The 902,046-nt window shown below is 72.3% G+C and carries 852 protein-coding genes, 6 tRNA genes, 11 pseudogenes and 1 riboswitch (2 of these 870 only partly in view); of the genes and pseudogenes, 447 read left to right on the top strand and 422 right to left on the bottom strand.

Features of this window, described 5'->3' with window-relative positions:
• Both LCN96_RS26735 and LCN96_RS26740 read right to left on the bottom strand, forming a co-directional pair.
• Window positions 1-332, bottom strand: the 5' portion of a protein-coding gene (locus tag LCN96_RS26735) for a phytoene desaturase family protein (RefSeq protein WP_225275634.1). It extends 1,123 nt beyond the left edge of the window; the window shows 332 of its 1,455 coding nt (coding positions 1-332); its start codon is at window positions 330-332; its stop codon lies beyond the left edge, outside the window.
• Entirely contained in the window at window positions 332-1,375 is a 1,044-nt protein-coding gene (locus LCN96_RS26740) for a polyprenyl synthetase family protein (RefSeq protein WP_225275635.1), read from the bottom strand. Before LCN96_RS26740 ends, LCN96_RS26735 begins: the two co-directional genes overlap by 1 nt.
• A gap of 189 nt (window positions 1,376-1,564) precedes the next feature.
• Here LCN96_RS26740 and LCN96_RS26745 point away from each other — a divergent pair, with 189 nt between their 5' ends.
• The 3 genes from LCN96_RS26745 (at window position 1,565) to LCN96_RS26755 (ending at window position 4,580) form a co-directional block, all read left to right on the top strand.
• Window positions 1,565-2,476 carry a MerR family transcriptional regulator gene (locus tag LCN96_RS26745; protein WP_225275636.1) on the top strand — a complete coding sequence of 304 codons (912 nt, stop codon included), beginning with the start codon at window positions 1,565-1,567 and terminating at the stop codon, window positions 2,474-2,476.
• Window positions 2,477-2,569: 93 nt separating this feature from the next.
• Window positions 2,570-3,064: an RNA polymerase sigma factor gene (locus tag LCN96_RS26750; protein ID WP_225275637.1), complete on the top strand. Its 495-nt coding sequence runs from the start codon at window positions 2,570-2,572 to the stop codon at window positions 3,062-3,064.
• Between the two features lie 463 nt (window positions 3,065-3,527).
• Entirely contained in the window at window positions 3,528-4,580 is a 1,053-nt protein-coding gene (locus tag LCN96_RS26755; protein ID WP_225275638.1) for an aldo/keto reductase, read from the top strand.
• On the opposite strand, the gene LCN96_RS26760 is transcribed toward LCN96_RS26755, so the two are convergent.
• Window positions 4,493-4,903 (bottom strand): alpha/beta fold hydrolase, encoded by a 411-nt coding sequence (locus tag LCN96_RS26760; RefSeq protein ID WP_225275639.1) that lies wholly within the window; start codon window positions 4,901-4,903, stop codon window positions 4,493-4,495. The two genes, LCN96_RS26755 and LCN96_RS26760, sit on opposite strands and share 88 nt — an antisense overlap.
• A 349-nt stretch (window positions 4,904-5,252) precedes the next feature.
• Between LCN96_RS26760 and LCN96_RS26765 the strand changes: the two genes are divergently transcribed.
• The 3 genes from LCN96_RS26765 (at window position 5,253) to LCN96_RS26775 (ending at window position 6,977) form a co-directional block, all read left to right on the top strand.
• The gene (locus tag LCN96_RS26765; protein WP_225275640.1) at window positions 5,253-6,155 is read left to right on the top strand and encodes an aminoglycoside phosphotransferase family protein; all 903 of its coding nucleotides are present in this window, start codon (window positions 5,253-5,255) and stop codon (window positions 6,153-6,155) included.
• A gap of 148 nt (window positions 6,156-6,303) precedes the next feature.
• On the top strand, window positions 6,304-6,801 hold the full coding sequence (locus LCN96_RS26770; protein ID WP_225275641.1) for a hypothetical protein: 498 nt from the start codon (window positions 6,304-6,306) through the stop codon (window positions 6,799-6,801).
• Window positions 6,798-6,977, top strand: a complete 180-nt coding sequence (locus tag LCN96_RS26775) for a hypothetical protein (RefSeq protein ID WP_225275642.1) — start codon at window positions 6,798-6,800, stop codon at window positions 6,975-6,977. The genes LCN96_RS26770 and LCN96_RS26775 overlap by 4 nt, the downstream gene beginning before the upstream one ends.
• On the opposite strand, the gene LCN96_RS26780 is transcribed toward LCN96_RS26775, so the two are convergent.
• The 4 genes from LCN96_RS26780 to LCN96_RS26790 form a co-directional block, all read right to left on the bottom strand.
• Window positions 6,971-7,228, bottom strand: a complete 258-nt coding sequence (locus LCN96_RS26780) for a hypothetical protein (protein WP_225275643.1) — start codon at window positions 7,226-7,228, stop codon at window positions 6,971-6,973. The two genes, LCN96_RS26775 and LCN96_RS26780, sit on opposite strands and share 7 nt — an antisense overlap.
• A 228-nt stretch (window positions 7,229-7,456) precedes the next feature.
• Window positions 7,457-8,740, bottom strand: coding sequence for an MATE family efflux transporter (locus LCN96_RS26785; protein WP_225275644.1), 1,284 nt, complete (start codon window positions 8,738-8,740; stop codon window positions 7,457-7,459).
• 120 nt (window positions 8,741-8,860) lie between these two features.
• Window positions 8,861-8,983 (bottom strand): hypothetical protein, encoded by a 123-nt coding sequence (locus LCN96_RS56670; RefSeq protein WP_263657521.1) that lies wholly within the window; start codon window positions 8,981-8,983, stop codon window positions 8,861-8,863.
• 1,043 nt (window positions 8,984-10,026) lie between these two features.
• Window positions 10,027-10,488, bottom strand: a complete 462-nt coding sequence (locus LCN96_RS26790) for an ester cyclase (protein ID WP_225275645.1) — start codon at window positions 10,486-10,488, stop codon at window positions 10,027-10,029.
• Window positions 10,489-10,568: 80 nt separating this feature from the next.
• Between LCN96_RS26790 and LCN96_RS26795 the strand changes: the two genes are divergently transcribed.
• On the top strand, window positions 10,569-11,051 hold the full coding sequence (locus LCN96_RS26795) for a MarR family winged helix-turn-helix transcriptional regulator (protein WP_225275646.1): 483 nt from the start codon (window positions 10,569-10,571) through the stop codon (window positions 11,049-11,051).
• 92 nt (window positions 11,052-11,143) lie between these two features.
• Here the strand turns inward: LCN96_RS26795 and LCN96_RS26800 are convergent, their stop codons facing one another.
• The 5 genes from LCN96_RS26800 to LCN96_RS26820 all read right to left on the bottom strand — a co-directional run bounded on the left by LCN96_RS26800 (window position 11,144) and on the right by LCN96_RS26820 (window position 18,154).
• The gene (locus LCN96_RS26800) at window positions 11,144-12,721 is read right to left on the bottom strand and encodes a right-handed parallel beta-helix repeat-containing protein (protein ID WP_225275647.1); all 1,578 of its coding nucleotides are present in this window, start codon (window positions 12,719-12,721) and stop codon (window positions 11,144-11,146) included.
• Window positions 12,722-13,124: 403 nt separating this feature from the next.
• Window positions 13,125-13,328, bottom strand: a complete 204-nt coding sequence (locus LCN96_RS26805) for a hypothetical protein (RefSeq protein WP_225275648.1) — start codon at window positions 13,326-13,328, stop codon at window positions 13,125-13,127.
• Between the two features lie 15 nt (window positions 13,329-13,343).
• Window positions 13,344-15,713, bottom strand: a complete 2,370-nt coding sequence (locus LCN96_RS26810; RefSeq protein WP_225275649.1) for a caspase family protein — start codon at window positions 15,711-15,713, stop codon at window positions 13,344-13,346.
• A gap of 269 nt (window positions 15,714-15,982) precedes the next feature.
• Window positions 15,983-16,303: a hypothetical protein gene (locus LCN96_RS26815; RefSeq protein WP_225275650.1), complete on the bottom strand. Its 321-nt coding sequence runs from the start codon at window positions 16,301-16,303 to the stop codon at window positions 15,983-15,985.
• A gap of 765 nt (window positions 16,304-17,068) precedes the next feature.
• Window positions 17,069-18,154: an amidohydrolase family protein gene (locus LCN96_RS26820; protein WP_225275651.1), complete on the bottom strand. Its 1,086-nt coding sequence runs from the start codon at window positions 18,152-18,154 to the stop codon at window positions 17,069-17,071.
• 312 nt (window positions 18,155-18,466) lie between these two features.
• Here LCN96_RS26820 and LCN96_RS26825 point away from each other — a divergent pair, with 312 nt between their 5' ends.
• The 7 genes from LCN96_RS26825 to LCN96_RS26855 are packed head-to-tail and all read left to right on the top strand — an operon-like array spanning window position 18,467 to window position 26,046.
• Window positions 18,467-19,567 (top strand): hypothetical protein, encoded by a 1,101-nt coding sequence (locus LCN96_RS26825; protein ID WP_225275652.1) that lies wholly within the window; start codon window positions 18,467-18,469, stop codon window positions 19,565-19,567.
• Between the two features lie 4 nt (window positions 19,568-19,571).
• Entirely contained in the window at window positions 19,572-21,140 is a 1,569-nt protein-coding gene (locus tag LCN96_RS26830) for an MBOAT family O-acyltransferase (RefSeq protein ID WP_225275653.1), read from the top strand.
• 15 nt (window positions 21,141-21,155) lie between these two features.
• Complete coding sequence (locus LCN96_RS26835; protein ID WP_225275654.1) at window positions 21,156-21,386, top strand: acyl carrier protein; 231 nt, start codon at window positions 21,156-21,158, stop codon at window positions 21,384-21,386.
• Entirely contained in the window at window positions 21,383-24,418 is a 3,036-nt protein-coding gene (locus LCN96_RS26840; protein WP_225275655.1) for a non-ribosomal peptide synthetase, read from the top strand. The genes LCN96_RS26835 and LCN96_RS26840 overlap by 4 nt, the downstream gene beginning before the upstream one ends.
• Before the next feature lie 3 nt (window positions 24,419-24,421).
• On the top strand, window positions 24,422-25,051 hold the full coding sequence (locus LCN96_RS26845; RefSeq protein WP_225275656.1) for a 4'-phosphopantetheinyl transferase family protein: 630 nt from the start codon (window positions 24,422-24,424) through the stop codon (window positions 25,049-25,051).
• Between the two features lie 27 nt (window positions 25,052-25,078).
• A complete protein-coding gene (locus LCN96_RS26850; protein ID WP_225275657.1) occupies window positions 25,079-25,501 on the top strand; it encodes a hypothetical protein in 423 nt (140 codons plus the stop codon).
• Window positions 25,498-26,046 carry a hypothetical protein gene (locus LCN96_RS26855; RefSeq protein ID WP_225275658.1) on the top strand — a complete coding sequence of 183 codons (549 nt, stop codon included), beginning with the start codon at window positions 25,498-25,500 and terminating at the stop codon, window positions 26,044-26,046. The genes LCN96_RS26850 and LCN96_RS26855 overlap by 4 nt, the downstream gene beginning before the upstream one ends.
• Here the strand turns inward: LCN96_RS26855 and LCN96_RS26860 are convergent.
• From LCN96_RS26860 to LCN96_RS26875, 4 genes are read right to left on the bottom strand one after another with little or no spacing between them, the layout of a single operon-like run.
• Window positions 26,019-27,434 (bottom strand): RICIN domain-containing protein, encoded by a 1,416-nt coding sequence (locus tag LCN96_RS26860; RefSeq protein WP_225275659.1) that lies wholly within the window; start codon window positions 27,432-27,434, stop codon window positions 26,019-26,021. The genes LCN96_RS26855 and LCN96_RS26860 overlap by 28 nt on opposite strands.
• A 13-nt stretch (window positions 27,435-27,447) precedes the next feature.
• Window positions 27,448-28,269 carry a carbohydrate ABC transporter permease gene (locus tag LCN96_RS26865; protein ID WP_225275660.1) on the bottom strand — a complete coding sequence of 274 codons (822 nt, stop codon included), beginning with the start codon at window positions 28,267-28,269 and terminating at the stop codon, window positions 27,448-27,450.
• Complete coding sequence (locus tag LCN96_RS26870) at window positions 28,269-29,243, bottom strand: carbohydrate ABC transporter permease (protein ID WP_225275661.1); 975 nt, start codon at window positions 29,241-29,243, stop codon at window positions 28,269-28,271. Before LCN96_RS26870 ends, LCN96_RS26865 begins: the two co-directional genes overlap by 1 nt.
• The gene (locus tag LCN96_RS26875) at window positions 29,240-30,526 is read right to left on the bottom strand and encodes an ABC transporter substrate-binding protein (protein ID WP_225275662.1); all 1,287 of its coding nucleotides are present in this window, start codon (window positions 30,524-30,526) and stop codon (window positions 29,240-29,242) included. The genes LCN96_RS26870 and LCN96_RS26875 overlap by 4 nt, the downstream gene beginning before the upstream one ends.
• A 231-nt stretch (window positions 30,527-30,757) precedes the next feature.
• Between LCN96_RS26875 and LCN96_RS26880 the strand changes: the two genes are divergently transcribed.
• The 3 genes from LCN96_RS26880 to LCN96_RS26890 are packed head-to-tail and all read left to right on the top strand — an operon-like array spanning window position 30,758 to window position 34,496.
• Complete coding sequence (locus LCN96_RS26880; protein ID WP_225275663.1) at window positions 30,758-31,792, top strand: LacI family DNA-binding transcriptional regulator; 1,035 nt, start codon at window positions 30,758-30,760, stop codon at window positions 31,790-31,792.
• An 8-nt stretch (window positions 31,793-31,800) separates the two neighbouring features.
• Window positions 31,801-32,796 (top strand): hydroxyacid dehydrogenase, encoded by a 996-nt coding sequence (locus LCN96_RS26885; RefSeq protein WP_225275664.1) that lies wholly within the window; start codon window positions 31,801-31,803, stop codon window positions 32,794-32,796.
• Window positions 32,797-32,828: 32 nt separating this feature from the next.
• Window positions 32,829-34,496 (top strand): heparinase II/III family protein, encoded by a 1,668-nt coding sequence (locus LCN96_RS26890; RefSeq protein WP_225275665.1) that lies wholly within the window; start codon window positions 32,829-32,831, stop codon window positions 34,494-34,496.
• Here LCN96_RS26890 and LCN96_RS26895 read toward each other — a convergent pair.
• Window positions 34,486-35,970, bottom strand: a complete 1,485-nt coding sequence (locus LCN96_RS26895) for an MFS transporter (protein ID WP_225275666.1) — start codon at window positions 35,968-35,970, stop codon at window positions 34,486-34,488. The genes LCN96_RS26890 and LCN96_RS26895 overlap by 11 nt on opposite strands.
• An 81-nt stretch (window positions 35,971-36,051) precedes the next feature.
• Here LCN96_RS26895 and LCN96_RS26900 point away from each other — a divergent pair, with 81 nt between their 5' ends.
• Together LCN96_RS26900 and LCN96_RS26905 are read left to right on the top strand one after the other, a co-directional pair.
• Complete coding sequence (locus LCN96_RS26900) at window positions 36,052-36,507, top strand: MarR family winged helix-turn-helix transcriptional regulator (RefSeq protein WP_225275667.1); 456 nt, start codon at window positions 36,052-36,054, stop codon at window positions 36,505-36,507.
• Between the two features lie 29 nt (window positions 36,508-36,536).
• The gene (locus LCN96_RS26905; protein WP_225275668.1) at window positions 36,537-36,944 is read left to right on the top strand and encodes a hypothetical protein; all 408 of its coding nucleotides are present in this window, start codon (window positions 36,537-36,539) and stop codon (window positions 36,942-36,944) included.
• On the opposite strand, the gene LCN96_RS26910 is transcribed toward LCN96_RS26905, so the two are convergent.
• A complete protein-coding gene (locus LCN96_RS26910) occupies window positions 36,935-37,687 on the bottom strand; it encodes a hypothetical protein (RefSeq protein WP_225275669.1) in 753 nt (250 codons plus the stop codon). The two genes, LCN96_RS26905 and LCN96_RS26910, sit on opposite strands and share 10 nt — an antisense overlap.
• Before the next feature lie 4 nt (window positions 37,688-37,691).
• Window positions 37,692-39,761, bottom strand: a complete 2,070-nt coding sequence (locus tag LCN96_RS26915) for a hypothetical protein (RefSeq protein ID WP_225275670.1) — start codon at window positions 39,759-39,761, stop codon at window positions 37,692-37,694.
• A 203-nt stretch (window positions 39,762-39,964) separates the two neighbouring features.
• Here LCN96_RS26915 and bla point away from each other — a divergent pair, with 203 nt between their 5' ends.
• On the top strand, window positions 39,965-40,888 hold the full coding sequence (bla, locus tag LCN96_RS26920) for a class A beta-lactamase (protein WP_225275671.1): 924 nt from the start codon (window positions 39,965-39,967) through the stop codon (window positions 40,886-40,888).
• Between the two features lie 51 nt (window positions 40,889-40,939).
• On the opposite strand, the gene LCN96_RS26925 is transcribed toward bla, so the two are convergent.
• Window positions 40,940-41,914, bottom strand: a complete 975-nt coding sequence (locus LCN96_RS26925; RefSeq protein ID WP_225275672.1) for a hypothetical protein — start codon at window positions 41,912-41,914, stop codon at window positions 40,940-40,942.
• A gap of 337 nt (window positions 41,915-42,251) precedes the next feature.
• Here LCN96_RS26925 and LCN96_RS26930 point away from each other — a divergent pair, with 337 nt between their 5' ends.
• The 3 genes from LCN96_RS26930 to LCN96_RS26940 are packed head-to-tail and all read left to right on the top strand — an operon-like array spanning window position 42,252 to window position 44,401.
• Window positions 42,252-42,434 (top strand): hypothetical protein, encoded by a 183-nt coding sequence (locus LCN96_RS26930; protein ID WP_225275673.1) that lies wholly within the window; start codon window positions 42,252-42,254, stop codon window positions 42,432-42,434.
• 48 nt (window positions 42,435-42,482) lie between these two features.
• Window positions 42,483-43,955, top strand: coding sequence for an MFS transporter (locus tag LCN96_RS26935; protein WP_225275674.1), 1,473 nt, complete (start codon window positions 42,483-42,485; stop codon window positions 43,953-43,955).
• Window positions 43,955-44,401, top strand: a complete 447-nt coding sequence (locus LCN96_RS26940) for a MarR family winged helix-turn-helix transcriptional regulator (RefSeq protein WP_225275675.1) — start codon at window positions 43,955-43,957, stop codon at window positions 44,399-44,401. The genes LCN96_RS26935 and LCN96_RS26940 overlap by 1 nt, the downstream gene beginning before the upstream one ends.
• 12 nt (window positions 44,402-44,413) lie before the next feature.
• Here LCN96_RS26940 and LCN96_RS26945 read toward each other — a convergent pair whose 3' ends face one another.
• Window positions 44,414-45,280 carry an AraC family transcriptional regulator gene (locus LCN96_RS26945; RefSeq protein ID WP_225275676.1) on the bottom strand — a complete coding sequence of 289 codons (867 nt, stop codon included), beginning with the start codon at window positions 45,278-45,280 and terminating at the stop codon, window positions 44,414-44,416.
• 156 nt (window positions 45,281-45,436) lie between these two features.
• On the bottom strand, window positions 45,437-46,441 hold the full coding sequence (gene gap / locus LCN96_RS26950; RefSeq protein WP_225275677.1) for a type I glyceraldehyde-3-phosphate dehydrogenase: 1,005 nt from the start codon (window positions 46,439-46,441) through the stop codon (window positions 45,437-45,439).
• Between the two features lie 79 nt (window positions 46,442-46,520).
• On the opposite strand from gap, the gene LCN96_RS26955 reads away from it, so the two are divergent.
• Window positions 46,521-46,964: a MarR family winged helix-turn-helix transcriptional regulator gene (locus LCN96_RS26955; protein WP_225275678.1), complete on the top strand. Its 444-nt coding sequence runs from the start codon at window positions 46,521-46,523 to the stop codon at window positions 46,962-46,964.
• Between the two features lie 12 nt (window positions 46,965-46,976).
• Here LCN96_RS26955 and LCN96_RS26960 read toward each other — a convergent pair whose 3' ends face one another.
• Window positions 46,977-47,888, bottom strand: coding sequence for a S66 peptidase family protein (locus LCN96_RS26960; protein ID WP_225275679.1), 912 nt, complete (start codon window positions 47,886-47,888; stop codon window positions 46,977-46,979).
• A gap of 7 nt (window positions 47,889-47,895) precedes the next feature.
• Here LCN96_RS26960 and LCN96_RS26965 point away from each other — a divergent pair, with 7 nt between their 5' ends.
• Both LCN96_RS26965 and LCN96_RS26970 read left to right on the top strand, forming a co-directional pair.
• Entirely contained in the window at window positions 47,896-48,138 is a 243-nt protein-coding gene (locus tag LCN96_RS26965) for a hypothetical protein (RefSeq protein WP_225275680.1), read from the top strand.
• A complete protein-coding gene (locus tag LCN96_RS26970; RefSeq protein WP_225275681.1) occupies window positions 48,135-48,581 on the top strand; it encodes an SRPBCC family protein in 447 nt (148 codons plus the stop codon). Before LCN96_RS26965 ends, LCN96_RS26970 begins: the two co-directional genes overlap by 4 nt.
• Window positions 48,582-49,013: 432 nt before the next feature.
• On the opposite strand, the gene LCN96_RS26975 is transcribed toward LCN96_RS26970, so the two are convergent.
• Window positions 49,014-49,649, bottom strand: coding sequence for a hypothetical protein (locus tag LCN96_RS26975; RefSeq protein ID WP_225275682.1), 636 nt, complete (start codon window positions 49,647-49,649; stop codon window positions 49,014-49,016).
• An 83-nt stretch (window positions 49,650-49,732) separates the two neighbouring features.
• A complete protein-coding gene (locus LCN96_RS26980) occupies window positions 49,733-50,479 on the bottom strand; it encodes a TetR/AcrR family transcriptional regulator (protein WP_225275683.1) in 747 nt (248 codons plus the stop codon).
• A gap of 86 nt (window positions 50,480-50,565) precedes the next feature.
• Between LCN96_RS26980 and LCN96_RS26985 the strand changes: the two genes are divergently transcribed.
• Window positions 50,566-51,537, top strand: a complete 972-nt coding sequence (locus tag LCN96_RS26985; RefSeq protein ID WP_225275684.1) for an NmrA family NAD(P)-binding protein — start codon at window positions 50,566-50,568, stop codon at window positions 51,535-51,537.
• A 110-nt stretch (window positions 51,538-51,647) separates the two neighbouring features.
• Here the strand turns inward: LCN96_RS26985 and LCN96_RS26990 are convergent, their stop codons facing one another.
• On the bottom strand, window positions 51,648-51,833 hold the full coding sequence (locus LCN96_RS26990) for a hypothetical protein (protein WP_225275685.1): 186 nt from the start codon (window positions 51,831-51,833) through the stop codon (window positions 51,648-51,650).
• 361 nt (window positions 51,834-52,194) lie between these two features.
• Complete coding sequence (locus tag LCN96_RS26995; RefSeq protein WP_225275686.1) at window positions 52,195-52,785, bottom strand: TetR/AcrR family transcriptional regulator; 591 nt, start codon at window positions 52,783-52,785, stop codon at window positions 52,195-52,197.
• Window positions 52,786-52,863: 78 nt separating this feature from the next.
• Here LCN96_RS26995 and LCN96_RS27000 point away from each other — a divergent pair, with 78 nt between their 5' ends.
• Window positions 52,864-53,871: a hypothetical protein gene (locus LCN96_RS27000; protein WP_225275687.1), complete on the top strand. Its 1,008-nt coding sequence runs from the start codon at window positions 52,864-52,866 to the stop codon at window positions 53,869-53,871.
• Between the two features lie 456 nt (window positions 53,872-54,327).
• On the opposite strand, the gene LCN96_RS27005 is transcribed toward LCN96_RS27000, so the two are convergent.
• The 3 genes and pseudogenes from LCN96_RS27005 to LCN96_RS27010 form a co-directional block, all read right to left on the bottom strand.
• Complete coding sequence (locus LCN96_RS27005; RefSeq protein ID WP_225276067.1) at window positions 54,328-55,098, bottom strand: class I SAM-dependent methyltransferase; 771 nt, start codon at window positions 55,096-55,098, stop codon at window positions 54,328-54,330.
• Window positions 55,099-55,542: 444 nt separating this feature from the next.
• A pseudogene (locus LCN96_RS57660) lies at window positions 55,543-55,814 on the bottom strand (IS256 family transposase); the annotation flags it as partial.
• A 357-nt stretch (window positions 55,815-56,171) separates the two neighbouring features.
• Window positions 56,172-56,945 carry a class I SAM-dependent methyltransferase gene (locus LCN96_RS27010; RefSeq protein WP_225275688.1) on the bottom strand — a complete coding sequence of 258 codons (774 nt, stop codon included), beginning with the start codon at window positions 56,943-56,945 and terminating at the stop codon, window positions 56,172-56,174.
• Window positions 56,946-57,604: 659 nt separating this feature from the next.
• Between LCN96_RS27010 and LCN96_RS27015 the strand changes: the two genes are divergently transcribed.
• The 4 genes from LCN96_RS27015 (at window position 57,605) to LCN96_RS27030 (ending at window position 61,842) form a co-directional block, all read left to right on the top strand.
• Window positions 57,605-57,811 (top strand): ferredoxin, encoded by a 207-nt coding sequence (locus LCN96_RS27015; protein WP_225275689.1) that lies wholly within the window; start codon window positions 57,605-57,607, stop codon window positions 57,809-57,811.
• On the top strand, window positions 57,808-59,079 hold the full coding sequence (locus tag LCN96_RS27020; protein ID WP_225275690.1) for a cytochrome P450: 1,272 nt from the start codon (window positions 57,808-57,810) through the stop codon (window positions 59,077-59,079). Before LCN96_RS27015 ends, LCN96_RS27020 begins: the two co-directional genes overlap by 4 nt.
• 255 nt (window positions 59,080-59,334) lie before the next feature.
• Window positions 59,335-60,756 (top strand): aldehyde dehydrogenase family protein, encoded by a 1,422-nt coding sequence (locus LCN96_RS27025; RefSeq protein ID WP_225275691.1) that lies wholly within the window; start codon window positions 59,335-59,337, stop codon window positions 60,754-60,756.
• Window positions 60,757-60,774: 18 nt separating this feature from the next.
• Window positions 60,775-61,842, top strand: coding sequence for a Zn-dependent alcohol dehydrogenase (locus LCN96_RS27030; protein WP_225275692.1), 1,068 nt, complete (start codon window positions 60,775-60,777; stop codon window positions 61,840-61,842).
• Here the strand turns inward: LCN96_RS27030 and LCN96_RS27035 are convergent.
• On the bottom strand, window positions 61,832-62,848 hold the full coding sequence (locus LCN96_RS27035; protein WP_225275693.1) for a serine hydrolase domain-containing protein: 1,017 nt from the start codon (window positions 62,846-62,848) through the stop codon (window positions 61,832-61,834). The genes LCN96_RS27030 and LCN96_RS27035 overlap by 11 nt on opposite strands.
• Before the next feature lie 31 nt (window positions 62,849-62,879).
• Window positions 62,880-63,527 carry a TetR/AcrR family transcriptional regulator gene (locus tag LCN96_RS27040; protein WP_225276068.1) on the bottom strand — a complete coding sequence of 216 codons (648 nt, stop codon included), beginning with the start codon at window positions 63,525-63,527 and terminating at the stop codon, window positions 62,880-62,882.
• 184 nt (window positions 63,528-63,711) lie between these two features.
• Between LCN96_RS27040 and LCN96_RS27045 the strand changes: the two genes are divergently transcribed.
• The 4 genes from LCN96_RS27045 to LCN96_RS27060 all read left to right on the top strand — a co-directional run bounded on the left by LCN96_RS27045 (window position 63,712) and on the right by LCN96_RS27060 (window position 69,088).
• The gene (locus tag LCN96_RS27045; protein ID WP_225275694.1) at window positions 63,712-64,926 is read left to right on the top strand and encodes an oxygenase MpaB family protein; all 1,215 of its coding nucleotides are present in this window, start codon (window positions 63,712-63,714) and stop codon (window positions 64,924-64,926) included.
• Between the two features lie 124 nt (window positions 64,927-65,050).
• Entirely contained in the window at window positions 65,051-66,274 is a 1,224-nt protein-coding gene (locus tag LCN96_RS27050) for an oxygenase MpaB family protein (RefSeq protein ID WP_225275695.1), read from the top strand.
• On the top strand, window positions 66,271-68,595 hold the full coding sequence (locus tag LCN96_RS27055; protein ID WP_225275696.1) for a molybdopterin cofactor-binding domain-containing protein: 2,325 nt from the start codon (window positions 66,271-66,273) through the stop codon (window positions 68,593-68,595). Before LCN96_RS27050 ends, LCN96_RS27055 begins: the two co-directional genes overlap by 4 nt.
• Before the next feature lie 16 nt (window positions 68,596-68,611).
• On the top strand, window positions 68,612-69,088 hold the full coding sequence (locus LCN96_RS27060; protein WP_225275697.1) for a (2Fe-2S)-binding protein: 477 nt from the start codon (window positions 68,612-68,614) through the stop codon (window positions 69,086-69,088).
• Window positions 69,089-69,184: 96 nt separating this feature from the next.
• On the opposite strand, the gene LCN96_RS27065 is transcribed toward LCN96_RS27060, so the two are convergent.
• The 3 genes from LCN96_RS27065 to LCN96_RS27075 form a co-directional block, all read right to left on the bottom strand.
• Window positions 69,185-70,327: an acyl-CoA dehydrogenase family protein gene (locus LCN96_RS27065; RefSeq protein ID WP_225275698.1), complete on the bottom strand. Its 1,143-nt coding sequence runs from the start codon at window positions 70,325-70,327 to the stop codon at window positions 69,185-69,187.
• Entirely contained in the window at window positions 70,324-71,133 is an 810-nt protein-coding gene (locus LCN96_RS27070; RefSeq protein ID WP_225275699.1) for an AMP-binding protein, read from the bottom strand. Before LCN96_RS27070 ends, LCN96_RS27065 begins: the two co-directional genes overlap by 4 nt.
• A 144-nt stretch (window positions 71,134-71,277) precedes the next feature.
• The gene (locus LCN96_RS27075; protein WP_225275700.1) at window positions 71,278-72,150 is read right to left on the bottom strand and encodes an AMP-binding protein; all 873 of its coding nucleotides are present in this window, start codon (window positions 72,148-72,150) and stop codon (window positions 71,278-71,280) included.
• Between the two features lie 164 nt (window positions 72,151-72,314).
• Here LCN96_RS27075 and LCN96_RS27080 point away from each other — a divergent pair, with 164 nt between their 5' ends.
• Window positions 72,315-73,499 carry a TetR/AcrR family transcriptional regulator gene (locus LCN96_RS27080; RefSeq protein ID WP_225275701.1) on the top strand — a complete coding sequence of 395 codons (1,185 nt, stop codon included), beginning with the start codon at window positions 72,315-72,317 and terminating at the stop codon, window positions 73,497-73,499.
• A 17-nt stretch (window positions 73,500-73,516) separates the two neighbouring features.
• Here the strand turns inward: LCN96_RS27080 and LCN96_RS27085 are convergent, their stop codons facing one another.
• From LCN96_RS27085 to LCN96_RS27095, 3 genes are all read right to left on the bottom strand, one after another.
• Window positions 73,517-74,149, bottom strand: coding sequence for a TetR/AcrR family transcriptional regulator (locus LCN96_RS27085; RefSeq protein ID WP_225275702.1), 633 nt, complete (start codon window positions 74,147-74,149; stop codon window positions 73,517-73,519).
• On the bottom strand, window positions 74,146-75,381 hold the full coding sequence (locus LCN96_RS27090; protein WP_225275703.1) for a cytochrome P450: 1,236 nt from the start codon (window positions 75,379-75,381) through the stop codon (window positions 74,146-74,148). The genes LCN96_RS27085 and LCN96_RS27090 overlap by 4 nt, the downstream gene beginning before the upstream one ends.
• Window positions 75,382-75,635: 254 nt before the next feature.
• Entirely contained in the window at window positions 75,636-76,106 is a 471-nt protein-coding gene (locus LCN96_RS27095) for a quercetin 2,3-dioxygenase (RefSeq protein WP_225275704.1), read from the bottom strand.
• A 72-nt stretch (window positions 76,107-76,178) separates the two neighbouring features.
• Between LCN96_RS27095 and LCN96_RS27100 the strand changes: the two genes are divergently transcribed.
• From LCN96_RS27100 to LCN96_RS27120, 5 genes are all read left to right on the top strand, one after another.
• The gene (locus LCN96_RS27100; protein ID WP_225275705.1) at window positions 76,179-76,643 is read left to right on the top strand and encodes a MarR family winged helix-turn-helix transcriptional regulator; all 465 of its coding nucleotides are present in this window, start codon (window positions 76,179-76,181) and stop codon (window positions 76,641-76,643) included.
• Between the two features lie 86 nt (window positions 76,644-76,729).
• Window positions 76,730-78,655 carry an ATP-binding protein gene (locus LCN96_RS27105; protein ID WP_225275706.1) on the top strand — a complete coding sequence of 642 codons (1,926 nt, stop codon included), beginning with the start codon at window positions 76,730-76,732 and terminating at the stop codon, window positions 78,653-78,655.
• Window positions 78,656-78,666: 11 nt separating this feature from the next.
• Entirely contained in the window at window positions 78,667-79,818 is a 1,152-nt protein-coding gene (locus LCN96_RS27110; protein WP_225275707.1) for a metallophosphoesterase family protein, read from the top strand.
• Window positions 79,818-82,370: an AAA family ATPase gene (locus LCN96_RS27115; RefSeq protein WP_225275708.1), complete on the top strand. Its 2,553-nt coding sequence runs from the start codon at window positions 79,818-79,820 to the stop codon at window positions 82,368-82,370. The genes LCN96_RS27110 and LCN96_RS27115 overlap by 1 nt, the downstream gene beginning before the upstream one ends.
• Window positions 82,367-83,428: a hypothetical protein gene (locus LCN96_RS27120; protein WP_225275709.1), complete on the top strand. Its 1,062-nt coding sequence runs from the start codon at window positions 82,367-82,369 to the stop codon at window positions 83,426-83,428. The genes LCN96_RS27115 and LCN96_RS27120 overlap by 4 nt, the downstream gene beginning before the upstream one ends.
• Before the next feature lie 2 nt (window positions 83,429-83,430).
• Here LCN96_RS27120 and LCN96_RS27125 read toward each other — a convergent pair whose 3' ends face one another.
• Window positions 83,431-83,814 (bottom strand): STAS domain-containing protein, encoded by a 384-nt coding sequence (locus LCN96_RS27125; RefSeq protein ID WP_225275710.1) that lies wholly within the window; start codon window positions 83,812-83,814, stop codon window positions 83,431-83,433.
• Window positions 83,815-83,971: 157 nt separating this feature from the next.
• On the opposite strand from LCN96_RS27125, the gene LCN96_RS27130 reads away from it, so the two are divergent.
• The 7 genes from LCN96_RS27130 to LCN96_RS27160 all read left to right on the top strand — a co-directional run bounded on the left by LCN96_RS27130 (window position 83,972) and on the right by LCN96_RS27160 (window position 98,035).
• The gene (locus LCN96_RS27130) at window positions 83,972-84,862 is read left to right on the top strand and encodes an SseB family protein (protein ID WP_225275711.1); all 891 of its coding nucleotides are present in this window, start codon (window positions 83,972-83,974) and stop codon (window positions 84,860-84,862) included.
• Window positions 84,859-85,266: a hypothetical protein gene (locus LCN96_RS27135; protein ID WP_225275712.1), complete on the top strand. Its 408-nt coding sequence runs from the start codon at window positions 84,859-84,861 to the stop codon at window positions 85,264-85,266. Before LCN96_RS27130 ends, LCN96_RS27135 begins: the two co-directional genes overlap by 4 nt.
• Window positions 85,267-85,356: 90 nt before the next feature.
• Complete coding sequence (locus LCN96_RS27140; RefSeq protein WP_225275713.1) at window positions 85,357-85,761, top strand: YbaB/EbfC family nucleoid-associated protein; 405 nt, start codon at window positions 85,357-85,359, stop codon at window positions 85,759-85,761.
• Window positions 85,758-86,102: a hypothetical protein gene (locus LCN96_RS27145; protein WP_225275714.1), complete on the top strand. Its 345-nt coding sequence runs from the start codon at window positions 85,758-85,760 to the stop codon at window positions 86,100-86,102. The genes LCN96_RS27140 and LCN96_RS27145 overlap by 4 nt, the downstream gene beginning before the upstream one ends.
• 5 nt (window positions 86,103-86,107) lie before the next feature.
• Window positions 86,108-96,859, top strand: a complete 10,752-nt coding sequence (locus tag LCN96_RS27150; protein ID WP_225275715.1) for a WXG100-like domain-containing protein — start codon at window positions 86,108-86,110, stop codon at window positions 96,857-96,859.
• Window positions 96,860-96,886: 27 nt separating this feature from the next.
• Window positions 96,887-97,411, top strand: coding sequence for a hypothetical protein (locus LCN96_RS27155; RefSeq protein ID WP_225275716.1), 525 nt, complete (start codon window positions 96,887-96,889; stop codon window positions 97,409-97,411).
• 72 nt (window positions 97,412-97,483) lie between these two features.
• Window positions 97,484-98,035: a hypothetical protein gene (locus LCN96_RS27160; RefSeq protein ID WP_225275717.1), complete on the top strand. Its 552-nt coding sequence runs from the start codon at window positions 97,484-97,486 to the stop codon at window positions 98,033-98,035.
• A gap of 226 nt (window positions 98,036-98,261) precedes the next feature.
• On the opposite strand, the gene LCN96_RS27165 is transcribed toward LCN96_RS27160, so the two are convergent.
• A complete protein-coding gene (locus LCN96_RS27165; RefSeq protein WP_225275718.1) occupies window positions 98,262-98,831 on the bottom strand; it encodes a bactofilin family protein in 570 nt (189 codons plus the stop codon).
• Between the two features lie 288 nt (window positions 98,832-99,119).
• On the opposite strand from LCN96_RS27165, the gene LCN96_RS27170 reads away from it, so the two are divergent.
• From LCN96_RS27170 to LCN96_RS27180, 3 genes are all read left to right on the top strand, one after another.
• Window positions 99,120-99,602, top strand: coding sequence for a hypothetical protein (locus tag LCN96_RS27170; RefSeq protein ID WP_225275719.1), 483 nt, complete (start codon window positions 99,120-99,122; stop codon window positions 99,600-99,602).
• A 177-nt stretch (window positions 99,603-99,779) separates the two neighbouring features.
• Entirely contained in the window at window positions 99,780-99,965 is a 186-nt protein-coding gene (locus LCN96_RS27175) for a hypothetical protein (protein WP_225275720.1), read from the top strand.
• A complete protein-coding gene (locus LCN96_RS27180; RefSeq protein WP_225275721.1) occupies window positions 99,962-101,059 on the top strand; it encodes an aKG-HExxH-type peptide beta-hydroxylase in 1,098 nt (365 codons plus the stop codon). Before LCN96_RS27175 ends, LCN96_RS27180 begins: the two co-directional genes overlap by 4 nt.
• A gap of 6 nt (window positions 101,060-101,065) precedes the next feature.
• On the opposite strand, the gene fxsT is transcribed toward LCN96_RS27180, so the two are convergent.
• Window positions 101,066-103,657: an FxSxx-COOH system tetratricopeptide repeat protein gene (gene fxsT, locus LCN96_RS27185; protein WP_311131919.1), complete on the bottom strand. Its 2,592-nt coding sequence runs from the start codon at window positions 103,655-103,657 to the stop codon at window positions 101,066-101,068.
• 246 nt (window positions 103,658-103,903) lie between these two features.
• On the opposite strand from fxsT, the gene LCN96_RS27190 reads away from it, so the two are divergent.
• The 6 genes from LCN96_RS27190 to LCN96_RS27215 all read left to right on the top strand — a co-directional run bounded on the left by LCN96_RS27190 (window position 103,904) and on the right by LCN96_RS27215 (window position 111,223).
• Window positions 103,904-104,821 carry an SIR2 family NAD-dependent protein deacylase gene (locus LCN96_RS27190; RefSeq protein ID WP_225275723.1) on the top strand — a complete coding sequence of 306 codons (918 nt, stop codon included), beginning with the start codon at window positions 103,904-103,906 and terminating at the stop codon, window positions 104,819-104,821.
• Window positions 104,818-106,770, top strand: a complete 1,953-nt coding sequence (locus LCN96_RS27195; RefSeq protein ID WP_225275724.1) for a tetratricopeptide repeat protein — start codon at window positions 104,818-104,820, stop codon at window positions 106,768-106,770. The genes LCN96_RS27190 and LCN96_RS27195 overlap by 4 nt, the downstream gene beginning before the upstream one ends.
• Before the next feature lie 320 nt (window positions 106,771-107,090).
• The gene (locus LCN96_RS27200) at window positions 107,091-108,230 is read left to right on the top strand and encodes an ABC transporter substrate-binding protein (RefSeq protein ID WP_225275725.1); all 1,140 of its coding nucleotides are present in this window, start codon (window positions 107,091-107,093) and stop codon (window positions 108,228-108,230) included.
• On the top strand, window positions 108,227-109,051 hold the full coding sequence (locus LCN96_RS27205; protein ID WP_225275726.1) for an ABC transporter permease: 825 nt from the start codon (window positions 108,227-108,229) through the stop codon (window positions 109,049-109,051). Before LCN96_RS27200 ends, LCN96_RS27205 begins: the two co-directional genes overlap by 4 nt.
• Window positions 109,027-109,719, top strand: a complete 693-nt coding sequence (locus tag LCN96_RS27210) for an ABC transporter ATP-binding protein (protein ID WP_225275727.1) — start codon at window positions 109,027-109,029, stop codon at window positions 109,717-109,719. Before LCN96_RS27205 ends, LCN96_RS27210 begins: the two co-directional genes overlap by 25 nt.
• A 169-nt stretch (window positions 109,720-109,888) precedes the next feature.
• Window positions 109,889-111,223, top strand: coding sequence for a lanthionine synthetase LanC family protein (locus LCN96_RS27215; RefSeq protein WP_225275728.1), 1,335 nt, complete (start codon window positions 109,889-109,891; stop codon window positions 111,221-111,223).
• A gap of 10 nt (window positions 111,224-111,233) precedes the next feature.
• Here LCN96_RS27215 and LCN96_RS27220 read toward each other — a convergent pair whose 3' ends face one another.
• Complete coding sequence (locus LCN96_RS27220) at window positions 111,234-112,271, bottom strand: NAD(P)-dependent oxidoreductase (RefSeq protein WP_225275729.1); 1,038 nt, start codon at window positions 112,269-112,271, stop codon at window positions 111,234-111,236.
• Between LCN96_RS27220 and LCN96_RS27225 the strand changes: the two genes are divergently transcribed.
• Window positions 112,158-112,499 carry a winged helix-turn-helix transcriptional regulator gene (locus tag LCN96_RS27225; protein WP_225275730.1) on the top strand — a complete coding sequence of 114 codons (342 nt, stop codon included), beginning with the start codon at window positions 112,158-112,160 and terminating at the stop codon, window positions 112,497-112,499. The genes LCN96_RS27220 and LCN96_RS27225 overlap by 114 nt on opposite strands.
• 131 nt (window positions 112,500-112,630) lie before the next feature.
• Here LCN96_RS27225 and LCN96_RS27230 read toward each other — a convergent pair whose 3' ends face one another.
• Entirely contained in the window at window positions 112,631-112,864 is a 234-nt protein-coding gene (locus LCN96_RS27230) for a hypothetical protein (RefSeq protein WP_225275731.1), read from the bottom strand.
• 49 nt (window positions 112,865-112,913) lie between these two features.
• Entirely contained in the window at window positions 112,914-113,591 is a 678-nt protein-coding gene (locus LCN96_RS27235) for a TetR family transcriptional regulator (RefSeq protein WP_225275732.1), read from the bottom strand.
• Between the two features lie 88 nt (window positions 113,592-113,679).
• Here LCN96_RS27235 and LCN96_RS27240 point away from each other — a divergent pair, with 88 nt between their 5' ends.
• From LCN96_RS27240 to LCN96_RS27250, 3 genes are read left to right on the top strand one after another with little or no spacing between them, the layout of a single operon-like run.
• The gene (locus tag LCN96_RS27240; RefSeq protein ID WP_225275733.1) at window positions 113,680-115,209 is read left to right on the top strand and encodes an acyl-CoA carboxylase subunit beta; all 1,530 of its coding nucleotides are present in this window, start codon (window positions 113,680-113,682) and stop codon (window positions 115,207-115,209) included.
• The gene (locus tag LCN96_RS27245) at window positions 115,206-115,427 is read left to right on the top strand and encodes an acyl-CoA carboxylase epsilon subunit (protein WP_225275734.1); all 222 of its coding nucleotides are present in this window, start codon (window positions 115,206-115,208) and stop codon (window positions 115,425-115,427) included. The genes LCN96_RS27240 and LCN96_RS27245 overlap by 4 nt, the downstream gene beginning before the upstream one ends.
• Window positions 115,428-115,429: 2 nt before the next feature.
• Window positions 115,430-117,157 (top strand): acetyl/propionyl/methylcrotonyl-CoA carboxylase subunit alpha, encoded by a 1,728-nt coding sequence (locus LCN96_RS27250; RefSeq protein ID WP_225276069.1) that lies wholly within the window; start codon window positions 115,430-115,432, stop codon window positions 117,155-117,157.
• Between the two features lie 36 nt (window positions 117,158-117,193).
• On the opposite strand, the gene LCN96_RS27255 is transcribed toward LCN96_RS27250, so the two are convergent.
• Window positions 117,194-118,606 carry a VCBS repeat domain-containing M23 family metallopeptidase gene (locus LCN96_RS27255; protein ID WP_225275735.1) on the bottom strand — a complete coding sequence of 471 codons (1,413 nt, stop codon included), beginning with the start codon at window positions 118,604-118,606 and terminating at the stop codon, window positions 117,194-117,196.
• Window positions 118,607-118,878: 272 nt separating this feature from the next.
• Window positions 118,879-120,444: a M1 family metallopeptidase gene (locus LCN96_RS27260; protein ID WP_225275736.1), complete on the bottom strand. Its 1,566-nt coding sequence runs from the start codon at window positions 120,442-120,444 to the stop codon at window positions 118,879-118,881.
• Between the two features lie 165 nt (window positions 120,445-120,609).
• On the opposite strand from LCN96_RS27260, the gene LCN96_RS27265 reads away from it, so the two are divergent.
• From LCN96_RS27265 to LCN96_RS27315, 11 genes are all read left to right on the top strand, one after another.
• Window positions 120,610-121,176: an ArsR/SmtB family transcription factor gene (locus LCN96_RS27265; RefSeq protein ID WP_225275737.1), complete on the top strand. Its 567-nt coding sequence runs from the start codon at window positions 120,610-120,612 to the stop codon at window positions 121,174-121,176.
• Between the two features lie 340 nt (window positions 121,177-121,516).
• Complete coding sequence (locus LCN96_RS27270; RefSeq protein ID WP_225275738.1) at window positions 121,517-122,029, top strand: flavin reductase family protein; 513 nt, start codon at window positions 121,517-121,519, stop codon at window positions 122,027-122,029.
• Window positions 122,030-122,052: 23 nt separating this feature from the next.
• Window positions 122,053-122,964, top strand: coding sequence for a glutathione S-transferase C-terminal domain-containing protein (locus LCN96_RS27275; RefSeq protein ID WP_225275739.1), 912 nt, complete (start codon window positions 122,053-122,055; stop codon window positions 122,962-122,964).
• On the top strand, window positions 122,961-124,280 hold the full coding sequence (locus tag LCN96_RS27280) for an NtaA/DmoA family FMN-dependent monooxygenase (RefSeq protein ID WP_225275740.1): 1,320 nt from the start codon (window positions 122,961-122,963) through the stop codon (window positions 124,278-124,280). The genes LCN96_RS27275 and LCN96_RS27280 overlap by 4 nt, the downstream gene beginning before the upstream one ends.
• A complete protein-coding gene (locus LCN96_RS27285) occupies window positions 124,277-125,458 on the top strand; it encodes an LLM class flavin-dependent oxidoreductase (RefSeq protein WP_225275741.1) in 1,182 nt (393 codons plus the stop codon). Before LCN96_RS27280 ends, LCN96_RS27285 begins: the two co-directional genes overlap by 4 nt.
• Entirely contained in the window at window positions 125,455-126,498 is a 1,044-nt protein-coding gene (locus LCN96_RS27290; protein ID WP_225275742.1) for an LLM class flavin-dependent oxidoreductase, read from the top strand. Before LCN96_RS27285 ends, LCN96_RS27290 begins: the two co-directional genes overlap by 4 nt.
• A complete protein-coding gene (locus tag LCN96_RS27295; RefSeq protein WP_225275743.1) occupies window positions 126,495-127,592 on the top strand; it encodes an MsnO8 family LLM class oxidoreductase in 1,098 nt (365 codons plus the stop codon). The genes LCN96_RS27290 and LCN96_RS27295 overlap by 4 nt, the downstream gene beginning before the upstream one ends.
• Window positions 127,589-129,187 (top strand): ABC transporter substrate-binding protein, encoded by a 1,599-nt coding sequence (locus tag LCN96_RS27300; RefSeq protein ID WP_225275744.1) that lies wholly within the window; start codon window positions 127,589-127,591, stop codon window positions 129,185-129,187. Before LCN96_RS27295 ends, LCN96_RS27300 begins: the two co-directional genes overlap by 4 nt.
• Before the next feature lie 125 nt (window positions 129,188-129,312).
• On the top strand, window positions 129,313-130,233 hold the full coding sequence (locus LCN96_RS27305) for an ABC transporter permease (protein ID WP_225275745.1): 921 nt from the start codon (window positions 129,313-129,315) through the stop codon (window positions 130,231-130,233).
• 4 nt (window positions 130,234-130,237) lie between these two features.
• Window positions 130,238-131,047: an ABC transporter permease gene (locus tag LCN96_RS27310; protein WP_225275746.1), complete on the top strand. Its 810-nt coding sequence runs from the start codon at window positions 130,238-130,240 to the stop codon at window positions 131,045-131,047.
• Window positions 131,044-132,819 (top strand): dipeptide ABC transporter ATP-binding protein, encoded by a 1,776-nt coding sequence (locus LCN96_RS27315; protein WP_225275747.1) that lies wholly within the window; start codon window positions 131,044-131,046, stop codon window positions 132,817-132,819. Before LCN96_RS27310 ends, LCN96_RS27315 begins: the two co-directional genes overlap by 4 nt.
• Here the strand turns inward: LCN96_RS27315 and LCN96_RS27320 are convergent.
• The 3 genes from LCN96_RS27320 to LCN96_RS27330 all read right to left on the bottom strand — a co-directional run bounded on the left by LCN96_RS27320 (window position 132,717) and on the right by LCN96_RS27330 (window position 134,803).
• Window positions 132,717-133,115, bottom strand: coding sequence for a hypothetical protein (locus LCN96_RS27320; protein ID WP_225275748.1), 399 nt, complete (start codon window positions 133,113-133,115; stop codon window positions 132,717-132,719). The two genes, LCN96_RS27315 and LCN96_RS27320, sit on opposite strands and share 103 nt — an antisense overlap.
• A 22-nt stretch (window positions 133,116-133,137) precedes the next feature.
• Window positions 133,138-134,583, bottom strand: a complete 1,446-nt coding sequence (locus LCN96_RS27325; protein WP_225275749.1) for a hypothetical protein — start codon at window positions 134,581-134,583, stop codon at window positions 133,138-133,140.
• A gap of 82 nt (window positions 134,584-134,665) precedes the next feature.
• Entirely contained in the window at window positions 134,666-134,803 is a 138-nt protein-coding gene (locus tag LCN96_RS27330) for an alpha/beta fold hydrolase (protein WP_225275750.1), read from the bottom strand.
• Between the two features lie 113 nt (window positions 134,804-134,916).
• On the opposite strand from LCN96_RS27330, the pseudogene LCN96_RS57460 reads away from it, so the two are divergent.
• From LCN96_RS57460 to LCN96_RS27350, 4 genes and pseudogenes are all read left to right on the top strand, one after another.
• Window positions 134,917-134,991: pseudogene (locus LCN96_RS57460) on the top strand (CGNR zinc finger domain-containing protein); the annotation flags it as partial.
• A gap of 107 nt (window positions 134,992-135,098) precedes the next feature.
• Entirely contained in the window at window positions 135,099-135,806 is a 708-nt protein-coding gene (locus tag LCN96_RS27340; RefSeq protein ID WP_225275751.1) for a ThuA domain-containing protein, read from the top strand.
• Entirely contained in the window at window positions 135,791-136,879 is a 1,089-nt protein-coding gene (locus LCN96_RS27345) for a Gfo/Idh/MocA family protein (RefSeq protein ID WP_225275752.1), read from the top strand. Before LCN96_RS27340 ends, LCN96_RS27345 begins: the two co-directional genes overlap by 16 nt.
• A 151-nt stretch (window positions 136,880-137,030) precedes the next feature.
• A complete protein-coding gene (locus tag LCN96_RS27350) occupies window positions 137,031-138,221 on the top strand; it encodes a cytochrome P450 (RefSeq protein WP_225275753.1) in 1,191 nt (396 codons plus the stop codon).
• Window positions 138,222-138,224: 3 nt separating this feature from the next.
• Here the strand turns inward: LCN96_RS27350 and LCN96_RS27355 are convergent, their stop codons facing one another.
• The 3 genes from LCN96_RS27355 to LCN96_RS27365 are packed head-to-tail and all read right to left on the bottom strand — an operon-like array spanning window position 138,225 to window position 141,288.
• Entirely contained in the window at window positions 138,225-139,046 is an 822-nt protein-coding gene (locus LCN96_RS27355) for a carbohydrate ABC transporter permease (RefSeq protein WP_225275754.1), read from the bottom strand.
• Window positions 139,046-139,987 (bottom strand): carbohydrate ABC transporter permease, encoded by a 942-nt coding sequence (locus LCN96_RS27360; protein ID WP_225275755.1) that lies wholly within the window; start codon window positions 139,985-139,987, stop codon window positions 139,046-139,048. The genes LCN96_RS27355 and LCN96_RS27360 overlap by 1 nt, the downstream gene beginning before the upstream one ends.
• A 2-nt stretch (window positions 139,988-139,989) precedes the next feature.
• On the bottom strand, window positions 139,990-141,288 hold the full coding sequence (locus tag LCN96_RS27365) for an ABC transporter substrate-binding protein (RefSeq protein WP_225275756.1): 1,299 nt from the start codon (window positions 141,286-141,288) through the stop codon (window positions 139,990-139,992).
• A gap of 118 nt (window positions 141,289-141,406) precedes the next feature.
• Between LCN96_RS27365 and LCN96_RS27370 the strand changes: the two genes are divergently transcribed.
• Together LCN96_RS27370 and melA are read left to right on the top strand one after the other, a co-directional pair.
• Window positions 141,407-142,429, top strand: coding sequence for a carbohydrate kinase family protein (locus tag LCN96_RS27370; RefSeq protein WP_225275757.1), 1,023 nt, complete (start codon window positions 141,407-141,409; stop codon window positions 142,427-142,429).
• Window positions 142,426-143,700 (top strand): alpha-glucosidase/alpha-galactosidase, encoded by a 1,275-nt coding sequence (gene melA, locus LCN96_RS27375; protein ID WP_225275758.1) that lies wholly within the window; start codon window positions 142,426-142,428, stop codon window positions 143,698-143,700. Before LCN96_RS27370 ends, melA begins: the two co-directional genes overlap by 4 nt.
• A 7-nt stretch (window positions 143,701-143,707) precedes the next feature.
• Here melA and LCN96_RS27380 read toward each other — a convergent pair whose 3' ends face one another.
• From LCN96_RS27380 to LCN96_RS27420, 9 genes are all read right to left on the bottom strand, one after another.
• Window positions 143,708-144,487, bottom strand: a complete 780-nt coding sequence (locus LCN96_RS27380; RefSeq protein WP_225275759.1) for a DeoR/GlpR family DNA-binding transcription regulator — start codon at window positions 144,485-144,487, stop codon at window positions 143,708-143,710.
• A gap of 8 nt (window positions 144,488-144,495) precedes the next feature.
• A complete protein-coding gene (locus LCN96_RS27385; RefSeq protein WP_225275760.1) occupies window positions 144,496-145,794 on the bottom strand; it encodes a family 4 glycosyl hydrolase in 1,299 nt (432 codons plus the stop codon).
• Between the two features lie 66 nt (window positions 145,795-145,860).
• Window positions 145,861-146,667, bottom strand: coding sequence for a peptidoglycan recognition protein family protein (locus LCN96_RS27390; protein ID WP_225275761.1), 807 nt, complete (start codon window positions 146,665-146,667; stop codon window positions 145,861-145,863).
• Between the two features lie 223 nt (window positions 146,668-146,890).
• Entirely contained in the window at window positions 146,891-147,946 is a 1,056-nt protein-coding gene (locus LCN96_RS27395) for a C40 family peptidase (RefSeq protein ID WP_225275762.1), read from the bottom strand.
• Window positions 147,947-148,305: 359 nt separating this feature from the next.
• Window positions 148,306-149,697: a hypothetical protein gene (locus LCN96_RS27400; RefSeq protein WP_225275763.1), complete on the bottom strand. Its 1,392-nt coding sequence runs from the start codon at window positions 149,695-149,697 to the stop codon at window positions 148,306-148,308.
• A complete protein-coding gene (locus LCN96_RS27405; protein WP_225275764.1) occupies window positions 149,691-150,434 on the bottom strand; it encodes an alpha/beta fold hydrolase in 744 nt (247 codons plus the stop codon). The genes LCN96_RS27400 and LCN96_RS27405 overlap by 7 nt, the downstream gene beginning before the upstream one ends.
• Window positions 150,435-150,482: 48 nt before the next feature.
• Window positions 150,483-151,388 (bottom strand): aldo/keto reductase, encoded by a 906-nt coding sequence (locus LCN96_RS27410; RefSeq protein ID WP_225275765.1) that lies wholly within the window; start codon window positions 151,386-151,388, stop codon window positions 150,483-150,485.
• Between the two features lie 57 nt (window positions 151,389-151,445).
• Complete coding sequence (locus LCN96_RS27415; RefSeq protein ID WP_225275766.1) at window positions 151,446-152,735, bottom strand: PP2C family protein-serine/threonine phosphatase; 1,290 nt, start codon at window positions 152,733-152,735, stop codon at window positions 151,446-151,448.
• Between the two features lie 66 nt (window positions 152,736-152,801).
• The gene (locus LCN96_RS27420; protein WP_225275767.1) at window positions 152,802-153,182 is read right to left on the bottom strand and encodes a dihydrofolate reductase family protein; all 381 of its coding nucleotides are present in this window, start codon (window positions 153,180-153,182) and stop codon (window positions 152,802-152,804) included.
• A gap of 127 nt (window positions 153,183-153,309) precedes the next feature.
• Here LCN96_RS27420 and LCN96_RS27425 point away from each other — a divergent pair, with 127 nt between their 5' ends.
• Entirely contained in the window at window positions 153,310-153,780 is a 471-nt protein-coding gene (locus LCN96_RS27425) for a pyridoxamine 5'-phosphate oxidase family protein (protein WP_225275768.1), read from the top strand.
• A gap of 15 nt (window positions 153,781-153,795) precedes the next feature.
• On the opposite strand, the gene LCN96_RS27430 is transcribed toward LCN96_RS27425, so the two are convergent.
• Window positions 153,796-154,557, bottom strand: coding sequence for an SDR family NAD(P)-dependent oxidoreductase (locus LCN96_RS27430; protein ID WP_225275769.1), 762 nt, complete (start codon window positions 154,555-154,557; stop codon window positions 153,796-153,798).
• 318 nt (window positions 154,558-154,875) lie between these two features.
• Here LCN96_RS27430 and LCN96_RS27435 point away from each other — a divergent pair, with 318 nt between their 5' ends.
• On the top strand, window positions 154,876-155,610 hold the full coding sequence (locus LCN96_RS27435) for a class I SAM-dependent methyltransferase (RefSeq protein ID WP_225275770.1): 735 nt from the start codon (window positions 154,876-154,878) through the stop codon (window positions 155,608-155,610).
• 112 nt (window positions 155,611-155,722) lie between these two features.
• Complete coding sequence (locus LCN96_RS27440) at window positions 155,723-158,080, top strand: HelD family protein (RefSeq protein ID WP_225275771.1); 2,358 nt, start codon at window positions 155,723-155,725, stop codon at window positions 158,078-158,080.
• Window positions 158,081-158,251: 171 nt separating this feature from the next.
• Here LCN96_RS27440 and LCN96_RS27445 read toward each other — a convergent pair whose 3' ends face one another.
• Window positions 158,252-158,734: a MarR family winged helix-turn-helix transcriptional regulator gene (locus LCN96_RS27445; RefSeq protein WP_225275772.1), complete on the bottom strand. Its 483-nt coding sequence runs from the start codon at window positions 158,732-158,734 to the stop codon at window positions 158,252-158,254.
• A gap of 105 nt (window positions 158,735-158,839) precedes the next feature.
• Here LCN96_RS27445 and LCN96_RS27450 point away from each other — a divergent pair, with 105 nt between their 5' ends.
• The gene (locus LCN96_RS27450; RefSeq protein WP_225275773.1) at window positions 158,840-162,103 is read left to right on the top strand and encodes an efflux RND transporter permease subunit; all 3,264 of its coding nucleotides are present in this window, start codon (window positions 158,840-158,842) and stop codon (window positions 162,101-162,103) included.
• Between the two features lie 242 nt (window positions 162,104-162,345).
• Entirely contained in the window at window positions 162,346-162,666 is a 321-nt protein-coding gene (locus LCN96_RS27455; protein ID WP_225275774.1) for a hypothetical protein, read from the top strand.
• 116 nt (window positions 162,667-162,782) lie between these two features.
• Here the strand turns inward: LCN96_RS27455 and LCN96_RS27460 are convergent, their stop codons facing one another.
• A complete protein-coding gene (locus LCN96_RS27460) occupies window positions 162,783-163,835 on the bottom strand; it encodes a BUD32 family EKC/KEOPS complex subunit (RefSeq protein WP_225275775.1) in 1,053 nt (350 codons plus the stop codon).
• Window positions 163,836-163,947: 112 nt separating this feature from the next.
• On the opposite strand from LCN96_RS27460, the gene LCN96_RS27465 reads away from it, so the two are divergent.
• A complete protein-coding gene (locus LCN96_RS27465; RefSeq protein WP_225275776.1) occupies window positions 163,948-164,646 on the top strand; it encodes a hypothetical protein in 699 nt (232 codons plus the stop codon).
• 125 nt (window positions 164,647-164,771) lie between these two features.
• On the opposite strand, the gene LCN96_RS27470 is transcribed toward LCN96_RS27465, so the two are convergent.
• The 4 genes from LCN96_RS27470 to LCN96_RS56675 all read right to left on the bottom strand — a co-directional run bounded on the left by LCN96_RS27470 (window position 164,772) and on the right by LCN96_RS56675 (window position 167,779).
• A complete protein-coding gene (locus tag LCN96_RS27470; RefSeq protein WP_225275777.1) occupies window positions 164,772-165,527 on the bottom strand; it encodes a GntR family transcriptional regulator in 756 nt (251 codons plus the stop codon).
• Window positions 165,524-166,339, bottom strand: a complete 816-nt coding sequence (gene trpA / locus LCN96_RS27475) for a tryptophan synthase subunit alpha (protein ID WP_225275778.1) — start codon at window positions 166,337-166,339, stop codon at window positions 165,524-165,526. Before trpA ends, LCN96_RS27470 begins: the two co-directional genes overlap by 4 nt.
• Window positions 166,336-167,541: a tryptophan synthase subunit beta gene (trpB, locus tag LCN96_RS27480; protein ID WP_225275779.1), complete on the bottom strand. Its 1,206-nt coding sequence runs from the start codon at window positions 167,539-167,541 to the stop codon at window positions 166,336-166,338. The genes trpA and trpB overlap by 4 nt, the downstream gene beginning before the upstream one ends.
• A 109-nt stretch (window positions 167,542-167,650) precedes the next feature.
• Entirely contained in the window at window positions 167,651-167,779 is a 129-nt protein-coding gene (locus tag LCN96_RS56675; protein ID WP_263657523.1) for a hypothetical protein, read from the bottom strand.
• 726 nt (window positions 167,780-168,505) lie between these two features.
• Here LCN96_RS56675 and purB point away from each other — a divergent pair.
• From purB to LCN96_RS27495, 3 genes are read left to right on the top strand one after another with little or no spacing between them, the layout of a single operon-like run.
• Window positions 168,506-169,936 carry an adenylosuccinate lyase gene (purB, locus tag LCN96_RS27485; RefSeq protein ID WP_225275780.1) on the top strand — a complete coding sequence of 477 codons (1,431 nt, stop codon included), beginning with the start codon at window positions 168,506-168,508 and terminating at the stop codon, window positions 169,934-169,936.
• Window positions 169,933-170,148 (top strand): hypothetical protein, encoded by a 216-nt coding sequence (locus LCN96_RS27490; protein ID WP_225275781.1) that lies wholly within the window; start codon window positions 169,933-169,935, stop codon window positions 170,146-170,148. The genes purB and LCN96_RS27490 overlap by 4 nt, the downstream gene beginning before the upstream one ends.
• Window positions 170,129-170,689 (top strand): GNAT family N-acetyltransferase, encoded by a 561-nt coding sequence (locus tag LCN96_RS27495; protein ID WP_225275782.1) that lies wholly within the window; start codon window positions 170,129-170,131, stop codon window positions 170,687-170,689. Before LCN96_RS27490 ends, LCN96_RS27495 begins: the two co-directional genes overlap by 20 nt.
• A gap of 284 nt (window positions 170,690-170,973) precedes the next feature.
• Here the strand turns inward: LCN96_RS27495 and LCN96_RS27500 are convergent, their stop codons facing one another.
• Both LCN96_RS27500 and LCN96_RS27505 read right to left on the bottom strand, forming a co-directional pair.
• A complete protein-coding gene (locus LCN96_RS27500) occupies window positions 170,974-172,143 on the bottom strand; it encodes a zinc-dependent alcohol dehydrogenase (RefSeq protein ID WP_225275783.1) in 1,170 nt (389 codons plus the stop codon).
• Entirely contained in the window at window positions 172,140-173,045 is a 906-nt protein-coding gene (locus LCN96_RS27505; protein WP_225275784.1) for an SRPBCC family protein, read from the bottom strand. Before LCN96_RS27505 ends, LCN96_RS27500 begins: the two co-directional genes overlap by 4 nt.
• 371 nt (window positions 173,046-173,416) lie before the next feature.
• Here LCN96_RS27505 and LCN96_RS27510 point away from each other — a divergent pair, with 371 nt between their 5' ends.
• The 4 genes from LCN96_RS27510 (at window position 173,417) to LCN96_RS56680 (ending at window position 178,319) form a co-directional block, all read left to right on the top strand.
• Window positions 173,417-174,790, top strand: coding sequence for a cytochrome ubiquinol oxidase subunit I (locus LCN96_RS27510; RefSeq protein ID WP_225275785.1), 1,374 nt, complete (start codon window positions 173,417-173,419; stop codon window positions 174,788-174,790).
• Window positions 174,787-175,836: a cytochrome d ubiquinol oxidase subunit II gene (locus tag LCN96_RS27515; RefSeq protein ID WP_225275786.1), complete on the top strand. Its 1,050-nt coding sequence runs from the start codon at window positions 174,787-174,789 to the stop codon at window positions 175,834-175,836. The genes LCN96_RS27510 and LCN96_RS27515 overlap by 4 nt, the downstream gene beginning before the upstream one ends.
• Window positions 175,837-176,073: 237 nt before the next feature.
• Window positions 176,074-177,168, top strand: a complete 1,095-nt coding sequence (locus LCN96_RS27520) for a DUF2267 domain-containing protein (protein WP_225275787.1) — start codon at window positions 176,074-176,076, stop codon at window positions 177,166-177,168.
• A gap of 164 nt (window positions 177,169-177,332) precedes the next feature.
• The gene (locus LCN96_RS56680; protein ID WP_263657524.1) at window positions 177,333-178,319 is read left to right on the top strand and encodes a DUF4037 domain-containing protein; all 987 of its coding nucleotides are present in this window, start codon (window positions 177,333-177,335) and stop codon (window positions 178,317-178,319) included.
• Between the two features lie 66 nt (window positions 178,320-178,385).
• Here the strand turns inward: LCN96_RS56680 and LCN96_RS27535 are convergent, their stop codons facing one another.
• The 3 genes from LCN96_RS27535 to LCN96_RS27545 are packed head-to-tail and all read right to left on the bottom strand — an operon-like array spanning window position 178,386 to window position 180,304.
• Complete coding sequence (locus LCN96_RS27535; RefSeq protein WP_225275788.1) at window positions 178,386-179,180, bottom strand: SRPBCC domain-containing protein; 795 nt, start codon at window positions 179,178-179,180, stop codon at window positions 178,386-178,388.
• Window positions 179,177-179,491 carry an ArsR/SmtB family transcription factor gene (locus LCN96_RS27540; protein WP_225275789.1) on the bottom strand — a complete coding sequence of 105 codons (315 nt, stop codon included), beginning with the start codon at window positions 179,489-179,491 and terminating at the stop codon, window positions 179,177-179,179. The genes LCN96_RS27535 and LCN96_RS27540 overlap by 4 nt, the downstream gene beginning before the upstream one ends.
• Window positions 179,492-179,542: 51 nt before the next feature.
• Entirely contained in the window at window positions 179,543-180,304 is a 762-nt protein-coding gene (locus LCN96_RS27545) for a MerR family transcriptional regulator (RefSeq protein WP_225275790.1), read from the bottom strand.
• 82 nt (window positions 180,305-180,386) lie between these two features.
• On the opposite strand from LCN96_RS27545, the gene LCN96_RS56685 reads away from it, so the two are divergent.
• The gene (locus tag LCN96_RS56685; RefSeq protein WP_263657525.1) at window positions 180,387-181,250 is read left to right on the top strand and encodes a MerR family transcriptional regulator; all 864 of its coding nucleotides are present in this window, start codon (window positions 180,387-180,389) and stop codon (window positions 181,248-181,250) included.
• A 1,037-nt stretch (window positions 181,251-182,287) separates the two neighbouring features.
• Here LCN96_RS56685 and LCN96_RS27565 read toward each other — a convergent pair.
• Window positions 182,288-184,540 (bottom strand): ATP-binding cassette domain-containing protein, encoded by a 2,253-nt coding sequence (locus tag LCN96_RS27565; protein ID WP_225275791.1) that lies wholly within the window; start codon window positions 184,538-184,540, stop codon window positions 182,288-182,290.
• A gap of 84 nt (window positions 184,541-184,624) precedes the next feature.
• Here LCN96_RS27565 and LCN96_RS27570 point away from each other — a divergent pair, with 84 nt between their 5' ends.
• Complete coding sequence (locus LCN96_RS27570; RefSeq protein ID WP_225275792.1) at window positions 184,625-184,882, top strand: helix-turn-helix domain-containing protein; 258 nt, start codon at window positions 184,625-184,627, stop codon at window positions 184,880-184,882.
• Window positions 184,883-185,193: 311 nt separating this feature from the next.
• Here LCN96_RS27570 and LCN96_RS27575 read toward each other — a convergent pair whose 3' ends face one another.
• The 3 genes from LCN96_RS27575 to LCN96_RS27585 form a co-directional block, all read right to left on the bottom strand.
• The gene (locus tag LCN96_RS27575) at window positions 185,194-186,021 is read right to left on the bottom strand and encodes an alpha/beta fold hydrolase (protein WP_225275793.1); all 828 of its coding nucleotides are present in this window, start codon (window positions 186,019-186,021) and stop codon (window positions 185,194-185,196) included.
• 201 nt (window positions 186,022-186,222) lie between these two features.
• The gene (locus LCN96_RS27580; protein WP_225275794.1) at window positions 186,223-188,016 is read right to left on the bottom strand and encodes a hypothetical protein; all 1,794 of its coding nucleotides are present in this window, start codon (window positions 188,014-188,016) and stop codon (window positions 186,223-186,225) included.
• A 310-nt stretch (window positions 188,017-188,326) separates the two neighbouring features.
• Window positions 188,327-189,280, bottom strand: coding sequence for a radical SAM protein (locus LCN96_RS27585; protein ID WP_225275795.1), 954 nt, complete (start codon window positions 189,278-189,280; stop codon window positions 188,327-188,329).
• Between the two features lie 143 nt (window positions 189,281-189,423).
• On the opposite strand from LCN96_RS27585, the gene LCN96_RS27590 reads away from it, so the two are divergent.
• Genes LCN96_RS27590 through LCN96_RS27605 form a run of 4 tightly spaced genes read left to right on the top strand, consistent with a single transcriptional unit; the run spans window position 189,424 to window position 191,030 of the window.
• On the top strand, window positions 189,424-189,747 hold the full coding sequence (locus tag LCN96_RS27590; protein WP_225275796.1) for a DMT family transporter: 324 nt from the start codon (window positions 189,424-189,426) through the stop codon (window positions 189,745-189,747).
• The gene (locus LCN96_RS27595) at window positions 189,744-190,328 is read left to right on the top strand and encodes a TetR/AcrR family transcriptional regulator (protein ID WP_225275797.1); all 585 of its coding nucleotides are present in this window, start codon (window positions 189,744-189,746) and stop codon (window positions 190,326-190,328) included. Before LCN96_RS27590 ends, LCN96_RS27595 begins: the two co-directional genes overlap by 4 nt.
• Window positions 190,325-190,621, top strand: coding sequence for a DUF952 domain-containing protein (locus LCN96_RS27600; RefSeq protein WP_225275798.1), 297 nt, complete (start codon window positions 190,325-190,327; stop codon window positions 190,619-190,621). The genes LCN96_RS27595 and LCN96_RS27600 overlap by 4 nt, the downstream gene beginning before the upstream one ends.
• Window positions 190,622-190,655: 34 nt before the next feature.
• Window positions 190,656-191,030: a nuclear transport factor 2 family protein gene (locus LCN96_RS27605; protein ID WP_225275799.1), complete on the top strand. Its 375-nt coding sequence runs from the start codon at window positions 190,656-190,658 to the stop codon at window positions 191,028-191,030.
• Between the two features lie 24 nt (window positions 191,031-191,054).
• Here LCN96_RS27605 and LCN96_RS27610 read toward each other — a convergent pair whose 3' ends face one another.
• Complete coding sequence (locus LCN96_RS27610; RefSeq protein WP_225275800.1) at window positions 191,055-191,390, bottom strand: hypothetical protein; 336 nt, start codon at window positions 191,388-191,390, stop codon at window positions 191,055-191,057.
• 322 nt (window positions 191,391-191,712) lie between these two features.
• Here LCN96_RS27610 and LCN96_RS27615 point away from each other — a divergent pair, with 322 nt between their 5' ends.
• The 8 genes from LCN96_RS27615 to LCN96_RS57130 all read left to right on the top strand — a co-directional run bounded on the left by LCN96_RS27615 (window position 191,713) and on the right by LCN96_RS57130 (window position 202,424).
• Window positions 191,713-191,958 (top strand): hypothetical protein, encoded by a 246-nt coding sequence (locus LCN96_RS27615; RefSeq protein ID WP_225275801.1) that lies wholly within the window; start codon window positions 191,713-191,715, stop codon window positions 191,956-191,958.
• Window positions 191,959-192,085: 127 nt separating this feature from the next.
• Entirely contained in the window at window positions 192,086-193,339 is a 1,254-nt protein-coding gene (locus tag LCN96_RS56690; RefSeq protein ID WP_263657526.1) for a cytochrome P450, read from the top strand.
• 1,027 nt (window positions 193,340-194,366) lie between these two features.
• Window positions 194,367-196,070 carry an enoyl-CoA hydratase-related protein gene (locus tag LCN96_RS27625; protein ID WP_225275803.1) on the top strand — a complete coding sequence of 568 codons (1,704 nt, stop codon included), beginning with the start codon at window positions 194,367-194,369 and terminating at the stop codon, window positions 196,068-196,070.
• Window positions 196,071-196,104: 34 nt separating this feature from the next.
• The gene (locus LCN96_RS27630; protein WP_225276071.1) at window positions 196,105-197,616 is read left to right on the top strand and encodes a helix-turn-helix domain-containing protein; all 1,512 of its coding nucleotides are present in this window, start codon (window positions 196,105-196,107) and stop codon (window positions 197,614-197,616) included.
• Window positions 197,617-197,688: 72 nt separating this feature from the next.
• Entirely contained in the window at window positions 197,689-198,771 is a 1,083-nt protein-coding gene (locus LCN96_RS56695; RefSeq protein ID WP_263657527.1) for a tyrosine-type recombinase/integrase, read from the top strand.
• A gap of 261 nt (window positions 198,772-199,032) precedes the next feature.
• Window positions 199,033-200,436, top strand: a complete 1,404-nt coding sequence (locus tag LCN96_RS27640; protein ID WP_225275804.1) for a YbfB/YjiJ family MFS transporter — start codon at window positions 199,033-199,035, stop codon at window positions 200,434-200,436.
• Window positions 200,437-200,462: 26 nt separating this feature from the next.
• A complete protein-coding gene (locus LCN96_RS27645) occupies window positions 200,463-201,137 on the top strand; it encodes an alpha/beta fold hydrolase (protein WP_225275805.1) in 675 nt (224 codons plus the stop codon).
• A gap of 324 nt (window positions 201,138-201,461) precedes the next feature.
• A complete protein-coding gene (locus tag LCN96_RS57130) occupies window positions 201,462-202,424 on the top strand; it encodes a golvesin C-terminal-like domain-containing protein (protein WP_311131928.1) in 963 nt (320 codons plus the stop codon).
• A gap of 160 nt (window positions 202,425-202,584) precedes the next feature.
• Here the strand turns inward: LCN96_RS57130 and LCN96_RS27655 are convergent, their stop codons facing one another.
• Window positions 202,585-203,079, bottom strand: a complete 495-nt coding sequence (locus tag LCN96_RS27655) for an AAA family ATPase (protein WP_225275806.1) — start codon at window positions 203,077-203,079, stop codon at window positions 202,585-202,587.
• A gap of 474 nt (window positions 203,080-203,553) precedes the next feature.
• Between LCN96_RS27655 and LCN96_RS27660 the strand changes: the two genes are divergently transcribed.
• The 3 genes from LCN96_RS27660 to LCN96_RS27670 all read left to right on the top strand — a co-directional run bounded on the left by LCN96_RS27660 (window position 203,554) and on the right by LCN96_RS27670 (window position 207,092).
• Entirely contained in the window at window positions 203,554-204,453 is a 900-nt protein-coding gene (locus LCN96_RS27660) for a helix-turn-helix transcriptional regulator (protein ID WP_225275807.1), read from the top strand.
• A 576-nt stretch (window positions 204,454-205,029) separates the two neighbouring features.
• The gene (locus LCN96_RS27665) at window positions 205,030-206,568 is read left to right on the top strand and encodes a Tn3 family transposase (RefSeq protein WP_225275808.1); all 1,539 of its coding nucleotides are present in this window, start codon (window positions 205,030-205,032) and stop codon (window positions 206,566-206,568) included.
• Entirely contained in the window at window positions 206,553-207,092 is a 540-nt protein-coding gene (locus LCN96_RS27670; RefSeq protein ID WP_225275809.1) for a transposase, read from the top strand. The genes LCN96_RS27665 and LCN96_RS27670 overlap by 16 nt, the downstream gene beginning before the upstream one ends.
• A gap of 272 nt (window positions 207,093-207,364) precedes the next feature.
• On the opposite strand, the gene LCN96_RS27675 is transcribed toward LCN96_RS27670, so the two are convergent.
• The 7 genes from LCN96_RS27675 to LCN96_RS27705 form a co-directional block, all read right to left on the bottom strand.
• On the bottom strand, window positions 207,365-207,571 hold the full coding sequence (locus LCN96_RS27675) for a hypothetical protein (RefSeq protein ID WP_225275810.1): 207 nt from the start codon (window positions 207,569-207,571) through the stop codon (window positions 207,365-207,367).
• 81 nt (window positions 207,572-207,652) lie between these two features.
• Window positions 207,653-208,530, bottom strand: a protein-coding gene (locus LCN96_RS27680) for an IS5 family transposase (RefSeq protein WP_225276073.1) whose coding sequence is annotated in 2 segments (ribosomal slippage) — window positions 207,653-208,152 and window positions 208,152-208,530 — 879 coding nt in all. Because the reading frame shifts where the segments join, the coding sequence is not laid out codon by codon here.
• Window positions 208,531-209,023: 493 nt separating this feature from the next.
• Entirely contained in the window at window positions 209,024-209,548 is a 525-nt protein-coding gene (locus tag LCN96_RS27685; protein ID WP_225275811.1) for an abortive infection family protein, read from the bottom strand.
• A gap of 294 nt (window positions 209,549-209,842) precedes the next feature.
• Window positions 209,843-210,082 (bottom strand): helix-turn-helix domain-containing protein, encoded by a 240-nt coding sequence (locus LCN96_RS57465; RefSeq protein WP_225276074.1) that lies wholly within the window; start codon window positions 210,080-210,082, stop codon window positions 209,843-209,845.
• Window positions 210,031-210,207 carry a recombinase family protein gene (locus LCN96_RS27695; protein ID WP_225275812.1) on the bottom strand — a complete coding sequence of 59 codons (177 nt, stop codon included), beginning with the start codon at window positions 210,205-210,207 and terminating at the stop codon, window positions 210,031-210,033. Before LCN96_RS27695 ends, LCN96_RS57465 begins: the two co-directional genes overlap by 52 nt.
• A 229-nt stretch (window positions 210,208-210,436) precedes the next feature.
• On the bottom strand, window positions 210,437-211,411 hold the full coding sequence (locus LCN96_RS27700) for a helix-turn-helix transcriptional regulator (protein ID WP_225275813.1): 975 nt from the start codon (window positions 211,409-211,411) through the stop codon (window positions 210,437-210,439).
• A gap of 47 nt (window positions 211,412-211,458) precedes the next feature.
• Window positions 211,459-212,094 carry a helix-turn-helix transcriptional regulator gene (locus LCN96_RS27705; protein WP_225275814.1) on the bottom strand — a complete coding sequence of 212 codons (636 nt, stop codon included), beginning with the start codon at window positions 212,092-212,094 and terminating at the stop codon, window positions 211,459-211,461.
• A 460-nt stretch (window positions 212,095-212,554) separates the two neighbouring features.
• Here LCN96_RS27705 and LCN96_RS27710 point away from each other — a divergent pair, with 460 nt between their 5' ends.
• Window positions 212,555-212,785 carry a hypothetical protein gene (locus LCN96_RS27710; protein WP_225275815.1) on the top strand — a complete coding sequence of 77 codons (231 nt, stop codon included), beginning with the start codon at window positions 212,555-212,557 and terminating at the stop codon, window positions 212,783-212,785.
• Between the two features lie 367 nt (window positions 212,786-213,152).
• Here LCN96_RS27710 and LCN96_RS27715 read toward each other — a convergent pair whose 3' ends face one another.
• The 3 genes from LCN96_RS27715 to LCN96_RS56700 all read right to left on the bottom strand — a co-directional run bounded on the left by LCN96_RS27715 (window position 213,153) and on the right by LCN96_RS56700 (window position 215,983).
• The gene (locus tag LCN96_RS27715; protein WP_225275816.1) at window positions 213,153-213,398 is read right to left on the bottom strand and encodes a hypothetical protein; all 246 of its coding nucleotides are present in this window, start codon (window positions 213,396-213,398) and stop codon (window positions 213,153-213,155) included.
• Between the two features lie 103 nt (window positions 213,399-213,501).
• On the bottom strand, window positions 213,502-214,983 hold the full coding sequence (locus LCN96_RS27720) for an FAD-dependent monooxygenase (protein WP_225275817.1): 1,482 nt from the start codon (window positions 214,981-214,983) through the stop codon (window positions 213,502-213,504).
• 196 nt (window positions 214,984-215,179) lie between these two features.
• Window positions 215,180-215,983, bottom strand: coding sequence for a class I SAM-dependent methyltransferase (locus LCN96_RS56700; RefSeq protein ID WP_263657528.1), 804 nt, complete (start codon window positions 215,981-215,983; stop codon window positions 215,180-215,182).
• Between the two features lie 103 nt (window positions 215,984-216,086).
• Here LCN96_RS56700 and LCN96_RS27730 point away from each other — a divergent pair, with 103 nt between their 5' ends.
• Window positions 216,087-216,767, top strand: coding sequence for a helix-turn-helix domain-containing protein (locus tag LCN96_RS27730; protein WP_225275818.1), 681 nt, complete (start codon window positions 216,087-216,089; stop codon window positions 216,765-216,767).
• A gap of 12 nt (window positions 216,768-216,779) precedes the next feature.
• On the opposite strand, the gene LCN96_RS57135 is transcribed toward LCN96_RS27730, so the two are convergent.
• Window positions 216,780-217,637 carry a PQQ-dependent sugar dehydrogenase gene (locus LCN96_RS57135; RefSeq protein ID WP_311131929.1) on the bottom strand — a complete coding sequence of 286 codons (858 nt, stop codon included), beginning with the start codon at window positions 217,635-217,637 and terminating at the stop codon, window positions 216,780-216,782.
• Window positions 217,638-217,773: 136 nt separating this feature from the next.
• Entirely contained in the window at window positions 217,774-218,796 is a 1,023-nt protein-coding gene (locus tag LCN96_RS27740; protein WP_225275819.1) for a zinc-dependent alcohol dehydrogenase family protein, read from the bottom strand.
• 386 nt (window positions 218,797-219,182) lie between these two features.
• On the opposite strand from LCN96_RS27740, the gene LCN96_RS27745 reads away from it, so the two are divergent.
• The 3 genes from LCN96_RS27745 to LCN96_RS27755 all read left to right on the top strand — a co-directional run bounded on the left by LCN96_RS27745 (window position 219,183) and on the right by LCN96_RS27755 (window position 221,745).
• A complete protein-coding gene (locus LCN96_RS27745; RefSeq protein WP_225275820.1) occupies window positions 219,183-219,770 on the top strand; it encodes a hypothetical protein in 588 nt (195 codons plus the stop codon).
• A gap of 89 nt (window positions 219,771-219,859) precedes the next feature.
• Window positions 219,860-220,792 carry a hypothetical protein gene (locus LCN96_RS27750; RefSeq protein WP_225275821.1) on the top strand — a complete coding sequence of 311 codons (933 nt, stop codon included), beginning with the start codon at window positions 219,860-219,862 and terminating at the stop codon, window positions 220,790-220,792.
• A 2-nt stretch (window positions 220,793-220,794) separates the two neighbouring features.
• Window positions 220,795-221,745 (top strand): hypothetical protein, encoded by a 951-nt coding sequence (locus tag LCN96_RS27755; RefSeq protein ID WP_225275822.1) that lies wholly within the window; start codon window positions 220,795-220,797, stop codon window positions 221,743-221,745.
• A gap of 25 nt (window positions 221,746-221,770) precedes the next feature.
• Here LCN96_RS27755 and LCN96_RS27760 read toward each other — a convergent pair whose 3' ends face one another.
• The 3 genes from LCN96_RS27760 to recD2 form a co-directional block, all read right to left on the bottom strand.
• The gene (locus LCN96_RS27760) at window positions 221,771-222,301 is read right to left on the bottom strand and encodes a GNAT family N-acetyltransferase (protein WP_225275823.1); all 531 of its coding nucleotides are present in this window, start codon (window positions 222,299-222,301) and stop codon (window positions 221,771-221,773) included.
• Window positions 222,298-223,494, bottom strand: coding sequence for a L,D-transpeptidase (locus LCN96_RS27765; protein WP_225275824.1), 1,197 nt, complete (start codon window positions 223,492-223,494; stop codon window positions 222,298-222,300). Before LCN96_RS27765 ends, LCN96_RS27760 begins: the two co-directional genes overlap by 4 nt.
• 131 nt (window positions 223,495-223,625) lie before the next feature.
• Window positions 223,626-225,839, bottom strand: a complete 2,214-nt coding sequence (gene recD2, locus LCN96_RS27770; RefSeq protein WP_225275825.1) for an SF1B family DNA helicase RecD2 — start codon at window positions 225,837-225,839, stop codon at window positions 223,626-223,628.
• 239 nt (window positions 225,840-226,078) lie between these two features.
• On the opposite strand from recD2, the gene LCN96_RS27775 reads away from it, so the two are divergent.
• From LCN96_RS27775 to LCN96_RS27795, 5 genes are all read left to right on the top strand, one after another.
• On the top strand, window positions 226,079-226,519 hold the full coding sequence (locus tag LCN96_RS27775; protein ID WP_225275826.1) for a hypothetical protein: 441 nt from the start codon (window positions 226,079-226,081) through the stop codon (window positions 226,517-226,519).
• A 97-nt stretch (window positions 226,520-226,616) separates the two neighbouring features.
• A complete protein-coding gene (locus LCN96_RS27780; protein ID WP_225275827.1) occupies window positions 226,617-226,802 on the top strand; it encodes a DUF4236 domain-containing protein in 186 nt (61 codons plus the stop codon).
• Between the two features lie 213 nt (window positions 226,803-227,015).
• Window positions 227,016-227,948: an alpha/beta hydrolase family esterase gene (locus LCN96_RS27785; protein ID WP_225275828.1), complete on the top strand. Its 933-nt coding sequence runs from the start codon at window positions 227,016-227,018 to the stop codon at window positions 227,946-227,948.
• A gap of 18 nt (window positions 227,949-227,966) precedes the next feature.
• Entirely contained in the window at window positions 227,967-229,523 is a 1,557-nt protein-coding gene (locus LCN96_RS27790) for a hypothetical protein (RefSeq protein WP_225275829.1), read from the top strand.
• An 18-nt stretch (window positions 229,524-229,541) separates the two neighbouring features.
• Complete coding sequence (locus LCN96_RS27795) at window positions 229,542-230,873, top strand: serine hydrolase domain-containing protein (protein WP_225275830.1); 1,332 nt, start codon at window positions 229,542-229,544, stop codon at window positions 230,871-230,873.
• Between the two features lie 42 nt (window positions 230,874-230,915).
• On the opposite strand, the gene LCN96_RS27800 is transcribed toward LCN96_RS27795, so the two are convergent.
• Window positions 230,916-231,842: an AraC family transcriptional regulator gene (locus LCN96_RS27800; protein ID WP_225275831.1), complete on the bottom strand. Its 927-nt coding sequence runs from the start codon at window positions 231,840-231,842 to the stop codon at window positions 230,916-230,918.
• A gap of 141 nt (window positions 231,843-231,983) precedes the next feature.
• On the opposite strand from LCN96_RS27800, the gene LCN96_RS27805 reads away from it, so the two are divergent.
• On the top strand, window positions 231,984-233,033 hold the full coding sequence (locus tag LCN96_RS27805) for a saccharopine dehydrogenase family protein (protein ID WP_225275832.1): 1,050 nt from the start codon (window positions 231,984-231,986) through the stop codon (window positions 233,031-233,033).
• Window positions 233,034-233,109: 76 nt separating this feature from the next.
• On the opposite strand, the gene LCN96_RS27810 is transcribed toward LCN96_RS27805, so the two are convergent.
• Window positions 233,110-233,982, bottom strand: a complete 873-nt coding sequence (locus tag LCN96_RS27810) for a LysR family transcriptional regulator (protein WP_225275833.1) — start codon at window positions 233,980-233,982, stop codon at window positions 233,110-233,112.
• 70 nt (window positions 233,983-234,052) lie between these two features.
• Here LCN96_RS27810 and LCN96_RS27815 point away from each other — a divergent pair, with 70 nt between their 5' ends.
• Together LCN96_RS27815 and LCN96_RS27820 are read left to right on the top strand one after the other, a co-directional pair.
• Window positions 234,053-234,757: a CTP synthase C-terminal region-related (seleno)protein gene (locus LCN96_RS27815; RefSeq protein WP_225275834.1), complete on the top strand. Its 705-nt coding sequence runs from the start codon at window positions 234,053-234,055 to the stop codon at window positions 234,755-234,757.
• A 382-nt stretch (window positions 234,758-235,139) separates the two neighbouring features.
• Complete coding sequence (locus LCN96_RS27820) at window positions 235,140-236,051, top strand: ADP-ribosylglycohydrolase family protein (RefSeq protein WP_225275835.1); 912 nt, start codon at window positions 235,140-235,142, stop codon at window positions 236,049-236,051.
• Between the two features lie 26 nt (window positions 236,052-236,077).
• Here the strand turns inward: LCN96_RS27820 and LCN96_RS27825 are convergent, their stop codons facing one another.
• From LCN96_RS27825 to LCN96_RS27860, 8 genes are all read right to left on the bottom strand, one after another.
• Window positions 236,078-237,457: a hypothetical protein gene (locus LCN96_RS27825; protein WP_225275836.1), complete on the bottom strand. Its 1,380-nt coding sequence runs from the start codon at window positions 237,455-237,457 to the stop codon at window positions 236,078-236,080.
• A 120-nt stretch (window positions 237,458-237,577) separates the two neighbouring features.
• Window positions 237,578-238,006, bottom strand: coding sequence for an SRPBCC family protein (locus LCN96_RS27830; RefSeq protein WP_225275837.1), 429 nt, complete (start codon window positions 238,004-238,006; stop codon window positions 237,578-237,580).
• 123 nt (window positions 238,007-238,129) lie between these two features.
• Complete coding sequence (locus LCN96_RS27835) at window positions 238,130-239,113, bottom strand: BtrH N-terminal domain-containing protein (protein WP_225275838.1); 984 nt, start codon at window positions 239,111-239,113, stop codon at window positions 238,130-238,132.
• Window positions 239,114-239,517: 404 nt separating this feature from the next.
• Window positions 239,518-240,945 (bottom strand): ankyrin repeat domain-containing protein, encoded by a 1,428-nt coding sequence (locus LCN96_RS27840; protein ID WP_225275839.1) that lies wholly within the window; start codon window positions 240,943-240,945, stop codon window positions 239,518-239,520.
• A 131-nt stretch (window positions 240,946-241,076) separates the two neighbouring features.
• Window positions 241,077-241,445: a VOC family protein gene (locus LCN96_RS27845; RefSeq protein WP_225275840.1), complete on the bottom strand. Its 369-nt coding sequence runs from the start codon at window positions 241,443-241,445 to the stop codon at window positions 241,077-241,079.
• Window positions 241,446-241,615: 170 nt separating this feature from the next.
• Window positions 241,616-242,428, bottom strand: coding sequence for a class I SAM-dependent methyltransferase (locus LCN96_RS27850; RefSeq protein WP_225275841.1), 813 nt, complete (start codon window positions 242,426-242,428; stop codon window positions 241,616-241,618).
• Window positions 242,429-242,921: 493 nt separating this feature from the next.
• Entirely contained in the window at window positions 242,922-243,323 is a 402-nt protein-coding gene (locus LCN96_RS27855; RefSeq protein WP_225275842.1) for a hypothetical protein, read from the bottom strand.
• A 2-nt stretch (window positions 243,324-243,325) separates the two neighbouring features.
• The gene (locus LCN96_RS27860; protein WP_225275843.1) at window positions 243,326-243,871 is read right to left on the bottom strand and encodes a dihydrofolate reductase family protein; all 546 of its coding nucleotides are present in this window, start codon (window positions 243,869-243,871) and stop codon (window positions 243,326-243,328) included.
• A 131-nt stretch (window positions 243,872-244,002) separates the two neighbouring features.
• On the opposite strand from LCN96_RS27860, the gene LCN96_RS27865 reads away from it, so the two are divergent.
• Window positions 244,003-244,986 carry a S66 peptidase family protein gene (locus tag LCN96_RS27865; RefSeq protein ID WP_225275844.1) on the top strand — a complete coding sequence of 328 codons (984 nt, stop codon included), beginning with the start codon at window positions 244,003-244,005 and terminating at the stop codon, window positions 244,984-244,986.
• Between the two features lie 14 nt (window positions 244,987-245,000).
• Here LCN96_RS27865 and LCN96_RS27870 read toward each other — a convergent pair whose 3' ends face one another.
• Genes LCN96_RS27870 through LCN96_RS27880 form a run of 3 tightly spaced genes read right to left on the bottom strand, consistent with a single transcriptional unit; the run spans window position 245,001 to window position 247,343 of the window.
• A complete protein-coding gene (locus LCN96_RS27870) occupies window positions 245,001-245,645 on the bottom strand; it encodes a response regulator (RefSeq protein ID WP_225275845.1) in 645 nt (214 codons plus the stop codon).
• Window positions 245,636-246,742: a sensor histidine kinase gene (locus tag LCN96_RS27875; RefSeq protein WP_225275846.1), complete on the bottom strand. Its 1,107-nt coding sequence runs from the start codon at window positions 246,740-246,742 to the stop codon at window positions 245,636-245,638. The genes LCN96_RS27870 and LCN96_RS27875 overlap by 10 nt, the downstream gene beginning before the upstream one ends.
• Entirely contained in the window at window positions 246,726-247,343 is a 618-nt protein-coding gene (locus LCN96_RS27880; protein ID WP_225275847.1) for a DedA family protein, read from the bottom strand. The genes LCN96_RS27875 and LCN96_RS27880 overlap by 17 nt, the downstream gene beginning before the upstream one ends.
• A 102-nt stretch (window positions 247,344-247,445) precedes the next feature.
• On the opposite strand from LCN96_RS27880, the gene LCN96_RS27885 reads away from it, so the two are divergent.
• A complete protein-coding gene (locus LCN96_RS27885) occupies window positions 247,446-250,223 on the top strand; it encodes a DEAD/DEAH box helicase (RefSeq protein WP_225275848.1) in 2,778 nt (925 codons plus the stop codon).
• Entirely contained in the window at window positions 250,220-251,326 is a 1,107-nt protein-coding gene (locus LCN96_RS27890; protein ID WP_225275849.1) for an SWIM zinc finger family protein, read from the top strand. The genes LCN96_RS27885 and LCN96_RS27890 overlap by 4 nt, the downstream gene beginning before the upstream one ends.
• Before the next feature lie 9 nt (window positions 251,327-251,335).
• Here LCN96_RS27890 and LCN96_RS27895 read toward each other — a convergent pair whose 3' ends face one another.
• The 5 genes from LCN96_RS27895 to LCN96_RS27915 form a co-directional block, all read right to left on the bottom strand.
• Window positions 251,336-251,569: a hypothetical protein gene (locus LCN96_RS27895; RefSeq protein WP_225275850.1), complete on the bottom strand. Its 234-nt coding sequence runs from the start codon at window positions 251,567-251,569 to the stop codon at window positions 251,336-251,338.
• Between the two features lie 82 nt (window positions 251,570-251,651).
• On the bottom strand, window positions 251,652-252,053 hold the full coding sequence (locus LCN96_RS27900) for a VOC family protein (RefSeq protein ID WP_225275851.1): 402 nt from the start codon (window positions 252,051-252,053) through the stop codon (window positions 251,652-251,654).
• Window positions 252,043-253,632 carry an FAD-dependent monooxygenase gene (locus LCN96_RS27905; protein WP_225275852.1) on the bottom strand — a complete coding sequence of 530 codons (1,590 nt, stop codon included), beginning with the start codon at window positions 253,630-253,632 and terminating at the stop codon, window positions 252,043-252,045. Before LCN96_RS27905 ends, LCN96_RS27900 begins: the two co-directional genes overlap by 11 nt.
• Before the next feature lie 115 nt (window positions 253,633-253,747).
• Window positions 253,748-253,957 (bottom strand): hypothetical protein, encoded by a 210-nt coding sequence (locus LCN96_RS27910; RefSeq protein WP_225275853.1) that lies wholly within the window; start codon window positions 253,955-253,957, stop codon window positions 253,748-253,750.
• A 122-nt stretch (window positions 253,958-254,079) separates the two neighbouring features.
• Window positions 254,080-255,225, bottom strand: coding sequence for an FAD-dependent monooxygenase (locus tag LCN96_RS27915; protein WP_225275854.1), 1,146 nt, complete (start codon window positions 255,223-255,225; stop codon window positions 254,080-254,082).
• A 120-nt stretch (window positions 255,226-255,345) separates the two neighbouring features.
• Here LCN96_RS27915 and LCN96_RS27920 point away from each other — a divergent pair, with 120 nt between their 5' ends.
• Entirely contained in the window at window positions 255,346-256,233 is an 888-nt protein-coding gene (locus LCN96_RS27920; RefSeq protein ID WP_225275855.1) for a LysR family transcriptional regulator, read from the top strand.
• Window positions 256,234-256,311: 78 nt separating this feature from the next.
• Here the strand turns inward: LCN96_RS27920 and LCN96_RS27925 are convergent, their stop codons facing one another.
• Window positions 256,312-256,950 (bottom strand): NAD(P)-dependent oxidoreductase, encoded by a 639-nt coding sequence (locus tag LCN96_RS27925; RefSeq protein WP_225275856.1) that lies wholly within the window; start codon window positions 256,948-256,950, stop codon window positions 256,312-256,314.
• Window positions 256,951-257,064: 114 nt separating this feature from the next.
• Here LCN96_RS27925 and LCN96_RS27930 point away from each other — a divergent pair, with 114 nt between their 5' ends.
• Window positions 257,065-258,873 carry an AfsR/SARP family transcriptional regulator gene (locus LCN96_RS27930; RefSeq protein WP_225275857.1) on the top strand — a complete coding sequence of 603 codons (1,809 nt, stop codon included), beginning with the start codon at window positions 257,065-257,067 and terminating at the stop codon, window positions 258,871-258,873.
• Here LCN96_RS27930 and LCN96_RS27935 read toward each other — a convergent pair.
• Together LCN96_RS27935 and LCN96_RS27940 are read right to left on the bottom strand one after the other, a co-directional pair.
• Window positions 258,851-259,777 (bottom strand): ATP-binding cassette domain-containing protein, encoded by a 927-nt coding sequence (locus LCN96_RS27935; RefSeq protein WP_225275858.1) that lies wholly within the window; start codon window positions 259,775-259,777, stop codon window positions 258,851-258,853. The two genes, LCN96_RS27930 and LCN96_RS27935, sit on opposite strands and share 23 nt — an antisense overlap.
• Window positions 259,778-259,981: 204 nt before the next feature.
• Window positions 259,982-260,575 carry a TetR family transcriptional regulator gene (locus LCN96_RS27940; protein WP_225275859.1) on the bottom strand — a complete coding sequence of 198 codons (594 nt, stop codon included), beginning with the start codon at window positions 260,573-260,575 and terminating at the stop codon, window positions 259,982-259,984.
• A 106-nt stretch (window positions 260,576-260,681) separates the two neighbouring features.
• Between LCN96_RS27940 and LCN96_RS27945 the strand changes: the two genes are divergently transcribed.
• On the top strand, window positions 260,682-261,461 hold the full coding sequence (locus LCN96_RS27945; protein WP_225275860.1) for an SDR family oxidoreductase: 780 nt from the start codon (window positions 260,682-260,684) through the stop codon (window positions 261,459-261,461).
• 134 nt (window positions 261,462-261,595) lie between these two features.
• On the opposite strand, the gene LCN96_RS27950 is transcribed toward LCN96_RS27945, so the two are convergent.
• Window positions 261,596-262,564: a LysR substrate-binding domain-containing protein gene (locus tag LCN96_RS27950; RefSeq protein ID WP_225275861.1), complete on the bottom strand. Its 969-nt coding sequence runs from the start codon at window positions 262,562-262,564 to the stop codon at window positions 261,596-261,598.
• Window positions 262,565-262,692: 128 nt separating this feature from the next.
• Here LCN96_RS27950 and LCN96_RS27955 point away from each other — a divergent pair, with 128 nt between their 5' ends.
• From LCN96_RS27955 to LCN96_RS28020, 14 genes are all read left to right on the top strand, one after another.
• Window positions 262,693-263,502 carry a cyclase family protein gene (locus LCN96_RS27955; protein WP_225275862.1) on the top strand — a complete coding sequence of 270 codons (810 nt, stop codon included), beginning with the start codon at window positions 262,693-262,695 and terminating at the stop codon, window positions 263,500-263,502.
• Window positions 263,502-265,145, top strand: a complete 1,644-nt coding sequence (locus LCN96_RS27960; protein ID WP_225275863.1) for a thiamine pyrophosphate-binding protein — start codon at window positions 263,502-263,504, stop codon at window positions 265,143-265,145. Before LCN96_RS27955 ends, LCN96_RS27960 begins: the two co-directional genes overlap by 1 nt.
• 25 nt (window positions 265,146-265,170) lie before the next feature.
• Entirely contained in the window at window positions 265,171-266,055 is an 885-nt protein-coding gene (locus LCN96_RS27965; protein WP_225275864.1) for an ABC transporter permease, read from the top strand.
• Complete coding sequence (locus tag LCN96_RS27970) at window positions 266,052-266,867, top strand: ABC transporter permease (RefSeq protein ID WP_225275865.1); 816 nt, start codon at window positions 266,052-266,054, stop codon at window positions 266,865-266,867. Before LCN96_RS27965 ends, LCN96_RS27970 begins: the two co-directional genes overlap by 4 nt.
• Before the next feature lie 21 nt (window positions 266,868-266,888).
• Window positions 266,889-267,692 carry an ABC transporter ATP-binding protein gene (locus LCN96_RS27975; RefSeq protein ID WP_225275866.1) on the top strand — a complete coding sequence of 268 codons (804 nt, stop codon included), beginning with the start codon at window positions 266,889-266,891 and terminating at the stop codon, window positions 267,690-267,692.
• Window positions 267,693-267,780: 88 nt separating this feature from the next.
• Window positions 267,781-268,737 (top strand): ABC transporter substrate-binding protein, encoded by a 957-nt coding sequence (locus LCN96_RS27980; protein ID WP_225275867.1) that lies wholly within the window; start codon window positions 267,781-267,783, stop codon window positions 268,735-268,737.
• Window positions 268,738-268,830: 93 nt separating this feature from the next.
• Window positions 268,831-269,985 carry a thiolase family protein gene (locus LCN96_RS27985; protein ID WP_225275868.1) on the top strand — a complete coding sequence of 385 codons (1,155 nt, stop codon included), beginning with the start codon at window positions 268,831-268,833 and terminating at the stop codon, window positions 269,983-269,985.
• The gene (locus LCN96_RS27990) at window positions 269,982-271,880 is read left to right on the top strand and encodes an ATP-dependent acyl-CoA ligase (protein ID WP_225275869.1); all 1,899 of its coding nucleotides are present in this window, start codon (window positions 269,982-269,984) and stop codon (window positions 271,878-271,880) included. Before LCN96_RS27985 ends, LCN96_RS27990 begins: the two co-directional genes overlap by 4 nt.
• Window positions 271,873-273,327: a 2-hydroxymuconic semialdehyde dehydrogenase gene (locus LCN96_RS27995; RefSeq protein WP_225275870.1), complete on the top strand. Its 1,455-nt coding sequence runs from the start codon at window positions 271,873-271,875 to the stop codon at window positions 273,325-273,327. Before LCN96_RS27990 ends, LCN96_RS27995 begins: the two co-directional genes overlap by 8 nt.
• Before the next feature lie 125 nt (window positions 273,328-273,452).
• Window positions 273,453-273,986 carry a 3-hydroxyanthranilate 3,4-dioxygenase gene (locus LCN96_RS28000; protein WP_225275871.1) on the top strand — a complete coding sequence of 178 codons (534 nt, stop codon included), beginning with the start codon at window positions 273,453-273,455 and terminating at the stop codon, window positions 273,984-273,986.
• A 4-nt stretch (window positions 273,987-273,990) separates the two neighbouring features.
• Window positions 273,991-274,164, top strand: a complete 174-nt coding sequence (locus LCN96_RS28005) for a hypothetical protein (protein WP_225275872.1) — start codon at window positions 273,991-273,993, stop codon at window positions 274,162-274,164.
• A gap of 23 nt (window positions 274,165-274,187) precedes the next feature.
• Window positions 274,188-275,192, top strand: coding sequence for an NAD(P)H-quinone oxidoreductase (locus LCN96_RS28010; RefSeq protein ID WP_225275873.1), 1,005 nt, complete (start codon window positions 274,188-274,190; stop codon window positions 275,190-275,192).
• Window positions 275,189-275,983, top strand: coding sequence for an aspartate/glutamate racemase family protein (locus LCN96_RS28015; RefSeq protein ID WP_225275874.1), 795 nt, complete (start codon window positions 275,189-275,191; stop codon window positions 275,981-275,983). Before LCN96_RS28010 ends, LCN96_RS28015 begins: the two co-directional genes overlap by 4 nt.
• Window positions 275,980-276,408, top strand: a complete 429-nt coding sequence (locus LCN96_RS28020; protein ID WP_225275875.1) for an Ohr family peroxiredoxin — start codon at window positions 275,980-275,982, stop codon at window positions 276,406-276,408. Before LCN96_RS28015 ends, LCN96_RS28020 begins: the two co-directional genes overlap by 4 nt.
• A gap of 116 nt (window positions 276,409-276,524) precedes the next feature.
• Here the strand turns inward: LCN96_RS28020 and LCN96_RS28025 are convergent, their stop codons facing one another.
• A complete protein-coding gene (locus tag LCN96_RS28025; RefSeq protein WP_225275876.1) occupies window positions 276,525-277,481 on the bottom strand; it encodes a LysR substrate-binding domain-containing protein in 957 nt (318 codons plus the stop codon).
• Window positions 277,482-277,512: 31 nt separating this feature from the next.
• On the bottom strand, window positions 277,513-277,665 hold the full coding sequence (locus tag LCN96_RS28030) for a hypothetical protein (RefSeq protein WP_225275877.1): 153 nt from the start codon (window positions 277,663-277,665) through the stop codon (window positions 277,513-277,515).
• A 334-nt stretch (window positions 277,666-277,999) separates the two neighbouring features.
• Here LCN96_RS28030 and LCN96_RS28035 point away from each other — a divergent pair, with 334 nt between their 5' ends.
• From LCN96_RS28035 to LCN96_RS57140, 7 genes are read left to right on the top strand one after another with little or no spacing between them, the layout of a single operon-like run.
• A complete protein-coding gene (locus tag LCN96_RS28035) occupies window positions 278,000-279,433 on the top strand; it encodes a 2-hydroxymuconic semialdehyde dehydrogenase (protein ID WP_225275878.1) in 1,434 nt (477 codons plus the stop codon).
• An 8-nt stretch (window positions 279,434-279,441) separates the two neighbouring features.
• Window positions 279,442-280,245, top strand: coding sequence for a 2-keto-4-pentenoate hydratase (locus LCN96_RS28040; RefSeq protein WP_318528361.1), 804 nt, complete (start codon window positions 279,442-279,444; stop codon window positions 280,243-280,245).
• Window positions 280,242-280,979, top strand: a complete 738-nt coding sequence (locus LCN96_RS28045; RefSeq protein ID WP_225275879.1) for a 2-keto-4-pentenoate hydratase — start codon at window positions 280,242-280,244, stop codon at window positions 280,977-280,979. Before LCN96_RS28040 ends, LCN96_RS28045 begins: the two co-directional genes overlap by 4 nt.
• Window positions 280,976-281,404: a RidA family protein gene (locus LCN96_RS28050; RefSeq protein WP_148437263.1), complete on the top strand. Its 429-nt coding sequence runs from the start codon at window positions 280,976-280,978 to the stop codon at window positions 281,402-281,404. The genes LCN96_RS28045 and LCN96_RS28050 overlap by 4 nt, the downstream gene beginning before the upstream one ends.
• Window positions 281,401-281,943: a 3-hydroxyanthranilate 3,4-dioxygenase gene (locus LCN96_RS28055; protein WP_225275880.1), complete on the top strand. Its 543-nt coding sequence runs from the start codon at window positions 281,401-281,403 to the stop codon at window positions 281,941-281,943. The genes LCN96_RS28050 and LCN96_RS28055 overlap by 4 nt, the downstream gene beginning before the upstream one ends.
• Complete coding sequence (locus tag LCN96_RS28060) at window positions 281,940-282,923, top strand: amidohydrolase family protein (protein WP_225275881.1); 984 nt, start codon at window positions 281,940-281,942, stop codon at window positions 282,921-282,923. The genes LCN96_RS28055 and LCN96_RS28060 overlap by 4 nt, the downstream gene beginning before the upstream one ends.
• Window positions 282,924-282,947: 24 nt before the next feature.
• Complete coding sequence (locus tag LCN96_RS57140) at window positions 282,948-283,379, top strand: carboxylesterase family protein (protein WP_311131930.1); 432 nt, start codon at window positions 282,948-282,950, stop codon at window positions 283,377-283,379.
• 97 nt (window positions 283,380-283,476) lie between these two features.
• On the opposite strand, the gene LCN96_RS28070 is transcribed toward LCN96_RS57140, so the two are convergent.
• From LCN96_RS28070 to thrC, 10 genes are all read right to left on the bottom strand, one after another.
• Window positions 283,477-283,869: a VOC family protein gene (locus LCN96_RS28070; RefSeq protein ID WP_225275882.1), complete on the bottom strand. Its 393-nt coding sequence runs from the start codon at window positions 283,867-283,869 to the stop codon at window positions 283,477-283,479.
• Complete coding sequence (locus LCN96_RS28075; RefSeq protein WP_225275883.1) at window positions 283,869-284,486, bottom strand: SRPBCC family protein; 618 nt, start codon at window positions 284,484-284,486, stop codon at window positions 283,869-283,871. The genes LCN96_RS28070 and LCN96_RS28075 overlap by 1 nt, the downstream gene beginning before the upstream one ends.
• Window positions 284,483-284,836: an ArsR/SmtB family transcription factor gene (locus tag LCN96_RS28080; RefSeq protein WP_225275884.1), complete on the bottom strand. Its 354-nt coding sequence runs from the start codon at window positions 284,834-284,836 to the stop codon at window positions 284,483-284,485. The genes LCN96_RS28075 and LCN96_RS28080 overlap by 4 nt, the downstream gene beginning before the upstream one ends.
• Window positions 284,837-284,885: 49 nt before the next feature.
• Window positions 284,886-285,491, bottom strand: a complete 606-nt coding sequence (locus tag LCN96_RS28085) for an energy-coupling factor transporter transmembrane component T family protein (protein ID WP_225275885.1) — start codon at window positions 285,489-285,491, stop codon at window positions 284,886-284,888.
• Window positions 285,488-286,165 (bottom strand): energy-coupling factor ABC transporter ATP-binding protein, encoded by a 678-nt coding sequence (locus LCN96_RS28090; RefSeq protein ID WP_225275886.1) that lies wholly within the window; start codon window positions 286,163-286,165, stop codon window positions 285,488-285,490. Before LCN96_RS28090 ends, LCN96_RS28085 begins: the two co-directional genes overlap by 4 nt.
• Window positions 286,165-287,295: a thiolase family protein gene (locus LCN96_RS28095; protein ID WP_225275887.1), complete on the bottom strand. Its 1,131-nt coding sequence runs from the start codon at window positions 287,293-287,295 to the stop codon at window positions 286,165-286,167. The genes LCN96_RS28090 and LCN96_RS28095 overlap by 1 nt, the downstream gene beginning before the upstream one ends.
• A 1-nt stretch (window position 287,296) precedes the next feature.
• On the bottom strand, window positions 287,297-288,661 hold the full coding sequence (locus tag LCN96_RS28100; RefSeq protein ID WP_225275888.1) for a class I adenylate-forming enzyme family protein: 1,365 nt from the start codon (window positions 288,659-288,661) through the stop codon (window positions 287,297-287,299).
• A gap of 7 nt (window positions 288,662-288,668) precedes the next feature.
• A complete protein-coding gene (locus LCN96_RS28105) occupies window positions 288,669-289,268 on the bottom strand; it encodes a biotin transporter BioY (RefSeq protein ID WP_225275889.1) in 600 nt (199 codons plus the stop codon).
• A gap of 65 nt (window positions 289,269-289,333) precedes the next feature.
• Complete coding sequence (locus tag LCN96_RS28110; RefSeq protein ID WP_225275890.1) at window positions 289,334-289,963, bottom strand: DNA/RNA non-specific endonuclease; 630 nt, start codon at window positions 289,961-289,963, stop codon at window positions 289,334-289,336.
• A 160-nt stretch (window positions 289,964-290,123) separates the two neighbouring features.
• Complete coding sequence (gene thrC / locus LCN96_RS28115) at window positions 290,124-291,188, bottom strand: threonine synthase (RefSeq protein ID WP_225265426.1); 1,065 nt, start codon at window positions 291,186-291,188, stop codon at window positions 290,124-290,126.
• A gap of 64 nt (window positions 291,189-291,252) precedes the next feature.
• Here thrC and LCN96_RS28120 point away from each other — a divergent pair, with 64 nt between their 5' ends.
• Window positions 291,253-292,068, top strand: a complete 816-nt coding sequence (locus LCN96_RS28120) for a MurR/RpiR family transcriptional regulator (RefSeq protein ID WP_225265427.1) — start codon at window positions 291,253-291,255, stop codon at window positions 292,066-292,068.
• On the opposite strand, the gene LCN96_RS28125 is transcribed toward LCN96_RS28120, so the two are convergent.
• The 10 genes from LCN96_RS28125 to LCN96_RS28170 all read right to left on the bottom strand — a co-directional run bounded on the left by LCN96_RS28125 (window position 292,049) and on the right by LCN96_RS28170 (window position 300,135).
• Window positions 292,049-293,605, bottom strand: coding sequence for a carboxylesterase/lipase family protein (locus LCN96_RS28125; RefSeq protein WP_225265428.1), 1,557 nt, complete (start codon window positions 293,603-293,605; stop codon window positions 292,049-292,051). The genes LCN96_RS28120 and LCN96_RS28125 overlap by 20 nt on opposite strands.
• A gap of 77 nt (window positions 293,606-293,682) precedes the next feature.
• The gene (locus tag LCN96_RS28130) at window positions 293,683-294,210 is read right to left on the bottom strand and encodes a GNAT family N-acetyltransferase (protein ID WP_225265429.1); all 528 of its coding nucleotides are present in this window, start codon (window positions 294,208-294,210) and stop codon (window positions 293,683-293,685) included.
• A gap of 11 nt (window positions 294,211-294,221) precedes the next feature.
• Window positions 294,222-294,788 carry a helix-turn-helix domain-containing protein gene (locus LCN96_RS28135; protein WP_225265430.1) on the bottom strand — a complete coding sequence of 189 codons (567 nt, stop codon included), beginning with the start codon at window positions 294,786-294,788 and terminating at the stop codon, window positions 294,222-294,224.
• Complete coding sequence (locus LCN96_RS28140) at window positions 294,785-296,152, bottom strand: hypothetical protein (protein ID WP_225265431.1); 1,368 nt, start codon at window positions 296,150-296,152, stop codon at window positions 294,785-294,787. The genes LCN96_RS28135 and LCN96_RS28140 overlap by 4 nt, the downstream gene beginning before the upstream one ends.
• A gap of 153 nt (window positions 296,153-296,305) precedes the next feature.
• Entirely contained in the window at window positions 296,306-297,142 is an 837-nt protein-coding gene (locus LCN96_RS28145) for a hypothetical protein (protein WP_225265432.1), read from the bottom strand.
• A complete protein-coding gene (locus LCN96_RS28150) occupies window positions 297,142-297,696 on the bottom strand; it encodes an RNA polymerase sigma factor (protein WP_225265433.1) in 555 nt (184 codons plus the stop codon). The genes LCN96_RS28145 and LCN96_RS28150 overlap by 1 nt, the downstream gene beginning before the upstream one ends.
• 61 nt (window positions 297,697-297,757) lie before the next feature.
• A complete protein-coding gene (locus LCN96_RS28155) occupies window positions 297,758-298,051 on the bottom strand; it encodes a DUF6204 family protein (protein ID WP_225265434.1) in 294 nt (97 codons plus the stop codon).
• A gap of 2 nt (window positions 298,052-298,053) precedes the next feature.
• The gene (locus LCN96_RS28160; protein ID WP_225265435.1) at window positions 298,054-298,692 is read right to left on the bottom strand and encodes a TetR/AcrR family transcriptional regulator; all 639 of its coding nucleotides are present in this window, start codon (window positions 298,690-298,692) and stop codon (window positions 298,054-298,056) included.
• Window positions 298,693-298,715: 23 nt separating this feature from the next.
• Complete coding sequence (locus tag LCN96_RS28165; protein WP_225265436.1) at window positions 298,716-299,498, bottom strand: MerR family transcriptional regulator; 783 nt, start codon at window positions 299,496-299,498, stop codon at window positions 298,716-298,718.
• A 43-nt stretch (window positions 299,499-299,541) separates the two neighbouring features.
• The gene (locus tag LCN96_RS28170; protein ID WP_225265437.1) at window positions 299,542-300,135 is read right to left on the bottom strand and encodes a TetR/AcrR family transcriptional regulator; all 594 of its coding nucleotides are present in this window, start codon (window positions 300,133-300,135) and stop codon (window positions 299,542-299,544) included.
• Between the two features lie 135 nt (window positions 300,136-300,270).
• On the opposite strand from LCN96_RS28170, the gene LCN96_RS28175 reads away from it, so the two are divergent.
• From LCN96_RS28175 to LCN96_RS28200, 6 genes are all read left to right on the top strand, one after another.
• Window positions 300,271-301,077 (top strand): SDR family NAD(P)-dependent oxidoreductase, encoded by an 807-nt coding sequence (locus tag LCN96_RS28175; RefSeq protein ID WP_225276076.1) that lies wholly within the window; start codon window positions 300,271-300,273, stop codon window positions 301,075-301,077.
• 321 nt (window positions 301,078-301,398) lie between these two features.
• Window positions 301,399-301,472, top strand: a tRNA-Ala gene (locus tag LCN96_RS28180).
• Window position 301,473: 1 nt separating this feature from the next.
• Window positions 301,474-301,545: transfer RNA gene (locus LCN96_RS28185), tRNA-Gly, on the top strand.
• 5 nt (window positions 301,546-301,550) lie between these two features.
• Window positions 301,551-301,623, top strand: a tRNA-Leu gene (locus LCN96_RS28190).
• Between the two features lie 4 nt (window positions 301,624-301,627).
• Window positions 301,628-301,700: transfer RNA gene (locus LCN96_RS28195), tRNA-Glu, on the top strand.
• Window position 301,701: 1 nt separating this feature from the next.
• Window positions 301,702-301,777: transfer RNA gene (locus tag LCN96_RS28200), tRNA-Arg, on the top strand.
• A 183-nt stretch (window positions 301,778-301,960) separates the two neighbouring features.
• On the opposite strand, the gene LCN96_RS28205 is transcribed toward LCN96_RS28200, so the two are convergent.
• Window positions 301,961-302,710: a helix-turn-helix transcriptional regulator gene (locus LCN96_RS28205; protein WP_263657326.1), complete on the bottom strand. Its 750-nt coding sequence runs from the start codon at window positions 302,708-302,710 to the stop codon at window positions 301,961-301,963.
• A gap of 235 nt (window positions 302,711-302,945) precedes the next feature.
• Here LCN96_RS28205 and LCN96_RS28210 point away from each other — a divergent pair, with 235 nt between their 5' ends.
• From LCN96_RS28210 to LCN96_RS28220, 3 genes are all read left to right on the top strand, one after another.
• On the top strand, window positions 302,946-303,317 hold the full coding sequence (locus tag LCN96_RS28210) for a beta/gamma crystallin domain-containing protein (RefSeq protein WP_225265439.1): 372 nt from the start codon (window positions 302,946-302,948) through the stop codon (window positions 303,315-303,317).
• 245 nt (window positions 303,318-303,562) lie between these two features.
• Window positions 303,563-303,635, top strand: a tRNA-Cys gene (locus LCN96_RS28215).
• A 279-nt stretch (window positions 303,636-303,914) separates the two neighbouring features.
• Window positions 303,915-304,733: a nitroreductase/quinone reductase family protein gene (locus LCN96_RS28220; protein ID WP_225265440.1), complete on the top strand. Its 819-nt coding sequence runs from the start codon at window positions 303,915-303,917 to the stop codon at window positions 304,731-304,733.
• 252 nt (window positions 304,734-304,985) lie between these two features.
• Here LCN96_RS28220 and LCN96_RS28225 read toward each other — a convergent pair whose 3' ends face one another.
• The 3 genes from LCN96_RS28225 to LCN96_RS28235 form a co-directional block, all read right to left on the bottom strand.
• Window positions 304,986-305,768: an SDR family NAD(P)-dependent oxidoreductase gene (locus tag LCN96_RS28225; protein ID WP_225265441.1), complete on the bottom strand. Its 783-nt coding sequence runs from the start codon at window positions 305,766-305,768 to the stop codon at window positions 304,986-304,988.
• Between the two features lie 422 nt (window positions 305,769-306,190).
• Entirely contained in the window at window positions 306,191-307,021 is an 831-nt protein-coding gene (locus tag LCN96_RS28230) for a hypothetical protein (RefSeq protein WP_225265442.1), read from the bottom strand.
• A 159-nt stretch (window positions 307,022-307,180) separates the two neighbouring features.
• Window positions 307,181-307,705: a MarR family winged helix-turn-helix transcriptional regulator gene (locus LCN96_RS28235; RefSeq protein ID WP_225265443.1), complete on the bottom strand. Its 525-nt coding sequence runs from the start codon at window positions 307,703-307,705 to the stop codon at window positions 307,181-307,183.
• 60 nt (window positions 307,706-307,765) lie between these two features.
• On the opposite strand from LCN96_RS28235, the gene LCN96_RS28240 reads away from it, so the two are divergent.
• Window positions 307,766-308,311 carry a GNAT family N-acetyltransferase gene (locus LCN96_RS28240; protein WP_225265444.1) on the top strand — a complete coding sequence of 182 codons (546 nt, stop codon included), beginning with the start codon at window positions 307,766-307,768 and terminating at the stop codon, window positions 308,309-308,311.
• A gap of 236 nt (window positions 308,312-308,547) precedes the next feature.
• On the opposite strand, the gene LCN96_RS28245 is transcribed toward LCN96_RS28240, so the two are convergent.
• Complete coding sequence (locus LCN96_RS28245) at window positions 308,548-309,753, bottom strand: MFS transporter (RefSeq protein ID WP_225265445.1); 1,206 nt, start codon at window positions 309,751-309,753, stop codon at window positions 308,548-308,550.
• Between the two features lie 145 nt (window positions 309,754-309,898).
• On the opposite strand from LCN96_RS28245, the gene LCN96_RS28250 reads away from it, so the two are divergent.
• Window positions 309,899-310,390 (top strand): MarR family winged helix-turn-helix transcriptional regulator, encoded by a 492-nt coding sequence (locus LCN96_RS28250; RefSeq protein WP_318528366.1) that lies wholly within the window; start codon window positions 309,899-309,901, stop codon window positions 310,388-310,390.
• A gap of 202 nt (window positions 310,391-310,592) precedes the next feature.
• Here the strand turns inward: LCN96_RS28250 and LCN96_RS28255 are convergent, their stop codons facing one another.
• Window positions 310,593-311,495 carry an aldo/keto reductase gene (locus tag LCN96_RS28255; RefSeq protein ID WP_225265447.1) on the bottom strand — a complete coding sequence of 301 codons (903 nt, stop codon included), beginning with the start codon at window positions 311,493-311,495 and terminating at the stop codon, window positions 310,593-310,595.
• Between the two features lie 271 nt (window positions 311,496-311,766).
• On the opposite strand from LCN96_RS28255, the gene LCN96_RS28260 reads away from it, so the two are divergent.
• The 3 genes from LCN96_RS28260 (at window position 311,767) to LCN96_RS28270 (ending at window position 314,751) form a co-directional block, all read left to right on the top strand.
• The gene (locus tag LCN96_RS28260) at window positions 311,767-312,357 is read left to right on the top strand and encodes a TetR/AcrR family transcriptional regulator (RefSeq protein ID WP_225265448.1); all 591 of its coding nucleotides are present in this window, start codon (window positions 311,767-311,769) and stop codon (window positions 312,355-312,357) included.
• A gap of 74 nt (window positions 312,358-312,431) precedes the next feature.
• Entirely contained in the window at window positions 312,432-312,998 is a 567-nt protein-coding gene (locus tag LCN96_RS28265; protein ID WP_225265449.1) for a TetR/AcrR family transcriptional regulator, read from the top strand.
• 76 nt (window positions 312,999-313,074) lie between these two features.
• Complete coding sequence (locus LCN96_RS28270) at window positions 313,075-314,751, top strand: alpha/beta fold hydrolase (protein ID WP_225265450.1); 1,677 nt, start codon at window positions 313,075-313,077, stop codon at window positions 314,749-314,751.
• A 2-nt stretch (window positions 314,752-314,753) separates the two neighbouring features.
• Here the strand turns inward: LCN96_RS28270 and LCN96_RS28275 are convergent, their stop codons facing one another.
• The 4 genes from LCN96_RS28275 to LCN96_RS28290 form a co-directional block, all read right to left on the bottom strand.
• Window positions 314,754-315,188 carry a hypothetical protein gene (locus LCN96_RS28275; protein ID WP_225265451.1) on the bottom strand — a complete coding sequence of 145 codons (435 nt, stop codon included), beginning with the start codon at window positions 315,186-315,188 and terminating at the stop codon, window positions 314,754-314,756.
• A gap of 112 nt (window positions 315,189-315,300) precedes the next feature.
• On the bottom strand, window positions 315,301-316,449 hold the full coding sequence (locus tag LCN96_RS28280) for an FAD-dependent oxidoreductase (protein WP_225265452.1): 1,149 nt from the start codon (window positions 316,447-316,449) through the stop codon (window positions 315,301-315,303).
• Window positions 316,450-316,540: 91 nt separating this feature from the next.
• Entirely contained in the window at window positions 316,541-317,632 is a 1,092-nt protein-coding gene (locus LCN96_RS28285; protein WP_225265453.1) for a winged helix DNA-binding domain-containing protein, read from the bottom strand.
• 68 nt (window positions 317,633-317,700) lie between these two features.
• Window positions 317,701-318,123 (bottom strand): VOC family protein, encoded by a 423-nt coding sequence (locus LCN96_RS28290; protein ID WP_225265454.1) that lies wholly within the window; start codon window positions 318,121-318,123, stop codon window positions 317,701-317,703.
• Window positions 318,124-318,211: 88 nt separating this feature from the next.
• Here LCN96_RS28290 and LCN96_RS28295 point away from each other — a divergent pair, with 88 nt between their 5' ends.
• Both LCN96_RS28295 and LCN96_RS28300 read left to right on the top strand, forming a co-directional pair.
• Window positions 318,212-319,192, top strand: a complete 981-nt coding sequence (locus tag LCN96_RS28295) for a helix-turn-helix transcriptional regulator (protein WP_225265455.1) — start codon at window positions 318,212-318,214, stop codon at window positions 319,190-319,192.
• A gap of 127 nt (window positions 319,193-319,319) precedes the next feature.
• Window positions 319,320-319,814: an EamA family transporter gene (locus LCN96_RS28300; RefSeq protein WP_225265456.1), complete on the top strand. Its 495-nt coding sequence runs from the start codon at window positions 319,320-319,322 to the stop codon at window positions 319,812-319,814.
• Here the strand turns inward: LCN96_RS28300 and LCN96_RS28305 are convergent.
• Window positions 319,793-320,590, bottom strand: coding sequence for a helix-turn-helix transcriptional regulator (locus LCN96_RS28305; protein ID WP_225265457.1), 798 nt, complete (start codon window positions 320,588-320,590; stop codon window positions 319,793-319,795). The genes LCN96_RS28300 and LCN96_RS28305 overlap by 22 nt on opposite strands.
• 83 nt (window positions 320,591-320,673) lie before the next feature.
• Here LCN96_RS28305 and ilvD point away from each other — a divergent pair, with 83 nt between their 5' ends.
• Window positions 320,674-322,521 (top strand): dihydroxy-acid dehydratase, encoded by a 1,848-nt coding sequence (gene ilvD / locus LCN96_RS28310; protein ID WP_225265458.1) that lies wholly within the window; start codon window positions 320,674-320,676, stop codon window positions 322,519-322,521.
• Between the two features lie 307 nt (window positions 322,522-322,828).
• On the opposite strand, the gene LCN96_RS28315 is transcribed toward ilvD, so the two are convergent.
• The 6 genes from LCN96_RS28315 to LCN96_RS28340 all read right to left on the bottom strand — a co-directional run bounded on the left by LCN96_RS28315 (window position 322,829) and on the right by LCN96_RS28340 (window position 330,020).
• The gene (locus LCN96_RS28315) at window positions 322,829-323,650 is read right to left on the bottom strand and encodes an oxidoreductase (RefSeq protein WP_225265459.1); all 822 of its coding nucleotides are present in this window, start codon (window positions 323,648-323,650) and stop codon (window positions 322,829-322,831) included.
• A 134-nt stretch (window positions 323,651-323,784) separates the two neighbouring features.
• A complete protein-coding gene (locus LCN96_RS28320) occupies window positions 323,785-324,666 on the bottom strand; it encodes a hypothetical protein (RefSeq protein ID WP_225265460.1) in 882 nt (293 codons plus the stop codon).
• A gap of 82 nt (window positions 324,667-324,748) precedes the next feature.
• Entirely contained in the window at window positions 324,749-325,540 is a 792-nt protein-coding gene (locus tag LCN96_RS28325; protein ID WP_225265461.1) for an MBL fold metallo-hydrolase, read from the bottom strand.
• 93 nt (window positions 325,541-325,633) lie between these two features.
• Window positions 325,634-326,428 (bottom strand): alpha/beta hydrolase, encoded by a 795-nt coding sequence (locus tag LCN96_RS28330; protein ID WP_225265462.1) that lies wholly within the window; start codon window positions 326,426-326,428, stop codon window positions 325,634-325,636.
• 9 nt (window positions 326,429-326,437) lie between these two features.
• The gene (locus tag LCN96_RS28335; RefSeq protein WP_225265463.1) at window positions 326,438-327,313 is read right to left on the bottom strand and encodes an alpha/beta fold hydrolase; all 876 of its coding nucleotides are present in this window, start codon (window positions 327,311-327,313) and stop codon (window positions 326,438-326,440) included.
• Between the two features lie 70 nt (window positions 327,314-327,383).
• Window positions 327,384-330,020 carry an AAA family ATPase gene (locus LCN96_RS28340; protein ID WP_225265464.1) on the bottom strand — a complete coding sequence of 879 codons (2,637 nt, stop codon included), beginning with the start codon at window positions 330,018-330,020 and terminating at the stop codon, window positions 327,384-327,386.
• Window positions 330,021-330,115: 95 nt separating this feature from the next.
• On the opposite strand from LCN96_RS28340, the gene LCN96_RS28345 reads away from it, so the two are divergent.
• Complete coding sequence (locus LCN96_RS28345; protein WP_225265465.1) at window positions 330,116-330,865, top strand: alpha/beta fold hydrolase; 750 nt, start codon at window positions 330,116-330,118, stop codon at window positions 330,863-330,865.
• Between the two features lie 42 nt (window positions 330,866-330,907).
• Here the strand turns inward: LCN96_RS28345 and LCN96_RS56705 are convergent, their stop codons facing one another.
• Window positions 330,908-333,664, bottom strand: coding sequence for an ATP-binding protein (locus LCN96_RS56705; protein WP_263657327.1), 2,757 nt, complete (start codon window positions 333,662-333,664; stop codon window positions 330,908-330,910).
• A 78-nt stretch (window positions 333,665-333,742) separates the two neighbouring features.
• Between LCN96_RS56705 and LCN96_RS28365 the strand changes: the two genes are divergently transcribed.
• The 4 genes from LCN96_RS28365 to LCN96_RS28380 all read left to right on the top strand — a co-directional run bounded on the left by LCN96_RS28365 (window position 333,743) and on the right by LCN96_RS28380 (window position 339,114).
• Complete coding sequence (locus LCN96_RS28365; RefSeq protein ID WP_225265466.1) at window positions 333,743-334,663, top strand: alpha/beta hydrolase; 921 nt, start codon at window positions 333,743-333,745, stop codon at window positions 334,661-334,663.
• Between the two features lie 70 nt (window positions 334,664-334,733).
• Entirely contained in the window at window positions 334,734-336,935 is a 2,202-nt protein-coding gene (locus LCN96_RS28370) for a helix-turn-helix domain-containing protein (RefSeq protein WP_225265467.1), read from the top strand.
• Between the two features lie 97 nt (window positions 336,936-337,032).
• Window positions 337,033-337,695, top strand: a complete 663-nt coding sequence (locus LCN96_RS28375) for an alpha/beta fold hydrolase (RefSeq protein WP_225265468.1) — start codon at window positions 337,033-337,035, stop codon at window positions 337,693-337,695.
• 96 nt (window positions 337,696-337,791) lie between these two features.
• On the top strand, window positions 337,792-339,114 hold the full coding sequence (locus tag LCN96_RS28380; protein WP_225265469.1) for an MFS transporter: 1,323 nt from the start codon (window positions 337,792-337,794) through the stop codon (window positions 339,112-339,114).
• A 135-nt stretch (window positions 339,115-339,249) separates the two neighbouring features.
• Here the strand turns inward: LCN96_RS28380 and LCN96_RS28385 are convergent, their stop codons facing one another.
• Both LCN96_RS28385 and LCN96_RS28390 read right to left on the bottom strand, forming a co-directional pair.
• Window positions 339,250-339,924: a response regulator gene (locus LCN96_RS28385; protein WP_225265470.1), complete on the bottom strand. Its 675-nt coding sequence runs from the start codon at window positions 339,922-339,924 to the stop codon at window positions 339,250-339,252.
• Window positions 339,921-341,249 carry a sensor histidine kinase gene (locus LCN96_RS28390; RefSeq protein WP_225265471.1) on the bottom strand — a complete coding sequence of 443 codons (1,329 nt, stop codon included), beginning with the start codon at window positions 341,247-341,249 and terminating at the stop codon, window positions 339,921-339,923. Before LCN96_RS28390 ends, LCN96_RS28385 begins: the two co-directional genes overlap by 4 nt.
• A 206-nt stretch (window positions 341,250-341,455) precedes the next feature.
• Between LCN96_RS28390 and LCN96_RS28395 the strand changes: the two genes are divergently transcribed.
• Window positions 341,456-342,580 carry an alpha/beta hydrolase family protein gene (locus LCN96_RS28395; protein ID WP_225265472.1) on the top strand — a complete coding sequence of 375 codons (1,125 nt, stop codon included), beginning with the start codon at window positions 341,456-341,458 and terminating at the stop codon, window positions 342,578-342,580.
• Window positions 342,581-342,801: 221 nt separating this feature from the next.
• On the opposite strand, the gene LCN96_RS56710 is transcribed toward LCN96_RS28395, so the two are convergent.
• Complete coding sequence (locus LCN96_RS56710; protein WP_263657328.1) at window positions 342,802-343,980, bottom strand: hypothetical protein; 1,179 nt, start codon at window positions 343,978-343,980, stop codon at window positions 342,802-342,804.
• Between the two features lie 621 nt (window positions 343,981-344,601).
• Here LCN96_RS56710 and LCN96_RS28405 point away from each other — a divergent pair.
• Complete coding sequence (locus LCN96_RS28405) at window positions 344,602-346,035, top strand: IS4 family transposase (RefSeq protein WP_225265473.1); 1,434 nt, start codon at window positions 344,602-344,604, stop codon at window positions 346,033-346,035.
• A gap of 146 nt (window positions 346,036-346,181) precedes the next feature.
• On the opposite strand, the pseudogene LCN96_RS28410 reads toward LCN96_RS28405, so the two are convergent.
• Window positions 346,182-346,913: pseudogene (locus tag LCN96_RS28410) on the bottom strand (IS21 family transposase); the annotation flags it as partial.
• Between the two features lie 420 nt (window positions 346,914-347,333).
• On the opposite strand from LCN96_RS28410, the gene nhaC reads away from it, so the two are divergent.
• From nhaC to LCN96_RS28430, 4 genes are read left to right on the top strand one after another with little or no spacing between them, the layout of a single operon-like run.
• Window positions 347,334-348,851, top strand: a complete 1,518-nt coding sequence (nhaC, locus tag LCN96_RS28415) for a Na+/H+ antiporter NhaC (RefSeq protein WP_225265474.1) — start codon at window positions 347,334-347,336, stop codon at window positions 348,849-348,851.
• Complete coding sequence (locus LCN96_RS28420) at window positions 348,841-350,289, top strand: basic amino acid/polyamine antiporter (protein WP_225265475.1); 1,449 nt, start codon at window positions 348,841-348,843, stop codon at window positions 350,287-350,289. Before nhaC ends, LCN96_RS28420 begins: the two co-directional genes overlap by 11 nt.
• Window positions 350,290-350,325: 36 nt before the next feature.
• A complete protein-coding gene (locus LCN96_RS28425) occupies window positions 350,326-351,585 on the top strand; it encodes an arginine deiminase (protein ID WP_225265476.1) in 1,260 nt (419 codons plus the stop codon).
• A 29-nt stretch (window positions 351,586-351,614) separates the two neighbouring features.
• The gene (locus LCN96_RS28430) at window positions 351,615-352,916 is read left to right on the top strand and encodes a threonine/serine exporter family protein (RefSeq protein WP_225265477.1); all 1,302 of its coding nucleotides are present in this window, start codon (window positions 351,615-351,617) and stop codon (window positions 352,914-352,916) included.
• Here the strand turns inward: LCN96_RS28430 and LCN96_RS28435 are convergent.
• Both LCN96_RS28435 and LCN96_RS28440 read right to left on the bottom strand, forming a co-directional pair.
• Window positions 352,910-353,917: a MerR family transcriptional regulator gene (locus LCN96_RS28435; RefSeq protein WP_225265478.1), complete on the bottom strand. Its 1,008-nt coding sequence runs from the start codon at window positions 353,915-353,917 to the stop codon at window positions 352,910-352,912. The two genes, LCN96_RS28430 and LCN96_RS28435, sit on opposite strands and share 7 nt — an antisense overlap.
• A gap of 350 nt (window positions 353,918-354,267) precedes the next feature.
• The gene (locus tag LCN96_RS28440; RefSeq protein WP_225265479.1) at window positions 354,268-355,098 is read right to left on the bottom strand and encodes an SDR family NAD(P)-dependent oxidoreductase; all 831 of its coding nucleotides are present in this window, start codon (window positions 355,096-355,098) and stop codon (window positions 354,268-354,270) included.
• A gap of 93 nt (window positions 355,099-355,191) precedes the next feature.
• Here LCN96_RS28440 and LCN96_RS28445 point away from each other — a divergent pair, with 93 nt between their 5' ends.
• A complete protein-coding gene (locus LCN96_RS28445) occupies window positions 355,192-355,764 on the top strand; it encodes a TetR/AcrR family transcriptional regulator (protein WP_225265480.1) in 573 nt (190 codons plus the stop codon).
• A gap of 554 nt (window positions 355,765-356,318) precedes the next feature.
• Here LCN96_RS28445 and LCN96_RS28450 read toward each other — a convergent pair.
• From LCN96_RS28450 to LCN96_RS28490, 9 genes are read right to left on the bottom strand one after another with little or no spacing between them, the layout of a single operon-like run.
• The gene (locus tag LCN96_RS28450) at window positions 356,319-356,828 is read right to left on the bottom strand and encodes an OsmC family protein (protein ID WP_225265481.1); all 510 of its coding nucleotides are present in this window, start codon (window positions 356,826-356,828) and stop codon (window positions 356,319-356,321) included.
• Between the two features lie 24 nt (window positions 356,829-356,852).
• Window positions 356,853-357,476 (bottom strand): VOC family protein, encoded by a 624-nt coding sequence (locus tag LCN96_RS28455; RefSeq protein ID WP_225265482.1) that lies wholly within the window; start codon window positions 357,474-357,476, stop codon window positions 356,853-356,855.
• Window positions 357,473-358,039 (bottom strand): alkylhydroperoxidase domain protein, encoded by a 567-nt coding sequence (locus tag LCN96_RS28460; protein WP_225265483.1) that lies wholly within the window; start codon window positions 358,037-358,039, stop codon window positions 357,473-357,475. The genes LCN96_RS28455 and LCN96_RS28460 overlap by 4 nt, the downstream gene beginning before the upstream one ends.
• Window positions 358,036-358,623, bottom strand: coding sequence for a CMD domain protein (locus LCN96_RS28465; RefSeq protein ID WP_225265484.1), 588 nt, complete (start codon window positions 358,621-358,623; stop codon window positions 358,036-358,038). Before LCN96_RS28465 ends, LCN96_RS28460 begins: the two co-directional genes overlap by 4 nt.
• Window positions 358,620-359,612, bottom strand: a complete 993-nt coding sequence (locus LCN96_RS28470) for a putative FMN-dependent luciferase-like monooxygenase (RefSeq protein WP_225265485.1) — start codon at window positions 359,610-359,612, stop codon at window positions 358,620-358,622. The genes LCN96_RS28465 and LCN96_RS28470 overlap by 4 nt, the downstream gene beginning before the upstream one ends.
• Complete coding sequence (locus tag LCN96_RS28475; RefSeq protein WP_225265486.1) at window positions 359,609-361,156, bottom strand: dipeptide ABC transporter ATP-binding protein; 1,548 nt, start codon at window positions 361,154-361,156, stop codon at window positions 359,609-359,611. The genes LCN96_RS28470 and LCN96_RS28475 overlap by 4 nt, the downstream gene beginning before the upstream one ends.
• A complete protein-coding gene (locus tag LCN96_RS28480) occupies window positions 361,153-362,031 on the bottom strand; it encodes an ABC transporter permease (protein ID WP_225265487.1) in 879 nt (292 codons plus the stop codon). The genes LCN96_RS28475 and LCN96_RS28480 overlap by 4 nt, the downstream gene beginning before the upstream one ends.
• Window positions 362,028-362,960: an ABC transporter permease gene (locus LCN96_RS28485; protein ID WP_225265488.1), complete on the bottom strand. Its 933-nt coding sequence runs from the start codon at window positions 362,958-362,960 to the stop codon at window positions 362,028-362,030. The genes LCN96_RS28480 and LCN96_RS28485 overlap by 4 nt, the downstream gene beginning before the upstream one ends.
• Window positions 362,957-364,582 (bottom strand): TIGR04028 family ABC transporter substrate-binding protein, encoded by a 1,626-nt coding sequence (locus tag LCN96_RS28490; protein ID WP_225265489.1) that lies wholly within the window; start codon window positions 364,580-364,582, stop codon window positions 362,957-362,959. Before LCN96_RS28490 ends, LCN96_RS28485 begins: the two co-directional genes overlap by 4 nt.
• A 202-nt stretch (window positions 364,583-364,784) precedes the next feature.
• Between LCN96_RS28490 and LCN96_RS57145 the strand changes: the two are divergent.
• Window positions 364,785-365,129: pseudogene (locus LCN96_RS57145) on the top strand (helix-turn-helix domain-containing protein); the annotation flags it as partial.
• Between the two features lie 693 nt (window positions 365,130-365,822).
• On the opposite strand, the gene LCN96_RS28505 reads toward LCN96_RS57145, so the two are convergent.
• Together LCN96_RS28505 and LCN96_RS28510 are read right to left on the bottom strand one after the other, a co-directional pair.
• Window positions 365,823-366,482: a response regulator gene (locus LCN96_RS28505; RefSeq protein ID WP_225265492.1), complete on the bottom strand. Its 660-nt coding sequence runs from the start codon at window positions 366,480-366,482 to the stop codon at window positions 365,823-365,825.
• Complete coding sequence (locus LCN96_RS28510) at window positions 366,479-367,756, bottom strand: sensor histidine kinase (RefSeq protein ID WP_225265493.1); 1,278 nt, start codon at window positions 367,754-367,756, stop codon at window positions 366,479-366,481. The genes LCN96_RS28505 and LCN96_RS28510 overlap by 4 nt, the downstream gene beginning before the upstream one ends.
• 146 nt (window positions 367,757-367,902) lie before the next feature.
• On the opposite strand from LCN96_RS28510, the gene LCN96_RS28515 reads away from it, so the two are divergent.
• The 5 genes from LCN96_RS28515 to LCN96_RS28535 all read left to right on the top strand — a co-directional run bounded on the left by LCN96_RS28515 (window position 367,903) and on the right by LCN96_RS28535 (window position 373,058).
• Window positions 367,903-369,471 (top strand): alpha/beta fold hydrolase, encoded by a 1,569-nt coding sequence (locus LCN96_RS28515; RefSeq protein WP_225265494.1) that lies wholly within the window; start codon window positions 367,903-367,905, stop codon window positions 369,469-369,471.
• A 92-nt stretch (window positions 369,472-369,563) separates the two neighbouring features.
• Window positions 369,564-370,133: a hypothetical protein gene (locus LCN96_RS28520; protein WP_225265495.1), complete on the top strand. Its 570-nt coding sequence runs from the start codon at window positions 369,564-369,566 to the stop codon at window positions 370,131-370,133.
• Complete coding sequence (locus tag LCN96_RS28525) at window positions 370,130-371,206, top strand: efflux RND transporter periplasmic adaptor subunit (RefSeq protein WP_225265496.1); 1,077 nt, start codon at window positions 370,130-370,132, stop codon at window positions 371,204-371,206. The genes LCN96_RS28520 and LCN96_RS28525 overlap by 4 nt, the downstream gene beginning before the upstream one ends.
• Window positions 371,203-371,886 carry an ABC transporter ATP-binding protein gene (locus LCN96_RS28530; RefSeq protein ID WP_225265497.1) on the top strand — a complete coding sequence of 228 codons (684 nt, stop codon included), beginning with the start codon at window positions 371,203-371,205 and terminating at the stop codon, window positions 371,884-371,886. The genes LCN96_RS28525 and LCN96_RS28530 overlap by 4 nt, the downstream gene beginning before the upstream one ends.
• On the top strand, window positions 371,883-373,058 hold the full coding sequence (locus LCN96_RS28535) for an ABC transporter permease (protein ID WP_318528315.1): 1,176 nt from the start codon (window positions 371,883-371,885) through the stop codon (window positions 373,056-373,058). The genes LCN96_RS28530 and LCN96_RS28535 overlap by 4 nt, the downstream gene beginning before the upstream one ends.
• A gap of 372 nt (window positions 373,059-373,430) precedes the next feature.
• On the opposite strand, the gene LCN96_RS57470 is transcribed toward LCN96_RS28535, so the two are convergent.
• Window positions 373,431-373,610, bottom strand: coding sequence for a tyrosine-type recombinase/integrase (locus tag LCN96_RS57470; RefSeq protein WP_225276079.1), 180 nt, complete (start codon window positions 373,608-373,610; stop codon window positions 373,431-373,433).
• Between LCN96_RS57470 and LCN96_RS28545 the strand changes: the two genes are divergently transcribed.
• Window positions 373,527-373,781, top strand: a complete 255-nt coding sequence (locus tag LCN96_RS28545) for a hypothetical protein (protein ID WP_225265498.1) — start codon at window positions 373,527-373,529, stop codon at window positions 373,779-373,781. The two genes, LCN96_RS57470 and LCN96_RS28545, sit on opposite strands and share 84 nt — an antisense overlap.
• A gap of 698 nt (window positions 373,782-374,479) precedes the next feature.
• Here LCN96_RS28545 and LCN96_RS28550 read toward each other — a convergent pair.
• Window positions 374,480-374,764: a hypothetical protein gene (locus LCN96_RS28550; protein ID WP_225265499.1), complete on the bottom strand. Its 285-nt coding sequence runs from the start codon at window positions 374,762-374,764 to the stop codon at window positions 374,480-374,482.
• Window positions 374,742-375,107 carry a substrate-binding domain-containing protein gene (locus LCN96_RS57475; RefSeq protein ID WP_397351730.1) on the bottom strand — a complete coding sequence of 122 codons (366 nt, stop codon included), beginning with the start codon at window positions 375,105-375,107 and terminating at the stop codon, window positions 374,742-374,744. Before LCN96_RS57475 ends, LCN96_RS28550 begins: the two co-directional genes overlap by 23 nt.
• Here LCN96_RS57475 and LCN96_RS57480 point away from each other — a divergent pair.
• Complete coding sequence (locus tag LCN96_RS57480) at window positions 375,093-375,584, top strand: hypothetical protein (RefSeq protein WP_397351731.1); 492 nt, start codon at window positions 375,093-375,095, stop codon at window positions 375,582-375,584. The two genes, LCN96_RS57475 and LCN96_RS57480, sit on opposite strands and share 15 nt — an antisense overlap.
• 204 nt (window positions 375,585-375,788) lie before the next feature.
• On the opposite strand, the gene LCN96_RS28560 is transcribed toward LCN96_RS57480, so the two are convergent.
• A complete protein-coding gene (locus LCN96_RS28560) occupies window positions 375,789-376,760 on the bottom strand; it encodes a CU044_5270 family protein (RefSeq protein WP_225265501.1) in 972 nt (323 codons plus the stop codon).
• Complete coding sequence (locus LCN96_RS28565; protein ID WP_225265502.1) at window positions 376,757-377,347, bottom strand: RNA polymerase sigma factor; 591 nt, start codon at window positions 377,345-377,347, stop codon at window positions 376,757-376,759. Before LCN96_RS28565 ends, LCN96_RS28560 begins: the two co-directional genes overlap by 4 nt.
• A gap of 446 nt (window positions 377,348-377,793) precedes the next feature.
• On the opposite strand from LCN96_RS28565, the gene LCN96_RS56715 reads away from it, so the two are divergent.
• Together LCN96_RS56715 and LCN96_RS56720 are read left to right on the top strand one after the other, a co-directional pair.
• Window positions 377,794-378,231, top strand: a complete 438-nt coding sequence (locus LCN96_RS56715; protein ID WP_263657330.1) for a S8 family peptidase — start codon at window positions 377,794-377,796, stop codon at window positions 378,229-378,231.
• On the top strand, window positions 378,228-378,629 hold the full coding sequence (locus tag LCN96_RS56720) for a S8 family serine peptidase (RefSeq protein WP_263657331.1): 402 nt from the start codon (window positions 378,228-378,230) through the stop codon (window positions 378,627-378,629). Before LCN96_RS56715 ends, LCN96_RS56720 begins: the two co-directional genes overlap by 4 nt.
• On the opposite strand, the gene LCN96_RS28575 is transcribed toward LCN96_RS56720, so the two are convergent.
• The 3 genes from LCN96_RS28575 to LCN96_RS28585 form a co-directional block, all read right to left on the bottom strand.
• Window positions 378,626-379,222: a hypothetical protein gene (locus LCN96_RS28575; protein ID WP_225265503.1), complete on the bottom strand. Its 597-nt coding sequence runs from the start codon at window positions 379,220-379,222 to the stop codon at window positions 378,626-378,628. The genes LCN96_RS56720 and LCN96_RS28575 overlap by 4 nt on opposite strands.
• A gap of 201 nt (window positions 379,223-379,423) precedes the next feature.
• The gene (locus LCN96_RS28580) at window positions 379,424-379,939 is read right to left on the bottom strand and encodes a hypothetical protein (RefSeq protein WP_225265504.1); all 516 of its coding nucleotides are present in this window, start codon (window positions 379,937-379,939) and stop codon (window positions 379,424-379,426) included.
• Between the two features lie 156 nt (window positions 379,940-380,095).
• Entirely contained in the window at window positions 380,096-382,954 is a 2,859-nt protein-coding gene (locus tag LCN96_RS28585; protein WP_225265505.1) for a helix-turn-helix transcriptional regulator, read from the bottom strand.
• 195 nt (window positions 382,955-383,149) lie between these two features.
• Between LCN96_RS28585 and LCN96_RS28590 the strand changes: the two genes are divergently transcribed.
• Together LCN96_RS28590 and LCN96_RS28595 are read left to right on the top strand one after the other, a co-directional pair.
• Window positions 383,150-384,196 (top strand): MBL fold metallo-hydrolase, encoded by a 1,047-nt coding sequence (locus LCN96_RS28590; protein WP_225265506.1) that lies wholly within the window; start codon window positions 383,150-383,152, stop codon window positions 384,194-384,196.
• Between the two features lie 112 nt (window positions 384,197-384,308).
• Window positions 384,309-385,802: a carboxylesterase/lipase family protein gene (locus LCN96_RS28595; RefSeq protein ID WP_225265507.1), complete on the top strand. Its 1,494-nt coding sequence runs from the start codon at window positions 384,309-384,311 to the stop codon at window positions 385,800-385,802.
• A 256-nt stretch (window positions 385,803-386,058) separates the two neighbouring features.
• On the opposite strand, the gene LCN96_RS28600 is transcribed toward LCN96_RS28595, so the two are convergent.
• Window positions 386,059-387,009: a helix-turn-helix transcriptional regulator gene (locus tag LCN96_RS28600; RefSeq protein WP_225265508.1), complete on the bottom strand. Its 951-nt coding sequence runs from the start codon at window positions 387,007-387,009 to the stop codon at window positions 386,059-386,061.
• A gap of 63 nt (window positions 387,010-387,072) precedes the next feature.
• On the opposite strand from LCN96_RS28600, the gene LCN96_RS56725 reads away from it, so the two are divergent.
• The 3 genes from LCN96_RS56725 (at window position 387,073) to LCN96_RS28610 (ending at window position 388,411) form a co-directional block, all read left to right on the top strand.
• Entirely contained in the window at window positions 387,073-387,201 is a 129-nt protein-coding gene (locus LCN96_RS56725) for a hypothetical protein (protein WP_263657332.1), read from the top strand.
• Window positions 387,198-387,635, top strand: coding sequence for a carboxymuconolactone decarboxylase family protein (locus tag LCN96_RS28605; protein WP_225265509.1), 438 nt, complete (start codon window positions 387,198-387,200; stop codon window positions 387,633-387,635). Before LCN96_RS56725 ends, LCN96_RS28605 begins: the two co-directional genes overlap by 4 nt.
• Window positions 387,636-387,811: 176 nt before the next feature.
• Window positions 387,812-388,411, top strand: coding sequence for a YdeI/OmpD-associated family protein (locus LCN96_RS28610; RefSeq protein WP_225265510.1), 600 nt, complete (start codon window positions 387,812-387,814; stop codon window positions 388,409-388,411).
• 313 nt (window positions 388,412-388,724) lie between these two features.
• Here the strand turns inward: LCN96_RS28610 and LCN96_RS28615 are convergent, their stop codons facing one another.
• On the bottom strand, window positions 388,725-390,341 hold the full coding sequence (locus tag LCN96_RS28615) for a phytoene desaturase family protein (protein ID WP_225265511.1): 1,617 nt from the start codon (window positions 390,339-390,341) through the stop codon (window positions 388,725-388,727).
• A 694-nt stretch (window positions 390,342-391,035) separates the two neighbouring features.
• On the opposite strand from LCN96_RS28615, the pseudogene LCN96_RS28620 reads away from it, so the two are divergent.
• The 5 genes and pseudogenes from LCN96_RS28620 to LCN96_RS28640 all read left to right on the top strand — a co-directional run.
• Window positions 391,036-391,149: pseudogene (locus LCN96_RS28620) on the top strand (IS5/IS1182 family transposase); the annotation flags it as partial.
• A 466-nt stretch (window positions 391,150-391,615) separates the two neighbouring features.
• Window positions 391,616-391,909, top strand: a complete 294-nt coding sequence (locus LCN96_RS28625; protein WP_225265512.1) for a hypothetical protein — start codon at window positions 391,616-391,618, stop codon at window positions 391,907-391,909.
• A gap of 325 nt (window positions 391,910-392,234) precedes the next feature.
• On the top strand, window positions 392,235-393,188 hold the full coding sequence (locus LCN96_RS28630) for an oxidoreductase (RefSeq protein WP_225265513.1): 954 nt from the start codon (window positions 392,235-392,237) through the stop codon (window positions 393,186-393,188).
• Window positions 393,189-393,253: 65 nt separating this feature from the next.
• Window positions 393,254-393,613, top strand: a complete 360-nt coding sequence (locus tag LCN96_RS28635; RefSeq protein WP_225265514.1) for a hypothetical protein — start codon at window positions 393,254-393,256, stop codon at window positions 393,611-393,613.
• A 479-nt stretch (window positions 393,614-394,092) separates the two neighbouring features.
• Window positions 394,093-394,275: a hypothetical protein gene (locus tag LCN96_RS28640; RefSeq protein ID WP_225265515.1), complete on the top strand. Its 183-nt coding sequence runs from the start codon at window positions 394,093-394,095 to the stop codon at window positions 394,273-394,275.
• A gap of 121 nt (window positions 394,276-394,396) precedes the next feature.
• Here the strand turns inward: LCN96_RS28640 and LCN96_RS28645 are convergent, their stop codons facing one another.
• A complete protein-coding gene (locus LCN96_RS28645) occupies window positions 394,397-395,011 on the bottom strand; it encodes a helix-turn-helix domain-containing protein (protein ID WP_225265516.1) in 615 nt (204 codons plus the stop codon).
• A gap of 106 nt (window positions 395,012-395,117) precedes the next feature.
• Between LCN96_RS28645 and LCN96_RS28650 the strand changes: the two genes are divergently transcribed.
• The 3 genes from LCN96_RS28650 (at window position 395,118) to LCN96_RS28660 (ending at window position 399,397) form a co-directional block, all read left to right on the top strand.
• Entirely contained in the window at window positions 395,118-397,169 is a 2,052-nt protein-coding gene (locus LCN96_RS28650; RefSeq protein WP_225265517.1) for a xanthine dehydrogenase family protein molybdopterin-binding subunit, read from the top strand.
• Window positions 397,166-398,488, top strand: coding sequence for an FAD binding domain-containing protein (locus tag LCN96_RS28655; protein ID WP_225265518.1), 1,323 nt, complete (start codon window positions 397,166-397,168; stop codon window positions 398,486-398,488). Before LCN96_RS28650 ends, LCN96_RS28655 begins: the two co-directional genes overlap by 4 nt.
• Window positions 398,489-398,857: 369 nt before the next feature.
• Entirely contained in the window at window positions 398,858-399,397 is a 540-nt protein-coding gene (locus LCN96_RS28660; RefSeq protein ID WP_225265519.1) for a DinB family protein, read from the top strand.
• A 238-nt stretch (window positions 399,398-399,635) separates the two neighbouring features.
• On the opposite strand, the gene LCN96_RS28665 is transcribed toward LCN96_RS28660, so the two are convergent.
• From LCN96_RS28665 to LCN96_RS28675, 3 genes are all read right to left on the bottom strand, one after another.
• Complete coding sequence (locus tag LCN96_RS28665; RefSeq protein ID WP_225265520.1) at window positions 399,636-400,151, bottom strand: orotate phosphoribosyltransferase; 516 nt, start codon at window positions 400,149-400,151, stop codon at window positions 399,636-399,638.
• Window positions 400,152-400,596: 445 nt separating this feature from the next.
• Window positions 400,597-401,532, bottom strand: coding sequence for a hypothetical protein (locus LCN96_RS28670; protein ID WP_225265521.1), 936 nt, complete (start codon window positions 401,530-401,532; stop codon window positions 400,597-400,599).
• Window positions 401,533-401,879: 347 nt separating this feature from the next.
• Window positions 401,880-402,245, bottom strand: coding sequence for an NAD-dependent epimerase/dehydratase family protein (locus LCN96_RS28675; RefSeq protein ID WP_225276279.1), 366 nt, complete (start codon window positions 402,243-402,245; stop codon window positions 401,880-401,882).
• Here LCN96_RS28675 and LCN96_RS28680 point away from each other — a divergent pair.
• A pseudogene (locus LCN96_RS28680) lies at window positions 402,225-402,526 on the top strand (Tn3 family transposase); the annotation flags it as partial. The gene LCN96_RS28675 and the pseudogene LCN96_RS28680 overlap by 21 nt on opposite strands.
• A 58-nt stretch (window positions 402,527-402,584) precedes the next feature.
• On the opposite strand, the gene LCN96_RS28685 reads toward LCN96_RS28680, so the two are convergent.
• The 6 genes from LCN96_RS28685 to LCN96_RS28710 form a co-directional block, all read right to left on the bottom strand.
• On the bottom strand, window positions 402,585-402,920 hold the full coding sequence (locus LCN96_RS28685) for a DUF6313 family protein (protein ID WP_225265522.1): 336 nt from the start codon (window positions 402,918-402,920) through the stop codon (window positions 402,585-402,587).
• Window positions 402,917-403,351 carry a cupin domain-containing protein gene (locus LCN96_RS28690; protein ID WP_225265523.1) on the bottom strand — a complete coding sequence of 145 codons (435 nt, stop codon included), beginning with the start codon at window positions 403,349-403,351 and terminating at the stop codon, window positions 402,917-402,919. Before LCN96_RS28690 ends, LCN96_RS28685 begins: the two co-directional genes overlap by 4 nt.
• 12 nt (window positions 403,352-403,363) lie before the next feature.
• Window positions 403,364-403,831: a cupin domain-containing protein gene (locus tag LCN96_RS28695; protein WP_225265524.1), complete on the bottom strand. Its 468-nt coding sequence runs from the start codon at window positions 403,829-403,831 to the stop codon at window positions 403,364-403,366.
• Window positions 403,832-403,884: 53 nt separating this feature from the next.
• Window positions 403,885-404,838 (bottom strand): NADP-dependent oxidoreductase, encoded by a 954-nt coding sequence (locus LCN96_RS28700; RefSeq protein ID WP_225265525.1) that lies wholly within the window; start codon window positions 404,836-404,838, stop codon window positions 403,885-403,887.
• A 67-nt stretch (window positions 404,839-404,905) separates the two neighbouring features.
• The gene (locus LCN96_RS28705; protein WP_225265526.1) at window positions 404,906-405,277 is read right to left on the bottom strand and encodes a hypothetical protein; all 372 of its coding nucleotides are present in this window, start codon (window positions 405,275-405,277) and stop codon (window positions 404,906-404,908) included.
• A 39-nt stretch (window positions 405,278-405,316) separates the two neighbouring features.
• Window positions 405,317-405,784 (bottom strand): anthrone oxygenase family protein, encoded by a 468-nt coding sequence (locus tag LCN96_RS28710; protein WP_225265527.1) that lies wholly within the window; start codon window positions 405,782-405,784, stop codon window positions 405,317-405,319.
• 90 nt (window positions 405,785-405,874) lie between these two features.
• Here LCN96_RS28710 and LCN96_RS28715 point away from each other — a divergent pair, with 90 nt between their 5' ends.
• The 3 genes from LCN96_RS28715 (at window position 405,875) to LCN96_RS28725 (ending at window position 407,750) form a co-directional block, all read left to right on the top strand.
• A complete protein-coding gene (locus LCN96_RS28715) occupies window positions 405,875-406,534 on the top strand; it encodes a TetR/AcrR family transcriptional regulator (protein WP_225265528.1) in 660 nt (219 codons plus the stop codon).
• Window positions 406,535-406,557: 23 nt separating this feature from the next.
• A complete protein-coding gene (locus LCN96_RS28720; protein WP_225265529.1) occupies window positions 406,558-406,833 on the top strand; it encodes a hypothetical protein in 276 nt (91 codons plus the stop codon).
• A gap of 272 nt (window positions 406,834-407,105) precedes the next feature.
• Window positions 407,106-407,750: a dihydrofolate reductase family protein gene (locus tag LCN96_RS28725; protein ID WP_225265530.1), complete on the top strand. Its 645-nt coding sequence runs from the start codon at window positions 407,106-407,108 to the stop codon at window positions 407,748-407,750.
• A 144-nt stretch (window positions 407,751-407,894) separates the two neighbouring features.
• Here LCN96_RS28725 and LCN96_RS28730 read toward each other — a convergent pair whose 3' ends face one another.
• The 4 genes from LCN96_RS28730 to LCN96_RS28745 all read right to left on the bottom strand — a co-directional run bounded on the left by LCN96_RS28730 (window position 407,895) and on the right by LCN96_RS28745 (window position 410,137).
• Window positions 407,895-408,458 carry a nitroreductase family deazaflavin-dependent oxidoreductase gene (locus tag LCN96_RS28730; RefSeq protein ID WP_225265531.1) on the bottom strand — a complete coding sequence of 188 codons (564 nt, stop codon included), beginning with the start codon at window positions 408,456-408,458 and terminating at the stop codon, window positions 407,895-407,897.
• 220 nt (window positions 408,459-408,678) lie between these two features.
• Window positions 408,679-409,299, bottom strand: coding sequence for a dihydrofolate reductase family protein (locus LCN96_RS28735; RefSeq protein WP_225265532.1), 621 nt, complete (start codon window positions 409,297-409,299; stop codon window positions 408,679-408,681).
• Complete coding sequence (locus LCN96_RS28740; protein ID WP_225265533.1) at window positions 409,299-409,790, bottom strand: SRPBCC family protein; 492 nt, start codon at window positions 409,788-409,790, stop codon at window positions 409,299-409,301. The genes LCN96_RS28735 and LCN96_RS28740 overlap by 1 nt, the downstream gene beginning before the upstream one ends.
• Window positions 409,787-410,137 carry an ArsR/SmtB family transcription factor gene (locus tag LCN96_RS28745; RefSeq protein WP_225265534.1) on the bottom strand — a complete coding sequence of 117 codons (351 nt, stop codon included), beginning with the start codon at window positions 410,135-410,137 and terminating at the stop codon, window positions 409,787-409,789. Before LCN96_RS28745 ends, LCN96_RS28740 begins: the two co-directional genes overlap by 4 nt.
• A 444-nt stretch (window positions 410,138-410,581) precedes the next feature.
• Here LCN96_RS28745 and LCN96_RS28750 point away from each other — a divergent pair, with 444 nt between their 5' ends.
• Window positions 410,582-411,292, top strand: coding sequence for a class I SAM-dependent methyltransferase (locus LCN96_RS28750; protein ID WP_225265535.1), 711 nt, complete (start codon window positions 410,582-410,584; stop codon window positions 411,290-411,292).
• Between the two features lie 211 nt (window positions 411,293-411,503).
• Here the strand turns inward: LCN96_RS28750 and LCN96_RS28755 are convergent, their stop codons facing one another.
• The 4 genes from LCN96_RS28755 to LCN96_RS28770 all read right to left on the bottom strand — a co-directional run bounded on the left by LCN96_RS28755 (window position 411,504) and on the right by LCN96_RS28770 (window position 413,516).
• Window positions 411,504-411,809 carry an antibiotic biosynthesis monooxygenase gene (locus LCN96_RS28755; protein ID WP_225265536.1) on the bottom strand — a complete coding sequence of 102 codons (306 nt, stop codon included), beginning with the start codon at window positions 411,807-411,809 and terminating at the stop codon, window positions 411,504-411,506.
• 66 nt (window positions 411,810-411,875) lie between these two features.
• Window positions 411,876-412,235 (bottom strand): hypothetical protein, encoded by a 360-nt coding sequence (locus LCN96_RS28760; RefSeq protein WP_225265537.1) that lies wholly within the window; start codon window positions 412,233-412,235, stop codon window positions 411,876-411,878.
• Window positions 412,236-412,245: 10 nt separating this feature from the next.
• The gene (locus tag LCN96_RS28765; RefSeq protein ID WP_225265538.1) at window positions 412,246-413,160 is read right to left on the bottom strand and encodes a WXG100-like domain-containing protein; all 915 of its coding nucleotides are present in this window, start codon (window positions 413,158-413,160) and stop codon (window positions 412,246-412,248) included.
• The gene (locus tag LCN96_RS28770; RefSeq protein ID WP_225265539.1) at window positions 413,151-413,516 is read right to left on the bottom strand and encodes a YbaB/EbfC family nucleoid-associated protein; all 366 of its coding nucleotides are present in this window, start codon (window positions 413,514-413,516) and stop codon (window positions 413,151-413,153) included. The genes LCN96_RS28765 and LCN96_RS28770 overlap by 10 nt, the downstream gene beginning before the upstream one ends.
• 219 nt (window positions 413,517-413,735) lie before the next feature.
• Between LCN96_RS28770 and LCN96_RS28775 the strand changes: the two genes are divergently transcribed.
• Together LCN96_RS28775 and LCN96_RS28780 are read left to right on the top strand one after the other, a co-directional pair.
• Complete coding sequence (locus tag LCN96_RS28775) at window positions 413,736-414,263, top strand: hypothetical protein (protein ID WP_225265540.1); 528 nt, start codon at window positions 413,736-413,738, stop codon at window positions 414,261-414,263.
• Between the two features lie 133 nt (window positions 414,264-414,396).
• On the top strand, window positions 414,397-415,962 hold the full coding sequence (locus tag LCN96_RS28780; RefSeq protein WP_225265541.1) for a Gfo/Idh/MocA family protein: 1,566 nt from the start codon (window positions 414,397-414,399) through the stop codon (window positions 415,960-415,962).
• Window positions 415,963-416,055: 93 nt separating this feature from the next.
• On the opposite strand, the gene LCN96_RS28785 is transcribed toward LCN96_RS28780, so the two are convergent.
• Both LCN96_RS28785 and LCN96_RS28790 read right to left on the bottom strand, forming a co-directional pair.
• Complete coding sequence (locus LCN96_RS28785) at window positions 416,056-416,808, bottom strand: hypothetical protein (RefSeq protein ID WP_225265542.1); 753 nt, start codon at window positions 416,806-416,808, stop codon at window positions 416,056-416,058.
• Window positions 416,809-417,036: 228 nt separating this feature from the next.
• The gene (locus tag LCN96_RS28790; protein ID WP_225265543.1) at window positions 417,037-417,927 is read right to left on the bottom strand and encodes an AraC family transcriptional regulator; all 891 of its coding nucleotides are present in this window, start codon (window positions 417,925-417,927) and stop codon (window positions 417,037-417,039) included.
• 101 nt (window positions 417,928-418,028) lie between these two features.
• Between LCN96_RS28790 and LCN96_RS28795 the strand changes: the two genes are divergently transcribed.
• Together LCN96_RS28795 and LCN96_RS28800 are read left to right on the top strand one after the other, a co-directional pair.
• On the top strand, window positions 418,029-418,820 hold the full coding sequence (locus LCN96_RS28795; RefSeq protein ID WP_225265544.1) for a phytanoyl-CoA dioxygenase family protein: 792 nt from the start codon (window positions 418,029-418,031) through the stop codon (window positions 418,818-418,820).
• A 241-nt stretch (window positions 418,821-419,061) separates the two neighbouring features.
• On the top strand, window positions 419,062-419,613 hold the full coding sequence (locus LCN96_RS28800) for an HD domain-containing protein (RefSeq protein ID WP_225265545.1): 552 nt from the start codon (window positions 419,062-419,064) through the stop codon (window positions 419,611-419,613).
• Between the two features lie 350 nt (window positions 419,614-419,963).
• Here the strand turns inward: LCN96_RS28800 and LCN96_RS28805 are convergent, their stop codons facing one another.
• The 5 genes from LCN96_RS28805 to LCN96_RS28825 all read right to left on the bottom strand — a co-directional run bounded on the left by LCN96_RS28805 (window position 419,964) and on the right by LCN96_RS28825 (window position 424,584).
• The gene (locus LCN96_RS28805) at window positions 419,964-420,929 is read right to left on the bottom strand and encodes an NAD(P)-dependent alcohol dehydrogenase (protein WP_225265546.1); all 966 of its coding nucleotides are present in this window, start codon (window positions 420,927-420,929) and stop codon (window positions 419,964-419,966) included.
• Window positions 420,930-420,953: 24 nt separating this feature from the next.
• Entirely contained in the window at window positions 420,954-421,985 is a 1,032-nt protein-coding gene (locus tag LCN96_RS28810; RefSeq protein ID WP_225265547.1) for a permease prefix domain 1-containing protein, read from the bottom strand.
• Window positions 421,982-422,320: a PadR family transcriptional regulator gene (locus LCN96_RS28815; RefSeq protein ID WP_218156036.1), complete on the bottom strand. Its 339-nt coding sequence runs from the start codon at window positions 422,318-422,320 to the stop codon at window positions 421,982-421,984. The genes LCN96_RS28810 and LCN96_RS28815 overlap by 4 nt, the downstream gene beginning before the upstream one ends.
• Window positions 422,321-422,667: 347 nt before the next feature.
• Complete coding sequence (locus LCN96_RS28820; RefSeq protein ID WP_225265548.1) at window positions 422,668-423,240, bottom strand: hypothetical protein; 573 nt, start codon at window positions 423,238-423,240, stop codon at window positions 422,668-422,670.
• 378 nt (window positions 423,241-423,618) lie between these two features.
• The gene (locus tag LCN96_RS28825; RefSeq protein ID WP_225265549.1) at window positions 423,619-424,584 is read right to left on the bottom strand and encodes an ArsR/SmtB family transcription factor; all 966 of its coding nucleotides are present in this window, start codon (window positions 424,582-424,584) and stop codon (window positions 423,619-423,621) included.
• Window positions 424,585-424,796: 212 nt separating this feature from the next.
• On the opposite strand from LCN96_RS28825, the gene LCN96_RS28830 reads away from it, so the two are divergent.
• Entirely contained in the window at window positions 424,797-425,309 is a 513-nt protein-coding gene (locus LCN96_RS28830; protein WP_225265550.1) for an RICIN domain-containing protein, read from the top strand.
• Between the two features lie 55 nt (window positions 425,310-425,364).
• On the opposite strand, the gene LCN96_RS28835 is transcribed toward LCN96_RS28830, so the two are convergent.
• Complete coding sequence (locus LCN96_RS28835; protein ID WP_225265551.1) at window positions 425,365-425,916, bottom strand: TetR/AcrR family transcriptional regulator; 552 nt, start codon at window positions 425,914-425,916, stop codon at window positions 425,365-425,367.
• Between the two features lie 84 nt (window positions 425,917-426,000).
• Here LCN96_RS28835 and LCN96_RS28840 point away from each other — a divergent pair, with 84 nt between their 5' ends.
• Window positions 426,001-426,738, top strand: coding sequence for an SDR family NAD(P)-dependent oxidoreductase (locus LCN96_RS28840; RefSeq protein ID WP_225265552.1), 738 nt, complete (start codon window positions 426,001-426,003; stop codon window positions 426,736-426,738).
• Window positions 426,739-426,877: 139 nt separating this feature from the next.
• On the opposite strand, the gene LCN96_RS28845 is transcribed toward LCN96_RS28840, so the two are convergent.
• Window positions 426,878-427,534, bottom strand: coding sequence for a hypothetical protein (locus tag LCN96_RS28845; RefSeq protein WP_225265553.1), 657 nt, complete (start codon window positions 427,532-427,534; stop codon window positions 426,878-426,880).
• A 147-nt stretch (window positions 427,535-427,681) separates the two neighbouring features.
• Between LCN96_RS28845 and LCN96_RS28850 the strand changes: the two genes are divergently transcribed.
• The 4 genes from LCN96_RS28850 to LCN96_RS28865 are packed head-to-tail and all read left to right on the top strand — an operon-like array spanning window position 427,682 to window position 430,114.
• Window positions 427,682-427,897 carry a hypothetical protein gene (locus LCN96_RS28850; RefSeq protein ID WP_225265554.1) on the top strand — a complete coding sequence of 72 codons (216 nt, stop codon included), beginning with the start codon at window positions 427,682-427,684 and terminating at the stop codon, window positions 427,895-427,897.
• Window positions 427,898-427,904: 7 nt separating this feature from the next.
• The gene (locus LCN96_RS28855; protein ID WP_225265555.1) at window positions 427,905-428,180 is read left to right on the top strand and encodes a hypothetical protein; all 276 of its coding nucleotides are present in this window, start codon (window positions 427,905-427,907) and stop codon (window positions 428,178-428,180) included.
• Between the two features lie 31 nt (window positions 428,181-428,211).
• The gene (locus LCN96_RS28860; protein WP_225265556.1) at window positions 428,212-428,841 is read left to right on the top strand and encodes a GNAT family N-acetyltransferase; all 630 of its coding nucleotides are present in this window, start codon (window positions 428,212-428,214) and stop codon (window positions 428,839-428,841) included.
• A 40-nt stretch (window positions 428,842-428,881) separates the two neighbouring features.
• Entirely contained in the window at window positions 428,882-430,114 is a 1,233-nt protein-coding gene (locus LCN96_RS28865) for an MFS transporter (RefSeq protein WP_225265557.1), read from the top strand.
• A 129-nt stretch (window positions 430,115-430,243) separates the two neighbouring features.
• Here LCN96_RS28865 and LCN96_RS28870 read toward each other — a convergent pair whose 3' ends face one another.
• Entirely contained in the window at window positions 430,244-430,510 is a 267-nt protein-coding gene (locus LCN96_RS28870) for a hypothetical protein (RefSeq protein ID WP_225265558.1), read from the bottom strand.
• A gap of 47 nt (window positions 430,511-430,557) precedes the next feature.
• Between LCN96_RS28870 and LCN96_RS28875 the strand changes: the two genes are divergently transcribed.
• The 11 genes from LCN96_RS28875 to LCN96_RS28925 all read left to right on the top strand — a co-directional run bounded on the left by LCN96_RS28875 (window position 430,558) and on the right by LCN96_RS28925 (window position 444,337).
• A complete protein-coding gene (locus tag LCN96_RS28875) occupies window positions 430,558-431,295 on the top strand; it encodes a phosphotransferase family protein (protein WP_225265559.1) in 738 nt (245 codons plus the stop codon).
• 152 nt (window positions 431,296-431,447) lie between these two features.
• Window positions 431,448-432,827 carry a serine hydrolase domain-containing protein gene (locus tag LCN96_RS28880; RefSeq protein WP_225265560.1) on the top strand — a complete coding sequence of 460 codons (1,380 nt, stop codon included), beginning with the start codon at window positions 431,448-431,450 and terminating at the stop codon, window positions 432,825-432,827.
• A 37-nt stretch (window positions 432,828-432,864) separates the two neighbouring features.
• Complete coding sequence (locus tag LCN96_RS28885) at window positions 432,865-434,466, top strand: ABC transporter substrate-binding protein (RefSeq protein ID WP_225265561.1); 1,602 nt, start codon at window positions 432,865-432,867, stop codon at window positions 434,464-434,466.
• 2 nt (window positions 434,467-434,468) lie between these two features.
• Window positions 434,469-435,491, top strand: a complete 1,023-nt coding sequence (locus LCN96_RS28890) for an ABC transporter permease (protein WP_225265562.1) — start codon at window positions 434,469-434,471, stop codon at window positions 435,489-435,491.
• Between the two features lies 1 nt (window position 435,492).
• Window positions 435,493-437,388 carry a dipeptide/oligopeptide/nickel ABC transporter permease/ATP-binding protein gene (locus tag LCN96_RS28895; RefSeq protein ID WP_225265563.1) on the top strand — a complete coding sequence of 632 codons (1,896 nt, stop codon included), beginning with the start codon at window positions 435,493-435,495 and terminating at the stop codon, window positions 437,386-437,388.
• Window positions 437,385-438,131 carry an ABC transporter ATP-binding protein gene (locus LCN96_RS28900; RefSeq protein WP_225265564.1) on the top strand — a complete coding sequence of 249 codons (747 nt, stop codon included), beginning with the start codon at window positions 437,385-437,387 and terminating at the stop codon, window positions 438,129-438,131. Before LCN96_RS28895 ends, LCN96_RS28900 begins: the two co-directional genes overlap by 4 nt.
• A gap of 39 nt (window positions 438,132-438,170) precedes the next feature.
• Window positions 438,171-439,556, top strand: coding sequence for a serine hydrolase domain-containing protein (locus tag LCN96_RS28905; protein WP_225265565.1), 1,386 nt, complete (start codon window positions 438,171-438,173; stop codon window positions 439,554-439,556).
• 2 nt (window positions 439,557-439,558) lie between these two features.
• Window positions 439,559-440,683 (top strand): M20 family metallopeptidase, encoded by a 1,125-nt coding sequence (locus LCN96_RS28910; protein WP_225265566.1) that lies wholly within the window; start codon window positions 439,559-439,561, stop codon window positions 440,681-440,683.
• Window positions 440,680-441,534 (top strand): GNAT family N-acetyltransferase, encoded by an 855-nt coding sequence (locus LCN96_RS28915; protein ID WP_225265567.1) that lies wholly within the window; start codon window positions 440,680-440,682, stop codon window positions 441,532-441,534. Before LCN96_RS28910 ends, LCN96_RS28915 begins: the two co-directional genes overlap by 4 nt.
• The gene (gene menC, locus LCN96_RS28920; protein WP_225265568.1) at window positions 441,531-442,655 is read left to right on the top strand and encodes an o-succinylbenzoate synthase; all 1,125 of its coding nucleotides are present in this window, start codon (window positions 441,531-441,533) and stop codon (window positions 442,653-442,655) included. Before LCN96_RS28915 ends, menC begins: the two co-directional genes overlap by 4 nt.
• Window positions 442,656-442,702: 47 nt before the next feature.
• Window positions 442,703-444,337, top strand: a complete 1,635-nt coding sequence (locus LCN96_RS28925) for a PucR family transcriptional regulator (RefSeq protein ID WP_225265569.1) — start codon at window positions 442,703-442,705, stop codon at window positions 444,335-444,337.
• Between the two features lie 199 nt (window positions 444,338-444,536).
• Here LCN96_RS28925 and LCN96_RS28930 read toward each other — a convergent pair whose 3' ends face one another.
• Window positions 444,537-446,027, bottom strand: a complete 1,491-nt coding sequence (locus LCN96_RS28930; protein ID WP_225265570.1) for a carboxylesterase/lipase family protein — start codon at window positions 446,025-446,027, stop codon at window positions 444,537-444,539.
• Between the two features lie 92 nt (window positions 446,028-446,119).
• On the opposite strand from LCN96_RS28930, the gene LCN96_RS28935 reads away from it, so the two are divergent.
• Complete coding sequence (locus LCN96_RS28935) at window positions 446,120-446,719, top strand: TetR/AcrR family transcriptional regulator (protein ID WP_225265571.1); 600 nt, start codon at window positions 446,120-446,122, stop codon at window positions 446,717-446,719.
• Window positions 446,720-446,969: 250 nt separating this feature from the next.
• Window positions 446,970-447,083: pseudogene (locus tag LCN96_RS56730) on the top strand (hypothetical protein); the annotation flags it as partial.
• Between the two features lie 96 nt (window positions 447,084-447,179).
• Here the strand turns inward: LCN96_RS56730 and LCN96_RS28945 are convergent.
• Entirely contained in the window at window positions 447,180-447,539 is a 360-nt protein-coding gene (locus tag LCN96_RS28945) for a hypothetical protein (RefSeq protein ID WP_225276280.1), read from the bottom strand.
• Window positions 447,540-447,797: 258 nt separating this feature from the next.
• Here LCN96_RS28945 and LCN96_RS28950 point away from each other — a divergent pair, with 258 nt between their 5' ends.
• Window positions 447,798-448,223, top strand: a complete 426-nt coding sequence (locus LCN96_RS28950) for a hypothetical protein (RefSeq protein WP_225265572.1) — start codon at window positions 447,798-447,800, stop codon at window positions 448,221-448,223.
• Window positions 448,224-448,257: 34 nt separating this feature from the next.
• On the opposite strand, the gene LCN96_RS28955 is transcribed toward LCN96_RS28950, so the two are convergent.
• The 4 genes from LCN96_RS28955 to LCN96_RS28970 all read right to left on the bottom strand — a co-directional run bounded on the left by LCN96_RS28955 (window position 448,258) and on the right by LCN96_RS28970 (window position 453,664).
• Window positions 448,258-451,143: an AfsR/SARP family transcriptional regulator gene (locus LCN96_RS28955; protein ID WP_225265573.1), complete on the bottom strand. Its 2,886-nt coding sequence runs from the start codon at window positions 451,141-451,143 to the stop codon at window positions 448,258-448,260.
• Window positions 451,144-451,375: 232 nt separating this feature from the next.
• Window positions 451,376-451,816: a hypothetical protein gene (locus tag LCN96_RS28960; RefSeq protein ID WP_225265574.1), complete on the bottom strand. Its 441-nt coding sequence runs from the start codon at window positions 451,814-451,816 to the stop codon at window positions 451,376-451,378.
• Window positions 451,817-451,871: 55 nt separating this feature from the next.
• A complete protein-coding gene (locus LCN96_RS28965; RefSeq protein WP_225265575.1) occupies window positions 451,872-452,543 on the bottom strand; it encodes a response regulator transcription factor in 672 nt (223 codons plus the stop codon).
• Window positions 452,540-453,664, bottom strand: coding sequence for a sensor histidine kinase (locus LCN96_RS28970; RefSeq protein ID WP_225265576.1), 1,125 nt, complete (start codon window positions 453,662-453,664; stop codon window positions 452,540-452,542). Before LCN96_RS28970 ends, LCN96_RS28965 begins: the two co-directional genes overlap by 4 nt.
• A 259-nt stretch (window positions 453,665-453,923) precedes the next feature.
• Between LCN96_RS28970 and LCN96_RS28975 the strand changes: the two genes are divergently transcribed.
• Window positions 453,924-455,348, top strand: coding sequence for a DUF1349 domain-containing protein (locus tag LCN96_RS28975; RefSeq protein WP_225265577.1), 1,425 nt, complete (start codon window positions 453,924-453,926; stop codon window positions 455,346-455,348).
• Between the two features lie 7 nt (window positions 455,349-455,355).
• Here the strand turns inward: LCN96_RS28975 and LCN96_RS28980 are convergent, their stop codons facing one another.
• Window positions 455,356-455,955 (bottom strand): TetR/AcrR family transcriptional regulator, encoded by a 600-nt coding sequence (locus LCN96_RS28980; protein ID WP_225265578.1) that lies wholly within the window; start codon window positions 455,953-455,955, stop codon window positions 455,356-455,358.
• Between the two features lie 126 nt (window positions 455,956-456,081).
• On the opposite strand from LCN96_RS28980, the gene LCN96_RS28985 reads away from it, so the two are divergent.
• Together LCN96_RS28985 and LCN96_RS28990 are read left to right on the top strand one after the other, a co-directional pair.
• Window positions 456,082-456,822: an SDR family NAD(P)-dependent oxidoreductase gene (locus LCN96_RS28985; RefSeq protein ID WP_225265579.1), complete on the top strand. Its 741-nt coding sequence runs from the start codon at window positions 456,082-456,084 to the stop codon at window positions 456,820-456,822.
• Window positions 456,823-456,935: 113 nt separating this feature from the next.
• Window positions 456,936-457,688 carry an SDR family oxidoreductase gene (locus tag LCN96_RS28990; RefSeq protein ID WP_225265580.1) on the top strand — a complete coding sequence of 251 codons (753 nt, stop codon included), beginning with the start codon at window positions 456,936-456,938 and terminating at the stop codon, window positions 457,686-457,688.
• Between the two features lie 99 nt (window positions 457,689-457,787).
• Here LCN96_RS28990 and LCN96_RS28995 read toward each other — a convergent pair whose 3' ends face one another.
• From LCN96_RS28995 to LCN96_RS29015, 5 genes are all read right to left on the bottom strand, one after another.
• Window positions 457,788-458,171: a fluoride efflux transporter FluC gene (locus LCN96_RS28995; protein WP_225265581.1), complete on the bottom strand. Its 384-nt coding sequence runs from the start codon at window positions 458,169-458,171 to the stop codon at window positions 457,788-457,790.
• The gene (locus LCN96_RS29000) at window positions 458,168-458,617 is read right to left on the bottom strand and encodes a fluoride efflux transporter FluC (protein ID WP_225265582.1); all 450 of its coding nucleotides are present in this window, start codon (window positions 458,615-458,617) and stop codon (window positions 458,168-458,170) included. The genes LCN96_RS28995 and LCN96_RS29000 overlap by 4 nt, the downstream gene beginning before the upstream one ends.
• Window positions 458,618-458,624: 7 nt before the next feature.
• Window positions 458,625-459,221 carry a sulfite oxidase-like oxidoreductase gene (locus LCN96_RS29005; protein ID WP_225265583.1) on the bottom strand — a complete coding sequence of 199 codons (597 nt, stop codon included), beginning with the start codon at window positions 459,219-459,221 and terminating at the stop codon, window positions 458,625-458,627.
• A 2-nt stretch (window positions 459,222-459,223) separates the two neighbouring features.
• Window positions 459,224-459,490: a DUF6510 family protein gene (locus LCN96_RS29010; RefSeq protein ID WP_225265584.1), complete on the bottom strand. Its 267-nt coding sequence runs from the start codon at window positions 459,488-459,490 to the stop codon at window positions 459,224-459,226.
• 147 nt (window positions 459,491-459,637) lie between these two features.
• Window positions 459,638-460,465: an alpha/beta fold hydrolase gene (locus tag LCN96_RS29015; protein ID WP_225265585.1), complete on the bottom strand. Its 828-nt coding sequence runs from the start codon at window positions 460,463-460,465 to the stop codon at window positions 459,638-459,640.
• Window positions 460,466-460,746: 281 nt separating this feature from the next.
• Here LCN96_RS29015 and LCN96_RS29020 point away from each other — a divergent pair, with 281 nt between their 5' ends.
• Entirely contained in the window at window positions 460,747-461,520 is a 774-nt protein-coding gene (locus tag LCN96_RS29020) for a DUF1963 domain-containing protein (RefSeq protein ID WP_225265586.1), read from the top strand.
• Window positions 461,521-461,603: 83 nt separating this feature from the next.
• Window positions 461,604-462,314: a helix-turn-helix domain-containing protein gene (locus LCN96_RS29025; RefSeq protein ID WP_225265587.1), complete on the top strand. Its 711-nt coding sequence runs from the start codon at window positions 461,604-461,606 to the stop codon at window positions 462,312-462,314.
• Here LCN96_RS29025 and LCN96_RS29030 read toward each other — a convergent pair.
• Together LCN96_RS29030 and LCN96_RS29035 are read right to left on the bottom strand one after the other, a co-directional pair.
• Window positions 462,296-462,874, bottom strand: coding sequence for a dihydrofolate reductase family protein (locus tag LCN96_RS29030; RefSeq protein ID WP_225265588.1), 579 nt, complete (start codon window positions 462,872-462,874; stop codon window positions 462,296-462,298). The genes LCN96_RS29025 and LCN96_RS29030 overlap by 19 nt on opposite strands.
• A gap of 198 nt (window positions 462,875-463,072) precedes the next feature.
• On the bottom strand, window positions 463,073-463,819 hold the full coding sequence (locus tag LCN96_RS29035; protein WP_225265589.1) for a nucleotidyltransferase domain-containing protein: 747 nt from the start codon (window positions 463,817-463,819) through the stop codon (window positions 463,073-463,075).
• A 288-nt stretch (window positions 463,820-464,107) separates the two neighbouring features.
• Between LCN96_RS29035 and LCN96_RS29040 the strand changes: the two genes are divergently transcribed.
• Window positions 464,108-464,659, top strand: a complete 552-nt coding sequence (locus LCN96_RS29040) for an NUDIX hydrolase (RefSeq protein ID WP_225265590.1) — start codon at window positions 464,108-464,110, stop codon at window positions 464,657-464,659.
• A gap of 20 nt (window positions 464,660-464,679) precedes the next feature.
• On the opposite strand, the gene LCN96_RS29045 is transcribed toward LCN96_RS29040, so the two are convergent.
• The 11 genes from LCN96_RS29045 to LCN96_RS29095 form a co-directional block, all read right to left on the bottom strand.
• Entirely contained in the window at window positions 464,680-465,876 is a 1,197-nt protein-coding gene (locus LCN96_RS29045) for a DUF6232 family protein (RefSeq protein WP_225265591.1), read from the bottom strand.
• A 320-nt stretch (window positions 465,877-466,196) separates the two neighbouring features.
• On the bottom strand, window positions 466,197-466,469 hold the full coding sequence (locus tag LCN96_RS29050) for a hypothetical protein (protein WP_225265592.1): 273 nt from the start codon (window positions 466,467-466,469) through the stop codon (window positions 466,197-466,199).
• A gap of 130 nt (window positions 466,470-466,599) precedes the next feature.
• Window positions 466,600-470,070: a ThuA domain-containing protein gene (locus LCN96_RS29055; protein ID WP_225265593.1), complete on the bottom strand. Its 3,471-nt coding sequence runs from the start codon at window positions 470,068-470,070 to the stop codon at window positions 466,600-466,602.
• Between the two features lie 33 nt (window positions 470,071-470,103).
• Entirely contained in the window at window positions 470,104-470,937 is an 834-nt protein-coding gene (locus LCN96_RS29060; protein ID WP_225265594.1) for a sugar phosphate isomerase/epimerase family protein, read from the bottom strand.
• A gap of 51 nt (window positions 470,938-470,988) precedes the next feature.
• Window positions 470,989-472,188, bottom strand: a complete 1,200-nt coding sequence (locus LCN96_RS29065; RefSeq protein ID WP_225265595.1) for a substrate-binding domain-containing protein — start codon at window positions 472,186-472,188, stop codon at window positions 470,989-470,991.
• On the bottom strand, window positions 472,175-473,125 hold the full coding sequence (locus tag LCN96_RS29070; protein WP_225265596.1) for an ABC transporter permease: 951 nt from the start codon (window positions 473,123-473,125) through the stop codon (window positions 472,175-472,177). The genes LCN96_RS29065 and LCN96_RS29070 overlap by 14 nt, the downstream gene beginning before the upstream one ends.
• Window positions 473,122-474,129 (bottom strand): ABC transporter permease, encoded by a 1,008-nt coding sequence (locus tag LCN96_RS29075; RefSeq protein ID WP_225265597.1) that lies wholly within the window; start codon window positions 474,127-474,129, stop codon window positions 473,122-473,124. The genes LCN96_RS29070 and LCN96_RS29075 overlap by 4 nt, the downstream gene beginning before the upstream one ends.
• The gene (locus LCN96_RS29080) at window positions 474,130-475,587 is read right to left on the bottom strand and encodes a sugar ABC transporter ATP-binding protein (protein ID WP_318528316.1); all 1,458 of its coding nucleotides are present in this window, start codon (window positions 475,585-475,587) and stop codon (window positions 474,130-474,132) included. It abuts the gene before it with no gap.
• Window positions 475,580-477,316, bottom strand: a complete 1,737-nt coding sequence (locus LCN96_RS29085) for a ThuA domain-containing protein (RefSeq protein ID WP_225265598.1) — start codon at window positions 477,314-477,316, stop codon at window positions 475,580-475,582. Before LCN96_RS29085 ends, LCN96_RS29080 begins: the two co-directional genes overlap by 8 nt.
• A 12-nt stretch (window positions 477,317-477,328) precedes the next feature.
• Window positions 477,329-480,112 (bottom strand): PQQ-dependent sugar dehydrogenase, encoded by a 2,784-nt coding sequence (locus tag LCN96_RS29090; protein ID WP_225265599.1) that lies wholly within the window; start codon window positions 480,110-480,112, stop codon window positions 477,329-477,331.
• Between the two features lie 77 nt (window positions 480,113-480,189).
• Window positions 480,190-482,541, bottom strand: a complete 2,352-nt coding sequence (locus LCN96_RS29095) for an RICIN domain-containing protein (protein ID WP_225265600.1) — start codon at window positions 482,539-482,541, stop codon at window positions 480,190-480,192.
• 294 nt (window positions 482,542-482,835) lie between these two features.
• Between LCN96_RS29095 and LCN96_RS29100 the strand changes: the two genes are divergently transcribed.
• Complete coding sequence (locus LCN96_RS29100) at window positions 482,836-483,576, top strand: FadR/GntR family transcriptional regulator (RefSeq protein ID WP_225265601.1); 741 nt, start codon at window positions 482,836-482,838, stop codon at window positions 483,574-483,576.
• 52 nt (window positions 483,577-483,628) lie between these two features.
• Here the strand turns inward: LCN96_RS29100 and LCN96_RS29105 are convergent, their stop codons facing one another.
• From LCN96_RS29105 to LCN96_RS29120, 4 genes are read right to left on the bottom strand one after another with little or no spacing between them, the layout of a single operon-like run.
• Window positions 483,629-484,777: a mandelate racemase/muconate lactonizing enzyme family protein gene (locus LCN96_RS29105; protein ID WP_225265602.1), complete on the bottom strand. Its 1,149-nt coding sequence runs from the start codon at window positions 484,775-484,777 to the stop codon at window positions 483,629-483,631.
• Between the two features lie 25 nt (window positions 484,778-484,802).
• Window positions 484,803-485,630 carry a carbohydrate ABC transporter permease gene (locus LCN96_RS29110; protein ID WP_225265603.1) on the bottom strand — a complete coding sequence of 276 codons (828 nt, stop codon included), beginning with the start codon at window positions 485,628-485,630 and terminating at the stop codon, window positions 484,803-484,805.
• Entirely contained in the window at window positions 485,630-486,661 is a 1,032-nt protein-coding gene (locus tag LCN96_RS29115; RefSeq protein ID WP_225265604.1) for a carbohydrate ABC transporter permease, read from the bottom strand. Before LCN96_RS29115 ends, LCN96_RS29110 begins: the two co-directional genes overlap by 1 nt.
• Window positions 486,662-486,665: 4 nt before the next feature.
• Window positions 486,666-487,943: an ABC transporter substrate-binding protein gene (locus LCN96_RS29120; RefSeq protein ID WP_225265605.1), complete on the bottom strand. Its 1,278-nt coding sequence runs from the start codon at window positions 487,941-487,943 to the stop codon at window positions 486,666-486,668.
• A gap of 118 nt (window positions 487,944-488,061) precedes the next feature.
• On the opposite strand from LCN96_RS29120, the gene LCN96_RS29125 reads away from it, so the two are divergent.
• Window positions 488,062-488,832 (top strand): FadR/GntR family transcriptional regulator, encoded by a 771-nt coding sequence (locus tag LCN96_RS29125; protein WP_225265606.1) that lies wholly within the window; start codon window positions 488,062-488,064, stop codon window positions 488,830-488,832.
• 76 nt (window positions 488,833-488,908) lie between these two features.
• Here LCN96_RS29125 and LCN96_RS29130 read toward each other — a convergent pair whose 3' ends face one another.
• Window positions 488,909-489,472: a hypothetical protein gene (locus LCN96_RS29130; protein ID WP_225265607.1), complete on the bottom strand. Its 564-nt coding sequence runs from the start codon at window positions 489,470-489,472 to the stop codon at window positions 488,909-488,911.
• Window positions 489,473-489,490: 18 nt separating this feature from the next.
• Here LCN96_RS29130 and LCN96_RS29135 point away from each other — a divergent pair, with 18 nt between their 5' ends.
• Entirely contained in the window at window positions 489,491-490,390 is a 900-nt protein-coding gene (locus LCN96_RS29135) for a cytochrome P450 (protein ID WP_225265608.1), read from the top strand.
• A 127-nt stretch (window positions 490,391-490,517) separates the two neighbouring features.
• On the opposite strand, the gene LCN96_RS29140 is transcribed toward LCN96_RS29135, so the two are convergent.
• From LCN96_RS29140 to LCN96_RS29150, 4 genes are all read right to left on the bottom strand, one after another.
• Window positions 490,518-491,951, bottom strand: coding sequence for a tachylectin-related carbohydrate-binding protein (locus LCN96_RS29140; protein WP_225265609.1), 1,434 nt, complete (start codon window positions 491,949-491,951; stop codon window positions 490,518-490,520).
• A gap of 66 nt (window positions 491,952-492,017) precedes the next feature.
• Window positions 492,018-493,430, bottom strand: a complete 1,413-nt coding sequence (locus LCN96_RS29145) for a tachylectin-related carbohydrate-binding protein (protein ID WP_225265610.1) — start codon at window positions 493,428-493,430, stop codon at window positions 492,018-492,020.
• 107 nt (window positions 493,431-493,537) lie between these two features.
• Window positions 493,538-493,660, bottom strand: coding sequence for a hypothetical protein (locus tag LCN96_RS56735; RefSeq protein ID WP_263657333.1), 123 nt, complete (start codon window positions 493,658-493,660; stop codon window positions 493,538-493,540).
• Between the two features lie 194 nt (window positions 493,661-493,854).
• Window positions 493,855-496,953 (bottom strand): BTAD domain-containing putative transcriptional regulator, encoded by a 3,099-nt coding sequence (locus LCN96_RS29150; protein WP_225265611.1) that lies wholly within the window; start codon window positions 496,951-496,953, stop codon window positions 493,855-493,857.
• A gap of 169 nt (window positions 496,954-497,122) precedes the next feature.
• On the opposite strand from LCN96_RS29150, the gene LCN96_RS29155 reads away from it, so the two are divergent.
• A complete protein-coding gene (locus LCN96_RS29155) occupies window positions 497,123-498,529 on the top strand; it encodes a hypothetical protein (RefSeq protein WP_225265612.1) in 1,407 nt (468 codons plus the stop codon).
• Window positions 498,530-498,636: 107 nt separating this feature from the next.
• Here the strand turns inward: LCN96_RS29155 and LCN96_RS29160 are convergent, their stop codons facing one another.
• Entirely contained in the window at window positions 498,637-499,797 is a 1,161-nt protein-coding gene (locus tag LCN96_RS29160; protein WP_225265613.1) for an MFS transporter, read from the bottom strand.
• A gap of 64 nt (window positions 499,798-499,861) precedes the next feature.
• On the opposite strand from LCN96_RS29160, the gene LCN96_RS29165 reads away from it, so the two are divergent.
• Entirely contained in the window at window positions 499,862-500,425 is a 564-nt protein-coding gene (locus LCN96_RS29165; protein ID WP_225265614.1) for a CGNR zinc finger domain-containing protein, read from the top strand.
• Window positions 500,426-500,526: 101 nt separating this feature from the next.
• Here LCN96_RS29165 and LCN96_RS29170 read toward each other — a convergent pair whose 3' ends face one another.
• The 3 genes from LCN96_RS29170 to LCN96_RS29180 form a co-directional block, all read right to left on the bottom strand.
• On the bottom strand, window positions 500,527-501,309 hold the full coding sequence (locus tag LCN96_RS29170) for a MerR family transcriptional regulator (protein ID WP_404823876.1): 783 nt from the start codon (window positions 501,307-501,309) through the stop codon (window positions 500,527-500,529).
• A gap of 35 nt (window positions 501,310-501,344) precedes the next feature.
• Window positions 501,345-502,499 (bottom strand): serine hydrolase domain-containing protein, encoded by a 1,155-nt coding sequence (locus LCN96_RS29175; protein WP_225265616.1) that lies wholly within the window; start codon window positions 502,497-502,499, stop codon window positions 501,345-501,347.
• Window positions 502,500-502,637: 138 nt separating this feature from the next.
• Window positions 502,638-503,210 (bottom strand): serine hydrolase family protein, encoded by a 573-nt coding sequence (locus LCN96_RS29180; protein ID WP_225265617.1) that lies wholly within the window; start codon window positions 503,208-503,210, stop codon window positions 502,638-502,640.
• Window positions 503,211-503,561: 351 nt separating this feature from the next.
• On the opposite strand from LCN96_RS29180, the gene LCN96_RS29185 reads away from it, so the two are divergent.
• Together LCN96_RS29185 and LCN96_RS29190 are read left to right on the top strand one after the other, a co-directional pair.
• Window positions 503,562-504,596 carry an ArsR/SmtB family transcription factor gene (locus LCN96_RS29185; protein WP_225265618.1) on the top strand — a complete coding sequence of 345 codons (1,035 nt, stop codon included), beginning with the start codon at window positions 503,562-503,564 and terminating at the stop codon, window positions 504,594-504,596.
• A gap of 649 nt (window positions 504,597-505,245) precedes the next feature.
• Complete coding sequence (locus tag LCN96_RS29190) at window positions 505,246-505,437, top strand: hypothetical protein (protein WP_225265619.1); 192 nt, start codon at window positions 505,246-505,248, stop codon at window positions 505,435-505,437.
• A 145-nt stretch (window positions 505,438-505,582) separates the two neighbouring features.
• Here the strand turns inward: LCN96_RS29190 and LCN96_RS29195 are convergent, their stop codons facing one another.
• Genes LCN96_RS29195 through LCN96_RS29205 form a run of 3 tightly spaced genes read right to left on the bottom strand, consistent with a single transcriptional unit; the run spans window position 505,583 to window position 508,759 of the window.
• A complete protein-coding gene (locus LCN96_RS29195; protein ID WP_225265620.1) occupies window positions 505,583-506,233 on the bottom strand; it encodes a response regulator in 651 nt (216 codons plus the stop codon).
• Entirely contained in the window at window positions 506,230-507,357 is a 1,128-nt protein-coding gene (locus LCN96_RS29200; RefSeq protein WP_225265621.1) for a sensor histidine kinase, read from the bottom strand. The genes LCN96_RS29195 and LCN96_RS29200 overlap by 4 nt, the downstream gene beginning before the upstream one ends.
• Before the next feature lie 10 nt (window positions 507,358-507,367).
• Window positions 507,368-508,759 (bottom strand): alpha/beta hydrolase, encoded by a 1,392-nt coding sequence (locus tag LCN96_RS29205; RefSeq protein WP_225265622.1) that lies wholly within the window; start codon window positions 508,757-508,759, stop codon window positions 507,368-507,370.
• Window positions 508,760-509,396: 637 nt separating this feature from the next.
• Here LCN96_RS29205 and LCN96_RS29210 point away from each other — a divergent pair.
• From LCN96_RS29210 to LCN96_RS29245, 8 genes are all read left to right on the top strand, one after another.
• Window positions 509,397-510,032, top strand: coding sequence for a DsbA family oxidoreductase (locus tag LCN96_RS29210; protein ID WP_225265623.1), 636 nt, complete (start codon window positions 509,397-509,399; stop codon window positions 510,030-510,032).
• 234 nt (window positions 510,033-510,266) lie between these two features.
• Window positions 510,267-510,494 (top strand): hypothetical protein, encoded by a 228-nt coding sequence (locus LCN96_RS29215; RefSeq protein WP_225265624.1) that lies wholly within the window; start codon window positions 510,267-510,269, stop codon window positions 510,492-510,494.
• 112 nt (window positions 510,495-510,606) lie between these two features.
• A complete protein-coding gene (locus LCN96_RS29220) occupies window positions 510,607-511,338 on the top strand; it encodes a serine/threonine-protein kinase (protein ID WP_225265625.1) in 732 nt (243 codons plus the stop codon).
• Between the two features lie 111 nt (window positions 511,339-511,449).
• Window positions 511,450-513,441, top strand: a complete 1,992-nt coding sequence (locus LCN96_RS29225; protein WP_225265626.1) for a SpoIIE family protein phosphatase — start codon at window positions 511,450-511,452, stop codon at window positions 513,439-513,441.
• 19 nt (window positions 513,442-513,460) lie between these two features.
• The gene (locus tag LCN96_RS29230) at window positions 513,461-514,273 is read left to right on the top strand and encodes an alpha/beta fold hydrolase (protein ID WP_225265627.1); all 813 of its coding nucleotides are present in this window, start codon (window positions 513,461-513,463) and stop codon (window positions 514,271-514,273) included.
• A complete protein-coding gene (locus LCN96_RS29235) occupies window positions 514,270-514,740 on the top strand; it encodes a GbsR/MarR family transcriptional regulator (protein ID WP_225265628.1) in 471 nt (156 codons plus the stop codon). Before LCN96_RS29230 ends, LCN96_RS29235 begins: the two co-directional genes overlap by 4 nt.
• Window positions 514,741-514,754: 14 nt before the next feature.
• Entirely contained in the window at window positions 514,755-515,300 is a 546-nt protein-coding gene (locus LCN96_RS29240; protein WP_225265629.1) for a YciI family protein, read from the top strand.
• Between the two features lie 90 nt (window positions 515,301-515,390).
• Window positions 515,391-515,858 carry a hypothetical protein gene (locus tag LCN96_RS29245; protein ID WP_225265630.1) on the top strand — a complete coding sequence of 156 codons (468 nt, stop codon included), beginning with the start codon at window positions 515,391-515,393 and terminating at the stop codon, window positions 515,856-515,858.
• Here LCN96_RS29245 and LCN96_RS29250 read toward each other — a convergent pair.
• Both LCN96_RS29250 and LCN96_RS29255 read right to left on the bottom strand, forming a co-directional pair.
• A complete protein-coding gene (locus tag LCN96_RS29250; RefSeq protein ID WP_225265631.1) occupies window positions 515,834-516,514 on the bottom strand; it encodes a response regulator transcription factor in 681 nt (226 codons plus the stop codon). The genes LCN96_RS29245 and LCN96_RS29250 overlap by 25 nt on opposite strands.
• Window positions 516,511-517,680, bottom strand: a complete 1,170-nt coding sequence (locus tag LCN96_RS29255) for a sensor histidine kinase (RefSeq protein WP_225265632.1) — start codon at window positions 517,678-517,680, stop codon at window positions 516,511-516,513. The genes LCN96_RS29250 and LCN96_RS29255 overlap by 4 nt, the downstream gene beginning before the upstream one ends.
• An 88-nt stretch (window positions 517,681-517,768) precedes the next feature.
• Here LCN96_RS29255 and LCN96_RS29260 point away from each other — a divergent pair, with 88 nt between their 5' ends.
• The 5 genes from LCN96_RS29260 to LCN96_RS29285 all read left to right on the top strand — a co-directional run bounded on the left by LCN96_RS29260 (window position 517,769) and on the right by LCN96_RS29285 (window position 523,891).
• Window positions 517,769-518,686: an ATP-binding cassette domain-containing protein gene (locus LCN96_RS29260; protein ID WP_225265633.1), complete on the top strand. Its 918-nt coding sequence runs from the start codon at window positions 517,769-517,771 to the stop codon at window positions 518,684-518,686.
• Window positions 518,683-520,227 carry a DUF1349 domain-containing protein gene (locus LCN96_RS29265; protein ID WP_225265634.1) on the top strand — a complete coding sequence of 515 codons (1,545 nt, stop codon included), beginning with the start codon at window positions 518,683-518,685 and terminating at the stop codon, window positions 520,225-520,227. The genes LCN96_RS29260 and LCN96_RS29265 overlap by 4 nt, the downstream gene beginning before the upstream one ends.
• A 126-nt stretch (window positions 520,228-520,353) precedes the next feature.
• On the top strand, window positions 520,354-521,118 hold the full coding sequence (locus tag LCN96_RS29270; RefSeq protein WP_225265635.1) for an ABC transporter permease subunit: 765 nt from the start codon (window positions 520,354-520,356) through the stop codon (window positions 521,116-521,118).
• A 228-nt stretch (window positions 521,119-521,346) separates the two neighbouring features.
• Complete coding sequence (locus LCN96_RS29280) at window positions 521,347-521,679, top strand: TetR family transcriptional regulator C-terminal domain-containing protein (protein WP_225265636.1); 333 nt, start codon at window positions 521,347-521,349, stop codon at window positions 521,677-521,679.
• A gap of 190 nt (window positions 521,680-521,869) precedes the next feature.
• Window positions 521,870-523,891 carry a DNA/RNA non-specific endonuclease gene (locus LCN96_RS29285; RefSeq protein ID WP_225265637.1) on the top strand — a complete coding sequence of 674 codons (2,022 nt, stop codon included), beginning with the start codon at window positions 521,870-521,872 and terminating at the stop codon, window positions 523,889-523,891.
• A gap of 30 nt (window positions 523,892-523,921) precedes the next feature.
• Here the strand turns inward: LCN96_RS29285 and LCN96_RS29290 are convergent, their stop codons facing one another.
• Window positions 523,922-524,557 carry a hypothetical protein gene (locus tag LCN96_RS29290; RefSeq protein WP_225265638.1) on the bottom strand — a complete coding sequence of 212 codons (636 nt, stop codon included), beginning with the start codon at window positions 524,555-524,557 and terminating at the stop codon, window positions 523,922-523,924.
• A gap of 177 nt (window positions 524,558-524,734) precedes the next feature.
• Here LCN96_RS29290 and LCN96_RS29295 point away from each other — a divergent pair, with 177 nt between their 5' ends.
• From LCN96_RS29295 to LCN96_RS29305, 3 genes are all read left to right on the top strand, one after another.
• Complete coding sequence (locus LCN96_RS29295) at window positions 524,735-525,283, top strand: EF-hand domain-containing protein (protein WP_225265639.1); 549 nt, start codon at window positions 524,735-524,737, stop codon at window positions 525,281-525,283.
• 64 nt (window positions 525,284-525,347) lie between these two features.
• Window positions 525,348-532,850, top strand: a complete 7,503-nt coding sequence (locus LCN96_RS29300; protein ID WP_225265640.1) for a type I polyketide synthase — start codon at window positions 525,348-525,350, stop codon at window positions 532,848-532,850.
• On the top strand, window positions 532,847-533,926 hold the full coding sequence (locus LCN96_RS29305; RefSeq protein WP_225265641.1) for a thioester reductase domain-containing protein: 1,080 nt from the start codon (window positions 532,847-532,849) through the stop codon (window positions 533,924-533,926). Before LCN96_RS29300 ends, LCN96_RS29305 begins: the two co-directional genes overlap by 4 nt.
• Before the next feature lie 42 nt (window positions 533,927-533,968).
• Here LCN96_RS29305 and LCN96_RS29310 read toward each other — a convergent pair whose 3' ends face one another.
• The gene (locus LCN96_RS29310; protein ID WP_225265642.1) at window positions 533,969-534,577 is read right to left on the bottom strand and encodes a TetR/AcrR family transcriptional regulator; all 609 of its coding nucleotides are present in this window, start codon (window positions 534,575-534,577) and stop codon (window positions 533,969-533,971) included.
• A gap of 50 nt (window positions 534,578-534,627) precedes the next feature.
• Here LCN96_RS29310 and LCN96_RS29315 point away from each other — a divergent pair, with 50 nt between their 5' ends.
• Window positions 534,628-535,263: a maleylpyruvate isomerase family mycothiol-dependent enzyme gene (locus LCN96_RS29315; RefSeq protein WP_225265643.1), complete on the top strand. Its 636-nt coding sequence runs from the start codon at window positions 534,628-534,630 to the stop codon at window positions 535,261-535,263.
• A gap of 26 nt (window positions 535,264-535,289) precedes the next feature.
• On the opposite strand, the gene LCN96_RS29320 is transcribed toward LCN96_RS29315, so the two are convergent.
• From LCN96_RS29320 to LCN96_RS29330, 3 genes are all read right to left on the bottom strand, one after another.
• Window positions 535,290-535,880 carry an isochorismatase family protein gene (locus LCN96_RS29320; RefSeq protein ID WP_225265644.1) on the bottom strand — a complete coding sequence of 197 codons (591 nt, stop codon included), beginning with the start codon at window positions 535,878-535,880 and terminating at the stop codon, window positions 535,290-535,292.
• A gap of 87 nt (window positions 535,881-535,967) precedes the next feature.
• The gene (locus tag LCN96_RS29325; RefSeq protein ID WP_225265645.1) at window positions 535,968-536,726 is read right to left on the bottom strand and encodes an SDR family oxidoreductase; all 759 of its coding nucleotides are present in this window, start codon (window positions 536,724-536,726) and stop codon (window positions 535,968-535,970) included.
• A gap of 15 nt (window positions 536,727-536,741) precedes the next feature.
• Window positions 536,742-537,239 carry a carboxymuconolactone decarboxylase family protein gene (locus LCN96_RS29330; RefSeq protein ID WP_225265646.1) on the bottom strand — a complete coding sequence of 166 codons (498 nt, stop codon included), beginning with the start codon at window positions 537,237-537,239 and terminating at the stop codon, window positions 536,742-536,744.
• Between the two features lie 201 nt (window positions 537,240-537,440).
• Here LCN96_RS29330 and LCN96_RS29335 point away from each other — a divergent pair, with 201 nt between their 5' ends.
• On the top strand, window positions 537,441-538,370 hold the full coding sequence (locus tag LCN96_RS29335) for an RNA polymerase sigma-70 factor (protein ID WP_225265647.1): 930 nt from the start codon (window positions 537,441-537,443) through the stop codon (window positions 538,368-538,370).
• A 157-nt stretch (window positions 538,371-538,527) separates the two neighbouring features.
• The gene (locus LCN96_RS29340; RefSeq protein ID WP_225265648.1) at window positions 538,528-539,793 is read left to right on the top strand and encodes an alpha/beta hydrolase family protein; all 1,266 of its coding nucleotides are present in this window, start codon (window positions 538,528-538,530) and stop codon (window positions 539,791-539,793) included.
• 89 nt (window positions 539,794-539,882) lie between these two features.
• On the opposite strand, the gene LCN96_RS29345 is transcribed toward LCN96_RS29340, so the two are convergent.
• The 4 genes from LCN96_RS29345 to LCN96_RS29360 form a co-directional block, all read right to left on the bottom strand.
• On the bottom strand, window positions 539,883-540,230 hold the full coding sequence (locus LCN96_RS29345) for a VOC family protein (protein WP_225265649.1): 348 nt from the start codon (window positions 540,228-540,230) through the stop codon (window positions 539,883-539,885).
• An 88-nt stretch (window positions 540,231-540,318) separates the two neighbouring features.
• Window positions 540,319-541,095: a helix-turn-helix domain-containing protein gene (locus LCN96_RS29350; RefSeq protein WP_225265650.1), complete on the bottom strand. Its 777-nt coding sequence runs from the start codon at window positions 541,093-541,095 to the stop codon at window positions 540,319-540,321.
• 18 nt (window positions 541,096-541,113) lie between these two features.
• The gene (locus tag LCN96_RS29355) at window positions 541,114-543,021 is read right to left on the bottom strand and encodes a nucleic acid/nucleotide deaminase domain-containing protein (RefSeq protein ID WP_225265651.1); all 1,908 of its coding nucleotides are present in this window, start codon (window positions 543,019-543,021) and stop codon (window positions 541,114-541,116) included.
• A 14-nt stretch (window positions 543,022-543,035) separates the two neighbouring features.
• Window positions 543,036-556,205 carry a hemopexin repeat-containing protein gene (locus LCN96_RS29360; protein ID WP_263657334.1) on the bottom strand — a complete coding sequence of 4,390 codons (13,170 nt, stop codon included), beginning with the start codon at window positions 556,203-556,205 and terminating at the stop codon, window positions 543,036-543,038.
• A gap of 291 nt (window positions 556,206-556,496) precedes the next feature.
• Between LCN96_RS29360 and LCN96_RS29370 the strand changes: the two genes are divergently transcribed.
• On the top strand, window positions 556,497-557,384 hold the full coding sequence (locus tag LCN96_RS29370) for a hypothetical protein (RefSeq protein WP_225265652.1): 888 nt from the start codon (window positions 556,497-556,499) through the stop codon (window positions 557,382-557,384).
• A 58-nt stretch (window positions 557,385-557,442) separates the two neighbouring features.
• On the opposite strand, the gene LCN96_RS29375 is transcribed toward LCN96_RS29370, so the two are convergent.
• Together LCN96_RS29375 and LCN96_RS29380 are read right to left on the bottom strand one after the other, a co-directional pair.
• Window positions 557,443-558,213 carry a phosphotransferase gene (locus tag LCN96_RS29375; protein WP_225265653.1) on the bottom strand — a complete coding sequence of 257 codons (771 nt, stop codon included), beginning with the start codon at window positions 558,211-558,213 and terminating at the stop codon, window positions 557,443-557,445.
• 219 nt (window positions 558,214-558,432) lie between these two features.
• A complete protein-coding gene (locus tag LCN96_RS29380; RefSeq protein ID WP_225265654.1) occupies window positions 558,433-559,152 on the bottom strand; it encodes a phosphatase PAP2 family protein in 720 nt (239 codons plus the stop codon).
• Window positions 559,153-559,275: 123 nt separating this feature from the next.
• Between LCN96_RS29380 and LCN96_RS56740 the strand changes: the two genes are divergently transcribed.
• From LCN96_RS56740 to LCN96_RS29400, 4 genes are all read left to right on the top strand, one after another.
• Window positions 559,276-560,637: a diacylglycerol/lipid kinase family protein gene (locus LCN96_RS56740; protein ID WP_263657335.1), complete on the top strand. Its 1,362-nt coding sequence runs from the start codon at window positions 559,276-559,278 to the stop codon at window positions 560,635-560,637.
• Window positions 560,638-560,802: 165 nt separating this feature from the next.
• A complete protein-coding gene (locus LCN96_RS29390; RefSeq protein WP_225265655.1) occupies window positions 560,803-562,200 on the top strand; it encodes a sensor histidine kinase in 1,398 nt (465 codons plus the stop codon).
• 85 nt (window positions 562,201-562,285) lie between these two features.
• On the top strand, window positions 562,286-563,065 hold the full coding sequence (locus LCN96_RS29395; protein ID WP_225265656.1) for an SDR family NAD(P)-dependent oxidoreductase: 780 nt from the start codon (window positions 562,286-562,288) through the stop codon (window positions 563,063-563,065).
• 171 nt (window positions 563,066-563,236) lie between these two features.
• Window positions 563,237-564,013, top strand: a complete 777-nt coding sequence (locus LCN96_RS29400) for a maleylpyruvate isomerase family mycothiol-dependent enzyme (RefSeq protein ID WP_225265657.1) — start codon at window positions 563,237-563,239, stop codon at window positions 564,011-564,013.
• A 104-nt stretch (window positions 564,014-564,117) separates the two neighbouring features.
• On the opposite strand, the gene LCN96_RS29405 is transcribed toward LCN96_RS29400, so the two are convergent.
• The 3 genes from LCN96_RS29405 to LCN96_RS29415 are packed head-to-tail and all read right to left on the bottom strand — an operon-like array spanning window position 564,118 to window position 567,052.
• Window positions 564,118-565,242 carry a serine hydrolase domain-containing protein gene (locus LCN96_RS29405; RefSeq protein ID WP_225265658.1) on the bottom strand — a complete coding sequence of 375 codons (1,125 nt, stop codon included), beginning with the start codon at window positions 565,240-565,242 and terminating at the stop codon, window positions 564,118-564,120.
• Window positions 565,243-565,280: 38 nt separating this feature from the next.
• Complete coding sequence (locus tag LCN96_RS29410) at window positions 565,281-566,099, bottom strand: ABC transporter permease (protein WP_225265659.1); 819 nt, start codon at window positions 566,097-566,099, stop codon at window positions 565,281-565,283.
• Complete coding sequence (locus LCN96_RS29415) at window positions 566,096-567,052, bottom strand: ATP-binding cassette domain-containing protein (RefSeq protein WP_225265660.1); 957 nt, start codon at window positions 567,050-567,052, stop codon at window positions 566,096-566,098. The genes LCN96_RS29410 and LCN96_RS29415 overlap by 4 nt, the downstream gene beginning before the upstream one ends.
• Before the next feature lie 60 nt (window positions 567,053-567,112).
• On the opposite strand from LCN96_RS29415, the gene LCN96_RS29420 reads away from it, so the two are divergent.
• Window positions 567,113-567,895, top strand: a complete 783-nt coding sequence (locus LCN96_RS29420) for a TetR/AcrR family transcriptional regulator (protein WP_225265661.1) — start codon at window positions 567,113-567,115, stop codon at window positions 567,893-567,895.
• A 773-nt stretch (window positions 567,896-568,668) separates the two neighbouring features.
• Window positions 568,669-570,267, top strand: coding sequence for an FAD-dependent oxidoreductase (locus LCN96_RS29425; protein WP_225265662.1), 1,599 nt, complete (start codon window positions 568,669-568,671; stop codon window positions 570,265-570,267).
• 61 nt (window positions 570,268-570,328) lie between these two features.
• Here the strand turns inward: LCN96_RS29425 and LCN96_RS29430 are convergent, their stop codons facing one another.
• The 5 genes from LCN96_RS29430 to LCN96_RS29450 form a co-directional block, all read right to left on the bottom strand.
• Window positions 570,329-570,754: a hypothetical protein gene (locus LCN96_RS29430; protein ID WP_225265663.1), complete on the bottom strand. Its 426-nt coding sequence runs from the start codon at window positions 570,752-570,754 to the stop codon at window positions 570,329-570,331.
• 97 nt (window positions 570,755-570,851) lie between these two features.
• Window positions 570,852-571,286 (bottom strand): hypothetical protein, encoded by a 435-nt coding sequence (locus tag LCN96_RS29435; protein WP_225265664.1) that lies wholly within the window; start codon window positions 571,284-571,286, stop codon window positions 570,852-570,854.
• Between the two features lie 256 nt (window positions 571,287-571,542).
• Window positions 571,543-571,788 carry a hypothetical protein gene (locus LCN96_RS29440; RefSeq protein ID WP_225265665.1) on the bottom strand — a complete coding sequence of 82 codons (246 nt, stop codon included), beginning with the start codon at window positions 571,786-571,788 and terminating at the stop codon, window positions 571,543-571,545.
• Between the two features lie 131 nt (window positions 571,789-571,919).
• Entirely contained in the window at window positions 571,920-574,589 is a 2,670-nt protein-coding gene (locus LCN96_RS29445; protein WP_225265666.1) for an outer membrane protein assembly factor BamB family protein, read from the bottom strand.
• Entirely contained in the window at window positions 574,583-575,329 is a 747-nt protein-coding gene (locus LCN96_RS29450; RefSeq protein WP_225265667.1) for a hypothetical protein, read from the bottom strand. The genes LCN96_RS29445 and LCN96_RS29450 overlap by 7 nt, the downstream gene beginning before the upstream one ends.
• Before the next feature lie 402 nt (window positions 575,330-575,731).
• Here LCN96_RS29450 and LCN96_RS29455 point away from each other — a divergent pair, with 402 nt between their 5' ends.
• The 7 genes from LCN96_RS29455 to LCN96_RS29485 all read left to right on the top strand — a co-directional run bounded on the left by LCN96_RS29455 (window position 575,732) and on the right by LCN96_RS29485 (window position 586,640).
• Window positions 575,732-578,929 carry an AfsR/SARP family transcriptional regulator gene (locus LCN96_RS29455; protein ID WP_225265668.1) on the top strand — a complete coding sequence of 1,066 codons (3,198 nt, stop codon included), beginning with the start codon at window positions 575,732-575,734 and terminating at the stop codon, window positions 578,927-578,929.
• A gap of 65 nt (window positions 578,930-578,994) precedes the next feature.
• A complete protein-coding gene (locus LCN96_RS29460) occupies window positions 578,995-579,654 on the top strand; it encodes a M15 family metallopeptidase (protein ID WP_225265669.1) in 660 nt (219 codons plus the stop codon).
• Between the two features lie 156 nt (window positions 579,655-579,810).
• Complete coding sequence (locus LCN96_RS29465; protein ID WP_225265670.1) at window positions 579,811-581,535, top strand: CHAP domain-containing protein; 1,725 nt, start codon at window positions 579,811-579,813, stop codon at window positions 581,533-581,535.
• A gap of 29 nt (window positions 581,536-581,564) precedes the next feature.
• Window positions 581,565-583,307: an FG-GAP repeat domain-containing protein gene (locus tag LCN96_RS29470; protein ID WP_225265671.1), complete on the top strand. Its 1,743-nt coding sequence runs from the start codon at window positions 581,565-581,567 to the stop codon at window positions 583,305-583,307.
• A 180-nt stretch (window positions 583,308-583,487) separates the two neighbouring features.
• Window positions 583,488-584,726, top strand: coding sequence for a sensor histidine kinase (locus LCN96_RS29475; protein ID WP_225265672.1), 1,239 nt, complete (start codon window positions 583,488-583,490; stop codon window positions 584,724-584,726).
• Window positions 584,723-585,406: a response regulator gene (locus LCN96_RS29480; RefSeq protein WP_225265673.1), complete on the top strand. Its 684-nt coding sequence runs from the start codon at window positions 584,723-584,725 to the stop codon at window positions 585,404-585,406. Before LCN96_RS29475 ends, LCN96_RS29480 begins: the two co-directional genes overlap by 4 nt.
• A 49-nt stretch (window positions 585,407-585,455) precedes the next feature.
• Complete coding sequence (locus tag LCN96_RS29485) at window positions 585,456-586,640, top strand: sensor histidine kinase (RefSeq protein ID WP_225265674.1); 1,185 nt, start codon at window positions 585,456-585,458, stop codon at window positions 586,638-586,640.
• A gap of 19 nt (window positions 586,641-586,659) precedes the next feature.
• Here the strand turns inward: LCN96_RS29485 and LCN96_RS29490 are convergent, their stop codons facing one another.
• Both LCN96_RS29490 and LCN96_RS29495 read right to left on the bottom strand, forming a co-directional pair.
• Window positions 586,660-593,028, bottom strand: a complete 6,369-nt coding sequence (locus LCN96_RS29490) for an RHS repeat-associated core domain-containing protein (RefSeq protein WP_225265675.1) — start codon at window positions 593,026-593,028, stop codon at window positions 586,660-586,662.
• 73 nt (window positions 593,029-593,101) lie between these two features.
• Window positions 593,102-598,732: a LamG-like jellyroll fold domain-containing protein gene (locus LCN96_RS29495; protein WP_225265676.1), complete on the bottom strand. Its 5,631-nt coding sequence runs from the start codon at window positions 598,730-598,732 to the stop codon at window positions 593,102-593,104.
• Between the two features lie 558 nt (window positions 598,733-599,290).
• Between LCN96_RS29495 and LCN96_RS29500 the strand changes: the two genes are divergently transcribed.
• From LCN96_RS29500 to LCN96_RS29510, 3 genes are all read left to right on the top strand, one after another.
• Window positions 599,291-600,505, top strand: coding sequence for a cytochrome P450 (locus LCN96_RS29500; RefSeq protein ID WP_225265677.1), 1,215 nt, complete (start codon window positions 599,291-599,293; stop codon window positions 600,503-600,505).
• Window positions 600,506-600,671: 166 nt separating this feature from the next.
• Complete coding sequence (locus LCN96_RS29505; protein ID WP_225265678.1) at window positions 600,672-601,688, top strand: NAD(P)H-dependent flavin oxidoreductase; 1,017 nt, start codon at window positions 600,672-600,674, stop codon at window positions 601,686-601,688.
• 2 nt (window positions 601,689-601,690) lie between these two features.
• Window positions 601,691-602,542: a helix-turn-helix transcriptional regulator gene (locus LCN96_RS29510; RefSeq protein ID WP_225276082.1), complete on the top strand. Its 852-nt coding sequence runs from the start codon at window positions 601,691-601,693 to the stop codon at window positions 602,540-602,542.
• 3 nt (window positions 602,543-602,545) lie between these two features.
• On the opposite strand, the gene LCN96_RS29515 is transcribed toward LCN96_RS29510, so the two are convergent.
• Entirely contained in the window at window positions 602,546-604,081 is a 1,536-nt protein-coding gene (locus tag LCN96_RS29515) for a long-chain-fatty-acid--CoA ligase (protein ID WP_225265679.1), read from the bottom strand.
• Between the two features lie 241 nt (window positions 604,082-604,322).
• Here LCN96_RS29515 and LCN96_RS29520 point away from each other — a divergent pair, with 241 nt between their 5' ends.
• Window positions 604,323-604,904, top strand: a complete 582-nt coding sequence (locus LCN96_RS29520; RefSeq protein WP_225265680.1) for a DJ-1/PfpI family protein — start codon at window positions 604,323-604,325, stop codon at window positions 604,902-604,904.
• Window positions 604,905-604,966: 62 nt separating this feature from the next.
• Window positions 604,967-605,200: a DUF6289 family protein gene (locus LCN96_RS29525; RefSeq protein ID WP_225265681.1), complete on the top strand. Its 234-nt coding sequence runs from the start codon at window positions 604,967-604,969 to the stop codon at window positions 605,198-605,200.
• A gap of 72 nt (window positions 605,201-605,272) precedes the next feature.
• Here LCN96_RS29525 and LCN96_RS29530 read toward each other — a convergent pair whose 3' ends face one another.
• The gene (locus tag LCN96_RS29530) at window positions 605,273-606,295 is read right to left on the bottom strand and encodes an LLM class flavin-dependent oxidoreductase (protein ID WP_225265682.1); all 1,023 of its coding nucleotides are present in this window, start codon (window positions 606,293-606,295) and stop codon (window positions 605,273-605,275) included.
• 130 nt (window positions 606,296-606,425) lie between these two features.
• On the opposite strand from LCN96_RS29530, the gene LCN96_RS29535 reads away from it, so the two are divergent.
• Complete coding sequence (locus tag LCN96_RS29535; protein ID WP_225265683.1) at window positions 606,426-609,056, top strand: DUF7824 domain-containing protein; 2,631 nt, start codon at window positions 606,426-606,428, stop codon at window positions 609,054-609,056.
• 8 nt (window positions 609,057-609,064) lie between these two features.
• Here the strand turns inward: LCN96_RS29535 and LCN96_RS29540 are convergent, their stop codons facing one another.
• Complete coding sequence (locus tag LCN96_RS29540; RefSeq protein WP_225265684.1) at window positions 609,065-609,424, bottom strand: 5-carboxymethyl-2-hydroxymuconate Delta-isomerase; 360 nt, start codon at window positions 609,422-609,424, stop codon at window positions 609,065-609,067.
• A gap of 93 nt (window positions 609,425-609,517) precedes the next feature.
• Here LCN96_RS29540 and LCN96_RS29545 point away from each other — a divergent pair, with 93 nt between their 5' ends.
• Both LCN96_RS29545 and LCN96_RS29550 read left to right on the top strand, forming a co-directional pair.
• Window positions 609,518-609,910, top strand: coding sequence for a hypothetical protein (locus LCN96_RS29545; protein WP_225265685.1), 393 nt, complete (start codon window positions 609,518-609,520; stop codon window positions 609,908-609,910).
• Window positions 609,907-610,209 (top strand): NAD(P)H-binding protein, encoded by a 303-nt coding sequence (locus tag LCN96_RS29550; RefSeq protein ID WP_225265686.1) that lies wholly within the window; start codon window positions 609,907-609,909, stop codon window positions 610,207-610,209. The genes LCN96_RS29545 and LCN96_RS29550 overlap by 4 nt, the downstream gene beginning before the upstream one ends.
• 112 nt (window positions 610,210-610,321) lie before the next feature.
• Here the strand turns inward: LCN96_RS29550 and LCN96_RS56745 are convergent, their stop codons facing one another.
• From LCN96_RS56745 to LCN96_RS29560, 3 genes are read right to left on the bottom strand one after another with little or no spacing between them, the layout of a single operon-like run.
• Window positions 610,322-610,456 carry a hypothetical protein gene (locus LCN96_RS56745; protein ID WP_263657336.1) on the bottom strand — a complete coding sequence of 45 codons (135 nt, stop codon included), beginning with the start codon at window positions 610,454-610,456 and terminating at the stop codon, window positions 610,322-610,324.
• Window positions 610,457-610,491: 35 nt separating this feature from the next.
• Entirely contained in the window at window positions 610,492-612,189 is a 1,698-nt protein-coding gene (locus tag LCN96_RS29555) for a hypothetical protein (RefSeq protein WP_225265687.1), read from the bottom strand.
• A complete protein-coding gene (locus tag LCN96_RS29560) occupies window positions 612,186-612,941 on the bottom strand; it encodes an ABC transporter ATP-binding protein (RefSeq protein ID WP_225265688.1) in 756 nt (251 codons plus the stop codon). Before LCN96_RS29560 ends, LCN96_RS29555 begins: the two co-directional genes overlap by 4 nt.
• 135 nt (window positions 612,942-613,076) lie before the next feature.
• On the opposite strand from LCN96_RS29560, the gene LCN96_RS29565 reads away from it, so the two are divergent.
• The 5 genes from LCN96_RS29565 to LCN96_RS29585 all read left to right on the top strand — a co-directional run bounded on the left by LCN96_RS29565 (window position 613,077) and on the right by LCN96_RS29585 (window position 618,860).
• Entirely contained in the window at window positions 613,077-613,658 is a 582-nt protein-coding gene (locus LCN96_RS29565; protein ID WP_225265689.1) for a TetR/AcrR family transcriptional regulator, read from the top strand.
• Window positions 613,659-613,761: 103 nt separating this feature from the next.
• Window positions 613,762-615,177, top strand: a complete 1,416-nt coding sequence (locus LCN96_RS29570; protein WP_225265690.1) for a cellulase family glycosylhydrolase — start codon at window positions 613,762-613,764, stop codon at window positions 615,175-615,177.
• Window positions 615,178-615,299: 122 nt separating this feature from the next.
• Window positions 615,300-616,778: a serine/threonine-protein kinase gene (locus tag LCN96_RS29575; RefSeq protein ID WP_225265691.1), complete on the top strand. Its 1,479-nt coding sequence runs from the start codon at window positions 615,300-615,302 to the stop codon at window positions 616,776-616,778.
• A gap of 82 nt (window positions 616,779-616,860) precedes the next feature.
• On the top strand, window positions 616,861-617,907 hold the full coding sequence (locus LCN96_RS29580; RefSeq protein WP_225265692.1) for a sigma-70 family RNA polymerase sigma factor: 1,047 nt from the start codon (window positions 616,861-616,863) through the stop codon (window positions 617,905-617,907).
• 143 nt (window positions 617,908-618,050) lie between these two features.
• On the top strand, window positions 618,051-618,860 hold the full coding sequence (locus LCN96_RS29585) for an isocitrate lyase/PEP mutase family protein (RefSeq protein WP_225265693.1): 810 nt from the start codon (window positions 618,051-618,053) through the stop codon (window positions 618,858-618,860).
• Between the two features lie 59 nt (window positions 618,861-618,919).
• On the opposite strand, the gene LCN96_RS29590 is transcribed toward LCN96_RS29585, so the two are convergent.
• Both LCN96_RS29590 and LCN96_RS29595 read right to left on the bottom strand, forming a co-directional pair.
• A complete protein-coding gene (locus LCN96_RS29590) occupies window positions 618,920-620,032 on the bottom strand; it encodes a sensor histidine kinase (protein WP_225265694.1) in 1,113 nt (370 codons plus the stop codon).
• Window positions 620,029-620,694, bottom strand: a complete 666-nt coding sequence (locus LCN96_RS29595) for a response regulator transcription factor (protein WP_225265695.1) — start codon at window positions 620,692-620,694, stop codon at window positions 620,029-620,031. The genes LCN96_RS29590 and LCN96_RS29595 overlap by 4 nt, the downstream gene beginning before the upstream one ends.
• A gap of 131 nt (window positions 620,695-620,825) precedes the next feature.
• Here LCN96_RS29595 and LCN96_RS29600 point away from each other — a divergent pair, with 131 nt between their 5' ends.
• From LCN96_RS29600 to LCN96_RS29645, 10 genes are all read left to right on the top strand, one after another.
• Window positions 620,826-622,322 carry a DUF1349 domain-containing protein gene (locus LCN96_RS29600; protein WP_225265696.1) on the top strand — a complete coding sequence of 499 codons (1,497 nt, stop codon included), beginning with the start codon at window positions 620,826-620,828 and terminating at the stop codon, window positions 622,320-622,322.
• Window positions 622,323-622,421: 99 nt separating this feature from the next.
• Window positions 622,422-623,663 (top strand): ROK family transcriptional regulator, encoded by a 1,242-nt coding sequence (locus tag LCN96_RS29605; RefSeq protein WP_225265697.1) that lies wholly within the window; start codon window positions 622,422-622,424, stop codon window positions 623,661-623,663.
• A 40-nt stretch (window positions 623,664-623,703) separates the two neighbouring features.
• Window positions 623,704-624,645 carry a carbohydrate ABC transporter permease gene (locus LCN96_RS29610; RefSeq protein WP_225265698.1) on the top strand — a complete coding sequence of 314 codons (942 nt, stop codon included), beginning with the start codon at window positions 623,704-623,706 and terminating at the stop codon, window positions 624,643-624,645.
• Window positions 624,638-625,444, top strand: a complete 807-nt coding sequence (locus LCN96_RS29615) for a carbohydrate ABC transporter permease (protein ID WP_225265699.1) — start codon at window positions 624,638-624,640, stop codon at window positions 625,442-625,444. Before LCN96_RS29610 ends, LCN96_RS29615 begins: the two co-directional genes overlap by 8 nt.
• A gap of 13 nt (window positions 625,445-625,457) precedes the next feature.
• Window positions 625,458-626,723 (top strand): ABC transporter substrate-binding protein, encoded by a 1,266-nt coding sequence (locus LCN96_RS29620; RefSeq protein WP_225265700.1) that lies wholly within the window; start codon window positions 625,458-625,460, stop codon window positions 626,721-626,723.
• 42 nt (window positions 626,724-626,765) lie between these two features.
• A complete protein-coding gene (locus LCN96_RS29625; RefSeq protein ID WP_225265701.1) occupies window positions 626,766-627,920 on the top strand; it encodes a glycoside hydrolase family 15 protein in 1,155 nt (384 codons plus the stop codon).
• Window positions 627,917-630,139, top strand: coding sequence for a glycoside hydrolase family 31 protein (locus tag LCN96_RS29630; protein WP_225265702.1), 2,223 nt, complete (start codon window positions 627,917-627,919; stop codon window positions 630,137-630,139). The genes LCN96_RS29625 and LCN96_RS29630 overlap by 4 nt, the downstream gene beginning before the upstream one ends.
• Before the next feature lie 15 nt (window positions 630,140-630,154).
• Window positions 630,155-633,427, top strand: coding sequence for a TIM-barrel domain-containing protein (locus LCN96_RS29635; RefSeq protein WP_225265703.1), 3,273 nt, complete (start codon window positions 630,155-630,157; stop codon window positions 633,425-633,427).
• Entirely contained in the window at window positions 633,424-636,267 is a 2,844-nt protein-coding gene (locus LCN96_RS29640) for a TIM-barrel domain-containing protein (RefSeq protein ID WP_225265704.1), read from the top strand. Before LCN96_RS29635 ends, LCN96_RS29640 begins: the two co-directional genes overlap by 4 nt.
• Window positions 636,268-636,360: 93 nt before the next feature.
• Complete coding sequence (locus LCN96_RS29645) at window positions 636,361-636,747, top strand: hypothetical protein (protein ID WP_225265705.1); 387 nt, start codon at window positions 636,361-636,363, stop codon at window positions 636,745-636,747.
• An 85-nt stretch (window positions 636,748-636,832) separates the two neighbouring features.
• Here LCN96_RS29645 and LCN96_RS29650 read toward each other — a convergent pair whose 3' ends face one another.
• Window positions 636,833-637,468, bottom strand: a complete 636-nt coding sequence (locus tag LCN96_RS29650) for a LysE family translocator (RefSeq protein ID WP_225265706.1) — start codon at window positions 637,466-637,468, stop codon at window positions 636,833-636,835.
• Window positions 637,469-637,596: 128 nt separating this feature from the next.
• Here LCN96_RS29650 and LCN96_RS29655 point away from each other — a divergent pair, with 128 nt between their 5' ends.
• From LCN96_RS29655 to LCN96_RS29665, 3 genes are read left to right on the top strand one after another with little or no spacing between them, the layout of a single operon-like run.
• Entirely contained in the window at window positions 637,597-638,298 is a 702-nt protein-coding gene (locus tag LCN96_RS29655; RefSeq protein ID WP_225265707.1) for an arsenate reductase/protein-tyrosine-phosphatase family protein, read from the top strand.
• Window positions 638,295-639,005 carry an arsenate reductase ArsC gene (locus LCN96_RS57150; RefSeq protein WP_311131943.1) on the top strand — a complete coding sequence of 237 codons (711 nt, stop codon included), beginning with the start codon at window positions 638,295-638,297 and terminating at the stop codon, window positions 639,003-639,005. The genes LCN96_RS29655 and LCN96_RS57150 overlap by 4 nt, the downstream gene beginning before the upstream one ends.
• Entirely contained in the window at window positions 639,002-639,739 is a 738-nt protein-coding gene (locus LCN96_RS29665; protein WP_225265708.1) for an aquaporin, read from the top strand. The genes LCN96_RS57150 and LCN96_RS29665 overlap by 4 nt, the downstream gene beginning before the upstream one ends.
• A gap of 56 nt (window positions 639,740-639,795) precedes the next feature.
• On the opposite strand, the gene LCN96_RS29670 is transcribed toward LCN96_RS29665, so the two are convergent.
• Both LCN96_RS29670 and LCN96_RS29675 read right to left on the bottom strand, forming a co-directional pair.
• Window positions 639,796-641,025 carry a GNAT family N-acetyltransferase gene (locus tag LCN96_RS29670; protein WP_225265709.1) on the bottom strand — a complete coding sequence of 410 codons (1,230 nt, stop codon included), beginning with the start codon at window positions 641,023-641,025 and terminating at the stop codon, window positions 639,796-639,798.
• A 12-nt stretch (window positions 641,026-641,037) separates the two neighbouring features.
• Window positions 641,038-641,373 (bottom strand): ArsR/SmtB family transcription factor, encoded by a 336-nt coding sequence (locus tag LCN96_RS29675; RefSeq protein WP_225265710.1) that lies wholly within the window; start codon window positions 641,371-641,373, stop codon window positions 641,038-641,040.
• A 60-nt stretch (window positions 641,374-641,433) separates the two neighbouring features.
• Here LCN96_RS29675 and LCN96_RS29680 point away from each other — a divergent pair, with 60 nt between their 5' ends.
• On the top strand, window positions 641,434-642,111 hold the full coding sequence (locus LCN96_RS29680; protein WP_225265711.1) for a bile acid:sodium symporter: 678 nt from the start codon (window positions 641,434-641,436) through the stop codon (window positions 642,109-642,111).
• Here the strand turns inward: LCN96_RS29680 and LCN96_RS56750 are convergent.
• From LCN96_RS56750 to folE, 3 genes are read right to left on the bottom strand one after another with little or no spacing between them, the layout of a single operon-like run.
• Window positions 642,100-642,222: a hypothetical protein gene (locus LCN96_RS56750; protein WP_263657337.1), complete on the bottom strand. Its 123-nt coding sequence runs from the start codon at window positions 642,220-642,222 to the stop codon at window positions 642,100-642,102. The two genes, LCN96_RS29680 and LCN96_RS56750, sit on opposite strands and share 12 nt — an antisense overlap.
• A complete protein-coding gene (locus LCN96_RS29685; RefSeq protein ID WP_225265712.1) occupies window positions 642,223-643,443 on the bottom strand; it encodes an NAD(P)/FAD-dependent oxidoreductase in 1,221 nt (406 codons plus the stop codon). It abuts the gene before it with no gap.
• A 50-nt stretch (window positions 643,444-643,493) separates the two neighbouring features.
• Window positions 643,494-644,153 carry a GTP cyclohydrolase I FolE gene (gene folE, locus LCN96_RS29690; RefSeq protein WP_449867071.1) on the bottom strand — a complete coding sequence of 220 codons (660 nt, stop codon included), beginning with the start codon at window positions 644,151-644,153 and terminating at the stop codon, window positions 643,494-643,496.
• Between the two features lie 94 nt (window positions 644,154-644,247).
• On the opposite strand from folE, the gene LCN96_RS29695 reads away from it, so the two are divergent.
• Window positions 644,248-644,961, top strand: coding sequence for a helix-turn-helix transcriptional regulator (locus LCN96_RS29695; RefSeq protein WP_225265713.1), 714 nt, complete (start codon window positions 644,248-644,250; stop codon window positions 644,959-644,961).
• A gap of 69 nt (window positions 644,962-645,030) precedes the next feature.
• Here LCN96_RS29695 and LCN96_RS29700 read toward each other — a convergent pair whose 3' ends face one another.
• Window positions 645,031-645,594: a TetR/AcrR family transcriptional regulator gene (locus tag LCN96_RS29700; RefSeq protein WP_225265714.1), complete on the bottom strand. Its 564-nt coding sequence runs from the start codon at window positions 645,592-645,594 to the stop codon at window positions 645,031-645,033.
• Between the two features lie 117 nt (window positions 645,595-645,711).
• Here LCN96_RS29700 and LCN96_RS29705 point away from each other — a divergent pair, with 117 nt between their 5' ends.
• A complete protein-coding gene (locus LCN96_RS29705; protein ID WP_225265715.1) occupies window positions 645,712-646,362 on the top strand; it encodes a class I SAM-dependent methyltransferase in 651 nt (216 codons plus the stop codon).
• A 17-nt stretch (window positions 646,363-646,379) separates the two neighbouring features.
• Here the strand turns inward: LCN96_RS29705 and LCN96_RS29710 are convergent, their stop codons facing one another.
• From LCN96_RS29710 to LCN96_RS29725, 4 genes are all read right to left on the bottom strand, one after another.
• Window positions 646,380-647,063 (bottom strand): cation transporter, encoded by a 684-nt coding sequence (locus tag LCN96_RS29710; RefSeq protein ID WP_225265716.1) that lies wholly within the window; start codon window positions 647,061-647,063, stop codon window positions 646,380-646,382.
• Complete coding sequence (locus tag LCN96_RS29715; RefSeq protein ID WP_225265717.1) at window positions 647,060-647,428, bottom strand: ArsR/SmtB family transcription factor; 369 nt, start codon at window positions 647,426-647,428, stop codon at window positions 647,060-647,062. Before LCN96_RS29715 ends, LCN96_RS29710 begins: the two co-directional genes overlap by 4 nt.
• Window positions 647,429-647,598: 170 nt before the next feature.
• A complete protein-coding gene (locus tag LCN96_RS29720; RefSeq protein WP_225265718.1) occupies window positions 647,599-647,868 on the bottom strand; it encodes a GIY-YIG nuclease family protein in 270 nt (89 codons plus the stop codon).
• Window positions 647,865-649,079, bottom strand: coding sequence for an MFS transporter (locus tag LCN96_RS29725; protein WP_225265719.1), 1,215 nt, complete (start codon window positions 649,077-649,079; stop codon window positions 647,865-647,867). Before LCN96_RS29725 ends, LCN96_RS29720 begins: the two co-directional genes overlap by 4 nt.
• An 85-nt stretch (window positions 649,080-649,164) precedes the next feature.
• Between LCN96_RS29725 and LCN96_RS29730 the strand changes: the two genes are divergently transcribed.
• Window positions 649,165-649,620: a winged helix-turn-helix transcriptional regulator gene (locus LCN96_RS29730; protein WP_225265720.1), complete on the top strand. Its 456-nt coding sequence runs from the start codon at window positions 649,165-649,167 to the stop codon at window positions 649,618-649,620.
• Between the two features lie 140 nt (window positions 649,621-649,760).
• Here LCN96_RS29730 and LCN96_RS29735 read toward each other — a convergent pair whose 3' ends face one another.
• Window positions 649,761-650,816 carry a helix-turn-helix domain-containing protein gene (locus tag LCN96_RS29735; protein WP_225265721.1) on the bottom strand — a complete coding sequence of 352 codons (1,056 nt, stop codon included), beginning with the start codon at window positions 650,814-650,816 and terminating at the stop codon, window positions 649,761-649,763.
• A gap of 125 nt (window positions 650,817-650,941) precedes the next feature.
• Here LCN96_RS29735 and LCN96_RS29740 point away from each other — a divergent pair, with 125 nt between their 5' ends.
• Genes LCN96_RS29740 through LCN96_RS29750 form a run of 3 tightly spaced genes read left to right on the top strand, consistent with a single transcriptional unit; the run spans window position 650,942 to window position 653,091 of the window.
• Window positions 650,942-651,439, top strand: coding sequence for a nuclear transport factor 2 family protein (locus tag LCN96_RS29740; RefSeq protein WP_225265722.1), 498 nt, complete (start codon window positions 650,942-650,944; stop codon window positions 651,437-651,439).
• Between the two features lie 24 nt (window positions 651,440-651,463).
• On the top strand, window positions 651,464-651,949 hold the full coding sequence (locus LCN96_RS29745) for a SigE family RNA polymerase sigma factor (RefSeq protein WP_225265723.1): 486 nt from the start codon (window positions 651,464-651,466) through the stop codon (window positions 651,947-651,949).
• Window positions 651,946-653,091, top strand: a complete 1,146-nt coding sequence (locus LCN96_RS29750) for a hypothetical protein (RefSeq protein ID WP_225265724.1) — start codon at window positions 651,946-651,948, stop codon at window positions 653,089-653,091. The genes LCN96_RS29745 and LCN96_RS29750 overlap by 4 nt, the downstream gene beginning before the upstream one ends.
• On the opposite strand, the gene LCN96_RS29755 is transcribed toward LCN96_RS29750, so the two are convergent.
• Together LCN96_RS29755 and LCN96_RS29760 are read right to left on the bottom strand one after the other, a co-directional pair.
• Window positions 653,092-653,451: a hypothetical protein gene (locus LCN96_RS29755; RefSeq protein ID WP_225265725.1), complete on the bottom strand. Its 360-nt coding sequence runs from the start codon at window positions 653,449-653,451 to the stop codon at window positions 653,092-653,094. It lies immediately after the preceding gene.
• A 221-nt stretch (window positions 653,452-653,672) separates the two neighbouring features.
• On the bottom strand, window positions 653,673-654,434 hold the full coding sequence (locus tag LCN96_RS29760) for a class I SAM-dependent methyltransferase (protein ID WP_225265726.1): 762 nt from the start codon (window positions 654,432-654,434) through the stop codon (window positions 653,673-653,675).
• Between the two features lie 220 nt (window positions 654,435-654,654).
• Between LCN96_RS29760 and LCN96_RS29765 the strand changes: the two genes are divergently transcribed.
• Window positions 654,655-655,020: a YybH family protein gene (locus LCN96_RS29765; RefSeq protein ID WP_225265727.1), complete on the top strand. Its 366-nt coding sequence runs from the start codon at window positions 654,655-654,657 to the stop codon at window positions 655,018-655,020.
• Between the two features lie 77 nt (window positions 655,021-655,097).
• On the opposite strand, the gene LCN96_RS29770 is transcribed toward LCN96_RS29765, so the two are convergent.
• The 3 genes from LCN96_RS29770 to LCN96_RS29780 form a co-directional block, all read right to left on the bottom strand.
• Window positions 655,098-658,229 carry a BTAD domain-containing putative transcriptional regulator gene (locus LCN96_RS29770; protein WP_225265728.1) on the bottom strand — a complete coding sequence of 1,044 codons (3,132 nt, stop codon included), beginning with the start codon at window positions 658,227-658,229 and terminating at the stop codon, window positions 655,098-655,100.
• A gap of 32 nt (window positions 658,230-658,261) precedes the next feature.
• Entirely contained in the window at window positions 658,262-659,566 is a 1,305-nt protein-coding gene (locus tag LCN96_RS29775) for a hypothetical protein (protein WP_225265729.1), read from the bottom strand.
• 98 nt (window positions 659,567-659,664) lie between these two features.
• Window positions 659,665-660,060, bottom strand: coding sequence for a RidA family protein (locus LCN96_RS29780; RefSeq protein WP_225276084.1), 396 nt, complete (start codon window positions 660,058-660,060; stop codon window positions 659,665-659,667).
• A gap of 121 nt (window positions 660,061-660,181) precedes the next feature.
• On the opposite strand from LCN96_RS29780, the gene LCN96_RS29785 reads away from it, so the two are divergent.
• Both LCN96_RS29785 and LCN96_RS29790 read left to right on the top strand, forming a co-directional pair.
• Window positions 660,182-661,162 carry a helix-turn-helix transcriptional regulator gene (locus LCN96_RS29785; RefSeq protein WP_225265730.1) on the top strand — a complete coding sequence of 327 codons (981 nt, stop codon included), beginning with the start codon at window positions 660,182-660,184 and terminating at the stop codon, window positions 661,160-661,162.
• 126 nt (window positions 661,163-661,288) lie between these two features.
• Complete coding sequence (locus LCN96_RS29790) at window positions 661,289-661,750, top strand: hypothetical protein (RefSeq protein ID WP_225265731.1); 462 nt, start codon at window positions 661,289-661,291, stop codon at window positions 661,748-661,750.
• Window positions 661,751-661,760: 10 nt separating this feature from the next.
• On the opposite strand, the gene LCN96_RS29795 is transcribed toward LCN96_RS29790, so the two are convergent.
• Entirely contained in the window at window positions 661,761-662,771 is a 1,011-nt protein-coding gene (locus LCN96_RS29795; RefSeq protein ID WP_225265732.1) for an alcohol dehydrogenase catalytic domain-containing protein, read from the bottom strand.
• 211 nt (window positions 662,772-662,982) lie between these two features.
• On the opposite strand from LCN96_RS29795, the pseudogene LCN96_RS57155 reads away from it, so the two are divergent.
• Both LCN96_RS57155 and LCN96_RS57160 read left to right on the top strand, forming a co-directional pair.
• Window positions 662,983-663,402 (top strand): annotated as a pseudogene (locus LCN96_RS57155) (helix-turn-helix domain-containing protein); the annotation flags it as partial.
• 118 nt (window positions 663,403-663,520) lie between these two features.
• Window positions 663,521-663,889: an MmyB family transcriptional regulator gene (locus LCN96_RS57160; RefSeq protein WP_404823984.1), complete on the top strand. Its 369-nt coding sequence runs from the start codon at window positions 663,521-663,523 to the stop codon at window positions 663,887-663,889.
• Here the strand turns inward: LCN96_RS57160 and LCN96_RS29805 are convergent.
• Complete coding sequence (locus LCN96_RS29805; protein ID WP_311131947.1) at window positions 663,873-664,328, bottom strand: ArsR/SmtB family transcription factor; 456 nt, start codon at window positions 664,326-664,328, stop codon at window positions 663,873-663,875. The two genes, LCN96_RS57160 and LCN96_RS29805, sit on opposite strands and share 17 nt — an antisense overlap.
• A 423-nt stretch (window positions 664,329-664,751) precedes the next feature.
• A complete protein-coding gene (locus LCN96_RS29810) occupies window positions 664,752-666,140 on the bottom strand; it encodes a cytochrome P450 (RefSeq protein ID WP_225265733.1) in 1,389 nt (462 codons plus the stop codon).
• A 204-nt stretch (window positions 666,141-666,344) separates the two neighbouring features.
• On the opposite strand from LCN96_RS29810, the gene LCN96_RS29815 reads away from it, so the two are divergent.
• Window positions 666,345-668,234 carry a S9 family peptidase gene (locus tag LCN96_RS29815; protein ID WP_225265734.1) on the top strand — a complete coding sequence of 630 codons (1,890 nt, stop codon included), beginning with the start codon at window positions 666,345-666,347 and terminating at the stop codon, window positions 668,232-668,234.
• A gap of 88 nt (window positions 668,235-668,322) precedes the next feature.
• Entirely contained in the window at window positions 668,323-668,862 is a 540-nt protein-coding gene (locus tag LCN96_RS29820; RefSeq protein WP_225265735.1) for an LOG family protein, read from the top strand.
• A 35-nt stretch (window positions 668,863-668,897) separates the two neighbouring features.
• Here the strand turns inward: LCN96_RS29820 and LCN96_RS29825 are convergent, their stop codons facing one another.
• From LCN96_RS29825 to LCN96_RS56755, 5 genes are all read right to left on the bottom strand, one after another.
• Window positions 668,898-669,836: an LLM class flavin-dependent oxidoreductase gene (locus LCN96_RS29825; protein WP_225265736.1), complete on the bottom strand. Its 939-nt coding sequence runs from the start codon at window positions 669,834-669,836 to the stop codon at window positions 668,898-668,900.
• A 72-nt stretch (window positions 669,837-669,908) separates the two neighbouring features.
• Window positions 669,909-670,373: a MarR family winged helix-turn-helix transcriptional regulator gene (locus LCN96_RS29830; RefSeq protein ID WP_225265737.1), complete on the bottom strand. Its 465-nt coding sequence runs from the start codon at window positions 670,371-670,373 to the stop codon at window positions 669,909-669,911.
• Window positions 670,374-670,404: 31 nt separating this feature from the next.
• Window positions 670,405-671,562 carry an erythromycin esterase family protein gene (locus LCN96_RS29835; protein ID WP_311131948.1) on the bottom strand — a complete coding sequence of 386 codons (1,158 nt, stop codon included), beginning with the start codon at window positions 671,560-671,562 and terminating at the stop codon, window positions 670,405-670,407.
• A 72-nt stretch (window positions 671,563-671,634) separates the two neighbouring features.
• Window positions 671,635-671,754, bottom strand: coding sequence for a phytanoyl-CoA dioxygenase family protein (locus LCN96_RS29840; protein WP_397351735.1), 120 nt, complete (start codon window positions 671,752-671,754; stop codon window positions 671,635-671,637).
• Window positions 671,755-671,838: 84 nt separating this feature from the next.
• Window positions 671,839-671,973, bottom strand: a complete 135-nt coding sequence (locus LCN96_RS56755) for a hypothetical protein (RefSeq protein WP_263657338.1) — start codon at window positions 671,971-671,973, stop codon at window positions 671,839-671,841.
• Between the two features lie 87 nt (window positions 671,974-672,060).
• Between LCN96_RS56755 and LCN96_RS29845 the strand changes: the two genes are divergently transcribed.
• On the top strand, window positions 672,061-673,767 hold the full coding sequence (locus LCN96_RS29845) for an MmgE/PrpD family protein (protein ID WP_225265739.1): 1,707 nt from the start codon (window positions 672,061-672,063) through the stop codon (window positions 673,765-673,767).
• Between the two features lie 78 nt (window positions 673,768-673,845).
• Here the strand turns inward: LCN96_RS29845 and LCN96_RS29850 are convergent, their stop codons facing one another.
• From LCN96_RS29850 to LCN96_RS29865, 4 genes are all read right to left on the bottom strand, one after another.
• The gene (locus tag LCN96_RS29850) at window positions 673,846-675,711 is read right to left on the bottom strand and encodes an NB-ARC domain-containing protein (RefSeq protein WP_225265740.1); all 1,866 of its coding nucleotides are present in this window, start codon (window positions 675,709-675,711) and stop codon (window positions 673,846-673,848) included.
• A 120-nt stretch (window positions 675,712-675,831) separates the two neighbouring features.
• The gene (locus LCN96_RS29855; RefSeq protein WP_225265741.1) at window positions 675,832-676,131 is read right to left on the bottom strand and encodes a hypothetical protein; all 300 of its coding nucleotides are present in this window, start codon (window positions 676,129-676,131) and stop codon (window positions 675,832-675,834) included.
• 202 nt (window positions 676,132-676,333) lie between these two features.
• Complete coding sequence (locus tag LCN96_RS29860; RefSeq protein WP_225265742.1) at window positions 676,334-677,743, bottom strand: dihydroorotase; 1,410 nt, start codon at window positions 677,741-677,743, stop codon at window positions 676,334-676,336.
• Complete coding sequence (locus tag LCN96_RS29865; RefSeq protein WP_225265743.1) at window positions 677,740-678,558, bottom strand: IclR family transcriptional regulator; 819 nt, start codon at window positions 678,556-678,558, stop codon at window positions 677,740-677,742. Before LCN96_RS29865 ends, LCN96_RS29860 begins: the two co-directional genes overlap by 4 nt.
• 86 nt (window positions 678,559-678,644) lie before the next feature.
• Here LCN96_RS29865 and LCN96_RS29870 point away from each other — a divergent pair, with 86 nt between their 5' ends.
• From LCN96_RS29870 to LCN96_RS29895, 6 genes are all read left to right on the top strand, one after another.
• On the top strand, window positions 678,645-679,454 hold the full coding sequence (locus LCN96_RS29870; RefSeq protein WP_225265744.1) for a cyclase family protein: 810 nt from the start codon (window positions 678,645-678,647) through the stop codon (window positions 679,452-679,454).
• A 70-nt stretch (window positions 679,455-679,524) separates the two neighbouring features.
• Window positions 679,525-680,112, top strand: coding sequence for a hypothetical protein (locus LCN96_RS29875; RefSeq protein ID WP_225265745.1), 588 nt, complete (start codon window positions 679,525-679,527; stop codon window positions 680,110-680,112).
• A gap of 29 nt (window positions 680,113-680,141) precedes the next feature.
• Window positions 680,142-680,267, top strand: a complete 126-nt coding sequence (locus tag LCN96_RS29880; protein WP_225265746.1) for an LPXTG cell wall anchor domain-containing protein — start codon at window positions 680,142-680,144, stop codon at window positions 680,265-680,267.
• A gap of 87 nt (window positions 680,268-680,354) precedes the next feature.
• Window positions 680,355-680,507, top strand: a complete 153-nt coding sequence (locus tag LCN96_RS29885; RefSeq protein WP_225265747.1) for a hypothetical protein — start codon at window positions 680,355-680,357, stop codon at window positions 680,505-680,507.
• Window positions 680,508-680,556: 49 nt separating this feature from the next.
• Window positions 680,557-681,333, top strand: coding sequence for an LLM class flavin-dependent oxidoreductase (locus LCN96_RS29890; RefSeq protein WP_225265748.1), 777 nt, complete (start codon window positions 680,557-680,559; stop codon window positions 681,331-681,333).
• Between the two features lie 179 nt (window positions 681,334-681,512).
• On the top strand, window positions 681,513-682,901 hold the full coding sequence (locus LCN96_RS29895; RefSeq protein ID WP_225265749.1) for a type I glutamate--ammonia ligase: 1,389 nt from the start codon (window positions 681,513-681,515) through the stop codon (window positions 682,899-682,901).
• A gap of 4 nt (window positions 682,902-682,905) precedes the next feature.
• On the opposite strand, the gene LCN96_RS29900 is transcribed toward LCN96_RS29895, so the two are convergent.
• Complete coding sequence (locus tag LCN96_RS29900; protein ID WP_225265750.1) at window positions 682,906-683,691, bottom strand: SAM-dependent methyltransferase; 786 nt, start codon at window positions 683,689-683,691, stop codon at window positions 682,906-682,908.
• Window positions 683,692-683,710: 19 nt separating this feature from the next.
• Window positions 683,711-684,604, bottom strand: coding sequence for a LysR family transcriptional regulator (locus LCN96_RS29905; protein ID WP_225265751.1), 894 nt, complete (start codon window positions 684,602-684,604; stop codon window positions 683,711-683,713).
• 98 nt (window positions 684,605-684,702) lie between these two features.
• Here LCN96_RS29905 and LCN96_RS29910 point away from each other — a divergent pair, with 98 nt between their 5' ends.
• The 3 genes from LCN96_RS29910 (at window position 684,703) to LCN96_RS29920 (ending at window position 688,038) form a co-directional block, all read left to right on the top strand.
• Window positions 684,703-685,437 (top strand): arginase family protein, encoded by a 735-nt coding sequence (locus LCN96_RS29910; protein WP_225265752.1) that lies wholly within the window; start codon window positions 684,703-684,705, stop codon window positions 685,435-685,437.
• Between the two features lie 96 nt (window positions 685,438-685,533).
• A complete protein-coding gene (locus LCN96_RS29915; RefSeq protein WP_225265753.1) occupies window positions 685,534-686,946 on the top strand; it encodes an FAD-dependent monooxygenase in 1,413 nt (470 codons plus the stop codon).
• 258 nt (window positions 686,947-687,204) lie between these two features.
• Window positions 687,205-688,038, top strand: coding sequence for a hypothetical protein (locus LCN96_RS29920; protein ID WP_225265754.1), 834 nt, complete (start codon window positions 687,205-687,207; stop codon window positions 688,036-688,038).
• A 60-nt stretch (window positions 688,039-688,098) separates the two neighbouring features.
• Here the strand turns inward: LCN96_RS29920 and LCN96_RS29925 are convergent, their stop codons facing one another.
• The 5 genes from LCN96_RS29925 to LCN96_RS29945 form a co-directional block, all read right to left on the bottom strand.
• Window positions 688,099-688,443, bottom strand: coding sequence for an STAS domain-containing protein (locus LCN96_RS29925; RefSeq protein WP_225265755.1), 345 nt, complete (start codon window positions 688,441-688,443; stop codon window positions 688,099-688,101).
• Between the two features lie 144 nt (window positions 688,444-688,587).
• Entirely contained in the window at window positions 688,588-689,436 is an 849-nt protein-coding gene (locus LCN96_RS29930; protein ID WP_225265756.1) for a phosphotransferase, read from the bottom strand.
• A 6-nt stretch (window positions 689,437-689,442) separates the two neighbouring features.
• Window positions 689,443-690,237 (bottom strand): SGNH/GDSL hydrolase family protein, encoded by a 795-nt coding sequence (locus LCN96_RS29935; protein ID WP_225265757.1) that lies wholly within the window; start codon window positions 690,235-690,237, stop codon window positions 689,443-689,445.
• Entirely contained in the window at window positions 690,237-690,812 is a 576-nt protein-coding gene (locus LCN96_RS29940) for a PadR family transcriptional regulator (RefSeq protein WP_225265758.1), read from the bottom strand. The genes LCN96_RS29935 and LCN96_RS29940 overlap by 1 nt, the downstream gene beginning before the upstream one ends.
• A gap of 311 nt (window positions 690,813-691,123) precedes the next feature.
• Complete coding sequence (locus LCN96_RS29945) at window positions 691,124-691,588, bottom strand: MarR family winged helix-turn-helix transcriptional regulator (RefSeq protein WP_225265759.1); 465 nt, start codon at window positions 691,586-691,588, stop codon at window positions 691,124-691,126.
• 86 nt (window positions 691,589-691,674) lie between these two features.
• Between LCN96_RS29945 and LCN96_RS29950 the strand changes: the two genes are divergently transcribed.
• The gene (locus LCN96_RS29950) at window positions 691,675-691,854 is read left to right on the top strand and encodes a hypothetical protein (RefSeq protein ID WP_168019878.1); all 180 of its coding nucleotides are present in this window, start codon (window positions 691,675-691,677) and stop codon (window positions 691,852-691,854) included.
• A 19-nt stretch (window positions 691,855-691,873) separates the two neighbouring features.
• On the opposite strand, the gene LCN96_RS29955 is transcribed toward LCN96_RS29950, so the two are convergent.
• Both LCN96_RS29955 and LCN96_RS29960 read right to left on the bottom strand, forming a co-directional pair.
• The gene (locus LCN96_RS29955) at window positions 691,874-692,665 is read right to left on the bottom strand and encodes a class I SAM-dependent DNA methyltransferase (protein WP_225265760.1); all 792 of its coding nucleotides are present in this window, start codon (window positions 692,663-692,665) and stop codon (window positions 691,874-691,876) included.
• A 40-nt stretch (window positions 692,666-692,705) separates the two neighbouring features.
• On the bottom strand, window positions 692,706-694,385 hold the full coding sequence (locus tag LCN96_RS29960) for a CBM35 domain-containing protein (RefSeq protein ID WP_263657339.1): 1,680 nt from the start codon (window positions 694,383-694,385) through the stop codon (window positions 692,706-692,708).
• Window positions 694,386-694,592: 207 nt separating this feature from the next.
• Here LCN96_RS29960 and LCN96_RS29965 point away from each other — a divergent pair, with 207 nt between their 5' ends.
• Together LCN96_RS29965 and LCN96_RS29970 are read left to right on the top strand one after the other, a co-directional pair.
• Entirely contained in the window at window positions 694,593-695,006 is a 414-nt protein-coding gene (locus tag LCN96_RS29965) for a hypothetical protein (RefSeq protein WP_225265761.1), read from the top strand.
• Between the two features lie 196 nt (window positions 695,007-695,202).
• Window positions 695,203-695,649, top strand: coding sequence for a DUF6010 family protein (locus tag LCN96_RS29970; protein WP_225265762.1), 447 nt, complete (start codon window positions 695,203-695,205; stop codon window positions 695,647-695,649).
• Between the two features lie 8 nt (window positions 695,650-695,657).
• Here the strand turns inward: LCN96_RS29970 and LCN96_RS29975 are convergent, their stop codons facing one another.
• Both LCN96_RS29975 and dnaE read right to left on the bottom strand, forming a co-directional pair.
• On the bottom strand, window positions 695,658-696,056 hold the full coding sequence (locus LCN96_RS29975) for a DUF6300 family protein (protein ID WP_225265763.1): 399 nt from the start codon (window positions 696,054-696,056) through the stop codon (window positions 695,658-695,660).
• A complete protein-coding gene (gene dnaE / locus LCN96_RS29980; RefSeq protein ID WP_311131952.1) occupies window positions 696,053-699,646 on the bottom strand; it encodes a DNA polymerase III subunit alpha in 3,594 nt (1,197 codons plus the stop codon). Before dnaE ends, LCN96_RS29975 begins: the two co-directional genes overlap by 4 nt.
• Window positions 699,647-699,709: 63 nt before the next feature.
• On the opposite strand from dnaE, the gene LCN96_RS29985 reads away from it, so the two are divergent.
• Window positions 699,710-700,651 (top strand): LysR family transcriptional regulator, encoded by a 942-nt coding sequence (locus LCN96_RS29985; protein ID WP_225265765.1) that lies wholly within the window; start codon window positions 699,710-699,712, stop codon window positions 700,649-700,651.
• Window positions 700,652-700,756: 105 nt separating this feature from the next.
• Window positions 700,757-701,572 carry an SAM-dependent methyltransferase gene (locus tag LCN96_RS29990; RefSeq protein ID WP_225265766.1) on the top strand — a complete coding sequence of 272 codons (816 nt, stop codon included), beginning with the start codon at window positions 700,757-700,759 and terminating at the stop codon, window positions 701,570-701,572.
• A 150-nt stretch (window positions 701,573-701,722) separates the two neighbouring features.
• Here the strand turns inward: LCN96_RS29990 and LCN96_RS29995 are convergent, their stop codons facing one another.
• Window positions 701,723-701,899 carry a hypothetical protein gene (locus LCN96_RS29995; RefSeq protein ID WP_225265767.1) on the bottom strand — a complete coding sequence of 59 codons (177 nt, stop codon included), beginning with the start codon at window positions 701,897-701,899 and terminating at the stop codon, window positions 701,723-701,725.
• Between the two features lie 272 nt (window positions 701,900-702,171).
• On the opposite strand from LCN96_RS29995, the gene LCN96_RS30000 reads away from it, so the two are divergent.
• Window positions 702,172-703,203, top strand: a complete 1,032-nt coding sequence (locus tag LCN96_RS30000; RefSeq protein WP_225265768.1) for an acetylserotonin O-methyltransferase — start codon at window positions 702,172-702,174, stop codon at window positions 703,201-703,203.
• A gap of 56 nt (window positions 703,204-703,259) precedes the next feature.
• Here LCN96_RS30000 and LCN96_RS30005 read toward each other — a convergent pair whose 3' ends face one another.
• The gene (locus LCN96_RS30005) at window positions 703,260-704,606 is read right to left on the bottom strand and encodes a hypothetical protein (RefSeq protein ID WP_225265769.1); all 1,347 of its coding nucleotides are present in this window, start codon (window positions 704,604-704,606) and stop codon (window positions 703,260-703,262) included.
• A 229-nt stretch (window positions 704,607-704,835) separates the two neighbouring features.
• Between LCN96_RS30005 and LCN96_RS30010 the strand changes: the two genes are divergently transcribed.
• A complete protein-coding gene (locus LCN96_RS30010) occupies window positions 704,836-706,068 on the top strand; it encodes a serine hydrolase domain-containing protein (RefSeq protein ID WP_225265770.1) in 1,233 nt (410 codons plus the stop codon).
• Here the strand turns inward: LCN96_RS30010 and LCN96_RS30015 are convergent, their stop codons facing one another.
• Window positions 706,069-706,632: a TetR/AcrR family transcriptional regulator gene (locus LCN96_RS30015; protein WP_225265771.1), complete on the bottom strand. Its 564-nt coding sequence runs from the start codon at window positions 706,630-706,632 to the stop codon at window positions 706,069-706,071.
• 48 nt (window positions 706,633-706,680) lie between these two features.
• Between LCN96_RS30015 and LCN96_RS30020 the strand changes: the two genes are divergently transcribed.
• On the top strand, window positions 706,681-707,631 hold the full coding sequence (locus LCN96_RS30020; protein WP_225265772.1) for a hypothetical protein: 951 nt from the start codon (window positions 706,681-706,683) through the stop codon (window positions 707,629-707,631).
• Between the two features lie 151 nt (window positions 707,632-707,782).
• Here LCN96_RS30020 and LCN96_RS30025 read toward each other — a convergent pair whose 3' ends face one another.
• Window positions 707,783-709,087, bottom strand: a complete 1,305-nt coding sequence (locus LCN96_RS30025; protein ID WP_225265773.1) for a hypothetical protein — start codon at window positions 709,085-709,087, stop codon at window positions 707,783-707,785.
• Window positions 709,088-709,405: 318 nt separating this feature from the next.
• Between LCN96_RS30025 and LCN96_RS30030 the strand changes: the two genes are divergently transcribed.
• Window positions 709,406-710,503 (top strand): hypothetical protein, encoded by a 1,098-nt coding sequence (locus LCN96_RS30030; RefSeq protein WP_225265774.1) that lies wholly within the window; start codon window positions 709,406-709,408, stop codon window positions 710,501-710,503.
• 87 nt (window positions 710,504-710,590) lie between these two features.
• Here the strand turns inward: LCN96_RS30030 and LCN96_RS57165 are convergent.
• Window positions 710,591-710,920: pseudogene (locus LCN96_RS57165) on the bottom strand (LacI family DNA-binding transcriptional regulator); the annotation flags it as partial.
• Between the two features lie 21 nt (window positions 710,921-710,941).
• On the opposite strand from LCN96_RS57165, the gene LCN96_RS30040 reads away from it, so the two are divergent.
• The 4 genes from LCN96_RS30040 (at window position 710,942) to LCN96_RS30055 (ending at window position 715,470) form a co-directional block, all read left to right on the top strand.
• Window positions 710,942-711,889: a helix-turn-helix domain-containing protein gene (locus LCN96_RS30040; protein ID WP_225265775.1), complete on the top strand. Its 948-nt coding sequence runs from the start codon at window positions 710,942-710,944 to the stop codon at window positions 711,887-711,889.
• Window positions 711,890-712,740: 851 nt separating this feature from the next.
• Window positions 712,741-712,884, top strand: coding sequence for a hypothetical protein (locus LCN96_RS30045; RefSeq protein ID WP_225265776.1), 144 nt, complete (start codon window positions 712,741-712,743; stop codon window positions 712,882-712,884).
• A gap of 98 nt (window positions 712,885-712,982) precedes the next feature.
• Window positions 712,983-714,548, top strand: coding sequence for a DHA2 family efflux MFS transporter permease subunit (locus tag LCN96_RS30050; RefSeq protein WP_225265777.1), 1,566 nt, complete (start codon window positions 712,983-712,985; stop codon window positions 714,546-714,548).
• Between the two features lie 67 nt (window positions 714,549-714,615).
• Window positions 714,616-715,470, top strand: coding sequence for an aldo/keto reductase (locus tag LCN96_RS30055; protein WP_225265778.1), 855 nt, complete (start codon window positions 714,616-714,618; stop codon window positions 715,468-715,470).
• An 82-nt stretch (window positions 715,471-715,552) separates the two neighbouring features.
• Here the strand turns inward: LCN96_RS30055 and LCN96_RS30060 are convergent, their stop codons facing one another.
• From LCN96_RS30060 to LCN96_RS30070, 3 genes are read right to left on the bottom strand one after another with little or no spacing between them, the layout of a single operon-like run.
• A complete protein-coding gene (locus tag LCN96_RS30060) occupies window positions 715,553-716,722 on the bottom strand; it encodes an ATP-binding cassette domain-containing protein (protein WP_225265779.1) in 1,170 nt (389 codons plus the stop codon).
• On the bottom strand, window positions 716,719-717,420 hold the full coding sequence (locus LCN96_RS30065) for an ABC transporter permease (protein WP_225265780.1): 702 nt from the start codon (window positions 717,418-717,420) through the stop codon (window positions 716,719-716,721). Before LCN96_RS30065 ends, LCN96_RS30060 begins: the two co-directional genes overlap by 4 nt.
• A gap of 3 nt (window positions 717,421-717,423) precedes the next feature.
• Window positions 717,424-718,278 (bottom strand): substrate-binding domain-containing protein, encoded by an 855-nt coding sequence (locus tag LCN96_RS30070; protein ID WP_225265781.1) that lies wholly within the window; start codon window positions 718,276-718,278, stop codon window positions 717,424-717,426.
• Window positions 718,279-718,348: 70 nt separating this feature from the next.
• On the opposite strand from LCN96_RS30070, the gene LCN96_RS30075 reads away from it, so the two are divergent.
• Entirely contained in the window at window positions 718,349-719,302 is a 954-nt protein-coding gene (locus LCN96_RS30075) for a substrate-binding domain-containing protein (RefSeq protein WP_225265782.1), read from the top strand.
• 69 nt (window positions 719,303-719,371) lie between these two features.
• The gene (locus LCN96_RS30080) at window positions 719,372-720,241 is read left to right on the top strand and encodes a GNAT family N-acetyltransferase (RefSeq protein WP_225265783.1); all 870 of its coding nucleotides are present in this window, start codon (window positions 719,372-719,374) and stop codon (window positions 720,239-720,241) included.
• Here LCN96_RS30080 and LCN96_RS30085 read toward each other — a convergent pair.
• Entirely contained in the window at window positions 720,227-720,991 is a 765-nt protein-coding gene (locus LCN96_RS30085; RefSeq protein ID WP_225265784.1) for a hypothetical protein, read from the bottom strand. The two genes, LCN96_RS30080 and LCN96_RS30085, sit on opposite strands and share 15 nt — an antisense overlap.
• Window positions 720,992-721,229: 238 nt before the next feature.
• Here LCN96_RS30085 and LCN96_RS30090 point away from each other — a divergent pair, with 238 nt between their 5' ends.
• The 3 genes from LCN96_RS30090 to LCN96_RS30100 all read left to right on the top strand — a co-directional run bounded on the left by LCN96_RS30090 (window position 721,230) and on the right by LCN96_RS30100 (window position 723,980).
• A complete protein-coding gene (locus LCN96_RS30090) occupies window positions 721,230-722,219 on the top strand; it encodes a LacI family DNA-binding transcriptional regulator (protein ID WP_225265785.1) in 990 nt (329 codons plus the stop codon).
• A 250-nt stretch (window positions 722,220-722,469) separates the two neighbouring features.
• Window positions 722,470-723,171, top strand: coding sequence for a TetR/AcrR family transcriptional regulator (locus LCN96_RS30095; RefSeq protein ID WP_225265786.1), 702 nt, complete (start codon window positions 722,470-722,472; stop codon window positions 723,169-723,171).
• The gene (locus LCN96_RS30100; RefSeq protein WP_225265787.1) at window positions 723,168-723,980 is read left to right on the top strand and encodes an MFS transporter; all 813 of its coding nucleotides are present in this window, start codon (window positions 723,168-723,170) and stop codon (window positions 723,978-723,980) included. Before LCN96_RS30095 ends, LCN96_RS30100 begins: the two co-directional genes overlap by 4 nt.
• 12 nt (window positions 723,981-723,992) lie before the next feature.
• Here the strand turns inward: LCN96_RS30100 and LCN96_RS30105 are convergent, their stop codons facing one another.
• Window positions 723,993-724,889 carry an alpha/beta hydrolase gene (locus LCN96_RS30105; RefSeq protein ID WP_225265788.1) on the bottom strand — a complete coding sequence of 299 codons (897 nt, stop codon included), beginning with the start codon at window positions 724,887-724,889 and terminating at the stop codon, window positions 723,993-723,995.
• 414 nt (window positions 724,890-725,303) lie between these two features.
• Here LCN96_RS30105 and LCN96_RS30110 point away from each other — a divergent pair, with 414 nt between their 5' ends.
• Window positions 725,304-725,963 (top strand): TetR/AcrR family transcriptional regulator, encoded by a 660-nt coding sequence (locus tag LCN96_RS30110; protein ID WP_225265789.1) that lies wholly within the window; start codon window positions 725,304-725,306, stop codon window positions 725,961-725,963.
• Window positions 725,964-725,966: 3 nt separating this feature from the next.
• Here the strand turns inward: LCN96_RS30110 and LCN96_RS30115 are convergent, their stop codons facing one another.
• On the bottom strand, window positions 725,967-726,683 hold the full coding sequence (locus LCN96_RS30115; RefSeq protein WP_225265790.1) for an L-2-amino-thiazoline-4-carboxylic acid hydrolase: 717 nt from the start codon (window positions 726,681-726,683) through the stop codon (window positions 725,967-725,969).
• 262 nt (window positions 726,684-726,945) lie between these two features.
• Between LCN96_RS30115 and LCN96_RS30120 the strand changes: the two genes are divergently transcribed.
• From LCN96_RS30120 to LCN96_RS30130, 3 genes are all read left to right on the top strand, one after another.
• Window positions 726,946-727,377, top strand: a complete 432-nt coding sequence (locus tag LCN96_RS30120) for a YkvA family protein (RefSeq protein ID WP_225265791.1) — start codon at window positions 726,946-726,948, stop codon at window positions 727,375-727,377.
• Between the two features lie 33 nt (window positions 727,378-727,410).
• Window positions 727,411-727,974 (top strand): GNAT family N-acetyltransferase, encoded by a 564-nt coding sequence (locus tag LCN96_RS30125; RefSeq protein WP_225265792.1) that lies wholly within the window; start codon window positions 727,411-727,413, stop codon window positions 727,972-727,974.
• A 134-nt stretch (window positions 727,975-728,108) separates the two neighbouring features.
• The gene (locus LCN96_RS30130) at window positions 728,109-728,819 is read left to right on the top strand and encodes a class I SAM-dependent DNA methyltransferase (RefSeq protein WP_225265793.1); all 711 of its coding nucleotides are present in this window, start codon (window positions 728,109-728,111) and stop codon (window positions 728,817-728,819) included.
• A 137-nt stretch (window positions 728,820-728,956) separates the two neighbouring features.
• Here LCN96_RS30130 and LCN96_RS30135 read toward each other — a convergent pair whose 3' ends face one another.
• Entirely contained in the window at window positions 728,957-729,385 is a 429-nt protein-coding gene (locus LCN96_RS30135) for an SRPBCC family protein (RefSeq protein WP_225265794.1), read from the bottom strand.
• Between the two features lie 69 nt (window positions 729,386-729,454).
• On the bottom strand, window positions 729,455-730,393 hold the full coding sequence (locus tag LCN96_RS30140; RefSeq protein ID WP_225265795.1) for a LysR family transcriptional regulator: 939 nt from the start codon (window positions 730,391-730,393) through the stop codon (window positions 729,455-729,457).
• 124 nt (window positions 730,394-730,517) lie between these two features.
• Between LCN96_RS30140 and LCN96_RS30145 the strand changes: the two genes are divergently transcribed.
• The 4 genes from LCN96_RS30145 (at window position 730,518) to LCN96_RS30160 (ending at window position 733,626) form a co-directional block, all read left to right on the top strand.
• A complete protein-coding gene (locus tag LCN96_RS30145) occupies window positions 730,518-731,756 on the top strand; it encodes an MFS transporter (protein ID WP_225265796.1) in 1,239 nt (412 codons plus the stop codon).
• A gap of 116 nt (window positions 731,757-731,872) precedes the next feature.
• Window positions 731,873-732,130, top strand: a complete 258-nt coding sequence (locus LCN96_RS30150) for an isochorismatase family protein (RefSeq protein WP_225265797.1) — start codon at window positions 731,873-731,875, stop codon at window positions 732,128-732,130.
• Between the two features lie 115 nt (window positions 732,131-732,245).
• On the top strand, window positions 732,246-733,367 hold the full coding sequence (locus LCN96_RS30155; protein ID WP_225265798.1) for a tyrosine-type recombinase/integrase: 1,122 nt from the start codon (window positions 732,246-732,248) through the stop codon (window positions 733,365-733,367).
• Window positions 733,368-733,425: 58 nt separating this feature from the next.
• Window positions 733,426-733,626 (top strand): hypothetical protein, encoded by a 201-nt coding sequence (locus LCN96_RS30160; RefSeq protein ID WP_225265799.1) that lies wholly within the window; start codon window positions 733,426-733,428, stop codon window positions 733,624-733,626.
• Between the two features lie 183 nt (window positions 733,627-733,809).
• On the opposite strand, the gene LCN96_RS30165 is transcribed toward LCN96_RS30160, so the two are convergent.
• Entirely contained in the window at window positions 733,810-734,406 is a 597-nt protein-coding gene (locus tag LCN96_RS30165; RefSeq protein WP_225265800.1) for a TetR/AcrR family transcriptional regulator, read from the bottom strand.
• Window positions 734,407-734,514: 108 nt separating this feature from the next.
• Here LCN96_RS30165 and LCN96_RS30170 point away from each other — a divergent pair, with 108 nt between their 5' ends.
• Complete coding sequence (locus LCN96_RS30170; RefSeq protein ID WP_225265801.1) at window positions 734,515-736,071, top strand: acetolactate synthase large subunit; 1,557 nt, start codon at window positions 734,515-734,517, stop codon at window positions 736,069-736,071.
• Between the two features lie 7 nt (window positions 736,072-736,078).
• Here the strand turns inward: LCN96_RS30170 and LCN96_RS30175 are convergent, their stop codons facing one another.
• The 5 genes from LCN96_RS30175 to LCN96_RS30195 all read right to left on the bottom strand — a co-directional run bounded on the left by LCN96_RS30175 (window position 736,079) and on the right by LCN96_RS30195 (window position 744,084).
• On the bottom strand, window positions 736,079-740,032 hold the full coding sequence (locus tag LCN96_RS30175) for a type I polyketide synthase (RefSeq protein WP_225265802.1): 3,954 nt from the start codon (window positions 740,030-740,032) through the stop codon (window positions 736,079-736,081).
• Window positions 740,033-740,052: 20 nt separating this feature from the next.
• Window positions 740,053-741,096 (bottom strand): ketoacyl-ACP synthase III family protein, encoded by a 1,044-nt coding sequence (locus LCN96_RS30180; protein ID WP_225265803.1) that lies wholly within the window; start codon window positions 741,094-741,096, stop codon window positions 740,053-740,055.
• Between the two features lie 18 nt (window positions 741,097-741,114).
• Window positions 741,115-741,366: an acyl carrier protein gene (locus tag LCN96_RS30185; RefSeq protein ID WP_225265804.1), complete on the bottom strand. Its 252-nt coding sequence runs from the start codon at window positions 741,364-741,366 to the stop codon at window positions 741,115-741,117.
• The gene (locus LCN96_RS30190; protein ID WP_225265805.1) at window positions 741,363-742,415 is read right to left on the bottom strand and encodes a ketoacyl-ACP synthase III family protein; all 1,053 of its coding nucleotides are present in this window, start codon (window positions 742,413-742,415) and stop codon (window positions 741,363-741,365) included. Before LCN96_RS30190 ends, LCN96_RS30185 begins: the two co-directional genes overlap by 4 nt.
• A gap of 343 nt (window positions 742,416-742,758) precedes the next feature.
• Window positions 742,759-744,084 carry a cellulose binding domain-containing protein gene (locus LCN96_RS30195; RefSeq protein WP_225265806.1) on the bottom strand — a complete coding sequence of 442 codons (1,326 nt, stop codon included), beginning with the start codon at window positions 744,082-744,084 and terminating at the stop codon, window positions 742,759-742,761.
• 448 nt (window positions 744,085-744,532) lie between these two features.
• On the opposite strand from LCN96_RS30195, the gene LCN96_RS30200 reads away from it, so the two are divergent.
• Window positions 744,533-744,757, top strand: a complete 225-nt coding sequence (locus tag LCN96_RS30200) for a hypothetical protein (RefSeq protein WP_225265807.1) — start codon at window positions 744,533-744,535, stop codon at window positions 744,755-744,757.
• An 80-nt stretch (window positions 744,758-744,837) separates the two neighbouring features.
• On the opposite strand, the gene LCN96_RS30205 is transcribed toward LCN96_RS30200, so the two are convergent.
• Window positions 744,838-745,629, bottom strand: a complete 792-nt coding sequence (locus LCN96_RS30205; protein WP_225265808.1) for an amidohydrolase family protein — start codon at window positions 745,627-745,629, stop codon at window positions 744,838-744,840.
• 28 nt (window positions 745,630-745,657) lie between these two features.
• A complete protein-coding gene (locus LCN96_RS30210) occupies window positions 745,658-747,154 on the bottom strand; it encodes a carboxylesterase/lipase family protein (RefSeq protein WP_225265809.1) in 1,497 nt (498 codons plus the stop codon).
• 122 nt (window positions 747,155-747,276) lie between these two features.
• Here LCN96_RS30210 and LCN96_RS30215 point away from each other — a divergent pair, with 122 nt between their 5' ends.
• The 7 genes from LCN96_RS30215 (at window position 747,277) to LCN96_RS30245 (ending at window position 753,034) form a co-directional block, all read left to right on the top strand.
• On the top strand, window positions 747,277-747,717 hold the full coding sequence (locus LCN96_RS30215; RefSeq protein ID WP_225265810.1) for a MarR family winged helix-turn-helix transcriptional regulator: 441 nt from the start codon (window positions 747,277-747,279) through the stop codon (window positions 747,715-747,717).
• Complete coding sequence (locus LCN96_RS30220; protein ID WP_225265811.1) at window positions 747,707-749,131, top strand: alpha-amylase family glycosyl hydrolase; 1,425 nt, start codon at window positions 747,707-747,709, stop codon at window positions 749,129-749,131. The genes LCN96_RS30215 and LCN96_RS30220 overlap by 11 nt, the downstream gene beginning before the upstream one ends.
• A 124-nt stretch (window positions 749,132-749,255) precedes the next feature.
• Complete coding sequence (locus tag LCN96_RS30225; protein ID WP_225265812.1) at window positions 749,256-749,525, top strand: hypothetical protein; 270 nt, start codon at window positions 749,256-749,258, stop codon at window positions 749,523-749,525.
• A 166-nt stretch (window positions 749,526-749,691) separates the two neighbouring features.
• Window positions 749,692-749,883 carry a hypothetical protein gene (locus LCN96_RS30230; protein ID WP_225265813.1) on the top strand — a complete coding sequence of 64 codons (192 nt, stop codon included), beginning with the start codon at window positions 749,692-749,694 and terminating at the stop codon, window positions 749,881-749,883.
• A gap of 76 nt (window positions 749,884-749,959) precedes the next feature.
• A complete protein-coding gene (locus tag LCN96_RS30235; protein WP_225265814.1) occupies window positions 749,960-751,438 on the top strand; it encodes a multicopper oxidase family protein in 1,479 nt (492 codons plus the stop codon).
• 155 nt (window positions 751,439-751,593) lie between these two features.
• On the top strand, window positions 751,594-752,256 hold the full coding sequence (locus tag LCN96_RS30240) for a hypothetical protein (protein ID WP_225265815.1): 663 nt from the start codon (window positions 751,594-751,596) through the stop codon (window positions 752,254-752,256).
• A 136-nt stretch (window positions 752,257-752,392) separates the two neighbouring features.
• Window positions 752,393-753,034, top strand: coding sequence for a response regulator (locus LCN96_RS30245; RefSeq protein WP_225265816.1), 642 nt, complete (start codon window positions 752,393-752,395; stop codon window positions 753,032-753,034).
• A 171-nt stretch (window positions 753,035-753,205) separates the two neighbouring features.
• Here the strand turns inward: LCN96_RS30245 and LCN96_RS30250 are convergent, their stop codons facing one another.
• From LCN96_RS30250 to LCN96_RS30260, 3 genes are all read right to left on the bottom strand, one after another.
• Complete coding sequence (locus LCN96_RS30250) at window positions 753,206-753,895, bottom strand: DUF899 domain-containing protein (RefSeq protein ID WP_225265817.1); 690 nt, start codon at window positions 753,893-753,895, stop codon at window positions 753,206-753,208.
• 65 nt (window positions 753,896-753,960) lie between these two features.
• Window positions 753,961-754,938, bottom strand: a complete 978-nt coding sequence (locus LCN96_RS30255; RefSeq protein ID WP_225265818.1) for an LLM class flavin-dependent oxidoreductase — start codon at window positions 754,936-754,938, stop codon at window positions 753,961-753,963.
• Window positions 754,939-754,949: 11 nt separating this feature from the next.
• Complete coding sequence (locus LCN96_RS30260) at window positions 754,950-755,903, bottom strand: oxidoreductase (RefSeq protein WP_225265819.1); 954 nt, start codon at window positions 755,901-755,903, stop codon at window positions 754,950-754,952.
• Between the two features lie 97 nt (window positions 755,904-756,000).
• On the opposite strand from LCN96_RS30260, the gene LCN96_RS30265 reads away from it, so the two are divergent.
• The 3 genes from LCN96_RS30265 to LCN96_RS30275 all read left to right on the top strand — a co-directional run bounded on the left by LCN96_RS30265 (window position 756,001) and on the right by LCN96_RS30275 (window position 758,641).
• Window positions 756,001-756,642 carry a TetR/AcrR family transcriptional regulator gene (locus LCN96_RS30265; protein WP_225265820.1) on the top strand — a complete coding sequence of 214 codons (642 nt, stop codon included), beginning with the start codon at window positions 756,001-756,003 and terminating at the stop codon, window positions 756,640-756,642.
• Window positions 756,643-756,724: 82 nt separating this feature from the next.
• On the top strand, window positions 756,725-757,471 hold the full coding sequence (locus LCN96_RS30270) for a sulfite exporter TauE/SafE family protein (protein WP_404823882.1): 747 nt from the start codon (window positions 756,725-756,727) through the stop codon (window positions 757,469-757,471).
• A 132-nt stretch (window positions 757,472-757,603) separates the two neighbouring features.
• Window positions 757,604-758,641, top strand: coding sequence for a hypothetical protein (locus LCN96_RS30275; RefSeq protein ID WP_225265822.1), 1,038 nt, complete (start codon window positions 757,604-757,606; stop codon window positions 758,639-758,641).
• Window positions 758,642-758,821: 180 nt separating this feature from the next.
• Here the strand turns inward: LCN96_RS30275 and LCN96_RS30280 are convergent, their stop codons facing one another.
• Together LCN96_RS30280 and LCN96_RS30285 are read right to left on the bottom strand one after the other, a co-directional pair.
• Window positions 758,822-759,664, bottom strand: coding sequence for a universal stress protein (locus LCN96_RS30280; protein ID WP_225265823.1), 843 nt, complete (start codon window positions 759,662-759,664; stop codon window positions 758,822-758,824).
• Between the two features lie 192 nt (window positions 759,665-759,856).
• Window positions 759,857-760,270: a VOC family protein gene (locus tag LCN96_RS30285; protein ID WP_225265824.1), complete on the bottom strand. Its 414-nt coding sequence runs from the start codon at window positions 760,268-760,270 to the stop codon at window positions 759,857-759,859.
• A 120-nt stretch (window positions 760,271-760,390) separates the two neighbouring features.
• Here LCN96_RS30285 and LCN96_RS30290 point away from each other — a divergent pair, with 120 nt between their 5' ends.
• The 10 genes from LCN96_RS30290 to LCN96_RS30335 all read left to right on the top strand — a co-directional run bounded on the left by LCN96_RS30290 (window position 760,391) and on the right by LCN96_RS30335 (window position 771,019).
• On the top strand, window positions 760,391-761,275 hold the full coding sequence (locus tag LCN96_RS30290; RefSeq protein WP_225265825.1) for a sigma-70 family RNA polymerase sigma factor: 885 nt from the start codon (window positions 760,391-760,393) through the stop codon (window positions 761,273-761,275).
• Window positions 761,272-761,700 carry a VOC family protein gene (locus LCN96_RS30295; RefSeq protein WP_318528317.1) on the top strand — a complete coding sequence of 143 codons (429 nt, stop codon included), beginning with the start codon at window positions 761,272-761,274 and terminating at the stop codon, window positions 761,698-761,700. The genes LCN96_RS30290 and LCN96_RS30295 overlap by 4 nt, the downstream gene beginning before the upstream one ends.
• Before the next feature lie 391 nt (window positions 761,701-762,091).
• A complete protein-coding gene (locus tag LCN96_RS30300; RefSeq protein WP_225265826.1) occupies window positions 762,092-762,637 on the top strand; it encodes a DUF5317 family protein in 546 nt (181 codons plus the stop codon).
• A 330-nt stretch (window positions 762,638-762,967) separates the two neighbouring features.
• Window positions 762,968-763,414: a DUF4383 domain-containing protein gene (locus LCN96_RS30305; RefSeq protein ID WP_225265827.1), complete on the top strand. Its 447-nt coding sequence runs from the start codon at window positions 762,968-762,970 to the stop codon at window positions 763,412-763,414.
• A gap of 224 nt (window positions 763,415-763,638) precedes the next feature.
• A riboswitch (cyclic di-AMP (ydaO/yuaA leader) is annotated at window positions 763,639-763,779 on the top strand.
• Between the two features lie 11 nt (window positions 763,780-763,790).
• Entirely contained in the window at window positions 763,791-764,561 is a 771-nt protein-coding gene (locus tag LCN96_RS30310; RefSeq protein ID WP_225265828.1) for a glycoside hydrolase family 25 protein, read from the top strand.
• 109 nt (window positions 764,562-764,670) lie between these two features.
• A complete protein-coding gene (locus LCN96_RS30315) occupies window positions 764,671-765,237 on the top strand; it encodes a dihydrofolate reductase family protein (RefSeq protein WP_225265829.1) in 567 nt (188 codons plus the stop codon).
• A gap of 93 nt (window positions 765,238-765,330) precedes the next feature.
• Entirely contained in the window at window positions 765,331-765,987 is a 657-nt protein-coding gene (locus LCN96_RS30320; protein WP_225276087.1) for a Pr6Pr family membrane protein, read from the top strand.
• A 150-nt stretch (window positions 765,988-766,137) separates the two neighbouring features.
• Complete coding sequence (locus LCN96_RS30325) at window positions 766,138-767,394, top strand: MFS transporter (protein WP_225265830.1); 1,257 nt, start codon at window positions 766,138-766,140, stop codon at window positions 767,392-767,394.
• Window positions 767,395-767,828: 434 nt separating this feature from the next.
• Window positions 767,829-768,839 carry a 3-oxoacyl-ACP synthase III family protein gene (locus tag LCN96_RS30330; protein ID WP_225265831.1) on the top strand — a complete coding sequence of 337 codons (1,011 nt, stop codon included), beginning with the start codon at window positions 767,829-767,831 and terminating at the stop codon, window positions 768,837-768,839.
• Window positions 768,840-768,850: 11 nt separating this feature from the next.
• Window positions 768,851-771,019, top strand: a complete 2,169-nt coding sequence (locus tag LCN96_RS30335) for an MMPL family transporter (RefSeq protein WP_225265832.1) — start codon at window positions 768,851-768,853, stop codon at window positions 771,017-771,019.
• Here the strand turns inward: LCN96_RS30335 and LCN96_RS30340 are convergent.
• From LCN96_RS30340 to LCN96_RS30365, 6 genes are read right to left on the bottom strand one after another with little or no spacing between them, the layout of a single operon-like run.
• Window positions 770,997-771,905 carry an alpha/beta fold hydrolase gene (locus tag LCN96_RS30340; RefSeq protein ID WP_225265833.1) on the bottom strand — a complete coding sequence of 303 codons (909 nt, stop codon included), beginning with the start codon at window positions 771,903-771,905 and terminating at the stop codon, window positions 770,997-770,999. The genes LCN96_RS30335 and LCN96_RS30340 overlap by 23 nt on opposite strands.
• On the bottom strand, window positions 771,905-772,909 hold the full coding sequence (locus tag LCN96_RS30345; RefSeq protein ID WP_225265834.1) for an NAD-dependent epimerase/dehydratase family protein: 1,005 nt from the start codon (window positions 772,907-772,909) through the stop codon (window positions 771,905-771,907). Before LCN96_RS30345 ends, LCN96_RS30340 begins: the two co-directional genes overlap by 1 nt.
• Window positions 772,906-774,513, bottom strand: coding sequence for a fatty acid CoA ligase family protein (locus LCN96_RS30350; protein WP_225265835.1), 1,608 nt, complete (start codon window positions 774,511-774,513; stop codon window positions 772,906-772,908). The genes LCN96_RS30345 and LCN96_RS30350 overlap by 4 nt, the downstream gene beginning before the upstream one ends.
• Before the next feature lie 27 nt (window positions 774,514-774,540).
• On the bottom strand, window positions 774,541-774,918 hold the full coding sequence (locus LCN96_RS30355; RefSeq protein WP_225265836.1) for a hypothetical protein: 378 nt from the start codon (window positions 774,916-774,918) through the stop codon (window positions 774,541-774,543).
• Window positions 774,919-774,931: 13 nt separating this feature from the next.
• Window positions 774,932-776,221, bottom strand: coding sequence for a beta-ketoacyl-[acyl-carrier-protein] synthase family protein (locus tag LCN96_RS30360; RefSeq protein ID WP_225265837.1), 1,290 nt, complete (start codon window positions 776,219-776,221; stop codon window positions 774,932-774,934).
• Window positions 776,218-776,466, bottom strand: a complete 249-nt coding sequence (locus LCN96_RS30365) for an acyl carrier protein (RefSeq protein ID WP_225265838.1) — start codon at window positions 776,464-776,466, stop codon at window positions 776,218-776,220. Before LCN96_RS30365 ends, LCN96_RS30360 begins: the two co-directional genes overlap by 4 nt.
• A 255-nt stretch (window positions 776,467-776,721) precedes the next feature.
• On the opposite strand from LCN96_RS30365, the gene LCN96_RS30370 reads away from it, so the two are divergent.
• Window positions 776,722-777,252: a hypothetical protein gene (locus LCN96_RS30370; RefSeq protein ID WP_225265839.1), complete on the top strand. Its 531-nt coding sequence runs from the start codon at window positions 776,722-776,724 to the stop codon at window positions 777,250-777,252.
• On the opposite strand, the gene LCN96_RS30375 is transcribed toward LCN96_RS30370, so the two are convergent.
• Window positions 777,242-777,970: a PEMT/PEM2 family methyltransferase gene (locus LCN96_RS30375; protein ID WP_225265840.1), complete on the bottom strand. Its 729-nt coding sequence runs from the start codon at window positions 777,968-777,970 to the stop codon at window positions 777,242-777,244. The genes LCN96_RS30370 and LCN96_RS30375 overlap by 11 nt on opposite strands.
• Before the next feature lie 86 nt (window positions 777,971-778,056).
• Window positions 778,057-778,503 (bottom strand): hypothetical protein, encoded by a 447-nt coding sequence (locus LCN96_RS30380; protein WP_225265841.1) that lies wholly within the window; start codon window positions 778,501-778,503, stop codon window positions 778,057-778,059.
• 91 nt (window positions 778,504-778,594) lie between these two features.
• Here LCN96_RS30380 and LCN96_RS30385 point away from each other — a divergent pair, with 91 nt between their 5' ends.
• Complete coding sequence (locus LCN96_RS30385) at window positions 778,595-778,867, top strand: hypothetical protein (RefSeq protein WP_225265842.1); 273 nt, start codon at window positions 778,595-778,597, stop codon at window positions 778,865-778,867.
• 21 nt (window positions 778,868-778,888) lie between these two features.
• Window positions 778,889-779,752: an oxidoreductase gene (locus LCN96_RS30390; protein ID WP_225265843.1), complete on the top strand. Its 864-nt coding sequence runs from the start codon at window positions 778,889-778,891 to the stop codon at window positions 779,750-779,752.
• Between the two features lie 33 nt (window positions 779,753-779,785).
• Here LCN96_RS30390 and LCN96_RS30395 read toward each other — a convergent pair whose 3' ends face one another.
• From LCN96_RS30395 to LCN96_RS30405, 3 genes are read right to left on the bottom strand one after another with little or no spacing between them, the layout of a single operon-like run.
• Window positions 779,786-780,616 carry a ChbG/HpnK family deacetylase gene (locus tag LCN96_RS30395; RefSeq protein WP_225265844.1) on the bottom strand — a complete coding sequence of 277 codons (831 nt, stop codon included), beginning with the start codon at window positions 780,614-780,616 and terminating at the stop codon, window positions 779,786-779,788.
• The gene (locus LCN96_RS30400) at window positions 780,613-782,004 is read right to left on the bottom strand and encodes an MFS transporter (RefSeq protein WP_225265845.1); all 1,392 of its coding nucleotides are present in this window, start codon (window positions 782,002-782,004) and stop codon (window positions 780,613-780,615) included. The genes LCN96_RS30395 and LCN96_RS30400 overlap by 4 nt, the downstream gene beginning before the upstream one ends.
• A gap of 33 nt (window positions 782,005-782,037) precedes the next feature.
• Window positions 782,038-782,502, bottom strand: a complete 465-nt coding sequence (locus tag LCN96_RS30405) for a hypothetical protein (protein ID WP_225265846.1) — start codon at window positions 782,500-782,502, stop codon at window positions 782,038-782,040.
• 177 nt (window positions 782,503-782,679) lie between these two features.
• Here LCN96_RS30405 and LCN96_RS30410 point away from each other — a divergent pair, with 177 nt between their 5' ends.
• Window positions 782,680-783,879 (top strand): cytochrome P450, encoded by a 1,200-nt coding sequence (locus LCN96_RS30410; RefSeq protein ID WP_225265847.1) that lies wholly within the window; start codon window positions 782,680-782,682, stop codon window positions 783,877-783,879.
• A gap of 149 nt (window positions 783,880-784,028) precedes the next feature.
• Here the strand turns inward: LCN96_RS30410 and LCN96_RS57665 are convergent.
• Window positions 784,029-784,191, bottom strand: a pseudogene (locus LCN96_RS57665) (MarR family transcriptional regulator); the annotation flags it as partial.
• Between LCN96_RS57665 and LCN96_RS30420 the strand changes: the two are divergent.
• Complete coding sequence (locus tag LCN96_RS30420) at window positions 784,145-784,573, top strand: hypothetical protein (RefSeq protein WP_225265848.1); 429 nt, start codon at window positions 784,145-784,147, stop codon at window positions 784,571-784,573. The pseudogene LCN96_RS57665 and the gene LCN96_RS30420 sit on opposite strands and share 47 nt — an antisense overlap.
• A 25-nt stretch (window positions 784,574-784,598) precedes the next feature.
• Window positions 784,599-784,865, top strand: a complete 267-nt coding sequence (locus LCN96_RS30425) for an SAV_915 family protein (RefSeq protein WP_225265849.1) — start codon at window positions 784,599-784,601, stop codon at window positions 784,863-784,865.
• A 61-nt stretch (window positions 784,866-784,926) separates the two neighbouring features.
• On the opposite strand, the gene LCN96_RS30430 is transcribed toward LCN96_RS30425, so the two are convergent.
• Window positions 784,927-785,463, bottom strand: a complete 537-nt coding sequence (locus LCN96_RS30430; RefSeq protein ID WP_225265850.1) for a hypothetical protein — start codon at window positions 785,461-785,463, stop codon at window positions 784,927-784,929.
• 96 nt (window positions 785,464-785,559) lie between these two features.
• Here LCN96_RS30430 and LCN96_RS30435 point away from each other — a divergent pair, with 96 nt between their 5' ends.
• The 7 genes from LCN96_RS30435 (at window position 785,560) to LCN96_RS30465 (ending at window position 794,389) form a co-directional block, all read left to right on the top strand.
• Entirely contained in the window at window positions 785,560-786,231 is a 672-nt protein-coding gene (locus LCN96_RS30435) for a TetR/AcrR family transcriptional regulator (RefSeq protein WP_225265851.1), read from the top strand.
• Window positions 786,232-786,519: 288 nt separating this feature from the next.
• Window positions 786,520-786,609, top strand: coding sequence for a K(+)-transporting ATPase subunit F (gene kdpF / locus LCN96_RS30440; RefSeq protein WP_225265852.1), 90 nt, complete (start codon window positions 786,520-786,522; stop codon window positions 786,607-786,609).
• Window positions 786,609-788,270, top strand: coding sequence for a potassium-transporting ATPase subunit KdpA (gene kdpA, locus LCN96_RS30445; RefSeq protein WP_225265853.1), 1,662 nt, complete (start codon window positions 786,609-786,611; stop codon window positions 788,268-788,270). Before kdpF ends, kdpA begins: the two co-directional genes overlap by 1 nt.
• A 1-nt stretch (window position 788,271) precedes the next feature.
• Entirely contained in the window at window positions 788,272-790,368 is a 2,097-nt protein-coding gene (gene kdpB / locus LCN96_RS30450) for a potassium-transporting ATPase subunit KdpB (protein ID WP_225265854.1), read from the top strand.
• The gene (locus LCN96_RS30455) at window positions 790,369-791,187 is read left to right on the top strand and encodes a potassium-transporting ATPase subunit C (RefSeq protein ID WP_225265855.1); all 819 of its coding nucleotides are present in this window, start codon (window positions 790,369-790,371) and stop codon (window positions 791,185-791,187) included.
• Complete coding sequence (locus LCN96_RS30460; protein WP_225265856.1) at window positions 791,184-793,724, top strand: sensor histidine kinase; 2,541 nt, start codon at window positions 791,184-791,186, stop codon at window positions 793,722-793,724. Before LCN96_RS30455 ends, LCN96_RS30460 begins: the two co-directional genes overlap by 4 nt.
• Window positions 793,721-794,389 (top strand): response regulator, encoded by a 669-nt coding sequence (locus tag LCN96_RS30465; protein ID WP_225265857.1) that lies wholly within the window; start codon window positions 793,721-793,723, stop codon window positions 794,387-794,389. Before LCN96_RS30460 ends, LCN96_RS30465 begins: the two co-directional genes overlap by 4 nt.
• Window positions 794,390-794,523: 134 nt before the next feature.
• Here LCN96_RS30465 and LCN96_RS30470 read toward each other — a convergent pair whose 3' ends face one another.
• Complete coding sequence (locus LCN96_RS30470) at window positions 794,524-795,243, bottom strand: MerR family transcriptional regulator (RefSeq protein ID WP_225265858.1); 720 nt, start codon at window positions 795,241-795,243, stop codon at window positions 794,524-794,526.
• A 25-nt stretch (window positions 795,244-795,268) separates the two neighbouring features.
• The gene (locus tag LCN96_RS30475) at window positions 795,269-796,693 is read right to left on the bottom strand and encodes a serine hydrolase domain-containing protein (RefSeq protein WP_225265859.1); all 1,425 of its coding nucleotides are present in this window, start codon (window positions 796,691-796,693) and stop codon (window positions 795,269-795,271) included.
• A 125-nt stretch (window positions 796,694-796,818) separates the two neighbouring features.
• On the opposite strand from LCN96_RS30475, the gene LCN96_RS30480 reads away from it, so the two are divergent.
• The 5 genes from LCN96_RS30480 to LCN96_RS30500 all read left to right on the top strand — a co-directional run bounded on the left by LCN96_RS30480 (window position 796,819) and on the right by LCN96_RS30500 (window position 800,611).
• On the top strand, window positions 796,819-797,337 hold the full coding sequence (locus LCN96_RS30480; RefSeq protein WP_225265860.1) for a toxin-antitoxin system HicB family antitoxin: 519 nt from the start codon (window positions 796,819-796,821) through the stop codon (window positions 797,335-797,337).
• Window positions 797,337-798,275: a DUF4097 family beta strand repeat-containing protein gene (locus tag LCN96_RS30485; RefSeq protein ID WP_225265861.1), complete on the top strand. Its 939-nt coding sequence runs from the start codon at window positions 797,337-797,339 to the stop codon at window positions 798,273-798,275. Before LCN96_RS30480 ends, LCN96_RS30485 begins: the two co-directional genes overlap by 1 nt.
• 64 nt (window positions 798,276-798,339) lie before the next feature.
• Window positions 798,340-799,302: an ATP-binding cassette domain-containing protein gene (locus LCN96_RS30490; RefSeq protein ID WP_225265862.1), complete on the top strand. Its 963-nt coding sequence runs from the start codon at window positions 798,340-798,342 to the stop codon at window positions 799,300-799,302.
• On the top strand, window positions 799,302-800,105 hold the full coding sequence (locus LCN96_RS30495) for an ABC transporter permease (protein ID WP_225265863.1): 804 nt from the start codon (window positions 799,302-799,304) through the stop codon (window positions 800,103-800,105). Before LCN96_RS30490 ends, LCN96_RS30495 begins: the two co-directional genes overlap by 1 nt.
• Window positions 800,102-800,611, top strand: coding sequence for a DUF1707 SHOCT-like domain-containing protein (locus LCN96_RS30500; RefSeq protein ID WP_225265864.1), 510 nt, complete (start codon window positions 800,102-800,104; stop codon window positions 800,609-800,611). Before LCN96_RS30495 ends, LCN96_RS30500 begins: the two co-directional genes overlap by 4 nt.
• On the opposite strand, the gene LCN96_RS30505 is transcribed toward LCN96_RS30500, so the two are convergent.
• The 6 genes from LCN96_RS30505 to LCN96_RS30530 form a co-directional block, all read right to left on the bottom strand.
• The gene (locus tag LCN96_RS30505; protein ID WP_225265865.1) at window positions 800,586-801,425 is read right to left on the bottom strand and encodes a class I SAM-dependent methyltransferase; all 840 of its coding nucleotides are present in this window, start codon (window positions 801,423-801,425) and stop codon (window positions 800,586-800,588) included. The genes LCN96_RS30500 and LCN96_RS30505 overlap by 26 nt on opposite strands.
• Before the next feature lie 29 nt (window positions 801,426-801,454).
• Window positions 801,455-801,751, bottom strand: coding sequence for a GNAT family N-acetyltransferase (locus LCN96_RS30510; RefSeq protein ID WP_225276089.1), 297 nt, complete (start codon window positions 801,749-801,751; stop codon window positions 801,455-801,457).
• Between the two features lie 88 nt (window positions 801,752-801,839).
• Complete coding sequence (gene chrA / locus LCN96_RS30515; RefSeq protein ID WP_225265866.1) at window positions 801,840-803,198, bottom strand: chromate efflux transporter; 1,359 nt, start codon at window positions 803,196-803,198, stop codon at window positions 801,840-801,842.
• Window positions 803,195-803,626 (bottom strand): chromate resistance protein ChrB domain-containing protein, encoded by a 432-nt coding sequence (locus LCN96_RS30520; protein ID WP_225265867.1) that lies wholly within the window; start codon window positions 803,624-803,626, stop codon window positions 803,195-803,197. The genes chrA and LCN96_RS30520 overlap by 4 nt, the downstream gene beginning before the upstream one ends.
• Complete coding sequence (locus LCN96_RS30525; protein WP_225265868.1) at window positions 803,623-804,195, bottom strand: Chromate resistance protein ChrB; 573 nt, start codon at window positions 804,193-804,195, stop codon at window positions 803,623-803,625. The genes LCN96_RS30520 and LCN96_RS30525 overlap by 4 nt, the downstream gene beginning before the upstream one ends.
• 41 nt (window positions 804,196-804,236) lie before the next feature.
• Entirely contained in the window at window positions 804,237-804,689 is a 453-nt protein-coding gene (locus LCN96_RS30530; RefSeq protein ID WP_225265869.1) for an ATP-binding protein, read from the bottom strand.
• A 522-nt stretch (window positions 804,690-805,211) separates the two neighbouring features.
• On the opposite strand from LCN96_RS30530, the gene LCN96_RS30535 reads away from it, so the two are divergent.
• From LCN96_RS30535 to LCN96_RS30555, 5 genes are all read left to right on the top strand, one after another.
• Window positions 805,212-805,562, top strand: coding sequence for an STAS domain-containing protein (locus LCN96_RS30535; RefSeq protein WP_225265870.1), 351 nt, complete (start codon window positions 805,212-805,214; stop codon window positions 805,560-805,562).
• 87 nt (window positions 805,563-805,649) lie between these two features.
• Window positions 805,650-806,630 (top strand): hypothetical protein, encoded by a 981-nt coding sequence (locus LCN96_RS30540; protein ID WP_225265871.1) that lies wholly within the window; start codon window positions 805,650-805,652, stop codon window positions 806,628-806,630.
• Between the two features lie 72 nt (window positions 806,631-806,702).
• A complete protein-coding gene (locus LCN96_RS30545; protein ID WP_225265872.1) occupies window positions 806,703-807,629 on the top strand; it encodes a cucumopine synthase-related protein in 927 nt (308 codons plus the stop codon).
• Complete coding sequence (locus LCN96_RS30550) at window positions 807,626-808,726, top strand: NAD(P)/FAD-dependent oxidoreductase (protein ID WP_225265873.1); 1,101 nt, start codon at window positions 807,626-807,628, stop codon at window positions 808,724-808,726. Before LCN96_RS30545 ends, LCN96_RS30550 begins: the two co-directional genes overlap by 4 nt.
• On the top strand, window positions 808,723-810,258 hold the full coding sequence (locus tag LCN96_RS30555; protein ID WP_225265874.1) for a cytochrome P450 family protein: 1,536 nt from the start codon (window positions 808,723-808,725) through the stop codon (window positions 810,256-810,258). The genes LCN96_RS30550 and LCN96_RS30555 overlap by 4 nt, the downstream gene beginning before the upstream one ends.
• Before the next feature lie 124 nt (window positions 810,259-810,382).
• On the opposite strand, the gene LCN96_RS30560 is transcribed toward LCN96_RS30555, so the two are convergent.
• Window positions 810,383-811,297 (bottom strand): ABC transporter ATP-binding protein, encoded by a 915-nt coding sequence (locus LCN96_RS30560; protein WP_225265875.1) that lies wholly within the window; start codon window positions 811,295-811,297, stop codon window positions 810,383-810,385.
• Window positions 811,294-811,923, bottom strand: a complete 630-nt coding sequence (locus tag LCN96_RS56760; protein WP_311131956.1) for a TetR/AcrR family transcriptional regulator — start codon at window positions 811,921-811,923, stop codon at window positions 811,294-811,296. The genes LCN96_RS30560 and LCN96_RS56760 overlap by 4 nt, the downstream gene beginning before the upstream one ends.
• 162 nt (window positions 811,924-812,085) lie before the next feature.
• Between LCN96_RS56760 and manA the strand changes: the two genes are divergently transcribed.
• Entirely contained in the window at window positions 812,086-813,285 is a 1,200-nt protein-coding gene (gene manA / locus LCN96_RS30570) for a mannose-6-phosphate isomerase, class I (RefSeq protein ID WP_225265876.1), read from the top strand.
• Between the two features lie 60 nt (window positions 813,286-813,345).
• The gene (locus LCN96_RS30575) at window positions 813,346-814,047 is read left to right on the top strand and encodes a flavin reductase family protein (protein WP_225265877.1); all 702 of its coding nucleotides are present in this window, start codon (window positions 813,346-813,348) and stop codon (window positions 814,045-814,047) included.
• On the opposite strand, the gene LCN96_RS57170 is transcribed toward LCN96_RS30575, so the two are convergent.
• The gene (locus LCN96_RS57170; protein WP_311131957.1) at window positions 814,025-815,629 is read right to left on the bottom strand and encodes a bifunctional NAD(P)/FAD-dependent oxidoreductase/class I SAM-dependent methyltransferase; all 1,605 of its coding nucleotides are present in this window, start codon (window positions 815,627-815,629) and stop codon (window positions 814,025-814,027) included. The genes LCN96_RS30575 and LCN96_RS57170 overlap by 23 nt on opposite strands.
• A 94-nt stretch (window positions 815,630-815,723) precedes the next feature.
• On the opposite strand from LCN96_RS57170, the gene LCN96_RS30590 reads away from it, so the two are divergent.
• A complete protein-coding gene (locus tag LCN96_RS30590; protein ID WP_225265878.1) occupies window positions 815,724-816,302 on the top strand; it encodes a helix-turn-helix domain-containing protein in 579 nt (192 codons plus the stop codon).
• A 6-nt stretch (window positions 816,303-816,308) separates the two neighbouring features.
• Here the strand turns inward: LCN96_RS30590 and sigJ are convergent, their stop codons facing one another.
• The 4 genes from sigJ to LCN96_RS30610 form a co-directional block, all read right to left on the bottom strand.
• A complete protein-coding gene (sigJ, locus tag LCN96_RS30595; protein ID WP_225265879.1) occupies window positions 816,309-817,193 on the bottom strand; it encodes an RNA polymerase sigma factor SigJ in 885 nt (294 codons plus the stop codon).
• A gap of 68 nt (window positions 817,194-817,261) precedes the next feature.
• Window positions 817,262-818,650 carry an amino acid permease gene (locus tag LCN96_RS30600; RefSeq protein ID WP_225265880.1) on the bottom strand — a complete coding sequence of 463 codons (1,389 nt, stop codon included), beginning with the start codon at window positions 818,648-818,650 and terminating at the stop codon, window positions 817,262-817,264.
• A 57-nt stretch (window positions 818,651-818,707) separates the two neighbouring features.
• On the bottom strand, window positions 818,708-820,108 hold the full coding sequence (locus tag LCN96_RS30605; protein WP_225265881.1) for an AMP-binding protein: 1,401 nt from the start codon (window positions 820,106-820,108) through the stop codon (window positions 818,708-818,710).
• A gap of 243 nt (window positions 820,109-820,351) precedes the next feature.
• On the bottom strand, window positions 820,352-820,939 hold the full coding sequence (locus LCN96_RS30610) for a CGNR zinc finger domain-containing protein (protein WP_225265882.1): 588 nt from the start codon (window positions 820,937-820,939) through the stop codon (window positions 820,352-820,354).
• 59 nt (window positions 820,940-820,998) lie between these two features.
• Between LCN96_RS30610 and LCN96_RS30615 the strand changes: the two genes are divergently transcribed.
• The 4 genes from LCN96_RS30615 to LCN96_RS30630 all read left to right on the top strand — a co-directional run bounded on the left by LCN96_RS30615 (window position 820,999) and on the right by LCN96_RS30630 (window position 824,653).
• Window positions 820,999-822,291: an MFS transporter gene (locus tag LCN96_RS30615; protein ID WP_225265883.1), complete on the top strand. Its 1,293-nt coding sequence runs from the start codon at window positions 820,999-821,001 to the stop codon at window positions 822,289-822,291.
• A gap of 78 nt (window positions 822,292-822,369) precedes the next feature.
• Window positions 822,370-822,966 carry a TetR/AcrR family transcriptional regulator gene (locus tag LCN96_RS30620; protein WP_225265884.1) on the top strand — a complete coding sequence of 199 codons (597 nt, stop codon included), beginning with the start codon at window positions 822,370-822,372 and terminating at the stop codon, window positions 822,964-822,966.
• A 64-nt stretch (window positions 822,967-823,030) separates the two neighbouring features.
• Window positions 823,031-823,822: a maleylpyruvate isomerase family mycothiol-dependent enzyme gene (locus tag LCN96_RS30625; RefSeq protein WP_225265885.1), complete on the top strand. Its 792-nt coding sequence runs from the start codon at window positions 823,031-823,033 to the stop codon at window positions 823,820-823,822.
• A gap of 60 nt (window positions 823,823-823,882) precedes the next feature.
• A complete protein-coding gene (locus tag LCN96_RS30630; RefSeq protein WP_225265886.1) occupies window positions 823,883-824,653 on the top strand; it encodes an alpha/beta hydrolase in 771 nt (256 codons plus the stop codon).
• 7 nt (window positions 824,654-824,660) lie between these two features.
• On the opposite strand, the gene LCN96_RS30635 is transcribed toward LCN96_RS30630, so the two are convergent.
• Together LCN96_RS30635 and LCN96_RS30640 are read right to left on the bottom strand one after the other, a co-directional pair.
• On the bottom strand, window positions 824,661-824,825 hold the full coding sequence (locus LCN96_RS30635; RefSeq protein ID WP_225265887.1) for a hypothetical protein: 165 nt from the start codon (window positions 824,823-824,825) through the stop codon (window positions 824,661-824,663).
• Between the two features lie 91 nt (window positions 824,826-824,916).
• A complete protein-coding gene (locus tag LCN96_RS30640) occupies window positions 824,917-825,717 on the bottom strand; it encodes an SDR family oxidoreductase (protein ID WP_225265888.1) in 801 nt (266 codons plus the stop codon).
• A gap of 161 nt (window positions 825,718-825,878) precedes the next feature.
• Between LCN96_RS30640 and LCN96_RS30645 the strand changes: the two genes are divergently transcribed.
• The 3 genes from LCN96_RS30645 to LCN96_RS30655 are packed head-to-tail and all read left to right on the top strand — an operon-like array spanning window position 825,879 to window position 829,343.
• Complete coding sequence (locus LCN96_RS30645; RefSeq protein WP_225265889.1) at window positions 825,879-827,273, top strand: family 2B encapsulin nanocompartment shell protein; 1,395 nt, start codon at window positions 825,879-825,881, stop codon at window positions 827,271-827,273.
• 27 nt (window positions 827,274-827,300) lie between these two features.
• Complete coding sequence (locus LCN96_RS30650; RefSeq protein ID WP_225265890.1) at window positions 827,301-828,446, top strand: family 2 encapsulin nanocompartment cargo protein terpene cyclase; 1,146 nt, start codon at window positions 827,301-827,303, stop codon at window positions 828,444-828,446.
• A 39-nt stretch (window positions 828,447-828,485) separates the two neighbouring features.
• A complete protein-coding gene (locus LCN96_RS30655) occupies window positions 828,486-829,343 on the top strand; it encodes a geranyl diphosphate 2-C-methyltransferase (RefSeq protein ID WP_225265891.1) in 858 nt (285 codons plus the stop codon).
• On the opposite strand, the gene LCN96_RS30660 is transcribed toward LCN96_RS30655, so the two are convergent.
• Window positions 829,229-830,803, bottom strand: a complete 1,575-nt coding sequence (locus LCN96_RS30660; protein WP_225265892.1) for an MFS transporter — start codon at window positions 830,801-830,803, stop codon at window positions 829,229-829,231. The genes LCN96_RS30655 and LCN96_RS30660 overlap by 115 nt on opposite strands.
• Before the next feature lie 110 nt (window positions 830,804-830,913).
• Between LCN96_RS30660 and LCN96_RS30665 the strand changes: the two genes are divergently transcribed.
• A complete protein-coding gene (locus LCN96_RS30665; RefSeq protein ID WP_225265893.1) occupies window positions 830,914-831,690 on the top strand; it encodes an SDR family oxidoreductase in 777 nt (258 codons plus the stop codon).
• On the opposite strand, the gene LCN96_RS30670 is transcribed toward LCN96_RS30665, so the two are convergent.
• Window positions 831,687-832,535, bottom strand: a complete 849-nt coding sequence (locus LCN96_RS30670) for an alpha/beta fold hydrolase (RefSeq protein WP_225265894.1) — start codon at window positions 832,533-832,535, stop codon at window positions 831,687-831,689. The genes LCN96_RS30665 and LCN96_RS30670 overlap by 4 nt on opposite strands.
• Before the next feature lie 159 nt (window positions 832,536-832,694).
• Between LCN96_RS30670 and LCN96_RS30675 the strand changes: the two genes are divergently transcribed.
• Window positions 832,695-833,372, top strand: a complete 678-nt coding sequence (locus LCN96_RS30675; protein WP_225265895.1) for a Dps family protein — start codon at window positions 832,695-832,697, stop codon at window positions 833,370-833,372.
• 76 nt (window positions 833,373-833,448) lie between these two features.
• Here the strand turns inward: LCN96_RS30675 and LCN96_RS30680 are convergent, their stop codons facing one another.
• Window positions 833,449-833,913 carry a VOC family protein gene (locus LCN96_RS30680; RefSeq protein ID WP_225265896.1) on the bottom strand — a complete coding sequence of 155 codons (465 nt, stop codon included), beginning with the start codon at window positions 833,911-833,913 and terminating at the stop codon, window positions 833,449-833,451.
• Window positions 833,914-834,039: 126 nt separating this feature from the next.
• Between LCN96_RS30680 and LCN96_RS30685 the strand changes: the two genes are divergently transcribed.
• Entirely contained in the window at window positions 834,040-834,993 is a 954-nt protein-coding gene (locus tag LCN96_RS30685; RefSeq protein WP_225265897.1) for a TolB-like translocation protein, read from the top strand.
• Between the two features lie 42 nt (window positions 834,994-835,035).
• Here the strand turns inward: LCN96_RS30685 and LCN96_RS30690 are convergent, their stop codons facing one another.
• The gene (locus LCN96_RS30690; RefSeq protein ID WP_225265898.1) at window positions 835,036-838,302 is read right to left on the bottom strand and encodes a tetratricopeptide repeat protein; all 3,267 of its coding nucleotides are present in this window, start codon (window positions 838,300-838,302) and stop codon (window positions 835,036-835,038) included.
• 722 nt (window positions 838,303-839,024) lie between these two features.
• Between LCN96_RS30690 and LCN96_RS30695 the strand changes: the two genes are divergently transcribed.
• Together LCN96_RS30695 and LCN96_RS30700 are read left to right on the top strand one after the other, a co-directional pair.
• Complete coding sequence (locus tag LCN96_RS30695) at window positions 839,025-839,369, top strand: MFS transporter (RefSeq protein ID WP_225265899.1); 345 nt, start codon at window positions 839,025-839,027, stop codon at window positions 839,367-839,369.
• The gene (locus LCN96_RS30700) at window positions 839,366-839,515 is read left to right on the top strand and encodes a hypothetical protein (RefSeq protein WP_225265900.1); all 150 of its coding nucleotides are present in this window, start codon (window positions 839,366-839,368) and stop codon (window positions 839,513-839,515) included. Before LCN96_RS30695 ends, LCN96_RS30700 begins: the two co-directional genes overlap by 4 nt.
• A 3-nt stretch (window positions 839,516-839,518) precedes the next feature.
• On the opposite strand, the gene LCN96_RS30705 is transcribed toward LCN96_RS30700, so the two are convergent.
• From LCN96_RS30705 to LCN96_RS30725, 6 genes are all read right to left on the bottom strand, one after another.
• Window positions 839,519-840,691, bottom strand: a complete 1,173-nt coding sequence (locus tag LCN96_RS30705; RefSeq protein ID WP_225265901.1) for an MFS transporter — start codon at window positions 840,689-840,691, stop codon at window positions 839,519-839,521.
• Between the two features lie 67 nt (window positions 840,692-840,758).
• Window positions 840,759-842,075 carry a TfuA-like protein gene (locus LCN96_RS30710; protein WP_225265902.1) on the bottom strand — a complete coding sequence of 439 codons (1,317 nt, stop codon included), beginning with the start codon at window positions 842,073-842,075 and terminating at the stop codon, window positions 840,759-840,761.
• A gap of 1 nt (window position 842,076) precedes the next feature.
• Window positions 842,077-843,219 carry a YcaO-like family protein gene (locus LCN96_RS30715; RefSeq protein ID WP_225265903.1) on the bottom strand — a complete coding sequence of 381 codons (1,143 nt, stop codon included), beginning with the start codon at window positions 843,217-843,219 and terminating at the stop codon, window positions 842,077-842,079.
• The gene (locus tag LCN96_RS30720) at window positions 843,216-844,289 is read right to left on the bottom strand and encodes a SagB/ThcOx family dehydrogenase (RefSeq protein ID WP_225265904.1); all 1,074 of its coding nucleotides are present in this window, start codon (window positions 844,287-844,289) and stop codon (window positions 843,216-843,218) included. Before LCN96_RS30720 ends, LCN96_RS30715 begins: the two co-directional genes overlap by 4 nt.
• Window positions 844,290-844,352: 63 nt before the next feature.
• Window positions 844,353-844,481 (bottom strand): hypothetical protein, encoded by a 129-nt coding sequence (locus LCN96_RS56765; protein ID WP_263657341.1) that lies wholly within the window; start codon window positions 844,479-844,481, stop codon window positions 844,353-844,355.
• A 133-nt stretch (window positions 844,482-844,614) separates the two neighbouring features.
• Window positions 844,615-845,022, bottom strand: a complete 408-nt coding sequence (locus tag LCN96_RS30725) for an ATP-binding protein (RefSeq protein ID WP_225265905.1) — start codon at window positions 845,020-845,022, stop codon at window positions 844,615-844,617.
• A gap of 218 nt (window positions 845,023-845,240) precedes the next feature.
• On the opposite strand from LCN96_RS30725, the gene LCN96_RS30730 reads away from it, so the two are divergent.
• Window positions 845,241-846,314: a helix-turn-helix transcriptional regulator gene (locus LCN96_RS30730; protein ID WP_225265906.1), complete on the top strand. Its 1,074-nt coding sequence runs from the start codon at window positions 845,241-845,243 to the stop codon at window positions 846,312-846,314.
• Between the two features lie 107 nt (window positions 846,315-846,421).
• Here LCN96_RS30730 and LCN96_RS30735 read toward each other — a convergent pair whose 3' ends face one another.
• Window positions 846,422-846,793: a hypothetical protein gene (locus LCN96_RS30735; protein ID WP_225265907.1), complete on the bottom strand. Its 372-nt coding sequence runs from the start codon at window positions 846,791-846,793 to the stop codon at window positions 846,422-846,424.
• 331 nt (window positions 846,794-847,124) lie between these two features.
• On the opposite strand from LCN96_RS30735, the gene LCN96_RS30740 reads away from it, so the two are divergent.
• From LCN96_RS30740 to LCN96_RS30750, 3 genes are read left to right on the top strand one after another with little or no spacing between them, the layout of a single operon-like run.
• A complete protein-coding gene (locus tag LCN96_RS30740) occupies window positions 847,125-847,805 on the top strand; it encodes a CBS domain-containing protein (protein ID WP_225265908.1) in 681 nt (226 codons plus the stop codon).
• Between the two features lie 2 nt (window positions 847,806-847,807).
• Complete coding sequence (locus tag LCN96_RS30745) at window positions 847,808-848,413, top strand: CBS domain-containing protein (RefSeq protein ID WP_225265909.1); 606 nt, start codon at window positions 847,808-847,810, stop codon at window positions 848,411-848,413.
• The gene (locus LCN96_RS30750; RefSeq protein ID WP_225265910.1) at window positions 848,410-849,093 is read left to right on the top strand and encodes a CBS domain-containing protein; all 684 of its coding nucleotides are present in this window, start codon (window positions 848,410-848,412) and stop codon (window positions 849,091-849,093) included. The genes LCN96_RS30745 and LCN96_RS30750 overlap by 4 nt, the downstream gene beginning before the upstream one ends.
• A gap of 153 nt (window positions 849,094-849,246) precedes the next feature.
• Here LCN96_RS30750 and LCN96_RS30755 read toward each other — a convergent pair whose 3' ends face one another.
• The 4 genes from LCN96_RS30755 to LCN96_RS30770 form a co-directional block, all read right to left on the bottom strand.
• Entirely contained in the window at window positions 849,247-850,077 is an 831-nt protein-coding gene (locus LCN96_RS30755; protein WP_225265911.1) for a universal stress protein, read from the bottom strand.
• 159 nt (window positions 850,078-850,236) lie between these two features.
• On the bottom strand, window positions 850,237-850,746 hold the full coding sequence (locus LCN96_RS30760; RefSeq protein ID WP_225265912.1) for a nitroreductase/quinone reductase family protein: 510 nt from the start codon (window positions 850,744-850,746) through the stop codon (window positions 850,237-850,239).
• A gap of 12 nt (window positions 850,747-850,758) precedes the next feature.
• Window positions 850,759-851,658, bottom strand: a complete 900-nt coding sequence (locus tag LCN96_RS30765) for a sigma-70 family RNA polymerase sigma factor (protein ID WP_225265913.1) — start codon at window positions 851,656-851,658, stop codon at window positions 850,759-850,761.
• Window positions 851,659-851,705: 47 nt separating this feature from the next.
• Entirely contained in the window at window positions 851,706-852,362 is a 657-nt protein-coding gene (locus LCN96_RS30770; protein ID WP_225265914.1) for a CBS domain-containing protein, read from the bottom strand.
• Window positions 852,363-852,600: 238 nt separating this feature from the next.
• Between LCN96_RS30770 and LCN96_RS30775 the strand changes: the two genes are divergently transcribed.
• Window positions 852,601-853,257 (top strand): helix-turn-helix domain-containing protein, encoded by a 657-nt coding sequence (locus tag LCN96_RS30775; protein ID WP_225265915.1) that lies wholly within the window; start codon window positions 852,601-852,603, stop codon window positions 853,255-853,257.
• Window positions 853,258-853,335: 78 nt separating this feature from the next.
• Here LCN96_RS30775 and LCN96_RS30780 read toward each other — a convergent pair whose 3' ends face one another.
• Window positions 853,336-853,854, bottom strand: a complete 519-nt coding sequence (locus tag LCN96_RS30780; protein ID WP_225265916.1) for a flavodoxin family protein — start codon at window positions 853,852-853,854, stop codon at window positions 853,336-853,338.
• Window positions 853,854-854,339: a CBS domain-containing protein gene (locus LCN96_RS30785; protein WP_225265917.1), complete on the bottom strand. Its 486-nt coding sequence runs from the start codon at window positions 854,337-854,339 to the stop codon at window positions 853,854-853,856. The genes LCN96_RS30780 and LCN96_RS30785 overlap by 1 nt, the downstream gene beginning before the upstream one ends.
• 239 nt (window positions 854,340-854,578) lie before the next feature.
• Here LCN96_RS30785 and LCN96_RS30790 point away from each other — a divergent pair, with 239 nt between their 5' ends.
• Both LCN96_RS30790 and LCN96_RS30795 read left to right on the top strand, forming a co-directional pair.
• Window positions 854,579-854,755 (top strand): hypothetical protein, encoded by a 177-nt coding sequence (locus tag LCN96_RS30790; protein ID WP_225265918.1) that lies wholly within the window; start codon window positions 854,579-854,581, stop codon window positions 854,753-854,755.
• Between the two features lie 323 nt (window positions 854,756-855,078).
• The gene (locus tag LCN96_RS30795; RefSeq protein ID WP_225265919.1) at window positions 855,079-855,228 is read left to right on the top strand and encodes a hypothetical protein; all 150 of its coding nucleotides are present in this window, start codon (window positions 855,079-855,081) and stop codon (window positions 855,226-855,228) included.
• Window positions 855,229-855,279: 51 nt separating this feature from the next.
• On the opposite strand, the gene LCN96_RS30800 is transcribed toward LCN96_RS30795, so the two are convergent.
• Window positions 855,280-856,449, bottom strand: a complete 1,170-nt coding sequence (locus tag LCN96_RS30800) for an acyltransferase family protein (protein ID WP_225265920.1) — start codon at window positions 856,447-856,449, stop codon at window positions 855,280-855,282.
• A 402-nt stretch (window positions 856,450-856,851) separates the two neighbouring features.
• Between LCN96_RS30800 and LCN96_RS30805 the strand changes: the two genes are divergently transcribed.
• Both LCN96_RS30805 and LCN96_RS30810 read left to right on the top strand, forming a co-directional pair.
• Window positions 856,852-857,610: a hypothetical protein gene (locus LCN96_RS30805; RefSeq protein WP_225265921.1), complete on the top strand. Its 759-nt coding sequence runs from the start codon at window positions 856,852-856,854 to the stop codon at window positions 857,608-857,610.
• Window positions 857,611-857,892: 282 nt separating this feature from the next.
• A complete protein-coding gene (locus LCN96_RS30810) occupies window positions 857,893-858,126 on the top strand; it encodes a hypothetical protein (RefSeq protein WP_225265922.1) in 234 nt (77 codons plus the stop codon).
• Window positions 858,127-858,582: 456 nt separating this feature from the next.
• Here LCN96_RS30810 and LCN96_RS30815 read toward each other — a convergent pair whose 3' ends face one another.
• From LCN96_RS30815 to LCN96_RS30825, 3 genes are read right to left on the bottom strand one after another with little or no spacing between them, the layout of a single operon-like run.
• Complete coding sequence (locus LCN96_RS30815; protein ID WP_225265923.1) at window positions 858,583-859,617, bottom strand: LacI family DNA-binding transcriptional regulator; 1,035 nt, start codon at window positions 859,615-859,617, stop codon at window positions 858,583-858,585.
• Between the two features lie 17 nt (window positions 859,618-859,634).
• Window positions 859,635-859,964 carry a hypothetical protein gene (locus LCN96_RS30820; protein WP_225265924.1) on the bottom strand — a complete coding sequence of 110 codons (330 nt, stop codon included), beginning with the start codon at window positions 859,962-859,964 and terminating at the stop codon, window positions 859,635-859,637.
• 5 nt (window positions 859,965-859,969) lie between these two features.
• On the bottom strand, window positions 859,970-860,887 hold the full coding sequence (locus LCN96_RS30825) for a DUF6772 family protein (protein WP_225265925.1): 918 nt from the start codon (window positions 860,885-860,887) through the stop codon (window positions 859,970-859,972).
• A gap of 151 nt (window positions 860,888-861,038) precedes the next feature.
• Between LCN96_RS30825 and LCN96_RS30830 the strand changes: the two genes are divergently transcribed.
• Window positions 861,039-862,322, top strand: a complete 1,284-nt coding sequence (locus LCN96_RS30830) for an MFS transporter (protein WP_225265926.1) — start codon at window positions 861,039-861,041, stop codon at window positions 862,320-862,322.
• A gap of 79 nt (window positions 862,323-862,401) precedes the next feature.
• Here LCN96_RS30830 and LCN96_RS30835 read toward each other — a convergent pair whose 3' ends face one another.
• The gene (locus LCN96_RS30835) at window positions 862,402-862,596 is read right to left on the bottom strand and encodes a response regulator (protein WP_225265927.1); all 195 of its coding nucleotides are present in this window, start codon (window positions 862,594-862,596) and stop codon (window positions 862,402-862,404) included.
• Between the two features lie 118 nt (window positions 862,597-862,714).
• On the opposite strand from LCN96_RS30835, the gene LCN96_RS30840 reads away from it, so the two are divergent.
• From LCN96_RS30840 to LCN96_RS30855, 4 genes are all read left to right on the top strand, one after another.
• On the top strand, window positions 862,715-863,806 hold the full coding sequence (locus tag LCN96_RS30840; RefSeq protein WP_225265928.1) for a serine hydrolase domain-containing protein: 1,092 nt from the start codon (window positions 862,715-862,717) through the stop codon (window positions 863,804-863,806).
• Window positions 863,807-863,871: 65 nt separating this feature from the next.
• Complete coding sequence (locus tag LCN96_RS30845; RefSeq protein WP_225265929.1) at window positions 863,872-864,999, top strand: serine hydrolase domain-containing protein; 1,128 nt, start codon at window positions 863,872-863,874, stop codon at window positions 864,997-864,999.
• 514 nt (window positions 865,000-865,513) lie between these two features.
• Entirely contained in the window at window positions 865,514-866,428 is a 915-nt protein-coding gene (locus LCN96_RS30850) for an alpha/beta fold hydrolase (protein ID WP_225265930.1), read from the top strand.
• Window positions 866,429-866,464: 36 nt separating this feature from the next.
• Window positions 866,465-867,217 (top strand): Vgb family protein, encoded by a 753-nt coding sequence (locus LCN96_RS30855; RefSeq protein WP_449867117.1) that lies wholly within the window; start codon window positions 866,465-866,467, stop codon window positions 867,215-867,217.
• Here LCN96_RS30855 and LCN96_RS30860 read toward each other — a convergent pair.
• Window positions 867,133-867,420, bottom strand: a complete 288-nt coding sequence (locus tag LCN96_RS30860) for a DUF1330 domain-containing protein (protein WP_225265932.1) — start codon at window positions 867,418-867,420, stop codon at window positions 867,133-867,135. The genes LCN96_RS30855 and LCN96_RS30860 overlap by 85 nt on opposite strands.
• A 65-nt stretch (window positions 867,421-867,485) precedes the next feature.
• Here LCN96_RS30860 and LCN96_RS30865 point away from each other — a divergent pair, with 65 nt between their 5' ends.
• Window positions 867,486-867,899, top strand: a complete 414-nt coding sequence (locus LCN96_RS30865) for a MarR family winged helix-turn-helix transcriptional regulator (RefSeq protein WP_225265933.1) — start codon at window positions 867,486-867,488, stop codon at window positions 867,897-867,899.
• A 500-nt stretch (window positions 867,900-868,399) separates the two neighbouring features.
• Here the strand turns inward: LCN96_RS30865 and LCN96_RS30870 are convergent, their stop codons facing one another.
• Window positions 868,400-869,134: an SDR family oxidoreductase gene (locus tag LCN96_RS30870; protein WP_225265934.1), complete on the bottom strand. Its 735-nt coding sequence runs from the start codon at window positions 869,132-869,134 to the stop codon at window positions 868,400-868,402.
• A 116-nt stretch (window positions 869,135-869,250) separates the two neighbouring features.
• Here LCN96_RS30870 and LCN96_RS30875 point away from each other — a divergent pair, with 116 nt between their 5' ends.
• Entirely contained in the window at window positions 869,251-869,907 is a 657-nt protein-coding gene (locus LCN96_RS30875; protein ID WP_225265935.1) for a TetR/AcrR family transcriptional regulator, read from the top strand.
• Window positions 869,908-870,198: 291 nt separating this feature from the next.
• On the opposite strand, the gene LCN96_RS30880 is transcribed toward LCN96_RS30875, so the two are convergent.
• A complete protein-coding gene (locus LCN96_RS30880; RefSeq protein WP_225265936.1) occupies window positions 870,199-871,038 on the bottom strand; it encodes a helix-turn-helix transcriptional regulator in 840 nt (279 codons plus the stop codon).
• A 133-nt stretch (window positions 871,039-871,171) separates the two neighbouring features.
• Between LCN96_RS30880 and LCN96_RS30885 the strand changes: the two genes are divergently transcribed.
• Window positions 871,172-871,615: a nuclear transport factor 2 family protein gene (locus tag LCN96_RS30885; protein ID WP_225265937.1), complete on the top strand. Its 444-nt coding sequence runs from the start codon at window positions 871,172-871,174 to the stop codon at window positions 871,613-871,615.
• On the top strand, window positions 871,612-872,568 hold the full coding sequence (locus LCN96_RS30890) for an NAD(P)H-binding protein (RefSeq protein ID WP_225265938.1): 957 nt from the start codon (window positions 871,612-871,614) through the stop codon (window positions 872,566-872,568). The genes LCN96_RS30885 and LCN96_RS30890 overlap by 4 nt, the downstream gene beginning before the upstream one ends.
• A gap of 94 nt (window positions 872,569-872,662) precedes the next feature.
• Here LCN96_RS30890 and LCN96_RS30895 read toward each other — a convergent pair whose 3' ends face one another.
• The 3 genes from LCN96_RS30895 to LCN96_RS30910 form a co-directional block, all read right to left on the bottom strand.
• The gene (locus LCN96_RS30895) at window positions 872,663-873,034 is read right to left on the bottom strand and encodes a hypothetical protein (RefSeq protein WP_225265939.1); all 372 of its coding nucleotides are present in this window, start codon (window positions 873,032-873,034) and stop codon (window positions 872,663-872,665) included.
• A gap of 6 nt (window positions 873,035-873,040) precedes the next feature.
• Window positions 873,041-874,171 carry a helix-turn-helix transcriptional regulator gene (locus tag LCN96_RS30900; RefSeq protein WP_225265940.1) on the bottom strand — a complete coding sequence of 377 codons (1,131 nt, stop codon included), beginning with the start codon at window positions 874,169-874,171 and terminating at the stop codon, window positions 873,041-873,043.
• Window positions 874,172-874,819: 648 nt separating this feature from the next.
• Window positions 874,820-875,014: an erythromycin esterase family protein gene (locus LCN96_RS30910; RefSeq protein ID WP_225265942.1), complete on the bottom strand. Its 195-nt coding sequence runs from the start codon at window positions 875,012-875,014 to the stop codon at window positions 874,820-874,822.
• Between the two features lie 152 nt (window positions 875,015-875,166).
• On the opposite strand from LCN96_RS30910, the gene LCN96_RS30915 reads away from it, so the two are divergent.
• The 3 genes from LCN96_RS30915 (at window position 875,167) to LCN96_RS30925 (ending at window position 877,717) form a co-directional block, all read left to right on the top strand.
• The gene (locus tag LCN96_RS30915; protein WP_225265943.1) at window positions 875,167-876,657 is read left to right on the top strand and encodes an FAD-binding oxidoreductase; all 1,491 of its coding nucleotides are present in this window, start codon (window positions 875,167-875,169) and stop codon (window positions 876,655-876,657) included.
• Window positions 876,658-876,770: 113 nt separating this feature from the next.
• Window positions 876,771-877,232, top strand: coding sequence for a peptidase inhibitor family I36 protein (locus LCN96_RS30920; RefSeq protein ID WP_225265944.1), 462 nt, complete (start codon window positions 876,771-876,773; stop codon window positions 877,230-877,232).
• Between the two features lie 50 nt (window positions 877,233-877,282).
• Window positions 877,283-877,717, top strand: coding sequence for a peptidase inhibitor family I36 protein (locus LCN96_RS30925; protein ID WP_225265945.1), 435 nt, complete (start codon window positions 877,283-877,285; stop codon window positions 877,715-877,717).
• A 287-nt stretch (window positions 877,718-878,004) separates the two neighbouring features.
• On the opposite strand, the pseudogene LCN96_RS30930 reads toward LCN96_RS30925, so the two are convergent.
• From LCN96_RS30930 to LCN96_RS30950, 5 genes and pseudogenes are all read right to left on the bottom strand, one after another.
• Window positions 878,005-878,130: pseudogene (locus tag LCN96_RS30930) on the bottom strand (IS5/IS1182 family transposase); the annotation flags it as partial.
• Window positions 878,131-878,210: 80 nt separating this feature from the next.
• Window positions 878,211-878,411 carry a nuclear transport factor 2 family protein gene (locus LCN96_RS30935; RefSeq protein WP_225265946.1) on the bottom strand — a complete coding sequence of 67 codons (201 nt, stop codon included), beginning with the start codon at window positions 878,409-878,411 and terminating at the stop codon, window positions 878,211-878,213.
• 121 nt (window positions 878,412-878,532) lie between these two features.
• Window positions 878,533-880,005 carry a serine hydrolase domain-containing protein gene (locus LCN96_RS30940; protein WP_225265947.1) on the bottom strand — a complete coding sequence of 491 codons (1,473 nt, stop codon included), beginning with the start codon at window positions 880,003-880,005 and terminating at the stop codon, window positions 878,533-878,535.
• A gap of 108 nt (window positions 880,006-880,113) precedes the next feature.
• Window positions 880,114-880,494: a VOC family protein gene (locus LCN96_RS30945; protein ID WP_225265948.1), complete on the bottom strand. Its 381-nt coding sequence runs from the start codon at window positions 880,492-880,494 to the stop codon at window positions 880,114-880,116.
• Between the two features lie 118 nt (window positions 880,495-880,612).
• Complete coding sequence (locus LCN96_RS30950) at window positions 880,613-881,503, bottom strand: LysR family transcriptional regulator (RefSeq protein ID WP_225265949.1); 891 nt, start codon at window positions 881,501-881,503, stop codon at window positions 880,613-880,615.
• A gap of 31 nt (window positions 881,504-881,534) precedes the next feature.
• Between LCN96_RS30950 and LCN96_RS30955 the strand changes: the two genes are divergently transcribed.
• Window positions 881,535-881,726, top strand: coding sequence for a hypothetical protein (locus tag LCN96_RS30955; RefSeq protein WP_225265950.1), 192 nt, complete (start codon window positions 881,535-881,537; stop codon window positions 881,724-881,726).
• 43 nt (window positions 881,727-881,769) lie between these two features.
• On the opposite strand, the gene LCN96_RS30960 is transcribed toward LCN96_RS30955, so the two are convergent.
• Window positions 881,770-882,018 (bottom strand): MBL fold metallo-hydrolase, encoded by a 249-nt coding sequence (locus LCN96_RS30960; RefSeq protein ID WP_225265951.1) that lies wholly within the window; start codon window positions 882,016-882,018, stop codon window positions 881,770-881,772.
• A gap of 38 nt (window positions 882,019-882,056) precedes the next feature.
• On the opposite strand from LCN96_RS30960, the gene LCN96_RS30965 reads away from it, so the two are divergent.
• The 4 genes from LCN96_RS30965 to LCN96_RS30980 all read left to right on the top strand — a co-directional run bounded on the left by LCN96_RS30965 (window position 882,057) and on the right by LCN96_RS30980 (window position 885,007).
• A complete protein-coding gene (locus LCN96_RS30965; RefSeq protein WP_225265952.1) occupies window positions 882,057-882,266 on the top strand; it encodes a hypothetical protein in 210 nt (69 codons plus the stop codon).
• Between the two features lie 217 nt (window positions 882,267-882,483).
• Entirely contained in the window at window positions 882,484-883,680 is a 1,197-nt protein-coding gene (locus LCN96_RS30970; RefSeq protein WP_225265953.1) for a serine hydrolase domain-containing protein, read from the top strand.
• A gap of 185 nt (window positions 883,681-883,865) precedes the next feature.
• Complete coding sequence (locus tag LCN96_RS30975) at window positions 883,866-884,462, top strand: TetR/AcrR family transcriptional regulator (RefSeq protein WP_225265954.1); 597 nt, start codon at window positions 883,866-883,868, stop codon at window positions 884,460-884,462.
• Entirely contained in the window at window positions 884,459-885,007 is a 549-nt protein-coding gene (locus tag LCN96_RS30980; RefSeq protein ID WP_225265955.1) for a DUF6653 family protein, read from the top strand. Before LCN96_RS30975 ends, LCN96_RS30980 begins: the two co-directional genes overlap by 4 nt.
• Here the strand turns inward: LCN96_RS30980 and efeB are convergent.
• From efeB to efeU, 3 genes are read right to left on the bottom strand one after another with little or no spacing between them, the layout of a single operon-like run.
• Complete coding sequence (efeB, locus tag LCN96_RS30985; RefSeq protein WP_225265956.1) at window positions 884,933-886,150, bottom strand: iron uptake transporter deferrochelatase/peroxidase subunit; 1,218 nt, start codon at window positions 886,148-886,150, stop codon at window positions 884,933-884,935. The genes LCN96_RS30980 and efeB overlap by 75 nt on opposite strands.
• A gap of 12 nt (window positions 886,151-886,162) precedes the next feature.
• Window positions 886,163-887,299: an iron uptake system protein EfeO gene (efeO, locus tag LCN96_RS30990; protein WP_225265957.1), complete on the bottom strand. Its 1,137-nt coding sequence runs from the start codon at window positions 887,297-887,299 to the stop codon at window positions 886,163-886,165.
• 11 nt (window positions 887,300-887,310) lie between these two features.
• Entirely contained in the window at window positions 887,311-888,135 is an 825-nt protein-coding gene (gene efeU, locus LCN96_RS30995; RefSeq protein WP_225265958.1) for an iron uptake transporter permease EfeU, read from the bottom strand.
• Window positions 888,136-888,282: 147 nt separating this feature from the next.
• Between efeU and LCN96_RS31000 the strand changes: the two genes are divergently transcribed.
• Together LCN96_RS31000 and LCN96_RS31005 are read left to right on the top strand one after the other, a co-directional pair.
• Complete coding sequence (locus LCN96_RS31000) at window positions 888,283-888,699, top strand: BlaI/MecI/CopY family transcriptional regulator (protein ID WP_225265959.1); 417 nt, start codon at window positions 888,283-888,285, stop codon at window positions 888,697-888,699.
• A 112-nt stretch (window positions 888,700-888,811) separates the two neighbouring features.
• Entirely contained in the window at window positions 888,812-889,735 is a 924-nt protein-coding gene (locus LCN96_RS31005) for a M48 family metalloprotease (protein WP_225265960.1), read from the top strand.
• Between the two features lie 31 nt (window positions 889,736-889,766).
• Here the strand turns inward: LCN96_RS31005 and LCN96_RS31010 are convergent, their stop codons facing one another.
• Window positions 889,767-890,579, bottom strand: coding sequence for a GNAT family N-acetyltransferase (locus tag LCN96_RS31010; protein WP_225265961.1), 813 nt, complete (start codon window positions 890,577-890,579; stop codon window positions 889,767-889,769).
• A 112-nt stretch (window positions 890,580-890,691) separates the two neighbouring features.
• Between LCN96_RS31010 and LCN96_RS31015 the strand changes: the two genes are divergently transcribed.
• On the top strand, window positions 890,692-891,195 hold the full coding sequence (locus LCN96_RS31015; protein ID WP_225265962.1) for a GNAT family N-acetyltransferase: 504 nt from the start codon (window positions 890,692-890,694) through the stop codon (window positions 891,193-891,195).
• Window positions 891,196-891,205: 10 nt separating this feature from the next.
• Here the strand turns inward: LCN96_RS31015 and LCN96_RS31020 are convergent, their stop codons facing one another.
• A complete protein-coding gene (locus LCN96_RS31020) occupies window positions 891,206-892,942 on the bottom strand; it encodes an NAD-dependent malic enzyme (RefSeq protein WP_225265963.1) in 1,737 nt (578 codons plus the stop codon).
• 157 nt (window positions 892,943-893,099) lie between these two features.
• Here LCN96_RS31020 and LCN96_RS31025 point away from each other — a divergent pair, with 157 nt between their 5' ends.
• The gene (locus LCN96_RS31025) at window positions 893,100-894,113 is read left to right on the top strand and encodes an ABC transporter permease (protein WP_225265964.1); all 1,014 of its coding nucleotides are present in this window, start codon (window positions 893,100-893,102) and stop codon (window positions 894,111-894,113) included.
• Between the two features lie 14 nt (window positions 894,114-894,127).
• Here the strand turns inward: LCN96_RS31025 and LCN96_RS31030 are convergent, their stop codons facing one another.
• Both LCN96_RS31030 and LCN96_RS31035 read right to left on the bottom strand, forming a co-directional pair.
• Window positions 894,128-895,312 (bottom strand): low temperature requirement protein A, encoded by a 1,185-nt coding sequence (locus tag LCN96_RS31030; protein WP_225265965.1) that lies wholly within the window; start codon window positions 895,310-895,312, stop codon window positions 894,128-894,130.
• A 258-nt stretch (window positions 895,313-895,570) separates the two neighbouring features.
• Window positions 895,571-895,792 carry a hypothetical protein gene (locus LCN96_RS31035; RefSeq protein ID WP_225265966.1) on the bottom strand — a complete coding sequence of 74 codons (222 nt, stop codon included), beginning with the start codon at window positions 895,790-895,792 and terminating at the stop codon, window positions 895,571-895,573.
• A gap of 21 nt (window positions 895,793-895,813) precedes the next feature.
• Here LCN96_RS31035 and LCN96_RS31040 point away from each other — a divergent pair, with 21 nt between their 5' ends.
• Both LCN96_RS31040 and LCN96_RS31045 read left to right on the top strand, forming a co-directional pair.
• Window positions 895,814-896,107, top strand: coding sequence for a helix-turn-helix domain-containing protein (locus LCN96_RS31040; RefSeq protein ID WP_225265967.1), 294 nt, complete (start codon window positions 895,814-895,816; stop codon window positions 896,105-896,107).
• Window positions 896,108-896,154: 47 nt separating this feature from the next.
• Window positions 896,155-897,177: a MerR family transcriptional regulator gene (locus LCN96_RS31045; protein WP_225265968.1), complete on the top strand. Its 1,023-nt coding sequence runs from the start codon at window positions 896,155-896,157 to the stop codon at window positions 897,175-897,177.
• Here the strand turns inward: LCN96_RS31045 and LCN96_RS31050 are convergent.
• Window positions 897,156-897,830, bottom strand: a complete 675-nt coding sequence (locus LCN96_RS31050; RefSeq protein WP_225265969.1) for a hypothetical protein — start codon at window positions 897,828-897,830, stop codon at window positions 897,156-897,158. The two genes, LCN96_RS31045 and LCN96_RS31050, sit on opposite strands and share 22 nt — an antisense overlap.
• 150 nt (window positions 897,831-897,980) lie before the next feature.
• Here LCN96_RS31050 and LCN96_RS31055 point away from each other — a divergent pair, with 150 nt between their 5' ends.
• Window positions 897,981-899,564 (top strand): pectate lyase family protein, encoded by a 1,584-nt coding sequence (locus LCN96_RS31055; protein WP_225265970.1) that lies wholly within the window; start codon window positions 897,981-897,983, stop codon window positions 899,562-899,564.
• A gap of 180 nt (window positions 899,565-899,744) precedes the next feature.
• Here LCN96_RS31055 and LCN96_RS31060 read toward each other — a convergent pair whose 3' ends face one another.
• Entirely contained in the window at window positions 899,745-901,058 is a 1,314-nt protein-coding gene (locus LCN96_RS31060; protein ID WP_225265971.1) for a lysine N(6)-hydroxylase/L-ornithine N(5)-oxygenase family protein, read from the bottom strand.
• Between the two features lie 112 nt (window positions 901,059-901,170).
• On the opposite strand from LCN96_RS31060, the gene LCN96_RS31065 reads away from it, so the two are divergent.
• A protein-coding gene (locus LCN96_RS31065; RefSeq protein WP_225265972.1) for a methionyl-tRNA formyltransferase crosses the window boundary here: on the top strand, window positions 901,171-902,046 show its 5' portion. Its footprint extends 72 nt past the window's final position; only the first 876 of its 948 coding nucleotides appear in the window; its start codon is at window positions 901,171-901,173; its stop codon lies beyond the right edge, outside the window.

A 902,046-nucleotide genomic window follows, 5' to 3' on the forward strand; every position in this document is an offset into this window, starting at 1 on the left:
CGCACCTGCTCGGTCATCGCCTCGCGCTCCGGCAGCACGTCCAGCCGCGACCCGTCCTCGAAGACCATCCGGTAGGACGGGTCCAGCCGGCGCAGCGGCAACCAGTGCCGCAGCTCCTGCCCGGCCGCGCCGAAGACCTCGGCCAGCACGTCCGGCATCGTCAGCACGGACGGGCCGGTGTCGAAGCGGTACGCCCCGAGCCGGGCGGTGCCGCAGCAGCCGCCGGGCTCGTCGAGGGCCTCCACCACCGTCACCTGGCGGCCGGCCGCGGCCAGGTGGACGGCCGCCGACAGGCCGCCCAGGCCGGCTCCGACGACCACGACAGCACCCATCACAGGCTCTTCGCCGTCGAAAGGGTGGCCAGCTCCGTCAACGCCTGCCGGGCCTCCGGCGGGATGCCGGGCGGACGATCCAGCGCCGTGACCGCCTCGTCCGTCAGGGCGGCGATGCGCCGCTCCGCCGCCTCCAGGGCCCCGCACCGCACGATCAGCTCCCGCGCGGCCGCCACCCCGCGCTCATCGGTGATGCCGTCCAGGAGCGCGCTGCCCGTCACCCGGCGGGCGTAGGCGAGCAGGAAGGTCGCCTTGCCCTGCGACAGATCCGAGCAGCCCTTGCCGGTGCGCGCCGGGTCGCCGAACACGCCGTTGACGTCGTCCCTGAGCTGGAAGGCCGCACCCAGCGGCAGCGCGTACGCGCTCAGCAGCCGCCGCGTCCGCGGGCAGCCGCCCGCGACGGCGTGGCCCAGGTGCAGCGGCCCCTCGACCGTGTACTTGCCCGACTTGTAGAGCGAGATGACCTCCGCCTGCTCCTGCCCCTCACCTGCCCCGGCCGCGGCGGCCAGGTCGAGATACTGCCCGCCGATCGCCTCCACCCGCAGCCGGGTGAAGACGTCCAGCGCGGCGCCCAGGCGCGGGCCCGCCGTCTCCAGCAGGGCGGCGTCGGCCCAGCTCCACGCCAGCAGCGCGAGCAGGGTCGCCACCGACTCACCGAACCGGCCCGCGTCACCCCGCCGCCCGGACGCGCGGTGCAGGGCGGCCAGCGCCACGTGCGCCGCCGGCCGGCCACGCCGCGCGGCCGCCTCGTCCATCACGTCGTCCAGCAGCAGCGCCGCCGCGTGCACCAGCTCCATCGCGCAGGCCGCGGGCAGCACCTCCGCCGGCCGCTCGCCCCCGGCCGCCCGGTATCCCCAGTAGACGAACGCCGGTCGCAACCTCTTACCGCCACCGAGCACGAACTCCACCAGGAACTCGCGCACCAGCTCGACATCGTGATCGTCCAGGAAGCCGAGCCGCCCGAGCTGCTCTTCCAGCAGCTCCGCCAAACGCTGCTCGACCAGCTCCCGCACCTGGCCGGTCTGCGAGGTCATCGTGTCCATGCACGCAACTCCTTCTGCCGCTATAGAGAGCCTTCGCAGGAGGAGCGGACCCGGTTGCACACGATCCGAAACGCCTCTTCACGGTAACCACCGGACGCCGAATCCCGAACAGGACACGCTCGCGTATGCGTCCGAGCACCCCCGCAACCGCGAAAAGATGGTCGGACACGTCGAGCGGCAGCAGGAGCCATGGGCGAGGACAAACCGGTCAGCGAAGCAGACGCGGGCTACGGCATCGGAGCCGTCTCCCGCCGGCTCGGCGTGCCCGCGCCGACGCTGCGCACCTGGAACCTGCGGTACGGCCTGGGTCCCAGCCGCCGCAGCGCCGGCGGCCACCGCCGCTACGACGCCGCCGACCTGCGCCGCCTGGCCGAGATGCAGCGCCTGATCGCCACCGGCCTGCCGGCCGCGGAAGCCGCCAGGCTCGCCCTGGCCCTGCCGGCCGCGGACCCCGAGCCAGGCCCGGCCGTCCCGCCTCCCCCCGAACGGCCCGGCGCCCGCCCGGCCACCGCCGCGCTGGCCCGCGCCGCGCTCATGCTCGACAGCCACGCCGTTTCCGCCCTGGTCGAGCAGGCGCTGGACGAGCACGGTGTGGTGTGGACGTGGGAGCGGCTGGTGCTGCCCGTCCTCGACACCATCTGCCGCCGCCAGGACGCGGCCGGAGCGGGCATCGACGCCGAGCACCTACTGTCCGACCTGATCCAGGCGGCCCTGCACCGCCTCGCCCGCGACGTCCCGGTGGTTGCGGCGGCCCGTCCGGTGCTGCTGGCCTGTGCCGAGGACGAGCAGCACAGCCTGCCGGTGCACGCGCTGGCCGCCGCCCTGGCCGAACGGGACGTGCAGACCCGCGTCCTGGGCGCCCGCACCCCCTACACCGCCCTCGCCCACGCCATGCGCCGGCTCGGCCCGGCCGCGGTGTTCATCTGGTCGCAGCAGGCCGCCACCGGCGACACCGCCCCGCTCGCCACCCTGCCACGGCTGCGTCCCGCCTGCGAGATCGTCATCGGCGGGCTCGGCTGGCACGGCGAGCCACCTCCGGGCGTCATCCGCGTGTCGACGCTGCCCGACGCCGTCGCGCGCATCACGTCCACGCTCGGCTAACTGCGCGACGCCCCCCGACGAAGCTTGTGGCGGCGCCCCCAGCCCCGCTATGAATAAGTTTTGAATAGTTTTTTCGGGTGAGAGGGCAGGGCCATGGAGATCAGTGACGAGGAAGCGCTCGACGAGTGTTACCGCACGCACGCCCCCGCCCTGCGCTCGTACCTGCGCCGCTTCGTGCCCGCTCAGGACGTGGAGGACATGATCCAGGTCGTCTTCGCCGACCTCTGGCGCTCACGCCGCCGCTACGACCCCACCAGAAGCCAGGCCGCCTGGGTGTTCGCCATCGCCCACCGCCGCGCCATCGACCACCTGCGCGTCCGCCGGCCCGCCACGGTCCCGCTGGACGAGGTCGGCGATCCGCCCGTACCGGAGCGACCGGTGGCGGACGTGCTCGCCGATCGCGACCGGCTCGGCAGAGCGCTCGCCGCGCTGCCGCACGCCCAGCGACAGGCCATCGAGCTGGCCTACTTCGCCGACCTGACCCAGCGGGAGATCGCCGATCGGCTGCGGGTGCCGCTCGGCACCGTCAAGGCCCGTACGACGCGAGGGCTGCGCAGGCTCTCGGCGTTGCTGGCGGGTCTCGGCTGACCCGCGCTTCGGCAGATCCTCATGAAGAACAGGTCGGGCTCGAACCCGATGCTGCAGGGAGAGGGGAAGAAGCGCAGGTCGGCGCCTTCGCGCAGCGCGGGTATCACCGCGAACCCCGGTACGCCGGTTGATCGCGGCCCAGTTCCCCAGGGGAAGGGCCTTCCGATCGCCCCGGTCCCCGTGGACGGTGCGCGGCCGGCTGAGGGCCAGTCCGCTCATCCGTCACGGATCGCCGACATGCGTCGTTCGCCGTGCAGGTGGCCGAGCTCATCCTGGCGTTGCAGCGATGCGACGCCACGGGCGGACTACCGGCGGACGCGCACAGTTCTCTACCGCGGCGCCCTGCACTGCCGGCTCCGATCAGAACGAGGCCGCCCGCTGCCTGCTCATCATCACGGACCTGCTGTCCGACCACGCCCCGGGCTTGACGTAGGGTCGGCTCCAGGATCTACGGTTTCGAAGCATGAGATATCGCATCCTCGGTGGCACCGGCATGGAGGTCAGCGCCTACTGCCTCGGCACGATGATGTTCGGCATGGCCGGCAACCCCGACCACGACGACAGCATCCGCATCATCCACACCGCCCTCGACCACGGGATCAACTTCGTCGACACCGCCGACATGTACTCGGCGGGGGAGTCCGAGGAGATCGTCGGCAAGGCGTTGCAAGGCCGGCGGGACGACGTGGTGCTGGCGACCAAGGTGCACTTCCCGATGGGCGGCGAGGGGCCGAACCGGGGTGGCAACTCGCGGCGCTGGATCGTGCGCGCGGTCGAGGAGAGCCTCCAGCGGCTGCGCACCGACTGGATCGACCTCTACCAGATCCACCGCCCCGACCACCGCACCGACATCGAGGAGACCCTCTCCGTACTGACCGACCTGGTCCAACAGGGCAAGATCCGCGCGTTCGGCAGCTCCGCCTTCCCGGCACACGAAACCGTCGAGGCCTACCACGTGGCCCGGCAACGCGGCCTGCACCGCTTCCGCACCGAGCAGCCGCCGTACAACCTCCTGGCCCGCGGCATCGAGGCCGACGTCCTGCCCACCGCGCAGCGGCTGGGCCTGGGCGTGCTCACCTACAGCCCGCTGGGCTGGGGCTTCCTGACCGGCCGCTACCGCAAGGGCCAGCCCGCCGACCTCTCCCAGGGCCGCGCCGCCCGCGCCCCGCAGCGCTTCGACCCGTCCATCCCGGTCAACGCGGCCAAGCTGGAGGTCGTCGAGGAGCTGGTGAAGCTCGCGGACGAGCTCGGCCGCACCCTGCCGGAGCTGGCCGTCGCCTTCGCCGCCTCCCACCCGGCGGTCACCTCGGTCATCCTCGGCCCGCGCACGAGGGCGCAACTGGACGGCCTGCTGAAGGGCGCCACCCTGACACTGGACGACGCCGTGCTCGACCGGATCGACGAGCTCGTGCCCCCGGGCACCAACGTCTACCACCCCGTCGGCCTCTGGAGCCCGGCCCCCCTGACCGACCCCGCCCTGCGCCGCCGGCCGCTCGGCGACCGCGCCGCGAGCTGACCCGGGACGAGGCGCCGGGCGGACGGGAGCGGAACGTCCCATGGACGCCCAGATCGACAGCTCCAGCTCGGCCAGAGCCTTTGGCGTCGGCCCCGCCGGCGGGCCGTGGCGTAGACCGTGCTCTCGGTGTCGGCCGGCCAGGAGTGGCCACTGACGGGGGCGCCCACCAGGGCCACTGCGGTGACGCGTGTGGGAAGGGCGAGGACGGAGTCCAACGCGGTCTCGCCGCCCATGCTCAGGCCCACCAGCGCGGCCTGGGGCAGGCCGAAGTGGTCGAGGACGGCACGCTCGGGGACGACGGCATCCCACAGGCGGGAGTCCATGCCGGCACCGTGCAGCAGTACCACCGGGCTGCCGGCGCCCCTGCGCTCCGCCCACAGCAGGCCACGCTCATCGCCGTCACTTCTGCTGGGGCCGGCGTCTGATCCTTACGGCCGTGTTCTTCGGCTTGCGCGATGCGGGCGGTGAGGTTGGCGCGGATCTCCTCCAGCCGCGCCCGCCCGGCGGGGTCCGCTCGAAGGAGCGGACGACGCACGCGGACTTCTCTGCACTTGGGGCGGTCCGTTCCCGAAGCGTCTGATCTGCCGCTCTGAGTGGTGCCAGAGGAATCACAGCGCGACGTTCCGGGAAGCGAGAGCCGCTCCGCCTGCTGCCTCGGTACTGTGACTTCGCATGACCGGCACCGAGATCGAGATCACCGCAGACCTGGTCCGAGATCTGCTGCAGGAGCAACATCCGGACCTTGCGGGGCTGCCCATCCGCGAGGTGGCGGGCGGCTGGGGCAACCAGATGTGGCGCCTCGGGGGCGAGTTGGCCGTACGCATGCAGCGCATGGACCCCACCCCGGAGCTCCAGCTCAAGGAGCGGCGGTGGCTACCCGTGCTGGCCCCGCGCCTGCCGCTTCCGGTGCCGGCCCCGGTGCGGTTCGGCGAGCCGTCCGAGCGCTTTCCCAAGCACTGGACCGTGATGACGTGGGTTCCCGGCGAGCCGCTGGACCACGGCGCGATCAGCCGCGGCGCGCACGCGGCCGACACGCTGGCGAGCTTCCTCCAGGCGCTGCATGTGGAGGCGCCCGCCGAGGCCCCGGGCAGTTCGGACTTCGGCGCTCACCCCGAGAGGTGCACCGGCGGCTTCGAGCGGTTCTTGCAGGCCGTCGACCCTGACGCCATCGGCGATGTCGGCGCCGTGCGGGCCGTCTGGGCCGATGCCGTCGCGGCCCCCGAGTGGCAGGGCCCGCCGGTGTGGGTGCACGGTGACCTCCATCCCGCGAATGTCGTCGTCTCGGACGGGACGCTGGCGGGCGTGATCGATTTCGGTGCCTTGTTCGCCGGCGATCCCGCGTGGGACCTCGCCGCCGCGTGGGTGCTCCTCCCCGAGGGGATGGCCGCACGGTTCTTCGACGCCTACGCGCACGCGGACGAAGCGGCGATCCGGCGCGCCCGCGGGCTGGCCGCCATGAAGAGCCTCTTCCTGATGCTCATGGGGCAGAACGGAGATCGGGGCCTTCCCGGGGGTAAGCCGCGCTGGGGACCTGCAGGCCGGGCAGCACTTGATCGTGTTCTGAAGGGTGTTTGACGCATGATTCTTCGACTTTCCCGATCCTGGGTGAGGGCCGGGCGGCGGCCCACCTTCGTGACGTTCGGCGATCACCGCGCGTGGTGAGGATGCCGAGTCCACGGCCGTATGCCTGCGCGCCCGGAAGATCGTCGTAGCATGCCATGCCATGAGCAGACGATTAACGACCGCGGCCGTTCTCGCCCTGGCCATCCCCGCCGCGCTCGCCCCCTTCCCCGCCCTGGCGGCCCCGAAGACCTACCTGATCAAGAACGATGACCGCTGCCTGACCTACGCGGCGGACCACACCCCGGCCGAACTGGGCTTCCGCGCCCAGGCGAACTACTGCCCGTCCACGGAGTTCGACGGTTACCTGTGGAGGCGCACGGCCCGCTCCCAGCTCGCCGTCACCTACCGCGGGCGCACGTACTGCCTGGGCGCCCCCAAGGGCACCGCGGTTCAGGTGGGGCGGTGCAGCGGCGACAAGCGCCAGCAGTTCACCTTTCCCGTGGTCAAGCAGGGCGTGTGGGACACGGTCATCCAGATCAGATGGAAGCACCTGCGCAACCTGTGCCTGCACCACAATGTGCGGCGTCCGTGGGAGATCTCCGCGGTGACATGCGGCCGTTCCGGCAGTGACCAGCACTGGGTCATGGTGCGCCGATGACAGCCCGCCTGGCGCGGCGGTGGTGTACAGGGCAGGGCCACTTCCACGGCGTCATCGCGATCACCGAGCTGGACCATGTCGCGCGGCACTGGACTGCGGAGCGCTGGGGTGTCGGGCGCGACGAGATGCTGGACGTTCTCACCGAGAGCTGGTGCGGCACGATCGGCCGTCACTGAACGGGAGCGGTCTGGACGTCGGTAGTGACGCCCTTCTCCATGGCCGGCCTCCTGCCCACGGCGATCAACCCGATGATCATGAACAGCCCGTAGGCGAGGTACGGCCAGCCATACGGCCGGCGTGGCCCCCAGCTGTCGAAAATGGTTCCCACCCCCCTCGCGATGACGGCCGCGGCCAGGACCGATCCCATGACGCGGCCCGCCGTACGAGTGCGCCGCCATGCCGGCAGGGAGGCCGGCACGATCGCCATGACGACCCCTGGCCACGCCATGAGGACGTAGTCCCAGGCGTATGGATGGTCCACCCCGTAGGTTGGATCGTCATGTTTCCTCGGATAGATCAGTTGCTGCAGTGTCCCGTACAAGGAGCCGCCGGCCAGGGAAAGCGGAAAGCCATGAGGATCATGGCCATCACCCCGTACATCGCATCGCCGACGTGCCCGTCCTGGGGCCCGCCGTCGTGCGGCCCCCGTTGTGCTTCAGCCGGTCGCGGCGGCTACCTGAGCGGCGCTGCCCCTGGCCGACAGTCGCCGTATGTGCCGTGCGGCGATGAGCGGCACCGTCACGCCGATCAGGTTGCAGTACGCCACCGCGGTGTAGAAGCCGTCCGCGCTGCCGGCGGCATGAGCCGCGGCTGCGCCGACCGCGACGATCAGGCCGAAGTAGATGGCGTTGAGCACGATGGCCCGGAAGCCGCCGCCGGTCTCCTCCATGATGGTCAGCGAGGCGAGCACGGGTCCCTGGACGGCGTAGGTCAGCGCCACGGCGCCCAGGTAGCCGCCCGTGGCCGCGGCCACCCCGGCGTCGCCTCCGACCAGCCGCGCCAGCGGGTCATGCAGTGACCACACCAGCGCGGCGATCACCACGTAGGTCACGATGGTGACCTCGAGGCCGCCGCGCATCGATTCACGCATGCGCCTCCATTCGCCCGCGCCGCGTTGCTGGTTGATGGTGATCGCTGTGGCGGTGCCCAGGGCCATGCCCGGTAGCAGCACGAGGTTCTGCAGGGTGGAGGCGGCCGTGAACCCGGCCACGGCGTTCTGCCCGTAGCCGCCGAGGACGCCGATGACCGCGAAGTTGTACGCCGAGAGCACGAAGAAGGACATGGCGATGGGCACACCGATGCGGCGCAGGTCGGTGAACACCTCGCGCCGCCAGATCCGGACGGCCGGCGGATGCCACAGCTCGGTGCGGCGCAGCAGCACCAGGCCCATGGCCAGGCCGGTCAGACCCGCTGCCGCCTCGGCGACGGGCACCGCCGCCATCCCGATGCCGGTACCGAGTCCGAGGCCGGCCACGAGGCCGATCCGCACGCTCGCCGTCCAGCTGACCAGGACGGTGGCCTGTCGCACGTATCCATAGCCGCGCAGGCCGGCCGCGCAGAGCTCCGCCCCGACGGCCGGCAGGCTGGCGGCGCTGGTCCAGTGCAGAAAGGAGGCAACGGTGTCCCGCAGCCCGGGGTCCACACCAAGGAGGCCGGGCAGGGAGGTGGCCGCGAGCGCGAGGACCAGGTAGAGGGCCGCGCCGAGCCCGAGCCATACTCTGGCCAGGCTGGCGGTGTTCGCCATGACGTCCTGAGGGCGTCCGGCTCCCTTGCTGATCGCGGCGGCGACCTGGTTGCAGACCGCGAAGCCCACCATGAGGGCGAGGACGATGAGGCTGACAGGTTGATACAGGGAACGCACATAAATGGCCTCTCCTCCCATGTGCCCGAGAATGGCGATGATTCCGAGCTGGGCAGCGAAATTGAGGCCCCCGGCCATCAGAAGGGGAACAGCGAGACCGGAGACGGTTCGCCACACGCGGTTTCTTTCATGTGCGGCCAAGGGAAACAGGCGGACCTCCGGGGACGCAACGGTTGACCAGCGGGAACATGGCCACGTTCAACCGTGTCCGGCCCTGCGGCACTCGACCGGCACCTGCCCGCCCCGCACCTCCACGAGCCCGTGCAGGTTCGGCGCCTCACCCGGACGCGGGGCCTCATCGACCCGTTCCGCCATCGCCACGATGCACCTCCTCAGTCGGCACCTGCTGCATACGACCTCACACTGTGTGAGACACAAGCCGCGCAGGAACGTGCCCCTGGACCGCTGCTGTTCAAGGCCGCCCATGGGTGCGGCAGCGGGCGGGGCGAAATCCACGCCTCACCCCGGTAGTGCTCGCCCTCGAAGACCACCCACCAGGCGGGTACCACGCCGCCCGGATGAGCGCGATGGCGTCCTCCACCCACCGTCTGCCGAGCCGGCGGTATGGCGTGATCCGCCGGGCGTGCGAACATGCATTTCGCACCTCGAGCCGATTCCAGCTGAATGAGAGCTTGGCATGCAGATGTTCAACAATCCGGTGATAGCGTGAATTCTTGCTGTGTCCTCGGTTTTGGAACAGGGCCGCGACCGCAACCCAAGCGGGCGAAGGACGAGACGCTCAGCGTGGAAATCATCGGCCGGATGACTCCGCCGCCCGGGTCGGCGCCTTGCTCCGCCAGGCAGGGCAGCACCTCCAGCCGGGGCCCGCTCTGACGGAAGCCCGGTCCCAGAAACCTCTTCGCCTCCTGCTGCTTCCGGAATTATGTCGGTCCCGTGGGGCACAGTGCTCCCATGAGTGATTCGCCTGCCCTCAGTGCCGTGTCCGACGCCCCTGGTACTCCCACGCCTTCCGCCGCGCCAGCCGAAGGGACGCCTGGCCGAGCCGGCCTGACGCAGGGTGATCGGATCAAGAGCACTCACCTGGGAGCCGAGTCTCTGGTCTGTCCCACCTGCCAGGGAGTGATCGTTGGCGTCGAGGCGGGAGCTTATACGGTCCTGCGCGGTCGGCTCATCGTCAGCAACGGCTACTGCCCGGGCAACGGGTGCGGGGCTGGACGCCCAGCGCGCTGAGCGCTGCGAGGTGATCGCCTCGTGCCGTCGCAGGGCAGGCGATCAGGTGATCCGTGGCGGTCCACCTGCCCGGCGGGCGTGCGTCGTCGGGACGCTGAACGCCGGCCGCGGGATGGGGGAGCGAGCGCCGGATGGCGTCCGGCGCCTGTGGGTGCGGTCAGGGTCGGGTGCGGTCAGGGTCGGGCGGGGCCGTTCGGGCCGGAGACGGCGCCGAGCTGGGCCAGGCCGTCGAGGATGTCGGTGCAGGTCCAGTACTCGACGAATCTGCCATCGCGGACGCGCAGGATGTCGTGTCCGCTGAAGGCGATCTTCGTGCCGATGGGGGCGGTGGCGTGCGGGATGCCGCCGGTGTAGGTGGCGCGCATGGTCCAGCGTGCGGCGATCAGGTCCCCGTCGGTGATCGGGCCGAGGTCGACGCTGATGGTGATGTCACCGAAGGCGGCCATCGTCTGCTCGATCTCGGGCAGGAGGCGCTCCGGGCCGGTGACCGCCTCGGAGTCACTGCCGTCGGGGCGCGCCTGGTGCACGACGAAGGCGGGGTCGAGGATGTCCTGAGCGTGGCTGAAGTCGCCACGCCACAGCTCGCTCCAGCGCTCGTAGAGGGCGCGCAGCTGCTCAGGGGCGTGCGTGGTCATGGTGCTCCTAGGATCTGTGCTAGAAAGACAGGGGAAATCTGCGCCGCACATTATCTGTGCGACGCAGATATAAGTACGGCATGGAGGCGATCTCACTGTCAAATCGGACGCGTGCTGAGCTGGTCGCGGCAGTCACCGCGGCGGCCCGGCGCCACCACGCCGCCTACACCCTGTTCAACCAGGCCATGGCCGAACGGCTCGGCCTGCACCCCACGGACCTGCAGTGCCTGAGCCTGCTCGGCCTGGAGCCCGGCCCGCACACCACCGGAGACATCGCGAAGCTGACCGGGCTGACCTCCGGCTCGGCCACCCGCCTGGTGGACCGGCTGGAGAAGGCCGGCCTCGCCGAGCGCCGGCCGGACACCCATGACCGGCGCAAGATGCTCGTCTCTCTCACCGCCCAGCGCGGCCCGGAGCTGGAAACCGCCTGGGAGGGGCCCGGCAGAGCGTTCGACCAGGCCCTGGACGACTTCACGGACGACGAGCTCGCCGTGATCGAGCGCTACCTGCGGCGCACCACCGAGGTCGGCACCGAACAGACCGCGCACCTGCGAGGAGGCTGAGCCCGCGAGCGGCCCTCCGGAGCACGGACGCCCGGGTTGGCGGCGGCCCTCCGGCGCGCGGACGTCCCGTTGGCGGCGGCCGTGGCGGACGCTCAGAAGCGGGCGCCGAGGTCCGCGCCGTTGCTGGGGCGCAGGAAGGCGGACGACGGTATCGAGCCGTCCGTGGTGCGCGGGCCGGTGATCGTGCTCGCGTCGGTGCTCGTGAACGTCCAGGTGCCGCCGAGATCCCAGGAGTTGCCCGAGCCGGACGACGAGCCGAGCGCGACCTGGGTCCGGTTCGCCACCGACAGGTTCCTGGTCAGGGCCGAGACGGAGTCGGCGTGGTCGAAGCCGGTGCCGCCGTTGCGCCAGGCGGTGCTGCGGTCGGTCACCAGGCGGCCCGGGTTGCCGTTGTCGGTGAAGCCGTCCACCGCGTTGTCGTAGGCGATGGAGTTGCGGACGACGTGGCCGACCGCCGGGTCCGGGTCGCCGCCGCCGAGCTTGAAGCCGTTGCCGTCGCCGGTGTAGTCGGGCAGGTTCCACCGGTTGAAGCCGTTGCCCCACGCCACGGACGACTCCACGGTCACCGCGCCGAGGAACATCCAGAAGTCCAGGCCGTCGTCGGAGTTGTTCCAGAGCCGGGCGCCGCGGATCACGTTGCCGCCGCCGGAGCCCTCCTTGATCGCGACGCCGTCGGCGCTCTCGCCGTTCTTGCGCGGGTCCCGGTTGCCGTAGCTGTCCAGGTTGACGATCAGGTTGTCGCTGGAGGCGCCCTGCAGATGCAGCCCGGACTCGTAGTTGTCCCTGGTGACCAGGCGGTCGAAGACGTTGCCGCTGGCGTCGAGGCCGAAGATCCCGTACGGGCCGTGCACGATCTCCAGCCCGATCAGCCGCCAGTGGTCGCCCTCGATGTGCACCGCGCCGCGCTCGGCCCGCGGGATGCTGGAGCCCACCGCGCCCGGCGTGTACGGCATGTTCTCGCCGTCGATGACCACCCGTTCCCTGTTGTACGCGGTCATCGTGATCGGCTTGCCGGGCGTGCCGTTCTTGAGGAGCTGGATGTTCGTGCTGGGCGCGTACGTGCCTTCGCGGATGAAGATCGTGTAACCAGGCTGTGCCAGTTCCACGGCGCGCTGGATGGTGCGGAGCGGGTCCGCCAGGGTGCCGGGGCCGGCGTCGTCGCCGTCGGTCGCCACGTAGAGCGCGGTCGCCGGCTGCTGGCCGCTCGCCTCGACGTCGAGGTGGTCGAGGTTCGGCAGGCCGGCGGAGCCGGTCGGGTCGAGCCTGATGGTGTTGGAGCCCGCCTTCAGCTGGACGGTCACGGTCTTGGTGGCCCAGGCCGACCAGGCGCCGGTGCCTTCGAAGGACAGGCTCTGGACGGTGGAGCCGTTGACGATCAGGCCGGCGGGGCGCGACGTGGTCGTTCCGTTGGCGAAGCGGATCCCGAGAGTGGCGGCCCCGGCGGCGGAGGTGTTCACGGTGAACCGGACGTGGGCCCCGGCGGCGTTGTCGGCGTTGCAGAAGCCGGTGCCGGAGTAGCCGGTCCAGTTGGACTCGATGGCGCCGGTGCAGACCGCCGGCGACGCCTCGGCCTCGTACCGGGTCGGCGCCGCGGACGCGGGCGAGGGTGACAACACGGCGTAGCAGCCGGCCACCAGGCCGGCGCACGCGAGGACAGCGGTGAGGCGCATCGCCCAACTCCTCGGTAAGCGCTTTCCGGAACGGCGCCGAGTCAAGCACAGCACGGCCGGGCACGAGAAGACGCAACTGCCTACCCGGCTGCAAACCGCGCGCAGGCCGCCGCATCCGGCCCGCACCCGGCCCGCGCTCGCCCGTGGCCCGGAGCGGATTCGCGCAGCTCAGCATCGATGCCGGCGCAGCCGCCGGGGCCCGCGCCGCGCAGGGCCGCCGCGATGAAATTTTCACCCGGGTCGGCTACCTCGTCCACGGCACGCGACAACCGGGTCATCCGCGCCTACAGCCCACCTGGAAAGGCAACCTGCCCCGGGTCAAGCGCACTGTCGCCGAGCCGACCTCGGCATCCAGCCGGGGACCTTGCTCCTCCGCAGCCCGCACGCGTCTCGCAACCGGCGTTCACAGTCCTGGCTGCGAGCGTCCGCCGGGAAGGTGGACCGCTGCCGCGGAGCAAGTGGCGGCGACGAAGAGCACGACCACGAACGTCGGCTCGCTCTGCACGATCGCCAGGTTGTGTACCAGTCCCGCGATGACGGTGAGCTGGGCCGCGATCAGCAGCTCCGGCCGGTCCTCGATCGTCTGGGCGGCCACGAGCAGCAGCACCAGCAGGGCGGGCAGCTACACAGGGATCTGCGGGTAGTCCGAGCCGCTTTCCCACAGGTAGACGCCGCACACGTCCAGGACCACCAGGAGCGTGGCCACCGTGCCCAGGACCAGCGGTGGCCGCGTCTCGCCCGCTCGCCAGCGCAGGACCACGCGCGTCAGGAAGAACCCGAGCAAGAGCGCGACCACCGAGAACCCCACCAGCCAAAGGGGCTCCTCGCCGGGATCGTCCCCTATGTCGTGAGGGAACTGCAGGTTGATGACGATCATGACCAGCACGAGTGCCCCGCCCACGGCCCCGGCGGCTCTCCACAGCCCGTTGCCTGGCTGGGCCAGGGTTGCCTCAGTGCACGCGATCAGCAGGAGAAGCAGCCCGGATACCGTGATGAAGACCAGTTCGTCGTGGCTGAAGGCCGCCTCGAAATGGGCGAACACGCCCAGGTGCACTGCCGCCAGACCTGCGGCAGCGCCGAGGCTCACGGTGCGCCATCGGCCCTGTGGCAACAGGCCGGCCCCGAATGCCGCTGCGATCAGGAGCCACAGCCAGATCCCGTAGTCCGCGACCACCACCCTGCTGAGCATGGATGAGAACTCGGGTGTCTGTCCCGTGCCGACCAACGGCAGCAGGCCCGCCAGCAGCGCCAGCCCGCGCAAGGCGAGGAGCAGCCACCCGCTTCCGCCCGGCGGGTCGGGGTCCCCGCCAGGGGTTGCGTCGGCGTCCGGCGGTGCGGTGCTTCTCGCTCCAGGGCTGGTCCAGGAGCCGGGAGCCGACACGGCGGCGAGAGCACCGTCGTCCGGTGCCGCGCGAACGTGATCGGCCCGCACGTCGCCGGCGGGCGGCTCATCGGCTGCTGCTGCGTCAGCGGCCGGCGCGGCGGGGCTGACGTCCGAGGAGATGCGACGGACGCCGGGTGTCGCACCGCGGATGTCATCGGGCGAGACAACGGGCACGACCTCCGACGCAGCGGCGGGCGAGACGGCGGGCACCACCTCCGATGGAGCGGCGGGCGGGACGGCGGGCACGACGTCGTGCCGGGCGAGGGCGCGTGACGCCGCCGCCGAAACGGACCGGCTGTCGTCGTCGGCCAACTCCTGCAGGGCCAGCCGCGCCGCAAGCGCGAGCCCGGCGTGGCGGCTGTGCCGTAACCGGGCCAGCTCACCGATGGCGCCCTCCCTGATCTTGGCGATCGGGTGGTCGACGGCCTCCTGCAACTCGGCCGGCAACGGCGCGGGCCGATCCACGGGACGGCCGCGCCGTGCGATGATCAGGTCTCCCTGAACGTCGAACGTCCACTTGCCCGGCGTCTGGCTGGGCATGACCGCCCGTACCTTGTCGTAGACGAAGTCGTACAGCTCATGGACGCCCACGAAGCCGTCCTGATCCCGGTCGGCCTCGCCGGTCTCGAGCCCTTCCACCAGCGCTCTGGTGAACACCGAAGGCGAGGTCGTCTCCTGCGCATCGGCCAGGTCGGTCCCGTCGAAGGCGTACTCCAGGGCGTTGGAGGCCGTGATGACCACTCGCCCGCGCCCGCCGAACTGCTCCTCGACGTGCACGTCCGTCCCCGCCCTGGGCAGCGCGCCGCGTGCGAAGGCGCCCGCGTAGCAGCAGTCGAGCAACAGGACGATGCGCCGGCAGCGGCTGCGGCCCATCCGCCGGTTGACGAACTCCGCCGACACCGCGGTGGCTGCCAGCCTGTTGAGCTTGGTGCTGGGTGTGGCGAGGTACAGCTCACCGTTGTCGTCCTTGACCCCGTGACCGGAGAAGTGCAGCAACAGCAGATCGTCAGGGAGGCGGTCGGCGAAGAACTCCTCCACGGCCTCGTTGACGACAGCGGTGGACTCGTTGAGCATCGTGCGCACGTCGAAGCCCCCGATGGCCTCGTCACCCAGCACCCTCGCCAGAGCCTCGGCGTCCACCGCCGGCGCCCTCAGCCGCCGCAACCCGGGATCGCCGAACTCGTCACTGGCCACGATCAGCGCGAGACGGCGCCCGGACTGGGGGGATGCGTCCGGTCGCCCGCGGCGGCGCAACCATACGTCGGCGAACTCGCGTTGCTCCCTTGACGGGATGCCGGTCAATTCCAGCACGTCGCCGTCGATCTCCAGCTTGACCGAACGGTGCTGATGGCGGTTGAGCCAGGCGATCACGGCGTTCACGATCGAGGCGAGCAGCTCCGTACCGGCCAGCGCGATCACCAGGCCACCGAGCGTGAACGACAGAACCGCTCTGGCGCCTTCCGGGATCTCGCCCGCCTCGGCGGCGCCGGGCACCACGTCCAGTTCGAGCAGTTCTTCCCTCAGCCTGGCGGTGGCCTCGTCCAGTTCCTGGGGATCGGCGGCCGCGTCGATCACGCGTAGCCGCAGCCGTACCGTCTCGCTCAGCATGAGCCGCCTCCGGGGTGGGAACGCAGGGTACCGCCAGGACGGCAGGCCGCCAGGGGTTCAGCCGTCACGCACTGATATCGCCGACGATCACACTGTCGCTACTCGGAGTGGTTGCCGTCCCGTCCATCAGTACGTCGGCCGCGAACGGTCGTGGTCCGGATGCAGCAGATCCGCCGCATGCTACGCGCCGGCAGGTACCTGCCGCCCAAGGCTGGAGCCCGGCGCGCAGCACCGCCGTACAGGCGCCCCCGTCATCTCTGTGGCCACAGCTACGTCACCGAGCGGCGGGACTGGACCGCACCTGAGAGCAGGCGCTCCATCAAGCCCGCGACACCGACCGAGAAGCGCGCCGCCGCCACCTCGACGAGGCACGCTGAGACGCGGAAACGCATGACCTCGCTCTGACGGCCGCCGCTGAAGAGACCGAGCGCCGCACCAGACTGCCTCAAGATCAGCACCAAGCAGAACACGCGGCCCGAGGCGAGCACCGGCAACGCCTGCACGAGACGGAACAGGCCCGAGAGGCCGGCCGAACCACGAGCCGTTTCCGGGACGCGCACCGCCCAGGACGAGAACAGGATCCCGCGCATCGCGAGAGCTTGTTCTCGGGGCCCATGGCGATTTGCTGAACGCGTACGCGTTGGGGCTGGGTGAGGCCGAACTCGGTCAGGAGCCGGGTGATGTGGTGCAGCTCCGTTTCGCCTTCGACGAGGATGAGGACGCGGGTTGGGGGACAGGCCGAACGTGCCCAGTGCGCGTTCCAGCGTGTCGGCGTCCTGGTGGCGAGGGGTGAGGCGATCGTGGAGCGGGGTGTGCCAGGTCGAGCCGGTGACGTCCGGCAGTGGTTTCACGTGACCGAGCGCGGCCAGGTCCTCGTGCGCACGCAACAGCATCTCGGCCGCCACCCGCTGCCACATGCAGTCCAGAGGCACGCCTTCAGCTTCGTCCAGCCTGAATGGCTGGCGTAGCGCAGGAGCGGAAGCCACTTGGCCATGGGGTCGCGGCTCGCCGCCTCCGTCAGCGGATACTCCGCCTCTCGCCGGAGACGGTCGGGCGCGAAGCCGGTCAGGTGCTGCAGGCCGAGCACGTCGCAGTAGGTGCGGTGGCGCCAGAGGAGGGCTTGGGTGACTCCGGGAGGGAGGGCGGCGCGGCCGAGGACACTGGGGAGGTAGATCGGGGCAAGGGCGGTCAGGGTCAGATCCAGGCGCCGGTTGTGTGCGACCCCGCTGGGGCTGATGCCGGCTCCTCTCCAGCGGTGTGCGATGAAGTCGTACGCGCTGAGTGCGTGGCCGAGGCCGAGGAACTGCCAGGAAGAGAACCACGGCAACCATTGTGGTCGCCGTGGTTGGACGTCGTCAGCGGAGAGGGACGCCGTTGAGCACGATCCGCCGCGGCTGCCTGACCGCTGTGAGGTCCTCGCGCGGGTCGGTGTCGTAGACCACGAAGTCGGCGGGGCTTCCTTCCTCGAGGACGTCGAGCCCGAGCCATTCGCGGGCCCGCCACGAGGCCGCTCCCAGGACTTGCGTCGCGCTCAGGCCGGCGGTGCGGTGGAGGGCGAGCATCTCCTGGGCGATGAGTCCGTGGCGAACGTCGCAACCTGCGTCGGTCCCCACGTAGACGGCTACGCCGATCTCGTGCGCGGCGCGGACGAGAGAGCCGAAACCCGCGCTGAGGTCGCGCAGGTGCGCGGCGTAGCGCGGATGGCGGGCTTCTGCCACAGCGGCGATGGAGCGGAAGGTGGCGATGGCGCTCATCGTAGGGACGAGAGCTATGTCCGATCGCGCCATCTCCTCCAGCAGTTGGGTCGACAGTCCTGGGCCGTGCTCGATGGAGTCGACGCCCGCCTCGACCATCATGGCCGCGCCGGCCTCGCTGAAGGTATGTGCGGCGATCTTGACGCCCAAGGCGTGCCCGTCCTGGACGGCGGCCTTCACTGAGACGGCGTCCCACCTGACGAGCAGGCCGCCGGACGCGTCGTCGATCCAGTCGCCGACGAGTTTGATCCAGCCATGGCCCTGGGCGGCCTGAGTGGCGACGGCGGCGGGCAGCTCGGCTGAGGAGCATTCGACGGCGACGCCGGGCAGGTAGCCGCCCGGGGGCGCGAGATGGCGTCCGGACCGGATCACCCGCGGCAGATCTGGGAGCCCGTCCAACTCGGGGAAGCTGTTCGGCGAACCTGTGTCCCTGATCGCCAGCACCCCTGCGTCACGGTCGGCCACAGCCAGCGATCGGGATTCCTCGGCGGTGGTGACGGCGCCTCCGCCGGTGCGCAGGCCGATGTGGCAGTGCGCGTCGACCAGGCCGGGGATGATCCAGCCGCTGTTCACGAGGGTCTCGGCCCTGCTCACCGGCTCTCGGGTGACGCGCCCGCCGGAGACGAAGAACGTACACGGTTCGTCATCGGGCAGCAGGCGGCCGTCCACCCGCCACGCACGGCTCACGACGTGGTCCCGGGGAGGAGACATGTCACGGGCAATTCCCCCTACTTCATGTTGGTAATATCCAGAGGTTCTGAAATAGTGCACTATCCACCGTTTCGGACTCGCTTGAATCCGTTTTCCTTGCCCGACTTCGCGTTGGCACGCATGACTGACTGTCCGATATCTGGAAACGTCTTACCAGTCTTGACAATTCCTCGCGTGTTCACAGATCCTGACGCAGGTAGCGATGAGGGCCGGATCTGGGTGGGGGCCTGGTAAGGAATCGGGCCGAGATAATCGCAATGTGCACACGGATCGGGGGTTCACTCAACCATGCCCGCCGACGTCGACGCGCGTCCGCGTTACCGTTTATATACCCTGCTCACCCTCGGTCTGGCGGTTCTCCTGTTCGCCGGAGTCGGCGTATGGAATTACCGGCTGAATCCGCTCGCCTACGATCGCGGTCATATCCGCGAGGTGGCCGGCATGCTGGCGCAGGGCCAGAACTACGCCAACTACGACACCAACATCAATTGGCGGGCGCTGCGGCGCGAGCAGATCTATCAGCTGAAGGCCGCCCCCGACGTGGTCGTCTTCGGGGGAAGCCGCTGGTGGGAGGCGCATGCCGATCTGTTCCCCGGTCAGACCTTCCTCAACGCCTGGGTGAGCAACGACCAGGCAGAAGACGCCCTCGCACTGGCCTACATGCTGGACCGCGCAGGTAAGTTGCCCAAGACGCTGATCTTGAGCCTACGCTTCATCAGCTTCCAGCCACCCGCGGAACGCGATGCCGCCGAATGGCAGGAGTGGGCCGACGAATACCGGGCGATGGCCACCCGCCTCGGTGTCCCCGCGCACTCCTATTTCGACACCTTCCCCATCAAGAACTGGTCGGGCCTTTTCTACGCTCCTGCCGTTTTCGAGCGGAGCCGTCAAGTGTCTGCAGTCCCGCGTGAACCCGGACCGACCAGCCGCCTGCAGAACCCCTCTCTTGAGATCATCGCCGCGGACGGATCCATCCATTGGTCCGAGAAAAGCATCGCCAAGTACACCAAAAAATTCGTCGATGGTAATGTCCGCAAAGAGCTGCTGAAGATCGGCGATCGGGCGCCGAAGATCGACCCGGCTCTGGTCGACGCCATGGGCAAGGCGATCAGTTTCCTTCGCGGCAAAGGCGTACGTGTGGTGCTGGTGCAGACGCCCTACCACCCGGACTTCTACACCGAAGTCCAGAAGCGTCCGTTCGGCAAGACGCTGAACTCACTGGAAGCGATCGCCCAGGACATGAGCAAGCGGTGGGGAGTGATCTCTGTAGGCGGCTACGACCCGGCGACGTTCGGCTGCGTGGCGGCCGACTTCATCGACCAGATCCACTCCAAGCCCGCGTGCCTGTCGAAGGTCGTACGTCTGATCCCCCCGGACACGGGGGTCTGAGGCCATGTCCTTCACCTCCTACACCTTCCTGCTGGTGTTCCTGCCGGTCGTACTGGCCGGCTACTACCTGCTGACCCGCGTGTTCACCAGTCAGAAGCCGGCCCTGGCCTGGCTGGTCGTCGCCTCGCTGGTGTTCTACGCCTCGCTGGGCCCCGGTTACCTGCTGGTGCTGCTCGGCTCGGTGGCGATGAACTTCGCGTTCGCCTGGCAGATGAGACGGCAGCCCGAAGGCAGCCGCGGCAGAAAGGCCGTGCTGATCAGCGGCATCGTGGCCAACCTGCTGCTGCTCGGCTTCTACAAGTACACCGGCTTCCTCGCCGAGAACGTCAACGCCTTGTTCGGCACCGACCTGCGCGCGCTGGCCGCGGTGTATCCGGTGGGGCTGTCGTTCTACACCTTCATCCAGATCGGCTTTCTGCTCGACACCTACGTGGGCCAGATCGAGCGGCTGTCGTTCCTGAACTACCTGCTGTTCGGCACGTTCTTCCCCTACATCACCGCCGGGCCGCTGGTACGCCAGGGCGAGGTGTTCAAGCAGCTCGACACGCCTGTGCGCGAGCGGACCGGGGTGAAGTTCATCGCCGTCGGTCTCACCATGTTCGCCATGGGACTGTTCAAGAAGGCGGTCCTGGCCGACAGCGTCGCCCCGTACGTGGCCACCATGTTCGACACCGCGGGCGCGGGCGGAGCGGTCTCCACCGGGAGCGCTTGGGTGGGCGCACTGGCCTACACCTTCGAGCTGTACTTCGACTTCTCCGGCTACTCCGACATGGCCCTGGGACTCGGCTACATGCTCGGCGTGCGGCTGCCGATCAACTTCAACTCGCCGCTGAAGGCCACCAGCCTGGTGGAGTTCTGGCGCCGCTGGCACATGACGATGGTGCGCTTCTTCACCACCTACGTGTACACGCCGATGACGGCGAACATGATGCGGCGCAGCATCCGGCGCAAGTGGCCGCAGTGGGTGCGGCTGCTGGCGGTGATCTGCCTGCCGGTGTTCGTGACGTTCGTGCTGGTCGGGTTCTGGCACGGTGCGGGCTGGGGGTTCATCATCTCCGGCGCGATCCATGGAGTGGCGCTGTCGATCAACCTCACCTGGCGTGAGCTCGGGGCCAAGCGGCAGCTGCCGCGCATCCCGGCGCCGGTGGGCTGGCTGCTGATGATGATCCCCCTGGTCGCCTCGCTGGTCTACCTGCGCGCTCCCGACGCCGGCTCGGCCACCCGGATCCTCGCGGCCATGGTCGGCCTCGGCGCAGCCAGAGGCGCGGGCGTCGCCCAGTTCTACGGCACCAACGTGCTGTTCGGCGGTCTCACCGTCGTCCCCGCCGTCCTGTGGACGATCTTCCTCGGGGCGATCGCGCTGTTCTTCCCGCGCAACACGCAGGAGATCCTCGGCCGGTACGAGGTGGGCCTGCCCACCATCCCGTCGGAGGAGAAGGAGACCGGACGCCGGTGGCTCCGGCCGGTCGCCTGGCGGCCGAACCCGACCTGGGCGGTGGCCATCGCGGTCATCGCCGGCTTGGGCCTGGTCTTCGCCGGTGGACCATCGCCCTTCCTCTACTACCGCTACTGATCAAGGGAACCGAAGATGCGACTGGAAGACGTCCTAGCCACCGTGCTGGAGCAGCCGGCCGACAGCTTCACCGACGAGTCCAGCTCCGAGAACGTCCTGACCTGGACCAGTCTGCGGCACGTCACGTTACTCATTGAGATCGAGAACGAGTTCGGCATCCGGTTCAGCAACGCCGAGATGACCACGATGCGCTCGCTCGGCGACATCCGTGCCACCCTTGAGCGCAAAGGGGTGGCGGCGGCATGACGAGTTCCCCGCTGACCCCTGCCCAGCAGGCGACCTGGCTCGGTCGCCTTCCGGCGTTCGAGCTGGGCGGATCCGCCGCCCGCCACTATCTGGAGGCTGAGGCGGAAGACCTGGACCTGGTCAGGTACGGCGAGGCCTGGCGGCAGGCGATCCAGCGGCATCCGGCACTGCGCACCGTCGTCACCGGAGACGGGCAGCAGCAGATCCTGACCGACGTACCCGCCTATGAACCGCAGGTGGAAGACCTGCGGACCGAGAGCGCTGGGCGGCTTGAAGCCATCCGGGCCGACATGACGACACAGGCCTTCGATCCCACCCGGTGGCCGCTGTTCGAGGTGCGGGTATCCCGGCTGGACGAGCGGCGCAGCAGGGTGCATGTGGCCGTGGACCTCCTCATCGCCGACGCGGACGGCTTCGCGCTGCTCGGCCAGGAGATCTTCGCCGGCTACCAAGGCCACCTCAGCGAAGTCGAGACCGCAGCCGCCGCCGTCTCCGCCGTGCGAGCTGGAACCGCGCCGGACGGGCTCACTGCGGCCCTGCCGCCACAGCTCCCCCTGTCGATCGAGCCGCGTCTGCTGGAGCAGCCCCTCTGCGTGCGGCGAGAGCGTCGCCTGCCGGCACCTCGCTGGCAAGCACTCCAAGCACACGCTGCGGACCTCACGCCTTCGGCGGTACTGGTCTGCGCGCTCAATCAAGCACTGGCCGCCTGGTCCAAGGAACCCCGCTTCGCTTTGGCCTACGCCTACCGCGACCGGCATCCGAGAGCAGTCGGCCACTTCACGGAGCTGACCCTCCTCGACGTCGACGCCGACCCGCGCGTCTCCTTCCAGCAGCAGGCACAGGCCGTGCAGACGCAGCTGGCCCAGGACCGGCCGGACGGGATACGCGTGCTGCGCGAGCTCGCGCGAACAACCGGCCAGCCCACCGCAGCCCTCACACCCGTGATCTTCTGCGACCGGCTGCACTCGGCCTCCCGCGAAGGCTGGGCGCTGGGTCAGGGACGGGTCGTGTTCACCTCGCAGCAGCGCCCGCAGGTGCAGCTCGCGCACGAAGTGCGCGAAGAGGGCGGTGAACTCGTCCTCACCTGGGACACCGTCGATGCGCTGTTCCATGGCCGTGTGCTGGACGACCTCATCGACGGGCACCTGACGTTCCTCGAACAGCTCGCCACCGACCCCACCGCGTGGCAGGCGACCTCCCGCGACTGGCTGCCGCCCCATCAGCATCGCGTGCGGGACCAGGTCAACGCCACCGAAGCCGACATCCCTCCGCTGCTGCTGCACGAACCGTTCTGGGCCCAGGCTGCCCGCACCCCCGACGAGCCCGCTGTCATCTCCGACAACAGGACGCTGACCTACCGCGAACTGCGCGCCGGCGCGACCACCCTCGGCGCCCTGCTGCGCGAACGCGGCGCTCGCCCGAACACGACGGTCGCCGTCGTGATGGACAAGGGCTGGGAACAGCCGCTGGCCGTCTTCGGCATCCTGGAGTCCGGCGCCGCGTACGTCCCGATCGAGCCCGATCTGCCCGCCGAGCGCTTCCACTACCTCCTTAAGCACGCCGAGGTGAAGCTCGCGCTCACCCAGCCGGGCCTGGAGACGAAGCTGCCCTGGCCACAGGACGTCGCCCCGATGGTGATCGACGAGAGCCTGCTCGACGGCGAAGGCGCCCCCGAGCCCAGCCGCATCCAGGGCCATCGCGACCTGGCCTACATCATCTACACCTCCGGATCGACAGGTCTGCCCAAGGGCGTCATGATCGACCATCGGGGCGCGCTCAACACCGTCCTGGACATCAACCGGCGCTTCGACGTCACCGCCGCCGACCGCATGCTCACGCTCACCCCGCTCACCTTCGACCTGTCGGTCTACGACCTGTTCGGGCCGTTCGCCCACGGTGGCGCACTCGTGATGCCCGAGGCTGGCACCGGCCGGGCCCCCTGGCACTGGGCCGACCTGATCGAACGCCACCAGGTGACCATGTGGAACACCGTTCCCGCCCTCATGGAGATGCTCGCCGGCTACACCCAGGGCCGGCGCCAGCGGCTGACCTCCACGCTTCGGCTGGTGCTGATGAGCGGCGACTGGATCCCGGTCACCCTGCCCGGCCGCATCCGCTCCCTGGCCGACCGGCACATCGACGTCATCAGCCTGGGCGGCGCCACCGAAGCCTCCATCTGGTCGATCTGGCACCGCATCGACACCGTAGACCCGAACCTGCCGAGCATCCCCTACGGCAAACCGCTCACCAACCAGCACCTCGAGATCCTGGACGAGGCGCTGCGCCGCAGGCCCGACTGGGTGCCCGGCGAGCAGTACGTCGGCGGCCACGGCATCGCCATGGGCTACTGGCGTGACCCGGACAAGACCGCCCGCGCCTTCATCACCCACCCGACGACCGGCAGGCGCCTCTACCGCACCGGCGACCTGGGACGATACTTCCCCGACGGCAGCATCGAGTTCCTCGGCCGGGAAGACTTCCAAGTCAAGATCAACGGCTATCGCATCGAGCTCGGCGAGATAGAGGCAACGCTGCTCGACCACGACGCCGTGAATAGCGCTGTCGTCACGGCGATCGGCGCACAGCGCGGCGAGAAGCGGCTCGTCGCCTACGCGACCCCGGCGGGCACCACCGATCCCGACGAGCTCGCCACGACCCTGCGCGGCCACCTGGCCGAAAAGCTCCCGTCCCACATGCTGCCGGGACACATCGTCATCCTTGACGCGCTGCCCCTGACTCGCAACGGCAAGGTGGACCGCAAGGCCCTGCCCGCGCCGATCACCACACCATCTGCCGCGACCGAATCTGCCGAGCCCGCCGACGACCTGGAGTCCGCGCTCTTAGCCGGTTGGCGGAAGGTGGCAGGCGACCACTTCGCGCCAACCGACGACTACTCCGTCCTGGATCTCCTGGACATCGTCCGGGCCCATCACGCCATCACCCGGAACGGCGCGCCGGAGCTGAGCCTGAATGAGGTGTTCCGCCACACCACCGTCCGCGCCCTCGCCCGTCACCTGTCCGCATCCCGGTAACCCATGGCTGTGGTGCTGGTGCGCCAGGCGCGAGAGGTCCTCGCTCGCGTCCACGACACCGATGACCGGCTGACGGCTCAGGAACGGCAGCGAGCAGCGGCCTTCCGCCGCGACGAAGACCGGCAGATCTTCGTCGCGGGCAGGCACCTCCTGCGCCGATGCGCGGCGCGACTCGTCGACGTGCCGATGGAGGAACTGGCCGTCGTCCAGCGCTGCCCGCTCTGCCACGGACCCCACGGCAGACCGTTCCTCCAGGGCTACCCGGAGGTGCATCTGAGCCTGTCGCACGCGGGCGAGACAGTGGCTGCTGCGGCGGGCCCGCAACCGGTCGGCATCGATCTCGAACGCCTGGACCAGCCCTCGGCAGGCCCGCAGGTCGTGGCCCGCGTGCTCACCCGCGGCGAACGCGAGGCCGTCCAACGCGACCCGGACCCGCATCGCGCGTTCCTGCGGCAGTGGGTGCGCAAGGAAGCCCTGATCAAGGCCGGAGTGGCGGGACTGCACACCATGAGCAGCATTGATCTGTCATCGCTCTCGCTGTCAGAAGGCCGCTGGGCCTTCCACGTCTGGCGGATCCTCGACTGGTCCGGCGGTGACGTCCTAGGTTCGCTGGCCACTACTCTCGACGATTAAGGTGCAACCATGGTTACAGTAGGCGGTATGGAGGCGAAGCCCAGGGTGGTGCTGTTCGTCTGCCCGCACGGCGCGGGCAAGAGCCGCATCGCCGCCGCCTGGTTCGCCGGTGCCGCGCCTGAGGGCTGGACGGCGACGACGGCAGGGTTGGCTCCGCAGCAGCAGGTGAGCGTGCACGCACCCCGGCTGCTGGCGGGCACCGCGGTGGAAGACCTCCTGGACCTGGAACTGCCCCGGCCGTTGTCGGCGATCCCGGATGCCGAATTGGTGGTGGCGATCGACTGCCGGCCGGGTGCGGTTCCTGGCGCAACGGAGTGGCGCCTGCAACACGAAGCCTTCGACGAGCACATGAACGCCGAGCTCAAGGAGCGCGCTCAGCGGCTCGCCCGGGAGCTGAGCACAGGGACCAGCACCGCGGGCACGTCATCCAGAGGACCCCGGGCCCGATGATCGCGACGTTCGCCTGGCTTTCCAGCGTCATGATGCACTCCCTCCAGTTCGAGGTCCGCACGGACAGGGGAACGGCAAGGATGGCGAGCCGGCCGTGTGCGCCGCGTGCGTGGGCGATCGATTCGGGCGCGGCCGCTGTCAAGATGCTCGACGAGGAACACGGCCCCGACGCGGGGGAGAGTGGTTACGGCCTGGTGGCGTGCGCGAAGGGGCTCGCCGATCGCCGCTTTCGATCCCGCACCGCAGATGAACAGGGCAGCGGGGGCATGAGCCAAGCCGGGGTCATGCCTTGTGCTCATGAAACGCCGGGAGGAGGTCGAGGGTGCGCACCGATGGCTGAGGCATTCCCGGCGGGCACGGCCTTCTCCCTCGACGTCATCGGCAGGTACGTCGGCGATGATCTGGACGAGGCACTGGTGGGCAGGAACGACACGGCCGCTAAGGGGAGACCGGAAGTCATGGACAGGCCCGGCTCCATACGGGAAACCGGGCACCGTCCACAATCAAGCGAATTCCGTCAGAGCTCTGACCTGCTGAACTGCTGATTAGTGCCGCCATTGCACGGATACTGCTTGAACTGCACATCATTCCCCGTAGCCGAGCCAGGCAGATCCACGCACTTCCCCGAATGCCTGGCCACCAACCGCACAAACCCACCCCCAGCATCCTGCACCGTCCACTGCTGGTTGCCGCCCGTGCCACACCCGTACTGCTGCAGAGCGGCGCCATCAGCGGTGCTGACACCGTTCACATCGAGGCACCGGCCCGAGTGGCGCGCGATGATCTGCACATGACCCCCGCTGATCGACTGGATACGCCACTGCTGATTGGTGCCGCCGTTGCAGTCGTACTGGATGACGGGCGCCAAGTCGGCGGTGGAGCCGTTGCGGACGTCCACGCACTTGCCCGAGTGCCGCACCGTCAGCCGGGTGTAACCGGAGCCGGACGTGCTGAGGGTTCCAGCCGCGGCGTCGATGGTGAGCTGGCGGGCGTAGGTGAGGGCCATGGTGGTGCTGGTGGGGAACTGGACGGGCAGCCAGACGTAGCGGGAGTCGTTGACCGGGCCACCCCAGGCGCCGGCCCATCGGTCGCCCATATAGAGGTACGAGGTGCCGGAGATGCCCTGTACCGGGAGGACGAACGCCGGCTGGGAGCCGTACGTGAGGGCGTCCCCGGCGTTCTGCCAGGCGCTCCAGGTGCCGGTGAGGCTGGTGGCGGTGGGGTACTTGGCCTGGTTGGGCTGCCAGCCGGTCGCGCCGGAGGTGAGCAGGAAGTAGACGCCGTTGCGCTTGAACAGGGCGGGCGCCTCGCGGTGGTCGCCGTCCCACCTGCGCACGAGGGCGGCCACGTCGGTGAAGTCGGCGGTCAGCCGGTAGATGTGCAGGTCGTAGTTCTCGTCGGCGGCCGAGATCATGTAGCCGGTGCCGTCGGTGTCCACGTACGCGGTGATGTCGCGGGACATGTGGCCGAGCGGGCGGAAGCTGCGCAGGTAGGTGTAGGCGCCGTCCACGGTGTTCGACACGGCCACGGCGGCGCGGGCCTCGCCGTAGTCGCGGCCGTTCTCCTTGTGCATCCACATGACGAACTGGCCGGTGGCCTGGTTGTAGATCACCTTGGGCCGTTCGATGTTGGCGACCTGCAGCTCGGCGGCGCTGGACTGGGTCAGCACGTGGTTGCGGAACTCCCAGGTGCGCAGGTCGGCGGAGCGGTAGGCGGAGACGTAGCGGAAGGTGCCGTCGGCGTTGCGGTTCTCGCCGAACCAGTAGTAGTACGAGCCGACCTTGACCACCCCGCCGCCGTGGGCGTGCAGCAGGTTGCCGGAGGTGTCGGTGAACGGGGCGCCGATCGGCACCGTCACGGGCACCGCGTGGGCGGGCAGCCCCGGTGACAGGGCCAGGACGAGTGCGGCGAGCAGGGTGAGGACGCGGGACATGAAGGTGCTCCTCTCAGCCTTTGATGCCGGTGAGCAGGACGCCCCTGACGATCCATCGCTGCGCGATGAGGAAGAGGGCGACCAGGGGCAGGATGGCCACGAGCGCGCCGGCGAACAGCGCGGGCAGGTTGACCGCCTGCTGGTTGAGGTTGGTCGACAGCGCCACCTGCACCGTCCAGTACTCCGGGTCCTGGCCGATGACGAGCGGCCACAGGAACGCGTTCCAGTGCTCGATGAAGGACAGGATGCCGAGCGAGGCGAACAGGGCGCCCGAGTTCGGCAGCGCCAGCCGGCCGTACAGGCCGAGGTAGCCCAGGCCGTCCACCCGGCCCGCGTCCTCCAGCTCGCGCGGGAAGCGCAGGTAGAAGCCGCGGAACAACAGCACCGCGAACGCGCTGAACAGGCCGGGGACGATCAGCCCCCACATCGTGTTCACCCCGCCCAGCGAGCCGACCACCACGAACGTCGGGATGAACGTGGCCGCGCCCGGCACCATCATCGTGGCGATGATGAAGAAGAAGGCAGGCTTCGAGGCGGCCACCGGGATGCGGGCCAGCGCGTACCCGGCCATGGAGGCCAGCAGCGTGGACAGCGGCGCGGAGATGGCCGCGATCAGCGTCGAGTTCCACAAGGCGTGCGCCAGCGGCACCGCCTCGTTGCCGAACGCGTCCGCGAAGCCCTGGAAGGTGACCGTCTCCGGCCACCAGTGCCAGTCCAGCGAGCCCAGCTCCCGCCTGCTCATCAGCGCGTTGCGGATGAGCAGGTAGAACGGCAGCAGGAACGGCACCGCGAAGACGATCACCGCCAGGTACGAGCCGAGACGCCGTCTGTTCATCAGCCCTCCTCCTCGCTCCTGCCGAACCCGGCGAAGCGGCCCTGCAGCAGCGTGAACACCACGATCAGCACGGTGACGACGAACGCCCCCGCCGACCCGGCGCCGTAGTTCTGCTCGCCGAGCGCCGTCTGGAACAGGTAGATCAGCGGCGTACGGCCGTCCGCGCCGCCCAGCCCCGACAGGTTGGAGGCCAGGATGTTGTAGAACTCGTCGAACGCCTGGAACGCGTTGATGATCAGCAGCAGCACCACGGCCACCGACGTGTTGCGCAGCATCGGCCAGGTGATGTGCCTGAACAGCCGGGCCTCCGACTCCGCCCCGTCCACCCGGGCCGCCTCGTAGAGCTGGGCGGGGATCTGCTGGATGCCGGCCAGGAACAGGATCATGTAGAAGCCCGTCTGCAGCCACAGCCGCACGGTGACCAGCACGATCCAGTACAGCGGCGGATCGACGGTGGCCACCCAGCCGATCGACTCCTCGTAGCCGAGGAGGTAGGCCAGGCTGTTGGCCACGCCCGACGGGGTGCCGCTGAACAGCGACATCTTCCACACCAGCGCGCCCACCACGTAGGAGACGGCCGCCGGGATGAAGAACGTGGTGCGGAAGAACGCCCGGCCGCCGCGCAGCCGGTTCACCAGCACCGCCAGGCCCAGCGCCAGCGCGAACGTCACCGGCACGATGAACAGCGTGAACAGCAGGATCGTGACCAGCGACCGGGTGAAGGCCGGATCGCCCAGCAGGCGCCGGTAGTTCTCCAGCCCGTTCCAGTCGCCCAGCGCGATCGTGCCCCGGGCGTCGTTGAAGCTGAGCAGGAAGCCCCAGCCGATGGCCACGTACTTGAACAGGAACAGCCCGGCCACCATCGGCAGCGTGAGCAGCAGGAACGCGCGCCAGGCCGGCCACCGCGCGGCCCGCCGTCCCGGGGCGCGGCGGGGGCGCCCGGTCGCGGGGCGGGGCGGAGCTGCCGTCGTCACAGCACCGGCACCTTGTCGAGGATGTCCTGCGAGCGCTCGGCCGCCTCGGCGAGCGTCTTCTCCGCGTCGGCGTCCTTCTTGACGATCGCGGTGACGGCGTCGGTGTACGGCTGGCGCACCTCGGCCGTCCACAGCGCGGGCTGCTTGATGCCGTGGGCGGCCACGGCGTCCATGACGGTCTTGGCCGGGCCGGTGTTCAGCTTGTCGGCCTTGGCGGCGGCGCTGTTGCGGGGCGGGATGTGGAAGCCGTAGGCCAGGCTCCAGTCGGTCTGCGCTGCGGTGTTCTCCACCCACAGCCAGCGCACGTACTTCTTGGCCGCCTCCAGGTTGCGGCTCTTGCCGTTGACGACCTGCACCCAGCCGCCCATGTTGACCACGGCCTGCCCGCCGGGGCCGAACGGGGGCAGCGCGAAGGCGTCGAAGTCGTCGCCGAGTGCCTCGGTCAGCCCGGGCACGGCCCACAGGCCGACCCACTGCATGGCCGCCGCGCCGTTGATCAGCGCGCCCGGGTCCCACCAGTCGGTGGAGTAGCCCTGGAGGGTCGCCTTGGCGTCGTACAGGTCCTTGACCGCGGTCAGCGCCTCGACCACCTTGGGGTCGTCGTAGGTGATGTCGCGGTCGTCGATCAGCAGGTTGCCGTTCGACCACGGCACCATCTGGCCCAGCGGGCCGACGCCGTCGTTGCCGACGAACAGGCCCTTCTGCTTGCCCTGCGTGAGCTTCCTGGCCGCCGCCGCGAACTCCGCGAAGCTGGTGGGAACGCCGACACCCGCCTTGGCGAACAGCGACTTGCGGTAGAACACCAGCATCGGATCCACGATCATGGGCACCGCGTAGACCTGGCCGCCCCACGTGTACGGCGCCAGCACCTTGGGGTTGAAGTCGGCCTTCTCCGCCCCCAGGACGTCGTCCATCGCGGTGACCTGGCCGGCCTTGACCATGTTCGGGCTGACGTCGTTGACCTCGTACACGTCGGGGCCGTCCGGGGTGAGCACGGCGGCCGTCCACTTGGTGGCGTAGTCGCCGGGGATCCAGGAGACCTTGACGGCTATGTCGGGGTTGGCCTTGGTGAAGTCGGCGGCGTACTTCATCGCCGCCTGCTGCGTGCCCTCCTCGCCGTACTCGTGGTACCAGTGCGTCAAGGTGATCTTCGCGCCGCTTCCGGCGGGCGCGGCCGTGCCCTTGGCCAGCGGGTCTCCGGTGGAGCACGCGGAGACGGCGGCGCCGGCGACGAAGAGCACGGATCCCTTCAGCAGTCCGCGCCGGGTGAGTGGTCTGTGCATCGGGGCCACCTCTCGTGGGGGGAGTGAGTCGGGGCCGATGTCAGGTAACCGGTTACTTCAGACGTCGTGAGCCGGACGCTAGACGCGCAGCTCCGGTGACGTCAATGCGCTGTTAACTTTTCGTTACAAACGCCGTGGGGCTGGGCTTGACGGGCCGGATGGGATCTCTTAGCGTCCTGGGCACTGCTCAAGTAACCGATTACCTGATCCGGCGCTCACCTGGGAGATCGCATGACCACACCCCGCCGCGTCACCATCAGGGACGTGGCCAGGAAGGCCGGAGTCTCGGTCGCCACCGTCTCGCGCGTGCTGGGCGGCGACTACCCGGTCCTCGCGGCCACCCGCAACAAGGTCATGCGTGCCGTACGCGAGCTCGACTACGTCCCGAACGCCCACGCCAGGGCCCTGTCCGCGGCCCGCCCCGGCGCCATCGCGATCGTCGTCAACACCATCGCGGTGCCCTACTACGCCCTGATCGCGCAGGGCGTGGAGGACCAGGCCGCCCAGGAGGGGCGGCTGTCGCTCATCTGCACCACCGGCGGCGACAACGGCCGCGAGCTGTCCATCGTGCAGCTCCTGCGCGAGCAGCGCGCCGAGGCCGTCATCCTGGTCGGCAGCGTGATCGTGGACGAGGAGTACCGCAAGCGCATGAGCGAGTACGCCCACGCCCTGGCCGCCGCCGGCTCCCGCCTCGTCCTGTGCGGCCGGCCGCCGCTGGGGGAGGGGGTGCCGGCCCTGGTGGTCGGCTTCGACAACACCGGCGGCGCGCACGCCGTCACCGCCCACCTGCTGTCGGCCGGCCATCGCAGGATCCTCTACCTCGGCGTGCGGCCTGGACACACCACCTCCGACACCCGCGTGGCCGGCTACCGCAGCGCGCTGGCCGAGTACGGCGTGCCCGCCGACCCGGCGCTGCAGATCGAGGCGGAGTTCGACCGCGACGCCGGCTACACCGCCATGACCCGCCGCCTGGCCGAGGGGCCGCCCGACTTCACCGCCGTCTTCGCCGGCAACGACCTCGTCGCCGCGGGAGCGATCCAGGCGCTGCACGAGCACGGGCTGCGCGTGCCCGACGACCTGTCGATCGTCGGCTACGACGACGTGCCGCCCGCCCAGGACCTGCACCTGACCACCGTGCACCTGCCGCACGACGAGCTCGGCAGGGCCGCGGTACGCCTCGCGCTCGGCCGCCTGACCACCAGCCCGACGACGCTCGGCACCCATATCGTGGTCCGCGACTCGGTCAGGCCCCTCGGGCCGCGATGACCCCGCTCATGAGCCCCGTGGTCGCCTTCGCCATGCAGCCGCCGCTGCTGCCCGAGCTGTTCCCGCTGGACCTGCGGCGCCGCCTGGCGCGGGTCGGGCGGGTGCGCGAACGCGTGATCGACGCCTTCGACGGGCCGCTCGACGCCGAGATCCTGATCACCGGGTGGGGCTGCCCGCGCATCGACGCCGGCGTGCTGTCCGCCGCGCCCCGGCTGCGGGCCGTCGTGCACGCGGCGGGCAGCGTCAAGGGACACCTGACGGCCGCCGTGTTCGACCGCGGCATCGCGGTGTCGTCGGCGGCGCAGGCCAACGCGGTGCCGGTGGCCGAGTTCACGCTGGCCATGCTGGTGCTGGCGGCCAAGCAGGCGTTCGCCAGGGCGCGGGCCTACTCGGCGGGCGCCTGGTCGGGCGACGCGCTGCCCGGCGTGGCGACCCCGGGCGAGAACGGCGGGCTGAGCGGGGCGACCGTCGGAGTGATCGGAGCCTCCCGGGTGGGCCGCCTGGTCATCGGCGCCCTGCGCGCGCACGGGGCGCGGGTGCTGCTCAGCGATCCGTACGTCGGGGAGGGGGAGGCGGCGCGGCTGGGGGTCTCGGCCATGTCGCTGGACGAGCTGTGCCGCTCGGCCGAGCTGGTCACCGTGCACGCGCCCGAGCTGCCCGAGACCCGGGGGCTGCTGGACGGGCGGCGGCTGGCGTTGCTGCCCGACGGGGCCGTGGTGGTGAACACCGCGCGCGGGGCGCTGATCGACACCGACGCGCTCGTGCGGGAGTGCTCGGGCGGGCGGCTCTCGGCCGTGCTCGACGTCACCCACCCGGAGCCGCTGCCGGTCGGGCATCCGCTGCTCGGGCTGCCCAACGTGCTCGTGACGCCGCACATCAGCGGGGCCAGGGGGCGGGAGCTGCGGCGTCTGGGGGAGTTCGCGGTGGGGGAGGTGGAACGGCTGGCGCGCGGGCGGCCGCTGCGCGGGGCGATCCGCGTGGCCGATCTCCACCGCATCGCATGATTCCTGCGCATCGCATGATTTCTGGAGGCCACATGCGGCACGACCCACCCGGGCGGGGCGGCACCGAGCTGCTGGTGCGCGAGATCCGCGAGGAGGCGGAGCGGGCCCGCACCACCCCGGCACCCGAGCTGACCCCGGCCCTGTGGCGCCGCTTCGCGGAGACCGGCGACCGGCTGGCCTACGAACGCGTCTACTTCGACCGCCGCCGGCGCCTGGCCGCCCTGGCCCTCGACGCCCACCTCGGCGACACCCCCGCGCCCGACCTCGCCCCCGACCCCGCCCCCGACCCCGCCCTGGACGCCCTGCTCCGGTCGGTGTGCGACGAGCGCACGTGGGTCCTGCCCGCGCACGAGCCGCACGACCGCCCCCTGGACACGTTCGTCGACCTGTTCGCCGCCGAGACCGCCCACACCCTGGCGGAAACCGTGACCCTCCTGGCCGGCCACCTCGCCCCCGCGACCCGGGACCGGGTCGCAGCGGAGGTGGATCGCAGGGTCCTGCGCCCCCTTCATGCGGGCGCGCCCCCGATGTGGTGGGAGACGGCGGGACACAACTGGCCGGCCGTCTGCGCGGGCGCGGCCGGTATGGCCGCCCTCGCCCTGGACTCGCCCCACCTGCCCGCCCTCCTGCCCCGCCTGCGCGGCGCGATCGAGGCGTACCTGTCGGGCACGGGCGCGGACGGCGCCTGCCTGGAGGGCCCCGACTACTGGTCCTACGGTTTCGGCTACTTCGTCTACTTCGCCGAGGCGCTGCGCGAACGCACCGGTGCGGACCTCCTGGACGACCCGCACGTCCGCGAGATGGCCGCCTACCCGGCCCGGCTGGACTTCGGCGACGGCGCCAGGCCGGCCTTCGCCGACGCGCACGGCCGCGGCGCGTACCCGGCCGGGCTGCTGGCCCGCCTGTCCGCCCGCCTGGGCGTCGCCGTCCCGCAGCCGCCGGTCCCGTCCTTCCACGACGACCCCTGCTACCGCTGGGCGCACCTCACCCGCACCCTGTGGTGGTCGGCGGAGCCGGTCCCGCGCGCGGATCCCGGGCCGTGCTCGTACCTGCCGGACGCCGCGATCGTCGTGGCCAGGGCGCCCGGTACGGCCTTCGCCGCCAAGGGCGGCCACAACGACGAGCCGCACAACCACCTCGACCTCGGCCACTTCGTCCTGCACGCGCACGGCAGGACGGTGCTGGACGACCTCGGCGCGCCCGAGTACACCCGCGACTACTTCCGCGAGGGCCGCTACCAGGTGCCGCAAGCCTGCGCCGAATGGCACTCGGTCCCGCTGATCGACGGCGCCGCGCAGCTCCCCGGCCGCGACCGCCGCGCCGTGGTGCTGCGGTACGCGGCGAGCGGCGCACGCGTGACGTTCGCGCTGGACCTGACCGCCGCGTACGCCACCCCGCACCGCTTCACCCGCACCTTCCACTGGAGCCCCGGCACGCTGGCGCTCGTGGACGACTTCGCCCTGGCCACCCCGGACGCGCTGGTGGAGGAGCTGTTCGTCAGCCGGGTGCGCCCGGTGCCGGGCCCCGGCACGGTCACCTGGGGCCCGGTGGAGCTGCGGGTGCCGCCAGGCTGGCGGGTGCTGGCCGAGGAACGGCAGGTCCGCGGGCACGACGGCGCCACGGAGACCGTCCACCGGGTACGGCTGGCGGCACGCGTCCCGCCTGGCGCGCACCGCTTCGTCTTCACCGTCAGGACGTGACCGCGGGCTGCGCGGGCGCCTCGGCGTGGCCCGTCTCGCGACCGGCCCGGCCGCGGCGGCCCGGCAGGGTCATGGTGACGGCCGCGGCCACCAGCGCCGCGCCGCAGCCGATGAGCATGCCGGTGCGGAAGCCGCCCTCGGACGGCAGCGGGTGCCCGCCGAAGTCGATGGTGAGCTGCGACAGCACGACGCCGATCACGGCGGCGGACACAGTGGTGCCGATCGAGCGCATCAGCGTGTTGAAGCTGTTGGCCGCGCCGGTCTCGGACAGCGGCACGGCGCTCATGATGAGGGCGGGCATCGAGCCGTAGGCGAAGCCGACGCCGATGCTGATGACGCAGGTGATGACCAGCATGCCCCAGGTCGAGCCGAGCAGGACCAGGGACAGGCCGTAGCCGAGCGCCATGACGAGGCTGCCCACGATCAGCGTGGTCTTGGGGCCGCGGGCGGCCGACAGGCGGGCGCCGATCGGCGAGATGATCATCATCATCAGGCCGGAGGGCGCCATCCACAGGCCCGCCGCGAGCATCGACTGGCCCAGGCCGTAGCCGGTGGCGGCGGGCAGCTGGAGGATCTGGATGACGATCAGCGACTGGGCGTACATGGAGAAGCCGACCACGATCGAGGCCACGTTCGTCAGCAGCACCTGGGGGCGGGCGGTGACGCGCAGGTCCACCAGCGGGTCGCGGACCCGCAGCTCCCACCAGCCCCATCCGAGCAGCAGCACCACCGCGGCGCCCAGCAGGCCGAGCGTGATGCCACTCGACCAGCCCCAGTCGGCGCCCTTGGAGACGCCGAGCAGCAGGCACACCAGGCCCGCGCCGAGGCCGAGCGCGCCAGCCAGGTCGATGCGGCCCCGCGCCCTGGCGGGCGTGACCGGCACGAGCAGCCAGATCAGCAGCGCCACGACCAGGCTCAGCGCGGCCGAGCCCCAGAACAGCACCCGCCAGCTCGCGTACTCGGCCACCGCCGCCGACAGCGGCAGGCCGAGCGCGCCCCCGATGCCCATGGACGAGCTCATCAGCGCGATCGACGGGCCCAGCCGGTGCGGCGGCAGCACGTCGCGCAGGGCGCTGATGCCCAGCGGGATCATGCCCATGCCCATGCCCTGCAGGCCCCGCCCGATGACCATCGGAGCCAGGGACCCGGCGAAGGCGCAGATGACGCAGCCCACGACTAAGGGCACCGAGCAGACGAGCATCATGCGGCGTTTGCCGTACAGGTCGCCCAGCCGGCCCATCACCGGTGTCGTGACGGCTCCGGCCAGCAGCGTGACGGTGATCACCCAGGAGGCGTTGGAGGCCGTGGTGCCCAGCAGGGTCGGCAGCACGCCGATCAGGGGCACGACCAGGGTCTGGGACAGTGAGGCGACGATGCCGGCCACGGCCATCACGGTGACGATGCCGTTGGAGCGAGTGCCGGTCTCTTCCACGCGGATCCCCTCGAAACTCTCGACGTCGGAAGCGGTGTGCACTCTACACATAGTGTGTTACATGCACATTGTGTGGGTTCACGGGAGATAGGCTGACCCGCATCGGATGGATAGAAGGACGGCATGGACAAGCCCACGCACCTGATCGAGTACGAGACGATGCTGCTCGGCCAGCACCGGCACCTCGACCGCAGCGCGTACATCCTGCTCAGCCGCATCCGGATGGAGGGCATGATGTCCATCGGGCAGCTCAGCGAGGCCTTCGGCCTCGACGTGTCCACCCTCAACCGGCACACCTCCGCGCTGCTGCGCCAGGGGCTGGCCGAGCGCATCCCCGACCCGCAGGGCGGCATCGCGCGCAAGTTCCGCCTCACCGAGGAGGGGGAGCGCTACCTCGACGCCGAGCGCGCCAGGAACATCAACGGCCTGGAGAAGGTGCTGGCCGGGTGGAGCGCCGAGGAGGTCGCGGCCTTCGCCGCCTACCTCAAGCGCTTCAACACCGACATCGAACGCCTCGGCGGCCGCCCCTGGCCCCGCCCCGACCGCAGGGCCCAGCAGGGGAGCGGCGCCGGCGTGTGAAAGCTGGGGCTCCGGGTAGCCGTGAGCGGGTGAGTCACGAAGAGGAATTCGGCTTCGCCTTCGAGGAGCGCTACCGTCCGCTGCTGGCGGTCCTCGGCGTGCGCCCCGCCACCTGCCGGCTGACGCTGAGCGAGGAGCTGCTGCGGGTGCGGTTCGGGCCGTGGCTGGTGCTGTCGCCCCGGCACAACGTGGCCGGGGCGGAGCTGTCCGGGCCGTTCTCGCCGCTGAAGGCCATCGGGGTGCGGGTGTCGATGGCCGACGGCGGGCTGACGTTCGGCAGCAGCACGACGCAGGGCGTCTGCCTGTGCTTCCGCCGCTCGGTGTCCGGCAGCGAGCCCTTCGGACTGCTTCGCCATCCCGCCCTGACCGTCACGGTCGAGGACCCCGCCCGCCTGATCGGCCTGCTCACCGCGCGGAGCCGCCCTGCCTACCCCTGAGCGCTCTCCTGCGCCGCCAGGGGCGGCACCGGCAGCCCGAGCAGCTCCAGCGTGTTGCGCAGCACGTTCTCACTGCGGACCTCGAAGTCCAGCAGGTCCACCGCCTGGTAGCCCTGGACGATGCGGTCGATGACGCTGAACAGCTCCTGCGCGCCGCTCTCGCGCTGCTCGATCAGGCCCGCGATCACCCGGGGGAGCTGCGCGGGATCGTGCACGAGCTGGATCGCCTCCGCCGCCCGCGGGCTGCCCACGACGCCGGTCAGGAAGTCCTGCCACCGGTGCCTGACCTCGTCGGTGCCGCGGATCCTGAGCAGCGCCGCCATGGTCTCCGACCTGATCTCGTGCTGCCTGCGGTACGCCTGGCGGTTGAGCTCCCTGATCTCGTCGGGCACGTTCACCTCGGCCCGCACCCGCCACCGGTACGTCCCGATCAGTGAGATCGCCGAGAGCCGCTCGTTGGCGGCCTCCTCGGCGGCCCCTGCCTGCGTGATGTCGAACCGGCGGGTGATCGGCCGCACCTCCTGGCGAGCCCGCTGCACCACCGTCTCGGAGTCGAGCAGCTCGTCGTGCGGCACGCCGCGGACCCGTTTGCCCGCCGCACCGGCGGAGCGGTGCAGCGTGACCGAGAAGTCGTAGGCGTCGCCCTTGGCGGGGGAGTCGAAGGTGACCGGCCCCAGGTCCACGGGCGGCCCCGCCTCGGGCTCGTGCTGCTGGAAGCGGTCAAGCGGTGTCCATCTGGGCATGAGATCAGCTCCCTGATACGAGTCGGCTCAGGTGATCGTGCAGCTCGCCGGGCACCCCGCCCTGGTGCCGCCACAACCGCAGGTAGAGCAGGGCCCGCTGGGCGGCGCGCCCCTCGAACAGCCGGAACACCTCGTCGGTGACCTCGCGCACGATCGGCCGCTCCGCGTAGTGCCGCAACCAGTGGGCCAGCAGCAGCGGCCAGGACTCCGGCGCGACCAGGCACCCGCGTTCCTCGTGGGCCAGCGCGTTACGCCAGAGCGTCACCAGCGGGCCGGGGGTCTCGATCCGGCTCAGCTCCGGCCGGTCGCCGCCCGGCACGATCGGCGTGACCAGCCGGACGAACGCCAGCGCCGCGCCGCGCCTGCCCGCCGGGCCGAGGCCCACCCAGTCCTCCAGGCTGGCCAGCACGGTCCGCGCGGTGGCCTCGCGGTACAGGTAGGAGACGGAGCCGGCCACGTCCTCGTGGAACCGGCCGCCGCCGAGCAGGACGAGGCTGCGGAAGGCGGCCAGCGCCTCGCCCGGGGCGGACAGCCCGACGGAGGAGGCGTAGGCGCGGATCGCGATGGCCTTGGCCGGGTTGGTGCCCGCCGCCATCGCGCGCAGGTGGAGGTGGACGCGGCGGGTCAGGGACGGGTTCTCGGCGGCGGCCTCCAGGGCCAGCGCGGCGAGCTGGTGGTCGCGGGCGCTGCGCGAGCGGCTCCACACCCGCAGGAACCGCTCGTCCACCATGTCGAAGTCGAAGGTGGCGAGCTTGCCGACGGCGTGCCCGACCTTGATCCTCGTGTGCCCCGAGCCCGTGCCGCCGAGCCACAGCAGCCAGTCGATCAGCGAGTCGCGGATCGTCGGATGGTCCTCCCAGATCACCCGGAGCATCACGGCCGCCAGGCTCGGCCGCCGCAGCCTGATGACCCGCCCGCCGCCGGGGCCCGTGCCGGCGGCCGTGGCCTCGGCGTCCACGTAGCTCAGCCACAGCGGCAGCCGCTCCCACAGCCGGACCGGCCGCGTCGCGCGGTCGCGGTGCCAGCGCTCGTCGAGCCGCTCCGCCAGCGCGAGCGCCGCGCCGGACACCTCCGACTCCGGCAGCCCGTGCAGGACGGCGATGCTCGTCATGAAGCAGCGCCCCAGGACCGGTGTGCGCCTGTCGAGATCGCTGCCCACCTTGCCGCGCATCCGGCTCAGCCGCCGGTCCAGCATCGCGTCCACGGACCCGCCGGCCTTCAGCGCGGTGGCCGCCTGCCTGGCCAGCTCGACCACCTGCCACGGGGCCGACTGCGCGGCCGCCTCCTCCTCCAGCAGCCGCCGGTCGCCGTCGTCCGGCCGCAGACCGGCGGCGTGCACGGCCAGGTGCCTGGCGAAGACCTCGCCCGGCGGCGGCGGATCGTGGTCCACCACCGGGGCGACGGAGGACTTCGTGTACTCGGGCACCAGGACGACCACCCGGCAGCCCGGGTCGGCCCCGGCGCGCTGGAGATTCGTGGTCACCCGGTCCACCGCGTCGGGGGCGTCGGCCAGGTCCAGCAGGTAGCCGTGGCCGGGCTCCAGCCTCCAGTCGCGCGGGTTCGGCACGCTCAGCCCGTGCGGGATGATCCAGCTCGCCCGGCCGCCCCAGTCGAGCAGCGCCGCCAGCGCGGTCGTCGCCTTGCCCGTCTCCGCCGGCCCGCCGAGCAGGACCAGGCTCTCCTCGTCGAGCAGCTTGCGCGTCTCCGCCTGCGACCGGGTGGCGACCAGCGTCAGCCGCAGGTCGTCGATCTTCTCCTTGGTCAGCGGGTGCATCGTCACGGCCGGGCGGGCGACGCCCCGGTGCACGTGCAGGTCCCGCCCGGCCTGGTAGGCGGTGCCCTCGTCGCTGACGTCGGCCCTGAGCTGCCCGATCAGGTCACGGGTCCCCGTGCTGGAGCGCTCGTCGGCGAACAGGTCGTCCAGGCTGCGCCGGCGTTCGAGCCACTCCTGCGCGGAGACGGTCGTCCCGGCCGGCGGGCCGTCGTCCGGCTCCGGCTGCGGCTCCGGTTCCCGCTCGGCGGCCGGCTGCGGGCCGGCCTCAGGGGTGGGGTCCTCGGGAGGGGGTTCGCTCACGTCTGCCTCCTCAGGGCGAGCGGTGTACGTCCCATATGACACCCGGAAGGCGCCGGCAGATACGCCGGACGTCAGATCCGGTACATGAGCAGGGCCGATATGCGAACGGATATCGGCAGCGGCCTGATAGCGCTATTAGACAGGAGTTGATCACATCTGCTTGGCTCCTGAGGTCCGCACGAACCAGCGAAGGACGATGTGACATGCGACACCTGCGCGCCGCCTCCGTGCTGCCCGCGACCGCCCTGGCGATCTCCCTCCTCGGAGGTGGCACCCTGACCCCGGCCTCGGCCGCAGCTCCGGTGGTGGCCGTCTCCGCCGAGGCCACGGTGAAGAAGGAGCTGCGGGCGCTGGAGGCGGCCTTCAAGGGACGCATCGGCGCGTACGCCGTCGACACGGCCACCGGCAGGACCCTGGCCTACCGGGCGGGGGAGCGGTTCCCCATGCTGTCCACGTTCAAGGCGCCCCTGTGCGCCGCCGTCCTGCACCGGGCCCGCACCCGGCAGCCGGGACTGATGAGCAGGCACATCAAGTGGACCGCCGCCGACATGAAGCCCAACTCGCCGGTCACCGAGAAGCACGTCAAGGACGGCCTGACCGTCTCCGAGCTGTGCGTGGCGGCCGTGACCCAGAGCGACGGCACCGCGTCCAACCTGCTGATGAAGCTGATCGGCGGGCCCGCGGGGATGACGGCGTTCTTCCGGACGCTGAAGGACCCGATCTCGCGCATGGACCGCTGGCACCCCGAGCTCAACGACTGGACGCCCAAGGACAGGCGCGACACCACCACGCCCGCCGCCATGGCCGCCGACCTGCGCGCGCTCGCGACCGGCACGGCCCTGCACGCCAAGGACCGCGAGCAGCTCGTCGCCTGGCTGCTCGCGAGCAAGGTCGGCGCCGAACGCATCCCCGCCGGCCTGCCGAAGACCTGGACGATCGCCCACAAGACCGGCACCAACTCCGACGGCTTCGGCGGCGGCAACGACATCGCCGTCGTCTGGCCCAAGCGGGGCGCCGCCCCCATCATCATGGCGGTCTACACGAACCGGACCCCCGGCCTGCCCACCGACAACCAGACCATCGCCAGGACCGCGACCGTCCTGGCCAAGGCCCTCGGCAGGCTCTGACCCGCGCGGGCCAGGGGCCTCGGCAGGCTCCGACCCGATCCGGGGCCGCCGCTAGCGGGGCCGCGCGTCCCACCAGTCGAGCACCCGCGTGCCGAACAGGGTCAGCCACTTCGACGGCTCGCCCTCGGGCACGTCCACCTCGAACCACACCGCCCCCGGCAGCGTACGGCCCTGCACCCAGGTGCCGTCCGGCTGCCGGGCGGCCCGGATGAGCTCGATCGCCTCGGCCATGCGCGGGTCGGGCGGCACGCCGTCGAGCAGCGCCGCCCGGCGGAAGTAGTCGGCCGCGTTGAGCACGCTGTAGAACCAGCGGAACGGATAGGAGAAGCGGGTCACCCACGGCGCCACCGGCTCGCCCGTGGACAGGCGGCGGAAGAGCCCGCGCCGCAGCAGGTACTCCTCGCCGGAGCGCCGGGCGGCGCGCGTCGCCTCCGTGCCGCCCGTGGCCGCGTCGTAGGCGAGCAGGCCCTTGAGCGTGTTGAGCGTGGAGTGGACCGACGAGCGCGTCGAGCCCTCGATCCACTCGCAGTTCCAGCCGCCGTCGGGCAGCCGGTGCCCGACGAGCCAGTCCACGACGCCGGTGATGTCGGCACCGAGCCACAGGCCGTTCTCGACCGTCCAGGCGTTGATGCAGCAGTCGACCTCGCCGCCCCAGTACGGCAGGTTCTCGTACTCCCAGCGGCTGTTCTCGGCGAGCAGCTCGGCCGTGCCACTCAGGGCGGCGGCGTCCAGGCCCCACTCGCGCAGCGAGTTGAGCGTCCAGGTCGTCGCCGTCCAGGGTTGGCTGTTGTCCCGCTCGCCGTCGATGGTCGCGAAGCCGAAGCCGGCGGGGAAGAACGCGCCGCCCGCCCACTGGCCGTCCGGGTCCTGGAGGGCGAGCAGGCGCGCGCCGAACCCCTCGGTCGCGATCCGCGCCCGCGTCGCCTCCCACACCTCGGGCGGCTCGTGCAGCAGGTCCCGCTCGACCTGCCAGCGCAGGGCCGGATCGGAGTCACGCAGCCACGGGATCAAGGCGTCGGTCGTCATGACGCGCAGTCTGGCACGGGAACGAACCTCCGGCATCAGGTCAGAATCTTCATCGAGGTCCGGGGTAGTTCTGATCATGTGACTCGCTGACACAGGAAGAAGTGATCATGAGCGAACCTCCCGGCCTCGTCGACCACAAAACAGGAAGCGCTCGACCTGCTCGCCGCCGCCCGCAGCACGTACGGCCACCGGAGCGACACGCCCAACGCGATGGTGGAGCTCATCGCCGACCAGATACCCGCGCTCGTCCACGCCCTGCTGTACGTCGGCGACCAGCTCGCCGAGGGCGGCAAGGGCCGCTGACCGCCGCCCCGGCACGAACCTGACCGGCTGCGGGATGGGCGCGGTCACGCCGCCCGCAGCGCTCGACGTGGTGTGGGCGGGCGACATCACCGGCGCCGCCATGGGGGTACGCGTCTGGCGCCCCTGCCCGGCCGTCCACGCCGGGCTGCGCGGCGGCCGGATCCCCACGGCGGAGCTGCTGTCGCGGCTGGACGCCTGGCTGGGCCGCCAGGAGTGACAGGCCCGGAGGTCTCCTCATCCTTAGTTATGCGAATATAATCGTTATATGTCTATAACAAGCCAGGCGGCCACCCCGCCCGCGACCGCCCTCAGCCCCCGCCGGCGGATGCTCGTCCTGGCCATCTGCTGCACGAGCCTGTTCATCGTCGGCCTGGACAACACGATCGTGAACATCGCGCTGCCCGCCATCCGCCGCGACCTGAACGCCTCCGTCTCGGGCCTGCAGTGGATCATCGACGCGTACACGGTGGTCCTGGCGAGCCTGCTCATGCTGGCCGGCTCGACCGGCGACAGGATCGGCCGCCGCCGCACGTTCCAGACGGGCCTGACGCTGTTCACGCTCGGCTCGCTGCTGTGCTCGCTCGCCCCTGGCCTGGGCTGGCTGATCGCGGCACGGGCGCTGCAGGCCGTCGGCGGCTCCATGCTCAACCCCGTCGCCATGTCCATCATCACGAACACCTTCACCGAGCCCCGCGAGCGCGCGCGGGCCATCGGCGTGTGGGGCGGCGTGATCGGCGTCAGCATGGCGCTGGGCCCCCTGATCGGCGGCGCGCTCGTGGGCTCTGTCGGCTGGCAGGCGATCTTCTGGATCAACCTCCCGGTCGGCATGGCCGCGTTCGTGCTGTGCGCGCTGTTCGTGCCCGAGTCGCGCGCGCCGCGCCCGCGCCGGGTGGATCCCGTCGGGCAACTGCTGGTCATCGTGCTGCTGGCCACGGTGACGTTCGCCTTCATCGAGGCGCCGGCGGCCGGCTGGGGCTCGCCGCGCACGCTGGGCTGCTTCGCGGTCGCCGCGCTGGCGCTGGCCTGCCTGGTGCCGTACGAGCTGCGCCGCGCCGAGCCTCTGATCGACCTGCGCTTCTTCCGCAGCGCGCCGTTCACCGGAGCCACCGTCATCGCCGTGTGCGCCTTCGCCGCGCTGGGCGGCTTCCTGTTCGTCAACACCCTCTACCTGCAGGACGTGCTGGGCCTGTCCGCCCTGCACGCCGGGCTCTACACGCTGCCGATGGCCGCGCTGACCGTGGTCTGCGCGCCCCTGTCCGGCAGGATCGTCGGGAACGCGGGCCCCCGCGTGCCGCTCCTGGTGGCCGGGATCACCATGACCGCCAGTGGCCTGATCCTGACGGGGCTGTCGGCGGACACGCCGGTCTGGGTGCTGATGGCCGCGTACGTGCTGTTCGGGCTGGGCTTCGGCATGGTGAACGCGCCCATCACCAACACCGCCGTCTCCGGCATGCCGCGCGCCCAGGCCGGGGTGGCCGCCGCCGTGGCCTCCACCAGCCGCCAGATCGGCCAGTCGCTCGGCGTCGCGGTCATCGGCGCGCTGGTCACCTCGGCGGTTGCAGGCCCGTTCGCCACCGGGTTCCCTGCGGCCAGCCGCGTCGGCTGGTGGATCATCACCGGATGCGGGCTGATGATCGTGCTGCTCGGTATCCTGACCACGACCGGCTGGGCCCGCCGCAGCGCCGCCCGTACCGCCGAGCGGCTCGCCCACGCCCCCGACAGAACGGCGGACACCTGATGACCGACACCCCCGGCCAGGAGGCGGTGGCCCGCGTCTGGGCCGCCATGTACGACCTCGTCCTGCACCAGGAGGACCGGCGCAAGGAGGTGGCCGAGACGCTGGGCATCAGCTTCTTCCGGGTCAAGGCGCTGCGCCGGCTGCTGGCCGGGCCGATGAGCATGCGCGACCTGACGGCCGAGCTGTCCACCGACAAGCCGTACACCACGCTGATGATGGACGACCTGGAGCAGCGCGGCTACGTCACCCGCAGCGTCTCCCCGGACGACCGCCGCAGCAAGATCGTCACGCTCACCCCGGAGGGGACGGCCGTGGCCGAGGAGGCCGAGCGCATCCTGGCCCGCCCGCCCCGCTCCCTGCTCGCCCTCGACCCCGGCGACCTGGCCACCCTCGACCGCATCATGGCCAGGCTGCGCACCCCGCAGGAGTCCGCGCAGCGGTCCTGAGAGATCGGGTGCCTACGCCGGCACCCGCTCCACGGGGATCCACAGCTCGGAGTCGGCGTGGCTGCCGTCGCCGGACAGCCGGGTGGCGGAGATCTCCGGGCCGGGCCGGCTGCGGTAGGGATTGGCGGGGAACCACTGGGTGAACACGTCCCGCCACACCTCCTGCAACGTCTGCGGGAACGGCCCCGAGCTCTCGAACACCGCCCACGTGCCCGCCGGGACGGCGAGGCTGTCCAGATCGCCGGGAACCTCCCCGCCCGTCACCGCACCGACCCAGTAGTCGAGCTCCACCCCTTCTTCCCGGCTGCCCGGCAGGTTGTCGCTCACGTTGACGATGCCGCGCGGCTCCTGGTCCGACAGCCGCTCGATACGGTCGAGCGCCTCCTGGCCGATCCCGCGCACGAAGGCGACGATGGCCGGGTTCATCCCCTCGTGCACCAGCGCCACCCGCGCCTTGCGCCCCGCCAGGGTGAACTCCGGCTTCTCCACGATCCGATATCGCATACTGCTGTTCCCTTCGACGATGAGGCGGAAGGACATGCGTGGCTGGGAGCGCAGCGCCGCGCCGGTGCGCCGGGCCTCACCCGGCCCCACGCCGTGCACGGCGCGGAACGCGCGCGCGAACGCCTCGCCCGAGGCGTATCCGTGCCGGATCGCGATGTCGAGCAACGGCTCCGAGCCGCCGACCACCGCCGCGCCCGCGACGGTGAGCCGCCGGCGCCGGACGTACTCCGACAGCGGCATCCCGGCCAGTGCGGAGAACAGCCGCCGGAAGTGGTACTCCGACGTGACCGCGATCCGGGCCAGCTCGGCGCCCTCGATCTGGCGGTCGAGGTTGCGCTCGATGTGGTCCAAGGCCGCGTTGAGCCCGTCCAGCACGCTGTCTGCCTTCCTTGTTCGTTCTGCCTCATCACCGTAGGGACACCCCATGGTGCCGCACCCGACAATCCATGCCCGATGCGGTCAGGTGCCAGCCACGCCGGATCCGCCGTCCCGGGGCGCCACGATCCTGGCGCACCCGCCGGAGTGACGCCCCTACAGCCGGGCGCCGACCATGAGGGCCAGGTCGATGAGCCGGTTGGAGTAGCCCCACTCGTTGTCGTACCAGCCGACGACCTTGACCTGCGAGCCCAGCACGCGGGTGAGCCCCGCGTCGAAGATGCACGACGCCGGGTCGGTGACGATGTCGGTGCTCACGATGGGCGCCTCGGTGTAGGTCAGCAGCCCCTTGTACGGCCCGGCGGCGGCCTCGGCGTACGCCTGCTTGATCTCCTCCACCGTGGTGCTGCGCGAGGTCGTGACGGTCAGGTCGGTGACCGAGCCGGTCGGCACCGGCACGCGCAGCGCGAACGCGTCGAGCCGGCCCCGCAGCTCCGGCAGCACCAGGCCGATGGCCTTGGCGGCCCCGCTGGAGGTCGGGACGATGTTGAGCGCGGCGGCCCTGGCCCTGCGCAGGTCCTTGTGCGGGGCGTCCTGGAGGTTCTGGTCCTGGGTGTAGGCGTGGACGGTGGTCATCATGCCGGACTCGATGCCCACCGCCTCATGCAGCACCTTGGCCAGCACGCCCAGGCAGTTGGTGGTGCACGAGGCGTTGGAGATGATCGTGTGCCGCCGCGGGTCGTAGGCCTCGTCGTTGACGCCGAGCACGATCGTGACGTCCTCGCCGTCGGCCGGGGCGGCGACGACGACCTTCTTCGCGCCGCCGTCCACATGCGCGCGGGCCCTGGCGGCGTCGGTGAAGACGCCGGTGGACTCGATCACCACGTCCACGCCCAGCTCACCCCAGGGCAGGGCGGCGGGGTCGCGCTCGGCCAGGACCTTGACGGTCACGTCACCGGCCCTGATCGCCCCCGGCCCGGCCACCACCTCGCCGGGGAAGCGGCCCAGGATCGAGTCGTAGGCCAGCAGGTGGGCCATGGTCGGCACGTCGCCCAGGTCGTTCACCGCGACGATCTCAAGGTCCGCGCCGCGGGCGATCGCGGCGCGGAAGACGTTGCGGCCGATGCGCCCGAACCCGTTGATCCCCACTCGGACAGTCATGCGTCTCTCCCCACATCAGACACGGCTCAGTGGGCAACATCATAAGCAACTTAAATAAGTTCGCGATATATTTTTCCGCGTGAACGATGACGACCTGGACGTGGCCGCCTTCACCGCGGCGATCGAGAACTTCAACCGCTTCTACATCCGGCTGCCGATGCTGGAGAAGCTGTCGTTCACGACGCTGTCGGTGCTGGACACCCTCGCCCAGCGCGGGCCGCTCCGGCTGACCGACCTCACCAGGACCGAGCAGGTCAGCCAGCCGGGCATCACGCAGCTCGTGACCCGGCTGGAGCGGGAGGGGCTGGTGGAGCGCCGTCCCGACCCGAGCGACGGGCGCGCGGTGCTGGTCCACATCACCGAGGCGGGGCGGCTGATCGGCCGCTCCCGGCACGAGGACAGGACCCGGCACCTGGTCCCGCTCGTGGCCCGGCTCACCGCCGGCCAGCGCCGTGCCATCGCCGCCGCCCTGCCCGCCCTCACCCGCCTGGCCGAGCTGGGCCAGGAGACCCGCTCCACCTGACCCCGGAGCCGGTCACCGTGCGGGCGGGCCGAGGGTGAGGGTGCCGCTGCCGGTGTCGAGCTCGGCCGTCGTGCCGAGGGCGACGGCGTGCGGATCAGGGCCGTGCCCGAACTCCAGGCCGCCGAGCACGGGGACGTCGAGCGGGGCGAGCCGGTCGCGCAGCACGTCGATGAGGCTCCAGCCGCGATCGGTGTAGTCCTCGAAGCCGGGGAACCTGCCGAGGGCGATCCCGCGCACGCCGTCCAGGGCGCCTGCGCGGATCAGCTGGGTGAGCTGCCGGTCGATCAGCCCGAGCCCGACCGTCCGCTCGGCCTCGATCAGCAGGATCGCCCCCGTGAGGTCGGGCAGCCCGGCGCCGACCAGGCCGGCCAGCGCGCCCAGCGAGCCGCCCAGCAGGTGGCCGCGGGCGCGGCCAGGCACCTCGGCGGCGACCGAGAGCAGCTCCGGGTTGCGGTGGTGCGTCGCGGGCTCGGTGCCCGTCAGCAGCCGGCGGACGGTCGCGGTCGCGCCGGGGCCGACCAGGCAGCCGTGGACGCCCGGGACCCGGCACTCCCGCCAGACGGCCAGGTGCAGGTAGGTGATGTCGCTGAAGCCCACCAGCGGTTTCGGGTCGGCGCGGATGGCGTCGAAGTCGAGCCCGTCCAGGATGCGGTAGGCCCCCGCCCCGCCGCGCGTGGTGATGACCGCGCGGACCGCGGGGTCGGCGAAGGCGGCGTTGAGGTCGGCGAGCCGGTCCGCGTCGCGTCCGGCCAGGTAACCATGCTGGTCCAGGACGTGCTCGCCGATCTTGACCCGGAACCCCCAGCCGCTCAGGAGCCGGGTGAGGTCGTCGATCGCGGCGGTGTCGGGGAAGCTGGCCGGGGAGACGAGGGCCACATGGTCGCCCGCCCGCAGCCTCGGCCATGGGCGCGTCAAGGTGTACATTGTTACCATGGTAACAGTCGAACGCACTCAGACGGGTCTCCGTTTGGAGAAGAACGTCCTCAAGGTGCTCAAGGCACTGGCCGAATATCTGGACCTCTCGCTCGGCGACCTGGTGGAGGGCATCGCGCTGCACGCCTTCGACGGCAAGGCGCCCTTCACGCCCGAGACCCTGGCCAAGATCGAGCAGCTCAAGGCCGTGTACGGCCTGACGCTGACCTCCGCCGACGCGCACCGGCTGACCGAGCGATGAGCGGCGCGCAGTACACGCTCACCGGCCGGGTGGCCGTCGCGCTGCCGCCCGGGGAGGCGTTCACGCTGTTCACACCGCGCGGCGAGGAGCTCTGGGTGACAGGGTGGCGGCCCCGCTTCCGGACGAGGGCCGACGACGACTCCGCCCCCGGCACCGTCTTCGAGACCGGCGCGGCCGGCGAGCCGACCATCTGGGTGGTGGTCGCGCGCGAGCCCGGCCGGCGCGTCTCGTACGCCAGGGTGACGCCCGGCTCCCGCGCCGGCACCGTGACCGTCGAGGTGGACGCTGACGGGCGGGGCGGCAGCACGGTGGCGGTCACGTACGAACTGACCGCGCTCACGCCGGCGGGCCAGGAGCCGCTGCGCGAGTTCGCCGAGGGCTACGCGGGCTTCCTGCGGTCATGGGAGGTGGACCTCGCCCGCCATCTCGGCTCCCGGCCGTAGGAACGCGAACGGGCGCAGGCGGCGAAAAGACGTCGACCGGTCGCCCTCGGCGGCGATAGTGTCCTGGGTCCGTGTGGACAGACGTGCGACCGCCGGCGACGACGCGGATCCGTGACGCCTTCGGCGTCGAGGTGGGCGAGCTGCGGCCGCATCCTGGCGGGTTCGAGGCGGATGCGTTCACCGACGGGCGCTGGTTCGTGAAGCTCTGGCGTCAGCAGCCCGACAGTGACGCCGCTCTGGCGCTGACCGCTGAGCTGGCGGCTCAGGGCATCCCCGCTCCGGCGGCGCAGCGGGCACTCGACGGCTCGTACACCGCCGAGCACCAGAGCCGGCGCTACGCGGTGCTCCCGTTCCTCGACGGCCGCCGGGCAACGTGGGACGACGCCGACGCGATCGCGCGGGCGATGCGCGCCGTGCACGAGACCGCCGACCTCATGCTGCCCCGCACCGGCATGGACGAGTGGTGCATCGAGGCGCTGCGCGCACCTTCGCCTGGATCCTGGACAGCGGGACGATCACGTCGAGCCCACCCCTGCGGGCCAGGACACCGACGGCGGCGTTGGTGACGGGCTCGCAGCGGCACGTGGAGCCCATCCCGTTGCTGCCCGTGCCGCAGGTCATCGCGACGCCGGTGACGAGCGAGGTCACCCAGCGCTCGTCGATGACCTGGCAGGTCCACAGGATGCCGCGCACCACGACGATGGTGTCCTCCTTGAGGAAGACCCGGTCCCGCCACTCCTCGTCGTCATGACGGACGACCCACTCCCCGCCCCGATAGGCCACCAGCCGCAAGAGCAACTCCCGGACCAGGGCGACCGCGCCGGGGGTGAGCATCCGCGTGGCGTTCCCGAGCGACCGGGCGCTGGGCCGGGCCGAGCGGGCCGAGTTCCAGTGGCGGAACAATGGCAGCACCTCCACCAGGCGCGGGCCGTACTCCTCTGCCAGCATGCGGGCGAAGTGGTCGGTGTCCCCGACCTGGGTCCGTACCGCCCCGGCCGGGCCGTTCTCAGCGGGTTCGGTGAGCAGCTCGCGCACCTGCCCGGCCAGGAGCGCCCGCGCGTCCTTCATCCCCGGCCCCGACGTCAGCCGGCGCAGCAGGGCCCGGCGTTGCTGGTGACCGAACCGGCGGGCCGCCGCGAGCGCGGTGATCGCTAGCCGGCGAGGCGGCGCCGGTGGGCGCGCTGGCGGCAGGCGGAGCCGCAGTAGCGGGGTGGCCGCCCGGTGGCGCGCACCGGCAGCGGCGCCCCGCACTCCCCGCAGTGCCGCGGGGTTTCGTGACACGGCGGGGAGTGCGGGTCACGGAACGGTTCGGGTTTCGTGACAGTGCGGGAGCACAACCCCTCAAGCAGCAGCCGTACGACCCGGGCGCCGCGGCCCTGGTCGCGGTGTGCCGCGCGCAGGGCTGCGCCGCCGACGATGAGCGCCGACAGGTCGTCCACCCGCACGTCGGCGCGGATCACTCCGGCCTGCCTCGCGTCGCGCAGCAGCCGCTCCAGCGCCTCGTGGAAGCGCCGTACCGCCGCGGCGAGCACGGCGCGCGGCCAGCCGCGGTCGCCGGTGAGCGCGTCGCACACGTGCTGCCGGCCCGCCGACTTCTCGATCACTTCGAGCAGGAAGCCGGACAGCGCGTCGCCGGGAGCGGCGCGGGCCCTCCACCGCTCGGCGTCGGCCACCAGCGCGTCGAGGTGCTCGGCGAGCACCGCCTCCAGCAGCACGTCCTTGCTCGGGAAGTGCCGGTAGACGGTGCCGGCGCCGACCCCGGCCCGCTGCGCGATGCGGCCGAGGGACGCCTCCGGCCCCTCCTCGGCGAACACCCGCATCGCCGTGCGCAGGACGACCTCCCGGTTGCGGCGGGCGTCGGCACGCTGGGCGGGTGCGGCGAGCGGCGCTGCTGTCATGTCACGAAATCCTTGTCTGCGGCGGCTAAACGGGTGGAGCATTCCGGACCGAGCCAGTATCTCTCACATCTCCGGAGGACACCACCATGACCACCGCCACGCCGGCAGGCTCCGGCGCCACGATCCTCGTCACCGGCGCGACCGGCAAGCAGGGCGGCGCCACCGCCCGGCGGCTGCTCGCCGACGGCTGGAACGTCCGGGCGCTGGTGCGCGACCTGACCGCGCCGGCCGCCACCGAGCTGGCCGCCGCGGGCGCCCGGCTCGTACGCGGCGACTTCGACGATCCGGCGAGCCTGCCGCCCGCGCTCGACGGCGCCACCGCCGTGTTCGGCGTTCCGCCCATCGCCTACGGCCCGTCGGGGCCGCAGACCGAGCTCGAGGTCGCCCGGGGCAGGGCGCTGATCGACGCCGCGGTCAAGGCGGGCGTCGAGCAGGTCGTCTTCAGCACCGTCGCCTCCATGTCCGCCTCCAGGTCAGCCTCCAGGTCAGCCTCCATGTCCGCTTCGACGCAGGCCCCTGCGCGGGGCGGGCGGGGCAAGGCGCTGATCGAGGAGTACCTGCATGACCACGTGGCGTTGTCGACCGTGCTGCGCCCGGTTCGCTTCATGACGAACTATCTGGACGTCGGCGTCGGCGCCGTCGCCATCGACGGACTCTCGCCCGACGGCGTGCATCGGCACCTGTTCCCGCCGCACGAGCCCATGCAGGTCATCGCGCTGGAGGACATCGCCGAGTTCGCCGCGCTCGCCTTCGCGGACCCAGCCAGGTTCGCCGGGCGCACCCTGGAGCTCGCGGGCGACGAGCCGACCCCCGTTGAGGCCGCCGCCGCGATCGCCGCGGCTACCGGCCTCCCGATCCGGTACGAGCAGATCACCGGCGACGAGGCCGCCCGGCTCGGGCCGGAGATCGCCGACACCATGAGGCACTGGCAGGCCGGTCACCGCTGGCACGCCGACCTCGAAGCGTTGCGCGTCATCCATCCCGGCCTGCGCACCCTGTCCGACTGGCTCGCCGAATCCGGCGCGTCCGCCATCCGCGCGCACGTCGCAGGGCTCTGAGTCGTCCCCGGGGGCCGCCATCCCGGTGCGCCCCCGGGATCTCCTCCTGGAGATCTCCGTGTTCTACGGCCGCCGCGCGGGTTAGCGGCCGGGGCACGATGAGGACGTAGTCAGGCGATCCTCGGACACGCGCCCGCCTCCTGTGCCTGATGGAGGTCAGGCGTCGTGACGTTCAGTTCCGGCAGTGCCAGGTCGAAGTTCGTTTTCCCTCCGAAGTTCGAGGTTGTCCGCGTCATGGCGGCGCCAAGGGCAGGGCGGCGCAGGCGGGTGCGAAGATCGTGCTGGATGCGCAGCAACCGCTCGCCTGAAGGGGGCTGGCAGGGAGGGCCGGCCGGCACCTGATGGCGGTTGCGAGCGCCGACGCTGCGCCCCTGCGGGCCGAACGGTCCGTTGCGTTCACGCCGGTAGCGTGGGGCATCGCCGGCACTGATTCGGCTACGGTTCGGACACCAGCCGACAGATGGACGCGATGTCGGGGGCGGGTCACGCAGGGCAGCGGATGCCAGGCGACGCGCCAGACCGGATCAGGCGCGGCCAGGCACGGGGGGCATAGCCCGCGGTATCTGGGGTTGGGGACGCCGCCCCGTCCGGGCGACCCTTAGGACGGGGTCGGCCCGATACCTCCACGGCGCCACCGCACAACGGGCCGCGACAGCGTCAGCCCTGGGCTCGGGCGTCGATGCTGCCCACGGTGAGGTCGGTCAGCGCCGCGATGGCCTCGGCGACGGTGACCCGCCCCCGGTTCAGCTCCGCGGCGATCGCCTCGGCCGCGCCCAGCGCGCCGACGCAGCGCAGCCGGAGGGCTTCCTGCGTGAGCCCGGAGTACGGCCGCAGGGCGGTGGCCATCAGGTCTGTGTAGCCGTCGAGCAGCTCGCGCTCGATCGCCTCCATCTCCTGGCTTCCCTTGAGCGCGGCGGAGATGGCGGTCCACTCCGGCATGTCGGTGGCGCAGGCGAAGTAGGCGGCGCTCAGGACGCGGGCGATCTCGCGGGGGACGGCCGGGGCGTCTCGCAGGGCCTCCTCCGAGGCGGCCCGGTGCCGCTCGTCGAGCCGCCGGTAGAGCGCGATCAGCAGGCCGGGGCGGGTGCCGAAGTGGTCGTAGACGATCGGCCTGCTCACTCCGGCGGCCTGGGCCAGGCTGAGCAGCGTGAGGCCGTCGGTGCCGTGGGCGCGCACGATCGCCATGGCGGTGTCGAGCAGTTGCTCCCGCCTGGCCGGTTTGGACAGGCGAGTCGATCCCGTGGTCATCGTCCTCCCTTGCGTTGCCTCCCAGTCTAAGCTACAAAATGTAAGTTACAGAATGTAGGTTAGTGAGAGGACATCACCGTGGAGCACTCCGTACTGATCATGGGCGGATCCGGCCAGGCAGGCGCGGGCACCGCAGCCCTGCTGCGCCGGTGGTACCCGGAGCTGCCGCTGACGATCGCGGGCCGCGACCTCGGCCGCGCCCGGCGGGTCGCCGACGAACTCGGCGGCGCGACAGCCGTGACCATCGATCTGCGGCGAGGCGACCTCGGCCTCCAGGAGACCGACGGCTACTCGGCGGTCGTGGCAACGGTGTGGGACAGCCACCTCAACGGACTGCGCTACGCACAAGACCGCGGCCTGCCCTACGTCAGCATCTCCAGCGGCCTGGTCGACATCGGCCCCGAGGTCGCCGCCGCCGGCCTGCGAGCCGGCGCGGCGCCGATCCTGCTGGCCAGCCACTGGTACGCGGGACTCGTCGTCCTCGCGGTGCTCGGCCTCGCCAGAAAGTTCGACCGGCTCGACACCATCGAGGTCAGCGGCGTCCTGGACGAACAGGACAGCGGCGGGCCCGCGGCCACGGCCGACCTGGCACGCCTGCTGGCCGCCACCTCGGCGGGGCACGTCCGCCGCGACGGCGTCTTCGCCTGGGTCAGCGGCCCCGCCGCGCAGGTGGAGCTCACCAGCGTCGACGGCGTCGTGCTGCCCGGCCAGATCGTCCCCCTGCTCGACGTGCCGAGCCTGGCTGTCGCGACGGGCGCGCCCAACGTCCGCTTCGCGTTCGCCGTCGGTGCATCGGCGGGCAGGCGGCGCGGCGGCCCCGCGTCCATGGAGGTCAAGATCGACCTTGCAGGCGTGGATCGCACCGGCGCGCCACTCAGGATGAGCCGCTACCTCCTCCACCCGGAGGGGCAGCGCCCCCTGACGGCGCTCGGCGTCGCCCTCGGCGTCGAGCGCCTGCTCGGCCTGCGCGGCGACCCCGTGCCGCCCGGTCTCCACACCCCCGAGGCGTTGATCGACCCCGGCTACGCGGCCGAGCGGTTGGCGGAGATCGGCGCCACCCTCACCGGCGCGCACGGCGATCACTGACTCCGCCGATCGAGAAGCGCGCACCCGTGAGACGACCTGGTTCACGATGGCTCTGTCAGGCACGGGCCGCCCCGCCGAGCTCACCCGGGCAGCCCGGCACCGAGGACGGCGACCGCGGCCCGACCTCCCCGGCCGAGCTCGCGGGTACGGACGGCACCTGACGCGCGCACCTCCAGCCTGAACGCCTCGGCCGTCGTCCACGGCGGACATCCGTTCCGCAGGGCCGCTTCCCGGGCCGAACCTCTCGCCGTACATCGCTAGCCCATTGACGCCCCCGATGCCCCGCTGCCTGGTCCGCTGACATCTCCCGCGCCGTTCCGACATCTGCAAGCGCCTGCGACACTGACTGTCTGGAGCCGAAGATCAACTGCTGCCTGAAGTAGGACTGAGCGCTTCAGCTGGTGGGAATCGCCCGCTGAACGCTCAGCCACCACAACCGATCGTGGCGAGGTGCTGTCAGCTGGCTTCGAGAACGAAGAACAAGAAGCACAAGAACCTCGTGCGGGTGGGCTCGAACTCGCGGAGCTCCTCAGGGAACACGTCGCGGGCTTCGGGCACGAACGGCGGTTCGCTGATGACGCTGATGCGAAAGCCCGCCGCGGCAAAGGCCTCGGTCATCGCGTGCAGCGGCCGATTCCAGAACTTCATCTGGACGGTCTGCCCACCCATGACCCATTCTTCGGTCCGGCTGCGCGTCTCGAAGTACTTGGGCCTTTTCCCGGCCATGTGCTGAAAGAGGACGACGCTGAAAGGATGGTCGATCGAGATGAGGAGTCTGCCACCAGGCCTCAGCACGCGTCGAAGCTCGGCCAGTGTCGGTCCCCAGTCTTCGAGGTAGTGCAGCACCAGCGACGCGATGACGTCATCGAACGCCTCGTCGGGAAAAGGCAGCGGGCCGGCTAGGTCGGCGACCTGCAGATCCGCGTCGGCGCCCAACCTCTGCCGGGCCTGCTCCAGCATCCCTGCGCTCGCGTCGATGCCGGTGATGATGGCGCCTCGATCGCGCAGCTCGGCAAAGAGGGGGCCCGAGCCGCAGCCGGCGTCGAGGATGCGCCTTCCGGCCACATTCCCGGCAAGCTCCAGCATCGCGGGCCGCTCATAGTACGCGTTGAGGAGACTGGTTTCGTTCTCGGCCGCGTAACCTTCAGCCATCCTGTCGTAGTCGTTGAGTGGGGAGGGGTTCGCAGTCTCGACGTGATCTTCGGGCATGGTAGACATGTGGGCCATTTTGGCCCAGTAGTCCTCGGTGGCGCTCGCCTTGGCGACATTGACGGTAGTCGGCCGAAGATCGTTCTTCTTGACCCGCGCAGGGATCAAGCGGTCTATTGGATCTTGAGGCCGCGCGGTGGTGGCGTGCGGAGCTGAAGATCAACTGTTCGGCCCGTACGCGCTTCAGGGCTGCCCGGACGGGTGCGGTGGTTCGCCGAGGTCGAATGCCTTCGCCGGCCAGGAGCAGCGCGGCCTCGGGCAGGTCGAGGTCTTCGGCGGTTTCGGCTGGGTGCAGGTGGTGCGGCGCGCCGGGTTCCGCAGGGTGAGTGGTTGGAGCAGCGCTGGCCCAGTGAACGGACGTCACCCACCGCGTGTACACCGAGCCCCTACGCCTCCGTAGGGTCGCGTCCTCGGAGTCGGAGCGGTGTAGATGGCTCGACGAGGTAGGTGCCGTGGATGGTCTTAGGCGGCCTCGGTGACGGGTGCCAAGGTCGGGTCGCCGGTCGGGTGGAGCTGGGTGGGCGGGGCGAGCAGCGCCCGGCGGAGGTCGTGCAGGATGCGCAGGCCCGTGCTGGTCCATGGTGAAGCCGCGCCAGCCGCGGGTGGCCCGGTCGAGTACGGCCCACACGAGTGAGACGCAGCTGTCTCGCCGGGGAAGCGGCCGATGACCTTGGCGCGTCGGCGGGTCTCGCCGAGGTGCGCTCGATGAAGGTGAAGTGCCGCACGCGCTTGTGAACGGCAGCCCTGCCACCTTGTGGCCGGCGAACTCCGCCACGACGTGGGCCGGAATGCCCGGGTAGGGCCACTCCGTCTCCGGGCTCCAGCCTTCGCGCATCGGCAGCGGCAACATCACGTCCCGCAACAGCATCGCCACGTCCACCGATGTCTCCGAGACCAGCGGCAGCCGGAACGCGACCGCCGAATGCGGGTAAAGGTCCAGCGCCAGCGTCAAACAGGCCGTGACCGGGTCGCCAAACATCGTCTCCCGCACCTTGACCGACCACAATCGATCGTTTGACCCGCACCGATGAGCGGGCGCAAGCGTCTTGCGAGCAACAGCGCGGCCCGACCGGGGACTGAGAGCCCGGTGTCTATACCTTGCTCGCGACCACCATATAGTTCTCGGCCTCGAGATCGAACGTGCTCACTTCCGTCCGGAGTCCGACCCGGTGCAGCTCGACTTCGAGTTCCTCGTACCGGTAGGGCCAGCAGGACAGCAGCTCCGAGCGGACAAGAACCAGCCCAGTCGCATCAATGTGCGCGATCGCAATCTCGATGTGGTGCTCCTCCTCCCAATGCGGCGCGATCTCCCAGCGGTAGACCACGACGGCATCGCGACCGTTCCGGCGGACGAGCCGGTCACTGATGTCCAGCCGGGAACCTCTGGCCCTCACGAGTTCCCAAGTGCGGGATGTGAGCACCAAGCGCCCGCCAGGGCGCAGAAGCCGTGCCATCGACTCCAGAGCAGCACCCCTGCCTGTCGCGCCCGCGGCATGGTGAAGCGAGTTGCCAACGCAGAACACCATGTCGAACGTGTCGTCCTCGAAATGGTCGGGCAACTCTTCCCAGGTCGCCTGCATGGCCCGGACGGATGCCCCGAACTCCTCAGACAACTCTGCAGTCCGACGAACCATCGCTTCGCTGGCGTCAGTCGCAACAACCTTCATGCCACGACCGGCGAGGCCAACCGCCAACTGTCCGGTTCCGCACGAACAGTCGAGGACGTGAGCGTTCGACGGCAGAAGACTGAGGACGTCATCGAACGACGCGGCGAACTGGGCTGGAGGCAACTTCGCATCCGAGATGAGCCATTCATACACCTCGGCAAGCACGTCATAATCCGTCACAACCACTACCTCCGTCACGCTACAGACTCACGGCGGGACGTCAGTCCATCATCGGTACAAGCCGGGCACCACTGGTTTTCGCAAGGACAACCCGTCCGCTAGCGTGCCGCGGATAGCGCGAGCTGATCCGCGTCATTCGCCATGGTGTCGGCGAGAGGAGCCGGCCGCCAGGCCTCGCGGGCCGCTCGTCGTACGCGAGGCTCGTCTCGTTCTCGGCCGCGTACCCCTCGGCCATCATGTCGTAGGCGTTGAGTGCGGAGGGGTTTGCGGTCTCAACGTGACCTTCGGGCATGGTGGGCATGCGGGCCATTTGGTCCAGCAGTCTCGGCGGCACAGACATACGGCAGATCTGGATCAAGCATGCAGACGGCCTAACATCCCTCTCGCCGGCGAAGACAGCAGATCGAGCCGGAGTGAAGCAGCCTCTCCCACCCATCGCCCCCAAGGGCCAACTAGCGCCTCCAACGTCACGACTTCGATGGCGCGCTTCCATGTCCACTTCCAGGTGCTGTGACGGACTGTCGTCTTCAAGGCCGCCAGACAGGAGGCCGCGCGTCATCCTGAGCCCTTGACGAGACAAATGAACGCTTTTTTAATTCCCTCAAGGGACGGATCCACCCCGAAGCGCGCTTCCTCACCCCCACCGGAAGACCCCCAGCACAGACGGGACCCAGTCAATGAAGGTATGGATCGACTCCGAGCGCTGCCAAGGGCACGGCCGCTGTTACGACCTGGCCCCTGACCTGTTCGGCGAGGACGACGAAGGTTACGGCACGGTGCTGGGCGGCGGTGAGGTGGCCGCGGGGCAGGAGCCGGAGGCGCGGCTGGCGGTGGCCAACTGCCCCGAGCGGGCCGTCGAGGCCGTGAACGGAGCCGCCCGATGAGCGTGGACGACCGCTTCGGCGCCGAGCTCGACGAGGCGCGCAAGAACCGCCCGGTGCTGACGGCCGCCGAGATCGTCACCGACCCGGTCTCCGACTGGGCCAGCGACTTCTCCCACGTCGATCCGGTGTGGGCCGCCGACCCGTACCCCATCCAGGACGACCTGCGACAGCGTTGCCCGATCGCGCACACCGAGCGGTTCGGCGGGGCGTGGCTGCCGACGCGGTACGAGGACGTGGCGGCCATCGCCTACGACACCGAGCGGTTCTCCTCGCGGGCGATCGTCGTGAGCAACGTGCGGCCGCCGATCGAACTGGCGCCGATGGGCAGCGTGCCGCCGATCTCGTCGGACCCGCCGTTCCACCACGACGCGCGCAAGCTGCTGCTGCCCGCGTTCACCAAGAGCGCGGTGCGCAAGCAGGAGGAGGCGACGCGGGCGTACTGCCATGAGCTGATCGACGCGTTCGAGGGCCGGGAGCTGGTGGACGGCGCGCACGAGTACGCCCAGCACATCCCGGTACGGGTGATCGCCAACCTGCTCGGCCTGCCGCCGGAGGACGGGCCGCTGTTCCGGCAGTTCATCGAGACCTCGCTGGAGAGCGTGAACAAGACGCCGGAGGAGCGCTACGAAGGGTTCGCGGCGCTGACGGACTACCTGCTCGGGCAGATCCGCGAGCACATCGACCAGCCCCGTGACGACCTGATCACGTATCTGCTCGACGCCGAGCTGGGCGGGCACAAGCTCGATCCGCACCACGTGCTCGGCACGATCATCCTGCTGCTCATCGCGGGCATCGACACGACCTGGAGCGCGATCGGCGCGTCGTTGTGGCACCTGGCCAGGACGCCGGCGGACCGGGAGCGGCTGGTGGCCGAGCCCGGGCTGCTGCCGACGGCGATGGAGGAGCTGCTGCGGGCGTACGCGCCGGTCACGATGGCGCGGCTGGTCAGGCAGGACATGCGCTGGAACGGCGTGGACATGAAGGCCGAGGACTGGGTGCTGCTGTCCTTCCCGGCGGCCAACCGGGATCCGGCGCAGTTCGAGCGGGCCGACGAGGTGGTCATCGACCGGGAGGTCAACCGGCACGCCGCCTTCGGGCTCGGGATCCATCGGTGCGTGGGCTCGCATCTGGCGCGGATGGAGCTGCGGGTGGCGCTGGAGGTGTGGCTGGAGCGGGTGCCGGTGTTCGAGCTGGCGGATCCGGCGGGGGTGACGTGGGCGGCCAGCCAGGTGCGCGGCCCGCGCGCGTTGCCGCTGCGCATCGGCTGACGGGCGGCCTCGCGCGCTGCCGCTGCGGATCGCCTGACGGAGGCGCGGACGGCGCGGGGGCGGCCCGGGGCGGCGCGACCCCCGGGAGCGGCGTGCGGTGACGGCGTGCGGTGACGGCGTGCGGTGACGGCGCGCGGTGACGGCGCGCGGTGACGGCGCGCGGTGGCGGCGGCAGGGGTGCGAACTGGACGCCGCCACGCCCCGGCTTCTAGAATTAAAATCTAGAATAATGCTCCTCCAAGCCGAGGGTGGGTCATGCCGCATCGGATCTATGTCGATGGTGAATGGGTGCCGGCGAGCGGCGGCACCGCGATACAGGTGGTGAACCCCGCCACCGAGGACCCCTTCGACGAGGTGCCGCGCAGCGGCCCCAAGGACGTCGCGCGGGCCGTAGAGGCGGCAGCCGCCGCGCTGCCCGCCTGGTCGGCCAGGCCCGCCGCCGAGCGCGCCGGGCTCTGCGCCGCGGTGGCGGCCGCCCTCGGCGAGCGGGCCGACGAGCTGACCGAGACGATCGTGAACGAGCTGGGCATGCCCATCAAGCTGACCAGGGCCATCCAGGTCGGCTCGCCGATCCGGACGTTCCTGTCGATGCCCGAGGTCGCGGCGGCCATCGCGTTCGAGGAGCCGATGGGCGGCTCGGTGGTGTACCGGGACCCGATCGGCGTCGTCGGCGCGATCACCCCGTGGAACTACCCGCTGCACCAGATCGCGGCCAAGGTCGCCCCGGCGCTGACCGCGGGCTGCACGGTGGTGCTCAAGCCCAGCGAGGTGACGCCGCTGGACGCGTTCGTGCTGGCCGAGGTGATGCACGAGGTCGGGATCCCGGCAGGGGTGTTCAACGTGGTCTCGGGCACCGGGCCGGAGGCGGGGGAGGCGCTGGCGGCGCACCCGCTGGTGGACATGGTCTCGTTCACCGGGTCCACTCGCGCCGGGCGGCGGGTCGCCGAGCTGGCCGCCGCCGGGGTCAAGCGCACCGCCCTGGAGCTGGGCGGCAAGTCCGCGAACGTGCTGCTCGACGACCTCGATGACGCGGCCTTCGAGGACGCCGTGCGCAAGGGCGTGGCGGCCTGCTATCTCAACTCCGGCCAGACCTGCTCGGCGCTGACCAGGCTGCTGGTGCCGCGCGAGCGCCTGGCCGACGCAGAACGCATCGCCGCCGACGAGGCGGTCACGTACAGGCCGGGCGACCCCCGCGACCCGGCCACCCGGCTCGGCCCGCTGGTCTCGGCCGTGCAGCGGGACCGCGTACGCGAGCACCTGCGCGCGGCGGCCGAGGACGGCGCGACGATCCTCACCGGCGGCCCCGACGCGCCCGACGGGCTGGAGCGCGGCTACTACGTGCGGCCCACCGTGATCACCGGGGTCACGCCCGAGTCGCGGATCGCCCAGGAGGAGATCTTCGGCCCCGTCCTGGTCATCCTTCCCTACGACGGGGAGGAGGAGGCGGTCCGCATCGCCAACGGCACCGCGTACGGGCTGGCGGCCGGCGTACGCGCCGCGGACCCCGGCCGCGCCCGCCGGGTCGCCAGACGGCTGCGCGCCGGGCAGATCCGGATCAACGACGGCGCCCACAACGGCCTGGCGCCCTTCGGCGGCTACAAGCAGTCGGGGTACGGTCGCGAGTACGGCCGGTTCGGGCTGGAGGAGTTCCTGACCACCACGTCCGTCCAGCTCTGAGCCCGGGGGAGAGCACACATGCGAGGCGTCATCCTGCGTGAGACGGGCAAGCCCGTCGAGGTCACCGACCAGCTGAGCCTGCGCAGCCCGGGGCCGGGAGAGGTGCGGGTGCGGCTGCGCGCCGCCGGCGTCTGCCACTCCGACCTGTCGATGTGCGAGGGCCGCCTGCCCGCCCGGCTGCCGCTGGTGCCCGGGCACGAGGGCGCGGGGGAGGTGGTCGAGCTCGGCCCCGGCGTGAGCGGCCCGCCGGTCGGGACGCACGTGATCCTGTCCTGGATCCCGCCCTGCGGCGGCTGCGACTTCTGTCTCGGCGGCCAGCCGAACCTGTGCGTCAGCGTCCGCCCGCCGTCCGACACCGTGACGTTCGAGGGCGAGCCCGCGCACGCCGGCCTGGGCGTCGGCTGCTTCGCCGAGGAGACGGTGGTCGACGCGCGGGCCGCCATCCCGATCCCGGACGACGTGCCGTTCGAGGTCGCCGCCGTGGTCGGCTGCGCGGTGCTGACGGGCGTCGGCGCCGTGATCAACACCGCGCGGGTACGTCCCGGCTCGTCGGTCCTGGTCATCGGCTGCGGCGGCGTCGGGATCAACGTGATCCAGGGTGCCGTCCTGGCCGCGGCGGCCACCGTGCTGGCTGTGGACCGGGTGCCCGAGAAGCTGGCGACGGCCAGGGCGTTCGGCGCCACCCACGTGACCACGCCCGACGAGCTGAGCGAGGTGGGCAAGGAGCTGACCGGCGGGCGCGGGTTCGACTACGCCTTCGAGGTCGTCGGCCGCTCGGCCACGATCAGGCAGGCGTGGCAGGCCACCAGGCGCGGCGGCACCACCGTCGTGGTCGGCGCGGGCAGCCGCGACGACGTGGTGCCGTTCAACGCGGCCGAGCTGTTCGCCACCGAGCGGCGGCTGGTCGGCTGCCTGTACGGCTCCGGCGACGTGCGCACCGACTTCGGCCGGCTGCTGCGCCTGTGGCGGGCCGGGCGGCTCGACCTGGAGGGGCTGATCAGCCGGCGCATCGGCCTGGACGGCGTGGGCGAGGCCTTCACGGCGATGGGCTCGGGCGACGTGATCCGTTCCCTGATCACGTTCTGAGAGCGCCTCTGCGGGGCGGCCCGACCAGCAGCGCGAACCCGTGCCGGTCCACGGGGACGGCCGTGGCGGACAGGACGGCCACGCCGGTCCGCCCGGCACGGTCGAGCCCGAGCCAGGAGCGGAACCCGCCGGAGCCGCCGTTGTGCCAGGTGACCTCCCGGCCCGCCATGTTCATGGTGATCCAGGCCGCGCCGATGCGCATGCCCCGGCCGAACGGGGCCACCGGGTCGAGCGCGGCCACCCCGGGGGCGGAGCCGTCCAGCAGCGAGCTGATCAGGCGGGCCAGGTCGCGGACGGAGGCGCGGATGCCGCCGGCCGGCCCGACCGCCTCGCCCGTCCACGGCTCGCGGGGCCGGCCGCGCTTGCTGCGGCCGGGCAGCGCCGTGGCGCGGAGCTGCCGCGGGTCGGCGGGCACGTAGAGGCCGGGGAGCCCGAGCGGCCCGGCGATCCGGTCGGCCACGAGGCCGGCGTAGGTGGTGCCCGCCGCGGCGGCCAGCGCGTGGCCGAGCAGCTCGAACCCGAGGTTGGAGTAGCGCGGCACGGGCTTGCCCACCTTGACTTCGCGCGCCTGGGCGAGCAGCTCGGTCAGGCTCTCCCCGTACGGGTTCGTCCCGTGCCGCCACAGGGCGATGGTGCGCCGCAGGGGCTGGGCCGAGGCGGGCAGTCGGGGCAGCCCGGAGGTGTGCGTGCTCAGGGACTCCAGGCTCACCCGGGCGGCGGGGGAGCCGCCGAGCGGGAGCAGGTCGCCGAGGGTGGTGCCGGGCTCGATCTCCTGCCGCTCCAAGGCGTCGGCGTAGAGCAGCCCGGTGATGCCCTTGGAGATCGAGGCCATCTCGAAGTCGGCGTCCGGGCCGCCGGCGCCGTAACCGGCCACCGTCACCGCCGACGGGGAGACGACGGCGGCCGCGGCGACGGGGTGGCCGGGGCCGAGGAGCGTGGCCAGTTTCGTGGCGAGTCGCTCATCCCCGTACGACTCGGGCGCCCCGCCCGGGGTCCGTTCGTTCACAGCGTCAATGTTAGTTGACGAATGCGCGCGGTCAGCCGGTCGCCTGCAGCATGGGCACCAGGAACCGCCTGGCCACCGCGGCCAGCTGCGCGTCGTCGTCGAGGTCCACGACCTGGCTGGGGATGGCCAGGAAGGAGGCGGAGACGCGCACCATCAGCTCGGCCACGAGATCGGTGTCGAGCTCGGCGGGCACATGACCGGCCCGCTGCTCGCGCCGGAGCTGCCCCGCGACGAACTGCCGCACGGTGGCCAGCGTCTGGCCGCCGTCGCTGACCATGGACGGCACGAGCAGGTCGGGCTCGGCGGCGATCAGGCCGCCGATCAGCGGGTTGGACCTGATCGCGCGCAGCGAGCTGACGAACCCCAGGACCACCCGGTCGGCGGCGGTGCCCGCCTGCTCGATCTCGACCAGGAACTGATCGAAGTAGCGCCGGAACTCCCGCCGCACCACGTGCTCGACCAGCACGTCCTTGGTGGCGAAGCGCCGGTAGACGGTGATCCGGGAGACTCTCGCCCGGCGGGCCACGTCCTCCATGGTCGAGCGCCGGATCCCCATGCGGCAGAACTGCTCGTACGCCGCGTCGAGAATGCGCGTGCGGGCCTCGTCGGGGTCGCCGACGCGCTCGACGGCGTCGAGGTAGGCGCGCTCCAGCAGCGATTCCGAATCCGACGGTGTCATGAGCGCGGACAGCGCAGACTCCACGATCACCTCCTGTGCCTCTTCATTCTGCCCCCATCGCCTCACGGCCGCTGATGTGTCTTGTGATGGCCGTCACGTTGTGCTCTTATGATACGCAGAAGCACCCAGTGTTTCACCGTATCAAGCACGTGTTCTCGGGCCTCGACAAGGAGGAGGCGCAAGCATGGGCGAACTCAGCAGGCGCAACATGTTGAAGGCGGGTGGAGCGCTGGGCGCCGTAGGTGCGCTGAGCATCGCGACCCCCGCACACGCGTGGACATGGTCACCCGCCGGCTCGGTGGCCGGCACCGGGGCCGGGCTCGACCCGCGCTGGGTCTGGGACGAGCAGGCCGACCCCCTGGTGGCCTCGCTGCTCGACCGGGGCGACGTGCCCAGGGTCAACGAGCTGTTACGTACCTGGACCAAGAACGGCCAGCCGCTGCCCGACGGGCTCCCGGCGGACCTGCGCGACTTCATGGAGCAGGCCAGGCGGCTGCCGTCCTGGGCCGAGCAGGGCAAGCTGGACCTCGCGGTCGAGTTCAACAAGAAGCGCGGGCTCTACCTCGGCGTCCTGTACGGGCTGGCCAGCGGCATGATGAGCACGGTCATCCCCAAGGAGGCGCTGGCGGTCTACTACTCCCAGGGCGGCGCGGACATGAAGGACCGCATCTCCAAGACCGCCAAGCTCGGCTACGACATCGGCTCGGTCAACGCCTACCGCCCCGACGGCGAGATGATCGTCACCTGCGTCAAGACGCGGCTGGTGCACGCCGCGGTGCGGCACCTGCTGCCGCAGTCGCCGCACTGGCCGGGCCGGGCGGAGGAGGACATCCCGATCAGCCAGCGGGACATGATGGTGACCTGGCACAGCCTGCCCACCACCGTCATGCAGAAGCTGGTCGCCTGGAAGGTGCCCATCCCCAGCGCCGAGTCGGCGGCGTTCCTGCACTCCTGGCAGGTGGGCGCGCACCTGCTCGGCATCAAGGACGAGTACATCCCCGCGTCCTGGGTCGAGGCCGACAGCCAGGCCGCGCAGGTGCTGACCCCGATCCTGGCCCCGACGCCCGAGGGCGTCAAGCTGGCCGACATCCTGCTCAACCTCGGCTCCTCGGTCGACGCCGGCATCCTCAGCAAGCCGATCCTCGGCGCGTTCACCCGGTTCATGCTCGGCGACCGGATCGCCGGCTGGCTGAAGATCCCGAGGGAGCCGGTCTGGGACCCGCTGCTGCGGCTGTCCTGGGGGCCGTTCATCGCGGTCCGCGAAGGGCTGCTGCCCTTCCCGCTGGCGCCGGAGGCGTACTGGCTGTTCGACGAGTTCCTGCGCAAGGCGGCGCTGCTCTTCCTGTCGGAGGCCAGGCCGATCAGCATCGAGATCCCGGAGACCAACCGTCCGTCCTGACCGGTCCGCCGGCAGGAGTCCCGGCCCGCCGCGCGGGCCGGGACGCGGCCGGACCGCGACCCGGCCCGCATCGCTAGCTCGCCGATCACCGGCGTTGTCAACAGGTCAGGAAGGAGTTCCGGTCATGACGGAGCTGAGCAGGCGCAAGATGCTGATCTCCGGTGGCGCTCTCGGGGCGCTGGGGGCCTTGGGCATGGCGACCCCGGCGCACGCGCGCCCCCTGCTGGAGTGGACGTGGGCACCGAGCGGTTCCATCGCCGGAGCGGGGGCCGGCGCCGACCCGCGGTGGGTGTGGGACGAGGAGGCCGACCCGCTCCTCGCCTCGCTGCTCGACCGCGGCGCCATCCCCGAGGTCAACCGGCTGCTGTGGGACTGGACCAGGAACGACCAGCCGTTACCTGAGGGGTTGCCGTCGGACCTGCGGGACTTCATGGAGCACGCCCGGCAGCTCCCGTCATGGGCCGACCGGGGCAAGCTGGAGGTCGCGGCCGAGTTCAACAAGGCCAGGGGCGTCTATCTCAACCTGTGCAACGGCGTGGGCGGCGGCATGCTGGCCACCGCCATCCCCCACGAGGCCCGCGCGGTCTACTACTCCAAGGGTGGCGCGGACATGGAGGACCGCGTCGCCAAGACGAGCATCTTCGGCTTCGCCGTCGGAGCGCTGAACGCCTACCGGCCCGGCGGCTCCTGCGTCGTGGAGTGCGTCAAGACCCGGCTGGTGCACGCCGCGGTACGGCACCTGCTGCAGCAGTCGCCGCACTGGGGCGGCGACATCCCCATCAGCCAGGAGGACATGCTGGTCACCTGGCACACGCTGCCGACCTTCGCGATGCGCAAGATGCTCGAGTGGCGCGTCCCGATCAGGCCCGCCGAGTCCGAGGCGTACCTGCACGTCTGGCAGGTGACCGCGCACCTGCTCGGGATCAGGGACGAGTACATCCCCGCCACCTGGGACGCGGCCAACGCCCAGTCGGATCAGGTGCTGCCCGGGAACATGGGCCCGACCCCCGAGGGCGTGGCGCTGACCGACATCCTGCTGAGCCAGCTCGCCGAGCAGACCAGCCCGGCCGGCATCAGCAGGCCCCTGTGCAACGCCCTGGCCAGGTACCTGGTCGGCGACCAGGTGGCCGACTGGGACGGCATCCGCCGCGAGCCGGTGTGGGACCCGCTGATCAGGGCCGTATGGCCGAAGCTGGTGCGCTTCCGCGAAGGGCTGATCCCGCTGCCGCTGGTGCCCGAGACCGCCTGGGTCATCGACGAGGCCGTCCGGCGGTACATCCTGTTCTTCCTCACCAAGGGCCAGGAGACCAAGATCGAGATCCCGACGATCAACCGTCCCGAGTCATGACAGGACAGCACGACGGCGTGCCGGGCGAGCCGATCGGGCGGCGGCGCTTCCTCGGGTACGTGGTGGCGGCGCCGACCCTGGTGGCCGCGGCCGAACTGACGCCACCGTCCCCGCCGGGTGAGGCCGGTGAGGCCGCTCTCCCCTCGCCGGAGCTCACGGAGCTCACGGAGCTCACGGAGCTCATCGACCTCAACGACGTGATGACCGCGGCGGCGCTGCCCACCTCCGGCCTCATCTCGGTCGAGATCGGCAGGGACGGCACGGTGTCGTTCGCGCTGCCGAGGGCCGAGGTGGGGCAGGGCATCACCACCTCCTCGGCCATGCTCATCGCCGAGGAGCTGGCCGTCCCGCTCGACCGGGTGCGCGTCACGCTCGCCGACGCCCGTCCCGAGCTGCTGTTCAACCAGCTCACCGGCGCCTCGAACACCACCATCTCCACCTACGTCCCGATCCGGGTGGCGGCCGCCGTCGCCCGGCTCCGGCTGCTGGAGGCCGCGGCGGCCGAGCTCGGCGCGCCGATCGGCGACCTGAGCCTGGACGCCGGCGTGATCAGCGACCGGTCCGGCAGGAGCGTCGGCATCGGCGCGCTCGCCGAGCGGGCGGCGAGCAGCCGCACCCGGCAGGTGGCCGTGACGCTCGCGCCGCGCGCCGGCTTCACCGTCATCGGCAGGCCGCACAACCGCGTGGACGCGCTGGCCGCGGTGACGGGGCGCAAGCGGTTCACCATGGACCTCGACGTCCCCGGCGCCCTGCCGACGATGGTGTGCCGCCCACCGGCCATCAACGGCAAGGTCGGCTCGGTGGCCAACCTCGCCGAGGTCCGCGCCATGCCGGGTGTCACCGACGCCGTGGTGATCTCCACCGGCGTGGCGGTGCGCGCCGAGACGTTCGGCCAGTGCATCGACGCCGTACGCGCGCTGAAGGTCACCTGGAAACCCGGCACCGCGGCGGGCAAGTCCGACGAGAGCGTGCTGCGCGCCCTGCAGGCCGCCGAGCTGCCCCTGGGGCTCCGGCCGCCGACGCCGGTCGTGGAGGGCGCGTTCACCTTCTACTTCCGCGGCAACAGCGCGCTGGAGCCGAACTGCGCGATCGCCGACGTACGGGCCGACCGCGCCGAGATCTGGTCGGCGCTGAAGTCGCCCATCGTCGCCCAGCAGAGCATCGCCGCCAAGCTCGGCCTGCCGGTGGGCGAGGTCACCGTGCACGTCACCGAGGGCGGCGGCTCCTTCGGCCGCAAGCTCTTCTTCGACGCCGCGCTGGAGGCCGCCGAGGTGTCGAAGAAGCTCGGCAAGCCGGTCAAGCTCATGTGGCACCGCGCCGACGACGCCCGCCAGGGCCGCGCCCACCCGATGGCCACCTCACGGGTGCGCGTGTCCTACCTCGGCGGCACCGTGCTCAGCTACAGGCAGCGCCACACCAGCGTCTCCACCGACCTCGGCCACGGCCTCGGCGAGATCTTCACCGCCCTGGCGGCCCGGCTCCCGGTGGGCGACATCGGCTTCTCCCAGACGTTCTTCCACCTCAGCCAGACGATGTCGTACGACTTCGGCGCCGGCAGCCAGTTGCTCGCCGAGACGGACAAGAGCTTCAACACCGGCAGCATGCGCAACGTCTACTCGCCCGACGTCACCTGCGCCCGCGAGCTGATCGTGGACCGGCTCGCCGCGCGGATGGGCAAGGACCCCTACCGGTTCCGGCACGACTTCCTGCGCGACGACCGCTCCCGGGCGGTGCTGGCCGAGGTGGCCGAGGCCGGCGCGTGGGGCCGGGCGATGGCGCCGGGCACCGCGCAGGGCATCGCCTTCCACGCCGAGTACAAGTCGGTGAGCGCCGCGCTGGTGGAGATCGACTGCCGGCCCGAGACCGTCAACCGCCCCATCCGCGACGGCGTGACCGGGCCGCGCGTCACCAAGGTCGTCTTCGCCGTGGACGTCGGCCTGCCCGTCAACCCGCGCGGCCTGGAGGCGCAGATGATGGGCGGCGTCTCCGACGGCATCGCGCTGGCCCTGACCTCCAGCCTGCACCTGCGCGACGGCTACTTCCTGGAGGCGAGCTGGGACGACTACTTCTACACCCGGCAGTGGAACACCCCGCTCGACCTGCGGATCATCGTCATGCCGGCCACCTCCGACGAGCCGGGCGGCGCGGGCGAGCTGGGCGTGGCCGCCTCGATGGCCGCGGTCGCCTGCGCGTACGGCCGCGCGACCGGCACGATGCCCACCAGCTTCCCGATCAACCACGGCACGCTCTCCTTCACCCCCAAACCCACCGTCCCGCCCGTCCCACCGTCCCCGACCGACGGCCTCGACCACGCCCGCTGAACCGAGGAGACCACCCGTGCCCGAACACACCTTCCGCGTCAACGGCGAGCAGGTCACCGTGAACGTCGCCGACGACGTGCGCCTGCTGTGGGTGCTGCGCGACCTGCTGCGCATCACCGGGCCGAAGTACGGCTGTGGCATCAACGTGTGCAAGGCGTGCACCAGCTACCTCAACGGCAAGGCGGTCAACCCGTGCGCGATCCCCGTCAAGGACCTCCAGCCGGACGACGAGGTGACCACCATCGAAGGGCTGCCCGCCACGGTCGGCGCTGACCTGCACCCGATGCAGCAGGCCTGGCTGGACCATGACGTCGCCCAGTGCGGCTACTGCCAGCCCGGCCAGATCATGGCGGCCGTGGCGCTGGTCGAACGCGTCGCCGCCGAGGGCCGTACCATCACCGACGCCGATCTCGACGGCATCCGCAACATCTGCCGCTGCGGCACCTACTTCCGCATCAGGGAGGCCATCCGGGCCGGCGCGCGGAACATGTGAGGCGGAACGTGTGAAAGGGCGTGCCCCCGGTCGTGGGGGCGTGCCTTCGTCGTGGGGTGCGTCCTCGTCGCGGGAGGCGCGCCCTCGTCGTCGTCCTCAGAGTCCGTACGTCTTGCCGATGATGTCGCGCTGGATCTCGCTGGTGCCGCCGTAGACGGTGGAGACCACCGTGGACCGCAGCAGGCGCTCCATGCCGTACTCGGTGGCGTAGCCGTAGCCGCCCATCATCTGCATGCCGTCCAGCGCCATCGCCTTGGCGACCTCCGTGGCCTTCAGCTTGGCCATCGACGCCTCGCGCGGCAACATCCGCGCCGGGTCGGCGTCGATCCGCCGCGCCACGTCGTGCACCAGCAGGCGGGCGCACTCCAGCTCGGTGGCGTGGTCGGCGAGCCGGTGCCGCAGCGCCTGGAAGCTGCCGACCGGGCGGCCGAACTGGCGGCGCTCGCGCACGTACGACACCGTGTCGTCGAACGCCCTGCGCGCGGTGCCCAGCATCAGGCCGGCCAGGATCATCCGCTCCAGGTTCAGGCCCGCCATGAGCTGCCGCCACGCCTGGTCCACCTGGCCGACCACGGCGCTGTCCGGCAGGAAGCAGCCGGTGAAGTAGAGGTCGTTGACCTCCCTGCCGCCCATCGTCTCGATGCCGCGCACGTCGAGCCCCGCCACGCCGGCCGGCACGGAGAACATGGTGAGCCCGTGGTGCCGGTCGTCCGTCACGGACGTGCGCGCGACGAGCAGGATGTGCTCCGCGAGGTGCGCGTTGGAGCACCAGGTCTTCTGGCCGTTGACCACCCAGCCGCCGTCCCGCCGCTCGGCCTTGCACGTCAGCGCGGCGACGTCGGAGCCGGCACCGGGCTCCGACATCGACACCGCCAGCACCTCGCCGCGCAGGAAGCCGCCCAGCACCCGGCGCTTCTGCTCCTCGGTGCCGAACTTCTCGTAGGAGGCGGCGGTGATCGCGGACGTGGCGAACCCGCCGATCGGGACCTGCCAGTAGGCGGTCGTCTCCAGGAACAGCAGCAGGTCCACCATGCCCTGGCCGGCGCCGCCGTACTGCTCGGGCACGGCCACGCCCAGCCAGCCGAGCTCGGCCATCTTGCCGTACAGCTCCGCGTTGTGCGGCTCGGCGCCGCCGACGGTCAGCTTCAGCCACTGCTCGCGAGTGCCCGCCTCACGCCGGCAGAAGTCCTCGATCGCGGCCACGAAGTCGCGCCGCTCATCGGTCAAGGTCAAGGTCACGACCCTTTCGCATAGAGTTCCTCGATCACCTCGGCGTAGCGCCGCTCGATCACCCGCCGCCGCAGCTTCAGCGAGGGGGTCAGCTCCCCGCTCGCCGGGCTCCACGCGTGGTCCAGCACCCGGTACGCCTTCACCTGCTCCGGCCGCGACAGCGCCGCGTTGGCCCGCTCGACACCGGCGGCCACCTCCGCCAGCACGCGCGGCTCCGCCGCCAGCTCCTTCAGCTCCACGGCGGTCAGTCCCTGCGCGGCGGCCCAGGCGGGCGCGGCCTCCTCGTCCAGCATGAGCAGCGCCGTCAGGTACGGCCGGCGGTCGCCCACCACGACCGCGTAGCCGATGAGCGGGTGCGCCCGCAGCAGCGATTCCACCGCGCTCGGCGCGATGTTCTTGCCGCTCGACGTGATGATCATCTCCTTCTTGCGGTCGATGATCCGCAGCAGCCCGTCCTCGTCGAGGCTGCCGATGTCACCGGTCGCCAGCCAGCCGTCCGCGTCCACCGCCGGCTGGATCCGCCCGCCGGGCTGGAGGTAGCCCAGGAACACCAGCGGCCCGCGCACCAGGACCTCGCCGTCGTCGGCCGGCCTGACCTCCATCCCCGGCATGGGCAGGCCGACCGTGCCGGCCCGGTAGTGGTCGGTGAAGGTGCTGGTGGCCGCGCCCGTGGTCTCGCTGAGCCCCCACACCTCCATGATCGTCATCCCGAGGCCGCCGAAGAACTCCAGCACCTCGGCCGGGATGGGCGCGGCCCCGCTGCCGAGCCGGACCGCCTCGGCCAGCCCGATCCGCTCCCGCAGTGGCCGCAGCACCAGCCGGTCGGCCTTCTCCAGCGCCTCGGCGAGGTCGTCGGGCAGGGCGGCGCCGGTGGCGCGGATCCGGTACGCCTCGCCGGCCAGCTCGCGCGCCTGGGTGACCGCGGCGGCCTGGGCGCCCTCCAGGGCGGACAGCGCGTGCTACAGCCCCGCCGCGAACTTCTCCCACACGCGCGGCACGCCGAAGAACGCCTGCGGCCGGACCTCGGTGAGCGTGGCGAGCAGCCGCGTGGAGTCCGGGCAGACCGTCACGTGGCCGGCGGTGTAGAGAGGCAGGTAGATGCCGAGGACGCGCTCGGCGATGTGGGCGAGCGGCAGGTAGGCGACCGTGCGGGGATGCGGGGGAGCCGGCTGGACCAGCTCCTGGAGCGCGCACTGGTAGAGCACGTTGCGATGGGACAGCACCACGCCCTTCGGGTCGCCCGTGGTGCCCGAGGTGTAGATCATCGTCACCGGGTCGTCCTGACCGGCCGCTCCGTCGCCCGCCGTCACCTCGTCGCCCGCTGCCGCTCCTTCGCCTGCCGCCTCGCCTGGGCTCGCGGTCAGCAGGTCGGCGAAGCTCGTGTGAGCGCCTTCTGCCTCCTCCACCACGACCACGCCTTTCAGCGCGGTCAGCGCGGTCAGCGCGAGCTCCCAGCGCGCCAGCTCGGCCGGGCCCTCCAGCACCACCACGCTCGCCCCGCTGTGCACGGCGACCTGCCGGACCTGCTCGGACGTCAGCGTCGCGTACGTCGTGCACGGGATCGCGCCCAGCTCGACCGCGGCCAGATCGACGATCCAGTGCTCTGGCCTGCTCGACATGCCGATGAGCAGCCGCTCGCCGCGCCGCAGCCCCAGCGCCCGCAGCCCGCTCGCCGCCGCCAGCACCTGGTCGTGCAGCTCGCGCCAGGTCCAGGTACGCCCGTCGGCGCCGGTCAGCGCAGGCCGGTCACCGTGCTCGGCGGCGTTGCGCCGCAGCAGCTCCGGCACCGTGTGCGCCCCTACTGCCGCGCGCACGTCCTCCTCTGTCACCATCGACCGCTCCCTTCGCTGGGCCTTGGGCGCACCCATCATCACCCGAACATCGTTCTGGTATCAATATGCCCGAATCACCGTTTACTTATCTACGAGTTCGCCCAGCTAACAGCTTCGTTTCAGTAAAACGGATAACGATTCATGGATCACGCTACACTCACCCCATGCCGACCACCCAGCGCCGGCGGCCGAAGGACCGCAAGGAGACGATCGCGCTCGTCGCGGCGGAGCTGTTCTGCGCCCGCGGCTACCACAACGTCGGCATCGAGGACATCGCCCAGGAGATCGGCGTCACCGGCGCGGCGCTCTACCGCCACTTCCCGAACAAGCAGGCGCTCCTCGCCGCGGCCGTCGAGGAGCTGGGCACCCGCTTCGCGCAGTGCGTGCGCTCGGGCGCGTACGAGCCCACCCCGCCCGAGCGGCTGCACGCCGCCCTGCGGGCGCTGGTCCGCTACACCATGGACCGCCGCGCCGTGGCCCGCCTCTACCAGTGGGACAGCCGCTATCTCGACGCGGACCAGCGGGCGGTGCTCACCGCGCCGTTCGACGCCGCCGTACGCACGCTGCGCGAGCTGCTGCTGGACGTACGCCCGGGGCTGAGCAAGCAGGACGCCGCGCTGGTGATCTCCGCGACGCTCAGCGTGATCGCCAGCCCCGCCACCCACCGTGCGAGCCTGTCCAGGGCCAAGGCCGAACGCACGATCCTCGACTGCGTCGCCGTCCTCACCGCCGTGGACCTGCCCGCGCCGCCGCCACAGGCGTCCTCCTGGCACGAGCGGCCCGATCGGTTCGCGCTGCTGCCGCGCCGTGAGCGGCTGCTGGCCGAGGCGATCCGGCTGTTCCACGAACGCGGTTACCACCAGGTGAGCATCTCCGACATCGGCCAGGCCGCCGGGATCAACGCCTCCAGCGTCTACTCCCACTACGCCGGCAAGGCCGAGCTGCTGGCCGCCGCCTACCACCGCGCCGCCGGCCGCCTGGAGCACACGGCGGTGGCGGCCCTCGCCGACGCCGCCACGCCCGCGCAGGCCCTGGGGCGGCTGATCGACGCCTACGTCGAGATCACCTTCGACCAGGCCGATCTGGCGGCCGTCTACGTCTCCGAGAGCGAGAACCTGCCCCCGGCCGACCTGCGCCACCTGCGAGCCGCGCAGCGGCGGCACGTCGACACCTGGACCGGGCTGATCGCCCAGGTCCGGCCGGGGGAGGGGGCGGCCGAGCTGCGCTTCATGACGCACGCGGCGCTGAACATCGTGACCGACCTCGCCCGCGCCGCCGGCCCCTCGGTGACCAGGGCCCGGACCGCCGCCCTGCTCCGGCCGATGCTCGGCCTCCCGGCGCGCCCCTGACCAGCGCTACGCGGCCGTCACCGTCCACCGTCCGTCCCACCCAGCGCGCCGAGGAGCCCGGTGATGGCCGTGACGAGGTCGGCGCCGAGCCGCCGCCACGCCGCGGCGGCCACCTCCGGTTCCGGCTGCTCGCGCGCCAGCTCCATCTCCAGCTCGGCCGACAGATGCACGATGAGCTGACGCGCCATGTCCTTGCCCCGCGCGGCGCCCCCGGCGTCGTGCAGGCGGCGCAGCGACGCCGTGTCCAGGTGCGCCCGCACGGCGTACTCGCGCAGCGCCGGCTCCACGGTGACCTGGGCCAGGAACCGCCCGTACCAGGAGGGCGTACCCAGCTCGATGTGATGCTCGATGCGCGGCAGCACGATGCACCCCACCCGCTCCCGCAGCGGCATCAGGCCGGGGTCGCCGTGCCGGGCCGTCATCGCCGCCCGGTGCCGCTCGATCGCCTCGGCGTGCTCGGCCAGGATCGCCTTGATGAGGTCGTCCCGGCCGGAGAAGTGGTACTGCACCGCGGACTTGTTGCGCTGCCCCGCGGCCTCGCCGATCTGCCGCAGGGACACCGCGGCCAGCCCCCGGGTGGCGTACAGCCGCTCGGCCGTGTCCATGATGAGGCTTCTGGCGCCGGCCGCCGCCACCCGAGGGGTGGTCACCAGGTGACCCAGACGTCTTCCAGGCCGCCCGACAGCAGCCCCTTGCGCAGGCGCAGCCCGTCCACGCCGTCGCGCAGCCCGAGGGTGGGCAGGCGGCGGGTGAGCGTGCCGAGCACGACCTGCAGCTCCAGGCGGGCCAGCGGCTGGCCCAGGCAGTAGTGCGCGCCCGCGCCGAACGACAGGTGCTGCGCGGCGTTGGCGCGGCGCGGGTCGAACCGCTCCGGGTCGTCGAACCTGCGCGGGTCCCGGTTGGCGGCGGGCCGGCACGGGATGACCGTGGACCCGGCGGGCACCGTCGTGCCGCCGAGGTCGGTGTCCTCGGCCGCGACGCGCGGGAAGCCGATGACGCTGAGCGTGGTGTCCAGGCGCAGGACCTCCTCCACGGTGCCCTGGACGAGCGCCGGGTCGTCGATCACCGCCTGGTAGCGCTCGCGTTCCGTCAGGAGCATCGCCGCCATGATGGCGATCATGTTGGAGGTGGTCTCGTGCCCGGCCAGCAGCAGCGCCCGCACGGTGGCGATGAGCTCCTGGTGGCTGAGCCGGCCGTCCTCGCTGTCGGAGATCTGGGTCAGCTCGCTCAGCAGGTCGTCGCCCGGGTCGGCGCGCCTGGCGTCCACGAGGCCGGAGACGTAGGAGTCGAAGTCCCGGTAGGCCTGCTCGACCTCCTCCTGGCTGTAGAGGGTCAGCGTGAGCATGACCTGCGACCAGTGGGCGAACCTGTCCTGATCCGCGCTGGGCGCGCCGACCAGGGCGCAGATGACGCGTACCGGGAGCGGCAGGGCGAGCTGGGCCGACAGGTTGGCCGGCGAGCCGGACTTGAGCAGGTCGTCCACCAGCTCGTCGGTCATCGCCTGCACGCGGGGCCGCCAGGACTCCATCTTCTTGACGGTGAAGGAGCGCGTGAGCAGCCGCCGCCACCGCAGGTGGCCCTCGCCCTCCCGCATGTCCGTGCCGGACGCGGCGCGGTTGAAGATGCCGCCGTCCCGGGTGGTGGACACGCGCGCGGCGTCGGGTCCGCCGCGGCGGAAGCGCGGGTCGGTCAGCGCGGTCCGTACGTCGTCGTAGCGGGTGAGCAGCCGGGCGGTGTCGCCGCTGGGCAGCCGCACCTGCGCGACCGGGCACTGGTCGCGCAGCTCGGCCCATTCGCGCGGCGGCTCCAGCGTGGCGTCACGGTCGAAGGGATAGTTCGGCAAGGTCATCGCGGCCCCCAGGTCGTTGACAGCTCGTCCCAACTTTAAGGCGGTCGCCTTAGTAAGGCCAGGGTCTCGGCCGCGTTTCCCCGTGCGGGCCTCGGCGAAGGTGGGGAGGGCGGGGGCGGCACGGCGGGGTCCCTCGTCATGGCGCGACCAACGCCGCCTGCCCGGGCAGCATGCCCAGCAGGCCGATCAGGGCGAGCGGTGGTGCGCAGGTGACCGGACGCGCGGCGCCGCGTACAGGCCCCTCACCAGGACGCCGGCGAGCAGGGCCTTGCGCGGCGGCAGCACGGTCACGCCCGCCATTCGTGATCAGGCAGGAACCGCACGCCGTACCGCTGCGGCACGGTGCCGAACCGCTCGGGCGCGGGCACGTACGGCGCGGCGGGCAGGCCGAGGTCGTCGGTGGGCGTGCCGAGCGACTCGAAGAAGCGCTCGAACGTGCCGCCCGGCCCCGCCGCCACGCCCACGACCTGGCTCCGGTGGCGCTCGATGCGATAGGCGTGCGGGCAGTTCTTCGGCACGAACCCGAAGTCGCCCGAGGTCAGCAGCTTCTCCTGCTGCTCACCCGCGAGGTCCTCGACGAACAGCCGCACCGCGCCCTGGGTGACGAAGAAGACCTCGTAGGTGTCCGCGTGCAGGTGCGCGGGGATGATTTTTCCCTTGGGGCCCTCGCAGGTGAAGAAGTTGAACGTGTTCTCGGTCTGCTCGCCGCCCGCGTAGATCGTGATCAGGTCGCCGAACAGGTGGGCCCGGTCGCCCAATGCCTGACATTAGGAGGGGTGGGAGACTTCGGCAAGGCGCCGTACCGACGAGGACTTGGATCGCACACCCACATGACCCAGCCGGCCCGTAACCTGCCGCAGCGCCTGGCCGAGGCCAGGCGCTGGTTCGACGAAGGGCTCCTGGCCGGCATGGAGGCGGCGGGCGAGCGCCCGCTGACCGTCGCGCAGGCCTGGGTGTTCGCCACGCTCGACGACGCGGGCACCACGGTGTCCGAGCTGGCGCGGAGGATGGGCGTCACCCGGCAGAGCGCCCACCAGGCCGTGCACGGTCTCATCGACGCGGGGCTCATGGAGCAGGTGCCCGACCCGTCCTCGGCGCGCGCCCGGCTGATCCGCACCACCGCCGAGGGGCGGCGGGCGCACGAGCTGGCCCAGCGGTGCATCGCCGTCATGGAGGACGTGCTGGCGCGCCGGCTCGGTGAGCAGGGGGCGGCGGCGTTGCGGGCGGCGCTCGAGACGCCGTGGGGGGATCCGCCGCTCGTGGCCGCTCCGCCTGACGACGAAGGCCCGAAATGATCAATTGAAAGGGCGAAAGAACAATTTCCCGATAGTTAGGATTCAGCGGAAGGACGGAAAAGGACCCCTGGGGCGGGAGCGCACTTGTGATCGAAAAGGCGGACGCCGTGGCCGGAGCGGCTGAGGGGGCCACCGCGTCGGTGGGCGCTCCCGGGCGGGCCTCCGCGGACGGCCTCGCCGCCGCCCCTGCGGACGCCTCCGGGCAACTGCCGGCGGAGGCCTCCGGGCAAGTGCCGGCGGACGCGATCAGGCGGGTGCCGGTGAACGGGAACGGCGCCGCGTCGGCGGACGCGATCGGCCGGGTCCTCGGCACGCAGGCCGCCTCGCCCCTGTCGTTCTGGGTGGGCCTGGAGCCGGGCCGCGTCGTCCAGCTCGACGACGTGGTGGTGACCAGGCGCGACACCCCGGAGTTCGGCCAGGTGCTGGTCGCGGGGGTGGTCTCGGCGGTCGAGGCCAGGCACGAGGGCGCCGCCTTCGACTCCGACGTCTTCCTCATCGCCGACGGCGCGCTGCCCGCCGCCGTCGTCGAGTCCGCCGAGGTCCGCGTCACCAGGGTGGAGCCGGAGGTGTTCATCCCGCCGCTGCCCGGCGCGCTCGCCTACCGGGCGCAGGCCGGCGACCGCGACCAGGCGCTCTACTTCGACGTCATGGACCGGCGCGTCCCCATGGGGCTCGGCCGCGACGGCCGCCCGATGTACGTGAATTTCGATTTTCTCGACGGCACCCGGGGCGCCCACGTGTCGATCTCCGGCGTTTCCGGAGTGGCGACGAAGACGTCGTTCGCGACATTCCTGGTGTATTCCATTTTCAACTCGGGAGTGCTGGGCGCCGAGGCCGCCAACACCAAAGCGCTGATCTTCTCCGTGAAAGGCGAGGACCTGCTCTTCCTCGACCACGCCAACACCCGCCTCGACGCCGCCGCCCGCGCCCGGTACGACCTGCTCGGCCTGCCCGCGACCCCGTTCGGCAGCGTCCACGTGTTCGCCCCGCCGCGTCCCGGCGACCCCAACGGCGTGCCGAACGTGCAGGCCAGGACCCAGGCTGTCAGCGCCTACTACTGGACGCTGGCGGAGTTCTGCGCCGAGGAGCTGCTGCGGTTCGTCTTCACCGACGCCGACGACGAGCGGGCCCAGTACTCCCTGCTCGTCGGCCAGGTGGCGGCCCGGCTGCAGGCGTGGGCCGAGCCCCTCGGGGAGTCGGGCGCCGTCCGCGTGCGCCGCCCCGACGGTGAGGCGGGGCCGGTCTGCCGCACGTTCGCCGACCTGGTGGACCTCGTCGCGGGGCAGCTCGCCGACGAGGGCACGCGCGCCGCCTGGACCGGCGCGCCGACACCGCTCGGCACCGTGAACGCGTTCGTGCGGCGGCTGCGCAGCGCCGTGCGGCCGCTGTCGCCGATCGTGCGCGGCGACCTGCCGGGCCGCCGCCCGCACTCGATCGGCGTCTCCGACGCCCAGGTGTCGATCGTGGACCTGCACAACCTGCCGGAGCGGGCGCAGCGCTTCGTCGTCGGCGTGACACTGCGCGGCGAGTTCGCCCGCAAGGAGAGCGCGGGCACGGCCAGGCCGCTGCTGTTCGTGGTGCTGGACGAGCTGAACAAGTACGCGCCCCGCGAGGGCGAGTCGCCGATCAAGGAGATCCTGCTCGACGTGGCCGAGCGCGGCCGGTCCCTGGGCGTGATCCTCATCGGCGCCCAGCAGACGGCCTCGGAGGTCGAGCGCCGCATCGTGGCCAACTGCGCGGTGCGCGTCGCCGGCCGCCTCGACCCGGCCGAGGCCACCCGCCCCGAGTACGGCTGGCTGCCCGCCACCGCCAGGGAACGTGCCACGATCGCCCGTCCCGGCACGATGTTCGTCACCCAGCCCGAGATCCCCGTGCCGCTCGCGGTCACCTTCCCGTTCCCCGCGTGGGCCACCCGCCCGGCCGAGGCGGCGCCGCCGCCCGCAGCCGTGTCACGCGGCCCCGACCCGTTCGCCGGCCTGCCCGGCGCCGACGACGACATCCCTCCCTTCTAAGGACGCTTCGCATGAAGATCCTGCACACCGCCGACTGGCACGTAGGCAAGGTACTGAAGGGCCGTCACCGCCTCGACGAGCACCGCGCGGTGCTGCGCGAGCTGGTCGCGCTGGCCCGCGAGGAGGACGTGGACGCCGTCATCGTGGCGGGCGACCTCTTCGACACCTCCGCCCCCACCCCCGAGGCGCAGGCGCTGGTGCTGGACGCGGTGCTCGCGCTGCACGAGGGCGGCCGCGACGTCGTGGTGCTGGCGGGCAACCACGACAACCCGCAGCTCCTGGAGGTGTACCGGCCGATACTCGGCAGGCTCGGCATCCACGTCGTCGGCACGTTCCGGCGTCCCGACCAGGGCGGCACGCTCAGCTTCACGGCCCGCTCGGGCGAGCCGGTGCGGCTGGCCGTGCTGCCGTTCCTGTCTCACCGGTACGTCGTGCGCGCCGCCGACGTGCTCACCGGCACCCCCGCCGAGCACAACCGCGACTACGCCGCCCGCGTCGCCGAGCTGGTGCGGGCGCTCACCACGGGCTTCGAGGCCGGCACCGTCAACCTCGTCACCACCCACGGCACCCTGCCCAGCGGCCGGTTCGGCGGCGGCGAGCGCCGCGCCCAGTCGATCTTCTCCTACTACTTCGAGCCCACCGCGTTCCCCGTCACCACCCAGTACGCCGCCCTCGGCCACCTGCACCGCCGCCAGCAGATCCCCGGCCCCTGCCCCATCTGGTACAGCGGCTCGCCCCTCGCCGTCGACTTCGGCGAGGAGGACAACACCCCCGGCGCGCTGCTCGTCACCGTCGAGCCAGGCCGCCCCGCCGTGGTGCGCGAGGCGACGCTCTCCTCGGCCCGCGCCCTGGCCACCAGGACGGGCACGCTGGCGGAGCTGGAGGCCATGGCCGCCGACCTCACCGACACCTGGCTGCGGGTGATCGTGGCCGAGAAGCCCCGGCCCGGCCTGGCCGACACCGTGCGCGAGATCCTGCCCACGGCCCTGGAGGTGACCGTGCACGAGCGCTTCCAGCCCGTACGCGACCCCCGCCGCGCCTCGGCGGCCGGCGCCGCTCGCGGCCCGCGCGAGCTGTTCCGCGACTACCTGAAGGGCGCCGGCCGCGACAACGACCAGGTCGCCGCCCTGTTCGACCGCCTGCACGAGGAGGTGACCGGCTGATGCGGCCCCTGAAGCTCCACCTCGACGACTTCGGCAGCTTCCGCGAGCCCGTCACGGCCGACTTCTCCGACGTCGACTACTTCGTCCTCGTCGGCCCGACGGGCGCGGGCAAGAGCACGCTGATCGACGCCATCTGCTTCGCCCTGTACGGCACCGTGCCGCGCTGGGGCAGGGAGAACGTCATCGCCCACGCCCTGGCCCCGTCCGCCGTGGCCGCCAAGGTGGCGCTGGTCTTCGAGACCGGGGGCCGCAGGTACGCCGTCGTCCGGGCGCTCAAGCGCGACGCCAAGGGCAAGGTGCACACCGCCGAGGCCCGCCTGGAGGAGCTCGTGCCGTCCGTCCCGGCGACGGCCGGGCTGGAGGAGCTGATGAGCGCCGTCGCCCGGCCGCTCGCGGAGGGCGCCGCCGTCACCGCCGAGGTCCAGCGGATCACCGGCCTGGAGTACCGGTTCTTCACCCAGTGCGTGGTGCTGCCGCAGGGCAGGTTCGCCGAGTTCCTGCACGCCCAGCCGCGCGAACGCCAGGACCTGCTCGTGCAGCTCCTCGACGCCGAGGTCTACGAGCAGGTCAGGCAGCGCGCCGTCCAGGAGGAGGGCGCCGCCGCGCAGGCCGCCACGTTCGCCCGCGAGCGGCTGGCCCGCCTCGCCGACGCCGACGAGGCCGCCGAACAGGCGGCCGAGGCCCGGCTGACCTCGCTCCGCGCCCTGGACGAGCAGGTCAGGGGCGACCTCGACACCCTCAGGAGCACGGCGGAGGAGATCCGCCGCCTCGCCGCGGAGCGGGAGACCGCCCGGCGGCGGGTGGCCGCGCTGACCTCGCTCGCCATGCCGGCGGAGGTGCCCACGCTGGCGCAGACCGTCCGCGCGGCGGCGGCGGAGGTGCGCGCGCACGCCGCCGACGCCGAGCTGGCCGCGGCGGAGGAGCAGCGGGCCGAGGACGAGCTGGCCGCGCTGGACGATCCCGGCGTGCTCATGGACCGGCTCAGGACGATCGAGGAGCACGAACGCGTCGTCACCGAGCTGCGTTCCGTCGAGGAACGGGCCGCCCGGACGCGAGCCGGCCTCGAACCGCTCACCGAACGCGCCCGCGCCCTCGACACCGCGCTCGCCGAGGCCGAGGAGGCCAGGGACCGGCTGCGCGACGCCCACGCGGGGGCCGAGCTGGCCGCCCGGCTCGTCGTCGGCCAGCAGTGCCCCACCTGCCTGCGGCCCGTCGAACGGCTGCCCCACCATCCGGCTTCGGCCGACCTGCGGGCAGCGGAGCGGCACGTCAAGAGCTGCCGCAAGGAGGCCGAGCAGGCGCGCACCCGCCGCACGGAAGCCGAGACCGAGACCCGCCACCTCGAACGCGCGGCCCGTGACCTGGCCGTACGCGCCACCCGCAGCGGCCACGCCGTGGCGGCGTTCACGGGCTCCGGCCAGGCAGCCGACGCCGCTCCTGCCGGGGCGGTGCTGGACCTCGACGGGCTGCGCGACGACCTGGAAGGGCGGCTCGCGGCCGTGCGGGCGGCGGAGCGGCGGGCCGCCAAGCTCAGGCAGGCCGCCCGCGACGCCCGGGCCCGGCTCGCCACCGCCCAGCGGCGCGCCGACGAGCTGACCGGCAGGACCGACCGGCTCTGGCGTGCCCTGGAGGCCGCCCGCGACACGGTGGTGCCGCTCGGCGCGCCGCCCGTGGACCGCGCCGACCTCCACCACGCCTGGACGAGCCTGCTCACCTGGCGCGACGACACCGCCGTCCGGGAGCGGGCGGCGCTGGACGAGCAGGACGGACGCGTCACCGGTGCTGAGCGCCGGGCACGGGAGCTGCTCTCCGCCGTCGTCGCCCGCCTGAGCGGCCACGACGTGCCCGTCCCCGGAACCGCCGTGACCCCGGCCGCCTCGGAGAGCAGCACCGATGCCGACGGTGGTGCGGTGGCCGCGCGGCTGGGGGAGCTGGTGGCCGCGGCGACCGCGCAGGCGCAGGCACGCCTGGCCAGGGTCAGGGAGAACCGCGCCACCGCCAGGGAGCTGGACGAGCGCGCCAGGACCGAGGAGGAGCGCGCCAGGGTGGCCAAGGAGCTGGCCCAGTGCCTGCGCGCCGACGCGTTCGAGCGCTGGCTCTGCACCGAGGCGCTCGACCTGCTGGTCACCGCCGCCTCCGACACCCTGCGTGAGCTGTCCGACGGCCAGTACGAGCTGGCCCTCGGCGCCAGGAACGAGATCGAGGTCATCGACCACGCCGAGGCGGGCCTGCGCCGCAACGCCCGCACCCTGTCGGGCGGCGAGACGTTCCAGGCCGCGCTCGCCCTGGCCCTGGCCCTGTCTGACCAGGTGGCGGGCCTGTCGGCGACGGCGGCGCGCAGCCTCGACTCGCTCTTCCTCGACGAGGGCTTCGGCAGCCTCGACCCGGCCACCCTCGACACGGTCGCCACCACCCTCGAACGGCTGGCCGGCGGGCGCGAGCGCATGGTCGGCGTGGTCACGCACGTGCCGGCGCTGGCCGATCGCATCCCGGTGCGTTTCGAGGTCCGCCGCGACGCCAAGGGCTCGCACCTGCACAAGGTGACGGCATGACAACCGCGTTCACCGTGGACCCGTGGGATCCCAGCTACACAGCCGCGCTGAACGCCGAGGCGCTGGCCGACCTGGACGCCACCAGCGCGCAGCTCGACCTGGACGTCGAGCTGCCCGCCGCCCGCTGGCGCCCGATCACCCCAGATCCCCGCACCTCACCGCCCGACGTGCTGCTGATCGCCGACGGCGTCCGCCGGATCGACGCCCGCCTGTGGACGTACGCGCCCGGCGACCACGCGGAGGCCGCCGCAGCGCCGGGCAACGGCCACCCCCCGCCGGGCAACGGCCACCCCGCGCCGGGCGGTGGCGCGCCCATGCCGGGCATCGCCGCGTCCTGCGCCGCCGGCATCGTCCGCCGCACCCCCGGCACCCCCGCCGAGCCGGTCGCCGTCGAGGTGAGCCGCGCCCTGTTCAGCGCGTCGCCGCACCCCACCGACATCCGCACCGCCGCCGCCACCTACCGCGCCCGCCGCGCCCCCCGCTCCGGCATGGACGACCTGATCCTCGCCCTCCAGAGCCACCTCACCCAGCTGGAGGTGGACCTCGCGATCCGCCACAGGTCCGAGGCGGACGCCGACGACCTGCTCCTGGTGGACGGCCCGCTGCGAGGACGCACGCACCTGCCCCGCACCGTCGGCTACATCAAGACCCACCACACCGCCTACCTGCCGGCACCCCAGGCCGGCACCGTGTCCGGCCTGGGGCCCGGTCAGCGCACCCCGGTCTTCCTCATGGGCACGAGCTGGCGCCGCCACGCCTGGTACGTACGGCTGCCCGCTCCCTCCGGCATGCCCTGGGCCGGCGTCGTCCGCTGTGAGGCGAGCGCCGACCTGGGCCTCGACGCCCTGGTCCGCCTGGCGGACTCCGTCACCCACGCCCTGCCGCCCCTGGCCGGTGTCGACTACAAGGACCCCCGCGCCCCGCAGAACCTCGTCCCCATCGGCGGCCTGGAACGCCTGCTGCGCCACCGCCTCGGCGACGCCCGCGTGCTCTACCGCGCCCTGCGGGCCGCCGCCCAGCACGACGCGGCGGCCCGCCGGGCCGTACCGGTGAGGTGACCCTAGAGCCCCTGATGCGGGTCGGCCGCCTGGATCGCCGCCTCCACCGACGGCTCGACGTGGAAGAACTCGCGCAGCCCGCTGAGCGACAGGATCCGCTCCACCCGGGCGGGCACGTTCGACAGGACCAGCGGGGAGCGCTGCGCGCGGCTCTGGTTCAGCAGCAGCACCAGCGCGCCGACCCCCATGGAGTCGCAGAACGTCAGGCCACCCAGATCCAGCACCAGACCCACGGACGGGGCGGCCTGCCAGGCATCCGCGACCTGCCGATGCAGCAGGTCGGCGCATCGGTAGTCGAGATCGCCGCTGGCGTGGGCCACGATCAGGCTGCCGTGCAGGCCGATCGAGACGGTGAAACGCCGGGCGGAGTCGCTCTGTCCGGTCATGGACCTCCATCGTCAGCCCGAAGCGAACGGGGAGCAACCCTGACGGCCGAGCATCCTGCCCGGTCCGCCGGGCGGGCGGCGTCGTCCCGCAGGGAGGTTTCCTGAGGTCGGCCGCCCACCCGCGCTACTTACCTGCCAAAGGGGACAAAATGGGCGGATGACTGCCGATGATCAACCACCGGCCGGCCCGTTCGAGGAGCGGTTGTGGGCCGCGCACCAGGACGGGCAGCAGGCGGTGTGCCTGAGCCTGCTGCGTGAGACCGAGCTGGCGCTGCCGATCACCGCCGCCGCGGCGGCGGGCACGGAGGCGCCTGCCTGGCCGACGGCCGAGGACGCGGCCGGGCGCACCTGGCTGCTCGCCTTCACCTCCGTCGAGGCCATGCGGCTGGCCTCGGGCGGGGCAGCGACGCACTGCCGGGTGGCGTCGCTGACCGAGCTGGCCGCCGGCTGGCCCGACCTGCGCTGGGGGCTGGCCGTCAACCCGGGGCTGCGCGTGTCGTTCCTGCTGGAGCCCGGTACGGTGGCCCGGCTGGCTGTGCCCACCATGGTGCAGGACCTCCGGCTCGCCCCCGGCTCGGGGGTGCCCGTGGTGCAGAAGCTGCTCGCGGCGCAGGACATCCCCGAGCTGCTGCTCACCAGGGAGCCGAGGGTGTCCGGCTACTGCCACCACGGGCTCGACGTCTCGCACATCGCCACCCCGGCGGTGCTCGCCGCCGCCCTGGGCCGCCCCGACCTGCTGACCGAGAGCGGGTCGCTGAACATCCTGCGCTGGCGTCCCATCGGGCTGGAGCTCTACCGCACGCCGTACGGGGGGAGCGACGAGCAGGGCAGGGACGCCGTGGCGGGCTGGGTGGTCGAGGAGCCCCCGTTCGTCGGCATGGGGCTGGTGCCCAGCGTCGACAACGTCATCCGCGAGTACAAGGTGTACGGGGTCGGCCTGCCCCACGGCGCCGAGATCTGGGAGCTCACCGACGAGGGGACCGAGCACCGCCGCGCCCTCTACCACGGCGACCTGCGGCGCTGGCAGCTCATCGGGAGGCGCTCATGACCGCCTGGCACTCCTACCGCGCCCGCTGGCGCGGCGCCGACTTCCCGGTCAGCCCCGAGCCGCACGCCCTGGAGCTGTGGGTACGCCTGCGCAGCGGCACGCCGCTGGACGGCTTCGAGGAGGTCGAGCCGGGCTGCCACGTGCGTACAGTCCCGGTGACCGAATGCGAGTGGCTCCGGTTCGTCACCGTCGTGTGCCGGTGGCGCGGCGAGCAGTTCCAGGTGCACGCGGAACGGGACGGGCAGCTTCTGCTCGAATACCTCGGCGGATCCGTGAACACCGCGCGCGAGCTGGGGCTGGAGCGGGTGGAACGGGGTGTGTGGCGGGCCTGGGCGCCCCGGGAGGAGGTGACGGAGCTCCGCGAGGACACCGTGACGATCACAGCCGAAAATCATCACTTTTAGGCTAAGACCTTGTTTCCTGGTGTTCATGTGACGGAAACTGACCGGTAAGGCCGATGTGGCGTAACACGGGGCGAATGACGCGAGGGGGTTATGGGGTCACCGGAGCGGCCCGATGTGGCGGCGATGCGGGCGTACGCGGACGAGCTACGCGAGATGTTCACCCAGCTGCAGGACAAGGGGCTGGAGCTGCACACCAAGGCGAAGGCGGTCCAGGCCACCGAGACCTCGCGCGACGGCCTCGTCTCGGTCACCGTCGGGGCACGCGGCGAGCTGATCAGGCTCGACCTCGACCCGCGCATCTACCGGCGGCCCGACGCACGCGCGCTGGCCGACACGATCGCCGAGACCGCGCGCAGGGCCGCCGAGACCGCCAGGGAACGCGTCATCGAGATCTTCGAGCCGGTCATCCCCGCCGACCACTTCAGGGCGCACCTCGACGGTGACGTCGAGACCGTGCTGGCCAGGCTCGCCGACGGCATGGGAGGTGGCCGGTGAACGCGGATTGGGACGGCACGTTCGTCGCCAAGTCGGTCGTGGACCGCGGCATCTCCGCCTGGTCCACGAACGCCGAGGAGGTCAGCCGCGAGCTGCCCAAGCTGATCGGCGAGGTCGAGTCGTGCCTGGCGGCGGCGCCGTGGGGCGTAGGCAAGGAGGGCTACGCCTTCTACGAGGCGCACTTCCGCGACGGAGGGCCCCGCGAGCTGATCAACCAGTGCAAGCGGCTGGCCGAGGAGATCGTGGACGTCGGCGACCGGTTGCGCCAGGCCATCGACAACACCCGGCTGACCGACGCCGACCTCGACCTCGACCTCACGCGCATGACGCGCGAAATCTGAGTTCCATGGCGAACACGGGCGACATCGGCGCCCGCACCAACGGTGTGGCGTCGGCCCAGCACGAAGTCGTCGGCATCGACAGCGACGTCCGGCCCGTCTGGGAGACCGAGGCGTTCCCCGACTGGGTCGTCTACTGGTTCATCCCCATGCTGGGCGGCGGGCAGAAGTGGCCGGGCGCCAGCGAGAGCGGGCTGTCCTTGCTGGCACGCGCGTACGCGATGCTGTCCGACGGCAGCATCGCGTCGGCCGAGCCGGCCGGCAAGGCCGTGCGCACCGTCGCGGGCGGCTGGGCCGCCCCCGCCACCGCCGACTTCGTCTCCCGCGCCCGCAAGGTGTACGGCGCCGAGGCCGGCATCGCCGGCGCGAGCAGGAACGCCAGGGCGTACGCGCAGCGGGCCAACCACTTCGCCGTGGAGACCCAGTACTCCAAGCTCTCCGTCAACATCGCGTTCTGGGTGACCGTCGTCGCCATCGCCATCGCCATCATCGTCGCCTTCTTCAGCGCGGGCGCCTCCGCCGCGCTCGTCGGCCCGTACGCGGCCGCGGCCCGCTCGGCGATCAGCCGCATCCTGGTCAGGCTCGCCGCCCAGGCCGGCCGGGAGATCGGCGCGACGCAGCTGGCCAGGGTGACCGCGCTGAGCGGCGCCACCGGCCGCGGGCTGATCCTGCGCCTGCTGGCGTCGCCGTTCGGCAAGGAGCTGATCGAGGAGATCGGCGAGGAGTTCATCATCGACTTCTGGGCCCAGCGGCAGCAGATCGAGATGGGCACCCGCAAGCACCTGGACTGGCGTCAGCTCGCGGCCACCAGCGTCGGGGCGGGCGGCGGCGCCGCCGCCGGCACCGTGGTGGCCGGGCCCATGTCCCGGATCACCCGCGCGGTGCCCGGCTTCACCGGCCGCGCGCTGACGACCGGCCTGACGAACGTGATCGCCTCGCCGGTGGGCAGCTTCATGGGCAACGCCCTGGTGTACGGGCGGCTGGAGAACCCGTTCACCGCCGACTCCATGATGGGCGCCTTCCTCGGAGGTGTGGGGCGTACCGGGAGCATCAGCCCGTTCAACCCCGACGTGGTCACCGCGCTGGCCCACCCGCTGACCACGCTCGCCGCCGCCTACGACGCCGCCGCGCAGTCCGACGCGGCCCGCGCCGGGGCCGGCGGCTCGCCCGCCGCTCCCGCGATGCCGGGCGGCGGCCCCGCCGACCCGGACGGCAACCATCCCGTAGCCCCCGCCGTCCGCACCCCCGACCCGGACACCGTCTCCGCCACCCGGTCCACCACCGCTCCGGCGGGGGCGGGCGCCCCGGGGGCGGCGGCGCGGCCCGGCGGTCCCGCGCTGCCGGACGCCGACCTCTCCACCCGCCGGCCCGCCTCCTCCTCGGCCGAGCCCGTCGTCACGCCGGCTCGTGACGAGGCTGCGGACGAGGTCGCGGACGAGCAGCCGGACACCGCACCGGACCGGCAGCGGGACACGACCCCGCGCGCGGACGCGGACACCCAGCGGGACACGGCGCCACGCGCGGCCACGAACGCGGAGCCCGCCGCCGGCACCGACGCGGACACGAGCACGGACACCGGCACGGACACGAGCACGGACACGAGCACGGACACGAGCACGGACACGGACGCTGCGCCGGCCCAGGGCGAGGCCGTGGCGGAGCCTGCCTCCGCCACGCCCTCCGACGCCCAGCCGGACGCGCAGCCGGCACCGCAGCCGCAGGCGGACACCGCCCCCGAGGCGCAGGCAGGCACTGCGCCGCAGCCGGGGGCGGACGCCACGCCCGAGGCCCGAACGGACACCGCACCGCAGCCGGACGTCGCCCCCGAGGCGCAGCCGGACAGCGCTCCCGAGGCAGAGGCGGACATCACGCCGCAGCGCGGGGCGGCCACAGCGCCCGCGCCGCAGGCGGACACCGCGCCGCCGAACCCCGGCGCGACGTCCGACGGCGACAGCAGCACCACGGCGCAGACGTCCCAGATCGCCACAGCCCCGCCCGCCCAGCCAGGCGACCAGTCCCAGCCGGTCACCACCACGACACCGGCCCCCCTCAGGGCCCGGGCGGCGCTGCTGGAGGCCCTGGCCACCACCTTCCCGAACGCGGTGCTCGGCCCGACAGGAGAGGTGATCATCCCGCGCCAGGACGGCCACCGCATCCTGTCCACCGACACCATGAACCGCATCCGCAAGACCCTGGACACCCGAGCCACCCAGGTCACCAGCCAGCCGGAGCTGACGGTGGACGCGGCGGCCATGCTCCTGCTCGCGGCGTCGGACGACAGCCTGTCCTCAACCGCCCCCGCCTCCGAGCCCCCGGCCGCGCACACGAGCAAGCCGGGCACCGTCACCTCCCCGCCGATCGCCAACACCCGGTACGTCACCGACGGCGGCCGCCCCGCCGACCTCAGCACGGACGAGATCAAGCAGGGCACCGCCGACCTCACCGACCATTTCCAGCACGCGAGTGAGGAGGTGCAGGAGCTCTCCTGGTCCGGCGACGTGCTGAAGGTCCGCACCGCGAACAACACCTACTACTTCCGCCCCGTCGTCGGCGACCAGGACCAGCGGATGATGGCGGTGACCACCTTCAAGGCGGGCACCGACACCGAGCCGCACGAGGTCAGCTTCGCCCCCCGCATCGCCGACGACCAGCTCCCCAGGGTCTGGCTGCACGAGATCACGGACACGCTGCAGCACCTGGCGGCCGGGCGCGCAGGCCGCAGGCAGGGCGTGGTGCGCCGGATGCTGCCCGGCGGTGCCACCCACCAGGCCGCCGACGAGTGCGTGCCCGCCCGGCTCAACGAGCTGGCGTACCTGACGGACAAGTGGCGCCAGGCCACCACGATGCCGGACAAGCGGCTGCTGGCCGTGGACATCGACGGCCTCCTGCACGACCTGCGCGCCCGTGGCGCCACCCCGCCGCCCCCGCCCTGGGCCGCGGGCCCGCAGAGCGAGCGGACCAGCCTCGACCTGGCCAGACTGGGGCTGGATCCGCGCCCTGAGGACGTACAGGAGCTCGCCAGAAGATTCGCGGTCGCCGAGCAGACGCTCAGGCAACTGGCCGCAGGCAAGCGCGACAGCGCCAAGCAGGCGGGCAAGGAGGCGCGCAAGGCGCAGAAGGAGGCCAGGAAGGCGGGCCGGGAGCACGACAGCGGCGCGCAGGCGCGCGTCGACGTGGCCGAGGCGGACGCCCGCCGCCACCGCGACAAGCAGGCCATGCACATCAGGATCGCCGGCGAGTACGAGGCCGCGCTGCACCAGGCGATCCGGGCCAGGAAGTCGTACGAGGGGTACGCGCGGCTGCTGGCCGTCCTGCAGAACGCCCCCGCACCGACCCAGCCCGGCGAGGCGAACGTGGCCACCATCGCCGCGGCCACCGCGGCGGAGGCCAGGCAGGCGCACGACCGCTACCTGAGCAACCTGCGCGAGGCGCTGCCCAGCGAGTTCTCCCTGCCCGAGGCGATGCCCACCGGCAGGCTGGCCCATCTGGACGTGCTCACCGACCGGGTCAACGAGATCCTGAAGCGCAACCGCGTCCCCAAGCAGTACACCCCGGACGAGCTGGAGAACAACATCCGCGCCGACTTCCACAAGGTGGTGTCGGGCGACGGCCTGGTGCTGAGCGTCGGCTGGGGCAGGCACGCGGCCGAGCTGCGGCTCGGGCTCACCCTCGCCGACCTGGTCGAGGTGGTCGATCCGGGGGTGAAGGCGTCCCAGGTGACGGTGGGCCTGTTCTACCAGACCGGCCAGACGTACACCGCCACCCACTCGGGCGGCTCCGGCACCTCGGTGGACCTCAGCAGCGCCGCGCTGACGCCGCTGCTGCAACCGGGGACCTCGGCCAGGGCGCTGGCCGACATGTTCACCGTCGGCGGCGGCGTGAGCCTGGGCCGCAGCTGGTCGGCCTCCGGCGGCAGCAGCATGTTCGAGCAGGGCGGCTCGGTCGCCGACAACCGCAGCGAGTCGCTGCTGTACGACGCCACCGCCACGTGGACCGTGGAGCTGCGTACCGGGAAGAACGGGGAGTGGCGCGACACCACGACCGTCGACTCCGGCAGCCCCGGCGACTCCGCCACCCAGCGGATCTGGGTGTGGCACTCCTACGCCGACAGGACCTCGCGCGACCCGGAGACGATCGACCCGGCCAAGCGGAGGCCGAACCCGCCCAACCAGGAGGTCATCAGCATGACCGGCCTGGAGGACGCCCTCGACGCGATCGCCGGCGAGCTCGGCGGTGCCTACACCAGGATCGGCACCAACGCGCGCAGGGACCTGCGCAAGTTCGTCACCCAGGAGGTGCAGGCGCGCTTCCGCCGGACGCTGGGCACCGGCCTGCAGGTGACCCTCGCCGTGAAGGGCGAGCCCGACATCCGGATCACGGCCACGAGCGAGATCGTGACGGACCGGACCCGGATGGTGGGCGCGGCGACGGCGGAGGCGCTGGAGGAGGAGGTGCTCACCGAGACCGCCACCTCGCCGAGCAAGGTCGAGTACGGCGGGTCGGTGGAGGGCAGGCTCACCGGCGGGTTCAACCACGCGGCGCTGGAGGGCATGGACGTCCTCGGCCCGGTGGGCGACTACCACCCCGACTCGGTCAAGCCCGAGGCCAAGGGCACCAGGCCGGTGGCGCAGTCGTCCTCCTCCACGGCCAACGAGGCGTCCGTGCACCCGCAGGTGGACAAGCGGGCCGAGTTGTCGCAGGCGTACCACAAGGTCGCCCAGGTCACCTTCACGGTGGAGCGGCCGGGCAAGAAGCCGTTGAAGCTGGGGCCGTTCACCACGGACCTGCTGGTCCGCCAGCAGGTGCGGGACGCCTTCCACGCCGGCGACCCCGTGCCGGGCAGCGCGCTGGTCTTCGAGAACGGCAAGCCGAAGTTCGACGCCGACGGCAACGTCGTCCTGCGCGACTCTCCCCCGCGCAAGGAGATCAAGGGCCGTAAGAAGGAGCTGCCGCAGTGGCTCGGAGACGGCACGCGGCAGATGCGCGGCGCGGGCCCGACCGACGTCCGCGAGGTCACCGGGCTGAACGACCTGCACGAGGACGTGCTGGAGCGCCTCGCCAAGCTGGGGCTCGTGGCCAAGGTCGAGAACGGGGTGCACCAGTACGACGACAACCTGCTCGTGCGCGCCGCCCAGATGCTGAACGAGGAAGAGGTCCTCGCCCACCTGCAGGAGAGCGCGATCCGCAGCGGGTTCGACCAGATGGCGCAGAGCGGCGTCCTCATCCCCCTGCAGTTGCACGGCTTCAACGCCACCCCCGACCTGTACGCGCTGCAGATCGTGATCCGCCAGAACTTCAGCGGCCGGGGCACCCCCAAGGGCCTGGTCAACAAGGTCCGCACGCATCTCGACATCGCCAGTGACACCTCGGGGCGGGGCGTCAACCGGTCCAAGACGTTCGGCGGGGGCTTCTCGGCGGCCAAGAACGACGGGCCGGAGCAGGGGCACGACGGGGTCTCGCACAAGATGGGCCCGAACGTCGGCGGCGACAGGTCGTACTCGGCCGGCACCAGCACCTCCAGCATGGTCAACAAGGTCGGCATGGAGGAGGACGGCAAGGACAAGAAGACCGCGGGCCTCGAGACCGACGCGGTGATCGAGGTCAACCTGGTTCACAACGGCAAGATCGAACCGGTGGTCGATCCGCGCCCCATCAAGCCCCTGCTCATGGTGCCAGGCGACATGCTGCCCCGCGACGGCGGGCCGTGGTTCGCCGGCCCGATGGGCAAGCCGACGAAGAAGCTGATGGACCTCGCGACGCTGGAGCACTTCGACGCCGGCCCCGCCCTGGGCGACGTCAGACGGATCTGGCGGATGCTGCCGCGCGGCCTGCGCGGGAAGGTGGCCCCGCTGGTCCAGCTCTGGCCCTTGCTGAGCCGGCACCATCTGGCCTCCCACCTGTTCGAGGGCCCGATCACCCACGACCTCGTGCTCGACCCCAACGGCGTCGCGCCCACCCGCACGTCGCTGGAGGTGCGGGGCGAGCTCGGCCAGGCGAGCTTCGTCGACGTCGTGGACTCGGTGACCGGCCGCATCATGCTCGCCCTGCGCAGCGCCGGCATCTCGTGGGGCGGGTCCAACAACGTCGTGCTCGGCCTGATGAACAGCATCGCCGACGCCGACGACGGCGGCACGACCAGCGACTCGGGCTCGCTCACGCTGCCCTCGCGCTCCCGCGTCCGGTCGCTCGCGACGGCGCTCGTGGCCATCTGGGGCACCGAGTTCCTGGGCATCTCGATCGCCAGGAAGTACCGCTTCCACGTGCCCGTGGACGTCATCGTCAAGCTGCGCACCAGCCACGACACCCCGCTCGGGCTGCAGGTGGGCGGAGGGATGGGCAACCGGCTCCGCAGCCACGGCAACGGCCTGTTCACCGTCCCCGAGCACGACGCGCTGCGGCTGTACGCCGACGGCGAGCTGCCCCTGCCCCAGCCCGTGGTGGCCGACGCCGTCGAGCGCTTCCTCAACGGCACCATGAAGCTGCACCGCACGCTCGCGGTGCCGCTCATCATGCAGTACGTCAAGACCCGCGCCGAGGCGCTGGCCCGCGGCGACGACATCGGGCTCGGCACGCGGCACACGCCCCAGGTGCTGATCGACGCGCTCAAGCAGGTCGCCGACCTCGGCCCGACGGTGACCGCGGCCGCCGAGGCCGCCCCCGCCACGGCGTCCAGGCTCAGCAGGGTGCTGAGCGCGGCGAGGGCCGTGAACGACCGCCTCAGGAACGTCGTGGTCGCCCCGCAGTACGAGCACGGCATGGGCATGAGCATGCCGCAGTCGTTCACCGTGACCGACACCCAGGGCAACGAGGTCGACGTCATGGAGGAGGTGCTGAACGCGGTCGACGCGGCGGTGCCGGGCGCGCGTCAGGGCACCCCGAACCTGCGCAGGCAGGTCAGGGGCGACCTCAACGGCACCCGGCCGCAGGTCCACCTCGACGAGATGTGGTCGCGGCGCGGGTTCGAGCGGGAGTACGACGTGCACACCGGCCTCGACTCCAGCAAGGCCAAGGTGGTCACGGTCCGGGTGCGGATGGAGCACGCCCCGGGCGCCGACCCGCGCCAGGCGGTGCTGGTGGACCACTCCGACGAGGACGGCGTCATCATCCAGCGCTACCGCGCCAAGGAGGCCTCGCACACGGAGTCGTACTCCGGGTCCTACTCCGCCGGCCTCGAATACAGCGAGTCCGACAGCGACGGCGACAACAAGGCAGGGGTGTCCACCAAGCGCAGCCGCTCCTACTCCAGCAGCAACAACGAGAACCGGATGCGGCTGCAGCGGCTGGCCAGGTTCAAGGGCCTGACCACGGTCGAGCAGGACATGCGGCTCGTCATCGAGATCGAGACCAGGCCCGCCCGGGTGCGGCCGGTGCCGTTCGAGAGGCGGGTGCCGGGGGCTGCCGCCAAGGTCAGGTCGGCGATGGGGCGGATGCGCCGCAGGCGTCCCGTGATCACCCGTGAGTACGGCGTCAAGCTGCGGCGCGGACTCCCCGGCGACATGGTGCGCAGGGCCGACCGGGACCCGGGAGCGGTTCCCGCCGTGATCGACCCGCGCCAGGTGGAGCTGGAGCCCGGCCACTTCCCCGAGGTGCTGACCGAGGACGGGAACAGGCCGACGCTGTTCGACGCGATCAACTCCCAGCTGAGCAAGATGATCGGCTACGCCGCGGTCAAGGAGCGGTCCGGGGCGCTGTCCGCCTGGCTGTCGCACTCCGGGCTGATCACCAGCCTGGAGCGGGTGGCGGGGCGCGACGGCGACGTCCTGCCGCACACGGCCGAGCCGAAGTTCCGCAACCAGGGTGTGGACGTCACGGTCAAGGCGCGCATGTCGGACCTCACGGTCGTGGCCGGGCCGTACGACGGCGAGAAGGGCGAGGTGGACAGGCGGGCCGACGCCCAGAACGTGACCTTCTCCAGGGGCCACATCCTGCCGGCGGGCCTGTCCGGCGGCACGAGCTTCAAGGCGCTCGGGCTCAGCGTCGGCAGGTGGGCCGGGGCGCAGGCGTCGCAGAGTGCCAGCGCCCACCAGGGCGCGCGCCGCGAGCGCAGCATGTTCGAGACCGGCAAGCTCTACACCGTACGCGTCAGGGTGGACTACGACCTGACCTTCGAACGGGTCAAGCGGCACCGCCGCGGCGACGTCGTGCCCCGCAGCGAGGTCGTCCACCGTCCGGGCGCGACCGGCGGCACCGCCATGATCGCGCTCTTCGGCGAGGAGCTCAACGAGCTGCACGCCAGGATGGAGGCCGGCGTCCGCGTCGCGGCGCCGCTGGACGGCCTGCCCAGGTTCCGCTTCCACCCGGACTCCGGCCGCAAGGGGCTGATCCAGGTCCTTCAGGACGCGCGCGTGGCGGCCCGCGAGCGCGGCGAGGTGGCCAGGGTCCACGTGCGGGAGGAGGACGGCCTGCACCGCTACCTGGCCGCCCCCGACGGCACCGTGCACAGCGTCACTCCCGACGGCGGTTTCGCCGAGGCGTTCGCCACGCTGCCGCCGCACCTCCTGGAGGCGGCCGACAGCAACGGCCTGAAGCTGCGCGAGATCTTCATGAACTCCACCGTCCCCGGCACCTTCACCCAGCAGGTGGCGGCCGAGCTGGAGCTCAGGAACGCCCGTCCCGCCGACCCCGAGCCGGTCTGGGCGATGTCCGACTCCGCCTCGGCCGACCCGCCGCACGCGGGCGGCAACACCCTCCAGGCGCCGGGCACACCGTCGGTGACCTCGCCCGAGCTGCCCGGCAGCCCGCTCGCCGCGTCGGCGCGACCCTCAGACGTCCCCGACCTGACGATCGCCGAGATCCGCGCCCAGGACGTGATCCCCGCCGACTTCGGCGGCGCCCTGGCCAATCTCCGCTGGACCGCCGAGGACACGTTCGTCATCCAGCTTCCCGGGACGGTCGACCAGCACGTGCGCGTGCTGGCGGAGGACCCGGGGGAGGGGCTCGACGGACGCACCGAGCTGCATTCGGGCCTCGTGGACGACCCGCACGTGCTGCGGATCGGGCCGCGGGTGGAGCCGCACGTGGTGTCGTCGGTGCTGGTGCACGAGATCTCGCACATCGCCCAGGAACGGGCCGCGCAGATGGCCGGGATGGGACAGGGGCTGGTCAGAGAATCGCTGTCGCCGGTCCGCGAGGGGACCGACCACTGCCTGACGCCGCGGCTGGACGAGCACGCCCACCTGTCGCGGAAGTGGCGCGGCACCGCCGACCCGCAGGCCCGTGAGCGGATCGCGGCGGCCATCGACGCGCTCGCCGCCGACATCGAACGCCGCGGCCACACCCCGCCCCTCCCACCGTGGCATTCCGGCCCACCGGTGGCACGACCGATGGGGGCGCCACCGGGCACTGCCGCCGGGGGCAGGGCGGCCGGCGTTCCTGACACCGTCGGCCTGCCGGACCCGGCGACGGTGGCAGAGCTGCGTGGGCTCATCGACGCCCTGGCCGCCGCGAAGCCTTCCGGGTTCTCCCTCGCCGACGCGCTCAACGGCGGCGGGGTGGCGCCGGGCTCGTTGTCCGAGGCGCTCAACGGCGGTGGGGTGGCGCCGGGCTCGTTGTCCGAGGCGCTCAACGGGCGGCCGGCGGGGCCGGGCTCGCTCACTGACGCCCTCAACGGCGGCAAGGCCGCGCCGCACTCGGTCGCGGAAGCGCTCGGCGATGGGCGCGCCGGGACCTCCGACCTCATGGCCGCCATCCGGGCCGAGGCGGAGCGCGCGGGCCTGGCACCGGGGCAGCCGGGTGCGGCGGCGAGGACCGTGGCGCTGGCCAGGGCAGGCGAGCTGGCCCCCGAGCACGTCGCCGCCCTGCGCGGCAGCCCGACGCTGCCCGAGGTGGCCGCCGCCGACGCCGTCAGCAGGGCCGTCGCGCTCATGGGCGCCCGCGCCCGAACGTACGGTCCGGGCCTGCTCGACATCGAGATCCCCGGCCGCCCGCCCATCCCGGTCGAGATCCGCCCAGCGAACCAACCGGCCCACCACAACGACGCTCGCCAGAACGACGCCCGCCAGAACGACGCCCGCCACAACGGGACTCACCAGAACGGGGCGCGGCTGACGTACCAGCAGACCGGAGTACAGCAGACGTACCCACAGGACGCGGGCGTGCTCACCTACCAGGTGGACGAAACCCGCACGATCGGCGCGAACGAGCGGGCCGCCGCCGCGACCGCCGCGGCCGCCCTGGCAGCGGCGCTCGGCCTGCCGCCCGCGGAGCACGGCGCCGTCGCCGGCCTGTACGAGGCCTTCCGGCAGGTCCGCACCGCCACCCCCGCGCAACTCCCGGCCCGCCTGGGCGTCCTGCACGACGTGGCGGCCACCGTCCCCCTGCACCTCGTCCCCGCCCCACTGGCCGCCGACCTCGCCAGGATGCTGGCCGACCCGAGGCCGGGACGCCAGCGCGAGTACTGGAACCGCGCCCGCGCATTCGCCGAGGGCACCGGCTGGCACCCCGAGGAGAAGTGCCGGTGCCCCGAGAACTCGCCATGCCTGTGCGGCCGGCGCACCGAACCCGGCACCGGCCGCGCCCGCATGACACCCGTCACCGACGGCCCCCACTCGCCGGAGACGACCACCAACGGCTCCCACTCGCCGGAGACGACCACCAACGGCTCCCATCCGCCAGAGGCGGTCACCACCGGCCTCCGCACGTCAGACGCGGCCATCGTCCGCCCCAGAACAGCAGCGGACAACGACCGCCGCCGGACAGCGACGGACACCGACGGTCCTCGAACGGCAGCGGACACCGACCACCCCGCGATGCGGGCATGATAGGAACCTTCGAGGGAGAGGACGGTTATGACCTTCGCGGTAGCACGGACGAGGGATGAGGCACATCTCTACCTCGACCTGCACCCGTGCGCGTGCGGCTCGGTGGACACGACCTGGGACAGCGGCCTGGTCAGCGCCGAGGGCGGCCTCGCCAGCCGCTACGCCGGCACCTGCGAGAGCTGCGGCAGGCAGCGCGAATACCTGTTCGGCGTCCCGGAACGGCCGATCATGCCCGCGGGCTACCCGACGTTCGGGGGCGCGGAGCCGTCGCAGCTGCTCGACGCGGGGGAGTGGTTGTGGGTGGCCGACCTGACGGCAGGCAACGTCCCGGTGGACGACGGCGCCGAGGCGCACCGCACGTTGTCGGTGGCGACGGCGGCCGTCGAGGAAGTCGTGAAGTTCATCCCGCCGGGCGCCGACGAGGTCCCCGACGACGGCTTCTGGTCGCAGCGGGGCCGCGAGCTGCGCGCGGCCGAGCCCGGCCGCTTCCAGCTGGAACGTCTGCTCATCGTCCGCGACACCTACCGTGACCTGGCGGCCCGGCATGCCTGACCCCGGCACCCACCGCGACCCGGAGGGTCGGCATGCCTGACCTTGGCACCGACCACGACCCGAGGGCCCGGCATGCCTGAGCCCGGCCAGGCACGCTCCCTGGTCGAGGCGCACGTCTACCTCGACCTGGCCGTCTCCGGCGGATCGGCACAGGCGTCGGTGACCGAGACGCCGGACGGCTGGCTGGTGCGGGCCGGCGGCCTGGAGGTGCCTGTCCCGTACGAGGCGGAGCAGGCAGCCAGAAGGACGGGCACGACGTTCGGCACGGGCGTGTCCGAGCTGCTCGACCCCGGCCAATGGACGCTGATCGGCGCCACGTACGCGAGCAGGGCCCTGGAGGGCGCCCTGTTCTTCACCGCCGACCCGTCACCGGACCCCGGCCGGTTCCAGGCAGTGGTCGCCGACTGGAGTTACGCCGCCGACGCACTGGCCGAGGCACTGAAGTTCCTCCCGGACGGGGCCGAGGCACTGCCGCCGGAGACGTTCTGGACGGAGCTGGGCAGATCAGCCCGCGACGCCGAGCCCGAACGCTTCACCAGGGCGAAGCTGGAGAGCGACCTCGCCTTCTACCGCCAGAGCCTGGCCGACTTTCAGCGCCTGCACGCCGGCGACACCGCCTCTTGACGCCCCCACGCGAGCGCGAGGTGCTCCAGTGGACAGCCCGACCCGCCCAACACCGAGACCACCGGCGAGCTGTTGATCGGCGAGGCCACCGTCAAGACCCAGGTCCCTCGTGCTGATGCAGCCCCGACTCCGCGACCGAACCCAGGCCGTCGCCACCACCTACCAGTCAAGTCCGGTCGGGTGCGGCGTCGACGCCTGAGCCCAGGCCAAGCGTGTGGGAAGGCGGTCAGAAGCGGCGGCACTGGCCTTCCTTGTCGCCCCGCACGGCGTTCTTGCCACCGGTCACCTTGGAGCGGTTGCCCTCGCACTCGAGGTTGCCGTCAACGCTGTTGCGGCGCACCTGCAGGCCCTTGCGGTTGTCCTTGAGCTGGATGTTGCCGTCCACCCGGTTGCCGTCGACCCGGACGTAACGGTCGTTGTCCTCAAGCTGGATGTCGCCGTCGACGCGGGAGGAGGTCACGGTGACGGTGCCGCTGTCCTCCACCTGGATGTTGCCGCCCACCTTCGAGCCGGCGGTCACGGAGACCGCGCGGGCCCCCTTGGCCTGGATGTCGCCGTCAACCCGGACACCCCGCGCCACCAGGGTGCCCCCGCCGCCGACCTTGACGTTGCCGTCCACGCGGGTGCCAAGGAGGGTGCAGGTGGCGCCCTTGGGGACATGTACGTCGTCGACACTCGCGGCCCGGATCGTGCCCTTGCAGGCGCGCGAGTCGGCGGCGGCGGGGGTGGCCATGGCCAGGCCGCCGAGCACGGTGCCGAGGAGGGCGCCGGTAACGGCCAGCTTGATCGCCTTCATGTCATGCCTTTCGTCAGCCACTCAGTCAGTCGGCCGGGGCGGGTCGTCCGCCCGGTATGAGGAAGCCTCTCGGCCGGTCGTGGCTGCCACGTGAGATGGACATTAGGGACTTCTCATCTAGTTCCGTACGCGCCCCTCAGCCGATGGAACGGCCATGGCACGGCCCCCGCCACCCCCGGAACCGGATGTCACGCCTGAGGGTCAGGCGCCGTTCCTGCCGACCCGGGAGCGATGCATCGGCCGGCGGCGCCCGACCGGACAACCACACCCACACACCAGGGGGATCTCATGAGACGCAGCATCAGGTGGTCGCGCGGCGCGGCGGCGGTCGGCACCGTGGCGCTGGTCGCGGCCGCGGTCACGTCCGTCCAGCCCGCCGGAGCCGTGCCCGCGGCGCAGGCGGGCTGCCAGGCCGCGTCGTTCGGCGCCACGCCGGCGCTGGGCTGGCTGGCGCTCACCGCACCCCGCACGGTCACGGTCACCTCCTCGCAGTTCATCAAGGCCGAGGTCACCGCGGACGTCGGGGTCGACGCGGGGGCCGAGCTGCGGCTCGGCTGGGCGATCAACGGCTCGGCGCCGTTCGAGGGCACGTTCGGCCCGGCCAACTTCGCCAACCACCAGGAGTTCTTCGAGACCCGGTCGACGTTCGCGCTGATCAGCGTCGGCGCGGGCACCACCACCGTCCAGCCCTTCGTCCGGCTCATCGGCGCCTCCGCCAAGCGCGCCACCGTGCTCCACCGCTGCTCCTCGGCGGAGGGGAACACGAGCTGACCCGGAGGATCTGCTGAGGGCCGGGGTGGGATCGCGTCTTTCCGGCGGTCCGCTCCGGCCGGAGGCAGTGGTACGCGAGTGCGGATGTGCGGGTCAGGCGACATTACCCCGAAGGAGAATTACGCCGGATCCGGCCCCCACGTACCCTCAGTTGAGCCTACCGAAGGACGGAGCGCCATGCCCAAGCCGATTGGTGGTATAGAGTCGCCCATCCTGGAGCTCGCCGACATGACCGTGGATCGACTCCGGTCAGTGGACGACGCCCACCTGGTGGCGGCGGTCCGGCACCTCCTGACCTCGTGCGGCGATGGCCCGCTCCAGTTGTGGCAGTCGGACGGCCGCGACGACACCGCCACTGAATGACGGGCTTCACCCTCGCCGACCTCGAAGCCCTCAGCGACCCGGGACATGAGACGACCCTGCTGGACACGCTGGTCACCGTGGAGGTCGGCAAGCACAGACTTCTTCTGGAACTCGCCCGCAGGAAGACGGGCCAGCTCCGTCCGGGCAGGACGGCCACGTCGGCGGACATGGTGCTGGCGAGGCTGGCACACCTGGAGCACACGGCCCCCGACGCCGCGCGCCGCCTGCTCTCCTCCCCTCGGACGGGCGCCTGGGCCTACCACACCGTCCAGGCGCTGAACCGCGGCGCCGAGCCGGAGTGGAGCTATCTCGCCGAGCTGGTCGCCGGTCCGTCCCGGCCGTCGCCGCGCCTGTGCTGCCGGGCCGACGATCTGGTCCTCGACGTCCCGCTGCGGCACGATGACCCCTACCTCGCCCGTTGCGGGCTGCGCGGGGCCGAACCGGCCGCGGCGGACGTGCTCGCCTGGTCCAGGATCGGCGGTGCGGCGTGGCACCTCCTCGTACGCCATCACTGGCCCACGGCGCTCGGGATCGCCCGGATGATCAGGACGATCGTGCCGCTGCCCGCGGCCCCGGAAGGCCGGCCCGCCGGAGCGACCTCAGGCCGTGCCTTCGGGGCGATCGCCCTGGCTCCCGCCGAGCGGCCCGCCTTGTTCGCCGAGGCGCTCGTGCACGAGTACCAGCACGTGGTCCTGGGCGCTGTGATGGATGCCGTGCCGCTGACGAGGCCCTCGGAAGGCAGGCGGTTCTACGTGCCGTGGCGGGAGGACGCCAGGCCCGTCGACGCCCTGATCCAGGGCGCCTTCGCCTTCCACGGCGTCACGGCCTACTGGCGGACGCAGCGCCACCACGCCGAGGGCGGCGAACGGTGGCAGGGCGACCTGCTGTTCGCACGCTGGCGGCGCTCCACCCTCGGCGTGCTCGACACCGCGCTGCGGTCCGGGCTGCTGACGAGCGCCGGCACCGCGCTGGCCGAGGGCATGCGCGGCCGGCTGGCGCTGTGGTGCAAGGAGCCGGTCGGCCCGGACGCGGAAGCGGAGGCCGCCCGGCTGGCCGAGGAACACCGGCGCGGCTGGCAGGAGCGCAACGCCTAGAGCGCTTCAGGCCGACATGGGCTCGATGTCGAGGTCGAGGCGTCCCCGCTGCGCCGCCCGCCTGGCCTCCCAGTGCTCGGACGACAGCACCTCGTCGAACAGGTCCATCACGTCCGCGTACAGGGCGTCGGCCTGGGCGAGGTCACCGTCGGCGCGCCGGTCGACGGACAGGTTCGCCATGATCACCAGCGTGGCGGGGTGCTTGTCGCCACGGGTCACGCGGCTCATCTCGAAGGTGGCCTCTCCCAGCTCGCGGGCGGCTCTGGTCTCGCCGAGCGCGGACAGGTCGCTCGCGAGGTTGCCCATGACGATCAACGAGCTGGGATGGGTCTCCCCGAGCGAGGCCCGGAACCCGGCGAGGGCACGTTCGTCCAGCTCGCGCGCGCCGAGCGGATTGCCGCGGCGCCGGAGCACCGTGGCCAGGTTCATCTGCGTCGCGTGCGTGTTGGGGTGGTCGGCACCCGCCGTCTTCTCCCAGGCCTGCAGGGTCTCCTCGCCCAGGGACTGGGCCCCTGACAGGTTCTCGGTGTTGCGCCGGTCGATGATCAGATTGGTGGCCACCACCAGGGTCTGCCGGTGCTCGGGGCCCAGCAGGGTGCGGTGCCTGCCCCAGATGGCCTCACCCGTGGTGACCGCGTCCTCGTGGAAGCCCACCCGCCGCAGTGCCACCGCCAGGTCCGCCACGACCAGCAGCCGATGCCGGTGCCAGGGCTCGTTCTTCTGGTCCATCAGCTCGACGACCTCGCGGAGATGGTCGAGCGACTCCTCGTAGCGGCCCAGGCGGCGCAGGTCGCGGGCGATCGCGAACTTCGAGATGAGCGCGTCGACATGGGAGTAGCCGAACAGCCGCTTGCGCTCCTCGTAGGTCTCCTCGTCCCAGCGCAGGGCCTCCTCGAAGCGGCCGATGCAGCGCAGGCTCACCGCGATGTTGTTACGGATCATGAGGCTGGAGTGGTCCTGGGTGCCGAACACCGATTCGTACCGGGGCAGCAGCTCCATCTCGTGGTCGAGCGCCTCCTGGTAGCGGCCCATGAAGCGGATGTCGCTGTCGAAGCTGCGGGCGCACCGCAGATAGACCTCGTTCTCCTTGCCGTACACCCGGCTCAGGACGCCCAGGGTCTGCTGGTTCAGCGTGTACGCGTCCTCGTAGCGACCGACGTCACGCAGGACCGAGGCGACCTCGGCGGCCAGGGCCAGCACCTGCAGGTCCTCGTCGCCGAGCCGGCCGCGCCAGTTGGTGAGCGCCGCCTGGCCGAGGCTCAGGCTCTCGGCGTAGCCGCCGCGCAGGGCGAGCCTGCGCACCTGGTTGATGACCAGGTTGCGCAGGTGGGCGTTGTCGGTGTTCAGGGCGTCGGCGGGGAGCAGGTGCTGCCGGGAGAACTCGTACTTCGGGTCGTTGTCCTCCCGCTCTGGCTCCAGCGGGTCGGAGGCGGCCAGCAGCGTGTGGACCGTCTTGCGCAGGAGTCTCGCCTGGGCCAGGTCCTCCCGCTCGATGCGGGCCTTCGTGACGGCCTGCACCACACGGTGGACCTGGATGGTGTTGCGAATGCCGTCGAGCTTGACGAGGGAGAACCTGGCCAGCTCCCTGGCGGCTCTGCGGTATTCGGTCACGCTGTCGACGATCTTGCCGACGGGGCCGGAGACGTTGAGGACGCGGCCGGACTGCACCAGCAGGGTTTCGGCGATCGGCTCCGGCGAGAAGAACGCCAGCAGGCTGAACAGGGCGACGGCCTCGTCGGAGATGCTGCCCCGGGCCAGGCTCCAGGTCGTGGCCACGACCTGCGGGTAGTACATGTCGACGCTCTCGCCGAGCAGGTCGTGGGCGTCGCGCTGGAACCGCTCCAGGTACTCCTCGACGGACGAGCCGGTCTGCGTGAGGTAGGCGGCCGCGTGCTCGGCGGCGAGGGGCAGGTTGTCGAGCGCGGCGGCGAGCTGCCGGGCGAGCCGGAGACGGCGCTTCTCCTCGGCTCCGTCTCCCGCCGGGGCCAGCGTCGTCACCCGCCTGCGCAGGAAGGCCACCGTCTCGTCGAGGGCGAACTGCGACACCTCGATCCCGTCGTCGCGGACCGCCTGGCGCCACCCCTGGACGCGGGAGGTGATGATCACGTGGCCGTTGCCGTGGGGGATGTACCGGCGCACGATCTCCGGTTGGGTCGCGTTGTCGAAGATGAGCAGGAACTTCGCGTACGGCTCTCCGTTGCGCAGCGCGTCGAGCACCGTCTGGCTGGAGTAGTCACGGTTCTCGCCGGTGAAGTCGGGCAGCCTCATCCGCCGCCCGAGCGCCACGATGGAGTTGCGGATCGTGTCCTCCTGCTCGGCGCGGACCCACCAGATCACCTCGTAGTCGGAGGCCCAGCGATGGGCATATTCGGCTGCAATTTCCGTTTTGCCCACTCCGCCGAGGCCATAGAGCGCCTGCGCCGGCTGACTGATGAGCGCCTCGCTGGACTGGGTGAGCCGATTGCGCAACTCTTGCAACTCCACTGCCCGTCCAGTGAAATGCAAGTTTCGGATGGGAACCTCTTGCCCCATGATGACCGGATGCCTGCGTATCGCGGAACCACGCTCTCCGCTCTTCGACTGCGGACCCTCGGTCATCGGTGCTCCAGTTGTCGGCTCGGCTTCGATAGGAGTTGCCCCGTGCCAGAAGTTATCGCGCCCGGGCGCAACGTTCCACACAGGCGCGACATCTCACCGCCCCAACTTGAGCGTAGTAGGAGTTGCAGGAAAACGCGCGAGATGCGAAGAGCTTGACGACTTGAGCGCGATCCCGGAATCTCAAGCGTATTGGGCAGTTTGGGGGAACCGTCTACGTGGCGACCAGGGGAACGAGGGCCGATCTCTGTGACGGATCTGCGGGCCGGGCGGGAGCTCGCGTGGAGGATGTTGATCAGCAATTTACGGACGGGGCAGTGCACGCCTTTCCTCGGTGCGGGGGCCTCCGCCGGCCATATCCCCCTCGGTGCCGTCCTGGCGGCGGAGTGGGCGCGGCTCAGCGCTTATCCGTTCAAAGACTCCACCAACCTGGGGCGGGTGATGCAGTATGTGGCGTCGGTGGATTTCGCGGGAGATCTTGTTTCGCTCAAGGAGCATCTCGCGGCGGAAGTCTTCGCGGAGGTCCAGATGCCTGACTTTCGGAATGTCACTCAGATTCACTCGTTGCTGGCCAGGTGCGACTTACCGGTATACATAACTACGAACTATGACGATCTGCTCTTTCGGGCGCTCACCTACCATGAGAAGCGGCCCCGTCTGGGGGTCAGCCCGTGGACCGCTGGAATAGAAGATCAATTTGACTCCCCGTTTGATGCGCTCGGGAATTATCATCCCTCTCCGGAGGAGCCTCTGGTGTTTCACCTCCACGGCCATTGGAAACACCCGCGATCCATGGTCCTGGCCGAGGACGACTACATCGAGTACCTGATCCGGCTCGTCGAAGAGGGCTCCACGAAGGACGACCGGAGCATGATCCCCCCGGTGGTGCACGCGGCGCTGCGGACCAAGCCACTACTCTTCATCGGCTACAGCCTGCACGACTGGACGTTCCTGGTGCTGTTCCGGACCCTGCTCCGGGACGTGGACACCTCCTACCGGCGCAGGCATGTCAGCGTCCAGCTGGAACCCCCGATGGCCGAGGACATCGGGTCTGCGAAGACATACCTGGAAGAGGCTTTCCGCGAGCGGCATATCGCTATCTTCTGGGAGAGTACTGAATCCTTCACGTCGGAGCTGGCGAGGCGCATGTGGGGAGAGGCGAGATGAACGACCATGAGCCATATGTCGGACCTCGCCCCTTTCGCGCGGATGAAGCGGACCGTTTCTTCGGCCGCCGGGGTGAAGCCCGCAACCTGGCCGCCCTGTGGCGGGCCGAACGCCTGACCGTTCTGTACGGCCCGGAGTCGACGGGCAAGACGTCGCTGCTCAACGCGGGGGTGCTGCCCCTGCTCGCGAACGAGGAGATCGATCTGCTGCCCGTCGGGCGGGTGGTGCGGCCCGTCGCGGCGCCGCTGGCCACCCAGCACGTCGATCCGGCCTACCCCCTGCTCGCGAGCTGGACGTCGGCCGGCCGCCCGCCCGCGCCCGGGACGTCGATCGGGGCCTTCCTGCGGTCGAGACCCGCGCGGGTGAACGAGTACGGCGAGCCGTACAGCGTCCTGGCCGCGGTCGACCAGTTCGAGGAGCTCTTCGACGGCCCTCCGACGCGGCGGCCGAGCGGGGAGCTCCTGATCGACCAGATCGCCGAGGCGTTGCGCGTCCTGCCCGCGCTGAAGCTGCTCCTGATCGTCCGCGACGACCACTTCGGTACGTTCGAGGCGTACGAGAGAAGGCTGAGCGATCGGCGGGCGGCCCGGGTGCGCATCGATCCGCTCGAACCCGAAGCCGCACACGAGGCGATCGTGCGCCCGCTCGAAGGTACCGGCCGCCGGTTCGCCGCCGGTGTCGCCGCGCGGCTGCTGGACGATCTGCGCACGGTCACCTTCGAAGACCGGGTGGGGCACGTCGTCCACGTGCGGCAGGACCGCGTCGAGCCGCTCCACCTGCAGATAGCGTGCAGCAGCCTCTGGCAGTCCACGGACACCGACGTGATCACGGAGGAGGACCTGCAGCGCTTCGGCGACGTCGACACGGCGGTCATGGCCTACTGCGACACGGCGATCGGCAAGGTGGCAGCGGAGTGCGGGGTGGATGAGGCGAGGCTGCGCGCCTGGCTGGAGACGATCTTCATCACCCCCTTCGGCACCAGGGCGACCGCGTACCGAGGCGCCCTCACCACGGCCGACATGCCCAACACGGTCGTGGACACCCTGGCCGAGCGGCACATCCTCACCCCGGAGTTCCGTGCCAGGCTCACCTGGTACCAGCTCGGCCAGGACCGGCTGATCACCGCGGTACGCACGGCGAATGCGCTCTGGTGGGAGCGGCACGGCGGCGAGCCGAGCGCGCCCCGGACCCCGCAGAGCCCGGCCGACTTCCGCGCGGCGGCCGAGACGGCGATGGGCGAGGGCGACTACTCCTCGGCTCGCGAGTACGCGGAAGCGGCCGCACAGCGCTACCGCGACGCGGGCGACGACCGGCGGCTGGCCCAGGCGCTGGCGTTGCAGGGCGACATCTCCCGCCTGAGCGGCGACTCGGCCGAGGCCGAGCACAGCCTCAGAACCGCCCTGAACACGCTGATACAGCTCGACGACGACTACGGCAGCGCCCAGCTCTTCGCGGCCCTGGCCCGGCTGCATCACGAGGAGGGCCGGTACGGCCAGGCCATCGACCAGTTCCGGCAGGCGTTGAGCCGTGCCCCCGGCGATCCTGACATCCTGGTCGGCCTCGGCTACGCGCTGTGGCGCGACGGCTCCCCGGCCGACGGGCTGCTCACCTTCTCCCGCGTTCTCGACGGCAGGCCCGACCTCGTCCCGGCGCTGCTCGGCCGCGGTCAGATCCGGGCCGAGCTGCGCGAATATCCCCAAGCCCTCGCCGACCTCGACCGCGCGTGGGCGCTCGGCGTCCCCGCGGAGGAGGAGCCCGCGGCACGCGCGGCGCGGGCCGCCGCGCTGGCCGCGCTCGGTCGCGTGGAGGAGGCCACCGCCGAGCTGAACGCGGCGCTGCGCGGCGATCCGTCACCGCCACCGGCGCTGGCGGCTCGCGCTCGTGAACTTCTCGAACGCGCCCAGGTCACGGCGGCGCCGGACCGGGACGAAGCCGAACCTCCAGCGTGACACCGGTCCCTGTCGGCGGGAGCGGTCCCGCTGTGACGGGGGAGCGGTGACGTGCGGCGTCGCGACGGAGCTTTGAGGGGGATGCGGGACGCGGCGGGGGCGGGTGTGCGGGGCGGGCGCAGCGGCGTCGAGGTCCCGGCGGTCCGTCAGCGGCGGCGCGGGGTGTGCCGCGGCCTTCAGGGTCGCCACGGGCTGGGCGCGGCTGTCGTCGCCCGGCGGGCGGGCCTGACCACTTGACGATCACCGCCACAGCCAGAAATACCCTAAAAACCGGTAGGAAATGTTGACTGGAGAGGGGGTCGGTCCGTACCGTCAAGGTCATGAGCCAGGCCCCACGCCTCATCAGGCGTCCCCGCTCGCTGCTCGGCGCGTTCCTCGTCCTGCTCCTCCCGCTGGCCGCGTGCGCGCCACCGGCCGGCCAGGAGACGGGCGCGCCGGCGCTGGCGGCCGACGCGCCGCTGCCCACAGCCGTGCCCGAGGGCACCAAGCTGATCGTCGGAGACCCGCCGACCAAGGTGGCCCTCCAGCTCTCCGGCGAGCTCGACAGCTTCTCGTTCGACATCGAATGGGCCAACCTCAGCGGCGGCCCGCAGACGAGCGAGGCGTTCAGGGCCGACGCGCTGGACGTCGGCGCCGTGGCCGAGATCCCGCCCATCCACGCCGTCTGGACCGGCCTGCCCGTCAAGATCGTCGCGTCCAGGTATCGGAAGGACCCGCTCGCCCACCCCACGTACGAGCTGGGCATCGCCCCCGGCGTGCACGTGCGGTCACTGCGGGACCTGCGCGGGAAGAAGATCGCCTACAGCCCCGGCCAGGCCCAGGGCGCGCTGGTGCTCAAGGCGCTGAAGAAGGCCGGGCTCAGCAAGCGGGACGTCACCCTGGTCGAGCTGCCCAGCACCGGCGACGTCTACCCGAACGCGCTGGCCTCCAAGCAGGTGGACGTCGCCCCGATCGGCGGCGTCAACATCAAGCGGTACCTCACCAAGTTCGGCCGGGACGGCGCCACCACGATCCCGCACGGCCTCCGCGACGACCCCGCCCACCTCTACGTCCGCACCTCCACGCTGCGGGACCCGGCCAAGGCCGCGGCCATCCGCGAGTACGTCGCCGCCTGGGCCAGGGCCGCCCAGTGGGCCTACGAGCATCCTGAGGAGTGGATCGAGGGCTACTACGTCAAGGACCAGGGCCTGACCGCCGCCGATGGGGAGTACCTCGTCGAGCAGGCGGGCGAGCCCGACCTCCCTGCCGACTGGTCACAGGCCGTTCAGCGGCACCAGGAGACCGTCGACATCCTGGCCGCCGAGACCGGTAACCCGCCGCTGAAGGCGGAGGAGCTGTACGACCTGCGCTACGAGAGCGTCGGCGCGGACGCGGTCGCGGGGCGGCCGGGGGCAGCGGCCCAAGGCTCACCCCCGGGCGCTGCTGGAAGCCGGTCAGCGGTCGCGGGAGGGCTCCGATGACACTGATCGCCTCGCCCCCGTCCACCGCCATCCGCCCCCGCACCCGCCGCCGCCTGAGCCCGCGCCGCCCGATCAGACTGGGCTTCCTGCTGGGCCCCTCCCTCCTGCTCGCTCTGTGGACGCTGGCCTCAGCCACCGGCCACCTGGACCCCCGCTTCCTGTCCGCCCCGTGGACGGTGGTCGGCACCGCCGCCGAGCTCACCGAGTCGGGCCGCCTCCAGGACAACCTGCTCACCTCGGTGGGCAGGGTCGCCCTGGGCCTGGCCATCGGCGTGCCGCTCGGTACGGCGCTGGCGCTGGTCTCCGGGCTCAGCCGCTGGGGCGAGGCGCTGATCGACGGGCCGGTGCAGATCAAACGCGCCATCCCCTCCCTCGCGCTGATGCCGCTGCTCATCCTCTGGCTCGGCATCGGCGAGGGCATGAAGGTCACCGTGATCGCCGTCGGCGTGCTGGTGCCGATCTACATCCACACGCACAACGGCCTGCGCGGCATCGACAGCCGCTACGTGGAGCTGGCCGAGACCGTCGATCTCGGGCGGGGCGCGTTCATCGGGAAGGTGGTGCTGCCGGGGGCGCTGCCAGGGTTCCTGCTGGGGCTGCGGTTCGCGGTCACGACGGCGTGGTTGTTCCTGGTGGTGGCCGAGCTGATCAACTCGACCAGCGGCATCGGCTACATGATGGACCTGGCGCGCACGTACGGGCAGACCGACGTGATCCTGGTCGGCATCGTCCTGTACGGGCTGCTCGGCCTGTTCTCCGACGCCGCCGTCCGGGTCGTGGAGAGGAGGGCGCTGTCGTGGCGGCGCACGCTGGCGAGCTGATCAGGGTCAGGGGCCTGACCCGCCGGTACGGGACGCGCAAGGTGCTCGACGACCTGGACCTGGAGCTGGCGCCCGGCGAGTTCGTGGCGCTGCTCGGCAGGAGCGGGTCCGGCAAGAGCACACTGCTGCGGGCGCTGGCCGGGCTGGACGCCGACGTCGAGGGGGAGGGGGAGCTGCAGGTTCCCGCCGAGGTGTCGGTGGTCTTCCAGGACGCCCGGCTGCTGCCCTGGCAGCGGGTGCTGCCGAACGTGGTGCTCGGCCTGACCGGTGCGGAACAGCGTGGCCGCGACAGCCTCTCCGAGGTGGGGCTGGCGGGGCGGGAGCGGGCCTGGCCCAACGAGCTGTCCGGCGGCGAGCAGCAGCGCGTCGCGCTGGCCAGGTCGCTGGTACGCGAGCCCCGCCTGCTGCTGGCCGACGAGCCGTTCGGCGCGCTCGACGCCCTGACCAGGCTGAAGATGCACGGCCTGCTGCGCCGCCTGTTCGAGCAGCACCGGCCGGCCGTGCTCCTGGTCACCCACGACGTGGACGAGGCCGTCGCGCTGGCCGACCGCGTGCTCGTGCTCGAACACGGCCGGATCGCCGCCGAGCTGCGGCTCGACGACCGCTCCGACCCCGCCGCGGCCCGGGCCGAGCTCCTGCGCGCCCTCGGCGTCACAGCCGGTGCGTGACCGTGGGTGCCGCTGGGAGCCTGCGCGCGGTCGCCGCATCGCCGAGGGCGTCACGGTCGGCGCACGACCGTGGGTGCCGCCATAATGGAGGGGCGGGTTCCAGCAGGTTGATTCTCCAAGATTTCCAAGATTCCGGGTATTCCTACCAATCGTATGGGAAAATGGCACCATGAGCCTGGACGAGATGCGCGCGTCGAGTGCACGTGCCGACTCCCCGCTGACCGCCGCCATCCTGGCCGGCCGGTGGATCCGATCGGCTGCCGTCGACGACGAGCGCGGGCGCAGCTGGCAGGCCAACCCCGACACGCGCGGCGCGTCGGCGGTCACCGCCGAGCCCTGGTCCCTCTACTCCGGCGCGGCCGGCGTCGTGCTCTTCTTCCTGGAGCTGGCCGCCGCCACCGGGCATGAGGCCTACCTGGAGGACGCCAGGGCCGGAGCCAGGCGGCTGGCCGCCACCTGGCGCGAGCAGGACGACCTGTCCCTCTACCACGGGCTGACCGGCGTGCTGGTCGCGCTCATGGAGGCGGGCTGGACCCTCGGCGAGGCGGAGTTCGAGGAGGCGGCCGCGGCCATCGCCGACCTGATCGTCCGGCGCGGACGCAGCGGCGGCGACGGCGTGACCTGGTCCCGCGACCCGGCGCAGCGCGGCGAGGGCGGGATCATCCTGGGCCTGTTGCGGGCCGCCACCCACCTCGGCGTGCCGGCGTACGAGGAGGCGGCGGTGGAGGCGGGGCTGCGCATCGCCCGCCTGCCCGTGCCCGGCCACCGCTTCGGCGACTGCGCCGACCTGCCGGTCGACGCCGTCACCCCCGGCTTCCTGGCCGGTACGGCCGGCACCGCGTTCCTGCTGGCCCGCCTGTACGGGGTGACGGGCGACAAGCAGTTCCTGAACGCCGCCCGCAGCGGCGCGGCCTTCGTCCGCGAGGTCAGCGTCGTGACCGGCGCCTGCGCGGTCGTCCCGCACCACGTGCCGCACGCCCGCGGCCTGCACTACCTCGGCTTCTGCTCCGGCTCGGCCGGCGTGGCCAGGATGTTCTACGAGCTGCACCGGGTGACGGGCGACCCCGGCGACCTGGAGTGGGTGGAGCGGCTGGCGCGCGGCATCGTGCGCAGCGGCGTGCCGCGGCGCCGTACCGAGGGCTACTGGAACGTCGCCTGCCAGTGCTGCGGCACGGCGGGAGTGATCGAGCTGTTCGTCGGCCTGTGGGCGGCGACCGGCGACCCGTCCCACCTGGAGTACGCCCGCACACTCGCCGCGGACCTCATCGGCCGCGCCACCGACCCCAACGGGCAGGGTTACCGCTGGTACCAGGCCTACCGGCGGCTGCGCCCCGGCGAAGTGACGGCCGACACCGGTTACATGGTGGGCGCGGCCGGCATCGGCGCCGCCCTGCTCCACCTGGACGCCGCCGGCCAGCCCAAGCAGCCGCGCCGGGTCATCCTCCTGCCCGACAACCCGTTCCCCGCCATCCCGCTGCCGCACACGGCCGACGGCGAGTCCTGAGCGGAGGGCCTCAGCGCGGGTTGAGCAGCTCGGTCACCCGCAGGAAGCCGTCGGCGCCGTGCCCGAGGCCGACGGCGCGGCGGGCCAGGCCCTCGGCCGCCCGCATCACGCCCGCGTCGATCCCGTGCTCCTCTGAGGCGTGCACGATGTGCGTCATGGACGACACCGCCGAGGTGATCGGGTTGCCTTCGCCGGAGTAGGTGCCCTCGTCCACCTCCCGCGCGCCCTCCTCGAAGATCGGCGGCAGGATCGCGGCGATGCCCTGGGCGAACGGCGCCAGCTCCCGCGCCGTGACACCCTCCGCCCGCGCCATCGCCAGCGCGTGCGCGTAGCCGGTCATCGCCGTCCAGAAGATGTCGAGCAGCGCCAGATCGTACGAGGCCGCCCGCCCGATGTCGGCGCCCAGGTGGGTGTGGGTGCCGCCGAGCGCGTCCAGCACGGCCCGGTGCTCGCGGTAGAGCTCCTCGGGGCCGCTGTGCAGGAACACCGCGCCGGGCGTGCCGATGGTGACGGTCGGCGTCATGATGGCGCCGTCCAGGTAGCCGACGCCGTGGCCGGCGGCCCAGGCGGCGGTGTCCCTGGCCCGGCCGGGGGTGTCGGCGGTCAGGTTCACCAGCGTGCGGCCCTTCAGCGCCGTGGCGACGGCCTCGCGCCGCACGATGGCGTCGCCGGCGTCGTAGTTGACCACGCAGAGCACGGTCAGCGGGCTCGCCGACACCGCCGCCTCCGGGGTGGCGGCGCTGTGCGCGCCGCGCTCGACCAGCTCACGGTCCCTGCCCGGCGTGCGGTTCCACACGGTGACGCGCAGGCCCGCGTCCAGGAACGCCCCGGCCAGCGCCCGGCCCATCGGGCCCAGGCCGAGCACGGTCACGGCAGACTGTTCAGCAGATGAGGGCATGCCTCTTGACTCCTCGGTGAAGGATGGGATGACGACATGACGCGCAGCCGCGCCCAGGACCCGGATGTCTGCGGAGTGACCGCCGCGATCGCCGTGATCGACGGCAAGTGGAAGACGGCCCTGCTGTGGGTCCTGGAGTCCGGCCCGCACCGGCCCGGCGAGCTGCGCCGGCAGCTGCCGGGGCTCAGCGAGAAGGTGCTGACTCAGACGTTGCGGGAGATGGAGGGTGACGGGCTCGTGCACCGCGAGGTGTACGACGTGCGGCCGTTGAAGACGGAGTACTCGCTGACCCCGTTCGGCCGCGACCTGTCAGAGGCGCTGGCGCCCCTGTCCGACTGGGGGCACCGCCGTCTGGAACGGCTGGCCGCCGCTTCCTGACACCCGGATCACCCCCCGCGTCTCCTGCTCGCCCGGCTGCTCCTGGCGGCCGGGAAGGCCGCCAGGACCAGCTTCGCCGTGCCGCCGCCCCCGCGGCAAGTACCCACAAAAAAGTGGGTACGCGGCCCGGCCTACGCGTCCGCCTTCACCTCCGGCGACCCGACGGACGCGGCCCCGCTCTGCAGCACGCCCCTGAGCCTGCTCGTGCCCACCGGCCCGAACATCACCCCGTTGTAGCCGTTCAGCTCGGTCGGGTACGTGCCGGGCAGGTCGGTGTACGCGCTGCCGAGCGCGGGTACCAGGCGGCGACCATGGCCGACCTCGGCGCCGTGCTCGGCGTCCGGGGGCCGAGCCTGTGCAAGCACGCGGGCTCCAGCAGGCGGGTGCGGGCGGGGTCGGCGGGAGCCGGCGCGTTCAGGCGCGGGAGTCGAGGTGCTGCTGGATGGCGGCCATGACGGCCTGCGGGGAGGCCGTGCGGCTGAAGGTGGCGACGACGACCTGCTCGCCGGTCTCCTGGGGCTGCTCCAGGTGCCGGAAGGTGGCGATGACGTAGCCGAGGGCGTGGTCGAGCGGCCCGCTCGGGTCGTAGGTGCCGCCGGCGCGCAGCCAGCCGCGCAGCACCTGGTTGTGCGCCGAGACGACGGAGGCGGCCATCAGCTCGGCACGCAGCCCCGCGTCGGGTGAGTCGCCGAGCCAGGCGCCGACGAACTCGCGGAACAGCCGCTGGTAACGCGCCACGCTGGCGATCTCCCTGTCGCGCAGCGCGGGCACCTTGCGGACGAGCCGGTAGCGGCGCAGCGAGACCTCGGCGTCGTCCACGTAGTGGGCGAGCACGATGCGCACGGCGTCGGTGATGGCCACGATCGCGGTGCCGGCGGTGGAGGCGCGCAGCCGGGCGTCGATCCTGGCGAGCAGCGCGTCGTGGTCGGGGAAGATCGCGTCTTCCTTGGAGCGGTAGTAGCGGAAGAAGGTGCTGCGGCTCACGCCCGCCAGGTTCGCGATGTCGTCGACGGTGGTCTCGTCGTAGCCGTTCTCGTCGAACAGCGTCACGGCGGCTTCGGCGAGGCGGTGGCTGATGGACGTTGTCGGCACGTGGTCATTCTCCAGGAACCCGGGGCTGTTCAGCACGCCTGATACTGAGTACCGTACATGTGAAACTGAGTCTTATGGATGGTGGTGGATGGCAGTGCAGGGGACCGCGGGCAGTCTGGCCCGCCTGAAGGAACGGCTCGACGAGGCGGTTCACGTCGGCGAGGCGCGGGCGGCGGCCAAGCAGCACGCCAAGGGCAGGCTGACCGCCCGCGAGCGGATCGAGCGGCTGCTGGACGACGGCTCGTTCGTCGAGCTGGACGCGCTGGCCAAGGGCTCGCTCGGGTACGGCGACGGCGTGGTGACCGGTTACGGCACGGTGGACGGGCGCCAGGTGTGCGTGTTCTCGCAGGACTTCACGGTGGCCGGGGGCTCGCTGGGCGAGGTGTACGGGCAGAAGATCTGCAAGGTCATGGACCTGGCGGTGCGCAACGGCTGCCCGATCATCGGCATCAACGAGGGCGCGGGGGCGCGCATCCAGGAGGGAGTCGTCTCGCTCGGCCTGTACGGCGAGATCTTCCGCCGCAACATCCGGGCGTCAGGGGTGATCCCGCAGATCTCGCTCATCATGGGCGCGTGCGCGGGCGGCCACGTGTACTCGCCGGCGCTCACCGACTTCACGATCATGGTGGACGAGTCGTCGCACATGTTCGTCACGGGCCCGGACGTGATCAAGACGGTCACGGGGGAGGACGTGTCGTTCGAGGACCTGGGCGGCGGGCGGGTGCACAACAGCCGCAGCGGCGTGGCCCACTACCTGGCCTCGGACGAGGACGACGCGCTCGACTACGCGCGGGCGCTGCTGGCGTACCTGCCGGACAACAACCTCGACGAGCCGCCGTACCCGCACGTCGAGGCGGACCTGGCCGACGACCCGGCCCTGGACACGCTCGTCCCCGACTCGCCGAACCAGCCGTACGACATGCACGAGGTGATCGGCGCGGTGCTGGACGACGGCGAGTTCCTGGAGGTGCAGGAGCTGTTCGCGCCGAACATCGTGGTCGGCTTCGGGCGGATCGAAGGACGCCCGGTCGGGGTGGTGGCCAACCAGCCGCTGCGGCTGGCGGGCACGCTCGACATCGACGCCTCGGAGAAGGCCGCCCGGTTCGTGCGGACCTGCGACGCCTTCAGCGTCCCGGTGCTGACGCTGGTGGACGTGCCCGGCTTCCTGCCCGGCACCGGCCAGGAGTGGAACGGCATCATCCGGCGCGGCGCCAAGCTCCTGTACGCCTACGGCGAGGCGACCGTCCCGCTGGTCACCGTGATCACGCGCAAGGCGTACGGGGGCGCGTACGACGTGATGGGCTCCAAGCACCTGGGCGCGGACGTCAACCTGGCCTGGTCCACCGCGCAGATCGCCGTCATGGGCGCCCAGGGCGCGATCGACATCCTGCACCGCAAGCGCCTGGCCGCCGCCGGCGACCCGGACGCGCTGCGCGCCGAGCTGATCACCGAGTACGAGGACACCCTCGCCACGCCCTACCTGGCGGCCGAGCGCGGTTACGTGGACAAGGTGATCCGGCCCGGCGAGACGCGCCGCGAGGTGGTCAGGGCGCTGCGGCTGCTGCGCGGCAAGCGGGACGCCCTGCCGCCCAAGAAGCACGGGAACATCCCGCTGTGAACGTCACCGGGAACCCCGCCGTGCGGGCCGTCACCGTCGTCCAGGGCGACCCGGCACCTGAGGAGCTGGCCGCCCTCGTCGTGGCCCTGCACGCCGCCCGGGGGGAATCCGCGCCGTCGCCCGTGACCCGGCGGCCCCGCCGCTCGTTGCGCCGCACCCTCACGCCCGGCCCAGGTGGCTGGCGGGAGTCGAGATGGACTATGGGAGGACACCTGTGAGCCTGCGCAAGGTGCTCGTCGCCAACCGTGGCGAGATCGCCGTCCGCGTCATCCGCGCGTGCCGGGACGCCGGCCTCGGCAGCGTGGCCGTCTACGCCGAGCCCGACCGCGACGCGCTGCACGCCCGCCTGGCCGACGAGGCGTACTCCCTCGGCGGGGAGACGTACCTGTCGATCGAGAAGATCATCGAGGTGGCGGCGCGCTCCGGCGCCGACTCGGTCCACCCCGGCTACGGCTTCCTGGCCGAGAACGCCGCCTTCGCCCAGGCGGTCCTCGACGCGGGCCTGACCTGGATCGGCCCGCCCCCGGCCGCGATCACCGCGCTCGGTGACAAGGTGCAGACCCGCCACATCGCCCAGCGGGTCGGCGCGCCCCTGGTGGCCGGGACCGCGGACCCCGTGGCGGGCGTCGCCGAGGTGGTGGCGTTCGCGCAGGAGCACGGGCTGCCGATCGCGATCAAGGCCGCGTTCGGGGGTGGCGGACGCGGGCTGAAGGTGGCCCGCACGCTGGAGGAGATCCCCGACCTGTACGACAGCGCCGTCCGCGAGGCGGTGGCCGCCTTCGGCCGGGGCGAGTGCTTCGTCGAGCGCTACCTCGACCGTCCCCGGCACGTCGAGACCCAATGCCTGGCCGACGCCCACGGCACCGTGGTCGTGGTGTCCACCCGCGACTGCTCGCTCCAGCGCCGCCACCAGAAGCTCGTCGAGGAGGCCCCCGCCCCGCTCCTCACGCCGGAGCAGGAGAGCCTGCTGCGCGAGTCGTCCAAGGCGATCCTCCGGGAGGCGGGCTACGTCGGCGCGGGCACCTGCGAGTTCCTCGTCGGCCAGGACGGCACGATCTCGTTCCTGGAGGTCAACACCCGCCTGCAGGTCGAGCACCCGGTCACCGAGGAGGTCACGGGCATCGACCTGGTCCGCGAGATGTTCCGCATCGCCGACGGCGAGCCCCTCGGCTACGACGACCCCGCACCGCGCGGCCACGCGCTGGAATTCCGGATCAACGCGGAGGACCCGGGCCGGAGCTTCCTGCCCGCCCCCGGCACCATCACCCGCTGGCGCGTGCCCTCCGGCCCGGGCGTCCGCCTGGACAGCGGCTACGAGCAGGGCGAGACCGTGCCCGGCGCCTACGACTCGCTGATCGCCAAGCTGATCGTCACCGGCGCCACCCGTGAACAGGCCCTGCAGCGCGCCCGCCGCGCCCTGGCCGAGTTCGAGATCGACGGCATGCCCACCGCGCTGCCCTTCCACCAGGCCGTCGTCGAGGACCCGGCGTTCGTCGACTTCGCCGTGCACACCCGCTGGATCGAGACCGAGTTCGACAACCGGATCGCCCCCTACGCAGGCCCTGTCTCCGCGACGGAGCCGCAGGAGCGGGAGCGGGTCACGGTCGAGGTGGCGGGCAAACGTATCGAGGTCGTCCTGCCTGCCGGTCTGAACAGCGGCGGCCCGGCCAGGAGACCCGCGGCCACCGCTCGCCGCACCAAGAAGGCGTCGGCCCCTGCGGCGGGCGGGGACGCGCTGGTCAGCCCGATGCAGGGGACGATCGTCAAGGTGGTCGCCGCCGACGGTGACACGGTCGCGGCCGGTGACACGGTCGTCGTGCTGGAGGCCATGAAGATGGAGCAGCCGCTCACCGCCCACAAGGCCGGCACCGTGGTCGGGATGTCCGCCGAGAAGGGGGCCACTGTGGCGGCGGGGGCGGTGATCTGCGAGATCAAGGATCCGTCGTGACCCGCTACGACGGTGCCGGCCGGTGTCGGTATGGGGTCAGGCCATGACGCGGGGGTAGTTGTTCCAGCCGTGGCCGACCTCACGTGGGGTGCTGCCGGTGTAGGGCTGGCCGTTGTCGCGGACGATGTTGTTGCTGTAGAGCAGCATCTTTCCGGTGGCGTCTACGGCGAGGAGGTCGGTGTAGCCGTCGCCGGTGACGTCGGCGGGGATGATCCTGGTGGTGGTGCTCCAGCCGTGGCCGACTTCGCGTGGTGCGCTGCCGGTGTAGGGCTGGCCGTTGTCGCGGGCGATGTTGTTGCTGTAGAGCAGCATCTTTCCGGTGGCGTCTACGGCGAGGAGGTCGGTGTAGCCGTCGCCGGTGACGTCGGCCGGGATGATCCTGGTCGAGGCGCTCCAGCCGTGGCCGACCTCGCGTGGTGCGCTGCCGGTGTAGGGCTGGCCGTTGTCGCGGGCGATGTTGTTGCTGTAGAGCAGCATCTTTCCGGTGGCGTCTACGGCGAGGAGGTCGGTGTAGCCGTCGCCGGTGACGTCGGCCGGGATGATCCTGGTCGAGGCGCTCCAGCCGTGGCCGACCTCGCGTGGTGCGCTGCCGGTGTAGGGCTGGCCGTTGTCGCGGGCGATGTTGTTGCTGTAGAGCAGCATCTTTCCGGTGGCGTCTACGGCGAGGAGGTCGGTGTAGCCGTCGCCGGTGACGTCGGCCGGGATGATCCTGGTCGAGGCGCTCCAGCCGTGGCCGACCTCGCGTGGCGCACTCCCCGTGTAGGGCTGGCCGTTGTCGCGGACGAAGTTGTTGCTGTACAGCCACATCTTGCCGTCACCGTCGGTGGCGAGCACGTCAGCGTACGAGTCGCCCGTCACGCTGTTGCCGGCCCTCGACTCGCAGCCGTTCCGGCTCTCGACGTTGCGCCACTCGCCGTTGGGCGCGGGGCCGTACGCCTTGCCGCCGAACACGGCCGTGACGCGCTCGGCGCCCTCGAATCCCCAGGAGGCGCTGCCGCTGCCGTCGGCGTCGTAACCCTGCTCGTAGTGCAGGTGCGGGGTGCCGTTGGAGGTGGGGCCGGTGTGCCCGACCCGCCCGATGAGCTGCCCCTGCGCGACTCTGTCGCCCACGCTCACGGCACGCGACTGCAGGTGGATGTAGGTGGTGAAGTGCCCGCCGCCGTGGTTGATCTGGATCATGTTGCCGGCGTTGCCGTGGTAGTACGACTGGTTCACCGTGCCGGCGGCCGGGGCGACCAGCAGTGAGCCCTCGGTCCCCGACTGCGGCTCCCGGACCATGTCCAGGGCGGGGGCGTGCGTGGAGTCCCAGGTGTTCAGCCGCCACTGCTGACCGCAGGGGAAGGGCAGCTGGTAGTTCGGGGCAGCCGAGGCGGGAACGGAGGTCGCGACCAGAGCACCGGCCACGACGGTCAGGAGCATGGCCGCGCCGGCTAAGCGTCTCTTCAGCATGTCGTTCCATTCACGGAGGGGTTGGGACACGACTCGACGCGCGGGAAACCTCGTCGTGCGTGTCGAAGCGCCACTCACCATAGGCTCACGCGGTATGGCTCAGGTATGCCGTCGTGCGGTACCTCGCCGCCGGCGCGGCAACGCCATGCGCGACATCGGCCTGTGACCCGCCTCCGCGCCGCGAAGAAGCCTGTCACCGTGGTCGGGCGGGATTCCCGCGAACCACCCGGATGCGCGGTTCCGCGGCCACATGCATCCGGGCAGGGCGGCGGTCAGGCGGGTCCGTGCAGCAGCTCGTGGAAGCGCACGTGGCTCGCGTACGAGGCCGGCGGGCCGGTCCGGGCGCCGGCCGTCCGGGCCTGTGCCGGTGCCGGTGGGTCGGCGGGTTTGCCCGGCTCGTACAGCCACGTCTGGAAGAGCGCGTCCAGCTGCTCGCCGGAGATCTTCTCCGACAGCGAGATGAACTCGGCGGTGTCGCCGTTGCCGTGCTGCTCGGTCCTGGCCCACGCCTTGAGGATGGCGAAGAAGTCGGCGTCGCCGACCTCGCCGCGCAGCGCCTGCAGCGTCATGCCGCCGCGCCAGTAGACCGAGGCGTAGAACAGGGAGGACGGCGTGGGGTCGCCGGGCACGACGAGCCAGAACCGGGGGTGGTCGGCCGGGATCCCGTCGTAGAGGAAGTTGGCCAGCTCGGCGGCGGTGCCCGTGCCCTCCTTCTCCGACCACAGCCACTCCGCGTAGGTGGCGAAGCCCTCGTTCAGCCAGATGTCGCGCCACCGCTCGAGTGCCACGCTGTCGCCGAACCACTGGTGGGCGTTCTCGTGCACGACGACGCCGACGTCCGGCCCGGTCTCGAAGAAGACGGAGTCGTAGACGGGCTGGGTCTGGGTCTCCAGCGCGAAGCCCACGTTCTCGTTGACGACCGAGCCGCCCATCGAGGAGAACGGGTAGCGGCCGAACACGGTCGAGGCCCACTCCATGATCTCGGGGGTGCGCTCGACGCTGGCCTTGGCGAACTCCCTGCGCGGGCCGAGCGTCGTGTCGTACGCGGTCAGCACCGGCAGGCCGCCGGCCGAGCGGGAGCGGTGCACCTCGATGTCGCCGATGTAGAGCGTGGCCAGGTAGGTGGCCATGGGCTTGTCCATCAGCCAGTGGAAGGTGGTCCTGCCGTGCGAGGTGCGCTGGGAGGCGAGCACGCCGTTGCTGATCGCCTGCTTGCCCTCGGGCACGGTGACCGAGATGTCGAAGGTGGCCTTGTCCGCCGGGTGGTCGTTGCTCGGGTACCACCACCAGGCGATCTCCGGCTCGCCCAGCGCGAGCGCGCCGTCGGCCCGCTTGATCCACGGTCGGACGACGCCGGGCACCTCGATCGAGCCGGGCACGCCGCCGTAGGTCACCTCGACCACGAACGGCACGAACCGGGGCAGCGCGCGGGCCGGGGTGATCTCCAGCTCGTGCGCGCCCGTCCTGGCGAAGGCGGCAGCGCGGCCGTTGACCTTGACCTCCCGCACGTCCAGCAGGAAGTCCAGGTCGAAGCGGGTCAGCGACTGCGTGGCGGTGGCGAGCAGGGTCGCCTTGCCGTCCAGCCGGTCGGTGCCCGGCTGGTAGTTCAGCTTCAGGTTGTAGTGCTTGACGTCGTAGCCGCCGTTCCCGTAGTCGGGGAAGTAGGCGTCCCCGATGCCGGGCGCGCCGGGGGCGCGCGCCGTGGCGGCGGCAGGCGCCGACAGGGGCAGGGACAGGGGCAGGGACAGGGGCAGGGACAGGGGCAGGGACAGGGGCAGGGCGAGTGTCAGGGCTGAGGCGGCGGCCGTGGCGGCGCGCCTGAGCGGGCGCGGGAACATGTCCCTCCTCGGAAGGGATCCGGTGCTCGCGAAGCTACGTCACCCTTCGGCGCGTGCAAAGTGCGGACAGCTGGCCGGAACCGGCCACGGGCGCCCCCGGTATTGCCAGGCCCCTGCCCGTCGCCTACGCTATTTCGTAATTATGAACTAACGTAGGAGCCCGCCATGAGCGAGGACAGACTCGCCGAACTCGAGCGACGCATCGCCCGCCTGGAGAGCCGGGCCGGGATCACGGGCCCGGCGCGACGCCCGCCCGCGTCCCTCGCCGCAGCCGCCACCCGCATGCTCCGCCAGGCCAAGGAGGACGACGACCTCGGCACGGTGGGCTACGTCGGGGCCTCGCGGCTGTCCGGCGGCGAGAGCCTGTGGGACCGGCAGCTCCCGCTGGCCACGCTGCTGGCGGCCGACTGGGCGCCGGTGGCCGGCGTCCTGGAGTCCCTCGGCAGCCGGCCGCGGCTGGCACTGCTCGCCGAGCTGGTCAGGCGGGGCCGGTGCACCAGCACGGACCTGCAGGAATGCCTCAGCAGGGACGGCGAGCAGACCACGACCGGCCAGCTCTACCACCACCTGCGCGCGCTGCAGAGCGCCCGCCTGATCACCCAGCGGCGGCGCGGCGAGTACGCGCTGGCGCCCCAGGCCGTGATCCAGCTCCTGACCATCCTCGCCGCCGCCTTCGACCTGGCCAACGATCCTCCCGTCGGCCTGCCCGTGGACCTGCCCACCGTGGAGTGACGCCGGGCCCGGCAGGCGCGCGGCGCCTGCCGGAAGGGGCACACTCCTCCCTATTTCCTTTAAAACCAGTAGGAAATATTGACTTATCCGGAATGTCGGCTTAGCGTCGTGACCATGAGCCAGGGCCTCCTCCTCACCAGGCGCCCCCACGTGGACTTCGGCCACGTCGCCAGCGCCCAGTGTCGTTGATCACGGATCGACCGCCGCGGCGTGGCCGCCGTCGCCCACGCCACCGCCTCCTTCACCAGCGCTCGCTCCTTCGTGAGGAACCTCCTGTGATCCCGAACAGATCAGTCCTGCCGCCCGTCCGCCGCCACCCCCGTCCCGAGGGGAGCGCGGCGTGACCGAAACCCTGCCCGGCCGCGCCGTCGGCGCCGAGCACTTCCGCCGCGCCCTCGCCGTGCACGCCAGCGGCGTCGTGGTGATCACCGCGCAGACCGACGGCGTGCCCGTCGGGCTGACCGCCACGTCGTTCTCCTCCGTCAGCCTCGAACCGCCGCTCGTCTCCTTCTACGTGGACCGTTCCTCGACCACCTGGCCGCTGCTCGGCGCCGCCGACCACTTCGCCGTCAACATCCTGGCCAGCGACCAGGCCGAGGTGGCCGCCCGGTTCGCGCGCAGGGGCGTCGACCGGTTCGCGCCGCCCACCCGCTGGCGGCCCGGGCCGCTCGGCGCGCCGCTGCTGCGGGACGTCTCCGCGCACCTGATCTGCCTGCCGTACGAGCGGGCCGAGGTCGGCGACCACATCCTGGTCGTCGGGCTCGTCGCCGAGGTCGAGACGCACAGCACCGGCCGCCCGCTCCTGTACCACCAGGGCCGCTTCGGCCGTTTCCTGCCGCACCCAGAAGACTGACCCTTCCGCACGTGGAGTCGAGTGTGACCCTCTCAACTGGGATCCCCGCGTACGCGAGTCCCGTCGATCACGTTTCCTACGGCCAGTACGGCCCCGGCCGCCTGCACCTGTCACCGGGCTGGAACCGCCCCCTCTACCCCTTCCAGGGCCGCATCACCGCCGACGGCTCCAGCGGCCACCCCGCCGAGCCCGGCCGCTACCACCTCTACCTCGCCTGGGTCTGCCCGTACGCCCACCGCGCCGCGATCGTGCACCGGCTGAAGGGCCTGGCGGGGATCGTGTCGCTGTCGTACGTGGACGACGAGCGCGACGGCCGCGGCTGGGCCTTCAGGGAGCGCCGCGGCCCCGACCCGGTCAACGGGTTCACCCTGCTGGAGCAGGCCTACGAGGCCACCGAGGAGGGGTACGGGGGGCACATCTCCGTCCCGGTGCTCTGGGACAAGGAGCTGGGCGGGATCGTCAGCAACCACTTCCCTGACATCACCATCGACCTGGCCACCCAGTTCGAGCGGTGGGCGGACACCTCCGTCGACCTCTACCCGGAGCCGCTGCGCGGCGAGATCAACCAGCTGAACGGCTGGATCCACCACGACGTCAACGCCGGCGTCGGCCGCGTGGCCCGCGCCCACGGCCAGGAGCGGGAGGAGGAGCGCCTGCGGGTGCTGGCCGCGCTGGAGTGGATCGACGAGCGGCTGGCGGGGCGCCGCTACCTCACCGGCGACACCCTCACCGAGGCGGACGTGCGGCTGTGGGTGACGCTGGCCAGGTACGACGCCGAGTACAACCGCGGCCACCGGATCAGCGAGCGGGACCTGTCCGGCTTCGAGCACCTGTGGGGCTACGCCCGCGACCTCTACCAGCGCCCGGCCTTCCGCGAGACCACCGAGGGCCTGCCCGCCTCCTGGGACTCCCCGCACGGGCGGGCCGCCCGATGAGCCGCAGGCAGGTGCACCTCGCCGCGCACTTCCCCGGCGTGAACAACACCACGGTGTGGGCCGACCCCCGCTCGGGCAGCCAGATCGACTTCGCCTCGTTCACCCACCTGGCCAGGACGGCCGAGCGCGGCAAGTTCGACTTCTTCTTCCTGGCCGAGGGGCTGCGGCTGCGCGAGCTCAAGGGCCGCATCCACGACCTCGACGTGGTGGGCCGGCCCGAGTCGCTCACCGTGCTCAGCGCGCTGGCCGCCGTGACCCACCGGCTCGGCCTCGCCGGGACCGTCAACACCACCTTCAACGAGCCGTACGAGCTGGCCAGGCGCCTGTCCACGCTCGACCACCTGAGCGGCGGCCGGGCCGCCTGGAACGTGGTGACCACCTCCGACGCCTTCACCGGCGAGAACTTCCGCCGCGGCGGCTTCCTCGACCGCGCCGACCGGTACGAGCGGGCCGCCGAGTTCGTCCGCCTGTCGCGCGAGCTGTGGGACTCCTGGCAGCCGGACGCGGTGCTCGGCGACCAGGCGGCGGGCCACTTCCTCAACGAGGACGCCATCGGCACCGTCGGGCACCGGGGCGCGCACTTCACCGTCGAAGGCCGCTTCACACTGCCTCGAAGCCCTCAGGGCCACCCGATCATCATCCAGGCCGGCGACTCGGCCGAGGGCAGGGAGTTCGCCGCCGCCACCGCCGACGTGATCTTCACCGGGCACGGCTCGCTGGAGGACGGCAAGCGCTTCTACGCCGACGTCAAGAGCCGGCTGGCCAGGTACGGCCGCGAACCGCACCAGCTCAAGATCATGCCCGGCGTGACGTTCGCGCTGGGCGACACCGAGGAGGAGGCCGCCGAGAACGCCGCCGACATCCGCCGCCGCCAGGTCGGCCCGCAGACCGCGATCGCCTTCCTGGAGCAGGTGTGGGGCCGCGACCTGTCCGCCTGCGACCCCGACGGCCCGCTGCCCGAGATCGAGCCCGACCTCACCGCGGGCGTCTCCCAAGGGCGCGTCGCGATCAAGGACCGCGCCGCCGTGGCCGCCAAGTGGCGGGCCCTGGCCGCGGAGAAGGGGCTGACCATCCGCGAGCTGGTCATCGAGGTCACCGGACGGCAGACGTTCGTCGGCACGCCGCGGACCGTGGCCAGGCTCATCGACGAGCACGTGCAGGCCGGCGCCGCCGACGGGTTCATCCTCGTCCCGCACCTGACACCCGGCGGGCTGGACGAGTTCGTGGACCGGGTGGTGCCGCTGCTGCAGGAGCGCGGCGTCTTCCGTACCGACTACACCGGCACCACCCTGCGTGAACACCTGGAGCTGGCATGAGCAGCCCTTTGCATCTGGCCGTGGCGCTGGACGGCGCCGGCTGGCACCCGGCCGCCTGGCGCGAGCCGAGCGCCGCGCCGCGCGCCCTGTTCTCCGCCCGCTACTGGGCCGGGCTGGTCACCGAGGCCGAGCGCGGGCTGCTCGACTTCGTCACCATCGAGGACGCGCTCGGCCTGCAGTCCACCCTGCCCGACGCCCCCGACGAGCGGACCGACCAGGTACGGGGCCGCTTCGACGCCGTGCTGCTGGCCGCCAGGCTGGCACCGCTCACCCACCGGATCGGCCTGGTGCCGACCGCCACCACCACCCACACCGAGCCGTTCCACGTCGCCATCGGCATCGCCGCGCTCGACCACATCAGCGGCGGGCGCGCGGGCTGGCGGCCACAGGTGTCCGCGCGCGGCTTCGAGGCCCGCCACTTCGGCCGCCGCGACGTCCCGCCGCTCGACCAGGTGCTGAACCGGCCAGGCGGCGCCGACCTGTCCGCCGACCCGCACGTGCGCGACCTGTTCGCCGAGGCGGGCGACGCCGTGCGGGTGGCGCGGCTGCTGTGGGACAGCTGGGAGGACGACGCCGAGATCCGCGACGTGCCCACCGGCCGGTTCGTCGACCGCGACAAGCTCCACCACATCGACTTCACCGGCCGCTTCTTCTCGGTCAAGGGACCGTCCATCACCCCCCGCTCGCCGCAGGGCCAGCCCGTCGTGGCCGCGCTGGCGCACGCCAGGCTGCCCTACGAGTTCGCCGCCGCCCACGCCGACGTCGTGTTCGTCACCCCGCACTCGGCCGACCAGGCCCGCGCCATCGTGGCCGAGGTCAGGGAGCTGTCCGCCGACGTGCGGATCTTCGCCGACCTCGTGGTGTTCCTCGGCGACGACGCGGCCGGGCGCAAGGCGCGCCTCGACGAGCTGGACGGGGCCGAGCTCGCCTCCGACGCCGCCGTCTTCACCGGGCACGTGCGGGAGCTGGCCGGGCTGCTGCTGGAGTGGCAGCGCGCCGGGATCCAGGGCTTCCGGCTGCGGCCGGGGGCGGTGCCGTACGACCTGTGGCAGATCACCTCCGGGCTGACCGCCGAGCTGCGCGGCCGGCAGGCGTTCAGGAGCCGCTACGAGGCCGGGACGCTGCGCGGGCTGCTCGGCCTGCCCCGCCCGGCCAGCCGGTACGCGGAGGCCCGATGAAGTTCCTGCTCATCACACTGATCACGCACACCGGCGGCAGCTCGACGACCGGACGTCTCCGCGAGGTCGTCCAGAACGCCGTGCTCGGCGAGGAGCTGGGCTTCGACGGGTTCGGCGTGGGGGAGCGGCACGAGCGGCCCTTCATCTCCTCCTCGCCGCCGGTCGTGCTCAGCCACATCGCGGCCAGGACGTCCAGGATCAGGCTGTTCACGGCGGTCACCACGCTCAGCCTGCTCGACCCCGTGCGCGCCTACGAGGACTACGCCACGCTCGACCACCTGTCGGGCGGGCGGCTGGAGCTGATCATCGGCAAGGGGAACGGGGCCGCGCAGGCCAAGCTGTTCCACGTCACCGCCGAGGACCAGTGGGAGCGCAACCGCGAGTCCTACGAGCTGTTCCGCCGCCTGTGGCGGGAGGACAAGGTCACCTGGCAGGGCCGCTTCAGGCCGCCGCTCGCCGAGGCCGAGACCTGGCCGCGGCCCCTGCAACGGCCGATCAGGGTCTGGCACGGCAGCGCCACCAGCAAGGAGTCCGTGGACCTGGCCGCCCGCTACGGCGACCCGCTGTTCTCCGCGAACGTCACCCACCCCATCGACCCGTACGCCGAGCTGATCGACCACTACCGCGAACGCTGGGCCCACTACGGGCACGACCCGGCAGCCGCGCTGGTGGGCGCCGGGACGGCCGGCTACTACGCGGCCAGGACCTCCCAGGAGGCCGTCGCCACCTACCGGCCGATCTACGACGCTCGCGTGGCGTTCCAGCGCGAGCTCGGCCTGCCGGTCGTCTTCCCGACCCTGGAGGACGCCATCGAGCGCGGCTCCATCCTCGTCGGCAGCCCGCAGCAGATCGTCGACAAGGTGCTGCGCTACCACAAGCGGTTCGGGCACGAGGTCATGCACCTGCACGCCGACGCCGGCGGGCTCACCCCCGCCCGGCACCGGGAATCGCTGGAGCTGTTCCAGGCCGAGATCGCGCCCGTCCTGCGGGCCGAGATCCCCAGCAGGCCGTTCCCCGCCGTCCCCGGAGGTGACTCATGACGCTGTCCATCCTCGACCTGGCCCCCATCCCCTCCGGCGGGACCGCCGCCGACGCCCTGCGCAACACCCTCGACCTGGCGCGGCAGGCCGAGCGGTTCGGCTACCGCCGCTACTGGGTGGCCGAGCACCACTTCGCGCCCGGCGTGGCCGGCTCGGCGCCCGCCGTGCTGATCGCGCTCATCGCGGCGGCCACGTCCAGCATCCGGGTCGGGTCGGGGGCCGTGCAGCTCGGGCACCAGACGCCGCTGTCGGTCGTCGAGCAGTTCGGGCTCATCGACGCGCTGCACCCTGGACGCCTGGACCTGGGCATCGGCCGCTCGGGCCAGCGCCGCGCCGAGGCGGCCGCACGACGGCCCGCACCCGCCGAGCCGCCCGCCGAGCGGGTCGTGGACGGGCTGCTCATCCCGAAACCGTTTGACTTCTCCGCGCTCGTCACCCACCCGCAGCTCGCCCACCAGGCCACCCTGCTCCAGCAGCCCGGCGCCCGCACCCCCGACTTCGCCGGCCAGATCGACGAGGTGCTCGCCTTCCTCGGCGGCACCCACGAAGCGCCCGCCGTCCCGGGCGAGGGCGCCGACGTGCAGGTGTGGATCCTCGGCAGCAGCGGCGGGCAGAGCGCCCAGGTGGCGGGGGAGCGGGGGCTGCCGTTCGCGGCCAACTACCACGTCAGCCCCGCCTCCGTGCTGGAGGCCGTCGAAGCCTACCGGGAGGCGTTCAAACCGTCCGCCGCGCTGGCCGAGCCGTACGTCGTCGTCTCCGCCGACGCCGTCGTCGCCCCGGACGAGGCCACCGCGCGAGAGCTGGCCTCCCCCTACGGCCTGTGGGTCCGCAGCATCAGGACGGGCGCCGGCGCCATGCCGTTCGCCACGCCCGCCGAGGCCGCCGCGCACCCCTGGACCGACGCCGACCGCGAGCTGGTCAAGGACCGCCTCGACACCCAGTTCGTCGGCACCCCGGAGCAGGTGGCCGAGCGGCTGCGCGTGCTGCGCCGGGTGACCGGGGCCGACGAGCTGCTGGTCACCACCATCACCCATGACCACCACGACCGCGTGCGCTCGTACGAGCTGCTCGCAGAAGCCTGGAACCACCGGTGAAACGCCTCATCCCCGCCCTGTTGCTCGCCCTGACGGCGTGCGGCGCCCAGCCCGCCGCCCAGCAGGCCGCCCCCGCCTCCCTGACCTGGGCCATCGAGACCCAGCCGATCACCCTCAACCCGCAGCAGTGGTCGCAGAACAAGGCCAGGCTGCTCGTGTTCAACCAGTTCGACGCGCTGCTGACCAGGAAGCAGGACGGCTCCTTCGGGCCCTGGCTGGCCACGGCGTGGAAGGTGTCGGACGACGGGCTGAGCTACACCCTCACCCTCAGGGACGACGTCACCTTCCACGACGGCACCACGTTCGACGCCGCCGCCGTCAAGGCCAACCTCGACCAGTTCCGGGTGCCGGGTTACAACCCGGCCGTGGCGGCCATCCAGCTGCGGGCGTACAAGGAGGCGAAGGTGATCTCGCCGACCACGCTGGAGATCACCCTGAAGGAGCCGGACGGGCTCTTCCTCGACTTCCTCGCCTCCCCCTACGCGGGGCAGGTCTCCCCGAAGTCGCTCAGGAGCGCCAAGGACCTCAAGTTCGGCGGGCCCGACCTGGTCGGCACCGGGCCGTTCATCCTCGACCGGTACGTGCGCGGCCAGGAGATCCACTACCGCCGCAACCCCGCCTACCGCTGGCCCCGCGACGGAGCCGCCCACCAGGGCCCCGCCCACCTGCCCGAGATCACCTACCGGTTCCTGCCCGAGGCCGCCGTCCGCGTCGGCGCGCTCACCTCCGGGCAGGTGCAGGTCATCGAGGGCGTGCCCGCCACCGAGGCCGGCCTCATCAAGAGCGACCCCGGCCTGTCCCTGCAGACCGCGCTCAACTCCGGCACCGCCTTCTCCTACTACTTCAACCTCTCCCGCCCGCCCTTCGACGACCAGCGCGTACGCCGGGCCTTCCGCGAGGCCGTGGACGTGGACGCGGTGCTGCGCTCCGTCTACCAGGGCACCGCCACCAGGGCGTGGAGCATCGTCGGCAAGGCGAGCACCTTCTACGACGCCTCGCTGGAGGACACCTTCGGCGGCGACGTCGCCAAGGCCAACGCGCTGCTCGACGAGGCCGGCTGGAAGCAGCGCGACGCCCAGGGGTTCCGCGTCAAGGACGGCAAGCGGCTGAGCGTGCGCACGGTCGCCTCGGCGGCCTTCGTCCGCGACCGCCGCGACATCCTCGCCCAGGCCATCCAGGCGCAGGTCAAGCAGAACGCGGGGATCGACTTCCAGGTCAGGATCGTGGACCAGGGCACCGCTCAGCAGGCCCTCGACGACAACGAGTACGAGATCTTCGAGAACTCGCGCGGCGACTCCGACGCCGGGGCGGCGCTCAACCTCATCCTGCCGCGCGGCGGCGCGATCAACCGGGCGCACTTCTCCGACGCGCGGGTGGACAAGTGGCTCGCCGAGGCGGGGGCCACCGCCGACCAGGGGCGGCGCAAGGAGCTGTACGCCAAGGCGCAGCAGGTGGTGGTGGCCGAGAAGGCCGTGGTGTTCCCGATCTACGTGCCGGCCGATCAGATCGCGGCGCAGAAGAGCGTGCAGGGGCTGGGGTTCGACCCGGCCTCCGGGACGCCCGCCGGGGCCTACGACGTGCGGATCGGCACATGAGCGGGCCACTCGGGGAGGTGACGCGGCCTGCGGCTCCCGAACGGCCCGGGGCAGCGGCGCGGCCTGCGGCCCTCCACCGGCCCGGGGCAGTGGCGGGGTCCGGGGTGGCGGCGAGACTGGAGGCGGTGGCACGACTGGGGGTGGTCAGGCGGCTCGGGAGCGGGCTGGCCGTGTTGTGGGCCGCCGCCACCGCCTCCTACCTCGCGCTGCTGCTCGCCCCGGGCGACACCGTGGACATCCTGGTCGGCGACGGGATCGACACGCCGGAGATCAGGGCCGGGATCATCCGGGAGTGGGGGCTCGACCGGCCCGAGATCGTCCAGTACCTGTCCTACCTGTGGCGGCTGCTGCACGGCGACCTCGGGCGCTCCTACCAGCTGCAGCGCGGCGTGGGCGAGGTCCTGGCCACCCAGGTCGGGCCGACCGTCCAGCTCACCCTGGCCGCCGCCGCCGTCGGGGTGACGCTGGCCGCCGCCATCGCGATCCTCACGGCCGGGCGCGGGCGCGCCGCCCGGGGCGTCGCGTCGGCGGCGGAGCTGGTGGCGGTGTCGGTGCCGCCGTTCCTCATCGGGATCGTGCTGCTGGCCGTGTTCTCGTTCACGCTCGGCTGGTTCCCCGTCTCCGGCGCGCAGGGGCCGTCGGCGGTGGTGCTGCCCGCGCTCGCCCTCGGGCTGCCCATCGCGGGCGTGCTCGGGCAGGTGCTGCGGGGCGGGCTCGAACGGGCGCTGGAGCAGCCGTTCGCGGTCACCGCCCGGGCGCGCGGGCTCACCGAGCGGGCGCTGGTCGCCCGGCACGCCCTGCGTCACGCGCTCATCCCGGCCGTGACGCTGGCCGGCTGGTTCACCGGCACCCTGCTCGGCGGGGCCGTCATCACGGAGGTGCTGTTCGGCCGGCCGGGGCTCGGGCGCGTGGCCATGGACGCCGTCACGGGGCGCGACATGCCGGTGGTGATGGCCGTCGTGCTGCTGTCGGCCGTCGTGTACGTGACCATCAGCACGCTGCTCGACCTGGCCTACCGCGCCATCGACCCGCGAATCCGAGGCTGACGCCATGTCCGCGCCGACCCGTGCCGTACTCCCGCCCACCGCCTTCCTCCTCCTGCTCGCGCTGGCCGTCGCCGCGCCCGCCCTGCTCACCGGCACGGACCCGCTGGCCGCCGACCCGCTCACCGCCCTCGCGCCCCCTGGACCCGAGCACTGGTTCGGCAGCGACCACCTCGGGCGCGACGTGCTGGCCAGGGTCGTGCACGGCGCCCGCCACTCCATCAGCATCGGCGTCGCGGCCACCGTCCTGGCCGTCACCACGGGCGTGCTGCTCGGCCTGGCGGCGGGCCTGTCACCCAAGTGGCTGGACGAGGCGCTGGCACGCGCGTTCGACGTGCTGTCCACCCTGCCCGAGCTCCTCCTCGCCCTGCTCGTCGTGGCGATCACCGGCCCCGGCACCGGGAACGTGATCATCGCCATCGCCATCGCCCAGCTCCCGAACTACGCCCGCGTGATCCGCGCCCAGACCTTCGTCGTGCGCCGCTCGGGCTACGTGGAGCAGGCCGTCACGTTCGGCCGCCCCCGCCTGGCGATCACCGCCGGCCACGTGCTCCCGAACGTGCTCGGCCCCATCCCCGTGCTGGCCACGATCGGGCTCGGCCAGGCGGTCATCGCCAGCTCGGGGCTGAGCTTCCTCGGCATGGGCCCGCAGCCGCCGGCCGCCGAGTGGGGCGCGATGCTCTCCGAGGCCCGCAACTACCTGCGGGTGGCGTGGTGGGAGGCGCTGTTCCCGGGCCTGGCGGTCACGCTCACCGTCGTCTGCCTGACCGTCGTCGGCCGCCGCCTCCAGCGCCGCTTCGAAGGAAGGACCCCATGACCACCACCCACGACCAACCCACCCCCACGGCCACCACCGACGACGCACCCGGGCCCGTAACCGCCTCGCCCCTCGTCGCCGTCCAGGACCTGCGGGTCAGCTTCAAGGGGACGGAGGTCGTCAGGGGCGTCTCGCTGTCCGTCGCGCCCGGCGAGTGCGTGGCCGTCGTGGGGGAGTCCGGCTCGGGCAAGAGCGTCACGGCACGTTCCCTGCTCGGGCTGGCCGGCCCCGGCTCGACGGTGCGGGCGTCCGCGTTCACGGTCTCGGGACGGGACGCGCTGGGGTTCGGGGCGCGGGAGTGGCGGTCGTTGCGCGGCCGGTTCGCGGGGCTCGTGCTGCAGGACGCGCTGGTCTCGCTCGACCCGCTGCGGACCGTGGGCGCGGAGATCGCCGAGGTGCTGGCCGTGCACGACGTCGTGCCCCGGCGGTGGCGGGAGAGCCGGGCGCTGGAGCTGCTGGAGTCGGTCGGCGTGCCGGAGCCGGAGGTGCGGGCACGGCAGCGTCCGCACGAGCTGTCGGGCGGGCTGCGGCAGCGCGTGCTCATCGCCTCCGCCATCGCGGCCGAACCGGAGCTGATCATCGCGGACGAGCCCACGACCGCGCTCGACGTCACCGTCCAGGCCCAGATCCTGCGCTTGCTCGCCGAGCGCAGGGCGGCGGGGACCGCGCTGCTGCTCATCAGCCACGATCTCGCCGTCGTCGGCTCCATCGCCGACCGCATCCTCGTCATGCGCGACGGCCAGGTGGTGGAGCAGGGGCCCGCCGCGGACGTGCTGGCCGCGCCCGCACACGCCTACACCCGCGCCCTGCTGGCGGCGGTGCCCTCGGCCGCCTCCCGCGGCACCCGCCTGACGGACGGCACCCCACTCCCACCCCGCCCCACCCCACGACCGCCCGCGCCCGCCGTCTGCGCCGACACCGCTCCGGTGCTCTCCGTCTCCCGCCTCACCCACTCCTACGGCCCCCGCCGCGTGGTCGACGACGTCTCCTTCACCCTCCACCGAGGCGAGACCCTGGGCATCGTCGGCGAGTCAGGCTCCGGCAAGACGACGGTCGCCCGCCTGGCCATGGCCCTGCTCCAGCCCGCCCACGGCCAGGTCACCCTGCACGGCGCCCCCTGGAGCGACCTGCCAGAACGCCGGCGCCGCCCCCACCGCCCCACCGTCCAGCTCATCTCCCAGAACCCCCTGGACTCCTTCGACCCCCGCCACACCACCGCCCGCCTGATCGCCGAACCGCTGCGGCTGCCCAGGCGGGAGCGCCGCACCCGGGTGCTGGACCTGCTGGCCCGCGTCGGCCTCCCCCCGGACGTGGCCGACCGCCACCCCCGCGAGCTGTCCGGCGGCCAACGCCAGCGGATCGCCATCGCCCGGGCCCTCGGCCCCCGCCCCGACGTGCTGGTCTGCGACGAGCCCGTCTCCGCGCTGGACGTCTCCGTCCAGGCGCAGGTCCTGGACCTGCTCGCCGAGCTGCAGGCCGAGTACGGCACCGCGATGGTGTTCATCTCCCACGACCTGGGCGTCGTCCACCACGTCGCCGACCGGGTGCTCGTCATGAAGGACGGCAGGGTCGTCGAGCGGGGAGAGGTGGACGAGGTGTTCACCGCGCCGCGCCACCCGTACACGCGGGACCTGGTGGCAGCGGTGCCCAGGCTGCCCGCGCAGGCCGATCACCGCCTCCGCCGGAAGAAGGCGGCCCAGCGCCCGGCACCCTTCGGCGGCGATGCCGGCGGCTCCTCGCCCGCAGATCCGCCCTCGCGCACGGAACCGTAGTACCTGGTGCTGCTCAGGTACACGGGCGCGTGGGGCTCCACGACGACCGTGCTCTCGCCGTTCACGGTGATCTGCCGGATGGCGGGCTCGGGCGGCGGGTCCGGTGCCCGGTGCTGGCGGATCATGGCGACGAGGGTCAGCACCAGGCTCGCCGCGCCGATCGCCAAGCTGCCGACGCTGGCGTAGCGGTCGGCGTCCTCGAGACTCTGCCCGTACAGGAAGGCTCCCGCGCCCATGACGGCGGCGGACAGCAGCAGTGCGCCGGACCAGCGCAGCCAGCGGGGAAAGGTACGCATCACACTCCCATCGAGGCGGATCTCAGAACGGCCACAGCCGATCGAACGGGTCGGCGACGAGCTCCTCCTCCTCGGCCGGCTCCCGATGCGGCTCCTCGGGAAGGCACGGTTCTTCCGCCGGGCCGCGCGCGGGCTCCTGCTCCTCTTCGGGGCGCGGCAGCTCCGCCACCTCCGACGGCCGCATCCCGAGATCCCGCAACGTCAGCTCCGCGAGCGCCGCCAGCTCCAGGCGGGACAGCTCGGCGCGGAGCTTCTCGTGGATCCGGAAGTCGTCGCCGACGGCGGCGATCGCCGCACCGCGCACCGCCAGCTCGCTCTCCGCCACCTCGATCTCGGCGGCCCGGTCGGGAAAGCACGTCGCCTGGACCAGCTCCACGGGCGACATCCGCTCGATGACGCGGGCCAGCTCCCTGGCGAACTCCTGCCGGTCCGCCGGATCCGCGTGCGGGGACAGGCACAGGGCGAACCCCCGGACCAGCTCGGCGTGCTCAAGCAGCAGCCCGGCCAGCGAGATCTCGCCGGAGGCGATGACGTGCCGGGTATGGGCGGTGACGTCGTGCTCCGGCCGTTCGACGACGAAGTCGCAGCCGACGGTGGTGACGTCCAGGCAGGGCCGGCCCTCGTAGTCCCGCCGTCCCCCCGGCTCGGGCTCCTCGTGGACGCGGGCGAGGGCGTCGCGGAAGCGCCTGTTCGCGGCCTCGTCGCCGGGGTCGATGACGAGGTCCCGCAGGGCGTCCCTGGCGGTGCCGGTGAGGTGCTCGGCCAGGCTGTCCACGTCGATCTCGACGCGCTTGATGCGGTAGTCGGCCGTCCAGGAGATGTCGCGGGCCGGTGAGAGGATGACGTGCGGGGTGTCGGTGACCTGGAGGCGGTCGATCGGTGCTCCTGCCCGGCCGGTCTCGTGCAGCGCCCGGTGCGGCTCCAGGACGATCGTGATGGGCACCGTCCTGCTGGGTGCGCGCTCCACCGGCTCGGACGGGACGCCGGGCTGAAGGGGCGCGTCGACGACGGGAGCACGGCCTGTCGGCTGGAGGATCGCCCGAGGGAGGCCCGCGGGTTGCGGAGTGGGGTCCGGCCGCGCGGGCTGCTGGGTGAGGAGTTCCAGCACGAACGCGCGATCGTCGCTCGGTTCCGGTGCTGCGGGCCGGTCACCGTACGGCGGGGGCGGCGCGCTGCAGCGGCCCGGCAGGCCCGAAGCCCTGGGCGCCGGCGGCCGTCCACCGCCCTCGGCGTGATCCTGCGGCGGCACGTCCGTCACCCACGAGGCGGCCGGCGGCGACACCCGCCGCACCCGGGCAGGCCGCATCCTGACAACCGCCACCACGGCGACCAGAGCCGCCAGCACGCCGAGGACGGGAACGGCGACGGCGGCGATCACCGACGCCGGCTCCACCACCCGGGCCCAGATCCACTGGGCGACCCGGACCACGACCCAGACGACCAGAACAGCGCCGACGACGTACCGCAAGAGCCATCACCGCCCCGGAGCCGCGAGAAGTGCAGAGATCCATCCTTCAGTGATCGCACCCGGAGCGGGATGACTGCCGGGGCTAGATGTCGGTCGCGCCGCCGGGCAGGAAGTCGCGCAGGTGGGCGAGCAGGGCGTCCGGGCGCTCCACGGGGATGAAGTGGCCGCATTCGGGGATCTCGGAGCCCCGTCGGATGCCCCGGCTCGCGGACGTGAACACGGTCAGCGAGGCGGTGGCGGCGGCGCCCCGCCCGATCCTGCGGCTCGTGATCGCGGACGGCCGGTTGGAGCCGCGGGCGGAGCGACTGGCCGGCGACGTGGCAGGCGGGCAGGCGCCGCTGGTGCTCGATGAGCCGGTGCGGCAACCGGACGAAGGTGAGACGGCACCAGCAGCGCGTTCAGAAATAGCACTGGGAGATTTGGCCCTCACTCGGCCACAATTGGTGAAGTGTGCCTCTTTTGGGATTTAAGTGGCACACGGCCTATTTGTGGTTCAACGAGTGATTGGCGAATGCATGGCGGGCGAGCACAGGCGGACGGTACTCGTGGTGCGGGGCGGGTGGGAAGGGCACGCCCCGGTGGCGGCCACCGACCTCTTCATGCCCTTCCTCGAGAAGAACGGGTTCGAGGTGCGGGTGGCGGACAGCCCGGCGCCCTACGCGGACCCGGCGTACATGGCCGGGATCGATCTCATCGTGCAGTGCTACACGATGGGCACCATCGAGCAGGACCAGCTCACGGGGCTGCGGGCGGCGATCGAGGCCGGCACGGGGATGGCGGGCTGGCACGGCGGCATCGCCGACTCCTACCGCAACTCCTCCGACTACCTGCACCTGATCGGCGGGCAGTTCGCGTGCCACCCCGGCAAGCACCCCGACGACGAGGACGCGGGCACCGAGCGGCACAACTTCGTCCCGTACACCGTGAACATGCTGCCCGAGGCGGCCGGACACCCGATCACCGAGGGGATCGGCGACTTCGACCTCGTCACCGAGCAGTACTGGGTGCTGGCCGACGACTACAACGACGTGCTGGCGACCACGACGCAGAAGGTGCGCCCGTGGGACCCCTGGCACCGCGAGGTGACCTCGCCGGCGATCTGGACGCGCCGCTGGGGCCAGGGGCGCATCTTCGTCGCGACCCCGGGGCACAGCCTCGACGTCCTGCGGAACGACAGCGTGCGCACCATCATCGAGAGGGGAATGTTGTGGGCCAGCCGCTGAACCTCGGCATCGTCGGTTGCGGGGCCATCTCGGCCCAGTACCTGCGCACCATCGACCGGCTGCCGCAGGTGCGGCTGGTGGCGGTGGCCGATCTCGACCTCGAACGGGCGCGCGCGGCCGTGGCGCCCTACCCCGGCGTGGACGTGCTCGGCGTGCCCGAGCTGATGGCCGACGCCAGGATCGACGCCGTGCTCAACCTGACCATCCCGGCCGCGCACGCCGAGGTCGCGCTGCAGGCCATCGCGGCCGGCAAGGACGTCTACTGCGAGAAGCCGCTCGCCGCCACCGGCGAGGACGCGCGGCGGGTGCTGGAGGCTGCCAGGGCGGCGGGCGTACGGGTCGGCTGCGCGCCCGACACCGTGCTCGGCACCGGCACCCAGACCGCCCGCCAGGCCATCGACGACGGCCTGATCGGCAGGCCCGTCGCGGCCACGGCGACGATGGTGACGCCGGGCCACGAGCGCTGGCACCCGAACCCGGACTTCTACTACGTCCCGGGTGGCGGGCCGCTCCTGGACATGGGGCCGTACTACATCAGCAGCCTGGTCACGCTGCTCGGCCCGGTCGCGACGGTGATCGGCGCGGCCAGCCGTACGCGGGCCAAGCGCACGATCGGCTCGGGTCCCCGCCAGGGCGAGGAGATCCCGGTCACCGTGGACACCCACGTCACCGGCGTGCTCGTGCACGAGTCCGGCGCGCTGACCACGCTGGTGATGAGCTTCGACGCGGTGGCCACCAAGGCGCCGAACATCGAGGTGCACGGTGAGAAGGGCTCCCTCGTGGTGCCCGACCCCAACCACTTCGACGGCGAGGTCCTGCTGACCCGGCTCGGCGACGAGGGCCCGCGCCCGCTGCCGGTCTCGGCCGGGTACGCCGACGCGGGCCGGGGCGTCGGCCTGCTCGACTTCGCCGAGGACCGGGAGGTCAGGGCGGGCGGCACGCTGGCCTTCCACGTGCTGGACGTCATGGAGTCGCTGCTCGCCTCGGCGCGCGAGGGCCGGGCCGTGGACGTGGAGAGCACCTGCGAACGGCCGAGGCCGGTGGCCCTGGGCAGGCCCGGCACGCAGGGCTGAGCCGGTGCGCCGGGCCGTGGGCGGTGGTCGCGCTCCACGGCCCGGCGCGCCTCTCTCGCTCGGCGAGCCGGTGCGGCCGGGCCGCCCGCGGGAGGGCGGCAACGCCTAACATCTCAGGTGGCGGTCAGCGCAGATCCCCTCGGGAGACGACATGAGCGATTCCGCGACCTTGCCCCTCTACATGCGCCGCGCCCTCTTCGACCCGGACCCGGAGCTCGTGCGGGTGCGCGAGGAGGAGGGCGTGCGGCGGGTCGCCACCCCGTTCGGGGTGGACGTCTGGATGGTCACCAGGTTCGCCGACGTCAGGGAGGTGCTGGGAGACCCGGCACGCTTCAGCAACGCCAGGCAGCCGCGCCCGCCGGGCGCGCCCGACATGCCCAGGGAGCAGGTGGAGGCGCAGCGGGCGGGCCACCTGCTGCTCTTCGACCCGCCCGAGCACACCCGGCTACGGCGGATGCTGACGCCGGAGTTCACCATGCGGCGCATGCGCCGCCTGGAGCCGCGCATCAGGGAGATCGTGCGCACGCACCTCGACGCGATGGAGGCCGCGGGGCCGCCCGCCGACCTGGTGGCCGCGTTCGCGCTGCCGATCCCGTCGCTGGTGATCTGCGAGCTGCTCGGCGTGCCGTACGTGGACCGGGAGGAGTTCCAGCGGCGTACGTCCAGGCTGCTCGACCTGTCGTTGTCGCTGAAGGAGCGGGCCCCGATCCGCGACGCCGCCCGCGCCTACATGGCGGAGCTGGTGGGCCGGGCGCAGGCGGACCCGGGCGACGACCTGCTCGGCATGCTGGTCCGCGAGCACGGCCACGACCTGAGCACCGACGAGCTGGTCGGCATCGGCAGCCTGCTGCTGGTGGCGGGCCACGAGACCACCTCCAACATGCTCGCGCTGGGCACCCTGGCCCTGCTGCGCCACCCCGAGCAGCTCGACCTGCTCAGGAAGGAGCCCGAGCGCGCCGACGCCGCCGTGGAGGAGCTGCTGCGCTGGCTCAGCATCGTCCACAACGGCACGTTCAAGACCACCACGACGGAGGTCGAGCTGTCGGGCGTGCGCATCCCCGAGGACGCGCTGCTGGTGGTCGCGCTGCCCGCGGCCAACCGCGACCCCGCCCTCGTGCCCGATCCCGACCGGCTCGACCTCGGCCGCGGCGACCTGGGGCACCTGGCCTTCGGCCACGGCGTGCACCACTGTCTGGGCGCGCCGCTGGCCAGGATGGAGATGCGGATCGCCTTCAACGCCCTGTTCGAGCGCTTCCCCGGGCTGCGCGAGGCCGCGCCGCCGCCCGGGTTCCGCGCCATGAACGTGGTGTACGGTCTGACCTCCCTGCACGTGACCTGGTGAGGCTCAGCCCTTCAGCCCGCTGAACGTCATGGTGGCCACGAACTGCCGCTGCGCCAGCACGAACGCGATGATCAGCGGCATCGTGGCCACCACGTTCCCGGCCATGAGCAGCGACCACTGCGTGTGCCGGGTGCCTTGGAAGTTGGCCAGCCCGAGCTGGATCGTGTAGAGGCTCTCGTCGCTGATCGCGACCAGCGGCCAGATGAGGTCGTTCCACGAGCCCAGCAGCGTGAACACGGTGAGCGTCGCCAGCGCGGGCCTGGCCAGCGGCAGCACCACCCGCCAGAACACCCCGAACGTCGAGCAGCCGTCGATGCGGGCGGCGTCCTCCAGCTCGGCCGGCAGCGACAGGAAGAACTGCCGCATCAGGAAGATCCCGAACGCCGACGCCAGCCACGGCACGAACGCCGCCGCCAGCGTGTCGATCAGGCCGAGCCTGGTGAACATCACGTACGTCGGGATCATCAGGAGCTGGGCCGGGATCATGATGGTCGCCAGGATCATCAGGAACCCGGCGTTCTTGCCGAAGAACTTCAGCCGCGCGAAGCCGTACCCGGCCATCGAGCAGAGCACGAGCTGGGAGAGCACCGCGATCGCGGCCACCACGACGGTGTTCAGCAGCCAGCGCAGCGCCTGCGACTCGGTGAACAGGCCGATGAAGCCGTCGAGCTGCAGTCGGCTGGGGATGAACCGGGGCGGGAAGCGGTTGATGTCGCCGTCCGGCATGAACGCGGTCAGCACCATCTGCACCAGCGGCAGCGCGAACAGCAGGGCCAGCGGCATCAGCAGCAGGTGCCAGGGGCTGAACGGCAGGCGTCTCATCATCAGAAGGCCTCGATCTTGCTGCGCCGGGAGTAGAGGATCATCCCGACGGTGATGAGCAGGGTCGCGGCGAACAGCCCGTAGGCGACGGCCGAGCCGTAGCCGAACTTGGTGAGCTTGAACGCCTGGACGTAGACGTAGTACACGATCGTCTGCGTGGCCCCGAGCGGGCCGCCCCTGGTGGTGGTGAAGACCAGGTCGAACAGCTGCAGCGCGGTGATCGTCTGCCAGATGGAGGTGAACACCGTGACCGGCCCGAGCGCGGGCAGCGTGACGTGCCGGAAGACCTGCCAGCGGTTGGCGCCGTCCATCCTGGCCGCCTCCACCACGTCCTTCGGGATGTCCTGCAACGCGGCCAGGTACACGACCACGGTGAAGCCGACCTGCCCCCACAGCGCGATCAGGCAGATCACCGGCAGCGCCTGCGACTGGCTCTCCAGGAACTGCTGCTGCGGCAGGCCGAGCGCGCGCAGCACGCTGTTGGCGGCGCCGTACTGGGGGTTGAAGACGAAGCTGGCCAGGATGCCGGTCGCCGCCGCCGACGCGACGAACGGGATGAAGATGCACGTACGGTAGAAGCCGACCAGCTTGATCGGCCGGTTCAGCGCGACGGCCACGAGCATGCCCAGGAAGATCGACGCGGGCACGAACAGCACCGTGAACACCACCGTGTGCCGCACCGCCGCGAACAGGTCCGGATCCTCCAGCATGAGCTGGTAGTTCAGCAGGCCGATGGGCTTGGCCGGGGCGATGCCGTTCCACTTCTGCAGCGAGATGAGCAGGGCCCACGCCGCGGGGAAGATCGACAGGCCCACGACGAGCGCGGTGGCGGGCCCCGCGAACCCCCAGCCGACCAGGCTGCGGTGCAGCCACCGCAGCCGGCCGGACGGGACCGCCGCGCGGTGGGCGGCGGCCTGGCGCCGCCCGGCGAACAGCAGCGACATCCTCAGCCTCCGGCCAGCGCCTGGCGCGACTTGGCGGCGGCCTCGTCCAGCGCCGCCTTCGGCGTGGCCGCGCCCTGCAGCGCCTTGGCGATCGCCTCGCCGACGTAGCGCGACATCTCGACGTACCCGCTGATCGTGGGCCTGGCCTGCTTGGCGTTGGCCAGGTTGGCGACGATCTTCTCCACGCCCGGGTACTCCTTGACGTAGGTCTGGTACTCCGACAGCGAGGTCTCCGAGGCGCGCAGCGGCAGGTTGCCCTGGGCCAGGTTCCACTGGGCGTCGCCCTCGGCCGAGGTGAGCCACTTCATCAGCTCGAACGACCAGTAGGCGCGGTTGGCGTCGCCGTTGTCGAACAGCGTCCACAGGTCCGGCCCCGAGACCGTCTGGTGGTCGCCGTTGGTGCCGGGCAGGAAGGCCACGCCGTAGTCGGTCTTCTTCTGCTTCAGCTCCAGCAGCGACCACGGCCCGTTGATGATCATGGCGATCCGGCCGTCGCCGAACAGCGGCGCGTAACGCTCGTCCGTCTGGTCGAGGTAGACGCTTCTGTCGTCCACCGCCATCGCCCGCAGGAACTCCAGCGCGTCCACGCCCGCCTGCGAGTTGAACGCGGCCTGCTTGCCGTCCTGCGACAGGATGCTGCCGCCGCGCTGCCACAGCAGCGGCCAGAAGTGCCAGGTGGTGTCCTCGGAGGCGCTCACCGAGTACGCGGTCCCGTAGATCTTCTCGGCCGGGTCGGTCAGCTTCTTGGCCGCGGCCCTGAAGTCGTCCCAGGTCCACTCGTCGGTCGGGTACGGCAGGCCCTTGGCGTCGAACAGCTTCTTGTTGTAGAGCAGGGAGAGGTTGTCCACGAGCGCGGGGAAGCCGATGACCTGACCGTTCGGCGTCGCGGTGGTGCGGGCCGACTCGGGGAACTCCGCCCACTTGACCGCCGGGTCCCGCACCTTCTCGGTCAGGTCGAGCGTCTTGCCGGACTCCTGAAGCTGCGACGCCCAACTACCGAAAGCATAGGAAATATCGGGATACACGCCGCTTGCGAAGCCCGCGGACAGTTTCTGCAACAGCTCGTCGGTGGTGGACGCACCCGAGGTGACCTCGATGGTGACGTTGGGATGCCGCTGGGTGAACGTGGCCGCCAATCCCTCCAGGATCTTCTGCGCGTCGGCGCTCTGCCCCGACCACCACGTGAGCTTCACCTTCGCCTGCGGATCCACGGTTTCGGGGCCCTCCTGGGACGTTCCCCCGCAGCCGGAGACCGCCAGGATGATCGCCGCTACCAGGGCCGCCACGGTTGTCTTTCGCACTGTGGATGCTCCCTCCCGGAATGTTGGAGCCCATCATGGCTACTTTCGAAGTCTTGTCAATACCTTCGAAAATGCGCAAGGGTTGACAAGCTTTCACAACTCCTGCGACTGTGCCGTGGTGTCCAGAACGACCTTCGACCTTCTTGTCGTGGGCGACGCCAACCCGGACGTGATCGTGTCGGGTTCGCCTCGCCATCCCGAGTTCGGCCAGCGCGAGCAGCTCGTCCCCGCCGCCGGCCTCGTGCTCGGCGGCTCCGGCGCGATCACCGCGTACGGCGCCGCCCGGCTGGGGCTGCGCACCGCGTTCGCCGGGCGGGTGGGGGACGACCCCGCGGGCACCTTCGTCCTGGACGCCCTGCGTGCCGGCGGCGTGGACGTCTCGGCCTGCGTCGTCGATCCCGCCGTGCCCACCGCCATGACGGTGGTGCTGGTGGACGGCGATGACCGGGCCATCCTGACCGCTCCCGGCTGCCTCGACCGGCTCGCCGCCACCGACGTGCCGCCCGGGCTGCTCGAACGGGCCGCGCACGTGCACGTCTCGTCGTACTTCCTGCAGCCGCTGCTGGCCGAGGGGCTGGCCGGGCTGTTCGGCCTGGCCAGGGCCGCCGGCGCCTCCACCTCGCTCGACACCAACGACGACCCGGCGGGCCGGTGGGCGGGCCTGGCCGACGTGCTGCCCGTCACGGACGTGCTGCTCCCCAACGAGAACGAGGCCCTGGCCATCGCGAACGCCGTCGCCGGACCGGGCGCCGGGAGCGCGTCCGGCCCCACAACGGCACTCGCCACCGAAGGCGCGAATCCGGAGCGGCCCGGTCTGGAGCGGCCCGGTCTGGAGCGGCCCGGTCTGGAGTGGGCGGTGCGGGAGCTGGCCGCGCGCGGCACCCTGCCCGTCGTCAAGCGCGGCGAGCGCGGCGCCCTGGCCTTCGCCGACGGCGAGCTGGTCGAGGTCCCGGCCCGCCCGGCCACCGTCGTGGACGCCGTCGGCGCCGGTGACAGCTTCAACGCGGGCCTGCTCGCCGCCCTCCTGCGCGGCCTGCCACTGAGTCAGAGCATGTCGGTCGCCGTGACCTGCGGCACCCTTTCCACCCGCGCCGCCGGGGGCACCGCGGCGCAGCCCACCTGGGAGGAAGCCACCTCATGAAGAAGATCGTGTTCGTCGGGGCCGGAAGCGTGGTCTTCACCCACGGGCTGCTCGCCGACCTGGTCAAGTTCCCCGAGCTGCGCGGCATGCGCATCGCCCTGCACGACATCGACCCCGAGCGGCTGCAGGTGGCCGAGGCCGTCGCCCGCCGCATCACCGGCGACGCCGCCACCGTCACCGCCCACCTCGACCGCCGCGAGGCGCTCGACGGCGCCGACTTCGTGATCAACATGGTGCAGGTCGGCGGGTACGACTCCACCGTCATCGACTTCGAGATCCCCGCCCGGTACGGCCTGCGCCAGACGATCGCCGACACGATCGGCACCGGCGGCGTCTTCCGCGCCCTGCGCACCTTCCCCCTCCTGGACGCGCTGGCCGCCGACATCACCGCCGTCTGCCCCGACGCGCTGCTGCTCAACTACACCAACCCGATGGCGATGAACGTCTGGTACCTGTCGGGCAAGGTCAGGAACGTCGTCGGCCTGTGCCACTCGGTCTACTGGACGATGCGCGGCCTGGCGGACCTCGTCGCGGTGCCGTACGAGGAGATCTCCTACGTCGCGGCCGGCGTCAACCACCAGGCGTGGGTGCTGCGCTTCGAACGCGACGGCGAGGACCTCTACCCGCGCATCGACGTGGAGGACCCGCAGCTGCGGCGGCGGGTGCGGATCGACATGTACCGGCGGCTCGGCTACTACCCGACCGAGACCAGCGAGCACTCCGCCGAGTACGTGCCCTGGCTGATGCACCACGACTCCGAGCTGGACCGGCTGCGCATCCCGGTGGGCGAGTACCTGCGGGTCAGCGAGGAGAACGTGGCCGAGTACAAGCGCACCCGCGACCTCGTACGGCACGGCGGCGAGCTGGACATCGCCGGCACCGACGAGTACGCCCCCCAGATCATCCACAGCATCGTCACCGGCACGCCCCGCGTCGTCTACGGCAACGTCGTCAACGACGGGCTCATCTCCAACCTGCCCCAGGGCTGCGTGGTGGAGGTGCCGTGCGTGGTGGACGCCACCGGCGTGCGGCCCACCGCGGTCGGCGCGCTGCCCCCGCAGTGCGCGGCCCTGAACAGGACCTACGTGAGCGTCAACGAGCTGACGGTGCGGGCCGCGCTCGAAGGCGACCCCCGCCACGTCAGGCACGCCCTGATGATCGACCCCAACACGGCGGCCTCCCTGACGCTGGACGACATCTGGCGGATGGCCGACGACCTCACCCGCGCCCACGGCGACCTGCTCCCGGAGCCGCTCCGCGCCGCCCGTTAGCCAGGGCTCAGCGGGCGATCTCGACCTCCAGCCCCTTGTCGCGCAGCGCGGCCACGCACTCGGGGTCGGCCGACTCGCCCGTGATCAGCAGGTCGATCTCGCCGATCGCGCAGATCGGCGCCATCTCCACCACCCCCAGCTTGGAGGCGTCCGCGACCAGGATCTTCCTGGTCGCGGCGCGCAGCATGCGCTGCTTCATCTCCGCGTCGGGCAGGCTCACGTTCGTCACCCCACCGGCCGCGTCGACCCCGCCGCAGCCCAGGATGACGGTGTGCGCGCGGATGCCCTCCAGCAGCTTGCCGCCCAGCGGGTCGACCAGCGAGTGCTGCTGCCGGCGCAGGCTGCCGCCGGTCACCACGACCGAGATGCGCGGCAGCGCCGGCTCCAGCTCCAGCGCCGTGCGCAACCCGTTGGTGAACACGGTCACCTCGGTCAGCTCCGAGCGCGCCACCAGCTCCCTGGCCACGTACGTGGTGGTGGTGCCCGCGCCCATCAGCACGCTCTCGCCCGAGCCGACCAGCCGCGCGGCCACCTTCGCGATGCACGACTTCTCCACCGCCGCCGTGCCCAGCGACAGCTCGAACGACGGCTCGACGTGCGGCGCCGGCCCGGCCGACACGGCGCCGCCGCGCACCCGGCGCACCTTGCCCTGCTCCTCCAGCGCGTCGAGGTCGGCCCTGACCGTCACGCTGGACACGCCGAACGCCTCGGCCAGCTCCGCGACCCTGGCGAACTCCTGCTCGGTGAGCAACGCCAGCATGCGCTCGCGACGGACCTCCGTCGGCATCGACTCGCTCATCGGCGGACCGCCGCGGGCAGCAGGTCGCCGTGCGCCTCGATCAGCTCGTCGCAGAGCGCCTCGATCGCGGGCAGCGGCAGCGTGGCCGCCGTGTTGGGGTCGAGCATCGCGGCCCGGTAGACGTGCGCTCGCTCCCCGTCGAGCACCGCCCGCACGGTCAGCTCCACCACGTTGAGGAACGTGCGGTTGAGCGCGGCGAGCTGGACGGGCAGGTCGCCGACGGCGCGCGGGCGCACCCCCGCGGCGCCGGCCAGGGCCGGCACCTCCACGCACGCCTCCTGGGGCAGGTTGCCGATCAGGCCGCGGTTGGCCACGTTGACGTAGATCTCCTTCTCCTCGCCGGTCAGCAGCGCGAGGATCAGCGCGGCGGCGGGCTCCTGGTGCTGCCACCGGATGAGCAGCTTGTGGCCGGCGGACAGGGCGCGCCGCGTCTCCTCGTACAGGTGCAGGCTCTGGCCGACGCGGCGCAGGTACTCCTCGACGGGCACGCCCAGCCGGGCGGTCTCCTCGGGGTGGCGCATGATCCACGGCACGTACTCGGCGGCGTGCTCGCTGGACATCGTGGGGAAGCGGCCGAAGGTGCGGTAGAGCTCGACCCGTACATGCCTGCGCAGCTGGGCGTCGGCGGCGATGACCGCGTCGAGCTCCGGGTAGAGCGAGCGGCCGCCGGCCTCGAAGCGCAGCACGAACGACTGATGGTTGAGCCCGGCGCTGAGGAAGGTGATCTCGTCCTCGTCACGGCCGACGAGGTCGGCCAGGTAGGCGTGGGTGTCGCAGACCGCGTGGCACAGCCCGGCGAACCGCTCGAACCCGGTCGCCTCGTGCACCGCCCACCCGGCCATCGCCATCGGGTCGCTGAGGCTCAGCAGCCACGCCTGCGGGCACACCTCGGCCATCTGCGCGGCCAGCTCCACCAGCACCGGGATCGTGCGCAGGCCGCGGAACACGCCGCCGATGCCGATCGTGTCGCCGATGGTCTGGCGCAGGCCGTACCGGTGCGGGATCTCGAAGTCGCGCAGCGTGGCCTCGAAGCCGCCGACGTCGAGGTGGGCCAGCACGAAGTCGGCCCCCTTCAGCGCCTGCCGCCGGTCGAACACGCTGCGGATCTTCGTGTCGGCGCCCGCCTCCGCGTCGAGCGCCCGCACCAGCGTCTCGGCCGTCGCCAGCCTGCCGGGGTCGTCGTCGTGCAGCACGACCTCCAGCTCGCCGCGCAGGGGAGGGGCGAGCATCAGGGCGGACAGGACGCGGCGTGTCAGCTCCACGTCACCGGCCCCGATGAAGACGATCCGCGCCATCCCCGCAGTATCCCACGCCCGCCCCGCACCCCGGCCCCGCCGCTGAGGGGCCGGACGCGCCGGGCGTCAGACGCGCAGCAGCGGCCCCCAGGTGCGCGGCCCGACGAGCCCGTCATCCTCGATGCCCTCGGCCCGCTGGAACCCCCGCACCAGCTCCACCAGCCCGTCGTCGCACCGGGTGGACTTCAGCCACCCCTCCAGCCCGTCCTGCAGCCCGGCGTAGGCGGCGGGCGGCACGTGCCCCCGCGCGAACAGGCATCCCCTGACGGTCTTGACGTCGTAGTTGTCGTCGCCGAGCCGGACCAGCGGCAGCTCTCTCACGATCTCCTCCGTCCAGGACGGGCCGGGCGCGCCGGCGATGAGGGCGGCCACGGCCGCCCGGAAGTCGGTCATGTCGATGGAGTGGGGGTCGGGCTTGGCGGTGTTGACCTCCCGGTGGGCCTTGACGCGCGAGGCGCCCAGCCCGAACTCGCGGCACAGCTCCGCGCACAGCCGCCGGTAGGCGTCGAGCTGCACCTCCGGCCACGGCTGGGAGCCGTTGTTCTCGGCCTCGATGCCGAGCGAGCTGGAGTTGTCGTGCAGCGGCGAGGTGGAGGGCGCGTTGTGCCAGCAGCGCCCGGCCGCGATGACGTAGATGCGGCCCGACCTGCCGAGCCCGAACTGCGACAGCGGCCCCGCCAGGCCCGTCCGCCCGTCGCGGACCACGGCGAGCGAGGGGTAGTCGCCGCCGCCGGCGGGACCGGCGGTGTGGTGGCAGACGATGCCCCGCACCTCCGGTTGCGGCCCGTGGCCCCGGCTCCGCCACCCCGCCACCTCGGTCACGGGATGGCCCGTGCGTCGGGCGACGTCGGCGAGCTGGGTCAAATACGGCATCGAGCACCTCCGTCTTGCGTCTGGATGAGTCTCACACCCTTCGATCGACGACGAGTGGCCATCATGTCGCTGTACGTGATCACCGCCGGGCGGGCGGACGACCATGACGCCCGCCTGGCCAGGCAGGCGCTTACAGATCATTACCATGCCGTACCCGTACGCGACGGGGAGATTCGGAGAAAAAAGGGGGATCCGGGCCGCGCCCCGATCAACCAGTGACCCCTCAGGGCCGCACGGCGCCCACGAGGCGGCCGCGCCAGTAGTCGTCCAGATCGACCACCTTGATCACGTCGCCGGTCTGCGGCGCGTGCACCATCCTGCCGTCGCCGGCGTACATGCCCATGTGCCCCAGGCCCTTGCTGAACAGCAGATCGCCCGGCTGCACCTGGTCCAGCGGCACCCGCCGGTCGGCGCCCCACGCCCACTGCGTGTACGTGGTGCGCGGCAGCGTCACCCCGGCCGCCCGCCAGGCCGCCTGCGTCAGGCCCGAGCAGTCGAAGGAGCCCGGCCCCGTGCCGCCGTACCGGTACGGCTTACCCACCTGCGCGAAGGCGAACTGCAGCGCCTGGCGCGCGTTGCCGGAGGCGGGCCCGGTGTACTTCAGCCCGGTGCTGCGCTGGTCACCCGTCCGGTAGGCGCCCAGCCGGCGCAGCAGCCTGGTCTGCTCCTCGACCAGGTCGTCCACCTGCTCCTGCTTGCCGCGCACGTCGTCGCGGGCCTGCTCGGCCTCGGCCAGGGCGCTCCTGGCCCGGTCGCGCCGCTCGCGCAGGCCCCTGGTGGCGTCCTCGAACGCCTGGATCCGCGCCGCCCGGTCCCGGGCCATCTGGTCGAGGGCGGCCATGCCGCTCAGCATCGCCTCCGGCGGGCCGCCGACGGCGAAGCGCTGCCAGCCCTGCGACGGGCCGAACTGGTAGTTGTGCACCGCGATCGCGGCCAGCTCCTCGCGCAGCTCCGCCACCTGCTCGCCCTTGGCGGCCAGCTCTGACTCCAGCGCCCGGTACTTCGTCCTGGCCTCGCGGTAGGCCTCGGTGGCCTGGTTGTAGCGCTCGACGAGCTGGTCGGCCCGCTCGTTCAGCTTCACCAGCCTGGCCCTGACCTGGGCGGGGGACGGGTCGGCCCAGGCCGCGCCGGGCACGGCGGCCGTGACGGCGATGGTCACGGTCATGGTCACGGTCATGGTCACGGTCATGGGCACGGTCATGGCCAGGGCCGTGGCTGCCGCCGCCCGTGCGAGCCTCGCCGACACCGTCACCCGCCTGCCTCCTTCGCGCCGTTCCATGAGGCCGTTCCATGAGGCCGTTCCATGAGGAGGTACGGGCAAGGGGCCGGGAGTGTTCAACGGCATGCGGCTTCCGGCGGGCGCCGCGCCGTCAGGGCGTGAACGTGCAGGGCAGCCGCTTGTGGCCGTTGATGAAGCTGGACAGCAGCAGCTCCCGCTGGCCCGGATGGCCGGTGTGCAGCTTCAGCCCGTGGCGCGCGCGGATCATCGCGACGCTGTCGGACCTCTACCTCGCGCAGGTCCGCGAGCTGTTCGAGGAGGTGCCGCTGGGCGAGACCGACCTGCGGATGACCGCGCTGACCGTCGTCAGCGGCCTGTGGGAGCCGCCGGCGGCCCGGCTGCGCGGGGCCGCCGGCGCGCTACCCCGACCACTCGATCTCGTCGCGCTTCGACAGGAACTCCGCGGCCGCCTCCCATGGCATCGGCAGCGGCATCGGGTACGTCGTGCGGATCCTGGACAGCTCCCGGTGCGCCCGGATCAGCCCGGCGAAGTCGCGCGGGTAGGCCCGCGTGTCCACCCCGGTGAACACCCCCACCTTGCGCGCCCGCGCCAGCAGCCGCCGCCAGTCGCCGATCCCGGCCAGCCCCACCGACTCCACCCCGTGCGAGAACAGCATCAGCCTGATCTCGTCGAACGGGTCCGTCCCGTCCAGGTAGGCCATCGCCCGCCGCTGCGACTGCTCGGCGTTGAACACCATCCAGTACGGCACCGACCCGCTGCGCAGCGCCCACCACGGCTCCAGCAGCAGGAAACACTCCACCAGCAGCCGATCACCGGGCAGCCCCCGCCGCCGGTACCAGTCGCGATACAGCTCCGCCACGACCGGGCTCAGCTCCTCCGGCTCGCCGAACCGCATCCTGACCAGCCGCCACCCGTTGCGCGCCGCCAGCTCCTCCAGGTCGGCGAGCAGCTCCGGCTCGAACCCCCACTCCGCCTCCGGGCTGTCGCCGTCCGCCGGGGGATAGTCCCACCGCTCCCGGCCGGCGCCGTACCGGCTCAGGTAGTCCGCCACGCGCGGCCCGCCGTGCTCGTACTCCTCCCGGGTGGCGCCGCCCAGCGCGCCGTGCTGGAAGACGTAGCGCGGCCCCACCCGCGTGACCGGCCAGCGCAGCCCGCACTCCGGCACCACCAGCGTCGCGCCGGCCGGCAGCGACTCCTCCAGGAAACGCCGGTAGGCCTGCGGCAGCCTGCGCCACTTCACCCGGAAGTACGTCATTCCCGCGATCATCAGCCGGTCCTGGTTGGCGTCGTGCATGTGGTGCAGCACCAGGTCGGGGTTGGCCGCCAGCAGCGCCTGCCCGGCCTCGCGGGTGGCCCGCAGGTCGCCGCGCGGGTCGTCGGGGCCGACGCCGCGCCGGCGTACCGGCAGCAGCAGCGTCTGCGGCAGCCACGGCGTCCGCAGCGCCGCCGCCAGGTGGATCAGCGCGCCGTTGGACGACCCGAGGAACGCCACCGGGTACGGCCCGCGCGGGTAGTGCCCGCTCACCCAGCGGGCCAGCTCCTCGGACCGGATCTCCGGCACCCGCCGCAGCGGCACCGCCTCGGCCCAGCCGCTCACCGCGTACGCCTGCTCCTTGGCCGCCCGCGGCAACCGGGCCGCCGCGCCCGCCACGGCGGCGGCCACCGGCTCCAGCACCCGCGGCGCCTGCCCCAGCATCGGCACGTCCTGGTCGCGCAGGAACCGCGACAGCGCCCGCAACATCCCGGTGGCCGAGTCGAACGAGGCCACCGCCTTCTGCGGCTTCACCATGCCCGCTCCAGGAACGCCGCCACCTCGCGCGCCAGCCCCCGCGGATCCCTGTACGGCACCATGTGCGGCAGCCCTTCCATGACCACCAGCCGCCCCCTGGGCAGCAGCCGGGTCACCTCCTCGGCCCACGCCTGGCTCACCATCCGGTCCGCGCCGCCCCGCACCACCAGGACGGGCACGGTGACGTGCGGCAGCTTGTCCTCGATCCGGTCGCGCATCGAGGCGCCGAAGCTGGCCAGCACCCGGCGCGGCCCGGCGTCGAGGTAGTCGGCGACGTTCAGCGGCATCATGCGCGGGCTCTCCCGCACCGAGTTGCGCAGCCACTGACCGACCAGCCGCACCGCGGACCTGGCCCGCGCGTCCACGGTCGGCCCCACCAGCACCAGCGCGCCCGCCGCGCCAGGATGCCTGACCGCCAGGTCGACCGCCACCTGGCAGCCGAACGAGCCGCCCAGCAGGCACGGCCGCCGCAGCTCGCTCGCCGCCAGCCAGTCGGCCACAGCGTCGGCGAGCCCCGTCACGGTCAGCGGCGCCCGCGGCTTCTCGCTGCGCCCGAAGCCCGGCAGGTCCAGGCTCCAGGCGTCGTGCGTGACCCCCATCTCCCGCACGAACGGCAGCAGCTCCCGGCTGGAGACGCCCGCGCCGTGCACGCACACCACGGGCGGCCCGGGGCCCTGACTCCGCCACACCGCGACCTTCATGCCCAGGGCGGTGCGGACCAGCGATTCGAGCGGCACGGCTCCCCTTCCGCGGACGAGCCGCCCCCCTACCCCGGCCGTGATCGGTCAGTCCACCGGGGAGGGCGGCGGCGCCCCCAGCGACTCCAGCTCCGCCCAGAACTCCTCCGGGATCACCGCGTCCACCAGCGCGTCCAGCCCTTCGAGCCGCTCCACCGACGTGATGCCCACCACCGTGGAGTGCACCCGCGGCTCCCGCAGCGAGAAGTGCAGCGCGGCGGCCGGCAGCGCGACCCCGTGCCGCTCGCACAGCTCCCGCACCCGCTCCACGTGCCGGCCGAACTCCGGCGAGATCGGGCGGTAGCCGTAGCGGGAGGCGTGCCGCGGCGAGCCGGACAGGATGCCGCCGCCGAAGGGCGCGGCGTTGAACACCGTCATCCGCCGCTCCGTGGCCAGCCGCAGGATGTCCTCGGCGCCCCGGTCCACCAGCGTGTAGCGGTTGTGGGTGAGCACCGCGTCGAAGGCGTCGGTGCGGAGGTAGTCCTCCACCAGGGTCCCGCCGGCCGCGGCGATGCCGATGGCGGCGACGAGCCCCTGCTCGCGCAGCGACACCAGGGCCGGCACGGCGCCGCCCGGCGCCATCGCCTCCCGCACCGTGATGGTGAACGGGTCGTGCAGGTGGTAGATCGGCAGCGTGCCGACGCCGAGCCGGGAGACCGTCTCCTCGAACGAGCGCATCACCCGGTCGCCGTCGAACACGCCCGTGTCCGGGTGCCGGTCGGCCTTGGAGAAGACGGTCACCCCGTCGGCCGTGCCGAGCACCTGCCCGATCAGCGTCTCGCTGCGCCCGCCGGCGTACTCGTTGGAGGTGTCGAGCTGCCGGAAACGGCCGGACACCAGCGCCCGCGCCAGTCGTTCGCCGCCGGGCTCGCGGCCCAGCCCCGACGTGCCGAGGGTGATGGCCTCCAGCGGGGTGTCGGTCCCGGGCACGCGGCGCGCCTGCTGCTCTGGCACAGTGTCCGCCTTTCTGGCTTTCGTACGATTTCCGGACGATCATCCCATGTGCCCGGGTTAGAGGACGAGCTGGAAGCGGCGCCGCGTCTGCCACTCCACCGTCACCACGGTCGCGTCGTCCTGCAGCCGGCCGCGCTGGTGGGCGAGAATGGCCTGGATGAGGCGCCGCAGCGTCTCCGGCGCCGACATCCCGCCGGCCTCCTGGCGCAGCACGAAGTCGATGAACCGCTCCAGTCCGAACAGCTCCCCGCCCGGGCTCTGCGCCTCGATGATGCCGTCGGTGTAGAACAGCAGCCGGTCGCCCGGTTCGAGCTGGTACTGCTGCTGCCCCGTGGAGGCGTCCAGGCCGAAGCCCATCGGCGGGTCGGGGACGCTCTGCAGGGTCGCCACCAGGCGGCCCTCGCGCAGCACCAGCGGCGGGTGGTGCCCCCGGTTGACCCAGGTGAGCAGCCCCGTGCCGAGGCACAGGCGGGCCAGGATGCCGGTGGCGAACCGGCCGGTGAACTCGCCCCTGATCGCCTCGTCGATCACCTCGCCGGTCGTGGCCAGGTCCAGGCCCTGCACGCGGCTGTTGCGGCAGGCGGCCACGGCGATCGAGGCGGTCAGGCCCGCGGAGGTGTCGTGACCCATGGCGTCGAAGATGGACAGGTTCAGCAGGTCGCCGTCGAGCGCGTAGTCGAAGGCGTCGCCCCCCATCTCGTAGGCGGGCTCCAGCGCGGCGCTGACCACCACGTCGTCGTTGGCGAACGTGCCCGGCGGCAGCAGGTTCCACAGCACCTCGGCCGACAGGGTGAGCGGGCGGGTGCGCACCAGCCGGGAGAAGGAGTCGCTGTGCGGCCGCTTGCTGATCACCAGCAGCGCCACCAGCGACGCCAGGTCCTTGGCCCGCGCCTCGGCGACCGCTTCGTCCATGGGCTCGTCCCCGGGCGCGTCGCCCGGCGTGGTCAGCCCCATCACGCCGACCCGCTCGGTGCCGTCCAGCAGCGGCAGCCACAGCAGCGGCGCCGGCTCGCGCCCGTGCCCATGCCTGTGCTCCTGCGGGCGCTGCGGCGAGCGGGCCCGCACGATCGTCACCGCGCGGAAGGCCCGGCCCGGCAGGCTGCCGTCGATGCGCATGACCTCCAGCGGCTCGCCGGCGGCGTCGCGCTGGCCCGGCAGCGGCACGAGCAGCTGCTGCTGCAGGTCGGTCACGTAGATCACGACGTGCGGGAAGCCGGCCAGCCGGGCGTGCGCGACGGCCTGGGCGGCCAGCTTCTCCATGCCCGCCAGGTGCATGGCCTGCAGCAGGCCGCTCAGGGCGCGTTCGTTGTCGCCGCCCACGGGCTCCCCCTCGCCTGTCACGTCCATCACCGGGCTCCTACCCCTCCGGCGGCGGTCCGTGTCATCCGCCTCAGGCGGCCCGCCCGGCGCGGGTCAGGCGCGCGGCTGCACGGCGTAGGTGGACTGGACGACGCCCGCCCCGAACACCTCGGTCTCCAGATGCTCGAGCGGCACGTCCCCGCCCGTCGGCCCGAACAGGGGCAGCCCCGTGCCGATCAGCACCGGCACCGTGGTGACGGTCACGCGGTCGATCAGCCCCTCGCGCAGGAACGTGCGGACGACCTGCCCGCCGTCCACGTACACGCTCTTGGTGCCGCGCTCCTGCAGCGCGCTCAGGAGGCCGCCGAGGTCGCGGTGGACGGTGACGCGCGGGTCGGCGCCGAGCGGGAGGGAGCCGCTGAGCACGGCGCAGTGCAGGCCCTCGTGCGGCCACGGGCCGAAGGCCAGGCCCGCCTCGTACGTGCCGCGCCCCATGACGACGGTGTCGATGCCGGCGATGAACCGCGCGTATCCCAGGTCGCCCCCGGCGGCCTCGCCTGTTTGTAAACGCGGATTCGGAAACTGGGGACATCGCCGGGTGCCGCCCGTCATGATGAGGGGCATGGCTTCATGGCGGGAGTTCGAGAGGCAGGCGCCGGAGCTGGCCGAGGCGGCCCGCCGGCTCATGGACACCTACACGCACAAGGTGCTGGCGACCTTGCGCAAGGACGGCTCGCCCAGGGTGAGCGGCGTCGAGACCAGCTTCAAGGACGGCGACCTGTGGACGGGCTCGATGCCCCGCGCGGTCAAGGCCGCCGACCTGCTGCGCGATCCGCGCATGGCGCTCCACGTGACCTCACGCGATCCCGACGGGGCCGATCCGTCGTCCTGGGAGGGGGATCTGAAGCTGTCCGGGCGGGCGGTGGAGGTCACCGACGCGGCGGTGCGGGCGGCGTACGGGCTGCCCGACGCCGAGTCGCACCTGTTCCGCATCGAGCTGACCGAGGTGGCCTGGACCAGGGTGCGGGGCGACGAGCTGGTCATCGCCGCCTGGCGCGAGGGCGTGGGGGAGCGCGAGTTCCGGCGTAAGTGATCTACAACGTAAAGGTCAGTGGACGGAGAAGCCGCCGTCCACGAACAACATCTGGCCGGTGACGAACGCGCACGCGTCGCCCGCCAGGAACACCGCGGCCCCCTCGAAGTCCTGGGGCACCCCGTTGCGGCCCACCATGTGCCGGGCGGCCAGCGCCTCGACGCGGCCGGGGACGGCCTGCGCGGGCTCGGTCAGCGGCGTCAGCACGAACCCGGGGATGATCGTGTTCACGCACACCCCGGCCGCCGACCACGCCTCGGCCTGCGAGCGGGTCAGCCCGGCCAGCCCCGCCTTGGCCGCGCCGTAGATGCCGCTGTCGCCGAAGGCGCTGATCGACTGCTGCGAGCCGACGTTGATGATGCGGCCCCAGCCGCGTGCCGCCATGCGCGGCCCGTAGTGCTGGCCCAGCAGGTACGGGGCGGTGAAGTTGACGGCCATGGTGCGCTCGAAGTCGTCCGGGGTCAGCTCGGCCATCGGCTTGCGGATGTTGTTGCCGGCATCGTTGACCAGGATGTCGATGGTGCCGGCGCTGTCGCACACCCGCGCCACGTCCGCGCGCTCGCCGAGGTCGGCGCTGATGGAGGAGGCGGTGACGCCGTGCTCCCGCAGCCGGGCGACGGCCTTGTCCAGCTCGGCCTGCCTGCGGGCGACCACCACGACCTCGGCCCCGGCACGGCCGATCGCCTCGGCGACGGCGTACCCGATCCCGGAGCTGCCGCCGGTCACCAGCGCGCGCCTGCCGTGAAGGGAGAACAGCTCCCGCAGATAGTCGGACATGGTCGATCAAGCTAGCATCCCGCCGCCCACCGGCCGCCACGGGGGCTTTTGTGACCGACGCCACAGCCGATCCCGCCCCGGCGGGCCGGCCCGGCGTCGCTCAGCCGCCCGTGCCCGGCCGCCGGAGCCGGGACGGCGGGCGGGCAGCGGTCTCCACGGAGGGGAGGGCCGGGGCCGCGGAAGGGGCTGTCCACGGGCGTCACCGGGCCTGCCACGACACCCCGCTGCGCCGCTCTGACCAGGGAAGACGAGGCCCCGAAGCCGTAGGATCATGGGGTCCGGCCGCGCGGGGCGGCCACCCTGTATCTGGAGACCCGAGTGAATCGCACCATCCGTACGATCGAGGATGTCCTGGCGCTGATGGACCGGATGTTCGCCGCGGACGCCGACCGGTGGACGGGCAGCGCCTCCACCTGGTGGGACGGCTTCTACGCCGACCGGTCCAAGCCGGTCCCGTTCTTCGTGCCGGGGCCCGACGAGAGCCTGGTCTCCTACCTGGAGCGGGGGCTGCTGCGCCCCGGGCGGGCGCTGGACCTGGGCTGCGGGCCCGGCAGGAACGCCATCCACCTGGCCTCGCTCGGCTTCGAGGTGGACGCCGTGGACCTGTCGCCCGCCGCGGTGACGTGGGGGCGGGAGCGGGCCGGGGAGGCGGGGGCCGAGGTGCGGTTCGTGTGCGGTGACGCGTTCACCTCGACGGAGCTGCGGGGCCCGTACGACCTGGTGTACGACTCCGGCTGCCTGCACCACCTGCCGCCGCACCGGAGGGTGAGCTACCGGGCGCTGCTGGAGCGGGTGCTGGCCCCGGGCGGGCACCTGGCCGTGACGTGCTTCGCGGCCGGCGGGATGGGGTCGGAGAAGAGCGACGAGGAGCTGTACCGCGACGGGCAGCTGCACGGCGGCCTGGCCTACACGCCTCAGGAACTGCGCTGGCTGTTCGCCGACTACGCCGAGGTGGAGCTGCGGCCGATGACGCAGCAGCCACAGGGTGGCCCGCTGTTCGGGGCGCCCTTCCTGCTGTCGGCCCTGTTCCGGCGTTCGCCTGGCATCAGCTGACCTGGGAGAACGCCAAGAGGATTGCGCACGGGCGGCGCGCGGGTCTAAGCTCGAATATTGCCATTCTCCAATACGAGCTGTCACAGACCTCCTGTTAGGAGTATACCACCGAATGACTAATCGTCAAGATGGTCTCGCGCAAGCCCTTGACACCGAGCAGCGCACCGTGTCGTGGCTCTACGAGCGGCTCGACGCGGCGAGGGAGAACGCCCAGCGGACGCTGCGCGAGGTGTACGCCGGCGGCGCCGTCGCTGTCACCAGGCAGGCACGGGTCGAGCGCGAGGTGCTGGCCGCGGAGCAGGCGCGGCGGCTGGCGCAGCTCAACGCGGTCGAGCGGGGGCTGTGCTTCGGCCGCATCGACGACGCCGCGGGCGGCAGCACGTACATCGGCAGGATCGGCCTGCGCGACGAGTCGCACGAGTCGGTCCTGATCGACTGGCGGGCGCCGGCGGCGCGGCCGTTCTACGTGGCCACGGCCACCGAGCCGGGCGGGCTGGTACGGCGGCGGCACCTGCACCTGAAGGACCGCCTCGTCGTGGGCATCGACGACGAGGTGTTCGACCTGGAGGGCATGAGCGAGGGCGACCGGCGCACGCTGGTGGGGGAGGCCGCGCTGCTGGCGGCGCTGCGGCGGGGCCGTACGGGCCGGATGGGCGACGTGGTGGCCACCATCCAGACCGAGCAGGACCGGGTGATCCGCGCCTCGCTGCAGGGCGCGCTGGTGGTGCAGGGCGGCCCCGGCACCGGCAAGACGGTGGCGGCGCTGCACCGCGCGGCGTACCTGCTCTACACCCACCGCGACACGCTGGAGCGGCGCGGCGTGCTCGTCGTCGGCCCGAACCCGATGTTCCTGCGCTACATCGGCCAGGTGCTGCCCGCGCTGGGGGAGACGCAGGTGGTGATGACCACGGTGGGGGAGCTGTTCCCCGGCGTGCGGGCGACGGCGGCCGACGCGCCCGCGACGGCGGTGGTCAAGGGCGACTCGCGGATGGCCGGGGTGGTGGCCGCGGCGCTGGAGCTGCGCCGCCCGGTGCCGGACGGCGAGCTGGTCGTGGAGCTGGACGGGCTGCGGCTGCGGGTGCCGCGCGAGACCTGCGTACGGCTGCGCGAGCGGGCCCGCGCGGTGCGGCTGCCGCACAACATGGCACGCAAGCTGTACGTCACCGAGCTGCTCAAGGAGCTGGCCAGGGCCGAGGCGCGGGCGCTGGAGGAGTCGCTGCACCTGGAGGAGCTGGTCATCGAGGGCGAGCCGGAGCTGAGCGAGCCGCTGGACCTGGAGGGCGACCTGGACGAGCTGGACCTCGAGCTGGCCTCCCAGCGGCTGTGGGGCGAGCCGGCGGTGCGGCGCGCGGTGGACGGGCTGTGGCCGGAGCTGACGCCGCAGTCCCTGATCGGCGGCCTGCTGGCCGACCCCGAGGCGCTGCGCCGGGCGGTCCCGCCCGGCCTGGACTGGCGCGTGCTGGTGCGCGACGCGAAGTCCGGGCAGGGCGCGAGGCCCGGGCGAGAGGCGGGGTCCGGGCAGGGGGCGGAGTCTGAGTGGACGGTGGAGGACGTGCCCCTGCTGGACGAGGCCGCCGAGCTGCTCGGCGAGGACGACTCGGCGCGGCGGGTGGCGGCCAGGCTGGCCGGCGAGGAGGTGGCCGAGCAGGAGCTGTTCGCGCGTGAGGTGCTGCTGACGACGGGCGTGGCCGAGTCGGGCCTCTTCGAGCGGGCCGACGTGCTGGCCGATCGGCACGCCGACGACGGGCTCGGCCTGACCACGGCCGACCGGGCGGCGGCCGACCGGACCTGGGCGTACGGGCACGTGATCGTGGACGAGGCGCAGGAGCTGTCGCCGATGGCCTGGCGCATGATCATGCGGCGGGTGCCGGCCAAGTCGCTGACCGTGGTGGGCGACGTGGCGCAGACCGGCTCGGCGGCCGGCGCGCGCTCGTGGGCCGAGGTGCTGGACCCGTTCCTGGAGGGCCGCTGGCGGGAGGAGCGGCTGCTGGTCAACTACCGCACGCCGGTGGAGATCATGCGGGTGGCGGCCGACGTGCTGCGCGCGTTCGCGCCCGAGCAGGAGCCGCCGGAGTCGGTGCGCCAGGGCGAGGCGGAGCCGCGCGCGGTGCGGCTGCCGGTCTCCGGGCTGCCGGAGCTGGTGGCGGGGGAGCTGGCGGAGATCGGCGCGGAGCGGGAGCAGGGCCGGGTGGCGGTGCTCACACCGGACGCGCGGCACGCGGAGGTCGCGCGGCTGTTCCCGGCGGGGGACCTGGACGCGCCGGTGGTGGTGCTGACAGTGGGGCAGGCCAAGGGGCTGGAGTTCGACGCGGTCGTGGTGGTGGACCCGGCGGGCATCATCGGGCAGTCGCCGATGGGCGGTCAGGACCTGTATGTGGCGATGACGCGGGCCACGCGGCGGCTGACGGTGGCCTACGAGGGCGACCTGCCGGCGGTCCTGTCCCGCCTGGCTGAGAAATCTACGATGTAAAGGCGCCGTCGCCCAACATGGTGCACCTTTTGCACCACCCTCGCCGTCATACCGCCCTCGCCCAGGGCGGTATGTCATCACCCGACGGCCGCGCCCGTCGCCGCGCGTGCCGGAGACCCGCGTCGCCTGGGCCGGAAATCCACGTCCCGCCGCGGGAACCGGGTGCGGGGCTCAGCCGTTGTCGGGGGTGAGATCGCCGGGGACGGCCCTGTCCGAGGCGAGCTTGGCGGCGACGTCCCTGATCTTCCTGGAGACGTCGTCGAGCGTGCGCAGGGTCTCGGTGTCGAGGTGCTCCATGATCCGCCGGTATTGCTGGATGCCGGCGTTGTTGATCTCCTCGATGAGCCCGGCGCCCGCGGGGGTGAGCTCGACGCGGCGGACACGGCGGTCGTGCGGGTCCTCGTGCCGGCTGACGAGCCCGTGGGCGACGAGCCGGTCGACGATCCCGGTGACCGTACCGAGGCCGACGCCGAGGTTGTGGGCCAGGTCCTGGCCTGAGGCGGAGCCGTTCATGGACAGGACCATGACGACCTTGAGCTGCCTCATGGTGAGGTTGGAGCTGAACAGGGGGGATTGGTGCTGAGCGAACAGCCGTGCCAGGCCTCGCTGTGTCTCGGTGATCCGGCGGATCAGGTCTTCGCGTTCGTTGCTCACGCTCACCTCTCGCTTCCTGAGAAGGTTATCAGGAACGCTTGAGTGATCTAAATATTCGTACAAGGCAAAGTGTTAGTCTGGGGCGAACTCTTGGAGGGGGACCCTATGACCGCATTCGCTCGGTTGAGCCTGGTCAACCGGAGCCTTGTGATTTTGGTGGCGGTCGTGCTCAGCGCGTTCGGCGCGTTCACGATCCCGCAGTTGAAACAGCAGTTGCTGCCGTCGTTGTCGTTCCCTGGCGCGTTCGTGATCGCGTCGTATCCCGGCGCGTCTCCTGAGATCGTCGAGGACCAGGTGACCGCCCCGATCGAGGACTCCTTCCAGGGGCTTGCCGGGATGGAGCAGATGACCTCGACGTCGAAGGAGGGCCTGGCGCAGATCCAGGTCGCCTTCGAGTACGGCACCGACGTCGAGTCCTCGCTGAACAAGATGCAGCAGGCCATCAGCAGGGTGACGCTGCCGGACGGCGTGGACCCGCAGGTGGTGGCCGGCAACACCGACGACATCCCGGTGCTGGTGCTGGCGGTGGGCGACGGCGGCGACGAGCGGGCGATGGCCGACAAGCTGCGCCGCATCATGGTGCCGGAGCTGCAGGGCATCGAGGGCGTACGGGAGGCGGCGATCACGGGCACCCGTGACGAGGTCGTCACCATCGAGCCCGACAACAAGAAGATGGCGGAGAAGGGCGTCTCGGCGGCCCAGATCCCCGAGGTGCTGAGGGCGAACGGCACCCCGATCCCGGCCGGCACGCTGACCGCAGACGACAAGTCGCTGTCGGTGCAGGTCGGCTCGCGGGTCGACTCGGTGGAGAAGCTGAAGAACCTCTACCTGACGCCCGCCCAGCCGTCGGCCGCCCAGCAGCAGGCCGCGCAGGCGCAGGCCGCCCAGCAGGCCGCCGCCGCCCGGGCGCAGGCCCAGGCGCAGGGGCGCGCGCTGCCGCAGCAGCAGGCGGTGCCGCAGCCGAAGCCGCTCAAGCCGGTCAAGCTGGGCGACGTCGCGACGATCACGCGCGGGCTGGCGGACGCCACGACGATCACCCGTACCGACGGCAAGACCAGCCTCGGCGTGTCGGTGACGATGGTGCCCGACGGCAACGCGGTCGCGATCTCGCACGCCGTCGCCGAGAAGCTGCCCGACCTGACCAAGGCGCTGGGCGACGGCTCGGACACGGCGGTTTCGGTGGTCTTCGACCAGGCGCCGTACGTGGAGCAGTCGATCGAGAGCCTGACCACCGAGGGCCTGCTGGGCCTGATCTTCGCGGTGCTGGTCATCCTGGTCTTCCTGCTGTCGGTGCGCTCGACGCTGGTGACGGCGGTGTCGATCCCGCTGTCGGTGGTGATAGCGCTGATCGTGCTGTGGGCGGGCGACTACTCGCTCAACATGCTCACGCTGGGCGCCCTGACCATCGCCGTCGGCCGGGTCGTGGACGACTCGATCGTGGTGCTGGAGAACATCAAACGCCATCTGGCCTACGGCGAGGCGAAGCTGCAGGCGATCCTGACGGCGGTGCGCGAGGTGTCGGGCGCCGTGACGGCCTCGACGCTGACGACGGTGGCGGTGTTCGCCCCGATCGCGATGGTCGGCGGCATGGTGGGCGAGCTGTTCAGCCCGTTCGCGATCACCGTGACGGTGGCGCTGCTGGCCTCGCTGGTGGTGTCGCTGACCGTGGTGCCGGTGCTGGCGTTCTGGTTCCTCAAGTCCCCCGACCTGACGCCGGAGGAGGCGCGCAAGCAGCGTGACGAGGCCGAGGCCAAGGAGCTGCGCTCGCCGCTGCAGCGCGCCTACCTGCCGGTGCTGCGCTTCGCCACCCGCTTCAAGCTGGTGACGATCCTGATCGGCGTGGCGGTGTTCATCGGCACGATGGGGCTGGCCGGCGGGCTGCAGACCAACTTCCTGGACTCCTCCGGCCAGAACACGCTGTCGATCTCCCAGCGCATGCCGGTGGGCACGGACCTGGCGACCACCGACAAGGCGGCCAAGCAGGTCGAGGACGTGCTGGCCGACCAGGCCGGCGTGGACACGTACCAGGTGAACGTGGGCGGCGGCAACGCCATGATGGGCGGCACCGGCGGCGGCGCGGACCGCGCGTCGTACTCGGTGACGCTGAACGAGGACGCCGACACGACGAAGATCGAGCAGGAGCTGCGCGACAAGATCGCGGGCCTGTCGGGGGTCGGCGAGGTCACCGTCGGCGGGTCCGGCGGCGGCGGGTTCGCCTCCGACACGATCGAGGTGATCGTGCAGGCGCCCGACACCGAGTCGCTGCGCACCGCGACCGACGCGGTCAAGACCGCGATGGGCGAGGTGTCCGGGCTGCGCGACCTGTCGTCGAACCTGGAGACCAGCGCGCCACGGGTCGAGGTCGTGGTCGACCGTGAGGAGGCCGCCGAGCGCGGCCTGTCGGAGGCGCAGGTCGGCCAGGCGGTCGCGCAGGCGTTCCGCGGCGCCCCGCTGGGCCAGATCACGCTGGACGGCCGCGCGAGCGACCTGGTGCTGCGCGGCGCGGACGCGCCGGACGACATCAAGGCCATCGAGGACCTGAAGCTGCCCACCGCCGCCGGCACGGTCAAGCTGTCCACGGTCGCCGAGGTGCGCGAGGTCGCCGGTCCGACGCAGGTGACCAGGATCGACGGCGAGCGCTCCGCCACGGTGTCGGCCAAGGCCGCCGACGCCGGCAACCTGGGCGCGGTGACGCAGGAGCTGACCACGAAGCTCGACGGGCTGTCGCTGTCGGCGGGCGCCTCCTACGAGATCGGCGGCGTGTCGGCGGACCAGGCCGACGCCTTCTCCGACCTGGGCATGGCGATGCTGGCCGCGATCGCGATCGTGTTCCTCATCATGGTGGCGACGTTCCGCAGCTTCATCCAGCCGGTGATCCTGCTGGTGTCGATCCCGTTCGCCGCCACCGGCGCCATCGGCCTGCTGGTCGCCACCGACACGGCGCTCGGCGTGCCGGCGTTGATCGGCATGCTGATGCTGATCGGCATCGTGGTGACCAACGCCATCGTGCTGATCGACCTGATCAACCAGTACCGCGAGCAGGGCATGGGTGTGGTCGAGGCGGTCATCGAGGGCGGCCGGCGCCGGCTGCGGCCCATCCTGATGACGGCGGTGGCCACCATCTGCGCCCTGACGCCGATGGCGCTGGGGGTGACCGGCTCCGGGGGGTTCATCTCCCAGCCGCTGGCCATCGTGGTGATCGGCGGGCTGATCTCCTCGACGATCCTCACCCTGGTTCTTGTTCCGACGTTGTACGTGGTGGTCACCCGCAAGCGTGACCAGGGGCCGCGGCATGCGGCGGGGGCCCAGGGTGGCGAGCGGAGCGCCGATGAGGCCGGGAAGGAGAACCTGGCCGGTCAGCCGGCGTGATGGTGCTCGTGCAAGCCGAATGCCCGGCGGGATCGATCGATCCCGCCGGGCATTCGGCTTGTAGCGACGGCCGGTGTATGTGCGGAAGGCGTAGTCGCAGCGTCGTCGGCCGCGGGGCCGCGGCGGCTGAAGCGGCAGCGGTCGCCCAGGGTGAGCGCAACCGTGACCATAGAACGCGCCGAGGTTGATCACTGGCTCGCGCGGTCGATACGGTGTCACCTCGCCCGCGAAAGGATCTTGCTATGCGCCGCTCGCTCCTCGGTATCGGTGCCGCGCTCACCCTCGCCGCCTCCTTGGCCGGCTGTTCAGGCGACGACGCGAAGGCTCAGTGGATCGAGGAGGTGAAGGCGGCGGGGTTCATCGCCAGTGAGAGCTACGAGCTCATGTTCGAGAAGGCGAAACTCATGTGTGAGTCGGGCGGCTCGGACACCATCGCCCGGCTGGCACAGGTGGGACTGACGAACGGCCAGTCGCGCGACAACATGGACAAGCTCGGCATCAAGCCCGAGGAAGCAGCCAAGCGGTACGCCGCTGCGACGTGGAAGCATGCCTGCGGGCACTGAGAGGCGCACGCAACGCCGGGTTGCGCGTCTGCGATCTTCTGTCATGTCGGGCTTCCCGCTCGTCGCCTCTCTGACTCCGCCCAGGGGCGGTGGGAGTCGAACAGCGGTGGGCGCCCCTACTCGATCGGCAGCGCGTGCCGCCCGGCCACCTCGCGGATCTTCTCCAGCGGGTACGGCGTCTTCCTGCTCTCACTCTGCAGCTCATGGTAGAAGTCGTTCAGCACGGTGGCCAGCGGACTGTGCCGCGACAGCAGGGCCGCGACCCCTCCGGGCACACCGGCCGGTCGCTCACCCGCCGCCCACCCCCGCACCAGCACGCGACGCCCCTGCCAGTCGGCGCCGTGGAAGGTGCCCGCCAGCCAGTTCACCATGAACGCCAGCGTGTAGGTGCGGTCGAAGGTGAGATGCCGCCGATAGAAGGCCCGTTCCTCCGCTGACAAATCGAAGCGGGCCGACACGGCCTGCCCGAAGTCGGTCAGGTAGCAGCGGCGCCCGTCGGTGAGGACGTTGCCGAAATGCGCGTCGAAGTGCAGCAGGCCGCCCGCGTTCAGGGCGGACACGGCCTCGCGCACCCCCTGCTCCGCCAGGGCGCACGCGCGGTCGGCGTCGCCCGCCCGCACCCGCTCGTCCAGCCACTCGCGCAGGCTGCGGGGGAAGTGCTCCAGGAACAGCGTCAGGCCGGCCGGTGCCTGCGCCAGCGCTTCGAGGCGGCGGCGCACGCCGGGCGCGCCCTCCCAGAAGGCGACCGCCCGGTCGATGTCGGCCAGCCCTTCGTACAGCGGGGCGGGCTCGGCGTCGGGCAGCACCCGCCAGTGATACAGCAGCGGGAAGCCGGGGGACCGGCCGTTCAGCACCCACTCGGTGGTCATCGTGTGCGCGGCCAGCTCGCGCCAGGCGCCGAAGCCGGGCGAGCCGATGCCGTACTGGCAGAAGGGCGGCAGCCCGAACAGGTTGGCCGTGGAGTGCGGGTGGCGCAGCTCGGGCCCGGTGATGGGCAGGCGTTTGACGAAGACCGGGGTGCCGCCGACTTCGAGCCGCGCGGACGTGCCGCCGATGCCGGTGCCGAGGGGCGTGGCCTCGCGCTCCAGCAGCGCGGCCAGCCCCCGGTCGTCGTAACGGGCCAGGGCCGTGGAGATGTCACGGTGGGTGGTCAGCCGCGTGTCCGTCATCGTGATCATCTTATCGACCTGGTCATCCGTACGGACCGGGTGATCTTACGCATCCGCGCGAGCTACCCTGCCAGGAACGGCCCGGACGGCCGGGAGGAAGGAGCCGCGGGCCGTGCAGGTGAAGATCATCGTGCACCGGGTGCGGGTGGGAGCCTCCGAGTTCCGCGTGATCCGCCCGGCCAGACCTCTCGCCAACGGCGCGCTCTACGACACCGGCCATCAGTACGACATGTACGTGGACCGGCCCGATGGCCGGCGGATCGGCGCGTTGTGGCTGCTGGCGGCCCGGTCGCCGCGCTCCCTGGTCTACCTGCCGATGCGGGCCACCCCGCCCGCCCCCGGGATCAACCCGGACTGGGACAAAGAGGACAGGTGCCCGGATCGGCCGCTCGATCTCGTGCTGGCCCACCACTCGCTGCAGTTCCCGCCCGCTCGCTGGAAGCAGGTACGCGAGCGGATCACCACGGGACGCCCGCCGTGCGAACCGCGGACGGCCGGTGTGCCGGACACCGACCTGCCGGCCGATGAGGAGATCGACTACCGGGCCCTGAACTACCAGGAGAACAAGGACAGGCTCCACCAGCGCGTGCACGCCGAGACGCTGTTCCTGACCGGCAGCGCCGCGGCGTTCCGGCAGCCGGCCCGGCACTTCTTCGCCGTGGCGAAGGAGGGGCCGCCCGCTGCCGCGACCTCCCTGTACATCTCGGGCGCCTGCAACTACCACGTCTGCCGGTTGTTCTACTGGCCGCATCTGGACCCGGGGGGCGGGCAGGACATCCATCTGGAGTACGCCCCGCGATGGACGGTCTGACGACCTGGTGAACAGCGCGCGGCCGTAGCTGATCTACGAAGTAAAGGCTCTGGGATCGTTCTCCGACCAAACGGTCGGCGCACCCGTCCAGCAGCACGGCGGGGTCGCCGGGCAGGCGCGGCACCTCAGCTGGTCGCACCCCACGTGAGAGACAGCCCGCCGGCGGCCCGCTCGGTACGGATCTCCATCATGCTGCCCAGGATCGTCGCCTGGTCCGCCACCACCGGCGTGCCGTCCAGGGTGTAGGTGACGCGGCTGCTGACGAGCACCGCGCTGCCCTGCGGCTCATGCAGGTGACGGGCGCCCGTGGCGTCGAGCAGGCCGGGCCGGACCACCTCCGAGGCCCGCGCGACCGCCACACCCGCATCGGCGAGCGCGGTGTAGAGGGACACGGCGGTGAAGTCCCGCTCGCGGATCTGCTCGGCCACCGGCCGCCGCACCCAGGACACCTGGTGGACGGCGGGACGCCCGGCGAACTCGCGGACCCGCTCCAGCCGCAGCGCCGTCTCAGCGGGACGCAGCCGCAGTTGCGCGGCGATCCGCGCGGGCACCCGGCGCATCGCCCGCCCGGCCACCGAGGTACGCACGTCGTGGCCCTGCTTGCGCAGGTCGTCGGCCAGGCTGCGGAGCGAGTCGAGCTGGTAGGCCAGGTGCGGCGGCGCGACGAACGTGCCCTTGCCGGGCCGCTGCACGATCAGCCGCTCGTCGCTCAGCTCCCGCAGTGCCTGGCGCAGCGTCATGAGGGTCACCCCGTAGGCGGCGCTCAGCTCGCGTTGCGGCGGCAGGGCGTCGCCGGGGGCGTAGTGTCCCGACCGGATCTTCGCGGCGAGGTCGGCGGCGATGGCGCGGTATCTCGCCTCGTGCCCGGCGTCGGGGGTCATCGTGGTCGGTCACACTCCTGGTCGAGGGCTTGCCGCAGGGTCAGGAGGAAGGCCCGCAGGTCGTCGGGGCCGGCTCCGTCGAGCACCCGCCGCATGACCGCGGCGCCGACCACCACGCCGTCGGCGTGCCGGCGGGCTTCGCGGGCCTGCTCCGGGCTGGAGATGCCGAATCCTAGCAAGAGCGGCCGGTCGGTGACGTCCCTGACCCGCCCGGCGAGCTCCGCCGCCGATGCGGCCAGGCCGGCCCGCTCGCCGGTGGTGCCCATGACCGACACCGCGTAGACGAAGCCCCGGCTGCGCTCGGCGATCCGCGCCAGCCGCGCCTGCGGCGTGGACGGCGAGGCGAGCAGGGCCACCTCCACGCCGGCGGCGGCGGCCACGTCCGTCAGCTCGCCGGCCTCGTGCACCGGCAGGTCCGGCACGATCAGCCCGCCGACGCCGGCCCGGCTCAGCGCGGCGCAGAACGCCTCAGGGCCGTCGTGCAGCACCAGGTTGTAGTAGGTGCTGACGACCAGCGGCACCCCCAGGTCGCCGGTCCCGGCGAGGTCGGCGAGGATCCGGCGGGTGCTCGCGCCCCGCGCCAGCGCCGTCTGGCTGGCTTGCTGGATGGTGAGGCCGTCGAGGGTGGGGTCGGAGAAGGGCAGGCCGACCTCGATCGCGTCCGCGCCGGCGGCGGCGAAGGCCCGCAGGTGATCCGTCCAGCCGGGGGTGACGCCCCCGGTGACGTACGGCATGAGCAGGCCGCGGCCGGCGTCGCGGCGGGCCCGCAGGTGGCGCTCGACGGCGCCCGCGGCCAGGGTGGGGTTCGTCACAGCAGCTCCTTCAGGGTCGAGACGTCCTTGTCGCCCCGTCCGGACAACGTCATCAGCACCGTCGATCCGGCCGCCAGCTCGCCGCTGCCCGCGGCGCGGATCACCCAGGCCAGGGCGTGCGCGGATTCGAGCGCCGGGACGATGCCCTCGGTGCGCGCCAGCCGTACGGCCGCGCCGATCGCCTCCTCGTCGCCGACCGTGACGTAGCGGGCGCGGCCCAGGTCGCGCAGGTGGGCGTGCTCGGGGCCGACCCCGGGGTAGTCCAGCCCGGCGGCGATGGAGTGCGCCTCGGTGATCTGACCGTCGTCGTCCTGCAGGAACAGCGAGCGGCAGCCGTGCAGGACGCCGAGCCGGCCCCGGCCCGCCCCGGCGCCGCCCTCCGCCTCCACCCCGAACAGGCGCGCCGCGGTGTCGGCGAACCCGGCGAACGTGCCGGCCGCGTTGGAGCCGCCGCCCACGCACGCGACCACGTGGTCCGGCACCCCGGTGCGCACCTCGGCGGCGAACTGCGCGCGCGCCTCGTCGCCGATGACCCGCTGGAACTCCCTGACCATCCACGGGTACGGATCCGGCCCGACGACCGAGCCGACGCAGTAGTGGGCCTCGCCGGTGACGCCCACCCAGTGCCGCATGGCCTCGCTGGTGGCGTCCTTGAGGGTACGGCTGCCCGCGGTGACCGGGACCACCTCGGCGCCCAGCATGCGCATCCGGAACACGTTCAGCGCCTGCCGCTCCATGTCGCGCTCGCCCATGAACACCGTGGCGCGCAGCCCGAGCAGCGCGGCGGCGGTCGCGGTGGCCACGCCGTGCTGGCCCGCGCCGGTCTCGGCGATCAGCCTGCGCCGTCCCATCCGGGTGGCCAGCAGCGCCTGCCCCAGCACGTTGTTGATCTTATGGGAGCCGGTGTGGGTGAGGTCCTCGCGCTTGAGGTAGAGCCGCACGCCCAGCGCCTGCGACAGCCGCCTGGCCGGGGTGAGCGGGGTGGGCCGCCCGGCGTGGACGGCGAGCAGGTCCGCCAGGGTGTTGCGGAAGCCCGGATCGGCCCAGGCCTGCCGGAACGCCTCCTCCACCTCGCGGCACGCCTCGACGAGGGACTCCGGGGCGTACCTTCCGCCGTACTCGCCGAATCGTCCGCGCGCCCGGGGTTCGCCCATGGTCTCCTCCGGCGGGGCCGGCTCCTGCCGGGACAACACGCTTCGCATGCCATGCTCCCATCGTTCTATAACTCTGGAGAGAGTTCTATAACAGTGAGTGTGGCATGGGAGGGCCTGGGCGCGCCAGCGCCCGTCGGGCGGGGGTGGGGGTGTTGTCCTAGTCGCGGGGGCGGTTCGCGCGCCGCACGGCGACGAACACCGCCGCGCCGACTGCGAGGAGGAGGAGAAGGAGGAGCAGGAACAGGACGCCGAGGATGAGGAGTTCGGCAACGCCGATGTTCATCATGGCGCGAGCGTAGGCGGGTGGGATTGCCGTGCCCTTGCGGAATCCTTGATCCCGGCGGAAAGGTTGATCTACGTTGTAAAGACGTGGGGTTTGGTCAGAAACCAGCGCCGAGCGCCTCTCGGTCGCCGCAGAGAGATCTTCCTTGGTCCCGAAAATGGCGGCGCCGCGCACCCGTCCATCGACCTGCTCTCAACAACGCCGGCACCTACGGCATGACGGAACGCATGCTCATCGCGAACGGGCTGGAGGCGACGTTGTAGCGGCGGCAGGCGTGGACACCGCCGCCCTGGCCGCGCATCCCGGCATGGCGCGTAGCGACTTCAACCGGGACTTCCGCCCCGCTCCTGCGCTTCTTGCCGGGGCGCGCGCCGGGCTGCGGACCGGCTGAATTGTGCAGGACCCCGCGGGGGGACGGTGCGGGCGGCGGTGGATCTGTGGGCGAGGGGAGGGGAGTCCAACGGGCACGCCGCCCGCACGTGGCCATCCGGTGCGGCCATCCGGTGCGGATGGCCTCCAGCGTCCGCTCTCATGACGCCGGCAGGCAGGAACGCCTGTAGCGGGGTCGGAGCGGCTGACGGGCGTACACCATCCCCTGACTCGGATATAGAAATCTACATTGTAAAGGCGGAGGGTCAGCAGACAACCTGACTCCGTACTACAAAGACAACCCGCAACGACAGGGGAAGGCGTCGGCCGGTGGGAGCGATGTGCATACACTTGTCGAACGTGACTTCCAAGCCGCGTATCCCCAATGTCCTGGCCGGCCGCTACGCCTCGGCGGAGCTGGCGCGCCTGTGGTCGCCCGAATACAAGATCATCGCCGAGCGGCGGTTGTGGCTGGCGGTGCTGCGGGCGCAAGCCGAGCTGGGGATCGCGGTGCCCGAGGGGGCGATCGCCGACTACGAGAAGGTGGTCGAGCGCGTCGATCTGGAGTCGATCGCGGCGCGTGAGCGGGTCACCAGGCACGACGTGAAGGCCCGCATCGAGGAGTTCAACGCGCTGGCCGGGCACGAGCAGGTGCACAAGGGCATGACCTCGCGCGATCTGACCGAGAACGTCGAGCAGTTGCAGGTGCGCGACAGCCTGCTGCTGGTGCGCGGCCGGGTGGTGGCGCTGCTGGCCCGGCTGTCGACGCTGGCGCAGGAGCACGCGGCCACGGTGATGGCGGGCCGCTCGCACAACGTGGCCGCGCAGGCCACGACGCTGGGCAAGCGGTTCGCGACGGCGGCCGATGAGCTGCTGGTGGCCTACCGGCGGCTGGAGGAGCTGATCGCGCGGTATCCGCTGCGGGGCATCAAGGGCCCGGTCGGCACCGCGCAGGACATGCTCGACCTGCTGGGCGGCGATCGCGGCAAGCTGGCCGAGCTGGAGGGGCGGGTGGCCGCGCACCTGGGGTTCGAGCAGCGCTTCACCAGTGTGGGGCAGGTGTATCCGCGGTCGCTGGACTTCGAGGTGGTGACGGCGCTGGTGCAGCTGGCGGCGGCGCCGTCGTCGCTGGCCAGGACGATCCGGCTGATGGCCGGGCACGAGCTGGTGACCGAGGGGTTCAAGGAGGGGCAGGTGGGCTCCTCGGCGATGCCGCACAAGATGAACACCCGCTCCTGCGAGCGGGTGAACGGCCTGGCCGTGGTGTTGCGCGGTTATGCCTCGATGGTGGGCGAGCTGGCGGGCGACCAGTGGAACGAGGGTGACGTGTCGTGCTCGGTGGTGCGCCGGGTGGCGCTGCCGGACGCGTTCTTCGCCTTCGACGGGCTGGTGGAGACGATGCTGACGGTGCTGGACGAGTTCGGCGCGTTCCCTGCGGTGATCGGTGCCGAGCTGGGCCGGTATCTGCCGTTCCTGGCGACGACCAAGATGCTGATGGCGGCGGTGCGGGCGGGGGTGGGCCGTGAGCAGGCGCATGAGCTGATCAAGGAGCACGCGGTGGCGGCGGCGCTGGCGATGCGTTCGCGCGGGGCGGCCAACGAGCTGCTGGATCTGCTGGCCGCCGATGAGCGGTTCCCGCTGGACCGTGCGGGGCTGGAGGCGTTGCTGGAGGATCGGGTGTCGTTCACCGGGGCGGCGGCCGACCAGGTGGAGGCGGTTTCGCGGCAGGTGGGCGAGATCGTGGCGGCGTATCCGGAGGCGGCGGCGTACCGTCCCGGCGCGATCTTGTGATCAGGCGGCTGCGTTCCCTGGAGGAGGTGCGGGCCGCGTGCGGGGACGACGATCTGGTGGTGTGGGCGGCCCAGGACCTGTCGGGGGGCAGCCGGGCGTGGGCGCTGGGCGAGGCGGTGGTGGCCGCCAGCGCGGCGGTGTCGCGGCATGACCGGTTAGCCGTGTGGGGGGGCGTCGAGCGCGGTGGCGCTGGTGCGGCATGCGCTGGGTGAGCTGGGGGCGACGTACCGGCCGCTGGGTGAGGTGGAGCTGATGCGGCGGGTGGCGGCGAAGGTGGACGGGGTGCGGGAGGCCGCGGAGTTCTCCTGGATGAGCCTGTCCGGCGCGGTGCCGGCTGCGGTGCCGGCTGCGGGGGTGGAGTGGCCGGGCGGTGAGGAGGTCGCGTGGCTGGACGGGGGCGCGGCCGGGGAGGTGGCGCGGTTGCTGGCGGCGGACGCGCCGCACTCCTACGCGGTGCCCGGCTCGGCCGGGGTGCGCCGGTGGGCGGGTGTGCGGGTGGACGGGGTGCTGGCGGCGGTGGCGGCGGATGCGTGGTCGGCGCCGTCGGTGGGGCTGGTGGCGGGGGTCGCCACGCGGGCGGCGTGGCGGGGGCGGGGGCTGGCCGGGGTGGTGTGCGGGTGGGTGTCGCGGGAGCTGGTGGCGGCTCATGGGCGGGCGGCGCTCATGGTGGACGATCACAACGGGGCGGCGATCCGGGTGTATGAGCGGATCGGGTACCGGCGCAGGCGGGTGCTGGCCACCTACGTGGCGTGAGGCTCGCAGGTGGCTCAGGGTCTCCCGTCAGGCGAAGGGGAGCGCGGGACAAGCGGCGCTTCGTCTCGGTGGCGAAGTTGTACGGCCATGCTTGGCGAGCGCGGGTTCTCGGCCGCTGAGGAAGAGGTGGCGTCGTTCATCGCCCCCCGGGTGCGCGGGAGCCGGACCTCGTTCCGGGGCTGTCCGATCGGGTGATTGCCGCGCGTGCCGCTCCGCCACTTCGGCGAAGCGGCGGACGACCGCGGGAATCGGGTCGAGCCGGCTCTGGGCCGCGAAGGCGGGTGTCATGGAATGAGGACCACCTTGTTGCATTCGTCCTGCTTGTTTTTGAACAGCTCGAACGCGTGCGGCGCCTTGCTGAGCGGCATGCGGTGTGAGATGACGAAGCTCGGGTCGATCTCGCCCGCGCGGATCCGCTGCAGCAGCGGCTCGGTGTAGCGTTGCACGTGGCATTGGCCGGTGCGGATGGTCAGGGACCGGTTCATGACGGTGCCCATCGGGAACTTGTCGACGAATCCGCCGTAGACGCCGATGACGGAGACGACGCCGCCGTTGCGGCAGGCCATGATGGCCTCGCGTAGCACGTAGGGCCGTTCGGTCTCCATCCGGGTGGCCTGCTTGGCGCGGTCGTAGGCGTACATGGCCGGGGTCGGGTGGTGGGCCTCCATGCCGACGGCGTCGATGCAGGCGTCGGGGCCGCGCCCGCCGGTCATGTCGCGCAGTGCTTCCAGTACGTCGACCTCCTCGTAGTTGAGGACCTCGGCCCCGGTGCGCTGGACCCGCCGCAGCCGGTACGGGAAGCGGTCGATGACGATGACCCGGTCGGCGCCGAGCAGGAACGCGCTGGCCGCGGCGAACTGCCCGACGGGCCCCGCGCCCCAGATGGCGATGGTCTGGCCCGGCTTGATGTCGCACATCTCCGCGCCCATGAAGCCGGTGGGGAAGATGTCGGACAGGAACAGCACCTTCTCGTCGGGCAGGTCGTCCTCGATCTTGATGGGGCCGACGTCGGCGAACGGGACGCGCACGTATTCGGCCTGCCCGCCGGGGAAGCCGCCCAGCATGTGGGAGTAGCCGAAGATGCCGGCGGGCGCGTGGCCCATCAGCTTCTCGGCCATGCCGGCGTTGGGGTTGGAGTTCTCGCACAGCGAGTACAGGCCGTCCTGGCAGGCGAAGCAGGCGCCGCAGGCGATCGGGAACGGTACCACGACGCGGTCGCCGATGTGCAGGTTGCGCACGCCGGGGCCGAGCTCGACGACCTCGCCCATGAACTCGTGGCCGAGGACGTCGCCCTTCTTGACGGTCGGGATGTAGCCGTCCACGAGGTGCAGGTCGGAGCCGCAGATCGCGGTGGAGGTGACGCGGACGATCGCGTCGCGGGCGTTGAGGATCCGCGGGTCCGGGACGTCCTGGATCTCCAGGCGGTTGCGGCCCGCCCACACGTTGGCCTTCATGCCCGTCCTCCGGTCGGTTGTGCGGTCGGTTGTGCGGGACGCTGGCGGAGCTGGCGCAGGGCGCGGTGGCCCTCGGGGCTGGCTTCGGAGCGGACCACCTCGCCGGTCTCCATGACCTGCTTGAAGCGGCGCAGGTCGTCGCGGAGCTGCTGCTCGGGGTGCTCGCCGAACATGCGGGCGACGGCGGCGGCGAGCTTGCGGCCGGGCGTGCCGTACTCCAGCGAGACGTCCACGACGGTGCCGCGCCCGCCGGGGCCGTCGGTGAAGCCGACCAGGCCGGCGGTGGCGATGCCGGTGCCGGGCACGGACTGCCAGGCGATCAGGTCGCCGGCTCGCTCGTCGATGATCTCGGCCTCCCATTCCAGGGCGGCGATCGGGCCCTTGGCCTTCCAGCGGGAGCGGCGCTGGTCGATGGTGCGCACCGCGTCCAGGTGGACCATGAACGTGGGCAGGTTCTCCAGCTCGCGCCAGAAGCGGTAGACCTCCTCGCGCCGCTTGTTGACGGTGATGGTGGCGCGTACCTGCAACGGGCCCTTGGCCTTGGCGGTGCCCTGCCGGGCGCAGGCGGCGTCCAGGGCGGTGATCCCGGCGACCGCGCCGAGCGCGGCCAGCGCGCGGGCGCGGCGGGCGCCGGTGCGGCCGGCGGCGGCCCTGCCGAGGACGGTGAGGTCCATCGCGTCGCCGGCGATCCTGGTCCACGCCCATGGGGCGGGGTTCCTGGCGCCGAGCAGCAGCGCGGCGTGCAGGAGCTCGCGCGCGCCGACGAGCCTGGCGACGGTCGTGGCCCCGGGCGCGTCGTCGAGGCCGCACAGGCGGGTCACGGCCCGTGGGGCCGCCAGTTGCGCCGCGCCCAGCGCGAGGCTGGTCCACCCGAGCGCACGGGCGAGTCTGTCGGTCATCATGCGTCCTAACGCAGGTTGCGGTGGTAGGTGCGTTCGCCGCAGGCGGCCCCTGGTCTGCCGGCGCCCCCGCGTCCTCCGTCCCTTGCCCCTGACCAAACCGATGACACCAGGCGATTCGGGCACGAAAGGTGCACGTCGCCTGGATGGCCGTCCACGACGGGTTTCACCTCCCGCGCCGGACTGCTGACGACCGGATATCGCCAGGCGGGGTGTGCGACGGCGCCCGGACAGGCACTGGTGGTCGTGCGACCACACGATGGTCGTCCGGCAGACCGGGCCTCCGGCAGACCGGGCCGGATGGATCCAAGCTCTCGACAACGGGTACGGACCATCGAACGGCGACGTGGATCCCAGGCCGATCGAGGAGACGTATGAATGCGCTTCAGCTCGTCGTAGCCGACGGCGTCGAGAATCTGCTGTTCGCGCGTACCCAGATGGCACTCACCTTGGGCTGGCACATCATCTTCGCCTGCTTCGGCATCGCCTTCCCCGCCATCGTGGTGTTCACCGAGTGGCTGGGCCATCGGCGCGGCGAAGCGGCGCTGACCGGGCTGGCGCACACGTGGGCCAAGGCGATGGGCGTGCTGTTCGCGGCCGGCGCGGTGTCGGGAACGTTGCTGTCCTTCGAGATGGGCATCCTGTGGCCGAGGCTGATGGACCGCTACGGCGAGGTGTTCGGTTTCCCGTTCGTGCTGGAGGGCTTCGCCTTCTTCATAGAGGCGATCTTCGTCGGGGTCTACCTGTTCGGCTGGGACCGCCTGTCGCCGCGGGCGCACATGCTCAGCGCGCTGCCGATGGTCGCCGCCGGGATCGCGGGCGCGTTCTTCGTCGTGTCGGCCAACGCCTGGATGAACAACCCGACCGGGTTCCGCCTGGACGCCCAGGGGAACGTGGTGGACGCCAGGCCGTGGGCGGCGATGTTCGGGCCGTCCACGTGGCCGCAGTTCACCCACATGTGGCTGGCCGCGTTCGTGGTCACCGGGTTCCTGGTCGCCTCGGTGTACGCGGTCGCGATGCTGCGGGGGCGGCGTGATCGCCACCACCGGATGGGGCTGCTCATCCCGCTCACCGTCGCCGCCGTCATCACCCCGGTGCAGATCGGCGTGGGCGACTGGATAGCCAACACCGTCGCCGACAACCAGCCCGCCAAGCTGGCCGCGATGGAGGGCCAGTACAGGACGACCGCAGGGGCCGCTCTGTCGCTCGGCGGCATCTACGCCGACGACGAGCTCCGGTACGCCTTGGAGATCCCGTACGGGTTGTCGCTGCTGATCCACCACGATCCGGACGGTGTGGTGCCCGGTCTGGAAGAGGTGCCCGCCGACCAGCGGCCACCGGTCAACGTCGTGCACCTGGCTTACAACACCATGGTCGTCATCGGCACCGGGCTGCTGGGGCTGGCCCTGTGGTTCGGGCTGGCGTGGTGGCGGCGACGGCGGCTGCCGCACACCGTCTGGTTCCTGCGCGCCGTCGCCGTGTCCGGGGTCGCGGCGGTGGTGGCGATGGCGGCTGGATGGATCACCACGGAGGTGGGCCGGCAGCCGTGGATCGTCTACGGCCTCATGCGCACCGAGGACGCGGTCAGCCCCGCCGACGGGCTCGCCTGGGGGCTGGCGGCGGTGGTCGTCGTCTACACCGTGCTGACCGTGTTCACGGTGGTGGTGCTGCGCAGGCTGGCACGCGGCCGCGACACCCTGGCACCGCAGGAGCGGGGACAGGCGCACGAGCAGGGACAGGTGCTGTGACGCTCGCCGAGACGGTGCTGGGAGCGGCGTTCGCCGGCCTGATCGCCTACGCCTTGTTCGGCGGCGCCGACTTCGGTGGCGGCATCTGGGACCTGCTGGCGGGCGGCACCGAAGGGGGACACGCCGTCCGCGATCGGATCGAACGCTCGATCGGGCCGGTGTGGGAGGCCAATCACGTCTGGTTGATCTTCGTGCTGGTGGTGTTGTGGACCGGATTCTCCAGGGGGTTCGCCGCCTCCGTCACCACCCTGTACATCCCGCTCACCCTCGCCGCGTTCGGGATCATCGCCCGCGGCGCGGCGTTCGCCTACCGCAAGAGCGTCGAGGCACTGGGGATGCGCCGCTTCTTCGGCGCCGCGTTCGCGCTGTCGTCGCTGCTCACGCCGTTCTTCCTCGGCACGGTCGTCGGCGGGGTGGCCTCCGGCCGGGTGCCGCCGAGCATCGGGCCGGGCGACGTCGTGCGGAGCTGGGTCAACCCGACCTCACTGCTGGGCGGCGCCTTGGCCGTGCTGGTCTGCGCCTACCTGGCCGCGGTGTTCCTGTGCGGGGATGCCCGCCGTGACGGTGAGCACGACCTGGCAGGCGCGTTCCGCCGCCGCGCCCTGGCGGCCGCCGTCGTCACCGGCGCGGTGGGACTGATCGGGATCGCGGTGCTGCGGGCGGACGCGCCCCTGCTGTTCGAGGGGCTGACCGGTCGCGGCCTGCCGGTGGTGCTGGTGTCGGTGGCCGCCGGGCTCACCGCCTTCGGCCTGCTGCTAACCCGACGGTACGTCGCCGCCCGGATCGCCTCGGCGCTGGCCGTCATCGCCATCCTGGTGGGCTGGGCAGTGGCCCAGTACCCGTACCTGCTGCTGCCCTCACTGACCATCGAGCAGGCCGCCGCCGGCCGCGCCACGCTGCTCGCCCTGCTCATCGCGCTGTCCGCGGGCGCGGTGATCCTCATCCCGGCCCTGGTCTACCTGTACACACTGTTTCAGAAAGCCTCTATCGAGCCGAAAAGCCCGAACCGCGCCAGACCTTCGTCGCGGCAGAACGGACACGGCTGACCAGACGGGTGCCACCACAAGAACTCCGGCTGGGGACCAGACGTGCACGCGATCAACCGACAACCCGTCTTTCCGAGCTCAGCTCTCTGTCCCGACCGTCGCGATCCACCAGTGACGTCGAGGCGCGTGGCCGGTTTGCCCGACGGCCATAAGAGCATGATCCGATACAAGACACATGGAGCCCGCGACTGTGGGTGGTCGGCTCCGGATTCCGTCCGGCTACCGGCGAGGAGCGCCATGGCCATCAGTGAGCCGCAGCGGCCGGAGATCGTCGTCGGACTCGTGGCGACCCCGCCGGACTATCCGGCGCAGGTGGTCGCGCGGCTCGCCGCCGAGCTGGCCGACCGGCTGGCCGAGCGGGTGGACCCGGAGGTGCGGTGGAGCGTCCGGGCCGGCTGGGGTGACGTGGCGCCGCGCCGCGACGGCGGCGTCGAGGCGCTGCTGGACGATCTCGCCCGGCGGCGGGCCGACGCCCGGTGGGATGTCGCGATCTGCCTGACCGACCTGCCGCTGCACACCGAGCGGGTGCCGCTGGTCGCGCATACGTCCGCCCGGCGCCGCGTCGCGGCGGTCTCCCTGCCCGCGCTGGGGCTGCGCCAGCTGACAGCGCTCCGCACGGCCGTCCCGGGTCTCGTGGGCCGGCTGCTCAGCGACGCTTCCGGGGAGCGGGTGCCGCCGGCCGACCTGGCCGGCCAGGTCGCCGCCATTGACCGGGTGGCCGGCCAGGCCGGTGCCGGGGAACGGGGCTACCTCGCCTCGCGGCTGGCCGGCCGGCTGCGGCTGCTGACCGGAATGATCCGGGCCAACCGCCCGGGGCGCGCCCTGCTGGGCCTGTCCAAACTCCTGGCCGGCGCCTTCGCCACGGCCGCGTTCGCGCTCACCACCAACACCATCTGGGAGATGGGTGACGCGCTCGGCGGGCTCCGCCTCACCGTGATCATGCTTCTCGGGCTGGCCGCGCTGGTGACCTGGCTGATCGTCGCGCACGACCTGTGGGAGAAACCGGGCCGGCAGACACCGCCTGAGCTGGCCCGGCTGTTCAACGTGGGCACGATCCTCACCCTCACCCTGGCCGCCGCGGTGTCCTATCTGGTGCTGTTCGCCGGAACGGCACTCGTCGCGGCGCTGCTGATCGACACCTCCGTGCTGGAACGAAACCTGCAGCGGCCGGTCGGTCTGAGCGACTATCTGACCCTGGCCTGGATCATCAGCTCGCTGGCCACCGTCGGCGGCACGATCGGCTCCGGGCTGGAGGACGAGGACACGGTGCGGGCCGCCGCCTACGGCTACCATCCCGAACCCGGCGGCCGGCGGGACGAGCAGGACACATAGCCGCCGCCCCGGGAAGGCGCCGGCCTGAGCCGGAGCGTGTGGCTGCGCGGCCTGGCGCGGCGTTAATTGGGGTGAGGTTCCGGCGGCGCTCGTGCACAGTTGGCGGAGTGATGTCCAATTTTGTACCTGGTATTGAGCTGTCGCGGGCCTTCTACGGTGAGGTCGTGGCGCCGCTGGTGTCGGGAGTCGCGCACAGTGCCGCGTTGGTGGGGCCGGGGTCGGAGGTGCTGGAGTTCGACACGGCGCGTTCGACGGACCATGACTGGGGGCCGCGGGTGCTGCTGTTCGTGGCGGCGGAGCGGGTGGCCGAGGTGGAGGAGAAGGTGGTGGCGGGGCTGCCGGAGCGGTTCGGCGGGTTCCCGACGGTGTTCGCCTATCACGAGCGGGTGCGTCCCGGGGTGACGGTGACGGATCTGCACGGGTGGCTGGTGGGGCGGCTCGGGTTCGATCCGCGGGACGGGGTGTCGTTGCTGGACTGGTTGTCGGCGCCGTGGCAGCGCCTGGCGGAGGTGACCGGGGGAGAGGTGTTCTTCGACGGGCTGGGGGAGCGGGGGCTGGAGGCGGCGCGGGCGGCGTTGCGCTGGTATCCGCAGGATGTGTGGCGCTACGTGCTGGCGTGTCAGTGGCAGCGGATCTGCCAGGAGGAGCCGTTCGTCGGCCGGTGCGGGGAGGTGGGTGACGAGCTGGGCTCGGCCGTGCTGGGGGCGCGGCTGGCGCGGGAGGTGATGCGGCTGGCGTTGCTGCTGCGGCGGCGTTATCCGCCGTACGGCAAGTGGCTGGGCAGCGCGCTGGCGCGGCTGCCGGGGTCGGCGGAGCTGGGGGAGTCGCTGGGGGCGGCGGTGGCTGCGCGTTCGTGGCGGGAGCGGCAGCAGGGCCTGTCGGCGGCGTACGGGCGGGTGGCGGCGTTGCAGAACCGGATGGCGCTGGCGGAGCGGCTGGATGAGGGGGTGCGGGGGTTCTTCGACCGGCCGTTCGAGGTGATCGGGGCGGGGCGGTTCGTGGCGGCGCTGATGGCGTCGGTGTCGGATCCGGTGATCAGGGGGTTGCCGGTGACGGGGTGTGTGGATCAGTTGTCGGATTCGACGGATCTGCTGGTGGCGCCGGGGCGGGCGCGGGCGGTGACGGCCGCGGCGCTGGGCCTGACCGCCTGATGTGATCTACAGCGTAAAGGCCGAGGGTTTGGGCAGAACCCTCGGTTCTTCCTTACAGAAAACCCATCAGGCGATGAGGGACGCGGCGAGGTCTTCGACGCGGATGCGCCAGGCGTCTGCTGTCTCGGGGGCGCCGGTGCAGGTGACGATGAGGCGCGGTCCCTGGCCGGTGCCCTGGGTGAGCTCCCAGCGGACGTGGCCGGCGGGGGTGTCGTACTCCAGGAGTTTCGCGGTGTCGGTGCGTGTGACGGGCCCGGGCTGGAGGCCGGGGACGGTGAAGGGGGCCGGTGGCGGGGTGCCGGGGGTGGCGTCGGGGCCGTTCAGGTGCTGCCAGACGTCTTCGGCGGGGCGGGTGAGCTGGCGTTCGACGCGGACGGTGTCGCCGTCGAGGGTGGTGGAGGGCAGGCCGAGGATGGCGATGTAGTCCTCGTGGAGGCGGGCGCTGTGGGCGGGGTCGGGGTCGGTGGGCAGGTGGCTGAGGCGCTGGTCGAGGTGGGCGGCGAGGGCTTGGATGCAGGTGTGCCAGCCGGCGGCGAAGCTGGCGGCGCCGTGGCGGTCGGTGAAGGTGTGGGTGAAGGTGAGCAGGGTGCCGTCGCCGTCGGGGGTGAGGTGCCAGCGCAGTTCGTCGTCGCCCCAGGTGTGGGCGAAGGTGCGGGGTGGGTCGTTGTCGGTGATGTGGCCGTCGGGGCCGAAGCCGTAGGAGATGCGGTCGCCGTCGATGGTGACGTCGGCGGGGAACCAGGCGGCGAGGTGTTCGGGGCGGGTGATGGCGCGCCAGACCTTGTCGGGTGGGTGGGGGAGGCGGCGCTGGAGGGTGAGGGTGGTGCGGCCGTCGGGGTGGAGGGTGAGCGTTTCGTTCATGGGGTGGGGTCGTCTTCCATGGTGTCGAGGTGGTGTTCGAGGTGGTCGAGTGCGGTGTTCCAGAGCCGGCGGTAGGGGGTGAGCCAGGCGTCGATTTCGGCGAGGGGGGCGGGGCGGAGTTCGTACCAGCGGCGTTGGGCGTCCTTGCGGACGGTGACGAGGCCTGCTTGGCGGAGGATGCGCAGGTGTTTGCTGGTGCCGGGCTGGGTGAGGCCGAGGTGGTGGGTGAGCTCGCTGACCTGGTGGGGGCGTTGGAGGAGGAGGTCGAGGATGTGGCGTCGTGCGGGTTCGGCGAGGACGTCGAAGGGCATGGCTGCGAATATACCGGTCTGGTTATATGCCTGCAAGGGTATGTAGTGGGGTCAGGGAGTGTGGCGGCGGGCGTTGGCGTGGATGGCGTGGCGGAGGTAGGTGGCCAGGCCGGGCAGGAGGCCGTCGAAGGTGGCGGTGAAGCGGGGGTCTTGGACGTACAGGTCACCGAGGCAGCGGTGCAGGTCGTGGGGGCAGTCGTAGAACCAGCGGGTGATGTGGCCGCGGTGGCGTTCGGCGAGGTCCATGGCGGGGGTGCCGTCGGCGGGCAGGCCGGCTTTGCAGGCGGCGATGAGGTCGCCGGTGATGGTGGCGGCTTCGGCTTTGAGCTGGAGCCAGTCGGCTTTGGTGTAGGTGGCGACGCGGCGGCGGCTCTGGGCGTAGGCGTCGGTGTGGCCCCAGCGGCGTTCGGCTTCGGCGTCGTGGTCTTCGGGGCGGTGGTCGCCGAAGATCTCGAAGCGTTCTTCGGGGGTGAGGGTGATGCCGCTGTTGCGGGCGTTGATGGCGCGTTCGACGGCGGCGATGACCTCCTGGAGGCGGCGGGCCTTGCGGGTGAGCAGCTCGTGCTGGCGGCGCAGGTGGGTGAGCTCGTCGGTGTGGGGCTCGTCGAGGATGACGGCGATCTCGTCGAGGGGGAAGCCGAGCTCGCGGTAGAGGAGGATCTGCTGCAGGCGGACGAGGTCGTCGTCGGTGTAGCGGCGGTAGCCGGTGCGGGTGCGCTCGCCGGGGGTGAGCAGCCCGATCTCGTCGTAGTGGTGCAGGGTGCGGACGGTGATGTCGGCGAGCCTGGCGACCTGTCCCACGGAGAAGCTCATGGGTCCACCTTGCAGGGTGACGTGGGGTGAGGGTCAAGCCGGTGGGATCGGCGGGGTGCGGAAGGGGGTCATGCTGGGGGGCATGGATGAGGAGTTGCTGCCGATCGGGCAGTTCGCCCGGCTGGGGCGGTTGAGTGTGAAGCAGTTGCGGCGTTACGACGAGCTGGGGTTGTTGCGGCCGGCGTATGTGGACGCGGACACGGGTTACCGGTATTACCGGGCGTCGCAGGCGCGGGTGGCGTTGTCGATCGGGTTGCTGCGGTCGCTGGACGTGCCGCTGCCGGTGGTGGGTGAGGTGCTGGCGGGTTCGCCGGGGGAGGCGGGGCGGGTGCTGGCGGGGGTGCGGGACGCGCTGGAGGTGGAGCTGGCGCGGCGGCGGCGGACGCTGGCGGCGCTGGAGCGGGTGATGGCGCGGGGGTTGCCGTCGGCGCCGGTGCGGCTGGTGCCGCAGCCTGCGGTGCGGGTGGCGGTGGTGCGGGAGCGGGCGGCGGGGACGGAGGACATCGGGCGGGCGACGTCGGCGGCGGTGGCGCGCCTCATGGCGGGCGGCGTGGCGGGTGGTGTTGCGGGCGGGGGTGTGGGCGGGGGTGTGGGCGGGGGTGTGGCGGACGGGGGGCCGGTGCGGCTGGTGGGGTTGTTCCCGGTGGATCTGGGTGAGGTGGTGGACGTGGCGGTGGCTCTGGTGCTGCGGGAGGGCCGGTCGGCGGGTGCGGGGGTGGAGGTGCGGACGCTGCCGGGCGGGGTGTTCGCGTCGGCGACGCATGTGGGGCCCTACGACCAGATCTCGCTGACCGCGCATGCGGTGCTGGCATGGTGTGCGGAGCGGCGGCATGGGGTGCGGGGGCCGTTGCGGGAGGTGTACGTGTCGGATCCGGCGGTGACGGCGCCGGAGGAGCTGGTGACGAAGGTGATGGTCTGCCTGGAGGAGGAGCCGCAGGCGGGGTGAGGGTCAAGGGTGGGGTGGTGGCGTGCCATGGGCGGGTCAAAACTTGCTGTGGCTTGGTGACCTGGCCGCCCTGCGGGGCGGGCGGGACATAATCTGGGGGCGACGGCCCGGGAGCGTGGGTGACCTGCGTGGCCCGTGCCGCCACGGATCCATGGCAGCGGCGACGGCCCGTGCGTCCCGTGTCCCGCCGGTGCGGCGGGCGGGGCGTGTTGCGGGGCGCCGGCTTGAGGGGGCCGGTCGGTCGCGGGCGTCCGGGGTTCGTGGTGGGGGTGGATGACTGTTTCCGCCTGCTCGGTGCGGGGTGTCGGGGTGTGTCGCTCCGGCGCCGGACGCCGGGGGCGCTGATCGACTGGAGTTGCGGCGCATGTTAGGAAGTGGGACGGCTGCCGGGCGAGCGCCGGGTGCCGGGCGTGTCCCGGGTGCTGGGCGGGCGCTGGGTGGCGGGCGGTGGCGCCGCCCGGGCGGGCCGATGTGTGCGGACGCGCGGCTGCCTTCCGGGCGTGACCGTGCCTGGCCGGTGCCGGGCGCGGGCCGGGGGCCGGCGGGACGTCCAAGGGGAGGTCCGTGCTCGCGGCCGATGGGGCGGCCGGTGGGGTCGGCGGCGACACGGGTGCGGCCGGCGGTGCGGACAGCGCGGCGTCCCGCGTGCGGGACTTACGGGTTATTAGCGGATGCCGGACGTCCGGTCTCGCGGAGCGGCGCGACGGGCGCGGTGGCGGCCGCCGCAGGCAGCGGCGGCGCGACGGCAGCCGCACGGGGCGAAGACGCGGCGGCAGAATCGTGCGGCGGGGGCGCGACGGCGCTCTCGCGGAGCGGCGGGGCAGGCGCGCTGGTGGCGGTGCAGGCAGGGCCGGTACGGCGGCGTGCGCGCGGCGACGGGACGGCCGTGGCGGTGGAGCGCCGCGTGCGGGCGCGGCATCGGCGGCGGTGCGAGCCGGCCGCCGCGCTGGAGCATCGGTTATTACCCGGCCCCTGGTGAACCGGGGGGCGGAGGAGTTCGGGCGCGGGCACGTACGCCCGCGCCGGTCACAGATCTTTCACGCGCCGGCGAGCGCGGCCTTCAGATGGGCGCCGGTGATGGATCCGGGCGCGCCGGGCAGGTCTCCGGGCGGCCCCTGGAACAGGATGCGGCCGCCGTGCTTGCCGCCGCCGGGGCCGAGGTCGATCACCCAGTCGGCGCGTTTGACGACGTCGAGGTGGTGCTCGATGACGATGACGGTGTTGCCGCCGTCCACGAGCCGGTCCAGCAGCGCGACGAGGGTGTCGACGTCGGACAGGTGCAGGCCGGTGGTGGGTTCGTCCAGGACGTAGACGGCGCCGGTCCTGGACAGCTCGCCGGCGAGTTTCATGCGCTGCAGCTCCCCTCCTGACAGGGTGCTGGTGGGCTGGCCGAGGGTGAGGTAGCCGAGCCCGACGTCCAGCAGGGTGCGGACGCGGCCGGCCACGGCGGGCTCGGTGAAGAAGGCGGTGGCCTGCTCGGCGGTCAGGGCGAGCACGTCGGCGATGGTGTGGCCGCGCAGCCGGTGGGTGAGCGCCTCGGGCCGGTAGCGGGTGCCGCCGCACATCTCGCACACCGTGGTGACGGGGTCCATGAAGGCGAGGTCGGTGTGGATGAGGCCGCGTCCTTCGCAGCGGGGGCAGGCGCCGTCGGAGTTGTGGCTGAACAGGGCGGCGGGGGCGCCGGTGGCGCGGGCGAACAGGCGGCGGATGGCGTCCAGGACGCCGAGGTAGGAGGCGGGGCTGGAGCGGGCGGAGGTGGCGGGGGCGGCCTGGTCGACGACGATGACGCCGGGGTGCTGGGCGGGCAGGATGCGGGTGATCAGGGTGGATTTGCCGGATCCGGCGACGCCGGTGACGCAGGTGAGCACGCCGGTGGGGATGCCGGCGGTGATGTCGTGCAGGTTGTGCAGGGTGGCGGGGGTGATGGTGAGCCGCCCGGTGGGGCGGCGGGGGCGGGTCTTGAGCGGGGTGCGGTGGCGCAGGGCTTGGCCGGTGCGGGTGCCGGAGGCGGTGAGGGCTTCGACGGTGCCGGTGAAGACGACGTGGCCGCCGTGGACGCCGGCGCCGGGGCCGAGGTCGATGACGTGGTCGGCGACGGCGATGACGTCGGGGTCGTGCTCGACGACCAGGACGGTGTTGCCCTTGTCGCGCAGGGCCAGCAGGAGCCGGTTGAGGCGGCCGACGTCGCTGGGGTGCAGGCCGGCGCTGGGTTCGTCGAAGACGTAGGTCATGCCGGTCAGGGCGGAGCCGAGGTGGCGGACGGTCTTGAGTCGCTGGGCCTCGCCGCCGGAGACGGTGGAGGTCTCGCGGTCCAGGGTGAGGTAGCCGAGCCCGATGTCGTCCAGGCGGCGCAGTGCCCGTGCGGCGGTGTCGGCGACGGGGTTGGCGAGGCCGGTCAGGACGGTGATGAGGTCGGTGATCTCCATGGCGGCGTGGTCGGCGATGGAGTGGGGGCCGATCCTGGTGGCCAGTGCGGCGGCGTTGAGCCGGGCGCCGTGGCATCGGGGGCACACGCCTTCGGTGATGAGGTCCTGGACGGCGCGGCGGGTGCGTTCGGACAGGGTGGAGGTGTCGCGGTTGAGGTAGAGGCGGGTGAAGCGGTCGGCGACGCCTTCGTAGTCGACCTTGTTGAGGGTGCCGTTCTTGCCGTGGACGTCGACGGTGAAGCCGCTGCCGTGCAGGAGCAGCCGTCGTTGTTCGGGGGTGTAGTCGCGGATGGGTGTGGCGGGGTCGAAGGTGCCGGAGCGGGCGTAGATCTGCCATTGCCAGGTGCCGACGCCGAACAGGGGGAAGCGGATGGCGCCGTCGTCGAGGGAGCGTTCGTCGTCGATGAGGGCGTCGGGGTCGAGCCGGACGGCGCGGCCGAGGCCGTCGCAGCCGGGGCACATGCCGGTGGGGTCGTTGAAGGAGTAGGCGAAGGAGTAGCCGGCGCTGGGGGTGCCGTAGCGGGAGAACAGCACGCGCAGGATCGGCATGATGTCGGTCATGGTGCCGACGGTGGAGCGGGCGTTGCCGCCGACGGGCTTCTGGTCGACGACGATGGTGGCGGTGAGGTGGTCGATGGCTTCCACGTCGGGTTTGTCGTGGGAGGGCAGGCGGTTGCGGATGAAGGCGGTGTAGGTCTCGTTGAGCTGGCGTTGTGCTTCGGCGGCGACGGTGTCGAAGACGATGGAGGACTTGCCGGAGCCGGACACGCCGGTGAAGACGACGAGACCGTTCTTGGGGATGCGCAGGGAGACGTTGCGGAGGTTGTTGACGCGCGCGCCGGTGATCACGATGCTGTCGTCCATGCCGCCACGCTACCGTATGGTGTACGGCACAGCGTACGGTCCGCCGGCCCGCGGCTGCCGATCGGCCCGGTATAAAGTGGGGGCATGGTGCGACCACCGCTGACCCCCGAGGAACGGCTCCGCGGCGAGCAGCTCGGCCACGTGCTGCGCCAGGCACGCGGCGAGCGCAGCATCGTCGAGGTCGCCGCCGCGGCCGGCATGTCCGCCGAAACCCTCCGCAAGATCGAGACGGGGCGGATCGCCACGCCGGCGTTCTTCACCATCGCCGCGCTGGCCGACGTGCTCGGCATCTCCCTCGACCGCCTCGCCGTCCGCTCCACACCCGCTCCCGCCCCCGGGTGAGGGCTGACCGTACGGTTCCCGGTTCGGCGTCGCGGCGGGGGAGACGAGCGCCGTCGATGCGCCGAACAGCGCAGCCGCCGCGACCGGCTCCAGCCGGATCCGGAGGCACCGGCCGGCTCCCCGGCAGCCGCGGAGATCGCAGGGGAGGAGCGCGACGGCGACAGTGCCGCGCTCGTGCCGGCCACGGGTTTCGTAAGGGCGGAACCCGGCCCTGCTGACCCCGGCAGCCGAGCCGACGGGCGGGCGGCTGTGACGTCCGCCCATGCCCGGTCAGGTGGCGTCCCCGTCGGCGACCATGGCCAGTCCGGGCATCAGGGGTCACGGGTGGTCGACGGCCCGGTTGCCGTGAAGCTCAGCAGCAGTTCGCCGACCGTCTCGGGCGCTTCCAGCATGGGCAGGTGCCCGACGCCGGGCAGCAGCTCGACCCGGGCGTCCGGCACCGCGCCGTACCGGTGCGCCGAGGACGGCTCCCAGCGGGGGTCGGCAGCGCCGAAGATCACCTGAACGGGGACATCGAGGGCGGCCAGGCGCTCGGGCATGCTTCGCTCGGCGATGTAGGCGGTGTTGCGGCGCAGCACCGTCCGCATCACGCCGTAGGTGATGCTCCGTACGTCGGCGACCACGTCGTCCGGCAGGTCCACCGGGCGAACGGCCGTCGCGCCGATCCCCTTGCGGATCATCGCATCCGAACGCCTCGGCCAGATGAGCGGGCCCAACGGCGGGGCCAGAAGCACCCGGAGGATGAACGGCTGCCGCAGGAGCGCGTCCGGACTCGGGCCGCTGCTGATCAACGCGAGCGAACCGACGAGGTCGGGACGTTGCTCGGCGAGCGCGGTGGCGACGTAGCCGCCGCTGGAGTGCCCGGCCACGGCGACGTGACGAAGGCCGAGGTCGTCCAGCAGCGCCGCCACCTGGCCCGCCTGCGCGGGCACGTCATACGACGGCGCGGGCGGAGACTGACCGCAACCCGGCAGGTCGACGCGGATGACGTGATGGTGGCCGGCCAGCGCCGGCACCACCGGGCCCCAGAAACCGCCCGAGGCGCCCGACCCGTGGATGAGCAGCAACGGCGGCGCCTGCCGCGGGCCGTCATGGACCACGTGCACCCCATGCGGGTGCTCAATGTCGTATTCACTCATGCGGAGACTATGGACGGGCGGCCGAGCGTCAGTCTTGGACAAATGTTCCCGCGCAGGTGAAGACCGGCGGCCGTCGCCATGACGGCTCGCCCGGCCGCGCCGCGGTCGCCGCCGCCCGCACCTCGCCGCCGCCCGCGCCGGGACGGCCAGCCCGGCACCAGCCACCCGCCGCACCCCCGACGCGGCCCCCCTCCGGTCGCGTCATTGGCGCGAGAGCGCGCGGGTGAGCCCCGCCAGGATGGTCGTCGCGAGGATCCACCCTGCGGCGATCATCGCCGCGGCCAGCCACTGCTGCGCGCCGCGCGGGCCGAAGGAGCCCTCCTGCCCGAAGCTGATGATCGGCAGGAGCAGGTCCAGGGTGTAGAGGAAGGCGTTGAAGGGGGGAGCCTCGCCCGGCTTGAAGGCCGGCGGCTGGTGGGCGGTGAAGACGACCGTGCCGGCAAGGAGAAGGGCCGCGAGCCAGAGCGCGGCGCGGAAGGGGCGGTAGCCGTACCCGACGGTCCAGTCCTGCGCATGTCCCCACAGCCGCGCCCCGAGCCGCTGCCCCGAGCGGCGGCGGCGCTGTTTGGCCAGCAGCACGTCGCGAGCAGCCTCATCGTGACCCTGCCGGCGGTAGACGGCGGCCAGCTGCTCATAAGGCTGAGGCTGGTAGGCCTGCCCGGCCAGCCAGCCGAGCCGCTCCCGGACAGGCAGGGGAGCCTCCAGGCTGTCGTAGGTGAAGCCGTTCATCAGGACGCGGGCAGGCCACCGGGCGGGGACATCGTCGAGCACGCCGACCCGGCTGTGGCGAAGGTCGACGGACCGCAGCAGATGCGTCCGCGGCCCGATCCTCAGCGAAGCCGCATCCACACCACGAAGGTGAAGCTCGCCGTCGATGGTGGTCTCCGCCAGGCACAGGGTGGCAGCGATCCGGGAGTTCCTGATCGAGACGTCTCCCGTGGCCGTGAAGCCTTCGCAGCAGTCGATGCCCCCGCCCGCGTTCACCTCCCACAGGGACAGCACGCGCCCGCCGGGATTGCTGAGGGCGGCACCGTGAAACTCCAGGCTGCCCTCGATCCGGGCGGTGACGAGCACGATCTCCCCGTCGGCGCGGAACCCTTCGCTGCAGCTGAGCCTGCCCGTGACCCCCAGCCGGCGCAGGGACAGCGCCGTCGCGCCCGGGTTGGACAACCTCGCGCCGTCGAAGTTCACCGATCCGCGGACCTGGGTGGAGTCCAGGAAGACCTCTCCCTCCGCCACGAAAGCGGGTGTGAACCGCAGCCCGCTGCCGATCTCCATCAGCGGCGCGTTCAGCGCGCGTCCCTTCGGATCGGCGAGGCGCGCCTGCGCGCAACGCAGCGAACCGGTCACCCGGGCTCCGCGCAGAAGGACTTCGCCTTCGGCGGAGAAGCCGTCATCGATGCGCAGCCCGCCCTCGACACCGAGTCTCTCCGCGTTCAGGGCGACGCCGCCCGGGTTGGACAGCCGGGCTCCGCTGAAGACGCACCGGCGCCCTATCCGGGCGTCCTGCACGCTCAGCTCCCCCCAGGAGCGGAAACCGCGGGCGCACGACAACCCGCCGTCGATGACGGCCCCCTCGGCGGTGAGGCTGAGCCCGCCTGACCGCCCGGCCCGTGCGCCGTCGAGAGTCATCGCCCCGCCTATCCTGGCGCCGGCAACGCGGAACTCACCGTCGATGACGGCGTCCGCGCACAGCAGGTCACGATCGACATGCAGGCCGTCGGCCTGGACGGCCTGACGTGCGTGGATCGCCGCACCGCTGAGATCCAGGGTCCCGGACACGTGGGCCCCGGCAAGCTGGACCGGGCCGGTCATCTCGCAGCCTTCCAGGCGCAGTGCCCCGCCGAACACGGCGTCCACAGCCTGCAGCCCGGGCGCCCGGGAGGCCGCGAGGTCCACCAGGCCGGTGCGGGCCCCGGTGAAGAGCGGCGCTTGCTCGAACTCGCACCTGGTCAGGATCACAGGGTGCTGTATCTCGGCGTACGACAGGTCCAAGCGGCCCGCGATCCGGGCGCCGGACAGGTGCACCCCGGGCGTCTGCCCGTCGAGGCGTTCCCGGCCGCCGAGCAACATCCACGCGATGACCGCGGCCCGGACGGGGGCGCCAGGAAGATCCACAGGGCGCGCTGCGGGAAACGCCTCCCAGAGGGCGAGTTCCGGCTCGGACAGATCCTCGATGATCACAGGGCACTCCTGGAAGGTCGCACGCGCCGGTCATCGCCCTGATCGCCGCCCGGCGCCCGGCGCCCGCACCACGCGCGCCACGCGCGCCACGACCGGCGCCACGATCAGGGCCACTCGCGCGTCACACCAGCGCCAGCTGCGCCGCCCGGGGCTCGCCCCGCGCCGCCTCCGGCGCCCCGCACTCCATCCCGTACACCCGGCACAACTGCGCGATCTGCCCCGTGATGCGCCCCTCGTACGCCTGCGACGGCAGCCCCGCCCGGTCGTACAGCTCCTCATACCGCTCCACCAGCTGCGGATGCGCCTGCCCCAGCCACTCCACATACCACTCGCGCGTGCCCGGCGGCAGCCGCAGCACCACCGGCTCCACCCGCCGCACGCCCGCCGCCGCGATCCGCCGCACGGTCGCGCCGAGCTGGTCGGCCGCGTCGCTGAGCAGCGGCAGCACCGGCGCCATCAGCACCCGGCAGTCGACGCCCGCCTCCACCAGCGCCGAGACCAGCTCCAGCCGGGCCTGCGCCGAGGGCGCCCCCGGCTCCACCGCGCGGCGGATCCGCTCGTCCACGAACGCGATGGAGACCGCCACCCGCGCGCCCGCCCGCGCCAGCAGCGGCGCGTCACGCAGCACCAGCGGCCCCTTGGTGTAGACGGTGAACGGCGCGCCCGCGGCCGCCAGCGCGGCGATCACGTGCGGCATCAGCCGGTAGGTCTCCTCGGCCGCCTGGTAGCAGTCGCCGGCCAGCCCCACCGCCAGCTCCCCGCCGTCGAAGCGGGCAAGCTCGGCGCGCAGCCGCTCGGCCGTGTTCGGCCGCACCACGATCCGCGTGTCGAAGTCACGGCCCAGGTCCAGGCCCAGCCGCCGGTGCGCGGCACGGGCGCCGCAGCCGCGGCAGGCATGGGCGCAGCCACGGTAGGGGGAGACGGCCCACTGCTGGGCGATGCCCGCGGTCTGCGGCACCCGCTCGATCACCGTGCGGGCCTGCAGCTCGTAGAAGCCGTCGCGCAGCACCGCCCGCCGCTCGATCAGCGGGCGATCGTCGGCGGCGTCGACCAGCGAAAGCGCGTCCCAAGCCACACCCTCCAGTGGAACACGTATTCGACTGCGTTTTCAAGCGGTTCGCCGCAACCCGCCGGACCGGGCCGCCCGGAAGAGGGGAGTGGCACCATAAAATCGAGACACCCGTACCACTTTCTCGCACCCCCGGGAGAGAACCACCCATGGCCTGGCTCCTGCTCGCCCTCGCCATCACCAGCGAAGTCCTCGCCACCACCGCGCTCAAACTCAGCGACGGCTTCACCCACCTCGGCTGGAGCATCGTCGTCGCCGCCGGCTACATCACCTCCTTCGCCCTGCTCGCCCGCGTCCTGAAACTCCAGCTCGACATGGGCACCGCCTACGCCGTCTGGTCCGGCGCCGGCACCGCCGCCATCGCCCTCATCGGCGCCGCCTTCATGGGCGAGACCCTCACCGCCCTCAAGATCGGCGGTATCCTGCTCATCATCGGCGGCGTCGTCCTCCTCAACCTCGCAGGTGGCCATTGAACCCACACCTGAACCCACACCTGAACCCCCATCCCACCACCCCCAGCCAGGAACGCAGCCGCCGCAGGCGCGCCACCCTCCTGGGGGCCGCCGTCACCCTGCTCACCGAAGGCGGCTTCAACGCCGTCACCCACCGCGCCGTCGCCCAGCGCGCCCACCTGCCCCTGGCCGCCACCACCTACTACTTCGCCTCCCGCGACCAGCTCCTGGCCGAAGCGTTCGCCCAGCTCGTCGAGACCGAGCTGGCCACCACCCGCGACTGGATCACCCAGCACGGCCTGACCGCCCTCACCGACCAGGTCGCCACCGCCGACCGCACCCGCCAGCTCGGCCTGTGGGAGCTGTACGTCCACGCCGGCCGCGACCCCGTGCTCCAGCACATCGCCCGCCGCTGGACCGACGGCTGCGTACGCCTCGTCGCCGAAACCCTCGCCCTGCCCGAGACCGACCCCCGCGTCCGGCTCCTCTACACCACCGTCTGCACCCTCTGGCTCGAGCACGTCGTCGAGCAACGCCCCCTCGACCAGGCCCGCGCCCTGCTCACCCGCGCCCTGGCCCACGCCACGGAAGGAACCCCATGACCATCCACCACCTGGCCCTGCGCACCGACTGGGAGCAGGCGCAGAAAGCGGGGGAGTACCGCATCTCCACCCTCGGCCGCACCCTGGAGGAGGAAGGCTTCATCCACTGCAGCCGCGACCTGACCCAGCTGCGCGGCGTCCACACCGCCTTCTACGGCCACCTCGCCGAGCCACTGCTCGTCCTCGACATCGACCCCGCCGGCCTCGACGTCCGCCTCGAGAACGGCTTCCCCCACCTGTACGGCCCGCTGCCTGTCACCGCGGTCACCGCCACCCGCCCCTACACCCCCTGAACACCGCACCGGGCCGGGCACCACAATGGAGCGCATGGACACCCGAGCGGCCGCCCAGCGCTTCGCCGACACCTGGCAGCACGGCTGGCGGCACCACGACGCCGCCGCCATCACCGCCCTCTACCGCGACGACGCCGTCCACACCAGCATGCCCTTCCGCCCCCCGCACCACGGCGCAGCGGCCATCGCCGACTACATCGCCTGGTCCTTCGCCGGCGAGAGCGACCCCGAGGTGACCTTCTCCGCACCCCTCGTCGACGGCGACCAGGCCGCCATCGAGTTCCGCGTCCGCGCCTACGACCACGGCCGCCCCGTCACCCTCGCGGGCTGCGTCTTCGCCCAGTTCGACCCCGACGGGCTCGCCGTACGGACCCGCGACTACTGGCACACCACCGACGGCCACCACTGAACAAGCGGCGGCGGCACGGGTGTTCTAGCGGACCACCCGCAGCGGCGCACGCCCCGAGCCCACCGGCCCCTGCACCGGGTTCGGACCCTGGTTCGGCATCGGAGCGGGGGAGGGGAGCGCCTGCGGGCGCGTCATCTGCTGCGTCTGCTGCAGCGCTTGCTGCTGAGCCTGCTGCGCCATTTCGGCGTGCCGCTCGGCGCAGCCGCCCGCGCAGTACCCGTTCGTCACGATCAGCCGCCCCCGCAACGCCGTGTACGACTCCTTACCGGAAGCGGGCAGAACCCCCTGACACACCGGACATAACACCGACTCGTTCCCCACGTGCTGCTCCTCTCGCGGCGCGAATAGCAGGAGCTCCACCCTAAAACCACACACACCGCCAAGAACAGCGAATCAACCAAAGTCAAACCGGCCGTCAACGCCCGCGCAGGGGGCGCCACCAGAGCAGATCACACCGCGTAACCCCCGCTCAGCCGCCTTCCAGCCCCCCTCGCACACCCCCGCAGACACGGACTCACGACAGCTAAAAAATCTTCCCACCAACCCCGGCCGCCACACCCGCACAGGGGAGCGCCCACCCCCTCCCGATCACCTCCACTTGACATAATGTTCATTATCGAGCAACCACGAGAGCGGCCGCATAAACCACCCGCACCCGGGAAGACGCCCCACCATGCCCCCGATGGAGATCGCCACACCCAGCGTCATCGCCCTCACCGCCGTCATCACCGCGGCCGCCATCTGGCTGATCATCCTCGCCGCCAGACTCACCAGAAACCCGCGCAACCGCCCCGGCATCAGCGTCGACCTCGTCGACCAGGCCCGCGAGCTCAAAGCACTCGGCCAGATACAGGAAGCCGTCTTCCTCGTCCGCGGCGAAACCGGCATGAGCCAGCGCGCCGCCGCACGCTTCGTCAACCGCCTGTGACACAGCGCCACCACCCCGCCACCACCCCCGCACGCTTGGACCCCGCCCACCACGGGAATGCCACCCCTGGCCGCCACACCCACCCCCGGCCGCCCGCCACACCCACGGCCCAGGGAGAACACCCACCATGCCCGCCCTCACACCCGCCCAAGCCGCACACGCCCTCGCCGACCCCGCCACCTACACCGACGAACACCACCTCCACACCGCCCTCACCCTCCTGCGCCACCACGCCCCCGTCCACCACGTCGACGCCCCCGGCTACACCCCCTTCTGGGCCCTGACCCGCCACACCGACATCCTCACCGTCGAACGCGACCACACCCTCTGGCTCAACGCCCCCCGCCCCGTCCTGCGCACCACCGCACTCGACCACGCCCTGCACACCCGCCGCAGCCAAGGCAAAGCCTTCACCACCATCGCCCACCTCGACGAACCCCACCACCGCCCCCTGCGCGCCGTCGCCGCCGACTGGTTCCGCCCCGCCGCCCTGCGCACCCTGCACACCCGCATCCGCCACCTCGCCCGCCGCCACATCGACCACCTGGCACAAACCGGCCCCACCACCGACTTCGCCCGCCACACCGCCGCCCACTACCCCCTCCACGTCATCCTCCACCTCCTCGGCCTGCCCGAAACCGACTTCCCCCGCATGCTCCAGCTCACCCAGCAGCTCTTCGGCCACAACGACGAAGACACCGGACGCGGCACCGGCACCCCCCGCGACCACACCGGCGTCCTGGAAGACCTCTTCGCCTACTTCCGCCACCTCACCGCCGCCCGCCGCGCCCACCCCACCGGCGACCTCGCCTCCCGCATCGCCAACGCCCGCATCGACGGCCACCTCCTCGACGACGCCACCGCCGCCTCCTACTACATCCTCATCGCCACCGCCGGCCACGACACCACCAGCTCCACCATCGCCGGCGGCCTCGAAGCCCTCATCCGCCACCCCGGCCAGCTGCGCCGCCTGCGCGAGAACCCCGCGCTGCTGCCGTCCGCCGTCGAGGAGATGATCCGCTGGGTCAGCCCCGTCAAGGCGTTCATGCGCACCGCCGCCGCCGACACCCGCCTCGGGGGCATCGAGATCGGCAAGGGCGAGTCGGTGCTGCTGTCCTACCCGTCGGCCAACCGCGACGAGGACGTCTTCGACGAGCCGTTCCGCTTCGACGTCGGGCGGGAGCCGAACCGGCATCTGGCGTTCGGGTTCGGGGTGCATTTCTGCCTGGGTGCGGCGCTGGCGCGGATGGAGGTTCAGGCGTTGTTCGCGGAGCTGCTGCCCCGGCTTTCGGGTGTGGAGCTGGATGGTGAGCCGGCGTGGAGGGCCACGACGTTCGTGGGCGGGTTGAAGCGGTTGCCGATTCGCTACTCCCTCGTGTGACCGGTTCTTGGGTGAAAGTATGCGTAACCAGACAGAAGGTGGATTCTGTCTGGTTTGGTTGAGGTTGTCGCTTTACCTTCTGGGGTCCGGTTTGCGGGGTTGTGCGGTGTCCGTACGGTGTCGATGGCGGCCCGCCAGGTGTGACGCCGCAGGTGGCGTGGTGGGTGGCCGGACACGGCGAAGTGCGGATGCGGCGCGGCCGGCGGTGCCGCAGCGCGCCACTTCCCCGCGTGCCGCGTCGCGCGGAGCCTGGCCGCCCGCCGCGACGCGCCGCCCGTCCGCCCGCGTGGCATTCCGCTGCGTGACGCGGCCGGATGGGGGCAGGCAGGGGACGTGACCGGCGGGCGACGGCGGAGGCGTAGTGGATGGCGCCGTGGTGCGGCGCCGGGGGCTTTGGGGGGCGATGGGTGGGTCTGCGTGTGTTGCGTGCTGCGGCCTGGCTCCCCCGGCGTGAGGCGTGGCCTGATTGGTGGCGCGCGGATGGGCCCCGATCGCCGGTGATGATCAGGGCGGCGGGGGTGGCCGGGGTGGGCCGGCGGGTTTGGATCGCCGTTGTGGCGGGTTGTTCAAAAGGGCCGTCGCGGAGTCCTGTCCTGGGCGTGACCTGGGTGGAGGTGCTGCGGGGTGATGCTGGGGGTGTCGGCGGTGGTGGTGCGTGGTGGCGTGGTCTCGAAGGTGGGGGCCGTGTCATCGCTCGGGGGTCCGGGTTGCCTCCCTCGCCCGGGCCCCTCTCCCCCGCCGCCGGGTCGGGGTGCCGGGTTTCGGACGCCGGTGGGGTGTGGGCGGGGTGGCGGCTGGGGGTTCGCCATGCGGGGACTTTCCGGGCAAATTGGGTCAATTGGGGCTGGTCAGGGTGACTTTTTGCGGTGATTGGTCACGAGCAGTGGATGTTTCATGTCAGCATCGTGTGATGTATGGGTCTTATGGGACTGCCGTAAATGGTCGTGGCGCGTGTGTCTGCCCGTTGCCCGGCCGGTAGTTCCCGCCCTGGTGCCGTCCTCTCCCCTGCTCGGAAAGAAGTACCGCGTTGCGTATCCTGCTGCTTTGCTCCTCCTTCAACGGTCTGTCCCAGCGTGCGTGGCTGGAGTTGCGCCGGGCCGGTCATGAGGTTTCGGTCGAGCTGGCGCTGTCGCCGGAGGTCATGGTGGAGGCGGCCGAGCTGGCCAAGCCGGATCTGATCATCTGCCCGTTCCTGAAGGAGCGGGTGCCGGTGGCGTTGTGGCGGGCGTACCGGACGGTGATCATTCATCCGGGTCCGCCTGGGGACCGGGGGCCGTCGTCGCTGGACTGGGCGATCGTCGAGGGTGAGCCGGAGTGGGGTGTGACGGCGCTGCAGGCGGTCGAGGAGATGGACGCGGGGCCGATCTGGGGGTTCCGGACGTTCGCGATGCCGGCGGAGGCGCCGCGTAAGTCGGCGCTGTACAACGGGCCGGTGGCCGAGGCGGCGGCGGAGCTGGTGGTGGAGGTGGCGGCGAAGGCGGGTGACGCGTCGTTCGCGCCGGTGCCGCTGGATTACCGCTCCCCCGAGGTGCGGGGGCGGTTGCGGCGGGCGATGCGGCACGCGGACCGGGAGTTCTCGTGGGCGGAGCCGACGGAGGACATTCTGCGGCGGGTGCGGGCGGCGGACGGGGCGCCGGGCGGGCGGGCGCGGTTGTGTGATCTGCCGGTGCGGGTGTTCGACGTGTATCGGGGTCCGGAGCTGGCGGGTCCGGCGGGTGAGGTGGCGGCGCGGCGTGAGGGTGCGGTGCTGGTGCACACCGGGGACGGGACGGTGTGGGTGGGTCATCTGCGGCTGGAGCAGGAGGGGGCGATCAAGCTGCCGGCGGCGATGGTGCTGGGTGAGCTGGTGGCGGGGGCGCCGCAGCGGGCGGGGTACAGCGAGATCACCTATGACCGCAGTGCGGGGGTGGGGGTGGTGAGTTTCGACTTCTACAACGGGGCGATGTCGACCGAGCAGTGCCGGCGGCTGGCGTCGGCGTTGCGGTATGCGGCGGCGCAGGACACGCGGGTGCTGGTGGTGCGGGGTGGTGAGGTGTTCTCCAACGGTGTTCATCTGAATGTGATCGAGGCGGCGCGGCATCCGGAGCTGGAGGCGTGGATGAACATCAACGCGATCAACGCGGTGTGCCGGGAGATCGTGGATTGCACGAGTCAGCTGGTGGTGACGTCGATCGGGGGGAACGCGGGTGCGGGCGGGGTGATGATGGGGCTGGGTGCGGACCGGGTGATCGTGCGGGAGTCGGTGGTGCTGAATCCGCATTACCGGACGATGGGGTTGTTCGGCAGTGAGTACTGGACGTATGTGCTGCCGCGGCGGGTGGGTGCGGAGCATGCCCGCAGGCTGACGGAGGAGGCGTTGCCGGTGGGGGCTGTGGAGGCGGTGGAGTGCGGGCTGGCGGACAAGGCGTTGCCGGGGCCGCGGCTGGAGTTCGAGCGGCGGGTGCTGGAGTACGCGGAGCGGCTGGCGGCGGATCCGGGTTACGATCGGTTGCTGGCGGGCAGGCGGCAGGTTCGTGAGGTGGATGAGCGGCGTAAGCCGCTGGATGCTTACCGGGCCGAGGAGCTTGCGGAGATGAGCCGGGACATGTTCGACGACCGTAGCGGGTTCCGTGCGGCGCGGCGGGAGTTCGTGCGGAAGGTGGCGGCTGTGGCGACGCCGGAGCGGCTGGCGCGGCATCGGGAGTTGTCCGGCGCGTCGGCGGCTGCTGGCGCTGCGGCATCTCATATGTGAGATATGGTTGCCTGTTGTGGCAGATGATTACCTTGTGCGGATCGGGCGGCTGATCCGGGATGCGCGTCAGCATCGTGGATGGACACAGCTGCAGCTGGCCGATGCGCTGGCGACGAGTCAGAGCGCGGTCAACCGCATTGAGCGCGGCAACCAGAACATCAGTCTTGAGATGATCGCCCGGATCGGTGAGGCGCTCGACAGTGAGATCGTGTCGCTGGGTTATGCCGGGCCGATGCATCTGCGGGTGGTGGGCGGTCGCCGGTTGTCGGGCAGTATCGACGTCAAGACGTCGAAGAACGCGTGTGTGGCGCTGCTGTGCGCGTCGCTGCTGAACTCGGGGCGCACCATCTTGCGGAAGGTGGCGCGGATCGAGGAGGTGTACCGGATCCTGGAGGTGCTGGCCTCGATCGGGGTGCGGGCGCGGTGGATCAACGAGGGCAGTGATCTGGAGATCGTGCCTCCGTCCCGGCTGGAGCTGGAGGCGATGGACACCGAGGCGGCGCGCCGTACCAGGAGCGTGATCATGTTCCTGGGGCCGCTGATGCACCGCACGGAGCAGTTCCAGATCCCGTACGCGGGCGGCTGCGACCTGGGCACCCGTACGGTGCAGCCGCACATGTCGGCGTTGCGGCACTTCGGGCTGGACATCACGGCGACGGGCGGGTTCTATCACGCGCGGGTGGACCGGGCGGTGGCGCCGTCGCGGCCGATCGTGCTGACGGAGCGGGGTGACACGGTCACGGAGAACGCGTTGCTGGCGGCGGCGCGGCACGACGGGGTGACGGTGATCCGTAACGCCTCGTCGAACTACATGGTGCAGGACCTGTGCTTCTTCCTGGAGCAGCTCGGGGTGCGGGTGGAGGGCATCGGGACGACGACGCTGACCGTGCACGGGCTGGCGGAGATCGAGCGGGACGTCGACTACTCCCCTTCTGAGGATCCGGTGGAGGCGATGAGCCTGCTGGCGGCGGCGGTGGTGACGTCGTCGGAGCTGACGATCTGCAGGGTTCCGGTGGAGTTCCTGGAGATCGAGCTGGCGGTGCTGGAGGAGATGGGGCTGGATCACGACCGGGGGCGGGAGTATCCGGCGGCGAACGGGCGTACGCGGCTGGTGGATCTGACGGTGCGGCCGTCGAAGCTGGTCTCCCCCATCGACAAGATCCATCCGATGCCGTTCCCGGGGCTGAACATCGACAATGTGCCGTTCTTCGCGGCGATCGCGGCTTCGGCGCAGGGTTCGACGCTCATCCACGACTGGGTGTACGACAACCGGGCGATCTATCTGACGGAGCTGACGCGGCTGGGGGCGTCGGTGAAGCTGCTGGATCCGCATCGGGTGCTGGTGGAGGGGCCGACGCGGTGGCGCAGCGCGGAGATGATGTGCCCGCCGGCGTTGCGTCCGGCGGTGGTGGTGCTGCTGGCGATGATGGCGGCCGAGGGCACGTCGGTGCTGCGCAACGTTTACGTGATCAACCGCGGGTATGAGGATCTGGCCGAGCGGTTGAACGCGCTGGGGGCGCGGATCGAGACCTTCCGCGACATCTGAGTTTCTGTCGGTGGGGGCCGCTACCGTCGTTCCTGGATCTTTGTGCGGGTGGCGAGGGGAAGGGGGCGGCGGGTGCGGCCTGCGGAGCTCGACCGGGTGACGGTGGCGGAGGCGGCGGACCGGTATGTGGAGCTGGTGCGGGCCAAGACGCTGACGGGGGCGTTGTCGCCGGCGACGGCGGAGGTGTACGCGCGGGATGTGGCGACGCTGGTGGAGCTGGCCGGTGAGCGGGTGGTGCTCGACGATCTGACGGGTGCGGACGTGGATGCGATCCTGCTGGCGTTCGCCCGTAAGCCGGACGGCCGCTCCTCCCCCGGCTCCGGGCGTGATGGTGCCGGGCCGGGCGGTGCCGGGCGGGACGGTGCTGGGCGTGACGGCGAGTGGGCGGGGCAGTCGCCGTCGTCGCAGGCGCGGTTCCGGCGGTCGATCTCGGCGTTGTTCAAGCACGCGGCGCTGGCGGGGTGGGTGCAGCTCAACCCGATGACGACCTCGACGGTGACGGCGCGGGAGCGGGGCGGGCTGCGGGCCGAGCGGCGGGCGCTGACGCGGGAGCAGGCCCAGGGGCTGATCGGCGCGGCGCAGGCGCTGCCGGAGGCGCCGGCGCAGGCGGGCAAGCGGCGTGACCAGCGTACGGAGCTGCGTGACGCGGTGATCGTGCTGCTGCTGGCGACGGTGGGGCCGCGGGTGTCGGAGCTGGTGCGGGCGAACGTGGAGGACTTCTTCACCAACGACGGCGTGCGCTACTGGCGGATCTTCGGCAAGGGCGGGCGCACGCGTGACGTGCCGCTGCCCGATGGGGTGGCGCGGGTGCTGCAGGCGTATCTGGAGCGGGGGCGGCCGGAGATGGCCGGCGCGGGGGGTGAGAAGGCGTTGCTGCTGTCGTGGCGGGGGCGGCGGCTGGCGCGGGGTGATGTGCAGGCGGTGATCGACCGGGTGCAGCGGCGGGTGGATCCGGATCAGCGGCGGTCGGTGACGCCGCATGGGCTGCGGCACACGACGGCGACGCATCTGCTGGCCGATGCGGTGGACATGGATGCGGTGCGGCGGGTGCTGGGGCACAGTGACCTGTCGACGCTGGGGCGGTATCGGGATGAGCTGCCGGGTGAGCTGGAGGTGGCGATGCGGTCGCATCCGCTGCTGCGCGGCCGTCCCTGACGTCGCGGTTCCTGGCCTGCGGGGGTTTCCGCTGGTCGGGGCCCGTGCAGGTGGCTTCTGCGTGGCGTAGCCCCGCCCTTAGATGGTACCGCTCGGTTCGATCTCCTGCTAGGGTCGCGGATCGTACCGAGTGGTTCGATGTTGTGGGGTGACGTCAGGCATGGGCGTTGTTCGTCGGCGTGATCGCCGTGGCGGGGCCGCTCTCCGGAGGGCCGCCGGTCGCCGTGTCCTGGCGGCCGGGCCGGTGCGGGGGTGGTGGAGGTGAAGCCGCCGGTGGGCCCGGATGCGTGGCCGGCGGCCTGCCCGGTGGAGCGGCCGGTGGAGCGGCCGGTGGAGCGGCCGAGGGGGTCGGCGGTGTGGCAGGCGGTGCGGCTGTCCGCGGGTACCGCCTCGGCTCTGGGGCTGGCCCGCTTCGCCTACGGCCTGCTCCTGCCGGCCATGCGCGATGATCTGGGCTGGAGTTTGACCGAGGCGGGGGTGATGAGCGCCGCCAACGGGCTCGGTTACCTGCTCGGCGCGGTGGTGGCCGCCGCCCTGGTGCGGCGGGTGGGCAGCGTGGCCGCCTTCCGCTGGGGCATGGTGTTGACCGCGGTGGCGCTGGTGGCGACCGCGGTCAGTGGCCACTATGCGGCGCTGCTGGCCGTCAGGGGCGCGGCGGGTGTGACGGGGGCGGTGGTCTTCGTCACCGGTGGGGTGATCGCCTCGCGGATCGCCGCTCGCGCCTCCTCCGGCGCGCCGATCGCCGTGTACTTCGCCGGTACCGGGCTGGGCATCGTCCTCAGTGGCGTGGCCGTTCCGGCGCTGGGCAGCCAGTGGCGCCTGGCCTGGGCCGGCATGGGGCTGGCCGCCGGCGTGGCGGCTCTGGTGAGCTGGAGGGCCGCGAGGTCCGGCGGCGAGGAACCGGCCGCCACCTCAGTCGCCGCCGCGCCGCAACCCGCCGCACACCCGGGAGCGGGGCAGAGACCGGCCGCGACCGCCGCCGGGCAGAAGCCGCCTGCCGCCGCTGCCGCCGGGCAGGAGCAGGCCGCCACCACCACCGCTGCCGCTGCCGCCCCCACTGCCGCTGCCGGGCGGGCGCGAGTGCGTCCTCTGCGCCGGGTGCTTCTGGCCTACCTGCTGTTCGCGACCGGATACATCACCTACATCACGTTCCTGTCCGCCTACCTCGCCGAGCGCCACGCCCCGCTCGCGCAGGTGACGCTCATCTGGACGGCGCTGGGGTCGGCGGTCGTGGTGGCGCCGGTGCTGTGGAGCCGTCCCATCACGCGCTGGCGCGGCGGCAGCGCGCTCGCCGTGCTGCTGGTCCTGCTCGCCGGTGGGGCGGCGCTGGCCTTGACGTCCCCGGCGCCGCCCGTCGTGCTGGCCTCCGCGATCGTCTACGGCGCGACGTTCATGAGCGTGCCGGCCGCCGTGACCGCGCTGGTCAAGGCGGCAGCCCCGCCCGAGGGCTGGACGGCCACGCTGGCGGCCTTCACCACCGTGTTCGCGGTGGGGCAGAGCGCCGGTCCATGGGTGGCCGGTGTGCTGGCCGATCACACCTCGACCGACGCCGCGCTGGCCTGGACCGCGATCCTGTGCGCCGCCGCCGCGGCGATCGCCGCCACCGCGGGCCGCCGTCGTCCGGCTGAGCCGCCCGCCACGGCGGCGCACCGAACCGGCACCTGAGAGACCACCACTTGAGGAGAACGGCAGTGACCACCTTCGTGCTGATCCCCGGCATGTGCCACGGCGGCTGGTGCTTCCACGAGCTGACCGAGCAGTTGCGCTCCCACGGGCACCGTGCCTATCCCCTGACCTTGACCGGGCTGTCCGAGCGCAGCCATCTGCTGCACGGCGGCGTGAACCTGGACACCCACATCCGGGACGTGACCGGCGTGCTGGCGGCCGAGCGGCTCCAGGACGTGGTCCTGGTCGGCCACAGCTACGGCGGGATGGTGATCACCGGTGTCGCCGACCGCATGCCCGGGCGGGTCAGTTCGCTGGTCTATCTGGACGCGGTCGTGCCGGCCGACGGCCAGTCCATGTGGGACCTGGTCTCCGACACCGAACGGCAGTGGTACCTGCAGGTCACCGAGGCCGGTGACGCGGTCCGTCCGCTGCCCTTCTTCGACCCGCGAGCCACACCCCATCCCCTCGCCTGCCTCCTGCAGCCGCTGCGTGTCACCGGCGGCTCCGCTCACAATCGCCGGGACGTGTACGTGTATGCGGCCGGATGGCCGGCCTCGTCACCGTTCACCGCCACCTACCAGCGGCTGTGCCAGGACCCTGCGTGGATCACGTACGCGCTCGACAGCGGGCACAACCTCATGCGCGACGCCCCGCAGGATCTGCTGAAGATCCTGCTCGAGACCGGTGAGGCCGGTTGACCGCGGCGCTGCGGGGGCGGCTTGCGGCGCGGGTTGAGGGGCCGGTTGAGGGGCCGGTTGAGGGGCGGAGGTCAGGAGGCGGCGGCCGAGCAGCAGGTCCAGGGCGGCCATGGGGCGGCCATGGGGCGGCCATGAGGGTGACGGCCGTGGCCGGTCACACAGCAGCGACGACAGGCCACGCTCCGCGCCCGTGACGGGGAGCAGTCAAAGCCTTTGAGCATAGGCGAAAAACCGTCAAATGTAGATATCTTTCATTGGCGGTCGTGAGTTGGTTGAATACCTTCTCCTGCGCTTCCCCTCACAATCCCCCGGAGGGAACAGCTCGTGACAACCATCACCCGCTTATCAGCCGCCGTCGTGGCCCTCTGCCTGGCCCTGCTCGGCCCCGTCCACCCCGCGGCGGCCGCCACCACCACCGTCGACAACGCCACCGCCGGGCGGTTCACCGCGGGCACGGAATGGGGCACCTCAGCGTGGTCGGCGCAGCGGTACGGCGCGGACTACCGGTTCGCGACCCCGAACACCGTCGCCAGCGACGTCGCCTGGTTCAAGGCACAGGTCGCCGCGGCCGGGCCTCACCTGGTCGAGGTCTGGTACCCGGCGGACGCCGGCTACAACAGCGCCACCCCGTTCGTGGTGGCCGCCTCCGACGGCACCCGCAGCGTGGTCGTCGACCAGCGCGCCAACGGTGGCCGCTGGGTCAGTCTCGGCACGTTCACCCTGGCCGCCGGCGACTACAACGTGGTCGGGGTCAGCCGCTGGACCAGCCAGCCGGGCTACGTCGTCGCCGACGCGGTCCGGATCACCTCCTCGACCGGCGGGACCGCGTTCTCCCTGCCCCTGCCGCGCACCGCGCTGCCGCGCAGCGAGTACGACGACCCGCACCACGACTATCCCGCCATCGACCTGCCGGTCGGCACCGGCACCCCGGCGTACGCGGTGCGGGCCGGCACGGTGGCGGTCATCGACGACAGCCTGTGCGGGCGCGGCATCAACCTGACCGGGACCGACGGGGCCGTCTACACCTACTGCCACTTCTCCTCGTGGTCGGTCTCCAACGGCGCGTCGGTCGGCGCGGGGCAGCAGATCGGGCTGACCGGCAACACCGGTAACTCGACCGGCCCGCACCTGCACTTCGGCATCCGCACCGGCAGCACGCGCCGCTGCCCGCAGAACTTCCTGCTGGCCATCTACGACGGCGCCACGCCGCCGGCGGCCAGCAGCCTGCCCACCACGGGCTGCTCCTACGCCACCCGTTCGGCGGAGCCGGTCATCCCGCTCGGCTGACCCGGCCCGTCCGGCTGAGAAGGCCCGCCCCCGAGTCCGCCGGGCCGTATCCGGCGGGCTGGGGGTGCGGCGAGCGGTTCGGGCCTGCGCGGAGCGCGCCAGGCAGGGCGGCGTTCGGAAGGGAGAACCGACTCCCACGCCCCGCCGCGCCGCCGCCCAGTCATCCACGTCGGCCCGCAGGCGGTTCGTCGAATAGACCAAGCTCATCATCGTCAGGGGCCTGGAAGAACGTCACATACTCCTCCAGCAACTCGCGGCTGACCGGGACCGTCCCCGGCTCCCCCTCCCCATCGCGGGCCTCCAGACGGCGGCACAGCTCATCGATCGGCGCAGCAAGGTAGTGCAGTTCGACGGGAACGCCGAGTGCGCGCGCACTCGAACGCTTCTCATCGCGCTCAGACCGCGCCCAGAAGCCGAACTCCAAGATCACACTCTGGCCGAGCCTCAACAGCTCTTGGGCATGCTCCGAGAACCGCCGCTCAAGCCGGTCGCGCGTTCGTTCATCGAACAGGTCGATGCCCAGGTCCGCCAGCCATTCGTCCGGGCACAGACGCACCGCTGGAATCTCTCGCGCCAGGCGCTTGGCCAGCGTCGTCTTCCCAGAGCCAGGCAGCCCGCACAGCAAGATCAGCCTGGGCTCGGGGCTCGTACTCAACAGGAGCCTCCACAGCACCGCAGCAACGTCATTCCGGCATGCTCGCGCAACGGCCCCGGCCGACGGAAATGGTTTCCGCTGGGGCCGGTTCCCGGGCCGGGGTCTTGAAGCCGGGAGGCCGCCGCTCGGATCGCCTGGCCGCCGCTCGGGCAGACGTGCCTCACGTCGGGACGGTCGTCCGCGCCGAGCCCGTCGTCCTGGCCGGCGGTCGGCAGACAGCCTCGCCCGTGGCGGCGCGATGGCGTCGATCCCGCCGGTGCCGCGCCGGCGGACATCCCGGATGTCTCAGGACGTGGCTGCCGGGAGCGAGCGGCCGCCCATCCTGTCCGGCGGCGAAGCCGTCGCGCTCGCGCACTCCCCCGGGGCGGGAAACCCGCCTGCCCCGGGGCGGGAGGCAGGGCACGCGATCGGGGGGACAAGCTCAACCCCCATACCGCCGCGACCTGCGCCGGCCCTGCGGCTACCGTGGAAGGCATGGAGCACCGGCCCGACCACCGCGACCAGATCCGGGACTTCCTCGCCACCCGGCGCGCCAAGCTCACCCCGGGGCAGGTCGGGCTGCCCGCCGGCGGCCGGCGGCGGGTTCCCGGGCTGCGGCGTGAGGAGGTCGCGGTGCTGGCCGGGGTGAGCACCGAGTGGTACACCCGGCTGGAGAAGGGCCACATCAGCGGCGTCTCCCAGGAGGTGCTCGACGCGGTCGCCCAGGCCCTGCGCCTGGATCAGGACGAACGCACCTACCTGTCCGACCTGGCCCGCGCGGCCCGGCCCGCCCGCCGTGCGCTCTCGCGGCGCAAGGACGTGCAGGTTCCGCCGCGGGTGCAGTGGCTGCTGGACTCCATGACGATGTCGGCGGCGTTCGTCCGCAACGGCCGCCAGGACGTCGTCGCCGGCAACGCGCTGGCCCGGGCCCTGCTCGCGCCGCTCTTCGACAGCCCCGTCACCACCTCGCACGGCCGCGCCAGCCTCGCCCGCTACATCTTCCTCGACCCGGGCTCGCAGCGGTTCTTCACCGACTGGGACGCGGCCACCGCCGTCACCGCCGCGCTGCTGCGCGCCGAGGCCGGGCGCGAGCCCCATGACCGGGCCCTGCGCGACCTCATCGGTGAGCTGTCGACGCTCAGCACCGACTTCCGCACCCAGTGGGCCTCCCACGACGTGCGCATCCGCCACGACGGCGACAAGCGGCTGTGCCATCCCGAGGTCGGGGAGCTGGAGCTGACCTACCAGTCCCTGGATCTGCCCCTCTCCGCCCGTACGGTGTACGGCCTGACGGTCTACACCGCCGAACCGGGCAGCACCTCCGAAGAGCGGCTCAAGCTGCTGGCCAGCCTGGCGGCCACCCAGCCGGCGCACCCCGCCGATCAGCCGCGCTGACGCGCCCGGCCCAGCCCGCCACTCCCCGGCCGGGCCCGCATGCCTTTCCCGGCCGGTGACGCTCGGCGCCGCCGTCACCGTTGCGCCAGGGCGAGGCCGTCTACGCCGTGAGGCTGCGAGAAGTGCCGCAGGCGGTGGGGTGGCAGGTGGTGGGCAAGCCCCGGGCGGGTGCCGCGGCGGCGCCGGCGCGAGTGGTGCGGATGACGCGGGGCGTGGGTGGCGCGGCATGGGTGGCTGGCGTGGGTGGCTGGCGTGGGTGGCGCGGCGGCGCAGTCCCGGCGGCCGCCCGGGGCCGGCACTCGCCGGCCGTCCGCAGTCCCGCGCGGCGCACGTTCAGCGGAGGTGGTTCCTCCGTGTACGGGCGGATCGCCACGGCTCAGGCGCGGATCACGGCGGGCGAGCCGAACCAGCGGGACAGGTGGCCGTCTCAGGGGGTCCCGGTAGCAATGAAGAAATTTCCAACGAAGTAGCCCTTGACCTGCGACAGCGGAGGGGTTTGACCGTCTGTGGCAGGCTGGTGATCACTGCCGCTACGTTCGTTCCGGTTTTGTCCGGTACGGCGCGTGGAGTGGTGCGTTGTCAGAGAAGATGTTCTCCGAGGAGCAACTGGAGCAGCTGCGATCGTTCCCGGAGATCAGCAGCGATGAGTTGATCCGGTACTTCACCCCGACGGCGGCGGATGTGGCGTTCGTCGATCCGGGGCGGGGGCGGGGCCCGGTCGACCGGCTGGGCATGTTGGTCCAGCTCTGTACGCTGCCGTGGCTGGGGTTCGTGCCCGATGAGGTGGCCGCGGCGCCGGCGGCGGCCGTGGCCCGCCTGGCCGAGCGGCTGGGGGTGGGCCCGGCGGCGCTGAAGCTGTACGGGCAGCGGGCGCAGACCCGCTCCGACCACCTGGCCGAGATCGCCACATATCTGGGGTGGAAGAGCGCCCCGGCCGGCAGCACCGCGATGAAGGAGCTGGAGCAGTTCCTGCTGGATCGGGCGATGGAGCACGACGCGCCGACGCTGCTGTTCAACCTGGCGCGCGAGTATCTGATGGCGGCCAAGGTGATCCGGCCCGGCGCGCTGGTGCTGGCCAAGATGGTGGGCACCGCGCGCCGGGCGGCTTCCGATCTGACCTCGCAGCTGGTGGGGCACCTGCTGACCGAGGAGGTCCGCGCCGATCTGGAGCGGATGCTGGCAGTCGATGCGACCCTGGCGATGACCCGGCTGGAGTGGCTGACTCATCCGGCCAAGGACGCCTCGGCCGCGGCGGTGAAGACCGCGATCGACAAGCTGGCCTGGCTGCGCGGCATCGACGCCCACCGGATTGATGTGTCGGTCAAGCCGCCTACTGCCGCCTGGTCGGCAAGCCCGCCGACGCGGCCGAGGCCCTGGCCCAGGGCAAGGCTGAGCTGCACGCCGCCTTGGCCGAGCTGGAGAGCGCGCTGGCCGGCGCGGCGCCCGATGAGGTCGGCGCGGTGCGCCTGGATGACGACGATCAGCTGGTGGTGCCGCCGCTGTCGGCCGAGGACGTGCCCACCGAGGCCAGGATCGCCGTTCGCGCCGATCGCCTCGCTGCTGGTCGAGCTGGATGCGCGCACGCACTTTCTGGACTGCTTCACCCACGCCGGCGGCCGCAAGCTGATCACCTCGATGGAGACCAAGCGCAACATCTTGGCCGTGCTGATCGCCCTGGCCACGAACTTGGGCCTGTCGCGCATGTCGGAGGCATGCGGGGTGTCCTATGACGTGCTGGCCTGGACGCTGGAGTGGTACATCCGGGAGGAGACACTGCGCGAGTCCAACACCGTCATCGTCAACCACCACTACCAGCTGCCGTTGTCGAAGGTGTTCGGCGGCGCCACCATGTCCTCCTCCGACGGGCAGCGCTTCCCGCTCCGCGGCAAGAGTCTGACCGGCCGGCACATGCTCATCCACGGCGGGCAGGTTTTGTCGACCTACACCCACGTCTCCGATCAGTGGTCGACCTACGGCACGAAGGTCATCGTGCCCACCGCGCGGGAGGCGCACTACGTGCTGGACGACTTCCTGGGTAACGCCACCGATCTGCCGATTGATGAGCACGCGACCGATTCCCATGGCGCCACCTGCTGCGGATGGCCGGGTCGCTGAAGTACGGTCAGGCCAGCGCCTCCCTGATCGTCGGCAAGTGGTCGGCCGCCTCCCGGCAGAACACCCTGGCCGCCGCACTCAAGGAGTGGGGCATGCTCCGAAGGACCGTCCACCTGGCCACATACCTGTCCGATCCGGCGTATCGGCGGAAGATCTCCCGCCAGCTCAACAAGGGCGAGTCCCTGCACGCGCTGCGCCGCGACCTGCACTACGCCCAGCAGGGCACCATCACCCGCCCGCATCTGGAGCAGCAGACCGAGCACGCGTGGTGCCTGACCCTGCTGACCAACTCCGTGGTCGCCTGGACGACGGAATATTATTCCAGAGCGGTGCTTAAGCTGCGTTCCCAGGGCCGACAGGTGAGCGATGAGATCCTGTCGCACATCTCGCCCGGCCACAGCGACAACATCAACTTCTTCGGTGTCATCACCGTCGACGTCGAGGCGGAGCTGGCCAAGCTCGATGGCGGCGGATGGCGGCCGCTGCGGCCCGCGCAACCGCGCGAGCCGCAGTTGAGGCCCTGAGCCGACTCCGCGCCGCGCCGTGAAGCCGGCCCGCGCTGGTTGCGGCGTCGGCGGGTGAAAGAGGTCCACGGCCTTGATGCGGCGACCGGCTTCCTGCGATCACCCCGTCCGGGTGACGTCCGTGCACGGCTTGACGTTGGGTCGTTTCGTTTCGTGGGCAGCGGCGGGGGTGATGCTTCGTTAATGGTGCTATCGGCGGACCGGTCCGGGTTGAAGGCTGGCAGCACGGCTCATGAAGCAGGCGGAGCGGCATGCGCACCGATAGAGACCCATCACCAGGGCAAGGCCGCGCGGCCAGCGGTGATCCCGCGGCCCGCCAGCAGATCCTGCGCACCGCGGCCCTGCTCAAAGAGCAGGCCCACGCGATTCACCGCGACAGCCGGCGTATCGCCGAGATGACCCGAGAGATTTGCCGCAGCCTGCGCGAACAGCGCGAACGTCTGCAGGCGAGTTGGGCGGCACGCCAACACCAGCCACACGCGGGCCCAGGCCGGTCCGTAGTTTCCAGACCAAAACAACGCTAAGCAGTTGATCTAGGGCGTGTTTCAGAAGTGGTGGGTTCATAGCCAGGTGTCGATCACGGCGATGTGGACGGTCGCTTCGTAGCGCACGGCGAGCTTGTCGTAGCGGGTGGCCACCGCTCGGTAGCCCTTGAGCCGGTTGATGCCGCATTCCACCGCGTGGCGCAGTTTGTAGGACTCGGGGTCGAAGGCCGGTGGCCGACCGCCCTGGGACCCCTTCCTGCGCCGGGCGGCGGCTTGGTCCAGCTTGATCGGGATGGTGGCCTTGATGCCGCGCCTGCGCAGGTACCGGCGGTTGCCGCGCGAACTGTAGGCCTTATCGGCCAGCACCAGGTCGGGCCGGGTACGGGGGCGGCCCCCGCCCAGGCGCGGCACCCGGATCCCCTCCAGGACCGCCGTGAACTGCGGACTGTCACCCCGCTGCCCGGCGGTCAGCACGATCGACAAGGCTCTGCGGCCCTGCTCGGTCGCCAGGTGCAGCTTGGTGCTCAGGCCCCCGCGGGAACGCCCCAGCCCGTGATCAGCCGGCTCCTCGCGCACACCGCCCGGCGACTCGACCTGCAGATCCCCCTTTTCCGCGCCCCGGCGGCGTGCTGATGAGCCCGGCACACGGTGGAATCGACACTCACATCCCACGTGATCAGCCCGGCCGCGTCCGCCCGAGCCTGCGAGGCGGTCAGGATCCGCTGCCAGATGCCGGCCCGCTGCCAGCGCCGGAACAACCCGTAGATCGTCTGCCAGCATCCGTACCGCTCCGGCACGTCCCGCCACGGCGCACCCACCCGTACCCGCCACCGGATCCCGTCGATGAGCTGCCGTTTCGTCCAGATCGGCGGGCGCCCTGGCTTGCAGCCGACCGGCAGCAGCGGCTTCAGCACCGCCCACTGCGCATCGGTCAGATCAGCCCGCTCCGCCACCGGTAAGGTGTCCACGAGGTCTCCGTGCAGATGGTCTTCTTGGTCGTTGACTCATCTACCGGAGACCTCTTCTTTTGTCGATCTACGACACCGTGAGCAATCGCCGCTCAGATCACTTCTGAAACACGCCCTAGGTCTGTACCTCGGCAACTGCCTCAAGGGAGCGGGCTGCAAGGGCACCACATCGCCGTTTTCCGTGATCCCGGCATGTGGGATGCGACGTCAGCGGCGGTGTCGGCGGTGATGCTCGTCGTTCTCGGCGGTGAGGCGGGCGGAGGTCTCCTCGCCGAGCCGGACGTAGATGGCCCCACGCTTGTGTAGCTGTCCCAGCACCACAAATATTTGATCTTGAGTAGCCTGCGGGTGGCCTCAATGCGGTGTCAGGAGTCGGCGACGGTCTACCCTTGTCGGATACCCGGGCTGCGGAAGGCCGGTACAGGAATCAACACTAACGACGACATGATTCCCCCGGCTGCCTGCTGGGCAGAGGTGATCAGTCGTCTCCCTTCCGCCACGGAGCCTTCGGGTCGGCGAGCGTGTCGAGGATGAGCTGGCACCAGGTGAAGGCCGCGTTGACGGCCAGGTGTGCATGGCGAGCGCCGAGCCCAGCGGGTGCGCTGGCCGGTCCGTGGCCGGTGCCGTAGCCGCGGTTGCGCAGTTCTGCCAGGCCGATGGCGATGCTGGAGACCGCGCCGAGGATCTTCTTGACTGCGTCGCTGCCGTCGGGGCCGGGAGTCGTCGATGAGGGATGTAGGCCGAGAGCCTGTTGGGCTTCCCGTACGAGAGCGGGGAGGTCGGCCTTGTCGTCGATGGGCAGGCCACGTTCCTTCAGGACGACCTTGGCGGTGCTCTCGATGAGTTCCTTGGCGCTGCCTACGGCGAGGGCGGGGTCGTCGAGGATGGCGCGTTGGATACGGCTGAGCTGCTGACGGATGGCGGAGGCGTCGGTGACGTTCTTGAGGGAGTCCGGCGCGAACCGCGGTCCGATCCGGCGTGATGCGGCCGGTCTCCTCGTCAACGGCGTACCCGTCGCGGCGCAGGGCGTTGAGGAACTTGGCGCTGTACTGCGGTTCGAGCCCTTGCACGAGGCGCTCGAAGACGCGCAGTACCCGGTTGACTTGGTTGATGTCGCTCCAGTCCACCGCCTCCAGGTACTCCTGGGTGAGAGTTCTTCGGGAACTGCTGTCCTGGTAGGTGCAGTCCGGGTTGGGTGCGAACAGCTCATCCTGGAATGCCGCGCCGATTTCACCGAGCGTGCTGCCGGTCATCAGGTCACGGAACAGGCCGCGCGTCGTCCTGCTGATCAGGTCGCTCATGCCGCGCTGCCGTCTCGGGCTGGGACGGCGCTGTCGCCGGCCGGTTGAGGTCGTCTGCCGATGCTGGCCTTGTCGAGGTATCCGTACACGGTGGAGCGGGGGACGCTGAACATGTCGGCGATCTGCTGGACGGTGTGTTTGCCGGCGTCGTAGAGGTCTTGGGCGAGCTCGGCCTGGTGTGCGCTCAGGCGCGGTCGGCGGCCGCCGTGGCGGCCTCGGGCGCGGGCAGCGGCCAGGCCTTCACGGGTGTTGCCACGATCAGCTCGCGTTGGAGTTCGGCCAGCACGGACAGCATTCCGAACATGGCCCTGCCTTCGGCCGTGGAGGTGTCGATGCCCTGCTCGATGACGTGCAGGCCCACGCCCTTCTCGGGCCCCCGCTCGGGTCCGCGTCTGGTGAGCTCGCCTATTCAACTGTCGTCGGTTCTCCGCTGAGGCAGAGGCCGAGGTAACTGAGAGTGGTCGCCTGGGGCGTATCGGCTGGCGGGTGCCGCCCGTCAAGATCAACGTCCTGTCGAGTTGTTTTCGCTGGAAACTACGGCCGGGCCGTGCTGCTGGAGACCAGATCCACTGCTGGCGTTGTCGGACCAGCTACGGGCCGCCCGTGGCAGGGTCGATTCCATCGTTGCGCAGGGTGCGGGAGGGCGTGACGCCGTAGGTGGCCCGGTAGGTGGCGGTGAACCGGCTGGGGCGGGGGAAGCCCCAGCGTGCGGCGATCGCGGTGACGGTGGCGGTGACCGGGTCGGCGGTGCGCAGCTCGTGGTGGGCGCCGGCCAGCCGGGCGCGGCGCAGGTAGGCCAGGGGGGTGGTGTCCAGGTGGCGGCGGAACGCCAGCTGCACGGCGCGGATGCTGACGTGACAGGCGGCGGCGATGTCGGCCACGCTGATGTCGGCGTGCGCGTGGGCGTCGATGAACGCGACCGCGCGGCGCACGGTGGCGGGGTGGGCGTCGTGCCGGTCGGCGCTGGTCGGGTCGGTGCGGGCGTTGTTCGGGAAGACGGTCAGGGCGGTCGCGGTGAGCAGCCGGGCCAGGCTGCCGGTGAGCAGGGATCCGGTGCCGGCCGGCAGGGTGTCGACGGTAGCCAGGACGAAGTCGTAGGTGTCGGACCAGAGGCGGGCGGCGGCGGCGGAGACCGGCCGGTGCCCGGTGAACCGTAGGACCGGTCCGGTCCGGGGCGGCCCGTCGGCCACCTGGGCGAGCAGGGCCGGGTCCAGGTAGACGGTTTCCGAATCGAGATTGGCGGCGATGCCCTGCCAGTCCCGGTCAGGCGGCAGCGAGATCATCACATCGCCGGGGCCGTTGTCGTGCTCGTGGCCGTCGTAGCAGTTCGTGACGGTGCCCGCCCGGATCCGGGCGATCGGGATGACGCCCAAGGCGGGCCCCTGAGTGGTGTACCCCATCCCGAAGGTGAACCGGTTGAGCGCCACGTGGTCGCCCAGACTGGTGCGGGCCAGGCGCATGGTTCCGTTCCCGCCGGACACCCGCAGCCGCACCAGGGTGAACAGCTCACTGATGAGCTGCTCGGCGGCATCGACGTTATGCGCCTCGTACACCTGTGTGCTCACCGTGAAGCCCTCCTTCGGATGACAGCCGTCTGGTCCGGGCCAGGCCGCTAATGGTGCAGGGTGTGACGGGGCAGGCGGCCGAAGGTTCTACGGTAGTCGGCGGCGAACCGGCTCAGGTCGGTGAAACCCCAGCGGCGGGCGATGGCGGCGACGGTGGCGCCGGTAGTGGGGTCGGCGGCTTGCAGGTCACGGTGGGCGCGCTCGAGCCGGACCCGGCGCAGGTAGCCCAGCGGGGTGGTGTCCAGGTGCCGGCGGAAGCCGGCTTGCAGCGCGCGGACGCTGACACCGGCCGCGGCGGCGATGTCCTCGCCGGTGACCGGCTGGTCGGCGTGCGCGTCGATGTAGGCGACCGCGCGGCGCACCGTCGTCGGCGGCACCCGGTCCGGGCCGGCAACGTAGTCCACGCGCATGGTGGTGTTGGGGAACACGCTCAGCGCCGCGGCGGCCGCGGTGTCGATCGCCGCGGTCAGCAGCAGCACCGGGATGCCGGTGTCGCCGGCCGTGTCCAGCAGCCGGGCGAGGTAGGTGTGGGTGGCCAGCCACCGCCGGTTCGCCGCAGGCGATACGGCGGTCATCGCGTCGAACCGGAAATCGGCCGGCGCGACGCCGAACTGCTCGGCGATCCGGGTCACCGCCTCGACCGGAAACTGGACCACCTCGCAGGCCGGCCAGTCCTGCACCACGTCAAGACCGGCCTGGGGCAACAACAGCGCCTCGCCGCCGCCGCCTGGCAGCGCTGCTGCTCGGTCGACACGTCGAGTCCGCCACCGCGCATGCTGGTGATCAGCATGGTGTCGTGCGGATCGGCGGTGACCGCCATGCACGCCTGGTAACGGACTCGATCCACACTCAGCGCCCCGGCCGCCGCGAACTCCGAGCGGAACCCGAACCGGCGAACATCTCCCCGCACGCGGCGAACGTGATCGGTGTACCGCTGGCTGATCATTTCACGTACCCAGTCCAGATCGCCGGAGCGCATCGCGACACGCTCGATCGGCAGGTGAGACGCCGGCGCAGCCATGGGCCCGCTCCCTTCGCCGGGGCACCACACCTGATGCGTGTCAAGCGTCGCGTTCGCCCGTCCAGCGAACTTCACCATCCGCCTGGATTGCCGCCGACGTCAACCCGGGGTCGCCTATGAGAGTGGACGACACCGCGACCGCACACCAGCGCGCATCGCAGCGGCTCGCCCGCGCCGAACAGGCACGCCAGCGCGCATCGCAGCGGCTCGTCCACGCCGAACAGGCACGCCGCGCCGCCGACGCCGCCTGGTGCACGGCGGCCGAAGCAGTCGCCACATCCGCGTTGCTCATCGAACGGACACGCGCCCGCACGGCAGAAACCCGCCGCAGTCACCTCATGCTCGGCAGCTGAGCACCGCCGACCGAGCACAGCCGATGCTGGGCCAGCGTCTGCCGCGGCGACACCTTCACCGTCGGCAGCGTCGGCGGCGCACGCACCCGCAATCCCGGTCAGGTCTCGGCCGGCAGCGGGGTTAGCGGCTTGCTGCTGAGGCGATCTCAGCCAGCCCCAGCGGCCGGTAGCCGTCGTGGTCGAGCTGGGCGAGCTCACCGTCAATGTCGACGAAGTGGGTGCCGTAGCAGTGCACGTTCTCCTGGTGGGCCGGCCAGAGGTGTACCAGGACCTCGTCGTCGATCTAGCGGCCGGTCCGGCGCAGGGCGGCCACGCCGAGGCCGTGGTACTCGGTGAACCAGCAGACGATCGCGTTGGTCGCCAGGGGTCAGGCACCACATCTGTTCGGTCTGCTGCTCATGGTGCCGGCGCCGCAGCGCGCCTTCGCCGGCGCACCCCCGCGGCCGTCGGCAACTGTCCCGTCGCCGGACGCGGCCGCCTGTCCTACCCGGGCGCCGAACTCCCGCCGTCCCGCCGTGTGCATCACCGCCCAGATCATCTCGGCGTCCCGGTCCCGCGCCGTCCATAGCGGGCGACCGCCCGCGCCGTACCCGAACTCCGGCTTGTCACTCATGCTCCACACGGTAAGCGAATCGCGACCTTAACCGATGGAGCCAGCATCATCGCAGCTCAGATGCTGCTTCGTTGGAAATTTCTTCATTGCTACCGGAACCCCCTCAGCCGGCAGGTGAGCCGAACCAGCGGGACAGCTGCTCGTCCAGGTCCTGCTGATCGTCGCCGATCCAGGCGACGTGACCGTCGGGACGGAGCAGGACGCACGGGACGTCCAGGTCCGCGGTGGGATCCGCGAGCAGATCGACCCGGTCCGACCAGCCGCCGGCGGTCAGGCGTTCGGTGCGGTCCAGCAGGAGGCCGCGGCCCCGATGCAGCAGGCCGTACAGGCGGCCTTGCTTCACGTCGATGTCGGGCAGGCGGCGGCCGAGCAGGTCGGGGCCATCGGGACCATCGGGGCCCGGGCCGAAGTCGTAGCGGACGCCGATCGCGGTGATCTTCTCGATCAGGTGGCGGTTCACCTCCTCGAAGTCCATCAGCTCGGTCAGCAGCCTGCGCACGGCCTGCGCGCCCGGCCCGTCCGAGAGCAGGTGCGTCTGGGCGCGGGTGTTGTCCAGCACGTCCGCGGCGACCGGACGGCGTTCGGCCTGGTAGGTGTCCAGCAGCGGTTCCGGCGCCCAGCCGCGGATCTGCGCGGCCAGCTTCCAGCCGAGGTTGAACGCGTCCTGGACGCCCAGGTTCAGGCCCTGCCCGCCGATGGGCGGATGGATGTGGGCCGCATCGCCGGCCAGCAGCACCCGGCCGTCCCGGTACCGCTCGGCCAGCCGGGTGGCGTCGCCGAAGCGGGACATCCAGCGCGGGGAGTGCACGCCGAAGTCGGTGCCGGCCACGGCGCGCAGCTGCTGCCGGAAATCGTCCAGGGTGGGCGGTTGCGTGCGGTCGCTGACTTCCGCGGCCGGGACCACGACGCTGTAGACGTCCGCGCCGAAGGGGCGCAGCCAGAAGGGGTGGCGGATCTGGCGCAGCCCGCTCAGCACGGCGGCGATGTCCTCCTGCGGCATGCCCACCTTCATCTCGCCCATCAGCGTGTCGGCCCGCGAGGGCTCGCCGGGGAAGCCGACGCCGAGCCGTTTGCGTACCGTGCTGCGGGCGCCGTCGCAGCCGACGAGGTAGCGCGCACGCAGCCGCTCCCCTCCGGCCAGCTCGACCGTCACCCCGTCGTCGTCCTGCTCGAAGCCGGTGACCGCGTGGCCGCGCCGGATCTGGGCGCCCAGCGCGGCAGCGTGTTCGGCGAGCAGCCGTTCGATGACCGGTTGCGGGAGGCCCAGCAGGTAGGCGTAGGCGGAGTCGAGGTTCTTGGGGGCGGGCTTGGGGATGGCGGCGAAGATGCCGCCGACCGGGCGTCGCCTGCCGTGCTGGAGCAGGTGCTCCAGCAGCCCGCGCATCGCCATCAGCTCCAGGCTGCGCATGTGCAGGCTGACGATGCGGACGAACGACGAGGGCTCGGTCTCCTTCTCCAGGACGAGGACCCGTACCCCGTGCAGTCGGAGCTCGGCGGCCAGTGTCGCGCCGGTCGGCCCGCAGCCGGCGATGATCACATCGAGGTCGGGGGACGGCGGCCCGGCGGTGACGTGCTGATGACGCATGAGTGTTGCCTTTCGGGAGTGCCTGGTGGGTGAGGCGCTCCCGGCGACACCTACGTCAATCGCCCGACCGCGACTGGGAGGGGAGCACCCACATCGATACAGCGTTCATGGGTCTCACCTCCTCGGGCGGTGTCACGGTCATGCGCAAGCTACAGGCCCGGCCATGATCGCGTCCAATCCTTTTCCGGTGGGTGGGTCAGGGGCGGCGGGTGGCGCGCACGACGACGTCGTGGAGGGGCGCCGCGCGGCCGGCGGGGGTGCGCTGGTGCTCCTCGGCGGTGATGATGTCCCAGCGGGGGGCGTGCAGGCGGGCGGTGATGGCGGCGCGGGTGGCCGACGCTTCGGCCGGTGGATGGTGCCCGTGACCTGAGGCGTCATGCCCGTGACCTGAGGCGCCGTGCCCGTGGCGCGGGCTGCCGTGATGCGGCGTGTCGTGACCGGGAGTCGTGGAGCCGTGAGCCTGGGCGCCGTGGCCGGAGGGCCCGTGGGCGGAGGCGGCGGTGTCGGCGGTGTGGGGGGTGTGGGGGGTGTGGGGGGTGTGGGGGGTGTGGGGGGTGTGGGGGGTGTGCAGGTGGCCCACGATGAGCAGGGTGCCGCCCGGGGCCACCCAGTCGGCGATGCGGTCGTAGAAGTCGAGCTGCGGCATCGCCGGGTGCGCGTAGTGGGTCATGACCAGGTCGAACATCTCCCCGGGCTCCCAGGTGGTCAGGTCGGCCTCCACCCAGCGCAGGCGTCCGGCCGCCGCGCCCGCCGCCTGCGCCGCGCGTTCGGCGGCGCCGGCCAGGGCGTGGGCGGAGATGTCGGCGGCGGTGACCTGCCAGCCGCGCATGGCCAGCCAGATCGCCTCGGCGCCGCCGCCGCAGCCGGCGTCCAGGGCCGTGCCCGGGCTCAGGTCGCCGAGCTCACGCGCGAGGTACGGGTTCGGCGGGCTGCCGCCCATGGAGGCGTGCCCCTGGTTCCAGTGCCGCTCCCAGTAGTCCTTGTCGAAGGCGTGCGTCATGGGTGGTCTTCCTCGTTCCCGGTCGTGTACGCGTCTGGTGCCTCATGGTGGCGACCGGGCGGGCGGATGCGCAAACGCTGTTGCCGAATGGCAAAATGGCCGGGTGGACGACATCGTGGACCGCACACTGGACGCCGTCGGGCCCAGGCTGAAGCGCCTGCGGCTGCAGCGGGACGTGACGCTGGCCGGCCTCGCGGCGCAGACCGGCATCTCCGCCAGCACGCTCTCGCGGCTGGAGTCAGGCCTGCGGCGGCCCACGCTGGAGCAGCTGCTGCCGCTGGCCCGCGCCTACGGGGTCACGCTCGACGAGCTGGTCGACGCGCCGCCTACCGGCGATCCCCGCGTCAACCTGCGGCCCATCGCCTGCGCCGACGGCTCGGTCGTCCTGCCGCTGACGCGCAGGCCCGGCGGGATCCAGGCCTACAAGTTCGTCCTGCCCGCCGGGCGGGACGATGCCGCGCCGGAGCTGCGCACCCATGAGGGTTACGACTGGGCGTACGTGCTCAACGGGACGTTGCGGCTCGTTCTCGGGGAGCATGATCTGCGGCTGACGCCCGGGGAGGCCGCGGAGTTCGACACGCGTATCCCGCACTGGTTCGGGGCCACCAGCGCTGGTCCTGTGGAGTTTCTGAGTCTCATCGGCAAGCAGGGCGAGCGGGCGCACGTCCGTGCGGCGCCTGCGTCGGTCACGGGCGGCGCGGCGCGGGCCGGCGCCGGCGGTGCGGCGGTGGCCGGCGCGGTGCGGGCGGTCACAGGCGGTGCGGCGCGGGCGGTCGAGAGTTAGCTTCGGCGTGTGTCAGCGGGCCGGGAAGCGCAGGACGCGGTCGTCGCCGTCACGCAGGTCGCCTCGGCCGTCGGTGTTGGACGTGGTGACCCACAGGGCGCCGTCCGGCGCGACCTGCACCGTGCGCAGCCGACCGTAGCGCCCGTCGAGGTGTGCGGCGGGCTCGCCCGCGGTGCCGCCGTTCAGGGGCACGGCCCAGAGCCGTTCGCCGCGCAGTGCGGCGACGTAGGCGGTGGAGCCCGCGATCGCCATCCCGGACGGGGACGCCTCCGAGACGGGCCAGGTGACCAGCGGGTCGGTGTAGCGTCCGCCGGCGGTGTCGCCCTTGCCTTCGACGCGGGGCCAGCCGTAGTTGCGTCCCGGCTGGATGAGGTCGACCTCGTCGAGGTCGTTCTGGCCGAACTCGGTGGCGAACAGGCGGCCCTCGGCGTCCCAGGCCAGGCCCTGGACGTTGCGGTGGCCGCGACTGTAGACCGGGGAGCCCGGGGTGGGGTTGCCGGGCGCCGGGTCACCGCCGGGGGTCAGGCGCAGGATGCGGCCGGTGTCGCGTTCGGCGATCAGCGCGTCGCCGCCGGGCAGGAACGTCAGCCCCCAGGGGACGTCGATGCCGCGGGCGAGCTCCTCCGGCGTGCCCAGGTCGTAGGTGGCGGACGGGGATCCGGCCGCGGTGCTGGTGGGGACGGTACTGGTGGCGACGGTGTTGCTGGGGTCGGCGGTGGAGGGGACGGCGCTGGGGGCCGGGCTGGTATCCGTGGTGCTCGGGGCGGTCCGGGCGTTCGGGGCGGGCGCGCCGGTGCTGGTGCCGCACGCGGCGATGCCCGTGCTCAGCAGGAGCGCCGCTACCGGGGCGGCCCACAGGGTCGTGCGCATGCGTCTCCATCTTCCGATCGGTCCCGGATCGTGCCGCACAGGAAGCCAATCCATCACAACGACGCGAAAAGGGGTGTAAAGGATCAGCTTCACCTACCGGCGGCCGGCCAAGCGGTGCACACGCGCGCCAGAGCCGTCAGGGCTGCAGGAGGACCTTGATGGCGCGGCGTTCGTTCATCGCCCGGTACCCCTCGGCCGCCTCCTCCAGCGGCAACGTCAGATCGAACACCCGGCCGGGATCGATGACGCGCTCGCCGATCAGCTCGATGAGGTGCGGCAGGTACTGGCGGACGGGGGCGGGGCCGCCGTGCAGGTGCGCCACGGACATGAACAGCTCATCTCCAGGCAGCGCGACATCGTGGGAGACGCCGACGAACCCGACGTGCCCGCCCGGGCGGGTGGAGTGGATGGCCTGCATCATCGACTCCTGGGTGCCGACCGCCTCCAGGACGCTGTGCGCGCCGAGCCCGTTCGTCAGCTCGTTGATGGCGGCCACGCCGTCCTCGCCGCGTTCGGTGACGATGTCGGTGGCGCCGAAGTGGCGGGCCAGCTCCTGGCGGGGGGCGTGGCGGCTCATGGCGATGACGCGTTCGGCGCCGAGCTGCCTGGCGGCCAGGACCCCGCACAGGCCGACCGCGCCGTCACCGACGACGGCGACGGTCTTGCCGGGCCCCGCCTGGGCGGCGACGGCGGCGAACCAGCCGGTGCCCAGCACGTCGGAGGCGGCCAGCAGGCCCGGCACCAGGTCCGCCTCCGGCATGCCGGGGGTGGCCACCAGGGTGCCGTCGGCCAGCGGGATCCGGGCGTACTGTGACTGGGTGCCGATGGTGCCCATCAGCACGCGCTGCACGCACGCGCACTGGTAGCCGGACCGGCAGATCTCACACGTGTTGTCGGAGGCGCAGAACGAGCCGACCACGAACTGGCCCGGCCGGATCGTGGTGACCTGGCTGCCGACCTCCTCCACCACGCCGACGTACTCGTGCCCCATCGGCGCGGGGCCCTCGGCCTCGTCCACCCCGCGATAGGGCCACAGGTCGGAGCCGCAGATGCAGGTGGCGGTCAGGCGGATGATCGCGTCCGTCGGCTCGACGATGGCCGGGTCCGGGCGGTCCTCGACGCGGACGTCGCCCGGGGCGTACAGAACTGCTCCTCGCATGATGGCATCTCCTTGGCTGGCCATGAGTCCGGGCGGGCTGGTTGCCTGGCATGCCGTGCCGGCGCGCGAGGCCCGCCTCCCCCTTCAGGTCTCCCGCTTTCCGTATCCGGGCCGGATGGTCACCGCCCCACCAGAAGATGGCCTCCGGCAGGACGTTGCTTTGCCCGCCCGGATTCGTCCGGCGGTGCCGGTCAGGTGACCGGCTGTGTCGCCGGCTGTGTCGGCGCTGGGATCACCCCGCAGCAGGCGGGCGGCACCGCGTGCCCCGGGCCGCGCCGCGAGGAGGCCGCCGTGCCGGCCGGAGTGAGCACCGACTACTGCACCCGGCTGGAGAAGGGCCGCGTCGAAGGGCTCAGGCGCGCAGCCCGCGCTGCAGGGCGTCGAGGATGTCGGGGAGCATCTTTCTGGACACCCTGGTGCGTGGGTCCGCGCGGCTGGCCGAGTGCCGTGTGGGTGTCGGTGAGGTGTGCGCCGATCCTGGCGGGGACGTCCGCCGCGCGGTGGTGATGTCCGCGGGGGCGGCCGCGGCGCTGCTGGAGCGGCCTGCTCCGCCACCGGGGCGCAGCGGGGAGGCGCTGGTGGAGGTCGCGTTGTCCGGCACGGCTCCGGAGGCCGATTGGGCGCGTGCCCTGCGCCTCATGGGGCTCGACCCGCACACGCCGCCGCGGGTCGCGGCGCTCACCCCCGCCCACGACGTTTCGGCGCGCGCTCTTTCGGACGGTGGCGTTCGCTCGGCCTGTCTCGGCGACCTGCGAGCGGTGCTCTTCTGCCCACCACCGCCTGCCCATAACCGCCCTCTCGGCTTCCCGCTCGGCACCACCGCCGGGCGGCTGCGGCTGCACCTCGCCCTCGTCCTGCGTCACCCGCGACCACCCCTGAACGCCGTCACCCCGCCTGCAAGCGGAGTGCAAGCGCGCCCGGCGATGATCCCCCGGAGAAGATCGCCGCACCCCGTGCGGACCGGCGACGCGTAGATCAGGAACGGCATGACAGTCACCCCCCTCACCCCCAGGCCCGCACGCCCGCACGCAGCACGCCCGCACGCGACACGGCGGCCGGCATCATGAACGCCCTCGTCCTGCACCCGGACCTGCCCGAGGCGCACCGCCGGGCGATGGCCGCCCACCCCGACCTCCTGCCACCCCCGCCGCGGCGGCCCGCGTGGGGCGGCCGCACGGCCGGCGACGTCCTGGCGGCGCTGGCGCTGTCGGCGTTGTGCGGCTTCGTGCCTCTCCTGCCGGCGCTCGCCCGCCGGGACCGCCGCCCGCTGCTGGTCGCCGCCGCGGCGCTGCTGCAGGCGGCGCTGCTCGGCGTCTGGATCGGGTACGGCTTCGCGGCGTTCTTCGCCTGCGGCCTGGCCGTGCAGGCCGTCGCGGCCGTGACACTGCTGGCTCTGGCCGGCGAATCGCCCGTGGCCGGGTACGGCCGCCGCCACAGCGGCCGGTACGTGCACGCCCGCATGCTGGAGCCCCTGGACGCCGCGCTGCTGGAACGCACCGTGGACGCCACCGCCACCGTGCTCGGCTCGCCGCTCGACCGCGACGGCCTGCTCGACAGCGTCGCCAACCGGGTCACCCTGCCCCGCCAGGCGTGGGAGATCGCCGAGACGCTGACCGAGCTGACCCGCCTGCGCCGCGAGCAGGACGCCGCCCGCACCGGCCGCGTCACCGAGCGCATCTCCACCGTGCTCGCCTCCCAGCAGGAGGCGCTGACGGTCGCCACCCGCGCCCTGGCCAGGCGGATCTCGGCCCTGGAGGAGTACGCCCGGCGCACCGAGGAGGCGCAGGCCGTCTACGCCGAGTGGCAGACCCTGCAGGACCTGGCCGAGGACGACGACGCCTACCGCGAGCTGCTGTCCAGGACGGCCCGCGACCCCCTGGCGGCCGAGGAGGTAGGGCTGCTGTCCGAACGCGCGCGCCACCTGCAGGAGTCGCTGCGTGACAGCGTCGAGCAGGCCCGCCTCGCCGGCTCCGATCTGCTCTCCCGGAAGGCCTGACCATGCCCGCGACCTCCGACCGCACCAGCACGTCCACCCGCACCGGTGCCCGCACGTCCGGGAACACCGGCTCGTCCGGGCGCCTGCGGGCCTCGGACCGCATGCGCGGCCTCCTCGCGCCGTTCCCCGCGTGGATCCGCCTGCTCGGCGCCGCCGCGCTCGTCACCGAACTGGTCGTCGGCCTCAACCTGGCGACGGACACCGGCACGCCCGCCACGGCGGCCCCGCCCGCCCGGACACCCGCCCGGACGCCCGCGTCGCCGGTCCCGGCGACGCCCACGCCCGCCCCCACCTCCACCACCCCGACCCCGACCCCGACCCCGACCCCGACCCCGACGATGACGCCCACCGCCTCGAGCGATCTCGTGGTCACCAGGATCGAGGAGGGGACCGTCGTCACGCTGCGCCGCCTGCCGGGCAAGGGCTCCCGGACGATCGGCAGGGTGACCGACCCCAAGACGGGCCTGTCGTTCGCCGAGCTGGGCGCGCCGTGGCGGCGCAGCCGTCCCATCGGCGACGGCCCCGTCCAGGACGGCCGCTACAACCTGCGCCAGACGCTGCCGACCGAGAGCTACGGGCCGGACGGCGACCGCGAGTGGTGGGCGGACCTGGACTCCCAGCACCTGTGGTCCGAGCTGGACGCCGGTGACAGCATGTACGACGCCGCCCGGGCGATGCTCGACTACAAGCAGGCCGGCGCGTTCCCGTCCGGCACGACCGGCCAGGACATCGCCTCCCAGCCCGTGCGCCGCGGCTGGCTGCTGGCCAGGATGATGCGGATGCCGCCGAGCCCGGACGGGCGCCAGGCGTCGCAGGAGCTGTCGGTCGCGATCGCCGTGGACACCGGCCGCCCGCGCCCGGCCGTCCTGTGGATCACCATTCCGGACACCCACCGGCGGCTGTGGCCGGACGTGCACACCGTGGTGAGATCGCTCAAGATCGTCCCTGAGTGAACCGGTGGGGGTGGCGCTCACGTGGCTACAGGCGGCGCTGCAGCAGCATGCCCGGCCACTCCCCCACGGTGAACGGTGCGACGCGGGTGAACCCGCAGCTTTCGTAGTAGCCCACGAGCCGGCCGTCGTCCCCGGCGTAGCAGTCCACCCGCAGCAGGCCCACGCCCCGGCGGCGCCCCTCCTCGGCGGCCCAGTCGAGCAGGGTGCGGCCGACGCCGTGGCCGGCGTGGCGGCGGTCGATGACCAGGGCCTGCACGTAGAGCTCGGGCTCGGCGGCCGGGGCGACGTAGTCGTGGGCGGGGCCGACGCAGATGCAGCCGGCGGGCTCGCCGCCGTGCTCGGCGATGCGCATGCCGCCGCCGTCGAGCCAGGAGGTGACCTGCCGGGTGCGCTTGGCGTCGCCGGTGAAGGGGCGGGTGCCCCACTGGCCGGTACGGCCCTGGGCGGTGAGCCAGGCCACGGCCGAGTCGAACATCGCCAGCACGACGGGCACGTCACCGTCGCGGCCGGCCCGGATGGTGGTGCTGGTGGTGGTGGAGTGCGGGGGGCGGGTCACGACTTGCTGCTCTTGTTCAGGGCGCTGCCCTTCTTCCACTGGGAGAACGGCATCTGCCAGAAGCCCCAGCCGTTGTTCCACTCCAGCGCGCGGTCGGTGCCGGTGATGTCGACGACGTCGCCGCGCTGCACGTTGTCGTAGAACCAGCGGGCCTGGTCGGGGCGGGCGTTGATGCAGCCGTGGCTGACGTTGCGCACGCCCTGGGCCCAGACGTTGTCCTTGGCGTGGACGTACTCGCCGGAGTTGGAGATGCGGACGGCGTGGTTGATCATGACGTCGTAGTAGCCGGGGTCGCCCTTCTTGCGGCCGGGAGAGATCATGCGCACGGGGTTGCCGCGTTCCATGGTGAGGTGGACGCCGGAGGTGGTGGTGTACTCGCGGGTGGTGGCCATGCCGGCGCTGATGCGCATGGTCTGCACGCGTTTGCCGTCCTTGTAGACGTACATCATCTTCTTGCGTGTGTCGACCTTGCTGATCTGCTTGGCGCCGATCTTGAGGTTGGCGGTGTAGTCCTTGACCCCGTACAGGCCCTTGCCGCCCTTGATGCCGGTGATGTCGGCGTTGAAGGTGACCTTCTGGTGGGCGGGCCAGTACTTGGCGGTGCGGTAGATGACGACGGTGTCGTTGATCCAGCGCCAGGCGCCCTCGACGGGCTTTTCGGCCTCGATCTCCAGGGCACGCTCGATGGTCGCCTTGTTGTCGACGGGCTGGTTGAAGGTGACGATGATGGGGGCGCCGACGCCGAGGGTCTCGCCCTTGGCGTTGGGGGTGACGTCGACGACCTGCAGCGCGCGCTCGGGCTTGGCGGTGGTGAAGGTGCTGGTGGCGGTGGTGACGCCGGCGGTGGCCGAGACGTTGTAGCTGGTGGACGGCTTCAGCGCGGTCTTGGAGACCCAGCGGGTCTTGTCGGCGTTGTACTTGCCTTCGAGCTGCTCGCCGCCGGCTTCGACGGTGACGTTGTCGAGCGGGGCGCCGGCGGCGGCGACGATCACTCTTTTCTCGGGGCTGACCTTGGCGGCGCCCTCGTCGGGGGTGATCTTGACGGTGGGGGCCTGCGGGGTGGCGGTGGTGGTGGCCTGGGAGGCGTCAGGCGGTTGCGCGGCCGGGCCGCCGGAGCACGAGGCCGTCAGGGCAGCCGCCGTGAGCAGCGCGAGTGCGGTGGCGGGTCTCCTCCAAGCCGGCGCAACGTTCAACTCTGTCCTCTCCCCATGGCACCACAATGGCACCCCAAAAACCTTAATGCTCCTGCATGTAAGACGCGGAATCCTTTGGGAGAGTTCGATCACATTTCAATTACTTCTGCGGGAAGGGGGTGGCGGGCCGGTCAGCGGCGCGTCAGCCGGTGGGTCAGGCCGGTGTGGCGGCGGCCCGCCCCCTTCGTCCGCACGGCCTGCGCCAGCGCGCGCCGCGAGCCGACGATGACGACGAGCTTCTTGGCCCGCGTGATGGCGGTGTAGAGCAGGTTGCGCTGCAGCATCATCCAGGCGCTGGTGGCCAGCGGGATGACGACGGCGGGGTACTCGCTGCCCTGGGAGCGGTGGATGGAGACGGCGTAGGCGTGGGCCAGCTCGTCGAGCTCGTCGAAGGCGTAGTCGACCGCTTCGTCCTCGTCGGTCAGGACGGTCAGCTTGTGCTCGTCGGGGCGGATGTCGGTGACGATCCCGACGGTGCCGTTGAACACGCCCGCCGCGCCCTTGTCGTAGTTGTTGCGCAGCTGGGTGACCTTGTCGCCGACGCGGAAGACGCGCCCGCCGTAGCGGCGCTCGGGCATGCCCTCGCGGGCGGGCGTCAACGCCTCCTGCAGGGCGGTGTTCAGGGCGCCCGCGCCGGCGGCGCCCCGGTGCATGGGGGCCAGGACCTGCACGTCGCGGCGCGGGTCGAGGCGGAAGCGGCGCGGGATGCGGCGGGCCACGACGTCCACGGTCAGCTGGGCGATCTCCTCCGGCTCCTCGCAGGGGAACAGGAAGAAGTCGGCCATGCCCTCCAGGACGGGGTGGCGGCCGGTGTTGACGCGGTGGGCGTTGACGACGACGCCCGACTCCTGCGCCTGGCGGAAGATCTGGGTCAGGCGCACGCGCGGGATGTCGTCGGCGGCCAGCAGGTCCTTGAGCACTTCGCCGGCGCCGACGGACGGCAGCTGGTCCACGTCCCCCACGAACAGCAGGTGCGCGCCGGGGGCGACGGCCTTGACGAGCTTGTTGGCCAGCAGCAGGTCGAGCATGGACGCCTCGTCCACCACCACCAGGTCGGCGTCCAGGGGGTTGTCGCGGTCGAAGGTGGCCTCGCCGCCGGGGCGCAGCTGCAGCAGCCGGTGCACGGTGGTGGCCTCGTGGCCGGTCAGCTCGGCCAGGCGCTTGGCGGCCCGGCCGGTGGGTGCGGCCAGGATGACCCTGGCGCGCTTGGCGCGGGCCAGCAGCACGATGGAGCGCACGGTGAAGCTCTTGCCGCAGCCGGGGCCGCCGGTCAGCACGGCGACCTTCTCGGTGAGCGCCAGCCGGACGGCCTGGCGCTGCTCGTCGGCCAGCTCGGCGCCGGTCTGGCCGTGCAGCCAGGTCTCGGCGCGCTCCCAGTCGACGTCGGCGAACGCCTTGAGCCGGTCGTGGCCGTGGCGCAGCAGGGTGAGCAGGCCGCCGGCCAGGGCGGTCTCGGCGCGGTGGAAGGGCGGCAGGTAGACGGCCGGGACGTCGTTGTCACCGGCGGGGACCAGCTCGCGCACGACGCCCTCCTCGGCGACGAGCTCCTCCAGGCAGCCGGTGATCAGGTCGGGCGGCACGTCGAGGATCTTGACGGCGTCGGCGACGAGGTTGGGCGCCGGCAGGTAGCAGTGGCCGTCGTCGGCGGCCTGCGACAGGGTGTAGCGCAGCCCGGCCTTGACGCGTTCGGGGCTGTCGTGGGGGATGCCGACGGCCTGGGCGATGGTGTCGGCGGTCTTGAAGCCGATGCCCCACACGTCGTCGGCCAGCTTGTACGGCTGGCTCTTGACGACGGAGATGGAGGTGTCGCCGTACTGCTTGAAGATGCGCACGGCGATGGAGGTGGACACGCCGACCCCCTGCAGGAAGATCATCACCTCCTTGATGATCTTCTGTTCCTCCCAGGCGGCGGCGATCATCTTCGTCCGCTTGGGGCCCAGCCCCGGCACCTCCACCAGGCGTTCGGGCTGCTGCTCGATGACGTCCAGGGTGGCGGTGCCGAAGTGGTCGACGATCCGCTCGGCCATCTTGGGGCCGATGCCCTTGATCAGGCCGGAGCCCAGGTAGCGGCGGATGCCCTGGACGGTGGCGGGCAGCACGGTGGAGTAGGACCACACCTCGAACTGGCGGCCGTAGCGCGGGTGGGAGGTCCAGCGGCCGCGCAGCCGCAGCGACTCGCCGACCTGCGCGCCGAGCAGGGGGCCGACGACGGTCAGCAGGTCGGCGCCGGAGCGTTCGGTGGCCACGCGGGCGATGGTGTAGCCGGTCTCCTCGTTGGCGTAGGTGATGCGTTCGAGGACCGCGTCGATCGTCGACGCGGGAGGACCCTCCGCCCCTTGCTTCACCCGGAACCCCTTTCCCGCCTGTGCTTTTCGGCCAGATTAGAGCAGCCGGCCGACAGACGGAGGCCCGCACCGTCGCGGCCGGTGAAGCACTCGTGAAGCGGATCTGAAGGGCCCCGCTGTCAGGGTGGGCGGCGTAGCGAACGGCACACCCGAGCCGAGAAGGGCCGATGCTCATGGCACCGACGCCACACCCGCCATCCCCGCCGCGAACGAGAAGAACGCTCCTGGCCACCGCATTCATGCTGATCTGCGCGCTGCTGCTGCCGGCGACCGCCCCGGCGGCGGCGCGGGCGCAGGAGGAACCGCAGGAAGGGACGCCGCAGGCCGCCGACGCCTGGACCCCGGCCCTGACCCCGTTCAGCGGCCCCAAGGAGAAGCTGCACCGCAACGTCAGCACCGAGACCCGCAACAGGCTGCTGGCCGAGTGCTGGCCCGGGTTCCTGTGCGTGGCCGCCGGTGAGGGCGACGGGCAGCACAGCGTGTGGGAGCTGTACTACTGCACCGAACGTTCGCTGTCCGACTTCCTGGGCGCCGGCGCGGTCACCAACAGCCAGGGCGGCAACGCCTCGGCCCGGCTGCTGCGGCAGGACAGGAGCGTGTACATGACGGTCCCGGCCGACTACCGCGTGCCCAAGCGCGTCGATCCCTGGGATCCGGTCTGGTACATCGACGTGTGCTGATCCGCACGGCGGTTTGCCCGCGCTTGAAACAACCCGATACATCGCGGCTCGCCGGGGTAGTCGAAGGCTTTCCGTCGATCACTACGGAGGAAGCGATATGGGTCTGAGCTACCGGAAGTCGATCAAGTTCGGTCCGTTCCGGCTGAACCTGTCGAACCGCGGGGTCGGGCACAGCTGGGGCAACCGGCTGTTCCGGGTGACGCGCGGCGCCGACGGGCGCCGTACGGTGTCGGTGAACCTGCCCGGCGGCTTCACCTGGCGCAAGACCCGCGCCCGCCGATGAGGACCACCGCCCGGCAAGGGGCGCGGGCGGCAAGCCCGCGCCCCTTGCCGTGGCGCGGGACCGCCGCCGTCCAGCACACTGCCTGCAACGGACGCACCTGCGGCGGCGGGAGGCACGACGGCGATGCCCACACGGCCCCCATGGCCCGCATGGCCCGCATGGCCTCCCACACGGCTCCCACGGCCCACACGCGCGTCCCTGCTGCTGGCGGCCGTGCTGCTGGCCGCCCGCTGCGGCGGCGCACCAACCGGCTCTGAGACGCCGGCGCCCGCGCCTCCGGCGGCGGCGCGGCACGCCAGCAGCGGCTGCCAGGCCACGCGGCCCCTGGAGCCCGGCACCCACCGGCTGCGCTCGGGCGGCCTCGAACGCCGCTTCCTGCTGTCGCTGCCCGCCGGCGACGGCCCCCACCCCGTCCTGCTCGACCTGCATGGCCTCGGCTCCAGCGCCGCCCAGCAGTCCGCCTACGGCCGGCTGCCCGAGCAGGGCTCGCGCCGCGGCTACGTCGTCGCCACCCCGCAGGCCGCCGGCGGCCGCATGGGCTGGACGCTGCCGCACACCGCCGGGCCCGACGACACCGCGTTCCTGACCGCCCTGCTCGACCACCTGGAGCAGGGCCTGTGCGTCGACCGGCGGCGCCAGTTCGCCGCCGGCCTGTCCTACGGCGCCGCGATGGCCACCTCGCTGCTGTGCGTCATGGACGGCCGCCTGGTCGGCGTGGCCGCCGTCGCCGGGCTCAACATCGTGCGCCCCTGCCGGGACCGGCCGCCGCCCGCCACCCTGGTGGCCTTCCACGGCACCGCCGACCGCATCGTCCCCTACCGCGGCGGCCACCCCTTCCAGGACGCCCGCGGCGACCTGCGCGCACTGGCCGACCTGGTCGTGCTCGACCCCGTCGAGCGGGCCGCGGCCGGCTGGGCCGCGCTGCTCGGCTGCTCCGGCCGCGCCACCACACCCCTGTCCCCGCGGATACGGGTGCGTGACTGGAAAACCTGCCCCGGCGGCACCACACTGCGCCTGTACACGATCGACGGAGGCGGGCACACCTGGCCCGGCCCCATCGAGGTGCCCTGGCTCGGGGCCACCGCCCGCGACCTGGACGCCACCCGGCTCATCCTCGACGCCTTCGACCGCGCCCCCTCCCGCTGACGTCCCAAGGAGTGCAGCATGACCGACGACGACGTACGCGTCACGCTCGAGGCCGTCCCCCGCACCGGGCTGAGCCAGCAGCGGCTGCGCCAGGCCGTGGCCCAGCACCCCGAGGCGCTGGCCGCCCTGGAGGTCGCCGACCCCGAACGGCTCACCGTCGCCTTCGCCCCCGGCCTGGGCCACGACCCGGGCGACAACGCGCCGTTCCAGGCCACCGTGTTCGACCCCGTCGGCAACCGCGCCGTCGAGCTGCGCGGCACCCTGGACCGTCCCGAACGCGCCGAGCTGCGGCCCAGCTCCTTCCGCCCGCCGCCCAGCCGCGAGGAGCTCGTCGCCGCCGCGGCGATCCTGCGCGCCGACCCCCGCTTCCCCCAGGGCGGCGACGTCGTCGTCTACCGGCCCATGCCGCCGCTGGCCGACGCCGAGAACCCCGACGGCACCACGGTGCGCCGCCCCACCCTCGGCCTGTACACGCCGGGCGAGCCCACCGGGCTGCGGCACCGCATCGTGGCCGTCGACCTGGCCGCCCGCGCGGTGGACTGGACACCCGCCGGCATCAACGTGCGCATGCACCACGACTGCGAGGACAGCGTCCCCGTCGGCGTCGACGCGCTGGCCGACCGGGGCGGCCCCGACCAGGTACGGGTGCGCGTGCACCGCGGCGCCACCGAGCTGTGGAGCCTGCTGGTGGTGCGCCCGCGCGCCTCGGCGCCGCAGAGCCCCGGCGTGGGCGGCGGCGTCGAGCTGCGCCAGGTCCGCTACCGCGGCCGGCTCGTGCTGCGGCAGGCGCACGTGCCCATCCTCAACGTCGAGTACGAGGAGGGCACCACCTTCCGCGACGACGTCAACCTCGAGACCCGCTTCAGCGCCACCGGCACCGACCCCGTCGGCTGGGGATGGCGGCTGTGCACCCGCGCCCCCCGTACCATCCTGGAACGCCCCGCCACCGACGCCGGCGACTTCCAGGGCGTCGCCGTCCACCACGACGGCGAGCAGTTGCGCATCGTCAGCGAGCTGGAGGCGGGCTGGTACCGCTACGCCAGCGACTGGCGGCTGGCCGACGACGGCGAGATCCGGCCGCGTTTCGGGTTCGCCGCCACCCGCAACCCGATGACGTGCCTGGTGCACCGCCACCACTGCTACTGGCGGCTCGACTTCGACGTCCAGGGCGCGAGCAACGACGTGGTCGAGCAGGTCGACGACACCGGCTCCCTCATCCCCGAGCCGGTCGCGATCATCCGCGAGACCTCGCGGCGGCGCCGCGCGCCCGCCCGCTACTGGCAGGTGCGCGACAAGTCCTCCGGCCGCGGCCTGCAGATCCACCCCGGCCCCTTCGACGGCACCGCCGACGCCTACGGCGTGTCCGACCTGTGGTTCCTGCGCCACCACCCGCGCGAGCTGGACGACGGCAACCCCGGCCCGCGCGACCGCGCCGCGCTCAACCGCTTCCTCAACGGCGAGAACATCAACGGCACCAACGTCGTCGTCTGGTACGCCGGCCACTACTTCCACGACCAGGCCCGCCCCCAGCCCCACCAGGGCGAGCTGATCGGCCCGCGGCTGATCCCGATCTGAGCGCTACCCTTGTCGCCCATGACGCAGGTGGGACATGAGGCGGCGCGCGCACTGCTGCGCAGGCTCGCCGTCGAGCAGGCCGAGTGCAGGATCCCGTCGGTGACGGCCGCGATCGTCCGCGACGGGCGGCTGGCGTGGTTCGCCGGGCGCGGCAGCGTGGACGGCGCCGCGCCGACCGCCGCCACGCAGTACCGGATCGGCTCCATCACCAAGAGCATGGTCGCGGTCGTGGTGATGCGGCTGCGCGACGAGGGCGTGCTCGCCCTGACCGACCCGCTCGAACGGCACCTGCCGGGCACCCGGCTGGGCCACCTGAGCATCGCGCAGCTGCTGTCGCACACCGCCGGCGTGACCGCCGAGCCGCCCACCGCCTGGTGGGAGCGCACCCCCGGCGTTCCCGTGCACGACCTGCTGGAGCGGCTCGGGCCCGGCGACCTCAAGCACCGGCCGGGGCGGCGCTTCCACTACTCCAACGTCGGTTTCGCCGTGCTCGGCGAGCTGGTGGCCCGGCTGCGCGGCACCACCTGGCTCAAGGCGCTGCGCGCCGAGGTGCTCGACCCGCTCGGCATGCACGCCACCACCCCGCGCCCGCGCGCCCCGCACGCCACCGGCTACGCCGTCCACCCGTGGGCCGACGTCGTGCAGGCCGAGCCCGAGCACGACGCCGACGCCATGGCCCCGGCCGGGCAGCTGTGGTCCACGGCGCACGATCTGGCCCGCTGGGCGGCGTTCCTGGGCGGCGAGACCTGCGGCGTGCTGTGCCCCGACACGCTGGCCGAGATGCGCGAGCCGATCGGCGTCGAGGACGGCGACGCCTGGACCGGCGCGTTCGGGCTGGGCCTGCAGCTGGCCCGCCACGGCGGGCGCCGCCTGGCCGGCCACTCCGGCTCCATGCCCGGTTTCCTGGCCACCGTGTGGGCCGACCCCGCCGAGGGCGTCGGGACGCTGTTCCTGGCCAACACCACCAGCGGCATGAGCGGCACCCTGCTGACCGACCTGCTCGACATCCTCGACCGGCACGAGCCGCGCCTGCCCGACGAGTGGCGGCCCGTCCCCGCCGACCCCGAGCTGCTCGCGCTGACCGGGCTGTGGCACTGGGGGCCGAAGGCGTACACACTGCGGCTGCTGCCCGAGCGGGGGCTGTCGCTGGAGCCGGTCGGCGGGGCAGGGCGGGCCTCGCGGTTCGTGCCGCAGGACGACGGGACATGGCTGGGGCTCGACGGCTACTACGCCGGGGAGACGCTGCGCGTGGCAGCCGACCACCTCGACCTCAACACGTTCATCTTCACCCGGACGCCGTACGACCCGGGCGCGCCGGTGCCGGGCGGGGCGGGCGACTGGCACGCCTGATGCGGCCGCGCCCGGACGCTGGGTGACCGCTGGGTGGCCGGCTCATGGACCGGGGGGCGCGGGCCGGTGCCGGTAGCTGCCGGGTGGTGAGCCGTACTGGCGTTTGAAGGCGTGGGTGAAGGTGTACTGCGAGCTGTAGCCGACCTGCCGGGCGATCGTGTCGACGGGCGCGTCGCAGGTGCGCAGGAGCCGGGCGGCGGTGGTCATCCGCCACCAGGTCAGGTAGGTGAGCGGTGGCCGGCCGACCAGCTGGGTGAAGCGCCGGGCGAAGGCGGCGCGCGACAGGCGCGCCCGCGCGCCCAGCTCCCCGACGGTCCACGGCCGGGCGGGGTCCTCGTGGATGGCGCGCAGGGCGGCGGCCACGGCGGGGTCGTGCAGGGCGGCGGCCCAGCCGGTGACGGCGTGCCCGGACAGGTGCTCCTGCTCGAACCAGGCGCGCAGGATGTAGAGCAGGAGCAGATCCAGCAGGGTGAGCAGGACGGTGTCGGAGCCGGGACGGTCGCCGCCGTCCAGCTCCGCGCCGAGGAGCTCGACCGCGGCGCGCAGCTCCCTGTGCCGCCCCACCCGCGTCGGCAGATGGATGATCTCGGGCAGATCGTTCAGGAGCGGGTGCGGGCCTGATCCGTCCAGGAGGTAGGCGCCGCAGAGCATGACCACCGACGGCGGCCGGCCGTCGCCGGGGCCGTCATGGACTGCGGTGAGCGGTGCGGGCGGCCCGCTCACCGGGGTGGAGGGGGTGTCGGCCAGGCTGTGCGCCGATCCGCGCGGCAGGAACGCCACGTCGCCGGGGCCGAGCGCGATCGGCTGACCCTGCGGGGGGAGCAGCCAGCACGTCCCCTGCAGGACGATGTGGAACCCGGCGGCAGGCACCGCCGCGAACCGCTCGGCGAAGGGGGCGGGCTTGGTCACCCGGCCCGAGTGGGGCCGGCCGGTACGCGCCGCGCTCACCACGTCAGACAGCACATCCACGCAGCGAGTGTAACCCGCACCGGCTTCGGCGAAGACGATGGCGCAAACGCGGGAGCGGTTCGCGCATTCAAGCGTCTCATCCCCGCGTCTTACTGTGCTGAGGGCCGGGCGAACGCCCGGCCTCTGTCACGAGGAGACGACATGAAGATCGCCGTTTACGGCGCGAGTGGATACCAGGGCAGGCTCGTGCTCACCGAGCTGGCGCGACGCGGCATCGAGACGGTCCTGGCCGGCCGCGATCCCGTGCGCCTGAAGGAGGCCGCCGCCGTGGCCGGCCTGCCCGGCGCCGAACGGCGGGTGGCCGGCACCGGCGACCATGAGGCGCTGGTGGGCGCCTTGCGCGGCTGCGACGGCGTCATCAACTGCGCCGGGCCGTTCACCTCCTCGGGTGCGGCCGTGGTCCGCGCCGCGATCGCCGCCGGCTGTCACTACGTCGACACCTCGGGCGAGCAGCTCTACATCAAGGAGGTCTTCGACACCTTCGCCACGCGGGCGCGCGACGCCGGGGTCACCGTCGTGCCCGCCGCCAACGACGGCTGCGTCCCGGTGGACCTCATGGCCCACGTCCTGGCCGATCGCCTGGGACCGGTCGAGGAGATCGTCAGCACCCATGTGATCGTCGGGGGCGGCGGCATGTCGCGCGGCTCGCTGCGCTCGCTGCTGGAGACGATCGACGCCGTCAAGGCGGGCGGGCTGACCTACGACGGCGGCTGGCGGCCCGGCGTGCCCGCCCGCCACGCCGCGATCCTGCTGCCCGGGCAGCAGGAGCCGACCCCGGTGATGGCCTTTCCCGTGCCTGAGGTGGTGACCATTCCGCGTCACGTGCGCGTCCGTCGGGTCGAGGGCGTGACCGAGGCGGCGCTGGGTGACCGGCTGAACATGCCGCTGACGCCGCAGCTCATCGACAGCCTGCCGGAGGGACCCGACGAGGACAGCCGCCGCGGCCAGCGCTTCACCTACGTGCTCGACGCCACCGCCGCCGGCGGGCGCCGTGCCCGCGGCGTCGTCCAGGGGCCCGACACCTACGGCACGACCGCGGTGATCGCCGTGGAGGGCGCCCGCCGGCTCATCGCCGATCCCGCCGCGCCGGGGGTGCTCGCACCCGCCCAGGCCTACGACCCGGCCGGCTTCCTGGACTTCCTCGCCCCTCACGGGATCCGGTGGAGCGTCGAGGACGCGCCGGCGGCCTGAGGACGGGCCTTGTCCGGCGAGCCGCCGCAGGCCAGGCGGGGACACGTTCGGCGAGCCGCTGCGGGACGTACGCCGCTCAGCCGGTCAGCGCGGCGGCCAGGTCGGCGGCGGCGCCCGGCGGCAGGGCGGCGTGCAGCAGCTCCACCCGGTGCACCAGCCGGGGCGCGCCCACCGGCACCGCGAGCACCCCGCAGCCGGCGGGCACGGCCGAGGCGGGCAGCAGGGTCAGGCCGTGACCGGCGGCGGCCAGGGCGAGCACGGTGTGCACGTCGTCGCCCTCGTACTCCAGCCCGGCCGGGAACCCGTCGCCCACCAGGTCCCGCAGCCGGGCCGGCGGGCACAGCGGGGTCCGCAGCCAGCGGGCGTCGATGAGGTCGGCCAGCCGCAGCGCCGCCCGCCCGGCCAGGGGATGCCCCGGCGGCAGCACCACGACCAGGTCCTCCTCGCTCACCCCCGTCGTCGTCATCGGGCCGGACTCCGGCAGGCGCAGCGGGTCGCTCGGGGCCGCGATGCCGTCGGCCAGCCCCAGATCGGCCCGGCCCTCGGCGACCAGGGCCGCGAGCTGCTCGGTGCGGCACGTGCGCAGCCGTACCTCCAGGCGGGGCTGCCGGGCGCGGGCCTCGGCCAGGCGGGCGGCCACCACCGGGTTGACGGCCAGCGGGGTGGCGGCCAGGCGCAGCAGGTGGCGGGGCTCGGCGGCGGTGCGCAGCACGTCGGCGCGGGCCGCCCGCAGGCGCAGCAGCAGCGGCTCGGCGTGCTCCAGCAGCCGCCGCCCGGCCGGGGTCGGCTCGACCGGGCGGCGGCGCAGCAGAGGCAGCCCCAGGTCGGCCTCCAGGGCGGCGATCTGCTGGGAGATCGCCGACTGGGTGTAGCCGAGCTCGCCGGCGGCGGCGGAGAACGAGCCGTGCCGCGCGACGGTCACGAACGTGGTCAGCAGGTGCGGGTCCATCAGCGTCGCTTATCGTGAGTGCAGGAATCATCGTTGGCGCTTAACAGGGGGCGCCGGTCACGATGGTGCCATGAGAATCGCCCTTGTGGGGGACCGCTCCCCCGGTGTTCGTTCCCACGCCCGGATCCCGCTGCTGGTGGAGGCGCTGCGCGAGCGTGACGGGATCGCGCTCGACCCGTACTGGATGCCCACCGACGACGTGCGGGGGGTGGCGGGGTTCGACGGGATCTGGCTGGTGCCGGGCAGCCCGTACCGTGACGAGGCGGGCGCGGTGGAGGCCGTGCGGGTGGCGCGGGAGCAGGGCATCCCGTTCCTGGGGACGTGCGCGGGGTTCCAGCACATGCTGCTGGAGTACGCGCGGCACGTGTGCGGGCTGCGCGTCGCGCACGCCGAGAACGAGCCCGGCGCGGCGGACTTCCTGCTGACGCCGCTGGCGTGCTCGCTGGCCGGGCACGAGGGCCGGGTGCGGCTGGTGCCGGGCACGCGGATCGAGCAGATCGTGGGGGCGACCTCGACGACGGAGTCCTACATCTGCTCCTACGGGCTCAACGAGGCGCACAAGGAGACGCTGGCCGGGCACGGGCTGGTGTTCTCCGGGCACGCCGAGGACGGGACGGCTCGGGTGGCCGAGCTGCCGGGGCATCCGTTCTTCCTGGCCACCCTGTTCCAGCCGGAGCTGGCGGGGGACGGGCGGCGGCCGCATCCGGTGGTCGCGGCCTTCGCCGCCGCCGTCGCCCGCCACCACGCGGGGCGCGGTCTGGCGTCCGCCCGCTGACCGGGCGCCCTCGCCCTGACTCCGCGCCCGGACGCGACCTGGCGTCCGGCCGCACCCTTGCCGCCGCGCCGCGTCTGCGCCCCCGCGCCCTCCGCGTGGTGCGCCCCCGCGCCCCGGCGTGCTCGCGTCCAGGCGTGCTGGCGCCCGGCGTGCTGGCGTGCTCGCGTTGAGCGACGCCCTCACGCCTGCGCGCCCTTGCCCGCGCGCCCTTGCCCGCGTGCCCGCCGTCGGCCGCGCGCAGCGGGACGGGCCAGACTTGCCGGGAACGTCCGCGAACGCGTGACCAAGATCGCTAGGCTGCGATGATGGAACGCCTCACCAGCCCACCAGGCGCCCCCGAAACCCTGCGGCCCACCTGGGCCCCGGCCGCGAGGGCCCTGCCATGAGCGCCGACGGGCGCGCTCCCGCACTGATGCGCGCCTGCCTGGAGGGGCTGTCGGTCGGGGACGCGTTCGGCGACCAGTTCTTCCTGCACACCAACCGCCACCTCACCGCCCGCGACCTGCCCCCGCCACCGTGGGAGTGGAGCGACGACACCGAGATGGCCTGCTCGGTCGTCACCTGCCTGCGCCGTCACGGACACGTCGACCAGGACGCCCTGGCCACCTCCTTCGCCACCCGCATGGACGCCGGCCGCCGCTACGGCGCCGGCGCCGGGGCGCTCCTCGAACGCATCCGCGGCGGGCACCCATGGCGGGCTGCCGTGGCCGGGTCCTTCGGCGGCGGCGGCTCCTACGGCAACGGCGCCGCCATGCGCGTCGCGCCCCTGGGCGCCTACTTCGCCGGCGACCCCGCACGCGCCGCCGCCGAGGCCGCCCGGCAGGCCGAGATCACCCACACCCACCCCGAAGGCATCGCGGGCGCGATCGCCGTCGCCGTCGCGGCCAGCCTCGCCGCAGCGGGCACCACAGCCGGCACCACAACAGGCACCACAACAGGCACCGCCGAGGACATCATCGAGGCGGTGCTCGACCACACCCCGGGCACCTACGTCCGCCCGGGGCTCGGCCGCGTCCGCCGCCTCAAGAAGGCGACACCCGAGCAGGCGGCGCAGGTGCTGGGCAACGGGTCGCGGGTCACCGCCCAGGACACCGTGCCGTTCGCGCTCTGGGCGGCGACCCGCCACCTGGAGGACTATCCGGCCGGGGTGCGGGCCTGCGTCGTGGCCGGCGGCGACATGGACACCACCGCCGCGATCGCCGGCGGCGTCATCGCCGCCGGCACCGGGACCGACGGCATCCCCGCCGAATGGCTCGCCGCCCGCGAGCCGCTTCCCGGATGGCTGGAAGCGTGAGCCCGCCGGGGGTGACGTCGCGCGGATCAGCCCGTCGCTGACTCGGCGTGGCGCAGGGCGCGCAGGCCGGGCAGGGTGAGGGCGCCCCGGCGGGCGCCGGTGGCCGGGTCCAGGCGCAGGACCTGCTCGCCCGCGCCCGCCAAAACCTCGCCGTTCAGGTACGCCAGCCCGCGCGCCTGGCCGGGCAGCCACCACCTGGCCTGCGGGACGAGCGTGCGGCCGTCGCAGACCAGCAGCCGCCCGCCCTCCGCCAGGTACAGCCGCCCGCCACCCGCCACCGCGAACGCCTCCCCCGCCGCCGCTCCCTGCCCCGCCACCCCGCGCCCCGAGGCTTCGTGGCCCGTCGTCTCCTGCCCTGGCGCCTGGTGACCTGCCGCCGCGTGCTCCGGCGTCCCACCGTCCGCCGCCCCCTGCTCCGGCGGCCCGGTGGCGCCGTCCCCGCCGGCCCGGCCCAGCAGGGCCGAGCGGGTGATCGTCAGGTCCTGGGTCGAGGCCAGCGTCACCCGCCCGCTGGAGGCGTCGAACACGTACAGTCCCGCCTCCCCCAGCGCCAGCGTGTGCGCCGCCGCAGGCCCCAGCCCGAACGGGGCGGGCAGATCCAGGCAGAACGCCCAGCGCTGATCGAGGTGCAGGACGTGGACGAAGGCGTGCACCCCCGGGCTGAGGTCCCGGTCGGCGACCAGGTCGCGGGTGTGCAGGTGGCTGTCCTGGTGGGTGTAGAGCGTGTAGAGGACGTTCTGGGCGGGGTCGAGGACGGCCTGGCGGCCCTGGCCGCGCATCTCCTCCTCCTGCCCGGCGGGCACCGGCCGCTTGTCGCGCGTCTGCAACGGGCCCATGCGCTCGCGCGTCAAGTCGTAGGCGCGGACGCGGTAGCCGTCGGGGGCGGCCGGGGGCAGGCGGTCCAGGACGTACATGGCGGTGCCGTCCGGGGAGAACGCCTCGGGCTCGATGTTGCCGTCGAGGTGCAGTGTGCGCGGGCGGTCCGCGCCGATGAGGGTCAGGGTGGTGCGGGTACGCGGTCCCGGGGGCGGGCCGAGGGCGACGAGGGCGGCGGAGACGGCCTTGATCTGCTCGCCGGGGGCGGTGACGTCGGCGATGAGGCGGCCGTTGCCGGCGTCGTAGGTGCGCAGGCGGCCGTCGGTGAGCTGGTACAGGCGGGACCAGCGCGCCTCGGCGACCGCGCCCGGGTAGGTGGCGCGTACGGCGCCGGTGGCCAGGTCGGCGACGGCCAGCCCGGCGGCGGTGTCGGCGAACAGCCGCCCGGGGCGTGGTGGCGGCGGGCTGGTGGCGCGGCGGCGTGCGGCGTGGTCGGCGGGAGGGGCGCTGGAGCAGCCCGGCAGGAGCGCGGCTGCGCCGGCCAGCGCGCCGCCGAGGGCCAGCGCCCGGCGTCTGGTGAAGGAAGCCATGCTCTGCCTACACCCGTGGAGCCGCGCGGGTTCCGGCGACGGGCCGCCCGGCTAGGCGGGCGCGTTTCGGCGACGGGCCGCCAGGAACCGCGCGGATGTCAGCGCCGGGAGCCGGCCCGTTCAGGCGGGCGGCAGGAGGCGGGCCAGGCGGCGCAGGCAGTGGCGGGCGAACGCGGCGGCGATCGGCCGGACCAGCGGCCACGCCGCCCGCCCCACCACCCCGAACGGCAGCTCCAGCTCCTCCGCCCACACCACGCGGCTGCCACCCGGGTGCGGGCGCACGCGGAAGGCGCCCCGGCCGCGCACGACCCGCCCGGTGTGCGTGACGCGCACCAGCGTCGGCGGCTCCCAGTGGGTGATGGTCATCGTGTCCAGGAAGCCGAACGGCCGCATCCCGGTGTAGGCCTCCAGCCCGTCCTCGCCCACCCGCCTGGCCGTGGTCATGAACATCCACTCCTGGTGCCGGGACCAGTCGGTCATCAGCGCGAACACCTGCTCCGGCGGCGCGGGCACGTGGACGGCGGCGGCCGTGTACACGGGTCTCACCACGAGAACTCCCCTCATCAAGGCCCCTCAGGGACCTCACCGCACGGCGAAGGCCGAACTCCCTCATGCAGTACCTGCTCATGACCGGGCCCGGCGAATCCGGCGCCGCCGAGGAGATCGCCGGGGCTACAGCCGGCGCAGCACCTCCATGGCCTCCCGCTCGATCCGCGAAAGATCGCGCAAGACGGCGCCGGCCTGCTCCAGAGGTGCCGCGTCGCCGCTCTCCCCCGCCTTGGCGATCAGCGTGGACACGTCCGTCCACAGGGCGGCGGCCTCGGCGTACAGCCGGTGACCGGTACGCAGCCCCGGGTCGTCGACGAGCCGGCCGCTCTCGTCCAGGAAGTCGCGGAACAGGGCACGGAACAGGCCGCCGCCGGTGCCGCCCCGTTCCATGAGATGGGCGGCCTGCGGCAGGTCCCGGCGCGGGTCGCCGGCGCGCCCCAGCCAGCCGGGCACCAGCTTGCCCGCCTTCTCGATGCCGCGGTGGCCCAGGTTCGCGATGGGAGCGGCGAGGAAGGACTCGGCGCACTGCCGGATGGCGGGGACGATCCGGTCCTGCCAGGACGGCGGCCCGCCCGGCAGGGCGATGGTGAAGGAGCGGTTCCTGGCGGTCATCGGGCCGCGTTCGGAGCGTGCCCTGGCCAGGGCGGGCAGGCCGGTGCGCACCGCTCCGCCCTGCTGGCCGGTGTCCACGAGGTAGGCGTCGTGCTCGTCGTAGCCGTACATGGCCACCACGTGCCCGCCGAAGTGCACCTTGGTGGTGAAGTAGTCCAGGTGGTAGCAGTCGAGCTGGAGGCCGACCGGGCGGCCGGCGTCGATGGGGGCGGCCACATTCTGCCACGCCTTGCGCGGGGAGGTGGTCTCCTGCGCGGTCAGCGTCAGCCCGAGCCTGGCCGACAGGTTCCGGGTCAGCTCGAACGGCTTGACCCGGCCGCCGAGGAAGGGGAACGGCATGCTTTTGCCGTCCCAGTAGACGAAGGACAGGCCCGAGCCCAGCCCGAACAGCATGGGCTCGGACAGGTCGAGCCCTTCGTGCCGCAGCAGCACCCCCAGCGCCGTCGTCTCGCAGTGGTGCGTGCCGCGCGCCTCGATGCCGTCGACGATGGTCATGCGTGCCTTTCCCTCCCTGTTGCCGACACCTTCACCGACGACCATGGACTCTCCCCCAGGGGGAGAGTCCAACGGCATCGCCCCACGCGCGCGCCCGCGTCACTCCTGCCGGAGATCCAGGGTGGCCGGCTCGCTGACGGTCTCCTGCCGCTGGGTGATGCGTTCGCGGCCGGTACGGACCAGTTCGTCGCCCGCGGCGACCCACGATGCCAGATCGTGCGGCAGCGGCGGGATGCCGGCGCTCTCCTCTGAGCGTGATCCCTACGCGTTGCGCGGCCGGCGCCAGAGTGATCCGGCAGATCGCGTCGACGGTGCAGCGGCGGGCGTTGCCGTCGCTGCGGTACGCGGTGATCACGCCGTAGCGCTCGTAGAAGCGGACGGCGTCGGCCGTCACCCCGGCGGCCTCAGCGCGTACGGGACTCGAACAGGTACTGAAGCCGCCGCGCCACGGGATCGTGCGGGCGGGCGGCGAAGGCGATCCGCACCCACCCGCCCGCGTCGGCCCGCAGAAGATCGTCGCGGACGGACGGGTCGGCGCCGCGCTCCAGGAGCAGGCGGATGACGGGGAGCCGGCCGCCGGGGATCGCCCAATGCAGGCCGGTCCGCCCGAGATAGGGCGCCACGTCCGGATGCACGCCCCGGTCCAGGAACCAGCGCACGACCTCCACCCGGCCGTGCTGGCAGGCGTGGACGAACGCCTCTCCCTCGATCTCCGCGGGATCATCGGACGGCGGCAGCCGGGACGGGAAACCCGCGCCGGTGTCGGCCAGGTCGGGGCGTGTCGGCGCGGCGTCCGGGCGGAGGCGGCCGTTCGCGTCGAAGCAGGCCCGCACCAGATCCAGCCGGCCGCAGGCGGCGAACGTCCACAGCGACCGGGGGACGATCGTGTGCCCGGCGAGCAGGTCGACGATGTCCGTGTTGCCGTGGTAGATCGCGTTCTCCAGCGGGAAGACGCCCTCCGCGCGGGCGCCTGGGTCGGCGCCCGCGTCCAGCAGCAGGCGTACGTAGGCGAGCCGGTCGAAGCGGGCGGCCCAGGTGAGCGGGAGATCGAGGTCGGCTGCCTTGCCGAGCAGGACCTCGACCGCGGCGCGCGGCACGCCGAGCTCCCGCCCGAGCCGGACGCCGGGGATCGCCTCGGGGAGCGCGAGCATGCGCAGCAGGATGCCGGCCTGCTCGGTGGCCAGGGCGGCGAGTCGTGGGGTGTCGCCTGCCAGCAGGGCCTGGGCCTGGCGTCGCAGCCGCCGCCGTTCCTCCCGGCGGTCGGCGAGATCACGGCGGGACTTCTCGGTGTACGACACCAGCTCACGCCAGGTCGGGAAGCCGAGTTCGCGCGCGATGATCAGCCGGGCGTCGCGAAGCTCGACGGTCACGCTGGAAGGCGCGCCGGCGGTCGTGGCGGACGCTGCGGTGGAGAGGGTGGAGAGCGTGGCGGGCGTCCCGCCGGCGGTGGCGGCGGCGTGCCGGGGCACGTAGGCGCGCAACCGCCGCACCGCCCCCGGATCACCACGACGCAGCTCGGTCAGCAGCGCCTCCGCCATCGCAGCGTAGATCCCCGGCCGCACCCCCATGAGCCGCGAAACCGGCCGATCCCCGAAGCTCCCGCCGACATGCGCGCGGAACTCGGCCCAACTCCGGAACCCGTGCTCCTGCGCGACCACGAACTGAGCATCACTGAGCAGGAACCGCCCAGCCCTCCGCCCACCCAGCACCTCACCGACCCGAGCCCAGGCCACCCCATCCCCCGCCGCATGGGCGCGCAGGAGCTGCTTGGCCTGCTTGCGGTAGTACGCCAGGTTCGGACGGGCAGGCAGCTCGAAATGACGACCGGACATCGCGACCCCTTCGTCACCGGGGTCCGCTCGCCCGGCCGGAAGGAGGTTGGCCCTGCGCGTCGTAGATGCGTGCTCGAGGTGGGAAGATCCCTGCCCGCGGACTGGCAGCGCCCTCGCGCGCTCCTCCCACCTTACGGACCGGCTTCCGGCGCGGGCAACGGGGCGGCGGTCTCGCCCCCGATGCCCGTCTCGTTGCCGTCGGCGTCGTGGAAGACCCACTTGCAGACGTTGCCGTGCTGCTCCATGTCCACGGGACGCAGCCCGCGCCCGGCGATCCGGTCCACCTCCGAGGCCGGGTCGTCCACCCAGATCATGCACACCCCGCCGCCGGCGCGGGCGGCGTCCTCGATGACGTACACGTACCGGTCCTCCGCCAGCTGCCACACCGCCTCGACGTCGTTGGGCCAGAACGCCGGGTCCCTGCCGAGCAGCCTGGTGTACCACTCCACCGCGCTCTTGCAGTCGCGGACCGGGATGCCCGCGAAGATGCCTGTCGCCACTGCCTGCTCCCCTCTCTTGCCGGACCGGACGGCCCGGCTCAACGGTAGGGACTCCGCGCGGATACGGAAGTCATCGTTCGGGGCGGAGGTCACGGGACGAACCGGCGAGCAGGGCAGCCAGCAGGGCGGCGAGCAGGGCCGGCGCGGCGATCGCGCGGGGCACGGCCCGATCACTCCGCGCGTACGCCGGAGGTGGACAGCAGCGGGATGCCGAGCATCGCCAGCCGCGGGTCGAGGGTGAGGTCGGCCAGGAGCCGCAGGTCCTCGGCGGCCATGCCCGCCTCGAGGAGCTGGGGTGCCAGCTCCCGGCTGCCGAAGTGGGCCAGCAGGCAGACGCCGGTGCCGCCGCTCCAGGAGCGCTGCCACGCCTCGGTCTCGACCCGGGTCAGGCCGATCCCGGCCATCGCCGCGTGCACGTGGCGGCACCAGGCGATGTCGTTGCCGTTGGCCTGCAGGACGGCGCGGATGCCGCGTTCGTAGGCGGCGAACACGTCGTGGGCGCGCGGGTCGGGGGTGTCGAGCACGGTCGTGGCCCATTGCGCCTCCAGCTCCTCCACCAGCAGCACCCCGCCGGGCGCGAGGGAGCCGGCCAGCCTGGCCAGCACCTCGTGGCGCTGCGGCACGTGCTGCAGCACGGCCCGGGCGTGGATGAGGTCGAAGCTGCCGGCCGGCATCGGGTCCACGGCCACGTCGTGGCGCATGATCGTGAGCCGGGGGTGGGGGCGTACGTGCTGGGGTTTGACGTCGGTGGCGATCACCTCGCCGTCCGGCCCGACGCGGTCGGCGAGCCAGGCGGCGATGGTGCCCGCGCCGGCGCCGACCTCCAGGCAGCGGGCGCCCGCGGCGACGCCGATCCGGGTGAGCCTGGCGGTGGTGTACTCGTCGAGCATCTCGCCCAGCGAGCCGAGCAGCACGTCGGCGTGGGCGGCGTCGTTGTCGAAGGCGTACGGGGTGCCTGGTTGGTGCCCTGTGGCCGCGCTCATCGGTCCTCCTCGTTGGACCTCGCTGGCGTGCTCCGGCGGCAAAGATCGGACCTGGCCGGAGTGTCGCAGGTCTGCGCGGCGCGAGCAAGCCGTCCAGGGGGCGGGTCAGAACTTCCCGGTCTTCGCCCTGGCATCGCGCCCTACCCGCGGGCCCGCATCAGCCGCTTCGGCGCGGACGCCACCGACGAGCTGCGCCATCGGCCGGATCCGTTCGACCCCCTGCTGAAGAGGTCGCCTGCACCGGCGTCGAACTGACCCCGCACGAGGCCACCGGCCGTCTGACAAGCCACGTGTATAGGTCCAGGATGGTGTGAACCGATGGTCACGGCGGAGGGCGGCTTCGAGCGCGTCAGGCAGGGCGCCGATGAATCGGCTCATCAGGAGATCGTCCGCACGCATGGGGCCATGTGATCGCCCTGGTCAGCGACATGACCATCCCCGTCTCTCGTACCCGGTCCGCCGGGCGGACGGCAGCAGGCCGTACGAGGCGGAATCAGCCGCGGCCTCCGGTGAACGGGGGCTCGCCCGGCTTCAGCGGGCGGAAGCGCATCGCCGACCACACCTCGTCCACGGCCACCTGCCCGTTCGGACGCAGCCCGTACTCGCCCGCGATCGGCCACAGCGAATCACGGTTGATGTCGGCCTTGTTGCCCTTCGGGTAGGCGATCCACACGATCCCGGGCTCGCTCAGCACCGCACGGTGCTCGTCGAGCAGGCCGCGCGCGGCGGCGGCGTCGGCGGCGAAGAACACCGCCACGTCCGCCTCCTTGACGGTGCCGGCGTGGCGGGCGCCCTCGGGCAGCGGCTCCACCAGCGGGCGGTGGGCGTCCGCGGAGATCCACACGGTGGAGCCCGGCTTGATCAGCAGTTTCTCGGCGACGGTCTTGGCAGGCATGGTCAGGCCCTCGTGTAGGTCAGGTTCAGCACGCCGGTGCCGAAGGTGGCGGACTCGGTGAGTGTCAGGGGGATCCGGGCGCTTCCGGGCTCGAACAGGCGGCGGCCGGTGCCGACCACGAGGGGGTGGACCAGCAGGTTGAGCTCGTCGAGCAGGCCTTCGCGCAGCAGCCAGGTCACCAGGGTGGGGCTGCCGCTCATGCCGATGTCCCCGCCGGGGCTCTCCTTGAGCCGCAGCAGCTCCTTGCGCGGGTCGGCGGCGATGACGGTGGTGTTGGCCCAGGCGGGGTCGGTCAGGGTGGTGGAGACGACGTACTTGGGGGCGGCGTTCAGGGTGGCGGCCATGGGGTCCTGGCCGGCGTCCTGGTGCGGCCAGTGGGCGGCGAAGACGTCGTAGGTGCGCCGGCCGAGCAGCAGGGCGTCGGCGGCTGCCAGCTGCGCGGCGACCGCCTGGCGCATCTCCTCGTCGAGATACGGGAAGTGCCAGGTCTCGGGGGCTTCGACGACGCCGTCGAGCGAGATGAACAGCCCCGCGACGATCTTTCTCATGGGTTCGCGGCTCCTTGCGTTCCGAGGTGGCTTCAGCCTTCCACCGACAAATCTTTTTGTCAAGGCAGCCGCATCTGTCGGTGATCAAACCGGATGAGCGGGGCGCGCCAGGGCCGATAAGGTGCGTGAGCATGACCTTTCCCCGCAAGCTGACCAGGGGCGATGTGGTGCGCGTCGTCGCCCCGGCCGGCTCCCGCGCGATGGTGACCGAGCACGACCACACCGCCGTCATCGAGGCGCGCTTCGCCGAGCTCGGCCTCACCCTCACCTACGGCCGCCACGTGGACGAGCGCGACGCCTTCGACTCCTCGGCCGTCGCCTCCCGCGTCGCCGACCTGCACGACGCCTTCGCCGACCCCTCGGTCGCGGCGATCCTCACGGTCATCGGCGGCTACAACAGCAACGAGCTGCTGCCGTACCTGGACTGGGAGCTGATCCGCGCCAACCCCAAGATCTTCTGCGGCTACTCCGACATCAGCGCCCTGCAGAACGCCATCCTGGCCCGCACCGGCCTGGTGACCTACTCCGGGCCGCACTGGTCCACGTTCGGCATGCGCGACCACTTCGAGCAGACCCTGGGCTGGTTCACCGACATCATGTTCGGCACCGAGCCGGTCGCCCTGGCGCCCTCCGGCACCTGGAGCGACGACCTGTGGTTCATCGACCAGGACAAGCGCGAGCTCCTCCCCAACGAGGGCTGGTGGCGCCTGCGGCGCGGCACCGCCGAGGGGCGGCTCGTCGGCGGCAACCTGGCCACGCTCAGCCTGCTGCAGGGCACCCCGTACATGCCGTCACTCGACGGCGCGATCCTCTTCCTGGAGGACGACTTCGAGTCGCACCCGGCGACCTTCGCCCGCAACCTGACGTCCCTGCTCCAGCAGCCCGGCGCCACCGGCGTGCGCGGGCTGGCCGTCGGGCGCTTCCAGCCGGCGACCCGCATGACCCGCCCGCTGCTGGAGCAGATCGTCGCCACCCAGCCGACCCTGGAGGGGGTGCCGGTGCTGGCCAACCTCGACTTCGGCCACACCCACCCCCTGGCCACCATCCCGATCGGCGGGCGGGCCGGGCTCACGGTCACCGGCGAGCGGGCGAGCCTGGTCCTGCGCGAGCACTGATCGCCAGGGGCCGGTCAGGACTCCAGGAAGTGCAGCACGGCCAGCACGCGGCGGCTGTAGCCGGTGGTGTGCGACAGGTTCAGCTTGTCGAACAGCGAGTTGACGTGCTTCTCCACCGCGCTCTGCGACACGTGCAGCTCCTGCGCGATCGAGGCGTTGGTCAGCCCCTGGGCCATCCGCTCCAGCACCGCGCGCTCGCGCGCCGTCAGCCGCGACAGCGGGTCCACCTGCGTGGTGCGGGCCAGGAGCTGCCGCACCACCTCCGGGTCGAACGCCGCGCCGCCCGCGCCCACCCGTTCCAGCGCGTCGAGGAAGTCGCCGACCTGCCCGACCCGGTCCTTCAGCAGGTAGCCCACGCCGTCGACGTCGGAGCTCATCAGCTCGGTGGCGTAGCGCTTCTCCACGTACTGCGACAGCACCAGCACCTTGACCTCGGGCCAGCGGCGCCGGATCTCCAGCGCCGCCCGCAGCCCCTCGTCGGTGTGGGTGGGCGGCATGCGCACGTCGGCCACGACGATGTCGGGGCGGTGCTCATCCACCGCCGCCACCAGCGCCTGCCCGTCGCTGACGGCCGCGGGCACCTCGTGCCCCTCCTCCACCAGCAGCCGCACCAGGCCCTCGCGCAGCAGCGTGGAGTCCTCAGCGAGGATCACCCGCACGGCAGCACCGCCGTGATCGTCGTGGGGCCGCCCGCCGGGCTGGTGACCTCGAACCGGCCGTCGAGCGCCGCCACCCGCCTGGCCAGCCCCGACAGGCCGCTGCCCGTCGCCTGCGCGCCGCCCGCGCCGTCATCGCGCACCCGTACGACCACCGCCGCGTCCTCCTCCTCGTGCACCTCGACCGTGATCCGCGTGGCGCCGGCGTGCTTGGCCGCGTTCGTCACCGCCTCGCAGACCACGAAGTACGCCGCCGTCTCCACCGCCATCGGCGGCCGCCGTTCCAGCCGGCAATCTACCGTGACGGGCACGCTGGAGCGTTCCGCGACCCCCGCCAGCGCCTCGCCCAGCCCGAGGGAGTCCAGCCCGCTCGGGTAGACCCGCCAGGCCACCTCGCGCAGCTCCGTGAGCGCCTGCTGCGCCTCGCGGTGCGCCTGCTCCATCAGCTCGGTACGGCCGCGCAGGGACCGGCCGATCAGCATCGACAGCGCCACCAGCCGCTGCTGCAGCCCGTCGTGCAGGTCACGCTCGATCCTGCGCCGCTCGGAGTCGACCGCCGCCACGATCCCGGCCCGGCTCTCGGCCAGCTCGGTGATCCGGCGCCGCAGCACCTCGGTCGGGTCGGGGCCGAGCATCCGCCTGGCCAGCGTGACCTCCAGCGCGTGCACGCCGGCCAGGCCCGACAGCACCAGGAACAGCGCCACGAACCCGGCGACGCCGAGATAGGTCCCCAGCGGCAGCGAGGGCGCCATGCCGTCGAACGGCTCGCCCCGCGCCCAGGCGGACACGAACGGCACCGCCGTCCTGACCCCGAACACCAGCAGCGCGATCACCAGGCCGCCCAGCACCCCGACGGGCACCCGCGCGGCCAGGTACCCGGCCGCCCGCTTGCCGCGCCCGTCGCTCAGCGCGTCGAGCGACGACAGGTCCAGGCGCAGGCGGCGGGCCTCCAGCCTGGCCAGCCGCCGGGTGGCGGCCCACACGTTGGGGTTGCCCAGGAACGGCAGCGCGAGCAGCAGGAACGCCAGCTCCGCCAGTGCGGTGACGGCGCCCAGCAGCACGGCGCCGCCCAGGCGCAGCCCCTCAGCGACGGCTCGCATGCCTCCCCTTGCGCCGCTCGGTCAGCCGGACCACGACGAAGACCACGACCGCCAGGGCGACCAGGCCGAGCACGACCTTGCTGCCGATGCCGGCGTAGGTCTCCACCAGGTGCCAGTTGTCGCCCAGGAGGTAGCCGGCCATCACGAAGGCGGTGTTCCAGATGAGGCTGCCGGCCGTCGTGAGCAGCGTGAACACCGGCAGCGGCATGCGCTCCACGCCGGCGGGGATGGAGATGAGGCTGCGGAAGATGGGGATCATCCTGCCGAAGAACACGGTCTTGCGGCCGTGGCGGTGGAAGAACGCCTCGGTCTTCTCGATGTCGGTGATCTTGATCAGGGGCAGCTTGGCGGCGATGGCCAGCGTGCGCTCGCGGCCGAGCAGCGCCCCCACCGCGTACAGGGCCAGCGCACCGATCACCGACCCCAGCGTCGTGCACACCAGGACGTCGAGCAGGTCCATGCTGCCCTTGCTCGCGGTGAAACCGGCGAGCGGCAGGATCACCTCGCTCGGCAGGGGCGGGAACAAGTTCTCCAGTGCGATGGCCAGCCCCGCCCCCACGGCACCAAGGCTCTCCATCAATCCGATCAGCCAGTCAGTCATGAGATCAAGGCTATGGAAGATCCGGAAAAACGCGGAATGGGGAGCATGCCCGATCGCTCCTGCGGTAAACCCCACCCCCCTTGTACCGTACGATGTACGGTCGTGAGCTCTTCGACGGATCTGGCCCGCTACCCGGCAGTCTTCCAACCCGGCGACCCGCCCAGATCCGGTCAGGTCGCCTTCCTCGACCCCGGCGGGGCGGACCTGGTCACCGTGACCGAGGAGCATGACGGGCAGATCCTGACCAGGCCCGCCCCGGCCACCCTCGTGCCCGTCGGGGAGGCGGTGGCGGCGCTGGCAAGGGCCCGCATGGACCCGCACGCCCATCCGGCCGCCCGCTTCTGGGGCGCCGCCGCGCTCATCGCGCTGCAGCTCCTGACCCGGGGGCGGATCCTGCCGGGCGTGACGTCCGGGGAGCACGACTCCTGGCGGGCCGGGCCGCTGGACGCCGAGGACCTGCGGCGCGTGCGTGAGCTGGCCGCCGCGATGCCCGCCGCCGCCCGCGCCATCCCCCTCGACGGCGGCACGCCCGGCTCTGGCACGCCCGACGGAGAGCCGCTCGACGCAGAGCCGCTCGACGGCGGTCCGCTGCTGCCGGACGCCGAACCGCTCCTGCGGGCCTTCCTGGACGCGGTCGCCGACGCCATGCCGCGCTCGCCCGGCGCCGTACGCGCCACCGGCACCACCGCCTTCGCCGCCGCCAAGCCCGTCAAGGTCCCCCACCTGCGCCGCTGGTCGGAGGAGGTCTCGGCCGGGCTGGACGCCGGCGTGCGCCTGTCGCTGCGCATCGAGGCCGACGACCCGGCCAGCGCCGAGTTCCGCGCCGTCGTCCAGCTGCACAGCCTCGCCGACCCGTCCCTCGTCGTGGACGCCGCCGACCTGTGGCAGGGCCGCGACCCCGGCTTCGGCGCCCGCGCCAGGATCGAGGCCACGCTCGCCGTCCGCCGCGCCGCCCGCGCCTGGCCTCGCCTGGAACGCCTGCTGGAAAGCGCCGTCCCCGACGAGCTCACGCTCTCCGACGGCGACGTCGAGGACCTCCTCGCCGGAGCCGCCGACCGCCTGGCCGCCGCCGGGGTGGACGTGCACTGGCCCAAGTCCCTCGTGCGCGGGCTCAGCGCCCGCGCCGTCATCGGCGAGCGCGACCCGGCGCCCTCCGACCTGCCCTCCTTCCTCGGCGGGCACCACCTGACCAGCTTCGACTGGCAGCTCGCCCTCGGCGGACACCGCCTGACCGCCGCCGAGATGGACCGCCTGGCAGAGGCCCACCGCCCCGTCGTACGGCTGCGCGACCAGTGGGTGCTCATCGACCCCGACCTGGCCCGCAAGGCCCGCCAGCGCGACCTGAAGCCCCTGACGGGCATCGAGGCGCTCGGCGCCGCCCTGACCGGCACGGTCGAGGTCGAGGGCGAGCAGGTGCCCGTCGAGCCCACCGCCTGGCTGGAGGAGCTGCGTGAGCGCCTTGCCGAGCCCGCCGGGATCGACCCGCCGCAGGCCCTGGCCGCCACCCTGCGCGACTACCAGCTCGCCGGGCTGCGCTGGCTGGCCAGGATGACCTCGCTCGGCCTGGGCGCCTGCCTGGCCGACGACATGGGCCTGGGCAAGACGATCACGCTCATCGCGCTGCACCTGCACCGCGCCGCCGAGGGCGCGGGCCCCACGCTCGTCGTCTGCCCCGCCTCGCTGCTGGGCAACTGGGAGCGCGAGATCACCAGGTTCGCGCCCGGCGTGCCCGTGCGCCGCTACCACGGCAGCAACCGGGCCCTGGCCGAGGAGGGGTTCGTGCTGACCACGTACGCCACCATGCGGCTGGACGCCGCCCTGCTGGCCGCCCACCGCTGGGGCCTGGTCGTCGCCGACGAGGCCCAGCACGTCAAGAACCCCGCCTCCGGCACCGCCAAGGCGCTGCGCGAGATCCCCGCCGCCGCCCGCGTCGCCCTCACCGGCACCCCCGTGGAGAACAACCTCTCCGAGCTGTGGGCCATCCTCGACTGGACCACGCCGGGGCTGCTCGGCCCCCTCGGCCGGTTCAGGGCCCGCTGGGCCAGGCCCGTGGAGTCCGGCGACACCGACGCGGCCGAGCGGCTCTCGCGGCTGGTCGGGGCGTTCCTGCTGCGCCGCCGCAAGAGCGACCCCGGCATCGCGCCCGAGCTGCCGCCCAAGACCGAGACCGACCGGCCCGTGGCCCTGACCCCCGAGCAGGCCGGCCTGTACGAGGCCGTGGTCCGCGAGATCATGGCCCAGATCGCCGCCGCCCAGGGCATGGCCAGGCGCGGCCTGGTCGTCAAGCTGCTCACCGGGCTCAAGCAGATCTGCAACCACCCCGCGCACTACCTGCACGAGACCAGCCCCCGCCTGACCGGCCGCTCCGGCAAGCTGGAGCTGCTCGACGAGCTGATCGACACCATCGTGGCCGGCGACGGCGCCGTGCTCGTCTTCACCCAGTACGTCGCCATGGCCCGCCTGCTGGAACGCCACCTCACCGACCGCGGCGTCCCCACCCAGCTCCTGCACGGCGGCACCCCCGTCGCCCGCCGCGAGGAGATGGTCCAGCGCTTCCAGGACGGCAGCGCCCCCGTGTTCCTGCTGTCGCTCAAGGCCGCCGGCACCGGCCTGAACCTGACCCGCGCCGACCACGTCATCCACTACGACCGCTGGTGGAACCCGGCCGTGGAGGACCAGGCCACCGACCGCGCCTACCGCATCGGCCAGACCAGGCCCGTCCAGGTGCACCGCCTCATCGCCGAAGGCACGATCGAGGACCGCATCGCCCGCATGCTCACCGCCAAACGCTCGCTCGCCGAGGCCGTGCTGGCCTCCGGCGAGGCCGCCTTCACCGAGCTGACCGACGCCGAGCTGGCCGCCCTCGTGGAGCTGAGATGACCGCCGCCCGTGGTTTCGCCGCGTTCGCCCCGCAGAGCGCCGGCGCCCGCTTCGCCACCTCCTGGTGGGGACGCGCCTGGATCCAGGCCCTGGAGGACACCTCCCTGGACCACGGCCTGCTGCGCAAGGGCCGCGCGTACGCCAAGCAGGGCCGGCTGGGCCCCATCACCGTCAGCCCCGGCAGGATCGCCGCCGTCGCCGAGAGCGAGTACGACGTCGTCGTCGCCGTCGAGCAGCTCACCGACGCCGAGTGGGAGCGCTTCCTGGACCAGGTGGCCGCCAAGGCGGGGCACATCGCCGCGCTGCTCGACCGCGACATGCCGCACGACCTGGTGGAGGCCGCCCAGGACGCCGCCGTGCCGCTGCTGCCCGCCGTCGGCGACCTGGAGCCGGAGTGCTCCTGCCCCGACTGGGGGCACCCCTGCAAGCACGCCGCCGCCCTGTGCTACCAGGCCTCCTGGCTGCTGGACGCCGACCCGTTCGTGCTGCTGCTGTTGCGCGGGCGCGGCGAGCGCGACCTCATCGAGGCGCTGCAGGAGCGCGAGGCGCCTGCCCAGAAGCCGTCCGGGGTGCCGGCCGCCGTCGCCTACGCCGCCGGGGTGCCGCCGCTGCCGGAGCCGCCGCCGTACGACGTGACCTACAGCCCGCCCGCGCTGGAGCCCGCGCCCGGCGTGGACGTGGCCGCGCTCGCGGTGCTGGCCGCCTCGGCCGCCGGGCGGGCCCGCGAGCTGCTGCGGCGCGGCAGGCTGCCGGAGCTGAGCGAGTACCAGGACCGCGTCCGCCTGGCCGCCGAGCACGACCTCGACCTCGGGCTCGACGCCGCCGTCCAGGCCTGGCGCCACGGCGGCGCCGACGGCCTGGACGTCCTGGACGGCTCCTGGACCCCGCCCCGGCGGGAGCTGGCCAGGGCCCAGGCGCTGCTGGAGGCCGGCTGGGAGGGCGAGCGCCCGCCGCACGTGGAGACGTGGCGCAACCGCTGGACCATCGGCCCCGTGCAGCTGCGCTACGGCCGTGACGGGCGCTGGTACCCCTTCACCCGGCGCGACGACGAGTGGTGGCCGGCGGGGCCGCCGGAGCGCGACCCGGCGGCCCTGCTCGGCTGAGCGGGCGCCCTACCAGGGGATCTGCAGGGCCCAGAGCTGGTTGGACGGGAAGCAGGTGTACCAGGGCCACAGGCCGGTGCTGCGGCCCTGCTGGCCGACGGAGTGGCAGCTCTCCGCGCTGGGGTAGTAGCCGTAGATGCTGACCGGCGCCGCCGCGGCCGCCGCGATGACGGGGGTCGTCCCGCCGGCGAAGGCGGCGAGGCCGAGGCTGATGGTGGCGAGGCGTAACGATGCTCTGCTCATGAGGCTCCTCACCTGCGGATTCACCAGAAACTGTTAGTTAATTTTACTAACAGAAAGCCGTCGTACAAGGGCCCCCGCAAGGCTAACCCTGGCGCGTCACCGCCAGGGTGCGCAGGACGCAGAACTCGTTGCCCTCCGGGTCGGCCATGACCACCCAGCTCCGGCCCTGGCCCTGGCCCACGTCCCGTCTGACGGCGCCGAGGCCGAGCAGCCTGGTCACCTCCTCGTCGGTGCCGCCGTCGATCGGGCTGAGGTCGAGGTGCAGCCGGTTCTTCCCGGCCCTGCCCTCGGGCACCTGGATGAACAGCAGGGTCGGCGGCATCTGGCGGGCCACCACCTGCTCGACGGTCGGCTTCCAGGAGCCGATCTCGACCTTGCCCTCGTGGCGGTCGATCACCTCGAAGTCCAGGACCGCGCACCAGAAGGCCGCGAGGCGCTCCGGATCGTGGCAGTCGATGGTCAGCTCGGTGAACCTACTGGTCATGTCCCGCTCCGGTGCTCGGCGGCGTTCCGAGCCAGGCGGCGAGCGCCTGACGCAGCGAGGACGCGGCGCCGTCCGCGCTCTCGCCGAGGCCGGCGGCCCAGGCGACGTGGCCGTCCGGGCGGATCAGCAGGGCGTCGGCCGGCCGGTCGTCGGTCTTGGCGGTGCGGACGTCGAGGAGCCGCCCCCAGTCCTGGGCGATCCGGCGGAGCTCCGGGAGGCCGGCCAGGTCGAGCAGGACGGGCCGGGCGGCGTGCATGAGCCCGGCGACGCTGGTGACGCCTTCGTCGGTGTGCAGGGTGAGGTCGGGGGCGAAGGCGCCGGCCAGCGGATGATGAGGCCCGGCGCCGGGCATCGGGTAGCGGAGGTCGGCGCCGGCGACGAGGGCTCCCATCCGGCGCAGCGGCTGCTCGTCGGTGAGCAGCTCGGTGAAGAGCTCCCGCAGCGCCTCCGCGGCCGCGTCGTGCCCGCGCCGCAGGGCCACCTGCGCCCGGGTGTGCAGCAGGGTACGGGCGCCGGCCAGGTGGCGTTCGGCGTGGTAGGTGTCCAGCAGGCCGGCCGGGGCCGTGCCGCGCAGGTCGGCGGCCAGCTTCCAGGCCAGGTTGACCGCGTCCAGCATGCCGGCGTTGAGCGCCACCCCGGTGGCCGGGAACAGGTGCGCCGCGTCCCCGGCCAGCAGGATCCGCCCCTCGCGGTAGCGTTCGGCCTGGCGGGCCTTGAAGGTGAAGCGCGACAGCCGGGTCGATCCGGCCAGGGGCAGGTGGGCGCCGAGCACGCGGTGGATGCTGTCCTGCAGCTCGGTCAGGGTCATCGGGACGTCGTCGTCGTACTCGATGGTCTCGTCCTCGATGGTGTAGAGGGAGACGGACCGGTTGCCGGGTGTGGAGCCGACGCCGAGCAGGCCCTGGTCGGTGCGGGTGAATCCGGCGCGGACGGTGCCGAAGCCGGGGACGTCGAGATCGCCGTTGTCCAGGACGGTGGCCGTGTCGGGCAGGGTGACCTGGGCCAGCCGGTTGACCTCGGGATAGGTGGTGCCGGGGAACGGGATGCCCGCCCAGTCGCGCACGCGGCTGCGCGCGCCGTCGCATGCCACGAGGTAGCGGGCGCTCACCCGGTAGGGGCCGTCCGGGCCGCTCACGTCCACGGTGACCGCAGCACTGTCCTGGCTCACCCCGGCCACCTCGTGCCCGCGGCGAAGCTCGACGCCGAGCTCGCCGGCGCGTTCGCCGAGCAGCCGCTCCAGCAGTTGCTGCGGCAGCGGCAGGGCGTGCATCGGGGGATCCGGCAGCTGGGTGAGGTCCAGATGCACCCCGCCGAACGGGAACCGGGGAGCGGGCATGGGACCGGTGCAGGCGGCTCGGAAACGTTCCAGCAAGCCTCGGTGGCGCAGCAGCTCCAGGATCTGGCCGCCCAGGCCGCCGGCCTTGGGGGTGTCGCGGGGGCGCGGCTGCCGTTCCAGCACCAGCGGCCGCACTCCGGCCAGGCGCAGTTCGGCGGCCAGCATGAGACCGGTCGGGCCGGCCCCCACGATGATCACGTCGGCGTTCTCCGACGGCCGGTCAGTCTCGTGGTGCTCGATCATCAATGACCTTTCGATGGTGTCGTTCGTCGCGCCGGGACGGGCTTCGCCCGCGGCGGGTCGTAGGCCGGGTCGGGGCTGGTGAGCCTGCGGGCACGCATGGCACTCACTCCTCGCGTCAGCCTTCGACGGGCTGGGTCGGCGTGCCGAAGGAGACGCGCACGTTGTTACGGGCCAGGGCGGTGCGGGGGCGTTCTGCTCGGGGGTGAGGCGGTGGGTGGTCATCAGCTCGACGGCCGGCCGGGACGGTGCCGTCCAGCTCGGCGTCGGGGCCGGCCAGCACCTCACGCGGCCTGCGCAGGCCCGTCGCGGTGAAGCCGTTGGTCATCTGAATCTCCTTGTCGTCATGATGGGGCGGCCGGTTGGGGTTCCGATGCGTTCACCTTCACGGAGGGCGCTGACATCGGGCTGTCGCCGGCCTGATACCGCCGTCGACCCGGTGGCGCCAGGTCAGCGGGCGGTACGGCCGGATGACGGCCGCTCCGCGGCGAAGCCGGGAGCGTAGTCCCTGAGCCGCACGAGGCACGGGCGGGCCGTCGCGCGGCCGAGCCCCGCCTGCGGAGGCGTGCCCAGGAAGAACCGGTCGGCGCCTTCGCGCCCCAGGTGCTGGTGCTCGGCGACGAAACCGCGCAGCTCCCGCTCGTAGGCGGCGAACGCCCGCGCGTGGCCGCCACCCGTGGCCAGCTCGCCGGCCAGGATGTAGGCGCCGATCAACGCCTGGGAGGCGCCCCGGCCCGAGGCGGGCGCCGCACCGTGACCGGCGTCACCGAGCAGCACCACCCGGCCCGAGGACCAGCGGCCCATCTCCACCTGGGCGTTGGCCTCGAAGAACAGGTCGTCCGCCCCCCACATCTCCTCCAGCAGCCGCTGCACCGGCCGGCCTTCGCCGGCGAACCGCTCGGCCACGATGCGCTTGTGCTGCCCCGCGTCGTCGCGGTCGTAGACCAGCGGCCCGGAGGCGAAGTGCAGGGCGGCACGCGCCCGGGCGCCGTCACGGACGCTGAGCACCGCGGCCGCCCTGCCCGGTCCGCAGAGAACCCGGCCGCCGTCCTCGGCGCCGGGACGGCCGCGCAGACCGAAGAACGCCGTATAGAGGCCCAGGTGCCGGACGAAGCGCTCATGCGGCCCGAAGACCAGCGAGCGGGTGCGCGAGTGCAGCCCGTCGGCGCCGGCCACCAGGTCGAAGCGGCGCGGCCGGCCGCGGTCGAAGGTGACCCGCACGTCGTCGGCGCTCTGCTCCAGGGTGGCGATCGAGTCGCCGAAGACGTACTCGACCTCGCCGCGGGTGACCTGGTAGAGCAGGCCGGCCAGGTCGTCCCTGAGGATCTCCAGGTCGGCCGGGCGGATCGCCACGGGCAGGGCGGCGTGCTCGTGCGGCCCCGCCGTGTCGGCCAGGCGCAGGTCCAGCGCTTCGACCTGCTCCAGCAGGGCCATCCGGTCCAGCACGTCCAGTGCCTCGCCGCGCAGGCCCGTCGCGTACCCGCCCCGGCGCGCCCGTGGCGCGCGCTCCACCACGGTCGGGGTGAACCCGTGGTGGCGCAGCCAGTACGCCAGCGCGGCCCCGGCGACGCCGGCACCGCAGACCAGGACGTCCATCCACGTTCTCCCTCGACCAGGCGAATCCGTACGCATCGAGGATCAAGTACGGTGAGCAGCCGGAACAACGACGAACCCCGGAAGATCACCTTCAGTGGGAGTGAACGGAGCAGCTCAGGCGTGGAACTAAGGGACATCGAGATCTTCCTGACCCTCGCCGAGGAGCTGCACTTCGGTCGCACCGCCACCCGGCTGTGCCTGTCGCCCGCCCGCGTCACCCAGGCGATCCAGAAGCAGGAACGGCGGGTCGGCGCTCCCCTGTTCGAGCGCAACAACCGCACGGTCCGGCTGACCCCGGTCGGGCGGCAGCTCCGCGACGACCTCCGGCCGCTCTACGCCGGGCTGAAGGACAGCATCGAACGCGCCCAGCTCGCCGGCCAGGGCATCACCGGCACGCTGCGCGTCGGCATGCTGCCGCTCAACGCCCACGACCTGCGCCCCTACTGGGACGTCTTCCGCCTGCGCCACCCGCAGTGGCAGCTGCGCATCCACAGTGCCCCGGTGGGCCAGGCCTTTCCCGCGCTGCGCCGCGGCGACATCGACGTCCTGGTGAGCTGGCTGCCCGTCGACGAACCCGACCTCACCGTGGGGCCGGTCGTCTTCGCCGAGCAGCGCGTGCTGGCCGTCGCCGCCGACCACCAGCTCGCCCCGCGCGCGCGGGTCTCGCTGGAGATGATCTCCGACTTCCAGCACCCGCACACCGATTCCGGGCCCGGCTACTGGTACGACGCCTACGCCCCGCGCCTCTCCCGGCGGGGCCGGGAGATCGAGCGCGGCCCCGTGGTGCGGGACGCGGAAGAGGCCATGACCCTGGCCAGCATGGACGGGCTCGTCGTGCTCTTCCCCGCCCATGTCACCCGCTACTGGGCACGGCCGGACATCGCCTACCTGCCGGTCACCGACATGGAGGCGCTGCCGTACGCGCTGGTGTGGCGCAGCGAGGCGGAGAGCGAGCCCATCCGGGCGCTGGCCGCGATCATCCGCGACCTGGGCCCTCTCCCGTCCTGAGGCGGCCGGCCTCCTCGGAGGCTTTGCGAGGCGGGGGCCGGTCTTCTCGAAGGCTTTCCGAGGCGGCGCGCGGGCCCGTCAGGAGGCGACCGAGATGACGTGGCCGATCGAGGTGCGGTCGCCGATCAGCTCCAGCATGCAGTGCGCCGTGTCGGCGCGGGTGGTCCGCAGGCCGCCGCGGATGCTGAGATCGCGGGCCGTGCGGTAGGAGCTCGTCCGGCCGGCGTCGGTCAGGCGGGCGGGGCGGACGATCGTCCAGTCCGCGTCGGAGTCGCGCAGCAGGCGCTCGGCCCTGGCCAGGTCGGCGTAGGAGTGGCGGAACAGGCGCTGGATGACCAGGGGCTTGAGCACGTACCGGGTGAAAGGGCCGTCGCCCGCGTCGGCCTCCAGGCCGGCGGCGCCGACCATGAGCAGGCGGCGGGTGCCGGTCTGCCGCATGGCGGCCAGGATGGAGCCGATGCCGGCGCTCTGGACGGTGGTGGGTCCGCGCTCGCGCGAGCCCAGCGCGCTCAGCACGGCGTCGCGGCCCTTGACGGTGGGGGCGATGGCCTCGGGGTTCATGAGGTCGGTCTCGACGACGTCGAGGCGGTCACGCAGGTCGGCGGGCAGGCGGCCGGCGTCGCGGACGACGGCGGTGACGTCGTGGGCCCGCTCCAGCCCCTGACGCAGGAGCTCCAGCCCGGTGCCGCCGGTGGCTCCGAAGACGGTGATCTTCATGTGGGGTCATCCCTCACGCAATGGGGTATGTAAGTGCTCACTCACCACGATAGCCCCACGACCTCGGGGGCGAGCTACTTGGCTCAAGCGGAATCTTTCCGACATTCTTTCCCCGTGCGCGTTGAGCTTCTCGGCCCCGTCAAGGCCTACCTGGACGATGACGAACCTGCCGGGATCAACGGGGTACGGCTGCGCACGCTGCTGTCCCGGCTCGCGCTGGAGCCCGGCCGTCCCGTGTCCGCCGAGACACTCATCGGCGACCTGTGGGGCGAGCAGGCGCCCTCGGGAGCCACCGCCGCCCTGCACACCCTGGTCGCCCGGCTGCGCAGGGCCATCGGCGGAGCCGCGGCGCTGGAGCTGGTCGCCGGCGGCTACCGGCTGCCCGTGCGGGCCCAGGACGTGGACGCCTGCCGGTTCGAGGAGCTGGTCGCCAGGGGGCGGCGCGAGCTGGCCGCCGGCGCGCACCGGGAAGCCGCCGCCACCCTGCGCGCGGCCCTGGACCTGTGGCGTGGCGAGGCCCTGGCCGACGTGCGGGAGGCGCCCTTCGCCGACCGGGTCGCCACCCGGCTGCACGACCTGCGCGACGCCGCCGCCCAGGACCGCATCGAGGCCGAGCTGCACCTGGGCGGGTACGCCGAAGTGCTCGGCGACCTGGCGACGCTGGCCGCGCACCACCCGCTCAGCGAGCGGCTGGCCGGGATGCGGATGCGCGCCCTGGCCGCGGCCGGGCGCCAGTCCGACGCGCTGGCCGTCTACGCCCAGATTCGCGGCAGGCTCGCCGACGAGCTGGGCGTGGATCCCGCGCCGGAGCTGGAGGAGATCCATCTGGCGCTGTTGCGCGGCGAGATGGAGCGGCCCCCGGCGCCCGGGCGGGCGGCCCCCAACCGGCTGCCCGCCCAGCTCACCGGCTTCGTGGGGCGCGAGCCCGAGCTGGCCAGGCTCGCCGCCCTGCTCCCGGCCGGCCGGCTGGTCACCGTCGTCGGGCCCGGCGGCTCCGGCAAGACCAGGCTCGCGCTGGAGGCCGTGGCCAGGGACCCGGCGCACGCGCGCGGGCGGGTCTGGTTCGTGCCGCTGGCCGAGGTGGGCGCGGCGGACCCGTTCCTCGACGCGGTGCTGACCGCGCTCGACGACCGACCGCCCGAGACCAGGCGGGCCACGTCCCTGGACCGCGTCTGCGAGCTGCTCGGCGCCGACGACGCCCTCCTCGTGCTGGACAACTGCGAGCACCTCATCGAGGACGCCGCCGACCTGGCCGACCAGCTCCTCCTACGCCTGCCCCGGCTGCGCATCCTGGCCACCAGCCGCCGGCCCCTGGCCATCACCGGCGAGACCCTGTGCCACCTGAGCCCCCTCGACGTGCCCGACGACGCGGCGCAGGCGGCACAGTCGGCCGCGGTGCGCCTGTTCGCCGAACGAGCGGCCCAGGTGCAGCCGGGCTTCACGCTCGACGCCACCACGCTGGAGACCGTCGTGGAGATCTGCCGCCGGCTGGACGGCCTGCCCCTGGCCCTGGAGCTGGCCGCCGCCAAAGTCCGCTCTATGAGCCTGCCGCAGATCGCCGCCCGCCTCGACGACCGCTTCCGCCTGCTCACCCCGGGCAGCAGGGCGGCCCCGCAGCCCCGGCGCACGCTGCTCGCGGTCGTGGAGCGGAGCTGGGACCTGCTGGACGAGCAGGAGCGCACGCTGGCCAGGCGCCTGGCCGGCTTCCCCGGCGGTGCGGAGCTGCCGGAGCTGGAGGCGGCCTGCGCGGACGCGTCGCTGCCCGCCGGGGAGATCGTCTACGTGCTCGGCTCCCTGGTCGAGAAGTCCGTCGTCCAGGAGGCCGGCGGCCGGTACCGGATGCTGGAGACCGTCCGCGCCTACGCGCTGCGCGACCTCCTCGCCGCCGGAGCGCCCCCGCTCACGCCGGGTTCCGCTCGGTGAGCGCCGCGAGGACCTCCTCCAGGCTGGGCAGCCGCAACCCCAGCTCATCGGCCGGGATCCCCGCCTGATCGAGCCTCCTGACCAGTGCGGAGACCAGCATGGGATCGTCGGCGGGCACGCTCACCAGCCCCGTGCGATCGTCCTGGGCCGCGGTCGTGCCGGTCAGCTCGCCCAGGATGCCGGCGACCGCGTCCAGGTCCGCCCACAGAGTGGGGCGCACGTGCAGGACCTGCCCGCCGACGCGGCGCTTCAGCTCGCCGGGGCGCCCCTCGGCCGCCACCCTGCCGCCGTCGATGACGGTGACGCGATCGGCGAGCCGACCGGCCTCCTCCAGGTCCCGGGTGGTGAGCAGGAGGGTGGTGCCGTCGGAGACCAGCTCGCCGACCACCCGCCACAACGCGTCGCGGGTGCGCGGGTCCAGGCCGCTGGTCGGCTCGTCCAGCAGCAGGACCCGTGGCCGGCCGACGAGACCGGCGGCCAGGTCCAGGCGGCGGCGCAGGCCGCCGGGCAGGGTGGCCAGCGGCCGGTCGGCGGCCTCGGTGAGCGTGAGCCGTTCCAGCAGCTCGGCGGCGCGCGCCCGCGCCTGCTCCCCCGGCAGGCCGAGCAGGCGGCCCGCCAGCACCAGGTGCTCCATGCCCGGCAGGTCCTCGTCCACCGGGACGGGCCGGCCGACCAGCTCGCGGACCCGGGCCGCCTCCCGCACCACGTCGTGACCGCCGACCTCGGCCCGCCCTCCGTCGGGGCGTACCAGCGTGGCCAGGATCCGCACCATGGTGGTCTTGCCGGCCCCGGCCGGCCCCAGGATGCCGACGGCCTGGCCCGCCGGCACCTCCAGGTCCACCCCGTCCAGCGCGGTCGTGCCGCCGTACCTCTTGATCAGCCCTTCGGCTCTGATCGCGTGCATCTGCTGCTCCTCATCGTCGGATGGGTACGACGATGCCGGGGGTGCCTGTCACGGCACGGACACCGCGCTAACAGCGGCGCTCAGGCCCCCTCGACGAGAAGGGGCAGGGTGCGGGGCCGCGCACCTGGCCGGCCGACCACGTCACCGTTCCACGGTCATCGCGGCGGTTCCCCTCTCTCGACGCCGGCCCCCGTACGGGGATGTTCAGGGTCGCGACACGGCACCGGCTCCCTGCTCGGCCAGCACCCGCGCCAGCTCCACCACCACCTCGCGGCGGCGGGCGACGGCCCGCTCGGGGTCGGGCTCGTCCAGGATGAGCCGGCGGATCTGCGGCACCGCGAAGTTCCACGCCACCAGACCGAGGATGGTGAACAGCCAGTCCTGTGCCGTGGGCCGGTCCGGCAGCCCGGCGGCCAGCAGGCCGTCCACGTGGCCGCGGTAGGACCTGGCGCGCTCGTCCTCGCCCTCGACCGGGCCGCTCCCGGCCTCCAGCGCCTCCCACAGCAGCAGGCGGACCAGCTCGGGATGCTCGTGGTACCAGTCGTGGAGCTGCCCGACGGCCTCCGGCAGCGTGTGCGGGTCGAGGGTCACCGCGTGGCAGATCTCGTCCAGCTTGGCCCGGACGACCGCGCCGAAGAGCTTCTCCTTGCCGCCGAAGTACAGGTAGATGGCCTGCTTGTTGGCGCGGGCGGCGGTGGCGATGCGGTCGATCCTGGCGCCGGCCAGCCCGTTCGCGGCGAACTCGGCCGTGGCGGCTTCGAAGATGCGCTGCCGGGTGGCCTCGGCGTCGTACGTCATGCCGCCAGAATAAACCATCCAGTTGACTTATTCGCCTGACGTGCGCCATGGTGAGTCCTGCCGGTTAAACCAACCGGATGGTTTATTTCGCCCTGAGGAGTCTCTGGTGTCCACCACCCTTGCCCCGATGCCCGTCACCTCGCCCCTGCCCTCCGCCCTCGAAGACCGTGCCGTGGTGATCGTCGGCGGCAGCTCCGGCATCGGCCTGGCCGCCGGCGCCCTGCTGGTCTCCGTCGGCGCCCGCGTCACCCTCGTCGCCCGCGACGCCGCCCGCCTGTCATCCGCCGCGGAGCGCCTGCGTACGACGCCCGGCGCCGCCGTGAGCGGCATCACCGGCGACGGCACGGACGAGACCGTCCTGGAGCACGCCCTCGACCAGGCGGGCCCGGTGGACCACGTGCTGGTGACGGCCGGCGGCTTCAGCGTCGGAGCGCTGCTGGACACGCCACGCGAGCAGGTGCGCGAGAGCGTGGACGGCCGCATCTGGGGCGCCTACGGCGCGGCCAGGGCCGCCGCCCGCCGCCTGCCCGCCGGCGGCTCGATCACCTTCAGCTCCGGCCTCTACCTGACGCGCCCGATCCCCGGCGCCTCCGCCGCCATCGCGAGCATCGGCGCCGTCGAGGGGCTCACCCGGGCGCTGGCAGTGGAGCTGGCGCCGCGGCGGCTGCGGGTCAACGCGATCAGGTACGGGGTGGTGGACACGCCGCTGTCGCGCGGCGCGCTCGGCCTGGGCGACGACGCGGCCGTGGCCGCCGCCGGGCAGGGCTCGCTGCTGGGGCGCTTCGCCACGGCGGAGGAGGCCGCCTCGGCCGCGCTGTTCCTCATGGCCAACAACTTCATGACCGGGACGGTGGTCACCGTGGACGGCGGGCAAAGCCTGGTCTGACACTCCGCCCGGTCGCACCCCCGCGCTGGCCCTTTCCCGCGCTCTCGGTGCCCGGGGGCGGCACGGTGGAGACCATCGCCGGGCCGCGATGCGGACCGAGCAGCCGTGGCCGCAGCGGTGCGGTGCCACGCGCCTCACGCGAGTCGAGGGGACTTGCGCGCGGCGCTTCGCAGCTCCGCCGCGAGCAGCCGCGCGGTCTCGGTGAGCGCGTCCACCAGCACTCGCGCTTCGCGGCTCACCGAGCGGTCCGCGGGAAGGGTGATGCCGATCGCGCGGGGGACGGTGTCGAGATGAAGCGGAAGCATGTCCAGCAAGTCGTCGCGCACCCCGATGAGCATGGGCAGGGGCGCGATCGAATCGGTCTGCAGGACGATCTCGCGCGAAGTCAGGAGGGTGGAGCACTCGGTGATGTCACGCGGCGCTTTGAGGCCGGCGGTCGCGAACATCTCGTCGAGCTCGGTCCGCAAGGTGCTCGGCTGCAGGGGCAGGATCCATGGATAGGACAGCAGGTCGGCGAGTTGCGGTGTCATGGACAGCGCCGGATGGCCACGGCGGACCACCGCCCGCACGGCCTCGTCGTAGAGCCTGATGTGGTGAAGGGCCCCGCGGTAGGTTCCGGGGTCCAGCCGGCCCACCAGCAGGTCGACCTCACTGCGCTGCAAGCTGGTGGCCAGGACCTCCGCGGTGCCTTCCAGCACGGAGACCGAGATCTCGGGATGCGTCTGCTTGACCGCGACGATGGCTTGTGGCAGCAACGCGTAGGCGCCGGCCAGGTTGGTCCCCACCCGTAGTGGCCGCGCGCCTCCGTGGCGTACCTCCTCGATCTGCTCGGACGCTCGGCGAAGGCTGCCCAGCGCCGATCTGGCCCGTTCGATCAGGATCTCCCCGGCGGTCGTGGGGAGCACACCTCGAGGCCCGCGCACGAACAGGGCCATGCCGATGAGGTCCTCGAGCTCATGCACACTGCGCGTGACTGCCGGCTGGGACACGTAGAGGGCCTCGGCGGCCCGCACGAAGGACCCTTCGTCGGCGATCGTCACGAGGAGGATCAAATGACGCAACTTCAGCCGGCCGCCGAACGGCTGTTGGGCCTCCACCACCATGACCTCGTCTCCAGTCATCCGTCGATGCCGTGAGCGTATACCGTGGGGCGCAGGCATACCCTGGGGGTTATACCTAGGCCAGGTTTAGCATTGGTGGTCTGCGTCTCACCGCGCGCAGGATTCTCGGCATGAATCCTCCGGCTTCTCCGGTCCTTCAACCTTCGAACTGGAGCGACGCCCTCGCGTCCGGCGCCGTCACCGTCGTCGATCTGACGGCGCGGCTCTCTTCGTCGACCCCGGTCCTCCCCCTCCCCGAGGGGATGGCCCCCATCCCACGCTTCGAGCTGGAAGAGCTCGCCAGGTACGACGAGCGCGGCGAGACCTCCTACCAGAACGGCATCCACACCGGCGAGCACGTCGGCACCCACTTCGACGCGCCCTGCCACTGGGTGACCGGCATCGAGCACGGCGACGTCTCCCAAGTGCCGGCGGAGCGCCTGGTCGGGCCCGCCGTGGTCATCGACAAGACCGCCGAGGTCGCGCAGGACCCCGACTACCTGCTCACCGTCGAGGACGTGCAGGCGTGGGAGCGCGCGCACGGAGCGCTGCCGGCGGGCTGGCTGCTCTACCGCACCGGCTGGGCCGCCCGGTCCCACGACCAGGACCTGTTCCTGAACGCCGACGATCGCGGACCGCACACCCCGGGGGTGACGCCGGAATGCGCCAGGTGGCTCGCTGAGGAGACCGACATCGTCGGGTTCGGGGTCGAGACCGTCGGCACCGACGCCGGCCAGGCCTTCGGCTTCGATCCGGCCTTTCCCGTGCACGCCTACCTCCTCGGCGCGGGCAAGTACGGCGTCACCCAGCTGCAGAACCTCGCCCTCCTCCCCCTGACAGGCACGCTGATCGTGGTCGCCCCGCTCCCCATCGTGGGCGGATCGGGCAGCCCCGCTCGCGTCCTCGCGCTGGTTCCCGGCAACCTCTCGGAGGAGAACTGATGCTGGTTCGTGAAGCGATCGGCGAGCAGCTCGCCGACCTCGGGGTCCGGGTCGCCTTCGGTGTGGTCGGAAGCGGCAACTTCCACTACACCAACGCGCTCGTGGGGCACGGCGCCCGATTCGTCGCGGCCCGCCACGAAGGTGGAGCAGCCACGATGGCCGACGCCTACGCCCGGATGTCCGGCGAAGTCGCCGTCCTCTCGCTCCACCAGGGCTGCGGATACACCAACGCACTCACCGGAATCGCCGAAGCGGCCAAGAGCAGGACGCCCTTGCTCGTCCTGACCGCCGAGGCGACCGAGCCCACGTCCAACTTCTTCATCGACCAGGCCGGCATGGCCGAGGGCGCCGGAGCGCTCGCCATGCGAGTACGCTCGCCAGAAACGGCTCTGGTGGACGTCGCGCGCGCCTACGCGGCCTGCAGGCACCAGCAGCGCACCGTGGTGCTCAACGTTCCCATCGACGTCCAGGACATGGAGCTGCCGGCCCATGCGCGCCGACGCACGTTCGAGCCCCTCGGGCTGCCCCAGCCCGCACCCGAGGACATCGCCCGCTTCGTCGAGCTGATCCGCTCCGCCGAGCGGCCGGTCTTCGTGGCGGGGCGCGGCAGCCGGGCGGCTGGCGCGAAGGCAGCGCTGCGGGAGCTGGCGGCCGCCTCGGGCGCGCTGCTCGCCACCTCCGCCGTCGCGCGGGGGCTCTTCAACGACGACCCCTGGGGCATCGACGTGTCCGGCGGCTTCAGCTCCCCGTTGACCGCCGAGCTCGTCAGCGGTGCGGACCTCGTGGTCGGCTTCGGATGCGCCCTGAACATGTGGACGATGCGGCACGGGAAGCTGATCGGCGAGCACGCCAAGGTCGTCCAGGTCGACATCGACCCCGAGGCCATCGGCCGCAACCGCGACGTGGACCTGGGCCTGTGGGGCGGCGTCGCAGAGACCGCTCGAGCCACCACGGCAGCCCTGGCTGAGACGGCCGGCGGTAACCGTCTCGGCTACCGCACGCCCGAGGTGGGTCGACGCATCCAGTCCTCGCTGCGCTGGAACCAGGTGGACTTCACCGACCAGTCGGCCGACGGGCGGATCGATCCCCGCACCCTGTCGATGGAGCTCAACCGGCTGCTGCCCAGCGAGCGGATCGTGTCGGTGGACTCGGGCAACTTCCTGGGCTACCCGAGTATGTACCTCGACGTCCCTGACGAGTACGGCTTCTGCTTCACCCAGGCGTTCCAGTCGGTCGGATTGGGCCTGGCCACCGGCCTCGGCGCCGCGCTCGCCCAACCTGGCCGGTTGCCCGTCGTCGGCGTGGGGGACGGCGGATTCCTGATGGGCATCAGCGAGCTCGAGACCGCGGTCCGGCTCGCGGTGCCCCTTCTCGTGGTGATCTACAACGACGCCATGTACGGCGCCGAGGTGCACCACTTCGGATTCGACGGCCCGTCACTGGACGCCGTGGTCTTCCCCGACAGCGACCTCGCCGCGATCGCGCGTGGCCACGGGTGCGAGGCCATCACCGTCCGGGAGGCGGCAGACCTCGCGCCGGTCAAGGACTGGATCTCGACCGGTCCGAGTCGCCCGATGATCATCGACGCCAAGGTGCTCTCGCGCGAGGGCTCGTGGTGGCTGCAGGAGGCGTTCGGCCACTGAGCCGAATGCGAGGTCTGGAGGAGACATGGAGAGCAGGCAGCCAGTGGCGCTGACCGCGACCGAGACCGTCAGCGTGACCCCACGCACCGGCGACGGCAACACGCGCCCTCACGAGCGGGTGCTTCGCAGTGACCGAATCATCGAACGCTCCATCATCGCGGCACGCGGCGCGGCAGGGGTTCTGGGCTTCCTCGCCCTGTGGGAGGTCGTCGCCAGGTACGACCTGCTGCCCCGCGACGTGCTACCCGCCGCGTCGACGACCTTGGCGAGCTCGGCCGAGCTCCTCGGCGACCCGACCTTCCTCAGCCAGATCGGCGCCACGCTGTGGGCGGCCTTCGTCGGCTACTTCCTGGCCGTGGTGATCGCGGTCCCGGCGGGACTGGTGCTCGGCCTCTCCGACCGGTTGCACGCGGCCACCGCCACCGTGGTCGAGCTGCTCCGGCCCCTGCCACCTGTCGGGCTGGTCCCTCTGCTGGTGCTCGTGGCCGGTCAGGGATTGGAGATGAAGGCGGTCGTGGTGGCCCTCGGGTGCCTCTGGCCGTTGCTCGTCAACACCATTCACGGCGTTCACTCCACGGACGGCACGGCGCGGGCCACTGCACGCTCGTTCGGCTGGTCACAGCGAACGGTCGCCCTGCGCGTCGTATGGCCCTCCGCCGTGCCCTCGGTGCTGACCGGCGTGAGGATCACTGTCTCCGTGGCGCTCATCCTGTGCGTCGGCGCGGAGTTCATCGGGGGCAGCCGCGACGGGCTCGGCAGCTGGCTGCTCCAGCAGAGCATGCTCCCGGGCGGAATCGACACCGTCTGCGCGGGTGTCGTCATCGCCGGAGCACTCGGGCTCCTGGTCAACGCTGCGGTCACCGCACTTGAGCGCCGCTTCGCCGGCTGGGCACACCGGGAGGACTCGTGAACACCTCGGTCAAGAGCAACGAACGCGTCCTTCGCATCGCCGTGGGCTGGGGCGCCGCGGCCCTGCTGCTGCTCGCGTGGCAGCTCGCGACGGCCCGCTCCGCATCGCTGTTCTTCCCCACACCGCTGCAGATCTTCGACGACCTGCGGGAGCGGTGGTTCTCCGACGGGCTGTCCGGCGGCATCGTGACCGACGCCTTCTTCGTCGACATCACACCGAGTCTCGAGCGGCTGCTCATCGGCCTGCTGATCGCGTGGTCGATCGGCATCACGCTCGGAGTGCTCCTCGGCCGGATCCCGGTCGTCGCCCACCTCGTCGAGCCGATCCTGCACTTCATGCGGGCCCTCCCGGGGCCGGTGCTGCTTCCACTGGCGCTCGTCCTGGTCGGAACCGGGACGACGATGCGGGTCTCGCTGATCGCCTTCGGTGCCGTGTGGCCGATCCTGTTCAACGCCTACAGCGCCGTACGGCGAGTGCCGGAGGGCTATGTCGAGACGGCTCGTGTGGCGCGGGTGTCACGGGTGCGCGTCCTGTTCCAGGTGATCCTGCCCTCGGCCAGCTCCGGCATCTTCGCCGGCATCCGCGTCTCGACATCGCTGGGCATCATCCTGCTCATCGCCTCGGAGCTGGTCGCGGCCTCTGACGGCATCGGGTTCGGTCTCACCCAGGCCCAGCGTTCCTTTCAGTTCCTCCCCATGTGGTCGTTCATCGTCGCCCTGTCGCTGCTCGGCTACCTGTCCAACCTCGTCCTGACGGGGATCGAGTCCGGCGTCCTTCGCTGGCACCGCCTTCAGATGTCAGTCCAGGACTGACCCGGCCCGAAAGGCTCCACGATGTCCCACGCACTCCTGGAGGTCGAGGACCTCCGACACACCTATCGCACGCGCCAGGGCGACCAGACGGTTCTCGACGGCATCAACTTCAAGGTCCAGCGCGGCGAGTTCGCCTCGATCGTCGGCCCGTCCGGCTGCGGCAAGACCACGTTGCTGCGCACCCTCTCCGGTCTGCTCCGACCCACTCACGGCACGATCGCCCTGTCGGGGGAGGTCATCACCGGCGTGCCCCGAGGCCTCGCCATGGTCTTCCAGGACTACCGCGCGTCGCTGTTTCCGTGGCGACGCGTCGGCGCCAACGTGGAGTTCCCTCTCCTGGGCCGGGTCGCGAAGGCCGAGCGGCGTTCACGAACCGCCGAGTCGCTGGCCGCGGTCGGCCTGGCCGACGCAGCCGACAAGTACCCCTGGCAGCTCTCGGGCGGCATGCAGCAGCGTGTCGCCATCGCCCGGGCGCTGGCGATGCGACCGGAGCTCCTCCTGATGGACGAGCCGTTCGCCTCCGTCGATGCGCAGACCCGCTCCGAGCTCGAAGATCTGCTGCTCCGCGTCCGAGAGCAGTTCGACGTGACGATCCTCTTCGTCACCCACGACGTAGACGAAAGTGTCTACCTCAGCACTCGGGTGCTGTCGCTCAGCAAGGCGCCGACCGTCATGACGGCCGACGTCCCGGTGCCGCTCGCGTTCCCGCGGGACCAGATCCGCACCCGGAAGAACCCGTCGTTCGTCGAGACGAGAAGCGAGGTTGCCCGGCTGATCCGACAGGCGAGTCCCGGTGGCCTGTCCACCGCAGAAAGCTCTCACTGACGGACGACGCCGGGCGCGGGTCGTCCGCACCCGGCGCCCGAGACCGTCCCTGCCACGTGCGACGAAGCAACTTCGAAGGAGAACACCCATGAACCTGCGCACCAAGCGACAATTCGGCGCGCTCGCGCTCACGCTGCTGCTGGCGAGCGCCACCAGTGCGTGCGGCAGCGACGAGGCCCCCACGTCAGCCGATGGCCCCACCAAGGTCACGCTCTCGATCCCGCCGGTCGGCGACTCGCTGCCGGTGTACGACGCGATCGCCAAGGGCTACTTCGCCGCCGAGGGCCTCGACGTCGAGCTCAGGCCCGCCGCGAACGGCGCCACCACGATCAACGCCCTGGTCTCCGGCAGCACCGACCTGGCCCTGGTGTCCTACCCTTCGCTGATCACCGCCCGGTCCTCCGGCATGCCGGTCACCATCGCCGCTCCCGCGATCGCAGGGACCGAGGAGTACGCGTCCGGCCTCTACGTCCTGGCGGACTCCGACATCAAGAAGCCGGCCGACATGGTCGGCAAGAAGATGGCGACCCCGTCGCTGGGCTCCGTCGGCGACGTCTGGTTCCGAGGTGAGCTGCTGCAGGAGGGTCTCGACCCCGGCAGCGTCACCTACGTGGAGATCCCGCAGGCCAACATGGCCGCCGCCCTCAAGGCCGGCGACGTCGACGGCATCTTCCAGACCGAGCCGACCCTCAGCGCGACCCAGGCCAGCCTCGACATCCGGCTGGTCGACTACCAAGAGGGGCCGCAGGGCCTGTTCGCGACGTCCGCCACGTTCCTGAAGGACCAGCCGGGCGCGGTGGCGGGCTTCCGTGCCGCGCTCGCCAAGGCGGTCGCCGACATCGAGGCGGACCCGCGCGGCGTGGCGACGGCGATGATGCCCAAGTACACCAAGATGACCGCGGAAGTCGCCGCCAAGATGCGGCTTCCCCAGTACCAGGTCGACTACGACGCCGCGGGCGTCCAGAGCGTCATCGACCTGATGGTCAAGGTCGGCCTGCTCAAGGCCTCCTTCAAGGCGAGCGACCTCTATCAGGACGTCACATGAGCACCCCTCGTCGGCTTCGCTGACAACGCTCCCACAACCCCCGCCACCAGCGCGGGCCACGCCCTCACGGGTGCGGCCCGCCGGAGGAGATCCATGTCTCATCCCACCCGCGACCACGTCGCGATCGTCGGCGCCGCCGAGTCGCCCTACACCCGCCACCCCGGCGCGGGCACCACGACCGCCGGAGTGCTGCGCGACGCAGTCGTCCGGGCCCTGCGCGATGCCGGCCTCGAGCCGGGGGACGTGGACGGGCTCGGTGTCGCCAGCTTCACCCTCGGCCCGGACCACGCCATCGACCTCGCCTGGCGACTGGGCCTGAAGCTGCGCTGGATCATGCAGGACACCAACGGTGGCGCGAGCGCCGGCGGAATGCTGCAGCACGCCGTGCGGGCCGTCGAAGCCGGCGACGCGTCCGTCGTCGTGCTGGTCGCCGGCGACGCCATGGACAAGGCCGCCCACACCAGGCTGGTCAGGGCCTACAACCAGGCAACCGTCGACCACTTGGCCGACCTTCCCATGACCGGACCGAACGCCCTGTTCGCGATGCTGACGCAACGACAGATGGCCGCCTGGCAGCTCGACCGTAAGGACTACGGCGACCTCGTGGTCGCCCAGCGTGCCTGGGCGGGGCTGAACCAGGGAGCGGTGTACCGCGCGCCGATGACGCTGGCGGAGTACCTCGACGCGCCCCTGGTCGCCGCACCTCTCGGGCGTTACGACTGTGTCCCGCCGGTGACGGGCGCCGACGCCATCGTGGTCGCCGGCGAGGAGCGGACCACGGGTCGCCGCGCCCGGGTGCTGGCGGTCACCACCGCCTACAACGCCGACGACCAGGCAGGCGACGGCATCCAGACCGCGGTCGCCGGCTGTGCCCCCGCCGCCTGGGAACGCGCAGGTGTCGCGCCGACCGACGCCGACGTGATCAGCGTGTACGACGACTACCCGGCGATGGTGCTGTCCCAGCTCGTCGACCTCGGGGTGACCCACCCCGGAGCGATCCGGGCCGTCATCGCCGAGCAGATAGCCACCCGGCGGCTGCCGGTCAACACGTCCGGCGGCCAGCTCTCCGCCGGCCAGGCAGGAGCCGCGGGCGGCATGCACGGATTGGTGGAGGTCGTCCAGCAACTGCGCGGGCGCGCCTCCGGCCGGCAGGTCGAGGCCCGGATCGGCGTGGTCACGGGCTACGGCATGGTGCTCTACAGGCACGGATCCTGCGGCAACGTCGCAGTGCTGGAGGCGGTCGCATGAGCCTCCACGTCCAGCGCTGCGGTGGTTGCGGCACGCACTACTTCCCCCGACGACTGCTGTGTCCCGGGTGCGGCGCCGACGACTTCGACGAGGTGAGCGTCGAGCGAGGCCGAGTCGTCACCTCCACGCGGACCAGCGACGGTACGACACTCCTCACCGTCGAGTGCGCGGCCGGCCTGCAGGTCGTCGCGCGGCTGATCGGAGAACCCGAGGGACTTCCCCCGCATCGGGAGCTACCGCTCACGACCTCTCCTGCCACGCCGGGCCCCGCGGCCTTCGTCCCGGACCCCACGCACGCCGGCGACGACCCCCGTCGCCTGCCGCGGGACACCCCGCTGCGTGAGTGCACCATCCCCGGGATGCTGCTGGCCCGGGCGGCGCTGACGCCCGAAGCCCCTGCCCTCGTGTGCGGCGACGTTCACCGCACGGCTGCTGGGATGGCCGAGGCGGTGGCGCGCGCAGCGGGTGCGCTCGCCGCCCGCGGCGTCACCTCGGGCGAACGAGTCGCCTTCCTCGCCGCCAACCGTGTCGAGCTCCTCGACCTCGTGCTCGGCGCCGCCTGGCTGGGTGCGGTCGCGGTCCCGATCAACACCGCCGCCCGGGGGGCTCAGCTGCACCACATCCTGGCGAACTCGCAGGCCCGGCTCCTGGTCGTCGAGGCCGGCCTCGAACCTCACCTCGAAGGTCTGCCGGCTCTGCCGGACCTGCAGGCGAGGTGGGTCCTCGGCGACCGGACCGAGCCCATGCAGGCGCCGGTCTCGCCGGCCGTCGTCGCCCCCGGAGACCCCGCCGCGATCCTGTACACCTCGGGCACGACCGGCGTCTCCAAGGGAGTCGTGTGCCCGCAGGCGCAGTTCTGGTGGTGGGGCAACAACGTCAGCGACCAGATCGGGATCCAGCCGGACGACGTGCTGCACACCTGTCTGCCGCTGTTCCACACCAACGCACTCAACGCCTTCAGCCAGGCCCTGGTCAGCGGCGCGACCTACGTCCTGGGCGGCCGCTTCTCGGCGTCCCGGTTCTGGTCGCAGATGGCCGACAGCGGCGCCACCGTGACCTACCTGCTCGGCGCCATGGTGGGCATCCTCGACAGCCAGCCGCCGTCGGAGCTGGATCGCGCCCACCAGGTACGGCTCGCGCTGTCGCCGGCGACACCGGGCCGGCTGCTGACCCCGTTCCGCGAGCGCTTCGGCGTCGCGCTGCTCGACGGCTACGGATCGACCGAGACCAACGCGGTCGTGGCCACCCGGCCGGGAGAGGAACGACCAGGCTACATCGGGACGCTGCAGCCGGGCTTCCACATGCGGGTGGTCGACGCCGACGGCGCCGACGTACCGCTCGGCACCCCGGGCGAGCTGCTGCTGCGCAGCGACCAGCCCTTCGCCTTCGCGTCCGGCTACTTCCGGATGCCTGAAGCGACCACCGCCGCCTGGCAGGACCTGTGGTTCCACACCGGCGACCGCGTGTGCGTGGAAGCAGAGGGATCCATCCGGTTCGTGGATCGCATCAAGGACGTGATCCGGCGTCGCGGCGAGAACATCTCGTCGGTGGAGGTCGAGGACGTGCTCCGCGCGCACCCCGCCGTGGCGGAGGTGGCGGTCTACGCCGTCGATTCCGAGCTCGGCGAGGACGAGGTCATGGCGGCGATCGTCGTCAAGGAAGCCGCACAGCTCGACTTCGAGGACCTGGTCGAGTTCTGCGGCCCGCGCCTCGCGGCGTACGCCATCCCTCGGTTCCTCGTCCGGCTCGACGCCCTCCCGCTGACCGAGAACGGCAAGGTCCGAAAGCCGGAGCTGCGCAGCCGCGGAACCGACGGTGCGTGGGACCGCCAGCCACCTCGTCCCCGGCCGACGGCTCCTGACTCGGCCCCGACACAACGGACATCCCATGCGTGAGTACAAGAACTTCCTCGACGGCCGATTCATCGACGGCTCGGAGGCGTTCGCCGACATCGACCCGGCGACCGGCCAACAGGTCGCCTGGGTGCACGAGGCGGACGCCGCCCTCGTCGACCAGGCAGTCCGGGCAGCGCGCGCGGCGCTGGACGGCCCCTGGGGCCGGACGACGATCCAGCAGCGCTGCGCCCTGCTCCGCCGGGTCGCAGACGAGATCGACCGGCGCGCCGACGACCTCCTGGCCGCCGAGGTCGCCGACACCGGCAAGCCCGAAGCAGGCGCTCGCGCTCTCGACATCGCCCGCTCGGCCGCCAACTTCCGGGCCTTCGCCGATGTCGCGGGAGCTGAAGGAGCGGAGTCCTACCTCCAGGATCTGGATGACGGCCGGCAAGCGCTGAACTACGTCGTCCGCAAGCCGCTGGGCGTCGTGGCGGCGATCGTGCCGTGGAACCTCCCGCTCCTCCTCCTGACCTGGAAACTGGCACCTGCGCTGGCGTGCGGCAACACCGTCGTCGTCAAGCCGTCCGAGGAGACACCGGGCTCGGCGACGCTGCTCGCCGAGGTGCTCGCCGCGGCGGGCGTGCCGAACGGCGTCTACAACGTCGTCCACGGTTTCGGCACCGGTTCGGCGGGCGAGCACCTCACCAGCCACCCGGGCATCGACGGCGTGACCTTCACCGGGTCGACGGCGACCGGCGCAGGCATCATGAAGACCGTCGCGCCCCGCATCCGCCCGGTGTCCTTCGAGCTCGGGGGGAAGAACGCAGCCCTCGTCTTCGCCGACGCCGACCTCGATGCCACAGTCGCCGGGCTGACCCGCTCCGTGTTCGCCAACACCGGGCAGGTGTGCCTGTGCACGGAGCGCGTCTACATCGAACGCTCGGTCTTCGACGAGGTGGCAGAGCGGCTCGTCGCCGCGGCCGAGGCCCTGCGTCTCGGAGCGCCTTCGGATCCTACGACGACGACCGGCCCGGTGATCTCGCGGGCTCACCAGAGAAAGATCCTCGACTACGTGCGCCTCGCCGAGCAGGCAGGCGCCAAGACCCTGACGGGAGGACGGGCAGCCGCCCCGGGCGGTGCTCTCAACGAGGGCTTCTGGGTCGAGCCGACCCTCTGGACGGGCCTGAACGACGACGACCGGGTCGTCCGGGAGGAGATCTTCGGTCCCGTCGCGGCGCTCATGCCCTTCGACACCGAGGAAGAGGCGGTCAGGCGGGCGAACGACACCGACTACGGGCTCGCGGCCGCGGTCTGGACGTCCGACCTCCGCCGTGCGCACCGGGTCGCAGCCCAGATGCAGACCGGGATCTCGTGGGTCAACACCTGGTTCCTGCGTGAGCTGCGATCGCCCTTCGGCGGCATGGGACTGTCGGGCATCGGCCGCGAGGGTGGCCGTCACTCGCTCGACTTCTACACCGAGACGACGAATGTGTGCGTGGCACTGTGAGCGCGGCCGGAGCAGCAGGCGTGCCGACCGTGGTCGCCGAGGCGGCCGGGACCGGTCGACGAGCCAGGGACCACCCGCCTCGGCGGCTGCGCCCAGACGAGCACCACCCCTCAGGAGGAAGCGCAATGACCCAGCCGACCACTCACCTCACCCCGCCACTCAACTTCATGAAGTGGATCCGTGAGCACGAGCCGGAGCTCAAGCCTCCGGTCAACAACCAGTCGATCTTCACCGGGCAGGACTTCATCGTCCAGGTCGTCGGGGGTCCGAACCAGCGGACCGACTTCCACGTCGACCCCTACGAGGAGTGGTTCCACCAGATCAAGGGCTCCATGTACGTCGACGTCATGACCGAGGACGGCAAGGTCACCGTCGAGATCAAGGAAGGTGAGACCTGGCTCCTTCCAGGCTTCCTTCCCCACTCGCCGCAGCGGCCTGAGGCGGGGTCCATCGGCGTCGTGATCGAGCGGGTCCGCGAGGAGGGGACATCGGAGAAGTTCCAGTGGTACTGCCTCGAGTGCTCGGGCCTGGTGCACGAGGTGGAGCTGCAGGTCCGCGACATCGTGGCGGACCTGCCGCCGGTGTTCACGCAGTTCTACGAGGACGCGGCGGCCCGCACCTGCGCGCACTGCGGCGCCCTGCATCCGGGGAAGGGGTGAGCACGTGATCCCCGCCATCGAGGTGCACGCCCACTGCGCGCACGGCGGCGGCTCCCTCCCCTACGGGCCGGGCAGGATCGACAACGCCTGGCGCCGACGCCATGACATCGCCGGCACCCTGGAGGCCGGCCGTGTGACCACGTGGCCCGGGCTCGACCGGGTGGGCACGGCCTCGTGAGCTCGACCTCCCTCCCCCAGCACATGCGAGCCGTCGTCGCCAGCCGGCCGGGCGGACCGGATGTCCTGACGATGACGCAGCGGGCCCTCCCGCGACCTGGGCAAGGTGAAGCGCTGGTGCGCGTCGTCGCGGCAGGCGTGAACCGGGCCGACCTCATGCAACGAGCAGGCGACTACCCCGGCGCAGCAGCGGTCAGCGACCTCGGCCTCGAGGTCTCCGGGGTCGTGGTCTCGGTCGGTCCGGGTGTCGGGGACGACCTGCTCGGCCGTGAGATGTGTGCGCTTCTCCCCGGAGGCGGGTACGCCGAGTACGTCGCCGTGCGCGCCGCACACCTGGCGCCGGTCCCCGCCGGTGTCTCCACCGTCGACGCCGGCGGGCTGATGGAGGCCACCGCCACCGTGTGGTCGAACCTCTACATGCCCGACAAGCTCGAACCGGGGTCCTGGCTGCTCGTGCACGGCGGCGCCAGCGGTATCGGTGCGACGGCCGTGCAGATCGCCGCAGCCCACGGCGTACGGGTGGCGACCACGGTCGGCTCGCCCGACAAGGCCCGGTTCGTCGAGGGGCTGGGTGCCGATCTCGTGATCGATCACCGTCGACAGGACTTCGCCGACGAGCTGTGCCATCGCGGCATCCGTCCCGCGGTGGTGCTCGACATCGTCGGCGCGGACTACCTGCAACGAAACCTGCAGGTGCTGGACCGCGGCGGCCGCCTCGTCGTGATCGGCCATCAGAGCGGATCGAGGGCCACGATCGACCTCGAACCGCTGCTCAGGAACAACCTGACGCTCACCGGAAGCGGTCTGCGGATGCGGCCCGATCACGAGAAGGACCAGATCATCGCCGAACTCGTGCGGCACGTGTGGCCGCTGTACGAGAGCGGCGCGATCGTCCCGACCACCCACGCAACCCTCCCGCTCGAGAGGGCCGCCGAGGCTCATCGCCTCCTCGAGCAATCCCACCACCGTGGCAAGGTCCTGCTCCTCGCTGACCCTGGCCTGCCCCCGACACCCGAAAGCCGACGATGAACAGCCCTCCCTCCCGGATCTTGTACCAGAGCTTCACCGACCCGGCCGTCCACCAGCCATACCTCTCCAGGCTGCAGGCCTACCTCACCGAGATCGCCGCGCCCGGGGTCACCTACGAGGTGCGTGGGATCAGCCCGGCCGACACCCAGCTCGGCAGGCTCAGCGAGCTGCGTTGCGGCGTCCAGTCAGTCGCCGGCATCGTCGCGGCGGCCGAGGAGGGCTTCGATGCCGTCCTGGTCGGCCACTTCCAGGACGCGTGTCTCTACGAGGCGCGGACGGCCGTCGACATCCCGGTCATCGGGCACGGCGAAGCCAGCATGCTCCAGGCCTGCATGCTGGGTGGCCGCATCGGCCTCGTCACCCTCGACCCCGTGTACCTGTCGTGGCACAGCGAGCAGATAGCCCGCTACGGGCTGTCGTCCCGGGTCGTCGACGTCCGGCCGCTGCGGCTCACCCCCGACCAGGCGGTCGCAGCCTACGACGACGACGTGGCGTACCAGTCGATCAAGGACACGTTCGTCTCGCTGGCCATCAGCATGGTCGAGGAGAGCGGTGTCGATGTCGTGATGTCGGCGGGGGGCCTGTTCGCCCTGCTCAGCGCCCGCGACCACGTCGAGGTGCCGGGCGCGCTGGTGGCCAATCCGACCCTGCTCGCGGTCCGACAGGCGGAGGCGTCCGTCGCGATCACCCGAGCGATGGGAACCCCGGTCTCTCGCGGAGGGACCTTCGCCAGGGCAACACCGCAAGCCGTGAAAGAACTGCTCACTCTCGTCAAGGGGACCCAACGATGACCACCCTCAGCTACACCGCCCACGCCCTCGCCACCGGTGACGGACGCTCAGGAAGCGTCCGCTCGGACGACGGCCTGATCGAGCTCGACCTGGGAATCCCCGAGGGCCTGGGCGGATCCGGCGGGCACGTCAGCAACCCCGAGCAGCTCTTCGCCGCCGGGTACTCGGCCTGCTTCCTCTCGGCCCTGACCTCGGTCGCCCGCGTTCAACGCGTCAAGCTGCGCGACGCCCGGGTAGAGGCGCGGGTGACGATCGCCGGCGGGAGCGCCGGCTTCGACCTGTCGGTCGAGCTTGTCGTCACTGCTCCGGGCGTGCCGCCGGAGATCGGGGAGGCGCTGCTGGAGGCTGCCCACCGCAAGTGCCCCTACTCGAAGGCCGTCACGGGAAACATCCCCGTGAAGCTCACCCTGTCCCCTGGAAGCTGAGTCGCGCATTCCTGGCGCTGGGCGCCGGCGCTTTCGACATCCTGGCGGTCGCGGCCGGCTGCTGACCCGAGGCGGCGGCGAACGACGTTCACCGAGGTCCTTGTCGCCATTCACGGTCAGCTCCTGGCCGGCGAACCGGGCTGCGGCGCCGCGTCGAGCCGTTGTGCCTGCTGCTGCAGATGGGTGAGCATGGCCTTGCCCGCGGGGGTGAGCGCGCGGGCGCCGGGCAGGGTCACGCCGACCTGGCGGCGTACCGACGGCAGCGGCACGGGCAGCTCCTGCAGCCGGCTGTCGGTCCTGACGAACAACGCGGGCAGCGCGGCGACCATGTCGGTCTCCAGGAGCAGCGACCGGATGGTCAGGATCGAGGTGCACTCGGTGCGGTCGCGCGGCAGCGGCAGGTCGTCGCGGCGGAAGAGCTGCTCCAGCTCCTGCCGCAGCGAGGTCTGCTCCAGGGGCAGAATCCAGGGGTAGGCCAGCAGGTCGGCCAGCGTCCGTGCCGCCCTCGCCGGGTGTCCCTCGCGGGCGACCAGCAGCACCGGCTCCTCGTAGAGGGGCAGCTGGCGCAGGCCGGGGTGGTCCTCGATGGGGTTGAGCCGGCCGAGGATCACGTCGAGGTCGCCGTCGACGAGGCGCGGCACCAGGGAGTCGAACGTGCCCTCCCTGACGATCACGGTGATCCCGGGCCGGTCGGCCTTGAGCGCGGCGATGGAGCGGGGCAGCAGCACGTTCGTGGCGGTGAGCAGCGTGCCCACGGTCACGGTGCCGGCGTCGCCGTCGGCCAGGCCGGCGATGCGCTCACCCGCGCGGCGCAGCTCGGCCTGCACGGCGCGGGCGTGCTCGATGAACGCCTCGCCGAACAGCGTCGGCGTGACGCCGCGCGGCCCCCGGACGAACAGCTCGACGCCCAGGAGGTGCTCCACCTCCCGCAGCCCGCGCGTGACGGCGGGCTGCGCCAGGTGGAGGTGCTCGGCCGCGCGCAGGACGCTGCCCTGATCGGCGATGGCCGTGACGAGTACGAGGTGGCGGAGCTTGAGCCGGCCGCTCAGCAGGTCCAGAGGACGAGATATCACGAAACCATCATATGAGCGGGATGGAATCTCCCTATTTTGCTATGGCGGCCGGGCGGTCTCCGAGGCGTTCGGCGTCGTCGCGCGGGATCATCAGGGCCGCGACCAGGCTGACGACCGATGCCACGGCCAGGGAGGCGGTGATCGACAGGGACGTCCCGGCCGAGGCGAGCAGCGACGCGGCCACCAGCGGCGTGATCCCGCCACCCAGCAGTCCTCGATGCGCAGCCGCAGGTACAGGCCCATCACCACGAGCACGACGCTGAGCAGGAACGGCACCCGCCAGCCCCACGCCATGAAACCACGAGGGCGGCGGCCGTGCCGTACAGGAAGAAGTCGTACCACTCGATGGCGGTGCCGATGAAGGCCGCCCGCGAGACGCGGCGGGCGGCCTGTGGTATGCCGGGACGAATACCGATATGCGCCCCAGATATAGCAGGACGGACATATAACAAACCGAAGATATCTAGCCCTGATTTAGGTATTGGACTGTTATGGCGGACGTCACCACAATGGCCGTCATGAAGCCCGCGCACTACGTCAACGGCGTCTTCACGACGGCGGGGACACCCTTCCCGCTCCGCTCGCCCGCCGACGGACGCCAGATCGCCGCCGTACCCGAGGCCCCGCGCGAGACGGTGGACGAAGCGGTGCGCGCCGCCCGCGCCGCGATGGACGGCGCCTGGGGCCGGGCGAGCACCGAGGAACGGTGCGCGTACCTACGCCGGATCGCCGACGGCATCGAGGCCAGGTTCGAGGAGTTCGTCGCCGCCGAGGTGGCCGACACCGGCAAGCCGCGCGAGCTGGCCGCGACGGTGGACATCCCGCGCGCCGCCGCCAACTTCCGCGCCTACGCCGACCTCGCCTACGGCCGCCCGGAACGCGCCTACCCGACGAGCGTCCCCGGCTGGAGCGGCAGCGGCCAGGCGCTGAACTACACCGTGCGCCGCCCCCTCGGCGTGGTCGCCGTCATCTCGCCGTGGAACCTGCCGCTGCTCCTGCTCACCTGGAAGGTCGCGCCCGCGCTCGCCGCGGGCAACGCCGTCGTCGCCAAGCCGTCGGAGGAGACCCCCTCGACCGCGACCCTGCTGGCCGAGGTGATCGACGCGGCCGGGCTGCCGGCGGGCGCGTTCAACCTCGTCCACGGCCACGGCGCCGGCGCGGCGGGGGAACACCTGACCGCGCACCCGGGCGTGGACGCGATCGCCTTCACCGGTGCGTCCGCCACGGGCAGCGCCATCATGCGCAACGCCGCCGCGCACGTCACCCCGGTCTCGTTCGAGCTGGGCGGCAAGAACGCCGCCCTCGTCTTCGCCGACGCCGACCTGGAGGAGGCCGTCGAGGGCACACTGCGCTCCAGCTTCACCCACTCCGGCCAGATCTGCCTGTGCACCGAGCGCGTATACGTGCAACGGGCCGTCTTCGACGCGTTCGTGAGCGCGCTCGCCGAGCGGGCCGCCGCGCTGCGCGACTACGGGCCGATGATCTCCGCCGAGCACCGCGACAAGGTGCTGTCGTACTACCGGCTGGCAGTCGAGGAGGGCGCGACGGTGCTGGCCGGGGGCGGTGTGCCGGAGTTCGGCGACGACCGCGACGGCGGCTACCACGTCGAGCCGACCGTCATCACGGGGCTGCCGCAGAGCGCGCGGACCGTGCGTGAGGAGGTCTTCGGGCCGATCTGCCACGTGGCGCCGTTCGAGGAGGAGGACGAGGCGATCCGGCTGGCCAACGACAGCCCGTACGGACTGGCCGCCACGGTCTGGACCACGGACCTGTCGCGCGCCCACCGCGTCGCGCCCCGCATCGAGGCCGGGATCGTCTGGGTGAACTGCTGGAACCTGCGCGACCTGCGCACCCCCTTCGGCGGCGTCAAGGCCTCCGGCATCGGCCGCGAGGGCGGCGAGTACTCGCTCGACTTCTTCTCCGAGCCCGTGAACGTGTGCGTCAAGATTTGAGGACCCCCGTGACTTCCGTGACAGACGACCATCGCGCCGCCGCCGCGCGGCTGCTGGCCGCGTACGCGTCAGGCCGGCCGTGCGAGCCGGTCCGCGACCTGGTCGACGGCCTTGAGGCCGCCTACGCCGTGCAGAGCCTGCTCACCGAGCGGTGGCTCGGCGAGGGCCGACGGCTCACCGGCCGCAAGATCGGCCTGACCAGCAAGGCCGTGCAGGAGCAGCTCGGCGTCGGCTCGCCCGACTTCGGCGCGTTGTTCGCCGACATGGCCGTGCCCGACGGCGCGGAGATCCCCGCCGGAGCCGTGCTCCAGCCGCGCGCCGAGGCCGAGGTCGCCCTCGTGCTGGAGCACGACCTGCCGCACGAGCGGCACACCGTCGCCGACGTGATCGCCGCGACCGCGTTCGCGCTGCCCGCCATCGAGGTGGTCGGCAGCCGCATCCGCGACTGGGACATCACGCTGGCCGACACCGTCGCCGACAACGCCTCCTCCGGCCTGTACGTGCTCGGCACCCGCCCGGTCCCGCTGCGCGAGGTGGACCTGCGGATGGCCGGGATGGTCATCGAGCGGCGCGGCGAACAGGTCTCGACCGGCATCGGCTCGGCCTGCCTCGGCCACCCGCTGCACGCCGCCGTCTGGCTGGCCGACACGCTCGCCGCACTCGGGCAGCCGCTCCGGGCCGGCGACACGGTGCTGACCGGGGCGCTCGGACCTGTCGTCCCGGTGCGGCCCGGTGATGTGCTGGAGGCCCGCATCGACGGGCTCGGAGACGTACGCGCGGCCTTCGCCGTCGCGGAAGGGGGAACCCCGTGAACGCCCTGGCCGAACTCCTGGACGAGGCCACCCTGACGGCCCGCGCCATCCCGCGGCTGACCGACACGGCCGACCTCGACGTGCCCGCCGCCTACCAGGTGCAACGCGCCACCGTCGAGCGGCGGCTGGCTCGCGGCGAGCGGATCATCGGCGTCAAGATGGGCTTCACCAGCCGCGCCAAGATGGTGCAGATGGGCGTGAACGACGTCATCTGGGGCCTGCTCACCGACGCCATGCTCGTCCAGCACGACCTCGACACCGCCGGGCTCATCCATCCGCGGATCGAGCCGGAGATCGCGTTCCTGCTGGAGCGGCCCGTACGCACCCCGGCCGACGCCGCGGCGGCCGTCGGCGGCGTCGCCGTCGGCTACGAGGTGCTCGACTCCCGCTACGAGGGCTTCAGCTTCACCCTGGCCGACGTCATCGCCGACAACGCCTCGGCCAGCGGCTTCGGCCACGGCCCCTGGCACCGCCCGCGCGACGTCGCCAACCTCGGCCTGGTCATGGAGATCGACGGCCGTGCCGTGGCGAGCGGCTCGTCGGCCGCCATCCTCGGCGACCCGCTCCGCTCCCTGACCGCCGCCGCCCGGCTGGCCTCCGCCGCCGGCATCGAGCTGCAGCCCGGCTGGGTCGTGCTCGCGGGCGCGGCCACCGCCGCCGTCCCGCTGCCCGCAGGGGCGCACGTACGCATCGCCGCGGCCGGGCTCGGCCACGTGGAGGTGACCACCCGATGACGAACGACGCTCTGCTGGTCGAGGGCAAGGCCCGCCCTCGTGGCCGGTTCCCGCACGTCAGGCGGGCGGGTGAGTTCGTGTTCGTCTCCGGCACCAGCTCGCGCCGCCCCGACGGGAGCTTCGCCGGGGCCGCCGCGGACGAGCTGGGCACCACCAGCCTCGACATCCGCGAGCAGACCAGGGCCGTCATCGAGAACGTCGCCGACCTGCTCGCCGCCGCCGGAGGAAGCCTGGCCGACGTGGTCAGCGTGACCACGTACCTGGTCAACATGAACGACTTCGGCGGCTACAACGAGGTCTACGGCGAGTTCTTCGACGAGAGCGGCCCCGCCCGCACCACGGTCGCCGTCCACCAGCTCCCGCACCCGCACCTGCTCATCGAGATCTCCTGCATCGCCCACCTACCGCAAAGGAGCCGGCCATGATGCCCCCCTTCAACCTCCAGGCGTGGATCGACGAGCACCAGGATCTGCTCAAGCCGCCGGTCGGCAACGCGCAGATCTGGAAGGACGCCGACCTCATGGTCACCATCGTGGGCGGGCCCAACCAGCGCACCGACTTTCACGACGACCCCATCGAGGAGTTCTTCTACCAGCTCAAAGGCGGCATGGTGCTGCGGGTGATGGAGGAGGAGGGCAAGCCGCCGGTGGACATCCAGATCAGGGAGGGTGACGTCTTCCTGCTGCCGCCGCACGTCCGGCACTCGCCGCAGCGGCCGGTGCCCGGCTCGATCGGCCTGGTCGTCGAGTTCGCCAGGCCGCAGGGCCACCTGGACGCCTTCGAGTGGTACTGCGTGAGCTGCCACCGGCTCGTCCACCGGGCCGAGGTGCAGCTCCAGTCGATCGTGGACGACCTGCCGCCCGTCTTCCGCGGCTTCTACGAGGGCGATCGCACGTGCCCGCACTGCGGCGCCGAGCACCCCGGCAAGGACTGGCCCGATGAGTTGCGACCGGTGGTCCGGTGACGGTGATCGACGTCCACACGCACGTCTTCCCGCGGATCTCCCGCGAGGAGGCCAGGACGCTGGCCGGAGCGGGCGAGCCCTGGCTGCGCGACGGCATGATGATGAGCGGTGAGGACGACTACCGCCCCGTCACACCGGAGCTGTGGGACGCCGGGGCCCGCGTGGCCGCCATGGACAGGACCGGCGTGGACGTGCAGGTGGTCTCCTCGACGCCGCTGCTGTTCGGTTACGCCGCCGACGCATCCCGCGCGGCCGAGTGGTGCGCCATGGTCAACGACCGCATCCTGGCCTACTGCGCGCAGGCCCCCGACCGGCTGCTGCCGCTGTGCCAGGTGCCGTTGCAGGACGCGGACCTGGCCGCCAGGACCGTCACCGAGGCCAAGGCCGCCGGGCACCGCGGCGTGCACATCGGCAACCACGTCGGCCCGCGCAACCTGGACGACCCGGACATCGTGGCGTTCCTCGCGCACTGCGCGGAGCAGGACATGCCGGTGCTCGTGCACCCCTGGGACATGCTGGGCGCCGACCGCATGTCAGGCCACATGCTGCCGTGGCTGGTCGGCATGGCGGCCGAGACGCAGCTGGGCATCCTGTCGCTGATGCTCTCCGGCGCGTTCGAGCGGCTGCCGCGCTCGTTGCGGCTGTGCTTCTGCCACGGCGGGGGCAGCTTCGCCTACCTGCTCGGACGGGCCGACAACGCCTGGCACAACCGCGACCTCGTCCGCGCGCACTCACCCCGGCCGCCGTCGGCGTACACCGACCGGTTCTTCGTCGACTCGGCCGTGTTCGACCCGCGTGCCCTGCGGCTGCTGGTGGAGGTGATGGGGGCCGAGCGGGTGATGCTGGGCACCGACTTCCCGTTCCCGCTGGGTGAGCTGGAGCCGGGCGCGGTCGTCAGGGCCTGCCCCGAGCTGGACGACGCCGCCCGCGCCGCCGTCCTCGGCGGCAACGCCGCGGCCTTCCTCGGGCTCGCCCGATGACGCTCGCCCGGTGACGCTCGCCCGGTGACGCTCGCCCGCACACCGCTGGGCACGTTGCGCGGCCTCACCGCCGGCGGAGTGACGGCGTTCAAGGGCGTGCGGTACGCCGCGCCCGCCCGGCGCCTGGCCGCGCCGGAGCCCGCCCTGCCCTGGGACGGCGTGCGGGACGCCGTCGCGCCCGGCCCGCCCGCGCCCCAGCCGTGGGTGCCCGTGGCGCGGCTGGTGACCACGGCCGCCGAGGAGACCCGGTTGTTCACCGCCATCGGGCAGGACGGCCTGGACACCCAGGAGATCTCCGGCGGCCCCGCCGACGGGATCGCACCCGGCGCCTCCCGCCTCGTGGACGTGCCCCTCTACTTCGGCACCCACGGCACCCCGCTCACGGGCACCGGCCCGGAGGTGGCGGAGACGGCGCGGTCCATGAGCGATGAGTTCGCCCGGTTCTGCCGTGGATGAGATCAGCGCTGTGGACGGCGGGCAGAGCCTGGTCTGAGACTCCGCCCGGCCGTGCCCCCGTCGCCGATCTCGCCGATGCCCTGTCCCAGGAGGCCGGTCACGGCAGGTTGAGCTGCCAGGAGACGCCGAACCGGTCGTTGACCCAGCCGAACTTCCTGCTGAACCCGTACGAGCCGAGCGGCATGAGCGCCTGCCTGCCCTCGCCCAGCGCGTCGTACAGGCGCTGGAGCTGCTCCTCGCTGTCGCAGTCGACGAACAACGACATCGACGGCGTGAAGGTGAACTCGTGCACCGGAGGGCTGTCGATGCACTTGTGCTCGCGGCCCGCCAGCGTGAAGACGGCGAGCTTGACCGTGCCCTTCCTGTCGGGCTCCTCATCGCCGTAGCGCTCGATGGAGACCACCTTGCCGTCGTCGAAGAGCGAGACGTAGAAGTTCATCGCCTCCTCGGCGTCGCTGTTCTGGAACATCAGGAACGGGGTGACGTTCATCAGGACTCCTCCGGCTCGGGCGCGTAGAAGGCGGTGATGGCGGCGACGGTGGCCGTCACCACGTCGCCGGGGGCGCCGGCGGCGCGGTGGGCCTCGCCCCAGCCCCGGGCGGCGCCGACGATGTAGGCGCGGCCCTCCTCGGTGAGGTGGAAGGAGGACTCGTCCACCTTCTCGCCGCCGGCCAGGTGCAGGGCCAGGCCGAGCAGGGCCAGGTCCCACCCCACGCCGACCGCGCCGGGCCCGAACTGCGTCCAGAACTCCTCGGGCGGCTCGGAGGTGTGGGTCAGCTCGAACTCCGTGCCGCCGTCCCTGGCGGTCAGGCGCACCTCGACCTCGGAGAAGCCGGGGTCGGGGCCGAACAGCCAGGAGACCTTGAGCAGGCTCGGCGGCTCGCAGCGCAGGATCTCGCCGCCCGCGTTGCCCTCGAGCTGGTACTTCCCGCCCAGCTGCAGGTCGCCGCTGATGGGCATGAACCAGCGGCTGATCCGATCGGGATCGGTGCAGGCCTGCCAGACGTCCTCCACCTCGGCGTCGTAGTGGCGGCGCAGCACGACGGCCTTGCGGGTGCCGTCGATCAGCTCCCGATGCGCCTGGTTGAGCTGGTCGATCATCTTCATGGGTGGTCCTTCTTGTCGCTGTTGAGGCGGCGTTCGCGCTTGCCCCGGGCCAGCTCCGTCGCCAGCGCGTCCAGGCGCTGATCCCAGAAAACCCTGAAGCGCTCCAGCCAGAGATCGACCTCCTGCAGCGGCCCCGGCTCCACGGCGTACAGCCGCCGGGTGCCCTCGGCCCGCACGCTGGCGAAGCCGTTGTCGCGCAGCACCCGCAGGTGCTGCGAGACGGCCGGCTGGGAGATGCCGAACTCGCTCTGAATGGTGGCGGTGACGTCTCCGGAGCTGCGCTCACCGCCTGCGAGCAGCTCCAGGATCCGGCGGCGGACCGGATCACCGAGAACGTCGAATGCGTGCACGACCAGGAGTATTTCAGCGGCAGCTTATATAAGTCAAGCCTGGGATACCTCAGTCGTCGAGGCCCCGGGCGCTGAGCGCCTCCCCCAGCGCGTCGGCGTGCCGCAGCGAGCTGACCACCAGCGGCACCGCGAACGCGCGCAGGCTGCGCTCCACGCCCCTGGCCCGCTGCGCCTCCCTGACGCGACCGGCCAGCTCGGCCACCACCGGCACACTGCGTACGGTCAGCGACAGCAGCAACGACAGCCGGAACGGGTCCAGCCCCGCGAACCTGACCGGCGACAGGCACCACTCCAGCGTCCGCATCATGTCCGCCGTGCGGGTGGTGAGCGTGACCAGCCCGGCCAGCGCCACGGCCAGCACCACGCGCAGCACTGTGGAGATCGCCCCGTCCAGCCCGGCGAAGACGAGCTGTGTCCCGAACAACGCCACCGCGAACCACCGCACCGGCCTGACCTGCGCCCACGCCGCCGCCACGCCCACCCGCGACAGCGCGTACAGCAACGCGACCATCACCCCCGCCACGGCCAGGGCCGACGGCGTGCGCAGCAGGACCAGCGCGGTGCAGGACGCGGCGAGCCCGGCCAGCTTGGCGCCGGCGGGCAGGCGGTGCAGGACGGACGAGCCGGGGACGTAGGCGCCGGTCAGGCTATTCACGCCATGAGCTTCCTGTAGTGGCCGATGGCCTCCTGCGGGGAGCCGTCGGCGACGACGCGGCCCTCGTCCAGCACCAGCACCCGGTCGAAGCCGGACAGCAGCGGCAGGTCGTGGGTGACCACCAGCACCTGCTGCGGCATCTCCCGCAGCAGGCCGGCGACCCGGCGGGAGTGACGCAGGTCCAGCAGCGTGGTCGGCTCGTCCATGACGAGGATGTCGGGCTCCAGCACCATGACCGAGCAGAGCGCCAGGAGCTGCTTCTGGCCGCCCGACAGGTGGTGCGCGGGGTGGTCGGCGTGGCCCTCCAGGCCGTAGCGGGACAGCACGTCCGTCACGCGCCGCTCGATCTCCTCGCGCGACAGGCCCTTGCGGCGCAGCGAGAACGCCACGTCCTCGGCCACCGTGGGCATCACGATCTGCGCGTCAGGGTCGGTGAACAGGAAGCCGACGCCGCGCCTGATCTTGGCGGCGTGGCGGCGGGTGTCCAGGCCGAGCACGGTGACGGTGCCGGAGGTGGGCAGGGCCAGGCCGTTGACCAGGCGGGCGAGCGTGCTCTTGCCCGAGCCGTTCGCGCCGACGACGCCGACGCGCCGCTCGGTCAGGCAGGCGGTGACGCCGCGCAGGACGTCGCGCTGCCCGAGGCGTACGTGCACGTCGGAGAAGTCGATGGCCATCAGACGACCTCGAACAGGGCCGCCACGCCCAGCCCGCCGCCGACGGCGGCTGCCGCCAGGCCCAGTGTCCCGGCAGGTGCGGCGGCCCGCACGAGCCTGCTGAACAGCCTGGTCACCACGACCGCCCCGGTCGCCCCCCACGGATGCCCCAGCGCCAGCGCCCCGCCGTCGGGGCACACCCGCTCGTCGTCGGCGCCCAGCGGATCGAGCCCGAGCGCGTCGGTCACGGCCAGCACCTGTGCCGCGAACGCCTCGACGATCTCCACCGCAGCGACCCGCTCCAACTCCACCCCCGTACGCGCCAGCACCCGGCGGATCGCCGGCACCGGCCCCCACCCGGGCAGCCCGGGATCGCACCCGACGACGGCCCCGGCCACCAGCCGCATCCCCGGCAGGCCCGCGCGCAGCCGCTCCGGCACCAGGGCCACGGCGGCGGCGCCGTCGCTGACCGGGGACGCATTTCCGGCCGTCACTGTACCGTCCGCGACGAACGCCGCAGGCAGGCGGGCCAGCGACGCCGCGCGCAGCGGGCGCGGGCGCTGGTCGTCGCGGCGCTCGCCGACGGGCACGATCTCCTGCTCGAACCGCCCCGCCTGCCGGGCCGCCAGCGCGCGGGCGTGACTGCGGATGGCGTAGGCGTCCTGGCGGTCGCGGCCGATCCCGTACGCCGCCGCGAGCGCCTCCGCTGCCGGGCCCATGTCGGGGTCGGGCTGCCCGGCCGGGGCGAACGGCGCCCGCTCGTACGGCTCCGCCGCCCCCCTGAACGTGCGCAGCGGCGCGGTCGAGGCGCTCTCGGCCCCACCGGCGATCACCAGATCCGCCTCGCCCGCGCGGATCGCCTGCCCGGCCACCAGGATCGCGGCCAGCCCGCTGCCGCACTGCCGGTCCACCGTCAGCCCGGGCACCTCGTGCCCCAGCCCGGCGGCCAGCGCCGACACGCGGGCCACGTTCCCGCCGGGGCCCATGCAGTTGCCCAGCACCACGTCGTCCACCCGCCGCCCGGGCAGCTGCGCGGCGACGGCCGCGAGCACGGGGGCGGCCAGCCGGTCGACGGTCAGCTCCTTGTACGCGTGCCCGGCGGTGCCGATGGGCGTGCGCCGGGCCGCCACCACCACGGGGGTGTCGCCCATGTCAGACCAGCCGCCGGATCTCGGGATCGCCACCGGCCAGCCGGTCGGCGACCTGCGCCCGGGCGGGTTTGCCCGTCGGGTTGCGCGGCAGGCTCGGCACCACGAACCAGCGGCGCGGCCGCTGCGCGGCGTCCAGCGCGCCCCTGGCCGTGGCCTCCAGCAGCGCGCGCGGCGGCTGCCGCGCGGGCGGCGCCTCGACCACAGCGGTCACCACTGAGCCGAGTGACGGGTGCGGCAGCCCCACCACCACGACGTCGCCGACGCCGGGCACCTGCCGGAGCACCTCCTCGACGTCCTCGGGCACGACGGTGGCGCCGCCGGTCTGGATCGCGCCGTCGCCGCGCCCGCGCAGCCGCAGCACCTGCCCCGCCCGGTACGGCTCCGCGAGGTCGCCGACGGTCACCCACCCGCCGGCGTCGCGGCGCAGCGGACCGGCGGCGCCCGCCAGGTACCCCTGCGACAGCCAGGGCGAGCGCACCCACACCTCGCCGAGCGGCCCGTGGGCGCCGGTGCGCACCTCGATCTCGACACCCGGGAAGGGCCGCAGCCCGCTCCCGTCCGTGTCCGCGGCCACGAACGACAGCTCGGTGGCCCCGTAGTACGACACGACGCGCACCCCGGCCGCGGCTGCCTGCGCCCGCGCGCCGGCGTCGAGTGCCGCGCCGCCGACGACGGCCACGCGCAGCGAGCCTGGGCGGCGCAGCACGTCGGGCAGCCGGTGCGGCACCACGTGCACGACGCTCGCGCTGTCCAGGTGGGCGGCCAGGGAACGGCCCGGCCAGCGGCCCGGCACGACGGCCGTGGCGCCGGTGGCCAGGGTGTGCAGGGCGGCGAAGGCGTACAGGGAGGAGACGAGCGGGCCGGGCACCAGCACGACGTCGTCGAGGCCGATCCCGGCCAGGCGGTCGAGGTGGGAGTAGGAGCCGGTCCACGAGGCCCGCGTGCGGATGACGGCGCGGGGGCGGCCGGTGCTGCCGGAGCTGAAGCACGCCCAGGCCAGATCATCCGGCCGCGCCTCGCCCTCCACGGGAGGGCCTGCCACCTGGGGCAGCGGCGCGGAGATGCGGGCGGCCAGGCTCGCCGTGGTGAGGTGGTCCCACCGCCGGCGGTCCCAGGCGGGATCGCCCACCAGCGGCGTGGCCCCCGCCAGGTCGGCCGCCAGCACGGCGGTGAGCAGCTCCACGGGGTCGGCCAGGGCGACGGCGACCATCGAGCCGGGACCGACACCCCGATCACGCAGATGACGGGCGGCGCCGGAGATCCGTTCGGCGAGCCCCGCGTATGTCAGCTCGCCCCCGGGCCCGCACACGGCGAGCCGCGACGGGCGCTCGGCGGCGTGGGCCAGGACATGTCGTGCTACGGGCATCGAGAGGTCAACGCCCCCAGCCCGAGCGCACGCGCTCGCGGTGCACGGCGGGCACCGCGTCGGGGTAGGCCCGCTGCGTGCCCCTGGCCACGACCGCGGTCAGCCCCGCCTTGATCAGGTCGCCGGGCAGGAAGACGAGGCTGCTCCAGGCCGCCGCGCCGAGCGACATCCCGCCCACCAGCGCCCAGACCGGGATCCCGAACAGATAGATCACGCCGATGCCGCCTACCAAGCAGGCCGCGAACAGCTGCGGGGTGCTCGGGCTGCGGCCGGCCCGCTCCACCAGCCACCCGATCACGGCCGCCCCGGGCAGCCAGCCGATCAGGAACCCGGCCGACGGCCCGGTGAACACCCCGAGCCCGCCCCGGCCGCCGGCCGCCAGCGGGAGCCCCGCGGCGATCAGCACCAGCAGCACCAGGACGGCCAGCGCGGCCCGCCACGAGCCCAGGATCACCCCGGCCAGCATCACGCCCAGCGTCTGGAGCGTGATGGGGACGGTGGTCCCGAAGACGTTGAACGTGCCGGGCACGCCGAGGACGGCGATGAGCGCCGCGAACACGGCCACCCTCGCCAGGGTCTGCATCGCGAACCCGCGCTGTTTCTTCATGGTGTAGATCCCACACCACGGCGGTCACGGACGGGCATGGAGGGTTCCCACAACTTTACGGCGGATCATCTGCGAGTGACGGATACCGTCCGCGCCGAGCAGCGGGCCTCCTGGAACGCCTTGGTGATCCGCTCCTCGTGCGAGGCGAGCTCCTCGGCCGGCAGCGTGCGGTTCGGCAGCGTGAACTCCAGCTTCCTGGAGACCGACAGCGTGATCCGGATCTGGTCGGGGGCGAGCGCCGCACGGTCGGGGTAGCGCAGCCGGATCCGGTAGTCGGCCACGCTGCCGCCGCCCTCCAGGCAGGAGCGGGCGCCGTCCTCGACACGTTTCATCAGGCCCTGGTTGATCTGCCTGCCCTGCATGGGGACGAGGTTGTAGCGCAGGCCGACGCCGTCGAAGGAGGCGGCGATGAGGTGGCCGCCGTTCCAGTCGCCGCGCCCGCCCCAGTCGCCCACCGTGCCCTGGCAGCCGGTGCGCGTGGCGGATTTGTCCACGAGTTTCCTGGCCAGCGCCTCGACGGGGCGTCCCGAGTCGTCGGTGGTGAAGGTGTGGTGGTGGGCGTGGTAGGTGTGGGCGGGCTGGAGGTGGCGCTCGCAGGGGGCGGCGTCGGGCGCGTACACGGGCGCCGCCGCGGCGGCGGTCAGCAGCAGGGCGGCGGCGCTCGCGCGTCGCAGGGCAGGGGGAAGTGCGGGCACGATGGCGTTCCTCTCGGGAAGGAAAGATCGCCGGCCAGGCGCGATAGGCCGATGGAGGGGCGGGCAAATGGCCGTATCGGCCGCCTCGTCGGCTTTGTCGCGACATTCGTGCCCGTGACGGAAGTCACGTAACGTTGCTTAACGGTTACTGTTAGTTGTTTCAGGCGGCCAGGCGCAGGGCGCGGGCCACGTCCACGGTGGCGGCCGAGGTCTCGGTGGCGGTGTAGCCGTCGCGCGGGGAGGCGTCGAGGTCCTTCAGCCCGTTGCCGCTGAGCGTGATCACGATGCGCAGGCCGGGCTCCAGCCCGCCCCTGGCGTGCAGGTCGAGCAGGCCCGCCACGCCGGCCGCCGAGGCGGGCTCGGCGAAGACGCCGTCCCTGCGGGCCACCAGCCGGTACGCCGCGAAGATCTGCTCGTCGGTCACCGCGGCGATGAGCCCGCCCGACTCGTCACGTGCCGCCAGGGCGGCGTCCCAGGTCGCGGGGTGGCCGATGTTGATCGCGGTGGCCGCCGTGCGCGGCTCGGCGACGGGCTCGCCGCGCACGAACGGCGCCGCGCCGGCCGCCTGGAAGCCCCACAGGCGCGGCAGCCGCGACGACAGCCCCGCCTTCCGGTAATTGCGGTAACCGCCCCAGGTGGCGGTGATGTTGCCGCCGTTGCCCACCGGCAGGCAGTGCACGTCGGGCGCGTCGCCGAGGGCGTCGACGATCTCGTAGGCCACCGTGCGCTGCCCGGCCAGGCGCAGCTCGTTGCCGACCGAGTTGACCAGCGCGATCGGGTGGTGGGCGGCCAGCTCGCGGGCCACGCGCAGGCAGTCGTCGAACGTGCCGTCGATCTCCACGATCTCGGCGCCGTACCGGACGGCCTGGCTCAGCTTGCCCAGCGCCACCCCGCTCCTGGGCACCAGCACGGCGGCCGTCAGCCCGGCGCGGGCGGCGTAGGCGGCGGCCGAGGCGCTGGTGTTGCCCGTCGAGGCGCAGATGACGGCCTCGGCGCCGGCCTCGGCCGCCCGGCTGATCGCCACCGTCATGCCGCGGTCCTTGAACGAGCCCGTCGGGTTCGCACCCTCGACCTTGAGCCAGACCTCGCACCCGGTGAGCTCGGACAGGTGGTGCGAGTGCAGCAGCGGGGTGTTGCCCTCATTGAGCGAGACGGACGGGGTGGAGGAGGTGACCGGCAGCCAGCGCCGGTAGGAGCTGTCGATCAGGCCGTGCCAGGTAGTCATGGCGGCACCGTAACACTCGTTTCGTACATGTCGTCAAATGGTGGACGGTGTAACATTTGTCATTGTGGAGAACGAGACGATCGCGGCCCGGCTCGGCGCCGTCTATCCCGAGCTGCCGCCAGGGGAGCGTGCCGTCGTGCGGGTGCTGCTCGACGACTATCCGTTCGCGGCGCTGGGCTCGCTGCGCGCCCTGGCCGAGCGGGCGGGGGTGAGCCCGCCGACGGCGTCGCGGCTGTTCGACCGGCTGGGGTTCGGCGGGTTCGCCGCGTTCCAGGCGGCGGTGCGGCACGGGGCCCGCGACCGTTCGCAGCTGCTGGAGCACGTCGCCGGCCCCTCAGGGCTCGGGCAGGCGGCGGAGGACCTGCGGGCCGGGCTCGACGGCACGCTGGCCGCCGTCCCAGAGTCGCTCTGCCAGAAGGCGGCGGAGCTGCTGGCGGAGGCCAGGACCGTGTGGGCGCTGGGCGGGCCGCTGAGCGAGCTGGCGGCCGAGTACCTGATCCGCCAGCTCGCCAGCCTGCGCCCCGGCGCGCACCGGGTGCCCGGCTCTGTGCCCGCCCGGGCCCGTACGGTGCTGGACCTGGGGCCGTCCGACGTGGTCGTGGCCTACGACTTCCGCCGCTACTCCCCCGACACCGCCCGCTTCGTGCGGGCCGCGCACGAGCGCGGCGCGCGCCTGGTGCTCGTCACCGACGCCTGGGGGTCACCGCTGGCCGCCCAGGCGCAGCTGCTGATCAGCCTGCCGCGTGAGGCGAGCGGCCCGATCGCGCCGCTCGCACACGAGATCGCGGTCACCGAGCTGCTGCTCGTCGCCACGGCCGGGCTGCTCGCGCCGGCCGCGCGGCTGGCCGACCTGGACGCGCTCACCCGATCCCTGTCCTGATCCGCGGCGTGGTGCCCAGCGACGCCCAGAACGCGCAGTTGCTCGCCTTGGCCGTGTTCACCGTACGGATGCCGCGCGGGCCGGGCGCCAGGCTCAGCACGTCGCCCGCCGAGCGGAAGCGCGGCCACAGCGCCGGCTTGGGGCGTCCGGTGGCGGCGAACGACGTCCAGAAGCCGACCATGGCGTCCGACAGCCGCCGCTGCTCGGCGTTCAGCTCGGTGCCGGGCAGCAGGCCGGGGAAGAGGTACATCAGCTCGGAGGCGTGGTAGGCGCCCTCCTCGAAGCCCGGCACGTCGATCAGCGGCGGCGCCGTCCTGTCGGCGAACTGGTAGCCGTAGACCGGCACGCCGGAGCGGGCGAACAGGCGCAGCGCGTCCAGGTGGCCGCAGGTGGCCAGCGGCGTGCCGAAGTCCGTCAGTATGGTCGCGATCCCGATCCGCAGGTCGGGGTAGTCGGCGGCCGGGTAGCGGGCCAGGACCGCGTCGGCGTCCGCGCCGTACGTCTGGCGCGCGAACCCCTCGTACTGCGCCGCCGTGATCGGCTGCGGGAACTGCGCGGAGACGTACAGCCGCACCTCGTCCAGCGTGTTGCCGTGGATGATCGGCATGCGGTGGTAGCGCCCCGAGGCGAAGGCGTCGCGCGGCTGCTCGGGCAGCACGTCGTCGGCTCCTGCCACGGGGTACGGGTTGGCCTCCTGATAGCCCTCCAGCAGGGTCTTGACCGGCAGCGCGCGCAGGCAGGCGGCGTCGGAGCAGCCCACGGCGGTGGCGAAGGCGGCCCCGGCGGTCTCGGCCTCGGTCTCGGTTCTGGTGGGCCAGGCGCAGCTGTAGCTCTGCGGGATCGCGCGGTGGAAGAGCCCCGCCGCCGGCGGTGAGGCCAGGTGGGCGCAGGTGTCTGCGGCGCCGGCCGACTCGCCGAACAGGGTCACGTTGCCCGGGTCGCCGCCGAAGGCCGCGATGTTGCGGCGTACCCAGCGCAGCGCCGCCTGCTGGTCGAGCAGGCCGTAGTTGCCGCTCTGGTAGCGCTCGCCGGCCTCCAGCGCGGAGTGGGCCAGCCAGCCCAGCACGCCGAGCCGGTAGTTGACGGTGACGACCACGACGCCGCCGTCCACCGCCAGCTTGGCGCCGTCGTACAGGGCGCTGTTGCCGTTGACGTTGCCGCCGCCGTGCAGCCACACCATGACGGGCAGCCGCCCGGCGCGGCGCGGGGTGGTGACGTTGAGGTAGAGGCAGTCCTCGACGTACGTCGGCTGCGGGTTGCCCAGGGGGGTCGCGGGCTGCGCGCACTGGCTGGCGAACGCGGTCGCGTCGCGCACGCCCTGCCACGCCCGGGCCGGTCGCGGCGCCTTCCAGCGCAGCTCGCCGACCGGCGGCTCGGCGTACGGGATGCCCTTGAACTGGCGGCGGTCGTCGAGCACCTGGCCCTTGACCAGCCCCTTGTCGGTCCGCACCTGGCCCGGGGGCCCGGGATCGGCGGCGGCCGGCGTGGCGAGGAGGGTGGTGAGGAGCAGAATCGCTGCTGCGGGAATGAGTCGCACGGAGATCTCCTTCCGGCGGAGCGCCCTGACCTTGCACGTGTGGGCGCCACGACCGTACACGCAGGCCCGGCGCCCGGCTAGCCGGAAGGGGTCAGCCGCTTGTAAAAGAAGCTGCAGTCGCTCAGGGTGCCGTCGGGAGAGGCGGCGTAGCCGGGGACGACGCCGAAGCGGGTCCATCCGCCGGACAGGTAGACGTGCTCGGCGGTGCTGCCGGTCTCGGTGTCGAGCAGGAGCAGGCTCGCCCCCGACTCCAGGGCTGCCTGCTCGGCGACGGCGAGCAAGGCGCGTGACAGGCCCTGGCCGCGGGCGTCGCGGTGGACCATCAGCTTGACGATCTCGGCGCGGTGCCGGGCGTTGGCCTTGGCGGCAGGGAGGAGGCCGACGGTGCCGGCCATGACGCCGTCCACCCGGCACGCCCAGACGTGCAGGCTGCCCGCGGCCACCGCCGGGGCCTGCGCCCGCCACCACGCCGCCGCGGCCTCGTGGTCGAACGGCTGCACGAACCCCAGGGAGGCGCCGTCGTCCACGGCGTCGACCAGCAGGCCGGCCAGCTCCTTGACGCAGTGCTCGAACTCCTCGGCGGACAGGCGGGCGATGGTGCGCATGGGTTCCCTTCTCACGGCAGCACAAGGAAGATCGCGTAGCGGGACGGGCCCGGGCCGGGACAGCGGAAGCGGGAGGCGCCCCACAAGCGGAAGCGCAGGCAGCCGCCGGCTTCCACGAGGTGCGTGCGGCCGTTCGCGGTGATCTCCACGGCGCCCTCCAGCGCCCAGATGTGCTGCTCCAGCCCAGGTACGGGCGGCGCGTCGTAGGAGATGTCGGCCCCCGGCCGCAGCGTCGCCTCGACGACCTCGCCGCGCAGCCCCGCATGCGGCGGGGAGACCGAGCGGCGCACGAACCCCGACTCCTCGTCCCGCCACACCGGCTGCTGCCCGGCGCTCAGCAGGCGCGGCGGCTCGTCCTCCACCTCGGCCAGCAGCCGGGACATCGTCCGCTCGTACACCTCGCACAGCTTGCCCAGCAGCGACGCCGTGGGGCTGATCTCGGCGCGCTCCAGCCGCGACAGCGTCGAGCGGCTGATGCCGGAGCGCTGCGCCAGCTCCTCCAGCGACCAGCCGCGCTCGACGCGCAGCTCGGCCAGGCGGTCGGCGAGCCGGGCGTCCACATCGTCCAGGTCTCTCACATCTGGGATTCTATCCCAGATCTGGGATGCATGAGTGCGGCGGCCAGGCAGGCGACCGGGATGACGGGCAGCACGTAGCGGTGATCGAAGTCCAGGACCGCCACCGGGCCGGCCAGCAGGCCCATCGCCACGGCCCACGGCAGCAGCGCGACGCGGGGGCGTCGTACCGCCGCGACCGCGCCGGCCAGGAGGATCACGCCGAGGAACGGGCCGCGCAGGTAGGCGGCGTACTGGTAGGCGATGAGGAAGTCGGCGTACGGGGACACCGAGGACAGGCCGCGGATGTCCGGGTCGTACTCGCGCTTGACCTGGTCGACCAGCGGCTGGTCCGGCAGCTCCCAGTGGCCGCTCCTGAAGCCGAACGCGGGGGTGGTGCGGTCGGGGTGCGGGATCGGCGTCCAGGAGAAGGCGATCGCGGTGTCGCGGACGACGTGGCCCAGGTAGTCCAGCGGCTGGGCGAGGATCGCGTCGATCGCGAACGAGCGGGCCAGGTCGTTGTGCGCGAAACGGCCGCCGGGCAGCAGGTTGAGTGACGCCTGAGGGGCCCAGACGTACTCCGAGGCCGCGTCCACCTTCGTGCCGTTGGGGCACAGGCGGGCCTGCTCGGGCGGCGGCTGGATGCGGGCGCAGTCGGCGAAGGTCATCGTGCGGGCCCACAGGGCGACGCCGTCGGCGCCGCTGAGGGCGAAGCGGCCGTGGTGGGCGGCGTACCAGGACGCGTAGCCGGCCAGCGGCAGCGCGGCGGCCAGGACCAGCGCGGCCAGGGGCCGCCACCCCACGCGCCGCACGCCCAGCACGAGCACGACGAGCAGCAGCAGCGGCAGCGCGATGGTCCTGGTCAGCGTGGCGGCGGCGAACAGCAGGCCCGCTGCGGCGGCGGCGCGCACGGACAGCTTCCGCGACCACATCAGCACGGCCAGCCCGGCCACGACGAGGAAGATGAACTGCGTGTCGGACAGCACGCCGTGCTCCAGGCGCAGGAAGGAGGCGTCGAACAGCAGCGGCACCGTGGCCAGGGCCGCCACCCAGCCGGGGGCCGACCTGCGGCGCAGCACCGCGTAGAGGAGCACCCCGGTGCCCAGGCCGAGGCCGTGCTGAACCGCTGCGACCAGCTCCACGCTGTGGAACGGCAGCAGCGCGCGCAGCAGCAGGGGGTAGCCGATGGGATGGAACGTCGCCGACGGGGCCGGGTGCACGGCGGTGTCGAGGTAGGTGAAGGAGTCGTACCAGTAGAGGGTGACGGGGCGGTAGCCCAGCATCGTCACCACGCGCAGCGCGGCGGCCAGGGCCAGCAGTGCGGTGAACAGGCGGTGGCCGGCGAGGTGGCGCTGCGGCGGGAGCGCCACCCGGGTGTCGGTGAGCACGCGAAATCCGATCTCGGGGCATGACGGGGTGCCGCGCAGGCTGAAGACAGCGCATGGCGGTGACGGGGGTCGGGGCGTTCGGCGCCTGACCTGGACTCAGCGCAGGTCAGGCTGGTGAGGAAAGGCTCAGGTCAGGTTGGTATCGGGGAAGGCTCAGCAGCCGGGCTGCGGCATCGGCTCGCGCTCGGCGGCGGGCTCGGCGCCGACCAGCAGCAGGGCCAGGCCGTCGGCGCTCATGACGCCGTCGTGCACGTACCAGCCGCCGGGGGACGTGAAGCTGACGGGCTTGCCGTACGCGATGTACGACGGCGTGACGCCGCGCTCGCGCAGCAGTGCCGAGACGTCGGTGACGCTCTTGTTGACGAAGTCCACGCAGTGCAGGGGCTCGCCGGGAAGGGCGATGCCGGGCGGCATCTTGTACCGCTCGCCGGGCAGGGCTCGCCTGCCGAGCGTGATCCTGGCCTTCTTGTCGAAGTCGATCGGCACCTTCAGCCCGACGGGGCAGCCCATGGACCGCTCGCACGGGCCCGGGGAGTCGATGGTGGTGATCGGGCCCTCGGCGGGCACCGACTCGCCAGCTCGCAGCCGGTCCAGGTCGTTGATCACGAACATCCGTCCCGTCATGCTCGCGGAAGTCGGCACCAGGGCGAGCGAGATGTCCAGGCCCCTGGCCCGCAGCTCGCGCTGGTACACCTCCGGATCGGCCATCAGGTCCTTGACCGTGATCACGTAGTGGCCGTCCACCACGTCGATGTCCAGGGCGGCGGAGGCGGGCGCCTGGGCGACGCCGACGGACAGCAGGGCCGTCAGCGCCGCCAGCACCGGCACGGCCGCCCACCTGCGCGGCCGGGGCAGGGCAGGCCACCTGCGGCGGCGGGATCCGGCGACGGGAACGGAGGTGATCTCCTCCAGCAGCTCCCTGGCGATCGGCGTCATCCCGGGCCCGGGGTCGGGCGCGATGCCGGCCACCAGGCGGTCGATCTCGTGCATCACAGCGCCCCCCTCGTCATCGCGACGGCACGCAGGCCGATGCGCGCCAGGTCGATGCCGGCCGCGTCCAGGTGCCTGGCCAGTCGTTTGCGGGCCCGGTGCAGCCGCAGCCGGGCGTTGGCGCGCGAGCAGCCCAGCACGGTGGCGATCTCGTCGGAGCCCAGCCCCTCCCAACCGGCCAGCGACAGCAGCTCCCGGTCGTCGGGGCTCAGCCGCGCGAACGCCTCCCGCACCCCGGCCAGGCTCTCCCCTGCCTCGGTGTGCTCGGCCCACCCGGCGAGCTGTCGCCCCAGCCGCTCCACCAGCTCGCCGCGACGCGACTCGGCGCGGCGGCCGTTGGCCAGCACGCGGCGTGCCACGCCGAACAGCCACAGGCGGGCGTCCGGCCCCTGCGGAAGGTCGTCCAGGCGGCGCCAGGCCGTGGTGAACGTCTCGGCGAGGGCGTCGGCGGCGTCGTCGTGGGAGTCGGTGCGCCGCCGGATGTAGGCGAGGATGTCGGAATAGTGGGCAACGTAGATCACCTCGAAGCGCTGCTTGCGGTCATGGTGGGGCACGCTGCCTGCTCTCATCCGAATGGTCCGACATCTCATACCTGTCCGGACCCACCGGATAGTTTCACCCCTGTTTGCGGCGAATTCTGATGTCCCGCATGTCGGTCACCGCGACCTTGAGGATCTCGTGCGGCAGCCCGTACGCCTCCAGCGCCTCCATCGCCGCCAGCGCGCCCACGTCCGCGTCGTCATCGTCCCCGTCGAGCGGCACCTGGCAGCGGAACGTGAACACCGACACGCTCGCGTCGTGCGTGAACGTGCCGGCCTCGGTGTACCCGGCCCCGGCCGCCGCCAGCACGGCAGCCCTGCCCGCGTCGTCGAGCCCCTTGAACTTGCCCCTGATCGTCACCCTGAACACGGTCACTCCCCTCGTACGGCATAGGTCAGGACGCGCTCGCCCAGCACGCTCTCGGCCACGTCCAGCAGCTCCAGCACGGCCCGCGCGATCTCCTCCGGCCGCTCCCCCGCCGCCGTGCGCCGGCCGATCTCGCCCAGCACCAGCGCGTGCAGGCAGCCGAGATGCCAGGCCATCACGCGCGGCAGCGGATCGTCCTTCGCCGCACCGCTCTCCTCGGCCAGCAGCCCGGCCAGCGCGTCGGTCATCTGGTGGCCGAGCGCCTCCAGCCGGGCGGTGAGCGTCGGCGCCGCCCGCATCATCTCCAGCACCCGCCCGAACCCGGGCGTCAGGCCCACCTGGCGCTCGCACCCGCGCACCTCCTGGCGCAGCCGGGCCAGCACCGCGCCCGCCGCCGACTCGCCGGGGGCGCGCTCGCGCACGATGTCGGCCAGCCGTTGCGGCGAGGCCTCCTCGGGCGGCAGGACCAAGTCCTCCTTGGCCTGGAAGTAGTTGTAGACGGTGTTCACCGACACCTCGGCGGCTGCGGCGACCTCGGCGATCGTGACGTGGTCGAAGCCGCGCTCCACGAACAGGCCGATGGCCACCTCGGAGATGCGCTGCCTGGTCTGCCGCTTCTTGCGCTCGCGCAGTCCTTCGGTCATGGGACTGGAGCGTACTGCAAACTTTAAGTCGATTGCATTTTTGTTATCGACTGAAACTTCGCTTCGATGAGGCGGGTGGCCTGCCGGACGACCTCGGCCTGCGCGGGGGCCAGCCCGTCCAGGAAGGGCTCCAGCTGAGCGAGGTCCCAGTCGGCGCCGGGCTGCAGGTGCAGCAGGTGCTCCATGCTGTAGTCCGCCAGCTCGGCCGCCAGTGGCGCCACGCGGGGGTCGCCGGGCTCGGCGCCGGCCAGCTCGTCCAGCCTGCGGTAGAACTCCTGCCCGCGCTCCGCCGTCGCGGGGTCGGCGGCCAGCGTGTCGAGCATGGTGAGCGCCCGCTCCTGCTCGGCTCCCGCCGACATGGTGTCCACGAGCAGGAGCAGGTCGCGGTCCCAGGCGGCGCTGCCGGACGCGGGCACGTCCACCACCCGCAGGAAGTCCACCAGGTCGGGTGAGGCGGTGTCGTCGGGGCCGAGCGCGCCGTCCTTGGCGCGGGCCAGCACCTCCGCCAGGCGGGCCCGGCGGCGGCGGATCTCGCGCTCCTGCGCCGCGAGGTCAGCGTCGATCTCGGTGAGGATCTCGGGCAGCTCCCTGGAGCGGTCCTCGGCGATGACGTCGCGCGCCTCGTCCAGGCTCAGGCCCAGCTCGACCAGCCGGCGGACGCGGGCCAGCGCCACGGCGTCGCGCATGCCGTACTCGCGGTAGCCGTTGGACAGGCGCGGCGGCTCCGGCAGCACGCCCTGATGGTGGTAGTAGCGCACGGTCCGGGTGGACACCCCGAGCAGCGCGGCCAGCTCTCCGATCCGCATGGTCCCAGTTAAGACGTTGACGCCACGTCAACGTCAAGCCGGCTCATGGGCGCACGGCTTTCAGGAAGAGATCCACCAGGGCGTCGGCGTACTCGGGGGTCAGCGGGCCCGAGCGGTGCAGCCAGCGCTGGTAGAGGGGCGCGTACAGGATCTCCAGCGCCAGGTCGAGGTCGGCGTCGGCGGCGATCTGCCCGGCCCGCTGCGCGCTGCGCAGCCGATCCTTCTTGGCCTCGTCCACCGGCCCGGCCAGCCGCTCGCGGTACTGCGCGGCGAGCGCCGGATCGTTGATGATCTCCGTGTTGAGCGCCCGGATCGGCGCCTCGAACGCCGGATCGGCGAACTCCGCCACCGTGGCCCGCATCACCAGCTTCAGGTCGGCCTCGATGTCGCCGGTGTCGGGCAGCGCCATGCCGCCGTCCGCGCCCGCCTCGCTCAGCGCGAGGAACGCGTCGAAGACCACCGCCCCCTTGGACGGCCACCAGCGGTAGATCGTCTGCTTGCCCACCCCGGCCCGGGCGGCGATGGCCTCGATGGAGACCTTGGCGTATCCCGCCTCGGAGACCAGCTCGCGGGCGGCGCCGAGGATGGCCTGGCGGGAGCGCTCGCTGCGGCGCGCGGGATCGGGGTGCTTCGGCATGCGAGGCAGCATAGCACTCCAACGAGACGAGACGTTCCGTCTTGACATTGGTGTGGCCATGGCCCACAGTTGGGGCAGTCAGCGAGACGAGACGGCTCGTCTCGCTTCTATCCCTAGGAGAGAGTCTTGACCCGAGTGTGGTTCATCACCGGTGCGTCGCGGGGCCTCGGCCGCGCCTTCGCGGAGGCGGCCCTGGCCGCCGGGGACCAGGTCGTGGCCGCGGCCCGCAACGTGCAGCCGCTGGAGGATCTGGTCCAGAGATATCCTGACGATCTCGTACGCCTGCCGCTCGACGTGTCCGACCGCACGGCCGTCTTCGAGGGCGTGGACCGGGCCGTGGCCGCGTTCGGCAGGCTCGACGTCGTGGTCAACAACGCCGGCGCCATGTTGCTCGGCATGGTCGAGGAGGCGACGGAGGAGCAGCTCAGAGCCCACTTCGACGTCAACTTCTTCGGCGCCGTCTGGGTCACCCAGGCCGTCGTGCCCCACCTGCGCGCCCAGGGCTCCGGCCACCTCCTCCAGGTCACCTCGATGGGCGCGGGCGGCGGCTTCGCCTCGACCGGCATGTACGCGGCAGGCAAGTCGGCCCTCGACTCCATCAGCCAGGCCCTGGCCATGGAGGTCGAGCCGTTCGGCGTCAAGGTCACCATCCTCGGCATGGGCGGCTACGACACCGGCCTGTTCACGGCGGGCACCACCATGACCGAGCCGAACCCCGCCTACGCGGAGCTGCGCGCCAGGCTGGCCGAGATGTGGGGCGACGACGCCGGGCCCGACCCGAGCACCGCCGCGCCGGTCGTCATGGAGGTGGCCGGCATGCCGGAGCCGCCGACCCGGCTGGTCGTCGGCAGCGCCTCCTACGACATCGTGCTGCAACTGGAACAGGGCCGCGCCGAGCAATACCGCGCCTGGGAACGGCTCAGCAGAATGGCGCCCGGATGAAACCGAATCGCCCGCCCGCGCGTCCCCGATAAATAGGTGGCACGCCCATCGGGTGGCCATTAATGTGAACGACAACGGAACCGGGGCGGCACCGACTGTCCCGCCGCAGCACAGACCAGAAAGGGCCCGCAATGCTCCGCGCAGCCGCCGCACTCATGCAGGAACGGTGTTACTGCCGCCGACCTGCGGCGCTCGGCTGCGCCCTGCTCAGGACGGCTTCTGGATAAACCCCGAAGAGGAGTATTCCGGAGGCCGCCAGGTGACCACCAGGCGGCCTTTTCTTTTGTCGTGCCGTTTGACAATTCAACAGCGGAGCACCATGGGCTGATGGTGAAAAGGCATCACACCTGCCTTGCAAGCAGGAGTTCGGGTTTCGAGATCCCGTCGGTCCACCATGCCGCAGAGGCCGAACTGGTAAGGCAGCTGGCTTCCACCCAGCAGGACGGGGTTCGAGTCCCCGCTGCGGCTCGCAGGCGTCCGTAGCCCAATGGGAGAGGCACCGGCCTAAGGAGCCGGACGGTGCGGGTTCGAATCCCGCCGGACGTACGAGGCCCCGTTGGTCCAGCGGTCAGGACGCCCGGCTTTCACCCGGGAAATCGCCGGTTCGAGTCCGGTACGGGGTACGGCCCCATAGCTCAATGGGACAGAGCGCCGGCCTACGAAGCCGGGTCAGTCGCAGGTTCGAATCCTGCTGGGGCTACTGATGTTTCCGGGCTCTGGCTCACTATCGGTGATAGAGCGTGCAGGGTGTCAGGAGTGGCGGAGGACGGCCGGCCGACGGTGGACCGCGGTGACCCCCATGCCGAGATCGCCTGGCAGCACCTCTACGCCGGGCCCATGGCCAGGCCGGCGGGATGCCGGTATCGCGTGGTGCTGTCTTCGGTCATGGCGCCGGCGCCGATGATGTGAGGAGTTTGAGCCGGTCGGCGGCGGCGCTGCCGGGGGCGGCGGTGAAGGCGACGATGCGCAGGTCGCTGCCGGGGGCGGTGAGGATGTCGCAGTCGAGGGTGAGCGTGCCGGCGTCGGGGTGGTGGATGGTCGTGGTGTGGGGTTCGTGGACGCCTACGGCTCCGGTGTCCCACAGGTGCGCGAAGTTGGGGCTGACGGCCCGTAAGTCCTCGATCAAGGAGCGCAGACCGGCATCGGCGGGGTAGCGGGCGGTCGCCGCCCGGAGATCGGCGACGACGGCCGCCTCGAACCGGCTCGCCTGCTCGGGGGTGTGGCTGCCCCCGGTGAAGATCCGCCAGGCGACGTTGCGCTCGCGTCTGCGCCAGGTGGACGCGTCCCCGCACAAGGCAGCCCACAACGGGTTCCACAGGATGATGTTCCAGCTCGCGTCGCACACGTTCAGCGCCGTGCCGTCGAGTTGGTCGAGCAGCCTTCTGACGCTCGGCGGGATGTGGGCCGGCACCTTTCCGGGGCCTGGTGGCGGCTGGCCCGCGAGGAGAAAGAGATGTTCGCGCTCGGCCTCCGACAGCCGCAGCGCGCGGGCCAGCGCGGACAGCACCTGCGCTGAGGGGGAAGTGGCCCGGCCCTGTTCCAGGCGGACGATGTAGTCCACCGACAGGCCGGCCAACTGCGCCAGTTCCTCGCGCCGTAACCCGGCGGCCCGCCGTACCCCCCTGGCGGTCACTCCTAGCGCGGCGGGAGAGATACGGTCGCGCCAGCCGCGTAGCGCCTTGCCTAATTCCCTGGATCCGCCCATATACCCCAGTATGTGCTGCCACGACATCTGAGACAGCCTGGTACTGACAGTCCATAGGCCGCACAATGCACTTTCTGTCCCCTGGCGATGCGACGAAGGTGGAGATCAGCACCGATGCACTCGTTTCCACCGGCATGAATTCTCACCTGCAAAGGAGAAGTCCATGAAACGCATCGCCAAACGCGCGGGCGTGGCCGCTCTGGCGTCCATCGCGGTGACGGCCTCACTTGCCGTCGCCCTCCCGACGGCCGCGTACGCGATCAATGAGGTCCCGTGCGCCGGCCGGACCGACCTCGTGCGCGCCACAATCCACGCAACCGGCGACTCCTCAGCCGACTACTGCTACGCCAACGCCGGAACGGATATGTACGTCCAGGATGTCTGGTGGGTCACCCGGATCTCGACCGGTAACAACCGCGTCCAGTGGTACGGGGACGGAAGGTGGCAGCCGGCTCAGCCGATCCCGAAGTGGACCGTGTTCACCTGGCCGAACCATCCCGGCGGGGTCCGCATCCAGGGGATCAGGATCCTCTGAACTGGTGGCGATGTCGGGGCGGCGGTCCTGCCCGATCGCCGCTCCGGCCGGCAAGGCCCAAGGCACAGCCCAGGGAAAGCCGGGGCCCCACATTGAGGTCGCGAGTTCGCGTCACCGCCACTGACATCACCTGGCTCCGGCTCACCCGCGATTCAGCTACTCATGGTGAGCTCGGCGAGAGGATCCCGGTGCTGTCTCTCGATATCGCGATCTTGTAACGGGACCCCACACGGAGGTGTTTTCGTGGCGCAGTTCGCCGGTGCGGAGGCCGGCCTGCAAAGCCGGTGCGTGCGAGTTCGACTCTCGCCTGCGTCTCCAAGGGAGCTTCCGCTGTGGCTTGACAGGGTCGCCGGGATATGGGCGTAATAACCGTCGCGTCGCGTGTCGCCGGCCGGGAGGACGGTCGAGGCATGGAGGCGCCGAATCAAAGGGGATGACGCCGTGACCACTCACACTGTCGGACGTGCCTGAGCGCACCGCGCCCGCGCGTCATCCCATGCCCCCGGCGGTGTCGTAGAACCCGCTGCGCGTCGGCATGCCCGCGCGGGTTCTCCGTTTCCTTTCGACACGTCAACCCGCCGGGAGCAGAAAACCAGCATGCCCATGGACTTCAACCAGCAGATCATCGACGAATTCCGCGCGAACAAGGGCCAGGTCGGCGGCCCCTTCGAAGGAGCCAGGCTGCTCCTGCTGACCACCACCGGCGCCCGATCGGGCGCCCCGCACACCACGCCGCTCGGCTACCTGCCCGACGGCGACCGCCTCCTCGTCATCGCCTCCGCCGGCGGCTCTCCCAAGCACCCGGCCTGGTATCACAACCTGCTGGCCGATCCGCAGGCCACGGTGGAGACGGGCCTCTTCACGTACCAGGCCAAGGCGGTGATCCTCGACGGCGAGGAGCGCGAGCACCTGTTCGCCCGCGCCGTCGAACTGGACCCGGGCTGGGGCGCCTACGAGGAGAGGTCCGGGCGGACCCTGCCCGTCGTGGCGCTGATCCCTACCGACTTCGGCCCGCCCGCCGCCCGCCTGGGCGACGCTCTGATCGCCATGCACGACGGCTTCCGCCGCGAGCTGGCCCTGATCCGCCGCGAAGTGGCCGCCTCCGGCCCGCACCTGGCCGCCCAGCTGCGGGTCAACTGCCTGACCATGTGCCAGGGGCTGCACGTGCACCACTCGCGGGAGGACGCCGGCATGTTCCCTGTGCTGGAGGAGCGGTATCCGGAGCTGGAGCCGGTGATCGCGCGGCTGCGGGACGAGCACGCGGTTGTCGCGCGGCTGCTCGGAGAGCTGCAGGAGTTGCTGCGGCGTGATGACGTGGTGCCCGGTGAGCTGCTGGTGGAGGTGGAGCGGCTCACCCGGGAGCTTGAGGCTCATCTGGAGTACGAGGAGGAGCAGTTGGTGGCGCTGCTGAATTGATCTAGCGGGGGGCTCTGTGGCAGAAGGGACAGGCGGGGTCGTATCCTGGAACGGCGTCCGGGCCCGGCGCCATATACAGGGGTTTTCGCGACTTGCTGCATGCTTGTGCGGCGCCGCCTGCCCTCTCTCCCGGTTCACCTCGCGATCATCGCAGGTCACAGCGTCGCGGTGCCGCAGCCGCACGCCGCCCAACCTGAGTCGGCCGGCGAGCCACAGCCAGCCGCTCAACCGACCCCGACGCCACGCACGGCCTTACAAGGCATGGCCGCCGGCCACCTGGAGAACCTGGCCGGTGATCCAGCGGGCCTGGTAGGAGGCCAGATACACCACCGCGTCGGCGATGTCCTCCGGCTCGCCGACCCTGCCCATCGGCACGATCCCGGTCGAGTGGGCCAGAACGTCCGGCGTCATCCAGCCGGTCTGCACCGGGCCGGGCGCGACGGCGTTGACCCGGATGCCCCGCGCGGCCAGGTCAAGCGCGGTGGACCGGGTGAGCGCCTCCAGCGCGGCCTTCGACGTCCCATAGCCGGTCTGACCAGGGAAGGCGCGGGCGGCGTCCGTGGTGATGTTGACGACGCACAGAGGCTCCTCACCACGGCGCCGGCGGACGACCTCGGCCGTGAGGAGGGCCGGCGCGATGGCATTGACTTGATAGTGCCGCTCCAGCGAGCCGTGGGTGAGCCTGTCGACATCGTCCGGCACCTCACAGTGCGCCGCGTTGTTGACCAGGACGTTGATCGGCCCGGCCTGACCGGTCACCGCGTCGACGAGCCTGGCGGCGGCGTCGGGTTCCGACAGGTCGGCGCTGACGGTGAAGGCGCCGCTGCCCAGCTCGCGGGCCAGCTCAGCGGCCACGCCGGCATCGGGGGTGAGGTGCGCCTGTTCCACGCTCCCGGGTACGGGCCGGTCCTGGGCGAGATAGTGGATCGCGACCCGGGCGCCCTGGGCGGCGAACGCGCGGCTGATCGCCGCCCCGATGTTCCCTGCTCCGCCGGTGACCAGGACGTTCTGGCCGTTGAGGCGAGTGTCGATCATCTGCCGTCTCCTCTCGAAACAGACGTCTTACGGGGGCGGGCACAGGCCGATGACGGCGGCCCCCGAGGCGATGAGGAGCACAGGCGCGATGTCGCGGTGAACATGAAAGACCTGACCTCGTGGAGGAACGCACCCCGCCGGGCTGATGGCCTCGGACGCGGGGACGGGCAAGATCAGGAACGCATGCGGTCACTCTACCCCAGGTCGGCCGAGCCCACGGGCCGATGACCTGGCCGACGATCGCGAGCCGCCTGGACCCGAAAGCCGGCATCTGCGCCGCAAGCCGCCTGAGGCGGGTGCCGCAGGTTCAAGGAGTCGTGGAGGTGAGTCCGCACGACGTGGAAAGCCGCCTCGTCGGTCCGCACCTCGGTGGTGCCCGGCGGGAAACCCGCCGGGCACGTGTGATCGTGGGCGGACCTGGTTCAGGAACGCTCTTCCAGGCTTCTCAAGGCTGAGCCCGGGTCGTCAGCGTAGAACTGGATCGTGGTGACGTGCTCGCGGCGACCGAGGGGCCTGGTGACGGCGATCGGCCTGGTCAGATTGACGATCAGGTTGGTCTGGGCGTCCACTCCCAGCGTGAGGCGGCCGCCCGTCACCTTGATCACACCGCGCGCGTTGTAGTTGCGGCTCACCTTCACCGAGGCGATCAGCTCACGCGGGACGCGCAGGTCGAAGTAGCCGCCATAGCGGATGCGCAGTTCCTCCGCGGTCACCACGTGCGGCCGGGTGGTGGAGGCGGCCCCGAGGGCCAGCACGAACAGGAGCTGATAGACATCGGCCGCCATGACGATGGCGCGCAGGCCGGGCGCGGCGTTCGAGGCCGCCAGCATCCACTCCAGGGCGATCGCCTGCACGACCACGGCGAACAGCAGCATCATCAGCAGCGGCCGCTGACTCTTCGCATACGCCAGGGCGGTGGCGCCCGGCGCCACCCCGTCCTGGCGCCGCCTGACCCACAGGGCGAGGCTGGCCAGGTTTCTGTGCTCCGCTCTCACGAGCATGCGTATCTGCAACGGCACCAGGGCATCGGCGACCGTCCTCAGCGCCTCCCATGGCGTGGCACCGGTCTCACGAGCGGCCTTGAACAGCCGGTACGCGTGCACGTATCCCATGGCGGACAGAGGTGCTACCAACGCCGCGGCCACCAGTCCTGCTGGCGTGGGCGTCAAGAGTCCCACAAGCAGCAATGAGGCGAGGAGCAGGTCCAGGGCCGCCACTGCCGGCAGGGCGCTGCGGGGGAGGCTGAGGCGCATTCTCATTTCCTTCCATCATCGGAGGAGGCTATGAAGATCATTGCATGTGGGGCATCGATACCGACATGTACCGACCATCCGACCTCCGCGTTACGCATTGGCCGAGGCCGGGATCCGGGAGACCAGCCGAGGCGTCGGCGGCTAGATCCGCTCCTCTCCTCATCCAGCTGTTTGAGCAGCCCCTTCCGCACCCGCTCCGTGCCGCCTCCCGCTCGCCCCCCGCGAAGGCGCCTCATGCCGCAGACGCTCCGCGTGATCCCGCTGGTTCTTCAGCGCCAGCGCCAGAAACCTCTCGACCACCGCCAACTCCGCCAGACTGAACCTCCCCAGCTCCACCTGCGCATCCTCCAGAACAGGCCCCCAGATCTCCGCACTGATCCGCTCCGCCTGCCCGGTCAGGTGCACAAGAACACGACGGCGATCGGCGGTGTCGCGACGCCGCTCCGCCAGCCCGGCTTGCTCGAGCCGGTCGATCACGGTGGTCATGGCGCCGCCGGTGAGCCCGGCGGCGGTCGCCAGCTCGCTGGCCGTCAGCGGCCCGCGCCTGCTCAACCGGCTCAGGCAGCGCAGGTCCGTGCGGTTGATGGCGAGGCGGCGGGCGGCTCGCTCGTCGAGGACGTCGGTGGCGTCCTGCAGGTCCTGTACGGCCCTGGCGACGGCATCGATCAGGCTTCGCTTTGACAATCTAATCCTTAGAAAACTAAAGTTTCTCCCGCCAGCATCCTACTCCCCCGGGAGACGAGCATGTCGGACGACCAGCACATCACGTTGCGCCCAGCCACCCCGCACGACATCCCCGCCCTGCTCGCACTCATGGACTCCGTCCTCGCCTGGCTCGTCGCCCGAGGTCGCACCGAGCAATGGGGCACCGTGCCGTTCTCGCGCATCCCCGGCTTCCCCGAGCTTTTCACGACCTGGACAGCACAGGGCGCCATCACGACGGCCGAACGCGCCACCACCTGCGTGGGCCTCCTCGCCCTGGCCCCCACCCCTCCACCACGCATCCCGCCAAGCCTGATCCCTGACGGCGCGCTGTTCATCCACACCGTCATGTCCGCCCGGGGGCCGTCGGGGCAGGGCGTGGGCCGCGCCCTCCTGGAAGAGGCCGCTCGCCAGGCCGAATCGTCTGGAGCACCGGCCGTGGGCCTGGACCACTGGGCCGAAAGTGCCGAGCTGGACCGCATCTACGAACAGCACGGCTTCGTGAAAGCAGGCACCTGCGAGGAGACCAAGGACGGCCGGACGACGCTCAACACCGTGCGAGTCCGCCACCTCTCACCGGCGAGCTGAGGCTCGCCTGCCGCCTGGCCACGGGCGGACCCTGCCCGATGCGGTTGGTTGCGGGCGGCTCTGCCTCATGTGGCTGCTCGGGGCGGCTCTGTCTGACGGAGGGGGCGGGTGCGTCGGGATCGATGGAGGTCTCAGGTGTCATGACGACCGACCGTAGCCGTCGCGGCTGACATTCCAGGGGGCGGGCGGCACCTCGTTCCCGGTGGACGGCATGCCATCCGCCCACCGGGAACGGCTCATCGGCTGGCCGTCAGTTTCTCACCGGAGGCGGAGTGGGTGGTGGTGCGCGAGCCGCCACGTCCGGTGACGAGGGTAAGGAGCAGGGAGCCCGCGGTCAGTGCCACCCCGAACCAGACGACGCTCGTGACGCCCAGGTGATCGGCCAACAGCCCGCCGACGAGGGCTCCGATCGCGATCGAGGTGTTGTACGCCATGGTGTTGAGCGACATCGCGGCCTCGAAGGTGTCGGGGGCGGCGGCCTGCGTCATGTTCACCTGGCACAGCTGCACCACACCGAAGGAGACACCCCACAGGACCAGCGCCACGATCGACCCGGCCTGCCCGTGACCGATGGTGAGCAGCAACAGCAGCGAGACCACGAGCCCCGCGCAGCCGGCGATGAAGCTGCCTCGCAGGCTCCGGTTCACGGTGTATCCGGCGATGAAGTTACCGATGGCGCCGCCGACGCCGTAGATCATCAGCACGACCGTGATGAACGCGGGCGCGGCGGAGGTGTTGCCCTCAAGGAAGGGCCGCACGAAGGTGTACGCGCCGAAGTGGCCGAGCACGAAGAGCACGACCGTGCACAGCACCAGCCGCAGTGGCACGTTCCTGAACGGCAGCACGAAGACCTCCCTGACCGGCACCGCGTTCGCCGACGGCAGCGACGGGACGGTGGTGGCCACGGCGAGCAGCACCAGCGCGCTCAGACCGCTCCAGATGAGGAACGTGGTACGCCAGTCGGTGAGGCTCTCCAGCACGGTCCCCAGTGGGATGCCGACGACCGCGGCGATCGAGATGCCCGACATCACGACCGCGGCCGCCCTGCTGGCCTGGCGTTCCGGGACCAGGCGCATCGCCATGCTCACCCCGATGGCCCAGAACACGCCACTGGCGAACCCCATGACCAGGCGCGTCGTCAGCACCAGCGGGAACGTCGGCGCCACGGCGGTGACGCAGTTGCCCACGGTGAGGATCACCAGCAGCGCCGACAGCAGCACGCGCCGGTTGACGCGTCTGGTCCAGGCCACGATGAACGGCACGCCCAGCCCGGCGGAAACGCCGTACAGGGTGACCATGAGCCCGGCGACCCCCACCGAGATGTGCAGGCTGGAGCTGACCGGGGTGAGCAGGCCGACCGGCATCAGCTCGGTCGTGAGAAAGACGAACAGGCTGGCTGTGATGGCGGCGACACCGAGCCAGGCCCGCAAGTTGGTGGTCATATTGTTCCCTCCACGTTGATAATCTCAACGTTGAGATAACAGCACGCCTGGTAGCTCAACGTCAAGTAGATGAACATTGAGATAGTTTGCTCGCGGGGTGACCGGCACGCCGTCGAGCAGGCGAGAGGAGGGCCCGTTGGCCGACGTGGTGGACCTGATCCTGAGCCAGTGGCAGCGCGAACGACCCGACGTCGACGCCTGGCCCATGGGGATCATCGGGCGGATCGGCAGGCTGTCGCGGGTGCTGGATCGGGAGCTGAAGGAGTTCTTCGGCGCGCACGGGCTGGAGCGGTGGGAGTTCGACGTGCTGGCCACGCTGCGGCGGGCCGGCTCCCCGTACGAGCTGACGGCGGGGTCGCTGAACCGGGCCGCCATGGTGACCTCCGGAGCCATCACCAACCGGATCGACAGGCTCGCGGCGAAGGGGCTGGTCGAGCGGTGGCCGGATGAGGAGGACCGGCGTTCGATCCGGGTGCGGCTGACTGCTCAGGGGCTGGCGAAGATCGATGAGCTCGTGGGGCCGCACGTCGAGAACGAGGCTCGGTTGCTCGCTGGGTTGAGCCCGAAGGAGCGCGATCAGCTGGCGGGGCTGCTGCGCGGGCTGCTCGAGTCGCTCGGTGACACGGCGCAGGAGTAGTCACCGTGGCGCGGTAGTGGCGGGCGCGCCGCCATGGTCGAGGCAGGTGGCGGATGCGCTGTCATGCCGCAGCGTGAGCGGGCGCGCGCCACCGTCACAGGGCGGTGGCGGCCGGGTGCGCCACCGCCGCACCCCTCATGCGAGCGGCACCAAGGCACAAGACGCACCGCCCCGGACTCCTGCACCCCGGCCACCACCTCACTCACGCCCGGCCGACAGCCCCCAGGCGCTCCATCTCCTCCTCGGACAACACCAACTCCCCCGCCCCCACGTTCTCCACGAGATGATCGGGATCCCCCGTCCCCGGGATGGCGAGCACATGCGCCCCCAACCCCAACGTCCAAGCCAGCCGGACCTGAGCAGCCGTAGCCCCATGTTCCCGGGCGACGGCGAGCACGGCCTCCTCCTCGGCCGCCCCCGCGCCCGCCTCGCGCCCGGCGCCGGCGATCGCGAAGAACGGCACGAAGGCGATGCCGTTCCCGCCGCACAGCCGCAGCATCTCCCGCTGCCCGGCCGGCGCGCCGACGCCGAACGGGTTCTGCACGCACACGACCGGCGCGATGGCCCGCGCCTCGGCGAGCTGGGCGGGTGTGACGTTGGAGACGCCGAGGTGGCGGACAAGGCCGGCGGTGCGCAGGTCGGCCAGCGCGCCGAAGTGGTCGGCGATCGAGCCGTTGCGCTCGCTGGGCGGGACGCGCAGGTTCACCACGTCGAGGTGGTCGCGGCCGAGCTGGCGCAGGTTCTCCTCGACCTGACCGCGGAGCTGCTCGGGGGTGGCCCACCACCACTCCCCCGACGGGTTCCTGGCGGGCCAGACCTTCGTGGTGATGACCAGATCGTCGGGGTACGGGGCCAGCGCCCGGTTGATCAGCTCGTTGGCCGACAGGCGGGGTGAGAAGTAGAACGCGGCGGTGTCGAGGTGGTTGACGCCCAGCTCGATCGCGCGGCGCAGCACGCCGATCGAACGCTCGCGGTCACCGCTGGCGTCGGCGGAGAAGGCGGTGCGGCCGGTGAGCCTCATGGCGCCGAAGCCGAGCCGGTTGACGGTCAGGTCGCCCAGCGTCCAGGTGCCTGCGCGAGCCGCTGCGTCCGTACGGAGAGACATGGTCGATCCTTACTGCTGAATGGGGTGAAAAGGGCCGCGGAGTCGGAGTCCGGGCATGAAAAAAGCCTCCTCGGGCGCCGGAGAAGCTCCGGCCGAGAAGGCCCAGCAGTGGATATAACCATACCAGCTTCCCGCCGTTGACATAGTGACCACGGGTGCCAGGGAGCCCCGGCTCGTCGCCGATCCGCCGCCGTACCGGGAGCACGTCAACCTGCGCGGCGTCAGCGAGCTGCGCGTCGCTCACCACGGCCGGGATCGCTAGCCTGGTGCGGTGGTCACCTCCAGGAGCCGCCGTCGCCTCTCCCCCGAGGCCAGGCGCGCCGAGCTCATCGACGCCGCCATCCGGCTCCTGCGCTCCGGCCGGCAGGTGACGAACTGGGTCCAGGCCGTCACCACCGAGGCCGACGCCGCCAAGGGCACGTTCTACGTCTACTTCTCCTCCTGGGAGGAGATGCTCGCCGCGGTGCGCGAGCGCGTGCTGCGCGAGTACGTGGACCGCTTCCACCGGCTCGCCGACTCCACCGAGCCGATCGACTGGTGGGCCACCCTCGACGCCGAGTGCGCGGCGGCCATCGAGGAGATCTCCCGCCCCGGCGGCCTGCACGCCGCCGTCTTCCACGCCAACTCCGAGCTCACGGACGACGGCCCGATCGACACCATCGCCGCCATCGCCAGGGCGCTGCGGCGCGGCATGGACGACGGCGCGTTCCGCCCGGTGGATCCGCACATCGCGGCCACGATCCTGTTCACCGTCCTGCACGCCGCGGCGGACGCGATCGCCGCGGGCGAGCAGCGCGAGCGCTGGCTGGAGGCCGTACGCGACCTCGCCCGCCAGTGGCTGGAACCGGCCGGGGAGCGCTGAGCGTCAGGCGGCGCGGCGGGCTCGCTCGTGAAGCTGGGTGGCGAAAATCTGCAGACCGGTCTATTTTATCGGACATGGGGCGCAAAGGTGATGAGACGCGGGGCCGGCTGCTGGACGCCACGCAGGACCTGATCGAGGCGGGCGGATACTACGGCGCCGGGCTCAACCAGGTGATCGCGGCCAGCGGGATGCCGAGGGGCTCGCTCTACTTCCACTTCCCCGGCGGCAAGGACCAACTGGTCGCCGAGACGCTGCGGCGGGCGGGCCGGGAGCTCGGCCAGGCGATGCGGGATCTGGCCGACGCGGCGCCGGACGCGCCCGCCCTGGTGGCCGGGGTGATCAAGCTGCTGGGCGACCGGCTCGAAGCCTCGGGGTGGCGCAAGGGTTGCCCGGTGGCCACGGTCGCGCTGGAGATGTCGGCGGGCAACGACGCGCTGCAGCAGGTCTGCGCCGAGGTGTACGACGCGTGGGAGGGTGCGCTGCGCGACCGGTTGGCCGCCGACGGGCATGCCGATGCCGAGGACGGCGCCACGTCCGTGCTGGCGTTGGTCGAAGGGGCGCTGCTGCTGGCGAGGGCACGGCGCAGCCGGGAGCCGCTCGACCGGGCGGCGAGGAGTGCGGCGGCCCTGCTGGGCGGCTGAGCCGGGAGCCGTGAGCCTCGAACCTCGCCTTGGCATGCCCAAAAAATATGTAGACCGATCTAATATTGGAGTGATCATGGAGTCTGATTCGATCGTTTTCGGTGCTTCTGGGCTGATCGGGCGCTATCTGGTCGCCGAACTGCTGCGCCGTGGTCATGGCGTCGCCGCGGCGGTCCGTGGTGACGGCGCCGGACTGACGGCCTGGCTGGCAGGTCAGGACGTGCCGGTGGACGGGCTGGCCGTCGTCCGGGCCGACATCACCGAACCCGGCCTCGGCCTGCCGGGAGGGCTGAAGGAGATCCGCGACGTCTACAACTGCGCGGGCCGGTACGCGTTCGGGATGAGCGCCGAGGAGGCACGCGCCACAAACGTGACCGGAGCGCTGCACGTCCTCGACTGGGCCGCCAACCGGCCCCGTCTGCGCCGCATGGTGCACGTCAGCGGCTACCGGGTCAGCAGTGTGGACGGCCTGCCGGACTACCGGCGGCTGGGGGCGTACGAGGCGTCCAAGGTGGAGGCGGACGCGGCCGTGCGGGCGCGCGCCCGCGAGCTGGGCCTCCCGCTGAGCATCGCGAACCCGGCCACCGTGCTCGGCCCCGGCCAGTTCGTCGGGCTGGCGTCCGTGGTGGCGGACCTGTGGCGCGGGCGGCTGCCGGCCGTTCCCGGTGGCCGGGAGGTGTTCGTGCCCGTGGTGGACGCCGGGTATCTCGCGGCCTTCCTGGCCAGGATGCCGGAGTTCGAGGAGGGCGCGTACTGGGTGCTCGACGACGGGACACCGGTGTTGCCGGAGCTCGTCGGGCTGCTCGCCGGGCACCTGGGGGTGCGGGCGCCGCGGCGTACGGTGCCGGTCGGGCTGCTGCGGCGCCTGCCCCGCGCCCTGACCGGGGCCGATCCCGAGACGCTGTCCTTCCTGTCCACCGACCGGTACGACACCGCGCCCGCCGGAGCCCTGGCCGAACGGGCCGGGCTGCGCCCGCCTCCGGTGGAGCAGGCACTCAGGACGTGGGCCGACGACCTGGTGGCGGCCCGCTTCGGCGCCACGGGGACGCCGCGCGGACCCTACGGCTACCAGCGGGTGGCGGGCACCGCCACCTGGGTCACCGGTGAACGCGAACGGCCCTCCCACGTGCTGCTGCACGGGCTGCCGCTGGACTCCGAAGCCTGGCGGGAGGTGAGCGACCGGCTCGACGGCCCGGTGCTCGCGGCCGATCTGCCCGGTCTGGGCCGTTCGGGTCCGGCGCGCGGGCCCGCCGAGGACTGGCTCACCGATCTCCTGACCGGGAGCGGCCGGCCGGTGCTGGTGGCGCACTCGCTGGCCTGCGCCCCGGCCCTGCGTTACGCGGCGGCGCATCCGGATCGGGTCTCACGGCTGGTGCTGATCGCCCCGGCGTTCCTGCAGGCGCCGTCGCCGTGGCCGCTGCGCACGCCGCCCGCCGCGCTCCTGCTGCGGCGGATGTCCGCCGCCCGCCTGGCCGGCGCGCTCGGCGTCCCCGAGAGCCCGGCGATCGCCTCCGCCGCGGCGGCCCTGGCCCGGCGGGGTCAGGCCCGCCGGGTGGTCGCGGCGCTGCGGGGCGCCCATGCCGTACGTGACGAGCTGCGCAAGCTCCTCGACCAGGTACGCGTCCCCGTGGAGATCGTCGCAGGGTCGGCCGATCCGCTCACCGTGGCGGTGGACCGGCCGGTGACCACGATCGCGGGGGCCGGGCACTACCCGCAGCTCACCCATCCCGACCAGGTCGCGGCGGTGCTGTGACCTCACCTGGCCGGGCGCGGTGAGACCGCGTTCGGCAGGAACAACGCGATGTCCAGGGTCGTCTCGATGCCGAGCAGGGTGTGCCACATCAGGTCGGCGAGCCCGAACGCGGCGAACGCGGGGATCGACACCAGCCCGGCCAGGTAGCCGTTCGGGACGGCCGCCAGCCCCTGCCGCCCGGCGCGCACGTTGCGCCACACCTGCACGATGATCCAGCCGGAGACCACGGTGAACCCGCAGTAGAACACCGCGTGCCACGGGGTGAAGAACGTCTCCAGCTCGGACAGGTTGGCGTGCGCCCAGGCGTCGATCATCAGGCCGGCCCCGAACCAGATGCCGAGCAGCGCCGTCACCAGGTCCGTCCTGGCGGGCACCCAGCCGCGCGGCTGCCCCGTGTCCACCAGGAATCGCCGGATGCCGGCGGCGTGTGATGCCACGTCGTGCTCGCCTTCCCTCGATCGGCAGGACGCCGCCGCCTCCGCACGGGGGCCTAACGGTTAGCTAATAGATAGCGGTTAGCCGTAGGAGGTGTCAAAGGGCGGCCGTCCGTCAGAGCCTGGTGCTGACTCCGCGGATGAGCCGGCGCAACATCGCCGTGCCCAGCCCACCCGGCACGGCGACGGCGCCGCGCAGCGCCCACTCGTTCTGCGTCAGCGCGGCTCGGGGGCCGCCGGTCGCGACGGCCTGGGTGGCCAGCAGCGAGGCCAGCGTCGCCTGCCGCCGCCGGCTGCGTTCGTACGTGGCCAGCGCCCCTGCCAGGTCAGGCCAGGCGGCGGACAGCGCGCGCAGCAGCGCCGACACGTCTTCGAGCCCCTGCCCGGCCCCCTGCGCCAGCATGGGCGGCATGGCGTGCACCGCGTCGCCGATCAGGACGCCGCGCCCGCGCCGCCACCGGAGCGGGGCGCGGTGCCGGCGGTGCGGGAACAGCCCGATGTCGTCCTCCGACAGCGCCTCCAGCAGTTCGGGGACGGGCGAGCCCCACGAGCCGTACCGCCGCCTGAGGGCCGCGAGCGCGACGTCGCGGCGCTCGCGGCCGTCGCCGGGGCGCAGGCGGAAGTCGATGAGCCACTGCACGGTGCCGTCGCCGGAGGGGTTCATCCCGAAGTCGCCCTGGGGGCCGAGGAACAGCAGGGCGCGCGCGCCGGGGTCGAAGGGCGCCTTGATCAGGCCCTGCCAGGTGGCGGTGCCGGTCGGCCGCGCGGGACGGGAGCCGAAGAGGGCTGTACGGACCTGGGAGTTCACGCCGTCGGCCCCGACGAGCAGGTCACCGGTGTGCCGCACGCCGTCCTCGGTCTCGACCCGCACCGACCGGCCGTCGTCGTGCACGCCGGTGACGCGGGCGCCGAAGTGGTAGATGTCCTGCGGCAGCCCCTCCGCGAGCCGGTCGAGCAGGACCCGGCGGGGCAGCGACACCACCGGGGCGCCGAGCTCGCTCGTCAGCCGGTCGAAATCCATGACCATCACCGGGCGCCCCCGCGAGCTGCGGACCTCGATGGCCTCCAGCCGCTGCCCGGCGCCGTCCATGCGGACGCCGAGGTCGTCGAGCACGGTCGTGCCGTTGGGCCAGATCATGATCGCACAGCCGGTCTCGCGTAAGGCGGGTGACCGCTCCAGCACGGTGACCTCATGCCCGGCGGCGAGAAACCCCCTGGCCGCAGCCACTCCCGCGATGCCGGCGCCCACGATGAGTACGCGCATCCCCGTCCCCTACATCTAGTAGTACTACTTGATGTAGAGCATAGGAAGCCCGATCGCCGGGCCGGGAGCCGGGGTGATCAGGCCCGGCCGTCTACACGGTGATCCGCACCCGGTCGCCCTCGCCGTCGGACAGGAACGACGCCAGCGCCCGCCCCTCCTCGCTCACCGCCTCCCGGTCGGTCCGCGACAGCGGGCGCAGCGGGACGACGGTCACGGCACCGTCCTCGACGGTCCAGGTCGCGGCCACCCTGCCGTCCACCAGCACCACCCGGGCGCCGGCCACCGACAGGCCGCGGTGGGCGTCGTCGATGATCCGGGCGCGGTCGTGGTAGCCGAGGATCGCGTTGTCGAAGGCCGGCAGGAACCGTACCGGAGCAGGGGTGTCCGGGTCGGGGCGCGGCGCGCCGGGCAGGTCGAGCAGCACCCGGCCGCGTTCGTCCCGGAAGCTGACCAGCTCGTCGCGGATCGCGGCCACGGCGGCGGGCAGCCCGGCCAGCCCGCACCAGGCGCGCAGGTCGGCCGCGGCGGCGGGGCCGAAGGCGGCCAGGTAGCGCCGTACCAGCGCCTGGCCGGCCGGGTCGGAGCCGTCGGCTGGCAGCGGGGCGATCTCGCGCCCCAGCCAGGAGGAGAGCGGCAGGTTGCGCACGCCCGCCCGCGCCCGCCACAACCCGCGCGGCGGCAACTGCGCCATCGGGATGAGAGCGGCGACCAGCATCTCGCCCAGCGCCCGCGGCCCCGGCTCCGGCCAGCGCCCGGCCACCGCCCGCGCCAGCTCGCTCATCGAGCGCGGCACGCCGTCGGACATCACCGCCCGGCCCGCCGCCGCGAGCTCGCCGAGGTCCACCCCGGCGAGCTCGCGGCGGTAGGTGCCGAGCACGCGCTGGCGCAGCATGAGGTCGTGGCGGGCGCGCCAGGCCAGGACGTCGCCGGCGGCGAGCAGGTGCACGGTGCGGCGCATCAGGTGGGTCCGCACCACCTCCCGCCCGGTCAGCAGGGCCGACAGCTCCATCGGGTCGAAGGCGCGCAGCCGCGACCAGAGCCCCGTGAACGGTTCCTGCGGTTCCTGCGCCTGCAGCCCGCACAGGTGCGCGACCGCGTCGAGCACCGGCAGGTCCGCGCGGTCGAGCAGCAGCTGGCGGGCGAGGGTCGCGCGGTTCAGCGCCCGGGTGCCGAGCACGTTCACGCCGCGGCACGCTCCTCCGCCGGCAGGGCGAGCCGCTCGGTGGGGTCTATCCGGACCATGCCCGGGTCTCACGCGTAGTCGCCGGCGGCCACGTCCAGCACCCAGACGACGCCGAAGCGGTCCTTGAGCATCCCGTAGAGCGGGGCCCACTGCGAGGGGCCGAGCGGCTGCACGACGGCCGCCCCCTGCGACAGTTTCTCCCAGTACGCGGTGATCTCCTCGGCGCTATCACCGCGCACGGAGAGGAAGAACGAGCTCTCACCCCGCTCGAAGGGCATCCCCGAGGGCACGTCGTAGGCCATCACGTGGAATCCGTTGCCGGCGAGCACCTGTCCCCACGTGACGAGGTCCGCGTCGGCGGGATCCTGCACGTTGCCCGTGTCCTTGTAGGTGACGACGGCGAGGTGGCCGCCGAACACCGACTGGTAGAACTCGAGCGCCGCGCGGGCGTCACCACGGAAGTTCACGTGCAGAACGGACTTAACAGACATCTTTCGCTCCTGACTTGTCGGTTGCGAGACCTACAGTCGCAGGAGTAGCGGACAGGATATGGCCTCTACTTCCGGCAAGATAGGAAACATGCCGAAGACCTCAGCGCGGTTGCTGGCGCTGCTCTCGCTGCTCCAGACGCGCCGCGACTGGCCGGGCGCGCTGCTGGCCGAGCGGCTGGACGTGAGCGCGCGCACCGTGCGCCGCGACGTGGACCGGCTGCGCGAGCTGGGCTACCCCATCGTGACCTTCAAGGGCCCCGAGGGCGGATACCGGCTGGACGCCGGCTCGGAGCTGCCTCCGCTGCTGTTCGACGACGAGCAGGCCGTCGCCCTGGCCATCGCGCTGCAGGTCGCGACCGCCGGCGGGGCCGGCATCGCGGAGGCGGCGGCCCGCGCGCTGAACACCGTCCGCCAGGTCATGCCCGCCCGGCTGCGCCACCGGATCGACACCCTTCAGATCACCGCCGTCGAGCGGCCAGCGCTCCGGCCCGAGCCGCAGGTGGACACCGGCGTGCTGGTGACGCTGAGCGCCGCCGTGCACGCCTGCGAGGTGCTGCGCTTCGACTACGGCCCATCCGGGGCCGCGCCGCGCCGGGCGGAGCCGCACCACCTCGTGACCTGGGGCGGGCGCTGGTACCTCGTCGCCTGGGACCTCGACCGCGAGGACTGGCGCACCTTCCGCGCCGACCGCATCACCCCGCGCACGCCCGCCGGGCCCCGCTTCACCCCGCGCGAGCTGCCAGGAGGCACGGTCACCGCCTTCCTGACCGCCAGGTTCCGCGGCTCGGAGCACTCGGGCGGCTGGCCGTGCACCGGCGAGGTGATCCTCGGCCTGCCCGCCGCCGCCGTGTCGCCCTACGTCCGTGACGGGGTCGTCGAGGAGGTCGGGCCGGGGCGGTGCCGGCTGGTGCTGGGCTCGTGGTCGTGGACGGGGCTGGCCGCCGCCGTCGGCAGGTTCGACGCCGACATCGAGGTCGTCGGCCCGGCCGAGCTCACGGACGCCTTCGCGCACCTGGCCCGCCGCTACGCCGACGCCGCCGCGACGTGCTGCGACGCGACCGGCGGGTGACGCCTGCTGCCGTCGTCACCGGCCGCCTGGAGCGTGCTGACGGCCCGGGCTTGATGCGTTGCGCCCCGGCCGCCGGGCGTGTGAAGGTCCTGCGCAACGTCCATGACAGCGTAGGCAGGGTGTGAAGATGAGGTGTGCGGGGCTCGCGCTCGCGTTCGGGGCCTCCTGGTGTTTCGCGTTCTCGGGGCCGATGGCCAAGTACCTCGACGCCGCCGGGCTGACGCCGATCGAGACGGTGTGGGCGCGGATGGCGGGGGCCGGGCTCCTGCTGGCCGTGGTGCTGGCCGTGGTCAGGCCGCGGGCGTTGCGGATCCCGCGCGGCAGGGTGCCCTTCGTCGGGCTGTACGCGGTGGTGGCGGCGTACCTGTGGATGGTGGTGGTCGCGACCGTGGTGGCGTACATCCTGGGGGTGAGCGCCGTGCGGCGGCTGTCGGCCGCCGTCGGCGTCACCGTCGCGTCGCTGGAGGTCGTCGGCGGGGCCGTGGTGGCGTGGGGCCTGGTCGGCGAGGAGCTCGGCGCCTTCCAGATGGTGGGCGGGCTGATCATGCTGTCCGGCGCGCTCCTCGCCCAGACGGCCACCGCCACCGGCCGCCTCCTCGATCAGGACAGGGCGGGCGTGTAGATCACCACGTGCAGGTCGGGGTGGTCGGCGGGCGCCAGGCGATGGTGCTCGTAGCGCAGCACGCCCTGCGCGGGATGGTGGAAGACGCGCAGGCGCGAGGCGAAGCCCTCGATGCGGTGGTCCTGCCAGGCGTCACGGAACGGCGGGCTCGCCTGGAGCAGGCGCTGCACGACCGGAGACCTGGCCAGGTCGCCGAGGCGGGGCCCGGCCTCGGCGCGGAACTCGGCGAGGAAGCGGCGGCTGGTGCTCTCCCAGTCGGGCAGCAGGTCGCGCACGTAGGGGTCGGTGAACACCAGCCACAGCAGGTTGCGGTCGGGCGGGGCGGTGCTGGCCACGTTCGGGTAGAGCGCGGCGTAGGCGGCATTCCAGCCGGTGATCGTCCAGTCGGGGGCGATGGCGTAGGCCGGGGAGCCGGCGAGCGCGTCGAGCAGCCGCCGCACGTGGCCGGGCGCCGCCTCGCCCGCCGGTTCGGCGGCCGGGGGCAGCGGGGTGTAGCCGGCCAGGGAGAGCACGTAGGCGTGCTCGGCGGCGGTCAGCAGCAGGCTGCGGGCCAGCGCGTCCAGGACCTGGCGAGAGGGCTGGATGTCGCGGCCCTGCTCCAGCCAGGTGTACCAGGTGGCGCTCACCCCGGACAGGGTGGCCACCTCCTCGCGGCGCAGCCCGCCCCGGCGGCGCGGCCCCGCCGGGGGCAGGCCCACCGCCGTCGGGTCCAGGCCCGCGCGCCTGGCGCGCAGGAAGCTGCCCAGTTCGGCCCGTCGTTCGGCTGCCGTGCTCACCCGGACCAGAGTAGTGCTGGTAGTGGGAGTGCTAGCAGTACGGGCGTCTTCGCCGTACGCCCGTGCGCCACCACGATGGCCGCATGCCACAGCTGAGATCACGTACGGTCACCCACGGGCGCAACATGGCCGGCGCCCGCGCCCTGATGCGCGCCTCCGGCGTCCCCGGCGCCGACATCGGCGTCAAGCCGGTCGTCGCGGTGGCCAACAGCTTCGCCGAGTTCGTCCCCGGGCACACGCATCTGCAGCCGGTGGGCCGCATCGTCGGCGAGGCCGTCAGGGCGGCGGGCGGCATCGCCCGCGAGTTCAACACCATCGCCGTCGACGACGGCATCGCCATGGGGCACGGCGGGATGTTGTACTCGCTGCCGTCGCGGGAGCTGATCGCCGACTCCATCGAGTACATGGTGCAGGCGCACTGCGCCGACGCCCTGGTGTGCGTCTCCAACTGCGACAAGATCACGCCGGGGATGCTGATGGCCGCGCTGCGGCTGGACATCCCCACCGTGTTCGTCTCCGGCGGGCCGATGGAAGGCGGGCGCGCGGTGCTGGCCGGCGGCCGGGTCCGTACCGGGCTGACGCTCATCGACGCCATGTCCGAGGCCGCCGACCCGGGCGTGCCGGACGGCGACCTGGCCACGATCGAGGAGGCGGCCTGCCCCACCTGCGGGTCCTGCTCGGGCATGTTCACCGCCAACTCGATGAACTGCCTGCTGGAGGCGCTCGGCCTGGCCCTGCCCGGCAACGGCACCACCCTGGCCACCCACACCGCCCGCCGGGCCCTGTACGAGCAGGCCGGCCGTACGGTGATGGAGCTGGCGAGGCGCTACTACGGCGAGGACGACGCGAGCGTGCTGCCGAGAGCCGTCGCCTCCCGCGCCGCGTTCGACAACGCCATGGCCCTGGATCTGGCGATGGGTGGCTCCACCAACACCGTGCTGCACCTGCTCGCCGCCGCGCACGAGGCGGGCCTCGACTACACCCTGGCCGACGTCGAGGCCCGCTCCCGCCAGGTGCCGTGCCTGTGCAAGGTCGCCCCCAACGGCCACTACCTGATGCAGGACGTGCACCGCGCCGGCGGCGTCCCCGCGCTCCTGGGCGAGCTGCACCGCGCCGGGCACCTGCACAAGGACGTGCACGCCGTGCACGCAGGCTCCCTGGAGGAGTGGCTGGCCCGCTGGGACGTGCGCGGCCCGTCCCCCTCCCGCGAGGCGGTCGAGCTGTTCCACGCCGCCCCGGGCGGCGCCCGCTCGGCCACCGCGTTCTCCCAGTCGGCCCGCTGGGAGTCCCTCGACCTGGACGCGGCGGCCGGCTGCGTCCGCGACGCAGCCCACGCCTACTCGCCGGACGCGGGCCTGGCCGTCCTGCGCGGCAACCTCGCCCCCGACGGCGCGGTGATCAAGTCCGCCGGGGTCCCGGAGGGCATGCGGGTCTTCACCGGCAGGGCGGTGGTGACCGAGTCGCAAGAGGAGGCCGCGGACGCGATCCTGTCCGGACGGCTCATGCCGGGCTCCGTCCTGATCATCCGGTACGAGGGCCCGCGCGGCGGCCCCGGCATGCAGGAGATGTTGTACCCGACCGCCTACCTCAAGGGGCGGGGCCTGGCCGGCTCGTGCGCGGTGGTCACCGACGGCCGTTTCTCCGGCGGCAGCTCCGGGCTGTCGGTCGGCCACGTCTCGCCCGAGGCCGCCGCGGGCGGGCCGCTGGCTCTCGTCCAGGACGGCGACACCGTCACCGTGGACGTCGGCGCCCGGCTGCTGCACCTTCAGGTCACCGAGCCGGAGCTGGCGGCCCGGCGCGGCGCGCTGGAGCGGGGCGCCGGTTACCGGCCCCGCCACCGCGACCGCCCGGTCTCCACCGCGCTGCGTGCCTACGCCTCCATGGCGCAGTCGGCCGACAAGGGCGCCGTGCGGGAGGTCGCTGACCGCTAACCGGCTCGAAGGCGCGGGTGAAGGAGACGCGCGCGCCCCGCTCACTGCCGCGTCCGGCCTCGATCATCATCCGGTTCGCTTCGTCGGGAGACGAGGGCCTGGATGCCGTCGAGGAGCAGGGTGAGGCCGGAGGTGAAGTCGGTGTCCTCGACCCAGTCGGGCGCGACGCCGAACGCTCCCGACCGCAGTGCCGCCGCCAGGCCCGGGTACTCCCGGGCATCGTGGCCGGCCAGGAAGTCGCGGTGGGCCCAGGCCCATCGCGCGGCGACCGCCCCCGGGCAGCCGGCGGCGGTCCGGCACGAAGGGCCTATCTGAGGCCGCTCGTGGCGAGCTGGTCGAACTCGCGGTCCGGCAGCGTCCTGTTGAGCTCCAGGAGCTTGTCGGCCAGCCAGCCCACCGGGTAGCGCGGCTCGGGCCTGGCCGCCTCGACGGCCTGGCGGATGGTCGTGGCGACCAGGCCCGGGTCGGAGCCCTGGCTGTTCGCGCCCAGTTGCGCCTCGGCGCGGGCGGCCATGGCCTCGGCCATGGCGCCGTACGCGGTCGCGCCGGAGATCTCGCGCAGGTCCTGCGCCGTGCGGTCCTCGAACTCGGTCTTGATGATGCCGGGCTGGATGATCACCACGTCGATGCCGAACGGCTCGACCTCCATCCGCAGCGTGTCGGAGTAGGCCTCCAGGGCATGCTTGGCAGCGTAGTACCAGCAGCCGAGCGGCAGCGCGATCTCGCCGCCGATGGAGGAGACGTTCACGATCGTCCCCGAGCGCCGCTCGCGCATGTGCGGCAGGGCGAGCTGGATCAGCCGGGCCGGGGCGAAGACATTCACCTCGAACTGGTCGCGTGCCAGGTCGAGGGGGATGTCCTCGGCCGCGCCGTGCAGGACGGTGCCCGCGTTGTTGATCAGTACGTCGAGCCGGCCCTGCTCCTCGATCACGGTGGCGACGGCCCGTTCCAGGTCCTCCGGCCGGCGGGCGTCCAGGGCCAGGGCGTGCCCGCCGGCGTCGCCCAGGTCGGCCATCCGGTGGACGCGGCGGGCGGCGCCGTAGACGATGTGGCCGGCGCGGATGAGCTCGAGCGCGGTCGCCTTGCCGATGCCGGCGGAGGCGCCCGTGACGAGAACGACCTTCTGCATGATGAACTCTCCTCTGCGATCGAGGCAGACGCTAGGGCCGGTTTCCGTGCGGGGACAACACGCTCAGCTCGTTCGCCCAGGTAGACGGCCTTCGATCGGTGCGTTGAGCGTGCAGCTGAGTGCAACGGCCCCGGTCACCACGCCCGCTGCTCGCCGTCTCCGCCCGCCAGCCATCGGCGCCGCAGTTCCGTCGTCCGCTCGGCCAGGTGCTCGGCCCGCCGCCGGGCCGCCACGACGCTCTCGCGGGCCAGCTCACCCCGCCGGGCCGCCTCCGCCGTCCGCTGCCTGACGTCGCGCACCCGCGCCAGGAACGACTCCATCCGCAGCGCGTCCGCACGCCGCCCGGGCTCCTCCGCACCCCACTGTCGCTGCTCGCGATCGATGCAGCTCTGCTCCCGATCGGCCTGCGCGAGCTGCCGGTCGTTCCGCGCGCTGGCACGGTCGCGCGCGCTTGCCGCCCGATCCCGCCGCGCCAGCAGCCGATCCTGCGCCGCCGCGGCCTCATCGGCGCCCGCGGACTCCTGCTCCTTGCGGCGCAGCGCCTCCCAGGTCTCCTGCACCTGGAGGCGATCCTGCCGGTCCTGCCCGCCGTCGGCGTCCCGCCCCGGCGGCTGCGCGACTGCGACGGCCTGCGGCACCGGATCGCCCGTTCCGGGAGCCTGCTCCAGCAGGTCGCGGACCGCGCTGTCGGCGGCCTGGACCTCCGCCCGGAACCGGTGGCTCTCGTGACGGCGCACGACAGCCGCCCGGTCGCGCTCGACCGCCGCCTCGTCACGGTGCCGGGCGGCGGTGTCCCGCTGGTCGGCCGCGTCGTCGCGGGCCGCGGCCAGGCTCTCGCGCAGCTCGGCGCCGCCGTCGGGAACCGCCTGACCTTGTCCGCGGGCCGCGGCGAGACGACCGCGCAACATCGCGGCCAGCCGCTCGGCCTCGCCACCGAGCGGGTCCTGGCCGGCCCGGGCTGCCGTCACGTCCTCCAGCACCGCCAGGATCGCCCGTGCCTCCTGCTCGTCCAGCATCTGCGAACCTCCCGGCGGGGAGAAGCGTCACCGCAGACCTTATGCCCGGCATCCCCCCGATGAAGCAGCCGATCACGCACGCTCACACGGTCACGTCGGCCGGATCCCCCGCCGACAGCCAGCGGAGGCTCTCGCGCAGGCCGGTCGAGTCGGCGGCGAGCTCCCGCTCGACGCCTTCCCTGTTCTGCCTGAAGTGCTGCCAGCCTTCGTAGTGGATGGGCAGGACGGTACGCGGATCCATCACCTCGTGCAGGCGGACGGCCTGTCTGGCGGTCATCGTGTACCGCAGCGGCCCGGTGATCGGGAAGCTGACGCCGCCCAGGTGGAGCAGCACCGTTCCCGGCCGCAGGCGGGCGGCCGCCTCGCGCAGCGCCCGGTGGTAGACGGTGTCGCCGGTGATCCAGAGGGGGCCGTACTCCTGGCCCGGCCAGGTGAGGGCGAAGCCGATGACCTCGCCCACCACCGGCCTGCTGAGCGGCGGCCCGTGCCGGCAGGGGGTGGCGGTGACGTCGATGGGCGGGCGGCCCGGCGCTTCCAGCCGGGTGGCCTGCCCGGCGCGCAGGCCCCGGGCCGGGAGCGGCAGGTGGCGGGTGCCGGAGGACGTCGTCACGATCGTGCCGGCGGCCGGCAGCAGGGCGCGTCCGGCGTCGTCGAGGTTGTCGCCGTGACGTACGTGCGTGAGCAGGACCGCGTCGATGGCGGGCAGATCGGCGGCGGCGATGGCGGGGCCGGTCAGCTTCCGCGAGGAGATGCCCCAGCCGAAGGCGTAGGTGCGGCCGGGGGGATCGAAGGTCGGGTCGGTGAGCAGCCGCCAGCCGCCGAACTCGATGAGCACCGTGGGCCCGCCGATGTGGGTGAACCGGACCTGCGTCATGGTGACGCTCCTCCCGTGGATGATCCTGTGCGGCGGGGAAAGGCTCCCCGGGCCGGCTTCCGGGCCGCACGCCCCGGAAGCCGGCCCCCGAGGTTAGGAGTGGTCCAGCGCCCAGGCGAGGGCGTGGTCGGCGATCTCCTCCCAGCCGTCCTGCGCGGGCATCAGGTGCGAACGGCCGGCGTACTCGACCACCTCGGTGATCGTCTTCGGCGACTTGTAGTGCGCCGCGTTGGACCGCTGGATCTTCGGCGGCATGAGGTTGTCGTGCTCGCCGGCGATGAACAGCAGCGGTTTGCGGGCGTCGTTGTGGTAGTCGACCCAGTTGTCGTCCTTGCCGGGGTGGATGTTGGCCAGCGCGCTGCCCCAGAAGATGTTGCCGGAGGCGGGGATGTGGTAGCGCTCGTAGGTGGCGCGGGCCTGGTCCTCGGGGAAGGTGTTGGTGAAGGCGTAGCGCCAGTGCTCGTAGTCCAGGCCGACCGCGCGGTGGCGGTTGGCGGGGTTCTTGAGCACGGGGAAGGTGGCTTTGATCTGCGACAGCGGGATGATCTTGACGCCTTCGGTGGGGGCGGAGTTGATCGCCACCCCGGCGGCGCCGTAGCCGTGGTCGAGCAGGATCTGGGTGAACACGCCGCCGGCGGAGTGGCCGATGAGGATGGGCGGGGTGTCCAGGCCGCGGACCAGCGTCTCCAGCGACTCGATGATCTGCGCGACGGTGACCCGCTCGATGGGCGTGGGGTCGGCGTTGAGCGCCTCGACCTCGACCTCGAAGCCGGGGTAGGCGGGGGCCAGGACGTTGAAGCCCTTGGCCTGGTAGTGCGTGATCCAGTGCTCCCAGCTGCGGGGAGTGACCCAGAATCCGTGGATCAGGACGATCGTGTCGGGTCTCATGTCTGCTCCTTATCGGGTGGCCGCGTAGGCGGACAGGACGACCGCGGCTGCGGCGTCCGGGTGGGACATCATGACGACGTGCGAGGAGCGGATCTCCTTGACGGTACTGCCGGCGCGCTTGGCCATGAAGCGCTGTGCGGCCGGCGGGATCACCTTGTCCTGGGTGGGGATCAGGTACCAGGACGGGATCGTCTTCCACGCGGGCTCGCCGCTGCCGTCGGACAGGCCGGTGACGCTGCCGGGCCGCTGGGTGGCCGCCATCTGGCGGGTCTTGTAGGCGGGCAGGTCGGCGGCGAACACCTCGCGGAACTTCTCGGCCACGATGTAGCCGTCGGTGCCGGCGACCGTGCCGTCGGGCCGCTTGTACTCGCGGGCCAGCAAGGCGGGCCCCAGCTCGCTGCCGGGGAACTGACCGGCCAGGGCCAGCGCGCTCTCGCCCTTGTCGGGGGCGAAGGCGCCCAGGTAGACCAGGGCCTTGACGTTGTCGTGGCCGCGGGCGGCGTTGGTGATGACGATGCCGCCGTAGGAGTGGCCGACCAGGATGATCGGGCCGGTGATGGTGTCCAGGACGCTGGAGACGTAGGCGGCGTCGCCGGCCACGTCCCGCAGCGGGTTGGCCGGCGCGATCACCGGGAAGCCGGCCGCCTGCAGCCGGGAGATCACGTCGTTGAAGCCGGAGGCGTCCGCGAACGCGCCGTGCACCAGGACCACGGTCGGCTTGGCGTTGACGGCGCCCGTGGCCGGCATCGTCACGGCGGTCGTGGCCGAGGCGGGCGCCACGGTGGCGCTCGCGCCGAGCGTCAGGGTCAGGGCGGCGATGGCGAGGCTGAGCCCGCGTCGGGCGTGAGGGCGGGGCTGGGGGCGGGGCTGGGGGCGGACGGTCATGTCGGCTCTCCTTGAGTCGTGCCGTGGTGGCAGAACGAGCATCCGGCGCAGGCGCCGTGGCCTGAATCGGTCAGTTGACTGCATCTGCGGTCACTGCCTCGAGTGCGTCACGCAGCGCGGCCCGTGAGGTGATGCCGAGCTTGGGAAAGATGCGGTACAGGTGGGCGCTCACCGTTCGCGACGACAGGAACAGCCGCTCGCCGATCTCCTTGTTGCTCAGCCCGGACGCGGCCAGCCTGGCCACCTCCAGCTGCTGGGCGGTCAGGCCGTGCGCGGCGCTGGGCCGCTGGGTCACCGCCACGCCGGTGGCGCGCAGCTCCTGCTCCGCGCGCTGCTGCCAGGCGGTGGCGCCGATGCCGGCGAACAGGTCGGCCGCCCTGCGCAGCTCGGGCCTGGCTTCACCGGGCTGCAGGCGGCGGCGTTGCAGCTCGCCGAGCGCGAGCCGTACGCGAGCATGATCGAACGGCCACCGTTCGGTGCGCGGCAGGGCGAGCGCCGCCCTGAACAGCGCGACCGCCTCGTCGGGCGGCGCCACCAGCGCCCGCGCGGCCATGACGTGCAGGCGCAGCCGGGGAGCGCGCTCGGCCAGGCTCACGGCGGCGGCGGCGTGCGCCCTGGCCTCCTCGGCCCGGCCGGTACGCACCGCCGACTCCACCAGCTCGAAGACCGCCCACGGCGCGTAGGCCACGTACGGCGGGATGACGCCCGGCGGGCTGATGCTCGTCCAGTACGCGTAGGCGCTGTCGTAGTCGCCGTGCGCCATCGCGGCGAGCGCGAGGTTGCGGGCCGACAACGACAGGTGCAGGCCGCTGCCGCGCGGCGCGGCCCACTGCTCGACGGTCCTGCTGTACTCGCGGGCGCTGTCGGCGTCGCCCCTGGCGGCGGCCAGCCAGCCCAGGCTGCAGCGCAGGTCGTGGGCGAGCAGGTCCAGGTCGTGGCGGACGCACAGGTCGAGCCCGGCGTTGGCGGCGCTCTCGGCCTGCTCCCACTGCCCGGCGAGGAAGTGGTCGTGCGCGGCGAGCCAGTAGCCGCTGGCGGCGTGGGTGACCGCGCCCTGCCCGCTCTCGCCGTCGATCAGATCGCGGATGCGGTCGCGGTAGTCGGGCAGCAGGTCCATCCAGGTGGCGGCCCGGCACAGCGCGGCCACGCGGCCCGGCGGGGCGTCGGCGGGCAGCGCGTCGAGCGCGGCCCGCACGCGCGCCGCCGCCCCCTGGCCCAGGAACACGTCGTGCAGCAGGCGGACGAGGCCGTCGTCGCAGCCGGTCACCACGCCGCTCACCTCCGCCCACTCCTCCGGATCCTGGGCGTAGGAGGCGGCCATCACCCTGACCAGGGATCCCGCGCCGGGCGTGCCACGCAGCAGGCGGCGGGCGGCGTCCAGGTCGCCGTCGCGCAGCATGAGGATCTGCGCCCTGGTGGCCAGCGCCCTGGCCGGGTCGTCGAGGTGGCGGCGCGCCTCGTCGAGCAGGCTCTGGGCCAGGTCGAGCTGCCCTGACTCGCTCGCCAGCTCGGCCGCGTGCTGCAGCCGGGCCGCGCGGGCCGCCGGGCCGGGGGTGAGGTCGGCGGCCCGGCGCAGCGCCTTGACCGCGAGCCCGCTGCCGCCGCGCAGGCTCACCGCGCGGGCGGCCCGCTCGATCTCGGCGGCGACCCGCTCGTCCGGCTCCACCGTGGCCGCGGCCAGGTGCCACATGCGCAGCTCGGGGTCGCCCGCGTGCTGCTCGGCCAGGACGGCGTGCGCCGCGCGCGTCTCCTCGGGCGAGGCCGTCCTGATGATCGCCGACCGGACCAGCGGGTGGCGGAAGCGCAGGCCCGACGGGGTGGAGTCGCGGGTGACGAGACCGGCCCGCTCCACCTCCAGCAGCTCGTACGGCGACAGCTCCGCCCGGTGCTCCAGCCGGTCGCCGTCGAGGGCCGTCACCAGCAGCGTCGTACGGATGCGCGGCGCCAGCTCCAGCAACCGGCCCGCGAACCCGGTCTCCAGCCGGGTCCGCAGCGAGGCGCCGCTGGGCAGCAGCTCCACACCGACGGACGTCTGCGGCAGCTCGGTGATCGCCAGCGGGTTGCCCGCCGCCTCGGCCAGCACACGCTCGCGCACCGACGGCGGCAGCCCGGGGTGCAGCTGGTCCAGCAGCTCCCCGGCCGCCTCGTCGGCCAGCGGCCCGACCTCGATCACGTTGATGCCGGGCGTGACGCGCTCGGTGGCGGTCAGCGGCCGGCGGGCGAAGATGGCGCGCAGGTCGTAGGGCCGCAGCCGCAGCAGGATGAACATCATCACCTCGCGCGTGGGGTGGTCCACCCAGTGCGCGTCCTCCACCGCGATCAGCACCGGCCCGTCCTCGGCCACGGCCGCCAGCACCGCCAGCGACGCCACCGAGATCGCCAGCCGGTCGGGCGCGGGCCCGTCGCGCATGCCCAGCACCCGCAGCAGGGTGTCGCGGTGGAAGGGCTCCACCCGGTCCAGGTACTCCATCACGGGCGCGAAGAGCTGGTGCAGCCCGGCGAAGGCGAGCTGCGCCTCGCTCTCGAAGCCGCTGCCGCCCACCACCCGCATCCCCCGCTCGCGGGCGTGGTCGACGCCGGCCTGCAGCAGGACGGACTTGCCCACGCCCGGATCGCCGTGCAGCACCACGTTGGGCGCCGCCCCCGGGGCGCGGTCGATCGCCCGCCGCAGCTCGCCCAGTTCCTGGGCGCGTCCGATGATGTCCATGTGATCGCTCTCCTCGGTGCAGTCATCTGACCGATTGCCGCGACCCCCGCCGGCGGCATGCTGGGCGGGTGCCGCGACTACAGGTGGGAACGGATGTGAGCCTCTTCTACGAGGACGTCGGCGACGGGCCGCCCGTCGTCCTGGTGCACGGCTGGCCGCTGTCGCACCGGTTCTGGGAGCCGCAGATCGGCCCGCTCGTCGCGGCCGGCCGCCGGGTCGTCTGCTACGACCGGCGCGGTTTCGGGTGCTCCAGCCGGCCGTGGCACGGCTACGACCTCGACACCTTCACCGCCGACCTGGCCGCGCTGGTCGAGAGCCTCGGCCTGACGGGGCTGGCGCTGGTGGGCTTCTCCACGGGGTGCGCGGAGGCGGTCCGCTACGCCGCCGCGTCCGGGCGGGTGGCCCGGCTGGTGCTGGGCAGCCCGGCGCTGTTCGCCGACCCGCTCGCCCACGAGCTGCGCGCCGCCTCGCTGCGGCACCGCATCCCGATGCTGGACGACCTGCTGCTCAGGTTCTTCGCCGTCGAGGGGCTCAGCGCGCTGGACGAGCCGACGCGCCAGTACCTGCTGCGGCACGCCGCCGACGCCTCCGCCACGGCGACCGCCGAGTCGCTGACGGCGTGGGGCACCGCCGACCCGCGCGCGGACCTGGCCCGCGTCACCGTGCCCACGTTGGTCATCCAGGGCGCGGGCGACGCGTTCGTCCCCTTGGAGGACGGCGGGACGCGCGTCACGCGGGCGATCGCGGGCAGCTCGCTCGTGACCATCCCGGCCGCGCCGCACGCCGCCGCGCTCACCCACGCCGAACAGTGGAATGAGCTGGTGCTGGAGTTCCTGGCGAGATGACGGCACGCGGCGACGGTACGGCGCGCATGACGGAGCGGGGTATCAGTCGCGTGACGTATTTCCCAGGGCGTCGCGCAGTTGCCCCCGCGAGGTGATGCCGAGCTTGGGGAAGGCCCGGTACAGGTGGGTGCTGACGGTGCGGTGCGACAGGTAGAGCTGCTGGGCGATCTCGCGGTTGGACAGCCCGGCGGCGGCCAGCCGCGCGATGTGCAGCTCCTGCGAGGTGAGCAGCTCGGCGGCCGGGGCGACGCGCAGCTCGCTGGTCTCGCCCGCGGCGCGCAGCTCCTGGCGGGCCTTCTCGCCCCAGGCCAGCAGCCCGAGCACGTCGAAGGCGTCGCGGGCGGCCCGCAGCGGCAGCCGGGCCTCCTGGATCCGCCGCCGGCGGCGCAGCCACATGCCGTGGGCGAGCAGCAGGCGTGCCCTGGCGGTGGGCCAGTGCGACAGGTCGGCGCCCAGCGCGTCCTGGTAGAGCGCCTCGGCGCCGGCGTCGTCGGCCAGCACCGCACGCGCGTGCCGGAGCCCCACGTGCAGCAGCGGAGCGGGGGTCCGGGCGGCGACCCGCTCCAGCTCGGCCACCGCCCGCCTGGCGGGCTCCGGCCGGCCGGCCCCGACGGCGGCCTCGGCCAGCTCGCCGATCACCCACTGCCGCCAGATCTTGTGGTGCGCGGCGTCGCCCGGCTCGAACAGCCGCCACAGGTGCCCGAACGCGTCGTCGTGGCGCCCGGCGCACAGCGCGATCACGCCCCTGGCGTGCTCGATCAGCGCCACGACCGAGCTGATGGCGACGGTGCCGAGCACCCGCTCGCCCTCGGCGGCCAGCGCCAGGCCGCGCTCCTCCTCACCGCGCAGCCCGGCCAGCAGCGCCAGCATGCCCAGGGCCGAGGCCTGCCTGCGCGGCTGCCCGGTCTCGCGGGCCAGCCGCTCGGCCTCCTCCGCGACCAGCAGCGCCCCTGCCCAGTCGCCGCAGAAGATCTGCCGCCACACCTGGGTGCTGAGCGCCCGCGTGAGCAGGCCCAGCCTGCCCTGCGTCCGCAGGTCGGCGATCGCGCTCTCCATGAAGTCGCCCACCAGGTCGAAGGCGCCGACCGTGCTCGCCGCGACGCCGAGCAGCCTGGTCACCTCCGCATCCAGCCGGCCGCCGCTCACCCTGGTCAGCCGCTCGATGACCTCCGCCCCGTGCTCCACCGCTCCCGCCGTGGCCATGGTGACCAGCAGCTCCGGGTCGTCGTCGCCGGCCGCGAGCCGTCCTGCCAGCGCGATGACGCGGCTGCGCTGCTCCCAGCCGGGGTCGTGCCACCAGCAGCGGATGGCCGCCGCGCGGACGAAGCCGAGCGCCAGCTCGCGGTCACCCGCCGCGTGCGCCGCCTCGGCCGTCGTGACCAGCCGCCGGATCCGTGCGGGGCCGTCGTTGCGTCCCTCGCCGAGCACCTCGCTCAGCCAGACGGCCCTGGCGTGCGGCAGCTCGCCGAGGACGGCCGGCTTGGCCAGCGCGAGCAGCTCGGCGGCCTGGTCGCCGCGGCCGAGCTCGAAGGCCAGCTCGGCGGCGGTCAGCAGGCGATGGGCGCCGGCCGCCGGCTCCTCGCTGACCTCCGCCGCCCGGCGCAGCGCGGTCACCGCCACCGTGATCGCGCCCCGCTGCCGTGCCCGCGCGGCCACCCCGTCCAGCTCGGCGGCGACGGACTCGTCCCGGTGCGCGATCGCCGCGGCGCGGTGCCAGGCCCTGCGGTCCGGGTCGCGCTCGTGCACCCGGGCCAGGGCCGCGTGGGCGGCCAGGCGCTCCGTACGGCCGGCCTTGTGGTAGATCGCCGAACGCACCAGCGGATGGCGGAAGCGCAGGGCCTGGTCGTGCAGCTCCACCAGGCCCGCGTCCAGGGCGGGGGCCAGCGCCTCGGCGGTCAGGCAGGCGCCCGTGACCATCGCGCCGCCGGCCAGCGCGTCGGCCAGGTCGTGACCGTCGTTGGCCGCGGCCACCAGCAGCAGCCCCCTGGTGTGCGGCGGCAGCTCGGCCAGCCGCGCGGCGAAGGCCCGCTCCAGGCGGGCGGTGAGCGGCAGGAACCCCGTCTCGTCCGCGACCGTCCCCGCCTGCAGCGCGAGCGGCAGCTCGACCAGGGCGAGCGGGTTGCCGGCCGCCTCGCTCAGCACGCGCCAGCGCAGGCCGACGCCGAGGCCGGAGCCCCGGGCGTCCAGCAGGGCCTCGGCCGCCTCGGGCGCCAGGCCGCCCAGCCGCAGCTCGGGGACGTCGCCGGCGTCCAGGCTGGTGGGGTGGCCGTCGCGCAGGGCCATCAGCAGCACGATCGGGTCCGACCGCAGGCGCCTGGCCACGAACCCCAGCACCTCGATGGTGGGCCCGTCCAGCCACTGCACGTCGTCCACCACGATCAGCAGCGGCCGGCGCGCCGCCGCGTCCCCCAGCAGGGTGAGCACGGCCAGCGCGACCAGGAAGGGCTCGGGGTCGCCGGTCCCGGCCATCCCGAAGGCGCCCAGCAGGGCCTCGCGCTGGCGGGCGGGCAGCTGGTCGGCGGCGCCGAGCAGGGGCCGCAGCAGCTGGTGCAGCCCGGCGAAGGGCAGATGCGTCTCGCTCTGCACCCCCGACGCGGTGGACACCAGCAGCCGCCCGGCCTCGGCCCGCTCGACGGCGGCGCCCAGCAGGGCCGACTTGCCGATCCCCGGCGCGCCGCGGACGACCAGGGCCTCGCCGCGCTCGTGCACGCGGTCCACGAACCCCTCCAGGGTCGCGACCTCGTGCTCGCGTCCGAAGAGTGGCATCACGCCGGAGCCCCCATGATCGAATTGTCGCATAAGTACGTCATGTGACGAATGACGGGCGGGTTGACTCCTCGTAGCATCGGCAGCCGCACCAGCCCTTGGAGCCGTTCGATGAGCAGACCCGTCCTGGAGCCGTCCGCCCGGGCTTTCGCCGAGGCCACCGCCCGCCCGCCGTACCTGTGCGACCTGCCGCTCGAAGCGGGACGCAGGGCGCTGGCGGAGGTCCAGCTCCCGGACCTGCGCGTGCCCGGCGTCACCCGGCAGCCGGTCGAAGGCACGAAGCTCACCGTCTTCCGCCCCGAGCCCGCCACGGGATCCCTGCCTGTGGTGCTCTACCTGCACGACGACTGGGTCTTCGGCGGCGAGCCCGCCCACGGGCGGCTGGCCCGCGAGCTGGCCCGCGAGTCGGGAGCGGCGACGGTGTTCCTCGACTACGGCCTGTCGCCCGAGTCCCGCCACCCCGGCGCGCTCGACGAGGGGAAGGCGGCGCTGGACTGGATCGCCGTCCACGGCGGCGCCCACGGCCTGGACGCCACCAGGGTCGCGGTGGCCGGCGGCAACCTGGCCGCCGCGCTCGCCCTGACCGCCCGCGAACGCCTGGCCGCGCAGGTGCTGCTGTGCCCGGCCACGGACGCGTCCTGCGACACCGGCTCCTACGGCGAGTTCGCCGAGGGCTACTTCCTGCGCGCCGACGGCATGCGCTGGCGCTGGGAGCAGTACCTCGCCGACCAGGCACAACGCACCGAGATCACCGTCTCGCCGCTGCTGGCCGCGCCGGACCGGCTCGCCGGGCTGCCGCCCACGCTGATCGTCGTCGCCGAGGCCGACGTGCTGCGCGACGAGGGCGAGGCCTACGCCGCCCGGCTGCGCGCGGCGGGCGTCCCCGTGACCGCGGTGCGCTACCAGGGCGTCATCCACGGCTTCCTCACGCTCAACGCGCTGCGCGGCACCCAGGCCGCCCAGGCCGCGATCGACCAGGCCGGACGCTTTCTGGCGCGGGCACTCTTGGGCCGGGCGGGACCCGCCGCGTAAGCTCTCGGGTGATCGTTCGTGGATCGCGGCGAAGGAGCACCCGATCAGCGTCCCGCCCAGCTTCGCGCAGGTGCTGCGCCGCCACCGGCAGGCGGCGCGACTGACGTTGGAGCAGCTCGCCGAGGCCTCGGGGGTGAGCGACCGCACGCTGTCGGACATGGAGCGCGGCCGCAGCAAGGGCCCGCAGCACCGGACCGTCGTCGCGGTGGCCGACGCGCTCGGCCTGGCCGGCGCCGACCGCGAACAGCTCGTCGAGCTGGCCCGCGAGGGCCGCCTGCGCGACCACTGGAGCAGGCCGGCCGGGCTGTGCGAGCTGCCCCGCACCGTCGACGACTTCACCGGCCGGGCCGCTGAGCTGGCCTGGATCAGCGAGCTGGTGCACACCGGCGACGCGTTCGGGGCCGCGGGCGTGGGGCTCGTCACCGGCTCCGCCGGGCTGGGCAAGACCACGCTGACCATCCGCGCCGCCCACACCCTGCGGCCGGGCTTCCCCGGCGGGGTGCTCTTCCTCGACCTGTTCGGTATGTCCGCGCAGCCCCTGCCCGCAGAGGAGGCTCTCGGCACGCTGCTGCGCGCGCTCGGCGTCACCGAGATCCCGGGCGAAGCCACCGGGCGCGCGTCCTTGTACCGATCCGTGCTGCGCGACCGCCGCGTCCTGGTGGTGCTCGACAACGCCGCCTCCGAGGAGCAGGTCCGGCCGCTGCTGCCGGGCGGCGGCGCGGGCAGGGCCCTGGTGACCAGCCGCCGCCTGCTGGCCGGCCTGGAAGGGGTACGCAGACTCGGCCTCGGGCCCCTGCCCCTGCTGGAGGCCGCCGAGCTGCTGACCGGGATCCTGAAGGAGCGCGGCACCTGCGACGACGGGCCGGCTGTGTGGCAGCTCGCGCAGTTGTGCGGCGGCCTGCCCCTCGCGCTCAGGATCGCCGGGAACCGGCTGGTCAGCCGGCCCGGCTGGAACGCCGCCGACCTCGCCGCCCGGCTGGCCGACGAGGAGCGCCGCCTGCACCAGCTCAGCGCCGGCGACCTGAGGATCGCGGGCGCGTTCGGGCTGTCCTACGAGCAGCTCGCCGACGCCACGCGGCAGGTCTTCCGCAGGCTCGCCCTGGTGCCGGGGCGGGACTTCGACGCCGCGCTCGCCGCCGTGGTGGGCGGCACGCCGATCGAGGGGGCGTGGGACGCTCTGGACGAGCTCGTCGATCTCGGGCTGCTGCAGGACAGCGCGGCGGGGCGCTACCGCTTCCACGATCTGGTCCGGTTGTTCGCCCGTGGGCGGCTGCGGGAGGAGGAGTCCGAGGCCGAACGCGAGGCGCTCACCGTGACGGTGATGTCGTGGCTGCTGCGGACGGCCACCGTCGCCGGGCGGTGCTTCGAGTCCGACCGTCCCTCCCCCGGTTTCTCCTCCCTGGACGAGGCCGACCACTGGCTGCGCGTCAACGTGGACGGCTGGCTGAGCGCGATGCGTCACGCGGCGGGCGCCGGCCGGTTCGCCGAGGTCCTCGACTGCGCCGAGTCGATGCACTGGTTCTCCGACCGGTGGATGCATGCCTCTCACTGGCACGAGGTCTTCACCCTCGGCACCGAGGCCGCCGCCGCCCTGGGCGACCCCGCCCGGCAGGCCGAGCAGGTGAACATGCTGGCCTGGGTCCACCTGGTGCCGCGAGAGGACCTGGAGACCGCCCTGCGCCACACGGCCCAGGCGATGGACCTGGCCACCCGCATCGGCGCCACCGCGCAGATCGCCCTGGCCCACCACACCGCGGCGGGCGCGCTCCGGCGCCTCGGGCGGCTCGACGAGGCCATCGCCGCCGAGACCCGGGCGGCGCAGATCTACCAGGCCCACGGCGACATCGACCGGTACGCTCAGTGCCTCGGCGCCCTCGGCACCTGCCTGCGCGACGCCGGCCACCACGCCGAGGCGCTGGAGCGGTACCTCGCCCTGTGGGACCTGCTGAACGACGACCGGTCGGGGATGACACCGAACGTCGTGACGTTCACCCGGCCGATCGCGCTGGCCCGCGTGGGTGAATGCCTGGGGCTGCTCGGGCACCGCTCCGAGGCGATCGGCAAGCTCACCGAGGCGATCGACCTCATGGAGCGGGCCCGGCTGCCCGCCCCGCAGGCCCGCGCCCTGGAGACCCTGGCGGGCCTGCTGGCCGAGGAGAGCCGGATCGGCGAGAGCCGCCAGGTCTATGGGCGCGCGGCCGGGGTGTACGAGGTCATCGGGGACCTTGCAGCGAGCAGCCGCTGCCGCGGTCTGGCCGAACCCACGGCCTGATCCTGCGTCCTGTTCTGCGTCCTGTTCTGCGTGGTGAGGCGGCGTGCGCTGGATTTCGATGGGGGTGCATCACCCCCCATCCAGCTCAGGAGTGGCCATGACCACCGTCGGCGATGTCGTGCTCGTGAGCGGGGGCTTCGTGGATGGATCCGGCTGGCAGGGTGTCTACGACGAGCTGGCCGGGGACGGGCTCCGCGTGCACGTCGTGCAGCTCGCCACGCGGTCGCTGCTGGATGACGTCGCGGCGGCTCGCCGGGTGCTGGACGGGCTCGGTGGGCCGGCCGTCCTGATCGGGCACTCCTATGGCGGGGTCGTCATCACCGAGGCCGGGATGCATCCGAACGTCGCGTCCCTGGCGTACATCGCCGCCTTCGCTCCCGATCGGGGTGAGTCGGCGGGCACCCTCTTCGCGGCCTCGGCGCCCATCCTCCCTCCTGTGGAGGGCTTCCTCCTCCTCGACCGGGGCAGATTCGCCACCTCCTTCGCCGCCGATCTGCCCGACCGGGTGGCCGCGTTCATGGCCGACTCCCAGGTCCCGTTCGGGGTGGAGGCCCTCGGCGGGCCGGTCACCGAGCCGGCCTGGCGGCACCGGCCGAGCTGGTACCTCGTCGCCACCGAGGACCGGATGATCCCCGCGCCGGCCCAGCGCCGGATGGCCGGGCGTGCCGGGGCGAAGACGGTCGAGGTCATCGGCAGCCACGCCGTGCACATCTCCCAGCCCGCAGCGGTCGCCGACCTCATCCGCCAGTCCACCGAGTGACGCCAGCCGATCAGACCGCCGTCCCGCCGAGCCTGCCCCCTCAACACCTTCGCGCCTTCCACCAGGGCGCCTTGCCCCTGACGACAGGAGACAGAAGTGCCAAGGAGACCCCTGACCAAGGCCGCGGTCATCGGCACCGCGCTCGAGTTCTACGACCACGCCCTCTTCGGCCTGGGCGCGGCGATCGTCTTCGACAAGCAGTTCTTCCCCCCCGGCACCCCCGTCGCCGGCGCCCTCGGCGCCTTCGCCGCGTTCGCGGTCGGGTTCCTGGCCCGCCCGATCGGCGGTCTCGTCTTCGGCCACTTCGGCGACCGCGTCGGTCGCAAGCCCATGCTGGTCGTGACCCTGCTGCTGATGGGGCTGTCCACGGTCGGCATCGGGCTGCTGCCCACCTACGAGCAGGTCGGCCTGGCGGCACCTGTCCTGCTGACCGTGCTCCGGCTGGCGCAGGGCTTCGGCGCGGGAGCCGAGTACGCCGGCGCCCTGGTCCTGGTGGCCGAGACGAGCGACCCCCGGCGGCGGGGATTGTGGGCCTCGCTTCCCGGCGCGGGTGTCCAGCTCGGCATCCTGACCGCCACCCTGGTCTTCACCGGGGTCACGCTGCTGCCGTCGTTCGAGACGTGGGGCTGGCGGGTGCCGTTCCTGCTCAGCCTCGTGGGGGTGGGCGTGGGGCTGTTCCTCAGGGTGCAGGTGCCGGAGTCGGAGCTGTTCGAACGCGAGCGGGCGCGGGGGCTGAGCCGGTTCCCGGCGCTGGAGGTCATCAGGAGGCAGCCGCGGATCCTGCTGATCGCCTTCGCGGCCAACGCCCCGTTCGGCGCGATCGCGTACATCCTCAATGTCTTCGTGCTGTCGTACGTGACCAGGACGCTCGGTCTGCCGGCCGTGGTGGGATTGTCGGCCAAGCTGCTCGCCGCGGCGGTGGCGATCGCGGTCACCCCGCTGTTCGGGCTGCTGTCCGACCGGGTCGGCCGGCGTCCCGTGTTCGTCGGTTGCGCGCTCTTCCTGGGCGGTTTCGCCTTTCCGATGTTCCGGATGGTCGACACCGGTCATCCCGCGCTGGTGATCCTCGCGGTCACCATCGGGTACGGCGTCTGCGTCTCCGGGATGTTCGCCGTGCTGGCCTCGCTGCTCACCGAGCTGTTCGACACCCGCCACCGCTACAGCGGCGTGGCCATCGCCCGCGAATGGACGGCCGCGCTGACCAGCGGCCCCGCCCCTCTCGTGGCGACCGCGCTGGTGGCGGGCGCGGGCGGCGCGTCCTGGCCCATCGCCCTCCTGCTGGTGGTCTGCGCGGCGATCACGGCCGGTGCCGTGCTGCTCGCCCCGGAGACCCGCCGCCGTGACCTGACCGCGGACGTCAGCGAACCGGCTGCCCGCGCGGTGCGGTCCGCTGACTGCGACCTCGGTGCGGTCCGCTGACTGCGACCTCGGTGCGGTCCGCTCGGGCACCGTCCAGGATCACCCGGCGGCGCACGCCACCGGCTGCCTGAGCGTCGTCCTGGGCTCAGGATCGGTGAACTCGGTCAGGTAGATCTCGTGATGCACGCGGTCAGGTCACGTCGAGCCCGGGGATACCAGCCCCGTCTCGTACGCGAGCACAACCGCCTGAACCCGGTCCCTGAGCCCGAGCTTGGCCAGGATGCGAGCCACATGGGTCTTCACCGTCGCCGGGCTGAGAGTCAGCCGTTCGGCGAGCTCGATGTTGCTCAGCCCGGTGGCCAGCAGCCGCAGCACCTCCAGCTCCCGCGCGGTCAGCTCCGACAGGTCACGGTGCGGGGCCGGAGGGCCGGCGTCGTCCCGGCGGGCGAACCGCTCGACCAGGCGCCGGGTGATGGTCGGGGCGAGCAGGGCGTCGCCGGTGCGCACCAGGGTCACCGCGGCCACCAGGTGCTCGGGGCTGACGTCCTTGAGCAGGAAGCCGCTGGCCCCGGCGGCGAGCGCGGTGTAGACGTAGTGGTCGAGGTCGTAGGTGGTCAGGATGAGCACGCGGGTGGCGCCGGCCGCGTCGTCGGCCAGGATGCGCCGGGTGGCCTGGATGCCGTCCATGCGCGGCATCCTGATGTCCATGAGGACGACGTCCGGCCTGCTGCGCCGGGCCGCCTCCACCGCTTCTGCGCCGTCCGCCGCCTCGGCCGTCACCTCGATGCCGTCGGCGGCCAGGATCATCCGGAACCCGGTGCGTACCAGGGCCTGATCGTCGGCGATGATCACGCGGAGAGGGTGGCTCATGAGGCTCGCCATGGTACTCGGGCCAAGATCCGGTAGCCGCCCGCGGGGGTGCGTCCGGCGTCCAGGGTGCCGCCGTGGACGGTCAGCCGTTCGCGCAGCCCGATCAGCCCGCGCCCGCCCGTGCGCGACGGGCCGCGCCGCGCCCCGCCGGTGTCGGTGACCTCGATCTCCAGCAGGTCGCCGTCGTGGCGGATCGAGACGGACGCCGCCGCGCCCGCCGCATGCTTGATCGTGTTCGTCAGTGCCTCCTGGACGACCCGGTAGGCGGCCAGCTCGACCCCGGCGGGCAGCGGGCCGGGCGGCAGCGACAGCTCGACGTCGACCGGAATCCCGGCGGCTCGTACCCGGGTGACCAGCGCGTCGAGCTGATCGAGCCCGGGCTGCGGCGCGAGCGCGCCCTCCGAACCGGGCAACCTGTTCTGCATGGCCTCGTTCTCGGCGGCCAGCAGACCCATGACGTGACGGAGTTCGGACATGGCCGCCCGGCCGCCCGCCTCGATCGCGAGCAGCGCCCGCTTCGACTCCGCGGGCTCGGCGTCCATCACCTTGCGCGCCGCCCCGGCCTGAATCACCATCACGCTCACGCTGTGAGTCACGATGTCGTGCAGCTCCGCGGCCATCCTGGCTCGCTCCGCCTCGACGGCCGCGCGCATGGCCTCCGCCTGGGCCCGCTGGAGCGCGTCGATGCGATCCCGGCCGGCCCGCAGCCGTCCCTGCCAGAAGCGTACGGCCGCCGCCAGCGCCCCCGCCCCCGCCAGCACGACGACGGGGCCCAGCCAGGACGGCAGCGCGGGGACGACGTCCTGGAAGACCACCCCCGTCAGCACGGCCGCCCCCGCCAGCCCGCCCGCCGCCGCCACCCGGTGACGGCTGTAGGCGAGCGCTCCGTAGGCGGCCCCGGCGCAGGCGAGCACGGTGATCCACGTCGCGGCCTCGTGGGTGGCCAGCGCGGCGAGCACGACCGTCCAGAAGACGGCCAGCGGATACCGGCGCCGCACCGCCAGCGGCAACGCGGTCAGGATCACCAGCAGCGGGTGCGGCCCCTGCTCTGAGCCGGACCGCGGGCTTGAAGCAGGGGCCGGGCTCACCGGCCGGGCGGGCGGATCGGGACGCAGCCGCAGGGACACGGCCGCCGGCCCCTGCCGCCCCTCGGTGGACGCGTCGTGCAGATCCGCCACCGCGGCCACCGCGAGCACGGTCAGCAGCAGCGCGAGCACCAGGTCGGCCACCAGCGCTCCACGTGACGGCCGGGCGCGCGCCTCCTCCGGACGCAACACCTCCCGCACGTACTGCCGCCACATCCGCCACCTTCGTTCCACCGTCATCGGGACATTTTCACGGCTGCGCGATCGGCCACGCATCCGTCGCGATGACGGCAGCGCCGTCCGCCGGGACTACATCGCAGGGATGACACCGGGCTCGGATCGTTCCTCGGAGTTACCCGGATTCGGCACGACGGCCGACGCGCCCGCCGCAGGACCGCCTCTAGCGTCGTCCCGTCCGCGACCTCCCGAGAGAAGGCGACACCCTGATGCATCTTGCGACCACGACGGCCCTCGCCCTGGCCGGGCTACTGACCCTCACGGCCCCCGCTCCCGCCGCCGCGGGGCCGGCGGCACCGCGGCTGCCCGCGCCGACGGGCTCCCACGCGGTCGGCGTCACGTCCCTTCATCTGAAGGACGCCTCCCGGAGCGACCCATGGGTCCCGGCGGCGAAGTCGCGGGAGCTGATGGTCTCCCTCTGGTATCCGGCGGCCGGGACACGAGGCAGGCACCCGGCCCCGTACGTGACGCCGAAGGAGTCCGAGCTGCTGATCAAGGACGCGCAGCTGCCCATCGCGCCCGACACGCTGAGCAAGGTGCGGACCAACGCCTTCACCGACGCCGTGCCCGCAGGCCGCAAGCACGGCCTGCCCCTGGTGGTGCTCTCCCCCGGCCTCGGCTCCCCGCGCAGCTCACTCACCGGCCTGGCAGAGGACCTGGCCAGCAGGGGCAACGTGGTGGTCGGGATCGACCACACCTACGAGAGCGTCGCCACCGCCTTCCCCGACGGGCGGGTCACCACCTGCGTCGCCTGCGAGAACAAGTCCCCGGACTTCGGACAGCAGGTGGTTCGCAGTCGCGCGGCGGATGTCTCCTTCATCCTCGACCAGCTCACCGGCGCGCAGCCGAAATGGCGGGGAGCCAAGCTGATCGACCGGTCGCGCATCGGGATGGCCGGCCAGTCCGTCGGCGGCGCGAGCAGCATCGCGGCCATGGTGCGCGACAAGCGCATCCGCGCCGGGGTCAACCTGGACGGCACCACCTTCGCCCCGATCCCCGAGCGCGGCCTGGCCCGGCCGTTGCTGTTCCTGGGGTCGCCGACGATGCACAGCCCCGGCGGCAAGGACGGGAGCTGGGGACGCGACTGGAAGCAGCTGACCGGCTGGAAGCGGTGGCTCGTGGTGACCGGAGCGGAGCACGCGTCTTTCACCGACGTCCCGCTGCTGGCCGAACAGCTCGGCATCGACCTCGGGTTCGCCATGACCGGAGCCCGCTCCGTGGAGATCACCCGCGCCTACGTCGCCGCCTTCTTCACCCGCCACCTCACCGGGAAGCCGCAGCCCCTGCTGGACAAGCCGTCCGTCCAGTATCCCGAGGTGAGGTTCGGCGGCTAGGCCCGATTCATCCGGGCGGGGGCCGGCGCCGCCACACAGCACCGGATGGAGCCCGAACGGCCAGCGGCGATGGCGACCCCTCGACGAACGATCGCCCACCCGCCGCGAACTCCACGCCCTGCGAACCCCTCATCCCACCGGACACCCGGCTCCCCACCTCAGCCGACGACCTCCCCATCACGCCGCACACCCGGCTCCCCACCCCGGCCGGCGACTCCCCATCACGCCGAACGCATTTCCGCCGCCACCGCCCGTTCCCGCAACTGTGCCGCCTCCGCCCGCACGGACTCCAGCTCCGCCCGCAGGTCCTCCAGCCGCATCCGCTCCAGCCGCAGCTCCCCCTGCACCTGATCGCGTTCCTTGACCGCGGCGTCGGCCCGCGACCTCTCCCGCGACACCGCCTTACGCTCCCGCGCCAACGCCGCAGCACCCTCCTCCTCCACAGCGGCCACCTTCCCGACGAGCCGCGCCATCTCCTCCGCCGCCTGTGCAGCGTCCTTGAGCGCCACCGCACGGTCCCGCTCTGCTTCGGCCGCGGCCCGCTCGGCCCTCACGGCCCGCTCCACAGCCCGCTCCCGCTCCTGCGCCGCCGCCTCCTCGCGCGCCCGCGCCCCAATCACCTCACGTTCAGCCTGCTCACGCGCCTGCACAGCCGCCGCAGCCTCCTCCCGGGCGCGATCCCGCTCCTCCCGCGCCCGCGCAACCTCCTCCTGCGCCCGTACGACCTCAGCCTGCGCCGCCTCCCGCACCCGTGACGCCTCGGCCCGCGCCTCCTCTTGCACCCGCACGACCTCAGCCCGCGCAGTTTCCTGGGCCTGCACGACTTCAGCTTGCGCAGTCTCCCGGGCCTGCACCACTTCAGCCTGCGCCGCCTCCCGCACCCGTGACGCCTCGGCCCGCGCCTCCTCCACCTGCCTGCCAGCCAATTCGACCCGCTCAGCCAACTCCTGCACGGCCTGATCCCTGGCCTGCTCGGTGACCTCAGCCCGGCGCACCGCCTCCTCAGCCTTCCGCTCAGCCAGCTCGGCCCGCCGCTTGGCCTCCTCAGCAGCCTGCAACGCCTGCCGCTCAGTGCTCGCCGCCTCACGCAACGCGGCCAGCGCCTGCTCACGCGCCCGCTCGGCGTCCCCCAGCGCGGTCTCGCGCTCCTGCTCGGCATCCTCCAGCCGCACCCGCATCTCGGCCGTCTGCCTGCGCGCGTGCTCGGTCGCCTCACGCGCGATCCGCACCTGCTCGAACGCCTGCTCCCGCTCGGTCCGCGCGATCGCCACCCGCGTATGCGCCTCAGCCTGCACCGCACTCAGCTTCGCCTCGACCCCAGCGGGGCTCAGCTCCTCCGCCAACGCCCGCGCCAGCGGCTCGATGGCCGCGGCCAGCCCGCTCTCCATCCGGTCGTACAACTGCTCCGCCCTGGCCAGCGCCCCTTCCAGCCCCGGAGTGGCCCGCCGCAGCTCGCGCTCCCGCTTAGCAGCCGCCTGACAGTCCTTCTCGGGACAGTACGCCTTGGGCCGCCCCCTGCCACGCCGCTGCTCAATCGGCGCACCGCAGTGCTTACAAGGCGTTACGAAGGTGGTCTCTGCTGTCACGAAGCCAGCCTAGCATTTCTGATTTTCTAGAAAATGAAAAACGAAAAATAGGTTCTGTTGCGCTGCTCAAGCTAGCGAGCAACTTGCGAGAAGGAAAGATTCCCGCAAGTAACCAGGCTGGATCCCCCTCCCTCGGATGCCAGCTTGTCAGGACGGGAGCTGTGGCCATTCGCCAGTTGGGACAAGCCACACTGCGGATTGCCACCAGGGCCCTGCCCCAAGGCCAGGTAGTTAAGGTCGTCGTGGTGCTGTCAAGCAGGCGAGTTCTCAGGACATGAGGACGGAGATCCAGTAGAACGGTGATCTTCCACAACCAGCCGTCGAAGAACTGGATCTCCGTTGCTTCCCGAGCATGCCAGCTCCGCTGTTTCCCGCGCTGTCGAGACGGGCTCTTCGCCACGCTCAGCAGCCGGGAGATTGTTCGCTCCCGGGCATTTGGGGGAGCTGACCGCGCTCGTACCGTTCGAGCTCGTCGATGCAGTCCTTGAGGAAACCCGCGGCATGCAGCGCCGTCTGCGCGCGCTGCCCTCGCGTGTCGGGGTCTACTTCCTGCTGGCGATGTGCCTGTTCCCCGAGGTCGGCTACCTGCTGGTCTGGCAGAAGCTGACGGCCTCGCTGAGCGCCCTGCCGGTCGTGACGCCCACCACCAAAGCGCTGCGTGACCTGCGCCGCAGAGTCGGCGGCGCGCCGATGCGGCGCCTGTTCGAGGTGCTGAGCGGACCGCTGGCCCAGCCCGCGACGCCCGGAGTACGGTTCGGGACCTACCGCACGGTCTCCTTCGACGGCTGCAGCTCACTCAAGGCGCCCGACACCGTCCGTAACCGGGCCTGGCTGGGCAGCCCCGGTCACGGCGGCTACCCGCTGCTGGAGCTGATGACGCTGGTGGAGACCGGAACCCGGGCCCTGATCGGCGCGGTCTTCGGCCCCACCGGCGAGGGCGAGAGCGGCTATGCCCGGCGCCTGCTGCACCTACTGACGCCTGACATGCTCGTCCTCTGGGACAAAGGCTTCGACGGCAACGCCTTCCTCGCCCAGGTCAGCGCCACTGGCGCCCAGGTGCTCGGCCGGCTGCGCAGCAACCGGCGCACCCCCATCCTGGCCACCCTCACCGACGGCTCCTATCTCTCGATGATCGGCAGCTTGCAGATCCGCGTTATCGAGGCCCGCATCACGGTGGCCTGCGCCGACGGCACCACCTTCACCGGCACCTACCGCCTGGTCACCACCTTGACCGATGCCCGCCGCTACCCGGCCGCCACCTTGGTCAGGCTCTACCACCAGCGATGGGAACACGAGTCCACCTACTACGCGCTCCGCCACACCATCATGCAAGGACGGATCCTGCGCTCGGGCGACCCCGCCGGACTGGAGCAGGAGATGTGGTCGGTGCTCACGCTCTATCAACTGCTGCGCAGCGTGATGGTCGACGCCGCCGAGTCCCGGCCCGGCACCGACCCGACCGCTGCAGCTTCTCCATCGCCCTGCATACCGCCCGCGACCTGGTCATCCGCTCGGGCGACAACCCCGGCATGGCCACCGGCTTGGTCGCAACCATCGGACGCCGTGTCCTGGCGGCGCTGCTGCCACCACGCCGCCCGCGCGTCAGCACCCGCAAGGTCAAATCACCCACCTCCCGCTACAACGAACGGCTCGACGACGGCCGGCCCGACCGCAGCCGCACCATCACCGACCTCCACATCACTCTCCTGCCACCCCCGCCCACGCTGCCCGCCGTGTCCCGGGACGAACGACCCATGCCCCCCAGCGACCGCCGCAGACAACAACAGGTCCTGGCCCTCCTTCACCAAGACCCCGCCCGCCCCTGGAAGGCCCGGGACATCGCCCGCCACCTCGGTGATGTCACCCTGAACACCATGTATCGGCAACTCTCGCGCTGGGCCGCCGCCCAACTCATCCGCAAAATCGGACCAGGCGTCTACACCGCCGAGCCGGGCTCCACAGCGCTCTTGCCAACAGCTCAGGAACCTTACTACCTGGCCTTGGGGCAGGGCCCCCAGGTCGCGCTTGGCGATGCGCACGGTGGCCTCGCTGCCGCCCTTGGACTGCGGATCGGCCGGGACACAGGTGCGGATGGTCAGCCCGTAGTGGTGGCCGATCTCGATGACCTGCCGGTTGCGCACCGGGATGCGGGCGATGTGGTCGGTGGTGACGGTGCGCTCGTTGTCGGTCAGCGCATAGGTCGGCGCGCCACCGAGCTGCCGCAGCGTCGCATCCAGGCAGGTCGCGATCGTCGGCAGCGTCTCGTCCAGCACCGGGATGACCACCCGGAACCGCGACCAGGCCAGCCACGCGCACCACAACCACGTCCGGCGGCCCGCGATCTTCGGGCCGTCTCCCCAATCCCATTGCATCCACAGCCCAGGCTCGGGAATCCAGGGACGAAACACCCGGCGATGGCCCGCTTGATAGGCGGCCTTGGCCGCGGCCACCGCGCGCCGCGTGGTGCGGTCAGTGCCGCCGAACCCCATCGCCGCGATCTTCTCGTGCACCCGATCAGCACCGATCCGCCCACCCGAGCGCTCGATCAACTCCTCGATCTTCGGCATGAACTCGTCGATCATCTTCGGCCGGGGCTGCCGCCTGGCCGGGTCGCTGCCCTTGCCGCGCAGCAGCACGTAACGCTTCACGGTGTGGTGGTCGACGCCGGCCAGCTCAGCCGCGGCGCGGTAACTACCCGTAAGGTCATACGCTTCCAGAATCTCCATGATCTCCTCTTTCGTCTTCACACCGGCCAAGCCAACAGGCCGGTGATCACCAGACACCAGAAGGATCATGTGTCCGTCAGTGGGGAGATCCTGTGTCCGCCAGCGGGGAGACGATCAGACCGCTGGCAGGGAGCTTTCCATGTCCGCCGTCAGTTCATAGAACGAACTTGACCTGCCGTGGACCTTGTCGCCGCGCCGATGGGGTAGGTGGCCTCGCATGTCATGCGGTATCCCTCGGGTGGTGAGGGGCCAGATCAGAGATCTCGTGGAGGCGACGACGCAGTGTCGTTCGTGGCCGGATTTCGGTTTCTCAGTGCTGGCAGCAGGCGTGTGCCGGGCTGTCCGGGAGCGGGTGCTGTCGAAGCGGACGCGATCGGAAGACGCATCGCCCAGTGAGACCGGCGGACGGCGAGAGGCGGGGACGGCAGGTACGACGAGGCGATGAGCGACAGCGCGGAAGGCGAAACCCCGCAGGACCCGGGCAGGTCGGTTCGCCCCCCATCGCTGGCCGATCTGGTGATCGTGCTGGGCGCGATGGTGGTGCTGATCGGCGGCTCCCTGGCGTTGTTCGGCCTGGATGCCCTCGACGGGCCGATCCAGGTGGCGCTGGTGTTGTGCGCGCTGGTCGCGATGCTGGTGGTGCTGAAGAACGGCAACCGGTGGGAGGAGGTCGAGGCCAGCGGGCAGCGCGCGCTGTCGTCGATCACCAGCGCGGTGTTCATCCTGCTGGCGGTGGGCGCGCTGATCGGTACTTGGAACATGTCAGGGACGATCCCGACTCTGGTGTACTACGGGATCCAGGTGCTGTCGCCTGGCTGGTACTACGCGGCCGCTGCGCTGATCTGCGGCATGGTGGCGATGTCGATCGGCAGTTCGTGGACCACGGCCGCGACGATCGGCGTCGGGCTGGTGGGCATCGCGACCATGCTGGGGGTGTCGGCGCCGATCACCGCCGGCGCGGTGATCTCGGGCGCGTACCTGGGGGACAAGCTGTCCCCGTTGTCGGAGACCACGGTATTGACCGCGCAGATGGTCCGGGTCAACGTCTATGAGCACATCAAGCGGCAGGCCTGGACATCGATCCCGGCGTTCCTGATCGGCTTCGTGCTGTTCCTGTTGATCGGCTGGGTGTGGGGGCCGGCCGCGACGGACCTGGGCGACACCGGCAGTGAGCTGACCGCTCTGGGCGACATCTATTGGATCACTCCGCTGAACTTGCTGCCGTTGCTGTTGCTGGTCGTGTTGTCGGCGCGTAAGGTGCCGGCGACGCTGGCGCTGATGGCCTCGGCGATCTTCGCCGGGATCGTGGGGATCTTCACCCAGCCCGCGGTGATCCGCGCGTTCGTCGGTGAGCCCGGGCTGAATCCGGTCGTGGCCGGGATCAAGGCGATCTGGCGGGCGATGGCGAACGGGTATGTGAAGACCTCCGGTCTGGCGGATGTGGACCGGCTGCTGTCCCGCGGCGGGATGGACAGCATGCTGCCGACACTGTGGCTGATCATCGGCGCGGTCACGTTCGGTACGCTGCTGGAGGAGTTCGGGCTGCTCAACCGGCTGATCGAGCCCATGGTGCGGGCGGCCAAGAGCACCGGCCGACTTTCCGTGGCGGTGTTCGCCAGCGCGTTCGGGCTCAACATCGTCGCCGGTGACCAGTACATCGCGCTGGTGTTGCCGGCGCGGGTGTTCCGGGTCGAGTTCGCCAAGCGCGGCCTTGCACCGACGAACCTGTCGCGGCTGGCCGCCGACAGCGGCACGGTCACCTCACCGCTGGTGCCGTGGAACTCCTGCGGCGCGTTCATGGGCGCGGTGCTGGGCGTGCCGACGCTGGCCTACCTGCCGTTCTGCTTCTTCAACATCGCCAGTCCACTGCTCAGCGTCGTGTACGGGTTCACCGGCTTCAAGATCGAACACGTGCCCCCACAGGGTCAGCCCGAAGAGGAGAAGCCGCATGGTGGATGAGACCGGCACCAAGGATGGGGCCGCGCGCGGGGTGTCCCTGCCGGTCCTGACCGCGATGGTGGTCGGCTCCATGGTCGGCGCCGGCGTGTTCTCGCTGCCACGCAACTTCGCCCAGGCGACCGGCGTGTTCGGCGCGGTCGTCGCCTGGCTGATCGCCGGGCTCGGCATGCTGATGCTGGCCTTCGTCTTCCAGACGCTGGCGGTGCGCAAACCTGACCTCAATGCCGGTGTGTACGCCTACGCCAAGGCGGGTTTCGGCGAGTACCCCGGGTTCTTCTCCGCCTTCGGCTACTGGGCCAGTGCCTGTGTCGGCAACGTCACCTACTGGGTTCTGATCAAGTCCACCCTCGGCATGGTGATCCCGGTCTTCGGTGAAGGCGCGACGATCGTGGCGGTGGTGGTCTCCGCGGCCGGAGTGTGGGCCTTCCATTTCATGATCCTGCGCGGCGTGCGGGAGGCGGCCCGGATCAACCAGATCGTCACGGTCGCCAAACTCCTGCCGATCCTGCTGTTCGTCGTGATCGTGGCCGTCGCGCTGCGCGCAGAGGTCTTCGACGCGAACCTGTGGGGCGGGGCCGGGAACTCCGCCAGGGCTCTGTTCGACCAGGTCCGCGCAACCATGCTGGTGACAGTGTTCGTGTTCCTGGGCGTGGAGGGGGCCAGCGTCTACTCGCGCTACGCCCGCGAGCGCGCCGACGTCGGCCGGGCCACCGTGCTGGGGTTCCTGGCCGTGCTGGCGCTGTTCGCCTCGGTGAGCATCCTGTCCTACGGCGTGCTGCCCAAGGGCGAACTGGCCGGGCTGCGCCAGCCGTCCATGGGGGGTGTGCTGGAGTCCGTGGTCGGCGCCTGGGGCGCGGGGCTCATCGGGGTCGGGCTGATCGTGTCGGTGCTGGGTGCGTACCTGGCGTGGACGCTGATGGCGGCCGAGGTGCTGTTCGTGGCCGCCAAGGACGCCGACATGCCGGCCTTCCTCGCCCGCGAGAACCAGCGGAACACCCCGGTCGCGGCCCTGGTGATGACCAGCGCGCTCATCACCGCCGTGTTGTTCGTCACCTTGTTCTCCGACGACGCCTTCACTTTCACGCTGGAGCTGACCAGCGCGCTGTCGCTGGTCCCGTACCTGCTGGCGGCCGGGTACGCGCTGCGCCTGACTCTGACCTCCGAGACCTACGACCGCACGCCCGCAGGCCGGGGCAAGGACCTGGCGATCGCGGCGCTGGCTACCTTCTACACCGCCTTCCTCATCGTCGCGGCCGGGCTGAAGTTCCTGCTGTTGTCGTGCATCGTCTACGCGCCCGGCACCATCCTGTTCGTCCTGACTCGCAGGGAACGCGGCCTGCGCCCCTTCTCCCGCGCCGAATTGGTCCTGTTCGCCGTCGTCACCGCCGGAGCCGTCGTCGGCGTCGCTGGCCTGGTCACCGGCCGCATCACCATCTAGATCCACCCGCAGCACAGCAAGGAAGGATGAGCGCACATGACCGATCGGCTCTACGGAGTGCACTCCGAGGTGGGCGTCCTGCGCAAGGTCATCGTCCACCGGCCCGACCTGAGCCTGCGCCGGCTAACCCCGTCCAACAACGACGAATTGCTGTTCGACGACATCCTGTGGGTGGAGCAGGCGCAGGCCGAGCACGACGCCTTCGTGCAGGTGATGCGCGAGCGCGGCATCGAGGTGTACCACCACCACGAGTTGCTCGCCCAGGCGCTGGATGCGAGCTTCGAGGCCAAGCAGCGCGCCGTCGAGCACGCCGTCACTCACCTGACCGTCGGCCCGGCCCTGGTGGACGGCGTGCGCGAGACTCTGGCCGGATGGAGCGGGGACAAGCTGGCCAGGCACCTCATCGGAGGCCTGACCAAGGAGGAGTTCGGCGTGGCGGACCTGGACGGCCACTCGCTGGTGGCCGCCTCCTGCCATCCGCGCGAGTTCATCCTGCCCGCGCTGCCCAACTCGCTCTACCAGCGTGATCCGGCGGCCTGGCTGTACGGCGGCGTGTCGCTCAACCCGATGTACTTCCATGTCCGGCTGCTGGAGACGATGAACCAGTCCACCATCTACCACCACCATCCGATGTTCGCCGGCGAGGACTTCGCCTACTGGTACCCCTACGCGGGCGAGGACGAGCGCTTCAACGAGGAGTCCTACGGCAACGCCGCCATGGAAGGCGGCGACATGATGCCCATCGGCAACGCGACGGTGGTGGTCGGGATCAGCGAGCGCACCAACCCGCGCACCATCGAGCACCTGGCCCTGTCACTGTTCGCCGCGGGCGCGGCCGAGCGGGTCATCGCCGTGGAGGTGCCCAAGGCCCGCTCGTACATGCATCTGGACACCGTCTTCACCTTCCTGGACGCCGACAAGGCCAGCGCCTACCCGCCGTTCCTGGAGGCGGCCGTCGCCTACAGCCTGCGACCCGGCGACAAGAGCGGCACCCTGGACGTCCACCGCGAGCCGGGCCTGCTCCCGGCGCTGCAGGACGCACTGCGCATCCCGCGCCTGGACATCGTGCCGACCGGCGGCGACGACTACCAGCAGGCCCGCGAGCAGTGGGACTCGGGCAACAACTTCTTCGCCCTGGCCCCCGGCGTGGTCGTCGGCTACCACAAGAACCAGTTCACCAACCGCAAGCTGCGCGAGCACGGCGTGGAGGTCATCGAGATCGAGGGCTTCGAACTCGGCAAGGGCCGCGGCGGCACCCACTGCATGACGTGCCCCATCCAGCGGGACGCCATCTGAATGCCGCGACCGGCCGATGAGATCGATGAATGAGCGAGACCGTCCCCGACGCCGACGCTGACGCCAACCGCGCCATCAGCCTGGCACTGCGCGTCGGCGAGCTCCTGCTCGCCAGCGGAGAAGGCACCGAGAACGTCACGAACGCCATGCGGGCGATCGCGCGAACCTACGGTGTGCGCCGGATCGAGGCAGACGTCAACCTGTCGGCGTTGACACTGTCCAATGTCCCGGACGACGGCAGCCTGCCGGTCACGGCCGAACGGCGAGTACGCAGACGCGAACCAGACTTCGCCCGTCTGATCGCGCTGCACCGCCTGGTCGGCGAGATCACCGCTCGGAAGCTGCCGCTGGCAGTGGCACGCAGGCGCCTGCAGGAGATCGGTAGCCGGGCGAGGGCCCATCCACGCTGGGTGGGGGCCGCAGCTCCCGCACTGGTCGCGGCCTCGGCGGCGATCTTGACCGGCGGTGGTCCGGTGGTGGCGCTGGCCGCGTTCATCGCGACCCTGCTCGGGGACCGAGCCGGGATCTGGCTCGCCAGGCGGGGCGTCGCCGAGTTCTTCCAAACGGTGCTGGCGGCGGCCGTCGGAACCACGGCCGCGGTGCTCATGATCTGGCAGCAGGTACCCGTCCAGGCCTCAGCGATCGTCGTCGGATCGGTGATCGCGTTGCTGCCCGGCCGGCCGCTCGTCGCCTGCGTGCAGGACGGCATCGCGGGCGAATACGTCACCGCCACCGCGCGACTGTCGGAGGTGGTGTTCATCGTGGCAGCCGTCCTGTCGGGGATCGGCATCGTACTCACCGTGGCAGTCAAGGCCGGTGTGCGGATCACCGTGGACGATGCGCCCACAGCACCGCTGTCGCTGGCGGCGCCGCAACTACTCGGGGCGCTCATGCTGGGACTGACGTTCGCGGTGGCGCTCCGAGTGCCGCCCAAGCACATACCACCGGCAGCCCTCGGCAGTGTGGTCATCTGGAGTGCTTATGTCTGTCTCCGCTGGCTGGACTGGCCGGCGGTGCTTGCCACCGCCGTAGCAGCCGCGGTGATCGGGCTGATGGGCTCGATGTACGCCAACCGGGTGCGGGTACCGCCCATCGTGTTCGTGATTCCGGCGATCGGACCGCTGCTACCGGGCTCCGTGATGTTTCGCGGAATGTTGAAGCTGAACCTCGGTGACGTGCTCGGCGGCACGCATTACCTCATCGCGGCCCTGTCAACTGCTCTGGCCATCGGTGCCGGAGCGATCCTGGGCATCGATGTGCTGCGTGCTCTGGGCAGCCGCGACATAAGACGTCGGTTCCGTCCGGCTGCCCGCCGCACCAGGGGTTATTGACGTCCGCCGACCTTCACACGCGCCCGTGACATCGGCCGAGCACGGCTATCCAGGCGATCCTCCAGATACGCTGCCGGTCGGCGCCAGTACGCCTCGAACAGGCCATCAGCACACTCCCACAGAATGGGCACCGGCTCGGCACGGGCGCCGATCGCGTCGGCCATCCCGGCAAGCGAGGGAAATTCTGCGAGGACGGCGGCGGACTCGGGCAGGTAGTCGCGGGTAAGCCAGAACCAGTCCTGCCATCCGGGCTCGTCGGTGTCGAACGTGAGCACCACCACGCGGCGGGCCACGCGCCGCATCTCGCGCAGCCCCGCTCTCGGGTCCCCCCAGTGGTGAACAGTGGAGACGGCCATCGCGACGTCGAAGGACTGGTCCTCGAACGGCAGGCTCTCCGCGGCGGCGGCCACGCACGGCGCCGAACCGGCAGGCCGCTGCCCCCGCATGACCGCCGATGGCTCCACCGCGGTCACGTCGCGATCAGCAGGCTCGTAGGAGCCGGTGCCTGCCCCGACGTTCAGCACCGTCTGCGCGTCCCCGAGCGCGTCCCAGATCTGCGCGGCGATCCGCGGCTCGGTACGCCGTGTCGCGGTGTAAGCACTGCCGATCGCGTCGTACAGCCGTGCACCGAGCATCTCCAGTTGCTCTTCCGGTGTCACCTTCAGTCCCTTCGCTCGTGCCTCAAGTTCCCTCTCGATGGCCGCCACCATGGCGTCAGCGCGATCACGCCGCTCCAGCAGCAGGCCGCGCAGTCGGCGCAGGTGCGCGACCGCGTCGGTGGACGGGTCGCCGACCAGTTCTGCAACCTCCCGCAGCCCGAAGCCCAAGCGCCGATAGGCCAGCACCTCCCGCAGTCGCTCCACGTCACACGCCGCGTAGGCCCGGTACCCGGCCGCGGTCCGCGCCGACGGACGCACGAGCCCGATCTCGTCATAGTGATGCAGCGTGCGGACGCTCACACCGGCCTCGGCAACGCGTCCCACGGTCCAGTGATCCTCCACGGCACCGACTATGCCGCCTGACGTCACGTGAGGGCCAAGAGCCGCACCGGCTCGCCCTCCTCGTTCAGGCCGTCAGATCCGGCCGCATCCAGCACGCACCACATGCTCGTGGCAAGGCTCTTGCCCGCCGGGGTGCAGAAATCCCATGCCGATCACTGTGGCCACCCGGCGGCAATGTGACACAGAACCTGCATTGTCCCCGCCCGTCCGGGCGAAGGCCATGATGTTCACCGGCAGGTCATGGCTAGGTGGGGTCCAACGTCCGGTCCCGCAGTCGGGGGCCGGCCCCGCGGGTCGGGTGAGCGGTCCCGCGGTCGGGTGGGGTGGGCGGGCGGCTGGACGAGTAGGTCCTAAGTCGTCTGGTCGAGCAGGTGGCTGGTCAGGTCGTACAGGCGGCGGGCGTTGGCCGGGTCGAGGGTCGGCAGTGTCAGGTCCACCGGGGTGCGCCGGTCGTAGGCGAGCAGTCGTCCGGCCGGCGGGTTCTCCATGAGCTCGATGATCGGCTGGATGCTCTTTTGCACCGGCTGGGCGAAGAGCTTGGCGAGCACCTGGATGATCGCCCTGGCGGGTTGCTGGAGGGTGCCGGTGCCGCTGTCGGTGAATCCAGGGTGGTGCAGGAGGTAGCGGGTGCGTCCGTCTGGGTGGTTGGCGGCGTAGCCGGCGCCCAGCAGGTCGGTGGCGCGTCCGCCCTGCAGCATGGCCTTGATGCTGCTGAAGCCGTCCTTCAGCGACAGGTCGTCCCAATGGATCTTCCCCTTGGTGATGCCGACGCCGCAGATGTTCACGATCACCGGCCGGTCCCCCTTCTCCAGCAGATCCGTAAGACCGTAGCTGAGCAGGAAACGGCTGACGTAGTAGAGGGCGAAGGTGCCCTCGAAGCCGTCCGGGGTCATCACGCGGCCGGGGAAGTGCCTGATTGCTGTGAGGATCAGACCGTCCAGGGTTGTGTGCCGCGCCTTGATCTCCTCGATCACCCGCAGGTTCTCCGCCACCGAGGTCAAATCGGCCTGGATGAACGCCGCCCGCCCTGCCGCGCCTAACCGGTCCGCCTCGTCGAGGAATTGTTGTCCCTTGAGCGGGTCGCTGCCGATGACCGTCACCCGCCCGTCGGCGCGCAGGTGATGGAGCGCCAGCCCCCGCCCCATACCGTTCGTGCCGCCTGACACGACATATGTCTGCATTTCCGCCTCCCGTTAAGTCATCGATCGCTGACTTGGAGCACCGTAACATGATGCCGCCATAGGATGTCAACAATCGCTGACTTAGGAGGTCGCATGCCGAAGAGAGACCGGGAGGCCACCCGGGCGCGTCTGCTGGAAGCCGCCAGGCTGCGCTTCGCCCGCGAGGGGTACGACGCCACCAGCGTCCGTGACATCGCCAGGGACGCGGGCGTGGACGCCACCCTGATCTTCCGCTACTTCGGCTCCAAGAAGGGCCTGTTCGACGAGGCCACCGCCGACATCCCGGCCGACCTGCTGGAGGGCCCGCCGCAGGAGCTGGTCGCCCGCATGCTGCAGTCGGTCGTCTTTCACGACTGGACCCGGTACGGCGGCGAGCATCCCCTGGTCGCCATGCTGCGTTCCTCCGCCCATGAGGACGCCAGGCAGCGCATCCGTGAGGAGGTGTGCGCCACGTACGTGCGGGCGCTGGAGGACCTGGTCGCGGGCGGTGACGTCGCCCTGCGAGCCGAACTGCTCAGCGCCTGGCTGGTCGGCATCGGCATCCTGCGCGGGGTCGTCGCCACTCCGGCGCTGGCCAAGGCCGATCCCGCCAGCATGGCCCCGTACGTCGAGGGCGTGGCCACGACCCTGCTCGGCCGCCCGATGAGCGGCATCGCAGGACAGTGAGTCCAGCGGCACCTGCCCCTCCCGCTCAGGCACGCATCCAGCTCGCCGAGCTCGCATCGCAACATCCTCGATGACATGCCAGGACCGTCCGCTCAGCTCCCCTCGGATTTCGAACGGGCCAGGTCGACGCCGCCAGAGGCGTAAACATCGCCGACCTGGCCATCCTCCAGGCGAAGAGTCCTGGGAGATGCTCCCCTGGATGTCAAGCGGAGCGTTCTTGATCCTTTGATGTGATGAGTCCGTAGAGTCCGCGGGCGGCGTAGCGCTTGAGGCAGCGATGATCTCTTTCTTGGACAGGCCGTCTTGGGCGCGTCGTTCCATGTAGGCGCGGGTGCGGGGATCCCAGCGCAGGCGCGGTGCCTGATGAACACCTCCCGCGCGCCGCCGGACGTCTCGCCGCCGATCGTCATGCCGCCGCGCCCCGCACAGAACGTGCAGTCCTCGACGAGGATGTGCCCGCTGGGCACGCGGACGCGGCGGCCGTCGGCGTCGCGGCCCGGCTTGACCGCAGCGCGGTCGCCGCCCGCGCCGAACACGCGGTCCCTGATCATCGATCAGGCGCGCACCAGCGTGCCGGTGACCGGCTGCGGGTTGCGGATGAGGTTGAGGATCGGGCAGACCCGCTCCACCTCCCCCTGCAGGGTCTTCAGCTCCTCGTCGGAGGCGGGCGAGGAGATCCGCACCTCGTACCGGAACCCGTACGGGTGGACGGGCACGTCGCCGCCGGGGCCCTGGGCACGGGGGTCGTACTCGGCGTGCACGTCCACCTCCAGCGAGTCGAGCGGCACGTTCAGCTCCGCCGCCTTGATCAGGAAGATGTGGGTGACGCAGCTGCCCAGCACGCCGGTCTGCAGCTCGGGCGAGGTGGGGCCGAGGTCGTAGCCGGCGAAGTCGGGTCCGCTGTCGCTGAGGAGCTGGAAGTCCCTGATCCTGATCCGCCGGATGCCGCTGCGGCCCTCGGCGGTGACGTGGGCGCGCAGCGGGACCGGGCCGGCGGCGGGCGCCTCCCGGCGGGCCAGCAGGGCCGCGCGCTTCTGGGACAGGTATTCACGCAGGGTGGTCATGAAGGGCTCTCCTCGAGAGGATGTTCAGCAGAGGGTCACGTGGCCGCGCGGGGTGCCGATGACGGCGCGCAGCGACGGCTCGGGCCCGGCGGCGACATCGAGCCGGACGCCGAGCGCGGCCAGGTCCCGCTGGAGCGCGCCGGGGTCGGGATGGGTGGCGGAGAAGGAGATCAGGCTGGCCAGCGGTAGGTCGGAGTCGGCCGGGTGGCGGGTGCCGCCCCAGTCGATGAGGAACGGCACCAGCCGCACCTCCGCCGGGTCCTCGCGCCGGGTGAGCCGCCACTCCAGAAGCTCGCCGCCGGGGGTGCGCCGCGACAGGGGCTGCACGTCGCCGGGGTCGTAGCCGCGCTCGCGGGCCAGCCGCACGGCCTTGTCGAGGTCGCCGCCGGGCCGCACGGCCCAGGCGGCCAGGCGCGGCTCGGTCAGCGTCTCCAGCCCGAACGCCCGCGGCCGCGCGCCTGCCTCCGGGTCCGGTCCGATGATCTCCAGGTACGAGGACGGCCCGAAGCGGATGAGATGGTTGGCCGTGCCGCCGGGATGGCTGCCGCCGCGCACTGGCGTGATCCCCGTCAGCTCGGCGAACGCCGCGACCCCCGCGGCGAGGTCGGGCACCGCGTAGACGAGATGGTCGAGCTGAGGTTCCGTCACTGCTCCTCCTGGGTGGGCTCGCCGAGGGAGAGCATGAGCCGGTTGGCCCAGCCGAAGAACGCCCCGGCGTGGACGAGGTCACTGATCGCCAGGTCGTCGAGCCCGGCCGCGCGCAGCGCCGCCAGGTGCTCGGCGCCGAGCGCCGACGGGGTGGCGGCCAGCGACACGGCGGCGTCGATGATCGCCCGCCAGCGGGCGTCCTGCCGCGCGTCCACGCCCTCGTCCAGCAGCCGCCGCACGTCGTCGGGCCGCTTGGAGTAGTGGCCGGCGAAGCGCGCGTGCACGGAGGCGCAGAAGACGCAGCCGTTGTGGCGGGAGGTGGCCGTGGCGGCCAGCTCGCGCTCGGCGCGCGGCAGCCCGCCGTCGGGGTTGTAGAAGATGTCCTGGTCGGTCTTGGTGCGGGCGTGCAGGACGTCGGGGTCGCGGGCGAGCAGCCGGAAGTACGGGGAGGCGGCGCGGGCCCGGTCGACCAGCGCCTCGTGGTGGGCGTCGGTCAGCTCGTCCTCGGCCAGGGGCGCCAGCCAGGGCCGCCAGCCGAGCCGCTCCGTGGTGAACCCGGTCATGCGCTGACCCCTTCCTGGTTGAGCAGGCGCAGGCCGGTGACCACCCGCACCTGGAAGCTGAGGAACGCGACGAGCTGCGACAGCGTGACGATGCCGGTCTCGCTCCAGCCGGCCGCGCGCAGGTCGCGCAGCGCCTCGGCGCGGGCCTCGCGCGGCCGGAACACGAGCAGGTGGGCGTGCTCGAACGCGGCGGCCAGCCGGACCCCGAGCGCGGCCGGGTCGCCGGCCCGGTAGCGCGGGCCCTCGCGGCTCTCGGCCGCCAGGGCGCCCTGGTACACGCCGTAGGGCCCGGTGGCGCGGCCTGCCTCGATCTCGGCTTCGACGGCTTTGAGCAGGCCGGGCGACAGCTCGGCGAGGCGGTCGGCGTAGAAGCGGGCGACCGTGAGGTCCTGGTGCAGGCCGGTGACGAAGGCGGCGACGGCGTCCCGCTCGACGAGCGTCACCTCGTCCTCGTCGTCGGGGGTGAAGAGCGCGTCGTAGCCGCGCTGGGCGTGCTCGCGGGCGTCGGGGCGCCGGTCGCGCAGCCGGTCGAGCGAGGAGCCCGGGGCGATCCCGGCCAGGTGGTCGATGACGTCAGTGATCATTTCTTGCTCAATTCGACGGAGGGCCGCCAGCCGAACGCGGGGGCGACCTCGGTGGCCAGCAGTTCGATGGAGCGCAGGACCAGGGGGTGCGGCGGATCGACCGAGTGGACCTGGAAGACCAGGTCGGTCGCCGACTGCAGGGTGGGGTCGGCGCGCAGGCTCTCGATGACGTCCTGCGGGGTGCCGAGGTGCACGTCGAAGGCGGTGATGCGGCTGTCGAGGTCGCTGACGGGCAGCTCGAACGGCAGCCTGCGCCGGCCGAGCCCGATCTCGGCGTGACGCAGCGCGTCGGCGCGGCTGTCGGCGACGAACGCGGTCCGCGACGCCATGATCCGCGGGGTGGCGCCGGGCGGCAGGCTCTCGTGGTACGCCTCGACGATCGGGAGCTGCAGGTCGGCCAGCGTGGCCTGCGGCTGCTCGGCGGGCCGCGGCTGGGTGCGGGAGAGCATCAGCCCGTGGCCGGCCCGCCCCGCCCTGGCCCCGCCGGCGACGGAGAACGTGGCCTCCCACACGGCGTCGAGCAGCCGGGGCGCGGGCGGGTAGAGCCGGTTGCCGCCGCCGAGGTCCTCGCCGGCCCAGGCGCGGCGCAGCGCCCACAGGTGCTCGGCGTACAGGGCGGCGCGGTCGGCGGCGTCGTGCCCGAACGGCCCGAACGCCGACGGGGTGCCGCCCCCGCCGACGCCCACCTCAAGCCGCCCGCCGGCGAGCAGGTCGAGCACGGCGGTGTCCTCGGCGACGCGCAGCGGATGTTCCAGCGGCAGCGTGATGATGCCGGTGCCGAGCCGGATGTGCCGGGTGGTGGCGGCGACGTGGGCCAGGAACACCAGCGGCGCGGGCAGCCCGCCCTCCTCGCCGTCGAAGTGGTGCTGGGCCACCCACGCGGTGTCGAACCCGTGCGCCTCGGCGTGCCGGATCTGCTCGGCGGCCAGCCGGTAACGCTCACCGGGCGGCGCGTCGTCCAGGAGCCGGGTGAAGAAGCCGAGTCTCATCGGACGCGCTCCGGGATCGCGGCCAGCAGCTCTCGGGTGTAGTCGTGCCGGGGGTCGCTGAAGACCTGGCGGGTGGTTCCGGTTTCCACGATGCGTCCTTTGCTCATGACGGAGACGGTGTGGCAGATCTGGCGCACCACGGCCAGATCGTGCGAGATGAACAGGTAGGTCAGGCCCAGCTCGCGCTGGAGCCGTTCGAGCAGGGCGAGGATCTGCGCCTGCACGGTCACGTCGAGCGCGGAGACCGCCTCGTCGAGCACGAGCACCTCGGGGTCGGCGGCCAGCGCGCGGGCGATGGCCACCCGCTGCCGCTGCCCGCCGGACAGCTCGCGCGGCCGGCGCGCGGCCAGGTCGCCCGGCAGCGCCACCCGCTCCAGCAGGTCGGCGACGCGGGCGCGCCGGGCGGGCCGGTCGCCGAGCCCGAAGTTACGCAGCGGCTCCTCGATGATGTCTCCGATGCTCTGGCGAGGGTCGAGCGACCCGTACGGGTTCTGGTAGACGAGTTGCACGTACCGGCGGAAGCGGCGGCCGTCCGGCGCCCCGGCGATGCCGACCGTTCCCGAGGTGGGCGTGGCGAACCGCGCGACCATCCTGGCCGTGGTGGTCTTGCCCGAGCCGGACTCGCCCACCAGCGCATGCGTGGTGCCGCGCGTCACCTCGAAGCTGACGCCGTCCACGGCGCGGAACGGGCGCCGCCCGACGCGGAACTCCTTGACCAGGTCGCGCACCACGATCGCCGGCGGCCCGCCCGGATGGTCGAGGAACGGCCGCGCCGACAGGGCCGGGGCGTCGTCCAGCAGCCGTCGGGTGTAGCCCTCCTGGGGGGCGGCCAGCACCGAGGACGTCGGGCCGCGCTCCACGACGCGGCCGTCCTTCATGACGACCAGCCGGTCCGAGCGGCCCGCCGCCACGCCGAGGTCGTGGGTGACGAGCAGGACGGCGGTGCCGTACTCGGCGCGCAGGTCGTCGATGAGGTCGAGGATGCGCCGCTGCACGGTGACGTCGAGCGCGCTGGTCGGCTCGTCAGCGATGATCAGGCTCGGCCGCAGGGCGATCGCGGCGGCGATGAGCACGCGCTGCCGCATGCCGCCGGACAGCTCGTGCGGGTACTGCCGGGCCCGCGTCTCCGGGTCGGGCAGGCCGACGCGAGCGAGCAGGTCGAGCACGCGGGCGCGGATCTTGCGGCGGTCGCGCTCGCCGTGCACGCGCAGCACCTCGCCGATCTGGGCGCCGACGGTCTTGACGGGGTCGAGGGAGTTGGCGGGGTCCTGCGGGACGAGGCCGATCCGGCTGCCGCGCACGGACCGCAGGCGGCGCTGCGACCAGCCCGCCAGGTCGGCCTCGCCGAACAGGATCCGGCCCGCGTCCAGGGTGGCGTTGCCGGGCAGCAGCCCGATGAGGGCGTGGGCCGTGGTGGACTTGCCGGACCCCGACTCGCCGACGACGGCCACGACCTCGCCCGGCTCGACCGACAGGGACACGCCGTGCACCGCCGGGCGGCCGTCGTAGGAGACCTTGAGGTCGTGCACCTCCAGCAGGCTCATCCGCCTTCCCTTCCGATCGAGCGGCTGATACGTCCGGCGGCCAGCACCACGGCCACCACGACGCCGCCGGGCAGCGTGGTCAGCCACCACGAGGTGGCCAGGTAGTTGCGCCCCTCGGCGATCAGCAGCCCCCATTCCGGGGTGGGCGGCTCGGCGCCGTAGCCGAGGAAGCCGAGCGTCGAGATGGCCAGGATGGCAGCGCCGAACTGCAGGGCGGCCAGCGCGACGACGGGGCCGAGCGAGTTGGGCAGCACGTGCCGCCACAGCACCGCGCCGAACCTGCCGCCGCTGCCGAAGGCGGCCTCCACGTAGTCGGTGCACCGCACCCGGACGACCTCGGCGCGGGCCAGCCGGGCGAAGGCCGCCACGGAGCCGATGCCGACCGCGATCGCCACGTTCACCGTGCCGGGGCCGAGCAAGATGATCACGGTCAGGGCCAGGAGCAGGCCGGGCACCGACAGCAGCACGTCCACGACCCGCATGACCGCCGCGTCCGCCACGCCGCCGGCGGCGCCGGCCAGCAGGCCGAGCAGCGTGCCGAGCAGCAGGCCCACCCCGACGGCGACGAGCGCCCCCGACAGGGAGTGCACCGAGCCGTGCACCACCCGGGCGAAGACGTCCCGCCCGACCGCGTCGGTGCCGAACAGGTGCCCGGCGCCCGGCGGGCGCAGCTTGTCGGCGGGCACGCCGGCGATCGGGTCGTACGCGGTGAACAAGCCCGGCACGACCGCCCAGAGCAGCACGAGCCCGACCACCAGCCAGGCCACCACCAGCCCGACGGGCACACGAGCCCTGGGCCGCCGCGCCACCCGCGCCGGGACCGACGCGCCGCCGCTCCCCACGCCGCCCGCGCCCGGGACAGACGCGCCCGTCATGCCGCCGCTCCCTTCAGCCGGGGGTCGAGGATCGGGAACAGCACGTCCACCAGCAGGTTGACCAGCACGAACACGGCGGCGGCGAGCACCACGACGGCGAGCATCACCGGCGTGTCCTGCGCGTTGACGGCCTGCTCGGTCAGCCGCCCGATCCCGGCCCTGCCGAAGACGGTCTCGGTCACGACCGAGCCCGCGATCAGCTCGCCGAACGTCAGGCCGGCCACGGTGAGCGTCGGCAGCACGGCGTTGCGGGCCACGTGCCGCCACAGAATCCACCAGCGCGTGGCGCCCTTGGCCGCGACCACCGGCACGAACGGCTGCGCGTACACCTGGTCGATGGCGCGGGCCAGCACCTGCGCGATCGGCGCCGAGATCGGCACGGCCAGCGTCAGCACCGGCAGGACGAGCTGCTGCACCTCGCTGCCGCCGATCACCGGCACCAGCCGCAGCCGGAAGGAGAAGATCTGGATCAGCAGGATGCCCAGCCAGAACGCCGGCACCGAGATGAACAGCGACGGCACCGACAGCAGCGCCCCGCGCAGCCAGGAGGCCGAGCTGTAGCTGGCCGCGAACGCGATGACCACGGCGATCAGCACGGCCAGCAGGAACGCCGCCGACGCCAGCCGGGCGGTCTCGGGCAGCGCCTCGGCCAGCCGCTCGACCACGGGCGTGCCGGTGTCGATCGAGTAACCGAAGCTGCCGGTCAGGAAGCCGAGCAGGGTGTGGGCGTAGTCGGCCAGGGGCGAGGCGCCGGCGTAGTACGCGCGGATCTCGGCGATCTGCTGCGGCGACAGGCCGAGCTCCGGGTTCTGGAACTTGATCAGGATCGAGTCGCCGGGCAGGAGCTGCAGGAGCACGTAGCTCGCGGTGAAGGCGGCCCACAGCACGAGCGCGGCCTGCCCGGCGCGCGACAGCAGGTACCGGGTCACTGCCGGGCCTTCCACACCGAGTAGAACCACGGCCGGGCGACCGCCTCGAAGGCCACGCCGCGCACGTACGGGGCCGCGCCGTACACCTGGGGCTCCTCGAACAGCGGGATCGCGTAGCCCTGCTCGATCACGTACCGCTGGATCTCGGCGACCTTGGCGTTGCGCTTGGTCACATCGGGCTCGGCGGACTCCTCCTCCAGCAGCCGGTCCAGCTTCTCGTCGTCGGACAGGATGACGTCGCGGTTCTCGCTGTGGAAGTGGCTCTTGATCACGTCCTGGTCGGCGCGGCCGACCATGCCGTGCTGGATGGCGGTCTTCTCGGCGTCCTTGATGTCGACGGCCTGGGTGCCGGCGTCGGCGGGGCGGATCTCCAGCTTGACGCCGAGCTTCGTCCACTGCTGGGCGACGAGCTCGAGGGTCTGCTTGGACAGCGGCTGCGGGCCCGAGACGAACACGCCGAGCCGCAGCTGCTTGCCGTCCTTGACGCGGACGCCGTCGGCGCCGCGGGCCCAGCCCGCCTGGTCGAGCAGCGCGTTCGCCTTGGCCGGGTCGTGGACGAGCTCCTTGGACAGGTCCACGTAGCCCTGCGCGAGGTGGCTGAGCACGGAGGTGGCGACCGGGTAGCTCGGGGTGAAGAGGGTGTCGACGATCTCCTTCGCGTTGGTGCCGAGCCGCAGCGCCGTGCGGACGTTCACGTCCTTGATGAGGCTGTTGCCGGGCCGCAGGTAGAGGCCGTTGTTCACGCCGCGCGTGGGCTCGGCGTAGATGGTGAAGCCGGCGTCCTTGACGGTCTGCTCGTCGTACGCCTGCACGTACCGCACCATGTCGGCCTGGCCGGAGGTGAGCGCGCCGACGCGCACGTTGTCCTCCGGCGTGACGATGATCTTGATTTCGTCGAGGTACGCGCGGCCCTGATGCTTCGACGACGGCGGCGCCCAGTTGTAGTCCTTCCTGGCGACCAGGTCCACCTCCTTGTCGACGACCTGGCGCCGCACGGTGAACGGGCCGGAGCCGACGATGTTCTTGAGCTGGCACTGCTGCTCGTACGGCAGCGAGATCGTCTTCTTCGACACCAGGCCCGCGCCGATCACGGAGGTGCCCTGGAGGAAGCCGGGCGACGGCTTGTCGAAGTGGAAGCGCACAGTGAGCGGGTCGAGCACCTCGCTGCGCTCGTAGTTGTTGACGAACTCGGCGACGGGCAGCTTGAGCTTGTCGTCGCCGAGGCCGTACACGTCGAAGTTGGCGGCGACGGCGTCGGCGTCCAGTTTGGTGCCGTCGCTGAACGTCACGCCGTCGCGTAGGTGGAAGGTGTACTCGGTGGCATCCTCGTTGATCTCCCACTTGGTGGCGATCCACGGCTCGATCTCGAGCGTCTCCGGGTTCTGCCAGGTGAGCTTGTCAGTGATCTGGTTGAGGATGCCGCCATTGGGATAGAAGCCGGCGGCGGGCAGGTAGAGGCACGTGGGCGGCTGATGCTCCAGGTAGGTGAGCGTGCCGCCCTGCACGGGCGTGCCGTTGTCGCCGGACGCCGGCCCGGCGACTCCCCCGGCGCCGCCACAGGCGCCGAGGAGGCCCACGAGGGTGAGCGTGACGACGGTGCGCAGCGGTCTGGATGGAGACATGGGGGTACTGCCCTTCATGAACGTCTGGAAGCTAAACCAGCTTAACCTACCTAAATAGTAGAAAATCAAGTCGGGGCCTTCGGAACGGATCGAGCGGGTGCGTGACTAGTACTGCGACCCGAAACGATCACCGGGTCGGCGTGCAGGGTGGCCCTGCCGGTTGGGTGAGCTGATCACGTTCGATCGGCGTTCGGAGGGCCCGGTGACGCAACCGGTCAAGGTCCGCAGGCTCACGGACCCAGAAGGGCAGAAGCTGCAACGGATTGTCCGGCGCGGCACGATGAGCACGGTGCGCCATCGGCGGGCGATGATCCTGCTCGCCTCGGCCGCGGCAACACCGTGGCGGTGATTGCCCGGCTGGTACAGGCCGATGAGGACACGGTCCGCGAGGTGATCCACCGCTTCAACGAGATCGGGCTGGCCTGCGTGGACCCTCAGTGGGCGGGAGGCCGCACTGCGCCTGCTCAGTCCTGACGACGAAGACTTCGTCGCAAGGGCGGCCACCACCCGCCCCGCCAAGCTCGGCCAGCCCTTCACCCGCTGGTCCAGACCCACCGGCACACTGCCGAACCCCGCCCGAGCACGCAACCATGCCGTATCACCTCAGACCTTGATCCTCTGTACGTCCCACTGACGTATTCGTGGCACGACTCACTGACATCGGACGGCAAAACGACACGTCCCAGAGCAAGCGGCATACGTCAGTACATGGCAATCTCGCCACAGGCCGGCAGTAGCTTGATCTCTACAAAAGCCCTGCATCAGGCAGCAAGAACAAGAAAAAGTGAGGTTCGTATGAACCGAACGTCTGGGCGATCAGCTGGTCCTAGGAAGCACCCGTCGTCGCACTGAACTTCGTGAAGCGACAACGCCCTGACCAGCGCACTGACGCCTCGTGGCAATCCAGCACCGGCAGTTTCATGGCAATTCGCACCAGCTACGACAAGCGCTGGCTTCCGAACAGCAGCGGCGCGAAACGGCCATCACTGGAGCCGCCGTGGCCGAGCAGGACACCACCCGCCTCTGCACTCATGCCACAGTCGGGTGGCGGCGACGTGCTCTTGGCGATCAGGGTGCCGATCTGGCTGGTCAGGCCGGGGCTGGTGAGGCATTGCAGGGGCTGAGGACGTAGGTAGAGCCAGAGAATGGTGGCCTTGCCGCTGGTGAATGGGCCGCTTGGTGTGGCGGCTTGACCGACTGGGCCGGTCGCATACGCCCAGAACTTCGCGACCCATGATCGTTAGGTGGCTCCGGTGCGTACCAGGCCGCTCTCGTAGGCGAAGACCACGGCTTGGACACGGTCGCGTAGGCCGAGTTTGGCCAGCACGCGGCTGACATGAGTTTTGACGGTGCCCTCGGACAGAAAGAGGATGCCGGCGATCTCGGTGTTGGACAGGCCGCGGGCGATGAGGCTCAGCACCTCGCGTTCGCGTTCGGTCAGGGCGTCGAGCCCGGCGGCGGGTACGGGCTGGGCAACGCCGATGCCGACGTAGCGTTCGAGGAGGCGGCGGGTCACGCTGGGCGCGACGACAGCGTCGCCGCGTGCGACCACACGGATGGCCGAGAGCAGGTCGGGGGCGAGGGTGTCCTTGAGGAGGAATCCGCTGGCACCGGCATGGAGGGCGGCGTAGACGTACTCGTCGAGGTCGAAGGTCGTCAGGATCAGCACCCGGATCCGGTCGGTTCCAGCGCAGATGCGGCGGGTCGCCTCGACGCCGTCGACCTCGGGCATCCGGACGTCCATGAGCACGATGTCGGGCTGGAGTTCGAGGGCCAGCTCCGCGGCCTGCGCGCCGTCGGCTGCCTCGCCGACGACCTGCATGTCGTCGGCGTTGTCGAGGATCATGCGGAAGCCGGTACGGACGAGGGCCTGGTCGTCGGCGAGGAGTATGCGGATCATGCGGCGGGTCCCTGGATCGGCAGTGCTGCGCGCACCGTGAAGCCCCCCCGAGGTTCGGGGCCGGCCGCGAAGGTGCCGCCGAGGAGTTTGACGCGCTCGCGCATGCCGCGCAGGCCGTTGCCGCCGTCGGTGATCGTGGCTCTGCCGCAGCCGGTGTCGCTGATCTCGATGCCGATCTCCGTGTCGCGGTAGGTGAGGACGACGCTGGCGGTGGCGCCCGTTCCGGCGTGTTTCATGGTGTTGGTCAAGGATTCCTGCACGATGCGGTAGGCCGACAGATCCATGGTCGTGGGCAGGGGCACGGGTGAGCCCTCGACGTGCAGCCGTACCGGCGTGCCTGCCTCGTTGACCTGCACGAGCAGGGTGGGCAGGTGTGCGAGGCCGGGCTGCGGATGCCAGGCGTCGTCCACCTCGCCGACCGCGGCGAGCACGCGGCGCATGTCGGCGAGGGAGGCGCGGCCGGTGCTGACGATCGTGTCCAGCGCGGTGCGGGTGCCGGCCGGGTCGTTGTCGAGCGCGGCGGCGCCGCCTTGGGCCTGGATCACCATGAGGGACAGGCCGTGGGCCACGACGTCGTGCAGTTCGCGGCTGATCCGGGCGCGTTCGGCGGCCACGGCGAGCGCGGCCTGCTGGTCGCGCTCGCGTTCGAGGTCTCGGGCGTGGGCGTGGAGTTCGTCGAGGTAGGCGCGGCGGCTGCGGGCGCCGGAGCCAATGGCCCAGGAGGCGATGAGGGCCGAACCGAGTACGGACAGGCCGCTCCAGATGTCGGCCGAGGCCTGGTGGTGGACTCGCATGACCTCCTTCGGCCCGGATGGGCTGCCGAGGCCGGGACCGGTGGAGAGCACTTCGGCCGGGCCGGGTAGCGGGCGTTCGCCGTACAGGCTCCATCCGGTGGTCAGGAGCAGGACGCAGGTCAGGGCCGCGAGTGAGATGAGCCGCGGGTAGCGGGTGGCGACGGTGCAGAGCAGGACCAGCACGCTCAGGTCGATGATCATGAGGGGTGCGGCCTCCGCCACGTGCACCCCAACGGCCAGCACGCAGGCGGCGAGCATCGGCAGCGGCCATCGCCGACGGAGCGCGACGCCTGAGGCGCCGAGCGCAGTCGCCGCCCACCACAGGGCGAGTTGTGCGTCTTGTCCGGCGACAGGGGTACCCGCGGTGTTGCCCACGATCGCGTTCGGGGCGTTGACCAGCACGCAGATCGCGAGCAGCACGGCGGCCAGTGCCGCGTCCCGCAGCGTCGGCGAGCGTGGCCACGCGCGAAGAGCCGTCATAGTCCTGTGAGCTTATGGCCAGGCGCGATGCGCCCGCGTCTGTCGTAAGACTGATGCGGCGGCGCCCGGCTACATCCGCGGACAGATGCGCGCGTATGGCTGCGGGCGGACGCGGGTGCACGACCGCGGCCAGCAAGGTGGGCCGCATGACTGAACGTGGATCTCTGACCGGCCGCGCGGTCGCCGCCGCGACCGCCGGCGCCGTCACCTTGACTGCGCTGATCGCAGGCTCGCCCGGCGCGACGGCCGCGAGTGGACAGGACCTGGCCTCGGTGAGATGGCGGTCCTGTCCCGCCTATTCCGACGACGTGATTCGTACCCTCGCCGTCACCGACGGGCAACGGCGGAAGTTCCGTGCGCTGCTGGGCCGGATGGAGTGCGGAACCGTCAGCGTTCCGCTGGACTACCGCAAACCACGCGGACGGCAGATCACCATCGCGATCACCCGGGTCAAGGCCGTCGACCGCAAGCGCCGGCTGGGCAGTCTGGCGCTCAACCCGGGCGGGCCAGGCGCCTCCGGATATCTGTTCCCCTTGCAGATCGCCTCGATGGACCAGGCGAACGCCCGCCTCAACGAGCGTTACGACCTGATCGGCTTCGACCCGCGAGGGGTCGGCTACAGCACCAAGGCGGACTGCCCGGCTCCGCAGGGCCAGGGCGTGCCGCCCGAGCCTGGACCGCTGCCGAAGGAGACGGCCAAGCTCATCCACGACAGCGGAGTCGCGGCGAACAAGGCGTGCGGGGACTTCGATCCCGCCTTCCTCGGCCAGCTCACCACCCTGAACTCGGCCCGCGACCTGGACCGGGTGCGGATCGCGCTGGGCGAGCGCAAGCTCAGCTACCTGGGCATCTCCTGGGGCACCTGGCTCGGCGCGGTCTACCGCAGCACGTTCCCCGGCAGCGTCGGACGCATGTTCCTGGACAGCGTGGCGCCGGTGAACTTCCGGCTGGACGACTTCGAGGACGGCCACGCCGCGGGCACCGAGCGCCACTTCGCGCGGATGGCGGCCTGGATCGCCAAGCGCGACGGCACCTACGGCCTCGGCAGCACCGTCAAGCAGGTGCGGGCCACGGTACTGGCGCTCGGCCGCGCCTACGATGAGACCCCGAGGCACTACAGCGACTGGGAGATGGTCGCCGATGGCGCCACGGTCGCCATACTCGCCATCCAGAGCGCACCCGACTGGCCGCAGGTCGCCCAGGCGTTCAAGGAGATGCGGGAGGAGAGCGACACCGCGCCTCCCGCCCTGAAGAAGCTCCTCGGGCAGGGCGCTCTGCAGCGCCCACCGGCCGGAGCCCCGGAGCGGTTCAACGCGACCGCCGGCCAGGCCGTCTTCTGCAACGAGGACCCCAGCCGGCTCGGTTTCTCCGACGCCTGGGCCACCTACGAGCGACGGCTCAAGCGTAATCCGATCACCGGGCGGGCCAGCCGCTTCTCCGCCCAGTGCGCGGGCTGGCCGCTGCCGGTGCAGAAGATCAAGGTGCGCCGCGGCGGCGGGTCGCTGGTGCTGGCCGGACACCGCTACGAAGCGGTCTCCCTGTACGAGTGGACCAAGCAGATGCACGCCGCCATCGGCGGGACCATCTACACCGTCGCCGATGACGTGCACGGGTCCGTCATGCGCGTGCCGGACTGCGCTGCCGAAGCCGTGTCGTACTTCAACACCGGCCGCATCGACCGCGGCTGCGACGGCACCGCCGTGCCCGCGAAATAGCCGGCGCAGCCCTCGCTCTGTCGCCGGGGCGGCCACGGCATGTGCCGTCCTGGAGCGGGGCCCATATCCACCTGCACACGATGGAGAACGACATGGCAAGCACCCCCAGCCTGAAGCGCACGCACAGAAGCGCCGCACTGGCCACGATCGCGCTGGCCGCCGTCGCGCTGACCGGCGCGGCCTGCGGAAACAGCCAGGAACCTGCCAGAACCGTGGCATCCATGGCCCCGCAGGCCGGGACGGCGTCCGCCGCCCCGCAGGGCGGTTCCAAGGCCGATCCGGTGGCCTTCGCCCGATGTGTCCGCGAGAACGGCGTGCCGGACTTCAAGGACCCGGAGCCCGGCGTCGGCATGGGAGACGGGATCGACCTCAACTCCCCGGTGTTCAAGCAGGCCGCCGAAGCGTGCAAGGAGTTCATGCCCGCCCCGCCCCCGCAGAACGACCCCGGCGCGACATGGTCCACGGCGGACAAGCTCAAGTACGCCGCCTGCATGCGCGACAACGGCGTGCCGTCGTTCCCCGACCCTGACGCGAACGGCGGCTTCAAACTCGACGACGACCCGAACACGCCGCAGTTCAAGAAGGCCGAACAAGCCTGCGAGCACTACCAGCCGCAGAGCATCAGGAACCTGACCCCCGGCAAGACCGGCGGCGGCAATTGAGCGCGCTGCGCTGGGCTACCGCGCTGGTGGTGGCCGGCGCGGTGGTCGCCGGGGGAGTCTGGATGCTGCGCGACGGTCCGTCCGCCGCGCCCGCCGCGAGCAGCACCGCCCGGAGCACCGCCAGGACCGGGCTGGCACAGGTGACCAAGGGCACGCTGTCGGCCCGTACCTTGCAGAACGGCACGCTCGGGTACGCGGGCGACTACCCGATCGTCAATCAGGCCGCCGGTACGGTGACCGAACTGCCCGCGGTCGGTCAGGTGGTCAAGGCGGGCAAGGTGCTCTACCGGGTGGACGGCAAGTCCGTGGTGCTCCTGCATGGCGCGGTTCCCGTCTACCGTTCGCTGTCGTGGGGGGCCGAGGGTGCCGACGTTCAGCAGCTCAACGCCGCGCTGGTGAGGCTCGGCCACGCCACCGAGGACGAACTCGACCCCGGATCCGACTACTTCGGCAGGGCCACCTACAACGCGCTCAGGGATCTGCAGGACAAGGCCGGGCTGGAAGAGTCGGGCAGCCTCGCGCTCGGCCAGGCGGTGTTCGTCCCAGCCAAGGCGATCCGGGTGCTGAAGGTGAACGCGGTCAGCGGCGCGCGGACGGCGGCCGGGACCGTGGTACTGCAGGTGTCATCCACCGCCCGGCAGGTCACCGTCGAGCTGAACGCCGGCCAGCAGAGCCAGGTCGCCGCCGGCGACAAGGTGGTCATCACGCTGCCGAACGGCACGACGGTGCCGGGCGTGGTCGCCGAGGTCGGCAAGGTCGCCACCACCTCCGACACCGGGGCCACCATCGAGGTGAAGATCCGGCCGACCAGCCCGAAGCGGACCGGCAGCCTGGACAAGGCGCCGGTCCAGGTCGCGATCGTCACCGGCACCGCCGAAAATGTGCTGTCGGTGCCGGTGAACGCGCTGCTCGCCCTGGCCGGCGGCGGTTATGCGGTCGAGGTCGTGGACGACGGTGGCGGGCATCGGCTGGTCGCTGTGACGACCGGGCTGTTCGACGACAGCGAGGGCAGGGTCGAGGTCACCGGCGACGGCGTGGCCGAAGGCCAGCGCATCGTGGTGCCGGCGTCATGACGAACGTCCTGGAGCTGGACCGGGTGACCAAGGTCTACCCTGGCGCGCGTCCGGTGGTGGCGCTGCGAGAGGCCACCTTCAGCGTCGAGGCCGGCGAACTGGTCGCCATCGTGGGGCCGTCCGGGTCGGGCAAATCGACGCTGTTGCAGGTCATGGGCACCCTGGACCGGCCCACCTCGGGCACGGTGCGCGTCGTCGGCGACGACGTCGCGAGCATGCCCGACCGGGCCCTGGCCCGGCTGCGGGCGACGCGGATCGGGTTCGTCTTCCAGCAGTTCTTTCTCGCCCAGCACGCCACCGCTGTGGAGAACGTGGCCGACGGCCTGCTCTACACCGGCGTCCGGCATCGCGCCCGGCTGCGGGCGGCGTCCGAGACCTTGGAACGGGTCGGACTGGGGCACCGCCTGAACCACCGCCCCCCGCAGCTGTCGGGCGGCGAACGGCAGCGGGTCGCCATCGCCCGCGCGCTGGCCGGCAACCCGGCGATCGTGCTGGCCGACGAGCCCACCGGCAACCTCGACAGCCTCTCCGGAGCCGCCATCTTCAAACTGCTCAAGGAGCTCAACGCCGAAGGCGCCACCATCATCATGATCACACACGACCGGGAACTGGCCGCGAAGCTGCCCCGCCGCATCGAGGTGCTGGACGGGCACCTCATCTCCGATCGGCGCAACCCATGATGCATCCGGCCGACCTGGCACGGGTGGCCGGCCTCGGCCTGCGCACCCGCCGGACGCGAGCGGCCCTGTCCGCGCTCGGCATCGCCATCGGCGTCGCCGCGATGGTAGCCGTGCTGGGCTTGTCGGCCTCCTCCCAGGCCGGGCTGCTGGCCGAGATCGACAAGCTGGGCACCAACCTGCTCACCGTCACCCCCGGCCAGACCCTCGGCGGCGACAACGCGAAGCTGCCCGGCGACGCGCCGAAGATGATCGCCAGAATCGGCCCGGTCGAGAAGGTCGAACACACCGGCAGGACCAAGGCCAACGCCTTCCGCAACCCCTACATCCCCGCGTTCAACACCAACTCCCTCACCGTCAACGCGGCCAGCCTGGATCTGCCCGCCGCGGTACGCACCAGCCTGGCCCAAGGCGTCTACCTCAACGCCGCCACCGCCCGGCAACCGGTCGCCGTCCTCGGCGCCGACGCCGCCCGGCGCCTCGGCATCGCGAAGATCCACCAAGGGACGCGCATCTGGGTCGGCGGCCAGTGGTTCTACCTCGCCGGAATCCTCAACCCGGCGACGCTGACACCGGAGATCGACTCCGCGGTACTGGTCGGCTATCCGGCCGCCGAAAAATACCTGCGCTTCGACGGCCATCCGACCACGATCTACGTGCGGGCGTCCACCGACCACGTGCCCAGTGTGCGGAAGGTACTGGCCGCCACCACCAACCCGCGCAATCCCGGCGAGGTCAACGTCAGCCAGCCCTCCGCCGCCCTGGTGGCCCGCGCGGCCGCCCAATCCGCGCTCAACGGCCTGTTCCTGGGCCTGGGCGCGGTCGCACTGCTCGTCGGCGGCATCGGCGTCGCCAACACCATGGTGATCTCGGTCCTGGAACGCCGCTCCGAGATCGGCCTGCGCCGCTCCCTCGGAGCGACCAGAGCAGACATTCGCCTGCAGTTCCTGTCGGAGGCGATCCTGCTGGGCGCGCTCGGCGGCCTCGCCGGCGTGGCCCTCGGTGCCCTGGCCACCACCATCTACACCCACATCAACAACTGGGCCACCGTGATACCCCCGCTGGCCTGGGCCGGCGGGCTGGGCGCGGCCGTCGCCATCGGCGCCACCGCCGGGCTGCTGCCCGCCATCCGCGCGGCCCGCATGCAACCCACCGAGGCACTGCGAACCGTCTGACATGCCCGGCGCGACGGGGCAAACCCGCCGCGCCGGGCTTCAGGATGCCGGGCGGTCCGTTGATTGGATACTCCCGACACTCGGCCGCCCGCCACGCCCGCCACGCCCGCCACGCCCGCCTCCGCGCGAGCGCACCCCTGTGACCACCGCAGCACATGGGCACGAGAGGTGCCCCGTGTCCGCGTCGGCCACTCCCGTGAGATCAGAGGTAGGTACGTGACGAGGCGTCGCAGGCAGTTCTCGCCGGAGTTCAAGGAAGAGAGTCGGTGCAATCAGCCCAAAAGTAGCGCTCAGTAACCATGCTCACGGGCTGTGTTCACGGAGTTCGCTAGCTCATGGCCATGTCGGCCTGCCTCACGGGCACCTGATGGATCAGTGAGTACGGCGACGGGGTGCCAGGACCTCGGTGACCTTGGCGATCGCCTCGGCGCCGGGTTTGACGTAGCGCATGGCGGTGCGGGGGTTCGTGTGCCGGGTCTTGCCCATGACGAGCTGCAGCGGGACTTCGGCCTCGCCGAGGTGGGCGGCGGCACTGTGACGCAGCTGGTGCAGGTCGAGCCCGGCGTATTTCTCCAGCAGGACGCGGGCGCGGTCGTAGCCAGGCGGGCGTGGCCGGTGTGCGGGCAGATGTCGGCGGCGGCCGGGCGGCGGGCGGGGACGGGGCGGCGTTCGGACACGAACAACGGCCGTGGGTGCGCGTGCTGCCGTCCGGGAGGCGGATGAGTCTGGGCAGGAGGTGGGCGGTGCCGCTGTCCCAGTAGACCCACTCGGTCGAGCCGCCTTTGGAGCGGACGGGAGCGCGCCGGTGCTCTAGGTCGAGGTCTTCGACGTTCGGTGCCAGAATCTCCGCTGCCCGGGCCGCCGTCTCGTACAGCATCCGGCACAGCCTCGCGGAGCGGGATGTCGCGGCGGGACAGCAGCCGGTGGATGGTGGTCTTGGCGACCGCGCGGGTCTCGTCGGGGCTCTCCTTGCGGCGTTCGGCGTCGGCCGGGACCGATGGGGCGGCCCAGTGCTTCCTGGTGTGGCACCAGGTGAGCCAGGAGGTGATGGCGGCACGGTTGCGGTTCCAGGTCGCAGGCGCGCTCGCGCCCCACAGCTCGGTGAGCGCGGTGCCGATCTCGGCGTCGGTGACGCCGGCGAGCGGACGGTCTCGGCCGAGAGGGCGGTGACGCGGTCGATGGCCGAGGCGTAGGCGCGGTGGGTGTTGGGGTTGGCGGTGGGCGGGGTGGCGAGGAAGGCGTCGGCGGCCGCGGCGAGCGTGATGTGCCCGCCGCGCAGAGCGGAGATCTTCGGCGCGGCGCTCATGCCGCCCGCCGTGCTGCGGTCGTTGCGCCGGACTGGGCGATGTACCGGATGACGTGCTGGAGTCGCGCCCCGTCCCGGCGAGGGGTTGTCCTGGTCGCGGCGCCGCTGCGATCGCTCATGTACGGGATGATGGATGATTATCACGTACACCTCTCAACCTGAGCCCCAATACTTCCTGCGGCACGAAGCAACGGGCCTCTGGACCGTTCAACACCAATGCGGTCAGGCGGGGTGTGGAGGCGATGGTGGCCAGCCCGATCTCGATGGTGAGGTGCAGGCGCAGGCGTTCGCCCACCCGGGTGGTCTCGAGGAGACGGGCCGGTGCTCTCTGCAGGGCGGTCAGGTGAAGGCTCGCGCCGTGCTGTTGGGCGAAGTCGTCATGGTCGGCAGCCGCAGCCATGCCGCACAGTGAGAGTGAGTGGGTGTTGCCGGACGACTGCGGCCACGCCGGAGGGATCGAGCGCGGCGTTCACGGCGCTGGCGCCGAGGGTGTCGAACGGGGTGGTCACGGCGGTCAGGGCCGGGTTGAGATGAGGCCCGGTCTCTGTTCCGTCGATGCTGAACAGGGCGAGGTCATCGCCGATGCGGCGGCCGGCCTCGGTGGCGGCGCGCAGCGCTCCCAGGGCGTGCTCGTCCGTCGTGGCGCAGATGGCGGTGAGCTGCGGGTCGGTGGCCAGCAGCGTCCAGGCCGCCCGATAGGCGTCGTCGCGCAGTTCGGGAACGGGCAGGTGAGTACCTACCATGACGGAACGGGCCGGCGTGCTCCGGTCAACGCCTCGGTGGCGCCGCGCGTGCGCAGGCTGACCGGCTCGGTGCCGGTGTCGCCGCCGAGCACTGCGATGTGGTGGTGGCCGTGGTGGGATCTGCCCGGCCGAGCCGCCGCCACCGCGGTGCTCGTGGTGACGCTCACCACCGCGGCCGGCGCCCTCGGCCCTCAGGCGACGGGTGTGCTGGCGCCGTTCCCCATCGCGACAAGTGTGCTGACCGCGTTCGTGCTGGCGCAGCGAGGCCCTGCCGCCGCGGTGCAGGTGCTGCGTGGAATCCCGCAAGGGCTGATCGGCTTCGCCGTGTTCTGCGTCCTGGCTGCGTTGCTGATCGAGCCCTGGGGGGTGGGTGCCGGCTTCGCCCTCGCTACCGTCGGCACCCTCACCGTTCAGCTGACGTGGCAGCGTCTGGCGGGTCGGTACGGCTTGACCGCACGCGACCGGTCCAGGTCGTAGACGGCGCTTCCGTCGTATCCGTTGTCGATCTTGCCAGGCGTAGCAGTTCATCGACGACCACCACGGCCGCCTTCGTGGTGTGCGCCATGGCCCTGGTGGCCGCGCCCATCGTTGGGCTCCCGTGGCAATCAAGTGTCGTCCGACATGACTACGCCGCGTAGCGTCGAGCGATGGGCCGCGTCATTCTGCGTCGTGGCTGTTCCCCTACGGCCGGTCCCCCGGCCTATCGACAACCCGGCTCTCCATGTTCGCGGTCCACACCGTCGGCGTGCCTGCCCTGACCGTCATCTTGCTGATTGGGAACGTGCGATCGGCGACCGTCTCGCCGTACGTGCCCAAGAACCGGTAGTCCTGCGCGCTCACAATGATCTCGGAGCGCTCCCAGGCTCCCGTGTAGCCGAACGCGACCCCGTGACGGCCTGCCGCGTCGATCGCGTCCTGCTTGACCGAAACCCCCTGGATCATGGGCAGCGCGCGGAACAACGCGGCCCGCACGTCGGCGACCAACGGCTGCTCGCCCAGCAACTGGGAGATCGTCCGGAAGATCCGCTCCTGCCTGGTCGCGTCGGCGTCGTCGAACTCTGTCACGGGGGTCGCATCGACGCTCGCCCCGATCCTGGCGATCATTTCCTCGGGGGTGACCGGCGCCCTGGCCAGGTCCGCGCCCGTGACGCCGGGGCCGTACTCCTCCGTGACGAGCTTGCCCCGCCCGTTGTCCAACGCGATCTGCTTGCCGTCCAAGCTGTGCCACGTCTCAAGAGTCATGCGCTTGTCGCGATCCACCTCGGGCTCCGGCTCCTTGCGGAGCGGAGCGATCGTCTGCTTCACGTACAGCCAGCGGCCCGGCGACGGCGTGATCTCGTACGGGTCGGTCTCGGCGCTCCTGGCCGCCTTGTCGCCGAGATCCCGAACGCTGGCGACCGGGGTGGTGGCAGGTTGTTCATCGCCACTCACCGCGAGGACGCCCGCGCCGACGGCCAGCGCGACCGACGCAGCCAGCGCCAGCCGCCAGGCCAGGCGCGGCCTGCGCCGCCTCGGCGGGGTCATCAGCGGGGGCATCGGCGACATGGGGACCGGCTCACGGATGGCCTGCAGCAACCGGGTGCGCGCCGCCTCCTTCGCCTCACCGGTGATCGCCGGGGTGGCCTCGAGGAACCGTCCGAACTCATCCATCATGCATCCTCTCTCGTGTGAAGGCCGGTGCCGAGGGTGGTCCGCGCTTGTTTGCGGGCCCGGTGCAGGCGCGAGCGCACGGTCCCGATCGGGATGTCGAGCGCCTGCGCCACCTCGTCGTAGGCCAGCTCTCCCAACGCCACCAGCAGCAGCACGTCGCGATCACCGCTGGCCAGGCCCGTCAGGGCCCCCGCTAGCCGGCGGTCTTCGGCCTGCGCGGCCACGCGCTCGATCACCGCGTCGGCCATCGACTCAGGCGGCGGCTCCACGCCGGTGCGCGCCAGCGCCCGCAGGAACCGCTCCTCGTCGCGTCGCTGCCTGGCGATGAGGTTGGTCGCGATGCCGTACAGCCACGGCCTGGCCAGGGGCTGCGCGTGATCGTAGGAGGCGCGGGAGCGGAAGGCGGTCAAGAACGTCTCCGCCACAATGTCGTCGGCGGCCTGCACGCCCAACCGCCGCGCGACATAGCGGTGGATCTGCTCGACATACCGGTCGAACACGCCGGCGAACTGCTCCGGGTCGTCGATTGACCGGCGGATGAGCTCGGCGTCGTCCGCCTCGACCATCTCCTCCGGTGGGGTTCGTGTCATGCCTGCTGTTTCCCGATGGGACGAATCGAGTTCTCGACAGCCATGCGCCCGGTGCGGGAACCCGTCCAGGACCTGCTGGCAACAACAGACCAGCCGATCTTCCCGTGCCCGAGAGGCCCACGATGACCTTACGCAACGCGCTCATGGCCGCCCTGCTGGCGGGAGCGGCCACTACCATCCCCACGCCCTCATCGGCCGCGCCCGTCGGCCCCGGCACGTCGAGCAGTGTGACATGGATCACCGGCGACCGGGTGATGGTCGCCGGCAACGGTTTCCGCGTCGTCCCCGGCCCTGGCCGCTGGCCTGGCGCTATGACGATGCCCGCAGATTTGACATCCCTCTGATCGCCCAGTCGGCGCAGACTCCCGCGGCCGCCCGCCAGGCCCGGCGGCTTGCCGGCGCCGGCATGACCACGCTGCGTGTGCCGAAGGAAGCGCGGGCCAGACGTGGAAGGACCTGACCAGGGGCCCCCGCGCCCTCGGCACCGGGAACACGAAATTCTGGCTGGACGGCCGCCGCTCTTCGACCTCGATCAGAGCGTCAAGCAGATCGGAGCGACCACGGCCTGGGAGGTCGGCCTGACCGGCAAGGGCGTCACCGTGGCCGTACTCGACTCCGGCTACGACCCCGACCATCCAGATCTGAAGGGGACAGTGGCCTACGAACGCAACTTCAGCGAGGACCCTGACCTCCGCGACACCCTCGGCCATGGCACCCACGTCGCCTCGACCGTCGCCGGAGCCGGAGAGAAATACCGGGGTGTCGCGCCCGACGCCAAGCTGGCCATCGGCAAGGTCGGCGGTGCCAACGGTATCGCCGACCCTGCCGTCCTGGCGGGCATGGAACGGGCGCCCTCGAAGTCAAGGTCGAGATCGTCAACATGAGTCTCGGCGGGCCCGGCACGCTGGAGCTCGACCCCCTGGAAGAGGCGGTGAATTCCCTGTCGGAGCGGACGGGCACGCTGTTCGTCATCTCCGCCGTCAACAGTGGCCGGCCCGGCACAATATCGAGCCCCGGCAGCGCCGACGCCGCTCTCACCGTCGGCGCGGTCGACAGGTCGGACCGGATCGCCGACTTCTCCAGCTGGGGACCGCGGCAGGGTGATCATGCGATCAAGCCGGACATCACCGCGCCGGGCGTGGACATCGTCGCCGCGGCACCCGGTGGCGGCTACCAGACGCTCAGCGGTACCTCGATGGCCGCGCCCCATGTGACGATATCCGCCGCGATCCTGGCCCAGAAGCACCCCGAAACGGTTGGACAGCACCGTCCAACCAGTTAAGGAGTGTCGTCAGGGGAGTCATCAGCCAGTGAGCGCGCCCGCCCTGCCGTCGGAGGCTGAGCCGGAAGGACGTCACGCTGGAAGATGTCCGGCGGCTCGGTCATGATCCACGCAGGAACAGGCGGCACCGCGGGGCCCTCAGGGCGCCGCTGAGCGCCGATCTCCGCGCCGGGGTCGGCGGCCTCGTCGATCTCCCACGGCTGGGGCCACTGGCCGGAGGGTGGCGGCGGACCTGCGATGCCGAGATCGCGGCGGGCGCCGGCGTAGAAGGCGTCGCGGGCGCGGCTCACCGCGCTCTCCCACTCGGCGGCCCGGTTGGTCTCGGCCTCGTCGAGCTGGGCCAGCCCCTCCTCGATGTCCATCGGGTTGCCGGTGCGGGGTAAGCCGCGGGCGGCGCCGATGCGCTGGGCGAGGTGGATCTGGATCTTCAGGAGGTGGGCGTAGCGGGCGTAGCTGTGGAAGCGCTCGCTGTCCCATCGCTCGGTTCTCGCGCGGCGCCAGCGGCCGCGTTCGGTGAGGCTGGAGGCGGCGTAGGAGCCGACCGCGCCGACGACGACGCCTAGGAGAGCGGGTAGCTGGTCGACGAAGGGCATCGTTTCTCCTGTGATCAGGCAAGTTGTCTGTTGACGCGGCCCGTGGGGACTGCCGGCCTGAACCGGGACTGGACCACGTACGCCACAACAACATCAACGCCGGACGGGCAGGCCAGGTTTCTTACCGGCGCCGTCGCGCTCGCCTTCCAGGGGCAGGACTGAGGGGCGCGAGCACCTGGTGCTCCCGCCCCTCGATACCGTTCAGCAGCCGTCGCGATTCCCCCAGCCGCCCACGACCGAGGCCTGCTCCGGCGCGAGGGTGCCGTTCGTCTTCTGACGCCCCACCCGTACCGTGATATAGCAGACGCGCAGGGACGTCGAGGGCATGCTCACCTCGAACCACTTGTCGACGCCGTTGCACTCCAGCTGCGGCGGGTGCGTCTTGATCGGCTCATAGTGGTATTCGTCCACATAGGCGGCTGCGCAGTACCCGTCGGTGGCGAAGTCCTTGAGCGGGAACCTGACGGTCACCCGCGCGCCGTAATCGGTCCAGTAGAGCTCTCCCTCCCCGATGCGCGCGACGTTCCTGAGGACGCCGTTGACGTATCCCTGGTGAATGAAATAGGGAAGGGGGTCGCGGTGCCAGGAATCGGCGCCGGTCGCCGTACGGAGGCTCTGCCCCATCGCCGGTGGTGGGGCGACGAGGACGATCGGACCAATCACCACCAGACCCAAGGCGGCGAGCGCCGTCCGCCATCGGCTTTTTCTCTGTTGCATCTGCGCCTCCTGAAGAGTTGACGCACGCGAGTCGCTTCACAGAAGAGACATGGGCCTTTCATGGCCGCGGCCGAATCACCTGATTGCCTCAAGACGAGAGTCGGGGTCGCGGCTGATCCCGGTCAAAGTCTTTTGATACAGGTCGAAGTTCACAGCTCACGCACGAGGCGCAAGGACCGCGCGCACCTCGGCCGGCGCGCGGTCACCGGGCAGGGCGCCTTCGATGACGTCGCGGAGCTGCGACCGGGCCGTGATCCCCAGCTTCGGGAACACCCGGTAGAGGTGGGAGCCGACGGTACGCGGCGAGAGGTAGAGCCGGTCCCCGATCTCCCGGTTCGTCAGGCCGCGCGCCGCGAGCTGGACGATCTGCTGTTGCTGCGGGCTGAGCTCGGTGAGGGCGCCGGGCACCACGCTGGCGGCGGCTTCGATGCCGGCGGCGCGCAGCTCCGCCTTCGCCCGCTCGATCCAGGGCCGCGCGCCGAGCCGCTGGAAGGTTTCCAGTGCCGTGGTCAGCAGGGGGCGGGCCTCGGCGATGCGCCGCTGCCTCCTGAGCCACTCGCCATGGTCGAGCAGGGTCTGTGCCCGCTCGAACGGCCACTGCTCGCCCGCGTCGTCCGCGAGCGCCGCCTGAAAGTACGGTTCCGCCTGGCCGGGTTCGGCGAGCAGGGCGCGGCCCCGGTCGAGCAGCGCGGCGATCCGCGCCGACATGCCCGTGCCGAGGCGCCGCGCCGATCGTTCCAGCAGTGCGGCGGCGTCCTCCTGCCGTCCCTTGCGCACGGCGGCCGCGGCGAGTTCGGCCAGGACGGTGTAGGAGACGTGGTAGTGAACCGGCTCGCCGTCGTCGGTGAAGGCGGCGCGGAACTGCGCGTAGGCGGTGTCGTAGTCCCCCTCGGCCACTGCCGCCAGGCCGAGGGCCCGGCGGGCGGAGGCCGCGATGGAGCGGCTCTTCAGCGGATCGACGAGGGCCAGCGCCCGCTCGGCGCCGCGTCGCGCCTCGGCCGCCCGGCCGAGCAGCGCGAGCACCGTCGCGTCGAGCACCTGCGCGCACGCCTCGGCGTGGTCCAGCCCGGCCGCCGAGGCCACCGCCGCGATCTCGGCGGCCACCTCGCGGGCCTCCGCCCACCGGCCCTGCTCCAGGTACGTCCAGCCGACGGCGCTGCCCAGGCCGTCCGGCAGCGCGCCGCGGGCCTGCCAGCGGACGTACGCCTCGTCGAAGGTCTTGGCGGCCAGGGCGGTCTGGTCCAGGATCCAGGCCACGACGGCGAGTGCGGTCAGCAGGGCGGCGTCGCCCTTGGCTCCGGCGATGAGTGCGGGCAGCGCCGGGGCGAGGCGGGCGCCCGCGCCGTGGGGGTCGGAGACGGCCTGCACCCAGGCGCGCAGGGCGTCCCTGACGGTGGGGTCCGGCAGTGCGGGGAGCAGGTTCTCGAGCTGCTGTCGCTGGGACTCCTCGCCCGAGTAGTAGCGAACCACCGCGGCCGCGGCGAGCGCGTCCATGACTCGGGGCGAACGAGTGTCCGCCGCCTCCTCCGCGACACGGGACGAGTGAGTCGCCGCCTCCTCCTCCCCGACGCCGGACGGGTGAGTCGCCGCCTCCTCCCCGACGCGGGACGAGTGGGTGGCCGCCTCGTTCGCGATGCGGGTCAGTGAGGCGAAGGCCGCCGCGTGGTTCCTGCGCAGGGCCATGAGCTGCCCCGCGGCCAGCGAGGCCCTGCTGATCAGCGCCGGGTCGTCGCTGTGCTCGCGGACCTCGGCGGCCAGCCGTTCCACCCAGCCGAGCTGACCGGTGAGGACGGCCAGGTCGGCGGCCTCGGCCAGCAGCAGCGCCCGGTCGGCGCGCCGCGGGCTCAGCTCCGCGGCGCGCTCCAGGGCGGCGGCGGCAGCGGCGTAACCGCCCCGGCGCCGCGCCCGGTCGGCCGTCTGCCGCAGGGCGTCCGACACGGACGAGTCGGGACGGGTCGTAGCGGCGGCGAGGTGCCAGGCGCGGCGGTCGGGCTCCTCGCTCAGTGCCGCGAGAGCGAGATGCGCCTGCCGGCGTTCCTCGAAGGAGGCCGCGTGGTAGACGGCCGAGCGGATGAGCGGGTGACGGAAGAAGATCCGGACGCCGTCCTGGCGTACGAGACCGGCCCGCTCCGCGGGAACCCACGCCTGGTCGCCGGCCTCGGGAAGGCCACGTGAGGCCGTCGGCGCGTCCGCCGGATCGGCGGCGGCGAGCAGCAGCAGGGAACGGCGGGTCGCCTCCGGCAGGAACCGCGCCTGCTCCGCGAAGATCCGCTCCAGCCGGTCGGTGAGCGGCAGCGGGCCCTCCACGCCGCTGCCGCCGGAGTGCCGGCCCGCGCCGGCGCGGGCGAACTCGATCAGGGCCAGCGGGTTACCGGCCGCCTCTTGCAGGATGCGCACCCGGGCCCGGCCGGTGGGTGGCGCCGGTTGCCGGTCGAGCAGCCGGTTGGCCGCCTGTCCGCTCAGCGGGGCGAGCTCGAGGCGGTCGTACCCCTTGTCGAGCCCCGGCAGCGGGGCGTCGGCGCGCACGCCCACCAGCAGCGTGACGGATTCGCCGTCCAGGCGCCGGGCCACGAAGGACAGGACGTCCAGCGACGCGCGGTCGATCCACTGCGCGTCGTCGACCACCACGAGCAGCGGCGCCAGATCCGCGACCAGCGTGAGAACGGCCGAACCGACGAGCATGCCGTCGGGGGCCTCGGCCGTTTCGTCCAGCCCGAGTACGGTCCGGAGCGCGGAGCGCTGCCGGGGCGGCAGGCCGTCCAGCTCGCCGAGCACCGGGCGGAGCAGTTGGTGCAGGCCCGCGAACCCGAGGCGCGCCTCGGACTCACTGCCGACTGCGCGCAGCACCCGTTCGCCCTGGCGCCGCGCGTGATCGATCGCGAGGTCGAGCAGCGCGCTCTTGCCGGTGCCCGGGTCGCCCGTGAGAATCAGCACCTCGGCGCGGGACCGGTCAGTGGCGAGCCGGCGCGTGATTTCCGCGGTCTCGATTTCCCGGCCCACTGTCGGCCTTTCCACTCTTTACCACCACGCAATTGTCCCGGGCAATTTGACAGGCTTTCAACGCGTGCGCCACCCGGGATATTCCGACACCCCTGACCTGGCGAAATCGAGGTGCAGTCGGGTGACTGATACCGGCCGGCGCCCGCGATCCGCACGATGGTGGGTACCCGGCCTGTCACGGTCCGGGCGTTACCTGATCGGAGTGCAGAAATGGACAGCGTGCAGCCTTCACTGAGCCGGCGCGGCTTCGCCGGAATCGCAGCGGGCATCGGCGCCGCCGGGCTGCTGGGCAGTGCGGCGGCCCGGCCCGCCGACGCCGCCGCGGCCGCCGCGGCCTCCGGGAGCCTGGCCCGCGTCGAGACGATCCGGCTGGGCAAGGTCACCGTCACCCGCGTCGTGGAGTACAGCGGACCCGTCGGCCTGACGTCACGCCAGTTCTTCCCCGGCAGTCCCGAGGAACTGTGGCGGGAGAACAAGAGCTGGCTGAGCCCCGACTTCTGGAAGCCGGGCACCGACATGGTCAACTCCGCTCTGCAGACCTGGGTGCTGCGCAGCGAGGGCAGGACGATCCTGATCGACACCGGCGCCGGGAACGACAAGTTCCGCCCGTACGCCAAGCAGTGGCAGTACATGGACACCGGTTTCCTGCGCCGGCTGTCCCGCGCGGGCGTCCGGCCGCAGGACGTGGACGTCGTCGTCAACACCCACCTGCACAACGACCACGTCGGGTGGAACACCCGGCGCGAGGGCCGCGACTGGGTGCCCACCTTCCCCAACGCCACCTACCTGATCCCGAAGGTCGAGTTCGACTTCTGGAACCCCGAGGCCCCGGTCCGGCCGAAGTACTGGCAGGGCAACCAGAACGTCTGGGAGGACAGCGTCCTCCCGGTGCGCGAGGCGGGCCTGGTGAAGCTGTGGGAGGGCTCGTACACCCTCGACTCCAGCCTGAGGCTGGACCTCGCCGCCGGGCACACGCCCGGCTCGTCCGTGATCCGGCTGGAGTCGGGCAACGACAGAGCGGTGTTCATCGGCGACCTGCTCCACACGCCGCTGCAGCTCGAACACCCCGAGTTCAACAGCTGCTTCGAGGAGGACGAGAAGCAGGCGCTCGCGACGCGGCGCCGCGAGCTGGAGTGGGCGGCCGATCACAAGGCCCTCGTCCTGCCCGCGCACCTTCCCGGCCACGGCGCGGCCGAGGTGGAGCGCAGCGGCGGCAACTTCAAGATCAAGAACTGGGCGGGTTTCAGCCGCATCTGACCGGCGCTGGAGTCCTTGCGCAGGGCCTGCCCGCCGCAGTTCGCCGTCCAAGGGCTGGGCGTCAGTCGCCCCGTACACCGAGCAGGTCTGAACCCTGCGGAAAGGCACCATCGTGAACCACCGCCCCGGCCCCGTCGTCACCACCGCGCAGGGAGCCGTGCGCGGCCTGCGCGGAGGCGGGACCCGCACTTTCCTGAACGTCCCGTACGCCGCCCCGCCCCGCGGCGCGGGGCGTTTCGCCGCGCCGCGTCCGCACGAGCCGTGGGACGGTGTGCGGGACGCCACGGCGCCGGGCCCCAACGCGCCGCAGTCCGAACGCAAGCTGGGCACGGTGGACATGTCCCCCTACTTCGGCGCCGGTTGGAGCCGCGGAGAGGATTACCTCACCGTCAACGTCCACGCGCCCGCCGAGGGCGGCGGCGGGCTGCCGGTCATGGTGTTCGTCCACGGCGGCGGGTTCGTCGCCGGCTCGACGCGGTCCACGCTGTACGACGGCTCGGCGTTCGCCCGCGACGGCGTCGTCCTGGTCACCCTCAACTACCGGCTCGGCATCGCCGGGTTCCTCGAGCTCCCCGGGGCGCCCGCCAACCGCGGCCTGCTGGACGTGGTCGCCGCGCTGCGCTGGGTGCGGGAGAACATCGCCGCCTTCGGCGGTGACCCGGGCAACGTCACCCTCTTCGGGCAGTCGGCCGGGGCGACCATCGTCGGCGGCGTCCTCGCCACCCCCGGCGCCGCCGGGCTGTTCCGGCGGGCGATCGTGCAGAGCGGCAGCGGCCTGGGCGCGTTCACCGCCGAGCAGGCCGCCCGCGTCACCAAGGCGGCGGCCGAGGCCCTGGGCGTCGGGCCCGACGCCGGCGCGTTCGCGGGCGTCTGCGACGAGCGCCTGGTCGAGGCCGCCTCCCGGCTCACGGGCCTCGACCTGCGGACCGAGAGGCACCGTGACCCGCTGATCGGGCTCAGCCCCTTCAGCCTCGTCCTCGACACCCAGCCCGCCGCATCCGTCGCCGCCGGCCTGGGCGCCGGCGTCGATCTGCTCGTCGGCACCAACGCCGAAGAGGGCAACCTGTACCTGGTCCCGGTGGGCAGGTACGCCACCTCGACGGCCGCCGACGTCCACGAGGCGGCGGCGCGCTCCCACCCTGGTCCGGCGCGGCTCGTCGAGGCCTACCGCGCGTCGCGCCCCGGCGCGTCGTTCGCCGAACTGCGCTCCGCCATCATGGGCGATGCCCTGTTCGGCGCGGGCAGCCGCGCCCTGGCCGGCGCGCACGCCGCCCATCCCGGCTCGGGCACCTACGCCTACGAGTTCGCCTGGCGCTCGCAGGCCCTGGGCGGAGAGCTCGGCGCCGCCCACGCGGTCGAGCTGCCCTTCGTCTTCGACGTGGCGGATCGGCCCGAGCTGAACGGCCCGAACGCCATGCTCGGCCCCGGCAAGGCCCCCGCGGAACTCGCCGCCCGCGTCCACGAGACCTGGATCCGGTTCGCCAGGACCGGCGACCCCGGCTGGGAGCCGTACGACGCCGAGCGCAGGGCGACCATGCGCATCGACACGGAGTGGACCCAGGTCGACGACCCCCGCGCCCGGGAACGCCGCGCCTGGAACCTCTGAGAGGGAACACCATGATGAGAACCGTCATCACCACCGGAACGCCCCCGTCCCGGCGGCTCGCCGGCCGAGCCGTAGGCGTGCTCCATGGACGACCAGTTGATGTCGTACAGTCTGTCGAACATGCGCCGCACTATGCCGGATCACACCGACAGGGACGGTGGGCACGCCACCGTGGCCGGTTTGGCCCCCAGCCGCTCGCCTAAGGCGCGCCCCCTCTTGCGCAGGTAGCCGTGTCGGCGATCGGCGGGCGTTTGTGCTACTGGTTGTCCTCGAGAAGTTGTCGTGTGCGGGTGAGGAATGCCTGGCGGACCTCTTCTGGGTGCAGTATCTGCAGGGGCCGGCCGAGGCTGAGCAGATAGCGGGCCAGGCCGTCGGCGTCTGGCCCGCCGATGTCGATGATGGTGGCGTCGTCGCCGTCCGGATGGTGGACGCCGACCGTTGGTGGTACCAGCCTGCGGGCCTCATCGGCCGGTACGTGCAGGCGGATGGTCACCCGCACCGGGTAGGGCCTCAGCGCGATGCCCGTGCTGACCAGCTGGGCTGGATCCGGCGGGTCGGGCAGGGCGGTGGCTTGCCCGGTGGCTGTGGCATCGATGATGCGATCGGTACGGAAGGTGCGCCAGTCCTGCCGGGTCAGGTCGTAGGCGAGGAGATACCAGCGGCGGCCGGTGTAGAGGAGCCGGTAGGGGTCCACTCGTCGGGTGGACGTCGTTCCGGCCCCGTCGCGGTAGGTCACCTGGGTGCGTTCGCCTCGCCGGCACGCGGTGGCCAGGTCGAGCAGCAGCGCGGGGGAGATCTGGCTGTCGTCGGGTCGTGCGGTGTGGGTGAACGCGGCGTCCAGCTCTCCGAGCCGGTCGGCGATCCTGGCCGGCAGCACCTGGCGTAGTTTCAGCAGCGCCGACAGGGCTGCCTGGTCGCTGCCGGAGACTCCGCTGAAGGCGGCGGTGCGCAGCCCGACAGCGACCGCGAGGGCCTCCTCCTCGTCCAGGATCAGTGGCGGAATGCTGGTTCCGGGCCCGAGGTGGTAGCCGCCCCAGGGGCCCATCTCCGATTCGATGCCGTAGCCGAGTTCGCGGAGCCGGGCGATGTCCCGGCGAACCGTCCGTTCGGTGATCTCCAGCCGGGCGGCCAGATCAGCGCACGTCCAGGACTGCCGCGTCGACAGCAAAGACAGCAGCCGCAGCAGCCGCGCCGAGGTGTTGACCATGGCTGACAGTCTGCTCGATAACCAGGACCGTTTCTGACCGGGTCATACCGTAACGTCGCCGGCATGACCGAGATTGCCTTGGTCGAAAAGTCCATGACGACGACGATGATCTCCGCCAAGGTGCGGTGGATGACGGGGCCCGGATGGGCGCACGTAACCGACGAGGGGCAGGACCTATGGAAGCACGCATGAAGGGTGTGGCGAATTTCGACGTGATCACCGCGATCCAGCATCTGCAGAAGGCGATCAACGCCGGTGGAGTTGACCCGCTCGTGCTCGAGCTGGTCCATCTGCGGGCCAGCCAGATCAACGGCTGCAGCCCGTGTGTGTTCGCCGGCGTCCAGTCGGCGAAGAAGCATGGAGAGAGTGAGGAACGGCTGCACAGCGTGGTCGCCTGGCGCGAGGCCCCGTTCTTCACCGAGCAGGAGCGGGCGGTGCTCGCGCTGACCGAGGCCGCCACCCGGATCCAGGACGGCGCGCCGGGCGTGACCGACGAGATCTGGGACGCTGCTGCCACCCATGTCGACGAGAAGCAGATGTCGGCGATCATCTTGAACATCGCGATCACCAACTTCTTCAACCGGATCAATCACACGCTTCGGGAGCCAGCCGGCAAGGCCTGGTGAAGGCGGGCGGTCGTCATCCGTCCAGAGGGACGCGGCGGCGACGTGGTGGAGGACGAGATCGGCCGGCTCCACCGCCGGCCGATCCGGCGCCACTTACGGCAGTCCCGTCCTGGGCTCCCGCCTTCGGGTGGCCGCCGACAACCGTCCACTTTGATGATCATTAGGGGTGTATGGCGATGAGCGACGAACTACTGGAACTGACCGTTACCGATGCCCGGGCCTGGCGGGAGTGGCTCAGCAGGCATCACGACAGCTCGGCAGGGGTGTGGCTGGTCCTCGCCAAGCAGAACACGACCCGGCCCACCAGCCTGACCTATGACCAGGCGCTCGACGAAGCCCTGTGCCACGGCTGGATCGACGGCCGGCTACGACGACGGGACGAGATCACCTTCTGCCGGCGCTTCACCCCGCGCGGAAGGCACAGTCCCTGGTCAGTACGGAACGTTTCCCTCGTCACCCGTCTGATCAGCGAGGGCCTGATGCATCCGGCCGGAATGACCCAGGTCGAACACGCCAAGGCCGACGGACGCTGGGAGGCGGCCTACGCGGGACAAGCCGGCATCGAGGTACCGGCCGACCTGGCCGCCGCATTGGCCGCGAACCCCCAGGCACAAGCGATGTTCGACATCCTCACCGCCCAGAACCGCTACGCCGTTCTCTACCGGATCACGATCGCCGAACGCGCCGAGACCCGAGCCCGCCGTATCACCCAGTTCGTTGACATGCTCGCCCGCGGCGAGACGATCCACCCACAAAAGCGCGCCCTCAGCAGGTGAACGCCGGACCACTCCTGTCCCCGCCTCACTCCTCCAAGGGATGTGGCCAAGGCAGGCTGACCTGCGGATACCAGGGAGGCAACATCGGCGCGAAGATGGCAGGTTGTACCGCCGGGGTACGGCCACCCTTCGCTACGATGATCGCGGACCATGATGGGGCGGCACATTCGTGTCACCGAAACGCGTGAGGATTGTGGATGCAATCGACGCACAGCGATCAACCTGTTACGAAATAAGCGTTCCAATCTTCTGCAATGCCCGGTTCATCAAGGTGTCCGCACCCGGGGGCAGGGCCGACCGCAGGGTCTGATGATCATCGCCCGAGGCCACCGCGAAGGCGACGAATCCTGGATCGGACGCTGCCGGTCGAGAGGAGCTGCTGCGCCACGATGTGTCCCGAGCCGCCTCCGAGACCGGCGCCAGGATGGGTGAAGGCGCCTATCTGCCAGAGCCCGCCAAAGCCCGTCCGGTGGCCGGTCCCGGTGCCGGGACGCCACCAGAAGCTCTGGTCGAGTTCGGCGGAGCCGCCATACGGGTCACCCGCGACCGCGTTCGGATTCGCGGCGAGCAGGGTGGGCGGCGGCAAGGCGACGCTGGCGCGGATGCTGTCGCGAAGACCGGGGGCGAATGGCGCGATCCGCTTGATCACCCGGTCCACGTATGCCGCCACGACTTCCTCGCTCCACGCATCGGCCACGTCGATCTCGCCCGCGGCGTCGCCGCGCGGAGCGAACGGCAGCTCCTGGAGCTGGATCCACAGCGTGCCGGCGCCCTCCGGCGCGCGGCTGGGGTCGAGGACCGTCTGCTGTCCCACGACGACCGTAGGTGCAGCGGGCAGCAACCCGGCTTCGGCCTGGGCACAGGCCATGCCGGTGCTGTCGGCACCGTTCGAGATGTGCACCAGTGGCACCTGGTCCAGGCGGGTATCGCTCCACCGCAGCCGCTCGTCGAGGGCGAGGTGGATCTGCATGGCGGCCCGCCCCGGCCGGTGCAGCCGTGCCGCACGCCGCCCGTCTTCCCTTGAGGCGCCGCGGTCCAGCAGCCTGTCGTAGAGATCGCCGGTCGAGGTCGAGGCCAGCACCGCCTTGCGGGCGGCGATACGCAGGCCGCCGGCGTGGACGGCGACCGCACGGCCGCCGGAGACCTCGATCCGCTCGGCGTGGACACCCAGACGGATCTCGACGCCACGGTCGGCGAGCAGGCGCTCGAAGGCCGCGACGAACTGCCGCGCTCCGCCCTTCACCACCGGAAGGCCGATGCGGTGCACGGTGGCCGCCATCACCGGCAGCATCATGCCGCCGCCGGCCTGGTCGGGGCCGAGCCCAGCGTGCAACAGCCATGGTGTCCAGAGCTGGTCGGCCTCCCACCCGGTGAAACGCTCGCGTACGAAGCCGCGGCCGCTCTGCACGGCGACCCGGGCCAGCTCCACCGCGCCGCTCATGCCCAGGCTCCGCAGCGCGGACGCACCGAGCCGCGCGACGTCCCGGGCGCGCAATTCCGAGCCGAGCACGCCGAACACGACGCCCGCACGCCGCTCGAGCTCCTCGAGCATGGTGCGGTACGCCGCCTGATCGGCAGAGTGGGCCAGACGGGCGACGGTCGCCTCCGGGTCCCGGTCGGCGATGACGACGCCACGCTCGGAGATCGACGCGGTCACGGCGTCGTCCGTGTTGGCGTACTCCAGGCCGCGCTCGTGGAGCGCCGCGCCGAGGCCGGCGTATGCGCCGCCTCCGACGAACAGTGGATGCCACGACGAGAACGTGTCGTGGACGTGCCCGGGGATGGTGAACTCCTCAGAGTCGATGAACCCGCCGAGACGGTCGCGCGTTTCGAGCAGCACCACCGTCCATCCCGCGCCCGCTAGCTCGGCCGCGGCCACCAGGCCGTTGATGCCCGCTCCGATCACTACGGCATCGGCTTCGTCGCGCACCGTTCACCCCCATCGTCATCGTCCGGCCCCATCCGGCGGAGGCTCCGCCCGCGCGGGCCCGCACCTGGGTGTCGTTCCGCCCGGCCCGCAGCGGCTCGACGTGGTTCTCGGCGAGACCCGGCACGGCTGCGGCGACGAAGGGCCCACGCACTGCCGCCCGGAAGCGGGTGCTCCCCGACAGCACCGTCACCGGCCATGCGGCTCATCACCGCGAGCAGGTAGCCGCCGTGTACCTGGCCACCCACTCTCCACCGCGAGCACAGACCCGTCTCGTAGACGTCTCCACGCCGCAGGATCGCCATCGCTGCCTGGAATGTGCCCATCTGTGTTCCAGTCCGTCGTCGCGCGAGCGGAAGGTGGTCCACGGCGCGCACCACCTGAGCATCCCAGTCAACCGCGCCGACAGCAGATTCAGTCCCACGACGGCGGCACCATTGTCCCTTCTTCTCGCAACGCCATGACGCCGTACGTCAAGTGACGGTTTCGCGTTTCGAGTTGTCTGGCGTGGCTTGGCATCCTGCTAAGCGCGGGGACGCCTTCCCGGCACTACATTCGTAGGTCCGGTCGGAGCACGTCGCGAGGCGGGCGAGCCGGAGAAGGGCGGCGTCAAGGGCAAAACGTCTGTGACGATGGCCCCGACCGCGGAGAGGGAATCCCGCACCGGCCGCACAGGTTCCGGCTGACGGTGGCTGAGCTGGGCCGCTCACGAGGCGGGCTGACGAGCAAGGCGCATCCGGCGGCCGACCGCCGATGCCGGCTACTGTCCTTCGCCCTCACGCCGGGTCAGGCTGGAGACGGTCCGCAGATCCAGTGGGCTGCAGCACATCAGCATCCGCCCGCTCATCGCAAAGAGCGTCCAGGGGCGCGCCGGCCATGGAGGCGGCGGCGCGGGCGCGGGCATTCCGGCCCCGCATCGAGGTGCCCTCCTGGCGCTTGCACGAGGCCGCCGGTGTAGAGCAGCAGCGTGCTGCCCGGTTGCAGCGTCGCGACGGTGCTGGTAGGCGCCATGTCGTACCCGCGCCGAGGATAAGATTGACGGCGTCTTCAAGGTAACGCGCCGCGCCCGTCCTGAGTGACCAGCGCGGGCGGCGGATGACCGGCCACAGTAGTGGGGCCGCCACTCGCGGTCGCCCTGGCCTTCCCTGGGAAAGACGTGGCGGCTCGGCCGGCGGTTCCTGGTCGCCTCGGCGAACGCACTCGCAGGATCGAACGCAGGAGCAGCGCGACCTCGATCGCGAACGCGCGCTCACCGCGCTCGTCCAGGAGCGTGCCTCATGAGCCGCGCGGCGGAACAGCGGCTGCTGCAGCAGGCGGGCGCCATCGCCGGGATGTGGCGCTTCACCCACGCCGGGCAGCGCGACACCTGGAGCTACGCCAGCCGTGCCGAGCTGCTCCTGGCCCAAGGCCGCCTGTTCACCCCGGCCCCGCGGCCCGCCCGGTTCACCGCCGGCCCGCCGGGCACCTGCTTCGCCACCGCCCCCCGCATGGCCGACGAGCAGGCCGGCCTGCTGTACGTCGAGGGCATGGTGCTGGCCGGCGGTGTGCCGTTCGCCTTCGACCACGCCTGATGCGTCAATGCCGACAGCGATCACGTCATCGACTTCACCCTGCCCGACGGGGCCCGGTGCGGCCTACCTCGGCATCGCCCTCACCGAGGACTGCCGGCGCGAACAACAGGACTGAACGCACTCAGCGGCTTCGCCTGGACCGCGGCCTGCTCGCCCGCCCTGCCATACGACAACCGACCAGGCCTTTCGTGCGGGATATACGTACGTCCTTGCCGTCCGAGATACGTACGCGATCCCCGTAGCCCGGTACCGAAACCTTGCCGATTCGGCCCGTGAAGGCCCGTTCGTAGCCTCGTGCCGCGAAGACGATCCCGTAACGAGGAGGATGATCGTGAACGAGCTTCTCACGCCTGTCACCGTCGGCGACCTGGAGCTGCCGAACCGCCTGGTCATGGCGCCCATGACGCGCAACCGGGCGCGTGGCGGGCTCGTCGGCGAGCTGACCGCCGAGTACTACGCCCAGCGCGCCGCCGCCGGCCTGATCATCACCGAGGGCACCCAGCCCTGCGTGATCGGCCAGGGCTACCTCGACACCCCCGGCCTGCACACGCCGGCGCAGGTGTCGGCCTGGCGGCTGGTCACCGACGCGGTGCACCGGCGAGGCGGCCGCATCGCGGTGCAGATCATGCACTCCGGGCGGATCGGCCATCCCTGCCTGTATCCGGCGGGCGAGCTGCCTCTCGCACCGTCGGCGATCCGCTCAGGGGAGCGGCTCCACACCCCCGCAGGGCTGCTGGAGCACCCGACGCCGCGGGAGATGACGCTCGCCGACATCGACCAGGCCATCGAGGACTTCGCCTCCGCGGCCCGGCTGGCGATGGCGGCCGGGTTCGACGCGATCGGGCCGCACCGCACCGGCCTGCGCATCTCCCCCGGCATCACCTACAACGGCATGAACGAGAGCGACACGGAGCTGCTCTACACGCAACTGGCCCGCGCGCTGGCCCCGCACGACCTGGCGTACGTGCACGTCTCGGAGAACGACACCCGCGAGATCACCAAACTCATCCGCGAGCACTGGAGCGGCCCGCTCATCCTCAACCCGCACCCATGGCGCGGCGACGAACCGGCCGGCCCCGCCGACGGGATCGAGGCGCTGCGCTCCGGCCTGGCCGACGCGATCTCCTTCGGCCGGCTGTGGCTGGCCAACCCCGACCTGCCCACCAGGATCGCGGCGGGCGGACCGTACACCGAGGCCGACCCGAGCACCTTCTACGGCGGCGACCACCGCGGCTACACCGACTACCCGGTGCTCTCCCCCAGCGGGGCCGACCGATGAGCACAGAAAGGCCGAATCGCGTCATGAGCCACCAGGACGAAACAATCCTCCTTTTCCGCAACACCATGCGTATCGCCGACGGTCACCTGGAGGATTTCCGCAACGCCATCGCCCGAGCCGTGGAGTTCGCCCAGCAGCATGGCCCGCAGCTGATGGTGCAGACCTTCGTGGACGAGAAGCGGATGCTCGCGCACAGCTTCCAGCTCTATCGGGACTCCGACGCGGTCCGCCTGCACTGGAAGCTCGCGGACCCGTTCATCCAGGACGTCATGAAGCACTGCCGGGTGGAGCACTTCGAGGTGTTCGGTGAGCCGGACGCCGAGGTGGCAGCGGGCCTGCGCTCGTCGCTCGGCGAGCAGACCCCGCTCACGTTCTCGCCCCGCATCGCCGGCTTCCTACGCTTCGGCGTGGCCCCTCAGGCGTAGCCGACGCGCCCGCACGCCGCCCCGGCCGCGAAGCGAAGCTCCCGTCGCTCATCATCGCCGGCAACTTCGCCGACGGCCTATGGACCGTCCAGAGCGACGATGGCACCACCTGGGGCCGCAGGCGAGTAGTCGCCGTTGCGTCAAATCGCGGCGGGCGACACCCCTGATGAGGGGTTACTCATAGAACAGGGAAGGCTCCAGGCCAGTCTGGAGCCTTCACGAATCCCGGACCTCATCCTCGTGATGGACAGCCCCTTGACGGCGAGAGTGCAGAGGGGTGACGTTCGGGTCCGGCAGCTCCAACTGCTTCCGCAGTTCCTGCTTGTCCAGAGTGAGGTGCCGACGTCGGCCTGGTCCACCCCGTTGGCTTGATGAGCAGTTCGTCCGCCGCCTGCGCGTGACTCGTCACAGTTCTGCCATTCGGTGATCCCATGCGGGCCGACGCCAAGAGCAGTCGCCTCGGGAAAGGGAGCAACCGCATGTCCACGCTGGCAGAACAGATCGATGGCGGCATCGCGGTCGACATCCGCCGCGACACCCTGGCCGCCGCGGCGGTCAGGGCACTGGGTGCCGTCCTCGCCCACGCCGAAGTGGCCACCGACGCCGACGGCTACCTTGAACTCCTGGAGTTCGCTCGTCGGCAAGTCCCGGGCCCCCGCTGACCACGCCCTTCCTGCTGCCGGATACGGGTCTGGAAAGCGGCGAAGTCCGCACATGCTCTCCCACGACCGCGTAGACCCCACTATGTCTCGGGATGCACGGGTCGGTCGCTTCCCTGCGCGCCTATGGGTGGTCTTGCCGGTGTTGAGCCGTCACCAGGAACAGCCGGGTCGGCTGCTCGGATGGGAAGCTCCAGCGGTGTGGCTGGAGGCCCTTGTACCAGATCGAGTCACCGTCGTTGAGCTGGACGGCCTGCCAGTCGCGGAACTCGATGCGCAGGGTGCCGCCGATGACGACGACCAGGTCTTCGCCCGGATGCTCGAACCAGTCGCCCGCCGGGGTGTTCGGCATGGCTGTGACCTCGTTGGCCTTGATGAGGCCGTCCGGTTCGCCGGCCAGGAGCCTGAAGTCTCCGCCGGCACCGCCTCGCTCGGTTCCGGTGAGCCGTGGACCGTCCCCTCTCCGGGTGATGACCAGGTCTCGTCCTGATGGCCGAGGGAGAAGATCCTGCGGGAGCACGTTAAGCGCTTGGGCCAGCCGGTAGAGCGTGGCGACGCTGGGAGCGGACCGCCCCGTCTCCAGGTGGCTCAGGAACGCCTGGGAAAGCCCAGTCGCGGAGGCGAGCGCCGTCATGGTGATCCCAGCCCGCCGGCGAGCCTCCCGGATCGTCGCGCCGATCTCCTGCTCCAGGCCGGGTGAGCCGGCGACGGGCGCTTCCTGGTGGGCCGATGATGTCACGCAATCACCTTAACGTGTTGACATGAAATTAGTCCTAGTAATAATGTCGCCGCGTTCTACCTGCTAGAGGCGAGCATCTCGTTGTGACACAAATAAGGGGTCCCCGATGGGTGAACGCTTCGATGCACACGTGAAAGCCGCGGGCAAGCACCGCTATCCCTCCGACGTCGCGCTGCCGGGCATGCTGTGGGTGCGCGTCGTCCGCGCTCGCCTTGCGCATGCCACCATCCGCGCGGTCGACACCACTGCGGCGCGTGCGACTCCTGGCGTCGCATGCGTTCTGACCGCCTCGGACGTTCCCGGGCTGAACGCCTTCGGCCTCGATGTGGCCGATCAGCCCGTGTTGGCATCGGACCGGATCCGCTTCCACGGCGAGGCGATCACGATCGTGGCCGCCGACACCGACCAACAGGCACGCCGCGCCGCCGACGCCGTGCTCGTCGATGCGGAGCCTTTGGAGGTGGTCTCGGACCTGCTCGAACCCGCAGACCTGTGTGGCCGGGTCGAGCTGGGAACAGGCGACATCGATGCCGCGCTGGCCGACGCCGATCTCGTGCGTGAGCTGACCTACCAGACGCCGCGCCAGGAGCACGCCTTTCTGGAGACCGAGGCCGGTTGCGCCTATGACGACGACGGCGTGCTGACCATCGTCGCCGGAGGGCAGAACCCCTTTCACGATCGCCGCCAGCTGGCCGCGATCCTCGGCGTGCCCGAGTCGAGACTCCGGGTGCTGCACCCGATGATGGGCGGGGCGTTCGGCGGCAAGGAGGACCTGAACGTTCAGCCGCTACTGGCGCTGGTGACCTGGCACACCGGCCGCCCCTGCCGCATGATGTACGACCGTCAGGAATCGATGGCCGCCGGGGTGAAGCGTCACCCTTTCCAGGTCCGCTACCGGATCGCGGCCACCAGCGCAGGCGACCTGGTGGCCGCCGACGTCGATTTCGTCGCCGACGCGGGCGCCTACACCACGCTCAGCCCCGCCGTCGTCGGGCTCGCCGCGGAGCATGCCTGCGGGCCGTACGCCTTCGCGGGAACCCGGATCCGCGGCCGTGCGGCCTTCACCAACAACGGCAACGCCAGCGCGTTCCGCGGGTTCGGCAACCCTCAGATGGTCGCCGGTTTGGAGCAGTGCGTGGACATGCTGGCGCGGGACACCGGCCTGGGACCGATCGAATTCCGCCGCCGGAATCTGCTGCGGCCCGGCGAGGTGGCCGGCTTCGGCAGGACCGTTCTCGGGACGCTGGGCATGGGCCGAGTCCTGGACGCCGCCCAGGCCAGCCCCCTGCTGACCGAGCCCGTTCACTCGGAGACGCCCCACAAACGCCGCGGGGTCGGCCTCGCCATCGCATGGCAGGGGTTCGGCATGGGGGCCGGTGTGAAGGACAGGGCCCTCGTCCGCCTGGAACGGCTGGAAAGCGGGCGGATCCGGTTACACGTGAGCACTCCCGACATGGGCCAGGGAAACCTGTCCGCCTACATCCGGATCGCCGCCGACGAGCTGGGCGTCCCCGCATCGTTGTTCGACATCGCCGACGGCGACTCCGACGGGCCCGACTCCGGATCGAGCAACGGCTCGCGCACCATGTTCACCGTGGGCTCGGCCGTACTGCAGGCAGCTCGGGAACTACGCCGGACCGACGGCGGGCCGCTGAGCGTCGAAGGGCGGTTCGCGCCACGCCAGAGCGACCCCATCACGCCCGGTATCCCGCATGCCGCGTTCGCCTCCTCCGCGCAGATCGTGCTCGTGGAAGTCGACACTTTGACCGGCGAGGTCGATGTCCTGCGCGTCGAGCACTACCTCGACGCGGGCCGCGTCATCGACCGGGCGGGAGTGGAGGCTCAGTCGGAGGGCGCGATCGCCCAGGGCCTCGGACTCGCCCTGCTCGAAGACGCCATCATCGAGGACGGCGAGCCGCGCACCACCAGGTTGTCGACCTACCTGATCCCGTCGGCGCTGGACGTCCCGGCCGACATCGTCACCTTCATCGTCGAAGAGCCCGAGCCGCTGAGCCCGCTGGGCGTGCGCGGGATCGGCGAGATAGGCATCAGCGCCACGGCCGCCGCGGTCGCCAACGCGATCTATGACGCCGTCGGCAGGAGATTCGCCCGCTTCCCCATCACTCCGGAACAGGTACTGGAAGCCCTCAGCTCATGACAGCCATCGAACTGACCATCAACGGCGCCGGCCACCAGGTGACCACTGACCCCCGTACGCTCCTGCTGCATGTCCTGCGGGAAGAGCTGGGCCTTCGCGGCACCAAGTACGGCTGCGGCGAAGGCGAATGCGGCGCGTGTACCGTGCTGATCGACGGCCGCCCGCTCAACGCCTGCCTCATACCCGCGGGACGCGCAGACGGCGCTCGTGTCGAGACCATCGAGGGAATCGCCGGCACCGAGACCGGCCAGGCCGTGATCAAGGCCCTCTCCGAGCAGGGCGGAGTCCAATGCGGCTTCTGCACGCCGGGATTCGTCGCCAGCATCACGGCCGGAGGCGATCTTTCGGGAAACCTGTGCCGCTGCACCGGATACATCAAGATTCGCGCGGCGGTCCGTCAGGTGCTCGACCAGATCGAGCCCCGGCCGCCATCGCCGCCGGGTCCACGCCGTGCCATCCTCGGCCCGGCCTACGCGCGCCCTGCCACCATCGCCGACGCGTTGCGCCTGCTCGCCACGGACGCCCCCTGGCGAATCCTCGCCGGTGGAACCGACCTGCTCGTCCAGCACGAGCACCGTCTCGAACGCCTGAGCCTACTCGACATCACGGCCATCGCCGACTTTCCCGCCCTCACGGAAACCAGCCAGTCGGTCGTCATACCCGCGCTCGCCACCTACACCGACCTGCGAACCTCGCCGACCATCCTGCGCTGGGCCGAGCCGCTCGCGACCGCGGCCGCCCTCGTGGGAGGACGGCAGATCCAGAACGCCGGCACCGTAGGCGGCAACATCGTCAACGCCTCGCCCGCAGGCGATGCCATTCCGGCGCTCCAGGTGCTGGGAGCACGCATCCACCTGCGAACACCACACCGGGCCAGGACCGTCCCGATCTCGCGGTTCTTCACCGGTCCTGGCCGCACCCGCCTCGCCAAGGGCGAGCTCGTCACCCACATCGAGATCCCCAAGACGCCGCCGACGGACCTGATCTGGTTCTTCGACCGGGTGGGAACCCGCCGCGCCCAAGCGATCACAAAGGCTTCGGTCGCCTTCCGCGCGCGCCGGCACGAGAGCGGGCTCGCGGACGTCAGCATCGCGCTCGGCGCGGTCGGCCCCACCGTGCTCGAGGCTCCGGAAACCGCGGCCTTTCTCGAACGTGGTCCGCTCACAGAGGAACGTCTCCGCCACGCCGCAGACCTTCTCGGCCGCGAAGCCCAGCCCATCGACGACATCCGCTCCACCGCCCGCTACCGGCGCCGTGCCGTGGCCGGGCTGCTGCTCCGCAACCTTCTCCCCCTGGCGGGAAGGCCGCCCTTCTCATGAGACTCGATACCCCGGCGCTGTCGGGTGTGTCCGTACGGGCTGGAACCAAGGGCACCACCATCAGCGCCGAGACCAGACTGCTGCTGTTCACCCACGCCTTCGAGGTGCTGGGCCTGACCCGCGTCGACCTGAGGACCGGCGCCCGCGACCAGCGCTCCGGCCGGGCGCTGGAGCGCCGAGCTTCGAGGGCGTGCTGCGCAGCCGGCCACCGCCCTGGGCGCCGGGCGAGGAAGGCCTGTTGCGAGACTCGCCCATGTTCTCGTTGATCGCCACGGAATGGCCTGCCGTCGAGGCGGCCCTGCAGGACCGCCTCGCCGGATCTATCGGAGCCGAATCTTTTGGAGAAGTGCGATGACTACGCCAAAGCCGATGTTCGCCGAGATGTTCGTCGACGAGAACGCCGATCCCAGGATCGACGTGCCGGCCGGAGGTGCGGAGAAGGCCATGCTCGCCGCCTTCCTGCGCTGGCACCGGCAGACGCTCATGCTGAAGTGCGCCGGACTGGACCCGCAGGCCCTCGCTCGGCGGCCGGTGCCCTTCTCCGGCCTGTCGCTGCTGGGCCTCGTGCGACATCTGGCCGACGTCGAGCGCCGCTGGTTCCGCCGGGACCTGGCCGGGCAGGCGGTCGAACCGTACTTCGCCACCCAGGACCACCGGGACGCGGCCTTCGACAACGCTGCACCCGATGCCGAGATGGTCGCCCAGGCCTGGCGCCTGTGGCAGGAGGAAGTCGACTTCGCCGACCGTTTCGTGGCCGAGGCGGAGAACCTGGAAGTGACCGGTGAGGATCCCTGGAAGGGCACGATCACCCTGCGATGGGTGCTGGTGCACATGGTGGAGGAATACGCGCGGCACAACGGCCACGCCGACTTCCTCCGGCAGGGCATCGACGGCGCGGTTGGCCTGTGAATGGGCATCGTCTCACGAAACGGACATCGAGGAGAGCCCACCGGGACTCGCATATGCATAGATAGTTAGCGAAGTACGCGAATCACTCAACGTCCGTAACAGGGCGAGCGACCCGCTTCATCTGTCGCCGATCTTCGGGATCTCCCACAGCACCGCCGCCGGATACTCCGCCGTCGCCGAGCACCTGCTCTCCGACGAACTCGATCAGGCGTCCAGTCATCTTGAGTGACTCTTGGTCTCACTGGAGATCCTGGCGCTTGAGCAGCGAAAGGAGCCGGATCCCATCCGCGGCCAAGGCCTCGACACCGCCTTCCTGCCGATCGATGACGCACAACGCGTGGTCGATCCGAGCCCCTAGATCACGCAACTGGCCAGTGGAGATCGCGATCTGCCCACCCGAGGTCACCACGTCCTCAACGACCAGGACGCGCCGTCCCTTGACATCGGCACCCTCGGCCAGCCGGGCAGTGCCATAAGACTTCGCTGTCTTGCGCACGAACGCACACGGCAAGCCGGTGCGCCGCCCCAGCGCCGTGACCACCGCGATGCCGCCCATCTCCAGGCCGGCCAACACCTCGGTCCCCTCGGGAACCAGTGACACCATCCCCGACGCCACCTCATCCAGAAGGGCCGGATCGGCCTCGAACTGGTACTTGTCGAAGTACTCCTCGGCCACTCGTCCTGAACGCAACACGAACCGGCCACTCAACCGGCAACGGTCACGAACCCGACAGGCGAGATCCACATCAGTCACGACACGAGCATGGCAGACCATCTGAACCCGCCTCTCCACGGTCCACCAGCGCGGCAATCGCGGTTGCCGACCGCAGTGATCCATTTGGAGCGGCGCCTCCGGGACTCTGACGAACTCTCCGCATTTTCAGTCCTCACCAACCGAACTGGAGCATGTTCGCGATGACAGTCCTTCAGTCTGACTGAACCCACGGCGGACGTGCTGGTAAGAAACGTGTCATAGGCCCTGAACGAGCGTTGCTGCGGGAGCAACGACCACTTGGACCTGCGCTTCCCGCTGGTCAGTGATGCCAAGACCCCCGGATGCCGAAGGGCCCGCGCGGCGCGCGGGCCCTGACCTGTCCTGGACGTGAGGCCCGGTGACGTGGTGATCGGTCACTCGGTGGCGGATTGGAGGAGTTCGATCGCGATGGCCGGCACGCCGACTCCCCGTACTGGGCAGGGCGTCATCCGAGACCTGTGGTACTCCTCGCCGGCGCTGTGTCTTGCCTCCGGGCGACACGCAGGACGGCGGTCATGAAGATCAGGCCCACGGTGATGCCCAAGGCGTGCTGAAGGACTGCGACCATCGTGTATTCGGCGGTCACGAAACCTCCGGGCCGCAGGATCACCAGCGGCAGCTTCCAACTGCTCCACGCGAATAGCGAGCCTGAAGCCCCGAAGGCCAGCGTCATCGGGATCCATCGCCGAAGCCGGGCAGGCCGGCAGCGCGTGAGCGCCCAGATGCTCCAGGCTCCGAGCAGGGCCCACAGTCCCGAACTCGCGTTCAGCAGTCGGCCGTTGAGATCCCAGTGGTCGTGATGGGCCGGGTCGAGGCCCAGCGTTCCGCCCAGCGCCCAGGAGGACCAGGCCAGTCCCAGCCCGCAGGCCACCGCCATCGCCATCGTGACCAGGGTCGATGAGCGGGCAGGGCCGTCCCCGACGCGGCCGAGGAAGGCCCTCGGCCATCTCTCCCTCAGATAGATCGGCAAGGCCACGGCCAGCCCCACGGCCATGCCGGCGAAGCCGATGGTGAGCAAGACCGTCTCCCCTCGCGGAGCCGAGGCGGAGTCCGCACCGCCACCCAGATCGACCCCGAGTGCGCCGAGGACACCTTTGATCACCGAGTAGGGAAGCATCGGGACCAGGAAGCCCGCACCCACCCAGGAGAAGAAGATCACCGGCATGGCCGGCAGCCGGCGGCCCCATCGCTGGGCCAGCGCCAGCCCCAGCGCGATTCCGGTCGTCGCCAGCACCACGGTGACGACGTTCAGCAGCACCCAGTCGGCGGTGCCGTAGTTGTCCGGACCGTGCCCGAGCAGCGCCGCGGTGACCCAGATGAGTTTGACCGCCAGGTAGAGCGACATGCTGAGTGCCGCGGCATGGCCCGCGAGCCTGCGCACCGCACTCCATCGCGCGGGCACACTCATCTCGGCCGGAAACTCACCAGAACCCTGTGTCACCTGAACCCGCCTCCCCAAGTGTGCCGATCTCGATGCGCTCGAGTCTTGCGGGGCGTCGGCCGGGCGGGATCCCCCCACGGTGGGGAACGCCGGCGCTTCCTTCCCCCGTACGGGGGAGAAGGATCACCCTGGAGGCGCCTGACTCCGAGCCCGCGTCATGTCGCAGTTCTGCCGCCATGAGCCGGTGCTCGGCCGATCCGGTTCGTTCGTTCGGCTGCCTCGTCGGTGAACTCCCACCTGGTCCTGCTGGACGTCCTGGAGTTCGGACGGGCCCACCTCTCCTGGGCTCAGTGGTCACTGGCCGTCCTCGCGGCCGGCGCGGCCAGGCCGTCGCGGCAGGAGGGGTAGCGGGGCCTCCAGCCCAGCTCATCGGTGGCGCGCCGGTTGGACAGGCGGATGCGGGTGGTGACCATCAGGGCGCGCAGGTACGGCAGCGCGGTGAGCAGGTGGCCGGGCACCCGCCGGGGAGGAGGCGCCCCCGCAGCTTGCGCGACGGCGCGGAAGGAGGCCTCGGAGGTGACCGGCTGGTCATCCACGATGTTGTACGGCTGGCCGGGGCGTCCACGGTGCAGTGCGGCGAGGGTGGCCGAGGCGGCGTCGTGGATGTGGATGAGCGAGACGGTACCGCTGGGGCGCGGGGCCGGCTCTCGCACGTGGACCAGAACCATGTGCGCGGCGAGACGCACGCCGCGGCCAACGCGATCCTGATCGAGCACCAGGGCCGAGTACCGATCGTCGCAGCGTGGGGCGGCGGGCTGCCGGCCTCGGTGGACGGCTGCGGTTCGTCCTCCGGTCGATACGATCGATGCCGGGCCCTCACCCAAGTACTACGGCTACAAACGCGGTATTACCTGGCTTAACGCAGTCAATGATCAAGTTGCGGGGATCGGGCAGATGGTGGTGCCGGGCACACCCCCGCGATTCCCTCTACATCGCGGCACCGGCCTGACCGGGCCGCCTGAGAACGCGCCTCCCCCCGGACGCGCGGCCCGTCAGCGAGGCTTCTTGCACAGCCAGAGATAGCCCACCACGGCGCCGATCAGGGCCGGGATGATCGCCCACCCCACCACGGACAGCGCCCACGCCAGCACCGAGTGCTTGACGTTCGACGGAGAGCGGAAACCCATGAGGATCTCGTAGGCCTCCACCCAGCCGATGAGCAACCCGGTCGCCACGAACAGCACGACCACCCCGACGATCAGCCACTTCGCCTCGCGCCACAACCACCTGACGAGGTTGGCCAGGCCCCCGAACCGCGCGGCCCAGCCCCGGCGAGGCGGCCGCCCCGGGCCGCTGGAAGCCGGTGAGGACGGCGGAGGCCCTGTCATGGGCGGGGCGCCCGGCGGTCCCGGCGCGCTTCGAGCTCCTCCGCGCTCACCGGGATGAGCATCGGCTGCCCGGCCACCCCGAACATCGTGACGACGAACTCGGTCTCGGCGTCCGGGAGGTTGTTGGCGTCCTGATAGTGGATCAGGTCGCCGCCCGGCTCCCAGAACGTCTCGCCGGTCGTGACGACCCGCTCCGGCTCGCCCTCCAGTTCGAAGATCATCTCGCCGCGGATCATGTATCCGTACGCGGGCCCGGTGTGGCGGTGCGGCGGGTTGCCCGTGCTGCCCGGCGGCAGGGTGACCCGGATCGTCATCGCCTCCGCCCCGTCGGGCATCGGCGGCGGCGACGGCACCGACGAGATGAGCTCGATCTTCGGCGGCGGCGTGGTCGCGCCGGGGTTGTCCAGGTGGTGCAGATGTTCGTCGCTCATGGTTCCTCACCGCTACCTCGGCGGATCGTCGGTCTTGATCTCGGCTCCCGTGTCGGAGATGAAGACGACCAGGAGCTTCGCCGGTTTCGACGTGCTGGTGTTCTCCGTGAGCACGTGGTGGGCGCCCGGCGGCTCGACCCAGCTCTCACCCTGGCGGTAGGTGCGCACCGGCTCGCCGCCGATCTGGCTGCGCAAAGTGCCCTCGAGGACGTAGGCGTAGACGAAGGCGCTGCCGTGCCGGTGCGGGACCGCGCGGGCGGCGGGCGGGAAGGCGGCGATCGCCGAGGTGAACGTCTTGCCCTTGACGTTCGGCAGCGCCTTCTCCAGCAGAGGTGTCAGCGTCTCGGCCGGTGGCCGTGTGGTCATGGCGGCGATCGGCGCCCGCCCGCTCGTCTGCTCCGCCCCGGAGGCGGCGCACGCGCCCGCCGAAGCCGCCAGGCCGTAGACCAGGAGGCTCCGGGCGAACCGTACTCGGATCATGACGGCTCTCCCATCGTGCTCTGTCCGAGTACGCTGTCCGCGCCTCCGGGCGGTTAACCAGGGGCGTTGCCAAGCCCTGGTGATGATTCGCCCATCGCGGGGTGTCCGGTGACCCGGATGATCGTCTTGCCGCGGGCCGCGAAGGCGGCGGGCGCCTCGGCCAACGGGCGCACGGCCGTCACCGGCACGCGGAGCCGGTCCTCCCGCAGCCGCCGGGCCAGGTCCGCGAGCCGGGCGCGATCGGCCTCGACGACGAAGAAGACCGCCCGCCCGTTACCGGGCAGGACCGTCGGCGGTGCGGCGATGGTGACGAGGGTGCCGCCGGGGCGCACCAGCGCGGCGGAGCGGTCCAGGACGTCGCCGCCGATCACGTCGAGCACCAGATCGACCTGGCCGGTGTCCTCCAGGCGTTCGGTCTCCAGATCCAGGAAGGCTTCCGCGCCCAGGCCGAGCGCCGTGCCCCTGTCACCGGCCCTGCCGGTGCCGATCACGACGGCGCCCGCCTCGCGGGCGAGCTGCACCGCGATCGAGCCGACGGCGCCGGCGGCACCGTGGATCAGCACGGTCTGCCCGGCCGTGAGCCGGCCGTGGTCGAACAGCGCCTGCCACGCGGTCAGGCCCGAGATCGGCAGCGCGGCGGCCACGGTGTGGTCGATGCCGGCCGGCAGCGGCGCCAGGTTGCGCGCCTCCACGGCCACGTACTCGGCCAGCGAGCCGTTGCGGGTCCAGTCGGTCAGCCCGAACACCCGCTGCCCCACGCTCAGGCCGGTGGTGCCGTACCCCAGCTCCGCCACCGTCCCCGACACCTCGTGCCCGGGCACGCTCGGCGTCCGGTCGCGGCCCGCGCGATCCGTCCACGTGCCCGGCCAGTCGAGCTCTCCCCGGGTGAAGCCCGCGGCGTGCACCCGTACGATGACGTCGTTCTCGGCGGCGTGCGGGTACGGCTCCTCGGTCAGGGAGAGGCCGGCCTGGCCGGCGGCGCGGTCGCGTACGGTGATGGCTTGCATGACGGCTCCCTCGCCGGCGGTGTAAGGATCGAGCAGGGCGAACGTACCCAGCGGCGCGGGAGTTCGATCAGTCCCCCACCCGCAGCCGGGCCCCGGTCAGCGCTTTCGGGGGCGATCTCCGCCCGGTCCCTGTCGACCGTGACGAGGCGGGCGCGGGGGAAGGCGTCCAGCAGACCTTGGCCTCGAGCTCGGAGACGTCCTCGTGCTCGAAGGTGAATTTCACCCGCTGCCGCGGCACGCAGCTGCGGTAACGCCTGCTCGTCTCCATGGGCATGGCCGGCTCGTAGTCGCAGGAGGTGAGGCGGAAGACCACCCAGGTGCGGCGGTCGTCACGATCTCCGACGTCGATGACGCCCCCGAGCAGGGAGAGCTTGCCGGTGGGCCGGATGCGGTCGGGGTCCAGGCCCGTGAGGCTGTAGGCGCCGTAAGCGGGAGACATCTCTTGCCTCCCGCGAGCGGCTTGTCGACGATCCGGTGTTCAGTTGCGGTCCAGGGCCTGGACGGTGATCAGGCAGGCGAACGCCGCGAGCGCGAGCGCCGTCCGCAGGAGGTGCAGGCTCAGCCATCGCCGTCTCGTCTGCTGCCAGTCGGCGGGCAGGAGGTCGGGATCCCAGGCGTCCACCATCCGGTTGAGGGGCTCCATGCCCGCCAGGGTGAGGACCACGGTGAGGATCACCAGGAGCAGGGCGGCGGCGCTGAGGCCGACGACGAACCAGCCGCGCCGCCACGACAGGGCGGCCACGACGATCAGCGCCGCGATGCCGGCCAGCAACAGCGGCGGCATGGCGCGGCCGTAGTCGGCGTTGAGCGCCTGCCAGTACCGGACGTAGGCGGGTCCGGGCAGGCGGGTCACGGACGGAGCGAGCACCACGAAGACGACGCCGCCCGCGTACAGGCCGACCAGCAGCAGCGCGAGCATTCTGGACGCGGCAAGCACCGAAGTCACCGCGCCTCCCTTCCTAGAAGGATCGATTAGAAGCAGACTCTTTCATTAGATATACTTCTAGTCAATTGAGGTCTGGAATCATGGTGCGCGATGACCGAGCAGAAGAAGCGCCGTTCCTACTCCAGCGCCCTGCGGCAGGAGCAGGCCGAGGCCACGCGGCAGAAGATCGCCGCCGCGGCGCGTGAGCTGATGATCAGGAAGGGCTACGCCGACACGACCATGGCCGAGGTCGCCCGCGAGGCCGGCGTGGCACTGCAGACGCTGTACACGTCCTCACCCGGCGGCAAGCCGGCCCTCGCCAAGCTCGTCTACGACATCACGCTGGCCGGCGACGCCCGGCCCCTGCCGCAGGCCGGCCGCCCCGAGGTCCAGGCGATCATCGACGAACCCGACCCCGCACGCAAGCTGGCCCGGTACGCCGCCATGGCCACCGGGATCCTCCGGCGCGTCCAGCCCGTGCACCGCGTCCTGCGCGCGGCCGCCGCCGCCTCCCCGGCCGACGCGGGGCTCCAGGAGGTCCTGGCCGACATCGAACGGGAGAGGCTCAAGGGCAGCCACGGGCCCGCCCATCACCTGCACGCGCTCGGCGTCCTGCGGCCTGGCCTCACGCCGGTCAGGGCGGCCGAGGAGATCTACGTCCTCACCTCGACGGAGAACTACGAGAAGCTGATCGAGGTCTGCGGGTGGAGCGAGGCCGAGTACGAGGAATGGCTCGCCGGGATCCTGGCGGCCACCCTCCTCCGGAGGTGACGTCGCACGCCTATCATCACGGTGTGTTCACTCTTCATCGCACCCTGCCACGACTCCGGGTGGCCGTGGCTGCCGTCTTCGTCGCCGGTGCCGCCGTCGTGGTCACCGGCTCCCCGGCCGCGGCCGACTGTGTCCCCAGGTCCGACTACGCGGAGTACCCCGCGTCGGGGCAGGGCGGAGGTGGCTTGCATCCCGAGGGGTACGTCGATCACGCCGGGTACAAGTGCGTCGACGGTGCGTGGGTGCATGAAGCCACGGCCGAGGTCGACAAGGACCTGGGAGGAAGCTTCCAGGGCTGAGCGGGCGCCGCCGAAGGCGGCATCGGACGGCGGGGCCGGGTTGCGCAGCTCGACCTTCACAGGGTCCTGCGACCCGGCCGCCGCCACGTTCGGACCACCATCGCGAAGGCTTGTGTCCTGTCTCGTGGAGGAGGTTGAGGCCGTCCCGCTGGTCCGAGGTCGACTCATCGTGTTGCGCCACAATCGCGGCAGATCCGTACACAGCCGATGAGATCGGCGCCGCGATCCCGTCGTACTCAACGACAACCCCCCGCGCGAAAGGAACTGCGATCATGAAACTGACGACCGTCACGAACGTCTCCGCCGACGGAGTGACGCAGGGCCATCGACGGATCGATGCAGGAAACCGGCGCGAGGCCGGCGCGCCGGACGAGGACGGCAGCCGCGCCTTCGAGCGCTTCGGATGGGCCCCGCCGCTGCTCGACGACGAGGCCTCCACGTTCATCAGCCAGACCTTCCAGCGCGCCGACGCGTTCCTGTTCGGCCGGCGGACCTACGAGATCTTCGCCGGCTCCTGGGGAGCGGGCATGGATCCGGGAAACCCCGTCGGAGAGGCGTTGAACACGCGGCCCAAGTACGTCGCCTCGACCACCCTCACCGACCCGCGATGGGCGAACACGACCGTGCTGTCCGATGACATTGCGGGCGCCGTCGGCGAGTTGAGGGCCGAGCCGGGCGGTGAGCTGCAGGTGTGGGGCAGCGGCACCCTGATCCGCTGGCTACTGCGCCACCAGCTGGTCGACGAGATCGTACTGCTCACCTATCCCGTGGTCGTCGGCCAGGGCACGCGGTTCTTCCCCGCCACGGGCCCGGACATCGGGCTTGAGCTGGTCGACTTGCGGTCCACCCCGAAGGGGCTGACGATCCAGACCTACCGCACCACCGGTCGCCCCCAGTACGAAACGGCCACGACCTGAAGCATGCGCCTCATGATCAATGGACCTCCGAGGCACCGTAGTCGCCGACGCTGAAGGCCAGGCTCAGCTCCTCGGCGATCACCTTCCGGCGCGGGCCTCCAGGGCGAACTCCACGGTGGCGGACCGGCCGGGGCCGAGGGCGACTCAGAGGTGGCGCGGCGACAGGCGGAAGACCCGCAGTTCGCGGCCAGAGCGCTCGGTGTAGCCCTGATACAGCGGCCAGAAGCGGACGAGCGCCTGCCAGGCCCGCTCGCGGTCGTCTCCGGAGAGCAGGGTCGCCGTCACCGGCGTCACCTGACCGCGGAAGTTCACGGTGGCCTGGGGGGTCTTGAGCAGGTTGCCGCTCCATGCGGGATGCCGGTCCCTGCCGAAGTTGCTGCCGACCACCAGGAACGAGCCGTCGTCCTCCGGCATGCAGGCCAGCGGGCTCTGGCGGGGCTGCCCGCTCCTGCTGCCGGTGGTGGTGAGCAGCAGGTGGGGGATCATCTGATCGCCCATGAGCACCCGGCCGCCGCTCAGCCGGTTGACGAGGCGGTCGAGCGGCGGCACGATCTTGGGTGCGAGCAGGGCGAAACCCCTGGTGCCCGCGAGCCACTGGAAGAACGGGCGCAGCGCGGCGCTGAGCCGGGCCCTTGCCTTCGTCCTGTTGTGCTGCTGCTCGACCATGCTGGCCTCACGTCCTGGCTCGGGGCTGGTTGATGGGGCCACGATAACCCCTACCAAGCGCTTGGTGTAATCGTGGTGCCCGGCAGGGCCGGGGCACGCGCGAGAACACGAGCTTGCCGCCGGGGGCGGATCGTGCGCGCACGAGTGGCATCCACCTCCCCCACGCGCTCGTCGGCCCCGGACAACGACCCCCGGCCGCTCGGCACGACGGGATTGATCGAGACCCAGTGACGTCGGCGCGTCGTCGTAGCGAGGGAGACGGCTACCGCTCCCGGACGGCGTAGGTCAGGTGGGTCACCCGCCGCGTCGGCTCCGCGCGTACCTGCTCCAGGGCCACCCGCCCCGCGTCCACGCCCTCGAACAGCCGAATCCCGGAGCCGAACAGCACGGGCGAGAGCGCGACCGAGAACTCGTCGACCAGACCGGCGTTCACGTACTGCAGGATCGCCGCCCCGCCGCCCGCGATGCGGACGTCGCGGTCACCGGCGGCCGCGCGGGCCTGCTCGAGCGCGGCCTCGATGCCGTCGTTGACGAAGTGGAAGGTGGTCCCGCCGGGCCGCTCCCAGGGGTCGCGCTTGTCATGTGTCACGACGAACACCGGCGTGTGGAACGGCGCCTCCTCCGGCCACATCTCCTCGCCGGCGTCGAACATGCGCTTGCCCATCACGCTCGCGCCGGTGCGCTCGAAGGTCTCCCGTACGATGTCGTTGTCGCGCCCTTCCTCGCCACCCCCGCCGAGCTTCAGGTTCTCCCGGAAGAACCGCTGCGGGAAGATCCACCGCTGCAGCTCCATCCACTGCCGGCCCATCAGCTCCGCGGTGGACTCGGGTGCGATGAAGCCGTCCAGCGACATCGACACGCTGAAGAACACCTTCCCGGCCATCAGCCCTCAGCCCCCTTCCTGACGAGCTCGGTGACGTAGGCGGCGAGGTTGCCCAGCGTCTGCCGGCCGCCCTCGATCGCGTGGTACTTCTCGACCGCTTCGTCGCGCAGCTCCTTGGTGGGGAAGATCGTGCGCATCTCGATCCGGGTCGCCGGCCCGTCGGGCGTGAAGGTCAGGGTCGACTCGAAGGCGTTCGGGTCGCCGCGGTGCTCGCCGTGCAGCAGCGCGATCTCCTCCGGCGGGACGATCTCGGTCCAGGTGATCCACTCCTGGTAGTCCGTCCCGTCCGGGCCGTGCATCACGAAGTCCCACTCCCCGCCGACGCGGAACTCGAAGGAGCGCGTGGTGGTGGTGAACCCCTCCGGCCCCCACCACCGCGACAGGTGCCGCACCTCGGTGAACGCCTCGAACACCAGCTCCCGCGGGGCGTCGATGATCCGGGAGATCACCACCTCGCGGTCGGCCGTCGCCCCTTGTCCTGTCTCGCTCATCCGTCACTGCCTTCCTGGCTTGCCTGCTTGAGGTCCTGCACGTACGCGTCCAGCCGGTCGAAGCTCTCGTTCCAGAACCGCTCGAACCCGCCGGTCCACTCGTGGACCGGGCGCAGCCCGCGGGCGTCCAGTCCGTACAGGCGCTGTTTGCCCGCCTTGCGGTCCCGCACCAGGCCGACCTCCCGGAGCACCCGCAGGTGTTTGGACGCCTGCGGCTGGGTCATCCCCAGCTCCTGGGCCAGCTCGGTCACCGGCCGTTCACCCGCCCGCAGCAGCGCCAGGATGTCCCGGCGTTGCGGCTCGGCGATCGCGTTGAAGACGTCCGACGTCGTCGCTGCTCGTGCCACGGATGCCATCATATGCCTATATAGGCATGCGTCAATCGGTCGGCTGGTCAGATGCCGATCGTGGCCCTCGCCGGCGGCGCCTCCGGCTCGGCGGTGCCGCCCGCGGCGCTGGAGCCGGGTGGTCAGCGAGGTGAGTGCGGCCCGGTCACAGGGAGGCCAGGACGCGGACGCGGCCGGCGGTGTCGCGGCGGCGACGTCGGAGGTGCGGGCGATGGGCTCGAACTCGTGCGGACGTCCGGGTGCGGCGGACTCCGACTCCGGCCCCCGCGCCGCAGCGCGTAGGCGACGTCCTCGCCGCGCAGGCTGTCGAGCCGGCCAGGCAGCGGACGACCTTCCGCGCCGTCCCGGGGCCGGCGCGGAAGTGGCCCGGTCCGGCGGAAATCCGGGCAGGGCTTTGCCCGCGAGTCGGTCCCGCCGCCCGCCCGCCCATGCTTACCTGGGACAATGGGGGAAACGAGTTCCTTTGACGATCCCGAGGTAGCGGCTGCGTACGCCACATGGCGCGCACGGGGCCTGGCCTGGCTGCTGGGCTATCCCTTCCTCTTCCGCGCGCTGGAGCCGGACGGCGGCGGGGGCCCGATGCTGGACATCGGCTGCGGCCACGGCGAGGTGGCGGTGGAGGCGGCCCGCCGCTTCGCCGGCCCCGTGGTGGCGGTGGACGCCTCGCCCGCGATGCTGGAGGTCGCCCGGCGTGAGCACGCCCACCCGTCGGTGACCTACCACCAGGCCGAGGGGCGGCGGCTGGACTTCCTGGACACCGCCTCCATGGCGGCGGCCTACTCCGCGTTCGTGCTGCTGATGCAGCCGTCGCGGGCGGCCATCCAGGCGCTGGCCGACGAGGTCGGCAGGGTGCTGCGCCCCGGCGCGCGGTTCGCGGTCCTGGACATCGACCATTCGCGCTCCACCGTCCTGGCCCGGCGGCCTGCCACCGAGGGCGAGCAGATCACGGTGCAGGTGGGCGACACCGAGATCCACGACTACTACTGGCTTCCCCAGACCTACACCGAGATCATGGAGCGAGCCGGATTCGCCGACGTCGGCGTCGAATGGCTGACCTGGGAGGGGATCGCCGATCCCGTGCTGTTCTCCTGGCGCGACCGCGCGCCGGGGCCGGTCACCTGCTCCCTGGTCGTCCTGTCAGGCACCCGCCGCTGAAGGAACGGGCGCCGTACGTCACCCGCGGCCCCGACGCCCACACCTGTGGCCGACCGAATCGTGAGCGGGTCGCGGCGCAGGTGTGCGCGCCGGCCCAGCCTCGCATCACGGCCTGCTGGGCACCCTTCCCACCGGGCATCGATTCATCGCCCCCGTGCCACTCCCCCGCCCGGTGAAGCCCTGACGAGCGGCCCTCACCGAGACAGCCCCCTCAGGGAGCGCTCGCGAACACCTCGTAGTGCTCCACCGTGGTCTCCCTGTCCACGAGGAACCGGTCGTCGGCGGGGTAGAACACCGCCGCTGCGGGATCGTCGCCCGCGAACGCCCTGATCGCCTCCCACGACTCCCAGAACGAGACCAGGAAGAACTCGGTCCTGTCACCCTCGACGTCGCGTCGGGTGAAGTGCGCACCCAGGTTCCCCGGAGTGCCGGTATATCCCTTGAAACCGGTTTCGAGCAGGTACTCCTCGTAGGCCGCCGCCTCGGAGGCCAGGGTCCATCCGCGCCATGTTCGCATGATCACACCACCCATGATGCCGCCCGAGAGAGCGGAACGACACTCGTCGCGGTGCAACTCCCGGGCTCAGCCCGTGCCCCAGATCGGCCGTCCCGGGTCGGCGGGAGGCAGCTCCGACAGGATCGCGGCGAGGCCGGCCCAGTCGGCCACCTGCACGTTGTCCGCCATGAGACGCAGCCGCCGGGCGATCTCATGGTGGGCGTGGAGCAGCACCTCGACACCCTCGATGAGCTGACCGGTGACCGCCTCGTAGCCGCTGCCGCCGCCCTGGCCCTTCATGAACGTCACGCCCTCCTGGGTGCCGCCCCAGAAGTCGCCGATGGCGTTCAGGTCCTCGGCCGCCGCGGCGACGAATGCGCGCAGGTCGCTCTGCTCGGTCTCGAACGCGGTCGCCGCCGAGCGGAGATGTCTCTTGTGGATCTCCATGCCGTCCTCCTCATCCTCCGGCCGGCTTGTGCGCCATGGTGAAGTACAGCAGCACCCGGCTGAGGGTCTGCTCCCAGGTGGGGACGAGCTCGGTGCCCGACTGCCCGTTCAGGGCCTCGTACGCGGGGCCGTACCCGGCCGATCCGCCGGCCAGGCGGCTCAGGAAGTACCGGACGTCCAGGTTCGAGGTCGCCCTCCTGGCCAGGGGCATGGCCGCGTCGAACACCCCGTAGAAGGCGATCGACGCGGCGAACTCCTTCACCGCCTGCGTCGCGTTCTCGCCGTACGAGCCGGGATCCTCGCCGCGCAGCGCCTTGACGCCCGCCACGACGCCCACGTCCCCCGCGGCGAAGAAGACGCTGCCGATCGTGTACTCCGTCAGCTTGCTCAGCACGATCCTGGCGACGCTGTGCTCCAGCAGCCTGGCCAGCAGCCGGGCCTGCGCCCGCCGGATGAGGATCTGCGTGATCTGGTACGCCCAGCCCGCCTGCCAGGGGAAGGTGGTGATGAAGATGAAGCTCGCCAGGTTGGCCAGGGCCAGCGTCCAGTACGCGTCCCTGGCCGCCTGGAGCGTCTCGGCGAAGTCGTCGCAGGCCGTGCCGTTGTCGCGGCACCGTCTGGCGAGCTTGGCGGTGAAGGCGTTCTCCTCGGCCTGCGGGTAGAGCGCGGCGGTCACCGTCTTCTTGAACTCCTCCACCCCGGCCCCGTCGTTCTCGCGCCACACCGGCTTCGCGGCGGGAAAGGTGCGGTCGGGGCTCTGCTCGATCCGGCCGGCCAGGCGTTTCCAGACGGCCCCCGCCTGGCGCGCCCTGCCCGGATCGCCCTCGGGGTAGGGGGTGGCGAGCATCTCGAACACGAAGGCCGCGATGCCCAGGGTGCCCACGCCGTAGATGCTCGCGCGGCCGGGGCTGACGTTCAGCGCCACCGGGTCCCGCCCGCGCCGTCCTGGCTCAGCGGCGTCCCGGCGACGAACGGCGCCACCACGTCGTTGGCCTCCTGCTCGGCGGCCCGCGCCGCCCGCCCGGCAGCCTCCATGATCGCCGCCGCGAGCCCGTCGGAGCCGAGCCGCATCGCGCGGGGATCGATGCTGAGCCCGGCCAGCGCCCCGGTCTGCGTCGCCTCCACCACGACGCGCCCCTCGGCCGCCTCGCCCCGGCCCACGATCGAGGTGATCCGGTCGCGCAGCCCCTCGATCGCCGTCAGCTCCTGCTGGAAGTCCTTCAGCAGCCGGCCCAGCTCTGGGTCGCCGGCGGTGCTGAACGGCTCCGTCGGTGGTGTCATCCCGCCTCCCGGTCGTCGCAAACGAAGCCCACATCATACCGTTACAACCGGTCGGAAATATAGGTTACTCCTGTCGTTGTCCCCCGTCGTGGACGTCATCCGCATCGGCTGCTTCGGCCTCGACTTCACCGGGAACGCAACGCACTTCGCCTCCTGAACGGCGAAAGCGACATACCCGGAACATACCGATGGTGGCTAGGGTGCCGGATCGTGCGGCTGATGTTGGCTCTGTTGCTGTGGCTCAACCCGGTGCCGGGGGCAGCCCAGGCGAGATTTCCCGTGCCGATCGACTTCTGCGCGGTGGTCGATGCCGGCCTGGTCGAGCGGCTCGTGCCGGACGCCGAGGCCGAGCATGAGGGCGTTCACTGCGTCTGGGCGGGACGGGGCGTGGGCCTTCAGGTCCGGCCGGTCGGCCCGGACGGGCAGGGCTCCACCTGGACTTCCGAGCAGCTGCTCGACACGTACGGGACCGACAAGGACGTGGAACCGTGGAACCGCACCTCGGCGCAGGCGCATGAGACCTACCGGACGCGCCACGCCGGCGACCTGCGTCCATCCGAGCTGACGATCTGGTCGGATCCCGCGATCGGAGTGCTGACGGCCAACAGGCGCGATGCGACCACGACGGCGGCACGCGCGCTCGATGCCGAGTCCGCCGATCGGGCTCGATCCGCGCCCTCCGGCGCGGACGAGCCCGGGCGGTTCCGGTGCGGCGCAGGCAGATGCCACAACGTCCGCACCCCCTGACGCCGCACCCCGACGCCCCCGCTCCGTGCCCCGGCCACTTCTCTTGCCCCCGGGCAGCGGACGATCGATACTGCCCAATACCGGGGGGAAAGCGCCATACACCATCACCGTCCACCGAGCAGGAGTGATCGCTGTGGCCTCTCCGCACCGCTACGTCCCCTCACGCCGCGACCTGCTGAGGTCCGGCATCTCACTCGGCGCCGCCACAGGTGTCGCCGGCGCCGGCGCCGCCGACGCCTCGGCCGCCTGGGAACCGCCGCGCGCCCAGGGCGAGCGCAGCATGGTGAACGTCCCGTTCGAGGGTTTCGAGAACGTCCGGGTCGGGCTCATCGGCCTCGGCAACCGGGGCGGCAGCCAGGACGTGCGCTGGGGCGCCGTCTCCACCGTCACCGCCGTGTGCGACATCCGTCCGGAACGGGTCAGCCGCACCATCGGCCGCATCATGCAGCAGGGGTTCCAGGACGTCGAGCCGGTCGGCTACTCCGCGGGCGAGCAGGACTTCCTCAAGCTCGTCCAGCGCGACGACATCGACCTGATCTACGTCGCCACCCCGTGGGAATGGCACTACCCGCAGGCCAGAGCCGCCATGGAGCACGGCAAGCACGTCGCCGTCGAGCTGCCGATCTCCCCGCATCTGGAGGAGATCTGGAGCCTGGTGCGCACGTCCGAGCGGACCCGCAAGCACTGCATGCTGCTGGAGAACGTCAACTACTTCCGTCCCGAGCTGCAGATGTTCAACATGGTGCAGGCGGGGCTCTTCGGCGAGGTGCAGCATGGCTCCGGCGGTTACGTCCACGACCTGCGCTGGCCGTACCTGTTCGGCGGCGCCTACCACCCCGAGCACTGGCGGCGGCGCTGGCAGACCCGGATGAACGCCCTGCACTACCCGATGCACGGCCTGGGGCCCGTCTCGGCCGCCATGGGCATCAACCGCGGGGACCGCTTCGACGAGCTGGTCGCCGTGGCCTCCCTGCCCAAGGCGCTGGCCCTGTTCCGCGAGGAGGACCCGCGGGTGACCCCGGATCACTCGTCCTGGCAGGACAAGCCGTACATCTCGGGCGACCGGCACACCTGCTTCGTCACCACCGCCCGCGGCCGGTTCATCCGGGTCGAGCACGACGTGAACTCCCCCCACCCGTACACCAGGGAGACCACGCTCACCGGCACACGGGGGTCGATCGAACTCGACAACGCCCGCGTCTACCTCGAATCGCTCGGCCACAACGACCACACCTGGCGGACCGGCAGCGCCTACACCGCCATCCGCCAGCAGTACGACCACTGGTTATGGCCGCTGCTGGAAAGCCTCGCCGACCAGTACGGCGGGCACGGCGGCGGCGACTTCGTCTCCATCTTCCGCCTCGTGCAGCTGATGCGGCTCGGCATGACACCCGACATCGACGTCTACGACTCGGCGGCGTGGTGCTCGGTGATCCCGCTCAGCCACGAGTCGCTGAGGTCCGGCCGCCTGCGCCCGGTCAAGGTGCCCGACTTCACCCGCGGCCACTGGAAGGAGGCCCGCCCCACCTTCGACCGCCCGCAACCGGAGGACCCGCAGCTCAGGGCCGCCTCGACCGCGGGCCGCCGCGGCACCGGGATCATCGAGCCGGGCAGCAGCGAAGCGAACGGGGACGCCGACCCCGCACCGGCCGCCCGCGGCGGCCAGGGAAGCGGCCGACCGGCACAGGACGGCCAGTGACCCCGATCAACCGGAACCCGGGGTGTCGCCAAGACCGCTGCCACCCCGGCACCCGCGCGCACCAGGCCCGCTACGGCCGGCCCGTGCGATCGTTCACGCGTCGCCGGGGCCGGGCGGGGCGATCTGCAGGGGCACCGCCGTTCCGCCCGCCAGCTCGCGCCCCTGCCGCAGCGTGAAATCGAGCTGCCGGGCCACCTGCGGCAGGGCCGCCGGCGGCATGTACCCGTCGACGCCGGCGTCGAGCAGCCGTCCGACAGGGCCCTGGTAGCGGACCCCGAGCTCGTGGTCCTCGATCTCGGCGACGATGACGCGGGCCTCCGGGAACATCATCCGCAGCCTGCCGATGAGCTGCGGGCTCGCCGGCGGCACCAGCAGCACGTCGGCCGTCGCGGGAGCCGCGTGCATGTCGAGCACCACGTAGTCCGGGCCGAGCTGGTCGGACAGCGCGACCCGGGCCGCGGCCGACAGCTCCATCGCCGTGGCCACGACGGTCACGCCGTCGAGGTCGATCGGTGGCTCCCCGTCGGCCGTCTCCTCCTGTGCGTCGCGGTCGACTACGGCGCCCTGGATCACGTCCACGGTGCTGCAGATCGTCGCGATCGACGCGCCGTCACGTGTCAGGACCAGACTCTCGCCGGGTTCCAGGGCGTCGATGAGCGCCACGACGTCTCCGGGCAGGCGGCTCACGTCGAGCTCCTGCCCGGAGCGCGGGGGTCGCTTGCGGCTCGCGCCGGCCTGCTGCCCGGAGCGTTCGAGGCTCGCGCCGGCCCGCTGCCGCAAGCGTGCGGCGCGTTCGCGGCGCACGTCGGGCTGCTGCTTGGAGCGTGCGCGGCGGTTGCGTCTCACCGGCTCACCACGCCGGTGACGTGCACGCGGCGGCGAGGGCGTCCTGTGTCATGCACGGCCCAGTGATCACATGAGTCCCTTCAGGTCCTGTGATCTTCTTGGATGCCGTCACACGGCCGTTGGTTCGCAGCCGCGCCGGGCTTTCTTCGCCGCCCACCGGCGGCATGCCCCTCCTGCGCCTTGATCCGCAAGGTGATCGCCTTGCGCTTCGCGGAGCCGAGGACGCGATCAACCGGCTTCCGGGCCGGGCTGCTCGTGCACGGCCGCCCGGCTGCGCCGCCGGTACTCCGTCGGCGTCAGCCCGACCAGGGCCCGGAAGCGGCGGGCGAAGTACGTCGGGTCGTCCCAGCCGACGGCGGCGCCGACCCGGGCCGCGGGCAGGGCCGAGTGCGCCAGCAACGTGGCGGCACGCTCGGCGCGCAGCCGCGCCAGGAAGTCCAGCGGCGTCAGCCCCACGTGGCGCCTGAACAGCCGGCCGAGATAAGCGGGATCCAGGCTCACCGCCCTGGCCAGGTCGTCCAGCCGCCAGGCGCGGGCGGGCGCCGCCTCCAGCCGGGCGACGGTGGCGGCGACAGCGGGGTGGATGGCCGGCCCGTGCTCCTGCCCTGCGGGGGTACGGCCGTCGGCCAGGATGCCGAGCACGGTGACCAGGCGGCCCAGCACCCGGCCCGGCCGGCTGCGATCGGCTGCGAGGTCCCGTTCGAGCAGGCCGATCTCCGCGACGGCCTCCTCGGCGGCAGCCGGATCGACGGCGGTGACCGCCACTCCGTGCGTGCCGGAGGCCACCGGATCGGTCCACAACATCCGGCGCGGCATCGCCAGGTCGTACAGCGGCGCCAGCTCGGCCCGCAGAGCCTGGGCGGACAGGCAGCAGTTGGCGACGACCAGGCCGGCGCAGTCGCGGAACCCGTGCCAGGCGCCCGGGCGCAGCACGACGACCTGCCCGCGCCGCAGCGGCTGCTCGCCCTGGCTGGTCACGTGCCGGCCGTGGCCGGCCCCGATCACCGCGATCTCCAGGAAGTCGTGCGCGTGCGACGCGACGCCGGCATCCAGGCGGTGCACCCCGCCCAGCACCGGCCCTGCGGTGAACAGCGCGTGCTCGTGCAGCGTGGCGGGCATGTCGGGATCGTACGACCACCCGCCGGGATCGGCCTAGCCCCGGGCGGCACGCCACGACGAGGCTTGGAGTACCACAACGGCGACGACCATGGAGGTCAGTGATGGTGACGACCACGCCCGGGCAGCCCGGCAGCGATGTGCGCGCGGACGGCCGGGTGCCGGAGGAGCTGGTGGCGGCGTACCGGGAGCACGGCTTCGTCCGGGTGCGAGGGGTGCTCGCGCCCGGACAGGCCGAGCGGTTGCGGGCCGGCGCCGAGGCGTTCCTGGCGGCGCATCGCGCGGAGAGCCTGGAGAAGCAGGGCGTCTTCAGCCAGCTCGTCAACGTCTGGCAGCGCGAGCAGACGCTGCGAGAGCTCACGCTCGACCGGCGGCTGGGCCGGATCGCCGAACAGCTCGCCGGGTTCCCGCTGCGGATCTGGCACGACCAGCTGCTGGTCAAGGAGCCGCACAACAACGCCGCCACCGAGTTCCACCAGGACCGCCCGTACTGGCCGCACGCGGGTGACCGGCTGCCGCTGTCGGCGTGGGTCGCGCTGGTCGACGTTCCGCCGGAGCGGGGCTGCATGACGTTCCTGCCCGGCACCCAGGACCGCACCGGCCTGCGCCCGCAGGACCTGCACGACGAGGACGACCTGTTCGCCGCGGACCCGTCCCTGCGCTGGCTCCCGCGGGTCACCGTGCCGCTGCGCGCCGGCGACTGCACGTTCCACAGCGGCTACACCGGCCACATGGCACTGCCCAACCGCACCGATCAGGCGCGGCTCGCGCACGTCGTCATCTACATGGACGAGGCCACCCGCTACAGCGGCGGCGCGCACGTCGTGACCGACCCCCTCGGCGTGGCCGCGGGCGACCGGCTGGACGGGGACACCTTCCCGCGGCCCTGGGCGTAGCGGACCGGCGGGCCGCCGCCGGGTGGCCGGCGGCGGCCCGCCATGGGCGACGTCATCGCCGCGCCCGCGTGGTCGTCAACGATGCCGCACCAGGACACCGCGCCGAGGCGCAGGTGACCGCGCGGTCACCTGCGCCTCGGCGCCCACGACACGCTCCCGAGGTCCGCAGGCCGAAGCCGGCGGGTGCGCGAGACTGAGCCCATGGGTTCCGGAGACTCCCGCTACCGCCGCGGCACTGTCGGTGGCCAGGCGGTTCTGCTCACCCGCGCTGCTCAACCACTGCGTCCGGTCCTACCTGTGGGGGGCGAGGTACGCCGCGGCGCACCGCATCGCCTACGACGACGAGCTGTACTACGTCTCGGCACTGCTGCACGACATCGCCCTGACGCCGACGTTCGACAGCCACGCCGTGCCGTTCGAGGAGGCGGGAGGCCGGCTGGCCTGGGTCCTCGGCACGGCGGCCGGCTGGCCGGCGCAGCGCGCCGCCAGGGCCGAGGAGATCATCGCCCTGCACATGCGCGCGGACGTGTCCGCGGCCGACGACCCCGAGGGGCACCTGTTGCAGGTCGCGACGAGCTGGGAGATCGTCGGGCGGCACGCCGAGCAGTTCCCGGTGGACGCGCGGGCGGAGATCCTCGCCAGCCACCCCCGGCTCGGGTTCGGCCGGGAGTTCCTGGCCTGCTTCGAGGCACAGGCCAAGCGCAAACCGGACAGCGCCGCCGCCGCCTCGGTCCGCAACGACCTCGCCACGCGGATCACCGCCAACCCTCTCGAAGATCCGCCGCCGTCCTGACCGGGCCACTTGGCAGAGCCGGCTGCCTGGCCCGGCGGGTGGATGAGGCGCGGTGGAGCTCAGATGACGCGCGATGGCCCGGCCGGAGATCCTGAGCAGCAGGCCGGCGACGCTTTCGCGCCGCCTCCGAAGGGCCGGACGGAGAACAGCACGTGCCGCCCCAGCGGTACCAGCAGCCGCCCCGACACCCGCTGCCAGCCCGGCCGCCGGCGGCGGAACCCGCGGGCGAACTGGAAGGCGCCCAGGACTCCGTAGCCGGACGCACCGGCGATCAGCGGGACGACGGTGAGCGCGAGCGACCTCGTACGGTTCGCCCAGGCCCCGGGCCCTGGGCACCCGGCCTCCTCGTCCTACACCAGCAGGACGATCTTGCCGCGGGCGTGCTCCCGCTCCAGGAGCCGGAGGGCGTCGGCGGTCTCGCTGAGCGGATACGCGCGTTCGATCACCGGTGTCACCTTGCCGTCGGCGACGAAGCCGGCGAGCGTCCGCAGGTCCTCGGCAGTGCTCCGGGAGGTCAGGACGCGGAGCCGCTGCCGGACGAACGGCGTCTGCGCGACCGTTGCCAGCAGCCGGGGAATGGGCCCGAGCACCGGCCCACCCGCGCTGTTGGAGGCGATGTAGATGCCGCCGGGGGCGAGCAGCCGGCGCAGCGCCGAGATCGGGTGGTTGCCGACCATGTCGATCAGGACGTCGAAGCGGCGCGTATCCCGGGTGAAATCCTCGCGGGTGTAGTCGATCACGTGGTCGGCGCCGAGCGAGCGCACCAGCTCGGCGTTGCGCGTGCTGCACACGCCGGTGACCTCGGCGCCGAGCGCCTTGGCGAGCTGCACGGTGAACGTGCCGACCCCGCCGGAGGCGCCGTTGACCAGCACCGCCGTGCCGGGGCGCGCCGCGCCGAGCCGCAGCGCCTGCAAGGCTGTGATCCCCGCCACGGGTAAGGTGGCCGCCTGCTCGAACGTCACCTGCTCCGGCTTCCTGGCCAGGCGTTTCGCCGGGATCGCGACGTACTCGGCGAAGCCGCGCTGGGCCGACTCGCCGAAGACCTCGTCGCCGACCTGGAAATCCTCGACGTCCGGGCCGATCTCCGCCACCGTACCCGCGACGGCGCGCCCCAGGACGGTGGCCTTCGGCCGCCGCACCCCGAACACCAGGCGCAGCAGGAGCGGCGTGCCGCGCAGGGTGAGCAGGTCGGCGTGGTTGAGCGCGGCGGCGCGCACCCGGACCAGCACCTCACCCGCGGCAGGGACGGGACGGTCGACGTCGGCGTGACGCACGACATCGGGCGAGCCGTACTCCTGATAGACGATCGCTTTCATGCCGGTCTCCTGATTCGGGTGGGCTCAGCGACGCGTGGCCCGGGCGATGCCGTCGATGACGGCGAAGACGATAGAGAGGGCGGAGACGACGATGAGCGCGGTGTTGATCCAGCTGGTCGCGCTCTGCGGCCAGGCGGCGGCCTGGGTGAAGCCGGGATTGAGCACCCGGTCACCGGCGGCCAGCCAGAGCAGCGCGATCGGGCAGGCGATCTCGACCAGTGTCCCGGCCACGGCGAGCGGAACGCTCCACCGGGCGTAGTGCTTGGCGTAGGCGACGGCGAGGTTCAGGGTCACCAGGGCGATGAACGCGTACACGAAGCCGGTCTGCCACAGCCACGGCGCGAACACGCCGATGGGGGCGCCGTGCGCGTCGGTCTCGGTGCTGATCGCCGGGGAGAGCAGGATGAAGGTGGTGAACAGCACCATCGCCACGGTGTAGGTGATCAGCTCGCCGTAGCGGGCGCGGCGGGTGGGCGGCTCGGGGAGCGCGTCGGGCGTCCAGCGCCTGGCGGGCGTGCCGCGTCCCGCGGCGCCTCCGGTCACGCGTCCGGCGACGCGTTCGATGGTCGCGAACAGCAGCGTGGTCCAGCAGACCAGGTGCGCGGCGGTGGTGAGCGCCGCACCGAGGGTGTCGCCGATCAGGCCGAGCGCGCCCGCCCCGCGCAGTCCCTGCATGAGCCCCACCGCCACGGCCACGGCGGGCACGATGGTCACGAGCAGGGCGGTCAGTAATCGCGTGTAGTCGAGATAGAGCGCGGGGCCGATGAGCTGGAGCGGACGGTCCGCGTAACCGGCCGCCAGCCGCGCCGGGTCGCCGAGCTCGGTGAGCACCGCGAACTCGGCCTCGGCCCGGTCGGCGCCGGCCTCCACCCGGTCGTCGACGGCGTCGGCGATGGAGGCCCGCAGCTCGCGTTCGATGTCGATGTCGGGTCGCTGGTCCTCGGGCCGCTGATCCTCGGGGCGCCGGCCCCCGCTTCGCCGGCTCCCGGGCAGGTGGCGCAGGACCGCCGCGACATAGCGGTCGGTGAGCGTGTCGGTGGTGGCAGCAGGGGTCATGACGCGCCTTTCAGGGAGCGGAGTACGGTGTCGAGCTCGTCCCAGTCACGACTGAGCGCGGCGGCGAGCGCGGCGCCCCTGTCGCTGGTGCGGTAGAACTTGCGCGGCCGGGATTCCTCGGTGTTCCAGTCGCTGGTCACCAGACCCTGTTTCTCCAGGCGGCGCAGGAGGGGGTAAAGGGTGTTGGCGTCGACGGCGAGACCCGCCCGGGTGAGGCGGTCGAGCAGCGCGTAGCCGTAGTCGGGGCGGTCGAGCATGAGCAGGCAGGCCAGGACGACGGTGCCCCGCCGCAGCTCCTGAAGATGGGTGGCAAGCAGCTCATCGTCATCGTGCACATGCCACACGATACTGTGCGGCACACACTATTGCAACGAGCACGGCATAAAGCAGGAGATCGGCGGCCCGGCAACGGCGAGCAACATACTTCCCCTTCCTGACCAGCGAGCCCGTCCCGATCCGGCGGCCCAGCCGCACACCTGAGAGCCGAGAAAGCTCGCCGCATCAGCGGAGACGACGGCGCCCATCGGCCAGGTCGTGCTCACATAGAAGGGAAAAGCCGACAATGGCGCCCAGGGCGAAGGGGTTGCCGGCCGACCTGACCGTCAACCAAAGACAGCGTCGGACACTCCACCGTCTGTCGCACCATTCACGGGCTCCCGCGAACTGATCAGAAAAAATCTCCTCAAGCGTTCCGGTTACCCGGGACATTCAGCGCCGTCCGCGCCTCCTGCATGAACTGGTCAATCAAATCACGCCGCACCCTCAACGCATCCCGAATGAGCATGGTTATCTCTTGCGCCTCTTCAGGACGGCGAGTCAGGTCGAAGAGCGTAAGACTCACCAATTCGGCATCCTTCAGCGTGAGCCTGTTCGTTGCCGCCACAAGCGCGTCATCCGTCAGATGAAGCAGCTCAATCTCACGCCGCGCACGCCAAAGGCAGTCGAATGCCCGGAGCAACTCACCGCGCTCACTCGCAGCGAGCGGCGGAATCACCTCATCAGGATCCACCGCCCCAGTAACGGTCACCGTCTGCCCAGGCGGCGGATCACGCAGATCCCGGATCACACAACGATACAGTTTGTCGTCAGCCTGGACGAGCCTGAAATACGACTTCCTCCGGTCCTGCTGCCAACGCCTCAAATCGTCACGCAGCCAATTACCCTGCTGGAGCAACGATTGCCGCCAGGCACCGACAAGCACCCCGACCACAACGCCAACAACACCGACCACGGCGGGCACTGCCTGCGTCCACATGACAACCACCTCCGGGGTCCTGCATCAGAAGTCGTGGCTCACCCGAGGCACACATGCCGCGCAAGCGCCGCGAGACGCCGACAGCCAGCGGAAGCCGCTGCAGCCGGTCGTGGCGTAGTGTCTTCGGGCCTCGCCAGACCCATCCAGAGATTCCGGCGCATGGACCTTGCTCCATCCTTGACATCGTGGTGCGCACAGGGATCGTTACATAGCGCTACCGACCGGCGGCCCGCAGTTCGCGCCACGGAAACCCACGCAGGCCTCCACCCAGGTCGAACGCAGACCTCCGCAGGGCGGTCAGCCGTGCCGAGCGAGGTCGCAGTGGGCGCACGCCTCGGCCTTGCTTTTTGTTGAGACGTACGGGCGAAGCCCGTGCCGTTATAAGTGATCTTGATGTGGACTGTTTAAACCGGCCGCCTTTACAAAGTAAGTTCTGTCGAGAAGAGTCAGCCCGGTCCGGGTGGGATGATGCAGGACACTGCTGCGGTGCCGCCGAGTGGTGATCAGACCCGCCTGCCGCAGCACAGCGGTGTGCTGGCTGACGGCGGCCGAGGACGTTCCCACGCGCCGGGCCAGGGCGCCCGTGCTGCTCACCCCGTCCGCGATGGCCATGAGCACGGACGCACGGGTACGCCCGAGCAGATCGGCCAGCGCTCGCACCGACGGCCCGCCCGCCCAGATGCCCGCCGCGTTCTCGACGCCGAGCACCGCAGGGTAGATCAGGATGCAGCCGGCCCGGTCCCCCGGCTCGTACATCACCCCCGGCATGCGGTGGAAGAACGACGCCACCAGCAGCAACCCCCGCCCGTCGAGGAAGAAATCGTCGTCGAACTGCTCACCGGCATCGATGTGCAGGGTCGGCGGCGACCATCGGATGCCGGGGTGCAGGCTCGACAGCAAGCCGTCCACCCCACGATCGAGCAGGACGGCACCACGCTGGGCGCGCTCGGCGTCCAGGTGCCCGCGGATGCGCGGCCAGTGCGAGCCGACGGCCACATGGTGGTACGCCCTCAGCGTGGACAGCACCTCCCGGCGGGCGGCGAGGGTGTCGACGAGCCCGGCCAGTTCGGACGGCACCCGGCCGTGGTGGCCGGCGTAGAAGTCCAGCTCCGCCCGGACGGCCTGCGGGGGCTGCGCCAGGAAGGTCTCGGCGCTCTCCTCCAGGTCGTTGCCCGGCCCGGCGAGCAGCGCCAGGTCGAAGCTCGGCAGTCGCGCGGGGACGATACCGCCCAGAACGGCGAACCGGGGGCCGAGGTGCCCGCGCACCCGGCGACGCCATGCGCCGAACACCGGCTCCTCGGCTCGCCCGCGCAGCGCGTACAGGCTGAACAGGGTTTCGGCCATGGGCCCCAGTGTGGGCGCCACCCGCACCCGCGCCAGGTCGCCGGCCGTGAAATGAATTCTGTGCATCCGCTCCCCCAGCAGTTTCACAAGGCTCTGAACGGCTCGATTAAGCCAGAACTTACAAGCCTCGCGGCGCGCCATTTCTTCCTGCGACAGTGATCAGGCCGTTCTCCGCTTACCGCGGCAATATCCCGAGAAAGGTTCTTGTGAGCATGCGTCAACGAATCCGCACCGCACTGATCAGCATGTCCTTTGTGGTCACCGCGACCGTCGGCACCGGGCTGGCGTCCGCGCCGGCCACCGCCGCCGCGCCGAGTGCCGAGACGCCGTCCGGCTTCGTCGCGGAGCCGGCGGACGTCACCGCCCAGTCCGTGCAACTCAGGAACAGAGCCACGCACCGGTGCCTGGAGCAGTCGTACGGCGGCGCGACGGGGCACGTCTTCACCGCTCCGTGCCACGGCGGCACCAGCCAGACCTGGACGTGGGTCGGCGGGGGTGATTTCAAATCCCTCAGAAACCTGTGGAGCCAGGAGTGCCTGGACGGCACCTCGGCCACCGGCAGGGTCTACACCCTCAGCTGCAACAACGGCGGTTACCAGTGGTGGAAGATGTACGCCAACGGCCAGATCGGGCAATACCAGTCGGGGCACAAGCTCGACAGCAACTGGGAGGGGTCGGTTTACCTTTCCCCGGGTAATACCGGCGATTACCAGAAGTGGTTCTGAGCCGTAGCCGGATCGTGGGCGGGACGCGCCGATGACGCGCCCCGCCCACCACCTTTCAGGTCCGCAGCCCGGCGAGGGCGAGGCCGAAGATCCGCTCGCGCTGGGCGTCGTCGGCGTACTCGATGGTGCTGATCGCGGCGAACATCCGCAGCAGGTCGTCGATCGTCGGCTCGGGACGCGCGTCCCCCGCGGCCTGCGCGCGCTCCAGCAGCGGGCCGCCGGCGTCACGCATCGCCTTGCGGCAGGCCTGGAAGGTGTCGGTGGAGCGGTTGAGCGCGTCGGCGAAGGCCAGCTTGGTCCCGATGTAGTCGGTGAAGCGGCGCAGCCAGGCGGCCAGCGCCTCCCACGGGCCGAGGTCGCCGAGGGCGCCGGCGGCCCGGCACAACTGCTCGACCTCCTCGCGGTGCACCTCCTCGACCAGGTCCTCGCGAGTGGGGAAGTTGCGGTACAGGGTGGCGATGCTCACCCCGGCCCTCCTGGCCACGTCCTCCAGCGACGCCTGCGCACCCTTCTCGGCGAACGCGTCGCGCGCGGCGGCGAGCAGGGCGTCGAAGTTGCGGGCGGCGTCGGCGCGCTTGGGCCGACGCGACGGAAGTACGGGCTGCATCTCGCCTCTCCACTTTGACAACCGTAGGGCCCCTACGGTTAAAGTGTAGGGGTACTTTCAGTTTCCATTGTAGGAGCCAGAGAGATGCTCGCCGACACCATTGCCCTGGTCACGGGCGCCAACAAGGGCCTGGGCCTGGCCACCGCCCGCCAGCTCGCCGAACGCGGCCTCACCGTCCTGCTCGGCAGCCGCGACGCCGACCGCGGCGCGCAGGCCGCCGCCACCCTCGCCACCGACGGGATCAAGGTACGGCCCGTCCGGATCGACGTCACCGACGACGCGTCCGTCCGGCAGGCGGCCGAGCTCATCGAGCGCGAGCACGGCCGGCTCGACGTCCTGGTCAACAATGCCGGCGTGCTCCGGCGCAAGGCCCCCACCGAGGTGACGGCCGACGACCTGCGCCCCGAGTTCGAGACGAACGTGTTCGGCGTGGTCCGCGTCGTCCACGCGATGCTGCCACTGCTGCGCCGATCGAAGGCGGCGCGGATCGTCAACGTCTCCAGCGACTCGGCCGTGTTCGCCAAGGCCACCGAGGACGGCTCGATGTTCGCCCGCTCGCACGACTCGTTCGCCTACTCCGCCACGAAGGCCGCGGTGAACATGCTGACCGTCAAGTACGCCAACGCCTTCGCCGACGATCCCGAACTGGCCCATATCAAGGTCAACGCGGTGACGCCGGGGTACGTGGCGACCGACCTCAACGGGTTCAAGGGGGCGCGCAGCACGGACGAGGGTGCCCGCGCCGCGGTGTACTGGGCCACGGTCGGCGACGACGGCGGGACGGGCGGCTTCTACGACGAGAGCGGCCGGATGCCCTGGTGACAACCGGTCCGGCGGCTTCGGGCCGCACGGGTATCCGGCCGGTCAGACGGCGCGGGCCGAGGCGTGATCTCCGACCGTGATCATGTTCGTCTCCCGGCTACCGTGGCCGTCCACGCCGCCAGCCTCCTCCCCTACACCTTCACCGCACTCTGGGCGTTCTTCCGGCTGATCTCCAGGTCCCTGGCGCTGTGTCCCAGAACGCCGGTGCGGTAGTCCTGTGACGCCGAATCTCGGTGATCGTGGCCGTGCCGGAGATCGGTTGCTGCTCATGCATGGTGATCACATCGCCGACGGCGAGATGGCGCCAGTTCGACGGAGTGAGCAGGAGCAGCCTGATCGGGCCTCGTCCACCGGGCGGGATCTCGGAGGCGGACTCGACCCAGATCCGGGCGACATACAGGTCAGCGAGACCGGGAGACAGCTGCGGGCACCCGATGGCCCACATCGGGCGCAGTTGTCCAGCGCCTGGGACCGAGCGTCGGCGTCCTCCTGCTTCAGGGGTGGTGAGCTGCAGACCTGCCCTGATGAGGATGCCGCTGTGCGTCTCACTGCCGCGCCAGTGACACCACGCAGCATCGCGAGTGAGCCACATCTGCCGAGCGGCGTCAGCAAGGAGATTCCAGTACTCGACCGATTGCCACTCGATGCCGTCGAAATCCTGCAGAACGCCGAGCGCCATCTCCCATTCGTCGTGGGAGAGGCACTCGCGAACGTCCTCCATCGACAGGCCGGCGTCACTTCTCGCGTCCGCGGGGACAAGCTCAGCTGCGCGGCGCAGCAGTTCGGCAATCTCCACGAGATTGATTCTCGACCGGGGCCGCCACGAGGCCAACCTTGCCCCTCAGAGGAGCTCATCGTGCCGCCACCGAACACCATGGCCAGCTCCAGCCGGCCACCAGTGGCCGCACGCGCGGAAAAGCACCACATCTGTAGGGTGCCGCGCATGAGGACCCTACGGGCGGCGGCGCTCCTGACGCCGGCCGCGCTACCACTGGGCACGGCGGTGACGGCACTGAACCTCGCCGTCACCGCGAACGCGGAGCAGGTGATCCGCACGTCACTGGCCGCCCGCCCCGACCTGATCCGAGCCGCCCTGCAGCGCCTGAACGCCGTCGCCATGACCAGCACGGTGGCGATCGGCGGCTGTCGGCCATCCTGACCGCCCTGTGCACAGGGCTCCTGCGCAGCAGGGGTACGGCCTGCCGTACGCGGCCCTGACCGTGATCTACGGGCTGGCCCTGCTGTTCACGTGGTTCGCGGAGATCTCGGAGATGTCCAACGAAACCAGCGGTTTCACCGACTTCCGGCCTTGGTGGCGAACCGCCGGCGTGGTCAACCTGCTCGTTCTGGCCGGGCTCGCGCAGGTCATGAGCGTCGTGCACGTGATGCGCGCCAGATCGCCTCAGCTGATTGTCTTTTCAGACTTACCCGTGAAACTGTAACAACCGACCGCCTTTACAATGTAGATTTCACGTGAACGGCGTCGAGGAAGAGCGCGGCGATGAACCGCCAGGTCTCGGCCCCGCCGAACGGGCGCGAGAGCAAGGTCAATACGATCGCCGCATGCGTGATCGAAGCCATCGCACCGAAGAACTGCTGACCGCACGACTGTCGCTGCGGTGCCCGGTACAGGATGACATCGACGCGATCTTCGCCATCCACAGTGATCCCGCCACTTGCCTGCACAATCCCTCCGACGCCCTGACCAGGCGCGAGGAGACGGTGGAGCTCTTCCAGCGTTGGGATGATCACTGGCGGCGCTTCGGCTACGGCTACTGGGTGGTGCGACGCCGCGGCTCGGACCGGACGCTGGGCTTCTGCGGGACCAAGGTCATGGACCTCAACGGCATGAGGGTGCTCAACCTCTTCTACCGCTTCGCGGCCTCGTCCTGGGGCCGGGGAGTGGCCGGCGAGGCCGCGACCGCGGTGGTGGAGTGGGTGACGGAACGCGTTCCCGATCTGCCCGTCATCGCCCGCGTGCGCCCCGCCAACATCGCCTCTCAGCGGGTGGCGGTGCGCGCCGGCCTGGTACGGGCCGAACACCTCGACACCGACGGTGAGGACGGCCCGGACTGGATCTTCGCGAAGAACCTTCCTGCCTGAGCCGCATCGCACGGTTCACTGTGCGCTTAGGGTAGATCGAATGCCCCCCGCCTTCCGTCGTTACGTCGCCGCCGACGGCTTCAGCCAGTTCGGCACCCAGGTCACGCGTGTGGCCCTCCCGCTGGTCGCGCTGCTGGTGCTCGACGCGGGCCCGTGGGAGCTCGGCCTGCTCGGCGCGGCCGAGATGATCGGCTTCCTCCTCTTCGGGCTGCCCGCCGGCGTGTGGGTCGACCGGTTGCGCAGGAAGCCCATCCTGGTGACGGCCGACGTGCTGCGCGCGGTGTCCCTGGCCTCCGTCCCGATCGCCGCGCTGTTCGACGCGCTCACGCTGGCGCAGCTCTACGCGGTCGCGGTGCTCGTCAGCATCGGCACGGCCTTCTTCGACGTCGCCCACCTGAGCTTCCTGCCCTCCATCGTGACCGACGAGCAACTGCCCAAGAGCATGGGGACCCTGGAGTCCGTGCGCAGCCTCTCCGTGCTCTTCGGCCCGGGGCTCGGCGGCTGGCTCGTGCAGGCGCTCACGGCGCCCGTCGCCATCGTGGCCGACGCGGTCAGCTACCTGATCTCCGCCACTCTGCTGGCGACCGTCAAGGCCGAGGAGACCCCCTCCGGGGGGCGTGTGAGCCTCACGGAAGGTCTGCGCTACGTGTTCGGCCACCGCATCCTGCGCCTGATCGGCCTCGTCGGCGCCATGAACATGTTCGTCTTCGGCATCTGGGCCATCGTCCAGCCCTTGTACCTGGTCAAGGAATTGGGCGTGAGCGCGGCTGCCTACGGCCTGATGATCTCGGGCGCGGGGGTGGGCGGCCTGCTCGGCGCGCTCGTCGCGCCACGCGTGATCGCCCGCTTCGGTCACGGCCCCACGATGTACGGCACAGCCGTCCTCATGCTGCCGCTCTTCGTGCTCGTCGCCTTCACCGGACCCGGCTGGCGGCTCGCCGTCTACCCGATCGGCATGGCGCTCATCTCCCTGGCCGGGGTCATGCTCAACGTCGCCCAGGGCAGCTACCGTCAGGTGATCTGCCCCGAGGCCCTGCGTGGCAGGATGAACGCCAGCCTCCGCTTCCTCACGTGGGGTTCGCTGCCGCTCGGCGGCGTCGTCGGCGGCCTGCTGGGCGAGGCCGTCACCGTGCACCAGCTCCTGTGGATCGCCTGCCTCGGCTACGCGGCGAGCTTCCTGCCCTACGTGCTGGTTCCCGCCGTACGACAGCTCAAGATCACGGACGACGGCGGCCGGGTGGACGCCGACGCCAAGCAGGACAGCCGCGCGTAGGTCGCCGGGGGTCTGGGGCTGGTGGGGCGGGGGGCGGGACGAAGGGACCGGTCACCGAAGTGCGTGGACGTGAGCACCATCTCCCCCGCGCCCCCGTCCACCAGGGGACGTGCAACCAGGCGGGCCCGCTCAACCGGACGTGGCGGCTGTGGGGACGCTGACCGCGGCGCGCCGCTCATGGGCGGCGGCCAGGATCAGGTACGCGTCGGACGTCCAGGTGCAGGCGCGGTCACGCAGCCCCTCCCCGTCCGCGCGTCGAAAGTTCTCGGCGGACCCCGATCGCTCGCACAGGGCGCGGAATCGGGCGCTGATCTCGTCGGCCAGGCCCGGGTATCCGGCGCGGCGCAGCCCATCCTCGATCAGCACGGTCGAGGGCGCCCCGATGGGGCCGCGCACGATAAACCCGTTGTGACGTCGGTGATCGGCTCCGCAGAATGGCCGGCATGAAGGAGATCGAGATCGTCGTCGCCCACGGCGAGCGAGCGACCCTGCGCGTCGGTGATGTGTTCCTGAAGGTCGACGTCGATCAGACGCGCACCGAGGTCGAGGTCGAGGCGATGGCCATGGTGCCGATCCCGACTCCGGAGGTGCTGTGGCGCAAGCCGCCCGTGCTCGCGCTCGCCGCCGTGCCCGGCACGGCACTCGGCCGCCTCGGTGAGCCGTCGGCCGCGTCGCCGGCGGCGTGGGCGGCGGCGGGTGCCGCCGTACGGCGGCTGCACGACGCGCCGCTGCCGCCCTGGCCCGGCCAGAGCCTCGACGACATCGCCGCACGCCTCGACGCCGAATGCGCGTGGCTCATCACGAACGGCGTCCTTCCCGCCGACCTGGTCACCCGGAACCGGCGGATCGCCGAGGCCGCGCTCCGGCCGTGGACACCGGTGTTCGTGCACGGCGACCTCCAGATCAGCCACGTGTTCGTCGACGGCGACGAGGTCACCGGCGTGATCGACTGGTCCGAGGCGGCCCGGGGCGATGCCCTGTACGACCTGGCCATCCTGACGCTCGGGCACGAGGAGCACCTCGGCGACGTCCTCGCCGGCTACGGCACCGACGTCGACCTCGACGTGATCCGGGCGTGGTGGTCGTTGCGCAGCCTGCTGGCGAGCCGCTGGCTGATCGAGAACGGCTTCGACCCGTCCTCGCCGGGCTGCGAGTTCGACGTGCTGCGAGCCCAAGGATGAGGCCCGGATGTGCGGCCCGCACGATCCCGGCGACCACGGGTACGCGTCGGTGGCCGGGCCCAGTCCCCTTGTCGGATCGGACAAACCCCTCTGGGCCGGGTTGTCCGATCGGCTGAGTACGGCGGCAGGGCTTGCCTTCTAGCCTCAGCGGCATGATGTCGCCGGAAAGCGTGCAGAGCTGGCTTGACGAACACTTCGCGCGAATCGTCGCAGAGCGCGGGGTGCCGGGCGCCTCGGTCGCCGTTCTCACCGAGGGCCAGGTGCTCACCGCCGCCGGTGGCGTCCTGAGCAGGGCCACCGGCGTCGAGGCGACCACCGGCGCGGTCTTCCAGATCGGCTCGATCACCAAGCTGTGGACCAGCGCGCTGGTCATGCAGCTGGTGGACGAGGGCTTGGTCGAGCTCGACGCGCCGCTGCGCACGTACCTGCCGGGGTTCCGGGTCGGTGACGAGGCCGCGGCGGCCGCGATCACCACGCGGCAGCTGCTGTGCCACGTCGCGGGCTTCGAGGGCGACATCTTCACCGACACCGGCAGGGGCGAGGACGCGATCGAGAAGTACCTCGCCTCGATCCACGACATCCCGCAGCTCTTCCCGCCGGGCGAGGTCTTCTCCTACAACAACACGGGTTTCGTGGTGCTCGGCCGCCTGGTGGAGGTGCTGCGCGGCAAGCCGTTCGACGAGGTGCTGGCCGAGCGGCTGGTCGCGCCGCTGGGGCTGACGCACGTCGCGCCGAGCCCGTACGAGGCGATCCTGCACCGCGCCGCCGTCGGCCACGTGCCGGGCCAGGACGGCGAGCCGGTCGCGGCGCCGACGTGGGCGCTGGCCCGCTCCAACGCCCCGGCCGGCGCGATGCTCGCCATGACCCCGCGCGACCTGCTCGCCTTCGTCGCCATGCACCTGGCCGACGGCACGGCGCCTGACGGCTCCGCCGTGCTGCGGCCCGGCACCGTGGCCGCCATGTGGCAGCCGCAGGTGAAGCTGCCCCGGCTCACCGGCATGGGCACCGCGTGGGGGCTCGGCTGGGAGATCGAGGAGCACGACGGGCACACGGTCGTCGGCCACGACGGCGGGACCATCGGGCAGGCGGCCTTCCTGCGGGTCGCGCCCGAGCACGGCGTCGCGATCGCGCTGCTGACCAACGGCGGCGACGTCTTCGGCGTCTTCACCGACGTGCTGGCCCACCTGCTCGAGGAGCTGACCGGCGTCACCCTGCCCGGCCGCCCGGTGCCGCCCGCCGCGCCCAGGACCATCGACCCGGCCCCCTACCTGGGCCGCTACGCCGACACGATCTACGACATCACCGTCAGCCAGGACGCCGACGGCGCGATCTGGCTCGACCGGGTGCCCAAGGACATCATCGCCGAGATCGGCGAGAAGCCGATGCGCACGCGGCTCGTGGCCTTCGAGGGCGACTCGCTGATCTCGCTCGAGCCGACCCGCGGCATCCACCCGGTCTTCGCCTTCATCGGCCGCGACGACGCGGGCCTGGCGAAGTACATCCACTACGGCCGTGTGGTCGCCCGCGCCTGAGATCACCCGCCCATCCCTCCCGGAAATAGGACCACGCATGACCCCCACCCGCACGAGGGCCCTCGCGGCGCTCGCCCTGACGCTGACCGCGTCGGCCGCCCTGGCCGCCTGCGGCAGCGACGCGCCCGGCACCGCCGCGCCGGGCTCCTCCGCCGCCTACGCGAGCGGCAAGACCTTCACCCTCAACCTCGCCTCGGACCCGGGCGCCCTCGACCCGCAGGGGTCGGCGACGAGCGCCCTGTTCGGCCTGACGCAGTACGCCTACGACAACCTGGTGGCCGTCGCGGCGGACGGCTCGATCCAGCCGCAGCTGGCCGCGTCGTGGAAGGTGGCCGGCACCACGGTCACCCTGCAACTGAAGGACGGGGTCACCTGCGCCGACGGCACGGCGTTCACGGCGCAGACGGTGGTCGACAACATCACCTACGTGGTGGACCCGGACAACAAGAGCCCGTTCCTGGGGGTCTTCATCCCGGCCGGGACGACCGCCTCCGCCTCGGGCTCGACGGTCACCCTCAAGCTCGCCGCGCCGGCCCCGTTCGTGCTGACCGCGCTGGCGAACCTGCCGATGGTGTGCGACGCCGGCATGAAGGACCGCGCCACGCTGAAGGCCGCGACGAACGGCACCGGCCCGTACGTCCTCACCGAGGCGGTCCCGTCCACCCGGTACACCTACGAGCTGCGCAAGGGGTACACGTGGGGCCCCGGCGGCGCGACCACGGCCGAGGCGGGCATGCCGGCCAAGGTGGTCGTCAAGATCGTCGCGAATGAGACCACGTCCGCCAACGAGCTGCTGGCCGGCACCATCAACGCCGTCCAGATCACCGGCCCGGACGCCGACCGCCTGTCCAAGGCGGGCCTGGAGCGGGTGAACATGCAGGCGCTGGTCGGCGAGCAGTGGTACAACCAGGGCGACGGTCACGCCACCGACGACCCGGCCGTGCGCATGGCGCTGACCCAGGCGCTCGACCTCAAGCAGCTCCAGGTCGCGCTGACGTCCGGCAAGGGCGTGCCCCCGACCCAGCTGGCCGCCCTGGAGCCGCTCGGCTGCGTCGGCGACGCCGTGACCGGCCACGTGCCGTCGTTCGACGTCGCCGCCGCCGGCGCCGCCCTCGACGCGGCCGGCTGGACGAAGGGACCGGACGGCGTCCGCGCCAAGGACGGCAAGAAGCTCTCGCTCACCCTCATCTACCCGAACTCGCTCGGCACCGGCGGAGGGGCCGCCGCCGAGCTCGCGGTGGCGGCGTGGAAGGCGGCCGGGATCGAGGTCACGGCCAAGCAGCAGACCCAGACCGAGGCGTCCGGCGCGGTGTTCGGCACCGGCGCCTGGGACATCGTCTGGATGCCGCTCAACGTCAGCACCCCGGACCAGGTCATGCCGTTCGTGTCCGGCCCCACCGCCCCGAAGGGCACGAACTTCGCCGCCATCGACAACGCCGGCTACCAGGCCGCCGCCGCCAAGGCGATGAAGGCGAACGGGGTGGACGGCTGCAAGGACTGGTTCGCCGCCGAGCAGGCGCTGTACAAGGCGGCCGACGTGGTGCCGTTCGCCAACAACCTGGTCCCGACGTTCGTCAAGGGCGCGAAGCTCTCCATCATCGGCAGCATCGTCCCGACCAGCATCAGGATGCTCGGCTGACGATGAAGATCCCGACGCCGGCGGCCGTCCCGCCCGCGGCCGTGCCCGGCCTCAGAAGCCGGGCGGCCGGGCTGTGGTCGCACCCGTGGTTCCGCTTCGCGCTGCGGCGGACGCGACGGCTGCTGCTGTCCCTCTGGGTTCTGGTGACCGCCTCGTTCCTGATGATCCACCTGGTCCCGGGCGATCCGGTGCGGGCCGCGCTCGGCCCGACCGCCCCCGCCGACCTGGTGGCGGCCACGAAGCAGGAGCTGGGCCTGCTCGACCCGCTCTGGCAGCAGTACGCCGGCTTCCTCGGCCGCCTGCTCCAGGGCGACCTGGGCGTCTCCATCACCAGCAGGCTCCCCGTGAGCGAGATGATCGGCCAGCGGCTGCCGGCGACGCTGCAGCTGGCCGTGGCGGCGTTCGTGCTGTCGCTGCTGGTCGCCGTGCCGGTGGGCGTGGTGATGGCGGTGGTGACGCGGCGCGGCCGGGGCCGGCGCAGGGAGCTGGCGTTCACGGGGACGAGCGTCGTGCTGAGCGCGATCCCCGACTTCCTGCTCGCCGTCGGGCTCGTCTACCTGCTGGCGGTGCAGACCAGGCTCTTCCCCGTGGCGGGCCTGGAGAGCTTCGACTCCTACGTGCTGCCGACGCTCGCGCTGGCGATCGGCCCGGCCGCGATGCTCTCGCGCATCGTCCGCGTCGAGATGCTCGCCGTGATGGAGGCCGACTACATCCGCACGGCGCGGGCCAAACGGCTCACGCCCGTGCGGGTGTACCTCGCGCACGCCCTGCCGAACGCCGTGACGGCGAGCCTGACGCTCGGCGGCATGCTGCTCAGCTCTCTGGTGGCCGGGACGGTGCTGGTGGAGAACGTGTTCGCCTGGCCCGGCCTCGGCTCCACCATCGTCTCCTCGATCGTCGCCAAGGACTATCCGCTGGTGCAGGGCACCGTCCTGGTCTACGGCGTCGGGGTCCTGCTCATCAACACCCTCGTGGACGTGCTGCTCGCGCTGCTCGACCCCCGTTCGACGATCGGAGCCGCCTGAGATGCGAGCGGCACGCCTCTTGCGCCGTCCCGTGGGCCTGGCCGGGTTCGGCCTGCTGGTCGTCGTCCTGTCCGTGGCCGTGCTCGGGCCGATCCTGTGGGGTGAGCGGGCGACGGTCGTCGACACCGGCAACCTGCTGGCCGGCCCGTCGGCCGAGCACTGGATCGGCACCGACAACCTCGGCCGGGACCTGTTCCACCGGGTGCTCGTGGCCACCCGGCTGTCGATCGTGCTGGCGCTCGGCGCCACGGCGATCAGCATCGCGCTGGGCCTCCTCCTGGGGGCCGCGCCGATGCTGGCAGGGCCGCGGCTGGGCCGCCTGGTCACCTGGGCCGTCAACGTGCTGGTGGCCTTCCCCGGGCTGCTGCTCGTGCTCTTCTTCGCCGTCATCTTCGGCGTCGGGGAGAGCGGTGCGGCGCTCGCGGTGGGGCTCGCCGGGGCGCCGTCGTTCGCCCGGCTGTGCCACACGCTCATCGCCGGCGTCGCGGAGCGCGACTACATCGCCGCGGCCCGGATCGCGGGCGTGAGCCGGCTGCGCGTCCTGCGCCGCCACGTGCTGCCCAACATCGCCGAGCCGCTCATCGTCAACGCCACGCTGGGCGCCGGCGGGGTGCTGCTGTCGTTCGCCGGCCTGTCGTTCCTGGGGCTGGGCGTACAGGCGCCGTCCTACGACTGGGGCAAGCTCATGCAGGACGGGCTCAACGGCATCTACACCAACCCCCTGGCCGCGCTCGGGCCCGGCTTCGCCGTCATCGTCGCGGGCCTGGCGTTCAACCTCACGGGCGAGGCCCTGGCCACCGCCTTCGGCCTCGACGAGGTCACCGGCGCCGCCCGCCGGGGCCCGGTCAGGCCCGCCGCCGGCCAGAGCCCGGCGCCCGTCGTGACGGCACCCGCCGAAGGCTCGATCCTGTCGGTGGACGACCTGCGCGTGACGATCCCGGGCCCGCGCGGCCCGATCCGCGCGGTGCGCGGCGTCACGTTCGCCGTCCGGGACGGCGAGGCCGTCGGCGTCGTCGGCGAGTCCGGCTCGGGCAAGTCGATGACGGCCCTGGCGGTGGCCAGGCTCATCGAGGAGCCGATCCGGGTCGAGGCGGGCCACCTGGTCTTCGCCGGGCAGGACCTCCTGGCCGCCGACTCCGCGTCCCTGCGCAAGCGCCTGGGCACGTCGCTGGCCGTGGTGTTCCAGGACCCGATGACCTCCTTCAACCCCGCGCACCGCATGGGCTCGCAACTGGCCGAGGTGAGCCGCTTCCACCAGGGCCTGAGCCGGAAGGCGGCCTTCGCCCGCGCCGTGGACCGCCTGCGCGCGGTCCGGATCCGCGAGCCCGAGCGGCGGGCCGGGCAGCACCCCTTCGAGTTCTCCGGGGGCATGCGCCAGCGCGCCATGATCGGCATGGGGCTCATGGGCACGCCGCGGCTCGTCATCGCCGACGAGCCGACCACCGCGCTCGACGTCACGGTGCAGCAGCAGGTGCTCGGCCTGCTCGCCGAGGTGCGCCGCGACACCGGCGCCGCCCTCCTGCTCATCAGCCACGACGTCTCCGTCGTGACCGACGTGTGCGACCGGGTCCTGGTCATGTACGCCGGCCGCATCGTCGAGGAGCTGCCCGCGCGGGGGCTGCGGACGCTGGCCCGGCACCCGTACACGCGGGCGCTCGTCGCGGCCGTGCCCGACATGGAGACCGACCTGACCAGGCCGCTGGCCGTCATCCCCGGGCTGCCCGTCGATCCCGCGCACGTACCGGCCGGATGCGCCTTCGCGGCCCGCTGCCCGCTCGCCGACGATCACTGCAGGTCGGTCGAGCCCGCGCTGGAGACCGGCCCGGAGGGCAACCGCGTGGCGTGCCACAAGGCCGGGCAGCCCCTTCCCGCCCGCACCGAGGAGGTGAGCGCATGAGCGTGCTCGGCTTCCACGACGTCCGTGTGCGGTACGGCTCGCACACGGTGCTGAAGGACGTCAGCCTGGAGGTCGGCGACGGCGAGATCGTGGGCCTCGTCGGCGAGTCCGGCTGCGGCAAGTCCACCCTGGCGCGGGCCGCCGTCGGCCTGGCGCCCGTGACCGGTGGCCGCATCCTGCTGGACGATCGGCCGGTGCCGAGCCGGGGCCGGGCGCGTCCGGTCCAGCTGGTCTTCCAGGACCCGTACTCCTCGCTCGACCCCCGCATGACCGTCGGCGAGAGCATCGCGGAGGCCCTGCCCGAGCGGCTCGGCCGGCAGGCCCGCCAGGCGGAGATCGCGCGTCTGCTCGCGCTCGTCCACCTGGACGCGGCCCGGGCCGGCGACCTGCCCGGGCGGCTGTCCGGCGGGCAGCGCCAGCGCGTCGCGCTGGCCAGGGCGCTCGCCGCCCGGCCCGAGGTGATCCTCGCCGACGAGATCACCTCGGCGCTGGACGTCTCCGTGCAGGGCGCCGTGCTCAACCTGGTCCGCGACATGCGGCGCGACCTGGGCCTGTCCATGTTGTTCATCTCCCACAACCTGGCGGTCGTCCGGTACGTCGCCGACCGGGTGGCCGTGATGCACAACGGGGAGATCGTCGAGCACGGCCCCACCGCGCAGGTGCTCGGCACGCCACGGCACGAGTACACGCGCCTCCTGCTCGCCGCGCTCCCCGGAGCGGCGCGCCGGACATCCGAGAACTGAAGGCACCCCGCCCACCGTCCCGATCTTGAAGGAGCGGACATGACCGGCACCATCGACCGGACCCACTGGCAGAGCCGTCTCGACGAGCTGGCGAGCAAGCACGGCGTCCCCGGCGCCCAGCTCGGCATCCTGCGGCTCGGCGACGGCGGCGACGAGCTCGTCACCGCCGCGACGGGCGTGCTGCACGCCGGCACCGGCCAGCCGGCCGGCACCGACGCGGTCTGGCAGATCGGCTCCATCACCAAGGTGTGGACCGCGACGGTGATCATGCAGCTCGTGGACGAGGGCCGCTTCGCCCTCGACACCCCGGTGGCCAAGCTCGTCCCCGGGTTCGCGCTGCGCGACCCGGAGATCACCGCGGCCGTGACCGTCTGGCACCTGCTCACCCACACCAGCGGCATCGACGGCGACCTGTTCACCGACACCGGCCGGGGCGACGACGCGCTGGAGAAGTACGTCGCGCTGCTGGCCGACACCGCGCAGAACCACCCGATCGGCGCCACCTGGTCCTACTGCAACGCGGGCTACTCCCTGCTCGGCCGGATCATCGAGATCGCCACCGGCAAGACCTGGGACCAGGCGATCAAGGACAAGCTGTTCGCCCCGCTCGGTCTGACCCGCACCACGACCCTGCCGGAGGAGGCGATGGTCTTCGCGCACGCGATGGGCCACGTCAAGGGCGGCGAGGAGCCCGTGGTCGCGCCGGTGTGGGGCCTGCCGCGCGCGGTCGGCCCGGCGGGCCTGATCACCTCGACCGTCGCCGACGTGCTGGCCTTCGCCCGGATGCACCTGGCCGGCGGGCTCGCCGCCGACGGCACGCGGGTGCTGAGCGAGGAGAGCACCGCGGCGATGTCGGCCTACCAGACCGACTGCCCCGAGAAGCACCTGCTCGGCGACTCCTGGGGCCTGGGCTGGTTCCGCTGCGACTGGAACGGCCACCGCGCCTACGGCCACGACGGCAACACCATCGGCCAGGCGGCGTTCCTGCGGGTCCTGCCGGAGGCCGGCGTCGCGGTCGCGCTGCTGACCAACGGCGGCAGCACCCGCGACCTGTACGCCGGGCTCTACGACGAGATCTTCGGCGAACTGGCCGGGGTGCGGCTGCCCGCGCCGTTCGAGCCGCCGGCCGAGCCGGTCACGACGGACCTGGCGCCGTACGCGGGCACCTACGAGCGGGAGTCGGTGCGCATGGAGGTGTTCGAACAGGACGGCAAGCCGACCCTGCGCACCACGCTGATGGGCCCCCTGGCCAAGATCGAGGGCGAGCAGGTGGAGACGTACGAGCTGGTCCCGGTCTCGCCGGGCATGTACGCCGTCCGCCCCGAGGGCATGGAGTCGTGGGCCCCGGTCACGTTCTACACGCTGCCCACCGGCGAGGAGTACGTGCACTACGGCGCCCGCGCCACCCCCAAGAAGCTCGGCTGACCGTGCGGGTCACCTCGCGCGGCTCGCTCAGCCTGCCGTCGCTGCTCGCCGACCTCCAGGAGCTCGTCGAGTGCGAGTCGCCCTCCGCCGACCACGCCGCGGTCGCCAGGTCGGCCGCCCTCGTGGCCCGCATCGGGGCCGCCCTGCTCGGCGCCGAGCCGGAGCGGATCACCATCGACGGGTGCTCGCACCTGCGGTGGCGCTTCGGCGACGGCGACCGCCAGGTGCTGCTGCTGGCCCACCACGACACGGTCTGGCCGCTCGGCACCCTGGCGGCCCGCCCGTACGAGCTCGCCGGCGGTGTGATCCGCGGCCCCGGTTGCTTCGACATGCTCGCCGGGCTGGTCATGGCGGTCCACGCCGTCGCCGACCTGCCCGTGCGGACCGGCGTCACCCTGCTGGTGACCGGGGACGAGGAGCTCGGGTCGCCGAGCTCGCGCGCCCTGATCGAGCAGGAGGCCCGCCGGTCGCGGGCGGCCCTCGTCCTGGAGGCGTCGGCCGGCGGCGGCGCGCTCAAGGTGGGCCGCAAGGGCGTGTCGTTGTACGAGGTCCGCGTCACCGGCCGCGCGGCCCACGCGGGGCTGGAGCCGGACCAGGGCGTCAACGCCGTGGTCGAGCTGGCGCACCTCGTCCTCGCCGTGAACGCGCTGGGCGACCCGGCGGCCGGCACGACGGTCACCCCGACCGTGGCGAGCGCGGGCACGACGGCGAACACGGTGCCCGCCTGCGGCTCGTTCGCGGTGGACGTGCGGGCCTGGACGGCCGCCGAGCAGCTGCGGGTCGACGGGGCGCTGCGCGCTCTGCGGCCGGCCGTGCCCGGCGCCGCGATCGAGATCGCGGGCGGCGTCAACCGGCCGCCGCTGGAGGAGGCGGCCGGGCGGGCGCTGGTCGAGCGGGCGGCGGCCGTCGCGGCCCGGCTCGGCCTGCCGCCGGTCACCGGCACGGTCGTCGGCGGTGCCTCGGACGGCAACTTCACCGCGGGCGTGGGCACCCCGACGCTCGACGGCCTGGGCGCGGTCGGCGGCGGCGCCCACGCCGACCACGAGCACGTCGTCGCCGACCGGCTGCTCGACCGCACGGTGCTGCTGCGCGAGCTGATCGCCGAACTCCTGGAGGGGCAGGCATGAGCATCGAGGTTTCCGGCCGGCGGAGCCTGGACGTCGAGGCGTCCGCCGTCGGCCTGGCGGAGCGCGAGGCGGCACGGTGGGCGGCCAGGGCCGGGGTGACGGTCAGGGAGCTGCGCGACCTCGGCGAGGCCCACGCCGTGATCGCCCTGCTCGTCGAGATCTGGGGCCGCCCCGACAACCCCCTGATCACCGTGGAGTTCCTGCGGGCGCTGACGAAGGCGGGCAACTACGTCGCCGGCGCCTACGACGGCGACCGGCTGATCGGAGTCTGCATCGGTTTCCACGAGGAGCCGGCGGCCCGCACCCTGCACAGCCACATCGCCGGGGTGGCGCCCGGGCTGGCCGGCCGCGGCACCGGGATGGCGCTCAAGCTCCACCAGCGCGCGTGGGCGCTGGCGCGCGGCATCGTCGCGGTCGAGTGGACCTTCGACCCGCTGGTCAGCCGCAACGCCTACTTCAACATCGTCAAGCTGGGCGCGCTGCCGGTGGAGTACCTGCCCAACTTCTACGGCCCGATGCACGACGCGATCAACGGCGGCGACGACACCGACCGGCTCCTGGTGCGCTGGGAGCTGCTCTCGCCCCGGGTGCGCGCCGCCTGCTCGGGCACGCCCGGCGAACGGCCGGCCGCCGGCCCGTCCAGCAGGCGGGTCGCGGCGCCGGCCGACATCGAGGCGCTGCGCGTCCACGACGGGGCCGCCGCCCGGAGCTGGCGCCACCGGCTGCGCGACGAGCTGGAACCGCTGATGGCCGCCGGTGGCCGCGTCGTCGACTTCGACCGCGAGCTCGGCTACCTCGTCCGGCTCGCCGGCGCCCACCCCGACCCCGAACAGATCCGGAGAACCCCATGAAACTGCGGGGAGTCGAACTTCGCCGCGTCTCCATGCCGCTCGTGTCGCCGTTCAGGACCTCGTTCGGCACGCAGACCGAGCGCGACGTCCTCCTGCTGAAGGCCGTCACCGACGACGCCGAGGGCTGGGGCGAGTGCGTCGCGCTGGCCGACCCGCTCTACTCCAGCGAGTACGTCGGCTCGCAGGAGGACGTGCTGCGCCACTACCTGCTTCCCCGGCTCGCCTCCCCCGAGGGCCGGGCCGCGGTCGCCCGCTCGGGAGCCGCCGCGATCGCCGGCCTCATGCACCCGATCAAGGGGCACCGCATGGCCAAGGCCGCCCTGGAGATGGCGGTGCTCGACGCGGAGCTGCGCGCGCTGGGCCGCTCGTTCGGCCGCGAGCTGGGCGCCGCCCGCGACCGTGTCCCCAGCGGCGTGTCGGTCGGCATCCACGACTCGATCCCGCAGCTCCTGACGGTCGTCGAGGGCTACCTGGACGCCGGGTACGTGCGCGTCAAGCTGAAGATCCAGCCGGGCTGGGACCTGGCCCCGGTGGCCGCCGTCCGCGAGCGCTTCGGCACGGACGTGCTGCTCCAGGTCGACGCCAACACCGCCTACACGCTGCGCGACGCCCGGCACCTGGCCAGGCTGGACGAGTTCGGCCTGCTCCTGATCGAGCAGCCGCTGGAGGAGGAGGACGTCCTCGGCCACGCCACGCTGGCGCGGCAGCTCGCGACGCCGATCTGCCTCGACGAGTCGATCGTCTCGGCGCAGACCGCCGCCGCGGCGATCACGCTCGGCGCCTGCCAGGTCATCAACATCAAGCCCGGCCGGGTCGGCGGCTACCTGGAGGCCCGGCGGATCCACGACCTGGCCGTGGCGAACGGGCTGCCGGTCTGGTGCGGCGGCATGCTGGAGACGGGTCTCGGCCGCGCCGCCAACGTCGCCCTGGCCGGCCTGCCCGGATTCACGCTGCCGGGCGACGTCTCGGCCTCCGACCGCTTCTACCGCACCGACATCACCGAGCCGATCGTCCTGGACGACGGCCACATCGCGGTGCCCACCGGCCCCGGGCTCGGGGTCACGCCGATCCCCGAGGTGCTCGACGCGGTGACGAGGTCCGTCGAGTGGATCGTCCTCTGATCGTCGGACGATCCGACCCCGCGGCTCGGGCTCCTATACTGCGGAGCGTGAGCCAGCGTCCCCGTGCCAGCCTGGGCCGGGTCCTGGACGACCTGGGGATCACCCTGCTCGAGCTGATCGCCAGCGACGTCGACCAGCGCGAAGAGATCAGCGGACTCGTCATCTACGACCCGCTGGACGAGCCCGTGCTCGGGCCGCGCTCGCTGGTGCTCGGCATCGGCGTCGACCCGTCCGGCGACACGCTGCCCCGGCTGCTCGACACGCTCGGCGACCACGACGCGGTGGGCCTGGTCGTCCGGGCGCCGGTCGCCCTGACCCCGCAGGTGCGGGAGGCGGTCGCCAGGAGCGGCGTGGCGCTGATCGGCCTGCGCCGGGGCGCCACCTGGGCGCAGCTCACCGCGCTCATCCGGTCGATGCTGGCCGAGGGGGACATCGGCGAGCACGAGCACGAGTCGCTGGGCGGGCTGCCGTCCGGCGACCTGTTCGCGGTGGCCAACGCCGTGGCCGCGCTCCTCGACGCGCCCATCACCATCGAGGACCGCAACTCCCGCGTCCTCGCCTTCTCCGGCCGCCAGGACGAGGCGGACGCCTCCCGCGTCGAGACCGTCATCGGCCGGCAGGTCCCCGAACGGTACGCCACCCGCCTGACCGAGCTGGGCGTCTTCCGCGACCTCTACCGCTACCAGCGGCCGGTCGTCGTCACGCCGCAGGATCTCGGCTACGACGGGATGACGGTGCAGCGCGTGGCCATCGCGGTCCGCGCCGGCGACGAGATCCTCGGCTCGATCTGGGCCGCCATGGACGGCGAGATCGACGGCGAGCGGACGGACGCCCTGCTGGACGCCTCGAAACTGGTCGCGCTGCACCTGCTGCGCGTCCGCGCCGGCGCCGACGTCCGGCGGCGGCTGCGCGCCGACCTGATGGCGACGGTCCTGGAGGGCGGCGCCGGCGCGCGCGACGCGCTCGCGCGGCTGGGCCTGTCGGGCCGCACCCTCGTCATCGTGAGCGCCGCCCTGCTCACCGGCGACGACCACGCCTGGGCCGACCACGGCAGGGCCGCCGAGCTCGAACGGCTCGCGGACGCCCTGTCGGTGCACCTGTCGGCGGCGGTGCCGTCCGCCGCCGTGGCCGCCGTCGGCGGCACCGTGTACGGCCTGCTGCCCGTCATCGTGCCGACGGGCGACCCGGAACAGCGGGCCGTGCGCCTGGCCTCCGACTTCGTGGACCGGGTCGGCGGCAGCCTGCCCGCGATCCTCGCGGTCGCCCCGGCGGGGCCGGACATCGGCGGCATCGTCCGCGGCAGGGCGCAGGCCGACCGGGTGCTGCGGGTCATGCGGGAGGGGCACACCTCGCTGCGGGTGGCCCGGCTCGACGACGTGCAGACGCTGGCCCTGGTCCTGGAGCTGCGCGACCTCGCGGCGGCGCGCGGCGAGCGGCTGGTCGGCGCGATCGCCCGGCTGATGGACTACGACGAGCGCAACAACGCCGGTCTCGTCCAGTCGCTGGAGGCGTGGCTGGACGCGCTCGGCGACGTGGGCAAGGCGGCCGCCGCGCTCTTCATCCACCCCAACACGCTGCGCTACCGGCTCAGGCGGGTCGCCGAGGTGGGCGAGATCGATCTGGAGGACCCGGAGCAGCGTTTCGCGGCGATGCTGCAGCTGCGGATCCTGGCGCCCCGATAGGTGTCAGCAGCTCCCGCCGCAGGGACACCTGACCGGTCTCGGTGCGGGGCAGGTGCGCGGCGGGTGACTCCTCGGCCGCATGAGCGGGCGCCACTACGACCCGGGCACCCTTGCCGACGCCTGCGAACGTCACGACGCCTGGCTGATCTACGACGCGGCCATGGAACGCATCCGCTTCGACGGCTGAGGCCGAACGCCGTCACGAGAGATCGAAGGGGGCGGGGAAGTGGCCTTCCCAGATCTGGCGGGATGCCTGCTCGGGGTAGGGCAGAGTCTTCGACTCGGTGTCCAGGACCCGGGTGAGGCGCTCGCCGGGCCGGTGGGCGGACCAGCCCGCGTCGCCGGTGGTGACGAAGCGGACCCATGCCCCCTGGAGCTCGCGGGAGAGCGCGACGGCCTCGGCAGTGGGCTCCTCGCCGATGAGCTGGGTGCCGACGGGGCTGTCCAGCGTGCCGAACGCCAGGGGCACGTCGAGGCTGTGGCAGGCGCCCAGGATGCCGCCGAGGGCCGGGGCGACCCAGCACAGTTCGAACAGGTAGGAGGTGCCGCCGGCTGCGGCGTTCGCCTCGGCCAGCTTCTGTGACGGCATGCGGAAGAGGGCGTCGGAGTACACCGTCTCCACCAGTTCCTCCGGGCCTGCCTGCGGGAACGCGGCATGGTAGGCCCGCGCGCCGTCCGGCTGCGGGGCGTGCAGTTCCAGGGCCGCGCGGGCGTCCTCCTCGGTGAAGGTGCCGTGGCGTCCGCTCATGACGCTGAAGTACCGGAATTCGTCCCGGGCGTGGCCGACGAGCAGCTCGGTCCCGCTCGCGCGGGCGCCGGTCAGGGCGGGCCAGGGCGTTTCCGGGAGGACCTCGCCGTCGACGACGGGGCACAGCGCGGTGCCGGTCTCCGTGAGGCGTCCCCAGCTCTCCCGGTGCGCGTGGAGGCCGGCGTTGAAGGAGGTGAGCTCGGCGGCCAGGTGCCACGGGTCGATGTCGCGCAGGGCCTCGGCGGTGGGGGCCGCCGCGCCGAGCCGGTCCGCGAACGCGGCGGTGACCTGCCGGGCCAGCGCGGGGGTGCTGTGCAGCCCCGGCACCGAATGGGCGATGGCCCGGCGGAACAGGCCGCGCGCCGGCTTCATCGTCAGCAGGGCGGCGACCGAGCCCGCCCCGGCGGACACCCCGGCCACGGTGACCCGGCCGGGGTCGCCTCCGAAGGCGGCGATGTTGCGCTGCACCCACTCCAGCGCCGCGATCTGGTCGAGGAATCCGCGGTTGGGCGGCGCGTCGTCGAGGAACGCGAAACCCTCCGCGCCCACGCGGCAGTTGATGGTCACCACGACGACTCCCGCCTCGGCCAGCGCTGCCGGGTCGAACATCGGGTCGCTCGACGCCGCCGAGAGGTAGCCGCCCACGGGGATCCACACCAGCACCGGCAGCCCCGCCGCGCCGGGATCCGGGGTGCCGACGTTGAGCGTCAGCCAGTCGGTGCCCTGCGGGGGCACGTCGATCGGCAGGGACAGCGGCACCACGGGGCCGAACTCGACCGCCTGCCTCGTCCCCTCCCAGCGGTGCGGCGGCGCGGGCGCGGCGAAGCGGAGCGCGCCGACCGGGGGCTGGGCGTAGGGGATGCCGCGGAACACCGCGTGCCCCTGCCGCCGGAGCCCCTGCACCACGCCTTCCGTGGTCCGCACCGTCGGTTGTCCGGACATGACGATTCCTTCCCTCGGGTGGCCCCAGGATTATGGGTCAAGTGTATTATGTCAACTGTATTGGAACAGTTCTGAGGTACGAGGGGCCGGCGATGCCGAAACAGGTGGATCATCGCGAACGCCGCGAAGCGATCGCCCGCGCACTGTGGCGGGTGGTGGAGCAGCGCGGCGTCACACACCTGACGATGCGCGTGGTGGCACAGGAGGCGGGCATGTCACTCGGGCAGCTCCAGCACTACTTCGCCTCCCGCACCGCCATGCTCTCCTTCGCCATGGACTTCGCCTCCGAGCAGACCTCGGCGCGCGTACGCCAGGGGCTCGAACAGCTCGGTGACCGCCCGCACCCCCGCGACGTGCTGCGCCTGACGCTCGCGGAAATGCTCCCCCTGCATGCCGACGCCCGCGCGACCAGCCGGATGAGCGCCGCCTACGTCCTGGAGGCGCTGCACGACGAGGCCGTGCACGAGCAGGCGCGCCGCGGTCTCGTCCAAGGGCGGGCCCTGGTCGAGCAGCTGATCCGGCAGGCGATCGCCGACGGGCACATCGACTCCGGCCGTGACCCGGCGACCGAGACCAACCTGCTCCTCGCCCTCACCGGCTTCACCTCCCTGATCGAACTCGACGTGATCGAGCCCGAGGACGCGCTCGCCGCGATCGACGTGCAGCTGGACCGGCTGTTCACGAGTACGTGACCTGCCCCCGGGAAACGCGGTCCCAGCCGAGGGCGGCCCGCCCGGCAGCTCCCGCGGGTACTGAAGGTCGACCACGGGCGCCGTCGAGCAAGCCGCCGAGGAGCTCACCGACGCCGGCCACCGGCCTTGGCCCCGGTCTGCGACGTCACGGACGAAGACCGGGTCGCCGCCGACGAGACGGCCGCGGACTTCGACCGGGTGAACGCGGTCAACTATCAACGCCGTGCGCCCCGGCGTCATCGAGACCCCGATGGTCGCCGACATCCTGGAAGGTCAGGCGGGGGCCATGGCCGAGATCATGAAGCAGCAGCCCATCGGCCGCCTGGGCACCGCCGGCGAGATGGCCGAGGCCGTCCTGTGGCTGTGCAGCCCGGCCGCCGCCTGCGTCGTCGGCGTCGCCCTCCCGGTGGACGGCGGATTCACCGCCCATCGAGTTCGTTGCCCGGGGAGCCGGCCGAGCTCACGCTCGCTTCGCCAGCAGCGCGCGTCCCCACATGAAGCCGATCAACAAGAGCCCGGCACACCCGGCGATCGCCATGATGACCAGCCCCGCCGACGGCGGGCCGGACAACAGGCCGCGCAGCGTGTCGATGAGCGGGGTGAACGACAGGTTCCGGGCGAATGGCCGCATTCCCGGCCCCTTCTTGCCGGCCGGCACGAGTCCGATGACGATCCCGATGGCCACGAGCCTGCCGAGCAGGACGTCGTAGCGGGCCAGCGGGCCCCGCATGGTGCGGCGGAAGAAGTCGATACCGTCCAGGACGATCTCGCCCTCGTACGCCTCGCGCGGCGTCTCGGCCGCGATCACTGAACCGTTCATGGTCGTTACGGTCGCGGACCGCTCTGATGCCGGGCCGCTGTTGCGCTGACACGACCGCTGACACGGCCGGCGTGGACGCCGCCCCGATCGGTCCCGGCACGGCCACCACGCCGTTACCAGCGGAAATAGCCGCCGGGCTCCCTCGTGCAACGAGGAAGCCGCCGTTCAAGAAAGGCGAAGGTTTTGCGAAGGCGGCCTTATCTAGGGTCTGTCACGTCCGCGTTCATGGTGACCATCCATCGACGAACAGGAGACGACATGAGATCAGGCCACCGGCGTACCCGGGCGGGCATCTTCGCCCTGGCCCTGACGACCGCGATGTCCTCGGCCGTGCTTCAGGCCGGGCCCGCCCACGCCGACCCCGCGCCCTACTACTGCGGCAACTGGGCGGTCGCGGGCGGGTTCGACTACAGAGCGTGCGTGGAGATCAACCCGGGCAGCATCGGCCACGTCCTCGAGGTGAAGCGGGTGACCGGCGGCAGCCTGCTGAGGACGCTGGTCTATCTGCAGCGGCAGGTCAACGGCCGCAACTGGAACTGGTGCGAGGACCGGGCCGAGGACTTCGAGCCCTACGAGTTCAAGACGTTCCGGTGCTACTCCACCCGGACCGCAGGCTCCACCTACCGCACCCGGGGCGCCACGGGCGGGGCGGCCTACGCCTACTCGCCGACGGTCAGGGGCTGATCACCGGCGCTGGCGACGCGTGCGCTCCCGCGTCTCACCGGTGCGGCCAGTACAAGGCCGCAGGATCCCGGGACAGCGCGGGGTCGGCGAGCTGGGCACGGACCTGGCCGGCGTCAGGATGGGCGAGCTCGTCGAGAAGGACGAGAGCCTGCCGCCAGGTGACGCCGGCGAGGCCGTGATCGCCGCCGACGTGCTGGGCGTTGCCGAGCCGGATCAGCGCCTCCACCTCGCCGATGCGGTCGCCCAGCGTCAGGTACAGGCCGAGCGCCTGCCGGTGGCAGCGGACGGCGAGGTCGTACTGGCCGAGATGATGATGGGCGTAGCCGAGTCCGTCGAGGGAGGCGGCCTGCCCGTTGAGATCGCCGAGCTCCCGGAACAGGGCGAGGGCCTGACGGCAGTACACCAGCGCCCGGTCGTGCTGTCCGAGCAGGGCGTGGCAGTAGCCGACCCCGTTGAGTGCCTTGGCGTGCCCGGCGCGGTGACCGGCGGCCCGGAACAGGGCGAGGGCCTGCTCGGCGTGCCCGAGAGCGTCCGCGTATCGGCCCTGCCGGGACAGGGCCCAGGTCAGCTCGTGATGGGCGTGCGCCTGGCCCGGCTCATCGGCGAGGCCGACGGCCAGGCCCAGAGCCTGCGTGGCGTGGGTGTGGGCGCGGTCGAAGCGGGCGAGCAGGGTGAAGGCGCGGCCGAGGTGACGGTGGGCGTGGGCCTGTCCGCGGGGATCGGCCAGCCGGCGCGAGGCGTCCAGCGCGGCCTGCTCGACGCCCGCCCAGTCGAGCAGCAGGCCGCGCCAGCGCAGGAAGGCGCTCAGCGCCCACGCCAGGTGCCGCACCTCCTCGTCGAGCCCCTGGGCGGCGGCCTCCTGCACGGCGGCGAGCAGCGCGGGACGCTCGGCGGTGAACCAGGCCAGCGCCTGCCCGGCCCCGCCGATCACCTCGGCGCTCACCCCCGGTGCGGCCGGAGGCAGCGCGATCGGGCGCTGTCGCGGGGCCAGCAGCAGCGTGGCGGCGCACGCCGTGTGCAGGAGGTGATCGAGCAGCCGGCGCGACGCCTGCCGCCGGTCGGGCTCGGGGTCGACGGCGTGGACGAGCTCGGCCGCGTAGGCGCGCAGCAGGTCGTGCAGGGCGTACCGGCCGGGCTGGTGCTCGGCCACCAGGTGCGCCCCGGCCAGCTCGGCCAGCAGCGGCCGGACCTCGGGCACGGCCGCGCCCGCCAGGCTCGCCGCGGCGGGCGCGGCCAGGTCGGGGCCGGTGAGCACCCCCAGCAACCGGAACAACCGCGCCGCCGCCGGGCTCAGCGCCCGATAGGACCAGGAGAACACGGCACGCGGATCGGTGGCCGGATCCCGGCCGGCCAGGGCGTCGAGCCGGTTGCGCGCGTCACACAGCTCGCCGGCCAGCGCGCTGAGGGGGAACTCCGGATGGGTCGCGGCCCGGGCGGCCACGATGACCAGGGCGAGCGGCAGCCCCGCGCACCGGGCGGCGATCTCGTCCACCGCGTGCGGCTCGGCCGCCGCCCGCGCCGCTCCGAGGCGATGGATGAGCAGCTCGCGCGACTCGGCGCCGGACAGCGGATCCAGCCGCAACGGGTGGGCGCCCTCGGCGGCGACCAGGCCGGAGAGCTGGCTGCGGCTGGTCACCACCACGAGGCTGCCCGGCGCACCGGGCAGCAGCGGGCGAACCTGCTCGTCGTCGCCGGCGTTGTCCAGCACCACCAGCATCCGCCGCTCCGCCAGCAGGCTGCGATAGAGAGCGGCCTGCCCGCCCACGTCGGCCGGAACCCGGTCCGGCGGCACCCCCAGCGCGTCCAGGAACCCGGTCAGCGCCTCCGCCGCGCCCATCCGGGACCCGCCCGGGTCGAACCCTCTCAGGTTCACGTACAACTGCCCGTCACCGAACCGGTGGCGCACCCGATGCGCCCAGCGCATGGCCAGCGCGGTCTTGCCCACGCCGGCCACGCCGGCGATCACCGCGACCCGTACCCGGAGCCGGTCGCCGGACCCCAGCAGGTCGTCCAGCCGCTGCAGGCATCCGGCGCGGCCCGCGAACGCGGGCACCTCCGCCGGAAGCTGAGCCGGCCGTGGGCGCTCGGCCACCCCGGTGTCCCCCGGCTGCCGCCCTGGGCCGCGCGCCGGGAGAGCCACCGGGTCCGGGCCTGTCGCGCCGTCCGCGACGCGGACCGTCTCCCCGCGCAGGATCGCCAGGTGCAGTGAACGCAGCTCGGGGCCCGGCTGGGCGCCGAGCTCGTCCTCGATCCGCCGGCACGCCCGCGCGTACACCTCCAGGGCCTCCGCAGCACGGCCGGCCAGGCTCAGCGCCTGCATCAGCCGGGCCACCAGGGACTCGGCGAGCGGATGGTGGACGATCAGCTCCTCGAGGCGTTCGATCACCGGCGCGGACCGGCCCAGCTCCAGCTCCGCCTCCGCCCAGTCGGCCACCGCGCCCAGCCGCTGCTGCCGCAGCCCCTCGCGCACCCGCGCCGCCCATCCCCCGGCCATCCCGTCCAGCGGGGACGCCCGCCACAGGCCGACGGCCTCGCCCAGCAGCGCGGCCCGCTCCGGCCGGCGGCGGTGCGTGGCGCGGGCCTGCTCGACCAGCCGGCGGAACCGGTGCAGGTCGATGTGGTCGAGGTCCATGGTGAGGCGGTAGCCGTCCGCCCGGCGGTCCAGCGCGATCCGCCCGTCGTCGAGGTACCGGGCCTGCTCCAGCACGCGGCGGGAGCGGGCGACGTAGGTGTGCAGCACCTTGCGGGGCTCGCGCGGCGGGGCGTCGTCCCACAGGCGGTCGATGAGCGTCTCCGTGGGCACCAGGTGACCGGCCTCCACCGCCAGGGACGCGATCAGGATCCGTTGCTTGGCCGGCCCGAGATCGACACTGTGTCCGCCGGCCACCAGTTCGAGCGCGCCCAGCAGCCGAAGCTCCATGGTGCATCCCCCGTTGACGCGAAACCGGCGATTCCGGCCGCGCCGACCATCGAACCACAGGGGCCGAACGACCTACAAGAACGGCGGCACGCCCAGCCGGGCGCGGCGCTCCTCGTCGGTCACCAGAGGGCTGATCATGTGTCTGTGTAGGCTCCGTTCCGTTTCAACGGCTCCCATGCTCCACGGGCTTGTGGTCGCCGGATGTCCGTAAGTCGAGTTGTGGACCGTTTTGTTACCACCGACCGCCTTTACATTGTAGATCAATAATGGAGCCGAGCAGCGAGATATCGGTGTCGGTCCAGTTCCTCTTCTCGCACTCCGCGAGCACGTGGCGAGCAGCGGCGACAACGGACTCGCGCAGCACATCGAAGGCGACCTCGCCCTCCCCCTCGACCACGACCGGATAGGTCCTGCGCAGCACGGCGCGGTATGCGCTGCCACGCAGGTGCAGGCGAGCCTCCCACGGGCCGTCCATGAACGTGAGCTCGGCCGTTCTGAACGGCCGCCGCAGGGCGGACAACCACCATCCCAGGATGACGACGGGGAAGTCCGTCCAGCCGGCCTCGGGAAAGCCGTCCTCTCCCCGGTCGAGCCAGATCGGCCCCACGATCGATCCGGAACGCAGCCGTTCCAGCGCCGAGGGCTCCACGACGGCGCGCAGTTCCAAGGTCACAGTGCTCTCACCGGTCGTGCGGTTCTGAGGCGGCCCACCTCAGAGACAGGGCGGCTCATCGGTCGGCCGGGTCGGCGATGCGGTAACCCACGCCCGGCGTGGTGGTGATGATCGGCGGGTCGCCCAGTTTGCGGCGCAACCGGCTGACGGTCACGGGAACGGTGTTGGTGAACGGGTCGACGTTCTCGTCCCAGACCTGTTCGAGCAGCTCCTCGGCGCTGAGACAGGAAGGGCTGGCTCGCAGCAGCGCCTCCAGCAGCGCGAACTCCTTGACCGAGAGGTCGAGCCGCCAGCCGTCGCGGGTCGCCCTGTGACGGGCCGGGTCGAGCTCGACGCCGCCCGCCCGCAGCGTCCGCGGGCGGGCCGAGGGCCGCCGGCGGGCGAGCGCGCGCACGCGCAGCACCAGCTCCGGGAAGTGGAACGGCTTGGCGAGGTAGTCGTCGGCGCCCAGGGTGAGCCCGCTGACCCGGTCCCCCGGGGAGCCGGCCGCCGTCAGCATCAGAACCATGGCGCGCTCGTCGCGCTCGGTGATCATCTGGCAGAGGGTGTCGCCGTGGATGCCGGGCAGGTCCCGGTCGAGGATCACCACGTCGTAGCCATGGAGGTCGAGCTTGGCGGCGGCGGTGAGACCGTCGTGGGCGACGTCGACCGCCATGCCCTGATCCCTTAACCCCTCGGTCAGGACCTCGGCGAGCAGGTGCTCGTCCTCGACGACCAGGATCCTCACCCCGCACCGCCTTCCGGTGCGGGCGCCGACGGCAGCGAGACGGTGACGCGCAGGCCGCCTTCGGGTCGGGCGCTCAGGCTCAGGCGGCCGTCATGCGCGCACACGATGGCCGTGACGATCGACAGGCCGAGGCCGGAGCCGGCGACGGGGCCGGTGCGGTCGGCGAGGCGCTGGAACGGCCGGCCGAGCCGGGCGACGTGCGCTGGATCGAGCACGGGCCCGCCGGTCTCCACGATCAGCCGCACCGTCGCGTCGTCCCCTGAGGTCGTCACCCGGATCCAGCCGCCGTCCTGGTTGTGGACGATGGCGTTGTCGATCACATTGTCGACCATACGCGACAGCAGCGTCCGGCTGCCCTGGGTGCGCGCCGCCGGCTGCAGCTCGCCGTCGTGCAAGGTCAGGTTCCTGGCCGTGAGGTCGGCGGCGCGCGCGGTCAGCGCCCGTGACACCAGATCGCCCAGCGACAGCGCAGAGGCGTCGGCGAGCGGGCCGTGCTGCGCGCGGGCGAGTACGAGCAACCCCTCCAGCAGGTGGTCCACCCGGTCGAGCTGGGTGTGCAGCCGGTCGGCCAGCGCGACCGTCTGGGGTGGCACCGGCTCCGGTTTGGCCAGGGCCACGTCGACCGACGCCCGCATGATGGACAGCGGCGTGCGCAGTTCATGGGAGGCGTTCGCGACGAACCGGCGCTGGGCGGTGAAGGACGCCTCCAGACGTTCCAGCAGACCGTCGATGGTGTCGGCGAGGTCCTTGACCTCATCGGCGGGGCCCGGCACAGCGAGCCGTTCGTGCAGGTTGTCGGCGGAGATCCGGCGCGTCGCGGTGGTGATCGTCCGCAGCGGGCGCAGCACCCGATCGGCGATGACGTTGCCCATCAGGACGGAGACCGCCGCCATCACCGCCAGCGCGACCAGCGAACCCGTCAGGAGCCGGCGCGACTGTGTCGCCTCCGCTTGCGACAGCTGCGTCTCCAGGCTGTGGATGCGCTGCTGCGCCGCCGCGAGTCCGGGCTGCTGGACGACGGTGGCCTGAACGGGGACGACCTCGGTGTCGTTCGCACCGACCAGCAGATTGGTCAGGGCGAGCAGGGCCGCTCCGGAGACGAGGAACACAGCGGCGTACAAGACGGTGAAACGCAGCCGGACGCTCCGTCCCCCGCGACGCCGGGCGTGCGAGCTTGCTCATCGGTCCCCTTCTCGGCGAGTGCCCGTCCCAGGATGCCGCGCGGGGCTTAACAGCGGCATTACAGCACCGGTTCAGGCCGTGTTATGGCCGGATGCGTAGAACCTGACGCATGCCGACATCCGAAGCCGCCGTCAAGCCGCTGACCGCCCTGGTGCGCCAGAGTGGACCGGCAACCGGTTGATCGCCATGGCCGCCGCGATGCTGACCATCGTCCTGCTCGGCGTCGGCTTCGCGGCCGTCCCTACCAGTTCCTGCGGCGAGGGACCCGTCGAGGTCGCCTGCCCCACCGATCCCGTGGGGCCGCACGGGCGTTCGGTCAGCGACACGTTCTTCTTCGTGCATCGGCCCTTGGGTGAGAACGGCAGCATCACCGCGCGCCTGACCTCGATGACCGGCGTCATCACCTACCCGCCGCCCGATCACGACGAGATCGTCCCGGGCCTGGTGCCCTGGGCGAAGGCCGGCCTCATCGTCAAGGACGGCACCGCGCCGGGCTCCTCCTACGCGGCGCTCATGGTCACCGGCGGCCACGGCGTCCGTGTGCAGCACGACTACGTGCACGATGTGGCCGGCGGTCCGGGCGGCGTCGGCGCGGGCTCGCCACGCTGGCTGCGCCTGACCCGTTCCGGCGGGACCATCACCGGCTACGAGTCGGCCGACGGTGTGCGCTGGGCGAAGGTCGGCGCCGCCCATCTGCCCGGTCTTCCCGCCACCGTGCGGGTGGGGCTGTTCGCCGCCTCTCCAGGAGATCTGACGCTCCAGCGTACGCCCCTGGGAGCGAGCCTGCCGGAGTCGCGCTTCACCCAGGTCACCGCCGATCTCGACCACGTCAGCCTCGACGGCGCGCCGGCCGCCGGCTGGAGCGCGGCCCCGGTGGGGCAGATGGGCCGCACCGACTGGGAGCGGTATCACCGGGCGCCCGGGCTCGTCCGGTCGAGCGGGACGTTCAGCGTCACAGGAACCGGCGACATCGGGCCCGTCGCCGAGGGCGGGCACACCGCGCGCAGCACCCTCATCGGCCTGGCCGTCGCCATGGTCATCGTGATCGTGACGGCCGCCGGGAGCCGCTCTCGCCGAGCCGATGACGCGGGGGCCGGCGGCCGGATCCTGACGGCGAAGGCCGTGGTGATCGGCACGGCGGCCTTCCTCACCGGGCTGGCCGGCGCCGGCGTCGTCGTGCCCCTCGGCTCGGCGATCCTGCGGGCCCGCGGCATCAGCGTTCTGGCCCTGCCCACGCTCACCGGCCTGCGGCTCGTCGTCGGTGTCGCCGCGCTGCTCGCTGTCGCCGGCGTCTTCGCGCTCGCCCTCGGCACGCTGGTGCGGCGGGCCTGGGTGGCGATCGGTGTCGCGATCTCGGTGACCGTGCTGCCCTATGTTGTGGCGGCGCTGCCGCTGCTGCCCGACGACGTGTCGCGGTGGTTGCTGCGCCTGACTCCGGCCGCGGCCTTCGCCGTCCAGCAGACCGTACGCGAATACCCCCAGGTCATCGCCCACTACGCACCCTCGGGCGGCTACTTCCCCCTGCCGTGGTGGGCCGGATTGGCGGTGTTCTGCGGCTACACGGCGGCAGCGCTCGGCCTGGCCGTCCTCCGGCCGCGCGCTCGGAGGACACGATGGAGGTAGCCGCGCCTCAAGCGCGAAGGGCGTCGATCAGGGCGTCCACGGCGGCCAGCGCGGCGGTCGGGTCCAGCCCCGCGCGGGCGACCAGGGAATAGCCCTGGGCGGTGAACAGCAGGAGCTGCGCCTGGGCCTCGGGGGTGGCGGCCCGGGTGACCTCGCCGCCGGCCTGCGCGCGCCGCAGGGCGTCGGCGACGATCTCGATGAAGCGGGCGTGCGAGCGGGCCACGACCTCGCGGGCCTCGTCGTCCTCGGGGACCAGCTCGGCGGTGGTGTTGCCGATCATGCAGCCCTGCGGGACGCCGACGTCGGAGGCGTACTCGTGCGCGCGGGCCGGATGGGTGAGCACCTCGCGCAAGGCCGGCAGCACCGGCCCGGTCTCCAGCGCGGTGAGCAGCCGGCGCTCGTAGGTGTCCCAGTACAGCTGGACCGCGGCCAGGTAGAACTGCCGCTTGTCACCGAAGGCGCCGTACAGGCTGCCCCGCTCCAGGGCCAGCGCGTCGACGAGGTCCTGGACGGAGGTCGCGCCGTAGCCCCGGGACCAGAACAGCAGCAGCGCGCGCTCCAGGGCCTGGTCCTTGTCGAAGGCGCGAGGGCGCCCTGTCCGTGCCATGTGCCCAGGTTACGACTTTTTGACCGCTTGCACAAAACACCGTACGGTGATGCCCGGACGACTTCTTGAACGACCACATAAAAGTCGGCCGGCGCGAGCGTGCCGGCCGGCGAGAGGCGGAACCACATGGACTTCACCGGAAAGACCGCGCTGATCACCGGGTCGGGCGCCATCGGCGGGCTCGGGCACGCGACAGCGAGGATCCTCGCCGCCGGCGGCGCCGACCTGATCATCACCGGCACCGACCCCGGCCGCGGCGCCCAGGTCGTGGACGACGTGCGGGCGAGCGCGGCCGGCACCGTGCGCTTCGTCCCCGCCGACCTGGCCGACCCGCACTCCGTGCGGCGGCTGGCCGAGGACGCGGGAGCGGTGGACATCCTCGTCAACAACGCGGGCGTCGTCCCGTTCAGCGCGACCCCCGACCAGGATCTCGCCGCCTACGACACCGCCTTCGCGGTCAACGTGCGCGCCCCGTTCGTCCTGGTCGCCCAGCTCGCACCGAAGATGGCCGCACGCGGCGGCGGCAGCATCGTCAACGTCAGCTCCACCGCCGCCGGCCTGGGCATGCCGCTGATGGCCGCCTACGGCGCCACCAAGGCGGCGCTGGAGTCCCTGACCCGCACCTGGGCGGCCGAGTTCGCCGCCTCCAACGTGCGCGTCAACGCCGTGGCGCCCGGCCCGATGACCACCTCCAAGGTGGTGGCGGCCATGGGGCCGGACGTCGGCGGCATGGGGCTGACGACCGCGCTCGCACGCGCGGCGGACCCGGCCGAGGTCGCCCAGGTCATCGCCTTCGTCGCCGGCGACCAGGCGAGCTACGTCACCGGCGCGGTCGTGGCCGCCGACGGGGGCCGTACCGCCATCTGATCCGGGACGCGCCGGCCACGGCCACGTCCACAGGGCGGCGGCCGGCCGCGGACCGGATGCCCCGTCATCGTCACCAGAGTCACGCGCCTCGGCGCGAGTGAGGAGAACAATCAATGGGACGTCTCGCGGGCAAGTACGCCCTGATCACAGGTGGGACGAGCGGCATCGGGCTGGAGACCGCCCGGCAGTTCCTCACCGAAGGAGCGGCAGCTGTCGCGATCACCGGCCGCTCACGGGAACGGCTGGAGGAGGCCGCCCGGCAACTCGACGGCCCGCTGCTGCCCATCCTCAGCGACGCCGGCGACGTGCCCGGCCAGGCGGCACTCGCGGCGCGGCTGCGGCAGGAGTGGCCGCGGCTCGACATCGTGATGAGCAACGCCGCCGACGTCACCCATCTGCCGATCGAGCAATGGACGGAGGAGTCCTTCGACAGGCTCCTCGCCACCAATCTCAAGGGGCCGTTCTTCCTGGTCAAAGCCTTGCTGCCACTCCTGTCGCGGCAGGCCTCGGTCATCCTCGTCGGCTCCGTCTCCGCCTTCGTCGGGCACGAGAACGCGGCGGTCTACGGCGCCGCCAAGGCGGGCCTGCTGTCCTTGTCCCGAGGGCTGACCTACGAGCTGAAGGACCGGGGCATCCGGGTCAACGGGCTGAGCCCGGGGCCGACCCTCACCGACACGTTCAAGTCGCTCGGCCCCGAGCGGCAGGCCGCCGTCTACGACGAACTCCGGCGGACCGTGCCCCTCCACCGCATCGGCACGGCCACCGAGCTGGCGAAGGCCGCCGTCTACCTGGCCTCCGACGAGTCCGCCTACACCGCCGGCACCGTCCTGCGCGTCGATGGCGGCATCGGAGAGCTCGCCTACTGAGGCGCCTTCGTCGGCAGTCTGCTCGCGTTCACGGCGATGCGGCTGGTTGACGTGCTGCGCACTGCCCGGCCCGGGGCAGCTGATGCGGCCCCTGACCCGTCAGAACCTGGCCGGTGCGCCGAACCCCAGCCCGAGGAAGGCCGCGAACCCGCAGGCGGCGATCATGATCAGCAGGTTGGCGGCGGCGAGCCCGGCATGGTGGTGTTGCCGAAGGTGGACGGTCTCCACCATGGCGGTGCTGAAGGTGGTGTAGCCGCCGAGGAATCCGACGCCGAGGACGTCGCGCCAGCCGGTGGCGACCTCGGCGGCCATCCACAGGCCGGTCAGCAGCCCGAGCAGGAAGGCCCCGGAGATGTTGATCAGCATGGTGGCCAGCGGGATGGTCGTGGGCCAGCGGGAACGTACCAGGCCGTCGAGGACGAAGCGGGCGGCGGCGCCCAGCGCGCCGGACAGGCCGACCAGCAGCGTCGTCGTCACGGTCACCGGCGGCGTCCGTCGTCAGGGCCCATGCAGGTGTGCGGCGAGCGGCGGGCGCCCGCGGCCAGGACGCCGAGATGGGCCGCGGCCAGGCCACCGAGCAGGGTCAGCGCGCCGTATCCGAGCGCGAGCACCGGGTGCCCGCGCAGGTTCAGCACGTCGAGGTCGACGGCCAGGGCGCTGTAGGTGGTGAAGGCGCCGAGCAGGCCGGTGCCCGCCAGCAGGCGCAGGTCCCGGCGCGTCCGGCTCTCCTGGCCGCGCCCGGCGAGCGCGGTCAGTAGCCAGGCCAGCGCGAACGCGCCGGCCACGTTGACCACGACGGTGGCCACCGGGACCCCGCCCACAGGCGCGACCAGCTGGGCGACGCCATGGCGCAGCAGGGTGCCGACGGCGCCGCCGGCCATGACCAGGGCGATGAGGCGCGGACGCAGGTAGGCGGGGCGGGCGGGCACGGCGGGGTCAGTCGTTCCAGTAGCGCTGTTCACGCCACGGGTCGCCGTAGTTGTGGTAGCCGGCTCGTTCCCAGAAGCCCGGCTGGTCGTGTTCCAGCAGCCGGATGCCCCGCACCCATTTGGCGGACTTCCACAGATACAGGTGCGGGACCAGCAACCGGGCCGGGCCGCCGTGTTCGGCGGGCAGCGGAGCCCCGTCGAAGGTGTGGGCGATCCAGGCCTGGCCGTCGCGCACATCGTCCAGGGGCAGGTTGGTGGTGTAGCCGCCGTGGCAGTAGACCGACGCGAACCGGGCGTTCGTCTCCACCCCGGCCAGCAGCACGTCCAAGGACACGCCCTGCCAGTCGGTGTCGAACTTCGACCAGCCGGTGACACAGTGGATATCGGTGTGCGGGCTGTCCTGCGGCAGGTCCAGCAGCTCGGCCCAGCTCCAGGTGCGTTCCGCGCCGGTCTCTGTGATCAGCGTGAAGCTCCAGCCGGCGGTGCTGACGTGCGGGGTGGGCCCGGCGCTCAGTACGGGAAAGCCACTGGTCAGGGTCTGGCCGGGCGGCAGCCGATCGTTCCGCTGACCGCGCCCGGAAAAGCCACGGGAGATGACGGCCATGGTCAGATCCTCCCGAGGGGCCGGGTGTCGAGCCTGACGAGGCCGGGCATCGCGCCGATGATCCCGCCGGGAGCCTCGATCATGGTCATCAGCACGTTGCCGCAGGTGCGGCAGTGCAGCGCGGTCCCGGCGGCCGGGCCGTAGACGAGCGCCTCGGCCAGCGGCGCGTGCTGGTCACAGGCGGCGCACACTCCGTGCGCGGCGGTCATGTCCCGGCCGAAGAACGCGGCCAGCGGGCCGGCCGCGGCGTTGCCGTCGATGGGTGACATGCGGATCCTCTCGTGGACGGCTGCGCGGGTCAGCCGTGGCGTTCGGTACGGGTACCGGCCGGCGGGTGGGCGGGACCGGTCAGGAGATCGGCGTAGTGCTCCGGCCGGCCGGGCCGCCACGGTGGCCGCGCCGGTCGGCGGGTGTCGTCAGGTGCGCAGGAACTCGATCAGGTCGTTGTTGAACTTCTCCTTGTCGCCCGGCACCAGCGCGATGCCGTGCGAGCCGCCCTGGTACACCTTGTACACACAGTCCGGGATGATCTTGGCGGACTTGTCGGCGGACGCCGCGATCGGCACCACCTGGTCGTCGTCGCCGTGGACGATCAGGGTGGGGATGTCGAACTTCTTCAGGTCCTGGGTGAAGTCGGTGGCGGAGAAGGCGTCCACGCAGGCCACCCCGGCCTGGATGTTCTCGGCCATGGCCATCAGCCAGAAGGCGTCCTTGTTGCCCTGGGTCACCTTGTTGCCCGGCCGGTTGGCGCCGAAGAATCCGTCTGCGGTGTCGCGCCAGAACTGCGAGCGCTCGGCGAGGATGCCTTCCTTGATCTGGTCGAACACCTCCTGCGGGGTGCCCTCGGGATTGCCGGGGGTCTTGAGCATGAGCGGCGGGACGGCCGACAGCAGCACGGCCTTGCTGAGGCGGGAGGTGCCGTGCCGGCCGATGTAGCGGGCCAGCTCGCCGCCGCCCATGGAGTGCGCCACCAGCGTGACGTCGTTCAGGTCCAGGGCCGTGATGAGGTCGGCGAGATCGTCGGCGAAGGTGTCGAAGTCGTAGCCGCCGAAGGGCTGGCTGGAGCGGCCATGGCCGCGCCGGTCGTGCGCGATCGCGCGGAAGCCCTGGTCCGTGACAGCCTTCAGCTGGTCGTGCCAGGCGTCGGCGTTTAGCGGCCAGCCGTGGATGAACACGACCGGGCGGCCGCTGCCCCAGTCGTAGAAGAAGATCTGCTCATCGTCGCGGGTGGTGATGTACGGCATGGTGCAGGCTCCCGAGTGGCTGGTGGTCGCGTCGATGGAATTCGAGGGTGTGCGTCGGTCGTTCCGTCGCACCCGGTCCGGGACAGGGCGGTACGCAGGGCGGCGGACATGTCACCTACCGCAGGCAATACCGCACTCCATCGCCCGCTTAAGGCCAAGGCAGGATCTGGGGCTCTTTGCCCGCGCCCGAACCCGCGGTTTCCCGCGCCGCGCGGGCCCTGCGGCTCGGAGCGGCGCTGCGGCTCGGAGCGGCGCTGCGGCGACGGCCATAGGCTGCTCCCGTGACCGACACGGAGATCATCGACGAGACCCCGGCGGCGAGGGCCGCCCGCTTCCGCGCGGAGGCCGCCACACGGGGCATCCCGGCCGCCGAGGTGGAGGCGTACCTCCGCACCGCTCGCCCGGCCGTCTACCTCGCACCGGACGGCCCCGGCCCGGTCGTGGCGCTGACCGGCGGGAACCCGCCCCTGCCGGAGGGCGCCCCAGCGCCGGCGGCGGCGTTCGTCGCGGCCGTCGACTGCGCGGCGCTGCCGCCCGGCGTGACGGATCTGCCGCTGCCTGCCGAGGGCCGGCTGCTGTTCTTCGCCGACCCCGATCCGGGCAGCGGAGCGGTGGTCGCCGACGCCGTGCGTTACATCCCGGCCGGGACGCCGTTGACAGAGCGTCCGGCCGATTCGGGCACCTACCGCCGGGCGCGGCTGGACTTCTGCTTTCACCAGTGGTCGTGGCCGTGGCGCGAGGAGGACGACGACGAGGAGTCGCAGCGGGCGGCCGAGCTGGAGTCCGCCTGGTCGCAGGTGGTCGGCTGGCGCCCTCACTGGCGCTTCCAGCTCGGCGGCGAGCCGGTCCTGTTCAACGAGGACCCGGTCGAGCTGGTCCGGGGCGAGGCGCCGCTGCCCGTCGCGGACGGCGACGAGTGGACGCTGCTGGCCACCTGGCGTGGTGAGGAGGACTGCGCGGAGCTGGAGGCGGGCCTGTTCCACTGGGTGATGCGCCGCGCCGACCTGGCCGCTCTCCGCTTCGACCGGGTGTACGTCCACGTCGACGCCTTCTGACCCGCCGGGGCGTCCTGTCCGTGGCGCGACCCCGGACGGCCGGGCGAACCACGCGGCACGTGCAGCGACGTATCCTTCGCCCCGTGGGACTGCGGTTCACGACGCGCGGGTCGGACTCGGCATGGGTCGACACCGTGTGGACATGCACGAGCGAGCAGGTCACCGCGATGACGTCCGTCGCGGGGGTGCGTTGGGGCCTGGTGTTCTGGGAGCAGGCCGGCCGGGCGTACGCGGGTGTCACCGGCCCCGAGACCCGGACCGGCACGGCGCCGGTGCCGGAGGGCGCCACCTTCACCGGCATCGAGTTCGCCGTGGGCACCTCGCTGCGGGCCGTGCCCACCTCGGCGCTGGTGAACGGCGGCATCGGGCTGCCCGACACCACGCGCCGGACGTTCCGGCTGGACGGCACGCGCTGGGAGACGCCCGGTCCCGACGACGCCGAGGCGCTGGTCGAACGTCTCGTCCGGGCCGGGATCGTGGTCCGTGACCTGCTCTGCGTCGAGGTGCTGCGGGGTCACCGACCGGCCGTCTCGGGGCGTACGGTCGAACGCCGGTTCCGCGCCGCGACCGGACTGACGCAGGGCACCGTCCGGCAGATCGAGCGCGCCCGTGCGGCGGCGCAGCTGCTGGCCGCCGGCGACCCGGCCGCCGGCGTCGCCGCCAAGCTCGGCTACTGCGACGAGCCGCACCTGGCCCGCGCCCTGCGCTCCTACGTCGGACGCACCCCCGGGCAACTGCGCGAGGGCACCGGCGGCGCGATCGCCCTCGACCTGGATCAGCGCCTGACGTCGTAGACCAGCTTGAGGATCCCGTTCGAGTAGCTCTGCGATTCCCGCAGCGTCAGCATGTGCTTGGCGCGGTCGGCCCGGTCGAACAGGCTCTTGCCTGCGCCGAGCAGCACGGGAAAGACGAGCAGGTTGTACTGGTCGATCAGGCCCGCGTCCGACAGCCGCCGAGCCAGCTCCGCGCTCCCGTGGATGAAGATCGCGCCGCCCTCGTCCTCCTTGAGCGCGGCGATGTCCTCGGTCGAGCGCAGGATCGTGGTCGGCCCCCACCCGCCGACGAGGGCGTCGTCGGACAGCGTGGTCGACACCACATACTTGGGCAGCTCCTTGTAGTCGGCGTGGTCCTGCGAACCGGGCCAGGTCGTCGCGAACGCCTCGTAGCTGCGGCGCCCGAACATCAACGCCGTCGTTTCGGCGAGCTCCTCACCCTTCAGCGACCAGGCTTCGGGGACGAACTCGAGGTCCTTGAACACCCACCCGCCACTGCGGTGCTCCTCCCCCGGCCCGCCGCCGGGCGAGTCCACGACGCCGTCGAGCGACATGAAACCGGTGTAGACCAACTTACGCACTGTGCTGTCTCCTTCATACGCGGGCGAGTTGCCGGGTCCACGGTAGATGACGGCCACGGTCGCCGTCTTGAACGAAAACGACAACAGGGCCAGAACGCTCATCTGAACAGCGCGGCCAGCATCCGGATCCTGCGCCTGACCAGGCCGCACGCGTGGCGCCGCCGCCCGTTGTAGCCGCTCTGGGCGCTGCGGGCGCGCTCAACCACGCGAGCGGGCCCGCAGCACCAGGTCGTGCAGCGCCGCCTCGACGCCGGCCCGCTCGGGCAGCGCCGAGGAGTCCCGGGCCTCCTCCAGGGCCCGCCTCATCCGTTCCACGTCCGCCGCCAACCCCTCGCCCGGGACGAGGCCGCCGGGCAGGCGCCCGTGCTCGGCGGCCTGCTTGGCGGCGACGAGTTCCGGCAGGTACGCGGGCCCGTACGCGTACAGCCTGGTCAGGTCGGCCTGCAGCTCCCCCGTGCGCATGAGATGCGTGCCCGTGGCCAGCACCCGGAAGGTGTAGAGCAGCGGTTTCAGCTCCCCGGTCTGCTCGAACAACCGCCACTGCGTACGGGCGAACCCCAGGTAGTGGTGGGCGTGATGCCGCGTCAGGCAGCCGGGCGCCAGCGCGACCAGCTCCTCGTGCACCGGCGAGGACGCCACCACCAGCGGCGACAGCAACTGCTCCAGGACGTAGCCGTTGCGGCCGAGCAGCAACCGGCAGAACTTGGCGGCGTCGTGCGTGACGAGGTCCACCTCCACGCCGTGGCGCGTCCACATCCGCGACAGCGTCTCGGGCCCGTGCCGCAGCCCGGCGACCTCCTCGACGGGCAGCACGTGCATGCCGCGCAGGTCCACGTCCGAGTCCGCCGACGGGAAGCCGTACAGGTGCGCCCCGCTCACCGTCGCGAACACCAGAGGATACGGTTGCTCGCCGGGAATCTCCGCCAGCCACCCGAACAGTTCCACGAACTCCCCCTTTGTGCGCCGATCAGTGCATTTTCCCCCGAGATCGTGGCTGTGCCGTCGTCGTGCTCGTCGAAGATTCTGGCGGCGGACCCCCAGGCCGAGGCTGGGGGTGCCGTCACCTGCGGGGCTGAGCCGAGCACCAAGTCCTCGATCAGGTGTCGAGCAGGCGAGAGCTACCGAAGCACTCCATAAGCCGAGCCGGGCCGCCTCCAGAGCCGCCTCCAGAGCCGCTTCGCCGTCCGGGCCGGCACCTGCCGCTGAGGGCTGTTGATCCGTAGGCTCGGGCGTGTGGGTGATGCCAAGGTCGGTGAGTGGACGCAGTTGGGTGAGCTGGACGGGCCGGCCGGGTTCTTGAAGGTCCGTGGCCGCCGGTACCGCTACCCGGACGGCAACGAGGCCGTGTGGGACATCCTCGTGGGCGGCGCGACCGTCGCGATCGTCGCCCTGACCGACGATGAGCAGGTGGTGCTGGCCCGGCAGTACCGGCCGGGGCCCGGACAGGTGCTGCTGGAGCTGCCGGGTGGCAACGCCGACGGAGACGAGCCGGTCGAGGTCGCGGCGGCCCGGGAGTTGCTGGAGGAGACCGGCTACGAAGCTGCGGCACTCGAGGTGGTGATGCGGACGTTTCTGTCGTCGTATGCCTCGCATCGCCGTCACGCGGTCCTGGCCCGTGGGTGCCGGAAGGTCGCCGAGCCGAGGCTGGATGACGCCGAGTTCATCGAGACGGTGCTGATGCCGGTCGGCGCGTTCATCGAGCACGTGCTCAGCGGGCAGCTCACCGACACCGACGTCGCCTTCGCGGGGCTGGCCGCCGCCGGATATCTGAAGCCGTCCCCATGACCGTCCGCACGCGCGCGTGGTCAGGAAGGCGCGGGCGAGCCGGGCAGTTCCTTGCGCCCTGGCCGTGCCACCTCATGCTCGTCACATGAGTCGCTACTCGAGACGGCTTGAAGAGCGGCCAGCAGCTTGGCCGGATTCTCGAGCAGATCCGGGTTGCGTTCCATGTGCATGAGCTCTCTCTGCGTGAGATCCCGCACGGTGAGCGCCGTCCCGGATTTCAGGAGGAGCAGGGAGCCGATCATGATGGCGGCGTTGGGCTGATCCGCAAGCGCCTGGATGAGGCCGCTTACGGCGGCTGCCTTCTTCTCGTCGACCTCGGCCTGAGCGCGGTGGAGGTTCTGCAGTTCGAGGGTTCGCCGGACTTCGCCAGCGATTTCTTTCACGATCTGCGCATTACCCAGTTCTCTGCCTCGGAGAGACCATTTCCGGAACCAGGAGCCGCGGATGGCCGGCTCGTCGGTGACTGTTTCGAGACCGAAGGCGGTGGCGAGCTCCTCGAGTGCGGTTTCGACTTCTGCACTCGACGATTCCTGCTCCAAATAGACGGTGATCGGGGCGAGGTCCGCGGCGGGAGAACGGGCATGCTGAAGATGGTCGCGAATGGCGAGTTTGATGGCGGATTCCAGCACGCGCCCAGGACGCACCTCCCTTGGCGATCGAATCCCACGGTGCACGCGCAGCGTGTGAGCCGCGTCGCCGCCCACCCCGGTGTGGCCCACACCGGGGTGACTCAGCCGCCCCACGTTCGCCACCCCATGGCCTCGCACGTTGTCGACAGGAACCGCATGATCAACCTGCATGGTCACCTGCGCGGCATCGGGCCGGGCCATCGCTTCGATGATCACATGAAGCAGGGAACGGATCTCGCTCTCCTGGGCGCTCCAGAGCACATCGTGCGACGTGCCGGCATGGTCGATGACCAGGCTGTACAGAGCCGGCTCTCGAAGCGCGGCGACCAAGCGCCAGACCGACACCATCCCTGCCGCGCTCGCGGCCATCGCTCCGGCGACCTCCGAGAAGACGGCCAGACCTCCTCCGATGACCACGCTGACGCCTGCGCGAAAAGCGAATTTTCTCCAGACAGGGCCCTTTTCCCGCTTCAAACGGCGGGAGCCGACGCGAGTGATATTCACCAAGGGATAGGCATCCTGGCCGATCCACAGCACTCCCCCGCCGATCCGGACTTGAACGGATGAGTAACCGGGTGCCATCGACATGCCCCTATCCCCCGCTACGGGTATGCGTTTCCAGGCGAAGTACGGGTGTGAAACCATAACACTTCATGGCCATCCGGTAAGGCCATTGTGCTCCTTCGGAATAAGTATCCGAATAGCCGCCGCCCAGAGCGTCGAGCGCGATGCGCAGGGCCTGCGACAACGCCGTGAGCCGGTCGGGCCCGAGCCGAAGGCGTTTCGCCCGTGATGTGCAGTTCTCACTACGGAAGGCCGCTCAAAGTCTGCGTCAACGCAGAGTGATCTTCAACACGGACGCCGAGAACGAGGCCGACGACCAGTTCGCCATCGTCCACGCACTGTTGTCACCCACGTTCGACCTCCGGGGACCTGCTCGGCATGACCGGCTCCATCCCTGTCGCGATCGGCGCGACGAGCGCCCTGCCCAACGGGCGGACGCCGGTGGACTCGCCGGGAGCCCGGCTGATCATCGAGGAGCCGAAGCTCGCGAGCCAGGACGATCGGCTCTTCGTCGCCTTCCTCGGCCCGCTGACCGACCCGGCCAACGACATCCACGCCGCCAACGTGGTCTCCGACTCCGGGATCACCGGGTGGCAGGTGCCCAGGGACGTCTGCACCAAGGTCTCGGTGAGCCACGCTCCCTGGAAGACTCTCCGGTCGTCGCGCTGCTGGGGCCGGGCCCTCCCTCGACCTGGCCCGGCCCCAGCCCGGCCGCTTCAGCGACGCCTGACCTGGTGCGGCCGAAGGTCAGGTGCGGGTCCAGCGCTGGTTGGCGCCGCCGTTGCACGACCAGATGGTCAGCTTGGTGCCGTTGGCGGTGGCGTTGCCCGGCACGTCCAGGCACTTGTTCGCGCCGACGGCGGTGATGGTGCCGTCGGCGTTCATGCGCCACTTCTGGTTGTTCTGGCCGTTGCAGTCCCAGATGATCACCGCGGTGCCGTCGGCCGTCCCCGCGCCGTTCACGTCCAGGCATTTGCCGCCGTGGACGCGCAGCTCACCGGCGGCGGTCGTGGTCCACTGCTGGGCCGGCTGCCCGTTGCAGTCCCAGATCTGCGTCTGCGTGCCGTTGGCCTGCGAGGAGCCGGCGTCCAGGCACCGGCCCGACCCGGCGCCGCGCAGCGCGCCGGTGTCAGGGGGCGAGCCGTCGTCCTGCCCGACGCCCCTGCCGTTGAAGGTGACGGAGTCCAGGTCGAACGCGTTCGCGGACGGTGCCTTGAACACGACGTAAAGGTTGTGCGTGCCGCCGGGGTCGGTGACCCGTACCGCGGGCAGCGACACGTAGGTGTTCCAGCCTCCGGTCGCCGGCACGGCGCTGGTGGCGAGGAGGGGCCCGGACGCAGAGCCGGCGCGCAGCTCGATGGAGGCCCCGGTGGCGGAGGGCGCCGACACGCGGAAGGACACCGTGTCGATGCCGGACAGGCTGATCGGGGTGAAGGAGATCCAGTCGTTGTTGGAGATGTCGCCGACGCGCCTGCCGCCTTCGGCTCCGGACTGGTCGACGACGCGGATCCCGGACGAGCCGGTGAAGTGCTCGGCCTGCTTGTGCTTGGGCTGCAGGGTGATGCCGGCGGAGCCCTTCAGGCCGCCGGAGTCGGTGTAGTCGGCCGACAGGACATAGTAGACGTTGGCGGCCTCGTCGTGGCCGGAGGCGGTGGTCGTGACCGTGCCGGCGCATCCGGTGTACTGACCGGTGTCGTGGGCGTGCTGGTCGTGGCCGAGCGCGGTGATCACGTTGACCTCGGCGCAGTCGGCCGCGCCGTCCTCGGCGTCGGTGACGCTCACCGTGTAGTCCACCTCGTCGCCGAAGTCGATGAACCCGCCGTCGGGCGGGGCCGAGAAGGACACTGCGGGACGGGTGTTGCCGACGACGACGGGTACCGTGACGCTGCCCGTCTTGCCGCCCGCGTCCCGCACCGTCAGCTTGGCGGTGTAGGTGCCGTTGGCGTTGTAGGTGTGGGAGGGGTTGGCGCTGGTGGAGGTCGCGCCGTCGCCGAACTCCCAGGCGTAGGTGATCGCGTCCCCGTCGGGGTCGGCCGAACCGGCCGAGGAGAAGGCCACCGTCAGCGGCGCCGTGCCCGAGTCGGGGCTGGCGCTCGCCTTGGCCAGGGGCGCGCGGTTCCCGGCCACGTGGTCGATGCGGTAGATGCTGTCGTCGGTGTTCGCGTGGCCGAAGCCGTTGCCCCAGTCGGCCATGTAGAGGGCGCCGTCCGGGCCGAACTTCATGTCGATCGGCGCTCGCGGGGCGAGCTGCGCCACGAACGGGCTGATCTTCAGGAGGTCACCTGAGGAGTCCAGGCGGAACTCCTTGACGAAGTTGCGGCTCCATTCGTAGAAGAACGGCGTGCCGTCGTAGTAGGCGGGGAACTTCCGGTCCGAGCCGCTGGCCGCGTCGTATCGGTAGAAGGGGCCGCCCATCGGGGCGGCGCCGCCGCAGCAGTCGATCTCGGGGAACTTGGCCGAGGCGTGGTAGTCGTACCACACGGTCGCGGGCTTGGCCGCGGGCAGGCTGGTCAGGCCGGTGTTGTTGGGCGAGTTGTTGACCGGCGCCGAGCAGTCGAATTTCGGGCCGGAGGTGCCGGTGGCGAAGTTGAAGTCGTTGTACGGGAGGTTGTCGCCGACGCAGTACGGCCAGCCGTAGAAGCCCGGCTGCTTGATCAGGTTCCACTCGACGGTGCCCTCGGGGCCGCGGCTGGGGTTCGCGGCGCCCGCGTCGGGGCCGTAGTCGCCCACCGAGATCCAGCCTGTCACCTGGTCGACCGAGAAGCGGAACGGGTTGCGGAAGCCCATCGCGTAGATCTCCGGCCGGGTCCTGGCGGTGCCGGGCGCGAACAGGTTGCCGGCCGGGATCGTGTAACCGCCGTCGGCCTCGGGATGGATGCGCAGGATCTTGCCGCGCAGGTCGTTGGTGTTGGCCGAGGAGCGCTGGGCGTCGTAGTGCTCCCGGCCCTGCCGCTCGTCGATCGGGGCGTAGCCGCTGGATCCGTTGGGGTTGGTGTCGTCGCCGGGGCCGATGTAGAGGTTCCCGCCCGGCCCGAACGCGAGGTAGCCGCCGGTGTGGCCGGGCTCGTCCACGTTGCGGTACGCCGGAACCTCGATGATCTTCTTCTCCCCGGCCAGGTCGAGACCGGTGCCGTTGAAGGTGAATCTCGAGACCCGGTTCACCTCGGCGCCGCCGGCGGGTGAGTAGTTGAGGTAGATCCAGCCGTTGGTGGCGAAGTTCGGGTCCAGTGCCAGCCCGATGCCGCCGTCCTCGCCGCCGTCGTACACCGGCAGGGTGGCGATGACGCGCGTGCCGCCGCCGCCCGCGGGGATGAGGTTCACCTTGCCGGAGCGCGAGATGTAGAAGACCCTGCCGTCGGCGGCCACGTCCAGCTCCATCGGCTGGTCCGGCGCGCCGTCGAGGGTGACCTTCTGGAAGCGGGCCGCGACCGTGCCGCCGCAGTCGCCCGGCGCCGCGCCCGCCGCCCACCGCACCGCGCCCAGCAGATGCTGCCTGAACAGCGGCTCCGCGTAGGAGGACGCCTGGTGGCCCATCGCGGTGGCGAACACCCGGCCGCCCTCCGGGTTGTGGCACCAGGAGATCGGGTGGTCGGCGCCCATCCTGCTCGGCCCCGCGTCATAGGTGCTCTCGTCGGCGGTCACCAGCACGTGGACCGAGCCCCGCGTGTTCCTGTCGAAGTTGTACCACTCCTCCGTGCGCACCCACCGGTCCGGCAACCCCTTCGTGGCGGGGTGGACCTTGTCGGCCACCTTGGCGGTGCCCTGCAGAATCGACGAGTGCGCGGTCATGTGGGCGCCGGCCAGGACGACCTGGTCCCACCAGGGGAACTGCGCCTCGATGTTCATGTCGGTGGCGTTGTGGATCGCCACGACGCCGCGCCCGCTGCGCACGTAGGCCTGGAAGGCCTGGCGCTGGGCGTCGTTGTCCCACACCATGCCGTTCGTCTGGAACATGATGACCGCGTCGTAGGTGTTCAGTGTCGCGGCGGTGAAGACGGCGGAGCTCTCGCTGTGGTCGAGCTGGAAGTCGTTGTCGGCGGCCAGTTGCTGGAACATCGCGACGCCGGCGGGGATGGAGTCGTGCCGGAAGGCGCCGCTCGCCGTCTCGGTGAACAGCAGCACCTTGAACTGCGCGGCCGCGTGCGCGACCGGCGGCGGGAACGACAGCAGCCCTACCAGAAATGCGAGCAGGGCGCAGAACAGGCGTGATCTTCGCATGGCGGATCTCCTGAGGGGTTGCCGGCGTGCGGGTCAGAGGGTGCGCAGGTAGGCCAGGCCGGCCACGGCCAGGGCGTCCTGGCTGCGCGCGAGAGGCCGCCAGATGGAGGCCGCCGTGGCGATGGCCCGGTTGTGCGCGGTGAACGACTCGATGACGAGCGGGCCTTCGTAACCGGCGTCGCGCAGGGCCCGGGTGAAGCCGGGCCAGTCGAAGCGGTCGGCTCCCGGCGTGCCGCGGTCGGTGCCGCACACCTGCACGTGCGCGAGGCGGCCCGCGGCGGCCCGCACGGCGCCGGCGGGGTCCTTCTCCTCGATGTTGAGGTGGTAGACGTCGAGGGCCAGGTGGCAGTCCTCCGGCAACGCGTCGAGCGCCTGCTCGACGGTGTTGAGCAGGCTGGTCTCGTACCGGTTGAGCGGCTCGACGGCGAGCTGCACCCCGCGCCCGGCCGCATGGTCCAGGACCGGCCGCAGATTCTCGCGCAGCTCGGCGTAGACCGCCCGGCGCTCGTCCGGTGAGAGCAGCCAGGTACGGCCGACCGAGGCGTACGCCGGCCCCGCGATCACCGGGGAGCCGACGGTCACCGCCACGTCGACGCAGTGCCGCAGGTAGTCCTGGGTGTCGCGGACGGTCCGCGGGGAGGCGGCCACGAGCTCGCGTCCCGGCGGCATGACCAGCACCACGGAGGCGGCCAGCCCGTGCTCGGCCAGCACCGCCGCGGCCTTGTCCGGGTCCCAGTCGCCGGGCTGCTCGACGGGCAGCTCGATGACGTCGAAGCCCCACCGGGCGACGCGGGGGGCAAGCCGCGCCAGGTCGTCGTCGGTCAGCGGGGAGACCCAGACCCAGGTGTTCACTCCGATGGAGAACATGGTGTCCCTCCTGGTCGTCGTCAGCATGGGCCGTCAGCGTGGGAGGAGCCGTCAGCTCCTCTTGCCGCCCCAGGCCTCGGGGAAGCCGGGCAGGCTCTCGCACCCGCACAGCGCGTAGTGCAGGGGCGGCATGCCGGGCTTGAGGTAGGCCGTCAGGCTCTCGCTGGTGATCTTGGGTTGCGGCAGGTTCCACGTCCCGGGCACCTGCTCGCCCTTGAGGATCCGCAGCGCGGCGATGATCGGGGTGCGCCACTGGTAGGTGGGGTACGTGGGCGCGACGGCCGTGAGACCGGCGTCCTTCCACTTCTGCAGGAAGTCCTGCTGGTCCTCGCCGTTGATCGGCGGCACCGGCAGGCCGGCGTCCTCGAACGCCTCGATCGCGGCCACCGCCGTGGCGCCCGCGTCCATCCAGACGCCGTCGATCCTGCCGTGCCGCTGGATGTAGTCGCTGACGATGCTCTTGGTCCTGGCGGCGTCGCCGTCGGTGAACTCCACCCCCACCACTTGGAGGCGGCTCCGGTCGAAGACCACCTTCGCGGCCGACCAGCGGGTCTCCAGCACGTCCACGCCGGGCAGGATGCGCAGCGCCAGCACCTTCCCGCCCGCCGGCACCTTCCCGGCCAGGAACTCGGCAGCGTCGGCGCCGAAGGCGTAGCCGCCGATGGGCTTGATGAACGTCACCGGGCAGTCCGTCTGCACGCCCCGGTCGAACACGATGACGGGTACCTTCCCGCAGGCGGCCGTCACGGCGGGGGTGAGCGTCGCCGTGGTGTTCGGCGAGACGATCAGCGCGTCGCAGCCCTTGGCCTGCAGCTCGGCGATGTCGGAGATCTGCTTGTCGTCCTTGCCCTCGGCGTCCAGGGCGGTGAACTTGGCGATCTCCTCGTGCAGGCCCACCTCGGCCTGCATCGTCTTCCAGCCGACCTGGCGCCAGGGGTTGTCGACCGCCGCGTTGGAGAAGCACAGATGGTACGGCCCGTCCTTCTTGTACCGCGCCGTGTCGATCATCTTGGGGGCGATGGCCTGCTCCCAGGGTCGGTCCGCGGGGCCTTCGGGCGGCTGGGCGCGCATGGCGAGCTGGGCGTCGAAGTCCGCCTGGACGAAGAACTTCGACTGCGCGCCCGTACCGGAGGCCGGGGCGCTCGCGGACGCAGTGGTGGCCGCCGGCTTGTCGGTGGTGCAGCCGGTGGCGAGCGCGGTGAGCACGGTCAGCGCGGTGAGCACGGCGGCTGCGGTCTCAGGACGCGGCATGGGCGTCTCCTCTTCGGGGGGTGAGCTTCCGGGGAAGCCGGATGGTTCCTGCCGCGACCGCGGCGATGATGATGACGCCCTGCACGGTGAACTCCAGCGCCCCCGAGATCCCGTACAGGTTGAGCAGGGTGAACAGCGCCTCCAGCGTGACGGCCCCGGCCATGGCGGCCGGCACGGAGCCGCGGCCGCCGCCGAGCGCCACGCCGCCGAGGACGACCGCCGTGATGGCGGAGAACTCCAGCCCCTCGCCGGCCTGCGCCGAGACCCCGGCGAAACCGCCGAGCAGGATCGCCGCGACGGCCGCGGACAGGCCGGACAGCATGAAGGCGAAGATCCTGACCCGGTCGACCCGCACCCCGGACAGTGCCGCGGCGCGCTCGTTGTCGCCGGTGGCCATCAGCGTCCTGCCGAAGCGGGCGCGCATGAGCCGGATCGCCGCCACACCCACGACCACCAGGATCAGCACCGACCACGGCACGGGCCCGAGCCCGCCGCGGCCGAACATCCGGAAGCCTTCCGACAGCGCGCCGCGCGGCGCGCCACCGGTCCAGAGGAAGACCGCCCCGGACAGGACGAGCAGCATGCCGAGCGTCACGATGAACGACGGCACCCGCAGCTTGGTGGTGAGCACGCCGTTGACGAGGCCGACGAGCAGCCCGGCGACGATCAGCAGGGCCAGCACCGGCCACGTGGCGGCCTCGTCGCCGTCGATGAGCCGGGCCGCGATCACCACCTCGGCCGTCACCAGCGAGCCGACCGACAGGTCGAACTCGCCGGAGACGACGACGAAGTACTGTCCGGCGGCGAGGATCACCAGCGGCGCGGCCCGTTTGAGGAACGCCAGGAATCCAGCGGGTTCCAGGAAGAAGGGGTTGGCGACGGCGATCGCGGCCAGCAGCACCGCGAGGACCGCGAGGAGGGGAAGTGCCCGCTTCATGCCGGCCGCCTCGTGCCGCGCCGGGCGTGGACGGCCACCGCGACGACGATGACCGCGCCGCGGACCACGTCCTTGACGAAGGAGTTGACCTCCAGCTGGTTAAAGAGGGTGTCGAGGACGGCCAGCAGCAGGACTCCGCCCACGGTTCCGGCGACCCCTCCCCGGCCTCCGGCCAGCGCGGTCCCGCCGAGCACGACCGCCGCGATCGACTCCAGGTCGTATCCCCCGTCGGTGCCCACCGTGGGCGCTCCGGCCCCGAGCCTGGCGGCCAGCAGCAGGCCCGCGAGGCCGGCGCAGAGTGAGCAGAGCACGTGGGTGATCACGATGACGCGGGACGTGCGGATCCCGGACAGCCGGGCGACCTCCTCGTCCCCGCCCACCGCGTAGATCCGGTAGCCCAGCCGGGTCCTGCGCAGCAGGAACCAGGCCGCGACGGCCACGCCCGCCCAGAGCATGGCGGAGACGGCGATCGGCCCGGCACGGGAGTAGCCGAGGAGCTGGAACGACTCGGGCACCTTGCCCGCCGGGCCGTCGTACAGGTGGTCGACGACGCCCTTGATGACCAGTGCGACGCCGAGCGTGGCGATGAAGGCGTGCACCTGGAGCCGGGTGATGACCAGCCCGTTGACCAGGCCCACCAGCGCGCTGATGGCCAGCACCGCGGCGATCGCCGGCCCGGTGTTCCCGTCCTGGCCCGCCATGATCTCCGCGGCGACGAGCGAGGCCAGGCTGATCAGGTACGCCACCGACAGGTCGAGCGACCCGGCCAGGATCGCCAGCGTCTGCCCGACGGCCACGATGCCGAGGGCGGCGGAGCGCTGCTGGATCCCGACGACGCTCTCCAGGGTGAGGAACTGGCCGCCGTCGAGCGCGACCAGGGCCCAGCCGGCCGCGACCAGGCCGAACAGCGCGAGGAACACCCCGTGCGCGGGTTCGCGCAGGCGGCTCGCCAGGCCGGCGCGCGCCTGGAGGGCGGGGCGGCGGGCGCGCGTGAGCAGGTCCACTCAGCCCACCTCGCCCGCGGCCAGGCGCATGATCGCTTCCTCGGCGGCCCCGGCCGGCAGGGTGCCCGCGACGCGGCCGTCGCGCAGGACGACGACGCGGTCGCTCATGCCGATGAGCTCGGGCAGCTCGGACGAGATCATCATGATGGCCAGGCCGTCGTTCGCCAGCTCGCGCATCAGCTCGTGGATCGCGGCCTTGGCCCCGACGTCGACGCCCCGGGTGGGTTCGTCGAACAGCAGCACCCGCGGCGCCATCGTCATCCACTTGACGAGCACGACCTTCTGCTGGTTGCCGCCGGACAGGAAGCGGACCTCCTGCTCGCGGCGCGCGGGCGGCAGGCCCACCCGGCCGAGCAGGCCGCCGACGCCGCCGCGGTTCCCTGCGCCGACCGCGCGGGCGGCGAGCAGGGCGTTGTCGCGTACGGACTGGCGCAGCGCGAGCCCTTCGGCCTTGCGGTCCTCGGTCACCAGGCCGATGCCCAGGGCGACACCTTCCCGGACCGAGCGCGGGCGCGCGGGGGTCATCTCGCCGCTGGTGAACGGCTCCGCGCCGAAGATCGCCTTGGCGAGCTCCGACCTGCCGGACCCCTGCAGGCCCGCGATGCCGACGATCTCCCCGGCGCGCAGCTCCAGATCGATGTCGCGCAGCTTGTGGTTGCCGGCCGCGCGCAGGCTGAGCCGCACCTCGCCGGTGCCCGTGGAGCGGGGCGGGTAGTAGGCGCCGAGGTCGCGGCCCACCATGAGGCGGATCAGCTCGCCGGGGGTCACCTCGCCGATCGGGCGCGTGGTGACGCGCGCGCCGTCCTTGAGCACGGTGACCCGGTCGGCGAGGTCGAACACCTCCCGTAATCGGTGGGAGATGTACACGACGGCGACGCCGCGATCCCTCAGCCGCCCGATCAGCCGGTAGAGCAGCTCGACCTCGTGCCCGGCGAGCGCCGCGCTGGGCTCGTCCATGACGAGGAGCCGGGGGTGCACCGACAGCGCCTTGACGATCTCGACGATCTGCTGCTGGGCCACCGGCAGGCGCTTGACGGCGTCGCGAGGGCCGAAGGAGCCCACGCCGAGCTCGTCGAGGAGCCCGGCGGTCGCCTCCTCCATGGCGACGCGGTCGACCAGGCCGCGCCGGACGGGCTCGCGCCCCAGGAACACGTTCTCGGCGACGGTACGCTCGGGCAGCAGGTTGAACTCCTGGTGGATGATCGTGATGCCGGCGCGCCGCGCCTCCAGGGGATGGCCGAAGGAGACGGGCCGGCCGTCGATCTCGATCGTGCCCTCGTCCGGCGCGTGCACCCCGCAGATGATCTTCATGAGGGTGGACTTGCCGGCGCCGTTCTCGCCGACGACGGCGTGCACCTCGCCCGCCGTCACCTCCAGGTCCACCCCCGACAGCACCCGGACGCCGAGGAAGCTCTTGCCGATGCCGCGCATCCTCAGCACCTGGCCCGCTTCAGCCACGGGACCAGCGCTGGTTGGCTCCGCCGTTGCAGGTCCAGATGCGGGCCCTGGTGCCGTTGGCGGTGCCGCCCACGTCCAGGCACTTGTTCGCCCCGACGGCGGTGATGGTGCCGTCGGCGTTGTGGCGCCACTTCTGGTTGTTCTGGCCGTTGCAGGTCCAGATGATCACGGCGGTGCCGTCGGCGGTGCCGCCGCCGTTCACGTCCAGGCACTTGGTGCCGTAGACGCGCAGCTCACCGGCGGCGGTCGAGGTCCACTGCTGGTTGGCCTGGCCGTTGCAGTCCCACAGCTGCGCCTGCGCGCCGTTGGCCTGCGAGGCGCCGCTGACGTCCAGGCACCGGCCCGAGGCCGTGCCCCTGAGCGGGCCCGTGCCGCCCGGCGTGCCGGTCAGCTCCTTGATCCGGATGTTGCGGAAGGACACCACGTCACCGGAGCCGTGGTTCTGGATGCCGAGGTGGCCCTGCTGCAGCGAGCGGACCGGGTCGGTGTTGGTGAAATCGTTGATCTTGACGCCGTTCAGGAACACCTGCAGCCGCTCCCCCTCCACCAGCAGCTCGTAGGTGTTCCACTGGCCCGGCGGGTTGAGCGCCGCGTCGCGGGCGGCGAGGTCGGCGGACTTGAAGCCGTAGATCGCCCCGGTCGTCCTGTCCGCGGTGTCGGTCGCGTCGATCTGCACCTCGTAGCCGGTGTTGAGCGCCGCGCCCGGGTCGCCGGTGGCCGGGAACCCGACGATCACGCCGGAGTTGGAGTCGCCGGTCAGCTTCCAGTCGAGCTTGAGGGAGTAGGAGCGCAGCTCCCTGGCGCTGTACCACAACATGCCCATGCCGCCCTGGGAGGTCAGCGTGGCGTCGCTGTTGGCGAACGATCCCGGCCCCGCCTGTGACCAGCCCGCCGTCGAGCCGTTGTACAACGTCGTGTAACCGGTCTCCGGGCGGCAGTCGGCGTGGACGGCCCTGGCCGCGTACCGGATGCCGCCCAGCAGCAGCGAGCGGAAGCCGGGGTCGGCGTACGACTCCTGCGTGTGCCCCAGGCCGGTGTAGAACGCGCGGCCCGAGGACTGCGGACGGCACCAGGTGATCGGATGGTCGCCCATGTTGCCGCCGCTGTAGCTGCTCTCGTCCAGGCTCTGCAGCACGCGCACGTTCGGGCGGGGGTTGGTGCGGTAGTTGTACCACTCGTCGGTACGCGACCAGGTCGTCGCGAGGTGGGCGGTCGCGGCGTGCGCGCGGTCCTCGTTGCGTACGGTGGCCTGCTGGATGGCCGGATGGCTGGCGAACCAGGCCCCCATGAGCTGCCCGTAGTAGGGCCAGTTGTACTCGGTGTCCGCGGCCGCATGCACTCCCACGTACCCACCGCCGCCGTCCACGTACGACTGGAAGGCGGCCTGCTGGCTGTCGTTCAGCACGTCACCGGTGGTGCTCAGGAACACGACCGCCTGGTACTGGGCGAGGTTGGCCGTGGTGAAGGCACCGGAGTCCTCCGTGGCGTCCACGGCGAAGTCGTTGCCGGTGCCCAGGTCACGGATGGCCTGGATGCCGGCGGGGATCGCGTCGTGCCGGAACCCGGCCGTCTTGGAGAACACCAGCACCTTGAAGGCGGCGGCCTGCGCCGGGAGGGCGGGGATCATGGCCGCGGTGACGGCGATCGCCGCCAGTATCGCCGGCAGGCGGCGGGACCGAGAGGTCCTGCGGTCGTTCCCGGACGCGGCCGGGGTCAGGTGTCGGAGCATGGGGTGTCCCTTTCAGACGCGGGTCCAGCGCTGGTTGGTTCCTCCGCCGCAGGTCCAGATGCGGGCCCTGGTGCCGTTGGCGGTGCCGCCCACGTCCAGGCACTTGTTCGCCCCGACGGCGGTGATCGTGCCGTCGGCGTTCATGCGCCACTTCTGGTTGTTCTGGCCGTTGCAGTCCCAGATGATCACCGCGGTGCCGTCGGCGGTGCCGGCCCCGTTCACGTCCAGGCACTTGGTGCCGTACACGCGCAGCTCACCGGCGGCGGTCGAGGTCCACTGCTGGTTGGCCTGACCGTTGCAGTCCCACAGCAGTGCCTGGGCGCCGTTGGCCTGCGAGGCGCCGTTGACGTCCAGGCACCGGTTCGACCCCACGCCGCGCAGCGCGCTCGTGCCGCCCGTGGGCGGGGTGCCGGTGTCGAAGGTGAAGGAGTCGACGTCGAACAGGTAGCCCTGCCCGGCCGGGCCGCGGAAGACCAGGTACAGCGTGGTCGTGCCGGACGGCGCGCCGCTGAGGTTCGCCGAGACGTCGGTGAAGGTGTCCCAGCCGCCGGTGCTCGTCACGTTCGCCGTGCCCAGCAGGGTGCCGGTCGCCGAGCCGGCCCGTACCTCGATGCGGCCGCCCGCGCCGGCCGACGACACCCGGGCGGTGATCCGCGTCGCGCCGGCCAGGCTGTACGGCTGGAAGGAGATCCAGTCGCCGTCGTCGATGAAGCCGGTCGTCCTGCCGCCCTCCGCGGTGGCGTGGTCGGCCGGCTGGACGCCCTGCTGGGCGCCGAAGTGCTCGGCCTGCCGGTGCCTGGGCTGCAGCACCCGGGCGCTGGTCGAGGTCAGGCCGCCCGCGTCGGTGTAGGAGGCCTCGAAGACGCCGTAGATGTTGGCCGCCGCGTCGTGCTCGCCGTCCACCGGGACCGCGATGGAGCCCGAGCAGCCGGTCCTGGAGGTGATCTGGTGGCGGTGGCTGTCGTGGCCGAGCAGGTAGGCGACGGTGACCTTCGTGCAGTCGACCGTGCCGTCCTCCGGGTCGGTGACGGTGACCTGGAAGGGGACGGTGTCGCCGAAGGAGAACACCTGCCCGTCGGCGGGGACGGTGAGGGTGACCGAGGGCGCGGTGTTGCCCACGTTCACGATCACGTTGGCCGTGCCGGTGAGGCCCTGCGGGTCACGGACCGTGAGCGTCGCCGTGTAGGCGCCGTTCGTGGTGTAGGTCTTGCTCGGGTTCGCCGCCGTGGAGGTGGTGCCGTCGCCGAAGTTCCACGCGTACGTCAGCGCGCCGCCCTCCGGGTCGGAGCTGCCCGAGGAGGAGAAGTTCACGGTCAGCGGAGCGGGTCCGGACGTCCGGTCCGCGGCGGCCCTGGCGATCGGGTTGCGGTTGGCGCTGCCGATGTACTCGATGCGGTACAGCGCCTGGTTGTTGGCGCCGGTGCCGTAGTCGAGGACGTACAGGGCGCCGTCGGGGCCGAAGGCCAGGTCCATCACCTGCGTGCCGGACCACGGGAAGGCCGAGATCTCGCCGTAGCCGCCGTCCTGCCTGACCTCGATCGCCTTGATCCAGCGCCGGCCGTACTCGCCGGCGAAGTACCGCCCGTCGAGCACCTGCGGGAACTTGACCGGGGAGTTCAGTGCCGGGTCGAACCGGTAGACCGGGCCGCCCATCGGCGACTCCGACCCGGAGCCGAACTCCGGCGGGCTGCCGGAGTCTCCCGCGTACCGGATCCACGCCGGCTTGGCCGGGGGCAGCGTGGCCAGGCCGGTGTTGCGGAAGGAGTTGTTGGCCGGGCCGCCCGCGCAGTCGTATTTGGGGCCGGTGGTGTTGGTGGCGAAGTTCCACTCGTTGTAGGTCTCGCCGGTGGTGTTGGTGCCGGTGCAGTACGGCCAGCCGTAGTTGCCGGCGCCGGTGACGCGGTTGAACTCCACCTGTCCGCTGGGCCCCCGGCCGGCGTTGGTCACGCCCGCGTCCGGCCCGTAGTCGCCGAGGTAGACGATGCCGGTCGCCTTGTCCACGCTCATCCGGAACGGGTTGCGGAAGCCCATGGCGTAGATCTCCGGCCGGGTGCCCGCCGTACCCGGCGGGAACAGGTTGCCACTGGGGACGGTGTAGGTGCCGTCGGGCTGCGGCTTGATGCGCAGCAGCTTGCCGCGCAGGTCGTTGGTGTTGGCGGAGGTGCGCTGGGCGTCGTACTGCGGGTTGCGGTTGGTGCGCTCGTCCAGCGGGGAGTAGCCGCTCGACTCGAACGGGTTGGTGTCGTCGCCGGTGGTCAGGTATAAGTTGCCGGCGGCGTCGAAGTCGAGGTCGCCGCCCACGTGACAGCACTGGCCGCGATCGTTCGGCACCCGCAGGACCACCTTCTCGCTGGCCAGGTCGAGAGTGTCGTCCGCCTTCAGGGTGAAGCGCGACAGGTACAGCTCGCCCTTCCACTGGTCGAACTGGGACTGCGTGCCGGTGCTCGGCGCGTCACCGCTCGGCGTGCCGAGCCGCGGGGAGTAGTAGAGCCACAGGTGCCGGTTCGAGGCGAAGCCGGGATCGGCCGCCACGCCCTGCAGGCCCTCCTCGTCGTGGGTGTAGACGTTGAGCCGGCCGGCCACCTTCGTGTTGCCGGCGGCGTCGGTGACCCGCACCGTGCCGTCGCGCGCCGTGTGCACCACCGACCGGTTCGGCAGCACGGCCAGCGACATCGCCTCGCCCAGCTCCGCGCCGCCCGACGCGAGCGACACCTGCTGGTAGTCGGACGGCGGGATGTCGAGGGCGCCGGCCGGGGAGGTGCCGAGCGCGAGTGTTGCGGGGATGAGCAGCGTCATGGTGGTCAGCACGCTGAGCCACGGACGTCGGGACATGAGGGGTTCCCTCCTGCGACAGGAAGACCAGACGGACGGGGTCAGGCGCGGGTCCACCTCTGGTTGGCTCCGCCGTTGCAGGTCCAGACGCGGGCCGTGGTGCCGTTGGCGGTGCCGCCCACGTCCAGGCACTTGTTCGCCCCGACGGCGGTGATGGTGCCGTCGGCGTTGTGGCGCCACTTCTGGTTGTTCTGGCCGTTGCAGTCCCAGATGATCACCGCGGTGCCGTCGGCCGTGCCGGCGCCGTTCACGTCCAGGCACTTGGTGCCGTACACGCGCAGCTCACCGGCGGCGGTCGAGGTCCACTGCTGGTTGGCCTGGCCATGGCAGTCCCACAGCAGTGCCTGGGCGCCGTTGGCCTGCGAGGCGCCGTTGACGTCCAGGCACCGGTTCGACCCCACTCCGCGCAGCGCGCTCGTGCCGCCGGAAGGCCCGCCCTGGGGGCCGGCGGACGCGATCACGGCCTGGGCGCCGGGCGGCCAGGCGCCGTTGGCGACGGTGACGTTGTTGTTCACCACGTTGCCGCGGTCGCCGTTGGTCACGTTGGTGCTGCCGTTGGTCGACCAGTTGCCGGTGACGGTGAAGTTGCCCATGTTCTCGCCGTACCAGTAGTTGGCGGTGGCCCAGGTGCCGGTGTTCGACAGCACGTTGTTCCTGACGGTGTAGTACCTGGAGCCCTCGTCGAAGTAGATGCCGAACCAGCCGTTGGTGCGCAGGCAGTGGTTGTCGCTGATCACCGCGCCCGGGTTCCACGAGAGCGTGTAGATGCAGCCGCCGTCGGTCATCTGCTGCATGACGTCGTGCACGTAGTTGCCGACGAGCCGGTTGCCGGAGGCGGTGGTGGGCGTGGTGTAGCGCGGCTGGAAGTCGTACAGGCCGCGGTCGGCGTAGTGGGTGCTGCCGCCCGGCTCGTTGGCGCCCCAGCCGTACCCGATCGACATGCCGGTGTAGGGCAGGTTGTAGACCTCGTTGTGGGAGACGTCGGTGCCGGTGACGTACGTCGTCAGGACCGAGACGACGCCCCGGTGGTCCAGGCCCAGGTCGTGGATGCGGTTGTGGGTCACGGTGATGTTCCGGTTGACCATCCGCTGGTCGCCCGGGTGGTGCGCGTCGGCGCGCACGCCGCCGGCCACCACGCCGCCGGCCGAGCTGCGGGCGATCTCCGACCGGGTGACCGTGATGTCGGTGGCGCCCAGGCCGACCCCGCTGGCGTGCGCGTTGGCGTCGTTGCCGATGCCGATGGCCGTCTGCCCCAGGTTGAGGAAGCGGGAGTCGGTGAAGGTGATCGTGTTCGCCGCGGAGACCTGCACGGCGGCGGGCATCTGGTACCAGTTCGGCCGGGTCGCCTCGAACTCGCGGCAGCCCTGGTGGCAGGCGGTGAAGGCGGGCCGGCTCCAGTTGCCCGCGATGTAGGCGCCGGTCTGCTGGTCCACGTAGCCCTGATCGGTGCTGGGGCCGAGCCAGCTCGTGCCGGTGAAGGTGATCCCGCTGAACGTGAGGTGGTGCGCGGGCGCGTCGTAGGTCCCCCCGACGTGCAGCAGCGACTGCAGCACCGGCAGTTCCACGCTGACGTTGCCCGGGTTCTGCCCGGCGAGCGGGATGTAGGACAGGGCGCCGGTCGCCGGATCCAGGTACCACTCCCCTGGCGCGTCGAGGAACTCGTAGGCGTTGACCAGGTAGAGCGGGCCCGCCCGGTGCGGGCTGGTGAAGGTGTCGTAGCCGAAGTTGTTGTTGCTCCAGGCGGGCTGCCGCATCGTGATGAGGTTCGCGCTGATGCTCTGCACGGGCGCGTACCGGTCGGTGAACGAGCCGACGCTCTCCATCTCCACCCGGCCCTGGTTGGCGAGGTTGTTCAGATAGCTCAGCGCGCTGCTGGTGAACCTCATCCCGGTGCTGCTGGCGGTGAAGTCGGCCCGGTTGACGGCGGTGCGCGCCCGGGTGGCGAGCGCCCCGTCGACGTACAGCTGCCGGGAGTCGATCCCGGCGCCGACGGTGGCGCGCCAGATGTTCCTGCCGGAGTCCGCCAGTGACCAGCCGGTGACCGCCCTGGCTCCGCTGATGACGGGGACGGCGCCCGCGGCGGCCTGCCACCTGACGGAGTAGCCGTGGTTGCCGGAGTCGGCGGCGGTCAGCCGGAGCGGCGCCGAGAGCCGGTACACCCCGCCGGCCAGCTCCACGACGATGTCACCGGACATGCCGGCGTTCAGCGAGCGTACCGCCGTCTGCGCCGCCGACAGCGAGCACGGCTGGGCGGAGGTGCAGGCCGTGCCGGTGCCGGTGGGGGCGGCGTAGAGGGTCGTGGTGGCGGCGTGGGCCACGGAGGCGGGGGCGATGAGGGCGAACGCCGCGGTGAGCACGGCGGTGACGAAGCCGATCAGGGCGGGTCTCGGCATCGTGACAGGCGAGGATGAGGGCACAGTCGTTCCTTTGGGGGGTAGGGGCGCCGGCCTGCCTACTCATTACCTTCGGATCACGGGAACCCGTCAAGAGATTAAGCGGGCCTATTTCTCAAGTTGCACACGACGAGTTCGACCAATGTGCGCTGATTTCGGCATCTACCAGCCGAGACCACGCCTACGTGCCTCCCGGTGTGGATCGACCGTGCGATGAACCGTTCATATAAGTCGTACTCATCGGGTGGCGACTCATCAGTCATACTCAGGCAGGGAAGGCGAGGAGGGAGCACGGTGACCGACACCCCGCGCGAGAGCGGATACCGGCCGGGTTACGAGGTGGCAGCCGAGCAGGTGCTCGAATTGATCGTCAAGCTCGGCCTGCGTCCGGGCGACCGCATGCCGACCGAGAACGAGCTGGCCCAGGAGCTGGGCACCAGCCGCACCGTGGTGCGGGAGGCGGTGAAGATCCTCTCCGCGCTGGGCCGGGTGCGCGCCCAGAAGGGCCGCGGCCTGTACGTGGCCGACGACGAGGGGATGTTCGGCTCCGGGCGCTGGGGGCCCTTCTTCCTGCCGACCGATCTCGACCACGTCTACATGCTGTTCGAGTTCCGCCGGGCACAGGAGATGGAGACCAGCCGGCTGGCCGCCCGCCGCGCCACCCCTGCCGAGCTGAGGGCCGTCGAGGAAGCCGCGGGCCTGTGCCGCCGAGGCTTCGAGACCGGACGCGAGGAGCTGTTCAACGAGGGCGACGACGCCTTCCACACCGCCATCGCCACCGCCTCGCACAACATGTTCCTCCAGGTCGCCGTCCGGGAGGCGCGCAGGCTGCAGGCGCAGTCGAGCCTCATCGGCCTGCGCGGCTCGGTGGGCGGGCACGCCGCCAAGGCCGTCGAGGAGCACGACGCCATCTACCAGGCCATCCGCGCCGGTGATCCCGAAGCGGCCGCCCAGGCCGCGGCCACGCACATCGACAACACCCTCGACGACTACCGCAGGGAGATTCAGCAGCGCCTCTTCTTCTCCTCCCACTGAGGCGACCGGCCCGGTGGGGGCCGGGGGCGAGCGGACGCGGGCCGGGCTCCGCTCATCCCGGTGACCGCGTCGGGCAGGAGTGGCCGGCGACCGCCAGCAGCCGCCGGCCGGCGTGCTCCGGCCGGATGTGCGGGCCCTCCGCGGCTCCGGCTGCCGGCCGGTGGAACGCGTCGATCGCCTGCTCCTCGACCGTGATGCCGAGACCCGGCGAGTCACCGAGGACGAAAGCGCCGTCCTCGACGCGCAGATCGAGCGACAGCCCGAGCGGTGCAGACAGATCCTGCAACTCGCTGGCCAGGTGGTTGGGCACCGACGTGGCGGCGTGCAGCAGCGCGAGGGGGGTGGCGCCGATCGGGCTGACCGGCAGCTCGTGGGCGTGCGCCAGCGCGGACACCCGCAGGAAGTGGGTCACCCCCCACACGACGGCCGTCTGGACGATGTCCACGGCCCCCGCGGCCAGCAGCGGGCGGAACTGCTCCAGCCCGGTGAGGTTCTCGCCCGTGGCGACGGACGCGCGGATCCCGCGGCCGACGGTGGCCAGGCCCTCGGCGTCCCACCGCCGCACCGGCTCCTCGATCCACGTGAGGTCCAGGGTGCGCTCCAGCTCGCACACGTGCCGGACGGCCTGCTTGCGGGTCCAGGCCTCGTTCACGTCGAGCATCAGGCCCGGCCGCGCGCCGTGCCCGGCCTCGGCCAGGACGTCCCGGACCAGCGTCAGGCGGCGCCGGTCGCGTTCGATGTCGAGACCGCCCTTGATCTTGGCCGCGCGGAGCCCGTGCTCGGCGTAGCCCTGGTAGAGCACGGCGAGCTCGTCGTCGGTCAGCGCGATGTCGAGGCCGGAGGCGTAGGCGGGCACCCGCCGATCACGCCCGCCGAGCAGGCGCCAGAGCGGCTCACCGGCCGCCTTGGCCTTGATGTCCCACAGGGCGGTGTCGAGCGCGCCGATCGTGCCGAAGACGGCGCCGGCGTGGCCGGCCTTGAAGGTCCGCCGCAGCATGCGGTCGTAGAGCGCGGCCACGCCGCGCGGGTCCTCGCCGTCGATCGCGGCGAAGACGGTCTCGATCTCCACGTGCGGCCCGAGGCCGACACCGGTGATCCCCTCGTCGGTGTCCACCATGACGAGCGGCACCGGGACGGCTCCGTCGGCGAAGACGCCGTTGACGTCCCCGACGGGACGGCCCCATTCCTGGACCGTCGTCATGGTGCGATACCCCGTGATCCGCATGTCAGCCTTTCGTGGAACCGGCGGTGAGGCCGTCGGCGATCTGCCGCTGGAGGAACAGATAGATCATCAGTACGGGCACCGCGGCGATCAGGACGCCCGAGGCGAAGACCGGGATGTCGCCGGAGTACTGCCCGCGCAGCGCGTTGACCCCGATCATGAGGGTGCGGTGCTCCGGCGACGGCATCATGAGCAGGGCGATGAGCACGTCGTTCCAGCAGAACAGGGCGTCGAGGATGCCCACCGACAGCAGCGCGGGCACGCCCAGCGGGAGCATGATCCGCCGGTACACGCCGTACACCGTGTTGCCGTCGATCCTGGCGGCGTCGACGATCTCCGCCGGGATGGTCCGGTAGTGACTCGTCATCAGGAAGACGGTGAACGGCAGATACTGGGCGACGTAGGCCAGGATCAGGCCCGGATAGGTGTCGATGAGCCCGGTGTCGGCCATGACCCGGGTGAGCGGGACCATGATCACCTGGAACGGGACGAACAGCCCCGCGAGACACCCCAGGAAGATCATCGAGGAGCCGCGGAACCGCAGCCGCGCCAGCGCGAAGCCCGCCATCGACCCCAGCAGGAGCAGCAGCGCCACCGCGCAGGTGACGACGGCGAACGAGTTGACGAAGTAGCGCGCCATCCCGGCGCCGGTCCACGCCTCGGCGAGGTTGTCCCAGCGCAGGGAGGCCGCCGGGGAGAACCGGTCGAGGACGTAGTCGCGGCGCGTCTTCATCGCGACGTTGGCGGTGAACACCAGGGGATAGATCGTCGCCAGCGCGAGAGCGGCCATCGGCACGGCGGCCGCCCACCTGGCCAGGCGCGCCCCGGGCATCAGTCCTGCCTCCCCGCGCGGCGGAGCAGGGTGATCTGCAGGAGCCCCACCACGAGCATGACGACGAAGAGCACGGTCGAGGCCGCCGAGGCGAGCGCCGGCCGGTTCAGCTGTCCCTGCTGGTGCCAGATGTAGTACTCCGGCAGGTAGGTGGCCCCCTCCGGGCCTCCACTGGTCATCACGAAGAGCAGGCCGAACATGGACGTCAGCATTCCGATCATCGTCGTGACGAAGACGAACTGGATGGTGCGGGTCAGGCTGGGGATGATCACGTGCCAGACGGTGCGGCCCAATGAGGCGCCGTCCACGCGGGCGGCGTCCAGCAGCGAGGAGTCCAGGGTGCTGAAACCTGCGAGGAACACCACGAGCGCCATCCCGAACGTCGCCCAGACGTGCACACCGGCGACGGTGAACAGGGCGATGCCCGGATCCCCGAGCCAGTCGACGGGGCCTACCCCGATCGTGCCCAGGAGGGAGTTCAGCGGGCCCTCGTACCCGAGCATGAGATTGAAGACGGCGCCGACGATCACCGGTGAGAGCACGGCCGGGAAGAAGTAGACGCTGCGGTAGACCCGGTGACCCGGCACGCGCAGGTAGATGAAGGTCGCGAGCAGGCCGGGAATCGCCACCGCCAGGGGCAGCAGCAGCACCAGCAGCCCGACGTTGCGCAGCGAGACGCGGAACAGCGGGTCGGCGGCCAGCTCCAGGTAGTTGCCCAGCCCGACGGGGGTGCCGTTGAGCTCGCCGTCGCCGGTGAAGGAGAAGTTGACGCCCAGGGCCAGCGGCCACAGGCGCAGCACCACGATGATCAGTACGGCCGGGGCCACCAGCACGTAGGGCGCCAGGCGCTCGGCGCGCGCCTGGCGGGATGACCGCCGGGCCTCACGAGCGGGCGGCCGGATCGCCGTCCGGACGCCTCGCCGCCCGGCGCCCGCTCCGCCGGCCCGCGCGCCTCGCTGTCCGGCGCCCGCTTCGCCGGCCCGCCCCGGGCCGGCCGGGCGGGCGGACGACGACGGTCCTGCGCTGCGCACGCGGTCAGCCCTTCCGATCGGAGGCGGCCAGCTGCTCCAGAGCCTTGTCCACGGTGGTCGAGCCGCTCAGGAGCTGCTGCGACAGCCTGCCCATCACGTCGAGGGTCTTGGACGGCAGTGCCACGTGCAGGGCCGGCTTGCCGGTCTTGATCTCGGAGGCGATCGTGGCGACGGCCGGGCCGGCCTGCGAGACGTCGATCGTGGTGTCGGACGCGATCGCGCCGGCCTTGGTGTAGAAGGCCGTCAGGGCGCCGGTGGAGGTCAGGGATCGCACCAGGTCGGCCGCCAGGCCGGGGTCCTCGGTCCACTTCGCGACCGCGTAGCCGATACCGCCGTCGTACGGCAGGCTCGGGGCCGCCCCATCGGTGACGACCGGAGCGCGCATGACCCCGATCTGATCGGGCGGCAGGAACTCCTTGAAGTCGTTCCAGTGCCCGATATCCGACATGAGGCCGATGATGTGCGCGGCCTTGCCTGTCTGGAAGAGGCGGAACACGTCGGTGAACATCGCGGTGGAGTTGGCGCCGTCGTTGTTCAGCCCCTGGTCGCCGGCGTCCTTCCACAGCTCGAAGATCCGTCTCACGCCTGGGGAGGTCCAGTCGCGCTTGCCGGCGATCCAGTCGTCGTACTCGCGCGGGGTGAGAACGCCGGATCCCAGCCCCGACAGGAAGAACTGGATGCCGAAACCCTCCTTGTTGCCGAGCGCGAAGCAGGTGGCCCCGGTCGCCTTCTTGATGGCCGCGCAGCCGCTGACGAACTCGCTCCAGGTCCTGGGCGGGGTGGCCGGGTCGAGCCCGGCCTGCTGGTAGAGCGCCTTGTTGTAGTAGATCGGGTGCCCTTGCAGGGTCACCGGCGCGGCGTAGACCTTGCCGTCCTCGCTGAACGCGTCCCAGCCCGCCAGCCTGCTCCTGTCCTCGGCCACGTACTGGTCCAGGGGGAGGAGCGCGTCGGCCCGGTCGCGGATCTGCCCTCCTCCGTTGAAGAGCATGACGTCGGGCCCCTTGCCGGCCTGGATCGCCGTGCCGAGCAGGGTGTAGTACTGGTCGAACGGCTGGGCGACGAACTCCACGGTGACGCCCGGGTGCCGCTTGGCGAAGTCCGCCCTGGCCTGCTCGATGTAGGCCGCGGCGGCCGCTTCACCGGACTTCCAGTCCCACACCACGAGCTTGCGCTGGCTCTGCTGCGGCTGTCCGGGCGGGGAGTCCGTCCGTGTCGCGCTCCCACAGCCGGCCACGGCCAGTGCCGCGGCGATCAGAGCCGACCATAACGCTCGCTGCTTCATCGTTGCCCGCTTCCTGGGAGCGGCCACGGGATCCGGCCGAGTGCCGCAAACGTAATTCGTATGACGTCTGACGGCAAGAGGGTGTCGCGTATACTGCTTGCCAGTCCCCGGAGGCGAAATGACGGCATCGCAGGAGTCAGCCGGCAGTGTCCCGGCCCCGCCGGCCTGGGTGCGCCGCCCGGCGAGTCTCGCCCGGGCGGTGACGGCCGAGCTGGTGGAGCGCATCGTGCGCGGGGTGCACCCGCCGGGCAGCGCGTTGCCCCCCGAGCCGGCGTTGTGCGAGGCGTTCTCCGTGAGCCGCACCGTCGTGCGGGAGGCCGTGAAGATCCTTCAGGAAAAGGGGCTGGTGCAGGTCCGTCAGGGCTCCGGCACCATGGTGACCCCACCGGCGACGTGGGACATGCTCGACGAGCTCGTCCTCACCGCGACCATCGCCGAGGACGAGAGCCTGGCGATCCTCGACGACCTCGTCGTCACGCGGCGCGTGCTGGAGTCCGACATGGCCAACGTCGCCGCCCGCCTGGCCGGGCCGGACACCGTCGAACGGCTGCGGGCTCTGGTGGATCAGATGGACGCACTCGTGGACGACCCGGCCACGTACGCCGAGAGCGACCGCGCCTTCCACGACACGATCATGCGGGCGTCCGACAACCGCATCGCCCGTGGCGTCGTGCGGTCACTGGAAGGCCAGGTCGTCAACACCGCCCGCTACCTGGGGCGGACGGAGCGGGCCTTGTGCGTGGCCTCGAACCTCGGCCACCGCCGCATCTACGAGCGCATCGCCGCCCACGACCCCGAGGGCGCCGCCGAGGCGATGTTCCAGCACATCACCGAGGCCTGGGTGGTGCGCCGCAGCGGCACCGCCGACCCCGCACGGCTGCGGCGGTAGCTTCGATCATCCACGTCCGGCGCCGCAACCCCGGGATCGGGTGTGCCATGGAGGAGCGTGTGTTCGCCATCGTCGGCTACGACGGCTCCTCTGGCACGGTGACGGCGTCCGGGACGATCGACGCGGCCTCCGGCGGAAGCCCGTCCGGCACTTCGACCAGCGCGTGATGGGCGGAGAGCGCGTACCGCGCCCATCCTGGGCAGGTCGACCAGGCCGCCCCAGCTGCCGGGATGCTCCTCCGCCACGATGCGGGCGAGCCCCACATCGGTGCTCGACCGAGGCTGGAACGGCTCGCGGCCTCCCGCACACCGGTGGTCAGGCACCACAGCCGGCCGGTGTCCATGCGGCGGAGCACGCGCAGCCGGCCCAGGATCGTCGCCTCGGCGCGCGCGGTCTCGTCCGCTCCTTCCTGGACGGCTTCCTGAGGGGCGAACAGCGCGACCGCGGACGGGACGGACGGCAGCAGGTCCGGATCGCCGGCCAGGTGCAGCCGGCCGCCGAGCTCCTCGGCGAGCAGCGCGCGGAGCTTCTCTCCCCCACCGACCAGGACGATCTTCTCGGCTGGGAGGGGGATCGAGGGCGCGGGGCGCCAGACGGGCTGGTAGACCAGCGCGCCGGGCGATACGATCCGCCTCTGCACACGGCGTACCGCGAGCTGATGCGGCCCCCGTTCACCTCGGCCACCGTCCGAGCCCTGCGCCCGGCGCTGGACCGTCTGGTCGCCGAGTTGATCCGCCCGGTCGTCGAAGCGGGCGGCGGGGAGGTCGTCGAGGACGTCTCCGTTCCGCTGCCGCTGGCGGCCCTGTCCCTGGCCGTCGGCTTCTCCGGCGACGCCCAGCGGCGCATTCGCGCGCTGACCCGCAACGCCTGGGAGCGGATGCCCAAGGACTCGCACCCGGGTGGCTTCTGGCCGGCCTTCGTCGAGCTCTTCGATCAGGAGATCCGTCGTGCCAGGGAACGCCCGGGAGACGACTACCTGTCCACGCTCGTCCGCGCCGACTTCCAGGGACGGCCGATCACGGACGAGGAACTGCACGTCATGCTCGTCGCCTTCGCGATCGCGGGGCACGAAACGACGATGAACGCCCTGTCGCACCTCATGTGGAACCTGGCCAGGGAACCGGGCCTGCACGACCGGCTGCGCGCGCAGCCCCGCCTCGTCCCGCGAGCCGTCGAGGAGACGCTGCGGATGTGGCCACCGGTGGACCACGGCTCCCGGCTGACACAGGGCGACGCGACCGTGGGAGGCGAGGTGATCCCCGCCGGGTCACGAGTTCTCCTGCTCACCGGGGCCGCCAATCATGATCCCCGGGTGTTCGAGGATCCGTGCAGCTTCCGGGTGGACCGGGATCGGCCCCAGCGCCATCTGTCCTTCGGCTTCGGCATTCATTTCTGCCTCGGTGCCCATCTGGCGCGTGCGGAGCTGGAGTCGGTTCTGGTCGAGCTGTTGCGCCACTCTCCGCTGAGGTTGCGCGGGCGGGTCACGCGGCGCTACGAGAACGGCAGGCACGTGGGGTTCGACAGGCTTCCGGTGCGCATGGTGGGCGGCTCGCCATGAACGGCTGGAAAGGATCGACCATGGTCCGGGGTGGTCGTGATGGACATGGACTTCGCTGCGAACCCCACCCCTTCTCTTGGGCAAGGAGGGTGCCTGACGGTCCTGCCGACCGCCAGGCACCAGATGCTCAGGAACTGGACGCGATGGTCAGGCCCTGCCAGCCCACCCCGACCACCAGACCACCGGTGAACGGCAGCCCACCGGGATTACTGCCACTGTTGTTCGGGTAATACCGCATCTGCCCATCGGGATCGACCCCGAGCACATCAGCCGAACCGTCCCCGCTCACATCGGCCGCCAGCAACGACACGAAACCGCCCCAGCCCTGCCCGATATCCACGCTGTAACCATACGGACGATCCGGAGAGACACCGATGTTGTTCGGGAACATGAACATGTGCCCATTGGGCTCCACCCCCAGCACATCGGCATAACGATCGCCGGTCACATCACCCAGTAACACCTTCGTGAAACGATCCCACCCCTCACCGATCTTCCGGCCACCCATGAACGGCACCCCGCCCGGATTACTCCCCCGATTATTCGGGTAATACCACAGATCATTCTCCCCGCTGATCCCCAGAATGTCAGCCGAACCATCACCACTGACATCAGCCGCCAGCAACCTCTTGAAACCCTGCCAGCCATGACCGATCTCCCGGCCACCCGTATACGGCACCCCACCCGGATTGACCAGAATGTTGTTGTCGTACTGGAACATCTTCCCCTCAGCGTTCACCGCGATCGCCTCGGCGAACCCATCACCCGTCACATCAGCCGCCAGCACATGCTTGAAACCACCCCACCCCTCCCCGATCGGCCGGCCCCCCGTGTAGGGCACCCCACCTGGATTGATCAGAATGTTGTTGCTGTACTGCAGCAACTCCCCACTCGCCCGATAAGCCAGCACATCAGCGAACCCATCACCGGTCACATCACTCACCGAACGGTCACGCGGTCTTTGAGGCCACAGCGCCCCGGTGATGATGGCCGCGTCCGCAGCCTGGGGCTGATACGCGGAGGGAAGCTGCGACACCTGGACCCGCTGGCAGACCACTCCGATCGGTTGGCTGAGCCAGGAATTGCTGGGGAACAGGCTGAGCATCTTGTCGATGAATTTGTTGGTGCTGACGGGTGGGTTCAGCCGCTCTTCCCGGCTGCCCCAGCTTGCCCGTTGCTGGAAGAGACCGAGGCTGTCGTGATCGATCTCGACGTTGATGTTCTCCAGGACGCTTTCCACGATGGCCGTGGTGATGGCGATCACGCCGGCGTGCTGCGGTAAGCCCCTGGCCGCGATCGTGCTGATTATCACGCGGGCGCACGAGACGCGGTATCCGTCCATGGCTCCCCGGAGCTTGCCGGTCAGCTGCGTGTTCAGCCGGCCGGCGACGGCGTTGTCGTTCGCGGTCGGCCCGCCGGGCACACAGGGGTCGTGCGGATACGCGAGAGCGCGAATGGGATCGGGTTCGGCGGCAGCGGGCGTGGCGCCGGAAGCGAACAGACCGAATCCGCATAACGCTACGAGGGTGATTCTGAGCGCGTTGAACAGAGTTGTTGTCACGAAGGTTTCCTCTAAGTGAGTAAGGAGGGTGCCTGACGGTCCTGCCGACCGTCAGGCACCAGATGCTCAGGAACTGGACGCGATGGTCAGGCCCTGCCAGCCCACCCCGACCACCAGACCACCGGTGAACGGCAGCCCACCGGGATTACTGCCACTGTTGTTCGGGTAATACCGCATCTGCCCATCGGGATCGACCCCGAGCACATCAGCCGAACCGTCCCCGCTCACATCGGCCGCCAGCAACGACACGAAACCGCCCCAGCCCTGCCCGATATCCACGCTGTAACCATACGGACGATCCGGAGAGACACCGATGTTGTTCGGGAACATGAACATGTGCCCATTGGGCTCCACCCCCAGCACATCGGCATAACGATCGCCGGTCACATCACCCAGTAACACCTTCGTGAAACGATCCCACCCCTCACCGATCTTCCGGCCACCCATGAACGGCACCCCGCCCGGATTACTCCCCCGATTATTCGGGTAATACCACAGATCATTCTCCCCGCTGATCCCCAGAATGTCAGCCGAACCATCACCACTGACATCAGCCGCCAGCAACCTCTTGAAACCCTGCCAGCCATGACCGATCTCCCGGCCACCCGTATACGGCACCCCACCCGGATTGACCAGAATGTTGTTGTCGTACTGGAACATCTTCCCCTCAGCGTTCACCGCGATCGCCTCGGCGAACCCATCACCCGTCACATCAGCCGCCAGCACATGCTTGAAACCACCCCACCCCTCCCCGATCGGCCGGCCCCCCGTGTAGGGCACCCCACCCGGATTGATCAGAATGTTGTTGCTGTACTGCAGCAACTCCCCACTGGCCCGATAAGCCAGCACATCAGCGAACCCATCACCGGTCACATCACTCACCGAACGGTCACGCGGAGGAGGTGGTGCGGTCCACCAGGACGTCTGCTTTCGCGCGCCGGGCCAGCCGAAACTGAAATGGATGTGATCGGTGTGGGGGCTGGCGCCGGTATAGGCGGACCAGGAGCCTGCTTGCCAGATCCTTCGGTTCCAGATGATGTACATGATCCCGAACCGCCGGGCCAGGGCATTGACGTTGCCGTGTCTGTCGGTCGCCAGCAGCCAGTTGATGACATCGTCCGCCGCGGCCGCCTGGGCCGGGATGTTGACGTTGAAGTGGTAGTCCAGCGCCCTGCCTTCTTTGTGTTCGCTGGTGCCGCCTGAGTCGCAGGCGCGGACGATGCCGGTGGTGTGCGTGCCGTACGTCCGGTTCAGCAGGTCGCGGAACTCCACCACGCCGGGCTTGGCGACAGGGTCGCAGGTGGTCTGAATCTGGTTGGGCGCGTAGCCCTCGATCGAGGGACCGAAGTCCGGAGTCGGCGGCGCGGCCGAGGCCGGTGAGGCTACGACCAGCTGAGTGACGGCCATGGAGATGAGGCCCAGGAGAATGGCTAATATGCGGGGGATGGCAGTCGGGAATGAGTGCCGGTTTTCGCGCATGCGACAGTTCCTCTCGGTCATGTGAATCCTCGGCGAGGCTGCGACGCCCGCCTTGTGGCCGGCCCCGTGCCAGGGCGGTCATCCTCGCTACTGGGGGCAGTGGAAAGCTACTGAGGGCAGTGGAAACTCGCCGGTGTGGCCCACGGGGTGTCGGCCAGAGCCGGTGTCGCGTTCAGCGCGCCGACGCTCATCAGCAGGGCGAACCCGACGAACATCATCCTTCGCTTCATGCGTGACCATCCCTTCGTTGATCAGAGACGTCGTCGACGGTCGCACGGGCAACTGTCGTGTCCCTGTCGTCCGGCTGTCGCGGCATGCCGTCGCAGCCCGGCAGGTGGCCCGGCACTCGGCGTACGCGCGGCAACGCCCTGGGCGGGCCGTCACGGAAGCGGCAGGAGCACCGCCCTCAGGGACGGCGGCGAGATCAGATCTCGGCGGGGTCGAGTGTGAGACCTCGGGCGAACTCGGCGGCGAAGGTCTGCTCGCCGATGGCGGCCCGGACCTTGGCCGTGATGCGATCGACGTCGCCGCGTTCGGCGGGGGGCAGCGGAGCGCCCACGGAGTCCCGGCACGCTTCCGCCGCGCCGAGCAGGGCAGCCGCCTGCCCGGGCCGTCCGTCGAGGGCGACCGCTCCCGCCAGCCCCTCGATCGCCAGCGCGACCGCGCGCAGGTCGCCGTTGCGGCGTGCGATGGACAGGCTGTCCCGGTGCAGAGCCAGGGCGGACGCCGCGTGGCCGCGTTGCTCGGCCGTGAAGCCGAGCTCGGCCGAGATCAGCGCGGAACCGGACGCGGACGACAGCTTGGCGTACCGATCCTGCACGCTCCGCAGCAGCCGCTCGGCCAGCTCGAAGTCGCCCTGCCGGCGTGCCGCCAGCGCCAGCCCGAGCTCGGCGTGCAACTCTCCGTGGACGTAGCCTTGCTCGCCGGCCAGACGGCGGGCGCGTTCGTGGAGCTCCCTGGAGCGGCCGTGGTCCCCGGTGAGCAGGGCGATGTGGCCCAGGCCGATCAGCCGGTCCGCGACGCCGGGCCACAGGCCCAGCTCCTGTGCCATGCGTAGGCCGTCGGCGTGCAGCCGCTCGGCGCGTTCGTAGTCACCCTTGACCTCGGCCAGGGACGCGAGGGGCTGGACGGTCTGCAGCTGTCCCCATCGGTCGCCCAGCTCGCGGAAGAGCGTCAGGCTCTCGCCGCCGACGCCGCCCGCTTCGGCCAGATCTCCGCGCAGCATCGCCTGGCCGGCCTGGATCGCCAGCGTCGCGGCGATCCCCCAGCGGTCGCCGAGAGAGCGGAACGCCTCCAGCGCCTGCCGCATGGCATCCGCGCTGTCCGCCAGGTCACCGCCGGGCGAGTACTGCACGAACCCGCGCAACCAGGCAGCCAGCGCTCGTACCGCCGGGTCGTCAGTGCGGGGCACGGGTGGCACGCGGACGCCGGCGCCGGTCAGCGACGCGAAGCTGGCGTGCCAGACCACCGCCCTGGCCCGGACGGCAGCCGGTCCTTCGCCCGCGATGGCCAGCGCCTTGCCCAGCGACAACCTGGCCTCGGTGTACCGGCCGCGCAGGAACCAGTACCACGCCTGGGCGCTGACCAGCCGGAGTGCGTGCTCGGCGGCGCCGGCCTCGATCGCGAAGTCCAGCGCCGCCCGCAGGTTGGCGGCCTCGGCGTCCAGGCGTTCGAGCCAGATCCGCTGGTCATGGCCACGCAGGTACGGCTCGGCCCGTTCGGCGAACGCGGTGTAGTGGCACAGGTGCCTGTGCCGGGCAGCCGCCGTCTCCCCCGCCTCGGCCAGCCGTTCGAGGCCGTACGCGGCCACGGATTCGAGCAGCCGGTACCTCGGCGCGGTCATCACCAGCGAGGCGTCCACCAGGCCGGCGAGCGCCTCCAGCACCTGCCCGGCATCGACGCCGGCTCCCGCGCAGACCGCCTCGGCGGCCTCGATCGTGCAGCCGTCAGCATGCACGGCGAGCCGTCGTAGCACGGCGCGTTCGGGGCCGGTGAGCTGCGCCCAGCTCCAGTCGATCATCACCCGGAGTGTGCGTTGCTGGGGCGGGGCGCCCCGGTGACCGGTGCTCAGCAGCTGGAAACGGTCGTCGAGCCGTCGGGCCAGCTCCTGGAGGTCCAGCGTACGGAGCCGCGTGGCGGCCAGTTCGAGGGCCAGCGGCAGCCCGTCGAGCCGGCGGCACACCTCCGCGACCGTCCCGGAGACGCCGGCGTCGAGGGTGAACCCGGGGACCGCCGCGGCCGCCCGCTCGGCGAAGAGCTCCATGGCGCTGCCCTCGTCCAGCGGCGGCACCTGCCACAGCACCTCCCCCGCGAGCCCCAGCGACCGCCGGCTGGTCGTCAGGATCCGCAGCTCGGGATCGTTCTTGAGCAGCAGCTCCACCAGCTCGGCCACCGGCTCGATCACGTGCTCGCAGTTGTCCAGGACCAGCAGCAGCCGGCGTCGGCGCAGCGTGTCGGCGAGCCGTCGCGGGGCGCTGATCGGGCCGGCCTTGGCATCGTCCCGGACGCCGAGCGCGGCCAGCGCTGCCTCGGCCACGTCTGCGGAGCGCGAGGCGAGCTCGACCAGGCAGACGCCGTCGGGGAACGTGCCTGCCAGCCGCTTCACCACCTCCAGTGCCAGGCGGGTCTTGCCGACACCGCCCGGCCCCGTGAGCGTGACCAGCCGGGCGGACCGCAGCCGCGACACCACCTCGGCCAGCGCGCCGGCCCGCCCGACCAGCCCGGTGAGCGGGACGGGCACACCGGCCCGCGGTCTCGGCACGGCCGGCGCCGGTTTCGGCCGCAGGATCTCCTGGTAGGCGGCCGCCAGCTCAGGCCCGGGGTCCACGCCGAGCTCGTCGGCCAGCCGGCGGCGTACGTCGTGGTAGACCTCCAGCGCCTCATGCTGCCTGCCCGCCCGGGCGAGCGCGCGCAGGTGCAGCGCCCGGAGGCGTTCGCGCAGCGGGTGCCGGGCCGCCAGGTCCCCGAGCTCGCCCGCCAGGAGGGCGAGGTCGCCGGCCTGCTCGCCGGCGTCGAGCCGCGCGTCCGCGTAGGCTTCCAGCGCGGTCAGCCGCAGCTCCTCCAGCCGCTGGATCGGCAGCCGGACCAACGCGACGTCACGGCACTCCGCGAACGCCGGCCCGCGCCACAGCGCCAACGCCTCGGCCAGCACGGCGGATCGCGCCACCGCGTCCGTCATCGTCATGGCCCGCGCGACCAGGGCGGCGAACCGGCCCATGTCCACCGCGTCCGGATCGGCGCGCAACGCGTAGCCCGGCGCGCGAGTCTCCACCAGCCGGCCGCTCCGCGGCTCGGCGTCCTCCAGCGTGCGGCGCAACCGGGAGACCTTCGTGTGCAGGGCCGCCAGCGGATGGGCGGGCAGGTCGTCTCCCCACAGGACCTCGACCAGGCTGTCGGTCGGCACCGGCCGCCCCTCGCTGAGCAGCAGCGCGACGAGCAGCATCCGGACCTTCGGCTCACGCACCTTGACCACGGTGCCGTCAGCCGCGCGCAGCTCCAGCGCCCCTAAGATCCCGAACCGCACAACGCCACGCTAACCCACGAACGGCGATCATCGCGCCGGCAGCACCTCAGGGACGGCGCAGGTCGTGACGATGAGCGAGGCGTTGCGGGTGGACGAGGGCATACCGGCGGCATACCGCAGCTCGCTACGCTGACGGGCCCCGTACTTGATCATGCCTGAAGGAACTTCAGTGACCCGTCTCGCGCTCGTGACCGTCCTCGCCGTGCTGCTGTCGTTGATCCCCGGCATGTCCCACGCCCAGGATCCGGGCGTGCTGGGCACCGCGGGCAACCTCATGCGCGAGGAGCAGCCGCGCGCCGACGGGATCAGGCACGTGGACACCAAGGCGATCATCGCGGGCCTGAAGGCGCTCAACGCGAACACCTACGTCTACCCGATGGCCGGCGACAACGTGCACTGGACCGACCTGCGGGAGGAGTTCCTGCCCGCGGCGGCAGCCGCCGGGATCGACGTGTGGGTGCTGGTGTACTCGCCGAGCCAGCAGAGCTGCTGCGTGTCCCGGCCGTTCAAGCACGACTACGTGGCCTGGTCCCGCGAGATCGCCACCCTCGCCGAGGAGCACCCCAACCTGGTCGGCTGGACGGTGGACGACTACGCCTACGACCTCAGGACGTTCACCCCGGCCTACGTCGGGCAACTGCGGTCGGCGGCCAAGGCGATCAGCCCCACGCTCAAGTTCGTGCCGACCGTCTACTACGCGCAGTTCACCGACGCGTTCGTCGCCGAGCAGATCCCGCTGATGGACGGCGTGATCTTCCCCTTCCGTGACGAGCCGTACCGCGACACCTCCTGGTCGTGGAGCCTGTCGTACCAGGTGCAGCAGCTCGCCAAGCGGCTGCCCGGCACCGAGGTCTACCTGATGCCCTACGCGCACCCGCTGAGCCACGCCGCCCAGAAGCCGACGGTGTCCTACGTCGAGGCGGTCACCAGGAAGGGCGTCGAGCACGTCCGCAGCGGCCAGCTCGCCGGGGTCCTGCAGTACAAGCTCCCGTTCGTCGCCCGCGACCAGGCCTGGACGCGGCCCGCCACCGACAACCTGGCCCGCACGGGCGACGGGCGGCTGAGCTTCGTCGTGCAGAAGCAGACGGCCACCAAGGCGGGCATGTCGTGCGGCGCGACGCGGCACGTCACCCTGACCTCGGGGGCGGCCAAGCGAGTGGTGAGCTTCTGGCACCGCGACGCCCGCGGGCCGCAGCACCCGGCCGGCCACCACGTCAAGCAGCTCCTGCTCAACGGCAAGGTGATCTGGGAGCGGGACGTCACCGCCGACGCGGCCGACACCTGGGTGAAGGCGACGGTCGACCTCACGACCAAGCTGAGCGGGGCGACCAGCGCGACGCTGCAGTGGCGCCTGTACGAGCGTAAGGCCGTGAGCGACTACTTCATCGACGTCAGCGTGGACGACATCGCGCTGTCCGGCCTGGCGATGAGCGACCCCGGCGTGGAGAACGCCGCCGTCTGGACGCCTGCCCTGGCCCGTCAGGGCGGCGCGGTCTACTGCTCCGCCCAGGTCTACCACGAGAACTACGGCGCCGACCTCGGCGCGCGCATCGCCAAGCTGTACGCCGCCGGGTGATCCCCCGCCGGCTCAGCCGAACAGCTGCTCCAGCGCCTGCGGCAGCCGGTCATGGACTGGACGCGCAACGGCGTGCGCGCCGTCGGCCACAGCGGCGCCACCATGGGCTACGAGGGCCGGCCGGCGACGAGCGCCAGGATCGCGCCCGCACCGGCCGCCGCCGCTGCGGCGGCGAGGGCGGTGGCGCCGGTGTCCTGGGGGCCGGTGAGGTGGCCGGCGACGGCGGTGCCCAGGCCGTAGCCGGCCCACATGAAGGTGTTGAGCCAGGCGAAGACCTCGGTGCGGTAGCGGGCGGGAGCGTGGTCGGCGAGCAGGGCGGGCACGGCGGCGTCACGGGGGCCGGTCACCAGGCCGGCCAGGGTGATCAGGATGGCGAGCGGCACGAAGCCGGGTGCCCAGGCCGCGCCGAGCAGGACGGCCGCTTCGGCGAGGGAGAGCAGGACGAGCAGGCGTCCGCCGCTGAGGGGCCAGGCGCGCGCGCCGTAGCCGAGGGTGCCCAGGAGGGCTCCGGCCGACAGCAGTCCCATCAGCAGACCGGCGGAGGCGGCCGAGCCGGAGGTGGTGGCCGAGGCGACGGTGGCGATGCGCAGGCAGCCGAAGGTGAACGTGCCGCAGGCGGCGACGGTCAGCAGGAGGAGGGTGTGGCGGTGGGTGAGGGGCCCTGCCAGGCGTAGCCGGCCGGGCGGGGCCGGCCGGGCCTGCCGTACCGGCGGGCAGGTCAGTAACAGGGCGGTGCCGGCCAGGACCGTGGCGCCCGCGACAGTCACCACGCCCTGGGCGGGGACGACCCAGACCAGGACCGGCACGAGCAGCGGGCCGGCGATGAACATCAGCTCGTTGACGGCGTTGTCGACGGCGTAGGCGGCGGGCAGGGCGGCGGCGGGGACGAGGCGCGGCCAGGCGCTTCTGACGACGGAGCCGGCGGGCGGGGTGGTGGCGCCGAGGAGCACCGCGGCGCCGATCATGAGAGTGGGCGGGGCGAGCAGGAGCAGGGCGTAGGCGAGGGTGTGGGCGGCCAGGTAGCCGGTCAGGGCCGGGCGCGGGCCGTACCGGTCGGCGAGACGTCCGCCGAGCGGCGCGCACAGGGCCAGGGCCAGCGCGTGGCCGGTGAGCACGAGCCCGGCGGTGGCGTAGGAGCCGAGCCGGTCGACGGCGGCCAGCAGCAGGGCGAGGCTGAGCACGGGTGTGCCGAGCTTGACGAGCAGGGCGGCGGCGAGCAGGCGGGGGACGCCTGGATGGGTGAGCAGGCGGCGATAGGGCGCGAACATGGCGGCTCCGTTACTATCTAACTGGATTACGCCTATGACATGCCGAAGGGGTGTTACCAGTCAAGTGGAGATAGCCTGTAACGTCACCCGGCAGGCGCCGTTGATCGCCGAGCTGGTCAATCTGGCCACGGCTCGCCAGCGGGGCGGTGCCTCGGTGCGGCCGTTGACCGGCGAGGATTTGGCGGCGGCGTTCGCCGCCCAGCTCAGCGACCGCGCCGGCGCCGCCCTGCGCGCCGTCCCCGATGCGGGCCGGCGCCTGGCCGGCCTGGCGACCGAGCTTCGGCAGGCGCTGCTGGCCGAGCACCCCGCCGACCAGGCCGGGCGCATCAACGCCATGATCAGCAGGTACGGCGCGCAGCCCTACCTGGTCGACGACGTGGGCCAGCCGTTCCACCTGCACTTCCACGGCTCGGGCGGCACCGAGGTGGAAGCGCTGGGCGGCGAGTTCGCCACCGCGCTGGCCCTCATCGTCGACGGCTACGGCCCCGACCGCTTCGGGCAGTGCGAGGCGCACCAGTGTGAGGCCGTCTACATCGACCTGACCCGCAACGCCTCACGCCGCTACTGCGGCGCGGCCTGCACGGCGCGCGCCAAGACCGCCGCCTACCGCAGCCGCCGTCACACCTGACCACGCCAGGAGCCCGGGCTGGCCAGTGGGTGTCCGGGCTGCCAGTGGGCGTCCGGGCTGGCCAGTGGGCGTCCGGCCTGGTCAGTGGGTGTCCGGCCTGGTCAGTGGGTGTCCGGCCTGGGGATGCGGACGCCCGCGGCGCGAAGCTTGGCCTCGACCAGGGCGACTCCCCGGGCCGTGGCCGAGCCCTGCTCCTCGCCGTGGTGGGCGATCAGGTGGTACCGGGCCGCGGTGTCGGTGCGGGCTTGCAGACCGGTCACGATCTTCAGGTGGGCCGGGTTGGCGAGGAAATGGTCGGCCATGGCGGTGGCCAGCTCGGGCAGGCGCGGGTCGTCCGGCTCCCACGCCGTGGCTTCGACCGCGCGCTTGCTCAACGCGACGAAGTCGGGGTCGTCGAAGGCGTGCTCGACATGGCCGAGGAAGTCGTCGAAGCCCTCCGGGACCAGGGCTCTGGCCAGCACCCAGCCCTCCCTGGTGGCCGCGACCTCGTGCGCGGGGAGGCCGAGGCCGGACAGCCGCTCCAGCAGCGCCACGGCGCGGTCGGGCAGCAGCGCCCGGTCGCCGTCGGCGAGCCGGCGCAGCGTGTCACGGCGCGCGATCAGCTCCTCGATCCGTTCGGTGAGCTGCCGCTCGACGTCGGTGAGCGCGGTGGCGAACAGCGTGGCGTCCGCGTCGAGCAGGGGCCCGACCTCGGCCAGCGGCACCCCGGCGGCGGCCAGCGTCCGCACCTGCACCAGCCGCAGCAGCTCGGCCGAGCCGTACCTGCGGTAGCCGGAGCTGTCGCGTTCCGGCTCCTTCACCAGGCCGAGCTTGTGGTAGTGGCGCACCGTCTTCACTGTGACGCCGACGAATGCCGCCGCCTGCCCGATCGTGACTCCGTTCACCGGCACCATCCTGCCTGGTGTTCAGGCTCGCTGGTTCAGTGCGCCGGCTGAGCGGGATCGGTCTGATCGCCGCGGAACACCTCGTTGACGAGCCGTTGCTGGGCGGGGCGGAACGCCGCCGCGATGGACAGGCCGGCGTCGTCCACGCAGTTCAGTACGGCGGTCATGGTCCTGCCGCCGTCGGGTGTGCTGTACATCAGCGTCATGGAGCCGACGTTGCCGCCGTTGTGGGTGATGACGGTGCCGCCGCCGTCCGTCTCCTGGACGAACACCCCCAGCCCGTACTCCATGCCGGGCAGGCCCGTGGCGACCGGGGTGCACATCTCCTCCAGCAGGGGGGCCGGCAGGAGCCTGCCGCCCATCAGCGCGGAGATGAACGTGTGCAGGTCCCGGGTGGTGGAGATCATGTCGCCGCCGGTGGAGACCCAGGTGGGGTTGTAGCGGGTGACGTCGATCGTCCGCTCCTGACCGGCGTCGTCGTAGCGGTAGTAGAGGTGGGCGTGCGGCTCGGGGAGCTCCGGCGAGGCGTCCGGCACCACGGTGCCCGACAGGCCGAGCGGGTCCAGGATCAGCCGCCGCATCTCCTCGGCGAGCGAGCGGCCGGTGATCTTCTCGATCAGCAGCCTGGCCAGCACGTAGTTGGTGTTGGAGTAGCTCCAGCCCGCGCCCGGCTCGAACCGGGCCTGCTTGGACAACGCCAGCTCCACCAGCTCCTGCGGCCGGTAGGTGCGGAACCGGTTGTCCACCCATTCCTTGCCCGTGGTGCCGTAGGGCACGGGGACCCCGTGCACGATCGACCCGTCGTCGTAGACCTCGCCGGTGAAGTTGAACAGGCCGCTGGTGTGCTGCAGCAACCTCCGCACCGTGATCCGCCGGTCCAGCCCGAACCCGGGCAGGTGGCCGGCCACCGGGGTGTCCAGCTCGATCTTGCCCTCGGCCACCAGCAACAGCATCAGGGCCGCGGTGAAGGTCTTGGTGTTGCTGCCGATCCGGGCGTGCCCGTCGATCGGCGGCTCGGCGGTGCCGCCCAGCTCGGCCGTGCCGGCGCTGCCGGTCCACTCACCGCGCTCGTCGTGCACGCGCAGGGACACCCCGAGGAAGCCGGACGCGACGATCTCCTCGATCGCCTTCCGCAGCTCGGGGCGGTCCTGCCCGGCGCTCGTGTCCTGATGGGAAGAGGTGGTCGTCATGGTGGCTCGCCCTTCGATGTTGTCGGTCCTGGTCGGCTTCGCGCCGCTGCGGCGAGCATTCACCCTGACCCAAGGTCAACCTCAACCGTGATCTGGCTCACAGCCGCACCGGAGCTCCGGTGCGGCTGGGCAGATCACTCAGCTTCGAGGCACGCAGGCGGAGATCGCGCGGGTCAGCTTCCGGACGCGGGCATCGCCGCCGGGCGGGCCGAGGTGGGCGGCCGAGGTGGTGTAGCCGAACGCGAGCCTGTGGGCGGGATCGGCGAAGGCCATGGCGCAGCCGAGGCCGTGATGGCCGGACGCCGCGCTACTGGAACCGGCTTGGAGCACCTCGAAGCCCCGGCTGAAGTGCTGCTCGATCGCCATGGCCGGGGCACTGAGCACGACGTCCGGCCCTGCGATCCGCGCGACGGTGAGGTCCCGCAGTGTGTCCGCGGAGAGCGCGGTCGGCAGCCAGGCGTGGAGGCGGGCGAGGCCGCGGGCGTTGGTGTAGCCGTTCGAGGCGATGATCGGCACGCCACGCAGGGCGGGATCGCGGGGCAGGGCGAAGGCGTCCTCGGGCCGGCGCCCCGCGCGCAGGTCCACCACGCATTCGCCGGCAGCGTAGACGCAACAGTCCGCCGATCCGTGCTCCGTTGCCCCGGAGGCTTCTAACGCTGCCCGGACGGGCTCGTATCCGACGGCCACGGTGCCTTCGACGCTCACGGTCATGTCGATCCCTCCCGCGCCACGCGAGGTGGCGGACGGGTGGCGAGCGACGCGGCCACGCCTTCGGCCGCCCACTGCTCGATCCGTGTGTCCGTGCCAGCCTCAGGAGCGTCGCCCGATGCCGGCCGAACCTCCAGCAGGCCCTCAGCCACGTGCTTCCGCGATCCGCTCACCCCGGAGAAGCCACCGGCCAGGAACAGCTCTCGCGCGGCCTGCCGAGATGCCCGCCCCCATCCATCTTGGCCTGCTTCACGTGGGCACGGCACCGAACCCTCTGGGCCTGCGAGAGAACGTCAATTATCTTCCTATCGGACGCGCTCACCATGGCAACGGCCGCACCATTGCGGGGGTCCGGTGCGAATTCACTTCACCAGCGCCGATCTGGCACGCACTCATCTGGCCCATGGGCCGGACGTCATGTGGGAAATAGTCAACAGCCTCCAGGCCCTGCAGGCGGGTTATGGCAAAAGCGCGCTGCGCGATTGGAGACGCAGCACCGCCCACGCGCTGTACCGCATCGGCCTGGCCGGCCGGGTCCGCGACCGCCTGTTCACCATCGCCCCGCACGCCACCTATTTCCCCGATCTGCTGACCCCGGTCGAGGGCGGGCTGGGCCTGGAGGAGGCGCTGGAGGCCGTCCTGAGTACGCCCAGAACGCGGCTGCGCGCCGAGATGGCGCCGCTCGAGGGCGCTCCCGGCGCGGCGTCGTGGCTGGACGATCTGAGCGCGGGCAGGCCGCGCGCCCTGGCCGAACTCGGCGAGACCCTGACCGCCTACTACCGGGGCGGTGTCGAACCTCATTGGGACCTGGTGCGCGCGTCCGTCGACGGCGACCTCGTCGAACGCCGCCAGAGTCACACCCATGGCGGCGTCCACGCGCTGCTCGACGGTCTGCGGCCGATGGCGTCCTGGCGGTTCCCGGTCCTGGAGATCGCCGGACATCCGTCCGACCGCGACGTCCACCTGAAGGGACGCGGCCTGCTGCTGATCCCCTCCTACTTCTGCCGCCTGCATCCCGTCACGATCTTCAACGGCGCCCTGCCCCAGGTCCTGGTCTTCCCCGTCCGGCGACCGGACGCGCGGGTGCCTCCGGGGAACGCCGCAGCGACGGGACGCCTGCTCGGAGACACCCGGGCGGCCGTCCTTCGGGCCGTGGGGGCCGGCTCGACGACGAGCGACCTGGCCCGCCGGCTGGGGGTCACCCCGGCGACGATCAGCCACCACACCGGGGTGCTGCGCGACGCCGGCCTGATCCGCAGCCGCCGATCGGCCACCACGGTGACGCACAGCCTCACCTCCCTGGGCTGGTCGCTCCTCCACCGCGGTGGCCATGACCGGGGCGCCACCTGGTCCAAGCCCGCCAGCGGCCCGCGTCGGCAGGGTCGATGACGTGGCAGGGGTGGAGGGGCCGAATTGATCGAGTCGCATGGGCGGCCCGGTGTGCACGGTCGCCTTGTGTTCACCTTCGCCATGGTCGGCTTCCCCCACGTTGGGGATTGGGGTGGGGACCTGGACATGGCTGGGCTGAACCGCGTCGGCCAGCGTCGCGAGATCCCCCAACCGGACGGTAGCGTCGATGGCCCTGGTGGCCACCGTGCCACCAGACAGACGTGCCACCGGGCGCACCCACCGGGCGCACCACCAGACGCGCCACCAAGCGCGCGTCACCGGCGTCTCCCGACAGCACGGCACAGCAGCCGGGATGACCTCATGCCATGATCGCGGGCCATGAACCCGACACGTGACGCCGCGCTTGCGTTGTGTGCGCGACCGTGAACGATCGAGCGGATGCCGAGCTGCAATGCGATCGAAAATCCCGGCCCGCACGAAGCCGCATATCTCAGGATTTATCAGCGAGGTTCAGGCGGCCGAATGGAGTTCGAGCCCGTGAGCGCTCCGGCCGCGTTCCAGATCCTTACTCTTGATGTTTTGTCGAACATTGAGCCCTTGCCTCCACATCGATCCATTTAGCGGACAAGAATGCGGCAAGAACACCGTCATCACAGAAGTCCCGGCCATGCTGATCTACGCTTCCCGCATGGCTTTTCTCATCCCGGAGATCAAGGTCGGCCTGGCCGAGCTCGGCGGCGGGCCTGCCACCCGGTGCTCGAAATGCGGCGAACGCGCGACCCTCTACTACGTCGACCCGGCGGACGGCAGCTCCACCTACGTCTGCACGGCCGACGCCGGCCCCGAGGTGGAGGCCATGCTGCTGCGGTCCGCCGATTAACCGGGACAAAAGCCACCGGCACCAGAATTCCGCCAGACGCCGTGCCACTCAGCCTGCGGGACGGCCGACGGTGGGCGTCGACGGAGCGCTGAGCGCACTGGGGCGCCGGACGGCCCGGGGACGGTGCTCGGTGCTGAGGGCGGGGTCAGGGGTGCGGGGCCAGGCCGTGCTCGTAGGCGTAGATCACGGCACGCACCCGCGTGGACAGCCCCAGCTTGCGCAGAAGACTCGCGACATGGTTCTTCACCGTGCCTTCCTCGATGGTCAGGGCTCGGGCGATCTGCGCGTTGCTCAGCCCGCGGGCCAGCTGCCGCAGCACCTCAAGCTCGCGAGTGGTGAGCCGCTGTTGCGCGTCGGCGGGGGACGCGGGTGACAGGCTCGCGAAGCGGTGGATCAGCCGGGTGGTGACCTGAGGGTCCACCAGCCCGTGCCCGCGATGCAGCGCTCGCACCGCCTCCAGGAGCAGCTCAGGGTCGCTGTCCTTGAGCAGGAAACCCGAAGCCCCCGACTGCAGCGCCCCGAAGAGGTATTCGTCGGTGTCGAACGTCGTCAGCGCGAGCATCCTCGGCGGAGCCTCCACGGCGGCCAGTTGCCGGATCGCGGAGATCCCGTCGACGTACGGCATGCGCAGGTCCAGCACCACCACGTCGGGACGTCGCCACAGCGCCTGGTGGACGGCCTCGGCCCCGTCGGCCGCCTCACCGACCACCGCGATGTCGGGCTCGCCGTCCAGCGTCACGCGCAAGGCGTCGCGTATGGCCGGTTGATCGTCGGCGATCACCACCCGGATCGTCACGCCGCCTTCCTCTCCCCGGCGGGGCCGATCGGCACGACGGCCTCCACCCGCCAGCCATGATGCTGCTGCGGGCCTGCCGTGAAGGTGCCGCCATGCCGGTCCACGCGTTCGCGCATGCCTCTGATGCCCCGGCCCTCCGCTCCGGTACGGCCGTGGCCGTCGTCGGTGATCGTGACCGTCACGGCGGCCGGGTCGCACAGCAGGTGCACGTCGACGTGGCTGGCTCCGGAATGGCGGGCGGCGTTGGTGAGTGCTTCTTGTACGACGCGGTAGACCGTGTGGCCGACAGCGGGTGGCGGCGTGACGCCGGAGCCGGCGCGGTGGAGCGAGATGGGCAGCCGTGGGGTGGAGATCCGCTCGGCCAGACTCTCGAGATCTTCCAGGTCCGGTCCGGTGGGAGTCTCACGTAGTGCGTCGAGAAGGGTGCGTACCTCGGTCAACGCGGTCGCCGACAGCTCGGCGATGGTGCCCAGTGCCCTGTCGGCGGTCTGCGCCTGGCCGCGCAGCGCCCGGCGGGTGGCGGTGGCCTGCATGCGGATGGCGGTGAGGTGGTGACCGACGCTGTCGTGGACGTCGCGGGCGAGGGCGGCGCGTTCTTCGGCCATGGCGCGGTTGGCCTCCGCCATGGCGCGGCCGGCTTCGGCCATGGCTCGGCTGGCCTCGGCGTGGTCGAGTCGTGCCTCCTGCGCGGCCCGCTCGCCGTGCAGCCGCAGGGCCAGGCCGACCGCGACCGGAGCCACCCCCATGATGACCAGGTCGGTGACCACGGAGAGCCCCGCCTGGCCCTGCGGGATGAGCAGGCCGTAACCAGTGGTCCAGCCGATCGACAGGCCCATCACCAGCCAGGCGCGGCGCGGCAGTCGGAAGGCCGCCACGCCGAACATGACCATGGTGACCAGCCGGCCCTGCCAGCCCGGGATCATCAGCCCGAACAGGGCGATCGCCGCTGACAGCAGCGCTCCTGTCAGCGGGAGGCGGGCACGCAGCGTCAGGGGCAGCGCCGCGGCGAGGCCGGCGCCCGCCACCAGAGGGAGCGCGGACCACGGCGGCTCGCCGTCGAACACGGTGAATGCGGTGAGCGCGGCCGCGGCCACGAGCACGAGGAGACCCTCTCTGGCGTACACAGCGGCAACGCTACTTCGCCGGGCCGCAGGAAATGCCGCGCGGCGGTAGTTGCCCCGTGGTCAGGTAGCGGTGCGCGTGCTCGCGTACGCACGGGTGGCCGGAGAGGTAGAGCGCATGCCCGCCGATGGCCGTCAGCAGGCGGGACCCGGGAAGCTGGGCGGCCAGCCGGCGGCCGTCCGCGACCGGGGTGTTGTCGTCGTGCTCGCCGCCCGCGATGAGCACGGGCGGCAGGCCCGGCGCCTTGATGGGGTGAGGCGCGTACGTCCGGGTCGGCGGGAGGCCGGCGCAGTGGTTGGCCATCGGCCACACGGCCCGCCACCCGATGTGCGGCAGCTCGCGACGCAGGACCCCCTCCAGTTTCTTGATCTGCTTGTAGCCGGGATAGGGCAGATCCGCGCAGATGATGACGCGCGACAGGTCGGGGTCCGGTGCTCCTTCCACCTTGGTGAAGAACGAGGCGTCACCGGCCTGCGCCCGCGCGAGCCCGGCGGCAAGGCGCCCCCAGGAGGCCTCGTGGCTGAAGAAGGCGCGGGAGGCGATCTGGGTGTCGCTGATGCCCACGCCGGGACCGGCCTCGGGAGCGGGGATGGGCTCGCGGCGGGCCTTGGCCATCACCTCGTCCCAGACGGCCACCGGATCCTTGCCGTGCAACGCGCAGGTGGCGGTGCTCTCGCACCAGGCGGCGAAGCGGTGGAAGTTGGCCTCCAGGGCCTTGGCGCGCGGCCGGAGCCAGGTGCGCAGGTCGGGGGTGGTGTGGTCGAAGACGCTGTCGAGATACATCCGGCCGACCTTGCGGGGGAACAACTCGGCGTAGGCCTGCCCGAGCGCGGTGCCGTGCGAGTTGCCCAGGTAGGTCAGCCTGGCCTGGCCCAGGGCCTTTCTGATCGCCTCCATGTCGTGCGCGATCTGCCAGGAGTTGAGGCTGCCCGACAGCGGCCCGGCCTCTCGGGCGCAGGCTTGCCCGAAGGCGCGGTTCTTCGCGGCGTACGCGTCGTACGCGCCCTGGTTCGGGAACACCCATTCGGTGGCGAACGGTGCGGGGACAGGGCAGTTGATCTCGCTGGACTCGCCGAACCCCCGAGGGTCGAAGATCACCACGTCGAACCATCTGGTCAGGTCCGCGAAGGACGCCTTCGCCTGGCGGAGCAGCGTGATCTGCTCGCCGGGCCCGCCGGTGTTGACCAGCAGCACGCCCTTCTTGCCGGCTTGGTCCTGGGCGGGCAGCTTGGCGAGGCCGATCGTCACTTGCTGCCCTGACCGGCGAGTCCAGTCGGCCGGCACCTGGATCTGTGCGCACTGCAGACCGTCTCCGCAGTCCTGCCATGGCAGCGGTGTGACCGGGGCCGTGATCGGAGCGAGGGCGGTGACCGCGCCGATGACGAGGGAGGCAACGACGTTCATGGTGGAAGGATCGCCGTGGCCATCTCATCCCCGCGTCCCTCTTTCTGCATATCTTTCGCGTGAGGAGGGGGCTGCGGGCTCGTCCGCGCAAGTTGCTCCCGCCCGCCGAGCGGCACCTGGAGCGCGCGCACATCCTCTCCCAGCCCTGGGACGCCACCTCGAAGGCAACACCGGCCGGGCCGGCGTCGGGCTCACCCAGCCCGAGCCCGCTCGCACGACGACTCCGCGTACCTGATCACGCCGCCGGTCGAGCAGCCGGGGCCGCCGCCGCGTCGACCCCGCTGACGGGCGGGGACCTCCCCGTGTCCTGTGACGGACAGCGGGACGGTTACTGCTTGGGCAGTTGACCTCAAGTGCGGTTGAGATTGGACGATGGCGGCTGGGGCCTGGCCCCTGCATCCGACCTTGAGGAGTACGCCCATGGAAAGCTCCGACACCGATGGCCGGACGACCGCGATCGGCAAGACGCTGGAAGGCCTGTCCGGCAAGGCCGAGCCCCGCATGACCGGGTGCCCGCCCACACCGTCGTCCGCGAGGTCCGTCCTGGGCCGCGGCGCCTCGAGGCCTGATCGCCCGATCCCTGCCGCCGGGCGGACCGGCCTCGCTCCATCAACCACGAACACTGTGCGGGACATTCATGAAGCTTGAGATGTACGCCGACGTGCTGTGCCCTTGGTGCTACATCGGCAAGAGACGCCTGACGGCCGCCTTGGCCCAGCGTTCCGGCCGCGACAACCTCGAGATCGTCTGGCGCGCCTACGAGCTCGCGCCGGACCAGGGCCGGACGCCCGGGCCGACCGCCTCGGAGGCCATGGCCGGCTGGTGGGGCGAGCAGGCGCAGGCCCGCATCGCGCGGATCCGGTCGCTGGGCGCGGCGGAAGGGCTGGAGCTGAACCTGCATCTGGCCCGCCCGGTGAACAGCTTCGACGCGCACCGGCTGGTCAAGCTGGCCGCCGATCGCGGCCGGGCCGATCAGCTGATGGAGCTGCTGCTGTACGCGTACCACACTGAAGGGAACAACGTGGCCGACCCGCAGGTCCTGCGGCGAGTGGGCGGCGCGGCCGGGCTGGATGGCGGGGAGGTGCGCGCAGTCCTGGACGGCGACGACTACGCGGAGGAGGTGCGCGCCGACCGGCGCCGCGCGGCGGAGCACGGCGTCACCGGCGTGCCCAGCCTGGTGATCGACGGCCGCCCGCCGGTCCCCGGTGTCCAGTCCGTCGCCGATCTGACAGGGCTCCTGCGGAACGAACCGACAGGTTCTGATCGAGCCTGACCGGACAGGCTGACAGAGATCCGGTCGCACCGCGCCGGCCGGGCCGTGATCGCGGGGGCGGGCCCAGGTGAGCGGGAGCCGCCGCGGCACCAGCCTCGCTGGAACGCGAACCGGCCGAGAGTCTCACGGCTCCCCCCGCACGGCCCACCGGCCCCCCGGCCGTCCTCGATCTTCACTAAGGTGCTCTCAGGAGTACGTCCAGGCGGCCATCACAGAATCGAGGTCGGTGCCCAGGTGGAAGCCGCAGTGAAGTGTCCCGACCTGTCGCGCGCCGCCCGGCTGACCACCCACAGTGCCGTCTCCACCTCCCTGGCCTTGTACAGCGATCGCGCCCTGAGCGAACTCGTGAACACGGCCGTGCCGCTCGGGTCAGGCATCGGCGGCACGTCGGCCCTGCTGGAGGTCGCCGGAAGCCCGGTCTTCGTCAAGCGGGTGCCTCTCACCGACCTGGAGGCAGCCTGAGCATGTCCACTCCACGGCGAACCTGTTCGACCTGCCCGTCTTCTGTCACTACGGCGTCGGCCTCATCGGCGGGCCGGGCTTCGGGGCCTGGAGGGAGCTGGCCGCGCACACCATGACGACGAACTGGGTGCTCGCGGCGGAACACGAGGGCTTCCCCCTGATGTACCACTGGCGGGTGCTGCCGGACTCGACGCCGCTGCCCGAGGAGCTGGCCGACATCGACCGGGCGGTCGCCTACTGGGGCGGCGGATCGCAGGTACGCCGCCGGATCGAGGCGCTGCGGCAGTCCTCGGCGAGCGTCGCGCTGTTCCTGGAGTACATCCCGCAGAACCTGCACCAGTGGCTGGGCACCCAGGTCGAGGCGGGAGACCAAGCCGCCGACCGCGCCTGCGCCATGGTGGAGAGGGAGCTGGCTGCCGGCATCTCGTTCATGAACAGCCGTGGCCTCCTGCACTTCGACGCGCACTTCGAGAACATCCTGACCGACGGCCGGCGCCTCTACTTCGCCGACTACGGCCTCGCGATCTCCTCGGGGTTCGAGCTGTCGCGGGACGAGGCCGACTTCTTCGGCCGGCATCAGAGCTACGACCGCTGCTATTCCGCCGCGTATCGGGTGAACTGGCTGATCACCGCTCTGTACGGACTGCGGAGAGAAGATCAAGAGGACCGCGACGAGCGGGTGCACGCCTTCGCGGAGGGCGAGCATCCCACGGGAATCCCGGCGGAGGCCGCAGCGATCATCGCCCGGCACGCACCGATCGCCGCAGTGATGTCCGATTTCTACCGCACGTTCCAGCGCCGGAGCAGGCGGGCCACCTACCCGCTTGAGAACTCCCGGCAGTGACACAGAGGGCGCGGCTTCCTGCTGCAGCGGCGGTACACATCACCACAACGCACGGTCAAGCTTCGGGAAACAGCAGCTAGGCACGCCCATTCCGGGAAACCTGCCACCGAAATGGGTGATGACATCGAAGCGGCCGGCAGGACGACCCCCGCGGTCGCCGTCCTCGACGGCACCGGCACGGTGACCGGCTGGACCCAGGCCGCCGAGGAGCTCACCGGCTACCTCGCCGCCGACATCCTCGGCCGCCCCATCGCCACCCTCCTCCCACCCGGCGGCGATGAACGACCTTTTACGCACCCGCCCCGTACAGCGAGGGTGGAGGTGCGGCGCCGCGACGGCGGAAGGGTCGCCGTGCGCGCCGAGGCCGCCCCGCTCATCCTCGGCGGCGACGGGCAGCGGTCCTGGCTGGTGTCGGCGGTCCCCGACACCGCCGATCCGTCCGCCGACCTGCTCAAGTCGCTCGTCAGCAGCTTCCCTGTCGCCATGGCCATCTGGGACGAGGACCTGCGCTGCGTCTGGTTCAACGAGGCGGCCGGGCAGCTCAGCGACGGTTACCCGTACTACCGGATCGGCCGCTCCCTGACCGAGACCGTCGACGGGATCGACACCCGGGCGGTGCAGGACGCGATGCGCGGGGTGCTCGCCGACGGCCGGCCCACGATCGACCGTGAGGCGCGCTGGTCCCACGCGGGTCGGGAGCGCACGCTGTCGATCTCGCTGCTGCCGCTGCAGGGCGCGGACGGGCGGACGATCGGCGTGTGCTCGGTGGCGCTGGACTTCAGCAACAGCAAGGCGCGGGACCACCTCACCCTGCTGCGCGAGGAAGGCGTCCGGCTCAGCAGCACGCTGGACGTCATGGACACCGCCCAGGCGCTGGCCGAGGTGGCCGTCCCGGTCCTGGCCGACTACGTGACCGTCGATCTGCCGGAGGCGATCCTGCCCGGCACCGAGCCGCAGCGGCGGCCGGGCGCCGAGCGGACCGGCGGCCCCGTGTTCCGGCGGGCCGGCGCGGCGTCCGTGCGGGAGGGGACGCCCGCGCCGCCCTGGGAGCGGGGGGAGCCCGTGTCCGTGCCGCCGCGATCCCCGTTCATGCGGGTCATGCAGGAACGGCGGCCGCACTTCGAGCCCGTGCTGGACACCTCGCCCGGCACCTGGCTGGAGCTGGACCCCGACCGGGCGCGGATCGTCCACGCCACCGGCATGCACTCGCTGATCGTCATCGCGCTGGAGGCGCGCGGCGACGTGCTCGGCGTCGCGGCGTTCGCGCGCACCTCGAACCCGGCGCCGTTCACCAGGGACGACCTGCTCCTGGCCGAGGAACTGGTCACGCGGGCCGCGCTGAGCCTGGACAACGCGCGCCAGTACACCCGCCAGCGGCTGACCGCACTCACGCTCCAGCGCGACCTGCTGCCGCACGACCTGCGCGGCAGCGGCACCGTCGAGGTGGCCTCGCGCTACCTGCCCTCCGACACGAACGAGGGGGTGGGCGGCGACTGGTACGACACCATCGGACTGCCCGGCGACCGCCTCGCCCTGGTCGTCGGCGACGTGACCGGGCACGGCATCAACGCCGCCGCCACCATGGGCCGCCTGCGCACCGCCGTGCACACCCTGGCCTACCTCGACCTGCCTCCGGACGAGCTGCTCACCCACCTCGACCGCCTGATCGCCAAGGACGCCCGCGGCCTCGACGCGACGGGCGCCACCTGCCTGTACGCGGTCCACGACCCGCGGACCGGCCGCTGCACCATGGCCACGGCCGGGCATCCGCCGCCCGCGATCGTGACCCCGTACGGCGAGGTGACGTTCCCGTCGCTGCCCGCCGGCACGCCGATCGGCGTCGGGCTGGGCACCTTCGAGTCGCGCGACCTGCACCTGCCCGCCGGAACCCTGCTCGCCCTCTACACCGACGGCCTCATCGAGACGCGGCAGGCCGACCTCGACGCCGGCATGGCCAGGCTCGGCGACACCCTCGCCCGCGCGGCGCCGCGAGCAGCGACACTCGAGCAGGTGTGTGAGGCCGTGATCGGCTCCATCGTGGGCGACACGCCCGCCGAGGACGACATCGCCCTGCTCCTGGCCCGCATCCGGGACGTCTCCTAGTATTCGCTATATTTAGTAAATGATGAATATGACGGGCACGCTGCGGCTCGACGGGTGCGACCTGCGCTACGCCGACAGCGGCGGTACGGGGACCCCGGTGGTCTTCACGCACGGCGCCGGGGCCGACCACGTGATGTTCGCCGACCAGGCTGAGCACCTGCGAGCCCGGGGATACCGCGTCGTCGTCTGGGACCTGCGGGGCCACGGCCTGTCCCGCCCGGCCGGCGTTCCGTTCACCGCCGGACGGGCGCTCGCCGACCTGCGCGCGCTCATCGGTCACCTGGCGCTGGACAGGCCCGTGCTGGCGGGCCAGTCGCTGGGCGGCAACCTCGGCCAGGCCCTCGTCCGGCAGGACCGCCACCTGGCCCGGGCGTTGATCGTCATCGACTCGGCGTGGAACACCGGGCCGCTGTCCTGGAGTGAGCGCCTGCTGCTCAAGCTCGCCACGCCGGCACTGCTGGCCGTCCCCGCCGGGCGTCTGCCGCGGCTGATGGCCGACGCCTGCGCGGTCACACCGGCCGCCAGGGCGGACGCGCGGCGCGCCTTCTCCCAGCTGCCCAAGAAGGAGTTCGTCCAGGTGTGGAACGCCGCCGTGGAGCTGATCACCCCCGATCCCGGCTACCGGACGCCCGTTCCGCTGTGCCTGATCCGCGGCTCTCACGACCGCACCGGCAACATCGCCTCCGCCATGCCCCGCTGGGCCGGGGCCGAGGGCGTCGAAGAGATCGTCATCCCCGGCGCGGGCCACCTGTGCACGCAGGACGACCCGCGAGCCGTCAGCACGGCGATCGAGACGTTCCTGCACACGCTGACCTGCCAGGAGCGGCGATGAACGCCGACCGGCGCAGCTCGTTCATCGGCTCGGTGGGCGACCTGCTCGCCTCCTGGAGCCTGCCGCACGCCACCGGCCGCGTCTACGGGCTGCTCCTCATCAGCCAGGCCCCCCGGTCCCTGGACTCGATCGCCGCCGAGCTCACGCTGAGCAAGGGAGCGGTGAGCACCGCGGTGCGCCAGCTCGACTCCTGGGGGCTGGCCAGGGTCATCCCCCAGCCGGGAAGCCGCCGGCTCCTGGTCGAGGCCACCGGCGGCCTGGCGTCCCTGCTGGAGGCCAGCCACGCGCGCGCCAGGAGCCTGATCGCCGCCCTGCGCGAAGGGGAGGACCTGGTCGACGCCGGTCCCGCGCGCGAGCGGCTCCAGGACGTGATCGGCTTGTTCGCCGGGTACGTGGACGTCGGAGACCAGCTGCTTGACACGTACCGCAGGCAGCGGGGAGTGCGCGGCCCCGGCCGCGACGCGTGATAGACAGGCTCGCCATGGAATTCTTCTGTTATCACCGTGACCGTCCCGACTCCGGCGCGCTGCGCGACAAGCTCGTGGCGGAGCACTGGTCCTACATGGACCGGTACGCCGAGCAGCTCATCGCCCGCGGCCCCACCCTCGACGGCGACACCGCCACCGGCAGCGTGCACATCGTCGACCTGCCCGGCCCGGCCGCCGCGCGGGCGTTCGCCTTCGACGAGCCCAACTACCAGGCCGGCGTGTACCGTGACGTGATGCTGCGCCGATGGCGCAACGTGCTGGGGCGCACCATGTGGGACTTCCCCGGTGGCCGCGAGGGCGGCAGCCGCTTCCTCGTGCTGGGCCTCGGCCTGGGTCAGGCCGCCGACCTCGCCCCACCGCCCGGCCGGCGGGAGGAGCTGATCGCCTACGGGCCGCTGCTGTCCGACGACGGCGGCACCTGGCTGGGCACGGCCGCCCTGGTCCGGGCGGCGGACCAGGGCACGGCCCGCGCCGTCCTGACCTCCGACCGGTACGCCGCCGTCGAGGTCCACCCCTGGGAGTTCGGCGGACGACGCTGATCACGTCCCGGCTCGGGTCCCCCGGCAGGGGGAGACGCCTCCCCCACCACGGGGAGTGACGCCCACCGGGTGCGCCCTACGCTCACCGGCATGGTTGATCTGGATCACGCCCGCAAGTGGCCCGCGTACACGATGGCGGCGCTGTTCCTCTGCTACGCCGCGGGGAAGGCCGCGTTCGCCGCGCAGGCCCGGCTCGGCTTCCCCGGCGGGCCGCCCGTGTCGGCGGCCGAGACCGCCGGCTACTTCCTCGACGCGGCGAGCGCGCAGTGGCTCGCCGCCGCCACCGGCGTGCTGGGCGCCTGCGTCGCCGTCGCCACGGTCACCCCGCTGGGCCGCGGAGCGCCCAGGGGGTTGATGCTGCTGGTGCTGGCGGGGATGACGCTGGCCGTCGGCGGCGGCGCGGGGATCATGATCCTGGACGGCTTCGTCGGGCTCGGTGTGGGCTGGCAGTGGTACCACGGTGTCCTGGGCGTCGTCGTGCTCGGGCTGTCGGCGGAGACCATGCGGTCCTATCTCGCGGCGACCAGGCGCCGTCATGGACGGGGAGCGGCGGCCTGACCTGAGATCCGGTACCCCACCCCGGGCGTGGTGACGATGACCGGGGGCTCCCCCAGCTTGCGCCGCAACCGGCCGATGGTCACCGTGACCGTGTTGGTCAGCGGGTTGGCGTGCTCGTCCCACACCTGCTCCAGCAGGTCCTCAGCGCTGAGGAACGCGGGAGCCGCCCGGAGGAGGGCCTCCAGCAACGCGAACTCCTTTACCGACAGCTCCAGCTGCCGGCCGTCACGGGTCGCGGTGCGGCGCAGCGGATCCAGCTCGATGCCTGCCGCCCGCAGGACGCGGGGCCGGGCGGCAGGCTGGCGGCGCACCAGCGAGCGGATCCGCAGCACCAGCTCAGGGAAGTGGAACGGCTTGGTCAGGTAGTCGTCGGCGCCCAGGGTCAGCCCGGTGACCCGATCGACGGGCGAGTCGGCGGCCGTCAGCATCAGCACCATGACCCGATCGTCGCGCTCGGTGATCATCCGGCAGAGGGTGTCGCCGTGGATGCCCGGCAGATCCCGGTCGAGGACGACCACGTCGTAGGCGTTGAGGTCGAGCTTCGCCGCGGCCTCCAGCCCGTCGTGAGCCACGTCCACGGCCATGCCCTGGTCGCTGAGGCCCTCGGCCAGCACGGCGGCCAGGGAACGGGCGTCCTCCACCACGAGCACCCTCATGCCGCGGCCTGCGCCGGCGGCAGCGAGACGGCGACGCGCAGGCCGCCCTCCGGCCGGGCCCGCAGGTCGAGAGAGCCGCCGTGCGCGGCGGCGACGGCGGCGACGATCGACAGCCCGAGCCCCGACCCGGGGCCGGAGTGAGTGCGGTCGGCGCCGAGCCGCTGGAAGGGCTGCGCCAGCCGGTCCACCTGCTCCTGGTCCAGGACGGGCCCCCCGGTCTCGACGACGAGCCGGGCCGTCGCGCCCTCGGTGGAGGTGGCCAGGCGGATCCAGCCGCCCTCGTGGTTGTGCGTGACGGCGTTGTCGACGACGTTGTCGATCATGCGGGTGAGCAGCGTCCTGCTGCCCCGGGTCCACGCGCTGTCGCCGCTCTCGGAGTGGACGGTGAGGTCGCGGGCGGCGATGTCGGCGGCCCGGGCGTTCAGGGCGTCGGCCGCCAGCTCACGCAGCGAGAGCGTGGTACGCCCGGCCAGGGCGCCGTGCTGCGTGCGGGCCAGCACGAGGAAGTCCTCGAGCAGCCGATCCACCTGGTCCAGCTCGGCGCGCAACCGGTGCGCCAGCGCCGCGGTCTGCGCAGGGACGGGCTCCGGCTTGGCCAGCGCGACGTCCAGTGAGGCCCGCATGGTCGCCAGCGGGGTACGCAGCTCGTGAGAGGCGTTGGCGACGAACCGGCGTTGCGCGGCGAACGAGCTCTCCAGCCGTTCCAGCAGCTCGTCGATGGTGTCGGCGAGGTCCTTGACCTCGTCGGCCGGCCCCTGGGCGGCCAGCCGCTCGTGCAGGTTGTCGGCGGAGATGCGGCGCGTGGCCGCGGTGATCACCCGCAGCGGGCGCAGCACCCGGCCCGCGACGACCCGGCCCAGGACGAGCGACACCACGGCCATGACCGCCAGGGCCAGCGCCGAGCCGACCAGGAGCTGGCGTGACTGGGCCGCATGCGTGTCCGACAGCTGAGCCTGCAGCCACGCGATGCGATCGGTGGCGGCGGCGAGCGTGGCGGGCTCGACCGGCGGTACCCCGGCGGGCGCGGACCGGGTCACCTGCGTCCCGCCGAGACCCACGAGGTTGTTGATGGCCAGCAGCCCGACACCGGACAGCAGGAACATGGCCCCGTACAGGACCGTGAAGCGCAGCCGTACGGTCCGCGCCGGTCGTCGCCACTTTCGCATGCGCTCCAGGATGCCGTGCCGCACCTAACACCGATGTGACAGCCCCCGTTCGGCCCCTGTTACGGCCGGGCCCGTACAACCGGTCGGCATGCGAGCAACCATCGAAGTCAGCGGGCTGCGCAAGCGGTTCGGCCCCACCCTGGCACTGGACGGCATGACGTTCACCGTGCCGCCCGGCCGCGTCACCGGGTTCGTCGGCCCCAACGGGGCAGGCAAGTCCACCACGATGCGGGTGATCCTCGGCCTCGACGCCCCCGACGCCGGCCACGCGCTGATCGGCGGGCAGCCGTACGCCGGCTTGCGTGACCCGCTCACCCACGTCGGCGCGCTGCTCGACGCCGGCGCGCTCCAGCCGAGCCGCACCGCCCGCGACCACCTGCTGTGGCTGGCCCACTCGCAGGGCCTGGACGGCAGGCGGGCCGACGAGGTGCTGCGGCTGGTCGGGCTGCGAACCGCGGCCCGGCGCAGGGCCGGCGGCCTGTCCCTCGGCATGCGCCAGCGGCTCGGCGTCGCCGCCGCCCTGCTCGGCGACCCGCCCGTCCTCATGCTGGACGAACCGGTCAACGGCCTCGACCCCGAGGGAGTCATCTGGATGCGCGGCCTGCTGCGGACATTGGCCGGGGAGGGGCGGGCCGTCCTGGTGTCCAGCCATCTGATGAGCGAGCTGCAGGACACCGCCGACCATCTCGTCGTGGTGGGCAGGGGCCGCGTGATCGCCGACACCGGCGTGGCCGACCTCATCACCGCCGCCTCCCGCGGCCAGGTCACCGTGCGCACCCCGGCGCACCCGCGGGCCAGGTCCGTGCTGAGCAACGCCGGCGCCAGCACGACCACCGCCGGCCACGACACGATCATCGTCTCCGGGCTGTCACCGGAGCACGTGGTGGCGGCGCTCAACGCGGCCGCGGTGCCGTTCTCCGAGGTGGCGGCACACCGCGTGACTCTCGAACAGGCCTACCTCGACCTCACCGCCGACGCGGCCGAATACCGGGGAGCGGCACGATGAGCAGCGCCGCCCCGCGCGGGGACTTCGGGCGGTTGCTGCGCGCCGAGTGGACCAAGTTCAGGACGGTACGCGGCTGGGTGGCCGCCATGGCCGCGGCAGCGCTGGTCACCGTGCTCCTCGGACTGCTGTCGGCCTCCGGCAGCCACGCCTCCTGCGGCTCCGGCCCCGTCGAGGTCGCCTGCCCGGCTGCGCCGGTGGGGCCGGACGGCGTAGCCGTGGACGACAAGTTCTTCTTCGTGCACCGGCCGCTGACCGGCGACGGCGCCATCACTGTCCGCCTGACCTCCATGACCGGCCAGATCCGCAAGCCCGACGTCACCCCGGGGCGGCGCAACGTGGTCCCCGGCCTCGTGCCGTGGGCGAAGGCCGGAGTCATGATCAAGGAAAGCACCCGGCAGGGCTCCCCCTACGCGGCGGTGATGGTGACCGGCGCGCACGGCGTCCGGATGCAGCACGACTTCACCCACGACGTGGCCGGCCGGCCGGGCGGCGTCTCCCGCCGGTCGCCGCGCTGGCTCCGCCTCACCCGCTCCGGCGACACCCTCACCGGGTACGAATCCACCGACGGCACCACCTGGACCCGGGTCGGCACCGCGACCCTGACCGGGCTGCCGCGCACCGTCCGCATCGGCCTGTTCGCCACCTCCCCCGGCGACCTCACCGTCACCCAGGGAGACGTCGGCGGATCCGTCGCCGCGGCCCGCTTCACCGAGGCCACCGGCGAGTTCGACCAGGTCGAGCTCCAGGGCGACACGCCCGGCGCCTGGCGCGACGACGACATCGGCGTCACCACCGCACCCGACGGCACCCCTCACCACCCGGGCCGCGCCGGCCGGTCCGGCGACGCCTTCTCCGTCACCGGCGTCGGCGACATCGCACCGGCCATCGAGGGCACCGCCCCTGAACGTCCCCTCAGCGGGGCGCTGACCGGGCTCGTCCTCGTCATCGTGGTGGCCGTCCTGTTCGTCACCGCCGAGTACCGGCACGGTCTCATCCGCACGACCCTGCTGGCCGGCCCCCGCCGCGGCCGGACGCTCGCGGCCAAGGCGCTGGCGCTCGGCCTGGTCGCCTTCGCCGCCGCCCTGCCCGCCATCGCGATCACCTTCGCGGCCGGTGGGCGGATCCTGCGTGGCAACGGCAACCCGGTCCTGCCGGTGTCCCTGCTCACTGAGATCCGCATCGTGGCCGGCATGGCGGCGCTGTTCGCGCTCACCGCCGTGCTCTCCCTCGCTCTCGGCGCCCTGCTGCGGCGCAGTGTCGCGGCGGTCATCACCGCCGTCACGGTGATCATCGTCCCGCACGTCCTGGCCACCACCTCCGTCCTGCCCGACAGTGCCGCGCGGTGGCTGCTGCGCCTCACCCCGGCCGCCGGCTTCGCCGCGCAGCAGAGCGTCCCGCAGTACGCGCACGTGCTCGGCCACTACGCGCCCATCGCCGGGTTCTACCCGCTGCCGCCCTGGGCCGGCGTGGCCGTGCTGGCCGGTTACGCCGCGCTCGCCCTCGGCCTGGCCGCCGTCCAGCTGCGCCGGAGGGACGCGTGAGACGCCCGCACCGCAGCCGCGCGAGCATGAGACGCCGGAGGAACGCGTGAGACCTCCGCACCGCAGTCGCGCGAGCATGAGACGCCGGAGGAACGCGTGAGACCTCCGCACCGCAGCCGCGCGAGCATGAGGCGGCACCTGCACGCGGAGTGGACCAAACTCCGCACTCTGCCAGGAACCGGGCGGCTGCTGCTCACCATCGTGGTGCTGACCGCCGCCGTCAGCGTCGCCGCCTCCGCCGTCGTGTCGTGCACCCCGGCGGGCTGCGGCTACGATCCCGCCAGGATCCTCTTCTTCGGGGTCCAGGTGAGCCAGGCACTCGTCGCCGTCCTCGCCGTCACGGCGATCAGCGGCGAGTACGGCACCGGCATGATCCGCCTCACCCTGACCGCCATGCCGCACCGGACCGGCGTCCTGGCCGCCAAGGCCATCCTGCTGGCCGTCATCACCCTGATCACCGGGACCGCCGCCGTGCTCGCCGCCGCGCTCACCGCCCGTCACCTCCTGCTCGGCAACGGCTTCCCCGCCGGCATGCTCGACCTCATGAGCGGTCCCAACCTGCGCGCCGCCGCCGGCTCGGTCCTGTACCTGACGCTGATCGCCCTGCTCAGCCTGGGGGTCGCCACCGCCGTACGCGACTCCGCCACCGCCGTCGGGGTCGTGCTCGGCCTGCTCTACCTCTTCCCCGCCCTCATCCTCATGATCTCCGACGCCGGCTGGCAGCGGCTGCTCTGGCAGATCTCCCCGATGAACGCCGGACTCGCCGTCCAGGCCACCACCGGCCTGGCCGCCCTGCCCCTCAGCCCCTGGGCCGGCCTCGGCGTCCTGGCAGCGTGGGCCGCCGCGGCCCTGCTCGGCGGCGGGCTGCTGCTGCGCGTACGCGACGCATGACGGGCCCGCGCCGGAGCACGCGCGACCTCGCGGCTGCCGCGCACGTGCTCCGCCATCGCCCGCTCGTACGCGGGGAAGGCCCGCTCGTGGTCGCCGCCCGCCCGCGCCGGCTCCCCTGCCAGCACGTACGCGCCGACGACGGCCAGGCTGGTGCTGCCGCCGACGGCCGGCCCGGGGCAGTAGCCCGCGTCGCCGACCAGCGTCACCCTCCCCCGCGACCAGGTGTCCATGCGCAGCTGGGTTCTGGGGGCGAACCTGCCCGAGTTCGACAGCCGTCCCGGACCGGTCCTGGAGGTGCTGCTGGAGCAGCAGCGCGCCTGGCACGCGACTCTGGCGACGCGGTTCCGGCACGCCGTCGCGCGCGGTGAGACGGCCTACCTGGATCCGGAGTCCGCCGCCTTCCAGGTGAGCGCCTTGCTCAACGCCGTCAACCTGGCGGTGCGGCTCGGTGAGGGCGACCGGGTCGCGATGGCGCGGGGCGTGATCGAGGGGCTGCTCGCGCCGCCGTCGCGGGGTGCGCGGCGTGCTGCCCGGCGGTCCTCCGCCACACCGGGCGAGTAACCCGGCGGCGTCCGCGATCCCATGAGGCCATCAGCGCCGGCGAGCCGCCATCCCCACGCCGGCCTTGGAACTGGCGAAGTTTCCACAAACATGCAGGTCAAGACACTTACCCGTCTCCTGCCGGGGGAAATACGCCCGCATGCCAGGAACGCGAGGGCCTGGCTGGATATCGGGTGAATGGGGACACGGAATGGCCACGCTGGAGACGACGCCCACCGGGCTGCGGGAAGAGGTGGCGGCGCGGGTGAACGCCAGAAGCGAGCAGCGCCGGCGGACGATCGCGCTGCTCGCCGAGCCGGGCGGGATCGCCAGGGCCGACGAGCCGGTACGCGTGGCCACCCGTATCGACCGGCTCAGCCACCACTTCCGGGACGTCCCCCCGATAGACCCCGCCGCGATGGCCGTCGCGGACCCGGCGGCCGTGTCAGCGGCGGTGGCGGTGCTGGAGCGGATCATCCACACCGATGACCTGCTCCCCGTCGGCTACCTGGAGGGCGGGGCGACGGCGGCGCGGGCGGTCGGGCGGGTGGTCATCCGTGACGCGCGCGGGCGGCTGGCCGGCTACGGCACCGGGTCGCTGGTCTCCCCGGACCTGCTGCTCACCAACCACCATGTGCTCGGCGACGCCGGGACGGCCGGTCGCAGCAGCGTCGAGTTCGACTACCAGGACGGCGTGGACGGGCGGCCGCTGCCGCTGCACGGGTTCGCCCTGGACCCGGGCCGGTTCTTCTTCGCCGACCGGGCGCTGGACTTCGCGCTGGTGGCGGTGCGGGCCAGCGCGGGTGAGCTGGCCCGGTTCGGGTTCAACCCGCTGGTGGCCGCCGAGGGCAAGGTCATCATCGGCGACTTCGTGACGATCGTCCAGCATCCCGGCGGGGAGAAGAAGCAGGTCGCTCTCCGGGAGAACCGGATCGTCGACATCCTGGACTCGTTCCTGCACTACCAGACCGACACCGAGCCCGGCTCCTCCGGCTCCCCCGTCTTCAACGACCAGTGGGAGATCGTGGCCCTGCACCACGCGGGCGTCCCCGTCCCCGAGCACGACGAGTACGGCTACATCAACGAAGGGGTACGCGTCAGCAGCCTGCTGGCCTTCCTGCGCGATCAGCCGTTCGCGCCGGCTCAGCAGGCGCTGGTCGACCGGCTGTTCACCGAACGCCTGCCGCAGGCTCCCGCCGACCGGCCGATCACCCGGCAGGCGGCCCAGCCCGTGGAGCCCGTGGAGCCGGGCACCGCGCAGGCGCCGCTGACGATCACCCTGACGCCGCCCTTCGACATCCGGCTCCGCGGCGGGCTGGAGCCCGCGACCGGCACCGGCCCCGCCGCCGAGGCGGCGCCGGAGGCGATCCGGATCGATCCGGACTATGCCCGGCGCCGGGGCTATGACCCGGACTTCCTGCCGGGCGCGCATCGGGTGCCGCTGCCCACCCTGCATCCCGAGCTCGTCCCGCTGGCGGCGATCAACCGGCACGCGGGAGACGGGCCGGCGCACGTACTGAAATATCATCACTTCAGCGTGGTGATGAACCGGCAACGGCGGCTCGCCTTCTTCACCGCGGTCAACATCGACGGCGAGACCAGCCTGCGCATCCGCCGCGACCCCGACCGATGGATCTACGATCCCCGCCTGCCTCACAGCGAGCAGGCCGGCGAGGAGGTCTACCGCGACAACCCGCTGGACCGCGGCCACCTGGTCCGCCGCCTGGACCCCGCCTGGGGAGCCAGCCACACGGTGGCCAAGTCCGCCAACGACGACACCTTCCACTTCACCAACTGCACCCCGCAGCACAGGGACTTCAACCAGAACCAGACGACCTGGGCAGGGCTGGAGGACTACATCCTGGACAACGCCGACACCCGCGACCTGAAGGCCACCGTCTTCACCGGCCCGGTCCTCGCGGCCGACGACGACCCCTATCGCGGCGTGCAGCTGCCCCGCCAGTACTGGAAAGTGGTGGCGATGGTCAAACGGAACGACGAGCTGTCTGCCACCGGTTACCTGCTCAGCCAGGATCACCTCATCGACGGCCTGGAAGCCGTGCCCGGAGAGTTCTCCTACGGCGCCTACAAGACCTACCAGGTGCCGATCAGGCGGATCGAGGACCTCACCCGGCTGTCCTTCGGCACCCTCTCCGACGCCGACCCGCTGGCCCGGGTGGAAGCCGCCACCACGGCCCGGGAGATCACCGACCTTCGCCGGCTCGTCCTCTGAGACCGCCGCACGGCGAAGGGCGCCTCGGCTTCACGCGCCGTTGACGACGGCGTCGAAGCCCTGCAGCTCACCGGCCACCTGACCGGCCGGGTCGAGGAGCTGGACCGGTTCGTGCAACCGCCAGGACGCGTTGACCGGGGGGAAGGACGAGACGTCGGACTGCCGCAGTGTGGCGTACTTCGTCGGTCCGGTGGCCGGCGCGGTGATGGTCTCCCCGGTGGCCTTGTCGATGACCGTCATGGTGAGCGACAGGTGGACGAGTAGTTCCCCGCCACCGCCGCCGCTCGCCTGCATGACGCTGAGCGGGGTCAGGGTGGCCTCCGACAGGGCCAGGGCGAACAGCGTGCCGCTGCCGGGGGTGCTGGGCGAGGTGTCCGCCTCCACCCGGAACCCCCGGACCTCCATGACGAGCCCCTCCGGCCGGGAGGTGCGCACCAGGAGGTTGATGCCGCCCTTGAAGTCGAGGGTGAGGGCGCCCAGGATGTTCAGCTTCAGCGGCACGTCGGCGGCGTACATGCTGCAGGGGATGTCCACGCCCGTCGGCGGCAGCGGAGCGGCGGAGGCGTCGTCGGGCAGCAGCGCCTCGGTGCCGGCGGTGACCACGGCGGCGGCCATGCCCGCCGCCGCTCTCAGGAATCTGCGGCGAGCGTGGTGGCTCTCGGTCATCCGTGTGCTCCGTTCCCGAATAGGCAACGCTTCGCAATCAAAGCATGACAATGGGTGGTCGGCAAGCGGTGCCGGAGATGGCCGGCAGTCCATGGGCATTGACTACATAGAGTAATGAGTTGATGATTCTTAGTAGTTGATCGGCTATCGGCCGCACCGGCCGGAGGGGGACAGGGCGTGCTCACAGCGTTGCAGGAACGCAAGCTCGACAAGGCGTTCGACCAGATGGACGTCAACCACAACACCGACCTGGAGCTGGACGATCTCATCGCCCTGGGCGTCAGGGTGCTGGCCGCTTTCGGCGTCAGCCCGGACAGCGACCCGGGCCGTCGCCTGTTCGGGACGTACACCGACTTCTGGGAGAGCCTGCTCGCCAAGATCGACCTGGACGGCGATCGCAAGATCAGCCGCGAGGAGTACCGGCTCGGGATGCACGCGGCGTTCATCGAGGACCCCGACGGTTACGAGCGGGCCCTGCGGCCGGCCATCCAGGCGACGCTCGACGTCACGGACGTCAACGGCAACGGCGTGCTGGACCTGGCGGAGTTCCAGCGGTTCCAGTCGGCCTTCGGCACCAGCCCCGAGGACGCGGAGCTGGCCTTCCGCAAGATCGACACCGACGGCAGCGGCGCGCTCGGCATCGAGGAGCTGGTGGAGGCCGGCCGGCAGTTCTACATCGGCGCGGACCCCGCCCTGACTGGCAACTGGCTCTTCGGCCCGGTCTGAGCCGAGTGACAGCGGCCGCCTCTCATGCCGGGGACGGGCGGCCTTCAGCCAGAGACGGAGGGTCATGCGGGAACCGTTGGCGATCGTGGGAGTCGGCTGCCGGCTGCCGGGCGGGATCGAGAATCTGGAGAGCCTGTGGGAGGCGCTGGTCGCGGGCAGCGATCTGGTGACGGAGGTGCCTCCCGATCGGTTCGATCCGGCGTGGTTCCTCGATCGCCGGACGAGGCGGGGCGGCAAGACCTACACCGCCCAGGGGGCGTTCCTGGACGATCTCGCCGGGTTCGACGCCGGTTACTTCGGGATCGCGCCGAAGGAGGCCGACCGGCTCGACCCGCAGCAGCGGCTGATGCTGGAGCTCGCCGTCGAGGCGCTCGACGACGCCGCCATCGACCCGGCCGGTCTGGCGGGGTCCGGGGCGGCGGTGTTCGTGGGCGTGTTCAACGGCGACTACGGCAACCTGCAGTGCCGCGACCCCGCCAGCCTCAACGCCTACTCCGTCGCCGGATGGACCTTCGGCAACACCGCCAACCGGGTCTCCTACTGCCTGGATCTGCGCGGTCCCAGCCAGGGCATCGACACCGCCTGCTCCTCCGCGCTGGTCGCGCTGCACCAGGCGGCCCAGGCCCTGCGTTCGGGAGAGTGCGCGATCGCCCTGGCCGGGGGCGTCAACGTGCTGCTCGACCCGGCCTCGTTCGTCGGGCTGTCCCAGGCCTCGATGCTCTCGGCCCGCGGCCGGTGCCAGGCCTTCTCCGCCGACGCCGACGGTTACGTACGCGGGGAGGGCGCGGGCATGGTCGTGCTCAAGACGCTCGCCGGCGCGCAGGCCGACGGGGACCGGGTCCACGCCGTCCTGCTGGACACCGGCACCAACGCCGACGGCCGCACGCCCGGCCTGACCCATCCGGGCGTGGAGAGCCAGGCGCGGCTCCTTGAGCGGATGTACGCGGACGTCGAGGTGGACGACCTGGTCTACTGGGAGGCGCACGGCACCGGCACGCCCGTCGGGGATCCCGTCGAGTGCGAGGCGGTGGGCCGGGCCGTGGGGGTGCGCCGTTCGCCGGGCAACGCGCTTCCGATCGGGTCGATCAAGTCCAATATGGGGCATCTGGAGTCGGCGGCGGGCATGGCGGGGCTGATGAAGGCGCTGCTGGTGCTGCGGCACGGGCAGATCCCGCCCTCGTTGCATGCCGAGGTGCTGAATCCGGCCGTCGACTGGGCGGGGTTGCGGTTGTCGCCGGTCCGGGAACTGCGGAGCGTCGCGCGGGTGGGGCGGGCGCTGGCCGGGGTGAGCTCGTTCGGTTTCGGCGGGGTGAACGCTCACGCCCTGCTGGCCGCGCCACCGTCCCCAGCGGCGCCGTCACGAGCCGCGCCGCCACGAGCCACGCAGTCACAGGCAGCACCGCCACAGGCAGCACCGCCACCAACCGCACCGCCACAGGCAGCACCGCCACCAACGGCACCGCCACAGGCAGCGCCACCACAAACGGCATGGCCAGGAGTGGCGCGGCCGGACACGCCGCCGCGACAAGGGGCGCCGCTGGACGGTGTGGCGGGAGCGGTGGCGCGAGCCGTGCCGGTGATCGTTTCCGGGCGGACCCCGGCTGCCGCGACGGAGCTGGCGTTGCGCGTGGCCGACCAGTGCGAGACGACGCGGCCCGAGGACTTCTACGATCTGGCCCACACCCTCACCCGCCGCCGCGGCCTGCGCGAGCACCGCATTGCGGTCCTCGCCGCCAACCCGGCGGAGACCGCCACCCTGCTCCGGGAGGCCCAGCCGGCGGCAGCCGAGCAGGACGGCAGGATCGCCGTGGCCTTCGGCGGCGCGGGCACCCCGTGGCCCGGCATGGCCGACGATCTCATGGCCACGGACCCTGAGTTCCGCGCCACGATCAGGCACATCGGCAAGCTGCTGTCCAGGCATGTGACCTGGTCGCTGGAAGCCGAGCTGGCCGCCCCGGCGAGCCGGTCCCGGCTGGCGACCGCCGAAGTGGGCCAGCCTGCGATCTTCGCCATGCAGATGGGCCTCCTCCAGGTCCTGAGAAATCATGGCCTGGTGCCTGATGTCGTTTTCGGGCACAGCGTCGGAGAGATCGCCGCCGCCTGCGCCTCCGGAGCCCTCGACCTGGAGAACGCCGTCCTGCTCTGCGCCGAACGCGGCAGGGCCCAGCAGCTGACCATGGGCCAGGGCGGCATGGCCGCGGTGGGCCTGCCCTTCGACCAGGCCGCCGAAGCCATCGAACCGTACGACCTCGAGATCGCCGCGATCAACGGCGAGCGCGATGTGACGGTCGCGGGCTCCGGTGAGGCGCTGGAACGGCTGGCGGTGGAGCTGGCGGGCACCGGCGTCTTCTTCCGCCGCCTCGCCGTGGACTTCGCCTTCCACAGCCGGGCCATGGACCCCGTTCAGGCGGGACTGACCGAGGCGCTGTCCGGGCTGAGTCCCGGTTCCCCCGGCATCCCGATGATCTCGACGGTCACCGGCCGGCCGGTCGACGGTCCGCTGGACGCCGCGTACTGGTGGCGCAACGTGCGCCGGCCGGTGCTCTTCGGTCCGGCCGCCGCCCATCTGGCGGGCGCCGGCTTCCGTATCTTCCTGGAGGTCGGCCCGCACCCCGTCCTGCAGACCTACCTGAAGCGGGCCGGCCGGCAGGTCACCGTCCTGCCCACGCTCCGGCGCGACAGGCCGGGCGCGCCGGCGATCCGTACGGCTGTCGCCGCCCTGCTCGCCGCCGGGGCGAAGGCCGACTGGACGGCGTTCTTCCCCCGTCCAGGGCGGGTGGTGGACCTGCCGGCCTACCCCTGGAAACGCGAACGCCACTGGAACGGCCAGGCCGACTGGTGGGCGCCGCGTCTGGAGCACCCGCTGCTCGGTGCGCGGGCGCAGACGCTGGATCCGACCTGGAGCGCTCCGCTGGACCCGGCGAGGGTGCCGTGGGTGAGCGATCATCGGGTGGCGGGGGCCGTGGTGGTCCCCGCGGTGGGGTTCGTCGAGATGGCCCTCGCGGCCGGTGCGGAGACGCTCGACGGGCCGGTCGAGGTGGTGGACCTGGAGGTGCTGCGTCCGCTGGCCATCCTTGAGGAGCAGGCTCCCCACGTCCAGGTCTCGGTCTCCGAGGACGGCAGGGTGCGGATCGCCTCCAGGACCGGTGGGCGGGAGGAGTGGCAGGTGCATGCGCGCTGCCAGGTGCGCCGGGCCGTCACGGCCGCCGTGCCGCAGGTGGCCGGCCTGGCCGGGGACTCGGTCGGGGACACGATCGGGGGCGCGGGCACGATCGAGGGCGCGGGCACGATCGAGGACTCTGTGGTGGAGCTCGGCGCGGAAGAGCACTACGCCCTGGCGGCCCGAGCCGGCCTCGACTACGGCCCATCGTTTCGCGGAGTGCGCAGTGTGCGGGTCTCGGGCGCAAGAGCACTCGGCCAGTACCGCTTCACCGAACCGGCCACCGCCTACCAGGCGCACCCCGCACTGGTCGACGGCGCCCTGCAAACCGGGCTGGCCATCCTGTGGCGATCCGGCGAAGAACCCACCGCCTACGTCCCGATCTCCTTCGAACGCGTCAGGCTGTGGCGGCAGCCACCGGGCACGGGCCTGGTCCACGCCCGGCTCCGCCCGCGCACCGACCCGCGCGAGGCGATCGTGGACGTCACCATCACCGACACCTCCGGGGTGACCGTGATGGAGGTGACCGGCTGCCGGGTGCGCCGCCTGCCCGGCGAGGAGGCACCCGCGCGGCACGTGACCGTCCTGCGCGCGGCCCCGCGACCCGGCAGGACGACCGACCCGGGCCTCACCATGACGGACCTGCTCGCCGCGGTGGAACCGCACCGGCTCGGACTGCGCGAGCGGCTGCTGGCCCGCCGCGACCGGCACCTACGGTTCATGACCGCTTACGAACGGCTGGCCGCCCACTTCACCGTCCAGGCGATGCGTGACCTGGCCGGTGACCGCTGGACCCTCGACGCCCTGGTCTCGGCCGGGATGCAGCCGAAGTACGTCCGGCTCGCCCGTACGCTGTGCGCGCAGGCCGGCGAGCTGTGCGAGCCGGCGGGTGAGGGGGCCTGGCGGGTGACCGGCCGTCCCGGCCCCGGCCCGATCTTCGCCGGCGCCCTGTTCGACTTCCCGGAGTACGCGGCGGAGCTGCAGTTGCTCGGCCGATGCGGCCGGCAGCTCACCGAGGTGCTGCTGGGCGCCAAGGACGCCGTCGAGGTCGTCTTCCCGCAGGGCGGGCTCCAGGCCGCCGAACACTTCTACGACAGCGGCCCGGTGCTGCGCCCCGCCAATCTGCTGGCCCGGTCCGTGCTCGCGGAGCTGGTGGCCGCCTGGCCCGCCGGCCGTCCGCTGCGCGTGCTGGAGGTGGGCGCCGGGACCGGTGGGATGACCGCCGCCCTCCTGCCCGAGCTGCCGCCCGAGCGCGCCCGCTACACCTTCACCGACCTGTCCCCTGCCTTCCTCACCTCGGCGGCCGCCCGCTTCAAGGGCTTCGACTTCGTCGACTACCGGGTGCTGGACCTGGAGGAGGACTGCCCGGAGCTGGAGGCGGGCTTCGACGTCGTCGTCGCGGCCAACGTGGTGCACGCCACCTCGGACCTGGAGGCGACGCTCGGCCGGATCGCCGGCCTGCTGGACGATCATGGTTTCCTGCTGCTGGGCGAGACGCTCGACGCGGGCCCGACGACCATGATCTTCGGACTGCTGGACGGCTGGTGGTCCGCCACCGACACCGCCCTGCGCCCCGCCGGCCCGCTGGCCGGGGCGGCCGACTGGCTGCGCCTGCTGCCGCGGTGCGGGCTCGCGGAGCCTGCCGAGCTGCGCGCGGAGGAGGAGCCGGCCGGCATCGACACCGCGCTCTTCGTGGCCACCCGCGAGCCGAGAGCCGACACGGCTCCCCCGGCGCCCGCCACTGCCGAGGACTGGGCGACACCCGCCGCAGCCGAGGGCCGGCCGACGCCCGTCACAGCCGATGACTGCCCGACGCCCGCCGCCGGAGGGGACTGGCTGATCGTCACCGAGTCGGGCCGCGACCAGGCGCTGGCCGAAGCGGTGGCGGCCGGGCTGACCCGGACGGGCGCCCGGGCCGCCGTCTCCCCCGGCCCGGGGCACGCACGCCACGTCGTCTACCTCCTCGACGGCGAGCACGCCACGGCGGACGCCGACCCGGCGGCCTGCGCGCAGCGGGTGGTCTCGGCCACCACGACGTTCGGCGCGATCGCCGCCGCCCTGGAGCCGAACTCCGGGCTGTGGCTCATCACCCGCCCGTCCGGGACGTTCCCCGCCCCGGAGCGGCCGGACTTCCCCGGCGACGCCGCCCTGTGGGGAGCCGCCCGCTGCCTGGCCAACGAGATGCCCGGGCTCACCGTACGGAAGATCTCGCTGGAACGTGGCGCGCGCGACGCCGAGCGGCTCGTGGCCGAGTTGCTCGCGCGCGACGGCGAGGAGGACGAGGTGGTGCTGACCGCGCACGGCCGGTTCGTGCCGCGGTTGCGGCCGGCGCCGGAGCCGGTGGCGCGCGGCGCGGAGCCTCGGGTTCTGCGGCTGCGCAACCAGGGGCCGGCCTACCGCCTGGACTGGGCGCCCATGGCGGTGCCCGTCCCGGGCCCGGGTCAGGTGACGGTCGAGGTCCGGGCGGCGGGCGTGAACTACCGCAACGTGCTGTGGGCGCTGGGCAGGCTGCCCGCGGACGCGGCGGGCGGGCCCGGCCTCGATCGGGTCTACGGCTTCGACTGCGCGGGAGTGGTGAGCGCGGTCGGCGCGCAGGTCGACGACCTGGCTCCCGGTGACCGCGTGTTCGCCGCCGCCGAGCATCCGCTCGCCTCGCATGTGGTGCTGGAACGTGACGCGCTGGCCCGCATCCCCGACACCATGGGGTTCGGTGAGGCCGCCACGCTGCCCGTGGCGTTCCTGACCGTGCGCCTGGCGCTGGCCGACGAGGCGGTACGGCTCGCGCCCGGCGAGACGGTGCTGGTGCACGGCGCCTCCGGCGGCGTGGGCCTGGCCGCGATCCAGCACGCCAGGCTGGCCGGAGCCCGGGTGATCGCGACGGCGGGCACGCCGGGCAAGCGTGACCTGCTCAGGATGCTGGGCGTGGAGCACGTCCTGGACTCGCGCGGCCTGCGCTTCGCCGCCGAGGTCAGGGACATCACCGCGGGCCGGGGCGTGGACGTGGTGCTGAACTCGCTCGCCGGTGACGGCCTGGCGCGCGGGGTGGAGCTGCTGCGTCCCCGTGGCCGCTTCGTCGAGCTGGGCAAGCACGAGCTGTTCTCCGACGGCAGGCTGGCGCTGCGGCTGCTGCGCGGAAACGTCTCGTTCGTCACCGTCGATCTCAAGCAGCTCGCAGAACGGGTGCCCGGCGTGGTGCACCGGCAGTTCGGGGAGATCGCGCGGCTGGTCGAGGAGGGCGGCTATCGGGCGCTGCCGTACCGGAGCTTCCCGGAGGAGCGCGTCGCCGAGGCCTTCGACCAGATGCGGCATTCCCGGCACGTCGGCAAGCTCGTCATCGAGTTCGAGCCGTCGGCCCCGGCCGTGGCGGCGCGCGGGCTGGATCCGGAGGCGGTCTATCTGGTCACCGGCGGCTTGGGCGGGTTCGGCGCGCGGGCGGCGCACTGGCTGGCGCGGCAGGGCGCCAAGCGGATCGCGCTGACCGGCAGGCGCGGCCTCGACGGGCCCGAGGCGCGGCAGACCGTGGCGTCGCTGACCGCTCTGGGGGTGCGGGTGACCGCGCACCGGGCCGACGTCACCGACCTGGAGGCGATGCGGGCGATAGCCGGACCCGAGGTCAAGGGCGTGGTGCACGCGGCGATGGTGCTGCAGGACGCGCCGCTGGCGGAGCTGACGCCGCCGCTGCTGCTGGCCGCGCTGGAGCCGAAGCTGCGCGGGGCGCTGGTGCTGGACCGGCTGGTGCCGTCGGCGGAGCTGTTCGTGTTGTTCTCCTCGGTGACGGCGACGGTCGGCAACGTCAGGCAGGCCAACTACGCGGCCGGCAACCTGTTCTGCGAGGCGCTGGTCAGGGCGCGGCGGGCGCGGGGCGCGAGCGGCCTGGCCGTCGGCTGGGGAGCGATCGGCGAGGTCGGCTACCTGGCGCGCACCAGCGAGGCCGAGGCGTTCGTCTCCCGCTGGACCAGCCCGATGAAGCCGGACGGCGCGTTGCCGGTGATCGGCGAGCTGCTCGCCCAGGACGCGGACGTCGCCCTGGTCGGCTCGGTCGACTGGGACAGCGCCCGCCTGCTGTTCCCCGCGCTGGACAGGCCCAGGTTCTCCGCCGTGCGCTCGGCCGACCCGGTGGCGCCGGCCGCGGACCTGCGCGAGCTGGTGCTGGCCGGTGACGAGGCCGAGTCGCTGGTCGTCGACGCCGTCATCCGCTTGCTGGCCGGGGTGCTGCAGGCCGAGCCCGCCGGCATCGCGCCGCAGCGTCCGCTGGACGAGCTGGGCGTCGACTCCCTGATGCGGGCCGAGCTGCAGGGCGCGATCTGGCGCCGGCTCGGCTGCGACATCCCGATCATGGCCATCGGGCCGTCCGCCAGCGCCGCCGAGCTGGCCGGGCAGGTCCTGACCCGGCTGCGTGCCCGGTGAGCGTCCTGGTGACGGGGGCCACCGGGTTCCTCGGCGGCCACCTGTGCGCGCTGCTGCTGCGGTCGGAGCAGGTCTGCTGCGTGGTGCGGGGCCGTACCGACCAGGGCGCGGACGAACGGTTGCGCGCCCATCTCACCAGGCTGGGCGGGCCGTTCGACCAGGAACGGCTGACGGTGGTGCGCGGCGACCTGAGCCGGCCGCGGATGGGCCTGTCCGCGGCCGTCCACACGAGGCTGGCCGAGCGGGTGGAGACCGTCTACCACTGCGCCGCGACGGTGAACCTGGCCGCCCCGCGCGAGAGTCTCCTCCCGGGGAACGTGACCGCGACGCGAGAGGTCGTCCGGTTCGCCCGCCATCGCCGGGTCAAGGCGCTCCACCACGTCTCCTCCGTCGCGGTCTTCGCCGCGGCCCGCGAGCTGGGCTGCGCGGAGGTGGACGAGACCACGGAGCCGGTCCTGGCGATGAGCGGCAGGTTCGGTTACAGCCAGACGAAGTTCCTCGGCGAGGAGCAGGTGCGCCTGGCCGCCGCCGAAGGACTGCCCGTCACCGTCTACCGGCCGGGCGCCATCCTGGGGCACAGCCGCGACTGGGAGTTCTCCGACACCGACCTGTGGACGCGTCTGGTCCGCGCCGCCGTCGAGGTGGGCGCCGCCCCGGACAGCCCGGCCACCATGCCGGGGGCGCCCGTGGACCACACCGCCGCGATGATCGTGCACCTGTCCCGGCTGCCCGGGGTGGCCGGGCGGGTCTTCCATCCCAACCTCCTGGAGCCGATCCCGGTCGGCTTCGTCTTCGACCAGGTGCGGGCGGCGGGCTACGACCTGCCGGCCGTCGATCCGGTCACCTGGAAGCAGGAGCTGCTCCGCCATGCCCACCTGCCGGCCGCCGGGCTGGTTCTGGCGTGCTGGGCGGGCATCGCGTACATGGTGGTCCCCGAGCCCCGCTACCTGCCTCCGCATTCCCGCGCGCGCCTCACGACGTCGGCGGCGCCGCTGCCGGAGCCCGTGCTCGACCGGGCGTACTTCACCCGGATGCTGGAGGGCGTCGCGGCACGGGGCTTCATCCCGAAGGTGTAGCCGCTGCCGGGGTGCGGGCGTCCATGGTCCAGTTGTGCGGCCTCAGGGGTGGCCGAGCACGTCCGGGGTGACCAGGGCGCGGGCGGCGGCGGCGAAATACTCGCCGGAGGCCGTGCCGGTGAGGCCGAGGATGACGCCCTGGCTCAGGCCGACCAGGAGCGCGCGCAGCGCCGTGGCCAGGCGTTGCGCCTGGCGCGGGGTGAGGGGGCGCCCGTCGTGGGGTCTGCCGGACAGCAGCGCGGTCAGGCGTTCCTCGTGCGCCCGTACGGAGGCGGCGAGTCTGGGGCGCAGCTCGGGGTCGCGTAGCGCCAGGTCCTGAAGGCTGATCTCGAACGACAGGTGGCGCAGCGCATCGGGGTCGTCGCACAGGTCACGGTAGTGGCGGGCGAAGACCTCCACTGCCTCGGCCAGCCCGAGGCCGGCGGAGACGGCCTGTTCGAAGCCGTCGTAGTGCGGGCCGAGGTGGTCGGTGACCAGGGCGATCAGCAGGCCGTCCTTGCTGCCGAACAGGGAGTAGACGGCGCCGGTGGTCAGCCCGGCCTGCTCGGCGATCTCCTCCAGCTTGGCCCGGTGGCCGTCGCGGGCGACGATGCGGCGCGCGGCCTCCAGCAGGGCCCGCCGGTTGTGTTCCTTGGCCTCCGCCCTTGTCATTCGCATAATCTTATTATTACCGTAATCTCGTTATGGATGAGGCCGAATACATGAATCCCCGCCCGAGTGGCGCCGTCCGTGCCGCCATCGCCGCCGAGCGCACCGAACTGGCGGCGATGCTGGACGAGCTGTCGCCCGCCCAGTGGGACGCCCCGACCTTGTGCGCCGGGTGGCGCGTGCGGGAGGTGGCGGCGCACCTGTCGACGGGCTTCCGCTACCCGCTGCCGCGGATGGTGCTGGAGCTGGTCAAGGCGGGAGGCCGCGTCAACCTGATGGCCGACCGGCGGGCCCGGCAGGACGCGGCCGCCCTGTCCACGGCCGAGCTGGTCAGGGCGATCCGGGACAACGCGCACCACCCCTGGAAGCCGCCGGTCGGCGGGATCGCGGCGGCGCTGGGCCACGACGTGGTCCACGGGCTGGACATCACCGTCGCCCTGGGCCTCGGCCGCCGCGTCCCCGAGGACCGCGTCCGCCTCCTGCTGGAGCAGGTCACTCCCCGGACCCTGAGGTTCTTCGGCGCCGACCTCGACGGGGTCGAGCTGCGTGCCGACGACCTCGACTGGTCCTTCGGCAGCGGCATCCCGCTGGTCGGCTCGGGGCAGGATCTGCTCCTGCTCGCCTACGGCCGGAAGTTGCCGCCCGGGCGGCTGCGTGGGGAGGCGAGCGATCGTCACGTCGCCGGCTGAGCGGGGCCGGTGGCCGCAGCGGTGGATCAGCTGCGGGGCCGGGTCCTCGCCAGGAGGCCGATGATCTCGGCGGTGGTGGCGGTCTCGCCGAGCAGCGGGAAGACGCGTTCGACGCTGTTGAGATGCGCCTGCGCGTTCAGGTCGGTCATGGCGTCGGTCGCCGGCGTGACGTTGTAGCCGTGCTCGTGGGCGGCGCGGGCGGTGGACTCCACGCCGATGCTGGTGGCGATCCCGGCCAGGACGACCTGGGTGACGCCGCGGCGGCGCAGCTGCAGGTCCAGGTCGGTGCCGTAGAAGGCACCCCAGGAGCGCTTGGTGACGGTGATGTCGCCGGGGTGGCCGGCGAGGTCCTCGACGATGGTGTCCCAGCCCGAGGGCAGGGGGCCGGGCGGGCGCGGGATCTCGGTGCGTCCCTGGGGGGCGTCCGAGCCGTCCGGGCGGGCCGTGACCCGGACCAGGACGACCGGCGCGCCGTGGCCGCGGAAGGCGCCGGCCAGTTCGACCGCGCGGGCCACCACCTCGGCGCCGGTGTAGGGGGCCGCGGGGCGGGCGACGACGGCGTTCTGCAGGTCGATGAGGACGAGTGCGGTGGTGGTGTCGAGGGTGGTGACGGGCATGAGTGAGCCCCTTTCCGTGACGCGGTGATGGGGGATCGCCTCGTTCCCGCAGCCCGGTGCCGTGGAGCTCCGGGAACGAGGCCGGGCTCAGCGGTGGGTGTCGAGCCACTCCTGGAACGTCGGGCCGGCGAGCTTGGCGTGCGGGCCGGGCAGGAACCCGCCCGCGGCGGCGATGCCGGCATCGGGCATGCCCGATCCGTCCACGCCGACGACCTTGACGCCCCGGCGGGCGCCGAGGAGCGCGGCCGCCTCCGCCAGAGTCTCCCGGCGGGGTCCGGCGATCTCGGGGATCGGCGTTCCCTGGGCCGGCTCCTCGGCGTCGAGGGCCAGGGCGACCAGCTCCTCGGCCACGGCGCGGCAGGCCACGAGCTGGCTGGGCAGCGCCGGGACGTGGGCGACATCGCCCTGCTGCCAGTCCAGCAGCTGGCCGACGAACTCGTGGAACTGCGCGGCCCGCAGGATGCGGACGGGCAGCGGCCCGGCCAGGAGGAGCTGCTCGTGCACCTTCTTGGCGGCGAGGAACCCGGCGGTGGCCTTGTCGACGCCGATGATGGACGCCACGGCGATCCGCCCGACCCCCGCTCGCCGGCCGTACTCGTGCAGGTTGCGGGCCGAGGTGCGGAAGAACTCCGTGGCCGCCTCCTGGTCGGAGGCGTGCCAGGAGGCGACGTCGATGATGACGTCCGCCCCGGTGAGCGCCTCGGCCAGGCCGTCGCCGGTGATGATGTCCACGCCGGTGGCCCGGGACATCGGGACGACGTGGTGTCCCCGTTCGGTGAGGACGTCGACGACATGGCGGCCCAGCCGCCCGGTCGCCCCTGCCACCGCGAACTTGGTGATGCTCATGCGTTCCGCCTCTGGTTAGTCGGTGTAGTTCTGGCCGGGGGGCATGCCGGGGATCGGCTTGGCGATGAGGGCGGCGGGGGTGAAGAAGCCGATGTGGGCGATCGCCATGATGAGCGTCCACAGCGCCTTGTCGTCGTAGTGCTCGCCCGCCCTGGCGTACAGCTCGTCGGGGACGCGCTCGCCGGACGGGTTCGGCGTCAGGACCGCCTCCACCAGCTCCAGCGCGACGCGTTCGGCGCCGGTGAAGCAGGTGGCGTCCCGCCAGGTCGCCACGGCGGTGATGCGTTCCTCCGGCTCCCCCGCCCGGCGGAGGTTGCCGGTCTCCCTGATGGCGAAGTACGTGCTGCCGAGCAGCTGCCCGGCGCGCAGTTGCAGCAGGTGGACGGTGACCTGCGGGATCGAGCCGTTCTTCATGACCTTGTGCAGGCCCTCGGCCACCTGCGCCATCTCGGGGACGAACGGGAGGGGATTGGGCATGCGTGAGCGGCGCTCACCGGTGGTGGGTGCGGACATGGCGGGACTTCCCTTCTCGTGGTGTCGCGGGCCGCGCGGATCGTTCACGCGGCGTCCTGACGACCACGAGACGACGGCGGCCCGCCCCCCGTAACAGCGTCGTCACGTGACGTTGATCACCGATCGCGGGTGTTACGGAAGGGCCGGCGGCGGCGTCTCATGCGTGTGATAGAGCTGAGTCGGACAGTCAGGGGCCAGGCGATGAGCGAGCACAGCGAACGGACGACGGGCACACCGGGGCCGCTCGACGGTGCCGGCCGCAGCACCGAGGTGTTCATCGCCCATCGCAACCTGTTGTTCACCGTCGCCTACGAGATGCTGGGCTCGGCCGCCGACGCCGAGGACGTCCTTCAGGAGACGTGGCTGCGCTGGTCGGGCATCGACCTGGACGGCGTGCGGGAGGAGCGGGCCTACCTGGTGCGGATCGTCACCCGGCAGGCGCTGGACCGGCTGCGCGCGCTCGGCCGGCGCAAGGAGTCCTACGTCGGGCCGTGGCTGCCCGAGCCGTTGCTGACCTCACCCGACGTGGCCGAGGACGTGGAGCTGGCCGACAGCGTGTCGATGGCGATGCTGCTGGTGCTGGAGACGCTCCAGCCGATCGAGCGGGCGGTGTTCGTGCTGCGCGAGGTGTTCGACCTGGATTACGACGAGATCGCCGAGGCCGTCGGCAAGAGCCCGTCCGCGGTCCGCCAGACCGCCTACCGGGCCCGGGCCCACGTCGCCGCGCGCCGGCCACGGGGCGGCGGCTCCCCGGCCGAGCACCGCGCCGCCCTGCAGGCGTTCCAGCGGGCGGTCGAGACCGGCGAGCTGCAGAGCCTGCTCGACATCCTCGCGCCGGACGTCGTCGCCCTGAGCGACGGCGGCGGGATCAAGCACGCGTTGCTGCGGCCCGTCGTGGGGGCGGACCGGGTCGCCCGCCTGCTGGCCGTGGGCTGGTGGAAGCGGGATGCGAAGAGGTCCGCCGAGCTGGTGCAGATCAACGGCGGCCCGGGGCTGCTCGTGCGGGTCGACGGGGAGATCGACGGTGTGGTGGCGGTGCGGGTGGACAACGGTCACGTCACCGGCGCCTACCACGTGCGCAATCCCGAGAAGCTGTCGCGGATCGATCGGCAGACCGTCGTGAGCCGCTGAGGGACGTCTCAGGGCCGGCTGCCCTTCACGGAGGAGGCGCGGCTCCGTCCGCAGGAGGATGCGCCCGGGGCCGGCGCGCTGCCAGAGTCGGAGCCAGGCGACCGCCGGGCCGCCCCGATCCGGAAGGGCTCCAGCCGTGTCATCGAGACACACCAGGATGCTGCGGGGTTCTGCGCTGATCGCGGGCCTCGCGCTCGCGGGCGGGCTCGCCACGACCGTTCCCGCCATGGCGGCGGACCAGGCCCGGCTGACCGCGCCGGCCCTCACCGGCCCGTACGACGTCGGCACCGCCGACCTCCACCTCGTCGACCCGTCCCGCCCCGATCCGTGGAAGCCGGAGCGGCGCCGGGAGCTCATGGTCACCGTCACCTACCCGGCGGACCGGTCCGCCGAGGGCCCGCGGGCACCGTGGCTGACGCCTGGCGTCGCCGCCGTCGCCGACCAGTTGCTGGCGAGCGAGGACTACCTGGAGCTGCCGGTCGGCTCCATCGACTGGGCGTCGGCCGAGCGCAGGGCCGAGCTCGGGGTCCCCGTGGCGCACGGCGCTCCGAGGCCGGTCGCGCTCTTCTCCCCCTCGTTCGGGGGCCCGCGGGAGACGTACACGGGGCTCATCGATGATCTGGCGAGCCGTGGCTACGTGGTCGTCTCGTTCTCGCACACCTACGAGAGCGCGGCGGTCGAGTTCCCCGGCGGGCGGGTCGAGCCGGCGGTGCCCGCGGGTGACAGCCCCGGTCACGAGAAGAAGGCGCTCGATGCCCGGGTGGCCGACAGCCGGTTCGTCCTCGACCAGCTCACGAGGATCGCCCGGGGCGCGAACCCCGACGCGGGCAAGCGTCCGCTCCCCCGGGGGCTCGGCCGGTCGCTCGACCTGTCCCGGGTCGGCGCGTTCGGGCACTCCTACGGCGGGTTCACGGCGGGCGAGACGATGGTGCACGACCGCCGGGTGGACGCCGGGATCAACCTGGACGGCGCCATGGCGACCGCGATCGGCTATCCCCAGGGAAGCCCCTACGTGCCGGGCAAGGTCGCCAGCCGCGGCCTGGACCGGCCGTTCCTCCTGATGGGCGCCATGAGCGTGGGCGCGAACGGGGAACCGCTCGAGCACACGCACCGCAACCCGGCGTTCGACCGCAGCTGGGCGGACTTCTGGGCGAGCCAGCGCGGCTGGAAGCGGGATCTGCTGCTGGGCGGCGGCAGCACGCACCTGGCCTACAGCGATCTGCAGGTCATCGTGCCGCAGCTGGGCGCGCGGGTGGCGCGGGAGAAGCGTGAGGCGCTCATCGGGACCATCGATCCCCGCCGGTCGCTGGCCGCGCAGCGGGACTACGTCGGCGCGTTCTTTGATCTGCATCTGCGCGGACGGGACCGGCAGGTGTTCGACGGTGAATCCCCCCGGCACCCGGACATCGACTTCATCGACTAGGCGCGCAGGACGCCGCGTTCTGCCCGACGTGCTGCGGAGGCGGTCCGGGGCGGGGAGCGCCGCCGGTCGCCGGCTGACGCCGGGATGGCTCATCGGTGGCTGAGCACGTTGACCACCTTGCCGTTGGGGTCGCGGACGAAGAAGCGGCGCACGCCCCACTCCTCGTCCGTCAGCGGGTGCACGATCGGCGCGCCGCTCTCCCGCATCGCGGCGTAGGCGGCGTCCACGTCGTCCACCTCGACGCTCAGGTCGGGCACGACCGGCGCCGTCCTGTCCTGGCTGATGAAGGTGAGCTGCGCCGTGGGGGTGGCAGAGGAGGCGAGCGTCATGACCCAGCCGAGGTTCATGACCTCCTCGAAGCCGAGCAGGGCGTAGAAGTCGCGGCTCTCCGGCATGGCCGTGGATCGGATGTCGGGCATGACGCGGCGGATGGGCATCGGTCGTTCCTCCTTCAAAGGGTATGGCCATCGTGGCGCCGTACGGGGGCGTGAGTCTTGAAGATTGGGGAACGCCGCCCGCCAGCGGTCACCTGGCGCGCAGCCACTCGGCCGGGGTGCAGCCGGCCATGGCCCGCCACTCCCGGGTGAGGTGCGCCTGGTCGGCGAAGCCACACGTGGCGGCCACCGACGCGAGGCTGACCGCGCCCGTGCGGGCGGCGGCCAGCCCGGCCCGCGCGGCCTCGAAGCGGAGCAGCCGCTGGAACTCCTTCGGCGTGACCCCCAGCGCGCCGCGCACCGTGCTGCTCAACCGGCGACGCGAGCAGCCGAGCAGGTCGGCCGCCCGCCCCACCCGGCCGGTCGCGGACAGTGCGGACAGCGCGGCCCTCAGGTCGGGGCCCGCGGCGTGGTCGCCGTGCCGGGCCAGGCCGGCGAGCAGGGCGTCCTCGACGAGGGCCCGGCGTCGCGGCCAGGACCGGCAGGCTGCCAGGCGCTCCGGCAGGTCGGCCAGGGCCGGGGCCACGTCGGCGAGGTCGGCGAGGTGGCCTGCCAGCGCTGCGGCCGGGACACCCAGCAGCGCGGCGGCGCCCAGGGGGCTGAGCGTCAGCCACACCCCGCGCGTGCCGCCCCGCTGCCTCAGCTCGGCCGGGTCGAGGTGGAGCCCGGCCACGACGGCCCGGGAGCGGGTCCGTGAGCCCGGCCGGCCGAGCCACGCGATCTCCAGTGTGTCCTCCGGGATCGTGATCGACACCGTGGTGGAGGGCAGCCCGCGATGCACGCCGGCCGGCCCGAGGTCGTAGGCGCTCAGCGTCGCCACGAACGGCGCCAGCGCGGCGGACCTCGGGTGAGCAGGCACGATGGTCATCCCTCCACAGTACGGTGGCTATCCGTCGCCGCTGTGCGACGAGCCCTGGTTCTCGGCGTCCTCGAGCAGGAAGTCCTCGTCGCTCGAGCCGTCACCGTCGTTCGGCACGTCCTCCTCCTCGGAGATCTCCTCGGGCTTCTCGTCCTGCACCTTGGGCTTCTTGGCGGCGCCCTTGCGGGAGACGGGGAGCTGGCGCTTCTTCACCGTCGGGTGCTGCTTGAAGTCCAGACCGTCCTCCTCCTCGCTGGAGTAGTAGATCGTCTTCTTCGCCGCCGACTCCTCGGGGAAGGTGTTGATCGCCTTGAGCACCGCCGAGACGGTCGTCGGGTCGTCGATGTAACCGGCGAGGTCCGCGTCCCCCTTGTTGGCGCCGGTCACACCGAGGATCGCCTTGAGCACCTGCGGGGAGGAGCCGACCGCGGCGGGCATGGTCCACTTGCCGAAGGACTTGCCGTGGGTGCCGGAGCCCTTCAGGTCGATTCCCTCCGTGCGGGCCGCCAGCAGCGTGATCCAGCACTTGAAGCACGACAGCTTGGAGATGCCGATGGCCATCGCCACCTCCTGCAGCATCACCTTGATCCCAGTGAGCTCCTCGAGCTTCCGCAGGTCGGCCTTGAGCAGGTCGCGGCTGTGCTTGATGTCATCGCTCGCCTGCGTCTCGGTGTGCACGAGCTCCCCGCTCGTACGCTCGTAGGCGGCGCTGTGCGCGCTCAGGCGGATCTTGTCGAACTTGGTCAGCAGGTCCGCCAGGAACCTGAGGGTCTTGAGCAGCCGGCGCTCGGCGTCGTGCCACGCCTGCGGAGTGGGCTTGCCGGGGCGTACGCCCAGATTGGACTTGTGCAGGTCGGTCCAGATGGTGGCGAGTTGTGCCTCGGCCTCCTGTGCGCCGGCGGTCGCCGCCGTGAAGAGCCGCGTCAGGTCGGCCTGCATCTCGGCGTCGGGCATGTTCGCCCAGATCCGCATGTTGTTCTTCGACAGGGCGACGGACACGCACTGCCGGGCGTCCTCGAGGTGGGTCAGCACCCAGGACAGCCGGTCCAGCGCCCGCTGGTCGGGCGAGGTGGCCTGGGTCTGCTTCGCGCGGTACGCGGTCGACTGTTTTCCGGACACCACGCTTTTGATCTTGTTGAACCTCGTCCTGAGCCGGTCGTGGACCAGCTTCCTGATGGTCCCTTCCTCCTTACCGGTCACCTGGGGCACGGTGTCGGCCACCTGGGTCGGCGGCGTGGTGATGCTCACCAGCCGCAACGGATCCACCTTCGCGGCGACCCCGATGTAGCCCTGCCTCAGGGCGAGCTTCTCCTTCTGGGTGGGCAGGAGTTGCTCCAGCGCCAGCAGAACCTCGCCCTTGCCGAACTCGCCGCGCCGGATGGCCAGCTCGCCCAGGATCTCCGACCAGTGCTTGAAGTCGCTGTCCACCAGCTTGCCGACCAGGGCCCACACGCTCTCGTTGTACGGCTCGCGGTCGATCTGGCGGACCGCCTCCAGGACGGCGACGGGCGAGTCCCCCGGCTGCGGCTTGGCGCAGTGGCGCAGCCAGAAGTCCGTGGCGACGTCCGACAGCCGGCCACCGGCCGGCGCCTGCACCACGTGACTCATCCACTCGCGCATCCTCTTGTTGATCACGAGGAGGTTCATCACGGAGGCGAACGGAAGGAACTTCACGATGTGCCGGCCGACGTCGGGCGGCACGAAGTTGAAGGCGCCCAGGTCCGCGGTGGGCGGCTGCGGGGACGTCGTCTCCTGCTTGGACTTGGCCAGCTCGCCCGCGACGGGCTGCTGCTCGCCCTCCGGGGGCTGGGTCGCGTCCTCCGCCGGCGTGCTCTCTCCCTCCGCCTGCTGCTGGACGAGGGGCTCCTCGGTGTCCGAGTGGTGCTGTTGCTGCCTGATCTGGAACTTCTTCTTGCGGATCTTCGTCCTGGCCATGGTGGCTCTCCTCCTCAGCGGACGTTCGACTTGTACGTCAGCACCAGGCCGACGTTCCGCAGCCCCGAGGCGTCACCGTCCACCTCGAGGACCCAGTCGCCGGCGGTGAGCCCCGGCGTGGTCACGTACGCGCCGTCGTCCAGGCCGAAGGCGCGGCTCCCGGCGGCCAGCGTCACGCGGACCGCGCTCCCGCCCTCGCCGTCGCCCTCGAAGGCCGCCCGGACGCCGGTGATCTGGCCGCCGTTCATGCCGGGGAACAGCGCGGCGTCCACCGGCAGCGCGAGCGCCCCGCCTGCCGCCTGGAACTCCGCCCACTGCTCGGGGAAGTCTCTGGCCACGTCGATGAAGCGGGCCGCGGCGAACGGCTTCAGCAGGCCCTTGACGGCGCTCGCGAACGGGTCCCCGCCGTGCCTGGCGGCGTACTTGACGGTGAGGACGACCTCGCGCAGGTCGGCGGGCGGCCTGCCGGACAGCTCCAGCCGCCAGGTGGAGACGGCGCCGGTGCCCTCGAAGGGCAGGTAGCGGTCGTCCTCGTAGCGCACCTCGAACAGGCCGCTGCCGTCCTCGCCCTCCCCCACGTGCGACAGCGCGATGCGCTGGCCGGCCCGCCAGTCGGCGCGGACGGTGCCGGGCGCGGCGCCCTTGGGTTCGAGCAGGTGCTTGACGGCCTTGGCGTCGGCCGCCAGCACGGTCTGGTGGCCGAGCTGGGTGAGCGTGGCGTTGGGGGTGAGCCGGCCGTCCGGGCCCTCGAAGGCGAGGGACACGGTCTTGATCTGGCGGCGGTAGTGGCCGGGGAAGTCCCGGTCGAACATCGCCTCGCTCAGCGCGAAGTGGCAGGTGCCGGTGTTCTTGAGGGTCAGCAGCGCCACCGGGTCCAGCTCGGTCAGCGGCACCCGCTTGACGATCTCCAGGTCGCGGCCGTCCGCCTCGACGTACGCCTGGGCCAGCCGCTCCAGGTCCAGGCCGAGGCTCTCCCCCGCCAGCAGCCCGGCGCGCCTGCTGTCCCAGTACGCGGGCCGGATGAAGGACGCCCCGTCGGCGCCGCGCTCGAACTGGTAGGCCCGCTCGGCGGCCCTGGCCAGGTCGTGGGCCATCCCGTACGCCTGGAAGTACAGCCCGGCCAGCCGGTCGGCCATCCACGCGTACAGGTCGGCGCCGGCGAACCTGCCGCGCACGAAGGCCGCGACGGCCTCCTGGTGGGTGATCTCCTGGTGCAGCACCTCCAGCTCCCGCCGGGCCAGCGCCAGCGCGTTCTCCGCGCCCGCCACCTGCTGGTCGGCCTGGAGCAGGTCCTGGCGGGCCACGTCGAGCTGGAAGCGCCAGTCCTCGGTGGAGCGCTCGTTCTCGACGCGGACGCCGATGAGCTCGCCCAGCATGCTGAAGCCCTCGCCGAGCGACTCGGAGATCTCCGCCCCCTTGTCCAGGGCGGCGCCGAGCTGCTTGCCGCCGAACTCGGTGCCCATGATGAACGGGCCGGCCAGGATCTGGGGCGCGGCGTAGGCGACGGCCGCGCCGATCTTGAGGCCGGCCGCGGCCAGGTGGGAGTTGGCGGCGTCCTGCATCACCCTGAGCTGGTCGAGCTGGAGCGCCGACAGGCCGTCGGCGATCAGCTGCTCGTAGTGCCGCGCCCGCGCGGTGATGGCGTCGCGCCCGGCCTGCGCCTCGCGCAGACCGGCGGTGGCCACGCGGACCTGGGCCTCCTTGACACCGCGGGTCATGGCCAGGATGACGGCCTCCTGCCGGTGCTGCAGCAGGGTCAGCTCCTCGGTGTCGCGCCGGTCCAGCGCGCCGAGCAGGTCACCGCCGAACTGCCGGAGCTTGTCCACCAGCTCCTGCGCGCGGCGGAACAGGAACCAGAAGCGGTGCTGCGGCACCGCGGCCGCCTGCGCCGCGGCGACCGGCTCGACGCCGGCGCCGGAGGCGACGCCGCGCACCAGCTCCATCGGGTCGGCGGGCGGCTCGAACAGCGGGATCGGCCGGCTGACGCCCATGATGGTGAGCGACTGCCTGATCTTGCGGAGCCGGTCCTCGACGCGGTTCCAGTAGTCGGCGAACAGCGCGTTGTCGGGGATGTGGAAGTACGGGTCCCCGACTCCCTGGTGCACGGCGCCCGGCCCGGTCAGCAGCTGCCCGCCCGCGGTCACCTCGGCCGCCCGGCGGGCGGCGGACAGCGGGCGCAGGCCCAGCCCGCCTGGCCGCTCCCCCAGCAGGTCGTAGGCGTGGATGTAGATCATCCTGGCCTCGTCGACGCTCTCCGCCGTGTACTGGCGGAACAGCAGGTCGCCCCAGTCGAGCAGGTTGTCGATGTAGGCCATGACGACGGCCCTGCGGTAGGCGGCCGGGCGCAGCTCGGCGATGGCGTGCGGGTCGAACGGGTCGTCCCGGTAGGCGTCGAGCTGCCGGCCGTGGTCGCCCATCAGGTCGTACTGCCGCCGCAGCCCGCCGATCATGGCGGTCCGCTCGCGCAGCCCGCGCAGCACCGCGCCCGCCTCGGGGTTGCCCGCGCCGGTCACGGCGTCGAACGCGGGCGCGAAGTCCACCGCCGCCAGGCCGGCCAGGTCGCTCAGGTCCTCGCTGGTCAGGGTGCGGTTCTGGAAGGCCGCGGCCAGCTCGGTCAGGCGCTCCAGCACGGGTTCGAGCAGGTTCGCCAGGTCCGTCAGGCCGACGCCCAGGCGGCGCAGCCCGGCCAGGTCGGCCGCGCAGTTGGCGGCCAGGGCCCGCACGTCGAGCGCCAGGAAGGGCAGGAACCGCCAGTAGGCGACCGGCTCGGTGGGGTCGAAGACGTACTCGTACCAGGTCCTGGCGTCCTTGAAGCGCTGGGCGCCGTTGAGCGCCCGCGCGATGAGCAGCGGCGCGTGGAAGAAGATCTCCCAGTAGTAGCCGCCGTTGGCGCTGGGGAAGTCCAGGTGCGAGCTGGTCGGCATCTCGGTCACGGCATACCGGGAGCCGACCTGGATGGTCGTGGCGTTGGAGACGGTCCTGCTGAAGGCGGGCAGCTCGTCGGTCTCCTGCGTCTCGGGGGCGAGCAGCGCGGCGACGCCGCCGGTCAGCAGCTTCTCGTTGAGCCGGTAGGCGGTGGCCGAGGTCAGCCGGACCACCTCGTACGGCAGGCCGGCGTACTCGAACGGGCGCTGGACGGCCACCTGGGAGGGGTAGGTGGCGTAGTGGCGGTTCAGGAACACGTACAGGTTGTCGGCGGTGTCCAGCACGCCGGTGAAGTCGCGGGCGAACCAGGACGTCAGGCCGCCCCAGTTGCCGGCGATCGGCTGCCACGTCAGCACGGGGCTGGTGGTCAGGCCGGTGGTCGGCTCCGTGCCCTCCGGCAGGATCGCGTAGTCGGGACCGCTGAAGAGGTAGCGCCGGCCGCCGCGCCTGAACACCGCCTTGACCTCGCGTGCCAGCTTCAGCGGGTAGCCGTCGTCGAGGTGACGGCCGGGCAGCCCGTCCCGCAGGGTGTAGCGGTACAGCTCCAGCTTGCGGGTCAGGTACAGCTTGTCCCCGTCCACGTACGCGGCGTCCACGCCCTCGTCGGTGACGATGGCGGTGCGGACGAGACCCAGCTCCCTGGAGTCGCGGACCTGCGGGGCCGACTCCCCCTTCAGGTAGGTGCAGGTGGCCGCGGTGTTGTCGAAGAAGTGGTGGCCGTTGTCGTGGGCGAGCACCGCGTGCACGGGCCCCCGCTTCGGCATGCCCGCCACGTCCCCCAGGGTGTGCTCCACCGGGTCGCCGGTGCCGAGCACGTAGTACTTGTCCCCGGAGAAGAGCAGCACGTCGTCGCCGAAGGCGGCGATCCCGTCAGGCCGCACGCCGGCGGGCAGCTTCCAGCGGCCGGCCAGGTCGTGCTCGGTGAGGTCCGGCAGCTCGACGTACGTGCCGCGGGCCAGGGAGACGAGCACGGTCTTGCCCTGGTGGGTGAAGGCCGCGTCCACCTTCGGCCAGGCGGGCAGGTCGTCGCCGTTGGCCGCGATCTGCTGGGGGTAGCCGCTGTCGAGCCTGCCCAGCACGTTGTCGGCGCGGGTGTAGCGGTAGTACTCCGCGCCGGAGAAGACGTAGGTGACGACCCGGTTGCTGGTGCGCACCGTGCAGGCCGCGTCCACGGCGCCCCGCTCCAGCAGGCCGGTGCGGACGATGCCCCAGCGGCGCGCGATCGGCTCCACCGGGTCCTCGGCCGGGTCCTGCTCGGCGGGGGACGAGACGTACCCCTTGCCGGAGAAGTAGTGGCGCAGCCGGTCCTCGGTGGGCAGCTCGACGGCGGCGTCGATGCGCGCCCACGACTTGGGCAGGTGCGCCTTGCCGTCGGCGCGCAGGATCGGCACCTCGAAGCTGTCGTCCGGGGTGACCCGCCGGCACAGGAAGCTGCCGCCCTTGTGGTCCACGCTCAGCCAGGGCCCGTCGGTGGTGCCGGCGGGCATGTTGAAGGGCACGGCGGCGCTCTCGTCCACCGGCTCCTGGAAGATCGTGTCCAGCCGCGCGGTGGCGGCCGGGCCGCGTACGCCGGTGGTCTCGACCACGTACAGCTCAGGGGTGAGCGCGTACGCGGGGGGCTCCGGGTCGTCCGGTTCGTACGTGCACGTCACGACGATCGAGTCGTGCGCGTCCTGCGTCCCGTCCGGCATCACCCGCGAGGCCCGCACGTACAGCTCGGCGTCCGTGATCGGCTCGCGCTGCCCGGGGGTGGTGGCCAGCAGCTGGGCCGGGCTCCACTCGCCGTTCAGGTTGAGGAAGGAGTAGAGGATCCTGACCCGGTGCTCCGGCGGCGTGGCCGAGACCGTCTGGCTGCCTGCGGCGGTGCCGGGCGTCGTGGTGATCGTGGTGCCGGCGGCGTCGGCGGGCGCGACCTTCTCCACGACCGCCCAGAACACGAAGATCCGGCCGAAGGCGTGCACGGGGTGCACCCGCTCGGCGTCGATCTGGGCGTCCACCTTGAGCCAGGGCTCCCAGGTGGCCGACAGGCCGTCGCCGTCCCTGAACTCGGCGCGGCGGTAGTAGTGGCGGCGCGGCTCGGTCCTGGTCCGGCCGAACAGCACCAGCCGCCGGGTGTCCTGCTCCGCCTCGTCGGGCCGGTAGACGTAGCCACCGGCGATGGCCAGCCGCGACACCTCGGTGTACTCGTCCAGGTAGCGCTTGTAGGCGCGCTGCACGGTGTCGGGGGTGATCTCGCCGCGCAGCAGGTCGGCCTCCAGCTCGCGGAACGCCGGGGTCTTGGTGTCGCGCAGCTCGGGCCGCACGTAGTTCTCCGGGTAGAGGAAGACCTTCCGGTTGGCCTCCCAGATCCGGTAGGCGGACATCCACTCCCACCAGGCGCGCAGCCGTTCCCTGACGGTCTCGTCGGACAGGTGCGCGCGGGGCGCGGCCGGCTCGGCGCCGAGCAGGTAGCGGTGCAGGAAGAGCTGGACGGCGGCGATGGCCTCGCGCACGCGGGAGGTCGTGCCCTGCCCGCCCATGTCCACGTCGATGAACAGGTGCTCGTACAGCTCGCGCGAGTTCGCCAGCTCCGGCCGCCCGGCCAGCACGGCGGAGACCAGCGCGTCGCGCTTGGCCGTGTTGAGCCGGTCGTGCAGGCGGCGCTCCAGCTCCGGCCAGTCCTGCGGGCCGGAGCGGCGGGAGAGCAGGGCGTGCAGCGTGTCGCCGACCGTGGCGGCGACCTGCTCCGGGCTCCCGTCGTGCAGCGGCACCCAGAGCGAGCGGTACGCCAGCGACGGCACGGTGCCCATCCTGCCCGTCACCGCGAACAGCTCGGCCAGGCGGAGCAGGAACTCGATCTCGAAGCGGTCACCGGGCGGCCCCTCGTGCCGCCTGACCCACCTGACCTCCTCCGGATCCCAGCCGAACAGCTCGTGCAGCCGCCCGTACGGGTCGGCCACCACCTCCGTCAGGAACCCGCCCGTCCCACCGGGCGCGGAGCGGGCCAGCAGGGCCAGGCGGCCGATGGCGGCCACGTCGTCGAGCCGGTAGTCGGCGGCCCCGGACCAGCGCGGCCTGAACGGCTGCGCGGCGGCGCCGTCGCGCACGTACCGGTCGCCCTTGGTCAGGTAGGTGCGGCCCTCGAAGACGAACGCGCCGTCGAGGCCCTCCTCGAAGCCGGCGGGCAGGTCGCCCCACGCGTCCTTGATCGAGCGGGGGTAGCCCTCCTCGGCGTACTCCAGCGCGCCCGGCCGGTAGCGCGCGTACTGGCCGGCGGTGAAGACGTACAGCTCGCCGGTGGGGGCGGTGAAGGCGGCGTCCACGCGCGGGCGCGCGGGGTCGAAGGCGTTGTCCACGACGCCCCAGGTGCCGGGCACCGCGCGCGGCACGCCCTCGTCGGCGCGCAGCCACCGGCGGTTCCTGAACAGGTGGACGTGGCCGTCCGGGCCGCGGAAGGCGGCGTCGAGGCCGTCCTGGAAGTCCTCCGGCAGCGACAGGGCGGGCCTGCCGAGGTCGGCGGGCAGCCCGGCGGCGATCGTGCGCGGGTAGCCCTCGTCGGCGAGGTCCCGGCCGGGGCCGGAGTAACGCACGTACTGGTCGCCGGCGAACAGGAACGTGGCGGTGTCCGTGACCAGGGTGGCGTCCACCCGGCCCGCGGCCACCGCGTTGCGGACCCGGCCCGCGAGGTCCGCCAGCTCGTAGGTGGCGGCGGCGGTCCTGGACACGGCGTGGCAGCCGCCGCCCGCCAGCAGGAACACGGTGCGCCGGTCGGCGACGGCGGCCTGGATCCGGCGGCCGGTCCCGTCGAGGATCACGTCGTCGAAGGTCTCGCCGAGATGGGCGAACGCCTCCTCCTTGCGCAGCTCGGCGGCGATCGGACGGGGATAGCCGGGGTCGGCGTAGCGGTACTCGGAGCCGGTGTAGCGCACGTACCGGTCCCCGCAGAACAGGAACGTGTGCTCGCCGGTGACCACCGCCGCGTCCACCCGGTCGATGCCGTGCGAGCCGGTCCACTGCCTGACCGGCGCCATCGGGGTGAAGGTGCCGTCGAAGTAGCGGGTGAACTGGTGGCTGAAGAAGAAGTACGTGGCGCCGTCGGCCGCGGTGAACGCGGTCTTGAACACCTCGCCCGGCGCCCGGTCCCGGCCGAGCCCCGGCCACAGCCGCTCGGCCGGGCGCGGCGGCGACCACTGCCCCGTGGCCTCGGTGTACTGCAGGCACCGGTCGCCGTGCAGCAGCACCATGGCGCCGCCCGCGAACAGCACGGCGTCCGGCACGCCGAACCCCTCCTCCCGGTACATCTGCGGGATCCCCCAGAACCCGGCGTCGGCCGTCCCCGTCTCGGCCGGGGCGGCGTAGTCGGCGCCGGAGTAGACCAGGTAGCGCATGCGCCCGTCCGGTCCGGGCCGCTCGAACACGTACGTCCTGCCGTCACGCACGTAGGCCAGCACCACCGAGGTCAGGCCCGCCCAGTGCGCGGCGATCGGCCGCGGCACCCCGTCGAGCCGCTCAGGCCCGGTGTGGGCGACGAACTGGTCGCCGCTGAACAGGTACGTCCTGCCGTCGCGGCCGACGAACGCGGCGTCCACCGTGTTGCCGTGGTGGATGGTGTCGCGCGGCCGGCCCCACTCCTCGGCCAGCGGGTACTCGCGGCCGAGCGTGACGTTGTAGCAGGAAGCGCCCTTGAACAGGTACGTGTTCCCGTCGGCGCCCGTCAGCACGGCGTCGAGCCGGTCGCGGAACGCGGCGGGCACCTGCCGCAGCGTGCGTGGCCTGACCGGCGTCAGGCCGGGAGCCAGGCCCTCCAGCGCGCCGTGCCGCCACCAGCCGTCCTCGCGTTGCACGAGCACCGACCCGTCCTCGACGAACGCGCACGTCACCCCCGCCAGGTCGAGGTGGGTGTAGTGGCGGTAGAGCGCGTCGGACACGACGTGGCAGCGCCCGCCCTCGAACAGGAACACGTTGCGCCGGTCGGCGCAGGCCGCGTCGATGGGGCCGTCCAGGGTGCGGTGCAGGTTGCGCAGCCGGGGCTCCTGGGCCAGCGCGGAGACGGCGCGCGGGTAGCCGTCCTGGACGCGGGTGTGGTCGTGGCCTTCGTAGCGGACGTACTGGCCGCCGGAGAACAGGTACGTGTGCGTGCGCGTCACCTCGACGCCGTTCACGGTCTCGGTCGAGTCGGCGACCAGGGCGGCGTCCACCTTGCCCGTGCGGGCGATGGTGTTGGCCACGTTGCCCCAGAACGGCTTGACCGGCGCCGGGTAGCGGTCGTCCACCCGGCTGTGGTCGGCGGTGGAGTAACGCACGTAGCTGCCGTCGCCGAAGACGTAGGTCCGGCCGTCCTTGCCGACGAACGCGGCGTCCACCTGTTCGAACGGCAGGCTGCCCCACAGGTCGCGCAGCGGCCGCGGCTCGGTCCACCAGCGGCGGCGGTCGCCGGCGACCACGTACTGCTCGCCGCTGAACAGGTACGTGCGCCCGTCGCGGCCGGTGAAGACGGCGTCCACCGTGGTGAAGCCGGACTCGGCGGGCAGGTTCCACCAGCCGTCGCCCACCGGCCTCGGGAAGCCGGGGTCGGGCGTGGTGTAGTCGGCGGTGGAGTAGCGGGCGTAGAACGGGGCCTGCTCGGCGGGGTCGCAACGCACGGTCAGCAGGCCGGCGTCGTACTCGATGACGAGCCTGACGCCCTGCTCGGTGGCGAGCCGCCACTGCGGCCCGTCGCCGTCGAGCGGCGCCTGCTCGGCGACGGGCAGGCCGTGCTCCAGCAGGCGGCGGCGCAGCACCGCCGTCAGCCGCCCGGCCTCCAGGTCCGCGAGGTGCTCGGCGGGCAGGTCGAGCAGCTTGCCGCCGATCCCGAACAGGTAGGTCTGCCGGTCCATGACGAACGCGGCGTCCACCCGGCGCAGCCCGCCCCAGTCGGTCTCGATCCGGCGCGGGTAGCCGGAGTCGGTGACGGAGTAGTCGGCGGTGGAGTAGCGCAGGTACCGCTCGCCGCCGAACAGGTAGGTGCGGCCGTCCATGCCGACGAACGCGGCGTCCACGGCCCCGCCAGGCAGCACCTCCTCGACGATCCCCCACCGCTGCCCGGTCGGCACGGCGCCGGCGGCGTCCCCCACCGCGACGGTCCTGCCGTCCTTGAACAGGTGGACCACGCCGTCGCCGTCGGCGAAGGCCGCCTCGACGCCCGACTCGAACTCCGCCGGCAGGCCGGGGAAGCGCGTGCCGATCCGCTGGGGGTACCGCTCGTCGGCGGTGACGCCCGCGCCCTCCAGGCCGTCGGTGTAGGCCATGACCTGGTCGCGGGAGAACAGGTACGTGCCCGACGCGTCGGTGTAGGCGGCGTCCACCCGCCCCGTGTCGGCCAGCTCGTTGCGGATCCGGCCCCAGGTCCCGGCGATGGGGTGGTCGGCGGTGTCGCCGACGGTGTAGGCGCGCTCGCCGCTGAACAGGTGGGTGCGGCCGTCCCTGTCCTGCAGCCCCGCGTCGACGCGGGTGCGGAACGGCTCGGGCAGCGGGGTGCGGCCCTCGCCCTCCCACCACCGGCCGATGGCGCGCGGGTAGCCCTCGTCCACGGTCGCGTAGCCGGGGCCGGAGTAGCGGACGTACTGGTCGCCGCAGAACAGGTACGTCCTGCCGTCGGCGTCCACGAACGCGCCGTCGATGCGGGCGGGGTCGGTGAACGTGCTGCGCACCTTGCCCCACACCTGGTCCTTCGGCACCCAGCGCAGGCTGCCGGGCGTGCGGGTGAACGCGCGGGACAGGCCGTCGCGGTCGCGGCCGACGATCCATTCGAGGCCGTCGGCGGCGCTGAAGGCGGCGTCCACCGCGGTGAGCCGCTCGAACCTGGGTGACAGGTCCTTGAGCGGCTTGCCCTTGGGGTCGGCCAGGGCGTAGGCGCCGGCCGAATAGGTCCAGTAGCGCTGCTCGTGGAAGAGGTACACGTGCCCGTCCGCCGACTCCAGCAGCGCGTCGAAGCGGTCGAGGCCCGGTGGCAGGGCCAGCGGCTCGGGGAACCCGCCCGCCAGGTCCTGGTCGCGGAAGGCCGCCTCGACCTCGGCCGCGTCCAGGCCCAGCCGGGCCGCCAGCGCGGCGAACGCCCGCACGCGCCGGTGGGCGTGACGGAAGCGCGGGTCGGCGGGCGCTGCCAGCTCCTCGCCGGTCTCGTCGGCGAGGTCGGCGGCGGCCAGCGCGGGCACCACGAACGTCTCCATCACGCCCGCCGGAGCACCTGTCCAGGTGCCGGTCAGGGGCCCCGTCACGCCGGCGCAGATGGCCAGGGCCGTCTCGGCGGGCACGCCGAGGGCCTCCTCCAGCACGGCCGCCAGCTCGCCGGCCTGGCGCTCGGCCAGCCCCGACAGCGCCTCCACGATCTCCGCGACGCCCGCCGCCAGCTCCACGGCGACCCCGTGCAGCAGGAAGAACACGTCCTTGGCGTAGTCCTCCAGCCCGGGCAGGGCGTAGCCGAGCGCGTTGCCCGGATTGCCGAAGTAGGCCAGCCGCCCGGCGGGCACGGCCAGCGTCTCGTCCAGGTCGCCGGCGGCCACGAGCCGCTCGACCAGGCGCACGCACTCTCCCGGGTCGAAGCCGAGCCCCGCCACCGCCTCCAGGTCCAGCCGGTACGGCTCGGCCTCGCGGACCACCGCCGCCACCCGCTCGGCGACGATCTCCTGCTCGGCCGCCGTGAACCCGTCCGCCAGCGGCGCCTCCTGCGCCAGCCGCGCGACGGCGTCGCCGGGCAGCCGGCCGTCCTCGGCGCACAGGCCCGCCAGCCGGTCCAGCACGCGCCGCCCGGCCACCGCCTCGGCGAGCTCCTCGAAGTCCTCGGCCGCGAACGCGAACAGCGCCGCCCTGAACTCCTCGATCTGCGCCTTCATGACGTCCAGCACGCCCTGCCGGTACGGGTGGAACTCCGGCGGCAGCACCAGGTCGTCGGCCTTCAGCCCGGCCAGCGCCGCCTTGTCGGCGTAGTCGCCGTCGGCGTCCAGCCAGCCGTTGAAGCGCAGCCCCTCGGCCAGCGACTCCACCTGGTCCGGCGAGAGCGGCAGGGCGGCGAAGGCGTCGGTGTCGAGCGTGAGCCGGCCCTGGCGGAAGCGGCGCACCCGCTCGTGCAGCGCCTCGAACGCGGCGGGCGCGGCGTCGCCCAGGTCGGCGTTGACGGCCAGGGCGGCCTCGTCGCCGGTGAACAGGATCTGGCCGTCCTCGTCGAGGCAGCCGTTGTAGATCAGGTTGTCGTACAGCTCGGCCTGCTCCGCCGCGGTCATGGTGGTTTCGAGCGCGGCCAGGTCCGACGGGTACAGGGCGGGCGGGCCCTCGGCGTCCTGGGTCAGGCGGGTGATGAGCGCGTGCACGGCGGGGCGGTGCGCGGTGAAGTCGCCCGCCAGGCGCAGCCCTGCGGCCTCCTGCGGCAGCGCGGCCGCCTCCAGCGTCCCGTCGGGGCGCAGGTGACCGGCGGTGACGAGGTTGGCGTGGATCTTGGCGGCGAGCCGCTCGCCCAGGCCGAGACCGGCGAAGTCGTCCTCGGTCACCACGGCCAGGTCGGTGAGCGCCTCGCGGGCCGCCGCCTCGGCGCTGGAACGCTCCAGCCGCAGCACGCGGTCGTCCTGGGGGCAGACCACGCCGTCGTAGGCGGTCAGCACGTCGTGGACGACCTCGGCGGCGCGCTCGCCGAACCGGTCGGAGGCGAGCACCTCGGGCCCGAACGCCTCCAGGCGGGAGCTGAGGTCGCCGGCCAGGGTCGTGGCGTGCTCGCCCGCGTCCTCGCCGGGCGTGCCGCCCAGCATCTCGCGCAGCGACGAGGGGCCGAGCCCGGTGGCGCGCAGCCACTCGGCCACGGCGGCCAGCGTCTGCGCCAGCCACAGGCCGGCGGCCGGGTCGCCGCCCGCCAGGGTGCGGTAGCAGTCCCGGGTGCCCGCGCCGGTGTCCACCGGGGGCGGGAAGGAGCCGTACGGGCGCGGCCCCGGATCGGCGTCGAGCACGTCCAGCACGTCGAACAGCTCGGCCGCCGACAGCCCCAGCGCCGAGGTGAGCACGCCGACGCGGTGCAGCAGCGACAGCTCCGCCAGCCCGACGGCGGGCCCGTCGAAGGGCGCCGTCTCGTGCGGCGTGGCGGCGTACCTGGCGCGGAAGCGGGTGACGATCTCGGTGACGTCCGGCTCGGCCAGCGCGTGCGCGACCCGGCGGCGGTACTCGGCGTTGCGCGCGGCCAGGATGTCGCCGCGGCAGGCGAGCACCTCCAGCCCGGCGGGCAGCTGGTCGGGCCAGGGCCAGATCACCGCCCGCTCGTAGGGGTCGCCGAACGTCCTGCCGAACAGGCCGGCCGGTTCGGCGCCGCCGCGCACGCCCGCGGTGTCCATCGGCGCGGCCAGCGCGCACACGACGTCCACGGGCAGCTCCCAGGCCCTGTGCAGGTGCACGACGGCCGCCAGGACGCGCAGCGCGGGCAGGTCGACGCGGTTGCCGCAGCAGGAGCGCAGCACGAGGTCCAGGTCGGTGAAGGACAGGCCGGTCTTGCGTGCCAGGTGCACGAACCGGTGCGCCCGCTCGAACCAGGCGAAGGGGACGGCCTCGCCGTCGGCCCACACGAGCGTGTCCTCCTCCTCGTCCACGCCGGCCGGGCCCTGGCCCTGGTTGACGTAGAAGACCTTGGCCTCGGCGGGGCCGGGCTCGGGGGCCGGGGTGAGGTTCTGCAGCAGCAGCTCGCGCAGCTCGCCCGCGGTGAGGCCGGCCGCGCGGCGGAAGCGGCCGGCGTCCCGCAGGGCCGTCAGGTCCTCCTCCCCCAGCCCGTAGCGGGCTCGCAGCTCCGGCTCCGTCACCGGCGTCGTCACCAGGCGCACCTCGTGCGGGGTCAGCCCCAGCGTCAGCCGCGCCACCGTGTCGGGGCGGGCGGCGCCGGCGAAGAGCCGGTACAGCTGCGCCGGGGTGACGCCCAGCTCCTCCAGGTACGCCTGGAGCCGCTCGTCCTGGAGGGAGAACGGCTGGTCGAAGGGGTGCTCCAGCTCGCGCAGCCGCCCGTACGGGTCGTCGCCGACGACCTTCTCCAGGACCTCGACGACGATGTCCAGGTAGGGGATCTCGGTGTAGGTGTCGTCGGCGTCCAGCACGACGTCCTTCAGCCCCGGCCGCCGTTCCAGCAGCGACGGGCGCTCGAAGCTGTCCTCCAGCAGGCGCAGCAGGTCGGCGAGGTAGGCGGCCGGCGAGTGCACCGACCTGGCCTCGTCTCCTTCGCGGAACTCCAGCTCGCCGAAGAGTCGTTCGTAGGTAGGCAGGGATCCGTTCGCGGACAAGAGAGCCTCCCGGGTGTCCGGCGCGGGCGCGGCACGTCGAGATGCGGGCCGCGCGGCACCGGGCCGCTCCCCCGGCCCGACGCCGGTCGCAGCCTTGGCAGGCCGGTTCAACGTGCGATTGCCGCCGGATTACAGCGAGTGATCACTACCGCCCCGTGGGGCTCTCACCTGCGGCGACGTTCGCTCCCTTACGGCAGGTTCTGCTCATTTTGCGCGTTCTGCTCAGCAGCGGCGGGTGGACGAAGAGCCCCGCCGCTCGAACCGGCCGCCGCCGCGGCACGTCTATCAGTCATGCGCATCATCACGGCAGCGCTGCTCCTGGTGCTGATGGCCGCCTGCGGCTCCGTCCCGGCTCCCGCCGGCACCGACGAGTTCGACCGGCGCGCCCAGCGGCTCGCCGAACGCTGGGAGACCTCGCCGGAGCGGCGGCCCTGGACCGACGGGTTCGTCCCGTTACGGAACCTGACGCTGGAGCTGGACTGGGCGGACGTGCCCCGCTGGGTGGGCCGGAGCCTGATCAACAGCGCCTGGAAGCTGGAGACCGAGCTGCCCGGCCGGACACCCGCTCCGGTCGAGCTGCGCTTCCAGGACGGCGGCACCTTGCGCGTGCCGGTCATCAGCGCCCGAGCCGCCTACGCCGGCCTCACCAAGCCGAAGTCCTTCGCCGACGAGCCGTGCCCGGCGCGGGGCTGCCGGCCGCTGCGCGTGGTCGGGGTGACGCGCGGCGAGGCCGCCGTGCCCAGCAGCCGGGGCGAGGTGCGCGTGCCGGTCTGGGAGTTCACCGTCGAAGACGTCCCCCAGCCGTTGCGGCGGGTCGCCGTGGACCCGGCCGCCATGGGCGGGCCGCCCCAGCCGCTGCAGGACGAGCCGCAGGAGGTGCAGACCTACGACACGCCCGCACCGGCCGAGCTGCGCCTGAGCTACCTGCACGGCACCTGCGACACCACCCACGGAGCGCGCGTCCACGAGACCCCGCGGGCGGTGGTCGTGGACGTGGACGTCCGCGACGACGACGTGGAGTACTGCAACGCCATGGGCAAGACCGACCACCTCGGCGTCACGCTGCGCCGGCCGCTGGGGAGCCGCGTGGTGCTGGACTACAGCAGCGGGCTGCCCCTGCTGCCAGGCAGCGACATCCGCCTGGCGGAGCTCAGGAACTACGACCCGCGCCGCTCCTGACCCCGCCCCGGCAGTCGCGTGCGCAGCGCCTGATGACGCTCCACGAGCCGCGCGGCGATCAGTTCGGCGGAGCCGGTGCAGCCGCCGCGAAGCGCGCCACCTCGTGGTAGGTCGCGACCTCGGGCAACGCCGTCAGCGCGTGCATGAGGCCTTCCTCGGCGTCGGCGTGATGCTCGGCGTAGGCGCCGTCCAGCGCCAGCCGCGCCTGCGCGGCGACGAAGTTGACGCAGCTCGCGGCCTGCATGGCGAACGAGCGGTCCGGGTCCAGCACCGCGGTGCCGCCCGCCGCGCGGTAGGCGGCCATCGTGGCGCGGATCGCGGCCCCGTCCACGCCGTCGGCGGTGAACCAGCGCAGCAGGGCCATGGCCAGCTCCCGGTCGGCGCATCCGGCGCCGGTGTCGTCCCAGTCCAGCAGGACCCAGCCCCGGTCCGTGACCACCACGTTGGAGCACTGGACGTCCAGGTGACACGTGATCAGGTCGTCCGGTTTCGACGGCGTGACCAGCGCCGCCAGCCGCCGCAGGCCGGGCAGCGAGGCCGCGAGCAGCTCCTGCCACGGCCGGCGCGCCGCCGCCGGGCCGGCCAGGTGCTCCCAGTCCACCTCGTCGAGGGCCTCGTACCAGGGCTCCGGCGGGTCCGGCGCCGCCAGGGCCAGCCCGTGCAGCCGACCCAGCAGCTCTCCCAGGCGTTCGGGCGTTCCCGGGTCGTCCGGGCGCGCCGCCGGGCCCTCCTGCCAGTCGTAGAGGCGGACACCGCCGCCGCCCAGGGCCGCCGGCAGGTGCGCCACCAGCCCGCCACCCGAGGCCGGGACGTTGCGCGGGGAGCGCACGCCGACGGCCGCCGCGCCGCCTCCTGGAGCGCCGCGCCCCGGGCCACGGCCCGCTCGTCCACGCCCCAGAGGTGCTCCTTGACGGCGTACGCCGCACCGCCGGCCGTCAGGCGCCAGACGCGTCCCATCGCACCCCGGCCGACCGGGGTGACGTGCGCACCGGCCGCGCCCAGCCCGAAGAGGTCGCACAGCGCGGCGGCCAGGTCCGCCGGGGAACGGTCAGTCATGCGCGGGCCTCACCGTCCGTGCCGGGGTCGGAGCGTCGCCGGTCCCGCCGTCCAGCTCCGGTACGCGGGCACGTCCGGCGAAGAACATGGTCTGCGTTGTCCGGTGGGCACCGCATCCTGTTTTCACGCGCGCCTTTCCTGGCGCGTTCGCGCTGCTGTCCGGTTTGAGGATGTCCCAGCGCCGCCGCCTCAGCCGGATCGCCCCCCAGCCGCAGAGGAGCCCGATCGCCATGCCGACGGCCACGTCCCCCGGGTAGTGCGCGCCGACGTACACGCGGGAGAAGGCCACCCCGGCGGCGAGCACCGACACCGGCGCGGCGACCGGCACGGGCGCGTACGCGGCGACCGCCACGGCGAAGGCGACGGCCGAGGCGCTGTGCCCGGAGGGGAAGGACGAGGAGGTGGGGATCCGGCGGCGGCGGATCACCGGGATGAGGTGCGCCACCGGGCGTTCCCGGCGGAAGGCCTGCTTGGCCAGCAGGTTGGCCGTCGGGCTCGCCAGCGAGATCGCCAGCAGGCCGCGCAGCCCGGCCCGCTGCAGGTCCGGCCGGCCGGTCATGAGCAGGCCGCCGGCGACCAGCCACCACAGCACCGCCTTGTCGGCGGCCGACGTCAAGGAGGGGAGCACCGCGTCCAGATAGGGCAGGTGGGCGCGGGCGATCCGCTCGAAGGCCTGCCTGTCCCTGGCGTCGAAGCGTTCGAGAAGGGTCACATGGGCGATCGTGCCTGAAGGAGCGTGTCGCGCCTCACCTTCGGCGGGTGACGGCGCCCCACCTACGGCGCCTCACCTTCAGCGGGTGACGCGGCCGGGGCGCGGGGGCGGTGTCATCGGGGGATGGGACGTCCCGATGGCAGCGCGAAGATCCCGGCGAGCCGGTTCGAGCACGCCCAGGCCTGGACCGCGCGCCTCGCCCTCGCCCTCGCGGCCGCCGTCGTGCCGATCATGCTCGCCGCGGCGGGGTTCCAGAGCATCACGCTGCTCGCCCTCGGGCTCGGCGCACTGGCCGTCGCCTCGGCGGCGGTGTGGGTCGCGCTGACGCACCGGGGGCTGGTGCGCGGGCTCGCGGTGGTGGTGGCCGTGCTGGCGCCGCTGGCCGTGCTGGTCAGGTACGCGGTGGCCGGCGCGCTGTGGCCGATGATCGTCTCGGCCGGGCTGCTGGTGCTGGCGGCCGTCACCGGCCGGGTCGCGATGGCCATGGGGGTCTCGCCCGCCCGGTTCAGGGGACGGGCCGTGCCGGCGCCGAAGCGGCCGTACCTGATCATGAACCCGCGCTCGGGCGGCGGGAAGGTGGACAGGTTCGGGCTCGTGGCCAAGGCGGGCGTGCTGGGGGCGGAGGTCCAGGTGCTCGACCCCGACCGGCCCCAGGACGTCGCCCAGCTCGCCCGCGACGCGGTGGCCAGGGGCGCGGACCTGCTGGGCGTGGCCGGCGGCGACGGGACCCAGGCGCTGGTGGCCGCCGTCGCGGCCGAGCACGACGTGCCGTTCATGGTCATCCCCGCGGGGACGCGCAACCACCTGGCGATGGATCTCGGCCTGGACCGCGACGATCCGAGCACGTCGCTGCGCGCGCTCGACGACGGCGTCGAGATCAGCATGGACCTGGGGCTGGTGGCTGACCGCACGTTCGTCAACAACGCCTCGTTCGGGGCGTACGCGGCGATCGTGCAGAGCCCCGCGTACCGGGCCACCAAGCTGCACACGGCGCTGGACCTGCTGCCGGAGCTGCTCACGCACCGCGCCGGCGCGCGGCTGGTGGCGCGGGCGGGCGAGGTGGTCATCGAGGCTCCGCAGGCGGTGCTGGTGAGCAACAACCCCTACCTGGCGGGCAGGGGCGGCGGTTTCGGGCGCCGGCTCCGCCTGGACACGGGGGTCCTGGGCGTCCTCGGCGTCACGGCGGACACGGCGCTGAAGGCGGCGGCGCTGGTGTGGGGGCGCAGGTCGGCGGCGCTGACCTCGTTCACCGCTCAGGAGGTGGTGGTGGACGCCGACGAGCCCGAGATCCCGGTCGGTGTGGACGGCGAGGCGCTGCTGCTGCCCACACCGGTGCGGTGCCGGGTGCGGCCGGGCGCGCTGCGGGTCAGGACGCCTCGCGGCAGTGGTGGGGAACGTCTGCCGGTGAGCTGGCGCACGGTCTGGGGGCTGGCGTTCCCGCCGAGGAGGACCGGCCGCCGCCGTACGCACCGGACGGCCGTCTGACCGCCGGCGCAGCAGCTCGCCCTGTCGATCATCAGCCCCACCGGCGGTCAGACGGCCGCCTCCTGCGTTCCCAGCATTGTTTCCGCTGCTCAGGGCAGTTCTGTGGCAGGTCCGACTAGCGGAGAGGTGACCGTCGCGCAGGGTGCGGATGATGGGTGGGACGCAGTGAGGCACACCGGTGGAAGGCTCCTCCAGGACGCCGGGCGGTGGCGGACGCGGACGAGCTTCGAATGGTCCATCCGGGGCCGGGTGACGACGCTGGCCACCATGGTGACGGTGGTGCTCTGTGTGATCACGGGATGGCTGGTGCTGAACCACCGGCTCAACCACGAGCTGGACCACCGGCTCAGACACCTGTACGGGGCGGACCTGGAGCTGATGCACCTGTTCGCGCACCGTACCGTGCCGCCCGTCATCCAGGCCGAGCGAGTGACCGCGACGCAGCTGGTCACGCCCTCGGGGCGGGTGGTGTCGGCGAGCGCGCTGGTGCGCGGGCAGCCGCGGATGGCCACGTTCGCGCCACCGCGGCGGCCGTCCTTCGCGGATCGGCGGTTGTGCGACGTGCCCGGTTTTCCCGGCCGGTGCATGCTCGTGGCGGCGATGTGGGTGCCCACCCAGGGCGGGGACCTGATCGCCTACAGCACGCTGCCGGAGCCGCCCTGGTACGGCAGCGGCCCGCTGCTGGCACAGCTCGTCGTCGCCTCCGGTTTCCTGCTGGCCGTCGTCGCCTTCGGCAGCTACCACCTCGTCGGCCGCACCCTGCGGCCCGTGGAGGCGATGACCGTCGAGCTGGCCGAGATCACCGCCACCGACCTCGGGCACCGCGTGCCCGTCCCGGCCCACCACGACGAGATCCGCTACCTGGCCACGGTCGTGAACAACACGCTGGACCTGCTGGAAAAGGCCCTGCAGCGCGAGCGGCGCTTCACCTCCGAGGCCTCCCACGACCTGCGCACCCCGATCACCGGCGCCCGGCTGCGCCTGGAGGAGGCGCTGATGAACCCCGGCGCGGTCGACTGGCCTGACATGGCCAAGGACCTGCTCAACGACGTCGAACGCCAGCAGGCCATCGCCGACGACATCCTCACCCTGGCCCGCCTGGACGCCGACCGCTCCCGGCAGCACGTGCGCACCGACCTGGCCGAGCTGGTGCGCGCCGAGCTGCAGCGCCGCCTGCCCGGCCGCGTGCCCGTCCGCGCCGACCTGCAACCGGAGGTGTACGCGGCCTGCGACCGGGTGCTGCTGGCCAGGCTCCTGACCAACCTGGTGGACAACGCCCAGCGCCACGCCGCCACCTGCGTCACCGTCGCGGTGAGAGCCGAGCACGGCGACGCGGTCCTGGCCGTCATGGACGACGGCGCGGGCATCGCCCGCCAGCACCGCGAGATCGTCTTCGAGCGCTTCGCCCGGCTCCCCGAGTCACGCGAGCGCGACCCGAAGGGCACCGGCCTCGGCCTGGCCATCTGCCGCGAGATCGCCCGCACCCACCGGGGCACCCTGACCGTGGAGGACCCTCCGGGCCAGGGCACGTGCCTGGTCCTGCGGATGCCCCTGCTGACCTGATCCGCCGAGCCTGATGGCAGCCGCTCCGGCACCTTCTGGCAGCATCGACACCTGATCGTTCGAAACGATGCGACCAGGGGGAAGCATGGATCTGCGGTTGGCCGGGCGGCGGGCCGTCGTCACGGGAGGCAGCAGGGGGATCGGGCTGGCGGTCGGCCGGGCGCTCGCGGCCGAGGGCGCGGCGGTGGCGCTGGTCGCCAGGAACGCCCGCGCCGTCGAGGAGCAGGCGGCCCGCCTGGCACAGGAGACCGGCGCCCGGGTCGTCGGCCTCACCGCCGACACCGGCGACGACGCGTCCGTGACCGCCATGGCGCAGGCCGCCGTCCGCGCGCTGGGCGGGGTCGACATCCTGGTCAACAACGCCGCCGCCACCAATCGAGGGGCGATCCCGGACGACGACCTGGAAGCCGAGATCAACGTCAAGGTGCGCGGCTACCTGCGCTGCGTCCGCGCGTTCGCCCCGGCCATGGCGGAACGCGGCTGGGGCCGCGTCATCAACATCGCCGGCCTCGCGGCCCGCCAGAGCGGCTCGATCGCCGGCTCGGTCCGCAACGTGGCCGTCGCCGCCATGACCAAGAACCTGGCGGACGAGCTGGGGCCGAGCGGCGTCAACGTCACCGTGGTGCACCCTGGCGCCACCCGTACCGACACCATGCTGGACATCGTCGGCGAGCTGGCGGCCAAGAGCGGGACGAGCGCGGAGGAGTTCGAGAGCCGGATGGCGGCCTCCGTGTCCATCGGCCGGCTGGTGCGGCCCGAGGAGGTGGCGGCGGTGGTCGCCTTCCTCGCCAGCCCGCTCAGCGTCGCCATCAACGGGGACGCGGTGGTCGCCGGTGGGGGCGCGAAGGGGGCCATCCACTACTGATCGTCGCTCGTGACCCGGCCGGTGCGGAGGTTGACCTGCCCGTACGGAGAAAGATCCGCCCAAGCCCTCCATCCGGGCGAGTTCCCGTCTAAGGTGTACCCGCCCCGACGGAACCGCCCCTTGCCCCGTCCGCGAACCCGGGAAGATCACGAAGCACTTGGAGGTGCAACGATGGACACACCCGCGTATGTGAAGGCCGTCATCGAGCAGACGAGCACGTTCGCCGACTGGGTGCACGACAAGGACGCGGCGACCCCGGTGCCGACCTGCCCTGAGTGGACGCTGGCCGATCTGGTCGACCATGTCGGCGGGACGCAGCGGATGGTGGCGATGCTCGTGGGCGAGCAGCTCAGCGAGCCGAGCAAGGCGTTCGCCGCCCTCGTCCCCGGCCCGGCCGATCCGGGTGAGTGGCGGGCCTGGTTGGGCGACGGCGTGGCCCGGGCACAGCAGGCCTTCGCCGCGGTCACCGATGAGACGCCGGTGTGGGATCCCTCGGGCGGCGCCGCCGGCGTGCCGTTCTGGTCACGCCGGCTGCTCGGCGAGATCTGCGTGCATCGCGCGGACGCGGCCGCCGCGCTCGGCACGCGGTACGAGCTGGACCCGGAGCTCGCCGTCGCGGCCCTGGAGGACTGGCTCGCCACGATGACCTCCCGCGGCTACTGGGAGAACAGGCCGGGCTTCGCCGACGCGATGCGCGGGGACGGTCAGAGTCTGCACTTCCACGCGACCGACGCCCCCGGGGAGTGGGTCGCGCGCCGGGAGCCGGACAGGGTGGCGCTGGAGCGCACCCACGACAAGGCGGACGTCGCGGTGCGCGGCCCGGCCGCCGAGCTCCTGCTCGTCGTCAGCAGGCGCCGCCCGCTGGACGAGGCTCCCACGCTGGAGGTGCAGGGGGATCGGGCGCTGCTCGACCACTGGATCACGCACATGGACTGGGTCACCGGCTGACCCACGCGCCGATCGTGGGGTGTGACGTCCCCAGCGCGGTTCGCGAGTCCCCCTGCTCGGCGACTCGCGAACCGCGGTCCCCTGGTTCAGGCCGCTCCTGAGGGTCAGGCGAGGGCGACGCCGTACATCGCCTTGATGATTTTGACGGGTACGTCCAGGGTCCTCGGTTCGAGGTTGGCGTGGATGGCGACGCTGCGCAGGCCGTCGCCGGTGCACAGGGCGAGGGTGAAGGACCCCGGGAGGGTGCCGCTGACGCCGCGCAGGGTCAGGCCGCCCGTCCCCGCGCTGTCGAACTCGATCACGCCGAGGCCGTAGCGGGCGTGCGGCAGCCAGACGACGTCCTCGCCGCCGACCATGGTCCACATCTCGCGGTGCTGAGCCGGTGGCAGCAGGGTGCCGGTCGCGATCGCCTTGAGGAAGCGGGTCAGGTCCTCGGTGGTGGAGACGATGCCGCCGGCCGCCCAGCCCCAGGAGGTGTTGAGCGCGGTGACGTCGATGGGCGGCTTGTCGTGGTCGATCATGGACGCCCAGTTCTCCGCGGTGAGCGTCGCCGGGTCGACGCCGTCCTTGAGGGCGCCGGCGACGTAGGTGGTGGGATGCGGGTCGAGGTAGGTCGTGGCTGCTGCGGGCCGTACGTAGGTGCGGGTCAGGCCGAGCGGCCGGATGACCGTGCGTTCGACCTCGGCGGCGTAGGTGTCGCCGGTGACCCGCTCGATGATCGCGCCGGCCAGGTAGTAGCCGCCGTTGGAGTAGACGAACCGCTCCCCCGGCTCGCCGACCGGCGGCTGCGACACCGCGAGCCGGACCAGCTCGGCGGTGGACCAGACGCGGGCCGGCTGCGTGGCGAGGCTCTGCTGCAGCTCCGGTGCCAGGCCGGTGAGGAACAGTCCGCTGGTGTGGTTGAGCAGGTGCCGGATGGTGATCTTGTCGCCGTCGTAGCCGCCCGGCTCCAGGACGCCGGGCAGCCAGGTGCTCACCGGGTCCTCCAGGCTGAGCCGGCCTTCGGCGGCCAGGGCCAGCACAGTGGCGGCGGTGAAGGCCTTGCCGGAGCTGCCGATGTGCACGTACTCCCCCGGCTGACGCCGCTGCCCGGTGGCGAGGTCGGCCACTCCCGCGGTGCCGAACCAGGCTCCGCCGGCGTCGTGGATCTCGGCGACGATGCCGGGGATGCCGTCCTCGGCGGCCTCGTTCAGGATCTGCTGGACCTCTTCGTGGATGTTCTGTGCCATGGTGCTGCCTTTCTGAGAGAACGGTTGCGGACGGGGGGTCAGCGGCCTCTGCGCATGTGGGCGCGCAGCGACAGCGGGACGAAGATCACCAGCAGCGCGGCCGACCAGAGCAGGACGGCGGCCACCGGATGCGCGAGCGGCCAGGACACCTCTCCGGACGGGGCGCCCGGGTTGCCGAAGAGCTGCCGTGAGGCGGCGGTCAGCGCGCTCACCGGGTTCCAGTCGGCCACGAAGCGCAGCCAGGCCGGCATGCCGTCGGTCGGGACGAACGCGTTCGACACCATCGTGAACGGCAGGCCCAGCGGCACCAGCGCGTTGGCGACCTGGTCGTTCCTGACCAGCAGGCCCACGTAGACGCCCACCCAGCCCAGCGCGTACCGCAGCAGGATCATCAGCAGGAACGCCTCGGCCGCGGGGAGCAGGCCGCGGTGCGGCTGCCAGCCCACCAGCAGGCCCGCCCCCACCATGACGGCCAGCATCAGGACGCCGGTCAGCAGGTCGGCGCCGGTCTGCCCGAACGGCACCGCCAGCCTTGCCATCGGCATGGAGCGGAACCGGTCCATCACACCGCGGGAGGCGTCGCCGGCCATCCGCGTCATGACGCCCAGCCAGGCGGAGAAGGCCACCATCGAGAACAGGCCGGGCATGAGGTACTCGCGGTAGTCGCCGCCGTCCGGCACCTGGATCGCGCTGCCGAAGACGTAGCCGAACAGCACGATCATGATGACCGGGAAGACCAGCGCGGCGACGATCTGCCCAGGCTCCTGCCGCAGGCGGCTCAGCTCGCGGCCGATCAGGGTCAGCCCGTCGATCAGCGTCCAGCGCAGGCGGGCCGCCGGCGAGGTCAGGGCGGTCATCGTGCGGTCTCCTTGCGGTCGGAGGGGCGCGCGGTGAGGCGGAGGAACACCTCGTCCAGGGTGGGGCGGCGCAGGCTCACGTCGGCGACGGCGACTCCGGCGTGGTCCAGCTCGCGCACGATGTCGGCGAGCCGGAGCCCGGTGGCGGGCAGGGCGACGCTGAGCCGGTCGGTGCCGGCCGTGGCGGGCTCGGCGCCGGCCAGGGTGTTCAGGACGGTCACCGCCTCGGGCATCGTGCCCGGGTCCTCGAGGGTGACGTCGAGGCGGTCGCCGATGGTGGCCTTCAGCTCGTCGGGCGTGCCGGTGGCGACCACCTGCCCGTGGTCGACGACGGCGATGTCGTCGGCCAGCTGGTCGGCCTCGTCCAGGTACTGCGTGGTGAGCAGCACCGTGGTGCCGTCGGCCACCAGCTCGCGGACGCTGTCCCAGATCTCGCCGCGGCTGCGCGGGTCCAGGCCGGTGGTGGGCTCGTCCAGGAAGAGCACCTCGGGACGCAGGATGAGGCTGCTGATCAGGTCGAGGCGGCGGCGCATGCCGCCGGAGTAGCCGGCGACCGGGCGGTCGGCGGCGTCGGCCAGGCCGAAGCGTTCGAGCAGCTCGTCGGCCCGCTGGTGCGCGCGGTGGCGGGACAGGTGGTAGAGGCGCCCGAACATGCGCAGGTTGCCACGCCCGGTGAGCTTCTCGTCCACGGCGGCGTACTGGCCGGCGAGCCCGATCCTGGCCCGCACCTCGCCGGCCTCGCGGACGACGTCGTACCCCGCGACGCGGGCGTGCCCGGCGTCGGGGTCGGCCAGGGTCGCCAGGATGCGCACCGCGGTCGTCTTGCCGGCGCCGTTGGGCCCCAGCACGCCGCACACCGTTCCTCCGGGCACGCTCAGGTCCAGCCCGCGCAGGGCGTGGGTGTCGCCGAAGGACTTGTGCAGCCCTTCGGCGACCACGATCGGATCGGTCATGATCCCCTCCAACTGGGTACGTTGTACGCGGTTGGCGGTCACGTTAGATTACTGGGTACTATGTACGCAACTGGAGAGGAGGAGACAGTGGCCGACGCCGAGTACGTCAACATCTGGATGCGACCCGAGCGCCCCGCCCGCGGCCCGAAGCCGGTCTACAGCCGCGCCCAGATCACCGAGGCGGCGATCCGGATCGCCGACGCCGAGGGCCTGGAGGCCGCCACCATGCGGCGGATCGCCGCGGAGATCGGCGCGGGCGCCATGTCCCTCTACCGGTACGTCCCGAGCCGCGACAACCTGATCGAGCTGATGGCCGACCGGCTGATGGGCGAGATCGACGTCACCGGCATGCCCTCGGGCGACTGGCGCGCCGACCTGACCCGCTACGCCGACGGCCTGCGGGCCATGTGGCTCAGGCACCCGTGGATCGCCTCCGTGCAGCGGTCACTGCCCGGCTTCGGGCCCAACCAGTTGCTCCTGATCGAGCGGCTGATGGGCGTGCTCGACCCCGTCCTGTCCATCGACGAGAACCTCGGCCTGATGGCCATGCTGAACGGCTACGTCGAGGGCACCGCCCGCGAGGAGGTCATCTCGGCCGAGGAGCTGCGCCGTAGCGGGCTCAGCGAGGCGGAGTGGATGGCGCGCAGTTACGTGTACGTCGATCGGCTGGTGAAGAGCGGGGAGTATCCGATCTTCACCAAGATCGTGATGGAGGCGCGTCAGCCGCATCTGAGCCGTGACGAGCAGTTCCGGATCGGGCTTCAGCGGGTTCTCGACTGCATCGCGGCGGCGGTCGCGTCGAAGGGCGAGCCGGAGGGGCGGGAGGAGCAGGCGGGGTCGTAGCGCGTGGGGCCTGGCCGCCACCCAGCACCTGCAGAGCTTCGGGCTCCCCGTCGAGGCCCACCCCCCGCCACGTGTGCGTCGCCGGCGACCTCGCCCTGCTCATCGTGGACCGGTCGATGCACGGCACCGCCTGACCCCGCCGGTCGCCGGCACGCGCGGGCGCGGGTGTCACGTCGCCGGGATGGCCGTCCCGGTCAGCCGCTCGGAGACCTCCCAGATGCGCGCGGCGGCGTCCAGGTCGCGCAGCGGGGCGTACAGGCGCTGCGCGGCGGGCGGGCCGCCGAGGTGGCCGGGGCCGCTGGGGCCGTAGAGGGTGCCCGGCTCGGCGTCCGGGCCGGTGGCGGCCAGGAGGCTGGTGGGTGCCAGGCCAGGGTGGGCGAGATGGCGCCCCTGGGGGCGGCGATGCTGATCTGCGAGGTCACGCGGGCGCGGCCGGGGTCATGACGCCGGCGTTGTCGATGAGGAGGTGGATCGGGCGGCCCTGCGTGCGCAGGGCCGCGCCGAGGGCCGCGACGGAGTCGAGCGAGGACAGGTCGAGGTCGCGCAGGGAGACGTTCGCGCCGGGGACGGCCTGCCTGCCTGCAGGTGCTGTCGGTCATCGGAGCGCAGTCGCTGCGCTGAGGCGAAGCGGAGCCACCAGGTGCCCATCTCCCCTGCGGACCGGCACCTACCTCCCATCCCGGACGGGTGCCAGGCCGATTCTCTCCCGGTGATCACACTCCTAGCGTTGCCCTCGCACGGCATTTTCAGCTGCGAGACAGAGGTGGTCGATCGTGAGCAAGGTGACCCGCCGCGGATTCATGGGCGGCGCGGCGGCACTCGGCGGAACGGCGGTGCTGGGCCTCGGCCCGCCTGCGAAGGCGCAGGAGCTGGGGCCGGTCCGGATCCTCCCGGGCGACCCGCGTTATGACGATCTCGCCGTACGCCGGACCAACCTGCGCTTCAGCCCCAGACCGGAGTACTTCCACGTGGTCGGCTCGACCGGGCAGGTGGCGCGGGCCGTGGAGGAGGCGGTCAGGGCGGGCAAGCGGGTCACCGTGCGCAGCGGTGGCCACTGCTACGAGAACTTCGTCGGCGACGGCGCGCAGGTCGTGATCGACCTGTGTGAGATGTCTGACGTCTCCTTCGACGAACGGCGCGGCGCGTTCGCGATCGAGGCGGGCGCGACGTTGATGCAGGTGTACCGCAAGCTGTACCTGGGCTGGGGGGTGACGATCCCCGGCGGCCAGTGCGGCGGGGTGGCGGCCGGCGGCCACATCGCCGGCGGCGGCTACGGCCAGCACTCGCGCCGGTTGGGCTCGGTGGTCGACTACCTGCACGCCGTGGAGGTCGTGGTGGTGGACCGCTCGGGACGGGCCCGGGCGGTGGTCGCCACGCGGGATCCGGCCGACCCGCACCACGACCTGTGGTGGGCGCACACGGGCGGCGGGGGCGGGAACTTCGGCGTCGTGACCCGCTACTGGATGCGCGACCCGAAGGCCGAGGGCGAGGATCCCCGCACGCTGCTGCCCAAGCCGCCACCGGCCCTGCTGGTCTGCCACCCGGCCTGGTCGTGGGGCGACCTGACCAGGGAGTCCTTCACCACCCTGCTGCGCAACCACGGCGAGTGGCACGAGCGCAACAGCGACCCCGGCTCGCCGTACGCGGGGCTGTGGAGCGCGCTGATCGTGCAGAGCCGCACCCAGGGGGCGGATCCCGGCGGGATGATCCTGCCGACCATGATGGACGCGTCGGTCCCCGGCGCCGAGCGGCTGCTCAGCGAATACTTCGCGGCGCTGACGCGGGGGGTGTCGGCGCGGGCGTACATCCCGGCGGTGGAGCGGCTGCCGTGGTACCACGCGGTCAGGACGCAGGCGCTCGGCGGCGACCTGGAGTCAGGGAAGTTCAAGGCCAAGTCCGCCCAGCTGCGCCGGCGGTTCACCGACCGGCAGCTCGACGTGGCCTACGACCACCTCAGCGTGGCCGCCCCGGCCTCGTCGAGCGGGGTGCTGCTGCTGGCGTCGTACGGCGGGCAGGTCAACACCGTGGCCCCCGGCGCGACGGCCGTGGCCGATCGCGACTCGGTGCTCAAGGCGGTCTTCCTGGGTACCTGGACGGAAGGGGAGGGCGCGCCGGGCATCGCCTGGGTGCGGCGCTTCTACCGGGAGATGTACGCCGGCACGGGTGGCGTACCGGTGCCGGGAGAGGCCACCGGCGGCGCCTACATCAACTATCCCGACATCGATCTGGCCGATCCGGCGTGGAACACCTCCGGGGTGCCCTGGTCCACGCTGTACTACGGGGACAACTATCCGCGGTTGCAGCGGGTGAAGGCCCGCTGGGACCCGCGCGGGGTGTTCCGGCACGCCCTGTCCGTCCGGCCCGGCCGGTGATCAGGGACCGGAACGGGGCGCGCGGGCGACCGCCCGGCGCCCCGTCCGGTCACGAAGAGGTTCAGCCGCAGTGCACGTTGTTGAGCTTGACGCTCGTCCAGGACGGCGAGATCCCCTCCACGTCGATGCACTGGCCGGGCGCCGAGACGTAGACCGGGCCCGCGTAGTACTGGTAGTTGTCGGCGTCGGTGTCCTTGCCGCTGCCGTCACCTCGGGAGATCGTGACGCCCTTCCAGCTCACGGTGTTGGCGTAGGGGCCGTCGCCGTAGACCAGGGCGCAGTTCTTGCCGGTGCTGGAGCTGTAGTACACCTCGAGGATGCCCGTACGGTAGCCGTACTTCTCGATGCCGATGCTGTAGACGCCGATCCGGGAGTAGCTGCTGCCGCAGGGGCCCGCCGCGGCGGCCGGGGTGGCGCCCGCCACCAGCGTGGTGGTGGCGGCCAGGGCCGCGCCGGCCAGGAGGGTCGCCAGCTTGCTTGTCCGCACGTGGATCCTTTCGCTTGCCAGTGCTGCGATCATGAATATCACTGACTCGCGATCCTCACACCCGGTCAGTGCTGAATGTGATGGTTCACACAGCGGGTCAGACCCGGGTCAGCAGGACATTCCCATCGCCGGCCTTGCTGACCACGACGACCGCGTACAACCCGGTCACCTTCGGGTCGCTGATGGTGACGCGTTCCCTCCTGTTCGGCCCGCCGCTCGCGGACTTGCGGGCGGCGGAGCGGGGCAGGCCCCACGCGGCGGCGTCGGGCGCCATCACGACCAGGTCGAGGTCCTGCCCGTTGCGCGGCACCACGGTGAGCGCGGCGGGCACACCCTGCTCGTTCCACGTGGTGCGCACCTCGACCAGCCGCCCGGCGGCGATGGGCAAGTGCGTCTCGCCGAAGGTCCGGACGGCGACCCAGTCGGCCCAGCCCTCCTTCCAGGCGCAGACCGTGCTGCTCATCGGCGTCGTCATGTAGTGCTTCCCGCAGGCGCCGCCGTCCGACGGCATCGCGCCGTAGGTGTGATCCATGATGAAGTGCCCCAGCTCGTGGCGGGGTCGTAGGCGAAGGGCAGCTTCGCGGCGAGCTTCAGCGTGACGTCCACGCCGCCGGAGGTGGTCAGCGAGATTTTCGGCCGGGTGCTGCTGACGGAGATCGGCCGGCCGGCCACCGTCCTGGCGACCTCCAGGGTCAGGTCGAGCCGCCCTGGTGCCGCCCTGTGTGCTCGCCTGTGCCGGCGCGGGGGGCCGGGCAGCTCGTACTCGTCCGGGAGGTCGTCCAGGCTCGTCAGGTCCTTGAGCCGGTCGTGATCGCCACCTGGAACAGGTCGTCCAGGCCAAATGCGTCCTCGCCGCAGGGCACCAGCCCGGCGAGCGGCAGTTGCTCGCCCATCGGGCCGAGTGTGGCCAGGCCGCCGCTCGCGGTCGTGAACCGTTCCACCGCGGAGAGCAACGCCGTGGTCCCGGCGTCCCGTGGCGCGGGCGCGGCGGCCGGCGGCGGCACGACCGCGAAGAGACCCCGAGTGACGCCCATGCGCTGACGACGCGCGACAACCGCTGCTTGGCCACCAGACCCCCAGTGCGAAGACACGGCACACCGGGGACGTGTTCGGTGATCACGGCTTGGAGGTCACGTGGAACCGTCTCCAAGCGCAGCGTGGCGTCCTAGTGGTCGCCTGTCGGGCGGGCGTACAGGTTGCCGTTGGAGCTGCCGGCGTAGACGAAGCCGCCCGCCACGACCGGGCGGGTCTCGACCGTGCCACCGGTCCGGAACGCCGACCGCACCGCGCCGGTGACGGCGTCGAGGGTGTGCAGGACGCCCTCGCGGTCGGTGACGTGCACGAGCCCGTGCGCCGCCACGGGGCCCGACCGGTGGCCCTCGCCGAGGGGCAGGCGCCGGCGCACGCCGCCGGTGGCGGCGTCGAGGGCGTAGAGCGTGCGGTCGGGGCCGGCGGTGAACACCAGCCCGCCCGTCACGGCGGCGGTCCAGGTGTAGAGGGGCTGGTAGCCCTCGGCCCGGAAGTCCCACAGGGGCTCACCGGTGGCGGCGTCGAACGCGTACGTGGTGCCCTGGTCGTCGCCGGCGTACACGGTGCCGCCGGCCACCACCGGGGGGAAGGCGACGGCGCCGGGGACGCGCGCGCTCCAGCGGGCCGCGCCGGAGCGGGCGTCCAGGGCGTGCACGCCGCCGCCGGTGCTCACGGCGTAGACGGTCGCGCCGGACCGTACGAGCTGGACGCGGTCGCCCTTGCCGCCGGCCAGGAAGCGCCACCGCTCGGCCCCGGTGGCGGGGGCCAGCGCGTACAGCACGCCGTGGCCGCTGCCTGCGAGGACGACGTCGCCGGTCACCACGGGGTCGGTGTTGAGCATCGGGCCGCGCGGCTGGAAGGACCAGAGCCGCTCGCCGCCGGCGTCGAAGGTGACGAGCGCGGCCGTCGCGGACCAGGCGGGCCGCCTGGTCCAGAGGTGGAGACGGCCGTTCGCGGCCACGAGGCCGCCGGAGGCGGCGGTCCTGCGGCTCCACCTCCGGCGGCCGGTGGCTGCGTCCAGGGCCACGACCCGGCCGGCGCCGGCCACGTACACGATGCCGTCCGAGACCGCGTGGCCGTCCATGTCGGCGCCGCCCGCCCGGGAGCGCCAGCGCACCGCGCCGGTGGCGGCGTCCAGCGCGGACACCGTGCCACCGCTGTCGGCGGCGTAGACGACGCCGCCCGCCACCACCGGATCCGTGCGGATGGCCGCGTCGGCCGGGAAGCTCCACCCGCGCTCGGAGGCGGGGGCGGGGGCGGGAGCGCGGACGCCGGGCCGGTACCGGGCGAGCAGGTTGTCGCGCAGCAGCGGGGAGATGATCCGCACCGCCTGCCTGGAGGACGAGGTCAGGCTGGCGATGACGCGGCCCGCGAGGATGGTCGTCGCGCCGTGGAGGCCGTTCGGCCGGTGCACGGTGTAGGTCAGGAAGCCCGGGGCCTCGGTGGTGGGGTCGATCTCGCCGGTCCGCCTGACGGCCGCCGTCTTGGCGGTGTAGAGCCGGTGCGCCTGCGCCTCCGACGGCGCCACCCAGTCCACGGACAGCGTGATCACCGCGCCGTCGTCGCCGGGCGGGATCCAGTCGCACGTCGCCGTGCCGTCGGGGCCGCGCGCCGCGCGGTAGCCCGCCGCGAAGGCCGCCAGGTCACGGCCGGTCAGCAGGGCGCAGGCGTCCGGCCAGGCGGTCTTCGGCCGGGCCGGCCCGTACACCAGCCGGTACGCGGTGAGCCGCCCGTCCCCCGGGACGGTGCTGTGCACGAACGCCAGCCCCCCGCTCGCCCCGGCCAGGGACACCAGGTCCGCGGGCAGGTCGATCGGCAGCCCGCCGAGCCGCCCGGTCCGGGGGTCCACGGAGATCAGGTGGGCGGGCAGCGGCCAGGAGCCGTCCAGCCCGGCGCCGACCTGCCCGCCCGCCGCGGGAATGGGGCCCGCGTACAGCAGCGGGCTCCGCGGGCCCGGGTCCGTGACCTGGACGGCCTGCGGGCCGGTGGACAGCAGGCGTCCGCCGGGGCCGCAGAAGAAGTCGTCGCCGCCCGCCGTGGCGTGCGCGTACCCGTCGGCGTTGGTCCTGATCCGCAGCGGCGGGTGCGCGCCCTTCACGGAGTTCGTCGACGGCAGCGGTCGGGCCCACTCCTGCCGTAGGGTGCGCGGGTCGAGCGAGGACAGCCGCAGCTCGTCGTCCGCGCAGTGGCTGAGCAGCGTCACCGAGCGGGCGGTCGCGGCGCCGGTCAGCGCGCAGCCGCCCGGCCGGGTCGCCTCCGCCGTGACCGTGCCGGTCCGCAGGTCCAGGGCCTGGAGGCGGACGGGGTCGGTCACCCGCTCGGCCATCACGACGCCGCGTGCGGTCACCATGATCCGTGGCCCGTGGTAGGAGCCGACCTCGTCCGTGCGGGCCTCCGGATCGGCGAGGGTGATCGTGCGCCGCCACAGCGGCGCGCCCGTGGCCAGGTCATGCCCTTCCAGGACCCGCTCGCCCGCCGCCTGCCTGGCGACGACGAGGACGCCGGCCGCGGCCCAGACACCCCCGGCGGGGGCCGGACCGGCGGGCAGGGCGTGCCGGAGCGCGCCCGTGCGCGGGTCGTGGATCCGCACGCCGCCCTCCCGCGTCGCCACGGCGACCCCCTGCCCGGACACGGCCTGCCCCTGCGCCTGCAGGAAGGGGTCGGACTCGGTCTCCGCGGGCACCGACCACACCGCCCGCCACTCGACGGGGACGCGCGGCACCCCGGTCACGGCCGCCGCCGGGCAGGCCGCCAGGACGACCGCGCACAGGATCGCCATCGACCGGCGCCGGCGCGCGGTCAGCACTTCCCTGCCTTCGCCAGCTTCTCCTCGATCGAGCACGCCTCGCTCCTGGAGATCGGCTGCCAGCCGCCGAGCGGGGAGAAGGTGTAGTAGGACCGGTACGTCCCGGAGGTGCCGGTCACCCGGAACGGCACCCCGCCCGGCCCCCGGACCGTCACCTGCTCGGTCCGGTCCCCCGCGAGCACGGTGACCGCCAGGTCGAACGTGTAGGACGCGGCCCTGCCCACGACGGTCATGGAGAGCGTGACCCGCTCGTCCCGCTTCAGGTCGATCTGTTTCTTCCTGAAGTACGGCACGTCCGGGTTCTTCGCCGTGGTGAAGCGGGGCGCGGGCCGGTCGAGGTCGGCGGCCAGCTCGATGGTCTCGGCCTCGCCGGCGGGGGTGTGGACCAGCAGCGCGCCGTCCCAGACGGGCTCGCGCGCCAGGACGCGCGGCTGGATGTCGACGATGCGCAGGCTGCTGCGGTTGCCGACGAGCACCACGGTGACGTCGGCGGTCTCGAGCGGCGCCCAGTCGTGGCGGGTCAGCATCGTCTCGCGCCGCGTGCCGGACGCGCTGCCCAGCAGGGCCGCCCGGTCCGCGGGGTCGGTCACCGGGCGGCGCAGGGCGGTGTCGCGGTCGGCGTACTCCACGGCCACGTGACCTACCTCGACCGGCGGTTCGCCGCCGATGCGATCGACGGTGTCGGCGCCGCGGGCGTTGAACCAGGTGGTGAACACGACCCCGACGGCGGCGACGATCACGGCGCTGAGGATGCCCGCCAGCCACGTCCGCGCGGCCTTCCAGCCTCCTGCCTCCTCGGCCGATCCAGCGGGCGCAGCCGATCCAGCGGGCGCGGCCGATCCGGCGGGCGCGGCCGATCCGGCGGGCGCGACGGGTCCGGCCGATGCGGATGCGGGCGGTGCGGCGGGTCCGGCGGATGCGGCACGCCTGTTCCTGCGCCCCTTGGCCATGCGACGTCCCCTTGCGAACGGCTGACGGAAACTGATTCATAGCCCATCCGCGCCCGCTTCGCCGGGCAGTTGACCGACTCTTTCCACAAAGGACCGGGCACGGCCGCCCACGGCGCGGCCGACGGCTGGAGAGGGCCGGGCCCGGCGGGCACAATGGTGATCCCTGCCGTCCGCGCGCGTCGAGGGAGTTCCGTGGAGTTCTGCCTGCTCGGCCCCGTCGAGGTGGTCTCGGCCGGCCGGCCCGTCCCGCTGGGCGGCCCGAAGCCCCGCGCGCTCCTGGCCGTCCTGCTCCTGCAGGCCGGGCGGGTGGTCTCCACCGGCCGCCTGGTCGACGTGCTGTGGGGGGACGAGCCGCCGAGGAGCGCGCACGCGCTCGTCCAGACCTACGTGTACGGCCTGCGCCGGGCCCTGACCGCCGCCGGCGACCCGGTGATCGAGACCCGCCCGCCGGGCTACGTGGCGCGGATCGAGCCCGCCCGGCTCGACGCCGAGTCCTTCCACCGGCTGGTGGCCGACGGCAGGCGCCAGGCGGAGCAGGGCAGCCCGGAGCAGGCGGCCGGTCACTTCCGCGCGGCGCTGGACCTGTGGCGCGGCACCGCCCTCGGCGGGGTGGCCCACCTCCTGCGTGGCGAGGCGGAGCGGCTGGAGGAGGCCAGGCTCGCCGCCGTGGAGGAGTGGATCGAGGCCGAGCTGTCCCTGGGCCGGGAGGGCGAGCGGGTGGGCGACCTCGCCGAGCTGGTCCGCACCCGGCCCACCAGGGAGCGGCTGCGCGGCCAGCTGATGAGGGCCCTGTACCGGCTGGGCCGGCAGGCCGACGCGCTGGCGGTCTTCCACGAGGGGCGGCAGGCACTGGCCGATGAGCTGGGCGTGGACCCGGCCCCGGAGCTGCGCGCGCTGTACGAGGCCATGCTCCGCGCCGACCCGTCCCTGTCGCGGCCGGCACCCGCCGCACATCCTCCGGCGCCCGCCGCACATCCGTCGGCACCTGTCGCGCATCCAACGGCACCTGTCGCGCATCCTGCGGCGCCCGCCGCACAGCTCCCGGCCTCCGCCGCACAGCTCCCGGCCTCCGTCGCACAGCTCCCGGCCTCCGTCGCGCATCCTGCGGCGCCCGCCGCGCAGCCGCAGGTCGTCTCCCCGCAACCGCCCCGGTCGGTGCCCGCGCAACTGCCACGCGGCGTCGCCGACTTCACCGGCAGGGACAAACACCTCGCGGAGCTGGCGGACCTGCTCACCGGCGACCGCGACACGATGCCCGTCTGCGTCATCTCCGGCAAGGGTGGCGTCGGCAAGTCCGCGCTCGCGGTGAAGCTGGCGTACGAGGTCGCCCACGCCTTCCCCGACGGGCAGCTCTACGCGGCCCTGCGCGGCGTGGGCGAGTCGCCCGCCTCGCCGCTGGAGGTGCTCACGCGCTTCCTGCGCGCGCTCGGCGTGCCGCCCGCCACCGTGCCGGAGACGGTGGCCGAGTGCACCGACCTCTACCGCAGCCTGCTCAGCGGGCGCAGGCTGCTGGTGGTCCTGGACGACGCGGCCGACGAGGCGCAGGTCCGGCCGCTGCTGCCGGGCAGCCCGTCGTGCGCGGTGCTGATCACCGCCAGGCGCAGGCTCGTCGGGCTCGACGGCGTGCACCTCACCGACCTGAACATCCTCGACACCCCCACCGCGCTCGACCTGCTGACCCGCATCGCCGGCGCCGACCGCGTGGGCGGCGAGCCGCAGGCGGCCGAGCGCATCGTGACGCTGTGCGGCCGGCTGCCGCTGGCGCTGCGCACGGCCGGGGCTCGGCTGGCCGCCCGCCCGCACTGGCCGCTCGCCCGGCTCGCCGACCGGCTGGACGACGAGCACCGCCGCCTCGACGAGCTGGCCGCAGGCGACCTGGAGGTACGGGCCAGCGTCGCGCTCAGCTACCACGGCCTGGACGCCGTGGCCAAGCGGGCCTTCCGCCTGCTGGGCATGCTGGGCACGCCCGAGGTGACGCCATGGATGGTCGCCGCGCTCCTCGACGTGCCCGACGCCGACGGCGAGGAGGCGGTCGAGCGGCTGGTCGACGCCCAGCTCCTCGACCACGTCGCGGTGGACGCCGCGGCGCAGAGCCGCTACCGGCTGCACGACCTGCTGCGGGTGTTCGCCGCCGAGCGGGCCGAGGCGGAGGAGCCCGCCGGCGAACGCGCCGAGGCGGTCACCCGCGTGCTGCGCGGCTGGTTGTGGCTGATCGGGAACGTCACCGCGGCCCGGCCGCCCGGCACACTGGCCCTGCGGCTGGCCCAGCCCCCGGCCAGGCCCGTCGGCGTCACGCCGCCCGCCGACCTCTACACCTGGTTCACCACGGAGGGGCCGGCGGTCGTCACCGCCGTGGAGCGGGCCGCGGCGATGGGGCTGCACGAGGTCGTCTGCGACCTGGCCGCCGCGCTGTCCGCCTCGGCGTTCGCGGTGGACGCCCGGTTCGAGGAGTGGCGGCGTACGCACGAGGCGGCGCTGCAGGCCGCGCGGCGGGCCGGGGACGCGCACGCGGAGGCGATCGTGCTGCTCGGCCTCGGCCAGTTACGCCACCGGCAGGACCGCTACACCGAAGGGCAGGAGTTCTTCACCCAGGCCCTGCCGCTGCTGCGGGCCTGCGGCGACACCTACGGCCAGGCGGTGGCGCGGGCCGGGATCGGCACCGCCTGCCGGGAGCGGGGCGAGCTGCCCGAGGCGCTGACGCACCTGCTGGAGGCGAGCCGGATCTTCCGTTCGCTCGGCTACGACTCGGGCACCGCGCACGTCGGCCGCCTGGCCGGCGCCGTCCTGCTGGAGCTGGGCGACTTCGAGCAGGCCCGCACCGCGCTCGACGACGCGCTGGCCGTCTTCCGCCGGCTGGGCAGCAAGCGCGGCGAGGGGCTGGTGCTGCGCTCGCTCGGGCTGGTGCACCGCGCGCTGGGCGAGGCGGGGCGCGCCAGGGAGCTGAGCGAGCAGGCCCTGGACCGGCTCCGCGAGGCGGGCGACCCGCTCATGGCGGCCTACGGCGTGCAGGCGCTGGCCAAGGCCAGGATCCGGTGCGGCGACACCGCCGGCGTCCTGGACGAGCTGCGCGCCGCCATGGCGGTGTGCGAGCAGCACGGCGACCGGTTCGGCGTGGCGCTGATCGAGCGCACCATCGGCGAGCAGCACCTGGCGGCCGGCCGGGCCGGCGCGGCCAGGGAGCACCTGGACACGTCGGTCGCGCTCTGGGACAGGCTGGGGCTGCCGCTGTTCCGCGCCCGCACCCTGCGTGACCTGGCCGCCGCGCACGACCTGGCGGGCGCGCACGCCGAGGCGGACCGCCTGCGGGCGGAGGCGCTCGCCGTCTTCGCCCGTTTCGGCACCAGGGAGTACGCCGAGCTGGGCGGCCGCCCTGGGGAGCTTTTGGAGTGAAGTTGGAGCGGTTCTGCCGACCATGAGCGCACATCGATTCACGCTCACACGGTCAGGAGGCTCCGATGCCGGAGATCATCCTCATGGCGGACGCCCGCGTCAGCGCGGTCCCCGTCGAGGACAGCGGCGAACCCCTGGTGGACCTGCGCGAGGTCGCCGAGCTACGGCTGGACGCGCGGATGGCCGACGACGAGGGCGCGTACGCGCACGTGCGCAGCGGGCACGTCGAGCGCCTGCGTCACGCCCACAGCCTGCTGCCCGCCGGGCTGCGGCTGCTCGTCGTCGAGGCGTTCCGCCCGCTGGCGCTGCAGGAGCAGTATTTCGCCGCGCACGCCGACCGGCTGCGGGCCGCCCACCCTGACTGGTCGCAGGAGCGGGTGCACGTCCAGACCAGCCGGTCGCTCTCGCCGCCTCCCATCGGCCCGCACGTGTGCGGCGCCGCGATCGACCTCACGCTGTGCACCGAGGACGGGGAGGAGCTGGACATGGGCACGGCCGTCAACGCCGACCCCGAGGAGACCGACGACGCCTGCTACACCGACTCCCCCGACGTCTCCGCCCACGCCCGCGGCAACCGGCGCCTCCTCGGCGAGGCGCTGACCGCGGCCGGGTTCGTCAACTATCCCACCGAGTGGTGGCACTGGTCGTACGGCGACCGCTACTGGGCCTTGCTGACGGGCGCCCCCGCGGCCCTGCACGACCTCGTCACCTGGCCCACCCGCTGACCGTCTGACCCGGGCCCCGGCCGGCGCGAGCCTGCCGGGGCCCTTACATGCCCTCGCGCCTCTCTAGGGCGTACTGGAGAGCACTTGAAGAGCATCTGGAGAGCACCGGAGCAACCTTTCTCCCAGCGACAGAAACCCCTGGAGAAAGAACCCGCCATGAACGAGAAGATCTCCCCGGCCGCCGGCTCCGGACTCCTCGCCCGCCTCGGCGCGGGCGCCGCCGCCACAGTGCTCCTGACCACGGCGCTGGCCGCCGCGACCGGCACGCCCGCCGCCGCCGTGGCCCGCGCCGACATCGTCGCCGTCGCGCAGGGCCAGCTCGGCAACGCCGGCCGCAACCAGGAGCAGCCGACGGGCAGCGGCTGCAACTACTACACCGGCTATTTCCGGAGCTGGAAGCCGGCGGGCGGCTGCCCCGCCACGGACGGGGTGCAGTGGCGCAACAGCGACTGGTGCGCCGACTTCGCCAAGTACGTCTGGAAGAACGCCGGGGTGAGCGACGCCGACGTCGCCGAGGGCGACGGCGGCATCCTCACCGGCTGGGCCAGCTCCTTCAGGGACTACGGCGCCAAGCACGGCACCTGGCACGCGCGCTCGAGCGGCTACCAGCCCCAGCCCGGCGACGCGATCGTCTTCGACTGGACGCAGAACGGCGAGATCGACCACGTCGGCATCGTGAAGTCGGCGACCGGCACCACCGTCCACACCATCGAGGGCAACAGCGGCAACCGCATCAAGGAGAACAGCTACTCACGCACGGACGCCGACATCGTCGGATACTCCGCGCCGGTCGGCGCCGACTCGGGGACGCCCACCGCCCCGCCCTTCGACGGCAGCGGCGACGGCGACGTGCGGGCCGACTTCAACGGCGACGGCCTCGGGGACGTGGCCGCGTTCTACGACTACCCGGGCGGACGCACCGGCCTGTTCGTGTGGACCGCCAAGAGCGGCGGCTTCAACACCCCGGCCCTCGTCTGGGACAGCGGCCTGAACAACTGGGACCAGTGGCGGACCAAACCCGTGGCGGGCGACTTCAACGGCGACGGCCTCGGGGACGTGGCCGCGTTCTACGACTACCCGGGCAGCCGGACGGGCCTGTTCGTGTGGACCGCCAAGAGCGGCGGCTTCAACACCCCGGCCATGCTGTGGGACAGCGGCGCCGGCAACTGGGACCAGTCCCGCACCAAACCGGTCGCCGGTGACTTCAACGGCGACGGCCTGACCGACCTCGGCGGCTTCTACGACTACCCGGGCAGCCGCACGGCACTGTGGGTGTGGACGGCGAAGAGCGGCGGCTTCGACACCCCCGCCCTGCTGTGGGACAGCGGCACGGGCAACTGGGACCAGTCCCGCACCAAGCCGGTCGCGGGCGACTTCAACGGCGACGGCCTCGGCGACCTCGGTGCCTTCTACGACTACCCGGGCGGACGCACGGCACTGTGGATCTGGTCCGCCAAGACCGGCGGCTTCAACACCCCCGCCATGCTCTGGGACAGCGGCGCCGGCAACTGGGACCAGCCCCGCACCAAGCCCGTCACCGGCGACTTCAACGGCGACGGCCTCGGCGACCTCGGCGCCTTCTACGACTACCCCGGCGGGCGCACCGGCCTGTTCCTGTGGATGGCCAAGAGCGGCGGCTTCAACACCCCCGGCCTCGTCTGGGACAGCGGCGCGGGCAACTGGGAGCAGCCGCGCACCAAGCCCGTCACCGGTGACTTCAACGGCGACCGCCTGACCGACCTCGGCGCCTTCTACGACTACCCCGGCGGCCGTACCGCCCTGTGGACCTGGACCGCCAGGAGCGGCGGCGTCAACAGCCCCGCCATGGTCTGGGACAGCGGCCCGAACAACTGGGACCAGTCCCGCACCAAGCCGGTCTGATCAGACCTCACCCCCTCCTGGAGCCCATCATGAGAATCACCGACCTCAGCCGCCTCCTGACCGTCTCAGCCGCCCTGGCAGCGGGCCTGCTCGCCGCCGGCGCCGTCCCGGCCGCGGCCGTGGAGCCCACTCCCGCCCCCTCCTCCACCGCCGTCCCCGGCCCGGCGGGCCGGCCGGTGCCGAAGGAGCTCGCCGCCACCCTGGCTCACACGGCGTGCGTGCCCGGCGGCCCGACCAGCGGCGACACGGCGATCGCCGACCAGGTCCGGCCGCAGATGAACGGCCCGCGACTGGGCCGCAGCGTGAACGCCTACAACGTCTCCTGCGCCCGGATCATCACGGCCACGACGAAGGGCCGCGGGCTGGACAAGCGGGCGGCGGTGATCGCCGTCACCACCGCCATCACCGAGAGCACCCTGCACAACTACACGGTGGCCGTGGACCACGACAGCCTGGGCCTGTTCCAGCAGCGCCCGTCGCAGGGCTGGGGCACGCCCGCCCAGCTGATCGACCCGGTGTACGCCACCAACGCCTTCCTCAACGCCATGCTGCGCAAGTATCCGAACAACTCGTGGATGAGCGGGGACATCGGCGCCATCTGCCAGAAGGTGCAGGTGTCGGCCGTCCCTGACGCCTACGCCAAGGAGGTCCACGACGCCCAGCTGCTCGTGGACGCCCTGTGGACCACGGGGACGACCCCGCCGGCCGACCCACCGTCGGGTGCCTCGGAGTTACGGGACGACTTCAACGGCGACGGCCTGGCGGACGTGGGCGCGTTCTACGACTACCCGGGCAGCCGCACGGCGCTGTGGGTGTGGACGGCGAAGAGCGGCGGCGGCTTCCACGCCCCCGCCCTGCTCTGGGACAGCGGCACGGGCAACTGGGACCAGTCCCGCACCAGGCCCGTCGGCGGCGACTTCAACGGCGACGGCCTGGCGGACATCGGCGCCTTCTACGACTACCCGGGCGGGCGCACGGGCCTGTTCGTGTGGACCGCCAGGAGCGGCGGCTTCAACAACCCGGCCCTGCTCTGGGACAGCGGCGCCGGCAACTGGGACCAGCCCCGCACCAAGCCCGTCGCCGGCGACTTCAACGGCGACGGCCTGACCGACGTCGGCGGCTTCTACGACTACCCGGGCAGCCGCACGGCACTGTGGGTCTGGTCCGCCAAGACGGGCGGCGGCTTCAACAGCCCCGCCCTGCTCTGGGACAGCGGCACGGGCAACTGGGACCAGTCCCGCACCAAGCCGGTCGCCGGCGACTTCAACGGCGACGGCCTGACCGACGTCGGCGGCTTCTACGACTACCCCGGCGGGCGCACCGGCCTGTGGATCTGGACGGCCAGGAGCGGCGGTTTCGACAATCCGGCCCTGCTGTGGGACAGCGGCACGGGCAACTGGGACCAGTGGCGCACCAAGCCGGTCGCGGGCGACTTCAACGGCGACGGCCTGACCGACGTCGGCGGCTTCTACGACTACCCGGGCAGCCGCACGGCACTGTGGGTCTGGTCCGCCAAGACGGGCGGCGGCTTCAACAGCCCCGCCCTGCTCTGGGACAGCGGCGCGGGCAACTGGGAGCAGCCGCGCACCAAGCCCGTCACCGGTGACTTCAACGGCGACGACCGCACCGACGTCGGTGCCTTCTACGACTATCCCGGTGGCCGCACCGCCCTGTTCACCTGGACCGCCAGGAGCGGCGGCTTCGACAACCCGGTCAACCTGTGGGACTCGGGCCCGAACAACTGGGACCAGTCCCGTACCAAACCGATCTGACCCGCCACTCCCCCGGGCCGCCGCACGATCATCGATCGTGCGGCGGCCCGCGTGCGTGCCAGGCGCCGCAGTGGCATCAACCGGCCGCGGTACGGCGCCGCGCGCGTACCGCACGGGTTGTAGCGGCGGTCATCCGGACGAGTGATGAGTGACGTGGCCGGTCGCGGCTACCATGCGCTGATGCGCGCAAAGGTGTTGTCGTCTCTGCGACGGCTCGCCGTGATGAACCCCTTCCTCACCGATCTGCTGTTCAGTGTCGTGGTCGCCGGCGTCACCCTGGCGTTCGGCGTCGTCCTGGGCGACGGCTCGGCCGATCCGGGCCACGCGCGCCGCCCGATGGATCCGGCCGGCGTGGTGTTGACGCTGGTCGCCGACCTGGCGCTGGCGTGGCGGCGGCGTGCCCCGGTCACCGTGCTGGTGATCTCCTGCGCCGCCGTGATCGTCTTCCACGCGGCCGGGTACGACGCCCGGCTCAACGGGGTGGCGCCGCTGCTGGCGCTCTACACCGTGGCGGCCGGGCGAGCGCCCGCCGTGTCCGTCCCGTGTGTGCTCGGCCCGCTCGCCTCCTCATGGCATGCGGCGTTCCTCGGCCCGGCGGAGTTCCGCTGGCCGAACCTCGCGCAGACGGGCGTCATGGTGGCCGTCGCGTGGACGTTCGGCAACAGCACCAGGCTCCTGGTCGAGCGGAACAACAGGCTCGCCGGTCTCAGCGAGCGGCTGCGCCACGAGCAGGAGGACAGGGCGCGGCGCGCGGTCACCGAGGAGCGGATGCGCATCGCCCGCGAGCTGCACGACGTGGTGGCCCACCACATGTCGGTGATCGTGATCCAGGCCGGGCTCGCCCGGTACGTCCTCGGCTCCGACCCGGCCACCGCGCGTGGCGCGCTCACCACCATCGCCGACACCGGCAGCGAGGCGATGGGCGAGATGCGGCGCCTGCTGTCCATCCTGCGCATCGACCTCGACGACGACACCGACGGCTACGACCCCGCACCCGGCCTGCAGCGGCTCGACCAGCTCGTGGAGCGGCTGCGCTCGGCGGGCCTGCCGGTCGAGGTGTCGGTCACCGGCACGGTACGCGCGCTGCCGTCCGGGATAGACCTGTGCGCGTACCGCGTCGTCCAGGAGTGCCTGACCAACGTGCTCCGGCACGCGGGCCCCGCCACGGCGCGGGTGTTCCTCCACTACGGCGTCGAGCTGGAGTTACGCGTCACCGACGACGGGCGCGGAGCGGCGGCCGCCTCTCATGAGGACGGCCACGGCTTGATCGTCATGCGCGAACGCGTCAAGCTCTACAAGGGAACGGTCACGGCCGGGCCGAAGCCGTCAGGCGGGTTCGAGGTCGTGGTCACCCTGCCCCTGTCGTCCGCCCACCCGGACGATCACCCCCCTCGGACACACGGTAAGCCCAAAACATGATCAAGGTACTCGTGGTCGACGACCAGATTCTCGTCCGCGCAGGTCTGGCGGCGCTGCTGCGCGCGGCGCCCGGCCTCGACGTCGTCGGAGAGGCGGCGACCGGTGAGGAGGCCATCGACCAGGCGGCCGCCGCCCGGCCCGACATCATCCTCATGGACATCAGGATGCCGGGCATGAACGGCGTGACCGCGACCGAGCACATCCTGGCCGCGCAGCTCGACCCGCGGCCCCGCGTGCTCATCCTGACCACCTTCGACCTGGACAAGTACGTCTACCACGCGCTGCGCATCGGCGCCTCGGGGTTCCTGCTCAAGGACACCCCGCCGGAGCGGCTCATCGCCGCCGTGCACACCGTCGCCGCGGGTGACATGCTCTTCGCCCCCAGCGTCACCCGGCGCCTGATCGAGGCCTACACCAGCCGGACGGACCCGCCGGGCGCCCCGCGCTCACCCGCGCTGCACGCGCTCACCGCCCGCGAGGTCGAGGTGCTCAAACTGGTCGGGCGGGCGCTGTCGAACGCCGAGATCGCCACCCGGCTGCGCGTCAGCGAGGCCACCGTGAAGACCCATCTCAACCGGACGATGACGAAGCTGAACCTCTCCAGCCGCGCCCAGATCGTGGCGCTGGCGTACGAGTCCGGCCTCATCGTCCCCGGCCGGGAGAACTCGGCACCCAGCTGAGACGATCTTCGGCTGGCGCGGCCGGGCGTCCCGGCCGTAGCGTTCGACCATGATCCGGCGAGCCATGGACTGGTGGAGCGAGCACCCTCAGCTCGCCGACGCGCTGCTGGCAGCGGCGGCCTGCACGTTCCTGCTGGTGGAGGTGCCCTACAGCGAGCACACCATCGTCACGCCGGGCCGGTTGCCGGTGACGTTCTGGGGCGACCTGGTGGCCTACGCGAGCCTCGCCCTGCGGCGCAGGTACCCGGCCGGGGTGCTGGCGCTGGTGTGGGCGCTGTGGTTCGCCGGCGGCCGGTGGGACATCTGGGCGGAGTGGAACGCCGCCTGGTCGGAGCTGAGCACGCCGACCGCGCTCATGCTGGCGCTCTACACCGGGGCCCGGTGGACGTCCTCGGGCTGGTCGGCCGTCTTCCTCGCGGGCACGCTGCTGCCCGCGCTGGTCACGGTCGCGCGGACGTGGGCGGGGCCGGTGTCCCCCGCCCCTCCCGACGACCTGTACGTGGTGTCGTTCGTGACCTGCGCGGCGGCCTGGGTGCTGGGCAGGCTGCGGCGTTCGGAGGCCGAGGCGGTGGCGCGCGCGGCGGCCCGCGCCGAGGAGAGCAAGGCCCAGGCGGCGCTGACGGAGCAGCGCATCCGCATCGCCCGCGAGCTGCACGACATCGTGGCGCACAACGTGAGCGCGATGGTGATCCAGTCGTCGAGCGCGAGCGTCGCGCTGCTCAACGACGACAGGACCGCGGCGGGCGCGGCCGTCGAGGCGATCGGGCACGTGGGCCGTACCGCGCTGGCCGAGCTGCGGCTACTGCTCGGCGTGCTGCGGGAGGGCCCGTCGATGCCGCAGCCGGGCATCGAGGCGATCGGCGAGATGACCGAGTGGCTGCCCCTCGACGTGCGATTACGCGTGGAGGGCGCGGCTCGCCAGGTGCCGCCCGAGGTGGGGCAGGCGGCGTACCGGATCGTGCAGGAGGCGCTGACGAACACGCTCAAGCACGCGGAGAAGGACGCCACCGCCGAGGTGGTGCTGCGTTACGCGGCGGACGGGCTGCGCCTGGAGGTCACCGACGACGGCAACGCGAGCGGGGAGCGCGGGTGGGCCGGTCCGAGCGGGTTCGGCCTGATCGGGATCCACGAGCGGGCCGAGGCGCTCGGTGGCACGGCGAGCGGGGCGCCGCTGCCGGGGGGCGGGTTCCGGGTGGAGGTGCTGCTGCCGTGGGGAGGAGCGCCCGGGCGGTGAACCGCCCGGGCGCCCGTGCTCAGCCTCCTGGGTGGTAGGACTCCCAGACGAAGCCGCGCATCTTCTCCTGGAACCAGCTCACCGGGTTGCGCAGCCGCTTGGACACCGTCCTGCCCCGTTCGGCGGTGATGCCCACGGGGGGCTTGCCTTGGGTGGCGTGGTGCAGGCTGTGCGACACGCCGTAGGTGACGTCGGCGCCGCCGCCCTTGAGGTTGCCGTCGCTGTCGGTGACCGCGTAGCCGCCGCCACCCCAGCCCTTCTTGGACTCGTACTCGCCTCCGTAGTACGCGTCCCAGGTGCCCGGCTTGGTCGCCAGGCCCTCGATGGTCGTGTGCTTGTAGAACAGGCCGCCGCTGGCCTCGGCGCCGATCGAGGTGGACAGGCCGGTCTTGTAAGTGCCGGCCAGGCCGATGCCCTTCCGGTCCACGACCACGCACGCCTCCACGCTGAACGACGCGGTCAGCTTGATCCCGAGCCCGCCGCACAGGCCGAACGTGCCCTTCTTCGGCTTGGCCGGCGCCGGTGGCTTGGCGGGCTCCGCCGGTGCCTGAGGGGTCAGGTCCGGGATGCCGGGCTGCCGCAGCCGCGGCCTGTGCCCCGGCACGACCGGCCCCGGTATGAAGGCCGGCTGGCGGGCGGCGACGTACCAGTTGCTGACCGCCAGGTAGAAGCGATGGGTGAAGATGTTCAGATACACGTGCACCAGGTACAGGTTCTGCCGCATGAGGTAGTTGTAGTTGCCGTACCGCACCCAGAACTGCCGGTACCCGAGCAGGTAGACGTTGACGTACGGGAACCGCCCGTCCGGGTCCGACATGGTCGTCGGGTTGTTGTCGGCGTAGTTGTAGCCGTTCATCTGCTGCGACCGGCCCATCTCGATCTCCGGGTCGACGGAGATGAACCGCCCGGTGTTCGGGTCGTAGCCGCGCGCCCCGAGCGTCGTCAGGTCGGTGGTGGAGTCCACCACGCCGCCGACGAAGCCCTTCTCGTTGCCGGCCGGCCACTCGCCCTTGCTCGCCCTGAGCTGGCCGAACGGGGTGTAGCGGCGCCGGCTGACCGAGCCGTCGCCCGCGTCGATGGCCAGCTCGGCGGTGCCGTGGTGGTCGTTGACGAGGAACGTGACGCCCTGGGCGGTGCGCATGGCGTTGCGGTGGTAGCGCACGGCCTTGGCCGCGCTCTGGCCCTTGGCCAGCCGCACCTCCATGTCGGGCAGGTAGAGGGTGGTGCCCGCCGGGTCGCGGCGCAGCAGCCGGTCGCCGTCGGCGGTGTAGAGGAAGGTGGTCTCCCCCTTCTTGTCGTCGACGACCTTCACCAGCTCACCCTCGGCGTCCCAGTGCAGCGTCTGGCTGCCTGAGGAGGTCATGCGCTCGGTGGTGTTGCCGATCGGGTCGTAGCCGTAGGACTCGGAGCTGCCGTTCACGTCGGCGAGCTGGTGTCCGCGGTACTTCGGGTCCACGCCGGGGTTGCCCGCGTAGCGGTAGCCGCGCGTGGCGCTCTGCGCGCCGCCGGAGGGCCCGGCGCCGTAGTGCGTCTCCCCGGTCCTGTTGCCGGCGTCGTCGTAGGTGTAGTTCACCCGGTACGGCGCCGGCCCGCCGATCGTGGCCTGGCCCGGGTCGGCCGCGCACGTGGCGCCCTCCTGGGTCCAGGCGTCCACCAGCCGCTGCAGGTCGTCATAGCGGAAGCACTGGTTGTCCACCCCGTCCCTGGAGGTGTCCACGGCCTGCAGCAGGTTGCCGGAGTCGGTGTAGCGGTACTCCACGCTGCGGTCGGTCCCGGCCGTGCCGGCGTGCGCGGTGGTGGCCTTGCGCAGCCGCTGCGTGCCGTGCTCGTAGGTGAAGGTCTGGTCCACCTGCTTGCCGCCGGCGCCGGTGGAGAGCCGCTGGCCGATCTGCTTGCCGGTCTTGGTGTAGTCGACGCCGACGAGGTAGGTCGACAGGTTCGAGCCGGCCGCGACCAGCCGGCCCAGGTCGTCGTAGGTGAAGGCGGTGTTCTCGGCCGGCAGGTCGCCGGCGGCCGGGCTGCTCGTGGCCTTGACGCTGCCGTCGAGGTTGTAGGCGGTGTCGAAGACGTAGCCGCCGGCGGGGGCCAGCGCGCCCTCGCTGCCCGGCAGCAGGATGCGCTTGCGCGTGGGCCGGTTCAGGTTGTCGTAGACGTCGACCTGGGTGGTGTACCTGGCCGTCCCCACGATGCGGGTGGCGCTGGTGAGCTGGCCCTTGCGCACGGTGTCGTAGACCCATTCGGCGACCTTGACGCCGGGGCTCGCCGCCGTGGCGTCGTACAGGCCGGTCCTGCGGCCGATGCCGTCGTAGGTGACCGACAGCTTCTTGCCGCGGGCGTCCTCGGTGGAGACGAGCTGGTCCACGTCGTTGTAGGTGAACCTGGTGACGCCCTTGTCCGGGTCGGACGTCTGGATCTTGCGGCCACGCAGGTCGTAGGTGGTGGTCCAGACGTGGTTGCCCGGCCCGGTGACCGAGGACTCCAGGCCGCGGTGGTCGTAGCGGAAGGTGGTGGTGAGGTAGCCGCCGGCCCGGTGCTCGCGCACCTCGGTCCTGCGGCCGTGGGCGTCGGTGTAGGTGGTGACGGGCGTGCCGCCCGCCGGTGGGGTCACCCTGGTCCAGTCGCCGCCGTACTCGTAGCGGGTGCGCCACCTCTCCTGCGCGTCGCTGCTGCCCACCAGCAGCCGGTCGGCCGTCTGGCGGCCCTGGCCGTCGTACTCGTGGACGTGCTGGGTCTCGATCTTGCCCGGGTCCGCCACGCCGAAAACCTCGGGCCGCGGGTCGCCGTCGGCGTAGTAGCTCTCGTAGGTGCGGTCCACCTGGCCGGCCGCGTTGTAGAAGGTGTCGGAGATCAGCCGTCCCTTGGTGGTGCCGTCGCGGCCCGCCGCCTGGACCTGCCGCTGCCGCAGCCAGCCGTCGTAGAGCGTGTACGACTGTTCCTGGCCGCCTTCCGCGGTGAGGGCCTTGGCGGAGACGGCCACGACCGCGTTGGCCCGGAAGAGGTAGTCGTACTCCTTGTCCGGCACGGCGGAGGACGGCCGGCCGCCCAGCCACACCTTGGTCAGGTGCCCGGCGGCGTTGTAGTGGACGGTGGTGGTCCTGCCTCCGGCGTCGGTGTCGCTGACGGGGCTGCCCCAGGCCGGGTCGAGCACCTTGACGGTGGTGTGCGCCGTCGTGGTGTCGGCGGTGTTCGCGGGCGGGCCGGTCACCTCGACCCGCGTGGTCAGGCCGTGGGTCTCGGTGTACTTCGTGGTCGTGGTCCTGCCGGCGGCGTCGGTGACCGTCTCCGGCCGGCCGTACGCGTCGTAGGTGGTGCGGGTGGCGGCCAGCGACGTGACCGCGGTGGCCGTGGCCTCCTTCGCCTTCTCCACCAGGGTGGCCTCGCCCAGGGTGGGCGCCGCCCTGAAGGCGCCGCCGTCGTAGTGGGTGCGCTCCTGCGAGATCAGGTCCCTGGCCAGGTCGGGGGTGTCGGCGCAGCGCCGCGCCACGGTCCTGACCTGGGCGGGCTTGGCGAGCACGCGGGCGCCGTCGGCGGTGAACGTCGTGGTGACGCACTTCTCGTCGCCGGTGACGTCCACGTCACCCTCGTCGTCGGTCTGGGCGGGCGCGCCGGTGCTGAGGTTGAAGGCGGTGACGCTGGACCGGGTCGCCTGCCAGCGGTCGTCAAGCCTCCTCATGCCGCGGGTGCCCGCGACGCCGGTGAGGTTGGCGGTGACGGTGATCGTGCCCTTGTCGATCGTGCGGGTGCGTGAGGCGGTCTGGTGGTGCCAGGGCCTGTTCACGGTCTTGCCGACCGGCTCGCCGCCCGCCTTGTCGTAGGTGATGGTCTTGACGGTCAGGCCCTGCAGCGACTCGTGGTCGGCGTAGGAGCCGCCCTCGCCGTCGCTGACGACGACCTTCTTGGTGCCGCCGTCGGCGTTCAGGCGGTCGCCGTCCATGCCCTGGAAGAACCAGTGGTCGGTCTGGCCGGGGGCGGCGCTGGTCGCGCCGGTGCGCACCCGGACCTTGTCGTAGCCCTGCCACTGCGACCAGGTGCGGTACTTCTCCTTGGTGAGCCCGTCGTCGTCGGTGAAGCGCCAGGCGGGCCTGCCGATGCTGTAGTCGTAGTCGGTCACCATGTCGGGCGAGCCGCCGGTCAGGTCGGTCTGCACGAGCTGCGTCACCACGTACTTGTGGAACCAGTCGAGCGTCGGGTTGGCGTCGCCGCTGGTGCGCTCCCACTTGACGGGGAAGCAGCGGCGGTGGTTGGCGGGCGGGCTGGGCGTGTCGCCGACGCGGCAGTCGGCCGCGGAGTAGTTGACGTCCAGGACGCCGCCGGTCTCGTTGGTGACGGAGCCGACGCGGTTCTTGATGAACGGGCCGACGTCGTCACCGAGGGCGTCCACGCGGTTGGCGAGCTGGGTGTAGGCGAAGGTGACCGGCGGCATCACCACCGGCGCGGGCCCGGCGTGGCCGGTGTGCACGATCGACTTCAGCAGCAGCTGCCGGTCCACGTCCGCGGTGCCCCAGTCGTGGCTGAAGGCCCAGGTGTCCACCGTACGGTGGCCGGAGCCGTCGCTCTGGATCACCTTCGTCACGGCCTCGACGACCCGCTTGCGCGTCCAGAAGGTGGGCGCGGCGGCCCCCTTGTAGTTCTCGCACTTGGTGCCGGCCGCGCAGTTGAGGTCCCAGGGGACGTCCTCCCAGTAGGCCGGATGGTCGTCGATCTTCGACTCGGCGCAGTCCTCGGCCGAGCGCAGGCACCGCTCGGCGACCTTGAAGTCCACCCTGGCGGGGGCGGTGGCCGGGTAGGGGTTGGCGGCGTTCAGGCCGTACTCGACGCTCTTGAGGTAGCCGCCCCTGACGTAGGGGGTGTCGTCCTCGGCGCGCAGGTTGCGAGCATAGCGGTTGGCCTCCTGCCCGTAGTAGTAGACGATCGCGTTGCCGCGCGGGTCCTCGACGTAGTCGAGGTTCCACCGCCAGGCCTGCTGGCACCACGACGCGGCGAAGGTGTCGTCGTGGCAGGGCTCGCCTGAGTCGTCGCCGAAGACGGGCACGGTCCAGGTGGACTTGGTCTCGGTCTTGCCGGAGGCCCAGCCCTTCATCCGGTTCTTGCCGAAGTGGTAGCGCTTGCCGTCGGGGGCGGTGAGGACCCAGTACTCGTTGTTGTCGTCGCCGTTGGCGGTGTCGCTGTCGGTCCCCGCCATCTTCCTGACGCGGGTGCCGTCGTCCTTGCGCAGCCGCCACTCGTTCTCGCCCGACTGCACCAGCTCGCCGCCCTTGCCGCCCAGCGTCAGCACGGCGTTGTCGTAGCCCCAGCACTGGTCCATGGGGTGGACGTCGTAGGTGCCGTCCTTGGGCACGCCGTCGTCCTCGCACGGGCGGTACTTGCGCTCGATGTAGCCGGGCCACAGGTCGAAGCCGTCGCCGACCTGCGAGCCCTGGTTGTTGGAGCTGGAGGTGCGCCCGTCGATCGAGGAGGAGGAGTAGGCCACGACCAGCTCGGGGGTGAGCCCGCCTGGCACCGGCGGCGTCCGCAGCGGGTACGACCAGGTGAAGTCGCCGGTCTGGGTGCCGACCTGCCAGGTGGCCGAGGCCGCCAGCTCGGTCGCTTTGTAGTCGCCCTTGGAGCTTTCCGCGCCGGCGACCGCCGCGAACACGGCCGGTTCCGCGGCGGTCTCGACGTCGGCGGCGACCGTCCTGGCGCGGGCGTCGTTGGCCGACGGCAGCGGCGCGGCCGTCCGGCAGCCGGGCACGTCAGGGGTGGTCAGCGCGCACGCGGGCAGGCCCACGAGCCGCACCCGCGACCCGAACGCGCCGCCGAACGCCTCGGCGAACCCCGAGTAGTCGAGGCGCACACCCACCGTGCCCGGCGGGCCGGCCGCCTGGCCGACGGTGAACACCAGGCCGCTGACGCCGGCGCGCGCGGCGGCCGCCCGGTCGAGGACCCGCACCCGCACCTTGACTGGCTCGGCGGCCGGCCCCTGTGCGGCCGCCTTCGCCGTCGATGCGGGGGCGGAGACCCAGATGGGCAGCTCACCGGCCCGCTGCTCACCGGCCTGTTGCTCACGGGCCCGCTGCTCGCCGCCCGGCTGGCGGGCGGCGGTCGCGCCGCCGAGGGTGATCTCGGCCTCACCGGCGGCCGGCCAGCGGACGACCGGTTCCGGCGCGCGCGGGGCGCTCTTGCGCGGCGTGACCTTCAAGGAGGCGCCGGGCACGACGACCTCGCGGTCCACCGGTCCGGCCGGTCCGGCGCCGGCCTCGGCCGCCGCGCTGGGCGCCGGGACGGCCACGATCAGCCCGGCCACCAGGGCGAGCGTGATCCCCGTGGCGAGTCTGGTCCTGATTCGTAAGGAACGGAGCCGGCGGACCGGCCCGGCTCCCACCCGCGTCATGACACCGCGGACAGCCATGCGTAACCTCCGAGCGAGTCGTGGAGTCAGGCAGAGGGGGCCGGTGGCGGCGAGGCCACCGGCCCCTGTCGGGTCAGCCGGGGATCGAGGAGATCTCCGTCGGGAGCGCCAGCATGTCGATGAGCTGCTGCGAGGCCACGCCGCGCAGCACCCAGACGTCATCGATGACGCCGGCCCAGTTCCTGCCCGCCGGGTAGGAGCCGCCGGTGAGGCCGCGGCCGACCTGGAGCGAGGCGATGGGGCCGAAGGGCCGGGTGCGGTGGCGGAAGGACAGGTTGTCCGCGCCGCTCGCGGCCTCCTTCACCCCGTTCACCCACAGCGTGACCGTCGCCTCGGTCGCGTCGTAGGTGACGGCGAGGTGGTCCCAGTCGCCGAAGTTGCCCTGGTGGAACATGGAGTGCTCCACGCCGGCCGTCGTCGCGCCGGTGCCGTCCTTGTCCGGTACGTCCAGCACGTAGCGCTGCTTGCCCGGGTCGTACCGCACGGTGATCGCGCTGTTGTGCGATCCCGCCAGGGCCAGCACGGTCATCGACCGGCTGGGCTCTCCCGGGGTGGACACCCAGGCCGAGACGGTGAAGCTGTCGCGGGTGTCGATCACCGGTCCGGTCGCCGCGGCGTAGTCGTTGTTGCCGCCCGGCAATCTCAGCGCGCCGCTGGGCGTGCCGGCCGGCGACTGCACGAACACCTCGGCGAAGTCGGTGGTGATCCTGGCGGCGCCGTTGAGCGTCAGCGGGTAGGCGACGCCCTGCCCCGTGTCGGGGCTGGCGGGCGGGGTGCCGGTGGCGGTGTTGAGGTGCCACTTGCTCTCGACCACGGGCTTGATCGTGTAGAGATCGCGCACCTCGTCGCCGGTCACCACCCGGTCGAAGACCCGGACGTCGTCCACGACCCCCGGCGTGTAGTTGGCGAACTGCCCGTTGTACAGGCCGCGGCCGATCTGGAAGGCGCCGCCGGCCGCCCAGGCCGCCGTGGTCAGGTCGGCGGGCACGCCCTCCACGCCGTTGACGTAGAGCCGCAGCTTCTTGGTCACCACGTCCTGCACGCCCACCAGGTGGGTCCACCCGCCGGGCTTGGCCGGCTCCCTGGAGTACGCGGTGCCCGCTCCGGTGGTGCTCGCGTCGGTCTGGACCCGCCAGAGCTTCCACTTCTTGTCGCCCGGGTCGTACTTCAGGTAGAAGGGCGAGTTCTTGGTCGCGGCCTGGCTGGCCACGACGAAGTGGGTGGTGGGCAGCGTGGCCGGCATCTTCACCCACGCCGACACGGCCAGGTTCTGGGTGGTGTTCAGCACCGGGCCGCTGGTGGCGGCGTAGGCGGTGGTGCCGTTCAGCCGCATCGCGGTGCTCAGCGCGCCGGGTGCGCCGAGGGCGGCGCCGCCCTGCGGGGTGGCCGGGTGGGCGCCCTGGACGTCGGCGAGCCGGGTCGCTCCGGCCGCCTCGTCGAGCTTCCAGTGCGCCTTCGGGCCCTTGCCGTCGGCCACCCAGAACTCGTAGGTCCCGGTCGACCAGTTGTTGGCCGCGTCCCACGCCGTCACGTACAGCGTGTTCAAGCCCGGGTGCGTGGGCATCGCCTTGATCGGCTCGGTGGCGGCGGTCTTGGCCTTCGCCGTTCCCTCGGCGGGGTCGGTGTTCATCGCCCAGGCGTACTTGCTGACCCGGGTGTCGAGAGCGATCGTGAACGTGCCGTACCGGCCCACGCCGTCCGTCGGCACCTGCGCGGGGTCGGCCGGGTCGAGCGCGGGGTAGCCGTCGGCGCCGGTGGAGGTGACCTTCGGCTCGGGCAGGGCCCTGGCGTCGTAGACGAAGTAGCAGGCCGTGGCGTTGCCGTCCCAGCTCCACGGGCTCCACGCCCGCCCGTCGTAGGCGCGCACGCCCCAGTGGGCGACGACGCCCTGCGGGACGAGATCCCTGGGGATCACCACGCTGAAGGAGGACTTGCGCGGCCCGTTGGCCGACATCTTCTTCACGGTGCCGAGGTTCTTGACCTTCTGGACGCCGTTCTCCGTCCAGATCACCTGGAACTGCGCCTTGAGCTTCTCCCCTTCCACGCCCTTGTTGTCGGGGTCGGTGAGGTTCTTGGCGTACAGGGTCGGCAGCCGGTTGAACGTGGCCGGGGTGGCCGGGCCGCGGCAGGGGCCGCCGGGGCTGGAGGACAGCTGGCTCATCTTCGGCTGGGCCGGCGGGCTGTTGTAGTGCACCCGGACGAAGGCGTTGCGGTCGAAGCGCTTCCAGGCGAGCTGGTCGCCGCCGTCGCGGGCGCGCAGCCCGAAGGTGGTGTTGGACCAGCCCTTCCTGGCCGCCTCCTGGACGGCGCCCGTCACGTTGAACAGCACGTCACCGGCGGGGCAGCCGGAGCTCCAGCCCTTGGCCACGTTTCTGCTGTCCAGCCTGCGCACCCAGTTGTCCGAGGTGGAGCTCCAGGTGGAGCCGGCGCCGAAGCTCTTGGCCAGGTAGATGTCCACGATGCGCTTCCTGCACGAGGTCGCGAACGTCTCCTGCACGTGGAACTCGGCCGAGATGATCTGCTTGTGCGCGAACCTGGCCGTGGGGACGCGGTAGAACAGCCGCTTCTCGTACCAGCCGTTGCAGTAGCGGCCGGCGGGCGGGTAGTCGCGGGGGCAGCGGCCCATGCCCTCGTTCTTGGTGAAGTTGTACTTGCCCCATCCGGCGCTGGAGACCATCAGGCGCGCCGAGGCGCGGGGGGTGTCCCACATCGGGTCGATGTAGAGGGGATAGGTGGTGTCCGCGCCGGTGAGCAGGTCCGGGTCGGGCTTGAGGGTCATCTCGCCGCCGGCCACGCTCGTGGCCACGGTGGCGATCTTGGAGGTGTCGCCCGGCTGGCTCGCCGAGGCCTCCACGACGCCGCCGTCCGTCAGGTCCTCGCCGGGCGTCTCCCCGTCGTCGGCGGTGGCCGCCCGGGCAGCGGCGGCGGGGGCGGGGGCGGTGGAGTCCCACATGATGGGCACCGGGGCCTCGTAGACCACGCCGCCGGTGGCCTCGTCCACCGCCTGCTGGGTGCCGTCCTCCGCCGTCCGCACGCTGAGGCCGGGCGCGGACAGGTTCAGCTTGATGCTCGCCAGGCGCGGATCCCCGGCCGCCGCGGCGGTCTTGACCACCAGCACGTGGGAGAAGCCCTCCGGCTCCACCCGCACCCGCAGGTCCACGTCCGCGCCCAGGACGCCGGGGTAGACGGCGGAGTCGCCGTCCAGCCACGGTTTGGGCAGCGCCGCGGGCCAGGTCAGCGACATCGGCCGGCCCGCCCGCTCGATCGTCACCAGCGGGCCGGTGCCACCGCCGGACAGCTTGATCTCCGCCGGCGTCGCGGTCGGCACGACCGACCCGTCGGGCAGCTTGCGCAGCTTGGTGTCGACGGGCGTCCAGGCGCCGTCCTTCAGCACCCGTACGGGCTGGAAATGCTCCTTGGAGGTGAAGCTGCCGTCGGGGGTGGCGTACACCTCGCGGGTCTCGCCGCGCTCCGACAGCACCTCGACCAGCTGACCGGTCGCGGCGGCGGCGGCCAGCGCCTCCGCCTCGGTCTGCTTCGGCTCCTTGGACAGGGCCCAGGTGTTCTCCACCAGGGAGACGTCGTCGAGGTGGACGGTGATCGCGCCCTTGCCGCCGAGCTGGAAGACCACCTCGGCCGCGGTCGTGTCGACCGTGGAGGTGAACGGGAAGGAGAAGCGCTGGCGGCCCGTCTCCAGCTCGACGCCCTGCGAGAGCGCGGCGCTGTACGGCGCCTCGCCGTCCTGCACCGCCACCTGGACGGCCACGTCCGCCGAGGCGCGCGCGTCGAACGACAGCGTGTAGGTACGCCCGCTGATCAGGCTGCCGGTGAGCTGCGTGACCACGGCGTCGCCCGGCTCCGCGGTGCCGTCGGCGACGGCGGCCCGCAGCTCCCCGTTCTCCACGGCGAGCGACGGGTTGCCCGCCGACCACCACGGCACGATCGACGGCTGCTCCAGCTTGCCGTTGCGGACCAGCTCGGTCCTGGCCGGCTCGGCCGGCCAGGCCAGCGCGCCGAGCCTGACCGGCTGGCCGGACGGCACGCCGAGCAGCGCGGCGACGTCGGCGGGCAGCTCGGCGCCCGCGGACTCGGCCGGGCTCCCCGGCACCAGCCGGTAGTCACCGGCGTCGGCGTTGACCAGGTAGCTGCTCTCCTGGTAGCGGGAGCTCGCGTCGCGGCCTGTCGCGGCCTGGAACTGCGCCAGCGACGGGTAGTGGATGCTGGAGCCGGTCACCCGCGACCACTGCACGAGCGTTGCCGGCGTGTCTGCGCCGGTGCGCGAGTACCCGTTGTGGTGCATCTGGGCGGCCGGGATCATGCCGTCGGCGCCCACCCGGCGCCCCGACTCGCCGGTGTTGTTGTCGGTGGTGTTGACCAGCGGCGCGGTGCTCGTGCCGCCGGCGATCACGTTGTTCGTCAGCGTGATGTCCGCGGTGTCCCAGGTGATGCCCAGCGCCTTCTCGGCGTCGGTCGGGCAGACGTCCTCCGTGCCGGGGCACGTCGGCCGCGCGTCCTCCTGGATCGCCATCGCCTGCGCGTTCCCGACGGAGGTGTTGTTGATCACCCGGACGTGGTTGGAGCCCAGCAGGCTCAGCCCGGTCATGCCGTTGCCGGCCAGCACGTTGGAGGCGATCAGCGCCTTGCCGGAGACCTTGTAGTGCAGGCCGTGGCGGGAGTTGGCGCGGATCAGGTTCCGGATGATCGTCACGTCGTGGCACGACAGGTCGCACCACAGGCCGACGCCCTGGTTGGCCTCGAAGACGTTGTCGCGCACGGTCGCGCCGGTGACCCGGGTGGCGTTCATGCCGGCGCCCGCCAGGTGGTAGCCCTGGGAGAAGCCGAGCTGCTCGGTGTTGTTGCGCAGCACCCGGTTGCCCTCGACCGTCAGGTTCGCCGCCCGGTGCGCGCCGATGCCCTGGTAGCCGTTCTCGGCGATCGCGTTGCCGCTCACCCGTACGTCGTCGGCGTTGATCAGCAGGCCCGACGCGGCGTTGTGGATGATCGTGTTCTTCTCGAACACCATGCCCTTGGCCTGCGCGATGAGCGCGGCCGGCTCCTTGGTCTGGTTCTGGCTGCTGCCGTAGTGGGCGAACCCGAGCCCGCGCACGACCGAGCCGTCCGCGCCGGCGAAGAAGTGCATGCCGCTCTTCCTGGCGGTGATCTCCACCCGGCGCCCCGACGGGTCGCTGCCGAGGTAGGTCCTGTCGGCGGGCCCGTCGTGGTAGAAGGTGCCGGCCTTGACCTCTTCCCTGGTGGCCACCTGGCGCAGCGGCTCGCCGTCGACGAAGACCATCTGCGGGTCGCCGCCCACCGGGTTGTCGTCGTTGAAGTGCAGCGGGTTCATGCACTCGTCGTAGGCGGGGGCGCTGGCCCGGCACACGCTGCCCGGGTTCCAGCCGTCCAGCCGCCAGGCGTTCCCGTCGGGGGTCAGCTGGCTCTGCTGGATCTCCGAGCTGCCTTTGAACCAGACCCGCTCCCCCGGATACGGCTGCAGGGTCACCGGCGCGGCGACGTTGCCCAGCCGCTCGCGGTACTCACCCGCGCGCAGCACGATCGTGGTCATCCTGCCCGCCGCGGCCTTGGCCACCGCCGCCCCCGCGGTCCGCAGCGGTGCGTCCACCGTGCCGGCGTTCGCGTCGTTCCCGCCGGGCGCCACGAAAACGGCGTCAGCCGGTACGGGATACGCCGTCTCGATGATGGACAACGGCGAAGTCACCGCGGCGGCCGGCGCCGGCACCGCGGCTGCGGCCGGTTTTCCCCCGGGCCCCGATAAAGTCAGCACACTCGCGGCGGCCATCGCCAATGAGGCGACGACGGCCGCACCCCGTAAACCCATGGATTTTCCTCCTAGGACGGTTTCTCGGCAGGTGAAAGGCGCCCCTACGTCGTTTCCCGCATCGCTGGGCCGGTTTCACAAAGGCGGTCCGGTGAATATCGGCGGCCCTTTTACCCGCACCCGTGACCGCGTCCGACATTCGGCATCACGATAGCGAGCTGTTTGTTTCCGGTCGTCCACCCAGGATTTGACTGCGGTCGTCAATCCGCCGCGGTAGGGCGCGGGAGATCTCCACCTGGCGCGGTAGCCCCTCGGACGTCCGGCGGCCCGCGGGCTCACCCCGCCGCCGTCCGCGCCGCCGTCCGCGCCGCCGTCCGCGCCGCCGTCCGCGCCGCCGTCCCGCTCGCCTCCCCGCTTGACCTCCGCCGGATCTTTCCGTACGTTCCGGGCGAGCCCGGTGGACCACGGCAGCGCCCGGAGGCGGCCATGACAGACCAGCCCGGCACCACCCCGACCTGGCCCGACCTTCCCCCGGGCCCGTACGGAACCCTCTCCCCCGACGTGCCCCGCCGGCACGCCGAGGCCCCCATGGAGCCCGCCACCCTGCCCAGCGGCGACCGGGTCCCCATGATCGTCCGGTACGCGGACGTCCGGGCCCTGCTCATGTCACCCGCCGCGAGCCGCAACCTGCGCGAGCCCGGCCTGCCGCGCCTGGTCCGCGGCCCGTTCCTGGACGACGACCCCGCGGCGCTGGTGAACCAGGACCCGCCCGAGCACACCCGCTACCGCCGCATCACCCACGGCACCTTCACCCCCAGGAACATCGAACGCTGGCGCGCCCGCACCGCCGCCATCGCCACCGAGCTGGTCGACGCCGCCGGCCCGGAGTTCGACCTGGTCGCCGACTACGCGCTGCCGCTGCCCGCCCGCGTGATCTGCGAGCTGCTCGGCGTCCCCCTCGACCACTACGCGCAGTTCCTCGGCTGGACGGAGCTGTTCCTGTCCACCACCGAGACCCACGCCGAGGCCAGGGCCGAGGGCCTGGCCGCCTTCACCGCCTACACCAGGGAGCTGATCGAACAACACCGGGCCGAGCCGGGTGACGACCTGATCGACCTGCTCGTCGCGGCCCGCGACGGCGGCGACGGGCTCAGCGAGGACGAGCTGGTCAACATGGTCTTCACGCTGATCCTGGCCGGCCACGAGACGACCGCTTCCATGATCATCCGGGGCGTGTTCAGGCTGCTCTGCCACCCTGACCAGTACGCCGAGCTCACCGCCCGCCCCGAGCTGCTGGAGCCGGCCGTGGAGGAGATCCTGCGCCACGAGGCCCCGGGCAGCAACGGCATGCTCCGGCGCATCACCGCCGACGTCGAGATCTCCGCCGGCACGCTCCCGGCCGGCAGCGTCGTCCTGCCCAACCTCTTCGCCGCCGACCACGACCCGCGGGCGTTCGCGGACCCGCTGCGCTTCGACATCCACCGCTTCGCCGGCACCCCGCCCCCTCCGCACCTGGCGTTCGGCCACGGCCCGCACTACTGCCTGGGCGCGAACCTGGCCCGGATGGAGCTGCAGGAGGCGTTCCGCGCGCTGGTGAACCGGCTGCCGGGGCTGTGCGCGCAGGAGGATCTGGCGGCCGTGCGGTGGACCGACGGCGCCTTCGTCCATCGGCCGGTGCGGCTCCTGGTCAAGGCCGGCTGACCCGTCGGCCACAACGGAACGCCCCGGCCCACCCAGGGAGGGCCCGCTGGAGGTCTGCACCCTGCGCTGAGCCGACGACACCGGCCGCGCGCGCCTCTGGGCAACCCGCCCGGCAGGGACCACGATGGGGCGGAGAGGTCCCGAGGGAAAGGACGCCGCCATGTCCGTGCTGTCCACCAGACTTACGGCGAAGTACGCCATCCCGTACCCGTTCGCCTGCGCCGGCATGGCCTTCGTGGGCGAGAGCCCCGAGCTCGCCGCGGCGGTCACCAACGCGGGCGGCATCGGCGCGATCGGAGCCGGGCTCATGTCGCCCGATCAGTTGCGGGAGACTATCCGCGAGGTCAGGAGCCGCACGGAGGGCAGGCCGTTCAACGTCAACCTGATCACCTTTTTCGCCACCCCGGAGCAGGTGGAGGTGTGCGCCGAGGAGCGGGTGCCGATCGTCTCCTTCCACTGGGGCCATCCGCCGGCGGACCGGCTGAAGCTGCTGCGCGAGGCCGGGGTGTCGGTGTGGGAGCAGATCGGCTCCCCCGACGCGGCCAGGCTCGCCGTGGACGACGGCGTCGAGCTCGTCATCGCCCAGGGCTGGGAGGCCGGCGGGCACAACTACGGCGGCCTGCCGACCATGGTGAACGTGCCCGCCGTCGTGGACGCCGTCGGCGAGCGCGCGATGGTGCTGGCCGCGGGCGGCATCACCGACGGCCGGCAGGTCGCCGCCGCCCTGTGTCTCGGCGCGGACGGGGTGTGGGTCGGCACCCGGATGGCCGCCTCGCGCGAGGCCCACGTGCACCCGGAGCACCACCGGCGGCTGGTGGAGGCCACCGGGGAGAGCGCGGTGCTCACGTCGGTCTTCGGGCCGGAGTTCCCGGCGTTCAACCCGATGCGCTTGCAGCGCAACCGCGTGGTGGCCGAGTGGGACGAGCGCGCTGCCGAGATCCCGGCCGACGTCGGCTCGCTGGAGCAGGTCGGCACCACGGTCGTCCAGGGGCGGGAGGCGCCGGTACGCAAGTTCGGCCTGCTGCTGGCGGTGCCGGGGACTGAGGCCGACTGGGAGGAGATGCCCTGGCTGATGGGGCAGGGCGTGGGACTCATCCACGACGTCAGACCGGCCGGCGAGCTGGTCAGGGACATGATGGAGCAGGCCGAGCGGGTGCTGACCGAGCGAGGCCGTGGGGCTTGACCGTGCACGGTCGCCGGGTTCCCGACCGGCTCGACGCGGACGATGTGCCGGGGCATGCCTGGCGTGGCTGGTGCCTGCTGCGGCCCGGGCTGCTGCTGTACGGGGGCACGGTCGGCAGGAACGAGCCGCACGCGCACCACGCGGTGCAGCTCATCGTGGCCGCCGAGCCGTTCACGATGGCCGATGCCCGCGGTGAGCGGGTGACGACGCGCGTCGCCGTCGTCCCGCCCGACACCGGGCACACGGTGCTGGCCGGGGCTCACGAGGCCCTGCTCGCCCACCTGGACCCGCGCAGTTCGGCCGGGCGGTCGCTGCTCGCGCGCTCGGGCGCCGGGCCGAGGGCCTCGTCCTGGTCGCCGTCCGCCACCCGGAACGGCAGCCCGCCGGCCGCAGACGATTGTGGCGGCAGGCGTCCCCTCATGTTCGCCCCACCACCACCCGATCACACCCGCTCGACCGAAGCGGCGAGCGCGTTGCGAACCGTCGAGGCGTGGAGCGGCCACAGCGGCACCGCCGACGCCCTGCCCCACCCGGCGGTGGAGGCGGCGATCGCGGTCATCCCCGCGCTCCTCCCGTCAGGCCAGGTACGCCTGCGGGCGGTCGCGGACGCCGTCCACCTGTCCCCGAGCCGGCTGGCGCACCTGTTCAGCGCGGATGTGGGCATCCCGCTGCGCCCGTACGTGCGCTGGCTGCGCCTGAGGCGGGCCATCGACCGGGTGGCCGCCGGTGAGACGCTGACCTCGGCCGCGCACACCGCCGGCTTCACCGACGGACCCCACTTCACCCGGGCCTTCCGCCGCACGTTCGGCAACACCCCGTCCGAGCTCGCCGCCGCGATCGACTGGCTGCCCTGACCCCTACCGCAGCTCCCGCTTGAGGATCTTGCCCGTCGCCGTCATCGGCAGGCTCTCGCAGAACTCGACGATCCGCGGGTACTTGTGGGCCGCCATGTTCTCCCTGCCCCAGGCGACCAGATCGGCCTCGCTCACCCGCGCGCCGGCCGCCGGGATGGCGTACGCCTTGACCTCCTCGCCGTGCGAGGCGTGCGGCACGCCGACCACCGCCACCAGCGAGACCGCCGGATGCGTCATCAGCACCTCCTCCACCTCGCGCGGGTAGACGTTGAACCCACCCCGGATGATCAGGTCCTTGGTGCGGTCGATGATGGCGTAGTAGCCGTCCTCGTCGCGGGTGGCGATGTCGCCGGTACGGAACCAGCCGTCCCGCAGCACCTCGGCCGTCTCCTCGGGCCGCCCGTGGTAGCCCTTCATGACGTTGTGACCGCGGATGGCGATCTCGCCGGGCCCCTCGCCCTCGACGGTGTTCCAGTCGCCGTCCACCAGCCGCATCTCCACCCCCCACAGGGGGAAGCCGATGGTGCCGGGCTTGGTGGGCCGGCTGAGCTGGTTGAAGCAGGCCGCGGGGGACGTCTCCGACAGGCCGTAACCCTCCAGGATGGGGATGCCGAACGTGGCCTCGAAGTCCTTGAGCACCTCGACCGGGCAGGCGGCCGCCCCCGAGACCGCCACCTGCAGCGTCGCGGGCACCTCCGCCCCTTCGGCGTGGATCTTCGAGAGCATCGCCCAGTACATGGTGGGCACCCCGGCGAACATGGTCACCCGCTCCCTGCGCATGAGCTCCAGCGCCTGACCCGGCTCGAAGCGCGGCAGCAGCACCAGGGTGGCGCGGCGGCGCAGGCTCACGTTCATCACGGAGGTCTGGCCGAAGGAGTGGAAGAGCGGCAGCACCGCGAGCGAGACGTCACCTTCGGGCGCGGTGGGGAACATCTGGTCGCTGACCATGGTGTTGAGCAGCAGGTTCGCGTGGGTCAGCTCGGCGCCCTTGGGCTGACCGGTGGTGCCGGAGGTGTAGAGGATGGCCGCGACGTCCTCCGGCCCGGTCCGTACCGTCTCGAACTGCTGGGGCATGCCGTCCAGCGCCGCCCAGAACGACTCGCCGTGCTCCGACTCGGCGGCCAGCGGCGTGGCGGGCAGCACGAAGAAGTGCTCGCACCCCCGCGCGCCGTCGAACCCCTCCCGCCCGCGCGCCCCCGTCGGCAGCTCGGCGGTGCCCTCGAAGCAGAACAGCGCCCTGGCGCCGCTGTCGGTCAGGTGGTAGGTGATCTCGCGCGGCTGCAGCAGCACGCTGAGCGGCACCACGGTCGCCCCGGCCTTGAGGATGCCGAAGTAGACGAACGGGAAGTACGGCAGGTTCGGGCAGAGCAGCGCCACCTTGTCGCCCCGGCCGATCCCCCGCGCCACCAGCAGGCCGGCCACCTGGTTCGCGACGGAGTCCACCATGGCGTACGGCAGGCGCAGGTCACCGTAGACCAGGGCGGTACGGTCCGGCGCGTTGCGGGCGCTGTCTTCCAGGATGATCGACAGGTTGAGCATCGTGACCCTCTCGTGGGAACGCGTCGTCCGTCCCCAGGGTGCTCCTGTGGGTCCCAGCAGGACTTGTACGAACGTGCTGAGGTCCGCGCGTCAGGGCGTGAAGGCGCGCCGGTACGCGGTGGGCGTGGTGGAGTAGGCGCGTTGGAAGTGCAGGCGCAGGTTCGTGGCGCACAGTGGTTCCTTGTGCACAGTGGCAAGGATGCCACTCGCCGCCCGGACGGCCGCGCGGGATTCTGGCCGGGTGCGAATCGAACTGGTGATTTTCGACGGCTTCGACGAACTGGACGTGTTCGGGCCGTTCGAGGTGTTGTCGATGGCGGGTTTCGACGTCGAGCTGGTCGCCGCCGAGCAGCCGGGGCCGGTGACCAGCATGCGCGGCGTGCGGCTCCAGGTGCCCGGGGTGCTGGGCCGGGCCGACGGCGTGATCGTCCCGGGTGGCGGCTGGCTGAACCGGGCCCCGGAGGGCACCTGGGCGCAGGCGCGGCGCGGCGTGCTCCCGGCGCGGCTGGCCGCGCTGGCGCCTTCGGTGCGCTGGATGGCGTCGGTGTGCACGGGCGCGCTGCTGCTCGCCGCCGCCGGGCTGCTGACGGGCCGCCGGGCGACCACCAACCGCAACGCCTACGAGGAGCTGCGCGCCTACGACGTCGCCGTCCTCGACGAGCGCGTCGTCGACGACGGCGACCGCATCACCGCGGGCGCGCTCAGCGCCGGGCTCGACCTGGGCCTGTGGATCACCGAACGGGAACTCGGCGCCGCCACCGCAGACCGGGTCTCCGCCGCCGTCGAGTACCCGCCTGCGGCTCGGCCCGGCGCCGCCTCTTGATCAATCGGCCGTCTCAGCCGACCATCGAGTCAGAGCGTCCGACCCCTCCGGAGGAACCCCCCATGATCCGTCGCCTCCTGCTGGCCACCGTCCTCGCCCTCGCCTCCGTCACCGCCGTCACCACGGGCCCCGCCCAGGCCCGCGCCTGCAAGATCGACCACACCTGCGTCACCGTCTACTACAGCGACTCCACCCGCACCGTCGTGGTCGGGGAGAAGTACGAGGACTGCAATGGCGCGGTCGACATGTGGGGTGTGCGCAGCGGTTACCTGGAGTTCTACGAGAGCCCGTGCTGACGGCCGGTCACCCCAGGCCCGGGCCGGCGCGGCCCGGCACTGCGCGGCCCGGCACTGCGCGGCGCGGCGCGGTCAGCGCCAGCCGAGCGCGGGGGCGACGTGCGTCAGGACCGATGACAGGAGGTGGGCGTTGTAGTCCACGCCGAGCTGGCTGGGCACCGTCAGCAGGAGCGTGTCGGCCGCCGCGATCGCCTCGTCCGCGGCCAGCTCCTCGACCAGCACGTCCGGCTCGGCGGCGTACGTGCGCCCGAAGATCGCCCTGGTGCTGGCGTCGATGAAGCCGACCTGGTCGGAGCTGCCGCGCTCGTGACCGAAGTACGCGCGGTCCGTGTCGTTGACGATCGGCATGATCGAGCGGCTCACCGACACCCGTGGCTCTCCCTCGTGGCCCGCCTCCTTCCACGCCTCCCGGTAGGCCGCGATCTGCTCGGCCTGCTGCACGTGGAACGGCTTGCCGTTCTCGTCGTCCTTGAGCGTGGAGCTCATCAGGTGCATGCCCAGCCCGGCCGCCCACTTCGCGGTGGCGTTCGAGCTGGACCCCCACCAGATGCGCTGCCGCAGCCCCGCCGAGTGCGGTTCGAGGCGCAGCAGGCCGGGCGGGTTGGGGAACATCGGCCGCGGGTTCGGCTGCGCGAACCCCTCGCCGTCCAGCATCTTGAGGAAGACCTCCGCGTGCCTGCGCGCCATGTCAGCCTCGCTCTCGCCCTCGGCCGGCTGGTACCCGAAGTAACGCCAGCCGTCGATCACCTGCTCGGGTGATCCCCGGCTGATGCCGAGCTGCAGCCGCCCGCCCGCGATCAGGTCGGCGGCGCCGGCGTCCTCGGCCATGTAGAGCGGGTTCTCGTAGCGCATGTCGATGACGCCCGTACCGATCTCGATCCGGCTCGTCCGCGCGCCGACGGCGGCCAGCAGCGGGAACGGGCTCGCGAGCTGCTGGGCGAAGTGGTGGACGCGGAAGTAGGCGCCGTCGGCACCCAGCTCCTCGGCGGCCACCGCCAGCTCGATCGACTGCAGCAGGGTGTCGGACGCGCTGCGGGCCTCCGAGTACGGTGACGACGACCAGTGGCCGAAGCTCAGGAAACCGATCTTCTTCATACGCTCTTCAACCTTCCGCACGTCAAGGACATTCCTGCTCCGCAGAGCTTCAGACGTCGTCAGGGAGTTTGTCGGTGGCGATCAATACGCTGCCGCCCATGATCCACACCACCTTATCCGAGACCCCCGCATGACCCCCGTCCAGGAGCTCCTCGACCACATCGAGACGGGCTCCGCCGCGACCCTCCTCACCCACCTGCAAGCCCTCCACCCCGACGACAAGCGCACGATCGCCCGGCACCTGCCCGCCCACCTGAGCGAACGCACGCGCGCCGGTTTCGAGGCCCAGCAGCGGGTACGCGGGCTGGCCCCCCTCTACCGTCTGGCCGGAGCGGCCTGTCTGGGCGGGGCCGAGCAGGTGGCGGGCTGGCTGGACCGGCGTGAGCTGCGCCAGGTGGAGCCGGTGGCCGATGTCGCGCGCATGCTGGCCGTGCTGGGCGACCGGCCGCAGGAGTGGCGGCGGAACCTGGCCGTACGGCTGGTGGAGCGGTTGCGGCCCGGCACCGGCTCGACGTGGCGGCGCATCGAGGCGCTGGGAAACTGGGATCTGGCCGCGGCGCTGGTGGCCGAGACGGGTGCGGAGCCGCCGGAGAACGACGCGTTCGTGGCCGGATGGGTGCTGCGCAGGGCCGAGCAGCAGCGGCGCGACAGGAGCCGCGTGCTCGCCGACGATCCGCTGCTCGATCACATGCTGCCACGCCTGTTCCAGGCCCAGGGCGTGGCCGACGGGCTCCTCTGGGACCGCGAATGGGGAGAGGACCGCACCGTGCTCGGGCAGCTCGCCGGGCTGGCCGCGACGGGACGCGTGCCGCGCCGGCTGCTGCTGGACGGCTGCGTGAGCCGGTTCCTGGCCGGGGTGGAGGCGGCCGAGGCGGCTCCGTTCATCATGCTGTGGCAGCAGCTCGAACCGGCGGTGGCCGAGATCCCGGTGACCGACTTCGTCCGGATGATCCCGTCTGCGCCGTCGCCCGTCGTGCAGCTCGCGCTGGAGGAGCTGCGCAGGGCGGAGCCGGCGCTCGACGGGGAGCTGTTCGCCGAGGCGGTGCAGGCGCTGGCGTTCCGGCCGGAGAAGAAGTACATGACGGCGGCGCTGCAGTGGGTCGCCGCCGCGCCGCCGTCCAGGGGCGCCCTCGCGGTGGCCGCGCTGGCGCCCGTCTTCACCGTGGACACGCCCGCCCTGCGCGAACGTGCGGTGCGGCTGGCGATCCAGCTCGCGCCCCACGCCGCCGAGCCCGGCAGGGAGGCCATCCGCGAGGCCGCCGTCCGGCTGCCCGCCGACCTGCGCGAACGCGTCGCCGCCGGCTACGGCGCGGTGCAGGAGCTCCAGCCGGAGCCCGTGACCGCCGCCACGCTCACCGCCACGCCGCTGCCCGCCCTCGCCCCGCCCATCACCTCGGTCGGGGAGCTGGCCGCCGCGCTGGCCGAACCGCTCTGGCCTGAGGTCCCCGCGCACTTCGAACGCGTGCTCGCCGCCCTGGTCACACTGACCCACCAGGACCGCGACGCCGTCGTGGCCGCGCTGCAGCCCTGGTGGCGGGCGAGCTGGCGGCATCCCTTCGACGCGTCCATGATCGCGTTCGGCATCTCCGGCTTCGACGAGGACATCCGTTTCCTGCTGATGCGTTGCGCGCTGGCCGTCGTCTCGCCCGCCGACGGCCGCGTACTGACCGAGACGCTGAACGAGAACAGCCGCCGCTGGCCCAGCTCCGAACCCGCGCCGCAACGATTCGTCCAGCGACGCTTCCGCGAGGTCATGGATCTGCTCGAACGGGGCGGGACGATCCCCCTGCTGCTGGCCACACCGACCTCGCCCACCGGGCACGTCGATGCCGCCACCCTGGTCGAGCGCATGGAGGTGCTGGGCGAGACCGAGCCCCTGGAGTCCGACTTCCTGCAGGCGCTGCTCCGGCTGCCGCGCGACCTCGATCCCGAGCTGGTCGTGCGGGCGGAGAAGCTACCCTCCCGGGCGGGCCGGCGGCTGGCCGCCTGCCTGCGCGATGGCGGCCTGCCCGAGCCCACCGTGACCTGGGAGCTGCTCGCGTTCGACCGGCCGGCGTACTACCAGCAGTCGCTCCACGAGGCCCACGCCCGCCTCACCCCGCCGGAAGGAACCACGGGGCAGCTCGCCGAACTCTGGACCCTGCACCCCGAACCCCACTATCCCTCCTTCTCCCGGCACATGGTGTGGTGGCCGCCCACCATGCCGTCCCACCGCGAGGCCGTGGCGGCGCACGTGCTGGCGTGCCTGCCGTGGGTCATGGACAGCACCGACGGCCAGGTCGAGGTCGTGGCCGCCCTGGCGCACACCGGCGGCCCCGCGGGCATCGCGACCGCCAGCACGCTCGTCATCGGCATGGGGCATCAGCTGCCCGCCCAGCGGGCGTTCGCCGCCGACGCGATCATCACCCTGGCCGCGTACGGTGGCCTGCCGGCAGCCGACCTCGGCCGGGCCGTGGGCCATCTCGTCCGGGGCGAGCAGGTCAAGCTGAACCGGGTCACCGGCGTGCTCGACGAGGTCACCTCGGCCGGGGCGCACGCCGAGGTGTGGGCCGCGCTGGCCGAGGCGGTCCCGCTGCTGCTGCCCGCGCCCGGTGAGAAGGCGAGGGCCGGGCTGGGCGAGCTGCTCAAGGTCGCCGTACGGGCGGCGGAGCTGACCGGGGCCCGGGGAGAGCTGCCGGGGCTGGCGGACGTGGCCGCGCGCAAGGGCTCCAGCCAGCTGCTGCACCAGGCACGGCGCCTGCACGAGGTGATCGCGGGATGATCAGCCCGTCACGAGGTCAGGACGCGCTTGTGGTAGCTCGCGAGGTCGCGTACCTCGACGGTGACCTGCACGTTCAGCCCCGTGGCCGGTTTGAGGTGGTCGCACAGCCTCGCCAGGGCCAGCTCACCCAGGCGCGCCTTGGTGTCGGCGTCGCGGCCGGGCAGGATCGCGAGCTCCAGGTGGACCATCGCCTCGCCGGCCCCGCCGCCGCCGATGACCGCCTCGTCGATGGGGCGGAAGCGGGTCTTGCAGTTCTGCACGGCGCTGCCGATCAGCTCGGCGGCGGCGGGATGGAAGGCCAGCGCGAACCCGTGCCGGTCGAAGGCCTCGGACAGCGACGGCGAATAGTCGACGGTGATGTGTGGCATGCCGCTCATTGTCCAGGCTCCCGGCCTGGGATCAGCAGCCGCGTACGGCGTTGCGGGGCGTTGGATCGGTCGGGAATCGAGAAGCCCTGACCGGTGCCGGTGCGGATGGCGTGCAGACATCCCCTCCCGACGGCTGACAAGGGGCACCACGTCATGAGCGGCACGTCCAAGGACGGCAGCGAGAAGACGCGACACGATCGATCGGCGGAGGGATTCTCCGAGCAGGAGCGCGCCGCGATGAAGGCGCGCGCCGCCGAACTGAAGCCGGCGGCACGCGGCGGCCGAGGCGCCAAGAAGGCGGCCGCTGATGAGGCGGCGGTGCTGGCGGCGATCGCCGCGATGGCGGAGCCGGACCGTGCGCTGACGCGAACGCGGCGCCGCACCGGCCGGTTCGATGATCATGTCCACGACGGTCACGGCCGGCACTCGGGCTCGATCGGCGGCCCGCGGCCCGTCCCGCCGTCCACGAACGGAGGACCTCCATGACGATCCTGGCGGCCGGCGCGACCGGGCGCATCCTGGCCGACCGCCTGCTGCGCGCCGGACAGCACGTACGCGCCCTGACGAGGAACCCCGCCACCGCCGCCCTGCCCGACGGGGTGGAACTGGTGGCCGGCGACATCAGCGACGCGCCCGCCGCGCTCGACGGCGTGGACCGCGCCTGCTACCTGGCCGGCCTGCTCGACCCCGACCCCGCCGCGCCGCCGAGCAGGCCGGCGCCTTCGCCGGACAGGCCGTCGCATCGGGGCTCACCCGCATCGTCACCCTCACCAGTGACGCCGTGACCGACCGGCGGCCGGGGAGCTACGAGATGCTGCACCAGGCCGAGCAGGTCATCGAAGCCTCCGGCCTGCCATGGGCCCACGTCCGGCCGGGCGAGTTCGCCATCAACAAGGCCTACTCGCTGAGCGACCCGAATACCTGCTCGGCTACCAGGCCGAGTACGCCGAGGAGCCGCCCCCGGTCCTGCCCGACGTCGAACGCGTCCTCGGCAAGCCCGGCCGCACCTTCGTCCATTGGGTCACCGACCACCGCGCCGACCTCACCCAGGGACTCCTAGCCGCCCCTCACCCGCCCCCTCCGGCCGAGCGGGCCGAGCGGACCGAGCGGGTCACGGCGGCGTCGCGGGAGGCCATCGCGTCCAGGAGGCCGGTGCCGCGCCGCTGGAGCAGCCGCACGGTGAGCGCCGGGACGGCGTACAGGACGACGGCGGCCAGCACGACGGCGCACAGGGCGGCCACCCACCCCGAGCCGCCGATGATCCCGGGCAGGACGGCGGCGAGCAGGACCACCGGGAAGACCGTCATCTGGCCGCCCGTCGGATCGCCCGCCTGCTGCCCCGGGTAGACGCGGTCGCGGGCGTCGGTGCCCACGGCCGGCATCACGAGCGCGAGCAGGGGCGCCACCGCGCAGGCGGTCGCGGACGCGGCGACGGCGCCACCGACGGCGGCACCGCCCAGGGGCGAGCCGGTCGCGGCCCACAGCACGGCCGTCAGCACGACGGACGGCACGCCGAACAGCAGCGCCCACGCCAGCATCCGCCCGCGCACGTCGGCCCGGAGCGCGCCCGGGGTGGTGAGCAGCTGCCACAGGGCGGTGCCGTCCAGGGCGTAGGTGTTGATCGCCACCATCGCGCCGAACACCGCCGCCGCGGGGCCCGTCAGGGGCAACGCCCAGGTCCAGTCGGTGAGCGCGATGATGAGCGCCATCAGCAGCGGGGTCAGCCAGGCGCTGCGCAGCTCGACCCCGCGCGCCGGGTCGCGCAGCCAGGTGGCCAGCTCCCGGGAGACGACCGCCGCGACCTGCGGGGTGGTGAACGGCAACGGCAGCGGACGTCCCGGCACGGCCGGCCGTCGCGGGGTGGCCCGGCGAGGTGGCCGGCGCAGGGCCCGGGCCGTCAACGCGACCCACGCCAGCTGCAGCAGCGCGCCCGCGACCAGCAGCGCCGCCAGCGGCAGCACGACCGCGCCGAACCCTTCGCCGACCCCAGCACCGACCCCAGCACCGGATCCAGCGCCGGATCCAGCGCCGACCCCAGCACCGAAGTCGCCACCGAGGCCGGCGCCGTCGCGGGCGGCGAGCGTCGCGGCGTAGCCCCAGCCGGTGGGCAGAGCGGCGAGCACGTCGATCAGCGGTGCGGGCAGTTCCCCGAACGCGGGGGTGACGACCGCCGTGTCGCCCTCGCCGAGCCGCGGCAGCAGCCAGGCCGCGACCGGCACCCACCCGGCGAACGACACCGCCAACATGATCGCGGTCTGCAGCCCGGCCATGGTCATCCCGGCCCGCGTCTGCAGCAGCCAGGCGGCCAGCGCCGCCACCGTCTTGCCCGCCCAGATCAGCAGATAGAGCTGCCCCACCACCGCTCCGGCCGCGACCGCCACCGCGGCGGGACCGCCCGGCGCGGCCAGCACCACCAGGGACACCAGGCACACCAGCGTGATCACCGGCCCGACGCCCACCAGCTCGGTCCACGACAGCGCCCGCGCCAGCCGCCACGGACGCAGCGGATAACCGCGCAGCCACTCGCGTGAGATGACCGACGGATCATGGCGAGGCTGGGCCAACGGCCCGAACACCCACATGCCACCCCACACGGTGAGCGCCACCGCGATCCAGCCCTGGTGGATCGCGCCGCGCGCGGCCGGCACCGAAGCCGCGACTACCAGGGCGGCCAGCACCAGGCCGGTGACCAGGCTGAACGCGCGCTCCTGGTGCGGGCCGTTGCGGAACAGGCGCAGCTTGAGCGCGAACAGGGCGCCCGTCATCGCAGCCACTCCAGCGGACGTACCGGGTCGGCCCCCACCAGCTCGATGAACCGCTCGTTCAGCGTCGAGCCCGCGGCCACCTCCGCCACCGGCCCCTCGACCAGCACCCGCCCGCCGGCCACCACCGCCACCCGGCGGCAGTTGCGTTCGACGAAGTCCATGATGTGGCTGGACAGGAGCACGGTGCCGCCGGCGTCCACGTACTGCTTGAGCACCTGCTCGATGGAGTGGGCCGAGACCGGGTCGATGGCCTCGAACGGCTCGTCCAGCACCAGGACGCGGGGCCGGTGCAGCAGCGCCAGCGCGAGGTTGATCTTCTTGCGCATGCCCGTGGAGTACTCGACGACCAGCGTGCGCGGGACGGCGTCCAGCCCGAGGATCTCCAGCAGGTCCGCCGCGCGGGCCCGCCAGCCGTCGTCCAGGCCGCGCAGGCCGGCGCTGTAACGCAGGACCTCGGTGGCGGTCAGCCGCTCGGGCAGGGACAACCCGTCCATCATGACGCCGAGCTGGGCGAGGGCGGCCTCGCGCTCGGTGCGCAGGTCGTGGCCGGCGATTTTGATCGTTCCGGCTGTCGGCTCGCGCAGGCCGCAAAGGGCCGTCAAGGTCGTGGTCTTGCCGGCTCCGTTCGGGCCGACGATGCCGTAGAACATGCCTGGCGGAACGCTCAGGCTGAGCCGGTCGACGGCGAGCACGGAGCCGAATCGCTGGGTGAGGTCCGCCACCTCGATGGCGGGGACGGGGAGATCGGGCACGGTCTTCTTTCCTGAGCGTCCGGTGAGCGGGGCCGCTGGAACGGCACGTACCGTGCCGCTAGCGGACGCGGCCATTCTCGGCAGATCGCCAGGAATCTGTCAATACGGCACGTGCCGTGCCGTTAGGATGACGACGTGACCACCAGCCGCCACGATCGCGCCGCGACGCGCACGCGAGCGATCATGCAAGCCACGCTCGCCCTGGCCCAGGAGCTCGGCTACGCCAGGCTGAGCATCGAGGCGGTCGCGGCCCGCGCCGGGGTCGGCAAGCACACGATCTATCGCCGCTGGCCCTCCAAGGGCCTGCTGTTCCTCGACTCGCTGCTGTCACTGAACGAGCCCGTCCTCGACTACCCCGACACCGGCGACATCCTGGCCGATCTGCGCTGCCAGATCTACGCGGCGGTGGACCTGCTGGCCAATCCGCCCTGGGGCCCGCTCTATCAGGCGCTGGTGGGCGAGGCCCAGCACGATCCCGCGGTCGCCGCCGGTCTCGACGAGCGTTTCATCCGGCCGCAGACCGACAAGACCGTCGCCCGGCTGAAGGCGGCCCAGGAGCAGGGGCAGGTCTCCGCCGGCTTCGACCTCGACCTGGTGATGGCGATCCTGTCCGGGCCGCTGTACTACCGGCTGCTGATCAGTCAGGAGCCCGTGAGCCACGACTACGTCGATCGGGTGCTGCACGCCCTCTTCGCCGGCCTGAGCCCGAGGCACTGAGCCGGGCGGCCGGCGCCCTTTCTGGAATTTGGGCCTTGTGTAAGGTCTGATGTCAACTTAGGCTGCGCCGCAAGTTAAGAAACTTTCCTAACGGGAGTCGTACGTGAGAAGGATCTTAGCGATCGTGGCCGCGCTGGCACTGCCCTTCATGGTGCCGGCGGGCGCCGACGCGGCGGCCGACCCGCTGGTGTCGCAGGGCAAGGCCGTGACGGCCTCCTCGGTCGAGGCCGCCGGCCTGGAGCCCGGCAAGGCGGTGGACGGCAGCACGTCCACGCGCTGGGCCAGCGCGGAAGGGGTGGACCCGCAGTGGATCCGGGTGGACCTCGGCTCCGCGCACACCCTCTCCCGGGTACGGCTGACCTGGGAGGTCGCGCACGCCACGGCGTACCGGGTGCAGACCTCGCCCGACGGCTCCACCTGGAGCGACGTCTACGCCACCACCGCCGGCGACGGAGCGGTGGACGACCTCACGGTCAGCGGCAGCGGCCGGTACGTCCGGGTGTACGGCACGCAGCGCGGCACCCCGTACGGCTACTCCCTGTGGGAGCTGGAGGTCTACGGCGCCCCTGTCGGCGGCGGCGGCGGGACGCCCGTGCAGGCGAACGGGCAGCTGCGCGTGTGCGGCATCAAGCTCTGCAACGAGAACGGCAAGCAGATCCAGCTGCGCGGCATGAGCAGCCACGGCATCCAGTGGTACAACCAGTGCCTCAACGCCGCCTCGCTCGACGCGCTGGCCGGCGACTGGAAGGCCGACGTCCTGCGCATCTCGATGTACATCCAGGAGGGCGGCTACGAGAGCGACCCCCGGCTGTTCACCGACCGCGTGCACTCCCTGATCGAGATGGCCACCGCCCGCGGCATGTACGCGATCGTGGACTGGCACCTGCTCACCCCCGGCGACCCGATGTACAACCTCGCCCGGGCCAGGACCTTCTTCACCGAGATCGCCCAGCGGCACAACGGCAAGAAGAACGTCCTGTACGAGATCGCGAACGAGCCGAACGGCGACGCCGTCACGTGGCCCGTCATCCGCGACTACGCGCACCAGCTCATCCCGGTGATCCGGCAGCACGACCCCGACGCCCCGATCCTGGTGGGCACCCGGGCGTGGTCGTCGCTCGGCGTCTCCGGCGGCGGCGACGAGAGTGAGATCGTCAGCAACCCGGTCAACGCCGCCAACATCATGTACACCTTCCACTTCTACGCGGGCTCGCACGGCACCGAGTACCTGAACACGCTGTCCAGGGCCGCCGACCGGCTGCCGATCTTCGTGACCGAGTTCGGCACCCAGAGCGCGTCCGGCGACGGGGCCAACGACTTCGCCAGGTCGCAGCAGTACCTCGACCTGATGGCCCAGAAGAAGATCAGCTGGGTGAACTGGAACTACTCCGACGACTTCCGCACCGGCGCCGTCTTCAGGACCGGGACCTGCCCGAACGGCTCGTTCGCCGGGACGGGCAACCTCAAGGAGGCCGGCGTCTGGGTCCGTGACAGGATCCGCACCGCCGACGACTTCTGACGCGGGCAGGTGTGGCGAGGGCGTCCCGCGTCCCGGCCGGTGGTGCCGGGCGCGGGACGTCCGCGTACGAGAAGTAAGCGTTCTGATACCACCCCGCAAGCCGAAATGATCACAATAGGCAGGTGAGTGACGACATCCAGCAGATCGGCCCGTACACCATCATCCGACGCCTCGGCCGAGGCGGGATGGGCACCGTGTACCTGGCCCGGCTCGGAGACTCACCACCGGTCGCGCTCAAGGTCCTGCACCCCGGCACGGACCCCGGCTTCGAGCGCCGCTTCACCAGGGAGGTCGAGGCGGCGCGCCGCGTGGCCCGCTTCTGCACCGCCCCGGTCCTGGACGCCGGCGTGGACGGGCAGACCCCCTACCTCGTCACCGAGTACGTGGACGGCCCCGACCTGGCCACGGCGATCCGCGACGGCGGCCCCCTGTCGGGCGCGAACCTGGAGGCGCTGGCCGTCGGCGTGGCCACGGCGCTGGTCGCGATTCACCAGGCCGGCATCGTGCACCGCGACCTCAAACCCGCCAACATCCTGCTCAGCTCCCTCGGCCCCCGCGTCATCGACTTCGGCATCGCCCAGTTCCTGACCCCGGACGCGACCAGGTCCGCGGCGATCGTGGGCACGCCTGCGTACATGTCGCCCGAGCAGGCCGCCGGCGAGCCGGTCACGGCGGCCGGCGACGTGTTCGCCTGGGGCGGCGTGGTCGTGCACGCGGCGACGGGCAAGGCTCCCTTCGGCGTGGGCGGCGCCCACGAGGTGCTGTACCGGGTGGTGCACTACGCGCCGGACCTCAGCGGCCTGGACGCCCGGCTGTATCCGCTGGTGGAGCAGGCGCTGGCCAAGGACCCGGCCCGGCGGCCCACCTCGCGGCAACTGCTCGACCGCCTGCTCGGCCGCGAGTCGATCAACGTGGCCGCCGCCACCGACCTGGTCAGCCGGTCATGGGGGCAGCGGGACCCGGCGCCCGCCCCGGCCCGGCGCAGGGCCCGCTGGGTGCGCCCGGTGACGGCGATCGGCGCCGCGCTGCTGGCCTCGGCCGTCACCGCCGTGGCGCTGCTGCAGTCGGGCAACGCCTCGCCCACCGTCTCGCCCACCGTCTCGCAAACCGTCTCGCCGACCCGGACCGCCGCCGTCGCCACGGTCACCGTCTCGTCCCCCACGCACGTGCACGCCACCACGGGCCTGGCCGCGAGGGACCTGTTCGTCTCGAACTCGGACAGCAGGCAGGTCCCCGTCCACGTCTCGATCGACCGGCTCGTCCGCGAGTTCGACGAGGTGCGGCTGGAGTGGACGGTGGAGAACCTCGCCACCGGCGGCGAGCAGGCCGACCTGTTCAGCATCCTGGGCGGCGAGGGGGCGTGGGACGTGCAGGGCATCTCGATCCGGCCGGGCCGCTCGGCCAAGGCCTACCACCCGTACGTGGAGGGCGAGGTCTGCCAGTGCACGTACTGGGCGAGCTACGCCAACGTGATCAACGCCGGTGGTTCGCTGCAGTTCTTCGCCGTCTTCCGCGGGCTGCCCGCCGACGCCGCCAAGGCGGACCTCGACCTGCTGGGCCTCGGGCGCTTCGACGGCGTCCCCATCGTGGAAGCCCAGTGATCCCGGCGGCGACCGACCGGTTTTCCGCGTCCGCGGTGTCCATCCCTTCAGAGAGAGGATCGACCAGAGACCGGGAGCCGACATGCGAGAGACCTCACCGGCCGGAGGCGCCGATCCGGACGTGCTGGAGCGGGCGCGCGGAGGGGACGGTGAGGCGTTCCGCGGGCTCGTCGAGCCGTACCGGCGCGAGCTGCAGGTGCACTGCTACCGCATCCTGGGCTCCGTGCAGGACGCCGAGGACGTGCTGCAGGAGACGTTGCTGGCCGCCTGGCGCGGCATCGGCGGCTACCAGGAGCGCGCGTCACTGCGCACGTGGCTCTACCGGATAGCGACCAACCGCTGCCTGAACGCGCTGCGGGCCGGTGCCCGCCGCCCGCACGATCCGGCGGCCCACCGTACGGAGGTGGCCATGCCCGAGCCGTCGCGTCGCCGGGAGGAGCCGAGCTGGCTGGAGCCCTACCCCGACGCGCTGCTGGACGAGCTGGCCGGCCAGGTGCCGGGGCCTGAGGCCCGCTACGAGGTCAGGGAGTCGGTGTCGCTGGCGTTCCTGACGGCGCTGCAGCGGCTGCCGCCGAGGCAGCGGGCCGTGCTGGTGCTGCGGGACGTGCTGGGCTTCAGGGCCGCCGAGGTGGCCGGGATGCTGGGCACGACCGGCAACGCGGTGACCATGGCGTTGAAGCGGGCGCGGGCCTCGCTGGCGCCCGAGCTGCCCGGCCGCGACCGGGAGAGCGCGCCGCTGCCCGGCTCGCCGCAGGAACGCCGGATCGTGGACGGCCTGCGCCGCGCGCTCGAAGCGGGCGACGTGGACGCGATCGTCGCCATGCTGACGGACGACGCGTGGCTGACCATGCCGCCGCTGCCGATGGAGTATCAGGGCCCGGACGCCATCCGGCACTTCCTGGCCACGGTCGCCCTGCCCGGCTGCCGGCGCTACACGCTGATCCCGACCAGGGCGAACGGTCAACCGGCGTTCGGCTGCTACCTGCGCGACCCGCGCACACCGGTGCTGCACGCGCACGGGTTGATGGTGCTGACCCTGTCCGGCGAGCGTGTCTCGGCGCTGACGCGCTTCCACGACAACGCGATCCTGCCGCTCTTCGGTCTCCCCCGCTCCCTGCGCGGCCTGTGACCGGGAGATGAGGATGACCTCGGAGCAGCTCTGGGGGCTGGCGCTCGTCACGCTCGGCATGCCGGGCAGGCGGCCGGCCGCATCCCACCCGCGATCCCCAGCCGGGGATCCGCTCGTGACCGGAATCAGTGAGGGAGCCGAAGATGAGTGACACGTCTCGCGCGGCGGCCGGCGGTGCCCCGTCGCCGCTGGAGCAGGCCGCCGTCCTGCGCAAGCTGCACGTGCCGGGTGATCCGGTCGTGCTGCCCAACGCCTGGGACGCCGCCTCGGCGCGGCTGGCGGAGGCGGCCGGGTTCCCGGCCGTGGCCACGAGCAGCGCCGCCACGGCCGCCGTGCTCGGGTACGACGACGGCGAGCGGGCTCCGGTCGGCGAGATGCTGGCCGCGGCCGGCCGGATCGCCCGCGCGGTGCGGGTCCCGGTGACGGTCGACTTCGAGCGCGGCTACGGGCTCGCGCCGGCCGAGCTGGTCGAGCGGTTCGCGCTCACGGGGGCCGCCGGGCTGAACCTGGAGGACTCCGATCCGGCGAGTGGGGTGATGGTGGACGCGGGCGAGCAGGCCGACTTCCTGTCCGCGGTGCGGGAGGCGGCGGTGTCGCAGGGTGTGGATCTGGTGATCAACGCCCGTACGGACCTGTTCCTGCGTGCCGCCGGCTCGCCGGAGGAGCGGCTCGCGGGCACGCTCGACCGCGGCGCCCGGTACCTGGCGGCCGGCGCGGACTGCGTCTACCCGATCGGCGGGCTGGCCGGGGAGGTGATCCGGGCGGTGGTGGAGGGGGTGCCCGGTGCGGTCAACGTGGCTTACGCGAACGGGCGGCTGGGGCTGGGTGAGCTGGGGGCGCTCGGTGTGGCGCGGGTGAGCTTCGGGCCTGCCCTGCAGCGGCATCTGTACGACACGTCGGGGGCCGCGATGTTCGCGGCGGTCGCGGCGGGCGGGAACCCGTTCGGACGCTGAGCGCCGGGGCCGCGCGGCTGGGGGCCCGGCGGCGGGGCGAGGAGCGGCGCCCTCAGGCGTCAGGGGCGGCCCGGGTGCGGGCCGGGCGCGAACCGCACGGTGATGGACAGGCCGCCATCAGGACGTGCGGTGGTGGTGAGCGCGGCGTGGTGGGCTCGGGCGACGGCCTGGACGATCGCCAGGCCGAGCCCGTGGCCGTCGGCGCGGCCGTGACGGTCGGGTGCCAGCCTCTGGAAGGGCTGGAAGAGCCGCGGGACCTGTTCTGCGGGGATGACAGGACCGCTGTTGGTGACGGTGAGGACCGCCTGCGTGCCGTGCGTCCGCGTGCTGACCTCCATGTGCCCGTCGGCGGGCTCGTTGTGGCGGACGGCGTTGTCGACGAGGTTGGCGACGAGGCTCTCGACCAGCCCAGGGTCGCCTGAGGTGACCGCGGGCGCGAGCTGCGCGGTGAGGCGGACGCCCCGCCGGGCGGCCTGGTCGCGGCGGGAGGCGAGCACCCGCCCGGCGACGTGGGCCAGGTCGAGGGTGGCGCGGCGGGTGACGCCGCGCTCGCTGGTGGCCAGGTCGAGCAGCGCCTGGACGAGCCGCTCCTGGTGCTCGCCGAGGGTCAGGGCGTCCTGGCAGGCCGCGCGCAGGGTGTCCGCGTCGGCGTCGGGGTCGGCGAGGGCGACTTCGAGGAGCGTACGCAGGCCGGCGAGCGGGGTGCGCAGCTCGTGGGAGGCGTTGGCGACGAAGTGGCGTTGGGCGTCGAAGGCGGCCTGCAGCCGGGCGAACAGGTCGTCGAGCGTGTGGCCGAGCTCGGTCAGCTCGTCCACCGGCGCGCCGAGGCCGAGGCGCCGGTCGAGGTCGCCGGCGGAGATGACCTGGGCGGTGGCGGTGATGGCGCGCAGTGGCCGCAGGAACCGGCCGGCGACGTACCAGCCGAGTGCCAGGGCGAGCGGGATCAGCAGGACGAGGGCGGCGGCGGATCCGATGAGGAGCTGGGGCAGGGCGATGCCCGGCCCGGTGCCCGCCTCGGGGGCGGGGCCGCCTCTGGGGACGGTCGCGTCGATGGTGGCGAGCGGGAGATCGACCAGCACGAGCACGAACACCCCGGCGGCGTAGATGCCGGCCGCGTAGGCGAGGGCGAGCCGCTTGCGCAGCGACCTCCTGGCGGGTGACCGGGACGTCATGACGGCCCGAGGCGGTAGCCGCCTTCGCGGATGGTCTCGATCACCGGCGGATCGCCGAGCTTGGCGCGTAAGCGGTGCATGGTGTGCTTGACGGCGCTGCTGAAGGGGTCGGCGGCCTCGTCCCAGACCCGTTCGAGCAGCTCCTCGGCCGACAGGACGAGGCCGGGCGGCGCGGCGAGCAGGCATTCGAGCAGCGCGAACTCCTTGGGGCTCAGCTCCAGGCGCCGGCCGGCCCGGAACGCGGCGCGGCGGGCCGGATCGAGGGTCAGGTCGCCGCGCGCCAGGGTGGGCGGCAGCGGCGGGGTGGCGCGCCGCGCCAGCGCGCGGACGCGGGCGACCAGCTCGGCGAACGCGAACGGCTTGGGCAGATAGTCGTCGGCGCCCAGGCTGAGCCCGGCGACGCGGTCCTCGATCGTGCCGGACGCGGTGAGCATCAGCACGCGGGTCCCGCAACGGCCACCGGCCAGGCGCCGGCAGATCTCGTCGCCGTGCACGCCGGGCAGGTCGCGGTCGAGGATCACCACGTCGTAGCGGGTGACGGCCAGGCGCTCCAGGGCCGCGGCGCCGTCCAGGACGACGTCCACGGCCAGGCCCTCGCGGCGCAGCCCCGTTCCGATGGAACGGGCGAGGATCTCGAAGTCCTCGGCGACGAGAACCCTCACCGGCCCTCACCGCCGGCCGGTGTGCGGGTGCAACGGGGTGACATGGCGCCCACGATGCCAGATGCCGGGTTCCAAGCCGGTCGCAGCCGCTGCGACGGTGCCGGAACCGGGCTCGGCCTACAACCGTCGACATGATCTCAGTGACCTCTCGCCGCTCCCGGTTCCTGGGGCTGCTGCGCGTGCAGTGGGCCTCCTTCTGTGCCTCGCGGGGCCGGCTGGTCGCCCTGGCGGCCTCCGTACTGATCACGGTGTCGCTCGGGCTGCTGGTGGCCGGGGGTGCCCGCAGCACCTGCGTGACGGGCAAGGGCGAGGGCCCCTGCCCGGCGCCGCTGGTGGGGCCCGACGGCACCGCCGTCAGGGACAAGTACTTCTTCGTGCACCAGCCGCTCACCGGGGACGGCGGCGTCACCGCCCGCGTCTCGCATCTGGCCGGGCGGCTGCGGCTGCCGGACGCCGTGCCCGGGGTGCGCAACGTCGAGGAGGGCGTGGTGCCGTGGGCCAAGGCCGGGCTCCTCATCAGGCAGAGTCTCCGGCAGGGCACGCCGTACGCCGCCGTCATGCTGACCGGGGAGCACGGCGTGCGGATGCAGCACAACTACGTCCACGACCTGCCGGGCGGCCCGCACAACGGCCCGCAGTGGCTGCGCCTGACCCGGTCGGGCGACATCGTCACGGGCTACGAGTCGGACGATGGCGAGCGGTGGACCGAGATCGGCACGGTGCGGCTCGCCGGCCTGCCGCCGACCGTCGAGATCGGCATGTTCGCCACGTCGCCGGGCGCTCTGTGGGAGTCGGCGTCGGCCTTCTCCCAGGTCACCGCAACCTTCGACGAGATCGAGGTGGAGGGTGCGAACGGCGCGTGGCGGCACGACGACGTCGGTGTCGCGCTGGAGTCCGACGGCAGGACCCCGCACCACCCGGGCGGGGCCGTCGAGTCCGGCGGCAGGCTCGTCGTGACCGGAGGCGGCGACATCGGGCCCGCCACGGTGGAGGGCGGGCTGCGTGCCGACCTCATGCTGATCGGCGGGGCCCTGGGGTTGATCCCGGTGCTGGTGGCGGCGGCCACCTTCGGTACGGCGGGGAACCCGAGGACGGTGGGGTGCCAGGGTCCTGCCCGGCTGCTGGCGGCCAGGGCCACGGTGGCCGGGGTGGTCGCGTTCGTGACGGGGCTGGTGAGTGCCGGGGTGGTGGTGCCGGCCGGTCTGGCGCTGCTGCGCGTCCACCAGAACCCGATCCAGCCGATCGGCCTGGGCACCGGGTTGCGGGTGATCGCCGGTCACGCGGCGCTGACGGCGGTGGCCGCCGTGCTGGCCCTGGGCCTGGCCGCGCTGCTCAGGCGGGCCGTCGCCGGGGCCGGGCTGGCCGTCGGGCTGGTGGTGCTGCCCCAGCTGGTGGCGAGCGCGGGGGTGGCGCCGTGGCTGCTGGTGGTCACGCCCGCCGCCGGTTTCGCGGTCACGCAGAGCGTGCCCACGTTCGCGCACGTGGACGTGCACCCGTCGCTGCTCGGCGGCTACCACCCGCTCGCACCGGCGGCGGGTCTGACCGTGGCCTGCGGGTTCGCCGCCGTCGCCCTCGGGACGGCGATGGTGGCGCACCGCGGCAGGCTCGCGCGGGGACGAATCGCGTGAGAGCGGGTTCGGTTTCAGGAAGGTTTCGACGTCTTGACAGGAGGATGGCCGCCCCTCAGTATCTTCACCACTAACTTTATTCCTAAAGAAAGTCCTCACATGGCAGGCACTGACCGCGGCGACCTCACCAGAACGGCGATCCTCGCCCTCCTGGGCACGGTCGGCCCGCTGAGCCGCAGCGAGATGGCCCGCGAGCTCGATCTCAGCCCCGCCACCGTCACACAGCTCACCAAGGAGCTCATCGGGCACGGCATGCTCGAGGAGCTGGACCTGAAGCCGTCACGCGGCGGCCGTCCGGCCCAGCGGCTCGGGCTGGTGGGCAGTGCCGGGCGGGCGCTCGGGGTGAAGGTGACGGCCGACCACCTGGTGCTGGTGGACGTACGGCTCGACGGCGAGGTGCTCGGCTCCTGGGAACGACCCCACGACCCGGCGGCGCCCGACGCGCTGGAGCACCTGGCGGACGCGGTGGAGTCCGTGGTCCGCGAGATCTCCGGGGTGCCGCCGCTGCTGGGCGTCGGGGTGGGAGTGCCGGGCAGCGTGGACGACCAGGCCGTCGGCACCGTGAACGCGCCGACGCTCGGCTGGCAGGCGATGCCGGTGGGCGAGCGGCTGCGCCGCCGGCTGCGCCTGCCCGTCCTGGTCGAGAACGACGTGAACGCGCTGGCCGCGGCCGAGCGGTTGTACGGGCGGGGGCGTACGCACAGCGACTTCCTCGTGGTGACGATCGGGCGGGGTGTCGGTGCGGCGATCGTGGCCGACGGGCGGGTCTACCGGGGGGCACGGGGCGGGGCCGGTGAGTTCGGTCACCTGCCGGTGGATGCTGAGGGGCCGCCCTGCGGGTGCGGGGCCCGGGGGTGCCTGGAGGCGTTCGTCGGGTCGGCGGGGCTGCTGGCCGCCGCCCGCGCCGGAAAGGGTCCGGGGAACGGCCTGGCGGGGGTGGACGGCCTGGCGGACGTGCACGACCCGCTCGGGGCGGTGGCCGCGCTGGGGCGGGCCGCGGCGGGCGGGGACGTGGCCGCGCGGGAGGTGTTCGCCGAGGCCGGGGCGATCCTGGGCCGGGCCACGGCGGGGCTGATCAACGTGGTGGACCCGGAGGTCGTGGTGGTGCTGGGTGAGGGCACGGCCGACTGGCCGCTGTGGCGGGCGGGCTTCGAGCCGGCCCTGCGCGCGCAGTTGTACCCGGGGCGGCGCGACATCTCCGTGGAGGTGGAGAGCTGGGACGACACGAGCTGGGCGCAGGGGGCGGCGGCCCTCGTGCTGGCCACCCCGTTCGACTCCGCCGGAGCGGCGGGCGAGCAGGGCCGCCTGGTTCGCGCCCGCCTGATCGGGGCCGGCTCATGAACGCCGCTCTGCTCGGCGCCCGGCTGATCGGAGGCGGTGCATGAGCGTCCGGCAAGCCCTGCCCCAGGCGCCGCCCGAGGCGCCGGTGACCCACGCGCGCCCGAAGCGGCGCGGCCGGTGGCGCTACGCCGGCACGGTCGCGCTGTTCCTGCTGCCGAGCCTGGTGCCGCTGACCCTCTACACCCTGGTCCCGATGGTCGGCTCGTTCTGGACGAGCCTGCACGAGTGGGACCTCATCACCGAGATGCGCTGGGTCGGCCTCGGCAACTACGCCGAGCTGCTCGGCGACCCCGACATCCGGGCCGCGTTCCTGCACACGCTCTCCTTCATCGCCGGCTACCTCCCGCTGGTCTACCTCGGCGGCCTCGGCCTGGCGGTGCTGCTCAACCGGGCGATGCCCGCGCGCGGGCTGCTGCGCGGCATCTACTTCCTGCCCGTGATCACGAGCTGGGTGGTCGTGGCGCTGATGTGGAAGTGGCTGCTCAACCCCGCCAGCGGCATCGTGAACTGGGCGCTGGGCCTGGTGGGCGTGAGCGGCCCCGGCTGGTGGACCGACCCTGACTGGGCGATGCCGTCGATCATCCTCGCCTCGGCCTGGAAGGACCTGGGCTTCGTGATGATCATCCTGCTGGCCGGGCTGCAGGCGATCCCCCGGGAGTATCAGGAGGCCGCCATGGTGGACGGCGCGACGGCCTGGCGCAGGTTCCGGCACATCACGCTGCCGCTGCTGTCGCCCTCGACGTTCTTCGTGGTGGTGATCTCGCTGATCAACGGCTTCCAGGTGTTCGACCAGGTGCAGATCATGACGGGCGGCGGGCCTGGCGGCGCGACGCAGGTGGTGGTCTCGCAGATCTACGACCTGACCTTCCGCTACGGCCGGGCCGGGGCCGCCTCGGCGCTGTCGTGGCTGCTGTTCGCGGTGGTGCTGCTGGTCACGATCGTGCAGATCCGCGGCCAGAAGAGGTGGGTGACCTATGGGTAAGGTCCTGCGGTACCTGCTGGTGGGCGTCGGCGCGCTCGTCATGCTGTTCCCGTTCGGCTGGGCGGTGATCACCTCGATCACGCCGAGCGACGCCGTGCTGGCGGTGCCGCCCGACTTCACCCCCGAGGGCGCGAGCCTCGACGCGTACGGGCGGCTGCTGGAGACGCTGCCCTTCTGGCGGATCGTGCTCAACAGCGCCTGGATCGGCGCCGCCTCCACCATGTTGCAGCTCGTCACCAGCGCGATGGCGGCCTACGCGTTCGCCAGGCTGCCCTTCCCCGGGCGGGGCGCGCTGTTCGCGGTCTACCTGGCGACGCTGATGATGCCGCTGCCGGTGCTGGTCGTGCCGCTGTTCATCGAGATGCGCGCGTTCAACCTGGTCGACACGTACTTCGCGTTGCTCGCGCCGACGATCGCCTCGGCGTTCGGGGTGTTCCTGCTGCGGCAGGCCATCAACCAGGTGCCCAGGGAGTTCGACGAGGCGGCGGTGCTCGACGGCGCCGGGCATCTGCGCATCTTCTTGTCGGTGGTGCTGCCACTGATCCGCCCGGCCCTGGCCACGTTCGCCATCTTCGGCTTCATGGCGAGCTGGAACAGCTATCTCTGGCCGCTGATCATCATCAAGTCGCCGGAGTTCATGACCCTGCCGCTGGGTCTGGCGACCCTGCACGGCCAGTTCACCACGCAGTGGGACGTGGTGATGGCGGGCTCGGTCGTCAGCGTCGTCCCGATCCTCATCCTGTACGTCTTCGCGCAGAAGCATGTCATCGCCAGCGTCGCGCAGAGCGGGCTCAAGTAGAAGGAATCCCCCCATGTCACGACACATCAAGATCGTCGGCGCCGTCGCAGCCGCCGCGTTGCTCGCCACCGCCTGCTCGCAGGGATCGGCCACCCGGGGCACCACCGCCGAGGCCGGCGGCAAGGTGACGCTGCGGTACTTCACCTTCTCCGCCGCGCCCGATCACGTGAAGGACCTCGACACGATCGAGAAGGCCTTCGAGAAGGAGAACCCGAACGTGGACGTGGTCGTCGAAACCGCCCCCTTCGACCAGTACTTCACCAAGCTGCAGACCAGCATCGCCGGCGGCACCGCGCCCGACACCTTCGAGCTGAACTACGAGAACTTCGTCACCTACGCCAGCGCCGGCTCCCTGCTCGACCTCGCCACGGTCGCCGGCGACAACGACACCTCGGTGTACGCGCAGGAGTCGCTGAACGCCTTCAAGCAGGACGGCAAGCAGTACGCGCTGCCCGCCTCCTTCTCCACGGTCGTGCTCTTCTACAACAAGGACCTGTTCGAGAAAGCCGGCGTGCCCGTGCCGACGGCCGACTGGACGTGGCAGGACGAGCAGGCCGCCGCCGAGAAGCTGACCGACAAGAAGAAGGGCGTCTACGGCGACTTCCAGCCGGTGCAGTTCTTCGAGTTCTACAAGACGCTCGAGCAGGCGGGCGGCGAGTTCCTGTCGGCCGACGGCAAGAAGTCGACCTTCAACAGCCCCGAGGGCGTCAAGGCCGCCACCTGGCTGGTGTCCAAGGTGGGCAAGACGATGCCGACCGAGGCCGAGATCGGCGGCACGGCCGACTACGACACGAACCTGTTCAAGTCCGGCAAGCTCGCCATGTGGCACAACGGCATCTGGCAGTTCGCCGGGCTGAAGGACGTGCCGTTCGAGTGGGACGTCGTCGTCGAGCCCGGTGACTCGGCCAAGGCCAGCGCCGTCTTCCACAACGCGGTCGCCGCCTCCTCGACCACCAAGCACGGCAAGCAGGCCTGGGCCTGGGCCCGGTTCCTGTCGGCCTCCGACACCGCGGCCACCACCCGCATCCAGTCGTCGTGGGAGCTGCCGCCGGTCTCCGACCAGCAGGTGCTGTCCGGCTACCTGAAGGACCCGAAGCCGGCCAACCGGCAGGCGGTCTTCGACTCGCTCAAGTCCATCGCGCTGCCTCCGGTGATCAAGCGTCAGCAGGAGATGCAGGACGCGGTCACCAAGGAGCTCGGCGAGGCCGCGGCCGGGCGCAAGAGCGTCGAGGACGCGCTCAAGGCGGCCGCCGCCGAAGTAGACGCGCTGCTCGGCTAGCCGTTCCCTTTCTACGCTTTCTACGCATTCAGGAGAGTTTCGTTGTCCCTCGTCGCGCACAGCCTCGACGTGATCAAGAGTTTGCAGGCGCCTTCAGGGGCCTACCCGGCCTCGCCCACCTTCTCCGCCTACCGCGGCTACTCCTGGCTGCGCGACGGCGCGTTCATCGCCGAGGGGGTGAGCAGGCACGGCGACGTGACCGGCGCGGACGCCTTCCACGCCTGGTGCGCCCGGGTGGTGAGCGACCGCGCGGGCCAGGTGGACGTGCTGGTGTCCCGCGCGGCGCGCGGCGAGGCGGTCACGGCGGCCGAGATGCTGCCGACCCGGTTCACGCTGGACGGCGTGGACGGCGACGACGACTGGTGGGACTTCCAGCTCGACGGGTACGGCACGTGGCTGTGGGCGCTGCGCGAGCACGTCGTCCGGCACGGCGGGGCGGTGGCCGGCGCCGAGAAGGGCGTCAGGACGGCGGTCCGCTACCTGACGGCGTTCTGGCAGGTGCCCTGCTACGACTGGTGGGAGGAGCACGTCGAGCACCGGCACGTGGCGACGCTCGGCTCGATCCACGCGGGCCTGCGGGCCGCCGTCGCGCTCGGCGTGCTGAGCCCGGCGGAGTCGGCGGCGGCGACCGAGGCCGTCGAGGGCATCGCCGGCCTCGTGGCACGGGAAGGCGTCAGCGGCCAGGCCGCGGGCGGGCCGGGCTCGGGCGGGCCGGGCTCGGGCGGGCCGGGCTCGGGCGGGCCGGGCGGGCAGGGGCACCTGCGCAAGTGGCTCGGCAGTGACGCGGTGGACGGCAGCCTGCTGGCCTGTGTCGAGCCGTTCGGGCTGTACCCGGCGGGGCATCCGGTCGGCGAGGCCACGGTCGCCGAGGTGGAGCGGCAGCTCGCCCGCGACGGCGGCGTGTACCGCTACCTCGACGACACCTTCTACGGTGGCGGGCGGTGGCTGCTGCTGGCCGGGTTCCTCGGCTGGAACCACGCCCGCGCGGGGCGGCGGGCGGAGGCCGGGCGTTACCTGGAGTGGATGGCGGCGCAGGCGACCCCGGCGGGCGATCTGCCCGAGCAGGTGTCCGACCTGCTGCTGGCTCCGGAGCGGCGGCAGGAGTGGCTGGATCGGTGGGGCCCGGTGGCCACGCCGCTGCTGTGGTCGCACGGCATGTACCTGATCCTCGCCGACGAGCTGGGGGTGACGGCGTGATCCGGCACCGGCCCCACGGCTCGGGGCACCCCTACGCCGAGACCGAGGACCAGCGCGTCCCCGCCCGGCCGCTGGACGGCGAGAGTGTGGAGCTGCGGGTGCGCGCGTCGGCGGGCGTCGTCTCGGTGGTGTGCGCCTGGTCGGTGGACGGCGCTCCGCCCGCCGAACTGACCCTGACCAGGCAGGACGGGCCAGACGGGCAGGAGGCCGGGGTGGTGGACGGTGGGCACCTGGCCGCCGCTCAGGCGCGGGCCGCCCGCGCCGCCGCCGGCTCCTGGGCCGTGCGCACCCCCGCCCTCCGCTCGGGCGCCCGCTACACCTACCGCTTCCGTGCCACGACGGCCGGCGGCGCCACCCGTACCACGCGCTGGTTCGAGGTGACGGCGGCGAGCTGGACGGACGCGGGCGGCAAGCTGGAGATCACAGGCGCCGACAGGATCGTGCCGGGCAGCGTGCGCTGGCTCGCCGACGGCGACGGCCCGCTGCGGGTCCGCTTCGAGCTGGCGCTCGCCCCTGACGAGCACGTGGTGGGCTTCGGCGAGCGGTTCGACGCCGTGGACCAGCGGGGCCGCACCCTGGACGCGGTGGTCTTCGAGCAGTACAAGGCCCAGGGCAGGCACGGGCGCACGTACCTGCCGATGCCGTACGCGATGGTGGTGGGCGGCGCGGCGAGCTGGGGCTGGCACGCCCGCACCTCGCGGCGCACCTGGTACGACGTGGCCGCGTCGCGGCCCGGCCGGATCGTGGTCGAGGCGGAGACCGGCCGGGACGGCGAGCTGGGCGTGCGCTTCTACGACGGCGAGCGCCCGGCGGACGTGCTGGGCGCGTTCCTCGGCGACGTGGGCCGCCCGGTGGAGCTGCCGGAGTGGGTGTTCCGGCTGTGGGCCAGCGGCAACGAGTGGAACACGCAGGAGCGGGTGCTGGCCGAGATGGACCGGCACCGCGAGCACGGCATCCCGGTGGGCGCGCTGGTCATCGAGGCGTGGAGCGACGAGACGACGTTCACGGCGTTCCGCGGCGCCGCGTACGAGCCGTCGCAGGAGCCCCACCGGCTGGCCGACTACACCTTCCCCGCCGACGGCCCGTGGCCGGACCCGAAGGGCCTGGTGGACGAGCTGCACCGCAGGGACGTCAAGGTGCTGCTGTGGCAGATCCCGCTGCAGAAGATGCGCCCCCACCCCCGCCACCAGGCCGCCGTGGACGCCCGGCAGCTCGTCGAGCGCGGGTACGGCGTGCGCGAGGCCGACGGCCGCCCCTACCGCAACCGGGGCTGGTGGTTCCCGCTGGCGCTGATGCCCGACCTGTCCTCGCAGGAGGTGCGCGACTGGTGGACGGCCAAGCGGCGCTACCTGGTCGAGGAGGTCGGCGTGGACGGGTTCAAGACCGACGGCGGCGAGCACGCCTGGGGTCACGACCTGCGCTACGCCGACGGGCGTGACGGGGCGGCGGGCAACGGGCTGTTCCCCGTGCACTACGCCCGCGCGTTCGGCGACCTGCTGCGGGCCTGCGGCAAGGCGCCGGTGACGTTCAGCCGGGCCGGGTTCGCGGGCTCGCAGCCGCACGGCGCCTTCTGGGCGGGCGACGAGGACTCGACGTGGGAGGCGTTCCGGTCCTCGATCCGGGCCGGGATCACGGCCTCGGCCTGCGGGATCGTCTACTGGGGCTGGGACCTGGCCGGCTTCTCGGGGCCGGTGCCCGACGCGGAGCTCTACCTGCGGGCGGCGGGCGCCTCGGCGTTCATGCCGATCATGCAGTACCACTCCGAGTTCAACCACCACCGCACGCCCGTCAGGGACCGCACGCCCTGGAACGTGGCCGCCCAGACCGGCGACGAGCGGGTGATCCCGGTGTTCCGGCGGCTGGCCGAGCTGCGCGAGCGGCTGGTGCCGTACCTGGCCGAGCAGGCGCGGGCGGCGACGGCGGGCGGGGCGCCGCTGATGCGCGGCCTGTTCTTCGAGCATCCGCACGACCCGGAGGTGTGGCGGCACCCGCTGCAGTACCAGCTCGGTGACGCGCTGCTGGTCGCGCCCGTGACGGAGCCGGGTATCAGCGAGGCGTCCGTCTACCTCCCTGACAGGGAGGGTGGCTGGATCGACGTCTGGACCGGGCGCGTGCTGGCCGGCGGGCGGACGGTGAGCCTGCCGGCGCCTCTCGACCGCCCGCCCGTGTTGTGCGCGGCGGAGCACTGGACCCGTCTCTCCCCCGTGTTCACCGTTTGAGAGGAGCTCATCTCCATGAGCTGGTTACGGTCGGTCGCCGTCGTCACGGCGGTCGTCCTGCTCGCGTCCCTGGTCACCGCCCCCGCCTACGCCCTCGACGGCGTCCACCACAACCCGACCGGAATCGACGACCTCTACTCCAGCGAGCCCACCGAACGCCTCCCGCGCGACCCCATGGCCGGCGAGCCGGTCCGGATCAACGCCACCACCTGGCCGATCGAGCCAGGTCAGAGCGTCTGGGTCACCTGGACCAGGAACGGGGCCGCGCAGACCCCGGTGGGCGCCGCCTGGGACCACAACAGCGGCAACAACAGCTACTGGAGGATCGACCTCGGCCCGTTCGTGCGGGGTGACAAGATCTCCTACACGGTCAACGCCGACGTGAACGGCGGCGGGCAGCGGAGCACCGGCCCGTTCGCGTTCACCGTCACCTCGTGGAGCACGGTGACGAACGTGACCGGCTACGTCAACAACGGCACGTCCGTGGACGTCACGACCGGTGACAGCGCGGGAAGCTTCACCCCGAAGATCCGCTTCGCCTTCCCCGCGCTCGACCGGTTCCGCACGCAGATCGCGCCCAGCGGCTCGGGCCTGAACATCTCCGGCGTCTCCGGCTACACGGTGACGAACTCGGCGAGCACGTTGACGCTCTCCACCTCCTCGCTCGTGCTGAAGATCCAGAAGTCGCCGTACCGGCTGTCGGTCTACAAGGGCGACGGGACGACGCTGATCACCCGCCAGTACGACCCCGCCACCTTCCGCAACATCGGCTGGGCCAGCGACGGCGCCACCACCATCACCAAGATCGAGGACCATTTCCTGTCGCCGCCCGGCGAGCGCTTCGAGGGCTTCGGCGAGCGGTACGACCGGCTCGACCAGCGCGGCACCGACGTGCACAACTACGTCTACAACCAGTACAGGGACCAGGGCGCCACCCGCCGCACGTACCTGAGCGTGCCGTTCTTCCTCAACTCGGCCGGGTACGGCGTGCACGTCACCGGCACCCGCTACGCGATCTTCAACCTGAACACGCACTTGAGCGACCTGGCGGGCTTCACCGTGGACACCGGCGGCGGGCTGAACTCGACGCTGGACTACCACTTCTTCGCCGGCACGCCGGCCGAGATCGTGGACGACTACACCGCGGTCACCGGACGCCCCCAGCTTCCGCCGAAGTGGGCGTTCGGGGTGTGGATGTCGGCCAACGAGTGGAACACGCAGGCCGAGGTGAACGCCGAGCTGGCGAACGTGGAGACGTACCAGATCCCGCACACCGCGATGGTGCTGGAGCAGTGGAGCGACGAGGCCACGTTCTACGTCTGGCACGGCGCCACGTACACGGCCAAACCGGGCAGCGGCAAGCTGGCGTACGGGGACCTGACGTTCCCGCCGGGCACCGCGTGGCAGGACCCCAAGGCCATGGTCGCCAACGCGCACAGCAAGGGCATCAAGATGATCCTCTGGCAGATCCCGGTGTTCAAGGAGAACTTCGACACCAACCCGCCTGCCGCGCCGCAGCAGCACCTCAACGACAAGGCCTACGCGCAGGCGCAGGGGTACGTCGCCCGCAACGCCACCAACGGCCCCTACCGCATCCCGACCGGCCAGTGGTTCGGCGACAGCATGATCCCCGACTTCACCAGCACGGCGGCCACGAACTGGTGGATGAGCAAGCGCGACTACCTCATGGACGAGGTCGGCGTGGACGGCTTCAAGACCGACGGCAGCGAGGCCGTGTTCGGCAGGGGCGTGCAGTTCGCCGACGGCCGCAAGGGCGACGAGCTGCACAACGCCTACCCCAACAGCTACACCGGCGCCTACAACGCCTACGTCAAGGGCAGGAAGCCCGCCGGCACGATCTTCAGCAGGGCGGGCACGACCGGCGCCCAGACCACCTCGATCTACTGGGCGGGCGACCAGAACTCCAGCTTCTCCGCCTTCCAGGAGGCGGTGCGGGCCCAGCTCAGCGCGGGGCAGTCGGGCGTGCCGTACACGGCGTGGGACCTGGCCGGCTTCACCGGTGACTTCCCCGGTGCCGAGCTGTACCTGCGCTCCACGGCGCAGGCCGCCTTCTCGCCGATCATGCAGTACCACTCGGAGAAGGCCAACCCCGGCGTCTCCGAGGCGCGCACCCCGTGGAACGTGCAGGCCCGCACCGGTGACACCGGCGTGGTGCCCACCTTCCGCAAGTTCGCCAACGTGCGGATGAACCTGATCCCGTACCTCTACACCGAGGCCAGGGCCGCCTCCACCACGGGCGTGCCGATGATGCGGGCGATGAGCTTCGCCTTCCCGGGCGACGCCGCGGCGGCGGGTCACGACCAGCAGTACCTGTTCGGCTCGCAGCTCCTCGTCGCGCCGATCACCGCGCAGGGCGCCACCTCGAAGAACGTCTACCTGCCGGCCGGCGAGTGGTACGACCTGTGGAACGGGGGCCGCTTCACCGGGCCGGGCACCAAGACCTACCACGCGGGCCTGGACACCATCCCCGTCCACGCCAGGCCGGGCGCGATCCTCCCGCTCAACCTCAACGCCGACTACCAGCTCGGCGGCGCGATCGGCAACAGCGTGGACACCTACCAGAACCTGACCTTCCGCATCTATCCGGCGGGCTCGACGTCGTACGCGTACTTCGAGGACGCCGCGAACGCCACCCGCACGATCACCTCGGCCGAGAGCTGGGCCGCGCACACGGTGACCGTCACCGTGCCCGCGCTCACCACCACCAGCACGCTGCAGGTGGCGAGCACGAAGCCGGGGTCGGTGACCGGCGCGACCGCGCGGGCGAGCCTGGCCGCGCTCAAGGCCGCGGCCGAGGGCTGGTGGTGGGACCCGGTGCAGCAGCTCACCCACGTCAAGCTGGCCGCCTCCGCCTCCGGCCGCACCGTCACGCTGAACGGCGTGGACAAGGCCGCCTACGAGTCCGAGTTCGCCACCGGCACCGGCACGACCACCAACACCGACCACGCCGGCTACACCGGCACCGGCTTCACCGACGGCTTCGCCACCTCGGGGGACGCGGTGACGTTCGCCGTCAAGGCGGACGCGGCAGGCAGCCACCAGCTCAGGTTCCGCTACTCCACCACGGTGGCCGCCACCCGGACGATCTACGTGGACGGCGTCGCCGCGGGCACGCTCTCGCTGCCCGCCCTGCCCGACTGGGACACCTGGGGCACGGCCACGCTGACCACCTCGCTCACCGCGGGCGCGCACACCGTCAAGATCGCGTACGACGCCTCGAACACCGGTGGGATCAACCTCGACAACCTGGTGGTGGCCCGGCCATGAAACGTCCGCTCGTCCTGCTGACCGCCCTGCTCCTGCCCCTGCTGGTGGCGCTGCCCGCGCAGGCGGCGGTCCAGCGGGTGCAGTTCACCAGCGGCTCCACGTACCTGATCGTGGAGCTGCTGGACGACGACCTGGTGCACTTCGAGCTGGCGAACGGCACCTCACCGGGGACCGGCTCGCCCCTGTTCACCACGCCGCAGGTGTCCAGGACCGACTACCCGGGGCCGTCCAGCTTCAGCCAGTCGGGCAACACGCTGACCACGGCGGGCATGAAGGTCGAGGTGGCGGCCGGCACGTTGTGCGTGAAGGTGTCCGACCCGGCGCGGCTGCTGTACGAGGCGTGCCCGCGTAACCTGGCCCAGGCGTGGAAGGGGCTGACGATCAGCAAGGGCGCCATCCAGCACGCGTACGGGCTGGGTGAGCAGTTCTTCACCGGCGGCAGCTCCGACGGCGACTGGGTGGGCCGCACCCGCACCCCCGGCGGCCCGTACGGCAACGCCATGGCCTACGACGGCGACAACGGCCCGGTGGGCAACGCCCAGATCCCCGTCCTGTTCGCGGTCGGCCCGAGCAGTCCGAGCACGGGCAACCTGAACTACGGGTTGCTGCTCGACCAGGTCTACAAGCAGGAGTGGAACCTGACCGCCGACCCGTGGACGGTCGACACCTGGGGCGACCAGCTCCGGTGGTACACGATGACCGGCCCGGACCTGCCCGACCTGCGCAAGGACTACATGGAGCTGACCGGCCGCCCGCCGGTGCCGCCGAAGAAGGCGTTCGGGCTGTGGGTGTCGGAGTTCGGCTACGACAACTGGGCCGAGATCGACAACCGGCTCTCGGGGCTGCGCGCGGCGGCGTTCCCGGTGGACGGCTTCGTGCTGGACCTGCCCTGGTTCGGCGGGGTGACGGCGGGCTCGGACAACACGAAGATGGGCACGCTCACCTGGGACACCACCGCCTTCCCCAACCCGTCGGCCACCATCGCCGACTACCAGGCCAACAAGGGCGTCGGCCTGATGACGATCGAGGAGTCCTACGTCGGCAGGAACCTGCCCGAGCACGCCGATCTCGCCTCGCGCGGCTACCTCGTCCGGGCCGGGTGTGCCGCCTGCGCGCCCGCGTACCTGACCACCAACGACTGGTGGGGCCGCGGCGGCATGATCGACTGGACCCAGAACGCCGCGGGCGACCACTGGCACACCGTCAAGCGTCAGCCGCTCATCGACGCCGGGGTACAGGGCCACTGGCTCGACCTGGGCGAGCCGGAGATGTACGACGCCGGCGACTGGACCGCGGGCGTGCTGCCCGGCAAGCACGCCCACGCCGACTACCACAACCTCTACAACCTCAAGTGGGCCGAGAGCATCGCCCGCGGCTACTCCTCCGGCACCAAGCGCCCCTTCATGCTGGCCCGCTCCGGCGCGGCGGGCATCCAGCGGCACGGCGTCGCGATGTGGTCGGCCGACATCGGCTCCAAGCTGACCGCGCTCGCCCAGCAGCAGAACGCGCAGCTGCACATGTCGATGTCCGGCGTCGACTACTTCGGCTCCGACATCGGCGGCTTCCGCAGGGAGATGCTCGACTCCGACCTGAACGAGCTCTACACGCAGTGGCTCGCCAACGGCGCCTGGTTCGAGGTGCCCGTGCGCCCGCACACCGAGAACCTGTGCAACTGCGCGCAGACCTCCCCCGACAAGATCGGCCACACCGCCAGCAACCTCGCCAACCTGCGGCAACGCTACGAGCTGACCCCCTACTACTACTCCCTCGCCCACCGGGCCCACCAGCTCGGCGAGCCCGTCGTCCCGCCGCCCGCGTACTACTACCAGAACGACCCCAACCTGCGCGAAGCCGGTCACGAGAAGCTCATCGGCCGTGACCTGCTGGTCGCCGTGGTGGCCGGCGCGGGCGAGCGGGAGCGCGACGTCTACCTGCCCGCCGGCACCTGGTACGACTACGCCACCGGCGAGAAGCTCACCAGCACCGGCCAGTGGTTCCCCGACCGGCCGCTCTGGGTGAACGGCGTCTTCCGGCTGCCCGCCTTCGCCCGGGCCGGCGCGATCCTGCCCAAGATGCACGTGGACGACAAGACCATGAACGTCCTGGGCAAGCGCACCGACGCCACCACCCGCAACGAGCTGATCGCCCGCGTGCACCCGGACGCGAGCGCCACCGCCTTCACCGTCTACGAGGACGACGGCGCCTCGACCGGTTACCGGACCGGCGCCGTCCGTACGACGCAGATCAGCCAGCAGCTCACCGGCAGCACGGCGACCGTCTCCGTGGCCGCCTCCAGCGGCACCTACACCGGCGCCCCGGGCAGCAGGCAGAACGTCATCGAACTCGTCACCGACACCCAGGCCTCGGCCGTCACGCTGAACGGCGGCCCGCTGACCCGGCACGCCACCAAGGCCGCCTTCGACGCGGCCACCAGCGGCTGGTACAACGCGGGCGGCAACCTCATCGTCGCCAAGTCGGCGAGCACCGCCGTCGGCACGGCCAAGACCTTCGCCTTCACGCTCGGCCAGACCCCGGTGTCGGCCACCTTCACCTGCCACAACGGCACCACCACCCCCGGCCAGTCGGTCTACGCGGTCGGCAGCGCGCCACAGCTCGGCGCCTGGTCGGTGGCCGGCGCCGTCAAACTGTCGCCGACCGCCTACCCCACCTGGACGGGCACGATCGGCAAGCTCCCGCCCACCACCACGATCGAATGGAAGTGCGTCAAACGCCAGGAGGCGAACTTCCCCGACACCGCCGACCAGTGGCAGCCGGGCGCGAACACCACCCTGACGACCCCGGTCAGCGGCAGCGCCGGCACCACGACCGGCACCTTCTGACCCATCAGCGAGAAAGTCTGATGCAAGAGATCATCAAGCACCCGTCCCTACGGTCCTCCCAACGAACTGGATCATGCACAAGGGGGACGAAGCATGAGACTTTCCACGAAGACGCTCGGGGCGCTGGCACTGGGGGGCGCGCTGACGGCGGGCCTGCTGAGCGCCCCGGCCGCCTCGGCCACCGCCCTGCCGGGCTGCCCGGCCCCGCGAACCGCGAACGTCGACCACGGCTCGGGCGTCATGCGGGGCTCGTTCAACCTCAAGACCGCCCCGTACGCCGCGTGCGGGAACGTGACCAGGCTGCGCGCGGGCCAGGTCCTGTACTTCCACTGCTGGACCGTGAACAGGTACGGCAAGCACTGGGTGTACGCCCGCGTCAAGGGCACCGACACCCACGGGTGGATGAGCCTGGACAACCTGCGCGGGGTCAAGAACACCGGCCCGACCTTCTGCCCGGGTGAGGACCACCGCAACGGCTGACGGACCGGCGATGGCGGTACCGGTGCGCCGGCACCGCCATCGCCGCGTCTCTGCGGCGACCACCGGGTGAGATCAAGCAGGACGATCAGGGTCTGCTAGCCAGCGCGAGACGGACGGCGAGGCCGATCAGCAGCGTTCCGGACAGGTACTCCAGGTAGCGGCGCACGGCGGGCCGCTTGAAGAAGCCGTCCGCCGCGCCCACCAGCCGCACGATCCCCAGATACCACGCCAGGTCGATGAGGGCCGAGGCCACCGCCAGGAGCAGCAGCATCGGCAGCACCGGAGCTCCCTCGGGCACGAACTGCGGCAAGAACGACAGCGCGAACACGCCGGCCTTCGGATTGGCCAGGTTGGTCAGCAGCCCGGAACGGTAGCAGCTCCACAGGGAGGGCGGCGCGGGCGACGCCGCGGCCACGGACGGATCACTCCTGGCAGTGCGCCGCGCCTGCCACAACATCCGCGCGCCGAACCAGACCAGCACCGTCGCGCCGGCGATCCGCATGACGTCGAAGGCGACCTCGGAGACCAGCAGCAGCGCCGACAGCCCGAAGGCCGCCGCCAGGCACCACACCAGCCAGCCGGTCTCGTTGCCCAGCACGGTCGCCACACCCGCCGACCGGCCCGCGCGGACGGACTGCCGCAGGACCACCACGGTGGTGGGCCCCGGGATCATGGACACCAGCAGAGAAGCGACCGCGAACGCGATCAAGGCACTCAGCATCGGGGCCCTCCCTTCACGAACGAGCCCTCCCTGATCCGATGCAACCACAGGCGCCTGCGGACCGCAGGATCCGGCGGCCGATCGGACGGGATTGACCCGGCACGGCCAACTCAGCCAAAATTGACTCAATGAATATTGACCTATCTGTCGAACGGCGGGCCGCGCGGCACGCCGCGCTGGGCGACCCGGTCCGGCTCGCGATGGTGGACGAGCTGCTCCTGGGCGACCGCTCCCCGGGTGAGCTGGGCGAGGCGTTCGGGCTGTCGTCCAACCTGCTGGCGCACCACCTGAAGGTGCTGCAGGAGGCCGGGCTGATCACGCGGACGCGTTCGGAGGCCGACCGGCGGCGCAGCTACGTCCGGCTGCTGCCCGGCGCGCCCGCCGGGCTCGGCCCCGCACCGGCGGCGGCCCCGGCGGCCGAGCGGGTGTTGTTCGTCTGCACCCACAACTCCGCCCGCTCGCAGCTCGCCGCCGCCCTGTGGCAGGCGCGCAGCCACCTGCCCGCGGCCTCGGCCGGCACCCGCCCGGCCGCCCGCGTGCACCCGCGCGCGCTGGCCACCGCCCGCCGCCATCGCCTGCGCCTCGACCCGCACGCCACCGCCCACCTCGGTGACACCGTCCGCGCCGGCGACCTGGTGGTGGCGGTGTGCGACAGCGCCTACGAGCAACTGCCCGCCCGGCCGCCGCTGCACTGGTCGGTGCCCGACCCGGTGCGCGCGGGCACCGACGACGCCTTCGAACGGGCCTACAGCGACCTGGCCGGTCGCGTCGACCGGCTCGTCACCGCCCTGACCTCCCAGCCTCCCGCCGCACCGAAGGACACACCATGACGCTGGAAGCCGCCGCCCGTACCTTGGCGGACGAGTTCGACGGCGTCTTCGGCGCCGAGACCGTCGGCCGCGTCCTGCGCACCAGCCACGACCAGCTCACCGGCCGTGGCGCCTCGGCCGGCGAGCTGCCTTCCATCGCCGAGCGCTTCGCCCGCCAGCGCCTGCTCGCCCTGGCCCGCGTCGAGGGCAAGGACACCACGGGCGTGCCGATCGTGCTGTTCCTGTGCGTGCACAACGCCGGGCGCTCCCAGATGGCGCTCGGCTTCCTCACCCACCTCGCCCAGGGCCGGGCGATCGGCTGGTCGGGCGGTTCGGCACCCGGTGAGCGGATCAACCCCTCGGCCGTCGAGGCGATGCGCGAGCGGGGCATCGACCTCGCCGGCGAGTACCCCAAGCCGTGGACGCCCGAGATCGCCGAGGCCGCCGACGTCATCGTCACCATGGGCTGCGGGGATGCCTGCCCGGTCTTTCCCGGCAGGCGGTACGAGGACTGGGAGCTGCCCGATCCGGCGGGCCAGTCGGTGGAGGCGGTGCGGCCCATCCGTGACGAGATCGAGCGCCGGGTGCGGGCACTGCTGGCCCAGCTCGGCGTCCCCGCCGCCGGAAGCACGGCCGCGGGGAGCACCGCCGACGCGAGCACGGCCGCGGGGAGCACCGCCGACGGGAGCACCGCCGACGCGAGCACCGCCGCAGGGAGCACCGCGTGACGGCGCTGGTCAGGCGGGCGTTCGCCGAGGCCGTCGGAACCGGCCTGCTGGTCACCTCGGTCATCGGCTCCGGCATCATGGCGCAGCGGCTCTCCCCCGGTGACGTGGGCCTGCAACTGCTGGAGAACTCCACCGCGACCGCGTTCGCGCTGACCGCGCTCATCCTCGTCATGGGGCCGGTCTCCGGTGCCCACTTCAACCCGGTGGTGTCGCTGGCCGACTGGCTGCTGTCCCGGCGCACCGGGGGCGGGCTGAGCGGCCGGGCGCTGCTGGCGTACGTGCCCGCCCAGGTGGCGGGGGCGCTCGGCGGGGCGGTGCTGGCACACCTGATGTTCGAGCTGCCCGCCGTCACCGTCTCCACCCACCAGCGCACCGGCTCCGGGCTGTGGCTGGGCGAGGTCGTGGCGACCGCCGGGCTGATCGCGTTGATCTTCGCCCTGACCCGCACCGGCCGCGCCGCGCTGGCGCCGCCCGCCGTCGGCGCGTACATCGGCGCGGCCTACTGGTTCACCTCCAGCACCAGCTTCGCCAACCCCGCCGTCACCCTCGGCCGCACCCTCACCGACAGCTTCGCCGGCATCGCACCTGCCTCCGCGCCCGGCTTCGTCGCCGCTCAGCTCGCCGGCGCGGCGGTCGGCCTGGCCCTGGTCGGGCTGCTGTATCCGCGGCCGCTGCCGGCGTCGGTGCCGGATCACCTCGCCGCCGCCGATCCGGCGGCACCGGCCCGGACCTGACCAAGGTCCCACCGCGCATGTCGCCTCTCTGCTGGAGGCGGCTCCCGGGCGCCGGGTCAGGTGCCTGTCACGGTGCTGCGGCGTTCGACCAGCAGGACGTCCCGCCACGTCCCGTGGTGGCGGCCGACGCGCTCGCGGGTGCCGACGACCCGGAAGCCGAGGGCCCGGTGCAGGGCCAGGCTGGCGGCGTTCTCGGGGAAGACGCCGGACTGGATCGTCCAGACGCCGGCGTCCTCGGCGGCGGCGACGAACGCCGCCAGCAGCGCGCGGCCGACACCGTGGGCCTGGCAGCCCGGATGGACGTAGACGCTGTGCTCGACCACTCCGGCGTAGACCGGCCGGGACGAGACCGCCGAGGCGGCCACCCAGCCGAGCACCTGGCCGGTGCCGGTGTCGCAGGCCACGTAGCGCAGGCCCGGCAGCCTGGCCGAGGTGAAGCCCGCCCAGGCCGGGGCGCGGGTCTCGAAGCTGGCCTGACCCGTGTCCAGCCCGGCCTGGTAGATCGCCAGCACCTGATCGGCGTCGCCCGCGCGCATCGGCCGGATCTCCACCTCCGGCGGGGCGGCGGGCTTGGTGGCCTGGACGATCGCCGAGCGCACCCCGCCGCCGTGGTCAGCCGCCGGTGTGACCCGTACGCCCACGAACCCTGCGGCGGACAGCAACCGCCGGTACTCGGCCACCGGCAACGCCCCGGCCACACAGCCGATCCGCTCCTCGGCCGCCGCACGCGTAGCCGGGCCGGGCGCGCCCTCGACGACGACGTCGCTGACGCAGAACCGGCCGCCCGCCCGCAGCACCCGGAACGCCTCGGTCAGCACGGCCGCCTTGTCCCCTGACAGGTTGATCACGCAGTTGGAGAGCACCACGTCCACCGACCGGTCCGGCAGCGGCACCCGTTCGATGGTGCCGTGCAGGAACGACACGTTGCGCACCCCGGCCTGCTCGGCGTTGCGCCGGGCCAGCGCCAGCATGTCGGCGGCGGCGTCCAGCCCGTAGACCTTGCCGTGCGGGCCGGTCCGGCGCGCCGAGAGCAGCACGTCCAGGCCGCCCCCCGAGCCGAGGTCGAGCACGGTGTCACCGCGCCGCACCTCGGCGACGGCCACCGGGTTGCCGCAGCCGAGGCTCGCCCGCACCGCCTGCTCGGGCAGCGCCTGAAGGTCGGCGTAGCCGGCCGCGCCGAAACCGCCCTGCTCGAACGCGTCCCGTCCGCAGTCGGTGACCTCCTGCCCGGCGGCAGCCGCCCTCGCCAGCGCGGAGTAGTGGTCGATGATCTCGTCGTGCGCCATGGTGACGCTCCTTCACTCGCAGGCGGGCTCGGCCGGCACGGGGTTGCCCATGACCACGTCGGCGGCGGTCGGGAAGCACCGCACGCAGTTCTCGTTGATCCGGTACAGGCTGGACGTGCCCTGCCGCTCGACGAGCACGAACCGCACCTCGGCCAGGATCTTCAAGTGGTGCGAGACCGTGGACTGGCCCACCCCGGACGCCGCCACGATCTCGCCCACGCTCATCGGCGCGCGCCGCCGGGCCAGCAGCGACACGATCTGGATGCGGGTGGCGTCGGCCAGGGCCTTGAACCAGCTCGCGTACTCCTCGGCCGCCGCGCGCGGCAGCGGCTCCTTGTCCTCGTTCATCGTCAATCGACGATAGTCGATGAAGCTCGGCGAAGGAAGCCCCCGGGTGCCGTCGCGACGATGGAGCGGCACCAGGTCGCCGTCTACGTGGGGGCGATCGCGGCCGGCGCCGTGGTGGGCCTGGCCGCCCCCGGGCTCGGGCCGGTGCTGGAGCACGCGATCAACCCGGTGCTGGCGGCCTTGCTGTACGTGACGTTCCTACAGGTGCCGGCGGGCGAGCTGGTGCGGTCGCTGCGCGCCGGCCGGTTCCTGGCGGCAGCGCTGGTGGTGAACTTCGCCGTGGTGCCGCTGGTGGTCGCGGCGATGTTCGCCGTCCTGCCCGCCAGCCTGCCCGCCGATCGGGCTGTGCGGCTGGGCGTGCTGCTGGTGCTGCTGACGCCGTGCGTCGACTACGTGGTCGTCTTCACCGGGCTGGCCGGGGGCGACGCCCAGGTGCCCGAGCTGGACGGCAACCTGGCGGTGGTGGCCGGCGTGGTGCCGTTCTACGTGGCGTTCCTGGTCGTGATGGGCGCCGCCGGGCTCGCCGTCGCCCGATTGTTCCGCCTGGACGCGCCGGCCGGGCGGGCGATCGTCTTCACCGGCGCCACCCGCAACTCCCTGGTCGTGCTGCCGCTCGCGCTGGCGCTGCCCGGCCACCTGTCCGTCGCCGGGGCGGTCGTGGTCACGCAGACCCTGGTGGAGGTGGTGGGCATGCTCGTCTACGTCCGCGTGGTGCCCCGGCTGCCGTCACTGCGGTAGCGCGGAGCAGTGACCGGTGCGGTGGTCCTGGAGGCTCGCCACGGCCGCGCGCCGGGCCGCGGCCGGTTCGGCCAGCTTCGCGTCGATGCGGTCCACCACCGCCTCCAGCACTCAGCCACCGGAGCCGACGAGCCGGTCCAGCGCGATCGCGGGATCGGCGAGCGCGGTGCGGTCCACCGGGGAGCCCGCCAGGACGAGCGCCTTGAGCTGCTCGCCCTGGTCCCAGACGTTGACGTTCATGGCCGCGATCACCGTGTCGTCACGCAGCCAGAAGGCCAGGAACACCCGCGCGTCCAGGTCCCCGCGGATGACCACGTCGTGCGCGAGCCCGGGCGGGACGTGGCCGAGGTACTCCATGCCCAGGTCGTACTGGTCGGTGTAGAAGTAGGGCAGCTCGTCGTAGGCGGCCGGCCGGCCGAGCATGGCGCGGGCGGCCACGGCGGGCTGGTTGAGGGCGTTGGCCCAGTGCTCGACCCGGAGGTGGGTGCCCAGGCGGGGGTGGTAGGCGCTGGCGACGTCACCGGCGGCGAAGATGTCGGGATCGCTGGTGCGCAGGTCGGCCGTGGTCGTGACGCCGTTGTCGACCGCCAGCCCGGCGGCGGCGGCCAGCTCGGTGTCGGGCACGGCGCCGATGCCGGCCACCACGGCGTCCGCCTCGAGGTGGGTACCGTCGGCCAGCCGCAGGCCGGTCTCGGTGACCTCGGCGAGCCGGGCGCCGAGCCGCAGGTCCACGCCGTGCTCGCGGTGCAGGCCGGCGAAGACCGCGCCGACCTCGGGGCCGAGCGCGCCGAGCAGCGGCTGCCGTTCCTGCTCCACCACGGCGACCTCGGCGCCGGCCGCGCGGGCCGCGGCGGCGGTCTCCAGGCCGATCCAGCCGGCGCCGACCACGGCGATCCTGCCTGCGGCGGACAGCGTGGCGCGCAGCCGTTCGCAGTCGTCCACGGTACGCAGGTACAGCACGCGGTCGTGGCCGGGGACGGTCAGGCGGCGCGGGCTCGCCCCGGTGGCCAGCAGGAGCTTGTCGTAGCGGAGCCGCTCGCCGTCGGACAGCGTCACCTGGTGCGCGGCCCGGTCGAGTCCGGTCACCGCGACGCCGGTACGCAGGTCCACGGCGTGGTCGCGGTACCAGCCCGCGTCGTGCACGAAGATCTTCTGCCGTTCGTCGGCGCCCTGCAGGTAGCCCTTGGACAGCGGTGGCCGCTCGTAGGGCAGGTGCGGCTCCCTGCCGACGAGGACGATCTCGCCCTCGAACCCCTCCTTGCGCAGTGCCTCGGCGGCCTTGGCCGCGGCCAGGCCCCCTCCGGCGATCACGAACGTGGCCGGTGCCGGCATCGTCCCTCTCCTGTCTGCTCGTTCGGGTGGAAGGTCGCTCGTACGGGTGGCTAGGCGTGCACCCCGGACAGCGCGAAGAACTCCTGCCGGGAACGCGCGTCCTCGCGCAGCACCCCCTGCAGGGCGGACGTCACGGTGCGCGACCCGCGCACGCGCACGCCGCGCATCGACATGCACAGGTGCTCGGCCTCGATCACCACGCCGACGCCCTTGGGCGCCAGGTGCTGCCGCAACCAGTCGGCCACCTGCTTGGTCAGCCGTTCCTGCACCTGCAGATCGCGGGCGAACAGCTCGACGACCCGGGCGAGCTTCGACAGCCCGAGGATGCGGTCGCCCGGCAGGTAGCCCACGTGGGCCACGCCCTGGAACGGCAGCAGGTGGTGCTCGCACAACGACTGCACCGGGATGTCGCGGGCCAGCACGAGCTCGTCGTACCCCTCCTCGTTGGGGAAGGTCGTCAGGTTGAACTCGCGCGGCGCCAGCAGCTCGGCGTAGGCGTGCGCGACCCGCCTCGGCGTGTCGGCCAGGTGCTCGGACGTCGCGTCCCTGCCCAGTGCGGTCAGCAGGTCGGCCACCGCCCGCTGCGCGGCCTCCAGGTCCACGCCGTCGCCCCGGCGGACCACCCGCAGGCGGCGCTGCTGGTGCTCCGCCGGGGTGACGGCCGGCTCCGCCACGGACTCGCTCATGCCGCCCGCCCGTGATCGTTGCATGCGCCCCGCATGATGCAACCCCCTTCTTCTATCGATGAGTTTCGTTAACATTAGAAGGAGCACGGTAATTTAGTCAACAGGAGTGGGTTTTAGAATGGGCGAGGTCAACGGTGCATCGGCAGGCATCTCCGCCATCGCGGCACTGGACGAGCCGACCCGGCGCCGCCTGTACGAGTTCGTGGTGCGGCAGCCCGCACCGGTGAGCCGCGACCAGGCCGCCGACGCCGTGCAGGCGCCGCGCAACACCGTCTCCTTCCACCTCGACAAGCTGGTGGCCGAAGGCCTGCTCGAAGCCGTCTACCAGCGCCGCACCGGCCGCACCGGCCCCGGCGCGGGGCGGCCGTCCAAGCTCTACCGGCGCTCGCCCGGGCAGATCGCCGTCTCGCTGCCGGACCGGCGCTACGAGAGCGCCGCCCATCTGCTCGCCGACGCCCTCCAAGAGGCGCAGGACACCGGAGAGCCGCCGCGCGCCGTACTCGACCGCCGCGCCCGCGAGCTCGGCCGGGGACTCGGGCGCGACGCCCGCCCCGCCACTCCCGCGCCGGACGCGCGCACCGGGGTCATGCAGGCGCTGGAGGCCCTCGGCTTCGAGCCCCGCGCAGCCGGCGACACCATCGCCCTGGTCAACTGCCCCTTCCACAGCCTGGCCCGGCAGCACACCGAGCTGGTCTGCGGCATGAACCTGTGCCTGCTCACCGGCCTGCTCGAAGGTCTCGCCGCGACCGGGGTCACCGCCCGCCTGGAGCCCGACCCCGAGCACTGCTGCGTCCGCCTCCACCCGGCCGGCCCCACCCCGGCCGCGCACTGAGAGCGGCGCCACGCCAGGGCCCCCGGCCAGGCTGGGGCGGGGGCCCCGCCAGGCTGGGGCGGCGCCGGTCTACGCCCGGTCGAGGGCCGCTCGCACGCCGGGCTCGACGGCCGCGCGGAAGGCGGCGTCCAGCTCGGCGGGCGAGGCCGTCGTCTGACCGTCCACCCACGCCCGCAGCAACCCCATGAACGCCCCCACCACGCAGACCACCAGCAGGTCGAGCGCGGCCGAGCCCCGTGCGCCCGCCGCCAGCAGCTCCTCGCGGACGACGGCGGCGAGCAGCCGCTCGCCGTGCGCGTGCACCGGCCCGCCGCCGCGCCGCCCCAGCAGCGCCCGCACCAGCCGCTCCTGCTCACGCACGTGCTCGAACATCGGCAGGCTGAACGCCAGCAGCCGCCCCTGCGAGGAGCGGGCGCCATCCGCAGGGGGCCGCAGGAAGGCCAGCTCGCCGACGTTGCTGAGCAGCACGTCCTGCTTGTCGGTGAAATGGGCGTAGAACGTGGAGCGGCCCACGTCCGCCCGCTCGATGATGTCGGTCACGGTCACCGCGTCATACCCCTTGTCCAGGATCAGCGCCACCAGCGCCTCCTGGATCAGCCGCCGCGTGCGCCGCACCCGCCTGTCTCCGGACACTTCCCCGCCCTCTGTTCGGTACGGCACACTGCGGCCGATCTGCTCGTTGACCCGCGCCCTGGATGAACACATCATCCAATACCGAACACATCGTTCCGAACTCGGAGAGGTCAGGCCATGGCACTGGGCAAGCTCCTGCATCGTCACCACCACACCGAGCACCCCGACTCCGGCGGCGTGCTCGACCGGCCGCGCGCGTACGAGGTCTTCGGTTCGATCGCCTTCCTCGGCACCCGCCGCGCCGCCTTCACCCGCGTGGCCACCGCGGCCCGGCCCCGCGCCGGCGACCGGGTCCTCGACGTCGGCTGCGGCACCGGCTACCTCAGCCGGATCCTGGCCCCGGTCGTGACGCCCAGCGGGCACGTCACGGGCCTGGACCCGGCACCGGAGATGGTCCGCTACGCCACCCGCCGCGCCCCGGCCAACTGCACCTACGTCCAGGGCCAGGGGCAGGACCTGCCCTTCCCCGACCACTCCTTCGACCTGGTGGTCTCCAGCCTGGCCGTGCACCACATCCCGAAGGAGGCCCGGCCTGAGGCGTTGCGGCAGATGTACCGGGTGCTGCGGCCGGGCGGGCGGCTGCTCATCGCCGAGTTCCGCCCGCCGGCCGGCCCGGCCCGGCACCTGGTGGGCGTGCTGTCGGGGCCGGCCATGCGGCACGATCCCCGCGAGCTGCTCGGCACCCTGATCCCGGACGCCGGGTTCGTGGTGGAGTCGGAGGGCGCGTTGCCGTCCCTGCTGTACTACGTCCGGGCCACCCGGCCGTAGCCGCGGCGACCGCCGGGTCAGCCCCCGGACGGCGAGCAGCAGGAACAGCCTGGGGCGCAGGTCCCGCAGCCCTGCTCCTCGGTGGCGGCCGGGACGGCGCAGCAGGCGTCCCCGCGCCAGGCCTCGCGCCCCTCCTTGACGGCGACGGCGGCGATGATCAGCGCGGCGATCGGGTCGGCCCAGGACCAGCCGAACAGGCTGTTGAGCGCCAGCCCGGCCAGCAGCACACCGGACAGGTAGGTGCACAGCAGCGTCTGCTTGGAGTCGGCGACCGCCGAGGCCGAGCCCAGCTCGCGGCCCGCGCGCCGCTGGGCGCCTGACAGGAACGGCATGACCAGCAGCGACAGCGCGGCCAGGATCAGGCCCGGGGTGGAGTGCTCGGCCTCGCCGGCGCCGAGCAGGGCGCGTACGGCGTCGAACGTGACGTAGGCGGCCAGCGCGAAGAACGAGATCGCGATCACGCGCAACGCGGCCTTCTCCCGCCGCTCGGGGTCGGCGGCGGAGAACTGCCAGGCGACCGCGGCGGCGGAGGCCACCTCGACGATCGAGTCGAGCCCGAAGCCGATCAGCGCGGCGGAGGAGGCGGCGGCGCCGGCGGTGATGGCGACGGCCGCCTCGATCACGTTGTAGGTGATGGTGACCCCGACCAGCAGCCGGATGCGGCGCCGCAGGGCCGTCCGCCGCGCCAGGTCCAGCGTCACCGTCTGCCTCCGCCGTGGTCCGGGCACAGTGCCACGGCGTGGCCGGTGGCGGCCAGCAGCTGCTCGGCCGAGGCGAGCAGGTCCATCAGCTCGGGCCGGGTCAGGGAGTAGAACGACTGGCGGCCTTCGGCGCGGTAGTCGATCAGCCCGCAGTCGCGCAGGCAGGCCAGGTGCTTGGACACGGTGGACTGGGCCAGCCCGAGCTGGGTGGTCAGATCGACCACCCGGGCCTCGCCGCGGGCCAGCCGCTGCACGATGCGCAGCCGGGTCTCGTCGGCCAGGGAGTGGAACAGCGCCGCCGCAGGGGAGATGCCGGCGGCGATGTCGGCACTGACACAACGGCCGGCATCCTGATTGATCGCCATATGGCGATGATAGCCAGGAATCGGAATGTAGTGAAGGCGCGCCGGTCGGCGGGCAGGCGGACAGCGATCGGGTCCATGGAGCACAGGTCTGACCTCTTCGAGAACCAGCCGCGCAGGCCCCGATCGGCGTCGAACGGCGAGCGCAGCGCGTAGACGAGATCCGCCTCGCGTCAGGCCGCGGCCACCTCGTCGGCGGCGATCTCCCAGCCGACCCGGCGGACGAGGTCGTACCGCTGGTGCAGCCGCGAGGCGGGAGCGCGGACCGCCGCGTGCCGGCGCGGCCGCCGGCGCAGGTCGGCCGCCTTGCCGACGTAGAGGACCTCGTCGCGTTCGCCGAGGAAGCCGCGTTCGCCGAGGAAGAGGTAGACGCCGGCCTCGCGCGGCGCGTGCGCGGCGGCGGCCCGCAGGACCGCGAGCCCCGCCTCGCCCCATTCGTTCACCTGGCCTCCTCCGGCTCGCGCGGCGGCTGGATCAGCGCCTGAGCGTACCGTGGCAGGCGCCGGGTCAGGACGGCGGCGAGCAGCCCGAGCCCGGCGTAGGCAGCGCCGAGCAGGCTGGCGGCGGTCCAGCCCGCGGCGCTGTAGGCCCAGGTGGTGGTGACCGCGCCGAGCGCGGAGCCGAGGGAGTAGCAGGCCATGTAGGCGCCGATGACGCCGCTGCTCCGGTCGGGCCGGGCGGTGGTGAGCAGGTGCTGGTTGCTGACGTGCACAGCCTGTACGGCGAAGTCCAGCACCACGACGCCGGCGATCAGCAGCCACAACGACGACCCCGCCTGCGCGATCAGCAGCCACGAGGCGGCGAGCACCGCCAGCGCCCAGCACGTGACGGCGGGCGCCCGGCCCCGGTCGGCCCACCGTCCGGCCCGGGCCGCGCCGAGCGCCCCCGTCAGACCGGCGAGCCCGAACAGCCCGGCTTCGGTGCTGCCGAGGTGCCACGGCGCGTCGCCGAGCGGCAGGGCCAGCCCGCTCCACAACGTGCCGAAGGAGGCGAACAGGAAGAACGCGACCAGCCCCCGGCTCAGCAGGAGCCGGTCACCGGCGGCCAGCCTGACCAGCTCCGACAGCGCGTCGCCGTAGCTGGCGCGGGGACGGCGGAGCTCGGGCTCCAGCGTGAGCCGGGCGGCGAGCGCGAGCGCGGCGCAGAGCCCGGCGATGACGAGGTAGACGACCCGCCAGCCGGCGTGCTCGCCCAGCGTGCCCGCCACCACCCGCACGCCGAGGATCCCGACGACCACACCGGAGGTGACCGCGCCGATGTTGCGGCCCCGCTCGCCCGCCGGTGAGACGGCGGCGACGTAGGCCACCGTGATCTGCACGACCACGGCGAACAGCCCGGCCAGGGCCAGTCCCGCGATCGCCACGGCGGCCACGGGCGCGATGGCGGCCACCCCCGCACCCGCCGCGGTGAGCAGCAGGTGCACCGTGATGAGCCGGCGCCGATCCACCAGGTCACCGAGCGGGACCAGCAGCACCAGCCCCGCCAGGTAGCCGATCTGCCCGGCGGCGACCAGCCATCCCAGCGATCCCTCGTCCAGCCCGAGGTCCCGGCCCGCGGCCTCGATGACCGGCTGGATCCCGTAGACGACCGACACCGCCACCGCGCACACCAGCGCGAGCACGGCCCGCCGCCTTCCCGTCAACCCCGACGCCATACCCGCCTCCGAAAGGTTTCAAAATGCAACTCATTGGAAGCTAGGGCATAATGGTTTCAAATCGCAACCCATCTTGGAGAGGCCAGTGGACGTCACGCTCGCTACGGGAAGCTCGTGGACCGACCCGGCCTGCCCGGTCGCCCGGACCGTCGATCTGGTCGGCGACCGGTGGAGCCTGCTGATCGTCCGCGACGCGATGGACGGGGCCGCCACGTTCACCGAGTTCCACCAGCGGCTGGGGATCGCCCGCAACATCCTCACCGACCGGCTGCGCAAGCTGGTCGAGCAGGGCATCCTCGCCAAGAGCGCCGACGGGGGTGACGGCCGGAGGCACAGCTACCGGCTCACCGAGGCCGGGCAGGACCTCTTCACCGCCGTCGTCGCCCTGCGCCAGTGGGGGGAGCGTCATGCCTTCGCCCCGGGGGAGCCGCACTCCGTCCTCGTCGACGAGCAGGGGCGGGAGCTGCCCGAGCTGCGCCCGTCCGGGCAGGACGGCACGCCGCTGTCCGCCGGGGCGTCACACGTCCGCAAGATCACCTGAGCCGGCCGGCACACATCACCGGACGGAACGCTCCGTATGTCACCCGGACGGGACGCTGCGCGCGTCATTCGGGCGGCACACTCCCGCGCGTCATCCGGGCGGCACGCTACGTGCGTCATCCGGGCGGCACGCACCGCGCGTCATTCGGAGGGAACGCCGCGTGCCAAGGCCCGTAGGGCGTGCGCGGTGGCCTCCGGCAGGGACAGGACGCCGAGCGGGGCTTCCGCCAGCGCGCCGGGCTGCGGGAACGCCCTGCTGAGCCCGGCCGGAGCGAGACCCGGCACGAACGCACCGAACAGGCGGGCGAGGTCCGCCATGACGGCCCCCGCCCGCTCGGCGTCCGGCACCCCGGCACGCACGAGTTCGCGCACGCCCGCCTCGAACGGATCCCAGGCGCCACACGGCTCCCCCGGCCCGTCCAGGGCGAAGATCCGCCGCGCCCGGCGGACATGGTGGATCAGGCCGTCGAGCCGGGGCAGATGGGCGACCATCACCAGCTCCGTCGCGGACCGCCGGCTGATCTCGATCATGCCGGGGTCACCGTCCACCAGGATGGTCCGCCGGTAGGTGCCACCGGCCACCATCTCCACGGCCGCCGTCGCGCGCGCCGACAGGCGCCGCAGCGCGTCCGCGAAGTCGAGGGATCCGTCGTGGGAAAGCCTGATGGCCAGCCCGCCATCCGCCCGCAGCCGGTCGGCGGCCCGCCGCCGGGCCCGCAGCTCGCGCGGGGTGGCGCGGAACACCTCGGCGAGAACGCGGTTGAGCTGCCGCACGCTGCCGAACCCCGCGGCGAACGCGATCTCGGACACCCGCAAGTCGGTGTCGTCGAGCAGCCGGCGGGCGAAGTGCGCGCGCCGGGAGCGGGCGAGGTGGTCGGCGCTCACCCCCGCGTACTGGAGGAACATGCGCCGCAGGTGCCGCGGCGACACGCCCAGCCGGTCGGCCAGACTGCTCTCCGTCGCTTGGTCCAGCGCCCCGTCGGCGATGAGCCGGACGGCCCGGCACACCAGCTCCGGCATGTCGCCCGCGTCCGCCGGCTCGTGCCGGTACGGGCGGCAGCGATGGCAGGCCCGGTAACCGGCGGCCTCCGCCGCGGCGGCGAACGGGAAGCGGGTGACGTTCGCCGGCAGGGGGCGGCCCGGGCAGTCGTCGCGGCAGTAGATGCCGGTGGTCACGACGGCGCCGACGGCGTTCACCCCCTCAGCATGGCACCTCCCGGCCCACCAGATCGGACAGATCCGGACAAGCTGCTAGTCCAGGCCGGATCCGGTGGCCGTTCGCCCGGCAGAATCGGGGCCTCCATCGACAGAAAGGCCGCCCCATGACCGCGGTTTCGAACAAGCAGCTCGTCATCGACGCGTGGAAGATCTTCGCCACCCGGGACCCCGTCCAGGTCGCCGCCCTCTTCGCGCCCGACGCGCAGTGGCTCGCGCCCGCCGGAAACGCGACGTCCCTCGCCCTCGACGGGACCCACCACCTCATCGGACGGGAGCGGATCGTGCGGTTCCTCACCGAGGAGTTCGCCACGGTGTTCGTCGAGGACGTGTCGATCCGCTTCGGCGGCTTCCACGCCGACGGTGACACCGTGGTGGCCGAGCTGCGGCTGCAGGCCACGCTGAGCCACGGCGGCCACTACGACAACGAGTACTGCTTCGTCTTCGAGCTGGAGTCGGGCCTGATCAAGCGGGTCCGCGAGTACATGGACACGCAGCGCGGCGCGGCCTGGTTCCGTTCACCCGCCCCTGCGTCCAGCGGTGAGCGGCGATCAGCTTCGGCGGCCGTTCAACAGTCCGGCGGGCACGGTGCTCTATCACCATGACGGAACCAGGAAAGGCAGAGCTCATTGGATGAGCGCTTCGAGGAGTTCGCGGCGCAGCGGGCCGACGCGTTGCTGCGCTACGGCTACCTCCTCAGCGGCAACCCGCACGACGCGGCCGACCTCACCCAGGAGGCGCTGGTACGGCTGCACCGCGCCTGGCCGCGCGTACGCCAGAAACAGGCGCCGGAGGCGTACACCCGGATGATCATGACCAGGCTGCACATGAGGGCGTGGCGGCTGCGCAGGCGCGAGCGGCTCGACTGGGCGCTGCCCGACACGGCGCAGACGGACCGGCCGCCGTCGGACGACGGCCTCTGGCCGGCGCTGGACGGCCTGCCGAAGAAGCAGCGCGCCGTGCTGGTGCTGCGCTACTACGAGGATCTCTCGGACGAGGAGATCGCCGCCGTGCTGGGGGTCTCGCGCGGGACCGTACGCAGTCACGCCTCGCTCGGCCTGGCCAAGCTCCGCACCATCCTGCCCGACCCGACGGCGAACGGAACCCACGCATGACCGACGAGCTGGAAACCCTCCTGCGTGCCGAGCTCGGCAGGGCCGCCGAGCGGGCCCCGAAGGCGCCGCCGCGCCTGCCGTCCGAGGTGGTCGCGCGCTCGAACAGGCGCAGGACGGCGAGGACCGCGCTGGTGGCGGGCGTCTGCGTGGTGGCCGTCGCCGTCCCCGCCGGCCTGGCCGCCACGCGCGGAACGGATCGCGGCGACGTCGCCACCAGCACCATCGCGCCCGACCTGCCGCCCAAGGACTACACGGCCGACGCGTACCGGATCGGCGAGGCCGTTCTGCTCGACAACCCCTCCCAGAACCGGCCCATCTCCCTCTGGTACGCCCGTACCGACGCGGGCACGGCCCTGTGCGTACGAACGCAGGACAGGAGCGGCGGCAGCACCGCGTCCTGCGGCGAGCCCCTCGGCGGCGAGGCGGCGTCCGAGCAGGGCTCCACCGAGCGCTTCCCCGGCCCGGCGACGGGCCTGCTGCTGTACTACGGCACCGCGGGCCCCGAGGTCGCCCGCGTCACCGCCGTCACCTCGACCGGCAAGCTCCCGGCCACGATCCACCACCCCACCGGCACCCCCCGCGGCATCTGGACCGTCACCGTCCCCTCGGCCCAGAAGGTGACCGCCTTCGAGGTCACGGACGCCGCCGGCAAGCCGATCACGCGCCTCGAACGGCAGCCCTTGGCCGCCCCGGAAGCCTCGGCGGAACCGGTGGGCCGCACCCTGCAGATGCCGGGCAAGCTGGTCGCGGGCCTGTACGAGACGCCCGACCAGACCCTGATCTGGAAGCTGGACGGCCGGGCCGTCGGCCGCACCCACACCCTGTCCGCCGGCGGGGCGGCGCCCGGCCGTGGCGGGCCCCTGGTCGACATGGCGGGCAAGCCGATGGACGTGGAGCTGGGCGAGCACGGGGAGCACTGGTTCGGCATCACCAGCGACAGGACCGCCCGGGTCAGGCTGGTCTTCCGCGACGGCACGACCGTGGAGGCCACGACCAGGGCGGATCCGTGGCGGATCGGGGGGTTCCGGCTGTTCGCGGGGACGCAGCGGCACAGTGCGGATCTGTATCGCGACGGGTTCCGGATCGTGGGGTACGGCGAGGACGGTGCGGAGGTGTGGCGGGAGGATCACCCGGGGTCGTGATCAGGCCGGGTGGCGGTGCCGGGTTCCTTCCGGGGTGAAGGTGAAGGTGTCCTTGAACGCTCCCCTGCCTGTGCGGATGGCCAGGAGGACGGGTTCGTCGCGGGCGGGCCGCCCGTTCCACAGGTGGCAGCAGACGATCGGTCCCGTAGCCCGTTCGGGCAGGTAGGCGAGGGCCTTGCCGAACTGCGGGTTCGTGCCGCCGAAGAGCACGGAGGGCGGGCCGAACCGCCGGCGTACGTCGGTGAGGGTGCGGTTCTGGGCGGCCCAGGTGGTGATGGTCCGGCAGAGGGACGCGTGCTCCTCGCTCCGACGGAGTCGAAGGCGCCCCGGGACTCCAGCGCCCGCAACGCCTGCTCCCACTCCTTCTCCCGCCCCCCGCGTGAGCCAGGTGATCGAAGATCAAGCGCAGAGCCGTCTCACCGCCGAACATGCCGGGCCGGCGCAGCGCCTGGTTGAGCCGGTCCTTGAGGTGGCTACGGATCTCGGCGCAGGAGCGTGCGCCGGGCGTGATCGTCATGCTGCCCATCTCCTCAGACGTACCGGAGGCGACGCAAGCCGGCGGACGTCAACCAGGCCCGGCACTATTCCCGACGTTCGAGCGTGAGCAGCGGCTCCGCGAACACGGGCGCCGGCGCACCCGGATCCGCCGCGACGGCCTCCTCCAGGCGGCGGAAGCCGATCTCCAGCTCATCCGGCGTGAGCTGCGCGAAGAACGACAGGGTACGCAGGCGCAGCCGTTCGAGCATGTCGGCGCGCGTGCCGGGGGACGGCTCGACGACCGTGCGGAAGCCGCTGACGCGCCAGCCCTGCGACGTGAACATCGCGATCACCTCGTGCAGCGGCTGGAACAACGCGGCGTCCGCCTCGTACCCCCGGGGGAAGTGCGCCAGCCACCACGGCCGGGGATGGTGATCGCTGAAGTTCGCGCGCAGCAGCAGCCGTCCGCCGGGCTTGAGCACCCGGGCCAGCTCCCGTACGGCTCGCGGCTTGTCCTGGACGTGGTGCCAGGACAGGAACAGCAGCGCGTAGTCGGCGCTGCCGGACGGCACGGGCAGGTCCTCGGCGGAGCCTGCCAGATAGCGCACGTCAGGATGTGCGGAGCGCTCCTGTGCGATCTCGCGCATGCGGACGGACGGCTCGACGCCCGTCACCGGCCCGAACGTCCGCGCCAGGGCGGGGGTGTACCGGCCGGTCCCCGAGCCGACGTCCAGCCCGGTCAGCGGACGCCGCTCGGGCAGGACCCCTTCGAAAGCGCTGATCCAGGTCTGCAGTTGCCGCTCGTTGAGCGCGCGGCCGCGCGCGTAGTCCTGGTACTGCTCGGTGTCGTAGTCGATCCGCCTCATCGCAGCTCCCCGCATCTCCGGGCTGCCGCGAACCGCCAGCCCGATATATCGAGTAGATACATCGGCACGATATGCACCCAGTGCGGCGATCCGCAATGCTTGACACGCTTCCATAACGTTCGCTTATGGGGCGGATCACAGCTAGCTGTTGGACTTCTAGATCCTGCTTGGGCAGGCTGGAGACAACCCAGAACAAGCAACCGAATGGGGAGAAACCCTCATGAACGCATACGAAAAGGCCATGCGGCCGGAAGACCTCACCCGGCTGTTCGTCGAGCGCTCCAACGCCGGGGACGCGGCCGGAGTAGCCGCGCTCTACGAGGAGGACGCGGTGGTCGCCTACCCGCCGGGCAGCCGGACCGTCGGCCGCGCCGCGATCCAGGCACTCTGGGAGAAGGTGCTGGCCAACCGGCCGAAGTTCGAGCCCGAGCAGCCCTTGCCGACGCTGATCAGCGGTGACCTGGCTCTCACCTCGACCCCGCCCAAGGACGGCGCCGGCGCCCGGGCGCAGGTCGTGCGCCGCCAGCCGGACGGCAGCTGGCTGCGCGTCCTCGACCAGCCGGAGTTCGTCACCCCCGGCCGCTGACCACCGCACGCCCGGAGCCACCGCACGAGCGCACAAGCGCGCGGGCGTTCCGGGCGTGTCACCTCACGGCGTTCGGCTCAGGACCCGAGCGTGACCTCGGCCAGCTCCCGCCAATCCCGCTTCTGCCCATCACGCATCGCCTCGGCGAACCCGCTCTCACCCAGGCGCTCAAGCGCATCCGCCGCGATCCTGGCCGCATCCGGCAGCGACCGGTCCACAGCCCCCCGCACCCCGTCGCTGGCCCCCAGCAACCGCACGGCCTGCTCGTACTCACCCTCCCGCATGGCCACGTCCGCGACCCCGACCAGCACCTCGGCGACCAGCGGCGGATACGCCTGCGGCACGACCACCCGGAACGCCTCGGCCCGGCGCCCGCGCGACTCCTCCAGGTCCTCGGTCAGATAGCCGTACAGGTTCATGGCGCCGACGTACACCACGTCGCCCAGGTCGGCGTGCTCCAGCACCGTGGCCAGGTGCCGGTGCGCCGCGTCGGGCTCGCCGCGCCAGCGCGCCAGGTGCGCCCTGGCCATCTCCAGCTGGGCGAGCGCGTCCGGCCACGCGATGCCGCCCGCGAACCGCTGGGCGTCCGCGATCGCGGCGGCGCTGGCCCGCTCGTCGCCCAGCAGCCAGTGCAACTGGGCCTGCCGCGCCCGCACCCCGACCACGTCCTCGGTCGCGCCCAGCTCGGTCAGCGCCACCGCGGCCTCGTCGAAGCACGCGCACGCGCGCGCGAACTCGCCGCGCATGGCGAGCCGGTCGGCCAGGAACATCAGCGCCAGCGAGATGCCCCACCGGTCGCCCTGCGCCCGGAACTCCGCGAGCGCGAGCTCCGCGTCCGTGTCGACGCCGGTCTCGTCGCCGCTGATCGACAGCCGCAACCGGCCACGGGCGAGCCTGGCCTGCGCGCGCACCCACGGGTCGTCGTCGACGACCAGCGGGTCGAACGCCGACAGGAAGTCCGTCGCGTCATGCAGCAACCGCTCCAGCGGCACGACGAACCCCAGCATCGGGTTGCGGTAGCCGCTGCGCTGGATGTAGCGGTGCGCCTCCTGGATCCACTCCCGCGCCCGGAACTGGTCGCCGTACCCGGAGGTGACGAACACCGTCACGATCGTGTACGCCACCGCCCGCACCTCGTCGGGCACCTCGCCCTGCAGGGAGGCCGCCGCGATGCTCAGCTCGGTGCCCTCGGCCCGGTGCCCGCCGAGGTACCAGTACCAGCCGGCCGCCGCCACCAGCCGCATCGCCTCCAGGGCACGGCCCTCGGCGATCGCCCCGCGCAGCGCCACGACGATGTTGTCGTGCTCCGCCTCCAGCCTGGCCATCCACTCCAGCTGCTCGGCCTTGCGCAGGTGCGGCTCGGCCGTCTCCGCCAGCTCGATGAAGTGCTCCAGGTGCGCCCGCCGCACCGACTCGGTCTCTTCCGCCTCGGCGAGCCGGTCCGCCGTGTACTCCCTGATGGTGTCGAGCATGCGGTAACGCGGCGTGCCCTCGCCGTCGGCCTGCAGCAGCGACTTCTCAGTGAGCGCCGTCAGCACGTCGAGCACCGGCTCGCCGGCGAACACCTCGCCGCCGCACACCCGCTCGGCCGCCTCCAGGCTCGCCCCGCCGGAGAAGACCGACAGCCGCCGCAGCACGCCGCGCTCGGCCTCACTCAGCAGGTCCCAGCTCCAGTCGACGACCGCGCGCAGCGTCTTGTGCCGCGGCAGCGCCGTGCGGCTGCCGCTGGTCAGCAGGCGGAAGCGGTCGTCGAGCCGGCGCGCGAGCTGATCGACCGACATGGTACGCAGCCGCGCCGCGGCCAGCTCGATGGCCAGCGGGATCCCGTCGAGCGCCTGGCAGATGCGCGCCATGGCGGCCAGCGTGCCGGCGTCGGAGCCGATGCCCTTGCGCACCAGCTCCGCCCGGTCCCGCAGCAGCCGCACCGCGGGCGAGGACATCACCGCACCCGGCTCGGCCCCCTTCACGGGCAGCGCGAGCGGCTCGACCTGCCACAACACCTCGCCGGTGATCCCGAGCGGCTCCCTGCTCGTGGCCAGGATGCGCAGCCTCCTGCACTCCCCGAGCAGGCGGTCGGTGAAGGCCGCCGCCTCCTCGATCACGTGCTCGCAGTTGTCCAGCACCAGCAGGATCGCGCGTTCCCTGATCGCGGTGATGAGCCGGTCCAGCGAGTCGCCGCCGCGCGCGTTGCCCGTCAGCCCCTGGTCGCGCAGGCCGATCGCGGTCAGGGCCGCCTGCGCCAGCTCGCCGCCCGCGCGTACCGAGGCCAGCTCGACCAGCCAGGCCCCGTCCGGCAGCTCGCCGAGCATCGTCCGCGCCGTCTCCGTGGCCAGCCGGGTCTTGCCCGAGCCGCCCGGCCCGGTCAGCGTGACCAGCCGGTGCTTGACGGCCAGCCCGGCCACCGTGGCGAGGTCCTCGTCCTTGCCGACGAAGCTCGTCAGCTCGGCGCGCAGGTTCGTCCTGTTGCTCTGCGCCCGCTCGCCCAGCTCGCCGCGCAGCAACGCGGTGTGCAGCGCCGACAGCTCGGCGGAAGGGTCGGCGCCGAGCTCGTCGGCCAGCCGCTCGCGGGTGCGCTGGTACAGCGTCAGCGCCTCGTTCCCGCGCCCCGCCTCGGCGAGCGCGCGCATCAGCGCCGCCACGAAGCCCTCCCGCATCGGGTACGTGGCCACCAGCTCCGTCAGCTCGGACACCAGCTCCGAGCCGCGTCCGAGCCGGAGGTCGGCGTCCACCCGGTCCCCCAGCGCGGTCACGTGCAGCTCGTTCAGCCGCACCACCACGGCGTCGAACGCCTCGCTGTCGCGCAGCGCGATGTCGGCCATGGCGGGGCCGCGCCACAGCTCCAGCGCCGAACGCAGCAGCTCCGCCCGCATCTCGGGCTCCGCCGCGCGGGCCTGGCCCACCAGCTGCTCGAACCGGGAGACGTCCACGGCGTCGGCGGCGACCGCCAGCCGGTAGCCGCCGGACTCCGCCTCGATCACGCCGTCCGGCAGCACCCTGCGCAGCCTGGACACCAGCGCCTGCAAGGCGTTCACCTCGTCGGCGGGCGGTTGCTCCCCCCAGATCCAGTCCACCAGCCTGGCCCGGGTGACGATCCGGCCGGGATCGAGCGCCAGCACGGCCAGCAGCGCCCGCAGCCGAGCCCCGGGAACGTCCAGCAGGGCCCCGTCGCTGTTCCGGACCTCGAACGGCCCGAGCAATCCAACTCGCACATCCGCATTCTGCCGAAACAACGCCAGGACGACTAATCGCCGCCCTTCGCGAGCGTCCGCACCGGGACGGCCCGGAGGCCGTGGTCCCACCACAGCAGGGCGGCCGACACCAGACAGGCGGCGGTGAACCACAGCGGCGAGATGGCCTGATCGAGGTTCAGATCCAGGTCGTAACCGGACAAGAGGTCGAGATGGTAACGGTCGGGCATCCAGGGGATGATCTCCACCATCAGCCCCGCCAGGGCCGCCACGAGCAGTCCCAGGGTGGCCGCCCACCGCATGCGTCCGCTCCCCGTCCGTAACGCGACCAGCACCACGACAGCCGGCCCGCCGATCCCGACGAACAGCTCGAACGCCCACCAGCCCGCCATGAGCACGTCCCCCACCAGCCTGGACAGCCATCTCGCCGGGGCATGGGCGGAGAACCACAACACGTGACCGTTGTAGAGATTGACCAGAGGCGGCAGCAGCAGGACCGCGCAGGCGCCGATCCTGACGGTCGCGGCCAGCCAGGGCGGCCCGGCCGCCGGCAACCGCCCGGGCCGCGCCGGCGCGGCCCGGCCGCGTGCCTCGCCGAGGTCATGGGCGGACCGGGCCAGCCAGATCAGCAGGAACGCCTCGACGAACACGGTGCCCTCCCGCCTCACCCCGATGGCCAACGGCACGAAGCTCACCCAGATCGCCGCCAGCAACGCCGTGAGAAGGATGAGTGCGAGCGGCACGACGAGCATGCCGGCGCCGTACCCGACCGTGTCGCGCCGCCACCGCCCGTCCCGCCACTGCGCCACCCACACCAGCACCCACCACACGGCCTCCGCCACGGCGGCGAGAACGTCGAGGTCCCGCACCGGCGCGCCCAGCTCGTCGGCCACGTAGATCGCCTGGGCCAGCAACCCCGCCCCCAGCAGCAGCCCGGCATGGCCGACAGTGCGCCGCAGCACCAGGAAGAAGCCCACCACGACCGCCGCCATCAGCCCCGCGTCGATCACCCGCGCCCCCTGGGGCCACTCCGGCACGACGGCGTACACCAGGCAGGACGCCACCGCCGCGTACAGTGCCACGCGCAAGGCCCGCACCGCCCGGTCCGGTTCCGCCGCCCGTCCGACCGCCGGCCCTCGCAGGCTCTGCCACAACGCCCACGCCGACACCGCACCGGCCAGCACCATCACCGGCACATTCGGGCCGAGCAGCGCGCTCAGCAGCCCCTCCTCCTCGTCGTGCAGCAGCGTCAGCCGGTGCATCAGCGCGTGATCCCCGCGTGCCGGCACGACCACGAGCGTCGCCACGTAGGCGCCCGTCACGAGCAGGGCGGGAACGGCCAGCCGGTAGCGACGCACGTGTTCACGTCCAGACGTCGGAGGAAGATCGAAACGCCTCACCCTAGCGAGCCGGTCCAGCGAAGTCGATCTTCCTCCCGCGACCTCCGGGGGTCACCTCACGCGACGGCGGTCCCCTCCAGCTCGACCATCAAGTCGGGGATCGCCAGCCGGGTCACGCCGAGCATCGTGGTGGCCGGCGCCGCCCCGGCGGCGCCCAGCCGTGCCGCCAGCACGCCGTAGTGCTGGAAGAGCAGGTCGACGTCGGTGGTGTAGACGTTCAGCCGGACGAGGTCCGCCAGCGACATCCCGGCCTCGGCGAGCACGGCCTCCAGGTTGTCCAGGGTCAGGGCGAGCTGTGCCGCCATGTCCCCTGCGTGCTCGGGCTTGCCGTCGCCGCTCATCGCGGTCTGCCCCGAGCAGTACAGGGTGCGGGTGTGCCCGGAGACCAGCTCGGCCTGGTTGTAGCCCAGCTCCACCGACCACGGCCACGGGTTGACCGCCGTTCGCTGCATCGTCATATCGGCTCCATTCCGATTCATGGGGAGTTGGGACGCCGCCACCTGCGGCGTCGCGGAGATGAGCCTGCCAACAAATCACGACATCCTGTGTCGTGTATCTCGATAGAGTTCTCGCATGCGCGCCGACCGGTTGGTCTCGCTGGTGCTCCTGCTGCGACAGCACGGCCGGTTGTCGGCCGCCACGCTGGCCCGCGAGCTGGAGGTGTCCACCCGCACCGTGCTGCGTGACATCGAGGCGCTGTCGGCGGCCGGTGTCCCGGTCTACGCCGAGCGCGGCCGGCACGGCGGGTTCGCGTTGTTGCCCGGGTTCCGCACCGAGCTGACCGGGCTGAACCCCGACGAGGCCCTGGCCCTGCTGGTCGCCGGGTCGCGGCGCGGCGCGCAGGCGTTCGGCCTGGGCTCGGCGCTCGCCTCGGCCATGCTCAAGGTGGTCGACGCGCTGCCGGACAGCTACCGTGACACCGCGGCGGGCGCGGCCGAGCGCCTGCTCATCGATCCGGAGACGGACCTGCTCTCACGCCGGCTGGTGACCGAGGAGGTGCCTGACGCCATCGCGGCTGAGGTGCTGCGCGCGGTGTTCGCCGGGCGCCGGCTGGAGATCCACTACGCGGCGGCGGACGAGCCCCCGAAGTGGCGCACGGTGGACCCGATCGGCCTGGTGACCATCCGCGACCGGGGCTACCTGCTGGCCACGAGATCCGGCGAGGACCGTACGTACCGGCTGTCCAGGGTGCTGGCGGCGAAGGAGCTGCCCGAGCCCGCGCAGCGACCGCAGCGGGTCGATCTGGGCCGGGCCTGGCAGGAGCGCAGCACGCGGTTCAGAGCGGGCGGCGACCAGGTCGCCGTGCTGCTGCGGGTCAGACCCGCGCGGCGGGAGGAGCTGCTGGGCACCGCGCTGGCCGTCCGCAGCGAGGAGACCGACGCGGACGGCCTGCTGCGGCTGGAGGTCGCCTTCCAGGACGCGCGGCACGCCAAGTGGGCGTTGTGGCAGCTCGGCCTGGACGCGGAGGCGCTGGCTCCGCAGTGGTTGCGCGCCTACCTGCGCGACCGCGCCGCCGCGCTCGCCGCCCGCTACGAGGTCCCGTCACCGCGGTGACGGCACCGCTCCGAGGTCACGTCACCGCGGTGACGGCGCGATCATGCGGGCTGCAGCCGCCGTGCAAGCGCCGCGTGATCGGCTACCGGAGTCGGAACGAAGCAGGGTGTGTGGGGAAGAACCAGGATGGCATCGATCGTTTTCGGGACCGCCGCCGTGATCGCGTTCATCGTGGGCGTGGTGCTGTTCTTCAGGTTGCGGCGCAGGCCCGAGACCCGGGTCGGCGCGTACGTCAGCGCCTTCTTCCTGTTCCTGGGGGCGGGGATGCTGACCATGGGGTCCCTCTCGTTCGGCAGCCTGGAGTCCGCCGCGCTGCGGACGTTCACCGCCGAGGAGCGCGCCGCGGCGGTGCCGTGCGACGCGACCGTCCTGGGCGCCGAGCAGACCTCCAACAAGCTCAACGGCCGCTACATCTGGCTGCTGCGGCTACGGGTCACCCCGCAGGGCGGCGGCGGCCCGTACGAGATCGAGCGCACCAGCCGCCTCACCTCGTTCATGGGTGAGAGCCTGCAGAAGGGCAACGTCGGGTTCCCCTGCCTGGTCTCCCGCACCGACAGCACGCGGATCGAGATCGCGGCCCTGGCCTGAGCGGCGCGCGTCAGCCGAAGGTGATGACCGAGCGCTTGCCCGCACGCCCCTCGGCCATGGCGTCGAGCACCGCGTTCGCCTCGCCCAGGCCGACCGTGGTGACCTCGGGCAGGATGCCGTGCACGGCCGAGAACGCCAGCGTGTCGCGCAGGTCGTGCGGCGAGCCGGACGGGTTGGCCATGGCGTGCAGCCGGTTGAGCGCCATCGGCTGGGCGGGCAGGGTCAGCGGCTCGGGGCCGTACCCGCACAGGACGAGCGTGCCGTCGGGTGCCAGGCCGGTGAGGGTCGCGGCGGCGGCGGAGGTGGACGGGGCGGCGTTGAGTATCAGGTTCGCGCCGCCGTCCCACGCCCGCAGCGCCTCGGCCGGGTCGGTGTCCTGGGTGGCGACGAAGCGCTCTGCGCCCAGCTCGCGTGCCGTGGCCTCGCCACGGTGGGAGCGGCCGACGACGGCCACGCGGGCGCCCATGGCGACGGCGTAGCGTACCGCCAGCGCGCCGACGCCGCCGGTGCCGATGACGGCGACCCGCGAGGTGGCGGTGATCCCGGCCTGGCGCAGGCTGTTGAACGCGGTCAGGCCCGCGCACATCAGCGGCGCCGCGGCGACCGGGTCGAGCCCCTCGGGCAGCGGGGTCACGAAGTCGGCCTTGAGCACCGCGTACTCGGCGTAGCCGCCGTCCATGACGATGCCCGTGATGCGCTTGCGCGGGCAGAGGATCTGGTCGCCGCGCACGCAGTAGTCGCAGTGGCGGCAGGAGTCGCCGAGGAACTGCGCCCCCACGAGCGTGCCGGCCGCCGGCCACGACACGCCAGGGCCGGTGGCGGCCACCACCGCGGTGATCTCGTGGCCGGGCACCACCGGGAAGCGGGCGATCGGCCAGTGGCCCCGCAGCAGGTCCAGGTCCGTGTAGCAGATCCCGCACGCGACGAGCTTGACGAGGACCTCGCCCGGTCCGGGTTCTGGCACCTCACGCTCGGTGAGCGTCAGCGGCTCGCCGGCCGCGGTGGCAAGGGCCGTAAGCATGAAAGGCAGACCTCGATCTCTGTTCGGCTGGTGTCATTCAAGCGGTCGCCGCGCCGGTCGTCCGCGAGGCGGGCTCTGGTGTGTCGCCATCAGGGTGCCCGGCCTGTCCGGGGTTGCCCAGGTCCGCGTTCCGCGTACGTCCGCCGTGCCTACCACCAGCAGGGACAGGCTGACGGCGCCGCCCACGGCGACCTGCCGCGATACTGAATCCATGGCTACCCATCCCCCGGCGGCCGTGTCGGGTCAGCAGCGGCGGCTCGGCCCGCGTGCGGAGCTGAGCGAGTTCCTGCGCACGCGCAGGGCCCGGCTGCGGCCGTGCGACGTGGGGCTCGCCGAGCACGGGCGGCGGCGCAGGGTGCCGGGGCTGCGGCGGGAGGAGCTGGCGCGGCTGGCGGGCGTGTCGATGGCCTACTACACGCGCCTGGAGCAGGGCAACGTGCGCAACGTCTCGGTCGAGGTGCTGGACGCGATCTCCAGGGCGCTGCGGCTGTCCGACGCCGAGCACGCCCACCTGCTGCACCTCGCCAGGCCGGGCCGGCGGCGCCCCGAGCCGCAGCATCGGCAGGTCCGGCCCGCGCTGCTGGAGCTGCTGGCCGCGATGGAGGGCGTGCCCGCCTACGTGTGGGGCCGCCGCACCGACGTGCTGGCGTGGAACGCCGCGGCGTCCGCGCTGTTCGGCGACTGGGCGGCCCGCGCCCCGGGAGGATCGCAACTGGGCCAGGGTCACCTTTCTCGATCCGGCGGCGCGGCTGCTGTTCGCCGACTGGGAGTCCAAGGCGTCCGACGTGGTGGGCAACCTGCGGCTCGACGCCGGGTTGCATCCGGACGACCCGCTGCTGGTGGCGCTGGTCGGGGAGCTGTCGGCGCACAGCGAGGGCTTCCGCGCGCGGTGGGCGGCGCATCACGTCAAACGCAAGTCGCACGGCACCGTCCGGCTCGTGCATCCGCTGGTGGGGGAGCTGGCGCTGCGTTACGAGAACTTCTCGCTGCCCGGCGATGAGGAGCAGTCGCTGTCGACCTACCATGCCGAGCCCGGCTCGGCGTCGGAGGAGGCGCTGCGGCTGCTGGCGAGCTGGGGCGCCGACGCTGCCGCGCCCGCCGCTAGCGGGCCGCGCTGACCTGGTCGTCGTCGCGGGCTGGCGTCTCGGTGGCCTGGCCGTTCTCACGGACGGGCATCTCGGTGGCCTGGCCGTTCTCACGGACGGGTGCCTCGGTGGCCCGGCCGCTTTCGCGGACGCACGCTTCGATGACGGCCGGCAGGAGGCCGGGGAAGCGGGTGTCGAGGTCGTCGGGGCGCAGGGTGTTGATCTTGGTGGTGCCCTCGTAGCGCTGGTGGATGATGCCCGCCTCGCGCAGCACGTTGAAGTGGTGGGTGGCGGTCGAGCGGGAGACGGGCAGGTCGAAGGTGCCGCAGCTGAGGTCGTGGCCCGCGACGGCGAGCTGCGCGATCATCGAGCGGCGCACGGGGTCGGCGACCGCCTCGAGGAACTGCTGGAGGGTGACCTCGCCGGCGGAGGGGTTGTCGACGGTGCGCGGGGTGGTCTTCGGGCGGGCCACGCGGTCTCCTCCTCGGACGGTCGGGGCTGGCACGCCATGGTACGACGCCCGTGCGGGCGACGCGGCGCCCGCGATCACGCGTCCTCTGGGAGGCGCTCCCCCCGGCGTGTCCTGTGGCGTGTCCCGTGGCGCGTCTTGTGGCGCGTCTTGTGGCGCGTCTTGTGGCGCATCTCGTGGCGCATCTCGTGGCACTGCCCATGGCGCGACCCATGGCGCACCCATGGCCTGTGCCGGGCGCGCCGATCCGGGCCGCGACCATCGCGAGGCTGCTGCTCGACGCCCAGGAGCGCCTGCCGGGACAGACGCGCGGCCTGCGCCCGTCCGGAGCCGGGACCACCGGGCGGCCGGACCTCTCGCCCGCCGAGGTGCCCCATCCCGTGATGCCGGCCGGGTGCGCGTTCGAGGAGGCACCCGCGCCCGGTGTCAGCGCTGGCGGCGCAGGCCTCGCAGGAAGGTCCAGAGCGGGGAACGGGACTTCGCCGCGGGCTCGCCCTCCGCCGGGGACGCCTCCGGGGCGGGCGGCTCGTCGCCACCGGTCCGCGTCTGAGGGGGAGCCGGGGCGAGCTCGTACTGGACGGGCAGCGACCGCAGTGCCCGCATGAACGGGGACGGCCGCCAGGGCAGCTGGTCGGCCGGGAGCGCCAGCTTCACCTTGGACAGGCGCTTGAAGAGCCGGTGCACGGCGATGGCGGTGATCCGGGTCGCCAGGAGCTGGCCGAGGCAGTTGTGCGGTCCCGCGCCCCAGGCGAGGTGGGCGCGCGTGGTGCGGATGGCGTTCCAGTCGATGGCCCCGGCGAAGCGCGGGTCCCGGTGGGCGGCGGCGACGGAGAGCATCACGGGATCGCCGGCGGCGACGGTGTAGTTGCCCAGCTTCACGTCGGTGAGCGCGTAGCGGAAGGTCAGGTTCGCCATCGGCGGGTTGAGCAGGGCGACCCTGTTCACCGTCTCGTCGATGGCCCCCACCGACAGGCTCTCGCGCACGTCGGGGTTGGAGGCGACCTCGACGACCACGTTGCAGACCAGGCTGGCGGTGAAGTCCAGCAGGCCGGGCAGCATGAGCAGCTCGCGGGCCAGCTCGTCCAGGGTGAGGTCCGGCTTGGCCTTGATCAGGTAGGACGGCAGGTCGTCGCCGGGGGTCCCGCGCTTGGCGGCGCCCAGCTCGGTCATGGCGGCGTACAGGCGCTCGAAGGCCGCGGCCGCGTCGGAGCCGGCGTCGATCATCCGCCAGATGTCCATGACCACGTCCTCGCCGCGGGTGGCGGGGAAGCCGAGCATGCGGTTGGCGACCATGAGCGGCAGCGGGCGCGCGTACTGCGCGGCCAGGTCCGCCACCCCCGTGGTGCCGCCCTCGGCCAGCACGCCGATGAGGTCGTCGGCGTACCGCACCACGGCCTGTTCCAGCTGCTGCCCCTGTGGGTGGCCCTGGTCCTGGAACGGAGCCAGCGCGCTGCTCCAGGCGTGCCGCAGCTCGTTCAGGGCGGCGCCGTCCTGGAAGGTGGAGTTGTTGACCTGGAAGACGGGCAGCAGCGGCCAGTCGGCCGGGATCCGGCCTTCCGCGTGCGCCTTCCACCTGTCCGGGCGCTTGCTCCACACGCCCCCGGAGTTCTGCAGGACGCGGAGCACCTCCTCGTACCCCATGACGAACCAGACGGGCACCCCGAGGAGGTCCACCGGCGCGACGGGACCGTGGATCTTGCGCAGTCTTTCGTGCACCAGTGCGGGGTTCGCGTCGTAGTCCCTGGTCAGCAGTGGCTCGGCGGTCGACGGTGCCGAGGGGGCGGGGGGCTGCTGGGGCCACGGGCCTTGGGTCACGTGCTGAACTACCTCTCTGCTCGCTGCTCCGCCGTCACGCCGTCGCGGATCATGGACGGGTGACGCGCTCTGGGAGCTTACGGCTGATTCACGCAGAAGGTGTGCAGCATCACAAATTGTAACCAAAGGTGGGGGTGTGGGAAGAAGGAAGTTGTGATCCTCGCGCCGCTGTGCCGCCGGGGCGCTGCGGTTAGGGTCATGCGCATGAAACCAGCGGACATCTCCCAGTTGCATGCTCTCGGCGCGCCGACGATCTCGCCCGACGGGCAGCATGCGATCGTCTCCGTCACCCGGCCCGACCTGGAGTCCGATGAGTACCGCGGTGGCCTGTGGCTGGTCCGGACGGACGGCTCCACCGAGCCGCGCCGGCTGACGCGGGGCCCGCGCGACGCGGCGCCCGCCTACTCCCCCGACGGCGCCTGGCTGGCCTTCGTGCGCGGCGGCGACGGCGCCAAACCTCAGCTGTACGTGATGCCGACCGCCGGCGGCGAGCCGTGGAAGGTGACCGACCAGCCGCTCGGCGTCAGCGAGCCGGTGTGGAGCCCCGACTCGCGGCGGCTGGCCTTCGTCGCGCGCGTGCCCGAGGAGGGCCGGTACGGCGACGGCGAGCCGGACAAGGAACGGCCGCGCCGCATCACCGGCCTGCAGTTCCGGTGGGACGACCTGGGCTTCTACCTCGACCGGCGCGCGCACGTCTTCGTCGTGGACCCCTTCGCCGAGGAGCACTCCCCCACCCAGGTCACCGAGGGCGACTTCGACCACGGCGAGGTGGCGTGGAGCCCGGACGGCTCGCTGCTGGCGTTCGTGGCCGCCCGTCACGACGAGCGCGACACCACGCTGACCAATGACGTGTGGGTCGCCGCCCCCGACGGCTCGGGCCTGCGCCGGCTGACCGCCACCGACCTGCTGGCCGCCGCGCCGCGCTTCACCCCCGACGGCGCCTCGGTGTGCTTCCTCGGCTCCACCGCCGGCTCCGACGGCCGCAAGCTGGTCTGCAGGAACCTCGGGCTCTGGCTGGTGCCGCTCGCCGGCGGCGCGACCCGCCGCCTCACCGACGAGGAACGCCTCCACCTCTGCGAGGCCCCGTACGTGCCGACCGCCGACGGCGTGCTCGTCACCGTGGAGAACCGGGGCGCCAAGGACCTGCTGCGCGTGCCGTACGCGGGCACCGAGCCGGAGGTCCTGATCGGCGGGCCGCGCGAGGTCACCGCCGTCGCGCAGGCCGCCGACGTCACCGTCGTGACCGTCGCCGACGCCCGCACCCCCGGCGAGCTGGTCGCCCTGCGCGACGGCGGCGAGCGCACGCTCACCTCCTTCGGCCGCGACCTGGACGTGCTGCCCATCGAGGAGGTCACCGGCACGGCCCCCGACGGCTACCCGGTGCACGGCTGGATCGTCCGCCCCGCCGGCGAGGGCCCGCACCCGGTGCTCCTCATGATCCACGGCGGCCCGTTCACCCAGTACGGCTGGCACGTCTTCGACGAGGCCCAGGTCTACGCCTCGGCCGGGTACGCGGTCGTCATGGGCAACCCGCGCGGCTCGTCCGGCTACGGCCAGGCGCACGGCCGGCACATCATCGGCGACGTCGGCCGCCTGTCGGCCGTCGACCTGCTGGCGCTGCTCGACGCCGCGCTGGCCACGGGCGGCCTGGACGCCTCCCGCGCCGGGGTGCTCGGCGGCTCGCACGGCGGCTTCATGACCACGTGGCTGGCCGCCCACCACGGCGAGCGGTTCAGGGCGGCGATCAGCGAGCGCGCGGTCAACGCCATCGACAGCTTCCACGGCAGCAGCGACATCGGATGGTCGTTCGCCCACGACATGTACGGCGAGGACCCGGCGCGCTGGGTGGAGCAGAGCCCGCTCACGCACGCCGACAAGATCGACATCCCGTTCCTGATCATCCACTCGGAGCACGACTGGCGCTGCCCGGTGGAGCAGGCGCAGCGGCTGTTCGTCAAGCTGCGGTTGCGCGGGGTGGAGGCGGAGCTGCTGCTGTTCCCCGGGGAGGGGCACGAGCTGTCCCGCTCGGGGCTGCCCAGTCACCGGGTGGCCCGCTTCGAGGCCATCCTCGACTGGTGGGGGCGCCACCTCTGACCCCCGTACGGCGCCGCCCCTCCCCCCGTCCCGGGGCCGCTCCTGACCTCGTGCGAGGAGGCCGCGGGCACCCCTTACGGTGGTGCTCATGAACATCTGTGTCTTCCTGTCGGCCGCCGACCTGCCCGAGACCTACACCCGCCCCGCCCGCGAGTTCGCCGAGCTGATCGGCAAGGGCGGGCACACGCTGGTCTGGGGCGGCTCGGACGTGGGCCTGATGAAAGTGGTGGCCGACGGGGTGCACGCGGCGGGCGGGCGGCTGATGGGCGTCTCGGTGGACTTCCTGGTCGCCAAGGTGCGCCCCGGCGTGGACGACATGGTCGTCGCGGCGGACCTGGCCGAGCGCAAGAAGCTGCTGCTGGAGAAGGCCGACGCGGTGGTCATCATGGTCGGCGGCACGGGCACGCTCGACGAGGCCACCGAGATCCTGGAGCTGAAGAAGCACGGGCGCACGGACAAGCCCGTCGTGCTGCTGAACACGGCGGGCTTCTACGACGGGCTCAAGGAGCAGTTCCGGCGGATGGAGGACGAGGGGTTCCTCCCTCGCCCCCTGACCGACCTGGTCTTCTTCGCCGAGGAGCCCGTGGGGGCGATGGCCTACCTGGAAGAGTCGATCGGCATGCGCTGAGCCTGCCTGAAGGAGTCGCCCGGCGTCGGCTGAGCCTACCTTGAGGAGTCGCCCGGCACGGGCTGAGCCTGCTTGCCGACCGCCTCCCGTACGGCGGGCGCGACCTCCTGACCCCAGCGGGCCAGCGTGGTCGCATCGACGGCGCCGTGACCGGCGGCGAAGAGCGTGAAGCCCGACGCGCCGTGCTCCAGCACCGCCCCGGTCAGCTCCTCGACCCACTGGCCGACCGAGCCGCCGAGCCAGCGGCCCTCGTCGTCGCGGGTGGCGGGCAGCGGCCGCTCGGTGATGCGCCCGGGAAGGTTGAACACCGTGCGGATCTCGCCCGGGTCGCGGCCCACGGCCGCCGCGGCCTCGTCGATGACCGGCCTGGAGGACCGGTAGCGGGCGCTGAGCCAGTCGGCCGCGTGACCGGGGATCCAGCCGTCGGCCACGCGGCCGGTGGCGGCCAGGGACTTGGGGCCGACCGAGCCGGTCCACACCGGCGGCGCCGCGACGGGAGCGGGCTCGATCCGGTGCACCTGGTAGTGGGCGCCCTCGAAGGTGACCGGAGCGCCACCGCCCGACAGCAGCTTGACCAGCACGATCGCCTCCTCGAAGGCGTCAACGGCATCGCCCGGGCTCAGCCTCGGCACGCCCATGTCGGCGATGCGGTCCCACAGCCCGCCCGCGCCCATGCCGAGCACGATCCGGCCCTCCGACAGCGCCGACAGGGACGTCACGGTCCTGGCCAGCATGGCGGGCGGCCGGGTCGGCAGGTTGGTGACGTTGGCGAAACCGGCGAGGTGACGGGTGCGGCCGAGCACGAACCCGAGCGCGGCGTAGGCGTCCAGCCGCCCGCCGAGGTAGGGGTGGTCGGACAGCGTGAAGAGGTCCAGCCCGTCACGGTCGGCCTGCTGGGTCAGGCGCAGCAACTCGGGTATGTCGTCGAGCCCCGGATGCGTGCCGAACCCGAAGACGACATCATGGTGGGACATTGCCCCGCCTTTCACAAAAGGACAACAGTTCGTGTCACGAACCATATTAGTTCGTGACACGAACTGCAACCCTCAGTGCGACCTGTCCGGCTCCACGAAGACGGCGGGCACCTTGTTGTCCGTCACCACCCGGCCGAGCAGGGCGGCCAGCGCGTCGCGCTCGTCCGCCGCCATCCGGGAGGTCAGCTCCGCCACGCGGCGGCAGGTCTCGGCGTAGAACTCGTCGGCGAGCCTGGCCCCCCGCGCGGTCAGTCGCACCCGCACCGCCCGCGAGTCCTGCGGATCGGGTCTGCGCTCCACCAGGCCGTTGCGCTCGCTGCGATCCACCAGGCCGGTCAGACTGGACTTGGCCAGGCCGAGCACCGCACCCAGGTCACCCATCCCGTACGGGCGCGCCATCAGCACGCACAGCAGCTGCCCCTGCTGCTGGGTGAGGCCGTACTCGCGGGCGGAGCCCTCGTACACGGCGTTCACCAGGAACGTGGACCGCACCAGCGCGGCCACCACCCCGATCGGGCCGTCGGCTTGCTCATTCACCGGCCAAGAATAGCAAAATTCGCGACACGAACTATGCCGGGTGCGAGACTCCGCCGCGCACCAGGGTGCTGTCGGCCAGGTGCATGACGGCGTCCGCGCCGTCGAGCATCGCGGCGTCGAGAGGGAAGTAGCCGTTCCGCTGCGGCCCCGTGTCGGTGCGGGTGCGGGCGCTGCCGGGCAGGTCGGCGGGGGCCAGGCCCCAGGTGGTGAACCGGGCCTGCAGGTGGCCTTCGAACGTGTCCTGGTCCGGCTCGGTGACGCCGATGGGCTCGCTGCGGCCCAGGCTGCCGGCGACGAAGGCGTACCGGTCGCCCAGCAGGTGCGCGACCAGGGCGCCCGCGCCGATCCAGCGCAGCTCCAGGCCGGGCACGCTCATGCTGCTCGTGCTCTTCTGCAGGTGGGAGTTGTGCGCGTGGACCAGTGTCGGCCCGCGCCCGGCCTCGATGGCGCGGAGGTCGAGGAGGTTCTGGGCCATGATCGCGTCGCGGGTGGCGGACAGGCGGGTGACCCGCTCGTTCTGGTCGAGGGGCACGGCCGCCTGCTTGTGGTAGCGGAGCAGGGCGAGGCCGGCGGTGAGGTGCGTCCTGGCCCTGAGCCAGGCGGCGCGCGAGCCGGCCGCCGGCTCGCGGGCGTCCAGGGCGGCGAGCAGGTCGCCGGCGATCGCACGCAGGCGGCGGGCCTCCGCGCTCGCGCCCGGCGACCTCGCCGGGTCCATGATCGCTTCGGTACGGCTCCAGCGCTCGTCGTCACCCGCGCCGACGGCGAGATCGAGGTCGAGGCCCAGGTAGTCGCGGGCGTGTTCGAGGTAGGGGCGGGGGCTGGGGGCGCTGAAGTTCTCGGTGGGCGCGTCGAAGCCGTGGAAGGCGAGCCGGTCCTGGGGCGGGCGGTTCCTGTTGTGCTCGCGCATCCAGGTGACGAGCTCCCTGTTGGCCTCCATGGCTCCCCAGCCGTGGGAGAAGCCCTCGGTCAGCACGGTGTCGAGGTCGCCGATGCCCTCCCGTACGTAGTCGTCCACGGCGAGCGCGGCGACGCGGTCGGTCTCGAGGGCGATCGAACGGAAGCCGTGCTCGGCGAGCTGCGCGAGCAGCGCGTTGCGGACGTGGCCGAAGGCCGGCACCGCGTGGGTGGGCTCGCCGAGCGCGAGGAGGTCGCATGAAGTGGCGATGAAGTCGCGAATGTCCTGACTCATGTGGGTAAATCGTATCGCTGAAACGTCGATTGAGACTTTGAGAAGATTTCGCGGTTTGTCCGCCCGAAAGTCTCAAACGAAGAGACCTCCCGTCACCATCAGCCGGGCGGCGCCCGAGTGGTTGGGCGCGGGGGCGTGCAGGAGATGGGGGTGCAGGAAGACGACGTCGCCCGGCTCCCCCGTGAGCTCCACCACCCCCACGGGACATCGCCCACCGACACTCCCGTGGTCAGCCGCCGGAGGTCCTTGCGGTGCGGGTGCATGGCGAACACCGCGTCACGGACCGCAGGCGAACGCCCCGGCTCCGCCGCGCCCGCCGAGCGGCGCCAGGAAGCCGAGCCACTTCCGCAGCAGGGCGGCCCCGCCCGCGCCCCGCGCTGGGAAGCCGAAGTGCCAGCCCGCGGTCGGCACCTCCCACGTTCCCGGCGCCGGAAATGACGCGAGCTGCTGAACGCCTCGCTCACGTACGCGCACGAGCATGGCCACGCTCATGGGGAGGTGCGGGGGCAGTGGAGTGCGGATCCGGCCGAGCTGGAGCACGCGCATGAGCGCGAGCCGCGCAACCGGGGCCAGGGCCGCCCGTGGAAGCCGGGCGGCCCCGTGCCCGCGCCCGTCATCTCCACCCTTCCGGTACGCAGCCGTTCTCGCGGACGATGGGACGGCGACGGCATGGGAGGAGATCGGATGACGTTCGTGCGGCGGCTGGCCGAGTTCGCGGTGGCGTGCAGGGACGGGGAGCTGCCGGCGGCGGTGCGCGAAGACGTGCCGGGCCGGGTGCTCGACGTGCTCGGCAACTGCCTGGCCGCCTACGCGGACCCGGACGGCGACGCCGCTCCGGCGGTGCTGCGAGCCGTGCGGCGGTGGGGCGGCGCCGGCGAGGCGACCGCGATCGGCAGCGGCGACCGGCTGCCCGCGCCGTCGGCCGCGCTGGTCAACGGCACCCTGGCACACGCGCTCGACTTCGACGACACGCACCTGCCGTCCGTGCTGCACCCGAGCGCCTCCGTCGTGCCCGCGGCTCTGGCGGCGGCCCAGAGCATGGCCGCCCTCCGCGCGGACCCTGCCACGGGCCAGGACGCGTCTCACGCTCAGCCGGACGTGCCCGGCATGCGACCGGACGTGCCCGGCATGCGACCGGACGCGGCCCAGCGCGTGGGCGCGTCCGGGGTGGAGCTGATCGCGGCGGTGGCGGCGGGTGTCGAGGTGTGCGGCCGGCTCGGCATGGCGTCCTACCTGCCGCAGGAGCGCAACTCGCTCTTCTTCGAGCAGGGCCAGCACGCCACCTCGATCTGCGGCACCCTGGGCGCCGCCGTGGCGGCCGGGGTGCTGTTCGGGCTGACCGCCGACGGAATCGCGCACGCGGTGGGTGTGGCGGCCTCGATGGGCGCCGGCCTCCTGGAGGCGAACCGTACGGGCGGCACGGTCAAGCGCGTGCACTGCGGCTGGGCCGCGCACGCCGGGGTGTCGGCGGCGGTGCTGGCCGCGGAGGGGCTGACGGGCCCGCCGACGGTGCTGGAGGGCCGGTTCGGGTTCTTCCAGGCGTGGCTGGGCGGACGATACGACGCCGAGGCGCTGCTGGAAGGGCTGGGCGAGCGGTGGGAGCTGCTGCGCACGGTGTACAAGCCCTACCCGACCAACCATTTCACCCACCCGGTCATCGACTGCGCGCTGGCGTTGCAGCGCGGCGGGCTGGACCCGTCGCGGATCGCGGAGGTCGAGGTGGGGGTGCCCGGCCCGGTGCTGCGGACGATCGCCGAGCCGTGGGAGGAGAAGGTCCGGCCGCGTTCGCCGTACCACGCGAAGTTCTCCGCCCCCTACACGGTCGCGGCGGCGCTGCTGGGCGGGGGCGGGCTCGGGCTGGCGCTGGAGGACTTCGCCGCCCTGGACCCGGCGCGGCTGGAGCTGGCGGGCCGGGTGCGGTGCGTGGCCGACGAGCGGGCCTCGGAGATCTTCCCGAAGGCGTTCGCGGCAGTGGTACGGGTGCGGCTGCGCGACGGCTCGACCCTGGAGCACCGGGTGGACTCCTCGCGCGGCGGGCCCGAGCATCCGCTCTCGGCGGCGGAGCTGGAGACGAAGTTCCGCTCCAACGCGGGCCGGGCGCTGCCGGAGGGGCAGGTGGGCGAGCTGGCCGAGGCGGTCACGAAGCTGGGGGCGGGCGGCACGGCGGACGACGTGCTGGCACGCACGGTCCGGGCGGCGTCGTAACCGGGCGCCAGGCGGTCCGGGCGTGGGAGGAGGTGCCGGTCACCTGGTTCGGCCGGTCTCGGGTGGCCCCGTCCCCGCTCAGCGAACGAGGTGGCGCCGGACGGTCGCGGCCGGGCGACGCCGTCCTTGAAGATGCTCGTCGAGTGCCAGCGCCCGGTGCAGCGCGGGCAGCGCCGCCGCAGGGTCGCCCGCCTGGACGTGCGCCTGGCTGAGCCGGCGATAGGCCAGGCACTGGACGTCGGCGGCACCGAGGCGCTCGGCGGCGAACACGGCGGCCTGCCAGACCTGGACGCGCTCGTGCACGTGCCCGCGGCGCCGCAGCATCTCGTCCATGGACCAGGCGATCCGCCAGGCGTCCTCGTTGCGGTCCTGGTCGGCGGTCCAGCGCAGGAGGGACAGCAGGCAGTCGTGCTCGGCGTCGAACCACTCCAGCGCGTCCTGCTCGGTCGTCAGCGGGGCGAGGTCGACGCCGGGAGCCGGGGGGTTCAGGGGGATGGGCTGGAGCTGCGGGGCCAGGGTGAGCCCGCCGCGGTGGGCGGTGTGCAGGTAGTGGTCGATCAGCCGGCTCTGCGCGGTGGCCGAGGAGGCGGGCTCGGCCTGCTCGATCGCGTACAGGCGGACCAGGTCGTGCATGCGGTAGCGGCCCGGTCGGTGCTGGGTCACCAGGTGCGCCGCCTCCAGCACGCGCATGAGGGTACGGGTGCGCGCGGCGGGGACGGCGGCCAGCGAGGCCGCCGCAGAGAGACCGACGTCCGGCACCGGCGCCGGGCCCAGGGCCTGGAACAGGCGCTTGGCGTCTTCGGCGAGGGTGAGGTAGGAGGCGTCGAAGGCGGCATGCAGGCTCGGGGTGATCTCACTGCCCGGGTCGGAGGCGGCATGCAGGCTCGGGGTGATCTCTCTGCCCGGGTCGGAGGCGACCTCATGAGGCGAGCCGGGGAGGCTGTCGCCGCTCAGGGCATGAGCGACCTCACCGCGCGGGCTGGGGGTGACCTCGCCGGTGTCCGTTGTGTTCAGGCTGGTGGTGGCAGCGCGCAGCTCGGACGTGAGCGCGTCCAGGGGCAGGTGCGGCCGGGCCGCGACGCGGGCCGCCACAAGGCTGAGTGTCAGGGGTAGGCCGGCGCAGTGGCGGGCCAGGTCGCGCACGGCGTGCGGCCGGGTGGCGCCGACCGTGCGGACGAGCAGCCGCGACGCCTCCCGTTCGTCCAGCCCTTCCAGCGGCACCGGTTGCCCGGCGGCCGGCCCGCTCAGAGGGCGGCGGCTGGTCACCAGGACGGCGCTGGAGGGGGTGCCGGGCAGCAGCGGCTCCAACTGCTCGGCGGAGGCGGCGTCGTCGATGAGGACGAGCATGCGACGGCCGGCCATCATGCTGCGGTACAGCGCCGCCTGGGCGTCGGGCGCGGAGGGGATGGTCCGGGGGTCGGCGCCGAGGGCGAGGAGGAAGCCGCGCACCGCCTCCTCCGGGGGGACGGGCGGGGTCACGGGGTCGAAGCCGTGCAGGTGGACGTGGAGGTGCCCGTCCGGGAAGAGGCCGGCGTTGCGGTGGGCCCAGTGCAGGGCCAGCGACGTCTTGCCGACGCCACCTGCCCCGGCGATCACGACCACCGGTGCGTCGCCGTCCCGCGACAGCGCCGCGTCGAGCCGGCCCAGCTCCGCCTCCCGCCCCACGAACGGCAGCCCGGACATCGCCGGCAACTGCGCGGGCACCACGAACGGCTGGCTGGGCATCGGCCGCGCTTGCGCAGGCACCACGGCGGGCGACGCGGGCACGGGCGCCGCGGGCGAGGGCGCGGGCGACGCGGACGCGGGCGACGCGGGCGCGGGCGACGCGGGCGGCGCGGGCGCGGGCGGCGCGGCGGATGCCGGCTCGGAAACGCCGGGCGGGATGGCCGGTGCCAGGTTCAGGACGCCCGGGGCGGGGACGGCGCGTGTTTGCTCGAACCACATGTGCGTCCCCAATGCGACCTCTTGCCCCGATCGTCCGGCCGATGAAAGATCGACTGTAGCCGCTCACCTCCCACCCAAGTGGACGAACCGGGCAACTACCTCCAAGGCCGACCAACAGGCTCAGCCATCACGCTCGAAAACCGGCAGCCGGCGGCCGTCATCCAGCTCCTGCCAGGCCACCCGGACGAAGGCGCGCCGGCCCACCTCGATCGTGCCCGTGCGCAGCAGGTCCGGGGCTGCGCCATGCCGTCGTGGGTGGTGGACTCGCCGTAGCCGAGCACGACGACGGGGGTCGGGGCGCAGGTCGCGGGCGCGTTCGAGAGTGATCAGGACGAGGGCGGCGCCGCCGTCGGTGACCAGGCAGCAGTCGGCGGCGGTGAGCGGGCTGGAGATCATCGGCTGGGCGAGCACCTGCTCCACGGTGAGCGGCCCCGCGCGGTGACGGCCCGTACGGCGCCCCGAACCCGGCCTGCGGCGTGTGCGCCTCCGCCACCCCGGCCGGGGAGCGCGACCGGGCGCTGCGCTGGTTCGAGCGGTAGCCGATCAGGACGGTCGTGCACTGCCCCGCCTCGATGGCCTGGACGGCACGTCGTCCAGGGGCAGCGCGCCCATCTCCACTCCCTCAGCGGTGCAGGTAGGAGCCCGACGGCTCGCCGGCGGTCTTGCCCTCGTGGAAGGCCACCCTGCCGCCGACGACCGTGGTCACCGGCCAGCCGGTCACCCGGACGCCCTCGAACGGGCAGTGGTCCTGCCCCGACAGCAGCAGGTCGGTGGTGACGGTCCTGCTCAGCTCCGGGTCCAGGACGGTGAGATCGGCGTCGAAGCCGACGCCCAGGCCGCCCTTGCGGCCCCACAGGTTGAACGCGCGGGCCGGGTTGGCGGCGGCGACCTCGGCGATCCTGGTCAGCGGCAGGCCGCGCCGCAGGTGCCCCTCGGAGAACAGCACGGGATACAGCAGCGCCGTGCCGCCGAACCCCGGCCGGGCCGGCCACAGGTCCTCACTCTTGTGCTCCTCCATGCAGCAGGCGTGGTCGGAGGCCACCCAGTCGATCCGGCCGTCCGCCACGCCCGCCCACAGGGCCTCGTTGTGCTCGCGGGTGCGGATCGGCGGGTTGACCTTGCCGCCCAGGCCGCCGCGCGCGTCCAGGTCGTCGTGGTCCAGGCAGAGGTGGTGCAGGGTGGTCTCGCGCCTGGCGGGGGTGCGGGCGGCCGCCTCCAGCGCCTCGGCGCTCGACAGGTGCAGCAGGTTGATCTCGACGCCGGTGTGCCCGGCGAGCACGGCCGCCTCGGCGATGGCCAGCTGCTCGGTCAGGGGCGGGCGGGCCTGGCTGTAGGCGCGCAGGTTCTGGGGGGCGCCGCCGGCGCGTACGCGGTCGATGAAGACGCGCATCAGCTCCGACTGCTCGCAGTGCAGGCTCAGCGACAGCCGCCGCCCGGGGTGGGCGGCCTGCGTCGCGGCCAGCTTCTCCATGATCAGGTAGAGGTGGCCGAGGTCGTACTCGTCGCTCATGGTGAACGCCTGGGCGTCGCGGCTGTTGGCCGCCAGATCGAAGCCCTTGTAGAACATGTAGTACTTGAACGAGGTGACGCCGTGCTCGGCGACCAGGGCGGGGATCTCCTCGATCTGGGCCGACGTCATGGGCGCCAGGTGGAAGCCGTAGTCGGTCCACGCGCGCCCGGCGACCGCCGCCAGCACCTCGGGCAGGATCGTCTCGTACGGGCCGGTCCTGTCGAGGTAGTGCTGTCCCGTGCGGAAGTACGACAGCACGGTCGTCGCCCCGCCGACCAGGGAGGAGCGCGTCTCCTCGAACGCGTCCACCCCCAGGTCGCGGTAGATGCCCAGATGGAAGTGGGCGTCCACCGCGCCGGGTAAGACGATCTTCCCGGTGGCGTCGAGCACCTCCTCGCCACCGTCGAGGTCCTCGCCGATCGCGGCGATCCTGCCGCCCCGTACGGCGAGGTCGGCGCGGACCTCGCCGTGGTACGGCAGGACCAGGGTCGCGCCCTTGACAAGCAGGTCGTATCGCATCATGGCGCCCTTTCCATGGCGAGATGGCCCATCCGGGCCGACAGTTCGCGGGTGGTCTCCAGCAGCGCCGCCGCGCACCGCTTCTCCTGCGCGCGCAAGCGCTCCAGCGGCCCGCACACGCTGATCACCCCGGCCGGCCGCCCGTGGTGGTCGAGCACGGGCGCGGCGACGGAGGCGGAGCCGGGCTGCCGCTCGGCCTGGGAGCGGGCGTAGCCGCGCCGCCGGATGGCCGCCAGGTCCTTGCGCAGCACGGCCTCCTCGACGGGCGTGCGCTCGGTCAGCCGGGTCAGCGGTTGCGTGGCGAAGTAGTCGTCGATCTCCTCTTCCGCCAGGAACGCCAGGAATGCCCGCGACGAGGCGCCCGCGTGCAGCGGGTACGGCACGCCGAGCGTCACCGCCATGATCACCTCGCGGCTCGGGGTGGCCTGGTCGACGTAGACGCGCGCGTACCCGGTGCGGATCGACAGCGTGACCGTCTCCGACAGCGCCGTGGACAGCGCGACCAGCTCGGGCGCGGCCAGCCTGCGCAGGTCCAGCCGGTCGAGGTAGGCCAGCCCGAGCCGCATCGCGGTCAGGCCGAGCGAGTAGCGCCTGCTCTGCTTGTCCAGGTCGATCAGGCCGCGCAGCCGCAACGACGCCAGGATCCGGTGCACCGCCGCCTTCGACAGCTCCAGCCGCTCGGCGATCTCAGTGACGCCGAGGGTGCGCGCGCCGGGATCGGCGAACAGCACGAGCACGTCGGCCGCGCGCTCGACCGTGGCGGCGGTCTGGCTGGCACCGTCCGCGCCGCGGCGCCGGGAGTGCTCGGTCGTCGGCATGGGATTCCCTGCTGCTCGGCGGCGTTCCTGCCGTACAGTTTGGAACAGCTTTCCTTTTATTGGAACACCCAGAAGGATGTCGTCTGGTGGAAGCACCGTGGGAGGCGCTGGCCGGAGCCGAGGTGTTCGACCTGGCTCAGCCGATGCGCACCGGCATGCCGCAGTCGCCCAACCATGTGCCGTTCCGGATGCTGCTGGAGCGGCGCCACGGGGACGTGGTGCGCCCCGACGGCGGGTCGGCGGCCAACGAGGTCATCGTCACCGGCGGCCACGTGGGCACCCACGTAGACGCGCTGGCCCACGTCTCACAGGAGGGGCGGCTGCACGGCGGGCGCGAGGCGGCGTCGGTGCAGGGCCACCACGGCTTCACGGAGCTGGGCATCGACGCCTTCGACCCGTACGTGGGCCGCGCCGTGCTGCTCGACGTGGCCGCCGTGCACGGCGTGCCCGTGCTGCCGCCCGGCTACGAGATCACGCCGGACGACCTGGACAGGGCCGCCGGCGGGCTGGATCCGGCGCCGGGCGAGGCGCTGCTGATCGGCACCGGCTGGTCGCGGCACTGGGGCGAGCGGGAGCTGTTCACCGGCCAGACCGGCGGCGCGCCCGGCCCGGGTGCCGCCGCGGGCCGCTGGCTGGCCGAGCGGCGCCCGCGCCTGGTGGGCGGCGAGAGCATCGCCTTCGAGCACATCGCGCCCGGCCGCGGGCACGCCACTCTGCCGGTGCACCGGATCCTCCTGGTCGAGGCCGGGATCAACATCGTGGAGACCATGCGCCTGTGGCCGCTGCTGGACGCGGGGCATCGCGAGGTCCTGCTCATCGTCAACCCGCTGCCGCTGGTCGGCGCGACGGGCGCGCCCGTCAGGCCGCTGGCGGTCGCGCTACGCCGAGGGGTGTAGCGCAGGTCTCGACCCGGGGCTGACGAACGGCGGCCCGTCCTGCCCGCATGCTGACCGGCATGGGAAGGGCGTGCCGACAAGGGGCGGCAAGGTCTGGGTGATGCTCGCCGCCGCCGTGGCGCACACCGGTGGCGTGCCCGCGCTGGCGTGGCTGACGCCGTTCGGCTGGGTCCGCCTGACCAGGCCGTACGCCGGGGACCACTGGTGGGCGTTGGGGCCGGTGGTGCTGTTCGTGGCCGTCCTGACCGCCGCCGCGTACACGCTGTCCACCCGCCGCGACATGGCGGGCGGCCTGATCCCCGCCCGCTCTGGGCCCGCCGGCGGAGGACCGGCGGGCGTGCTCGGGCTGGCCGGGCGGCTGCACCGCACCACGCTCGCGGCCTTCGCGATCGGCTTCGGCCTGCTGGGCGCGCTGCTCGGCGTCTCGGCGCGCGGGCTGGACTCCCAGCTCGGCACGCCGCAGTTCCAGGAGCTGACCGCGACTCTCGGCGGGCCCGGCGCCCGCGTCTCCGACGTGTTCTTCAGCTTCATGATGTACGTGCTCAGCCAGCTCGTGGCGGCGGCAGCGCTGGTGCCGGCCCTGCGTGCCCGAGGCGAGGAGGCGGCCGGGCCGAGCTGCTGCTGTCCACCCCGACCGGCCGGCTGCGCTGGGCGCTGAGCCACCTGGCCTTCGCCCTGGCCGGGCCGGTGCCGCTGCTGGGCGGCACGACGTCGCCGGCGCTGCCGCTGCTCGGGCTGACCGCACTGGCGGCGGGGCTCACAGGAGCGGGGCTGGCGTTCCTGCGCCGCCGCGACCTGGCGCCCACGGCCTAAGTCCGTCCCTCCGCCGGAATACGTCGCGGCGCACCGCTGTTCACGCCAACACGTTAAAGATTCAATATCTGACGGAGGGACTTTCTGATGGCCATCGCATTCATGCTCGTCATGAGCCTCATCGTGGGCGGCTTCCTCACCGGCGCCATGGTCGCCATCGTGCTGAACGGCATCCGCGACCGCCAGTGGCCGGTCCTGTGGCGGCGGCGCGTGGTCTACCGCGGCTTCATCCCCCGCTGACCTGCCCCCGCCGTCACCTGGACGATCACCGACCCATAGCCTTGGCCCCATGGTGCGCTTCGCTATCGGCCTGCCCAACGTCGGCGAGTTCGGAGATCCCACCCTGCTCACCGAACTCGCCGTCGCCGCCGAGGAACACGGCTGGGACGGCGTCTACCTCTGGGACCACCTCCTCTACCACGACCCGGGCTGGCCCGTCGCCAACCCCACCGTCACCCTGTCGGCCATCGCCGCCCGCACCCACCGCGTCCGCCTGGGCATCCTCATGACGGCACTCCCGCGACGGCGCACCCAGACCGTCGCCAAGGAGACCGCCAGCCTCGACCGCCTCTCCGGAGGCCGGCTCGTCTTCGGCGCCGGGCTCGGCTCCATGGACACCGAGTACACCGACTTCGGCGAGGACCCCGACCTCAAGGCCCGCGCCGCCAAGCTCGACCAGGGCCTGGACGACCTGACCCGCCTGTGGGAGCGGCTCCTCCCGGCACCCGTCCAGCGCCCGCGCGTCCCCATCTGGTGCCCGGGACGCTGGCCCACCCGCGCCGGCTTCCGCCGGGCCGCCCGCTGGGACGGCGCCATGCCGACCTTCCACGAGTACGGCCAGGACCGCCCCGTGCCGCCGTCCGAGTTCGCGCAGGTCGTCGACTTCCTGGCCGAGGAGCGCGGCACCCTCGACGGCTACGACATCGCCCTGGAGGGCCGCGCCGCCGACGGCTTCCTCGACGCCTACACCGCCGCCGGGCTGACCTGGTGGATCGAGGCCATGGGCTGGTGGCGCGGCGGCGCCGAGGAGGCCCGCAGGACCATCACCGCCGGCCCGCCCCGCTGACCCGAACGCCACAGCAGGCCGGCCCGCGAGGGCCGCGCGCCCGAGAAAGCCGCACCCCCAAGCCGGGCAACCCACGACATACCCCTCCACCAGCCAAAACTCCCGAGCGCGGCATCCCCCGCGACCACCCCCGCCGCCGATAAGGTGCCACGCGGGCCGCACACGACGAGGGGATGCCGATGCTCGACCACACCACCACCGGCGCACCACAAGCCGACACCCAGACCCTCGACCTCGACCTCGCCGCCGCGGGCGTCGTCGGCGTCATCATCACCTGGGCCGACAACAACGGCATCCCCCGCTCCCGCACCGTGCCCATCGACCAGTTCACCGCCGCGACCCAGCGCGGCATCGGCATCACCCCCCTGTTCGCCGTCTTCGACTCCCACGACACCATCACCTTCGACCACCCCCCGCTCGGCACCCCGTCAGGCGACATCCGCCTGGTCCCCGTCACCGACCGCGTCGTCCAGCTCGCCGGGCAGCCCGCCTTCGCCTGGGCCCCCGGCCGCCAGGTCGCCGCCGACGGCTCACCCTGGCCCTACGACCAGCGCACCGCCCTCGAACGCCAGGTCGCCAGGGCCGCCGACCTCGGCATCGAGCTACGCGCCGGATACGAGATCGAGTTCCACCTCAGCGCGGCCGGCGACACAGGCGACGACCCCGCCCCCGTCTACGACGGCCCCTCCTACGGCCCCACCAAGATGCTCGCCGTGGACGCCTTCGCCGAGCAGCTCCTGAGCGACCTCAACCGCAACGGCATCCCCATCGGCCAGCTCCACGGCGAGTACGGCCCCGGCCAGTACGAGCTCAACATCGCCCCCGCCGACCCCGTCACCGCCGCCGACCGCCAGCTCCTCACCCGCCAGACCATCCACGCCGCCGCCCGCAACCACGGCCTGCGCGCCTCCTTCGCACCCCTCGTCACCTCCGGGCACGTCGGCAACGGCTGGCACCTGCACACCTCACCCTCCCGCGCCGGCACCAACCTGCTCTCCGGCGGCCCCGGCCCCGCCGGCCTCACCCCGGAAGGCGCCGCCTACCTCGCCGGCCTCCTGCGCGACCTGCCCGCCGTCGTCGCCGTCACCGCGCCCAGCCTGTGCTCCCTGCAACGCCTGCGCCCGGGCTACTGGTCCGGCGCCTACACCTGCTGGGGTGTGGAGAACCGCGAAGCCGCGCTCCGCCTCGTCCCCACCACCCCGCTCCTCGGCCCGCACCACGCCAACGTCGAGCTCAAGCCCTCCGACGCCGCCGCCAACCCCTACCTGGCGCTCACCGCCGTCATCGCCGCGGGCCTGGCCGGCATCGAGGACGGCCTCACCCTTTCCGAGCCCGTCCAGGAGGACCCCGCCACCTGGAGCGAGCGGCGACGCGCCGAGCACGGCGTCCACCGGCTGCCCACCACCGTCCAGCAGCAGCTCGACGCGCTGCACGGCAACCCGCGCATCCGCGCCGCACTCGGCGAGGACCTCCTCGGCGCCTTCCGCGCCGTCCGCGCCTCCGACGCCGGCCGGGCCACCGACCTCGACCCCGCCGCCATCGTCCGCGCCTACCGCTGGCTCTACTGACCGCTCACCGCTTGCGCCCCACCCCGCACACCGCGCTGACCACGCCCGACGCCGGCTGCGGCGGCCCAGGCCGCCACAGCGGGGTCGGCACCACGCCCGGCGGCACCGGCTCCAGCCCCTCGAAGAACCGCGCCACCTCCTCGGGGGCACGCAACGTGTACGGGAAGGCGGCCCGCTGGTTGTAGGCGGCCACCGCCTCCACCAGAGCCGGATTGGCCGTCACCCCGTCCGACAACGCCAGGAAGCTCCCCGGCGGCAACGCCGCCACGAACCGCCGCACCAGCCCCAGGGCCACGTCGTACGCCGGCACCTGTCCCGCGATGCTCAGCATGATCAGCGCGATCGGCCGGGAGAAGTCCAGCGTCCTGCCCGCCCCCGCCACGATCGCGTCGGGATCGCGCACGTCGGCGTCCAGGTAGTCCGTCTCCCCCTCGGCCGAGCCCGACAGCAGCGACCGCGCGTGCACCAGCACCAGCGGATCGTTGTCGACGTAGACCACCCGGGACTCGGGCGCCAGCCGCTGCGCCACCTCGTGCGTGTTGTCGGCCGTCGGCAGCCCCGCGCCGAGATCCAGGAACTGCCTGATCCCCATGTCGGTGACCAGGAAGGTCACCACCCGCTTGAGGAACTCCCGCTGCAGCCGCGCCACCTGCGCGAAGTCGGGGAACATCCGCAGCAGCTCATCGCCCGCCGCGCGGTCCACGGGGTAGTTGTCGGTGCCGCCGAGCAGGTAGTTCCACACCCGGGCCGAATGCGGCTTCGTCTGGTCGATGCGGGGGGTTTCTGCCATGGCAGGAGTGTAAATGACCTCAGTCCGGCGCCTTTACATTGTAGATCAGCTCGATCATCGCATCGATCGCCGGGGTCGCGGTACGGAAGTGGGCGTACGTGGTGCGGGTGATCTCGACGCCGGAGACCGGGCGCAGCACGACGCCCCCGGGGACACCGACGGCGGTGGCGACCAGCTCGGGGACGAGGGCGACCCCCAGCCCTTCCCGCACCATGCGCAGCACGAGCGCGTAGTCGTCGGCCGTGTGGATGACGTTCGGCCGGAAGCCCGCCCGGGCGCAGGCGCGGTCGAGCATCTCGTGGTCGCTGGTGCCCTCGGAGCCGGCGATCCAGGGCTCCTCGCCCAGGGCGCGCAGGTCCACCCCGCCGGCCGCCGCCGGGTGTGCGGCGGGCAGCGCCGTCAGCATGGGCTCGACCCCCACGAACCGGCGGGTGAGCCCGGGTCTCGGCTCCTCGGGGATCAGGTTGTAGGTGAACGCGATCGCCAGGTCGCACCGGCCGGCCCGCAGCGCCTCGACGGCCTCGCGGGGTTCGAGCTCGTGCACGATCACGTGCAGGTCCGGATGGCGGGCCCGGGCCGTGGCGATGGCGGGCAGGAGCCGGGCGACCGCCGCCGTGGCGAAGCAGGCCACTCTGACCGGCCCTCGCGGGGTCGAGGCCGAGCGGAGGTCCTGCTCGGCAGCGTCCAGGGCGCTCAGCACGATGCGCGCGTGCCGGACGAGCCGCCACCCCTCGGCGGTCAGGCGGACCCGGCGGCCCGCCCGCTCGAACAGCGGCACCCCGGCCTCCCGTTCCAGGGCCGCGAGCTGCTGCGAGACGGCGGAGGAGGTCAGGCCGCACACCTCGGCGACGGCCGTCATCGTGCCGTGCTCGGCGAACTCGCGCAGCAGGCGCAGCCTGACCGGATCCAACATCAAGCACAGCTTACAGATTCATGCAGGAACACTAAGTGGACGTTGCCGATCGCCGGGAGCGACACTGTCGGTCCACCCCAACCCTTGAGGAGAACGACATGCTGACCGTCGTCGAGGTGCCGCAGTGGCAGGGCTCGTTGTCGCCCACGGCCCCCAGGCTGGTCGAAGGCGCAGCCCGGCTGGCCGCGATGGTCCCGGGAGCGGACGCGCACGTGCGGGTCGAGACCGGGGCGACCCTGGCCGAGACCGCCGGCCGCGTCCGGCAGGCGCTCCCCCGCGACGGGTTCGCCGTCACGGTCGGTGGTGACTGCGGCGTCGAGCTCGAACCGGTCACGGCCGCGCTGCGCCGGCACGGCGACCGGCTGCACGTGGCGTGGTTCGACGCCCACGGCGACCTGAACACGCCCGGCTCCTCCCCCTCAGGCGCCTTCCACGGCATGATCCTGCGCACGCTGCAGGGCGAGGGCCCCGCCGGCCTCGTCCGCTCCCCCGCGCTCCGCCCCGCCCAGGTGGCCCTGGCCGGCACCCGCGCGCTGGACCCGGCCGAGGCCGACCACATCCGGCGGGCCGGCATCGGCGGCCTGGACACGATCGGCGCGGACGCCGTCGTCTACGTGCACGTGGACCTCGACGTCCTGGACGGCATCACCTCGGTCGGCTACCCGGAGCCGGGCGGCCTGTCCGCTCGCGAACTCACCGAGGCCGTCGCGGGGCTCGCCGCCCGGCACGAGATCGCCGGGCTGGGCATCACCGAGTACGCGCCCGCCGACCCCCGCGACGAGGAGCTGCTGCGGGAGCTGGTCCCCGAACTGGTCCGCCTGTGCACCGCCTGACCTGATGCCAACACTTGTTTGCCAACAACCGTTGACAGTGATGTCGCAGCGGTGATTAAGTGGTGCCAACAAGCGTTGACTGGAAGGGAAGGCGACATGGCCGAGGTGATCATCGTCGGAGCGGGCCCCACCGGGCTGCTGCTCGCGGGCGACCTGGCGGAGTCGGGCATCGAGGTCACGGTCCTGGAGCGCCGTGACGGCAAGGTCTCCAACCTCTCCCGCGCGTTCGGCGTGCACGCCCGCACCCTGGAGCAGCTCGACGCGCGCGGGCTGGCCGACCGGCTCGTGCCCATGGGTGCCGTGCTGAGCAAGGTACGGCTGTTCGAGCGGGTGGAGGTGGACCTGGGCGCACTGCCCGGCCGCTACCCGTACTTGCTGATCACCCCGCAGTACAACGTGGAGAACCTGCTGCTGGAGCGGGCGCTGAAGGCGGGCGTCGAGATCGTGTACGACGCCGAGGTGCTCGGCCTGACCCAGGACGCCACCGGCGTCACCGTCACCACCGCGGCGGGCGAGCACCGCGCCGCCTACGCCGTGGGCGCCGACGGCTTCCACAGCGCGGTGCGGCAGGCCCTCGGCCAGCCCTTCCCCGGCAAGTCGGTGCTGAAGTCCATCATGCTCGCGGACGTGAAGGTGGCCGAGCCGCCGGCCGAGATGCTGACCGTCAACGGGGTCGGCGACGCCTTCGCCTTCATCGCCCCGTTCGGCGACGGCTACTACCGGGTCTTCGCCTGGGACCGCCGGCACGTCGTGCCCGACGACGCGCCGCTCGACATGGACGAGGTGCGCGAGGTCACCAGGCGCGCCCTGGGCACCGACTTCGGCATGCACGACGCCCGCTGGCTGTCGCGCTTCCACAGCGACGAGCGGCAGGCGCCCGACTACCGGATCGGCCGGGTCTTCCTGGCCGGAGACGCCGCCCACGTGCACTCCCCCGCCGGCGGCCAGGGCATGAACACCGGGCTGCAGGACGCGGCCAACCTGAGCTGGAAGCTCGCCGCGGTGCTGCGCGGCGCGCCCGAGGCGCTGCTCGACACCTACCAGGCCGAGCGCCACCCCGTCGGCCGCTCGGTGCTGCGCAGCAGCGGTGCCATCATCCGGGCGGCCATGATCGAATCGGCCGCCGGGCAGGCCATCCGCGGCTTCGCCGCCCGCCGGGCGCTGGCCATCCCGAAGGTGCGCGAGAAGATCACCGGGCAGCTCAGCGGCATCGGCTACCACTACCCGGCGCCGCACGGCGCGCACGAGCTGGTCGGCACCCGCGCCGGCGACGTCCCGCTCGCCGGCGGCGGCCGCCTGTACGAGGCGCTGCGCGACCGCCGCCTCGTCCTCATCGGCGCGGCCGACGTCACCGGCTGGCACGACCGGGTCCGCGTCGAGCCGCCCGCCACGCCCGGCGGCCCCCTGGTGCTCGTCCGCCCCGACGGGTACGTGGGCTGGGCCGGCACCGACACCGACGAGCTGCACCGGGCCCTGACCGAGCTCGCCGGACCGCCCGCGATCGGCTGACCCGGCCCGCGCCAATCGGACGACTCCGGAGAAACAGGTGGGAACCCACCGAGTGCGTACGACGTCCAACCAGAGCTAGCGTTCGCGCCGGCACCGCCACAGACAAGGCGATGCCGGCGCCGTAGTCCGACGTGCTCACCTCCGACAACGACGCCAGTCAGCCGCCCTCCACGCCGCCACGGCGGGCACCGCCATGCGCCGGGAGGGCTCCTGTCCCCGATCCACTCCCACCGAACCGTGGAGGACCAGGTGACGCCCATGAGTTCCGGCCAACCGTACGAGGAACGTGCCCGCCGCAGGCGGATCCCCCGGCAACTGCTCAAGATCGCCACCATCGCGATCGTCACCGCCGGCGGCCTCGGAGTGACCGTGGCGGCCTCGGCGGCCACCCCGACACCCACCGAGACCCCGACCGAGACCCCGACCGAGACCCCGACCGCGACACCCACCCAGACGCCCACGGAGACGCCGACGGCGTCGCCCGCGCCGGTCGAGCTGCCGCCGCTCAACCCATGGGGGTTCATCGGCACGATGCACGGCGAGTTCGCGGTGGCCACCAAGGACGGCTGCGGCACCATCACGCTGCTCACCCAGACCGGTCAGGTGACCGCCCTGGCCGACGACTCCCTCACGGTACGCAGCCAGGACGGGTTCGAGCAGACGTACACGATCGACGAGTCCACCCGCCAGCCCCGCGTGCGGGTCCGCGACGGCGAGGAGCGCACGATCGCGCAGGACTCCTGGGTGTCGGTGACGGCCACCACGGACGGGCAGACGGCCAGGGCCGCCTACATCCTCGACCTGTCGCAGCCCATCAAGCTGCTCCCGCAGGACAAGAGCAGCTGGCGGCGGGCCAAGCAGTGGTGGGGGATCGTGCCGAACTGGCAGACGCCGACGCCGTGCCCCACCCCGACGCAGACCCTCACGCCGGAGCCGACGGACACCGCCACGGCCGCCCCCACCGACACCCCCACTCAGCCCCCTGCTGAGCCGCCCACGGAGACCCCCACCGAGCCGCCCACGGAGACCCCCACCGACCTGCCGCCCTCCGGGACGCCGACCGCGATCCTCACGCCGACGCCGACCTCCTGAGCGCGTGGGTCCCGGGCGGGCACCCTCGCCCGCACCCCCCACGCCCGCGCCCGAGGCCGGTCAGAGCGCGCGCAGCTCGGCGATGGCCTCCTCCAGCGTGGGGCGCAGCTCCAGGACCCGGTCCAGCCCGCGCTGCCGGAAGAGCGCCCGCATCAGATCACCGGTCTCGCACACCAGCGCCCGGCCGCCCGCCGCCCGCGCGTGGTGGTGCATCGCCAGCAACACGGTCAGCCCGTAGGAGTCGGCCGAGGTCAGCGCGCCGAGGTCGATCGCCACCCGTGGCAGCGCCCTGGCCAGCGCGGCCTGAAGCAGGGGGCAGGTGTCCATGTCGAGCTCGCCGCTGACGGTGACCACGGTGACGTGCGAGTCGAGCTCGGCCTCGGTGATCCGCAGGCGTCGCGTCATGGGCCGCCTCGCCGGAGTGCCTCCGTCAACCAGGTGATCATCGAGACGACTCTATCCGGATCCCGGCCCGTCCCTGGCCACGGTTGGCGTACATGCTGCCGTTTCTTGACACCGGCGGGCACCGCTCGCGGCGCCCGCGCGCCGTCAGGGAGCCGTCAGGGCCGCGTCCAAGCCGGCGCCGTGCCGCTCCAGCCACGCCTCACGCCGCTTGATCCGGTCGCCGACGCCGTCCGCCCACATGCGCGCCCAGCCCCCGCCCAGCTCCTCGGCGTTCTGCCGCATCAGGAACCACGACCGCCGCGTCCGCATGACGGCCACCTCGACCACCCGCGACCGGTCGGTCTCCGACATCCCGTACGCGTCGGCCAGGATCCGGCACCGGCGCGGCACGTCCACTCCTTGCAGCAGCGGCTCGGCGTCCGCCGGGTCGCCGAGCGGCGCCCAGTACAACATCGCGTTGACCAGCTCGTCCGCCCTGGTGACGGGCTTGGCGATGTCGAAGTCGATCAGCGCCGCCGCCTGCCCGTCGCGGAAGACGAGGTTGTCGGGCGTGTAGTCCATGTGCCCCACCAGCTCCACCGGGTACGGCGGCGGGGGCGGCGTGCCCGGCGGCTCGTCCAGGCCGAGACCGGGCCGTACCCCGTCCGGCACGACGAAGCCCGCGACCGCCTCGTGGTAGGCACGCACGAGCCGGCCCACCGAGGCCAGCCGCTCCTCGTCGGCCAGCCACGGCGGTCGCGGCCGGCCGGCCACCTCACCGGGCACGAACGTCAGCACCTCCCGCCCGGCCGCGTCCACGCCGAGGAAGCGTGGAGCCCCCTCGAACCCGGTCTCCTCCAGGTGCCGCAGCAGCGCGTGCACGAGGGGCGCGTTCGGGCCGATCGGGCGGCGGACGGTGTCGCCGACGCGCACGACCCCCTCGGTGACGTCCCCGCCGGGCAGCGGGATCTCGGGATGCGACTCGGGCGGCTCGGCGTACGTGATCGCGTTCATCTCACCTCAGAAGGGCGTCGGGGAGCCTCCATGATCGCAGATGACGGGGGTGAGCAGCGGGCGCTTGGCCGTGCGCCCGTCACCGGAGGAGCGCCCGCGCAGGCGCCGGGCGATCCACGGCCCCGCGAACGTCGCCACCCACCGCGCCTCGATCGCCGCCGCCCGCCAGGCCCCCGGCGGGGACAGCGGCGGCAGCGGTGCCATCCACGTGTCGTCACTGCCCGGCAGCTCCAGCGCGTGCGCGACCGCGGCGGCGAACCTGGCGTGCCCCAGCGGGCTGGCGTGCAGCCGGTCGCTGCTCCACATGCGCGCGTCGGTGACGTACGCCAGCGGGTAGGTGTCCACCAGCGTCACCCCGTGCCGGGCGGCGGCCTCGCGGATGCGCTCGTTGACGTCCAGCACGCGCGGCACCAGCGGCCTGGCCAGCGGCGCGATCCTGCCGATGTCGGGGAACGTCACCGTCACCACGTGCGCGCCCGCCCCCACCAGGGCGGCGAACATGTCCTCCAGCACCCCGGCCACCCGGGCGGCGTCGAAGCCCGGACGGATCACGTCGTTCATGCCCGCCATGACCGTCGCCAGGTCGGGCCGCAGCTCCAGCGCCACCGGGAGCTGCTCGTCGCGGATCTGCTCCGCCGTGCGGCCGCGCACGGCGAGGTTGGCGAACAGCAACCCCTGCTCGGCCCTGGCCAGGTGCTCGGCGAGCCGGTCGGCCCAGCCGCGGTACCCCAGCACGTCGTCGCCGTCGCCGAGCCCCTCGGTCTGGCTGTCGCCGAGTGCGACGTAGCGCGTGTACGGCATCACACCCTCCTCCCCGCGCGTTCCTCCAACGTCCGCGCGGTCTGCCGGCACCAGTCACGCATCTCCCGCTCCAACCGGCAACCGGCCAGGCAGGACAGGTACGGCCCGACCCGCTCGCTCACGCGCAGGAACTCCTCCTCCTCCAGCTCGCCGCGCAGCCGCCGCAGGGTCTGCTCGAAGAAGGCCAGCTTGGCGGCGGCCTCCTCGGCGCGCTCCCGTAGCTGCGCGACCAGCGGGGCCGGATCGACGAGGTCCGCGGCGTGCACCTTGACGGCCAGGTCGTCGCGCAGGAGCAGGGGCTTGGCCGGGGTGGCGGCGAAGGCGGCCAGCTCGTCCAGCCCGGCCTGGGTGACCTTGAAGACGCGCTTGTTCGGCCGGCCCCGCTGGACGACCTCCCGGCCCGCCACCAGGCCGTCGGCCTCCAGCTTGGTCAGCTCGGCGTAGAGCTGCTGGGGGGCGGCGTACCAGAAGTTGGAGACGCCGACGTCGAAGATCTTGGTGAGCTGGTAGCCGCTGTACTCGCCGTCGAGCAGCGCCGCCAGCACCGCGTGCCGGAGCGCCATCGTGCTAGCCATCTCCATTACTAGTCATGTCGATGACTATAAATCAGGCCGAGCCGCCCCGACAAGGGAGATCAACCGAACTGCCCGCTCAGAAGTGGTACGTCATCCGCGCCCCCTGCCTCCGACGTAGAAGAGGCATATCGATGCGAGGAGATCAGGATGCGCACCACACGTACGACGATGCGGCCGAAGCCGGCACGTCCCCGCCCGAACCTGGATCTGCGGACGCCGTCCGGGCGCCGGCTCCCATACTGAGACGCCCGCCTCCCGGCAGGGGAGGCGGGCACCACGTCAGGCGGGCACCACGTCAGGCGGGCACCACGTCAGTCCGCGGGATCGCCGTCCTGGCGGGCGGCCGCGATCACCCGCGTCAGCGACTCGTGCAGGCGTTGCAGCTCGTCGAGGCCCATGCCGAGCCGCGCCACGATGGCGGGCGGGATCTTCTCCGCCTGCGCCCGCAGCGCGCGTCCCTCCGGGGTGAGGGTCACGGCCAGCGCGCGCTCGTCCCTGCTGCTGCGCTCGCGCCGGAGGTAGCCGAGCGCCTCAAGCCGCTTGAGCAGGGGCGACATGGTGCCGGGGTCGAGCTGGAGCAGCTCCCCCAGCTCCTTGACCGACAGCGGCTCCCGCTCCCACAGCGCCAGCATCGCCAGGTATTGCGGATGCGTCAGGCCCATCGGCTGCAGCAGCGGCCGGTAGAGCGCGATCACGCTGCGCGAGGCGATGCTGAGGGCGAAGCACACCTGCCGGTCCAGCGCCAGCAGATCTGTTGCCTCTGTCACAGGCTCCATCGGTGTGCACCTCCATCGTCGCCTGGTAGTTTACTTGGTGTACAAACCATTAGGACACTAAGCATCTGGCGGGTTGGAGGACTCCCGTGTTTCACCGCAAGCCGCTGGAGGAGCGCATCGCCGAGCGTCAGGCCAAGCTGCCGCCGCTGAAGGAGGGCAAGCACTTCGAGCACGGGCCGGCCAAGTTCGTGTTCGTGTCGCTGCTGGTCGCCGTGGCGCTCATGCACTTCGTCGGGCTGGCCGTCGTCATGCACTTCTACTCCTGACCACCCCCGCCGTGCCGGGTCAGCGGCGACGGCAGATCATCAGCTCCGTGGTCGGGCTCTCCCTCAGGACGCGGACGAGCCGCCGTTCCAGCGGGTAGAGCAACGACCCGGCCAGGGCGCCGGTCCGCTCGCTCAGGGTGACCGCGCGCAGCAGGCCGCCCCACAGCTTGCGCCAGACGGAGTTCGCGTCCACCTGGGCGTTCATGAGGACGAGCATCGGAAGCCGGCGCATCACGTCGAACCCGGCCTCGCCGAGCGCCCGGTTGATCCACGGCAGCGTGCGGTTGACCTGGTGGTCGCCGCGCTGCTCGGGCCGCTGCAGGAAGTTCTCCGACAGGACGAAGATGCCGCCGGGGCGCAGCGCCGCCGCCACGTTGTTCAGCGCGGCCCGGTAACGGACGTCGTCGGTGATGTGGAAGAGCATGTCCATGGCCGAGACCGCGTCGAACGAGCCCGGCTCCAGCACGTCACCTGGCTCGGCGATGTCCAGCTCGTGGAACTCCACCCCCGGGAAGCGCCCACGCAGCCGCTCCACCGCCGCCGCCGTGAGGTCGCAGCCGACGATCGGCTTGACGCCCAGGCCCTGCCAGCGGCGCACGTAGAAGCCCGTGCCCGAGCCGATGTCGAGCACGCGGGAGCCGCGCAGGTCGAGCGGCAGGGTGGCGGCCTCGCGGTCGAAGACCTCCGCTCGCACACGGTACATCCAGGTGTTGAACGCCCGGCCGAGCGCCGCGTAGCCGACCCCGCTCTCGGTCCAGTCGGACTGCAGGCGGCGCTCCCAGAAGCCTTTCAGTTCACCATGCGTCTTCATCCGGCAAGGCTAACGGCCCGGGCGCCGGGCCGCCCGGAGGTCAGCCGATCTCGACGTGATCCAGCTCGGCCCAGCGGGAGTGGTGCTGGAAGCGCAGCGTGTTCCAGCCCCGGGTGAGCGGCAGGGCGGCCGTCACCCGCCGCCAGACGTCCCAGCCGTGGTGGGGGTAGTCGAGGGTGAACCGGGTGGTGTCGTTCACCGTCACCGTGTGCTGCGCGTCGCCGTACCCGGCGGCGTAGGTGACGTGCGCGGCGAAACGGCCGGTTCGCGGCGCGTACACCCGCAGCTCGACCCAGCTGTCGGCATGGTCGAGCCCGGCCGCGACCGCGCCCTGCGACGCGCCCGCGGCGCCGGGGCGGACCCGCGCATGACTGATCCGCCCGGCCTCCGCCTCGTAGCGCACGCGCGGGGTGTCCGCCTGGGGCGGGGCGTCGAGGGTACGGGTGCCGGCGAAGGTCTGCCCCGTGACGCGGTAGCCGTGCGCCGCCTCGGCGCCGGGGTGGGCGGGGCCGAGGTCGAGGGTGTCGGTCGTCGTCCAGGCGGCACCGGACTGCTGGTCGGCTACGTACCTGAACTCGGTGAAGTCCCATTCCGATGAGACGAACGTGTTGACGACCGCCAGCGAGCCGTGGCCCGAGGTGAGGGATGGGGGGAGGTCGAGGTGCTGCTCTGCCCAGCCGTCGGTGCCGTCGGGGAGCGCCTCCCAGTGGCCGGCGGGGGTGCCGTTCACCGTGACGGCGGCTCGCTGGCGGGACGTTCGGGCGTCCAGGCGGCGGGTCAGGCGTACGGGGCCGGCGTTCGGGTCGATGCGGATCGTGAATCGGCTCGAACCGCCGGGGCCGAACGCTCGGCCGTCGTCGGTGATCGTGTCGTGCCCGGCCGCCCATGTGACGGCTGTGGTGATGAGCGTCGCGGTGGTGGCAATCAGTGCGATCAGGTGCGATCGGCGTGGCCACCGCCACCGCCTGGCCGCGCGCACCAGCGCCCCGGCGAACGGCCCACCGCCCGGCGCTGTCGCGGCTAGCGCCGTCCCGCCCGGCGCCGTCCCGCCCAGCGCCGTCCCGCCCAGCGCCGTCGCGCTCTCCACTGGACCGCCCGACGCCGCCTCGCCTGATGCCGCTCCGCCTGGCACTGCGCCTGGCACTCCGCCTGGCGCTCCACCTGGCACTCCGCCTGGCACTCCGCCTGGCGCTGCGCCTCGCACTGCGCCTGGCGCTCCGCCTGACACTGGGCCGCTCAGCACCGGCCCGACCGGCGTTGTCACGCCCGGCGCCGTTCCTGTCAGTCCCGGCCCGCCCGGCACGGCGCCGCCCAGCCCTGGCCCGGCCGTTGGCGAATCGCCGTACGGGGCTTGGCCCGGGAGGGCGGGCATGCGGGCCAGCCGTACCCGCTCCCAGGCCCGTTCCCAGGCGGGCAGCCGCTGCTCGGGCACCTGGCAGGCGCGCAGGAACGCCACCATCACCGCCTTGCGCGGGAAACGCCGCCCCGCCAGCATGTCGGCGCACGTGGCGCGCGGCAGCCGGGTGCCGCCCGCCCGATCGGCCCGCGCCTGCAGCTCGCGCAGCGACACGTCCGCCCGCGCGAACTGCTCCACCAGCAGCGCCACCAGGTCCTCATGGCTGTGCACCGTCTCCGGCGCGGGCCCGCCCTCCTCGCCCGCCGCCGGCGGCTCCGCGCTCGTCGGCCCCTCGGCCCCCGGCCCGCTCCTGACCCCACCCACGCCGGAAAGTATACGAACCATTACGCAGCGCGTCCGAGACTGGCTGGAAAGTGTCCGGGACCGGCTCGTGCCCGGACCGGTCCGGACGAGTTCGTACGGGTCCGTCTGCCTCCCTGTTGGACACCCCGGCAGCCCCGCTTAGCTGGCACAGCGCCGGCCGGGAGCCCCCGGATCACGGTCACCCGACTCGAGAGAGCAGCCACCATCATGCGTAAGAACCTCCACCAGGCCACCGCCCGCACGAGCCGCCTGCGCACCGCGCTCGCCTCCTGCGGTGTCACGGCCCTGGCCGTCCTGGCCTCGCTGTCCGTCCCGGCCGCCGCCGCGCCGCAGCACGGTACGGCCACGGAGCTGCAGCGTGCCAGAGCGGCCTGCCCGTCCGGGCACGTGTGCATCTACCCGGACACGACCTCCAACGGCAACCCGGACACGTACTTCAGGTACGGCGCCCACAACCTGAGGAACGTCTTCGGCGACCGCCTGATCATCAACAACCAGACCGGCGGCGCGGGCTTCCGCCTCTGCGCGGCCTACGGCGGGCAGAACTGCGGCACCCGCAACGGCCCCGGCCACTACGTCGTGAACCTGTCGCCGGTCAACTCCATCATGCTGGAGCCGTAACCCGCGGCATCCGCGAGCCGGTCAGGCCGGGCCCACCCCCTCAGGCCCGGCCTGACCTGTGCGCCGGGGAGAACGTGGCGGGAATCCGTTGGAAGTTGTCCATCCACCCCATGGGGGCCGCCGCGCGGCCGATCTAGGCTGGCGGCGCCCCGGCCGGGCCGCTTCCCTGTCCGCGTGTCTCGCAGAACGGAAAGACATGTCCATCGTCATGCCGATCGTGATCGGCCTGATCGCCGTCACCATCCTCTCCCTGATCCCGGAGCCGCACCGGCGGCCGTTCAACGCGATCTTCGTCGGCGGCGCGGGCGCCGCCTATCTGAGCGGCTTCGGGCTCGGCTACTGGGAGTTCGTGCTGCCTGTCGTGCTGGCGTGCGTCGCCTACCTGGGGCTGCGGAGCTGGACGTGGATCGGCGTCGGCTGGCTGCTGCACACCGTCTGGGACGTCCTGCACCACCTCAAGGGCAGCCCCATCCTGCCCTTCGCGCACGACTCCTCCTTCGGTTGCGCCCTCTGCGACCCGGTGATCGCGCTGTGGTGCTTCGCGGGCGGCCCGTCCGTCCCCGGCCTGGTCCGTGCCCGTTTCGCCCGCAGCGCGCCGGGGCGGACGGAGGGCATGCGCCCTGGCCGGAGCGCCGCTGGATGACTTCGGGGTCAGAGGTGTCCCTCGTGCCAGGCCCGTGCCTCGGCGCGCAGCGCGTCCTCGTCCGGGGCCGGTGGCCGGGCTCGGGCTCGGATGAGCCACTGGTGGAGCAGGCGGGCCAGGAGGGCGGCGTGCTCGGGGCGGGCCGTGGCGTGGACGGCGAAGTACCTGGCGAGCGGGTCGGCCGCGTCGCACCGGGCGCACAGGAGCACCTCGGCGTGCCCGCGCACCGGGCGGCCGGACGCGTTCGTCCAGGAGTGCGGCAGGCGCAGGACGGCGAGGATCTCGCCGGTGCGGCAGCGCGGGCAGGCGGGGTGGCCGGTGGCGTGACCGGCAGGCTGACCGGCAGGCTGACCGGCAGGGTGACCGGCGGAGTGACCGGCGGAGTGACCGGCGGAGTGACCGCTCATGTGCCCGCGCCGATCGCCGTGGCACCCAGGAGCGCCTTGATGTCGCCGTAGAACGCGGGCCCCGGCGCGACCTGGAACGGCACCAGGTCGAGCAGCAGGTGCCCGGCGGGCCCCCGGTGCAGGTGCACGTGAACGGGAGCGCGTCCCGGGTGAGCGGTGAGGATGTGCTTGAACTCCCTGACGACGCGCGGTGTCAGCCGCCCCTCCTGGATCGAGATCACCACGGGCTGCTCGGCGCCGCCCGTGGAGACGTCCAGCACGGCGATCTCCTCGCCGTACAGGCTGACCGTCTCGTCCCGCACGTTGATCCGGCCGCGCACGGAGAGCACCCGGTCCTCGGCCAGCGCCTCCCCGTACAGCGCGTACGTCTTGGGGAAGATCAGGCACTCGACGGCGGCGTCATGGTCCTCCAGCGTGACGATCGCCCACGGGCTGCCCTGCTTGGTGACCTTGCGTTGCAGGCCGGAGACGATGCCGCTGATCCTGGCCGTCCCGTCCTGGCGGCCCGAGGCGATCAGGTCGGCGATCGTGGTGTCGCGGCCGGCGTCCAGGACCCGTTCCGCGCCGTCGAGGGGGTGGCTGGAGACGTACAGGCCGAGCATCTCGCGTTCGTGGGCCAGCAGGGTGGGCCTGTCCCACTCGCCCTCCGGGACGGCGATGGAGAAGGCGCCGTCCTGGCCCGCCTCGCCGAACAGCGTGTCCTGGCCGTGCGCCTGGTTGCGCTTGACGTCGACGACGGCGTCCACGGCCTGCTCGTGCACCGCCACCAGGGCCTTGCGGTGGTGCCCGAGGCCGTCGAACGCGCCCGCCTTGGCGAGGGACTCGATGACGCGCTTGTTGCAGACGACGGGCGGCACCTTGGCCAGGAAGTCGTCGAAGCCGGTGTAGCGGCCCTTGGCCTCGCGGGTGGTGACGACGGCGTCCACGACGTTGGCGCCGACGTTGCGTACGGCGCCGAGGCCGAAGCGGATGTCGGCGCCGACGGCGGTGAAGTCGAGGTTGCTGGCGTTGACGTCGGGCGGCAGCACCTTGATGCCGAGGCGGCGGCAGTCGGACAGGTAGACGGCCATCTTGTCCTTGTCGTCGCCGACGGAGGTGAGCAGCGCCGCCAGGTACTCGCAGGGATGGTTCGCCTTGAGGTAGGCCGTCCAGTAGGAGACCAGGCCGTATCCGGCGGTGTGCGACTTGTTGAAGCCGTACCCGCTGAAGGGCACCAGTACGTCCCAGACCGCCTTGACGGCCTCGGCGGAGAAGCCGCGCCCGCGCATGCCCGCCGAGAACCTGTCCCACTCGGCGTCCAGCACCTCCTTCTTCTTCTTGCCCATGGCCCTGCGCAGCAGGTCGGCGGCGCCGAGGGAGTAGCCGGCGAGCTGCTGGGCGATGGCCATCACCTGCTCCTGGAAGACGACCAGGTGGTAGGTGTCGCCCAGGATGGGCTCCAGCGCCTGCTCCAGCTCGGGGTGGATCGGCTCGACCCGCTGCTTGCCGGTCTTGCGCAGCGCGTAGTTGGTGTGGGCGTTCATCTCCATCGGGCCCGGCCGGTAGAGCGCGTTCACGGCCGCGATGTCGGTGAACGTGGTGGGCTGCATGAGTCTCAGCAGGACCCGCATGCCGCCGCTGTCGAGCTGGAAGACGCCGAGCGTGTCGCCGCGGGCCAGCAGCTCGTACGTCCTGGCGTCGTCGAGCGGCACCTCGAAGATGTCGATCTCGACGCCCTTGTTGGCGCGCACGTTGGCGATGGCGTCGCCGATCACGGTGAGGTTGCGCAGGCCGAGGAAGTCCATCTTCAGCAGGCCCATGTCCTCGGCCTGCGTGAACGGGAAGCCGGTGATGACGGGGCCGCCGGCCTTGGGCTTGACCAGCGGGATCACGTCGATGAGCGGCTCGCTGGACAGGATCACGCCGGCGGCGTGCACGCCGGTGCCGCGTGTCAGGCCCTCGATGCCGGTCGCGGTGTCGATCACGCGCCGGACGTCGGGGTCCTGCTCGTACATGGCGCGCAGCTCGGCCGCCTCGCCGTAACGCGGATGGCTCCCGTCGTGGATGGCCGACAGGGGGATCTCCTTGCCGCCGGCCGCGGCGGGGAAGGCCTTGGTGATGCGGTCGCCGACGGCGTACGGCAGGCCGAGCACCCGGCAGGAGTCCTTGACGGCGGCCTTGGCCTTGATGGTGCTGAACGTGACGATCTGGCAGACGCGGTCGTCGCCGTACTTGCGGGTGACGTAGTCGATCATCTCGTCCCGCCGCCGGTCGTCGAAGTCGAGGTCGACGTCCGGCATGGTGATGCGCTCGGGGTTGAGGAAGCGCTCGAAGATGAGCTGGTGCTCGATCGGGTCGAGCTGGGTGATGCCCGTGCAGTACGCGACCATCGACCCGGTGGCGGAGCCGCGCCCGGGGCCCAGGCCGATGCCCTGCTCGCGGGCGTACCGGCAGATGTCGGCGACCACGAGGAAGTAGCCGGGGAAGCCCATGGCGTCGATCACCGACAGCTCGTGGTCGATGCGGTCGAGCACCTCGCGCGGCGGGTCGCCGCCGTAGCGGCGGCGGGCGCCGGCGAGGGTCTGCCCGCGCAGCCAGGACGACTCGGTCTCGCCTTCCGGGACGGGGAAGCGCGGCGTCAGGTCCCGGTGGGCGAACACCTCGCCGTAGTCGCCGACCCGTTCGGCGATCAGCAGCGTGTTGTCGCAGGCGCCCGGCACCTCGGCGTCCCACAGCTCGCGCATCCGGGCGGCGGGCCGGATGAAGTAGCCGCTGCCGCTGAAGCGGAAGCGGTCGGCGTCGGCGAGCCGCTTGCCGGTGCCGACGCACAGGAGCGCGTCGTGCGCGGCGGCCTGGTCCTCGGTGACGTAGTGGGAGTCGTTGGTGGCCAGCGGCGGCAGCGCGAGCCGCCTGCCGAGCCGCAGTAGATCCTCGCGGACCCGGCGCTCGATGGGCAGGCCGTGGTCCATCAGCTCCAGGTAGTAGTTCTCCGGGCCGAACAGGTCGCGGTGGCGGGCGGCGGCCTCGACGGCCTGCTCGTACTGGCCGAGGCGGAGCCGGGTCTGCACCTCGCCGGACGGGCAGCCGGTGGTGGCGATGAGGCCGGTGCCGTACTCGGCGAGCAGCTCGTCGTCCATGCGCGGATATTTCTGGACGTGTCCTTCCAGCCAGGCCCGGGACTGGAGGCGGAACAGGTTGCGCAGCCCCCGGGCGTCGGCGGCCCACATCGTCAGGTGCGTGTAGAGGCCGCGCCCCGAGACGTCGCCGCCCTCGCCGGTGTCGTCGTTCGAGCGGCGCAGGGCCAGGTTGTCGCTGTAGTAGACCGGCCGGCGGTGGTGCCGGGAGCCGGGGGCGACATACGCCTCGATGCCGATGATCGGCTTGACGCCGGCCCGGCGCGCGGCCTGGTGGAACTCGTACGCCCCGTGCACGTTGCCGTGGTCGCTCATCGCCACGGCGGGCATGCCCTGCCGGGACACCTCGTCCATCAGCAGGCCGACCTTGGCGGCGCCGTCGAGCATGCTGTACTCGGTGTGCACGTGCAGATGGACGAAGGATCGCACCGATGGATCACCCCTGCTGGTTGTAGGCTCGGGAACGACCCGCGCCATTCGACCCGAGAGCAGGTGGGGTTGTCCAACAACCGACACGCCGATCCGGCACAACCAACGGTTGTGGAGGAAGGTGAGGCGGAGCTGGATCTCGGCGCGGTGCGCGCGTTCGTCGCCGTCGCCGAGGAGCGCTACTTCAGCGAGGCCGCGACCCTGCTGGGGATCAGCCAGCAGGCCGTCTCGAAGCGGATCGCGAAGCTGGAGTCGGAGCTGGGGCTGCGGCTGTTCTCGCGGACCCGCAACGGGGCCGAGCCGACCGACGACGGGCGGGCGTTCCTGCCGCACGCCCGCGCCCTGATCGCGCTGGCCGACCAGGCGCGGGCGGTGCTGCGCGGGCGGCGGCGCGCGTTGCGGGTGGACGTGCTGGACACCCGGCTGGCCCCGGTGGACCTGCTGCGCGCCTTCCACCGGCGGCACGCGGACGTGGCCGTGGAGATCGTCACCTCCAACGGGTTCAGGAGCGCCCGCCTCGCGCTCGAACGCGGGTCCGTGGACGCCGCCTTCTGCCGGGTGGGCGGCCCGCTGGAGGAGCTCGGCAGCGTGCCGGCCTTCCTGGAGCCGGCGCACCTGCTCGTCAGCCGCGACCACCCGCTGGCCGGCCGGGCGTCGGTGCGGATGGCGGAGCTGGCCGGGTCGGTGGTGTGGATGCCGGGCAACGTGCCCGGCAGCGAGTGGGCCGAGTTCTACCGGCTGCTCGGCGCCGCGTTCGGCATCGGGATCGACACCTCGGGGCCCGACTTCGGCTGGGACCACTTCGTGGCCGACGTCGGCGCGGGACGGGGGGTGAGCATCGTCGGGGAGACGATGCGGCTGCCGTGGCATCCGGCGACCGTGCGGATCCCGCTCGCCGAGCCGGCTCCCGTCTATCCGTCCTCGCTGCTGTTCCACCGGCGCAGCCGCCACCCGGCGCTGGAGGCGCTCATCGGGTACGTGCGGGAGCACCGGCCCCCTTTCGATCCGGAGCGTCAGTGGCTGCCGGAGGCCGACCGGGCCGCGTTCAGCTGACCTCGGGGATGGCGCGCACCGCTGGACAGGGTGATGAGCCCAGAAGATCACAGAAGGGCGGATTTACCCGTATGATCCGGGCAAGGCGAGGAAGGCAGGCCAGTGGTGGACGAGAACGTGCCCCAGGGCATCGACCCGACGGTCCCCAGCGTCGCACGGATGTACGACTACTACCTGGGCGGCAAGGACAACTTCGCGGCGGACCGGCAGGCGGCCGAGCAGATCATGCGGCTCGCCCGCGAGGCCGGCTCCGACGTGCGGGAGGTGGCCCTGGCCAACCGCGGGTTCCTCATCCGCGCCGTGCGGCAGCTCGCCGAGTCCGGGGTGCGGCAGTTCCTCGACATCGGCGCCGGGCTGCCCACGCAGGACAACGTGCACCAGGTGGTGCAGGGGGTCGCGCCGGATTCGAAGGTCGTCTACGTCGACAACGATCCGATCGTGCTGACCCACGCCCAGGCCCTGCTCGCCGACAACCCCGCCACGATCGTCGTCCAGGGGGATTTGCACCGGCCCGCGGACATCCTCCAGGCCGCCGCCGCGCATCTCGACTTCAGCGAGCCCGTGGCGATCGTGGTGGTCGCCGTCCTGCACTTCTTCCACGACGACGACGAGGTGTCCAAGATCATCTCGACGCTGCGGGACGCGCTGGTGCCCGGCGGGTACCTGGTGCTCTCGCACGGGTACGTCGAGCCGGACGAGGGCGATCCGGACAAGCTGGACGAGGCGCGTGGTGTCTACCGGCGCTCGGCGTCGGGGGCCATCGCCTGGCGCGACCGGGAGACGGTGCGGGGTTACTTCGACGGGCTGGAGCTGCTGGAGCCGGGGGTCGTGCCGGCCCAGAACTGGCGCAACGACGACCCGTACCAGCCGCCCGGGCTGGCCAAGGGCGGCGTCCTGGCCGCCGTCGGCCGCCGCGCCTGAGCCCGCACCCCACCCCACCCTCACGAAGACCGTCTCGGCGAGCCACCGGTGCGCGGGCGCGTCGGTGCGGAACACCGGTGAGATGCGGTGGTAGACGCCCGCCCGCGACACCCGCAGGCCACCGTCGTACTGCTCCGGCCCGTCACCTCCCTAGTGGCGGTACCCCCGGTTGACGACGTCGACCACCGCCCCGTCCTCGGCCCGCAGCCGGTAGGCCACGTCCTGCAGGTCCACGACCACCTCCTCCGCGCCGCGCACCTGTCCCTTGGCGATGAGGCACGCGGCGCCGCCCGGCGTCACGTCCAGCAGCCGGACGTGCACGTTCACCGCGGCGGAGCCGGCAGGCGCGGCTGGCTACGCTGATCACGCGGCTGCAGAAGCTGCTCGGCACCGACCGGCTCCTGCTCACCCCGGCCTCCGCCGAGCCGCCCTTCGAGCACGACGCCGACGTCCTCGACCCGCGCGGGCCCGGAGCCGGTTCGCCGAGGACGTCGTCCTCGGCGCGGCCCAGGCCATCGAGGATCGGGCACCCCGGTTGTCTCCCCTCTGAACCGCGTCTACCGTGTCCTCAAGATCCCCAGCTCACTGGAGGCTTCGCCATGCCCACCGAGATCAGCGGTGAGACACCGGACGGACGGGAAGCGACGCGTTACCTCATCGACGAGGCACTCGGCTACGTCTATCCGGGCGCGCTGCGGGCCGTGGCCTCGCTCGGCGTCGCCGACCTGCTGGCCGGCGGGCCGCTCACCGTGGCCGAGCTGGCCGGGCGGTCCGGCGTGCACGAGGACGGCCTGCGCCGGGTGCTGCGCGTGCTGGCCACGCGCGGCGTCTTCGAGGAGCTGACCGACGGCCGCTTCGCCCTGACTCCCATCGGGCAGGCGCTGCGCTCCGACGCGCCCGTACCGGCGCGACCGGCCGTCCTCATGCTCACCGACACCACGCTGTGGCGGCCCGCCGGTGAGGTGGAGCTGTCGCTGCGGCGGGGCGGCTCGGTGTTCGAGGACCTCTTCGGCATGTCGTTCTTCGACTACATCGCCAGGAACCCGCAGACGGCCGCCGCCTTCCACACCGGTATGGCGGCCTTCTCCGACCAGGAGAACGAGCTGATCGCCGCCGCCTACGACTTCCCCGGGTCCGGGGTCGTGGTGGACGTCGGCGGCGGGCACGGCGGGTTCCTGCTGGAGGTGCTGCGCCGGCGTCCCGGCCTGGACGGCGTGCTCATGGACGAGGAGCACGTGGTGGCCGGGCACCGGCTCGACATCGAGGAGGTCAAGGGCCGCTGGCGGCCGGCGCCCGGCGACTTCTTCGCCGAGGTGCCCGCCGGCGCGGACGTCTACGTGGTCAAGCGCATCCTGCACGACTGGGACGACGACGGCTGCGTGACCATCCTGCGCAACTGCCGGCGCGCGATGGTGCCCGGCGGGCGGATCCTGGTCATCGACGCGGTCATCCCGCCCGGCAACGAGCCGCACCAGGCCAAGGCGGTGGACATGATGCTGATGACCGCGTTCCCGGGGCGGGAGCGCACGGAGGCGGAGTTCGCGGAGCTGTTCGCGGCGGCGGGGCTGCGGATGTCGCGGATCGTGCCCACCGGGACGGTGGTCTCCATCGTGGAGGCGGTCGAGCCGTAGCCGGCCGCCTGTGGTGTTCTTCGTGCGGGCGGTCGAGCCTCAGCCCCGCCGGCCGCTCACACGCAGGAGAGCCGGACGGGGCCCGCCACCATCGACTGGTCGCCCGTCGCGTTGCCCTTGCCGGTGTCCCTGATCTCCACCATGACCAGGCCGCTGCCGGCCGTGACGGTCGAAGGCGCCGCCACCCACGTGCCCCGGCGCATGCGCTGGTCGAGCGTGAACTCCGTGACCGTGCGGGCGTCCTTGTCGAAGCCGTCGCTGACCGTGTACCAGACGCGCTGGCCGGCCAGGCCCGACCTGGGGATGTACACGCCCACCGCGCACTGGTGCCGGCCGCGCAGGCCGGTGGTGAAACGCCACTGGAAGGTGTTGGCCGGCTGGTCGGCGGCGGTGGGGTCGTACGTGAGGTCAGAGAACAGGAAGCCGTCGCCGCAACCGGCGCCGGTCCAGCCGCCGGCCCTGGCGTCCTTCCAGCCGTTCCTGCCGGGGGCGCCGATGATGTTCACGCTGCGGCTGGTGTCACGGGGGCAGCTCGGGCCGGCCACCGCCGAGAAGGCCACGCTCGGCGCCGCCTTGCGTTCCCGGGACTGCTCCGGACGGTCGGTCGTCGGGGTGGCCGTGGGGGCGGGGGTTGCCGCGGGGGCGGCCAGGGCTTTGGTGGGGTTCTGGTCCTGGTTGAGCAGGGTTACGGCGAGCAGCGCCGCCTGGGCCAGGACGCCGGTGGCCACCCACAGTTTGATGGAGCCGCGGCGGCGGGGGCGGCGCGGTGGGGTGGCGGGGGTTTGCGGCGGGCCGTCCGGGGGTGCGGGGGTGCCGGGCCCGTGCGCTCCCTGCGCGGGAAGCACCGGGCGGCCCAGCCGCGCAAGCGCCTCCACCGGGTTCGGCACCGGCGTCGCCGCGTCAGCCGGACGGGGCGTCGGCGCGGGGGCTGACGCTTGGCGGCCAGACGGCACAGCGGCCGACACGTGGCCGACCGGCGACGCAGCAGCCGACGCCTGGTCCACCGGCGGCGCAGCGGCAGGCGCCTGGCGGATCGATGGCGGAAGGGCGACCGGGCGCACCTGCCGGAACTGCACCGTGGCCGCCGCTTCGCCGCTCCCCGCGCCGACTCCGGCCGAGGCTCGCGGACCGTCCGTGGCCGCCGCCCGCACACCACCGCCCGTGGCCGCCGCCCGCACACCACCGCCCATGGCCGGGGCCCGCACACCGCCGTCACCACCCGCCCCAGTCCCAGCCACCTGCGGCGGAGCCGATCGGGAGCGCCAGCCGCGCCTGCGACCCCGCTCGCCCTGCCCCACGCCCTGCCCCACGTCCTGCCCCAGGCCCTGCACCGGATCCGGCGGCGGCACGGGCGCCGGCTGCCCCTGCCTGTGCCGCCCACCCGCCGCTCTCTTGCTCGTCATCGTGGCCCCCTGGATCCCGGACGCCGCCCTCCCTCGGAGCGGCCCTCCGCTCCTGAATACGACCGGCCGTGATGACCGGCCCGCTCACCACGATGACCAGCGTTGACCAGCCCTCCACTGGACAAATCGCCGTACCTGAGGATGACCCCGCATTCCTCCTCCAGCCGGATGGCCCAACCGGACGCACCCCGTCCAGGATCGAGGTACTCACACGCTGAGGAGGGGAACCTTGAGACGAGCCATCATCGCGGGTCTGGCCGCGTTATCGGTGCTGCTGCCCGCGACCGCCGCCGCGGCCCAGGACGGCTCCGCGCTCGACCGGCAGCAGTTGCGCCGGACGCTGGAGGCGGTGCACGAGGCCGGCATGTACGGCACCTACTCGCACGTCGTGGACGGCCGGCAGAGCTGGAGAGGCGCCGCCGGGATCGCCGACGTGGAGACGGGCCGCCCGGTACACCCCGGCCTGGTGCACCGGGTCGGCAGCATCACCAAGACGTTCACCGCCGTGGCCGTCCTGCAGCAGGTCGGTAAGGGCACGATCGACCTCGACGCGCCCGTCGACCGCTACCTGCCCGGCCTCATCCAGGACGGGCGGGGCCGGCAGATCACCGCCCGCATGCTGCTCAACCACACCAGCCACATCTCCGACTACGACCACCTGGTCTTCCAGCGGGTCGAGGACGTGGACGCCCACCGGTTCCGCGTCTGGCGGCCGGAGGAGCTGGTGTCCCTGGCGCTCGCGGCCCCCGCGACCGGGCGGCCGGGGGTGACGCCCGGCGAGTACTCCAACACCAACTACCTCATCGCCGGCCTGCTGCTGGAGAAGGTGACGGGCGTCAAGGCCGAGCGCTACATCACCGACCACGTGATCCGCAAGGCCGGGCTGCGCCACACGTCGTTCCCGCGCACGCCGTACCTACCTGGCCCGCACTCCAGGGCGTACGAGGGGCTGAACGGCCTGATCGACCCGCCCAGGGACTACAGCGTCTACGACCCGTCCATCGCCTGGACGGCGGGCGCGATCGTCTCGACGATGGCGGACCTCAACCGCTTCTACCGGCTGCTGCTGCGCGGTGAGCTGCTCGACGCCCGCCTGCTCGCCGAGATGCAGCGCACGGTCCCGCTGCGGGCGGGCGACGGCACGTCCGGCTACGGGCTCGGCCTGGTGCCCGCGGACCTGCCGTGCGGCCGGTTCTGGGGGCACGAGGGAGGCGTGTTCGGCATGACCACGGTGTCGGTGACCAGCGCGGACGGCGACCGGCAGCTGTCCATCGGGTTCAACCTGACGGGCTACCAGCGGGTGGACGAGGGCGGCAACCCCGTACCCCATCCCATCGACGCGGCGGTCGCGGCGCACGCCCAGGTCGCGACGTGCGGCGCCGAGAGCGCTCCGGCCGCCGCGGCGGGCACCGCGCAGCCGTTCCCGCGCCTCCAGCTCGACCGGATGCCGATCGAGAGGTGATCAGCCACCCGGCTGGGACGAGCCCGTGACCAGCGGCAGGTAGACCTCGTCCACGATCTCGACGAGCACCTCGTCGGGGACGGTCGGCGCGCCCCGGGTGACGAACTCGTTGCGCAGCAGCCCGATCGCCACCGTCGCCACCCGGGGCGAGACCTCGATGCCGGCCCTGCGCAGCACGACCTGCCACAGGTCGGCGCCGCCGGACGTGGCGCGGGAGTGCAGGAGGGCCAGCAGCTCGGGGTCGTCGCCCGCGGCGGACAGCAGGCCGCGCACGATCTCGCCGAGGGGCGACGACCAGTGGGCGTTGGCGGCGCGCAGCAGGGCGAGGACGTCGCCGCGCAGGCTGCCGGTGTCGGGGACGACGGTGCCGGCCGCGGCGAGGCCGGCGTAGGCGGCGACGCCGAGCGCGGCGCGGTTGGGCCAGCGGCGGTAGAGGGCGTTCTTGTTGGTGCCCGCGCGTTGGGCCACCCGTTCCATGGTGAGCCCGGCATATCCGGATTCGAGCAGCTCCTCCTGCGCTGCCTTGAGGATGGCCTGCTCCAGCTCTTGACCTCGACGCCTCATGCACTACAGGGTACGGTACGTACCGTACCTTTTGGAAGGGATGAGATCATGCGGGGCAAGGGCATCGTGTACGACACCGGCATCGTGATCGGTGACCACGACACCAGGCAGACGTTCGACCTCGACGCGGTCCGGCGCGACCTGCGGGCGATCGCGCGTGACCTGCACTGCACGGCCGTCAGGATCATCGGCTCGAACCCGGGCAGGCTGGAGGCCGCCGCCCGCGAGGCCGCCGCCGCCGGGCTGGAGGTGTGGTTCTCGCCGTTCACCGCCGACCTGTCGCCGTCGGAGCTGCTCGACCTGTTCGCCGACTGCGCCGAGCGGATCAAGGGGACCGACATGGTGTTCGTGGCGGGGGCGGAGCACAGCCTGCTCAACCGGGGGTTCCTGCCCGGCGACACGATCGGGGACCGGATCGGGCTGCTCTCCGAGCCGGAGAGGCTGCGCGAGCACCTCGGGCGGGTGCCCGCGCTGGTCAACGCGTTCCTGGAGGACGCCGTGTCGGTGGTCAGGCAACGGTTCCAGGGGCGGATCAGCTACGCCTCGATCCCCTTCGAGTCGGTGAACTGGGAGTTGTTCGACATCGTCGGGGTGGACCTGTACCGGTCGGTGGAGATCGCCGACCGGTATCGCGACGGGGTGCGCGGGCTGGTCGCGCAGGGCAAGCCGGTGGCGATCACCGAGGTGGGCTGCATGACGTTCCGGGGTGGCGGGGATCTCGGGGCGCGGGGGACGGAGGTGGTGCGGTACGACGGGCACCGGCCGGTGGGGCTCTCCCGGGCGCTGGTGCGGGACGAGGGTGAGCAGGTCGCCTATCTCGGGGAGGTGCTGGACGTGTTCGAGCAGGAGGGGGTGGACAGCGTGTTCGTCAACACGTTCGCGCAGTTCGACATGGGCGGGGAGCTGGACGCGGCCAGCTACGGCGTCGTCCGGGTGACCGGGGAGGCGTCGTGGGAGCCGAAGGAGGCCTTCCGCCTGCTGGGCGAGCGTTTCGGCTGAGCCTCCGCGCCCTCGGGGAAGCGCGCTGCGGTCCTCGGGCGGCCGGACGGCGCGTGATCGCTCACCCGCGATCACGCGCCCGATCCGCCGGACGCTCCGGCGCTCCGGTGCACCTGTGCGCCCGATGCGCCCGATGCGCTCGATGTGCCCGCTACTTTCTCCGCGTCTCGCTCAGCGCCACGTGGAGATGGTCGTTGTGGTCGGTCCTGAAGTCCTTGGCCGTGATGACCTTGTTGTCGATCCTGCTCCAGGCGCCGATCCCGAGATCGAGCTCCGCGCTCTCCTTCTTGGCGTCGATGAACTCGTACCCACCGGTCCTGAGCAGCGCGCTCGCCCACCCCGCCGTGAACCGCGCGTCGCCCTTCACCGCGCTGCCCGCCGCGTAGTACATCCGCGTGACGTTCTTGTTGTCGATCAGCCTGCCCAGCCGGGCGCGGGTCACCTCCGCCCACTCCTTGACCTGGCGGAGCCCGTCCGCGTCGCCGTTCATCGCGGCCTTGGTCGCGGCGACCAGCCTGTTGTAGTTCTGGCCGCCCGAGCCGAGCGCGCCGGCGTCCACGCCGGCGAACCGGTAGGGGTGGAAGGCGTCGATGTCGTTGCCGGTCAGGTGCGTCCGGTGGCCGAGGTTGCGCGCGTGCTCGCCGGAGATGTCGTTGATGCGCGGCAGCAGCGCCTGGTTGGCCGCGGCCGACAGCCAGCCGTGGGCGAAGGAGGAGCACCAGTCGTCCCCGCCCTTCTCGTCGCGCTGCCCGTACCGGCCGAACCCGGCGGGCATCCGCCACAGCGGGAAGAAGTCGGCGGAGTCCTCGCGGGTGGCGACCACAGCGCCGTCCCGATCCTTGCCGAACAGGCTGACGCGGTAGCCGATCCGGGTGACCTCCGACGGCTCGGCGCGGACCTTGGAGGGGTGCTGCTCGTCGAACGTCACGCGGATCTCGAGCTCGTCCCTGCCGACGCTCTTGACCCCCTCGCCGCCGTCGGCGGTCGGCGCGGCCCGCGTGACCGTCTGCAGCACCGGCCTGCCGGCCTGCGGGGTGGTGTCGAGCAGGTCCACCCGTACGCAGGTGAGCTCGACGCCGGTCGGCAGCATGTACTCCACGGTGAGGTAGCGCTGCTGGACGTCGGCCTCATTCAGCCGCGGGATGCTGATCCGGTCGTCCTTGGCGGCCTTGGCGTACCTGGGGTCGGTGCTGCGCGGGACGCGGTCCGGGCCGATGGCGGTGACCGCGAAGGCCGAGTCACCCGTCTCCGCGTCCGGAACGTCGCAATCCTCCGTAGCGGCCTCGGGATCCGAACCTTCCTCGGGGTCCAGGGACTCCTCGGGCGACTCGGGGCTCGCCGCCGTGGCAGCCCAGGCGGGCGCGCCGCCGAGATGGAGCGTTCCCGCGGAGATCACCGCGACGGCGGTCACGGCGGCGGCCAGGAGCCCGCGCGGGCCTAAGCGGCGGGTGATCATGGTGACCTCCGCTCGGCGGGGCCGTTCAAGCCGGTCATGATTGCCTCCTCAGTGGGTGTCTGAGGTCGTTTGTACGGCGCGCCGTATTGACCAGCCAGGACGGCACATTGACCAGCGTTGTCCATGGTGATCGAGGAGGGTGCGGCTAACATGGGAGGCGGCGGCCGTCCGCGCCCAACCTCCGGCGACCCGCCCCGGCCGGGTCACCCTCAGGAGGCAAAGGGAGGCTCACCTCTCGGGCGGGAGGAGCCGTCCGTCGGACGTGCGCCCGCCGCTCAGGTCGCCAGGGGACACGCGGGGGCGCGCGGGAGACGTTCCATGACCAAGCAAGCGGACTTCAAGCGCCGGGTACGCGCCCGCATGGCCAAGACCGGCGAGTCGTACGCGATCGCGCGCCGGCGGCTGCTGGGCGAGCCGCCCACCCCCGTCGAGGAGCGGATGGCGGCGGCGCTGCACATCAGCAACGGCGACTGCACCGACCTGGCCGGGACGGGGCTGGCCAGGCACATCGTGTACTGGCGTGACGTGCTGCACGAGGGGCCGGTCCCCGCGGTGGGGCGCGCGGAGCTGCGCCGCGTCAGGGCCTCGTTCCTGGTCGCGGCGGACGCTGACGACCACGGCGAGGGCATGCGCATGTTCGAGGAACGCGACGCCGCCGTGGTGGCCCACCGCGACGGCGAGTACGTGCTGTGGTTCGAGGCCGACCTGTACGACCAGCTCCAGATCGTGGAGGCGCTCTCCCTGCTGGCCGAGCTGGAGGTGCCGGCCGATCGCGTGACGCTGATCTGCATCGGCGAGCATCCCGGCATCGCCCGCTTCGGCGGCCTCGGCGAGCTACGGCCCGACCAGCTCGCCGAGCTGCCCGCCACCCGGGCCTGCGCCACCCTCACCCCCGCCGCCCTGGACCTGGCCACCCGGGCGTGGGCCGCCTTCCGCGCCCCGGTGCCGGACGGCCTGCCCGCCATCGCCGCCGCGCGCTCCACCGAGCTGCGCTTCCTGGGCGAGGCCTTCGACCGCCTCAGCCGCGAGTACCCCTCCACCCGCGACGGGCTCTCCCTCACCGAGCGCCGCATCCTCGCCGCCGCGGCTCAGGAGTCCACGGCCGGGGACGTCTTCGTCCGCGCCTCGGCCCGCGAGGCCCGCCCCTACCTCGGGGACTGCTGGTGCTACGCCGCCATCGACCGCCTCGCCGGCGCCCCGCACCCGCTGCTGCGTACCGTGCCCGGGAACGTCCCCACCGGGCCCGCCAGCACCGTCAGCCTGACCGCCGCCGGCGCGCGCGTGCTGGCGGGCGAGGCGGACCACGTGACGCTCAACGGCGTCGACCGGTGGATCGGCGGCGTTCATCTGACGGGTCAGGACGTGCGATGGAGATGGGACGAAGGCAGGGAATGCCTGACGGGCCGGCAGGAGTAGCCGGCGAGGCGCGCTGCCGAGCGAGACCACCCCGATGCGGTGGAAGCGGCCCAGGTCGAGCGCGCGGGCCGCCGTGTTGCGGCGGTAGCCCAGCTCGCGCGCCGCCGCCAGCACCCGCTCGCGGAGCTTGTCACCGACGTACGGCTCGCCGTTCATCACGCGGGAGACGGTCTTCTGCGACACCCCGGCCAGCCGGGGCCAGTGCGGTGCGTTCCCCGGTACCCGGATGTCGAGACGATGTCTCCGCGGCATTCCCTTCGGGTCAGAAGGCAGGGATGGCCACAAGGGGTCTTCGTTTTGCGAACGATTCGCAGTAGCCTCTCGGGCACGAAGGGTGTTCGAGCGGGTACGCGCGGCTCGTCCGCACCATGGAGTGACGCCGTCCCGCGAGGGGGGATGGTGCCCGTGAGCGCTCATACCGGATCCACCGCACCGGCCGTGAGCCGGTTCGTCACCAGCGACATGGAGCAGGTCCGCGAGTGGCTGGGGCAGGTCTACGGCACCCGGTTACTGGTGGGCCACATCGGCGACAGCAGCAGGCTCGCGCTGTCGATCGTGGCCGCCGGGCCCTTGATGACCACCGATCTGACCCTCCCCGGCATCCTGCACTGCCGCAACCAGGACATCGAGACCGTGCGAATCGGTTACGTGCTCAGCGGCACCGTCATGATCGACGACGGGGAGGCCGTCAACCGCTACGGCCCCGGCGACGCGCTCGTGGCCACCTTCCCGCGCGACAACCTGGTCTCGCGGGCCGAGGAGCTGCGCATCCGTACCGTGAGCCTGCCGCTCGACCTGCTGATCGAGGTCGCCGGCGGCTCGCCGGACGGCTCGGGCGACCCGCCGCGGCTGCTGTCGCGCGCACCCCTCGGCGCCGGCGCCTCCCGGACGATCGCCAACACGCTGGCCCTGACCGACGAACTGCTGTCCAGCCCGGCGGCCCGGCATCCCCTGGTGGTCGGCAACGCCGCGCGGCTGCTGGCGGCCGGCGTGCTGGCCACGTTCCCCACCACGCTGACCGTGCGGGAGGAGACCCACACCGACCACTCCGACGCCACCCCGGCCGTGCTGCGCCTGGCCATCGACTACATCGAGGCGCACTACGCCGAGCCGGACCTCTCGCTGGCCGCCATCGCCGCCGCCGCCTGCGCCACGCCTCGCGCCGTGCAGTACGCCTTCCGCCGGCACCTCGGCACCACGCCGACGGGGTACGTGCGTCAGGTGCGGCTGTCGGCCGCCCACGCCGATCTGCTGGCCGCCGACCCGGCAGACGGCGCCACCGTCAGCGCCATCGCCGCCCGCTGGGGGTTCTACCACCTGGGCCGGTTCTCCGCCTACTACCGCCGCGTCTACGGCCGGCCTCCCCGCGCCACCCTGACGACCTGAACCCACCGGCCGCCCTGACAGGCCGGACCCGCCGCAGGAAGGCCCGCCCACCGCACGAGGACCCGAACCCGCCACACGAGGACCCGAACCCGCCGCAGGAGGACCCGAACCCGCCGCAGGAGGGCGGCCCGCGCCGCCCCCCTGCCCCCTCCTCGCCCCACTCCCGCTCCGCACGCCGAAGGCGGATCTCGAGGTAGCCGGCCCTGAGGCGCTCGCGCTGCGCGGCGAGGTCGCGGTGGACGCTCCGCGCCGCGGCCACGACGCGCCGGGCGTCGGCCCGGATGTCGCGCGCCTTGAGCCGGAGCTTCTCCGCTTCGGCGCACGCCTGCGCCACCTGCGCCACGAGTCGGGAGCCATCACCCTGCCAAGCAGTCGGATCGCAGCCCACGGCCTGCATCGCACCTCGCCCTTCCCTCGCCCGAGGATCCGCCGTCGCCACCTTCACCATGGCTCCGGCCACCGCGCGGGTCAGGTCACGTGACGAAGCGTTTACCGGCCGTTCATCCCAGAAACGAAAGGCCCGGCCGATAGCGGCGGCCCACGGGCGCAGCCACGCGTCCGCCGCCGCACCCGCTCCGACTCGGCGGCGCCGGGCACGTCCATCACCGCCTCGCCCTCCGTGGCGATAGGGCCGGTCGAACATCGCCTGCCCGTACGGCCTCATCCGCCGGGGCCAGCCGGCGTCGTGGGACGGGCGGCCGGTTCCCGGCGCTGCCGCGCGGACGTGGTCGAGCACCTCGTGACGCGGATCATGGACCGGTTCGGGCTGCCCGTGCCCGGGCGCGGCGGTGGACAGGCCGGACATGTCAGCGTTTTGACATACCGGCGGAAAAATCCATATCCTGCACGGCATGCCCGATTTCAGCGTGTCCGTTCAGGACACCCTGGACCGCGACCGCGCCGTCCGCGCGCTCGCGCCCGCGCAGCATGCCCTCACTGACGGGCAGCAGGACGCCCTGGGCTCCGTGCTCGGCGCGCTGACGTCACTTCTCTGACGTCCCACCCCCTTCTTCTCCGGCCGGCCGCTCCTCGCGGGCCGGCCCGTTCACGCGCGCCGCCGCGTCCCCTCTTCTCTCACAGACAAGGCACCTTCATGTCCTCCACCACCGTGGACGCCTCGACCCTGCCCGCGCACGCCCCGCCGGGCAGGCGGTCCAACCCCTGGCTGACGCTGATCGCCGTCGCCATCGGCCTGTTCATGGTCAACCTCGACGGCTCCGTGGTCGCCATCGCCAACCCCGAGATCGGCCGCGACCTGAACGCCTCCACCGCCGACCTGCAGTGGGTCACCAACTCCTACCTCATCGCGATGGCCGCCCTGCTCATCCTCGGCGGCAAGCTCGGCGACCGGTTCGGCCGCCGGACGTACTACATGATCGGCACGCTGGGCTTCACCGTCGCGTCGGTCGCCATCGGCCTGGCCGGCTCGATCGAGGGCGTCATCGCCTTCCGCGCCGCGCAGGGCGTCTTCGCCGCCCTGCTCATCCCGAACACGCTCGGCCTGCTGCGCGCGGTCTTCCCGCCGAGGAGATTCGGCATGGCGGTGGGCCTGTGGGCCATGGTGGCCTCCTGCTCCACCGCGCTCGGGCCGATCGTCGGCGGGCTGCTCGTCGAGCACGTCACCTGGGAGTCGGTCTTCCTGATCAACCTGCCCATCGGCGTGATCGCCCTCGTCCTCAGCGCGCTCGTCCTGCCGCAGAGCAGGAACTCCACCGGCCACCACCGCTTCGACCTGCCCGGCGTGGTGCTGCTCGCGATCGGCCTGGTCGCGCTGGTCTACGGCGTCGTCAAGGGCGAGAGCTGGGGCTGGGCGTCCGGCGGCACGCTGGGCGCGCTCGCGGCGGGCCTCGTCGTCCTGATCGTCTTCGGCTGGTACGAGAGCCGCCTGGCCCACCCCCTGCTGCCGATGCGGCTGTTTCGCAGCCCGGCGCTGACCATCGGCGTGATCGTCACCGCGGTCAACTTCTTCGTGCTGCTCGGCGTGGTGTTCTTCCTGATGTTGTACCTGCAGAACGTGCGCGGCTTCACACCCGTCGAGTCGGGCGTGCTGACGCTCCCGCTGAGCCTGGCCACCGTGGCCGCCTCGCCGCTCGGCGCCGCCGTGACCGGACGGCTCGGCGCCCGTGTGTCCATGCCGATCGGCATGGCGCTGCAGGCCGCGGCCTCCTTCTGGATGTGGACCTGGGACGTCCACTCCTCCTACGCCGCCATGTGGCCGCCGTTCCTCGCGCTCGGGCTGGGGGTCGGCATGGTGATGTCCGCCTCCTCCGACGCGATCGTGGGCAACGCGCCCACCGAGGACGCCGGGGTGGCCGGCGGGCTGCAGGCCACGGCGCTGCAGATCGGCGGCGCGCTCGGCACGTCCGTGCTGGTCTCCCTGATCAGCGCCCGGGTGGGCGCCACACTCCCGGGCGAGCTGACCGCCGCCGGCGTCCCCGCCGACGCCGCCGCGGGGCTCGCGCACGCGCGGGACGCGGTGGCCATGGGCCTCTCCCCCGTCTCCGAGGGCATGCCCGCCCGGGTGGCGGCAGCCGTGGTCGAGGGCAGCGGCAACGCGTTCATGACCGGCGTGCACACGGCGGTGCTGCTCACCGGCGTGCTCTGCGTCATCGGCGGGATCGTGGCCGCCGCCGGCATGCGCCGCTCCGGCACGTCGTGACACGCCGCTCCGTCAGGTTGACCTGGAGTGCACTCCAGGGGCCAGGCTGGTCCCCATGCACAACGCCATGAGAACGCGCACCATCGGCAACCGGCAGGTCGGCGTCATCGGGCTCGGCGCCATGCCGATGTCGGTGGCCGGTCACATGCCGGACGAGGACCAGTCCATCCGGACCATCCACGCCGCCCTCGACGCCGGCATCACCTTGATCGACACGGCCGACGCCTACACCCCGTCCCACGAGGACGTCGGCCACAACGAGCGGCTGGTGGCCCGGGCGCTGTCCCTGTGGGGCGGCGACACGGGCGCGGTGCTGGTCGCGACCAAGGGCGGGCACACCCGTACGCCGGACGGCTGGGACGTGGACGGCAGCCCGGCGTACCTGCGGACGGCCTGCGACCGCTCGCTCAAGGCACTCGGCGTGGACAGCATCGGCCTCTACCAGCACCACCGGCCCGACCCGAAGGTGCCGTACGAGGAGACGATCGGGGCGCTGAAGGAGCTGCACGACGCGGGCAAGATCCAGGCGGCCGGCATCTCCAACGCCAACCCCGAGCAGATCAGGCTCGCCCACCGCATCCTGGGCGGGGCGCTGGTGAGCGTGCAGAACGAGTACTCGCCGCGGTTCCGCTCCAGCGAGCCGGAGATCGACGTGTGCGCCGAGCTCGGGCTGGCCTTCCTGCCGTGGTCCCCGCTCGGCGGCATCGGGCGTACCGGGGAGCTGCGTGAGCGCAACGCGGCCTTCATCGAGATCGCGGATGCTCACGGGGTGTCGCCGCAGCAGGTGTGTCTGGCTTGGGAGCTGGCTCGCAGCCCCGTCGTGATCCCGATTCCCGGCGCCAGCCGGCCGGAGACCATCGTCGACTCGGCCGCCGCCGCGTCCCTGGAGTTGAGTGCGGAGGAGCTCGCCCGGCTGAGCTGAGCCGCCGCACGCGCCGGCGCCGGGCATGAGCGCTGGAAGCGGGCGCCTGTGCACCACCGCCGGAAGCAGGCGCCCGCTCGCCTCACCGCCCGGGACGGGATCCGGCCCCGGGCGCGTCAGGAACGCTGGGGGTGGCCGTCGTCCCATCGTCTCCATCGGCGGCGCTCAGCGACCGCGCGTGCCGGATCCTGACCCGGACGTCGCTGCCGGCCGCCGGAAGCTCGGTGGCGAGCAGGTCCCCGGGATGCAGGCAGGTCAGCGGACCGGAGCAGGTGTCGACGTCGACGCGGGTGGCGATGCCGAGCGCCACTGCCCGGCGCAGCGTCCCGGCCACCACCCACGCATCGTCGCTCCGGTCAGCCTGCGCACCGCCGGTCCGGCCGGCGGCGCCGTCGGGCGGCCCGAGCACGAGCCGCGTGTGCTCGGGCCGCGCCGCCAGCAACTGCGCCCGTCCCGTCAGATCCGGCGGAAGCAGGTTGGTGTACCCCAGCAACCGGGCCGTGTCGGCGTCACGTGGCCGGTCCAGCACCTCGGCGGTGGGTCCGTGCTGCCGGATCCGGCCGCCGATCAGCAGCGCGGTGTCCTCGGCCACGGCGAGCGCCTCCTGCCGGTCGTGGGTGACCAGGACCGTGGCGGTGGGCTGCCCGGCCAGCGCGGCACGCAGGTCGGCCAGCAGATCGGCGCGGGTGGTGCTGTCCAGCCCGCTGAACGGCTCGTCGAGCAGCAGCACCCGGGGCCCGACCGCGAGCGCCCGGGTGATGCTGACCCGCTGCGCCTCGCCGATGGACAACCCGCGAGCGTCCCGTCCGGCCAGGGGCGCCAGGCCGAGCGCCTCGATCCACGGCCAGGCGCGCATCCGTGCCTCGCGGCGGCTCAGACCGCGGAAACGCAGGCCGTCGAGCACGTTGGCGGCCACCGTGCCGCGGCGCAGGATCGGCCGTTGCAGCACGGCGGCGAGCGCGTCGCGCATCAGGGCCGGTGTGGCGGGGCGGCCGTCGAGCAGGATCTGCCCGCTGACCCGGTGCCTGCTCAGCAGGCCCAGCGCCCGTAGCAGGGTGGACTTGCCGGCGCCGTTCGGACCGAGCACGGCCAGCGTGCGCCCCGACGCCACGTGCAGCTCCGGCACACTGAGCAACTCCCGCCCGCCCGCGCGCACCCGCAGGTCCCGGCACCCGATCCCGCCGCGGAGGCTCGCCTGCTCGTCCCCACCGCTCAGCCCCCGGCGCCCGTCCCAGCCCTTGAGCCCGCTCACCGCAGCACTGCCCGTCGCTGCTGCACCAGGGTCAGCGACAGGTTCACCCCGAACGCGATCAGCAGCAGAATCAGCCCGAACGCGATGGCCAGGGAGAACTGCCCCCGGCTGGTCGCCAGCACCGCGGCGGTGGTCAGCACCCGGGTCTGACCCGCCAGATTCCCCCCGACCATCTGCGCGGCCCCGACCTCGCTCACCACCGCGCCGAACGCGGCCATCGCCGCAGCCAGCAGCGGCAACCTGGCCTCACCCAGCAACGCCGCGAACGCGCGGACGGGCGTCGCCCCCAGAGCCTGCATCTGCACCCGGAAGTCCGGATCGACCTGTTGCAGCGCCGCCGCCACCAGCGCGACCACGATCGGGCTGGCGATGGCGGCCTGCGCGAGGACCATCGCGGCAGGCGTGTAGAGCAACTCCAGCCCGCCCAGCGGCCCGCTCCGCCACAGCAGCACGGTGACGAACAGCCCGATCACCACCGGCGGCATGCCCATCCCCGTGTTGGCCGCCGCCAGGGCGACCCGCCGCCCGGGAAAGCGGGCCAGTGCCAGGGCCGCGCCGAGCGGCAAACCGATCAGCAGGGCGATCGCGGTCGCCGTCAACGACACCCGCAGGGTCAGCGCGATGATCGACCAGCTGTCCTGGTCACCGGAGAGCAGCAGGGCGATCGCGTCCGCCAGCCCGTCGAGCAGCACGTCCATGGCTCACTGGCCCAGCTTCGCCTCGTCCGCGCCCGCGTCCGGCGTGAAGAGCGGCTGGCCGAACTTCGCCGTCCCGAACGCGCCGATGAGCTGCTGCGCGGCCGGCGCGACGATCCAGTCGGCGAACGCCTTGGCGCCGTCGGGCCGTACGCGGTCGCCCGCCTTCTTCGTCATCTCGATGACGTGGTAGACGTTGAGCAGCCCGGGATCGCCCTCGCTGAGCACCTTCAGCTCCAGGGTGTCGCGCTGGGTGAGATACGTGGCCCGGTCCGACAGCGTGTAACCGGCCTTCTCGCTGGTCACCCGCAGGGTCTCGCCCATGCCCTGCCCGGTGGACTGGTACCAGGACCCGCCCGGGGTCACCGCGGCCTTGGTCCAGAGGGTCTTCTCCTTGGCGTGCGTGCCCGACTCGTCGCCTCGGGAGACGAACACCGCCCGCGCGTCCGCGATCCGCTTCATCGCCTCCGGGCTCTTCCTGCCCCGGATCCCGGCCGGATCGTCCGGCGGGCCGAGCAGCACGAAGTCGTTGTGCATCACCAGCCGCCGGGAGCCGGCGCCGCCCTCGGCCACGAACTCCTCCTCCGCGGCGGGCGAGTGCACCAGCAGCACGTCGGCCTCGCCGCGCCTGCCCAGCTCGATGGCCTGCCCGCTGCCGACCGCCAGCGTCTTGACCTGCCAGCCGCTGTCGCGGGTGAACGCGGGCAGCAGCTCGTCGAGCAGCCCGCTGTCCTGGGTGCTCGTGGTGGTGGCCAGAATCAGCGACTTCTCCGCCGCCGGGGTGGACGGGGTGCCTCCGGAGGAGGGGGTGGTCCCGCACCCGGCCACCAAGGCGGCCGCCACCCACGCGCCAATGACCAAGAGCCTGCTACGTATCATCGTGGCCCTATCTGTGCTACTTCAGATCAGTGCAAGGGTAAATTACGCAAGCATGACCCGATATCGGGAAATTTGCAATGATCTCGCGCACCGGATCAGTGCCGGCGTCCTCCATCCCGGTGACGAGCTGCCGGGCATCCGCGAGCTGGCCCAGCAGTGGCACACCACGGCCTCCACCGTCAGCCGGGCACAGCGCCGGCTGGCGGACGCCGGGGTGCTGGAGCTGGCCGACCGCCGCCGTGCCCGCATCGCCGCCGGCGCCGTCCTCGCCGCCCGGCGGTTCCTGCAGTCGGACGCGGTCCTCAGACTCGCGGGCAGCGACGACCCGGCCCTCGACCTGCTCACCGGGACGCTCGACGGGAAGCTGACCATCGTCACGCGCGAGGGCAGCGTCACCGGTCTCAGCGCGGTCCGCCAGGGCCACGCCGACGGGGCGGCCATCCACCTGCTGCACCGCGACGGGGTCTACAACGCGCCCTTCGCGCTCGGCATGCTGCGCGGCATGGAGCCGCACCTGATCCACCTCTGGCGGCGCGAGCAGGGTCTGATCGTGCCGCGCGGCAACCCGTACCGCATCACCGGGATCGCCGACCTCAAGGACCGGCGGATCTCCGCCCGCCGTCCGGGCACCGGCACCCGCATCCTCCTGGACCGGCTCCTGCTGGCCGCCGGCCACGACCCGGACCACCTGCGGGGGCCGCAGGTGGGCTCCCACCTCGAAGTCGCCCTGGCCGTCGCCACCGGCACCGTGGACGCCGGCCTCGGGGTCCGCTCCGCCGCGACCGACCTGGGGCTCGACTTCGTCTCGCTGACCTGGGAGGAATTCGACATCGCACTGGCGGGGCACGCTCTCGACTCGGCCGTCCACCTCGTCGCCGCCCTGCGCACGCCTGCCCTGCGGCAGCGGATCGCCGCGCTGGGCGGCTACGACACCTCACGGTCGGGCGACGTCACGAAGCTCTCCGCCCCGGATGCTGCGGAGGCTCGGATGGCGGGGCGCGGCTGAGGGCGGTGCGGCTGGGGGCAGCCGAAATCCCTTTGAGGCGCTGCGGGCGGGCTGGCTAGCCTGCCGTCCATGATCTCGCTCCAGCGGCACCGCCTGACGCACGCCGAAACCGGTCCCGCGCTGCGGGCGCTGTCGGAGTGGACGCCGGCCGACGCCCCGGCGGGCGGTCTCCATCCCGGTGACGTGGGCTGGCACCTGCGGTTCGACGACGCGACCGTCCTCCTGTGGACGCAGGGGGCGACGCCGGTGGCGGCCGGTTTCCTGGACGGCCCCGTCCTGCGCGTGACCACCGCACCCGACGCGGACCTCGGGGCGCTCGCAGCCGATGCGGAGGGACTGCTCACGCCCGGCGCGGATGTGGGCGCGCCCACGTCCGGCGCGAAGGAGCTGCTCACGCCCGGCGACGGCCGGTGCGACGGCCTGCCGCTGCCAGGGTGGGAGCCGGACCCGGAGGAGTCCTGGCTGGTCATGTCGTGGTCCCCGAGGCCGGTGTCGAGCCGGGCCGAGCCGGTCGGCGAGGCCGAGGCGGCCGACCGGGTGCTGGTGCAGCGGTCGGCCTTCGCCGGATCCACGTTCACCGTCGAACGCTGGCGCACGATGCGCCGCTCACCGGCGGGCGGGCCGGCCGTGGAGGCGCTGGTGCGTACGCCGGCGGGCGAGCCGGCGGCCGCGGCGACCGGCTGGTTCGCGGGCGTGGGCAGGTGCGGGCTGCTCGAACCGGTCGGCACCCATCCGGACCATCGCGGGCACGGCTACGGGCGCGACGCCGTGCTCGGCGCGTGCGCGGCGCTCGCCGACCGGGGTGCGAGCGCGGTCGCCGTCGTGACGCCGTCCGGCAACGACGCGGCGGTGGCGCTGTACCGATCGGCCGGGTTCACGGTGCTGCGCGAGAACCGCGACTGGGTCCGCGGGGCCCGCTCAGCCTCACCGGGCCGATGACCGCCAGGCGTTCAAAAAGGGCCACTTCACGTCGAGGTTCACCAGCTCGATGACCCGCCGATCATCGAAGATGATGCGCTCGTTCCCCTTGTAGTAACTGAACTTCGGCGCGTTCTTCTCGATCTCCAGCGAGATGTCGTCGAGATCGCTGCGGAACCGCTTCGGCAGGAGCGCCTCACCGTAGAACGGCAGCGTGGGCACCTCGAAGGTCTTGGAGAACAGGACGGTGGCGGAGCCGCCGCGCACCCCCAGGTGCTGGATCGGGGCGGCCTTCGGGTCCGTGCCGTTGACATCGGTCAGCCCGTCGTAGGGGATCGGGATCCGGAAGGGGCCGCTGACGATGCCGCCGTCCTCGAAGATGATCGCCTGGGTGCCGTTGGTCCAGGTATGCCTCCAGCGGAACTTGGGCCCGCTGAAGGCGATCGCGGCGGCGTCGATGCCTCGGGTGAACTGCTTGGGCAGGAACGGCCACTTCTTCTTGATCGGTGCCGGCCCCTCGACGAGCCCGCGGTCGGTGAAGATGGCGTACTGGTCGCCGATCAACGCCAGGTGCTTCCACAGGTTGCGCTCCTTCACCGTGGTCACCGCGTCGAAGGCGCGCAAAGCCGGGACGGGCGGGGGCTCGCGCAGCGCCGCGGCCGGTGAGACCGCCGCCGTCGCGGACGGGGGTGCGGTGGCCGCCCCCAGGGCGATCACGGCGACCATCAAGGCGAGTAACCGCCACAACCGCGGCGGGACATCCGACTGCATCGTGCGCACCTTCCCACTCCCATCACCGGCCGACGCATGTTCAGGTTGGTCAGGAACGGTTCGTACGAGAGCGGGAAGCGGATGAACCCGAGCCCTCGGGCGTCGTACGAGCGCCGAGCGGATGATCAGTCCGATGGGACGCGCCGCGCTACACTCGGCACCGACGGCGGCCTTGGGCGGCGACTGCCGGGCCGGATGCGGATCGAGCGGCGGAGACGTGGGGCGCGGCATGGTGACCATGGAGGACGTTGCCCGGCTGGCCGGGGTGTCGAAGATGACCGTCTCCAACGTCGTCAACAACCGTGACGGGGTCAGCGACCTGGTCCGCAGGCGGGTGCTGGAGGCGATCCAGCAGTCGGGCTACCGTGTGAACCTCTCCGCCCGCACCCTGAAGTCCGGGCGGACCGGCGTCCTCGGCCTGGCGGTGCCCGAGATCGACCTGCCGTACTTCAGCCACCTGGCCACCCTCGTCATCGACGCGGCCAGGCGCCGGGGCTACCACGTCGCCCTGGAGCGCACCGGCGCGGTGGAGGCCGGTGAGGCCGACGCGCTCGCACACTCGCGCATCCTGCAGTTCGACGGCCTGATCCTCAGCGCCGTCGCCCTGGGCGGGCTGGACGAGCGGCTGACAGAAGCGGGCCATCCCATCGTCATGCTCGGCGAGCAGGACTTCGGCGGCCGTTTCGACCACGTCGCCATGCCGAACGAGGACGGCGTCAAGGCCGCGGCCATGCACCTGGCCGACCAGGGGTGCCGCCGGATCGGGTTCGTCTCGGGCGCGCCCCGCGACGGCGTGAACGTGATCACCCGCCGCTACCACGGCTACCTCGCCGGGCTGGCCGAGCGCGGCCTGGCCGCCGACCCGCCCCTGCTCTTCCCGCTGGACGACATGACCATGGAGGCCGGCCGCGACGCCGCCTACCGCCTGGTGGACTCGGGGCTGGAGGTGGACGGGCTGGTGGCGGTGACCGACACAGTCGCCGCGGGCGTGCTGCGCGGCCTGGCCGACCGTGGGCTGCGGGTGCCCGGCGACGTGCGCCTCATCGGGTTCGACGACGTCCCGCAGTCGCGGTTCCTCGTGCCGTCGTTGTCGAGCGTGGCGCCGGACCACCGGTGGATGGCGGAGCAGGCCGTCGAGCTGGTGGTGCAGCGCATCCACGCGCCGCTGCGCCCGACCGGGCAGTACGTCGCCCCCTTCGAGCTGATGATCCGCGAGTCGACCCGCTGACCGAAGGACCGGCGCGTTCGCCCGTCCCTCCTGACGGTCGCTCTATTGGCGTTGACACTCATGCACGGCTACCGCCACGTTCCGCGCGCCGACGCCACCTTCCGCCTGGCCCCGTTACCACGCCACCTCTCCTCTGCGGTGGACAGGACGGCTGAGGACCACCGCGAGGCTGCGCGTGTCGCTCGCCGCACAGCTTCCTCGTCCGTTATGCGATTGACGGAGTGAGTGCTCACTCCGTACCGTGCCGGGTATGACGAACCCAGAGAGCCGGCGTCGTGCGCCGGCGATGAGCCCGGAGCAGCGCCGCGAGATGATCGTGCGCGCCGCCCTCCCGCTGGTGGTCGAGTACGGCACGTCCGTAACCACCGCCCAGATCGCCCGTGCCGCTGGTATCGGTGAAGGGACGATCTTCCGCGCGTTCGGCGACAAGGACACCTTGCTGGCCGCCTGCATGGCCGAGGCGGCGCGTCCCGACGACACGCTGGCCCACGTGGCCTCGATCTCCCTGGACCTGCCGCTGGCGGAGCGGCTGGAGGAGGCGGCCGACGCGTTGCGCGGCTACCTCGCCAGGATGGGCGCGGTCGCCGGCGCCCTGGCCGCCTCCGGCGGGCTGCGCCGCGAGCCCGGCCTCTTCCCCAGCCGTCCCCCCGGCCCGGACGAGGACTCCACAGGCGCGAGCAGCACGCCGGGTGAGGGCTCGGACCGCAGCGGAGGTGGGCCGCGGTCGCCTGTCTCGGGCAGGGAAGCCTCGATGGCCGCCACCCGCGAGGCGCTGACGGGCCTCTTCGAGCCGGAACGCGACCACCTCAGAGCCACCCCCGAACGGCTCGCGGAAGCCTTCGCCTTCATGACCATGGCCGTGGGCAGGGGCAGCCCCTCCCCGCTCACCTCGGCCGACCTGGTGGACCTCTTCCTGAACGGCGCCCTCCTCAGAGAGGGCGAGGCCGGATGACGACGCCGGACCTCTACGCCGACCTGCCTCCCGGCAGCCGCAGGCCCGTCACCTTCGCCCTGCTCGCCTGCGCCTTCCTCGGCATGCTCGACGGCACCGTCGTCGGCACGGCCCTGCCGCGCATCGTCGAGCAGGTCGGCGGCTCGCGCGCCTGGTACGTGTGGCTGGTCACCGCGATGCCGTTCCTGATCGCCGGCCGCGCGTTACAGGGGGTGGGCGCGGGCGCGCTGCTCACCGGCGGCTTCCTCTTCCAGCTCGCGGCCCTGCCCGCGGGTGTCCTCCTGCCGCTCTACCTGCAGCAGGTACGCGGCCACTCCGCCACCGTCTCCGGCCTCCTCCTGCTCCCGCTCCTGGTGGGGATGGTCGTGGGCAACCGGGTGACGGCCGCCCTCATCCTCCGCTCCGGGCGCGCGAAGCCGGTGCTGCTCGCGGGGGCAGGGCTGCTCGCGGCCGGGTCCGCGGCGTTCTTCACGCTCGGCCAGGACACCTCGGCGGCCCTGACCGGCGCGTGGCTGCTGCTGATCGGCCTCGGCACCGGCCCCGCCATGGGCGGCCTGACCATCGCCACCCAGAACAGCGTCCCCCGCGCCGACCTGGGCACCGCCACGGCAGGCTCGATGCTGACCAAGCAGCTCGGCGGCTCGTTCGGCCTGACCTGCGCGCAGTCGCCGATCGGCGGCACGCGCATCACGGCGGCTGGCGTGGGGGGCACGATCGGCCGGCTGGGGACGGTGGCCGGCCTGCTCGCCCTCGCCGCCCTCCTCGCGATGCGCGAGACCACCGTCCCCAGCCCCGCTCTCTCCCGCTGAAAGCCCGGGCTGCTACACGCGGTCGGCGGGTTCGGGCAGGCGCGCGGCCCAGTCAGCGAGGCGGCTCAGGAACGTCGTGGCCGTGGATGGCCGGGCGTCCTCGGCGAAGAGCACGGCCGCGTGGAAGGCGTGCGGCATGCCCTCGTACACATCGAGGTCCACCCGCACCCCCGCAGCCGAGGCGGCTTCGGCGAAGCGGTGGGTGTCCCGCAGGAGGACCTCGTCGCCGCCGACGGCGAGCAGGAGGGGCGGGAGTCCGCGCGGGTCGCCGTAGATCGGCGACTGGGGCGCCCGGTCCGGGCGGGCTCCGGCGAGGTACTGGTCGGCGACCGGCCCCATGATGGCCGGGTCGATCGAATCCCGCCCGCCATCCGTCGCGGCGACCGGCTTCGGGGCCAGGTCGGTGACCGGCGAGACGGGCACGGCTCCGCCCGGCATGGGGTCCCCGGCCTCGGCGAGCATCAGGAGCGCCGACAGGATCAGCGTCCCGCCCGCCGACTCGCCGACGAGCAGGATCCGTCCGGCGGGCACGCCCTGACGGAGCAGGCTCCGGTAGACGGCCAGCACGTCCTCGACCGCCGCCGGGTACGGGTGGGCGGGCGCGAGCCGGTAGTCCACGGCGAAGGCCGGGCGGCCGGTGGCCCGGGACAGGCGGTGGGCCATGATGCGCTCCATCGGCGGGTTGCTGAAGGAGAAGCCGCCGCCGTGGACGTAGACCGTGACACCCGCCTCGGCTGAGGCGCGGTCAGCGGTGACCCAGGTGCCGGGGACGCCGCCGGTCTCCGGCAGCACCGCGGTGAGGTCGGCGTCGCCGTCGAGGACGGGCGGGTCGGAGAAGACCTGGCCCATCCGTGCGCGTACGGCCGCCGCCTCCTCCAGGGAGGCGGGCAGGTGGGTGATGGAAGGCAACAAGGAAGTCCTTTCTGCCCGGACGATGCGCCGGGGCATGCGTGAGAGCCCGCGCCCGGGGCGCGGTTGAAGAGCAGTGGGAACGAGCGCGCGTCAACGCCCTTCGACCGGCAGGCGAGCGGCCCGCGACCCTGCGGGCACAGCGAAGCCGGCCTTCACGAGGCCGTCGAGACGGGAAGGATGACGCGCGGGAGGCGCGATGAGATCAGGCGCGACCTGTGACGTGTGTGTCCACGGCGATCATCTCCCTGCATCAGGTGCCGCCTGCCCGCCGCCGTCCGCACCGGCCGGCGTCACGCGGCACGCCGCCTATCAAAAACGGCGTGCCGCCCGGTTGTCAAGGCACGCGCCACCCGGCCGTCCCGCTATGCTGGCCAGCCAATCCGATGCGGCCATATCGGGAAGGTGGTGCACGTGGCCGAGCGACGTACCCGCGGGCCAGGGGCGCACCATGAGGAGCGCCGCAACCAGATCGCCGACGCCGTGCTCGCCGTCGTCGCCGACCGCGGCCTGGCGGCCGTGTCGCTGACCGAGGTGGCCGCACGGGCCGGGATCTCGCCCGGCCGCGTGCAGCACTACTTCCCCGCCAAGCGGCAGCTCATCGAGGCCGCCTTCGAGCGCGGCAACGCCCTCGGCGGCGCCCGCGTCAGGGAGCGGGTGGGCCGCGACCTGGACGCCGCCGAGCCGCGCCTGGTGCTCACCGTGGTGCTCACCGAGCTGATCCCGTACGACGCCACGACGCGGGCCCACATGCGCGTACGGCAGTCCTTCCACGCCTTCGCCTTCGCCGACGAGGAGATCGCGGCCCGGCTGCGCGTCCTGTACGCGCAGTTCCACCGCCGGCTGAGCGACCTCGTCGGCGCCGACCAGCGGGCCGGACGCCTCCCCGCCGGCCTGGACGCGCACCGGGCGGCGGTGACCCTGGTGGCCCTGGCCGAAGGGCTCGCCGCGAACGTCCTCATCGACGTCACCCCCGCCGCCACCGCCCGCGAGAGCGTGCTGGCCGCCATCGCCGGGCTCTACGACGGGCGGGATCCGTACGGGATCGTGCCGGGGAGCCCGGCGCAGCGGTGACGCTCAGGCGGGCGCGGCCGGGCCGGTCCGGCTGAAGTGGAAGGGGCAGGTCGTGCCGCCCGTGCCGATGGTGGTGGGGCGCTCGAAGCGGAAGCCGTGCCGGCCGGGCTCGATCGCCTCGATCCAGTTGCCGTCGAACGCGCACATGACCGGGGTCAGCTCCGGCGCGCCGCCGGCCACCAGGACGTCGTGGTAGAAGCACCGGTGCACGTCGAGGTGATAGCGCTCGTCGTCGTCGACCGGCCGGGCGAAGACGAACCCCGTACCGAACGCGTGCTCCTCACGTGACTTGCTCAGCTCCACCATGGCGCGGAAGGGATCGGGGGCGTGGTCGAGCATGGCCCGGGTGCCTTCCTTCATGGTGGCGGCGAGCGGTTCGAGGAACGCCGCGCCTACGACGGCGGTGGCCGTCTGCTCGCCCAGCTCGGGACGGAGGAGCGCGTGGGCGGCGGCCAGGGCCAGGGTGAGGCGCAGGTTGTGGCGGGCGGGCTCGTCGACGACCATGGACTGGTTCGCCGCCTCCAGCTCGCGCTGCCGTGCTCGCATGGAGGTCGTGAGCCGCGCGGGGAGCCCGTGCTCGGGCAGGGTGGCGGCGAGATGGTCGTAGAACGCGTCGAGAAGCAGCGTCGTGTCCCGATCCGGGTCGGGCACGTACGCGCCTTCGGCGAGCCTGAAGTGGTCGGCCGCGCCTTCGGCGAGCCTGAAGTGGTCGGCGGACATGAGCAGCGGTCCTTTCGTGTACGGCTCGACGCGTACACGACCGCGGCCCCACTGGAGGCACGCCTGGCCGTGCCCGCAGCCGAGCGAGCACGCCAGCGCACTCCACCGACCGACCAGGCGCTGACAAGTTGTCGCGGCGAGTGTGCCACGCCTTGGACGATCATGTCCACCCGGCCAGGACCTCGGAGCGGGGCGTACGTAACATGGGTGAGGCCCGGCGCCGGTCGGGAGCGGCGGCATCGCGGTGCCGGAGAGGGCGGACATGACGGGGGCGTGGGGCTGGGACCTGCTGATCGGCGTCGCGGTCGCGCTGCTGGTCGCCTGGCTGGCGCTGCTCGTGACGCTGGCGGTCGTCCGGCCTTCCGGGAGCCTGTTGCGCGAGGCGCTGCGGCTGCTGCCCGACGTGCTGCGCCTGGTGCGCCGCCTGGCCGCCGACCCGGAGCTGCCGCGCGGCGTGCGGGTGCGGCTGGCGCTGCTGCTGGCCTACCTGGCCCTGCCTGTGGACCTGGTGCCCGATTTCATCCCCGTCCTCGGGTACGCCGACGACGCGATCATCGTCACCGCGGTGCTGCGTTCGGTGGTGCGCAGGGCCGGGCTCCAGGCGGTCCGCCGGCACTGGCCGGGCACCGACGACGGCTTCGCCGCGCTGGTCAGGCTGACCGGGCTCGCCACGAAGACGGGTCAGGGCGAATGAGACGGCCCGGACAAGCAGTAGGATCATGCGCCCATGAGCCCCTTGCCCCTGCTCTCCGCCACGGAGATCCGCTCGGACCGCCTCCTGCTCCGCAAGACGCTGTACGAGGCCGACCGTGAAGCGCTCATCGAGCTCTCCACCGATCCCGAGGTGCGGGCCCACATCGGCGGCCCCCAGCCGCGCGACGAGGCCGAGCGGCACTTCGACGCGGTCCTGGCCGCCGGCGCGACCTCCAGGCCGGGCAGCTACCTCATCGCGGAGCACCCGGCGAACCGGCTGCTCGGCACGCTGACGCTCGTCCGCCGGGCGCGCGAGCTGCCCGGGCACGTCACCGAGGAGGGCGAGGAGCTGGAGCTGGGGTACGTGCTGCGGCGCAGCGCCTGGGGCGCGGGGTTCGCCTTCGAGGCCGCCACGGCCGTGCTGGGCACCGCGGCCCGCGAGCTGCCCGACCAGCCGGTCGTGCTCATCACCCAGACCGCGAACGAACGATCGCTGAAACTCGCCACCCGCCTCGGCTTCACCCCGGTCAGCACGTTCGAGGAGTGGGGCGCCGAGCAGACCCTGTGCACGGCTCCTCTGTCCAGGTTCCTCATCTGATCGTCTCGCACGGCTGCATGACGCGTCCCAAGATCGAGATCACCGCGGGGCCGGTCAGGAAGCTGCGGCCGGGAGTGCGGCTGCATCATCGTCTTCAGCCGCTGAGGTGCCGGTGCAGCGGGTAGCCTGGGCCGATGTTCTCGCCTCACGGCCCGTCGCTGCGCGAGCTGGCGATCCAGGCGCTGTCGTCGGTCGAGCGCGGTTACGACCTGCTCGCCCCCAAGTTCGAGCACACCCCGTTCCGCACCCCCGCCCCCGTCCTCGACGCGACCGCCGCAGCGCTGCGCCCGTTCGGGCCGTTCGAGCGGGGCCTGGACGTGTGCTGCGGCACCGGCGCGGGCGTCAATGTCCTGCGCCCCCTGTGCCGGGAACGGATCACGGGCGTCGACTTCAGCTCCGGCATGCTCGCGCAGGCCCGCCGGACGCATCAGGACGCCACCTGGGTACGGGCCGACGCCCGCGCCCTGCCCTTCACCGGAGCCTTCGACCTGGCGGTCACGTTCGGGGCGATGGGGCACTTCCTGCCCGCCGAGCGGCCCGCGCTCTTCGCCGGTGTCCATCGTGCCTTACGGCCTGGCGGGCTGTTCGCCTTCCCGATCGGCGCGCCGCCGCCCGTCACCTCGGCCCGGTACTGGGCGCTGCAGGGTTTCGACCTGGCCATGCGGGTGCGTAACGCCGTCTGGCGCCCGCCGTTCGTCATGTACTACGGCACCGGCTGGCCGCGCGCGGTGAGCGACGACCTGGCGGCGGCCGGGTTCACCGTGACGGCGGTCCCGCTGCCGGCCCTGGGCCGCCGCGAGGACGGCAGCCCGCGCGGCCGGCTCCTGCTCGCACGCAGGCCATAAGCCGCACGCAGGCCGCAGCCGGTGCAGGCCGCAGCCGGTGCAGGCCGCAGCCGGTGCAGGCCGCAGCCGGTGCAGGCCGCAGCCGACGCGGGCCGCAGCCGCGCGGAGTCCTGCGGCGGGGCCGAAACCCGCGCGGATCACTTCGCCTTCAGCGGCTCGCCGAAGGACTTGCGCAGCGACGAGGTGGCGGCGAGCGGGAGCAGCGCGGCGAGCACCTTGCCCTTGAACGTGCTGGGCCGCCGCGTCAGCTCGACGTCCACCCGGGTGCCGTCACCCTCGGGGGTGAGCCGGATGTCCCACCCACCACCGGGCCCGAACAGCTTCGAGTCGAGCGTGGTGACGACCACCCTGCCCTGCTCCGCGTCCCAGTCGTAGCGGGCGCGCTCCCAAGCGGCGGCCGTCCCCTCGGTCACCTCGGCCCAGGTGTCGCCGAGCTGGTGCACCGAGAAGTGCTCGGCGTCGATCGAGGGCCAGCTCTGCGCCCGCGAGGGACCGAAGTCCGTCAGCACCCGCAACGCGGCGGCGGGGCTGAGCGAGGAGAGGAGGTGAAAGCGCACCACTGCCATGGGAAGTCCTTAGAACGAGGAGTCACCGGTTCAACTGGTGATGATCCTCGCACGCCATCGCGTCACCTGTCAAAGCGGTGACGCATGTGCCCAGGACGGCAGCCAGACCGCCCCCGGCAGCGGTGCCAGGCGCGCGAGGTGGTCGATGACGGCCCGCAGCCCCGGGTGCGGGTTCGTGGCGGGCACCATGAGGTAGAGCGGGTAGGCGAGCGTCGGGTTCACGATCGGGATGCGGCGCAGGTCGTAGTGCGCGGGCCAGAGGTAGCGGTCGCGGGCGCCGACGAGGGTGGCCACGTCGGCGGAGTCCGCGAGGGTGTCGAGCAGCACCTCGTCGCCGAAGTGCGGGCCCGCCGCGTCGACGCGGAGGTCGAAGGCGGCGGCGAGCTGGTCGTAGAACTGCGCCCACTCGCTCCTGGGTGCGATCCCCGGCACCCAGATCCGCAGCCTGCGCAGCTGGGGCGGGGTCAGCGTGCGGGCCGAGGCGAGCGGGTGCCTGGGGCCGACGAGCAGTTCGAGCGGGGAGTCGAAGGCGCGGACCAGCCGCACGTCGCGCGGCAGCGTGGCCGGGTCGGTGACGGTGCGGAAGGAGGCGTCGACCTCGCCCGCCTGGACGGCGGCGGCGGCCACGTGCGGGTCGTCGACCCGGAGCGTCACCACGTCGAGGTCGGTCCCCGGGTGCGCGCGCCAGTAGTCGTGCAGGACGACGGCCTGCGCGCTGCGGTAGCCCAGCACGTCGATCCGCAACGCCCGCGAGCCGGGCCGGACCGCGGTGACGGCGCGATCGACGCCCGCCACGACGCCACGCGCGTGCGGCAGGAACGCCTGGCCGTCGAGCGTCAGCTCCACCCCTCTTGCGGTCCGGGTGAACAGGCGGACCTCCAGCTCGCGCTCCAGGGCCGCGATCCGCTTCGAGACCGCCTGCTGGGTCACGCCCAGCTCGTCGGCCGCGTGTTGCAACTGCCCGAGCTCCGCCGCCAGGACGAAGGAGCGCATCGCCTCGGTATCCACGGGCGCCACCCTAAGCCCGTACAACCGACGGTTGTGGAGCGCCCGCCGGCGGTTGTTTGATCCCGCACCCCGCGAGCCGATGTGATGGCGGGCGTCCCACCGCCGGTTGTCGCGAAGGAGTCGGGTGCGCGCGGATCTCGGGGCCGGTTTCCGCCGGTTGTGGGCGGCCTACGCCGTCAGCACGTACGGCACGTGGGTCGCCTTCGGCGCGTTCCCGCTCCTGGCGGTGGACGTGCTGCGCGCGCCCGCCTTCGCGGTCTCGCTGCTGGAGGCGGCCGGGCTCGCCGTCGCGGCGGTCCTGGCGATCCCGCTCGGGCCGTGGGTCGAGCACCGGCGCAAGCGGCCGGTGATGGTCATGATGGATCTGGTCCGGTTCGTCGCGATGGCGAGCGTGCCCGCCGCGTACGTCCTGGGCCTGCTTACCTACGGCCAGCTGCTGGTCGTCTCCGTCGTCTGCGGGACGGCGAACATCGCCTTCACCGCCGCGTCCGGCGCGTACCTGAAGCACCTCGTCCGCGGCGAGCACCTTCTCGTCGCGAACGGCAGGTTCGAGGGCACGAGCTGGGCGGCGACCGCGGCGGGCCCGCCGCTCGGCGGCGCGCTCATCGGGCTGCTCGGCCCGGTCGTCACCGTCCTGGCGGACGCCGCCAGCTACCTGCTGTCCGCGCTCGGGGTGCTGCGCATCCGCGGTGGCGACGTCGCGGTGCCCCGCGTCCCGGCCGAAGGGTCGCGCGTGGCCGGGCTGCTCACGGGCTGGCGGTTCATCCTGGGCGACCGGGTGCTGCGGCGCCTGTTCCTCAACTCGATCCTGGTCGGCGGCCTGATCATGGCCACCGCGCCGCTCCTGGCCGTCCTGCTGCTGGGCGAGTACCACTTCCCCGCCTGGCAGTACGGGCTCGCCTTCGGCATCCCGGCGCTCGGCGGCCTCGCGGGCGCCCGCCTGTCCCCGCGCCTGGTCGAGCGGTACGGCCGGCACCGCGTCATGACGGTCTCCGGCTGGCTGCGCTCGATCTTCCCGCTCGGGCTGGCGTTCACGCATCCCGGCGTCACCGGGCTGCTCACCGTGATCGTCGTCGAGGGCCTGCTGATCGGCTGCATGGGCGTGTTCAACCCGATCTACGCCACAGAACGCCTGCGACGCACCCCCGCCGACCGGGCCGCCCAGGTTCTCAGCGCCTGGAGCGCGAGCAGCAGGCTCGCGCAGGCCGTCCTCATGGTGATCTGGGGCGGCCTCGCCACCCTCGCCGGCCCCCTGGCCGCGATCACCGTCTCCGGCGTCCTCCTGCTCGCCACCCCGCTCCTGCTGCCCGGACGGGCCCACGGGCCCGCCCGCCCTCGTCCCCGTGGAGAGATCCGGACCTGACCGCCACACCCCCTTCGCCGGACCCCCGGACGACCGCGCTGCTCGTCCTGGACTGCCAGCGGGCGATCCTCGGCTCGCTGCCCGAGGCGGCCGGCGCCGGAGCGCTGCTGACCCGGGTGGCCGGGGCCGCCGCCGAGCTGCGGGCGCACGGCGCCGCCGTCGCCCACGTGCGGGTCGGCTTCACCACCAGCGGCGCCGTCCTGTCCACCGTCACCGACGCCGCCGACCGCGACTACCGCCTCTACCTCCTGTCCGACTGCGTCGCCGCCCCCGACCGGCGCACCCACGACGCCCTGATGACCGCCGTCCTGCCGCGCCTGGCCCACCTCATCGACGCCGCCGAACTGTGCGCGCTCCTGCACAGGCCGCGCTGACCAGCGGAACTCTCAGATCATTACATCAACGGTCACAACCCGACATCGGCGGCGGCGGCGGGTCACTCCGTGAGAAGATCGAGATCATGAGTGCACCGAGGGTGGGTACGGTCGAGTGCTGAGCACGTCCCGAACAGACGCCGCCGCTCCGGCACCGTCCGCCGCGTCCGCCGCGGCCGGCGAGGAGCAGGGCACGGGGCGTCGCGAGAGCGCGGTGCGGGGCGGGCCGCGCGTGACACCGGTTGCGGACGAGTGGCGCCTGGCGGCGATGGCGGAGGAGCGAGGTGAGACCGGGGTGGCGCAGGCCGTTCCGGAAGAGGCCGCGGCGGCGGTGCTCAGCGTGGGGCGGATCGGCGGGTTGCGTCCGCGCCGCCGTCCCGGTGACGGTGGCGAGGCGTCGGGCGCCGACGTGGACCTGATCGACTCGCTGGCCTCCGCCACCCGCCGCACGATCGCCGCCTGGCTGCTCGACAAGCAGTCCGCGGCCACCCGGCAGACCCGGCTGCAGGTGCTGGCCGCGTTCCTGCGCTGGCTGCACAGCGTGGACCCGGACGTCGAGCTGCTCGCGGTCACCGGCGCGCAGCTCGACGCCTACTGCGACGCCGCGATCGCCGGCACGCTGACGATCGGCGTGCGCAACCCCGGCAGGCCGCTGTCACGGACGACCGTGTCCAGGAAGCGGGCGGTGCTGTCGTCGTTCTACACCTTCGCCTGGCGCAGCGGCGTCATCCGGCACGTCCCCGCCTCCGCCGTGCCGCGCCCGGCCCCGGCCCACGACTGCGCCATGCCGAGCCGCGAGGAGCGGCGGCTGCTGCGCGCGGGCGTCGCCCGGCTGGCCGCCGAGGGCAGGGCGGCCGAGGCCGCGGCGGTCGCGTTGCTGGACGCCACCGGCGCGCCCGTGTCCGCCCTGGCGGGGCTGACCGTGCAGGACCTGCGGGCGGTGACGGCCGGCGAGCCCGCCGTCGTGACCGTGCACGACGGGCGGGGCGACCTGGTGGCCTTCCCGGTGCCGCCGCTGGTCCGGTCTCTGCTGCGTACGCTGTCGGCCTCGCGTACGGCCGGGGAGCCGCTGATCAGGCGGTCCGACGGGCGGCCGGTGGACGTGCAGTGGATGCGGCAGGCGCTCACCGAGGCGGCGCTCGCGGGCGGCGTCCCGCGCAAGCGGGCGGAGCTGCTCGACCCGCACCTGATGCGCGCCACCACCGTGACGGAGCTGCTGCGCGACCAGGCTCTCTGAACCACGTCCGCAGGGGCCCCGGGCGAGGGCATCCTGCGGCGCGGTGGGTCAGGGCAGGATGCACGCCAGATGGGGGGTGACGCCACCGCCGTGGCCAGCCCGGCACCATGGCCCGGCTCCTCGAACCCGCCACCGCCCCCACTCAGGCGGCGTCGCCGCGGCGGCCGAGGAGAGCGTCGCCGTCCCGCGCGAGACCCGGCAGGCGGTGCTGGACCTCATCGGGCGCACCCAGACCCTCCAGCAGCAGGGGCGCGGGTGAGCCTGGCGGCCAGGCGGCGCAGGTGCGCGGTGAGCCCGGCGGGTGCGTGCACCTCGAACTCGCCGCCCGGCGTCGTCAGCCGGAAGGCCGGCCAGTCGAGACGGCCACCGCCTCCTCCTCGTCCAGCATTCGTCAAGGCCATGGAGTGCGTGCGGAGCGCCCGCTTCTTCTGATGCCCCGCGCCTACCGGCCGGCGTGGGCCGCGAGGTCGAGCAGGCTGCGGGCGCACAGGTCGCGCAGCTCGGCGCGGCTGATCTCGCGGGTGTCGAGCCAGTCGAGGACGAGCATCCGGCACATGAGGATCCAGCCCCGCACGGCGACGCGGAGCCGGGGGCCGCCCGGCACCCCGGCCCGGCTCAGCTGGTCGAGGATGCGGTCCTCATGGCGGCGGGCCTTGCCGGCGATGATCGCGCGGACGTGCTCGTCGGCGGAGGCGGCACCGGTGTAGGCGGCGCGCAGGAGCGTGGCGTTGGCCTCGAAGTGGTCGAGGTAGCGGTCGAGGCCGGCCCGCACCTGCTCGTCGAGCGGCAGCCCGGGGTCGGGGTCGGTGAGGTCGACGAGGTGGTCGGCGGTCGCCTGGACCACCGCGCGGAACAGGTCGCGCTTGGTGGCGAAGTAGCGGTACATCAGCCCCCGCGACACCCCGGCGCGGGCGGCGATCTCCTCGATGGAGACCTGGTCGTAGGGGCGCTCGGCGAACAGGCGGGCGCCGACGTCGAGGAGTTGCTGGCGGCGTCCGGCGGGGTCGAGCCGGGTACGGCTCCGCACGGGCTCTGCCATGCCCCCAGGGTAGTTGACAGTGGTTCGCCGGCGGTGCCACGCTCACTACCTAGTGAACAGTGATTCATTAGTGGGCGGGCCTCGTCCGTCCTGAGGGAGGCCGTGCGGATGAACGGTGCCCAGGCGCTGCTGCGGACCCTGGCCGAGGCGGGTGTCCAGGTGTGCTTCACCAATCCGGGCACGTCGGAGATGCACTTCGTGGCCGCGCTGGACGAGGTCCCGCGGATGCGGGCGGTGCTGACACTGTTCGAGGGGGTGGCGACCGGCGCCGCCGACGGGTACGCGCGGATGGCCGGGCACCCGGCGGCGACGCTGCTGCATCTCGGCCCCGGGCTGGGCAACGGGCTGGCGAACCTGCACAACGCGGCCAAGGGCGGCTCCGGCGTGGTCAACATCGTCGGCGACCACGCCACCTATCACGCCGGCTACGACGCGCCCCTCCAGTCCGACATCGCCACGGCGGCCCGCAACGTGTCCGGCTGGGTGCGCACGTCCAGGACCACCGCCGGGCTGCCTGCCGACGCGGTGGAGGCGGTCGCGGTCGCCTCGGGGCCGCCCGGCCAGGTCGCGACGCTGATCCTGCCCGCCGACGTCTCGTGGGACGACGGCGCCCAGCCGGCCCCGCCCGCCGAGCCGGCCAAGCCCGCCCAGGTGGACCAGGCGGTGGTGCGGCGGCTCGCCGCGGTGCTGGACGGCGGCGAGCGCACGGGGCTGCTGCTGGGCGGGCGCGCCCTGCGGGAGCGCGGGCTGGTCGCGGCGGCCAGGCTGGCGGCGGCCCGGGGCGTGCGCGTGCTCGCCGAGACCTTCCCCGCGCGGCTGGAGCGGGGCGCGGGCCTGCCCGGGGTGGACCGCCTGGCCTACCTGGCCGAGTTCGCCACCGCGCAGCTCGCCGGCCTCGACGACCTGATCCTGGTGGACGCCAAGGACCCGGTGTCGTTCTTCGCCTATCCCGGCAAGCCCAGCCGCCTGGCCCCCGACGGCTGCCGCGTCCATCGCCTGACCGGTGGCCCCGACGACGTGCCGGCGACGCTGGAGGCGCTGGTGGAGGCGGCGGGCGCGACCGGCGCCGCGCCGCAGCTGCGGCAGCCGGCCACGCCGGAGCTGCCCTCGGGCCCGCTGTCGGCGCGCGCGGTGTGCCAGGCGGTCGGCGCGCTCCTGCCGCCGGGCGCGATCATCTCCGACGAGGCGCAGACCTCGGGCATCTTCCTGGCCGAGGCCACCGCCGGGGCGCCGCGGCACGACGTGCTCTGCCTGACCGGCGGCAGCATCGGGCAGGGCCTGCCGGTCGCGGTCGGCGCGGCCGTCGCCTGCCCCGACCGGCCGGTGATCGCGCTGGAGGCCGACGGCTCGGCCCTCTACACCTTCCAGGCGTTGTGGACGATGGCCCGCGAGAACCTGAACGTGACGGTCGTGCTGTTCAACAACCGCTCGTACGCGGTGCTGAACATGGAGCTCGACCGGGTCGGCGCGGGCTCGCCCGGCCCCCGGGCCAGGGCGCAGCTCGACCTGTCGGAGCCGCCGGTCGACTTCGTGGCGCTGGCCTCCGGCCTGGGCGTGCCCGCCTCCAGGCCGGAGACCGCCGAGGAGCTGGTGGCCGACCTGCGGCGGGCGCTCGCCGAGCCCGGCCCGCACCTGATCGAGGCCGTCGTCGAGCCGATCTTCTGAGCGGGCCTCACCCTCCGATCACGGGCATGCTCTCCGGTACGGCCCGCGCCACCGGCCTCGCCGCCGCGAGCAGCTCCACCAGGTGGTCGGCGATGGCGGAGATGGTGGGCTGCTGCCACAGCAGGGTCGCGGGCAGGCGGCAGCCGAAGCGCTTCTCCAGGCGCCGCCGCACCATGACGGTCATCACCGAGTCCAGCCCCTGCTCGACCAGGGGGCGCCGGACGGCGAGGTCCTCCAGGTCCAGCCGCATCACGGCCGCGATCTCCGCCCGCACCTCGGGCAGCACGCGCTCGCGCAGCGCCTCGGGTGACAGCCCGGCGAACGACTGCGCGGCCTCGTGCAGCTCCTCCCCCGGCGGGGAGGGCGCGTCGATCACCGGGTAGCGCAGCCCGGTGAGGTGCCCGGCCACCTGGCCGTCCGCATCGGCCAGGAGCACCCGTACGGTGTCGTCGGCGGACGGGTCCACGGCCGCGTCGATGATCACGGTCGCGGGTGGCGGGCCGGTGAGCAGCACCTCGTCGATGTGCACGACCATGCGCAGCACCTGCTCGCCGGGGAAGGCGCAGGGCGCCACGGACATCGCCGCGTCCAGCGCCGGTGCCCAGCTGTCCGCGTCCCCGGTGCGTACCGTGGCGCGCAGCACGCCGTCCCCGCTGAGCAGCGTCTCGATCGTCCAGTCGAAGCCCGTGGCGGGCACGCCGACGCCGGCGAGCCGCTTGAGCACGGTGCCGGGGTCGATCGGGGTGAGGGCGCCGGCGTGCGGCAGCACGTCCGGCTTCACCTGGCCGGGGGCGGCCACCTCCGCGCCGGCGTGCACGAGCCAGGCGGGCTCCGGCTCGCCGGGGCCGGCCGGGGTGCGGGCCGCGATCCGCACGGCCGGAGGCTCGTGCACGACCTGGATCTGCCTGCGCTCGGCGGTCATCAGCGGGTGCATCATCTCCACGCCGGTCAGCATCACATCCTCGGCCACGGCCAGGAACGTGGTGACCAGCACGGCGGCGGGCACGATCTCGACCCCGTTGAGCGCGTGGCTGCCCGGGTAGGGCCGGTTGGCGTCCTCCAGGCTGGTCCGCCACATGCGGGCCTGGCTGCCCGCGAGGCTGGTCACGGCGCCGAGCAGGGTGTGGGAGTGCACGTCGTGGCCCCGGTTGCCGTCCTCGGCGTAGGCCTCGCGCCAGTGGCGGCGGTGCTGCCAGGCGTACGGCGGCAGGTCGGCCAGCCCGCCGGACGGCTGCAGCCGGCTCCAGTCCACCTCGACGCCGTGGCAGTGCGCCGTGGCCACGGCGACGCGCAGGCTCTCCCGCTCCGGCTGGTTCCTGCGCAGGGACGTGCCGACGAACACGTCCTCGAAGCCGTTCTCGGAGAGCGTCTCGGTGACGGAGTGCGCGACCACGGGGTGCGGGGAGATCTCCAGGAACGCGCGGTAGCCGTCCTGCGCCGCGGCCGTCACCGCCGCGGTGAGCCGGACCGGGTCGCGCAGGTTGGCCGCCCAGTACGCGCCGTCCAGGACGAGGGTGGACCGCGGGTCCGCCAGCGCGGTCGTGTACATGGGGATGCGCGGCGCGCCGAGCGTGAGGTCGGCGGTGGCGGCGGCCAGCTCGGCGGCCAGGGGCTCCATGTGGGGGCTGTGGAAGGCGACGTCCGAGGCGACCCGGCGCACCACGATGCCCTCGGCGGGCCACTCGTCCACCACCGCCTCGACCGCGGCGATGTCGCCGGACAGCACGGTGGAGCCGGGCGCCGACGAGATCGCCGCCACCAGGTCGGTGCGGCCGGCCAGCCGCTGCTCCGCCTCCTCGAACGGCAGGTCGACCATCACCATGGCGCCCTTGCCCGCGGCCCGGCGCAACAGCCGGGAGCGGCGGCAGATCAGGCGGGCGCCATCGGCGACACTCATCGCGCCGGCCGTCACCGCCGCCGCCAGCTCGCCCACGGAGTGGCCGATGACGGCCTTGGGCGTGACCCCGTGCGCGTTCCAGAGCCTGGCGAGGCCGAGCTGCATCACGAAGATCATGGTCTGCACGCGGTCGATCGTGTCCAGCTCGCCGCCGGCCAGGACCTGCCGGGGGGAGAAGCCGATCTCCTCGGCGAAGATCGGCTCCACCTCCTCCACCAGGGCGGAGAACTCCGGCACGGACAGCAGGTCGCGGCCCATGCCGCGCCACTGGCAGCCCTGCCCGGAGAAGACCCAGACCGGGCCGGGGCCGGGGTCTGGCAGCACGTCCCCGGTGAGGACGGCCTCGGCCGGCACGTCGTCGGCGAGCCTGCGCAGGGCGGCGGCCAGCTCGGCCGCGTCCGCGGCGATCACGACGGCGCGGACGGGCAGGTGGGTGCGGCGCAGCGCCAGCGTGTGACCGACCGAAGCCAGGTCGAGCCCGCCCCTGGCGCGCCCGTCACTGTCACGCCCGCCGCTAACGCGCCCGTCACTGTCACGCCCGTCGCGGTCGGTCCCGTCGCGGTCGGTCCCGCCGAGATCGGACCCGCCGAGATCGGACCCGCCGAGATCGGACCCGCCGAGGCCGGACGCGCCGGCGCTGTCGAGGCGGGCGGCCAGGGTGCCCGCGTACTGCCGCAGGGCCTGTTCCGAGGCGGCCGACAGCGGGAACAGCCGCTCCCCCACCGGCTGCTCGGCCCCGGGAGCCGGCGCGGCGGGAGGCGCCTGTTCGAGCACGATGTGCGCGACCGTGCCGCCGTATCCGAAGCTGGAGACGCCCGCCCGGCGCGGGTGGTCGCGGCGCGGCCAGGCCGACCGCTCCGTCACCACGCGCAGGCCGGAGCCCTCCCAGGCGATGGCCGGGTTCAGGGTGGTCAGCACGCTCGGCGGGATCTCACCGCGGTGCAGGGCGAGCACGGCCTTGATGACACCGGCGATGCCGGCGGCGCCTTCGAGGTGGCCGATGTTGGACTTGACCGAGCCGACGAGGCACGGGTCGCCGGGGTCGCGCCCCGCGCCGTACACGGCCGACAGCGCGCCCGCTTCGAGCGGGTCGCCCAGCCGGGTGCCGGTGCCGTGCGCCTCGACGTAGTCGACGGTGGACGGGGCGATGCCCGCCTGCCGGCACGCCCTGGCCATCACGTGTTCCTGGGCCTGCCCGCAGGGCGCCATGATGCCGTTGGTGTGCCCGTCCTGGTTCACGGCGCTGCCGATGACCAGCGCGAGGATCCGGTCGCCGTCGCGCCGGGCGTCGGCGAGCCGCTTGAGCACGACCACGCCGCAGCCCTCGCCGCGCCCGTAGCCGTCGGCCGAGGCGTCGAACGACTTGGAGCGCCCGTCGGGGGCCAGGGCTCCGGCGGTGCCGAGCGTGAGCGTCTGCCCGGGGGTGACCAGCAGATTCACGCCGCCGGCGAGGGCGACGTCACTCTCGCCGAGCCGCAGGCTCTGCGCGGCCAGGTGCAGCGCGACGAGCGACGCCGAGCAGGCGGTGTCGATCGCCATGCTGGGCCCGCGCAGATCCAGGGAGTAGGAGATGCGGTTGGCGACGGCGCAGGTGGCGGCGCCGATGCCGGTCCACGCCTCGATCTGGGGCAGGTCCTCCAGCAGGCGGCCGCCGTAGTCGGCGGTGCAGACCCCGACGAACACCCCGGCGTCGGTGCCGGCCAGCTCGTGCGGCGGCAGGCCGGCGTGCTCCAGGGCCTGCCACGCGGTCTCCATCAGGATCCGCTGCTGCGGATCCATCAGCTCGGCCTCGCGCGGCGACACCCCGAAGAACTCCGCGTCGAAGCCCTCGATGTCGCTCAGGAAGCTGCCGTGCCGTACGGCGTCGCGCAGCGCGGCGGCGTCCTCCGGGCTGCGGTGCTCGTAGCGGAGCCAGCGTTCGGCGGGCAGCGGCCCGGTCGTGTTCCGGCCGGCGCACAGCAGGTCCCAGAACTCGTCCGGTGAGTGCACGTCGCCGGGCAGGCGGCAGCCGATCCCGACCACCGCCACCGGTTCCGCCTGGCCTGCGCGCGGAGTGTCGGCCATCTGCGTTCGTTCCCTTCGGTTCAGGCCCACTGAGGAGTGTCGATGATCTGGATCACGGCGCTGGACACGGTCACTCCCGGCCCGGTGCCGAGCATCAGCAGGTGGTCGCCGGGGCCCAGCTCCCCGGTCACGAGCAGGCGGTCGAGGGAGAGGACCTGGTCGCTGGCCCCGCAGTGGCCGATGGTGCGGCCGTACTCCCAGGTCGAGCGGGACATGGGCAGGTCGAGCAGGGCCATGCAGCGCTGCTCGACGATCTCCTCCGAGTAGTTCATGAACGCCACCCGGGTCAGGTCGCCCGCCTCGATCCCGCTCTCCTCCAGCACGCGCTCGACGACCTCCATGAGCGCCCGCTGGATGTTGAACAGCGCGGCCGTGGCCTCGCCCGTGGGCATGACCTGCTGCCTGAACTGCTCGTTGCGCGCGGCGAAGCTCATCTTGCGGCCGACCGTGACGCCAGGGGGGAACAGCGGCTCGCTGCCCCGGTGCAGCTCCTCGGCCTCGGCCACCGTCGTGGTGCAGACCGACGTCAGGCGGGCGAAGCCGGGCTCCCTGGTGAGGACGAGCGCGCTGGCGGCGTCGCCGCCGATGTAGCCGGGGCCCATCCGCCACCGGTCCATCAGCGGGGTGCCGTAGTTGTCGGCGGCGACGAGCAGGGCGGCCTGCCGGCCCGGCACGGCGGCCAGGTGGCCGGCCGCCAGCTCCATGGCCAGGAACATGCCGTTGCAGCCCTGCCGGATCTCGGTGGCCAGCACGTCCCCGCCGACGAGGTGACGCTGCAGGTAGGAGTGCGGGGGCCAGCCGTCGGGGCCCTGGTGCCAGGTGGAGGCGTACAGGAGGAGGTCCAGGTCGGCCGGCGCCCGCCCGCTGCGCTTGAGCGCGCTCTGCGCGGCGTGCAGCGCCATCTCGGGAGCCGGTACGTCGCCGGCCACCACCGTCGCGGCCAGGTTGTGCAGCTCGGCCTCCTGCGCCGGGTACCAGCCCTTGGCGACGGCCTTCTCGACGCTGACGACGGTCCGGGGGAGGTAGGCTCCCAGGCCGCTGATGTACGTGTCCGCGTACCGCATGATGTGCCCTCGCCCCGGCTAGACGGTCTGGAGTTCGCTGACCATCGCGACGATGGCCGAGACGTCCCTGAAGTTGTCGGGGTCGAGCTTGGCGGCGGGGATCGCCACGCCGAGGTCCTTGCGCAGGAAGTTGAGCAGCTTCGCCGTCCGCAGGGAGTCCAGCAGGCCCGAGACGAGGAGCGGGGTCGTCTCGTCGACCTTGATGTCGTCGCCGTCCTGGACGAGGTCGTCCTGGATGAAGTCGACCAGCCGCCGCGTGAGGTCGGTCATGCGCGTGCTCCGCTCGTGACGGGGGTGGTGGACAGGACCCTGAACGCCGCCGCGGCGACGGACGTGCCCGAGCCGAAGCCGACCATGAGCAGGTGGTCGCCCGCGACCAGCCCGCCGGTGGCGAGCAGGTGCTCGAAGGCGATGAACTGGTCCACCGCGCCGCAGTGGCCGACGCGCCGCCCGTAGTCCCAGGTCGTCTGCTCCTCCTTGATGCCCAGCCAGGACATCTGCCCGTCCAGGTCCTCGCGGCGGCCGTGCGGGAACGCCACCCGCGTGATGTCGCCGAGCCCGATCCCGGCCTCCTCCAGGGTCTGCTCGACCTGCTGCATCATCGTCTTCTGGATGGTCAGGTGGATGCCGGTGCCCTGCGCCTTCAGCAGCCGCTGGCGGAACTCCTCGTGCCGGTCCCCGAAGCTCAGCCCTCGGCCGACGGTGGCGTCCGGCGGGAACAGGGGGTAGGCGCCGTCGTTGACCGCGTCGGCCTCCGGGATCACCGTCACGTTCACCGACAGCAGCTCGGCCATGCCGTAGTCCTTGCCGAGGAGGAGCGCGGCCGCGGCGTCGCCGATCAGCGCGCCCGGGGTCATCCGCCAGCGGTCCACCAGCGGGGTGCCGTGGTTGTCGGAGGAGACGACCATGGCCGTCCGCCTGCGCGCGTCGGCCTGCAGGTAGCTCGCCGCCAGCTCCAGCGAGCTGATCATCCCGACGCAGCCGCTGCGGATCTCGAACGCCGGCACGTTCCCGCCGAGCAGGTGCATCTGCAGGTAGTGCTGGGGCTGCCAGCCGTTCGGGCCCTGGTGCCAGACGGACGGATAGAGCAGCAGGTCGAGGTCGCGCGGGGAGGACTCGCCCCAGCGGTCGTACGCGTCCAGGACCGCGAGCCGCGCCATCTCGGGCGCGGGCATGTCGCCGGCCACCGCCGCGCCGAGCTGCTGGAACCGCTCGGCCTCCGCCGCCGGGTACCAGCCCTCGCGGACCGCCTGCTCGACGCTCACGCTGTCAGGCACATGGACGCCGAGGCTCCTGACGAACATGTTGGATGTACGCACACGTCCCCTTAACTCATCGCCGACCCGGACCACGCCCCCGGCACTGGAAGGCGGCTTATCCGATTTATTTCGGGCCCCGGGATAAAGCGCGGCCCCCGGCCGGTCGAGAAAACAACGCGGAATTAGCCGGCGAGCCGTCACCGGCAAGGATAGGGGTGGCTCATCGAATGAAGCAATATGTGCGTCCACAAATCGGTCCGGCGACATTCGGTGATCAGCACCGGACGGAACGTGGTGCATTTCGGCAATGCGCATTTCCGCTTTACGTCGCGGATTCTTTCGCAAGTGGTAAGCGCCGGGCCCGAAACCGAATGGCGTACGGTTCCGGGCCCGGCGCGCCGCCTCAGAGGCTCGCCACTCTCGTGCAGACGACGTTGTTGAGTTTGAACTGGGCGGGAATGTCGTTCGTGCCGGTGGCGGTCGCAGAGAAGCCGAGGCTCTGGCTGGAGCCGGGGCCGATGTAGGAGTTGTGGCCGGCGTCCCTTGCGGTCACCTGGTTGCCGGTCTGGGTGACCGTGGCGTTCCAGGCGCCGGTGATCTGCTGGTTGCCCGACCAGGTCCACGTCACGGCCCAGCCGCTGACGGGGGTCGTGCCGGTGTTCCTGACGGTCACGCTGCCGTTGAAGGCGCCGTTCCAGGCGCCGGTGGAGTAGGCGACCTCGCAGGAGGTGCCCAGCTTGAGCCCGCCGCGCAGGAAGGTCGCGAAGTTGGCCCAGGTGGGGTTCAGCGTGCCCGTCCGTACGGTCTCGGTGCAGTCGGTGGTGGTGTAGACGGTCTCGGCGCCGTGGTGGGCGGGGTCCATGATCTGGGTCAGCATGTGGTCCGCGCCGGGCACCGAGACGAACGTGAGGTCACCGCACGCCGCCTTGATCCTGTTGTAGAGCAGGACGCTCTGCCCGTGCGGCACCAGGAAGTCGGCCTGGCCGTGCAGCACCATCAGCGGCGGGTCGTTGCCGTCGACGTAGGTCATCGGGTTGGCCTGCGCCACCGTGGCCGGGCAGGTCTGGATCGGGCAGCCGACCAGCAGGGACTCCGGGGAGGCGGGCGAGTTGTGGTCCAGCCCGCCGCTCGGCAGGTTCTGCGCGTTCATCTGCAGGAAGTCGGTCGGGCTGTAGAAGGCCAGCCCCACCTGCACGGCGCTGGAGACGCCGGTCGTGCCGACCGTGCCCTCCAGCGACGCCACCCCGCCGGACAGGGTGGCCATCTCCGTCAGCCAGCCGCCCGAGGAGTCGCCCACCATCGCGAAGCGGTTCGGGTCGAGCTGGTACGTGGCGGCGTTGGCGCGCAGCCACCGGATGGCCGCCTTGATGTCGTGCACCTGGGCGGGGAAGATGGCCTGGCCGCTGGAGCGGACGCTGACGCCGGCCACGGCGAAGCCCAGCGGGTTGAAGACGCTCGCGATCGCGTCCGCGCCGTCCTTGCCGTCGTCGCTCGTCCACGCCGAGCCCTTGTGCCAGATGATCAGCGGGCGGGGCGTGACGCCGGTGGACGGCAGGTAGAGATCCAGCATGTGCCCCCGGCTGCCGGCGGGCTGGGCGGGCGCGTACGAGACGTCGGTGATCACCTGCGCGGCGTGGGCCGGCGGCGAGAAGGCCGCCGACACCCCCACGGCGGCCAGCATGGTCATCGCCATGCCGACGAGTAAGGCCTTGCAGATTCGAGCTTGCATGGTTGCGACTCCGTTGGTCGGATGATCGCCGCTGACCGGCCCCCGTGCTCGTGTGTCGCGGCTCACATCGATATGGCGGGGAGACGATATGACACGTAAGTGAGGATGGTCAAAGGTTTCGCCGTATCGTTCCAATGCAACCTGGAAAGCAGGATAAATCGTACTTTATGGACCCAAAGGGCGATGGAGGGGTCAGATGATCACTCCAGCACCCAGGGCGCCCTCCGCGAGCCTTGGCCGGGAAAGCTGGAACTCCAGAAATGGAACTACAGATAAGTAACGTCGGCCTTACGTGTGGTAAACATCCGTGAAACGCGCTCGCCCGCCGCCATTACGCGGCCGAAAGTTTTCGGGCCCGCGCCGCCGCCGATCCCGACATGACAATGTGCCTGGCTCATGGTGAGTGATATTGTCCAGCGTCATGATCTCCCCAGTCGCAGGAGGACGAATGCGAAAGGCACGCGCTGTTCTCGTCACGGCCGTCATGGCCCTCGGAGTGTCCCTGACGGTCGGCGCCACCCCCGCACAGGCGGAGGGCGAAAGGCTGGCCGGCGTGTTCAGGGACTACTCGGAGTGCCAGCGGATCGGCAACCACGGCATCGCCCAGGGCTGGTGGGACGACTTCTCCTGCGAGTGGGAGGGTCGTTACCGTTACTACTTCCTCTACGCGTGACCTCGTGAGCCGCGCGCGCTCCCTGCCCTGAGGGGTGATGGTGGGAGCGCGCGTGCGCGCCGCCCCGCCCGCCGCGCCGGTCAGGCGAGCGCGCCACCGTCGTACACCATCTCACCCCCGATGACAGCGGCGCCGACGGTCAGCGAGGCGATGCGGTCGGGCGCGACCGCCAGCAGGTCGTCCGACAGCACGGCGAAGTCGGCCGGCATCCCGCGCGCCAGCCTCCCCTTACGCTCCCCGGCATGCTCAGCGTAGGCAGAGCCCACCGTGTACGCACGCAACGCCTGCTCCGCCGTGACCGCCTCCCGAGGAGCCGGCGGCGCCTCGGAGGCGGTACGCCGATTCACCATGTCGTCGATGTTCGGCAACGGACTGCCATGCGCCACGGGCGCGTCACTGCCCGGCAGAACAGCCCCGGCCTCGGTCAGGCTGCGCATGCGATAGCAGCGCTCACTCCGCTCAGGCCCCAGCGCCGCGATCAGGCCGTCACCGATCTCGGTCAGGAACCGCCCCTGCGGAACGGCGATGGCTCCGAGCGCGATCAGCCGCTTGACCTGGGCGTCCGTGGCGACCGCGAAGGGTTCGACCCGATGGCGGACATCGCGTCGCGGGTGAGCTGCCCGGGCGGCGGCGAAGGCGTCCAGCGCGCGGTCGATGGCGTCGCGGCTCGAAGACCCCAGGTCGTGCAGCACCGTGAGATGCGGCATGACCGTGGCCCTGACGTGCAGCAGTCCGCGCTCGACCGCCAGCTGGAAGGCGTGCAGATCGACCGGCCCGTGCCCGATGCCGCCCCCCGCGGCGATGCCGGGCTCGGTGAAGCTGGTCAGCCCCTCCGACGGGCCCAGGGTGTCGGCCGCGGCGATCCAGGCCACGATCGACTCGGCGCGCAGCGGGGACCGCCTACTGCAGCGGGAGCGCCTCGAAAGCGTGCCCGGCCCACAACCCCCGCGACCTCTCCTCCGGATACACCGCGACGCCCGCCTCCGCACCGATGATCCAGCTCTGCCCCCCTCGCGGCTCGTACGCCGGCCACCCCGGATCCCCCACCGCGGCGAAGGCGACCCAAGCCGCGCGAACCCGCGCCGACAGCTCGGCCGCGACCGCTGGCGGCTCCCGCCCGATGAGCAGCCCCGCCGCCCCCGCCGTCAGGTTGCCGAACGTCAGCGGCAGCCCGAGCCCGTGACAGGCACCGAGAAGCTCACCCCCCATGCCAGGAGCCGGCCAGGTCAGCTCGTACAGGTAGGCCCGCCCGTGCCTCCCCCGCGCCTCGGCCAGCCGCGCGGAAGGCATCCGGAACAGCCAGTCGGAGTGCACCAGCTCATACAGCAGCTCCGCGTCCGCCTCCGGGAAGGCGGCGCGGTAGGCGGGCGGGTCGGGGGCGAGCTCGCGCAGTGCCGCGTCCGCCTGCTCCCCCGTGACCTGGCCCAGCTCGCCCTTGATGGCCATGAACAGCCGGTACTCGTCGCGCGTGTGCCCCGCGATCAGCTCCACCCCGGGCGCGGCGCCGTCCGACAGCGCCTGCCAGGGCGTCGCGGGCAGCACCTCGCCGTCCACGACGGGCGCGAACGGCATCTGGACGAACGCGGCCCGGCCCCACCGCGAGCGGCCGGCCATCTTGTCCGCGACGGCGTCCCCCGCATCGAGCAGCCGCTCAGGCGACAGGCGGGCGAGTTGGCCCGCGACCGGGGGCAGGCCCAGCTCGCCCGCCACCGCGACGGCCAGGTCGGCGGCCAGCTCGGCGGAGAAGAACACCCCCGGCACGCTCTGCGCGATCGCCCCGCGGAACAGACCGGCCGCCGCCGGCATCGCCATCAGAGCCGCGATGCTCCCCGCGCCGGCGGACTCGCCGAACACGGTGACCCGGCCGGGGTCGCCGCCGAACGCCGCGATGTTGTCGTGCACCCAGCGCAGGGCGGCCACCTGGTCCAGGAACCCGCGGTTCGCCGGTGCGCCGTGGAAGTGACCGAAGCCCTCGGCGGAGACCCGGTAGTTGAAGGTGACGAGGACCACACCGTCGCGGGCGAGCACGCGGCCGTCGAAGAGCGGGTCGCCGGACCGCCCGTACATGTAGCCGCCGCCTTGGATCCACACCATCACCGGCAGCCGGGCCGCGCCCAGGTCGGCGGACCACACGTTGACGGTCAGCCAGTCGCCGTCGCCGCCGTCCGCGCCGGAGGTGCCCAGCAGCCTGGACTGCGGCGGCGGCGCGCCGAACGCGACGGCCTCGCGCACCCCGTCCCACGGCTCGGCCGGCACCGGCGCGGCCAGCCGCAGGTCGCCCACCGGCGGTCGCCCGAACGGGATGCCGCGGAAGACGGCCACGCCGTCCTCCATCCGCCCGCGCAGCCTTCCCGTGCTCACCCGGACCTCCGGGCCCGCCGATCCGCTGGTGCTCATGGCACGCTCCTCCGCCGGGGGTGCCTGCTCCCACAGCCAGGCGCGGTCATCTTCTCCCGGACTCCCGCGCCGCCGCACCTGGATATCGGGCCGGGCATTTAGTAAGTGATAGCGTAATAAGGATGAATCAGCAGCTCACCGCGGAGGCGGTCGCGCCGCGGCTGCGCGGCGCGGTGCTGCGGCTCGCGCGCCGGCTGCGTGTGGACCGCGACAGGTCGGCGCTGAGCAACAACAAGATCGCGGTGCTCAGCCACCTCATCCGCGCGGGTGAGAGCACTCCGTCGCGGGTCAGCAGGGACGAGCGGCAGCACCCGCAGTCGCTGACGCGGGTGTTCGCCGAGCTGGTGCAGGACGGGCTGATCGAGCGCGTCGTGGACCCGGACGACGGCCGCCGCAGCCGGCTCCGGCTCACCGGGGCGGGGCGGGCCGCGTTCGAGCACGACATGGCGCTGCGCGACAGGTGGCTGGCCGCCGCCCTCGATGGTCTCAGCCCGGCCGAGCTGCGCCTGCTCGCCGACGCCGCACGGCTTCTCGATCGGATCGGAGCACCTGGTGACGAGTGACCCGGCCGGCTCCGGCCTGCCGACTGACCCGGCCGGCTCCGGCCTGCCGGCTGACCCGACCGGCTCGGACGTGCCATCCGGATCGGCACGACTCGTGGCGGAGCGCCCGGCGAGGCCTGAGCCGGGCTGGGTCAGGAGTGCGGTCTGGTGGCGGATCTACCCGCTGGGCTTCGTCGGCGCCTTCCCCGAGCCGCCCACCGGCCCCGCCCACCCCGGCGAGCACCGGCTGCTGCGGGTGATCGACTGGCTCGACCACGCCGTGGCGCTCGGCGCGACAGGCCTCGCGCTCGGCCCCGTCTTCGCCTCCGCCAGCCACGGATACGACACCCTCGACCACTTCGCGATCGACCCGCGGCTCGGCGACGACTCCGACTTCGACCGGCTCGCCGCCGCGGCCTCGGAGCGGGGCCTGCGGCTCCAGCTCGACGGCGTGTTCAACCACGTCGGCCGCTGCCACCCCCTGGTGCAGGAGGCGCTGCGGCAGGGGCCCGGCGGCGAGGCGATGCGCTGGTTCCGCCCTGCAGTGGACGAGCGGGGACGGGCCCGGCTCGGCACGTTCGAAGGGCACGACCAGCTCGTCACGCTGAACCACGACGAACCGGCCGTGCGGGCGTACGTCGTCGAGGTCATGCGGCACTGGCTCGACCGGGGCGCCGACGCCTGGCGGCTCGACGCCGCCTACAGCGTCCCCACCGGCTTCTGGGCGGACGTCCTGCCGCAGGTGCGCCGCAGTCACCCGGACGTCTGGTTCGAGGCCGAGGTCATCCACGGCGACTACACGGCGTTCGTCGCGGAGAGCACCGCCGACACGGTCACCCAGTACGAGCTGTGGAAGGCCGTCTGGTCGAGCATCGAGGACCGCAACTTCTTCGAGCTGGACTGGACGCTCCAGCGCCACAACGCCATGCTGGACACCTTCGTGCCGGCCACCTTCGTCGGCAACCACGACGTCACCCGCATCGCCAGCCGGATCACCGACCCCCGCCACCTCCCGCACGCCATCGCCCTGCTCGCGCTGCTCGGCGGCACCCCCACCGTCTACGCCGGCGACGAGTACGGCCTGCGCGCCGTCAAGGAGGAACGAGCGGGCGGCGACGACGCGATCAGGCCCGAGTTCCCGCCCCGCCCGCCTTCCGCGACCGGGATCCTCCACCTCCACCGGCGGCTCCTCGCGCTGCGCCGCCGCCACCCGTGGCTGCACCGTGCGCGCAGCCGCGCCCAGGTGCTGCGGAACCGGCAGTACGTGATCACCCTCGAAGCGGGCGGCAGGGCGCTCGACCTCGCCCTCAACCTCGACGACGGTGAACTCCCCCTCGCTCCCGGGTCCGTGCTGCTGGACGGCGACGCCTCCTCACGTGTGCTCACCGGGGCAGTCGCCCCGCACGGATGGGCGATCAGCCGTCCCGGCGGGTGACGGAGGGGGCGGTGTGGCGTAACGTCGGTTCATGGGTGAGAAGCAGGGGGCCACAGAGGCGGCGCACGTCCGGCAAGACCTGCCCGAGGCCGGGCTGCCCGCCCGCCCATCCCCGGGCTGAGCCGTGTCGCGCTACTTCGAGGCCCCGGGCGGCCTCCGGATCCAGCCGGTGGACGTCGTTCCCGGCAGCCCGCACTGGATCTTCGTCCGCATGATCGCGCCTGACGTCCAGCCGGGTGAGGTGTGGTACCTCGTGACCCGGCGCGGCGCGGCCGTGGGCCGGCTGCCGGGCTACTACCAGTTGCACGAGCTGACCGACCTGCTGGAGACGCTCGGCCTGAGCCTCGCCGACCTCCGGGAGACGGGCGGTGGCGCGGAGACCGGCACCGCGTGACCCCGCCGCCCGCGCCGGGGCCGCCGCTGACGCTGCTGGCACCCCACTGTCGCGGCTGTTTCGGGCACCCCGACACCCCCGGGCCCCACGCCTATCCCAGCACCGACCGCACCCCCGAGACCTGCTGTCCCGCTGCGCGCCGGCGTGGCCGGCGCTCGCCACGGCCGTGCCGATCCTGCTGCCGGCGGCCGGGGAGCGTCCGCGCCACGGGCTGGGCGAGTTGCTCGGGGTCGCCGTGCGGGCCGCGGGCCTGGCGAGGGCGCGGGAGGCGGTGCCCGGGCCGGCGGAGCTCGCGGGGCGCAAGGGGCCGAGCCTGGTCGTTCACGAGGCCCGTCGCCTGCACAGCGCGATCTCGTAGGGCGCCACCATGGCCTCATCGCCATGTGTCATAGATTGGTCACCTGGCGTGAAGACGTGCCACACGGGAGGAGACCATGGCGATCGCTCGCCGGGACGTGCTCAGGCTGGGCGGCGCGGCCCTGCTGACCGGAGGGGCGGGCGCGGCACTCGGCGCCTGCGGCTCCACGGCCACCTCCACGTTCGCGCTGCCCGGCAGGGCCGACCACGTGCTGCGGATCGGGACCGGCCTGGTCGAGCTGGCACCCGACACGGTCGTGTCCACCACGACCTACAACGGCCGGTTCCCCGGCCCGCTGCTGCGGCTCACCGAGGGCCGCCCCGTCGTGGTGGACGTGCACAACGACACCGACACCCCCGAGCAGCTGCACTGGCACGGCCAGATCGTGCCCGTGGACGTCGACGGCTCGGCCGAGGAGGGCACCCCGTACATCCCGGCCCACGGCATGCGGCGCCTGTCGTTCACCCCGGGCCCGGCGGGTTTCCGCTTCTACCACACCCACCTGGTGCCGCGCGACGACCTGTCGAAGGGCCAGTACAGCGGCCAGGTGGGGCCCGTCTACATCGAGCCCAGGGCCGACCTCGGCGCGTACGACCAGGAGGTGTTCCTGGTGCTGAAGGAGTTCCAGCCCGCCTTCAGCAGCGGCGGCGACATGGCGGCCGACTTCCTGGCCGGCGCGCCGGTGCCCGAGCTGCGGCGCAGGGGCGAGCAGGCGATGGCCGCGTCGCTGCGGCGCGGCATGCCGCACGGCTTCGAGGTCGGCTACAGCCTCTTCAGCGTCAACGGCCGCATGCTGGGCCACGGCGAGCCGATCAAGGTTAGGGCAGGGCAGCGGGTGCTGTTCCACGTGCTCAACGGCAGCGCCACCGAGATCCGCAGCCTGGCCCTGCCCGGGCACTCCTTCCGGGTCGTCGCGCTCGACGGGAACCCGGTGCCGCGGCCGGCCGAGGTGCCGGTGTTGTGGCTGGGCACCGCAGAACGCGTCTCGGCGATCGTGGAGATGAACCGTCCCGGCGTGTGGGTGCTGGGCGACCTGTCGGACGACGACCGGGGAGCCGGGATGGGCACGGTGGTCGAGTACGCCGGGCGCACGGGCTCCCCGCGGTGGCGCGCGCCCGCCGCGTTCCGCTGGGACTACCGGGCCTTCGCCCGGCCCGGCGCCTCCGCCGTACGGCCCGATGAGGTGATCGACCTGCTGGTGGAGAAGCGCAACGCCGCCGACGAGGGGTTCAACGTCTGGACGATGAACGGCACCGCGTTCTCCATGCGCGCCAACGGACCGGTCCTGCCGATCGAGCGCGGCAAGCGCTACCGGGTGCGCCTGCGCAACGCCACCGACGACGTGCATCCCGTGCACCTGCACCGTCACACGTTCGAGATCGCCCACGTCGCAGGCACGCCCGTCCACGGCCTGCTCAAGGACGTGGTCATGCTCGGCGGCTACCAGCGCCTCGACTTCGACTTCACCGCCGACCAGCCGGGGCTGTCGCTGTTCCACTGCCATCAGCAGCTGCACATGGACTACGGGTTCATGTTGCTGCTGCGCTGTTCCTGATCTTCGGTGGGTACGAGCGGGGGCGCATGATCGCCGCACGCTACTCCCCTCGCGGTAGGCGGCGGATCGTCCGTCCGCCGGATGTCCCCGCATACCCTCCCAGGGCATCGTGGACCTCGGCCGGGAAGTCCGTTCCGAGGGATTGGGGTGAGGTCATGCTGCTGATCGAGGTCTTCGTGCCCGCGGGAGCCCTGCGTGCGGACGAGCGTCAGGCGCTGGGGCGCCTGCTCATCGACACGCTGATGTCCGAGGACGACAGCCACGCCATCGAGATCATCGACGCCGAGCGGCTGATCACGCAGGTGCTCGTGCACGAGCCCGCCACCTGGGTGCTCGGTCAGCGGCCGGCCGCCGATCCGGCGGATCCGCCGCGTTATCTGGTACGGGTCACGGTCCCGGCGTCGTGGCGCAGGGAGATGTGCGAGGAGGTGGTCACCATGGTCACCGACGCCCTGGCCGAGACCGAGCGGCAGGCCGGTCGCGATCCGGGGCGGGTGCGGCGCGAACCGCACGCGGTGGTCCTCGTCGAAGGGGTCAGCGAGGGTGGCATCGGGATCCATGGCAAGGCCATGAGCACCTTGGAGCTGACCGAGCTCATCTCCCGCCCCTACCGGGACCGTACCGCCGGCCAGGAGGCGCCGGCCGGGGCGGCGGGCAAGCTGATCGACCCGATCTGCGGCATGAGCGTGGAACCTGACTCGCCGATCACCCTCGTGCACGAAGGCACCTTGTACGGTTTCTGCCACGGTCTGTGCCGCCGGGCCTTCGCGGACGAGCACGGCCTGACGCCCGCCGGGGAGCACCCTCCGACCGCCTGAACGGGCGGGCGTGCAGCGCCTGACGCGGCGGGAGAGCACGGCCTGACGGGTGGGCGGGCACGGCGGGACCTTCGGCCGGCCGCTTGGGGGACTTTGGTCCTACCGTGCAGGTCAGCGCCTCGGTAGCGTCAGCGGCATGATTCGGGTGTTCCTGCTCGACGACCACGAGGTCGTCCGCCGTGGCGTCGCCGCCCTGCTCGACTCCGAGGACGACATCGAGGTGATCGGCGAGGCGGGCACCGCCGAATCCGCCATCGCGCGCATCCCCGCACTCGTGCCGGACGTGGCGGTGCTGGACGTGCGGCTGCCCGACGGCAACGGCGTGGACGTCTGCCGCGAGGTGCGCTCACGGGTGCCGGGCCTGGCGTGCCTGATGCTGACCTCGTTCGCCGACGACGACGCCCTGTTCGACGCCGTGATGGCCGGAGCCTCAGGCTACGTGCTCAAGCAGATCCACGGCTCCGACCTGGTGGGCGCCGTGCGCACGGTCGCCTCCGGCCAGTCGCTGCTCGACCCGCAGACCACCGCCGCCATGCTCCAGCGGCTGCGCGACCAGGCCGCCAGGAAGGACCCCCTCGCCGCGCTCACCGACCAGGAACGGCAGATCCTCGACCTCATCGGTGAGGGGCTGACGAACCGGCAGATCGGCGAGCGCATGTTCCTGGCCGAGAAGACGGTCAAGAACTACGTCTCCAACCTGCTGTCCAAACTCGACATGCAGCGCCGCACCCAGGCCGCCGCCCTGGCCGCCCGATTGCGGGCCGGCCGTGAGGCGTGACCCCGGGCGCGCGGGCGCAGCTCTCCCCTGGCGTCCGCAGCAGCCGGTCGGCCTCGGCGCCGGCTCGGCCCGCGCCGGTGCGGCGTGGATCAGCCGGCGGCGCGGCTCGATGTACTGCTCGCGGTAGGTGGCCGGCAGCGACGCCGGTGTGGCGCCGCGTTCCCGCCGTCGCTAGGCGGAGTCCGGGCCGTAGAGCTCGGCGATGGTCTTGGAGCCGGCCCATCCGCTGTAGGTGGGCGACTTCGGCCAGCCCTCGGGCGAGTCCTGCCACTCCTCCTGCCGCCCGTACGGCAGCACGTCGATCAGCGGGAAGGTGTGGCTGAGCTGCTCGGTGCCCCGGCCGTTGGTGTGCCAGGTGCGGTACACGGTCTCACCGTCGCGCAGGAACACGTTGACGGCGAAGCCGCCGCCGGGAGGGGCGCCGACGTCCGCGCCGAACGGGCTGTTCGCGGTGGAGTACCAGGTCATCTCGTTGCCGACGCGGCGCTTGTAGGCGAGCGCCTCGTCGATGGGGCCCTGGGTGACGATGACGAACCGGGCGTCGTAGTTGTCCAGGAAGTGCAGCCGGGTGAACTGCGAGGTGAAGCCGGTGCAGCCCCCGCACTGCCACTCCTCGCCCGGGAACCACATGTGGTTGTAGACGATGAGCTGTCTCTTGCCCTCGAAGACGTCGGCGAGCCGGACGGGGCCGTTCTCGCCCTCCAGGGTGTAGTCCGGCATCCGGACCATGGGCAGGCGGCGGCGCTGGGCGGCGATGGCGTCGAGCTCCCTGGTCGCGGCCTTCTCCCTGGCGCGCAGCGCGTCGAGCTCGCGCTGCCAGGTGTCGGTGTCGACGACGGGCGGTAGTGCGTTCGCGCTCATGATCCCTCACTGGTTCGTTCGGAGCGTGCACGTGCGCAGGGATAGACCTCGCCCGGCCGCGGAACTCATCGCAGCTGCGGCATGACCTTCTCGCCGAACAGCCGGATCGCGGCGAGCACCTCGTCGCGTGGCAGGCCGCCGATGTCGATCAGCACCAGGTGCGCGTCCAGGCCCAGCAGCTTGCGCTGCGCGTTGAGCCGGTCGGCGACCTCGCTGGGGTCGCCGCAGATCGCCGCGCCCTCCATCAGCGCGTCGATGTCGATCGCCCGGCCGTCGCCCCGCCACGGGCTGGCGAACGAGGCGTACGCCTCCAGGTAGGGCCGCCACCGCTCCCGGGCACCGCGCTCGGCGACGAACACGTGGCTGGGCAGCGCCACCCGGCCCGGCCCGTACCGCCGGTAGCCGGCCACCACGTCCACGTAGACGCCGGGGTCGCGCAGGGTGCTGGGCAGCATGAGCGGCAGGCCCAGCTCGGCGGCGAAGTCGGCGGAGGCCGCCGAGCCGCTGCCGACCCACAACGTCGGGTGGGGCCGCTGGATGGGGCGGGGCGTGGTGGTCACGTTCGCCAGCGGGCTGCGGAACGTGCCGCGCCAGGTGACGTCCTCCTCCTGCAACAGCTTCAGCAGCAGGCGCAGGTACTCGTGTAACCGGGGCCGCAGGTCGGACGCGGTGATGCCGAAGGCGACGTCGGTCTCCTTGGACACGCCTCTGGCCACGATCAGCTCGGCCCGCCCGCCGGACAGCACGTCGAGGGTGGCGAGCTCCTCGGCGACGCGTACGGGGTCGTGGTGGGCCAGCAGCGTGACACCGGTGGACAGCCGCAGCCTGGACGTGCGGGCGGCGATGGTGGCGAGCAGCAGCTCAGGCGCGGAGATGATGTAACGGGTGAAGTGGTGCTCACCGACGGCGACGCCGGTGAACCCGGCCTCCTCGGCCGCGACGGCCTGCTCGACGATGGCTCGGATGCGCTCTGGCTCGGAAGGTGCTCGTCCGGTACGTGGATCCGGCAGATGATCCCCCAGGATCAGCAGGTAGACCTCCACAGATCTGGACTCTACCCGCCGATCGTCCGGTGCCGGCGGGACGAGCCTGCCGCGGGCAGGTCGTAGGTGACGCCGGTGCGGCGTTCGGACAGCCGCCACAGATCCGCGGCGGTCGCGGCGTCGCGGATGGCGCGCTCCCGCGTCCTGCGGGTCGGCTCGCCCCGCAGTTGCAGCGGGCCGTCGGGGACGATGTAGCTGCCGCCGGGCAGATCCGGCACGGTCGCCGCGTACAGGGAGGTCCGCGCCCCCTCCGAGACCGGGCGGAAGGCCACCCGGATCAGCAGCCGGACGAGGGTCGCGTACAGCCGTCCCCTGCTGCTGTTGGCGCCGCCGGTGAGCACGCCGGTGCGGGTGAGGCCGGGCGCGACGGCCATGCTGCGCAGCCGCAGCCCGGCGGCGTCGGCGCGGCGCTGCAACTCCACGGCGAAGTAGAGGTTGGCGCGCTTGGACTGCACGTACGCGAACGCCGCCCGGTAACCGCGCTCGGCGTCGAGGTTGCCCAGGTCGAAGCGGGCGAACCGCTGCCCCTCGCTGCTCACGGTGACCACGCGGGGATCGAGCGCGGCCAGCAGGTGCGGCAGCAGCAGGCCGGTCAGCGCGAACGTGCCCAGATGGTTGACGCCGAACTGCGACTCGAACCCGTCGGCCGTCCTGGCGTAGGGCACCATCGCCACCCCCGCGTTGTTCACCAGCAGGTCGAGCCGGTCGTGCCGCCAGCCGGCGGCGAACTCCCTGATCGAGGCGAGGCTGCCGAGATCCACCCGGCCCAGCTCGAGCCGCGCGCCGGGCACCTCGTCCCGCATGCGGGCCAGGGCTGCCCCGCCGCGTCCCGGGTCGCGGCAGGCCAGCACGACGTGGGCGCCGTGGCGGGCCAGCTCGCGGGCGGTGACGTAGCCGATGCCGCTGTTGGCGCCGGTCACCATCGCGATGCGGCCGGTCTGGTCGGGGATGGCGGGGTTGCGCATGATGGGCCACCTAGGAGATCGGGAACGTATCGCAACTTCGTGTTGCGATAGCCTGATCGTGCCATCCGTATCCGACATATCGCAACTCGGAGTTGCAATGCAGCCTGATCCTTCCCCGTCCCCTGCCTCTGGCAGGCCGCCGGTCGGGCGCGGCGCCAAGGTGCGCGCCGCCGTCCATGCCGCCACCCTCGCCGAGCTCGTGGACAGGGGCTACGCCGAGCTGACCGTGGAGCACGTCGCCCAGCGCGCCGGGGTGCACAAGACGACGGTGTACCGGCGGTGGAAGGACCGGGAGAGCCTGATCACCGACGCGCTGGCCGAGCACATGGCGATGGACATCCCCGTCCCCGACACCGGCGCGATCGAGACCGACCTGCGGGCGCTGGCGCGCTCACTCGTCCAGACGTTCACCAGCCCCACCGGGCAGGCCCTCCTCGCCGCCATGTTCACCGACGCGGCCCGCCTGCCCGAGATCGCGGCGGCCCGGCGGCAGGTGTTCGACGACCGGCTCGCCAGGGCGGAGCCGGTGGTGGCGCGTGCCGTCTCACGGGGTGAGCTGCCTCGGGACACCGATCCCGGCGAAGTGCTGAAGACCCTGGCCGCGCCGATCTACCTGCGCCTGCTCGTCACCGGCGACCCGGTGGACGAGGCCACCGCCGACCGGGCCGCTCTCGTCACGCTGGCCGCCGCCCGCGCCGGCGCCTGCGGGCGATCGCTCCCGCCCGCGGCCACGCCATGATCTGCTCCGGCGCGGCGGACGGGACGCGCGCGGTGCTGCCATGAGCTGGTGGCAAGGTCTCCTAGGTTTCACGTCGGGCCTGGTGATCGCCATCGTGACCGCCCCCGTCGGCGTCTCGGGCGCCGTGTTCCTGCTGCCCGTCCAGCTCAGCGTGCTCGGCGTGCCGAGCCCGGCCGTGACCCCCACCAACCTGCTCTACAACGTCGTGGCCACCCCGGGCGCACTCCTGCGCTACCTGGGGCGCGGCCAGCTCGGCGGCCCGCTGACCCGGCTGCTGGTGGCCGGGACCCTGCCGGGCGTGGTCGCCGGCGCGCTCGTGCGCGTCTTCCTGCTCCCCGGCCCGCAGGTGTTCCGCCTCCTGGTCGCCGGCTTGCTCCTGCCGCTGGGCCTGTGGCTGTGGGTACGCACGCTGCGCCCGCCCCGCCGTCCCGGCACCGTGGTCGACCCCGCCCCGCGTGCGGTCGTCGTACTGGGGTTCTGTGTGGGCGTCGCGGGCGGGATCTACGGCATCGGCGGCGGGTCGCTGCTGGGGCCGATCCTGGCCGGTCGCGGGCTGCCGGTCGCCAGGGTGGCGCCCGCCGCGCTCGCCTCGACGTTCCTCACCTCGATCGCCGGGGCGCTCACCTACGCCGTCCTGGCGCTGAGCGCTCCCGGCGACATCGCGCCCGAGTGGGCGCTGGGGCTGGCGTGCGGGGCCGGCGGGCTGATCGGCGGGTACGCGGGCGCGCACCTGCAGCCGCGCCTGCCCGAGCGCGGGCTGCGGCTGCTGCTGGGCGGCCTGGCCGTCGCGCTGGCCCTCCTCTACGCCGCCCAGGCGCTCAGCGGCTGAGCCGCGCGCACATGCCGTACAAGGGGCGATACCGGTCGTGCGGGCCCGTTCCCGGGACAGGGCCCGCGGAGATCCCGTACGGTGGCGCGTTGACGATCGGCCAAGCCCGCCAGCCTTCCGGAGCCCTGATTCATGCGAACCGCCGCGGCGATCCTCTCCTTCGTCCTCGCCATCGCCCTTCTGCCCGTCCGGTCTGCCGCCGCCACCCAGACCGCCGCCCCGGCACTGCCAGGAGGGAAGAGCACGTTCGTGGTCTCGCAGGGCCACCTCAAGGCCGCGTCCCGGCAGAACTGGGTGCGTCTCGGCAGCTACCGCTTCGCCGCGAACGGCACGGTCAGCGCCTCCATGTACCTGTGGTGGCAGCGCCGTCCCGAGGCCAGGCAGCGCACCGGGATGGTGCCCGACCAGGGCTGCACCACCAAGGCGGGCGGCTCGGCCACGCGCGCCCGCACCTGCCGGGTGCTCACCGCGGGCGGCTTCACCGGCGCCCCGGACGAGAGCCGCGCGGGGACGTACACGATGGCGGGCGACGTCCTGACCATCCGCTGGAAGATCGCCCAGACGTGGACGGAGCAGTGGAACGTGCGCCGCTCCCCCGACGGCAAGCTGGCCCGCCTCGATCTCAGGCGGAGCACCCTCGCCACGCACGGGTACGGCTACGGCAGCAACGCCGCGATCGGCACCCGGCGCGCGATGAGCTCGGTCAAGGCGTTCCCGGGCTCGCTCAGGCAGGATCTGACGAGCTGGGCCGGCGGCAAGCTCGTCACCTCCGGCAACCAGCCGTTCAGCCACTCCGCCTTCCGTGCCTGCGCCACCACGACCTCGTGCCTGACGTACCTGCAGCCGTCCTCGCGCGGCGCCTGCCAGAAGTCGGGCGGCTGCCCCCGCTACGGCGGCGGGACGAAGGCCGGCGTCAGCTCCATCCAGTACTACCTGACGAAGATCTCCGACTCCGACCGCCGCGACACGATGTGGCACTGGTGCACCTGCCTGGCGATGGAGCGCCGCGAGTTCTGCTACACCGGCAACTCCCACGTCAAGCCGCTCATGCAGATCGTCGACGACGACGGCGCGTTCCGCGGCTGGGTGGGCGCCGAGGCGTCCTTCTCGACGGGGGCGTCGCGGGCGGCGGACATGCTGGCGGTGTTCCGCCTCACGGACTTCCGCTGAACGGGCGGCTCACGTGGTCCTGCACGTCCCGCGGTGGAATCCGGTCACCGTGGCGCCCTCGGCCATGAGGCCGCCCAGCCCGAACACGGCGTCCCTCGCCACCAACGGCAGGCGTGTCACCCGCCGGGCCGCTGATCCGGCGTGCGAAGGCACCGGCGACGCAGGAGGCAGGGGCGCGGGTCAGGCGCGGACCACGGCCACCGGGCAGCGGGCGTGGTGCAACACGTTCCTGCTGACCGAGCCGAGCAGCGCCGACCCCAGCGCGCCCCGCCCGTGCGAGCCCACCACCAGCAGGCCGGCCTGCTCGGCCGCCTCGGTGAGCGCGTCCACGGGATGCGCGGGCCGCACGTCCTCCGTCACGTTCACCTGCGGGTAGTCGCGGCTGAACGTCTTCAGCCGGTCGCGGACGACCTGGAGGCTCGCGGCCCGTACCTCGTCGAGGTCGTAGGGGATCTCGGGCGCGTACGCGTGCACCGGCAACTGCCAGGCGTGCACGGCCCGCAGCGGCGCGCCGCGTAGTCTCGCCTGCTCGAACGCGTAGGCCAGCGCGGGCTCGCACTCCGGCGAGTCGTCCACCCCCACCACGATCTCCCCGTCGGCGGACAGCTGCTCGCCGCGCACCACCACGACGGGGCAGTGCACGTGCCCGGCCAGGTGCATGCTCACCGAGCCCAGCAGCGCGCCCGCGAACCCGCCGAGCCCGCGGCTGCCCACCACCAGCTCGCTCGCGCCACCGGCCTGCGCGGGCAGCATCTCGGCGGGCCGGCCCGTCACCAGCTCGGTGGTGACCTCGGCAGCCGGCTGACGCTCGACGGCGAGCGCCTCGGCCTCGCCGAGCACCTGCTCCCCCGCGCGCAGCAGCGAGTCAGGGAGGGTGGCGTCGGGGCGTTTGCCCACCTGGTACCAGGAGGTGTCCACGACGTGCACGATCCGGAGCGGCACGTGCCTGCGCGCGGCGTCGCCGGCGGCCCACTCCACGGCGGCTCGCGACGCCACGGATCCATCGACTCCTACGATGATCACGATTTGCCTCCTTTGTCACCTCCTATCGCACCATGCTCATACCCGTCCGCGGCAGGGTCCGAGGCCCCCGTTCCCCAGGGCCCAACGGCCCTGCCCGCCCGGCCCCGGATGTCGCGTGACTCGGCGCCGGCACGATCCCGCACCGGCGCCGAGCTGCTACCGCTACCCCTACTCGGCCACTCGGCTACTCGGCTACTCGGCGTAGGGCTGGTCCGTGCCCCGGGCGCTGTAGCCGAGGCTCCAGATGTACCCGTCCGGGTCCGCGAACGTGCCACCGTAACCGCCCCACGGCAGGGCGCCGGCGGGCTTCAGCACCGTGGCGCCCGCCTTCTCGGCCTCCGCCATGACCTCGTCGACCCGCGCCTCACTGCGGACGACGTAGGTGAGCACGAGCCCGCTGAACCCGCTGCCCTCCGCGCTCGTGCCCACCTGTTCGGCCAGGCCCTCGCGGCGGTAGAAGCCGACGGGCGAGGCTCCGTCCGATTCGAAGAACACCGAGATGCCCCAGTCGTTCTTGACCGTCCAGCCGAGCCCTTCGGTGTAGAACCGCTTGGCCCGCTCCATGTCGCGGACGCCGAGCAGGATCGAGCTGACGTGAGCTTTCATGCCATGTCTCCCTATATATGTACGTAGCGGGGTGAGACACCCGGGATGTGCCCGGAAGTCACATCGGCGCAAGTTCGCCGGTCAATAAGTAATGACCGGCGATACGGAGGAATGTGACAGATGGTCGAGCACGATTGGGTGAGCGAGCGGTTCGCCGAGCACCAGGCCCGCTTGCACGCGGTGGCCTACCGGATGCTCGGCTCACCCGGCGAGGCGGAGGACGCGGTGCAGGAGGCGTGGCTGCGGGTCAGCCGCGCCGACACCGGGCAGGTGGAGAACCCGGCCGGCTGGCTGACGACGGTCGTCGCCCGCGTCTGCCTGAACATGCTGGAGGCGCGCCGCAACCGGCGCGAGGACGCGGCGGGGGCGCTACCGCCCGAGCCGGACGAGCCGCACCTGCCGCGCACGCACGTCCATCCGGCCGGCCAGGCAGGGCCCGAGGACGAGGCCCTGCTGGCCGATTCGGTCGGCGTCGCGCTGATGGTGGTGCTGGACACGCTGACGCCCGCGGAACGGCTCGCGTTCGTGCTGCATGACGTCTTCGCCGTGTCGTTCGCGGAGATCGGCACCATCATCGACCGCTCCCCCACCGCGGCCAGGCAGCTCGCCAGCCGGGCCCGGCGCCGCGTTCAGGGAGCGGCAGGCGCCTCCGACGCCGCGCGGTCCGCCAAGCGCGACATCGTCGAGGCCTTCCTGTCCGCCTCCAGGAACGGCGACTTCGCCGCCCTGCTCGAACTCCTCGATCCGGACGCGGTGGTCGGCGAGATCCGCGGCGGCAACGCGGTGGCGACCTTCTTCACCGGCGGCGCAAAGGCCGCCCGGCTCGCCCTGGTGGACGGCGTGCCGTCGGCCGTCTGGCTGCACCGCGGCCGCCCCAGGGCCGTCTTCGCGTTCACCATCAGCGAGGGGCGGATCACCCGCATCGCCATCGACACCGACCCCGACCGCCTCCGCGACCTCGACATCGTCTATCTCGCCAACCACGACAGCAAGGAACGTCTTTGACCGGCACGCGGTTCAAGCTCTCGATGTGCACCCTCCCCGTCCACGACCTCGACGCGGCGCTCGGCTTCTACCGCGACGTGCTCGGCTTCCAGGTACGCCAGGACGGGGAGCCGGATGAGCTCCACCGGGTGAGCGTCGGCCCGCCGGAGCAGCCGGAGGTGCGCATCTTCCTCTCCCCGCCGGGCGCGGACCCTGGCGTGTCGCCGGCGGATCGGCGGGCGATCGAGAGCCTGATGGCCAAGGGGCTGCTGGGCCGCCTCGTCTTCGCCACCGACGACTGCGACGCCACGTTCGTGCGTGTGGAGGCGGCGGGGGCCGAGGTGCTACAGGAACCGATCGATCGGTCTGATGGTGCTCGTGACTGCGCCTTCCTCGATCCTTCTGGGAACATTGTGCGGTTCACTCAGCGGCGGGAGGGGGCTTAGAGGCGTGATGCGCGCCGGCCCCTCCGGGTGCTACTGGCGGAGGAGAGGTGGGCGCGGGTGCGGCATGGTGGATCGGCTGTGATCGGCGGCGACGACTGCCTCCGGCTCCATGCCGCCGCCGCTGCCCCGGCATCGCCGTGCTGCGCCTCTTCGCCGAGCCGCAGGCGTGTCGCATGCGGCTCCAGCGGACTTCGTCCAGCCCGGTGACGGGGTCGCGGTCCTCGTCCATGAGTGGCCATCTCGCCCGACGAGACCGATGGTTCCGGACGTCGAAGGGCCGGTTCTGGCGCCTTGGCATTCCTCCGTGGGCTGAAGCAGATCTGAAGCCGTCGTGACACACCCGGCTGGTTGACTCCGGCGCAGGCAGCAGGTGGTGACGGAAGGGGCTGGGGTGCCTGGGTTTCTCGTGCTCGCGGCGGTGCCGGTCGTCGCCGGAGTCGCCGTCGGCCGCCTGCGGGGCGGTTGCCTGGTGGGCATCGCGGGCGGTTTTCGGGCGTACTGGCTGCTGTGGCTGGCGGTCGCGGTCCAGGCCGTGCACGCCTACGTGGTGGACGCCGCGCCGCTCCTCGTCCTGACCTTCGCCATCGTCCTGGTGTGGCTGGCGGTCAACTTCCCGCGCTTCTCGCCGCGGATGCGCCGGGCCGCCGTGCTCGTCCTGGCCGGGGCCGCGATGAACGGGCTGGCCATCGCGCTGAACGGGGCCATGCCGTACTCGGCTTGGGCGGCGGAGGTCATCGGGCTGCCGCCCGGCAGTGCCACGGCCAAGAACGAGCCGGCCTCGTCCGGCACGCAGCTGCTCTTCCTGGCCGACATCATTCCGATCCCCGGCCTGCGGAAGATCGTCAGCTTGGGCGATGTCGTCCTCTCGGTCGGCACCGCTCTGCTCATCGCCGCCGCGATGCGGCGGCATCCCGACACGAAAGGTCGTTCGTCATGAAGCGCGTCAAGAACTCGCCCAGGATCGCCCAGGCGGTGTGCGCGTTGTTCGCGCTCGCCACGTTGCTCTACACCGTGGGGGCGCCCTGGGACTCGCACTGACTGCATCCGCCGCCGGCCTGGGGTGAGGACGGCGGCCCGGGGCGGGTCGTCGGTGAGCACGTGCGAGGGCAGGAGAGCGGCCGCTGTCGTGAACGACGCAGCGGAGCGGCTCGCGATCGCCAAGTGGCCGCTGTCGCAGGCGATGCCGCAGACAGCCGTTACTCACAAGTGCCGACTGACTTGGCATCTGAGGGTAGAAGGGGGGTCCACCTAGCAAGGGAGGTCCACGATGGACACCCCGCACACCCCCACCGCCCGCACACCCCTGCAGCTCGCCGCCCTCATCGTCGGTGCGGCATTCCTGCTGGTCGGGGTGCTGGGCTTCATCCCCGGCATCACCACTGACTACGACGAGCTGCAGTTCGCCGGCCACGAGTCCGGCGCGCACCTGCTCGGCGTCTTCCAGGTATCGATCCTGCACAACATCGTCCACCTGTTGTTCGGCATCGTCGGCGTCCTGCTCGCCCGGACCTGGAGCGGCGCGCGCAACTTCCTCATCGGCGGAGGCGTGATCTACCTGCTGCTGTGGATCTACGGCCTGCTGGTCGGGCATGACACGCCGGCCAACTTCGTCCCGCTGAACACTGCCGACAACTGGCTGCACCTGGGGCTGGGCATCGTCATGATCGCCCTCGGCCTGGTCCTGAGCCGCCGCCGCGTCACCGCGGAGCGCTGACCCCGGGGACGGCGGAAAGTTTTACCCAGCCGCGGATCGCCGACTGGGACGGCGATGAAGGCCCCCACCCCCAGGGGACCTTCTTTGCCATATTTGCACCGCTTTTGGGGTGATATGTACCTTCGATAGGCAGGCAACGCACGTACTGACGCGTTCGTGTCAGGTCGTCGCCTGCACTGTCGACCGGACCGAGCGCCGTTCCCGCCGGCTCTGACCGCGAGAACGACGCCCGGCCGCCGAATCCGCATGACCCGCGGAACCGGGGACCCAATCTTTCCGGGGTGAATCGGGCGCACGCCGCGCCCGTAGGGCACTTCCAGGCCCGAACCCGTCAGCTAACCCGGTAGGCGGCATGGAAGCAAGGAGTCATCCCCTCATGCCCAAGCCCCGGCTTGCCACCACCCTGAAGAACCAGCTCACCGAGCGCTGCGCGCTGGCCGTCGGCGGCGCGATCCTGGCGGGCGCCACCGCCCTGACCGGCGTGGCCGGCACGGCGCTGGCCTCGTCCGCCGGCCACGTCACCCAGCACGAGACCCCGCAGGGATCCCAGCAGGGGGCCCGCTCGCTCTCCTACGGCCTGGACATCTCCAACTACGAGCCGCTCTACGACTGGAACGCCAGCTCGGCCCAGTTCGGCATCGTCAAGGCCACGGAGGGCACCGAGTTCCGCGACGCCTCGTTCGCCAGGAACTGGCGGGAGCTGGGCGCCAAGGGCATCGTGCGCGGCGCCTACCACTACGGCCACCCCGGCAACGACCCCATCGCCGAGGCCGACCACTTCCTGTCCGTGGTGAACGCGCAGCCCGCCGAGCCCGGCGATCTGCTGGTCCTGGACCTGGAGACGGCCGACGACCGGTCCGTCGAGCAGGTGAACGCCTGGGCCAAGGCGTGGCTGGCCCACGTCAAGGCCAGGACCGGGGTCACCCCGATGTTCTACAGCGGCTGGAACTTCGCCGACACCTACGGCAAGGGCCTGGCCGACTACCCGCTCTGGGTGGCGCACTACGGTAAGGCCAAGGGCATGATCACCCCGCCCGCCGACTGGAAGTCCTGGACGATCCACCAGTACACCGACTCCCCGATCGACCAGAACGTCTCCTCTCTGAGCCCCGACGAGCTGCGCGACCTGGGCAGGCGCACCGCCTGAGGCGCGGCCTGCGTGGCCGCGCCGAGAAGTGCCGCCGGTGATGTCGAGACGGCGCGCCCGGCTCCGACCTCCTCCTGAGAGCACCGATCGAGACGGAGGAGGGCTCACGATGAGCAAGGTGGTGCTGGACGTGTCGGTGTCCCTGGACGGTTTCACGACCGGGCCGGACGTCCGGGAGGACGAGCCCATGGGCGACGGCGGCGAACGGCTGCACGAGTGGATGGGCGGCGGCGGGATCGACGAGGTGGTCCGCCGCCAGGTGGACGAGGCGGTGGGGGCCACGGTCATCGGGCGGCGCACGTTCGACCTGGGTCTGCGTCCGTGGGGCGGCACTCCGTGGGCCGGCGTGCCGAGCTTCGTGGTCACCCACCGGACCAGGCAGGACCTTCTCGGGGACAACGGCGGGACGTTCGCGTTCGACGGGCTGGAGGCGGCGGTCCGGCGTGCCGGGGACGCGGCCGGGGGCAAGGACGTCCTGGTGCTGGGTGCGGGCGTCGCCCGGCAGTTGCTCGCGGCGGGGTTGCTCGACGAGGTGTGGCTGCACCTGGTTCCGGTGCTGCTCGGCGGGGGCACGCCGCTGTTCGGCGGCGAACGGGCCGAGCTGGTCCCGGTCGGGGAGCCGGGCACAGGCGACGCGCTCGTGACTCATTTGCGCTACCGCGTCGCCCGCCCCTGAAGCCCTACCGCGTCGCCCGCCCTCGAAGCCCGGATCTGCGGAGAATCGCCGCCTGGTGGGCGCTTCCGGCGCTAACGTGATCTTGTGGCGGACATGCGTGAGGGACGGCTGACGGCGTGGCGGCTCCTGCTGGTCGCGGCAACCGTGACGGGCCTGGTGTGCCTGACGTCGTCGATCGGCCGCCCATGGGCCTACTTCACGGTCCAGAGCAACGTCATGCTGGCGCTCTACTACGGCTGGCGGGTGGCCGCGGGCCGCAGGAGGCCCGCCTCCGCCGCAGTCAAGGGCGCGGTGACGCTGTACCTGCTGGTCACCTGCCTGGTCAACTACGTCTCGCGCGATCTGGAGAACCCGCTGGCGCTGCTGGACGGGGGCGGCGCGCGCGGATGGGGCAACTTCCTGCTGCACTACGTGACGCCGCTCATGGCGGTGACCGACTGGATCGCGTTCGACCGGGGAAGCCGGGCGCGGTGGGCGGCGCCGTTCGCCTGGCTGGGGTATCCGCTGCTGTACGGCGCGTTCGTGCTGCTCGCCGCCCCCAACCTGCCGCGCCGCTACGTCTACCCGTTCCTGAACGTGGAACGGCTGGGCTGGCCGACGGTGGCGTCGGTGGCCGCCGGCGTGCTGGCCGCCTTCGTGGTGCTGGGGTACGCCCTGCTCGGCCTGCGCCGGCTCACCACCCCCAAGGCGGGGGTCGGGGATGCCCGGCCCGCTCCCCATGTCCCAGAGGTGCCGCGCCCGCGGGCGTGAGGCCGAGCCGCAGGCCGGTCTCGTTCTGACTACCGGGCACCGCCGTCATGCAGCCGGTCGTCAGCGCTGGCGCGAGGGTGGCACTGCCGCTCCCACCGGACAGATCGGTGGTAACTTCTCCGGGTTCCCCCACCCGGAGTAGGACCCTTCATGACCGGCATCGCCCCGCTGCGCAAGAACGTGCGCTTCCAGTTGCTCTGGGCCGGCAGCGCCGTCTCCCAGCTCGGCTCGGAGCTCACCAGGCTCGCCATGCCGCTGCTGGTGCTGGCCCTCACCGGCTCGCCGGGTCTGGCGGGCGTCGTGGCCGGCGCCCGTACGGTCGCCTTCGTGCTGATCCAGCTGCCGGCCGGCGTCTGGGTGGACCGGTGGGACCGCCGGCGCACGCTGATCACCGCCCAGGGGCTGCAGGCCGCCGTCTCAGCGCTGCTGACGGCGCTGGTTCTCACCGGTGACGTGCGGGTGTGGCAGTTCGTCGCGCTGGCGGTGCTGGACGGGTTGTGCGCCGCGTTCGTCGGGCCCGTGCTGGACACGGCGATCCGCGGCATCGTCCCCGCCGCCCAGTTGCACAGCGCCTACGCGCAGGAGGAGTCCCGCACCCACGCGGCCGGGCTGGTCGGCCCTCCGCTCGGCGGCCTGCTGTACGGGCTGGGGCGGGCGGTGCCGTTCCTCGTGGACACCCTCACCTTCCTGGCCGCCACGCTCCTCTACGTGCTGGCGAAGGTGCCGCGCCGCCCGGCGGACCAGCCCGCGCCCGCCCCCGGGCAGGAGCGGCGCGGCATGCGCCGGGAGGCGGCCGAGGCGCTGTCCTGGCTGTGGCGGCAGCGGGGCCTGCGGGAGGCCACGGCGGCGGTGATGGTGCTCAACCTGCTGGGCGGGGCGTTCCTGATCCCGCTGATCGTGCTCGTCGGGGAGCGCGGCGGCGACGCCCGCGTCACCGGCGTGGTGCTGGCCGGCCTCGGGATCGGCGGGCTGGCCGGGGCGCTGCTGTCGGGCCGGATCAGCCGGCTCCTGCCGCCCGGCAGGCTGCTGCCGGCCGTCGTGGCGATCTTCGGCGCCGCGCTCGCGGCCACGGCGCTGCCGTGGGGGGTGTGGTGGCCGATGGTCCCGCTGGTGTTCATCACCCTGTCCACGCCGTCGCTGAACGTGGTGATGAACGTGGTGGTCGCGCGGATGGTGCCCGAGGAGCTGCTCGGCCGGATGGGCGCGGTCATGAGCATGGGCGGGATGGTGCTCAAGCCGCTCGGGCCGGTCCTCGGCGGCGCGCTGGCCGCCGCGCTGGGCGGTGCGGGGGCGCTGCTCGCGCTCGGCGGGCTGCTCGGCCTGACCGCCGCCGTCGCCGCGCTCAGCCCCCGGTTGCGCAGCTTCACCGGAACAGCCGAGGACGAAGTCCCGCACGCGCCCGCCTGAGCCCTTCCCCATACGCGGCTCGCTCGCCCGGCTCCGGCCGCACCCCCTCCTGCGGCGCCTGGGCGGTGAGCGGGGGGCAGCGGCGGCAGCGGCGGCAGCGCGGTCACCTCCGGCCGGCCGGAGGCCGCCGCCGTCGCGGTGAGCAGCAGGGCGGGCAGCACGGCGCGCAGCGATCTCATGCGTGAACTCTGGGAACGCGGACCCGCGCACGGCGCCGGCCAGAAGAAGGACTGCCCCGTGAGCCGGGCCCTCCAGCCTGCCGTGCACCGGGTGACCCTGGTCAAAGGCTCGGCAAGCCGGGTCGTACGCTCGGCGGTTCACCTAGGTTCGCCGCCGGGTCTTGCTTATCGTGGGCGCCTGTTGCCCAGGAAAGGCGGACTTGGCATGGTCTATCGGCAATCTGCGCGGCCCGTACGGGGAAGGGGCGAGCCCGCATGAGCCGGTCGCGGTACTCCCGCGTGGCGGGGGCGGCGGTGCATCTGCCGGACGGCGGCCTGACGACGCCGCAGCTGGAGGACCTGCTGGCCGAGCGCAACCCCGGCATCAGCGTGCCGCGCGGCCTGATCGAGCGGCACAGCGGCGTGCGCTTCCGCCACGTCGCGCCGCCGGGGTGGATGGCCTCGGACCTGGCGGTCGCGGCGGCCCGCGAGCTGCTGCGGCAGACGGGGCACACGCCGCCGTCGATCGACCTGATCATCTACGCCGGGGTGTCCGGCGACGCCGTCGAGCCAGCGACGGGGCACATGGTGGCGGCCAAGCTGGGGGCCGACTGCCCGGTCTTCGACGTGCGGGACGCCTGCAACAGCGTGCTGCGGGCGATCCACCTGGCCGACGCGCTCATCACCGGCGGCCATCACCGTACGGTGCTCGTCGCCTGCGGCGAGGTCGTCACCTCCAGCATCCAGTGGCGGCTGGAGTCGCAGGCGGACTTCGAGCCGGCGATCCCGTCCTACACGGTCTCCGACTCGGGCACGGCGCTGCTGCTGGAGTCCAGCGGCACCCCCGGGGTGCTCGGGGGCCGGTTCGGGGCGAACTCCGCGTACTACGAGGCCTCGATCATGCCGTTCGTGCACGACGGCGCCGGGGGGCTGCGGGCCGGTCGGTTCACCATCGATCCGGTCGCGCTGGCCATCGGCGTGCAGAAGCTGGATCTGGGCGTGCTGCGGCAGCCGCTGGCCGAGCGGGGGCTCGGCTGGGAGGACGTGGCGGTGGTGTGCGTGCACCAGCCGTCGCTGGCGGCGCTGCACTGGTTGTGCGAGCTGATCGAGCTGCCCCGGGACAAGGCCGAGGTGACGATCGCCGAGCACGGCAACCTGGCCGCCGCCACGCTGCCGATGCAGCTGCATTTGGCCGAGCGGGCGGGGCGGCTCGCGCGCGGTGACCTCGTCGCCCTGGTGGGGGTGGCCAGCGGGCTCAGCTCGGGCACGGTGCTGCTGCGCTGGTGAGAAGGGCCCTCATGCCGGTCGGTACGGGACACCGCCGAGCCCTGCTGCCCGCCGGGCGGGTCCTGCCGCAGGACAGGCCCGGCGTCCTCGACCGGCTCGGGCGGTCGGCGGCGGGCCCTGCCGGGCGGCTGGTCATCGCGGTGTGGCTGCTCCTGCTCGGCGCGGCCGTGATGTGGCTGCCGGGCCTGCCCCAGCGGCTGGCCCCGCCGTCGCTGGAGGTGCCGGGCTCCCCGTCGGCGGTGGCCGCGGCGGAGATCGCGCGCGGCTTCCCTGAGCTGGGGAGCGAGCAGATGATGCTGGCCTTCGGCTCGGCGACCCTGGGCACCGGCGAGCCGCGCTACCAGCGGGCGCTGGCCGCCACGGTGGCCGCGCTGGCCGCCCGGCCGGACGTCGGCGCGATGTTGCCGCTGCCGGAGACCGCCGGCGGGCATCCCCGCCACTCCTACGTGCTGGTGGGCGTGCACGGCGACGAGCCGGCCCGGCAGCGCAACCTGCCCGCCCAGCTCGCGGCCGCGCGGCAGGCCGCCGCGGACGCCTCGGCGGGCGCCGTCACCGTGACGATCCTGGGGGTGAGCCGTGCCTTCGCGCAGCTCGCGCACGCCGACCTGGCGGACCTGCGGTCGATGGAGGCCATGACGGTCCCGGTGGCGGCGGCGCTGCTGGTGCTGGGCCTGGGCGCGGTGGGCGCGGCGCTGCTGCCGCTGGTCGTGGGCGGCGCGGCGATCGTGACCGGTGTGGGCGCGCTCGCGGCGGCGGCTGCGCTGGCGCCCGTCGACTCGACCATGCTGACCTACACGGTCACCATGTCGCTGGGGCTGGGGCTGGACTACACACTGCTGATCCTGCTGCGTTACCGCCAGGCCCGGCGTGCGGGCCTGCCGCCCCGGACGGCCGCCGGACGGGCCACCGCCACCGCGGGCGGCACCGTGATCTGGTGCGCGGCGGCGATCGTCGTCACCTCCTGCGCGCTGCTGGTCGTGGACGTGCCGTGGGCGCACTCCCTGGCGCTGGCCGGCATGCTGGCCGCCCTGGTCACCCTGGCCGCCGCGCTGACGCTGGGCCCGGCGCTGCTGTCCCGGCTCGACCGGTGGCTGGGGTGGGGCACGCTGCCGTGGCGGCGGCGTGGCGGGCGCCCGAGGCGGCAGCCCGCGTGGCTGCGGGCCGCCGAGCACATGATGCGGCGGCCCGGCCGGTACGCCGTGGCCGCCGCCGCCGTGCTGGTCCTGGCCGCCGTGCCGGTGCTGCACCTGCGGATGGGGCTGCACTACGACCGTCCGGCGCTGGCGGGCACCGACCTGGGCGCCGGGCTGGCCGGGCTGGAGCGGGACAGGGTGGCCGGGCTGACCGCCGTGGCGCTGCCGCATCCGGGCAGCGCCGCTCCCGTGGACACCTTCGCGTTCCAGCAGGCGCTGCGGGCCGATCCGAGGGTGTCCATGGCGACCGTGCTGGACAACGGCAGGGACCTGACCGTGCTGCTCGTCGCCGACCGGTGCCCGCCGGACGGGGCCGCCGCCGCCGCGTTCCAGCACGACCTGCGCGCGCTGGGAGCGCGCCTGCTGCCGGCCGGTCAGCGGCTGCTGGCCGTCGGGCCGGCGGCGCGGCTCGGTGACCTGGCGGCGGGCGCGCTGGAAGGGCTGTGGCAGGTGCTGGCGGTGGTGCTGCTGGCGTCGTTCGGGCTGCTGCTGCTGACCTTCCGCAGCCTGCTCATCCCGGTCAAGGCGGTCGCGATGAACCTGCTGTGCGTCTGCGCCGCCTTCGGGCTGCTCACCGTCGTCTTCCAGGACCTGGGCCCGCCGGGCGCCGACGTCAACGCGCTGCTGCCGCTGATCGTCTTCACCGTCGTGTTCGGCCTGTCGCTGGACTACGAGGTCTTCCTCGTCCACCGCATCGCCGAGCACTACCGCCGGGACGGCGACAACACCGCGGCCGTGCTGCACGGGCTGCGGCACACGGCGCGTCCCATCACGCTGGCAGCGGCCATCATGGCGGTCACGTTCGGCGGGCTGATGCTGACCCGGCGGCTGGACTTCCAGCAGGGCGGGTTCGCGGTGGCGGCGGCGATCGTCCTGGACGCCACGGTGATCCGTATGGTGCTGGTGCCGAGCCTGATGCGGCTGCTCGGGCACCGGAACTGGTGGCTGCCCTGGTCGCGGGCGCTCACCGCCGCAGGAAGGCGGTGACGGCGGGGACGAGGCGGTCGTGGGCGTCCTCCAGCACGTAGTGCCCGGCCCGGGGGAAGAGGTGCACCTGGGCGTTCGGCAGGCGCCGCCGCCACTCGCGTAGCATGAGCGGGTCGAAGACCGGGTCGCGCAGCCCCCAGCCGATCAGGACGGGCCGGTCGGCGAAGGCGGCCACGCTCTCCCCCGCCCGCAGCAGCAGCGGCCACGACCGGTCGCCGGGGCCGAGCGGGATGTCCTGGACGAACCGCTGCACGGCCAGGCGGTGCTCCAGCTGGTCTCCGGGGGCGAGGAAGGCGGCACGCACGTCCCCGGGCAGCCGGTGACGGACTCCGAACGGCGGCAGCGTGGCCAGCCTGGCGAAGGCGTGGTGGCGCAGGAACAGGCGCTCGCCCAGGCGCGTCTCGCGCAGCAGCCACAGCGGCAGCCGCAGCGCCGGGCGCACGCGCGGGCCGTGCGGGTTGGGGAAGGCGGCGGTGTTGAGCACGACCAGCCGGGACACCCGGCCAGGGTGGCGGGCGGCCCAGGCCATGCCGATGGGGCCGCCCCAGTCGTGCATCACGAGCGTCCAGCCGTGGTCGGGGGCGCCCCGTTCGGCGATGAGGTGGCCGGTGAGCGCGTCGAGGTCGGCCACGCGGGAGGCCAGCGTGTGGGAGTAGCGGTCCGCGCCCGGCTTGTCCGACAGGCCCATGCCGAGGTGGTCGGGGGCGAGGCAGCGGTGCTCGCCGCGCAGCGCCAGGATGAGCCGCCGCCACAGGTAGCTCCACGACGGGTTGCCGTGCAGCATGAGCACGGGCGCGCCGGTCGCCTCGCCCTCGTCCAGGTAGTGGTGGCGCAGGCCCTCGCGGACGAACCAGCGGGGGCGGAAGGGGTAGCCGGGCAGGTGCATCAGGGCCTCCGCGAGGTGTTCCCCGACAGGTGGGCGGCGAGCCTGCCCATGCCCGCCGCCGTGCTGACGCGCGGCTCGTATCCGAGGTCGCGGCGGGCGGCGGAGATGTCGAACCAGTGGGAGGTGGTGGCCTGGACGGCCGCCATCCGGGTGATCGGCGGTGCGGCCCGGACGCGGGCGAGCCGGTAGGCGTACTCGACGGCGGTGGCGGCCAGGCGGGCCGGGCGGGCCGGCACCCGCCGGGCCACCGGGGGCAGCCCGGCCGCCGCGAGCAGGCCGTCGATCCAGTCGGCGAGCGTGGTCGGCTCGCCCTGGGTGATGAAGTAGGCGCGGCCGGCGGGGGGTGCCCCGAAAGTCAGGGCGTCCAGGGCCAGGAGGTGGGCTTCTGCGGCGTTGTCGACGTACACGGTGTCGACGCGCTTGCCGGGGGCGTGCGGCAGGACGAGCCGGCCGCACCTGGCCTTGGCGGCGAGGTGCGGCAGGAAGTGCGGGTCGCCCGGCCCCCAGACGAGGTGGGGGCGCAGCGCGACCGTGGCCAGCCGGTCACCGTCGGCGGCCAGCACCAGCCGTTCGGCGCCGGCCTTGCTCGCCGGGTAGGCGGCGGGGAAGCGGCGCGCGTACGGGGCCGACTCGTCCACGCCCTCCAGGTCGCGGCCGGCGTGCACGACGCTCGGCGAGGAGGTGTGCACCAGGCGGGCGACGCCGGCGCGCAGGCAGGCGTCGATGACGTTCGCCGTGCCCCGCACGTTGGTCGAGCGGTAGGCGGAGGCCGGCCCCCACAGGCCGGCCAGGGCGGCGCAGTGCACGACGGCCTCGCAGCCGGTCACGGCGGCCCGTACGGCGTCCTGGTCGCGGATGTCGGCGGCGTGCTGGACCACGCCCAGCTCGGCCAGCGCCGGGTAGCGGCGGCGGTTCAGCGCCGAGACCTGCTCGCCCCGCTCCGCCAGGAGGCGGCAGACGGCCTGGCCGAGGAACCCGCCGCCGCCGGTCACCAGGACCTTCACCGCTCCTCCGTGCCGAGCCTGCGCGCCGCCCAGCGGGCCAGCAGCGGGCGGCGGATCTTGCTGGCGTGCCGGACGTCCATCGGGAAGCACGGGTGCGCCAGCACGTGGGCGATGTCGCCGATGACGCCTGCCTGCGCCCGCACCCGTTCGACGACCTCGCGGCGCGCGCGGCGCGAGGCGCCGGGCTCGCACTCCACGCACAGGACCGCGCGCCGGCCGTCCGTCGGGCCCACGCCCACCAGGGCGCTGCGCCGCACTCCCGGCAGCGCGTTCACGATCGGTTCGACCTGGTCGGTGTACAGCTCGCCGCCGCCGGTGCGCACGCGCTCGCTCTTGCGCCCGGCGAACCACAGCCGCCCCCGCTCGTCCTGCCAGCCGAGGTCGCCCATGCGGTGCACGGGCTCGCCGTGGTCGTCGATGCGGGCCAGGGCGCTCTCGTACGGGCGGGCGAGGTACGGATCCCCGACCGCCGGGCCCGACACGGTGATCTCCCCCACGGTCCCCGGCGGCACCAGCAGGTCGTCCGACCAGCGCGGGATCGCCTCGTCGGTGATGCGCACGACGCGGACCCGGTTGCCCGGCAGGACACCGCCCAGGCAGGTGCCGGCGCCCCGGGCGGTGGCCGCGGCCGTGGCGGCGAGCTCGGCGGCGTCGGCCATGCTGACCAGCAGGCATTCGGTGGCCCCGTACACCGAGCGCACGTCGGCGTGCGCGGGCAGGCACTGCTGGGCGCGGCGCAGCGTACGGAACGGCAGCGGCGCGCCGGCGGTGAGCACCACCTCCACGCTGTCCAGCACCAGCCCGTGCCGCAGGCAGTGGCGGGCGAGCCGGTCCAGCAGGGCGGGCGCGGCGAACAGGGCGCGCACGCCGTGCGTGGTGATGGAGCGGGCCATGGCGGCCGGGTCGGTGCGTTCGGGGCGGCGCAGGTCGAGCCGGGGGATGACCGCCGCGCAGCCCATCGACGGCGCCGCCACCGCGAACGGCAGGAACGTCGAGTACACCGTGGCTCCCGGCTCCAGCACGCCGAGGTGCGCCAGCAGCCCCGTCTGCCCGGCCAGGTGCCGGTGACGGTAGGGCACCCCCTTGGGCGCGCCGGTGGAGCCCGAGGTGAAGGCGATCAACGCCGGTCCGCCGGCGTCCTGGCTCGTTGCCGGCCTGTCGCGGTGGCGGGCGAACCACAGGGTGCGGGTGGCGAGCGTGACCGTCGTGTGCAGGCTGTCCCGCGCCCATCCCAGCAGGACGCGCGCCAGGTGCGCGCGCGGGACCGCGACGAACGCTCCCGGAGCCGCCTCGGCCAGGCACGCGCCGACGGCCCGCGCGCCGAGTCCCGGGTCAATCAGGACGGGTACGGCCCGCAGCCGCAGCAGTGCCAGCACCACGGCGACCAGATCCTGCCCTGGCGGCACCATCACGGCGGTCCGCGTCCCCGGCCGCACGCCGGCATCGGCCAGCCGGGTCGCGGCGCGGGTGATGAGGTCGTCGAGCTGCGCGTAGGTCAGTGTCTCCGCGTGGCGGCGCCGGTCGACGTGGCAGGCCACCGTGCCGGGGTGGGCGCGCGTCCAGTGCTCGGTCATGGCCACGACGTCGAAGAGCGGGGTGGTCACACCGCATCACCTCTCACAGCTCGGGGGTCAGCAGGAGGTGGCTTCCAGGACGCGTACCTCCCTGGGCAGCCGGAAGCCGAAGAGCTGCGACGGCGGTGGCGCCGCGCCCGCGGCCGTCGCGCCCGTCGCGCCCGTCGCGCCCTCAGCCGGGGCGGGGGCCGCGGCGGGAGCCGTCGCGGGTTGCGCTGACGCGGCGGGAGCCGTCGCCGCGGAGGCTGACGCGGCGCTTACCCCCGAGCTGAAGAAGTCGCTGAAGGCCTGGGCGAGTGCCTGGACGGGCACGGTGACGCACACCCGCTCCGGGTCCGGCCCGGCTTGAGCGAGGTCGGGCCCGTCGGCGGCGGCGGCCGGACCGGCGGATGCGGAGACGATCAGGGTGGCGGCGAGCAGAGCGGAGAGGCGCATGAGAAGTCCTTGGTCAATGTGGCGAGAAGATGAGCGTGGCGTTGTGGCCGCCGAAGCCGAACGAGTTGGACAGCACCGGCCCCGGCGGCATGGGCCGGACCCGGCCGACGACGTCGACGTCGCACGCGGGGTCCAGGTGATCGAGGTTGGCGGTGGGCGGGATGGCGCGTTCGTTCATGGACAGGACTGCGGCCACGGCCTCGATGGCGCCGGCGGCGGCGATGGCGTGCCCGGTGACCCCCTTGATCGAGGTGACGGGGACCCCGGCGGGGCCGAACACCGCGCTGATCGCCCGGGCCTCGGCCACGTCGTTCAGCGGTGTCCCGGTGCCGTGCGCGTTGACGTGCGCGATCTCGACCGGTGACAGGCCGGCGTCGGCGAGCGCGGCCCGCATGCAGCGGGCGGCGCCCTCGCCGTCCGGCGGCGGCGCGGTGAGGTGGTGGGCGTCGGAGGTGGTGGCGTAGCCGGTCAGCTCGGCGTGGATGCGGGCGTCGCGGCGCAGCGCGTGCTCCAGGTTCTCCAGGACGAGGAACGCCGCGCCCTCGGCCAGCACGAACCCGTCACGGTCACGGTCGAAGGGCCGGCTGGCGCGCTCGGGGTCGTCGTTGCGCAGCGACAGGGCCTGGCAGCGGTGGAAGGCGAGCAGCACGGTGGGGGTGACGCAGGCTTCTGCCCCACCGGCGACCACCAGGTCGGCCGAGCCGTCGCGCAGAAGGCGGGCCGCCTCGCCGATGGCGTGCGCGCCGGAGGCGCAGGCCGTCTCCACCGACAGGCTCGGGCCCTGGATCCGGTGGTGGATGCCGATCGCCGCGGCGGCGGAGTTGTGCATGATCATCGGGACGTGCAGCGGGCCGGGGTTGCCGCGCCCGGGATACCGGCCGGCGAGCATGCCCGCCTCGTCGGTCGTCCTGCCGCCCAGGGCGACGCCGGTCACCACCGCCCGCCGCTCCGGTGGCGTCCCGGCCACCCCGTCGCCGTCGCCGTCGCCGTCGCCGGCGCCAGAGCCAGAGCCAGAGCCAGAGCCGGCGCGGGCGTCGGCGAGCGCGTCGGTGGCGGCGCAGAGCGCGAGCCTGGCCACCCGGTCGAGCCGGGAGGCCTGCTTGGGCGTCAGGTACGCCGAGGTGTCCAGGTCGGCGATCTGGCAGGCGAAGCGCACTCCCAGCCCCTCGGTGTCGAACGAGGTGATCGGCCGGGCGGTGGACCGGCCGGCCAGCAGCGCGTTCCACAGCTCCTTGGGGTGGGCGCCCGCCGTCGTGCGCACGCCCATCCCGGTCACCGCGATCCTGACGCGGCCAGTCCTCACGCGGACCCGCTCAGCAGCAGCCGGGCCTTGGCGAGCACGTCGCCGACGGTCCTGACGTCGGCGAGGGTCTCGCGGGGCAGGGGCCCCCAGGAGTCCTCCAGGGCGATGTGCAGCTCGGCCAGGTCGAGGCTGTCGGCCTCCAGGTCCTCGCGCAGGAGTGCGCCTTCGGTGACCCGGCTCGGATCGACCTTGAGGATCTCGGCGCAACGCTCGCGTACCACGGTCACGATGTCTTCTTCGCTCACGGCGGACTCCTTCCTGCCAGCGCGTCGGACGCGGCTGCTGTCACCCAGCATCGCCGCGCGGGCGATAGCTGATCACTTGTGGCGCGTCGTCCCCCGTTAAGAAGTTGATCAAGTTTTGCCGGGAGGCGGTTCGCCCGTGCCGCCGCAGATCATGCTCGCTTCTGTCGTGGGTGCGCCTGTGAGGGATCAGCCGCGCACCGATCACGGCCAGTACGAGGAGATGACATGCCCGTTCACCCGCTCACACCCGTTCGCTTGCTTGTTCCCGTCGCCACGGCCGCCGTCCTGACGACCGCCCCCGCCTCGGCGGCGACCGTCCAGCAGACGTTGCTCACCTGCCAGGTCGCCACCACCCCGGACCGCCCGATCACGTTCAACCCGCCTGTCAGGCTGCTGCCGCGCACGGTGACGGCGCAGGCCGGGATCGTGCTGACCGGCTGCGTCTCCTCGGCGTCGTCGGCCGCGCACCTGCGCTCGGGCACCATGACCGTGCACAGCACCGGCCGCGCCTCCTGCGCGGGCGTGCGGGACGTCCACGGCAAGGGCACCATCACCTGGTACGGGGCCGACGGCCGGCAGGCGGGCGTCTCCACGGTGCGGCCCTCGGTGGAGAAGGTGGCCGGTTACAACCCGGGCGACATGCTCCTCGGCGGGCGGATCAGCAAGGGAACGCTGGCCGGGGCCCGCCTGACCGGCACCGCCACCCCCACCTCGAACGTGAACTCCTGCGCCACCAAGGGGCTCGGCACCGTCCACGGCGTCGGCAGGATCACCTTCACCGCCTGACGTAGGCGCGCTCGATGAAGGGGCGCTCACACAGGTGGTAGAAGAGGTAGATGCCGAGCTGGAAGGCCCCCGCGAAGGCGAGTCCCGCCAGCGAGCCGGACCAGACGGCCCAGCCGTAGGCGTGCAGGTTGCCGGCCCCGTACATGGGGTTGCGCAGGTGCCGGTAGGGGCCGGCGACGACCAGCTCGCTCGCGTCCGTGAGCGGGCGGCCGTGGAACATGTCGCGGCAGTAGTAGGTGTCCAGGCCGGCCGTGCTGGCCGCCCATACCTTGTAGAGCGTGCCCACCGCCATGAGGGCCGCCCCGATGGTGTAGGCGGCCCAGGACGGGACGGCGGCGGGGAGGCTGTCGCCGTAGGCGTGGATGACGACGGCCTGGGCGAAGCCCTGGTTCATGAAGAGCAGGCCGAGGGCGACCTCGTACAGGGCGTAGGCGCGGTCCTCGCCGTAGCGGGCGATGAGCGCGGTGCGTCCGGGGCCGCCGAGCGTCAGGCTCAGCCCGCCGTAGTACAGCAGCCACACCGTCGCGGCGTAGGCGGTGGCGGCGGCCGGGGTCGTCAGCACGGGGGCGAGCAGGTACTGCAGGGTGGCCATCGAGGCGAACAGGAGCAGGCGTGCGGGGCGGTAGCGGGTGCCCCGGTCCAGGCGCAGGCCGGAGATGCCGAGCAGGATGATGGGCAGCCGCCAGGTGCTGGTCCGCGCGGCGGTGGTGGTGTGCATGTGCGGGTCTTCCGGTCGCTGGACGGGTGGTGCCGGGCCGGCCTCGGCTCGCCGGGGGCCGGGCGGGGGTGGGTGGGTGGGCGCGGTCAGCAGTAGGTGGCTTGCAGGACGAGCATGCTCTCGGGCAGCGCGGGCCCGGACGCGGCGACGCCGGACACCGCGCCGCCGGCGGGCGAGGCGGCGGGCGAGGCGGCGGGCGAGGCGGCGCTCGCAGCCGCAGCACCGGCGCTCGTGGGCGCAGCACCCGCGCTCGGCGACACAGCGCCCGGAAGCGTGACGGCGCCGAAGGCCGGCCCGCCGGCGGGCGAGGCGGCGTTCGCCGCCGTGCCGGCGCCCATCTCGGCGGCGAAGCTGGTCACGAAGGTGCTGAAGGTCTTGGCCATGGCGCCCACGGGCACGCTGATGCAGAGCTTGCCGGAATCACCGGCGAGCGCGGCGGCGTCCGGTGCGATGGCGGGCTCGGGAGTGTCGGCGGCGGCGGGCCCGGCGAGCAGGACAGCGCCCAGGGCGGCGGCGAGAACGCGGATGCGCACGATGGCTCCTCGGTCGAGGCGGCGAGAGACCCGGCTCGGACGCATGGCGCCGGAGGCGGTCTGTCACCCAGCGTCGCCGATGCGGCAATAGATGATCACTTGTGACGCGACGTACACCGTTAAGGAATTGATCAAGTTTGCCCCGCCCGCGATGGCTCATCCCGCCCAAGCCCGCTTCGGCCCCATCACCGATGATTTCCGCCGCCCGCCCGGGTCTGTCCTCTTACCGGTACCGAGCAGGGAGGATCCGACGAGCCTGGGTGGCAAGCGCCGGACGGGCCCCGAAGGCACGCCGGGGATGCTCGTCGTCGGCCGCTTCGCCGACCCGGAGGGGAGCCTGGTCGGCGTGGCCGGCACCGCGTGAGGAGAGGCTGCTCTACGGTGGATGATCGTGAAGACGGAGCGATGGGCGCTGGGCGGCGATCTGAGCGTCGCGCGGATCGGCTACGGCGCGATGAAGCTGACCGGCTGGCCGAGAGGCGACCGCCCTGACAGGGACACGGCCCTCGCCGTCCTGCGCCGGGCCGTGGAGCTCGGGGTGAACCACATCGACACCTCGCACTACTACGCCCGTGACGGGGTGGCGGCCAACGAGCTGATCCGGGAGGCGCTGCATCCGTACCCGGACGACCTGGTGATCGTGACCAAGGTGGGCGCGCTGGTGGAGGGCGCCGACATCGACCTGCCCGCGTCGGCGAAGAGGGGCCTGACGCCCGACGGCCTGCGCCGCGGCGTCGAGGCGAACCTGCGCTCGCTCGGCGTGGACCGCCTCGACGTGGTGAACCTGCGGATGGGCGACCTCGACCGCGACGAGACGTCCCTGGCCGCGCCCTTGGAGACGTTGCTCGCGCTGCGTGAGGAGGGCCTGATCCGCCAGCTGGGCGTCTCCAACGTCACGGCCGGCGAGTTCGCCGAGGCCCGCGCGATGGCGCCGATCGCCTGCGTCCAGAACCTCTACAACCTGACGCGGCGTGAGGACGACCCGATCGTGGACGCGTGCGCGGAGGCCGGGATCGCGTTCGTCCCGTTCTTCCCGGTCGGCGGCTTCCAGCCGCTCACGGCCGCGCGCCTGGACGCCGTCGCCGCCCGGCACGGGGCCACCGTGCCGCAGGTGGCGCTGGCCTGGCTGCTGGCCCGCTCGCCGAACATCCTGCTCATCCCCGGCACCGGTTCGCCGGCCCACCTGGAGGAGAACGTCGCCGCCGGGGCACTGAGCCTGAGCCCGGACGACCTGGCCGACCTCGGCTAGCGGCACCCCTCCGCTCCGACTCTGCCCGCGACCTCAGGCCCACCAGCCCGCGACGACCTCCACGTCCTCGCTGTCGAGCGCCTTGTGCCAGACGGGGTCGCGCAGCAGCCGCGCCTCCCACGTCCGCACGACACCGTCAGGTCCGATGACCGCGTCCTGCCTGGACGGATGCAGGAACAGCTCGCTGGTGCCCTCGGGCAGGGCGGCGAGCCGGCGCAGGTAGTCGTCGCGCAGCCGCTCGTAGCTGCCGAGCTCGCGCGCCGTACGCCGGTTGGTCGCGATCGTCTGCGGGACGGGCACGCCCAGCGCGTCGGCGTAGGCGATGGCGCGTTCGTGGGCGGCGGCGAGCGGGGGCGGGAGGGGCCCGCCGAAGTACGGCTCGGGGTCGCGGGGCAGCCGGAAGGCCAGGCCGTGGCGGGCACACCAGGCCAGCGACTCGGCCAGCCAGGATCGGCCGTGCAGCCCGTACAGGGTGCCGGAGTGCGAGTCGGCGGCCACGGGCGCCAGGCCCCGCTCGCGCATCCACCGGAGCTGCGCGTCCGCCTCCCGGATGACGTCCGCCGCCTCGCCACGGGCACCGAGCACGAAGGGGTCGTCGCTGAGCGTGCCGTCCGGATCGACGAGGCTGGCCGCGCCGTCGATCGGGCGCCAGCGGGGCAGCCCGCGCTCGCTGGTGAGCGTCACGTGCACGCGCGGCACGACGCCGGTCACCGCCACCGCCGCGGCGGCCCGCTCCGCCTCGGGCGAGACGCAGATGAGCGTGGTCGCGGAGACATGTCCCTCGGCCAGCAGGGAGACGATGACCTCGGTCGTCCCGGGCTCGCGGCCGAGGTCGTCGGCCGTGATCACGACGCGGCGGCTCATCGGGGACGCTCCGCGGGGGTCTCGCCGGAGGGGCCGGGCGGCTGCGGGTCGAACGGCTCGCCCGCCTCGGGCGGCGTCTCGACCGGCACCGAGACGAACCGCGCCGCGACCGCGCCGATCGCCGTCAGCACGAACGGGTAGGCGCACAAGTACACCCGGAACGCCAGCCCGGGGTCGGCGCCCGGGTCGGCACCCGAGTTGTAGCCGAAGAACACGCCGAGCGAGGTGAGCGCGAGCCCGGTCACGACCCCGTTGAGCCGGGAGAAGAAGCCGAACGCGGACAGGAAGAGCCCTTCCCTGTGCTCCCCGTTGCGGGTCGCGTCGGCGTCCAGCACCCGCGCCACGATGAGGTCGTTCGTCGCGAGCATCCCCGACCATCCGGCTCCGACGAGCACGCCTGCGGCGATCGCGGTGACCAGGCCGGTGGCGAAGAACAGGCCGGCGAAGCTGACGGCGAGGACGGCGAAGGACAGCCGCCAGGTCCACAGAGCGCCACGACGGGTTACGACGCGGGTCCACACCGCGAGGCCGGCCGCCGAGACGAGGATGACGATGCCCTGGAGGTAGAGCGCGTTCCCGACGGGCAGGCCGAGCGAGTAGCGGACGTAGAGCTGGATGCCGGACAGCACGAGCGCCATGGCGACCCCGTAGCAGGCGCCGGTGAGCCCGACCGTCCAGAACAGCGGGTTGCGCACGATCGACCACACGCTGGGCAGCAGCCGGGGCCGCTCGCGCGTGGAGTAACGCGGCCGCTCGCGCGCGCTGATCGCCATGAACGCGATCACGGCGACCGCCACCACGCCGTAGATGACGGCGGTGGTCTGGAAGCCCTCGGTGGACTCCTCGGTGCCGAACACGCTGGTCGTGAGCAGCGGGGTGACCGCCAGCGAGATCACCAGCGCCACGAGCTGGAAGCCCTGCCGCAGGCTGTTGGCCACGGCGCGGTCACGCTCGCGCGGGTACAGCTCGGGCAGCAGCGCGCCGTAGTTCGCGTTGAGCATGGAGTCGAAGGCCTCGCACAGGATCGCGAACACCGCGAACCAGAGCACGAGCCCCATGCCCTCCAGGGAGGTCGGTGCGGAGAAGAACGCGATCATGCAGGCGGCGAGCATCGGCGCGCCGACGAGCAGCCACGGCCGGCGCCGGCCGAACCGGGTGCGGGTGCGGTCGGACAGGTGGCCGAGCAGCGGGTTGTCGAGGGCGTCGATGATCGCGTAGATCACCATGACGGCACCGTAGGCGCGGACGTCGAGCCCGAGGATGTCGACGTAGTACAGGATCATCGATCCCTTGATCATGTTGATCGGGATCGAGGTGCCGAACATTCCGATGGCGTAGCGCCACGCGGGGGTCCGTCCCGGGTCGGAGACCGTGGCGGGCTGGGACACGCGATCACCTTCCTCGCGGGGGGGACGGCCGGCTCAGCCGGACTCGCCGAGCTGCTCGGTCAGCCGCTCCAGGCCGCCCTTGATGAGCCGCCCGTAGTCGTCGTCACCGAGCGCGCCGATCCCGGCCCGGGCCTGCTTGAGGTGCTCACGGGCGCGATCGAGGTCGTCGAGCTTGCGATAGCACTCGCACAGGTTCAGGTGCAGCGACGGATACAGCCCCGCCATCGAGAACGGCACCCCCGCCTGCGCCACCCGCTGGTCGGTGAGCCGGTCGGCGGCGGCCAGCGCCCGCAGATCCCACGTCAGCTCCTCGTGCACGTCGTCCTGCACGTCGGCCATCGAGTGGGCCAGGACGCAGACATGCAGCGGGTCGCCCTGCTCGCCGCCGATGTCGTCCCAGATCTGCGTGAACAGGTCGCGAGCGGCTTCACGCCGGCCCTGGTGGTGATGTAACTCCACCCCCTGGCCGATCCGGGTCATCGTCGGGTCAGTGGTCATCAGCGGCTCCTCGACCGTCGTGGGCAACCGGGGTCAGCCTACTGGCCCGGGCCTGGGTCAGGGATGGTTCCCGATGGGCGGTCCGCATGTCAGCACGGCGACGGTGCCGTGTCAGCGCGGGCGTCCATGCTGCATGCCATGACCACCTGCCGCCGCGAGATCTCCTGAGGAGCCCTCATGACCCACACACTCCCCTCGATGCCCACCAGCCGTCAGCCCGGCTGCCCCTTCGACCCGCCCAAGGAGCTGATCGAGGCGCGTGAGCACGGCCCGATCAGCCGCTTCCCCTTCCCCGACGGCCACCAGGGCTGGATCGTCACCGGCTACGACCTGGCCCGCTCGATCCTGGCCGACCCGCGCTTCAGCTCCCGCAAGGAGCTCATGAAGCACCACCCGACCGTCGACTACGGCGACATCGAGGTGCCTCCCGCACCGCCCGGTGAGTTCCTGCTGATGGACGAGCCGCAGCACGGCCGCTACCGCAAACCGCTGGTCGGCAAGTTCACCGTCCGCCGGATGCGGCTGCTCACCGAGCGGGTCGAGCAGATCACCGCCGAGCACCTGGACGCCATGGAGAAGGCCGGGCCGACGGCCGACCTGGTGACCGCCTTCGCCAAGCCCATCCCCGCCATCATCATCTGCGAGCTGCTCGGCGTCCCCTATGCCGACCGGGGCCACTTCCAGGAGAACATCGACAAGTTCCTCGGCGGCGAAGTCGGCGACGACGAGCTGATCGCCGCCTACCTGGAGGTCCAGCGGTACCTCACCGAACTGGTCGCCGCCAAGCGCGCCGACCCCACCGACGACGTGCTCAGCGACCTGACCGACAGCGACCTGACCGACGAGGAGCTGCAGGGCATGGCCCTGATCCTGCTGTCGGCCGGGTTCGACACCACCGCCAACATGCTGGCGCTGGGCACCTTCGCCCTGCTGCGGAACCCCGATCAGCTCGCCGCCCTGCGCACCGACCCGTCACTCACCGACCAGGCCGTGGAAGAGCTGCTGCGCTACCTGACCGTCGCCAAGCAGTTCTTCCGGGTCGCGCTCGAAGACGTCGAGCTGGCCGGCCACACGATCACGGCCGGCACCACGGTCATCATCTCCCTCAACACCGCCAACCGCGACCCCGACCGCTTCACCGACCCCCACGCCCTCGACATCCACCGGCAGGACGGCGGCCACCTGGCCTTCAGCCACGGCATCCACCAGTGCCTGGGCCAGCAGCTCGCCCGCGTCGAGCTGCGCGTCGCCCTGCCCGCCCTGCTCGACCGCTTCCCCACGCTGCGCCTGGCCGTACCGGCCGACCAGATCCCCCTGCGCCCGGAGGCCGCCGACATCTACGGCGTCAAGAGCCTGCCGGTCACCTGGGACGTGTAGACGTGCGGACCCGTGCCGGTGGGGCGCTCGCGTCCTAGGGCTGGTCCCCGCCCCGGCTCTGCTGCCACTGCTCCATGACCTGCCGGAGCGGCGCGTTCACCAGGAGCAGGAACCCGGCGGCGACCCCGAAGCGGGCGCCCGCCGGGGGCTCGTTCGCGCTTGATCAGGCCCTGCTGTTCGAGGAAGGCGACGTTCTGCGAGATCGAGGCGGGGCTGACGTTGAGCCGCTGGACCAGCTCGGCGGCGGTGCGGGGCGCCGGAGTCGGTGACGTACAGGCAGGCCAGCATCCTGGCCGCCATCCGGGGCATGCCTTACCACGCCTTCTTCCGGATGCTGCTCAACGGCGGCGTGCACGACGGCGAGCGGATCCCGTCCAGCGCCGCCGTCGAGCTGATGACCACCAACCGGCTCACCCCCGAGCAGCTGGCCGCCCGGGACAACTGGGGCCGCGCCGGCGTCCATGCGGATTGCGGGCTGGGGCGGCACGGCGGCTGGAGCTTCGGGGTGGCGGTGCGCACGTACCGGGATGTCCACGCCGGACTCCGCGCGGGCCATCCACGACTTCTGGACCACGTTGTACCAGGCGATCGACCGACCCGCACGCCCGGCGGCTCGTCAAGATCTCGTCATGTTTTCCGGCCTGTGCGTCCAGATCGCATAGAGATCCCCGTCCGCCGCCCCGCATCGCTCTAGCGTCTGTCACGTGGAAGAAAAGCAGATGTCAGAGCCCCGCTTGTGCGTCCCGGTCAAGGCGGGCGCGTGCGCCTCGACCCTTCGGTTGTTCCGCACGGCGTCGGGAGAGCGGACGGCGGTCGCGTTCACCTCGCCGCTCAAACTGGCCAAGGTGCTCGGCCCGCACCAGCCGTGGGTGCTGCTCACCGCCCCCGCGCTGCGTTCCATGCTCGCCGGGCTGGACGTGGCCGGCATCGTCACCGACCCCGCCGGCACCATGAGCGCGCCCGCCGCGCAGCAGCAGGTGTCATGACGCGCCGGCTCACGCCGCCCTGATCCGTCGGCCCTGATCCGTCGGCCCTAATCCGTCGGCCCTAATCCGTCGGCAGGACCAGCAGGGCGATGACCGCGAGCGAGCCCAGCGTCGCCAGGGCGAACCGGGCCGCGACCACGGCCCGGAACCAGCCGGGATACTCCCGGGCGGCGGCACCGACCAGCGCGGCGACGTCGAGAGCACGCAGCTCGGGGTCGCCGGACCTCCTGGCGGCGGCCTCCAGGTACCGGGTGGTGAAGACCTCGCCGGGCATGATGACGCAGCCGAGCACGAACACGATCCCCTGGAAGATCCACGTCAGGACCCGTCCGGTGTCGCTGCCCGCCAAGTTGAGCACGGCGAGCACCACGAGGCACCCGCCGATGGACATCGCGACGACGACGCTGGCCCGACTGGCACCGAAGTCGATCCGGTGCCGGGCCAGGAGCCCGGCCGCTAACCCCTGTCTGGCCACCTCTGCCCCGGCCGCCGCCTGCGCGGCCGGGCCCCGGCCGCGCCCCACGACCGGGATGAGGAAGAACGTGGCCGCGAGCAGCAGCTGCAGCACCGACGCGGACACCACGGCGGCAGACATCATGGGAACCCCTCCAGAACTTGCACAGTGTTCAAGTCGGATCGTAGAACCGCACTTGAACACTGTGCAAGTCCAGGGAGCACGCCCTATCCTGGGCGGGTGCCACGCGAGACCCTGACCAAGGAGCAGATCGTCCAGACCGCCGTCGAGCTGCTGGACAGCGACGGCGTCGAGGGCCTGAGCATGCGGCAGCTCGGCAGCCGGCTGAACTCCGCGGCGACCGCCGTCTACTGGCACGTCAAGAGCAAGGACGACCTCGTCGTGCTCGCCGCCGACGCGGTGTGGGCCGAGATCGAGCTCCCCGACCTGGACGAGACCCCCTGGCGGGCGGCGGCCACGGCCATGGCCAAGGGCCTGTACGCGATGATCCTGCGCCACCCCTGGCTCGTGCCCGCCATGAGCACCCATCTCCTGTACGGCCCGGGCAAGTCGCGCCACGACGACCACCTGCTCGCCGTCTACCAGGCGGCCGGCTTCACCGGGCAGGGCGCCGAGCGGGCCATGAAGACCGTCTTCACCTTCGTCCTGGGCACCGCCCTCGGCGTGGCGTCCGAGGCGGCGTGGCGGTCGCGGCTGCGCCGCACCGGCGGCGACGAGCAGGAGCAGGCCCGCGAGCTCGTCGCGCGGGCGACGGAGATCGCGATGCGGTTCCCCAGGCTGCGCGCCCACACCGCGGCCCACCAGGGCGAGGAGCCCGGCCTGGACCTGGAGTTCGGCCTGCGGACGATCCTGAACGGCCTGCAGGCGGAGCTCGACATCCAGGAAGCATGAGGCCGCGCCGCCCGGCCGGAGCCCGGTTCCCAGGCGGCGCATAGCGGGCCCGGGAACCGGGCGGCGCGTAGCGGGCCCGTCAATATTCGGGCTCGCGCCGTATGAATCCCGTCAAGAACGGCAAAACCCCCCAATTCCCGGCGTTTGCTTGATCTGTAGCCGCTGCCGTGAGCAGCGGCGATCTCATCATTCGAGCTGAGGAGTGGGGATGGCAGACGTCATCTTCGTCGCCCTGACGATCGCGATCTTCGTGGTCCTGGGGCTGGTCGTGAAGGCGGTGGAGCGGCTGTGAGCGCCGTCAACGCCACCGGCCTGGTCGTGGCCGTCGGTCTGGTGATCTTCATGGTCGCGGCCCTGCTGTTCCCGGAGCGCTTCTGATGAGCACGACCGTCGCGGGGATGCTCTTCATCGCCTCCCTGATCGTCGCCCTGGCCCTGGTCTGGAAGCCGTTCGGCGACCACATGTACCGCGTCTACTCCACCACGAGGCACAACGTCGTGGAGCGCGGCATCTATCGCCTGCTGGGGGTGCGCGCCGACGCCGAGCAGAGCTGGGCCGTCTACGCGCGCGGCGTGCTGGCGTTCTCGGTGATCTCGATCCTGGTCGTCTACGGCATCCAGCGATTGCAGGACAAGCTGCCGCTGAGCGTCGGCATGGCCCCGGTCACCGACCACATCGCCTGGAACACCGCGATCAGCTTCGTCACCAACACCAACTGGCAGGCCTACTCCGGCGAGTCCACGATGGGTCACCTGACCCAGATGGCCGCCCTGGCGGTGCAGAACTTCGTCTCGGCCGCGGTGGGCATGGCGGTGGCGATCGCGCTGGTGCGCGGCTTCGCCAGGCACAAGGCGGGCACGATCGGCAACTTCTGGGTGGACCTGGTGCGCGGCACCGTCCGCATCCTGCTGCCGATCGCGTTCGTGGGCGCGCTGGTGCTGGTCGCCGGCGGGCTGATCCAGAACTTCGCCGGCGTGCACGAGGTGGCCACGCTGACCGGCGGCACCCAGCCGATCACCGGCGGCCCGGTCGCCTCGCAGGAGGTGATCAAGGAGCTGGGCACCAACGGCGGCGGCTTCTACAACGTCAACTCCGCCCACCCGTTCGAGAACGCCGCCGCCTGGACGAACTGGTTCGAGATCTTCCTGATCCTGGTGATCCCGTTCTCCCTCACCCGCACCTTCGGCAAGCTCGTCGGCCAGGTCCGGCAGGGCTACGCGATCCTCGCCGTGATGAGCGTGCTCGCGCTGGCCGGTGTCGTGCTGACCAACGTGTTCGAGCTGTCCGGCGACGCGACGGTGCCGCAGGCCGCCGGCGCGGCGATGGAGGGCAAGGAGGTGCGCTTCGGGGTCTCCAACTCCGCCACGTTCGGCGCGGCCACCACGCTCACGAGCACCGGGGCGGTGAACTCCTTCCACGACTCCTACACGCCGTTCGGCGGCATGATGACGCTGCTCAACATGATGCTGGGCGAGGTCGCGCCGGGCGGGGTGGGCGCCGGCCTGTACGGCATGCTGATCCTCGCGGTCATCACGGTGTTCGTGGCCGGGCTGATGGTCGGCCGCACACCGGAGTACCTGGGCAAGAGGATCGGCGCCCGGGAGATCAAGCTGGCCTCGCTGTACTTCCTGGTCACGCCGGTGCTGGTGCTGGTCGGCACCGCGTTCGCGATGGGCTCGGCGCAGCAGCGCGCCAGCATGCTGAACACCGGCCCGCACGGCCTGTCGGAGGTCCTGTACGCCTTCACCTCCGCCTCCAACAACAACGGCTCCGCCTTCGCCGGCCTCACCGTCAACACCCCGTGGTACGACGTGGCGCTCGGCCTGTGCATGGCCTTCGGCCGGTTCCTGCCGATCATCCTGGTGCTGGCGCTGGCCGGGGCGCTGGCCGCGCAGGCCCCGGTCCCGGCGGGCGCGGGCACCCTGCCCACGCACCGGCCGCAGTTCGTCGGCATGGTCGTCGGCGTGACGATCATCCTGGTCGCCCTCACCTTCCTGCCCGCGCTCGCGCTCGGCCCCATCGCAGAAGGACTGTCCTGACATGTCAACCCCCGTACTGGAGAAACCCGCGCGGGCACGCGTGGGGGGCGGCCTCCTCGACCCCCGGCAGCTGGTCCGCTCGCTGCCGGACGCGCTGCGGAAGCTCCACCCGGTCACGCTCTGGCGCAACCCGGTGATGTTCATCGTGGAGATCGGCGCGGTCTTCACCACGATCCTGGCGCTCTTCGACCCGTCGTTCTTCGCCTGGGCCATCGTGGTGTGGCTGTGGCTGACCGTCCTGTTCGCCAACCTGGCCGAGGCCGTGGCGGAGGGCCGCGGCAAGGCGCAGGCGGCCACGCTGCGCAAGGCCAAGACCGACACCCAGGCCCGCAGGCTGCCCGACCCCGCCGACCCCGGCCGGTGGGAGGTCGTCCGCGCGCCCGAGCTGCAGCAGGGCGACCACGTGATCGTCGAGGCCGGGGAGGTCGTCCCGGGTGACGGCGACGTGGTCGAGGGCATCGCGTCGGTGGACGAGTCGGCCATCACCGGCGAGTCCGCGCCCGTGATCCGCGAGTCCGGCGGCGACCGCAGCGCCGTCACCGGCGGCACCAAGGTGCTGTCCGACCGGATCATCGTCAAGATCACGCAGAAGCCGGGCGAGAGCTTCATCGACCGGATGATCGCCCTGGTGGAGGGCGCGAACCGGCAGAAGACGCCGAACGAGATCGCGCTCAACATCCTGCTCGCCGCGCTGACGGTCATCTTCCTGGTCGCCACCGTCACCATGCAGCCGCTGGCGATCTACAGCAAGCAGATCAACCCGGGCGTGCCCGACTCCCTGGCCCTGAACGGCGACGGCGTCACCGGCGTGGTCCTGGTGTCGCTGCTGGTCTGCCTGATCCCGACCACGATCGGCGCGCTGCTGTCGGCGATCGGCATCGCCGGCATGGACCGCCTCGTGCAGCGCAACGTGCTCGCCATGTCGGGCCGGGCGGTGGAGGCGGCGGGCGACGTCTCGACGCTGCTGCTGGACAAGACCGGCACCATCACCCTGGGCAACCGGCAGGCCGCCGAGTTCGTCCCCGTGGCCGGGATCGGCGAGCAGGCCCTGGCCGAGGCCGCACAGCTGTCCAGCCTGGCCGACGAGACACCCGAGGGCCGCTCCATCGTGGTGTTCGCCAAGGAACGCTACGGCCTGCGCGAGCGGGAGATCCACGGCGCGGAGTGGGTGCAGTTCACCGCGCAGACCCGCATGTCGGGCGTGAACTTCGAGGGCCGCCAGATCCGCAAGGGCGCCGCCACCGCCGTCATGAAGTGGGTGCGCGACGCCGGCGGCCACCCCACCGACGAGGTGGGCCACCTCGTGGACGGCATCTCGGCCTCCGGCGGCACCCCGCTCGTGGTGGCGGAGCAGGGCCGCGTGCTGGGCGTGATCCACCTCAAGGACGTGGTCAAGGCCGGCATGCGCGAACGCTTCGACGAGATGCGCCGGATGGGCATCCGCACTGTCATGATCACCGGCGACAACCCGCTGACCGCCAAGGCCATCGCGGACGAGGCCGGCGTGGACGACTTCCTGGCCGAGGCCACCCCCGAGGACAAGCTGGCCCTGATCAGGAAGGAGCAGCAGGGCGGCCGCCTGGTCGCGATGACCGGCGACGGCACCAACGACGCCCCCGCCCTGGCCCAGTCGGACGTCGGCGTGGCGATGAACACCGGCACGTCGGCCGCCAAGGAGGCCGGCAACATGGTCGACCTCGACTCCAACCCGACCAAGCTCATCGAGATCGTCGAGATCGGCAAGCAGCTCCTCATCACCCGGGGCGCGCTGACCACCTTCTCCATCGCCAACGACATCGCGAAGTACTTCGCGATCATCCCGGCCATGTTCGCCGCGGTCTACCCCGGCCTGGACGCGCTCAACATCATGCGCCTGTCCAGCCCCCAGTCCGCGATCCTCTCAGCGGTCATCTTCAACGCGCTCGTCATCGTCGCGCTGATCCCGCTCGCGCTCAGAGGCGTCCGCTACCGGCCCTCCAGCGCCTCCAAGCTGCTGTCCCGCAACCTGTACGTCTACGGGCTCGGCGGTATCGCCGCCCCCTTCATCGGCATCAAGATCATCGACCTGTTGATCCAGTTTCTTCCGGGGATGAGTTGAATGGAACGCCTGCCCAGCTGGCTGCGCCAGCACCTCGCCGCCGTCAGGGCGGTCGCCGTCCTGACCGTGCTGCTCGGCCTGATCTACCCGCTGGTCACCACCGGCGTCGCCCAGGCCCTGTTCAGCGGCAACGCCAACGGCTCGATCATCGAGCAGGACGGCAAGGCCGTCGGTAGCTCGCTGATCGGCCAGTCCTTCACCGACGCCGACGGCAAGCCGGTCAGGAAGTACTTCCAGTCCCGCCCGTCGGCGGCCGGCGACGGCTACGACCCCACCTCCACCAGCGCCAGCAACCTCGGCCCCGAGGACGTCATCGACACCGGGGACCGGCAGTCGCTGCTCACCCAGGTGTGCGCCCGCTCCAAGGCGATCGGCGAGTTGGAGGGCGTCAGCGGCGCCCGCCCGTACTGCACCCCGGGCGGGGTCGGCGCGGTGCTCAAGGTCTTCCCCGGCAAGGCCGTCAGCGTCAACCAGCCCTGCCCCGCCGTCCCCTTCATCGCCACCTACCAGGGGCTGAAGGTGGAGTGCGCCCAGCCGGGCGAGGACTACGCGGCCGGCCGCACCGTCCCCGTCCGCGGGGACGTGACCGCCGTGCCGGTCCCCGCCGACGCGGTCACGGCCGGCGGCTCCGGCCTCGACCCGCACATCTCGGTCGCCTACGCCGAGCTCCAGGCCCCCCGCGTGGCCGAGGAACGCGGCCTCGGCCAGGCCGAGGTGCGGCAGCTCATCCGGCGGCACACCACCGGCCGGGCACTCGGCTTCATGGGCGAGCCCGCCGTCAACGTGCTCGAACTCAACCTCGCCCTGGACCGGTCATGACCAGGGGCCGCCTGCGGGTCTACCTCGGGGCGGCCCCCGGGGTGGGCAAGACCTACGCGATGCTCGGCGAGGGCCGGCGAGCACTCGAACGCGGCAGGGACGTGGTCGTGGGCCTGGTCGAGACCCACGGCCGCCCCCGCACCGCCGCCCTGCTGGAGGGCATGGAGATCGTGCCCCGCAGGACGGTCGTGCACCGGGGAGCCACGTTCACCGAGCTCGACGTGCCCGCCGTGCTCGCGCGCCGGCCGAAGGTGGCACTGATCGACGAGCTGGCCCACACCAACGTGCCCGGCTCGAAGAACGTCAAGCGCTGGCAGGACATCGACGAGGTGCTCGACGCCGGCATCGACGTGATCACCACGGTGAACGTCCAGCACCTGGAGTCGCTCAACGACGTCGTCCAGGAGATCACCGGCGTCCCGCAGCGGGAGACCGTGCCCGACGAGGTGGTCCGCAGGGCCGACCAGATCGAGCTGGTCGACATGTCGCCGGAGGCGCTGCGCCGCCGCATGGCGCACGGCAACGTCTACGCGCCCGAGAAGGTCAGCGCGGCCATGTCGAACTACTTCCGCGTCGGCAACCTCACCGCGCTGCGCGAGCTGGCCCTGCTCTGGGTGGCGGGCAAGGTGGACGACCAGCTCGACCGCTACCGCGCCGACCACGGCATCGCCGGCACCTGGGAGACCCGCGAACGCGTCGTGGTCGCCCTGACCGGCGGCCCGGAAGGCGACACCCTGGTCAGGAGGGCCGCCCGCATCGCGACCCGCAGCAAGGGCGCCGACCTGATGGCCGTCCACGTCACCAGCGCCGACGGGCTGACCGGCGCCGACCCGGCCAGCCTGGCCCGCCAGCGCACGCTGGTCGAGAGCATGGGCGGCACCTACCACCAGGTCGTCGGCGACGACATCCCGCGTGCCCTGCTCGACTTCGCCCGTGGCGTCAACGCCACCCAGCTCGTCCTCGGCGCGTCGAGAAGAGGCCGCTTCGCGCAGCTCCTCTCCCGGGGCGTCGGCGTCGAGACCACCGCCCTGTCGGGCTCGATCGACGTGCACCTCGTCACCCACGAGGAGGCCAAGAAGGGGCGCGGCAGGCGCGAGCGCAGCCGGGCCGCGCTGACCCGCGAACGCCGGCTGACAGGATGGGCCGTGGCTGTGGCCGGCCTGCCCGCGCTGACCGCCGCGCTGGCCCCCTTCCGCGACGTGCTGCGGCTGCCCAGCGAGATCCTGCTGTTCCTCTGCCTGGTCGTCGGAGTGGCGCTGATCGGCGGCATGTGGCCGGCGATCGTGGCGGCCGTGGGCGGCTCGCTCCTGCTCAACTGGTTCTTCACCCCGCCACTCGGGCAGCTCACCATCGCCGACCCGGAGAACCTGCTCGCGCTGATCGTGTTCGTCCTGGTGGCGGCGGCGGTCAGCACGATCGTGGACCTGGCGGCCCGCCGGACCCGCCAGGCCGCCCGCGCCGGCGCCGAGGCCGAGGCCCTGTCCACGCTGGCCGGGCACGTGTTGCGCGGCGAGGCCGCGCTGCCCTCCCTCCTGGGACGGCTGCGCGAGACCTTCGGCCTCGACTCCGTCACCCTGCTCGAACGCATCGGCGAGCCCACCCCCGACGACCAGGCCGAGCCCGGCGCCTGGCGGATCATCGCCACCACCGGCGGCACCCCGTGCACCGCGCCCGCCGTGGCCGACACCGACGTGCTGATCAGCGACGACCTGGTGCTCGCGGCGCGCGGCCGGCTGCTGGAGGCCGGCGACCGGCGGGTGCTGGAGGCGTTCGCCGCCGAGGCCGCCGTCGCGCTGCGCCAGGAGCGCCTCCAGGAGGAGGCGGAGCTGGCCAAGCCGCTGGCCGAGGCCGACAGGATGCGCACCGCGCTGCTCGCCGCCGTCAGCCACGACCTGCGCACCCCGCTGTCGGCCGCCAAGGCCGCCGTCGAGAGCCTGCGCAACCAGGACATCACCTGGACCGACGAGGACCGCGACGAGCTGCTCGCCACCGCCGACGAGTCCCTGACCCGGCTCGACCGGCTGGTGGAGAACCTGCTCGACATGAGCCGCCTTCAGGCCGGCGTGCTCGGCCTGGCGCTGCAGCCCGTCGCCCTGGAGGAGGTCGTGCCCCGGGCCGTCGACGACCTCGGCCCGCTGCGCGAGCGCGTCGAGGGTGACATCTCCGTCGACCTGCCCGACCTCGTGGCCGACCCCGCCCTGCTGGAACGGGTGCTGGTCAACCTCATGGCCAACGCCGTGCGCCACAGCCCGCAGGACCGCAAGGTGCTGATCACGGGCAGCCGGCACGAGGACATGGTCGAGATCCGCGTCGTCGACCGGGGCCCCGGCATCCCGCCCGAGCACCACGAGCGAGTCTTCCTGCCGTTCCAGCGGCTCGGTGACCGCGACAACGGCACCGGCGTCGGCCTCGGCCTCGCGCTCTCGCGCGGCCTCACCGAGGCCATGGGCGGCACACTCACCCCGGAGGAGACACCAGGAGGAGGTCTCACGATGATCGTCAGCATGCCGATCCACTCCCGGGCGGCGACGCCATGACCAAGGTCCTCGTCGTCGACGACGAGCCGCAGATCCTGCGCGCCCTGCGCATCAACCTGACCGCCCGCCACTACGAGGTGGCGGTCGCCGCCGACGGCTCCTCGGCGCTGCGCCAGGCCGCCTCGTGGCACCCCGACCTCGTGCTGCTCGACCTCGGCCTGCCCGACCTCGACGGCATCGACGTCATCCACGGCCTGCGCGGCTGGACCCGCGTCCCCATCCTCGTGCTGTCCGGCCGCGCCGGGAACCAGGACAAGATCGACGCCCTGGACGCCGGTGCCGACGACTACGTGACGAAACCGTTCGGCATCGAGGAGCTCCTGGCCCGCATCAGGGCCGTCACCCGCCGCGCCGGCGTCCAGGAGGCCGAGCTGGCCGGCATCCGCATCGGCGAGCACACCGTGGACCTGGTCGGCAAGACGGTCTCAGGCGGCCTGCGGCTCACCCCCACCGAGTGGCACATCCTGGAGATCCTGCTGCGCAACCCCGGCAAGCTCATCCCCCAGCGCTACCTGCTGACCGAGGTGTGGGGCAGCAAGCACGTCAAGGAGACCCACTACCTGCGCCAGTACCTGGCCCAGCTGCGCAAGAAGCTCGAACAGGACCCCGCCCACCCCAGGCACCTCATCACCGAGCCCGGCATGGGCTACCGCTACACCCCCTGACGGTGCGGGTGCGGGCCACCTGGATCCCGGGCTGTCCTCGTCGCGATCGGCCTGGCCGCCGTCAGGCGCAGGGCGCTCACCTGAGGATCGCGCGAGGAGCTCCCGTCCGGCTCTCCGGGCGAGAGCTCGTCGTGTCAGCTCTCCATGAGCCGGGCCAGGCGGTCCCAGGCCGGGGACGACGCCTCGGGCTGGGACTGCTGGGCCAGCCGGGCGATGGGCTCGTTGCGGACGGGGCGGTCCTCGCACCGGCTGTGGTGCCGGGCGAACCAGCTCCTGGTCCGGTCCGCGAGGCCCGGCAGGCGGGGGTCGTCCGGCGCCCAGCCGTAGGCGGTGTCGTGCTCGAGATAGAGGGCGCGGAACTCGGCGTCGCCGATCAGCTCGTGCTTCTCGGCGATCCACCCGGCGGCGTCCTCGGGCGAGGCGGTCTGCATGAGGATCCAGCCGTCGCGTTCCAGGTTCCGCTGGCGCTCGCTCACGCCGAGGCGGCGCAGCTCGTCGAGGTAGTCGGCGACCTCGGGCGAGACGAAGAGCCGGTCGCCGCCGCGCAGCTCGGCGAGCTGCTCGCGGGTCCGCCGCAGCCGCGTGATGCGTTCGTCGAGGTCGTGGTCGATCTCGGCGATGGCCGCCGTGAGCGTGTCGGCGTCGGCGTCGAGCAGGTCCTTGATGCGGGCCAGGGGCACGCCCGCCTGGGCCAAGGTCCTGATCTTGACGAGGTCGATCGCGTCCTGGGCGGTGTAGCGCCGGTAGCCGGAGGAGTCGCGGCCGGGCTCGGCGAGCAGGCCGCGCTCGTGGTAGTGGCGGATGGCCTTGGTGGTCACTCCGGCGTAGTCCGCGAGCTGGCCGATGGTGAGCATGCCGGACATCCTCCCACTCCGGTGATCAGGCCCGCCGGGCCAGCCGGCCGCCGCCGTTGCGGAAGCGCGCCCGGCCGTCGCGCACGTCGTGGTAGGAGACGAGCAGCAGCCGCAGGTACCCGTCGAAGGCCTCCAGCGGATAGCCGGCGGGCGCGAACAGGCCGGGCCTGACCGGCACGTAGTGCTGCGGCGGCGCGGAGGTGGTGCCGCCGGCGAACTCGGTGAAGATCCGCTCCTGCGTGGCGTCCGCCGGCTCGTAGGTGGTCCGCTCCTCCAGCCGGCCGTCGACGATGCTGACGTCGATGCGGAGCTGGTCGGAGCGGTAGGTGCCCACGTACGGGGTGAGGTCGACGTCCTGCCGCGTCTCCGTGACCAGGCTGGGGATCCGGACCCCGAGGTGCTCGCGCAGCACCCACTGCAGGAGCTGGTCCTGCAGCATGATCGCCCCGGGTGTGTTGCCGAAGGCGGCGAGGACCAGGTCGTGCTCGGGGATGACGCACAGGAGGGACACGCCGCCGGGCGAGGCGCCCGACATGGCCAGGACGGTCGTGTCGCCGAACGGGTAACGCACCCAGCCCAGACCCATCGGCGGCACGTTCGGGCTGCGCATGTCGTGCGAGACCTGCTGCATCAGCGCGGTGGACGCGGCGGACAGCACGCGCGTGCCGGAGGGGGACACACCGCCCGCCAGGTGGGTACGGCCGAAGGCGAGCAGGTCGGCGATGGTGCCGATGGGGGTGCCGCCGGCCGGCCCCCACGTGTCGGGCAGGGTGAACATGCCGGTGGGCCTGGGCTCCGTGGTCTCGGGGTCGGGGAAGTGGCCGATCGCCGTGCCGCGCAGGATGGCCTGCTCGGCCGAGGTGCTGGAGTCGCGCATGCCGACGGGCGCGTAGAGGTCGCGGGCGAGCAGCTCGGGGAAGGACAGGCCGGTCACCACCTCCAGGAGGCGGCCGGCGACGATCATGCCGCCGTTGGAGTAGCTGAGCTGCTCGCCCGGCTCGAACAGGGTGCCGCAGCCGCTCGCCAGGCCGGCGACGTACGTATTGAGCGCGTCGCGGCCCTTGGCGTCGGGGAAGTACAGGTCGGCGTCGATGCCGTTGGTGTGGGAGAGCAGGTGCCGGACGAGGATCCGGTCCGCCGCGCCCGGCACGTTCAGCGCGAACTCCGGCAGGTAGGTCACGACCGGCTTGTCCAGGTCCAGCACACCCCGGTCGACCTGCTGCAGGACCAGCGTGGTGGTCAGCACCTTGGTGACGGAGCCGAGCAGGAAGCCGGTGTCGGCGAGCATCGGCGCGCCGGTGGTGAGGTTCGCGGTGCCGTGGGCGACGGTGAACTGCTCGCCGGCGTGGTGCACGCCGACGACGAACCCGGGGACGTGGCTGGCGGCGCAGAAGGCGGCCGACTGCGCGTGGAGCTGGGCTTCGAGGAGGTGCATCGCGTTGTTGTTCATGGGGACGATCGTCGAACCTTCCCCCAGGGGCAAGGTCAAGCCCCCGGACCCGGAAACCTGCCGTGACGTCACCGTGCCGCCTCGACAGGCTTGCAGTGACGTCATAGTGGTGCCACTATGACGTCATGAACCTTGCGCCGTATGTGGATCACCTCCGCCGCGAGCTCGCCGTCGCGGCGGGAGCAGGCGGCGAGGAAGCGCGCGCGCTGGCCGAACGGCTCGCCGCGACGCTCGAGTCGGCCACCCGGCTCGCGCTGCTCGAAGCCCTGTCCGCCGCCGCGGACGAGATCACGCACGACCTCACCCCCGGCTCGGTCGAGGTGCGCCTGCGGGGCCGCGACCCCGACTTCGTGGTGACACCACCACCTGCCCCCCGGCCACCGGAGGAGAGCGAGAGCGGCCGGGCCGACAGGGCGCCCGCGCCGCCGCCGCCACCGGACTCCGAGGAGGGGGGCACGTCCCGGATCTCGCTCCGGGTCCCCGAGCACCTCAAGCCCCGCATCGAGGAGGCCGCCGCGCGGGACGGGCTGTCGGTCAACGCCTGGCTGGTGCGGGCCGTCTCCGCCGCGCTCGACCCCGCCGGCCGTCCCGGCCCGCGACCCGCCCAGCAGTACGGCAACCGCTACAGCGGCTGGGTGCGCTGATGACCACGACCACCCACGACGAAGGGATCGGCATGCCGGCCTTCGACACCTCCGAGCCCATCACCGCCGTCCTCGACACGGCGACCGCCACCATCCGGATCAACGCGGGCGAGCGCGGCGACACCGTCGTCGAGGTCCGCCCGAGCGACCCGCACAACGACGCCGACGTGCAGGCGGCCCGGCACACCCAGGTCGACTACGCCGACGGCAGGCTTGTGGTGCGCACCGACAAGGCCTACGCCGGCACGGACTCCGACTGGGGGCTGTCGCTCGGCAGGCTCGTCGAGTCGCCCGCCGACTGGGCCCGCTCGCTGCTGCTCGGCCCCGGCTCGATCGACGTGACGATCGACCTGCCCGCCGGCTCCCGCCTCGACGTCAGGACGACGGGCAGCGTCATCTGCCAGGGCCCGCTCGGCGAGGCGGCGCTGTCCACCTCCTACGGCGACCTCCAGGTCGAGCAGGCCGGCCGGCTCCGCCTGCGCAACACCTACGGCGAGATCGTCGTCACCCGCGCCCACGGGCACGCGGAGATCACCAACAACCACGGCGGCATCGACGTGGGCCGGATCGACGGCACCGCCGCGGTCAAGAGCTCCCACGGCGACGTCCGCCTGGGCGAGGTGACCGGCGACCTGCGGGTCACCAGCGCCCACGGTGACGTCAGCGTCGGCCGGGCCCTGGCCGGCGTCACGGCCAAGACCGCGTACGCCGGCCTGCGGATCGGTGAGGCGGCCTCCGGCTCGATCGTCATGGAGACCACCGGCGGCGGCCTCGACCTGGGGATCCGCAGGGGCACCGCCGCCTGGCTGGACGTGAGCTCCAAGTACGGCACCGTGGACGTCTCCCTCGACCCCACCGACGCCCCCGGCGAGACGGACCAGGTGGTCGAGGTCCGCGCCCACACCGACTACGGCGACATCGCCGTCCACCGTTCCTGAGTCGTGCACCGTTCCTGAGTCGTGCACCGTTCCTGAGTCGTGCACCGTTCCTGAGGAGAGACCTGTGACAGACGCGATCGTGGCCGAGGGCCTGGTCAAGAAGTACGGCGAGGTGACCGCCCTCGACGGGATGGAGCTGACCGTCCCCCGAGGCACCGTGTTCGGGCTGCTCGGCCCGAACGGCGCGGGCAAGACCACCACCGTGCGGATCCTGACGACGTTACTGAAACCGGACGCCGGGCGCGCCGAGGTGGCGGGGTTCGACGTCGTCCGCGACGCCGCCCGGCTGCGCGCCCGCATCGGCGCCTCCGGCCAGTACGCCGCCGTGGACGACCACCTGACCGGCGCCGAGAACCTGGAGATGATCGGCCGCCTCTACCACCTGGGCGTCAGGCGCAGCCGGCAGCGCGCCCGCGAGCTGCTCGACCGCTTCGACCTCGGCGAGGCCGCCGACCGCCCGGTGCAGGGCTACTCGGGCGGCATGCGGCGGCGGCTGGACCTGGCCGGCGCGCTGGTCGCCGACCCGCCGGTGCTCTTCCTGGACGAGCCCACGACCGGCCTGGACCCGCGGGCCAGGGCGAGCCTGTGGGAGGTCATCGGCGAGCTCGTGGCCGGCGGCACCACGGTGCTGCTCACCACCCAGTACATGGAGGAGGCCGACCGGCTCGCCCACCGCATCGCGGTGGTGGACCACGGCCGGGTGATCGCGCTCGGCACCGCCGACCAGCTCAAGGACCAGGTCGGCGGCGACCGCGTCGAGCTGTCGGTGACGAGCGAGGAGGACCTGCGCGCCGCCGTGCGGACGCTGGCGCCGCTGGCCGTCGGCGACCCGCGGATCGACGCCACCGGCCTGCGGCTGACGATCCCGGTCGCCGGCGGCGCCGCCACGCTGACCAGCGCGCTCGGGCACCTGGCCGCCGAGCGGATCACCGTACGCGACGCCGGCCTACGCCGGCCGACCCTGGACGACGTCTTCCTGAGCCTCACGGGCCACCGGAGCGACGAGAAAGTGAAGGAGCACGCCTGATGGACGCCCTGCGGATCGCCGTCGCCGACGGCATGACGATCACCAAGCGGAACGCGCTGAAGATCCGGCGCGCCCCTGACCTGCTGGGCGGCGTGATCATGCTGCCTGTCGTGTTCGTGCTGCTGTTCACCTACGTCTTCGGCAGCATGATCGAGCTGCCCGGCCTGTCGTACGGCGAGTACCTGCTCCCCGGGATCTTCGTCATGACGATCGTCACCAGCGCGCAGATCACCGGCTACACCCTGACCCTGGACCTGCAGAAGGGCGTCTTCGACCGCTTCCGCACCCTGCCGATGTCCCCGTCGGCCGTGCTGACCGGCCAGACCGCCGCCGACCTGATCATGAACGTGACCAGCATCGTCACCATGGCGCTCGTCGGGCTGCTGGTGGGCTGGCGCATCCGCAGCTCGCCGCTGGAGGGCGTGCTCGGGTTCCTGATGCTGCTGCTGTTCGCCTACGCCTTCTCCTGGGTGACGGCGACGGTGGCGCTGGCCCTGCGCACGCCGGAGGTGTTCAACAACGTGGCGACGCTGCTGTCGTTCCCGCTGATCTTCCTGTCCAACGCGTTCGTGGACAGCACGCGCCTGCCCGGGCCGCTGCAGGTGGTCGCCGAGTGGAACCCGGTCTCCACGCTCGTCCAGGCGGCGCGCGAGCTGTTCGGCAACACCAGCCCCGCCATGCCGGCGCCCGACGCCTGGCCGCTGCAGCACGCGGTGCCGGTGTCGCTGCTCTGGTCGGTCCTGCTCCTGGTCGTGTTCCCGCCGCTGGCCACGCGGCTGTACAAGAGGGCGGTCAGCCGATGACCCACGTTTCCGACCTCGATCGCGACAGGGCGGTGGAGCTCGTCCAGCAGGCCTACGCGGACGGGCGGCTGGACCCGGCGGAGCTGGAGGTGCGGCTCGAACGGGCGCTCACCGCCACCTCCTCTCAGGAACTGGCGCCGGTCGTCGCCGATCTGCCGGGCGACGAGCCGGTGCGGCTGGAGTCCACCGGCGGGCGCCTCACGCGGGAGGGCGACTGGCAGGTGCCGCGCCGGTTGCGGGTCGACTCCGAGTACGGCAACGTGCGGCTCGACCTGTCCAGGGCGCACGTGCCGTACGCGCGGGTGGAGATCGAGCTGCGGCTCGCGTACGGCCGGGCCCTGATCATCCTGCCCGCCGGCGCGAGCGCGGACACCGACGGCGTGCGCACCGAATGGGGCCGCGTGACCTGCAAGGTGGCGGGCCGCCCGCGCCAGGGCGGGCTGCACGTCCAGATCACCGGGGAGCTGCCCTACGGCCGCCTCACCGTCCGCGACGCGCGGAGGTGAGCAGCCGGAACCGCACGATCCGGGTGGACCGCTTCAAGCCCGGCACCAGGTTCATCAGCCGGTACGCGCGGCGGATGCTCGCGGGCGCCCTGGCCATCAGGATCGGCGCGTCGGACATCGGCGCCTCGCCGGCGTACTCCAGCCGCGGGTGCCAGGCGGCCAGCGCGGCCGGGTCGTCGAAGCCGCAGCGGAACCGCGTGCCGTACCTGCGCAGCGTGGGATCCCAGCGCGAGGTGCGCCACGCCCACACCGGCACCGTGTCGAGCTGGATCTGGCCGGTGGGGAAGGCGTCGGCGACGCCGGTCAGCAGCCGCCGGACCTCCGGCTCGGCCAGGTAGGGCACCAGTCCTTCGGCGATCATCAGCACCGGCCGGTCGTGGGGGACGCGCTCCAGCCAGGCCGGGTCGGTGACGCTGGAGCCGATCAGCGTGCAGTGCTCGCGCGGCGGCAGGAAGCGCCGCCGCAGCTCGATGACGGCCGGGTAGTCCAGGTCGTACCAGTCGACGGTGGCGGGCGGGTCGATCCGGTGCACCCGGGCGTCGAGCCCGCAGCCCAGGTGCAGGACCACCGCGTCGGGGTGATCGGCCAGGTAGCTCCTGGCCCAGTCGTCGTGGGCCTTGGTGCGGACCACGACCACGAGGCCGAGCTGGCTGGTGCCGAACCTGCGGCGGTCGTAGCCGGGGTCGAGGCGGCGCATCACCTGCTCGGCGTACGCGTCGCCGAGGATCGGGTGCGGCAGCCGGTTGTCCAGGGCCTTGGCTTTGAGGACGGGGGTGAGGGTCTGCTGGGCACCGACGAGATCGCTCTCCTTCACCACCACGACGATACTCGCCGGGGCCCCGGTCAGCGGGGGCCGGGCGCCACCTGCCAGCGGCAGATCAGCTTGGGGATCAGTTCGGCGCCGATGCGCTGGTAGAAGCGCTGGGCGGCCACGTTCGCCGCGGCGACCTCCCAGCGGATCACCCGGCCGGCCGCGGCCTCGGCGACCGCGCGCATCAGCCGCTCCCCCGCCCCGTCGCCGCGCTCCCCGTCCGCGACGAAGAGGTCGTCCAGCGCGAGATAGTCACCGCCCGACCACAGGCTGACCCGCACGAGCCAGGACACGTAGCCGATCGCCCGCCCGTCCCGCTCGGCGAGCAGGTAGCGCCGGCGCCGGCCTGGCCCTCGAACGCGCGCTCGGCGTACGGGCGGACCCGCCGCGGCCCGCGGACGCCCGACCGTGCCCGAGCTACCAGGGCACCAGGGCGGTGCCGAGGCCGAGCACGGCGCAGCAGCCCAGGATGCGCAGCATCGGCCACTTCATGGCGAACGTCATCACGAGCGCGGCCACGGTGATGGCCAGGGCGGTGAGGTTCGCCGTGGCGGCGTCGGGGAGCTGGACGCTGAACGGGCCCCAGGCCCAGGTGAAGGTCCGGGCGAAGAGGGTGTGCTCGGCGAAGTAGAGGGCGAGGTTGGCGATGACGCCGACGACCGCGGCGGTGATGCCGGTCAGGGCGGCGCTGATGGCGGTGTTGTGGCGCAGGCGCTCGACGTAGGGGGCGCCGAGGAAGATGAACAGGAAGCACGGCACGAACGTGACCCAGGTGGTCAGCAGGGCGCCGAGCAGCGCGCCGGCCCACGGGGTGAGGGCGCCGGGGTCGCGGTAGGCGCCGAGGAAGGCGACGAACTGCACGACCATGATGAGCGGGCCGGGCGTGGTCTCGGCCAGGGCCAGGCCGCGGACCATCTCGCCGGGGGTCAGCCAGGCGTAGGTCTCGACGGCGCGCTGGGCGACGAACGCGAGCACGGCATAGGCGCCGCCGAAGGTGACCAGTGCGGTGCCGGAGAAGAACAGCCCCTGGGTGGCGAACACACTGTCGCCCCCGAGCAGGAGCGCCACCGCGGCCACCGGCAGCCACCAGGCCACCAGCCCCACGGCCAGGATCCGGCCCGCCGAGCGCCGGCTCGGCCGGGCGTGGTGCAGGGCGTCGTCGGGGATCAGCGGTGGCGGGCCGCCGTCGCCACCGTGCCCGCCACTCCTGGCCAGGACGTGCGGAGCCACCCGGTACGCCGCCCACCCGACGAGGGCCGCCACGGCGATCACCACAGGGAACGGCACCCCGAACAGGGCCAGCGCCCCGAACGCGGCCACCGCGACGGCGACGAACAGCGGGTGGGTCAGCGAGCGCCTGGCGACCCGGATGACGGCCTGGGCGACGATGGCCAGCACCGCCGGGGCGATCCCGGCGAACAGGGCGGTCACCACCGTGGTGTCCTGCCACAGCACGTACACCGCCGACAGCGCGAGGAGCGCGAGCATGCCGGGCAGCACGAACAGCGTGCCCGCGACCAGCCCGCCCCGGGTGCCGTTGAGCAGCCAGCCGACGTAGATCGCGAGCTGCTGCGCCTCCGGCCCCGGCAGCAGCATGCAGTAGTTGAGCGCGTGGTTGAAGCGCTGCTGGCCGATCCAGCGCCGCTCCTCCACCAGGGTGCGCTGCATGACGGCGATCTGCCCGGCGGGGCCGCCGAACGTCTGCAACGAGATCCCGAACCAGGCGCGCACCGCCTGACGGAACGGGATCACATCCCGCGTGGCCTCGGTGCTCATGCCGGCTCCCGGCCGAGCAGCAGGGCGCGCCGGTGGAACTCGTACAGGCCGTCGAAGAGCGGCCCGGTGAGCTGCAGCACGCGGGCGTCGTCGCAGATCATCGACAGCCCGCGCAGGATCACGTCCATCCCGGGAGCTTCGGGGGCGTCGAAGCGCCCGTCGTCGATGTCGGCCTCGTGCACGATCTCGGCCAGCTTCCACAGCACCGGGTCGTCCAGGTCGTAGCGGCGCAGGATCGTCTCGAAGCTGCAGTCGCCGCCGTGGTGGGACAGCTCGGCGCCCCGCATGTCGAACGGCGTCGCATCCGCCGGCACCAGCGCCGGGTCGTCCACGAACAGGAACTCGGGGTCGGGGTCGACGTGCCGCCGGATCAGCCAGGCGCACGCCGCCCGGTCGATGTGCACGCCGGCGCGCGTCGCCCACCTCATCGCGCCACCTCGCCGGAGCCGGCACCCGCGTCGGCGACTCCGTCGGCCGCGGCGCCAGCGCCAGCAGTGGCGGCGGTGGCGGCGGCGGTGGCGGCGGCGGCGGCGGTGGCGGCGGCCGTGGCCAGCGCTCGCACCGCGTGCTGTGCGACCTCGCGCTCGACGGGCGGGAAGTAGTCGCGCCGCCCGATCCTGCGCAGCTCGCCCTGCAACCGCTTCACGACGCGACCGCGCTCACCGGGCCGCGCCCGAGCAGCAGCCTCGGCCTGCTCCACCACCGCCCGGTATTCGGCGGCCCGCGCCGCCCGCATCTCGGCCGCGATCGCCTTCTCCTGCACGGCACTCCCGGCGGCGGCCAGCCACACGGTGGAGCTGCCGCCGATCTCCCCGATCTCCTCGGCGATCCAGTCGATCTGCTCCCTGGTCCGGGCATCGGCGGGCAACGCGACGAGCCCGTCACCCAGCCGCGCCACCCCGAGCCGGTCCAGCTTGCGCCAGATCGTGATCCGCAACGTCGACGGCTGACGCGGAACGCGGTACGCCAGCAACACCCATTGCCCTGCCAAACCCATGCAACCATTGTTACAGTAACCACGGTTGCAGACAATAGAGGTCAGGGCGTGGCCCGCCGCGGCCCCGACTTGCCGGTGGTGCGGCGCTCCTGCGAATCGACCGCATCGGGCCGATGGTGGAAGTGCAGGCTGAGCACCGATCCCCGGTCGGTCTGCTCCAGGGTGACCTGGTCGCACAGATGCTGGATGACCCAGAGCCCGAACCCGCTCTTGCCGGTCGGATCGACGTGGGCCGCCTTCAGGTGCTCGGCGGTCAGCCCGCCCCCGCTGTCGAGCACCTCCACGGTGATGCCCCGCTCGTGGGCCCGAGCGATGACCAGCCCCGCCCGTCCGCCGTGGTCGAGCACGTTGGTGACCGCTTCGTTGACCGCGACGAGCAGGTCCTCCAGCCGTTCACCGGACAGCCCGTGGTGACGGCCGTGGATGCTCAGCAGGCCGCGGATGTAGCCCAGGTCAGGGCTGATGGTGCAGCGCAGTTCGAAATCCGCACTCATGATCGTGGGCCTGCGCGGGTCGGGGATGAAGGGGGAAGGGGGCGCGTACTTCCCACGACCTGCCTTTCCGACCGGCCGATCGTTAAACGGTCACCCCTCACCGGCCGGGGCCCGCCACAGCCGCCCCGGCCGTCATCCCCGGGGGAAAGCGCAGGCAGCGTACGGGGAAGCCAGGGCTGAACCCAGCGGGCAAGTCAGGTGGCGGCATAAAGCAGGCCATAGTGGGCAGCATAGATGGCTGACCCTCGTCAGCGAGCTACGCCGGGCACAACGCACCGGCACGGGGCCGACGCACCGCACCGGCACAGAGCGCACGCCGTCGGCGCCCGGCAGACAGGCAGACGGCAGCCAGGCGGCAGGCACGGCAGCCCATACGGCTCCACCGGCCACACCGCCCCGCCCGGCATCCCCGCACCACCAGCGCCACGCGGCGTCGCAGCGGTCTCCACCCAAGCGATTCCCGAGACCCCGGTTACGGGACCGCCACGCTGACCGATCGTTCCCGAGCACCCGGGAGGACCCATGACGCCCCGAACGGGCGACAGCCATGCCTCCATCAGGCCCGTCATGAACCCGCACGGCCTGCACATCAGCGGCGCGTTCGACCGCGACACCGGCCCCCTGCTGGCCCGCGCGCTGACCTGGGCGGTCCAGGCAGGCACCACGAACATCCATCTCCACCTCGGCGAGGTGACCTTCATCGACGTCGGCGCCGTCCGGCTGATCGCCCGCGCCGCCACCGAGCTGCCCCCGCCACGCAGGCTGATCGTCGACCCGATGCCGCCCATGGCGACCAAGCTGCTGCACCTGCTGGGCTGGCGGCTCGGCCCCGGCAATCGCCTGTACGTCCCCGGCAACGGCTACGACCTCTGACGCCGCGCGGCCGGCCACCCCCAGCGGACGGGCCCCAGGACGAAATCTCCTCGCGGACCGCCGGCGGCCCCCGCTAGATTCGCGAGCGTGTCCCACCCCCTCGACATCGTGTGCGACGAGTCCGGCGCGGAGGGCGAGAGGCTCGTCGGCGGCAACAGCGACGTCTTCACGCACGCCGCCGTGCGGATGGACGCCGCGAGCGCCGCCGCCTGCGTCGGCGAGCTGCGGGTGCGGGCGCCCACGCCGGCCACGGAGTACAACGCGTGCCACGTGCTGCGCGGCAAGCACCGCGCGGCTCTGCTGTGGCTGCTCGGCCCGGACGGCCCCGTGCTGGGCAAGGTACGCGTCTGCGTCACCGACAAGCTCTTCTACGTCGTCGGCAAGATCGCCGGGCTGCTCCAGGAGGACCACGCGCCCCGCCTCGGCCTCGATCCGCGCGCCCGCCCCACGGCCGTCACCCTCTACCGGGAGGGCCCGCGGGCGTTCGGGCCCGAGCGGTGGACGGCCCTGCTCGACTCGTTCAACTACCTGCTGCGCGCCAAGAACGGCCAGGGCGTCACCACGTCGGTCGAGGACACCTTCCGCCTGGTGGACGCCTTGCGCGGAGCCGGCGGCCAGGCGGGCGAGATCATGGAGGCGCTGTGGCGGGCCAGACCCCGCGTGGCGGCCTTCCGCGAGCGGCTGATGGCGGACCCGTACGTCTTCCCCGCCCTCGACCCGCTCATCCCCGCCATCGCCGGCGCGGTGCGGTTCTGGAGCGCGGACGGCCCTGTCACGGTGGTGCACGACCGGCAGACCACGCTGACCGACGAGCGGATCGCGCAGCTCGGGCAGCTCCTCGGCGGCCGGATGGCCGGGCTGCGGCTGGTCGACTCGGAGCTGGACGAGCGGGTGCAGATCGCCGACGTGATGGCGGGCGTGGCGCGCAGGATCGCGCTGGACGCGCTCGCCGGGAGGGGCGATCCGGCGCTGACCACGCTGATCCGCCCGTACGTCGATCCCGCGTCCGTCTGGGGGGACGAACGCAGCGGCGACCTGCTGATTCCCGGTGAGGTCATCTCCCGGTAAATACCCCAGCCCCACCCCCTATCGCCACATACTGTGACGTTAGAGTGACGTATTGTGAACGATACTAAGCATGTGGAAATCACCTGGCCCGGCATCGGCATCACCGTGGCCGCCGAACTCGACCAGCGCAACCCCTCCCTGGCCCAGGCCCTGTGGGACGGGCTGCCCTACCGCAGCCTGCAGGGCCACGCCCTGGTCGCCGGCTACCACCTGTACCACGTCGCGCCCATCTACTCCTTGCTGCACACCCCGGCCGAGTACAAGGTGGACCGCCGCACGGTGCCCGACGGCACCCTGTTCTGCTCCCGGCTGCAGCACCTGGGCATCAGGTACGGCGAGCTGACCGAGCCCATGCAGGCCACCCCGATCGGCAGGGTGGTCGACTCCGACCTCGACGCCCTCGTCCAAGCCGGCCGCGAGGTGTGGCGTTCGGTCTACGAGACCAAGCAGCCCGTCATCGCCGAGGTACGCCGCGCCGGCGAGCAGGGCGGCCACGTCCTGCCGCGCCTGCCGCTCGGCGACCCGGAGCTCAACCGGCTCGCCGTCGAGGTGCACGCCGAGACCGAGCGCATCTGGCTGGACCCGCCGCAGGAGCTGGTCGACCTGCACCAGGGCCGCATCCCGTCCGGCGCGGGCAGCTACGAGACGGTCCTGACCACGCTGCTGTTCGTCAACGGCGAGACCCGCCCGCTCGGCTACAGCTGCTACGGCGGCCTCGTCCGCGCCGCCCTGGACGGCATGCCGATGCCGTGGCTGCGCCAGATGACCAGGCAGCTCGCCCACACGCCCGCCGAGTTCCTCGGCTACTGCGGCCTCGACCGCCTGTGGGACTTCACCCAGCGGCTGCTGTCGGGGCTGGAGCGGCTCGACGACCACGAGGACTTCGTCGCGATCATGGCCCACATGGCGCTCTACTGCAACTGCCTCGGCGGCTGGAACTCGCACCTGTTCCCCTGGCAGGCGGGCGCCCACCTGCGCAGAACGCTGGCGGCGACATGAGCACGGGCTCCCGGGTGGTGGTGATCGGCGGCGGCGTCATCGGGCTGTCGATCGCCTTCCACCTGGCCGAGGCGGGGCAGGACGTGACACTGCTGGAGCGCGGCACGCTCGGCTCCGGCGCCTCCCGCGCCACCGCGGACGTCGTGCGCTCGTACTTCGCCGGCAACCCGGTCAGCTCGTCGCTGGCCGTGCGCAGCCTGGAAGCGTACCGGGCCTTCGCCACCAGACCGGGCACCCCGCTGCCGCTGCGGCAGGTCGGCTACCTGGTGCTGTTCACCGAGCCCGAGCAGCTCGCCGCGTTCAACGCCGACCTGGCGGCCCAGCGCGCCGCCGGCGTGGACGTCGAGCTGATCGGCCCCGACGAGGCCAGGGAGCACAACCCGCTCATCGGGGACCTGCCGCTGCTGGGCGCCGCGTACTCGCCGGACGCCTACATCTCCGACACCACCGCCATCGTCAACGCCTACGCGCAGGCGGCCGAGCTGGCGGGGGCGGCGCTGCGTACCGGCTGCCCGGTCACCGCCATCGACCCGGAGGCCGGGCGCGTGCAGACCGCCGACGGCGAGATCTCCGCCGACGCGATCGTGTGCGCCGCCGGCGCCTGGTCGGCCTCGCTCGTCCGCTGCGCGGGCGTGGACATGCCGCTCACCGAGCCGATCGAGCAGGAGCTGCTCACCACCGACCCGCTGCCTCCTGGCACGCCGCAGGTTCCGGTCACCCTGCACGCCGCCAGCGGACTGCTGATCCGCAACCGTGACGACCGGCTGCTCATCGGCATGGGCTATCCGGGGCCCGACCGCGAGTCGTGGCGCAAGGACGTGGCCGTGCGGCTCGCCGAGACGTACCCGAGCCTGGCGGGGATCGGGCTGCACACGGCCGTCACCGGCCTGCGCGACGCCAGCCCGGACAAGACCGCCTTCATCGGCCACCAGCCCGGCCCGCCCGCGTTCCTGTACGCGACCGGCTTCTCCGGCCACGGCCTGTGCAACGCGCCGGCCGCCGGCGAGCTGGTCCGCGACCTCTACCTCGATCGGGACCCCGGCATGGACGTGACCGCCCTGGCCGTCGGGCCCACGCGGACGGGGATGGCCTCATGACCGACCAGCGCTCCGGCCAGGCCGACCGCCTGACCGAAACCACCGGCCCCGACCACACCGGCCGCCTCGCTCACCCGGACCGAGGCACCCACCTCGACGGCGCGGCTCGCCCGGATCACGCCGACGACGCCGGCCACCCGAACACCTCCCACGGCGCCGTCCGCACAGGCGCCCTCGGCGGCGACCGCCGCACAGACGCTCCCCGGAGCAACCGCCGCTCGGATGCTCCCGGCAGCAACCGCCGCACGGACGCCTCCGACGGCGACCACGCCGAGGACGCCGAGCGCACTGGGCGCTCCGGGCGTTCCGGGAGCGCCGGGCGCGAGGGCCGGTTCGTTCTCGACCCGGCCACCGCCGACCTGCACGGCGACAACGACCGCCTGCGCCAGGCGGGCCCGCTGGTGCCCGTGACCGCCGAGGGCGTGCCCGCCTGGGCCGCCACCCAGTACGCCACGCTGCTGACCGTCCTGACCCACCCGGACCTGTCCAGGGAGCTGGAGCACTGGAACGCGCGCCAGACCCTGCCACCCGGCACGGCCATCGACCGCATCGTCACCGACACGTCCCTGCTCAACGCCGAAGGAGAGCGCCACCGCCGGCTGCGCATGCCGCTGACCACCGCGTTCTCCCAGCGGCGGCTGAACGGCCTGCGCCCGCGCATCGAGGAGCTCACCGCCCGCCTGATCGACCGGCTCGCCGAGCTGCCGCCCGACCAGCCGGTGGACCTGCGGCTGGAGTTCGCCTACCCGCTGCCGCGCGAGGTCATCTCCGAGCTGATCGGCATCCCGGCCGCGCACCAGGACGAGCTGCACCGGCTCACCGACGCCGTCGCCCAGGTCGGCGGCCTGGAGGACTCGCCGGGGCTGCGCAAGGAGCTGCGCGAGCTGCTCGACCAGATCATCGACGAGCGCCGCGACACGCCCGGCGAGGACCTCATCAGCGACCTGTTCGCGCTGCACGAGAAGGACGGCGGCCGGCTGTCGGAGGACGAGCTGTTCGCCACCATCGAGCTGCTGTTCATCGCCGGGCACGTCACCACCGTCAACCTGATCACCAACGCCATCGGCGCCCTGCTCACCGAGCAAGGACAGCTCGACCTGCTGCGCTCAGGGCAGTGCCCCTACAGCGCCGCGGTGGAGGAGACGCTGCGCTGGGACTCGCCGATCGCCTACTTCCCGATGCGCTACGCCGTACGGGACGTCGAGATCGACGGGGTGCGCCTGCGCACCGGCGAGCCCGTGCTGGCCTGCTTCGCCTCGGCGGGGCGCGACCCGGACCAGTACGGCCAGGACGCCCACGTCTTCGACGTCACCCGGGAGCAGTTCACGCACCTGGCCTTCGGGCACGGCCCGCACTTCTGCCTGGGCGCGCCGCTGGCCAGGCTGGAGGGCGAGATCGCGATCAAGGCGCTGTTCGAGGCGTTCCCCGGCATGGCGCTGGAACGTCCGGTGGAGGAGCTGCCGCCGCTGGACACGCTGCTGGGCAACAGCACCCGCACGATGCCGGTCATCCTCGGCCCGCGCGCCCGCTGAGCCCGCCCGCCGGCAGGACGGCCGCGCCCGGCGCGAGCAGGACGGGCCGTGCCCGGCGCGAGCAGGACGGGCCGTGCCCGGCGCGAGCAGGACGGGCCGTGCCCGGCCCCCGCCCGCTGAGCGCTCAGCTCGCCCGGGCGGTGGCTCCGTCGTAGTGCCGCAGGAACAGCTCCTCCAGCGTCGGCGGCCGGCTCACCAGCCCGCGCACGCCCGCGGCCGTGAGCCGGCGCAGCACCGGGTCCAGCTCCGCCGTGTCCACGGTGAACCGCACCCGCCCGCCTCCGCCGCCCGGCTCGAAGCTCAGGTCGTGCACGCCTGGCAGGCCCGCCAGCCCGTCGGCGGGCCCCGCCAGGTCGGCCTCGATGGAGGTACGCGTCAGGTGGCGCAGCCCGGCCAGCGTGCCGCTCTCCACCGTGCGCCCGTCACGGATGATCGTCACCCGGTCGCACAGCGTCTCGACCTCGCCCAGGATGTGGCTCGACAGCAGCACCGTACGGTCGCCGCGCCGCCGCTCCTCCCGCACGCAGTCCCTGAACACTTCCTCCATCAGCGGATCGAGCCCGCTGGACGGCTCGTCGAGGACGAGCAGCTCCGCGCCGGAGGCCAGCGCCGCCACCAGCGCCACCTTCTGCCGGTTGCCCTTGGAGTAGGCGCGGCTCTTCTTGCGCGGGTCGAGGCCGAACCGCTCCAGCAGCTCCGCCTTGCGCCGCCGGTCGAGCCCGCCGCGCAACCGGCCGAGCAGGTCGATGGTCTCGCCGCCGGTCAGGTTCGGCCACAGCGTCACGTCGCCGGGCACGTACGCCAGGCGCCGGTGCAACTCCCCCGCCTGCGCCCACGGGTCACCGCCCAGCAGCCGGGCGGTGCCACTGTCGGCGCGCACCATGCCGAGCAGGATGCGGATCGTGGTGCTCTTGCCCGCGCCGTTCGGGCCCAGGAAGCCGTGCACCTCCCCCGTACGTACGGTGAGGTCGAGCCCGTCGAGTGCCCTGGTGCCGCCGAACCGCTTGCGCAGCCCGGCCACGGCGATGGCGTCGGTCATGGGGTTACTCCGTTCGTCCGGCCGAGCGCGGCGCGGGCCGCGGCGGCCTCTTCCGGTGTGAGCAGTGGGTGGGAATAGACCCACAGCAGGGCCCGCAGCAGCTCGTGCTGGCCCTCGGTCGTCTCCAGCGACACCCCCAGGCCGCGCTCGACGTGCGAGGTCAGCACGCTGAACGACAGGGCCATCGCGGCGATCACGGTCGCGCGCGCCTGCGGGGCGACGTCGGGCGGATCCGGCCGGCCCCGGTCGGCCTCCGCCAGCCACCGCACCCCGATGCGCACCATCTCGTCGAAGAACGGCGCCGCCGACCCCTCGGTCAGCGCCCGCGCCAGGTAGTCGCGGTAGGGGCCCATGACGGCGACGGGGTTGAGCCCGCTCAGCGGCCGGCTCGCGGCCTCCTCGTGCAGCCGGTGCATGACCTTCATCAGGTGCTCGTCGCACGCCTCGCGCAGCGCCTGCTTGGAGCCGAAGTGGTGGCGCACCAGGCCCAGGGACACGCCCGCGGTCTCGGCGATGCCGCGGATCGTGGCCCGCTCGAAGCCGTGCTCGCCGAAGTGGCGCAGCGCCGCGTCCCTGATGCGGGCGCGGGCCGTCAGGTCCTCGGGATCCGGTGCGGTCGTCGTCACCCCACCCCTCCTGTTCGATCGTACAGCCGACTGTTCCTGCGAGAAGAAAACTATACCCATGTATAGTCGCTCGTCCAGCACCCGGCCACACACAGAACACGTTCACGCTCTACGCTCCAACCGACGACGATTGGAGCCACCGCCGTGCCACACGCCACGCCCATGCGCCTGGCCACCACCATCCGCCCCTACGACTGGGGGTCGGTCACCGCCCTGCCCGAGCTGTTCGGCACCGAGCCGACCGGCGAGCCGCAGGCGGAGCTGTGGATGGGCGCCCATCCAGGAGCCCCCTCGACCGCCGGCGGTGTCCCGCTGAACGAGCTCATCGCCCGCGACCCGGCCGCCACGCTCGGGGAGCGCTGCGCCGAGCGGTTCGGCCCCGTCCTGCCCTACCTGCTCAAGGTGCTGGCCATCGAGCGGCCCCTCTCGCTCCAGGTCCACCCCACCACCGCGCAGGCCGAAGCAGGCTACGCCGACGAGAACGCCCGCGGCATCCCGCTGGACGACTACGCCCGCACCTACAAGGACGCCTCGCACAAGCCCGAGATGGTCTGCGCGCTCACCCCCTTCCACGGCCTGTGCGGCTTCCGCTCCCCCGAGGCCGCCGCCGACCTGCTCGACCGGCTCGCCGTGCCCGGCCTGCGCCACTGGATCGAGACACTGCGCACCGGCCAGCCGCCGCGCCCCGAAACGCCCGGCCAGGCTGCGCCTGCCGGAGACCCCGGGCAGGCGCTGCGCGCCGTGTTCGCCGCGATGCTGGACGACGCCGCGCGCCCGCTGCGTGCGGAGGCCGAGGCGGCCCTGCTGGAGTCGCAGGACTCCGGCCTGGCGGTCTACGCCGGCATCGCCCGCGCCTACCCCGGCGACCCCGGCATCCTGGCCGCCCTCCTGCTGAACCACGTCACGCTCCGCCCCGGCGAGGCCCTCTACCTCGGCGCCGGCGTGCCGCACGCCTACCTCGGCGGCATCGGCGTGGAGATCATGGCCAACTCCGACAACGTGCTGCGCTGCGGGCTCACCTCCAAGCACGTGGACGTGCCCGAGCTGATGCGGGTCGTGGACTTCACCCCGTCCGACCCGCACCGCGTCGAGCCGGTGGCCGATGGCTCAGGCGGCTACGACTACCGCCCGCCCGCCCCCGAGTTCGCCCTCACCCGGTACGAGCTGACCGGCGCCGGCGAGCACCCCCTGCCCGGCGGCGTGCCGGGCATCGTGCTCTGCGTCGAGGGCGAGACCAGGCTCGGCGACGACCTGACGCTGCGCCCTGGCCAGTCCGCCTTCGTGCCCGCCGCCGCCGCGTCGCCGCGGGTCTTTGGAAAGGGCACGGCTTATCTCGCCCAGCCCGGCGCCTTTACAATGTAGATTTCTGGGGCGGGAACGTTTCGTCCCTGGGTTGAACGTCCCGTCCCTAGGCTCCTGGCCGTGACCGACCACGTGACCATCGAGCCCAGCATCCTGTACTTCGGCACCCCGGTCGTGCTGCTCACGACCGAGAACCCCGACGGCACCTTCAACCTCGCGCCCATGTCCTCGGCCTGGGCGCTGGACCGGGTGATCGTGCTCGGGCTGGGCGAGGAGGGGCAGAGCGCCCGCAACCTCGCGGAACGTCCCGAGCTGGTGATCAACCTGCCCGCTCCGCACCAGTGGGAGGCGGTGGAGCGGCTGGCGCCGCTGACCGGCCGCTTCCCCGTGCCGGACACCAAGCACGCCGGGTGCCGCTTCGAGCCCGACAAGTTCGGCGCCGCCGGCCTGCGGCCGGAGCCCTCCGACGGGGTCCGGCCGCCGCGGGTGGCGGAGTGCCCGCTGCAGTTCGAGGCGCGGGCGCAGCGCGTACGGCGGGACGCGTCGGCCTCGTTCGTCATCGTCGAGGCCCTCGTCACCGCCGTGCACGCCGACCCGCGCCTGGTGGTGCCGGGGACCCAGCACGTGGACCCGGCCGCGTGGAGCCCGCTGATCTACAACTTCCGCCACTACTTCGGGCTCGGCCCGCAGCTCGGCCACTCCTACCGCACCCAGACCCCCACTGTCACGGGCGGCACTGTCACGGGCGGCACTGTCACGGGCGGCACTGTCACGGGCGGCACCGTCACGGGCGGCACCGTCACGAGCGCCGCCGGATCGTGAGCACGTTGTCGGTGCGGGTGGTCGGCTCGCCGTCGGGGCCCTTCTGGCTGCGCTCGAACTCCTCGCAGCGCAGCACCTCCCACTCCCCCTCCCCCGGCTCCAGGGAGTCGAGCACCTCCTGCGGCGTCGGGAAGTGCACGTCGGGGTGGTCGTGCTGCCAGGCCGACCAGCCGGCGTGCCCGGCGACCAGGAGCACCCCGCCGGGCGCGACCGCGGCGGCGGCCCTGCGCAGGATCCGCTCGCGCGGCATGTCGCCGGTGGAGTGCAGGTAGCAGGCGCTGACGAGGTCGTAGACCCCCTCGGGGAACGACTCGCCGAGGTCGTGCCGCTGCCAGTCGATCCGGTCCCCCACCCCGGCCTCCTCGGCGTGGCGGGCGGCGCGGCGCAGGGCGACGCCGGAGATGTCGGCGGCGGTGACCTGCCAGCCCCTGGCCGCCAGCCAGATCGCGTCGCCGCCCTCGCCGCTCCCGAGGTCCAGCGCGCGGCCCGCCGGCAGGCCGGAGACCTCCTCGACGAGCACGACGTTCGGGTCACCGCTCCAGATGCGCTCGCTCTGGCGGTAGCGGGTGTCCCAGGACTCCTCCTCCGTCAGCCCCTCCGGCGCCTGGCCGTGCCCGGTGTTCGCGAACGCGGCGCGGCGGGCGGCCACGGCGGCCCTGGCCTCCTCGCCGACCAGGTCCGCGTTGATGGCCGCGCCGGCCCGCACGCCCGCCGCGGCGGCGCTGACGACCTGGTCCATCACGTTGTGCACATTGCCCGCCACGTACACGCCCGGCACCTCGGTCTTGCCCATGGGGTCGGCGGGGACGTAGGTGCCGACGACGAACCCGTTCATCTCCTGATCGGCCGTCTCCAGCCCGAGCCCGCCGAGGCCGTCGAGCCGGGCGTTCAGCCGGGTGCCGACGGCCAGCGCCTGCCGCGGCACCTGCTTGCCGTCGGCCAGCCGCACGCCGGTGAGCCGGTCGCCGGTCACCACGACGCCGGTCACCTCGCCCTCGACCACGGTGACGCCCCTGGCGGCGAGCTGCTCGCGGGCCTCCTCCCCCGGCTCGGGGGCCGTGTGCAGGAAGAGGGTCACGTCGTCGCTCCACTGCCGCCACAGCAGCGCCTGGTGCGCGGCCAGCGGATTGGTGGCCACGACGCCGATGGCCTGGTCACGCACCTCCCAGCCGTGGCAGTACGGGCAGTGCAGCACCTCGCGGCCCCACCGCTCGGCCAGGCCGGGCACCGGCGGCAGCTCGTCCACCAGGCCGGTGGCGACCAGCAGCCGGGCCGCCTCGACGGCGGCGCCGTCCTCCAGGGTGACGCGGAAGCGCCCGTCGGCGAGCCGCTCCGCCGCCGTGACCACGCCCGTCACGACCTGTCCCCCGTACGAGGCCACCTCCGCGCGGCCGGTCGCCAGCAGGTCGCGGGGCGGCACGCCCTCGTGCCCGAGCACCACGTGCACACCCTGCGCGGGGGCGTTCCTGGGCTGCCCCGCGTCGATCACCAGCACCTTGCGGCGCCCCCGGGACAGCGCGAGGGCCCCGCTCAGCCCGGCGGCCCCGCCACCGATCACCACCACGTCGTACGTCGCGTCCATGCGCGGCTCCTCTCGCTCGTTCACTGTCGCGCCACTGTGCGTCACCCGCTCAGCGGTTGACAAACTTCGTTGCCGAAATGGCAAAGTAGGCCGGATGGAACTCGATGAGGTGCTGCAGGCGGTGGGCCCGCGGCTGCGGGCGATGCGCCAGGAGCGGGGCACGACGCTGGCGGAGCTGTCCAGGACCACCGGCATCTCGGTCAGCACGCTGTCGCGGCTGGAGTCCGGCGGGCGCAGGCCCACCCTGGAGATGATGCTGCTGCTGGCCGACGCCTACCAAGTGCAGATCGACGAGCTGATCGACGCTCCCGTGACGGGTGACCCGCGGGTGCACATGCGGCCGGTCAAGCGGCACGGCATGACGTACGTGCCGCTGAGCCGGCGGCCGGGCGGGCTGCAGGCGTTCAAGCAGATCTACCCGCCGGGATGGCCGGGCTACGAGCCTGAGCAGCAGGTCCACGAGGGTTACGAGTGGCTGTACGTGCTGGCCGGGCGGCTGCGGCTGCTGCTCGGCAGGCATCACGTGGTGCTGGCGGCGGGCGAGGTGGCCGAGTTCGACACCCGGACGCCGCACGCGTTCGTCAACGAGGCCGACGAATACACCGAGGTGCTGGCCCTGTTCGGGCCGCAGGGCGAGCGCATGCACGTACGCGCCCGCCCCGCGGCGAGGTGACGTTGCTCAATCGGTGACGACCAGGTCGAGCCGGGCGAGCCGGTCCGGGTCGGCGAGGATGTCGATCTCGACGATGCGGCCGTCCGTGATCGTGAAGCTCATGACCGCCGACGGCTTGCCGTCCACGGTGTTGACCACCCCTGCCAGGCCGTTGACCAGCGCGGCGTGCGCGGTGGACGGCGAGTAGCGGCGGAAGGTCAGCGCCTGGCCCGCCACGTCGGCCGCGCCGCGGATCTCGGCCAGGCCGCCGCCGGTCAGCGCGCCCGCGTCGGCACGCAGCACCGCGTCCGGGTCGAGCAAGGACACCAGCGCCGCGAAGTCACCCCGGTGCGCGGCGGCGATGAACGCCTCCACGATCTTCCGCTGCCTGCCGAGGTCGGGGTCGGGCACCGGCGCGGCGCCGCGCACCCGCCGCCTGGCCCTGCTGGCGAGCTGCCTGGCCGTGCCGGGAGAGCGTCCGACGAGCGGCGCGATCTCCTCGAACGGCACCGCGAACATGTCGTGCAGCACGAACGCCAGCCGCTCGGCCGGGGTCAGCGACTCCAGCACCACCAGCAGCGCCAGCCCGACGGAGTCGGCCAGCAGCGCCGCCTGCTCGGGGTCCGGCCCCGAGGCCGGGCTCACCACCGGGTCGGGCAGGCGCGCCTCCAGCGGCTCCTCGCGGCGCGAGGTGCGGGCGCGCAGCATGTCGAGGCACACCCGGCCGACGACCGTGGTCAGCCAGCCGCCCAGATTCTCCACGTCGCCGGGGTCGCTGCGGCTCAGCCGCAGCCACGCCTCCTGCACGGCGTCCTCGGCCTCGCTGAGCGAGCCCAGCATCCGGTACGCCACCGCCTTCAGATGCCCCCGGTGCTCCTCGAACCGGCTCGCCAGGAATTCACGATCGTTCATCGGGCCTCGTCTCACTGTCGTGCGTCCGTCACCGCAATGACGTTCGCGGGCGGGCCGATGTGACACGCTCACTCCAGGACGGAGTGCCGCTTGCTGTAGGCGAAGTAGACGATCAGCCCGAGCAGGAACCAGGCGGCGAAACGCAGCCACGTCACCGGGGCGAGGAAGGTGATCAGCCAGATCGAGAACAGCACGCCCACGGCCGGCACCACGGGCATCCACGGCGTGCGGAACGAGCGCGGCAGGTCCGGCTGCCTGTACCGCAGCACGATCACCGCCACGCACACGACCACGAACGCCAGCAGGATGCCGATGTTGGTCAGCTCGGCCGCCTCCCTGATCGGCAGGAAGCCGGCGATCAGCGCCGAGGCGACGCCCACGATCCAGGTGACCCGCGTGGGCACCCGGCGCACCGGGTGCAGCTTGGCGAACCAGGCGGGCAGCAGCCCGTCCCTGCTCATCGAGAACCAGATGCGGGTGACGCCGAGCATGAAGGTGAACATGACGGTGAGGATGCCGACGATGGCCCCCACCGCGATGACCGAGGCCAGCCCCGACAGCCCGGCGGCGGCGAAGGCCGAGGAGAAGCCGCTCTCCGGGTCGATGTCGCGGTAGTTCTGCATGCCGGTCAGCACCAGGCACGCCAGCACGTACAGGATCATGGAGATGACCAGGGAGTAGATGATCGCCTTGGGCATGTGCCGCTGCGCGTCGCGCGACTCCTCGGCCGCGGTGCTCATCGCGTCGTAGCCGAACACGGCGAAGAAGACGGTGGCGGCTCCGGTGATGGCGCCGCCGACCCCGTACGGGAAGAACGGGGTGTAGTTGGCGGTGTTGATGTGGAAGAAGCCGACCACGACGACCAGCAGCACCACCGCGACCTTGATCCCCACCACGAACGTCTCGAACCTGGCCGCCGCGCGGATCCCCAGGTTCAGCAGCGCCGCGATGATCAGGCACAGCACCACCGCGAACAGGTCCACCACGTGCCCGGGGCCGGTGCCGGGCGCGCCGAGCGACCAGGCGGGCAGCGTGAGGCCGAGCTGCTGGACCAGGAAGCCGAAGTAGCCGGAGATGCCGATCGCCACGACCGCGACGATCGCGGTGTACTCCAGCAGCAGGTCCCAGCCGATGAACCAGCCGACGATCTCCCCGAGGACCGCGTACCCGTAGGTGTAGGCCGAGCCGGCCTTCGGGATCAGGCCGGCGAACTCGGCGTAGGAGAGCGCGGCGGCGGCGCTGGCGATGCCCGCGATGAGGAACGACACGAGCACGGCCGGGCCCGCGGTCTCGTGGGCGACCGCGCCGGCCAGGGCGAAGATGCCCGCGCCGATGATGCCGCCCACCCCGATCGCCGTGAGCTGCCACAGGCCGAGCGATCTGGACAGCTCGCCCTCGTGTTCGGTGGCGATCTGCGCCACCGGTTTGCGCCTGAAGACGCTGCGCGAAGTGACCATGACGCCCCCACTGACGATGTCCGGTCCGTGGGTGCGGCCTTCCCTCCTGTGCGGCGGCTAACCTGCGGCACGCTGCCTGAGGACGTTCTTTTGGATCTTGCCGGTGGAGGTCTTGGGCAGCTCGCAGAAGACGACCGCCTTCGGGGCCTTGAAATGCGCCAGGCGGGCGCGTACGTGCTCGATGAGCTCCGCCTCGGTGGCGTGGGCCCCGGCGGCGAGGGTGACGTACGCGACGGGCACCTCGCCCCAGTGCGCGTCGGGCCGGGCCACGACCGCGGCCTCCTGCACGGCGGGGTGGCCGACCAGCACGTTCTCCACCTCGACGGAGGCGAGGTTCTCGCCCCCTGAGATGATCACGTCCTTGGCCCTGTCGACGATCCACACGTACCCGTCATCGTGCACCACGCCCAGGTCGCCGGTGCGGAACCAGCCGTCGGGGGCGGCCTTCTCCGTGGCCGCCGGGTCCCGGTGGTAGCCGATCATGACGTCGTTGCCGCGTACGGCGATCTCGCCGACCGTGGTGGCGTCGGCGGGCACGTCGCGGCCGTCGTCGGCGACGACGCGGATGCGCTGGGCGATCACGTTGCCAACGCCCTGGCGGGCGGTCAGCGCGGCGGACTCCTCGATCGGCAGGCCCCGCCATTCGGGCTGGGGCTGGCAGATGACGGCGGGCCCGTAGGTCTCGGTGAGCCCGTACAGGTGGATCACGTCGATGCCGGCCTGCAGCGCCCGGCCCAGCAGCGCGGGGCTCGGGGGCGCGCCGCCGACGCAGGCCAGCAGGCGCGGGTCGAGGGCGTCCGCCGGGGCGTCCGGATGGGCGAGCAGCGAGGTCAGGACGGTCGGGGCGCCGCACAGGTGGGTGACGCGGTGCTCGCGGATCAGCCGCCACACCTCGCCCGGCTCCATTTTGGGCAGGCAGACGTGCCGGGCGCCGGCCAGCGTGACCGCCCAGGGGAAGCACCAGCCGTGGCAGTGGAACATCGGCAGCGTCCACAGGTAGGAGGAGGCGGCGTCCAGCTTGGTGTGCAGGGCCATGGCGAGCGCCTGGAGGTAGGCGCCGCGGTGGTGGTACACCACGCCCTTGGGACGGCCGGTGGTGCCGCTGGTGTAGTTGATCGACAGCGGGGTCAGCTCGTCCTCCACCCTGACCAGCAGCGGCTCTCCCGCGGCGACGAGCTGCCCGTACTCGGTGGCGGGGACCAGCCGGCACCCGGTGCCCGCCGCCGGCACCCCGAACGTGGCCTCCAGCAGCAGGTGCCCGTTGCCCGCCAGCACCGCCACCCGGTCGCCCGGCCGCACCCCGGCCGCGGCCAGCGGGCCCGCCAGGCGCTGGACGCGGTCCCACAGGGTGGCGTAGGTGAGCTGGAACCCGCCGTTCACGACGGCGAGCCGCGGGCCGAAGACGGTGGCGGATCGTTCGAGGAAGGTGGTGGGGGTCAGGGGCTCGTACGACAACATCCGCGGTCTCCTCCGGCTGCCGGGGTCGTGACTGCGCACTACGAATGGTGACCCCTGCTGCCGGAGGCAGGCGAGACCTCCGGAGCGATCTCGCGACCGGGACGGCCGGCGCATGGCGCGGGCGGCGGGCTCGCGGCGACTGGCTCGCGGTGCCGGACTCGCAGTGGCGGACTCGCAGTGGCGGACTCGCGGCGGCGAACTCGCGGCGGCGAACTCGCGGCGGCGGGCTGGCAGTCGGGGAGCTCAGTCCGGGCCGCCGCGCCCGGTGGGGCGGGCGGCGGAGCGGGCGCGGAAGGCCGCCGCCTTGGTCCTGCTCTGGCACGAGCGGGAGCAGAACTGGCGCACGCCGTTGCGGGAGGCGTCCACGTACACGCGGTCGCACTGCCTGGCCTGGCACAGCCCGAGCCGCCCGCCGAGGTCGCTGCCGATGGCCAGCGTCAGCGCGGAGGCGATGCCCGCGCTCCAGCCCACGGCGAGGCTGTCGTCGGCGCCGTGGAAGTGCACCTGCCACGGCTCGCCGGGCGCGCGGTCGAGCTGGGGCCGCGCGCCCGTGCTGATGACGAGCGCGTTGACGAGGGCGGCGGCGTCGTCGTCGCGGCCCGCGTCCATGGCCTCGAACACGCGGCGCACCTTCAGCGTGGTGCCGGCCAGGTAGAGGGCCTCCTCCATGGACACCGTCACGTTGCCCGGCAGCACGGCGCGGATCATGTCGGGCAGCGACTCCCCCTTGGGCGCCACGTAGGGCCTGCCCCGGTCGCCGCCGTCGGTCAGCACGTTCACGAGCGACACCGCGGTGTCCAGCAGGATCGCAACGTGACTATCGAACAGCACTTGACTGGTCACTCCTGAGGTCGTAGCGTCCGTGACCGACGTTAGCAGTTTCGTCGGTCATGCGGGAGGTGAACGTGCCGATCAGGGGGCTCCGTGCGGAGCGTCTGCCGCGTACGGTGTGGTGGCTCGTGCTGGCGCGGGCGATCAACCGGCTGGGGGCCTTCTCGGTCGGGTTCCTGACGGTGCTGATCACCGCCGAGTTCGGGGTGAGCGCGGTCGCCGCCGGGGTCGTCGCCGCCGCCTTCGGCCTGGCCACCATCCCCTCGCGGCTGCTGGGCGGCGTGCTGGCCGACCGGCTGGGCCGCCGCCGCACGATCGTGGCGGGGCTGGTGGGGTGCGCGCTGGCGCAGGCGGGCATCGCGGTGTCGGGGTCGGTGGCGATGGTGGCCGGGTTCGCCGTCCTGCTCGGGCTGGCCTTCGAGGTCTACGAGCCGCCGTCGCAGGCGATGATCGCCGATGCCGTACGCCCGGCGCAGCAGGCGCAGGCGTTCAGCCTGTTCAACACGGCGCTGGCGGTGGGCGGCATGGGCGCCGGGCTGATCGCGGCCGGGCTGGGCCGGTGGGATCTGCGCTGGCTGTTCGTCGCGGACGCCGTCTCGTGCCTGCTGTGCGCGGTCGTGATCCGCCTCGTCCTGCCCGCGGACCGCCCCGCCCCCGTCCCCGTTCCCGCCCCCGACGCCAGCCCCGGCGCCAGCCCCGGCTCCGCCCCCGACGCCAGCTCCGGCTTCGGCCACGGCTCCGGCTCCGGCTCCGGCGGCCCGAGCCGGGGGACGTGGGCGGCCTGGCGTGACCGCAGGCTGCTCGTGCTGCTGCTCTCCGGCACCCTGTTCGCGGTGATCTTCATGCAGGTCGGGATGGCGATGCCGCTGGCGCTGGCGCGGCGCGGCATGGAGGCGGCCGACGCCGGGCTGCTGTCGGCCGTCGCGGCGGTCGTCATGGTGCTCTGCCAGCCACTGCTCAGGTGGACGGCGGCGCTCTCCCACCACGCGGCGATGACCTGGGGCTACCTGCTGCTCGCCACGGGCCTGGCCGGCTACGCCGCGTCGGGCGGGCTGCCCGGCCACCTCGCCGCGACGCTCGTGTGGAGCGCCGGCGACGTGCTGATGTTCGGGCGCAGCTACGCCCTCGTCGTGGACCTCGCACCCCCGGACGCGCGCGGGCGCTACCTGTCGGTCTTCGGCACCTGCTGGGGCTTCGCCACCGTGCTGGCACCCTTGAGCGGCACCCAGCTCCTCGACCGCGCGGGGCCGGAGGGCCTGTGGGGCGGGCTGGCCGCCGCCTGCCTGCTGCTGGCCGTCGCGCAGCACACCGTGATCAGGCCGCTGCTCGACAGGCAGGCTCCTGCGCTATAGTGGGCGCGGGCCCACCATAGTGGGCACACGCCCACCCAGTCAACCCGGGGGCGTTTCCCAGGTGGAAGAGGATCGACGATGCCGACAGGGGTGCACCTCCGCGATCCGCGCGAGCAGCTCTTCGCCGCCGCCGAGCAGATCCTGGAGCAGGAGGGCCCGGACGCGCTCACCAGCCGGGCGGTGACCCTGCGGGCCGGGTGCGCCAAGGGGGTCCTGCACCGGCACTTCGAGTCCTTCGACGCCTTCCTCGCCGAGTACGTCCTCGACCGCATCTCCCTGCTGCAGGCCCAGGGCGCCGTCCTGCGCGACTCGGCCGGGACGGGCACCGTGGCAGGCAACCTCACCGACGCCCTGATCAAGCTCTTCGGCCCGGCCGCCGTGTCGATCGTCGCCCTGGTCACGTTCAACAACCAGCTGCGCGTCCGGCTGCGCGAGGCGCGGGCCGCCGGCGGGGTGCCGATCATGACGGAGATCGGGCAGGTGCTCGCCGGCTACCTCACCGCCGAGCAGGGCCTGGGGCGCCTCGCTGCCGACGCCGACGTCTCCAGGCTCGCGCCGACGCTGGTGGGGGCCGCGCACCTGATGTTCGCCGGGCTCGACGGCCTGCCGCCGTGGCCGGAGGACGTCCGCGACGTCGTCGTCTCGGTGCTCGGGAGCGCACTGACGTCCCGGTGACGCCGCCCGGCCGGGACCGGCGCCCGCACCTGACCATCACCCGCACACACCCTCTGGAGAACGCATGAGCAACCCAGACGCGGTCATCGCCGCACTGCGCACCGGACACGACTCCCTCGCCGCCACCGTGTCCTCGTTCGCCGAGGGCGACCTGGCCCGCCCCTCGGGCGCCTCCGAATGGGACATCTCCCAGGTGCTGAGCCACCTCGGGAGCGGCGCCGAGATCGCCCGAGCCACCCTGCGGGCCGCCCTCGACGGCGAGCCGCCCCGCGGGCAGGACTTCATGCAGTCCGTCTGGGACCGGTGGAACGCCATGACGCGCGGGGATCGCGCCGACGGCTTCCTGCGCTCGGACGAGGAGCTGATCGCGCTGTACGAGTCGCTCGACCAGGACACCCGCGCCGGCCTCCGCGTCGACCTGGGCTTCCTGCCCGCGCCGGTCGACCTGGCCACGGCGGGGCGGCTGCGGCTCAGCGAGCTGACCCTGCACGCCTGGGACGTGCGCGTCGCCTTCGACGAGCACGCCACCCTGGCCCCCGAAGCCGTCCGCCAGCTCCTGCACGGCGAGCCTGACCTCACCGGCTGGCTCGGCAGGCCGGAGCAGCTCGGCGGCGAGCACGCGGTCGTGCGCGTGACCACCAGCGAGCCGGAGTCGGAGTTCGCGCTGCGGCTGAGCGAGCAGGTCAGCGTGGACTTCGACCTCCCCGACAAGGCCGACGGCACGTTGCGGCTGCCGGCCGAGGCGTGGCTGCGGCTGGTGGCCGGCCGCCTCGCGCCGCGCCACACCCCCGAGGGCATCGCCACCACCGGCGCCGCCGACCTCGACCTGCTGCGCCGCGTCTTCCCCGGCTACTGAGCGGGCACCGTCCGCCGGGCCGCTAGCATCCATGCTCGATCGACACGAAAGGCACGGAACATGATCGAGCACCCCCTGTGGCCCACGGCCGGCGCCGCGACCGTCACCGCCTTCCCCGTCGCCCGGGAGGACGGGCCGGCGCCCGCCATCGTGGTGTGTCCGGGTGGTGCCTACCATCACCTGGCGGAGCACGAGGGCGCGCCGGTCGCGCGGTGGCTGAACTCGCTCGGCATCGCCGCGTACGTGCTGCGCTACCGCATCGCGCCGCACCGCCACCCGCTCCCGCTCCTCGACGCCGCCAGGGCGGTGCGCTGGGTGCGGCACCACGCCGCCGGCCACGGCGTGGACCCGGACAGGGTGGGGGTGCTCGGGTTCTCGGCGGGCGGGCATCTGGCCGGGCTGCTCGCCACCGAGCAGGGCCCCATGCTGACCGAGGGCCCGCACGACGCCGTGGACGAGGCCGACCCCCGGCCGGGGCTCGCCGTGCTGTGCTACCCGGTGACCGCGCTGGCCGGGCCGTTCGCGCACCGCGGCTCGTCCGACAACCTGCTCGGCGCGGACGCGCCCGAGGCGGTGCGCGAGGAGCTGTCGCTGGCGAGCCGGGTGACCGGGGGCACTCCGCCGGTGTTCCTGTGGCACACCGCCGACGACGAGGCCGTGCCGGTCGCGAACACCCTGATGCTCTCCCAGGCGCTGGCCGGGCACGGCGTCGCGCAGGAGGTGCACGTCTACCCCAGCGGCAGGCACGGGCTCGGCCTGGCCGGGCAGGACCCGGTCGTGGGCGACTGGACCGCGCGGTGCGCGGCCTTCCTGCGCGGCCAGGGGTGGTGACCCGGGCTCAGGCCGCCTGGTCGGCGGCTCGCATGCGCTCGAAGCCGGCCACGTACTGGCGGTAGACGTGCTTGTCGTTGAGCCGCAGCAGCCTCTCGTCGTTGCGGCGCAGCGAGGTCTGGTGCAGCACGGCCTTGACCTCCTCGTCCGCGATGCCGTACACGACCTGCACGCGGCAGCCGTCGCAGTCCAGGCCGGGGCAGACAGGGCTCTGCTCGGCATGCGGGGACTCCTCCGGCGTTACGGTCAGCCCGCGTGCGGGACTAGAACTCGCGCCAGTCTCCGGAGCTGAGCGCGGAGGCGCCCTGCGGCCCCATGAGTGTCATGCCGCCGTCCACGAACACGGTCGCGCCCGTGACGTAGGAGGCGGCAGGCCCGGCGAGGAAGGCCACGACGGCGGCGACCTCGCGGGCGTCGCCCGGCCTGGGGATCGGGTTGCCCGGCCGGCTGCCCTGCTGCGGCGGCAGGTCCTCCTGCCCGGTCATGGGGGTGGCGATCTCGCCCGGCGCGACCGTGTTGACGGTGATGCCGTGGTCGGCCAGCTCCAGCGCCAGCACCCGGCTGAACATGCGCAGCCCGCCCTTGGCCGCGCAGTACGGCCCCGAGCCCAGCTTCGGGAACTCCTCGTGCACGCTGGTGACGTTGACGACCCGCCCGCCGCGCCCCGCGGCCACCATGCGCCTGGCCGCCCGCTGCGCGCACAGGAAGGCGCCGTCGAGGTCCACCGCCAGGATCTCCCGCCAGCGCGCGTAGCCCATCTCCAGCAGCGGCTCGTGGCTGCCGGTGCCCGCGTTGTTGACCAGCACGCCGAGCCCGCCCAGCTCGTCGGCCAGCTCGTCCACGACCGCGGCGGCCCGTTCCGGGTCGGTCAGGTCGTGCTGCCGGATCGCGGGCGCCTGGCCGGGACCGCGGACCAGGCGGGCGGTCTCCTCGGCGCCGTCGCGATCGGAGTGGTAGGTGATGCCCACGTCGAAGCCCTGCTCGGCCAGCGCCACGGCGGTGGCCTTGCCGATGCCGGAGTCGGCTCCCGTGACGATGGCCACGCGGTCGTATGCGTCGTTCATGATCTCTCCCTTCCCCCGGTGACCGGCTGAAACGGGAAGTGGCGTCCAGGCCACATCGGGCTAACCCCGCCGACAGCATTCCTATCGATCAAGAGACTCTACGCTCAGTGGCCATATAACTACTTTTAGTAGCGACTGCCTGTCCGACCTGCGGAGGAAAAATGCCCACGGACCCGATGGAAACCCGGCTCAGCCTGGACACCCGGGCCGCGCGCAATCTGGCCACGACCACCAAGACGCGGCCGCAGATGCAGGCCATCAGCTCCCGCTGGCTGCTGCGCATGCTGCCCTGGGTCGACGTGCGCGGCGGGACCTATCGGGTCAACCGGCGCCTGACGCACCGGCCGGGGCGCGGGCGGGTCGGCGTGGTGCCGGGCGGGCCCGAGCACGTGCGGATCGTGCCGGGGACGCTGACCGAGATCCCGGCGCTGCGCGGTTTCGGCGACGACGACGTGCTGACGGCCATCGCCGGCGAGTTCGCCGTGCGGGAGCTGCGGCCCGGCGACGTCGTGGCCGAGGAGGGCGACCCCGTCACCGGCGCCTGGGTGATCGCGCACGGCCGGGTCGAGCGCCTGTCCACCGGCCCGTACGGCTCCCCCCAGTTCCTCGGCGTCATCGCCGACGGCGACCAGTTCGGCGACGAGGTGCTGACGGAGGAGGACGCCCGCTGGCCGTGCACGTTCAGGGCGGCCACGCCGTGCACGGCCCTGTTCGCGCCACGCGACGGCCTGCGGCGGGTGGCCGACCGGTCGGCGCCGCTGCGCGAGCACCTGGCGGGCTACCTCGACACGCTGAGCAGGCCGGCCAACCGCCGCGGCGAGGCGGCCGTGCACCTGTCGGCCGGCCACACCGGCGAGCCGGTCCTCGACGGTACGTTCGTGGACTACGACCTGCACCCCCGCGAGTACGAGCTGAGCGTCGCCCAGACCATCCTGCGCGTGCACACGCGGGTCGCCGACCTGTTCAACGACCCGATGAACCAGATCGAGCAGCAGCTCCGCCTGACCATCCACGAGCTGCGCGAGCGCCAGGAGTCGGAGCTGCTCAACGACCCCGAGTTCGGGCTGCTTCACAACACCGACTACGACCAGCGCATCTACACCTGGTCGGGCCCGCCGACCCCCGACGACGTGGACGAGCTGATCAGCATGCGCCGCAAGACTCGCCTGCTGCTGGCCCATCCCAAGGCGATCGCGGCGTTCTTCCGCGAGTGCAACAAGCGCGGGCTGGTGGTGGGCAGCACCGAGGTGAACGGGCACGAGGTGCCGTCGTGGCGAGGCATCCCGATCTTCCCCTGCGGCAAGATCCCGGTCTCGCCCCACCGCACCACGTCGATCCTGGCGCTGCGCACGGGCGAGGACGACCAGGGCGTCGTCGGGCTCTACCAGACGGGCATCCCGGAGGAGTTCGAGCCGGGGCTCAACGTGCGCTTCATGGGCATCAACTCCCAGGCCGTGATGTCGTACCTGGTCAGCGCCTACTACTCGGTGGCGGTCCTGGTGCCCGACGCGATCGGGATCCTCGAGGGCGTCGACGTCGCCGCCCCGCGCTCGTGACCCGCCCAGTCCAGGAAGAGGCGCGTTATGTCTGACATCCCGGCCGGGCCGACGGGCCTGGGCTCGTACACGCTCAGCCTGCGCTCGGCGCTGCGGCCGTACCGGCACACCTTCCAGGACGACGACGGGCACCAGCCGCCCTCCTACGGCGGCTCCGGCAGGCGCGGCAGCCCGAGCCTGGCGCCGCTCGCCTACCGGGAGCTGGAGTGGGGCGACGGCACCTACCCGCCGCTCTACTGCCCGGAGGCCGACCGCGTGGACGACGAGCTGGGCGCGGAGGTGGACCGGCGGCTGGTGGCCTGGGCGGAGCGGATCGGGCTGCACGAGGGGCGGATGGCGGAGTTCGCCTCGACGGGGTTCGGGCGGCTGGCCATGCTGACCCACACCGACAGCGACGACCCCGACATGCTGCTGATCGCCGCCCAGATGAACGCCGCCTGGTGGGCCGCCGACGACTACTACGCCGACGAGACCGACCTGGGCGCCACCCCCACGGAGCTGCCGCCGCGCCTGGCGCTGGTCATGTCGGCCATGGACCCGCCGCCGGACGCCGGCCGCTACACCGAGCAGCTCGAGGAGGCGATCACCAGCGACCCGGTGCTGGTCTCGCTGCGCTCGGCCACCAGCCACGCCGCCCGCCACTGCACCTCGGCGCAGGTCATGCGGCTGTGCAACATCACCAGCCAGATGTACGTGAGCTGGGACGCCTACGCCGCCTGGCGGTACCTGGAGACACCGCCGCCCGTCTGGCGCTATCTCGCGGCCCGCCAGCACGACAGCTTCTACACCTCGATGGTGCTCATCGACATCGTCGGCGGCTACGAGCTGTCGCCGCACCTGTTCGCCGAGCGCCGCTTCCACACCGCGCTCATGCAGGCGGGCACCGCCGCCGTGCTGGTCAACGACCTGCACTCGGCGGCCAAGGAGGCGGCCGACGAGCTGCCCGACTCCAACGTGGTGCTGCTCATCGCCGAGGAGGAGGGCTGCTCGACCCGCGAGGCCGTCGAGCGCACGGTGAGCCTGCACAACGCCTTCGTCCGCGGGTTCGAGCAGAGCCAGCGGGAGCTGTCGGCCCTGCCCTCCCCCGAGCTGAAGCGGTTCCTGCGCGGCGCGCAGGCGTGGATGGCCGGGGGCATCGAGTGGCACGGCAGCACGAGCCGCTACCGATCCTGACCACGACGACCGTACGACCGCAACAGGAAGGAGCCCGAGGTGACCGTCACCCCGAACGCAGTCCCCGTTCTGAGCAGCCTCTATCAGCAATCCGTCGCCGACTACTGGAACACCGAGGAGAACCCGGTCAACCTGCGCCTGGGGGAGGTGGACGGCCTCTACCACCACCACTACGGCATCGGCGAGGTCGACTGGTCGGTCCTCGACGGCCCCGCCGAGACCAGGGAGAGACGGGTCGTCAACGAGCTGCACCGGCTGGAGAGCGCGCAGGCGGAGACGCTCATCGCGCACCTCGGCCCGCTGCGCCCCGAGCACCGCGTCATGGACGCGGGGTCCGGCCGCGGCGGCTCCAGCTTCCTGGCCAACCTGCGCACCGGCTGCCAGGTGGACGGCGTGTCGATCTCCGAGTCGCAGGTGGCCTTCGCCAACCAGCAGGCCAAGGAGCGCGGCGTGGACGACCGGGTGCGCTTCCACTTCCGCAACATGCTCGACACCGGCTTCCCCACCGGTGACTTCCAGGCCATCTGGAACAACGAGAGCACGATGTACGTCGAGCTGTCGCTGCTGTTCGCCGAGCACTCCAGGCTGCTGCGCCGCGGCGGCCGGTACGTCTGCATCACCGGCTGCTACAACGACGCCTACGGCCTGCCCTCGCGGGCGATCAGCCAGATCAACGCGCACTACATCTGCGACATCCATTCGCGCAGCACCTACTTCAAGGAGCTGGCCGCCAACCGGCTCGTCCCCGTGAGCGTGGTGGACCTGACGGCGGCCACCATCCCCTACTGGGAGCTGCGGGCCAGGACGCACCTGGCCACCGGGATCGAGGAGGCCTTCCTGGAGGCGTACAAGAGCGGCAGCTTCCAGTACCTGCTGATCGCCGCCGACCGCGTCTGACGGCCCGGCCCTCTCCCCCTCCCCCTGCTTCGCTGCACGCCCGGCAGCCCCCCTCGCGGCAACGCGTCCTGCCTGCCGGGCCGCCGGTGCGCCGGCAGGAACGCGGCGATCGCGAAGGCGAGCAGCGACGCGCCGCAGCCGATCGCCATGACCAGGCGGAAGCCGGCGGGCGACGGCACGGCCGGCGTGCCGGACCCGACCGTGAGCCGGGCGAGCACGACCCCGGCCACGGCGCTGGAGATCGAGGTGCCGATGGCCCGCGAGAGCGTGTTGAGGCTGTTGGCGGCGGCCGTCTCCGCGATCGGCACGGCTGACATGATGAGCGCGGGCATGGCCCCGTACGCCAGCCCGATGCCGGCCCCGATCACCGACGAGACGAGCACGAGCTGCCAGACGGCCGACATCAGCACCACCCCCAGCGCGTAGCCGGCGGCGACCACCAGGGCGCCCGCCATGAGCGTCACCTTGGGGCCCCGGGCGCGTGACAGGCGGGCCGACACCGGCGCCATCGCCATCATGACCAGCCCGGACGGCGCCAGCACCAGGCCCACGTCGAGCATCGTGGCGCCCAGCCCGTAGCCGGTGGAGGCGGGCAGCTGCAGCAGTTGCGGCAGCACCAGCGACATGGCGAACATGGCGAACCCGAACACGACCGAGGCCAGGTCGGTCAGCAGCACCTGCCGCCCGGCGGTGGTGCGCAGGTCCACCAGCGGCTCGCGGGCGCGCAGCTCCCACCGGCCCCATGCCGGCAGCACGACGGCCGACGCGCAGAACAGGCCCACCGTGACCGGGCTCCCCCACCCCCAGTCGGCGCCCTTGGAGACCGCGATCAGCAGGCACGTCAGCCCGGCCGACAGCCCCGCCGCGCCGGCCACGTCGAAGCGCCCGCCGCTGCGCACCTCCGACTCGGGCACCAGCGCCAGCACGAGCACGGCGGCCACGGCGCCGAACGCGGCCGACGTCCAGAACAACATGTGCCAGTCGGTCCGCTCGGCCAGCAGGGCCGCCGCGGGCAGGCCGAGCGCGCCGCCCACCCCGAGCGAGGCGCTCATCAGGGCGGTCGCCGAGCCTAGCCGGTCGGCGGGCAGCTCGTCGCGCATGATGCTGATGCCCAGCGCGATGACGCCGGAGGCGGCGCCCTGCAACGCCCGCCCGGCCACCATGGGGGCCAGCGTGTCGCTGAGCCCGCAGACGGCCGAGCCGATCACCAGGAGGGCGAGGCTGATCAGCAGCATGCGCCGCTTGCCGTACATGTCGCCCAGCCGGCCCACGACGGGCGTCGCGACGGCGCCGGCGAGCAGCGTGACGGTGATCGCCCAGGTGGCGTCGGTCGGGGTGGCGTGCAGCAGGCGGGGCAGCTGCGGGATCAGCGGGATCACCGCGGTCTGCATGAGCGCGACGACGATCCCGGCGAAGGCCAGCACCGCCACGACGGCCCGCGGTTTCCTGACGGAGGGCATGCAAGCAGCGTCCGGTCCAAGATCCCGGCCGTCAACCCGCGCACGGCGCGCGGGGCCGCCCCCGGATATCGGTTGCCTGCCGGGCGGGTCGTCCTCCATGATCGGGTCGCGTGACGACCGCACCCTCTTCCCCAGTCCCCCGCCCGCTGGCGCTGGTCACCGGCGTCGGCCGCACCGCCGGGATCGGCGCGGGCATCGCCGCCCGCCTCGCCGCCGACGGCTGGAACGTCGCCTTCACCTGCTGGACGCCGTACGACGAGCGGATGAGCTGGGGCGTCGAGGCCGGCGCGACCGGCGCCATCACCGAGACCCTCGCCGCCCACGGCGCCGCCACCGCGGCCGTCGAGGCCGACCTGTCGGACCCGGACGCCCCCGCGTTCGTCTTCGACGAGGCCGAGCGGCGCCTCGGCCCCGTCACGGCGCTGGTCCTGTGCCACTGCGAGTCGGTCGACTCGGGCCTGCTCGACACCAGCGTGGAGAGCTTCGACCGGCACTTCGCGGTCAACGCGCGGGCCACGTGGCTGCTGATCCGCGAGTTCGGCCGGCGTTTCACCGGCGCGCACGGCACCGGCCGGATCGTGGCCCTGACCAGCGACCACACGGTCGGCAACCTGCCCTACGGGGCGAGCAAGGGTGCCCTGGACCGGATCACGCAGGCCGCCGCGCACGAGCTGGCCCACCTCGGCGTCACGGCCAACGTCGTCAACCCGGGGCCGATCGACACCGGCTGGATGTCGGCGCAAACCCGGGAGCAGATGGTGCGCCTGACCCCGCTCGGCCGGCTCGGCACCCCGCACGACACCGCGAACCTGGTGTCCTTCCTGTGCTCGCCGCAGGGTCAGTGGATCAACGGGCAGCTGCTGATGAGCAACGGCGGCCTGGCTTAACCCGTGCGGCCGAGGAACGCGGTGACCGCCGCCGCGAACCGCCCGGGGTCGTCGAGCCACGGGAAGTGGCCCGCGCCCCGCTGCACGACCAGCTCGGCGCGGGGGAACAGCGCGGCGTACTCGGCGGCGACGCCGGGGATCGTGTTGAGGTCCAGCTCCCCGGCGAGCAGCAGCACCGGCGCGCCGAACCGGGCCAGCGCCGCCCGTGTCGCCTCCGGGTCGTAGGCGCCCGGCCCGCCGTACACGGCGGCGGCCTCGGCGTTCCTGCGCCGGTCGCAGAGCGTCTGGAACTGCCTGGCCGCCTCGTCCCACCGCCCGAACACGAACGGATCGACGGCCGCCCAGGTGTCGGCGGTGGCGTTGCCCGCCTGGATCTCCCGCAGGGCGGCGAAGGCCTCGGGGAACCAGGGCTCGCCCGCGCGCAGCTCGGCGGCCTCCATGCGGGCCTGCGGGGTGGGCTCCAGGTCGACGGCCTTGGTGCTGGGGGCGATCAGCAGGAGCCGGGCGACGCGGTGCGGGTGGCGGGTGGCGTACAGGACGGCGAGGTTCGCGCCGGCGGAGTGGCCGAGCAGGTCGATGCGGTCGAGGCCGAGGTGCTCGCGCAGGGCCTCGACGTCGGCCACGAGCCGGTCGCAGCGGTACGTGCCGGGGTCGGCCGGCTCGGCGGAGTCTCCGGTGCCCCGGGGGTCCGTGAGGATCAGCCGCCGGTGCTCGGGCAGGCCGCCGAGGTCGCCGAGATAGGTGCTGTCCTGCATGGGGCCGCCGGGCAGGCAGATCAGCGGGTCGCCGTCGCCGGCCACGTGGTAGGCCAGACGGGTTCCGTCGTGGGCCGAGTAGAAGGGCATGCCGGAGATCCTCGCAACCACGCCCCGCGCGGGGCAATCGGGTTTCTCGCCCGTTGAGCTGCGCAACCTTTGCCATGCGCTGGTCCGCGCCGAGGGTCGTTCGGCGGGCGTACGGGAAGGTTCGAGGTCGGATCGGCTCAATTCCACCTGGAGATGATCGTGCCCGCCAAAACCAGAAGCAGCACCAAAGCGACGACGAAGAAGCAGTCGAGCAGCCAGCCGTGGCTGCACGTCGACGGCACCGAGATCCAGGAGTTCGGCACCGTCAGGACGTGGCCGCTGGGCCTGTCGGACGAGGCCCGCGAGTACGCCTGCGAGCGGCTGAACCAGATCCTGGCCGACACGCAGATCCTCTACGCCCTGTACAAGAAGCACCACTGGCTGATGCGCGGCCCCACCTTCTACCAGCTCCACCTGCTGCTGGACAAGCACGCGGACGAGCAGCTCAAGCTAGTGGACCTGATCGCCGAGCGCGTCCAGACGCTGGGCGGCATCGCGGTGGGCGACCCGCGGCACGTCGCGGAGATCACCGTGGTGCCGCGCCCGCCGAACGGCGCGGAGGAGGTGCCGGCGATGTTGTCGAGGCTGATCGAGGCGCACGAGACGATCCTCGTCGCCTCGCACGACGCCGCCTCCCGCGCCGATGAGCTGGGCGACGACGGCACCAACGACCTGCTGGTCTCCGACGTGATCAGGACCGGGGAGCTGCAGACGTGGTTCCTGGTCGAGCACCTGGTGGACACGCCGCTCGTGGAGACGCCGCACGACGGTCAGGCCCGCACGCCGCAGAACGGCCAGGCCCGCGCGCCGCGCCGGGGCACGCGTTCGGCCAAGTAGCCGCCCGTCTCCGGGTAGCAGGCGGCGGCCGAGCCGGGGCTCAGCCGCCGGCCGCGGTTCAGCGCTGTGTGCCTGCTCAGCCCTCGGTGCCGAACCCGCCGAGCGCCTCGCGCTCCTCCTGCGTACGCAGCTCCTGGAAGACCGTGATGTGCAGGCCCGCGGGCGCGTCGAGCCGGGCGTTGAGCGACTCCCAGGGCGTCACGGTGGGCGGCGCCACCTCGGCCGCGCCCGCCGAGACCAGCCGTTCCGCGGTGCCCCTGGCGTCGTCCACCTCGAACGCGACGCGGATCTTGGGCGCCACCTGCCGGCCCACCTCGACCTCGTCGATCATCACCTTCTGCGCCGGGTTGGCGATCTCCAGCGTGGCGCGGCCCGCGTCGAGGATCGTCACGCGCGCACCGTCGCCGCCCGAGAACGCGGCCTGCTCGGGCAGGCCCAGCACATCGCGGTAGAAGGCCAGCGCGGCCTCGTAGTCCTCCGCCTCGACGACCAGCCTGAGCTGGCGGACCGGCGGGGGCGGGGAGGTGGGGTGCGTGGTCATGGACGGGCTCTCCTTCGTGCTTCAGCTGTTGCCTTCTGTGCAACCGGGCGGCCCCGGCACTTCATCCCGGGGATATGATCTTCGAATTCGCCCGGCTCTGGCCCTGGAGGACGTGTGGTTCCGTACGTGACCGTCTTAGCGACCCTGACCGCCGCGCTCGGCGCCCCGCCCGCCCAGCCCGCCGCCGGCACGGCGCTGCCGGGCACGGGTGCGACGGTCGTGGCCGACCTGGCCGGGCGGCCCGTGCAGCTCACCTCCTACGCCCCGCTCTCCCCCGACGGGCAGCGGGCCTGGAGCCCGGCCAAGAAGGCGTTCGTCGAGAGTGACGGTCCGTTCACGGTCTCCCCCGGCGAACGCTGGGAGGCCACGCTCGTCCGGGGCGCCCGCTCCCGCGTCGCCGTCCCGCCCACGGTGCGCCTCCTGGACCGGCGGACCGGCCGCGCGAGCGAGGTCCGGCTGCCCGTCCCGAAGGACCCCGAGGGCAACCACCTCAACACGCTCTGGCCCACCTGGTCGCCCGACGGCCGGCACCTGCTGCTCAACGTCTTCGAGCCGGGCCACGAGCCGCGCTCGGAGGGCATCGTGCTGATCGACGTGCCCTCGCTGAAGGCCCGCTTCGTCCGCATCGAGAACGCCCTCATCACGGTCGGCGGCTTCCAGTGGACCCGCGACAGCAAGGGCGTGGTGGTGCGCTGGGGCAGGAACGGCGCGTCCACCATCCGCCGGTACGACCTCACCGGCGCCGTCGAGCGCACCTGGAAGGTCCGCGGCCGGCCCGTCGGCCACGGCCTCGGCACGTTCTCCCCGTCGGGGCGCCGCTTCGTGACGGCCTGCACCTCGCTGGAGAAGGCCGCCTGCGTCTGGGACACCCGCACCGGCAAGGCCGTCACCCGCATCGACGTCGCCTTCAGCGCGGTCTGGGGTCCCGTGCTCGGCTGGTACGACGAGCGGCACCTGCTGGCGCCCGTACGGGACGGCTTCGGCGTCGTGGACCTCACGGGCAAGGTCGTCGAGACGCTGGTGAAGGTGGACGAGAAGCAGCAGATCTACCCCTGGTTCGACGCCCGCGTCAAGCGCTGACCTGCCCCGCCGGCTTCCGGAAGGCGGTTCTCTCGGTCACGGCTATCCTGGGAATCCTCGTTGTTCCTGCCAGGCACGGATCGAATACCCCGTCAGGGACTCGAAAGCTGCGCCGACTTCTGCGGTATTCGCCTGATACGCCTTTCTGAAGACGGTGGCCACGAACCTGCGAATGTGCGTCGCGTGCTCTGGGAAGTCCCGGCTCAGGATCAATCCCTCAAGGAGAGATCTGACGGCTTGGTCATGTCGACCTGCCAGGCTCAGGACAGATCCTTGAACGCCGAGGCTCTGTACGTAGTCCGGCAGGTAAGTGTCGCTGTCGTCGGCGGCAAGTTGTCGGAACAGTTGTACATTGTGCTCGGAGGTACGAATCGCCTCGTCCCACCGGCTTACTTCCGCCAAACGGGAGGCGTGGTTGCCCAACGACGCCGCCAGATCAGGCAAGTAGAGGTGCTGATCTCGATTGACCAGCTCAAGGCGGAGCTCGACGGCTTGCTCGGAAACGGAGACCGCCTCCTCGTATCGGCCGAGTTCCGCGAGTAGCGCCGCATGATTGTGTGACGCTGTCGCCAGCTTGGGCAGGTACGCGTTGCGGTCGCCGGTGGCGAGCCGGCCCTGCAGTTCGACGGCTTCTTCGGAAACGGGGAACGCCTCGTACTGTCGGCCGAGTTCTGCCAGTAGCGCCGCATGATTGCTCAGCGAGGTGGCCAGATCGGGCACATACGCGTCGCGGTTGTGTTCGGCGAGTTCTCGCCTCAGTTCGACGGCTCGCTCGGAAGGGGAAACCGCCTCGGCCTGTCGGCCGGCTTCCGTCAGCAGCGCCGCGTGATTGTTCAACGAGATGGCCAGATCGGGTAAGAATGCCTCGCGGTTGTGTTCGGCGAGTTCTTCGTACAGCTGTAGTGCCTGCTCGGATGTGTGTACCGCATCGACCGGCCGCATCGTCTCTGCCAAGCACATGGCGTGAGTTGTGAGCGCTGCCGCCAACTTGGGCGCGTAGGCGTCGCGGTTGAGTGCGGCGAGTTCGTCGTACAACTCAACCGCGCGCTCGGAAGCCTGCCCCGCCTCGGCGCGCCGCCCCACGCCTGCCAACCCGGTGGCGTAATTAGTGAGCGCCATGGCGAAATATGGCAGGTGCGCTGCTCGGTTGAACGAGACGCACTCCTCGTACAACCGGACCGCCTGCTCGCTGACAGGAACCACGTCGTTCAGCCTGCCCTTCTCTGTCAACAGGACGGCGTAGTGGGTCAGCGATCTGGCGAAGTCCGGCAGATAGGCGGCTCGGTTGCTTTCCACGAGCGTGTCGTACAGTCTGACCACCCGCCCGCAGAGATCTACCGCATCGTCCCGGTGCCCTGCTTCGAGCAACCGCAGAGCATGATTGCCCAACGACGCCGCCAGATCGGGCAGATGGCGGTGCCCATCCCGCTTGGCCAGCTCAAAGCGCAACTCGACGGCTCGCGCGGAACATGACATCGCTTCGGACCGACGCCCTGCTTCCGCCAACAGGACCGCATGGTTGTGCGTCGATGCCGCCAGGTCCCGAAGGTAGACGTCGTGGTCCCCTTCGTACAGTTCGCTGTACAGCTCCAGGACTTGTTCGGAGACGCGCAACGCATGATCGCGCCCTCCGAACCCCGCCAGCAGGCTCGCTTGGTTGGCGAGCGAGGCCGCCAGCTCGGGCAGGTAGGTGCGCCGGTCACGTTCGGCGAGCGAAAGCCAGAGATCGACAGCGTGGAGACCTTCGACGACAGCGCGCGAGTGCAGCCCCGCGTGAGACAACCGAATGGCCAGAACGTCGTAGATCTGCGCACGACGGGCGGGATCTTCGACGACGGCCAGCCGGTTCTCGGCCAGCCGGGAGACCACTGCGGCCGCCGCGACGTCCAGTTCGACATGACGGTGCTTCGGCAGTACCGATTCGACGGCTTCCAACACCTCCAGATCAGCGGGTTCCAGGCCGGCCAACATGGTAAGGGCGGCGCCCCCTGCCTCCAGAGCCAGTTGGGGGGCATGCTTCAGAAGTGGATATAGGACCCTGTCCGCCACATGCTGCCAGCGATCCGCGGTCTCGATCAGTGTGGTCAGGACATGACGGGTCCATGGGGGTGCGACGGGGTCCGATCGTTGCCCCCGCTCCTCGACAGCCGACGGAGCCAGCAACCGGGCGGGAACCGCCGGCACCCACGGATCGGCCGGGAAGTCGTGAGCATGGCCGGGCGTGGACAAGGCGATGAAGTCCTCACCCAGGCGGTCGGGGTACAAGGGCTCCAGTACCGTACCGACGGTGACGGTGGGCGGATAGCACAACGCGTGGTCCTTGACGAGCTGCCCGGCAGCCTGCGAGGATTCGATCTTGGCGCGTTCCAATGCGAACGTACCATCGCCGTGATCGAGCCGACCAGTGAGTGTGGCGGTGTAGACGACCTGCCCCATCGCATCCGGCGAGGTCGCCAGCGGCTTCTCTTTCTGTGGGGACGCCATCGCCTCCCAGTGATCCCGCTCACGCGCCAGCAAGAACTCCGACACCTGCACAGGATCGCCGGGCGGATCCTGACCGAGGGTAGAAGCCAGCACCACGGCCAGGGCAGCCATGTGCACGGTCAGCACCAGCCGATAGGCCTCATGCCGTTCCAGGGCGGGCGGCGGTTCTATCGAGTCTGCGCCGGGCACCCGCAGCAACTCGGCGAACCGATCGCGGGCCGCGGTGAACAGTCCGCCACGATCGATACCCGCTTCCCCCTCCAAGGGCTCCAGCTCCCGCAGGCTGGGATCCAGGCGCAGATCTCGTTGCATGCGCTCCTTCAGGCTGCTCCACCACGTGCCGGACGGACGAGCCAGCAACAGCACCCGCACGGGCAGCCGCCTGGGCAGAATCGTGTCCCTCAGGAGCTTGAGCAAGTCGGCGGTGTCCCACCGTTCGGCATAGTCCACCAGCACCAGGACCCCGGCAGCCCTGTCCAGGTCGGGAACCTCGAAGACGTCCGGCGTGGAACGGTCGCGCTTGTGGTGGGCGGCCAGCACTGCCCACCCGTCCCGCTGCCACTCGCCTGCCACGTGTCCGGCCAGCCGGGTCTTTCCCTGCCCGCCAGCCCCGTGGATCAGCTTGACCGTCGCGTTCTGCGGGGCGCCGGCATCTCGCCAGTCCTTCAGCTCGGCCATCACGGCTTGCCGCCCGGTGAAGTCGATCACGGCATTCGCCGCACGCAGCAGCTCACTGGGGCGGGCACGCCCCTCACCCGCCGTCGGCGGCACGGGTGCGGGCAGCAGCGCCCACCGATAGGGCTCCCCGCCCTCGTACACGATCATGTCACCGGCGGCCTGGTAGATCTGAGCCAGCCCTGTGGCGTGTGCATGTTGGCTCACTTCCGTGCCGCCCCGTCACTGGTCGACGTCGGGACCAGTCTGGTTCAGGTGATCATCCCGCTGGCCACTACCTCATTGCCGTACATGGTGAGCCTCACCGCCAGTGCTGTCACGTGTCTCGCCGGTGACTGTCTGCATCGACCGGTGCATCATCGACAACCTGGACATGCCTGAGGTCCGCGTGAGCCGGATACGCCCGTCACCGCGTCAGGGCCTCTAGGTCGAGGTTGTGGAAGGCGTTCTCAACGACGCGGGCCGCGAGGCGCTGGGCGGCGGTGAGGTCGCCGCCGCGGTCGATGGTGCGCTCGCAGACCTGGAGGGCGACGCCGACGCGGGCGGCGACGAGGGAGTCGGCGACGAGGGCATCGGCGACGGGGCCGAGGCCGGGCTCGGCGGCACGCTGCTCGGCTCCGTCGCCGCGGGCACCCTCTTCGGCACCATGAGCCTGGACGCCTACTACTCCTTCGCCCTGGCCCGGGCCGTCACCGGCCTGCTGGTCGCCCGCGACCGCTCCTCCCTCGGGCTGCGACTGCCCGGCGCGAACTGGCGGGGCCTGTTCAAGTCGTACGTCCTTTCGCTGCGCGTCGGCCGACTTCCGCCGGGTCTGGGTCGCGTCGGTGACGATGATGTTCAGCTACGGCGCCTCCAACGTCTTCAGCCTCTAGATGATGCAGAGCTACATCCAGCCCGCCCTCAGCACCGCCGAGGCCACCCGGCTCATCCCGGCCATGTCCCTGGCCGTCCTGCCGGGGATCCTCATCGCGATGCTCGTCACCGGCAGGCTGTCCGACCGCATCGGCCGCCGCAAGCCCTCCGTGATCGGCGCCTCGGCGCTGTTCGCCGTTCCCATGCTGGTGCCGCTGCTGTGGCCGACGCTGACGTCGTCGTTCGTCCAGAACGTCATCGCGGGCCTGGCCGCCGGCTGCTACCTGGCCGTGGACCGGGCCCTGCTCATCGACATGCTGCCGACAAGCGGGCCGCGGGCCGTGACCTCGGCCTCGGCAGCATGAGTTTCAGCTTCGGCCAGGCGATCGGCCCCGTCGCCGCCGGCCGGCTGGTCGCCCTGACCGGCGGCTACGGCGTGGTCTGGGTGCTCTCGCCGGTGGCCGTGCTCACGGCCGGGGTGGCCGTCATGCGCGCCAGGACGATCAGGTGAGCTTCACCCGACCGGCTGGAACGCGAACCTGCGCCCCACGACCGGCACCATAGCCGCCAGCAGGCACGTCGCCGCGGCGAGGGTGAGCCAGCCGAGCAGGCCGCCGGCCGAGACGACCAGGCCGAGCAGCGCCGGGGCGGCGGCCGAGGCGAGCCCGTGCATCGTGCCGAAGGCCGCGCTGTACTGTCCCTGCATCTCCCCGGGAACCACCCTGAACTGCAGGTCCATCGCGCCGGCCGCGAGCACGACCTCGCCGAGCGAGTAGATGACGGCGAAGACGAGCACGAGGACGGCCGCGGCGCCGAGGGGAGCGTGGGCCATCCAGGCGAAGACGAGGTAGGACGCCCCGATGGTCACCCCTCCCAGCAGGAACGACAGGACGGCGCCGCGCCCGGAGCCGACCCGGTTGTTGGCGTGGATCTGCAGCACCACGCCCAGCACCGTGTTGACGACCAGGGCGATCCCGGCCAGCCAGGTCAGGCTCGGCTGGGTGAGCGCCAGCCAGAGCGGCACGGCGAACGGCAGGACGTGGTGGTGCACCGAGATCAGCGCGGAGATGACCGCGAACAGCATGAACCGCAGATCGCGGTAGACGTGGAACAGCCCGGCCGGCCGCGGGGCGCCGGTCGCGGGCCGGCCGGGCACCTCCAGGCGCCCGGCCAGCACCGCGCACCACAGGAAGGTGACGAGATTGATCGCGATGGCGAACAGGTAGGCCCCTGGCGTGCGCACCGCGAGCACCCCCGCCCCGGCCAGGCCCCCGAGGGCGAGGCCGGCGGTCAGGAAGGTCCGCAGCGTCGCGCGCGCCATCACGGCGTCGGCGCCGGCCGCGCGGCGGATGAGCGCCACGTTCGAGGACATGCACAGCCCCTGCCCCGCGCCGGTGAGCAGGCCCGCGACGACGAACACGGCGACCTCGCCGGCGGCGAGCATCGCCGTCATGCCGGCCAGGGACACGACGAGACCGGCCTGGAACACCGGGCGCGGCCCTCTGGTGTCGGCCAGGCGACCGCCGACGAGGTCTGCCGCCATGGCCAGCATCATCGCCGCGAACAGCACCGCCGACACCAGGGCCAGGGAATGGCCGAGCACGGAGGTGAAGTACAACACGCTGACCGTGGCGTACAGGCCGTTCCCGACGGCGTTCACCCCTGTGATGAGAGCCAGCCGCGTCATGGCGAGGGAGCCGCGTACGGTCCGCCAGGCACGCGCATATGCCGAGATCAGGGATACCTCCGGGTCGTCAGGAAACGTCCAGCGAAAGTGCCACGGTTTCCGGGTTGTACTTCGCCAGCAGGTAATAGGGCCGCAGCGCCGCGAGCAGGACGTCGGCGCAAGAAAACCCTCGCATCCTAGCCGCCGTCTCCAGCTCGTCCGGGCGGACACCGTACAGGTCGCTCGCCAATTGCGCCAAGCGATCGTCAGGAATGCTCTCGACGGAGAATCCTGGTAGCCGTGACTGCGCGTTCAGGTTGATCGCGGTGGCGAGCCCGTGCACCTCGCGCGCCCGCGCCGCCAGCCCGGCGGAGCGCAGCCGCCGGGCGGCCTCGGCGTCCGGGGTGACGTCGGGCAGCATGCGGTATGCCCTGGTCACCGCCTTCCTGAGGAGCGTGAGGGGCGGCTCGCCGGCGTGCTCCCGCTCGGTCAGCCACGGGCGCAGGCGCGGCGGGAGCGCGGTGTCGTCCGGCACGAGATAGCCCTCATGATGGGCGTGGTTGAGAATCGCGTCGGGAAAAGGCGCGGAGGCGGCCGGCCCGCAGCGGGACGCGCATTCGGCGCGAATGGCGTCCTGGACGAGACGGGCGTGCAGTTCTTCGTAACCGCGGCCGAACAACTGGTAGATCCGGAGCGTGTGGCCGCCTGTTTCGTGGCCCAGCCGCCAGGCGTGCAGATAAATGGTGTCCGGCACGTCGCGCAGCTCCGGGAAGACCTGCGGATGCCGCGTCAGCTCCTCGATCAGGCGGATGGCGTCGTCCTGTTTCGCGTCGATCCACGCGGATTCGAGGCAGGCGCGCAATGCCGCGCCGCGCGGTCTTCCGCCGAGGCGTTCGAGGGTGCGGTCCGTGTAATGCAGGGCCCGCATCTCCCGGATGAGCCCCTCGGCCTCCCGCGGTGACATGCGTTCCAGCCCGACCAGGCGTTCGAGGGTGTATCTCAGGGACACCAGCGGGAAGGTCAGGCTGCGGAACCCGTGCTCGCGGTCGGTGTGCACCACCGCCACCTCGTCGTCGGCGGTCAGCCGGCCGGAGGCGAAGTCGGCGAAGATGCGCCCGACGCCGCGCATGCCGAACGGGGCCAGCTCGGCGGCCCTGAGCGCACCCATGCTGGCCGCGCCGAGCACGGTGGCCCCGCGCTGGAGCGCGTGCAGGATCTCCTTGTGCTGGACCGACCTGACCTGGTGGAACAGCCCGTCGATGATGCCGATGACGTCGCCGGGCCCCGGTTCGAGTGCCAGCAGGTCGCCCGCCTTGACGGGCGGGAGGACCCGGATGTCGTCCGCGCCGCCGAAGTAGCGACGGGGGTCGGGCAGGCTCGGGCCGACGAAGAGGAACCGCCGCATCCTAGTGCTCCCTGCGCGTCGTGCCGGGGACGACGACGTGCACCACCGGAATGCCGACGTCGGGGCGCGTGTGGTCGACGTAGAGCGGCTCCGCCCGCGTCCGCGTGCGCAGGCGGCTCGCGACGACGGCGATGTCGTCGCGGATCGAGGCGCCGCTGTGGTCGCGGCGCCGGTAGGGGGTCTTCGCGGCCGCCGCCCAGCTTCTGGCTCTCGCCTCGATCCCGGCGTGCGAGATCCGCTCGGAGGTGTAGAGGGAGGCGGGCAGGTCGTCCCTGGCGCCGGCGATCGCGGTGAGACGGGACTGCGCCGCCTCGGTGAGCGCCCGGCTCAGGGCGACGTCGCCGTCCACGTGGCAGCCGGAGCCGCGGAAGACGACGGGGAAGTCGTGGCTCAGGATCAGCACCTTGAAGCAGGGCAGGTCGTACGGGTTGCCGAGGTCCTCGATGCGCAGGCTGACGCCGGCGTCGTGGAAGCGTTTGACCAGCTCCCCTGGATACCCTCCGACGGAGCCGGGCAGGATCGGCACCCGTTCGCCGTCCGAGGCCAGCACGTCGCGCTCCGCCACCTCCAGCAGGCCGTGCAGCAACGCCTCGTCGAGGGTGTTGCCGCCGGCCAGCCCGTTCGTGGACGGGCGGAAGAGGGGCACCGTCCAGCGGTCGCGCACGGTGCCGTCGAGCCGGACGGCCTCGTACGGCACCCATCGGGGCCGGTCGTCGTCGCGGGGATCCGGCAGGACCGGCTTGGCGGGAGCCCAGTCGAGGCGGGTCCGCGCGGTCAGCAGGCTGCCGTACGCGAGAGGAAGCCGCCGGGGGTCGTAGCGGAGCTGCGGTCCGAGGCCGGCGGCGGTGTCGCGGCGCACGCGCGGCTCGGCGATCTCCGCGTGCCACAGTTCGATCGACTCCATCACCGCGGAGACCTTGGCCAGGGCGTCGGTGAGGCCCTTTCCCTGCGACACGGACAGGGTCCTGGACATCGGCCTGCAGGCCTGCCACACCGGGATGCCGATGTGGTCGAGACCGGTGATGTCGGCGATGCGGGTGATGCCGATGCGTGCCAGGTGCGGTGCGAGCCGGCGCAGCGTCTCCTCCGGCGTGACGGTCCGGTGTGTGCCGGCTCGCACCGCCTTGGGGCCGCCGTCGCTCATGCGCGGTCCGCGCAGGGGCCGGTGCCGATCACGGCGCAGCCCATGACCAGCTCGGTGGCGGTGTCCAGGCGCAGGAGCTGGGAGAGGGTCTCGTCGCGCAGCGCCGCGGTGAACGTGCAGGCAAGGCCCATCGCCGCCGTGAGGAGGTAGACGGTCTGGCTCAGGTGCCCCACGTCGTAGTGCAGGATGCGGTAGGAGCGGGAGATCTTGTACTTCCATTTGTTCCTGGCGAACACGCTGGTGAAGAAGACGTACGCGGACGCGTCGCGGGTCCAGGACTGATCACCGCACACCCGTACCAGCAGGTCGTCGGCGAGCGGGGCGGTCAGGCGGTCGAGCAGCCGGTTCCTGGCGTCGTAGTGGTAGAGCCCCGCAGGGACGCCGGCCACCCTGCGCGCGTAGACGTAGAGCTCGGTGGGGTGCCTGCCGCCGCCGGACGGGCTGGTCTTGAGCGTCGTCTGGCTGAGCGCGCTGCTCCTGATCGGGGACGCCGTGATCGACAGGAGGGCGGCGAGCTGGTCGCGCGGGATGTCGCCGCCGGAGTACGACCGCACGCTGCGCCGGGTGTAGAGCAGCGTCAGCAGGTCGCGCTCGACGAGCGTGCCGCCGGGCGGGGTGCTGCGCGCGAGCGGGATGCTGTCGAGCACGCTCTCGTGCTTCTTGAACGCCGGCGGCGGCGGGTCGGCCTCCAGCTTGCGCCGCAGTTGCTCGTCCTGCTCGGCCTCGGACAGGAACAGGTTCGAGTCGAGGAACTGGGTGGAGTAGTGGAACGCGCGGGCGATGGGCGACCAGGGGGCCCAGGCCGCGCTCATCCGCCTTTCCCGGGCGTCGCGGGCGGAGCCCACCTCGACGAGGATCCCGGCGCCGACGAGTGCGCGGATGACGCGTCCGGCATGCTCGCGGTCCTCGTGTCCGGCGAGCACCTCGGCTATTTCCCTCGGCCGTCTGAAGGCGGCGAGAAAGGTCTCCGTGCCGCTCGCGAGTGCGACCTGCCGATGACTCAGATAGTCGTCCCAGACGAGATATCCGTCGTCCAGGTAAAGAACGCCGCAGGATGAAGTCCGATACATCGCTTTCCCCGGTCGAGGAGTCGGGGCGGCGGGGGTCGCAGGCCGCCCCAACTGGCTTTTCGGCTACTGGAGTTCGATGCTCTTCCAGTTGGGACTGTAAGAGTCGAGGGACTTCTCCGTCTGCGCGTAGCCGTCGGCCCTGGCCTCGAAAGCGAGGTCCTCGTCGGCGGGGAACACGATCTGGTTGGGCATGAGGAAATCCTTCCCGCGAACATCTTGCTGACCTTTGTGAAGTTAGCAAGGGGCCGGAAGAACCGTCAATGCAATTAAAAGCGGGTCGAAATAGAGAGAAATATCGCCATATTGTCCGGCGGTGTTTGTGGTGTCAGCGCGAGAGGGTGTCGTCGGCGGCGGGCAGGCGCACCGACAACGTGAGCCGGGACTGACCCTGCGGGTGATCCAGGAGCACCTGGTCGCAGACGGCGTTGATGATGGATAAGCCGAACCCGCCGGGACGGTTGGGGTCCCGGACGTGGTTGAGGTGGTCGGCGGTCAGCTTGCCCGCCGGGTCGGTGATCCGGACGGTGATGGCGTGCCCGTCGTGGCGGGCGTGCAGCGTGCCGGTGCCCGCGCCGTGGTCGAGCACGTTGGTGGCCGCCTCGTTGACCGCCAGCAGCAGGTCGATGAGCCGGGTGCCGGTCAGGCCGGCGGTGGTGGCGTAGGCGTGCACCCGCCGGCGCAGGCCGGCCAGGTCGCCGTCGATCGGGCAGCGCAGTTCCGCAGTGCTGGCCATTGCCGCGAACCACCTACCCGTCAGTCATCGGAGAGGGGCAGAGGCGCCCGCTCCAACATGTCCGTGATGTGCAGTCTAAAACGTCCGCCGACCTTGGCGAACAGAGCGGGCGCGGCCCGGCGAACCACCAAGCACCGGACATGCAGCACTTACCGCGCACAATACGGCAAGAAATAAAGCCTTTGAATTTCCTCGTCCCGCGGATTCAGAATGCAGAAGTGGTAGGTACGCTTTCCGGATCGGCGCCCGACATCGAGCGCATGGCTCAGGAGCTGTGCGCCGCCGTGGAGTCCGCCGGTAGCCCCGTCGCGGCCGGAGCCGCCATCTCCCGGATGATCGCCCGCCAGGTCCCCCACGACGGGCTGCGCCTGGTCGGCCTGAACCCGGCGACCGGCCTCGGCCTGGGCACCTTCAGCTTCTGGCACGCCTACCAGCCCGCGCTCATCAGCGAGCTGGTGCTCAACAGATTCCTGGACGGCGATCCGTGCCCGCCCCCGCTGCTCGCCCGGCACAGCGAGCCGATCGTCGTGGTGGGAGCAGGCGGCTGCGGCAACCCCGGGATCCGGCGGCTGCTGGCCTCGCACGGCATGGGCGGCGAGCTCCGGCTGCTGATCAGGGACCGCCACGGCCCGTGGGGCATGCTGGGCCTGCTGCGCGCCACCGACCTCAGCCCCTTCGGCCCGCAGGACTGCCTGCGGATGCGCCGGCTCGTCCCCGCGCTGCTGGCGGCGCTGCGGCACTACGTCACGGCAGGGCCGCTGACCCCATCGGTGCCCGCGCTCCCGACCGGCGTCATCATGGTCGGCCCCGATCACACCGTCAGGTCGGTCTCGCCGCAGGCGCGCGCCTGGATGCGGCAGATGTGGCCGGGCCTGGGCAGCGGGGTGCCCGACTGGATCGCCGACGCCTTCTGGGTCGGCCTGTCCCTGCACGCGCGTACGCACGCCCGCGACGCCCGCGCCTGGGCGCCGCTGCTCTGCACGCCGACCGCCAACTTCGGGCGCTCGATCCTCATCCACGCCCAGCCGCTGGACGACCGCGGCGAGGGCGACGTCGCGATCCTCGTCCAGGCCGCCGCCGGCAGCCTGCTGCTGCCGTCGTTCTGCGACTGGTACGGCATCACCGCCCGCGAACGCCGCGTCCTGGAACACCTGCACGACGGGGCGGCCCCGAAACAGATCGCCCGAGCCTTGGACGTGTCCGCCTACACCGTCAACGACCACCTGAAATCGGTGTACGGCAAGACCCGCGCCCAGGGCAGGGACGAGCTGATCGCGGCCATCTCCGGCTGAGATCCCCGCGCTGGGGGGCCGTGCAGGTCTCGTCCGGGGCTGCACGGCCCGACTCGTCCGTCAATCCGCGTTCAGCGCGGCAGTGCCCGCGCCGGCGCGGCCGTCGGTCAGAAGACCGCCAGGTCGAAGCCGCCATCGGCCAGGTGCCCGGTGTTGGTGTCGTAGACGTTGACGGTGATCGTGTTCTGCCGCGAGCAGGTGGACGACGGGTTGCGGTAGGCGATGTGCGGGAGCCTGCGGGCGTGGCGCGGGGTGAGCAGGATCAGCGACCTCGACACCTTGATGTGGTGATCGACCTGCACGCAGTACTGCCCGACGCCGGCACGCCAGGACTTGTCGACGTTCTTCTCGCTGTTCAGCCTGCCGTTGGCGTCGATGATCGCCGCGGCGCGCAGGTACGAGGTCCCGCGGTCGGCGTGTGCCACGGGTGTGACGGCCACGACGAGCCCGGCGGCGGCCAGGGCCATTACGCCTGACACGGTACGACGAAGCATAGGGATTCCCCTTTCGGTTGTTGTTGGCTGAATGCCATGACCGAAAGTAAGTCCGCGTGGCCTGCGAAAACGCGAGCCACCCCGTGCGAATCGATCAAAAAACCTTGATCGATGGCACCCGAACCCATGACCATGTCCGCGGGGGAATGACGCCCCGCCGCAGCCCATCCGAAATGCCCCTTCGGCCGCCGTGCGGCGCCCTCGATCCAGGACGTCGCTCCCGCGCTGACCAACGACTGTCCCCGTTCGGGACCTTCGCCCCTGAACACCGCCGTGCTCCTGGGATGTGATGAAGACGACCGACAAGGAGGCCATCATGCGCATGACCGTCGCGGACGTCATGACGGACGAAGTCGTCGCCGTCGCCGCCGCCACCCCCTTCAAACAGATCGCCGAAACCCTCATCACCGGCGGCATCAGCGCCGTCCCCGTCACCGACGACGGCAACCACGTGCTCGGCATGGTGTCCGAAGCCGACCTGCTGCGCAAAGAGGAGTTTCGCGAGCAGTACTACCGCGAGGGCTACCGGCCGCCGCTGCGCGCCCGGCTGCGCCACCCCAAGGGCCGGCAGAAGGCCGACGGCGACACCGCCGCCGAGCTGATGACCAGCCCCGCCGTCACCATCACCGCCGCCGCCGCTGCCGTGGAGGCCGCCCGTCTCATGGACGAACGCGACGTCAAACGCCTCGCCGTCGTCGACTACGACGGCCGCCTGGTGGGCATCGTCAGCCGCCGCGACCTGGTCAAGCTGTTCCTGCGCCCCGACGAGGAGATCGCCGCCGAGATCCGCGACGACGTCCTGGACCGGAGCCTGTGGGTCGACACCGACGGTGTGCGGGTAGAGGTGCGCCAGGGCATCGTCACCCTGACCGGCTGGATGGAGCGCCGCACCGAGGCCGCGATCGCCGTGCGCATGGCGGGCCGGGTCAACGGTGTGGTGGATGTGATCGACAAGCTCACCTGGAAGAACGACGACTCGCGGTGGGAGGCGTACTAGTCATGCTCGTGCGCGAGGTCATGAGCAGCCCGGCCATCGTGGTGCGCCGTACCGACCCGGTGCGGCGCGCCATCCGGACGCTCTACGTCAACGACATCACCGCCGCGCCCGTCGTCGACGACTCCGGCCGGCTGGTCGGCGTGGTCAGCGAGCTGGATCTGCTGCGCGGGGAGTTCGAGCCGGACCCGCGCGCCACCGTCCGTCCCGTGCCGGCGGCGCACGAGCCGCCGCCCCGCCGGGTGATGGAGGTGATGACCCGCCAGGCCGTCACCGTCACCGAGACCACCGACGTCACCGCCGCCATCGATCTCATGGTCGGCAAGCGCGTCAAGAGCCTGCCCGTGCTGCACGGCGACCGGATCACCGGCATGGTCAGCCGCCGCGACCTGATGGCGATGCTGGCCCGTCCCGACGACGAGCTGCGCCAGGCGGTCGTGACCGCCCTGCGCGAGCAGTACCCGTTCGGCCCCAGCTGGGAGGTCACCGTGCGTGACGGTGTCGCCGAGCTGAGCGGCCCGCCCCACCCGCACGCCGACCACATCGCCGACGTGCTCGCCCGCACCGTGCCCGGCATCGTCCGGGTCAAGCACCTCAGGAGATCACCATGACCCGCACCGTCGAGAACGTGATGACCACCGACGTGGTCGCCGTCAACGCTGAAGCCTCCTTCCACACCGTCGCCGAACTGCTCATCGACAAGGGCGTCAGCGGCGTGCCCGTCCTGGACGACGACAACCGCGTGGTCGGCGTCGTGTCCGAGGCCGACCTGCTGGCCAAGGAGGAGTTCAAGGAGCGCTACTACGGCGACGACTACCGGCCGCCGCTGCGCGCCCGCATCCGGCACGCCACCGGCAGTGAGGGCAGCGGGTACCGCAAGTCCGTCGGTGAGAGCGCCGGCGCGCTGATGACCAGCCCCGCCCACGTCACCACCCCCGACACCTCCGTCGTGTCGGCCGCCCGTCTGATGGACCGCTACGGCGTCAAGCGCCTGCCCGTCGTGGACGCCGACGGCCGCCTGGTCGGGATCGTCAGCCGCCGCGATCTGATCAAGGTCTTCCTGCGGCCGGATCAGGAGATCGAGCAGGAGGTGCGCGAGGCGCTGCACGGCAAGGCCGACGTCGCCGTCACCGACGGGATCGTGTCCCTCAGCGGCACCTACACCGAGCGCAGCTCGGCCATCACCGCCGTCCGACTGGCCGAGAACATCGACGGGGTGGTGGCCGTGCACGACGAGCTCGCCTACAAGCACGACGACATCGCCGACCTGCCCATGTGGGGCGGCGCATGACGTTCCTGATCGGCCCGGCCGCACGAGACAGCGCCCACCTCCCCGTTGCCGGAGGTGGGCGCTGCTTTCTGCCGCCGCGTGAGGCGGGCGCGGCCTTCGGCGCCGCCGGGGCGAAGCGGCCCTGGTCGTGCGAGCGCGAGGTCGGAGGGCGCGTCAGCGCACCACGGCGACAGGGCACGGCGCGTGGTGCACCATGGCCTGACTGACGGAGCCGAGGAGCAGCCCGCGCGCCTCGCCCAGGCCACGCGCCCCGACCACCAGCAGGCACGCCTTGCGCGCCGCCTCCAGCAGCGCCCCCCGCGCGGGCTCGTCCACCACCTCCACCCCCGCCTCCAGCCCCGGAAAGGCACGCTGCCGGCTGACCAGATCGTTCCAGGCCGACCCCTGCGCCTGGACGCCCAGCTCGGCCACATCTCTCGCCCCGCCCCGCTCCCGCTGGGCGATCAGCACCTGCAGGCGAGTCTCCAGCAGGTACGCCTCAACCGCGGCGAACCCCAGCGCGCCCGTAGCCTCCGGCGAGCCGTCGAAACCCACCAGGACATCGCGGGCACCCCGCGCCACCGGGTCTCCGTGCATGACGATCACCGGGCAGCGAGCCCGGGAGGCGACGTGGCCGCTCACGGAGCCCACCGTCAGCCCCCGGCGCTCGCCGTGCTCCCGGCTGCCGACCACGATCAGCTCCGCGTCGGCGGACAGGTCGGTCAGCAGGGCGGACGGTGAGCCGCGGCCGATCAGTGTGTTGACCGGCACGCCGGGATGGTGCCGTCCGGCCCACGCCGCCGCGGCCTTGACCAGCCGCTGGGCGGGACGGCGGACGAGCTCGAGCGGCAGCACCTCGCCGGGCCGCTCGCGATGGGGCCGGTCCCAGGCGTGACACACGGTCAGCGGCACCCCTCTGCCGGCCGCTTCGGCACCGCCCCACCGCAGCGCCTCCCGCGCCGCGAGGGAGCCGTCGAAACCCACCACCACACCGAGATCGCTCATGTCCGTCGCCACCTCCGCCGCACACTCTCTCCCGCAGGAGTGGCGCCGTTCAGAGTCGTTCCTCCTCCAGCGGAGGGACTTCAGTCCTCCAGCAGGCCCAGCCGCCGTTGCGGCGAGCCGGGATGAAACGCGCCCCGCGGGTCCGAGCCGCACATCGGATCAAGCCGAAGCGGGCCCTTCCGTCCGGGCGGGGCCGGACGCGCCCCGCTCAGGGGCCGTGATGCGGAACACCGGAACCTGGGCGGCGATCCGCTCGAAGTCCGCCGGCGGCGCGTGCCGGTCCACCGGGATGTGCGGGCGCGCGCCCGGCGCCAATGCCAGGTAGCGGCGCAGGATGGGCGCGCGCCCGGCGGGCTGGACCTCGACCAGGCGCACGCTCCGGCGCCGGCCGTGCCGCAGCACCGCCCGGCCACCGGCCGCGCGCACGTTGAGCACCCAGTTGGTGCGCTGCCCCAGCATCGCCACCAGGTACCGCTGTCCCTGGTGGTCGGCCATCACCAGGGGGAAGGTGATGATCCGGCCCGTACGGCGGCCCCGCACCTCCAGCGTCACCAGGCGCGGCACCACTCCGCTGGAGTGCACCACGTTCCAGGCCCGGTTCATGACCCGGGCCACCCGATTCGGCCGGCCGCCGCGGTAGAGGCGGCGCAGCCAGCGCCCATGTCCCATGATCGTCCTCTCTCAGCTCGCCCACGCGCGCAGGCCGTACGACCTGCCCCGGCGGCGCAGCCCGGTGAGCGACTCCTGCTCCAGCCGGCGGACCCGCTGCGGGGTCAGCCCGAGTTTCTCGGCGACCTGCTGGGCCGTGTGCGGGGCGTGCCCGTCCAGGCCGAACCTGAGCCGCACGATCAGCGCCTGGCGCGGCTCGAGCCCGGCCACGAGGCGTCCGAGGAGCTTCTTCAGCGCCCGTTGCTCGATCAGGTGCTCGGTGGCGGGCGCCCGGTCCTCCTCGATCAGCTCGCCGAGGGTGTGGTGGTGCCGTTCCTCGCCCGCCTCGACGTCCAGGCTGGCGCAGGCGGCGGGCAGCCGCCGCAGGAAGGCCAGTCTCGCGGGTTTCTGCCCGGCCTCCTCGGCCAGCTCCCGCTCGGTCGGGACGCGTGCCAGCCGGTGCAGTGCCCGCGCTTCCGCTCGGGAGAGCTTGGCGAGCTCGTCCTGCACGGCGATGGGCAGCCGCACCATGGACGCGTGTTCCAGCCCCCGCTGGATCGCCTTGCGGATCCACCAGGTGGCGACCGTGGAGAACCGGTTGCCGCGGGTGTGGTCGAACCGCTCGACGGCCTCGATCAGCCCGAGGTTGCCGTCCTGGATCACGTCCGCCAGCGACAGGCCGCGGTGGGCGTAGCGCTTGGCGATGGACACGACCAGCCGCAGGTTCGCCTCGATCAGGTGCCGTCTGGCCGCCTGGCCGTCGGCGACGGTGTCCCGCAGCCCCGGCTCCGCGCCGCCCTGCCGGAGGCGCCGGGCGGCGCGGGTGCCCGCTTCCATCCGCTCGGCGAGCGCGACCTCCTCGGCGGCGGTCAGCAGCGGCGTGCGGCCGATGCGGGTCAGGTAGCCGTGCAACGGACCCGCTTCGGCGTTCATCGGGTCATCCTGGTCATGGCTCCTCCTCCGTGTCCACGGCGACGCTCCTACAGCAGCGGCGGGACGACGATGAGGTCGTCGTCCTCGGCGGTCACCTCGCTGACGACGTCCACCACCCCTTCGACCCGCCGCACGGCCTCGGCGAGCGCGATGGCCTGCGACCGCCACCGCACCCGCCCGCCGATCCGCACCACACCCGCCTCGACCTGCACCGTGAACGGGCCCGGCTCCGGCAGCACGGCACGCACCTCGGCCTCCAGTTCCTCGGCCGGGCGGGTGAACACGCGCAGCACGTCCCGCTGGTGCAGGGTGCCGACGACCCGGCCGGTGACCACGTCGATGACGGGGAGTTGCTTGATGTGCTGGGCGTGCATCAGCCGGGCCGCCTCGCGCACTTCGGTGCCCGGCGTGACCGTGATCGCCGGGGAGGTCATCAGCTCGGCCGCCGTGACCCCGGCCGCCTTCTCGTGCTCGCGCCGCTGCTTGCGCGACTCGAACAGCGACACGCTGTGCCGTACCGGATCGATCTCCTTCAGCAGCAGATCGTCCTCCGAGACCACCCCGATCGGACGGCGGTCGGCGTCCACGACGGCGACCGCGCCGACCGCGAACCGCTTCATCGCGGCCACGATCTCGGCGAACGACGCCTCCGCCCGCACCGCGATCGCCACCCGTCCCATGACGTCCTTGACTTCGATCGACATGACGTCCACCTCTCTTCCACCTCCCACGCTCCCGTACGGCGGCCCGCGCGGTCAGCGCCGAACGACCCCGATGATCAGGCCGAAGGTCCCGCGTCCCGGGGCGGCGGGCACCTCGCAGGGCCGGAGGTCGGGGGCGCGTGGGACGAAGGGCCCTGCACGTGCGGGGAGCCGATGGGTAGCGTCACCACATGACCGCCGCACGACGGCGGGCCCTGCGTCACTCTTGGAGGACACGCTCATGACCGGATACGGAGACTTCGGACGTCGCATCCACCACCTCCGCGATCGGCTCGGCCTCTCACTGGAGCAGGTCGCCGAGCGCGCCGACATGTCGGCCGGCTACATCCACTGGCTGGAGACCCATCTGGGCACCCCCGACAGGGGCACGGTGATCCGGCTGGCCAGGGCGCTGGAGACCACAGCGGAGGACCTGCTCGGAGGCGGCCGCGACCGTCCGCCCGGCCAGGGGGCCGCGATGGACGAGCCGGTCCTGGAGGTGCTGGAGCCCGAGGAGTGCCTGCGGCTGGTGGCGCCCGGCGGGATCGGCCGGGTGGCGTTCAACGGCTCGCACGGGCCGACGGTGCTGCCCGTCAACTACAGGCTGTACGAGGGTGCCGTCGTCTTCCGCACCGCTCGTGGCGGTCCCATGGACGCCGATCTGCGTACGGGTGCGGAAGGGGTGGACATCATGATCGCCTTCCAGGTGGACCGGATCGACGAGGCGCAGCGGGCGGGGTGGAGCGTGCTCATCCAGGGGGCCGCCCACCACGTGCCGGAGGACGAGGTGGCCAAGGTGTCCGGGGCCGGTGTCACGCCGTGGGCGGGCGGCGAGCGGCACCTGTACATCCGGATCGTCCCCCAGCAGGTCACCGGGCGCCGCATCCACGGCTTCTGAGCGCCCGCGTCAGGATGGCTTCTGGGCGCCGGCGTCACGATGGCTTCTGGGCGTCGGGGTGGCTTCTGGGCGCCGGCGTCACGGTGCCGTGACGGGGAACGAGGCCGCCAGGCTCTCGCCCCACTGCCTGGCCCGCTCCAGCTCCCCCGCCACCAGCGGTCCTTCCGTCCCGGTGACGTAGAAGCTCTGCGCCGGCGCCGCGGCCCTGACGCCGAGACGGCGCAGCCGCTTGGCGATGCCGCGGGCGGCGGAGCCGGGCATGCGCGGCTTGGCGACGCGGGTGTCGAAGGCGGCCGAGGCGATCGCGGCCGAAGCCGTGGTCAGCGTCGCCAGCCATTCGCGTACGCCGTCACCCCGGGAGACCAGCGGCCGGGTGGCCTGCTGGGCGGCGGAGCGGCGGGTGGAGGCGCGGCTCATGGAGAAGGCGTGCGTCGGCCCGCCCACCACGAGCAGCGCGACCTCCGGCCCCACCTTCGCGGGCGCGGCGGCGACCTCGGTCACCTCCACCCGCAGGCGGGTGGCCAGCCCTTCCGCGATCGCCTCGGCGATCTGCCCGGTGTTGCCGAACATCGATTCGTACACGACCAGCGCGTCCATCACGCGCCTCCCATCGGGTTGTCATGGGGCAGGACGGGTTCGAGGTGGAACATCCCGGTGACCACCTCGCCGGGCTCCGTGGTGGCGGGCCTGGCCCGCCCGGCGACGGCCGACAGCACGTCCCTGGCCGTGACCAGCCCGACCAGCCCGTCGTCGGACACCACCGGCACGGCGTCGCACCCGGCGTCGAGCATGAGGGCCGCGACCCTGCTGAGCGGCGTGTCCTGGCGTGCCCGGGGCGCGGGGTCGCGGCCGAGCAGCGTACGGACGGGGCGGCTGGACTGCTCCTGCGGCCCGCCGGACCAGGACGCGGCGAGCCGCTCGCGGGTCAGGATGCCCAGCACGTGCCGCCCGTCCACGACCGGCAGGTGGTGCACCTGCGCCCTGCGCATCAGCTCCCAGGCCATCAGCGGCGACTCGCCGGCTTTGACGGCCACCAGGACGCGGGTCATCACCTGCCCGGCGGTCAGCGACTCCATGTTCATGACGCCTCCTCGGTGCGTGGCCCGTCCGCTGGGGATCGGCCATCGCGGCACTCGCCTCCACCGTGCCGGGAACCCGGCTCCCGGCGCGCGGGGACGAAGTCCCGGAACCGGCGCCATTGGTCCTCGGCCGCTTCCCGTACCGCACAGAGGTGCCATTGGTCCCTCGGGATGAGGGCGTTCGCCGGTGTCGCCTGCCTCGGGGAGGGGTCACCATGGGCTCATCAGGAGGTGAACCGATCATGATCGGTGGACGCGTGATCATGGAAGCGCCGCTCGTCGACGCGGAGCTGCTGGTGCTGAAGAAGCGGGTCGACGGCTTGGAGGAGCAGGTGCGCACGCTGACGGCCGCGAACCTGGCCCTCGTACGCAGCATCGAGAACCTGCAGCGGACCTCGCCGGTGCCGCAGGCCGACTGACGATCCGGGTGCCGTGCTCAGGATCGGGATCCGTGGGGCACGGCGACCGGGCCGCGTGCCCGGGCTCGGAGCGGCGCGGCGCGGCCGCGTCCCCCAGGCGCAACCGGTGGAAGGGAGGCCGTCATGGATTGGCCACTCGCGATCGTCCTGGTCTCGATGGTCATCGCCGTCATGGTGATCATCACGTCGCTCATCGCCCGGCCGAAGAGGTAGCCCGTGGCCGGGGTGCGGACGCGCGGGAGTCCCGGGCTCCCGCGCGCCGGCGGCCAAGGTGGCGACGAGCTGGGCGCTTCCTTCGGCGCCGCCGGGGTAGGGGCATGCGCATGGCCACACTCATGGACCGGGTTCGCGCATATCTGCGCAGCCCCAAGGGCAAGCAGCAGATCGAGCAGGCGAAGCGCATGGCGCGTGACCCCCGTAACCAGCACAAGGCACGGCAGCTCCTGGCGCGACTGCGGGGGCGGCGGCACTGACGCGCCGCGCGGCCCTGTGCGCTCCCCTTACCTGGAGCCATGTGCTCCCCATTACCTGAGGCGGCGGCCGAGGCGTTGCATGGGGAGTTCGAGATAGCGATGGCTCAGCCAGCTGGCCGGCAGGAGCAGGCACAGGAAGATCGCGCTGACACCGAGCTGAGACGGCAGGGGCGACCAGCGCATCTCCCCCGCCACCTCCATCACCACCAGCAGGATCGGCAGATGGACGAGGTAGAGAGAGTAGCTGATCGCCCCGAGCCAGGTCAGCACGGCGGGTAAGCGGCGGGCGCGCAACGCCATGGCGGCGGCGAAGGTGAGCGCCGCGAGGAGGATGGTCAGCCCCCACACGTCCGGCCGCACCCACCACCACCCGGCGTTGAGCGCCCACAACGGCGTCGCCGCCACGACCACGGCGGTGACGGCCACCGGCCACAGCGGCCCGGCGCCGCTCTCCCACCTGCGGACGGCCGTCCCGGCGAACATCACCGCCACGATCGCCACCCCGAACCAGGGCACCCGGCTGCTCAGCAGCACCAGCGCCAGCGCCATCACGCCCAGCACGCAGGCCGCGACCCTGCGCCCGCGCCCGGAGACCACGCAGTACATCCCGGCCGCGAACACCCCGCACGACACCCAGGCCGGCCACCCGCCCGTCACCACCGGCCCGGACAGGACCAGCCCGGCGACGCCGCCGGCCACCGCGAGCAGCGCGGGCAGCACACCCCACCGATCCCGCACGCCGCCGGCGAACAGCGCGGCGGCCAGCAGGTAGAAGACCATCTCGTACGACAGCGTCCACATGGTGTTCAGCACGCCCGCCAGGCCCACCACGTCCAGGAGCATCGTCGCGTGCGCGGCGACGGACGACAGGTCCCTGGGCACCTCGGGCCGCACCGGGATCCACCAGGCCAGCGCGAGGACCAGGGCGATGACCGCCAGGTAGAGCGGGTACAGCCGGAAGGCGCGGCCGACCCAGAAGGCGCGCAGGTCGCCGTGTCGTTCCAGGGAGGTGGGGATGATGTAGCCGCTGACCAGGAAGAACACCAGCACGCCGTACACGCCCAGGTTGATCGCGGTGGGCCGCAGCCACGGCATCGCCCAGGTGGTGAGATGCTCCCCCACCACGGCGAGCGCGCCGATGCCGCGCAACGCGTCCAGCCAGGCGAGCCTGGTGGAGACCTGGCGTTCGGTACGGGGGACGGCGGGGAGGGCCAGGGGCATAGGGGTCAAGGTATAGGAAACGTGATCCCGGAGACACCGGGGCCGCCTCATCCCGGGCCAGTAGGCTGTCCCCCACGAGGGCCGCCCGGCCACAGGTTTTCCCGTTCCGGCTGCCCGCGGCCGCGAGCAGACGGGAGTTCGGTCATGACGAGCCACGACCAGCGGACGACGAGCGGCACCGCCTGGCGCTCGCTCCCGACGTGGTGTTCCACGGGCCGCTGGGACAGGGCGTCGGGCGCGGTGCGGTAGTGGTCTTCGCGGGGCCGCTGCCCGGCTAGCACTCGCCGGCGCCGGCCCCACCGCACGTGGTCGCGCGCTCGCCGCCGCCTCGTGCGTCCTCCGCCGGCCCTGGGGTAGCAGCCGTCCATGAACGGCAGTTTCCCGACGGGCAAGGAGCAGCCCATGAGTCAGCCGTGGACCTCCCTGTCCAGATCGGCCCTGGCCGCCGCCTTCGGTACGGCGGCCCGCCTGCGGGGCGGGCGGCCGTTGCACCCGTCCGGGCTCGTGTTCGACGCGCACCTGCGCCTGCACGGGACGGCACGCCGATGGGGCGCCCCGTTCCTCGACGAGCCGATGGAGCTGCGCGGAATGGCCCGCCTGTCCCGCTCCATCGGCGTGCCCTGGCCGCTCCCGGACATCCTGGGCATCGCCTTCCGCTGGCAACAGGCCGGCGCGACCGCCGAGCTGCTGCTGGCCACCACGGGCCGTTCCGCGCTGGGCCGCCGTCTGCTCCGGCCCGCGACCCGGTGGACGGGCCTGTACACCTCGCTGTTCCCGTACCGGACGGGTGAGCGGCGGCTGCTGCTGGGCGCGCTGCTGCACGCGCCCGTGCCGGTGCCCGCCACGTTCGACGCCCTGACCCGAGCCGTCGCGGCCGGCCCGCTCACGCTCGAACTGCTCGCCGCCGACCCCTCGGGGCCGTGGCAGCTGCTCGGCCAGGCGCGGCTGTTCGCTCCGGCGTCGCCGGACGCGGACCGGCCGACGCGGTTCAACCCCCTGCGGCATCCCGTCCCGGGGCTGCGCCCGGCGGGCTGGCCGAACGAGGTCCGCGACGCCGCCTACACGGCCGCCCAGCGGGTGCCCGACGCCGGCACGGACGACCGTCCGGCGTACGATACGGAGTACTCGCAACCGGTGCGAGAAGGGACATCCCATGCCTGATGGGTTGCAAGTCATCGGTATCGGGCTGCATCGGACCGGATCGATGTCGGTGAAGACGGACGAGGAGCAGCGGCGGGCGGCGGAGTCCGGGTTCGCGCGGATGCAGGAGGCGCTGGCCACGGTCGTGACGACGACCTTCGACGGGCGGATGTCGGACGGGTGAACGCCGGCGGGAACCTGCCGCGCAACATCCGTACGGCGATGAGCCAGGCCGGAGCCCGCACGGGCGGAGCGGTCCGGCGCTGACGGTTGACCGGGCGAGCCCGGGGCAGTTGCGAGCACATGGACGACAGACGCCCCGAGGAGATGCCACCCGCCGTCGGCCAGGTCTGCGGAGAGTCCGACACGCTCGCCGCACGGGCCGGAGTCGAGGTGCGGCGCACCCCGCGACCGATCCCCGCCGAGCCGGTGGAGCCGCCGCCCGATCCCGAGGAGAAGGCGGAGGAGGAGCGGCGCGAGGCGGCCCGCGAGCCCGGCGAGGACGACGCCCAGACGGGCACCGAACCCACCGACTGACCGCGAGCCCGAAGCGCCATGCGGCGTCGGTCCGGGCCGCTCTGTTCCACGTGGTGGAACCTCATGGAAGGCCCGAGGGGATGAGCGGACGAAGGATCGATCGGGAAAAGGGCGCGAGATGGCCCCATCCCCTTGGGCGGACAACTCGGACACTGCGGACGGCTCGGACACTGCAGACAGCACGCACCCAGCGCACAGTGCGCACCCATCGCACTCACCGCACAGTGCGCACCCATCGCACTCACCGCACAGTGCGCACCCAGCGGACGGCGCGCATGCAGCGGGCCGTGACCGCGCGGACTGCCCGCACGTGCACCCCCGCTCCCCGGCGACCTGGCTCCACTACGGCCTGATTCCGACCGGCGGCCCGCCCTGTACGCCGAGCTGTACGCGCTGGGCCTGCGCGGATACGAGAACCCCGCCGGCCGGACCCCCGTGACGGGGCCGGGCCGGCGGTCAGGCCGACTGGCGTTCGACCAGCTCGGCGGGGAGCCGGGTGCTGGTCCTGGGCCGGTCGGGGTCGGCGATCCGGCGCAGCAGCAGGTCCACCGCCGCGCTGCCCACCTCGTCGGCCGGCAGCCGGATCGTGGTCAGAGCCGGCTGCAGGTAGGCGGCGAACGGGTGGTCGCCGTAGCCGAGCACGCGCACGTCACCGGGCACGCTCAGCCCGCACTCCCGCACGGCCCGGTAGACGCCCAGCGCCACGTAGTCGTTGGCGGTGATCACCAGGTCCGGGTGGTTGCCCGGCGTGATCAGGCCGGCGGCCAGGGCGTAGGCGTCGTCGGGACGCCAGGGCAGGCTGGCGCCGCTCGTCCGGCGGGTGGGCACCTTCAGCACGGGGGCGTGCTCGTGGGCGATGCCCAGGTCGTCCAGCGCGCGCCGGAAGCCCGCGATCCTGGCGGCGACCGTGCTGACCCGCAGGTCCTCCTCCAGCAGCCAGATCCGGCGCAGGCCGGGCGCGGCCAGCCGCACCACCGCGTCGCGGATGGCCGACTCCACGTCGATGCCGACGAAGTCCAGCCCGCGGCCGGGGATGTCGCGGCTGACCTGCACCACCGGGATGTTCGCCGAGCCCAGCGCGTCCCACACGTCGCTGCTGGACTCGGTGGCCACGCCCAGCACGCCGTCCACGCCGAAGCGCAGGAGCTCCTGCACCGCGCGTTCCTCGTTCTCCGCGGAGTCCTCGGTCACGAGGAGCAGCACGGAGTAGCCGGCCGCGCGGCACTGCCGCTCGACCGCGGAGATCAGCGCGGCGTAGAACGGGTTGGACGGGTTGGTGATGACCAGGCCGACGACCATGGTCCGGCCGGACACGAGGGAGCGGGCGTGGCTGTTCGGCACGTAGCCGAGCCGCTTGGCCTCTGCCGCCACCAGGGCCCTGGTGCTCTCGCTGACCTGGTCCTTGCCGGCCAGCGCCCGGGACACGGTGTTCGCCGACAGACCCAGCCGGTCGGCGACGTCCTTCAGCGTCACCCGTTGCGAACGTGCCATCCCGTCAACCCTCCGGCTCAGCTCTTGCCCACCACGTAGATCCGCAGTCTGGCAGCCGGGGCGCCCGCACCGGAAACGAAGCAGCGGACGCGCAGCCACTGGCCGAACCCGGTGACCAGCCAGCTCGTCATCCCCGGCTCCGTGACCCGGACCGGCGGCTCGTCGGCCGGGCACCAGGTCAGGCCGTCCGGCGAGATCTCGGTGCGCAGCTCCAGCCGCCCGGTCAGCTCGTGCACCTGGACGAAGAAGCGCGCCTCCTGCGCCCACGGCAGCTCGTACGGCTCGGTGGCCAGCTCGTCGTGCACCAGCGCGGCACGTTCCAGCACCGCCGTCATGGTCGATCGCATCGTCGTCACCAATCCACCGAGATGAGCACGGAGTCGAGGAAGAGGAAGTTGCGGATGCCGGCGTGGGTCCGGACGGAGAAGTAGAAGTTGAGCAGGTTGTCCAGGGTGCTGTAGCGGTCGGGGTAGATCGGCACCGGGACGTCGCTCAGGTCGATGATCCGGTCGTTGAGCCGCAGCTCCACGTTCGAGCGGGTGGCGGTGTCGATGTCCCAGCGCAGGTAGTGCCAGTTGATCTTGGTGGGCACCTCATTGACGCACAGCTCCAGCGGCTCGCCGAGGTAGCGCCAGTCGTCCGGGTCGGGCGCGGTGAAGTCGGCCGCGTACGGCAGGGCGAACTTGCCCTCCTGGTGGTCACGCGGCGTCGGCTCCGGCACCACCGGGTACATGAACCGCTGCGTCATCTCGCCCGCCAGATTCGTGTTCTGGTAGCGGATCACGTTGTGGTAGCGCACGCCGTTGTCCGCGCAGATGTCGGTGGCCACGGTGAACGCGCCGAACTGCGACTCCGACGGGTGCCGGTTGCCGTCCCAGGCGACGCTGGCGGGCAACTCGTGGCCGACGGTCGCCTCGGCCTTGAACGCGAAGTAGGTCTCGATGCGCACCCGGCCCCGGCCGGCCATGGTGAGCCGGCGGATCCCGGTGGCCGTGTGCCCCCGGTGGGCGCGGGTGGCGAGCTTCAGCGCGTAGTTCCCGCTGAGCGTGCCGTGCGTGCCGACGTCGAAGAACGAGCAGGAGGAGAGCTGCGGCGGCCGGAAGTCGCGCATGTGCTCGTCGACCGTGCCGAGGTCGCCCTTGCCGTCGTAGTTGCCGATCAGCTCGGTCCAGCCGTGGGTGGTCGAGTCGAACCGGTCGAAGCACAGGATCCGGCCGAGCGGATCGTACTTCGACAGGCCGGCGTCGGTGGCCGGCGCTGCGAGTCGCATGCGTTGCCCTCTCTCATTAACGCTCATGTAAACACTCGATTGCCGAAAGTCTTGACCTGCTGAGCAGGCCACTCGTAATGTGTCGGCCACATTAACGTTAATGGTCCGACTGCGCGGACGCAATCAGCAAGCTGGGATGAGGGAGTCCACGATGACGCTGCGGCTGAGCCGGGCAACGATCGCTTCCACCGTCGGCACCGCGCTCGAGTGGTACGACTTCTCGCTGTACGGCACGGCCGCCGCGCTGGTGCTGCCCGCGGTGTTCTTCCCCTCCGGCGACCCGGTGGCGGCGACCCTGTCGTCGCTGGCCACGTTCGCCGTCGGCTTCTTCGCCCGGCCGGTCGGCGGCATCGTCATCGGCGTCCTGGGCGACCGCGTCGGCCGCCGCACGATGTTGTTCGTCACCCTGCTCCTGATGGCGGTGGCCTCCACGCTGATCGGCCTGCTGCCCTCCTACGCCGCCATCGGCCCGGCCGCGCCGATCATGCTGGTGGCGCTGCGCGTGGTGCAGGGGCTCGGCGCGGGCGGCGAGTACGCGGGCGCCATGCTGATGTCCGCCGAGCACGCCGAGACCCGCTCGCGCGGGCTCAACGCCAGCGCGCCGACCCTCGGCAACGCGGTCGGCTCGCTGGTCGCGACGGGCGTGTTCTTCCTGGTCTCGGCGCTGATGCCGCACGAGGCGTTCATCGACTACGGCTGGCGCATCCCGTTCCTGCTCAGCGTCTTCGTCGGCGTGGCCGGCGTGATCGTCCGGGTGAAGATCTCCGACACCCCGGAGTTCCGCGCCGCCAAGGACAGCGGCGAGCAGGCACAGGCGCCGCTGCGGGCGCTGTTCGCCTCCTCCCGCCACAAGATCGTGCCCGGCATGCTCATCAGCGTCGCACCGAACGTGATCAGCTACCTGCCGTCCGTCTACGCGCTGACCTACCTGACCACGCACGTGCACGCCGAGTCGTGGGTCGGCCTGATCGGCGTGGTGATCGCCAACCTGGTCAAGCTGGTCACCGTGCCGACCGCCGGCTGGCTGTGCGACAGGTACGGGCGGCGCCCGGTGATGGTCGCCGGCTCGGTCGCGGCGGCCGTGCTGTTCTACCCGTTCTTCTTCATGCTCGACACCGGCACCCCCGTCGTGATCTGGGCCGCCTTCGTGATGATCTACACGCTCTGCAACGACCTGACGCTCGCCTCGCAGGCCACGATGATGTCGGAGCTGTTCGACGTCCGGTACCGCTACACCGGCGTCACCTTCACCCGCGAGATCGCCGGCGCCGTCGTCGGCGGCTGCATCCCCTTCGCGGCCGCCTGGCTGGACGGCTGGTCCGGCGGCCAGACCTGGCCCATCGTGGCGGTGTCGGCCCTGCTGTGCCTGCTCTCGGCGGTCGGCACCCGGTTCATCGACGAGCCCGACCACTTGCGCCAGCCCGCGGCACGTTGACGGAACACCTGCTCCGGCTGTGGAAGCCGGCACGTGGAAGACGGGAAACGTTACCGATCATCCATCCAAGATCGCCCGACTAGCAGCCGGGCAGCCGGGCCAGTCTCCGGCCGCCGCTCAACCGGGCCGCTCCCGGCGAGGAGGTGCTGGGACGCCGCGAGATCCGGTGACGCGCCACCCGCCGGCCACAGCCGGAGGCGAAGCCGTGCTTGCGCAGCCCGGCCTCGATGTAACGGGCGAGGGGGTGCTCGTCTTCGACCAGGAGCACCCGCATCCGCGCAGTATCGCAACGTCGTCATATGGACGGCATATGGTCCGCCGATCGCCTGCCGATACGCGCCGGCCGGTAGATGTGATCACCCTCGTCATTCCTAAGAGGAGGATCACAGGAAATGAGCCGTGCACGAGCGGCCGGCGTGACCGGGCTGGCCTCGGCCATGCTGGCGCTGGGTCTCCACACCTCCGCCACCGCGGCTGTCGAGGCCAGGCCGACAGACGTCCAGCAGGCGATGCAGGACCTGGTGAAGATCGACGGCGTGGTGGGGGCCATCGGCGAGCTGTACGTCGACGGCCGGCGCAAGGGGCAGGGCAGCGCGGGAACCCGCCTGCTCGGAGGCAAGGGCGGACGAATTCCCGCGGCTTCCCGTTACCGGGCCGGGTCCCAGACCAAGCTCATGACGGCCACCGTGGTCCTGCAACTGGTCAAGGAGGGCAAACTCCGCCTGGAGGACACGCTGGCCGCCGTGCTGCCGCAGGTGGCGCGGCAGGATCTGGTCGAGCGGGCCGGCGAGATCACCGTCCAGCAGCTGCTCCGCCACAGCTCCGGCATCCCCGACTTCTTCGCCTCCGGGAAGTTCGACGACGCCTTCGACTTCACGACCTCCTACTCCCCGCTCGATCTGGTGAAGGCCTCGCGCGGGGTCTCTCGCACCGGGGAGCCGGGCGCGGGGTTCGCCTACTCCAACACCAACTACGTGCTCCTCGGCCTGATCGTGGAGAACGTGACCGGCCGCAGCCTGTCCGCCGAGCTGGAGCGGCGTCTGTTCGTGCCGCTGGGGATGAGGCACACCTATGTGACCACCAGGCCTCCTCAGGGGATCAAGGGCCCGCACGGGCACGGTTACCACCCCGACGCCAAGGGCGAGCCGCGTGACGTCGATCGGCAGAACGCGAGCTTCGGCGGCGCGGCCGGAGGAGTGGTCTCCACCTCCGGCGATCTGAGCGCCTTCTACCGCGCGCTCGGCCAGGGCCGGCTGCTGCCGGCGGACCTGCGAAGAGCGGTGGGACAGCCGCGGCCCGATCTGTGCGGCGGGACGGTCGCGGCGGCCGCGGGCAGCGGCCCCGGCTTCCTGGCGGTGACCTACACCTCCGCCGACGGCCGGACCCAGCTCGCGGTATCCACCACCTTGGAGATCGACAACCGGCAGGCCATGCCCGTCGACGAGGCCATGAACAAGGCCGCCGCGAGCGTGCTCTGCCCCTAGCCGGGCCGCGGTGGCGACAGCGCGATGCAGTCCCCAGTCCATGCAGTCTCGAAAGGAATACCCCCATGGATGTCAGCCGCAGGGCCTTTGCCGGCGGAGCGTTGCTGGCGGCGCTCGCCGCCACCGGACGGCCGGTCGCGCAGGCGGCCACTGCTCCCTCGCGAGAAGACTGGCGTGCCTTTCATGCCTACCTGAAGGACCTGGCCGCTGCGGGGAAGTTCTCGGGAGCCGTCCTGGTGGCCAAGCACGGCCGGCCGGTACTGAACAACGCCTACGGCATGGCCGACAAGGCCAGGAAGGAGGTCAACACGCCGCGGACGCGGTTCTGCATCGGCTCCATGGGCAAGATGATCACCGGTGTCGCCGTCGCCCAGCTCGTCCAGCGAGGCAAGCTCTCCTTCCAGGACACGATCGGCACGCACGTCAAGGGGTTCCCGAGCGAGATCGCCGACACGGTGACCGTCCACCACCTCCTCACCCACACCTCGGGCCTGGGCGAGATTCCGGGCAACGACCATGCGCAGACCGACGTCGACGTGCTGGTGAAGGAGATCGTCAAGCAGCCGCTGAAGTTCGAGCCGGGTGCCAGGATGGACTACAGCAACGCCGGCTACATCGTCCTGGGCGCGATCATCGAGCGCCTGAGCAGGCAGGACTACGCGGGCTACGTCCGCAAGCACATCCTGACGCCCGCGCGCATGCACGACACCCTCTACGGGCCCTGGACGCCCGCCGAGGTCAAGCACATGGCCCATCCCTACGCGCTGTTCGACGAGAACGGCCAATGGGCCGGCATGCCCAGGATGGACGGCACCGTGCCGGAGGGCCAGCTACGTGATCTCGGCGACCAGCCCGACGGGGCGTCGCCCGCCGGCGGCGCCATCTCCACCGTGGGCGACATGCTCAACTTCGCCCAGGCCCTGCAGGGACACCGGCTGCTCAACGCCAAGCTCACCCGGACCGTCATGGAGGGCAAGGTGCAAGGCCTGAACAAGGACAGCAAGTACGCCTACGGCTTCAGCGACGAACTGCGAGGCGGCGTACGCGTGGTCGGCCACAACGGCGGCATCCCCGGCTACTGGGGCGAGCTGGACATGTTTCCCACCAAGGGCTACACCATCGTCATTCTCACCAACCAGGACCTCGCCCTCTTCGAGCCACTCAGGAAGGCCAGAACCCTCATAACGGGCTAACACCACCTCTGGTCTGCGCCCCGTACGGCGTGGTGACCGAAGGGATCGCCTGCGGCAGGACCGCCACTCGGGTGATCGACCTTGTACGCCCACGAACGGCGGAACCCGGTCTTCGGCGGCGGCCGAAATGGAATTCCGCCACCCAGCCCCATGTAAGCGACTCATCCATCCCTGCCGAGGAGGCACGATGCCCAAGGTACGCAAGCTGCTCATCGCCCTGACGACCGCAGTCAGCCTCGCGGTGCTTCTAAATAGACGTTCTGCTCAACAGCTCCTCATCCTGATCAGTGGATCAGGATGAGGAGCACGAGACCTCTGCTGCCGTCGCGGCCCGGTGCCCAGATGCCGCTGCAGCAGCTCCTGCTCGATGCCAGCGGGGCTCCAGATCGGGACGGGACGCCGGATCCGGCAGGGCGCGGTGGTCCGTGGCGGGCACCAAGGCCAGGGGAGGTTTGGGGCGTGAGTGGCGCTCACCGGCCACTTCTCCGCTGTGTTAACAAGTTGCCTCGCTTGAGTGCTGACAGGCAGAGTGTCGATGATGTTGGGAAGACAAATCGAGTTGCCCGTTGGCGACGGTGTGCTGTCGGGGCTTGATTTCGGCGGCCAGGGGACAACGGTCGTGTTGCTGGTCCATGGCAGTGGTCATAACGCCGCGGTCTGGATAGACGTGGCGGCCCGTCTGGTGGACCACTGTCACGCGGTGGCGGTGGACGTGCGTGGGCACGGGCACAGCGAGCCTATCTCGAGCACGCCCGAGCAGTATTGGCGAGACCTCGGCGACGTCGTTGCGACCTTGGAGCGGGACCGCCTCGTGCTGGTGGGTCATTCCACGGGTGGGTACGCGGTGACCGCGGCGGTCGCCGCCGGCCTGGTGGACGCGGCGGCGTTGTGCGTGGTCGATGGCATGGTGCTCGACGACCGGGGCACGGCGACACCAGCCCAGGCACAGTGGCAGGCCCCGGAGGCAGCGGAACGGCTACGGAAGATCTTCCGTTACGGCTGGCGGGCTGACGAACAGCAGATGCACGCCTACGTCGAGCAATGCGTGAGTGAGGCCGGGACCGACTGGCTCAACGCCGGAGCACGCCCGGAGTTGGTACGTGAGGTCATGCGGCGAGCCTTCCTGCGTCGTGCGGATGAGCTCTGGGAACGCCGCCCGGCCATCGAGGAGATCGCCACCGTCAGCGCTCCCAGCCCTCACGCGGTGATCTATCCGAGCGTGGATGTGTACGCACATGTCAGGTGTCCGATCACGTTCGTGTTGCCCGACCACGGCTTCTACGCCCAGCGCCGCGACGAGGTACAGGCCGTGGTCGAAGCCGCTCCGGGTCGCAAACTGGTCGAGATCGCGGCCAACCACAATGTGCCCATGACACAACCCGCCGATCTGGCCACGGTCATCGTCGAACTGGTGCGCCGCCAGCTCTGATCGCCGCGCTCCTGAAGCCGGCCAAGGGCCCCGCCACTGAACAGGAGCTCTCGGTCGCGGACGCGCAGGCCGACCCCTACGGCATCACGACCGGAGCCCGACGGCGCGTTGTGGCCCACCCTGGTCCATGGCGGTGAGATCGCCCGCCTGTCCGCAAGCGGTGAACTCAACCGGTATCCCGCAGGTCCTGCAGGGTGCAGGCCGAGCATCATCACCGCAGGTCCGGTCGGGGCACTGTGGTTCACCCAGATGAACACCGACCGGATCGGCCGCATCACCGCTGATGGCCGGATCACCCACTTTGCTCTCCCCGTGCAGGGGGCGTTCCCCTCGATGATCACCTCCGGCCCCGATGAGGCATTGTGGTTCACCCTCAATCGGGCCGGCGCCATCGGCCGGATCGACCTCGACGGCAAGGTGACCCTCCACAGGCTGCCCACCGCTGACGCCGCACCGGTGGGCATCACGTACGGACCCGACGAGGCGGTGTGGTTCGCGGGAATCGCTGCGAGGCAGATCGGCAGGCTCGGTATGGACGGCACGTTCCAGGAGTTCCCGCTGCCCGATCGGGGCGCCAAACCCCACGCCATCGCCATGGCACCCTCCGGAGAATGCTGGTCGCCCGACGGCGCAGCGCCGCTGGCTGCCCGCCGGCATCGCCCGCGGACCGGTGACGCTGCCCGTGCGCTTCACCCCCGCCGGCGTCACAGCCCTTCGATGACCAGGGCGTGCGCCTCGGCGAAGGTGTGCCGGAACGCCTTCAACGGCGCGTACTCCTCGGAGTGGTAGAACGCCTCGGCCGCCTGCTTGCTGTCGAAGCGCAGGATGACGGCCAGCGCGGGGTCGGCGTCGCTCTCCCAGACCAGCGGCTGCGCGTCCCGGGCGACCGGCGCGCCCCCGTAGCGGCCGACGACTTCCAGCGTGGCGGCTTCGTACTGGCGGAACTTCTCTTCATCGTCAGGAGTGACGCTGATGACCATGTATGCACTCATGCCAACAACATAACGCACAAGTATCTTGTGCACAAAATTAGTGTGCGCCTGATAGATTGGGGTCCATGCGGCTTGACGATCAGATCTGCTTCTCCCTCGCGACCGCCTCGCGGTCGGTGGCGGCGCTGTACCGGCCTCTACTGGAGGAGGCGGGGCTGACCCAGCCGCAGTACATGGTGATGCTCGCGCTGTGGGAACACAGCCCCGCCACCATCAAGCAGATCGCGGCCGCCGTCCAGCTCGACCACGGCACCTTGACCCCCCTGCTCAAACGCCTGGAGGCGGCCGGCCACCTCGTCCGCCGCCGCCGCACCGACGACGAACGCAGCGTCGAGGTCGATCTGACCCCCCAGGGCCGGGCGCTGCGTCAACAGGTCGAAGCGATCCCCGGCAAGATCAGCCAGGCGCTCCCGCTGACCCACGAAGAAAGCCGCCACCTGCGCGAACTGCTCGCCAAACTCGGCGGCGCATCCACCTGAGATACCCAAAGGTCCTCCGCACGATGCTCGGGGCCTCTGAGCTTTCGGTACAAGGCCGCAGCCTCGCCGTCGTCCCTCGACCCCGGCTGAGCTTGTGGTCTCGTCCACGACGGCATACGCCTCCTCGGGCCCGCGACGATCCTTGACTCCTACGGGTTCATCATCAGCGAGACTGACAAGGACCCTGTCCCTTGCACCATGCTGCCGGCCGCACCAACGTGATCGCCGACGCACGCGATAATCGCCGATCATCACGTACATGAGCGATCACGGCGGCGCGCCAACCAGGACAACCGCTCGCCGGGACGGTGTGCGACTCCGGCAAGTCATCCGGTACATCGCCGCAGGCGTCGCGCGGGCGGCATGAGCGCTTGGTACTGGCCCCCGTCCAGACGAGCCGCGACCGCCTGGCCGAGGCGGTGCGGGAGCGGCGCCGGAGCAGGGGCCCGCGGGGGTACGGACGGAGCCCCGCCTCTTGACCCTCGGCGCCTTGCCGGTGGTCAGACCTGGCCGATCCCGCCGTCGACGGGCAGGTCGATGCCGGTGACGAAGCTCGAGTCCGCGGAGGCCAGGAAGAGCGCCGCAGTGGCGATCTCGTGCTCGTCACCGAGGCGGCCGACGGGCACCCGCGAGGCAATCTGCTCCTTGAACCCCGGCGGGAGGTCCGCGAACGCGGCGGTGTCGATCGCGGCGGGGCTGAGGACGTTGACCCGGATTCCGCGCTGCTTCAAGTCGGTGGTCCAGGTCCGGGCGAACGACCGCAGCGCCGCCTTGCTCGCGGCGTAGACGGTCGTTCCCGGATCGCCCTTGTCCGCGGCCCCCGATCCGATGAGCACGATCGAGGCGCCGTCGGACAGCAACGGCAGCAGTTTCTGCACGGTGAAGAACGTCCCGCGCACGTTCACCCCGAACACGGCGTCGAACGACTGCTCGGTCACGTCGCCGATGTGCTCGTTCCACGTCCAGACGCCGGCGCTGGCGATGAGCACGTCCACCCGGCCCGCTTCGACCGCCACGACCTCGGCCAGGCGGGCCGCGTCGGTGATCTGGCCGACGTCGCCGAGCACGCCGGTCACGCCGGGGCCGATGGCGGCCACCGCCGCGTCCAGCCGGTCCTGGCGGCGGCCGGTGATGACCACGTGCGCGCCCTCCTGGACGAACAGCTTCGCCGTCGCCAGTGCCAGCCCAGAGGTCGCGCCGGTGATCACCGCGACCTTCCCGCCGAGCTTCGCCATGTCGCTCTCCTTGTCTCGAAAAATGAGCATTCTCTCATTTTTTGGTGCCGCTCACTGTAGCGAAAATGAGAGCACCCTCAAAGTTGAGACGTATCGCATTTTGCTACGGTGACCTCATGCCTGCCACGGGGAAGCCGCTGACCGCTCGCCGGGATGCCCGCCGCAACCGCGAGCGGCTGCTCGAGTGCGCCCGGCGCGCGTTCGCCGGGCAGGGCGCGCAGGCCGCCCTCGACGGCATCGCGCGCGAGGCGGGCCTGGTGGTCGGCACCCTCTACCGGCACTTCCCGACGCGCCTGGACCTGCTGTGCGCGGTGCTCGAGCCGAAGCTGCGCCACGTGATCGAGGAGGTGGAGGCCGTGCTCGGCCTGGAGGATCCGTGGCAGGCCTTCCGCGGCCTGCTCGAAGTCCTGTGTACGGCCCAGGCCGGGGACCGGGCGTTCGCCGACTTCCTGGCGCGGCGCTTCCCCGGCGACGACCGCACCGAGACCGCGCACAGCGAGATCTGCGCGCTCGCGCAACGGGTGCTGGGGCGGGCGCAGGCGGCCGGCGTCGTCCGCCCGGACGTCACCGGCGCCGACCTCTTCCTGCTGTTGTGGGCGAGCAGCACGGTAGCCGAGGCCACCCGGCACGCCGCCCCGTCCCTGTGGCGGCGCCACGTTCACCTGGCGCTGGACGGGTTCCGGGCGCCGGACCGGCTCGACCTGGGAGAACCCGCGTGGGACGCGGACCGGCTCTGCCGCGCGATCGCCACCGGGCCGGCATGGCAGCCATGACGAAGCTGGTGATCGCGGTTCCGCTGGTCTGCCTTCTGGTCGTGCTCGGGTGGAGCGCGCGAACGCCTGCGTGAGCAGGTGGCCAGGCTCAAGGAACTCCGCAGGGAAGACCAGGACGAGCTGTCCCGGCTACGCGCCGACGACAACGCCCTCGTCCGCGTCGTCAACCAGTCGACTCTGGAGAACCGGCAACTATGCGGTGGCGACTCGAACTGATCACGGTTGACCGCTGACCGTGTTACGGAGGAGGCTTGCGCCGGATTCCGATCGACCTCACAGCGTGACTTCGAGCTACGTGTCGCGGGCGGCGAGCCGGGCGAGCGCGGCGGCGCTGGCGCTGCCCGGTCGCGCGGTGTAGATCACCATCCGCAGATCGGTGCCGGGCAGCAGCAGAGTCTGGCAGTCCAGCTCCAGGGCGCCCAGCTCGGGGTGGTGCAGGTGCTTGCGCAGCGTCGGTATGGGGCGTACCTCGTGGTTGCGCCAGCTGGCGGCGAAGTCGGGGCTGTGCGCGGCGAACTCGTTGACCAGCTCGCCAAGCACGCGTTCGGCCGGGTACCGGGCGCTGGCCGCGCGCAGCTGGGCGGCGCTCTGCCGGGCGTATGCGCCCTGCGAGCCGTCGGCGGCCGAGCAGAGGGTGCCGTTCAGCCGGATGGACAGCCGCACGGCGTTGCGTTCCCCAGCGGGCAGCGACCCGAAGTCGGTGATCAGGTCGGCTGCCGCGTTGTTCCAGGCCACGATGTCCTGGCGTTCGTCGGTGAGGTAGGCGGGCACCTGCCCGAGCCGGTCCAGCAGCTCGCGGGCGAAGGCGGGCACCGGCGCCCGGCCGGTCTCCGTGGCGGGCGGGGCCTGCCCGGCCAGCCGCGCCAGGTGCTCGCGCTCGGCGTCGGTGAGCCGCAGTGCCGTGCCCAGCGCGGCTATGACCTGCGGGGACGGATGCGGAGCGCGGGCCTGCTCAAGTCGTTCGTAGTAGCTGGTGGAGACCCCGGCCAGCGTGGCCACCTCTTCGCGGCGCAGGCCGGGAGTACGGCGGGCGCGGCGGCCTGGCGGGTGGACGGCCGTGGCCGGCAGCTGGTCCGGGCGCAGCGCCTCCCGCCGGCGACGGAGAAAGTCGGCCAGTTCAGCTCTGCTCACCCGTCCAGGCTGCCACAGTGGCGGCCGCCTTAGCCACGGACCAGGGGTCCGGGGCTTACCCGTCCGTTCCGCGGCGCCCGGATCCGCGGCCAGGCTGGCATGACCACATTTCACGGGACACCGGAGGACGAACATGCCACGCACTCCTGAGGAGACGATCCGCCGCCTGCTGGATCTGCTGCTGGCCAAGGACATGGATGCCATCGCCGACCTGTGGGCGGAGCAGGGCACCGGCGAGTTCCCGTTCGCTGCGGGGGACGCGCCGCGACGGCTGGCGGGGCGGGATGCCGTCCGTGACTATCTGGCCGGATATCCGGAACGGATGGACGTGCGGGAGATACCTGTGGTGACCGTGCATCACACGCGACGACCGGACACCATCGTGGTGGAGTTCACCGCGCACGGGTACACGGTGCGCACCGGCGAGCCTTACCGCATGGACTACATCTCCGTGATCACGGTCCAGGATGGCCTGATCACGCGCTACAGGGACTACTGGAGCCCGCTTGCCGCCGCCTCGGCGACCGGGACGCTGCCCGAGTTGCTCGGCTCGCTGCGCTCGGGGGCCGCCCGATGAGCGGCGTGCTGGTCACCGGCGGCACCGGGAAGACCGGCAGCGTGCTGGCGGAGCTGCTGCGAGGCAACGGCGTACCGGTCCGGGTGGCCGCTCGTAACCCATCTGCCGGGGATCCTGACGCGGTCCGGTTCGACTGGAGCGACCCGGGCACGCATCGGGCCGCGCTGCACGCGATGGACCGCGTCTATCTGGTGCCTCCGGTGAACGCCGTGAATCCGATGCCACTGGTCGAGCCGTTCCTGGACGAGGCGGAGCGGCTCGGCGTGCGCCGCGTGGTGCTCCTCGGCTCCGCCATCGTGCTGCCGAACGCCCCCGGCGCGCTTGAGCTGGCCGCACGGGTACGGACCCGGCCCGGGTGGGTCGTGCTGCGCGCGTCCGGGTTCATGCAGAACTTCCTGCGCCCGCATCCGCTGGGCGAGCGGCTCCGGCGGCACGGCGAGATCCACACCGCCGCCGGTGGCGGCCGGCTGGGCTGGATCGACGCGCGCGACATCGCGGCCGCCGCCTCCGCCCTGCTGACCAACCCCGATGACGGGTCCAGCGAGAGGCCCAGTGAGAGGCCCAGTGAGAGGCGGGGTGAGAGGCGGGGTGAGAGGCGGGGTGAGAGGCGGGGTGGGTGGCTCAGTGATGGGCCGGGTGACCGGCGCGACTACCTGCTCACCGGGCCGAAAGCGTTGAGCTACCAGGACGCGGCGGCGATCATCACCGCCCGCACCGGCAGGCCGATCCAGGTGCTGCCCGTCGACACCGACGAGCTGACGGCCGGTTACCGGGCCGCCGGCATGCCGGCCGAATTCGCCGCCGCCCTCGCCGCCGTGGACGCCGGCCTCAGCGCCGGCCGGGACGACCTGGTCAGCACCGCGGTGCTGGACCTGACCGGCCGCCCGCCCCGCTCCTTCGACGAGTTCGTCCAGGACCACGCGTCCGAGTGGGCGAACGGCGTGGCGCCCTAGCCCGGTTCTTCGCAGGTAGGTGAATGCTGTCGCTGGCTGGCCGTCTGGATCATGGATTACAACAGCAGCCGGCGCGGCCGGGTGGGATCGACGTTCAGCAACTCCAGTAGCCGGTTTGCGGAAGGTCGGGGATCAGGACCTGGGGTGGGCTGGTGGCGGTGGCGGAGATGAGCCGGATGCGTTCCAGGGCGGCGAAGATCAGTCGTCCGATGGGCCGGTCGGGGCTCTGCTCGGCCATCTGGTGTGGCGCGATACCAAGGCCGCCCTGCTGATCTCCGACAGGTCCGTGACCGTGCTGCGGAGAAGCGACGTGATCGTGCAGCGCGGCACCGACCATCGCTGGGAGAACCGCTCGGCCGCCCCGGTGCGGACGGTCTTCGTCATGGTCGGCGGCGCGTTCACCCCGGAGCTGCGCGAGACGCTCGGCCCGGTCGTGCGGCTGCTGGACTCCGGTGGGGACCTTCAAGGGCTCTCAGACGTGCACGATGTCGGCGTCGGGGGCGTGCAGGAGGGGGTTCGCGTGCTCGCCGAACAACCTCGCCACCAGCTCGCCGCGGCTGCTGACGCCCACCTTGGTGAAGATCGCCTTGAGATGATCGCGCACCGTGTGCGACGACAGCCGCAGCCGCGTGGCGATCTCCGCGGTGGTGTGCCCGCGCGCCACACATTCGGTCACCTCGCGCTCGCGCGGCGTCAGCGCGTACGCCTCGACGATGATCGGGACGATCTGCGTCGCCGTCGCCGGCTCGAACACCACCGAGACCGGCCCCGCCTGGCCCCGGCCGTCCTGCAGCACCGAGGCGTGGATGCTGACCCAGCGCCCGCTCCCGCCGCGCACCCGGATGACGGCGGGGCCGGACTCCCGCTCGGCGGCCACGGCCCTGGCGCGCGCCACCACCGAGGTGACGGCTCCCGTCCGCAGGCTGACCGTCAGGGGCAGCCAAGGGGAGCCGCCCAGCTCGGCGAGCCAGTGCTCGGCCTGGGCGTCGGCGAAGATCACCCGGTCGTCGGCGTCGAACAGCGCCGTTCCCGGCGCGTCGAGAGCGCCTGAAGTCCCGCCCTCCTGCCTGCCGGCGACGGCCAGCCCGGCCAGGCTCAGCGCGATCTCCGGCCCCAGGCCGGCCACGTGCCGCAGGTCGCGCTCGTCGAAGGGCGGCCGGTCGCCGGAGCGGAACAGGTCCACCACTCCCCACACGCCCGCGCCGATGCGGAAGGCGGCGCGCAGGTTGTCGGTGTATCCCAGCGGGCGCATGAACTCCCGGAAGCGCACGCTCCTGCCCACGTTGCCGAGGGTGGCCTGCCGCAGCGTCGCCACGGGGGAGGCCGAGCGGGCGACGTCGCGGAAGGTCAGCACGTCGTGCGCGCCGTACTCACGCCGCCAGTACGCCTCGCAGTGCTCCTGGCCGATGTTCTCCACGCGCATGGGCGAGGTCGGCAGGACGGTCGCCGGGTCAGTGCCGATCCAGGCCGCCGCGTCGTAGGGGACCACGCGGCGCAGGCGGCGCGCGGCCGCAGCGAACACCTCCGACCCCTTGCCCGACACTTCCAGCGCCTGCTCACCGGCGCACGCGCGCACGCCTGCCAACCCCCCGATGGTGCCCATGCCGCCATGGTCGCACGCCGTCCCCCGGGTTCCCATCCCCCGTTCGAGGGGGGTGGGCCGGTACGCCTGTCAGGCCGGCTTCTTCAGCCTGACGGCCTCCTTGAGGAAGACGATGCCGTCGATCTCGCCGAGCCGGGCCGGTTCCGGCGGGAAGCAGGCGAAGTCGGCGGAGGTGCGCCGGGGGTGGGCTGCGTGAGAGCCTCGGCGAGGCGGCGGGGGTCGACGAGGGAGCGATCCCAGGGGAACGCGGACGGCAGGCCCCCAACGGTGTCCGGGGACGGGACATCGTCGCCGACCGTGCCGAGGGCCGAGGCCGGGAAGGCGTACCGCCGCCCACATGCGCTCCGGCGATCGCGCCCGCGCTCCACCACTCCAGTGTCCGGTCACCCAACGACATGGAGGTCTTGTTCCGCTGCAGGTGCAGGTTGCTGGCATGGATGAGGGCCGGGCCCTGCTCGGCGACGGCCCGCAGGTTGCCGGCCATCATCCCCTCGCGCAGCGCCGACAGCCGGCCCCACCGTCCGGGGAGGCGTCGGCCAGCCAGTGGTGGTGGCGGCGGAGCAGGCCGACGGCGGTGCGCCCGTACAGCTCCGCCTCCTGGCCTCGTTCGACCACCGCTTGTCCGGGCCCAGTAGCGCGTCGAGCGTCTCAAGTTGTACAGGGGAGCGGGCCGTCCAGGACGGTGTGGAGCGCGGTGAGCGCCTCGCGCGGGCTCTCCGCCCAGTACTCCAGCGGGCCGTCGGCCCCGAAGAAGCGGAGCTTCTCCTCATGCTCCTCGTTGTACGCCCGCATCCAGCTCACCAGCTCGCGGTTGGCCGGGACGGCGCCGAAGTCTTCAATCACCGGTACGGCGATCCGCCGCTCCTCACCCGCCTGACTCCCGCAGCCGCGGGGGGTGGCGGCCCTGAACACCCCCGGCGGGTGGGATGGGATCGGCGGCCGCGCCCCGGCATCGTCGATCAGGACGACGACTCACTGATCGAAGAGGACGAACGATGCCTATCACTCCTGCTCCCGGCCCCGGCCTCGGCACTGACGGTGGTGGCGGCGGCTTGCGGGCGCTGGGCTCGCGACTCGAAGGGGTGCTGGTCCTGCCCGGTGACCCGGGCTGGGACGCCGCCCGCGCGGCCTGGCAGCTGGCCGTGGACCAGCGCCCGGCCGCCGTGGTCCTGGCCCGCTCGGCCGCAGACGTGGCCGCCACCCTGAAGACGGCCCGCGTCTGCGGCCTGCGCGTCGCGCCGCAGTCCAGCGGCCACAACGCCGCCCCGCTCGGACCGTTGCACGACACCATCCTGCTGCGCACGTTCGAGATGGCGCACGTGCACATCGACCCCGTGCGGCGACTGGCCCGGGTGGGAGCCGGGGTGGTGTGGGCGGAGGTGAGCGCGGCCGCCGCCAAGCACGGCCTGGCCGGGCTCGCCGGCACCGCCTCCGACGTCGGCGTGGTCGGCTACACCCTGGGCGGCGGCCTGTCCTGGTTCGCCCGTTCCCACGGCCTGGCCGCCAACCATGTCACCGGTGCCACCGTGGTGACCGCCGACGGCCGCGTGCTGCGTGTGGACGCCGGTCACGAGCCCGACCTGTTCTGGGCGATCCGGGGCGGCGGGGGCGCGTACGCGGTCGTGACCGAGCTGGAGTTCGCCCTGTTCCCCATCACCGAGGTGTACGCGGGCGCGCTGTACTGGCCGATCGGGCGGGCCGAGGAGGTGCTGCGGCGGTGGCGCGACTGGACCGCCACCGTGCCGGACACGGTCACGTCGCTGGGACGGCTGCTGCGCTTCCCGCCGCTGGAGGACATCCCGGAGCCCTTCAGGGGCCGCTCGCTGGTCGCCGTCGAAGCAGTCGCCCAGCTCAGCCAGGGGACGCAGCTCAGCCAGGGGACGCAGCTCGGCCAGGGCGGCCCGCTGAGCCAGGGCGGCCCGCTGAGCCAGGAAGCGGCCGACGCGCTGCTCGCGCCGCTGCGGGATCTGGGTCCCGAGCTCGACACCTTCGCGCCCACGCCGCCGTCCCGGCTCGACCTGCTGCACCTGGACCCGCCCGGCCCCACCCCGGCCGCCGGTGACGGCCTCCAGCTCGCCGCCCTCACCGACGACACACTCGCGGCCCTGCTGGCCGTGGCCGGCGCTGACGCCGACGTCCCGCTGCTGACGGTCGAGGCCCGCCACCTCGGCGGCGCCCTGGCCCCGGACGCCGCCCGTCCCGGCGGCGCGGTGTCCTCGCTGGACGCGGCCTTCGCCGTCTTCTCCGGCGGCCTCACCTTTGACGCGTCCTCCACGGCCGCCGTGCACGCGGCTCTCGACACGCTCACCACCGTCCTGGCTCCCTGGCGGGCGCCACTGTCCTACCGCAACTTCACCGAACGGCGGCCGGACGACGGGCTCGCCTTCGAGCCCGACCAGGTACGGCGACGGCTGCAGCGGATCAAGCAGACCTACGACCCGGGCGACGTGATCAGAGCCAACCATCCGGTCGAGCCCTCCCGATAGCCGCCGTGACCTCGATCACTTCGCGGTCGAGCGCGTATTTCGCCACAGAGCGCCCCCCGGGCCGCTCCCTACCTTCGTTGCCGAACAACCCCAGACTCACGGAAAGCACTCCTATGTTCTCTCGTGTCGCCCGCTCGCTCGCCGCCCCCGCCCTGGCCACGCTGGCCGCCATGGCCATCGCCACCTCCACTGCCACGCCGGCCTCCGCAGCGACCACCGCCGGGGCCGCCGTCGCCGCCGACAAGCTGGCGTTGTGCAAGCCGGGCATGTTCTGCATCTTCGGCGACACCGGCTACCGGGGCCTGTTCTTCGGCAGCGCCACCAACGTCCCGAACGTCGGCACGGCGACCGCGCCGTTCGGCTTCAACATCAACGACCACACGAGCTCGTTCTGGAACCGCACCGGCCGCACGATGTGCCTGTTCACCCACACCAACTTCAGGACCCCGCTCCAGTGGCAGCGCGCCAACAGCACCGCGATCGCCGTGGGAATCCCCCCGAACGAGTTCACCCCGAACGTCGGCAAGCTCGCCAACGACGCGACCAGCTCCTTCGCCGCCTGCGCCCAGACCTGACCGCACGACCCCGTCACCAGCACGTTCACCACAGCACAGAAAGCACTCTCATGATCTCCCGCATCATCCGCCCGCTCGCCGCCGCCGCCTTCGCCGCCCTGGCCGTCGTGGCCGTCTCCTCCGCCACGCCGGGTCCGGCCGAGGCCGCCGTCGCCGCTGACAAGCGAGCGTTGTGCAAGCCGGGCATGTTCTGCATCTTCGGCGACACCGGCTACCGCGGCCTGTTCTTCGGCAGCGCCACCAACGTCCCGAACGTCGGCACGGCGACCGCGCCGTTCGGCTTCAACATCAACGACCACACCACCTCGTTCTGGAACCGCACCAACCGCGACATCTGCATCTACGCCGACACCAACTTCAGGAAGAAGATGTTCTGGCGCGTGAACAACGGCACCCTGGTCGTCGGCCCGGTCGGGGCCGGGCGCTCCACGTCCAACATCGGCAGCGACACCAACGACAAGCTCAGCTCCTTCGGCCCCTGCTGACCGCCGTAACGGCAAGTCTCACCAGGAGGCCCGCCGCCCGCCGTCGTGAGGATGGCGCGCGGCGGGCTCCTCCACGCCTTCCAGCAGACCGCGCCAGCGAGACCCGAGACGACGCCGAAAGCCTCAGGCGTCGATGGGGCGCGGGCGGGAGCCGGAGAGTACGCGTACGCGGTGGCGCCCGTGCCGGCGACGGCGATCGTGGGGGCGCTGCCGGGGTGAGGCGTCGCTGACCCTGACGATGGCGGGCACTTACCCGCAGGTCCCGGCCCGCATGAGGCTGTGCGGGCCAGGGACATCAGCCGGATGACGTCGTTGCGGTTGCCGCCGGTCAGGGAGACGGCCAGGGGGAGGCCTCCCCCTTCGGTGATGACGTGGTGTTTCGAGCCCGGCTTGGCGCGGTCGACCGGGCTCGGATCGGTTCTGGGCCGCCCTTGAGCGCCCGGGTTGGCAGCTTGTGTGCGTCTTGTCGCTGGAGGTTTGCCGTCGAAGGCGATCAGTCGCTGCTGAGCACGCCGGCGTTCTGGCAGGCGGTCAGGCGCCACTGCCCGTCCTCCTTGGCCATGACGAACAGTGGCGTGCCCACCTCCTCCGTCCCGTCGGGGTTCCGATGGACCTGGCGCACCTTCACGGCTGCGACGTCGGGACGGATGAACAGAAGGTGTTCGACCTCGAACGTGACCGTCGCGCCCTGCATCGGGACGTCATGGCGGCGCCGATGGGGCCCTTGCCGGGGTGCAGGTCCGGCATGGCGGCCACGTGCGAGGCGAAGACGGTGACCGTGGGAACCCGTCCCACGGCCGTGCGTGTCAGCTCGTCTACTGCCCGAACACCTCCTGCACGAGCCGCTGCAGGGCCTGCTGGAACGCCCCGCTCAGGGACAGCGCGGCGTCGTCCACGTAGTTCAGCGCCGCGGTCAGGGTCTTGCTCCCGTCGGGCAGGCTGAACATCAGCGCCGCGTGACCGGCGGCGCCGCCGTTGTGGGTGATGAGGGTGCCGCCGCCCGGCGCCTGCTGCACGAACACGCCCAGGCCGTAGCTGGCCTTCGACTCCGGCGTGAACATCTCGGCCAGCAGCTCGGCCGGCACCAGCTTGCCGCCCACCAGCGCGGTGATGAACGTCTGCAGGTCCCGGGTGGTGGAGATCATGTCGCCGCCGCTGGAGATCCAGGACGGGTTCAGCCGGGTGACGTCGATGGTCTCGGTCCGGCCGTCCTCCTCGTAGCGGTAGTAGGCGTGCGTGTGCGGGGCGGGGATGTCCGTCTCCGCGAACGGCTGGACGGTGCCGGTCAGCCCGAGCGGCTCGAGGATCAGCCGCCGCATCTCCTCGGCGATGGAACGGCCGGTGACCTTCTCGATCAGCAGCCGGGCCAGCACGTAGTTGGTGTTGGCGTAGCTCCAGTCGGTGCCCGGCTCGAAGCGGGCGGGCTTGGACAGCGCGAAGCGCACCAGCTCTTCCGGCTGGTAGGTGTGGAAGCGGCTGTCCACCCACTCCTTGCCCGAGGTGGTGGCGGGGGTGCCCGGCACGAACGTGCCGTCCTCGTAGTACTCGCCGGTGAAGTTGAACACGCCGCTGGTGTGCTGCAGCAGCATCCGCACGGTGATCCGCTCGTCCAGCCCGAACTCGGGCAGGTAGCCGGCGACCGGGTTGTCCAGCCCGATCCTGCCCTCGGCCACGAGCTGCAGCACCACGGTCGCGGTGAAGGTCTTGGTGTTGCTGCCGATCCTGACGTGCCCGTCCACCGGCGGCTCGGCGGTGCCGCCCAGCTCGGCGAGGCCGGCGCCGGCGGTCCACTCGCCCTGCTCGTCGCGCAGGCGCAGCGCCACGCCGACGAAACCGGAGTCGACCATCTCCTGCATGATCTTACGCAGCTCGGGGCGGTCCTGCTCGGCGGCAGCGTCGAGGGTTTCGGTGATCTTGCGGGCCATCTCCGCCATGGCCGGGCCGGGCGCGCCCTGCTGGGGCCGGGTGGCCGCTTCGACGGCGACCAGGACGGTGCGGCGGAAGTTGTCGGCCTCGGCCGGCGCGTGCTCCTTGAGCAGTTTCACGGAGGCGGTCAGCGCGGGCAGCACCTCGTCGGCGAGCGCGGCGGTGGTCTTGACGGCCAGTCCCTTGGGCGCCTTGGCCAGCACGTGCCCGACCAGGCCGGTCGCGGAGGTCAGGGCGATGGAGCCCTCGGTGGCGGCCTTGTGCGGCGAGCCGGCCGCGCCGGCGGCGGTCATCAGCGACACCGCGCCCCAGGCGGCGGTCCGCAGGGTGTGCTGGTCCTGCTCGGAAAGGGTGACGGACATGGCTGCATGCTCCTTGGACGCTTGTGTGTGATGTTCATTGCAATGGACGGCGCTGATACCGGGCCGTCGTGCTCCTGACGTGGCGCGCTCCGGCCGGCGTTCGCCGTGTCAGCTCGTGATCGGGGGGATCCACTCGTTGAGCTGGACCGTCACCCCGTTGGGGTCGGCCAGCCGCGTCACCAGCTCGCCCCACGGCTCCCGCCGCAGCGGGGCGGTGATGGGGGCGCCTTCGGCGCGCAGCCGCTCGTACTCGGCGGCCAGGCCGGTGACCGAGAAGACGACGGTCGCGTCCGCCAGGCTTTGTCCCGGTTGCCACCGCTCGGGGTCGAGCGCCACCAGGATCAGATCGACGGCCCCGTCGTCCCGGCCCAGCACGATGAAGTCCTCGCCGGCCAGGACCTCGCGGAAGCCGAGGTGGCCGGTGAAGAACCCGCTGGAGGCGGCCGGGTCGGCGACGGTCAGGGAGATCGCGGAAGAGACGATGTTCACACCGCGACACCAGAAAAAGACATATGCCCATCTACCTCGCAAACAGGTGCGCTTGTTCGATGGGTCAAGCATCGTGGCGGACAGCACCGTGGATCAACGGCGACTATCGCAACGGTCGTCAACCTGTGGTTGACGGTCCCAGCTCGCGCACCACGCGGGCGAGGGCGCGGATCATGTCGTTCTCCGCCTCGGTACGCCACACCAGTCCGTACGGCAGCGGCTCCATGTCCGAGACGGGCAGGTACACGATGTCCGGGCGCGGATAGTAGTGGGACACGTGGGCAGGGAAGAGCGAGACCGTCTCCCCCATACCCGTGTGCATGAGGATGTCCTCGGCGCTCCGCACGGTGACGGTCCGCTCGATTGACCGGCCCTTCGGCGTCAGCCTCGGCACATAGCGGTCCAGCCATTCGCCGGGCACCGCCTCGACGTCGATGTGCTGGAAGTCGCCGACCGCCTCCAGAGAGGCCGTGGACCACTTGGCCAGGGCGTTGTCGCCGGCCACGGCCAGCACCCTCGGCTCGGCGAAGAGCAGGGGTCCCACGGTCAGGTCGGGCTCGTCCACGGGCGGCCAGGTGACCAGCACGTCCGCCTCCCCGTTGCGCAGCTGGGCGAACGGGTCGGAGTAGCCCGACACGCGCAGCCGCAGGTCCCACTGCGGGTGCAGGGCGCGGAAGGTCTCCCAGTACCGGCGCTGCTCCTGGACGTTGACGGGGAACAGGCTGACCCGCAGGGTGCCGCTCTTGCCCCGGGCCGCCAGCCGGGCCCGCTCCAGGCTCTGCGTCAGCCCCTGGTGCACCTGGCGCAGGTCGTCGCGGAGCTGCTCGCCCACCGGGGTGAGCCGGACGTTGCGGCTGTCGCGGGCGAACAGCTCGACGCCGACGGCCCGTTCCTGCTTCTTCAGCGCCTTGCTGACGGCGGCCACGGAGACGTGCAGCCGCTCGGCGGCGCGGCCGAAGTGCAGCTCCTCGGCGAGGGTCAGGAAGATCTCGATGTCGCGCAGTTCCATGGACCCTCCTGCCAGGGAGATCGTTCATTCGGTGCGTAAGTATGACATGCTCGACACCGTCTCCCGGCCGCGCGACGGCTGGGACGCTCGGGTTGTCCAGCGCCCGTGCCCGCGTCGGGCGGCCGCGCCCGAGCCTGGCAGCAGATCGACGTCGCCGGCGCGCATCGGCTCGCCGCAGCCGGCGCAGCGCAGCTCGACGTGGCCGATCTCGCCGCACGCGTGATGCCGGTAGAGCAGCAGCGTGCCGATGGCGGCGCCGGGGACGGTCAGGGCGTCTCCGGGGTGGAACAGGACGTCGTCGATGAGGAGTCGGCCCAGATGCGCGGGCCCGGGTTGGCCGCGGCGGCCCGGCGCAGCCGCTCCTCGGAGAAGTGGTCGAAGTGCTCATGCGTGACCAGGACCGCGTCGGCGCCGTCCAGCGCCTGCGGCTCGGTCAGGCCGCCGGGGTCGATGACCAGGCGGCGGCCGTCCTTCTCGACGCGGACGCAGGCATGGCCGAACTTGGTGAGCAGCACAGGGGGCAACCTTTCTCGCACAGTACAACGCCGGTCTGGTGCGTACCGAGCCCCATCCCGGCGACGGCCGCAAACTCCTGCTGCACATCACTGGCGACTGGCGCGCCCGCCTGCAGCGCGAACGCGACCGGCGCGCCGGCACCCTGGACGCCGCCATCCGGGACGTCTTCACCCCCGAAGAGCGGCAGCAACTACGCGCCTGCGTCCCCCTGCTCTCCCGCCTGACCGCGCACCTGACCGGAGACTGACGCGCGGCGAACGGCATGATCCACGGGGCTCTTGCCCGGTTGCGACCGTCAACCGCGGGTTAACGACCGTTGCGATGCTCGCCGTTGATCCGCGGCGCCGCCCGGCGGGATGCTTGGTCCATCCCGAGAACACGCCCGCCGGAAGGCTGATCAGCCATGTCCCGACACACGGCGGCGCGCGTCGTTCACCTGAGCTCCACACCGAAGACGAGGAACCATGAGAACCCAAACCCCACCGGCGACCAAGGCCCTGCGGCGTGCGGCGGTCACGGCGGTGGCCGCCGCACTGCTGGCCGGGACGGCCACCCCCGCGACGGCCGCCACGGACCGCGACCGCCCGGAACTGCGGAAGGCCATGCAGGCGTTCGTCGACGCCGGTTTCACCGGGGTGCAGCTGCGCGTACGCGACGAGCGGGGTGAGTGGACCGGCAGCGCCGGGGTGCGCAAGCTGGGCCAGGCCGCCAAGCCTCCGACGAACGGCTCGTTCTGGGTGGGCAGCAACACCAAGACCTTCGTCTCGACCATGGTGCTGCAGCTGGTGGCCGAGGGCAGGGTCCGCCTGGACGGCCCGGTGGACGACTACCTGCCCGAGTACGGGCTGGACCGGCGCATCACGGTGCGGATGCTGCTGGAGCACACCAGCGGCCTGTTCAACTACACCGGTGACTTCGACCCCGACGGTTCGTGGGTGACCGGCATCCCCGCGATGAACAAGGACTGGCTGGACAACCGGTTCAAGACCTACCAGCCCGAGGAGCTCGTACGGCTGGCGCTGTCCAAGCCGGCCAGGTTCGAGCCGGGCGCGGACCAGCAGTACACCAACACCAACTACACCCTGGCCATGCTGCTGGTCGAGAAGGTCAGCGGCCGCACGTACGGCGAACAGCTGCGGCAGCGCATCCTGCGCCCGCTCGGCCTGAAGGACACCCTGCCGGCGGGCGACCGGACGGAGCTGCCCGGGCCGCACGCCCACGGCTACTACCGCCATGAGGAGGACGGCCGGTCCAGGACGGTCGACATCAGCCGCCAGAACGTGTCCCTGTTGTCCGGCGCCGGTGACCTGATCTCGACCACGAAGGACCTCGCGACCTTCTTCTCCGCGCTGAACGCCGGCAAGCTGCTGCCGCCCGCGCTGCTGACCGAGATGCGCACGCCGAACCCGAAGATGAGCTACGGCCTGGGGATGTACGCGGAGAACCTGGGCTCGGACTGCGGCATCGTCTATCGCCACAACGGCAGCCCGCCGCACGGTTACGGGGCGCTGATGTACAGCTCGCCCGACGGCAAGACGACCGTGACCGGCTCGGTGACCTGGGTGGACGACGCCACCAGGGGCCCGGCGGCGGCGAAGTGGCCGTCTCTGGTGGACGGCCTCGTCAAGCAGGTGTTCTGCGACGGGCAGACCGCAGGCTGACGGCCCCTGGAAGTGCCGCGTCCACTCGAGGAACTGCCGGGGTGGTCGCCGTGATCGTGGTACCGAGCGCGGCTCACGCCCGGATCAACGAGCTTGCCCCTCCGGGAACTTCTTGATCACGCCGCGGTGGCGCCCGGCGCCGGCGGCGGCTAGGCTATGAACGAATGACCAAAGGAGTCATAGCCATGGCAGTCGCGTTCACGACCGGCGAGAAGGCCCGCATCACCGGCCTGCTGCTCGACACCGCCGAGGAGCTGTTCACCACCCAGGGCCTGAAGAAGACCTCGCTGGACGAGCTGGTGGCGGCGGCGGGCATCGCCAAGGGGAGCTTCTACGCCTTCTTCGACTCCAAGGAGTCGCTCTACCTGGAGGTCATGCTCCGCCGCGCCCCCCGGGTGGCCGCCCGCGTCACCGAGGCGCTCACGGGCCCGCCGGGGCTGGAGAGCCTGATCGCCGTCATGCGCGCCATCACCGACGTGCTCACCGGCGACCCCCTCTACCGGCGGCTCCTCACCAGGCCGGACGAGCTGGAGGCGGTGACCAGGCGCGTCGGCCCCGAGCAGATCGCCCGCGTGACCCCGCAGCTCGTCACCCCGCTGCTCGACCACCTGGCCGCCGGCCAGCGCGCCGGGGTCGTGGTCGCCGACATCCCGCCGGAGACCCTCGTCGGCGTGATCCGCGCGGCGGGGCTCATCGTCGTCGACCGCGACCGCTTCGGCCCCGCCTACGAGCAGGTGCTCGATGCCACCATCACGATTCTTGCGAGGGGGATGCTCGCATGAGCGTTCTGGACAGGTACGCGAAGCTGGCCGGGATGAGCGAGGAGGCGTGGCGGCGGCACGCCAACCCGTGGAGCGTCTGGACCCGCTTCGCCGCCATCCCGCTCGCCGTCCTGGCGATCTGGAGCCGCACGTGGATCGGCTGGTGGGCGCTGGTGCCGCTGGCGCTGGTCGCGCTGTGGCTGTGGGCCAACCCGCACGCCTTCCCGCCGGTCGGCACGCCGGTCGCCTGGTCCTCCCGGGGCATCTACGGCGAGCGCCTGTGGCTGGCCGACCGCTCCCGCATGCCCACCGGGTTCGCGGTCGTCCAGCGCGTCTGGGTCGCCGGCGCGCTCGCCGGGGTCGCCGTGCTGGCCTGGGGGCTGATCGCCCTGGAGGTGTGGCCGACCGTGTTCGGCGCGACCCTCGTCGTGTACGGCCAGCTCTGGCGCATCGACCGCCTGGGCATCTTCTACGACCAGGCCACCGCAGGATCAGCCGAACAGGGTGCGCCCCCAGTAGTCCCCGGCGTCCCTGACCCCGGGCGGGCAGGCGAACAGCCCGCTTGAGATGTGCCTGATGTACTCGTTGAGCGGATCCGTTCTGGCCAGGCTCGCCTGGATCGGCACGAACTGCTTGCGCGGGTCGCGCTGGTAGGCGATGAAGAACAGCCCGGCGTCGAGCCTGCCCAGGCCGTCCGAGCCGTCCACGTAGTTGTAGCCGCGCCGTAGCAGGCGCGCGTCGCCGTGGTTGCTGGGGTGGGCCAGCCGGACGTGCGCGTCGGGCTTCATCGCCGCCAGGTCCACGGGGTCGAACTCGTGCCGCTTGCCCACCGGCGCGCCCTCGCCCTTGTCCCGGCCGAAGATCTCCTCCTGCTCGCGCAGCGAGGTGCGGTCCCAGGTCTCGACGGTCATGCGGATCTTCCTCGTGACCAGGTAGCTGCCGCCCGCCATCCAGCCGGCGCCGTCCGCCGCGTCGGCCCAGAGCTGCTCGCGCAGCAGGTCGGCGTCCTCCAGTTTCATGTTGCTGGTGCCGTCCTTGAAGCCCATCAGGTTGCGCGGGGTCACCTGGGCGCGCGAGGTGGAGGAGGTGCGGCCGAAGCCGAGCTGCGACCAGCGGACGGAGACACGGCCGAAGCCGATCCTGGCCAGGTTGCGGATGGCGTGCACGGCCACCTGCGGGTCGTGGGCGCACGCCTGCACGCACAGGTCGCCGCCCGAGATCTCCGGGATCAGTTTCTCGCCGGGGAACGCCGGCAGGTCGGCCAGGGCCGGCGGACGCCGGGCGGCCAGCCCGAACCGGCCGTCGAACAGGGACGGGCCGAAGCCGACCGTCAGCGTGAGGCCCGAGGCGGGCAGGCCGAGCGCCTCACCGGTGTCGTCGGGCGCGGCCTCCGGCGAGCCGCCGACCGCGCCGAAGGAGCCGGCCTGCTCGCCCTGGGTGAGCCGGGCGGCGGCGGCCGTCCACTCCTGCAGCAGCTCCACCAGCTCGGCCCTGCTGCCGGTGGTGACGTCGAAGGCGACGAAGTGCAACCGGTCCTGGGCGGGGGTGACGATGCCCGCCTGGTGCTCGCCGTAGAAGGGGAAGGGCTCGGCGGCGGTGGCGTGCGCGACCGGCGGCTCCCGCACCAGCGAGCGGGCGGTGATCGCGCCGGCGCCCGCCGCCGCGACCCCGGCCGCGCCGAGGCCGAACAGCTTTCTCCTGGTCACCATGACGATCACCGCCTACTTCGCCACGATGGGGGCGATCCTGCTGATCGGCTCGCCCAGCGCGTTGATCACGTCGGAGAGGCTCTTCAGCTCGGCCTCGGACAGCTCGTCGTGCAGCCGCCAGCCGTCGCCCCGCTGGTGCTTGTTCAGCTCGGCCTCGGCGGCGGCGAACTTCTCATCCAGCGTCCCGACCAGCTCCGGGGCGCGTTCCTCCAGCACGGGGCGGAGCGCCTGGACCGCCGCCTTGGAGCCTTCGAGGTTGGCGTCGAAGTCCCACAGGTCGGTGTGGGACCAGATGTCCTCCTCGCCGGTGATCTTCCCGGTGGCCACCTCGTCGAGCAGCTCCTTGGCGCCGTTGGCCAGGTTCAGCGGGGTCAGCTCGGTGGCGTTGGCCTTGGCCACGATCGTCCTGACGTCCGCGATCAGCTTGTCGGCGACGGGTCCGTCCTGGCTGACGTCCTTGTGGATCCACAGATCCTTCTCGATCTTGTGGAAGCCGGTCCACTCCTCACCCTCGGCCAGGTCCGCCTCGCGGGCGTCGATGGCCGGGTCGAGGTCGCCGAAGATCTCGGCGACCGGCTCGATGCGCTCCCAGTACGTCCGCGAGACCGGGTACAGCTCCTTGGCCCGCTTCAGGTCGCCGGCCTTGACCGCGTCCACGAACTCCTGGGTCTTGACCAGCAGCGTGTCGCTCTGCGACTTGACGTAGCGCTGGTAGCTCCGCGTGGCCTCGGCCAGCTTGGCGTCGGCGTTGAGCGCCTTGTGCTCGCCGGTGACCTTCAGCGGGTTGCGGATGCCCTTGCCGACCATGCCGGGCTTGCAGGCCGTCTCGTACGTCCCGGCGGGCAGCTCGGCGATCAGCTCGCGGGTCAGGCCGGGCACGATGTTCTCCACCTCGGCCATGACCCGGTCGCCGGGAGCGTACACGTAGAACTCGGTCACCTTGCTGCCGCCGTTCGTGATCGCGAACGTGCTGGTCCCGGCGGCGACCTCGGAGACGGCGACCTTGCACTCGGTGTCGCCGGCCGCGACCGCGATCCTGCCCGGCTGCCGCGCCGCGGCGGAGCCGCCGGGGGCGGGGGGCTCGGCCGCGCAGGCGGTGAGCGCGGCCAGGGCCAGGGCGCCGGCGGTGAGACGGATGATGGCGGACATGGTGCTCCTGTTCAGGCCGCGGGCGCGGGTGTGGTCCGGGTGCGCGAGGGACGCAGGAAGAGGTAGAGGGTGGGGATCAGGTAGGCGGCCCAGGCGACGGTCTCCAGGACACTGGGCTGCGGGGTGAGGTTGAGCGTCCCGGCCAGCACGGCGCCGTACCACGAGTCGGCGGGCAGCACGGCGCCGAGGTCGAAGGCGTAGACGCTCAGCCCCGGCAGGAGGGCGGCCTCCTGAAGGTCGTGCACGCCGTACTTGAAGATCCCGGCGGCGACGAGGATGAGCAGCAGGCCGGTCCAGGCGAAGAACGTGGTGAGGTTGACGCGGACGGCGGACCTGTACAGGCCGTAGCCGAGCAGCACCGCGGCGAGCAGGCCGAGGCTGATGCCGATGAGCGGCTGCGCCGAGGTGGTCGCGCCCTGCACGGAGGCGAAGAACAGCAGCGCCGTCTCCAGCCCCTCACGCGCCACGGCCAGGAACGCCATCACGACGACGGCGGCCGGGCCCAGCTTCAGCGCCTCGGCGAGCTTGCCCCGCAGCTCGCCCGAGAGCGCGCGGGCGGCCCGCCGCATCCAGAAGATCATCCAGGTGACGAAGCCGACGGCCAGCAGCGAGGTGATCGCGTCGAAGAGCTCCTGTCCCGTGTGCCCGAGGTGGGCGGCGGTGAAGGTCAGGATCGCGCCGAACCCGACCGAGAGCGCCACGGCGGCGAGCACGCCGGTCCAGACGTACGGCAGCCGGTCCGTGCGGTCGCTCTTGACCAGGAAGGCGACCAGCACCGAGACGACGAGCGCCGCCTCGAGCCCTTCGCGCAGGCCGATGAGAAAGCTGGCGAACACCGTTGCTCCAATGCTGGGTAAGCCCGGGACGCCGACGTGCCGGACTGCTACACGCCTGTAGAAGTTAACATAGGCTCACCTAACCTAGCCAGAGAGCCTGGTTTCGGGCGCGTCCGGCGGGTGCGGTGATCGCATAGGGTGTGCGCGATGGACACTGACCCGGAGGATCGCGCCGACCAGGGCGAGCGCCGCCGGCCCGGCGAGCTGGAAGCGGCGATCCTGGCCGCCCTGCGTGACGCGGGCTGTTCGCTGACCTCCGGCCAGGTGCGCGATCTGATCGACCCCACGGGCGGGTTGTCCTACAGCGCCGTCGTCACCACGCTGGTCCGCCTGCACAAGAAGCGGGCCGTCACCCGCCGCAGGGAAGGCCGCGCCTACCGCTACGGGGCGCTCACGGACGCCGCCGGGCTCGTCGCGCAACGCATGAACGCGCTGCTCAGCGCCGAGGACGATCGTGCCATGGTGCTGCGGCGGTTCGTGCGGGAGCTGGAGCCGGGCGATGAGGAGCTGCTGCGCCGGTTGCTCGCCGACGAGCCGGATCCGCCGGGCGGAACCGGCACGTGACCGGGGCGCCCAGGCGCTCCACCGTACGAAAGCGTCGGGTCACTTGACCGGCTTCGCGCCCGCGTTAGGTTAGCTTTGCCTGAACGCATGCGACTGAAAGCCGGCTGGTGCCTTGTTTGATCATTTCGTCTGGTCCGTCCTGGCGGTCCCGGTCCTGGTGGTCGCCCTCGTGACGCTGCTCGCGGACCGGTTGCCGCCCTCGCCCGCCGCCAAGGTGCTCGCCTGGTCGGCGGCGGGCGCCGCGCTGGCGAGCCTCCTCAACGTGGCCGCCTTCACCGTGAAGGCCGTGGCCGAGATCCCGTTCGTCGCCGGCCTGTTCGGGTGGTCGTACCGGACGGTGATCGCCGACACGGGGCACGTGCGGTGGGTTCCGTGGCTGTGCGTGCTGCTGACGGGGTGGGCGGCGGTGGCCGCCGTCAGGGTGGTGCGCCGCCATCGCGGCGGCCGGGCGTGGGCGCTCGGGCTCGGCGGCGTCGCGGCGGGTGACGGCGTCGTCGTGGTTCCCGGCACGGAGGTCGAGGCCTTCGCCGTGCCCGGCAGGCCGGGGCACGTCGTGGTCACGGCCGGGATGCGGCAGGCACTCGACGACGAGCAGTACGCGGCGTTGCTGGCCCACGAGCGGGCGCACCTGGAGCAGGACCATCCCCGGCTGATGCTGCTGAGCGATCTGGCGGGGGCGGTCCATCCGGCGCTGCGGTGGGTCTCCGGCCGGGTGGGATACCTGGTCGAGCGGGCCGCCGACGAGCACGCGGCCACGGTGATCGGCGACCGCCGCGTTCTCGCCCGGGCGATCGGCGCGGCGGCGCTGGCCGCTCATGGCAGGCCGGCGCTCAGGTCGTCCGGCCCCTTCGCCTCCTTCGCCGGGGCCCGGCGGCCGGGGGCCATTCCGCTCAGGGTCGCCGCGCTGCTGGCTCAGGCGCGCGGCGGCCGGCTGTGGCCGGCCGCCGTTCCCGCCGTCCTGGCGGCGAGCTCGCTCGTCTGGACCGGTGAAGCTCTCTATGACCTGGTGGAGCTGCTCGTTCTCGCGCACGGCTGAGCCCTGCGGTCACGGCTCCCGGGGTCAGCCGTCACGGCGTGCGGAAGCCTCGGAAGGTCACGGGTTCGCGGGTTTCGAAGCCGAGCCGCTCGTAGAGGGCGATCGCGCCGGTGTTCGTCTCGGCGACGTGCAGGAAGGGGCGTTCGCCGCGGGCCAGGATGCGCGCGACTAGCGTGCCGACCAGGCGGGCGGCGTAGCCTCGCCCGCGCGCCTCGGGGGCGGTGCAGACGGCGCTGATCTCGGTGTGTCCCGCGGGCCGCAGCCGCTCGCCCGCCATCGCCACCAGCCTGCCGCCCTCGCGGACGCCCAGGTAGGTGCCCAGCTCGCGGGTGCGCGGCCAGAACGGCCCCGGCTGCGCCCGCGCGACGAGGTCGAGCATCTCGGGCACGCTCTCCACGCCCAGCTCGACGACCGCCGCCCTCTGCTCGGCCACCTTCACGCCCGGCTCGGCCACCTTCACGCCCGGCTCGGCCACCTTCACGCCCGGCTCGGCCGCTTCCGCGCCCGGCGCCACGACCACCGCGTCCAGCGCGACGACCGCCGCATCCAGCTCGGGCCGGTCGCCGTTCCAGACGAGCTGGCGGCCGTCGAGGGCGAAGACCGGCTCCCAGTCCGGCGGCGGCAGCGCCGGGCAGCTGAACAGGTCGGCCAGCTCGCCCCGGCCGAGCAGCGCGGCGAGATCGGCCCACTCCTGCCCGTCCGGGTCGGCGCTCACCGCGCAGAACGTCGCCACCCCCGGCTGGTAGGTGGCCGCCCTGCCGAGCCGGCGGGCCAGGTGTGCGTGGTGGCCGCGCAGCGACGCGCCCACCGGGTCGTCCAGGGCGGTGGCGTCCCCGTTCGCCATGGTGCTGTGCCTCGTTCCGTACGGGACCGGCGCCGGCCCCGCTGGACGGCGCTGCGATCCAGCCGGTCATCCTACGGCGTACAACTGGGACGAAGGTGACATGCTTGCGCTCATGAGCATCGAGCACCACGATGTCCACATCCGACCCGTACGCGAGGAGGATCGCGACGCCGTCATCGGCCTGGCCGCGCAGCTCGCCGAGGGGGTGCCGGAATGGCGTGACCCCGGGGCCGTCGTGGAGGCGGCGCGGCAGTGGCTCGCCGGTTACTTCACCCCCGCCTCGCAGCAGCCCGGAGCCGTGTTCGTGGCCGTGGCAGGGGGCGAGGTCGTCGGCATGGTCTCCGTCAACACCCACCGGCACTTCACCGGGCCGGTCGAGGCCTACATCGGCGAGGTGGCCGTCGCCCCGCACGCCGTCCGGATGGGGCTGGGCAGGCGGCTGCTGGGCGCGGCGGAGGACTGGGCGCGCGGGCAGGGCCTGCGGCATCTGACGCTGGAGACGGCGGCGGGCAACACGACCGCCAGGCGGTTCTACGCCGCCGTGGGCTACCAGGAGGAGGCGATCCGCTTCACCCGCGTGCTCGACCGGCTACGGGATCGCCCAGATACAGCGTAGGCCCGCGCGCTCACTGCCCGTTCCCGTGGACGCGGCGGTAGACGGGCTGCCACATGGCGTCCTGGACCTGCTGGACGGTGTCGCGCAGCTCGACGCGGGCCAGGTGTTCCTCGGCGGCCCTGTTGGCGACGGCGACGGCCACGGCGGCGGAGATTGCGCGCAGGTTGTCCACCGGGGGCAGCAGGCAGGCACCAGGGGCGGAGACGTCGACCATGGCGCCGATGGCCTCGGCGGCGGCCTGCAACATGCCGGGGCTGACCCGGCGGGCCCGCGCGACCACCGCGCCCAGCCCGAGGCCCGGGTAGAGCAGGGCGTTGTTGGCCTGGGCGATGGCGTAGGTGACGCCGTCGTGGGTGATCGGCTCGATCGGGATGCCGGTGGCGATCAGCGCCCGTCCGTCGCTCCAGCGGATCAGGTCGGCGGGCATCGCCTCGATGCGCTCGGTCGGGTTGGAGATCGGGAAGATGATCGGGCGCTCCACACCCGCCGCCATCGTGCGCACGATCTGCTCGGTGAACGCGCCGTGCGCCGTGGAGGTGCCCAGCAGCATGGTCGGCTTGACGCGTTCGACGACCTCGGCCAGGAAGATGCCGTGCCCGTCGCCGGCCCAGCCGGTCACCTCCTCGCGCGGGCGCGCGTACGGCTGCTGGAAGTCGCGCAGCTCCCGCATGTCGTCGACCAGGAGGCCCTGCTTGTCGATCGGCCAGATCCGCCGCGTCGCGGTGTCGTGGTCCAGGCCGTCGCGGATCATCGCGTCGCGCAGCTGGTCGGCGATGCCGGTGCCGGCGGTGCCTGCGCCGAAGATGACGACGCGCTGCTCGCGCATCGGGGTCCGGGAGACCCGGACGGCGCCGAGCATGGCGGCCAGCACGATGGCGCCGGTGCCCTGCATGTCGTCGTTGAACGTGCAGATCCGGCCGGTGTACCGCTCCAGGATCCGGCGGGCGTTGGACGGGCCGAAGTCCTCCCAGTGCAGCAGGGCGCCGGGGAACATCCGGGTGGCCGTGGTGACGTAGGTGTCGATGAAGTCGTCGTAGCGCTGCCCGCGCACCCGCGCGTGCCGGTTGCCCACGTAGGCGGGGTCGTTCAGCAGCGCCTCGTTGTCGGTGCCCACGTCCAGGGAGACCGGGATGACCCGGCCGGGGTCGATGCCCGCGGCGGCGGTGTAGACGGCCAGCTTGCCGGTCGCGATGCCGATGCCGCCGCCGACGCCCCAGTCGCCGATGCCCAGGATCTCCTCGGCGTCGGAGGCGACGATCAGATCGACGTCGTCCGGGCCCAGCCCGGTGTTCTGGAACGCCTGCTCGATCCCGCCGGCGTCGTCGACGGACAGGTACACGCCCCGGGGGCGGCGGTACTCGTGGCTGTAGTTCTTGATCGCCTCGGACACGGTGGGGTCGTACACGATGGGCAGCATCTCGTGCAGGTGGTCGCCCAGCAGGCGGTAGTACAGCACCTCGTCACGGTCCCGCAGCGCCTCCAGGTAGACGTTCTTGAGCAGGTCGCTCGGCTGGGCCCGCACCTGGTGGTAGACCCGCCCGACCTGCTCCTCCAGCGTCTCCACCACGGGCGGCAGCAGGCCCTCCAGGCCGAGCTCGGCGCGTTCCGCGGCCGAGAACGCCGTGCCCTTGTTCAGCAGCGGCTCCTGCAGCACCGCCTGGCCGCGCAGGCGCGTCAGGTAACTTCCGTCCGGCTGCTCCGCGAACGCGTGGCTGACCGGCTCCGGTTTCCGCTTCCCCGGCGACATCGTCGTCATCCTCCCTGAGCGCGACACCCGCTCACAGAAGTTGCCCGGCCGCTGGGAGACGGACACTGAGCCGGACCTCAGAACTGCGCCAAAACCAGACAAAGGGATGCGTGTCGCCGGGCAGGCCACGGCGCGCCCGTGCCTAGCGTCTGTGAGCATGGACGAAGGACGGGCACGCCACCGGTGGACGGCCTTCAAGCAGTCGCCGTTCCTGCCCGCCAGCGTGCTCGTGCTGATCCTCGCCGCCGCCGCCGGGCTCTTCGCCGGGTCCTACACCTACGCCATGGCCGATCCGACCCCGCACCGCGTCCCGGTCGCGGTCGTGGGGGTCAGCCACCAGAGCGTACGCGGCAAGGCGTTTGCCGCGGGCATGGAGGAGCAGCTGAACGCCTCGCTCGCGCTGTCCTTCGAGGGCTCCTTCGAACGGGCCAGGCAGGCGGTCGAGGAGCAACGGGTGTTCGGCGTCATCGTGGTGCATCCGGGCAACGAGGTCACGCTGTACGTGTCGGGCGCCTCCGGGGCGTCGGTGGCCCAGCTGCTCAGCGAGGCCGCGCCGAAGGTGGCCCCGCAGGTGGGCGTGCGGCTGACGGTGCGGGACATGAAGCCGCTGCAGCCGGGCGACCCGCGCGGGCTGGCGCTGTTCTACATCACGCTGGCGGCGGTGATCATCGGGTTCATCGGAGCCGTCCAGCTCAGCGTCCAGGCCGACGGGCTGAGCGCGTGGGAGCGCATCGCGTTCACGGTGGCGTACGCGGTGCTGGGCGCGCTGTCCATCGTGGCCGTGGTGGACTGGGGGCTGGGCGCGCTCGACCTGCCGCTGCTGGAGTCGTGGTTCATCCTGGCGCTGACCATGTTCACCTCCGGGATGGTGTTCACCATGTTCAACACGCTCGTGCGGCGCTGGGCGATGGTGCCCACCTGGGGGCTGATGGTGCTGCTCGGCAACCCGTCCTCCGGCGGGGCGGTGTCCTGGCCGCTGCTGCCCTCGCCGCTGGGCGCCATCGGGCGCTGGCTGCCGCCCGGGGCCTCGATCAACGCCCAGCACACCGCCGTCTACTTCGGCGGGCACCAGCGGCTGATGCCGTTCCTGGTGCTGGCGGCCTGGGCGCTGGTGTCGTGCACGGTCTTCCTGGTCTGGCGCGACCGCCACCCCGGGCCCGAGACGTCTTAGGGCTCGCGAATCCGTCACCTGTGGGAGGCGCGCTCACCCCTGGCCGGCTCGTGGCCGGAGCTTCCCGCCATGGTGATCGCGACCGCCAGCACGCAGGTCGCCGCGATGGCCGTGATCACGCCGTGCACGCCGATCCAGGGCACCGCGAGCGGCAGCACCAGGACGGCGGCGGCGCAGCCCGAGATGACGGCCGGATGGATGACGGACTCCGGCTCGATCGGCGTGTGCACCATCCAGAGCAGCAGGAGGAACATCCCGACGGGGATCGCGACGGCGTAGGCGACGGTGAGCGCGGGGGCCGCGACGTGGTGCCCGCTCTGCTCGACCGCGACCTCCAGGCCCGCGCCGAGGGCGGCCAGGGCCGCGAAGATGCCGTAGTGGCCGTAGCCCCACCGGTAGGAGCGGTCCCGCCGCCCGCTGAGCCCCTCGCCCGCCTCCACCAGGAAGTACAGCCACCACAGGGCGAACAGCACCACGAGGCCGGAGACGGCGATCATGACGAAGGGGCTGCTGATCCGGCTCGACTCGAGCGCGCTGGCGACGCCCCTGGACGCGGCGAGCACGCTCTCACCGAGCAGGATGATCGTGAACAGGCCGTAGCGCTCGGCGATGTGGTGGGGATGCCAGGTGGTGGGCTCGGCCCGTTCCGCCCACAGCGGCACGGCCAGCTCCAGGACGGCGAGCAGCACGAACAGCGGCAGCTCGATGGACAGGGGCGCGGCCCACGAGTGGTACATCCAGGCCACGGTCAGGACGGTGATGCCGCCGGCGTAACGCAGCGCGGTAGGCCGGCGCGCCGGGTCCTCCACGGCGACCCGCACCCACTGGGCGACGAGCCCGATCCGCATGATGACGTAGCCCAGCGTGACGAACCGGTAGTCGGTGTGCTCGCTCGCCGCCGGCACGCCCGCGGCCAGGACCAGCACACCGGCCATCTGCACCATGGTCAGCACCCGGTAGGCGACGTCGTCGGTGTCGTAGGACGAGGCGAACCAGGTGAAGTTCATCCACGCCCACCAGATCGCGAAGAACACCTGCAGGAACGGCACGATGCCGGCCAGCGCGTGCCCCTCGACGACGTGGTGCGCGAACTGGGCGGTGATGGCCGCGACCGCGACCACGAACGTGAGGTCGAACAGCAGCTCCAGCTGGCTGGCCACGCGGTTCGGCTCGTCCACGGGACGCGCGCGCATGCGCATGCGGAGGCGGATTCTGGCGGGTGGCAAGCGTTCGCTCCTGTCACTGCGTGAGACGGGTCCTCACGGTGGACAGGGCGGCGGGCCGGCTTCGTGACAGGTCCGCCCGGAAATCTCAGGATTCGGCCGGCGCGCTCCTCGCGGCGGCGGGGCGCCGCTCGTACGCGGTGCGGCGGGCGAGCGTGAGCACGCAGGCGAGCGTGAGGACGAGCAGCGCGACGTAGTGCCTGACGACCGGCCTGTGGCTGCCGCCGCCGCTGGTCAGCAGCCACTGGGCGACCGGCGGGGTGGAGCCGCCGATGATCGTGCCGCACAGCTGGTAGGACTCAGCAGCACGTCCAGCATCGTCTGCCGGGCGGCGCCCAGGTCGGTGGTGGCCCAGGCGACGAGGAAGGTGTCGGTGAAGTAGGTCGCCGAGATCCCCAGCGCGCTCGCCCCGACGCCGAGGGCGACCAGTGGCCACGCCGTGCGCAGCACGGTCACGAGGGGCAGACTGCCGGCCATGTGCAGGGCGCGGCTGTCGGGCTTCGGCGCCACGGCCTTCGCCGCGCGGGCCTACCGGGAGCTGCCGGCCACCGGCGAGAGCGTCCGCAAGCGCAAAGCCGACAGGAACGACGGGCTGCCCCCCAGGAGACCCAGGTCGCCCGCCTGGCCAGGGCCGGCCTGTCGAACCCGGAGATCGCCGCCCAGCTGTTCCTCAGCCCGCGCACCGTCGAATACCACCTGGGCAACGTGTTCACCAAGCTCGCCATCACCTCCCGCCACCAGCTTCCCGAGGCGCTGCCCGAACATCCGTGACCGGCCGGCTTGCGTCTCAAGCAGCTTGAGGTACCACAGTGACCCTCATGAACGACCACGAGCTGTACCCCATCGGGGACGCCGCCCGCCGCAGCGGCCTGAGCGTCAGCGCCGTCCGCTTCTACGCCGACACCGGCCTCGTCGAGCCCACGGCCGTGAACGAGGCCGGCCACCGCCTGTACGACCCGCACGCCATCGCCCGGCTGGAGCTCGTCCGCACCCTGCGCGAGCTGGACGCCGACCTGGACGAGATCCGCCGCCTGCTCGGCGGCGGCACCACCCTGCACGACCTGCTCACCACGCACCTGGAGATCGTCGAACGCCAGGAACGCACGCTGCGGGCCAGACGGGCGGTGCTGCGTGCCCTGATCAAGCAGGGTGGCACGACCGCGCAGGCCGCCCTGATGCACAAGCTCGTCTCCATGACCGACGAGGAGCGCGAGCAGATCATCGACGACTTCTGGAACGACGTCGGCGCGCACCTCGACGTCCCCGCCGGCTTCGTCGACCGGCTCAGGACGATGCGCCCCGTCCTGCCCGCCGACCCCACCGCCGCCCAGCTCGAAGCCTGGATCGACCTGGCCGACCTGGTGTCGGACCCGGCGTTCCGCGACGCCGTCCGCGCCTACCTGCGCGACACCTACGCCGCCCCCGAGGCCCGGATCCTGGCCACGGAGCCGTTCCAGGACTTCATCCACGTCAGCGGGGCTCCCCTCATGGAGGAGCTCCTCGCCGCGCACCGCGCCGGGGACTCACCCCGCTCCCCGCGAGCCCAGCAGGCCGTCACCCGCTTCATGGCGGCGGCCACCGCGCTGTCCGGCACCCCGCTCACCCCGGAGGTCCGCGACCGGATGGCCGACGGGTTCCGTCAGGTGCCCGACCTGATGCGGCAGCTCGCCGAGGAGGACGCCGCGTCCGGCGGCCCGGTCTACGACGACACCCACGGCCGCTACGTGGCCCTGGTGGCGCTGATCAACGGAACCGCCGCCGAGGAGGACACCCTGCCCTTCGCCTGGATCGCCGACGCCATGCGCGCCGGAGGCGGCGTTCATGACGCCGGGGAGGGGTAGCCGATCTCGGCCCGGTCCTCTTCGAGGCCGGCCGGATCGGCCTCGGGGTTCAGCGCGGCCACGACGTCCTGTGTCAGCGGGCGCAGAGCGTAGACCCACCGCACCGCCTCCGGATCCACCGCCACCTCGTAGTACTCCTGAGCGAACGCCTGATACGCCTCCGGCCGCCCGTCGAGCAGGACGCCGAACAGCCACTCGGCGCTGCCGTCGTCCTTCGTCCCCTCCGGCAGGCCGGCGACGGTGCCCGTCCGCCACCGCTCGTCGCCGGTCTCGCGCCAGAAGCACATCGTCGCCAGGGGTGTCCCGGCCTCGTCGCTGAACGCGGGCTCGGCGACCATGGCCCTGAACACCTCGGGCACGTCGTCGAACAGGCCGGGCCACGGGGTGGGAGGGTCGGTGCGGTACGGGCTCGTCGGCGACTCGTGGTCGAAGCCCCGCGCGTACGCGCCCGCCGGCGAGAAGACGATCGAGTAGTCGTTGCCGCTGCCGTCACGCATGGAGGCCAGCTCCTGCGTGGGGGCCCCTCTGGAGTCGACGGAGAAGTACCGGTACTCCCAGGTGGGGCTCATGATCGCGTCGAGCATGGCCATGGCGCGGGAGCGGTCGCGCACGAACCGCGGCGCCGCGATGAAAGTTTCACGGCGCGTTGACACATGGAAAGCGCTTTCCTACGGTGTCGCTGTCCGCCGACCCGGGTGAGCGACGCGCACACCCCGAGAAACCCGAGAGCGCAGGAGGTCGTGGCGGCAGCGACCGCGCGGAGCAGAACGCCATCGTTGTTCGAAGGAGAAGGTGAACCAGGAATGAGACGAGCAGTCGCGTTACGACTCCACGCGGTGCTGGCCGCCGTGGCCACCGCGGCCGCGGTCGGCGCGGTGGCCGTGGCCCTGCCGGTGACGCAGGCGTCGGCCGCGGTAGGCGGGCCCACCGGTTACGCCACCGCCAACGGCGGGACGACCGGCGGCGCGGGCGGCCAGACGGTGCGGGCCACCACCGGGACCGCGATCCACGCGGCCCTGTGCGGCCGGGCCAGCAGCAGCACGCCGATCACCATCGAGGTCGAGGGCACCATCAACCACGGCAACACCGCCAAGGTCTCCGGCGAGAGCTGCAACACCGCGGCAGGCGTGATCGAGCTCAAGCAGATCAGCAACGTCACGATCATCGGCGTCGGCGGCGGGGCCGTCTTCGACCAGCTCGGCATCCACATCCGCGAGGCCGGCAACATCATCATCCGCAACGTGACCATTCGCAACGTCAAGAAGTCGGGCTCGCCCACGTCCAACGGCGGCGACGCCATCGGCATGGAGAGCGGCGTCCGCAACGTGTGGGTCGACCACGTCACGCTGGAGGCTTCCGGCGGCGAGTCGGAGGGCTTCGACGGGCTGTTCGACATGAAGGACGACACCCAGTACGTGACGCTGTCCTACAGCATCCTGCGCAACTCCGGCCGGGGCGGGCTGATCGGGTCCAGCGAGAGCGACCGCTCCAACGGTTACGTCACCTTCCACCACAACCAGTACGAGAACATCGACTCCCGTACGCCGCTGCTGCGGGGCGGCATCGCGCACATCTACAACAACTCCTACGTGAGCCTGAACGAATCGGGCATCAACTCTCGCGCCGGGGGCCGCGCCAAGGTCGAGAACAACTACTTCAAGAACTCCAAGGACGTCCTGGGCACCTTCTACACCAGCGAGGCCGGCTACTGGCAGGTCGCCGGCAACATCTTCGACAACGTGACGTGGTCCGCCCCGGGCAGCGACAACAACCCGGCCGGCCCCAACCCGCAGTCCAACACCTCGGTCAGCGTGCCGTACTCCTACAGCCTCGACGGGGCGAGCTGCGTGCCGGACATCGTCCGGCAGACGGCCGGCGCCGACAAGGGGCTGCAGGTGTCGAACGGCAACTGCACGCCGACGACGCCCACCGCGACCCCGACCGTCACGCCCACGGTGACTCCCACGGTGACGCCGACGGTCACCCCGACTGTGACGCCGACTGTGACGCCGACGGCCGGTGGGCCCAACCTGAGCATCGGGGCCGGCTCCGACGGCTCCAGCAAGGCCGACGGGACGAGCTACGGCAACGTGCGGGACGGCAACCTGAGCACCTACTGGTCGCCGTCGGGCACGACCGGGGACATCTCGATCAAGTGGGGGTCCGCCACGACGGTCTCCCGGGTCGTCATCCGCGAGGCGGCGGGCTCGGCGGGCGTCATCGGCGCCTGGCAGCTCGTCAACGCCGGCAACGGGGCCGTACTGAAGTCCGGGAGCGGGGCGGGCACCATCACGTTCACGCCGACCTCGCTGAGCAAGATCACCTTCCGGATCACCGGGGCGGCGGGCACGCCGAAGGTCGCCGAGTTCGAGACCTACGCCGGCTGAGCCTCCTCCGGCTGAGCCAGCCTCACCTGCCGGGCCGCCCCGGCTGAGCCACAGGGCGTTGTCGCGTTCGACCTGCGTGATGTCGGCGTGCCGGGTGACAGCGTAGAACGGCGCCTTGCGCGCGCCGCCGGGCAGCTCCACGGCGCAGGGCCGTCCGGCGGCGCGATCAGGGGAAGGCGGTCAGCTGGAGCGCGACAACAGGTAGGAGTTCAGACTCCCACTACGCAGCCGATCGGCCACCGACTCGGCGATCTCCCCCACCCGGACCGCGGTGGCGGACAGCAGGGTCGAGGTGAGCCCATGCGTGTGCTCACTGGCCCCCTGAACGTAGATACCGCACCGCATCGCCGCCGACGTCACGACCCGGTAATCGCGATCCAGCCGCACCCCACCACCCGGCAGCCGCTCACAGAACCTCCCGGCCTCTCCGAGCAGGGTGAGCGGATCGGCCGGGCGGTAACCGGTGGCGTACACGAGCACGTCGGTCTCCAGCAGTGTCCGCTCGCCGGTGGGCAGGAACTCCACGGTGACCCGCAGCCCGTCCTCGTCGCGCTCGACGTCCGCCAGCCGGGAGGCGTTGAGGATGCGCAGCCGTTCCTTGCCCTGGACCTTCTCCTGATAGTGGCGGCGGTACAGCTCGTCGATGAGGTCCAGGTCCACCACCGAGTAGTTGGTGGAGGCGTGGTAGCCGTTCAGCCGGGCCTTCACCTCCTCCGGCGCCGAATAGAAATGATCGACCGCCACCGGGTCGAAGATGCGGTTGGCGAAGGAGCTGTCGTCGGCCGGGGTGTAGCCGTACTTGGCGAAGACGGCGCAGACCTCGGCGTCCGGGTAGGCGTTGTGCAGGTGCTCGGTCACCTCGGCCGCGCTCTGGCCCGCGCCGACGACCACGAACCTGCGCGGGCCGCGCAGCGACGGCAGTTTGCCGAGCAGTTCCTCGCTGTGCCAGATCCGGTCGTCGCTCACGAGGCCGTCCGGCAGGACGGGTTCGAGGCCGGCGGCGAGGACGAGGTTGCGGGTGCGGCGGGTGACCAGGGTGCCGTCGCCCTGCCGGACGACCACGTCGAGCAGCTCGATCGTCCCGGCCGACTCGACGGGGGTGACGGCGACGACCTCGGCGCCGTACTCCACTTCCTCGGAGAAACGCGCGGCCGCCCACTCGAGATAGTCGTGAAACTCCAGACGGGACGGAAACATCGTCTTGTGGTTGATGAAGTCGGGCAACCGGCCCTTGTCCTGCAGATAGCAGAGAAAGCTGAATTCGCTGGCCGGATTGCGCATGGTGACCAGGTCTTTCAAAAAGGACACCTGCATGGTGGTGCCTTCCAGCAGCATGCCGCGGTGCCAGCCGAAGGCGGGCTGTTTCTCGAGGAACACCGCGTCCAGCAGGTCGCCCGTCCGGGTCTGGCGTTCCCGTAACGCGATCGCCAGGGCGAGGTTGGACGGTCCGAAGCCGATGCCTACGAGGTCGTGGACGTGCTGCTCCGAGGACATGAACACCTTTCCGCCGGGATGAAACTGGGGTGGAGACATTGCCCAAATTAGGTTAGCCTGACCTAATTAAGGCGAGCCTAACCTAATCCGATCCCCTCGACAAGGAGGCACCATGCGGGTCGTGATGTTCGGCTACCAGACCTGGGGTCATCGCACGCTCCAGGCACTTCTGGATTCCGCGCACGAGGTCGTCCTGGTGGTCACCCACCCCAGGAGCGAGCACGTCTACGAGAGGATCTGGAGCGACTCGGTGGCCGAGCTGGCGCAGGCGCACGACGTCCCGGTGCTGCTGCGCAACCGGCCCGACGACGAGGAGCTGATGGTCCGGCTCAAGGAGGCCGAGCCGGACCTGATCGTCGCCAACAACTGGCGGACCTGGATCCCGCCGGAGATCTTCACCCTGCCCCGGCACGGCACCCTCAACGTGCACGACTCGCTGCTGCCCGCCTACGCCGGCTTCTCCCCGCTGATCTGGGCGCTGATCAACGGCGAGCCGGAGGTGGGGGTCACCGCCCACATGATGAACGAGGAGCTGGACGCGGGCGACATCGTCGTGCAGCGGGCCGTGCCCGTCGGCCCCCAGGACACCGCCACCGACCTCTTCCACCGCACGGTCGATCTGATCGCGCCGATCGTCACCGAGGCGCTCGGTCTCATCGACTCGGGCCGGACGGACTGGGCCAAGCAGGACAGGTCGAAGGCCAGCTTCTTCCACAAGCGCTCGATCGAGGACAGCAACATCGACTGGACCTGGCCGGCCGAGGACATCGAGCGGCTGGTCCGCGCCCAGTCCGACCCGTACCCCAACGCGTTCACCCACTACCGGGGCGAGCGCGTACGCGTCCTGAAGGCCTCGGTCTCCCAGGGGATCTACGGAGGCACGCCCGGCCGGGTCTTCATCCGGGAGGGCGACGGCGTGGTGATCGTCGCGGGCGCCGAGGCCCGCCGCGGGCGCAGCCGCGGGCTGGTGATCGAGCGCGTGCGGACG

Origin of the sequence: Nonomuraea gerenzanensis (assembly GCF_020215645.1) — a bacterium.
Classification (GTDB): Bacteria; Actinomycetota; Actinomycetes; order Streptosporangiales; family Streptosporangiaceae; genus Nonomuraea; species Nonomuraea gerenzanensis.

Coding starts and splice junctions, on each gene's coding strand:
- LCN96_RS57135 (WP_311131929.1), bottom strand. CDS start 217,637: ATGCGCACGACCCTGTGGGCCGCCCCGGTAGCGGCGCTCCTGCTGAGC.
- LCN96_RS28750 (WP_225265535.1), top strand. CDS start 410,582: ATGGGGGAAACGAGTTCCTTTGACGATCCCGAGGTAGCGGCTGCGTAC.
- LCN96_RS27950 (WP_225275861.1), bottom strand. CDS start 262,564: ATGGTGGTGGAGGCCCAACAGCCGTTCGGCGGCCGGCTGAAGTTGCGT.
- LCN96_RS29260 (WP_225265633.1), top strand. CDS start 517,769: ATGCGAGCAACCATCGAAGTCAGCGGGCTGCGCAAGCGGTTCGGCCCC.
- fxsT (WP_311131919.1), bottom strand. CDS start 103,657: ATGACCGAGGGTCCGCAGTCGAAGAGCGGAGAGCGTGGTTCCGCGATA.
- LCN96_RS29910 (WP_225265752.1), top strand. CDS start 684,703: ATGCTGACCGTCGTCGAGGTGCCGCAGTGGCAGGGCTCGTTGTCGCCC.
- LCN96_RS28280 (WP_225265452.1), bottom strand. CDS start 316,449: ATGCGCGTACTCATCGTGGGCGCCGGCATCGCGGGAGTGGCTGCGGCC.
- LCN96_RS28055 (WP_225275880.1), top strand. CDS start 281,401: ATGATGCCCCCCTTCAACCTCCAGGCGTGGATCGACGAGCACCAGGAT.
- LCN96_RS27895 (WP_225275850.1), bottom strand. CDS start 251,569: ATGAGCAGAGCATCGTTACGCCTCGCCACCATCAGCCTCGGCCTCGCC.
- LCN96_RS27810 (WP_225275833.1), bottom strand. CDS start 233,982: ATGGACCCGCACCTGCTGACCACGTTCGTGACCGTCGCGCGGCACGGC.
- efeB (WP_225265956.1), bottom strand. CDS start 886,150: ATGGTGACCAGGAGAAAGCTGTTCGGCCTCGGCGCGGCCGGGGTCGCG.
- LCN96_RS27425 (WP_225275768.1), top strand. CDS start 153,310: ATGGCTTCATGGCGGGAGTTCGAGAGGCAGGCGCCGGAGCTGGCCGAG.
- LCN96_RS30680 (WP_225265896.1), bottom strand. CDS start 833,913: ATGACCACGCACCCCACCTCCCCGCCCCCGCCGGTCCGCCAGCTCAGG.
- sigJ (WP_225265879.1), bottom strand. CDS start 817,193: ATGAACGATCGTGAATTCCTGGCGAGCCGGTTCGAGGAGCACCGGGGG.
- LCN96_RS30555 (WP_225265874.1), top strand. CDS start 808,723: ATGACCGACCAGCGCTCCGGCCAGGCCGACCGCCTGACCGAAACCACC.
- kdpA (WP_225265853.1), top strand. CDS start 786,609: ATGAGCACGACCGTCGCGGGGATGCTCTTCATCGCCTCCCTGATCGTC.
- LCN96_RS27450 (WP_225275773.1), top strand. CDS start 158,840: ATGACCGCATTCGCTCGGTTGAGCCTGGTCAACCGGAGCCTTGTGATT.
- LCN96_RS27175 (WP_225275720.1), top strand. CDS start 99,780: ATGCCCAAGCCGATTGGTGGTATAGAGTCGCCCATCCTGGAGCTCGCC.
- LCN96_RS28880 (WP_225265560.1), top strand. CDS start 431,448: ATGATGTCGCCGGAAAGCGTGCAGAGCTGGCTTGACGAACACTTCGCG.
- LCN96_RS29400 (WP_225265657.1), top strand. CDS start 563,237: ATGGACACACCCGCGTATGTGAAGGCCGTCATCGAGCAGACGAGCACG.
- LCN96_RS28935 (WP_225265571.1), top strand. CDS start 446,120: ATGCCGAAACAGGTGGATCATCGCGAACGCCGCGAAGCGATCGCCCGC.
- LCN96_RS30970 (WP_225265953.1), top strand. CDS start 882,484: ATGAGAACCCAAACCCCACCGGCGACCAAGGCCCTGCGGCGTGCGGCG.
- LCN96_RS29655 (WP_225265707.1), top strand. CDS start 637,597: ATGAATATTGACCTATCTGTCGAACGGCGGGCCGCGCGGCACGCCGCG.
- LCN96_RS30290 (WP_225265825.1), top strand. CDS start 760,391: ATGGTCGAGCACGATTGGGTGAGCGAGCGGTTCGCCGAGCACCAGGCC.
- LCN96_RS29585 (WP_225265693.1), top strand. CDS start 618,051: ATGAGTGACACGTCTCGCGCGGCGGCCGGCGGTGCCCCGTCGCCGCTG.
- LCN96_RS30725 (WP_225265905.1), bottom strand. CDS start 845,022: ATGGCCAGCACTGCGGAACTGCGCTGCCCGATCGACGGCGACCTGGCC.
- LCN96_RS27470 (WP_225275777.1), bottom strand. CDS start 165,527: ATGACCCCCGACGCCGGGCACGAGGCGAGATACCGCGCCATCGCCGCC.
- LCN96_RS30745 (WP_225265909.1), top strand. CDS start 847,808: ATGCTCGTGCGCGAGGTCATGAGCAGCCCGGCCATCGTGGTGCGCCGT.
- LCN96_RS29650 (WP_225265706.1), bottom strand. CDS start 637,468: ATGCTGAGTGCCTTGATCGCGTTCGCGGTCGCTTCTCTGCTGGTGTCC.
- LCN96_RS29490 (WP_225265675.1), bottom strand. CDS start 593,028: ATGGCTGTCCGCGGTGTCATGACGCGGGTGGGAGCCGGGCCGGTCCGC.
- LCN96_RS29915 (WP_225265753.1), top strand. CDS start 685,534: ATGGCCGAGGTGATCATCGTCGGAGCGGGCCCCACCGGGCTGCTGCTC.
- LCN96_RS30265 (WP_225265820.1), top strand. CDS start 756,001: ATGCAGCCTGATCCTTCCCCGTCCCCTGCCTCTGGCAGGCCGCCGGTC.
- LCN96_RS27025 (WP_225275691.1), top strand. CDS start 59,335: ATGCCGCATCGGATCTATGTCGATGGTGAATGGGTGCCGGCGAGCGGC.
- LCN96_RS27155 (WP_225275716.1), top strand. CDS start 96,887: ATGACCTTCGCGGTAGCACGGACGAGGGATGAGGCACATCTCTACCTC.
- LCN96_RS30375 (WP_225265840.1), bottom strand. CDS start 777,970: ATGCACACCACCACCGCCGCGCGGACCAGCACCTGGCGGCTGCCCATC.
- LCN96_RS27910 (WP_225275853.1), bottom strand. CDS start 253,957: ATGACCAACGGCTTCACCGCGACGGGCCTGCGCAGGCCGCGTGAGGTG.
- LCN96_RS30330 (WP_225265831.1), top strand. CDS start 767,829: ATGAGCCGGTCGCGGTACTCCCGCGTGGCGGGGGCGGCGGTGCATCTG.
- melA (WP_225275758.1), top strand. CDS start 142,426: ATGAAGAAGATCGTGTTCGTCGGGGCCGGAAGCGTGGTCTTCACCCAC.
- LCN96_RS28430 (WP_225265477.1), top strand. CDS start 351,615: ATGAGCGAGACCGTCCCCGACGCCGACGCTGACGCCAACCGCGCCATC.
- LCN96_RS28450 (WP_225265481.1), bottom strand. CDS start 356,828: ATGACCACCCTGCGTGAATACCTGTCCCAGAAGCGCGCGGCCCTGCTG.
- LCN96_RS28650 (WP_225265517.1), top strand. CDS start 395,118: ATGGGTGAACGCTTCGATGCACACGTGAAAGCCGCGGGCAAGCACCGC.
- LCN96_RS57150 (WP_311131943.1), top strand. CDS start 638,295: ATGACGCTGGAAGCCGCCGCCCGTACCTTGGCGGACGAGTTCGACGGC.
- LCN96_RS30830 (WP_225265926.1), top strand. CDS start 861,039: ATGACGCTGCGGCTGAGCCGGGCAACGATCGCTTCCACCGTCGGCACC.
- LCN96_RS30605 (WP_225265881.1), bottom strand. CDS start 820,108: ATGTTGTCGTACGAGCCCCTGACCCCCACCACCTTCCTCGAACGATCC.
- LCN96_RS26925 (WP_225275672.1), bottom strand. CDS start 41,914: ATGACGACCGACGCCTTGATCCCGTGGCTGCGTGACTCCGATCCGGCC.
- LCN96_RS29120 (WP_225265605.1), bottom strand. CDS start 487,943: ATGAAGCAGCGAGCGTTATGGTCGGCTCTGATCGCCGCGGCACTGGCC.
- LCN96_RS30170 (WP_225265801.1), top strand. CDS start 734,515: ATGAACGGTGCCCAGGCGCTGCTGCGGACCCTGGCCGAGGCGGGTGTC.
- LCN96_RS27350 (WP_225275753.1), top strand. CDS start 137,031: ATGAGCGATTCCGCGACCTTGCCCCTCTACATGCGCCGCGCCCTCTTC.
- LCN96_RS27985 (WP_225275868.1), top strand. CDS start 268,831: ATGTCTCATCCCACCCGCGACCACGTCGCGATCGTCGGCGCCGCCGAG.
- LCN96_RS29785 (WP_225265730.1), top strand. CDS start 660,182: ATGCGCGCCGACCGGTTGGTCTCGCTGGTGCTCCTGCTGCGACAGCAC.
- LCN96_RS31030 (WP_225265965.1), bottom strand. CDS start 895,312: ATGCGCATGCGCGCGCGTCCCGTGGACGAGCCGAACCGCGTGGCCAGC.
- LCN96_RS28390 (WP_225265471.1), bottom strand. CDS start 341,249: ATGACGGTGGAACGAAGGTGGCGGATGTGGCGGCAGTACGTGCGGGAG.
- LCN96_RS29955 (WP_225265760.1), bottom strand. CDS start 692,665: ATGAAGACGCATGGTGAACTGAAAGGCTTCTGGGAGCGCCGCCTGCAG.
- LCN96_RS29330 (WP_225265646.1), bottom strand. CDS start 537,239: ATGTCCGCACCCACCACCGGTGAGCGCCGCTCACGCATGCCCAATCCC.
- LCN96_RS29925 (WP_225265755.1), bottom strand. CDS start 688,443: ATGACGCGACGCCTGCGGATCACCGAGGCCGAGCTCGACTCGCACGTC.
- thrC (WP_225265426.1), bottom strand. CDS start 291,188: ATGACTACCTGGCACGGCCTGATCGACAGCTCCTACCGGCGCTGGCTG.
- LCN96_RS29895 (WP_225265749.1), top strand. CDS start 681,513: ATGCTCGACCACACCACCACCGGCGCACCACAAGCCGACACCCAGACC.
- LCN96_RS28090 (WP_225275886.1), bottom strand. CDS start 286,165: ATGGCCATCGACTTCTCCGACGTGCACGTACGCCTCGGGCAGCGCGAC.
- LCN96_RS30185 (WP_225265804.1), bottom strand. CDS start 741,366: ATGACCGACCTCACGCGGCGGCTGGTCGACTTCATCCAGGACGACCTC.
- LCN96_RS29685 (WP_225265712.1), bottom strand. CDS start 643,443: ATGCCGGCACCGGCCACGTTCGTGATCGCCGGAGGGGGCCTGGCCGCG.
- LCN96_RS28685 (WP_225265522.1), bottom strand. CDS start 402,920: ATGACAGGGCCTCCGCCGTCCTCACCGGCTTCCAGCGGCCCGGGGCGG.
- LCN96_RS30355 (WP_225265836.1), bottom strand. CDS start 774,918: ATGCGCCTCTCCGCTCTGCTCGCCGCCACCCTGATCGTCTCCGCATCC.
- LCN96_RS28245 (WP_225265445.1), bottom strand. CDS start 309,753: ATGACCACCAACTTGCGGGCCTGGCTCGGTGTCGCCGCCATCACAGCC.
- LCN96_RS28010 (WP_225275873.1), top strand. CDS start 274,188: ATGCGAGCCGTCGTCGCCAGCCGGCCGGGCGGACCGGATGTCCTGACG.
- LCN96_RS26975 (WP_225275682.1), bottom strand. CDS start 49,649: ATGAAGGACGCGCGGGCGCTCCTGGCCGGGCAGGTGCGCGAGCTGCTC.
- LCN96_RS28220 (WP_225265440.1), top strand. CDS start 303,915: ATGCCCATGGACTTCAACCAGCAGATCATCGACGAATTCCGCGCGAAC.
- LCN96_RS28015 (WP_225275874.1), top strand. CDS start 275,189: ATGAACAGCCCTCCCTCCCGGATCTTGTACCAGAGCTTCACCGACCCG.
- LCN96_RS28210 (WP_225265439.1), top strand. CDS start 302,946: ATGAAACGCATCGCCAAACGCGCGGGCGTGGCCGCTCTGGCGTCCATC.
- LCN96_RS28550 (WP_225265499.1), bottom strand. CDS start 374,764: ATGGCTGCGGCTGCCGACCATGACGACTTCGCCCAACAGCACGGCGCG.
- LCN96_RS30100 (WP_225265787.1), top strand. CDS start 723,168: ATGACGACGCCGGACCTCTACGCCGACCTGCCTCCCGGCAGCCGCAGG.
- LCN96_RS27855 (WP_225275842.1), bottom strand. CDS start 243,323: ATGCCTGCCAAGACCGTCGCCGAGAAACTGCTGATCAAGCCGGGCTCC.
- LCN96_RS27080 (WP_225275701.1), top strand. CDS start 72,315: ATGCCGACCACCCAGCGCCGGCGGCCGAAGGACCGCAAGGAGACGATC.
- LCN96_RS30240 (WP_225265815.1), top strand. CDS start 751,594: ATGCTGCTGATCGAGGTCTTCGTGCCCGCGGGAGCCCTGCGTGCGGAC.
- LCN96_RS28230 (WP_225265442.1), bottom strand. CDS start 307,021: ATGCGCCTCAGCCTCCCCCGCAGCGCCCTGCCGGCAGTGGCGGCCCTG.
- LCN96_RS30245 (WP_225265816.1), top strand. CDS start 752,393: ATGATTCGGGTGTTCCTGCTCGACGACCACGAGGTCGTCCGCCGTGGC.
- LCN96_RS28395 (WP_225265472.1), top strand. CDS start 341,456: ATGCATCTTGCGACCACGACGGCCCTCGCCCTGGCCGGGCTACTGACC.
- LCN96_RS28790 (WP_225265543.1), bottom strand. CDS start 417,927: ATGCCCGCCACGCTGCACGAGCACGCGCTGTTCACCGCAGGGCCGGTG.
- LCN96_RS29635 (WP_225265703.1), top strand. CDS start 630,155: ATGAGCTGGTTACGGTCGGTCGCCGTCGTCACGGCGGTCGTCCTGCTC.
- LCN96_RS27360 (WP_225275755.1), bottom strand. CDS start 139,987: ATGTCGCTGCTGTTCGCCGGGCGGCGCCAGGCCGCCGCCCACCGCGCG.
- LCN96_RS26910 (WP_225275669.1), bottom strand. CDS start 37,687: ATGCCCAGATGGACACCGCTTGACCGCTTCCAGCAGCACGAGCCCGAG.
- LCN96_RS30080 (WP_225265783.1), top strand. CDS start 719,372: ATGATCTCGCTCCAGCGGCACCGCCTGACGCACGCCGAAACCGGTCCC.
- LCN96_RS30615 (WP_225265883.1), top strand. CDS start 820,999: ATGCGGGAGGTGAACGTGCCGATCAGGGGGCTCCGTGCGGAGCGTCTG.
- LCN96_RS30135 (WP_225265794.1), bottom strand. CDS start 729,385: ATGGCAGTGGTGCGCTTTCACCTCCTCTCCTCGCTCAGCCCCGCCGCC.
- LCN96_RS30335 (WP_225265832.1), top strand. CDS start 768,851: ATGCCGGTCGGTACGGGACACCGCCGAGCCCTGCTGCCCGCCGGGCGG.
- LCN96_RS27875 (WP_225275846.1), bottom strand. CDS start 246,742: ATGCGAGCCGTCGCTGAGGGGCTGCGCCTGGGCGGCGCCGTGCTGCTG.
- LCN96_RS29815 (WP_225265734.1), top strand. CDS start 666,345: ATGAAACCAGCGGACATCTCCCAGTTGCATGCTCTCGGCGCGCCGACG.
- LCN96_RS28630 (WP_225265513.1), top strand. CDS start 392,235: ATGATCGTGAACGAGCTTCTCACGCCTGTCACCGTCGGCGACCTGGAG.
- LCN96_RS28660 (WP_225265519.1), top strand. CDS start 398,858: ATGTTCGCCGAGATGTTCGTCGACGAGAACGCCGATCCCAGGATCGAC.
- LCN96_RS30015 (WP_225265771.1), bottom strand. CDS start 706,632: ATGAGGCGTCGAGGTCAAGAGCTGGAGCAGGCCATCCTCAAGGCAGCG.
- LCN96_RS31010 (WP_225265961.1), bottom strand. CDS start 890,579: ATGGCGAACGGGGACGCCACCGCCCTGGACGACCCGGTGGGCGCGTCG.
- LCN96_RS27720 (WP_225275817.1), bottom strand. CDS start 214,983: ATGCGTCATCAGCACGTCACCGCCGGGCCGCCGTCCCCCGACCTCGAT.
- LCN96_RS27460 (WP_225275775.1), bottom strand. CDS start 163,835: ATGACGGACACGCGGCTGACCACCCACCGTGACATCTCCACGGCCCTG.
- LCN96_RS29190 (WP_225265619.1), top strand. CDS start 505,246: ATGGCTTTTCTCATCCCGGAGATCAAGGTCGGCCTGGCCGAGCTCGGC.
- LCN96_RS29865 (WP_225265743.1), bottom strand. CDS start 678,558: ATGCCGACGACCGAGCACTCCCGGCGCCGCGGCGCGGACGGTGCCAGC.
- LCN96_RS29230 (WP_225265627.1), top strand. CDS start 513,461: ATGATGAATATGACGGGCACGCTGCGGCTCGACGGGTGCGACCTGCGC.
- LCN96_RS29345 (WP_225265649.1), bottom strand. CDS start 540,230: ATGCCCATCCGCCGCGTCATGCCCGACATCCGATCCACGGCCATGCCG.
- LCN96_RS29610 (WP_225265698.1), top strand. CDS start 623,704: ATGAGCGTCCGGCAAGCCCTGCCCCAGGCGCCGCCCGAGGCGCCGGTG.
- LCN96_RS27180 (WP_225275721.1), top strand. CDS start 99,962: ATGACGGGCTTCACCCTCGCCGACCTCGAAGCCCTCAGCGACCCGGGA.
- LCN96_RS28695 (WP_225265524.1), bottom strand. CDS start 403,831: ATGATCCGAGTACGGTTCGCCCGGAGCCTCCTGGTCTACGGCCTGGCG.
- efeO (WP_225265957.1), bottom strand. CDS start 887,299: ATGTCCGCCATCATCCGTCTCACCGCCGGCGCCCTGGCCCTGGCCGCG.
- LCN96_RS30065 (WP_225265780.1), bottom strand. CDS start 717,420: ATGGACGTGCTGCTCGACGGGCTGGCGGACGCGATCGCCCTGCTGCTC.
- LCN96_RS28470 (WP_225265485.1), bottom strand. CDS start 359,612: ATGAGACTCGGCTTCTTCACCCGGCTCCTGGACGACGCGCCGCCCGGT.
- LCN96_RS27570 (WP_225275792.1), top strand. CDS start 184,625: ATGGTGCGACCACCGCTGACCCCCGAGGAACGGCTCCGCGGCGAGCAG.
- LCN96_RS29160 (WP_225265613.1), bottom strand. CDS start 499,797: ATGTTCGCGCCCTATCGCCGCCTGCTCACCCATCCAGGCGTCCCCCGC.
- LCN96_RS30405 (WP_225265846.1), bottom strand. CDS start 782,502: ATGACCACTGACCCGACGATGACCCGGATCGGCCAGGGGGTGGAGTTA.
- LCN96_RS29415 (WP_225265660.1), bottom strand. CDS start 567,052: ATGACCGATCCGATCGTGGTCGCCGAAGGGCTGCACAAGTCCTTCGGC.
- LCN96_RS26765 (WP_225275640.1), top strand. CDS start 5,253: ATGACCGGCACCGAGATCGAGATCACCGCAGACCTGGTCCGAGATCTG.
- LCN96_RS28365 (WP_225265466.1), top strand. CDS start 333,743: ATGAGCAGACCCGTCCTGGAGCCGTCCGCCCGGGCTTTCGCCGAGGCC.
- LCN96_RS27110 (WP_225275707.1), top strand. CDS start 78,667: ATGAAGATCCTGCACACCGCCGACTGGCACGTAGGCAAGGTACTGAAG.
- LCN96_RS28840 (WP_225265552.1), top strand. CDS start 426,001: ATGCTCGCCGACACCATTGCCCTGGTCACGGGCGCCAACAAGGGCCTG.
- LCN96_RS30310 (WP_225265828.1), top strand. CDS start 763,791: ATGCCCAAGCCCCGGCTTGCCACCACCCTGAAGAACCAGCTCACCGAG.
- LCN96_RS29485 (WP_225265674.1), top strand. CDS start 585,456: ATGATCCGGCGAGCCATGGACTGGTGGAGCGAGCACCCTCAGCTCGCC.
- LCN96_RS30235 (WP_225265814.1), top strand. CDS start 749,960: ATGGCGATCGCTCGCCGGGACGTGCTCAGGCTGGGCGGCGCGGCCCTG.
- LCN96_RS27255 (WP_225275735.1), bottom strand. CDS start 118,606: ATGCTGAAGAGACGCTTAGCCGGCGCGGCCATGCTCCTGACCGTCGTG.
- LCN96_RS28825 (WP_225265549.1), bottom strand. CDS start 424,584: ATGGCCGAAACCCTGTTCAGCCTGTACGCGCTGCGCGGGCGAGCCGAG.
- LCN96_RS30120 (WP_225265791.1), top strand. CDS start 726,946: ATGACGGGGGCGTGGGGCTGGGACCTGCTGATCGGCGTCGCGGTCGCG.
- LCN96_RS28385 (WP_225265470.1), bottom strand. CDS start 339,924: ATGAGCCACCCTCTCCGCGTGATCATCGCCGACGATCAGGCCCTGGTA.
- LCN96_RS29255 (WP_225265632.1), bottom strand. CDS start 517,680: ATGCGAAAGTGGCGACGACCGGCGCGGACCGTACGGCTGCGCTTCACG.
- LCN96_RS28820 (WP_225265548.1), bottom strand. CDS start 423,240: ATGTGGACGCAGGCAGTGCCCGCCGTGGTCGGTGTTGTTGGCGTTGTG.
- LCN96_RS30425 (WP_225265849.1), top strand. CDS start 784,599: ATGTCAGAGCCCCGCTTGTGCGTCCCGGTCAAGGCGGGCGCGTGCGCC.
- LCN96_RS29885 (WP_225265747.1), top strand. CDS start 680,355: ATGGCCATCGCATTCATGCTCGTCATGAGCCTCATCGTGGGCGGCTTC.
- LCN96_RS28440 (WP_225265479.1), bottom strand. CDS start 355,098: ATGCAGACATATGTCGTGTCAGGCGGCACGAACGGTATGGGGCGGGGG.
- LCN96_RS29935 (WP_225265757.1), bottom strand. CDS start 690,237: ATGCCGTACACGCGCTACGTCGCACTCGGCGACAGCCAGACCGAGGGG.
- LCN96_RS28465 (WP_225265484.1), bottom strand. CDS start 358,623: ATGATCACTGACGTCATCGACCACCTGGCCGGGATCGCCCCGGGCTCC.
- LCN96_RS30660 (WP_225265892.1), bottom strand. CDS start 830,803: ATGCCCTCCGTCAGGAAACCGCGGGCCGTCGTGGCGGTGCTGGCCTTC.
- LCN96_RS30495 (WP_225265863.1), top strand. CDS start 799,302: ATGGACGCCCTGCGGATCGCCGTCGCCGACGGCATGACGATCACCAAG.
- LCN96_RS30075 (WP_225265782.1), top strand. CDS start 718,349: ATGACCCGATATCGGGAAATTTGCAATGATCTCGCGCACCGGATCAGT.
- LCN96_RS31020 (WP_225265963.1), bottom strand. CDS start 892,942: ATGTCGCCGGGGAAGCGGAAACCGGAGCCGGTCAGCCACGCGTTCGCG.
- LCN96_RS30650 (WP_225265890.1), top strand. CDS start 827,301: ATGTCTGACATCCCGGCCGGGCCGACGGGCCTGGGCTCGTACACGCTC.
- LCN96_RS29825 (WP_225265736.1), bottom strand. CDS start 669,836: ATGTCCCACCATGATGTCGTCTTCGGGTTCGGCACGCATCCGGGGCTC.
- LCN96_RS27165 (WP_225275718.1), bottom strand. CDS start 98,831: ATGAAGGCGATCAAGCTGGCCGTTACCGGCGCCCTCCTCGGCACCGTG.
- LCN96_RS26880 (WP_225275663.1), top strand. CDS start 30,758: ATGACCACACCCCGCCGCGTCACCATCAGGGACGTGGCCAGGAAGGCC.
- LCN96_RS30395 (WP_225265844.1), bottom strand. CDS start 780,616: ATGAGCCGCCGCGTCGTGATCACGGCCGACGACCTCGGCCGCGAGCCC.
- LCN96_RS28805 (WP_225265546.1), bottom strand. CDS start 420,929: ATGAAAGCGATCGTCTATCAGGAGTACGGCTCGCCCGATGTCGTGCGT.
- LCN96_RS28755 (WP_225265536.1), bottom strand. CDS start 411,809: ATGCGAACATGGCGCGGATGGACCCTGGCCTCCGAGGCGGCGGCCTAC.
- LCN96_RS27670 (WP_225275809.1), top strand. CDS start 206,553: ATGGCCGGGTCGCTGAAGTACGGTCAGGCCAGCGCCTCCCTGATCGTC.
- LCN96_RS27755 (WP_225275822.1), top strand. CDS start 220,795: ATGCCCGCGACCTCCGACCGCACCAGCACGTCCACCCGCACCGGTGCC.
- LCN96_RS27865 (WP_225275844.1), top strand. CDS start 244,003: ATGACCTTTCCCCGCAAGCTGACCAGGGGCGATGTGGTGCGCGTCGTC.
- LCN96_RS30815 (WP_225265923.1), bottom strand. CDS start 859,617: ATGGCACGTTCGCAACGGGTGACGCTGAAGGACGTCGCCGACCGGCTG.
- LCN96_RS30275 (WP_225265822.1), top strand. CDS start 757,604: ATGCGAACCGCCGCGGCGATCCTCTCCTTCGTCCTCGCCATCGCCCTT.
- LCN96_RS27130 (WP_225275711.1), top strand. CDS start 83,972: ATGACTGCCGATGATCAACCACCGGCCGGCCCGTTCGAGGAGCGGTTG.
- LCN96_RS29615 (WP_225265699.1), top strand. CDS start 624,638: ATGGGTAAGGTCCTGCGGTACCTGCTGGTGGGCGTCGGCGCGCTCGTC.
- LCN96_RS26825 (WP_225275652.1), top strand. CDS start 18,467: ATGCCCGCCGACGTCGACGCGCGTCCGCGTTACCGTTTATATACCCTG.
- LCN96_RS27575 (WP_225275793.1), bottom strand. CDS start 186,021: ATGAGTGAATACGACATTGAGCACCCGCATGGGGTGCACGTGGTCCAT.
- LCN96_RS56720 (WP_263657331.1), top strand. CDS start 378,228: ATGAGTCTCGGCGGGCCCGGCACGCTGGAGCTCGACCCCCTGGAAGAG.
- LCN96_RS29930 (WP_225265756.1), bottom strand. CDS start 689,436: ATGAACGCGATCACGTACGCCGAGCCGCCCGAGTCGCATCCCGAGATC.
- LCN96_RS27140 (WP_225275713.1), top strand. CDS start 85,357: ATGGGGTCACCGGAGCGGCCCGATGTGGCGGCGATGCGGGCGTACGCG.
- LCN96_RS28070 (WP_225275882.1), bottom strand. CDS start 283,869: ATGAACGTCACCCCGTTCCTGATGTTCCAGAACAGCGACGCCGAGGAG.
- LCN96_RS28330 (WP_225265462.1), bottom strand. CDS start 326,428: ATGAGACCCGACACGATCGTCCTGATCCACGGATTCTGGGTCACTCCC.
- LCN96_RS30800 (WP_225265920.1), bottom strand. CDS start 856,449: ATGCCCCTGGCCCTCCCCGCCGTCCCCCGTACCGAACGCCAGGTCTCC.
- LCN96_RS26785 (WP_225275644.1), bottom strand. CDS start 8,740: ATGGCCGGGGGCCTCAATTTCGCTGCCCAGCTCGGAATCATCGCCATT.
- LCN96_RS27440 (WP_225275771.1), top strand. CDS start 155,723: ATGACTAATCGTCAAGATGGTCTCGCGCAAGCCCTTGACACCGAGCAG.
- LCN96_RS29220 (WP_225265625.1), top strand. CDS start 510,607: ATGACGACGAACTGGGTGCTCGCGGCGGAACACGAGGGCTTCCCCCTG.
- LCN96_RS30560 (WP_225265875.1), bottom strand. CDS start 811,297: ATGACCGACGCCATCGCCGTGGCCGGGCTGCGCAAGCGGTTCGGCGGC.
- LCN96_RS26935 (WP_225275674.1), top strand. CDS start 42,483: ATGTCTATAACAAGCCAGGCGGCCACCCCGCCCGCGACCGCCCTCAGC.
- LCN96_RS30740 (WP_225265908.1), top strand. CDS start 847,125: ATGCGCATGACCGTCGCGGACGTCATGACGGACGAAGTCGTCGCCGTC.
- LCN96_RS27860 (WP_225275843.1), bottom strand. CDS start 243,871: ATGAGAAAGATCGTCGCGGGGCTGTTCATCTCGCTCGACGGCGTCGTC.
- LCN96_RS27430 (WP_225275769.1), bottom strand. CDS start 154,557: ATGTCCGACTATCTGCGGGAGCTGTTCTCCCTTCACGGCAGGCGCGCG.
- LCN96_RS27455 (WP_225275774.1), top strand. CDS start 162,346: ATGCGCCGCTCGCTCCTCGGTATCGGTGCCGCGCTCACCCTCGCCGCC.
- LCN96_RS27115 (WP_225275708.1), top strand. CDS start 79,818: ATGCGGCCCCTGAAGCTCCACCTCGACGACTTCGGCAGCTTCCGCGAG.
- gap (WP_225275677.1), bottom strand. CDS start 46,441: ATGACTGTCCGAGTGGGGATCAACGGGTTCGGGCGCATCGGCCGCAAC.
- LCN96_RS27120 (WP_225275709.1), top strand. CDS start 82,367: ATGACAACCGCGTTCACCGTGGACCCGTGGGATCCCAGCTACACAGCC.
- LCN96_RS28290 (WP_225265454.1), bottom strand. CDS start 318,123: ATGTCTGTTAAGTCCGTTCTGCACGTGAACTTCCGTGGTGACGCCCGC.
- LCN96_RS30020 (WP_225265772.1), top strand. CDS start 706,681: ATGCGGGGCAAGGGCATCGTGTACGACACCGGCATCGTGATCGGTGAC.
- LCN96_RS29940 (WP_225265758.1), bottom strand. CDS start 690,812: ATGGCTAGCACGATGGCGCTCCGGCACGCGGTGCTGGCGGCGCTGCTC.
- LCN96_RS28480 (WP_225265487.1), bottom strand. CDS start 362,031: ATGACGGGCGCGTCTGTCCCGGGCGCGGGCGGCGTGGGGAGCGGCGGC.
- LCN96_RS28980 (WP_225265578.1), bottom strand. CDS start 455,955: ATGGCACGGACAGGGCGCCCTCGCGCCTTCGACAAGGACCAGGCCCTG.
- LCN96_RS28225 (WP_225265441.1), bottom strand. CDS start 305,768: ATGATCGACACTCGCCTCAACGGCCAGAACGTCCTGGTCACCGGCGGA.
- LCN96_RS26790 (WP_225275645.1), bottom strand. CDS start 10,488: ATGACCACGCACGCCCCTGAGCAGCTGCGCGCCCTCTACGAGCGCTGG.
- LCN96_RS27780 (WP_225275827.1), top strand. CDS start 226,617: ATGGGTCTGAGCTACCGGAAGTCGATCAAGTTCGGTCCGTTCCGGCTG.
- LCN96_RS26970 (WP_225275681.1), top strand. CDS start 48,135: ATGAGCGGCGCGCAGTACACGCTCACCGGCCGGGTGGCCGTCGCGCTG.
- LCN96_RS30000 (WP_225265768.1), top strand. CDS start 702,172: ATGCCCACCGAGATCAGCGGTGAGACACCGGACGGACGGGAAGCGACG.
- LCN96_RS27940 (WP_225275859.1), bottom strand. CDS start 260,575: ATGACGTACGACGCCGAGGCCACCCGGCAGCGCATCTTCGAAGCCGCC.
- LCN96_RS29675 (WP_225265710.1), bottom strand. CDS start 641,373: ATGAACGAGGACAAGGAGCCGCTGCCGCGCGCGGCGGCCGAGGAGTAC.
- LCN96_RS29550 (WP_225265686.1), top strand. CDS start 609,907: ATGACGATCCTGGCGGCCGGCGCGACCGGGCGCATCCTGGCCGACCGC.
- LCN96_RS29645 (WP_225265705.1), top strand. CDS start 636,361: ATGAGACTTTCCACGAAGACGCTCGGGGCGCTGGCACTGGGGGGCGCG.
- LCN96_RS30820 (WP_225265924.1), bottom strand. CDS start 859,964: ATGCGATCGACCATGACGGCGGTGCTGGAACGTGCCGCGCTGGTGCAC.
- LCN96_RS29225 (WP_225265626.1), top strand. CDS start 511,450: ATGGGTGATGACATCGAAGCGGCCGGCAGGACGACCCCCGCGGTCGCC.
- LCN96_RS29525 (WP_225265681.1), top strand. CDS start 604,967: ATGATCCGTCGCCTCCTGCTGGCCACCGTCCTCGCCCTCGCCTCCGTC.
- LCN96_RS30840 (WP_225265928.1), top strand. CDS start 862,715: ATGAGCCGTGCACGAGCGGCCGGCGTGACCGGGCTGGCCTCGGCCATG.
- LCN96_RS28850 (WP_225265554.1), top strand. CDS start 427,682: ATGAGGACCCTACGGGCGGCGGCGCTCCTGACGCCGGCCGCGCTACCA.
- LCN96_RS30485 (WP_225265861.1), top strand. CDS start 797,337: ATGACCACGACCACCCACGACGAAGGGATCGGCATGCCGGCCTTCGAC.
- LCN96_RS28575 (WP_225265503.1), bottom strand. CDS start 379,222: ATGCCCTTCGTCGACCAGCTACCCGCTCTCCTAGGCGTCGTCGTCGGC.
- LCN96_RS30865 (WP_225265933.1), top strand. CDS start 867,486: ATGCGGCTTGACGATCAGATCTGCTTCTCCCTCGCGACCGCCTCGCGG.
- nhaC (WP_225265474.1), top strand. CDS start 347,334: ATGAGCGACAGCGCGGAAGGCGAAACCCCGCAGGACCCGGGCAGGTCG.
- LCN96_RS26865 (WP_225275660.1), bottom strand. CDS start 28,269: ATGAACAGACGGCGTCTCGGCTCGTACCTGGCGGTGATCGTCTTCGCG.
- LCN96_RS27195 (WP_225275724.1), top strand. CDS start 104,818: ATGAACGACCATGAGCCATATGTCGGACCTCGCCCCTTTCGCGCGGAT.
- LCN96_RS27310 (WP_225275746.1), top strand. CDS start 130,238: ATGTCCGCGCCGACCCGTGCCGTACTCCCGCCCACCGCCTTCCTCCTC.
- LCN96_RS27955 (WP_225275862.1), top strand. CDS start 262,693: ATGAATCCTCCGGCTTCTCCGGTCCTTCAACCTTCGAACTGGAGCGAC.
- LCN96_RS28560 (WP_225265501.1), bottom strand. CDS start 376,760: ATGATGGATGAGTTCGGACGGTTCCTCGAGGCCACCCCGGCGATCACC.
- LCN96_RS26740 (WP_225275635.1), bottom strand. CDS start 1,375: ATGGACACGATGACCTCGCAGACCGGCCAGGTGCGGGAGCTGGTCGAG.
- LCN96_RS30810 (WP_225265922.1), top strand. CDS start 857,893: ATGGACGACAGACGCCCCGAGGAGATGCCACCCGCCGTCGGCCAGGTC.
- LCN96_RS28160 (WP_225265435.1), bottom strand. CDS start 298,692: ATGACCGAAGGACTGCGCGAGCGCAAGAAGCGGCAGACCAGGCAGCGC.
- LCN96_RS28145 (WP_225265432.1), bottom strand. CDS start 297,142: ATGCACGAGATCGACCGCCTGGTGGCCGGCATCGCGCCCGACCCCGGG.
- LCN96_RS30775 (WP_225265915.1), top strand. CDS start 852,601: ATGACCGGATACGGAGACTTCGGACGTCGCATCCACCACCTCCGCGAT.
- LCN96_RS28295 (WP_225265455.1), top strand. CDS start 318,212: ATGCCGAAGACCTCAGCGCGGTTGCTGGCGCTGCTCTCGCTGCTCCAG.
- LCN96_RS28600 (WP_225265508.1), bottom strand. CDS start 387,009: ATGGTCAACACCTCGGCGCGGCTGCTGCGGCTGCTGTCTTTGCTGTCG.
- LCN96_RS30320 (WP_225276087.1), top strand. CDS start 765,331: ATGCGTGAGGGACGGCTGACGGCGTGGCGGCTCCTGCTGGTCGCGGCA.
- LCN96_RS27900 (WP_225275851.1), bottom strand. CDS start 252,053: ATGACCAGTAGGTTCACCGAGCTGACCATCGACTGCCACGATCCGGAG.
- LCN96_RS30470 (WP_225265858.1), bottom strand. CDS start 795,243: ATGCTCACCATCGGCCAGCTCGCGGACTACGCCGGAGTGACCACCAAG.
- LCN96_RS56765 (WP_263657341.1), bottom strand. CDS start 844,481: ATGCCCAACCAGATCGTGTTCCCCGCCGACGAGGACCTCGCTTTCGAG.
- LCN96_RS30765 (WP_225265913.1), bottom strand. CDS start 851,658: ATGAACGCCGAAGCGGGTCCGTTGCACGGCTACCTGACCCGCATCGGC.
- LCN96_RS26855 (WP_225275658.1), top strand. CDS start 25,498: ATGATCGCGACGTTCGCCTGGCTTTCCAGCGTCATGATGCACTCCCTC.
- LCN96_RS29070 (WP_225265596.1), bottom strand. CDS start 473,125: ATGAAGCGGGCACTTCCCCTCCTCGCGGTCCTCGCGGTGCTGCTGGCC.
- LCN96_RS56685 (WP_263657525.1), top strand. CDS start 180,387: ATGGATGAGGAGTTGCTGCCGATCGGGCAGTTCGCCCGGCTGGGGCGG.
- LCN96_RS27290 (WP_225275742.1), top strand. CDS start 125,455: ATGAAGTTCCTGCTCATCACACTGATCACGCACACCGGCGGCAGCTCG.
- LCN96_RS28955 (WP_225265573.1), bottom strand. CDS start 451,143: ATGGAGCTTCGGCTGCTGGGCGCGCTCGAACTGGTGGCCGGCGGACAC.
- LCN96_RS30710 (WP_225265902.1), bottom strand. CDS start 842,075: ATGCGGCGGTTCCTCTTCGTCGGCCCGAGCCTGCCCGACCCCCGTCGC.
- LCN96_RS26890 (WP_225275665.1), top strand. CDS start 32,829: ATGCGGCACGACCCACCCGGGCGGGGCGGCACCGAGCTGCTGGTGCGC.
- LCN96_RS27540 (WP_225275789.1), bottom strand. CDS start 179,491: ATGCCCTTCGACGTCCTCGCCGAACCCGCACGACGCCACATCCTCGAC.
- LCN96_RS30980 (WP_225265955.1), top strand. CDS start 884,459: ATGAGCGTTCTGGACAGGTACGCGAAGCTGGCCGGGATGAGCGAGGAG.
- LCN96_RS30920 (WP_225265944.1), top strand. CDS start 876,771: ATGTTCTCTCGTGTCGCCCGCTCGCTCGCCGCCCCCGCCCTGGCCACG.
- LCN96_RS28020 (WP_225275875.1), top strand. CDS start 275,980: ATGACCACCCTCAGCTACACCGCCCACGCCCTCGCCACCGGTGACGGA.
- LCN96_RS30750 (WP_225265910.1), top strand. CDS start 848,410: ATGACCCGCACCGTCGAGAACGTGATGACCACCGACGTGGTCGCCGTC.
- LCN96_RS29540 (WP_225265684.1), bottom strand. CDS start 609,424: ATGCCACACATCACCGTCGACTATTCGCCGTCGCTGTCCGAGGCCTTC.
- LCN96_RS29435 (WP_225265664.1), bottom strand. CDS start 571,286: ATGGATCACACCTACGGCGCGATGCCGTCGGACGGCGGCGCCTGCGGG.
- LCN96_RS30860 (WP_225265932.1), bottom strand. CDS start 867,420: ATGAGTGCATACATGGTCATCAGCGTCACTCCTGACGATGAAGAGAAG.
- LCN96_RS28565 (WP_225265502.1), bottom strand. CDS start 377,347: ATGACACGAACCCCACCGGAGGAGATGGTCGAGGCGGACGACGCCGAG.
- LCN96_RS56675 (WP_263657523.1), bottom strand. CDS start 167,779: ATGATGAACATCGGCGTTGCCGAACTCCTCATCCTCGGCGTCCTGTTC.
- LCN96_RS27015 (WP_225275689.1), top strand. CDS start 57,605: ATGAAGGTATGGATCGACTCCGAGCGCTGCCAAGGGCACGGCCGCTGT.
- LCN96_RS28130 (WP_225265429.1), bottom strand. CDS start 294,210: ATGCGCACCATCGCCCGCCTGTCCGCCGAGGAGTTCGAGCACTGCGTC.
- LCN96_RS28515 (WP_225265494.1), top strand. CDS start 367,903: ATGACTGAACGTGGATCTCTGACCGGCCGCGCGGTCGCCGCCGCGACC.
- LCN96_RS30760 (WP_225265912.1), bottom strand. CDS start 850,746: ATGGGACATGGGCGCTGGCTGCGCCGCCTCTACCGCGGCGGCCGGCCG.
- LCN96_RS30500 (WP_225265864.1), top strand. CDS start 800,102: ATGACCCACGTTTCCGACCTCGATCGCGACAGGGCGGTGGAGCTCGTC.
- LCN96_RS30835 (WP_225265927.1), bottom strand. CDS start 862,596: ATGCGGGTGCTCCTGGTCGAAGACGAGCACCCCCTCGCCCGTTACATC.
- LCN96_RS30620 (WP_225265884.1), top strand. CDS start 822,370: ATGCCGACAGGGGTGCACCTCCGCGATCCGCGCGAGCAGCTCTTCGCC.
- LCN96_RS27915 (WP_225275854.1), bottom strand. CDS start 255,225: ATGGACGTCCTGGTCTGCGGTGCCGGCGTCGCCGGGGCCGCGCTGGCG.
- LCN96_RS26850 (WP_225275657.1), top strand. CDS start 25,079: ATGGAGGCGAAGCCCAGGGTGGTGCTGTTCGTCTGCCCGCACGGCGCG.
- LCN96_RS30085 (WP_225265784.1), bottom strand. CDS start 720,991: ATGCAGTCGGATGTCCCGCCGCGGTTGTGGCGGTTACTCGCCTTGATG.
- LCN96_RS27745 (WP_225275820.1), top strand. CDS start 219,183: ATGTCGGGGAGCATCTTTCTGGACACCCTGGTGCGTGGGTCCGCGCGG.
- LCN96_RS26885 (WP_225275664.1), top strand. CDS start 31,801: ATGAGCCCCGTGGTCGCCTTCGCCATGCAGCCGCCGCTGCTGCCCGAG.
- LCN96_RS30215 (WP_225265810.1), top strand. CDS start 747,277: ATGAATCAGCAGCTCACCGCGGAGGCGGTCGCGCCGCGGCTGCGCGGC.
- LCN96_RS57170 (WP_311131957.1), bottom strand. CDS start 815,629: ATGGACGCGACGTACGACGTGGTGGTGATCGGTGGCGGGGCCGCCGGG.
- LCN96_RS30090 (WP_225265785.1), top strand. CDS start 721,230: ATGGAGGACGTTGCCCGGCTGGCCGGGGTGTCGAAGATGACCGTCTCC.
- LCN96_RS28900 (WP_225265564.1), top strand. CDS start 437,385: ATGAGCGTGCTCGGCTTCCACGACGTCCGTGTGCGGTACGGCTCGCAC.
- LCN96_RS30130 (WP_225265793.1), top strand. CDS start 728,109: ATGTTCTCGCCTCACGGCCCGTCGCTGCGCGAGCTGGCGATCCAGGCG.
- LCN96_RS28610 (WP_225265510.1), top strand. CDS start 387,812: ATGAGCGACGAACTACTGGAACTGACCGTTACCGATGCCCGGGCCTGG.
- LCN96_RS29145 (WP_225265610.1), bottom strand. CDS start 493,430: ATGCGCGAAAACCGGCACTCATTCCCGACTGCCATCCCCCGCATATTA.
- LCN96_RS31055 (WP_225265970.1), top strand. CDS start 897,981: ATGAGACGAGCAGTCGCGTTACGACTCCACGCGGTGCTGGCCGCCGTG.
- LCN96_RS56735 (WP_263657333.1), bottom strand. CDS start 493,660: ATGAAGCGAAGGATGATGTTCGTCGGGTTCGCCCTGCTGATGAGCGTC.
- LCN96_RS30115 (WP_225265790.1), bottom strand. CDS start 726,683: ATGTCCGCCGACCACTTCAGGCTCGCCGAAGGCGCGGCCGACCACTTC.
- LCN96_RS29620 (WP_225265700.1), top strand. CDS start 625,458: ATGTCACGACACATCAAGATCGTCGGCGCCGTCGCAGCCGCCGCGTTG.
- LCN96_RS26800 (WP_225275647.1), bottom strand. CDS start 12,721: ATGCGCCTCACCGCTGTCCTCGCGTGCGCCGGCCTGGTGGCCGGCTGC.
- LCN96_RS27055 (WP_225275696.1), top strand. CDS start 66,271: ATGACAGGACAGCACGACGGCGTGCCGGGCGAGCCGATCGGGCGGCGG.
- LCN96_RS30305 (WP_225265827.1), top strand. CDS start 762,968: ATGGACACCCCGCACACCCCCACCGCCCGCACACCCCTGCAGCTCGCC.
- LCN96_RS29500 (WP_225265677.1), top strand. CDS start 599,291: ATGACAGACCAGCCCGGCACCACCCCGACCTGGCCCGACCTTCCCCCG.
- LCN96_RS29860 (WP_225265742.1), bottom strand. CDS start 677,743: ATGATGCGATACGACCTGCTTGTCAAGGGCGCGACCCTGGTCCTGCCG.
- LCN96_RS27615 (WP_225275801.1), top strand. CDS start 191,713: ATGGAGATCGCCACACCCAGCGTCATCGCCCTCACCGCCGTCATCACC.
- LCN96_RS29125 (WP_225265606.1), top strand. CDS start 488,062: ATGACGGCATCGCAGGAGTCAGCCGGCAGTGTCCCGGCCCCGCCGGCC.
- LCN96_RS29725 (WP_225265719.1), bottom strand. CDS start 649,079: ATGGCGTCGGGGTTGACGGGAAGGCGGCGGGCCGTGCTCGCGCTGGTG.
- LCN96_RS28425 (WP_225265476.1), top strand. CDS start 350,326: ATGACCGATCGGCTCTACGGAGTGCACTCCGAGGTGGGCGTCCTGCGC.
- LCN96_RS27040 (WP_225276068.1), bottom strand. CDS start 63,527: ATGACACCGTCGGATTCGGAATCGCTGCTGGAGCGCGCCTACCTCGAC.
- LCN96_RS28445 (WP_225265480.1), top strand. CDS start 355,192: ATGCCGAAGAGAGACCGGGAGGCCACCCGGGCGCGTCTGCTGGAAGCC.
- LCN96_RS28810 (WP_225265547.1), bottom strand. CDS start 421,985: ATGACCCCTGCTGCCACCACCGACACGCTCACCGACCGCTATGTCGCG.
- LCN96_RS30870 (WP_225265934.1), bottom strand. CDS start 869,134: ATGGCGAAGCTCGGCGGGAAGGTCGCGGTGATCACCGGCGCGACCTCT.
- kdpB (WP_225265854.1), top strand. CDS start 788,272: ATGTCAACCCCCGTACTGGAGAAACCCGCGCGGGCACGCGTGGGGGGC.
- LCN96_RS29535 (WP_225265683.1), top strand. CDS start 606,426: ATGACCCCCGTCCAGGAGCTCCTCGACCACATCGAGACGGGCTCCGCC.
- LCN96_RS30340 (WP_225265833.1), bottom strand. CDS start 771,905: ATGCACCTGCCCGGCTACCCCTTCCGCCCCCGCTGGTTCGTCCGCGAG.
- LCN96_RS30210 (WP_225265809.1), bottom strand. CDS start 747,154: ATGAGCACCAGCGGATCGGCGGGCCCGGAGGTCCGGGTGAGCACGGGA.
- LCN96_RS27005 (WP_225276067.1), bottom strand. CDS start 55,098: ATGGCCCACATGTCTACCATGCCCGAAGATCACGTCGAGACTGCGAAC.
- LCN96_RS56690 (WP_263657526.1), top strand. CDS start 192,086: ATGCCCGCCCTCACACCCGCCCAAGCCGCACACGCCCTCGCCGACCCC.
- LCN96_RS29285 (WP_225265637.1), top strand. CDS start 521,870: ATGGCCACGCTGGAGACGACGCCCACCGGGCTGCGGGAAGAGGTGGCG.
- LCN96_RS27170 (WP_225275719.1), top strand. CDS start 99,120: ATGAGACGCAGCATCAGGTGGTCGCGCGGCGCGGCGGCGGTCGGCACC.
- LCN96_RS29780 (WP_225276084.1), bottom strand. CDS start 660,060: ATGCAGCGAACGGCGGTCAACCCGTGGCCGTGGTCGGTGGAGCTGGGC.
- LCN96_RS30625 (WP_225265885.1), top strand. CDS start 823,031: ATGAGCAACCCAGACGCGGTCATCGCCGCACTGCGCACCGGACACGAC.
- LCN96_RS29325 (WP_225265645.1), bottom strand. CDS start 536,726: ATGAGCATCACCAAGTTCGCGGTGGCAGGGGCGACCGGGCGGCTGGGC.
- LCN96_RS27850 (WP_225275841.1), bottom strand. CDS start 242,428: ATGAGCGCGGCCACAGGGCACCAACCAGGCACCCCGTACGCCTTCGAC.
- LCN96_RS29350 (WP_225265650.1), bottom strand. CDS start 541,095: ATGACCATCGTGCCTGCTCACCCGAGGTCCGCCGCGCTGGCGCCGTTC.
- LCN96_RS30535 (WP_225265870.1), top strand. CDS start 805,212: ATGACGCCCCGAACGGGCGACAGCCATGCCTCCATCAGGCCCGTCATG.
- LCN96_RS26985 (WP_225275684.1), top strand. CDS start 50,566: ATGACCACCGCCACGCCGGCAGGCTCCGGCGCCACGATCCTCGTCACC.
- LCN96_RS30875 (WP_225265935.1), top strand. CDS start 869,251: ATGCCTGCCACGGGGAAGCCGCTGACCGCTCGCCGGGATGCCCGCCGC.
- LCN96_RS30795 (WP_225265919.1), top strand. CDS start 855,079: ATGGCCACACTCATGGACCGGGTTCGCGCATATCTGCGCAGCCCCAAG.
- LCN96_RS28375 (WP_225265468.1), top strand. CDS start 337,033: ATGACCACCGTCGGCGATGTCGTGCTCGTGAGCGGGGGCTTCGTGGAT.
- LCN96_RS29315 (WP_225265643.1), top strand. CDS start 534,628: ATGAATCCCCGCCCGAGTGGCGCCGTCCGTGCCGCCATCGCCGCCGAG.
- LCN96_RS30180 (WP_225265803.1), bottom strand. CDS start 741,096: ATGCGGTACGCGGACACGTACATCAGCGGCCTGGGAGCCTACCTCCCC.
- LCN96_RS30525 (WP_225265868.1), bottom strand. CDS start 804,195: ATGGGTTTGGCAGGGCAATGGGTGTTGCTGGCGTACCGCGTTCCGCGT.
- LCN96_RS29465 (WP_225265670.1), top strand. CDS start 579,811: ATGAACGAGAAGATCTCCCCGGCCGCCGGCTCCGGACTCCTCGCCCGC.
- LCN96_RS28895 (WP_225265563.1), top strand. CDS start 435,493: ATGCGAGCGGCACGCCTCTTGCGCCGTCCCGTGGGCCTGGCCGGGTTC.
- LCN96_RS27905 (WP_225275852.1), bottom strand. CDS start 253,632: ATGATCGAGCACCACGAGACTGACCGGCCGTCGGAGAACGCCGACGTG.
- LCN96_RS30390 (WP_225265843.1), top strand. CDS start 778,889: ATGATCGTGAAGACGGAGCGATGGGCGCTGGGCGGCGATCTGAGCGTC.
- LCN96_RS29420 (WP_225265661.1), top strand. CDS start 567,113: ATGTACGCAACTGGAGAGGAGGAGACAGTGGCCGACGCCGAGTACGTC.
- LCN96_RS27400 (WP_225275763.1), bottom strand. CDS start 149,697: ATGGTGAAGCCGCAGAAGGCGGTGGCCTCGTTCGACTCGGCCACCGGG.
- LCN96_RS27960 (WP_225275863.1), top strand. CDS start 263,502: ATGCTGGTTCGTGAAGCGATCGGCGAGCAGCTCGCCGACCTCGGGGTC.
- LCN96_RS30025 (WP_225265773.1), bottom strand. CDS start 709,087: ATGATCACCCGCCGCTTAGGCCCGCGCGGGCTCCTGGCCGCCGCCGTG.
- LCN96_RS28975 (WP_225265577.1), top strand. CDS start 453,924: ATGCTGACCATCGTCCTGCTCGGCGTCGGCTTCGCGGCCGTCCCTACC.
- LCN96_RS28315 (WP_225265459.1), bottom strand. CDS start 323,650: ATGCAGAAGGTCGTTCTCGTCACGGGCGCCTCCGCCGGCATCGGCAAG.
- LCN96_RS30125 (WP_225265792.1), top strand. CDS start 727,411: ATGAGCCCCTTGCCCCTGCTCTCCGCCACGGAGATCCGCTCGGACCGC.
- LCN96_RS29335 (WP_225265647.1), top strand. CDS start 537,441: ATGAGCGAGCACAGCGAACGGACGACGGGCACACCGGGGCCGCTCGAC.
- LCN96_RS29010 (WP_225265584.1), bottom strand. CDS start 459,490: ATGTCACCCATCGACGGCAACGCCGCGGCCGGCCCGCTGGCCGCGTTC.
- LCN96_RS29240 (WP_225265629.1), top strand. CDS start 514,755: ATGGAATTCTTCTGTTATCACCGTGACCGTCCCGACTCCGGCGCGCTG.
- LCN96_RS29135 (WP_225265608.1), top strand. CDS start 489,491: ATGCGGCCCCCGTTCACCTCGGCCACCGTCCGAGCCCTGCGCCCGGCG.
- LCN96_RS29015 (WP_225265585.1), bottom strand. CDS start 460,465: ATGCCGTACATCACCACCCGCGACGATGAGCAGATCTTCTTCTACGAC.
- LCN96_RS28635 (WP_225265514.1), top strand. CDS start 393,254: ATGCGTATCGCCGACGGTCACCTGGAGGATTTCCGCAACGCCATCGCC.
- LCN96_RS26750 (WP_225275637.1), top strand. CDS start 2,570: ATGGAGATCAGTGACGAGGAAGCGCTCGACGAGTGTTACCGCACGCAC.
- LCN96_RS28875 (WP_225265559.1), top strand. CDS start 430,558: ATGAAGGAGATCGAGATCGTCGTCGCCCACGGCGAGCGAGCGACCCTG.
- LCN96_RS28915 (WP_225265567.1), top strand. CDS start 440,680: ATGAGCATCGAGGTTTCCGGCCGGCGGAGCCTGGACGTCGAGGCGTCC.
- LCN96_RS29105 (WP_225265602.1), bottom strand. CDS start 484,777: ATGACGACGGTCCAGGAATGGGGCCGTCCCGTCGGGGACGTCAACGGC.
- LCN96_RS30695 (WP_225265899.1), top strand. CDS start 839,025: ATGATGCAGAGCTACATCCAGCCCGCCCTCAGCACCGCCGAGGCCACC.
- LCN96_RS27320 (WP_225275748.1), bottom strand. CDS start 133,115: ATGCGTACCTTTCCCCGCTGGCTGCGCTGGTCCGGCGCACTGCTGCTG.
- LCN96_RS26830 (WP_225275653.1), top strand. CDS start 19,572: ATGTCCTTCACCTCCTACACCTTCCTGCTGGTGTTCCTGCCGGTCGTA.
- LCN96_RS29085 (WP_225265598.1), bottom strand. CDS start 477,316: ATGCTCCGACACCTGACCCCGGCCGCGTCCGGGAACGACCGCAGGACC.
- LCN96_RS30690 (WP_225265898.1), bottom strand. CDS start 838,302: ATGATCGTGTACGAGGGCGGGGAGCCCTATCGGTGGGCGCTGCTGCCC.
- LCN96_RS28770 (WP_225265539.1), bottom strand. CDS start 413,516: ATGACACCACCGACGGAGCCGTTCAGCACCGCCGGCGACCCAGAGCTG.
- LCN96_RS30475 (WP_225265859.1), bottom strand. CDS start 796,693: ATGAACAACAACGCGATGCACCTCCTCGAAGCCCAGCTCCACGCGCAG.
- LCN96_RS28590 (WP_225265506.1), top strand. CDS start 383,150: ATGGACAGCGTGCAGCCTTCACTGAGCCGGCGCGGCTTCGCCGGAATC.
- LCN96_RS27825 (WP_225275836.1), bottom strand. CDS start 237,457: ATGGCTTCCTTCACCAGACGCCGGGCGCTGGCCCTCGGCGGCGCGCTG.
- LCN96_RS30790 (WP_225265918.1), top strand. CDS start 854,579: ATGATCGGTGGACGCGTGATCATGGAAGCGCCGCTCGTCGACGCGGAG.
- LCN96_RS26940 (WP_225275675.1), top strand. CDS start 43,955: ATGACCGACACCCCCGGCCAGGAGGCGGTGGCCCGCGTCTGGGCCGCC.
- LCN96_RS27545 (WP_225275790.1), bottom strand. CDS start 180,304: ATGAGCTTCTCCGTGGGACAGGTCGCCAGGCTCGCCGACATCACCGTC.
- LCN96_RS29045 (WP_225265591.1), bottom strand. CDS start 465,876: ATGTCGATGGCACCCGGTTACTCATCCGTTCAAGTCCGGATCGGCGGG.
- LCN96_RS27385 (WP_225275760.1), bottom strand. CDS start 145,794: ATGGCGCGGATCGTCTTCATCGGGGCCGGTGACGTGGAGCTGACACGC.
- LCN96_RS28990 (WP_225265580.1), top strand. CDS start 456,936: ATGGGACGTCTCGCGGGCAAGTACGCCCTGATCACAGGTGGGACGAGC.
- LCN96_RS27925 (WP_225275856.1), bottom strand. CDS start 256,950: ATGAAGATCACCGTCTTCGGAGCCACCGGCGGCACCGGGCTGGAGCTC.
- LCN96_RS29180 (WP_225265617.1), bottom strand. CDS start 503,210: ATGACCGTGAGCGTCGAAGGCACCGTGGCCGTCGGATACGAGCCCGTC.
- LCN96_RS29905 (WP_225265751.1), bottom strand. CDS start 684,604: ATGTTGGATCCGGTCAGGCTGCGCCTGCTGCGCGAGTTCGCCGAGCAC.
- LCN96_RS30385 (WP_225265842.1), top strand. CDS start 778,595: ATGATCACTTGTGACGCGACGTACACCGTTAAGGAATTGATCAAGTTT.
- trpB (WP_225275779.1), bottom strand. CDS start 167,541: ATGCGAAGCGTGTTGTCCCGGCAGGAGCCGGCCCCGCCGGAGGAGACC.
- LCN96_RS29790 (WP_225265731.1), top strand. CDS start 661,289: ATGGCATCGATCGTTTTCGGGACCGCCGCCGTGATCGCGTTCATCGTG.
- LCN96_RS30460 (WP_225265856.1), top strand. CDS start 791,184: ATGACCAGGGGCCGCCTGCGGGTCTACCTCGGGGCGGCCCCCGGGGTG.
- LCN96_RS29290 (WP_225265638.1), bottom strand. CDS start 524,557: ATGACCGAGAGCCACCACGCTCGCCGCAGATTCCTGAGAGCGGCGGCG.
- LCN96_RS27135 (WP_225275712.1), top strand. CDS start 84,859: ATGACCGCCTGGCACTCCTACCGCGCCCGCTGGCGCGGCGCCGACTTC.
- LCN96_RS28100 (WP_225275888.1), bottom strand. CDS start 288,661: ATGCCCGTAGCACGACATGTCCTGGCCCACGCCGCCGAGCGCCCGTCG.
- LCN96_RS26995 (WP_225275686.1), bottom strand. CDS start 52,785: ATGACCACGGGATCGACTCGCCTGTCCAAACCGGCCAGGCGGGAGCAA.
- LCN96_RS27020 (WP_225275690.1), top strand. CDS start 57,808: ATGAGCGTGGACGACCGCTTCGGCGCCGAGCTCGACGAGGCGCGCAAG.
- LCN96_RS26795 (WP_225275646.1), top strand. CDS start 10,569: ATGGAGGCGATCTCACTGTCAAATCGGACGCGTGCTGAGCTGGTCGCG.
- LCN96_RS27980 (WP_225275867.1), top strand. CDS start 267,781: ATGAACCTGCGCACCAAGCGACAATTCGGCGCGCTCGCGCTCACGCTG.
- LCN96_RS27965 (WP_225275864.1), top strand. CDS start 265,171: ATGGAGAGCAGGCAGCCAGTGGCGCTGACCGCGACCGAGACCGTCAGC.
- LCN96_RS30195 (WP_225265806.1), bottom strand. CDS start 744,084: ATGCAAGCTCGAATCTGCAAGGCCTTACTCGTCGGCATGGCGATGACC.
- LCN96_RS26815 (WP_225275650.1), bottom strand. CDS start 16,303: ATGCGCGGGATCCTGTTCTCGTCCTGGGCGGTGCGCGTCCCGGAAACG.
- LCN96_RS30670 (WP_225265894.1), bottom strand. CDS start 832,535: ATGCCCTTCTACTCGGCCCACGACGGAACCCGTCTGGCCTACCACGTG.
- LCN96_RS29705 (WP_225265715.1), top strand. CDS start 645,712: ATGGCACTGGGCAAGCTCCTGCATCGTCACCACCACACCGAGCACCCC.
- LCN96_RS29605 (WP_225265697.1), top strand. CDS start 622,422: ATGGCAGGCACTGACCGCGGCGACCTCACCAGAACGGCGATCCTCGCC.
- LCN96_RS28795 (WP_225265544.1), top strand. CDS start 418,029: ATGGTGACGACCACGCCCGGGCAGCCCGGCAGCGATGTGCGCGCGGAC.
- LCN96_RS29370 (WP_225265652.1), top strand. CDS start 556,497: ATGCGCATCATCACGGCAGCGCTGCTCCTGGTGCTGATGGCCGCCTGC.
- LCN96_RS56740 (WP_263657335.1), top strand. CDS start 559,276: ATGGGACGTCCCGATGGCAGCGCGAAGATCCCGGCGAGCCGGTTCGAG.
- LCN96_RS28510 (WP_225265493.1), bottom strand. CDS start 367,756: ATGACGGCTCTTCGCGCGTGGCCACGCTCGCCGACGCTGCGGGACGCG.
- LCN96_RS29005 (WP_225265583.1), bottom strand. CDS start 459,221: ATGGCCGTCATCTCCCGTGGCTTTTCCGGGCGCGGTCAGCGGAACGAT.
- LCN96_RS31015 (WP_225265962.1), top strand. CDS start 890,692: ATGAGCATCGAGCACCACGATGTCCACATCCGACCCGTACGCGAGGAG.
- folE (WP_449867071.1), bottom strand. CDS start 644,153: ATGCAACGATCACGGGCGGGCGGCATGAGCGAGTCCGTGGCGGAGCCG.
- LCN96_RS29890 (WP_225265748.1), top strand. CDS start 680,557: ATGGTGCGCTTCGCTATCGGCCTGCCCAACGTCGGCGAGTTCGGAGAT.
- LCN96_RS28530 (WP_225265497.1), top strand. CDS start 371,203: ATGACGAACGTCCTGGAGCTGGACCGGGTGACCAAGGTCTACCCTGGC.
- LCN96_RS30165 (WP_225265800.1), bottom strand. CDS start 734,406: ATGGCAGAGCCCGTGCGGAGCCGTACCCGGCTCGACCCCGCCGGACGC.
- LCN96_RS30900 (WP_225265940.1), bottom strand. CDS start 874,171: ATGGGCACCATCGGGGGGTTGGCAGGCGTGCGCGCGTGCGCCGGTGAG.
- LCN96_RS27355 (WP_225275754.1), bottom strand. CDS start 139,046: ATGATGAGACGCCTGCCGTTCAGCCCCTGGCACCTGCTGCTGATGCCG.
- LCN96_RS29405 (WP_225265658.1), bottom strand. CDS start 565,242: ATGGCACAGAACATCCACGAAGAGGTCCAGCAGATCCTGAACGAGGCC.
- LCN96_RS30200 (WP_225265807.1), top strand. CDS start 744,533: ATGCGAAAGGCACGCGCTGTTCTCGTCACGGCCGTCATGGCCCTCGGA.
- LCN96_RS29820 (WP_225265735.1), top strand. CDS start 668,323: ATGAACATCTGTGTCTTCCTGTCGGCCGCCGACCTGCCCGAGACCTAC.
- LCN96_RS26755 (WP_225275638.1), top strand. CDS start 3,528: ATGAGATATCGCATCCTCGGTGGCACCGGCATGGAGGTCAGCGCCTAC.
- LCN96_RS28265 (WP_225265449.1), top strand. CDS start 312,432: ATGGGGCGCAAAGGTGATGAGACGCGGGGCCGGCTGCTGGACGCCACG.
- LCN96_RS27050 (WP_225275695.1), top strand. CDS start 65,051: ATGACGGAGCTGAGCAGGCGCAAGATGCTGATCTCCGGTGGCGCTCTC.
- LCN96_RS29280 (WP_225265636.1), top strand. CDS start 521,347: ATGCGCAGCTGGGTTCTGGGGGCGAACCTGCCCGAGTTCGACAGCCGT.
- LCN96_RS27795 (WP_225275830.1), top strand. CDS start 229,542: ATGACGCAGGTGGGACATGAGGCGGCGCGCGCACTGCTGCGCAGGCTC.
- LCN96_RS56705 (WP_263657327.1), bottom strand. CDS start 333,664: ATGCGACAATTCGATCATGGGGGCTCCGGCGTGATGCCACTCTTCGGA.
- LCN96_RS30410 (WP_225265847.1), top strand. CDS start 782,680: ATGACCCACACACTCCCCTCGATGCCCACCAGCCGTCAGCCCGGCTGC.
- LCN96_RS29640 (WP_225265704.1), top strand. CDS start 633,424: ATGAAACGTCCGCTCGTCCTGCTGACCGCCCTGCTCCTGCCCCTGCTG.
- LCN96_RS30465 (WP_225265857.1), top strand. CDS start 793,721: ATGACCAAGGTCCTCGTCGTCGACGACGAGCCGCAGATCCTGCGCGCC.
- LCN96_RS29095 (WP_225265600.1), bottom strand. CDS start 482,541: ATGCCGAGACCCGCCCTGATCGGCTTCGTCACCGCCGTGCTCACCGCG.
- LCN96_RS29965 (WP_225265761.1), top strand. CDS start 694,593: ATGCGTAAGAACCTCCACCAGGCCACCGCCCGCACGAGCCGCCTGCGC.
- LCN96_RS30285 (WP_225265824.1), bottom strand. CDS start 760,270: ATGAAAGCTCACGTCAGCTCGATCCTGCTCGGCGTCCGCGACATGGAG.
- LCN96_RS28270 (WP_225265450.1), top strand. CDS start 313,075: ATGGAGTCTGATTCGATCGTTTTCGGTGCTTCTGGGCTGATCGGGCGC.
- LCN96_RS27820 (WP_225275835.1), top strand. CDS start 235,140: ATGAGCGCCGACGGGCGCGCTCCCGCACTGATGCGCGCCTGCCTGGAG.
- menC (WP_225265568.1), top strand. CDS start 441,531: ATGAAACTGCGGGGAGTCGAACTTCGCCGCGTCTCCATGCCGCTCGTG.
- LCN96_RS30530 (WP_225265869.1), bottom strand. CDS start 804,689: ATGAGTGCGGATTTCGAACTGCGCTGCACCATCAGCCCTGACCTGGGC.
- LCN96_RS29975 (WP_225265763.1), bottom strand. CDS start 696,056: ATGAGCGGTCACTCCGCCGGTCACTCCGCCGGTCACTCCGCCGGTCAC.
- LCN96_RS29795 (WP_225265732.1), bottom strand. CDS start 662,771: ATGCTTACGGCCCTTGCCACCGCGGCCGGCGAGCCGCTGACGCTCACC.
- LCN96_RS29060 (WP_225265594.1), bottom strand. CDS start 470,937: ATGTTCTCCATCGGAGTGAACACCTGGGTCTGGGTCTCCCCGCTGACC.
- LCN96_RS29205 (WP_225265622.1), bottom strand. CDS start 508,759: ATGAACGTCGTTGCCTCCCTCGTCATCGGCGCGGTCACCGCCCTCGCT.
- LCN96_RS27510 (WP_225275785.1), top strand. CDS start 173,417: ATGAATGCGCTTCAGCTCGTCGTAGCCGACGGCGTCGAGAATCTGCTG.
- LCN96_RS29580 (WP_225265692.1), top strand. CDS start 616,861: ATGCGAGAGACCTCACCGGCCGGAGGCGCCGATCCGGACGTGCTGGAG.
- LCN96_RS27790 (WP_225275829.1), top strand. CDS start 227,967: ATGACCGACGACGACGTACGCGTCACGCTCGAGGCCGTCCCCCGCACC.
- LCN96_RS27075 (WP_225275700.1), bottom strand. CDS start 72,150: ATGGTGACAGAGGAGGACGTGCGCGCGGCAGTAGGGGCGCACACGGTG.
- LCN96_RS28105 (WP_225275889.1), bottom strand. CDS start 289,268: ATGAAGAAACAGCGCGGGTTCGCGATGCAGACCCTGGCGAGGGTGGCC.
- LCN96_RS28035 (WP_225275878.1), top strand. CDS start 278,000: ATGAAGCCCGCGCACTACGTCAACGGCGTCTTCACGACGGCGGGGACA.
- LCN96_RS27935 (WP_225275858.1), bottom strand. CDS start 259,777: ATGCACGCGATCAGAGCCGAAGGGCTGATCAAGAGGTACGGCGGCACG.
- LCN96_RS26930 (WP_225275673.1), top strand. CDS start 42,252: ATGGGCGCGGTCACGCCGCCCGCAGCGCTCGACGTGGTGTGGGCGGGC.
- LCN96_RS30890 (WP_225265938.1), top strand. CDS start 871,612: ATGAGCGGCGTGCTGGTCACCGGCGGCACCGGGAAGACCGGCAGCGTG.
- LCN96_RS28490 (WP_225265489.1), bottom strand. CDS start 364,582: ATGTCTCCATCCAGACCGCTGCGCACCGTCGTCACGCTCACCCTCGTG.
- LCN96_RS27260 (WP_225275736.1), bottom strand. CDS start 120,444: ATGTTCCCGCGCCCGCTCAGGCGCGCCGCCACGGCCGCCGCCTCAGCC.
- LCN96_RS28340 (WP_225265464.1), bottom strand. CDS start 330,020: ATGGACATCATCGGACGCGCCCAGGAACTGGGCGAGCTGCGGCGGGCG.
- LCN96_RS29175 (WP_225265616.1), bottom strand. CDS start 502,499: ATGACGACCACCTCTTCCCATCAGGACACGAGCGCCGGGCAGGACCGC.
- LCN96_RS29440 (WP_225265665.1), bottom strand. CDS start 571,788: ATGGGCGTCACTCGGGGTCTCTTCGCGGTCGTGCCGCCGCCGGCCGCC.
- LCN96_RS29270 (WP_225265635.1), top strand. CDS start 520,354: ATGAGGCGGCACCTGCACGCGGAGTGGACCAAACTCCGCACTCTGCCA.
- LCN96_RS30005 (WP_225265769.1), bottom strand. CDS start 704,606: ATGACGAGCAAGAGAGCGGCGGGTGGGCGGCACAGGCAGGGGCAGCCG.
- LCN96_RS27805 (WP_225275832.1), top strand. CDS start 231,984: ATGAAGATCGCCGTTTACGGCGCGAGTGGATACCAGGGCAGGCTCGTG.
- LCN96_RS28930 (WP_225265570.1), bottom strand. CDS start 446,027: ATGTCCGGACAACCGACGGTGCGGACCACGGAAGGCGTGGTGCAGGGG.
- LCN96_RS30755 (WP_225265911.1), bottom strand. CDS start 850,077: ATGAGCGATCTCGGTGTGGTGGTGGGTTTCGACGGCTCCCTCGCGGCG.
- LCN96_RS56725 (WP_263657332.1), top strand. CDS start 387,073: ATGACCGAGATTGCCTTGGTCGAAAAGTCCATGACGACGACGATGATC.
- LCN96_RS28725 (WP_225265530.1), top strand. CDS start 407,106: ATGAAACTGACGACCGTCACGAACGTCTCCGCCGACGGAGTGACGCAG.
- LCN96_RS28950 (WP_225265572.1), top strand. CDS start 447,798: ATGAGATCAGGCCACCGGCGTACCCGGGCGGGCATCTTCGCCCTGGCC.
- LCN96_RS29480 (WP_225265673.1), top strand. CDS start 584,723: ATGATCAAGGTACTCGTGGTCGACGACCAGATTCTCGTCCGCGCAGGT.
- LCN96_RS30935 (WP_225265946.1), bottom strand. CDS start 878,411: ATGCAGGGCGCGACGGTCACGTTCGAGGTCGAACACCTTCTGTTCATC.
- LCN96_RS29945 (WP_225265759.1), bottom strand. CDS start 691,588: ATGGAGCCTGTGACAGAGGCAACAGATCTGCTGGCGCTGGACCGGCAG.
- LCN96_RS30430 (WP_225265850.1), bottom strand. CDS start 785,463: ATGATGTCTGCCGCCGTGGTGTCCGCGTCGGTGCTGCAGCTGCTGCTC.
- LCN96_RS27500 (WP_225275783.1), bottom strand. CDS start 172,143: ATGAAGGCCAACGTGTGGGCGGGCCGCAACCGCCTGGAGATCCAGGAC.
- LCN96_RS29235 (WP_225265628.1), top strand. CDS start 514,270: ATGAACGCCGACCGGCGCAGCTCGTTCATCGGCTCGGTGGGCGACCTG.
- LCN96_RS28905 (WP_225265565.1), top strand. CDS start 438,171: ATGACCGGCACCATCGACCGGACCCACTGGCAGAGCCGTCTCGACGAG.
- LCN96_RS29680 (WP_225265711.1), top strand. CDS start 641,434: ATGGAGCGGCACCAGGTCGCCGTCTACGTGGGGGCGATCGCGGCCGGC.
- LCN96_RS27240 (WP_225275733.1), top strand. CDS start 113,680: ATGGCAGTGCAGGGGACCGCGGGCAGTCTGGCCCGCCTGAAGGAACGG.
- LCN96_RS29765 (WP_225265727.1), top strand. CDS start 654,655: ATGAACGCATACGAAAAGGCCATGCGGCCGGAAGACCTCACCCGGCTG.
- LCN96_RS30325 (WP_225265830.1), top strand. CDS start 766,138: ATGACCGGCATCGCCCCGCTGCGCAAGAACGTGCGCTTCCAGTTGCTC.
- LCN96_RS30720 (WP_225265904.1), bottom strand. CDS start 844,289: ATGTATCGGACTTCATCCTGCGGCGTTCTTTACCTGGACGACGGATAT.
- LCN96_RS26780 (WP_225275643.1), bottom strand. CDS start 7,228: ATGGCGATCGTGCCGGCCTCCCTGCCGGCATGGCGGCGCACTCGTACG.
- LCN96_RS29245 (WP_225265630.1), top strand. CDS start 515,391: ATGGTTGATCTGGATCACGCCCGCAAGTGGCCCGCGTACACGATGGCG.
- LCN96_RS26760 (WP_225275639.1), bottom strand. CDS start 4,903: ATGGACTCCCGCCTGTGGGATGCCGTCGTCCCCGAGCGTGCCGTCCTC.
- LCN96_RS27045 (WP_225275694.1), top strand. CDS start 63,712: ATGGGCGAACTCAGCAGGCGCAACATGTTGAAGGCGGGTGGAGCGCTG.
- LCN96_RS28000 (WP_225275871.1), top strand. CDS start 273,453: ATGACCCAGCCGACCACTCACCTCACCCCGCCACTCAACTTCATGAAG.
- LCN96_RS29475 (WP_225265672.1), top strand. CDS start 583,488: ATGCGCGCAAAGGTGTTGTCGTCTCTGCGACGGCTCGCCGTGATGAAC.
- LCN96_RS27990 (WP_225275869.1), top strand. CDS start 269,982: ATGAGCCTCCACGTCCAGCGCTGCGGTGGTTGCGGCACGCACTACTTC.
- LCN96_RS28700 (WP_225265525.1), bottom strand. CDS start 404,838: ATGCAAGCCATCACCGTACGCGACCGCGCCGCCGGCCAGGCCGGCCTC.
- LCN96_RS27150 (WP_225275715.1), top strand. CDS start 86,108: ATGGCGAACACGGGCGACATCGGCGCCCGCACCAACGGTGTGGCGTCG.
- LCN96_RS28655 (WP_225265518.1), top strand. CDS start 397,166: ATGACAGCCATCGAACTGACCATCAACGGCGCCGGCCACCAGGTGACC.
- LCN96_RS30590 (WP_225265878.1), top strand. CDS start 815,724: ATGGAACTCGATGAGGTGCTGCAGGCGGTGGGCCCGCGGCTGCGGGCG.
- LCN96_RS27160 (WP_225275717.1), top strand. CDS start 97,484: ATGCCTGAGCCCGGCCAGGCACGCTCCCTGGTCGAGGCGCACGTCTAC.
- LCN96_RS29250 (WP_225265631.1), bottom strand. CDS start 516,514: ATGAGGGTGCTCGTGGTGGAGGACGCCCGTTCCCTGGCCGCCGTGCTG.
- LCN96_RS29515 (WP_225265679.1), bottom strand. CDS start 604,081: ATGCTCAACCTGTCGATCATCCTGGAAGACAGCGCCCGCAACGCGCCG.
- bla (WP_225275671.1), top strand. CDS start 39,965: ATGCGACACCTGCGCGCCGCCTCCGTGCTGCCCGCGACCGCCCTGGCG.
- LCN96_RS30780 (WP_225265916.1), bottom strand. CDS start 853,854: ATGGACGCGCTGGTCGTGTACGAATCGATGTTCGGCAACACCGGGCAG.
- LCN96_RS27590 (WP_225275796.1), top strand. CDS start 189,424: ATGGCCTGGCTCCTGCTCGCCCTCGCCATCACCAGCGAAGTCCTCGCC.
- LCN96_RS30455 (WP_225265855.1), top strand. CDS start 790,369: ATGGAACGCCTGCCCAGCTGGCTGCGCCAGCACCTCGCCGCCGTCAGG.
- LCN96_RS27340 (WP_225275751.1), top strand. CDS start 135,099: ATGGCGGGCGAGCACAGGCGGACGGTACTCGTGGTGCGGGGCGGGTGG.
- LCN96_RS29695 (WP_225265713.1), top strand. CDS start 644,248: ATGGGCGAGGTCAACGGTGCATCGGCAGGCATCTCCGCCATCGCGGCA.
- LCN96_RS27285 (WP_225275741.1), top strand. CDS start 124,277: ATGAGCAGCCCTTTGCATCTGGCCGTGGCGCTGGACGGCGCCGGCTGG.
- LCN96_RS29300 (WP_225265640.1), top strand. CDS start 525,348: ATGCGGGAACCGTTGGCGATCGTGGGAGTCGGCTGCCGGCTGCCGGGC.
- LCN96_RS28050 (WP_148437263.1), top strand. CDS start 280,976: ATGACGAACGACGCTCTGCTGGTCGAGGGCAAGGCCCGCCCTCGTGGC.
- LCN96_RS27995 (WP_225275870.1), top strand. CDS start 271,873: ATGCGTGAGTACAAGAACTTCCTCGACGGCCGATTCATCGACGGCTCG.
- LCN96_RS28255 (WP_225265447.1), bottom strand. CDS start 311,495: ATGTCTCTCCGTACGGACGCAGCGGCTCGCGCAGGCACCTGGACGCTG.
- LCN96_RS27535 (WP_225275788.1), bottom strand. CDS start 179,180: ATGAACGAAACGCTCACCCTCCACCCCGACGGCCGCACCACCCTCACC.
- LCN96_RS27775 (WP_225275826.1), top strand. CDS start 226,079: ATGCTGATCTGCGCGCTGCTGCTGCCGGCGACCGCCCCGGCGGCGGCG.
- LCN96_RS26775 (WP_225275642.1), top strand. CDS start 6,798: ATGACAGCCCGCCTGGCGCGGCGGTGGTGTACAGGGCAGGGCCACTTC.
- LCN96_RS28460 (WP_225265483.1), bottom strand. CDS start 358,039: ATGACCGGGTTCACCACGGAGCGGCTCGGCTGGCGGCCCTGGCTGGCG.
- LCN96_RS26980 (WP_225275683.1), bottom strand. CDS start 50,479: ATGACAGCAGCGCCGCTCGCCGCACCCGCCCAGCGTGCCGACGCCCGC.
- LCN96_RS27225 (WP_225275730.1), top strand. CDS start 112,158: ATGACGCGCAGCCGCGCCCAGGACCCGGATGTCTGCGGAGTGACCGCC.
- LCN96_RS29715 (WP_225265717.1), bottom strand. CDS start 647,428: ATGGCGATCAATCAGGATGCCGGCCGTTGTGTCAGTGCCGACATCGCC.
- LCN96_RS30640 (WP_225265888.1), bottom strand. CDS start 825,717: ATGAACGACGCATACGACCGCGTGGCCATCGTCACGGGAGCCGACTCC.
- LCN96_RS28640 (WP_225265515.1), top strand. CDS start 394,093: ATGTCCACGCTGGCAGAACAGATCGATGGCGGCATCGCGGTCGACATC.
- LCN96_RS29670 (WP_225265709.1), bottom strand. CDS start 641,025: ATGGCGCACGACGAGATCATCGACCACTACTCCGCGCTGGCGAGGGCG.
- LCN96_RS30055 (WP_225265778.1), top strand. CDS start 714,616: ATGAGAACGCGCACCATCGGCAACCGGCAGGTCGGCGTCATCGGGCTC.
- LCN96_RS30915 (WP_225265943.1), top strand. CDS start 875,167: ATGCCTATCACTCCTGCTCCCGGCCCCGGCCTCGGCACTGACGGTGGT.
- LCN96_RS30095 (WP_225265786.1), top strand. CDS start 722,470: ATGACGAACCCAGAGAGCCGGCGTCGTGCGCCGGCGATGAGCCCGGAG.
- LCN96_RS28775 (WP_225265540.1), top strand. CDS start 413,736: ATGTTGGCTCTGTTGCTGTGGCTCAACCCGGTGCCGGGGGCAGCCCAG.
- LCN96_RS29460 (WP_225265669.1), top strand. CDS start 578,995: ATGCCGGAGATCATCCTCATGGCGGACGCCCGCGTCAGCGCGGTCCCC.
- LCN96_RS31060 (WP_225265971.1), bottom strand. CDS start 901,058: ATGTCCTCGGAGCAGCACGTCCACGACCTCGTAGGCATCGGCTTCGGA.
- LCN96_RS28335 (WP_225265463.1), bottom strand. CDS start 327,313: ATGACCGTCCGCCCCCAGCCCCGCCCCCAGCCCCGCCCTCACGCCCGA.
- LCN96_RS28830 (WP_225265550.1), top strand. CDS start 424,797: ATGCGTCAACGAATCCGCACCGCACTGATCAGCATGTCCTTTGTGGTC.
- LCN96_RS30630 (WP_225265886.1), top strand. CDS start 823,883: ATGATCGAGCACCCCCTGTGGCCCACGGCCGGCGCCGCGACCGTCACC.
- LCN96_RS29090 (WP_225265599.1), bottom strand. CDS start 480,112: ATGACGCTGCTCATCCCCGCAACACTCGCGCTCGGCACCTCCCCGGCC.
- LCN96_RS28605 (WP_225265509.1), top strand. CDS start 387,198: ATGAAGGGTGTGGCGAATTTCGACGTGATCACCGCGATCCAGCATCTG.
- LCN96_RS30045 (WP_225265776.1), top strand. CDS start 712,741: ATGCCCGATTTCAGCGTGTCCGTTCAGGACACCCTGGACCGCGACCGC.
- chrA (WP_225265866.1), bottom strand. CDS start 803,198: ATGAGCACCGAGGCCACGCGGGATGTGATCCCGTTCCGTCAGGCGGTG.
- LCN96_RS27565 (WP_225275791.1), bottom strand. CDS start 184,540: ATGGACGACAGCATCGTGATCACCGGCGCGCGCGTCAACAACCTCCGC.
- LCN96_RS30925 (WP_225265945.1), top strand. CDS start 877,283: ATGATCTCCCGCATCATCCGCCCGCTCGCCGCCGCCGCCTTCGCCGCC.
- LCN96_RS29835 (WP_311131948.1), bottom strand. CDS start 671,562: ATGAGTCAGGACATTCGCGACTTCATCGCCACTTCATGCGACCTCCTC.
- LCN96_RS27740 (WP_225275819.1), bottom strand. CDS start 218,796: ATGCGAGGAGCAGTTCTGTACGCCCCGGGCGACGTCCGCGTCGAGGAC.
- LCN96_RS27505 (WP_225275784.1), bottom strand. CDS start 173,045: ATGATGACCGACAGACTCGCCCGTGCGCTCGGGTGGACCAGCCTCGCG.
- LCN96_RS30770 (WP_225265914.1), bottom strand. CDS start 852,362: ATGTCGATCGAAGTCAAGGACGTCATGGGACGGGTGGCGATCGCGGTG.
- LCN96_RS28865 (WP_225265557.1), top strand. CDS start 428,882: ATGCCCCCCGCCTTCCGTCGTTACGTCGCCGCCGACGGCTTCAGCCAG.
- LCN96_RS30785 (WP_225265917.1), bottom strand. CDS start 854,339: ATGAACATGGAGTCGCTGACCGCCGGGCAGGTGATGACCCGCGTCCTG.
- LCN96_RS28505 (WP_225265492.1), bottom strand. CDS start 366,482: ATGATCCGCATACTCCTCGCCGACGACCAGGCCCTCGTCCGTACCGGC.
- LCN96_RS28165 (WP_225265436.1), bottom strand. CDS start 299,498: ATGCGGATCGGAGAGCTGGCCGCGCTGCTCGGGGTGTCCACCCGGACC.
- LCN96_RS30050 (WP_225265777.1), top strand. CDS start 712,983: ATGTCCTCCACCACCGTGGACGCCTCGACCCTGCCCGCGCACGCCCCG.
- LCN96_RS29055 (WP_225265593.1), bottom strand. CDS start 470,070: ATGCGAAGATCACGCCTGTTCTGCGCCCTGCTCGCATTTCTGGTAGGG.
- LCN96_RS27890 (WP_225275849.1), top strand. CDS start 250,220: ATGACCGCCGCCCGTGGTTTCGCCGCGTTCGCCCCGCAGAGCGCCGGC.
- LCN96_RS28420 (WP_225265475.1), top strand. CDS start 348,841: ATGGTGGATGAGACCGGCACCAAGGATGGGGCCGCGCGCGGGGTGTCC.
- LCN96_RS30250 (WP_225265817.1), bottom strand. CDS start 753,895: ATGAGCGCGAACGCACTACCGCCCGTCGTCGACACCGACACCTGGCAG.
- LCN96_RS29310 (WP_225265642.1), bottom strand. CDS start 534,577: ATGACAAGGGCGGAGGCCAAGGAACACAACCGGCGGGCCCTGCTGGAG.
- LCN96_RS26875 (WP_225275662.1), bottom strand. CDS start 30,526: ATGCACAGACCACTCACCCGGCGCGGACTGCTGAAGGGATCCGTGCTC.
- LCN96_RS29740 (WP_225265722.1), top strand. CDS start 650,942: ATGACCGCGGTTTCGAACAAGCAGCTCGTCATCGACGCGTGGAAGATC.
- LCN96_RS28325 (WP_225265461.1), bottom strand. CDS start 325,540: ATGACGCAGGTCCGGTTCACCCACATCGGCGGGCCCACGGTGCTCATC.
- LCN96_RS29110 (WP_225265603.1), bottom strand. CDS start 485,630: ATGCCCGGGGCGCGCCTGGCCAGGTGGGCGGCCGCCGTGCCGATGGCC.
- LCN96_RS27200 (WP_225275725.1), top strand. CDS start 107,091: ATGAGCCAGGCCCCACGCCTCATCAGGCGTCCCCGCTCGCTGCTCGGC.
- LCN96_RS30705 (WP_225265901.1), bottom strand. CDS start 840,691: ATGACGCGGCTGGCTCTCATCACAGGGGTGAACGCCGTCGGGAACGGC.
- LCN96_RS30940 (WP_225265947.1), bottom strand. CDS start 880,005: ATGTCCGTCACCCTTTCCGAGCAGGACCAGCACACCCTGCGGACCGCC.
- LCN96_RS26900 (WP_225275667.1), top strand. CDS start 36,052: ATGGACAAGCCCACGCACCTGATCGAGTACGAGACGATGCTGCTCGGC.
- LCN96_RS30030 (WP_225265774.1), top strand. CDS start 709,406: ATGACCAAGCAAGCGGACTTCAAGCGCCGGGTACGCGCCCGCATGGCC.
- LCN96_RS30975 (WP_225265954.1), top strand. CDS start 883,866: ATGGCAGTCGCGTTCACGACCGGCGAGAAGGCCCGCATCACCGGCCTG.
- LCN96_RS27520 (WP_225275787.1), top strand. CDS start 176,074: ATGGCCATCAGTGAGCCGCAGCGGCCGGAGATCGTCGTCGGACTCGTG.
- LCN96_RS28075 (WP_225275883.1), bottom strand. CDS start 284,486: ATGAAGATGATCGACCAGCTCAACCAGGCGCATCGGGAGCTGATCGAC.
- LCN96_RS27415 (WP_225275766.1), bottom strand. CDS start 152,735: ATGGACGTGACAGGCGAGGGGGAGCCCGTGGGCGGCGACAACGAACGC.
- LCN96_RS26810 (WP_225275649.1), bottom strand. CDS start 15,713: ATGCTGAGCGAGACGGTACGGCTGCGGCTACGCGTGATCGACGCGGCC.
- LCN96_RS29530 (WP_225265682.1), bottom strand. CDS start 606,295: ATGAAGAAGATCGGTTTCCTGAGCTTCGGCCACTGGTCGTCGTCACCG.
- LCN96_RS30600 (WP_225265880.1), bottom strand. CDS start 818,650: ATGGTCACTTCGCGCAGCGTCTTCAGGCGCAAACCGGTGGCGCAGATC.
- LCN96_RS29065 (WP_225265595.1), bottom strand. CDS start 472,188: ATGCCGCGTCCTGAGACCGCAGCCGCCGTGCTCACCGCGCTGACCGTG.
- LCN96_RS29900 (WP_225265750.1), bottom strand. CDS start 683,691: ATGGCAGAAACCCCCCGCATCGACCAGACGAAGCCGCATTCGGCCCGG.
- LCN96_RS29395 (WP_225265656.1), top strand. CDS start 562,286: ATGGATCTGCGGTTGGCCGGGCGGCGGGCCGTCGTCACGGGAGGCAGC.
- LCN96_RS29850 (WP_225265740.1), bottom strand. CDS start 675,711: ATGTGGTTCGAGCAAACACGCGCCGTCCCCGCCCCGGGCGTCCTGAAC.
- LCN96_RS26960 (WP_225275679.1), bottom strand. CDS start 47,888: ATGTACACCTTGACGCGCCCATGGCCGAGGCTGCGGGCGGGCGACCAT.
- LCN96_RS27660 (WP_225275807.1), top strand. CDS start 203,554: ATGGAGCACCGGCCCGACCACCGCGACCAGATCCGGGACTTCCTCGCC.
- LCN96_RS30845 (WP_225265929.1), top strand. CDS start 863,872: ATGGATGTCAGCCGCAGGGCCTTTGCCGGCGGAGCGTTGCTGGCGGCG.
- LCN96_RS27840 (WP_225275839.1), bottom strand. CDS start 240,945: ATGTCCGGTCGTCATTTCGAGCTGCCTGCCCGTCCGAACCTGGCGTAC.
- LCN96_RS30825 (WP_225265925.1), bottom strand. CDS start 860,887: ATGCGACTCGCAGCGCCGGCCACCGACGCCGGCCTGTCGAAGTACGAT.
- LCN96_RS28885 (WP_225265561.1), top strand. CDS start 432,865: ATGACCCCCACCCGCACGAGGGCCCTCGCGGCGCTCGCCCTGACGCTG.
- LCN96_RS30715 (WP_225265903.1), bottom strand. CDS start 843,219: ATGAGCGACGGCGGCCCCAAGGCGGTGCGAGCCGGCACACACCGGACC.
- LCN96_RS27295 (WP_225275743.1), top strand. CDS start 126,495: ATGACGCTGTCCATCCTCGACCTGGCCCCCATCCCCTCCGGCGGGACC.
- LCN96_RS28170 (WP_225265437.1), bottom strand. CDS start 300,135: ATGCCGAAGCACCCCGATCCCGCGCGCCGCAGCGAGCGCTCCCGCCAG.
- LCN96_RS29320 (WP_225265644.1), bottom strand. CDS start 535,880: ATGCCCGTCACCACCCTCGACACCACCACCGCACTCGTCCTCATCGAC.
- LCN96_RS30805 (WP_225265921.1), top strand. CDS start 856,852: ATGAGTCAGCCGTGGACCTCCCTGTCCAGATCGGCCCTGGCCGCCGCC.
- LCN96_RS27420 (WP_225275767.1), bottom strand. CDS start 153,182: ATGGGGCGCGGCACGTACGAGGCGGGCCTGGCCTTCGGCCCGTGGCCG.
- LCN96_RS26860 (WP_225275659.1), bottom strand. CDS start 27,434: ATGTCCCGCGTCCTCACCCTGCTCGCCGCACTCGTCCTGGCCCTGTCA.
- LCN96_RS28740 (WP_225265533.1), bottom strand. CDS start 409,790: ATGAGCGAGACAGGACAAGGGGCGACGGCCGACCGCGAGGTGGTGATC.
- LCN96_RS28890 (WP_225265562.1), top strand. CDS start 434,469: ATGAAGATCCCGACGCCGGCGGCCGTCCCGCCCGCGGCCGTGCCCGGC.
- LCN96_RS27280 (WP_225275740.1), top strand. CDS start 122,961: ATGAGCCGCAGGCAGGTGCACCTCGCCGCGCACTTCCCCGGCGTGAAC.
- LCN96_RS57475 (WP_397351730.1), bottom strand. CDS start 375,107: ATGGTAGGTACTCACCTGCCCGTTCCCGAACTGCGCGACGACGCCTAT.
- LCN96_RS30885 (WP_225265937.1), top strand. CDS start 871,172: ATGCCACGCACTCCTGAGGAGACGATCCGCCGCCTGCTGGATCTGCTG.
- LCN96_RS28520 (WP_225265495.1), top strand. CDS start 369,564: ATGGCAAGCACCCCCAGCCTGAAGCGCACGCACAGAAGCGCCGCACTG.
- LCN96_RS28475 (WP_225265486.1), bottom strand. CDS start 361,156: ATGAGCCTGCTGGAGGTGCACGACCTCAAGGTCTCCTACGACGGCCGC.
- LCN96_RS28535 (WP_318528315.1), top strand. CDS start 371,883: ATGATGCATCCGGCCGACCTGGCACGGGTGGCCGGCCTCGGCCTGCGC.
- LCN96_RS26835 (WP_225275654.1), top strand. CDS start 21,156: ATGCGACTGGAAGACGTCCTAGCCACCGTGCTGGAGCAGCCGGCCGAC.
- LCN96_RS30260 (WP_225265819.1), bottom strand. CDS start 755,903: ATGCGCAACCCCGCCATCCCCGACCAGACCGGCCGCATCGCGATGGTG.
- LCN96_RS29210 (WP_225265623.1), top strand. CDS start 509,397: ATGAAGCTTGAGATGTACGCCGACGTGCTGTGCCCTTGGTGCTACATC.
- LCN96_RS27600 (WP_225275798.1), top strand. CDS start 190,325: ATGACCATCCACCACCTGGCCCTGCGCACCGACTGGGAGCAGGCGCAG.
- LCN96_RS30645 (WP_225265889.1), top strand. CDS start 825,879: ATGCCCACGGACCCGATGGAAACCCGGCTCAGCCTGGACACCCGGGCC.
- LCN96_RS29555 (WP_225265687.1), bottom strand. CDS start 612,189: ATGACGGGCGCCCTGTTCGCGCTCAAGCTGCGCCTGTTCCGCAACGGC.
- LCN96_RS29410 (WP_225265659.1), bottom strand. CDS start 566,099: ATGACCGCCCTGACCTCGCCGGCGGCCCGCCTGCGCTGGACGCTGATC.
- LCN96_RS27205 (WP_225275726.1), top strand. CDS start 108,227: ATGACACTGATCGCCTCGCCCCCGTCCACCGCCATCCGCCCCCGCACC.
- LCN96_RS31045 (WP_225265968.1), top strand. CDS start 896,155: ATGAACGACCACGAGCTGTACCCCATCGGGGACGCCGCCCGCCGCAGC.
- LCN96_RS30480 (WP_225265860.1), top strand. CDS start 796,819: ATGAACCTTGCGCCGTATGTGGATCACCTCCGCCGCGAGCTCGCCGTC.
- LCN96_RS31025 (WP_225265964.1), top strand. CDS start 893,100: ATGGACGAAGGACGGGCACGCCACCGGTGGACGGCCTTCAAGCAGTCG.
- LCN96_RS28835 (WP_225265551.1), bottom strand. CDS start 425,916: ATGCAGCCCGTACTTCCGTCGCGTCGGCCCAAGCGCGCCGACGCCGCC.
- LCN96_RS28945 (WP_225276280.1), bottom strand. CDS start 447,539: ATGAACGGTTCAGTGATCGCGGCCGAGACGCCGCGCGAGGCGTACGAG.
- LCN96_RS29355 (WP_225265651.1), bottom strand. CDS start 543,021: ATGGCCAGGACGAAGATCCGCAAGAAGAAGTTCCAGATCAGGCAGCAA.
- LCN96_RS28240 (WP_225265444.1), top strand. CDS start 307,766: ATGTCGGACGACCAGCACATCACGTTGCGCCCAGCCACCCCGCACGAC.
- LCN96_RS27215 (WP_225275728.1), top strand. CDS start 109,889: ATGAGCCTGGACGAGATGCGCGCGTCGAGTGCACGTGCCGACTCCCCG.
- LCN96_RS27125 (WP_225275710.1), bottom strand. CDS start 83,814: ATGACCGGACAGAGCGACTCCGCCCGGCGTTTCACCGTCTCGATCGGC.
- LCN96_RS28715 (WP_225265528.1), top strand. CDS start 405,875: ATGACCGAGCAGAAGAAGCGCCGTTCCTACTCCAGCGCCCTGCGGCAG.
- LCN96_RS27835 (WP_225275838.1), bottom strand. CDS start 239,113: ATGACCATCGTCGACGGCATCGAGGCGCGCGGCACGCACCACTGCGAG.
- LCN96_RS26845 (WP_225275656.1), top strand. CDS start 24,422: ATGGCTGTGGTGCTGGTGCGCCAGGCGCGAGAGGTCCTCGCTCGCGTC.
- LCN96_RS27100 (WP_225275705.1), top strand. CDS start 76,179: ATGACCCAGCCGGCCCGTAACCTGCCGCAGCGCCTGGCCGAGGCCAGG.
- LCN96_RS28625 (WP_225265512.1), top strand. CDS start 391,616: ATGAGCCGCGCGGCGGAACAGCGGCTGCTGCAGCAGGCGGGCGCCATC.
- LCN96_RS29600 (WP_225265696.1), top strand. CDS start 620,826: ATGATCTCAGTGACCTCTCGCCGCTCCCGGTTCCTGGGGCTGCTGCGC.
- LCN96_RS30950 (WP_225265949.1), bottom strand. CDS start 881,503: ATGGAACTGCGCGACATCGAGATCTTCCTGACCCTCGCCGAGGAGCTG.
- LCN96_RS28735 (WP_225265532.1), bottom strand. CDS start 409,299: ATGGCCGGGAAGGTGTTCTTCAGCGTGTCGATGTCGCTGGACGGCTTC.
- LCN96_RS28095 (WP_225275887.1), bottom strand. CDS start 287,295: ATGGGCGACACCCCCGTGGTGGTGGCGGCCCGGCGCACGCCCATCGGC.
- manA (WP_225265876.1), top strand. CDS start 812,086: ATGCGCCTGGCCACCACCATCCGCCCCTACGACTGGGGGTCGGTCACC.
- LCN96_RS31000 (WP_225265959.1), top strand. CDS start 888,283: ATGGACACTGACCCGGAGGATCGCGCCGACCAGGGCGAGCGCCGCCGG.
- LCN96_RS27815 (WP_225275834.1), top strand. CDS start 234,053: ATGAGAATCGCCCTTGTGGGGGACCGCTCCCCCGGTGTTCGTTCCCAC.
- LCN96_RS29340 (WP_225265648.1), top strand. CDS start 538,528: ATGCTGCGGGGTTCTGCGCTGATCGCGGGCCTCGCGCTCGCGGGCGGG.
- LCN96_RS26965 (WP_225275680.1), top strand. CDS start 47,896: ATGGTAACAGTCGAACGCACTCAGACGGGTCTCCGTTTGGAGAAGAAC.
- LCN96_RS28580 (WP_225265504.1), bottom strand. CDS start 379,939: ATGCAACAGAGAAAAAGCCGATGGCGGACGGCGCTCGCCGCCTTGGGT.
- LCN96_RS30520 (WP_225265867.1), bottom strand. CDS start 803,626: ATGAGGTGGGCGACGCGCGCCGGCGTGCACATCGACCGGGCGGCGTGC.
- LCN96_RS30160 (WP_225265799.1), top strand. CDS start 733,426: ATGCACGCCAGATGGGGGGTGACGCCACCGCCGTGGCCAGCCCGGCAC.
- ilvD (WP_225265458.1), top strand. CDS start 320,674: ATGCCACAGCTGAGATCACGTACGGTCACCCACGGGCGCAACATGGCC.
- LCN96_RS27715 (WP_225275816.1), bottom strand. CDS start 213,398: ATGAGTGACAAGCCGGAGTTCGGGTACGGCGCGGGCGGTCGCCCGCTA.
- LCN96_RS27605 (WP_225275799.1), top strand. CDS start 190,656: ATGGACACCCGAGCGGCCGCCCAGCGCTTCGCCGACACCTGGCAGCAC.
- LCN96_RS29760 (WP_225265726.1), bottom strand. CDS start 654,434: ATGAGGCGGATCGACTACGACACCGAGCAGTACCAGGACTACGCGCGC.
- LCN96_RS56700 (WP_263657528.1), bottom strand. CDS start 215,983: ATGACGCACGCCTTCGACAAGGACTACTGGGAGCGGCACTGGAACCAG.
- LCN96_RS30700 (WP_225265900.1), top strand. CDS start 839,366: ATGAGTTTCAGCTTCGGCCAGGCGATCGGCCCCGTCGCCGCCGGCCGG.
- LCN96_RS28690 (WP_225265523.1), bottom strand. CDS start 403,351: ATGAGCGACGAACATCTGCACCACCTGGACAACCCCGGCGCGACCACG.
- LCN96_RS27395 (WP_225275762.1), bottom strand. CDS start 147,946: ATGGAACGGCGCGAAGGAGGCAGGCGGGTGACGGTGTCGGCGAGGCTC.
- LCN96_RS29920 (WP_225265754.1), top strand. CDS start 687,205: ATGAGTTCCGGCCAACCGTACGAGGAACGTGCCCGCCGCAGGCGGATC.
- LCN96_RS30175 (WP_225265802.1), bottom strand. CDS start 740,032: ATGGCCGACACTCCGCGCGCAGGCCAGGCGGAACCGGTGGCGGTGGTC.
- LCN96_RS28760 (WP_225265537.1), bottom strand. CDS start 412,235: ATGGAGATCCACAAGAGACATCTCCGCTCGGCGGCGACCGCGTTCGAG.
- LCN96_RS26840 (WP_225275655.1), top strand. CDS start 21,383: ATGACGAGTTCCCCGCTGACCCCTGCCCAGCAGGCGACCTGGCTCGGT.
- LCN96_RS27975 (WP_225275866.1), top strand. CDS start 266,889: ATGTCCCACGCACTCCTGGAGGTCGAGGACCTCCGACACACCTATCGC.
- LCN96_RS30550 (WP_225265873.1), top strand. CDS start 807,626: ATGAGCACGGGCTCCCGGGTGGTGGTGATCGGCGGCGGCGTCATCGGG.
- LCN96_RS28985 (WP_225265579.1), top strand. CDS start 456,082: ATGGACTTCACCGGAAAGACCGCGCTGATCACCGGGTCGGGCGCCATC.
- LCN96_RS28320 (WP_225265460.1), bottom strand. CDS start 324,666: ATGCTGGACGAGCAGGAGGCACGGGCGATCCTGGCGGTGCTGGAGGAC.
- LCN96_RS27380 (WP_225275759.1), bottom strand. CDS start 144,487: ATGCCGACGGAGGTCCGTCGCGAGCGCATGCTGGCGTTGCTCACCGAG.
- LCN96_RS27315 (WP_225275747.1), top strand. CDS start 131,044: ATGACCACCACCCACGACCAACCCACCCCCACGGCCACCACCGACGAC.
- LCN96_RS26770 (WP_225275641.1), top strand. CDS start 6,304: ATGAGCAGACGATTAACGACCGCGGCCGTTCTCGCCCTGGCCATCCCC.
- LCN96_RS29590 (WP_225265694.1), bottom strand. CDS start 620,032: ATGACGTCCCGGTCACCCGCCAGGAGGTCGCTGCGCAAGCGGCTCGCC.
- LCN96_RS29970 (WP_225265762.1), top strand. CDS start 695,203: ATGTCCATCGTCATGCCGATCGTGATCGGCCTGATCGCCGTCACCATC.
- LCN96_RS26745 (WP_225275636.1), top strand. CDS start 1,565: ATGGGCGAGGACAAACCGGTCAGCGAAGCAGACGCGGGCTACGGCATC.
- dnaE (WP_311131952.1), bottom strand. CDS start 699,646: ATGGCGCGGGTCGTTCCCGAGCCTACAACCAGCAGGGGTGATCCATCG.
- LCN96_RS29750 (WP_225265724.1), top strand. CDS start 651,946: ATGACCGACGAGCTGGAAACCCTCCTGCGTGCCGAGCTCGGCAGGGCC.
- LCN96_RS30315 (WP_225265829.1), top strand. CDS start 764,671: ATGAGCAAGGTGGTGCTGGACGTGTCGGTGTCCCTGGACGGTTTCACG.
- LCN96_RS28705 (WP_225265526.1), bottom strand. CDS start 405,277: ATGTCTCCCGCTTACGGCGCCTACAGCCTCACGGGCCTGGACCCCGAC.
- LCN96_RS27880 (WP_225275847.1), bottom strand. CDS start 247,343: ATGACTGACTGGCTGATCGGATTGATGGAGAGCCTTGGTGCCGTGGGG.
- LCN96_RS27750 (WP_225275821.1), top strand. CDS start 219,860: ATGAACGCCCTCGTCCTGCACCCGGACCTGCCCGAGGCGCACCGCCGG.
- LCN96_RS27030 (WP_225275692.1), top strand. CDS start 60,775: ATGCGAGGCGTCATCCTGCGTGAGACGGGCAAGCCCGTCGAGGTCACC.
- LCN96_RS27265 (WP_225275737.1), top strand. CDS start 120,610: ATGAGCGAGGACAGACTCGCCGAACTCGAGCGACGCATCGCCCGCCTG.
- LCN96_RS29470 (WP_225265671.1), top strand. CDS start 581,565: ATGAGAATCACCGACCTCAGCCGCCTCCTGACCGTCTCAGCCGCCCTG.
- LCN96_RS28300 (WP_225265456.1), top strand. CDS start 319,320: ATGAGGTGTGCGGGGCTCGCGCTCGCGTTCGGGGCCTCCTGGTGTTTC.
- LCN96_RS29265 (WP_225265634.1), top strand. CDS start 518,683: ATGAGCAGCGCCGCCCCGCGCGGGGACTTCGGGCGGTTGCTGCGCGCC.
- LCN96_RS27390 (WP_225275761.1), bottom strand. CDS start 146,667: ATGCCGTATTTGACCCAGCTCGCCGACGTCGCCCGACGCACGGGCCAT.